Below are 914,208 nucleotides of genomic sequence, written 5' to 3' on the forward strand. Positions count from 1 at the left end.
ACCAGTCGAGCGTGCGGGTCGACAGCGCCGGCGACGCGCGGCTCTCGGTCGTGCGCGTCACCGGATCCACCGCGGCGCAGTCCACCGTGGTCGGCGACACCGTCGTCGCCCGCGGCGTGGTGCCCGGCCGGGTGGTGACCATCCAGTCGCGCGTCTCCGGATCCACCGCGGTCGCGATCGACGCCCGCGCGTGGGTGGACGGCCAGGCCGTCCCCGGCTGGCAGGCCGCGGCCGTAGACACGAGCGCCTCACGCCTCGCCGCGGGGACGGGCACGCGCCTGTGGTCGTACCTCTCGAAGTCGTCCGGGCCGCAGCCGATCGCGTTCGACGACGTGGCGATCCGGCCGCTGACGGCGCCGGTCGCGGCACCCGCGCCGACGCCGACCCCGACGCCCGCTCCGACGACGCCCGCCCCCGCGCCCGGCACCGGATCCGGCTCGGGCACCGGATCCTCCGACGCCGAGCAGAGCGTCTCGCTCGGCGACGCGCGCACCGGCTCCGGCTCCGCGCCCGTCGGGTCCACGTCCTACGCGGTCCCCTCCGATGCGGTGTTCGTCGCGCCGAACGGCTCGAACAGCGGATCCGGATCGAAGTCCTCGCCGTACGCCACCATCCAGAAGGCCGTCGACGCCGCCCCCGCCGGGCGCACCGTCGTCGTCCGCGCGGGCAGCTACCACGAGTCGGTCGTGATGCCGCAGGGCAAGGCCCTCACGCTCCAGTCGTACCCGGGCGAGAAGGTGTGGCTCGACGGCAGCCGCCAGGTCTCCTCGTGGACCGCATCCGGATCCACCCGCTACGCCAGCGGCTGGACCGTCGCGTTCGACGCCAGCCCCACATACACGCGCGGCAAGCCCGACGGCACGGCGGTCGGCTGGCAGTTCGTCAACCCGGCGTACCCGATGGCCGCGCACCCCGACCAGGTGTGGATCGGGCAGACCGCCCAGAAGCAGGTCGCGTCGCGCGACAGGCTCGCCGCCGGCACGTTCTTCGTCGACACCGCGGCGGACCGCCTGTACCTCGGGTCGGATCCGGGCGGCCAGACGGTGCGCTCGAGCGACCTCGTGCAGGCGCTGAGCGTCCGCGGCGACGGCAGCACGGTGCGCGGCATCGGGATCCGCCGCTTCGCGCCCTCGGTGCCGGACCTCGGCGCGGTCGTCGTGCAGGCCCGGAACGTCACGGTCGAGAACCTCGTGATCACCGACAACGCCACCACGGGCCTCTCCATCACGGCGACCGGTGCGAAGGCGACGGCGCTCACCGTGGCCCGCAACGGCATGCTCGGGATGCACGCGAACTACGCCGACGGGCTGCGCGCCACGCGCCTCCTGGTGGCCGACAACAACACGGAGCGCTTCAACCGGGCGCCCGTGTCCGGCGGGTTCAAGATCACCCGCAGCCGCGACGTGGACGTCAAGGACAGCGCGATCCTCCGCAACGCCGGCAACGGCCTGTGGTTCGACGAGTCGGTCTACGACGCGAACGTCACCGGGAACGACGTGATGGACAACACCGGATCCGGCGTCGCGTTCGAGCTCTCCGCCACCATCGCGATCGTCGACAACGTCGTGGCCCGCAACGGCGAGGAGGGCGTCTGGATCGACGACACCGGCCACGTGGACATCTGGAACAACACGTTCGTCGCGAACGACCGCAACATCGACATCTCGCAGGGCACCCGTCGCGCGTCGAACCTCGCGACGCCCGGCCACGACCCCCGCCAGAAGCTGCCGGACCCCACCGTGACGTGGGTGGTGACCGACATCGACATCGCGAACAACGTGATGCAGGGATCCACCGGCAACGCCGTGCTGGCCGTCGAGGACCACTCGCATCAGCGCTCGGCCGGCCAGATGGGCATCACGACCTCCGGCAACGTGTACCAGCGCGACGCGGGGAACCGCCCGGGCTGGGCCGTGATCTGGTCGCGGGGCGCCGGCGATCCGGCCGTGTACGGATCCGTGCAGGCGTTCAGCGCCGCGACCGGCAACGACCGCACCGCGCTCGCGATCGACGGCCGCCCGGTCGTCGGCTCCGGCTTCCGGCTGACCGACGAGGTGCGCCGCGTCGAGACGCAGGTGGCGGTGCCGCTCATCGGCGCCGTCGCGGGCCTCATCGGCTGGCTGACCGGCGCGCGCGAGCTCGGGGCCGACGTGGGCTGATCCCGCGCGCACGCACGACAGGACGGGCCGATCCCAGTGGGGGTCGGCCGGTCCTGTCGTGCTCGGGCGTCCCCGCGCGGGGGCGCCGGTACTGCCGCCGGTAGGGGCGCCGGTAGGCCGGGAGGCGGAGCCAGGGCGGCGACCAGTGCGGCATCCGGCGGGATGAGTACGACTACTGGCCCCTGCGCCGCGACCGGCGAGCGGCCGCGACGGAACCTGGGACGAGCACCCACGAGCCCGTCCCCGGACGGGCATCCACCGCCATCCATCGTCTTGCCGACGCAAGGACCGTCCCATGAACGGCACGCCCCGCTCCCTCCGCCCCACCGCCCGCCCCCGGCACGCGATCGCGCTCGCGGTCGCCGCCGGGCTCGTCCTGCCCGCCGCGCTCGTCGCCGCCGGTCCCGCCGCCGCGGCGGGCGGCCAGGACCTGGTCGCGGGCGCCCCGGTCTTCTCCGATGCGTTCACGCGCAGCACGAGCGGCGGCTGGGGCACGGCCCCCGGCGCCGCGGCCTACGCCTACGACCTGCCGTCGGCGTTCCGCGTCAACGGGACGCAGGGCGTCGTCGACCTGCCGCGGTCCGGCGCCTCCGTCTCCGCGACGCTGCCGGCCGCGGTCTCCGCGGACGCGGAGGCGACGATGAAGGTGATGCTGCCGCGGATCCCGGCCGCGGGCGGCGGCGTCTACGCAGGGCTGCAGCAGCGGGTGACGGGCTCGTCGTACTACCAGACGAGCGTCCGCGTGGACCCGGCGGGGGACGCGCGGCTGTCCGTCGTGCGGGTGAACGGATCCACGGCCGCGCAGACCACCGTCGTGGGCGACGTCGTGGTGGCCCGCGGCGTGCTGCCGGGGAAGGTGCTCACCGTGCAGTCGCGCGTCTCGGGCTCGTCCGCGGTCGCCGTGGACGCCCGGGTCTGGGCGCAGGGCGCCGCCGTGCCCGCCTGGCAGGCGGCCGCGGTCGACTCGAGCGCCGCCCGTCTCGTCTCGGGATCCGCCACCCGCGTCTGGTCGTACCTCTCCTCGTCGTCGCCCACGCAGGCCGTCGCGTTCGACGACGTCACGGTCCGGCCGCTGACGAAGGCGGCATCGCCGACTCCGACGCCGACTCCGACGCCGACGCCCACCCCGACGCCCACCCCGACGCCCACGCCGACGCCGACGCCGACGCCGACCCCCACCCCGACCGCCCCCGCCCCGACCTCGTCCGACCCGGAGCAGGCGGTGCCCCACGGGGACGCGCGCCCCGGGACGGGATCCGGCGCCGCCGCGATCGGCACCACGACCTACCCGGCGCCCGCCGACGGCGTCTACGTGTCGCCCTCCGGCTCGGACGCGGGCGCGGGCACGAAGGCGTCCCCGTACGCGAGCATCCAGAAGGCCGTCGATGCCGCTCCGTCGGGACGCACGATCGTCGTCCGCGCCGGCACCTACCGCGAGACCGTCGTGATGCCCGCGGGCAAGGCGCTCACGCTGCAGTCGTACCCGGGCGAGGCGGTGTGGCTCGACGGGAGCCGCACGCTGACCTCGTGGACCGCATCCGGATCCACCCGCCACGCCGCCGGCTGGGACGTCACCTTCGACGCGAGCCCCACCTACACGCGCGGCGCGCCCGACGGCACGCGGGAGGGCTGGGCGTTCGTGGACCCGACGCGCCCGATGGCCGCGCACCCCGACCAGGTCTGGATCGGCCAGGCCGCCCAGCGCCAGGTCGCGTCGCTCGCGCAGGTGACCGCCGGCACGTTCTTCGTGGACACCGCCGCCGACCGCCTCTACCTCGGGTCGGATCCGGGGAGCCAGGCCGTGCGCGCCAGCGACCGCGTCAGCGCCCTGGCCGTCCGCGGCGACGGCAGCACCGTGCGGGGCCTCGGCATCCGACGCTACGCGCCGTCCGTCCCCGACATGGGCGCGGTCGTCGTCACCGGCAGGAACGTGACCCTCGCGGACGTCGCGATCACCGACAACGCGACCACGGGCCTCTCGGTCCAGGCGACCGACACGACCCTGCGGGCGGTGACCTCGGCGCGCAACGGCATGCTCGGGATCCACGCGAACCACGCCGACCGGCTCCGCGCCTCGCAGCTGCTGGTCGCGGACGACAACACCGAGGGCTTCAACCGGGCGCCCGTCTCGGGCGGGTTCAAGATCACCCGCAGCCGCGACGTGGACGTGACCGACAGCGTGTTCCTGCGGAGCGCCGGCAACGGCCTCTGGTTCGACGAGTCGGTCCACGACGCGACGGTGGCGGGGAACGACGTGCTGGCGAACACGGGCAACGGCGTCGTGTTCGAGCTCTCCGCGCAGCTCGCGTTCGTCGACAACGTCGCGGCCGGCAACGGAGCCGCGGGCCTCTGGATCGACGACTCCGGCCACGCGCAGGTCTGGGCCAACACCTTCTCGGGCAACAGGCGCGACGTCGACATCGCGCAGGGCACCCGGCGCGCGGCGAACCTGGGGGAGGCGGGCCACGACCCGCGGCAGCAGCTGCCGGATCCCACGGTCACGTGGATCGTGACCGACATCACCGTCGCGGACAACGTGATGCAGGGCAGCACCGGCAACGCGCTGCTCGCCGTGGAGGACCACTCGCACGAGCGCTCCGCCACGCAGATGGGGATCACGACGGCGGGCAACGTCTACCAGCGCGACGTCGCCTCGAGCCCCAGGTGGGCGATCGTGTGGGCCCGCGGTCCCGGCGACCCGGCCGTCCACGACACGGTCGGGGCGTTCACCGCGGCCACGGGGAACGACCGCACGAGCCTCGACGTCGTGGGGCGGAAGGCGCTCGGATCCGGCTGGCGGCTCACGAGCGAGATCCAGGCGCAGCAGGCGACGGTCGCCGTCGCGGTGCCCGCCGCCGTCGCGGCCCTGCGCGGCGTCGCGACCGGCGCCCGCGTGATCGGCGCGGCGGCCGGCTGAGGACGGCCGGACCGCGGTCGGGGGACATCCGTCCCCCGAAGGGGGACGGGCGACGGGGCTCGGGGTGCGTTTAGCATTGCCACCGTCACCACCCGCTGTTCACCCGTCGTACCCGCGATGGACGCTCTCGGACGAGGCCCACCCAGCCTGTCCATCCCGGAGCCGTGGACATGACGAGGTCTTCCCGGACCTCGACGCACCCCGCATCACCCACCTGTAACCCGAAACGCAGGCACACACCCGATGAACCCGTCATCGGCGCTGGACCGAGCCCGTCGGCCGCGCCTCCCCGCATCCACCCGACCCCACGACGCCCTCCGACCGCTCGACGCGCTGCCCGGCACGCGATGAGCACCACGAGGAACCGCCCCGCGACCCGGGGCGAGCGCACCCGCCTGCGCACCGAGCGCCGCTCGGCGCACCGCCCGATCATCGGATCCGGCGTCGCGCCCGCCGCACCCCCCGTCCCCTCGGGCCGCCGCTGGGCCCGCGACTACCGCACCCGCCTCATCGCGAGCGACTACGCGATCATCGTCGCCACCGTCCTCGTCGCCCAGCTCACGCGCTTCGGCACGGGGGACGCGGCGGTCGACGCGGGCTCGATGCAGCTCGACTACGGCATCGTCTCGGTGATCGTCGTGGCCGCGTGGATCGCCGTGCTCGGCGCGTTCCGCACCCGCGACGCCCGCATCGTGGGCGTGGGCGTCTCCGAGTACAAGCGGGTCGTCAACGCGTCGGCGATCACGTTCGGCTCGCTCGCGGTGGGCTTCCTGCTCCTCAAGGTCGACATCGCCCGCGGCTACGTCGTGCTGGCGTTCCCGCTGGGCGTCGTCGCGCTGCTCGTGAGCCGATGGACCTGGCGCCAGTGGCTCATCCGCCGCCGCGACCAGGGCGCGCACCTCTCCCGCGTGGTGGTCGTGGGCGCCCGGGCCGACGTGGAGGACGTGGCCGCGCAGATCCTGCTGCGCCCCGCATCGGGCTACACGGTCGTGGGCGTCGCGATCGACGACCACCTCGACGGCCTCGAGGTCGCCGGGCGCACGATCCCCGTCGTCTCCGACCTCGGATCCGTCGCCGCGGCCGCCGCCCGCACCGCCGCCGACGCCGTCATCGTCGCCAGCCAGCCGCGCGCCGGCAGCAACGCCGTCCGCACGCTCGGCTGGGAGCTCGAGGGCTCGTCGATCGAGCTCGTGCTCGCGTCGCGCCTCACGGACGTGGCGGGCCCGCGGATCCACTTCCGCCCGGTCGAGGGCCTCCCGCTCATCCACGTGGAGATCCCGCAGTTCGAGGGCGGGAAGCACGTGATGAAGCGCGCCCTCGACATCGCGGTGGCCGGCCTCGCGCTCGTGGTGCTCGCGCCGGTGATGCTCCTCATCGCCGTCGTCGTCCGCGTCGACAGCCCCGGCGGCGCCATCTTCCGCCAGGAGCGGGTGGGGAAGTCCGGCCAGGAGTTCCACATGCTCAAGTTCCGCTCGATGCGGGTCACCGCCGAGGCGGAGCTCGAGGCGCTGGCGGAGGCGAACGAGGGATCCGGGCCGCTGTTCAAGATGCGCAGCGACCCGCGCGTGACCCGCGTCGGCACCGTGCTCCGCCGCTACTCGCTCGACGAGCTGCCGCAGCTGTGGAACATCCTCGTCGGCGACATGAGCCTGGTGGGCCCGCGCCCGCCGCTGCGCCGCGAGGTGCAGGGCTACGAGAGCCACGTGCACCGCCGTCTGTTCATCAAGCCCGGCCTCACGGGCATGTGGCAGGTGAACGGCCGGAGCGACCTGAGCTGGGACGAGAGCGTCCGGCTCGACCTGTACTACGTCGAGAACTGGTCCCTGACCGGCGACGTGATGATCATGTGGCGCACCTTCCGTGTGCTCACCCGACCCGTAGGGGCTTACTGAAATGTCTGTGATCGAACCGCGTCGACTCCGCATCGCCATGGTCGGGACCCGGGGGGTCCCCGCCGCGTACGGCGGATTCGAGACCGCCATCGAGGAGATCGGGCAGCGCCTCGCCGCCCGCGGCCACGACGTCACCGTGTACTGCCGCTCCGCGAACCGCGCGCGCCCGCGCACCCACCTCGGCATGACGCTCGTGCACCTGCCCGCGCTCAAGACCAAGTCGATCGAGACGCTCAGCCACACCGCGCTGTCCGCGATCCACCTGGCCTTCGGCAAGGCCCAGGACGCGGCCTTCGTGTTCAACGCCGCCAATGCGCCGTTCGTCCCCCTCATCCGCTCGCGCGGCACGGCCACGGCCGTGCACGTGGACGGCCTCGAGTGGAAGCGCGGCAAGTGGGGCCGCATGGGCAAGAGGTACTACCGCATCGCCGAGCAGATGGCCGTGAAGAACGCCGACGCGCTCATCTCGGACGCGCAGGGCATCGCCGACTACTACGACCACGAGTTCGGGATCCCCACGGAGCTGCTCACCTACGGCGCCAACATCCTGCGCGACCCCGCGAGCGACCGCCTCGCCGAGCTCGGCCTCGAGCCCGGCCAGTACCACCTCGTCGTCGCGCGCTTCGAGCCGGAGAACCACGTCGACGTGATCGTCGACGGGTACACCGCGTCGGACGCGACCCTGCCGCTCGTCGTCGTCGGATCCGCGCCGTACTCCGCCGCGTACACCGACCGCATCGAGCAGGTCGCCACCGCCGACCCCCGCATCCAGCGCCTCGGCGGGGTGTGGGACCAGGAGCAGCTCGACCAGCTCTACGCCCACGCGCTCACCTACATCCACGGCCACTCGGTCGGCGGCACCAACCCGTCGCTGCTGCGCGCCATGGGCGCCGCGACCGCGACGCTCGCCAACGACAACGTCTTCAACCGCGACGTGCTCGGCGAGGACGGCCGCTTCTGGTCGGACGCCGCCGGCGTCGCCGCGCTCGTCGAGGGCGCGGAGGCCGCGGCCGACGAGGCCGTCGCGATCGGCCGCCGCCTGCAGGAGCGCGCCGAGGAGACCTACGACTGGGACGCCATCGCCGACGGCTACGAGGAGCTCGCGGCGCGCATGACGCGCGGCTACTCCACGCACGGGATGAGCCGCGGGATCCGCTCGGCCACCCGCTGGGAGCCGGAGCTGCGCGCGAGCGACGCCGGCCGCACGTCCTTCCTCCTCGAGGAGAGCCGATGACCGCCGCCGCCGATCCGCGCGCCGAGTCCTACCTCGACGTCGTCCGCCGCCTGGCGTCCGCCCAGAAGAAGGCGGCGCGCGGCGCGCCCGCGTACTCGATCCGCGTCAACCGCCCGGCCGGCCGTCTGCTCGCCGCGTGGGCGTTCCGTGCCGGGCTGACCCCGAACCAGGTGACCGCGATCAGCGCGGCTTTCACGTTCACGGGGATCGCGCTCGTCGCGCTCGTGGAGCCCGCCGCCTGGCTCGGCATCGCCGTGTGGCTGCTGCTCGCCGTGGGCTACGCGTTCGACTCGGCCGACGGCCAGGTCGCGCGCCTCCGCGGCGGCGGCTCGCTCTCCGGCGAGTGGCTCGACCACGTCGTCGACTGCATCAAGATCTCGTCGCTGCACCTCGCGGTGCTCGTGTCGATGTTCCGCTGGCCCGCCACGGACTCCGACGCGTGGCTGCTCGTGCCGATCGTCTACGCGATCGTGGCCGCCGCGAGCTTCTTCGCGATGATCCTCAACGACCAGCTCAAGCGCGTGCACCAGGTCTCGGGCGCCACGGCCCCCGACGCCGGCCGCTCGACGCTCCTGCGCTCGCTGCTCGTGATCCCCACCGACTACGGCTTCCTCTGCATCGTGTTCGCGCTGCTCGGCGCCCCGGTCGTCTTCCTCGCGGTCTACGCGCTGATGATGCTGGCCAACGCCGGGCACCTCGCCCTCGCGTCGGTGAAGTGGTTCCGCGACATGGGAGCGCTCGACGCGCGCCGTGCCGAGTCCGCCGCGTCGTCCGCCGCATCCGCGCGGGTGCCCGCGTGACCGCATTCGCCGGCGTCGAGCACGCGCTCGCGCAGGGCGACGCGGACGGGGCCGACCTCCGGGGCCGCACGATCCTCGTCGCGCACCCGAGCGCCGAGCTGTACGGATCCGACCGCGTGCTGCTCGAGAGCGTCGCGGGCCTCGTGTCCGCGGGCGCCCGCACCGTCGTGACCCTGCCGTCGGACGGCCCGCTCGTCGCCGCGCTCACGAGCGTCGGCGCGACCGTGCACCGCGCCCCGACGCCCGTGCTCCGCAAGAGCATGCTGCGCCCGCGCGGCTTCGCGGCCCTCGTCGGCCAGTCCGTCCGCGGCCTGTCCGCGGGCCTCGGCCTCGTGCGGCGCGAGCGCCCCGACGCCGTGTACGTCAACACCGTCACGATCCCGCTCTGGATCCTCGTCGGCCGCCTCGCCGGCCGCCCCGTCCTCGCGCACGTGCACGAGGCGGAGGGATCCGCGTCGCGCGCCGTCGGGACCGCGCTCGCCCTGCCGCTCGCGCTCGCCACGAGCGTGGTCGCGAACAGCCGCTACAGCGTCGACGTGCTCGCCCGCGCCCTCCCGCGGGTCGCCCGCCGCGCCCAGGTCGTCTACAACGGGGTGCCCGGCCCCGCCGCGGTCCAGCCCGCGCGCGCCGCGCTCGACGGGGGCCTCCGGGTCCTCTACGTCGGCCGGCTCTCCGACCGCAAGGGCGTGGACGTCGCCGTCGACGCGATCGTCGAGCTCCGCGACCGCGGTGCCGACGCGTCCCTCGACATCGTGGGTGCCGTCTTCCCCGGCTACGAGGCCTACGAGGAGCAGCTGCGCACGACGATCCGCGTGCTCGACCTCGAGGACCGCATCACGCTGCACGGCTTCCACGCCGACGTCACCCCGTTCGTGGCCGCCGCCGACGCGTGCGTCGTGCCCTCCCGCGTGGACGAGCCGTTCGGCAACACCGCCGTCGAGGCGCTGCTGGCCGCGCGGCCCGTGGTCGTCAGCGACACCTCCGGCCTCCGCGAGGCCGCCGGCGGATACGAGTCGGCGCAGCTGGTGCCGCCCGCGGATCCGGCCGCCCTCGCCGACGCCCTCCAGTCCATCGCGGCGGACTGGGACGCGTACCGCGCCCGGGCCGCGCGCGACCGCTTCCGCGCCGAGCACCGGCACGGACCCGAGCTCTACCGGCAGCGCATCGCGCGGTCGGTGGGCACGATGCTCAGCGCCACGACGCGCGTCGGCAGCCCCCGACCGGCCAGCGACCGCTGACCACCGGCACCCTCCCTCACCCGCTCCACCCACCCGAAGCAAGGACGAAATGAGCATCCTCTCCTCCGCGGGACGTCGCCTGGCCGCGATGACCGCGGCCGCCGCGGTCATCCTGTCCGCGGTCGTCGTCGCGCAGCCCGCGATGGCGGACTCCGCGCCGGTCGACCCGACCGACCCGAAGACGCCCGTCACGGTCACCGCCGACCCGCTGCCCACGACCCAGATCGACGGCGTCGCCTGGTCGCAGGTCGTCGTCGGCAACACGGTCTACGTGGCCGGCAAGTTCCAGAACGCGCGCCCCGCGGGCGCCGCGGCCGGCACGAACCTCACGCCCCGCAGCAACCTGCTCGCGTACGACATCCGCACCGGCGCGCTCATCACGTCCTTCGCGCCGAAGCTCAACGCGCAGGCGCTCTCCGTCACCGCGTCGCCCGACGGATCCCGGATCTACGTGGTCGGCGACTTCACCGACATCGACGGCCAGGGCTACTACCGCGCCGCGGCGTTCAGCACCGCGACCGGCAAGATCATCCCGACGTTCCGCCCCATCATGGGCAGCCAGACCCGCACGGTGAGCGCCTCGAACGACACCGTGTACCTCGGCGGCACCTTCCAGAGCGTCAACGGCGCCGCTCGGAAGTACCTCGCCGCGGTGTCCGCGACGAACGGCCAGAACACGGCCTTCGTCGCGGATGCGGACACCGTCGTGGACGCGCTCACCCTCACGAAGGACGCGTCCAAGCTCATCGTCGGCGGCCGCTTCACGCAGCTCAGCGGCACCCCGACCTACGGGCTCGGCGCGGTGGATCCCGCCTCGGGCGCGTCGCTCCCGTGGGCCGCGAACCAGCAGGTCAAGAACGCCGGCGCGGAGTCCTCCATCACGAGCCTGTACGCGACCGACGACCGGGTCTACGGATCCGGCTACACGTTCGGCGCCGGCGGCAACCTCGAGGGCGCCTTCTCGGCCGACCCGAACACGGGCGTCGTCACCTGGGTCGAGGACTGCCACGGCGACACCTACTCGGTCTTCGCCACGAGCAAGGTCGCGTACGTCGCGGGCCACCCGCACTACTGCGGCAACATCGGCGGCTTCCCGCAGACCGAGCCGTGGACCTTCCAGCACAGCCTCGCCTTCTCGAAGACCGCGACCGGCACGGCCACGGCCGACCCGTACGGCTACGCGAACTGGGCGGGCACGCCCTCCCCGTCGCTGCTCAACTGGTTCCCGAAGTACGTCACGGGATCCTTCACCGGCCAGGGCCAGGCGGCCTGGAGCGTCAACGGCAACGAGGACTACATCGTCGTCGGCGGCGAGTTCCCGTTCGTGAACACCACCGCGCAGCAGGGCCTCGTCCGCTACGCGATGGCGAAGGACGCCCCCAACAAGGTCGGCCCGAACGGCAACGACCAGCTCGTCCCGAAGGCGATCTCGTACACGAAGGGCGAGGCCCGCGTCTCGTGGCAGGCCACCTTCGACCGCGACAGCTCCCGCCTCACCTACAAGGTGATCCGCGACGGCAAGACCGCGACGCCCGTCTACCAGGTCACGCAGGACTCGACCTTCTGGCAGCGTCCGTCGATGGGCTTCATCGACAAGGGCCTCGCGCCCGGCAGCTCGCACACCTACAAGGTCGTGGTGACCGACGCGGCCGGGAACTCCACCGACCGCAACGGCGCCTCTCCCGTCACCATCACCGACCAGTCGGGCAGCGACGCCTACGCGACGAGCGTGAAGGACGACGGCGCGACCGCGTACTACCCGCTCGACGAGAAGGACGGCACCGCCGGCCTCGACCACGTCGCGTTCGAGGACCTCCGCGTCGACAACGCCGCACGCGGCGCCGCGGGCCCGATCGACGGATCCACCGCCACCACCTTCTCCGGCCAGGACGGGTCCTTCGCGGTCACGCCCCAGGCGTTGCAGGCGCCGAACACCTTCAGCGTGGAGTCGTGGGTCAGGACGACCTCGACCTCGGGCGGCAAGGTCGTCGGCTTCGGCGGCAGCAGCACGGGCACGTCGAACAACTACGACCGCATGGTCTACCTCGACAACGACGGCCGCGTCCTCTTCGGCGTGTACACCGGCGCCACCCAGACCCTCGCCTCGGCCCCCGGGTTCAACGACGGCAAGTGGCACCAGATCGTCGCCACCATGGGCGCCGAGGGCATGAAGCTGTTCGTCGACGGCAAGCTCGCCGGCCAGCGCGCGGACACGACCCAGGGCCAGGACTACAAGGGCTTCTGGCGCGTCGGAGGCGACAACCTCGGCGGCTGGCCCAACCAGCCCCGGAGCTACTACCTCGCCGGCGACATCGCGCAGGTCGCGGTCTACCCGACCGCCCTCACGCGCGCCGACGTGGTCGACCACCTGGTCGCCTCCGGCCGCACCTCGCCCATCCCCGCGGCCCCGACGGACACGTACGGCAAGGCCGTCTACGCGGCCGACCCGTCCTCCTACTGGCGCCTCGACGACGCCGACGGCTCGTCGACGCTCAAGGACGCGGGCCAGAACGACGTCGGCGCGAACGTCGGACGCAACGTGCGCTTCGGCCAGGCGGGCGCCCTCACGGGTCCCGTCGGCCAGGCGGCCGCGTTCTCGGACAGCATCGCGGTGAGCCAGCAGCGGGTCTCCAATCCCACGACGTACTCGCTCGAGATGTGGTTCCAGACGACCACCACGCGCGGCGGCAAGCTGATCGGCTTCGGCGACAACGCCGATCCGTTCAACTTCTCCGGCAACTACGACCGTCACGTCTACATGCAGGACGACGGACGCCTGCAGTTCGGCGTCTGGACCGGCCAGAGCAACCTCGCCACCTCCGACCGCGCGTACAACGACGGCCAGTGGCACCACATGGTCGCGTCGCAGGGATCCGACGGCCTGAAGCTCTACGTGGACGGCGACCTCGTCGGCCAGAACGGCCAGACGCAGGCTCAGGGCTACGACGGCTACTGGCGCATCGGCGGCGACAACACGTGGGGCTCCTCCAGCGGCACCTTCGAGGGCCGCATGGACGAGGTCGCGGTGTACCCGACCGTGCTCACGCCCACCGCGGTCGCGACGCACTACTCGCTCGGGACCAGCGGCCGCGTGCCGAACCAGGCCCCGAAGGCCGCGTTCGCGCAGACCGCCGACTTCCTGACGGCGTCGTTCGACGCGGCCGGATCCACCGACGCCGACGGCACGATCACGGGCTACGCCTGGGACTTCGGCGACGGCGTCCAGGCGTCCGGCGCGCAGCAGTCGCACACGTTCGCCGAGGCCGGCACCTACGCGGTGTCGCTCACGGTGACGGACGACCGCGGCGCGACGAATCGCACGCAGCAGGACGTCACGGTGAAGGCGGCCCCCGCCAACATCGCGCCGACCGCCGTCGTGACGGCCACCGCGACCGACCTCACGGCGAAGCTCGACGGATCCGCGTCCACGGACGCCGACGGCACCGTGGCCTCCTACGCGTGGGACTTCGGCGACGGCCGCACGGGCACCGGCCCGACCCCGACGCACGCCTACTCCGCGGCCGGCACCTACACGGTGGCGCTGACGGTCACGGACGACAAGGGCCTCACGGGCACCGCGTCCACGCAGGTGACGGTGGCGGCGCCCCCGGTCAACCGGGAGCCCACCGCGGTCATCGCGTCGACCACCGCGGATCTCGTCGCGAACCTCGACGGCCGCGCATCCAGCGACCCGGACGGCACCATCGCGTCCTGGGCGTGGGAGTTCGGCGACGGCACGACCGGCACCGGGGCGTCCATCGCCCACCCGTACGCGACGGCCGGGACCTACCAGGTCGCGCTCACGGTGACGGACGACAAGGGGGCCACCGGTCGCACGACCGCGACCGTCACGGTCACCGCCCCGCCCGTGAACCAGGCGCCCGTCGCCCGGTTCACGAGCACGGCGGCGAACCTCGTCGCCTCGCTCGACGCCTCCGCGTCGAGCGACTCCGACGGCACCGTGGCGTCCTACGCCTGGGCCTTCGGCGACGGGACCACCGGCACGGGCCGCACCACGACCCACGCCTACGCGGCCGCCGGCACCTTCGCGGTGTCGCTCACGGTCACGGACGACAAGGGCCTCGCCACGACGACCACCTCGCCGGTGACCGTCCAGGCGCCCGCGTCGAACGTGCTCGCGCAGGACTCGTTCGGCCGCGCGGTCGCGACGGGCTGGGGCACGGCCGACCTCGGCGGCGCCTGGCGCGTCACCGGCGGCACCAACATCGTCAAGGTGCAGGACGGCACGGGCCAGGTCGTCTCCCCGAAGGGCGAGACCCGCACGATGACCCTCGACGCGGTCTCCACCACGTCGTCGGACGTCAGCGCGACCTTCTCGCTCGACGCGGTCCCGACCGGCGGCGGCTCCTACACGCGGGTCAACTCGCGCCAGGTCGGGTCGGCGTTCTACCAGACGCAGGTCTGGATCAAGGCGACCGGGCAGATCCAGCTGGTGCAGTCGGAGGGGGCGACGACCATCGGGTCGTACATCCTCCCCGGCACGACCTACCGGGCCGGCCAGCAGCTCCGCGTCCGCGTCCTGACGACCGGCACCTCGCCGACCACCGTCAAGGCCAAGGTGTGGGTCGCCGGCCAGGCCGAGCCCGCCGCGTGGCAGACGAGCGTCACCAGCTCGACCGCCGCGCTGCAGGCCGCCGGGTCCGTCGGGATCCAGACCTACCTCTCGGGGTCGGCGACGGCTCCCGTCACGACGCGGTTCGACGACCTGGTCGTCAGCCGCGACGGCCAGGCGCCCGCACCGGTTCCGGCCAACCAGGCCCCGACGGCGGCGTTCACGTCGACCGCCAAGGACCTGACCGCCTCGTTCGACGGATCCACCTCGACCGACGCCGACGGCACGGTCGCCTCGTACGCCTGGGCGTTCGGGGACGGCACGACGGGCACCGGCAAGACGGTCGACCACGCCTACGCCAAGGCCGGCACGTACACGGTGTCGCTCACGGTGACGGACGACAAGGGCCTGGCCTCGGCGAAGAAGGACGGCACGGTCACGGTGACCGCGCCGGTCGTCGCCCCGCCGGTGAACCAGGCCCCGACCGCGGCGTTCACGTCGACGGCCAAGGACCTGACGGCCTCGTTCGACGGATCCACGTCGACGGACGCCGACGGCACCGTCGCCTCGTACGCCTGGGCGTTCGGGGACGGCACGACGGGCACCGGGAAGACCGTCGACCACGCCTACGCCAAGGCCGGCACCTACACGGTGTCGCTCACGGTGACGGACGACAAGGGCCTCGCGTCGGCGAAGAAGGACGGCACGGTCACGGTGACCGCGCCGGTCGTCGCTCCGCCCGCCGCCGGGATCCTCGCGCAGGACACCTTCACCCGCACCGCCTCGAACGGCTGGGGCACGGCGGAGACCGGGGGCGCCTGGCGCATCACCGGCAACGCGTCGATCCTCAAGGTGGCGGACGGGAAGGCGCAGGTCACGAGCCCCGCCGGCGAGACCCGCACCGCGAGCCTCGACGCCGTGAGCACCACCGCATCGGACGCGCAGGTGAGCTTCGCGCTCGACAGAGTGCCCACGGGCGGCGGCGCGTACGTGCGGATCAACTCGCGCCAGGTCGGCACGTCGTACTACCAGACGCAGGTCTGGGTGCGGTCGACCGGCCAGGTCATGATCGTGCAGTCCGAGAACGGCACCAACCTGAAGTCGGTGGTCGTCCCGAACGTCACGTACACGGCCGGGCAGCAGCTGCGGGTCCGCGTGCAGGTCACGGGCACGTCGCCCACCACGATGAACGCGAAGGTCTGGCCCGTCGGCCAGGCCGAGCCGACCGCGTGGCAGTCGACGACGACCGGGACCCTGGCCGCCCTGCAGACCGCGGGCACGTTCGGGATCCAGACGTACCTGTCGAGCTCGGCCGCCGGGCCCGTCGCGTTCACGCTCGACGACCTCGTGGTCACGGACGGCACGGCTCGATGACCTGAGTCCGGAACCACGCGCCCCGACGGGCGGGTCCCCGCGGACCCGCCCGCCGGGGCGTCGCACTGAGATGATCGACAGGGCCGTTCGGCGGCCGGGGGAATGAGAGGGGGAGCCATGCGTCGTCCATGCCTGCGCGCGCTCCCCGGGGCGGCCGCGCGATGAGCGCGCTGCTCGCCGGATCCGGCCTCCAGACCCTGCTCCTCCTCGGCATCGCGCTCGCGGGCGGCGCCCTGCTGCTGCTCGTCCTGCGGCGCCTGCCGCGCACGGCCGTCGCCCTGTGGCTCGTCGTGCTCTCCTTCGTCCCGGTCTGGTCGGGGGTCCCGCTCGGCGGCTACTACCTGCCGCCGTCGACGGTGGTCGCCGTCCTCGTGATCCTCGCGATCGTGCCCGTGCCGGGCTTCCGCGTCTCGCCGCTCGACGTGCTCGTGGTGCTGATGACCGCGGCCGGGTTCGCCGGCGTGGTCGTGGGCGGCGGCGCGGGCATCGGCATGTCCACGCTCGTCACGTTCCTCACCTACGCCCTGCCGGGATACCTGCTCGGGCGCATGGCGGCGCACCGGATCGGCATGGCGTCGCTGGAGCGGATCGTGGCCGTGGTCTTCACGGTGGTCGCCGCGCTCGCCATCGTCGAGTTCGTCACCGGCTGGAACCCGTTCGTGCTCCTGCCCGGCAACGCGGGGCTCCGCGAGACGTGGGCGACGCTGCAGGGGCGCGGTGGCATCGTCCGCGCGGAGGGTGCGTACGGGCACTCGATCGCGCTCGGCTCGGCGCTCGCCATCGCGATCCCGCTGACGCTCGCCTCCCGCTTCGGCCTCGTGACCCGCCTCGGCATGACGGCCCTGATGATGCTCGCGGCGGTCCTCACCTTCAGCCGCGTCGGGATGCTGGGCGCCGTGCTCGGCCTGGCGCTGTCCATCGTGTTCCTGCGCGACGCGATCTCGCTCCGTGTGCGCGCGACCGTCACCGCGGGCGTCGTGGTCGTCGCGGCCGCGGTCGCCCCCTTCGTCCAGTCCGTGTTCGACGACGCCGGCACGGAGGCCAGCGCCAGCTCCGACTACCGCGGCGACCTCTACAGCCTCGTGCCCGGCATGGGGATCCTCGGCACGACTCCCGACGCCCACCGCGGCAGCGACGGCCGCGTCTTCTACGGGCCGTTCCGCTCCATCGACAGCCAGCTCGTGCTCACGGGACTCACCTTCGGCCTGCTGGTCGCGGGCGCCGTGCTCGTCGCCCTCGCGGTCGGCGTCTGGCTCGTGCTGCGCGGGCACGCGACCGCGGCGACCATCGCGCTCGTGGCGCAGATCCCCGCGCTCGCGTCGGTGGCGCTCATCACGCAGTACGCGACGCTCGTGTGGTTCCTCGCGGGGGTCGCGGCGACCAGCCAGATCCTCCGCCGCGACGCCGTGCCCCTGCCCGAGCCGCCGCCCGACCCCGTCGACGCACCGGCCGTCCCCGACGCCGACCGACTCGCCGCCGATCACCCCGATCCCGCCCGCACCACCGCCCCGCCGCTCCTACCCGGAAGAACCCCCTCACGATGACGCTCCACGAGTTCACCGCCCTGCTCCGCCGACTCTGGTACGTCGTGGTCGCCGCGACGCTCGCGGGCGGCGCGGTCGCGTTCGGCCTGTCGCAGCTCGCGACGCCCGTGTACACCGCGCAGTCGCGCCTCTACTTCTCGCTGAGCAGCGGTTCCAGCGCGAGCGACCTCAACCAGGGCGCCACCTACACGCAGAGCCAGATGCTGTCGTTCGGCGAGCTCGCGGAGTCGCCCGCGGTGCTCGAGCCCGTGATCACGCGCCTCGGCCTCGACGCCACGCCGCAGGAGCTCGCGCGCGCCGTCACCGTCACGACGCCGCAGAACACCGTGATCATGGAGATCAGCGTCACCGAGCCGTCGCCGTCCGACGCCGCCGACATCGCCAACGCGGTCGCGACCAGCCTCCGCGACACCGCCGAGGCGTACGCGCCGACGGGCGCCGAGGGCTCGCCGACCGTCTCCGTGCGCGTGATCCAGGAGGCCCCCGAGCCGGAGAACCAGTCCGCTCCGAACGGCCGCACCAACACGCTCGCCGGCCTGCTGCTCGGGCTCCTCGCGGGCCTCCTCGGCCTCGCGCTCGTGCGCCTGCTCGACACGCGGGTCCGCTCCGCCGAGACCGTCGCGCACCTCACGACCGCGCCGCTGCTCGGGGCGCTCGAGCGCGAGCGCGGCGTCACGGGCCTCGCGATGGCGGTCCGGCCCCTGTCGACCGCGGCCGAGGGCTTCCGCCAGCTCAAGGCGAACCTGCGCTTCGTGCTCCTCGGCGACCGGTCGTCGAGCATCGTCGTCACCTCCTCGATCCCCGGCGAGGGCAAGTCCACGGTCGCCGCGAACCTCGCGATGTCGCTCAGCGAGGGCGGGCGCCGCGTGCTGCTCGTCGACGCCGACCTCCGCCGGCCCGTCGTCGCGCAGTACCTCGGGCTCGAGGGCGACGCGGGCCTCACCACCGTGCTCGTCGGGCAGGCGCTCCTCGAGGACGTCGTGCAGCCCTGGGGCGACGGCACGCTCCATGTGCTGACCAGCGGCGAGATCCCGCCGAACCCGAGCGAGCTGCTCGCGTCATCGCGCATGGAGGACCTGGTCGGCCTGGCCAAGGCGTCCTACGACGTCATCGTGATCGACACCGCGCCGCTCATCGCCGTGGCCGACGCCGCGTTCGTCGCGCGCATGACCGACGGCGCGATCGTCGTCGCCGACCAGACGCGCGTGCACCGCGCCCAGCTCTCCGAGGCGCTCGACGCGGTCGAGAAGTCGGGCGGATCCGTCCTCGGCGTCGTGCTCAACAAGGTGCGCCCCACGAAGGACAAGCGCGCGTACTACCGCGCGGAGACGGAGCAGACGGGGCGGGCGGGGCGCGCGGCGGGGAAGGCGCCCGTCGCGGGGTGAGGCGCGGGACGGACGACGAGGGGCGCGGCTGGATCGGCCCCGATCGGGACGCGGTGCTCCGACGAGAGCAGGCGAGCGACCCCGTCGTGATCCGCAGCCATGACGGCGCCGGGTGCCCAGGCATCTAGGCGCCCGATCCGTGAGGTGGTGGGCAGACGCCGGTCGGACAGGCGCCGCTGGTTCTCGGGTCCTGTGCGACGACGAGTGTCGGCGAGGCGTCGCCTCGGAACTCGACGGGCACATGCTCGATGTCTCTGGGGGAGGCTGTCGAGGGCTTCCCGGGCCGGCGCTGACGCACACGTCCCCGTCCAGCGGCCCTGGGGCGAACGTCGCCGGACATGCGAACCGTCACGAGCGTCGTGGTCCCGGGGGAGTGGTCGCCCGCATGGGTTCGAGCCACACGGCCGCGGTTCGTCCCGTTGAGGCCGGAAGGACACGGAGGGTGTCTCACGTAGCGTCCCTCCACCGGAATCGTCACCGGACCAGTCTGTTGAGACAGGGGCTTCTGACCACCGCATCTCCGCGTCCGTGGGCTTGTGAGCATGGGCGCCTGTCCACGTGATGCTCCACGCGGCGTGCGCGAGCGGGTGTCCGGGTAGCCATCCCTCACCGGACAGGCTCAAGCCACCCTCGAGCACTCCTTACGCGCCGAGGTGGAGTCAGTTGGAGTTGGTACCTAGGAGCTCCAGCGGCACGTTGCCGCCCAGCATGAAGTACGGAGCGAGAATGGCGACCGATGCCAGCCATGGGACCCACCGTGGGGCCACGTAGCCCGCAGGGGTCGTGGCCCAGCGGATGATGCCTGCGATCCCGAGACCCAGGCAGATGAAACTGATGGGGACGTAGAAGGGGAAGAAAAGCAGCATGCCGTCGAAGCCGGTCACGTACTTCGGTATCCACACGACGCTGAAGCAGAAGACCAGGATCCAGAACCCGGTTGCGGTGGTCGCGACGCCGCGACTCGAGCGGACCCGTCTTTCAGCGCGCGGTGGGTTGGTGGTGTCGATACCCATGCCGGAACTATCGCAGATGCGGACACGGAACCGTCCCGATGGAGAATCCCTTCCGCACGCAGAGTCCGGAAGGCACGCTGCGCGACTCTGTGTCCGCTGGGACGTAACAGCAAGACGCGGTCGCGCAGTCCTAGCTACGCGTGCGGTGAGTACTCCCGGCGGAGACCGGCGAGGTATGCCGCCAGGATCCGGGAAGGATCGACCGGGCCAGCTCCCGCGGTGCGGTAGAGCAGCAACGCGTCGATAAGCCCGACCATGTCGACGGCCGCCTCCTCGAGATCAGCGACAGCGATCGCCTCGAGGATGGCGCGCGCGGTGTCAATGAGGGCGGCCCGCACCGGATCGGCAGCCGTGAGCGGTGCACGGAGGTCGTCGTCGCCCCGCAGCTCAAACAGGAGCGCGAAGCGCGCGGCCTGCGCCTCCTCCCGCTGCGCGAGTCCGTCGAGGAAGGCTCCGGCGATCTGTGCGGCCGCCGCGTCGTCCATCGAGGCTGGAAGGGTGAGGCCTTGCAGGTCCGATGCCAGCTGTTCGGTGATGCGGGTGACGACGAGACCGGTCAGCTCACGCCGCGTCCGGGCGTAGTAGGTGGTCGAGCCCGCAGGGAGTCCCGCCTCGGTATCGACGGCGCGGTGAGTCAGAGCACGGACGCCGCCGCGCGCGATCAGCCGGACCCCGGCGTCAGCCAGGTCGTCCCGTCGCTTCATGCCGCCCTCCCAGTGGTCTCTACCATCGTAGTAATCTCTACAAAAGTAGAGAAACGAGGGTGGCATGCAGGTAGCAGTAGTGGGCGGCGGGATGTCCGGGGACGCGATCGTCCGGGCAGTGGAAGCACGGGGGTGCTCGGTGACGCGGCTGTCGCGCTCGACCGGGTTCGACGTGCTCCGAGACGACGCGCGGCCCGCGCTGATGGGCGCGGACGTGATCATCGAGGCGACCGGGCAGTTCACGACGAACCGGAAGCAGGCAACCGACTTCTTCACCGCGTCGACCCGTGCCCTCAGCGCCGCTGCCGCGGACCTGGGGGCACGTCACGTGCTGCTATCGATCCTGAACTGCACCCTCCCCGAGGTGCAGGGGTACGGGTACTTCGCCGGCAAGACCGCTCAGGAGCAGGCCGCGTTGACCGCGAGCCCTCGTCTCACCCTCGTGCGGTCCACGCAGTGGGATGAGTTCGCGAGTCAGAACCTCCAGCGGATGAAGTTCGGCCCATTCGCGCTCGTTCCCGGGATGACGATCGCACCCGTCGCGCTCGACACCGTGGCGGCCATCATCGCCGACGTCACCGTCGGCGACCGCCCGGAACCCTTGATCGAGGTTGCGGGGCCCGAGACCACCACACTGTGGGGCATGACGAAGGCGACCCCAAGCCCCGGGGTCACCCCGGTGCCGTTGCGCATACCGGGAAGCATGGGACGAGCGTTCCGGGAAGGCGCCCTCCTCCCCGGAACGGACGTCGAGGTCATGGGCCCTCGATTCAACGACTGGCTCAGTGCACGCCGTTGACGCAGCGACCCTGCACATAGGGCATCGGAGCGCACCTGCCAGCGGCCCTACGCCAACTACTCCTGAAGTTGGGGGTAGTCCTTTGGTCGGAGTTCTCGGGGACAAACGCGCATGTCTGTCTGGTCGCTCAGCCCGAAGCTCACACGGCCATACGGTGATCGCATGAAGCAGTTCCTGAAGCACGCATTGGCGCCCGCCGTTGCGGTAGTTGCCGGTTCCCTCTGGTGGCTGTCCGAGGGTCGCGCAGTCCTGATGGACACTGTGCCGACGCGAGACGACACGATGACCACCAGCCCCTACGCCGCTCTCGTCCTCCTTGGATTCGTGATCGCCATCGCCATCGCCAAGATGCGGCCGACGTGGGCTCTGGCACTGGTCGGGGCGCTGCTCGTGACGCAACTGCTCTTCTGGCCCGCCCGCTTCGGTCAACTGAGCTGGGTCGGATACTTCGTCCTGGTCCCCCTCCCCGTGCTCCTCAGCCAACGAATCGGCTCGGAGAAGCGCTGCCGGTTCTTGACGACCGTCCTGGGCGCAGCAGTCTCCATCGCAGCACTCCTCACCCTGCCGTCGCTGTCGATGTCCGGCGAGTGGGGAACACTTACCGGTGCGCCCTGGGCCAACCCGATGCCGGTTCTACAGAGCATCGGCATCTCCCTCGTCATCAGCATCGGCCTCGCGCTGGCTGGCTGGAAGCTCGGCCGGCCGCCAGCTGAAGTGCCGACTGTGCCTCAGGCGGCGATCACCACGGGCGTCGGCGCGGATCCCGCCGCTGATGAGTACCGCTCCCTCACCCAACGGGAGCGAGAGATCTTCCTACTCATTGCCCGAGGCCGATCCAATGCAGAGATCGCGGACGAGCTCTTCATCTCCGAGGCGACCGTGAAGACCCATGTCGGCAACGTGCTCACCAAGTTCGGTCTCGCTTCGCGTAACAGCCTGATCGTCTACGCGTACGACCACGGCATCGTCACGCCAGCCCACACTGGAACTAGGGCGCAGCTGTCGTGAAGCAGCAGATTCACGCGCAAAACCAGCACCGTTGCTGCCCCTGCGCAAACGGAGGCTCCTGCCGTGGCTAGACGACTTCTGACCATCGCGTCGCTAGGACTGCCGCCTGGCTCTCGGCGAGCACGCCGGCAGGCTGAGCTCGAGCTGTCGCCTTCCTTTGAGCGGCCAGTTGCGCGTGTCCGGTAGGGAATCCCCAAGCTGACGTCGACGCATCCCGGAGGGCCGTCCTATGGGATGTGCCCATCACCCTTCGGAGATCTCGGGTGGGTTCTCAGAGCTGGTCTTCGTGCGGGAAAGTACGTGAGAGGGGCGCGGTAGCTTTCTCGACATGAGCGCTCTTCCCCTCTCCCGACGCATCGACCGTCCCGATTCGATGGCTCCCGCACCGCTGGTCGGCATCCGTTGGCGGCCCGTCGTCCTCGGCGACGTCGACGCCCTCGTGCAGATCGGCGAGAGGATCGCCGAGGCCGACCATCCTGACTGGGTCGACACTCGCGAGGACATCCTCGAAGAGCTCGGCCACAGCTACATGGACCTCGCGTCGGATTCGCTCGCCGCCGTGACGGAAGACGGCGAGATCGTCGCGTGGGGTCTCGTGATCCATCCTCCGACCCAGGAGACCCTGGTGCGATCCATCCTCACCGGCGGTGTGGATCCGACCCGACGCGGAGAGGGCATCGGCCGTTCCCTCCTCGCCTGGCAGCATTCGAGAGCCCTGCAGCAGCTCGCGGGGTCCGAGAGCACCCTGCCCGGGTGGGTCGTCGTCGCTGCCGACGAGCGCGCCTCGGGTGCTGCATCCACGCTCCGGCGTGCGGGATTCGCTCCGAACAGGTGGTTCCAGAACCTCGCACGCACGACGACCGGACCTCTCGCAGACGTCACTGCGCCCGACGGGATCCGCATCGTGGAATACGGTGCCGAGCACTCCGAGGCGGCGCATGCTGCGCGAGACGCCGCGTTCCGCGGACATGGCAGCAGCCAGCCCATGAGCGACGAGCAATGGGACTCGATGACGTCGCTTGAGACGTTCGACCACGGACTCTCGTTTCTCGCCCTGGATGACGCGGATCGCGTCGTCGGACTTCTCCTGACGCTCCTCACGGAGCATGGAGCGGATGGGCCTTCGGCCTCGAGTGGCTACGTGTGGGTCATCGGGGTCGTCCCCGATGCACGTCACCGCGGGGTCGCGCGCGCGCTGCTCGCGCAGCACCTGCGCTCGGCGAATGATGCGGGCGTGGATCGCAGTGTCCTCGACGTCGCGACCGACGGAGACGGCACGGGCCTCGAACTGTTCGAGGGGCTGGGTTACGTCCCGCAGACGGTCAGCGTCAACTACGCCGCCACCTACTGAGCTCGACCCTGCCTCACAGGGGACCTGCGATCGCGGCGGCTCAGTAGCAGTTCACGAAACCCCGGAGCGTCCGGAGGGGGATCGGTTGTAAGGCGTCCCGTCCGGCAAACGAGGCGTCCCGCCATCGAAGGTTGAAGAGGGCCCTAGCTGCTGTGCGCTTCGAGCGGCTCGTAGTCGTCGACTCCGGCTGCGATGGCTTCGCGTCGGCGCGCACGCAGTGACGGCGCGGCCAGCGCGGCGATGATCGCGAGGGCTCCGACGCCGACGGAGGCCCAGAATCCGATTGTGAACGCGTCGTCGGTCGGAGCGCCCTGTGCCGTCATGTTCGAGGAGATCAGCGCCGCTATGACAGCCGTGCCGACGCTGCTTCCCACGGTCCGGATCACCGTATTGGCGCTGATGGTTTCGCCGGTCTGCGCGGCCGGGACACTCTCCACGATGGCGTTGGAGGTGGCGGCGAGGGCCATGCCGACGCCGATGCCGGTGAGAACGCCAGACAGCAGGATCTGCCACTCCTCCGCGTGCCCGAGCGCGGGGATGAGGAATGCGGCAGTCACCGCGACACCGCCGACGACCATGGCGATCTTCGGCCCCATGTGGCGGATCAGGATGCCGGCGACGACACCGGATACGACCATCCCCACCACGGTCGGCAGAAGGTAGAGGCCGGCCTCGCTCACGGACTTGCCGAACCCGTAGCCGAGGACGGTGGGCAGCTGCAGCAAGGTGGGCACCAGGATGAAGGTGGCGAACATGGCGAAACCGAACGCAAGCGCCACGATGTGTGCGGTCCAGACCCCACGATGTCGGAACAGGCGGACGTCGATCAGCGGGTTCGCCGCCCGGAGCTCCACGAACACGAATACGACGAGCGCGACGGCACCGAGCCCGAGCAGCCCGACGGTCTTGCCGTCACCCCATCCCCACTTCTCTCCCTCGCTGATGGCCAGGAGCAGGGCGACGAGGCCGATGGAGAGGATGCCTGTACCGAGCATGTCGAGGCGACCCGGCGTGCGCACGGGGGACTCCGGGATGCCGAAGATCGCGCCCAGCAGGGCGATCAGCACGAGCACCGCGGGAAGCCAGAACAGCCAGTGCCAGGACAACGTCTCGACGATCGGTCCCGCCGCGACGATGCCGACGCCCGCGCCGATCCCGAAGATGGCCGAGAGGAGCCCGATGGTCACGCTCACGCGCTCTCTCGGGAGCTCGTCGCGCACGATGCCGATCGACAACGGCATCACGGCACCAGCGGCACCCTGGAGGATGCGCGCCACGATCAGCACGCCGAGGTCCGGTGCGAGCGCGGCGAGCAGCGTGCCGACCAGCAGCAGCGCGAGCACGACGATGATGACCTTCCGCTTGCCGACCATGTCACCCAGGCGCCCGAGGATCGGAGTCAGCACGGCGGCGGAGAGCAGGTATGCCGTGAGCACCCAGCTCGCGTCAGACGTCTCGACGCCGAGGTCCGCTCCGATGATGCCGAGCGTCGGCGCGACTAACGACTGCAGTACCGAGAACGACAACCCTCCCAGCGAGAGGAACAGGATGATCGGCGCGCCGCGGGGCCGAGGAGCCTCCGCATCTTGACCGGTCTGAGCTGGATCCGAGCCTGTGGCAGAGCCGTGGGTGATGGTGGACATGAATCTCCTCAGAATGTAAACGTCTGCTGACCCAGTGAGTCTTCTCATTCCCGGGGCATGTGTCAACACGCGTTTACACTGGTCGCAGGACGCGCTACGGTTGCGTCGAGGATGTGAGACATGAGCTACGAAACCCAGACAAGGAGTAGGGCACTCCCCAAGCTCCCGCTCTCCGACGAGGACGAACTGCAGCGCCCGGAACGGGGCGGGGCAGCAACTCGCCGCGCATTGGTGGGGGCAGCTCGGCGCAGGTTCGCGACCGACGGTTACCGAGCCACGACGGTCAGGCAGATCGCCGGCGACGCCGGGGTCAACGTGGCACTGATCAATCGGTACTTCGAGTCCAAGGAAGGCCTGTTCGAGGCCTGCATGCTGTGCACCTTCGATGAGCTCGAGATATATGCATCGCCACGTGCAGCCGACCTGGATGGCCTGATCGACCGCCTCATCACTCACGTCGCGAACACCCCGGATGAAGACGATCCGCTTCAACTGCTGTTGCTGCTGCGCTCTTCGGGAGATGAGAACGCCGACCGCATCCGTCGCAGGACCCTCGAGCACTTCACTCAGAGCATCGCCAGGGCCGCGGGCTGGCACGACGACGATGCCCGCACCGCCTCGATACTCCTGCGGGCTCAGCTCACCATCGCGACGATGACGGGAGTGGTGATGCTCCGTACCTCCGCGGCGGTACAGCCCGTCGCGACCGCCACCGCAGAGGAACTGGCGGGCCCGCTCGCGCAAATATTCCGGACGCTGCTCACGGAGCGCGACGCCTAGTCGAGTCGGCCTGACCTTCGTCGTGCAGTGAATGCGGGGCTTAGCGCAACCAGCTCGTCTCGCAACCCAAGGGGTGCGGGACACCTCGCGTGACGGCCGCGGTGTAGACGCACCGTAGGTACAGCGGCGCCGGCGCCCCCTCCCCACAGGGGAGGGGGCGAAATGCAGCGGGTCGTCGTCGCGTTCGTCCGGTGAGGCAGCGGCCCTACCTGCTGCTCTTGGTCTGCGCGAGGGTGCTGGCTGCGACGCGCTTAGAGGCTGCGGACGTGCGGCCGTCGCGAAGGATGCTGGCCGGTTGCGAGGGTCGTCTAGACCGTCCGTCCTGGCATGAAGGGCGAGCGCGCAGGCGGCGAACCGCCGGCCGATGAACCTCCCGGCGATTCGCGCGGCTAGGCGACCGGGAGCGATCGCCTACCGGACAGCGGCGGGGCGCGACCTAGACGGCTGTCGCTGCCATGATCAGCAGATGGCGCCGACGCTGAGAGACGTGCACATGTGGCCGGACACCGGCTGGCCGGATAGCCGGTGGTGCCCGCCGGAGATGGACGATGACCCGCACGCGCCGGTCCTCGAGATGGACGCGCTCCTGCGTGGGTCGAAGAAGGTCACGGAGCTCCTCGGCGAATGCCTCGCGGAAGAGAGCATCACGACGCCGTTCGCGAGCATCCGGCTGGTGCCCGGTGAGCCGTCCGCGAGCGGTGACCTCGAGGTCGAGATCTCGGACTACATGGCCGGTGGGGAGGACATCGCGCACGTCGGTGTCCCGGCGGGCTTCCACGACCTCAGCGTCCGCGCGAGGGATGCGCTGGTGCTGCTGATGTGGCGGGAGACCTTGAAGCGGCTGGTGGCGCGTCGCGGCGGCGACCCTGCCGCCGTGGACCGCGCTGCCGACGCCGCCCGTCGCGATGACTACGAGATCCCGCGGTACGGCCCGTGGAAGCAGGACCGCAGCCGGTCCCGCCGGATGCGGCTGGTCGGTGTCCTCCGCGACGACGGCTTCCTCCGGCTCCGGGTCGAGGTGGAGGAGCTGCGCGGCGAGCGGTCGTCGCGACTTTCGGACGAGATCATCGGTGGATCCACGTACTGGCACTTCCACCGCGCGGCCCGGAGTCTGCGGTGGACGTCGAGCACGACCATGGAAGGGGTGTCGGTCCCTGGCATCATCCTGGGCGACCGCGGGAGCTTCGCGCTCGACGCGGAGACAGGGTCCATCGAGGTACGCGGCGGTCAACGAGAGCCCTTACCCATCGAGCCGACGGGGCAGGCGAGGGCGATCGGGTTCCGCTTCGTCGAGCAGCCGGACGACCACATCCAGGTCTACTGGGGCGGGGGAGGCCCGACGAACGAGGTTCCGCAGGAGTACCTCGACGAGATGGACCGCCTGGGCGACGTCGTGGACTCAGCCGAGTGGATCGGGTGGTGGCGGCTCGTCGACGTCGACGAGGTGTGCGCCTACGTCGACTACTTGCCGTCGAGCTCTGCGTCGATCGTCCGCTTCCGCGGCCGTGCGCTCAGCGTCACCATCAAGCGCCCGGCCGACACGATCCCGACAGGCCCCGCCGCCGTGCTCCTCGCCCGGCAGGACACGGAGTCCGTGCTCGCCCGTATCGCGGAGCGTCGCAAGATCCAGCCGGCGCCCGCGCTGGGGTGAATGGGTGTCCGTCCGGGTAGCCATCCCCTACCGGACCGGCCGGAGCCATCGCGAATCGGGATGGGCTGATGCGATCGAGTCGGCCAGCCACGCCCGCTCGACGGCGGGAAGCAGAGGGTTGACCATCCGTAGGTCGGCATCGTCCTTCGGCTCGGGGCTCAGGCTCTTCCAGAGGAGCTGCACGGCCGGGGCGACCACACGCACCCCGTCGACGTCGATGACCGCCTCCGACCAGGGCCGGTGGATCCCGGGGTCCCGCCGGTACGTCCACCGTTCCGTGTCGCCGGTCTCGAAGTTCACTTGCAGGCGCCAGGCGCCGCGGAGTTCGTCGAGGCACCAGATATTCTCGATCGGTTCGTCCGTCGTCGCTTCATCCAGCGGCGTCAGCCATCCGGACTGGGCGGCATACGGGCGGAGTCCAGCGGGCAGCATGGCGGCGAGTCGGGGCCAGTCGTCGGCGAGGACGCTGATGTCGATGTCACCGTGAGGGCGGGAGGTGATGCCGAGCCAGAGGTCGAGAGCGACGCCGCCGGAGAGCCACGCCCGGGAGCCCGCAAGGACAGGGCGGACCTCGTCGACGGACAGGGGGCACCAGAGGTCCGTCGTGGGGTCATAGCGCCTGCGCATGCCGCCATTCTCCGAGCATCCGGCAGGGATCTGGCGAGGCTCGGGCGGAGGGGAGGCTGTCTGGAGGAGGCGTCGAGTTAGTAGCCGGCCGCGGCGGCGATGCTCGTGTCGTCGAGGATGCGAGCCAGCGTGGTCCGGCCGAGAGTGCTCATGCCCGGATTGGACTCGCGGTAGTACCAAGCGGCGCCCATCGCCTGCTCGAAGGCCCACGCCGCACCGCGATGCCATTCGACGTCTCCGCTGTCGAGCTCGCTCCGGAGGAGCGTGCGAGCGTCCGCGTCGAGCATGTGCCATGCGGCGACGAGATCCAGGGCCGGGTCGGCCGGCCCGAAGCCGCCTCCGTCGAGGACACCCACTAGGCGTTCGTCCTCGATGAGGACGTTGCCGGGAGTCAGATCGCCGTGGGTCATCACGTCCGGGCCCGCTGGTGGCAGAGTGCGGAACCAGCCCCAGAGAGCACGGAGCCGATCGACCGGCAGGAACCCGGCGCTGTTCGTGAGGCAGGTCTCCATCCAGGCGTCGGATGCCGGGAGGTGTCCGCCGCGGCCGGTCCCGGTAAACGCCCGACCACGCGTGTCCGTGGCACGTAGCGCTCGGATGAGCGTCACGAGGTCGAGAGCAAAGGCGGTCGAGTCGGCGACTGCCGTCGGAGATGCGACGTCTCCGGGCAGCCAGGACTGCACCGACCAGGACAGGGGATAGCCGTGTCCGCCACGCCCGACGGCGATCGGGGTCGGCGTCGGGAAGGGGCAGCTGTCGTGCAGCTCTCGCATCGCGCTCGCCTCCCGGATGAGTTCGGCGCCGATGGCCGCCGGGTCCGCCGTGTGGAGGGGGAATCGTGCGGTGAGCTCGTCGCCGATCCGGTAGATGGCGTTGACGGTGCCGTCGGTCGTGAGGGGGCGCACACGGAGGCGGCTCCACTGGGGGAACTGCTCGGCGATAAGGCGGCGTGCTGTCGCTGCGTCGACGTGGAGCTCGTCTGTGTGCATCGCCATGCCGCGACGGTACAGGACCGATTTCCGTGTCCGGAGAGGGATCCCCTATCGAGACGCCACCGGACGGTCAGACAGCGACCAGGGGTGGCGGAGTGGTGGACGACTCGATGATCGCGAATCCGCGACCGCGGAGCCGGCGCCGTTCGTCGGACAAGTAGCCCAGCAGGCGGTCGCGGGTTCCTCGGCTGTGGGACACGACAAGCGCTGCTGCCTTCTCGGGGTCCCTCGATCGGACTGCGGCGATGATCTCCAGATGTTCCGCGCGAGCGTGTGCACGGGACTCGGCGGTCCGCACTTCAAGCCACCGCGTCCGGCTGAGCCGGGTCAACGCACCACTCATCGCGTCGGCCAGGAATTTGTTGCGAGACAACCGGGCGAGGGCCACGTGGAAGTCACCGCCGTCCCGAAGTCCGGTCTCCTCGTCGTCGTCGCCCACGGGCGTGTCGATGAGAGCGCGAAGCGCAGCCAGTTCCTCATCACCTGCACGCTCAACAGCAAGAGCAACAGCTGCGGTCTCAACCGCTTCCCGGTACTCCATCACGGCTCGAACCTCGGCTAGATCGATCGGAGTGACCTGCCACCCTCGACCCGATCGTTGAGTGAGCCCCTCGTTCTCCAAGCGCATCAGAGCGGCTCGGATCGGGGTGCGTGATGCCCCGAGCAAGGACTCGAGCCCTCGCTCACTTAACTTCTCTCCCGGCACCAGGTCCAACGACAGGATCGCTGCCCGCAGTCCCGGATAGGCGCCGCTCTCGCTCGTACGGGTCATAACTCTCCTTCGGTATACCATTCGAGGATACCAGTTCGGGTTACCACTAAGGCGAAGGCGCAGCCTGTGGGGCCCCTCACTCTCGGAGCACCCATGACCTCTCTCAGATCAGCCTCGGACACGTCCCAGATCTGGCGCCGCAATCTTCTCGTGTGCGCGCTCGGATCGTTCACGACCATCATCGGCATGACGTTGATCCTGCCGATCCTTCCCCTCTACGTCCGCGACCTCGGCGTCGAGGACCCGGCGGCCGTGACCCTCTGGTCGGGGATCGCGTATGCCGCGACGTTCCTGACCGCGGCACTGACGGCGCCGCTGTGGGGGTACCTCGGTGACCGGTTCGGCCGGAAGCCGATGCTGATCCGCGCGAGCCTTGGAATGGCGATCGCTATGTCACTCATCGGCCTGGCGCAGGACGTCACGCAGCTCGTGCTGCTGCGCCTGCTGGTTGGCCTGCTCGGCGGCTACGCCTCCGGATCGACCATCCTCGTCGCAGCCCAGACCCCGAAGGACCGGTCCGCGTGGGCACTGGGCGTTCTCTCGTCCGCCATCATGGCCGGCACCATCGCGGGCCCTCTGATCGGCGGAACCCTCGCGCAGACCGTCGGCGTGCAGGGAGCGTTTCTTGCGACCGGCGGGCTGATCTTCATCGCCTTCCTCGGCACGACCCTGTTCCTCAAGGAGCTCCCGCGGTCAGGCTCGGGAGCCGCGAAGCCGAAGCGGTCGGGCTCTTGGGCCGCCGTGCCGCACAAGCTGCCGGTGCTCGCTCTGCTGAGCCTGTCGACGCTGCTCATGTTCGCGACGATCTCCGTCGAGCCGATCATCGCGGAGCACGTTCGTACCCTCACCGGCTCGACCGACAACGTGGCCATCTACGCGGCCGTGGTGTTCTCCCTCACGGCGTTCGGCACGATCCTCTCCGGTCCAAACCTCGGCAAACTGGCCGACCGGATCGGGCACATGCAGGTCCTCACCATGAGCCTGATCGCCGCAACGATCTTCCTCGCCGCGCAGTCGTTCGCGGACAACTTGATCATGTTCGCAATCCTGCGATTCCTCACCGGAGTCGCCCTGGGCGGCATCACCCCCACCGTCGTTGCGACCATCCGCCGGCTTCTCCCCGACACGAGCGTCGGGCTGGTACTCGGCTACAACGTCTCAGCGCAGTACATCGGCCAGGTCGCCGGCCCCATCCTCGCCGGATGGCTCGGCGGCACCGCCGGCACCAGCGCCGTCTTCCTCGCGACCGCGATCGTGACCGCGCTCGGGCTCGTCACCGCAACAGCCATCCGACGCCACTTCAAGCACCAACTCGCGCAGTAGATCCAACCCGGTCCGGTAAGAGATTGCCTACCGGACCGGCGCACAGGGCCCTAAGTAGGGCGTGCGGCGTCAGGGCTGTGTGGCGCCTCAGCTGGTGGGAACCTCGAGGGTCACGCGAAGTTGCTCTTTCGCACGGGCGTAGCGAATGCGCGCAGTCGATTCCGAGACGCCGACGAGCGCAGCGGCTTGAGTGATCGTCATCCCCTCCCAGTGCACGAGCTGTACGAGCTCGACGAGGTCGGCGTCGAGGCGCGCCACGGCGTCTCTCACCTCGGCGCCGTGGTCGGCTGCGGGCGAGGTGGCCTCCGTGGCCGCGTTCCCGCGGATGCGGTCGGCAAGCGCCCATCGGCGGCGTTCTCCTCGAACGTGGTTGAGGAGTGTGGTGCGAGCGATCCCGAAGAGCCACATGCGCACCTGATCGGGATCGTCGGGCAGGTCGTCGATTCGGCGCCCGGCGACGACCATCGTCTCGCCGAGCAGATCGGGGGCCTCATCGAGCCCGGCACGGCGCTGGAGGTACGCCAGGAGGTCCCCGGAGGATCGCGTCAGTGCGGAGGTGATGCGCGCGCGTTCTCGGATCACGACGCGGGACCGAGCGCGTAGGGCTCGCCGTTCTCGTCGCGACACTGAATCTGGCCGCTTCTCTCGCTCCCGGCGAAGCGTTCGTCGTCGGGCTGGATGCCGTGGGCTGCGAGCTCGTGCGACTCCGCGTCGCCGACCGCGAGGTCCCAGGCCAACCACTGGCGGCTCCACTCGCGCCGCTCGGCCTCGCCGGGTGGCAGCACCTCGCCGGCTTCGCCGATCCCGATCTCCAGGTCCTCGGGGTCGAGACCGGCAAGTCTGGTGGGAACGATCGCCTGCACGATGGGGAGCACGTCCGTGGATCGGTACCAGTGCTCCAGAATGCCGTTGACCTCACGTTGGAAGCTCGCGTCGCGGCCCTTCGTGTACTCGGAGAATCGCAGCTCGCACTGGAAGCCGTTGCCCATAGTGAACTGCACGGCGCCGATCGGGTCCTGAGCCCACGGTGCCCACGAGAGTCCATCGGTAGCGGCAGCGATGCCCACTCCGCCGAAGGTGAAGGCGGCCGCGAGACCCGCCGCGACGAGGACGCGGGAGCGGGCAGCGCGTGGTGCCGACTGGCGAGCCTCGGCGATCATGGCGTCCAGATCGTGCTTCGCGGCCGGTCGTGTCGGCGGTGCGGAGCTATCGAGGAGTTCGTCGATCGGGTCGCGGGTCATGATGCCTCCATCGTTGGCTGTTCTCACTACCTACATGTCCAGCACGCGGCCGATCCCTCAAACCTGCCCTCGCCGATGTCCGACACGTACTGCGCTGAGCCCCAGATCGCACGAGTCTGCGGCCGCCGTCCGGCCAGGGATCCCTCACCGGACCCTTGACGGCGGGGCTGCTTCTCTAAGGTGGACATTGCAATGCCTTGCGTCGCAAGGCATGCTGGCGTCATGGCGAGCGATGCCGAGAAGATCCTGACGAACCTCCGCAAGGGCGTCCTGGAGTTCTGCGTGCTCGCAGCGCTGGCGGGTGAGCCGCAGTACGGCCGCAGCCTGGCACTGTCTTTGAGCGGGAAGGGCCTGCTGGCAGGGGAGGGGACGGTGTACCCGCTCCTGCTCCGGCTTCGCGACGCCGGTCTGGTGACCTCCGAGCTCACCGATCCGCGCGAGGGGCGTCAGCGGCGGTACCACTCGCTCACCGACAGCGGCCGAGCGCGGCTCGAGGACTTCCGGGCCGCCTGGGCGCCGTTCCGCACCACAGTCGACGACCTCTTGGAGACTCACCCATGACGACCGCCATCATCACTGCCGCGCAGGGCGACTACGCCGCCGATCTCCGGCGGGAGCTGGCCGTGCTGCCGCGACGATCCGCACGGGACATCCTCGACGGCATCGAGGAGCACATGGCCCTCGACGAGGGGCACTTCGCCGTCGAGTCCTTGGGTGCCCCGTCGGCGATCGCCCGGTCGGCGCTGGATGAGCAGACGATGCGTCGGGGGCGGGCGATCCGCCCCAGCTTGTCCCTGCCGTCGAAGTCGTTGCAGCTTGCTGTCGCCGTCATCGCGGCTCCGTTCACCGTCTTCGCGCTCCTCGCCTTCACGAACGCTGGATCGATCGGCTTCCTGATCAGCGCAGCCATATGGGTGCTGATCGCCGTGCCACCGCTCCTCGTGCGGTGGCCGGCCTGGTGGGCGGCCTCGATCGTGTGCGTGTTCGTCCACGTGGCCTACTCGGTCGGGGCTCTCGTCGTGACCATGGCAGGGCCGAGTGTGACTGCGGCCGGGACCGCGTTCCTCGTCACCGGGCCCGTCGCGGTCGCGCACTTCGCCGGGATCGTGCTCGCGCTCGTCGCTCTTCTCCGTGCCCCGAGGGTGCTGCGTACGGGCCGACGCTGAGCTACCGCGTGACGTGGGTCAGCAGCCGATGCCTGCGGCGCCGCGAGCGTCCGGCAGGCAATCCCTTGCCGGACGCCTGCCCGGCGGGGACTAGAAGGGCGGCCCGTTCCGGCGGCGCAGGTCGAGGCCCAAGCCGACGAGGAGCGCTCCGACGGCGAAGAGCAGCAGCGCGAGCTGCCACGGTGCCGTGAAGAACGACGGCCAGTGCTGCGAGAGCAGCATGAACGGAGACAGGAGGACGATGAGGGCCCCTCCGATCAGGAAGAGCCCGTAGGGCACCTCGGCATCTGGCTGATCGCGTCGCATGCCCTGACCGTAGCGCTGGCTCGCGGAAGCCCTGACTGGAGAGTGGCGCGCGCAAGAGCTACCTCAGCCATCCGGTGGGGGATCCCTTGCCGGACGCTGCGAGCGAGCGTCGTACGGCTCCCTATGGCGCGCGTCCGGGCGGCATCCGGTGGTCGAGACATCGAGGACCAGACGAGATCCGATGGCCGACGCGGACTACGGGAGGTGTGGGGGCGCGATCAGCTCGAGGAATCCACCGAGGGCACCCTCGAGGTAGATGACGCGTGTGCCGGCTCGGGCGCCACCGGTCATCAAGTGCGGTGTCCCGACTGGTCTCCAGCCGTGCCCAGCGCAGAGCTCGAGCACACGATCGAGGTCGGAGACCGTGAGCGCGATGTGCACCACGCCGACCTGTGCGGGCGAGCCGGCGGACTCGGGCAGTCGGGGCGGGTCGTACTGCAGCAGCTCCACCCGGTGGGGGCCGAGTGCCACCGTCGCTGCGCGGATCACGGCTCCACGGACGCCGGTGGTCGCCGCCGTGACGTCCACGTCGAGCGTGAAGGTGCGCTCTAGCACGAACCCGAGACCGGAGCACCACAGCACCAACGCGTCGTCGAGGTCGGCCACGGTGAGGCCGGAGTGGGCGATGTCGGAGACGAGCGGCGATGCCATGGCATCAGTATCGAGCTCCGATGCGCCTGCCTGAGGGAAGAGGGTCCCGACACCCGATCCCCGGTCGGACCCTTTCTGTGCGGACGGACTCAGCGCCTCTGCGTGATGACGATGTCGCCGGACGCGCTGGAGAACCGGTACGGGTAGGTGGAGTCCGGGTCGCTGCCGAGCGTGTTGGTGGCCTCTCCCATCGGCGCGCTGGTCCGGATGTCGTAGGCGCCGACCGGGATGCGGATGAGCTGGTCGCCGGCGGTCTCCACGGTCATGGCCGATGGTGCGTCGTCGAGGATGAGTCGGGCTTCCCCCGCGGTGCTGGTGGCGAGGAGCTCGCCGGCGACGTAGACGTTCCGCGCGTCGATGGCGCCGGCCGCGGTCCCGAGGGTGAGGTCCGCGGTGGCGCCGGTGATGAGGATGTCGCCGTCTGTGCTGGTGAGGGTGGTGTCACCGAAGAAGCCGGAGACGTCCATGTCGCCGGTCGTCGATTGCACTTCCAGTGCCGGGAGGCCCTGGTCCGCTTCGGGGAGCAGCACGTCGATGGTGGCGCCTTCCGTGGCACCGAGGGAGAGGTCGAAGGGTCGCCACGCGGGACTGCTGAGCTTGATGAGGAGCTGCCCGTCGTCGACGGCGTGGGTCTCGGTCAGGCCGGTGTCGCCCGCGGTGAAGTCGATGTGGGCCTGCTCGACGTCGCCGTAGCGGACGGTGACGTCCGCGTCTCCGGCTTCGACCCCGAGGCGGTCGAACGGGTCCGCCACGGCGCTGTCCTGGGAGCCGTCGACCCGCTCCGCGGCGCTGACGGCCTGGCTGATGGCGATGCCGGCGACCAGGACGAGCGCTGCGGATCCGGTCGCGATCAGCGCCACGCGGAGGGCCCGGTCCGGTCGGGGCGCCGTCGGGCCGCTGGCGGTCTCGGGAGGGGCGGTGGTGGTCATGGCGGCCTTCTGTCGGAGGAGGGAGCGGGATGCGCGGGTCAGCCGCGCGGGTCGGCGACGCGCGCCAGGTACCGCAGGACGGCGAGCACCCGGCGGTTGCCGGTGCTCTCGAGCGGGAGGTCGAGCTTCGTGAAGATGGCCGAGACGTGCTTCTCGATCGAGCTCTCCGAGACGTGGATCGCGTCGGCGATCGCGCTGTTCGAGCGTCCTTCGGCCATCAGCTGCAGGACCTCGGCCTCGCGCTGCGACAGGGCGTCGACTCCGTCGGAGCGGCGGGATCGTACGACGATCTGCGCGACGACCTCCGGGTCGAAGACCGTGCCGCCGGCCCCGACGTCGGCGACGGCGATGAGGAACTCGTCGACCTCGGCGACGCGGTCCTTGAGCAGGTAGCCGAGCCCAGCGGAGTTGGAAGCGATGAGGTCGGCGGCGTAGCGCTCCTCGACGTATTGGGAGAGCACGAGCACGGCGGCGTCCGGGTCTTGCGCGCGGATGAGGACCGCGGCGCGGATGCCCTCGTCGGTGAAGGTCGGCGGCATCCGCACGTCGACGATGGCGAGGTCGGGGCGTTCGCGGTCGACGGCCGCGAGGAGCGTGGACGCGTCGGCGACGGCGGCCACGATCTCGTGCCCGGCGTCGGTGAGGAGTCGGACGAGGCCGGCTCGGAGGAGGACGGAGTCCTCGGCGATCACGATGCGCACGGGACCTCCACGGTCACGTCGGTCGGGCCGCCTGCGGGGCTCGAGGTGGTCAGTGTGCCGCCGGCGGCGCGCACGCGGTCGTGCATGCCGCCGAGGCCGCCGCCGGGGTTCCCGTCGCGGGTCGCCCCGCCGCGGCCGTCGTCGGAGATCACGGCGCGGATCCCACCCGGCACCTCGTCGATCGCGACGGAGCATCGGCCCGCGCCGGAGTGCTTGGCGACGTTGGTGAGGGCCTCGACGACGGCGAAGTAGAGCACCGCCTCGACCTCGGGGCGGGGGCGGGTGGAGAGGTCCACGCGGACGGTCGTGGGGACGGCGTTGCGGGAGGCGACGGCGGAGAGGGCGGCGTCGAGGCCACGGTCGGTGAGCACGGCCGGGTGGATGCCGCGGGCCAGCTGACGCAGCTCGGTGATGGAGTCCTTCGCGTCGCGGTGCGCCTGGTCGAGGAGCTCGCGGGCTGCAACGGGGTCGCTGTCCATGCGGGAGCGGGCCATGCCGAGGGTCATCGCGAGGGCCACGAGCCGGGGCTGGACACCGTCGTGCAGGTCGCGCTCGATGCGGAGCCGCTCGGTGGACGCGGCGTCGACGGCCCCCTGCCGGGCTTCGGTCAGCGTGTCGACCCGGCTCTCCAGGGCGGCCGTGCGGCTGGTGCCGAGAAGCGCGGGGGAGGCCGCCCGGTCGAGCGTGCCGGCACCCCACACGTAGAGGAGCAGGAGCACCGTGAAGAGCAGGGCGACGACCACGCCCGGAACCGTCCCGCCGGGCACGCCGGGAAGCTCCCCCGCGGCGACGGTGACGGTGAGTTGCGGCACCGCGAAGAGGATCGTCAGGAAGATGAGGCCGAGGATCATGCTCAGCGCGTGATGGAGGAGCTGACGCCAGGTCACCGGGTCGATCAGGTCGAGGAGCGGCTGCGCGAGGAAGCGCCAGCTGCTCGTGACCCGCGTGCGCCGGCGGGTGGGCGGCGTGATCGCGATCCCGTGGACGGCAGCCGTCCGGGTCCGCTCGACCTTGCCGATGCCGCGGATCATCACGGCGGTGGCGGCGAGCACGAGCACCCCGAGTCCGGCCGCGGGGAGCGTTCCGATCCCGGTGGCGAGCAGGGTGACGAGGATCACGACCCAAGCGAGACCCAGCACAGCGTCGATCAGCAGGTCGACGGCGGAGGTCCAGATGGCGGTCACGATGTTCACGGCCTCACCGTACGGGCCGCCCTCCCGACGTGACGATGGTGGTAGCGGCCGAACGCGGTGGGGGATAGCCGCACTTTCGCACAGATCGCACGGCGACGAGCAGCGCCGTCATCCGGGATCTGACCATCAGGCGCACGCGAGCCTCGAAGGGGCTCTGCCCGGCCGTCGCCTGCAGCATGGATGGCCGCGTCGCGCGCGGACTTGCTCCCGGCCGAGGACGACGCGGCACGCAGGCGGGTGGTCGTCAGCCTCCGGGCGCACGAGGCCATGGCGACCGTGGAGCGCCGGACTCCACGACCGACCGCAGCGTCGCCGCTACTGGAACACGACCACCGGCGACCCGGCGTCGCGCGCCACGACCACGCTGATCGCGTCGGCCGATGCGGCGGGCACGCTGAACACGTAGTCGCCGGTCGCCGAGGCGCCGGGCGCGAGCGAGCCGCGGATCACGGTGTCGGAGTCCGCGGGCGTCGCAGGCGTGCGGTCGGCGCCGTAGAACACGTTGACGGCCACGGAGTCGACCGCGACGGCCTCGCCCGTGACGTTGACGAGCTCGAGCCGCACGTCGACCGCGTCGCCGCTCAGCTCGCCCACGCGTCCGCCGTCGGTGCTGGTCGGCGTGACGGAGACGATGCGCGCCTGGATCGAGCCGGGGAACGTCGCGGTCTCGTCGAGGCCGACGGTGGTCGCCACCTCCTGGCCGAGCGCGCGGGTGTCGCCGTCGGGGAGCGGGGCCGGGGCCTCGGTGGCGCCCGCGGTGGGGGCGACCTCCGACCAGTCCTTCGTGTCTGCGGCGGCCGCGGGGGCCTCGGATCCGGATCCGTTCACCACGACCGTGCCGACCACGGCGGCGACCGCCAGGACGGAGGCGGCGCCGATCACGACGACGGTGGTGCGGCGGCTGCGGGCGCGGCGCTCGCGGCGCGGACGCAGGTCGGACGGGGTGCTGTCGGGTGCGGGCATGGCCTTCTTCGCTCGTCGGGTACGGCGGAAGACGGGCCCGACGACCAGGGCGGGTCGGCGGCGCGGGGCGGGCGGGCGATGGGTGGTCGACCGACGCAGGATTCCGGGTCTTCTGCCCTGGCATCGTACGTCCGGCATCGCGTGCCGACGAGACCCCCGTCCAGGGGAGGCCGCCGCTGGACCGGCCGCGCGGATCCGCTCAGTCGCGCCGCGCGTACTCCTGGTACGACCAGCCGAACGCGCCCGCGACCATGCCGGCGCCGCGCGCGAGCGTGCGGGTGCCTTGGGCGCGGTGCGCGACGCTGCCCGTGACGGCGCCCACCGCGATCCGCCCGGTGCCGCCGAGCGCCCGCACGAGCCCGCGCGCGGTGGCCGAGGCGCGGATCCGCGTGCGGGCGACGGGGGAGGCCGGGGCGAGCGCGACGGAGGTGAGGCTCCACGAGTTCCCGCTGCTGAAGGCGCGGAGCACCACCCAGCGGCGCGTGGTGCGGGCGCGCGGCACGACGTCGACGACGCCCGCCTCGGCGCACCAGGTGAGGAGGCCGCCGGACGCGACGAGCTGGCGCGTGAAGAGCGTGTCCTCGCCGCCCTGCGTGCCGAGGTCCACGTCGAAGCGCAAGTCCGCCGCCCGCACGGCGCGGAGGTCGAGCAGGAGGTTGTTGGTCGCGGCGACCTCGAGGCGCGTGCCGGTCGCGGGGCGGCGGCGCACGAAGAACCCGCCGGCCTGCACCCACGCGTCGGGCTCGACCTCGTGCTCGCTGCGCACGGGTCCCGCGACGCCCGCGCTGCCCGTCGCCTGACGGGCGCGGACGAGGGCGGCCAGCCAGCCCGGATCCGGCCGCTCATCGTCGTCGAGGAACACGAGGAGGTCGTCCTCGGCCGCGGCATCGAGCGCGCGGTTGCGGGCGGCGGAGATGCCGGGCGTCGGCTCGTGCACGTAGGCGATCGGGACGGGGGAGTCCGCGGCGGCGTCCTCGACCGCTTCGCCCGCGCCGCCCGCCGGGTCGTTGTCGACCACGACGATCCGCACGGCGCGGGGGAGCGCGGGGTCGGACTCCGCGGCCTCCCGCAGCTCCGCGGCCTGCGCGGCGACGAGCGGGAGCACCGCGCGGATGTCGTCGGGGCGCCGGTAGGTGAGGATCGCGACCACGAGCGAGGAGGCGGGCGCGACCGGGCCGGCGGACGCCGCGGTCGTCGGCGCGGGGGAGGGCACCGCGCGCCAGCCGCCGGAGAGCCGGAGGCCGTCGCGGATCCCCCGCACGGCCGCCGACACGGGCGCCACCGGGTGCGCGAACTGCCGCCGCCCGCCCTGCAGCAGCACCTCGTAGGCGATCACGGGCGTGAGCAGGCGCCACCTGCGGAGCGCCGCCGCGTCGAGGTGCCTGGCCCCGTAGAGGAGCCGGTTCCGGATGTTGTGGTAGTAGTACGTGCCCGACTTCGCCTGGCCCGCGCTCTCGTGGCCGGCGCTCTGCGTGCCGCCCTCCGCGTGCACGGCCACGGCGTCCTCCACGACCCGCAAGCGTCCGCCCGCCTCCACGACCTTGCGCGAGAGGTCCACGTCCTCCCAGTACAGGAAGTAGTCGTCGGAGAAGCCGCCGACGCGGGTCCACAGCTCGTCGGTCACCAGGAGGCACGCGCCCGTGAGCCACGGCTCGGTGGCCTGGCCGGGGTGCTGCGCGCGGCGGGCGGCCGAGCGGATCCGGCCGTCGGCGAGGTAGAGGTCGGATCCGCGGAACCACGTGCTCCCGTCGGGCCGGAGGATGAGCGGCGCCACCAGCGCGAGGGGGTCGGTCGCGACCACGCCGCGGAGCACCGCCAGCTGGTCGGGCGCGATGGTCGCGTCGGGATTGAGCAGCAGGAACTCGCGTGCGCCGAGCGCTCGGGCCGCGTCGACGCCGATGTTCATGCCGGTGCCGAAGCCCGTGTTGCCGTCGGGGTAGACGCCGTGCACGCGCGTCGACGGGTGCGCCGCGAGCGACCGCACGCGCTCCCGCTCCGCGTCGGTCGTGCGGTTGTCGACGACCACGAGCAGCGCGTCGTCGAGGCGCTCGACGAGCGCCAGCACGTTCTCGCGCACGAGGTCGGCGGATCCGTAGTTGACGACCACGACGGCGAGGAGGGCGGGGCGGGGCATGCGGGTCCCATCGTTCGGCCATGCGGCGGGGCGCGCCGGCGGGGTGGCGCCGGCGGGGCCGCCCTCGGGTGCGGGCGGGTGGTGGCATAGTCTATTTCCTCGACCGATGAGCCCGTGGCCGTGCCCGACGACCCGCCCGGTCATCCCGCTTTGGAGCTCCATGACCGTCCCCGCCCGCCCGCCCGGCCGCGATCTCGTCGTGCTCCAGTCGTCGCCGGCGCCGCGCCCCACGACGAACCCGTACATCGTGATGCTCGGCCGCGCCCTCGCCCAGACCCCCGGCGTCCGCCCGCTGCACTTCGGCTGGCGCACCGCGCTCCTCGGCCGGTACGACGTCTTCCACGTGCACTGGCCCGAGATCCTCGTGGACGGCCGCAGTCCCCTGAAGAAGGCCGTGCGCCAGGCGCTCACGGTCGCGTTGCTCGCGAAGCTGACGCTCGGGCGGATCCCCATCGTCCGCACCGTGCACAACCTCGAGCGGCCGCAGGGCATCGGCCGACGCGAGACGCTGCTCCTCGCGCTCATGGAGCGGATGACGACGCTGCGCGTGCGCGTGAACCCGATCACGGAGATCCCGGCCGACCAGCCGCACGCCACGATCCTGCACGGCCACTACCGCGACTGGTTCCGCGACGAGCCGCGGGCCGACGCCGTGCCCGGCCGCCTCGGCTACGTGGGCCTCGTCCGCCGGTACAAGGGCGTCGAGCAGCTCGTCGCGGCGTTCCGCGGCGCGGGCGACGCGGGCGCCGACCTCTCGCTGCGCATCGGCGGCAACCCATCCACCGAGGAGCTCGCCGGCACGATCCGCGCGCTCGCCGCGGGCGACGACCGGATCCGCCTCGACCTCCGCTTCCAGTCCGACGCCGAGCTCGTCGACATCGTCACCTCCTCCGAGCTCGTCGTGCTGCCGTACCGGTTCATGCACAACTCCGGCGGCGCGCTCGCGGCCCTCTCGCTCGACCGGCCCGTGCTCGTGCCCGACAACGCCGTGAACCGCGCGCTCGCCGAGGAGGTCGGCCCGGGCTGGATCCACCTGTTCGACGGCGACCTGACGCCCGATGCGCTGCTCCGCGCCACCGAGGCCGTGCGCACCGGGGCCCGCGCCGCGTCGCCCGACCTCTCCGCGCGCGACTGGGACCGCGCGGGCACCGCGCACGCATCCGCGTACCGGCGCGCGCTCCGCATCCGCCGCGGCGTCGAGCGGGGCTGAGCCGGCCCACCCGCGTTCGGGGGCTGGATCCGCGCGGCCACGCGGATAGCATCGACGAGGGCCCGCATACCCGGCGGACCCCACCACCCGACACCCGAGCTCGCGGTGATCCGGCCGTCACCCGCGGCCGACCCGATCGCCACCCCTCCTCGACCCGACGACGGAGCCCCATGCATCCCGCCCTGCCCGGCGACCCCGCGTCCGCCGCCGCTCCCGCGCCCGAGACGCCGCCCGCCGCCACGCAGGGCCTCGGCGCCCGCGCGGCCCGCGGCGCGATCGTCACGATCGGCGCGCAGCTCGTGCGGATCCTCATCCAGGTCGCGTCCGTCGTCGTCCTCGCCCGGCTGCTCACGCCCACCGACTACGGCCTGCTCGCGATGGTGCTCGCCATCATCGGCGTCGGCGAGATCTTCCGCGACTTCGGCCTCTCCAACGCGGCCATCCAGGCGCGTGACCTCAGCCGCGGCCAGCGCGACAACCTCTGGTGGATCAACGCCGGCATCGGCCTCGTGCTCGCCGCGCTCGTCTTCTGCGCGGCCTGGCCGCTCGCGGCGGTCTTCGGTCACGACGAGCTCATCCCCATCGCCCACGCCCTCAGCCTCACCTTCGTCTTCAACGGCCTCGCGACCCAGTACCGCGCGAGCCTCACCCGCAGCCTCCGCTTCCGCGCGCTCGCGACGGCCGACGTCACGGCTCCCGCGGTCGCGCTCCTCGTCGCGATCGGCGGCGCGCTCCTCGGCTGGGGCTACTGGGCGCTCGTCGCGCAGCAGCTCACGCAGACGCTCGTGCTGCTCGCGCTCGCGGTCGGCTTCGCCCGCTGGATCCCGCGCCTCCCGAGCCGCGGCGAGCCGATGGGCCCGCTGCTGCGCTTCGGATGGAACATGGTCTCGAGCCAGATGGTCGGCTACGTCAGCAACAACATCGACACGTTCCTCGTGGGCCTCCGCTTCGGCGCCGGCTCGCTCGGCATCTACAACCGCGCGTTCCAGCTGCTGATGACGCCGCTCGCGCAGATCCGCAGCCCCCTCACCACGGTCGCGATCCCCGTGCTCTCGCGCCTCGCCGACGAGCAGCGCCGCTTCGCCGACTACGTCGCGCGCGGCCAGCTCGCCCTCGGCTACACGCTCGGCGCGGGCCTCGGCCTCGTCGCGGCCACCGCCGTGCCGATCACCGCGGTGTTCCTCGGGCCGCAGTGGGACAGCGTCGCGCCGATCCTCCGCCTCCTCGCCATCGCCGGGATCTTCGACACCCTCGCCTTCGTCGGCTACTGGGTCTACGTCTCGCGCGGCCTGACGGGCGACCTCTTCCGCTTCTCGCTGCTGAGCGCGGTGATCAAGGTGAGCTGCATCCTCATCGGCTCCTCGTTCGGCATCGTGGGCATCGCCGCCGGGTACGCGGCCGCGCCCGCGATCTGCTGGCCGATCTCGCTGTGGTGGCTCTCGCGCAAGGCCCCGATCCCGACGCGCCGGCTCTACATGGGCGCCCTCCGGATCATCGGCGTCGTGGGTTCGGTGAGCGTCGCGACCGGCGCGCTCCTCGCCATGGTCGACACCGGATCCGACGTGCTGCAGCTCCTCGCGGGCGTCGGCACGACCGCGGTGCTCTACGCGCTCGCGATCGCGTTCGTCCCGGCCGTGCGCCGCGACGTGCGCGGGGTGCTCGACCTGGCGCGCGTGCTCCCGCGCGCCCGCCGGGGGAGCGGGGTCGCGGCCGGCAGCGCGCCCGCGACGGACGAAGACGGCGGCGCGGCCGGCGTCGACGCGGCCGCGGGTGCCGACGCCGCGACCCGCGCTCGCGCCTCCGCCTAGCCGAGCGTCGCGTCCGCCTCCGACGCCCCCGCAGCGACGGCCACCACGGCCGCGCGCCCGGCGTGCGCCACCCGCACGCCGCCCGCGAACGCCGTCACGCGCACGCGCCCCTCCGCGTCCGTCCGCGACGTGGTCGGCGCGAGTCGCCACTCCTCGCGGATCAGCCGGCGGAGCGCCTCGTACGACGGCTTCGGCGTGCCATCCGCCCGCACCAGGCCGCCGGGCGCGCCGAGCCACATGCCGTCGTCGGTGAGCCCCCAGTAGGTGATGGCCGCCACGGCCGGGTGCCCGACGAGCGAGCGGTAGTGTCGCTCGATCTCGTCCGCCTGCCGCTCCTCGCCCGCGGGCGTCGACGGCCAGCTCTCGACCCGGAAGTCGTTGAGGTCGGTGATCTCCGGCGGCATCGGATCGCCCGAGAGCAGCGTCGTCTCCGTCATGTGGATCGGCAGCCCGAACCGCGCGAACCGATCGACGATGCCGAGCACCTCCTCCTCGCCGCGGTAGCCCTGGTGCATGTGGGTCTGCAGTCCGATCGCATCCACGGGGATCCCCTCACCGAGCACCTCCTCGATGAGCTCCTCGTAGGCGGGCGACAGGTCGAAGTCGTTGAGGATCAGCGTGGCGGCCGGGTTCGCGCCGCGTGCCTCGTCGAAGGCCAGGCGCACCATCGCGAGCCGGCCGCGCGCCGCCGCGAGCCGGGTGATGCCGTTGTCCTCCCGATCGAACACGGGCATGATCACGGCCTCGTTGATGGCGTCCCAGGTGTCGATCACCCCGGCGAAGTCGCCCACATCCCGCCGGATCCGCTCCCGCTGCACGCGCTCCACCTCGTCGAGCGGCAGGTCGAGCAGCCAGGGCGCTGTCACCGTGTGCCACACGAGCGGGTGCCCCTTCACGTCCACGCCGCGCTCACGCAGCCAGCGGGCGGTCGTGAGGAGCCGCTCGGTGTCCGGCCGCCCGCGCACGGGTTCGAACCGGCCCCAGTAGAAGGGGAGCGTGGCGGTGTCGAACACGTCGAGCCACTGCTCCGCGAGGCGCTCCAGCCCCTCGAGGCGCGCGCCGCCGAAGGCCTCGACGCCCGCGGCCTCGGGATCCGTCTCGCCGTTCGCCAGCGGGATGAGGTCGAAGCCGATGTTGCCGAACGCGATGTCCTGCGACGCCTGCTCGACCTGCACGTCGGCGTGCCGGAGCGCCTCCCCGTCGGCACCGCGGACCGTGATCACCGCATCCGCGCGGCGGGCGTCGGGGATCGCGGTCGGGCGGCGCCCGGCGGAGGACGGATCGGATGGCGTGGCGGGCATGGGTCCCTCTCGAGGGTCGGCGCCACGCGCCCGGCACCCGCGCGCCGCGAGGCAGGGAGGGGAGCGGGCCGCGGGCGGATGCGTCGGTGCGGTCGTTGCGGAACCTACGCGGGGCGCGCGGCGGACGTCCACGGCGCCCCCGATGTCCGCAACCTTTCCCCCTCCGCGACGGGTGGGGAGGGGGCGGCAGCGGGCGTAGCGTGCACGCAGGGCGCGGATCCGACCGGCGCCCCCGCTTCGATGACGAGGACCCCCGTGACCGCACACGCCGCCCGCCTGTCCGTGCTCTACCTCGGGGGGACGGGCACCATCAGCGCCGCGTGCGTCCGTGCGTCCGTCGCCGCCGGGATGGACGTGACGGTGGTCAACCGCGGCGCCGACGCGAAGGGGCGGGGCACACCCGACGGGGTCACCACGCGCGTCGCCGACGTCCAGGACCCGGCCGCTCTCCTCGCCGCGATCGGCGACCGCACCTTCGACGCTGTCGTCGACTTCCTGTCCTTCGACGCCGCGGGCGCCGACGGCCGGGTCGGGCTGTTCGCCGGCCGCACCCGCCAGTTCGTGGCCATCAGCTCGGCGTCGATCTACCGCAAGCCCGCGCTGCAGACGCCCATCACCGAATCGACGCTCCGCGCGAACCCGTCCCTCTCCTACGCGCGCGACAAGATCGCGATGGAGGACGCCTTCCTCCGCCACCACGCCGCGAGCGGCTTCCCCGTGGTGATCGTCCGCCCGTCCCACACGTACGACGAGGCGAGCCCGCCGCTCGCGGGCGACTGGACCGTGGTCGACCGCATCGCGCGCGGTGACGAGGTCGTGGTCCCGGGCGACGGCACGTCCCTGTGGACGCTCACGCACGCGGACGACTTCGCGGTCGGCCTCGTCGGCATCCTCGGCGACGAGCGCGCGGTCGGCGAGGCGCTGCACATCACGAGCGACGACGTGATGACGTGGGACCGGATCCACCACCTCGTCGCCGACGCGCTCGGCGTCGAGGCGCGGCTGGTGCACGTGCCCGCCGAGCAGTTCCCCATCGTGGAGCCCGACTGGTGCTGGTCGGAGCTCGTCCTCGGCGACCTCTCGCACAGCGCCGTGTTCGACACGACGCGGATCCGCCGTCTGGTCCCCGCGTTCCAGCCGCGGATCCCGTTCCACCTCGCGGTCCGCGGCGTGGTCGCGTGGCGGGCGGCCCACCCCGAGCTCACGCGGCCGGACGCGGACACCGACCGCAGGATCCAGCGCCTCGTCGACGCGAAGCACGCGGCAGACGCCGCCTACCGCGCAGCCGCGGCGGGCTGATCCGGCGCCGGCCCACCCGCGGCCGGCCGACGCGCGGCCGGCCGACGCGCGGCCGGCCGACCCGCGGCCGGCCGACGCACGGCCGGCCGACGCACGGCGCTAGCGGGCGGCGGCGACCGCGGGACGCGCGGCGACCCGCCCGGTCCACCCGGCACGTGCGCGGGCGACGAGCGTCACGACCACGACCGCGGCGGCCGCCACGACCGCGGCCACGGCGGCGGGCGTCGACAGCAGCTCGCCCGTGAGCCGTCCGACGGCGACCCACGCGAGGCCCCAGGCGATCGCCGCGGAGGGCGCGAGCCGCCCGCCGTCGCGGAGCGCGAGCACCGCGCCGACGAGGCCGGCGACCGCCAGCAGCACGACGGCCCAGGCGTCGCGCCCGGTGGTGCCGGGCTGGAAGCCCGACGCCGTGAGGATCGAGGCGATGTTCGCGATCGACGCGACGCTCACCCACCCCAGGTAGAGGCCCATGGTCCCGTCGAGCACGACGCCCTCGACCGCGTTCCGGGGCCGCGTCGCCATGAGCGCGCGGAAGACCCACATCAGCGTCACGAGCAGCGCCACGATCACGACGCCGCTGAGCACCAGGGCGCCTGCCTGCGCGGTGAGGATCCACACGGCGTTGAGCACGAGCGTCACGGCGACGGGGTAGCCGACGCGGCGCTGGCGCTCGTCGGCGCGCTGGGCGGGGAGCGCCTGCCAGATCGTGTACGCGACGAGGCCGAGGTAGATCACGCTCCAGATCGAGAACGCGGGGCCGGCCGGCGCGACAGGCGTGTAGCTCGCGCTCAAGGCACCGCTCGACGCGTTCTGGATGCTCTGGTCGCTGAACGCGCCCGACCCGAACGCGGAGCCGATGACGGCGAACGCCATGCTCGAGATGACGACGATCTGGCGGACGATGTCCTTCACGGTGCCCATGCGGCCTGCTCCTCTACGATGGGATGGTCAGCAGGCGGATAGTAAGCCTGCTGACAATGACTGTAGCAGGAGGTGCGCGCATGGCGGCAGGGATGTCCGCCCAGGACGAGCTGGCCAGCTGGCCGACGGGTCGGCTGCTGTCCACGGCGGCGCGCGCGGTCGAGCACGCCTGGTCGGAGGCGCTCGCGACCCTCGGCGTGACGCACGCGGGCCTCATCGCGCTGCACCTGCTCCGCGACGGGCCGCTCAGCCAGATCCAGCTCGCCCGCTCCGCGCACGTCGAGACGCAGACCATGTCGCGCACGCTCGAGCGGCTGGAGCGGGAGGGGCTCGTGTCGCGCGCGCCGGATCCCGCCGACCGCCGCCGCCACGTCGTCGCGCGCACCGAGGCGGGCACCGAGGCGTGGGAGCGCGCGCAGGCCCTGGAGCAGGACGTCGTCCCGGAGCTCGCCCGCTCGGAGGAGATGCGCCGCGGCCTCATCGACGTGATCCGCGCGGCCGGCCGCCCCGCGCCCGCCGATGCATCGCCCGCGTCGCCTGCCGGCACCGCCGCGCCCGCCGACACCCCGGGGCGCGCACGATGACCCGCCCCGCGGATCCCGTCTCCGCCGCCGCCCCCGACCTGCCCGGCCGCGCGGTCATCCGCCAGGTCTGGAGCGACCTCGCCTTCGTGCACTGGCGCGTGGATCCCGCGCTCGTCGCCCCGCTCCTCCCGCCGGGCACGCGCCCCGACGTCCACGACGGATCCAGCTGGGTCGGCCTCATCCCGTTCGTCCTGTCCCGCAGCGCCTTCCCGCCCCTGCCCGCCGTGCCGTGGGCCGGCACGTTCGCCGAGCTCAACGTGCGCCTCTACAGCGTCGGCGACGACGGCCGCCGCGGCGTGGTCTTCCGCTCGCTCGAGGCCGCGAAGCTGCTGCCCACCATCGGCGCGCGCGTCGGTCTCGGCCTGCCCTACATGTGGGCGTCGATGACGCACGAGGAGCACGACGGCGTCGTCACCTACACCTCGCGCCGGCACACGGGCGCGCGCCCGTCGTCGCGCATCTCGGTGCGACCGCTCGGCGAGGAGGTGGAGGGGGATCCGCTCGCCGACTTCCTCACCGCGCGCTGGGGCATGCACGTGGCCCGCGGCGGCGTCACGCGGTACTGGCCGAACACGCACGACGCGTGGACCCTGCAACGGGCCGAGCTCGTCGGCCTCGACGACGAGCTCGTCGCGGCGGCGGGCCTCCGCGGCATCGTCGACCGCGCGCCCGACTCGGTGCTCTTCTCCCGCGGCGTCCGCACGGAGTTCGCCGGCCCGCTCCGCCCGCGCGCGTAGCCCGCGGCCCGCGCGGCCCGCGCGGCGTGGGCGGCCCGCGCTACCGCTTCGCGCGCGGCGTCCGCGTCGAGCGGACCTTCCCGCCCGACAGCTCGTCGATCGTGAGCGCCGCGCTCACGAGCGCGAGGTGGCTGAGCCCCTGCGGCAGGTTCCCGAGGAACGCGTGGTCGTCGGCGTCGATCATCTCGGAGTACAGGCCGACGTCGTTGCCCAGGTCGACCAGCTGGTCCATGAGCTCGCGCGCCTCGTCCATCCGCCCGACGCACGCGTACGCGCCGGCCAGCCAGAAGGCGCACGCCGTGAACGTGCCCTCCTCCTCGGGCATGCCGGAGTAGCGGTACAGCAGCGGCCCGCGGCCGAGCTCCGAGCGCAGCGCGTCGAGCGTGGAGGACATGCGCTCGCCGCGGTCGAAGCCGGAGATCGAGTGCAGCAGGATGCTCGCGTCGAGCCGCTGGCTGCCCGGGTGCATCACGTAGGCCCCGCGTCCCTCGTCCCAGCACTCCTCCTCGACCCACGTGCGGATCCGGTCGCGCTCGGCCCGCCACCGGTCCGGCACGCCGGGGATCTGGCCGAGCTCCGCGAGCTCGACGGCGCAGTCGAGCGCCTGCCAGCAGCCGAGCTTCGACGTCGTGTAGTGCTGCTCGTCCTCGAGCTCCCACATGCCGGCGTCGCGCTTCTGCCACATGTCGCAGGTGCGGTCGGCGAAGGTCGCGAGGAGCCGGCCGGTCTCGGCGTCGAGCACGTTGCCGTCGCGGACGTAGGTGCGCACCACGTCGAACAGGTCGCCGAACACGCCCAGCTGCAGCTGGGACTGCGCGTCGTTGCCGTCGACGACGGGCCCGACGCCGCGCCAACCCGGCACCTCCGGGTTCGAGCTGCCCTCGGGCACGCCGCCCTCCAGCGAGTAGAAGACGTGGAGGTCGGGGCCGTTGTCGCGGATCGTGCGGAGCATCCAGGACACCGCCGCGTGCGTCTCCTCGCGGAGACCGAACTTCACGAGCGCGTTCACCGTGTACGCGAGGTCGCGCACCCAGGCGAAGCGGTAGTCCCAGTTCTTGCCGCCGCCCATCCGCTCGGGCAGCGAGGTCGTCGCGGCCGCGGCGATGGATCCGGTGGGCGCGTGCACGAGCAGCTTGAGCGCGAGGGCGCTGCGCTGCACGGCCTCGGCCCACTCGCCCTCGTAGCGGAACTCGGCGCTCCAGTACTCCCAGTTGCGGATGGTGCGGTCGATGCCCTCGTCCACGATCTCCGGGTTCGGGATTCGCACGGGCTCCCGCTCGGTGCCCACCATCGTGATGACGTGGCGCGACCCCTCCTTCGTGGTGAAGGCGCCGGACAGCGACTGCGTCCCGGGCTCGGCGGGGCCGTGGTCGAGGCCGACGACCGCGAGCGTCACGCCGTCCACGCGGATGACGGGGCCGTTGTGCGTCGTCTGCACCCACGGCGACGACGTGCCGAGCGCGGTGCCGGGCGCGACGAGCCAGCTCATCGCGACCTCGCCCGCGAGCCCCTCGACCCGGCGCCCCAGCTCCGACCACGGCAGCCGCCCGGCGACGCCGGTCACTAGCGCGTCTGTCACCCGCACGCTGCCCGACGCCGTGGTGAATGTGGTGGTGAGCACGTTGGTGCCGGGCACGTAGGCGCGCGTCACCTCGAAGTCCTCGTCGGGCCGCAGCGTGACCCGGCCGCCGTGCGGGGCGTCGAGGATCGCCGCGAACGCGGGCGGCGTGTGCAGGTTCGGCAGCGGCAGCCAGTCGATGTCGCCGTCCTCCGCGATGAGGGCGACGGTGCGCCCGTCCCCGATGGCGGCGTAGCTGCGGAGCGCGACGTAGCCGTCGGTGCGCTCGGGGGCGGGGCGGGATGCGGGCGTTGCCATGGGACTCCTGTCGACGCCGGCAGGAGGGCACCGACCGCTCCAGTATCCCCGGGTCCCCTCCGCGCGACCGGGCCGTCGACCGGAAGCGGACTCGCGGGGTCGCCCAATCCCTTCTTCCTCGGCCTCCGAATACCTCCGATGCGCCCGGAGCCCACCCGAACGGTTCCGGTCGCCGCCCGCCGGACAGCGTCGTCCGCGCGGGTCCACCGCCCGCGACGACCCGGGCCAGGCTGGATCCATGACGCTCATCGAGGCCGTGCGCGGCGACATCACCCGGCAGGACGTCGATGCGATCGTCAATGCCGCGAATTCGTCGCTCCTCGGCGGCGGGGGAGTGGACGGGGCGATCCACCGCGCGGCCGGTCCCGAGCTGCTCGCCGCCTGCCGCCGCATCCGCGCCGACGAGCTGCCGGACGGCCTGCCCGCGGGCGACGCGATCGCGACGCCCGGCTTCCGCCTGCCCGCGCGCCACGTCATCCACACGGTCGGCCCGGTCTGGTCGGCGTCCCACGATCGCACCGCGGTACTCGCGAGCGCCTACCGCCGGTCGGTCGAGGTGGCGTCCGCCCTCGGGATCCGCAGCGTCGCCTTCCCCGCGGTCTCGGCGGGCGTCTACGGCTGGCCGGTGGACGACGCGGCGCGCGTGGCGGTCTCCGCGGTGCGTGGCGCGCTCGCCGACGGGGCGGCCGACGGCATCGAGCTGGTCCGCTTCGTGCTCTTCTCCCGCGAGGTGCTCGCGGCCTTCGAGGCGGCGCTCGCGTCCGGGATCTGAGCCGACCCGGGAATGAGGACGCCGGCCCTGACGTCTATGACGGGGACCGGCGGGTGGTGCCTGGACGCGGCGTCGATCCGCGGACCTTTCGATTTTCAGTCGAACACAGGCTCGCCCAAGTACGGCGAGCGCGGAGCTGATCCTGATGTTCGAAGCATCGTTGGGTCACTTGCGGTGGGCCTCGATGGCAACGAATGCGTGCCAATTGTGGTCAGCGTGTGGGCAAGGCAAAAAACGGCCCCGTTCGGGTGGCATGCTCCCGCCCTGAAAACGACGACACTTACAACTGTGCTACTCAGCACGACTACCGAAGGGTGCTGATGGGCGTTCGAGAGCCTCAAGAGGGAAGCGTTCCGCCCGCGGCGAAGGCGAGCAACACCCTCAGCGACGGATTCTGGACATGGGGGGCTCTCGTCCTGGCTCTTGTCCTGGCCGCATTCGGTACCACCGGGGTCGGGTTCGCAGTGTCTCCTGAGGAGGGTGTCAATTCGACTCTCATGCTTGGCAGTGTTGTCGTGCTGGTGGCGGGCTTTGCTTTGGAAGTCGTGAATCAGGTGCACGGCATCCGGCAGGCAGCGCGAGACGAGCGCAGGCGTATGAAGCACTTGACGCGGTTCAACGATGAGCTCTCCTCTGTACTGCAGGTTGTGATCGAGCTGCTGATGTCCGACCAAGACAAGGCTGCCAGCGCTCGATTCTTTGCCGCGGCCCTCCGGGAAGCCCGGCACCTCATGTCACACGACGGAGTGCGTATCTGCGTGTACAAGCTGGATGAAGCTGATGAGGCGCAGGACGGCGACGTATCGGGGACCGAGGACGAAGCCGTGATCCTGGCCAGCTCCAAATACCTGCGACTTGAGTCCTTTGGCGGACGAAGCGATCGACCTCGTAACGAGTTCACCGCCGACACTCCGCACGGCGCGGCGGTCATCGAGACGGCGGAAGGACACCGCGCAGTTTCGATCAGCAATCCCTACCAGACCGAGATCCCTGTGGATCGCCCGGCCAACAGTGTTTGGCAGTCCACCCTCCTCATCCCGCTCAAGGACGGTGCAGAGTCCCTCGGAGTCCTGATGCTCGACACTCGGGAGCCGGTCGAGTTCACGACAGAGGACATCAGCATCGGATGGACCATCGCGCAGGTCATCGCTCTCGGTATGGGAGCGCTGCGGCGCGGAGGTGTAGATCCCTCACCTGAGTTGGCCACCGCGCGCGGGCGCCTGCAGCAGCTGACCGAGGCCCGGATCAGGTTCGGCGTTGGTGGACATACCGCGGGTCAGACGCCGGCGGCGTCTGCAGCAGAGGCTAGTGTCAAAGAGGACAAGGGCGAGGAGGGACGATCTCGATGACGAACATCCACGACGTCGCGGCGTACATCACGCAGCGCTTCACCGGGCCCATCTCCACCATGAAGCTTCAGAAGCTGACGTACTTCAGCCAGGGCTGGACGCTCGCCCTGCTGGGAAGACCACTGTTCGAAGAGCAATTTTCAGCTTGGACTCGAGGACCAGTCGCCTACGCCTTGTACAACGAGCACAGGGGCCTCTACTCGGTCAGCGATTGGCGCCGGGGAGATGCCAACGCCGTCAGCGACGAAGAACGGGTTGTCATCGACGCCGTCCTCAGCAACTACGGGGCTCTCTCAGGCGCAGAGTTGAGCGATCTCACGCACCGCCGCGATACGCCGTGGGCGGAAGCACGAGCCCGCGTCGGTGCCATCGAGGGCGCGCCGGCGAACGAGACGATCGACCGTGAGGCGATGACTCGGTACTTCCGCAGGAGTTTCGATCACCGGCCCGAACTAGCCTGACTAGTGCTCGTGAACGGCACACAGAAGCCCCGGGCTCGTCCTTAAGGGGAACTCGGGGGCTTCATCTTAGGGCCATCAGCCAGGCGACGGTTGCTGTCGTGTAGCACTAAGAGCAGACCCCTCAAGCCGCAAGTGCTCGTCCGAGACGTGTCCCGAAAGCCAGCCGGAGAGTGTCTCCAACGTGTTCTGCGCCCAGCGCTGGCCGGGGAAGAGAACCCTCAGCAGGTCGTCCGGGCTCAAAGGTGGCGTGCCCGCTACAGGTTGCAGAAGGGCTTGTGCCTCGGCCCAAATTGCCAGGCCCTCGGAGTGCTTGATCGCCAACCAGTCGCCCGACAGTACGTCCCCTGAGGACAGTGAAGCCCTGTACACAGCGATGCGCCCTCGCAAGTCACGGAGAAGCGGCGCAACTTCCTCCATGGACGGGTTCATTGACACCATCTGCGCGAGAGCCAGTATCACGCCCTCCGCGGCGCTATGCCTGCGCTCGAGGTAGTGGCTACGTGCCGCTGCTCGGCGCTCGATCCTTGCTAGCCACAGGGCGAAGAGAGTCGGGATTAATATCGCGGCGAGCGGGATGATCGCGTCCTTCACGAGTCCCCACTGCCACGAGCTCCACCAGCCACTGTCCATGTGTCGAACATAGCTGTCCGCCAAGAGATGCAATCGTCGTCGCTTTGCTGAGCGCGAATCTCACTTGCAAATCGAATTGCTGTCATACACCAAAAGGCTGCGGGGAGGAAACTTCCATTGCCGGCACTTCGATTCCGCCGTTCGGGATATTTAGGACGGCGATCCCGACTTCCCGAAGGTCACCATGCACGACCTCCGGCACGCGGCGGCAAGCCGGGCAGTCGCGGCAGGCGCCAATCTGAAGTCGGTGGAGCGAATGCTCGGCACGCGTCGGCCGCGATGACGCTCAACATGTACACGGACTTGTTCGACGACGACCTCGACGCCGTCGCTGCGGCTCTGATTAACTACGCCTCGCGCGCAGTTGCGGGCAGAGCACGACGTGGTGCCGATCACGAAAAACGCCGATCCTCAGTGAATCACTGGGACCGGCGGGTGGTGCCTGGACGCGGCGTCGATCCGCGGACCTTTCGATTTTCAGTCGAACGCTCTACCAACTGAGCTACCCAGGCGAGCGGGCGACTTGCGAGAAGACGCCCACATCGGACAGAAGCCCTCTCGTGAGAGAGGGCTCATATCCGTGGCGACCCTGACGGGACTTGAACCCGCGACCTCCGCCGTGACAGGGCGGCACGCTAACCAGCTGCGCTACAGGGCCTTGCATGTCGATCACATTGCCTGGTGACCCCAACGGGATTCGAACCCGTGTTAACGCCGTGAAAGGGCGCCGTCCTAGGCCACTAAACGATGGGGCCGCTCGCCCTGGTCTCCCAGGTCTCGCAGCAACCGACACGTCAGCATAACCGCACTCCGGGCGAGGACTCAAATCGGCCGTCCCCGTGCGCACCCTCGCCCCGCGGGCATGCGGATCGGGCGGCGTGTCGCCTCCTCGTCCACGGGCTCGGGGAGCGGCTGGCGGGCGCTCGTCCTGGCCTCCTGCCAGGTTCGCGACACGGCCAGCGCGCTGCCGCAGTCTGCCCCTTCCGCGGGGTTAGCCTTCGGTCGACCCTCCCGGGGAGGGGATCCCCGTGCTGGATCCCCGCGTCGGCGCGCTGTGCGCCGCCGGACCCCGTTGCTACTGTGAAAGCCGGTGAAGGCGTGACGGATGTGATCCGCGCTCCCCGCCGGCCCTGCAGGGAGGCGCAGCCGGCCAGCCGGGCGACACGATGATCGGGATCACCATGCACCATGACCTCCTCCGGAGCTCGCGCGCCTCGGGCGCCCGACGATCGCGCCCGCGCGGACGCCGCAGCCTCCAGGCCATCGTCGCCATCGCCGCCGTCCTCCTCACCGGCTCGATCGCCGCGCCCGCCCACGCCGACACCTTCGCCTCCTGGGACGACGTGCAGAAGGCGCGCGGCGACGAGCAGGCGCAGCAGGCGCTCGTGCAGCGGATCAACGACGAGATCGCCTCCCTCCAGCAGAAGGTCGTCGACGCGCAGGCCCTCGTGGTCCAGCGCGGCGACGAGCACGACAAGGCCCAGCAGGATGCGGACAACAAGCACGCCGAGACCGTCCTGCTCCAGCAGAAGGTCGACGCGGCCGCGGCGAAGGCCACCAAGTCCCAGGAGCAGGCTGCCGGCCTCGCCAAGCAGCTGATGCGCTCCGGCGGCCAGAACCTCTCCGGCACCCTCCTCCTCAGCGAGGGCGACGGCACCGACGACCTCCTCGACAAGCTCGGCACCATGAGCAAGGTCGCCGAGAAGTCCGACCAGATCTACGCCATCGCCCTCCAGGACCGCAACGCCGCCAAGTCCCTCAGCGACCAGGCCCAGGTGGCGCTCACGGAGCTCGACGCGCTGAACGCGAAGGCCGAGCAGCTGCTCGAGGAGGCCGCCCAGGCGCAGCTGGACCTCGAGCAGGCGCTCGAGGACCAGAGCGCGCAGAAGGCCGACGCCGACGCGAAGCTCTCCGTCATCACCGAGAACCGCGAGGCCACCGAGGACGACTACCAGGCCGGCGTCCGCAAGCGGCAGGCCGACGCGGACGCGCTCGCCGCGAGCCAGGGCAGCGCGGGCGGCGACGTCTCGCCCGGCGCCATCAGCGCATCCGGCTGGACGGCGCCGCTGCCGGGAGCCGTCACGAGCAGCAAGTTCGGGTACCGCGTCCACCCGATCTACCACACCACGATCATGCACGCGGGCGAGGACCTCGTCCGCGGATACAGCTGCGGCGAGACCCAGTACGCCGCCCACTCGGGCACCGTGGCCTTCGCGGGCCGGAACGGCGGCTACGGCAACTACATCCGCATCGACCACGGCGGCGGCGTCGCCTCCGCCTACGGGCACATCATGGACGGCGGCACGCTCGTCCGCACCGGCCAGCAGGTCGTCGCGGGCCAGCCCATCGCCCGCACGGGCACCACGGGCGGCTCCACCGGCTGCCACCTCCACTTCGAGATCCGCATCAACGGGAACGCCGTCGACCCGGTGGCGTTCATGCACGGCCAGGGCGTCTCCATCACCAGCACGCATTGACATGAGGAACGACATGAACCACCTCCGCCCGACCACGGTCGTCATCTCCACGATCGCCGTGGGGGTGATCGCGGTGTCCAGCGGCGTCGCCGCCCAGACCGCGTTCGCCGCCACCGACTACCCCTCGTGGGCCGACGTGCAGGCGGCGAAGGCGAACCAGGCCGACACGCAGGCCGCGATCGACCGCGTGACCGAGCTGGTCACGGGGCTGCAGGAGTCCGCGGACCACTCGAACAAGGCCGCGCTGATCGCGGGCGAGAAGTACGCCGAGGCGCAGGCCGCGCGCGACGCCAAGGCCGACGAGCTCGCGCGCCTGCAGAAGAAGGCAGACGAGGCGCAGGCCACGGCCCTCACCAGCCGGATGCGCGCCGGGCTCCTCGCGAGCCACCTCGCGCGGGCGGGCGGCCAGGACATCACGGCGAGCCTCTTCGCCTCCGACGGCGACGACGCGGAGGAGCTGCTGCGCTCGCTCGGCACCATGACGAAGCTGTCCGAGAGCACCCAGTCCGTGTACCAGCAGGCCCTCGCCGACCGCAACAGCGCCGCGTCGCTGAGCCAGCAGGCGCAGGTGGCCAAGGACGACCTCGCCACGCTCGCGGACGAGGCCCAGAAGGCGCTCGACGACGCGAACTCCGCCGCCGCGACGGCGCAGGCCGCCGTCACCGAGCAGACCCGCAACAGCGACCAGCTCATCGCCCAGCTGGCGCTCCTCAAGGACTCCACCTCGGAGATCGAGGCGCAGTACATCCAGGGCATCACGCAGCCGCCCATCCCCGCAGCAGTGGCCGCACCGGCGCCGTCCTCCGGCGGATCCGGCTCGGGCGGCGGATCCTCGGCGGGGGGCTCCTCGTCCGGTGGGGGCGGATCCTCGTCCGGCGGCGGATCCAGCGCTCCCGCCCCCGTGACCCAGCAGCCGTCGCGTCCCGCGCCCGGCCCGGCTCCGGCGCCGGCCCCCGCTCCCGCGCCGGCCCCCGCTCCCGCGCCGGCTCCCGCTCCGGCGCCCTCGGGCAACGCCGCGCAGGTCGCCATCGCGTTCGCGAAGGCCCAGCTCGGCGAGTCGTACGTGCTCGGCGGCGCGGGCCCGAACGTGTGGGACTGCTCGGGTCTCGTGATGATGGCCTACCGCGCTGCGGGCATCGACGTCGGCAGCCACTCGGTGAGCAGCCAGTACAACACCATGCAGGCGAGGGGACGCCTCGTGCCGTTCTCGCAGCGCCAGGCCGGCGACATCGTCTTCTGGAACGACGGCAGCGGCTTCTACCACGACGCCATCTCGCTCGGCGGGAACACGATCATCGCGGCGCCGAAGCCCGGCGACGTGGTGAAGATCCAGGCCCTCTGGGGTGGCAGCGACATCATGCCGTACGTCGGACGACCCGGCTGATCCCGAGCCGTCACGCCACGACGCCCGCCTCACCGCATCTGCTGCGGGGGGCGGGCGTCGTCGTGTCAGCCGCGCGGGCTCAGGGGATGACGGGGATCAGGCGTCCTCGTCCGGCTCGCCGCCGTGGCCGTGGCCGTCGCCCTCGGCCTGGAGCTTCTCGAAGCCGGCCTGCACGATGCGCTCGGCCTCGGCCGCGTCGCCCCAGCCCTCGGTCTTGACCCACTTGCCGGGCTCGAGGTCCTTGTAGTGCTCGAAGAAGTGCTCGATCTCGTTGCGCGTCTGCTGCGGCACGTCGTCGATGTCCTGGATGTGCGCCCAGCGCGGGTCCTTGGCGGGCACGCCGATGACCTTGGAGTCGATGCCGGCCTCGTCGCTCATGTTGAACACGCCGACCGGGCGGATGGAGACGCCGACGCCGGGGAAGACCGGGTACTCGAGGAGCACGAGCACGTCGACGGGGTCGCCGTCGAGGCCCAGCGTGTTCTCGAAGTAGCCGTAGTCGGTGGGGTAGACGAACGACGTGAAGAGCACCCGGTCGAGGTACACGCGACCCGTCTCGTGGTCGACCTCGTACTTGTTGCGGGACCCCTTGGGGATTTCGACGACGACGTCGTAGCTGGCCATGCGCGTGCTCCTCGTGGTTCTGACGTGGGCGGATTGCTGCCATAACGTTAGTGGATGCCCTCCGAGCGCCCCCGTCTCACCCCCGCCGTCGCGGACCTCAGGCGGGCGGTCCGCGAGGCGCTCGCCGGGCTCGATCCGTCCTCGTCCGGACCCGTCCTCGTCGCCCTCTCCGGGGGCGCCGACTCGCTCGCCCTGGCCGCGGCCGCCGCCTTCGAAGGGCCGCGCGCGGGCGTCGCCGCGGGTGCCGTGGTCGTCGACCACGGCCTGCAGGACGGATCAGCCGCCGTCGCCGAGCGGGCCGCCGAGGCCGCGCGCGACCTCGGACTCGCGCCGGTCGTCGTGACGCGCGTGCGGGTGGACAGGAGCGCATCCGGTCCCGAGGCCGCCGCCCGCGCCGCCCGCTACTCCGCGTTCGACGACGCGCTCCGGGACACCGGATCCCGCGCGCTGCTCCTCGCCCACACCCTCGACGACCAGGCGGAGACCGTGCTGCTCGGGCTCGCGCGGGGATCCGGCGCCGCGAGCCTGCACGGCATGGCCGCGTCGACGCCCGCGCGCGCCGCTGACGCCGTCTACCTGCGTCCGCTGCTCGGGATCCGCGCGGCCGTCACCCGCGCCGCGTGCGCCGACCAGGGCCTCGACCCGTGGCAGGACCCGCACAACGCCGACCCCGCCTACGCCCGCGTCCGCGTCCGCCACGACGTCCTGCCCGTGCTCGAGCGCGAGCTGGGCCCCGGCATCGCCGAGGCCCTCGCGCGCACGGCCGACCAGCTGCGCGAGGACGACGACGCGCTCGAGCACTTCGCCGCCGAGATGATCGAGGAGATCGCCGACCACGCCGAGGCCGGCATCTCCCTCGAGGTCGCGTCGCTCCTGGCCGCGCCGCCCGCGCTGCGGCACCGGCTGATCCGTCTCGCGGCCCGGGAGGAGTTCGCGGCGCACCTCTCGCGGACGCACGTCCTGGAGGTCGCGCGGCTCGTCACCGACTGGCACGGGCAGGGGCCGGTCGACCTGCCGGGCGTTAGGGTCGTACGCAAGGACGGGCTCATCGTCCTCAGCGCCAGGACGACGGAAGAGTGACATGAGATCCACCGACATCGCCGACGACCTGACCGAGGTCCTCCACACCGAGGAGGAGATCCACGGCCGCATCGCCGAGATGTGCCGCGAGATCGAGCGCGACAACCCGGGGGAGGAGCTGCTCCTCGTGGGCGTGCTGAAGGGCGCGGTCATGGTCATGGCCGACCTCGCGCGCGAGCTCGAGCTGCCGATCCACATGGACTGGATGGCGGTCAGCTCCTACGGCTCCGGCACCAAGTCGAGCGGCGTCGTCCGCATCCTCAAGGACCTCGACGCCGACCTCACCGGCCGGCGCGTGCTCATCGTCGAGGACATCATCGACTCCGGGCTCACGCTCTCCTGGCTGCTGGCCAACCTGCGCTCGCGCGGCGCGGCGAGCGTCGAGGTGTGCGCCCTGCTGCGCAAGCCCGAGGCCGCGAAGATCGCGGTCGACGTGAAGTACGTGGGCTTCGAGATCCCGGACGACTTCGTGGTCGGCTACGGCCTCGACTTCGCCGAGCGCTACCGCAACCTCCGCGACGTGGCGATCCTCGCGCCGCACGTCTACAGCTGAGGCGCCCCGCTCCTCTTACCCGCCTCCATGCCGGCGCACGTTCGGCTGGCGGCGAACACCGCGGCCACGCTCAGACGGCCGCTTGTATCCTCGAGACATCTCGTCGCCGTACGGCGCGGCACGGGCAGAAAGGTGTCGGGCCCGCGCCCCTACGCTCATGAACTTCAAGAAACTCCTCCGCAGCCCGATCCTGATCGTCGTCCTCGCCATCGTCGTGGTGTCCGTGGGCTTCAGCCTCATCACCGGATCCGGCTACAAGACCATCACCACGCAGCACGGCCTCGAGCTGATCCAGGACGGCAAGGTCGCCTCCGCCAAGATCATCGACGGCGAGCAGCGGGTCGACCTCACGCTCGCGAGCGCCGACGGCGACAACGGCACCATGGTGCAGTTCAACTACGTCGCGCAGCGCGGCACGGAGATCGTGTCGGCCATCACGACGGCGAACCCCGCCGAGGGCTTCGACGACCAGGTGCCGCAGCCGAGCTGGCTGCTGTCGGCGTTCAGCATCCTGCTGCCGCTGCTGCTCATCGGCTTCTTCATCTGGATCATGTTCTCCGGCATGCAGGGCGGCGGGAACCGCGTCATGCAGTTCGGCAAGTCGAAGGCGAAGCTCGCCTCCAAGGACTCCCCGAAGGTCACGTTCGCGGACGTCGCCGGGTCGGACGAGGCCATCGAGGAGCTCGAGGAGATCAAGGACTTCCTCAAGGAGCCCGCCAAGTTCCAGGCCGTCGGCGCCCGCATCCCCAAGGGCGTGCTGCTGTACGGCCCTCCCGGCACCGGCAAGACCCTGCTCGCGCGCGCCGTCGCGGGCGAGGCGGGCGTGCCCTTCTACTCGATCTCCGGATCCGACTTCGTCGAAATGTTCGTGGGCGTCGGCGCGAGCCGCGTGCGCGACCTCTTCGAGCAGGCCAAGCAGAACGCGCCGGCCATCATCTTCGTCGACGAGATCGACGCGGTCGGCCGCCACCGCGGCGCCGGCGTCGGCGGCGGCAACGACGAGCGCGAGCAGACGCTCAACCAGCTCCTGGTGGAGATGGACGGCTTCGACGTCAAGACCAACGTCATCCTCATCGCGGCCACCAACCGGCCCGACGTCCTCGACCCCGCGCTCCTGCGCCCGGGCCGCTTCGACCGCCAGATCGGCGTCGACGCCCCCGACCTGCAGGGCCGCAAGCAGATCCTCGAGGTGCACGGGCGCGGCAAGCCGCTCGCCGCGGGCGTCGACCTCGAGGTCCTCGCGCGGAAGACCCCGGGGTTCACGGGCGCCGACCTGGCGAACGTCCTCAACGAGGCCGCGCTCCTCACGGCGCGCTCGAACGCGCAGCTCATCGACGACCGCGCGCTCGACGAGGCAGTCGACCGCGTCATGGCCGGGCCCCAGCGCCGCAGCCGCATCATGCGCGACCACGAGAAGCTCATCACCGCGTACCACGAGGGCGGCCACGCGCTCGCGGCGGCGGCCATGAACAACACGGATCCCGTCACCAAGGTCACGATCCTGCCGCGCGGCCGTGCCCTCGGCTACACGATGGTGCTGCCGCTCGAGGACAAGTACTCCGTCACCCGCAACGAGCTCCTCGACCAGCTCGCGTACGCCATGGGCGGCCGCGTCGCGGAGGAGATCGTGTTCCACGACCCCACCACGGGCGCGTCGAACGACATCGAGAAGGCCACGTCGACCGCGCGTCGCATGGTCACCGAGTACGGCATGAGCGCCAAGGTCGGATCCGTGAAGCTCGGCTCCAGCTCCGGCGAGCCGTTCCTCGGGCGCGACCTCGGCGGCAGCCGGGACTACTCCGAGGACATGGCCCTCACGGTCGACGCCGAGGTGCGCGCGCTCCTCGACGGCGCGCACGACGAGGCGTGGCAGGTCATCAACGACAACCGCGACGTGCTCGACCGCCTGGCCACCGAGCTCCTCGAGAAGGAGACGCTCGACCACGACCAGCTCGCGGCGATCTTCGCGGACGTGAAGAAGCTGCCGCCGCGCCCGCAGTGGCTCTCGAGCGACAAGCGCCCGCTGTCCGACCTGCCCCCCGTGGCCATGCCGCAGAAGGCGCCCATCGACCAGGGCGTCGTCGACGGCGCGGTCGACTCGGAGCCGCCGGCCGGCAAGCCGAAGCGCTCGCCCTTCCCGCGCCCCGCGACGGCCTGATCCGGTGGGCGTCGACCGGGCGCGCATCGAGGCGGCCGTGGCCGAGCTGATCCTGGCCATCGGCGAGGATCCGGGCCGGGAGGGCCTCGCGACCACCCCGGCGCGGGTGGCCGAGGCGTACGGCGAGTTCTTCTCGGGGGTCGGCGCGGATCCGCTCCGGCACCTGCGCGAGACGTTCCCGCTGCCGGAGACGGATGCGGCGCCGCAGCCCGTCATCGTGACGGGCATCGCGTTCCGCTCCATCTGCGAGCACCACCTGCTGCCGTTCACGGGCGTCGCGCACCTGGCGTACGTGCCGGGGGAGCGGATCGTCGGGCTCGGCCGCCTGCCGCGCGTCGTCGACGACCTCGCGTCGCGCCCGCAGATGCAGGAGCGGCTGGGCGAGCAGATCGCTGAGGCGCTCGAGCACGGTCTCGGGGCGCGCGGCGTGGCCGTGATCCTCGACGCGACGCACGGCTGCGTCACCGCGCGTGGCACCCGGCAGGCCGGAAGCACGACGATCACCATCGCAGCGCGCGGATCCCTCGCCGAGCCCGCGGCGCGCGCCGAGGTGCTCGCGCTGCTCCCCACCGCGGCAGGGCGGACGTGACCGTGGCCGCGCCGCGCACGCTCGTGATGGGGATCCTCAACGCGACCCCCGACTCCTTCAGCGACGGCGGCCGCCACCTCGCCCTGGACGACGCGCTCGCGCACGCGCGGCGGATGGTCGCCGCGGGCGCCGACCTCGTGGACATCGGCGGGGAGTCCACCCGGCCGGGCGCCCAGCGCGTCGACGCGGAGGAGGAGCTGGCGCGCGTGCTGCCCGTGGTCCAGGAGCTCGCCGCGGAGGGGATCGCCGTGAGCGTCGACACCATGCGCGCCGCGACCGCGGAGGCCTGCATCGGCGCGGGGGCGCGCGTCGTCAACGACGTCTCGGGGGGCCTCGCGGATCCGCGCATGGCCGCGGTCGTCGCCGGCGCCGACGTGGACTACGTGGCGATGCACTGGCGCGGGCACAGCGACACGATGGCCGCGCGCGCGACCTACGCCGACACGGTCTCCGAGGTGCGCGACGAGCTGCTCGCGCGGATCGATGCGCTCGTGGCCGCGGGGCTGGATCCCGCCCGCATCGCCATCGACCCCGGCCTCGGGTTCGCCAAGGACGCGGCGCACGACTGGCAGCTCCTCGGATGCCTCGACGCGTTCACGGGCCTCGGCCACCGCGTGCTCGTGGGCGCCTCCCGCAAGCGCTTCCTCGGCCGGCTGCTGCCGGAGGGCGCGGGCGTCGAGGACCGCGACGTGCCGACCGCGGTCGTCAGCGCCCTGTCCGCGCGGGCCGGGGCATGGGCCGTGCGCGTGCACGACGTCGCCTCCACCCGCGCCGCGCTCGCGGTCGAGGCCGCGTGGGCGCGCGGCCGTGCCGAGGCGCTCGACGCCGGATCCGCCGGGTGGTCCGCCGCCGCCGGTCTGTCAGAGTAGGAGCATGAGCGCCGTGAGCCAGGACCGTGTCGTCGTCGCCCCGCAGGCGGTGCTCGTCCGCACCGCGGTCGCCGCGCTCGTCGCGTCCGTGATCCTGGGCATCGGTCTGACCGTCCCGGCCGACCTCGCCGCCGACTCGGGCGCCGCGATCGTCGTGGCGAAGGTCGTGGCCATCGTGCTGGGGCTGATCGGCTCGCTCGGCAGCGCCTACGCATCCGTCGTGCTGCTGTCTCCCGTGCTCACCACCGTCGGCGCCCTGCTCTGGCCGACCGCCGTGGTGCTGCTCGGCACGCCGCTCGGCATCGTGTGCGCCCTCGCCTTCGCGCCGGTCGCCCCCGAGGGCGACGCGTCGAACCCCGTCCTGGCGCTGGTCGCCGCCGTGCTCGCGGTCCTCGGGATCGCCGCCGCGATCGCCTGCGCCGTCGTCCAGCGCCGTGTCGCGCGCCTCGCCGCCAACGCCCGCCGCGTGACCGAGACCGGCCGCCGCACCTCCGCGATCGTCACCGCCGTGCAGCGCCTCGACGGATCCGGCGACGCCGTCCGCGCGCGCCTCACGGTCGCCTTCACCGACGGCGACGGCCGCGACCACCACGTCACGCGCACGGTCACCACGGCCGACCGCCTGCTCCCGGCCGTCGGCGGCAAGCTGCCGCTCTGGTACGACCCGGCCGACCCGGGCGACCTCCCCTCCATCGTCGTGGGCCGCTCATGGTGAGCGGCCTCCCGACCGACCGCATCCTCCTCACCGGGTTGCGCGTGCACGCCCACCACGGCGTGTTCGCCGAGGAGCGCCGCGACGGCCAGCCGTTCGTGATCGACCTCGAGGTCGCGCTCGACCTGGCGCCGGCCGGCGGCAGCGACGAGCTCGGCCGCACGCTGCACTACGGCGAGCTGGCCGAGGAGGTCGCCGCGGCCGTCGAGCGCGATCCCGTCGACCTCATCGAGACGCTCGCGGAGCGCGTCGCGGACGTCGTGCTCGCGCATCCGGTCGCCCGGTGGGTGCGCGTCACCGTGCACAAGCCGGACGCGCCCATCGCCGTGCCGTTCGACGACGTGGCGGTCGTGATCGACCGCGCGTCCGCGCTGGCGGCGCCGGGGGAGACCGTGCGCGCGGTGGTGGCCGTGGGATCCAACCTCGGCGACCGGCGCGCGACCATCGAGCGCGCGCTGGCCCTGATCGACGAGGTGCCCGGCCTCCGCGTCGCGCGCTCCTCGGATCTCGTGGAGTCCGTGGCCGTGACGCCCGAGGGGGAGGACCCGACGAAGCCCGGCTACCTCAACGGCGTCGCGCTGGTCGACTCCGGACTCGGCCCGCACGCGCTGCTGGACGCGCTGGCCGACATCGAGCGCGACCTCGGCCGCGTGCGCGCCGAGCGCTGGGGCGACCGCACGATCGACCTCGACGTCGTCGCGTACGGCGACGCGCGGGTCCACGACGAGCGCCTCACGATCCCGCACCCGCGCGCCGCCGAGCGCGCCTTCGTGCTCGCGCCCTGGCTGCAGGCGGATCCCGACGCGGAGCTGCCCGGCCACGGTCGCGTCGACGCGCTGCTCGCGGCGCTCGAGCCGGCACCCGCTCCCGCTCCCGCGGAGGCCCGCGCATGACCCGCACGCGCTCCACCACCCTCATCGCCCTCCTCATCGCGGGCGCGGCCGTCGGCTGGTTCGCCGAGAACGCGCTCGTCATGAGCGGTCGCGCGCTCCTCATCCCGCCGCTCACGCTCGGCGCGACGCTCCTCATCGTCGGGATCGTGCTGCTCGCGCTGGCCCGCCCCATACGCCGCTCGACGCTCGGCCGCACGCCCGGCCGGGTCGACCCGTTCCGCGCCACGCGCGTCGTGCTGCTCGCGAAGGCGTCGGCGCTCGCGGGCGCGCTGCTCACCGGGATCACGGGGGGAGTGCTGGCCTTCGTGCTGGCCCGCCCTGTCCTGCCCGGCGCGTCCTCCGTCGGCCTCGCGGTGGCCGGTACGGTGGGAGCCGTCGTCCTCCTCGTCGCCGGGCTGGTCGCCGAGCACTGGTGCACGGTCCCGCCCGACGACCGGGACGACTCGCGCCCCGGGGATCCGGCGCGCGAGCTCTCGTAGGACCCCGCAGCACCACCGCTCGTGGGACCTCGCAGCACCACCGCTAGTAGGTCCGACAGCACCACCGCTCGTAGGACCCCGCAGCACCACCGCTCGTAGGCCCGACAGCACCACCAGAGGAGCCCCGTGACCCCGAACGTCGACCCGCACGGCGTCTCGTGGCGCCGCGTCTCCCCGCGCCTCGTCGGCGTCGAGCTGGTGGGCGGCGTGATCACCGCCCTCGTGCTCGGCGGGATCGCGGCGTTCCTCTTCGCGGTCGACGCTCCCGGCTGGCTGCCGATCGTGCTGGGCGCCGCCGCGCTCGTGGAGCTCGTCGTGACGCTCGTGATCGTCCCCCGCCGGGTGCGGGCGATGGGATACCAGCTGCGCGAGGACGACCTCGTCTTCCGCCGCGGCATCATGTGGACGCGCGTCGTCGCCGTGCCGTACGGCCGGATGCAGCTCGTCGACATCACGCGCGGCCCGGTCGGCCGGGTCCTCGGCCTCGCCGACCTCAAGCTCGTGACCGCGGCGGCCGCGGCGAGCATCCAGATCCCCGGCCTCACGAACGCCGACGCCGAGGAGCTCCGCGACCGCCTGGTCGCCCTCGCCGAGACGCGCCGGGCCGGGCTGTGAGCGACCCGACGCCCGAGGATCCGGCGGCCGGCCCGCCCGACTCGGCACCCGACGGCGCGACGCGCGCCGCGCCCGCAGCGTCCGTCCCCGCCGCCGCGGCCCGGATCGCGGAGGAGCTCACCGACGGCGACTGGCACCGCCTCCACCCGGCCACCCCCGTGCTCCGCGGCGGGGTCCTCTTCATCGTCGCGATCGGCTTCCTCGTCTCGTCCCTGCGGGAGCAGCTCGTGGAGCAGTTCGTGCCCGGGCAGCGGCGGGACGGCGAGCAGGACCTCATCCCGATGCTCGTGGAGAGCGGCAGCCTCATCTGGGTGATCCTCGCCCTCCTCGCGTTCACGCTGCTCGCGGTCGGCATCTCCTACCTCTCGTGGCGGATGCACACGTTCCGCGTCACGGAGGAGACCGTCGAGGTGCGCAGCGGGATCCTCTCCCGCACGAACCGGCGGGCGCGGCTCGACCGGATCCAGGGCGTCAACATCGTGCGCCCGCTCATCGCGCGGCTCATCGGCGCGGCCAAGCTCGAGATCCAGGTCGCCGGCAACGACGCCAACCTGCCGCTGCAGTACCTCCGCTCGCGCGACGCCGACGCGTTCCGCCTGCGCGTGCTGCGGCTCGCCTCCGGCGCACGGGCGGAGGCGGCGGGTGCCGCCCCGGCGTCCGCTCCGGCAGGCGCCCCGCGCGGCTTCGTCGGCTCGCGGGTCGACGACTTCCTCGCGCCGGAGCTCGACCCGGACGCGGCCCCGCCGCAGTCGGTCGTCCGCATCCCCATCCCGCGCCTCGTCGGCGCCGTGCTGCTCTCGGCGCCCACGGTCGTGCTGGTGCTGTTCGTGGCGGTCGGGATCCCGCTCATCGTCCGGTTCGAGGCCTGGTACCTGCTCGTGCCGCTGCTGCCGACGCTCCTCGGATCCGCCGGCTTCTTCGTGCGCCGGATCACGCGCTCGCTCCGCTACAGCGTCGCCGGCACGCCCGACGGCGTCCGCGTCGGGTTCGGCCTGCTGTCCACGAGCAACGACACCATCCCGCCCGGCCGCATCCACGCGGTCGAGGTCGTGCAGCCGCTCCTCTGGCGCGCGTCCGGCTGGTGGGAGATCCGCATCACGCGCGCCTCGCACTCCTCGTCGCCGGGCGCCGCCGGCCAGCAGAACACCTCGATCCTCCCGGTGGGCGACCGCCGCGACGTCGACCGCGTGCTCGGCCTCGTCCTGCCCGACCTCGTGGGCGACCAGGCGCTCGCCCTCGTTGCCGTGGGCATGACCGGCCGCGGCGGGGTCGACGACGGCTTCACCACCTCGCCGCGCCGGGCCTGGATCCTCAAGCCCTTCTCCTGGCGCCGCACCGGCTTCGCGGTCGACGCGTCGGCGTTCCTCGTCCGCCGCGGCGTGATCTGGCGCCGCCTCGTGATCGTGCCGCACGCCCGGACGCAGGGCGTCGACCTCACGCAGGGCCCCATCGACCGCCGGCTCGACCTCGTCTCGGTGCGCGCCGCCACCGTCGCCGGACCCGTGGACACGCGGCTCGGCGCCATCGACCGCGCCACGGGCATGGAGCTGTCGACCCGGCTGGTCGAGGCCGCCGTGGCATCGGCCCGGTCCGACACGTCCGCGCACTGGGGCGCCGAGGCCGCGAGCTGGCCCGCGCCGGGGTCCGCGTCCGCTTGGCCGCCGCCCGCCGCCGACGCCCCCCGCCACCGCTCCGCCCCCGAGGACCCCGCGTGACCGTCCCGTCCCAGCGCTCCGGCCGCCTCGGCGTCGGGATCGTCGGCGCGGGTCGCGTCGGCCCGGTCATCGGTGCAGCCCTCGCCGGCGCCGGACACGCGATCACCGGCATCTCCGCCGTCTCCGCGGCCAGCCGCGAGCGGGCGGAGGCGATGCTGCCGGGCGTGCCGGTCCTCGAGATCCCCGACCTGATCGAGCGGAGCGAGCTCGTGATCCTCGCCGTCCCCGACGCCGAGCTCCCCGGCCTCGTCGCGGGACTCGCCGCCACGGGCGCGTGGCAGGCGGGCCAGCTCGTCGTGCACACCTCGGCGGCGCACGGGATCCAGGTGCTCGCGCCCGCGTTCGCGTCCGGCATCATCCCGCTCGCCATCCACCCGGCGATGTCGTTCACCGGCACGAGCATGGACCTCAGCCGCATGGTCGACAGCTGGTTCGCCGTCACCGCGCCCGCGCCCGTCCTCCCCATCGCGCAGGTGCTCGTGGTGGAGATGGGCGGCGAGCCCGTCGTCGTGGAGGAGCGGGACCGCGCGGCGTACGCGGAGGCCATCGCAACCGCGACGACGTTCTCCACCGCGATCGTCGACCAGGCCGCCGGCCTCCTCGCGGGCATCGGGGTGGAGGAGCCCGGCCGCGTGCTCGGCCCGCTCATCCGCTCGGCCGTCGATGACGCGCTCCGCCGCTCCTCCCCGGCGGGCGGCGCGCGCCTCACGTCCGGCGACGTGCCGCTGCCGACGGACGAGGGCCCCGACGCGCACTAACCTTGTGCGTCCGCGTCCCGCAGCACCGAGGAGCCCGAAGCCATGACGATCCCCGCGCCCACAGTCGTCACCGGCATCGCCGAGCTGCGCGCCCGCGTCCGGGACCACCGGGCCGCGCGCACCGCGGCGGGGGAGGCGCCCGTCGTCGTGCTCGTCCCCACCATGGGCGCGCTGCACGAGGGCCACCTGGCGCACGCCCGGCGCGCTCGCGAGCTCGGCTCCCTCGTGGTCGTCTCGATCTTCGTCAACCCGCTGCAGTTCGGCGCGGGCGAGGACCTCGACGCCTACCCGCGCACGCTCGACGCCGACGTGGCCGCGCTCGCGGAGACCGGCGTCGACCTGGTCTTCGCGCCGTCCGCGGCCGAGATGTACCCGGACGGGCCCGCGCGCGTCCGCGTCACCGGCGGATCCGTCGCCCTCACGCTCGAGGGCCGCTCCCGCCCCGGCCACTTCGACGGCATGCTCACCGTCGTGGCGAAGCTCCTCCACATCGTGGCGCCTGACGTCGCCACCTTCGGCCGCAAGGACGCGCAGCAGCTGCACCTCGTCCGCCGCATGGTGCGCGACCTCGACCTGCCCGTCCGCATCGAGGACCTGCCCACGGTGCGCGAGCCCGACGGCCTCGCGCTCTCCAGCCGCAACCGCTACCTCGACGACCGCGAGCGCCGGGCCGCCCGCGTCATCCCGGCCGCGCTCGAGGCCGCGCAGAGCGCCGGGGACCGCGGCATCGACGCCGTCATCGCCGCCGCCCAGTCCGTGGTGATGGGGGAGCCCGCCGTGGCGCTCGACCACTTCCAGGTCGTGGATCCGACCACCTTCGAGTCCGTGGACGACGGCTTCACGGGCGTCGCGCTCGCCGTGATCGCGGCACGCGTCGGCAGCACGCGCCTCATCGACAACGAGACCGTCGTCATCGCCTGACCCCGCGGGCATCCGGTCCGCGGGCGTGCCCGGGCCCCGCCCGCACCTGCGAGAATCGACGGGAGGCCGCTCGGCCGCCGAGAACCCACGACCCGCGAGGATCCGCCCGCACATGACCGACAGCCCCGGAACGCCCGCGACGCCCGAGACCGCCCCCGCTCCCGCCGTGGAGGGATCCGCCGAGGACGTCGCCGAGCAGAAGGCCGTGCGCCTCGCCAAGCGCGCCCGCCTCAACGCCGAGGGCGGCCCCGGCGAGGGCGCGTACCCGGTGCAGGTCCCGGTCACCACGACCATCCCCGCGGTCCGCGCCGAGTTCGGCCACCTCGAGCCCGGCGAGGAGACCGACCACGTGGTCGGCATCGCCGGCCGCGTCGTCCACTTCCGCAACACCGGCAAGCTGTGCTTCGCCACGCTCCAGGCGGGCGACGGCACGCGCATCCAGGCCATGATCTCGCTGGCCGAGGTGGGCGAGGAGGCGCTCGCCGCCTGGAAGGAGCTCGTCGACCTCGGCGACCACGTCTTCGTCGCGGGCCGCGTCATCGCGAGCCGCAAGGGCGAGCTGTCGATCATGGCCACCGAGTGGCGCATCGCCTCGAAGGCCCTGCTGCCCCTGCCCAACCTGCACTCCGAGCTCTCGGACGAGACCCGCGTCCGCAGCCGCTACCTCGACCTCATCGTGCGCGACCAGGCGCGCAAGAACGTCCTCGACCGCGCGAAGGTCAACGCCTCCATGCGCGAGACGTTCCGCCAGCGCGGATACGTCGAGGTCGAGACGCCCATGCTGCAGGTGATGCACGGCGGCGCATCCGCCCGCCCGTTCGTCACGCACTCCAACGCCTTCGACACCGAGATGTACCTCCGCATCGCGCCCGAGCTCTACCTCAAGCGCGCGGTCGTCGGCGGCATCGACCGCGTCTTCGAGATCAACCGCAACTTCCGCAACGAGGGCGCCGACTCGACGCACAGCCCCGAGTTCGCGATGCTCGAGGCGTACGAGGCCTACGGCGACTACACCTCCATCGCCGAGCTCACCCAGACGCTCGTGCAGGACGCGGCCATGGCCGTCGCCGGCAGCCACGTCGTCACCTGGGCCGACGGCACCGAGTACGACCTCGGCGGCGAGTGGGACCGCATCTCCATGTACGGCTCGCTCAGCGAGGCAGCGGGCGTCGAGATCACGCCCGCCACCACCGTCGACGAGCTGCAGGCCATCGCCGACCGCGAGGGCGTCGTCGTGCCGCTGAGCACGCACGGCAAGCTCGTCGAGGAGCTCTGGGAGCACTTCGTCAAGGGCGGCCTCGAGCGCCCCACATTCGTGCTCGACTTCCCCGTCGAGACCTCCCCGCTCACGCGCGCGCACCGCTCCATCGAGGGCGTCGTCGAGAAGTGGGACCTCTACATCCGCGGCTTCGAGCTGGCCACCGGCTACTCCGAGCTCGTGGATCCCGTCGTGCAGCGCGAGCGCTTCGTCGACCAGGCGCGCCAGTCGGCGCGCGGCGACGACGAGGCCATGCCTCTCGATGAGGAGTTCCTCCGTGCCCTCGAGCACGGGATGCCGCCCTCGGGTGGCATGGGCATGGGGGTCGACCGGCTCCTCATGGCCATCACCGGTCTCGGCATCCGCGAGACCATCCTGTTCCCCCTAGTGAAGTAGGCGACCATGCCCCTCGGCCCCGACGGCTCGAACCCGAAGAAGCCCACCACCGCGCGCTACGCCCTCTGGATCATCGTGGGCGGCATCGCCGTCGTGATGATCGGCCAGGGCGTCTACGGCATCCTCACCTAGACCGCGGCGTATCCTTGCCGCATGGATGATTTCTGGGCGAGCGCGATCTGGTCGATCCTCCCCACCCTCGGCGTGGGCCTGATCTTCTGGTTCATCATGCGAGCCGTCATCCAGGCGGACAAGCAGGAGCGCAAGGCCTACGCCGCCATCGAGGCGAAGGAGCGCGCCCGCATGGGCGTCCCGGCGCCCGACGCCGACCGCTAGCGCGGACAGCCAGCGCCGGCCGCCGACCCCGGTGCGCCCTCGCCGCGGACGCCGATCCGCCGCCCGGCGCATCGCGTCACGCCCACGGCGAACAGGGGCATGCACTCCGCGGACCCGTCGTTACTCTCTACATATCGGCGCCGGCCCCCTGCCCCGGTGCCCAGGGAGATACAGATGTTCGAGAGATTCACCGACCGCGCTCGTCGCGTCGTCGTCCTGGCCCAAGAAGAGGCCAAGATGCTCAACCACAACTACATCGGGACCGAGCACATCCTGCTCGGCCTCATCCACGAGGGCGAAGGCGTGGCCGCCAAGGCCCTGGAGTCGCTCGGCATCTCCCTCGATGCCGTCCGCGAACAGGTCCAGGACATCATCGGCCAGGGCCAGCAGCAGCCCACGGGTCACATCCCGTTCACGCCGCGCGCCAAGAAGGTCCTGGAGCTGTCGCTCCGCGAGGCCCTCCAGCTCGGCCACAACTACATCGGCACCGAGCACATCCTGCTCGGCCTGATCCGCGAGGGCGAGGGCGTCGCCGCGCAGGTGCTCGTCAAGCTCGGCGCCGACCTCAACCGCGTGCGCCAGCAGGTCATCCAGCTCCTGTCCGGATACCAGGGCAAGGAGGCGGTCGCCGTCGGCGGCGAGGCGCAGCAGAGCCAGCAGGCGGGCTCCACGGTCCTCGACCAGTTCGGGCGCAACCTCACGCAGGCCGCGCGCGAGGGCAAGCTCGACCCCGTCATCGGGCGCGAGAAGGAGATCGAGCGCGTGATGCAGATCCTGTCGCGCCGCTCCAAGAACAACCCCGTCCTCATCGGCGAGCCCGGCGTCGGCAAGACCGCCGTCGTCGAGGGCCTGGCGCAGGCCATCGTCAAGGGCGACGTCCCGGAGACGCTGAAGGACAAGCAGCTCTACACGCTCGACCTCGGCTCGCTCATCGCCGGATCCCGCTACCGCGGCGACTTCGAGGAGCGCCTCAAGAAGGTCACCAAGGAGATCCGCACGCGCGGCGACATCATCACCTTCATCGACGAGATCCACACCCTCGTCGGCGCGGGTGCCGCCGAGGGCGCGATCGACGCGGCCAGCATCCTCAAGCCGCTCCTCGCGCGCGGCGAGCTGCAGACCATCGGCGCCACGACGCTCGACGAGTACCGCAAGCACTTCGAGAAGGACGCGGCCCTCGAGCGCCGCTTCCAGCCCATCCAGGTGCAGGAGCCCTCGCTGCCCCACACCATCAACATCCTCAAGGGCCTGCGCGACCGGTACGAGGCGTTCCACAAGGTGTCCATCACCGACGGCGCCATCGTCTCCGCGGCGAACCTGGCCGACCGCTACATCGCCGACCGGTTCCTCCCGGACAAGGCCATCGACCTGATCGACGAGGCCGGCGCCCGCCTGCGCCTCTCGATCCTGTCGGCGCCGCCGGAGCTGCGCGAGTTCGACGAGCGCATCTCCACGGTCCGCGTGGCCAAGGAGACCGCCATCGAGGACCAGGACTTCGAGAAGGCCGCGAGCCTGCGCGACGAGGAGAAGAACCTCCTCGGCGAGCGCCTCCGCCTCGAGAAGCAGTGGCGGTCGGGCGACGTCCGCACCACGGCCGAGGTCGACGAGGGCCTGATCGCCGAGGTGCTGGCGCAGGCCACGGGCATCCCGGTCTTCAAGCTCACGGAGGAGGAGTCCTCGCGCCTCGTCTTCATGGAGAAGGCGCTGCACCAGCGGGTCATCGGCCAGGAGGAGGCCATCTCGGCCCTGTCCAAGACCATCCGCCGCACCCGCGCCGGGCTCAAGGACCCGCGTCGCCCCTCGGGATCGTTCATCTTCGCCGGCCCCACGGGCGTCGGCAAGACGGAGCTCGCGAAGGCCCTGGCGGAGTTCCTGTTCGACGACGAGGACGCGCTCATCTCGCTCGACATGAGCGAGTACGGCGAGAAGCACACCGTGAGCCGCCTCTTCGGCGCCCCTCCCGGATTCGTCGGCTTCGAGGAGGGCGGCCAGCTCACCGAGAAGGTGCGCCGCAAGCCTTTCTCCGTGGTGCTCTTCGACGAGATCGAGAAGGCCCACCCGGACATCTTCAACTCGCTCCTCCAGATCCTGGAGGAGGGGCGCCTGACGGATGGCCAGGGCCGCGTGGTCGACTTCAAGAACACGGTCATCATCATGACCACCAACCTCGGCACCAAGGACATCACGGGTGCCCCGGTCGGGTTCCAGGTCGAGAACAACGCCGCGAACTCGTACGAGCGCATGAAGGGCAAGGTCAGCGAGGAGCTGAAGAAGAACTTCAAGCCGGAGTTCCTCAACCGCGTGGACGACACCATCGTCTTCCCGCAGCTGTCGAAGCCCGAGCTGCTCCAGATCGTGGACCTGTTCGTCAAGCGCCTGTCGGACCGCATGATGGACCGCGACCTCACGATCACGCTCGAGACCGCCGCGAAGGAGCGCCTCATCGAGGTCGGCTTCGACCCGTCGCTCGGCGCCCGGCCGCTGCGCCGCGCGGTGCAGCACGAGATCGAGGACCGTCTCTCCGAGCGGATCCTGCAGGGCGAGCTCAACGCGGGCGACCACGTGCACGTCGACTACGTGGACGGCCAGTTCACCTTCGTCACGACGCAGCGCGAGGGCATCTCGGTCGCAGCAGGCATCGGCACCGGGACCGGCACGCCCGACCTCGCCATCACGAGCGAGTAGCGCGCAGCCGGCACCACCACGACGGCCCGTCGTCCCCGAGAGGGGGCGGCGGGCCGTCGCCGTGCCGGTGGGCTGCGGGTGTCCTCCATGCGGCTGTCGCCTCCCCGGGCTGCGGGCCAGGATGGGATGCGGGCGGAACCGCCCACGAAGGAGATGCTCGCTGATGAGAATTGCCGTCACCGGAGGCTCGGGGAAGCTCGGCCGCCACGTCGTGGCCGACCTGCGCGCCCACGGACACGAAGTCACCAACATCGACCAGGTGGGGGAGCGCGGATCCGGCTACGTCCGCGTGGACACCACCGACTACGGGCAGGTGATCGATGCGCTCTTCGGCGTCCAGGACCTGCACGAGGGTTTCGACGCCATCGTGCACCTCGCCGCGATCCCCGCACCCGCGATCCTGAGCGACGTGGCCACGTTCCACAACAACATGCTCACGAGCTTCAACGTCTTCCAGGCCGCGCGGCGGGCGGGCATCCGGAAGATCGTCTACGCGTCGAGCGAGACCGTGCTCGGCCTCCCCTTCGACGTCCCGCCGCCGTACATCCCGGTCGACGAGGAGTACCCGGCGCAGCCGAACAGCACCTACTCGCTCGTCAAGCACCTCGAGGAGCAGATGGCGATCGAGCTGTGCCGCTGGGATCCCGAGCTGCAGGTCACCGCGCTCCGCTTCTCCAACGTCATGGACGTCGACGACTACGAGGAGTTCCCGGGCTTCGACGACGATGCGCTCGCGCGCAAGTGGAACCTGTGGGGCTACATCGACGGCCGCGACGGCGCGCAGGCGGTCCGCAAGGCGCTCGAGCACGACGGGACCGGATTCGACCGATTCATCGTCGCGAACGCCGACACCGTGATGAGCCGCTCCAGCGCCGAGCTCGCGGCCGAGGTCTTCCCCGGCGTCGAGGTCACGAGGGAGCTGGGCGAGCACGAGACGCTGCTGTCCATCGACAAGGCCCGCCGGATCCTCGGCTACGAGCCCGAGCACACCTGGCGCGACCACGCCCCGGCCACCACGGGCGACGACCCGGTCGCGGGGCACCCGTCGTGAGGTACGTGAAGCTGGGCAGCACGGGCACCGAGGTCTCCGCCATAGCGCTCGGCTGCATGAGCTACGGCGAGCCGACGCGCGGCAACCACGCGTGGACGCTCTCGGAGGAGGACTCGATCCCGCTCATCCGTCGTGCGGTGGAGCTCGGGATCACGTTCTTCGACACGGCGAACGTGTACTCCGACGGGTCGAGCGAGGAGATCACGGGTCGTGCGTTGAAGGCCATGACGAAGCGCGAGGAGGTCGTCATCGCCACCAAGGTGCACGGCGCCATGGGGGAGGGGCCGAACTCCCGTGGGCTGTCGCGGAAGCACATCATGTGGCAGATCGACGAGAGCCTCCGGCGGCTCGGGACCGACCACGTGGACCTCTACCAGATCCACCGCTTCGACCCGGCGACCCCGCTCGAGGAGACGCTCGAGGCGCTCGACGACCTCGTGCGCGCCGGCAAGGTGCGCTACCTCGGCGCCTCGTCGATGGACGCGTGGCGGTTCTCCAAGGCGCTGCACCTGCAGCGGGCGAACGGCTGGGCGCGCTTCGTCACGATGCAGGACCACTACAACCTCGTGAACCGCGAGGAGGAGCGCGAGATGCTGCCCCTCTGCGCCGACGAGGGCGTGGGATCCCTGCCGTGGAGCCCGCTCGCCCGCGGCCGCCTCACGCGCGACTGGGACGCGACGACCGACCGGAGCGAGACGGACGAGTTCGGGAAGACGCTCTACGCCGCGCAGGAGGACTCCGATCGCCGGGTCGCGGCCGCGGTCGCCGAGGTGGCCGGGGCCCGCGGTGTGCCGCGCGCGCAGGTCGCGCTGGCCTGGGTGTCGCGGAACCCCGTCGTCACCGCGCCCATCGTGGGCGGGACGAAGGTCGCGCACATCGAGGACGCGGTCGCGTCGCTGGATCTCGAGCTCACGGACGACGAGGTGTCCCTCCTCGAGGAGCACTACGTGCCCCACGCGGTGGTCGGCTACTAGCCGCACCGGGACCGCCCGCGCCCTCGACTTGCGCGGGCGGTCCTCCGTCGCCTACTCTGAGCGGAGCCACAGACCGCTGGTCGTCGGCGTGCCTCCGCGAGGGGATGCGCCGGACGAAGGTTCACTCATGTGAAGGCCCGCGCAGGTGATCGAAGCACGATGCAGCGCATGCCCTGAGGGCCTGCGCGACACTCCCGCTCCGGCCTCCTGTGCCGGAGCGTTTCTCATGTGTGCAGCCGGGGGCTGCCAGCACCTCGCACCGCTTCCGCGGTGTCGGGGAACCACGTGATAAGGAGTGCCATGGCGAACAAGGAAGCCTCGGTCGCCGAGCTCGCGGAGAAGTTCCGCAGCTCGAACGCCGTACTGCTCACCGAGTACCGCGGTCTCACCGTTGCCCAGCTCAAGCAGCTGCGGAAGAGCATCAGTGCAGACGCGACCTACGCCGTGGTGAAGAACACGCTGACCAAGATCGCGGCGAACCAGGCGGGGATCTCGTCGTTCGACGACGAGCTCGTCGGCCCGTCCGCGATCGCGTTCGTGCACGGCGACACCGTCGCCGTCGCGAAGGCTCTGCGCACCTTCACCAAGGCCAACCCTCTTCTCGTCGTGAAGGGCGGTTACTTCGACGGCAACCCCCTGACGGCGGACGAGGTGAACAAGCTCGCCGACCTCGAGTCGCGGGAGGTGCTGCTGGGCAAGCTCGCCGGCGCCTTCAAGGCCTCGCTCTTCGGCGCGGCGTACCTGTTCAACGCACCGCTCTCGCAGGCCGTACGCACCGTCGAGGCGCTGCGCGAGAAGCAGGAATCGGCTCAGTAGCACCCCTCGGGTCCCATCCCCGGGGCGCGATGCACTGATCCCAAGAGACACCACACCAACCCAAGGAGATACACAATGGCAAAGCTGTCTAACGACGAGCTCATCGAGGCCTTCAAGGAGCTCACGCTCATCGAGCTCAGCGACTTCGTCAAGAAGTTCGAGGAGGTCTTCGAGGTCACCGCCGCGGCCCCCGTCGCCGCTGCCGCCGCCCCCGGCGCCGCTGCCCCCGCCGAGGAGGTCGAGGAGAAGACCGCGTTCGACGTCATCCTCGAGGCCGCCGGCGACAAGAAGATCCAGGTCATCAAGGAGGTGCGCGCCCTCACCAGCCTCGGCCTCGGTGAGGCGAAGGCCCTCGTCGACGGAGCCCCCAAGGCCGTCCTGGAGGGCGCCAACAAGGAGGCCGCCGACAAGGCGAAGGCCCAGCTCGAGGCCGCGGGCGCGACGGTCACCGTCAAGTAGCTCGCACCACCGCACAGCGCTCAGGGCGCCGATCCCCTCGGGGGTCGGCGCCCTGCGTCGTCCCCGGTGCCCGTCGGCTCAGGCGACGCCCGGCCGCAGGTCGTGCCCGAGGGCGCGCGCCCGCTCCACGGCCTCGGATCGCGACGTCGCGTCGAGCTTGCGGTACGCGCTCCGCACGTGCGACTTCACCGTGTTGGGCGAGATGAAGAGCCGGGCGGCGATCTGCGTCACCGTCAGGCCGTCGGCCAGGCACGCGACGATGATGCGCTCGCGGTCGGTGAGCGGATCCACCGGCGCGGACTCGACGCGCACCCGCCCCGCGCGGACGCCGACGAGCATCTCCCGCACGTCCGGCAGCTGGTCCCGCTCGAGGGCGCGGTCGAGCAGCGCATGCGACGCCGCGGCGGGGAACACCGCGAAGGGGCGCAGGACGCCGGTCTTCACGGCGTGGAGCGCCGCGCGGTCGAAGGCGTGGTCGCTCCGGGCGTGGTCGCCGAGGCCGTGGTACGCGGCCGCGACCACGAGCAGCACGTCGTCGAGGGTGCGCCCCGAGTGCGCGTCGCCGAGCGCGAGGCAGTCCGCCATCTGGGCGAGGGCGCCGACGTGGTCGTCGGCCTGGACCCGCAGCCGACCGGCGACCATCGCCGGGCATGTGGAGTGCTGCGCCGTCGGCTCCAGCGTGCGGAGCAGGTCCCACGCCGCGGCCGGCTGGTCCAGGTGCACGAGGAGCGACGCCCGCAGCGTGTCGCGCATGGTCGGGACGGGGCCGTGCTCCGCCCAGCCCACGCCGAGGTTGTGCAGCCGTCGCAGGTGCTCGAGCGCGTCGAGCCGGAGGCCCCGGATCGCGGCCACGGTGGCCTCGGCGTAGCGGGCGAGCAGCTCCCAGTCGGTGCCGTCGCTCGCGGGACGGAGGCCGTCGACGATGAGGGTCGCCTCGTCCGGACGCGTCTCGTCGACCGCGATCAGCGTGGCGGCGATCTCGGCCGGCGCGAGGAACCCGCTGCGGGCCAGCGCTGGATCGGCCCCCGGCGAGGCCAGCAGGCCGCGGGCGCGCAGGACGAGGTCGCGTGCCTCCTCGATCTCGCCGAGGCAGTACGCGAGGTAGGCGAGCGCGCCGCGGCACTCGAGCCGGTCGGGCAGCACGAGGTGGCGCTCGCCCAGGCCCTCCGCGATGCGGAGCTCGTCGCGCGCCGCGGTGAAGTCCCCGAGGTGCGTGAGGACGAGGCCGTGCTGCAGCGCGACGCGGGCCTGGAGGGTGATGCGCTCCTGCAGCGGGATCCCGCGCTCGGTGTCGAGGATCGCCCGGGCCTCGTCGAGGCAGTCGCGCGCCTCGGTCAGCCGGCCCACGCGCCGGTCGCCCGCGGCCCGGTGCACGAGCACCGCCGCACGGGTGGGGGCGCTCGGGGCGGGATCCGCGGTGAGGAGGAGGTCGAGCGCGGACCGGTAGGCGATCGAGGCCCGCCGGTCGGACGCGACCGCGCCGCGGTAGGTGGCGGCCATGCCGGTGACGAGCAGGACGTCGTGCTCCCACAGCGCCGGGTCGAGGCGGTCGTAGAGGGCGCGGATGCGGTCGGGGTGGAGGTCGACGTGCCGGGGCCACCCGGCGGCGAGGAGCGATGCGGCGCGCGCGTCGGCCCCGCCGGCGATGGCCTCGCTGATCGCGTGCTCGAGGCCGTCGATGGTCGGCGCGTCGCTCATGGGGTCCTTCGGGGCGGGTGCCCGGGCGGGCGGCCGACGTCCCTCCACGCTACGTCCCCGCGGTCACCCGGGTCGAGGCGAGGGGCGGGGCTTTCCGTTCGAGGACATCCCGAGACGGGGGACGACATGCGCATAGCTTGGCTATACACTTGTCGCATGACCGATCACGACCTGCGTGCCCTCCTCGGCGATCTGGTGACCGCCGGGCACCGGCTCACGCGGCTCGCCGCGCACGAGGTCGGCGGCTCGAGCTCGCCCGCCGTCTGGCGCACCCTCTCGGTGCTCGTGACGTGGCCGGGCGGGATGCGCCTCGGCGTACTCGCCGAGCGCAGCCGCGTCTCGCAGCCCACGACCACCAAGATCGTGCGCTCGCTCGTCGGCCAGGGATGGATCGCGCAGGTGGCCGACCCGTCCGACGCCCGCGCGACCCTCCTCGAGATCACGCCGGCCGGCCGCGCCGCGCTCGACGACTGGCGCGACCGCCTGGCCACCGCGCTCGTGCCGCGCTTCGCCGACCTCCCGGCCGCCGACGTGGCCGCGCTCGCGCGCGCCGTCGAGGTGGTCATGGCGCGCGTCGACGGCGGCCCCGCGTCCGCGAGCGACTGACCGCCGCACCGCACCGCACCACCAGACCGCCCCACCCGACCGCACCCATCCATCCATCCGCACCGCCCATCCGCACCGAGCCCAGGAGGCGACACCGCACCCGTGTCCACCCAGCAGCACGCGTCGTTCCGCGACATCTTCCGCCAGCCCCGCTCCGTATTCGCCGTCGCCTTCGCGTGCGTCATCGCGTTCATGGGCATCGGGCTCGTCGACCCGATCCTCCCCGCCATCGCCTCGAGCCTCGACGCCACCGCCACCGAGACCGAGCTCCTCTTCACGAGCTACCTGCTCGTCACCGGCCTCGCGATGCTCATCACGAGCTGGATCTCCAGCCGCATCGGCGCCAAGCGCACCCTCCTCATCGGCTTGGCGATCATCGTGGTCTTCGCCGCGGCGGCAGGCCTGTCCCAGGACGTGGAGCAGGTCATCGGCTTCCGCGCCGGCTGGGGCCTCGGCAACGCGCTCTTCATCTCGACCGCGCTCGCGACCATCGTCGGATCCGCGTCCGGCGGCACGGCGTCCGCGATCATGCTCTACGAGGCGGCGCTCGGCCTCGGCATCGCGGTCGGCCCGCTGCTCGGCGGCCTGCTCGGCAGCTGGAGCTGGCGCGGCCCGTTCTTCGGCACCGCGACGCTCATGGCGGTCGGCTTCGTCGCGATCCTCGCCCTCCTCGGGAAGGACGCCGGGCCCCGCGCGCCCATGCGCCTCTCCGCACCGCTGCGCGCCCTGCGCACCCCCGCGCTCGCGGTGCTCGCCGCCGCCGCGCTGTTCTACAACATCGGCTTCTTCGTGCTGCTCGCCTACACGCCGTTCCCGCTGGGCTTCGACGCCATCGGCCTCGGCCTCACCTTCTTCGGCTGGGGCGTCGGTCTCGCGATCACGTCGGTGCTGGTGGCGCCGCTCCTCACGAGGCGCATGGCGCGCACGTCGGTGCTCCGGCTCGTGCTCCCGCTGCTCGCCGTCGACCTCGCCGCGGCCGGGCTCGTGGTGCGGTCGGCCGCGAGCCTCGTGGTCTGCGTGATCCTCGGCGGGCTCCTCCTCGGCGTCCTCAACACCGTGCTCACCGAGTGCGTGATGGAGGCCACCGACCACCCGCGCAGCGTCGCGTCCTCCGCGTACTCGTCCGTGCGGTTCCTCGGCGGCGCCATCGCCCCGCCCGCGGCGACGGAGCTCGCGGGCCTCTTCTCGGACGCGACGCCGTACTACGCGGCAGCCGGGTCGGTCCTCGTCGCCCTCGTGATCGTGGTGGCCGGCCACCGCTGGCTCCGCCGCGTCGACGAGGCGCCGGTCGACGCCCTCGAGGAGGCGCAGGCGGTCACCGCGGGCGACGCCTGACGCGCGGCAGGCGCATCCCGCCGCCCCCGATCCCGCCCGCCCTCACGGCGCGTGCGGGGCCGGGGGCGCTGTCGTGCTGGTGCGCGCCTGGAAGTCGACGGGCACCGTCGCGGTGCGATCCGTGGCGCCCTCCGCCGCGAGCCCCTCGAACACCATGCCCACGGCGGCCCGCCCCTGCAGCCGCGGGTGCTGCTCGACGGTGGTCAGCCCGAAGAGCGGCGCGAGCGCGTGCCCGTCGATCCCGGCGACCGAGAGCTCGGCGGGCACGGCGATGCCCAGCTGCCGGGCCGCGAGGATCGTCCCGATGGCGATCTCGTCGGAGGCCGCGAAGATGGCCGTCGGCCGCGTGCGCGGATCGGCGAGCAGCGCCATGGCCGAGCGGAATCCGCCGTCGATCGTGAACTCGGCCGTCGCGAACCGCGCCTCGAGCCCGCGCGGATCCGCGTCGATCGCCGCCCGGTAGCCCGCGAGCCGCTTCGCGTGCACGAAGAACGCCATCTGCGCGTGCAGGTCGCCGCCGAGGTGCACGACGCGCGCGTGCCCGAGGCTCAGCAGGTGCTCCGTCGCGAGACGTGCGGCGGCCTCGTCGTCGATGCTCAGGGTGCTCATCCCCTCGACCGGCCCGCCGATCCCGACGAGCGGCTTGTCGAGCGCGCGGAGCCGGACGACCTCCGCTGGTGTCAGCGCGACGCTCACCGCGATGACCGCGTCCACGCGCTTGCGCACGAGGAAGTACTCGAAGACCTTGCGGCGCTGCTCGGGATCCGCGGTGAGGCGGTACAGCGTGAGGTCGTGGTCGGCCTCGATGAGCGCCTCCTCGATCCCCTCGAGCAGCTCCGCGAAGAACCACCGGTTGATGAAGGGCATGACGACGCCCACGTTCTTCGACCGGCCGGTCACGAGGCTCGACGCGTTCGAGGAGACGACGTAGCCGATCTCCGCGGCGGCCGCGGAGACGCGGTCGCGCGTGCCGGGGGAGACGTAGCCGCGGCCGCTGAGCGCGCGCGAGGCGGTGGCCTTGGAGACCCCGGCGAGCCGGGCGACGTCGGCGATGGCGCTCATCGCGCTCCCTCCATCGGGACCCGCGGCGCCTCGTCGCGCCGGACGCGCGCACTGGAAGCGGTTCCAGGATGCGCGGGGGCCGAGTCCGATGATGGACCATCCGCGGCGCGTGCGCCCAGGCCGACGCCGCGAGGTAGACCGTTTCGTTACCTCAGCCACCTTGCCGTGACCTGCGAGCTCCCCTACGTTGACCTGTGGAACCGGTTCCCCATATGGAGGAAAGGTTTTCAGGCGACGGCGCCTCACCCGCCGACGCGCGCATGACAGGACGGCGGGGAGGACCCGCATCCACTCGATGAAGAGGAGACGCACATGGGCCACGCCCTATTCCGACGTCGCTTCGCGGCACCCCTCGCAGCGGTCGGCATCGCCGGCCTCGCGCTCACGGGCTGCACGGGCGACATCGCGGCCGAGGACGCCGCGGACACCGACTGCTCGCCGTACTCGTCGTACGGCACGTTCGACGGGAGCCCCGAGGTCAGCATCGGCGGCACCATCCAGGACGACGAGGCCGACCGCCTCGTCGAGTCGTGGAAGGACTTCGAGTCCTGCACGGGCATCACCGTGAACTACCAGGGCACCAAGGAGTTCGAGGCGCAGATCGCGGTGCTCGCCGAGGGCCAGTCGGCCCCCAACATCGGCATCATCCCGCAGCCGGGCCTCTTCAACGTGCTCGCCACGAAGGGCTTCCTGCAGCCCGCCCCCGCGGCGGTCGAGGAGAACGTCGACAAGAACTGGTCCACCGACTGGAAGGGCTACGGCACCGTCGACGGCACCTTCTACGGCGCACCGCTCATGGCGAGCGTCAAGGGCTACGTCTGGTACTCGCCGGCGGAGTTCGAGGAGAAGGGCTACGAGATCCCCAAGTCCACCGCCCAGCTCATGGACCTCACCAAGAAGATCGCCGACGAGGGCGACCACAAGCCCTGGTGCGTCGGCATCGGCTCCGGCGACGCCACCGGCTGGCCGGGCACCGACTGGGTCGAGAGCTTCGTCATCCGCCAGGCCGGCGCCGAGACCTACGACAAGTGGGTCACGCACCAGATCCCGTTCAACGACCCCGCCATCGTGCAGGCGTTCGACGCGGTCGGCGACATCATCAAGAACCCGGACTACGTGAACGGCGGCCTGGGCGACGTCTCGTCGATCATCTCCACGGAGTTCGGCGACGCCGGCCTCCCGATCCTGGACGGGGAGTGCTCGCTGCACCACCAGGCGTCGTTCTACGAGGGCTTCTGGAAGAAGGCCGACGGAACCGACGCGAAGGTCTCGCCCGACGGCGACGTCTACGCGTTCCTCCTGCCGCCCACGAACGAGGGCGACGCGACGACCGTCACCGGCGGCGGCGAGCTCGTCGGCGCGTTCACGACGAGCGACGAGATCACCGCGGTGCTCTCCTACCTCTCGAGCGACACCTGGGCGAACAACCGCGTGAGCCTCGGCGGCGTCATCAGCGCGAACAAGGGGCTCGACCCCGCGAACGCGTCGAGCGACATCCTGAAGCAGAGCATCGAGATCCTGCAGGACCCGGACGCCACGTTCCGGTTCGACGGCTCGGACCTCATGCCCGGCGCGGTCGGCACCGACTCCTTCTGGAAGGGGATCGTCGGCTGGCTGAGCGGCGACTCCACCCAGAAGACGGTCGACGCCATCGAGTCGAGCTGGCCCGCGTCCTGATCGACGCCGGCTGATTCCACCGCCGGCTGATCCACCGCCGGCCCTGACCGGGCCGGCACCGGCTCCCGCATCCGTGCGGGGCCATGCGGGGCCGCCGCGGACGCGCGGCGGCCCCGCTCCCACATCCCCCGACCCGAAGGGCGAGACGTCCATGACGACCGCTGATCTGATCGGCAAGATCCTCCAGGTGGTGGTGGCGCTCGCCGTCTTCGCCGTGGTGATCGGGCTGATCCTCTTCCTCATCGACAAGGCGCCGAAGCGCGGCAAGGACTGGGTCCAGCTCGGCGCGTTCGTGCTCCCCGCGCTGATCCTGCTGGCCGTCGGCCTCATCTACCCGGCGTTCCGCACGACCCTCCTCGCCTTCCGCGACAACTCGGGGGAATGGGCCGGGTTCGACAACTTCGTCTGGATGTTCACCCAGCCGTCCGCGCTGCGCACGCTGCTCAACACGGTGATCTGGGTGATCTTCGTGCCGTTGCTGTCGACGGCCATCGGCCTCGCCTACGCCGTCTTCATCGACAAGTCGCGCGGCGAGAAGTACTTCAAGGCGCTCGTCTTCATGCCGATGGCCATCTCGTTCGTCGGCGCCGGCATCATCTGGCGCTTCGTCTACGACTACAAGTCGGGCGACAACGCGCAGATCGGCCTGCTCAACCAGATCCTCGTCTGGACGGGCCAGGAGCCCGTGCAGTGGCTGCAGACCTCGCCCATCAACACGGCGCTGCTCATCATCGTGATGATCTGGATCCAGACCGGCTTCGCCATGGTCGTGCTCTCCGCGAGCATCAAGGGCGTGCCGACCGAGCAGATCGAGGCCGCCCAGCTCGACGGCACCAACGCCTGGCAGCGCTTCACCAACGTGACGCTCCCCGGGATCCGCGGGTCGCTGGTCGTGGTGGTCACCACCATCTCCATCGCGACGCTCAAGGTGTTCGACATCGTCCGCACCATGACCGCGGGCAACTTCGACACGAGCGTCATCGCCAACGAGATGTACACGCAGGCGTTCCGCGCCGGCGAGCAGGGCCGCGGCTCGGCGCTCGCGATCGTGCTGTTCCTGATGGTGCTGCCGATCGTCATCTACAACGTCCGCGTCATGAGCAAGCAGAGGGAGATCCGATGAGCGTCGCACCCGCCGACCTGCCCGTCGCGGACCGCGGGACGCGCCGCGGCACCATCGAGCAGGCTGCCAGCGTCGGCGCGAAGAGCCGCCGCGTCAAGAACCGGCTCACGTCGCGCCGCGCCACGGTGGCCGCGCTCATCATCGCGGTGCTCTGGACGCTGCCGACCTTCGGCCTGTTCGTCTCGTCGTTCCGCCCGGCAGGCCTCATCCAGACCACGGGCTGGTGGACGATCTTCCAGAACCCGGGCTTCACGCTCGACAACTACCAGGACGTGCTGCTCTCCACCTCGCAGTCGTCGCCGCAGCTGGGCTCGTACTTCGTGAACTCGCTCGCCATCGCGATCCCGGCGACGCTGTTCCCGCTCGTCATCGCGTCCATGGCGGCGTACGCGTTCGCGTGGATCAAGTTCAAGGGCTCGAACTTCCTGTTCGTGCTGATCTTCGCCCTCCAGATCGTGCCGCTGCAGATGGCGCTCATCCCGCTGCTGCAGATGTTCACGCGCACCCTGCGCCCGCTGCAGGAGGCCGTGCACGGCGTGATCCCGCTCATCCCCGAGCAGGGCTACCTGCCGGTGTGGGTGGCGCACACGATCTTCGCGCTGCCGCTCGCGATCTTCCTGCTGCACAACTTCATCTCGGAGATCCCGGGCGAGGTCATCGAGGCGGCCCGGGTCGACGGCGCGAGCCACGGCCAGGTGTTCTTCCGCATCGTGCTGCCGCTGGCGCTCCCGGCCATCGCGTCGTTCGCGATCTTCCAGTTCCTCTGGGTCTGGAACGACCTGCTGGTGGCGCTGATCTTCTCGGGCGGCACCCCGGACGTCGCGCCGCTCACGCAGCGCCTCGCCGAGCTCACGGGCACGCGCGGGCAGGACTGGCAGCGGCTCACGGCGGCGGCGTTCGTCTCGCTCATCGTGCCGTTGATCGTGTTCTTCAGCCTCCAGCGCTACTTCGTCCGGGGCCTGCTGGCGGGATCCACGAAGGGCTGATCCCCACCCGCCCGACCCGGCCCGGTCACCCGCTCGCGCGGGCGGCCGGGCCGTCGTCATGCCCGGCGTCGGCGCCGGCGCGGGCGCAGGCGTGGTCGGGAGAGATCCCCCACGGGCGTAAAATCGCCGGAATGACGAGGATGGGCGACATCGCCGCGGGCGGCGGGATGCGCGGGGGCGGCGGACGCCGCGGACGGGTGAGCGCGGCCGACGCCGAGGCGCAGCGCAGGGCCAACGCCGAGGCGCCGCGCGTCGAGAACCTGCTGGGCCGGATCGCGGAGCTCTTCCAGCCCCACCGCCGGGCGCTGGTCCTCACCATCGCGCTCGTGCTGGTCGGCGCGGGCCTCACGGTCGTGCCGCCGCTGCTCACGCAGCAGGCCTTCGACCGCGGGCTCTTCCCGCCCACGGGCGGCCCGGACATCCCGGTGCTCGTCGAGCTCGTCGCCATCATGATCGCGATCTGGGTCGCGGGCGCGGGCCTCGGCGTCTGGCAGACGTACCTCACCGCGACGGTCGGCAACCGGGTGATGGGATCCATGCGCGTCGACCTGTTCCGCCACCTGCAGAGCATGGAGCTCGGCTTCTTCACGCGCACGAAGACGGGCGTGATCCAGTCCCGCCTGCAGAACGACGTGGGCGGTGTCGCCGCCGTCCTCACCAACACCGTCTCGAGCGTGCTCGGCAACACCGTGACCGTCATCGCGGCGCTCGTCGCGATGCTCGTGCTCAACTGGCAGCTGACCCTCGTGGCCGTCGTGCTGATGCCCGTGCTCGTCGTCGCGCAGCGCCGCGTCGGGCAGGTGCGGGCGCGGATCGCGTCGAAGACGCAGGAGTCGCTGTCGGACATGACCGCGATCACGCAGGAGACGCTCTCGGTCTCCGGGATCCTGCTCTCGAAGAGCTTCAACCGGCAGGCAGCCGAGACCGAGCGCTACGAGGCCGAGAACCGCACCCAGATCCGGCTGCAGGTGAGCCAGCAGATGAGCGGCCAGTGGTTCTTCGCGCTGGTGCAGATCTTCCTGTCGATCATCCCGGCCATCGTCTACGTGGTCGCGGGGTTCCTCATCACGGGCGGCGTCAGCGTCACGGCGGGCACCATCGTGGCGTTCACGACCGTGCAGGCGCGGCTCATGTGGCCGCTCATCGGCCTGATGCGCGTGGCGCTCGACCTCCAGACCTCGGGCGCCCTGTTCGCCCGCATCTTCGAGTACCTCGACCTCGAGCCCGCGATCCGCGACCGGCACGACGCCCGCCAGGTGGCCGCGGGCCCGTCCCTCGGCCGCGTCGCGTTCGACGACGTGCGCTTCTCCTACCCCGACACGCAGGCCGGCGAGCGGCCGACGCTCGACGGCATGTCGTTCGAGATCCAGCCGGGCCAGTTCGCGGCGTTCGTGGGTCCGTCGGGCGCGGGCAAGACCACGGTCTCGTACCTCATCCCGCGCTTCCACGACGTGACGGGCGGACGCGTGCTGTTCTCCGGCGAGGACGTGCGCGACCTCGAGCAGGAGTCGCTGCTGGAGAACATCGGCATCGTGAGCCAGGAGACGTACCTCTTCCACGCCACCATCGGCGAGAACCTCCGCTACGCGCGTCCGGATGCCACGCAGGAGCAGATCGAGCAGGCGGCCCGCGCCGCGAACATCCACCAGACCATCGCGTCGTTCCCCGACGGCTACGAGACGCTCGTGGGGGAGCGCGGCTACCGGCTCTCCGGCGGCGAGAAGCAGCGCATCGCCATCGCGCGCGTGCTGCTCAAGGACCCGGCCGTGCTGATCCTCGACGAGGCCACGAGCGCGCTCGACGCGATCTCGGAGCGCGTCGTGCAGCAGGCGCTCGACACGGCGTCACGCGGCCGCACCACGATCGCGATCGCGCACAGGCTGTCGACCGTCGTGGACGCGGACGTGATCTTCGTGGTCGTCGCCGGCCGCATCGTCGAGCAGGGCACCCACGTCGAGCTGCTCGCCCGCGGCGGCGAGTACGCGCGGCTCTACAGCGACCAGCGCACCGCGGCCGCCTGACCCGGACGCACGACCGCCCGCCCGCGAAGGCGGACGGGCGGTGCGACGGGGCGGCTCAGGAGCGCGCGTCGAGCAGCTGCTGCATGTAGAGGATCTCCTTGTCCTGGATCATGACCATGCCGTTGGCGAGGTCCGTCACCAGGGGGTTCCGCGAGCGATCGAGGAGGCCCTGGGCCATCTCGACGCCGCCGCGGTGGTGGGCGATCATCAGCGTGAGGAACTTGCGCTCCGCCGCGACGCCCGTGAGGCCCTGCAGCTCGTCGAGGTCGGCCTGCGACGCGAGGCCCGGCATCGTCGCGCCGGGGGTCATGTCCATCGAGGAGTGGTCGGTCTTTCCGTCGAGCGTCGGCAGCGTCATCCACGTCATGCGCGGCTGGGAGGGCGCCTGGTCGAGGCCCCACGAGGTGAGGAACGCGTACATCTGGCCGGCCTGCTGGGCCTGCGCCTGGGCGATGTCCTGCGCGATGAGCTTGACCTCGGGGTCGTCCGTGCGGTCGATGATCATGAGCGACATCTGCACGGCTTGCTCGTGGTGCACCTGCATGTCGCGGGAGAAGCCGGCCTCCGCGCTGTTCGTGCTGGGCGTGAGAGCCGAGACGGGCGCGGTGACGCGGCCGACGAGGAGCCCGGCGACCACCAGAGCCACCGCGACGATGCCGGCCGCGAGGCCGATGCGGATCCGGCGGCCGCGGGCGCGCGTCGCCTCGCCGTGCGCGACGAGGCCCTCGAGCTCCTCCTCGCGGATGTCGTCATCCGGGACGTGGTCGACGACGACGTCGCCGTCGTCCTGGCGGTCGGATCCGCCCGTGCCGCGGTCGGTCACGGTCAGCCGACCCGGCCCTCGCCCTCGAGGGCTCCGGTGCACGCGGCACCGGCCTCGGGGGCGTTCGGGCTCTTCCAGTACTTGGCCATGAAGTCCTTGATGCGCTGGTCGTCGATCGAGTCGACCTTCACCTGCGCGCCCCACGCGGACAGCGCGATGGGGGTGTCGAGGCCGTCGTACGGCGACATGGTGACGTAGCCGCCGAACGACTCCGCGTACTTCTGCAGCTTCGACAGGTCGTCGCCGGTGATCTTCGCGGCGTCGTAGGTGATCCACACGGCGCCGTGCTCGAGGTCGTGCACCGCGTTCTCGTTGGGCTGCGGCTGGTCGTAGATGCCGCAGTTGAGCCACATGGGGTTGTGCTCGCCGCCGGCGGGCGGGCTCATGCCGTCGTACAGCCCGGCGTAGTCGACGGGGGTCTGCACGTGCGTGCTGGGCAGGGAGTCCCAGGTGCGGAGACCCTCGATCGAGATGTCGGCCGGATCCTGCTTCGGCGTCCCGCTCGAGACGACCACGCCGATGACGACGGCGACCACGGCGACGGCGGCCACGGATCCCGTGATGATGCCGATGAGGCGGTTGCGGCGCGCGCGGTCCTGCTGCTTCTTCAGCGCCGCCACCTTCTCGGCGCGGCGGGCCTCGCGCTGCTGCTTGACCGTGAGGTCCTTCTGGGCCTGCTTGGCGGTCGGCGGGACGGGCCGTCCGCTCTCGTCGCCGGGGGGCGTGGTGTCGTCGCGTCGCGCCACGGAGGGTCCTTCTCTGCTGGGGGAATGTGCGGCCAGGTTACCGGCTCGGCCTGGACGGACCCTGCCCGCACGGGCCGCTCCGGCCCCGTAACACGGCGGGGACGCGCGCCTACACTGGACGAGCGGGGCCCACCGGACCGCACACCTGACACCGGGAGCGCCACCTCACGTGAAGTACGCCGACACGATCCTCGACCTCATCGGGAACACCCCGCTCGTGAAGCTCAACAAGGTGGTCGAGGGGATCTCGGCGACCGTGCTGGTGAAGGTCGAGTACCTCAACCCGGGCGGCAGCGCCAAGGACCGCATCGCGACGCGCATCATCGACGCCGCCGAGCGCGACGGCAAGCTGAAGCCGGGTGGCACCATCGTCGAGCCCACCTCCGGCAACACCGGCGTCGGCCTGGCGCTCGTCGCCCAGCAGCGCGGCTACCGCTGCGTCTTCGTCCTGCCCGACAAGGTCGGCGAGGACAAGCGCAACGTGCTGACGGCGTACGGCGCCGAGATCGTGGTCACGCCCACCTCGGTCGCGCCCGACCACCCCGACTCCTACTACTCGGTGAGCGACCGGCTCGCGCGGGAGATCCCCGGCGCCTTCAAGCCCGACCAGTACTCCAACCCCAACGGGCCGCTCAGCCACTACGAGACCACGGGCCCCGAGATCTGGCGCGACACGGAGGGCGAGATCACGCACTTCGTCGCGGGCGTCGGCACCGGCGGCACCATCAGCGGCGTCGGCCGCTACCTCAAGGAGGTGTCGGAGGGGCGCGTGCGCATCGTCGGCGCCGACCCCGAGGGATCCGTCTACTCCGGCGGCACCGGCCGCCCCTACCTCGTCGAGGGCGTGGGCGAGGACTTCTGGCCGGCGGCGTACGACCCCGACGTCGTCGACGAGGTCATCGCCTCCAGCGACCAGGAGTCGTTCGACATGACCCTGCGGCTCGCGCGCGAGGAGGGGCTGCTCGTCGGCGGATCCAGCGGCATGGCCGTCGTGTCCGCGCTCAAGGCCGCGAAGCACCTCGGCCCCGACGACGTGATGGTGATCCTCCTGCCCGACGGCGGCCGCGGCTACCTCGGCAAGATCTTCAACGAGAAGTGGATGCAGTCGTACGGCTTCGCGCGCGTCAACGGCCAGCGCACCGTCGCCGACGTCATGAGCGCCAAGACCGGCAGCCTGCCCGACCTCGTGCACGCGCACCCGAACGACACCATCCGCGACGCGATCCGCATCATGACCGAGTACGACGTGTCGCAGCTGCCGGTCCTCTCGGCCGAGCCGCCCGTCGTCATGGGCGAGGTCGCGGGCGCGGTCGACGAGCGGAGCCTGCTGGAGCTCGTCTTCAGCGGCCGCGCGCAGCTGTCCGACCAGGTCGGCCCCTTCGCGGGCGCGGCGTTCGGCCTCATCGGCGTGAACGAGACCGTGCCCGACGCATGGAGCGCGCTCGGATCCGCCGACGCCCTCATGGTGAGCGACGGCGGCAAGCCCGTGGGCGTGCTCACGCGGCACGACCTCCTCACCTACCTCACCGACTGATCCGTCGGCGCAGCACCCGCATCCCTCCCGACCCACAGAGACGAGTCCCCGTGAGCGACAAGCACGACTTCGACACCCGCGCGATCCACGCCGGACAGGACCCGGACCCCACCACGGGCGCCGTCATCCCGCCTCTCTACCTCACGAGCACCTTCGTGCAGGACGGGATCGGCGGGCTCCGCGATGGCTACGAATACGCCCGGAGCGCCAACCCCACGCGCACCGGCCTGCAGGAGCTGCTCGCCTCGCTCGAGAAGGGGAAGCACGCGTTCTCGTTCGCCTCGGGACTCGCCGCCGAGGACACGCTGCTGCGCGCGATCACCCGCCCCGGCGACCGCATCGTCCTGAGCGACGACGTGTACGGCGGCACATACCGCCTCCTCACGCGCGTGCTCGGCGACTGGGGGATCGTCGTCGAGACCGTCGACATGAGCGACCTCCAGGCGGTCGAGCGGGTGCTCGGATCCGGCCCGGCGAAGGTCCTCTGGGTCGAGACGCCCAGCAACCCGCTGATGAAGATCAGCGACATCCGCGCTCTCGCCGACCTCGGCCACGCGGCGGGCGCCGTGGTCGTCGTCGACAACACGTTCGCCTCGCCGTACCTGCAGCAACCGCTCACGCTCGGCGCCGACGTGGTCGTGCACTCCACCACCAAGTACCTCGGCGGCCACTCCGACGTGCTCGGCGGCGCCGTCATCCTCGACGACGACGCCCTCGCCGAGAAGGTCGGCTTCCTGCAGTTCGCCGTCGGCGCCGTCTCCGGACCCATGGACGCCTGGCTCACGACCCGCGGCATCAAGACCCTCGCCGTCCGCGTCGAGCGCCACTCCGCGAACGCCGAGGAGATCGCCGCGTTCCTGCAGCAGCACCCCGACGTCACGGCCGTGCACTACCCGGGCCTGCCCGAGCACCCCGGCCACGACATCGCGAAGGCGCAGATGACGGGCTTCGGCGGCATGATCTCGTTCCAGGTCCGCGGGGGAGCGAAGGCCGCGCGCCGCGTGGTCGAGGGGACGCGCGTGTTCCAGCTCGCGGAGTCGCTCGGCGGCGTGGAGTCGCTCATCAGCTACCCGTCAGAGATGACGCACGCGTCCGTCAAGGGCACGCCGCTCGAGGTGCCGGACGACCTGGTGCGCCTGTCGGTCGGCATCGAGTCCGTCGAGGACCTCGTCGTCGACCTCGAGCGCGCGCTCGGCAAGGCCCTCAAGCAGGGCAAGCACTAGTCGCGGACGACGGGGCGCGCCGCGGCGTCGCCCCGTCGAGCGTCGGCCTCAGGGCAGCAGCTCGCGCACGGCCTCGTCGACGCTCACGCCGCGCTCTCGCGCGTGGGCGCTGAGTCGCGCCATCGTGTCGCGGTCGAGCGCGATCGTGAGCGTGGTGTCGCCGGGCTCCGGTGCGATCTCCTCGTCGAACGCGTCGAAGTCGAACAGGCCCGGCTGCGCGGGGACCTCCGCCTCCAGCTCCTCCGCCGCCGCGGTCACGGGATCGGCCGCGCGCTCGGCGTCGGCCTCGACGGCCGCGGTCTCCGTCGCGTCGTCGGGGGATCCGACGCCGTCGGCCTCGTGGCCCGCCCAGCCGGGTCCCGCGGGGATCGCGCTCCGGCCCTGGAACGCGGTAGCCACAGCGCGCGCCCGCACGTCGGCGGCCTCGTTGAGCGGGTGGTTCGCGTGGCCCTTGACCCACTCGAAGCGGTAGCGGCGGCCCTGGATCTCGGCGTCGATCTCCTTGAGCAGCTCGACGTTGAGCACCGGCTTGCCGTCGCCCTTCCGCCAGCCCTTGCGCTTCCACCCCGGCATCCACTTGGTCACCGAGTTGATGACGTACTGGCTGTCGCAGAGCACGAGCAGGTCGTCGTCGAGGTGCGCGGTGGCGCGGAACAGCTCGAGCACGGCCTTCAGCTCGCCCTGGTTGTTGGTCGCGTGCGCCCAGCCCCCCGCCGCCCAGTGCTCGTCGTCGACGTACCAGGCCCAGCCGGCGGGTCCGGGGTTGCCGAGCGCGGATCCGTCTGCCGCGGCGGTGATCGTCACAGGTGGTGCCTCTCGTCGGGTGGACGACCAGTCTGCCGCAGCCGTCCCGCCGCGGGCGCGCGCCCTACCGGCGGCGGTCCATCCCGTGGCCATGAGGCATGTGACAGTCACATGTGACAATGTGACACCTGCGCCACGGGGCGCTGCCGGGCGGACGCCCGGACGGAGACGGGGTCGATGATGACGACGGAGACGCCGCGCGGCAGGGCGCCCAGCATCCGCGACGTCGCGCGCCTCGCCGGGGTCTCGCACCAGACGGTCTCGCGCGTACTCAACGACTCGCCCTCGCTCCGCGCCGAGACGCGCCAACGCGTGCTCGACGTGATGGAGCAGATCCAGTACCGCCCGAACCGCGCCGCCCGGGCCCTCGTCACCAGCCGCTCCCGCACCATCGGCGTGCTCACCGCCCAGAGCTCGCAGTACGGTCCGGCGTCCTCCATCGCCGCGATCGAGGCGGCCGCCCGCGAGGCCGGCTACCTCGTCACGACCACGAACCTGCCCTCGTCCGACGAGGCCGCGATCCAGGTCGCGCTCGGCCACCTCGTCGACCAGGCCGTGGAGGGACTCGTGGTCGTGGCGCCGCAGGTGCGGGTGCGCGAGGTCATCGCGAGCATGTCCCTCGACGTCCCCTACGTGACCATGCAGAGCGACGGGCGCGGCGACGCGCACGACCTCTCCGTCGACCAGATCGCGGGCGCGCGCCTCGCCACGCGTCACCTGCTCGAGCTCGGCCACCGCGACATCTACCACCTCGCCGGTCCGCAGGACTGGATCGAGGCGGAGGCGCGGATGCGCGGCTTCCTCGATGCGATGTCGGCCGCCGAGGTGCCCACCACGGCGCCCATCCTCGGCGACTGGACCGCGGAGTTCGGGTTCTACGCGGGCCGCGAGATGCTGCGCCTCCGCGACTTCACGGCGATCTTCTCCAGCAACGACCAGATGGCCCTCGGGCTCATCCACGCCGTGCGCGACGCGGGCCTCGACGTGCCGGGCGACGTCAGCATCGTCGGCTTCGACGACATCCCGGAGGCCGCGCACTTCTGGCCGCCGCTCACGACCGTCCGCCAGGACTTCGCCGAGGTCGGCCGCCGCTGCGTCGCGCTGCTGCTCGACGGGATGGGCGGCACGGGGGACAGGTACCGCGGCACGATCACGCCGGAGCTGGTCGTCCGCGCATCCACCGGCCCGCCCTCCTCGTGATCGGGTGGCCGCCCGGCCCCGTCCTCCCCAGCCGCCGCCACCCCACTTCGAGGGGGTGGGGCGTCTCCGGTTGACAGGTCGATCCCGGGCGTGTGTAGAGTGACATCCGCTGATGTGACCGTTCACATCGGCAGGCGGTCTTCCCGGATCGCCATGCATCAGACGAAGGAGTCGATCCCGTGCCCAGCGCCCCCGTGAGCACCGCAGCCGAGGCCCAGCCCGGCACGGACGCCGAGAGCTACGTCATCGGGGTCGACTACGGCACCCTCTCCGGCCGTGCGGTCGTGGTGCGCGTCTCGGACGGCGTCGAGCTCGGCTCCGGCGTCCTCGACTACCCGCACGCGGTGATGGACGACACGCTCGCCGCGACCGGCGCGCAGCTGCCGCCCGAGTGGGCCCTCCAGGTCCCGAGCGACTACGTGGACGTGCTCAAGCAGGCCGTCCCCGCCGCCGTCCGCGAGGCCGGCATCGACCCCGTCCGCGTCATCGGCATCGGCACCGACTTCACCGCGTGCACCATGGTCCCCACGCTCGCCGACGGCACCCCGCTCAACGAGGTCGAGGGTCTCGCCGACCGCCCGCACGCGTACGTCAAGCTCTGGAAGCACCACGCGGCGCAGTCGCACGCCGACCGCATCAACGCGCTGGCCGAGGAGCGCGGCGAGAAGTGGCTGGCCCGCTACGGCGGCCTCATCTCCAGCGAGTGGGAGTTCGCCAAGGGCCTCCAGCTGCTCGAGGAGGACCCGGAGCTCTACGCCCTCATGGACCACTGGGTCGAGGCGGCCGACTGGATCGTCTGGCAGCTCACCGGCAGCTACGTCCGCAACGCCTGCACCGCCGGCTACAAGGGCATCCTCCAGGACGGCGAGTACCCCACCCGCGACTTCCTCGGCGCCCTGAACCCCGACTTCGCCACGTTCGCCGAGGACAAGGTCGCGCACGAGATCGGCCAGCTCGGATCCGCCGCCGGCACGCTCTCCGCCGAGGCCGCCGCCTGGACCGGTCTGCCCGAGGGCATCGCGGTCGCGGTCGGCAACGTCGACGCGCACGTCACCGCGCCCGTCGCCCGCGCCGTCGAGCCCGGCCAGATGGTCGCCATCATGGGCACGAGCACCTGCCACGTCATGAACAGCGACGTGCTCACCGAGGTCCCCGGCATGTGCGGCGTCGTCGACGGCGGCATCGTCTCGGGGCTCTACGGCTACGAGGCCGGCCAGTCCGGCGTCGGCGACATCTTCGCCTGGTACGTCAAGAACCAGGTGCCCGCGCGCTACGCCGAGGAGGCCGCTGCCGCGGGCAAGAGCGTGCACCAGCACCTCACCGACCTCGCGGCCGACCAGCCCGTCGGCGGCCACGGCCTCGTGGCGCTCGACTGGCACTCGGGCAACCGCTCGGTCCTCGTCGACCACGAGCTCTCCGGCCTCGTCATCGGCACCACGCTCACCACGCGCACCGAGGAGGTCTACCGGGCTCTGCTCGAGGCGACCGCGTTCGGCACGCGGAAGATCGTCGAGACCTTCGCCGCGTCCGGCGTCCCCGTCACCGAGTTCATCGTCGCGGGCGGCCTGCTGAAGAACGCGTTCCTCATGCAGGCCTACAGCGACATCCTCCGCCTCCCCATCTCGGTCATCACGAGCGAGCAGGGCCCGGCGCTGGGATCCGCGATCCACGCCGCCGTCGCCGCGGGCGCCTACCCGGACGTGCGCGTCGCGGGCGACGCCATGGGGAAGGTCGAGCGCGGCAGGTACCAGCCCAGCGAGGAGCGCGCGCTCGCCTACGACCGCCTCTACGAGGAGTACTCGACGCTCCACGACCACTTCGGCCGCGGCGCCAACGACGTCATGAAGCGCCTCAAGTCGCTGAAGAGGGAGGCCCGCGCGTGAGCGGCTTCGCCCCCGAGATCGAGGTCGCGGTCGCCCGCGTCCGCTCCGAGGTCTCCCGCCTGCACGGCGAGCTCGTGCGCTACGGCCTCGTGGTCTGGACCGGCGGCAACGTCTCCGGCCGCGTCCCCGGCGCCGACCTGTTCGTCATCAAGCCGTCCGGCGTGAGCTACGACGACCTGAGCCCCGAGAACATGATCCTCTGCGACCTCGACGGCAACGTGATCCCGGACACCCCCGGCTCGCGCAACGCCCCGTCGAGCGACACCGCGGCGCACGCGTACGTCTACCGCAACATGCCCGAGGTGGGCGGCGTGGTCCACACGCACTCGACCTACGCGGTCGCATGGGCGGCCAGGCGCGAGCCCATCCCGTGCGTCATCACCGCGATGGCGGACGAGTTCGGCGGCGAGATCCCCGTCGGCCCGTTCGCGATCATCGGCGACGACTCGATCGGCCGCGGCATCGTCGAGACGCTCACCGGGCACCGCTCGCGCGCCGTCCTGATGGCCGGCCACGGGCCCTTCACCATCGGCAAGGACGCGAAGGACGCCGTCAAGGCGGCCGTGATGGTCGAGGACGTGGCACGCACCGTGCACATCTCCCGCCAGCTCGGCGAGCCCGCGCCGCTCCCCATCGACGCCGTCGACTCCCTGTTCGACCGCTACCAGAACGTCTACGGACAAGCACCCCAAGGAGCCCTGAAGTGAGCCGCATCACCACCTCCCTCGACCACTACGAGGTCTGGTTCCTCACGGGCAGCCAGAACCTCTACGGCGAGGAGACGCTCCAGCAGGTCGCCGAGCAGTCGCAGGAGATCGCCCGGCAGCTCGAGGAGGCGTCGGACATCCCCGTCCGCGTCGTGTGGAAGCCCGTCCTCAAGGACTCCGACAGCATCCGCCGCATGGCCCTCGAGGCCAACGCGAGCGACCGCACCATCGGCCTCATCGCGTGGATGCACACGTTCAGCCCCGCGAAGATGTGGATCCAGGGCCTCGACGCCCTGCAGAAGCCCTTCCTCCACCTGCACACGCAGGCCAACGTCGCGCTGCCCTGGAGCAGCATCGACATGGACTTCATGAACCTCAACCAGGCCGCGCACGGCGACCGCGAGTTCGGCTACATCCAGTCGCGCCTCGGCGTCGTCCGCAAGACGGTCGTCGGCCACGTGAGCACCGAGTCCGTGCGCGCCAGCATCGGCACGTGGATGCGCGCCGCCGCCGGCTGGGCCGCCGTCCACGAGCTGAAGGTCGCCCGCTTCGGCGACAACATGCGCAACGTCGCGGTCACCGAGGGCGACAAGACGGAGGCCGAGCTCAAGTTCGGCGTCAGCGTCAACACGTGGGGCGTCAACGACCTCGTCGAGCGCGTGGACGCGGCGACCGAGGCCGAGATCGACGCGCTGGTCGACGAGTACGAGACCCTCTACGACATCCAGCCCGAGCTGCGGCGCGGCGGGGAGCGCCACGAGTCGCTCCGCTACGGCGCGGCCATCGAGGTCGGGCTCCGTTCGTTCCTCGAGGAGGGCGGCTTCGGCGCCTTCACCACGAGCTTCGAGGACCTCGGCGGCCTCCGCCAGCTCCCCGGCCTGGCCGTCCAGCGGCTCATGGCCGAGGGCTACGGCTTCGGCGCCGAGGGCGACTGGAAGACGGCCGTGCTGATCCGCGCGGCGAAGGTCATGGGCTCGGGGCTCCCGGGTGGCGCGAGCCTCATGGAGGACTACACGTACCACCTCGTCCCCGGCGAGGAGAAGATCCTGGGCGCGCACATGCTCGAGATCTGCCCCACGCTCACCACCGGCCGCCCGAGCCTCGAGATCCACCCGCTCGGCATCGGCGGGCGCGAGGATCCCGTGCGCCTCGTCTTCGACACCGACCCCGGCCCCGCGGTCGTCGTCGCCATGTCGGACATGCGCGACAGGTTCCGCATCGTCGCCAACGTCGTGGAGGTCGTGCCGCTCGACGAGCCGCTCCCGAACCTGCCCGTCGCCCGCGCCGTGTGGAAGCCCGCGCCGGATCTCGCGACGAGCGCAGCGGCCTGGCTAACCGCCGGGGCCGCCCACCACACGGTCATGAGCACGCAGGTCGGCGTCGAGGTCTTCGAGGACTTCGCCGAGATCGCGCGCACCGAGCTCCTCGTCATCGACGAGGACACGACCCTCAAGGGTTTCACCAAGGAAGTCCGCTGGAACCAGGCGTACCACCGCCTGGCCCAGGGCCTGTAACACCCACACCAGGGGTGCGCATCCGGCGCAGAAGCCGGGCGAGCGCCTCACAGCAGCAGTACGAAAGGACACGACCGTGAAGATGAAGAAGGTACTCGTCGGCATCGCCGCCACGAGCATCGCCCTCTCCCTCGCCGCCTGCTCCGGCGGCGGCGGCGGAGGCCGCGGCGGCAGCGCCGGCGGCACCGAGGACAACAAGGGCGCCCTCGTCGGCGTCGCCATGCCCACCAAGACGAGCGAGCGCTGGGTCGACGACGGCAACAACGTCAACGACCAGCTCACCAAGCTCGGCTACAAGGTCGACCTGCAGTACGCGAACGACAAGGTGCAGGACCAGATCTCGCAGATCGAGACGATGCTCAACAAGGGCGCCAAGGCGCTCATCGTCGCGTCGATCGACGGCACCGCGCTGACCCAGGTCCTCAAGACCGCGGCCGACGACGGCGTCAAGGTCATCGCGTACGACCGCCTGATCAACGGCACCGAGGACGTCGACTACTACACGACGTTCGACAACCAGCAGGTCGGCGTGCTCCAGGGCAACTCCCTCCTGCAGGGCCTCGGTCTCGTGGACGCCGACGGCAAGGCCACCGGCAGCACCGAGAAGAAGACCATCGAGGTCTTCGCCGGCAGCCCGGACGACAACAACGCGCAGTTCTTCTACGACGGCGCGATGAGCGTCCTGAAGCCGTTCCTCGAGTCCGGCCAGATCACGATCGGCTCCGGCCAGTCGGACTTCAGCCAGGTCGCGATCCAGCAGTGGAAGCAGGAGGGCGCACAGGCCCGCATGGAGAACCTGCTCTCCGGCTCGTACCCCGGCAGCGCCAAGCCGGACGGCGTCCTCTCGCCGTACGACGGCCTGTCGCGCGGCATCATCCAGGCCCTGACCTCGGCCGGCGTCGCCAGCGACGCCATGCCGATCATCACGGGCCAGGACGGCGAGAAGGCGTCCGACAAGCTCATCCTCGACGGCGTCCAGTACTCGACGATCTTCAAGGACACGCGCCTGCTCGGCAAGGAGGCCGTCACGATGGTCGACGACCTGCTCACCGGCGGCACGCCCGACGCTCCTGACTCCTACAACAACAAGGTGAAGGACGTCCCGACCAAGCAGTTCGCCCCCGTGACCGTGACGAAGGACAACCTCGTCGAGGTCATCGTGGACAGCGGCTACTACACGCAGGACGAGATCGACAAGGGCGAGTAGCCCCCTCCCGCGCCGCCCCGGCGGCGCACCCGGCCGGGGGGCGCGGCCGGGGCCCCCCCCCCCCCTCCACCGGCTCGGGCCGGCCGCGCACCGCGGCCGGCCGGATCCCGGACGGCGGTCACCCGCCGTCCGCAGCACCACCGCCGGGAACCCGGCACCACCATCCACACAAGTGAGGCAGGCCATGGCCAACCACATTCTCGAGATGCGCGGCATCACCAAGACGTTCCCCGGCGTCAAGGCGCTGCAGGACGTCACTCTCGAGGTCACGCGCGGCACGTGCCACGCGATCTGCGGCGAGAACGGCGCGGGCAAGTCGACCCTGATGAAGGTCCTCTCGGGCGTCTACCCGGCCGGTTCCTACGACGGCGACATCGTCCTCGAGAACGAGGTCGTCAAGTTCTCCAGCATCCGCGACAGCGAGAAGTCGGGCGTGGTGATCATCCACCAGGAGCTCGCGCTGAGCCCCTTCCTCTCCATCGCGGAGAACATCTTCCTCGGCAACGAGATCTCCAAGGGCGGCTTCATCGACTGGAACGCCACCAACGTGGAGGCCGCGAAGCTCCTCGCCCGTGTCGGGCTGAGCGACAACCCGGCCACCAAGATCGCCGACATCGGCGTGGGCAAGCAGCAGCTCGTGGAGATCGCGAAGGCCCTCTCCAAGGAGGTGAAGCTCCTCATCCTCGACGAGCCCACCGCGGCGCTGAACGACGAGGACTCCGCCCACCTGCTCGACCTGATCAAGCACCTCAAGGGCCAGGGCATCACGAGCATCATCATCAGCCACAAGCTGAACGAGATCAAGGCGATCGCCGACGCGGTGACGATCATCCGCGACGGCAAGACCATCGAGACCCTCGACCTCGCGCGCGACTCCATCAGCGAGGAGCGCATCATCAAGGGCATGGTCGGCCGCGACCTGCAGAGCCGCTACCCCGACCGCACGCCGGACATCGGCGAGGAGGTCCTCCGCATCGAGGACTGGACGGTCCACCACCCGCAGGAGCACTCCCGGGTCATCGTCGACCACGCCAACCTCAACGTCCGCGCAGGCGAGGTCGTCGGCATCGCCGGCCTCATGGGCGCGGGTCGCACCGAGCTCGCGATGAGCGTCTTCGGCCGCTCCTACGGCGCGAACATCTCCGGCAAGCTCTACAAGCGCGGCAAGGAGATCCAGGCCAAGACGGTCGGCGACGCCATCAAGCACGGCATCGCGTACGCCACCGAGGACCGCAAGCACTACGGCCTCAACCTCATCGACGACATCAAGCGCAACGTCTCCGGCGCCGCGCTGGACAAGCTGGCCAAGGCCGGCTGGGTCGACGCGAACCAGGAGTACGTGGTGGCCGACGGCTACCGGAAGTCGATGAACATCAAGGCCCCGAGCGTGGGCGCCATCACCGGGAAGCTCTCCGGCGGCAACCAGCAGAAGGTCGTCCTCTCCAAGTGGATGTTCTCCGACCCGGACGTGCTCATCCTCGACGAGCCCACCCGAGGCATCGACGTCGGCGCCAAGTACGAGATCTACACGATCATCAACGCGCTCGCCGCGCAGGGGAAGGCCGTCATCGTCATCTCCAGCGAGCTGCCCGAGCTGCTCGGCATCTGCGACCGCATCTACGCCCTCTCCGCCGGGCGGATCACGGGACAGCTGCCGATCGCCGAGGCGACCCCCGAGAGCCTCATGTCCTACATGACCAAGGAAAAGGAATAGCAAGCATGTCCAGTCTCAGCAGTGTGGCGGGTTTCCTCGTCAGTCGCCTCAGGCAGATCGGCATCTTCATCGCGCTGATCGCGATCGTGGTGCTGTTCCAGATCCTCACGAACGGGACGCTCCTCGAGCCCCGCAACGTCACGAGCATCGTCGTCCAGAACGCCTACATCCTGATCCTCGCGATCGGCATGGTGATGGTCATCATCGCCGGCCACATCGACCTGTCGGTCGGCTCGGTGGTGGCCCTCGTCGGCGCCGTCTCGGGTGTGTTCGCGGTGAACTGGGGTCTGCCCTGGTACGTCTCCATCGTCTTGAGCCTCGTGATCGGCGGCCTCATCGGCGCCTGGCAGGGCTTCTGGGTGGCGTACGTCGGCATCCCGGCCTTCATCGTGACCCTGGCGGGCATGCTCACGTTCCGCGGCCTCGCGCAGATCGTCCTGCAGAACCGCCCCATCACGCCGTTCCCGGACGAGTACGTCTCCGTAGGCGCGGGCTTCCTGCCCGACCCCTCGGGCGGCACGTCCTACCTCGAGTGGGTCACCGTCACGCTGGGCGTGCTGGCCGCGGTCTTCCTCGTCGCGCAGCAGCTCCGCGAGCGTCGCGCCCGCGTCAAGCTCAACCTCGAGGACGAGCCCTTCGCCTGGTTCATCACGAAGCTCGCCACCATCGCGATCCTCGTGCTCGGCATCACGTACCTGCTCGCCAGCTACCAGGGCACCCCGATCGTGCTCGTCATCCTCGCGGTCCTGGTGTTCGTCTACACGGCGGTGATGAACCGCAGCATCTTCGGCCGGCACATCTACGCCCGAGGCGGCAACCTCAACGCCGCGCAGCTGTCCGGCATCAACACGAAGCGCGTGGACTTCCTGCTCTTCGTGAACATGGGCGTCCTGGCAGCGCTCGCGGGCATCGCCTTCACGGCGCGCAGCAACTCGGCGCTCCCGGGCGCCGGCAACGGGTTCGAGCTCGACGCCATCGCCGCGGTCTTCATCGGCGGAGCAGCGGTCACCGGCGGCATCGGCACCGTGATCGGCGCCATGATCGGTGGTCTGATCATGGGCGTGCTGAACAACGGCATGCAGCTGCTCGGCCTGGGCACGGAGTACCAGCAGCTCATCAAGGGCCTCGTGCTCCTGCTGGCCGTCGCGTTCGACGTGTTCAACAAGAGCCGCGGATCCAAGTCCGCGACCTGATCCACCCGCAGCACCCGCGCTGACGCGCACCCGAAGGGCCCGGCATCCACACGGATGCCGGGCCCCTCGTGCGTCAGAGGACCGGGAGTCGGACGGGAGAACGCGGACCAGGGAGACGCTCACCCCGTTAGCTTCGGTCTCCATGGACGGCATGGCGCTGGCCCGGGTGGGCATGCCGACATCGACGGCCACGCCCCAGGGCGGAGGACCCCATCTGCTCGGCGGGGGCGCGGGATCCGGATGCCGGGGGAGCCATGGCGCCCCCGGAGTGGACGGTCCTCGATGAGAGGCCGTGCCGTGCGCGTCGTGCTCGTGGTCGGTCCCGGGCTCCTTCAGGAGGGGATGCGTGCGCTGCTGCTCGCCGAAGACGACATCGACGTCGTGGGCGTGTGCGAAGACGGACGCACCGCTGCGCGTGCCTGCATCGAGCAGGACGCGGACGTGCTCGTCGTCGACGCCCGCCTCCTGGGTGCGCAGCTGCAGCGCCAGGCCGCCGGCATCCGCACACGGCATCCCGGGTTCCGGGTCGTGTCGCTGCACGAGGGTGGGCAGCCCCTCAGCGGGGTGCCCGCCGATGAGGCCTGCTCGGACGCGCGAGTGTCGACGACCGCGTCGTTCGCCGTGCTGGTGGGAACTGTCCGGGGCGCTCTCCGGTCAGCCGGAACGCCGCAGCGTCTAACGGCCCGCGAGGTCGAGGTCGTGGTGCTCCTGGCGCGGGCTCTGACCAACAGGCAGATCGCCCACCGTCTCGGGATAGCGCCGGGGACCGTGAAGCGGCACGTCAGCAATGTGATGGGGAAGCTAGGAGCTGTCTCGCGGCTCGACGTGGTGAACCGGATGCGCTGATCGCCTCGGAGCCGGATTCCCGCGTCGGTCACGCGGGCGCGGCGCCTCCATTCCTATCCCATCCGGCGGAGGAATCAATATGGCCCGAACGGCGCATGTGCCCCGGGGTCTGGGGAGATATCGTCACAAATGCCCGGGGATCGGAATGGAAATCGACCCGGATATCGATTGAGGCTCATGCGACACGTGAAGTTGTACTCAGGGATCGGGGCCGTCGTGCTGATCGGCGCCTGCCTGTCATCGGCGCTGCCGGCGATGGCCGGTCCGCAGAAGGCGGTCGACCACGCAGCCGAACCGACGGTGACGGCGGACGGCCACGAATTCTATTCCCAAGATCAGATCGACGCGGCATGGCAGAAGGCCGTCGGGGAATTCACGGGGGTGCTCCCGGCGGGTCGGCATTTCCCGGAGCTCGCCCCCTCGTTCTTCCACCCCGCGGACGGGACCGAATACTCCTACGAGGCCGGGATCCCCGCGCAGATCGTGGCCCGCTACTCCAGGTGCGCCTGGCTGCAGGAGTCGGACGCCTTCACGCCGAACACCGTCCTCAGCGTCTATCCGGAGAGCGAGATCGACGCGCAGCTCGATCCGGCGGCATGGCAGGCCATGCCGGCGGTGAAGGAGAGCATGGACGTCTCCGCCTACCTCGCCTCCGTGGACGACTACGCCCGCGCGACCGGGCAGGACCCGCGAGCGGTCGAGTTCCGGAGCGAGTGCGCCGTCTACACGGAGTCGAACCGATGAGGGCGCGTGAGCGGTCGGGCCTCCGGCGGTGGAGGCGATCGACCGGGATGTCCCTCCTCGCGGGTGCAATCGTCCTCGGGGCCGTGGTGACGGTGGCCGAACCCGCATCCGCGGATCAGGAGCACATCACCGGAAGCCAGGAGACCTTCGTGAACGTGATGTACCAGCACGCTCGATACGAGAACAACGCCCGCAATGGGGAGAGCGTGAAGATCACGTCGGTCTCCCGAGGAGCGGGCGGCACGTACTCGATGGGCATGCGGCGACCTGGGGTCAGCGCTTCGTATGCGAAGGCGACGGGGATCCCCGAGCTCGGGCAGACCTTCACGCCGTTCAAGAGCGTGAGCACCGGGACGATCGGCAATCCGCCCGGCACCTTCTACCTCACGGTCTCGATCGTCGGGGGCTGCGGGGGAGACGGCTGCGGCACGATCGACTGGGGAGCGGAACTCCGCTACAACCTGCCGCTGCACTGAGGTCGAGCCGGCGCGCTGGACACCGAGCTGAGTGAGCGCGGCCGGTCTGAGCGATGCAGAGGGCCCGGCATCCACGAGGATGCCGGGCCCCCGTCGTGGGACGAGTCGCGGTGGGGGAGAGATGCGTGTGCATCACGGCGACCCGGATACGATCCCGAGCGCCCGCCACCGCACCGCGGACGGCGGGTTCGTCATGAACTCCTTGATGCGCCTCGAGCGCAAGTGATGCCCCATGCAGATCCGTCTCAGTTCCGTTTCCGCTGCGGTCCTCGTGATGCTGGCCTCGGCCGCCTTCGCCGGTCCCGCCGCTCATGCCGCGTCGTCATCCACGACTTCCGACCGAGGCGCGACCGCGAGTCGCGCAGCCGACGATCCCCAGGCGAAGGACGGCCACGAGCTCGTCCAGCAGGGGGCGAGCGTGAGTCGCGCTCTCCACATCTGCAACGAAGGCGGCGACGTCGTCGGCGAGGGCCGCGCGTTGAATCACATACCCGTGTACTTCGACGGGGACACCAGTACCGGTGCATGTCTCCTCAGGAAGGGAGGTGTCACGAGCTATGGCGTACAGGCGTTGCAGACGTCGCTCGACCAGTGCTACGGGAAGGACCTCGGTGTGGACGGGACGTTCGCGAATGCCATGTACCGGGCGCTGATCCAGGTCCAGCGGCAGATCGGCGTCACCGCCGATGGCATCTACGGGCCCAACACCGGGAAGGCCATGATCCAAGCCGGGGACGTCTGCCGTCAGCTGCCGGCTGACGACTTCAGGTGAGCGGCGCGCCGTGCTCGGGGGAAGGCGACCTGACGCTGCTCTCCACCTGGGTCACGGCACCGTGCGAGTCACGAGAGCTGCGCCGTCGCGCGATGTGACCCCGTGAAGCAGAGGAAGCCGCCTCCGCGATGCGGAGGCGGCTTCCCGCTGCCCAGGGCGGGCTAGGAGCGCGCGCCCATGAGGTGCTCGAGCGCCAGCTGGTTGAGGCGCACGAAGCCGAAGCCCTTGGCGTCGAAGTACGACGGGGCGTCGAAGTCCTCGTAGGAGGAGCGGTCGGCGAGGATGTCGTCGTACGACTCGCCCTCGTTCAGCGTCGGCGTGTAGATCTCGTCGACCTTGGCGGCGGCGAGCGCCTCCTGTACCTCGGGGTCGGCGCGGAAGGCCTGCGCGCGCTCCTTGAGGAGCAGGTACATGCGCATGTTCGCGGCGGCGGAGTCCCACACGCCCGTGATGTCCTCGGTGCGGCTGGGCTTGTAGTCGAAGTGACGGGGGCCGTCGTAGGAGCGGCCGCCGCCCACGCCGCCGTTCTCCAGCAGGTCGACGAGCGAGAACGCGTTCTGCAGGTCGCCGTGGCCGAAGACGAGGTCCTGGTCGTACTTGATGCCGCGCTGGCCATTGAGGTCGATGTGGAACAGCTTGCCCTGGTACAGCGCCTGCATGATGCCGGCGGTGAAGTTGAGGCCGGCCATCTGCTCGTGGCCGACCTCGGGGTTCACGCCGACGAGCTCGGGGCGCTCGAGGGTCTCGATGAAGGCGAGGGCGTGGCCGAGGGTCGGCAGCAGGATGTCGCCGCGGGGCTCGTTGGGCTTCGGCTCGATCGCGAAGCGGATGTCGTAGCCCTTGTCGGTGACGTAGTCGCCGAGGAGGTTGACGGCCTCGCGGTAGCGCTCGAGCGCGCCGCGGACGTCCTTGGCGGAGTCGTACTCGGCGCCCTCGCGGCCGCCCCACATCACGAACGTCTGCGCGCCGAGCTCGGCGGCGAGGTCGATGTTGCGGAGCACCTTGCGGATCGCGAACCGGCGGACGGCGCGGTCGTTGCTGGTGAAGCCGCCGTCCTTGAAGACGGGCGCGCTGAAGAGGTTGGTGGTGACCATCGGCACGACGATGCCGGTGTCGCTGAGGGCGCCCTTGAGGCGGTCGATCTGCGTCTGGCGCTCGGCGTCGGTGGATCCGAACGCGAAGAGGTCGTCGTCGTGGAAGGTGAGGCCGTAGGCGCCCAGCTCCGAGATGCGCTCGACGCCCTCGACCACGTCGAGGTCGGAGCGGGTCGGGCCGCCGAAGGGATCGGCCCCCGTGTAGCCGATGGTCCAGAGTCCGAACGAGAACTTGTCCTCGCGGGTGGGGGTGAGCGCCATGGTGTCTCCTGTCAGCGTCGTCGATGATTTGTTGCTAGCTACAACCTAACCGGAGCGCGGCTGGGGCACAACGCCGACACGGCGCCGGGGCGGGTCGGCTGGACGCGCCGCGAGCACCCCGGCAGGATGGCAGGAGGTCGTCGTCGACCGCGCGCGTGCGCATCCGCCGACCCGCCATCGCCCCGACGGAGAGGTCCACCCGACATGACCGACGCATCGCCCGCCGCAGCCGGACGGCACGCGGATCCGGCCGACGACCGGGGCGAGGGCCTCGAGTTCCCGCCCGGGTTCCTCTTCGGATCCGCCACCGCCGCCTACCAGATCGAGGGCGCGGTCGACGAGGGCGGGCGCGGCCCCTCCATCTGGGACACCTTCAGCCGCACGCCCGGCAGGGTGCTCGGTGGCGACACCGGCGATGTCGCCGACGACCACTTCCACCGGCTCGAGTCCGACCTCGACCTGATGCAGGCGCTCGGCCTGGAGGCCTACCGCTTCTCGATCGCGTGGCCGCGCATCCAGCCGACCGGGCGCGGGCCGGCGAACGCGGAGGGCCTGGCGTTCTACGGGCGGCTGGTCGACGGGCTCGTGGCGCGGGGGATCACGCCCATCGCGACGCTCTACCACTGGGACCTGCCGCAGGCGCTCGAGGACGAGGGCGGCTGGGCGAACCGCGACACCGCGTACGCGTTCGCCGACTACGCGCGGATCATGGGCGAGGCGCTCGGCGACCGCGTCGGCACCTGGACCACGCTGAACGAGCCGTGGTGCTCGGCGTACCTCGGCTACGCGGCCGGCGTGCACGCACCCGGCCGCACCGACGCCGAGGACTCGTTCCGCGCGGTGCACCACCTCAACCTCGCGCACGGCCTCGCGGTCCGGGCGCTCCGGGAGGTCGTGCCGGCCGACGCGCGCTTCTCCATCACGCTGAACCTGCACGTGATCCGCGGCGAGGGCGGCACGGGAACCGAGGCCGTGCGCCGCGTCGACGGCGTCGGCAACCGCGTGTTCCTCGACCCGCTGCTGCACGGCCGCTACCCCGCCGACGTGCTCGAGGACACCGCCTCGATCACCGACTGGTCGTTCGTGCTGCCCGGCGACACCGAGCTCATCCGCCAGCCGCTGCACCTGCTGGGCGTCAACTACTACAACACCAGCCGGGTGCGGATGCGGGACGGCTCCGTCGCGGGCGGCGGCACGTCCATCCACGGCGACGTCGCCGCGACCCCGTTCCCCGGCACCGACGACGTCGAGTTCCTCGAGCAGCCGGGCCCCTACACGGCCATGGGCTGGAACATCGAGCCGCAGGGCCTCGAGGACCTGCTCGTGTCGCTGCACGACGAGTTCCCCGACCTGCCGCTCATGGTGACGGAGAACGGCGCCGCGTTCGACGACGAGGTGACCGTGGAGGACGGCGTGCGGGTGGTCCACGACCCCGAGCGGATCGACTACCTGACGCGCCACTTCGCCGCGGCCCACCGCGCGATGGCCCGCGGCGTGGACCTCCGCGGCTACCAGGTGTGGTCGCTCCTCGACAACTTCGAGTGGGCATACGGCTACTCGAAGCGGTTCGGCATCGTGCACGTGGACTACGCGACGCAGGAGCGGACGCCCAAGGACAGCGCCCTCTGGTACGCGCGCCTCATCGCCGAACGCGCCATCCCGGCGGTCGACGCGCGGCCCGAGCGCCACGTGCGCCCCGGGGCGTGAGCGGGCCACCGCCCGGCACGGACGAGCGTGCGGTGCTCGCCGACGGGATCGTGATGCGGCCCGCGCGGATCACCGACGCTGCAGCGCTCGCCGCCGCGTACCGCGAGAACCGGGAGCACCTCCGGCCCTTCGAGCCCGCGCGCACCGACGCGTTCTTCACGTCGGCGGGACAGCGCGCGCAGCTCGCGGGGCGCATCGCCGAGCGGGCGGCCGGATCCGGCCTGCCGTACCTCGTCGTCGAGGGCGACCGCGTCATCGGCCGCTGCGACCTCTTCGCCGTGAAGCGCGGCGCGGCGCAGAGCGCGAGCCTCGGCTACTGGATCGACCGCGAGCGCCAGGGCGCCGGGCTCGCGACGGCGGCTGCCCGGGAGGCGGTCCGCATCGCGCGCGCCGCTGGGCTGCACCGGCTGGAGGCGTCGACCCTCGTGGGGAACGGCGGATCCGAGGAGGTGCTCGCGCGTGCCGGGTTCGACGCGATCGGCATCGCGCCGGCGTACCTGCGGATCGACGGCGCGTGGAGCGACCACACGCTGTGGCAGCGCGTGGTCGACGGCGCGCGCTGACGGGCGCCGCGGCGCGGCCGGCGGGCGCTCAGGCGTCGAGGAGCAGCTCGGTCATGCTGCGCAGGCGCGCCTGCGCGGTCGAGTCGGCTCCGCTGCGGTGGACGACGTCGTCGTGCACCTGCTCGGCGACCCGGAGGAGGTCGGGCAGGATGCCGCGGCCGCGCTCGGTGAGGGCGATGAGGAGGCGGCGCTCGTCGGCCAGGTCGCGCTGGCGCGTGATGTAGCCGAGGAGCTCGAGGCGCTTGAACAGCGGGGACAGCGTGCCCGGCGTGAGCTGCACGGCGTCGCTCAGGTCGCCCGCGCGACGCGGATCGTGCTCGTGCAGGGCGAGCATGACGAGGTACTGCGGGTGCGTGAGGTGGTACGGCTTCAGCAACGGCCTGTAGAGCGAGATCACCGCTCGGGACGCGGCGGCGAGCAGCAGTCCCATGTCGCGGTCGAGCAGCGCTCCGTCGTGGTCCGTCATGTGTCCTCCTGGCCGTCTGCGAGACGCGTCCCCCGACGGCCTTATCCCTTCGGACGCTACTCCCGCGATCGAGCAGCGGCGCGACGGGGGCCAGCACGCACAGCGCGCGCGGAGGCGCGCGTCATCACTCGGTCGCGGGCGGCATCCACCCCTGCTCCATCTGGTGGCGGCGCACCTCGGCGACGGCGCGGTCGGCGTCGACCGGCACCGCGTCCCAGATGATGCCGGAGCCGTCGAGCCAGCCCAGCGCGAGCATGGCGTCGGCGAGGTCCTCCACGAACATCGCCACGGTCGTGCCGTGGGAGCGGATGAGGTCGCCGTGCAGGCTCCAGCCGAAGTAGGCGGACAGGTACCTGGCCTGCTCGGAGTGGCTGCGCTGCAGGTGCCGGTTCAGCCGCTCCGTGGATCCGCCCGAGGCCTGGACCTCGTCCTGGTGCTCGTCGCCGTGCTCGTCCGACATGCGTCACCGTTCCTCCGCGTCAGGGTGCCCGCGGTGGACACCGGAGGCAGACCCCTCAGACATTACGGAGGACCTCCGACAATCCGCCGGGGGACGGATCGCGCGGGCCGACCGCACGCGGGCGGCGCGCGCTCACGCCCGGCGGAGCTCCCAGTCGCCGACGCGCAGCCGGACGAGCGCCGCGACGGCGGCGTGCACGGCGGGCGAGGCGGATCCGCCCGGTGCCGTGACGACGTGGACCACGCGCTCGCCGACGCCCGAGATCCGCCGGCGGACGACGCCGCGGGGGAGGGGAGCGGTCGCGAGGGCGAGCGACGGCAGGAGCGCGACCCCGAGCCCCGCCTGGACCATGCCGACGGCCGCTGCGGCGTTGTCGGTCTCGAAGGACGTCGCCGGCGCGAAGCCGCTGCGGGCGCACGCGCTCACGAGGTGGCGGCGGCAGCGCACGCAGCCCGCGATCCACCTGTCGTCGGCGAGGTCGTGGAGCGCGAGCGGGCCGCGGTGTCGCAGCGCGCGCGCCTCCGGCAGGACGGCCCACAGCGTCTCGCGCCAGAGCGGCCGGGACTCGAGGCCGTCGAGGGAGCGCGCGCCCGGGTCGTCGGCGTCGTCCGGGTAGGCGAAGGTGACGGCGACGTCCGCCTCGCGAGCGCGGACCGCCGCGACGGCCTCGGGCGGCTCGGCCTCGAGGTAGCCGAAGCCGAGGCCCGGATGCGCCTTCGCGAGGCCCCCGAGGAGCCGGGGCACGACCGTCGACGACGCGGACGGGAACGCCGCGACGCGGACGGTCCCGGCGCGGAGGCCCCGCAGGTCGTCGAGCTCGTCGGCGGCCTGGTCGATGGCGTGCACCACGGTCTCGGCGTGCCTCGCGAGGACGCGGCCGGCCTCCGTGAGGACGACGCCGCGACCGGCGCGCGCGGTGACGGGCACGCCGATGCGCGCCTCGAGGCGGCGGAGCGTCTGAGAGAGGGCGGGCTGGCTGACGCCGAGCGCCTGGGCAGCCGCGGTGATCGACCCGCGCACGGCGAGGGCGTGCACCGCTGCGAGGGCCGCGGAATCCAGGTCGCGTGCGGGCGGGGGTGCGTCGGTCATGCGCGGATCATAACGTGGGCTTATGTGACGCATGCTCGGAGGGGTCTTGCTCGATGGATCGGGCGACGACACGCTGGACGCATGACGACCGCGCCCCTGCCCGCCGACCTGCGCGACCTGTTCGAGGCCGGGCCCGGCTACCTGTCCGCCTGCACCATGGGCCTGCCCACGCGCGCCACGGTCGAGCGCCTGCGGGCCGACCTCACGACGTGGTCGGCCGGCGGATCCACCGCGCACGGCTACGGCGGCGTCGTCGAGGGCGTGCGCGCGTCGTACGCATCGCTCGTGGGCGTGCCGGTGGGATCCGTCGCCGTCGGCTCGCAGACCGCCTCCTTCGTGAGCGTGCTCGCCGCCGCCGTGCCCGCGGGCGCCGAGGTGCTGTGCGTGGCGGGCGACTTCAGCTCGCTCACGTACCCGTTCGTCGTGGCGGAGGCGCGCGGCGTCGTGGTGCGGCACGTGCCGCTCGAGGAGCTCGCGGCCGAGATCGGCCCGCGCACGCACCTGGTCGCGTTCTCCCTCGTGCAGTCCGCCGACGGCCGGGTCGCCGACGTCGCCGCGATCCGGGAGGCCGCGCGGATGCACGACGCCTTCACGCTCTGCGACACCACGCAGGCGGCGGGCGCCATGCCGATCGACGCGAGCCTGTTCGACGCGACGGCATGCCACGCGTACAAGTGGCTCTGCGCCCCGCGCGGCGCCGCGTTCCTCACGCTGTCCGACCGCTACCGCCGCACCCTCGTGCCCGTGCAGGCCAACTGGTACGCCGGCGCCGACGTGTGGGCGTCCTGCTACGGACCCGCGATGGCGCTCGCCGAGGACGCGCGCGCGTTCGACGTGTCGCCCGCGTTCGGCGCGTGGGTGGGCGCCGCCCCGGCGATCGCGCTCTTCGCGCGCCTCGACCTCGACGCCGTGCACCGCAGGAACGTCGAGCTCGGCGACCTCGTGAGCGCGGGCCTCGGCATCGAGCCGCGCGGGCAGGCCATCGTCACCTGGCCGGACGCGGACGGCGCCGACCTCGCCTCCCTCGGGGCGGCGGGGATCGTCGCCTCGGGCCGCGCGGGCCGCGCGCGCATCGCGTTCCACCTCTGGAACGACGAGGACGACGTGGAGCGGGTCGTCCGCGCGCTCCGGCGCTGAGGAGCGGCCGCGCGGCGATTCCCTGGGCTGGGAATAAGCCGGGCGCGCTCCAGTTGGACATCGAGGCGGTGCACGCGCACGCCCTCCGTCCTCCGGCCCCCCGCGCCCCCCCTCATCCCGAAGGAACGTCCCGTGTCGTCTGCCGTCCTCCACCCCGGCGACGCGCTCTCCCGCCGGGAGCGCATCGTCTACATCCTCGTGCTGGGCGCCCTCGTCGGCCTCGGGCCGTTCACGATCGACCTCTACCTGCCCGCCTTCCCGGTGATCAAGGACCAGTTCGGCGTCTCGGACGCGGCCGTCCAGCTGACCCTGACGGGCACGACCGTCGGGTTCGCCCTCGGCCAGCTCGTGGTCGGCCCGTGGAGCGACCGCGTGGGCCGCCGCCTGCCGCTGATCGTCGCCACGAGCCTGCACATCCTCGCGTCGCTCGGCGCCGCGCTCGCGCCCGACGTCACCGTGCTGCTCGTCTTCCGCATCCTCCAGGGCGCCGGCGCCGCGGGTGGAGCGGTCGTGGCGATGGCGATGGTGCGCGACCTCTTCGGCGGCCGTCCGCTCGTGCGCATGCTCTCGCGGCTCGCCCTCGTGACCGGGCTCGCGCCGATCCTCGCGCCCGTGATCGGCTCGCAGCTGCTGCGGTTCGTCGACTGGCGCGGCGTGTTCTACGCGCTCACCGCCTACGCGATCCTCGTCGTGATCGCCGTCACCTTCTTCATCGTCGAGACGCTGCCCAAGGACCGGGTGCGCGTCGAGGAGAAGGGGACGCTCCTCCGCCGCTACCGCTCGGTGCTCGGCGACCGCGTGTTCGTCGGCGTCGCCCTCATCGGTGGGATGCAGTTCGCGGGGCTCTTCTCCTACCTCTCCAGCTCGTCGTTCCTGTTCCAGGACGTGTACGGGTTCGACGCGCAGCAGTTCGGGATCCTGTTCGGGATCAACTCGCTCGGGGTCGTGATCGGCAACCAGATCGCCGCCAGGCTCACGAAGGTCATCGGGCCGCAGTGGATCCTCGCGGGCGTCGTCACCGTGCAGTTCCTGTCGTCAGCGACGATCGTGCTGCTCGGGACGTTCACCGACGCGGGGCTGCTCGGCACCCTGATCCCGCTGTTCTTCTTCATCCTCGCGTGCGGCTTCGGCTTCCCCTGCGTGCAGGTGCTCGGGCTCGTCAACCACGGGCACGAGGCCGGCACCGCCGCGTCGCTGCTCGGTGCCGTGAACTTCGGGCTGGCGGGCGCGATCTCGCCCATCGTCGGCGTGATCGGCATCACCTCGGGCGTGCCGATGGCGGCCGTCATGGGGGCGTGCGCGGTCGTGTCGATCCTCTCGATGTGGCTCATCGTCCAGCCGCGGACGGTGCCGGCCCTCACGAACTGACGGCCGTCGACGGCCCGCGGCCGCTGGGTAGGGTGAGGCCATGAGCCCCGCCCGCGACCCGGCCCGCCTGCGGGGGATCGACGCCGCGCGCGGCCTCGCGGTCCTCGGGATGATGGCGGCGCACGTCGCCGTGCCGCGGACCCTCGAGCTCGACGAGCCGGCGAGCTGGCTCGCCATCACGGACGGCCGCTCCTCCATCCTCTTCGCGACGCTCGCGGGGCTCTCCATCGCGCTGATGTCGGGGCGCGAGCGGCCGGCGGACGGCAGCGACCTCGCGCGCGTGCGCCTGCGGATCCTCGTGCGCGCCGCGTGCCTGTTCCTCCTCGGCGGGCTGCTGGCGTCGCTGCAGACGTACGTCGCCGTGATCCTCGAGGTCTACGCCGTGCTGTTCGTGGCCGTGCTGCCGCTGCTGCGCTGGCGGGCGTCTCGGCTGCTGGCGCTCGCCGCGGTCGCCGCCGTCGCGCTGCCGGTCGCGACCACCGCGCTCGCCATCCACTTCGACGGCGCGCTGATGCGGCCGGATCCGTTCGTGGTGCTCGTCGTCACGGGCCACTACCCGGCGCTCACCTGGGTGGTGTTCGCCATCGCGGGCCTCGGGATCGGCCGCCTCGCGCTCGGCTCGGCGCGCGTGCAGCTGCTGCTCGTGACCGTCGGCGCCGGGCTCGCCGTGCTCGCGTACGGCGGCTCGGCGCTCCTCGAGGCCGCGCTGCCCGCGCCGCCGCCGGGGTGGGAGTTCATCCTCTCGACGACGCCGCACGAGGGCTCGCCGTTCGAGGTCGTGGGATCCGGCGGGTTCGCCATCGCGGTGATCGGCCTGTGCCTGCGCATCGCCGCCCTCCTGCCGGTCGTGCTCGCGCCGCTCGAGGCGGTCGGGCAGCTCGCGCTCACCGTGTACGCGGTGCACATCGTGGTGATCGACCTCGTCGCGCCCGAGGGCGACCTCATCGCGGACGACGGCGCCTACCTGGCGTTCGTCATCGTGACGGTGCTGCTCTGCCTGCTCTGGACCCGGACCATCGGGCGCGGGCCGTTCGAGCGCGCGCTGGGCGCGGTCGCAGGGCGGGCGTCCGACCCCGCGCCACGCGGGACAGGGGAGCGCGAGAGAGGGGAGCGCGAGCCGGAGGGCGCCAGCTAGAGCAGCCGGCCGGATCCGCGGCGGGCGTCGCGCGCGGCGGCCCCGAGCCGGCCGAGCGCCTCCACCCGGGGCAGGCTCGCGGCGTCGTCCGCGTCCCACGCCGCGGACAGCGCGCACCACGCCTCCGTCCACGCGAGCACGGCGTCGAGGTCGGCGCCCGTCTCCTCGGCGACCACGCCGGCGCGGCGGGCCAGGCGTCCCGGCCGCAGCGCGATCGCGGGGGTCGGGTTGGCGAGCACGTTCGCGGTGTCGAAGCCGGGGTCGCCGACGAGGGCCTTGGGGTCGATGGCGCGCCAGGCGTCGTCGCTGTCGCTGTCGCTGTCGCTGTCGCTGCCGATGTCGCCGTCGCCGAAGCGCAGGACGTTGCCGTGGTGGACGTCGCCGTGCAGCACGACGCCCGGCCCGGATCCGGCGAGCAGCTCGCGGGCGACGCCGGCGCCGCGATCCAGGGACCGGGGGAGCGGGCGCGCGGGCTCGACCAGCTCGCGGAACCAGACGGCCAGCGGCACGGCCTCGGCGACCGTCCGCGCGTCCAGCGGGACCAGGTGCAGCCGGGCGGCGGCGCGGGCGAGGATCCGCGTGGCCCGGTCGTCGCGCGCGTCCGCGTCCGGCCCGTCGGCCGAGGCCTCCCGCACGAGGATCCCCGGGTCGCCCGCGCGCGCCATGAGCACGGTGCCGTCGGCGTCCGACTCGAGCACGGGCGCGGCACCGCGTCCGGCCCAGGCCGCCATCAGCCGCCCGCCGCGCCGCTCCTCCTCCACGAGCGGCACCTTGAGCATCAGGCGCGCGCCGTCGCGGCGGACCGGGGCGAGCACGCTGCTGGCCGTGCGCACGGCCGGGCCGTCCGGATCCAGCCGCCAGCGCTCGAGCAGCGGACGGAGCGCCGCGTCCGCGTCCGTCACAGCCGGATCGACACGGGCACGCCCGTGAGCGCCATGATGCCGACGACGGCGCCGATCACGCCCACGCCCAGGAGCACGAGCGCTCCGGCCAGCGCGATCCGCGAGCGCTCGTACCAGGGGAGGATCCCGCGCCTGGCCCCGCGCAGCTCCGCCATCGTGAGCACCTTCGCCTGCTCCGTCAGCGGGAGGTCGAGGTCGGCCGCCATCGAGCGCATGGTCCAGAGGTCGTACACGTGGCCGCTGAGGCGGAGGAGGAGCCGGCCGTCGACGTCCATGACGAACAGGCGCGGCTGCGTGTCGAGCGTGAGGCCCTGGTAGACGTGCACCACCAGGAGGTCGTGGACGGTGCTGCCGTGGATGCGCGTGCGCCGCCCGAGGAAGCGGGACTCGACGTCGCCCGTGGCGTGCGAGATCCGCACGTAGGAGGTGAGGTACAGGCCGGCGAGCACGGCGCCCAGCAGCACGATCACGACCACGCCGAGGATCACGGCCGCCGCGTTCCCCGTGGGGACGGCGAGCACGAGGAGCGCCGCGCCCAGGGGGACCACGAGCGCGAGCGTGGCGAGGCCGAGCTGCCGGAGCAGCGCGGCGCGAGGGCGGATGAGCGTGCTCGCGCCGTCGTCGGGCGCGTCGCCGTCGTGCTGCACGTCGCCTCCGGTCGTCCGACGCCGTCGTCGCGTCTGCCGTCGCCAGGTGCGCCGCGCGCATCTCGGGACGGGCGGCACCCGCGGGTGCGGGCGGGACGACCGGTCCAGCCTAGGCGGGTGCCGGCCCGGCGGGCAGGGGCGCAATGGGGGACACGGGGCGCCGGCCGGGGTACAGGAGGGACGTCGCGGTCGGGCAGGCGGGCGACGTGGCGGGGACGCGCGGATCCGCACCCGGATGCGACGAGAGCCCCGCCGGACCGGGGTCCGTCGGGGCTCTCGTGCGACTGGCGGAGGATAGGGGATTCGAACCCCTGAGGGCTTTCACCCAACACGCTTTCCAAGCGTGCGCCATAGGCCACTAGGCGAATCCTCCATGACGCGTGCCGCGGCGTCAGGAACGCGGCGGCACCCGTCGATACTACCTGCCCGCGACCAGGCTCGATGCACCAGGGGTGTCGAGCAGCCCCGCGAGGGCCCGACGCGAGGGCGCGCCGAGCTTGGCGCGCGCCTGGTAGAGGTGCGACTCGACCGTGCGCACGGACAGGAACAGGCGCCCTGCGATCTCCCGGTTGCTCAGCCCCTGCGCCGCGAGCACACCGATCTCGAGCTCCCGGCGGGTGAGCATGCTCACGTCGAGGACGGGCGCGACCGTGGACGTCGCCGTCGCGGGCGCACCGCGGTCGATGCGCGCCTGGATCCGCCCGAGCGTCGCCCGCGCGTCGGTGAGGGCGGGCCCGGGCTCGCCGCCCGCCAGCATCCGGAGGAGGTCCTCGCACGCGGTGAGGGCCTGCTGGTGCAGGCCGGACTCCTCGAGCGTGCGGACGCCCTGCGCGACGAGCGCCGCGTCCGCCGTCCGGGATCCCTCCACGACCTCGGCCATGCCGTGCAGGGCGGGCACGTCGGTGCGCTCGCGCACCAGGCGGGCGCCCTCGACGAGGCGGGGGTCGGCCGATCCGAGGGTCCAGGCCCGGAAGAGCATCCCCGCCCGGAGCGCGTGGGCATCTCCGCTCAGCTCGCCCACGTCGAGGAGCAGCGTTGCCGCCTCCTCCGGCCGGCCGCGGGACGCGAGGATCTCCACGCGCACGCCCTCGGCGAGCATGCGCTGGTACGGGTAGCGCGGGTCGGCGCGGTGCGCGATCTCCGTCGCGATGCGCTCGGCCTCCTCCGTGCGGCCGCGGAGCGCGAGCACGCGGGCCCGCTGCATGCCGATCCAGAGCCGCCACGTGCCGATGTCGGGGCCGATCAGGCGGTCGTCCGCGAGGGTCAGCTCGGCCTCCGCGCGGTCGAGCCGGCCGAGGTCGAGGGCGACGCCGCCCGTGATGGCACCGAGGACGGGGATGAACCACTGCGCGTCCTGCGCGATCGCCGACTCCACCCACGCGTCGAGCTCGCGCTCGAGGTCGGGCAGGTCGAGGCGGCACAGGCGGCGGCTGAACGCGCTCGCCGAGAGGAGCTCGAGGCGCGCCTCCTCGAGGAGGATGTCGTCGTAGGTCCCGCGGCGGTCGGAGCGGCGGGAGACGAGGCCGAGCCCCTCGTCGATGGCGTCGCCGAGCTCGGCGCCGCGTCCGAGGTGGCCGAGCGCGAGGACGACGGCGCGCTGGGCGCGGAGGCGCACGAGCGGGCTGGCCGTGAGGGCGGAGGCGTCCCGGGCGGCGCGGAGCGCGGACTCCCACTCCATCAGCCCGAGCGACATGGCGGCGCCGATGACGGCCGCCTGCGCGCGCTCGTCCGGATCCGCGTCGGCCCCGTTCGCGATCGCGTCGAGCAGGCGGTGGACGCGGTCGGTCCCCGGCATCGCGGCATGCGTCGAGAGGACGCGCCAGTGCAGCGCCTCGATGCGCTCGGCCGGGGTGAGGGACGCGGTGTCCAGCGCCTCCAGCACCTCCATCGCGCGCGCCGGGTTGCCGAGGACGGTCAGGGCGCGTCCGCGCTCGCAGGCCGCGTACGCGTCGGAGCCGCCGCGACCGGCGATCTCCGCGAAGGCGAGCGCGTCGTGCGTCATGCCGACGTCGTTGGCCAGCCGCGCGGCGACGAGGTGCACGGCCGCGAGGGTGTCCTCGCCGAAGCGCTCGGCGGCGTCGCGGCGACCGTCGTCGGTGAGCGTGCGCGCGATCAGCAGGCTCTCCTTGGGGTTCAGCGGGACGCCGTGCGCCGCCTCCTGCAAGAGCGACGCGACGACGCGACGGGTCAGGGCGTCGACGGCCTCCGGGTCGGTGCGGGCGAGCGCGGCCTCGGCCTCCAGCAGGTCGGCGCGGAGGATCCGGTCGCCCTGGCCCTGTACGCGCGCGAGGCCGCGCGCGCCGAGCACCCGCAGGATCGTCTCGCCGAACAGGCGGGCAGCACGCTGGTAGGGGACGCCGTCGAGGCGGGCGAGGAGCACGAGCGTGCTCCGCTCGTCGTCGTCGAGCATCGAGACGCGGGAGGAGACCAGCTCGAGGATCCGTGCGCGCGGCGCGTGCGGGCTCGGGAAGGCGTAGCCCGTGACGGTCCGCTCCGTCCCGTCCGACTCGAGCGCCTCGAAGGTCAGCTCGCGGACGAGGAACGGGCGTCCGCCGCTGCGCCGCTGGATCTGCACCCGCGTCGCCTGGTCGAGCGCCACCTGGCCGGCGATCGAGTCGATCATCGCGTCGACCTCGGCCGCGTCCAGCGGGGAGAGGTCGAGCCGCTCGGCGTAGCCGTTCCGCCAGAGGCCGAGGATCTCGTGGGCCGCCTGCGCGGTGCGCACGGCCTGGTCCCCGCCTGCTTCGAGGTCCCTGGCCCGGAGGTGGCGGGGATCGCCGCCCGTGTCGTCGACGGTGACGAGCAGCGTGCAGCGCTCGCTCGCGCGCGCGTCGACGAGGGCGGCGCGCAGGTCGGGTGGCATGAGGTGCCCGTCGTCGATGACCACGACGGGTCGCGCGGCGGGCAGCGGGCGCGCGGTGCGGATCCCCGGGACCTGGTCGACGACCCGGCGGAGCACGTCCGCCAGGTCGGGCGTTGAGGCGTGGGCGCGGATCACGGTGAGGCCGTTGCGCGTGAGGGCGTCCGCGACGCGACCGGCGACGTGGCTGCGACCCGAGCCGACGCTGCCGGTGACCACGGCGCTCGTGCCGGCCGCGAGCCAGCGCTCGAGCGTCTCCAGGTCGCGCGCCCGGCCACCGCGGGCTGGCGGGCTCTCGACGCGGCCGCTCGACCGTATGTAGGTGTGCGTCATCTGCTTCATGTGACCCCCGTCGCGTCAAAGCGGTGGTCCGCGCCGCATCCCCCGAGGCTGCGCGGTCCTTGTGGGTACATCTTGCGCGGAATGCGGGGTTCCAGCCAGGCGAACCGACGTTTACTGATCGGATGGGTCGCGGAAATAAGTAGTCCGCACTGTGGGGGACACGTTCCGACGCTCCTAACGTCTCTTACATGTCCGGGCATGGGGATGCTCCGGACGGTGCGCTCCGACGCATCATGCGTGCGACGCACGGGACCACGACGGCTTCGGGTGCCGTCGGCCCGACGCGTCGCCCGTGGCACGACCCGGGTGCCTCAGCAGCCCGGAAGCGGATGACGGCCCCCTCCGGGGAGGAGGGGGCCGCCATCCAGGTCGGCGTGGATCGCGCGCGCAGCAGACTCCGCCAGCAGCAGAGGGTGCCGCTAGTAGCGGGTGCCGCTAGTAGCGCAGCCCCGCGATGGCCTCGGCGACGGGCTCCTCGCCCGAGATCGCCTCGAACTGGACGCGGACGCCCGTGCCGTCGATGAGCGCCGTCGCGACGATCTCGGCGACGTCGGCGCGCGGGATGGTGCCGCGGCCTGTGGACGTGCCCACCTGGATCCGGCCGGTGCCCGCGTCGTCGGTGAGGCCGCCGGGGCGGACGATGGTCCAGTCGATGTCGCGGGCGCGGAGGTCGGCGTCCGCCTCGGACTTGGCGCGCTGGTAGATCTCGTAGGTGTCGTCGCTGTCGGGGTCGAAGCCGTCGACGGCCATGGCCGAGATCATGACGTAGCGCGTGACGCCCGCTCTCTCGGCGGCGTCGGCCAGCAGGATGGCGCCGTCGCGGTCGATCGTGAGCTTGCGCTCGGGACCGGAGTCGGGCCCGCCGCCGGCCGCGAAGACCACGGCGTCGGCGCCGCGGAGGGCCTCGGCGACCTGATCCACGTCGCTCTTCTCCAGGTCGAGCACGAGCGCCTCGGCGCCCGCGTCGGCGAGGTCGGACGCGTGGTCCGGGTTGCGGACGATGCCGACGGGCTGGTGGCCCTGGTCGGCGAGGCGTCGTTCGAGCAGTCGGGCGATCTGGCCGTGTCCTCCGGCGATGATGATGCGCATGCCGTCCACGTTACGCCCGGCGCGGTGACCGGCTCCTGGGCGCCGCCGCCCGCCCGACCGGGCTCCCGCGTCGGGTACACTCGGTGTCGGCTCCTCGCGTGGTGCCATCCAGGTGAACTCCCCCAGGGCGGAGACGCAGCAAGGGCAGCCGGGCTCTGGCAGGTGCGCGAGGGGTCTTCTCCTTTTAACACGCGCAGGCTGCCGCGCAGGCGACGCCCATAGGCTTGCGGGCATGGCTCGGAGCATCTACATCACGTCCGCCGAAGGGCACTCGGGCAAGTCGACGGTCGCGCTGGGCGTGCTCGACACCCTCACCCACCAGATCCAGCGCGTGGGCGTGTTCCGTCCCATCGCGCGCTCCATCGAGGAGCCGGACTACGTGCTCCAGGCGCTGCTCGCGCACGACGGCGTGGACCTCGACTACGACGAGTGCGTGGGCGTCACCTACGACGACGTGCACGCGGATCCCGAGGCCGCCCTCTCGCGCATCGTCGAGCGCTACAAGGCCGTCGAGTCGAAGTGCGACGCGGTCGTCATCGTGGGCAGCGACTACACCGACGTCGGCAGCCCCACCGAGCTGTCCTTCAACGCGCGCATCGCCGCGAACCTCGGCGCCCCCGTGCTCCTCGTGCTCACGGGCCGCCGCACGGACGAGACCGGCGGCCGCAGCCCCGACGAGATGCGCCAGATCGCCGACCTCGCCATCCCCGAGCTGGTCACCGCGCACGCGGCCCTGCTCGGCGTCGTCGTCAACCGCGCCGACCCCGAGCGGCTCGACGCCATCACGGCCGCGATCCCCGCCGCCGTCCCCGCGTCACTCCAGGCGCGGGCGCCGCACGTGCCGGTGTGGGCGATCCCGGAGGACGCTTTCCTCGTCGCCCCCACGGTCGCCGAGCTGCTCGACGCGGTCGACGGCACGCTCGTCAAGGGCGACCAGGCGCTCCTCAGCCGCGAGGCGCTCGGCGTGGTCGTCTCCGCCATGTCGATGGAGAACGTGCTCGCGCGCCTCACCGAGGGCGCCATCGTCGTGATCCCCGGCGACCGCAGCGAGGTCCTCCTCGGCGTGCTCACGGCGCACGCCTCGGAGACGTTCCCCACGGTCGCGGGCATCGTGCTGAACGGCGGGTTCGCGCTGTCGCCCACCATCGAGACGCTCATCGCCGGGCTCGACCAGACCCTGCCGATCATCTCCACCGAGCTCGGCACCTACGAGACCGCGAAGCGCATCACGCAGACCCGCGGCCGGCTCTCGCCCGAGTCCACCCGCAAGATGGACACGGCGCTCGCCGCCTTCGAGCAGCACGTCGACACCTCGCGGCTGCTCGAGCTGCTGGACGTCAGCCGCTCCGACGTGGTGACGCCGCTCATGTTCGAGTTCGGTCTCATCGAGCGGGCCAGGACGGCGGGCAAGCGCATCGTGCTGCCCGAGGGCACCGACGACCGCGTACTGCGCGCGGCCGGCACGATCCTCAGCCGCGGCATCGCCGACGTCACGATCCTCGGCGAGGAGATCGAGGTGCGCTCGCGTGCCATCGGCCTCGGCATCGACATCGGCCGCGCGACCGTCCTCAGCCCCTTCGACGCCGTGCTCCGCGAGCGCTTCGCGGAGGAGTACGTGAAGCTCCGCGCGCACAAGGGCATGGTCCTCGACATCGCGCGCGAGACCGTCACCGACGTGTCCTACTTCGGCACGATGATGGTGCAGCTCGGCCTCGCCGACGGCATGGTCTCGGGTGCCGCCCACACGACGGCGCACACCATCCGGCCGGGCTTCGAGATCATCAAGACCACCGAGGGCGTCTCCGTCGTCTCGTCCGTGTTCCTCATGGCGCTCGCCGACCGCGTGCTCGTGTACGGCGACTGCGCCGTGAACCCGGATCCCACGGCCGACCAGCTCGCCGACATCGCCATCTCCTCGGCGGAGACCGCGGCGCAGTTCGGCATCGAGCCGCGCATCGCGATGCTGTCGTACTCGACGGGGGAGTCGGGCGCCGGTGCCGACGTGGAGAAGGTGCGCCAGGCGACGGCGCGCGTGCGGGAGCTGCGGCCGGACCTCGCGGTCGAGGGCCCCATCCAGTACGACGCGGCGGCGGACGCGGCGGTCGCGGCCACGAAGATGCCCGGCTCCGCGGTCGCCGGCCGCGCGACGGTGTTCATCTTCCCGGACCTCAACACGGGCAACAACACCTACAAGGCCGTGCAGCGCTCGGCCGGCGCGGTCGCCATCGGGCCCGTGCTGCAGGGGCTCCGCAAGCCCATCAACGACCTGTCGCGCGGCGCGCTCGTGCAGGACATCGTCAACACCGTCGCCATCACCGCCATTCAGGCCGAGGGGATCGAGGCGGGCTGACCGCCCGCCCGTCCTGTCTCGCGCGTCCCGCCCGTCCGCTTCGCCCCCTCTCGCACCCGCCCCGTCAGGAGAATCCCCGTGCCCGTCGTCCTCGTCGTCAACTCCGGATCGTCGTCGTTCAAGTACCAGCTCATCGAGATGGACACGGAGTCCGTGCTCGCGTCCGGGCTCGTGGAGCGCATCGGCGAGCCGACCGGATCCACGCGTCACAAGGCCGGCGGCGACTCGTGGGAGCGCGAGCTGCCCATCGCCGACCACACCGCCGGCTTCCAGGCGATGCTCGACGCGTTCGCCGAGCACGGGCCGTCGCTCGAGGAGGGGCCGCCCGTCGCGGTCGGGCACCGCGTCGTGCACGGCGGCGACGTGTTCGTCGAGCCGACCGTCGTCACCGACCAGGTCAAGGCCGACATCGACGACCTCTCCGCGCTCGCGCCGCTGCACAACCCGGGCGCCCTGCAGGGGATCGAGGCGGCGCAGACCGCGTTCCCCGACGTCCCGCACGTCGCCGTCTTCGACACCGCGTTCCACCAGACGCTGCCGGCCGAGGCGTACACCTACGCGATCGACCGGGAGCTCGCGGCCGCGCACCGCATCCGCCGCTACGGGTTCCACGGCACGAGCCACAAGTTCGTCTCCGAGGCCGCCGCGCGCCTGCTCGGGAAGCCGCTGGAGGAGACGCGGATCATCGTGCTGCACCTCGGCAACGGCGCGTCGGCCGCGGCCGTGCAGGGCGGGCGGTCCATCGACACGTCCATGGGCCTCACGCCGCTCGAGGGGCTCGTCATGGGGACCCGCTCCGGCGACATCGACCCCGCGATCCTCTTCCACCTCGCCCGCCACACCGACCTCGGCCTCGACGACCTCGAGACGCTGCTCAACCGGCGGAGCGGCCTGCTCGGGCTCACCGGCCTCGGCGACATGCGCGACGTGCAGCGCGCGGCGGCCGACGGCGACGAGGCGGCGCAGACCGCGCTCGGGGTCTACCGGCACCGGATCCGCCACTACGTCGGCGCGTACGCGGCCCAGCTCGGCGGGGTCGACGCGGTCGTGTTCACCGCGGGCGTGGGCGAGAACAACCCGCTCGTGCGCCGCCGCTCGCTCGCGGGCCTCGAGTTCATGGGCATCGGGATCGACGACGACCGCAACGAGCTGATCAGCTCCGAGGCGCGCTTCGTGAGCCCCGAGGGATCGCCCGTGGCGGTGCTCGTGATCCCCACCGACGAGGAGCTCGAGATCGCCCGGCAGTCGCTGGCGGCCACAGGGAACTGACCCGCCGACCCCTCCGCCGGCGCTCCCCGCCGAGACAGCCACGGCCCGTGATCCGACCGGATCGCGGGCCTCGTGCCGTGCTGCCGCGCCGCGCGGATCAGTAGCGCCACTGGGTCGCCTACTGATCCGACCGCGTGGTCCGCGACCGCGTAGACCAGTGCCGCGCAGTGTTGTCCGCCCCGTGAGCGGATGCGAGCCTTCGATGACCGTGGGTGTGGTGGGGGCCGCCCCGCGGGACGCACGGCTGCGCCCCACGAGCGCGGCCGGCCATGCAATCGAGGGGAACGCAGATGGCACTACACATGCCCAGCCGCAGAAGCAGGCTGGCGACCGCGACGGCCTTCGGGCTCGCCGCGGCGATCGTCGCGTTCGGGGGCACCGCGCCCGCGAACGCCGCACCGGGGGACACGGCGGAGGCCGAGGGCCAGCTGCTGACGTTCTCCGGCACCCCGGACCTGTCCGGGCTGGTGGCGCTCTCGGGCGCCTACGCCGGATACGCGCCCGGCGACACCCCGGACCCGCAGGTGGACGCGAGCGACATCGACGCCGACGTCCTGAGCGGCGTGCTCTCCGCGCAGATCGCCGCGGGCGTCCAACTCGGCGACGTGCTCACGCTCGACCAGGCGGTCGCGGGCGGCGCGGCCGACCAGTTCGCCTCGGCGGGCTCGGCCGGCGCGACGGGCTCCGCGGGCGTCCTCACCGACTCCGGGGCCATCGCCGTCAACACGGGCACCGACGACGCCGTGACGCTCGACCTCGCGCCCCTGCTCGCGTCGCGGGGCCTCGCCGGTGTCGCGTCGGACGCGGACATCTCCCTCGGCGCGGTCTCCGCGACCGCGACGGATCCCGGTGACGGCGCGGTCGTCCGGGACTACCGCATCGCCTCCGCGGACGCCACCATCGTCAGCCCGCTCGTCGGCGCGCTCGCCGACGACGTCAACGGCGCCGTGCAGCAGCTCGCGCCGGGAGCGACGGCCCAGGTCGCGCTCTCCGCGGACGTCGACGACATCCTCACCGGCGTCGTCGGCCCCCTCCTCACCGGCGTCGTGGACATCGCGACCCCCTCTGGGAACATCGTCACGACGGTGGACACGGCCGCGGCCGTACGAGCTGTGCTGGCCGAGCCCCTGACGAGCGACGGCGTGACCGTCGACCTCGACGCGGGCACGGTCACGCTTGACATCGCCCAGTACATCCAGGTCACCGAGGGCGCGACCCTCAACGACCTCGACCCGAACACGGAGCTGCTCTCGGCACCCGTGCTCGCCGGCGTGGTCAGCGGCCTCCTCAGCGACGCCCTCCCGGCGGCCGTGCTCGAGGCGACCCTCGACGCGACGCGCGTGGTCGTGAACGTGGACGCGGGCGTCCGCCTGCTCAACGGGCTGGGCGTCGCCGTCCCCGTCGGCACCGTGAGCATCGACATCGACACGACGCTGGCCAACCTCCTCAACCCCACGGGGCCGGGGAACGAGGCGCCGGACATCGACGTCGCGACGACCGTGCTGCTGCTCGACGCCGGTGCGCTCGTGCAGCCGCTCGTGGACCAGCTCCTCCCGTCCATCCGAACGTCGACGGGCAACCTGCTCGAGCTGAGCGACGTCACGGCCGTGACGACCCCGCTCATCGGATCCCTCGCGCCCGCTGTCGACGCTCTCGCGGACGTCGTGCAGCTGACGGCGAACGTGCAGGGTGCGAGCGAGTTCGAGGACCCGGAGGCAGCCGATGCTACTGGGGACGCCGTCTCGGCGCTCCGCATCGCGCTGCTCCCCGTGGTGGGCGGCCCGGTCCTCGACCTGGCCACCGCCCGGGTGCGCGCCGTCGTCCCCGCGGCCGACGACGTGGTGATCCAGGCGCCGGCTGAGGGGCAGCTCGTCCCGCTCCCCGCAGGCGCGACCACCGTGGCGGTCCCCGTCACGGGTATCGCCGACCCCGACGCCACCGTCACGCTCAGCGTCGACGGCGGTACCGAGTCGCAGCCGGTCGACGTCGACGCAGACGGGACGTTCGCCCTCACGACCGCGGCCCTGCCCGCCGGGACCTACACGGCGACGGTGACCCAGACCATCGGCGGCGCGCCCGCGGGATCCGACACCGTGACCTTCGTGGTCGGTGCACCGCTCGCGACGCTCACGATCACGACGCCGACGCCCGGTCAGATCCTCCTGACGACGCCTACCGACCCGACGCTCGACGTGCCCGTGGAGGGCGCGGCGGACCCGCGGGCGGACGTCACGGTGACGATCCCCGGTCAGGCCCCGCAGACCGAGCCGGTCGGGACCGACGGGCTCTACGACGTGGTCTTCCCCGATCTCGGCACCGGCACCTACACGGCGACGGTGACGCAGCAGTTCGGCGGCGTCCAGACGACGGAGACGGTGACCTTCACGGTCGGCGCCCCGGCCGCCGAGATCACCATCACCTCGCCGGACGACGACGACCAGATCCTCAGCACCGGCGCCGTGCCGACGGCCGACGTCCCCGTGACCGGCACCGCCGACCCGCGTGCCAGCGTGACGGTGACGATCCCCGGCCAGGACCCGCAGACCGAGCTCGTCGGTGGGGACGGGATCTACGACGTGGCGTTCGCCGACCTCCCGGTCGGCACCTACACGGCCACCGCGACCCAGACCATCGGCGGCGTCGCCGCGGGGACGGACACGGTGACCTTCTCGGTCGTCGCACCCGCGGTCGACGTGGTCATCGACGCCCCGACCGACGGGCAGGACTTCCAGGTCCCGGCCGGCGGGAACGCGGTGGACGTGACCGTGAACGGCAGCGCGGACCCGCGTGGATCCGTGCTCATCGCGGTGACGGGCCAGACCCCGATCACGCAGGTGGTCGGAACCGACGGGCGCTTCGACGCGACGTTCCCGGGTCTCACGGCGGCGGGCTACACCGTCACCGTGACGCAGACCGTCGCCGGCACCCTCGCGGGCAGCGACACGGCCGACTTCACGGTCTCCGTCGCCGGCGTCGACCAGGTCGTCATCGAGACCCCCGGGGACGGCGACTTCTTCCCGCTGCCCGACGGGGACACCACCGTCACCGTCCCGGTGACGGGCACGGCCGACCCCGATGCGACCGTCACACTGACGGTCGGCGACGAGACGACCGATCCGGCCGAGGTGGACGACGAAGGCGACTTCACGCTGACGACGCCCGCGCTGCCCTCGGGCACGTACACGGGCACCGTCACGCAGACGATCGGCGGCGTCGCCGTCGGCACCGACACCGTGACGTTCACGGTCGGCGTGCCGGTGGTCATCGAGTCGCCGTTCGACTTCCAGACCTTCCCGCTCACCGGCGGGGCCACCACCCGGGACGTGCCCATCTCCGGCACGGCCGACCCCCTGGGGACGGTGACGGTCTCCATCGTGGGGCTCGACCCGATCACCACGGAGGTGGACGAGGACGGGAACTACTCGGTGACGTTCTTCGGCCTGGAGCGCGGCTCCTACGAGGCGATCGCGACGCAGACCATCGGCGGCGCTCCTGCCGGCGACGATACGGTCGAGTTCGACGTCGGCGTGGACGGCGAGGAGGGGGTCGACTCCGACCAGGCCGCCGCGGTCGACGTGGACGGCGGCGTGGACGTCGACGGCGGCGTGGACGCTGACGGTGCTGTGGATGCTGATGGCGCGGTGGACGCTGACGGTGCTGTGGATGCTGATGGCGCGGTTGACGCTGACGGTGCTGTGGATGCTGATGGCGCGGTTGACGCTGACGGTGCTGTGGATGCTGATGGCGCGGTTGACGCTGACGGTGCTGTGGATGCTGATGGCGCGGTTGACGCTGACGGTGCTGTGGATGCTGATGGCGCGGTTGACGCTGACGGTGCTGTGGATGCTGATGGCGCGGTAGACGCCGATGGCGGCGTCGATGCTGACGGCGCCGTAGACGCTGACGGTGACATGGACGCCGATGGTGACATGGACGCCGATGGTGACATGGACGCCGATGGTGACATGGACGCCGATGGTGACATGGATGCCGATGGTGCAGCAGACGTCGACGGTTCCGTTGACGTCGATGGCGGCGTGGATGCTGACGGCGCTGTGGATGTCGATGGCGACTCGGATGCTGACGGCGACGTGGATGCTGATGGTGCCGTGGACGTCGACGGAGCCGTGGATGTCGATGGTGCTGTGGACGCTGACGGCGGCGTGGATGTCGACGGCGCTGTGGATGTCGACGGCACGGATGCGACGGATGCCGCTGGCACCGACGCGACGGATGCCGCTGGCACCGACGCGATGGATGCTGCTGGCGCTGACGCGACGGATGCCGCTGGCACCGATGCAACTGATGCCGCTGGTACCGACGCGGCTGACACCGCCGGTACGGACGCGACAGACGCTGCTGGCACCGATGCGACGGATGCCGCTGGCACCGACGCGACGGATGCTGCTGGCGCGGACGCGACGGATGCCGCTGGTACCGACGCGACCGATGCGGCTGGTACCGACGCGACGGATGCCGCTGGTGCGGACGCGACGGATGCCGCTGGCACCGACGCGACCGATGCCGCTGGCACCGACGCGACGGATGCTGCTGGCGCTGACGCGACGGATGCCGCTGGCACCGACGCGACGGATGCTGCTGGTGCGGACGCGACGGATGCCGCTGGCACCGATGCAACGGATGCCGCTGGCACCGATGCAACGGATGCTGCTGGTGCGGACGCGACGGATGCTGCTGGTACCGACGCGACCGATGCTGCTGGTACCGACGCGACGGATGCTGCTGGCACCGATGCAACGGACGCCGCGGGCACCGACGCGTCGGATGCCGCTGGCACCGACGCGACGGACGCCGCTGGTGCTGACGCGACGGACGCTGCTGGCACGGACGCGGCTGACGCCACGGACGCCGCCGACGCGACCGACGGATCCACCGACGGCAGCGACGCCCCCACCCGGGCGGTCGTCCGCTTCACGGAGATCGTCCGCGGGAGCGGTTCGATGCAGATGGTCGACGCCTCCGGCTTCAACCCCGGTGAGACGCTCAACGCGACGGTGTTCTCCACGCCGAAGCCGCTGACGCCGATGGTCGCGGATGCCGATGGACGTGCGACGTTCATGTTCGAGATCGGTCCGGACTTCGAGCTCGGGGACCACCGGGTCGAGGTCGTCGGGGTCGACTCGGGCATGGCGGAGGAGATGATCACGCGGTTCCGCGTGGTGGGATCCACCGTCCCGGCGGGCGGGCCTGGCACCCCGATCAACGGCGGCGGCTACGGCGGCGGCTACGGCGGCGGGATCCTCCCGGTCACCGGAGGCGACGGCGACGGGATGCTGCTGCTCGGCGGCATCGCGCTCCTGATGATGCTGACCGGCGCCGGTGCTCTGCACCGAGGCCGCAGCCGACGGGCGTGATCCGCTCGAGCTGAGCGCGAGGAGGGCGGGCGGTCCGGCGAGAGCCGGGCCGCCCGCCGGATCCGCTTCCGGGGCCCTCCGCACGACAAGCACGACCCGCGCGACCAGCACGACCAGCACGACCCGCACCACGAAGACCCACCCGACGCACGAGGGGGACGGCTCACGATGACCGACACGACCCACCACGACCCGGACGTCGACGCCGACGTCATCCCCGGCGCAGACGACGACGCCACTCCGTCCACGCCGCCGACCGTCGATCCCTCCCCGCCCGCGGATCCCGCGCCGCCCGGCCTCACGCGCGCCGCCCGCATCGGCACGGCCATCGCGGCATTCGTCGTCGTGGTCTACGTGGCCACCTCGATCCTCATGGTCGTCCCGCAGAGCGGCGCCACCCGCGCGCTCACCGCCGCGGCGCGCCCCTACTTCAGCCAGCAGTGGAACGTGTTCGCCCCCTCGATCCAGAAGACGAACCGCTACCTCGAGATGCAGGCCCAGTGGCGCGACGACTCGGGCGCCCTCGTGAAGAGCGAGTGGGTGGACATCACGCGCGCCGAGTACGAGGCGGGGGACGGGCGGATCCAGTCCTCGCGCACCGTGAAGCAGAGCGCGAACCTGCTCAAGACCTACACGGAGCGCTTCCGCGGGCTCACGCCCGAGCAGCAGGTGATCGTGCAGGACACCTTCATCCGCCGCGCCGACACCGACTCCGGGTTCGCGGCCAAGACGGCCGTCTCCCTGATCGACCAGCTCTCCGCGCTCGACGAGGGGAGCCGAGGCCGCGTGATCGCGATGCTCCGCGCCGACTACGTGCTCAAGGAGTTCACGACCTACTGGTCGACGGCCTGGTTCGGTCGCGACATCGAGCGCGTCCGCTGGCGCGTGGTGACCGAGCGGCCGAACGACTTCGCCCACCGGGCGGACGACCAGCAGCAGTTCGCCCCCTCCACGCGCACCTTCGGGTGGCGCGAGGCCGACGACGTGATCGACCCCCAGGCCCTCAGCGTCTACCAGGGGATCGTGGAGAGGTACGCACGATGAGCGCGAGGACGCACGAGCCCACGTCGACGCCGAAGGCCGCGGCCGCGGGATCCTGGGCGGGTCGAACCCGATCGGCGCGCACCACCCGTGCCATCCCCAGCGCCCGGGCCGTCCGCGCCGTCCCCAGCGCCCGCGCCGCCCGCGTCCGCCGGCTGCTGCAGGACCGGGAGCTCCTCACCGCGCTCCGGAACCCCGCCGGCTGGCCCCGCGGCATCGCGACCTGGATGACCGAGCGCGAGCACGCCACCTACAGCTTCGCGGCGCTCCGCATCACCCTCGGCGCCGTCATCCTGATGGTGCTCGTCACCTGCTTCGCCGACCGCCACTACCTGTGGGGCGTCGGATCCCGCTTCATCGACCCCGAGGCCTCCCGCCGCGGCTGGCTCCCGCTCTTCACGGGCCTCTTCTCGAAGACCGACGCCACGCTCTTCGACATCGCCTACCTCGTGCTCGTGGTGCTCGCCGCCCTGTTCGCGCTCGGCTGGCGCACGCGCATCGTGACCCCGTTCCTCCTCCTCTTCTGGATCGGCCTGTCGACCAACAGCACGCTGCTCACCAACGGCGGTGACACGGTCCTCCGCATCACCCTCTTCTTCGTGCTCTTCGCCGACCTGTCGAGGCACGTGTCGCTGGACGCGGTCCGGCGGCGCCGCGAGCTCGAGGCGGGAGCGCCCCGCCGCTCACCGGGTCGCCACGTCGATGCGGTGCGGTCGCTCGTCGACCGCATCCCGCGGCTCGTGCGCGTGCTCCTGCACAACACGGCGCTGGTGCTCTGCGCGTACCAGATCATGCTCGTGTACGTGAACTCCGCGATCCTCAAGCTGCAGGGGCCGGAGTGGCGCGACGGATCCGCCACCTACTACTCGCTGGTGATAGACGGCTACCGGCCGTGGCCGTGGCTGAGCGACCTGCTCGCCCAGGCCAGCGTCGGCGTGGTGCTCGCGAGCTTCCTCGCGGTCGCGTTCCAGGGCCTGTTCCCGCTGCTCATCCTGTGGCGGCCCACCCGCGTCGTCGCGCTCGTGGTCATCACGGGCATGCACGTGATGATCGGGATCCTGCTCGGCCTCTGGCCCTTCTCGCTCGCGATGATCGCGCTCGACTTCCTCTTCATCCGGGACGCGACGTGGCGCGAGGGGATCGCGCTCGCTCGCCGCGTGCGCGAGGAGGCGCCCGGCCGGCTCCGCGAGCCGCGCGAGCGCCGCTCCTCCCCAGCCGCGCCGGCCGAGGTCCCCGCGGAGAGCTGACCGCCGGCGGCCTGGCGGTCGGGGGTGCCCGGTATCCTCAGGATCGTGGTCACCGCCCTGTATCGCCGTTATCGGCCAGAGAACTTCGCCGAGCTCATCGGCCAGACGCAGGTGACGGATCCGCTGCGCACCGCCCTCCGCACCAACCGCGTCAACCACGCGTACCTGTTCAGCGGCCCGCGCGGCTGCGGCAAGACCACGTCGGCCCGCATCCTCGCGCGCTGCCTCAACTGCGCCGAGGGCCCCACCGACACCCCGTGCGGCGTCTGCCCCAGCTGCGTCGAGCTCAGTCGCGACGGCAGCGGATCCCTCGACGTGGTCGAGATCGACGCCGCGAGCCACAACGGCGTCGACGACGCGCGCGACATCCGCGAGCGCGCGGTCTTCGCCCCGGCGCGCGACCGCTACAAGATCTTCATCCTCGACGAGGCGCACATGGTCACGCCGCAGGGCTTCAACGCGCTGCTGAAGATCGTGGAGGAGCCGCCGGAGCACGTGAAGTTCATCTTCGCCACCACCGAGCCCGACAAGGTCATCGGCACCATCCGCTCCCGCACGCACCACTACCCGTTCCGGCTCGTGCCGCCCGCGCAGATGCTCGACTACGTGGAGCACCTGTCCCGCGAGGAGAGCGTGCAGGTGGCGCCCGGCGTCCTGCCGCTCGTCGTGCGGGCCGGCGGCGGATCGGTGCGCGACACCCTCTCCCTGCTCGACCAGCTCATCGCCGGATCCGAGGATGAGAGCGTCGAGTACGAGCGCGCGGTCGCCCTCCTCGGGTACACGCACGCGGCGCTGCTCGACGAGGTCATCGACGCGGTCGCCCGGCACGACGCGGCCGCCGCGTTCGCGGGGGTGGACCGGGTCATCCAGACCGGCCAGGATCCGCGCCGCTTCGTGGAGGACCTGCTCGAGCGGCTGCGCGACCTCATCATCGTGGGCGCCACATCGGCCGAGGGCGCCGCCGCCGTGCTGCGCGGCACCCCGGAGGACGAGCTCGAGCGCATGCGCGCGCAGGCCGTCGCCTTCGGCGCCGTCGAGCTGTCGCGCGCCGCGGATGTGGTCAACGCCGCCCTCACCGAGATGACCGGCGCGACCTCGCCGCGCCTCCACCTCGAGCTGCTGGTCGCGCGGGTGCTCGTGCCCGCGAGCGACGACACGCACCGCGGGGCCCTCGCGCGGGTCGAGCGCCTCGAGCGCCGGGTCGGCGTGGCCGATGCGGGAGCGGATCCGGCGCCCGCCGCGGTCGCGCCCGTCACGACACCCGCTCCCGCACCCGCAGCGGCTCCGGCTCCCGCTCCCGTGGCCACGCCGGATCCCGTGGCCACGCCGGCACCGGTCGCGGCTCCGGACCCGACACCCGACGCCGAGCCCACGGAGACCGGAACGTCGGCTCCGACAGCATACGCTCCCGTCGAGTCCTCCCCGTCGTCGTCCGGCACGGGCGCTCCGGTCGCGGAGGCACCGTCGGCCCCCGCGCCCGCCGCGCCCGCCGCGCCCGCCGCGCCCGCCGCGCCCGTCGGCCCCGTCACCTTCGAGCAGCTGCGCGACTCCTGGCCGTCCGTCGTCGAGGCGGTCGAGAAGGCCAAGCGCAGCGCCTGGCTCGTCGCCGTAACGGCCACGCCGCGCGCCCTCGCGGGCGACGTGCTCACGCTGTCGTTCGTCAGCGCGAACGACGCGGAGAGGTTCAAGGAGCGCGGCGCTCCGGGACAGGGCGTCAGCGACATCCTGCGCACCGCCATCCTCGACGTGCTCGGCATCCGCGTGAAGTTCATCGCCCGCGTGGAGCCGCACGGGGGCACCGCCGCTTCGACTGGCGCGCCCGCTCCCACCGGCGGCGGATCCGCATCGCCCGCACCCGACGCCTCCCGCCCGACGGCGTCCCCCGCGACGTCGACCGGCACGCGTTCCACGGGCGGGAGCGCCCCGGCGGGGTCCGCCCCGACGAGCCCGACGGCGTCACCCGCGGCGAAGGCACCGCCCGCGAAGACCACCCCGGCCGGCGGCGGCTGGGCCACGGTGGCCATCCCCACATCCGACCCCGGCGCGACCGAGACCCCCGCCGTCCGGGCGCCCGCCTCCCGCCCTGAGCGGTCCGCGCCCGCGGCTCCCGCTGCCCCCGCCGCTCCCGCGGTCCCGCCGACGGCACCGGCCGCCGCACCACGCGCCGCGGCCCCGGGAGCGCCCACCCGCGGATCGTCGGTCGTGCCCGACGCGCACGTCCCCGACTTCGAGGAGCCCGAGCCCGACGAGTTCGGCCCCGCCGAGCCCGGCTGGGCCACCGGCGGTGCCTCTCCGGACTCGGCCCCGCCCGTGGCCCGATCCGTCCCCGCGCAGCAGCAGCAGCCCGCCCCCGCCGCGTCCGGATCCGCTCCACGGCCGGACACGCCCGCCGCCGCCCCGGCCGCGTCTCCGGCCAGCGCGCCCCAGCGCTACGGCGAGTCCGTGGTCCGCGAGCTCCTCCAGGCGACCTTCATCGAGGAGAAGCCCGTCGAGCGCAAGGCCCGCCCCACCATCCGCCCCACAGGTCAGGACTAGCGCCGCATGTACGAGGGAATCGTCCAGGAGCTCATCGACGAGCTCGGCCGCCTGCCGGGCATCGGCCCGAAGTCGGCCCAGCGCATCGCGTTCCACATCCTGCAGACCGAGACGTTCGACGTCTCGCGCCTGGCCGAGGTGCTCACGGTCGTCCGCGACAAGGTCCGCTTCTGCGCCATCTGCGGCAACGTCAGCGAGGAGGAGACCTGCGGCATCTGCCGGGATCCACGCCGCAGCCCCGCCACCATCTGCGTGGTCGAGGAGGCGAAGGACGTCGTCGCCATCGAGCGCACGCGCGAGTTCCGCGGGCTCTACCATGTGCTCGGCGGGGCCATCAGCCCCATCGACGGCGTCGGGCCGGACGACCTCCGCATCCGACAGCTCATGCAGCGCCTCGCCGACGCCACGGTCACCGAGGTCATCATCGCCACGGATCCGAACCTGGAGGGCGAGGCGACCGCCACCTACCTCTCGCGGCTGCTCTCCACCTTCGACATCCGCGTCACGCGCCTCGCCTCCGGCCTCCCCGTCGGCGGCGACCTCGAGTACGCCGACGAGGTCACCCTCGGCCGAGCCTTCGAGGGCCGGCGCCTCGTGGGGGAGTGACGCCGGCGCGCCGCCGCGTCCGCGCCGTCACACGGCGGGCCCACCGGGACCTCCGCCCTAGAATCGTCATCCGGGCCGCCCGCGCCCACCCGAACCCCAGGAGTCGCCCGTGAGCCTCATCGTGCAGAAGTTCGGCGGATCGTCGGTGGCCGATGCCGAGAGCATCAAGCGCGTCGCGAAGCGCATCGTCGCCACGCGCAAGGCCGGCAACGACGTGGTCGTCGCCGTCTCCGCCATGGGCGACTCCACGGACGAGCTGCTCGACCTGGCCCACGAGGTCACCCCCATCCCCGCGCCGCGCGAGCTCGACATGCTCCTCACCGCGGGCGAGCGCATCTCCATGGCCCTGCTCGCCATGGCGATCAAGAGCATGGGCTACGACGCGCGCTCCTTCACGGGCAGCCAGGCCGGCATGATCACCGACGCCCAGCACGGCGCCGCCCGCATCGTGGACGTCACGCCCGGCCGCGTCCGCGACGCGCTCGGCGAGGGAGCCATCGCCATCGTCGCGGGCTTCCAGGGCTTCAACCGCGGCACGGGCGACATCACCACGCTCGGCCGCGGCGGATCCGACACCACGGCCGTCGCGCTCGCCGCGGCCCTCGGCGCCGACGTCTGCGAGATCTACACCGACGTCGACGGCATCTTCACGGCCGACCCGCGCGTCGTGCCCCTCGCCCGCAAGATCGACCGGATCACGAGCGAGGAGATGCTGGAGCTCGCGGCGTCCGGCGCGAAGGTCCTCTACATCCGCGCCGTCGAGTACGCCCGCCGGCACGGAGTCCTGCTGCACGTCCGCTCCTCGTTCACGCACAACGAGGGCACCATCGTCTACAACCCCACGGATGGAGAGAATGTGGAAGAGCCCGTCATCGTCGGCGTCGCCGCCGACCTCAGCGAGGCCAAGGTCACGGTGGTCGGCGTCCCCGACGTCCCGGGCAAGGCCGCGCAGATCTTCACCATCGTCGCCAAGACCGGCGCGAACATCGACATGATCGTGCAGAACGTGTCGGCGGCCGCCACGAGCCTCACCGACATCTCGTTCACGCTGCCGAAGTCGGATGCTCAGCGCGTCCTCACGGTGCTCGCCGCCGAGAAGGACGAGGTCGGCTTCACCGGCTTGCAGCACGACGACCAGATCGGGAAGCTCGCGCTCGTGGGCGCCGGCATGCGCACCAACGCGGGCGTCTCGGCGCAGCTCTTCACGGCGCTGTCCGACGCGGGCATCAACATCGAGATGATCTCCACCAGCGAGATCCGCATCTCGGTCGTCACCCGCGCCGACACCATCGACGAGGCCGTCCGCGTCGTCCACCACGCCTTCGGCCTCGACGCGGATGACGTCGCCGTCGTCCACGCCGGCACCGGCCGCTGAGCCGCACCCGCCCGATCCGCACGTCCGACCCGCACGCCCGCGCACCGCAGGAGGAGCCACCCGTGACCGACACCGCACCCGCCGGATCCACCGCCCCCGCTCAGGACGCCCCCGGCCTCCGTGTCGGCGTCGTCGGCGCCACCGGCCAGGTCGGCGCTGTGATGCGTCGCCTGCTCGAGGAGCGCGCGTTCCCGATCGCGGAGATCCGCTTCTTCGCCTCGGCGCGCTCCGCCGGCACGACGTTGCCGTTCGCCGGACGCGACGTCATCGTGGAGGACGCTGCCACCGCCGATCCCACGGGTCTCGACATCGCGCTCTTCTCCGCGGGCGCCACCACGTCGCGCGCCCAGGCGCCGCGCTTCGCCGAGGCGGGCGTGCTCGTCATCGACAACTCGAGCGCGTGGCGCATGGACCCCGAGGTCCCGCTCGTCGTCTCCGAGGTCAACCCCGAGGCCATCGACGACGCCAGCCGCGGCATCATCGCGAACCCGAACTGCACCACCATGGCCGCGATGCCCGTCCTCAAGGTCCTGCACGAGGAGGCCGGCCTCACCCGCCTGGTGGTGAGCACGTACCAGGCCGTCTCCGGATCCGGCCTCGTCGGCGCCGAGGAGCTCGCGGGCCAGGCCGAGGCCGCCGTCGCCGCGGGTCCCGAGGCGCTCCGCCGCCTCGTCCACGACGGTCGCGCCGTCGAGCTCCCCGCGCCCGCCGTGTACCAGCGCCCCATCGCCTTCGACGTGATCCCGCTCGCCGGCAGCATCGTCGACGACGGCCTCTTCGAGACCGACGAGGAGAAGAAGCTCCGCAACGAGAGCCGCAAGATCCTGGGGCTCCCCGACCTCCTCGTCAGCGGCACGTGCGTGCGCGTGCCCGTATTCACCGGCCACTCGCTTTCGGTCAACGCCGAGTTCGCGTCGCCGCTGAGCGTCGCCCGCGCCGTCGAGCTGCTCTCGAACGCGCCCGGCGTCGAGCTGTCCGACATCCCCACCCCGCTCCAGGCGGCCGGCACCGACCCCAGCTACGTCGGCCGGATCCGCGCCGACGAGGGCGCGCCGGAGGGCCGCGGGCTCGCCCTCTTCATCAGCAACGACAACCTGCGCAAGGGCGCCGCGCTCAACGCCGTGCAGATCGCCGAGGTCGTCGCGGCCCGTCGCTGATCCGTCCCCGGCCGGTGCGCGTGAGGGTTCCCGTACCACTCCTCGCGTCCCCGAGGGGGCCCCGAGGACCGGGCGTACACTGATCCGGTGAGTGAATCAGCGGAACCGGTAGACGTCGTCCTCGTCGGCGGCGGGATCATGAGCGCGACGCTCGGCACCCTCATCAAGCAGCTCGAACCCGACTGGACCATCCAGATCTTCGAGCGCCTGGGCGAGGTCGCCATGGAGTCGAGCAACCCGTGGAACAACGCGGGCACGGGCCACGCCGCCCTCTGCGAGCTGAACTACACGCCGGAGAAGGACGGGAAGATCGAGATCGGGTCCGCGACCCGCATCAACGAGCAGTTCCAGCTCTCCCGCCAGTTCTGGGCGCACCTGGTCACGGCCGGCGCCGTGCCGGAGCCCAAGGAGTTCATCAACCCCACCCCGCACATGACGTTCGTGCGCGGCAAGGAGAACGCCGAGTTCCTCCGCCGCCGCTTCGACGCGATGCGCGCCCACCCCCTCTTCGAGGCGATGGAGTACTCGGAGGATCCCGCGGTCATCCACTCCTGGGCCCCGCTCCTCGTGCTGCAGCGTGAGAAGGACGAGGTCATCGCCGCCACGCGCTTCGAGGGCGGCACCGACGTCGACTTCGGCGCCCTCACCAACAAGCTCATCGACTACCTCACGGAGCACGGCGCGGCCCTGCACCTCAACCACGAGGTCCGCGGCCTGTCGCAGAATCCCGACGGCAGCTGGCACCTCCGCATCCGCAACGACGTCGGCCGCTCGACCGTGCAGGTGGATGCGAAGTTCGTCTTCATCGGCGCGGGCGGCGGCGCGCTGCCCCTCCTGCAGAAGTCGGGCATCCCCGAGATCAAGGGCTTCGGCGGGTTCCCCATCAGCGGCGAGTGGTTCCGCACGGACGACCCCGAGATCGTCGCGAAGCACCGCGCGAAGGTCTACGGCAAGGCCGCCATCGGCTCCCCGCCCATGTCCGTGCCGCACCTCGACACGCGCGTGGTGGGGGGCGAGACCTCGCTGCTCTTCGGGCCCTACGCCGGCTTCAGCCCGCGCTTCCTCAAGAAGGGCTCGCTGCTCGACCTGTTCGCGTCGATCCGGCCGCACAACATCATCCCGATGCTCGCCGTCGCGAAGGACAACCTGAGCCTCATCAAGTACCTCGTCAGCCAGCTCCTCGCCTCGAAGGAGACGAAGTTCGACGCGCTCCGCGAGTTCATGCCGACGGCCGACCCGAAGGACTGGTACCAGGTCACGGCCGGCCAGCGCGTCCAGGTCATGAAGAAGGACGCGAAGAAGGGGGGCGTGCTGCAGTTCGGCACCGAGGTCGTCGCGGCGGCGGACGGCAGCATCGCCGGCCTCCTCGGCGCATCGCCCGGCGCTTCCACGGCGGTCCCCATCATGCTCGACGTCCTCGAGCGCTGCTTCCCCGACCGCATCGCGGGATGGAAGAAGCCCCTCACGCGCATGATCCCGAACTACGGCACGCTCGTGGCGTCCGACCCGAAGAAGACGCCGAAGATCATCCAGGAGACCGCCGAGGTCCTCGAGCTCCAGCACTGACCGGACGGGCGGGCCCGAGATCCCGCCCGCCCGTTCGCATCCCGTTCGAATATGTGTTCGAATGGGCGCATGAGATGGAGCGCGCAGAGGCTGGCCGACGCGAGCGCGGATGCGCTGCCCGGGCTCGCCCGCCTGAGCAACCTCGTGCAGAGCGTCCGCACCCCGGAGTTCCAGGGCGTCACCTTCCACGAGGTGCTCGCCAAGTCGGCCCTCAACCGCGTGCCGGGGGAGTCGAAGGTCATGCCGTACGGCTGGACCATCAACCCCTACCGCGGCTGCACGCACGCCTGCGTCTACTGCTTCGCCCGCCCCACCCACGAGTACCTCGACCTCGACGGGGGCCGCGACTTCGACGACCAGATCGTCGTCAAGGTCAACGTCGCCGAGGTGCTGGCCCGCGAGCTCGCGAAGCCCACGTGGACCCACGACGCCGTGGCGCTCGGCACCAACACCGATCCGTACCAGCGGGCCGAGGGCCGTTACGCGCTCATGCCCGGGATCATCGCGGCGCTCGCGTCGTCCGGCACGCCGCTGTCCATCCTCACCAAGGGCACGCTCCTGCGCCGCGACCTCCCGCTGCTCGCCGAGGCGGCGAGGAGCGTGCCGGTGGACCTCGCGATGAGCATCGCCGTGCTCGACGACGACTTGCAGCAGTCGGTGGAGCCCGGAACCCCCACGACGACGGCGCGGCTCGCGACGGTCACGGCGATCCGCGACGCGGGCCTCGACTGCACCGTGTTCATGATGCCGATCCTGCCCATGCTCACGGACGGCGTGGAGCACCTCGACCACGCGCTCACGCGCATCCGCGAGGCCGGTGGCACGCGCGTCCTCTACTCCGCGCTGTACCTGAAGCCCGGCGTGAAGGAGTGGTACCTCCAGTGGCTCGAGCGCGAGCGCCCGGATCTCGTGGGCCGCTACCTCGACCTCTACGCCCGCGGCGCGTACGCCCCCCAGGCGTACCGGTCGTGGCTGAAGGCGCGCATGGATCCGCTGGTCCGCCGCCACGGGCTCGGCGGCGGGCGGGTGGATCCGCGCACCGGCGGCGTGCTGTCCCGCGCCGACCTCCCGGGCGTCGAGGCCGCACGCGCTCCGCACGGCGGCCGGCCGCGCCCCGGCTGGAGCCAGGAGGGCGCGGACAGCCGCGCCACCACGGCACGCGGTCGCGGCAGCTGGACCCAGGTGCCGGCGCCCGGCCCGCTGGTCGCCGCGGCGCTGCCCGCGGCCTCCTCGACGCAGGCCACGCTGTTCTGACGCGGCGCGCGAGGTGTCCACCCACGCCCCCGGATGCCGTCCCGGTGCGCCCGCTGGCTAAAGTTCTGACATGACGAGCGAGCGCGACCCCGCACCGGGCACGCGCGACGCCTCCCGGCCGTCGACGCCGCACTCCGTGCGCGTCGGCGTGCTCATGGGCCACGAGCCCGCGCTGGACGAGGTCTGCGCGATCCTCCGCCGCCGGGCTCCCGAGATCGACGTCGTGGTGAGCACGACGGGCTGGCTCCAGCTGGTGCGCTCGCCGCGCTTCCCGACGGACGTCGTCGTCGTCGACTACGACCTCGCCGACGCCGTCAGCCTCGAGGGCCGGATCCGCTCCTGCCGCGCGGCGGGGGCGGCCGTCGTGGTCCTGTCGCGTTCGGGCACGGACGCGGTCCGTCGTCGCGTGGTCGACGCGGGGGCCGCCGCGCTGCTGACCGGGCCCGTGCCCACGGCGGACATCGTGGCCGCAGTCCGTGCTGTCGCCGCCGGCGCGCGATCCGCGCACCGGCGCGACGACGGGACGCCGCACGAGGAGGGCGGGCCCCTCGCACGCGCCTTCGCGAGCCCCCGCCTCAGCCAGGGGGAGGAGCAGGCGCTCCGCCTCTACGTCACGGGTCGGTCGACCCTGGCCGTCGCCACCGCGATGAACGTCCAGTACGAGACCGCGAAGACGTACCTGCGTCGCGTCCGCGCGAAGTACCGCCTCGTCGGGAGGATCGCGGGTCGCCGGGCCGACCTGATCGATCGCGCCACCGAGGACGGCTACCTTCGGTAGATGGCCAAGCTCTACTTCCGTTTCGGCGCGATGAACAGCGGCAAGAGCACCTCGATGCTCCAGGCCGCCTACAACTACGAGGAGCGCGGGCAGCACGTGCTGCTCACGAAGCCCGTGATCGACACCAAGGGCGACCGCGACATCGTGTCTCGGCTCGGCGTCCGTCGCCCGGTGGACTTCCTCCTCGAGCCGGACGCGGACGTCTGGCAGGAGTTCGGGATCCACCGCGAACGCGTCCTGCAGGAGAAGGGCGGCCCGACGGCGTGCCTCCTCGTCGACGAGGCGCAGTTCCTCCGCGAGTCGCAGGTGGACGACCTGCTGCGCATCGCGATCCTGCAGGACGTGCCCGTCATCGCCTACGGGATCCGCACCGACTTCCAGACGGTCGCGTTCCCCGGGAGCCGGCGGCTGCTGGAGATCGCGCACAGCCTGGAGGAGATGAAGACCATCTGCCGCTGCGGCCGCAAGGCCGTCTTCAACGCGCGCCAGGTCGGCGAGCGGTTCATCTTCGCCGGCGACCAGGTCGCGATCGACGGCGAGGACGTCACGTACATGTCGCTCTGCGGTGCCTGCTACCTCGCGGAGAGCGGGGGAGTGCTCACGAGCGGCCGGCCCGTCGAGGCGAGCGCGTCGGCCTTCGGCTACCCCGCGGGCCCTGACGCCGACTTCGCCTGATCGGACCCGGTCGCCGGGCGGTGCGGGTCGTCAGTCTCGGAGGTAGCGGAGGCCGCACGCGGTGAGGACCCCCGTGACCAGCAGGGTGACGAGCGGCAGGAGGGCGACGCAGGCATCGAGCATGGGGCGGACCTCGTCTTCGGGTGAGCGGGGGGGCGATGCGCATGGGGCAGGTGGGGTGGCCTGACCCGCATCCACGCTAGACCGACCGTCGCACCAAGGGCCCGCCCCAGTTGCTGGGGCGTCATCCGCGGGGCGTCATTCCCCGCTCCGGGGAACCGGAACGGGTCCGCGGCTGTGGGAGCATGGGGCTCGAGCGCCGCTGGGGGGCGCTCCATCGACGAGGGGGATCGCCTGTGGAACTGCGTGAATACATCCGGATCCTGCGACGGTCGTGGGTGCTCATCCTGCTGGTCCTGCTGCTCGGCGTGGGCGCCGCGGCCGGCTACTCGCTCGTACAGACGCCCGAGTACCGGGCGTCGTCCAAGGTGTTCGTCTCGACGCAGTCGGCGGGCACGGTGCAGGACCTGAGCCAGGGCAGCACGTTCACGCAGCAGGCGGTCAAGAGCTACGCCGACGTGGTGGCGACGCCCGCGGTGCTCGAGCCGGTCATCGCCCAGCTGGGTCTCGACGCGACCGCGGACTCGCTGGCCCCGAAGGTCACCGCGACCGCGGCGGCCGACACCGTCATCATCCAGATCTCCGTCGAGGACGAGCAGGCCGAGTCGGCCGCCACCATCGCGAACGCGGTGGCCCGGAGCTTCACCGACTTCGTCGCCGAGCTCACGCCGCTCGACGTCAACGGCCAGCCGCAGGTGAAGATCACCACCCTGCAGGAGGCGCGGATCCCGGCTTCGCCCGTGTCCCCGCAGGTCCCGCTGAACCTCGCGCTGGGCGGTCTCATCGGCCTCGCGCTCGGCGTCGCGGCGGCCGTGCTGCGTGCCACGCTCGACACGCGGATCCGCGGCGAGCGCGACCTGCGCCTCGTCACGCACGCCCCCATCCTCGGCGGGATCGCGTACGACCCGAAGGCCAAGGAGCGCCCGCTCATCGTGCAGTCGGATCCGCGCAGCCCGCGCGCCGAGTCCTTCCGGAGCCTGCGCACGAACCTGCAGTTCCTCGACTTCGGCGGCCGCGCGCGCAGCTTCGTCATCACGAGCGCGGTGGAGTCCGAGGGCAAGTCCACCACGAGCGCCAACCTCGCCATCGCGCTGAGCGACGCGGGCGCCCGGGTCGCGGTCATCGACGCCGACCTGCGCCGCCCGAAGCTCGCGTCCTACCTGGGGCTCGAGGGCGCGGTCGGGCTCACCGACGTGCTCATCGGCCGCGCGGAGCTGAAGGACGTCCTGCAGCCGTGGGGCAACCGCAACATGTTCGTGCTGCCGGCCGGTCAGATCCCGCCGAACCCGAGCGAGCTGCTCGGCTCGCGCACCATGGTCACGCTCCTCAAGGAGCTCGAGGCGGAGTTCGACACCGTGCTCATCGACGCGCCGCCCCTCCTCCCCGTCACCGACAGCGCCGTGCTGTCGAAGAGCGCGGGCGGGGCGATCCTCATCGTGTCGTCCGGTCGCGCGCACCGGGGACAGGTCCACGCGGCCATCGAGTCGCTGAACAGCGTCGGCGCCGAGGTGCTCGGCGTGGTGCTGACCATGCTCCCGACCAAGGGCCCCGACGCCTACGGGTACGGCCAGTACGGCTACTCGTACGTGCGCCCCGACAGCGCCGAGACCACGAGCCCGGCCGCTCCCTGACCCGCCGTCGACCCGTGTCGTCCCGGCTGGCCCCGCGGGGGCCTGTACGATCCGGATGACACCACCGCTCGACCCCGCATCTCCCGTCGCGCGGATCGGCGGCCCGTGCTCCACCGGAGGAGCGGGTCGCGGCTCGTCGGCGGGGCGCGGACCGGATCCGGCCGCCCGCGAGGGTGGGCCGCCCGCGCGCCGCACGATGCCCGCCACACCGGGAGACACCATGTCGGCTCACGCCGAGGCGCGACCGCGCCGCCCACGACGTCCGTCCGGCCACCGCGCCACTCGATCCGCGGGCGCCGCGCGTGGCTAGGTCGGCGCCGGACGGCCGGAAGCCCATGGCCGTCACGGGACGCACCCGGCGTCGTCGTCCCTCGCTCGGCCGCATCATCCCCGGGGTCGGCGTCACCGCGGTGGTCGCCTTCCTCGTCATCGACCTGATCCTCGTCTCGGCCGCCGTGACCCGCACCGGCGGGGGATCCACCGACGAGGGCACCGCAGCCCCCGCGCCGTCCGCCGCCAGCACCGACGCCGCCGCGAGCCCCACGCCCGCGCCGAGCACCACCCCGAGCGCGACCGTGGCCGCGCCCACGGTCTTCCTCGCGGCGGGGAACGCCGAGGTCGCCTGGCGCACCACGGGCGGCTCCTGCACGGGCGAGCCCGCCCGCATCCAGACCACCATCGACGAGGGCCGCACCTGGGACACCCGCTCGACGGGCTCGTTCGACGCGCGACGGATCCTCGCCCTGCAGGTGGAGAGCCCGGACGTCGGCAGCATCGTCGCCGACGTGACCGCCGCGTGCACGCGCACGACGCTCCAGAGCTTCACGGGCGGCGAGTTCTGGCGCGATGCGCCCGCGCTCACGGCGACGACCGCGTACGTCGACCCGACGGAGCCCGGCACGGTGCAGCTCGTCCAGGGCCCGCGGGACGCGCCGTGCGACGACGCCGTCCAGGTCGTCGACAGCGGCCAGGCCGCGGCGGTGCTCTGCGGATCCGGAGCGCTGCACGTCCGCTCGGGCAGCGGCGACTTCCGCCCGATCGACGCCCCCGGCGTCCTCGCGCTCGCGCTCGGCACGGACGGCATCCTCACTGCAGGCACCACCGGCTCCTGCGCGGGCACGAGCGTCGGCCGCATCGTCCCGGCCTCGGGCGCCATGAGCGTCCTCGGCTGCGCGGCGGCCGCGCCCACCAGCGGATCCGTGGCCCTCTCGGCGGCGGGTCGCGACGTCTGGCTGCTCACCGGCGACTCCGTCAGCATCTCCTCCGACGGCGGGGCCACCTGGTGACCTCGGTGACGGGTCTCGCGCGGTCGCCGCGTCGACGCCGGGCTCGGCGCCCCTGGACGCGTCGTCGTGTCGTGACGGTCGCCGGTGCCACGATCGCCGCCATCCTCGTCCTCTGGATCGCGTGGGTCGCCGCCCGCGCCCTCCTCGCCCGCGGGGAGCTCGAGCAGGCGGTGCCGCTCGCGTCCTCCGTGCAGAGCGACCTCCTGGCGGGCGACCCCGCGGGAGCGTCGGCGAACGTCGCGCAGCTGCGCGAGCACTCCGCGCGCGCGGTGTCGCTCACGGGGGATCCGGTCTGGGCCGTCACCGAGCACGTGCCGTTCGTGGGTCCCAACCTCCGCGCCTTCCGCGAGATCTCCGGCATCGTCGACCGCATCGGCGGCGAAGCGCTGCAGCCCGTCGTCGGCATCGCCGGCACGCTCGACGTCGCGAGCCTCACGCCGAAGGACGGACGGCTCGACCTCGACCCGATCGTGGCCGCGCAGGATCCCGTCCGCCAGGCCGACGAAGCGCTCGACACGGCGCTGACCGACGTGACGGCCATCGACACCGGCAGCACCATCCGCCCGGTCGCCGACGCCGTCGCGCGCCTCAAGGAGACGGTGGGCAAGGCGGCCGAGACGCTCGCCGTAGTGCGCCACGTCACCGACCTCGCGCCCGCAATGCTCGGCGCCGACGGCGACCGCAGCTACCTGCTCATGTTCCAGAACAACGCCGAGGTGCGCTCCACGGGCGGCATCCCCGGCGCCCTGGCGCTCGTCCGCACGGGTGGCGGCGCGTTCTCGCTCGCCGGCCAGGACTCGGCGCGCGCGTTCCCGCGCCTCGCGGAGCCCGCCCTGCCGCTGGATCCCCAGACCGCCGGCCTCTACGGCACCATCACCGGCCGCTACATGCAGGACGTGACGCTGACGCCCGAGTTCCCCCAGGCCGCGCCGCTCGCCGCCGAGATGTGGCGACTCAAGCACGGCCAGGCCGTCGACGGCGTGATCAGCATCGACCCGGTCGCCCTCTCGTACCTGCTCGAGGCCACCGGCCCCATCACGCTCGCGACCGGCGACGTGCTCCGCTCCGACGACGCCGTCGACCTCCTCCTGCACGACGTGTACCTCCGGTACCCGAACCCGGACGTCCAGGACGCGGTCTTCGCGAGCGTGGCCGACTCGGTGTTCGCGAAGGTCTCCTCGGGGGACGTGGACCCGGCCGCGCTGGTGAAGGCCCTGGGGCACGCCGCCGAGGAGCGTCGCATCCTGATCTGGAACTCGCGCGCCGACGAGCAGGCGACCCTCGACGGCACCACGTTCCAGGGCTCGCTGCCGGCCGACAACGACGAGTCGACGGTCTTCGGCGTGTTCCTCAACGACTCGACCGGCGCGAAGATGGACTACTTCCTCTCGCTGAGGACCACGCTGGCCATGGCCATGTGCCGGGACGACGGCAGGCCGGACTACCGCACCGAGGTGATCCTCGGATCCACGGCCCCGGCCGACGCGGCCTCGCTGCCCTTCGTCGTCACGGGCGGAGGCGTGTACGGCGTCGCGCCCGGTGACGTCAAGACGCGCGTGGCGGTGTACGGTCCCCCGGGCACGGTGCCGCTGCGGGTGCACATCGACGGCCAGGAGACGCAGTTCCAGCCGGAGATCGTCGGCGGGCGGGCCGTCGCCCAGGTCGAGGTGACGCTCAAGCCCGGTCAGGAGGTCCGCATAACGGTGGACACGCTGGGGGACAAAAAGACCGACACACCCCTCTCCATCGTGACCACCCCGGTAATTGACACGATCGCGACAGAGTTCCGATCCCTGTCCTGCGACGCTTCCCAGTAGTCTCCTCAGTGGGGGAATGATCGACGGCGGACCCGAGTCCGCTAGTGGCCCCTATGCACCACGCGCAACTCACACTGGGGGAACCACATGCTCAAGAAGATCCTCGCCGGGGCGGCCATCGCCCTCGCCGCGACGTTCACCGTCGCCACCGCCGCGAACGCGGACCCGTACACGCCCGAGGGCGGCGTCTCCGTCAGCGACCCGACCGTCGCGCCCGGCGAGAGCACCGTCCTGTCCTTCGGGCCCGGTTCGTTCGCTCCCGTCAGCCCCGTCACCATCACCATCACCGGTGAGGACGCGGCCAACGCCACGCTCGCCTCCTTCCGCACGGCCCCCATGGCCGTGACGACCAACTCCATCACCAAGACCTCGGCCAACGACGGCAGCCTCCGCGTCACCGTCACCCTCCCGGCCGGTTCCGCCGCGGGCTCCTACGCCCTCACCGGCACGGACGCCCAGGGCAACACCGTCTCCACGACCATCTCGGTCGTCGCGGCCGCCGGCAACGGCACCGCGACCGGCGGCAGCAGCGCCGACGGCGCCGCGGGCCTCCCCGTCACGGGTGGCCAGCTGCCCGTCGTCCTCATCTGGACCGGTGGCGGCCTGCTGCTGCTCGGTGCCGCTCTCGTGGTCGTGCTCGCCACGGTCCGTCGCCAGCGCGCCACGGCCTGATCCACATCACGCACAGCGTCGCCTGACTCCCTCGCGGAGCCCAGCGACGGAAGGCCCCGAGGCATCCGCCTCGGGGCCTTCCGCCGTCTCCGGGTGCCGTGACCGGGCGGCGGTTGACCCCAGTCCGGGGCCGATCCCGCCCGTGCGCCTCGGCGGGGCCGCGGACGCGGCTAGCATCTCGATCGTGGGTTTACCCGACCCGCTGTCTGCCTGAAGGCGCCGACCCGAAATCGCGCGCCGCGGACACCACCGCTCCGAGGCGATACCCGTCGTGCCCCCCGCACGTCCGTCCCGGGCGCATCAGAGAAGGCACACCCGAGATGCTCGCCAAGACCCTGGCGGGCGCGTTCGTCGCGCTCGCGATCACCGTTTCCGTCCCCGTCGCCGCCCAGGCGGAGAACTACGTCCCCAAGGACTCCACCGTCGCCTGCAGCGGCATGTCCGTCACCCCCGCGGCCGTCGCCCCCGGCGAGTCGGTCCGGATCGCCGGCGTCGCGGGATCCTTCACCGCAGGCGAGACCGTCGCCGTACGCCTCTCCGCCGCGGCCGGCGCGCCTGCCGCCGCGGGCGACCCCGCGGCATCCGTCACCGCGGCGGCCGACGGCTCCGTCGCCGGCACGCTCGTCGTCCCGACGACGGCGACCGGCACCTGGCGCGCCAACCAGACCGCCGCGTCGGGCGACCACTGGTGCGGCATCGTCTCCGTCGTCCCGGCGAGCACCCGCACGGCTGCGGATGCGGGCTCGCTCCCCGTCACGGGCGGCACGCTGCCCATCGGCCTCGCGATCACCGGCGGCGGGCTGCTCCTCGCCGGCGCCGCGGCCGCGGGCATCGCGACGGCCCGCCGTCGCCGCGCGTCCTGACGCCCGACGCCGCTCCCGACCCGACGCGGGCGGATCCGATCACGACCGGATCCGCCCGCGTCGTCGCGTCCGGGCCGCGATGAGCGCCGCCGTCGTCGCACCGAGGAGAGCTCCTGCGCCGTTGGCCGCCACGTCGGTGACGGACGCCACGCGCGCCGGCAGGAACGCGCCCTGCGCGAGCTCCACCGTCGCCGACATGGTGGTCCCGGCGATCACGACGATCCACCAGCGCCGAGCCCCGAAGGCGAGCACGCCGAGCATGCCGAGCGGCGCGAACAGGGCGACGTTGGCGACCTCCTCGATCATCGAGTAGCGGAACCCGGGGATGCCGTGGTGCTGCACGAACACGACGCCGCGCATCAGGTAGGGGTAGACGCCGCGGTCGACGCTGTCCGGGGTGAGCGTGACCAGCCCGATCAGGGCGACGTACGCCAGGAGCAGGAGGGTCGCCTGCCGCCGGCGGATGAGTCGGCGCTCGCGGTCCCGCCTCGCGCCCCAGGTCGAACGGCCGGTCGCGGTGCCCTCGGCCGGCGCGTCCGGCGGCGGAGCGGGGGCGGCGGGATCCATCGCGGCGCAGCCTAGCAACGCGCCCTCGGCGGGGAATGCGCCGCGGATCGCGCCCGTTCTCCCCGGGGTGACCCACCTCGAACGCGTGCCCCTGGACGTCCTCGACCTCGCTCCCCGTCCCTTCGGCGGCACGAACGCCGACGCCGTCGCCGGCAGCATCCGCCTCGCGCAGGCCGCCGAGGCCGCCGGGTACTCGAGGTTCTGGGTGGCCGAGCACCACGGCATGCCGGGGATCGCGAGCTCCGCCCCGGCCGTCCTGCTGGCCGGCATCGCCGCCCGCACCTCCACCATCCGCGTCGGCAGCGGCGGCGTCATGCTGCCGAACCACACGCCGCTCGTCGTCGCCGAGCAGTTCGGGACCCTCCGCGCGCTCTACGGCGACCGCGTCGACCTCGGCATCGGCCGGGCTCCCGGCACCGACGGCGCGACCGCGATGGCGCTCCGCCGCAGCGAGGCGGGCCTCGGCGTCGACGACTTCCCGCAGCAGCTCGTCGACCTCGTCGGCTTCTTCACGGGCGGCATGGCCGACGACAACCCGCTGCGGGGGATCACGGCCGTGCCGGGGCTCGGCGACCGCCCGCAGATGTGGCTGCTGGGATCCAGCGGCTACTCCGCGCAGGTCGCCGCGGCCCTCGGGATCCGGTTCGCCTTCGCGCACCACTTCGCCGGCGACCGCACGGAGCAGGCGCTCGCGCTGTACCGCGAGCGCTTCGAGCCGAGCGACGACCTCGCCGCGCCGCACAGCGCCATCGCCGTGAGCGTCATCGCCGACGAGGACCCCGATGTCGTCGAGCGCGAGGCGCGCGCCGGCCGCATCACGTGGCTCCGCATGCGGCAGGGCGGGAAGCCCCAGCCCGTGGATCCCGCTGAGGCAGCCGCATACGCGTTCAGCGACCTCGAGCGCGAGATCATCGGGGCGCGCGATCGCCGCCAGGCCATCGGCTCGCCCGACGCCGTGCGCATCGGCCTCGAGCGCCTGCTCGCGAGCACGGGAGCCGACGAGCTCATCGTCGCGCCGTCGTCCACGACGCTCGAGCACCGCATCCAGACGCTCCGAACCGTGCGCGATCTGGCCATCGGCGAGGCAAGCGCCGCCTGATCGCGAGTGCACTCATCACATTTCGGCCACGGGGAGCTGAGACCCTCCCTGAGGCGGATGTGGCGCCTCCGGGCGCGGGTTAGATTCGTACCATGAGGAAAACTGACCTGACCATCTCGACCCGGTTGGGCGCGTTCCTCGGACTCGTCGGCATGAGCACGATCGCCGGCGTGCTCGTCGCCGCCATGGTGACCCCCGCCATCGCCGTCTCCGGCATCGCGGCCAACAGCACCATCGGCGTGTTCGAGGACATCCCGGACAACCTGCAGATCGACAACCTCGCGCAGAAGACCGTGCTCTTCGCCAAGCAGGGCGACCAGCAGGTGCCCTTCGCCGAGTTCTTCTCGCAGGACCGCGAGGAGGTCCCGTGGGAGGCCGTCTCGTCGTACGCGAAGGACGCCGCGATCGCGACCGAGGACCCCCGCTACTACGAGCACGGCGGCGTCGACGTCCTCTCGGCCGCTCGCGCCCTCGCGCAGAACGTGCTGAACAAGGAGGTCCAGTCCGGCGCCTCCACCATCACGATGCAGTACGTCCGCAACGTCCTGGTGCAGAAGGCCCAGAACATGGTCGACTCCTCCGACGAGGCCACGCAGGCCGAGGGACGCAAGGCCTTCAAGGAGGCCACCCAGCCCGACATGCCCCGCAAGCTCAAGGAGATGCGGATGGCGATCGGGGTGGAGAAGAAGTACTCCAAGAACGAGATCCTCCTTGCGTACCTCAACATCGCGAACTTCGGCAGCCGGGTCTACGGCATCGAGTCCGCGGCGCGTTACTACTTCAACGTCTCCGCCGCCGACCTGACCCTCGAGCAGGCCGCGAGCCTGATCGCGACCGTCAACGCGCCCGAGGTCTTCAAGATCGACAACCCGGACAACCTGGAGCGCAACAAGGAGCGCCGCGACCTCCTGCTGAGGAACATGCTCAAGGAGCAGAAGATCACGCAGGAGCAGTACGACACCGCGTCGGCCGCGGCCATCACGCCGACGATCACGCCCTCCACGAGCGGCTGCATCCAGGCCAACCCGATCTCGGCCGCGTACTTCTGCGACTACGTGAAGAACGAGATCCTCACGAACGATGAATTCGGCGACACGCGAGCGGATCGCGACGCTCTGCTCAAGCGCGGCGGCATGCAGGTCTATACGACGCTCGACCTCGACATCCAGGGCAACGCGGCGGAGCAGATGCGCAAGCAGGTGCCGACGACCGCGCGCTTCACGAAGATCGGCGGATCCGTCGTCTCCCGCGAGGTGAAGACGGGCCGTATCATCGCGATGGCGCAGAACACGGATTACGGGGTCGGCGAGCAGCCCGGCATCACCGAGGTCAACTACTCCGCCGACTTCGCGCACGGCGGCTCTCGGGGCTTCCAGGTGGGATCGACGTACAAGATCTTCACGCTGGTCGACTGGTTGAAGAGCGGCAAGTCCGTCTACCAGACCGTGAACGCGTCCAAGACGACGTGGCAGAAGAGCGAGTTCACCGCGTGTGGTGATCGCTTGAGCGGAGATCCCTATCCCGTCACGAATGACACGAACACCGGCGCGACCTCCAACCAGACGGTCCTCCAGGCCACTGTGGCGTCCGTCAACTCCGCGTTCATCGCCATGGCCAGCCAGCTGGACATCTGCGACATCACGAACACCGCCAGGGACATGGGCGTGTACAACGCCAATCCGCAGCAGCCTGTCTCGAACCAGCCCTCGGACGTCGTGGGCTCGGGCGGCAACAACGTCGCCCCGCTCCAGATGGCCACCGCCTTCTCATCCGTCGCGAACCAGGGAACGACGTGCCCGCCCATCGCGATCGACAAGGTCGTCCTCCCGGACGAGTCCGAGCTCGTGACCCCGAAGAGCGAGTGCACGCAGGCCATGAGCCCCGAGGTCGCCAACACGGCCGCCTTCACCCTCAAGGCCGTCATGGGCGGCACGGGTGCGGCGTCGAACCCTCGGGACGGCACCGAGATCATGGGCAAGACCGGCACGACCGACCGCTCGAAGGACACGTGGTTCGTCGGGTCCTCCACCGCGGTCACGACGGCCGTCTGGGTCGGCAACGTGGAGGGCTTCGTGTCCATGCGCCGCAACGTCCTCAACGGCTCGGCCGCGGACAGCGCGCGTCACCGGATCTTCAAGCCGCTGCAGACATTCATCGACGACCGCTACCCGGCGGAGGGCTTCCCCGCCCCGAGCAGCACGCTGACGAAGAAGCCGTACGTGCCGCCGGCACCGAAGCCCACGCAGTCGGCGGCGCCCACGGCACCCGAGGCGCCCGCTGTTCCGGCGGCGCCCGCCCAGCCCGCCCCTCCCGCGGAGGGATGAGCCCGCGCTCGATGGGGAGCGCGCGCCGACGGCCGTCGCCTCCGGGCGGCGGCCGTCGTGCCGTGCGCCGCCCGGCCGCAGATCCCCCCCCCCGATGGCGCGCCTCGTAGACTGGACGACCGCCGCTCCACCGACCCGGGAAGGCCGACATGACCGGGACCCCGACGTCCGCACCCGCGCGCGTGCGCATGCTCCTGCCCGGCATCGAGGGGCTCCGCGGGGTCGCCGCCGTCGCCGTGCTGCTGTACCACGTGCAGCGTCAGCTGGCCCGGCCCACGACCGACGTCCCGCTCGTCGGCGAGGTCGCCTTCTTCAGCCACGGCGTCACGCTGTTCTTCGTGCTCAGCGGCTTCCTGCTGTTCCTGCCGTTCGCCCGCGGACTCGTCGACGGGGGCGCGATGCCGCGGCTGTCGCGCTACGCCGCGAACCGCGTCCTCCGCGTCTTCCCGGGATACATCGTGGTGCTGCTGCTCGTGAGCCTCGTGCTGCGCATCGCGATCCTGCCGCGCGAGACCCGCGACGCCGGCATCTCAGTGGGCACGCTCGGACCGGTCGACACGATCGTGAACGCGCTGCTGCTGCAGGGCTACGCACCGCGCACGCTCCGCAGCGGGATCGAGGTCGCGTGGACGCTCGCCGTCGAGGTGTCCTTCTACGTGGTGCTGCCCGTCGTGGCGCTCCTCGCGGCGCGGCTGCTGCGGGGGAGGGCCACGTGGATCCGCGCCCTCGCACCCGCGGCCGTGCTCCTGCTGATCGGCGTGGCCGGCAAGGTGTGGTCGATGATGGCGCAGGCGCCGCTAGGTCACCGCGGGCGCCTCGCGAGCGAGTGGGGCGTGACGTGGGAGGCGGTCGCGAACCGCAGCATCCTCGTGCACGCGGACCTCTTCGCCTACGGCATGGCGGCGGCGGTCGTCCTGCTCGCCCTGTCCGCGGACGAGGCGCTGCGCGACCGCGTCACCGCCTGGCGGGTGCCCGCCGGGATCGCTGCCGCCGCGCTCATCGTCGTCGCCTCGGAGGCGCCCGTGGGCGCGTTCGAGGAGAGCATCGTGGCCGCCTCGTGCGCGACGCTCCTGCTCCTCGTGGCCCTGCCGCGGCGCGGGGGATCCCTCGGCCCGGTGACGCGGTTCCTCGAGCTGCGCTGGATCGCCTGGCTCGGCACGATCTCGTTCAGCGTGTACCTCTGGCACCTGCCGGTGATCCGCTTCCTCCGCCGCGCGGGCCTCGTGCTCCCGGACACGCTCGCGGGCTTCGCCCTCAACACGCTCGTGGTGGGGGCGGTGACGCTCGCGCTCTCGGCAGCGACCTACTACGCGATCGAGCGGCCGGCGCTGCGGCTGAAGGCCGTCTCGCGCTAGACCGCGCCGCATGATCGCCGGACGGCTTGGCGACCGAGCGCACAGGCGATCGACGCGTCATCTCCGGAACCTGGTCTGCGTGCCTGTCCGATGCTCGTGGAGGAGCTCACGTGCCATCTGCCGTGTCCGCCGGGCGGGCGTTGCCCGCGGCCGAGCGGCGGTCCGGCTCCGGCTCCTCCCGAGGGCATCTCGACGCGTGGAGGGCCTATGGGGCATCGACAGTCATCCGTCGGGCGCCGACTAGGAGTTCGCATCGGGGCATCGTCGGCGAGAGCGCACCGTGGTGTGGCCGGCGCCGCCCCGCGCAGCCTTCCAGCCCGATCACGACCGCGGCCCGTCGGCGCTCGAGGAGCTCGAGGGAGCGATCAGCGTCCCGTCCATGATGGCGAAGGGCACCGCTGTTCGATTCGGGCCGACGGCCGTCATCGTCCCATCACTGCGTAGGACGCGAGGACCCGTCTCAGTTCTCGTCGTCAGGTTCTTGCTCTGGATCCGCATCGAATCGAGATCCGGACCCAGAGTCGACGAAGGGCGTTGAATCGTCGGCGACTGCCGAGTGCGAGTTGGCCGTGAACCGAGGTCGTCACATCGACGAGCTTCGCCGGACTACGCGTGATGGGGCGGCGAGCGCTTCTCGGAATCGAGTACGGGCGGGGAGCGTGCGCGTACGGGGGCCACCCTGGTGACGATTCAGCGGTCGTCATCAGGGTGGCCATCACGTCATCTGAGGAGTCACCTGCAGTGACGCTTCGGCATCTACTTCGTATCCGTCGCTTGTCCATTGGAGACGGGGTTGTTGAACGAGATCCTGCCCGTCCAGTGACCCACCCCGCAGTCTCCGCCGCATCCGCCGACGACCTCGACCCGGAGGAAGAAGGTTCCCGGAGCGTTGCTGGCTCGACCTGTGGCCTTGTTTATGAAGTACGACCACTTCCCGAATGTCTCCTCCGTCGTCGCGAACGAACTGGTGTTCTGAGATCTGGTGATGCCGGCGTAGACAGGAGGCCCCCCACCGCCCTGCATGTCATCGATGATGATCAACTCCGCGTTGTGTGGGTTGGTCTCACGGTACGCATGGGGGTAGAACGACAGCCCGACCGGTTGGTAGCCATCCAGGGCCCTCGTCTCGGCCATCGCCGGTGTCGACGTCCCGGCGAGGATCCCCAGACCCGCTGTCAGGGCGACGACGACCAGCGCGCGCGCCCGCCGACGGTTGGAGTTGCTTTCATGCTTCATCAGATTGCTCCATTCGTTGTTCAACATTCACTTTCGAACTCGACCGCGGCTTCGCTTTTTCCTACGGTCTCGGCATATGTCTCCATGTCGTGAATGTATGCGCGGACGTCCATGTTCCGTGCAACCTGTGGTATCTTCTCCCACTGTTCGGCCCTCAATTGGAGATCGGCCTCGCCGACACCGGTTCCCGCGTCTGACTCAGGGGGATGCAGGCTGATCTTCAACCACGCGCATCGCCAGTATCGAGCTACGAATTGCGCAGGGAGATCGACGTGGTACGAATGCACCTTCCCGTCATCGGGGTGGAAGAAGCTCGGTGCGGTCGCGGGGAAGGCTTGTCCCGGCGGAAGCGGATTGGGGAATGCGCTGACAGCCTGCGTCCATGCGGTGTCGACTTGCGAGTCGGTGAAGAAGTCTAGTTGAGACGATTCCCGTGATGGGTCGGTGCGTGGTGTGGCAGTCATCGCGGTGGTCGCGAGAGCGCTGATCGCGAATACGGCGCCGAGCCCGCAGGCAGTCAGCAATGCGCGTTTGCGGTTCATTTTCCCCTCCTGGCCGACGCCAATGTCTGAAAGTTACGTCGGAGCCGCGCGTTCGACAATGGAGCGTAGGGTGCATTGCGTTTCTCGTCCGGACTGCCTATGCTCTGCATCTCGACCCAGAGGGTGGGTCTGTGGCGATTGTCGACATCCATCTCGTGTGCGCACCCACGGGGCGTGGCTGGATTTCGCTCATCGAATGAGCCCGACGGGGCCTGCATCGTGTAGCGCTTCCGGTCGAGTCGCCTCACATCTGCCAGTCCGAGCCTCGCGAGGCGTTCGGCTGATCGCCCGGACGACGAAGGGCCGCTCCCGGGGGAGCGGCCCTTGATCATGATGCCGGTCATGCTGTGCCTCGCGGAGGAGGCGGTGTGTCGGGGTAACAGGATTTGAACCTGCGACCTCTTCGTCCCGAACGAAGCGCGCTACCAAACTGCGCCACACCCCGATGGCCCGAGGGCCGGGATCTACGATACCCGATGTTCACGGGTCCGGAGTACGCCGCGGGCGGTCAGACCGCCGTGAGCGTGAGCAGCGTGGCCTCGGGGAAGCAGGCGAAGCGCACGGGCGCGTAGATCGACGTGCCGAGGCCCGCGCTCACGTTGAGGAACGACGCCCGGTCGGCGTGCGGCCAGACGCTGAGGCCCTTCACCTGGCGGCGCGGGATGTCGCAGTTGGTGACGAGCGCGCCGTAGCCGGGCACGCAGACCTGGCCGCCGTGTGTGTGCCCGGCGAAGATCATGCGGGCGCCGTTGGTGACGAACGAGTCGAGCACTCGGCGGTAGGGGGCGTGCGCGACGCCGATGGACACGACGGGGGCGTCCGATGCGCCCTGGTAGGCCTCCCCGTCCTCGCGCAGCGCGTCGAGGGCTCCGGGGAGCGCCTCGAGGTGGTCGAAGTCGCGGTGCGGGTCGTCGACCCCGAAGAACTCGAGCAGCGTGCCGTTGACCTCGATCGCGCCCGCGGCGTTGTTGAGGTCGACCCAGCCGAGCGACGCGTACAGCCGCTCGAGCCGGGGGAGGTCGAGGTCGGCCGGGCGCTGCGTGGCGTGCGTGTTGGCGGTGAAGTACTTGAACGGGTTCTTGAGCATGGGCCCGTAGTAGTCGTTCGAGCCGTGCACGAAGACACCTGGGATCCCGCGGAAGGCCTCGAGCGTCTCCTCGACCGCGACGATGCCCTGCTCGTGTCCCGTGTTGTCGCCGGTGTCGACGACGAGGTCGGGCTTGAGCTCCGCGAGCTCGCGCACCCAGCGCTGCTTCTTGTGCTGCCACGGTGCCATGTGCATGTCCGACAGGTGGAGCACGCGGATGGGGTCGGCGCCCACAGGGAGTACCGGCACCGTCACCTCGCGGAGGGTGAAGCGGCGCCGCTCATAGAAGGACGCGTACGCGAAGACCGCCGCGCCGGCCGCGGCGACGCCGCCGACGGTGCGTGCGATGGTGCCGAGCACGCCCATCAGCTGCGTCCGATGTAGAGCGTCACGGGGCCGCCGCTCTGCTGCCCGGCCGCGGGATCCGTGCGGGTCGCCTTGCCGATCTGCGAGTTGTCCTGCACCTGCTCCTGGGCCATGGTCACGTCGAATCCGGCGCCCCGGAGCGTCTGCCGGGCGCTCGTCATGTCCTGCCCGCGCACGTCAGGGACGGTGCCCGGGGTGCCCTGCTGCTGGCTCTGGTCGGGCCCGCTGCTGATGAACACCGTGACGGTCGATCCACGCGCCGCGTTGGCGCCGGCACCCGGGTCGGATCCGGCGACCTGGCCGGCGGCCACGTTCGCGGAGGACCGCGAGCCGCCCTGGGCGAAGGACAGGCCCGCGCCCTCGATGGCCGACTGGGCGTCGGCGGGCGACATGCCCGAGACGTCCGGAACCTGGACCGTCGGCGTGCGGGTGAGCTCGGCTGCCGGACCAGGGAACGCCGACCCCTTGTAGACCGCGTTGACGGACTGCATGAACGGCTTCCACACCGCGAACCGAGCGGTGGACATGAGCTGCCCGCTCGGGAGCTTGGTCTTGCGCTGCTGGATCTGCTGGCCCGAGGAGCTGCCCACCCAGATGGCGGTCGTGACCTCGGTGCTGGACCCGACGAACCAGGTGTCCTTCGCTGCATCCGTGGTTCCGGTCTTGCCGATGAGCGGCGTGCCGTCGTTCGTGTCGGCGGCGGCACCGGTGGCCCCCATGACCCCGGCGAGGGCGTAGGCGGCGGTGTGCGCGACGTCCGGACTCACGGTCTCGGTGCAGTTCGCCTGGGGCGGCGTCACCTCCGTGTCATCCGGCAGCACGACCTTGTCGATCAGGACCGCCGTGCAGGTGGTGCCGTTGTTGGCGACGGTCGCGTACGCCGACGCCATCGTCAAGGGCGACACGTTGTTCGCGCCTGATCCGATGATGTCCGCGATCAGGTTGGACAGCTTCTTCCCGGTCTGCGCCTGGTGGATCCCGATGTCCTGGGCGGTCTGCTGGATGCCGCACATGTCGAGCTCGGACGCCATGGCCATGAACGCGGTGTTGGTGGAGTTCGCCGTACCCGACATGACCGTGCGGTTCGGCCCGGGGGCTGCACCGTCGTTGGTCACCCGGAGAGTGTCCCCGGGGGAGTTCCCGCCCCCGCATGAGTTCGTGAAGTCGCGCCCGGTCCATACGCCGTTCGACGCGCGCACGACCTCATTGACGGAGTGCCCCTCCTTGAGCCAGTCGAGGAGCGTCACGATCTTGTAGGTCGATCCGGGTTGGAAGCCCCGGGAGCCGCCCAGCGCCTCATCGGTGTTGTAGTTGACGCTCGTGACGCCGCGAGTGTCGCTGGCGTTCCCGTAGTCGGTGTTCTGCACCATGGCGATCACGCGGCCGGTCTTGGCCTCGATGCTCGTCATGGCGGATCCGACGTTGATGCTGTTCATCGTCGTGGGGATCTGCTTGCGCATGTCGTCCGTGGCCTTGGCCTGCAGGTCGAGGTTCAGCGTCGTGTAGATCTTGTAGCCGTTGCGGTTGAGGTTCCGACGGGCCTCGTCGGGGGTCTGGCCGAACTCCTTCGAGTTCTCGACCGTGTACTTCACCGCGTCGCAGAAGTAGGCGGCACTGGCGGGCTGGGCCGCGTTGCAGCCGCTCACCGAGGGGGTGATCGCCGGCGTGACGGGGGTGGCGATCGCCTCGTCGTGCTGCGCCTGCGTGATGCTGTGGTGCTTGAGCATGTTGTCGATGAGCACGTCGCGGCGCTCCTGGTTGGCCTTGATGTTCCCGGGCTCGTCGATCCGCAGGGCCGTGGGGTAGTTCACCGTGGCGACGAGGCTCGCGGCCTGGGCGATGCTGAGGTCCTTCGCGTCCACGCCGTAGTAGTACTTCGCGGCCGACTGGATGCCGTAGACGCTGCCGCCGTAGTTCGCGATGTTGAGGTAGCCGAGCAGGATGTCGTTCTTCGAGAACTTCTTCTCCAGGCCGATCGCGAGGCGCATCTCCTTGAGCTTGCGGGCGGTCGACTCCTGCGTCGCCTCCGCGTACGCCTTCTTGCCCGCGTCCGGGTCCGTCTCGGCGAGGGTCTCCGCCTTCTGCACGAGCACGTTCTTCACGTACTGCATGGTGATGGTGCTGGCGCCCGACTCGACGCCGCCGCCGATGACGTTCTGCGCCAGCGCGCGGAACGTGGACTGCACGTCCACGCCGCCGTGCTCGTAGAAGCGGGGATCCTCCGTGTCGACGGCCGCGGCCTTCGCGTTGTCGGAGACCTCGTCCCAGCTCACCTCCTGGCGGTTCTGCGCGTAGAACTCGGCGAACTTGACCGGCTGGCCGCCCTGCGTGGCGTAGAGCTCGGTCTTCTGGGCGAGGTTGTCGATCTGCAGGTAGTCCGGCAGGTCCTCGAAGAGGCCGATCGTGTTGTTGGCCGCGAGGCTCGTGACGGCGATGGCCGGGGTGACCATCGCCGCGACCAGCACGCCGGCGACGGCGCTCATGCCGAGGACGCCCGTGAGCGCGGCGGCGACGCGGCCGGGCGTGTTCTTGGAAGCAGACATAGACTCCAGAGTACGGGAAGGGTGTATGGGAACCCGTGAGACCTGTGCGCCGGCCGCCCGCGCCCGTCCCGTCATGCATCCAGACCCGACCGGCAAGGAGCCGAGATGACCGCAACGCCCGCGCAGTGGGAGTACCTCACCACGCCCCTGATGATCCACAACACGGCCGCCATCCTCAACACCTGGGGATCGCAGGGCTGGGAGCTCGTGCAGGTCGTCACCGGCCCCGAGGGTGGGCTCGTCGCGTACATGAAGCGTCCGGTCGCCGGCGCGGAGCACGGCGCCTGATGGGCTCGATCTCCGATCGACTGGCCGAGCTGGGCATCGAGCTGCCCGCGGTCGCGGCCCCCGTCGCCGCCTACGTCCCCGCGGTCGTGCACGGCGGGCTCGTCTACACGAGCGGCCAGCTGCCCTTCGTCGACGGCGTGCTCGCGGCGACCGGGAAGGTCGGCGCCGAGGTGTCGGCCGAGGACGCCAAGGCGCACGCCCGCACGTGCGCGCTGAACGGGCTCGCGGCGGCGGCGGATGCGGCCGGCGGCGTCGACCGCATCGCGCGCGTGATCAAGGTCACGGGCTTCGTCGCCTCGGCCGAGGGATTCACCGGACAGCCGGGCGTGATCAACGGCGCGAGCGAGGTGCTGGGGCAGATCCTCGGCGACGCCGGCATCCACGCCCGCTCCGCCGTGGGCGTCGCGGAGCTGCCGCTCGGCTCGCCCGTCGAGGTCGAGCTCGTGGTCGCGCTCGTCGAGTAGCCGCCGTCAGCTGCGGCGGGCAGGGGAGAGGGCCGGGTGCGCATCGCACCCGGCCCTCCTGTCGTCCGGCGTCGTGATGTCGGGTCAGCCCGCGCTCATCCGGTCGCTGATGACCTGCATCACCTGCGTGTCGGCGAGCGTGGTAGTGTCGCCGACCGCCCGGCCCTCCGCCACGTCGCGCAGCAGGCGGCGCATGATCTTGCCGGATCGGGTCTTCGGCAGCTCCTGCACCACGAACACGCGGCGCGGCTTCGCGATGGCGCCGATCTGGTCGGATACGTGCTTCCGGAGGACCTCGTTCGGATCCTCGTCGCCGAGCGCGCTCGCCTCGGCCGTGCGGAGGATCACGAATGCCACCACCGCCTGGCCGGTCGCCTCGTCGGACGCGCCGACGACCGCCGCCTCGGCGACGTAGGGGTGCGCGACGAGGGAGGACTCGATCTCCGCGGTCGACAGGCGGTGCCCGGAGACGTTCATCACGTCGTCCACCCGGCCGAGCAGCCAGATGTCGCCGTCCTCGTCGAGCCGCGCGCCGTCGCCCGCGAAGTAGCGGTCGCCGAAGCGGTCCCAGTAGGTCTCGCGGTAGCGCTCCGGGTCGCCCCAGATGCCGCGCAGCATGCCGGGCCAGGGCTCGGTCACGACCAGTAGGCCGCTCTCGCCGCGGGCGACGGGCTCGCCCTGGTCGTCGACCACGGCGACCTGGATGCCGGGGATGGGGGTCTGCGCGGATCCGGGCTTCGTCGCGGTGACGCCGGGGAGGGCGGAGATCATGATGCCGCCGGTCTCCGTCTGCCACCACGTGTCGACGACGGGCACGTCGCCGCCGCCGATGACGTCGCGGTACCAGCGCCACGCCTCCGGGTTGATGGGCTCACCGACCGAGCCGAGCAGGCGGATGGAGGAGAGGTCGCGCGCGTCCGGGATCTCGCGGCCCGTCTTCATGAAGGAGCGGATCGCGGTGGGCGCCGCGTAGAGGATCGTGACGCCGTGCTTCTCCACGATGTCCCACCAGCGGCCGGGCTCGGGGGTGTCCGGCGTGCCCTCGTAGACGACCTGCGTGGCGCCGTTCGCGAGCGGGCCGTAGACGACGTAGCTGTGGCCGGTGATCCAGCCGACGTCCGCCGTGCACCAGTAGACGTCGGTCTCGGGGTGCAGGTCGAAGACGTTGCGGTGGGTGTACGCGACCTGCGTGAGGTAGCCGCCCGACGTGTGCAGGATGCCCTTCGGCTTCCCGGTCGTGCCGCTCGTGTAGAGGATGAAGAGGGGATGCTCGGCCTCGAAGGCCCGGGCCTCGTGCTCCGGATCCGCCGCGGCGATCCGCTCGTGCCACCAGAGGTCGCGGCTCTCGTCCCAGTCGACCTCGTTCTCGCCGCGCCTGACGACGAGGACGTGCTCGACGGATCCGGCCGATCCGACCAGCGCGGCGTCCACGGCGGGCTTGAGCGGGAAGACCTTGCCCTTGCGCCAGCCGCCGTCGGCGGTGATGACCACGCGCGCCGCGGCGTCATCGATGCGCGCGCGCAGGCTCTCGGCGCTGAAGCCGCCGAACACGACGGAGTGGACGGCCCCGATGCGCGCGACGGCCAGCATCGCGATCACGGCCTCGGGGATCATCGGGAGGTAGATCGCGACGCGGTCGCCCGCGACGACACCCAGATCGCCGAGGGCGTTCGCGGCGCGCTTGACCTCCGCGGTGAGCTCGGCGTAGGTGAGGTCGCGGGTGTCGCCGGGCTCGCCCTCCCAGTGCAGCGCGACGCGGTCGCCGTGCCCGGCGAGCACGTGCCGGTCGAGGCAGTTGTAGGCCACGTTGAGCCGGCCTTCGGGAAACCAGCGGGCGACGGGGGCGCCCGACCAGTCGAGGACCGTCTCGAACGGAGTCTCCCAGGTCACCAGCTCACGTGCCCTGTCGGCCCAGAAGCCGAGACGGTCTGCGGCGGCGGACTCGGCGAGGGACTCGTCGGCCACGCGGGTGGCGCGGAACGCCTCCGACGGCGGGTGGACGGGCCCCGGCTCCGTCGTCGGCGCCGGGCGCGAGGGGATGGTCGTCCCCTCCTCGTCCTGGTCGTGCGCGGCGGGGCTCGAGGCTCCGGGCTGGGTCGATCGGGGGTTCGTGGACATCGTCATCGTCATCCTCTCCGCGACCCACGTTAGCGGGTGGGCGGTCCGGCACCGCGGCCCCAGGGGCTGATGTGGTGACCCCGCTGCCCGGGAGTCCGGTGGGGGAACGGCCAGAACGCGCATGACCCTCCCCTGGGGGGAGGCTCGCGGCGTATGCTCATGCCGTCGGGCCAAGCCCGGCGTGTGGCGGATCCAGGATTCCCCCGATCCTTCGTCACGTGGCGGCGCCCGTTCCCCCGATGGGCGCCGCCCCTCTCTCCTCCCCAGCGCGTGGCGGTGACGCGTCCTCCCCGGCTCGCGTCGGCTCGTCATCACCGCGGGCGGCTGCGCCTAGTGTCCGCGCATGATCGAGTGGCAGGCATCCGTCGTGGGTCGAGGCGTCCTCCCGGGGGAGGCCCCGCGGCACAGGCCCGCAGGAGGCGCGGGGCCGGGCGACCGTCCGCTCGTCGTCGCTCCCGCGGCCTTCGTCCCGCGGCCCCGGACACCCGCTGGCGCAGGTCGGGGCGTCGCGTCGTCCGACGCCCGGGGCTCAGGGCCCGGCGGGGCCCTCCGCCTCCCGGCGGTCGGTCCCGTCGCCGAGGCCGCATCGCTCGCGCCCCTGCGCCGGGTCCCGTCCGCGCTCGGTCCCCTCTCTCGTCTGGCGCAGGACCCCCGGGCGACGGACGTGTTCGTCAACGGCGACGGCGAGGTCTGGGTCGACCGCGGATCCGGCCCCGAGCGCCGACCCGACGTCGACCTCGGCGGTGAGCCGTCCGTGCGGGCGCTGGCCGTGCGGCTGGCCGCGGCGGGCGGGCGGCATCTGGACGAGGCGGCCCCGTGCGTGGACGTGAGGCTGGGTGACGGGATGCGCATCCACGCGGTGCTGCCACCCGTGTCGACGCGCGGCACCCTGCTCTCCATCCGGCTCCCCTCGCGGGCGAGGCCGACGCTCGACGCGCTCGACGCGGCGGGGGCCTTCCCTCCCGGATGCCGCGCGCTGCTCGAGGAGGCGGTGCGACGACGCACGAACCTCCTGATCACCGGCGCCGGCGGCAGCGGGAAGACGACCCTGCTCGGCGCGCTGCTCGCCCGGGCGGATCCGCGGGAGCGCATCGTGCTCGTCGAGGACGTCGCCGAGCTGCGGGTGCACCACGCGCACGTCGTGTCGCTCGAGGCCAGGCAGGCGAACATCGAGGGCGCCGGGGAGCTGTCCCTGCCGCGCCTGGTGCGGGAGGCGCTGAGGATGCGGCCGGACCGGCTGGTCGTGGGGGAGTGCCGGGGCAGCGAGATCAGGGACCTGCTCGGAGCCCTCAACACCGGGCACGACGGAGGCGCGGGCACCCTGCACGCCAACGGCGTCGCGGACGTGCCGGCCCGGCTCGAGGCGTTGGGCGCGCTCGCCGGCATGGACGCGGTCACGACCGCACGCCAGGCGGTGAGCGCGATCGGCCTGGTCGTCCACCTCGCCCGGACGCCGCGGGGGCGACGGGTGGCCGCCGCCGGACGCCTCGCGACGGGCGACGACGGCCGCCTGCGGGTCGTCCCGGTGCGCTGGGATGCCGGCGCGGGTCCGGTGGCGCGGCCCGCGGTGGCGGCATCGGCCGCGGAGGCGCTCGGGGGTCGTGGATGATCCGGCGCGCGCACGCCGACCGCCCGGGGCTGCGTGTGCGGCTGCGGGGCGGGGGCGACGAGACAGCGGTCGAGGAGGCCGAGGAGATCGCCGCGTTCGTGCGACGACTGGCGGTGCTGCTCGGCGCGGGGCTGCACCTCGAGCGCGCGTGGTCGCAGCTGGCGCCGCCGGGCGGTCGCGCCCGGCGCGGTGAGCGCGCGGTGCCCGCCCTGGTCCGTCGCGTCGCCGCGGGCGCCGGATCGGCTCCCCTCGCCGATCGCGTCATGACCGCGTCCACCGCGTCCACCGCGGGGGAGGCGGCAGGCGGAGGCACCGCGCGATCGTGGTCCGCGCTCGCCGCGGGGCTCGAGGTCGCGGATCGCACGGGAGCGCCGCTCGCGCGGTCCCTCGACCGGCTCGCCGACTCCCTCGTCGACATCGCCAGGGTGCGCCGCGACGCGGGCACGGCGCTCGCCGGCCCGGTGGCGACCAGCCGCACCGTGCTCCTCATGCCCGGCGCAGGCCTGCTCCTAGCGGCAGGGCTCGGGTTCGATCCGCTCCGCGTCCTGGTCACCACCGTGCCCGGGCTCGTGTGCCTCGTGATGGGTTCCTCGCTCGTGGCGATCGGCTGGCGGTGGAACCGCCGCCTGGTGAGCCGGGCCCTTCCGCGGGAGCCCGCACCGGGGCTCGTACTCGACCTGGTGGCGATGGCCATGTCCGGCGGAGCCTCCGTGCCTCGCGCGGTCGCGGTCGTCCGACGCGCGTGCGAGCGCGCCGGACTGGGTGCTGGTGACGACCTCGATGCGGTCGGGTCGGTCGTCGACGCGGCCGCCCGCACGGGCGCGCCCGTGGCCGCGCTCCTCGGGAGCGAGGCGGAACGGGTCCGCAGGGACGCGGCGACCTGGGCGGAGCGGGCGGCGGCGCGACTGGCGGCGCGGCTCATGCTGCCGCTGGGCGTGTGCATCCTGCCGGCGTTCCTGGCGGTGGGCGTGGTGCCGATGCTGCTGGCCGTCGTGTCCTCAACACTCGGCCGCGGATGAGGGCATCCACCATCGCGGATCCCGCCACGGGCCGAGCAGGTCGGACGGGGCATGGTGGCGTCCCGGCCGATGGTCGGCAGGGACAGGACGGCGGGCATCGCCCGCCAGAGGGAGAGGACGAGGACATGGGACGAGTCGAGGAGCGGGCGCACCCGATCGACGTGCGCGACGTGGAGGTCGCGGCAGCGCGGGGGCACGGATCCGGGACGATGGGAGCCGCGGTGGCGCCGGAGGGCCGCGCCGTCTGGCCGCTGGCCGCGGCGGGGGCTGCGCCCGTCGCTCCGTCGCGTCCATCGGGGCGGGGCATGGGCTGCGCGGGGGCCTGCGGTGCGGAGGTGGTCACGGCGGTCCCGAGGCTCGCGCCGTCGCGTTCCGCCCGTGTCGCCCGGGCGGCGCGTCGTGCGCTCCTCCGGCGCGCGGCGGGCGACGGTGGTGCGGCCACGGCCGAGTACGCCATCGCGACCATGGCGGCGGTGGCGTTCGCCGGTCTGCTCGTGGTCATCCTGCAGAGCGACGAGGTCCGCGGGATGCTCCTCGACCTCGTGCGGCGCGCGCTGACGTACGACCGGTGACCCCGTCCACCTCGGCGGAGGGATGTCCGAACGGCGATCCGCGTGCCTGCCCGGTCGCGGATCGCGGGGCGGCGGCCGCGGAGCTGGCGGTCGTGCTGCCCGCGGTCGTGCTGGTCCTCGGGCTGTGCCTGGGCGCGGTACAGACGGTCGGGCAGCAGATCGTGCTGACATCCGCGGCGGAAGAAGCGGCACGGAGCCTCGGACGCGGGGAGGACGCGGGCACGGCGGCGGCGCGCATCGAGGGCGCGGCAGGGGGAGCGTCGATGGCGGTGGACCGGTCGGGTCACGCCGTCTGCGTCCGGCTCACGGCGCCCAGCCGGTTCGCGCCCGCTGGCGCTGCGGGCCTGAGCGTCTCGGCCCGGGGCTGCGCATGGCAGGAGGATCCCGGTGCCCCGTGACGGCGACGTCGGCTCGGGTACCGTGGTCGCGGTCGGCGTGTTCGGCGCGGTCACCGCGCTCGCGCTGGCCACGGTCGCCGTCTCATCCGTGCTGGTGGAGAGGGCGGCCGCGGCGGGTGCCGCGGACTCCGGGGCGCTCGCGGCGGCGGACGTCGCCGCGGGGTACGCGGCCGGCTCTCCCTGCTCGGCGGCCGAGGAGGTCGTGGTCGCCGCCGGGGCCGCGCTCACGGGCTGCGAGATGTCGGGCACGACGGCGGTCGTGATGGCAGAGCGTCGCGACGGCCCGATGGGACTCCAGGTGACGGCGCGCGCGCGAGCCGGTCAACCGCCGTCCCGGGTGTCGGGATGACCCGCGGCGGCACGGTCGTCGTGGGCGTCCTCGCCCTCAGGCCGGAGTCGAGGCGTGCTGGTCGAGGGCGTCTCGCGGGCGGCCCGCGAGAGCGGTCGGGACCCTGTCGGGCGTCTCCGTCCACGTCCGCTTGGGGCGCTCCAGTCCGGGCATCGCGCCGCCCGGTCGCGTCTCGTCCGGGCGGCGCCGCGATTAGGTGCCCGGTCGGTGCGCGTGTGTATGGTGTGCCTTGTCGGGGACCCCGCCGCACGTCGCCCCGGATCGGATCCGATCCGAGCGGGCACGCATCCCGGACACCGGGCCGGCCACCGGCCCCATGAACGCATATATAAGGAGTCACGTGCCCGGCACGAAGAAGTTGGTCATCGTCGAGTCGCCGGCCAAGGCCAAGACGATCGCCCAGTACCTGGGCAGCGGCTACGAGGTGCAGGCCTCCGTCGGCCACATCCGCGACCTCATCGAGCCCAAGAACCTGCCGCCCGAGCTGAAGAAGGGCACGCTCGGCAAGTTCTCCGTCGACGTGGAGAACGGCTTCGAGCCGTACTACGTCGTCAGCGACCAGAAGAAGAAGACGGTCGCCGACCTCAAGCGGGCGCTCAAGGACGCCGACGAGCTCTTCCTCGCGACGGATGAGGACCGCGAGGGCGAGGCCATCGCGTGGCACCTGCTCCAGGTGCTGAAGCCGAAGGTGCCGGTCAAGCGCATGGTCTTCCACGAGATCACCAAGGAGGCCATCGAGCGAGCCCGCGACAGCACGCGCGACATCGACACGGCCCTCGTGGACGCGCAGGAGACGCGACGCATCCTCGACCGCCTCTACGGCTACGAGGTGTCGCCCGTCCTCTGGCGCAAGGTGGGGCCCGGCCTCTCCGCGGGCCGCGTGCAGTCCGCCGCGACGCGGCTGGTCGTTGACCGCGAGCGCGAGCGGCTGGCCTTCGTCACCGCCTCGTACTGGGATCTGACGGCATCGCTCTCGCCGGTCGACCAGCAGCTGCCGTTCGACGCCCGCCTCGTCCGCATCGACGGTGCGCGCATCGCCACGGGCCGCGACTTCGACGACAAGGGCGCGCTCAAGAACGACTCGCGCCCGCTCGACGCGAGCAGCGCGGAAGCCCTCGCGGAGGCGCTCCGCGACCCGTCCGTGCCGCTGAAGGTGCAGAGCGTCGAGTCGAAGCCCTACACGCGTCGCCCCGCCGCGCCGTTCACCACGTCCACGCTGCAGCAGGAGGCGGCGCGCAAGCTCCGCTTCTCCGCGCGGCAGACCATGAGCGTCGCGCAGTCGCTCTACGAGAACGGCTACATCACCTACATGCGCACCGACTCGCCCTCGCTCTCGCAGCAGGCGATCAACGCGGCGCGCAAGCAGGCAGCGGAGCTCTACGGGCCCGAGACCGTGCCGGACAAGCCGCGCCTCTACGCGGGCAAGAGCAAGAACGCGCAGGAGGCCCACGAGGCCGTCCGTCCCGCCGGGGAGACCTTCCGCACGCCGCAGCAGCTCGCATCCACGCTGCGCGGCAACGACCACAAGCTCTACGACCTCATCTGGAAGCGCACCATCGCCTCGCAGATGGCCGACGCGAAGGGATCCACCGCGTCGGTCGTCATCGCCGCGGGCCCCACGTCCGCGGGCGAGGTGGCCGAGTTCGCCGCCTCGGGCACGGTCATCACGTTCCGCGGGTTCCTTGCCGCGTACGAGGAGAGCCGCGACGAGGAGCGCCACGGCGCGGCCGAGCCGCGCGAGGCCAAGCTGCCCGACCTCAAGAAGGGCCAGGACCTGCGCCTCGTCGACGTCGACGCGAAGGGGCACGAGACCAGCCCCCCGCCGCGCTACACGGAGGCGAGCCTCGTCAAGACGCTCGAGGAGCTGGGGATCGGTCGTCCGTCGACCTACGCGGCCATCATCTCGACGATCGTCGACCGCGGCTACGTCACGCCGCGCGGCACGGCCCTCGTCCCGAACTGGATCGCCTTCTCGGTGGTGCGGCTGCTCGAGGAGTTCTTCACCGAGCTCGTGCAGTACGACTTCACCGCGGGCATGGAGGACGACCTCGACCGCATCGCGGAGGGTTCGGCCGAGCGCGTCGACTGGCTGAAGGGCTTCTACTACGGCAACGACGCGCACAAGGGGCTCCGCCCCACCATCGACAACCTCGGCGAGATCGACGCCAAGGAGATCAACTCGCTGCGCATCGCGGATGACATCACGCTGCGCATCGGCAAGTACGGGCCCTACCTGGAGGTCCACGAGGAGGGTGCCGCCGCGGACGCGACGCCTCGCCGCGTCAACCTGCCGGAGGACCTCGCGCCGGACGAGCTGACGGCGGCCAAGGCCCGCGAGCTCATCGACGCACCGGTCGTCACCGATCGCGTCATCGGCATCAACCCCGAGAACGGCAAGCAGGTCGTGGCGAAGGACGGTCGCTACGGCCCCTACGTCACCGAGCTCGATCCCGAGCCCGAGGAGGCGCCCGCCGCCCCCGCTGACGGCGTCGACCCGGCGACGGGTGAGGTGCTCGAGAGCGCGTCGGCGACGACCACTGCTGCACCCGCGAAGAAGGCGCCCGCCAGGAAGCCGGCGGCGAAGAAGGCGGCGGCCGTCAAGCCGCGCACCGCCTCCATCTTCAAGTCGATGGACCTCGCCACGGTCGACCTCGAGACGGCGCTGCGGCTGCTCGACCTCCCGCGGGTCGTGGGCGAGGATCCGGAGACGGCAACAGCCATCACCGCGCAGAACGGCAAGTACGGCCCGTACCTGAAGAAGGGCACGGACTCGCGCTCGCTCACGAACGAGGAGCAGATCTTCGAGATCGACCTGCCCGGTGCCCTCGAGGTGTTCGCGCAGCCCAAGTACGGCGCCCGGCGCCCGTCGAGCGCGCTGAAGGAGTTCGACGCGGATCCCGTGAGCGGCAAGGGCATCAAGGTGAAGGACGGGCGCTTCGGTCCGTACGTCACGGACGGCGAGACCAACGCGACGATCCCGAAGAGCGAGTCCGTCGAGGACATCGACTTCGACCGTGCGGTCGAGCTCCTCGCCGACAAGCGCGCCAAGGGGCCGGCGAAGCCCAAGTCCAAGGCCAAGGCTCCGGCCAAGGCGAAGGCCAAGGCACCCGCAAAGGCGAAGACGACGGCAGCGAAGTCGACCGCGGCGAAGACCGGCACCGCGAAGACGACCGCCGCGAACTCGACCACCGCGAAGACCGCCACCGCGAAGACGACTGCCGCGCGGTCGGCCGCCGCCACGAAGGCGGCGGCGACGAGGGCCGCCAACAAGGCGGCCGCTGCCGCGGCGACGGCGTCCGACGCGACGTGACCGGCGTCTTCATCACCCTGGAGGGCGGCGACGGCGTGGGGAAGTCCACGCAGTCGGCGCTCCTCCGCGGATGGCTGGAGGACGAGGGCCACGAGGTCGTCGTCACCCGCGAGCCCGGGGGCAGCGACCTCGGGGTGGAGATCCGCGAGATCGTGCTGCACCGTCGCGGCCACATCGCGCCGCGCGCCGAGGCGCTCCTGTACGCGGCCGACCGCGCGCACCACGTCGAGACGGTCGTCCGGCCGGCGCTCGAACGGGGCGCCGTCGTGCTGCAGGACCGCTACCTCGACTCGTCCGTCGCGTACCAGGGTGCGGGTCGCGTGCTGGACGCCGTCGAGATCCGCGACCTGTCGCTGTGGGCCGCCCAGGGGCTCCTTCCCGACCTGACCGTGCTGCTCGACCTCGACCAGGCCGCCGCCCGCGTCCGCCTCGACGCGGCTCGCACGCGCTTCGACCGCCTCGAGGCCGAGCGCGCCGAGTTCCACGAGCGCGTGCGCCAGGCGTTCCTCGGTCTCGCCGACGCGGAGCCGGAGCGCTTCCTGGTCGTCGACGCCGCGCGCCCGCGCGAGGAGATCGCCGCGGACATCCGGACCAGGGCGCATGCGCTGATCGCGGCGGGAGCGTCGGCGTGAGCGACGCGACACCGGACCGGGCGGCTGCGGCGCCGGCCGACGGGTCGTCCGCGAGCCCCGACGGGAGGGCGATCTGGGACGAGCTCACCGGCCAGTCCGAGGCCGTCGCGCTCCTCGCCGCCGCGAGCAGCCCGCGCGCCACGGCGCGCGACGCCGCCGGCACCGCGCTCGCGCACTCGTGGCTCATCACCGGGCCCCCCGGATCCGGCCGCTCGAACCTCGCCTACGCCTTCGCGACCGCGCTGCTGAGCGACGGCACGCCGGAGGGAGACGCGGCGACCGCTCGCCAGGTCGCCGCCCGCAGCCACCCCGACCTCGGCGTGCTCGCGACCGAGCGGGTCATCATCGCGATCGACGAGGTGCGCGCGCTCGTCACGTCGTCGCAGTACTCGCCGTCGGTCGGGCGCTACCGCGTCATGGTCGTCGAGGACGCCGATCGGATGACCGAGCGCACGTCGAACCTGCTGCTGAAGGCGCTCGAGGAGCCGCCGGAGCGCACCATCTGGATCCTGTGCGCGCCCAGCGAGGCCGACCTGATCCCCACCATCCGCTCGCGCGTGCGCAGCGTGCGGCTGCGGATCCCGTCCGTCGAGGACGTGGCCGCGCTGATCCAGCGCCGTGACGGCGTCGACGCGGCCACGGCCACGCGCGCGGCCCGTGAGGCGCAGAGCCACATCGGCATGGCGCACCGGCTCGCCACCGACGCGGAGGCGCGCGAGCGCCGCAGCCGCACCCTGGAGCTCGCGCTCGGCATCCGCACGGTCGGCGACGCCGTCCGCGCCGCCGCCGCGATGCTCGAGCTCGCCGGTCAGGACGCCAAGGCCTTCACGGTGCAGCGCGACGCCGACGAGCGTGAGCGCGCGCTCCGGTCGCTCGGCGTGCAGGAGGGCGGATCCATCCCACCGCAGCTGCGATCGCAGATCCGGCAGCTCGAGGAGGACCAGAAGCGGCGGGCCACGCGGAGCCTCCGCGACGGCATCGACCGGATCCTCGTCGACCTCATGTCGCTGCACCGCGACGTGCTCCTGCACCAGCTGGGGGCGGACCTGCCCCAGGTGAACGCGGCCATCGCCCCGCGGATCGCGGAGGCCGCGGAGGCCGGATCCGCGGCGGCGTCGCTCGCGGTCCTCGACGCGGTCGGGGTCGCTCGCCGCCGGATCGACGGCAACGTCTCGCCGGCGCTCGCCCTGGAGGCGATGCTCGTCTCCATCACCCGCACCCGCACGGCGGGTCGCGCGTGACGCGCCGGAGTACGCCGGTGAGGGCCGGGCGTAGAGCGGGAGCGCTGGGCGCGGTCCTCCTCGCCGCGGCCGTCGCCCTGAGCGGCTGCGGTCTCATCCCCGTCCCCGAGCCGCGCAGCTCGACCTCGAGCCCCACGACGGAGGAGGTCGCGCCCGACCTGGCCCGCTACTACGAGCAGGCCCTCACGTGGTCCCCGTGCGAGGACGGCGCCCAGTGCGCGACCGCGACGGCTCCGCTCGACTGGTCGGCCCCGGATCCGGCCACCGACATCCAGCTCGCCCTCGTGCGCCACACCGCCCGCGGCGCCGACGGCCCGCGCGGCTCGCTCTTCGTCAACCCCGGTGGCCCGGGGGCGTCCGGCGTCGACTTCGTGAAGGCCAGCGTCGACTACGCGGTCTCGCGCGACCTGCAGGACGCGTACGACATCGTCGGCTGGGACCCCCGCGGCGTCGGGGCGTCGACCGCCGTCGACTGCGTCGACGACACCCAGCTCGACTCCTTCCTCTACGGCGAGACCGAGGCGCCGCCCGGCACCCCCGCGCACGACGAGGAGCTGGTGCAGGCGTCGAAGTCGTTCGCGGAGTCCTGCGCCGCCCGGTCCGGCCCGCTGCTGCAGTTCATCGACACCCAGAGCACCGTGCACGACCTGGACATGCTGCGCGCCCTGGTGGGGGACAGGCAGCTGAACTACCTCGGCTACTCGTACGGCACGAGCATCGGCGCGCAGTACGCGCAGGACTTCCCCGGGCACGTCGGACGCATGGTGCTCGACGGCGCGACGGATCCGTCCGCGAGCTCGTTCGACGTCGTGCTCGCGCAGACGACGGGATTCCGCACCTCGTTCGAGTCGTACATGGCGGCGTGCCTGGCGGGGCAGGGGTGCCCATTCCGCGGATCAGTCGACGAGGGCGAGCAGATGGTCGCGACCCTCCTCGATCGGCTCGACCAGAGCCCGCTGCGCGCCCGCGACGGGCGGGAGCTCGACGGGCAGGTCATGCGCAGCGCCATCGACTCCGCGCTCTACAGCGAGCAGCAGTGGCCGGCGCTCACGACGGCGTTCACCGAGGCGCTCCGCGGCGAGTCCGCCACCGCCTTCTCGCTCGCCGACTCCTACTTCGGCCGGAAGCCGGACGGCACCTACTCCGGCAACTTCTACGAGGCCTTCCTCGCGATCCAGTGCATCGACTACCCGGTGGAGCGGGATCCCGCGGTGCTCGTGACGGAGGCGGCGGAGCTCCGCGCCGCCGCCGGCGAGCTGGCGGATGACGACACCTCCCGCGACGGCGAGCCGGACCCGCTGTGCGGCAACTGGCCCTATCCCGCCCGGGACACCCCGGCGCCCGTGTCGGCGGAGGGCGCGGCGCCCATCGTCGTCGTCGGCACCACGGGCGATCCCGCGACGCCGTACACGTGGGCCGAGGCGCTCGCGGGCCAGCTCGCCTCGGGCGTGCTCCTCACCTACGAGGGGGAGGGGCACATCGCCTACGACGAACGGGATCCGTGCATCGTGTCCGCGGTGGACGGCTACCTGCTCGGCGGGGATCCGCCTGCCGCCGGCACGACCTGCGGCTGACGCCTCGAGGGCGGACCGCGGGCGGGCCTGGACGGGGTCGGCGCTGCCGGTGTGCGGGAGCGGCCTCCGGGATCCGGTATGCTCTCTACTCGTGCCCGGTACTCGCTGAGTCCGGGCCGGGCCGCCTTAGCTCAGTCGGTAGAGCATCTCACTCGTAATGAGAAGGTCGTCAGTTCGATTCTGACAGGCGGCTCCACCATCCCTCCCGCTCGTCGCGATCTCCCGCGAGAACCGCGGAGCCGCGTCGCACGTCCCTCACAGGGCGCTGTCCTGGCGCACGTCCCCGGAGCCCAGGCAGCCGGACCGGTCCTCGGGTGCGCCGTCTAACATGGCCCCATGCGATCCCCTGCCGACGGCCCCGACCGCGCGCGGGCCGACCGCACCGACCGGGATGCGCCCACGTCCCGGGGCCGCACGCGTGATCTGGCCCGCACGCGCGACCGCCGTCGCACCCGGTCCCTGACGGCCGCCGTCGCGGTCGTCGCCCTGCTCGCCGCCGGCGCCGTCGGCGCAGGTGCTCTGACCGGCCGCGCGGGGAGCGCCTCCGCGAGCGTCGCCGCCACCGCCGACCCGACGCCCACGCCGAGCCCCACCCCCACCCAGGCGCCGCCGCGTCCCGCGCCCGTCGACCAGGCCGCGCGCGACCTCCGCATGTGCTCCATCTCGTCCCTCGCACAGGATCCGCGCCTCGCCACCTTCGAGGGCCAGGTCCGCGACGTGGCGACCGGCCGCGTGCTGTTCGACCGGAACGGCAGCACCCCGGAGCGCACGGCGAGCGTCATGAAGGTCATCACCTCGGCCGCGGCCCTCGCGGCGCTGGGCCCCGACCGGCGCATCGCGACCACGGTGGTCCGCGGTGCCGAGCCCGGCACCGTCGTGCTCGTCGGCGGCGGGGATCCGACCCTGTCGCGCCTCACGTCCGGCAGCTCCGTCTATCCGGGGGCACCGCGCCTCAGCGACCTCGCGCAGCAGGTGCGCACGGCGTGGGCCGCGGATCCCGCGACGGCCGGCACGCCCATCACCCGCATCGTGCTCGACACCTCCCTCTTCTCCGGGGACACGTGGATCCCGTCGTGGGCCGCCTCCGAACGCAAGGCGGGGTACTCCAGCTTCATGACGCCGCTGCAGCTCGACGCCGACCGCGCGGATCCCGCCGCCGTCGTCTCCGCCCGGAGCGAGGATCCGCTGGCGCGCGTCGGCAGCACGTTCCGCTCCATGCTGGGCGGGTCGGCCGACGTCACGCAGGGCACGGCACCGGCCGGCGCCGCCGTGCTCGGCAAGGTCGAGTCGCAGCCGGTCTCCTCGCTCATCCAGACCGCGCTCATCAACTCCGACAACGTGCTCGCGGAGTCGCTCGCGCGGCTCGTGAGCATCCAGGTCGGCGCGGGGAACACGCAGCAGTCGCTGGCGACGGGGATCCCGAAGGCCCTGCAGGCGTACGGGCTCGACACCTCCACGCTCACCATCGTCGACGGCCAGGGCCTCAGCCCCGACGACCGCGTCCCCCCTTCGCTGCTCGCGCAGCTGATGATCCAGGTCGACCAGCGCCAGCAGGCGCTCGGGTACCTGCACGACGGGCTCCCCGTCGCGGGCCGCACCGGCACCCTGGCGGGTCGATTCACCGGAGACAGCGCCGTGGCCCGCGGGCACATCGTGGCCAAGACCGGCTGGATCGACACCGGCTACACGCTCGCCGGCATAGTCGACGCGGCCGACGGCACGAAGCTGACCTTCGCCTTCTATGCCATCGGGAACGTGACGGGCGACGCGAAGATCGCCCTGGACGCGCTGGCCGCGGGCACGTACCGCTGCGGGGCGGACCTGGGGGACGAGTGACGCGCGGCCCGGTCCCGGGCGGCGGATCCACGGCACCGGGCCCGGCCCGGGGAAGGAGCGGCGCATGAGTCGTGCTCTGTTCATCATCGACGTGCAGAACGACTTCACGGAGGGCGGCGCGCTCGGCGTCGACGGCGGCGGCGACGTCGCGCGGGGGATCACCCGGCTCCTCGCCGCGGAGCCGTACCGCTACGACCACGTCCTCGCGTCGCGCGACTGGCACGAGGCGACGGGCGACAACGGCGGGCACTTCGCCGCGGCGGGCGCCGTCCCCGACTTCTCGACCACGTGGCCCGCGCACTGCGTGCAGGGGACGCCGGGCGCGGAGTACCACCCCGACCTCGACGTCACCGCCGTCGACTTCCACCTCCGCAAGGGACAGGGCGCCCCCGCCTACTCGATCTTCGAGGGCACTACGGAGGAGGGCGTGCCGCTGGCGGACCTGCTGGCGCTGCACGAGATCACCGACATCGACGTCGTCGGCCTGGCCACCGACTACTGCGTGCTCGCCTCGGCGCTCGACGCGGTGCACCAGGGCAAGCGGGTGCGGATCCTCGCCGACCTCGTCGCTGGCGTGGCGCCTGCCACCAGCGCCGCCGCCCTCGACCGCCTCCGCGACGCCGGGGCCGAGATCGTCGAGGGCACGGCCGACTAGGCGGCCTTCTGCACCACGGCCTGCCGCACCACGGCCCGCGGCACAGAGGCCCGCGGCACCACGGGCACGAGCATCAGCACCACACCGCACGGAAGAAGCGAGGACAGCATGACCGCATCCACCGAGACCGACCTCCTGTCGGGCACGCCCACCACCCTGCTCATCGGGGGCGAGCAGGTCGACGCCGAGGGCGACGCGACGTTCGAGGTCCGGGATCCCGCGACCGACGCCGTCATCGCGCGGGTGGCGGACGCGAGCCCCGCGGACGGCGCGCGTGCCCTCGACGCGGCGGTGGCTGCGCAGGCGGCGTGGGCGGCGACCGCGCCGCGTGCCCGGGGGGAGATCCTCCGCCGCGCGTTCGACCTGCTCCAGGAGCGCAAGGACGAGTTCGCGCTCCTCATGACGCTCGAGATGGGCAAGCCGCTGGCCGAGTCGCTCGGCGAGGTGACGTACGGAGGCGAGTTCCTCCGCTGGTTCTCGGAGGAGGCCGTGCGCATCACGGGCCGCTACGGCACCAACCCCGAGGGCACTGGGCGCATGATCGTGTCGCAGCACCCGGTCGGACCGGTGCTGCTCATCACGCCCTGGAACTTCCCGCTCGCGATGGCGACCCGCAAGATCGCGCCGGCGCTCGCGGCGGGCTGCACCGTGGTCATCAAGCCGGCCGACCTCACGCCGCTCACCACGCTCCGCTTCGCCGAGCTGCTGGCGGAGGCGGGGCTGCCCGCTGGCGTCCTCAACGTGATCCCCACCACCCGCGCCGCCGACGTCACCGGGCCGCTCATCGCCGACCCGCGGCTGCGCAAGCTGAGCTTCACCGGATCCACGCCCGTCGGTCGCCAGCTCGGCGCGCAGGCCGCGCAGAACGTGCTGCGCGTCTCGCTCGAGCTGGGCGGCAACGCCCCCTTCGTGGTCTTCGCCGACGCCGACATCGACAAGGCCGTGGACGGCGCCATGGCGGCGAAGTTCCGCAACGTCGGGCAGGCGTGCACGGCGGCGAACCGCTTCATCGTCGAGGCGTCGATCGCGGAGGCCTTCGCCGACCGGCTGCAGGAGCGCATCGACCGGATGCGCATAGGCCGCGGCACCGAGGAGGGCGTCACGGTCGGCCCGCTCATCGACGGCCGCGCGGTCGACAAGGCCGACCGCCTCGTGCGCGACGCGGTCGATCGCGGCGCCACCGTGCGCGCGGGCGGCGAGCCGCAGGACGGTGCCGGCCACTTCTACCCGCCGACCCTCATCACGGGCGTCGCCGAGGGCAGCGACATCCTGCGCGAGGAGATCTTCGGGCCGGTGGTCGCGATCGTGCCCTTCGACGACGAGGACGACGCGGTGCGCCTCGCCAACGACACCGAGTTCGGCCTCGTGTCCTACGTCTTCACGCGCGACCTCGCGCGCGGGCAGCGCATGATCGAGCGGCTCGAGACGGGCATGACGGGCTTCAACATGGGCGTCATCTCCAACGCGGCCGCGCCGTTCGGCGGCGTGAAGCAGTCGGGGCTCGGTCGCGAGGGCGGGCTCGAGGGGATCCACGAGTACCTGAACACGAAGTACACGCTCACGCCCGACCCGTTCGCCTCGTAGTGGCGCACGTCGTCCCGGTCGACGACCTCGCGGATCCGCGGCTCGCCGACTACAGCCACCGCACCGACGTCGCCCTCCGCAAGGCCGAGGGCGCGGGCCACGGGATCTACCTGGCCGAGTCCGCGCTGGTGCTCGAGCGGGCGCTCCGGGCCGGGCACGCGCCGCGGTCCGTGCTCGCGCTGGGCGGCACGGTCGACGAGGCGCTCGCGCTGGTCGGCGACCGGGACGTGCCGGTGTTCACCGGGCCGGGCGAGCTGCTCGCGGAGCTCACCGGGTACGTGCTGCACCGCGGCGTCGTCGCGTCGCTCGACCGGCCGGCGCTCCCCTCGGTCGCGTCGCTGCTCGCGGACGCCCGGCGCGTGGTGGTGCTCGAGGACGTGGTGGATCCCACCAACGTCGGCGCGATCTTCCGCTCGGTCGGGGCCATCGGGGCGGATGCGGTGCTCGTCACGCCGCGCTGCACGGATCCGTTCTACCGTCGCGCCATCCGCGTCAGCATGGGCACCGTGCTGCAGGTGCCGTGGACGCGAACGGGGGAGTGGCCGGAGACGCGGGCCGCCCTCGCCGACGCCGGCTTCCACGTCGCGGCGCTGGCGCTGACCCCGGGCGCCGTGTCGATCCGGGACTTCCCGGCCGAGGAGCACGAGCGGCTCGCCATCGTGCTCGGGTCGGAGGGGCCCGGGCTGTCCGCGGAGGCGATCAGCTCGGCGGACACCGTCGTGCGGATCCCCATGGCGCACGGCATCGACTCGCTCAACGTGGCGGCGGCCAGCGCGGTCGCGCTCTACGCGCTGACCTGACGCCGTCCGCGGCCACAAGAGACTGCCGCTATCCTCATGGTGCCGCACCGACCTGAGGAGACCGACATGACCTACCGCTGGCGCCGACCCACCCCGCTCGCCTACGCCTACCTCGTGGTGGCGCTCGCCGGCGTCGTGGTGACGTGGACCTACAACATCACCGCCATCACGTCCGGGCGCGACTACCTGGGCGACTGGTTCGGCAGCGGCCCGTCGGTGTCCTCGCTCACGGCCGACGTGCTCATGGCCGCGATCGCCGCCGTCGTGCTCATCCTCGTGGAGGGGCGCCGCCTCGGCATCCGGTTCGCGTGGATCTTCGTGGTGCTCATCCCGCTCGTCGCGCTCGCGTTCGCCCTCCCGCTGTTCCTCGGCGTGCGCGAGATGCGGGTGCGCACGGAGGCGTCGCCCGGCTGATCGCCGCAGGCAGCGCGGGCGGATCCCTCCTCGAGCGGGCAGCTCGGACCGCGCCGCCCCGCGACCGGTTCCGCGGGGCTCGCGCGGACCGGCAGGCCGCCGCGTAGCCTTGCCTCACCGATGAGATGGGGTCCCCATGAGCACGCGTTCCGCACGCCGACGCCCCACGCGCCTCGCGGTCGTCTACCTCGTGCTCGCGGCAGCCGGCCTCGTGCTCACGTGGTCGGCGAACATCCGCGTGGTCACCGAGGGCCGCGACTTCCTCGCGGACCTCTCCGCCGGCGGTCCGTCCGTCTCGTCGCTCTCGTGGGACCTGCTGATCGCCGCGGTCGCGAGCGTCGTCTTCATCGTCGTCGAGGGGCGCAGGCTGCGGATGCGCCGCGTCTGGATCTACGTGCTGCTCGCCCCGCTCGTCGCGTTCGCGGTCGCCCTGCCGGTGTTCCTCGCGGCGCGGGAGATGCACCTGAGCGCGCCGGAGCGGGCGGAGCCGACGCCGCCGGTCTGAGCGCCGCCACGCGCGCGGAGCGGCACCGCGCATCCGCCGCGCCGTGGCCGGCCGAGGGCGCCGTGGGCGCCCGCTAGACGAGCAGCTGGTGCTTCGCGAGGTCGCGGTAGAGCGGCGTCGAGACGACGAGCTCCGCGTGCGTGCCGGTGCCGACGACGCGGCCCTTCTCGACGACCACGATGAGGTCGCTGTCGACGACGGTCGAGAGGCGGTGCGCGATCACGATGAGCGTGCGGTGCTCGGCGACCGCGTCGATCGCCTTGCGGAGCAGCTGCTCGTTGAGGCCGTCGAGGCTGGATGTCGACTCGTCGAGCAGCAGGATCGGGGGAGCCGAGAGCAGCGTGCGCGCGATGGCGAGGCGCTGGCGCTCGCCGCCGGAGAGCATGATGCCGTCCTCGCCCACGGGCGCGTCGAGGCCGAGCTCGTTGCGCGCGAGCACCTCGGTCAGGTTCACGGCGTGCAGCACCTTCACGCAGTCCTCGTCGGTCGCGTCGAACGCGGTGAGGGTGAGGTTCTCGCGGAGCGTGCCGGCGAGCACGGGGGCATCCTGCTCGACGTAGCCGATCTGGCGGCGGAGGTCCTCGCGGTCGAGCGTGCGGATGTCGCGCCCGCCGACGCGGACGACGCCGGAGGTGGGGTCGTAGAAGCGCTCGATGAGGGCGAGGATCGTGCTCTTGCCGGCGCCCGAGGGGCCGACCAGCGCGATCCGCGCGCCCCGCTCGGCGCGGAAGCTGATGCCCTGGAGGACGCCGCCGCCCGTGCGGTCGGCGCCGGGTGCGGCGTCCGTGGCGTCCGCGGGGGACGCGGGTCCCTCGGATGCGGTGGCCGCGTCCGCGTCCGCATCCGCCGCCACCGGGTACGCGAACCGCACGTCCACGAGCTCCACGGCCGGCGCGTCCGTGCGGTCGTCCGCCGCGGGCGCGCCGTCGCGGAGGCGACCGGCGAGAGCGGCGTCGCCGTCGGTCTCGACGGGCAGCTTCACGATCTCCTGGATCCGGCCGAGCGCGCCGAGCGCCTGGTTGACCGCGGTCACGGCGCCGAACGCCTGGCCGAGCGGCATGATCATGAGGAAGAGGAACAGGATGAAGGCCACGAGGTCGCCGACCGTGATGGCCCCGGCCGCGACGCGGTAGCCGCCCACCCCGACCACCACGAGGAACGACGCCTGCAGCGCGATCCCGGCGATGGGCACGACCACGGCCGACGCCTTCGCGACCTTGATGCCCATCTCCCACGCGCCCTCGGCGTCCCGTTCGATGGTGCGGATCTCGCGGTCGGTGGCGTTGCTCGCGCGGACCGTGCGGATGGCACCGATGGCCCGCTCGACGCTAGCGGCCAGGTCGCCGACCTTCCGCTGCGCGCGCTGGCTGGCGACGCGGATCCGCCCGGACAGCCCCACGACCGCGACGACCGAGACGGCGACGACCAGCACGGTGAGGCCGAGGAGCACGGGGTCGATGATGAACATCGCGATGATCGCGCCGAGGAACGTGACCGCGCCGCCGATCGCCTCGACGAGGCCCTGCGTGAGCACCGCGCGGAGGAGCGTCGTGTCGGAGCCGACGCGCGAGACGAGGTCGCCCGTGCGGCGGGTGTCGAACTCGGAGATGGGGAGGCGGAGGATCCGGCGCACGAGCGTGCGGCGCGACGAGAGGACGATGCCCTCGCCCATGCGCTGCAGCAGGTAGTGCTGGTAGCCGGAGAGCACGCCGGACACGACGACCAGGCCGACGAGCGCCCAGACGAGCACGCCGAGCTGGCCGCCCTCCTGCACCACGCCGACGACGCGCTGCACGAGGAGCGGCTGGCCGAGGCTCGCGGCCGCGCCGAGCACGCTCAGCACCACGACGAAGGCCATGAGCCCGCGCTGCTCGAGGATGTACGGCAGCAGCTCCGAGAAGCGCGCGCGGGGTCCGTCGTCGGCGGAGTCGCGGCGGGCGAACGGGTTGCGGGAGCGGGCGCGCGGTGCGGCGGCGGTCTCGGGACGGGCGGTGCTCATGCGTGTTCTCCCGGGTGGTGGGTGCGGTGCGCGGCGACGGGCCCGGGCGTCGGGCGGTGGCCGCTGCCGAGGCGACGACACCCGGTGCCGGATGCATCGCGCCGCCTTCAGGACTCTACGCGTCGGCGGCTGCGGGTCCGCCCTCCGCCCGGCGGGCATCGGGTCGTGGGAGGGTGGCAGCGGGACATCCGAGCGCGGAGGACGCACATGCAGGGATCGGCAGCGTCGCGTCCGCCCGTCCGCGTCGCCGTGGACCTCGGTGCGGCCGCCCTCGTGGTGCTCGTGCTGTGGATGACGGTCCCGGCGGGCGGGGGCGTCCTCCTGGCGTGGCAGGTCGCGCTCGCGATTGCTGCCGCGGGCGGGATGCTGCTGCGGCATCGGCGGCCCCGTGCGGCCTTCGCCGTCGCCGCCGCGGCCACCGCCGCGGCCTGGTCCGCCGGCCTGACGGGGGATCCGTTCGTGCTCGCCGCCGTCGCCCTCCACTCCGTCGCCCGGTCGTCGGACCGACCGGGTCCCGCACGGACGGCGGCGGTGGTCGCGGTGGCCGCCGGCGTCGTCGTGGGGCTCCTCGCGCTCGTGGCCGCGCCCGCCTTCGAGGACGGGATCCGCGGCGCGCTCCTCAGCCTGGTCGTCCTGGGCGGTGCGGCGGCGGCGGGCGTCGCCGCGCGTCGCGCGGAGCGGCTCGCCGTCGAGAACGGGGTGCTCGCGGAGCGCGCCCGCATCGGGCGCGACGTCCACGACGTCCTCTCCCACTCGCTGGGCGCGATCGGGGTGCGGGCGGGAGTCGCGGCGCACGTGACGACGCTCGACGCGGCCGCGCTACGCTCGACCCTCGCGGAGGTGGAGCGGACGGCGCGGTCCGGCGTCGCCGAGCTCGGGCTCCTCCTCGCCGCGACGCGCGCGGGGCCGGACGAGCTCATCCCCGACGGCGCGCTGCCCGCCCGACTGCGGGAGACCGTCGCGGCCGCCGAGGCGGCCGGCATCGCCGTGACGCTCGCCGCCGAGGGCCTCCACATCCTGCGGGGCCAGGAGCGCGTCGCGGTGCACCACGTCGTGCGCGAGGCGGTGACCAACGTGATCCGCCATGCCGGGGCCGCGCGCTGCGACGTCACGGTGCACACGGACGACGACGCCGTGCGGGTGTCCGTCGTGGACGACGGCGTCGGCCGGGCGCCCCTGACGGAGGGCGACGGCCTGCGGGGCCTCCGGGAGCGGGTGGCGCTCCTCGGCGGCGGCCTCGCCGTCCGCGACGCGGCGGGCTCCGGGGTCCGGGTAGACGCGGTGATCCCCCGGCCGGCCGGCGCGGAGGAACCGGGGTCGCGCTCGTGACCGGCACGTCGCCGCCCATCCGGGTCGTCGTCGTCGACGACGAGGAGCCGCTCCGTGCATCCTTCCGCCTGCTCATCGACGCCGAGGAGGACATGGCCGTGGTGGGGGAGGCAGCCGACGGAGCGGCCGTCGTCCGCGTCGTGGCCGAGACGCGGCCGGACGTGGTGCTCATGGACGTGCGCATGCCGGGCGTCGACGGGATCGAGGCGACGCGGCGCCTGCGTGAGCGGGCCGACGGACCGCGCATCGTCGTCCTCACCATGTTCGACGCGGATGCGCACGTCGACGGCGCGCTCCGCGCGGGTGCCTCCGGCTTCCTGCTCAAGAACGTCCCGCCCGCGGAGCTCGTGCGCGCCGTGCGCCTGGTGCACGCCGGGCAGGCGCTCCTCTCCCCGGAGGTGACGGCGCGCGTCATGCGCCTGGCGACGGGGGAGGGACGCGCGCCGACGCCGCCCGATCCCCGGTCGGACCGGTTGACGCGGCGGGAGCGCATGACGCTCGAGCTCATCGCCCGCGGGCGGTCGAACCAGGAGATCGCGGCGCAGCTCTTCGTGACGCACGCGACGGTGCGTACCTACGTCAGTCGCCTCCTCACCAAGACCGGGTCGCGGGATCGCGCGCAGCTGGTGGTCCTCGGCTACGAGTGGGGGATCGTGGGCGGCTGATCCGCAGTTTCGTCAACACTTGCACGATGACGGGGAGGCACGGCGCCGATCGACTGGCCCCATGATCCAGATCTCCCACCTCGTCAAGCGCCGCCGCGGCAGGACGCACGTCGACGACGTCTCCTTCGACGTGCAGCCCGGCCGCGTCACCGGCCTCCTCGGCCCCAACGGCGCCGGCAAGAGCTCCACGATGCGCGTGCTGCTCGGGCTCGACGCGGCCACCTCCGGCACCGCGCTCATCGGCGGCGTGCCCTACCGCGCCCTTCGCGATCCCCTGCGGACGGTCGGCGCGATGCTCGACGGGCCCGGCGCGAACCGCGGCCGCACCGTCGCCGCGCACCTCACCTGGATGGCGCAGAGCAACGGGATCCCGCGCCGTCGCGTGGACGAGGTCCTCGAGGTCGTCGGCCTCCCCGACGAGCGGCGCACCCGCGTCGGCAGCCTCTCCCTCGGCATGGGGCAGCGGCTCGGCATCGCGGCGGCGCTCCTCGGCGACCCGCAGATCCTGGTGCTGGACGAGCCCACCAACGGCCTCGACCCGGACGGCATCTGGTGGATCCGCCGGTTCCTCCGCGGCATGGCCGACGAGGGACGCACGGTGCTCGTGTCCAGCCACCTGATGAGCGAGATGGAGGACACCGCGGACGACTTCGTCGTCATCGCGCGCGGACGCGTGGTCGCGCAGGGCGGGTCGGCGGAGATCACGACGGGCTTCCACTCGCTCGAGAGCGCGTTCTTCGCCCTCACGGAGGACGGGGCCGACCACCGGTCCGGCGACGTGGCGTCCCGGGATCGCGCATGAGCGTCCGGGGCCTGGCCGCCTCCGAGCTGACGAAGGCGCGCACGCTGCGGGCGATGCCGGTCGTCGCAGGCGTGGCGATCCTCGCCACCTGGCCCATGGCGTGGACGAACGCCGCGTCCGGTGCCGACATCCCGTCTGACGACCCGCGGCTGTTCTCCTCCGTCCCCATCCCGACCGAGTACCAGGGGTTCGAGATGGCGGGCTTCGGCTACGTCCTCATCGTGGCGCTCGGGGCGCTGTGGGCGGGCGGGGAGCACGGCGCCGGGCGGCAGATCCGCAGCACGCTGCTCGCCTCCCCGCGCCGCGTCCCCGTGTTCGTCGTGTCGGCCTCCCTGCTGGCCGTCGTGACCGCGGTCGTCGCGTTCCTGACCATGTGGGGGGCGATCGTCATCACCCATGCGTCCTCGGGCGGCGACGTCGACCCGTGGCGGCTGACGCCCGCCATCTGGGCGCACCTCGGCGGCGTGACGCTCGCGTGGGTGCTCACGGCGCTCATGGCGTTCGCGGTCGGGTCGCTGGCGAGGACGGCGATCCTCCCGCTGATCCTCCTGCTGCCGCTCGTGGTCGGCATCGGCGACCTCCTCGCCGGGGCGTGGGCGGGCGCGCGGTTCCTCCCGATCACGGCGGGTGCGGCCATGTACTCCGACCCGGCCGCGGGGGCGCACCTCCCGCCCGTGGCGGGCGGCCTGGTGCAGGCCGCGTGGGCCGTCGTGCTCCTCGGCGCCGCGCTCGTGGTGTTCGCGAGGCGGGACGCATGAGCGCCGTCCGGCGGGCGATCCGCATGGAGGTCACGAAGGCGTGCACGCTGCGCAGCGTGCAGGCGACGGCACTCGCCGCGGTGCTGGTCCCTCCGATCGTCGCCGTCGTCCAGGCGCTCGCGGTGGATGCCGCTCCCGGCGCCGCGGGCGCGGTCCCCGTGGAGTCCCTCGGCTTCTCCACGGCGGGCCTCGCGCAGCCGCTCGTGATCCTCGCGGCCGTCCTCCTCACGGGCACCGAGCACGTGGACGGGCAGCTGCGGTCCACCCTGCTGGCGGTACCGCGACGCGGGGTCGTGCTCGCCGCGAAGGCCGTGGTGGTCGCGGCGCTCGCCGCCGTGGTGGCGCTCGTCGGGACGAGCGCGGCGGTGCTCCTCGCGCACGCGGCGCGGGGCGACGACGGCCTGCCCGTGTCCGACTTCACCGCCGGGATGGCGGGGAACCTCGTCGGGGTCGTCGTCAACTTCGCGCTCATCGGCCTGATCGCCGCGTCCGTCACCGTGCTCACGCGGTCGCTCGTGGTGCCGCTCGTGGTCCTCGTGCCGCTCGTCCTGGGGCTCACGGTCTCGCTCGTCGGGCTCGTGCCTGCGGTGCGGTACCTGCCGGACCTCGCCGGGATCCAGCTGCTCACCGCCTACCCCGGGGTGGGGCTGCTGGATCCGGTGCCGGGCGCGCTGGTCATGCTCGCGTGGACGGGGGCGCTGGGTGCCGCGGCCGCGCTGTCCCTGCTGCGCCGAGACGCCTGAGCCGCGCGGCCGACGGCCGCGACCCGGCATTCCCGCCCATGGTGGAAACCCGCTCCGCTCCCTAGGCTGGCTGATCGTGCCCACCCCCGTCATCACCGCCGACCGCCTCGTGAAGAAGTACGGCGACCACGTCGCCGTCGACGGCCTCTCGTTCGAGGTCGCGCCCGGCGAGTCCTTCGGCCTGCTCGGGCCGAACGGCGCCGGCAAGTCCACGACCATGCGCATGATCGGCGCGGTCTCGTCGCGCACGGGCGGCTCGCTCGACATCCTGGGGCTCGACCCCGACACGCACGGCCCCGAGATCCGCTCGCAGCTGGGCGTCGTGCCGCAGGCCGACAACCTCGACCTGGAGCTCAAGGCGCGCGACAACCTCATCGTCTACGGCCGCTACTTCGGGCTGCCGCGCAAGCAGGTCGCGGCGCGGGCGGATGAGCTGCTCGAGTTCGCGCAGCTGAGCGACCGCGCGAACGCGAAGGTCGACGACCTGTCCGGCGGCATGAAGCGGCGCCTCACGATCGCGCGTGCCCTCATCAGCGACCCGCGGATCCTGCTGCTCGACGAGCCGACCACGGGCCTCGACCCGCAGGCCCGCCACATCCTCTGGGACCGCCTGTTCCGCCTCAAGGAGCAGGGCACGACGCTCGTGCTCACCACGCACTACATGGACGAGGCCGAGCAGCTGTGCGACCGGATCGTCGTCGTCGACGAGGGCCGCATCATGGCCGAGGGGTCGCCCGCGTCCCTCATCCGCGACCACTCGAGCCGCGAGGTGCTCGAGGTGCGCTTCGGCTCCGACCGCAACGAGTCCGCGTCGCGCGAGATCGCCGGCTACGGCGACCGGGTCGAGGTGCTGCCCGACCGCGTGCTCGTCTACGCGTCCGACGGCGAGGCCGTGCTCAGCCGGATCCTCGAGCAGGGCCTGAAGCCCATCACCACGCTCGTGCGCCGCTCCAGCCTCGAGGACGTCTTCCTCCGCCTCACGGGCCGGAGCCTGGTCGAGTGAGCGCCGTCGACACCCGGCAGGCCGCGGTCGCCGGCGGCGTCCGCCCCCGCCGCTTCGGCGCCTGGTACGCGGCGGAGCACCGGCTGCTGGGGATCCGCGCCTACCTCGGCACGGCGCTCGCGACCGGCATCGCGAGCCCCTACGTCTACCTCTACGCGCTCGGCGTGGGCCTCGCCACGGTCGTCGACCGCGGCACGGACGCGAACCAGGCCCTCGGCGTCAGCTTCCTCGTCTTCGTCGCGCCGGCGCTCCTCGCGACCAGCGCCATGACCGTCGCGAGCGAGGAGTTCAGCTTCCCGATCTTCGGCGGGTTCAAGTGGAACCCCGTGTTCCAGGCGATGAACGCGTCGCCCCTCACGCCGGCCCAGATCATCGACGGCCAGGTCATCGGCGTCGCGATCCGCATGGCGCCCACCTGCATCGCCTACTTCGCGTTCATGCTCCTGTTCGGCGCGGTGCCGCTCGGCACGGGCTTCCTCGCGATCGGCGCCGCCGTGCTCACGGGCATGGCGATCGGCGTGATGCTGATGGCCTACGTCGCGACCCTCACGCAGGACAGCGGGCAGATCGCGATGGTGATGCGCTTCGTCATCACGCCGCTGTCGCTGTTCTCGGGCACGTTCTTCCCGCTCACGCAGTTCCCGGTGTGGCTGCAGTGGATCGGCTGGATCTCGCCGCTCTGGCACGGCACCGAGCTCGGCCGGGTCGCGACCTACGGCATGCAGGAGCCGCTCTGGCTCACGGTCGCGCACGTCGCGTACCTGCTGCTCTGGCTCGCGGTCGGCTGGACGCTGTCGCGCCGCGTCGCGACGAGGAGGCTGCGCGCATGACCGGATCCACGATGCCCGCGAACGCCCCCGCGCCCGCGCCCGCCGCGCGTCGCAGCCGCGGCGGCCCCCGCTCGCTCTACGCCGGCAACGCCCGCTCGGTCCTGTCCCGCGGCCTCCTCGCCACGCGCAGCACCAACTGGACCATCGTCCTCTCCGGCTTCTTCGAGCCGGTCTTCTATCTGCTCGCGATGGGGATCGGCCTCGGCTCGCTCGTGGGCGACGTGACCACGAGCACCGGCCAGCCCGTGCCTTACGCCGCCTACATCGCGCCCGCGCTCCTCGCGGTCTCCGCCATGAACGGTGCCGTGTACGACTCCACCTGGAACGTCTTCTTCAAGATGAACCACTCGAAGCTGTACCAGGGCATGCTCGCGACCTCGCTCGGGCCGCTCGACGTGGCGTTCGGCGAGATCTCGCTGGCGCTGCTCCGCGGCGTCGTCTACTCGTCGGGCTTCCTCGTCGTGATGCAGGTGCTCGGCCTCAACCTGTCGTGGTGGGCGATCCTCGCGCTGCCGTCCGTCGTGCTCGTCGCGCTGGCGTTCGCGAGCTTCGGCATGGCCGTGACGAGCTACATGAAGACGTTCCAGCAGATGGACTGGATCAACTTCATCCTGCTGCCCATGTTCCTGTTCTCCGCGACCTTCTATCCGCTGTCGGTGTACCCGGCATGGGTCCAGACGGTGATCCAGGCGCTCCCGCTCTGGCACGCGGTGGAGCTCGTGCGCGGCTTCACGACGGGCGCGCTCTCGTTCGCGGTCGTCGGCCACGTGCTCTACTTCGCGGTGATGACGGCGATCGGCCTGGTCTTCACGACGCGGCGGCTGCGGATCCTCTTCCTCGACTGAGGCCGCCCGCGACGAGCGCGAGGCCGGCGGCGCCCATGACGACGGCGGCCGTGGCGACCGCGACCGGGTAGGCGGACGGCTGCGCGGACGGCGGCAGGAGGGCGAGCGCCTGCGCCGTCACGACCGTGGCCAGCAGCGACGACGCGGCCAGCACCGTCGACGTGAGCGAGGAGACCCGGCCCATCGTCCCGACGGGTGCCTCCCCCTGGAGGATCGGGCCCTGCGAGACGAGGAAGACCGCGAAGACGAGGCCCGCGATCCCCATGAGGATCGCCGCGGGCAGGAACGCGCGCACGGTCGAGTAGGCCGCGTAGGTCGCGCCGAGCGCGACGAGGGCGGCCGGGACCGCGCGCTCGGGGCGGATGCGGGTCACGAGCGCGGGCGCCGTCAGCGCTCCGACGAGGCCGCCGACCGCGAACATCGCCGTGACCACGCCGTACTCCGCCGCCGTCAGGCCCATCGTGGTGAGGGCGAGGAGGGCGAGGGTCGCGTTGTTGACGCCGAGGGTCACGCCGTAGGCGGCGAGGCCGGCCACGAGGATCCGGAGGCGCGGCGAGGCCCGCACGATGCGGATCCCGGCGGCGAGCTCGGCGCGGAACCGGGCTCCCGCGGAAGCGACCGTGCCGTGCGCGTGCGCGCCGCCTTCCGCGACCGGCGACCCGGTGTCGGCGGCCGTGGCCCCGCGCTCGCGCACCGCGAGCACCAGCGCGGCCGACGCGAGGAACGACACGGCGTCCATCACGAGCGCGGGCTCCGGGCCGAGCAGCGCGTAGACGGCCGGGCCGGTCAGGCCGGAGAGGATCCCGACGCCCGTGCTCGCGAGCAGCGAGCGTCCGGCGGCGGCGGCGCGGCGATCCGCCGGGACGACGACCTGCACGAGCGCGGCGCGCGCCGGGTCGAAGAGCTGCGACACGCAGCCGATGACCAGCTGCGTCGTGATCACGGCGGCGATCACCAGGGGCGTCGGACCGGTGACGGCGATCACCATGAGCGGCACGAGCAGCGCGGCCCGCGCGAGGTCGGCCGCGACCATCACTCGGCGGGCGGGCCAGCGATCGACGAGCACGCCCGCGATGGGCGCGAGCACGAGGCGCGGAAGGCTCGTCGCGCCGATGACCGCGCCGATGTAGAGCGGTAGGGCCGGGTCGCCGGGGGCGAGGCCCGTGGCGAGCCAGACGGTCACTGTCGCCGCCAGCACGTACTCGCCGAAGGCGGAGAGCGCCTGCGCCAGCCAGATGAGCGTGAACGAGCGGGAGATCAGGAGCGGAGGTCGCGGGTCGCGCGCGCGGCGGTCGGGGTCGGGCACGGGCGGCCTCCGATCGGTCGTCTCCTCCCCACGGTAGCGGCAGGCGCGGCGGTGCCCGGGCCGTGCCGGGCGGGTGGATCCGCTCGGTACCCTGGCCGAGAGCGCCACCCGGGCGCGGCCGGCCACGCGCCGGGGGAGGCAGGTGCCCATGGGCCGCGTCGTGGTGCTCGGATCGCTCAACGTCGACCAGGTGGTGCGCGTGCAGCGGCACCCGCAGCCGGGGGAGACGCTCATCGGATCCGACCCCGAGCGGCTCTGGGGCGGCAAGGGCGCGAACCAGGCGGTCGCCGCCGCGGGCGCCGGCGGCGAGGTCGCCATGGTGGGTGCCGTGGGCGACGACGCCGACGGATCCGCCTACCGCGCGCGCCTCGCCGACCGCGGCATCGACGTGTCCGGCCTCGTCACCGTGGATGGCGCCACGACGGGCCTCGCGATCATCGCGGTGGACGCCGACGGCGAGAACACGATCATCGTCGCGCCCGGCGCCAACGGGCGCGTGACGGACGCCCACCTCGATCCGCTCGACGCGCTCGCCGCGGGCGACGTCCTGCTCGCCTCGCTCGAGCTGCCCCTCGACACGGTCGCCGCGGGCGTCCGTCGCGCGCACGCCGCCGGCGCCCGCGTCGTGCTCAACCTCGCGCCCTTCGCCGCGCTGCCCGCCGATGTGCTCGCGCTCGCGGATCCCGTGGTCGTCAACGAGCACGAGGCCGGGCTCCTCCGCGAATCGGGCACGCCCGCGCCCGCGTCGCTGCTCGTCACCCTCGGCGCCGAGGGCGCGGTGTGGGGCGACGTCGAGGTACCCGCGTCGAAGGTCTCCCGCGTCGTCGACACCACGGGCGCGGGCGACGCGTTCTGCGGCGCGCTGGCCTCCGCGCTCGCCGCGGGCGCCGACCGCGAGGCGGCCCTGGTCGTCGCGGCCGACGCGGCCGCGGTCGTCGTGCAGCGCCAGGGCGCGCAGCCGGCGGACGACTGATCCCGGTGGCCGACGCGGCGCCGGATCCGGATCCGGATCCGGATCCGGATCCGGACGAGGCGACCGCCGCCGTCGTCGCGTTCGTCCGCGCGCTCGTCTCGCCGCCATGGCCGCGTGATGCGGCGGACGCGGAGCGCATGCTCGCCGCCCTCGGCGTGCGCCCGGCGGGGGAGATCGACGCGTACGCCCCCGACTCGGATCTCCGCGCCCTGACGGGCGGACCCGACGCCGTCCACCACCTCTCGTACGGCACCCACGCGGGCGAGGTGGCGAGCGTCGGCTTCCACCTGGCGCGGCACGGCGGCCCGCGGGATCCGCTCGTCCGGCGCCACCACGACGCCCTCGTCGCGGCCCTCGCCGCCGTGTTCGGCCGCTCCCGCTCGCCGATCGAGGGCCAGTCGAGCCCCGTGCTCTGGGACGTCGGCGAGCTGGAGGTGAGCGTCCAGCTCTTCGAGCGCGTCGACAGCAGCGTGATGGTGTGGGTGGATCACCGCGAGCGGTCCGCGCGCGCCGAGGCGGCCGCGGGCGGCGGAGCCCCGGTCGTCACCGCGGAAGCCGCCGACCCCGCCTGACCGCCTCCTCGTCGAACGAGCGGTCGCGGGACAGCGGGTAGGCCCTGTCGAGGCGCGGGCCGACGACGACGCGGAGCAGGAACCGCGACAGCAGCGCGCCGCCGGCCCAGTACGCCCCGATGAGGAGCGCCGCGACACCGGGCAGCACATGGGTGGCGATGCCGGCCACCACGAGCAGCGTCCAGACGATCCCGACCCCGGAGTAGAGGGACCGGTAGCCGTCGACCGCCTGGTCGCGCTTCTCCTGCTGACGCTCCGCGCGGTCGTCGAGTGCCGACACCGTGCGGCCGAAGTCGTCCGCGCCGACGGCGCCGAAGAGGTCCCGCACGGGCACCTCCAGCGCCTTCGCGACGAGCGACAGCGTCTCGAGGCTCGCGTCGTTCCCGGCCTCCAGCCGCTGCACCGTGCGCACCGTGATCCCGCTGGCCTCGGCCAGCCTGTCCTGCGTCCAACCCCGCTCGCGGCGGAGGTCCGCCACCCGTGTCTCGTTCATGGGGCCAGCCTGGCGGCCGGACGCGGTCCGCACCACGACGCGGACCCGACAGGCCCACGACATCCGCCCGACAACGGGGCGACACCCGCGCGACGGCGCGGACGGAGGCCGCCGGATCCCGCGCTTGCCCCCTGCACGGGGTCCATGAGATGCTCGACGCGCTGCGCTTCTTATGCGCATAAGTAACTCACCGGCTCGCGACGCGGGCGCTTCGTTCAAGGAGGAACACGTGAAGACATCCATGCGTCTCGGCGCGGTCGCGACCGTGCTGGCGGCCACCGTCGCGCTGACCGGCTGCGGCAGGTCCGCCGACGAGGGATCCGGTCCGGCAGCCGCGACCACCCTCGGCTCCGAGCCCGCGAAGGGCAAGGTGACCATGTGGGCGATGGGCGCGGAGGGCGAGGCGCTGCCCGCGTTCCTGAAGACCTTCGAGGACGCCAACCCGGACGTCGAGGTCGACGTCACGGCGATCCCGTGGGACGCGGCCCACAACAAGTTCCAGACCGCGATCGCCGGCGGCACCACCCCCGACATCGCGATGATGGGCACCACCTGGATGGCCGACTTCGCCGACGCCCTCACCACCGTGCCGACCGACGTCGACGCGAGCGACTCCTTCCCCGGCTCCCTGGCCACGAACTCCGTCGAGGACCGCGCCGCCGGCATCCCCTGGTACGTCGACACCCGCGTGCTCTACTACCGCACCGACCTCGCGGCGAAGGCCGGCTGGACGAAGGCGCCGACCACCTGGGACGAGCTCAAGCAGATGGCGTCCGACATGCAGACGAAGGCCGGCGCCGCGCACGGCATCCGCCTCCCCGCCGGCAACGACGCGTTCCAGGGCACGCTCTGGATGCCGTGGTCGAACGGCGCCGAGATCGCCGACGGCGCGAAGTGGACCCTCGACACCCCCCAGATGCAGGAGGCGTACGAGTACTACGGCAGCTTCTTCGCCGACGGCATCGCCGACCCCGACGTCGACGTCTCGTCCGGCGCGCAGGAGGCCTCGTTCGTCGACGGATCCACGCCCATGCTCATCGAGGGCCCCTTCGAGATCGGCCAGCTGAAGGCCGTCGGCGGCGAGGGCTTCGCCTCGAAGTTCGCCACCGCGGTGCTCCCGGCGAAGGAGACCTCGGCGTCGTTCAGCGGCGGTGCGAACCTCGTCGTCTTCGACCAGGCGAAGAACCAGGACGCCGCGTGGAAGCTCGCGCGCTGGCTCGGCCAGCCCGAGACGCAGGCGGCCTGGTACGCCGCCACGGGCGACCTGCCCGCGTCGCAGTCCGCCTGGCAGGATCCGGCCCTGCAGTCCGACCCCACCCTCGCCGCCTTCGGCGAGCAGCTGAAGACCGCGAAGTCGGTGCCCGTGAGCACGAACTGGGTCAAGGTCGGATCCGCCGCGGACTCGGCGCTCGAGCAGATCCGCCGCGGCACCGCCACCGTGCCCGACGCCCTGGCGAAGCTGCAGTCGGACGCCGACTCCATCGGCTCGGCGGAGTAGCCGTTGGCCATCACCGCTCCCCGTGCGGCCGGGACCCGTCCCGGCCGCACCCGGTCCCCGCTCGTCGCCCGGCAGCGCCGCCGCCAGGCGATCGTGGCCTGGGGCTTCTGCCTCCCGTTCGTCGCCGTCTTCGCGGTCTTCATGCTCGTGCCGCTGGTCAGCTCGTTCGCCATGTCGTTCACGGACTTCCGCGCGACCGACATCCGCTCCCCGTTCGCGGTGGACTTCACGGGCCTCGACCAGTACGCGAAGCTCTTCACGGACGCCACGTTCCTCCGCTCCATCGGCGTCACGGCCTTCTTCGTGGTCGTCGGGATCCCGGTCACGATGGTCATCGCGCTCGCGCTGGCCCTCGCGCTCAACTCCGGTCGCGGCCGCATCGTGTCGTTCTTCCGCGTCGGCTTCTACGCGCCCGTCGTGACGAGCATCGTCGCGGTCTCGGTCGTGTGGCGCTACATCCTGCTGCCGGACGGGCTGCTCAACTCGGCGCTCGCGCTGGTCGGGATCACCGGCCCCAACTGGCTGAGCGACACCACCTGGGCGCTGCCCTCGCTCGTCGTGATGGCGGTGTGGCGGAACGTCGGCACCCTGATGATCATCTTCCTGGCCGGGCTGCAGGCCGTGCCCGAGGAGGTCCAGGAGGCGGCCGTGATGGACGGCGCGAGCCCCTGGCGCCGGCTGATCTCGGTCACGCTGCCGCTGCTCCGCCCGACCCTGCTGCTCGGATCCGTGCTCATCTCGGTCGGGTTCCTGCAGTTCTTCGAGGAGGCGTTCGTGATGACCCGCGGCGGCCCCCTCGACTCCACGCTGTCCGTCGCGTACTACACGTACCGGCAGTTCGGCTTCGGCGAGTACGGCCTCGCCTCCGCGGCGAGCTACGTCCTCTTCCTCGCCATCGCCCTGCTCAGCCTGCTGCAGTTCCGGCTGCTGCGGTCGAAGGACTGAAAGGCACGCGCATGACCACCACCGCATCCGCCCCCGCCGCGACGGCCGCCGTCGCCGCGCAGGCCGCGACCGGCGCCCCGCCGCGTCGTCGCCGCACCGACCGCGGGCGCCGCGCCCGCGCGATCGTCTACGTCGTGCTCGCCGCCGTCCTCTGCGTCTGGCTCCTCCCGTTCATCTGGATGGCGCTCGGCTCCGTGAAGACGCAGGGCGAGATCCTGCAGCGTCCGCCGACGTGGTGGCCGCAGGATCCCGTCGCGGACAACTTCGCGCAGTGGTTCGGGCCGCTCGACTTCGGCACGTTCTTCTCCAACAGCCTCGTCGTGGCGCTCGTCACGGTGCTCGGCAACCTCGTGTTCTGCTCGATGGTCGGCTACGCGCTGGCGAAGATGGAGTTCCCGGGCAAGCGCATCCTGTTCCTCACCGTGATGGTGACGCTCATGGTGCCGGGCGTCGTCACCTTCGTCCCGCTGTTCGTCATGGTCTCGGGGCTCGGCCTCGTGAACACGTACGCGGCGCTCATCCTCCCGTTCATCACGGCGCCCATCGGGGTGTTCCTCATGCGGCAGTTCATGCTCGGGATCCCCGAGGCGCTCATCGAGGCCGCGCGCCTCGACGGCGCGGGGGAGTTCCGCATCTTCTCCCGCATCGTCATGCCGCTGTGCGGGCCGCCGCTCGCGACCCTCGGGATCCTCACGTTCCTCGCCTCGTGGAACAACTTCCTCTGGCCGCTCGTCGCCGCGCAGACCGAGGGCATGTACACGCTGCCGATCGCCCTGTCGCTGTACTCCACCGGGCAGAACGCGACCGACTACGGCCTGCTGCTCGCGGGATCCGTGCTCGTGATCGCGCCGATCCTCGCCCTGTTCGTGTTCCTGCAGCGCTACTTCATCCAGGGCGTCGCGACCGCCGGCCTCAAGTGACCACCTCCCGCCTCCGACCCCTGGAGACCCCCATGCCCCGCGCCCCGCGCACGCTCCTCACCGCCCCCGACGGCACCCGGTTCCGCGACCTCGACGGCGACGGGGTGATGGCGCCCTACGAGGATCCGCGGCTGACCCCCGAGGAGCGCACCGCCGACCTCGTCGGGCGCCTCAGCCTCGCCGAGAAGGCCGGCCTCATGTTCCAGACCGTGATCGAGGTCGGCGCCGACGGCGAGCTGAAGGAGGAGCCGGGCGCGATCTCGAAGTCCGGCACCACCGAGGTCGTGGTCGGCAAGGCCATGAACCACTTCAACGTGCACGAGATCCGCTCGGCCCGGCAGGCCGCGCGCTGGAGCAACCGGCTGCAGGAGCTCGCGGAGTCGACGCCGCACGGGATCCCCGTGACCGTGAGCACGGATCCGCGCCACGCCTTCGTCGAGAACGCGGGCGTCGCCTTCTCGGCCGGCCCGTTCTCGCAGTGGCCGGAGGCGCTCGGCCTCGCGGCGCTCGACGACGTGGACGCGATCCGCGCGTTCGCGGACGCGGCCCGGCAGGAGTACGTGGCCGTCGGCATCCGCGCGGCGCTGCACCCGCAGATCGACCTCGCCACCGAGCCGCGCTGGGGACGCCAGGCGCAGACGCTCGGCCACGACGCCGACCGCGTGGCCGAGTTCACGGCCGCGTACCTCCGGGGGTTCCAGGGCGACGAGCTCGGATCCGCGAGCGTCGCCTGCACCACCAAGCACTTCCCGGGCGGCGGCCCGCAGAAGGACGGCGAGGACGCGCACTTCCCGTACGGCCGCGAGCAGGTGTACCCGGGCGGCATGTTCGAGTACCACCTCGCGCCCTTCCGCGAGGCGATCGCGCGGGGGACCGCCGCGATGATGCCGTACTACGGGATGCCCGAGGGCCTCGTGCGCGACGGCGAGGAGATCGAGCCGGTGGGCTTCGGCTTCAACAGGCAGGTGATCACCGGGCTGCTGCGCGAGGAGCTCGGCTACGACGGCGTCGTGGTCACCGACTGGGAGCTCGTGAACGACAACCACGTCGGCGACCAGGTGCTGCCGGCACGCGCGTGGGGCGTCGAGGAGCTGACGCCCGACGAGCGGATGGAGCGCATCATCCAGGCCGGCTGCGACCAGTTCGGCGGGGAGGAGTGCGTCGACGTGCTGCTCGACCTCGTCGCCTCCGGTCGTGTCACGGAGGCGCGCATCGACGAGTCGGTGCGGCGCCTGCTGCTCGTGAAGTTCCGCCTGGGTCTCTTCGACGACCCGTACGTCGACGAGGACGAGGCCGAGCGCATCGTCGGCCGCGCGGACCTCCGCGAGCTCGGCTTCCGCGCGCAGGCCGCGTCGGTCACCGTGCTCGAGAACCGGGAGCGCGATGGCCGGCCGACGCTGCCGCTCCCCGTCGACGGGCCCCGGCTCCGCGTGCACGTCGAGGGCATGCGGCCGGAGTCGCTCGACGGCTGGGCGGATCCGGCCGAGGGACCCGACGACGCCGACCTCGCGATCGTGCGGCTCGGCGCCCCCTTCGAGCCGCGGTCGGACCTCTTCCTCGAGGCGTGGTTCCACCAGGGGTCGCTCGAGTTCCCGCCCGGTCTCGTCCACCGGCTCCGGCGGATCGCCGACCGCTGCCCGCTCGTGGTGGTGGTGAACCTCGACCGGCCCGCGATCATGACGCCGCTCGTGCCGTTCGCCGCCGCGCTCGCCGTGGACTACGGCAGCTCCGACGCCGCCGTGCTCGCGGCGCTCACGGGACGGATCGCGCCCGAGGGCCGGCTGCCCGTGGAGATCCCGCGCTCGATGGACGCGGTGCGGGCCTCGCGGACGGACGTGCCGTCGGACACCGAGGACCCGGTGTACCCGCTGCACCACGGCCTGCGGATCCTCTGAGCGCTCCGGCGCCGGCGCACGCGATCGGACCCGCGACGGCTCCGCCCGGCGTCGGGGCGCGGTCGGTCGGGCCCGCCTCGCCTACGCTTCCAGGAGAGAGGACGGTCGCATGAGCCCCCGGCGCCCCACGGTCTACGACGTCGCAGAACGCGCGAAGGTGTCCATCGCGACCGTGTCGTTCGCGTTCAGCCGGCCCGACCAGATCAGCGCCGCCACCCGCGAGCGCGTGCTCGAGATCGCGCGCGAGCTCGGCTACATGCCGAGCGCGTCCGCCCGCGGCCTCGCCCGCGGCCGCACGGGCGCGCTCGGGCTGCACTCGTTCGACCTCCTCATCGACCGGCCGCTGCAGCGCGAGCCCGCGGATCCCGACGCGTCCGTCGAGCCCGCGTCCGTCGCGACGCCGTACGCACCCGGCCGCACCTTCATCCCCTGGGACGACGCGGGCGAGATCGCGGCGGATCCGCGCGCGTTCCCGCTCTACGTCGACGAGGTGCGCCGCGGCTTCGAGCTCGAGTGCCGCGCCCACGACCGCCCGGTCATGCTCAGCCGCGGCAGCGACACCACCACCGCCGTCGCGGAGTCAGCCGGCCGGGTCGACGGGCTCGCGATCTTCCCGGGGCCGTCCGCCGCGGCGTCGCTGAAGCGCGTCTCGCTCGCCATGCCGATCGTGCTGTTCAGCTACCCCCCGGCGGACGACGGGCACCACCGCGTCACGTCCGACAACGCCGGGGGAGCGCGCGAGCTCGTGCGGCACCTCGTGGTGGAGCACGGGATCACCGACACGGGCTTCGTGGGCGCGACCAGCGTCGGGGACTACCGCGAGCGCTTCCAGGGGTACCGCGACGCGCTGGCGGAGCTCGGGGTGGCCGCCCCCGCGGAGGTGCTCGACGACACGGTGCTCGGCGAGGGATCCGGCTTCGGCGGCGTCATCGCGGCCCTCCGCGCCGGGCGGCTGCCGCGCGCGCTCGTGTGCGCGAGCGACCAGCTGGCGCTCGCGCTCGTGGACCTGCTGCGCGCGGAGGGCGTGGACGTGCCGGGCGACGTCGTGGTCACGGGTTTCGACGGGATCCTCGCGGGGCTCCTCGCGACGCCGCGGCTCACCACCGTCCGGCAGCCCATGGAGGCGATGGGGCGCGCGGCGGCCCGCATCCTCATCGACACGACGACGGGCACGCAGCCGGCGGATCCCGTGACGCTGCGGCTCGGCACGAAGCTCGTGGTGCGCGAGAGCTGCGGCTGCCGGGGCTGACGCGGGTCTCCTAGCGGCGGAGCCCCCGGCGGCGCGCGATCTCCACGACGAGACCCGCCAGCGCGAGCGCGGCACCGGCCGCGGCGAACCACCAGGCGATCTCCATGCCGGCCGGCTCCTCGCCCACGATGCCGCCCATCACGGCGCCCAGCGCGACCGCGACGACGAGCGCGCCGGACCCGGCCAGGGTCGCCGCGAGGATCCTCATGTCCGCGACCATCAGACGGGCTGCAGCGCGAGCTGCTCGCCCGAGGGGAGCTCCACGCGGACGGCGTCGTCGGGGCGGACCTCGCCGCCGGTGATGACGACGCCCATCACGCCGGACTTCCGCACGACGTTCCCGTCGGCGTCGCGGTCGAGCACCGCCTTCATGGCGCCCGTGCCGAGCTTGTCGATCTGGATGCAGGGGTTCCGCAGGCCGGTCAGCTCGACCACGGCGTCCTCGCCGAGGTGCAGGCGCGTCCCGGTCGGCAGGTCGAGGAGCGCGACGCCCGCGGTCGTGACGTTCTCGCCGAGGTCGCCCGGCCCGACCTGGTAGCCCTTCTCCGCCAGCTCGTCGTGCAGCTCGGCGTGGACGAGGTGCACCTGGCGGAGGTTCGGCGCATCCGGGTCTCGACGCTTGCGCGAGAGGTGCTGGACGGTGGTGCCGAGGTGCGCGTCGCCCTCGACGCCGAGGCCGGCGAGGAGCGTGATCGACGGGCGGACGGGCTTGGAGAAGCGGTGGGCGTCGTCGCGCGCGACGGCGACGACCCGGGCGGCGGGAGACGGCTGCATGGGTGCGACGATATCGGCGCATCGCGGATCCGGCGAGCCCTCGGGCGGGATCCGCCCGAGGCCCCCATGGAGACACGCGGCCCGCTAGGTTCTGAGCATCGACGGCGATGGGGGAGACCATGCACGCGACGGCCATGAGCGGATCCCGGCGCACGACCCTGGTCGCGGGCATCGCGTCCGCGGGGGCGCTGCTGCTGCAGCCGGCGGTCCTCGGCGGCTTCCGGATCCAGCCGACGCCCGACATGGAGTCCACGATCGTGCTGCGGGGCCCCGTCGTCGACGTGCTCGGCCTCGTGCTCACGGTGGTCGCCGCCGTGGTGCTCGCCCGCGGCGTGCGCGGGGAGCCGGGGCTCCTCCGGCCATCGCGCGCCGCCGGGGTCGCGGTGCTCGCGCACGCGGCCGCGGTCGTGGCGATCGCGGCCGCGCAGGCGGCGATGCGGCCCTTCGCCGAGGCGGCCTCCCTCGACGAGCTCCGGTCGACCGGCCTCATCACGCTGACCACGGCGCTCGACCTCGTCCGTGGCGCGGCCCTCGTGGTGCTCGCGGTGGTCGTGCTGCGCGGACGGCTGCTCGAGCCGCTCGCCCGCGTCGCGCTCGCGGTGATGGCGGCGGCCACGGGGGCGTACGCGGTGCTCGGCCCGATCGCCGGGCTGCTGCTGGATGCGGGCGGAGCCGCGTACCTGCTGATCCCGGTGGCCCCGCTGCTCATCGCGCTGCCGACCGTGGCGCTCGTGGCGTCGGCCGCGCTCGCGCTCGGGCTCGTGATCCACGGCCGGTCCGCGGCGATGCTCGAACGGGCGGAGGCGATCCGCCGGGCCTGGTGAGCCCGCCGGTCCGCCGCCGCCCGCTCGGATGAGACCGCCCGGGATCAGGCCGCGTCGGCTCCGCCCGCGGCGCGGGTCGTGCCGTGCTCGCGCAGCACGAGGAGCGCCACGAGCGAGATCGCGGACGCGACGCTGAGGTAGACGCCGACGAGCATCACGCCGCCGCCGCCGATGTCCCAGAGCCACGTCGCGATGAACGGCGCGACCGCGCCGCCGATGATGCCCGCGAGGCTGAACGCCAGGGACGCGCCCGTGTAGCGGACGTCGGGGGCGAACATGCCGGGCAGCAGGGATCCGACGGCGCCGTACCCGATGCCGATGAGCGCGAAGCCGAGGATCACGAACATCAGCGTGCCGGGCAGGCCCGCGGAGAGCAGGGGATCCATCAGCAGGCCGAAGACGACCATGCCGGCGGCGCTCACGGCCACGATGGGACGCGCGCCGCGGCGCTGGGCGAGCGCGCCCGAGACCACGATGGTGATCGCGAAGAACACGACGCCGACGAGGAGCATGAGCAGGAAGTCGGTGCGGGCGTAGCCGAGCCCGGCGTGGAACGAGGCCGCGTCGAAGGGCTTGCCCGCCGCGGAGGCGGCGGCCTGCGCGGCCTCCGCGGTGCGGGGCGACGTGCCGTAGGTGACCGTGAACGTGGTCATGAGGTAGAAGAGCGTGAAGATGGCGAGGAGGGCGAGCGCCCCGAGGACCAGGCCCCGCCAGCCGGTGCGGATGGTGCGGCCGAGCGGCAGCCGCGACGTCTCGCCGCGGTCGAGGACCGCCTGGAACTCCGGCGCCTCGACGAGCTTCACGCGCACGTAGAGGCCCACGAGCACGAGCACGGCGCTGGCGAGGAACGGCACGCGCCAGCCCCACGACTGCAGGTCGGCGGGGGAGAGCGTGAGAGAGAGCACCAGGAACAGGCCGGTCGAGAGGAAGAAGCCGATGGGCGCGCCGAGCTGCGGGAACGTGCCGTAGATCGCCCGCTTGCCCGCCGGTGCGTTCTCGGTCGCCAGCAGCGCCGCGCCGCCCCACTCGCCGCCGAGGCCGAGGCCCTGGATGAAGCGGAGCACGGCCAGTGCGGCGGGGGCCGCGATCTCCCAGCCCGGCGTGAGGCCGCTCGGCAGGGATCCGATGAGCACGGTGGCGATGCCCATGGTGAGCAGCGACGCGACGAGCGTGCGCGTGCGGCCGAACCGGTCGCCGAAGTGGCCGAAGAGCACGGATCCGATGGGCCGGGCGAAGAACGCGACGCCGAACACAGCGAGGGACTGCAGCTGCGCGACCGCCGGGTCGGCGTTGGCGAAGAACAGCGCGGGGAACACCAGCACGGCGGCCGTGGCGTAGACGTAGAAGTCGAAGAACTCGATGGACGTGCCGATGAGGCTCGCGACCAGCACGCGCGAGCGCGGGTTGGCCGGGGCGATGCCGGGCGGGGAGACGGTGGAGGCAGCGGTCATGGCGGTGGCTTCCGACTTCAGGGACGGGGAGACGCCACGAACGTGGCGCGCCGACGGTACCGGCGCTCCCCGCCCCTCCGGGCCGGCCGTTCACATGACGCGTGTCAACTGACGTTCCCCGCGTAATCGGCGTCGCGGGTCTCGCGGCTGATGATGAGCGCCACAAGCGTGATCGCCGCCATCGCGCTCAGGTACACGCCGACCAGCAGCACGTTCCCGTCGAGCAGCTGCCAGAGCGCGACCGCGATGAAGGGCGCGACCGCGGCGCCGAGGATGCTCGCGACGTTGTAGCTGATCGCGGATCCCGTGTAGCGCACGTTGGTCGGGAACAGCTCCGGCAGCACCGCCCCCATGGGGCCGAACGTGAGGCCCATGAGCGTGAATCCGATGATGAGGAGCGCCATCGTGCCGACGAAGCCGGCGGAGAACAGCGGCACGAAGAGCAGGCCGAAGACGAGGATCCCGACGGTGGTCGCGATGAGCATCTTGCGACGGCCGTGCTTCTCGGCGAGGGGTCCCGAGACCATCGTGAAGATGCCGAAGAACACGACGCCCACGATGAGCATGATGAGGAAGTCGTTGCGCGCGTAGCCGAGGCCCGCGGCGAACGTGTCCGGGTTGAAGGTCTTGCCGGCCTTCGTCGCGGCGGCCTCCGCCGTCGCGGCGTCGCGCGCCGTGGTGCCGTAGGTGAGCGTGAACGTGGTCATCAGGTAGAACAGCGTGTAGGTCGCCAGCATGATGAAGGTGCCGAGGATCAGCGGGCGCCAGCTCGTGACGAACACGCGCGCGACGGGCAGCTTCGCGACCTCGCCGGAGTCGACGACCTTCTGGAACGCGGGCGTCTCGATGAGCTTCAGGCGCACGTAGAGCCCGACGATCACGAGCACGGCGCTCGCGAGGAACGGCACGCGCCAGCCCCACGCCTGGAACTGCTCGGGGGTGAGGCCGAGGCTCAGCGCGAGGAAGACGCCGTTGGCGACGATGAAGCCGATGGGCGCGCCGAGCTGCGGGAACGTGCCGTAGATGGCGCGCTTGCCGGCGGGCGCGTTCTCGGTCGCGAGGAGGGCGGCGCCGCTCCACTCGCCGCCGAGGCCGAGGCCCTGGCCGAAGCGCATGATCACGAGGAGCGCGGGGGCCGCGACCTCCCACCCGGGCGTGAGCGCGGTGGGCAGGCAGCCGATCAGCACGGTCGCGATGCCCATGGTGAGCAGCGACGCGACGAGCGTGCCCTTCCGGCCGACCCGGTCGCCGAAGTGGCCGAAGAGGATGGATCCGATGGGCCGCGCGATGAAGGCGACGCCGAACACCGCGAAGGACGCGAGCTGCGCGACGGTCGGGTCGTCGTTCGCGAAGAAGAGCGCGGGGAAGACGAGCACCGCCGCGGTCGCGTAGACGTAGAAGTCGTAGAACTCGATCGACGTGCCGATGAGGCTCGCGATGATGACGCGCGAGCGCGAGTTCCCGGCGGGCGGGGTGGCGGTGGACGGAGCGGCGGTGCGGGCCGCGGGGGTCGTGGACATGCGGGGAGACGGCTTTCGGCTGGTGCGGCGTGAGCGGCAGGGGCGCGCGGAGGGGGCGGGCGCGCCGGTCGGGCGCGGGCGCCGGGTGCGGCGGAGTCGAGGGAGCCACTCGTGATGGCGGAGCTGAGTTTACGCCCCCGGGGAGATGCTGTGCGCGGTCGGTAGGTTGGGCACGGACCGGCGGGACCCGCGACGCCGCCGACCACGAGGAGCCCCATGGAGCACGAGACCGGCCGCGCTGTCCTGCCCGGGCTCGCGAAGCTCTGCGGCGTCGGGGTGTTCGCAGCCCTCGCTACCGGGTACTGGTACCTGGCCATCCCGTGCGTCGCGGTCGTCGTGCTGTGCGTGCTGCAGCTGCGTCGGTGGACGCACCAGGAGCTCGAGGAGCGCGCCCGCCTCGCCGAGGAGCCGACCGAGGAGGGCCAGGCGGAGGCGCTCAGGTGGGACGCGGACGGCGGCGTCGCCGTGCATCCGCGGGAGGAGGAGCCGCGACCGGTGGCGCCGCGACCGGACGACCAGGGACCGGGCGAGCGGCGCTAGCCCGCCGGGACCATCGCCGGCGCGTCGGCCGGGCGCGCGTCGGCGGCGGATCCGCGTCGCCGCCTCAGCAGCCCCGTCAGGTCGTGTGCCGAGAGCGACACCGCGAGCACCGCGGCCAGCACGAGCGCGAGCGCGGGGGCGGCGACCGCCCACGGGGCGCGCTCCGCGTAGGCGCTGCCCTCGCTGAGGATCAGGCCCCACTCGGGCGTCGGCGGGGCGCTGCCCAGGCCGAGGAAGCCGAGCGCCGCGAGCGTGAGGGCGATGCCGGGCAGGCGCAGCATCGCGTTCCGCACGACCGGGCCGACGACGGCGGGCAGGAGGTGGGCGAGGAGGATCCGCGCGCGTCCGACGCCGAGCACCGGCAGGATCCGCACGTGCGGCTGCGCGCGCGCCTCCTGCATCAGCGCCCCGGCGTGCGCGGCGAGCGGCGCCCAGCCCACGGCCGCCACCGCGATGGCGGCCCCCGCGCTCGACGGGCCCTGGATCGCGGCCACCACGATCCCGGCGAGGATCGGCGGGGCCGCGTTCGCCACCTCGATCGGCCCGAGCGCGGCGCGCGGCAGGAGGCCGAGCGCGAGCCCGATGGCGCAGCAGGCGATGACCACGACCAGCGCCGTGCCGAGCGTCGTGACGGCGCCGTGGCCGACCCGCCCGAGGAGGTCGCGGCCGCTCGCGTCGGCGCCGAACGGCAGCGCCCACGAGGGCGGGGCGAGGCGGCCCGCGGTGGTGGCGAGGGGATCCCGCGCGAGGCCCGCCACGACGATGAGCGCGAGGAGCCCGGCCGCGACCGCGGGGATGACGGCGTCGCGCGGACGGGCGGGGACGCGCGCGTCGGGCACGGGCAGCGATCCGAGGCGGAGGGCGGGGCCGAGGAGCGCGCGCCGGGCGAGATCCGCGAGCGCACCGGCCGCGACGGCGACCGCGAGGAGCGCGAGCACGCCCGCCTGGAGCGCGGGGACGTCCTGGCTGCCGGCCGCGCCGAGGGTCGCGCGGCCGATGCCGGGGATCGCGAACACCTGCTCGACCGCGACCGCGCCGCCCGTGAGGCCGACGAGCACGAGCCCGATCTGCCCGAGCACCGACGGCAGCGCGCGGCGCAGCACCGCGAGGGTCGTGCGCGCGGGCGAGAGGCCCGCCATCGCCCATGTCGCGACCCAGCGCTCGGCGGACGCGGCCCGGATCGCGTCGGCGAGGAGGCGGCCGACGAGCCCGCCCGCGGGGATCCCGAGGGCGAGCGCGGGGAGCGCCGCGTTCGCCGGCCCGTCCCACCCGGACGGCGGCGCCCAGCGCAGCCAGACGGCGACCACCACGAGCAGCGCGGTCGCGAGCAGGAACTCCGGGAGCGCCGTGAGGGCGGCGGACAGGGCGCCGGATCCGCGGGCCAGGCGCCCGCGCGTCGCGTCGCGGAGTGCGGGCGCGCACAGGAGCGCGGCGACCCCCACGGCGACGGCGATCGCGAACGCCATCAGCGTGAGGGAGACGCCGAGCGCGCCCAGGGTGCCGGGGAGGACCGGGCGGCCCGAGATCCACGACGTGCCGAGGTCGCCGCGGACCACGCCCGCGAGCCAGTCGAGCGAGACGGCCAGCGGCCCCCGGTCGAGGCCGAGCTGCGCGCGCACCGCCGCGAGCGCCTCCGGGGTGGCCTCGAGGTCGGCGTAGCGCGCGCGGAGGATCGTGTACTCGGGCGAGCGGCCGGAGAGCCACGGCAGCGCGCCGACGAGCGCCACGACGCCGCCGATCGCGACGACGCGGGACGCCCCGACGACGAGCCCGTCGCGCGCGCGGCCCATCAGCGCGCGACGCGCGTGTCGACCGTGATGAGCGCGCGCTCGCGGGGATCGCGCACGGCGCCCGTCACCCCGGCGGCCTCGCCCTGGATCACGCGCTCGTGCAGGAGCGGCACCGCGGCGTCGTCGGCGAGCACGAGGGCCTCGACCCGCATGATCGCGGCGCGGCGCTCGGGCCCGGCCGGCAGCGCGGACGCCTCGGCGAGGGCCTGGTCGACCGCGGGGTCGCACTCCTGCGAGATGTTGAACGAGCCCTGGCAGGCGAAGTCGCTGTAGAGGTAGGCGGCCGGATCCCCGGAGTCGAGCACGGTCGCGCGCGACAGGATGAAGGCGTCGAACTTCCCCGCGAGCGCGTCGGCCTCGATGTACTGGTACTCGCGCACGTCCTGGGTCACGTCGAAGCCGGCCGCTTCCAGCTGCTGCTCGAGCTGCACGGCGACCTCGGGGAGCTCGGCGCGGTCCGTGAAGGTGCCGAGGGTGATGGGCACGCCGTCGACCCGCGCGGGCGTCGCCCGGCCCGCCAGCGCGTCGCGGTAGGAGGCGCCGTCGCGGAGGTCGGCGGCCCAGGGGAGCGCGGGGCCGAGGAGCCCGGTGGCCTCGTCTGCCCGGCCCTCGTAGACGCCGGAGACGAGCGCGGCGCGGTCGACCGCGGCCTCGGCGGCGGCGCGCACGGCCGGGTCCGCGAACGGTCCGGTCCGCGTGTTCAGGTACAGCGTGTTCGTGCGCGGCATGGCGACCTCGTGCAGGAGCTGCGGATCGACCTGCGCGGCCTGGCCCACGGGGATCGCCTCGACCACGTCGGCCGTGCCCGTGCGGAGGGCGGCGGCGCGCGCGGTGCCGTCGGGGACGAAGCGCACGTCGATGCCGGCGGACGCGGCGCGGCCGCCCCAGTAGCCGTCGAACCGGTCGAGCCTGGCGGAGGACGTGCCGTCGACCGCGGTCAGGCGGAACGGGCCCGTGCCGGTGCCGACGGGGGACACGGTGCCGTCGGCGCCGTACGCGGAGGCCGCGAGGATCGCCAGCTGCGGGCTCGACATGCGCTGCGGCACGAGAGGGTCGGCCGTCGCGGTGCGCACGATGACCCGGTCGCCGTCGGCGGTGGCCGTGAGGTCGACGCCGTCGAGGATCCGCGGCTTCGGGCTCGCGGTCGCGGCGGCGGTGAGCGAGGCGGCGGCCTGCGCGGCCGTGAGGATCGTCCCGTCGTGGAAGGTCACGTCGGGGCGGATGTCGAATGCCCAGGTCAGGTCGTCCACGCGGGTCCAGCCGGTCGCGAGCTGCGGCTGCGCGTCGCCGAGGTCGTCGAGGGTCACGAGGGTCTCGGCCGTGCTCCACCGCGCGAGCTTGAAGGCGTCGTCGCTGAGGGGCGTGAGGCCGGATCTCGGCGGCTGCAGCATGGCGAGGCGGATGCGGCCGTCGCCGTCCTGCGCGCCTCCCGGGGAGGATCCGGGGCTCGCGGCGAAGCAGCCGCTGAGGGCGAGCGTCGTCGCGGCGGCCAGCGCGATCAGCGCGGCGGAGCGAGCCGGGCGGGTGACGCGGGCGGGGCGGGCGGAGCGGGGGCGTCTAGCGGGCATGGGGTCCTTCGGCGGGGATGCGCGGGGCATCGGCGGCGATGCGCGGGGCATCGGGGGTGGTGGTCGGGGGAGCTGGGGTGGCGCGCGGGGACGCGGCGGGGCCGGGTGCGGGCGCGTCGGGCGCTTCGTGCGCGGGGACGGTCGCGGGCAGCAGTCGGGGAAGGCCGACGGCCGCCGCGACGGGCAGCGCGGCGAGGATCCCCCAGGCGACGGCGGGCGCGTCGTCGAGCAGGGCTCCGACCACGCCGCCGGCCACGAGCACGGCGACGCCGCCGCAGCTCGCGAGCAGCCCGTAGAACGACGCGGTCGGGCGGCCGGCGGCGAACGACGGCACGAGCTCCATCGTCACGGGGCCCGCGGTCATGTGGCCGAGCGTGAGGCAGACGACGAGGACCGCGGCGGGCATGAGCTCGGCACCGGCGGGCGGCGGCACGACGGACGCGAGCGCGAGCGCCGCGAACCCCGTCGCGGTCGTCGCGAAGCCGCAGGCGAGCGCGCGACCGGGGCCGAGCCGCTTCGCGAGGAGGGCGACGGGCCACTGCAGCGCGATCGTGAGGAGCGAGACGGCGAGGAACGCGGATCCGACCGCCGCCGTCCCCGCACCGGCGCGCGCGAGCTCGAGCGGCAGCCCGAGGTAGAGCTGGTTGTAGGCCACGAGGTCGACGGCGAAGAGGGCGGAGAAGGCGAGGAAGCGGCGGTCGCGGACGGCGGCCCAGCGGTCGGCGGTGGCGGCGGGCGCGGCGTCGGGCGCCGGGTCGGCACCGGCGACGGGCGCGGATCCCATGGGCGACGCGACGACGGCCCGCCCCGCGTCCGCCGGGATCACGCACCACAGCGCCACCCCCACGGCCGCGAACAGCGCCGCGCCCACGAGCACGGTCGCGGAGAACCCGAGCCCGAGCAGGGCGGCGCCCGCGAGCGGACCCACGGCCGCGCCGATCTCGCCCACCAGCACGAGCGCGGCGAACAGCGACGGGCGGCCGGACCGTCGCGTGGCGCGGCCCCTCGCGTCCGCTGCCGCCACGAGGCTCTGCAGCGCCGGGCTGAACAGCGCGCCGCCGAGCCCCGTGAGGATCGCGCCGACGAGGAAGCCGGCGAGGTCCGCGGCGAGCGCGAGCCCCAGGTAGCCGGACACGCGCACGACGCAGCCCGCGGCGATGAGGGTGCGCGGGCCGAAGCGGTCGGCGAGCATCCCGCCGAGCAGGAACAGGCCCTGCTGGCTGAAGGTGCGGGCGCCGAGCACCAGGCCGATCGCGAGGGCGCCGAGCCCGAGGTCGTCGCGCATCACGACGGCGAGGAACGGGACGACCGCGTAGAAGCCGAGGTTGAAGACGAGCTGGCTGGAGAGGAGGACGGCGGCGTGGGGAGGGGCGGCGCGGTGGGACAGGGTCATGCGGTGAGCGCTCCCGGCAGCCGCGGCACGGCGTCGGCGAGCTCGCGCGTGGCGGGGTGCGCGGGGTCGGCGAGCAGGCGCCCGGTCGGCCCCTCCTCCACGATCCGCCCGCCGGCCAGCACCACGCTCCGCCCGCAGAGCCGCGCGACGGCGTCGAGGTCGTGCGACACGAGCGCGAGCCCGAGGCCGCGCTCGCGCACGAGGTCGCCGAGCAGCTCGATGATCCGGTCCCGCAGCGGCAGGTCCACCCCGCTCACGGGCTCGTCGGCGAGGAGGATCCCCGGCGAGGTCGCGATGGCCCGGGCGAGCGCCACGCGCTGCGCCTGCCCGCCGGACAGCTCGCGGGGCCGGCGGTCGGCGAGCGACGAGGCGAGCCCGACGTCGTCGAGGGCGCGCGCGACGATCGCGGCGTGGTCGCCGGTCACGTCGAGGCGGCGGAGCGGCTCGCGGATCAGCTGCCGCACGGTCATGCGCGGCTCGAGGCTCGCGCCCGGATCCTGCGGCACCGCCTGCACGCGCCTCCGGTACCAGCGGAGGGCGGATGCGCGGCCGGGCGCGATGGCCCGGTCGCCGAGCGCCACGTTGCCCGCGGTCGGCGCCTCGAGCGCGAGCAGGATGCGCAGGAGCGTCGACTTGCCGGATCCGGAGCGGCCCACGATCCCGACCGTCTCGCCGGGCGCCACGCGGAACGAGACGTCGTCGAGCGCGGGTGCCGGGCCGGGGGCTCCGGACGCGCGGGCCGCCCGGGCTTCGCGTCGCGCGGCCGGGTCGCGCCGCGGCGGGTACCCGTGCGTGATCCCGATCGCGGTGAGCGCGTCGGTCATCGGGCCGCCACCGCGCCGAGCGGGGCCGACGCGGAGGCCGTCGCCGTCGCCCCGTCCGGGGATCCGCCGCCCGCCCGCCGCGTCGCCGCCGCCCCGTCCGGGGATCCGCCGCCCGCCCGCCGCGTCGCCGCCGCCACGAGCGCCCGGCTGTACGCGTGCCGCGGCCGCCGCACGAGCTCGCGCATCGACCCGGCCTCGACCACGCGGCCGGCCTCGAGCACGACGACCCGGTCGCACAGCGCCGCGGCGACCGCGAGGTCGTGCGTGATGAAGAGGAGCGCCTGGCCGGTCGCGTCGAGGCGGCGGCGGATCACGTCGACCACGCGCGCCTGCGTCACGACGTCGAGCGAGGTCGTCGGCTCGTCGGCCAGCAGCAGGTCGGCACGGCAGAGGAGCGCGAGCGCGAGGCAGACGCGCTGTCGCTGGCCGCCCGACAGCTCGGCGGCGAAGGCGGGGAGCGCTCCCTCCGGATCCTCGATGCCCACCTCGGCGAGGAGGGCGACGACCTCGCGCCGGGCGTCGCCGCGGGCGAGGAGCCCGCCGTCCGCGGCGGATCCGCGGGCCCGGCTCGCGCGCAGCGCCGCGACGAGCTGCGCGCCCACCGTGACGAGCGGGTTCAGCGCCGCGAGCGAGTCCTGCTGCACCGCGGCGACGCGGCCGAGGCGCTGGCGAGGAGCGGCCGGCCCGACCGCGCGGCCGCCGAGCTCGACGACGCCCCGCACGCGCGACCCGGGCGGCAGCGTCCCGAGCACGGCCTGCGCGGTGAGCGACTTGCCGGACCCGGACGCGCCGACCAGCGCCACGCGCTCGCCGGCCCCGACGCGGAGATCGAGGTCGTGCACGAGCGGCGCGCGGTCGATCGCGATGGAGAGGGAGCGGAGGTCGAGGGCGGGATGCACCTGGCCCCCGTCCGTCCGCGCATGCTGCCGGGCGGTCCGGCGGCGCTCCCGACGACCTTACTGATACCCGTTCTCGATATCAAAACCGAGCGGACGGAAGGTCAGGCCCCGCGGATCCCCTTCAGCAGCAGGGCCGTCGTCACCGCGGCCTCGGCCGCCTCGGCGCCCTTGTCCTCCTTCGACCCCGGGAGCCCGGCGCGGTCGAGGCCCTGCTGCTCGTCGTCGAGCGTGAGCAGCCCGAAGCCGATGGGCTTGCCCGCGAGCAGCGACGCCTGCGTGAGGCCCGAGGTCGCGGCGTCCGACACGTACTCGAAGTGCGGGGTGCCGCCCCGGATGATCACGCCGAGCGCGACGACCGCGTCGGCCCCCGCGTCGAGCGCCGCGCGCGCGACCACGGGCAGCTCGAAGCTCCCGGGCACGCGGATCACCGTGGTGGTCGCGCCGGCGGCGTCGAGCACGCGCTGCGCCCCGGCGAGGAGGCCCGCGCTGATCTCGTCGTGCCAGCGTCCGGCGACGACGGTGACCCGGAGGCCGCTCCCGTCGAGCGCGGTCGGGTCGATCTCGGGTGCTCCGTGTCCGCTCATGCGGTCTCCTCCTCAGGGGTGGTGGTGGCCGGGCCGGCCGTCGTGGTGGTCAGGCCGTCGGGCGCCTCGGCGTCCGGGTAGGCGTCGGGTCCGATGTGCATGTCGGTGTCGAGCACCATGCGGTGCCCCATGCGGTCGCGCTTCGTCTCGAGGTAGCCGGCGTTCACGTCGTTGACGCCGACGACCAGCGGCACGCGCTCGGTCACCTCCACGCCGTGCGCCTCGAGCTGCCGCACCTTCTCGGGGTTGTTCGTGAGCAGGCGCACGTCCTCGATCCCCATCTCCTGCAGGATCGCCGAGGCGGCGCCGTAGTCGCGCGCGTCCGCCGGGAGGCCCAGGGCGACGTTGGCGTCGAGCGTGTCGAAGCCGTCCTCCTGCAGCCGGTACGCGCGCAGCTTGTTGATGAGGCCGATGCCGCGCCCCTCGTGCCCGCGCAGGTAGACGACGACGCCGCCGTCGCGCTGGATCTCGTCGAGCGCCGCGTCGAGCTGCGGTCCGCACTCGCACTTGAGCGATCCGAGCGCCTCGCCCGTCAGGCACTCCGAGTGCACGCGCACGAGCGTGCCGTGCGCGCGCGGCTCGCCCGCGACGATCGCGACGTGGTCGGCGCCCGTCGTGCGGTCCCGGTAGGCGCGGAGCTTGACCGTGCCGTGCGTGGTGGGGACCGTGGTCTCGACCTCGAAGATCACGCGAGACGCCTCGGGGATCGCGACGGCCGGCTCGAGCGCCCGGTCGCAGTGGAACTCCTCGAGGTGCGCCTTGAGCGCCTCGATCGTCACGACCAGCACGCCCTCGCGCTCGCCGAGCGCGAGGAGGCCGGGGAGGCGCATCATCTCGCCGTCGTCCTGCACGATCTCGCTGATCGCGCCCACGGGCGTGAGTCCCGCGAGCGTGAGGAGGTCGACCGCGGCCTCGGTGTGGCCGTCGCGCTCGCGCACGCCGCCGTCCACCGCGCGCAGCGGCAGGATGTGGCCCGGCCGGTGCAGGCTCGTCGGCACGCTGCCGAGGTCGGCGAGCACGCGCAGGGTGTGCGCGCGGTCGGACGCGCTGATGCCCGTGGAGAGCCGGTCGGCCGCGTCGACGGAGACCGTGTAGGCGGTGCCGCGCGGATCCCGGTTGTCGGCCACCATGAGCGGCAGCTCCAGCCGGTCGGCGATCTCGTTCGTCATGGGCGCGCAGATGAAGCCCGACGAGTGCCTGACGAGCCAGGCCACCCACTCGGGAGATGCGGACTCGGCGGCGAGCAGCACGTCGCCCTCGTTCTCGCGGCCCTCGTCGTCGACGACGATCACGGGCCGTCCGGCGCGCAGCTCCTGCAGCGCGGCGGGGATCTCGGCGAGGCTCACGCGCGCGCCTCCTCGGTGCCGGTGCTGGGCACGTCGTCGCGGTCGCGTGCGTCGAGCGCGAGCATCCGCTGCACGTGCCGCGCGAGCACGTCGGTCTCGAGGTTGACCTCGTCGCCGAGCTCGAGCGCGCCGAGCGTCGTCGCCGTGAGCGTCTCCGGGATGAGCGACACCTCGAACCAGGCGTCGGCATCGGGGGTGTCGGTGGGGCTGACCGCGCTCACGGTGAGGCTCACGCCCTGCACCGTGATGGATCCGCGGTCCACCACGAGCGGCGCGAGCTCGGCGGGCAGCGAGAAGCGGAGGATGCGCCACGCCTCGCCCGGCGTGGTCGCGAGCAGGCGGCCCGTGCCGTCGACGTGGCCCTGCACGATGTGGCCGCCGAGCCGGTCGCCCACGCGCGCGGCGCGCTCGAGGTTCACGCGGTCGCCCACGCCGAGCCGGCCGAGCGAGCTCATCACGAGCGTCTGCCGCATGACGTCCGCGGTGAAGCCCTCGGGCGTCTGCGCGACGACCGTGAGGCACACGCCGTCGACGCTGATGGAGTCGCCGTGCCGGGCGTCGGACACCGCGAGCGGCGCCTCCACCGTGATCCGGGCGGAGTCGCCCTCGGCGTCGAGCGCGAGGACGCGTCCGCGCTCCTCGATGATCCCTGTGAACATCACTGGCCTTCCGTGGTGGGTCGCGCGGTCACGAGGATGTCGTCCCCGAGCCGCGTCGTGCTGATGAGGGTGAGTCGGTGGGCGGCCGGCATGCTCGGCACGCCGAGGTCGCCGGTAGCCGTGCGGGGGCCGCCGAGGAGGACGGGCGCGAGGTAGGCGACCACCTCGTCCACGAGCCCGGCGGCGACGAGCGCGGAGACGATCGTGGGGCCGCCCTCCACGAAGACGTGCCGGATGCCGAGGCGGCCGAGCTCCGCGAGGGCCGCGGCCGGGTCGTGGCCCGCGATGCGGATGAGCCGCCGCGGGTGCCGGTGCACGGCCGCGTCGTCCGGGATCGCGCGGTCGCCGAGCACGACGGGTGCCGGCTGGTGCGGGTACGGGATCCCGTCGGGCCGGCGCGCGGTGAGCGCGGGATCGTCGGCGAGCACCGTGCCGGTGCCCACGAGGATCGCGTCGGCCTCGGCGCGGCGGCGGTGCACGTCCTCCCGGGCGGCGGGTCCGGTGATCCAGCGGCTCGTGCCGTCGGCGGCGGCGATGCGGCCGTCGAGGCTGGATGCCCACTTGGCCGTCACGAACGGGCGGCCGAGCCGGGCGGATCCGAGCCACACGCGCAGGAACGCCGCGGCCTCCTCGGCGAGCACGCCGTCGGTGACCTCGACGCCCGCGGCGCGGAGGCGGGCCGCGCCGCCCGAGGACTCGGCACCCGGGTCGGCGACCGCGTACGCGACGCGGGCGACCCCGGCCTCGATCAGCGCGGCGGCGCACGGCCCCGTGCGGCCGGTGTGGTTGCAGGGTTCGAGCGTGACGACCGCGGTGGATCCGCGTGCCCCGCCGGCGGGCAGCTGCCGCAGCGCGTCGACCTCGGCGTGGGCGGATCCGGCGCCGCGGTGGCGGCCCTCGGCGATGACGCGGCCGGAGGCGTCGAGGATCACGCAGCCGACGCGCGGGTTCGGGCCCCACGCGGGACCCTCGGCGGCGAGCTCGAGGCCGCGGCGCATCGCGCGTTCGAGCGCGTGCGCGTCGGCCGCGCGCTGGGCGGCCGCGTGCGGTGCCGTCGGGTCGTCGTGCATGGTGTCCTCGTCCGTGGACGGACTCCGGGCGCGGTCGACGAGACCTCGACGCCGGCAGGCTCGCCGACGCCGCGTGCGCCTCCCATCCGGACTCTCACCGTCGGTCCCGGATTCCCACCGGATCGGCGGACGAGGCTCCCGGGGACCCGGTCGCGCATCGTCCGTTCGCGGACTGTCACCGCCGGCTCGGATTTCCACCGACCCCGGAGCACGTGTATGGGTCGAGATTAGCCCACGCGGCTGCGGGGCCGGGGCCCGTGACGCTCCGCGACCTACGCCGTCAGCGGACGCCGACGACGTCCACGGCGTCGGCGAGGTCCGCGAGCTCCGTGATCCGCACGACGCCGGCCGGCAGGTGAGCGTCCCCGTCGCCGAGGGCGTCGAACCAGACGCCGCCGGCGAGCCCCGCATCGACCCCGCCGAGCGCGTCCGTGCGCAGCCGGTCGCCCACCATCACGGCGTCGGCCGGATCCGCTCCCGCCTGCCCGCACGCGAGCAGGAAGATGCGCGGATCCGGCTTCGTGAAGCCCAGGTCCCCGGAGCAGATCACGGGGGAGAGGCGCGCGGTGAGCCCGGCGGCGGCGATCTTCGGCTCCTGCTGGCTGCGCTCGCCGTTCGTCACGACGCCGAACCGCACGCCCGGGTGCCGGAGCGCGATCTCGTCGAGCGCCTCCAGGGCACCGGGCAGCGCGCGCCACGACGCCTCGTACCCGGCGAGGTATCCGCCGAACCAGGCGTCCGTCGCGGCGTCGTCGTCCGCGAGAGCGGACGCCAGGTCCGTGGCCTCCGCGGATCCCCACGCGGCCAGGAACCCGCGCACGCGCGCCCGCCGCTGGCCCTGGTAGTCGAGCTCGCCCGCGAGGTACCGGTGGTAGTGCTCCTCCTCGAGCGCGACCCAGAGCGCGACGGCCCGGTCGCGCTCGCCGGCGTCGGACACGTCGAGGAGGCCGCGCGCGGCGAGGTGCGCGCTGATCCCGTCGGCCACGGCTCCGCGGTGGTCCACCAGCGTGTCGTCGAGGTCGAGGAGGACCAGCCGGAGGGTCATCGGCCGGCGCGCCGCACGAGGCCGACGGCGTCGTGGACGCGCGCCAGCATGGCGTCGGCTCGCTCCTCGGCGCGCGCGGCGTTGCCGGCGAGCACGCGGTCGAGCTCGGCCGGGTCGTCCAGCAGCTCGAGCGTCCGCGCGCGGATCGGCTCGAACACGCTCGTGACGGTCTCGGCCACGTCCTTCTTCAGGTCGCCGTAGCCGCGGCCCGCGTACCGCTCCTCGAGCGCCTCGACGGCCGTGCCCTCGAACGCCGACAGGATCGTCAGCAGGTTGGAGACGCCGGGCTTCTCGCCGCGGTCGAAGCGGATCTCGCGGTCCGTGTCCGTGACGGCCGAGCGGATCTTCTTCGCCGTCCTCGCGGGCTCGTCCAGCAGCCACACCACACCCGCGTCGGAGGCGGAGGACTTGCTCATCTTGGACGTCGGGTCCTGCAGGTCGTAGATCCGCGCCATGTCCTTCTGGATCATGGGCTCCGGGATCGTGAACACGTCGCCGAAGCGCCCGTTGAAGCGCTTCGCGAGGTCGCGCGTGAGCTCCACGTGCTGCTTCTGGTCGTCGCCCACCGGCACCACCTCGGTGCCGTAGAGCAGGATGTCGGCCGCCATGAGCGTCGGGTACGCGAAGAGCCCGAGCGTCGTCGCGTCGGCGCCCTGCTTCTGCGACTTGTCCTTGAACTGGGTCATGCGGCTGGCCTCGCCGAACCCGGTGAGGGTGTTGAGGATCCACGCCAGCTCGGTGTGCGCCGACACGTGCGACTGCACGAACAGCGTCGACACGGCCGGGTCGATGCCCGCCGCGATGTACTGCGCGGCCGTGCGCCGGGTGCTCGCGCGGAGGGCGGCGGGATCCTGCGGGACGGTGATGGCGTGCAGGTCGACGACGCAGAACACGGCGTCGTGGCTCGTCTGCAGCTCCTTCCACTGGAGGAGCGCGCCGATGTAGTTGCCGATCTGCAGCGAGTCGGCGGACGGCTGCATGCCGGAGAAGAGGACGGGACGTGCGGTCATGGCGATGCCTTCGTGAGGGGGAGCGCGGAACGCTCGCGGGGCGCCGATGCGGCGCGGAGGGGGAGGGGAGTGCGGGATGCGGGCGACGGGTCAGATCGCGTAGTCGACGACCACGGGCGTGTGGTCCGACCATCGCTGGTCGTACGCCTCGGCGCGGTCGACCGCGTAGCCCACGACCTTCTCGGCGAGGGCAGGGGTCGCGAGCTGGTAGTCGATGCGCCAGCCGGTGTCGTTGTCGAACGCCTTGCCGCGCCAGCTCCACCACGTGTACGGGCCGTCGACCTCGCCGGCCTGCTGGCGGCCGACGTCGACCCAGCCGAGCCCGGGACCGGTGGATCCGTCGACGCCCTCGATCTCCTCGCCGCGCGCGCCGAGGATGCGGTCGAGGTAGGCGCGCTCGCGCGGCAGGAACCCGGCGCGCTTCACGTTGCCCTTCCAGTTGCGGATGTCGAGCTCGCGGTGGCCGACGTTGAGGTCGCCCACCACGACGGCGAGCTCGGAGTGCGCGGCGATCTGGGGCAGGCGCCGCTCCATGCCGTCGAGGAACTTCCACTTCTCGTCCTGCTTGGCGGTGCCGACCTCGCCGGAGTGCACGTAGGCGCTCACGACCGTGACGATGGTGCCGTCCACGTCGTAGTCGGCCTCGAGCCAGCGGCCCGCGCTGTCGAAGTCCTCCTCGCCGATCGCGACGCGGTGGATCTCGGCCCGGCGGCGGCTCGCGATGGCGACGCCCGCCCGGCCCTTGGCGGTCGCGGCGTCGTGCAGCACGTTCCACTCGGGACCGAGGAGGCCCTCGATGTCGCTCGTCTCGGCGCGGACCTCCTGGATGGCGAGGATGTCGACGTCGCGCGTGGCGAGCCAGTCGCCCATGCCCTTGCGGAACGCGGCCCGGATGCCGTTCGTGTTGATGGACGCGACGCGGAGGTTCGAGGGCATGGAGACGATCCTAACGGCGGTGCTCTCCCCGCAGTCGGAGCAGGACCCGGGTCAGCCCGCGCGACCCCTCGTACCTCTCGCGCGCTCGGGCGCGCTCCTCCTCCTTGAGGATCCGCCTGGCCTCGTCGAGCTTGGCGACGCGCTCCTTCTCCAGCTCCTCCGGGCTGAGCCGACGCGCGTCGATGCCGCGATCGCGCATGCTGACGGCGATCCACGAGGCGCAGATCAGGATGACCTGGCAGATGAGGTTGAACCAGATCAGGAGGCCGATGATCACGGCGAACGACGCGAGCAGTGGGTTCCGGCTGGCGCCGCCGAGGAGCGCCGTGCCGAGCACCTTGAGGACGCCCATGGCCACGCCGCCGAGGAGCGCGCCCTGCAGGAGCTGCGGCCGCGGGATCCTGACGCCCGAGAGGATCCGGTAGGCGCCCGCGAGCACGGCCGTGTCGAGCGCGAGCACGAGCGCGAGGCCGACGGTGCGACCGACGACGATCGCGAGCAGCGAGTCCTCGCCGACCTGCATGAGCCCGAACACGAACCCGAGGAGCCCGGTGCTCACGACCGAGAGCGCGGCCGAGAGCAGCATCGCGAGGGCGAACACCAGCGCGAGCCCGAGGTCCTTGACCTTGAGGAGCAGGAAGAACGTCGTCGGCGGCGGCAGCTCGAAGATGCGGCGCACCGAGTCGCGCGTCGAGGCGAGCCAGCCGAGCGCGGTGACGAGGAGGCCGATCGAGCCGATGATCCCGGTCGCGCGCACGGCGTCGGAGGCGAGCAGCGCCTCGGGGTCCTTGATGGCCCCGTTCGGGCCGAAGAGCCCGGGGACCGCGCCCTGGATCAGCGTGAGCAGCGAGTCGAGGAGCGCAGGGTTGTCCGCGAGCACGGACCCCGCCACGGAGAAGCCGACCGCGAGCGCCGCGAACACCGCGAACACCGCCTGGTACGACATGCCGGCCGCGAGGATCGGTCCGCCCGCGGCCCCGTAGGCGAGGAACACGCGCACGGGCTTGAGCTCCATCACGCGCGCGAACAGGGCGGGGATGCCGGTGGGCGCGGGCGGCCCCCCGGAGGCCGGGGTGGGAGCGGGGGATGCGGGGCGTCCGCGGCCGTCGGGGGCGGTCATCCCCCGAGGATACGGGCCGCCAGCCCCCTGATAGCGTGGACGGGCCGTTCCGGCACCCCGACCGGACAGCCACCCGCGCGGGCGCCGTCCGTCCGCGCGTCACGCACCCGAGCGAGGGAGTCCCTGTGCGCATCACCGGCATCGGAGTAGGACACGGAGTGGCCACCGGGCCCGTGATGAGGATGCCCGACCCGCTTCCCGAGCCCGGCACGGAGCCCTTCACGGGCGACGCCGACGCCGAGGTCGCGCGCGTCGCCGACGCCCTCGCCGCCACCGCCGACGACCTGGCCGCGCGCGGCGCCCGCGCCGGCGGCGACGCGAAGGACGTGCTCGACGCGCAGTCGCTCATGGCGCGCGACCCCGCGCTCCTCGACTCGGTCGGCCGCCTCGTCGGCCAGGGCCGCTCGGGCGAGCGCGCCGTGTTCGAGGCGTTCGCCACCTTCCAGGAGCTGCTCACGGGCATGGGCGGCTACATGGCCGAGCGCGCGGCGGATCTCGCGGACGTCGCGCAGCGCGTCATCGCCCGGCTCCGCGGCGTGCCCGCACCCGGGATCCCCACCGCGGACGCGCCCTTCGTCCTCGTCGCGCGGGACCTCGCGCCCGCCGACACCGCGCTGCTCGACCTCGACCGCGTGCTCGCCCTCGTCACCACCGACGGCGGCCCCACCAGCCACACCGCGATCCTCGCCCGCAGCCGCTCGATCCCCGCCATCGTCGGCGCGACGGGCGCCGCGGACCTCGCCGAGGGCGACGAGGTCGTCGTCGACGCGGCCGCCGGCATCGTGATCGTGCACCCCGATGACGCGGAGCGCGAGGACGCCGTCCGCCGGATCCGCGCCCGCGAGGAGGCGCTCGCCGCTCCCATCACCGACGGCGCGCTCGCCGACGGCACGCCCGTCCCGCTCCTCGCCAACCTCGGATCCCCCGACGAGGCCGCGCGCGCGGTCGAGCTCGGCGCGGAGGGCGTCGGCCTCTTCCGCACCGAGTTCCTCTTCCTCGACGCCGCCGAGGCGCCGTCGGTCGCGGCGCAGACCGCGCAGTACACCGCGCTCCTCGAGGCGTTCCCGGGCCGCAAGGTCGTCGTCCGGGCGCTCGACGCCGGTGCCGACAAGCCGCTCGCCTTCCTCACCGACGCAGATGAGGAGAACCCGGCGCTCGGCCTCCGCGGGCTCCGCGCGCTCCGGGCGAACGAGGGGATCCTCCGCGACCAGCTCACCGCCCTCGCCGCGGCGGACGCCGCCACCGGGGCCGACCTCTGGGTCATGGCGCCCATGGTCGCCGACGCGGAGGAGACCGCGTACTTCGTCGAGCTGGGTCGCACGCTCGGCCTCCGCACGGTCGGCGTCATGGCCGAGGTGCCCTCGCTCGCCCTCCTCGCCGACCAGGTCGTCGAGGTCGCCGACTTCGTGAGCGTCGGCACCAACGACCTCACGCAGTACACGATGGCGGCGGATCGCCTGCTCGGCTCCGTCGCGTCGTACCAGGACCCGTGGCACCCGGCGGTCCTCCGCCTCGTCCGCACGCTGGGCGACGCGGGCCGCGCGTCCGACACGCCCGTGGGCATCTGCGGCGAGGCGGCGGCGGACCCGCTGCTCGCGGTGGTGCTCGTCGGCCTCGGCGCCACGAGCCTGTCGATGACCCCTGCCGCGCTGGCCGACGTCCGCCTCGAGCTCGGCCGCCGCACCCTCGACGAGGCGCGCGCGGCCGCGGAGGCGGTCCTCACGGCGCGCACCGCCGCCGAGGCGCGGGCCGCGGCCGAGCGGATCCTCGTCGCCCGCTAGACCCGCGCGCTGACCCCGCCCGCGCAGCCGGAAGGCCCCGCAGCTCCTGGGAGCTGCGGGGCCTTCGTGGTCCGGGGGAGCGGTGTCGCTACGCCTTGCCGCGCATGATCGCCTGCTTGACCTCGGCGATCGCCTGCGTCACCTGGATGCCGCGCGGGCACGCCTCGGAGCAGTTGAAGGTCGTGCGGCAGCGCCAGACGCCCTCCTTGTCGTTGAGGATGTCGAGGCGCACGTTCGACTCGTCGCGCGAGTCGAAGATGAAGCGGTGCGCGTTGACGATGGCGGCGGGGCCGAAGTACTGGCCGTCCGTCCAGAACACGGGGCACGACGACGTGCACGCGGCGCAGAGGATGCACTTCGTGGTGTCGTCGAAGCGGGCGCGCTCGGCGGCGGACTGGATCCGCTCCTTGCCCTTCTCCGGCTTCGTGTTGGAGATGAGGAAGGGCTGCACGTCGCGGAACGACTCGAAGAACGGCTCCATGTCGACGACGAGGTCCTTCTCCAGCGGCAGGCCCTTGATGGCCTCCACGTAGATGGGCTGCGAGATGTCGAGGTCCTTGATGAGCGTCTTGCAGGCGAGGCGGTTGCGGCCGTTGATGCGCATCGCGTCGGATCCGCACACGCCGTGCGCGCAGGAGCGGCGGAAGGTCAGCGACCCGTCCTGCTCCCACTTGATCTTGTGCAGCGCGTCGAGGATCCGGTCGGTCGGGTAGACCTCGACGTCGAAGTCCTCCCACCGGGGCTCGGCGTCCTGGCCCGGCAGGTACCGGCGGATGATGAGGGTCACCGTGAAGGTGGGGATGGCCGAGGCCTCTCCCGCGGGAGGTGCGTCGAGGGTTGCGGTGCTCACGTGTGAGGTCCTGTTCCGTAGGTGGTGCGGTGATGTGCGGCGGCGCTGACCCGAGGGTCAGTACTTCCGCTCCATCGGCTGGTAGTTCGTGATGACCACGGGCTTGGTGCTGAGCTTGATGTGGTCGCCGGCGTCCGTGCTGTGGGCGTCGCCGGTGAGGTAGGCCATGGTGTGCACCATGTAGTTCTCGTCGTCGCGCGTCGGGTAGTCCTCGCGGAAGTGGCCGCCGCGGCTCTCCTTGCGGTACATCGCCGAGTAGACGACGACCTCCGCGAGGTCGAGCAGGAAGCCGAGCTCGATGGCCTCGAGCAGGTCCGTGTTGAAGCGCTGGCCCTTGTCCTGCACCTGGATGTTCGTGTACCGCTCGCGCAGGTCGGCGATCACCTTGGTGACCTCGATAAGCGTGTCCTCGGTGCGGAACACCTGGGCGTTGCGGTCCATCGACTCCTGCAGCTCGCGACGCAGCGTCGAGATCCGCTCGGTGCCGTTGGAGTTGCGCGCGCCCTCGACGAGGCCCTTCACGAAGTCGGCCGCATCGGCGGGCAGCGGCGTGAAGTCGACCGTCTTCACGTACTCGGCCGCGTAGTTGCCCGCGCGCTTGCCGAACACGTTGATGTCGAGGAGCGAGTTGGTGCCGAGGCGGTTGGATCCGTGCACCGAGACGCACGCGCACTCGCCGGCCGCGTACAGGCCCGGCACCACGGTCGTGTTGTCGGAGAGGACCTCGGCCTTGATGTTGGTGGGGATGCCGCCCATCGCGTAGTGCGCGGTCGGCAGCACGGGCACGGGCTCCGTGTACGGCTCGACGCCGAGGTAGGTGCGCGCGAACTCCGTGATGTCCGGGAGCTTGGCGTCGATGACCGCGGGCTCGAGGTGCGTGATGTCGAGGTAGACGTAGTCCTTGTTCGGACCGGCGCCCCGCCCCTCGCGGATCTCGGTGGCCATGCACCGCGCCACGATGTCGCGGGGCGCGAGGTCCTTGATGGTGGGGGCGTAGCGCTCCATGAAGCGCTCGCCCTCGCTGTTGCGGAGGATCGCGCCCTCGCCGCGGGCCGCCTCGGACAGGAGGATGCCGAGCCCTGCCAGGCCGGTCGGGTGGAACTGGAAGAACTCCATGTCCTCCAGCGGCAGGCCCTTGCGCCAGATGATCCCGACGCCGTCGCCCGTGAGGGTGTGCGCGTTCGAGGTCGTCTTGTAGATCTTGCCGAAGCCGCCCGTCGCGAAGATCACGGCCTTCGACTGGAACACGTGGATCTCGCCGGTCGACAGCTCGAGGGCCACGACGCCCGCGGGCTGCTCCTTGCCGTCGACCTCGGCCATGACGAGGTCGAGCACGTAGAACTCGTTGTAGAAGTTGATGCCGAACTTGACGCAGTTCTGGTACAGCGTCTGCAGGATCATGTGCCCGGTGCGGTCGGCCGCGTAGCAGGAGCGGCGGACGGGGCTCTTGCCGTGGTCCGCCGTGTGGCCGCCGAACCGGCGCTGGTCGATCTTGCCGTCGGGCGTGCGGTTGAAGGGGAGGCCCATGTTCTCGAGGTCGATGACCGCGTCGATGGCCTCCTTGGCGAGGATCTCCGCCGCGTCCTGGTCGACGAGGTAGTCGCCGCCCTTGACGGTGTCGAAGGTGTGCCACTCCCAGCTATCCTCCTCGACGTTGGCGAGCGCGGCGGCCATGCCGCCCTGCGCCGCGCCCGTGTGGGAGCGCGTCGGGTAGAGCTTGGAGATGACGGCCGTGTTCGCCTGCGGTCCCGCCTCGATCGCCGCGCGCATGCCTGCGCCGCCCGCACCCACGATGACGATGTCGAACTGGTGGTAGTGGACGCCGTCCACGATGGTGCTCGCGGAGGGCTCGGAACCGGGGGTCGCGGTGTCAGTGGTCACGGGCTTCTTTCTCGAGGCGGGAGGGGGAGCGACTAGAGGTCGCCGCAGAAGGAGGGCAGCAGGTCGGCGGGCTGACCGGCGGGGCACGGGTCGAACGTGAAGACCACGAGCGTGCCGAGCACGAGCAGCACGACCGTGGACGTGACGAGCGCGCCCTTGAGGATCGTCCGGGTGCGCGGCGATGCGGCGTAGTCGTTCACGAGGGTGCGCATGCCGTTGGCGCCGTGGATGACCGCGAGCCAGAGCAGCGCGATGTCCCACACCTTCCAGAACGGGTCGGACAGCTTGCCGCCCACGAACGCGAAGTCGATGGCCTTGATGCCCTCGCCCTGGATGAGGTTGACGTACAGGTGGCCGAAGATGAGCACGACGAGCACGACGCCCGAGGCGCGCATGTACATCCAGCCCCACTTCTCCCAGTTCACGCCGCCCTGCTTGCGGGGCTGACGCGGCTGGCGGGGGCGCTCGACGCTGACCTGCTGTGCGATGTCGCTCATGATCAGATCCATCCCGCTTCGCTGAAGACGTTGAGGAGGTGGCGCGGCACGAAGCCGGCCATGAGCACGACCCACAGGCCGATCACCACGTAGAACATGAGGCGCTGGTGCTTGGCGCCGAAGCGCCAGAAGTCGATGAGGATGATCCGCAGCCCGTTGAGCGCGTGGAACCCGATGGCGCCGACGAGGGCGACCTCGCCGATGCCCATGATCGGGTTCTTGTACGTGCCGATGACCGCGTTGTACGCCTCGGGGCTCACCCGGATGAGGCTCGTGTCGAGCACGTGCACGAGGAGGAAGAAGAAGATGGACACGCCGGTGATGCGGTGCAGCACCCATGACCACATGCCCTCGCGGCCCCGGTACAGCGTCCCCGCGGGGACCTTCGGTGCGCGAGCGATGTGCGGTTCGCGGGTTCCTGCCGTCTTGATGGACACGGAACGACCCTCCCTGATGCTGCTGCCCCGTGGGCGGAGCGCCTTCGCGCCGACATTGCGCGTCGCCGACGAGTCTACGGGCGGGTCCGGGCGGTCACCCGTTAGGGCACCCTAAGCGTCGCGGCTCGCCGACGACCGCGTCAGGCGAGGAGCGGGACGGGCCCGGCGCCCGCGACGTCCGCCGCATGGAGGGCCGAGCGACGGGCCGACACGGCGCGGCCGTAGTGCCCGATGAGCTCGTCGCCGATCGTGGTCCACGACCGGCCGAGGACGGCCCGGCGGCCCGCCTCGCCCATCCGCAGGCGCATCGGCTCGCTGGCGACGAGCTCGTCCACCAGGCGTCGCAGGTGCGCGTCCCGGGGCGACGCGGGATCGAAGAGGAAGCCGTCCGTGCCGTGGTCGACGAGGTCGATCGGGCCTCCCGCGTGCGGGGCGACCACGGGGAGGCCGGATGCGTGCGCCTCCTGCACGGTCTGGCCGAACGTCTCCTCGGTGCCGGTGTGCACGAACACGTCCATGGCGGCGTACGCGGCGGCGAGCTCGCGGCCGCCCACGCGACCGAGCCAGGTGACGGGCATGCCCGCGAGCGCGCGGCGGGCGGACGCCTGGCTCGGACCGTCGCCCGCGATGAGGAAGCGCACGCCGCGGATCCCGCGGAGGGCCTGGAGGCGCTCGAGCTGCTTCTCGGGGGCGATGCGTCCCACGTAGCCGACGATCGTCTCGCCGCCCGGCGCGACGCGGTGCCTGAGCGCGACGGCGTCCTCCATGGCGCGGTTGCGGGGGTGGTAGCGGTCGAGGTCGACGCCTCGGCCCCAGCGGGCGACGCGCTCGACGCCCGCCGCGGCGAGGTCGGCGGCCGCGGCGCTCGAGGGCGCGAGGGTCAGGTCCGCGCCCTGGTGGATCCACCGCACGAGCCGCCACACGTACGGCGCGGTGGCCGCCAGCCGGTTCCGGCGCGCGTAGCCCGCCACGTCGGTCTGGAAGATGGCGACGGAGGGGGTGTCGATGCGCGTCGCGGCCGCGATGGCCTGCGCGCCCAGGAAGAGGGGCGATGCGGCGTGCAGCACGTCCGGCGCGAAGTCGGTCAGGAGGCGCAGCACCTGGGGGCTGGGGATGCCGACCGGGAACTGCCGGTAGGCGATGGCGGGCACGCCGTGGACGGGGAAGCCCGCGAACTCGGATGGGGCGCCGGCGTCCGGGGCGATCACGATGGCCTGGTGCCCGCGGTCCCGCAGGTGCTCGAGCACCCGGCAGACGCTCGTGGTGACGCCGTTGACGGTGGGGAGGAAGCTCTCGCTGACGACGGCTACGCGCATGCCTCCGACGCTAGGCACCGGTGCCGACCGCGCCGCCGTCCTGTCGTGAACGCCCCGTTGCCGTCGCGTGAACTCGGCGCATCCGGCTGTTTCCCAGGCTGCCGATAGTGTGGGCGCATGACCGAGCAGACGAGCGCGATCTCCCGTTTCTACAGCGTGATCCCCGCGGGAGGCGTGGGCTCCCGCCTCTGGCCGCTGTCCCGCGCGGACGCCCCGAAGTTCCTCCACGACCTCACGGGCTCCGGCCGGACGCTGCTGCGCGACACGTGGGAGCGGCTCGCGCCGCTCTCCGGCGAGGACCGGATCATGGTGGTCACCGGTCGCGCCCACCGCGCCGCCGTCGAGGCCCAGCTGCCCGAGCTCACCGACCCGAACGTCGTCCTCGAGAGCGAGGGGCGCGACAGCACCGCCGCGATCGCGCTCGCGGCGGCGATCCTCCAGCGCCGCGAGCCGGGCGTCATCATCGGCTCGTTCGCGGCCGACCACGTCATCGCCGACCCGGACCGCTTCCGCGACACCGTGCGTGAGGCCGTCATCGCCGCCGACGCGGGCTACATCACGACCATCGGCATCACGCCCACGGAGCCCGCGACCGGTTTCGGCTACATCCATACGGGCAAGGCGCTCAGCATCCCCGACGCCCCGCACGCCCTCGAGGTGGCGTCGTTCGTGGAGAAGCCGAGCATCGGCGTGGCCCGCGGATACGTGAAGGGCGGCACCCACCTCTGGAACGCGGGCATGTTCATCGCGCGCGCCGACCGCCTGCTCGAGGAGCTCGGCCGCACCGAGCCCGAGCTGCTGAAGGGCGTGCTCGAGCTAGCCGAGGCGTGGGACACCGCCGACCGCGGCCTCGTCGTCGACCGCGTGTGGCCGAACCTCAAGAAGATCGCGATCGACTACGCCGTCGCCGAGCCCGCCGCGGCCCGGGGCGCGCTCGCCGTGATCCCCGGTCGCTTCACCTGGGACGACGTGGGCGACTTCGCCTCAGTGGCCAAGATGCACTCGAGCGGTCGCAAGTCCGACCTCGTGATCCTCGGCGAGGACGCGCGCGTCCTGTCGGACGCGTCGAGCGGCATCGTGGTGGCCAACAGCAAGCGCGTGATCAGCCTCATCGGCGTGCGCGACATCGTCGTGGTCGACACCCCCGACGCCCTGCTCGTGACCACCAAGGAGAACGCGCAGCGCGTCAAGAGCGTGGTGGACGCGCTCAAGCTCAGCGGCGGGACGGACGTCCTGTAACGAAGGGGTAACGAACCCTCCGGGCGCTCCCCGCGGCCGGAAGGGGCCGCGAGCGCCGCCGTTAGATTCCGGGGATGCCCCGCACCCGCCGCGCCGTCCGCGCCGCCATCCTGCCCATCGCACTCCTCTCCGCCGCGGCCCTCGCCGGCTGCGGCGCGGCTCCCGAGCCCGGCGCCTCGTCGGCCGCCGCGAGCGACTACTGCGCCCGCATGGTGACCAACTCCGGCGGCCTGCAGGACCGCTCCTTCAACCAGTCGAGCTGGGAAGGGCTCCAGCGCGCCGAGCAGGAGCTGGGGATCCAGGCCGACGTGCTCGTCTCGACGTCGGAGACCGACCTCGCCCCAAACGTCGAGCAGGCGGTGGGCACGGGCTGCGGCTTCATCCTCACCGTGGGCTACGAGCTGGCGGAGGCCACGTCGGCCGCCGCGGCGGAGAACCCGGACGTGCACTTCTCGATCGTCGACGAGGTCGTCGACGCCCCGAACGTCAAGCCGCTCGTGTTCGACACGGCCCAGGCGTCCTACCTCGCGGGCTACCTCGCGGCGGGCGTGAGCCAGACGGGCAAGGTCGGCACCTTCGGCGGCGGCAACCAGCCCCCCGTCACCCTCTTCATGGACGGCTTCGTCGACGGCGTCGCGGCGTACAACCAGGCGCACGGCACGAGCGTCCAGGCGCTCGGCTGGGACGCGGCGGCGCAGGACGGCACGTTCACCGGCGACTTCGAGGACGTGTCGAAGGGCCAGACCACGACGCAGAACCTGCTCGACCAGGGCGCCGACGTGATCATGCCGGTGGCCGGCCAGGTGGGGGAGGGCGCGGCGTCCGCGATCCTCGCCCACGGCAGCGGCAAGCTCATCTGGGTCGACAACGACGGCTACGACACCCTGCCCGCCGAGTACCGCCCGCTCCTGCTCACGAGCGTGCTCAAGGACACCGGGCAGGCCGTCGTCGACATCGTGGCCGACGACCAGAAGGGCACCTTCACCTCGGAGCCGTACGTGGGCACGCTCGCGAACGGCGGCGTGGGCCTCGCCGAGTACCACGACCTCGCCGCCTCGGTGTCGCCCGAGCTGCAGTCCGAGCTCGACGCGCTGAAGGCCCGCATCGTCTCCGGCGACGTGCAGGTGAAGTCGGTCTCGACGCCGTAGCAGAGCCCGTGTTGCCGCGGTGTTTCGGGGCCGTCGCGGATCGGTAACGCTTGCGCTCGCGGGCCCGATCCGGGCACGGGATGCATTCCCGTGCATGGGTAACATGAACGCACATCGCCCGGCTGACCCGGGCTGCACCTGGAGGCCACAGTGACCATCACCACCCGAAAGGCCGCCCTGGGCGGTCTCGCCGCCGTCGGCATCACCGCGATCCTCGCGGGCTGCGGCGCCGCCCCCGAGTCGACCGCGGGAGGCACCGGCGGCGCCGCGAAGAGCGACCTTCTCACCTGCATGGTCTCCGACTCGGGCGGCTTCGACGACAAGTCGTTCAACCAGCTCGGCTACGAGGGGCTCACCAAGGCCGTCGATGACCTCGGCCTGACGGCTCCGAAGACGGTCGAGTCGGCCGCGGAGACCGACTTCGCTCCGAACCTCACCAACCTGGCCGACCAGGGCTGCGGCCTCATCGTCACGGTCGGCTTCCTGCTCAAGGAGGCGACCGAGGAGGCCGCCAAGGCCAACCCCGACATCGAGTACGCGATCATCGACGACGCGCAGATCACCGCGGACAACGTCAAGCCCATCACCTTCAACACGAGCGAGGCCGCGTTCCTCGCGGGCTACTCCGCAGCGGCCTACTCGAAGACCGGAACCGTCGGCACCTTCGGCGGCCTGCAGATCCCGACCGTCACGATCTTCATGGACGGCTTCGTCGACGGCGTGAACTACTACAACGAGCAGAAGGGCAAGGACGTCAAGGCCATCGGCTGGGACGTCGCGAGCCAGAGCGGGTCGTTCACGGGCGAGTTCGTCGCCAACCAGACGGCCAAGACCGCGGCCCAGACCCTGATCGACCAGGGCGCGGACGTCATCATGCCCGTCGGCGGCCCGATCTTCCTCAGCGCCGGCGAGGCCATCCGCGACTCCAGCGACAAGAAGGTGGTCATGGTGGGCGTCGACTCCGACGCGTACGAGACCGCGCCCGACCTCAAGGACCTCTTCCTCACCTCGGTGCTCAAGGGCATCGACGCGGGCGTCGAGGACGTGGTGAAGACCGCGGCGGACGACAAGTTCGACGCGACGCCCTACGTGGGCACCCTCGAGAACGGCGGCGTGGACATCGCGCCGTTCCACGACTACGAGTCGGAGGTCCCGTCGGACCTGTCCGGCGAGCTCGACACCATCAAGGCCGGCATCATCGACGGCTCGATCACCGTCGAGTCGCCGTCGTCGCTGACGAAGTAGCATCGAACGCACCGCGGGGGGATCGGCAGTCGCCGGTCCCCCCGCCGCGTGCTCACCACACCCACCGAACAGATTGATCCGATGAAGCTCGAACTGCGGGGCATCACCAAGCGCTTCGGCGCTCTGGTGGCCAACGACCACATCGACCTCGTCGTCCACCCGGGCGAGATCCACTGCCTGCTGGGCGAGAACGGCGCGGGGAAGTCGACGCTGATGAACGTCCTCTACGGCCTGTACCAGGCCGAGGAGGGCGAGATCCTCCTCGACGACCGGGTGGCGCGCTTCGCCGGACCCGGCGACGCCATGGCCGCCGGCATCGGCATGGTGCACCAGCACTTCATGCTCATCCCGGTCTTCACCGTCGCGGAGAACGTCATGCTCGGCCACGAGGAGACGAAGCTCGGCGGCCGGCTCGACCTGGCGGGCGCCCGCGCGAAGGTGCGCGAGATATCCGCCCGGTTCGGCTTCGACGTCGACCCGGACGCGCTCGTCGCCGACCTGCCCGTCGGCGTGCAGCAGCGGGTCGAGATCATCAAGGCCCTGTCGCGCGACGCGGAGGTGCTCGTGTTCGACGAGCCGACCGCCGTGCTCACGCCGCAGGAGACCGACGAGCTCATGGTCATCATGAAGCAGCTCCGGGACGCCGGCACGGGCATCGTCTTCATCACCCACAAGCTGCGCGAGGTGCGCGAGGTCGCGGACCGCATCACGGTGATCCGGCTCGGGAAGGTGGTCGGCGAGGCCGAGCCCACCGCCAGCAACGCCGAGCTCGCGTCCCTCATGGTCGGCCGCAGCGTCTCGCTCACGGTGGCGAAGGAGCCGGCGACGCCCGGCGACGCCGCGCTCGTGGTGCGCGACCTCACCGTGATCGACGCGTCCGGCCAGGTCGTCGTCGACGGCGTGAGCTTCGAGGTGCACGCGGGGGAGATCCTCGCCATCGCGGGCGTGCAGGGCAACGGCCAGACCGAGCTCACCGAGGCGATCCTCGGGCTCCAGCCGCGCGTGTCCGGCACCATCGAGCTCGACGGGACCCGCCTCACGGGCCGCTCCGTCCGCCGCGTGCTCGACGCCGGCGTCGGCTTCGTGCCCGAGGACCGCAACGAGGACGGGCTCGTCGGCGAGTTCACCATCGCCGAGAACCTCATGCTCGACCGCTCGGACAGCCCGCCGTTCGTCGTCGCCGGATCCCTGAAGCTCGGCTACCTCGACGAGTTCGCGCGCGACCGCGTGCGCGAGTTCGACATCCGCACCCAGGGCATCGACACCCACGTCGGCCGGCTCTCCGGCGGCAACGCGCAGAAGGTCGTGCTCGCGCGCGAGCTCAGCCGCGACCTCCGCCTGTTCGTCGCGGCGCAGCCCACGCGCGGCCTCGACGTCGGATCCATCGAGTTCGTGCACACGCGCGTCGTCGAGACGCGGGACCGGGGACTGCCCGTCATCGTCGTCTCGACCGAGCTCGACGAGGTGGCGGCGCTGGCCGACCGCATCGCCGTGATGTACCGCGGCGGCATCGTCGGCATCGTGCCGGGCGACACCCCGCGCGACGTGCTCGGCCTGATGATGGCGGGCGAGGTCCCCGCATCCGTCACCACCACCACGACCGCCGGAGGGCGCACCGCATGACCGACGACACCACTCGTCCCGAGGGCCAGGGGCCCGAGGATCCGTCCGCGGGGCAGCTGCCCGCATCCGGTCGCGAGGCCGGATCCGTGGGCGACCCCATCCGCTCCGAGGCGCCCGCGGGAGTGCCCGCCGTGGCGGCCGCCGACGGCGACGGGGGATCCCGCGCCGGCCAGATCCTCCGCGAGATCGCCAGCGGCAGCGCGCTGCTGTCCGTGCTCGCGGTCGTGCTGTCGCTCATCGTGGGCGCGCTGCTCATCGCCGTCACGGACGAGCGCGTCCAGACGGCCGCCGTCTACTTCTTCCAGCGCCCCACCGACACGCTGAGCGCGGCGTGGGACGCCGCCTCGGGCGCGTACTCCGCGCTCTTCCAGGGGTCGATCTACAACTTCCGCCGCCCGGGCTTCGCGAACGGCATCAAGCCGCTCACCGAGACGCTGACCTTCGCGACCCCGCTCATCGCGGCCGGTCTCGGCGTCGCCCTCGCGTTCCGCGTGGGCCTGTTCAACATCGGCGCCCGCGGCCAGATGCTCATCGCGGCGGCGTGCGCGGGCTGGGTCGGCTTCGGCTTCGACCTGCCGCCCGTGATCCACCTGGTGCTCGCCGTCGCCGCGGGCATCGTGGGCGGCGCGGTCTGGGGCGGGATCGTCGGCCTCCTCAAGGCGCGCACCGGCGCGCACGAGGTGATCGTCACGATCATGCTCAACTACGTCGCGTTCTACCTCATCTCCTACCTGCTGCGGACGCCAGGCCTCCTGCAGGCGCCCGGCTCGAACAACCCGAAGACCCCGGCGATGGCCGAGAACGCGATCTTCCCCGCGCTCCTCGGCGACGGCTACTCGCTGCACGCGGGCTTCCTCGTGGTCGTCGTCGCGACCGTGATCGTCTGGTACCTCCTCAACCGCTCCGGCCTCGGCTTCCGCTTCCGGGCGGTGGGCGAGAACCCGAGCGCCGCGCGGGTGGCCGGCATCGACGTCAAGAACTCCTACCTCTACGCCATGCTCATCTCCGGCGGGCTCGCGGGCCTCGCGGGGGCGAGCCAGGTGCTCGGCACGGTCACGACGGGCTTCAGCTCAGGGATCGACGCCGGCATCGGCTTCGACGCCATCACGGTGGCGCTGCTCGGCCGCAGCCGGCCGTGGGGCGTCTTCGTCGCGGGGATCCTGTTCGGCGCATTCAAGGCCGGCGGCTTCTCGATGCAGGCGGCCGAGGGCGTGCCCATCGACATCGTCGTGGTCGTCCAGTCGCTCATCGTCCTGTTCATCGCGGCGCCCCCGCTCGTGCGGGCGGTCTTCCGCCTCCCCGCGCCGGGCCAGGCGCGTCGCACCACCCGGACCCGGAAGGCGGCGATCGCCTCATGACCGCGACGACCCCCACGCAGTCGGCGTCACCCGCGCCGCACGATCCCGCGGCCGCCGCCCTCGAGCGCGCCGTCGCGACCAGCTGGAAGGCGCCCGTCGCCTTCGGCGTCTTCACCGTGATCGCCCTCGTCCTGTTCGTGCTGCTCGGACGCGAGGGATCGAGCACGTTCGGCCTCTCGACCGGGACCGACCTCATCCAGCTCGCGCCGCTCGTGCTGCCGACCGCCGCCACCGGCGTCGCCGTCACCGTGCTCCTCGCGGCGCTCACGGTGGTGTCCGCCGTGCTGGTGCGCCGGTCGGCGAAGGTGCCGCTGTGGTTCACCGCCGTGTTCGCGATCCTGTTCCTCGTCGCGTTCCTCACCTGGGCGTCCGCGGGCCAGACGATCCCGGTGCCCGGCCTGCTCGTGGGCACGGTCGCCCTGTCGGTGCCGCTCATCTTCGGCGCGCTCGGCGGCGTGCTCTCGGAGCGCGTCGGCGTCGTCAACGTCGCGATCGAGGGCCAGCTGCTGGCGGGCGCGTTCGTGTCCGCGGTGGTGGCCTCCCTCACAGGGCAGCCGCTCATCGGCCTGGCGTCCGCGATGGTCGCCGGCATGCTGGTCTCGTTCGTGCTCGCCGCCTTCGCGATCAAGTACCTGGTCGACCAGGTCATCGTGGGCGTCGTGCTCAACGTGCTGGTCACGGGCCTCACGAGCTTCCTCTTCTCGCAGGTCCTGTCCGCCGACCCGGGGCGCCTCAACTCGCCGCCGCGGTTCGACCGCATCGACATCCCGATCCTCGGCCAGATCCCGATCATCGGGCCGGTGCTCTTCCGGCAGACGATCATCGTCTACGTCATGTACGTCGCCGTGTTCCTCGTCTGGTACTGCCTCTTCCACACGCGCTGGGGCCTCCGCCTCCGCGCGGTGGGCGAGCACCCGCAGGCCGCCGACACCGTGGGCATCAAGGTCTCCGCCACCCGGTTCTGGAACGTGTCCCTCGCGGGCGCCATCGCGGGACTCGGCGGCGCGTTCTTCACGCTCGGCTCCGTCGGCGCCTTCAACAAGGAGATGACCGCCGGCGCCGGGTTCATCGCCCTCGCCGCCGTGATCTTCGGCCGGTGGGATCCGCTGCGCGCCACCCTCGCGGCCCTCCTGTTCGGCTTCGCCAGCAACCTGCAGAACGTCCTCGGCGTCATCGGGTCGCCCGTGCCGAGCGAGTTCATGCTGATGCTGCCGTACGTCGTGACCATCGCCGCGGTCGCCGGACTGGTGGGGCAGGTGCGGGGACCCGCCGCCGCCGGCAAGCCCTACGTGAAGTCGTGAGCGCCGTGGAGCCCGTCGAGTCGGGCGGCATCGACTGGGGATCCCTCCGCGAGGCGGCGCACGAGGCCATGGGCCGCGCGTACGTCCCCTACTCGCGCTTCCCGGTGGGCGTCGCGGCCATCGCCACGGACGGCCGCGTCATCACCGGCTGCAACGTGGAGAACGCGTCCTACGGCCTCACCCTCTGCGCCGAGTGCGCGCTCGTCTCGGTCCTGCACCTCACCGGCGGCGGCCAGCTCGTCGCCTTCACGTGCGTGGACGGCGACGGCAACATCCTCATGCCGTGCGGGCGCTGCCGGCAGCTGCTGTTCGAGCACGCGGTGCCGGGGATGCTGCTGGAGACCGTGTCCGGGATCCGCACGATCGACGAGGTCCTGCCCGACGCCTTCGGGCCGAGCACGCTCAACGCCTACGGGGACCGCTCGTGAGCGCCGCGTTCGACGTCGTCGACCTGATCCGCACCAAGCGCGACGGCGGCCGCCTCTCGACCGCCGAGATCGACTGGCTCGTCGCCGCGTACACCGACCGCTACGTCGCGGACGAGCAGATGGCCGCGCTCGCCATGGCGATCCTCCTGCGCGGCATGGACCGCGCCGAGATCCGCGACCTCACGCTCGCGATGATCGCGAGCGGCGAGACGCTCGACTTCTCGCAGCTCGGCAAGCCCACGGTCGACAAGCACTCCACGGGCGGCGTGGGCGACAAGATCACCCTCCCGCTCATGCCGCTGGTGGCCTCCTACGGCGTCGCGGTGCCGCAGCTGTCGGGCCGCGGCCTCGGCCACACGGGCGGCACGCTCGACAAGCTCGAGTCGATCCCCGGCTGGCGCGCCGACCTCTCCACCGAGGAGATGGTGCAGCAGATGAAGGACCACGGCGGCGTGATCTGCGCGGCCGGCAGCGGCCTCGCCCCCGCAGACAAGCGGCTCTACGCGCTGCGCGACACCACGGGCACGGTCGAGGCGATCCCGCTCATCGCCTCGAGCATCATGAGCAAGAAGATCGCGGAGGGCACGGGCGCGCTCGTGCTCGACGTGAAGTTCGGATCCGGCGCCTTCATGACGGACATCGACCGGTCGCGCGAGCTCGCCCGCACCATGGTCGAGCTCGGCACCGACGCCGGCGTGCGCACCACCGCGCTCCTCACCGACATGGACGTGCCGCTCGGCCTCGCCATCGGCAACGCCAACGAGGTGCGCGAGTCCGTCGAGGTGCTCGCGGGCGGCGGCCCCGCCGACGTCGTCGAGCTCACGCTCGCGCTCGCGCGCGAGATGCTCGCCGCGGTCGGGATCCCGGACGCCGACGTCGACGTCGCCCTCCGCGACGGCCGGGCCATGGACTCGTGGCGCGCCACCGTGCGCGCGCAGGGCGGGGATCCGGACGCCGCCATGCCCGTCGCCCGCGAGACCCACGTGGTCACCGCGGAGCGCGACGGCGTGCTCGTGCAGCAGGACGCCCTCCCGTTCGGCATCGCCGCCTGGCGCCTCGGCGCAGGACGGGCGCGCCAGGGCGACGCCGTGCAGCACGCGGCCGGCGTCGACCTGCACGCGAAGCCGGGGGACCGCGTCCGCCGCGGCGACCCGCTGTTCACGCTCTCGACCGACGAGCCGGAGCGGTTCGCCCGCGCGCTGGAGTCGCTCGAGGGCGCCTACCGCGTCGGCGATCCGGAGGAGCACGTCGCGCGCGGCCCGCTGGTGCGGGAGCGCATCACCGCCGAGGGCTGATCCGCCGTCCGTCCGCCATCGTCACGCGACGACGGCCGGGTCGGCCCTGCGACTCAGCCGATGCGCTCGAGCGCATCGACCACCACGTCCCAGAACCCGGCGTGGTCGAGGTCGACGGCGACCTGCGTCGTGCAGTCGGCGGGAGCGGGCCGGCGCAGGTCCGCGACGGTCATCCCGGTCGTGTGCGTGCCCGTGAGCTCGACGGAGATCGGCGCGCGCCGGACGCTCACCAGGCGAGGGTCGATCACGCGCGCGACGGCGCACGGGTCGTGCACGGGCGGGCTCGGGAAGTCCTGCCGGTCGTGGTACGCCCGGCCGTACGACTCCATCGAGTCGACCACGAACCGCGCAGCCGGCGTCCCCAGGGCCGCGATGCGCGCCATGACCTCGGGCGTCGCCGTCGCCTGGTACGTGAGGTCGAGGCCGACCATCGTCACGGGCCACGCCTCGCCGAAGACGATGTGCGCGGCCTCGGGGTCCACCGCGATGTTGAACTCCGCGACGGCCGTGCGGTTGCCCCGGTGGTAGCCGCCGCCCATGAGCACGACCTCCTTGACGCGCTCGACGATGCGCGGCTCGCGGCGCACCGCGAGCGCGATGTTGGTGAGCGCGCCGAGCGGCACCAGCGTGATCTCGCCGGGCGCGTGCGCCATGACCGTCTCGATGATGAGGTCCACGGCGTGCCGCGGGTCGAGAGCGACGGTCGGCTCCGGCAGCTCGGGCCCGTCGAGCCCGGACTCGCCGTGGATCTCGGGCGCCGTCATCACGGGACGCACGAGCGGGCGCGCGCAGCCGGCGGCGACGGGCACGCCGTGGATCCCCGCGACGGTCGCGACCGCGAGCGCGTTCCGCGTCACCTTCTCCAGCGTCTGGTTCCCCGCCACGGTGGTGATGCCGACGAGCTCCACCTCGGGGCTCCCGTGGGCGAGCATCAGGGCGAGAGCGTCGTCGTGCCCCGGGTCGCAGTCGATCAGGATCTTGGTGGGCATGGGTCCTCCGGCTCGGGTCGCGGCCGCCGACGTCTCGCGCACCGATCGTTCGTGTGCCTACTACCTCGGCGTGGGCCGCGTCGAGGCTAGTAGATTCGTCCCATGACGATCGCTCCCGAGGACTCCACGCTGCCCGGAGGAGGGTCGTTCCGCGACCTCCCCAAGGTCTCCCTGCACGACCACCTCGACGGCGGCCTCCGCCCGGGGACGATCGTCGAGATCGCCGAGGAGATCGGGCTCGAGCTGCCCGCCGCGGGCGCCGAGGCGCTCGGCGAGTGGTTCCGCACCAGCGCCGACTCCGGATCTCTCGTCGACTACCTGAAGACCTTCGACGTCACCATCGCCGTCATGCAGACCGAGGAGCAGCTGGCGCGCGTCGCCCGCGAGTTCGTCGAGGACCTCGCGGACGACGGGGTCGTCTACGGCGAGATCCGCTGGGCGCCGGAGCAGCACCTCACCCGCGGGCTCTCGCTCGACCAGGCGGTCGAGGCCGTGCAGTCGGGCATCGAGGAGGCCGTGAGCGGCGTCGAGGAGGCGGGCGGATCCATCCGCGTCGGCCAGCTCGTCAGCGCCATGCGCCACCTCGACCGGGGCACCGAGATCGCGGAGCTCGCCATCCGCCACCGCGACCGCGGCGTCGTGGGCTTCGACATCGCCGGGCCCGAGGCGGGCTTCCCGCCGTCCCGCATGCAGGGCGCGTTCGACCTGCTGGCGCGCGAGTGGATGCCCCGCACGGTGCACGCGGGCGAGGCCGACGGCCTCGAGTCCATCCGCGGCGCGCTCCTCGACGGCCGTGCCCTGCGCCTCGGCCACGGCGTGCGCATCGCCGAGGACATCGAGGTCGACAGCGAGGAGGGCGAGGACGTCTTCGTCACCCTCGGCACGCTCGCGCAGTGGATCAAGGACCGCGGCATCCCGCTCGAGCTCAGCCCGTCGTCGAACCTCCAGACCGGGGCCATCGAGGCCTGGGGCGACGAGATGGTCGACCACCCCTTCGACCTGCTCTACCAGCTCGGGTTCGCCGTCACGGTCAACACCGACAACCGCCTGATGAGCGGCACCAGCATCAGCCGCGAGCTGGCGCTCCTCACGGACGCGTTCGCCTACGACCTCGACGACCACGAGGTCTTCCAGCTCAACGCGGCCGCCGCGGCGTTCCTGCCGCTGGAGGAGCGCGAGGCGCTCGCCGACATCATCTCCGACGGGTTCGCCCGCCTGTAGCGCGGGGGCCACGGCCTCCCATCCCGCTCGTCCCGTCCCGCTCGCCGCTTCGACAGAGAGGTCGCACCCCGTGCTCCCACCGCTCCCGGACGACGCCGTCACGCTCGGCGCCGACGCCGCCGACTGGCGCGCCGCCGTGCGCCTCGTCGGCGACGCGCTCGTGCGATCCGGGGCGGCCACCGCGGAGTACGGGGACGCCATGATCCGCGTGGTCGAGGAGTTCGGCGCCTACGTCGTCATCGCCCCGGGTCTCGCGCTCGCGCACGCCCGGCCCGGTCCGGAGACGCTCGCGGACGGCCTCGCGGTGGTCACGCTCACCGAGCCGGTGGCGTTCGGGCACGCGCACAACGACCCCGTCGACGTCATCGTCGGCCTCGCGGTCACGACGGTCGACCGGCACGTCTCGTCGGTCGCCGACATGGCCAACATCTTCAACGACGCCTCCGCCATCCCGCGGCTGCGCGCCGCCACCACCGTCGACGAGGTCCGGCGCATCATGGCCGGCGAGGAGAGCGCATGAAGGTCGTCGCGATCTGCGGCGTGGGTATCGGCACGTCCGGCATCCTCAAGGTCAACGCGGAGCGGGCGCTCGCGCGGCTCGGCATCGAGGCGGACGTGACCGCGGCCGACCTCGCGAGCGTCGCCTCACTGGGCGAGGACGCGCAGGTGATCCTCACGTCGCCGGAGCTCGTGGACCGCATCGGGCCCACGTACGCCGACGTGGTGGTGATCGAGAACTACTTCGACCTCGAGGAGATCTCCGCCAAGCTCGACGCCGCGCTCGGCTGATCCGCCCCGGCGGCGGTCGATGCCGCATCGGCCGTCGAGATGGGGACCGGGCCGCCGCGGGCGACGACGATCCCGGCCGCGAGGAGCGCCGCCCCGGCGATCGCCGCTCCGGCCGCGATCACGGCCGGCGACGGGCCGGTGATCGGCTGGCCCGCGAGCGCCTGCGCGGTGACGAGCGCGACCACCGCGAGGTACGCGACGGCCGCGATCGCCGTCAGCCGCACGCGCACCCGGTCGGGCGCCAGCGCCGGGATCCGCCGCGCCGCGAGCCCGAGGAGCAGCGCCGCGACGGGCAGCAGCTGCAGCGCGTGCATCCCGACGAAGTGGGGGATCCGCAGGTCGCCCGACGTGGTGCTCCAGCCGAGCACGGGGAGCCCCGGACCGCCGTCGGCCGTGCCCACCGTGTGCGCGCCGGCCACGCCGTGGAAGTCGGCGAGCTGCGCCGCGGTCGGGGAGGTCATGAGGTACGCGAGGCCGATGCCGACCAGCGCGATGAGGGCGCCGGCGCGGATCCCGAACGTCAGGGCCGGGTCCGGCAGCCGCAGGCGCAGCACGGCCAGGCTCGTGAGGAAGGCGCACAGGTACAGCACGGTGACGGAGGCCGCCATGACGCCCCATAGAGCGGTCGCCAGCGGGGTCGATACGTTGAAGTGGCTCGTCGTCCCGGCCGCCGCCGCGCCCACGATGACCGCCTGCTCGATGACGAGCGCCACCGCGATCACCGTCCCCACGACGTGGGCCTGCCGCCGGAAGCGCGGGAGCCGCGCGATGAGCCACGCCCACGAGACGGCGTAGACGAGGATCGACAGCGAGAACTTGGCGGGCTTGTCCCAGACGGGCGCGCCCGTCACGACGCGGTCGTCGACCAGGCCGCCCACGAGGCAGGCCGCCGCGACGACGGCCATGAGCGCGGCGACCGCCATGAGAGGACGGTGCCAGCCGAATGCGCGGCGGATCATGACGCGGTCTTCGTGGGCATCGCGATGGTGGCCTGCGCGATCCGCCGGAGCCCGGCGGCCAGCTCGTCGCCGAGCACGGTGCCGACGACCATGAGCTCGGCCATCGCCGTGCGGTCGGGCCGGGCGCTCACCCCCGCGAGGTCGGCCTCGGCCTGCACGCCCGCCGCCTCGGCGTAGCGCGCGAGGTAGCCGTCCTCCACCGGGTGCCCGGAGCGCGCGAAGGCGTCGACCGCCCGCGCTGCCTGCGCGCGGCCGGCGTGCCCGTCCAGGACGCACCAGCCGGCCGCCTCGGTGACCGCGTCGATCCGGGCGAGCGCGTCGGACGCGGGCGGCTCCGTCGCCGGCGGGCCGGGCGTGAGGGCGTCCTGCGCGACCGCGAAGACGTCCTGCACGCGGCGGTCGTCGTCGTCGAGCACGGCCAGGACCTCGCGGGCCCGGGCGACGGGCAGCCGCCCGACGTCGATGAGCGCGCGGATCAGCCGGATCCGCCGCGCGTGCTCGTCGTCGTAGTCGGTGCGGTTGCCGCCGATGCGGGTGCCCGCGGGCAGCAGGCCCTCGCGGACGTAGTACTTGACGGTGGCCGGCGGGACGCCCGTGGTCTCGGCCAGCTCGGTGATGCGCATGCCGCGAGGTTAGCGCACTGATAGCTCCACTACCAGTGAACGTCGCGCACACGCCCGCGGGCCGCCCGACGGCCCGCGGGTGCCCGCCTCAGACCTCGAGCAGGAGCGGCACGGCCTGCGCCAGGTCGGCGACGACGGCACGCGCGGCGTCGCGGCGCTCGGCCACGGTGCCCTCGGTGCTCTGCGCGTCGAGGTAGACCTTGATCTTCGGCTCCGTGCCGCTCGGACGCACGATGAGCCGCGCGCCGTCGCCCAGGTGGAAGCGGAGCACGTCGCTCGGCGGCAGGTCGGCCGTGCCCTCGGCGAGGTCGTCCATGCGCTCGACGCGACGGGATCCGATCGACGTCGGCGGCGACTGCCTGAGCTTCGCCATGATCCGCGGGATGACGGCGAGGTCGGTGACGCGCACCGAGATCTGGTCGCTCGCGAAGGAGCCGAACCGCTCGGCGAACTCGCGGTCGTAGTCGTCGATGGTCTGCCCGCGCGACTTGAGCAGCATCACGCCGTGCAGCACGGCGACGGCGGCGGAGATGCCGTCCTTGTCGCTCGTGATCCAGGGCGCGACCAGGTAGCCGAGCGCCTCCTCGTATCCGTAGATCAGATCCGGCACGCGGCTGATCCACTTGAACCCCGTGAGCGTCTCGCGGTAGCCGAAGCCCAGCTCCCGGGCGACGACCTCGAGCGCGGGGGAGGAGACGAGGGACGAGGCGAACGTGCCCGTGTTGCCGTCGGCGGCGTAGCGCTCGGCGATGCCCAGGCCGAGCAGCATGCCGACCTCGTTGCCCGAGAGGCGGCGCCAGGCCCCGTGCTCGTCCGCGATGGCGACCGCGAGCCGGTCGGCGTCGGGGTCGTTGGCGATGATGAGCTCGGCGTCGGACCGCACGGCCGCCTCGAACGCGAGGTCGAGCGCGCCCGGCTCCTCGGGGTTCGGGAAGTCGACCGTGGGGAAGTCGGGGTCGGGATCCGCCTGCGCGGCGACGACGACGGGCGCGTCGACGCCGACCGCGTCGAACACGCGCGCCGCGGTCTCCCACCCGACGCCGTGCAGCGGCGTGTAGACCCACTTCAGGGGGGCGAGCGGGGCGGCGAACAGGTCGGCCGTCTCCTCGACGTAGGCGTCGATCAGCGTCTCGGGCGCGATCTCGAAGTCGTCCGCCGTCGGCAGCTGCTGCACGGTGCGCTCGCCGGCGGCCTTGTGGATGAAGGCCGCGATGTCGCGGTCGGCCGGGCTGACGATCTGCGCGCCGTGGTCCTCGTCGCCGAGGTAGACCTTGTAGCCGTTGTCGCGCGCCGGGTTGTGCGACGCCGTGACCATGACGCCCGCGCTCACGGCGAGGTGCTTCACCGCGTACGCGAGGACGGGAGTGGGCAGGGCCCGGGGGAGCAGCACCGTGCGGACGCCTGCGCCGGCCATGATCCGCGCGGTGTCCTCGGCGAAGACCCGGGAGTTGTGGCGCCCGTCGTAGCCGATGACGATGCTGGGCCGCGGGCTGCGGCTGCGGAGGTAGTCGGCGAAGCCGGCGGCGGCCTGCGAGACGAGCACGCGGTTCATGCGGTTCGGACCCGCGCCCAGCTCGCCGCGGAGCCCGGCGGTGCCGAACTGGAGGCGCGTCTGGAAGCGGTCGCGGATCCCGGCGGCCGCCTGCTCGCGGTCGGCCGCGGAGGCCCCGGCGGCGGTGCCGTCGACGAGGGCGAGCAGCTCGTCGACCTCGGCGCGCGTGACGGGATCCGGGTCCTGCGCCTGCCAGGCGCGCGCGGCCGCGACCAGCGCCGCGGTCTCCTCGCGGCTCACAGGGCGCCCACGATGCGCGCGAGCATGCCGCCGATGCGGCCCTCGGCGGCGCGGCCGGCCTCGATGACCTCCTCGTGGCTGAGCGGGGTCTTCTGGATCCCGGCGGCGAGGTTCGTGATGAGCGACATGCCCAGCACCTCCATGCCGGCCTCGCGCGCGGCGATGGCCTCGAGCGCGGTGGACATGCCGACGATGTGGCCGCCGATCGCCTTCGCCATCCGCACCTCGGCCGGCGTCTCGTAGTGCGGGCCGCGGAACTGGCAGTAGACGCCCTCGTCGAGGTCGGGCTCGACCTCGTGGGCGATCGCCCGGAGCCTCGCCGAGTAGAGGTCGGTGAGGTCGATGAAGGTCGCGCCCTCGAGCGGGGAGTCGGCGGTGAGGTTGATGTGGTCGCTGATGAGGACGGGGGTGCCGGGGGTCCAGTGCTCCTTGATGCCGCCCGCGCCGTTGGTGAGGATCATGGTCTTCGCGCCGGTCGCGGCGGCGGTGCGCACGCTGTGCACGACCCGGCGGACGCCGTGGCCCTCGTAGTAGTGGGTGCGCGCGCCGATGACGAGGGCGCGGCGGCCGGAGGGCAGCAGGACGCTGCGGAGCGAGCCGACGTGGCCCTCCAGCGCGGGCTTCGAGAAGCCGACGACCTCCGTCGCGGGGATCGTCGCGGTGGTCTCGCCGATGAGATCCGCCGCCTTCCCCCATCCGCTGCCGAGCGTGAGGGCGATGTCGTGGCGCTCGACGCCCGTGAGCTCGGCGATCTGCCCGGCCGCCTGCCGCGCGATCTCCTGGGGGTCGGCGTCGGGCGACTCGAGGGGGTTGCTGTACGTCATGCCCCGATCCTAAATGCGCGGGCGCGGGCGGCCCCGGCCGCCACGACGAGCGGGTTCGCGCGGGCCGCGGGCCTACGGGATGATGTGCGCATGGGATACGAGTTCGAGGCCAACCAGCGGATCGCGATCCTCGGAGGGGGTCCAGGCGGCTACGAGGCCGCCATCGCCGGAGCGCAGCTCGGCGCGGAGGTGACGCTGGTGGAGCGCGTGGGCGTCGGCGGCTCGGCCGTGATGACCGACGTCGTCCCCTCGAAGACCCTCATCGCCACCGCGGAGGCCACCAACGCGCTCGGCGAGGCCGCCGACCTCGGCGTCCAGTTCTTCTCCCGCGGCGAGGCGACCCGTCGGCCCGTGCGCCCCGAGGTCGCGGTCAACCTGCAGGCCGTCAACGACCGCCTGCTGCGGCTCGCGCGCCAGCAGTCCGAGGACATGAAGTCGAGCCTCATCCGCGCGGGCGTCCGCATCGTGCAGGGCGAGGGCCGGCTCGACGGGCCGAACCGCATCATCGTCTCCACGGGCCGCGGTGGCGGACGAGGCACCGACTTCGACGAGATCGACGCGGACACCACGGTCATCTCCACGGGCGCGAGTCCCCGCATCCTGGACACCGCGAAGCCCGACGGGGAGCGGATCCTCACCTGGACGCAGCTCTACACGATGGACTGCGTGCCCGAGCACCTCATCGTCGTCGGATCCGGCGTCACGGGCGCCGAGTTCGCCTCGGCCTACACCGCGCTCGGCGCGAAGGTCACGCTCATCTCCTCCCGCGACCAGGTCCTGCCCGGCGAGGACGCCGACGCGGCGCGCGTCATCGAGGACGTCTTCACCCGCAACGGCATGACCGTGCTCTCGAAGTCGCGCGCCGAGTCGGTCGTGCGCCAGGGCGACGGCGTGGTCGCGACGCTCAGCGACGGCCGCGTCGTCGAGGGCAGCCACTGCCTCATGGCGGTCGGATCCGTGCCGAACACGGCGGGCATCGGCCTCGAGGAGGCGGGCGTGCAGATGAGCGACTCCGGCCACATCCGCGTCAACCGCGTCGCGCGCACCTCGGTGCCGAGCGTCTACGCGGCGGGCGACTGCACCACGTTCCTGCCGCTCGCCTCGGTCGCGTCGATGCAGGGCCGCACGGCCGTCTACCACGCGATGGGCGACGCGGTCAGCCCCACCGAGCTCCGCAACGTGACCTCGAACATCTTCACGCAGCCGGAGATCGCGACGGTCGGCTGGTCGCAGAAGCAGATCGAGGAGGGGCTCGCGCAGGGCGACATCTACAAGCTGCCGCTCGCGTCCAACCCCCGCGCGAAGATGCAGAACGTGAAGGACGGCTTCGTGAAGCTGTTCGCCCGCACCGGCTCGGGCACGGTCATCGGCGGCGTCATCGTCGCCCCCAAGGCGAGCGAGCTGATCTTCCCGCTCGCCCTCGCCGTGGAGCACCGGCTCACGGTGGACGACGTCGCGCGCGCGTTCACCGTGTACCCGTCGCTCTCGGGCAGCATCTCCGACGCGGCGCGCGCGATGCACATCGTCCTCTGACGCGTCGGCCGCACCGCGCGGCCCGCACGCGACGACGGCCGGCCCCCGAGGGGACCGGCCGTCGTCGCGTGGTGCGCGGGTCAGACGATGTCGAGCAGCCGGTGCCCCGACGGGACGGTCTGCCCGACCTCGGCGGCGATCCCGGAGACGGTGCCCGCGGTGTGCGCCGTGAGCGGCTGCTCCATCTTCATCGCCTCGAGGACGACGAGGAGGTCGCCCTTGACGACCTGCTGGCCCTCCTCGACCGCGAGCTTGACGACGGTGGCCTGCATGGGCGAGGTGACGGATCCGCCGCCCGAGGTGTCGACGGATCCGGACTGCTTGCGCCGGGCCGGGGCCGCCGCCGCGCGGCGGGACGAGGACGCGCCCGCGGCGGGCGCGAGGTCCTCGGGGAGGCTCACCTCGATGCGCTTGCCGCCGACCTCGACCACGACGGTGTGCCGGGCGGGAGCCTCGGCGGCGTCCTCCAGCGCGCCGGACCACGGCTCGATGGTGTTGTCGAACTCGGTCTCGATCCAGCGCGTGTAGACGGAGAAGGGCGCGCCGTCCGCCGGGGCGAAGGCCGCGTCGCGCACGATCGCGCGGTGGAAGGGGAGGACGGTGGGCAGGCCCTGCACCTCGAACTCGTCGAGGGCGCGGCGCGAGCGCTCGAGGGCGTCCTCGCGGCTGGACCCCGTGACGATGAGCTTGGCGAGCAGCGAGTCGAACGCGCCCGAGATCACGTCACCGGCGCGGACGCCCGAGTCGACGCGCACGCCGGGGCCGCCGGGCGCCTGGAACACGTGCACGGGACCGGGAGCCGGGAAGAAGCCGCGGCCCGGGTCCTCGCCGTTGATCCGGAACTCGAACGAGTGGCCGCGCGGCGCCGGGTCCTCGTAGTCGATGAGGCCGCCCGCGGCGATGCGGAACTGCTCGCGCACGAGGTCGATGCCCGTGACCTCCTCGGAGACCGGGTGCTCGACCTGGAGGCGCGTGTTGACCTCGAGGAAGGAGATGGTGCCGTCCTGCGCGACGAGGAACTCGCACGTGCCGGCGCCGACGTAGCCGACCTCGCGCAGGATCGCCTTGGACGCGGCGTAGAGCTGGGCGTTCTGCTCGTCGGTGAGGAACGGCGCGGGCGCCTCCTCCACGAGCTTCTGGTGGCGGCGCTGCAGCGAGCAGTCCCTGGTGGAGATCACGACGACGTTCCCGGCCGAGTCGGCGAGGCACTGGGTCTCGACGTGCCGCGGGCGGTCGAGGTACTTCTCGACGAAGCACTCGCCGCGGCCGAACGCCGCGACGGCCTCGCGAGTGGCGGACTCGAACAGCTCCGGCACCTCCTCGCGGGTGCGGGCGACCTTCAGGCCGCGGCCGCCGCCGCCGAACGCCGCCTTGATGGCGACGGGCAGGCCGTGCACGTCGACGAAGTCGAGCACCTCGTCGGCGCCGGAGACGGGGTTGAGCGTGCCGGGGGCGAGCGGTGCGCCCACGCGCTCGGCGACGTGCCGGGCCGTGGTCTTGTCGCCGAGCTGCTGGATGGCGCTCGGGGACGGGCCGATCCAGGTGAGGCCGGCGTCGATGACCTGCTGGGCGAAGTCGGCGTTCTCGGCGAGGAACCCGTAGCCCGGGTGCACCGCGTCCGCGCCGGAGCGCCGGGCGATGGAGAGGAGCTTGGCGATGACGAGGTAGGTGTCGGCGCTCGTCTGCCCGTCGAGGGCGTACGCCTCGTCGGCGAGCGTGACGTGCAGCGCGTCGCGGTCCTGGTCCGCGTAGACGGCGACCGATCCGATCCCCGCATCCCTCGCCGCCCGGATGATGCGGACGGCGATCTCGCCCCGGTTGGCGATGAGGACCTTGTTCACACGCGTCATGAGACCCCAGCCTAGGGTGCGTGCAGCGCCCGGCTTCGGAGGGTCCGCACAAACATGAGGGGCCGTCGGGTAGGCGCGCCCACAACCCGCCGGTCGCGTCGCGCCCCTGGCATGATCGACGCATGACCGCACCCGGCACCGGCGACGACGACGCGCGTGCCGCAGCGGCCGACCTCCGGGAGCTGCTGGCTGCCACGGTCGCCGAGCTGCAGGCACGCCGCGCGCCCGACGAGGCGCTCGCCGAGGTGCGCGCCAAGCGCTCGTTCGGGCCCATCAAGCGGCAGCCGGCCATGGTGCCGGTCGGCCGGGCCTGGCGCCTCGGCGTGCTGCTCCTCTCGGCCGACGGATCCCTCCGCCGCACCGGCAGCATCACGCGCGCCGTGGAGCCCACGCGATCGCAGGGCCTGGACTCGGGAGTCGAGGCGCGCAAGGAGGCGAGGCGCCAGGCCGTCCGCGCCTTCGAGGAGGGCGACGCGGTCGACTACGACTGGGAGCCGATCGCGCTCGACGCGGCGTCGCTCGCGCGCGGATCCGGGCCCCTCAGCCTGCGCGGCCGCGAGCTCCGCGTGCAGTGGGGGCCGGCCGCGCACGAGACGCGGGCGCTCGACGCGTACCTCGCCGACCGCATCGAGGTCCTCGGGATGGGCTGACGCCCGCCGGCGCGCCCGCCGCTCAGACGAGCCGCGCCTCCACGGCACCCTGCCGGTTCCAGAGGTCCGTCCACTCCGTGCCGAGCTCCCGGACGAGACCGCGCAGCGTGGGCAGCGACAGGCCGACGACCGTGCTCGGGTCGCCCTGGATCCGCTCGATGAAGGCGGCGCCGAGGCTGTCGATGGTGAACGACCCGGCGACGAGCAGCGGCTCGCCCGTCGCGACGTAGGCGTCGATCTCCGCATCGGTGATGTCGGCGCGGAAGCGCACGTCCGCGACGGCCGCGCGCCCGATGCCGCGCACGATGCGGCCGTCGGCCACCTCCATCAGCCAGTGCCCGGAGTGCAGCCGCCCCTCCCGACCGCGCTGCGCCCGCCAGCGCTCGGTGGCGCGCTCGACGGTGTGCGGCTTGCCGTGCACGAGGCCGTCGATCTCGAAGGCCGAGTCGCCGCCGAGCACGAGTCCCGTGATCGGCGCACCCGCGACGAGCTGCCCGACGACCGCCTCGGCCTTGGCGCGCGCGAGCAGCTGCACCATGTCCTCGGGGCCGAGCGGTCCCTGACTCACCTCGGCCGCCGCGACGGCCGCGGGCTCGTCGACGTCGGACGGCAGCACGACGGGCTCGATGCCGGCGGAGCGCAGCAGGGCCAGGCGGGCGGGGGAAGTGGAGGCGAGGTGGAGGCGCGTGGTCACGCCGACATGGTGGCACGCCCGTCCCGCACCGCGCGTCCCGGGGACGCCTCCGCGTGTGTCAGGGTTGCCGCATGGGTGAGCAGGTGGGCCGCGAGGTCGAGGTGGACGTGACGAACATGGCGCACGGAGGGGTGTCCGTGGCCAGGCACGACGGCCGGGTGATCTTCGTCTCGGACGCGATCCCCGGCGAGCGGGTGCGGGCGCGCATCACCGAGGACTCGAAGAAGTCCTTCTGGCGCGCGGACACGGTCGAGGTGCTCGACGCGTCGCCGCACCGCCGGCCGCACGTCTGGGCCGAGGCCTCCGTCGACCGCGCCCCCGAGGACCGCGTCGGCGGCGCCGAGCTCGGCCACATCCGCCTCGCCCACCAGCGCGAGCTCAAGCGCCAGGTCGTGGTCGACTCGCTGTCCCGGATGGCGCACGTCGACATGGACGTCGAGGTCCAGGCGCTCCCCGGCGACGACGAGTCCGACGGGCTCGGCTGGCGCACGCGCGTCAGCCTGCACGTGGCCGACGACGGCCTGGTCGGCCCGTACGCCTCGCGCTCGCATCGGGTGATCCCCGTCGAGACGCTCCCGCTCGCCACGGCCGGCGTCAACGGCGCGGCGCCGTTCGGGCAGCGCTTCCCCGGAGTCGAGGGGATCGACCTCGTCGCCCCCTCCGACGGCCACGTGCGCATGCTCCTCATCGACGGCAAGCCGCAGCGCCGCGACACCATCACCGAGCGCGTCCACGACCGCGAGTTCAAGCTGGAGGCCGGCGGCTTCTGGCAGGTGCACCGCCGTGCCGCCGAGACCCTCTACGACGCCGTCCAGTCCTCCATCGACGAGGCCCTCTTCGACCCGCGCGCCGCGAACCTCGACCTCTACGGCGGGGTCGGGCTCCTGGCCGCGGCCGTGGGCGACCGCTTCGGCGACACCGTGCGGATCACGAGCGTGGAGAGCGACGAGGTCGCGACCGAGTTCGCCGGCGACAACCTGGCGGAGTGGGTGGGCGCCGCGTCGCTCACGGCGCGCGTCGACCGCTACCTGCAGAACCTAGTCCGCGAGGCGAGCCCCGCCGAGCGTCGTCGCCTGCAGGCGGCGACCGTCGTCCTCGACCCGCCGCGCGCGGGCGCGAAGAAGCCCGTCGTCGACGCGCTCGCCGAGCTGCGCCCGGCGCAGGTCGTCTACGTGGCGTGCGATCCCGTCGCACTGGCCCGCGACGTGGCGCTGTTCGCCGAGCGCGGCTACGAGCTCCGCTCGGTGCGGTCGTTCGACCTCTTCCCGCACACCCACCACGTCGAGAGCGTGGCCGTGCTGGTGCCCGCCGCCTCCTGACCGGGGCATCCGCCGCCGAGGGGACGCGGCGGACGGGCGATACAGTGGGCGAGGCGATCGTCGGAGCTCGACGGCACCACGCGACGAGGGGGATCCGGATGACCGAGACCACGCAGGGATCCGATCAGGTGACCGAAGGCCGTCCGCCCGTCCGCGTCGCCGTCGTCGACGACCACGAGTCGGTGCGGCTCGGCCTCAAGGCCGCGTGCGTCGACGCCGGGTTCGAGTTCATCCTCGCGGCCGCGAACGCCCGCGAGCTCGTCGAGGGCCTGGTCGGCCGGGAGTGCGACGTCGTCGTCCTCGACCTCTCGCTGGGGGACGGCTCCTCCGTCACCGACAACGTCAAGGCCGCGCAGGGCACGGGTGCCGCGGTGCTCGTCCACAGCATCGCCGACCGCGTCGCGAGCGTCCGCGAGGCGCTCGCCGCCGGTGCCGCCGGGGTGATCCCCAAGTCGTCGGCCACGCAGACCGTCATGGCGGCCGTCGCCACCGTCGCGCGCGGCGACGTGCTCAACAACCTGGAGTGGGCGACCGCCATCGACGCGGACCGCGACTTCGCGAAGGCCCAGCTCGGCCGGCGCGAGCGCGACGTGCTCCACCTGTACGCCTCCGGCCTGCCGCTCAAGCTCGTCGCGCAGCAGCTGGGCATCGCGAACAGCACGGCGCGCGAGTACCTCGACCGGATCCGCGTGAAGTACGTCGAGGTCGGCCGCCCCGCCCCCACCAAGGTCGACCTGCTCCGCCGCGCCGTGGAGGACGGCATCCTCCCGGGACTGGACCAGGACGGCGGCGATGGCCGCTAGGCCTCCGGCCAGCGCGCCGCGCTCCGCGGCTCCCGTGACGCGCGCCCTCGCCGGCGCCCCGCCGCGGACCCCCGACAACCCCATCAGCCTCGCCCGCATCGAGACGATCCTCGGCCGCGGCGCCAGCGCGTTCGGCCTCCTCTTCGCCCTCCAGTCGCTGCAGGTCATCAACGGCCAGCTGGACGCCATGCGCCCGGCCTGGAGCATCGCCTTCCTGGTGGTGTTCTTCGGCAGCCTCGTCTGGACCTGCGTCGCCGGCGTGATCCGCCGCGGGGTCGTGCCCGCGCATGCGACCGTCGCCCTGGTCTTCGTCCTCGCGCTCGCGACGTGGCCGTTCGCGATCGTGCCGGAGACCCTCTCGACCGTCCCGCAGCCGTTCCTCTACCAGGAGCTCACGGTGGCGACCACGTGCGCCGCGATGGCGTTCCGCCTCTGGATCGCGGTGATCTACACGGTCGCCGTGCCGCTCGGGCTCGGCTTCCTCGAGGTGGCGCTGCGCCACGGCGTGATCACGCCGCTCGACTCGTTCCTGCAGGTCCTCTACTCGATCATCCTCGGCGGCTCGGTCCTGATGATCGTCACGGTGCTCCGACAGGCGGCCCTCGGGGTCGACTGGGCGCAGGGCACCGCGCTGACGCGCTACTCGCACGCGGTGCGCCAGCACGCCACGGAGGTGGAGCGCGTGCAGGTCGACGCGATCGTGCACGACAGCGTGCTCACCACGCTGCTCTCGGCGGCCCGCACCGCGGATCCGGCGGCCCGGAAGCTCGCCGCCACGATGGCCGCGAACGCGATGGGGCACCTGGCCGCGGCGGAGCAGGGCACGGACGACGACGCCTCGGTGCCCCTCCGCGCCGTCGCGAAGCGCATCGTCGACGCCGCCTCCGCGCTCTCCGCGCCGTTCGTCCTCGAGACGCGCGACCTCGGCGCGCGCACGGTCCCGGTGGCCACGGCCGAGGCCATCTACTCCGCGGCGGTGCAGGCGATGATGAACAGCCTCCAGCACGCCGGCACCTCGGCCGAGAGCATCACCCGGATGCTCGTCATCTCCGGCCACGGCGACGAGGGCGTGGCGATCGACGTCGTCGACGACGGCGTCGGATTCGACCAGCGCCGCATCCCCACGGAGCGCTTGGGGCTCCGCGTGTCCATCAAGGAGCGCGTGGCGCAGGCCGGCGGGCTCGTCACCATCGACTCGGCGCCGGGGGAGGGCACGGCCGTGCGGATCCGCTGGCCCGCCCCGGCGGACGCCGCCGTGCCCGATCGCCCCCTCCTCCCCGGGGACCTCGACGCGTCCCCGACCGAACGGCCGGATCGCGAGAGGGGCAACCGGTGATCGTCGTCCCGCGCTCGATCGTGCTGGGCCTCGCCGCCCTCTTCTCGGCGTACCACGTGGTGCTCGCGCTGGTTGCGATCGGTGCCCCAGCGGATCCGGCCGTCACGCTCGTCGCGGTCGCGCTGTACCTCGTCGCCACGCTCATGAGCCTGTGGCCCACGAGCCCCACGGTGATGCCCGTCTGGCTCGCCTCGTTCAACCTCGCCGTGGCGACGGTCGTGCCCGTCCTCGTGACCAGCCAGCTCACGCCCGGGCCGCTCGCGCCGTTCACCACGTGGCACGTCGCCGCGGTCGGCACGCTGATGACCATCACCTCCGCCCGCCGTCGTCAGGGCTTCGCGTGGGCGGGCATCGTGATCCTCGCGGTCCAGACCGTGCTCTGGGGCGGCCCGGGTGGGCTCGTCGCATACGGCGTCACGGGCAGCGCGCTGTGGGTGGCCGTCTCGCACGTCCTCGCGCACGCCCTCGCCAAGGCCGCACGCGACGCCCGGCAGTTCCATCGCGCCGAGCGCGAGGCGGCGGACTGGCAGGCGGCGCAGGAGGCGCACCTCTACGAGCGGCAGTTCCGGCTCCGCCAGACCAGCCGGATGGCCGTCCCCATGCTCCGCCGCATCGTGGAGACGGGCGGCGACCTCTCCCCGGAGGAGCGGCAGGAGTGCCTGTACCTCGAGGGCGCGATCCGCGACGAGATCCGCGGGCGCACGCTCCTCAACGACGCCGTCCGCGAGCAGGTCATGCTCGCCCGGCGCCGCGGGGCGGTCGTCACGCTCCTGGACGAGGGCGGCATCGACGACCTCGACGACGCCACGCGCGACGTCGTGCTCGACCGGCTGGCCGCCGCCGTGCGGGACACGCGGGCGGACAAGATCATCGCCCGGACGGTGCCAGAGGGATCCGACACCGCCATAACCGTCGTCGGCCTGAGCGTCGCGGGCGACGGCAGCGCGAGCCTCCTGGGCAGCGACGACCTGGACGACGAGGTCGACCTGTGGCTGGAGATCCCGCGCCCGCGCACCTGACCTGCGCGGAGTCGACCGGCGCAGCGCGCGTGACCGGTCGGTGATGCTGAGAGGCGCGGGGGCCGGTGCCTGCACCGTCCGCCCCCGCGCCTCTCCGGTCATCCCGATGACCCGAGCATCGGGATGATCCGCCCCCCGGCGTCGTCTGCTCACCACAGATGGACGACGCCGTGTTGACTGACCCGCGATGCGGGCCCCCCAGCACGACGAGTCTCACGCAGCGGGAGGGACCGGCCAAGTCGTCATTTGGGAGGACACGGCGTGCGGCGCACGCACCCCGTGGGCCGGGCGATCGGTCAGCCCGAGAAGCCGCGCCAGCGACCGGGACCCGGCACCAGCGTGCCGCGGACGCTGCGCTGCGACCGCTGCCAGGCGTCCGGCGCAGGGCGCACGGGCTGCTCGGCAGCGGGCTGCGCCGCCAGCGCCGCGATGACCGCGGTCGCTGCGGCGAGCTCCTCCTCGGTGGGCGAGCCGCCGAGGACGCGGAAGCCGCCGAGCGCGGCGTCCGCCGGCGTCTGCGCGTCGCTCACAGCGGGATGTTCCCGTGCTTCTTGGGCGGCAGGCTCGCGCGCTTGGTGCGCAGCGCCCGCAGGGCCTTGACGACCGACGCGCGCGTGGCCGCCGGCTGGATGACGTTGTCGAGCTCGCCGCGCTCCGCCGCGAGGAACGGGCTCGCGACGTTGTACGTGTACTCGTTCGCGAGCCGCGTGCGCACGGCGGCGACGTCCTCGCCGGCCTGCTCGGCGCCCTTGATCTCGCCGCGGTAGAGGATGTTGACGGCGCCCTGGCCGCCCATCACCGCGATCTCGGCCGTGGGCCACGCGAGGTTGATGTCGGCGCCCAGCTGCTTGGATCCCATGACGATGTACGCGCCGCCGTACGCCTTGCGCGTGATGACGGTGACGAGCGGCACGGTCGCCTCCGCGTACGCGTACAGCAGCTTCGCGCCCCGGCGGATGACGCCCGTCCACTCCTGCTCGGTGCCGGGCAGGTACCCGGGCACGTCGACGAGCGTGAGGATCGGGATGGAGAACGCGTCGCAGAACCGCACGAAGCGGCTGGCCTTCTCGCCCGCCTCGATGTTGAGCGTGCCCGCCATCGCGTTCGGCTGGTTGGCCACGATGCCGACGGAGCGCCCCTCGACGCGCGCGAACCCGACGATGATGTTGGGCGCGAACAGCGGCTGCGTCTCGAGGAACTCGCCGTCGTCGACGACGAGCTCGATGATCGTCTTCATGTCGTAGGGCTGGTTCGGGCTGTCCGGGATGATCGTGTCGAGCTTGAGGTCCTGCGCCGTGATCTCGAGGTCGGCCGTGCGCGGGAACTCCGGCAGCTCGGCGAGGTTGTTGTCCGGCAGGAACCCGAGGAGCGTGCGGGCGTAGTCGAGCGCGTCGTCCTCGTCGCTCGCGAGGTAGTGGGCGACGCCCGAGACCTTGTTGTGGGTGAGGGCACCACCGAGCTCCTCGAAGCCGACCTCCTCGCCCGTGACGGTCTTGATGACGTCGGGTCCGGTGACGAACATGTGGCTGGTCTTGTCGACCATGATCACGAAGTCGGTGAGGGCGGGGGAGTAGACGGCGCCGCCGGCGGCCGGGCCCATGATGAGCGAGATCTGCGGGATGACGCCCGACGCGCGGGTGTTGAGGCGGAAGATCTCGCCGTACTTGCCGAGCGCGACCACGCCCTCCTGGATGCGGGCGCCGCCCGAGTCGAGGATGCCGATGATGGGCACGCCCGTCTTGATGGCGAGCTCCATGACCTTGATGATCTTCTCGCCCGCGACCTCGCCGAGGGATCCGCCGAAGATCGTGAAGTCCTGCGAGTAGACGGCGACCTGGCGCCCGTCGATGGTGCCCGTGCCGGTGACGACGGAGTCGCCGTACGGCCGCTTGGCGTCCATGCCGAACGCGTGCGTGCGGTGGCGGACGAACTCGTCGAGCTCGACGAAGGACCCGTGGTCCAGCAGCTGGTCTATGCGCTCGCGGGCGGTCATCTTGCCGCGCGCGTGCTGCTTCTCGATGGCGGCCTCGCCGCTCGCGGTGACGGCCTCGTGGTAGCGCCTCTTCAGGTCGGCGAGCTTGCCTGCGGTCGTGTACATGTCCGGGGCGCCGGCGTCCTCGTCTGGCTCGTGTGCAGTCACCCGCCTCACTGTACCGGCGGGTGCGCGCCCCGCTCTTGTGGACCACGCACAGAAGACGGCGGGTCCGGGGTGCGATCACCTCCTGATCCGCTCGGTACGGTGACGGCATGGACCTCCCGCTCAGCCGCCTCGCCGCCCCGCGCCTCCTCGCCCTGGACTCGGTCGGCTCGACCAACGACGAGCTCTCCCGGAGGGCGACCGCGGACCCGGTCGGCTGGCCGGACGGATCCGTCGTGCTCACGCTCGACCAGACGGCGGGGCGCGGCCGCCGCGGCCGCGTCTGGACGGCGCCGCCCGGGCGCACCCTGGCGGTGAGCGTCCTCTGCGTCCCCGGGCGCGCGGACCTCGACCCCGGCTGGCTGCCGCTCGTCGCCGGGCTCGGGCTGGTCGCGACCCTGCGCGACGTCGTGCCGGAGCCCGCCGAGGTGACGCTCAAGTGGCCGAACGACGTGCACGTGGGCGGCCGGAAGGTGTCCGGGATCCTCGGCGAGCTGGTCGCGCCCGGCCGCATGCTGGTGGGCACGGGCCTCAACCTGACGCTCGAGGAGGCGGAGCTGCCGACGCCCACCGCCACGTCCCTGCGGCTCGCGGGCGTGCAGGACCCGGACGTGGACGCGATCCTGGCCGCCTACCTCCGGGCGTTCCGCACCAGGTACCTGGCCTGGGCGGACGCCGACGGCGACGCGCGCGCGGCGGGGCTCGTCGACGAGCTGGCCCGCACCTGCGCCACCATCGGCCGAGACGTCCGCGTCGAGCTGCCGGGCGGCGGCGAGCTCCTCGGCCGCGCGACCGGGGTCGACGACGACGGTCGGCTCACCGTCGAGTCCGCCGGGGATCGGGCCGTGACGTCTGTCGCCGCGGGCGACGTGACGCATCTGCGGTATCAATGAGGCATGGCGCACACGGGTGACACGCAGCGGTACGCACCCGGAGAGGGCGGGCGGGCGCTCCCCGTCCGCGGCGGACGCCGGGCCCGTCGCAAGGCCGAGAAGGAGGAGCGCCGTCGCGTCGCCGAGGACGAGGCGGGCCGCCTCATCTCGTCGCACGACGTGGATCCGCGCCTCGGCCGCCCCGCTGCCCCGCCCGCCGCACCGCAGCAGCAGGTGGTCGCCGCCGACCCCGAGCGCGTGCTCGTCCGCCTCCGCCCGCACGGCCGCGCCCTCACGCTCCCGGTGCTGCTGCTGCTCGCGATCTGCCTCACGGGCGGGTACTTCGGCGGCTGGTTCCCGGAGCCGTGGGAGAACGCGCTGCTGCTCGTGTCCCTCGCCGGCGTCGCGGTGTTCGTCACGCTGCTGCCCGTGTTGGTCTGGCTGAACCGCCGCTACACGGTCACGACCAGGCGCCTCATCGTGTCGCACGGCTTCTTCGTGCGCACCCGGCAGGAGCTGCTCCACTCGCGCGGCTACGACGTGACCCTCCGCCGCGGCCCGCTGCAGCACCTGCACCGCAGCGGCCACGTCACCATCAACGCCGGCCTCGAGTCGCCCGTCGTGCTCCGGGACGTGCCGTCCGCGGTGCTCGTCGTCCAGGCGCTCCAGGACCTCATGGAGGAGAACGCCAACATGGTGGCCGAGCGCCGCCGCCAGGAGGAGTCGCGCCGCGGGCGGCCCGGCGACCCGGCGTGGCGGCAGCAGGACGAGCCCCGATCGGTGTGGCCGGACGACACGCAGCCCTGGCAGCGCGGCTGACCGGTCGCGGGTCGGGGGCCTAGGAGACCGCGACCCGGTCCGCGTCGTCCGTGCGCGCTGCCCCGGACGCCACGGGGACCTGCGGTGCCGCGTGGCGCCGGGCGGGGGAGTAGACCCATTGGCGGTAGAGCACGAAGCGCACCGCGGATCCGAGCCCCAGGCCGATGACGTTGGCGGAGACGTTGTCCGCGAGCGGCGACGTGAGCCCCAGCACGTAGTGCGAGACGTACAGGCACGCGAGCCCGATGACCATGCCGAGCAGGCTCACCGCCAGGAACTCGAGCGCCTCCCGGCCGCGGCGCGTGGTGCGCTGCTTGCCGAACGTCCAGTAGCGGTTGCCCACCCAGTTGACGGCGATGGCGACGACGGTCGACGCGACCTTGGCGAGCAGCGGCCCGGCCTCGACGGCGTCGGGGTGGAAGACCGTGGCGCGCAGCAGGTTGAAGACCGCGAGGTCGACTAGGAAGCCCGCGCCGCCGACGAGCCCGAACTGCGCGATCTGCACGCCGAGCGAGGCGAGGGAGCGACGGGGGGACATGGGCGGGGTCCGTCCTGGATGGGGGAGGATGTCGGGTGGCGTGACGGACGATGTTACCGGCTGGTCCCGCCCACCGACCGTCCCGAGGCCGCCGCAGGCGCCCGCGGACCCGCTCACCCGCACCAGGAGGACACCATGACGCCCACCGTAGGAGTCGTCGGAGGCGGCCAGCTCGCCCGGATGATGATCGCCCCCGCCGTCGAGCTCGGCATCGGGATCCGCGTGCTCGCCGAGGCCGACGGCATGTCCGCCGGGCTCGCCGCCACGGCGATCGGCGACTACCAGGACCTCGACGTCGTCCGCGCCTTCGCACGGGACGTCGACGTGATCACGTTCGACCACGAGCACGTGCCGCAGCACGTCCTCCGCGCGCTCGTCGCCGAGGGCGTCGCGGTGCACCCGGGGCCGGACGCCCTGCTCGTCGCGCAGGACAAGCTGCTCATGCGGGAGCGGCTCGAGCAGCTGGGCGTCCCGGTGCCGATCTGGGCGCGCGTCGCCGACCGGGAGGCGCTCGCCGCCTTCCTCGCCGAGAACGGCGGCGTCGCGGTCGTGAAGACGCCGCGCGGCGGATACGACGGCAAGGGCGTCCGGGTGGTGCGCTCCGCCGACGAGGCGGGCGACTGGTTCGACGCGCTCGGCGCGGGCGACGCGCTGCTCGCGGAGGAGCTCGTCGACTACGCGCGCGAGCTCGCGCAGTCCGTCGCCCGCCGGCCGTCGGGCGACATCGCCGCGTGGCCCGTCGTCGAGTCGATCCAGCGCGACGGCGTGTGCGCCGAGGTCATCGCGCCCGCGCACGGCGCGAGCGCCCGGCTGCGCGAGGCGGCGGAGGGGATGGCGCGCGGGATCGCGGAGGGGCTCGGCGTCACGGGGGTCCTCGCGGTCGAGCTGTTCGAGACCGTCGACGGGCGCCTGCTCGTCAACGAGCTGGCCATGCGCCCGCACAACACCGGGCACTGGTCCATGGACGGCGCGGTCACGGGCCAGTTCGAGCAGCACCTGCGGGCGGTGCTCGACCTGCCGCTCGGATCCACCCGGCCGCTCGCGCCCTGGTCGGTGATGATCAACGTGCTGGGCGGGCCGGAGACCGGCACCGTCGCGGACCGCTACCCGCGGGCGCTCGCCGACCAGCCCGAGGCGCGCTTCCACTTCTACGGCAAGGACCCGCGACCCGGCCGCAAGGTCGGGCACGTCACGGTGGTCGGCGACGACCTCGACGAGACCGCGTACCGGGCGCGCGCGGCCGCGGCGTTCTTCCGGGGCTGACCGGGCGCGGGCGGGCTGCGTGGCGCGGCGGGCGCGCAGGACCGGGCACCTAGCATGGAGCCCGTGAATCCCGACACCCCTGCACTCGTCGGCCTCGTCATGGGCTCCGACTCCGACTGGAACGTGATGGAGAAGGCGTCCGTCGCGCTCGACGCCCTGGGCATCGCCCACGAGGTCGAGGTGCTGTCCGCGCACCGCACGCCCGAGCGGATGATCGCGTACGGGCAGACCGCGCGCGAGCGGGGGATCCGCGTGATCGTCGCCGGCGCGGGCGGTGCCGCCCACCTCCCCGGCATGATCGCCTCCGTCACCACACTGCCGGTCATCGGCGTGCCCGTGCCCCTGTCGACCCTCGACGGCATGGACTCCCTGCTGTCGATCGTGCAGATGCCCGCGGGCGTGCCCGTGGCCACCGTCTCCATCGGCGGAGCGGAGAACGCGGGGCTCCTCGCCGCGCGCATCCTCTCCACCTCCGACGACCGCATCGCGGGAGCCCTCGCGCGCCACCGCGCCGAGCTCGCCGAGCTCGTCGAGCGGAAGAACGCCGCGCTGCAGCAGAAGGTGTCGTCGCGCACGTGAGCCTGACCCAGCCCATCCGGCACCCGGACAGCCGGTCCCCGCGCGTCATGACCACCCGGGCCTGGTGGCTCGTGGTGCTGAACGTCCTCATCCCCGGATCCGCCCAGGTCCTCGCGGGGAACCGCCGCCTCGGCCGCATCGGGCTCGCCTCGACGCTCGCCGTGTGGGCGCTCGCCGTCGTGGTCGGCGGCCTCGCGCTGTTCGCGCGCGGCGCGCTCATCCAGGTCGTGTCCCAGGAGTGGCTGCTCGTGGTGCTGCAGGCGCTGCTGGCGGCGTACGCCCTGCTGTGGGTCGTGCTCTCGCTCGACACCCTGCGGCTCGCGCGCATCGTCCGCGTCGCGCCCCGGGCCCGCCCGATCATCGCGGCGCTGTCGGTGCTGCTCCTGGTCGGCACGGCCGGATCCGCGGGCTACGCCGCCTACATCGTCGGCGTCGGCCGCGGCGCCCTCGGCGGGATCTTCGGCGACTACGCGACCGAGGCCCCGGTCGACGGCCGGTACAACATCATGCTGCTCGGCGGCGACGCCGGCAGCGACCGCGCGGGCCTCCGCCCCGACAGCATCACCGTGGTCAGCATCGACGCCGACACCGGGCGCGCGACCATGGTGGGCCTGCCGCGCGACATGGAGAAGGTGCCCTTCTCCGACGGCTCGCCCCTCCAGAAGCGCTACCCGAACGGCTACCAGCGCTGCGACGTGGACGCCTGCATGCTCAACTCGATCTACACCGAGGTCGAGGTCTACAAGCAGGACCTCTACCCCGACGCGAAGGAGAAGGGCAGCCTGCCCGGCATCGAGGCGATGCGCGAGGCCGTGCAGGGCGTCACGGGGCTCACGATCCAGTACTACGCGCTCATCGACATGCAGGGCTTCGCCGAGATGGTGGACGCGCTCGGCGGCATCGACATCGACGTGAAGCGCCGCATCGGCATGGGCTCCGGGCACGACGACAAGTTCCGGCCGGTGCCCATCCCCGAGTGGATCGAGCCCGGCGAGCAGAAGCTCGACGGCTACCACGCGCTCTGGTACGCGCGATCCCGCTACCAGACGACGGACTACGACCGCATGTCGCGCCAGCGCGAGGTGCAGCAGGCGGTGCTCAAGCAGTTCGACCCGGCCAACGTGCTCACCAAGTTCGACGCGATCGCCCAGGCCGGCCAGCAGGTGGTGAAGACCGACATCCCGCGCGGCATGCTCGGCTACTTCACGCAGCTCGCGCTGAAGACGAAGGACCAGCCCATCGACGACCTCGAGATCGTGCCGCCGAGGTTCGACTCGCAGAAGCCGGACTTCCCGGCCATCCGCCAGGCGATCCAGCAGCAGTTCGCGAACGGATCAGCGGGCTGATCGCGGGAACCGCGCCTACAGGTCGGCGTGCAGCTGCCAGACCTTCTCGGCGGAGTCGCGCCAGCTGAAGGCTCGGGCGCGGTCCTGCCCGACGACGGCGAGGCGCTCGCGCGCAGCCGTGTCGGACAGCAGGCCGCCGATCGCCTCGGCGAGGCGCAGGGGGTAGCCGTCGGGATCCTCGCGCGGCACCACGACGCCCGCGTCGGCCGCGACCTCGAGGAGCGCCGGAGCGTCCGAGTGCACGACGGGCGTGCCGAAGGACAGCGCCTCCACGACGGGCAGGCCGAAGCCCTCCGACAGGCTGGGGTGCACGAAGACCGTGGCGCGGTCGAGCGCGACGGCCAGGTCGGCGTCCGTGAGGGATCCGAGGCTGCGCACGCGCGACGGGTCGACGCCCGCCTCGTCCGCCACCTGCGCGAGCTCGACGTCGCCCCACGTGGCGGGGCCGACGATGAGGAGCGGGAGGTCGCCGGTCTCCGGGCGCACGAGCGCCTGCACGAGCGCCTGGACCCCCTTGCGCGGCTCGAGGCTGCCGACGGTGAGCAGGTAGTCGGCGGGGAGGCCGAGCTCGGCGGCGCGGGCGTCGGGATCCTCCGGCAGGGCGATGCGCGGGCTCACGGCGCCGCCGATCACCCGCACCCGGTCGCCCAGGTCGACGTAGCGGGCGAGCTCCTCGGCCAGCGCGTGCGACGGGACCACCACGGCGTCTGCGTGCTTGCGGGCGCGCTTGGCCATGGCCTTCGTCCAGGAGACGGAGGCGCTCGTCATGCTCTCCGGGTGCGTCCACGCGTTGACGTCGTGGATGGTGGCGACGATCTGGTCGTTCGTGTTCACGCGGTCGTGGCGGCGCAGCGGTGCGAGGAGCCCGGGCGCGTGGACCATGCCGGTCGTGCCGGGCGTCGGGAGGCCCAGCTGCCAGGCGCGGGAGAGCTCGCGACGGGGGAGCGGGACGCGGGCGATGCGGGCGAGGCCGGGCAGGCGCTGCTCGAGGTCGGACGTCTGCTCGGGCGTGACCGCGGAGACGACGCCCTCGACCTCGCACCCGCTCGGCGTCGACGCGACGATGGCCCTCGTCAGGTCCTCGGAGTAGCGGCCGATGCCGCCGGGCGTGGGGCCGGTCAGCTGGTCGATGATCACGCGCAGCGTGGTGGTCACGGTCCTCCATCGCGCGGGTGTCGGGTCGGCCCGCGGGAGGACCATCGTACCGGCGGGCGCCTCGGGGATCCGGGAGGAGCGCCCGGCGGGGTCAGCTCCGGCGCATCCGCTCGACCGCGTCCTTGGACGGGCCGTCGAACGCGACCTTGCCCGACTGGATGAGGATCCCGCGCTCGCACAGGTCCGACACCATGTCGAGGTCGTGGCTGACGACCACGAGCGTCTTGCCCTGATCGTGCAGCTCGCGGATCTTGGCGAGGCACTTGCGCTGGAACGGCTCGTCGCCCACCGAGAGGATCTCGTCCACCAGCAGGATGTCGACCTCGGTGTGGATGGCGACCGAGAACGCGAGCCGCAGGAACATGCCCGAGGAGTAGTGCTTGACCTCGGTGTCGATGAACTTCTCGATCTCGCTGAACTCGACGATCTGGTCGAAGCGCGCATCGATCTCGTGCTGCTCCATGCCGAGGATCGCGGCGTTGAGGTAGATGTTCTCGCGTCCGGAGAGGTCTGGGTGGAATCCCGCGCCCACCTCGATGAGGCCGGCGATGCGCCCGCGCGCGAGGACCTCGCCGCTGTCGGGCTGGTACACGCCGGAGATGAGCTTGAGGAGCGTCGACTTGCCGGATCCGTTGAAGCCCATGAGCGCGACCGACTCGCCGGGGCGCACCTCGAAGCTCACGTCCTCGAGCGCGTCGAAGGTCGAGGCGAGCGGCTTCCGGCGGACGGCCGCGATGACCGTCTCCTTGATGGAGTGCGTGTGGCGGAGGAGGAATGACTTCCGCACGTTCTCGACGATGATGCGCGGGAGCGCGTCCGACTCAGAGGTCCTGGGCAAAGCGCCCCTCCAGCTTCTTGAAGACGAGCTGCCCGAGCAGGAGGCTCAGGAGCGAGACGCCGAGGGCGATGAACCCGTACATCCAGAGGTTCGGCGGCAGCTCGCCGGTGCCGCCCGTGGTGGGGTACCAGAACGCGGCGTGGAAGAGCTCGACCGCCGCCGTGACGGGGTTGAGCTGGTAGATCACGAGCAGCCAGTCCGGCAGCACCTTCGCGACCTGCGCGTAGGGGTAGAGCACGGGCGAGGCCCACACGACCACCATGACGATGAGCTCGACGAAGTTCTGCGAGTCACGGAAGGAGACGTTGGCGGCGCCGAACAGCATCCCCAGGCCGATGGCCAGCGTGCCGATGATCGCGATCGCCAGGAAGATGCCGAGCACCTGGACGGGCGTCGGCGCCCAGCCCACCAGCAGGCAGACGACCAGCAGGATGACGAGCTGCGGCAGGAAGTTGACCAGCGCCACGAACGTGCTCGACACCGGGAACAGCTCCCGCGGCAGGTAGATCTTCTTGATCAGCGCCCCGTTGTCCACGAGCGACTTCGTGGAGTTGGAGAACGCCTCCGTGTAGAAGTTGATGAGGATGATGCCCGAGAACAGGTAGACGGGGTAGTTCACCTGGTTGCGGTTCAGCTGCAGGAAGACGCCCATCGCCACGAAGAAGACGGCGAACTGCGCCGCCGGCTTCACGTACGACCAGAGCCAGCCGAGGACGGATCCGCGGTACCTGACCTGCACCTCCTTCTTCACGAGGAGGGAGAGGAGGTAGCGGCGGCGGTACACGTCGAGGAGCCCCGCGCCCGTGCCGGGCCTCGAGAACTCCCGCGAGTGGGAGGTCGTCATGCTCGACACGTGGTGGTGCCCTTCGGACTGCGTGGGGCTCGCGCGAGGCGCGGAGCGGTGGGGATCAGGCGTCCGGGATCGGACCGGACACGAGTGTAACCGTCAGCGTGCCCGGAGGACGCCGTGCCCGGCGGCGTCGGACAGCGCCTCGCGCCAGTCGCGGAGCGGTGCCAGGCCGACGCGGGCCCAGGCGTCGTGCCCGAGCACGGAGTACGCGGGTCGGGGCGCGGGCCGCACGAAGGAGGCGCTGTCGGTGGGCCGCACGCGCTCGGGATCCAGCCCGGCCGCCGCGAAGACGGCCCGCGCGAGACCGAACCAGGTCGTCTCGCCGGTGCCCGTGCCGTGGAAGACGCCCGCGGGCGCGCCGGCGTCGACGAGCTCGACGATGCGCGCCGCGAGGTCGACCGTCCACGTCGGCTGGCCGCGCTGGTCGTCGACCACGGACACCGTGTCGTGCGACGCGGCGAGCCGCAGCATGGTCGACGGGAACGACGGTCCGCCCGCGCCGTAGAGCCACGCGGTGCGCACGACGCTCGCGCCGTCCGGGTGGCCGGCGAGCACCAGGCGCTCGCCCTCGGCCTTGGTGCGGCCGTATGCGGACACGGGCGCGTGGGGCGCGTCCTCGGGGTAGGGCGAGGTCGCGGATCCGTCGAAGACGTAGTCCGTGGAGACGTGCACGATGCGGGCACCCGTATCGGCGGCGGCGCGCGCGAGCACGCCGGCCCCGGTCGCGTTGATGGCCCTGGCCTCGTCCTCGTGCTCCTCGGCCGCGTCCACCGCGGTGTACGCGGCGAGGTTCACGACCACGTCGTGCCCGGCGACGGCCAGGCGGACCGCGGCCTCGTCGGTGATGTCGAGCTCGGCGCGCCCGGGCGCCGTCACGTCGTGCGCGGCGAGGGCGGGCAGGAGGTCCTGCCCGAGCATGCCGCGGCCGCCGGTGACGAGGATCCGGCTCACGCGGGCAGCTCGGCGCGCGCCTTCAGCGGCTCCCACCACGTGCGGTTGTCGCGGTACCACTGCACGACGTCGGCGAGGCCCTCGGCGAACGGCACCTGGGGCGCGTAGCCGAGCTCGCGCTGGATCTTGGAGATGTCGACGGAGTAGCGCAGGTCGTGGCCCTTGCGGTCCTCGACGCGGTCGACGTACGACCAGTCGCGGCCGGTGGCGTCGAGCAGCAGCTGCGTGAGCTCGCGGTTGGTGAGCTCGGTGCCGCCGCCGATGTTGTAGATCTCGCCGGGCGCGCCCTGGACCAGCACGAGCGCGATGCCGCGGCAGTGGTCGTCGACGTGCAGCCAGTCGCGGATGTTGAGGCCCTCGCCGTACAGCGGCACGTGCTTGTCGTCGATGAGGTTCGTGACGAACAGCGGGATGACCTTCTCGGGGAAGTGGTACGGCCCGTAGTTGTTCGAGCAGCGCGTGATCGAGACGTTCAGCCCGTGCGTGCGGTGGTACGAGCGTGCGAGCAGGTCGCTGCCGGCCTTCGACGCGGAGTAGGGGGAGTTGGGCTCGAGCGGCCGCTCCTCGTCCCACGAGCCCTCGGCGATGGATCCGTACACCTCGTCGGTGGATACGTGCACGAAGCGCTTCAGGTCGTGGCGGAGCGCGGCGTCGAGCAGCTTCTGGGTGCCGAGCACGTTGGTCTCCACGAAGATGCTCGCGTCGCGAACGGAGCGGTCGACGTGGCTCTCGGCGGCGAAGTGCACGACCGCGTCGACCTGCGGGATCCACTCGTCGAGGACGGCGTCGTCGCGGATGTCGCCCTGGACGAACGTGTAGCGCGGCGAGTCGCTGACGGGCGCGAGGTTCTCGAGGTTGCCGGAGTAGGTGAGCGCGTCGAGCACGACGACGTCGGCGCCCTCGAGCCCGGCGTAGTGGTCCTGCAGCGCGTGGCGCACGAAGTTGGAGCCGATGAAGCCGGCACCGCCGGTCACGAGGATCCTCATGGGGATACGTCCTGTCGTCGAGACGCCGGGCGGGTGAGCCGACGTCGAGGGAGAGTCCGCTGCTGTTCGGGGGCGGACCGCATGCGAGTGTACCGGCGACGACCCGCGCGGCCACGTCCCCGTGCGGGGGAGGCGCGGACCGCACGGCGGATCCCGGGGGCGAGCGGGCAGGATGCGGGGATGGCCGCCTCCCGCATCCGCGCGCTCCTCCGCGACGAGCGCGTGGCGTTCCTCCTCGTCGGCGGCTTCAACACCGTCTTCGCGTTCCTCCTCTTCGCGGGGCTCGCCGCCACCGCCGGCCGGTCGCTCGATGCGGCGGGGCTCCCGGTGCTCGGATCGCTCGTGCCGCTCGCCGGGAGCTACGCGGTCGCGATCCTCGTGGCGTTCCTCCTCTACCGGCGGCTCGTGTTCCGCGTCCGCGGGCATGTGCTCCGCGACCTCGCGCGCTTCGTCTCGGTGTACGCCGTGTCCATCACGCTGAACGCCGTCTCGCTGCCGCTGCTCGTCGCGCTCGGGGCGCCGCGCCTGGTCGCGCAGGCGCTCATCGTGGTCGTGATCACCCTCATCAGCTACGTCGGGCACCGCTGGTTCTCCTTCCGCCGGCCGCCAGGCGAGGGCGGCTCCGGCCGCTGAACGGCCCGTTGCTAGACTCCGACCCGTGCAGATCCGAGAGCTCGCCGTGCCCGACGGCTACGAGATCACCCCCGTCCAGCGCGCCGACGACCGGGGCGTGTTCCTCGAGTGGTACCGGTTCGACGAGCTCGAGCGGGTCGTCGGCCACCGCCTCGACCTGCGCCAGGCCAACATGAGCGTCTCGAAGCGCGGCGTCGTGCGCGGCGTGCACTTCGCCGACGTGCCGCGCGGTCAGGCCAAGTACGTGAAGGCCGTGTCCGGCGCCGTGCTCGACTTCGTCATCGACATCCGCGTCGGATCCCCGACCTTCGGGAAGTGGGACAGCGTGCGGCTCGACACCGAGACGCACAAGGCCGTCTACATCTCCGAGGGCCTCGGCCACTGCTTCGTCGCGCTGACCGACGACGCGGCCGTCACCTACCTCGTGAGCGACGTCTACAACCCCGGCGCCGAGCACGGGATCACGCCGCTCGACCCCGAGCTCGGCCTGGTGTTCCCCGAGGAGGCCGGCGAGGCGCTCCTCTCCCCGAAGGACCTCGAGGCCCCGACGCTCGCCGAGGCGGCGGCCGCCGGACTCCTCCCCACATGGTCGGACATGCGCGCCTTCCACGACTCGCAGAAGGTGAGCTGACCCATGAAGGGCATCATCCTGGCCGGCGGATCCGGCACCCGGCTCTGGCCGATCACGAAGGGCATCAGCAAGCAGCTGATGCCGATCTACGACAAGCCGATGATCTACTACCCCCTGTCGACCCTGATGATGGCGGACATCCGCGAGGTGCTCATCATCACGACGCCCGAGTACAACGACCAGTTCCGGGCCCTGCTCGGCGACGGCTCGCACCTCGGCATGCGCATCGAGTACGCCGTGCAGCCCTCGCCCGACGGCCTCGCGCAGGCGTTCGTCATCGGCGAGGAGTTCATCGGCGACGACTCGGTCGCGCTCGTCCTCGGCGACAACATCTTCCACGGCGCCGGCCTCGGCACGAGCCTGCGGAAGAACACCGAGATCGACGGCGCGCTGATCTTCGCGTATCACGTGGCGGATCCGACGGCCTACGGCGTCGTCGAGTTCGACGACGACTTCACGGCCGTCTCCATCGAGGAGAAGCCCGCGCGACCGAAGAGCGCCTACGCGGTGCCCGGCCTCTACTTCTTCGACAACGACGTGGTCGAGATCGCCAAGGGCATCCAGCCCAGCGAGCGAGGCGAGCTCGAGATCACGGCCGTCAACGACCACTACCTGCAGGCGGGGCGCCTCCACGTGCAGGTGCTCGACCGCGGCACCGCGTGGCTCGACACCGGCACGTTCGAGAGCATGATGCAGGCCTCCGAGTACGTGAAGGTCATCGAGGACCGCCAGGGCTTCAAGATCGGCTGCATCGAGGAGATCGCGTACCGCGCCGGCTGGATCGACCGCGACGCCCTCGAGGAGCTCGCGCGTCCGCTCATCAAGAGCGGGTACGGACGCTACCTCGTCACGCTGCTCGACGCGTAGCGCCGCGGCCGGCCGGCCCGGCCGGCGTCAGCGTGCGGTGAGCTCGCCCGACTGCAGGCCGGATATCAGGGCCTGCGCCGTGATGTGGATCCCGGCGGGCAGCGGCATCGTGTCGCGCTCGTCGAGGTCGGGCCACACGACGCTCGCGAGGCGCAGGTCCACCGCCTGGTAGCCCGCGAGGGGCGACAGGCCGAGCATCACGTGGGGCCGCGCCTTGCCGAGGGCCGTGAAGTGCCCGAGCAGCGCGCTGATGGTGACCGGCTGCCCCGACGCGAGGATCTTCACCACGTGGGTGTCCGCCGGCAGGCCGAGCAGGCGGGCGGTCGCGTCCCGCACGAGGCCGGCGCAGTCGTCGGCGTAGAGGTAGTCGCGCACCGTCTCGAGCGGCACGTAGATCGAGGCCGGGGTGGGGGAGAGGTTCGCCCGGGCCAGCTGCGTGATGAGGCCCTGCGGCTTGCCGACCGCCTGGCGCGGACCGTAGAGGTTCGCGATGCGCCCGATGAGGGTGCGCACGCCGGCCCGCTCGCCGAACGCGCGCACGAGGCCCTCCGCGCGGAGCTTGGCCTCCCCGTAGGGTGCGAGCGGACGCGGCTCCGTCGCCTCCGTGAACGGCGGGCTCGCCGCGCCCGCGTACACGCCGCCCGCGGACGACGAGTAGAACAGGGCGCCGCCGGGTGCCGGGTCGGCCGCGACGGCCAGGGCGATCTCGTCCAGCACGGCCTCGAGCTGCCCGAGCTCGTGATCCAGCTGCGCGCGCGTGCTGCCGGTTACCGCGGCGCCCGCGCACCACATGACGGCCCAGCGGCCGGCCGCGCGGCCCGCCGCGAGGAGCCGCTCCGCCTCGGTGCGCGCGGCCCGGCGCATGACGCCCTCATCCGCGGTCGACCAGGGCAGGGGCTCGGCGGCGACGGGCGCCCAGCGCGGATCCGCCGTCAGGGCGTCGTGCAGCGAGGCGCCGAGGAGGCCCCGCGCGCCGATGACCCAGACCGGGACGGCGACCGTCATACGTGTCCGCGCGGCGGGCGGCCGTGCGGGCCGTCGAGGGGGTCGCGCACGATGAGGTAGGCGGGCCGCCCCTGCGCCATGCCGACGGACACGCCGATGTACTCCGCGATGATCCCCAGGGAGAACAGGATGATTCCGCTCGACGCCAGGATCGTCACGATGGTCGACGCCCAGCCAGCCGGGACCGAGTTGTCGGTGAGGCGGCTGACCACGATGACGCCCACGAAGATGAGGGCCACGACGAGGAACAGCGCCCCGAGGACGCTCACGGCGCGCAGACCCCGGGTGCCGCTGGAGAGCACCATCCGCCAGAAGTGCGAGAAGAGCCGGCGCGGCGAGTAGCCGGACTGCCGCTCGCCCTCGTCGCGCAGGGTGATGTCGCACGTCGAGACGCGGTTCGCGACCCAGCCGAGCGCGATGTCGAGGTACACGCCGGACCCCGCGTACGCCGCGACGCTGCGCCCGACGGAGCCGAGCACGAGCCGGTAGCTCTGGAACTGCTCGGCGTCCTGGTCCGACGACATGGCGTTGAGCACGACCTTCGCGCCGCGGGAGGCGACGTTGCGGAGGAGCCCGTGCGACGGCGTGTTGGTGGGCTTCGCATAGACGACCGACGCGAGGTCGCGCATGGCGACGTCGAGCATGTCGGGGATGAAGCCCGGGTCGTGCTGGCCGTCCTCGTCGAGCGTGACGATCCAGTCCCCGCCCGACGAGGCCATCCCCGCGAGGGTCGCGGCGTGCTGCCCGAAGTTGCGGCTCAGCCAGATCGGCCGGACGAACGGGTGCAGGCGCCTCAGCTCTCGGATGACGCGCGGGGATCCGTCGCGCCCGTTGTCGAAGACGAGGAGGACCTCGGTGACGGCGTAGCTGTGGCCGTCGCGGCTGATCTGCGGCACCGTGAACGGCTGGATCTCCGCGAGCAGCGCCTCGAGCGTGAGCTCTCCCTGGTACACGGGGATGACGACGGAGACGGAGTGGTCCGGGGGGAGCACGGTCTCGCCCGCGTCCAGCGGTTCGACGGCGCTCACGCGGCGCTCCCGGCCGAGCGCGACATGCGGCGCCCGAGGTAGAGGTACACGAGACGGCGGGAGAGCGCCTTGGCCCGGGCCATCATGTCGCCGAGCCGGACGTCGGCCCTGCTGACGACGCCGGGGTGGGCCTCGAGCACCCAGCGGTGGAAGCCGGCCGCGGCGCTGGCCTGCTCGCCCGCGAGGCGCACGCTCCACTGCGAGTCGGAGATGCGGAACCCCGCGAGGGCCTTCGGGCCGACGGACGCGAAGTCGCCGCGCAGCAGCACCTTCGCGTACGTGGTCTCGTCGATGAGGTAGGGCCAGCGCGAGTCCCACCAGCCCACGGCCTCGAGGTCGGCCCGGCGCATGAGCACGCAGCCCGGCTCGCCGAAGATGTTGGTGCCCGAGCGGATGGTGCGGCGGACGGCCGCGGCGCCCGAGATGGCGATGCGGGATCCGGAGACGCCGTGGTCGCGCACGATCGGACGGCTGTCGGCGTCGACGATGTCCCGCGGGGAGGCGACGAGCACCACGGACGGCGACGCGTCGAGCTCGGCCACCTGGCGCTCGAGGATGGTGGGGTAGAGGAGGTCGTCGCCGCAGACCAGCTTGATCAGCTCGCCGCCGGCCTCCTGGCTCACGCGGTTCCAGTTGCGGAGGGCCCCGCCGCCCGCCTCGGTGCGGAGCAGGCGGACGCGCGGCTCGTCGGCGTAGCGCTGCATGACGTCCCAGGTCCCGTCGGTGGAGGAGTGGTCCGCGATCACGACCTCGAAGTCGGTGAACGTCTGCGCCAGCACGGAGTCGACCGTCTCGGCGAGGTAGTCGGCGTTGTTGTATGCGGGGATGACGATCGAGACGCGTGGGGGCACGTGGCTCTCCTTCGGCGAGGCAGGAGGGGACGCGCCCGGGTCGAGGCCCACCCGGTGCACGTCATCGTGCGACGTGCGACGGAGACCGTGGGCGACCGCGGTGCGCGTGCGGACGGGGGCCATCCTCTCACGGCGCCCGCCCGCGACCCGGGAGGCCGCGGTGCGCACCGGGTGGTGCTCACGGGGCCGGGAGGGGCCAGGCGTTAGGGTGAGTCCCGCCCGAGCCGACCCAGCCGGCCCGGACGGCACACGACGAACGGATTCCTCTCCCCATGCGCAGCAAGCTCCTGTGGCCGACCGCCGCCGTCGCCGCCACGGTGGTCGGCGCGATCATCCCGATCCTCTTCTTCACGGGCTACTACTTCGTGAACGACACCGAGGCAGGCGCCTACGGCCAGTGGTTCGAGATCGGCCGGCGGATCCTCGACGGCAACTGGTCCCTGCTGAACCCGACCGTGTGGCAGTCCGGCAACTACCAGGCCGAGGGCGCGTGGGGCATCTACAGCCCGTTCCTCTGGGCGGTCGGCCTCGGCTCGCAGCTCATGTCGAACGCGGCCCTGTACTCGACCATCGTCAAGCTCGTGTGCCTCGCCATCGCGTCCGCGGGCCTCTACGTGCTGGCCCGCGCCTACGGCGTGACCCGTCCCTGGGCCGCGGTCGTGGCCACCGCCGTCCCCCTCGCGGGCTTCACCCTCTACTTCGACGCCGCCTCCTGGGTCAACGGCCTCATGGCCTGGGCGTTCTGGCCGCTCGCCGTCGGGCTGTCGCGACGCGTCGTGCGGGCCCGCGCCAACCCCGTTGGAGCCGTCCTCGCGGCCGTCACCGTGGTGGGCATCGGCTACGCGGCCGCCACCCTCATGCTGGCGGCTGCGCTCGGGGCCCTGCTCGTCGAGGCGCTCATCCGCCGCCGTCGTCCGGAGGTGCTGCGGGCCCTCGGGCTCTCGGTGATCGCCGGGCTCTTCGCGGTCCTGGTCCACCTGCCCGGGGTGCTCACCTCCTCCGTGTCCGGGCGCTCCAACTCGATCGGCAACGACGGCTTCCTCACGGTCGACCTCAGCGACCTGGCCATCTCGGGGATGCCCATGGGCAGCCCGTTCATGGACTACTACGTGGGCAACATCCCCGGCGCCCCCATCACCTACATCTCCTGGCTCCTCCCGCTGCTCGTGCTCATCGACTGGCGCCGGCTCTGGGCGCTGCTGCGGGGGCGGCCGTCGATCCTCATCATCGGCGTCGCGGCGATCGCGGGCGTGCTCGCGCCCTCGGAGATCGGCCCGCTCCGCTACCCGGTGCGCATCGTCCCGTACCTCACCGCGGTCATCCTCGTCGTCCTCGCGCTCGGCTTCTCGCGCAGCATGCGCCGCGTGCTCACGCGGCGCCACCTATACGCCGCGTGGGCCATCGTCGCCGTCAACGGCGCCCTGCTCCTGACGCAGGATCCGCGCGCGCTCAAGCCCGCGATCGTCGCGGTCGTGCTCGTCGGCGCCCTCGTCCTCCTCGTCTACGGGCTGGCGGTCGGCTGGCGACCGCGTCGCGGGCCCGCCGTCCTCGGCCGCGTCGCCGGCCGCGCCCGCGCCACGCACCGGTCCCGGTCCGCCGCCATGGCCGTCGTCGCGATCGTGGGCACCGTCGCGCTGCTCGTGCCGCAGCACTACCGCTCGCCCAAGTCGCCGCTGGAGACGTACGACCTCCCCGCGGACGTCAGCGCGTACAGCACGCAGCTCCCGCGCGCGGAGGGCGACATCCTCGTGGTCGGCTTCCCGCAGACCACCGACTACGCGGAGACCCTCCTCGGCAACTCCTGGTACGTCACGGGCAAGCCGGTCCAGAACGCGTACTCCTCCGTCTACTACCCGGGCTACGGCAACAAGGTCTGCATGCAGTTCAACGGGCTCACCTGCGGCGCACTGTACGAGCGCCTGTTCCAGCCGGTGAAGGGATCCGACACCGGCGTCGACCTGGTCGACCTCATCGGCGCGAGCACCGTCCAGGTCATCAAGGCCCAGCGGGGGAGCGACCCGGCGAAGACCGTCGCGCGCAGCGACTGGGAGGACGTCCCATCCGGCTGGAGCGTCGTCGAGGACACCCCCGCCACGCGCACGATCGTCCGCGACACCCCCCTGAAGGGCGCGGGCGGCATCGCGTGGTCGTCTGGCGGCACGCGGGTGACGCTGCTGCACGACGACCCGATGGGATCCACCTTCCGGGTCGACGCCGCCCCGGCGGACGGCGGCACGGTCGCCCTCGCGCTCATCCCGTGGCCGGGCTACCAGGTGTCGGGCGCCGAGCTGCGCGCGAAGCCGGTCGACGGCTTCCTGCTCGGCGTGGACGTCTCCGCGGCGGACGTCGGCAAGACCGTCACGGTGTCGTTCTGGAGCCCGGGTTGGCAGGTGCAGGTCGCGTCCGCCGTGCTCGTGATCCTCCTCACGGCGGCATGGGCGATCGGCCGCCTCGTCGTGCGTCGCCGCCGTCGGGTGACCGCACGATGACCGGCCTGCCGCCGCGCGTCGTCGCGGTCGTCGTCGCCTGGAACCGGCGGGAGCTCGTCGTCGAGACGCTGGCTGCGCTGGCCGCGCAGACGGTGCCGCTGCACGACGTCGTCGTCATCGACAACGCCTCGACGGACGGATCGGCGGACGTCATCCGCACGCGGTTCCCGGAGGTCGCGCTCACGACGCTGCCGACCAACACCGGGGGCGCCGGCGGGTTCACCGCGGGCATCGAGCGCGCGCTCTCGGCCCACGACGCCGAGCTGGTGTGGCTGATGGACGACGACACCGTCCCGGATCCCACCGCGCTCGAGGAGCTGCTGCGGGCCCGCGGCGCCGCCCCGCGCGGCACGGTGGTCCTCGCGTCCGCCGTGCGCTGGACGGACGGCCGCCCGCACCCCATGAACACGCCGCGGACCAGGCCGTCGGCGAGCCGCGGCAGCGTCGCGCGCGCCGCACGGCACGGCTGCACGCCCGTCCGCACGGCGTCCTTCGTGTCGATGATGATCGAGGTCGACGCCATCCGCGCCCACGGGCTGCCGATGGCCGACTACTTCCTCTGGAACGACGACTTCGAGTACTCGGCGCGCCTGCTGCGCCAGGGTCGCGGATACCTCGTGCACGGCAGCACGGTCGAGCACCGCACCCGCGCCTTCGGGTCGACCGACGTGGATCCCGGCGCGCGCTTCGTCTTCGAGGTGCGCAACAAGATCTGGATGCTGCGGCTGTCCCGCGCCCTCGCGCCCGCCGAGCGCGTGCTCTACGCCGGCGCGGCGCTCGTCGGGTGGGCGCGCACGATCGCGCGCTCGGCGGATCGGCCGCTGCTGGTCAGGGGCCTGGTCGACGGGATCCGCCAGGGCCTGGGACGCCGTCCCCGCCCGGCCGCGGAGGTCCTCGCCGACCTCGGCGGCATCACGGAGGGCGTGCGCCGCATCGAGGCGGGTGCCGGTCGCTCCTGAGCGCTCCCGCACCGCACCGCGAGGGATCGGCGGCCCGCCGTCCGTCGCTGTCCGCCGGGCCGCACAGCCGCCGGGATCCCCGGCCGGGCTCCCGATAGACTCTGGTGCTCGACGCGCCGCGGCCCGACCGGCCGCCCGTCCGGCACCGACGGCCCCGCTGCGCACGCAGCACGGAACATGATGGAGGACCCGTGCCCACCGAGGCCTTCTCGCTCCTCCTCCCCGTGTACCGCGGCGACCGATCCGACTTCCTCCGCCGGGCGTTCCGGAGCAGCGTCGACGACCAGACCCTCCGGCCGGACGAGGTCGTCGTCGTCCGCGACGGACCGGTGTCCGCGGAGCTCGCCCGCACCATGGCGGAGCTCGCTGAGGCGTCGCCCGTCCCCGTCGTCACGGTCGAGCTGGCGCGCAACATGGGCCTCGCCTACGCGCTCGAGCGCGGGCTCGAGGCCTGCGCGCACGACGTCGTGGCCCGGATGGACGCCGACGACATCAGCCTCCCCGAGCGCTTCGCCCGCCAGCTCACCCTCATCTCGGACGGCCTCGACCTCGTCGGCACCGGCATGTACGAGTTCGCGGACGAGGTCGGCACCATCGCCGGCCGCCGCACCCCGCCGGTCGGCGCCGACGCCATCTCCCGCTACGCGCGCTTCCACGACCCGTTCAACCACCCCACCGTCGTGTACCGGCGCCAGGCGGTGAAGCGGGCGGGCGGCTACCTGCCGCTCGGGCTGATGGAGGACTACTACCTCTTCGCGCGCATGATCCAGTCGGGCGCGCGCGTGGAGAACCTTCCGGATCCGCTCGTGATGTACCGCGTGAGCGCGGGCGCGTACGCCCGTCGCGGCGGCGTCGCGCAGCTCGTCGCCGAGCTCCGCCTGCAGCGGGAGTTCCGCCGTCGCCGCTTCACCTCCCTCTCCCAGGCCCTGCGCAACGTCCTCGTCCGCGGCAGCTACCGCCTCATCCCCGAGGCCGTGCGCCGCGGGCTGTACCGTCGCCTGATCACGCGCGACCGGACGGTCCCGCAGGCCCGCGCCTGATCCCCCGTTACCCTTGACCAGTCCCGTCGAGCGCCCGTCGGGCGCCACCCCAGCAAAGGAATGTGCCATGAGCCCTGATCTCGTAGTGGTCGGGTCCGGTTTCTTCGGACTCACGATCGCGGAGCGCGTCGCCGAGGAGCTGGGCCTCAAGGTCCTCGTCATCGACCGCCGCGACCACATCGGCGGCAACGCGTACAGCGAGAAGGACCCGGAGACCGGCATCGAGGTGCACCGCTACGGCGCGCACCTGTTCCACACGTCGAACGAGACGGTGTGGGAGTACGTCAACCGCTTCACGGACTTCACGCCCTACGTGCACCGCGTCTACACGGAGCACAAGGGAGAGGTCTTCCCGCTGCCGATCAACCTCGGCACCATCAACCAGTTCTTCCGCTCCGCGCACGGGCCGCAGGCCGCGCGCGACCTCATCGCCGAGCAGGCGTCCGAGCTCGACGCCGGCGAGGCGAAGAACCTCGAGGAGAAGGGCATCTCGCTCATCGGGCGCCCCCTCTACGAGGCGTTCATCCGCGACTACACGGCGAAGCAGTGGCAGACGGATCCCACGGACCTGCCGGCCGAGGTCATCAGCCGCCTGCCCGTGCGCTACACGTACGACAACCGCTACTTCAACGACACGCACGAGGGCCTGCCCGTCGAGGGCTACACCGCGTGGCTCGAGCGCATGGCGGACCACCCGAACATCGAGGTCCGACTCGAGACCGACTTCTTCGACGAGACCCAGGAGGTCAACCGGGCCTCGGTCGTCGGGAAGGTCCCCGTCGTCTACACGGGCGCCATCGACCGCTACTTCGACTACTCGGAGGGCGCGCTGTCGTGGCGCACGCTCGACTTCGAGCGCGAGGTGCTCCCGGTCGGCGACTTCCAGGGCACGCCCGTCATGAACTACGCCGACTCCGACGTGCCGTTCACGCGCATCCACGAGTTCCGCCACTTCCACCCGGAGCGCGACGCCCCGGCGGACAAGACGGTCATCATGCGCGAGTACTCGCGCTTCGCCGAGGGCGAGGACGAGCCGTACTACCCGGTGAACACCGCGGCCGACCGCGAGGGCCTGCTGAAGTACCGCGAGCTCGCCAAGCAGGAGGAGGGCGTCTTCTTCGGCGGCCGCCTCGGCACCTACCAGTACCTCGACATGCACATGGCGATCGGCGCGGCGCTCTCGATGTACGAGAACAAGCTGAAGCCCGTCCTCGCGAAGGACGCCTCCTGATGGCCGCCGACCTCGCGGGCGCACCCGCCGGGCTCGACCTCATCCAGCGCGTCATCCTGCCGTCCGAGCACGACCCGGACATCGTCCCGCTGTACGTGGACGCGGACTACTGGACGAGCATCCCGGTCGCGCCCGAGAAGCGCCGGCGCTCGCCGCTGCGCGTGGTCGACTCGGACACGCACAACGCCGTCGTCCGCCTCAGCGACATGGGCATCATCAGCGCCATCCGCGGCGACCGCGGCTTCCAGGTGCCCCACCGCCGCAAGGTGTCGTTCGGCACCTACTTCAACGCGTTCCCCGCCTCGTACTGGCGCGCGAGCACCACGCTCGACGGCGTCGTCCTCGAGGTGGAGACGAGCGGCGAGGGCCAGGTCATCGTCTACCGCTCGAACGCGCGCGGCGTGATCCAGAAGGTCGACGGCGCGGCGGTCACCGGATCCACCACCTCCCGCTTCGAGCTCCCGTTCACGTTCTTCGCGGACGGCGGCTGGTACTGGTTCGACCTCATGGGCGAGGAGGCCGACTTCGCGCTCGTCGAGGCCGGCTGGTACGCCCCGGCCGGATCCGCTCCCACCGCGGGAGCGGCCGGCTCGGTGAGCATCGCCATCACCACGCTCAACCGCGCCGAGTACTGCGTGAAGCTCCTCACCGACATCGGCGAGAAGCCGGATGTGGCCGCGCTCCTCGACCACGTGTACGTCACCGACCAGGGCACCCAGAAGGTGGCCGACCAGCCGGCGTTCCCGAAGGCGCAGGAGCTGCTCGGCGAGAAGCTCCGCGTCATCGACCAGGCCAACCTCGGCGGATCCGGCGGCTTCTCCCGCGGCATGTACGAGACGCTGAAGGAGGGCGCGAGCGACTACGTCCTCGTCATGGACGACGACATCACGCTCGAGCCGGAGAGCATCCGCCGGGCCGTGAAGTTCGCGGACTACGCCAGGACGCCCACGATCGTCGGCGGCCACATGTTCGACATGTACGACAAGAGCAAGCTCCACGCGTACGCCGAGGGCTTCGACATGTGGAACTTCATGTGGGGTCCCGTCACTCCCACGCGCCACGACTTCAGCGCGTCGAACCTCCGCCAGACCAGGTGGATGCACCGCCGCGTCGACGCCGAGTACAACGGCTGGTGGATGTGCCTCATCCCCGTCTCCACGATCAAGCAGGTCGGCCTGTCGCTGCCCGTCTTCATCAAGTGGGACGACGCCGAGTACGCGCTGCGGGCCAAGGAGGTCGGCGTGCCGACCGTCACGCTCCCGGGAGCCGCCGTCTGGCACGTCTCGTGGGTCGACAAGGACGACTCGCAGGACTGGCAGGCCTTCTTCCACGCGCGCAACCGCCTCATCGCGGCCCTGCTGCACTCGCCGTACGAGCGCGGGGGCCGGTTCCTCACGGCCAACCTCGCCACGGACGTCCGCCACCTGGTGTCGATGCAGTACTTCGCGCTCGCCGCCCGCCACGAGGCGTACCGGAACATCCTCCGCGGGCCGCGCGGCCTCCACGAGGACATGGTGACGCGCCTCGCCCGCACGCGCGAGCTGGCGCAGGGCTTCACGGACGGCGTCCCCATCAAGGACCGCGCCGCCCTGCCCGAGATCGTCGCTCCGGACAAGCCGCAGCGTCGACGCGGGGGAGGAGCCCCCGCGGGCATCGCCCGCATGGTGTGGCTGGCCCGGACCGTGGCCCGCCACGCGTTCTCCCCGCTCAGCCAGGCCGCGACCCGCGGCCCGGAGGCGCACCTGGCGTTCGAGGACGCCCGCTGGTGGGTCGTCCCGTCCTTCGACAGCGTGCTCGTCTCCAACGCCGAGGGGTCGGCGGCGCTCCTGCACCGCCGGGATCCCGTGCTCTTCCGCCGCATGCTGTGGACGAGCATCGTGCTCCGCTGGCGCATCCTCGCCCGCTGGCCGCAGCTCAAGGCCGCCTACCGCGCGGCCCTGCCCACGGTCACGAGCCCGGAGACCTGGGCCCGCACGTTCGGCGTGGACCAGCCGGCGGCAGGCCGCCGGAAGAAGTAGCCAGCCGCGGATCCGCCGTCCGCTGAGCGACGGGGGGCGTCCGATCCGCACCAGGGTGCGGCGGACGCCCCTTCGTGTGTGAGAATCGCATCTCACGGCACGGGGACGCAGGGGGACGCATTTGTTCGACAACGGGGTGGATGACGTCCGGCGCGCACGCCGACGCTCGCGACTGATCGCCTGCCTGGCCGTCTGGGCCGTCGCCCTGGGTGTCGGGCTCGTCGGCACGGGCACCATCGGCGGATCCGCCGATCCCGCGCAGGCGGCGTCCGGGGCCGACTTCGACCCCGGCATGATCATCAGCGACGCCAAGTTCTACGACGGCGACGCGATGTCGCAGGGCGACATCCAGTCCTTCCTGCAGGCGCGCGTCCCCAGCTGCGCCTCCGGCTACGTCTGCCTCAGGAACTACGTGGAGAGCACGCCCGCGCGCGCCGCGGACAGCCGCTGCTCGAGCCTCCAGGCATCGCGCCTCAGCGGCGCCGACATCGTCTACTGGGTCGGCCGCGCGTGCGGGGTCAGCCAGGCCGCGCTCCTCGTGCTCCTGGAGAAGGAGCAGGGCCTCGTCACCGACAGCACGCCGACCGACCGCCAGTTCCGCAGCGCCACGGGCTACGGCTGCCCGGACACCGCCGCGTGCGACTCCCTCTACTACGGCTTCTTCAACCAGGTCTACAACGCGGCGCACCAGTTCAAGGTGTACCAGTCCACGCCGACGCGCTGGAACTACCAGGCCGGGCGCAGCAACCGCATCCTCTGGCACCCGAACGCGGACTGCGGATCCTCGCAGGTCACCATCCGCAACCAGGCCACGGCCGGCCTCTACATCTACACGCCGTACCAGCCCAACGCCGCCGCGCTAAACAACCTCTACGGCAGCGGCGACTCGTGCTCCTCGTACGGCAACCGCAACTTCTGGCGCCTCTACACCGACTGGTTCGGCAGCACGAGCGACGGGCCGGTGTCCTCCTTCGTCAAGGTCGCCACCGACGACAGCGTCTACCTCGTGAGCGGCGGCCAGAAGCACCCGGTCACCGACTTCGCCGTGTACCAGACCCTCTCCGCGCTCGGGGGGATCAGCACGGTCGGTCGCTCGTACCTCGACGCGCTCGTCACGGGCGTCCCCGCATCCGAGCTCGTGCGCGACCCGTCCGACGGCACGATCAGCCTGGTGCAGGGCGGCAGGCAGCACGCGTTCTCCTCCTGCGACCTGGTCGCGTCGTACGGCTACAGCTGCTCGGCCGCCGTCCCGCTCGACCCGGGCCAGCTCCGCGCGGTCCCGCAGGCCGGCGCGATGAGCGCGTTCTTCACGCTGCCGGGCGACGGCACGGCGTACCTCCTCGACAGCGGCGTCAAGTACCCGGTGTCCAGCTGGTCGGCGCTCGTGGCGCTCAACGGCGGCGCTTCGGCCTTCGTCGCGCAGATGCGCTCCCAGGTCGGCGCGCGGTACTCCACGGGCCACGTGGCGCTGGAGCCCGGCACGCTCGTCAAGTCGGCGAGCAGCGCGGACGTCTACGTCGTCGACGGCCTGAACCGCAAGGTGGGCGTGCCGGACTTCGCGGTCACGCGCGAGCTCGGACTCGGCCAGGCCTACAGCACCGTGACGCAGGGCACCCTCGACGGCTACGCCCGATCCGCGGCGAACCTGTCGCTGCTGGTGCGCTGCGGCGGCACGTCGTACCTCGCCACCCAGGGCGGCATCGTCGCCCTCGCGAATCCCGGGTCCACGGGCCTCCCCGTGACGGACCTCGTGCCCACCACGTGCCGCACCCTCGACGCGACGGGGGCCACCGTGACGGGGTCCGTGCTCGTGAAGAGCGCGGCCGACCCCAGCGTCTTCGTCCTGCAGGGCGGCCAGGCGCGACCGGTCTCGAGCTGGGCGAAGCTCGTCGCCCTCGCGGGCACGTCGTCGCCGACCATCACCACGATGGGCGCCGCCGCACTGGCGCGCATCCCGGTGGGCGCCGCGTACTGACCCGCGTCCCGCCGAGCCCGCCGCCCGCCCGCCAGCCGGTGGAGCGGCGGGCACGGAGGGCCCACCGGATACAGTGGGGCCGCACCGGACGACCACGGCGCGGCCCGTCGGCTGCCCGCTCGAGCGCCCGGCGCGGCGAGGAGAGCCATGGACCAGCACGCGCACGACGTCGACGCCCCTCGCGAGGAGACCCCGCCCCCGGGGATCCTGCTCCGGCTGATCAAGGACGAGCGCGTCGCGTTCCTGCTGGTCGGCGGCTTCAACACCGTGCTCGGCACCGCGTGGTTCGCGCTCCTCTACCTGCTGTGGGGCCACACGATCCCGTACCCGCTCGTGCTCGTCATCGCGTGGGCGGTGCAGCTCCCCATCGCGTTCACGCTGCACCGCAAGCTCGTCTTCCGGGTGAGCGGCAACCTGCTCCCGGACTTCTCGCGCTACACGCTGGTGAACCTCATGCCCCTGTTCGCGAACATGCTCCTGCTGCCGCTGGTCGTGGAGACGACGCCGCTCCAGCCGATCGTCGCGCAGGTGCTCGTGACCATCGTCATCACCGTGGCGAGCTACACCGGCCACAAGTTCTTCTCGTTCCGCAGGCCGCGCGACGAGGCGGCGCGCTGATCCCGACGCCCGGCCGACGCCCGCCCGTCATCCGGGCCGGTGCTGCTCCGGGAGCCCGTGTCGCCAGCTGCGGCCCTGCGCGGCCTTGACGGCGCAGATCACGAGCAGGAGCCAGCCCCACTCCACGATCGCGACGCTCTCGGCGAGGGACGCGACCACGAGGACGACGAGCACGAGGGCCGTCCAGACGTAGCCGACGCCGCGCTTGGTCGTCGCCAGCACCCAGGACCGGCCGAGCGCGAGGGCGCAGAACGCCGCGAACAGCGCGAGCCCGACGAGACCGGCCTGCAGGTAGAGGTCGAGGTAGGCGTTCCGGCCGGTCTCCTGCGCGCCGCGGCTGACGAGGTCGAGGGCCGTGTACGGGTACGCGTCCCGGCGCCAGAAGCCGACGAAGCCCCAGCCCTCGATGGTGTTGAGGTCGATGAGGCGCAGCATCTCCCGCCACAGCGCGACGCGCTGGAGGTAGTCGGGCCGCGCCTGCAGCACCTGCAGCACGGGGGAGCGGAAGGCCACGACCAGCACCGCGATGCCGGCGGCGAGCACGAGGACCGCGCTGTTGGCCAGGGGCCGAGCCTGCCGCGCGAGGTGGCGGAGGCCGAGGATCGCGAGGGCGGCGACGGCGAGCACGAGGAACGTGCCGAGGATCACCGACGACCGCGTGAGCGACGCCACGAGGAGCGCGACGACCAGCGAGAAGACGCCCCGGCCGCGCGAGACGGACCGCGTCATGAGCTCCACCGCGAAGGTCACGGCGGCGACCAGGGCCACGATCCCGAGGGCGTTGCGCTCGCCGAGCAGCCCCTGGATGGGGCCGAGGCGCTCGAGGGCCCCGCGGATCCCGAGGAACGGGATGGGGCCGTCGATGAGGAGCCCCGCGAGCACCTCGAGCGCGAGGGACGACACCAGCACCAGCCGCAGCACGTCCCCGGCCGCGCGCACGATCTGGATGAGGTCGCGGACGACGCCGACGTACACCGCGAGGAACGCGGACGCCGCGAGGTAGAGCACGCCGCCGACCGCGTCCGGCTGGTACGCCGTCCACAGGAGCGTCGCCGCGCACCAGCCGACCAGGACGAGCAGCGAGATGGGCAGGAGGCCCCGCCACTCCCAGTCGCCGCGCTTCGCCGCGAGGGATCCCGCGGCCATCGCCACGAGCGCGGTGACGATCGCGATGAGCCCGGCCCAGCCCACGGTGGACCTGAGCGCGTGCGACAGGATCGCCGTGCCGAGGATGCAGTGCGTGAGCGCGGCGGAGAAGCGCGCCGACCCGAGCAGGTCGGGCAGGCGCTCCGGGAGCGGCAGGCGGGCGGGACGGGTCATGCGTCGGCCATCACGGGCGGTCGGCGGGGCACCGGGCGGCCGCGCGGATCAGGCGACGCGGGGGTCGGCGGCGGGCGCGGAGGCGGAGGGGACGGCCGCGGGGATCGAGGGGCCCTCGTGGGGAGACGGCGCGACCGCGGAGGCCGGCGCGGTCTCGGGCCGGACCGCACGGCGACGCGCGTCGTCGGGCCCCGGGACGTCCTCGCGCGCGACCATGCCGGACTTGGTGGCGATCGCGATGACGACGATCAGCAGCCAGTTGCCCTCGTACAGCAGCCGGCTCTCCGCGAGGCTCTGCACGACGAGCGCGGTCATCAGCAGCAGCGGCGCGAGCGCGAGCGTCGAGTACGGCTCGACGCGGTCCCTGCGGTGCTGCGGGCGGTCGATGGCGGCCCACCAGGAGCGCACGTAGGTGGTGACGACGAAGGCGGCGAAGGCCAGGAGGCCGATCGCTCCCACCTGCAGGAGGACGTCGAGGTACGCGTCGTGGGCCTGCAGGTAGGTGACGCCGCTGCGGACGGCGAGCCCCTGGAAGGGATGCACCCAAGGCGCCCAGTAGCCGATCCACCCCCAGCCGACGACGGGGTGCTGCTGCGCGAGGCCCAGCACCGACTCCCAGATCTGGAACCGGCCCGTGAGGTCGGGGGAGCGGCCGAGGAGCTCGAACACCTCGGCCGTGCGCGTGGCGACGACGCCCGCCCCGGCCACGGCGGCCACGGCGACGCCGCCCGCCAGCACGAGCCGGCCCCGGATGCCGACGCGGCGGGCGACGAGCGCGAGGGCGGCGACGACGCCGGTCATGATGAGCGCGACCAGGACCGTGGAGCTCCCGGTGAGGGTCAGGGTGAGGAGCGCGACGAGGATCCAGAGCACGGCGTCGCGGCGGCGGACCGTGCGCGCCGCGTACTGGAGCGAGAAGACGATCAGGCCGAGCAGCGCGACCATGGCGAGCAGGTTCGCGTTGCCGACGACGCCCTGGATCCGGCCGCCGCTGAGGAGCTCTCCGCGGGTCCACGCGAACGCGGCGGGCGCGCGGGGCCCGTAGTCGGTGAAGAACGGCATGACCGGCCCGCGGACCACGACGGCGACGAAGAGCTCGAAGGCGAGCGACAGGCCGAGGATGATGCGGAGCGCGCGTCCGAGGCCCTGCACGATCTCGGACCACGACAGCAGGACGACGAGCGTCAGCGCCGCGATGGACGTCGACAGCTGGATGAGCACGCCGAGCGCCGACTCCGGCCGGTACTGCGACCACGCGATGGAGAGCACCGCGATGCCCGTGAACGCGAGCAGCGGGATCGGCAGCACGCGCACGCGCGGGAGGGGGCGCGATCGCGCGAGCAGCGTGATGCAGGTGACCAGCACGGCGAGCGCAATGGCTCCGAAGCCCCACCAGCTGAGGCTGTCGCGCCACATGTCACCGGCGAACGTGGTGACGAGGACGAAGGTCGCGAAGCTCCGGAGGGCTCGGCGGCTGGCGGTGGGCATGCCCATCAGGGTATCCGGCCCGAGGCCCGGGTCCCGCCGCCTGAGGGGAGCGGCGGCGCCGGGGCCCCGCGCGCCGGCGCTCCATGCGCCCCCGCTGTCCATCAGACGAAGGCCGCGTGCCCCGTGATCGCGCGGCCGACGATGAGCGTGTTCATCTCGCGGGTGCCCTCGTAGGAGTAGATGGCCTCGGCGTCGGCGAAGAAGCGGGCCACGTCGTAGTCGAGCACGATGCCGTTGCCGCCGAACGCCTCGCGGCACCAGGCGACGGTCTCGCGCATCCGGCTGGTGGCGTACGCCTTGGCGAGCGCCGAGTGCTCGTCCGACTGCGTGCCCTCGTCGACCATCTCGGACGCGCGCGTCACCAGCCCGATCGACGCCGTGATGTTGCCGAGGCTGCGGACGAGGAGGTCCTGGATGAGCTGGTGCGCGCCGAGCGGCTTGCCGAACTGCTCGCGCTCGCCCGTGTAGGCGACCGCCGCCTCGTACGCGCCGATGGAGATCCCGATGGCGGCCCACGCCACCTCGGCGCGCGTGAGGCGCAGCACCGCGGCCGTGTCCGCGAACGACGTGCCGTTCTGGAGGCGGTTCCGCTCGGGCACGATGACGCCGTCGAGCTCGATGTCCGCGTTCTGCACGATGCGCAGCGCCTGCTTGTCCTCGATCCGCGTGGCGCTGAAGCCGGGGGAGTCGTTCGGGACGAGGAAGCCCTTGACCTGGCCGTCGTCGGCGTCCTTGGCCCAGATGACGGTGACGTCGCTCACGGTGCCGTTGCCGATCCAGCGCTTGGATCCCGTGATGCTCCACTCGTCGCCGCGGCGCGTGGCGACGGTGCGGAGGCCGCGGGCGGAGTCGGATCCGGACAGCGGCTCGGTGAGGCCGAAGGAGCCGAGGAGCTCGCCGGACGCGAAGCGGGGCAGCCACTCGGCGCGCTGCTCGGGGGATCCGGCGACGGCGACGCTGCCCATCACGAGCCCGCTCTGCATGCCGACGAGGGTCGCGATGCTCGCGTCGACGCGGCCGAGCTCCAGCGCGGCCCAGCCGCGGTAGACGGCCGAGTTCTCGAACGGGCGCGTCTCGGGGAACGGCATGCCGAATAGGCCGCGCTCGGCGAGGCCGGCGACGACGTGGCGGGGGAACTCGGCGCGGGCCCAGAGCCCGTTGACGTGCGGCTTGACCTCGGCCTCGAGGTAGGCGCGGAGGTCGGCGAGGGACTCCTTCTCCCGGTCGCCGAGCCGGGACTCGTAGCCGTAGAAGTCGCCGATGAGGGGGGTGAGGGACACGATGCTCCGTTGCGGTTCGTCGGCGCCCTCGGGGACGGGCGCCTGCGGGCGAGCCTAGGTCGGCGTCCGGGCGGCGGCGCCATCGGTTGGTACTTTGGTCGCGTCCGGACAGGACGCGCGCCCTCGGGCGTTGTAGGTAGCCGCCAAGCCCGACAGGATCCCGACGTGTTCACTGCCCTCGCCAACACCCCACGCGACTACGCCTGGGGCTCCCGCACCGCCATCGCCGAGCTGCTGGGCCACGAGGCGTCCGGAGGCCCGGAGGCGGAGCTCTGGCTCGGGGCGCACGACGGCTCGCCCACGCGCGTGGTCGACCCGTCCGCGGCGGGCGGCGCGACGACGCTGGCCGGGTGGATCCACGCGGACCCCGCGACCACGCTCGGCCCGCTCGCCCAGGGCCTCCGCCCGGGCGACGGCCCCGGCCTCCCGTTCCTCCTCAAGGTGCTCGCCGCCGACGGCCCGCTCTCGCTGCAGGCCCACCCGGACCTCCACCGCGCGCGCCTCGGCTTCCGCGACGAGGAGGACCGCGGCGTCCCGATCGACGCTCCGCACCGCAACTACAAGGACCCGCTGCACAAGCCCGAGCTGATCTTCGCCCTCAGCGACGAGTTCCACGCGCTCTGCGGCTTCCGGCCGCTCGCGGAGGTGCGCGACGTCTTCACGCTGCTGCTCACGCTCGACGCGTCGGGGCCCGATTCGGACCCGGCCGTGATCCGCACCGTGCTGTCGCGCCTCACCGGCTCCGAGGCGGACGTCCTGCGCGACGTGTTCGCCTTCCTCATGGGCGGCGGACCCGAGGTGCGCCGCCTGGTCGACCGCGTCACCCTGCTCGCGAGCCTCGCATCCGACCGGCAGTGCCGCGAGTTCTCGACCGAGATGCGCACCGTGCGGGAGCTGGCGGAGGCGTACCCGGGCGACCCCGGCATCGTGACCTCCCTGCTCCTCAACCGCGTGACGCTGCGCCGCGGCGAGGCCCTCTACCTGCCGGCGGGCAACATCCACGCGTACCTGCACGGCCTCGGGATCGAGCTCATGGCGGCGTCCGACAACGTGCTGCGCGGCGGCCTCACGCCGAAGCACGTGGACGTGCCCGAGCTCCTCGACGTGCTCGAGTTCCAGGCGCTCCCCGTGCCGTACCTCGAGCCCGAGCACGCGGCGCCCGGCGTCGAGCTGTACCGCCCCGACGTGCCCGACTTCCTGCTCGCGCACGTCTCCCCGGCCACGCGCGACGCGGACGAGGGCGACGGGGGCGCGAGCGTCGTCGACGTCGACGGGCCGGCCATCCTGCTCTGCACCTCCGGCGAGCTGACCATCCGCGGCGAGGTCTCGTCCGTCGTGGTCCGCCGCGGCGACGCCGTCTTCGTCACGCCGGACGAGGGCCGGCTCGTCGTCACGGGGGAGGGCGAGGCGTTCCTCGCGACGACCCCGGCGCCCGCGGCCGCCGACGACGACGGCGCGTGACCGGGGGCCATGACCGCCGTCGATAGGGTTGCCGCATGACATGGTTGGTCACCGGCGGCGCCGGCTACATCGGTTCGCACATCGTCTCCGCGTTCGCGCGGGCGGGCATCGACACGGTCGTCCTCGACGACCTCTCGAGCGGGCACGCGTCGTTCGTGCCGGACGGCGTCCCCTTCCACCGGGGATCCGTGCTCGACCGCGAGCTGCTCGCGCGCGTCCTCGGATCGGGTGACATCCAGGGCGTCGTGCACGTGGCCGGCTACAAGTACGCGGGCGTCTCCGTCCAGCGCCCGCTGCACACCTACGAGCAGAACGTGACCGCCACGGCCGTCCTGCTCGAGGAGATGGAGCGCGCGGGCGTCGACAGCATCGTCTTCTCGTCCTCCGCCGCCGTGTACGGGACGCCCGACGTCGACCTGGTCGACGAGCGCACGCCCAAGGCCCCCGAGTCCCCGTACGGCGAGTCGAAGCTCATCGGCGAGTGGCTGCTCCGGGACCAGGGCATCGCGAAGGGCCTCCGCCACGCGTCGCTCCGCTACTTCAACGTCGTGGGATCCGGCGACGAGGGCTACTTCGACACCAGCCCGCACAACCTGTTCCCGCTCGTCTTCGACGCGCTGCTCGACGGCCGCACGCCGCGCATCAACGGCGGCGACTACCCGACGCCCGACGGCACGTGCGTCCGCGACTACATCCACGTCGTCGACCTCGCGGCCTCGCACGTCGCGGCGGCACGCCGCCTCGAGGCCGGCGAGCCGGTCGAGCCCGTGTACTGCCTGGGCAGCGGCGCGGGCGTGAGCGTCCGGGAGATCATGACGGCCATCGCGCGGGCCACGGGCATCGACTTCGAGCCGGAGGTGCGCGACCGCCGACCCGGCGACCCGGCGCGGATCGTGGCCTCGGGGGAGCTCGCCGCGCGCGACATCGACTGGTCCATGCGCCACTCCCTGGACGACATGGTCACGAGCGCCTGGCACGCCCGTCAGGCCGGCGCCACGGCGTAGCGCCGGCAGCGAGCCGCGGCGCGTCGCAACCCTCGAGGAGCGGCTGAGGGTTTACCCTCCGCGGCTTGACGCGAGCGAGTTACACCGGTGTAATTATGACGATGAGCTGGGGCCGGCCGGGCGCTCCGGCCGCGTGGGGAGATCGTGACATGGCACTACCTGAGTACCACGCCGGAGTCCCCGACGACTGGTTCGTCGACCCTGTCCGACTCGGGGTCCCGGGCGTCCGCAGCGTCGACGAAGGCAACCCGCTCGCGTGGCAGGCCGACTCGCTCTGCGCGCAGACCGACCCCGAGGCGTTCTTCCCCGAGAAGGGCGGATCGACCCGGGACGCCAAGAAGATCTGCGGATCGTGCGAGGTCCGCAGCGAGTGCCTCGAGTACGCGCTCGAGAACGACGAGCGCTTCGGCATCTGGGGCGGCCTCTCCGAGCGCGAGCGCCGCAAGCTCCGCAAGCGCGCGGTCTGATCCGGCCGTCCCCGCCATCGCGGCGCCCGCCTTCCGGCGCGCCGTCCCGCTGCGGCGGATCCCCACCACGCACCACGTAGGGTCTCCCCTGTCATGCAGCCACGAGTAACCGCGATCCTCGTCGCCCACGAGGGCGCGCAGTTCCTCGACCGGACCCTCCAGGCCCTCGCCGCGCAGACGCGGCGGCCCGACCAGGTGGTGGCGGTCGACCTCGGCTCCCGCGACGGATCCGCCGCCATGCTCGCGGCGTCCGACCCCACGCGCATGGTGCAGGCCCCGGCGCGGATGACCTTCGGGCAGGCCGTCGACCAGGCCGTCCGGGTGATCCCCGCGCCCGAGGGCGACCACGAGCTGCTCTGGCTGCTCTCGGCCGACAACGCGCCGGCGCCCGACGCGCTCGAGCGCCTGCTCGCCGCGGTCGAGGCGTCGCCGAGCGTCGCGGTCGCCGGCCCGAAGACCATGGAGTGGGACCACCCCGGCTACATCCACGAGCTCGGGACGACGCTCACGACGCTCGGCGCGGCCGTGCCCGTCGTCGACGTGGAGCTCGACCAGGCGCAGTACGACGACATGAGCGACGTCCTCGGCGTCGCCGCGGGCGGCATGCTCGTGCGCCACCGCCTCTGGGACGAGCTCGGCGGGTTCGACGACGCGCTGCCCGTGATCGACGACGCGCTCGACCTCTGCGTCCGCGCGCGCCTCGCGGGACACCGCGTCGTGGTCGTCCCGGCCGCGCGCGTCGCCTCGGCGGGCGACGCCGCCCCCGGCACCGCCTTCCTGGGCAAGCGCACGCCCCGTCGACGGCGCCGTCGCCTGCGCAGGCAGGCGCAGCTGCACCGCCGCCTCGTCTACGCGCCCCCGGCCGCCGTCCCGTTCCATTGGCTCTCGCTGGTGCCGCTCGCCATCCTGCGCGCCCTGCTGCAGCTGCTCCGCAAGCGGCCGACCGCCGCGCCAGGCGAGATCGGCGCGGCCGTGCGGGTCGCCGTCGCGCCCGGGCGGATCCGCGCCGGCCGCCGCCGGCTCGCCGCCAGCCGGACGGCGCCCTGGTCGAGCATCGCGTCCCTGCGCCAGCCGCTCGCGGTCGGCCGTCGACGACGCTCGCTGGCCCGGGAGCAGTACCGCGTCGAGCACATGGGCGTCTCCGACGGCGTCGAGTTCCTCGCGACCGGGGGTGGGTGGACCGTGCTCGCCGCGCTCCTCCTCTCCGCCGTCATGTGGCTGCCGCGGCTCACCGGCACGGCCCTCGTCGGCGGGCAGCTCCTGCCGCTCGGCCCGAGCGCCGGCGCGCTGTGGGCGCAGGTCGGCATCGGGGTCCGCGGATCGGGCGCGGGGCCCGTCGCCCCCTCCGATCCCTTCGCCTACGTGCTCGCCGTGCTCGGCAGCGTCACCGCGTGGGAGCCGTCGCTCGCCGTCCTCGGCCTGTTCGTGGCCGCCCTGCCGCTCGCCGCCCTCGCCGCGTGGCTCTGCGCCGCGCAGCTCACGCGGAACGCCTGGCTGCGCGCGCTCGCCGCACTCGTCTGGACCCTCGCGCCCACCCTGCTCGTCGCGATCGGCGACGGCCGCCTGCCGGCCGTGCTCGCGCACCTGCTCCTCCCGTGGCTCGCGCTCGCGGTGCTGCGGGCGCCGCGCTCGTGGTCCGCGTCCGCCGTGGCGGGGATCCTCATGGCCGCCGTCGGCGCATCCGCCCCCTCGCTCGTGCCCGCCGTGCTCGTGCTCTGGCTCGTCGCCACGGTGCGGGCCGGACGCCGTGCCGGACGGCTCGTCACGATCCCCGTGCCGCTGCTCGCCCTCGTCGCGCCCCTCGTCGTGCACCGCGTGCTGCAGGGGCAGCCGCTCGCCCTCGCCGCCGACCCCGCCGTGCCCGCCGGCTTCACGCCCGCCGACGTGCCCGGCCTCGCGCTGGGCTTCCCGACGGCCGGCCTCGGCGGCTGGTCCGCATTCGTCGCCGGCCTCGGCGCCGGCCTCCCCGCCTCCGTCCCGCTCGTCGTGGTCGCGGTGCTGGTCGCGCCGCTCGTGCTGGGCGCCATCGCCGCGCTCTTCCTCCGCGGATCGCACCGCGCGGCCCTCGCGCTCGGCGTGACGGTGCTCGGGTTCGCGACCGCGGTGCTCGCCGCGCGGACGGTGGTGCAGTCGACCGGATCCGACGTCGTCGCGGTCTGGCCCGGGTCCGGCCTCAGCCTGCTCTGGCTGGGACTCGCCGGCGCCCTCGTGCTGGGCTTCGCGACGCTCGGCCGCCGCTCGCTCGTGCCGGGTCTCGTGGCCGCCGTGACCCTGGTCGTGCTCGCCGTGCCGCTCGTCTCGGCCGCGGTCGCCGGATCCACCGCGGTGCGCGCCTCCACCGACACCTCGCTCCCCGGCCTCGTGGTGGCGGAGGCGGCGACGGATCCCGCCGTCGGCACGCTCGTGCTCCGCGCCGCGGATGACGGATCGCTCTCCGCCGACGTCGAGCGCGGAGCCGGACGGACGCTCGAGCAGGTCTCCACGGTCGACTCGACCATCGGCCCGCTGTCCGACACGCAGACGCGCGTCGCCGAGCTGGCGGGCAACGTCTCCTCCCGCTCCGGCCTCGACGCCACCGACGAGCTCCGCGCGCTCGGCGTGAGCTACGTGCTCCTCGAGGCGCCAGCGGGCGACGCGGAGGCCGCCGTGCACGACCGCGCGCGCTCCGCCCTCGACGACGACCCGGTCTTCACGGCCGTCGGGCAGACCGAGGCCGGGCTCCTCTGGCGCTTCGTGGGCAGCGACGACCTCGTCGCCCAGACCGCCGGACCCGGCAACCTCGACGACCCGGGGCGCGCGGGCGTGCTCGCGGCGCAGGCGCTCGTGTTCGCGCTCACCCTGCTCCTCGCGATCCCCACCGGCGGCCTCGCGGCGCGCAGCCGCCCGCTGCCGGCCTACCGCGAGCCCGCCGCCGCCGCCGACGCGCGTCCGGCGGATGCCGAGGAGCCGCGGCCCGCCCACGACGACCGCGGCACCCCCGCGTACATCGACGAGCCGACCGGCGAGGCCGTGGAGGCCGCGTCCTTCGGCGACATCCGCCAGGCGGGGGAGCGCCGCGCCGGCGACGACGGGGAGCGCGACGACGTCGTGCCCGCGCCGGCCGCCGACCGGGACGACGACCGCCCCCGCGGCGCCGACGACGACCGCAGGAGGACAGATGGCCAGGCGTGACGCCGTGCGCATCGCGACGCGCGTGACCACCGGGATCGTCGGCGTCGCCGTGCTCGGGGTCGTGGTGACGGGCGCGCTGCTGCTCCCGCCCGCCTCGGGTGACGCGAGCGCCCCCTCGGTCCTCGTGACCCCCGTCGTGACCGACCAGCAGCGCGTCTGCCCCGGCTCGCTCCTCCGTCCGCCCGCGGCGGACGCGACGTCATCGACCACCGCGGTCGCCGTGGGGAGCGCCGCCGTGACGAGCGGATCCGCCGCGACCGGGTCGACCGGCGCGGCCCCGGCCGTCCGCACCTCGCGCATCCAGGCCCCCGAGGTGCAGGGCGGGGCGTCGAGCGCGCCGTCCGTCCTCGCCGTCGCGGGCGCCGTCGACGACGCCCCGACCGACCTCGCGGGCGCGGCGTCCGAGATCGCGACGGAGGGCGACATCGCGGGGCTCGCCGCCACGTCGTGCTCCGAGGCCACCGCCGACGCGTGGCTCGTGGGCGGCGCGACGACCACCGGCCGCACCACGTTCGTCGTGCTGGACAACCCGTCCGGCGTCTCCTCCACCGTCGACCTCGCCATCACGGGCGAGGAGGGCGCCGTCAGCGCCCCCGGCGCCAGCGGCATCTCCGTGCCGGCCGGCGGCCGCCGCGTGCTCAGCCTCGCGGGCCTCGCCCCCGACCTCTCCTCCCCGGCCGTGCACGTCCAGAGCCGCGGCGGCCAGGTCGTCGCCCGGCTCGAGCAGAGCACGGTCCGCGGGCTCCTCGCGGGCGGCGTCGACTGGATCGGCCCGGCCGCCGCCCCGTCCACCGCGCTCACCATGACCGGCCTCCGCATCGACTCGCAGGCGGCGCCCGTCGCGCCCGTCGAGGGCGGGGACGCGCCCCCTGCGGAAGAGGGCGGAGCCGCCCCCGGCGCCGGCTCGGACGGCGGCGCCGACCCCGACCTCGTGACGGCCGTTCGCATCGTCGTCCCCGGATCCGAGGACGCCGACGTCAGCGTCAGCGTCGCCCCCGAGGAGGGCACGGACGGCACGGGGACCACGTTCACGCTGCAGGCCGACGCGGGCCGCACGATCGACGTGCCCGTCTCCGCCCTCTCCGACGGCCGCTACTCGGTCACCGTGCAGAGCTCGGCGCCCGTCACGGCGGCCGTGCGCAGCGTGTCCGGCGCGGCGGAGGGCGGCGCGACCGACTTCGCCTGGCTCCCGTCCGCGGGGGCGCTCTCGCGCGACGCCCTCGTGTCGGTGCCCGCCGGCCCCGCGCCGCTCCTGCACCTGCGGAACGCCGGCGACCAGGCGGCCTCCGTCACCGCGCGCCCGACGGACGGCGCGGCGGCCGTCACGCTCGACGTCCCCGCGGGATCCGAGGTCTCCGCCGCCGTGGAGGCCGGGCGCACGTACCTGCTCGAGGGCTCCGCCGGCCTCACCGCGACCGTGACCCTCGCCGAGCCCGGGCGATCCGCGGCGCTGCCCGTCGTGCCGGTGCTCCCGGCCGCGGACCCGCTGCGCGTCCACCCCTGACGCCGCGAGGCGCTGACGCCGGGCATCCGTCCGCCCGGAACAGCGGCATGGCCGCCCGGGCGGACGCCTGACGCCCGTTCGGGATCCGCCGTCAGTGCGGGTCGTACCTGTCGGGGGCGAGGTCCCACGGGTCCTTGCCGAGCAGCTCGGCCACCGCGCGGTACACGCAGCCCTCGACGAGCGCCCGCTGGTGGTACTCGTCCTCCTCGTGCAGGTGCGCCAGGCGCTCGATGGGGAGCCGGTAGAAGATGACGCGGCGCTCGTCGGCGAGCACGCTCCAGCGGTCGATGCCGTCCCGCTCGCTGTTGCGGGCGGGCAGCGCGGCGACCTCGAACGAGACCCGGTCGAGCTCGTCGGGCCAGAGGCCGCGGAGGTACTCGGCGGCGGACGCGACGGTCTGGTCGAAGACGTCGGCGCGCGTGCGCAGCACCGGCAGCTCCGGGCCGGTGACGGGGGAGCGGAGGCCGCGGCCGTGCCGATCCCGCCAGGAGCCCCGGATCGAGACGTGGCCTCCCCGGCGGCGCGATCGTGGCATGGCCCCATCGTACGGCCCCGGGGTCGGCGGTAGTGTGGGCCCGACATGACGAACAGGCCCTGCTCCCGCGTCGGCTGCACCGGCGGCGCCACGACCACCCTCACCTACGTCTACGCGGACTCCATGGCCGTCCTCGGTCCCCTCAGCCACGACTCCGAGCCGCACAGCTACGACCTCTGCGACCGCCACGCCGCCCGTCTCTCGGCCCCGCAGGGCTGGCAGATCGTCCGGCACGGGGTGCTCGGTGAGGTAGGTTCCTGAGCATGACGACGACTCCCGCCGAGACGCTGACCGCCATCGTGAAGACCTACGACGTGCGAGGTCTCGTCGGGAGCCAGCTCACCGAGGAGCTGGTCACCGCCCTCGGTGCCGGCTTCGTCGACGAGCTCGGCGCGGCCGGGCGCGAGATCATCGTGGGCCACGACATGCGCGACTCCTCGCCGTCCTTCGCGCAGGCGTTCGCCCGGGGCGCGACGGCCCGCGGCGGCAACGTGCTCCTCATCGGGCTGTGCTCCACGGACGAGACCTACTTCGCGTCGGGATCCCTCGACGCCCCCGCGGTCATGTTCACCGCGAGCCACAACCCGGCCACCTACAACGGCCTCAAGTTCTCCCGCGCGGGCGCCCAGGGCATCAGCCTCGACACGGGCCTCGGCGCCATCCGCGACCGCGCCATCGGCTTCCTGGCCGACGGCATCGCCGCGGTGGAGCCCGCGGGCCAGGTGCGCGAGCGCGACGTGCTCGCCGACTACGCGGGCTACCTGCGCCAGCTGGTCGACCTCTCCGGCATCCGCCCGCTGCGCGTCGTGGTCGACGCGGGCAACGGCATGGGCGGCATGACCGTCCCGGCCGTGCTCGGCACCGCGGCCGGCCTGTCCGAGCTGCCCATCGAGATCATCCCCCTGTACTTCGAGCTCGACGGCACCTTCCCGAACCACGAGGCGAACCCGCTCGAGCCGGCGAACCTCGTCGACCTGCAGAAGGCGGTCGTCGAGCACGGCGCCGACCTCGGCCTCGCCTTCGACGGCGACGCGGACCGCTGCTTCGTCGTGGACGAGAAGGGCCAGGCGGTCACGCCCAGCGCCGTCGCGGCGATCGTGGCGCTCCGCGAGATCTCGCGCGTGAAGGCGCAGTCGCCGGATGAGGACGTCACGGTGCTGCACAACCTGATCACCTCGCGCATCGTCCCCGAGACCATCGAGGCCGCGGGCGCCACGGCCGTCCGCACGCGCGTCGGCCACTCGCTCATCAAGGACCAGATGGCCGCCACCGGCGCCGTCTTCGGCGGCGAGCACTCCGCGCACTACTACTTCCGCGACTTCTGGGGCGCCGACAACGGCATGCTCGCCGCGATGCACCTGCTCGCGGAGTTCGGCCAGACCGACGGCCTCATGTCCGACCTCTCCGCGCGCTACACGCCGTACGCGCTGTCGGGCGAGATCAACAGCACGGTCGACGACGTGCCCGCCGCCTACGAGCGCATCGTCGAGGCCTTCCGCGGCCGCGGCGAGTTCGACGAGCTCGACGGCCTCACGGTCGACGGCCCGGTCGGCGACGACGGATCCTTCTGGTGGTTCAGCGTCCGCCCGTCGAACACCGAGCCGCTCCTGCGCCTGAACGTCGAGGCGTCGACCGAGGCCAAGATGGCCGCCCTCCGCGACGAGCTCCTGGGGCTGATCCGCGGGGCCTGATCCCCAGTCCCGCACCACCACGACGCCGCGTCCCTCCCGAGGGACGCGGCGTCGTCGTGTCCGCCCCGCCTGATCCACACCCCCAGGGGGTATGCAGGGATACCCCTCGGGGGTACCATGGACGGAACGGGAGGTGGCCGCCATGGTCGGGTACAGCGAAGGCAAGGACGACATCCTCAAGCGGCTGCGGCGCGCGGAGGGGCAGGTGCGCGGGATCGAGCGCATGGTCGAGTCCGACACGTACTGCATCGACGTGCTCACGCAGGTCTCCGCCGTCACGCGCGCCATGGAGACCGTGGCGCTGAAGCTGCTCGACGACCACCTCGCCCACTGCCTCGCGGAGGCGGCGCGCGAGGGCGGCCAGGTCGCGGACGACAAGGTGCGCGAGGCCTCCGCGGCCATCGCGCGGCTCGTCCGGTCCTGATCCGCCCGACCGCCGCCGCCGCATCCATCGACATCGCACGACACGAAGGAGACCCCATGAGCACCACGACCTTCCCCGTCACCGGCATGACCTGCGAGCACTGCGTCGCGAGCGTCACCGAGGAGGTCGGCGAGCTGCCGGGCGTCGCGTCCGTGGCCGTCGACCTCGTCGTGGGCGGCGAATCCACCGTCACCGTCGAGAGCGATGCGCCGCTCGACCCCGCCGCCGTGCGCGCCGCGGTCGACGAGGCCGGGTACGTCGCGGGGCTCTGACATGACCGACCCCGCATCCGGATCCGCGCCCGCCGGGGATCCCGTCGCCGCCCGGTCAGAGGAGGGCGGCGTGCTGACGCGCGTCGACCTCGACGTGCAGGGCATGACGTGCGCATCGTGCGCGATGCGCATCGAGCGGAAGCTCGGCCGGATGCCCGGGGTCGAGGCCGCCGTCAACTACGCCACGCACCGCGCGCGCGTGCGGCTGCCCGCGGGCACGAGCGTCGAGGACGCCATCCGCACCATCGAGCGCACGGGGTACCGCGCGTCCGAGCGGGCCGGGTGGGGGAGCGGGGCGGCGGACGTCGCGTCCGCTCCGGGCTCGGCCGCATCCGCATCCGCAGCCGCGGAGCGCGCGCCCGTCGCGGTCGAGGCCCCGCGCCTCCGCCCGGCCGCGTCCGACGCCGGCGCGGCGGATCCGGCATCCGCCCCCTCGCCCGAGCCCGCGGCGGCGCCCGCCGCCCGTGACGCCGTCGCGGCCCGCCGCCCCGACGCCGACGAGCTCGCGCTGCGCCAGCGCCTCGTCGTCTCCGCGGCCCTCACCGCCCCCGTCTTCCTCATGGCGATGATCCCGGCGCTCCAGTTCGACGACTGGCAGTGGCTGTCCCTCGCGCTCGCCGCGCCCGTCGCGGTGTGGGGCGCGTGGCCGTTCCACCGGTCCGCGGCCGTCAGCGCGCGCCACGGCGGCGTCGGCATGGACACGCTCGTGAGCATCGGCGTCGCGGCCGCCTTCCTCTGGTCCCTGTACGCGCTCTTCCTCGGCGACGCGGGCGAGCCCGGCATGCGCATGACCATGAGCCTCGTCCAGGATCCGGGCGGCGGATCCGGCGACGTCTACCTCGAGGTCGCCGCCGCCGTCACCGTCTTCCTCCTCGGCGGCCGCTACCTGGAGGCGCGGGCCGCCCGCGCGTCCGGTGCCGCCCTCGCGGCGCTCCTCGACCTCGCCGCGAAGGACGTCGCGGTCATGCGCGACGGAGTCGAGCGGCGGATCCCCATCCGCGACCTGCGCGTCGGCGAGGAGTTCGTCGTGCGGCCGGGCGAGCGCATCGCGACCGACGGCGTGGTCGTCGACGGCGTCAGCGCGGTCGACCGCTCGCTCCTCACGGGCGAGTCGCTGCCCGTGGAGGCCGGGCCAGGCGACGACGTCACGGGCGCCACCCTGAACGCCGGCGGACGCCTGCTCGTGCGCGCCACGCGCGTGGGGGAGGAGACCCGCCTCGCCCGCATGGCCGCGCTCGTGGAGGAGGCCCAGACCGGCAAGGCCCGGATCCAGCGCCTCGCCGACCGCGTCTCCGCCGTCTTCGTGCCGGTCGTGCTCGTGCTCGCCGTCGGCACGCTCGTCGGCTGGCTGCTGCTCGGGTTCCCGCCCGAGGCCGCGTTCACCGCGGCGGTGGCGACCCTGATCATCGCGTGCCCGTGCGCCCTCGGCCTCGCGACGCCGACCGCGCTCCTCGTGGGCACCGGGCGCGGCGCGCAGCTCGGGATCCTCATCACGGGCCCCGAGGTCCTGGAGTCGACCCGGCGCATCGACACCGTGCTGCTCGACAAGACCGGCACCGTCACCACGGGCGTCATGTCGCTCGTGCGGGCCGTGCCCGCGGCGGACGTCGACGCCGACGAGCTCCTGCGCGTCGCCGCCGCCCTCGAGGCGCGGTCGGAGCACCCGGTCGCGCGGGCGGTCGTCGAGGCCGCGGGCGCCGGATCCCTGCCCGCCGTCGAGGGCTTCGTCGCCACTCCGGGCCTCGGCGTCCACGGCGTGGTCGACGGGCGCGCGGTCGCCGTCGGGCGGCCGTCGTGGCTCGCCGACGCCTGGTCCGCGAAGCCCGACGCGGCGCTCGCGGCGGCGCTGCGCGAGGCCGAGACTGCCGGATCCACCGTCGTCGCCGTCGCGTGGGATGGGGCCGTCCGCGGGATCCTCGCCGTCGCCGACACCGTCAAGCCCACGAGCGCCGAGGCCGTCCGCCGCCTGCGCGCGCTCGGTCTCCGTCCCGTCCTCCTCACGGGCGACACCGCGGGCGCCGCGCACCGCGTCGCCGCCGAGGTCGGCATGGAGGAGGTGATCGCGGGCGTCCTCCCCGAGGGCAAGCTCGACGCCGTGCGCCGCCTGCAGGCCGAGGGCCGCGTCGTCGCGATGGTCGGCGACGGCGTGAACGACGCCGCCGCGCTGGCGCAGGCCGACCTCGGGATCGCGATGGGCACGGGCACCGACGCGGCCATCGAGGCGGGCGACATCACGATCGTCCGCGGCGACCTCGTGCTCGTCGCCGACGCCGTGCGGCTCGCGCGGCGCACGCTCAGCACGATCCGCGGCAACCTGTTCTGGGCCTTCGCGTACAACGCGGCCGCGATCCCGGTCGCCATGCTCGGTCTCCTCAACCCCCTGGTCGCGGGCCTGGCGATGGCGCTCTCGTCGGTGTTCGTCGTCACGAACAGCCTGCGCCTGCGCTCCTTCCGGTAGCGGGCTCGCGCCCGGCCGTCATCCACGGCCGGGCGTCACGCGTCGGATGCGAGACTGGGGGCATGACCCTGCTCCCGGAAGCCACGTCCACCGCTCTGCCCTTCCGCGTCGCCGACCTCTCCCTCGCGGAGTCCGGACGCCACCAGATCCGCCTCGCCGAGAACGAGATGCCGGGCCTCATGGCCCTCCGCGAGGAGTTCGGCGCGTCGCAGCCGCTCGCGGGCGCGCGCATCGCCGGATCCATCCACATGACCGTGCAGACGGCCGTGCTCATCGAGACCCTCACGGCCCTCGGCGCGCAGGTGCGCTGGGCGAGCTGCAACATCTTCTCCACGCAGGACGAGGCTGCGGCCGCCGTCGCGGTCGGCGCGGGCACCCCGGAGGCGCCCGCGGGCGTGCCGGTCTTCGCCTGGAAGGGCGAGACGCTCGAGGAGTACTGGTGGTGCACCGAGCAGATCTTCGACTGGTCGGGCGAGGCCCAGGCCGCGGGCGCCGACTGGACGGGCCCGAACATGATCCTCGACGACGGCGGCGACGCCTCCCTCCTGGTGCACAAGGGCCGCGAGTACGAGCTCGCGGGTGTCGTGCCCGAGACGCCCGAGGACGCCAGCCACGAGTACCGCGTCATCCTCGACACGCTCCGCCGCAGCCTCGCCGCGTCCTCCGACCGCTGGACCCGCCGCGCCGCCGACATCCAGGGCGTCACCGAGGAGACCACCACGGGCGTCCACCGCCTGTACGAGCTGGCGCGCGACGGCGAGCTGCTGTTCCCGGCGATCAACGTCAACGACTCGGTCACCAAGAGCAAGTTCGACAACAAGTACGGCATCCGCCACTCCCTGCCCGACGGCCTCAACCGCGCCACCGACGTGCTCATCGGCGGCAAGGTCGCGTTCGTCGTCGGCTACGGCGACGTGGGCAAGGGCGCGGCCGAGGCGCTGCGCGGCCAGGGCGCGCGCGTCATCGTCTCCGAGGTCGACCCGATCTGCGCGCTGCAGGCGGCGATGGACGGCTACCAGGTCGCGAAGCTCTCCTCGGTCATCGAGACGGTCGACATCCTGGTCACCGGCACGGGCAACGTCGACGTCGTGCGCGTGGACGACATCCAGCGCATGAAGCACCAGGCCATCATCGCCAACGTCGGGCACTTCGACAACGAGATCGACATGGCCGGCCTCGAGCGCCTCCCGGGCGTGGAGAAGGTCGAGATCAAGCCGCAGGTGCACGAGTGGCGCCTGCCGTCGGGCCGCAGCGTGCTCGTGCTGTCCGAGGGCCGCCTGATGAACCTCGGCAACGCGACCGGCCACCCGTCGTTCGTGATGAGCAACTCGTTCACGAACCAGGTGCTCGCGCAGATCGAGCTGTGGGTGCGCAACGAGCAGTACCCGATCGGCGTGTACGTGCTGCCGAAGCACCTCGACGAGAAGGTCGCGCGGCTGCACCTCGACGCGCTCGGAGTGGAGCTCACGGAGCTCCGCCCCGAGCAGGCCGCCTACATCGGCGTGCCCGTCGAGGGGCCCTACAAGGTGGACCACTACCGGTACTGATCCGCGACGCTCACGCCGACGCCGCCCGTCCCCTCAGCGGGGGCGGGCGGCGGCGCGTGCGGGCTGCGGGCGGTGTCGCGCGCGGGTCAGCCGGGAGTGGATCCGCCGCGCGCCGGGAACCCGTGCGGCAGCCCCGCGAGGATCGGCTCGAGCGACGCCATGCGGTCCCGCTCGAGCATCAGCGCGCGGTGCTCGCGCTCGCGCCGGACCGCGCCGACGGCCGTGACGAAGGACTCGGGATCCGCGGCCGGCAGCGGCGACACGTGCACCGCCGCCTCGTTCGCGAGCTCCGCGGCGAGGCGCGCGCGGGAGGCCGGGGTCATGGCCTCGCGCTGCGTGAGGAACCGGGCGAGGCGACGGCCGAGCGCGTCCGGCAGACGGCCGACGTCGGCCTCGGACGCCCACGCGACGAGGTGCGGCGGCACGGGCGGCAGGGGAGCGGGATACGCGGGCACGCGCTCGTGCTGCGAGCGGGTGCCGGCCACGAGGTCGCCGAGGCGCTGGGCGCGCGGGCTGAGGAGGCCCACGAGCGCGGCGAGCCCGCCGAACGTGAGGTAGATCTCGAGGATCCCGACGAGGGCCCGGGCGACCGCGTGCCGGAGGCCGATGCCGCCGCCGTCCGCCCGCACGATGCGCGCGCCGACGGCCCACCGCCCGAGCGACCGGCCGCGCGACGCGACCTCGACCACCACGGGCAGGACGACGATGGCGAGCACGACGGCGGCGATGGCGCATGCGGCGCTCGATGCATCGTCGAGGAGTCCCGCCGCGGCGAGCCGGCCGATGAGGAGCACGAGCAGGAGGCCGACGACCAGGGAGGCGATCACGTCGATGGCTGCGCCGGCGGCCCGCAGCACGAAGCCCGCGGGACGGACGTCGAGGGCGACGGCCTCGCCGACCACGAGCGCGTCGGGACCGTCCGAGAGCATCGGGTCGTGCGCGTCGGCTGCCGCCATGCATATAGTCAAGCAGATGGACCTCGACGCCTACACCGCCGCCCGCCGGGACGACTGGGACCGGCTCGCCCGCCTCGCCGGCCGGCGCCGGCTCAGCGGACCCGACGCCGACGAGCTCGTCGACCGGTACCAGGCGGGCGCGGCCGAGCTGTCCGCGATCCAGGCGGCGGCCGGATCCACCGCGCAGGGCGACCGGCTCTCGGTCGCGCTCTCGCGGGCCCGCATGCGCTTCACCGGCCAGAGCACGAACGTCGCGTCGCGCATCCCCGCGTTCTTCGCTGTCGACCTGCCGGCGGCCCTGTACCGGATCCGCTGGCTGACGCTGGCCGTCGCCCTCGTCACCGTCGCGATCGTCGCGCTCTACGCCACGTGGATCCTCCGCGACCCCTCGATGATCGCGAGCCTCGGCAGCGACGCCGACCTGCGGAAGTACGTGGAGGACGACTTCATCGACTACTACAGCGAGAACCCGGCGGCCTCGTTCACGGGCCAGGTCTGGACGAACAACGCGTGGATCGCCGCGCAGTGCGTCGCCTTCGGGATCACGGGCCTGTGGGTGCCGTACGTGATCCTGCAGAACGCGCAGGGCCTCGGCACGACGACCGCCGTGATGTTCTCCTACGGCGAGGGCGGCACGTTCTTCTCCTACATCCTCCCGCACGGCCTGCTGGAGCTGACGGCGATCTTCGTCGCGGCCGCCGCGGGCCTCCGCATCTCGTGGGCATGGATCGCACCCGGTGCCCGCACGCGCGGCCAGGCGCTCGCCGAGGACGGGCGCGCGCTCATCACGGTGGCCATGGGGCTCGTGCTCGTGCTGCTGGTGTCCGGCATCATCGAGGGCTTCGTGACACCGCAGCCGTGGCCCGTGCCGCTCAAGATCGCGATCGGTGCCGCCGCGCTCGGGGCGTTCCTCTTCTACATGGTGGTCGTCGGCGGCCGGGCGGTGCGCGCGGGCGCGACGGGCGACCTCGACGAGTTCGAGGCGGGCGGCCGGCGGATCGTCGCGGGCTGAGCCCGTCCGGATCCGTCGACCGCCCGCCTCGCGGGTCGTGCCGGGGAGCGGGTCAGGCCGCCGGATCCACCTCGGCCTCCAGCGGCGTCGCCGTCACCGACGTGCCGACGTGCAGGCGGAAGGCGCCGGGCTCGCGCTGCCAGCCGCCGTCCCAGTGCGCGAAGGCCCGGGCGCCGACCGCGACGTCCACCTCGGCGGACGCGCCGGCGGCGAGCTCGACGGACGCGAAGCCCGCGAGCCAGCGCACCGGCCGGTCGACCGCGGATCCCGCGCGCGACAGGTAGGCCTGCACGACCTGCTTGCCGGCGCGGTCGCCCGTGTCGGTCACGCGGACGGTCGCGGTGATCCCGCCCGCGCCGTCCTCGGCGACGCGCAGGTCGTCGATCTCGTGCGTCGTGTAGCCGAGGCCGTGGCCGAACGGGTACGCGGGGGTCGCGCCCGAGCGGAGCCACGCGCGGTAGCCGACGTGGATCCCCTCGTCGTAGACCACCTTCCCGTCGACCGGCGTGACGGAGCGGACGGGGACGTCCTCCTCGGTGGCGGGCCAGGTCGTGGGGAGGCGTCCGCCCGGCTCGACGGCGCCGAACAGCACGTCGGCGAGGGCGCCGCCGAACTCCTGGCCGCCGAACCACGCGAGGAGCAGGGCGCTGACGTCGTCGCGCCAGGGGAGGAGCACGGGGGATCCGGAGTTGACGACCACGATCGTGCGCGGGTTCGCGGCGGCGACGCGGCGCACCAGCTCGTCCTGGCGGCCGGGGAGCGCGAGCGTCTCGCGGTCGAAGCCCTCGGACTCGACCTGGGCGTTGGTGCCGACGACGACGATCGCGACGTCCGCGCCGGTCGCGGCCTCGACGGCCTCGTCGAGGAGGCGCTCGGGCTCGGACTCGTCGGCCTCGAGGCCCACCGTGATCCCGAGGATGCCCGCGAGGCCGCCGGGTGCGCTGGTCAGCTCGAACTCGACCTTCAGATCCACCGGCCGACCGGCGGTCGCCTGGAGCGGCGCGGAGATCGAGGGCGGCGACATGAGGCTCGCGCCGAGGTCCATGCCCACGGGTGCGGCGCCGTCCTCGCGGAGCAGCTCGCCGTCGGCGTGGACGCGGCCGCGGCCGGTGGCGCTGAAGCCGAACAGCACCTCGCCCGTCTCCGCCGGCGTCCAGCGGGTCGTGATCTCGATGACGGCCGCGGTGCCCGTGGGCGCGTCGCCGCCGAAGTACATGAGCGTCGTCGCCCGGCGGTCCTCCGTGAACATCTCGCCGCCGTCGGCGTCGAGGAAGCGCACGAGGGCTCCGGGCTCGCCCGTGCGGGGGTTCCGGATCTCCGCGAGCGGGAGCTCCTGGATCCCCTTCTGCACCACCGCGCCGCGGGCGTAGCGCACGTCGACGCCGTCGCCGAGGGCGGCGCGGATCCCGTCGAGCGGCGTGACCACGTGCTCCGGGATGACGGTCGCGCTGCCGCCGCCCTGCGTGCGCGCCTCGACGGCGTTGTGCCCGATGACCGCGACGGAGCGGAGCGCGGACGCGTCGAGCGGCAGGGCGGCGTCCTCGTTGCGGACGAGCACGGTGCCTGCCGCGGCGGCCGTGCGCGCGAACGCGACGCCGTCCTCGACCTCGACGGGCGCGGGCACGACGGCGTCGAAGCCCTCGAGCGCGCCGACGCGGGCGGCGAGGCGCAGCAGGCGCACCACCTTGCGGTCGAGGTCGGACTCCGGCACGCGGCCGTCGCGGACGGCCTCGAGGAGCGCGTCGCCCCACGCGCCGACCGGGCCGGGCATCTCCAGGTCCTGCGACGCGCGCGCGGCGTCCACGCTGCGGACGCCCGTCCAGTCGCTGACGACGACGCCGTCGAAGCCCCACTCGGAGTTGAGCGGCGTCTCGAGCAGGTCGTTCTCGGTCGAGGTCGTGCCGTTGATGGAGTTGTAGGAGCTCATCACGAGCCAGGCGCGTGACTCGACGACGGCCTTCTCGAACGCGGCGAGGTACAGCTCGCGCAGCGCCCGCTCGGAGACGACGCTGTCGGCCGTGAAGCGGTCGGTCTCGTACTCGTTGGCGACGTAGTGCTTGGGGGTGGCGCCCACGCCGTTCTCCTGCACGCCGCGCACGTAGGCGGCGGCGAGGTCGGCGGTGAGCAGCGGATCCTCGCTGAAGGCCTCGAAGTGCCGCCCGCCGTAGGGGGAGCGGTGCAGGTTGATGGTCGGGCCGAGCACGACGTCGACGCCCTTGCGGCGCGCCTCGACGGCGGACGCGCGGCCGTAGCGGGCGGCGATCCCGGTGTCCCAGCTGGACGACAGCGCGGACGCGGACGGCAGGTTGAGCGACGGCGAGCGCTCGTCCCAGACCTCGCCGCGCACGCCGCTCGGGCCGTCGGAGACGAGCATGCGGCGGAGGCCGATCCCCTCCATGGGCCAGGTGGTCCAGAAGTCGCGGCCGGTGATCAGCTGCACCTTCTGCTCGAGGGTGAGGCGCGCGGCCAGCTCCTCGAGGCGGGCGGTGGCGGGGTCGAGCGGGGTGGTGTCCTGCGGGGTCTTCTCGTGCGGGTCCATGGGTGCTCCTCGGGTGACGTCGGCGTCTGGTCGATCCTGCTCGTGCTGCGCGGTCATCGGACGCCCTTCACGCGGAACGCGGCGACCGCGCCGAGGAGGCCGGCGGCGGCGCCCGCGAGGAATAGGCCGGGGTAGCCGGCGATCCCCACCACGCCGCTCGCGGCCGTCGGCACGAGCGACTGCGGCAGCGCCTGCGCGATGTTGACGACGCCGAGGTCCTTGCCGTTGTCGGCGTCGCTCGGCAGCACGTCGGTGATGAGCGCGAGGTCGACCGCGTAGAACGAGCCGATGCCCGCGCCGATGACGAGCTGCGCGACGTAGACGACGGCGAGGCTCGGCGCGAGAGCGAGGATCACGAGGCCGATCACGGCGACGAGCGCCGCGGCGGCCACGAACACCTTGCGACGGCCGAGCCGGTCGCTCAGCCAGCCGGCCACGAACGTGGTGGAGACGACGCCGATCACGTTGAAGAGCGTCGAGACGAAGACCGCGTTGGCGACGTCGGCCTGCGCGACGCCGAGGTCGTCGATGAGGTAGAAGGCGAGGTAGTTCGTGGCGGTCACGGCGCTGGCCGTGAGGAGGAAGCGCATGAGCCAGGCCCAGCCGAAGTCGGGGTTGCGGCGCGGGTCGAACACGAACGATCCGAGGAGCTCCCGCACGCTGAGGCGGGTGGTCGGGCGCTCGGTGAGCACGCGGTCGCGGAAGACGAGCGCGAAGACGACGACCACGGCGACGCCGACCGCGCCGGGCACGAGCACCTGCTGCGTCGTGGTCGTGAACAGCTGCACGATGAAGGTGCCGACCACGAGCGAGCCGTTCTGGGCGACGCCGATGGCCGCCGCGACCCGACCGCGGTTGCGCGGGCGGGCGGAGTCGGCCATGACGGCGATGAGCGCGGCGATGGCGGCGTTGAAGCAGCCCTGCACGAGCATCCACGCGCCCACGAGCGCGAGCACGGTGGTGGCCTGCGTGAGGAGGATGAGCGCGCCGTACCCGAGGACGACGCCGCCGATGATCCACGGGCGGCGCATGCCGAAGCGGCCGGGCGTGCGGTCGGAGAGGCGGCCGGCGAGCGGGTTCACGACCAGGGCGACGAGCGCGCCGAGGCCGAGCACGAGGCTGAGGGTGCCGGCCGTGTCGTCCGGCGCGACCTCGGCGACCTTGAGCGCGAGCGACACGATGATCGGCGGGAGCAGGGCCACGAAGAGGCCGAGCAGTGCGATGGGCATGCCGATCTCGGCCCGGCGAGATCCGGGTGGGCGCGCACCGTCCGGCTGTCCGCTGCGGGCGCGCGACGCGCCCTCGGTGTGCTGATCTCGGACTGCGTCGGCCACGGTGCCTCCAGGTTCCTGCCCGCCCTCGTCGGCGGGATCGGCATGACGGTAGCACGCGAAACCGACCTGCGGTAGGTATTTAGGGCCCTCGCGGATCGCTAGGGTCGTGCCATGGCAGTCGACGAGGGCCCGCGCCGGTACGCCAAGGGAGCGGCCCGGCGCCGCGAGATCCTCGAGGCCGCCCTGGCCTTGATCGCCGAGCGCGGCTACTCCGCGTCGTCGCTGCAGGAGATCGCCGACGCGGTGGGCATCAGCAAGGCGGGCGTCCTGCACTACTTCGAGTCGCGCGAGGCGCTCATCGCCGCCGTGCTCGAGGAGCGCGACGCCCACTCGGTCGCCGACTTCCGGGAGGCGATGCCGGATCGGGATCCCACGGACATGGTCGGCATGCTCCTCCGGGCGAGCTCGCACAACGCCGAGACGCCCGGCCTCGTCGCGCTCTACTCCCGCCTCGTCGTCGACGCCGCGGGCGCGGAGCACCCGGCGCACGCGTACATCGCCGGCCGCTACGCCCGCGTCGTCGGCGCCGTCGCCGACCAGGTGCGCGCGCTGGACGTCGAGCTGCCCGCCGGATTCGACCCCGACTCGTTCGCCCGCGTCGCCGTCGCCGTGAGCGACGGCCTCCAGCTGCAGTGGAGCTACCGGCCGGAGATCGACATGCGGGCCGCGCTCGAGCGGACGATCCGCGCGCTCAGCGGCGGGGTGCTCCCGCTGCCGTCGGCGGATCCGGCCGCGGCGACCGCGACCGCGTGATCGGCGGCGGCACCGGCAGCCGCCTCAGAGCCGCCCGGTCGCCTTCAGCCGGATGTAGCGGTCGGCCAGCGCGGGCGGCAGGTCGGCGGGCGCGCCCGTGACCACGTCCGCCCCGAGCCGCCGCACCGCCGCCTCCACGCGCGCCACGTCGAGGAGCGCGCGCTCGGCCGCGGCGGCGCGGTAGACGGCGGCGCGGCCCGAGCGATCGGCGGCGCGCTCGGCGAGGCCGGGATCCACGACCGCGGCGACCAGCACGTGGTGCGTCCGCGTCAGCTGCGGCAGGACCTGCAGCAGCGCCCGCGAGCTCCCGGGGGAGTCGATGGCGGTGAGCAGCACCACGAGCGAGCGCTGCGAGACGATGCGGCGCACGAGCGCGGGCACCGCGGTCCAGTCCGTCTCGAGCAGCTCGGGATCCACGGGTGCGAGCGCGTCGACCATGCGCGAGACGACGTCGCCGCCTGCTCCGGCCCGCACGCGCGCGCGGACGCGTCGGTCGTGCGCGACCATGTCCACCCGGTCGCCCGAGCGCGTGGCGAGCGCCGCCAGCAGCAGCGACGCCTCGAACGCGGTGTCGAGCCGGGTCTCGTCGCGGATCCGGCCCGCGGCCGTGCGTCCCGTGTCGAGCACCAGCACCACGCGCCTGTCGCGCTCGGGCCGCCAGGTGCGGACGACGACGTCCTGCCGCCGGGCGGTCGCGCGCCAGTCGATGGACCGCACGTCGTCGCCGCGCACGTAGTCGCGCAGGCTGTCGAACTCGGTGCCCTGGCCGCGCACCATGAGCGCGGTGCGGCCGTCGAGCTCGCGCATGCGGGCGAGGCGCGAGGGCAGGTGGCGGCGCGAGCGGAAGGGCGGGAGGACGCGGACCGCGCCGGGGGAGAGGAGCGTCGCCTGGCGCGCGGCGAGGCCGAGCGGGCCGTGCGCGCGGATCGTCACGCGCTCGGTGCGGCGCTCGCCGCGGCGCGTGGGCGTGAGGGTGAGGCGGATCGCGCGGCGCTCGCCGGCGGGGATCCGCACCCGGTCGCGCGTGGAGGACGGACCCGCGGACGGCTGCCAGGCGTCGCGCACCACGCCACGCAGCGTGCGGGACCCGCGGTTGGTCACGAGCAGCGCGCTCTCGCCGGTCTCGTCGAGGCGGATCCTGGCGGGCAGGCTCCGCTCGAGCGCGACCGCCCGGGGGCTCGCGGCCAGCGCGAGGTCGGTCGCGACGAGCAGGGCGACCAGGAGGATCCAGCCCGCGAGGAGCGCGTACGCCGCGTCCGACCCGTCGCCGAGCGCGACGAGCGGCGCGATCCCCAGGAGGAGGAGCGCGACCGTGCGGCCGGTGAGGGCCATCTAGCGGCGCGCCACTAGATCGGCACCTGCACCTGCGCCATGACGCCGCGGAGCACGGCGTCGACGGAGACGCCCTCGAGCTCCGCCTCCGGCCGCAGCGCGATGCGGTGGCGGAGCACGGGCAGCACCATCTCCTGCACGTGGTCGGGCGTCACGGCGTCGAAGCCGCTCAACCACGCCCAGGCGCGGCTCGCGGCCAGGAGGCTCGTGGATCCGCGCGGCGACACCCCGAGCTGCACCGACGGCGAGCGGCGCGTCGCCCGCGCGAGGTCGACCATGTACGCGAGCACGTCGGCGCCGACGCGCACCTCGCGCACGGCCGCCTGCGCGCGGCGGAGGCCGTCGGCGTCGAGCACCGGCCGGACGCCCGCCGCGTGGAGGTCGCGCGGGTCGAAGCCGGTCGAGTGCCGGCGGAGCACCTCGACCTCTGCCTCGCGCTCGGGCAGGTCGAGCACGAGCTTCAGCAGGAAGCGGTCGAGCTGCGCCTCGGGCAGCGTGTACGTGCCCTCGTACTCGACGGGGTTCTGCGTGGCCGCGACGAGGAAGGGATCCGGCAGCGGGTGGCTCTCGCCGTCGACCGTGACCTGCCGCTCCTCCATCGCCTCGAGCAGCGCCGACTGGGTCTTCGGCGGCGTGCGGTTGATCTCGTCGGCCAGCAGGATGCTCGTGAACACCGGCCCGCGCCGGAACGAGAACGCGCCCTCGCGGGAGTCGTAGACGAGCGATCCGGTGATGTCGCCCGGCATGAGGTCGGGCGTGAACTGCACGCGCGCGGTGTCGAGGCGGAGCGCCTCGCTGAGCGCGCGGACGAGCAGCGTCTTCGCGACGCCGGGCACGCCCTCGAGGAGGACGTGGCCGCGCGCGAGGAGGGCGATGATCATGCCGGTCACGGCGCCGTCCTGCCCGACGACGGCCTTCCCGACCTCGGTCCGGACGGCGAGCAGGCTGGTGCGGAGGTCGTCGGTCATGGATCCATTCTCCTGGTCGGGTCGGTGGGGTCTGCGGGGTCGGCGGCGCGGGCGACCCGGCGCTCGAGGTCGGCGAGGCGCCCGGCGAGGGCGACGAGGTCGCGATCGGTCCGGGGGTCGTCGTCGAGGAGCAGGGCGCGGATCCCCGCGGGGTCCTCGCGGAGCGCGGCGGCGGACGCGGCGACGACGTCGTCGACGGATGCCAGGCGGCCGAGCGCGAGCGTCGACGCGATCCGGTCGACGGTGCCGACGCGCAGCGCGTCGAGGGCGTGCCCGCGCGCATCCGCTCGCTGGTAGAGCCGGGCGCGGCCCTCCGCGGTCTCGTCGGCGCGCACCACGACGGGCAGCCGCTCCACCACGAGCGGGCCGAATCGGCGGCCGCGCCACACGGCGGCGGCGAGGGCGGCGGCGCCCAGCAGGAGGATCGCCGGGGTCACCCACCCGGGCGTCAGCTCGCCGAGCGTGGGCGGCGCGTCCGTCGCGGCGTCGTCGGGCGACGGCGTGTACCAGACGAGCCGGGGCCGTTCGCCGAGCACGCCCAGCGCGAGGGCGGCGGATCCCTGCTCGGCGATGCGGTCGTTCGTGAGGATCGGATCCGCGCCGAGCACGGTCACGGTGCCGCCTGGCGCGAGCGGCGCCGGCACCCGGAGGAGCGCGAACGCATCGCCGGTGTCGTCGGGGAAGCACGCGACGGCGGCCGACGCGTCGTCGCCGAGGTAGCGGAACACGGGGGCGTCGTCGGGCACGGATCCCGCGGCCGCGGCGGCGGGCAGCGCGCACGCGGCGTCGAGCGCCCGGTCGGCGGACTCGGCCGCGCCGCCCGCCGCGACGTCGGGCGCGATGGCCTGCAGCGTCCGGAAGTCGGGGGCGAGCAGCACCGTCCGCGTGGAGAGGCGGCCTACCTCCGCGAGCCGCTCGTCGTCGAGCCGGTCGGAGGTCGCGCCGAGCACGAGCGTCGCGTCGTCGCCGTCCCCGACGGCCGCCCGCGCCTCGGCGAGCGTCGATGCGAGCGTGACCTCGACGCCCTGGCCCTGGAGCACGCGGGCGAGCGCCTGCGTGCCGCCGGGCGCCGGGTTGTCGGGCGCGAGCGCGTCGCCCTGCCGTGCGGCGCCGGACACCGCGAGCGAGGCCAGCGCGACGACGACGGCGAGGGCGGCCAGCGCGATCCACGTCCCGGCCCGGCGGAGCGCCTGCCGGGGCGTCCGGGTCTCGGCCGTCGCGAGCGCTGCCCGTGCGGCTGCCTCCGCGGGCGCGCTCACCGGGGACCCGCGCCCACGGGCTCGTGCAGCACGGGCACGGCCGTGCGCAGGTCGCGGTCGAGCGCGGTGAGCCTGTCGAGCATCTCCTCGGACCCCGGGCGGCCGAGGTAGCGGACGGCGTCGAAGTCGTCGGCGGCGACGACGAGGCGGGCCGCGTGGTCCGGGTGCGCGGACCCCGCGCGCCGGGCGAACCCGCGGGCCGTGGTGCCCGGATCCACGGCCACGATCGTGCGCTCGGCCTGCTCGCGCGCGATGGCTCGGAAGAGGTCGGAGGCGGCCGCCGCGAGGTCGCCCGCCCGCCTCGACGCCTCGGCCGCGCGCCGCAGCTCCTCGGCCGAGCGGCGGTCGTCGGATCCGAACAGGCCGTCTCCGCGCGCGGCCGCCCGCCTGCGGTCTCGGCGTGGCACCCCGAAGACGAGGAACGCCACCACGACGACCGCGAGGACGAGCGCCCCGATCACCACGGGCGCGAGGTCCGCGAGGCCGCCGCCCGCCCCGCCGAGGAGCCCGGCGATCCAGTCGCCCACCGCCTGCGCCGCCAGGTCGAGGGCGTTGGGCCGCGCAGCCTCGTACTCCGGCTTCGCGAGCTCGTCGAGGAGGAGACGGCGCGCGTCGTCGGCGTCGGGATCCAGCGGGACCGCTGCCGCGCGCGCGGCAGCGGCGAGGAGGGGGAGGGAGACGATCACGCGCGTCCCGGACCGGCGGCGGTCGCGCCGGCCGCGGGCGCCGCGTACGGGTCCCGCGCGCCCGCCCCGGTCGCGGACTCAGCGCCGGCCGCGCGCTCCTCGGCGAAGCGCGCGAGCTCGAGGTCGAGCCCCTCGCGCCGCATCCGCAGGTCGATGTAGAGGATGGCCGCGTTCGCGGACGTGACGACCGCGCCGATGCTCCCCACGACCACGCTCACCACGAGCGAGAGCAGCTGCGCGCCGATGTAGAAGACGACCGAGGCGTCGAACGTCTGGAAGTCGAGCTCCCCGTTCGGGAAGAGCACCGTCTGCAGGATGGAGGTCAGCAGCGTCAGCGGCACCGTCACCACGTTCGCGGCTGTGGACACGATCACCGACGTGAGCAGCAGGATGCCGAGGACGCGCCAGAACGAGCCGATCGTGAGCGACCACGACCGCCGGGCCGCCGCCAGCGGCCGGAGCCGCTCGATCACGATGGCGCTCGGCACGAGGGCGAGGCGCGTGGAGACCCAGGCCGCGACGACCACGAGGCCCATCACGCCGAGCACGCCGACGATGATCCCCACGGCGATGCCGGCGCCCCCGGCGAGCACCAGCAGCGCGACGATGCCGGCGAGCACCGCGAACACGAGAGTCCACGTGGCCGTGAGGGAGAGGCTCCACAGCACGAGGGGCACGATCCGCGGGCGGGCGAGCCGCCACAGCGCGCGCATCCGCAGCCGCTCCCCGAGCGTGCCGCGCGCCACCTCGCTCGCGACGACGCCCTGGAGGAACGCCGACGCGACGATCGACAGCACGAGGGTGACGACGGCGGCGATCACGACCGCCGCGACGCCGCCGGCGATGAGCGGCCCTTGGTCCGCCTCGCGGGCCGAGAGGATGCGCGTGACGACGAACCCGGTGACGCCGCCCACGATCACGAGGGTCACCACGCCGACCAGCCCCTGGATCAGCAGGGCGCTGCCGACCGTGGCACCCGGGTTCCGGCGCAGCGTCTGGAACGAGCCGGCGAGGATCGCGCCGAGGCCCATCGGGCGCAGCGGCAGCAGGCCGGGCTTCGGCGGCGGGGTCCAGCCGGGCGCGGCACCCCAGCCGGGCGGCGGCGGGAAGCCGCCGGCGGGCGGGGGCGGCGGCGGTGCCTGGTGTCCCGCGTCCGCGCGATCCGGATCCGGGGACCCTCCGTGACCGGACGGTGCGCCGCCCGGGGCCTGCCAGCTCTGGTCATCGGTCACGCTCGCCAGCCTCCCACAGGCCGCGCGCGAAGTCCCGCGCCGGTGGTGCCCGGCCGATCCGGCTGATCCACCGGCTACCCTGGGGGCCTACGAGGCAGGGAACACCTTCAGATGACAGCACGGATCCTGGTGGTCGACGACGACACCGCGCTCGCCGAGATGATCGGCATCGTCCTGCGCACCGAGGGCTTCGAGCCCTCCTTCTGCGGGGACGGCGGCCAGGCGCTCGCCGCGTTCCACGACGCGAAGCCCGACCTGGTGCTCCTCGACCTCATGCTCCCCGGCCTCGACGGCATCCAGGTGTGCGACCTCATCCGCGCCGAGTCCGGCGTCCCCATCATCATGCTCACGGCGAAGTCCGACACGGCCGACGTCGTCAAGGGCCTGGAGTCCGGCGCCGACGACTACATCGTCAAGCCCTTCAACCCCAAGGAGCTCGTCGCCCGCATCCGCACGCGCCTGCGCCCCGCGGCCGCCGCGTCGCCCGGGCTCCTCCAGGTCGGCGACCTCGTCGTCGACGTCGAGGGTCACGAGGTGCGCCGCGGCGAGGAGCGGATCAACCTCACGCCCCTCGAGTTCGACCTCCTGCACGCGCTCGCCAGCCGGCCGCAGCAGGTCTTCACGCGCGAGATGCTGCTCGAGCAGGTCTGGGGCTACCAGTACAAGGCGGACACGCGCCTCGTCAACGTCCACGTGCAGCGCCTGCGCGCGAAGGTCGAGGACGACCCGGACAACCCGCGCATCGTCATGACCGTCCGCGGCGTCGGCTATCGCGCGGGGGCAGCGGCCTAGCCCCATGCGCCCGCTGCCCGTGTGGCTCGTCGACTGGAGGTCGTGGCCGCGCCGCCTCACCCGGATCTGGTCGGTGTCCCTCCAGTTCCGCACCGTTCTCATCACGGTCGCGCTCTCGGGCGTCACGGTGCTCCTCATCGGCGTGCTCATGACGCAGAGCATCTCGAGCGACCTCTTCCGCCAGCGGCTCGACACCGTGCTGCAGCAGTCGAACAGCGCCACCAGCCGGATGCAGGAGCAGTTCACCTCCTCCGACGCCTCCGACCAGACCGAGCTCGAGCAGCTGCGCACCCAGGTCTTCGACGAGCTGCGCGGCAGCGCCATCAACCTCTCCGACTTCGCCTTCCGCCGCACGCCCGGCACGGAGGCGCGCAACGTGCTGCAGAACGCGTCCACCGCCGACTACGTCGACAGCCTGCTGAGCGCCGACCTCCGGCGCGCGGTCGGCGAGGGCACGGGCACGCAGCAGTGGCAGTCGGTGGCGATCCCGGTGGGGGACCAGGGCGCCACCAGCCCCGGCATCGTCGTGGGATCCAGCATCGACATCCCCTCGGCCGGCCGCTACGAGCTCTACCTCGTCTACGACCTGGGCGACATCCAGCAGACCCTCGACTTCGTGGCGGGCACGATCCTCCTGGCGTTCCTCTTCCTCATCGTGCTCATCGGGGCGATCGCGTGGCTCGTCGTGCGACTGGTCGTCGCGCCCATCCGCGTCGCCGCCGACACCAGCCAGAAGCTCGCCGCGGGGCAGCTCGAGGAGCGCCTGCCGGTGAAGGGCGAGGACGTGATCGCGACGCTCGCGCGCTCCTTCAACGGCATGGCGGACTCGCTGCAGTCGCAGATCACGCAGCTCGCCGACCTCTCGCAGCTGCAGCAGCGCTTCGTCTCCGACGTCTCGCACGAGCTGCGCACGCCGCTCACCACGATCCGGCTCGCGGGCGGCGTGCTCTACGACCTGCGGGAGGACTTCAGCCCGCCGGCCGCCCGGAGCGCCGAGCTGCTGCACACCCAGGTGGAGCGGTTCGAGACCCTGCTCGCCGACCTGCTGGAGATCAGCCGGTTCGACGCGGGCGCGGTGGACCTCGTGACCGAGCCGACGAACCTCGTGCGGCTCGTCGAGGACTCCATCGAGGAGTTCGAGGGCCTCGCCGCGCAGAAGGGCTCCGAGCTCCGGCTGGTCGCCCCCGGCGGCTACTTCGACGCGGAGATGGACGCCCGCCGCGTGCGGCGCATCGTCACGAACCTCGTCGGCAACGCCGTCGACCACGGCGAGGGCAGGCCCATCGTCATCACGGTCGACAGCGACCGGGACGCCGTGGCGCTCGCCGTCCGCGACTACGGCGTCGGCATGACGCACGAGGAGATGGGCCACGTCTTCGACCGCTTCTGGCGCGCGGATCCGTCGCGTCAGCGCACCACGGGCGGCACCGGCCTCGGCCTCGCCATCTCGCTGGAGGACACGAACCTGCACCACGGCTGGCTGCAGCTGTGGTCGCGGCCGGGCGAGGGATCCTGCTTCCGCCTGACCCTGCCGCGCCGGCCCGACGTCCCCCTCGACAGCTCGCCCGTCGCGCTGCCGCCCGACGACCCCGCGGACGACCGCGCCGACGAGGAGGACGCCCGTGTCCCCAGCACCTGATCCCCGCCCGCGCCGCTCGGCCCGCCGCGCGGCCCGCCGCTCGGCCCGCGCGGCCCGCCGCTCGGCCCGCGCGGCCGCCGTCGCGCTCGTCGCCGCGTGCGCCGTCCTCCTCTCCGGCTGCGTCTCCATCCCGTCCGGCGGACCCGTCTCCGAGGGCGACCCCGCGACCGTCACGGACGAGTCCGGCGTCAGCTACCAGCCGGACGGCCCGCAGGCGGGCGACGCCCCCGACGACGTGATCGCCGGCTTCGTCGACGCCGCCACCAGCTCCGCCGACCAGTACGGCGTCGCGCGCCAGTTCCTCTCGTCCGACTTCGCGTCGCGCTGGGATCCCTTCGCCAGCGTCGTCGTCTGGGAGGGCCAGGCGAGCACCTCGGAGGAGGTCGACGGCACGTACAGCTACTCCGTGACGACCATCGCGACGGTCGACGGGCAGGGCCACTACCGCGAGGTCGGCAGCGACCAGGAGACGCGCCTGTCCTTCCAGCTCGTCCAGGAGCGCGGCGAGTGGCGCATCGCGAAGGCGCCCGACGGCATCGCCCTGCGCTCCACCTACTTCCGCGAGATCTTCAGCGCGCACGCCCTGTACTTCTTCGACCCCACGTTCTCGTTCCTCGTGCCGGACCTCCGGTTCTTCGTCACGCGCGCGTCCCAGAGCGTGAGCACGCGGATCGTCAAGTCGCTCCTCCAGGGCCCGTCGCCGTGGCTGTCCCAGCCCGCGGTCGTCACGGCGTTCCCCGAGGGCACGCGGCTGGCGTCCTCGGCCGTCACGACCGCGGGCGGCACGCCGCAGGTGGACCTCTCGACGGAGGCGCGCGCCGCCGACGGCGTCACCCAGCAGCGGATGAAGCTCCAGCTGCGGCAGAGCCTGTCCAACATCCCGTCCGTGCTCGACGTGCAGATGCTCGTCGACGGCACGCCCATCACCGTCGCGGACCTCGGCGGACGCGGCCCGGTCAAGGACCCGCAGGCGGAGTCGCGCCCGCTCGTCCTCGCCCAGGGCCAGTTCGGCTACCTCGGCGGGGGAGAGGTCGCCCCGCTCGGCACCCTGGGCACGCGCGTGGCGGCGCTCGGCGCCGACGCGGCGACCCTCAGCGCGGACGGCAAGCAGGCGGCCGTGCGGAACCCGTCGGGCGTCTGGTCGGTGGGCGACGGCGATCGCGACGCGGTCCTCCTCGACACGCGCCCCGGCCTCGCCGCGCCCTCGCTCGACGCGCAGGGCTACGTCTGGTCGACGCCCGCCTCGGATCCCCGCGGGCTCGTCGCCTGGGGACCCGACGGCGTCGGCCACCCCGTCGCCGTCAGCTGGACCGCCACCGGCCGCGTCGTCTCGCTCGAGGTCGCGCGCGACGGCGCGCGCGTCCTCGTGCAGCTCGAGACGGGCGCCGGGCCGCAGCTGCTCGTCGCGTCGATCGTCCGCGACGGCGGCGTCCCGACCTCCCTGACCACGACGCCCCTCGAGCTCCTGGCGTCGCCGGGCACCCCGCTCGACGCCACGTGGGTCGACGAGCTCGACGTCGCCACCCTGACCCTCGCGCCCGACGGCGAGCGCCAGGTGGAGCTGCACCAGGTCGGCGGTCCGTCGAAGGACATGGGATCCTCGGCCGACGGCGTCTCCATCACGGGCGCCAACGACGAGAGCGGCCTGCGGGTGCTCACGAGCGCGGGCGCACTGCTCACGCCGCGGGGCAGCACGTGGCAGCAGACGGCCACCGGCGTCTCCTTCGTCGCGACGAAGCGCTGATCCCCTCCACGGATCCGTCCCGCCCGTCCGCCCTGAACCCGTCGCGTGCGACCCTCCGCGGGTGATCCCCGTGCCCGGCCGTCCCGCCCCCGCCATGCCCTCCCGCGTCCCGCCCGCGGTCCGCGACGCTCTGCTCGACGCCCTCGCGGTCGTCGCCCCGGTGACCTGCGCGGGATGCGGCGCGCCGGATCGCGCCGTGTGCCCGGCCTGCCGGGTCGCGATCCCCTGCCCGCCCCTCGTGCGGCGGCTCGCGCTGCCCGCCGTCCCCGCCCCCAGCGGCCGCGTGCCCGCCCGCATCGTGCCGGTGGGCTGCGGGAGCGCGTACGCGCCGCCCTGGCCGCGGCTCCTGTCCGCGCTCAAGGAGGAGGGCCGCACCGACGCCGCGCGGGCGCTGGCGCCCACCCTCACCCGAGCCGTCCGCGCGGCCGTCGTCGCCGCGGAGCGCGGAGCCGCCGGTGCCATCGCGGGGCGTCCCCTCGACGTGATCCCCGTCCCCACGCCGGCGGCCTCCCTGCGCCGGCGCGGCTACGCGCCCGTCGAGGTGCTGCTCGCCCGCGCCGGCATGCGCCCGCTCCGTGCGCCCGGCGTCCTCGGCCTGCGGCGCCACCCGCTGCGCTTCACCCGACGCCCCGCCGACCAGGCCGGCCTCGGGGTCGCCGCCCGCGCGGCCAACGTCGACGGCTGCCTCGCGGCCCGCATCGACCTCACCGGCCGCCGCATCCTCGTCGTCGACGACGTCCTCACCACCGGCGCCACCCTCCGCGAGACCTGCCGCGCCGTCCTTGCGGCGGGCGGCGAGGTCGTCGCGTGCGCGGTCCTCACGGCCGTCCCGGCCCGCTCGCGCGGCGGGGTGCCGCCCGTCCCCGCCCGCCGACCGACCCGTCGCTCCCTGTGCATGTCCGATGCGCCCGCGGTCCACCCGCCGGATGCCTCGCGCTGCGAGGAGCCCGAGGTCTAGGCTCGCCCGAAAGGCGTGAAAGTGATCGCCCTCTTCCAGCGGGCGACGCGTCATGATCTGGAGGTACGTCATGGACATCAACATCACCGGCCGCAACGCGGAGATCACGGACCGATTCCGCGTGTACGCCACCGAGAAGGCCGACAAGATCGTCCAGCTCGCCGAGAAGTCCATCTCTCTCGACATCAAGGTCTCGCGGCACAGCGAGAAGTCCGGCGGATCCGCCGGGGACGACCGCGTGGAGATCACGCTCGTGGGGCCCGGCCCCGTCATCCGCGCCGAGAGCAGCGCCGCCGACAAGTTCGCGGCATTCGACCTCGCCCTCGGGCGCATGCTCGAACGGCTGCGCCGCGCCAAGGACAAGAAGAAGATCCATCGTGGCAACCACCGGCCCGTCTCCCTGCAGGAGGCCGCGACCGACGGCTTCGCCCAGATCGACCTCGACCCGGCCGACGCCGAGCTCATCGAGCGGGTCAACGGGAAGAGCGTCGCGCCCGTCGACCAGCCCGTCGACGAGGACGACTACTGCCCCGTGGTCATCCGCACCAAGGTCTTCCCCTCGCAGTCCATGACGGTCGACCAGGCCCTCGAGCACATGGAGCTCGTCGGCCACGACTTCTTCCTCTTCATCGACGCGGAGACGCACCGCCCGAGCGTCGTCTACCGCCGCAAGGGCTGGGACTACGGCGTCATCGGCCTCGCGGACGGCGAGCAGGAGCTCGCGGGCGCGGGCGCGGGATCCCGGTCGCTCCGCCGCTGATCCGCACGCCCTCCCACGAGGCCCCGCGCGCTCCGGCGCGCGGGGCCTCGTGCGTGCCGCGGGCGGCGCGGGTCAGGGCGCTCCCGGGAACGGCACCGGACGAGCCGGTACTATGGCGAAGCTCGTCGGCGGCGACATCCGCGCGCCGTCACGGCGGTCGTCGTCATCCGGCGCCCGCCCATCTACGCAGGGAGACACCGATGGCCTCAGTACTCGAGAAGGTCCTTCGCGTCGGCGAGGGGCGCACGCTCCGCAAGCTGCAGAACTACGCGAAGGCGGTGAACCAGCTCGAGGAGGACTTCACGCACCTCACCGACGAGGAGCTGAAGAACGAGACCGTCGAGCTGCGCGAGCGCCACGCCAACGGCGAGTCCCTCGACGACCTGCTCCCGGAGGCGTTCGCCGCCGTCCGCGAGGCCTCCCGCCGCACGCTCGGCCTCCGCCACTTCGACGTCCAGATCATGGGCGGCGCGGCCCTCCACCTCGGCAACATCGCCGAGATGAAGACGGGCGAGGGCAAGACCCTCGTCGCCACGCTGCCGGCCTACCTCAACGCCATCGCGTCGCGCGGCGTGCACGTCATCACGGTCAACGACTACCTCGCCAGCTACCAGAGCGAGCTCATGGGCCGCGTCTTCCGCGCCCTCGGCATGACCACCGGCGTGATCCTCGCGGGCCAGACCCCGCAGCAGCGCCGCGAGCAGTACGCCGCCGACATCACGTACGGCACGAACAACGAGTTCGGATTCGACTACCTGCGCGACAACATGGCCTGGCAGGCGTCCGACATGGTCCAGCGCGGCCACTTCTTCGCCGTGGTGGACGAGGTCGACTCCATCCTCATCGATGAGGCCCGCACGCCGCTCATCATCTCCGGCCCGTCCGCGGGCGACGCGAACCGCTGGTTCACGGAGTTCGCGACCGTGGCCAAGCGCCTCGTCCCGGAGGTCGACTACGAGGTCGACGAGAAGAAGCGCACGGTCGGAGTCCTCGAGGCCGGCATCGAGAAGGTCGAGGACCACCTCGGCATCGACAACCTCTACGAGTCCGCGAACACCCCGCTCATCTCCTTCCTCAACAACTCGATCAAGGCCAAGGCCCTGTTCAAGAAGGACAAGGACTACGTCGTCATGAACGGCGAGGTCCTCATCGTCGACGAGCACACCGGCCGAATCCTCATGGGCCGTCGCTACAACGAGGGCATCCACCAGGCCATCGAGGCGAAGGAGGGCGTCGCGGTCAAGGCCGAGAACCAGACCCTCGCCACGGTCACGCTGCAGAACTACTTCCGCCTCTACAAGAAGCTCTCCGGCATGACCGGCACGGCCGAGACCGAGGCCGCCGAGTTCATGAGCACCTACAAGCTCGGCGTCGTCCCGATCCCCACGAACCGGCCCATGCAGCGCAAGGACCAGTCCGACCTCATCTACAAGAACGAGAAGGCGAAGTTCGAGCAGGTCGTCGAGGACATCGCCGAGCGCCACGCGGCCGGCCAGCCCGTCCTCGTCGGCACGACGAGCGTCGAGAAGAGCGAGTACCTCTCCAAGCTCCTCGCCAAGAAGGGCGTCCGCCATGAGGTCCTGAACGCGAAGAACCACGCGCGTGAGGCCGCCATCGTCGCCCAGGCGGGGCGCCTCGGATCCGTCACCGTCGCCACCAACATGGCCGGCCGCGGCACGGACATCATGCTCGGCGGCAACGCGGAGTTCCTTGCCGTCGCCGCCATGAACGCGCGCGGGCTGAGCCCCGTCGAGACCCCCGAGCAGTACGAGACCGAGTGGGACGACGTGTTCGCGGAGGTCAAGGCCGAGGTCGACGAGGAGGCCGCGAAGGTCATCGAGGCCGGCGGCCTCTACGTCCTCGGCACCGAGCGCCACGAGTCGCGCCGCATCGACAACCAGCTCCGCGGGCGCTCCGGCCGTCAGGGCGACCCCGGCGAGAGCCGCTTCTACCTGTCGCTCACCGACGACCTCATGCGCCTGTTCAACAACGGCGCCGCCGCGAGCCTCATGGGCCGCGACAGCGTCCCGGACGACGTGGCCATCGAGTCCAAGGTCGTGAGCCGCGCCATCCGCAGCGCCCAGGGCCAGGTCGAGGCGCGCAACGCCGAGATCCGCAAGAACGTTCTCAAGTACGACGACGTCCTCAACCGCCAGCGCGAGGCCATCTACGGCGACCGCCGCCACATCCTCGAGGGCGACGACCTCCAAGAGCGCTCGCAGCGCTTCCTCGAGGCCGTCATCGACGACGTGCTGGACTCCCACATCGGCGAGGGCAACGGCGACGACTGGGACTTCGACGCGCTCTGGACCGAGCTCAAGACGCTCTACCCGATCTCCATCACCATCGACGAGGTCATCACGGAGGCCGGGAGCAAGGGCCGCGTCAACCGCGACTTCGTCCGGCGCGAGATCCTCTCCGACGCCAAGCTCGCCTACTCGAAGCGCGAGGAGCAGCTCGGCGAGGCCGCCATGCGCGAGCTCGAGCGCCGCGTGGTGCTCTCGGTCATCGACCGCCGTTGGCGCGAGCACCTCTACGAGATGGACTACCTGAAGGACGGCATCGGCCTCCGCGCCATGGCCCAGCGCGACCCGTTGGTGGAGTACCAGCGCGAGGGCTTCGCGCTCTTCCAGCAGATGATGGGCGCCATCCGCGAGGAGACCGTCGGCTTCCTCTTCAACCTGGAGGTCGAGGTGCAGGCCCCGGCGGACGCGGAGTCCGTTGGCCCGCGCATCCAGGCCAAGGGCCTCGCCGCGAACCAGGCGACGGCGGACAAGCTCCGGTACACCGCTCCCACGGACGACGGTGGCGTCGAGGTTCGCAACCAGCGCGGCCAGATCGAGAAGGCGGCCACCGCGAAGGCCCAGAAGGACCAGCAGGCGGAGGACGCCGTCCTGGTCGGCGAGGACGAGCCGGAGACCCCGCAGGGACCGCCCGCCCGCGGTGCATTCGGCCAGCCGACGGGCGCCTCCTCGTCCGCGCCGCAGAACCGCGAGGAGCGCCGCAAGGCCGACCGGCGCAAGTAGGTCATCTCCGGGCCGGCAGGTCTCCTGTCGGCCCGGCGCGATGCGATCTCTCGCACGACGAAGGGCGCGCCTCCCGCGGGAGGCGCGCCCTTCGTCGTGCGATGGTCGCTAGAGGACGTTGATGGCCGTCGCGCGCCAGCGGCGGTCGAGGCCCTCGAGCCGGATGGCGACGGCGCGTGCTCGTGCCCGACCGTGGACCACGATGACCGCTTCGATGACGCCGTCTCGAGGGGAGAACGACGTGACCGTGCCGATGGTGAACACCGGCCGGGTCACCGACTGCCCCTTCGCGCGCCGGGCGCGAGCGCTGAGGACCACGCGCTTGAGGAGATGGCGGTAGACGTCGTCGCTGACCCACCGGGCGATCTGGTCGAGCTCGCGCGCTCCGGCGAGGATCTCGATCACGCACCGCGTGAGGTTCTCGAGCAACGGACCCGACGGGGGGAGGTCCTGGCTGCTGCACGGCTGGCGCCCGAAGAAGTCGTCGACGTCGAAGCGCTTGCGGACCGTGCCCCGCACGGTGGCGGTCGTCGCGGGCGACGTCGCGGGTGTCGGACCGGCGACTGCGCTCGACGACTGCGCGGGCGCTGATGCGGGCTTCCGAGCACCGGACCGACGGGTCGGGGTGCTCTCGGCGTTACCGGCGACGGTGCTCCGGCGGTCAGGGAGATCCTCCCGTGGCACTGCTTCACTCATGCGTCACTCCCATCCCGGTGCTCCCCCCCGATCGGGGGGACCACGATGACTGGTCAACTGTGACAGTGCGAGAGGCTCGGCGCACGTCCAGCGCACAAGATGTGGAGAACTGAGAGCGGATCTCAAGGAAGGGACCCAAGGTGACCCGGATGTACGAGTCCTCCCCGTCACCCCGGTCCCTCCGCCTGCGGGGGTCCGGCGACCGATGAGGTGGGAGAACCTCTTCGATGACCTCGAGGGTCAGTGGGAGACGGCGCGGCTCGCCGAAGAGCGGGACCAGCGCGCGGAGGAGGAGCGCACCCGCGTCGCGCGGACCGTCTTGCGCGACCGCCTGAGGGCGCTCACCTCGGCCGATCAGGCGAGGCCGCTGCGCCTGTCGCTGTCGGACGGCACGTGGATCGACCTCCGCGCCAAGGTGCTCGGACGTGACTGGATGTCGGGGGAGCTGACGGTCCCGGGCGACGCGCCGTCGCGCGAGGAGCGCGCGTGCATCCTGCCGCTGGCCTCCATCCACGTGCTCGCCCTGGACCGCGAGCAGGTCCGGGCGAGCCTCGCGCCCGTCTCGGAGCTCCCGCCCGAGCGCGGCATCGTCGACCGGATCGGGCTGTCGTTCGTCCTCCGCGACCTCTGTCGGCGCCGTGCCCGTGTCGAGCTGCGGCTCCGTGACGCGGTGGTCGGCGGCACGCTGGACCGCGTCGCTCGCGACCACGTCGACGTCGCGGTCCACGAGGTGGGCACCCCGCGACGGGAGTCGCTCGTCTCCGGCTACCGGCTGGTGCCCCTCGCGGGGATCGTCCTCGTCCGCGTCTGATCGTCCCCGTCGCAGCGGCATGTGGACAACGCGCGACGCGTGCGCGCGCCGTCCCCGACATTGACCGGCATGCCTCCCACCCCTCGTCCCGCGCGCCCGGCGCGCCGTCCCGTCTGGTCGGATCCCCGCTTCATCTTCGGGCTGGTGATGGTCCTCGTGTCGACCGGCGGAGTGGTGGCGCTCCTGCGCTCCGCGGACTCCTCGGTGGTCGTCATGGCCGCGGGGTCCGCCCTCGACGCGGGGACCACCGTCCATGCCTCGGACCTGGTACCCGTGCGTGTCCGCATCGACGGTGCCGCGGACCTCTACGTCTCCCCGGACTCCGCCGACGGGCTGGTCGTCACCCGCTTCGTGGGCGCGGGCGAGCTGATCCCGCGGTCGTCGCTCTCCTCCGCGGACGCGCGCACCACCGCATCGGTCGTCATCCCCACGTCCGCGGGCGCCGACCACCTCGTAGCCCCGGGCACCGTGGTCGACATCTGGGCGGCCGCGGCCAAGGGCTCGGGCACGAACGCCTACGACGCGCCGCGCGTCATCGTCTCGGGGGCCACCGTCGCCCAGGTCATCCGGCCCGAGGGCTTCGTCGCGGACCAGGACCACACCCAGGTGCAGCTGACCGTGCCGCGTGAGGACGTGGCGGCGGTCCTCTCATCCACCGACGCACGCGACCAGATGACGCTCGTGCCCGTCGGCGATGCGGGGGCGTGAGCGTGGCCTCGCTCATCCTCGCCCTCCCGCCTCGCGTGGAGGACGCGCTCCTGCGAGATGTCGTCGAATCCGGTCACACGGTCCTCGCTCGCGTCGCGGGCGCGGCGGACGTGATCGCAGCTGTCCGGGCGACCACGGCCGACCCCCTGCACCTGGTCATCGCCGCATCCGCGACGACGCTCGACCGCGACGTGCTCACGGCGCTCGACGAGCGGGGCGCGCGAGCGGTCGCGGTGGCGTCGAGCGAGGCAGACCGTCGCAATGCGCAGTCGCTCGGACACCACGAGGTCGTGGACGAAGGCGCCACCTGGCGCGAGATCGAGGAGCTGCTGCTCTCGGTGCGCCCGCTCGGGGCGTCCGGCGGGATGGCAGCCGGCGTCCGACGCGCAGACGCCGTCGCCGCGCACCTGGAGATCGACCCTCCCGGGCGCGTCGGCTCGGGTGATGCTCCCGACCGGGCCCGTCTGGCGGACGCGGGGGGCCGACGGTCGGCACGCGGTCCCGACGGCAGCGCGGATCAGCTCGGAGGGCGGATCGGAGCCGACGGCTCGTCGCGCTCCGGGTGGGGCTCGCGCACGCACGCCGAGCGGGACCGCAGAGGGCGATCGCTGCGAGGCCGTCTCGGGCTCATCAGACGCCCGCGCGTGCCGGCTCCCGTGACTCGCGACGAGCACGCGGACGACACGGCCGCGGGTGGACGGGAACCGGTCGGCCGGGTGATCGCGGTCTGGGGCCCGCAGGGGGCGCCGGGGCGCACCACGACCGCGCTGGCCATCGCGGGCGAGATCGCGGCGGCGGGTCGGTCGGCCGTGCTGGTCGATGCCGATGTGCATGGCGGCACGGTCGCTGCCACGCTCGGACTCCTGGACGAGGCGCCGGGATTCGCTGCCGCCTGTCGACTCGCGGCGGCGGACAGCCTCACCGTGGAGGAGCTGGAGCGGATCGCGCAGCACCACCCGTCCACCCGGGCACCGGGGTTCTCGGTCCTCACGGGCATCTCGCGCCCGGACAGGTGGCCGGAGCTCGCGGAGGGGCGGGTCTCCGCCGTGCTGCAGGCGTGCCGTGGCTGGCGCGACTACACCGTGGTCGACGCCTCGTTCAACCTGGAGGACGACGAGGAGATCTCGAGCGACATGTTCGCCCCGCGTCGCAATGCCGCCACGCATGCCGTGCTGCGCGGCGCGGACCACGTCGTCGCCGTCGTCTCCGCGGACACGGTCGGCCTCTCGCGCTTCTTCCGCGCGTACGTGCAGCTCCTCGAGATCGTCGACCCGTCGCGGGTCTCGGTGCTCGTCAACCGGGTCCGTCCGAGCGCCGGTGGCTGGGATGCAGCCGGCCAGGTGCGGCGCACCCTCTTCCGGTTCGGGAGCGTGGAGGCCGCGGCCTACGTCCCCGAGGATCGGGAGTCGCTCGACGCCGCGGTGCTCGCCGGCGCCACGCTCCGCGACATGGCGCCGCGGTCGCCGGCGCTCGTCGAGTGGTCGCGGTTCACCCGCACCTCGCTCCTCCCTCCCGAGGACGCGCCACGGCGGGTGCGTCGAGAGGCCGGCTCGAGGCGTCGAGGGGTCGATCGTCCGGGGGAGGAGCGGGCCCGGCCCGCATAGGCTGTAGCCGTGTCCACGCTCAGCGATCTCGTGCATGCCCAGGGTCTGTCCTCCGACGCGGACGTCGAGTGGCTGCACCTCCTCGTCGGCGACTGGCAGCTCCTCGCGGACCTGGCGTTCGCGGACATCGTCCTGTGGGTCCCCACCGTGAGCGGAAGCTTCGTCGCTGTCGCGCACGCCCGGCCGTCGAGCTCGGCCACGCTGTTCTACCGAGACTTCGTCGGGCAGCCCATCAAGGCGGAGTGGCGCAAGCAGGTCACCGACGCGCACGAGACCGCCCGCATCATCGACTCGTCCGCGCCGGACTGGTACGAGGAGACGCCGACCCGCGTGCGGGCCGTGCCGGTGCTGCGTCGCCTGGCCCAGGGCAGCCCCGAGGTCACGGACACCCCCATCGCCGTGATCACGCGCCACACGAACCTCAGCGAGACGCGGACTCCGAGCCGCCAGGAGCTGACGTTCAACGAGTGCGCCAACGACCTCTTCGCGATGATCGCCGATGGCGACTTCCCTGACCTCGGCTCGCCGACGGGTCCCCGGCGCGGGGCGCCTCGGGCGTCCGACGGCCTGCTGCGCCTCGACGTGGACGGCATCACGACCTTCGCGAGCCCCAACGCCCTCAGCGCGTTCAACCGCATGGGCTTCTCCGAGGAGCTGGAGGGGGAGTCGCTCGCGGACGCCACGTCCAGCCTCCTCACCGGCAAGCGGCTGACCGTCGACGAGTCGCTTCCTCTGATCGTCGCCGGTCGGGCGCCGTGGCGGACCGACATCGAGTCGCGCGGCGTCACCGTGTCGCTCCGTGCGATCCCGATCCGCAGCCACGGCGAGCGGGTGGGCGCCGTCGTCCTCTGCCGCGACGTGACGGAGCTGCGCCACCAGGAGCGCGAGCTGATCACCAAGGACGCGACGATCCGCGAGATCCACCACCGGGTGAAGAACAACCTGCAGACGGTCGCGAGCCTGCTGCGGATCCAGGCCCGCCGGTCGCACACGGAGGAGGCGCGCGAGGCTCTGGGACATGCGCAGCGCCGGGTGGGCGCCATCGCCGTGGTGCACGACACGCTCAGCGAGGGGCTGAACCAGAACGTCGACTTCGACGCGGTGTTCGACCGCGTCCTGCTGCTCATCGCCGAGGTCGCCTCAGCGCACAACACGCGGGTGCATCCGAAGATCGTGGGCAGCTTCGGCGTTCTGCCGAGCGCGTACGCGACGCCGCTCGCCCTCGCGCTCACCGAGCTCGTGACCAACGCGGTCGAGCACGGCCTGGCCGGGCGCTCGGGCGAGGTGACCATCGAGGCAGCGCGCACCGAGGAGACGCTCACGGTCAGCGTCCGCGACGACGGCGTGGGGCTGCCCGAGGGCAAGGTCGGGACGGGGCTCGGGACGCAGATCGTGCGGACGCTCATCCAGGGCGAGCTGGGCGGAACGATCGACTGGCACACGCTCATGGGCAGCGGCACCGAGGTGACCATCGAGGTGCCGTTGCGCTGGCTCTCGCCCGTCACGGCGTCCTGAGCCGGGCCCCCGCCTGTCGGCCCGTCCGGGACGACGAGAGCCGGGCTGCCCGTGGGCTGCCCGGCTCTCGTCGGTGGTGCGTGGTGGGTGCGTCAGCTGGCGCGGCGGGCGCGCGCGGCGCGGCGCTTGAGGGCGCGACGCTCGTCCTCGCTGAGGCCACCCCAGACGCCCGAGTCCTGGCCGGTCTCGAGGGCGTACTGCAGGCACATCTCGGTGACGGAGCAGCGGCCGCACACGGCCTTGGCCTTGTCGATCTGGTCGACGGCGGGTCCGGTGTTCCCCACGGGGAAGAACAGCTCGGGGTCCACAGTCAGGCAGGCTGCCTTGTCACGCCAGTCCATAGGGATGCTCCTCGGGTCGGTACTCGTTGCACGGCAGATCTGCCGCGGGATGGGGGTGGGGCGAGGCGTCCGGGAACCGCATCGGGACGAGGCACGCGGCCCCTCCTCGTGAGATGCTCAGCTTCAGGGATTCGCCCCTTGTAAGCTCGGTTCCGGATCTGCTCACCACCCTGTGAACGAACTCGACCTCGAATATCGTCGCATAGAGCCAACGATCAATCAATAGCTTTGTATGGGAACGTGCTGTGACCGGAACCGGTGATGCCCTGGATCCGCGCCAGGACGCGGATGCGCCCCGTCGATCTCCCGCCGTGCTCCTGCTGGTGGCGCTCGTCGCGCTCGAGGCGCTGGGCATGGCCGGCGTCACGGCCCTCCTCGTCGTCGACCTGCTCACCTCGACGCCGTCGTCCGTGGCCAGCGCCGTCGCGCTCATCGCCCTCGCCGCGCTCGCTGCCGTGTTCCTGGCGGCCGTCGTTCGAGGGATCCTGCGGGGTCGGAGCTGGGTCCGGCCGGCGGCCGTCACCTGGCAGGTGCTGCAGATCGCCGTCGGCGCAGGCAGCCTGCAAGGCGCCGACGCGCGTCAGGATCTCGGGTGGGGCCTCATCGTGCCGTCCGTGCTCGTGTTCGTGCTGCTGTTCACGAGGTCCGTGCTCCTCGCCACGCGCCGACGCGACTGAGTCGACGCGTCCCGCCCAGGCGCCCGCGCGTCAGGCGTCGACGCCGAGCTTCTTCCGCAGCGACGCGACGTGCCCCGTCGCCTTGACGTTGTAGAGCGGGAGGGCGACGCGTCCCTCGCCGTCCACGACGACCGTGGAGCGGATCACGCCGGTGACCTTCTTGCCGTACAACGACTTCTCGCCGTACGCGGCGTAGGCGCGGTGGACCTCGAGGTCGGGGTCCGACAGGAGGGTGAAGCCGAGGCCCTGCTCCTCGCGGAACCGGGCGAGGTCCTCCTGGGGGTCCTTGGAGATGCCTAGGACGCGGTAGCCGGCACCCTGGAGGGAGTCCATGCTGTCGCGGAAGTCGCATGCTTGCGTGGTGCACCCGGGGGTCCCCGCCGCGGGATAGAAGTACACGATGACGTCCTGGCCGCGGAGGTCCGAGAGGGTGACGGGCGTGCCGTCCTGGTCGGGGAGGGTGAAGTCGGGGGCGGGCTGCCCCTTCTCGAGGCGGGCGGTCTCGGTCATGGGGGAGCCTCTCGTTCGCGGGTGTCGACGTCCATGCTAGGGCCGTGCGCGCGGGGCCCGATCAGGCGCTCCACGGGGCCGATTGGCGTCCGCCGCGCACGTGGTGCTAGTGTCATCTCTCGGTCCGGTACCCCGCACGACAGGGTCCTCACCTGCACCTCTAGCTCAATTGGCAGAGCAACTGACTCTTAATCAGTGGGTTCTCGGTTCAAGTCCGAGGGGGTGCACCACACGCTCCGCGTCGGAGCAGCTCGACACCGCTCCACGTGCATCACGTGCGTCCGTGGGCTCGAGAGAACCGTGAGAGAATACCGGTCGGACCATCACCGCGGACGCCCCTAGCGGAGCACCGCGGCGGCCGGTGATCTCGGTGCACCGGCCACGCACCACGGTCACGCCCATGGCGTGCGCCGAGGCGCGGGACGTCGGCGCCCACGCGGCTGTGCATGCGCGTGCGCGACATCTCCGGCACACATCTCGAGGTATCGAAGGACAGCACTGCATGATTTTCGAAGTAGGGGAGACCGTCGTGTACCCCCACCACGGCGCCGCCACGATCACCGCGGTCAAGACCCGCACCATCAAGGGGGTTGACAAGAAGTACATCACCCTCCAGATCCACCAGAGCGAGCTGGTCATCGACGTGCCCGTCGACAACGCCGAGCTCGTCGGGCTGCGCGACGTCATCGACAGCTCCGGCGTGGAGGCCGTGTTCGACGTGCTCCGCGGCGACGTCGAGGAGGAGGCCGGCAACTGGTCGCGTCGCTTCAAGGCCAACACCGAGAAGATGGGCTCCGGCGACGTGCGCCGTGTCAGCGAGGTCGTCCGCGACCTGTGGCGCCGCGACCAGGACTCCGGCGTCTCGGCCGGCGAGAAGCGCATGCTCGCTAAGGCCCGCCAGATCCTCGTCTCGGAGCTCGCGCTCGCGCAGAAGTCCACCGACGAGGAGGCGTCCGTCGTCCTCGACGGCGTCCTGGCGCAGAGCATCTCCGCCTGACCCCTCCCGCCGCGCTCCGCGGAGCGCAGCACCGCCGACGGGCGGTCCCTCGACGACGGGGGACCGCCCGTCGGCGCATCCGGGCACCCGTCGATCGGCGTGCCGACCGGCGTAGGGTGCGATCATGCGCGATCACCCGGAACGACCCGACCACGACGGACCCCTCGAGCAGAACCCCCTCCAGCCCGCGCGCGGCGGGCTGCGGATCTGGATCTACGTGATCGCCGCCGCCATCGTCATCGCCGTCATCGCGTTCGCGCTCGTGCGCCTGGCGACCGCCGGGCAGAACACGCCGGGACCCTCCTCGCTGGGCACCGTCATCCACCTGGCCGAGGCGGCGCGCGCGCTGATCTGAGCCGGTTCCGTCCGGGGACGGGTGGAACTCGCCCGAAGCCTCCTCCCCGCGTCGTCCTCGTCGTCCCCGCCCACGGTCCCGCCGACGGCGTGGTGGCAGCCGTGCTCCTCGTGTACCCATGTCCCGGGACGGGGGCGACATGGGCGATCGAGGGCGGCGGGGCGATGGCGCGGCGCGAGCTGCTGGGCGGCGCATGCCCGTCCGGCTCCTGCAGGACAGACGACAGGCGGTGCGCGCGCTCCTCGCCACCGCGGCCGCCGTCATCGTGCTCGCCGCTGTGGTCGTGGGGGTGCGCGAGGCGGCCTTCGGACCTGACTCGGGAGTCGGGCATCTCAGCGCGGAGGTCCCTGACGGCGCCGTGGTGCGCGCGCTCGTCGGCGCAGGGCTCGTGCGGGACGGTCGCATCGACGTGGCGGCCGCGCGAGGGATGGCCGACGCCGTCCGCGCGGACGGGCGCGAGCGGCACCCGCGCTACGACCGCGACGCCTTCGGCCCGGCCTGGGCGGACACCGACGGGAACGGCTGCGACCAGCGCGACGACGTGCTCGTCCGGGATCTCGCCCGCGTGGCCTTCGCGCCGTCCGACCCGGGCTGCACGGTGGTCGCAGGGCACCTCGACGACGTGTACACGGGGCACGGGATCGACTTCGCGCGCGGTCCGCGCACGAGCGCGGCCGTGCAGATCGACCACCTCGTGCCGCTGTCCTGGGCGTGGCAGCACGGGGCGTGGTCGTGGTCCGACGAGCGACGCGAGCGCCTGGCGACGGACTTCGACGAGCTGCAGGCGGTGGACGGCCCCACCAACCAGGACAAGTCGGACCAGGGGCCGGGGACGTGGCTGCCGCCGGACGCGGCCTACCGGTGCCTGTACGTCACCCGCTTCGCCTTCGTCGTGAGCAGGTACGGCATGTCGATCGACGACGCGGACCGGGACGCCATCGACCGCGTCCTCGGTGCCTGCTCGTGACGGGCCCCCGATCGGTCGGCGTCGGTGCGCGCGCGTACGCTCGGGTCGACGCGGCCGGGCGTCGGCGCGGGCGCGGGGCCCGGGGCCCGGCGAACCCGAGGGGATCCGCATGTGGAGCAAGCAGAGCGGCGATGCCACCGGCGCGATCAGCCCGGTGCCTGCGCATCCGCACGCCCACCCCGTGCGCGGTGCCTGGCTCGTCCGCGTCGGCGACGGGCCGGCCCTCGGCTGGGTGCTGCGCCACCGGGACGACCTCGCCGCGCCGTTCTCCTACGAGGTCTACGCGTGCGGTCTCGGCGCCGACGGGCTGCGGGTGTGGGTCCAGCGGCGGGACAGCCTGAACGCCGCGGTCGCGTGGGTCATGCAGCACGACGCCGAGCTGCTGGCCTTCGGGCGGCGGCTGGGGGCGGATCCGGGGCAACCCGCCACCGGGTCGGACGAGGACGCCGCCGCCCCCGGGCAGGGGGACGACGGCGTCGGGTCGGGCTGAGGGGCGCCGGTCAGCGCTTCCGCTGGTCGGCCGCGTCGCGCCCGGTCACGGGGAACGGGCCCGTGACGCCCTCGCGCACGCGCGCGATCTCGAGGATCCGGTCGCGCTGCAGGTACCAGCCCACGACCAGCAGCGGGATGATGATCACCAGCGACGCGACCGTGAGGGTGCCGATCGGCCAGTCGATCGCCATCAGCACGAGCACGCTGACGAGGAACGCGAGCGTGAGCCACGAGGTGACGGGCGCCCCCGGCAGGCGGAAGGTGGGCTCCTTCGCCTTGCCCTGCTTGGCCCAGGTGCGCAGCCGCATCTGGCACAGGATGATGGTCGCCCAGCCGGCCACGATTCCGAGCGCCGCGACGTTGAGCACGATCTCGAATGCCTGGTCGGGCACGACCGCGTTGAGGGCGACGCCGAGGAGCGTGATGGACCCGGTGAGGAGGATCCCGCCGAACGGCACCCCGCCCTTCGACATGACCGTCGTGAACTTCGGCGCGGACCCGTTCATGCCCATCGAGTGGAGCACGCGGCCCGTGCTGTAGAGGCCCGCGTTGAGGCTCGACATGGCGGCCGTGAGCACGACGAAGTTCATGACGGAACCGGCGATGGCACCCACCTCGGGCGACCCGAGGCTGGAGAAGAACGTGACGAACGGGCTCTGGTCGGCGCTGTACGCCGTGTAGGGGAGCAGGAGCGAGAGCAGCACGATGGACCCGACGTAGAAGATCGCGATGCGGAAGACCACCGAGTTGATGGCGCGGGGGATGACCTTCTCCACGTCCTGCGTCTCACCGCTGGCGGTGCCGACGAGCTCGATGGCTGCGTAGGCGAAGACGACGCCCTGCACGACGAGGACCACGGGGACGAGGCCCTGGGGGAAGACGCCGCCGTTCTGCTGGAGGACGGTCCACCCGGTCTGCACCTCGGCGCCGCCCACGGTGACGGGGAAGCTCCAGGCGAGCCAGACGATGCCGACGATGAGGAAGACCACGAGCGCGGCGACCTTGACCAGCGCGAACCAGAACTCCATCTCGCCGAAGACCTTGACGGCGACGAGGTTGAGAGCCAGGACGATGGCGAGGGCGATGAGGGCGAGCAGCCACTGCGGGGCCGCGGTGAACGCCGACCAGTAGTGCATGTAGAGCGCCACGGCCGTCACGTCGACGATGGCGGTGGTCGCCCAGTTGAGGAAATACATCCAGCCGGCCGCGTAGGCGAACTTCTCGCCGTAGAACTCGCGGGCGTAGGAGATGAAGGACCCGGAGCTCGGGCGGTGCAGCACCAGCTCGCCGAGGGCGCGGAGGATGAAGAAGGCGAAGACGCCGCAGATGAGGAAGACGATCGCGAGGGCGGGGCCCGCGGAGGCCAGCCGGCCGCCGGCTCCGAGGAAGAGCCCGGTGCCGATCGCGCCGCCGATGGCGATCATCTGGAGCTGACGGGGTTTCAACCCGTGCTGGTAGCCCTCCTGCTCGTGGCTGAAGTCCTGCGCCACGAAATCCGGATCGGGCGTGACGGTGCTGCGGTCGCTCTCGCTTCGTGTCATCCGAATACGGTAGTGCTCCGGGGCATTCGCCCTGACACCCGCGTCGATCGACTTCCGTGGGGCAGATCACCTGTGATAGGCGCCGAGGAGGCCCGCATGGCCCGCACGCACAGTCCCGCACGGCGGATCCGAGGGTGGGCGCCCGTCATCGCGGTGGCGGGGGCGCTCGCGCTCGCCGGGTGCACGACGGGATCCGGGCAGCCCGCCCCGCAGACCACGGCGCCCGACGCCGGAGCGTCCGCGGACGCGGGAGCGGGGGCCGCTCCCGGCGGCACCGCGAGCCCCGAGCCGACCGTGACGCGCGCCCCCGGCCCGCCGACCGAGGACGAGCTCGCCACCTGCTCCACGCTCGCGCAGGTGCTGCCCGACTCCACCAAGCTCGTCCAGGCGCTCGGCGACGGGAAGCAGGTGGATCCCACCCTCCTCGACCGCGTCAAGCAGGGCGACGCCGCCCTCGCCGGCATGGCGCCGGAGAACATGAAGCCGCTCGTGGCCTCCTTCTCGACGATCGTCGACGAGCTGGAGGCGCTGCGCTCGGGCGCCGACACGGACGGGGCGTCGCTCGACACCGGGCAGTACCTCCGCGCGACGAGCGCGTTCCTCGACTACTGCCTCGATGACGTCGGCTACGTGCCGCAGACCGCGGCTCCGACGCCAGCGCCCTGAGCCGCGCGCATCGCACCCGTGGACGGGCCGCGTCAGGTGCGGCGGGCGACCGCCTCGTCCGCCTCGATGTCCTCGCGCGCGTCCTCGCGGCGGTCGCGGCCGTCGCCGTCGTGCGTGACGAGGAGGTGCGGGGTGCGGTGGATCCGGTACGAGACGCGCAGGTGCCGGTGCAGCACGAGCCACGCGATCGCGATGAGGGCGGCGACGATGCCGCTGGCCGCGCCCACCATGACTGCCGCGCGCGGGCCCCACGTGTTCGCGACCCAGCCGACGATCGGCGCGCCGAGCGGGGTGCCGCCGACGAAGATCGCCATGTAGACGGCCATCACGCGGCCGCGCATGCGCGGCTCGACCGTCAGCTGCACGGTGCTGTTGGCGCTCGTCATGAGGGTCTGCGAGACGACGCCCACCAGCACCAGGGCCAGCGCGAAGAGCAGGTACGTCGGAGCGATCGCGGCCAGGCCGGTGGCGATGCCGAAGAGCGCGGCGCCGACGAACACCAGGCGGATGCGGGGCCGCTCGCGGCGGGCCGACAGCAGTGCGCCCGCGACGGATCCCACGGCGAGGCTCGAGGAGAGCAGGCCGAACTCGGTCGCCCCCTTGCCGAACTCGACGCTCGCCATGGTGGACGTGAAGATCGGGAAGTTGTAGCCGAACGCGCCGACGAGGAAGACGATCACGAGGATCACCATGATGTCGGGACGGCCGCCGATGTAGCGGAAGCCCTCGCGGAGCTGTCCGCGTGACCGGGCGACGCGCTCCGGGCGGCGGAGCTCGCCGACGCGGAGGCGCGTGAGCGCGAACAGCACGGCGATGAAGCTCACGGCGTTGAGGAGGAAGACCCATCCGGTGCCGACGCCCGCGATGAGCACGCCCGCGACGGCCGGGCCGATCATGCGCGCCGCGCTGAAGGACGCCGAGTTGAGCGCGACGGCGTTCGAGAGGTCGTCGTCGGAGACCAGCTCGGAGACGAAGGACTGGCGGGCGGGGGCGTCGAGCGCGGACGCGATGCCGAGCAGGAGCGCGAAGAGGTAGACGTGCCAGAGCTCCGCGCGGCCGGAGAGCACGATGAGGCCGAGGCCCAGGCCGAGGAGCGCCATGGTGCCCTGCGTGATCATGAGCACGCGGCGCTTGTCGTAGCGGTCGGCGATGAGGCCGGCGTAGGGGGAGAGCAGGAGCATGGGGCCGAACTGGAGGGCCATGACGATGCCGACCGCGGTCGCGTCGTAGCGGGTGAGCTCGGTGAGGACGATCCAGTCCTGGGCGGTGCGCTGCATCCACGTGCCGACGTTGGAGACGAGCGCCCCCGCGAACCAGATGCGGTAGTTCGGGGCGCGGAGGCTGCGGAAGACGGCGCTCACGACGCGGCCATGCGTCCGAGGAGGGCGGCGGCCTCGCCGAGCGTGGCGCGCTCGGCGGCCGTGAGCTCGTCGAGGCGGAGGGAGAGCCAGGCGTTGCGCTGCCGGCGGGTCTCCTGCACGACCCGGCGGCCGGCGTCGGTGACGGTGACCGTGACGCGGCGGCCGTCGTCGGGCGCGGGGGAGCGTTCGGCGTATCCCGACTCCACGAGGCAGTTGACCGTGCGGTTCATGCTCGGGGCGGTGACGCGCTCGATCTCGGCCAGGCGGCCGGGGCTCGTCGGCCCGTCGCGGAGGAGCAGGGCGAGCACGACGAACTGGCTGTCGCTCAGCTCGTGGTCGGCCTTCTCGGCCCGCAGGCGGCGGGCGAGGCGCATGACGCCGGCGCGCAGGCTCTGGCTGAGATCGGGGGCGTCGGGCATGTGCTTAGGCTAGCTCATTAGTCCTGCTAACTATGCGTCCGGGCGTGACGGGATCCTGCGAGCGCGCCGCGGACGGACATGCTCCGGGGCGCCGGTCGCCCGTCCGGGCAGGATGGGAGGACATCGCCGGCCGCGATGCGCCCGCGACGACGCGGGCACCGGCCGCGCGAACGGAGGAGGCACGGACATGACCCATCACGACGGCACGGCCGACGCGCACGACGGCGACGCGAAGCTCGGCGGCGACGGCACGATCCCCGCTGGTGCGACGGGCGTCGCGGCCGGCCACGACGGCGGGGACGACCACTTCGAGCCCGAGGAGGACACGCCGCACCACACGGACGAGGGCGGCGACGGCGCCTAGCCGCCTCGACCCGGCGCCCGCGGCCCGCGCGGGCACCGGGTCGTCCGCTCCACGGCCGACGACCCGGCCGGGCGCGCACCGGCATCCGCGTAGCCTGGATCCCCGTGGACATCGCGACCAACCCCCTCGACGGCACGCGCATCGCCTACCGGACCTTCGGCGTCCGGCCGGCAGACGTCCGGCCGGCAGACGTCCGGCCGGCTGACGCCCGGTCGGCTGACGGGGCTCCCCGCGACCCGGCGCACGCACCGGTCGTGCTCGTGCACGGCACCGCCCTCTCGCAGGCGATCTGGCGCGGCTTCGGCTGGGTGCGGGCGCTGTCGCCGGAGCGCGAGGTGATCACGCTGGACCTCCGCGGCCACGGTCGCAGCGACACTCCGCACGAGCCCGCCGCCTACGCGATGGACCTCATGGTCGCCGACGTCGTGGCCGTGCTCGACGCGGTCGGCGCGTCCGTCGTGCACCACGTGGGCTACAGCCTCGGCGCGCGGGTCGGCTTCTCGCTCGCGGCCGCGCACCCCGACCGCCTGCTCTCCACGTCGAGCCTCGGCGGATCCCCGCGCAGCGGCGTCGGGGTATTCGACCGCGTCTTCTTCCCCGGCTGCATCGACGCGTTGGAGGCGGGTGGCATGCCCGGCTTCCTCGACGCGTGGGAGCGGCACAGCGGACATCCGGTGGACTCCGCGACGCGCGGGGCGTTCCTCGCGGACGACGCGCGGGCGCTCGCCGCCTACATGCGCGAGTCGGAGCGGGACGCGGGCGTGCCCGACCAGGTCGTCGCCGGATCCTCGGTGCCGCTGCTGCTCGTCGCGGGCACGCGGGATCCCGAGCGGCTCCGCGCCGCGCACCACGTCAAGGCGCTCCGGCCGGAGGCGCCGCTCGTGGAGCTCGAGGGGGCCACGCACGCGGACACCCCGCGGCACCCCGGCGCGCTGCCGGCCGTGACCGCCTTCATCGACGCGCTCTGACGTACGGCCCCTGCGGACCGCCCGGCGTGGGCGTACCGGATCAGGTCGCGGTCGCCGACGCGCCCCGCGCCGCCTCCGCGTGCGCGAGCGCGGCGCTGCCGTCGCGGTGCGCGCGGTCGAGGTCGTCCGGATGCGCGGCCGCGGCGGCCTCCAGGGCGTCCGCCGCCCGGACGAGCGCGAGGTGCGACAGGGCCTGCGGCACGTTGCCCGCCTGGCGTCGCCCGACCGGGTCGTACTCCTCGGAGAGGAGCCCGACGTCGTTGCAGAGGGCGACGAGCCGGTCCATCAGCGCGCGGCCGTCGGCCTCGCGGCCGGACCTGGCGTACTGCTCGACCAGCCAGAACGAGCAGGCGAGGAACGGGTACTCGCCCGCGGGCAGGCCGTCGACGCCGGCACTCGTGTCATAGCGGAGCAGGAACCCCTCGTGCATCAGCGTCTTCTCCATCGCCTCGACGGTCGCGAGCATGCGCGGGTCGTCGTAGGCGCAGAAGCCGGCCTGGGCGAGGATCAGGAGCGAGGCGTCCACAGCGGTCGTGCCGTAGTGCTGGCGGAAGGCGCCGGTCTCGGGATCCACGCCCCTGTCGAGGATCTCGTCGCGCACCCGGTCGCGCAGGTCCTTCCACTGCTCCACCGGACCGTCGAGCCCATGCCGCTCGACGCCCTGCACCGCGCAGTCGAGGGCCGCCCAGATCATCGCCCGCGAGTGGGTGAAGTGCTGCTCGGCGCCGCGGATCTCCCAGATGCCGCTGTCCTGCCGCTCCCAGTTCTCCTCCACGAAGCCGATGAGCGCGCGCTGGAGCGGCCAGGAGAACTCGGTCTCGCCGACGCCCGCGTCCCGCGCGGCCTGCAGCGCGAGCATCACCTCGCCGATCACGTCCGCCTGGTACTGCTCGAACGCGCCGTTGCCGACGCGCACCGGGCCGGACCCCTGGTAGCCGGGCAGGCTCGGGAGGTCGCGCTCGGGGAGGTACCGCTCGCCGCTCAGGCCGTACATGATCTGCACGTCGCCCGGGTCTCCGGCGATCGCGCGGAGGAGCCAGGTGCGCCACTCGTCGGCCTCGTCGTCGAAGCCGTGCGCGAGCAGGACCTCGAGGGTCAGCGACGCGTCGCGCAGCCAGACGTAGCGGTAGTCCCAGTTCCGCGGGCCGCCGAACTGCTCGGGCAGGCTCGTGGTCGCGGCCGCGACGATGCCGCCGGTGTCCTCGTGGGTGAGAGCGCGCAGCACGAGGAGCGAGCGGCGCACCGCGGCCTGGTGCGGGCCGGAGTGCTCGATGGAGCTGGCCCACGACTCCCACCACTCGGTCGTGTGCTCGAGCGCGGCGTCCACGTCGAACGCGGGCGGCTCGCTGCGGTGCGACGGGTACCAGGTGAGCGTGAGGTCGACGGTCTCGCCCGCGGCCACGTCGAAGGCCACGCCGTGGTGGTGGTTCGTGGCGGTGAGCTCGGGACCGCGGACGACGACGGCGTCGGGGCCGGCCACCGCGACGAGGCGAGGGTCGCCGCCGTCGAGCTTGCGGATCCAGGGCAGCGCGGTCGCGTAGCCGAAGCGCAGGCGGAGGTCGCCCTGCATCCGCACGCTGCCGCTGATGCCGCGGACGCGCCGCACGACGTCGGCACGGCGGTTGCCCATGGACATGAAGTCGGTGACCTCGACGGCACCGTCGGGGGTCTCCCACCTCGTCCAGAGCACGAAGGTGTTGCCGAGGTAGGTGCGCTGGGAGACGGATGCGTCCGGGTGCGCGGGGGCGAGGCGCCAGGATCCGTGCTCGTCCGTGCCGAGGAGCGCCCCGAACATCGACGCGGAGTCGAACCGCGGCAGGCACAGCCAGTCGATGGAGCCGTCCCGCCCGACCAGCGCTCCCGTGTGGCAGTCCCCGATGAGTGCGTAGTCCTCGATGCGCATGGCCATGCGCCATGCTCCCACGGGCTGGCTGCGTTCCCGCCCGCGCCGCGTAGCCTGGCCGCATGCCCGCGACCTCCACGCTCCTCGTCCTCGGCGCCAGCGGCGACCTCTCCGCGCGCCTCCTCCTCCCCGGCCTCGGCGAGCTGCTCGCCCACCGCCCCGACCTCGACCTCCAGCTGGTCGGCGCGGGCACGGAGGACTGGGACGACGAGCGGTGGCGCGAGGTCGTCCGGACCTCGTTCGCCTCCCTCGGCGCGGAGGGCCCCGCGGTCGACCGCGTGCTCGCCGGCACGAGCTACCACGCCGCCGACGTCACCTCCCAGGCCGACCTCGAGCGCCTCTTCGCGGCCTGCGACGCGGCGCCCGCCGTCTACTTCGCGCTGCCGCCGGCCGTCACCGAGAGGGCGTGCGAGGCGATGACCGGCATGACGCTGCCCGAGGGCACGTCGCTGTCGCTCGAGAAGCCGTTCGGCACCGACCTCGCGAGCGCGCAGGCGCTCAACCGGCTGCTCGCCACGCTCGTGCCCGAGGAGCGCACGCATCGGGTGGACCACTTCCTCGGCCGATCGACCGTGCGGAACCTCCTCGGCCTCCGCTTCGCCAACCGGCTGCTCGAGCCCGTCTGGAACGCGCAGCACATCGCGAGCGTCGAGATCGTCTACGACGAGCAGCTCGCCCTCGAGGGCCGCGCCCGCTACTACGACGGCGCGGGTGCCCTGGCCGACATGATCCAGAGCCACCTGCTGCAGGTGATGGCCGTCTTCGCGATGGAGGCGCCCGCCACCACCGAGGCGCGGGACATCCGCGACCAGAAGGCGCTCGTGCTCCGCGCGACGCGGCCGTGGGGCGGGGATCCGGTGACGTCGTCGCGGCGGGCGCGCTACTCGGCGGGCGACGTCGAGGGCCGCGAGCTGCCGGCGTACGCCGACGAGGCGGGCGTGGACCCGGCGCGCGGCACGGAGACGCTGGCCGAGATGACCGTCGAGATCGCGAACTGGCGCTGGGCGGGGGTGCCGTTCCGGCTGCGCTCGGGCAAGGCGATGAAGGACCACCGGCGCGAGATCGTCGTGACCTTCCAGCCCGCGCCGCACGTGCCCACCGGGCTCCGCGGCGCGGACGAGCCCGACCGGATCCGCATCCTCATCGCCCCCGACGAGCTGCACCTGGAGCTCAACGTCAACGGCCCGGCCGACCCCGACGTCATCGACCGCGCCGAGCTCGTCACGGCCTTCGACCCGGGCGACCTGCCGCCGTACGGCCAGGTCATCGACGGGATCATCTCGGAGGACGAGGCGCTCTCGGTGCGCGGCGACACGGCCGAGGAGTGCTGGCGCATCGTCGAGCCGGTCGTCGCCGCGTGGCGCGCGGGCGAGGTGCCGCTCGAGGAGTACCCGGCCGGATCCGCGGGGCCGTGGGACGGGCCGCAGGTCGCGCCGAAGGGGTGACGCGCCAGGCCCGGGCGGTCGTCGTGGTCCGCTAGGCGCGCAGCACGGCGCGGAGCGTCGCGGGGACGCGGCGCGGGTCGCCGGCGAGCTCGGCGAGCGATCCCTCGAGCGGATCCTCGTCGAAGACCGCGAGCTCGCGCGCGACAGAGTCCCGACGCGCGGAGGCGGCGTCGCCCGCGGACGCGGCGCGCCCGTCGGATCCCGTGGCGCGCGCGTCCTCGAGCGGCAGGGAAGCCGCGGCGGGGGAGGCGCCGAGCGCGAGCGCGACGTCGCGGGCGATGTGCGCCGTCATGAGCTCGTCGAAGAAGCCGGCCGTCGTGTCGGGCGTGCGGCGGACGAGCGCCCACGCGCCGTCGGGGCCGAAGTGGTGCGCGAGCGCGGCCTGCACGATGAGGGCGAGCGGGCGGAGGTCCGGCTCGCGGTCGGCCTCGGGCGCGTCGACTTCGTCGGTGATCGCCGCGATGGCGGACGGCTCGTCGGGCACGGCCTTGTGCGCGGGCACGTGCGTCGGCCGCACGGGGCCGCCGTGGAGCCGGGCGGCGATCGCGGCCAGCTCGCCGGTGGCGGTGGAGACCACGGGCGCGGGCGGCGCGGTGACGGATCCCCGTCCGCCGGGCCTCTGCTCGGACGCGGCGGGCGCGGCCTCGGTCGGGACGGACTTGCCTCTGCGCCACCGGAACATGATCCACGGCCTCCCCGATCGCACCGCCGCGATCACGATCATCATCGTGGGCGACACGCCCGGGTTGACCCGCGACACGCCGGTGTTCCCGCGGTGGGGCGCGGGGTCGGCGCCCCCGTCCGCCCCTCGACGCGCGGCCAGCGGAGCGCGGAGCGCCTGCGAGACTGGACGCCCGGGACAGCGCGGTCCGCCCCACCACCTGGAGGATCCGTGGACCTGCCCGCCCTGCTCGCCGTACCCGCCGTCGCCGTGACCGTCACGCTGCTCGCCGCCGTGGCCGCCGCCCTGCTCGTCACCGCCGTCGTCGCCCTCGTCGTCCGCGTCGTCGCCCGCCGGCGGGAGTGGGCGGCGCAGCTCGTCACCCGCGCCCGCCGCCCCTTCCGCGTGCTGCTCGTGGTGGTCGCCGTCTGGATCGCGCTCCGCGCCTCGGTCGCGCCGGGCGAGGTGCGCGACGGGCTGGACCACCTGCTGCACGTGATCACGATCGTCGCCGCCGCCTGGCTGGTGTGCGCGCTCGCGATCTTCTTCGAGGACCTCGGGCTCAGCCGCTACCGTGTGGACGTCGCCGACAACCGGATAGCGCGCCGGGTGCGCACGCAGGTGCTGATCATCCGGCGGCTCACGGTGGTGGCGATCGTGGTGGTCGCGATCGGCGCGATCCTGCTCACGTTCCCGGGCGCCCGGGCCGCGGGCGCGAGCGTCCTCGCCTCCGCGGGGCTCGTGTCGATCGTCGCGGGCCTCGCCGCTCAGTCGACGCTCGCCAACGTCTTCGCCGGGATGCAGCTCGCCTTCAGCGACGCCATCCGGGTCGACGACGTCGTGATCGTCGAGACCGAGTGGGGCCGCGTGGAGGAGATCACGCTGACCTACGTGGTCGTGCACATCTGGGACGACCGGCGGATGGTGCTGCCGTCCACCTACTTCACGACCACGCCGTTCCAGAACTGGACCCGCACCAAGTCGGAGCTGCTCGGCGCGGTGGAGCTCGACCTCGACTGGCGCGCCACGCCCGCCAGCATGCGCGAGGAGCTCGACCGGGTGCTCGCGACGACCGACCTCTGGGACGGCCGCGTCTCCGTGCTGCAGGTGACGGACGCGGTCGGCGGCTACGTGCGGATCCGCGTGCTCGTCTCGGCCGTCGACGCGCCCACGCTGTTCGACCTGCGCTGCCTCGTGCGCGAGCGCCTCGTCGCGTTCCTGCACGAGCACAGCCCGCAGTCGCTGCCGCGCACGCGCGTCCAGATGGTGGATCCGCACGAGCGCGGCGACGCGCCCCGCGGGGGACGGCGCGCGGCCGAGGCCGAGCCGACGGGCCTGTTCTCGGGGACGGCGCAGGGCGATTCGCGCGCGAGCCGGTTCACCGGGCCGATCTCCACCGTGCCGGACGCCGAGCGCATCGACCTCGAGGTCGACGGCGACAGGTGGCGCACGCACGACTGACGCACGCGCACCCACGGGCGCATGACGAAGCGCACGCCCGGTGGGCGTGCGCGTCGCGCAGCGAGCGGCTAGTTGCCGATCTGCCCGTCGCGTGAGTCCTCGATGACGGTGCCGATGGCGATCGCCACCGTGATGCCCCAGCTGAGCCACATGAGGCCGAGCTTCCAGTCGCGCGGACCCCGACGGGTCGTCTGCATGGTGCTCCAGCCGCCGACGAGGGCGCTGAGGACGCTGCCGTTCAGGATGTACTTGCGCATGACACCTCCCAGTGTGCTTCCACGGTACCGGGATCCGCCGGCCGCGTCCGCCGCCCGGCCGCCGGCGGGCGCGCGGTCCCGGCCGCCGTCCCCTTTCCGCAGGCCGTGCGGACTCCCGGCGGGCGATGAGTACAGTGATCGCGGATCAGACAGGAGGCGCCCGTGCGCACAGCCCTCATCGGGGTGGTGCTCCTCGTCGTCGGCACCGTCGCCGTGGCCACCGGAGCCCTCCCGCTCGACGACCTCGGCGTCCTCTACGAGCGGGTCTGGCCGATCCTCCTCTTCGTGGTCGCGATCACCGTGGTCACCGAGCTGGCCAGCGAGGCGGGGCTCTTCACCTGGATCGCCGAGCGCGCCGCGGGCCTCGGCCGTGGCCGGACGTGGGCGCTCTGGCTCGCCACCGTCGTGCTCGCCTGCCTCTGCACGATCTTCCTGTCGCTCGACACGACCGCCGTGCTGCTCACGCCCGTGGTCGTCGTGCTCGCCCGCCACTGCGGCCTGCCGCCGCTCCCGTTCGCGCTCACGACCGTGTGGCTCGCGAACACCGCGTCGCTCCTGCTGCCCGTCTCCAACCTCACCAACCTGCTCGCGGAGCACGAGCTCGGCGGGCTGGGTCCGGCCGGGTTCGCGGCGCTCACGGTCGCCCCGGCGATCGTCGCCATCGCCGTGCCCGTGCTCGCGATCCTCGTGATCCACCGCAGGGACCTCTTCACGCGCTACGACGTCGGGCCCCCCACCGCGCCGTCCGACCGCGTGCTGCTCGTGGGCAGCGCCGTGGTGGTGGGGCTGCTCGTGCCGGCGCTCGTCTCGGGCGTCGAGGTGTGGATCCCCGCGCTCGCCGCGGCCGTCGTGCTCGCGATCCTCACGGCCGTCCGCCGCCCGCGCGTCCTCCGGCTCGGGCTGCTGCCGTGGCAGCTCGTGGTGTTCGCCTCGGGCCTCTTCATCGTGATGGAGGCCGCGCAGTCGCTCGGGCTCACCGCCGTCATGGCGGCGATCTCGGGTCAGGGCCAGGACGCGGGAGCGCTCTTCCGGCTCGCGGGCGTCGCGACGCTCAGCGCCAACGCCGTCGACAACCTGCCGGCGTACCTCGCGCTCGAGCCGGTCGCGGGATCCCCGGAGCGGCTGGTCGCGATCCTCGTGGGCGTCAACGCCGGCCCGCTCATCACGCCGTGGGCCTCGCTCGCGACCCTGCTCTGGCACGAGCGGCTCGTGAGCATGGGCGTGCACATCAAGTGGTCGCGCTACGTGCTGCTCGGCCTCGTGGTCGCGCCGCTCACTGTCGGCCTCGCGATGCTCGCCTTCGTCCTCACGCGCTGATCCCGCTTCCTCACCTGTCAGGCCGCTGGCAGTCTGACCGATCGTGCAGGGACTGACCGATCGGTCGACATAGGCTCTCCGCGTGACCCGATCCCCCCGCGCCTCCGCCGGCGACGAGCTCCGCACCATCGCCGCGGCGCGCTTCGCCCGCGACGGGTTCCAGGCGACCTCGCTGCAGCAGATCGCGGACGAGGCGGGCTACTCGAAGTCGAGCGTGCTCTACCACTTCGCCTCCAAGGAGGCGTTGCTCGACGCCCTCCTCGAGCCGACGATCGACGCGCTCGCCGAGGTCATCGACCGCGCCGACTCGATCCGCGGGGACGAGGACGCCAGGCGCCAGTTCGTCGAGCGCTTCATCGACTTCCTCCTGCTGCACCGGCACGAGGTGGCGCTGTTCATCACGCAGGGCCGCTCGCTCGGGCACCTCGCCGTCATCGAGCGGGCCAACGACCTCGTGCGCGCGCTCGGCGAGACCGCGGGCGCGCTCGACAGCACGCTCGACCAGCTGCGCTTCGGCGTGGCGCTCGGCGGTGCGGCGTACATCCTCGCCGCGAGCGACGACTGGTCCACCAACGAACCGCTGCCCGACGACGAGATCAGGGCTGCTCTCGTCGTGGTCGTGGGGGAGCTCCTCGCCCCCCTCGGCACCCGCTCCGCCTGATCACGCTCCGCCCCCGCACGACCCCACGCGCACGTCCCACGCGCACGTCCCACGCAAGGAGAGCCACCAGCCCATGGCCACGCTTCTGTACCGGCTCGGCCGGATCTCGTTCCTCCACCCGTGGCGCGTCGTCGCCGCGTGGATCCTCGTCCTCGGCATCCTGCTGGGCGGCGGCCTCGCGCTCGGCGGCAAGACCCAGGAGTCGTTCTCGATCCCGGGCACCGAGTCGCAGGAGGCCATCGACCGGCTCGCCGCCGTGTTCCCGCAGGCCGCGGGCGCGAGCGCGCAGATCGTGACCGAGTCACCGGCCGGGCAGAAGGTCACCGACGACGGCCCGAAGGCCGCCATCGACGCCACCGCGACGGCGGCGGGCGAGGTGCAGGGCGTCGCGACGGCGCTGTCCCCGTTCTCCGAGTACGCGACCGACGCGGTCTCCGACGACGGCACCGTGGCGATCACGACCGTGCAGTTCTCCGGCCAGAGCGACCAGGTGACGCCCGCGACGCTCGACGCGCTGAAGGAGTCGGCGCAGGCCGCGACGGACGCGGGCCTCACGGTCTCGTTCGGCGGCCAGGTGTTCCAGGACGTCCACTACGGCGTCACAGTCACCGAGGCGTTCGGCGTGCTGTTCGCGGGCCTCGTGCTCGTGCTCACGTTCGGGTCGATGCTCGCGGCCGGCCTGCCGCTCATCGGCGCGCTCGTCGGCGTCGCGGCCTCTGCGGGCGCGCTCATGGCCGCCTCGAAGTTCGTCACGGTCTCGAGCGCGTCGCCGCTGCTGGCGGTGATGATCGGCCTCGCGGTCGGCATCGACTACGCCCTCTTCATCCTCATGCGGCACCGCACGCAGCTCGCCAACGGCATGCCCGTCGAGCGCTCGGCGGCGACCGCGGTGGCCACCGCTGGAAGCGCCGTGATCTTCGCGGGCGTGACGGTGATCATCGCGCTGCTCGGGCTGCTCGTCGTGCAGATCCCGTTCCTCACGGTGATGGGCCTCGGGGCGGCGTTCGCGGTGCTGCTCGCGATGGGCGTCGCGACGACGCTGCTGCCCGCGATGCTCGGCTTCGCGGGGGAGCGGCTCCGGCCGAAGGAGGGCTCGCGGGCCGCGCGCCGCGCGAAGGCGCAGGCCGAGGGGACGCAGCGCACGCTCGGCGCGCGCTGGGTGAAGGTCGTCACGAAGGTGCCGATCATCCCCGTCGTGATCGTCGTCGGGATCGCCGGCCTCCTCGCCGTGCCCGCGTCGCAGCTGCAGCTGGGGCTGCCGAGCGGGGCGACCCAGCCCGCCGGATCCACCAGCCGCGTCGCGTACGACACCGTCTCGGACGCGTTCGGCCCCGGCCACAACGGCCCGCTCGTCGTGCTCGTCGACATCACGCAGACCACGGACCCGATCGGGGTGCTGGGGAGGATCGGCGACGAGATCCGAGGACTCGACGACGTGGCCTTCGTCGGCACCGGCACGCCGAACCCGTCGGTCGACACCGCGATCATCCAGGTCGTGCCGGACAGCCCGCCCGAGTCGGCGGAGACGACGGCGCTCATGCAGTCGATCCGCGACCTCGCGCCCGGCCTGCAGGACCGCTACGACACGCGCGTCTCCGTCACGGGCACGACGGCCGTGCAGAACGACATCTCGCAGCGGCTCGACCAGGCGCTCGTGCCGTTCGGCATCGTGGTGGTGGGGCTGTCGATCCTCCTGCTGATGATCGTGTTCCGCTCGATCTTCGTGCCCGTGAAGGCCGCGGTCGGCTTCCTGCTGAGCGTCGTCGTGTCCTTCGGCACCGTGGTGCTGATCTTCCAGCAGGGCCTCTTCGCGGACGCGCTGGGCGTGACGCCCGGCCCGATCCTCAGCTTCATGCCGATCCTGCTCATGGCGATCCTGTTCGGCCTCGCCATGGACTACGAGGTGTTCCTCGTCTCCGGCATGCGCGAGGACTTCGTGCACCACGGGGACGCCAAGCGCGCGATCGTCACGGGCTTCTCGGGCGCCGCGCGGGTGGTCACGGCCGCCGCGCTCATCATGTTCTTCGTCTTCGCGGCGTTCGTGCCGGAGGGCGCGGGCGTCATCAAGACCATCGCGCTCGGCCTCGCCGTCGGCATCTTCTTCGACGCCTTCCTCGTGCGCATGACCCTCGTGCCCGCCGCCATGGCGCTGCTCGGGAAGCGGGCGTGGTGGATCCCGCGCTGGCTGGACCGCATCCTCCCGGACGTCGACATCGAGGGCGAGGGCCTCCGCGAGCACCAGGACGACGTCGACTGGGCCCACGCGTCCGGCGCGTCCGTCGCGGCGGAGCGGCTCGTCGTGGGCGTCCCGGGACGCAGGCTCCTGCCCGTCGACCTGAGCGCCCCGGCCGGATCCCTCGTGCTCGTCGAGGGCGCGGTGGCCGACCGACGCCTCCTCGGCGCCACGCTGGGCGCCCGGCTCGCGCCGCTGTCCGGCCGCGCGCACGTCGCCGGCCACCCGCTCGCCTCCGAGGCCGGCCGCGTGCTCACGAGCGTCGCGATGGCCGACCTCGGCCGCGTCGACCGGGTCGACTCCGGCGTCACGGTCGGAGACCTGCTGGCCGAGCGCATCGACCTGTCCGAGCCGATGGGACGCCGCCGCGGCGCCCGGGCGCGCCAGGCCGAGTGGTGGGAACGCATCGACCAGGCGGCCGACGCGGCGGGAGCCCGGCGCATCGGCGCCGACGACCCCGTGGGATCGCTCCTGCCGCTCGAGCGCGCCATCGCCCTGACCGCCGTCGCCGCCGCGGGACGCGCGCCCGTGCTCGTGCTCGACGTGGTGGATCCGTTCCCGGACGCCGCCGCCGAGCGCGCGTTCCTCGCCGCCCTGCCCGCGCTCGTCCACGAGAGCACGACCGTCCTGCTGGGCGCGCCGTGGTTCCCGGACGAGCACGGGATCCCGGGCAGGCCCACCGTGCGCCTCCGCCTCGTCGCCGGCGACGCGCCTGCGCCCGCTCTCGACGCCGACGCCGATGAGCGCCCCGACATCGACCAGCCCGTCACGACCGGCAAGGAGACCCGCCGATGACCACCCGCTCCGCACGCCGACGGCTCGCCGTCGCCCTCGTCGCGATCGTGCCCCTCGCGGTCGCCGGCCTCTTCATCGGCTCGCTCTCGGACGTCGCGAAGGGCGTCGAGCGGGTGCCCGCCGCCATCGTCAACCAGGACGAGATCGTGCAGCAGAAGGCCCAGGACGGCACCGAGTCGCCCGTGCTCGCCGGACGCCTGCTCGTCACGCAGCTGACCAGCGACGACAACCAGGCCTTCGACTGGACCATCACCAACGCCGACGAGGCCCAGAGGATGCTCGACGACGGCGAGGTCTACGCGGTGCTCACGGTGCCGAAGGACTTCTCCTCCTCGATCGTGTCGCTGTCGACGGACGCCCCGAAGCGCGCCGAGATCAGCGTGAAGACGGACGACGCGCACGGCTACCTGACGGGCGCGGCCACCCAGGCCGTCGGCGTCGGCATGACGAGCGTGTTCGGCAACGCCATCACGTCGCAGTTCGTCTCCGGCATCTACACGACCTTCGGCGGCCTCAAGGGGTCGCTGACGGATGCGGGAACGGGCGCCGACAAGCTCGCCGACGGGGCCACGCAGCTCTCGACGGGCGCGACCGCGCTCGGCGACGGGATCACGAAGCTCGGCGACGGCGTCGGGCAGTCCCAGCAGGGCGCGTCGAAGCTCGCGGACGGCCTGGGCGCCTACACGGGCGGCGTCTCGCAGCTCTCCTCCGGGCTCGACCGGCTGCAGACCGGGGCGGCCGGGCTCTCGCAGGTGTCCGACGGCGTCGGGCAGTACGCGGGCGGGGCCGGGCAGATCGCGGCGCAGGTGGCCGGGCTCCGACAGCAGCTCGCCGCGAACCCGCAGAGCGCGCCCATCGCGGCGCAGCTCGAGCCGCTCGAGCAGGGCCTCGACCAGTACGCGGCACAGGGGCAGACCCTCGCGACGCAGGCGGCCGCCGGGATCCAGGGCGTCCAGCAGGGCATCGGCCAGAGCGCTTCGGGCGCGTCGCAGCTCGCGGCCAACGGCGGCGCGCTGGTCTCCGGCGCGCGCCAGCTCAGCGACGGCCTCGGCCAGCTGCGCACCGGCACGACCTCGGCGGCGACGGGCGCGGGCGACCTCGCCACGGGTGCCGACGGGCTGGCGTCCGGCGCGACCGAGCTGGGCTCCGGCCTCACCGAGGGCGCCGAGCAGATCCCGTCGCTCGACGCCGACCAGGCGTCCTCCGCCTCGGGCGTCGTCGCGGATCCCGTCGGCCTCACGGTCGAGCGCGAGAACGAGATCGGCAGCCCGGGCGACGCGATCGCCGCGATCTTCGTGCCGATCGGCCTCTGGCTCGGCGCGTTCGCGACCTTCCTCGTGCTGCGCCCGGCCGCTCGACGCCTCCTCGCGTCCTCGGCCGCGACCGGCCGCGTGATGGGGCGCGTGCTCGCGCGCGCCGCCCTCATCGCGCTCGCCCAGGTGGTGCTGCTCGTCGCGCTCGTGCACGCCGCGCTCGGGCTGTCCCTCGCGCTGCTGCCCGCGACGCTCGGGTTCGCGGCCGTCACGGCGGCGGCCTTCACGGCGATCCACTACCTGCTCCGGCAGGCGTTCGGGCGCGCGGGGCTCGTGGTGTCGCTGATCCTGCTGGCCATCCAGGCCGCGGCGATGGGCGGGGTGATCCCGCTGCAGCTCGTGGCCGCGCCGTTCCAGGCGATCAGCCCGTTCCTGCCGCTCACCTACGCGGCGTCGGGCATGCAGGCGATCATCGCGGGCGGCGCCCCGGGCGTGGCGTGGGGCGCGGCGGGCGCGCTCGCGCTCTTCCTGCTGCTGAGCCTCGCGGTGTCGTACCTCGTGACGCGGCGCTCGCGCCGCGCGAAGAGCCTCGGGCTCGTGCCCGGGACGGCGCCGTCCTCGGTCGCCGTCGCCGTCTGACGATCCGCCCGGCGGCCGCACCGCGTCGGCCGGTCGCCGGGTGGATCCGTCCACAGCGCGTCCCGTGCGCGACCTCGAGCCCGTAGTGTCCTGAGAACCATTCTCAGAAAGCGGGCACCATGCGCATCCCCTCCCTCCTCGTCGCCGGCGTCGCCGCCCTCGGCCTCCTCGCGGGCTCGCTCGCGGCACCCGCCCCTGCAGCGGAGGCGGCCCCGCGCGCCCGCTGGCTGCTCGTGGCCGACCCCGCCGCGCACGCCGTCTCGGTCGCCGAGGCCTCGACGGGGCGCATCACGGGCTCTCTTCCCGGGGCCGTCCTCGGCACGCACGCCGGCGTGATCCAGATGGGCCACGGCCGGGTGGCCTTCGTGGACGAGGCCGGGCCGCGGCTCGACGTCGTCGATATCGGCTCGTCGTCCGTCCCGCGCATCGCCTCATCCACGCCGATCCCGGCGGTCGCCGGCGCGTGGACGCGCGCGGGATGGATCTCGGACGACCCCGGCCACCGCTTCGTCGCGGTCGGCTCGGACATCGACGGATCCACCACGCAGCAGGTCACGGTCGTGGACACCCGCAGGCTGCTGGCGCGCACCGCGACCATCCGCACGAGCGAGGTGACCCTCGCCACGACGGGGGAGCGCGGCACCGAGGAGATGGAGACGTTCCTCGTCGGATCGCCGCTCCGGCTCGTCGTGACCGCGGGCGGTCGCCTCGACTCCTACGACGTGTCGGCGATCCTCGGCGGCGACACCGCGCCGGCGCCCGTGACGACGACCCCGCTCGGCGCGTACCCGCACGGCCCGGTCGCGGATGCGCGGGGCACCGTGATCGGCTCGACGCTGCATGACGGGATCGAGACGGTGCCGCTCACCCGCGGCGGCTTCGGCGCGTCCGTCTCCCGGCCCTACCCCGAGCCCGCCGTGCAGAGCTACCGCCCGCGCATGGCGCCCGACGGCGAGACGGCCGTGGGCACGCAGACCGGCACCGGGCCGGGCGCGCCCACGCTGCTGACGTCGTCGTCGATGCGCGGCGCCGGCGTCGTGAGCGTCGCGCTCGGCTCCGGCGCGTCGACGCGCGCGGTCGTGACCCCTGGCTACGCGGCCGCGGTCGTGACGGCCGGCGGCGTGGACACGCTGTCCCTCGTCGCCCGCGGACGCGCCGGCCTGTACGACGGCGCGATCACGTCGGTGCGGCTGCCCGCCCTCGGACAGACGCAGGGCGCCGGATCCGCCGCGCGGTTCCTCGCCGCGTCCGACGACGGATCCGAGCTGTTCCTGTCCCGCGCGGGCACGGGGTCCGTCCTCGAGATCGACGTCTCCGGCACGACGGCGACGGTGCGCGGCACGATCGCCGTGCCGTCCGCGCTCGCCGACGGCGGCTACCTCGCCACGGTGGATCCGCACCAGCGGCCCTACGACCTCAGCGGGCGCTGACCGCGGGATCGCGACCGCGCACGACGAGGGCCGCCCGGATGCCCGGGCGGCCCTCGCCGTGCGTCGTGCGCGAGCCGCTACAGCGCGAGCGCGATGCGCCCGCTGAACACGCGCGTCACGGGCGCCGCGGCCAGCACCTCGCCGAGGCGCGCGGTGCCCTCGGGCGTGGCACGCCAGGCGACGTACGCGTCGTGGTCGGCGGTGGACGCCCACTGCTCCACGACGACCATGCGGGCGGGGTCGGCGTCGTCGACGAGGACCTCGAGGCCCTCGTTGCCCGCGAAGGCGCGCGTGGCCTGCAGGGTCTCGGCGAGGACGTCGGCGACGTCGGCCAGGCGGCTCTCGTCGACCTGGATCTCGAGGTGCACGGTGGTGCTCATGGTGTCTCCGGTCCCGACGTCGGGCGGGCTGGGCCTGGCGCGACGTCGATCATGTGCGGGGGACGTTCCCCTGCCCCATCCAACCCCTCGCGGGTGCGCGGCACTCCCGGCGGGCACGCGCGGGCGTGTCGGCGAGGGCGGGAGGCGCGGACGCCCGATCGGGACGCCCGACGGATCACCGGTCGCGACGGAGCGCGGTGCGGAGCCGCTGGTACCCGGACACCACGGGCGGCGCGACGGGCGTCTTCTCGGGCGCGGTGTCGAGCCGGAGCTGCCGCTGCGCGAACTCGCGCGTCTCGATGAGCATGGCGAGCCGCTGCTCCTCGGTCTTGGCCTTGCGGGTGTTGACCTCGGCGACGACGCCGCCCTGCCAGCCCTGCTCCGCGAGCCAGCGCAGCGTCTCGGCGACGGGCTGCGTGCCGCGGCCGGGGAGGAGGTGCTCGTCGAGGATCCGGCCGTCGTCCTGCGAGCCGGATCCGTCGCACAGGTGCACGTGGCGCAGGCGCGGGCCGAGGGCCTTGGCCATCTCGAGGGCGTCCTGGCCGGAGAGCGAGGCGTGCGAGAAGTCGAGGGTGGTGGCGTCGCAGTCCATGTCGCGCGGATCCCAGCCCGGCGCGTACGCCTTCATGCTGCGGCCGGCGACCTGCCACGGGAACATGTTCTCGACGGCGATCTCGACGCCCGTCTCCGTCTGGACGGAGCGGACGATCTCGAGGAACGACTCCGCGTAGCCGGCCTGCCAGCGGAACGGCGGGTGCACCACGACGGCGGGCGCGCCGACCGCGCGCGCGAGCTCGGCGGACCGCTCCAGCTTCACCTTCGGGTCGCGGCCCCACACGAAGTGGGTGAGCAGCAGCACGGGAGCGTGGACGGAGAGGATCGGCAGGCCGTGCTTCTCCGACAGGGCGCGGAGCGCGTCGGCGTCCTGGGTGACCTCGTCGTTCGTCACCATGATCTCGACGCCGTCGAAGCCGGCGCGCTTGGCCATCACGAAGGCGTTCTCGACGGGCTGGGGGTACACGCAGGTCGTGCTCATGCCTACTCGGATCACGTCGGCGACCCTACCTGCCGGCCCTGTGCCCGCGGGGTACGCGGGTGGTCCGGCGCGTGTCGGGTGCGCGACGCGGACAGCGGCGGTCGGCATGCTGGATGCGACGGGAGGGCGGCCGGGGCGCCGCCCGCGAGGCGAGGGAGCGGGCATGGCGGCTGCGGGATCGGACGGGCACGGTGGCGCGGAGGCGTTCCGGAAGGAGCGGCCGGATGCGCCGCGCGGCTTCTTCGAGGCCGAGGCGGCCGGGCTCGCGTGGCTGGCGGAGGCGGAGCCCGCCGGGGGAGCGCGGGTGGTGCGGGTGATCCACGTCGCGCCGGGCCGCATCGACCTCGAGCGGCTCGCGCCCGCCCGGCCGACGCGCCAGGCAGCTCGCGCGCTCGGCACGGCGCTCGCCGTCACGCACGACGCGGGCGCGCCCGCGTTCGGCTCGCCGCCCGCCGGGCTCGACGGCCCGGCCTTCATCGGGCGGCAGCCGCTGTCGGTGCGCGACGCGGCCGTCGAGGAGGACGGCGCGGGGGAGGGCTGGGGCGCCTGGTACGCCCGCGAGCGCGTGCTGCCGTACCTCCGCCGCGCGGTCGACGCGGGCGGCGTCACCTCGGCCCAGGCGGCCGACGTGGAGCGCGCGTGCGACGTCGCCGCCGATGGCCGGTTCGACGACCAGGTCCCGCCCGCTCGGATCCACGGCGACCTCTGGGCGGGCAACGTGCAGTGGACGGACGCCGGCGCGGTCCTCATCGACCCGGCCGCGCACGGCGGCCACCGCGAGACCGACCTCGCGATGCTCGCGCTCTTCGGCTGCCCCGGCCTCGACGACCTCCTCGGCGCCTACGCGGACACCGGATCCCTCGCGCCGGGGTGGCGGGGACGCGTGCCGCTGCACCAGCTGCATCCGCTCGCCGTCCACGCCGCCTCGCACGGCCCGGCGTACGGCGACGCGCTGCACGACGCGGCCCGCGCGGTGCTCCGGATGTGACGCGGGCGGACGCGCGACCCCCGGTCAGACGCGGGTGAGGCTGGTAGCCTCGATCCACCGAGCAGGTACCACAGAGCTCTGCGCAACCGAGACGGGAACCGTGACTCCGCCACCCTCATCCACGCCCTCCGCGACCGAGCCGACCACGGCCGGCGCGCATGACGGCGCCGACGTCGAGCCCGGCGCATACGACCTCGTCGTCGTGTCGAACCGCCTCCCCGTCGACCGCGTCGTCGCCGCCGACGGCACCACCTCCTGGCGGCACTCGCCCGGCGGCCTGGTCACCGCGCTCGAGCCCGTCATGCGCGCCAACGAGGGCGCGTGGGTCGGCTGGCCGGGCATCGCCGACCACGACGTGGAGCCGTTCGTCGACGACGGCATCTCGATCATCCCCGTCACCCTCACCGAGCAGGACCTCGCCGAGTACTACGAGGGATTCTCGAACGACACGCTGTGGCCGCTCTACCACGACGTCATCGCGCAGCCGAGCTACCACCGCGAGTGGTGGGACACCTACGTGAAGGTCAACCAGCGCTTCGCCGACGCGGCCGCCGAGGCCGCCGCGCCCGGTGCCACCGTGTGGGTGCAGGACTACCAGCTCCAGCTCGTGCCGAAGATGCTGCGCGAGCAGCGGCCGGACCTCACCATCGGCTTCTTCAACCACATCCCGTTCCCGCCCTACGGCATCTACTCGCAGCTGCCGTGGCGCACGCAGATCATCGAGGGGCTGCTCGGCGCCGACGTCATCGGCTTCCAGCGCGTGGCCGACGCGGGGAACTTCACGCGCGCGGTCCGGCGGCTGTTCGGGTACACGACCCGCGGATCCACCGTCGACGTGCCCGTGCGCGGCGGCATCCCGCTCACCGTCCCCGGCACCAAGCCGTCCAAGCCCGTGCGCGAGCTCCGCACCCGCCAGGTCGTCGCGAAGCACTACCCGATCTCGATCGACGCGCGCAGCTACGAGGAGATGGCCAAGGACCCGGCCGTCCAGGAGCGCGCCCGCCAGATCCGGGCCGACCTCGGCGACCCGAAGACGATCCTCCTGGGCGTCGACCGCCTGGACTACACGAAGGGCATCGGCCACCGTCTCAAGGCCTTCGGCGAGCTCCTCGCCGACGGCCGCGTGAAGGTGGAGGACGCCACGCTCGTGCAGGTCGCGAGCCCCAGCCGCGAGCGCGTGGAGACGTACAAGCAGCTGCGCGACGAGATCGAGCTCACGGTCGGGCGCATCAACGGCGACTACGGCTCCATCAGCCACACGGCCATCAGCTACCTGCACCACGGGTACCCGAAGGAGGAGATGGTGGCGCTGTGCCTCGCGGCCGACGTCATGCTCGTCACCGCGCTCCGCGACGGAATGAACCTGGTCGCGAAGGAGTACGTGGCCACCAAGCACTCGGACGAGGGCGTGCTGGTGCTCAGCGAGTTCGCGGGCGCCGCCGACGAGCTGAAGGCAGCTCTCCTCGTGAACCCGCACGACATCGAGGGCCTCAAGGAGGCGATCCTCCGCGCCATCGAGATGCCGAAGACCGAGCAGCGCAAGCGCATGCGGTCGCTCCGCAAGCGCGTGTTCGAGAACGACGTGGCGGCCTGGTCGAGCTCCTTCCTCGCCGACCTCGGGCGCACGCACGCCGCCTCGATCCACGAGGGCCCCGACGAAGAGGTCGTCGAGCCCCTCATGGACGAGGGCTGGTAGCGCGCGTGGCCGAGCTGACCACCGACATCCAGGCCAAGGGAGGCCGCGGCTTCCCCGGCCGCCTGTTCGAGGCGCTCACCGAGCTCGCGCGCACGCCGCGCCTGCTCGTCGCGCTCGACTTCGACGGCACGCTCGCGCCCGAGGTCGACGATCCCGAGAAGGCGCGCGCGGTCCCCGAGGCCCGCGCGGCGGTGCTCGCGCTGCTGGCCCTGCCGGAGACGCGCGTCGCGCTCGTCTCGGGCCGCGCGCTGCGGAGCCTCGAGGCCGTGGCCGACCTCCCGGACGACGTGCTGCTCGTCGGGTCGCACGGGGTGGAGATCCGCCTCGACACCGACGACATCGAGCTCACCCTCGACGAGGGAGAGCTCGCCCAGCGCGGCGTGCTCTCCGACGTGCTCGGCCAGGTCGCCGACTCGCTCGACGAGGTGTGGATCGAGGAGAAGCCCGCGGGCTTCGCGCTCCACACGCGCCTCGCCACGGAGAGGCACAGCCGCATCGCGCACCTCGTCGCCACGCAGGAGGCGCACGCCGAGGTCGAGGGCCTCAAGGTGCGCTCCGGCAAGGACGTGCTGGAGTTCAGCGTCCGGCACGCCACCAAGGGCGAGGCGGTCGAGCACCTGCGCAGGTACGCGGAGGCGACGGCCGTCTTCTACGCGGGCGACGACGTCACCGACGAGGACGCGTTCGCCGCGCTCCAGGCCGGCGACCTCGGGCTCAAGAGCGGCACGGGCGCGACGGCCGCGGACTTCCGCGTCGACGGCCCGCACGACGTCGCGCGGGTGCTGCAGGTGCTCGCGGACCTCCGCGCCGAGCCGGTCGTCCATCCCGACTGAGGCGGGCGCCCGGTCTCTCAGGTAGGGCTCAGGTAGACTGGGGAAATAGCCGACTCGCGAGAGGAGACCGCACGTGATCGTCCTCCTCGCGGTGTTCCTCCTCGCCTCCGTCGCCATCCCGCTCCTCGCTCGCGTGATGGGAGTGCGCGCGTTCGTCGTGGCCGCGCTCGTGCCGGCCGCCGCCTTCGTCTACACGGTCGCGCAGGCGCCCGCGGTCCTCCCCGACGGCGAGGTCGTCGAGCGCGTGGAGTGGATCCCGTCGCTCGGCATCACGCTCGACATGCGGATGGATGCGCTGTCCTGGCTGCTGGCGCTCGTCGTCACGGGCGTCGGCGCGCTCGTGCTCCTCTACTGCGCGCGCTACTTCCGCTCCAACGAGGAGGGGCTCGGTCGGTTCGCCGGTCTGCTCGTCGCGTTCGCGGGCGTCATGTTCGGGCTCGTCCTCGCCGACGACGTGTTCGTGCTCTTCACCTTCTGGGAGGCCACGAGCGTCCTCTCCTACCTCCTCATCGGGCACTACACGGGCAAGAAGGCGAGCCGCGGCGCCGCGCTGCAGGCGCTCCTCGTCACCACGGCGGGCGGGCTCGCCATGCTCGTGGGCCTCGTGATCCTCTCGGTCACCGGCGGCACCACCAGCCTCGCCGCGCTCGTGGCGGATCCGCCCGGCGGCCGGCTGATCCCCGTCGCCGTCGTGCTGATCCTCCTGGGCGCTCTCTCGAAGTCCGCCCTCGTGCCCTTCCACTTCTGGCTGCCCGCCGCGATGGCCGCGCCGACCCCGGTGAGCGCGTACCTGCACGCCGCCGCGATGGTGAAGGCCGGCATCTACCTCATCGCCCGTCTCGCGCCCGGGTACGCCGACGTGCCCGGCTGGCGGGTCCTGCTCGTCGCGCTCGGCGTCGCGACGATGCTCGTCGGCGGCTGGCGCGCGCTCAAGCAGATGGACCTCAAGCTCGTCCTCGCGTACGGCACGGTCAGCCAGCTCGGCTTCCTCACCGTCGTGGTCGGCTACGGCACGCGGGACGCCGCGCTCGCGGGCGTCGCCCTGCTGCTCGCGCACGCGCTGTTCAAGGCGACGCTCTTCCTCGTCGTCGGCGTGGTGGACCACCGGGCAGGCACGCGCGACCTGCGCAAGATCAGCGGGCTCGGCCGGAAGGCGCCGGTGCTCGCTGTCATCGCGGCCCTGGCGCTCGCGTCGATGGCCGGGCTCCCGCCGTTCCTCGGCTTCGTCGCGAAGGAGGCGGTGCTCACGGCGCTCCTCACCGACGCCGAGCTCGGCGGCGGGCTCGGCTGGGTCGCGCTCGTCGGCGTCTCCGTCGGCTCCTGCCTCACCGTCGCGTACAGCGCGCGCTTCATGTGGGGCGCGTTCGCCCGCAAGCGCGGGGTCGACGAGGTCCAGCCCGTGCACGAGCACCTCGACTTCCTGGTGCCGCCGGCCGTGCTGGCCGCGACCGGCCTCGTGCTCGGCTTCCTCGCCTCGTCCGTCGACGGGTGGATCGCCGGCTACGCCGACACGCTGCCGGCCGTGAGCGCGGGCGCCGCGGGGGAGCCCGACCACACGTACCACCTGGCGCTCTGGCACGGGCTCGAGCCGGCGCTCCTCATCTCCGCGGGCACGCTCGTCGTGGGCCTCGCCATGTTCCGCCTGCGCGACGGCGTCTTCGCGCTGCAGTCGCGCGTGCCGTCCTGGATCGATGCGGCCCGCATCTACTGGGCCTCCATGCGCCTGATCGACCGGGTCGCCGCGCGGACCACGGCCACCACCCAGCGCGGATCCCTGCCGTTCTACCTCGGCGTGATCCTCCTGGTGCTCATCGGCTCGGTCGGGTCGGCGCTCGCGCTCAACCGGTCGTGGCCCACCACCGCGGTGCCGTTCGACCACCCCGCGCAGCCCGTCATCGGCATCGTGATGATCGTCGCCGCCATCGCCGCGGCCCGCGCCGGCAAGCGCTTCCAGGCCGTCGTGCTCGTGGGCGTCACGGGCTACGGGATGGCCGCGCTCTTCGCCCTGCACGGCGCGCCCGACCTCGCGCTCACGCAGGTGCTCATCGAGACGATCACGCTGGTCGCCTTCGTCCTCGTGCTCCGCCGGCTGCCCGTGCGGCTGGGGGAGCGGAACCGCTCGGTGCACCCCGTGTGGCGGGCGGCCATCGGCATCGCGGTCGCGGCGCTGATGTCCACGGTCGCCGTCGTCGCGCTCGGCGCCCGCGTCGCGACGCCCATCTCGCTCGAGTTCCCGCGCCTCGCCTACGAGCAGGGCCACGGCAGCAACGTCGTCAACGTCACGCTGGTGGACCTCCGCGGCTGGGACACCATGGGCGAGATCTCGGTGCTCATCGTCGCGGCCACGGGCGTCGCGAGCCTCATCTTCCTCAACCGGCGCACCGACTCGCTGCCGCGGCTGACGGCGCCGTCGCGTCGGAGCCTCATCGCGCGGCTCACGGGACGCCACGACCCGCAGGAGCCCCAGGCGCCGCTCGAGGTCGAGGCCGGCGCCGACGGCCCGCGCATGGACGCGCGCGAGGCCGTCAAGGACTCGCGCCGCGACCAGCGCAGCCCCTGGCTCCTCGCCGGCCGGACGCTCGCGCCGCAGAACCGGTCGATCCTCCTCGAGGTCGTCGTCCGCCTCCTCTTCCACAGCCTCATCGTCGTGTCCGTGTACCTGCTCTTCTCCGGCCACAACCTGCCGGGCGGCGGATTCGCGGGCGGGCTCCTCGCGGGCATGGCGCTCGTCGCGCGCTACCTCGCGGGCGGACGCTACGAGCTCGGCGCCGCGGCCCCGGTGGACGCCGGTCGCGTCCTCGGCACAGGCCTCGTCTTCGCGGTCGGCACGGCGATCGTCCCGCTCGTCTTCGGTGCGGACGCCCTCACCTCCACGTGGATCGACACCGAGGTGCCCTTCGTCGGCCACGTCGAGTTCGTCACGAGCACCTTCTTCGACGTCGGCGTCTACCTCGTCGTGGTCGGCCTCACGCTCGACGTGCTCCGCAGCCTCGGCGCGGAGGTCGATCGCCAGGAGGAGAGCGACCGGACGGTCGAGCAGGGCGCGGACGGCATGGAGACCGAGCAGGGGGTGAGCGTGTGAGCGTCTCCGTCACCCTCATCGTGATCATGGCCGCGCTGTACGCCACGGGCATCTACCTCATGCTCGAGCGCAGCATGACGCGCGTGCTCCTCGGCTTCCTGCTGGTGGGCAACGCGACCAACATCCTCATCCTCATCATGTCCGGCCGCGTGGGCCTCGCGCCGATCTACGATCCGGACGTGGATCCGTCGGAGTACGCCGACCCGCTGCCGCAGGCCCTCATCCTCACGGCGATCGTCATCACCTTCGGCGTCTCGGCCTTCCTCATGGCGCTCATCTACCGCTCCTGGCGGCTGGCGAACGCGGACGTGGTGACGGACGACGAGGACGACCTCGCGATGCGCGGCCCCCGCACGGGCCTCGGCGAGGAGCCCACCGTCCCCGACGACGACGACACCGAGTTCGGCACCAACGCCGAGGCCGCCATCGCGTCCGCCCGCAAGCTCCGCGACAACCGATCCGACCTGGAAGAGGCCATCGACGACTCCGCCGACGACGACGACGACCGCGACTTCCGCACGAAGCGCGCCGAGAAGGACCAGGGGGAGGGCCGATGACGATCTTCCAGACGCTCATCCCGCTGGTCGTGCTCGTGCCCCTGCTGGGGGCGGCCGCCGCCCTCGTCGCCGCGCGCCAGCGCCGCCTGCAGGTCGCGGTGTCGGTGCTCGCGCTCCTCGTGGTCGTCGTCATCAGCGGCGTGCTGCTCGTGCTGGTGGACCAGCAGGGCGGCCAGTCCGTCGAGGTCGGCGGGTGGGCGGCGCCCTTCGGCATCGTGCTCGTGGTCGACCGGCTGTCGGCGCTCATGCTGCTGATCTCGTCGATCGTGCTGCTCGCCGTGCTCATGTTCTCGATCGGCCAGGGCCTCGAGGACGGCGACGGCGAGACGCCGGTGTCCATCTACAACCCGACCTACCTGATCCTCGCGGCCGGCGTCTTCAACGCCTTCGTCGCGGGCGACCTCTTCAACCTCTACGTCGGGTTCGAGATCCTGCTCGTGGCGAGCTACGTGCTGCTGACGCTCGGCGGCACCGAGGCGCGCATCCGGGCGGGCGTCACGTACATCGTCGTGAGCCTCGTCTCGTCGATGCTGTTCCTCGCGTCCATCGCGATGATCTACGGCGCCCTCGGCACGGTGAACATCGCGCAGATCTCGGTGCGGCTCGACGAGATCCCGCCGGACGTGCAGCTGATCCTGCACATCATGCTGCTGGTCGCGTTCGGCATCAAGGCGGCCGTCTTCCCGCTGTCGTTCTGGCTGCCCGACTCCTACCCGACGGCGCCCGCGCCCGTCACCGCGGTCTTCGCCGGGCTCCTCACCAAGGTCGGCGTCTACGCCATCCTCCGCACCGAGACGGTCATGTTCCCCACCGACCAGCTCTCCACGGCGCTCATGGTCGTGGCCGCGCTGACGATGGTCATCGGCATCCTCGGCGCGGTCGCGCAGGCGGACATCAAGAGGCTGCTCTCGTTCACGCTCGTGAGCCACATCGGCTACATGATCTTCGGCATCGCGCTCAACACCGTGGCCGGCATGACGGCGACCATCTACTACGTGATCCACCACATCGTCGTGCAGACGACGCTGTTCCTCGCCTCCGGGCTCATCGAGCGCACGGGCGGCAGCACCTCCATCAACAAGCTCGGCGGGCTGCTCAAGGCCGCGCCCGTGATGGCGATCCTGTTCTTCATCCCCGCGCTCAACCTCGGCGGCATCCCGCCGTTCTCGGGCTTCATCGGCAAGGTCGCGCTGTTCGACTCCGGCGCCGAGGTCGGCGGCTGGCTCACCTACACGGTCATCGCGGCGGGCGCCGCCACGAGCCTCCTCACCCTCTACGCCCTCGCCCGCGTCTGGAACATGGCGTTCTGGCGCGGCGCCGAGGAGGTCGAGGACTACGAGTCGCCCCTGCTCGACCAGCTCTCCGAGCGGCCGGGCGGCGAGGCGACGACCACCGTGCGGAAGACGCCCGTGCTCATGACGGGCGCGACGGCCGGCATGGTCCTGGTCAGCGTCGCGCTCACCGTCTTCGCGGGTCCCGTGTACGCCCTCGCCGAGCGCGCGGGGGAGAGCCTCACCGGTCCCGGATCCGGCAACGGCTCCGGCGAGCTCGGCTACGTCGAGACCGTGTTCCCCGGGGGCATCCGATGACCCCGCGTCGCGCCCGGGCCCGCGCCGAGCGGCTCTCCCTCCTCGTGCAGCTGCCGCTCCTCGTCTGGCTCGTGATCCTCTGGCTGCTGCTCTGGGGGCACATCACCGTCATCTCCGTGGTCACCGGCATCGTGCTCGCGCTCCTCGTGACGCGCGTGTTCTACCTGCCGCCCGTGGAGCTGTCGGGCCGATTCGACATCCGCTGGGCCCTGATCCTGCTCGGGCACTTCGCGGTGGACCTCGTGCGCGCCTCCTTCCAGGTCGCGGCGCAGGCGTTCGACTGGCGTCGCGTGCCCGTCAACTCGGTCATCGCGGTGCACCTGCACACCCGCAGCGACTTCGTCATGACGCTCACGGCCGAGGTCGTGTCGCTCGTCCCGGGCTCGATCGTCGTCGAGGCCGACCGCGAGCGCTCGATCCTCTACCTCCACGCCCTCGGGACCCCTACCCCGGAGGACGTCGAGCGCGTGCGCGAGACGACCCTGAAGGTGGAGAGCCGCATCGTCTACACGCTCGGCACGGCCGACGACATCTGGCGCGTGAACCGCGAGCGGCGCGAGACCGGCCGCGAGCCGCTGCTGCAGACCCGCGGGCAGCGCGCCCACGAGCTGGTGCGCGACCGCGACCTCGAGGCCGGGCTCATCACCACCACGGGGGAGGAGCTCTCATGAGCATCGTGATGCAGGTCGGCTGGGTCGTCGTCGGCGCCCTCTTCTTCTCCACCGCGGCGATGGCGCTCGTGCGCATCGTGCGCGGCCCGAGCATCCTCGACCGGATCATCGCGTCCGACGTGCTGCTCACCACGCTCATCTGCGTGCTCGGCGCCGAGATGATCTTCAACGGCCACACCCGCACGGTCCCCGTGATGCTCGTGCTCGCCATGACCGCGTTCCTCGCCACGGTCGCCGTCGCCCGCTACGTCTCGAAGCAGGACCCGTCGTGAACGGCATCCTCGCGGACGGTCCGCTCGCCGACGCCCTCGACGTCGTGAGCCTCGTGCTCCTCATCCTCGGCGGCGTGCTGTCGGTCGCCGCGGGCGTGGGGCTCCTCCGCTTCCCGGATCCGCTCGCCCGCATGCACGCGGCGACCAAGCCGCAGATCCTCGGCGTGATCCTCGTGCTGCTCGCGCTCGCCCTCCAGTCGCAGAGCCTCAGCACGGTCGCGATGCTCGTCCCCGTGCTGCTCTTCCAGATGCTGACGGCGCCGATCTCCGCGCACATGGTCGGCCGCGCCGGCTACCGCCTCCGCCACTTCCTCCGCGAGGACCTCCTGGTCGACGAGCTGGAGGAGGCGATCGACCGGGCGCACGACGAGCTGCGCGCGGCCGACGAGGTGGACGCGTCGACGCTGCCGGTCGGATCCGCCGAGAACATCGCCGCGGAGGAGGCCGGCCACGTCGCCGGAGGGGCGGGGCCGCGCGACGCGGACGAGGGGAGCACGCCCCCGGGCATCGGCTGAACGGACCGGGTCCGCGGATCCCCCAGGGGCCGGGACTGCTCCACGGCAGGACATAAACTCATGCCATGCCTGAGATCGACATGAAGCCCCGGAGCCGCGACGTCACCGACGGGATCGAGGCCACCTCATCGCGGGGCATGCTCCGCGCCGTCGGGATGGGCGACGAGGACTGGGAGAAGCCCCAGATCGGCGTCGCCAGCTCGTGGAACGAGGTCACCCCGTGCAACCTCAGCCTCGACCGCCTCGCGCAGGGCGCCAAGGAGGGCGTGCACGCGGGCGGCGGCTACCCGCTCCAGTTCGGCACCATCTCCGTCAGCGACGGCATCGCGATGGGCCACGAGGGCATGCACTTCTCGCTCGTCTCGCGCGAGGTCATCGCCGACAGCGTCGAGACCGTCATGATGGCCGAGCGCCTCGACGGATCCGTGCTCCTGGCCGGCTGCGACAAGTCGCTCCCCGGCATGCTCATGGCCGCTGCGCGGCTCGACCTCTCCTCCGTGTTCCTCTACGCGGGATCCATCGCCCCCGGCTGGGTGAAGCTCTCGGACGGCACCGAGAAGGAGGTCACCATCATCGACGCCTTCGAGGCGGTCGGCGCATGCAAGGCCGGCACGATGAGCCAGGAGGACCTGACCCGCATCGAGAAGGCCATCTGCCCGGGCGAGGGCGCCTGCGGCGGCATGTACACCGCGAACACCATGGCGAGCGTCGCCGAGGCCCTCGGCATGAGCCTCCCGGGATCCGCGGCCCCGCCGAGCGCCGACCGCCGCCGCGACTACTTCGCGCACCGCTCCGGCGAGGCCGTCGTCAACCTCATCGCGAAGGGCATCACGGCGCGCGACATCATGACGAAGGAGGCGTTCGAGAACGCCATCTCCGTGGTCATGGCGTTCGGCGGATCCACCAACGCCGTCCTCCACCTCCTCGCCATCGCGCGCGAGGCCGAGGTCGACCTGCAGCTGTCCGACTTCAACCGCATCGCCGACCGCGTCCCGCACCTCGGCGACCTCAAGCCCTTCGGCCGCTTCGTCATGAACGACGTCGACCGCGTCGGCGGCGTCCCCGTCGTCATGAAGGCGCTGCTCGACGCGGGCCTCCTGCACGGCGACGTCATGACGGTCACCGGCCGCACCATGCGCGAGAACCTCGAGTCGATGGACCTGGCCGCGCTCGACGGCACGGTCATCCGCACGCTCGACGACCCGATCCACGCCACCGGCGGCATCAGCGTGCTGCACGGCTCGCTGGCCCCCGAGGGCGCGGTCGTGAAGACGGCCGGCTTCGACCTCGACGTCTTCGAGGGCCCCGCCCGCGTCTTCGAGCGCGAGCGCGCCGCCATGGACGCGCTCACCGAGGGGCTCATCTCGAAGGGCGACGTCATCGTCATCCGCTACGAGGGCCCGAAGGGCGGCCCCGGCATGCGCGAGATGCTCGCCATCACGGGCGCCATCAAGGGAGCCGGCCTCGGCAAGGATGTACTACTCTTGACGGACGGTCGATTCTCAGGCGGCACAACCGGACTGTGCATCGGCCACATGGCTCCCGAAGCGGTGGACGCAGGTCCCGTCGCCTTCGTGCGCGATGGAGACCGGATCCGTGTCGACATCGCCGCTCGCACGCTCGACCTACTGGTCGACGAGGCCGAGCTCGCCGCCCGCCGTGAGGGGTGGGCACCTCTCCCGCCGCGCTACACGCGCGGGGTCCTCGCCAAGTACGCCAAGCTCGTGCACTCGGCCGCCGAGGGCGCGATCACGGGATGACCCCCTCCTCACCTTCCGCTCCCTCTGCCAGGAATCGCGCACACATGCCAGCTCTGCCCACCCCGCCCCCCACGCCGCAGGCGCCGACCGCCCACCAGGGCGACGAGATCCTCACGGGCGCCGAGGCCGTCGTCCGCACCCTCGAGCTCCTCGGGGTCGACGACATCTTCGGCCTCCCCGGCGGCGCCATCCTCCCCACATACGACCCGCTCATGGACTCGACGAAGCTGCGCCACATCCTCGTCCGCCACGAGCAGGGCGCCGGCCACGCCGCCGAGGGCTATGCGTCGTCGAGCGGACGCACCGGCGTCTGCATCGCGACGTCCGGCCCGGGCGCCACGAACCTCGTCACCGCGATCGCGGATGCCTACATGGACTCGGTGCCGCTCCTCGCGATCACCGGCCAGGTCTTCTCCACGCTCATGGGCACCGACGCCTTCCAGGAGGCCGACATCGTGGGGATCACGATGCCCATCACGAAGCACAGCTTCCTGGTGACGCGGCCGGAGGACATCCCGGCGACCATCGCGTCGGCGTACCACATCGCCTCCACGGGTCGCCCGGGTCCCGTCCTCGTCGACATCACGAAGGACGCGCAGCAGCTCGAGGCGCCGTTCCACTGGCCGCCGAAGATCGACCTGCCCGGCTACCGCCCCGTCGTCAAGGCGCACGGCAAGCAGATCCAGGCCGCCGCGCAGCTGCTCGTCGAGGCGAAGAAGCCCGTCCTGTACGTCGGCGGCGGCGTGATCCGCGCCAAGGCCCACGAGGAGCTCCTCGCGCTGGCCGAGGCCGTCGGCGCCCCCGTCGTCACGACGCTCATGGCGCGTGGCGCGTTCCCCGACTCCCACCCGCAGCAGCTCGGCATGCCCGGGATGCACGGCACGGTCCCCGCGGTGCTCGCGCTGCAGGAGTCCGACCTGCTCGTCTCGCTCGGCGCTCGCTTCGACGACCGGGTCACCGGCAAGGCGTCGCTCTTCGCGCCGCACGCGAAGGTGGTCCACGTCGACGTCGACCCCGCCGAGATCTCCAAGATCCGCATCGCGGACGTCCCCATCGTGGGCGACGCGAAGGACGTCATCGCCGACCTCGCGGTCGCGTTCCGCGAGGCGAAGGCCGCGTCCGCGGTGAGCCAAGACATCGCCGACTGGTGGGCCTACCTGGACGGCCTCCGCGAGGAGTTCCCGCTCGGCTACACGGAGCCCGCGGACGGCCAGCTCGCTCCGCAGTACGTCATCCAGCGCATCGGCGAGATCACGGGACCCGAGGGCGTGTTCGCCTCGGGCGTCGGACAGCACCAGATGTGGGCCGCGCAGTTCATCAAGTACGAGCGCCCCAACTCGTGGCTCAACTCCGGCGGCGCCGGCACCATGGGCTACTCGGTGCCCGCCGCGATGGGCGCCAAGGTCGCCCAGCCCGACCGCCACGTGTGGGCGATCGACGGCGACGGCTGCTTCCAGATGACCAACCAGGAGCTCGCCACCTGCACGATCAACGACATCCCCATCAAGGTCGCGATCATCAACAACTCGTCGCTCGGCATGGTGCGCCAGTGGCAGACCCTCTTCTACGAGGGCCGCTACTCGAACACCGACCTCAACACGGGCGGCGGCACCCGCATGGTGCCCGACTTCGTGAAGATGGCCGACGCGTACGGCGCCCTCGGGATCCGCGTGACGAAGCCCGAGGAGGTGGACGACGCGATCCGCCTGGCGCTCGCCACCAACGACCGCCCCGTCGTCATCGACTTCGTGGTCAGCCGCGACGCGATGGTGTGGCCGATGGTGCCGCAGGGTCTCAGCAACAGCGCCGTGCAGTACGCCCGCGACCACGCGCCCGACTGGGACGACGACCTCGCGGAGACCGGGAGGACCGAGAAGTGAGCCACATCCTGAGCCTCCTCGTGGAGGACAAGCCCGGACTCCTCACGCGCGTGGCCGGGCTGTTCGCCCGCCGCGGCTTCAACATCGAGTCGCTCGCGGTCGGCGCGAGCGAGATCGAGGGCCTGTCGCGCATCACGGTCGTCGTGGACGTGGAGGCGCTCCCGCTCGAGCAGGTGACGAAGCAGCTCAACAAGCTCATCAACGTCATCAAGATCGTGGAGCTCGACCCCGGGCAGGCCGTCGAGCGCGAGCACCTGCTCGTCAAGGTGCGCGTCGACAACGTGACGCGCTCGCAGGTGCTCGAGGCCGTGAACCTCTTCCGCGCCCGCGTGGTCGACGTCGCCACCGACGCGCTGATCATCGAGGTCACGGGCGACTCCGGCAAGGTGCAGGCCCTCCTCCGGGTGCTCGAGCCCTTCGGAATCAAGGAGCTCGCGCAGTCGGGGCTCCTCGCCATGGGGCGCGGGTCGAAGTCCATCACCGACCGCGTCTTCCGCACCGCCTAGCGCCGACCCCGGCGGGCGGCGGGGGACAGCCGCTAGGCTCCCCGCGCACCGCGCCCGACGCTCTCGCACGTACCCGCCCGCACGACCACGCCCCGCCCGAGCGCGGGGCAGCCAGGCACGACCGCCCATCGCCCCTCGCGGGGACGACAGAACAAGGAGATCCATCACGTGACTGACATCGTCTACGACAAGGACGCCGACCTCTCGCTCATCCAGGGTCGCAAGGTCGCCGTCATCGGCTACGGCTCGCAGGGCCACGCGCACGCGCTGAACCTCCGCGACTCCGGCGTCGAGGTGGTCATCGGCCTCAAGGAGGGCTCGACCAGCCGCGCCAAGGCGGAGGAGCAGGGCTTCACGGTGAAGACGCCGTCCGACGCGTCCGCGTGGGCCGACGTCATCGTCATCCTCGCGCCCGACCAGCACCAGCGCGGCCTCTACGCAGACAGCGTGCGCGACAACCTCACCGAGGGCAAGACGCTCGTCTTCGCGCACGGCTTCAACATCCGCTTCGGGTACATCGAGGCGCCCGAGGGCGTCGACGTCGTCCTCGTCGCCCCCAAGGGCCCGGGCCACACCGTGCGCCGCGAGTTCGAGGCCGGCCGCGGCGTCCCCGTGATCGTCGCGGTCGAGGTCGACGCGTCCGGCAAGGCGTGGGACCTCGCGTGGTCGTACGCCAAGGGCATCGGCGGCCTCCGTGCCGGCGGCATCCGCACCACGTTCACCGAGGAGACCGAGACCGACCTCTTCGGCGAGCAGGCCGTGCTCTGCGGCGGCACCTCGCAGCTGGTCCAGTACGGCTTCGAGACGCTGATCGAGGCGGGCTACCAGCCGCAGATCGCGTACTTCGAGGTGCTGCACGAGCTCAAGCTCATCGTCGACCTCATGTGGGAGGGCGGCATCGCGAAGCAGCGCTGGAGCATCTCCGACACGGCCGAGTACGGCGACTACGTCTCCGGCCCGCGCGTCATCTCGCCGGACGTCAAGGAGAACATGAAGGCCGTCCTCGCGGACATCCAGTCCGGCGCGTTCGCCGACCGCTTCATCAAGGACCAGGACGCCGGCGCGCCCGAGTTCCTCGAGCTCCGCAAGAAGGGCGAGGAGCACCCGATCGAGTCCACCGGCCGCGAGCTGCGCAAGCTCTTCGCGTGGAACAAGGCCGACGACGACTACACGGACGGCTCGGTCGCCCGCTAGCCGTCGCCCACCCGCACCACCGGACGCCCGGTCGCCTCGCGCGACCGGGCGTCCTCGCTTCCCCGGCGGGGCTGCGGCGCCGAGGAGCGTGCGGCGGGCGTCCGGATCGGAGCACGTACCATCGGGGCATGCCTCGCACCCCCGACGACGACGCCCTCAGCTGGGCCGGCGAGGAGGCGGATCCCACGCTCGCCCGCTCGCCCGAGCCGCAGCGCCCGGTGCCGCGCCGCCGCCCCGACGCCGGCCCCTCGACCGGGACCGGCCGCGCGTCCGCCCTCGGGGCGACGGCCGCGCGCCGGGCCGCGGCGTCCGGATCCGCGACATCCGCAACCGACGAGCCGCACGCCCTCGCGATGGACGACGACGACGCCGTCGCGCCCGACGCATCGCCCGAGGTGGTGGGGCTCGCCTTCTTCGGCGCCGTCGCGGTCCTCGAGGCCATCGCCTGGTTCTTCGTCGTCCGCGACAACCCGTCGAGCGCCGGGTCCGGCTTCCAGGTCGGCGTCGCGCAGGCGACCGAGGCCCTCACGGTGCTCGCGCCGCCGCTGTGGGTCGCCGCCGTGGTCGCCGCCCTGCGCGGCATGCGCGTCGGCCGCCGCATGCTCGCGCTGGCCGCGGGCGCCGTCGTCCTCTTCCCCTGGCCGTGGCTGGTGACGCGATGAGCGCCGAGCAGGCACCCGGCGGCGTGACCGCGACAGCCGCCGCGCGGACGCGCCGCGGCCGGCCCACGCGCGCCGGCTGGATCGTGGGGATCCTCGGCGCGCTCGCCCACGGGATCCTCGTGTGGCAGGCCGTCGACCAGTACACGGCGTTCCGCGACATCGCCACGGCGTTCGGCGGGTCTCTCCGGCCCGGCACCCTCGCGACGCTCGTCGGCGCGATCCTCGTGCCCGTCGTCGCGTTCGTCCTCGCGGCGCTCGCCACGCGCGGACGCCCCGTCGCCGCGCGCGTCCTGGTCATGCTCGCGGGCCTCGCCGCCGCGAGCGCGCTCACGGTCGGCCTCGCGGCCCTGCTGCCGCTCCTCTAGCGGGGACCGCTAGAGCGGCCATCCGGCGAACAGCACGAGGGCGATCAGCACCACCTGCGCCACGAGGCGCGGCACCAGCGGGATCGCGATGCGGCCGAAGCGCTCCGGGTGCCGGGCCGCGAACGCGTTCGCCGGGAAGACCGCGACCAGGAAGACGGCCAGCGCGACGCCGGCCGCGAGGCGCACGGGCTCGATCAGCAGGCCGATCCCGCCCGCGATCTCGCAGAGCCCCGTGAACCACACGAGCGCCAGCGGGGAGGGCACGCCGGGCCGTCGGAACGACGGCGGGATGATCGCCGCCATCGCCGTGGCGGCCTTCGGCACGAAGTGGTTGACGCCCATCCCGACGAAGACGAGGGCCAGCAGGATCCGCACGGCGAGCTGGATCGCAGCCCACGTCTCATCGCTCATCCGCCCATTCTGGGGCCACTAGCATGTGAGGGTCCCAGCCGCCCCCGCCCGAAGGACCGCCTGAATTGACCAAGCCCGTCGTTCTCATCGCCGAAGAACTCTCGCCCGCCACCGTCGACGCCCTGGGGCCCGACTTCGACGTCCGATCCGTCGACGGCACCGACCGCCCGGCCCTGCTCGCGGCCCTCGCGGAGGCGGACGCAGTGCTCGTCCGCTCCGCGACGAAGATCGACGCGGAGGCCATCGCCGCGGCCCCGCGCCTGCAGGTGGTCGCCCGCGCGGGCGTCGGCCTCGACAACGTCGACATCAAGGCCGCGACCACCGCGGGCATCATGGTCGTCAACGCGCCGACCTCGAACGTCATCTCGGCCGCCGAGCTCGCCATCGGCCACATCCTCTCGCTCGCCCGGTTCATCCCGGACGCGAGCGCCTCGCTCAAGCAGGGCCTCTGGAAGCGCTCGTCCTTCACGGGAGTGGAGCTCTACGAGAAGACCATCGGCATCGTCGGCCTCGGCCGCATCGGCACGCTCGTCGCCCAGCGCCTCGCGGGCTTCGGCGCCACGCTCGTCGCGTACGACCCCTACGTCACGCCGGCCCGCGCGCAGCAGCTCGGCGTGCAGCTGCTCCCGCTCGACGAGCTGATGAGGGCGTCCGACTTCATCACCATCCACATCCCCAAGACGCCCGACACCACGGGCCTCATCGGCACCGAGCAGTTCGCGCTCGCGAAGCCGAGCTTGCGCATCGTCAACGCGAGCCGCGGCGGCATCATCGACGAGGACGCGCTGTACACGGCGCTCAAGTCGAAGCGCATCGCGGGCGCCGGCCTCGACGTGTTCGTCAGCGAGCCGCCCACGGGATCCCCGCTGCTCGAGCTCGACAACATCATCGTCACGCCGCACCTCGGGGCGTCCACCGACGAGGCGCAGGAGAAGGCGGGCGTCTCGGTCGCGAGGAGCGTGCGCCTGGCGCTCGGCGGCGAGCTGGTGCCGGACGCCGTGAACGTCGCCGGCGGCGTCATCGACCCGTACGTGCGCCCCGGGATCCCGCTGATGGAGAAGCTCGGCCAGGTGTTCTCCGGCCTCGCCCACGAGGCGCTCACGAGCATCGACGTGGTAGTCCGCGGCGAGCTCGCCGGCTACGACGTCAGCGTGCTGAAGCTCGCGGCGCTCAAGGGCGTCTTCACCAACGTCGTGAGCGAGAACGTCTCCTACGTCAACGCGCCGCTCCTCGCCGAGCAGCGCGGGCTCGAGGTGCGCCTCATCACCGACGCCGTGTCGGAGGAGTACCGCAACGTGCTCAGCATCCGCGGCGCGCTGTCCGACGGCACCCAGGTGTCGGTGTCGGGCACGCTCACGGGAACGAAGCAGATCGAGAAGCTCGTCGAGATCGACGGCTACGACGTCGAGGTGCCGTTCAGCCGCCACCTCATCGTCATGAAGTACGAGGACCGCCCCGGCATCGTCGCGGTCTACGGCAAGGAGTTCGGCGACGCCGAGGTGAACATCGCCGGCATGCAGATCGCCCGCCAGGAGGCCGGCGGCCGTGCGCTCAGCGTGCTCAGCGTCGACTCGCCCGTGCCGGACGGCGTGCTCGAGAACGTGCGGCGCGCGATCCAGGCCACGTCGCTGCGCGAGATAGACATCGCCGACTGAGTCAGGTCCGACGGGCGACCGTCGGACTGACCACGGCGAGGGCGGCTGCTGCGGCGGCCGCCCTCGCTGCGCGTGCGGGCCGGTGCGTCCGGCCGGTGGGCGGTCAGCCGCGGGTCGAGCGGATCCGCACGAGATCGTCGACCACGCGGATGAGCTCGTCGAGCGCTTCGTCGGCGGGCGCGGATCCGCCGAGCCAGGGCTGCAGCGCGCTGTTGTAGTAGAGGCCGTCGCCGATGAGGAGCACGGCCCGCGCGACAGCCGGGTCGCCCACGGCCTCGAGGATGACGGCGGCCCACTCGTCCTGCAGGTGCGTGAGGGTGTCGCGGGCGCGCGGGTGGTTGCCCTGCGCGAGGCGGGAGGTCGCGACGTAGGCGCGGTCGAACGGCGTGGCGGTGGACAGCGAGCTGCGGATCCACAGGTCCACCGGCCCGCGCTCGGCCGCCCGGAGCCGCGCGACGTCCGCCTGCGCCAGCGCGGACATGCGCGCGAGGAGCCCGTCCACGAGCGCCTCCTTGCCGCCGAAGTGGTAGAGCAGCCCGCCCTTGGAGACGCCGGCCGCCGCGGCGACGGACTCGAGCGTCGTGCCGCGCTCGCCCTGCTGCACGAGCAGCTCCTCGAAGGCGTCGAGGATGCGGTCGCGCGCGGTGCCGGCGGAGGACGCCGCCTGGTCGGGTGCGGCGTCGGCGTCGGGCGCGAGTGCGGGGTCGTCGGGGGGAGTGTCGGGCATGGATCCAGCGTAGCGGCGGGTTGTCCGCTGTACCGACCGGACGGTACAGTGATCCCGGTCGCGTCCGCGGCCCCGTCCGCGCCACCCGCGCCGTCGCCTCCCGACGTCAGGAAGCACCGTCATGTCCACGCCCCGCACCGCATCCGTCCCCGTGACCGCAGTGACCGGCCGCGCCGGGCGACGCCAGTGGGCCGCGCTCGTCGTGCTGATGCTCCCGGTGCTGCTCGTCTCGATCGACAACACGGTGCTGAGCTTCGCGATGCCGTCCATCGCGCGCGACCTCGAGCCGTCGGGCGCCGCGCAGCTCTGGGTCATCGACGCGTACCCGCTCGTGCTCGCCGGGCTCCTCGTGGCGATGGGCAACATGGGCGACCGCTACGGCCGCCGGCGCCTGCTCATGATCGGCGCGGCCGGCTTCGGCGTCGTCTCGGCCCTCGCCGCCTTCGCGACCGACGCCTCGCAGCTCATCGCCGCGCGCGCCGCCCTCGGCTTCTTCGGCGCGATGCTCATGCCGTCCACGCTGTCGCTCCTCCGCTCGATCTTCACCGACCGGAAGCAGCGCCGCCTCGCGATCGCGATCTGGGCGTCGGGCTTCTCCGGCGGATCCGCGCTCGGCCCGCTCGTCGGCGGCGTGCTGCTCGAGCACTTCTGGTGGGGATCCGTGTTCCTCGTGGCCGTGCCCGTGCTGCTGCCGCTGCTGATCCTCACGCCCGTGCTCGTGCCCGAGTCGAAGGACCCGGCGCCGGGGCCGATCGACGGGATCGCGATCCTGCTGTCGCTCGCGACGGTCGCGCCCATCGTCTACGCGATCAAGACATTCGCGACCGAGGGCGTCACGCCGCTCGCGATCGCGGCGCCCGTCGTGGGCGTGGTCGCCGGCATCCTCTTCGTGCGCCGCATGTCCCGCGCGCGGAACCCCATGCTCGACGTCGCGCTGTTCCGCGAGCCGGTCTTCACGGGTGCGGTGCTCGTCAACCTGCTGAGCGTCGTCTCGCTCGTCGGCTTCCTCTTCTTCGTCACGCAGCACCTGCAGCTGGTCGCGGGGCTCGATCCGCTCGCGGCGGGCTTCGCGCTCATCCCCGGATCCGTGGTCGTCATCGTCTCGGGGCTCGTGATCGTGCCGATCGTGGCGCGGGCCCGGCCGTCGCGCGTGGTCGCGATAGCGCTCGCGTTCTCCGCGGTCGCCTACGTGATCCTCGCGGTCACGGGCAAGGGCGCGTCCGTCGGGCTCCTGGTCTTCGCGTTCTGCCTGCTCGGCGCGGGCATCGGCGCGTCGCAGACCATCTCGAACGACCTGATCATCGCGGCCGTCCCGCCGGCGAAGGCCGGCGCGGCGTCCGCGGTGTCGGAGACGGCGTACGAGGTGGGCGCGGTGCTCGGCACGGCTGTCCTCGGCAGCATCCTGACGGCCAGCTACCGCACGGGCCTCGTCCTCCCCGCCGGACTCTCCGAGGGGGATGCGTCCGCGGCCCGGGAGACGCTCGGGGGAGCGGTCTCGGTCGCCGAGCGCGTGCCGGCCGACGTGGGATCCGCGCTGCTCGAGTCGGCGCACCAGGCGTTCGACGGCGGCGTGGTGACCACCTCGATCATCGGCGCCCTGCTCATGGTCGGCGCGATCGTCATCTCGCTCACGAGCCTCCGCCGCGCCAGCTCGCACGACTGAGCCCGACCCTTCACATGCGTCGGGCCCGTCACCTCGCGAGGTGACGGGCCCGATGCGTGCGGGAGGGGATCAGACGACGTTGTCGTCCGAGCGCTCGCTGCGCGTGATGCGCTGGCCGGTGGCGGGGTCGATGCGCGTGCGCGTCTCGCTGACGGCCGTGCGGCGGCGGGCGAGGAGCGCGACGCCGATGATGATGACGAGCGCGCCGCCGCCCATGAGGATGTAGCCGACGAGCTGGAGGTCGACGCCGGGGACGGTGATGTCGACCGCGAACGCGAGGATCGCCCCGAGGACGACGAGGAAGATGCCGAGGCCGATGCTCATGGTGTGTCCTTCTGTCGCGCGGTCGGGTCGGCACAGCCTAGCGAGCGGTGCCCCGCGACGGACAGGTAGCCTGTCCGGAAACCCACCGAGCCCCGGGAGGATCCATGCCCCGCACCATCTCGCTCGCCGTCGTCCCCGGGGACGGCATCGGTCCGGAGGTCGTCCACGAGGCCCTCCGCGTGCTCCGGGAGGCGGTCCCCGCCGACGTGTCGCTCGACACCACGCAGTACCCGTTCGGCGCCGGCCACTTCCTCGAGACGGGGGAGATCCTCACCGACTCCGACCTGACGGCCCTCGCCCAGCACGACGCGATCCTCCTCGGCGCGGTCGGCGGCGACCCCCGCGACGCGCGCCTCGCGGGCGGCATCATCGAGCGCGGCCTGCTGCTCAAGCTCCGCTTCGCGTTCGACCACTACATCAACCTGCGGCCGACCACCCTGCTGCCCGGCGTGACCTCCCCCCTGGCGGCTCCCGGCGAGGTCGACTTCGTCGTCGTCCGCGAGGGCACCGAGGGCCCGTACGCCGGCAACGGCGGCGTGCTCCGCCGCGGCACCGAGCACGAGATCGCGACCGAGGTGTCCGTGAACACGGCGCACGGCGTCGAGCGCACGGTGCGGTTCGCCTTCGACCTGGCCTCGAAGCGCGACCGCAAGCGCGTCACCCTCGTGCACAAGACGAACGTGCTGACCTTCGCGGGATCCCTGTGGCAGCGCACCGTCGACCGCGTCGCCGCCGAGCACCCCGACGTCACGGTCGACTACCTGCACGTCGACGCCACGATGATCTTCCTGGTCACCGACCCGTCCCGCTTCGACGTCATCGTGTCCGACAACCTGTTCGGCGACATCATCACCGACCTCGCGGCGGCCATCTCGGGCGGCATCGGCCTCGCCGCGTCCGGGAACGTCAACCCCACGGGCGCGTTCCCGAGCATGTTCGAGCCGGTGCACGGATCCGCGCCCGACATCGCCGGCCAGCAGAAGGCCGACCCGACCGCGGCGATCCTGTCGGTGGCGCTCCTGCTCGACCACCTCGGCCTGCCGGACGCCGCCGCGCGCGTCACGGCCGCGGTCTCCGCCGACCTCGCCGCGCGCGCCGCGGGCGACGCCGCACCCCGATCCACCGCGGAGGTCGGCGACGCCGTCATCCGCGCCCTCTCCACGAACCACTGAAGGACCCCATGAGCACCACCAGCAGCACAGCCTCCACCAGCGGCACAGCCTCCACCGCCTTCCCCCTGTCCTTCGAGCAGACCCCGTCGGAGACCGCCCGTGCCGACGCCGAGCGGGAGGCGATCCTCGCCGACCCGGGCTTCGGCAAGCACTTCACGGACCACATGGTCCAGATCGACTGGACGCTCGACGCCGGCTGGCACGACGCCCGCGTCGTCCCGTACGGGCCGCTCCAGCTGGATCCCGCCGCGAGCGTCCTGCACTACGGCCAGGAGATCTTCGAGGGCATGAAGGCGTACCGCCACGCCGACGGATCCGTGTGGACCTTCCGCCCCGACCGCAACGCCGCCCGCCTCCAGCGCTCGGCCCGCCGTCTGGCGCTGCCGGAGCTGCCCACCGAGGACTTCGTCGAGTCGGTGCGCCAGCTGGTCCGCGCCGACCTCGACTGGGTGCCGTCGGCGCCCGAGCAGAGCCTGTACCTGCGCCCGTTCATGATCGCCAACGAGAGCTTCCTCGGGGTCCGCGCCGCCCAGCGCGTGGGCTACTACGTCATCGCGAGCCCCGCGGGCGCGTACTTCACGGGCGGCGTCGCGCCGGTCTCCATCTGGCTGTCCACCCAGTACTCCCGGGCGGGCAAGGGCGGCACGGGCGCCGCGAAGTGCGGCGGCAACTACGCAGCCTCGCTCCTCCCGCAGGCCGAGGCCGCATCGCACGGCTGCGCGCAGGTGCTCTTCCTCGACTCCGAGGAGGGCCGCTACCTCGAGGAGCTCGGCGGCATGAACATCGTGCTGGTCTACAGGGACGGCCGGCTGGTCACGCCCGACTCGGAGAGCATCCTCGAGGGCATCACGCGCGACTCGATCCTGGAGCTCGCGCGCGACCGCGGCCTCACGGTCGAGAAGCGCCGGGTGGAGCTGTCGGAGTGGGTCGACGGCGTCGCATCCGGCGAGATCACCGAGGTGTTCGCGTGCGGCACCGCTGCCGTGATCACGCCCATCGGCCGCCTGATGGGCGAGGGCCTCGACGTCGGCGACATCGACGCGCCTGCGGGCGAGCTGACGATGTCGCTGCGCCAGGAGCTCACCGACATCCAGTACGGCCGGATCCCGGACCGCCACGGCTGGCTCACGCGCCTCGACGCGTAGCGCTCGATCGCTCGTGCCGGCGGCCGCGCGCCGTCGGCACGGCTAGGGTCGTGTCTCGTGAAGATCGCGCGTTTCAGCACCGGTGACGACCCCCGCTTCGGCATCCTCGACGAGGAGGAGGGCCACCTGGTCGTCCTCTCCGGCGACCCCATGTTCAGCGGCTACCAGACGACGGGGGAGCGCGTGCCGCTCGCCGATGCCCGGCTGCTCGCGCCGGTGATCCCGCGCTCCAAGGTCGTGGCGGTCGGCCGCAACTACGCGGCGCACGCCGCCGAGCACGGCAGCGAGGCGCCCACCACGCCGCTCATCTTCCTCAAGCCCAACACCTCGGTCATCGGTCCGGACGACGCGATCCGCCTCCCGGCCGACAGCCAGCAGGTCGAGCACGAGGGCGAGCTCGCGGTCGTCATCGGGCGGATCACGCGCGACGTGTCGGTGGAGGACGCGGCGCGCTCGATCTTCGGCTACACGATCGGGAACGACGTGACCGCCCGCGACATCCAGCACTCCGAGAGCCAGTGGGCGCGCGCCAAGGGCTACGACACGTTCTGCCCGCTCGGCCCGGTCATCGAGACCGAGGGCTCGTTCGAGGACGCGCTCATCGAGACCCGCGTCGACGGGGAGCTGCGCCAGTCCGGCCGCACGAGCGAGATGGTGCACACGGTGCCCGAGCTGATCGCCTTCGCCTCGCGCGTGTGGACCCTGCTGCCCGGCGACGTGATCCTCACGGGCACGCCCGCGGGCGTCGGCCCGTTCACCGACGGCCAGGTCGTCGAGGTGTCCATCGAAGGCATCGGCACGCTCTCCAACCCCGCGCGCGCCCGCGCCTGACCGTGATCCGCCCCGGCCGTCCCGTGTGCGTCGCGCTGGCGGCCGCGGCGGTGGCGCTGCTCTCGGGCTGCGTGTACGACGTGTCGGACTACGGGCTGGAGACGCCGGGGCCGACGGACGCGGGATCCCCGACCGCGACCCCCGTCGTCGACGAGCCGCCCGCGCTCGACCTCCCCGCGGGCTGCGCCCCGGCCGACCTCTCGATCGACTGGGCCCAGCCTGTCGTCGGGGCCGCCGACCAGCTCCTCGCCGTGCGGGTCATGCAGGTGCGGATCCCCGGCCCCGGCGAGCAGCCCGGCCTCGGCTCGACACCGCAGAGCGTGACGCGCACCGACACCGAGCTCGTGCCGCCCTTCGGTCTCGCGGTCGACGCGGCGGGCGATGGATCCGCCACGGTCGTCGACCAGCTCACCCCCGATCCGGCATGGGCGGGGTACCTGCTCGGCGATCTCCGCGACCGCGACATCGTGCCGCCGCGCTTCGGCCGGTCGATCCAGCTCGTGTCCTTCGACCCCGTGCTCGATCGCGCGGCCCGCTACGTCATCGGCTACCTGGGGGCGACGCAGGCTGTGCGCTTCGATGTCACCGGCTGCGACGGCACGTTCCGCTCCTCCGGTGCGCTGACCGGGATCGATCCGATGCGCTACGGCGGCGCCGTCCTCCTCGAATGCGGCGTGCCGCCCGGCGACCAGTACGACCGGTGGGACCTGCTCGAGCCGTACTGCGCCGACGGGGCCGCGGGGGCGGCGGGCACCGAGCCCTAGAATCGGATCCAGGATGACTGAGACAACCGCGCACCCCGTGACCACCGCCACCGGCACCGACGTCCGCGTCCGGTTCTGCCCGTCCCCGACCGGGACGCCGCACGTGGGGCTCATCCGCACGGCGCTCTTCAACTGGGCGTACGCGCGCCACACCGGCGGCAAGCTCGTCTTCCGCGTCGAGGACACCGACGCCGCGCGCGACAGCGAGGAGAGCTACGAGCAGCTCATCGAGGCGCTGCGCTGGCTCGAGATCGACTGGGACGAGGGCGAGGGCGTCGGCGGCCCGCACGCGCCGTACCGCCAGTCGCAGCGCACCGAGCTCTACCTCGACGTGATCGCCAAGCTCACCGCGTCCGGCCACCTCTACGAGAGCTACGCGACGGCCGAGGAGATCGAGGCGCGCAACCGCGCCGCCGGCCGCGACCCGAAGATGGGCTACGACAACTTCGAGCGCGACCTCACCGAAGCCGAGCGCCAGGCCTTCCGCGACGAGGGCCGCGCGCCCGCCCTCCGCCTCCGCGTGCCGGACACCGACCTCTCCTTCGACGACCTCGTGCGCGGCACGGTCACGTTCCCCGCCGGATCCTTCCCCGACTTCGTGCTCGTGCGCCCCAACGGCGCCCCGCTGTACACGCTCGTGAACCCGGTCGACGACGCGCTCATGGGGATCACGCACGTGCTCCGCGGCGAGGACCTCCTCTCGTCGACGCCTCGGCAGATCGCGCTGTACCACGCGCTCATCGACATCGGCGTGGCCGACGCCATCCCGCGCTTCGGGCACCTGCCGTACGTGATGGGGGAGGGCAACAAGAAGCTCTCCAAGCGCGACCCCGAGTCGAACCTGTTCCACCACCGCGACCGCGGCTTCATCCCCGAGGGCCTCATCAACTACCTGGCGCTGCTCGGCTGGTCGCTCACGCACGACCGGGACGTGTTCTCGCGGATGGAGATGGTCACCGCGTTCGACGTCGCCGACGTCACGCCCGCCCCGGCGCGCTTCGACCTCAAGAAGGCGGAGTCGCTGAACGGCGACCACATCCGCCTGCTCGCGCTCGACGACTTCGCGCAGCGCCTCGTGCCGTACCTGCAGGCGGCCGACGTCGTCGGCGCGGAGCTCACGCACGACGAGCAGCGGATGCTCGAGGCGGCCGCCCCGCTCGTGCAGGAGCGCATGCAGCTCCTCGGCGAGGCGCCCGACCTCCTCTCCTTCCTCTTCACGACGGCCGACGCCCTGCCCTACGACGACGCTGCGGTCCAGGCGCTCAAGGACGACGCCCCCGAGGTGCTGGCCGCCTCGCGTGGCGCGCTCGCCGGGGTCCCGCACACGCAGTGGGACATCGACCTCGTGCAGGAGGTGCTGCAGAACACGCTCATCACCGGCATGGGCATGAAGCCGCGCCTCGCCTACGGGCCGCTGCGTGTCGGCATCTCCGGCCGCCGGATCTCGCCGCCGCTGTTCGAGTCGATGGTGCTCCTCGGCAAGGACGAGACCATCGCGCGCCTCGACCGCCTCGCGGGGATGCTCGGTGCCTGACGCATCGGTGCCTGACGACGCGGGCGCGGGATCCACCGCGATCGGCGACTCGTACGACGTCGTCGTCATCGGCGCGGGCCCCGCGGGCCTGTCCGCCGCGCTGAACCTCGTGCGCGCCCGCCGCCGCACCCTCGTGCTCGACAGCAGCCGTCCGCGCAACGCCGCGACGCTCATGTCGCACGGCTTCGTCACCCGCGACGGGATCTCCCCGCTCGAGCTCCGCAAGCTCGGCCAGGTAGAGGTCGAGGGGTACGACGAGGGCGAGTTCCAGCTCGCCGTCGTGCAGTCGGCTGAGCCCGCCGATGGCGGCTTCACGATCCGCGCGAAGGGCGTGCGCCGCGCGCCCGACCGCGAGGTGCACGCGCGCCGGATCCTCATCGCCACGGGCCTCGTGGAGACCCTGCCCGACCTGCCGAGCATCCGCGCCTACTACGGCACGGCCGTGCACAGCTGCATGGAGTGCGACGGCTACGAGAAGGCCGACGAGCCGCTCTTCCTCATCGGCGAGACGGACGACCTCGTGGAGCGCGCGCTGCTGCTCTCGCAGTGGTCGCGGGACATCATCGTGTTCACGAACGGCGTCGCGGAGATCGACGAGGCGGGGGAGCGCGGGCTCGCGTCCCTCGGCATCCGCGTCGACCGCCGTCCCGTCGCCGACATCGAGGGTGAGCGCGCGGTCGTCACCGGCATCCGGATGCAGGACGGGGCCGTCGTCCCGCGCACCGGCGGCTTCGTGCGCCCGCGCTACTCGACCGCGCTCGACTTCCTCGCCGGGCTCGACCTCGACACCGACGACGACGGCCACATCGCCGTCGACGCCGAGGGCCGCACCTCCCACGAGGGCGTCTACGCGGCGGGCGACAGCTCGCAGCCGGGGCCGCAGCAGCTGATCATCGCGGCCGGCTTCGGCGCGCGTGCGGCCAGCGCGATCAACCGGGACCTGCTGCCTGTGATCTGACGCGTGGTGCCCGCCGGGCCGCCGCCGGTTTGGCGCGGATCCGGCCGATGGGCTACACTCGACGAGGCCCGATCGCGCATCGGGGCATTGGGGTATGGTGTAATTGGCAACACGGAAGATTCTGATTCTTTTGTTCTTGGTTCGAGTCCAGGTACCCCAGCACTGAATACGCAGGAAATGACAGGCCCGGATATCCGGGCCTTTTCCTTTTCCCGCTTCCTCCACAGTCCTCGGTGATGCGTCCCGGTCGCCGCCCTCATCGGGCAGGGGCCGGATGTCGGCCCGTCGGGCCATGATCGAGGCATGCCAGAGCGCACGAGGCGACGACCGATCACCCGCCCCGTCGTGCTCCAGCGGTGGCTCGTCGTGGCCGGAGCGATGGTCGCGCTGGCGACGCTCGTGGGCCTCCTGGTCGCTGCGGAGTGGAGGGTCCTCACCGCGGCGGTGTCCGCCCTCGCCGTGTTCGCCGGGGTCGTCCTGGCGTGGCGCAAGACGGTCGCGGAGGAGGCGCTCCGGGCGCGGGCCGGCTCCCAGGAGGAGGAGGCGCTCCGACGGGCGCGTGCGGAGCGGGAGCGCAGCGCGATCCTGTTCGGCTACAACCTCAGCGAGCTCCTCGGGACGATCGACGGCCTCGCCCGCCGCCCGCCCTCGGAGCGGTCCCAGGAGATCGCGGCCGTCCGGCAGTCCGCCGCCGTGCAGTGCAAGGAGGGCGTCGGCGCGGTGGATGCCCGTGCCGCGTACTTCCGCGTGGATGACCTCCGCGCGGTCCGTCGCCGGATGACGCCGGACAAGGTCGCGAGCAGCCCCGAGCGCACGGACGGCTTCACGACCGTGTTCGAGGAAGCAGGTGACGACGACCAGGACGTGTGGGAGGTCCTCGACGGACGCCGTCTCACCTCGTTCGTCGAGGACGTCGTGGAGTGGGAGACCGGCCGGACCGGTGCACGCGGGACGCGCTCCTACGGCACGTTCATCACCGCCCGCGTCGAGGCGGGCGGCGTGGCCTTCGGCATCCTCACCGTGAACGCCGTCCGTCCCGGCAGCCTCCTCCACGAGGACAAGCTCTACGTCGCGGCCATGGCGAGGATCCTGGGCCTCGCGGAGCTGCTGTGCCTCACGACGCACGCGCACCGGACCGCGACGGATGCCGCCGTTGGCCGCAGCGGGACGTCGGGCGTCGTGCCTATGATCGGGTACCGGCAGGAAGGCGCATCATGAGCGACACCATCATCTGGAGCTCCGACACCGGCGAGTTCACCGAGGTCCCGCACCCCGAGCGTCGTCGTGAGGCCATCCGCGCTGTCCTCGCCGACATCCAGGAGGACCCGCGCGCCTCTGTCCGCGTCGTCGAGGAGCGTTCGCGCGCCCGCCTCCGATGGGCTGACCGCGCCGAGGCCTGACGCCCACGACCGGCGTCCGGTCGAGCACGTCACACGACGACGGCCCCACCCGAGCATCTGCTCGAGCGGGGCCGTCGTCGCGTTCAGCGCAAGTGGATCAGGCGAGGCGCCCCTTCGGGGAGCTGTCGCTCGTCTTCGACGGGTCCTTCTCCACGACGTCGCCGAGGGCGTCGTCGATGCGGGTCAGGAGCTCCGCGGGGATCTTCACGCCCGACGCCTTCACGTTCTCGTGGACCTGCTCGGGCCGCGAGGCGCCGATGATCGCGGATGCGACGTTGTCGTTCTGGAGCACCCACGCGACCGCGAGCTGGGCGAGCGACAGGTCCAGCTCATCGGCGACGGGCTGCAGCTCCTGCACTCGGCTGAGGACGTCGTCGTTCATGTAGCGCTTGATCATGTCGGCGCCGCCCTTGTCGTCCGTGGCGCGCGAGCCCTGCGGCAGGTCCTGGCCGGGCTTGTACTTGCCGGTGAGGACGCCCTGGGCGATGGGGGACCAGACGATCTGCGAGATGCCGAGGTCCCTCGAGGTCGGGACGATCTCCTCCTCGATGACGCGCCAGAGTGCCGAGTACTGCGGCTGGTTGGAGATGAGCTGGAAGCCGAGCTCGCGGGAGAGGCCGTGCGCCTCGCGGAGCTGCTCGGGGGTCCACTCGCTGACGCCGATGTAGAGCGCCTTGCCCTGGCGGACGACGTCGGCGAAGGCCTGCATCGTCTCCTCGAGCGGGGTCTCGTAGTCGTAGCGGTGGGCCTGGTAGAGGTCCACGTGGTCGGTCTGGAGGCGCTCGAGCGAGCCGTCGATCGACGCCATGATGTGCTTGCGCGAGAGGCCGGTGTCGTTGTGGCCCTTGGCGCCGGTCGGGAAGTAGACCTTCGTGAAGATCTCGAGCCCGTCGCGGTCCTCGCCCTTGAGCGCGTCACCGAGGACCTTCTCGGCGACGGTGTTCGCGTAGCCGTCCGCGGTGTCGAACGTGGTGATGCCGGCCTCGAGGGCCGCCTGCACGCACTGCGTGGCGGTGTCGTTCTCGACCTGCGACCCGTGGGTCAGCCAGTTGCCGTACGTGATCTCGGAGATCTTGAAGCCTGAGTTGCCTAGATAGCGGAATTCCATCCTCCGAGCCTACGCCGGGCGCGCTGGGCGACCCCGGGACGCGGTCTGTCCGACCGGTGACCGGGAGATGCACGTGTGGCCCCGTCCGATGGTCTCGGGCGGGGCCGCACGGTCGTGCAGGAGGAGGCGGCGGATCAGGCCTCGCGGGTCTTCGGCGAGCTGTCCTCGGTCTTGCGCGGGTCCCTCTCGACGATGTCGCCGAGGGCGTCGTCGATGCGGGTGAGGAGCTCCGCGGGGATCTTCACGCCGGACGCCTTCACGTTCTCGTGCACCTGCTCGGGACGCGATGCGCCGATGATCGCGGAGGCCACGTTCTCGTTCTGGAGCACCCACGCGACGGCGAGCTGCGCGAGCGACAGGTCCAGCTCGTCGGCGTCGGGCTGCAGCTCCTGCACGCGGGAGAGGGTGTCGTCGTTCATGAACCGCTTGATCATGTTCGCGCCGCCCTTGTCGTCGGTCGCGCGGGATCCGGACGGCAGCTCCTGGCCGGGCTTGTACTTGCCCGTCAGCACGCCCTGGGCGATGGGGGACCACACGATCTGCGAGATGCCCAGCTCCCTCGAGGTCGGCACGACCTCCTCCTCGATGACGCGCCAGAGTGCCGAGTACTGCGGCTGGTTCGAGATGAGCTGGAAGCCCAGCTCGGTGGCGAGGGCGTGGCCGGCGCGCAGCTGCTCGCTCGTCCACTCGCTCACGCCGATGTAGAGGGCCTTGCCCTGGCGGACGACGTCGGCGAACGCCTGCATCGTCTCCTCGAGGGGCGTCTCGTAGTCGAAGCGGTGGGCCTGGTAGAGGTCGATGTAGTCGGTCTGGAGGCGCGTGAGCGACGCGTCGACGGAGTCCATGATGTGCTTCCGCGAGAGCCCCACGTCGTTGTGGCCCTTGGGTCCGGTGGGCCCGAAGACCTTGGTGAAGATCTCGATCGAGGCACGTCGCTCGTCCTTGAGCGCCTCGCCGAGCACGGTCTCCGCCTTGGTGTTGGCGTAGACGTCCGCGGTGTCGAAGGTGGTGATCCCCGCCTCGAGGGCGGCCTTCACGCACGCGGTCGCAGTGTCGTTCTCCACCTGCGATCCGTGGGTGAGCCAGTTGCCGTAGGTGATCTCGGAGATCTTGAAGCCGGAGTTGCCGAGGTATCTGAATTCCATGCTCCGACCGTACGCCGGGCACCTCCGCCGCTTGGCACGAAAGTGTGCGAGGCGGCCGGCGGCCGGCGGCGCGGTCAGGCGGCGGGGGAGCGGATCACGTGCAGGGGCGCGAGCGCCGTGTCGAGCGCCGCCTCCAGCGGCCACGCCGAGCGCTCCGGCTGGCTGAGCACCAGCCCGCCCTGGATGGCCGCGAGGATCACGGTGGCGATGCGCTGCGGATCCGCGGAGGGGCCGACGAGCCCGGCCTGCCGCATGCGCTCCACCCCGCGCACCAGGAACGCGCGCCAGGCGCGCATGGTCTCCGCGATGGCCCGCTCCAGCTCCGGGTCGACGGCGGAGGCCTGCGTCGCGAGGGAGCCGATGGGGCATGCCCACCGGCCGCGGCCGATGTAGTAGTCGACGAGCGCGGAGCGCCAGGCCTCCCACGACTCCCACGACGCGAGGTCGTGGATGTGCGGTTCCTGCGCCTCCATCAGCTGCCGGCCCTCCCAGGCCGCGACCTCGCGCACGAGCTCGAGCTTCCCGCCGGGGAAGTAGTGGAACAGCTGGCTCTTGCTCGTGAGGGTCGCGGCGCGCACGTCGTCGAGCGTCGTCCCGCCGACGCCGGTGGCGAGGATCTGCTCGCCGGTGGCCTCGATGATCCGCTGGCGGGTGAGCCGCCCGCGCTCGGTGATCCTCGGTTCGGCCATGCCACGATCCTATCGTTGTGGACCGACCGGTCCAACGCGTGCTAAGAATTGGACCATGCAGTCCAACGAAGAAGCCATCCAGTCCCTCGTCCCCGACACCCGGCTCGCCGGCCGCACGGCCGTCGTCACCGGATCCACCAGCGGCATCGGCGAGGCCATCGCCCGCGTGCTCGCCTCCTCCGGCGCCGAGGTCGTCGTCAGCGGCCGCGACGTCGACCGCGCCCGTTCCGTCGTCGCCGCCATCACCGCGGCGGGCGGGAACGCTCACGCCGTGCCCGCCGACCTCGCGGGGAGCGCCGAGGGGATCCGGCGGTTCGCGGCGGAGGCCGCCGCCGCGGTCGGCGGGCGGGTCGACATCCTCGTCAACAACGCCGGCATCTACCCGGTCGGGCCGACCGCGGCGCTCGGCGACGACGACCTCGACGCCGTCCTCGCCGTCAACGTCCGGGCGCCCCACGTGCTCGTCGCGGCGCTCGCGCCCGCGATGGCGGAGCGGGGGAGCGGCGCCGTGGTCGACGTCGGATCCTGGATGTCCCGCGTCGGCGTCCCGTTCGGCGCCGCCTACACGGCGTCGAAGGCCGCCCTCGAGCAGATGACCCGCACGTGGGCGGCGGAGTACGGCCCACACGGCGTGCGGGTCACCACGGTCGCGCCGGGCGTGACCGCCACGCCCGGCAACGCGTCGGATGCGGCCGTGCTCGACGCCATGACGGCGACCACGCCGGCAGGCGTCCCGGTGCGTCCCGTCGACATCGCGTTCGCCGTGCGCTTCCTCGTCTCGGACGAGGCGGCGTTCGTGCACGGCGCGCTGCTCGACGTCGACGGCGGCATCGGCAGCACGCGCCTCGGCTGACGCGCAGCCGCGCAGCCGCGCGATCGCACGACGACGCCCGCCCCCGGATCCGGGAGCGGGCGTCGTCGTCGTGCGGCGGAGCGGGAAGCGCTAGCGGCGCGGGGCGTCCGCGTCGCGGCTGACGTCGACGCTGCGGCCGGAGCCGCGGGCCGCGTCGTCGTCCGCATCAGCCGGGGACTTCTCGCCCTCGACGGCGGCGGCGGAGTCGGTGCCCTCGACCGCGGTGCCGTCGCGCTTGGTCTTCGCGAGGCTCGCGACGGTCGCCACCGTGATGGTGAGGAGGATGAACGACAGCGAGAACCAGATCGGGATCTCGGGCGCCCACAGCATCGGCTCGCCGCCGTTGATGAAGGGCACCTCGTTCACGTGCATGGCGTGCAGCACGAGCTTCACCGCGATGAAGCCGAGGATCACCGCGAGGCCCTGCGAGAGGTACACGAGGCGCTCGAGCAGCCCGGAGATCAGGAAGTACAGCTGGCGGAGGCCGAGCAGCGCGAACGCGTTGGCGGTGAAGACGATGTACGCCTCCTGCGTCAGGCCGAAGATCGCGGGGATGGAGTCGAGCGCGAAGAGCACGTCGGTGAGGCCGATGGCGAGCATCACCAGGAACATCGGGGTGAAGAGCTTCTTGCCGTCGACGCGGGTCGTCAGCTTGTCGCCGTCGTAGTGGTCCGAGGTGGGGATGAAGCGGCGGAGCACGCGGATGAGCTTCGAGTCGGACTCGTCCTCGTCGTGCGTCTCCTTCATCTGCTTGTACGCCATGACGAGCAGCAGCGCGCCGAACAGGTAGAAGACCCAGGAGAAGTTGTCGATGATCGCGGAGCCCATGGCGATGAAGATGCCGCGCATCACGAGCGCGATGGCGATGCCGACGAGCAGCACCTTCTGCTGGAAGGCCCGCGGCACGGCGAAGCTCGACATGATGATGAGGAAGACGAAGAGGTTGTCGACGCTCAGCGCCTTCTCCGTCACGTAGCCGGCGAAGTACTCGCCGCCGAAGGTCCAGTTCGAGAAGACGCCGACGCCCACGCCGAACACGAGCGCGATGACGATGTAGACGACCGACCAGGTCGCGGACTCCTTGAGCGTCGGCTCGTGCGCCTTCCGCACGTGCGCGAAGAAGTCGAAGACCAGCAGGCCGAGGACGGCCGCGATGGTCGCGGCCCAGAGCCAGAAGGGGACATCCATTGTGGGTTCTCCAGTACTCGGACCGCTCGTGGGTCCGGTGGGGTACTGAAGGTCTCCTCCACCCCGCGGACGATGTCCGCGGAACCGGCCGTACGGGTCGGAGTGGTCCGACCGTATTGACGACACGACCGCCGGATGGGAGTACTCCCCTTCGATGGAACAGCCTATACGGCCGCATGGAGCGCTCCGGGCCGCGCCGGCGGATCCCCAGCTGACGCGAGGTCGGGAGCGCAGGCCCGCTATTCGAGGAAGAGCAGCGCGATCCCCGCGACGGCCGCCAGGGCGCCGATGCCGATGAGCACGAGCCCGGTCACGCGGAGCGCGCGGCCGTCGAGCTCGGGGGCGTGCGTGCGGACGCGCCACGGGGATCGCGGCGAGAACCAGACGCGCACGTCGGATCCGGCGGCGAGGTCGTGGGTCTCCGGGGTGTCGGCCGGGGCCTCGTGCACGTCGCCGTCGCCGTCGAACCAGCGGAGGACGCGCCCGGGTGCTGCGCCGTCCTCGCGGGCGGGCCCGTCCGCGACGAGGCCCTCGGTCGCCGTCCAGCGCCGGCCGACGACGCGCACCGAGAGCCCCGCGACGTAGAGCAGGACGCCGGGGACGAGCGCGATCCAGGTGAGGAACTCGATGATGAGCGACGCCGCGGCGAGACCGTCCATGCCGATGACCCCGCGTCCGCTCGTCGAGAGCCCGAACAGGGCCTAGAGGTCGATGCTATCGCCGGGCTCGAGGGCGTGGAACTCGCCGCCGCCCTGCTCGGTCGCCCACTGCAGGCGCCCGTTCGAGATCGCCTTGCCCGCGGTGGAGAGCACCATCTCGTGCGTGGGGAAGGCGCGGCGCGGCTTCACGGCGAGCACGTAGTCGATGGACTCGCTGATCTTCATCCACGGCGCGCCCGCGGGAGCGGCAAGCAGGTCGACCTCGACGCCTTCCGGGATGGTGAACGAGTCGCCCGCGTAGTAGAGCGTGTCGTTGACGAGCACGCCGAGGTTGTCGACCACGGGGATGGACTCGTGGATCACGGCGTGCGTGCCGCCGAAGAAGCGCAGCGTGAAGGGTCCGGCCTCGATGGTGTCGCCGGCCTCGACCACGGTCACGTCGAAGTCCGCGACCGCGGCCGCGACCCCGGACGGCGCGTAGATGGGCACGCCCTCGTTCTTGTCGAGGATCCGCTTGAGCTGCTCCGGGGTCCAGTGGTCCGCGTGCTCGTGGGTGATGACGATGGCGTCGGCGTTCATCGCCTCCGTGATGGGGGTGGTGAAGGAGCCCGGGTCGATGAAGAGCTTGCGCCCCGAGAGTTCCAGGACCAGGGCGGCGTGCTCGAGCTTCGTCAATCGCATGAGAGGAGCCAACACCGTCGAGGCGGCCGGGGCAAACCGGCGCGCGGGGGCGCCCGGACGCGCCCGTCGGGGGCGCGTGATCGGCACGGGATCGGGCGGATCCGGCCCGGTCGGGGCTCGATTTGGTCGGGCTGTGCGCGCTGTGGCATACTCGACGAGTTGCAAAAACGGCCCCATCGTTTAGCGGCCTAGGACACCGCCCTCTCACGGCGGTAACACCGGTTCGAATCCGGTTGGGGTCACCACCGCATCATGCAGCCCGGCTCCTCCTCACGGAGGTGCCGGGCTTTCTTCTTGCGCTCGTCGCCTGCGGGGCCCGGGGCGTGCGCCTCGGCCCTGTACCGTCGAGGGGTGAGTGTGCACCTGGTCGGAGGCGGCCTGTCGGATGACGACACCCCCCTCCTCGCGCGGTTCCTGTCCGAGGCGACGACGAGGGCGACCGATGCCGCCCGGTTGGAGCCGGCCCGCATCGCCGTGGTCCTCGTGCACGACGGCCTGGGTGCCGAGTGGTTCGACGAGTACGCCGGCGCGCTGCGTGCCGCGGGCGCGTGCGAGCCAGTCGCGGTGCTGGCCCCCGAGGGCGGATCCATCGAGGTCGCGCAGCTGCAGGACGTCGACGGCATCGTCGTCGGCGGCGGCCTGACCCCCGCGTACCGCAAGGCGCTCGAGCCGATCTTCGGCGAGATCCGCCGCCAGGTCACCGCAGGGGTCCCGTACCTCGGCTTCTCCGCGGGCGCCGCGGTCGCCGCCGAGACCGCCATCGTCGGCGGCTGGCGCATCGGCGACGTCGAGGTCGTGCAGGAGTCCGCCAGCGAGGACCTCGACGAGGTCACCGTCGAGCAGGGCATCGGCCTCATCGACGTCGCGGTCGACGTGCACGCCGCCCAGTGGGGCACCCTCACGCGGCTCATCGCCGCCACGGAGGCGGGGCTCGTCGAGGGCGGCGTCGCCATCGACGAGGGCACCGTGCTCATCGTGGGCGAGGGCCAGCTGGTCGTCGAGGGGCGCGGCAGCGTCTGGTCGGTCATCGGCTCGGAGACGGGCGTCACCGTCAGCTCCGCCGGCGCGTCCTGATCCGCCGCCCGTGGCGCTGACCCTGCCCGAGCTCGTCGAGCGCGGCCTCATGGACGCCGGCTGGGCCGAGGTGCTCGCGCCCGTCGCCGACGACATCGCGCGCATGGGCGAGTGGCTGCGCGCCGAGGTCGCCGCCGGCCGCCCCTACCTCCCCGCGGGCGACCGCGTGCTGCGCGCGTTCCAGCAGCCGCTCTCCGACGTGCGCGTGCTCATCGTCGGGCAGGATCCGTACCCCACGCCCGGCCACCCCGTCGGCCTCTCCTTCTCGGTCGAGCCCGACGTGCGGCCCGTGCCGCGGAGCCTCGTCAACATCCACCGCGAGCTGCGCGACGACCTGGGGATCCCGACGCCCGAGCACGGCGACCTCACCGCGTGGACCCGCAGCGGCGTGCTCCTGCTCAACCGCGTGCTCACGGTGCGGCCGGGCGCGCCCGCGTCGCACCGTGGCAAGGGCTGGGAGGCCGTGACGGAGTGCGCGATCCGCGGCCTGGCGGCGCGCGGCGGCCCGCTCGTCGCGATCCTCTGGGGCAAGGACGCGGGATCCCTCGCGCCCCTGCTCGCGCCCGTGCCGTCGATCACCTCGGTGCACCCGAGCCCGCTGTCGGCGTCGCGCGGGTTCTTCGGCTCGAAGCCGTTCAGCCGGGCGGACGCGCTGCTCGCCGAGCAGGGCGCCGATCCCGTCGACTGGCGGCTCTGAGCCGGTCCCGCGGGATCCGTCCGCGCGCGCGGCCGTCCCCGTAGGATCGCGGCATGCTCGAGGAGGAATACCAGCGGCGACGCCGCCTGCCCGCCCACCTCCGGAAGCCCGCGCCGCCGCTGCCCGTCTTCTCCTACGAGATCCGGCGGGCGACGACCGACGACCTCCCGGACATCCGCGAGGTCTACAACCACTACGTGATGAACAGCACCGTCACCTTCGACGAGACGCGCATGACGCTCGCCAGGTGGCGCGGCCGGTTCGGCCAGCTCGAGCGGATGGGGATGCCGTTCCTCGTCGCCGTCTCGCCGTCGGGGCAGGTGCTCGGCTACGCGCTCGTCGAGCCCGTCGGCAACCGGCGGTCGTCGCGGACGACGGTCGAGGACTCGATCTACCTGGGCGCGGCGTCCACGGGCAAGGGCCTCGGCCGCGCGCTGCTGGAGGCGCTCGTCGACGCGTGCCGCGAGGCGGGGATCCGCGAGGTCATCGCGGTCATCGCCGACCAGGGCGCGGACGCGTCGATCCGGCTGCACGCCTCGCTGGGCTTCACGGAGAGCGGGCGGATGGGCCGCGTCGGCTGGAAGTTCGGGCGCTGGCTCGGCACCGTCACGATGCAGCTGACGCTCAAGCCGACGGCGCAGCCGGGCCTGTGGGCGCGGACCATGCGGCGAGCGACATCTGGCGCTGCCGCTCCTGCTCCCACCACGCACGCTCCCGCTCGCGCCGCTCCTCCTTCGCGGTGAGCGGCCGGGGCGCGACCGTCTCCACCCGGTGACGGCGGGCCCACCAGCCGGTGAGCAGCGCGGATCCCAGCACGACCGCCATGGGCAGGAGCATGAACGGTCCGCCGGTGCCGGCGCTGCGGTCGAAGCTCTGGGACATCTGGCCGAGGATCACCGTGGGGATGAACAGGAGCGTGTTGTTGAGCGCGTGGATGAGGACGGGCGCCTCGAGGCCGCCCGTGAGCCGCGCCGAGAGGGTCGCCGACAGGCCGAAGACGAAGTAGTAGGCGATGAGCCACGGGTCCTCGGCGAGGTGCGCGAGCGCGAAGAGTGAGCTGGAGACCACCGCGCCGACGACGAGGGCGACGCGGGTGCTGCGGAACCAGGATCCGACCGAGCGCTGGATGAGGCCGCGGAACCCGTACTCCTCGCCCGCCGACTGGAGCGGCGTGGTGAGCAGCACGATGGCCAGGTAGAGCCAGACCTCGCCGTCGAAGCGGACCTCGCCCGAGGGGTCGAGCGCGAACGTGACGCCGATGTAGACGAGGAAGACGGGCACCATCACGAGCGCGACGCGGCCGAGCCAGCGCCAGCGGAACCGGCCGGCGATGGACGACGTCGCGCCCATCCGGATGCCGAACAGCCAGCGCTGCAGGAGCATCGAGACGGGGATCAGCGCGGCGAGCGACAGGTTCGTGGCGAGCAGGACGACGGGGGTCATCGTGGTGAGGGACGCCTCGTCGGCGGGATCCATCCGGCCCGTGAGGATCTCGATGAGGATCGCGGCGCCGCCGAAGACGAGGGAGAGCACGAGGAAGGCGACGCCGAACAGCACGAGCGCGAGGATCCCGCGCCAGGGGCCGCCCGTGTCGCGGAGGCCGTGGTGGTACGGGACGGGCGGGCGCTCGGGGAGCGACGGGAGCTCGGGCGGGAACGCGCCGGGCATCGCGGCGGTCGGCGGGGCGCCGGGGACGACGGGCGGGGCGACCGGCGGCGACGGGTTCGCTGCGGGATCGGGGGCGGTCGGCTCCTGTGCGCTCATGCCGCCACGGTACGCGGGGCGGCTGCGCGCGCGGATCCCCCCGACGGCGGAGGGCGCGCGGCGGACGGCGGAGGACGCCGGGCGACGTAGCGCCGCCGCGTACGGTGGACGCGACGAGAGGCGCATCCATGCAGCAGGACGAGCACGAGGACCAGGGGCACGACGAGGCCCGCGACGCCGACTTCGCGGAGAAGCGGCACGAGCAGCTGACGACGGCGCCGAAGGCGGTCGAGTCGGATGCGGCACCGCGCATCGACGTGACCGAGCACGACGACGGCGTGACGCGGATCGACGTGGCGGACACGGCGTCGGTGCGGCCCGGGAAGACGACCCCGGCGCGCGAATCGTGAGCGACGCGGGCATCGGCACCGGCTCGACGGGGGCCCCGCGCGACGTGCTCGTGCTCGGCGGCACCGGGTGGATCGGCCGGCTCGTCGCGGAGCGGCTGGCGGCGCGCGGCGACCGGGTGACGTGCCTCGCGCGCGGCACGGGCGGATCCGCGCCCGACCTCACGCGGTTCGCGGCGGCCGACCGCGACCTGCCCGACGCGTACGCCGCCGTCGTCGGCGCGGACTGGGACGAGGTCGTCGACCTCACCTCCTCCGCCGAGCACGCGAGCTCCGCCGTCACCGCGCTCGGCGAGCGGGCCCGGCACTGGACCCTGGTCAGCACCGTCTCCGTGTACGCGTCCTTCGCGCATCCGGGCGAGGACGAGACGGCGGCGCTCGTGGAGCCCGTCGACCTCGAGGAGTACGGCCAGGCGAAGGTCGCGGCCGAGCGCGCGGTGACCGCGGCGCTCGCCGGACGGCGGATGATCGTGCGCCCCGGCCTGATCGTCGGGCCGGGCGACGACAGCGACCGGTTCGGCTACTGGCCGGCCCGCTTCGCGCTCGCGGGCGACGGACCCGTCCTCGTGCCGGACGCGACGGGCCGGCACTCCCAGGCGATCGACGCGCGGGACCTCGCCGACCTGGTCGTCGACGTCGGCGTGCGCGCCCTCGACGGCGTCGTCGACGCGGTGGGGGAGAGCGTGCCGCTGGCCGACGCGCTGGATCTCGCGGCCGAGGTGGCGGGATCCACGGGCGAGCGGGTGGTCGCGACCGACGACCAGCTGGCCGCGGCCGACGTGCGGCACTGGGCGGGACCGCGCTCGCTGCCGCTGTGGCTGCCGGGAACGGCGGCAGGGATGCTGGCCCGGAGCGACGCGGGGATCCGCGCCCTCGGCGCCGCGCGTCGGCCGCTCGCCGAGACCATGCGCGACGTGCTCGCCGACGAACGCGAGCGCGGGATCGACCGGCCGCGCGCATCCGGCCTCGCGCGCGACGAGGAGCTCCAGGTCCTGGCGGCGCTCGGCTGACGCACGGGCTGCACGCACGAGCGCCGCGCACCCGTCCGGAGAGGGGGTGCGCGGCGCTCGGGGGGAGCAGGGTGGATCAGCGGATCGCGGCCCGCAGCTCGGCGGCGGCCGCGGCCGGGTCGTCGGCCGAGTAGATCGCGCCGCCGGCGACGGCGACCACGGCGCCCGCGTCCTGCACGTCGCCGATGGTGCCGGGCTTCACGCCGCCCGCGACGGAGAACGCCACGCCGGATGCCTTGCCGGCCTCGAGCAGGTCGCCGAACGTGTAGCCGTCCTCCGCCTGCTCGTCGAGGCCCGCGTGCATCTCCACGAACTCGGCACCGAGCTCGGTGACCTCCTTCGCGCGCTTCGCCTTGTCCGGGACGCCGATGAGGTCGACGACGATGCCCTTGCCGTGCTTCTTGGCGGCCTTCACGGCGCCCGCGATGGTGCTGTCGCCCGCGACGCCCAGGACGGTGACGAGGTCGGCGCCCGCGGAGAACGCGATGTCGGCCTCGAGCTCGCCGGCGTCCATCGTCTTGAGGTCGGCGAAGACGATCTTGTCGGGGTGCGCCTCCTTGATCGCGGTGATCGCGGAGAGGCCCTCGGCCTTGATGAGCGGGGTGCCCAGCTCGATGATGTCGACGTGCGGCGCGGCCTTGCCGGCCAGCTCGAGCGCGTCCTTCGTCGTGAGCACGTCCATGGCTACCTGGAGCTTCATGCGGTTCCTCTTCCTGTCGTGATGCGTTAGGTGGTGGGGGATCGAGCGACCGTCGGTCACTCGAGGTTGGCGTGACGCGGCCACAGCTCGTCGGCCGTGAGGCCGGACGCCTGCCACAGCGCGTGGAACACGGCGTCGCCGACGAGCGCGACGCTCAGCTCGAACAGCCCGCCCGCGTACTGCGCCGAGACCGTGCCGCCGTGGTCCTGCTTGGCGGCCGCGGGGATCAGCACGGTCACGTCCGCGACGTCGGCGAGCGGCGAGTCGTCTGCCGTGGTGAGCGCGACGATCCGGGCGCCGACGTCGTGCGCGGTCTGCGCGGCGCTGACGATGCCGGCCGTGGTGCCGGATCCGCTCGCGACGAGGAGGACGTCGCCCTCCTCGATCGCCGGCGACGTGGCCTCGCCGACCACGTGTGCGTCGAGCCCGAGGTGCATGAACCGCATGGCGGTCATGCGGAGCGCGAGGCCCGAGCGGCCGGCGCCGAGCGCGAAGACGCGGCGGCCGTCGCGGATCACGTGGGCGGCCTCGTCGAGGCGCTCGGCGAGGTCCGGGTCGGTGAGCGCGCGGGCGACGCGGGCGTTCTCGTCGGAGATCAGCGTCAGGGCGGCGGCCACGTCGACGGGGGAGTCGCCGGACGGGCGGGGATGCGTCGTGTTCGTCACCCTTCGAGGGTGCTCCTCGCGGCCCGTCCGTGCGGCCCACCCGACGGGTGGATCCGCCTACCCGTCCGAGCAGGTCGCCGTCCCGCGGGCGGCGGATCGGGTGGGCGTACGGTGGCGGGATGCCGTCCCGGACCCACCCCGCAGATCCCTCCGCCCGCCCTGCCGTCGCGTCAGCGGACGCCGTCGCGCTCCTCGACGGGCTGCACGACGCGCTCGCCGCCCCGCTGCAGGAGGTGGCCGAGTCGCTGTCCGGGCTGCTGCAGCCGGTGGTCGCGCACCGCGCCCTCGTGATCTTCACCGAGGACTGCACCGGCCGCCCCCGCAAGAAGGCGGGCGAGGCGGAGGTGGTGGAGAACGTGACCATCGCCGAGCTCGACCGGATCCTCGCGAGCCTGGCGGACGGGTCCGACGGCGACGCCGGCTCCGCCTGGGCCGTCGAGCACCTCGTCGGCGGCCGGCCGCGCACGGTCGCCGCCTGGCGCGCCGACACGGGCGCGCTCCTCGTGCTGGTGGATCCCGTGGCCGCGCACGACGACGTCCCCGCCGCCCGCGAGCTCGTCCGCGCTCTGTGGCGCAGCGTCGCCCACGGGATCCGGCAGCAGGTCGCCGCCGCGCCGCCCGCGTACCTCGCCGAGGCGCGCGCCGTCTCCTCGGAGCGCGCCCGCGTCGTGTCCGAGCTGGGCGACGCGCACGCCACCACGCTCGAGTCGCTGCTCGCCGTGCTCCGCTCCTCGCGCACGGGCGACGCCGCCGCCCGGCAGACCGCGGCCGACCTCGCCACCAACGCCATGGTCGAGCTGCGCGCCGCGAGCGACCGCGACCGGTCGCTCGGCGAGGAGCCCGTCGCCCGCGCCTTCGCCCGGCTCCGCGACGACCTGCGGCCGCTCGTCCGCTTCCGCGACCTCGACGTGCAGTTCGTCGAGCCGCCGGTGGACGGGCGTGCGCTCCCGGGCGAGGTCGCGCACGCGGGCCGGGCGATCGTGCGCGGCGCCGTGCTCGCGCTCGTCGAGCAGCCGGATGTGACGCGGGTGCGGATCCAGTGGGACTGCGACGGCAGCAACCTCCTCGTCGGGATCCGCGACGACGGCGCGGGCGCGACCACCGCCGACCTCGACGCGCTCCGTCGCCTCACCGACCGCGTCGCCGCGCTCGACGGCGCGCTCGACGTGACGGCGACGCCCGGCTGGGGATCCGAGATCGCGGTGCGCCTGCCGCTCGACGCGCCCGCCGCCGGCCTCGACGCCGCGGGGGAGGCGGGGCTCAGCGCGCGGGAGCGGGAGGTGCTCGCGCTCGTGGCCGGCGGATCCCGCAACCGCGCCATCGCGACCTCGCTCGGGATCAGCGAGAACACGGTGAAGTTCCACGTCGCGAACCTGCTGCGGAAGATGGGCGCGTCCACCCGCGCGGAGCTCGCGGGGCTCGTGCGGGGCTGAGGCGGCGCGCCAGCGGCGCGACAGCGGGACGGCGCTCGCAGCGGGTCCCGGAGTTAACCCCACGGAAACCTCAGCTCCGTAAGGTATTGAGCACCGCCGCCCGCCCGAACGAGGATGTCCCCGCATGCGCCCTGCTCCCACCCGCCGCCCGTCCGGAGCCGCGCGCTCCGGCGCCCTCGCCCTCGTGGCGGGCCTCTCCGCCACCGCGGTCCTCGGCCTGGGGGCTGCGCCCGCATCCGCCGCGGAGGGCGACGTCGCGATCGACGTCTACTCCATCAACGACTTTCACGGCCGCCTCGAGACCACGTCGTCCACCGCGGGCGCCGCCGTGATCTCCGGCGCGTTCCAGCAGGCGAAGGCTGAGAACCCCAACAGCACGCTCATCAGCGCGGGCGACAACATCGGCGCATCGACCTTCACGTCGCTGTCGCAGCAGGACGAGCCCACGATCGACGCGCTCAACGCCATGGGCGTCTCCGTCTCGACCCTCGGGAACCACGAGTTCGACCAGGGCCGCGACGACGTCGACGGCCGCGTCGTCCCCGCCTCCGACTTCCCCTACATCTCGGCGAACCTCTACGAGAAGGGCACGAAGGAGCACGCGTACGCGGCGTACGACGTGCAGGACATCGACGGCGTGCGCGTCGCGTTCGTCGGCGCGACCACCGAGGCGCTGCCCGAGCTCGTGAGCCCGGCCGGGATCGCGACGCTCGACGTCGGCAGCGTCGTCGACGCCTCCACCGCCACCGCCCGCGCGCTCCGCGACGGCGACGACGCGAACGGCGAGGCCGACGTCGTCGTGCTCGTCGTGCACGAGGGCGCGTCCACCTCCGACGAGTCCTCCCTCACCGACGACTCGGTCTTCGGCCGCATCGTGACGGGCGTGCAGGCCGACGTCGACGCCGTGATCTCCGGCCACACCCACCTCGGCTACGACTACGAGCTGCCGGTCGCGGGCAAGGCCCTGCCGCTGCCCGTGCTGCAGACCGGCAGCTACGGCACGAACCTCGGGCACCTGGCGCTCACGGTGGATCCCGCCACCAAGGCCCTCACCTCCATCTCCTCCGAGCTCGTCCCGCTGCTCACCGCGGACGGGAAGCCGGCGTTCCCGGCGGATCCCGCGGTGCAGCGCATCGTGGACGACGCGGTCGCGAAGGCCGAGGTCATCGGCAGCCGCACGGTCGGCGAGATCACGGGCGACATCACGCGCGCCCGCCAGGCCGACGGCTCCGAGAACCGCGGCGGCGAGTCCACCATCGGCAACCTCGTCGCCGACGCGCAGCTCTGGGCCACGCAGGCGGACCTCGGCACCGAGATCGCCTTCATGAACCCCGGCGGCATCCGCCAGGACCTCGCGGTCGCGTCCTCCGGCGCGGGCGACGCGGAGGGCGAGGTGACCTACAAGGAGGCCGCCATCGTGCAGCCGTTCGCCAACACGCTCACGACCGCGAGGATCACCGGCGCGGGCGTCAAGGCGGTGCTCGAGCAGCAGTGGCAGCCCGAGGGATCCTCGCGGCCGTTCCTCAAGCTCGGCCTGTCGCGCGACCTCACCTACACGTACGACCCGACGGCCGCGCGCGGCGAGCGGATCACGGGCGTGTTCTTCCAGGGCGAGCCGGTGGATCCCGCACGCGTCTTCACGATGGTCGCGAACAGCTTCCTCGCGGAGGGCGGCGACAACTTCACCGAGCTCGCCAACACGACCGAGCAGAGCGACTCCGGCCGCGTCGACCTCACGGCGTTCGTGGACTACATCACCGAGTTCTCGCCCGTCGAGCCCGACTCGGCGACGCGCTCCATCGGCATCGTCGACACCACCGGCACCGCGCCCCGCGCCGGCCAGGAGCGCTCCTACGAGCTGTCCTCGCTGCTCGTCTCGAACGCGCCCGTGCAGGACACCGAGGTCGTCACGCTCATCGACGGCGAGGAGGTCGCGCGCACGCCGATCGACGCGGCCGTGGTCGACACGACCGACGAGCAGGGGCGCGCGAGCGTCCGCTTCACCGTGCCGGCCGGCCTCGCCGCGGGATCGCACCAGCTCGCGTTCCTGCTGCCGAGCACGGGCGCCTCGGTGCTCTACGCGCTCGACACGCAGGCGGGATCCGTCGTCCCGTCCGGCACGGGCACGGTGCCCGCGCCGAGCTCCGAGCCGACGCTCGCGGCGACCGGATCCGAGTCCGGACCCGTGCTCGGGACCTCGCTCGCGGCGCTCGCCCTGGGCCTCGCGCTCGTGGCGTTCCGTCGCCGGGCGCAGGCGGCCGCGCGCCGCTGACGGTCGCGCGACGATCCGCCGACGGGGCGGGTGCCGGGACGACCGGCGCCCGCCCCGTCGGCGCGTCCGCCGCCGGTCGGCCGGCGGCGACCCCGGCCTACGCTGGAGCGGTGTTCGAACTCCACCACCTCAGCGCCCAGGACCTGTGGGACCAGCTCCAGCGCGGCGAGGTCACCCCGACCGAGCTCGTGACCCACTACCTCGAGCGCATCGAGCGCCTGGATCCGGGCCTCGGCGCCTTCACCACCGTCACCGCCGACCGCGCCCTGGAGCGCGCGCGGTTCGTCGAGCGCGAGGTGCCGCGCACCGCGCCGCTCTGGGGCCTGCCGTTCGGCGACAAGGACCTCTCCGAGCGCGCCGGCGTCCGCACGACGTTCGGCTCGCGCCTCTTCCGCGACCATGTCTCCGACCGCACGGACGCGATCCCTCAGGCGCTCGACGACGCGGGCGGCATCAGCCTCGGCAAGACGAGCGCGCCCGAGTTCGGCCTTCCGTCGTACACCGAGAGCCTCGTCGCGCCACCCGCTCGGACTCCCTGGGACACGACGCGCGGCGCCGGCGGATCCAGCGGGGGAGCGGCCGTCGCGGTCGCGGCGGGCCTGCTGCCGTTCGCGCCGGGATCCGACGGCGGCGGCTCGGTGCGGATCCCCGCGGCGGCCACCGGCCTCGTCGGCCTCAAGCCGTCGCGCGGCCTCGTGCCCGCGGGGTCCGGACAGGAGTCGCTCGCGGGCCTCGTCGTGCCCGGCCCGCTCGCGCGGAGCGTCGCCGACGCGGCCATGCTGCTCGACGCCATGATCGGCCGGGTCAACGGCCGCATCCCGCACCCGTTCACGCTGCGGGCGCCCGAGGACGCGGACGGCGACCTGCTCGGCGCGGCCGTCCGCGGCGAGGGCCGCTTCCAGATCGGCGTGATGACCACGACGCCGTGGGACGACGCCTACGAGATCGTCCGCTACGCCTCCGCCGACGACGCGCTCGCCCTCGCCGTGCGCGAGCTGGCGACCATGGGCCACGGCCTCGAGGACCTCGCGCTCCGGCCGGATCCCACCTACGCGCCCGCGTTCCGCACCATCTGGCAGGCGGGCGCCGCGGGGATCCCCGCCGAGGGCGCCCAGCTGGAGCTCCTCGAGCCGCTCACGCGCTGGCTCGTGGAGCGCGGCCGGGCGCTCAGCGCGCGCGACCTCGCCCGCGCGCTCGCGCAGCTCGCCGCCTACGAGCGCAGCGTCATCGCCCAGTTCGCCCACGTGGACGCCGTGCTCACGCCGGCGCTCGCGCAGGAGCCGCGGCCGATCGGCTGGTACGACGCCGAGGACGGCGAGCGGAACTTCGCGCAGCAGGTGCGGTACACGCCGTACACGTCGTTCGCGAACGTCACGGGGCTCCCCGCGATCACGCTGCCCGTGCACCTCACCGACGACGGCCTGCCCATGGGAGTGCAGCTCATCGGGCGACCGGGCGGCGAGGCGACGCTCCTCGCGATCGGCCGGCAGCTCGAGCGGCGGCTGCACTGGCAGCGGCGGCACCCGCCGCAGTGGTGAGGCGGCGGGTCAGCTCAGCCCGCTGATCCCCTTGACGATCGCCGAGACCGCGCCGCCGAACGCCAGCACCACGACGGCCGCGCGGGCGCCGCGCGTCGGGATCCGGGGGCCGAGGAGCGTCCCCGCCCCGATCCCCGCGAGCATCGTCACGATGATGCCCACCCACGCTGCCGTCCCCAGGTCCGGCCAGCGCTCCGGCGCGATGAGGAGCTTGGTGAGGAGGGACGAGGCCCCGACCGTGACGAAGAACGGCTGGAGCGTCGCCGCGAACGCCCGCTGCTCCCAGCGGCTGACGACCGCGTAGACGCTGAGGCTCGGCCCGCCGATGCCGGCCGCCGCGTTCATGACGCCCGACGCGAATCCGAAGCCCGCCATGACGCCCGGCCCGTCGATCGGGCGCGCGGTGCGCCGGAGCAGGAGCGAGGTGGTGAGGGCGGCGATGAGCAGCAGGCCGATCCCGATCTCGAGGGCCTCGTCCGGCAGCAGGTAGGCGAGGAGGGCGCCGGGCACGATCCCCACGAGCGCGGGGATCGCGAGGAAGAGGTAGCGCCGCCACTCCACGTCCCGCCGCACGCCCGCCAGGATGATCGCCGCCGACAGCGCGCCGCAGAGGTTCACGATGAGGACGCCGTCGAAGGGGCCGAGCAGGATGACGAGCACGGGCGAGACGACGAGCGCGAAGCCGAGGCCGGTGACGCGCTGGGCCACGGCGCCCACGAACACGGCGGCGAGGACGAGGGCGGACACGATGACATCCTCCCGTGGATCCCGGTCTAGTTCCGCCGCCCGCCCTCGACCGCTGAGGTAAGGCATGCCATACTTAGGCTGTGCTTACCTCCACCGCGACCCTCGCCGCCGGCACCGCTCCCGTCGAGGACACGGTCGAGGAGCAACCCGCGGTCGAGCGCCCCGCCTACCGGCCGTTCGCGGCGCGTGTGGCCCGCACCGAGCGCGTCAGCCCGACGTTCCTCCGGATCACGTTCCAGAGCGACGACCTCCGCGACTTCGGCGACGAGTGCCTCGACCAGCGCATCAAGCTGCTGCTGCCGGTCGCCGAGCACGGGCTGCCCGACCTCACCGGGGTGGGCGGCGACGACTGGTTCGCCTGGTGGCGCGCCCTGCCCGACGCCGAGCGCAACCCGCTCCGCACCTACACGTCCCGCGCGGTGCGCCGCGACCTCGGCGAGGTCGACGTCGACTTCGCGCTCCACGGCGACATGGGCCCCGCCTCGCGCTGGGCCGGATCGGCCGTCGTCGGCGACCCCATGGTCCTCATCGGACCCGACGCCCTGAGCCCCGCGCGCGGGCTCGGCATCGAGTGGCATCCGGGCGCCGCGCGGTCCCTGCTCCTCGCGGGCGACGAGACGGCCGCGCCCGCCATCTGCAACATCCTCTCCTCCCTGCCCGACGACGCCGTGGGCTGCGCCTTCATCGAGGTGCCCGTCACGGGCGACCGCCTCGACGTGCGCGTGCCGAAGGGCGTGAACCTCACCTGGCTGCCGCGCGACGGCCGCCCGAACGGATCCCGCCTCGAGGAGGCCGTGCGCCACTGGGTCGACTGCCACGTGAAGGTCGGCGCCATCGCCGCCCCCGAGGTCGCGCTCGCCGACGACGCCCAGCCGCTCGCGGAGGACGACGCCGAGGGCATCGTCTGGGACGCGCCGGTCGTCCACGAGGGCTCGACGCTCTACGCGTGGCTCGCGGGGGAGTCCGGCTGCATCAAGGCGATGCGTCGCTTCCTCGTGCGCGACACCGGCATCGACCGCCGTCAGGTCGCCTTCATGGGCTACTGGCGCCGGGGCGCCGCGGAGGGATCCTGACCATGGCCGGAGCCACCCGCTCGCGCACGCGCAAGGACGTGAAGCGCCAGGTGCTGCTCGTCACGGACGAGACCGGCCTCGCCGCGACGCAGGCCGCGCTCGCCGCGCTGCCGCTGTGCACGCGCGGCAGCGTGTTCGTCGAGGTGCCCGACGCGTCCGTCGAGGTCGCGCTCGCGCACCCGCCGCGCATGGTCGTCACCGTGATCGCGCGCGAGGGCCGCGGGGTCGACGGCGCACCCGCCGCGCCCATGACCGCGGTCGCCCGGGCGGTCGGCGCGTGGGCCAGCGAGATGATGGTCTTCGCCGCGCCCGTCTCCGACGAGCACCCGGTCACCGAGGTCAGCGTGCTGCTCGGCGGGCACGTCGGCGGCCACGACGACCTGCTGCACCTGCTCGCGACGCGCTGACGCGGATCCGCCGGGCGAGCGTCGGACGCCGTCGGCTCAGCGCCGGACGGGCTCGTCGGTCCCGGCAGCCAGCTCCAGCGCCGCCCAGAGGTCCCGCCCGAGCTGCGGGTCCCCGGCCTGCGCGGTCGTCTTCCCGTCGGGCGTGAGCTGGTCGAAGTACGTGCCGCTCGGCGCGCCCAGGTCGGGCACCGACGCGAGCTGCACGAGCGGCACGGCGCCCGCCTCCGCGGAGATGCCGTAGGCGCCCATCGAGAGCGCGAGCAGCGCCTTCATCACGGTGCTGTCGGATCCGAACGACGTGCGCACGAGGCCCGGGTGGAACGAGCACGCCTCGATGCCGCGCGGGCCGACGCGCTCGGCGAGGGTGCGCATCATCAGGATCATCATCGCCTTCGACGTGCCGTACGCCTGCCAGCCGCCGAACCAGGGGCGCTTCCGCCAGTCGAGGTCGTCGAGGCGCACGCGGCCCCAGAGGTTCGCGCGGCTCGCGGTGCCGATGACGCGCACCGGGCTCTCGTCGGCGCCGAGCGCGTCCTGCGTCTCCTCGAGGCGCGGCAGCAGGAGGCGCGTGAGGAGGAAGGGCGCGAGGACGTTGCGCTGGAACGTCGTCTCGTGGCCGTCGACCGTCATGGCGCGGCGCGGCACGAGGCTGCCGGCGTTGAGCGCGAGCACGTGGATCCGCGGGCACGTCTCGAGGAGCGTCGCCGCCAGCGCGCGCACCTCGTCGAGCCGGTCCATGTCGGCGAGGACGTGCCGCGCACCGAGCTCGGCCGCGATGCCGCGCGTGCGCTCCGGATCGCGACCGACAACGACCACGTCGGCCCCGCGGTCGTGCAGCTCGCGGGCGGCGATGCGGCCGATGCCGGAGCTCGCGCCCGTGATGACGACCGTGCGGCCGTCGAGCGGGCCGGTCACCGGTAGCCGCCCTTCTCCAGGCCCGCCTCGATCTCGAACCGGTTGCGCAGCGGATCCCGCCCCGCCCACCAGTAGAGCAGCGGCATCAGCAGCCCGTAGCGACGCCACTGCGTGACGTGCACGGCCTCGTGCTCGAGCACCGCGGGTCCGGCGTTGTCCCGCGTGAGGTAGACGCGGCCGACGCACGTGCCGCCGCGCCCGAAGACCCAGGACGGCAGGCCGGTGAGCACGATGAGGTCGCCGTGGCGGCGCACCTCGCCCGTGCTGAGGGGGAGGCCGATGGCGAGCGCGATTCCCGTCGCGACGCCGCTGCCCGCGCGCGAGACGGGCGAGTCCAGCAGGACGCCGCGGACGGCGCCCGCGACGGCGCCGACGCTGGAGCGGATCACGCGGTCGGCCGCCCGTACGTCTCGAGCAGGCGCAGCCACACCTCGCTGATGGTGGGGTACGACGGCACCGCGTGCCAGAGGCGCGTGAGCGGCACCTCGCCGACGACCGCGATCGTGGCGGAGTGCAGCAGCTCGGCGACGTCCTGCCCGACGAACGTGACGCCGACGATCACGCCGCGGTCCTCGTCGACGACCATGCGCGCCTTCCCGGCGTACCCGTCGGCGTGCAGGCTCGAGCCCGCGACGGATCCGAGGTCGTAGTCGACGACGCGCGTGCGGATCCCCGCGTCGTCCGCCGCCTTCGCGGTGAGGCCGACGCTCGCGACCTCCGGGTCGGTGAAGGTGACCTGCGGGACGGCGCGGTGGTCGGCGGTCGCGACGTGCACGCCCCACGGGGAGTCGTCGACGGTGCCGCCGGTCGCGCGGGCCGCGATGACCTCGCCGGCCGCGCGCGCCTGGTACTTGCCCTGGTGGGTGAGGAGCGCGCGGTGGTTGACGTCGCCGACCGCGTACAGCCACGGGGTCTCGGCGTTCACGTCGCCCGTGACGAGCATCGTGTCGTCCACGTCGAGGTAGGCGCCGGCCTCGAGGCCGACGGTGTCGAGGCCCAGGTCCTCGGTGCGCGGGGTGCGGCCGGTCGCGACCAGCACCTCGGCGGCCGTGAGGGTGGATCCGTCGGAGAGCTCGACGGTGACCTCGTCGCCGTCGCGGGTGACGCGGGAGGGCGATGCCCCGAGGCGCACGTCGACGCCCATGTCCGTGAGGCTGTCGCCGACGAGCTCGCCCGCGAAGGGCTCCTGCCCGCCGAGCAGGCCGCTGCGGGCGACGAGCGTGACGGCGCTGCCGAGCGAGGCGAAGGCGGTGGCCATCTCGGCCGCGACCACGCCGCCGCCGATGACGACGAGGGAGGTCGGCACGACCTCGACGCTCGTTGCCTCGCGGCTCGTCCACGGCTGGGCCTCCGCGAGGCCCGGGATGTCGGGCAGGAGCGCGGCGGTGCCGGTGGAGACGACGACGGCGTGCGCGGCCTCGTGCTGGACGACGGATCCGTCCGGCGCGGTGACGCTGACGCGGCGCGGCCCGGAGATGCGCCCGTGGCCGCGCGCGAGGTCGATGCCGATCCCCTCGAGCCAGCTCACCTGCCCCTGGTCGTCCCAGGAGCTGGTGAAGGAGTCGCGGCGCTTCAGGACCGCGGCCACGTCGAGCTCGCCCGTGACGGCCTCCTTCGACCCGGCGACGGCGCGCGCCGCGCGGAGTGCGCTGCCGGAGCGGAGGAGCGCCTTGCTGGGCATGCAGGCCCAGTAGGAGCACTCGCCTCCCACGAGCTCGGACTCGACGACGAGCACGGAGAGCCCGCCCTGCTTCGCGCGGTCGGCGACGTTCTCGCCGACGGGGCCGGCACCGATGACGATGAGGTCGTAGGAGGTCATGGTGCCGACCCTACGCCGGGCCTCCCGCGCATCGGCCGGGCGGGTTCGGTCGACGGATCAGCGGCCGACGAAGTCCGCGGGACGGCGCTCCGCGGCGGCGCGCATGCCGCGCGCCGCGTCCTCGGATCCCGCGAGCCGCACGAGCTCCGCCGGGAGCGCGGCGGCCGCCGACCCGTGTCCGTCGTGGACGGCGGCGCGGGCGTTCCGGAGCGTCGCCTGCACGGCGAGCGGGGCCTGCGCGGCGATGCGCTCGGCGATCCCGACGGCCGCCGCGAGCTGCTCGCCGTCCGGCACCACGAGCTGCACGATGCGCATGCGCCTGGCCTCCTCGGCGTCGAAGAGGTCGCCCGTGAGGATCCAGCGCATGGCGTCGCCCCAGCCCGCGACCGCGGGGAAGCGGAGGGTCGCGCCGCCGAAGGGCAGGATCCCGCGCGCGACCTCGATCTGCCCGAACCGCGTGCCCGCGGCCGCCACCACGACGTCGCTCGCGAGGGCCAGCTCGATCCCGAGCGTGAGGCACGTGCCCTGCACCGCGAGGACCACGGGCTTGCCGACGCCTTCGCCGACCATCCGCCACGGGTCGACGCCGTCGTCCGGCACCGTGTCGAGGCCGCCCCCTGGACCGCGGCCGATGTGCGGGGCCACGTCGGCGAGGTCGAGCCCGCCCGTGAAGTGGTCGCCGACCGCGTGGACCACGCCGACCCGCAGCTCCGGATCCCGGTCGAGCAGGCCGTACGCGCTCGCGAGCTCGCGGAGCATCCGCATGTCGGCGGCGTTGCGCTTGGCCGGCCGGTCGAGGCCGATGAGCAGCAGGTGCCCGCGCCGCTCGACGCGCACGCGGGGGGCGTCGTCGGCCGGGGGCTCTGCGGTGGATGCGGTGCGGGCGTCGTCGCTCACGGCGGTCTCCTTCGATCGTCCGTCCCAGCCTCGCAGGGCCGGGAGGGCGGCGCGACCTCCCGTCCGGGTCAGACCGGCGCGGTCAGCGCCCCGATGATCCGCAGGATGGTGCCCATGTCGTCCACGGCCGCCGCGGGGGAGGACGGTGCGAACTCGGTGATCCCCGCGCCCGCCAGCCCGAACGACCGGCGCAGCGCCTTGATCGACTCGGTGACGGCCTGGACGTCGAGCCCGAACGGCTCCGGGTGGCCGACGCCGGACATCCCGCCCGGGTCGAGCACGTCGAGGTCGACGTGGACGTAGACGTCGGTGGCGCCGGTCGCCCGCACGGCGGCGACGAGCGACGCGGGCCCCACGTCCTCGGCGTCGACGCGCGCGATGCCGCGCGACTCGACGAGGTCGGACTCCGCGTCGTCGAGGGCGCGCACGCCCGCGAGCACGACGCGGTCGGCCGTGACCGCGCCCGCCGGGAGCTCCAGGCCGTCGACGCCCTCCCCGATGACGGCGCGCAGCACCATGCCGTGGAAGGCGCCCGTCGGCGAGGACGCGGGCGAGTTGAGGTCGGCGTGCGCGTCGAGCCAGACCACCGCGAGACCGGGATGCGCGGCGGCCGCGTGCCCGATGGCCGCGATCTCCACGCCGCAGTCGCCGCCGACCGTGACGACGGGGCCGGATCCGGACGCGGACGCCGCCTGGAGCGCCGCCTCCTGGCGGGTGCGCACCGCGAGCAGCGACGCATAGCGGAGGACGCCCGTGCCGAGCGACTCGCCGGCCTCGACCGGCACGTCCACGACGCGCGTGGCGGATGCGGGCAGGTCGCCGCGTATCGCCTCGGCCCCGTCCGCGAGCCTCATGGCGCGGGACGAGCCCGAGCCCTGCCATTGGGGGACGACGACGAAGGAGGCGGGCACGTCCTCAGTATCCCGTGCGGCGCCGGACATGGCGATGCCCGCCGCCTGCGGTCGTGGCCGCGGGCGACGGGCATCGTCGTGGGGAGGAGCTGTCGCTCCGCCCGCTACTGCATGTCGCGGTAGCGCTTCGCCTCGGCGAGCGCCTGGCGGAGGCCGTCGGCGTCGAGCGCCGGGCCGTAGCCGGGGGTGTCGCGCTGGATGCGCCAGCCCTCCGCGAGCGGTCCCGCGTCGACGGCGTCGTAGCCGAAGGAGTCGAGGATCGAGGTGACGGTCGCCTTCGCCTCGGCGTCGTCGCCCGCGATCACCAGCGCGCGGCGGCCAGGCGTGCCGGCGGGGGTGCCGTGCTCCGTGAGGTCGGCCGCGTAGATGTGGTTGAACGCCTTCACGACCTTCGACTCGGGCAGGTGACGCTGCAGCATCTCCGCGGTCGTCGTGGTCTCGTCGTCGAGCTCGGCGATGTTGCCGTCCCGCTCCGGGTAGTAGTTGTCGGTGTCGATCACGATCTTGCCCGCGAGGGGCGCGACCGGGACGCTGTCGATGTTCTTGAGCGGGATGGTGACGACGACGATCTCGCCGGCCTCGGCGACCTCCTGCACGGTGGCGGCGCGGGCGTGGTCGCCCAGCTCGTCGATGAGGTCGGTGAGGGTCTCCGGGCCGCGGGAGTTGGCGATCACCACGTCGTGGCCGGTGGAGGTGAACAGACGGGCGAGCTGGCTGCCGATGAGTCCGGCGCCGATGATTCCGATGTTGGTCATGCTGAGGGGAACCGGATCCACGGGGGCGGAATTCCCCTCCGGGACGACGACGGGCGCCGCCCCGGAGGACGGCGCCCGTGGATCCGACGGTCGGCTACTCGCCGGACGTGACCTGCTTCGGGGCGGATCCGCCGGACTTGAGGGCGGCGAGGCGCGCCTCGACCTCGGTCAGCTCGCCGAGGTCCTCGAGCTCCTCGAACTGCGCGTCGAGGCTGGAGGCCTGCAGCTCCTCGGCGCCGCGGACGCGGGCCTCCTCGCGGCGGATCTTCTGCTCGAAGCGGCTGACCTCGCTGGTGGGATCCATGATGTCGATGCTCTTCATGGCGTCCTGCACCTGCGACTGCGCCTGCACCGTCTTCTGGCGGGCGTTCAGCTCGTCGCGCTTCGACGACAGCTGCTGGAGCTTGCCGCGCATCGTGTCGAGGCCCTGCTTGAGCTTCTCGACGACCTCGGTCTGCGACGCGATGGTGGGCTCGGCGCCCTTCGCCTCGCTCTCCGACTGCATCTGGCGCTGCAGCGCGACACGGGCGAGCGCGTCGAACTTGTCGGCGTTCGGGGTGTTGCCGGCGTTCCGGTACTCGTCGGCCTTGGTGCTCGCGGCGAGGGCCTTGCGACCCCAGTCCTGCGCCGCCTGGACGTCCTCGCGGTGGTCGTCCTCGATCATCCGCAGGTTGCCGATGGTCTGGGCGACGGCGCTCTCGGCCTCGCGGATGCTCTCCGTGTAGTCGCGGACCATCTGGTCCAGCATGAGCTGCGGGTCCTCGGCCTGGTCGATGAGGTTGTTGATGTTGGCCTTCGCGAGCTGGGCGATGCGGCCGAGGATGGACTGCTTGGACATGGGTGCTGCTCCTTCTCGTCTGGTGCTTCGTCGGAATGGGTTGATCATGGGTCGCTCTCGTTCTCGTCGTCGTGCTGGTCGTCGCTAGAAGTCGCCGCCGCTGAAGCCGCCTCCGCCGCCTCCGCCGAAGCCGCCGCCGCTGAAGCCGCCGCCTCCGCCGAAGCCGCCGCCGCTGAAGCCGCCGCCGCCTCCTCCGCCACCCCAGCCGCCTCCGCCGCCGCTCAGGAGTCCGCCGATGATGCCGCCCATGATCGCGCCGCCGAAGGCGTCCCCGCCGCCGCGGCCGCCCATCATGCCGCCGCCGTATCCACCGCCCTGGTCGAGGTCGCGCTGCGCGGCCTCGATGGCCTGCGCGGCGTACGACGTCGCGGCCTGCGACGCGGCGACGGCGCGCACGGGATCCCGCGGGGCGGCCTCGTGCGCGTCGTCGAGCGCGCGCTGCGCGTGGGCGAGACGTGTGCGCGCCTCCTCGCCGACCCCGCCGCGGCGCGTGGAGATGAAGTCGCGTGCCGTCGCCACCTGGCTCTCGGCGGTCGACAGCGCCCGGGGCAGGTAGCCGATCGCGCGCTGCACCTGCTCCTGCTGCTCCCGCACGGGCGCGAGCGCCTCGTCGAGCCGGGCCTCCGCCTCCTGCAGCAGCGTGACGCTCGTGAGCGGATCCGCGAGCCGGCCCTGCAGCGGCTTCGCGTCGGCGATGGCCTGCTCGGCCGCGTCCACCAGACGGGTCAGCTCCGGCATGCGTCCGCCGCGCTGGGCGGCCCGGGCGTCCTGGATGTCGCTGCGGACGTCGGCGATCTCCTCCTGCACGCGCGTGGACGCGTGCTCGAGGTCGGACGAGACGCGGTCGACGCCGTCGAGGAGCTTGCCGGCCTGGCCGACCGCCTGCTGCGCGGCGCGCACCTTCACGGCGATCTCGCCCGCGGAGACGCTGTCGCCCGCGCGGATCGCCTCGGCGGCCTCCTGCGCCGTGTCGGTCGCGAAGGACAGGAGCGAGCGCGCCTGGTCGACGTTGCCGGTGACGGTCGTCATCGACGGACCGGCGTAGCGGCGTCCGAGGAGGTCCACCGCCTCCTGCGTCCGCTCGATCCGGGTCTTCAGCGACTCCGCGTCGGTGACGATGGCGGCGAGGGTCTGGGGCGCGTTCTTCTCGAGCGCCCGCAGCTCCTCGAACGACTCGGCTTGCGCGTCGAGCTCGGCGCGCGCCTCCTCGCACAGGTCCACGATCCGGGCGGCCCAGGTGCGGCGCTCCTCGTCGGTGTCCTCGATCGTGTCGTCGAGCTTCTGCTTCAGCGCGAACGCCTCGCGGACCTTGCCGCCCGCCGAGACGAGCACCTCTCTATACGGGCCGACCGCGCCGGATCCGAACTCCGCCTCCGCGAAGCCCACCTCCTGCTCGCTGGTCTCGAGCGCGTCGTCGAGCTGCACGAGCATGCTGCCCGCCCGCTGCTCGGCGGTCCTCATCTCCGCCAGCGCTGCCTGCCGCTTCGCGGCGACGGCCTTCCGCTTCTTGCGGCGGCCGACGAGCGTCGTGGCGACGGCGGCCACGAGGATCGCGCCGAGGACGAGCAGGAGGACGAGGCCGAAGTCGATGCCGGAGGAGTTCCCTGACGACGGGGTGGCCCCGGTTCCCGACTCGGTGCCCGTGCCGGTGCGTGCCTGGGACTCGATGCCCTGCGCGGCGGCGACGGCGGCTCCTGACCAGTCGCTGTCCTGCAGCTCCGGCCGGATCCCGTTCTGCAGGAGCTGGTCGCGTGCGGACTCCGACAGCTGCGCGGGAGCCCCGAAGGAGACCTGCCGGCCGTCGACGGCGACGGCGAGCAGCGCGTCGGAGTCCCCGAAGCCGTTGGCGGAGTTCGTCGCGCGGCCCCAGGCCGCCTGATCCGCCTCCCCGGTGAAGGTGTCCACGTACGCGACATGGAGGGTGATGCCGGTGTCCGTCCGGAGCGTGTCGATCGCCTGCTGGATCTGCTGCTCCTGCGCGGGCGTCACCGCGTCGACCTGGTCGAGGATCGTCGCCCCGCCGAAGTCGACCGGCCCCGTCGCCTGCGCGGACATCGGCACCATGGCCCCGGCCAGGCCGAGCGCGAGCGCGGCCCCGATCAATCTCGCGGACCGCGGCATGCGACTCCTCCGTCGTCTCAAGTACGTGCTCCATCCAGGCTAGTGGCGCGGGTGCGTGCGCTGGCCGTGAGGATCCGGGCCGCGCGGGTCACGCGAGCCCCGTCACGGTGCGGTCGCGGGGATCCCAGCGGCGGACGCCCGCGGCCGGGGCGTCGAGCGGGTCGATGCGCCCGAGCGCCGCGACCGCCGCGCCCAGCTGCTCGGCCGTGAGCCGCAGGGCGATGGTCACGTGCGGCGTCCAGGATCCGGGGCGCGTGTGCGGGACGACCTCGACGGGCGCGGCGTCCGCGTCCCGGTCGGCGGACGCCTGGTCGACGGCCGCGTGGATCCGCGCGTGCAGGTCGAGCAGCGCCCCGTCGACCACCACCTGCCGCGCGAGCACGAGGCCCCGCGGCGGGACGCCGAAGACGACGAGGCCGCCGAGCCGGAGCGTCGGCAGGGGAGAGGAGGAGGCGAGGGCGCGGACGGCGTCGTCCGCGGATCCACCGAGCCCGGCGGCCGCCAGCAGCGTCACGTGCGGGCGGTTGGTCTCGCCCGCGTGGTTGGCGAGGCTCGGCAGGCCGGCGTCGGCGAGGGCGCGCCAGGATGCGCGGACCGCGGCGTCGGCGGCCGCGTCCAGCGTGAGCTCGAGGCTGCCGGCGCTCAGGGGCGGGGCGGAGTCGAGGGGGGCGTGTGGCCCTGGCCGCGTCCGCCGTCCGGGCCGAGCTTCCGGAGCTGGTCGTCGGCCGCCTGGCGCGCCTTCTGGATCTTGTCGGCGTGCTTGCTGCCGGTGGCCTTGTCGGCGATGCCGGACACCTTGTCGATGGCGGTGCGGCCGACGTCCTGGCCCTTGGACGTGCGCAGGAATCCGGTGGCGGCGGCGGCGATGCGGGACAGCTTCACGGGTGGTCTCCTCTTGAGGGGATCGGGTGGGACGCCGTGCCCGGGCGGCGCGGCGGTCGTCCTGGGTCCATCCTGGCGTGCCGCGCCTGTGCCGGAGCGGGGAGTCTCCTCGGGAGAGGGAATGCGTCGGCGCTCCCGGCCCGTGGCAGCGGCGCGGCGGGCCTCGTCGCCGGTGCTACCCTGGATCCGCGCTCGCGCGCACCCTGGCCCCCATAGCTCAGGGGATAGAGCACTGCCCTCCGGAGGCAGGGGCGGAGGTTCGAATCCTCCTGGGGGCACACCTTCCCATATCCCGTGTTGGTGCGGTGAGAGGCCGGTCCCGTCCGCGGGGCCGGCCTCTCGTGCGTCCGGGTGCTCCCCGTCTCGCTCGTCGGCGCCGTCGCGGCTCCGCGCGCACGCGGCATCGCCGGTGGTGGATGGCGAGGTGCGGCGGCCGCTGCGCGAGAGGGCGTCCACCGGCACGACGGAGGGCATCGCATCGACTCGACGCGCACGCGTGGCTGGCGGGGCGGCAGGGGCGGAGGTCGCGGTGAACACACGCGGCGGGGCCCGAGACGGGTCTCGGGTTCCCGCCGCGTGGTGCTGGGCCCAACTGGGGGAGCGGGCCTAGAGACGAAGGTAGTCGGCGACCGGCGGGGCGACCACGCCGTCCGGTACTGGAAAAGTCCAGTGGTTCAGGGTCCAATCCGATTCCTGCATCGCGACGAAAGGCTGCGATCCGGTCCGGCAGGATGCGCGGTCGCGAGGCCGAGACCCGGTCGGCCGGGCGTCCGCCGCCAGCCGGCCTAGGCTCGGCGCATGGCTGACGACGACGACTCCACCACGGTCCGCGACCTCCTGAAAGGCGCGAAGCCCGCACCCCACGACTTCCCGCAGCTCGACCCGGCGCACCTGCCGGATGACCCGATCGACCTCGTCATCGCGTGGATCCGCGACGCCGTCGCCCACGACGCCGCCGAGCCGAACGCGGTCGTCCTCGCGACCGCCGACGCGGATGGCCGCCCGACCGCGCGCACGCTGCTGCTCAAGGACGTGACGCGCACCGTCGACGACGAGCCCGGCGCCCTCTGGTTCTCGTCGCTCGCCGACAGCCCCAAGGGGCGCGACCTCGAGGCCAACCCGCGCGCGGCGCTCGTCGCGTACTGGCGGGAGCGCGGGCGGCAGATCCGCGCGACCGGCCCCGTCTTCCACGGCGACCGCGAGGTGAGCGAGCGCGACTTCCTCTCGCGGCACCCGTCGTCGCGCGCCGAGGTCATCGCGGGCGACCAGAGCGAGCCGATGCCCGACGCCGCCGAGCGCGACGCGCGGATCGCCCGAGCGCGGGAGGCCGTGGAGGCGGATCCCGAGCTCGTCGCCGAGTCCTGGCGCGCGTACGTGCTCCAGCCGTCCGTCGTCGAGTTCTGGCAGGCGACCGAGGACCACGGGCAGCTGCGGATCATGTACCGGTCGGGGTCCGACGGATCCTGGTCGCACACGCTCGTCTGGCCCTGACGCCCGCCGCGGCCGGCCGTCGCGGGCGGGCGGCGCGTGTCGCGGCCGCCGCGTGTTGCGTCACATGACGCGCGGCGTGCGATCCCGCGGGCGACGCCGCACACTGGATCCATGCCCGCCCCCCTCCGCCGCCTCGCCGTCGTGCAGGTGACCCGCTCGCGTCCCGAGGCCGCCGCGTACAACACGCTCGTGCAGGGCCTCAACGCGCGCGTCGCCGAGGTCGCCGACGCCGCGGGCTGGCTGGTCGAGAACATCGCCGCGGAGGACGAGGGCGTCGAGTCGCTGCTGGCCCGCACGCGCGAGGCCGACGCGGTCGTCATCATGGGCGGCGAGGACGTCGCCCCGCGCTTCTACGGCGGGCCCGCCGAGTACGAGGGCCGGTCGACGCACCGCGAGGTCGCGGACGCCGGGCAGATCGCGCTCGTCCGCCGCGCGGTCGCCGAGGGCACGCCGCTGCTCGGCATCTGCCGCGGCGCCCAGATCGTCAACGTCGCGCTCGGCGGCACCCTCCAGCAGCACATCGAGGGAGTGGGGGAGCACCGCAACGACGCGACGGAGATCACGGCCGTCATGCGGGACCACGACGTGCGCGTCGCCGCGGGCAGCCGGCTCGCGCGCGTGCTGGGATCCACCGACGTCGTCGTGCGGAGCGCCCACCACCAGGCGGTCGACCGGCCGGGCACGGGACTCCGCGTGGTCGCGGTCGCGCCCGACGGCGTGCCGGAGGCCGTCGAGCACGAGAGCGCGCCCGTCATCGGCGTCCAGTGGCACCCGGAGGACCCGGGCGCCGCGCGCGACCAGCTCCCCGCGCTGCTCGACGCGCTCGCCGACGCCTGCGCGCTGCGCGAGCCCGCCGACGCCGCGCGCACCGCGGCCGCCTGAGCCGGCACCGGACAGGACGACCGCGGCGCGCATCGCCGCGAGCCCCGGGTCAGGGCATCACGTCGCCGCTGTTGGGCCCGAGCGTCTGGCCCACGAAGAGGTTCCCGTCGGGATCCGCCGCCAGCAGCACCGCGGTCGGCGCGACCTCGTCGACCGTGCCGAAGCGGCCGAGCGGCAGCTCCCGGCGCTTGGCGTCCTTCCAGTCCTCCGAGATGGCGTCCACGAGCGGCGTGGAGATCGGACCCGGCGCGATCACGTTCGCGAGCACGTTCGAGCCGGACACCTCGAGCGCGAGCGACTTGGTGAACGCGATGACCCCGGCCTTCGCGGCGGCGTAGTGCGCGAGCCCCACGCCGCCCTTCTGCCCGAGCTGCGACGCGACCGTGATGATCCGGCCGTCGCGCCGCTCGAGCATCCCCGGCAGCACGGCCCGCGTGAGGAGGAAGACGCTCGTGAGGTCGACGTCGATCGTGCGCTGCCAGGTCGCCAGCGTCATCTCCGCGACGGGCGCCTCGGTGAGGATGCCGTGGGAGTTGACGAGCACGTCGATCCGGCCGAGCACGCGGCCGGCCTCCGCGACGGCGTCGGCGACGCGCGCCTCGTCGGACACGTCGGCCACGACAGCGCCCACCGCGCCGATCCGCCGCGCCTCCTCGTGCACGGCGGGCGCGAGGTCGAGCAGCACCACCTCGGCGCCCGCGAGCACGAAGTGGCGCGCGATGGCGGCGCCGATCCCGCTGGCCGCGCCCGTCACGAGCGCGGTGCGCCCGCGCAGCCGGTCGCTGCGGGGCACTGGCGCGCTCACTCCTGCATCCGGATCGTCAGGCCGCCGTCGACGGTGAGCGTCTGGCCCGTCACGTAGCCGGCGTCCTCGGAGGCGAGGAACGCGATGACCGACGCGACCTCCTCGGGGCGGCCGACGCGTCCAGCGGGGATCCTGTCGCCCGCGCGCCGGAGGCCGTCCGCGCCGAGCGAGTTCACCGCGTCGAGCGACTGAGGGGTCTCGATGAGGCCCGGGATGACGGTGTTCGCCCGGATCCCGCGCGGCGCGAGCTCCACGGCGGCGCTCCGCACGAGGCCGACGACCCCCGCCTTCGCCGTCGCGTAGTGCGCGTGGTCGCCCCAGCCGTAGACGCCGCCCGCGATGGACGACACCGCCACGATCGAGGCGCCGCGGCCGAGGAGCGGCTCGGCCGCGCGGATGACGCGCATCACGCCGCCGAGGTCGACGCCCAGCACCTCGTCCCACCGCTCGTCCGTCATCGCCCCGAGCGGGGCGCGGCGGAGGATCCCGGCGGCCGCGATCACGTGGTCCACCTGGCCGTACTCCTCGAGCGCGGCCCGCACGAACGCGTCGACGGACGCGGTGGAGGCGACGTCGAGGTCCACAGCGATGCCCGTGCCGCCGACCGCGCGCACGGCATCGAGGGTCGCGCCCGCGTCGTGCGGGTCCCCGGGGAAGCGGCCGACGACCACGCGGTCGCCCCGCGCGGCGAGGCGCACGGCGGTCGCCCGGCCGATGCCGGAGGCCCCGCCCGTGACGAGCGCGACGGGTGCCGCGCCCGTCACGCGGCCGCCTCGCGGGTCTCGCCCGTCGGCTTCGCGAGCAGCATCACGAGCGCCGAGGCGAGGATCCCGCCCGCGCCCACCCACAGCGCCGCCTGGCCGAACGACATGGCGCTCGCCGTGAGGCCCGTGAGCAGGAAGCCGCCGATGATGGCGCCCGGCTGGCTCATCGCGCCGATGAAGCTGGATCCGGTCGCCCGGCAGTCGCTGTCGAAGCAGCCGGCCTGGAAGAACAGGATCGCCGCGTAGGGCCCGAGCAGGAAGAACAGCCCGACCATGTAGGCGCCCATCACGAACGTCGGGTCGTCGGGCCCCAGCAGCATGACCGCGAACGCGAGGCCCGCGACGAGCCAGCCGCCGACGATGACGTTGCGGCGGCCGAGGCGATCGCCCAGCCAGCCGTGCACGAGGTAGCCGAGCACGCCCACGCAGTTCGAGGCGATGATCAGCAGCAGCGCGTTGGACGCGTCGATGTGCTTGCCCGACTCGAGCACGGTGGTGCCGAGCACCGAGAAGGTCTGGATCCCGAACCAGTTGAGCAGCCACGCCACGCTCAGCACGATCGTGCTGCGGAGGTGCTTGCCCTGGAAGATGCGCGCGATGGGGGCCGACTTCTGCACGTCGAGGCCGGTGGCGCGAGCGAAGGCTGCCGCCTCGTCGTGCAGGCCCGCGGCGCGCAGGCGGCGGATCCGCTGCTGGGCGACGAACTGCGGGCTCTCCCGGAGCGTGAGGCAGATCGCGGCGACGACGAGCGCGGGCACGGTCGCGAGCCCGAACGCGATGCGCCAGCTGCCCGGCCCGAACGCCGTCGTGATCAGGCCCACGAATGCCGCGGCGAGCAGGGCGCCGAGCGGCCAGCCCGTCTGCACCATCGCGTACACGAAGCCCTTGTTGCGGCGGATCCGCTCGTCCTCCGTCTGCTCGTAGATCTCGTTGAGGTACGTGGCGTTGATGGACTGCTCGGCGAGGCCCAGGCCGCTGATGCTGCGGATCCCGACGAGCGAGACCGCCCCGGCGCTCAGCGCGGTCGCGCCCGACGACAGCGCCGTGCCGGTGACGGACACGACCATGCCGATCCGGCGGCCGAGCCTGTCGACCATCGGGCCGACGAGCAGGACGACGACCGCGGTGCCGACGCTGACGAGGGTCGACACGAGAAGCGACTCGCTCGTGTCCCAGCCGAAGTCGCGCGAGATGTCGGGCAGCAGCGTGCCGAAGAGGATGAAGTCGTAGACGGCGATGGTCCACGCGAGGAAGGCGATGCCCGTGACCCGGCGGGTCTGGCGGACGCTGACCTTCTCGAGGCCGGCGGGCAGCGCGCCGGAGGATGCGGCGCCGGTGTCCGCGGTTGCGGTGCCGGGACGGGAGGTGTCGGTGCTCATGGTGGTGGTCTCCTGCGGTCGGTCGGTTCGCGGATCAGGGGACGCGCGGGGTGCGCGGGGAGCGTCGCTGGAAGTCCTGGGCGATCTCGTCGAAGGTCGCCCAGCGGACTCCCTCGTGCGAGTTGATGTGGGCGATGAGCCGCTCGAGCATGAGGAGCACCTGCGGGCGGCCCGAGACGTCGGGGTGGATCGTGAACGTGAAGACCCCGTAGTCCTGCTCGCGGTAGACCCAGTCGAACTGGTCGCGCCACATCTCCTCGAGGTGGCGGGGGTTCACGAAGCCGTGGCTGTTGGGGCTGCCCTTGACGAACATCATCGGAGGCAGGTCGTCGAGGTACCACGACGCGGGGATCTCCACGAGGTCGGTCTCCTCGCCGCGCACGAGCGGGTGCATCCAGCTGGCGGCGTCCTTCGTGTAGTCGACGCCCTGCCACGTGTCGCCCACGCGCACGTAGTACGGCTCGAAGTCGCGGTGCATCAGGGAGTGGTCGTAGCGGATCCCGCGCTCGATGAGGAGCTCGTTCGTCACGCGCGAGAACTCCCACCACGGCGCCACGTAGCCGGTGGGGCGGCGGCCGGCGCGCGACTCGATGAGCTCGATGGAGCGGTCGAGCACGTCCGCCTCCTGCTGGCGCGACATCTCGATGGGGTTCTCGTGGCTGTAGCCGTGCGCGCCGATCTCGTGGCCGGCTGCGACGACCTGGTCGAACTCGCGCGGGAACGTCTCGATGGAGTGGCCCGGCCAGAACCAGGTGGAGGGGAGGCCGTGCTTGGCGAGCAGCGCGTTGAGGCGCGGCACGCCGACCTCGCCCGCGAACAGGCCGCGGGAGATGTCGCCGGGCGAGTCCTGCCCGCCGTACGAGCCGAGCCAGCCGCTCACGGCGTCGACGTCGATGCCGAACGCGATGATGATGTCCTTGGCCATGGGGGTCCTTCCGTCGGGTGATGGATCAGGCCGGCAGGGAGCCGGCCGGGGTGGAAATGCGGGTCTCGGGATCGGCGGCGACGGCCAGCAGGCGGCGCGCCTCGTCGACGGGGTGGTGGTCGAGCAGGAGGGCCAGGAGGATCCGGGCCTGCGCCACCGAGAGGCGGCCGATCGGCACGGCGCCCGCCGCGACGGCGTCGACCGCGCCGCCGTCTCCGTAGATGGCGGCGACCGGGCCGTGGGCGACGCGCGTGCCGAGGCCGACGAGCACGCCTGCGTCGGCGGCCGCCCGGATCTCCGGCACCAGCGCGCGGTTCGCGTTGCCGGCGCCCGTGCCGATCACGACGACGCCCGCGGCTCCCGCGGCGATCGCCGCCCGGAAGAGCACGCCGTCGGCGCCGGGGTGGACGCTCACGCAGTCCACGCGGATCCGGTCGAAGCGCGCCGTGGGCGCGGGCAGGATCGGCAGCGCACGCGGTCGGCGGGTGATGCGCACCTCGTCGCCGGTCACGCGGCCGAGGGGTGCGCCGTCGCGGGCGGCGAAGGCGTCGGGATCCAGCGTGCGCGCCTTCACCAGGCCGTCGGCCGCGAGGACGCGCGAGGCGAACACGGCGAGCGCGCCGGCTCCGCGCGCCTCGGACGACGCGGCGACGACGATGGCGTCGCGCAGGTTGCCCGGCCCGTCGCCCGCGGGGTCGTCGGCAGAGCGCTGGGCGCCCGTGAGCACCACCGGCCGCGGGTCGTCGGTCACGAGCTCCAGCAGGAACGCGGTCTCCTCGAGGGTGTCCGTGCCGTGCGTGACGACCACGCCGTCCACGTCGTCGCGCGCGAGCGCCTCGGCCACCGCGCCCTGGATCGTGCGGAGGTCGGCGTGCGTGAGCGCGAACGAGTTGATCCGGAGGACGTCGCGCGTCTCGACGGTGACGCCGGCGGGCAGGGCGGGCACGGATCCGAGCAGGCGGTCGGCGGGATCCGCGGCGACCGCGGCTCCGTCGGGGCGCGTGCGCGAGGAGATGGTCCCGCCGGTGGCGAGCACGAGGACGTGGGGCATGCGGTCGATCCTCGGTCGCACAAACGATTGCGTCAATGGTTTGCGTCGAACGATCACGTTGCCGTCCTGTTGCGGGGATGTTTCCCCGTCGGAGGCTGGGCGCCGCCGCCGGGGGCCGCCCGCTGCCCGCCTTCGACGCTGTGCCATGCTGGATCGGGTGAGGAGGCCCGAGTGACCCGGAAGCGCCAGCCGCCCACCACGCAGCGCATGATCGCGGAGCTCGCCGGCGTCAGCATCACCACCGTCTCCCGCGTTCTCAACTCCCGCGAGGAGCACCCCGGCCGCTGGGCCGGGCCCGAGACCGTCGCCGCCATCCTCGACATCGCGGAGCGCAGCGGCTACCGGCCGAACCCGCACGCCGCGAGCCTGCGCACCTCCCGCTCCGACCTCGTCGGCGTCCTCGTCCCGCGCCTCCAGGACTACGTGCTCGCCACCGTGTACGAGGGCATCGACGAGGCGGCGACCGAGCGCCGCATCTCCACCTTCGTCACGAACAGCCTCGACCGGCCGGACCTCCAGCGCAGCCGCACGCGCAGCATGCTCGACCGCCGGGTCGACGGCATGATCTTCGGCGACGCGCACCTGGACGACCCGCTGCTCGACGAGCTCGCCGAGGAGGGCGTGCCCTTCGTCCTCGTCTCGCGCCGCCGCGGCGACCACGTGGCCGTCACGTGCGACGACGTGACGGGCGGCCGCCTCGCGGCCGAGCACCTCATCGCGCAGGGGCGCACCCGGCCGGCCGTGCTCGCCGGCATGTCCTTCGCGTCGACCGCGGTCGACCGCACGCGCGGCTTCCTCGAGGCGTACGCGGATGCAGGGATGCCGGTGACGCCCGAGCGCGTGATCCAGCGGGGCTTCGACGCCGCGGCCGGCCGGGAGGCGACCGAGGAGGTGCTCCGTGCCGGGCACGCGCCGGACGCGCTCTTCGCGACCAACGACTTCGCGGCGATCGGCGCGATGGGCGCGCTCCGCGACGCGGGCCTGTCGGTGCCCGACGACGTCGCGCTCGTCGGCTACAACGACACCCCGCTGGCGGCGTCGGGATCCATCGGGCTCACGAGCGTGCGCTCGCCCGTCCACGAGATGGGACGGATCGCGCTGGAGACCCTGCTGGCGCTCGTCGACGGCCAGGAGGCCGCGTCGCGGATGCTCGAGCCGACGCTCGTGGCGCGCGCGTCGACGGGACCGCACCCGGCCTGAGCGGCGGCTCGTGCGGGCGGCCGCACGGGGCAGGCGCACCGGGCCGGGCGGATCCGATGCCACGATGGACCCATGCGCCGCGACGTCTCCTCCATGCTCGAGCTGCAGGTCTCCGGCGAGAGCGAGATGGCCTTCGCGATCGCCGTCGCCCGTGGGGCCGACATCGCGTCCGAGCACCTCTCCTTCGCCCTCGACGGACGGCCGATCGAGGCGACCGAGGTGGTCGACCGGCACGACACCCGGCTGCACGTCCTGACGACCGGCGCGGGAGTCCTCACGATGGAGTACCGCGCGACGGTCACCGGCCGCCGCGACCCCGCGCCCGTCGACGACGTCGACCTCTGGATCTACCGCCGCCCGAGCCGCTACTGCGAGTCGGACACGCTGTTCCCCACGGCCCGCGGCGAGTTCCGCGGCCTGGACGGCCTCCCGCTCCTCGCCGCAGTGCGCGCGTTCGTGGCGGAGTCGCTGCGGTACGCGCCGGGATCCAGCCTCCCGACCGACGGCGCCGTCCGCACGCTGCTCGCCCGCCGCGGCGTCTGCCGCGACTACGCGCACCTCGTGATCGCGATGCTCCGCGCGCTCGACGTGCCCGCGCGGCTGGCCGCCGTCTACGCGCCGGGCCTCAGCCCCATGGACTTCCACGCGGTCGCCGAGGCGTGGGTCGACGGCGCCTGGCACGTGGTGGACGCCACCGGGCTCGCGCCCCGCCAGAGCCTGCTGCGGATCTCCACGGGTCGCGACGCCTCCGACACCGCGTTCCTCACCAACACCCGGAGCCTCGTGACCATCTCGCGCATGGAGGTCATGGCGACCGTCGACGAGCTCCCGGTCGACGACGTCGCCTCGGCCGTGCGCCTGGGCTGAGCCGACCGCTCCGGCTGACGGGTCGGATCAGCCGCCGACGGTCTTGAGGACCGCGTTGCCGAGGTCGGCGTGGTCGCCCGGCTCGTAGAACGCGGCGGACCGCATGACGATCATGTGCTTCGAGGAGTATATGGTGGAGACGCCGATCGCGTCCTCGAGCTCGAAGTAGGCCTCGACGCCGGAGGGGTACCCCGCGATGGGGTCGGCCAGGAGGATGGCCGCGTCGCGCCGGGATTGCAGCTCAGCGGCGACGGGCTGGGCCACGTCGACCTCGACCGCGGTGCCGTCCGACGAACGGAAGGCGCAGGCGATGCCCTGCATCGTGAGGACGTCGGCGCGCAGGCCGTCCGTGGACGTGTCGGCCGGGAGCGCCTCGCTCGCGAACCCCTTCCCGAACTCGGCGAGGTCGGGCAGGAGCTGGGCGCACGTGGTGCTGACCGGGGTGCCCTTCGGCGGCGCCGGCGTGGGCGATGCGGTGGGCCCGCTTCCGGATCCGCCGCCCTGGGCCTCGCCGCCGCCGCCCGCGCTCGCCGAGGGGTCCGGCGTCGTGGGCTGGAGGGGAGCGGGGTCGGAGCAGCCCGCGAGGAGCATGGCGACGGCGAGTCCGGCGGCCGCGGCCGTGGGGATGGTGCGCGCGATGCGGGGTCGGGCGGGCGCGGGGAGGCGGACGGGCATGGTGGTGCTCCTTCGGATCCGGGCGCGCCGCGGGGTGCGACGCTCGGCGCGCGGCGACGTGCCACGAGCGGGAGGCGGGATCGACACCATACCGAGACCGGTCGGTGCCCCGCTGGGACGCTCGGCCGCGCTGGGGGCGGTCCGCGCGGGCATGCGCCGGGAGGGGCGGGTCGCGCCCGCCGGTAGGATCGATCCCCATGACGACCCCTGACCTGACCGGTGCCCTGTTCGACATCGTGGCCCGGACGGCAGGACGACGACCGGGGGGCGACGCCCTCGCGCTCAGCCCCGACATGGTCGTGCTCGAGCGCCCGCGCAACCGCGACCACGGCGACTGGGCCACCAACATCGCCATGCGCATCGCGAAGCCGCTGGGCGAGAGCCCGCGCGCCATCGCGGCCGACATCGCCGAGGCGCTCGGCGAGCTGCCGCAGGTCGCGAAGGTCGACGTGGCCGGGCCCGGCTTCATCAACATCACGCTCGAGGCGGCGGCCGCGGGCGCCCTCGCGCGCACCATCGTCGACGCCGGTCCCGCGTACGGCCGCGGGCACACGCTCGACGGGATCCGCATCAACCTCGAGTTCGTCTCCGCGAACCCGACCGGCCCGATCCACCTCGGCGGCGTGCGCTGGGCCGCGGTCGGCGACAGCCTCGCGCGCATCCTCCAGGCCGAGGGCGCGGACGTCACGCGCGAGTACTACTTCAACGACCACGGATCCCAGATCGACCGCTTCGCCCGCAGCCTCCTCGCGAGCCACCTCGGCGAGGACACCCCCGAGGACGGCTACGGCGGCGCCTACATCGGCGAGATCGCCGAGCGCGTCGTGGCGGGGTACGACGGCGACCTCGACGCCCTCCCGCGCGAGGAGCAGCAGGAGGTGTTCCGGAGCGCCGGCACCGAGCTCATGTTCGGCGAGATCAAGCAGAAGCTGCACGACTTCGGCGTGGACTTCGACGTGTTCTTCCACGAGGACTCGCTGCACGAGTCCGGCGCCGTCGACCGCGCCGTCGCGCGCCTGAAGGAGCTCGGCCACGTCTTCGAGGAGGACGGCGCCGTCTGGCTCCGCACCACCACGTTCGGCGACGACCGCGACCGCGTGATCATCCGCTCCACGGGCGAGCCCGCCTACATCTCGGGCGACCTCGGCTACTACCTCGACAAGCGCGAGCGCGGCTTCGAGCAGAACATCATCATGCTGGGCGCCGACCACCACGGCTACGTCGGCCGCCTGATGGCCATGGTCGAGGCGTTCGGCGACACCCCGGGCGTCAACCTGCAGATCCTCATCGGCCAGATGGTCAACCTGCTGCGCGACGGCGAGCCCGTGAAGATGAGCAAGCGCAACGGCACCATCGTGACCCTCGACGACCTCGTGGACGCGGTCGGCGTGGATGCGGGCCGCTACGCGCTCGTGCGCTCCTCCGCCGACCAGAACCTCGACATCGACCTCGCGGTGCTCGGCAAGCGCACCAACGACAACCCCGTCTTCTACGTGCAGTACGCCCACGCGCGGACCTGCGCGGTGGATCGCAACGCGGATGCGTCGGGCGTCGACCGCTCCGCGTTCGCGCCGGAGCTGCTCACGCACCCGACCGAGTCGGCGCTGCTCGGCCTCCTGCAGGAGTTCCCGCGCATCGTCGCCCAGGCCGCCGAGCTGCGCGAGCCGCACCGGGTCGCGCGCTACATCGAGGAGCTCGCGGGCTCCTACCACCGCTGGTACGACAGCTGCCGGGTGGTCCCGCGCGGCGACGAGGAGGTCACCGACCTGCATCGCACGCGCCTGTGGCTGAACGACGCGGTCAGGCAGGTGGTCGCCAACGGACTCGACCTCGTGGGCGTCTCGGCCCCCGAGCGCATGTAGGGGAGCGGATCATGTCGGGTCGGTTCCAGGGCACGGAGGTCTTCGAGGCGCCCGAGCGGCGCGACCCGAGGGAGGCCCGTCGTCGTCGTCGGGGTCCGCGCGGCGGCACCGTGCTCATCTGGCTCCTCGTGCTCGCCGTGATCGGCGTGGGGCTCGCGTTCGGGCTGCGGATCATCGACCAGACCGTGCGCGGCGTCGCCCAGGACCAGGCCGAGAAGCAGATCGCCGACCAGCTGCCCGGGCAGATCACCGGGCGCGTCGACGTCTCGATCGAGGGCGACTGGGTCATCCCGCAGCTCATCCGCGGCACGCTCGACCGCGTGGTCCTCGACGGCCCGAACCTCCAGGCCGACGGCACGCCGTTCCAGGCGCACATCGTCGCGACCGACGTGCCGACCGACCAGGAGCGCACCGTCGGGGACGTGGTCGCCACCGTGTCCATGGACCAGGATCCCGCCAGCGCCCTGCTCGCGAAGACCGCGGGCACGCCGCCCGACCTGCGCTTCGGCGACGGGACGCTCGGCTACTCCGGCTCCACGCGGATCCTCGGCCTCACGCTCGGCTACACCGTGGCCGCGGAGCCCGTGCTGCGGGACGGATCCACGATCGTCATCACGCCGGCCGAGGTCGACCTCCAGGCCGGCTCGTTCAAGATCGACCTCGCGCAGACCATCCAGGGGATCCGCGACATCACCTACCCCGTGTGCGTCGCGCAGTACCTGCCCGCGGGCGTCCAGGTGCAGGACGTGACCATCGCGGACGGGCGCGCGTCGATGACCGTGCAGTCGTCCTCGGTGAAGCTCACGCGCGACTCGCTCGGGGTCACCGGCAGCTGCGGCTAGCCGCTCCCGGCCGGGCCCCGACGGCCGTCGTCACATGGGCGGAGGCCCCGTCCCGCCTCGGTAGGATGGCTCGCACCGCCCCCTTCGGCTCCAGGGACCACACCGGGTCCGCTCGCCATCCCGCACGTCCGCCCCGCGTACGAACAGGTGACCTCCGTGACCGCGAACCCGCTGGCCCCGTCCTGGCTGCAGCCCCCTGACGACGCGAACGCGCTGGATCCCGCGGTCTGGTCGCGCGGCACCGTCCGCGGCGACGACGGCACCATCCGCATCGCGGGAGCGCCCGCGACCGAGCTCGCCGCGCGCTTCGGCACCCCGCTCTACGTGATGGACGAGGACGACGTCCGCTCCCGCGCCGCGGAGACCCTCGCGGCGTTCACACGCGAGGCCGCCGCGGTCGGCACGAGCGCGCGCGTCTACTACGCGTGCAAGGCGTTCCTCAGCATCGAGGTCGCGCGCTGGATGGTCGAGGAGGGCCTGCACATCGACGTCTGCTCCGGCGGGGAGCTGGCCGTCGCGCTCGCCGGGGGCGCGGATCCGGCCCGCCTCGGCTTCCACGGCAACAACAAGTCGGTCGCCGAGATCGACCGGGCCGTCGGCGCCGGGATCGGCCAGGTCGTCGTCGACAGCGCGATCGAGGTCGAGCGCGTCGCCGCCGCGGCCGCCGCGCACGGCCGCGTCCAGCCCGTGCGCCTCCGCGTGAACAGCGGCGTGCACGCCCACACGCACGAGTACCTCGCCACGGCCCGCGAGGACCAGAAGTTCGGCATCACCCTGGCCGACGCGCCCGGCCTCGTCGCGCGGATCCGATCGCACGCCTCCCTCTCCTTCACGGGCCTGCACGCCCACATCGGCAGCCAGATCTTCGAGACCGACGCCTTCGTCGAGTCCGCCCGCCGGCTCCTCGACCTGCACGAGCGGCTGCTCGTCGACGGCCCCGTGCCCGAGCTCAACCTCGGCGGCGGCTTCGGCATCGCCTACACGTCGGTCGACCGGCCCGTGCCCGTGCCCGAGATCGCCCGGCGGCTGACGCGCATCGTCGGCGACGAGTGCGGCAGGCGGGGGATCCCGGTGCCGGTCATCGCCGTCGAGCCCGGCCGCAGCATCGTCGGCCCCTCCACCGTCACGCTCTACACGGTCGGCACCGTGAAGGACGTGCTCGTGACCGTCGGCGGCGTCGACGGCGAGGTCGCCGAGGCCTCATCGGCGACGGGCGACGTCGAGGACCCGCGCGTCGCGGAGGAGGCCGAGACCGCCGTCCGCCGCTACGTGAGCGTCGACGGCGGCATGAGCGACAACGCGCGCCCCGCCCTCTACGGCGCCGACTACTCCGTGCGCATCGCGGGCCGCGCCTCGGATGCGGATCCCGCCCTCGTGCGCATCGCCGGCAAGCACTGCGAGAGCGGCGACCTCGTCGTCCTCGCGGACTACCTGCCGGGCGACGTGCGCGCAGACGACCTCGTCGCCGTCCCCGCGACCGGTGCCTACTGCTGGGCGCTCGCGAGCAACTACAACTGGATCGGCCGCCCGCCCGTCGTCGCCGTGCGCGACGGCGAGGCGCGCGTCATCGTCCGCGGCGAGACCGAGGCCGACCTGCTGGCGCGCGACGCGGGCACGCCCGCTGCCGCATCCCCCGACGTGAACGGAGCACGATGATCGAGTACCGGAACCTGCGCGTCGCCCTGCTGGGCTGCGGCTCGGTCGGCACCCAGGTGGCGCGCCTCATGCGGGAGCACGGCGAGGAGCTGGCGCAGCGCGTGGGCGCCCGGCTCGAGCTCGTGGGCATCGCGGTGCGCGACCGGGAGGCGCCGCGCGACCCGTCCGTCCCGCGGGAGCTCCTCACGACCGACGCGGAGTCGCTCATCCTCGGGGCCGACATCGTCATCGAGCTGATGGGCGGCATCGAGCCCGCGCGCACGCACATCCTCGCCGCCATCTCCTCCGGCGCCGACGTCGTCACGGCCAACAAGGCCCTGCTCGCGACGCACGGCCCCGAGCTCTTCGAGGCGGCCGAGCAGGTGGGCGCGCAGCTCTACTACGAGGCCGCCGTGGCGGGCGCGATCCCCATCATCCGGCCGCTGCGCGACAGCCTCGCGGGGGACCGGGTCGAGCGGATCCTCGGCATCGTCAACGGCACGACGAACTACATCCTCGACGAGATGGACACGCACGGGCTCGGCTTCGACGAGGCCCTCGCGACGGCCACCGAGCTCGGCTACGCGGAGGCGGATCCCACGGCCGACATCGAGGGCTACGACGCCGCGCAGAAGGCCGCCATCCTCGCGAGCCTCGCCTTCCACACGCGCGTCCCCGTCGAGGCCGTGCACCGCGAGGGGATCACGGGCCTCACCGCCGCGCAGTTCGACTCGGCCCGCAAGGCCGGCTACGTGATCAAGCTGCTCGCCATCTGCGAGCGCCTCACGGATCCCGCCACCGGCCGCGACGCCGTCTCCGCCCGCGTGTACCCGGCGCTCGTGCCGCGCGACCACCCGCTGGCCGCGGTGCACGGCGCGAACAACGCCGTCTTCGTCGAGGCCGAGGCCGCGGGCGACCTCATGTTCTACGGCGCGGGCGCCGGGGGAGTGCAGACCGCGTCCGCCGTCCTCGGCGACGTCGTCTCCGCGGCACGCCGGCACGTCGTCGGCGGACCCGGCGTCGCCGAGTCGACCCACGCCGACCTCGAGACGCTGCCCGTCGGCGCGATCACGACCCAGTACCAGATCACGCTGCAGGTCGCGGACGAGCCGGGCGTGCTCGCCCGCATCGCGCAGCTGTTCAGCGAGCACGGCGTCTCCGTGGAGACGCTCGAGCAGACCACGCACCAGGCCCCCGTGGCGGGAGGGGCGGGCGCCCGGCCCACCGCTAGCCTGGTGATCGGCACGCACCGCGCCACCGACGCGGCCCTCCGGGCCACCGTCGACGCGGTCTCGAACCTCGACGCGGTGACGGCAGTCGCGAGCGTCCTCCGAGTAGAAGGAGCCTGATGGCCCACCAATGGCGCGGACTCCTCCGCGAATACGCCGACCGCCTGGACGTCACGGACGCCACCCCGATCATCACCCTCGGCGAGGGCGGCACCCCGCTCATCCCCGCGCCGGCGCTCTCCGCCCGCACGGGCGCGAAGGTCTGGGTCAAGTACGAGGGCATGAACCCGACCGGATCCTTCAAGGACCGGGGCATGACCATGGCGATCTCCAAGGCCGTCGAGCACGGCGCGAAGGCCGTCATCTGCGCGTCGACCGGCAACACGTCGGCCTCGGCCGCCGCGTACGCGACGCACGCGGGCATCACGGCGGCGGTCCTCGTGCCCGAGGGCAAGATCGCGATGGGCAAGCTCAGCCAGGCCGTCGCCCACGACGCGCAGCTGCTCCAGGTGCGCGGCAACTTCGACGACTGCCTCGACATCGCCCGCGAGCTCAGCGCGAACTACCCGGTGCACCTCGTCAACAGCGTCAACAACGACCGCATCGAGGGCCAGAAGACGGGCGCGTTCGAGGTCGTCGAGGTGCTGGGCGACGCCCCCGACTTCCACCTCATCCCCGTCGGCAACGCCGGCAACTACACCGCGTACACGCGCGGCTACCGCGAGGACCTCGAGGCGGGCAACGCCACGAAGCTGCCGCGCATGTTCGGCTTCCAGGCCGCGGGCAGCGCGCCCATCGTCGACGGCGCCATCGTCAAGGACCCCGACACGATCGCCAGCGCGATCCGCATCGGCAACCCCGCGTCGTGGAAGCTCGCCCTCGAGGCGCAGCTGCTCACCGACGGCTACTTCGGCGCGATCTCGGACGCGAAGATCCTCGAGGCGCACCGCATCCTCTCCGCGGAGGTCGGCATCTTCGTCGAGCCCGCGTCGGCCATCAGCGTCGCCGGGCTCCTCGAGCGCGCCGAGGCCGGGCAGATCCCGAAGGGCGCCACGGTCGTCCTCACGGTCACGGGCCACGGCCTCAAGGACCCGCAGTGGGCGCTCCGCACCGCGGACGGCTCCGACGTCGCCCCGACGAGCGTGGGCATCGACATCGCGGAGATCGCGGGCGTGCTCGACCTGGTCGCGTCGTGACCGACGGTCCGAGCGACAAGGCGCTCGCGACCGGCCGCCGCGTCCAGGTGCGCGTTCCCGCGACGAGCGCCAACCTCGGCCCCGGCTTCGACACGCTCGGCCTCGCGCTCGCGCTCTACGACGACCTCACGGTCACGGTGCGCGACGCACCCGGAGCAACGGTCGACGTGCGCGGCGTGGGCGCGGGCGAGGTGCCGACCGACGAGACGAACCTCGTCGTCACGGCCATCGCCCACACGTTCGCCGCGTTCGACCAGCCCATGCCCGGCCTCGACCTCGTGGCGGAGAACCGGATCCCGCACGGCCGCGGCCTCGGATCGTCGGGAGCCGCGATCGTGTCCGGCATCATGGCGGCGCAGGGTCTCCTCGCCGGCACGGTCGAGATCGACGCCGACGCGCTCCTCCGCCTCGCCACCGAGATGGAGGGCCACCCCGACAACGTCGCGCCCGCGCTCTTCGGCGGCCTCACCATCGCGTGGGTCGACGGCCAGGGCCCGCAGCACAAGAAGCTCGCCGTGCACCGCGGCGTCTCGCCGCTCGTGCTCGTGCCGGTCGCGACCATGTCCACGGCGCTCGCCCGCAGCCTGCAGCCGGAGTCGGTGCCGCACGAGGACGCGATCTTCAACGTGTCGCGCTCGGCCCTGCTCATCGCGGCGCTCATCCAGAGCCCCGAGCTGCTGCTCGCGGCCACCGAGGACCGCCTGCACCAGGACTACCGCGCCGCCGCGATGCCCGAGACGAACGAGCTCGTGCACCTGCTGCGCGAGCGCGGCTACGCGGCCGTCGTCTCGGGCGCAGGTCCCTCGCTCCTCGTCCTCGGCAGCGACCCGGGCCAGCGCCTCACCGCGGCCGAGCTCGTCGCCGAGCGCAGCACGAACCCGTGGACCGCGCTCATGCTCGCCGTCGACGTCAAGGGCTCGACCGTCCAGGTCGTCGACGAGGGATCCGCTCCCGCCGCCTAGCCGGATCGCGCGGCTCCTGCGCACCCGGCGCGCCGTTCCCCCCGCGGGCGGAGCGCCGGGTGCTAGGCTCTGCTCGACCCCGGAATCAACGGATCCACGCATGCGCGTCGGAGATCCGGTCCCGGTGGTCGTTCCTCACCACTCACCCGCTGTCGTCTCTGCAAGATCCCGTGCCTCCGTGCCCGACAGCAGCTCCGGACGGAATCAGACCGTCCGCCGCTTTCGCAGAGACACACGCGATCGGCTCTCCTCCGCACGGGCTTCGTCCCGCCGGATCGGGGAAAGGACCCACGCACATGACCGATGTCGACACCCGCGCCACCATCGCGGACCTGAGCGCGCTCCGCGTCTCCCAGCTCCAGGCGATCGCCTCCGAGCTCGGGATCCCGGGCGGCTCCAAGCTCCGGAAGGGCGAGCTCGTGACCGCGATCTCCGAGATCCAGGCCGCCCGGGGCACCACCGCCCCCGCCGACGAGACGGCCCCTGAGGCCGCCGCCGCCGAGACCGGCGACGCGACGCCCGCTCCCGCGGACGACGCCGCCGCCGCGCCCGTCGTCGAGGGGGCCCCCGCCTCGGAGCCCGTCGTCGCCGACGCCGCCCCGGCCGCGGACGCCGCCCCCGTCGCGGACGCGACCCCCGCCGAGGCGCCCGCCGCCGAGACCCCCGCCGCCGAGGCCCCGGCGGCCGACGCCCCGACCGAGCAGCCCGCGCGCTCCGGCCGCGGATCCCGCCGCGCCAGCACCGCCCGCATCGTGCCCGAGCGCATCGCCGAGACCGTCGAGGCGCCCGCCGCCGAGCCCGCGGGCACGGGACTCGAGGCCCGCATCGCCGAGGCCACCGGGGGCCGCGCGCAGGAGGAGGCCCGCACCGAGGCACCCCGCACCGAGGCGCCCGCGCGCTCCGGCCGCGGATCCCGCCGCGCCACGAGCTCCGGCGTCGTGGACCCCGCCACCGAGGCCCCGCGCCAGGCCGCCCAGCACGTGAACAGCGGCCAGACCGCCGACCAGCTCGTCCCCGCCGACGCGCAGGCCGACGCGCAGGCGCCCGTCGCCGACGCGCCCACCGAGGAGCAGGCCCCCGCGCAGCGCTCCGGCCGTGGCCGTCGCCGCGGCGGACGCGACGCCCAAGACGGCGCCGACCGCGGCGCCGCGCAGGACGCACCCGCCCAGGAGACCGCCGACGAGGCCCCCGCCGCATCCGAGCAGGCCGACCGGCAGCGCGACGACCGCGACGCCGACGACCAGGGCGGACGCCGCGACGACCAGGGCCGCGAGGGTCGCGAGGGCGGCCGCAACCGCAGCCGCAACCGGCGCAACCGCGACCGCGGCCGCGACCAGGACGACCAGCAGCAGAACGGCCGCGACCAGGGACAGCCGCAGCAGGCCCCCCGCGAGCCCGACGCCGACGACGAGGCGCAGGAGGAGGCCCGCACCGGCCGCCAGCGCCAGAACGGCCGCGGCCAGGGCGACCGCACGCAGGACGTGCGCGCCGACCAGGCCCGTGCCGACCTCGGCCGCGACGACGACCGCGGCGGCCGCAGCCGGTACCGCGACCGCAAGCGCGGCCGCGGCCAGGGCGGCGACGACTTCGAGCCCGAGGTCACCGAGGACGACGTCCTCCTGCCCGTCGCCGGCATCCTCGACGTGCTCGACAACTACGCGTTCGTCCGCACGAGCGGCTACCTGCCCGGCACGAACGACGTCTACGTCTCGCTCGGCCAGGTCAAGAAGCACTCGCTGCGCAAGGGAGACGCGATCGTCGGCGCCATCCGCCAGCCGCGGGAGAACGACAGCCAGAGCCGCCAGAAGTACAACGCGATCGTGAAGATCGACTCGGTCAACGGCCTGCCGCCCGAGGAGGCCGCGAACCGCGTCGAGTTCGGCAAGCTCACGCCGCTCTACCCGCAGGACCGCCTCAGCCTCGAGACCGAGCCGAACAAGCTCACGACGCGGATCATCGACCTCGTGTCGCCGATCGGCAAGGGCCAGCGCGGCCTCATCGTCTCGCCGCCCAAGGCGGGCAAGACGCTCGTGCTCCAGGCCATCGCGAACGCCATCGCCACGAACAACCCCGAGGTCCACCTCATGGTCGTGCTGGTCGACGAGCGTCCCGAGGAGGTCACCGACATGCAGCGCACGGTGAAGGGCGAGGTCATCGCCTCCACCTTCGACCGTCCCGCCGAGGACCACACCACGGTCGCCGAGCTCGCCATCGAGCGCGCCAAGCGCCTCGTGGAGCTCGGCCACGACGTGGTCGTGCTGCTCGACTCCATCACCCGCCTCGGCCGCGCGTACAACCTCGCGGCTCCCGCGTCGGGCCGGATCCTCTCGGGCGGCGTCGACTCGTCGGCGCTCTACCCGCCGAAGCGCTTCTTCGGCGCCGCGCGCAACATCGAGCACGGCGGATCGCTCACGATCCTCGCCACGGCGCTCGTGGAGACCGGATCCAAGATGGACGAGGTCATCTTCGAGGAGTTCAAGGGCACCGGCAACATGGAGCTCCGCCTCTCGCGCGCCCTCGCCGACAAGCGGATCTTCCCCGCCGTGGACGTCAACGCCTCCGGCACGCGCCGCGAGGAGATGCTCATGGGCGCCGACGAGGTCAAGGTCACCTGGAAGCTGCGCCGCGCCCTCGCCGGGCTCGAGCAGCAGCAGGCCCTCGAGATCGTCCTCAGCCGCCTCAAGGAGACGACGTCCAACGTCGAGTTCCTCATGAAGGTCCAGGCCTCCATGCCCAACACCGGTAACGGCGTGTCCCACCAGAGCCACGGGCACGGCGCGCACGAGAAGGGCTGACGCGTGTTCGAGTCCGTCGTCCAGCTGCTGGAGGAGCACGAGGAGCTCCAGCAGCAGCTCGGCGACCCCGAGCTGCACGCCGACGCGTCGCGCTCGCGCAAGGTCAACCGCCGCTACGCGGAGCTGAGCCGGATCGTCGCCGCGCACGCGGAGTGGACCCAGCTCGGCGACGACCTGGCCGCCGCGCGCGAGTTGGCCGAGGAGGACCCGGCGTTCGCCGACGAGATCCCCGGCCTCGAGCAGGCGCTGGATGCGGCGCAGGAGAAGCTCCGGCGGCTCCTGATCCCGCGCGACCCCGACGATGCGCGCGACGTCATCATGGAGATCAAGATGGGGGAGGGCGGCGCCGAGAGCGCGCTGTTCGCCGCCGACCTGCTCCGCATGTACCTGCACTACGCCGAGTCGCGCCGCTGGAAGACCGAGGTCCTCAGCCAGACCCAGAGCGACCTGGGCGGCTACAAGGACGTGCAGGTCGCCATCAAGGGCACGTCCGACGACCCCGCGCTCGGCGTGTGGGCGCACCTCAAGTACGAGGGCGGCGTGCACCGCGTGCAGCGCGTGCCGGCGACCGAGTCGCAGGGGCGCATCCACACCTCGGCCGCGGGCGTGCTCGTGATCCCCGAGGTCGAGGAGGTCGAGGAGGTCGCGATCGACCCCAACGACCTCAAGATCGACGTCTACCGCTCGTCCGGCCCCGGCGGCCAGTCGGTCAACACGACCGACTCCGCCGTGCGCATCACCCACCTGCCCACGGGCATCGTGGTCGCGATGCAGAACGAGAAGAGCCAGCTGCAGAACCGCGAGGCCGGGATGCGCGTGCTGCGCGCGCGCGTGCTCGCGAAGCAGCAGGAGGAGATCGACGCGGAGGCCTCGGCCGTGCGCCGCAGCCAGATCCGCACGATGGACCGGTCCGAGCGCATCCGCACGTACAACTTCCCGGAGAACCGCATCGCAGACCACCGCACGGGATACAAGGCGTACAACCTCGACGCCGTGATGGACGGAGCCCTCGACCCGGTCGTGGAGTCGTGCATCCAGGCCGACGAGGAGGCGCGTCTCGACGCGCTCGGGACGGACGCGTGACGGCCTCGCGAATCGCGCTCGCCCGTGCCTGACGCAGGGGGCGTCCCGGTCACCGTGGACGCCCTCCGCATGCGGGTGGGCCAGGCGCTCGCGGCCGCCGGGATCGAGGATCCCGCGGTCGACGCGGAGCTCCTCGTCGGGCACGTGCTCGGCCTCTCGCGCGGGCAGGTGCAGTCGCGCGCGATCACGCGCGCGGCCGTCGACGCCGGGGACGCCGCGCGCGTCCTCGAGCTGACCGCCCGTCGCGCACGGCGCGAGCCGCTGCAGCACATCACGGGCGTCGCGCACTTCCGCTCGCTCGAGCTCCTCGTCGGACCCGGCGTCTTCGTGCCGCGACCCGAGACGGAGCACGTGGCGCAGCTCGCGATCGACGCGCTGACGGCGGCGCCCGGGGAGGCGCCCGTCGCGGTGGACCTCGGCACGGGATCCGGCGCCCTCGCGCTCGCGCTCGCGACCGAGGTGCCGCACGCGCGCGTGCACGCGATCGAGGTGTCGCCCGAGGCGCACGGATGGACGGCCCGCAACGTGGAGCGCATCGCACCCCGCGTGGACCTCGTGCTCGGCGACCTCGCCGACGCGTTCCCCGAGCTCGACGGCACGGTGTCCGTCGTCGTCTCGAACCCGCCCTACATCCCCGCCGACGCGATCCCGCGCGACCCCGAGGTGCGGCTGCACGACCCCGCGCTCGCGCTCTACGGCGGCGCGGACGGACTGGACGTCGTGCGGCTCGTCTCGACGACCGCGCGCCGGCTGCTCCACCCGGGCGGCGCGCTCGTGATCGAGCACGGCGAGCTGCAGGGCGACGCGATCCGCGCCCTCCTCGACGCCGACGGCTGGCGCGCGACCGCGACGCACGAGGACCTCACCCGGCGCGACCGCGCGACGACCGCGCTGCGCTGACGGGGATCCGCGCGATCCAGCGCGAGCGCCGTCGCGGCTCAGCCCGCGTGCGCCTGCGCCCGGATGAACGCCTCGACCGCGGGCAGCAGGTCCCCGTCGCCGCGCACGTGGTGCCCGGTGATGCCGAGCCCGCGGGCCGACGCGACGTTGTCCTCGCGGTCGTCCGCGAAGAACGTCCGCGCGGCCGGCTGCCCGTAGGCGGCGAGCACCCCGCGGAACACGGCCGGATCCGGCTTCCGGGCGCCGTACCCGCTCGAGGTCCGCAGATTCTCCACGCCGAACAGCGGCACCAGCTCGGGCGCGAGCTCCGGGAGGTGCCGGGCAGCGAGCGCGTTGTTGTTCGTCAGCAGCGTGATCCGCCCGGCCTCGCGCGCCCGGGCGACCGCCTCGAGCGCCTGCGGCCGCACCGTCATGGATGCTCGGCGCCGCCGCACCCACTCGTCCTCGTCCATCTCCACGCCCACCGCGGCGCAGAACGCGTCGAGGTAGGAGTCGGCGTCGATGCGGCCCGCCTCCGCCGCCCACTCGCCGTCGTCGTTGTACCAGCGACGGCGCAGCTCCGGCAGGTCGTGCCCGGTCGCCGCCGTGATGCGGTCGGCGGGCCCGCGCCAGTCGTGGTCGTACAGCACGTCGTCCATGTCGAACACGAACAGGAGCCCGTCGGGGCCGGGGGAGCGGTGCGCGGAGGTCATCACGCCCAGTATGCGGGCGTCGGCGTGGCGCGGATCCCCCGCTCAGGGCCGCGGGCCCGCGCTCGGCTACGATGAGCGACGACATGGCGCGCATCTACGACTGCTCAGTCGACACCGACCTCCTCACCGGCATGAGACTCGCCCGACAGGCGGTGGGCCGCGGCGAGGTCGTCGTCATCCCCACGGACACCGTCTACGGCATCGCCGCCGACGCGTTCAACCCCGACGCCGTCCAGCGGCTGCTCGACGCGAAGGGTCGCGGGCGCGACGCCCCGCCGCCCGTGCTCATCCCCGGGCAGTCCACGCTCGACGCCCTCGCCGACTTCGTCCCCGACGTGGTCCGCCGCCTGGTGGACGAGTTCTGGCCGGGTGGCCTCACGGTGATCCTCGTGGCGCAGCCCTCCCTCGTCTGGGACCTCGGCGAGACCCGCGGCACCGTCGCGCTGCGCATGCCCGCGAACTCCTACGCGCTCGAGCTCCTCGCGGAGACCGGCCCGCTCGCGGTCTCGTCCGCGAACAAGACGGGGCAGCCCGCCGCCGCGACCGCCCAGGAGGCCGTGGACCAGCTCGGCGAGTCGGTCGACGTCTTCCTCGACGGGGGAGCAGCAGGGGGAGCCGCCTCGACCATCGTCGACGCCTCGCGCGTCACCCAGGCGGGCGGCCGCGTCCGCATCGTGCGCGAGGGCGCGATCACGCGCGCGCAGATCCAGCAGCTCATCGGCGACGAGCTCGAGCCCGTCGTCACCGCGCCCGCCGAGCCGGAGCCCGAGGCCGCGCCCGCCCCCGACGAACCCGAGACCCCGCGCGGCACGGCGAGCGGCGCCGAGCGCGCTGCCGTCGCCGCGCCCGACGCCGACGCCGCTCCCGTCGCCGACGCGTCGACCGACGCCGGCCCGACGTACCCCGAGTTCGTCGAGCCCGCCGACCCGGCGCCCGCCGACCCGACGCCGCCCGCGGCGACGCCCGACGACCCGACCGCGACCGAGCCCCCCGCGGATCCGCCCGCGCACCCCCGGTGACCTACTACGCCGCCATGGCGGTCGTCTCGGCGGTCATCACGCTCGTCCTGTCGATGGTCGTCATGAAGCTCGGCTACCGCTACAAGCTCTACCCGGCCATCCGCGCGCGCGACGTGCACACGCGCCCGACGCCCCGGCTCGGCGGCGTGGCCATGTTCGCCGGCATCCTCGTCGCGTTCGCCGTGGCCTCGCAGGTGTCCTGGTTCAGCCTCGTCTTCGACCGGCCAGGTCCGGTGTTCGCGATCCTCGGCGCCGCGCTCATGATCGTCGTCATCGGCGTCCTCGACGACATCTACGACCTCGACTGGATGATCAAGCTGGCCGGCCAGATCCTCGCCGCCGGGCTCCTCGCCTGGCAGGGCGTCGCGATCTCCTCGCTCCCCATCGGCGGCCTCACGGTCGGCTCGTCCCAGATGTCGATCATGCTGACGATCTTCGCCATCGTGCTCGTGATGAACGCCGTCAACTTCATCGACGGCCTCGACGGCCTGGTCGCCGGCGTCGCGATCATCGCGAACGGCGCCTTCTTCCTCTACAGCTTCCTGCTCTCGGACACCGCCACCGGCCAGACCGAGCGCTTCAACCTCGCGTCCCTCATCAGCGCGATCCTCATCGGCGCGTGCCTCGGCTTCCTCCCGTTCAACTGGCACCCCGCGAAGCTGTTCATGGGCGACGCGGGCGCGCTGCTCGTCGGCCTCCTGATGGCCACGAGCGCCATCGCGGTCACGGGCGAGATCGACCCGAACCCGGAGACGTTCGGCCGCTCGCAGCTGCTGCCCGCCTTCCTGCCGATCCTGCTGCCGTTCGCGATCCTCATCGTCCCGCTGCTCGACTTCGCCCTCGCGGTGTTCCGGCGCCTCAAGGCCGGCAAGTCGCCCTTCAGCGCCGACCGCAAGCACCTGCACCACCGCCTGCTCGACATGGGCCACTCGCGCCTGCACGCGACCCTGATCTTCTACGCGTGGACGGGCGTCGTGTCGGTCGGCTGCCTGCTCATGTTCGTGGTGCAGCCGTACGCGTGGGGCGTGGCCTTCATCGCGGTCGGCATGGTCGCCTGCGCGGTCGTCACCCTCGCCCCGCTCAGCCGCCGCAAGCGCCTCGAGGCCGCAGCGCAGCTCGTCCCCGCCGACGCGGACTCCGACGACGCCGCGGCGTACGACCCGCTCGACGAGGCCGCCGCCGACCGGCCGCTCGCGCGCCTCACGGAGTCCGAGCTCGAGGAGGTCGAGCGCGAGCACGCGGAGCTCGCCACGGGAGCCATCGCGACCCGCCCCACCGACGCCCCGAACCCGGGGACAGCCAAGGAGACGACATGACCGACAGCCCGAGCGCCCCCGCCCCGGCGGAGACCCCCGCGAAGAAGGACGTCTTCACGCGCATCCTCATCGGGGGAGCGCTGCTCGCCCTCGCCATCGCGGTGGTCGGCGGCATCGTCGGCTTCGCGGTCGACGGCGGCCGCGGCCTCCTCAGCGCCGTCATCGGCAGCGCGATGGCCCTCGTCTTCCTGGGGCTCACGGCCGGCAGCATCCTCTTCGCCAACCGGTTCCAGTCCTCGCCGATCTACCCGACCCTGTTCTTCTCGGTCGTGCTCGGCGCGTGGCTCCTCAAGTTCGTGGTGTTCCTCGCGGTCGCCATGGTGCTCAAGGAGCAGCCGTGGATCAACCTGGTCGTGCTCTTCGTGACGGTGATCGTGGGCGTCGTGGGCGCCCTCGTCATGGACATGATCGTGATCACCAAGGCCCGCGTCGGCTACGTCAGCGACGCGCAGCTCCCCGGGCGCTGACCGCGCGCCCTCGGGCCGCGGGAAGAGGGGACGCGATTAGTCAGGGCACCCTCATTGTTGATAGTCTCTGTCAAGACGATTCCCGTCGGGCCGTGCCCAGAACCACCTCACGCCGGCGTCTTCTCACCCCATCCGTTCGTCGCCGCGAGAGCTCGTGCTCCACGCCCCGAAACAGGAGATAGCGCTGTTAGCCACCGCTGCACCCAGCATCATCACCCTCGCCGCTGAAGACTCGGGTGAGGGGTTCCACGCTCCCACGCTCGAGGAGTTCTTCCCGCCGATCGCCTTCTTCGAGGGCACGGGCTTCGACCTCAACCGCATCATGCTCATCAGGCTCCTGGTGATGGCGGTCCTCGTCGTCCTGTTCGTCCTCGGCACGCGCAAGCTCGCGCTGGTGCCCGGCCGCGGCCAGAACCTCGTCGAGATGGGCGTCGACTTCGTCCGCGTCAACATCGCGGAGGACATCCTCGGCAAGAAGGACGGCCGGCGCTTCCTGCCGATCATCATGACCATCTTCTTCCTGGTCCTCGGCATGAACCTGACGGGCGTCGTCCCGTTCCTCAACATCGCGGGCACGTCGGTCATCGGCCTCCCGCTGCTCCTGGCCCTCGTGGCGTACGTGACCTTCATCTACGCCGGCATCAAGGACCGGGGCGTGATGTTCTTCAAGAACACGCTGTTCCCCGCCGGTGCGCCGAAGCCGGTCTACCTGCTCCTCACGCCCATCGAGTTCCTCTCGACGTTCATCATCCGGCCGGTCGCGCTCACGCTCCGACTCCTGATGAACATGCTCGTGGGGCACCTCCTGCTGGTGCTCTGCTTCTCCGCGACGTGGTTCTTCCTCTTCGAGGCGCAGGGCGCGCTCAAGATCCTGGGCGCGGGCACCCTCGTCCTCGGGTTCGCGTTCACGCTCTTCGAGCTGCTCGTCGCCGTCCTGCAGGCCTACATCTTCGCCCTCCTCACCGCCGTCTACATCCAGATGGCCGTGGCGGAGGAGCACTAAGCGATCTCGTCGACCAACGAGATCACCCAACCGGAAGGAAACCCCAGTGGACCCCATCATTCTCGCCGAGATCAACGGCAACATCGCGACCGTCGGCTACGGCCTCGCAGCGATCGGCCCCGGCATCGGTGTCGGGATCGTCGCGGGCAAGACCGTCGAGGCCATGGCCCGCCAGCCCGAGATGGCCGGCAGCCTCCGCACCACGATGTTCCTCGGCATCGCGTTCTCCGAGGCGCTCGCGCTCATCGGCCTCGCGACCTACTTCATCTTCACCAACTAGGGGACACGCACATGCTCACGCCCCACAACGTGATGGCGGCAGGTGAAGAAGCGCCGAGCATCCTCCTACCCGCGGTCTACGACATCGTGTGGTCGGCGGTCGTGTTCGTCGTCCTCCTGGTCGTCATCTGGAAGTACGCGCTCCCGCGCGTCTACGCCATGCTCGACGGCCGCACCGAGGCCATCGCCGGCGGCATCGAGAAGGCCGAGCGCGCGCAGGCGGAAGCCGACGCCGCGAAGGCCGAGCTGACCGCCCAGCTCGCCGAGGCACGCGCCGAGGCCGGCCGCATCCGCGAGCAGGCCCGCGTCGACGCCACGGCGATCGCCGCGGAGATCAAGGAGCAGGCCACGGCCGACGCCGCCCGGATCACCGCGAGCGCTCAGCAGCAGATCGAGGCCGAGCGCCAGCAGGCGGTCGTCTCGCTCCGGTCCGAGGTCGGATCGCTCGCGATCGACCTCGCATCGGGCGTCATCGGCCAGAGCCTCACGGACGACCAGCGCTCCACCGCGCTCGTCGACCGGTTCCTCGCCGACCTGGAGGCCAGCGAGACCGCCGGCAGGACGGGATCCGCCAGCTGATGGGCAGTGCATCGCGCGCATCGCTCGACTCCGCACGCCGCGTCCTCGCGGAGCTCGGGGGCGTCGACCTGTCGACGGCCGGTCAGCTCCTCGGAGCCGGCCGCGCCATCGGCGGATCCACGCACCTGCTCTCCGCGCTGGCGGACACCGGCATCGCGCCGGAGGTCAAGCACAGCATCGTGGACCGGGTATTCGGCGCCACCGTGCAGGAGCCGGCGCTGCGCGTCCTCCGCGCGGTCGTCGACGGACGCTGGTCGTCGCATGACGAGCTGCTGGCGGGCATCGAGGAGCTCGGCATCCGCGCCGTCGCGATTTCCGCACCCGAGGGCACGCCCGTCGAGTCCGAGCTGTTCACGTTCGGACGCGCGGTGTCCACCGACGACGGCCTCGAGCTGGCGTTCGGCGACAAGCTGGGCGACCCGCAGGGCAAGTCGACCCTCGTCCACCGTCTCCTCGACGGCCGGGCATCGGAGCAGACGGTCGTCATCGTCGAGCAGCTCGTGCAGCAGCCCCGCGGCCGCCGCATCGGCGAGCTCGTCCGTCACGCAGCCACCCTCGTGGCCGACCAGGCGGGCCTCACCATCGCCACGGTCAGCGTCGCCTCGCCCCTGTCGCCCGAGCAGTCGGAGCGGCTGGCGCAGGCACTGAGCCGCCGGTACTCCCGGCGGATCGAGCTGAACCAGGTCGTGGACCGCGACCTCGTCGGCGGCCTCCGCGTCCAGATCGGCGACGACGTCATCGACGGCAGCGTCGCCACCAGGATCAACGATTTGAGACTCCAGTTCGCCTGACCGGCGGGCGTCACCTCGGGAGCCGTCCGCTCTCGTGAATGCAAAGGGAAAGAAGATGGCAGAACTTTCGATCAGCCCCGACGAGATCCGGGACGCGCTCAAGGACTTCGTGCAGTCCTACGAGCCCGGCAAGGCCTCGACCACCGAGGTCGGCTACGTGCTCGACGCGGGCGACGGAATCGCCCACGTGCAGGGCCTGCCCGGCGTCATGGCCAACGAGCTCATCACGTTCGCCGACGGGACCCTGGGCCTCGCCCAGAACCTGGAGGAGAGCGAGATCGGCGTCATCGTGCTCGGCGAGTTCGCCGGCATCGAGGAGGGCATGGAGGTGCGCCGCACCGGCGAGGTGCTCTCCGTCCCCGTCGGCGACGGCTACCTCGGCCGCGTCGTCGACCCGCTGGGCAACCCCATCGACGGCCAGGGCGAGATCGCGACCGAGGGCCGCCGCGCCCTCGAGCTCCAGGCGCCCGGCGTCATGCAGCGCAAGAGCGTGCACGAGCCCATGCAGACCGGCATCAAGGCCATCGACGCCATGATCCCGATCGGCCGCGGCCAGCGCCAGCTCATCATCGGCGACCGCCAGACCGGCAAGACGGCCATCGCGATCGACACGATCATCAACCAGAAGGCCAACTGGGAGTCCGGCGACACGAACAAGCAGGTCCGCTGCATCTACGTCGCCATCGGCCAGAAGGGCTCGACCATCGCCTCGGTGAAGGGCGCCCTCGAGGAGGCCGGCGCCATGGAGTACACGACCATCGTCGCGTCCCCCGCGTCCGACCCCGCCGGCTTCAAGTACCTCGCGCCCTACACCGGCTCGGCCATCGGCCAGCACTGGATGTATGGCGGCAAGCACGTCCTCATCATCTTCGACGACCTGTCCAAGCAGGCCGAGGCCTACCGCGCCGTCTCGCTCCTCCTGCGCCGCCCGCCGGGACGCGAGGCGTACCCCGGCGACGTGTTCTACCTGCACTCCCGCCTGCTCGAGCGCTGCGCCAAGCTCTCGGACGAGCTGGGCGCCGGATCGATGACAGGCCTGCCCATCATCGAGACGAAGGCGAACGACGTCTCGGCGTACATCCCCACCAACGTGATCTCGATCACCGACGGCCAGATCTTCCTCCAGTCGGACCTGTTCAACGCGAACCAGCGTCCCGCGGTGGACGTCGGCATCTCGGTGTCCCGCGTCGGCGGCGACGCCCAGGTGAAGAGCATCAAGAAGGTCTCCGGCACGCTCAAGCTCGAGCTCGCGCAGTACCGCTCGCTCGAGGCGTTCGCGATCTTCGCGTCCGACCTCGACGCGGCCAGCCGTCGCCAGCTCGCCCGCGGCGCGCGCCTCACCGAGCTGCTCAAGCAGCCGCAGTACTCGCCGTTCCCCATCGAGGAGCAGGTCGTCTCGATCTGGGCGGGCACGAAGGGCAAGCTCGACGAGGTGCCCGTCGAGGACATCCTCCGCTTCGAGCGCGAGCTGCTCGACCACCTCCACCGCAACACGGAGGTGCTCTCGCAGCTCAAGGAGAAGAACGTCCTCACCGACGACATCGTCGACGCGATGGACAAGGCCGTGGACGCGTTCAAGCTCGAGTTCCAGACGGGCGAGGGCAAGCCGCTCGCCTCCGTGGGATCCGAGAAGTTCGAGCCCGCCAAGGCCGAGGACGTCAACCAGGAGCAGATCGTCAAGGGCAAGCGCTGACGCGCTCGCCCCACCGATCCGCCACCGACCGAGACCGATAGGGAGACTCATGGGAGCGCAACTCCGGGTCTACACGCAGAAGATCAAGTCCGCGCAGACGACGAAGAAGATCACCCGCGCGATGGAGCTGATCTCCGCGTCGCGCATCCAGAAGGCGCAGCAGCGGATGGCGGCGTCCGCGCCGTACTCCCGCGCCGTCACGCGCGCGGTCTCGGCGGTGGCGACGTTCTCGAACGTCGACCACATCCTCACGACCGAGCCCGAGAAGGTGGAGCGGGCGGCGATCGTCATCTTCGCCTCCGACCGCGGCCTCGCGGGCGCGTTCAGCTCCAGCGTCCTGAAGGAGTCGGAGCAGCTCGCCGAGCTGCTCCGGTCGCAGGGCAAGGAGATCGTCTACTACCTGGTGGGCCGCAAGGCCGTCGGGTACTTCAAGTTCCGGAAGCGCTCCTCGGAGCGCATCTGGACCGGCAGCACCGAGAAGCCGGAGTTCGAGACCGCGAAGTCCATCGGCGACGCGCTCGTGGAGAAGTTCGTGACGCCGGCGTCCGAGGGCGGGGTCGATGAGATCCACATCGTCTTCAACCGCTTCGTGTCGATCGCGACGCAGAAGCCCGAGGTCGTCAGGCTGCTGCCGCTCGAGGTCGTCGAGGGGGTGGAGGCGCCCGGCGAGGGTGCCGTCCTGCCGCTCTACGAGTTCGAGCCCGAGGTGGGCGACGTGCTCGACGCGCTGCTGCCCGTCTACATCGAGAGCCGCATCTTCAACGCGATGCTCCAGTCGGCCGCCTCCGAGCACGCCGCGCGCCAGAAGGCCATGAAGTCGGCGAGCGACAACGCCGACAAGCTCGTGACCACCTACACGCGGCTGCGGAACAACGCGCGCCAGACCGAGATCACGCAGCAGATCTCCGAGATCGTCGGCGGCGCGGACGCGCTCGCCTCCAGCAAGTAACACTCCTGCTCCACGAATGAAGAAGAGAGACATCAATGACTGACACCGCCACTGCGCCGGTCGCCAGCGACAGCGTGGCCGGCGTCGGACGCATCGTCCGCGTCACCGGCCCGGTCGTGGACATCGAGTTCCCGCACGACTCGATCCCCCCGGTCTACAACGCCCTCAAGACGACGATCACCATCGGCGAGGAGTCGACGGAGATCACGCTCGAGATCGCGCTGCACCTCGGCGACGACGTCGTGCGCGCCATCGCCCTGAAGCCCACGGACGGCCTCGTCCGCGGCCAGGAGGTGCGCGACACGGGTGCCGCCATCTCGGTGCCCGTCGGCGACATCACCAAGGGCAAGGTCTTCAACGTCACCGGCGACATCCTCAACAACGAGGGTGGCGAGCCGATCGAGATCACCGAGCGCTGGCCCATCCACCGCAAGCCCCCGATGTTCGACCAGCTCGAGTCCAAGACGCAGCTGTTCGAGACCGGCATCAAGGTCATCGACCTCCTCACCCCGTACGTGCAGGGCGGCAAGATCGGCCTGTTCGGCGGCGCGGGCGTCGGCAAGACCGTCCTCATCCAGGAGATGATCCAGCGCGTCGCGCAGGACCACGGCGGCGTGTCCGTGTTCGCCGGCGTCGGCGAGCGCACCCGCGAGGGCAACGACCTCATCATGGAGATGGAGGAGGCCGGCGTCTTCGACAAGACCGCGTTGGTCTTCGGCCAGATGGACGAGCCGCCGGGAACGCGCCTCCGCGTGGCCCTGTCCGCGCTCACGATGGCGGAGTACTTCCGCGACGTGAAGAACCAGGACGTGCTGCTCTTCATCGACAACATCTTCCGCTTCACGCAGGCCGGCTCCGAGGTCTCCACGCTGCTCGGCCGCATGCCGTCCGCGGTGGGCTACCAGCCGAACCTCGCGGACGAGATGGGCGTGCTCCAGGAGCGCATCACGTCGACCCGCGGCCACAGCATCACCTCGCTGCAGGCCATCTACGTCCCCGCGGACGACTACACCGACCCGGCACCGGCCACCACGTTCGCGCACCTCGACGCGACCACGGAGCTCAGCCGAGAGATCGCCTCGCGCGGCCTCTACCCGGCCGTCGACCCGCTGACGTCCACCAGCCGCATCCTCGACCCGCGGTACCTGGGCCAGGCGCACTACGACACGGCCACCCGCGTCAAGGCGATCCTGCAGAAGAACAAGGAGCTGCAGGAGATCATCGCGATCCTCGGCGTCGACGAGCTCTCCGAGGAGGACAAGGTCACGGTGTCGCGTGCGCGCCGCATCCAGCAGTTCCTCTCGCAGAACACGTACATGGCGAAGAAGTTCACGGGCGTCGAGGGCTCCACGGTGCCGCTAAAGAACACCATCGAGTCGTTCTCGAAGATCGCCGACGGCGACTACGACCACGTCGCCGAGCAGGCGTTCTTCAACGTCGGCGACCTCGACGACGTCGAGCGCCGCTGGTCCGAGATCCAGAAGGAGAACGGCTGACATGGCCCGCGCTGATCTCACGGTGACCGTGGTCTCGGCCGACCAGCAGGTCTGGTCGGGCCAGGCGTCCATGGTCGTCGCGCGCACGAGCGAGGGCGAGATCGGCATCCTCGCCGGTCACGAGCCGCTCCTGGCGATCCTCGCGACCGGCAACGTCCGCATCACGCAGGACGGCGGCGCCGTGATCACGGCCGACGCCGACGAGGGCTTCCTCTCGGTGGAGAACGACAACGTGACCGTGGTCGCGCGCAAGGCCGCGCTGGTCGCGTAGCGTCACCTCCGTCCGACGGCGGGCGGTCCCCTCGGGGGCCGTCCGCCGTCGTGCGTCCGGGCGCGCGCGGCTCGTCCCTGCCCACCCGCCCGTCCACCCCACCCGCTCCCGGAGGTCTCGTGCTCGTCCTGCTGCCCCCGTCCGAGACGAAGCGCGACGGGGGGACGGACGGATCGCGCCTCGACCTCGGCCTCCTCGCCTTCCCCGAGCTGACGGACGAGCGGCGGACGGTCGTGCGGGCCGTCGCCGACCTCGCGCAGGATCCCGAGGCCGCCGCGCGCGCCCTCAAGCTCGGACCGCGCCAAGCCGGCGAGGTCGAGCGGAACCGCCTGCTCGAGTCGTCGCCGACCATGCCCGCGCTCCGTCGCTACACCGGCGTGCTCTACGACCCGATTGGCGCCGAGTCCCTGGACGCCGCGCAGCTCGCCTTCGCCGGTCGACACGTGGCCGTGCACTCCGCGCTCCTCGGGCCCGTCCGGGCGACCGACCCGATCCCGGCCTACCGGCTCTCGCATGACAGCCGACTGCCGGGCATCCGGATGAAGGCGCACTGGGTGGACTCCGTCAGCCGCGTGCTGGAGGGGATCCCCGGCCTCGTGCTCGACCTCCGATCCGAGGGATACGCGGCCCTCGGACCGCGCCCGGGCCACGAGGACTCCGCCGTGGTGCGCGTGGTCGCTCGAGGCTCGGACGGCACGGTGCGCGCGCTCAACCACTTCAACAAGAAGGCGAAGGGCGAGCTGGTGCGGGATCTGATCCTCGCCGGCCGCGACCTCGGATCCATCGCGGAGCTGCTGGACTGGGCGGAGGGCGCCGGCGTCGAGCTGTCGCGTCGCGACTCCGGCGAGCTCGTCCTGGTCGCCGCGCCGCATTGACGGCGCCCCGTCTCAGGCGGCCAGGTGGCAGCCGACGACGTGGTCGTCGACGAGGCCCGATGACTGCATGAGCGCGTAGACGGTGGTGGGGCCCACGAAGCGGAGGCCGTGCGCCTTCAGCTCGCGGCTGAGGGCCGTGGACTCCGCCGTGACGGCGGGGATCTCGTCGGCCGCGGCCGGCCGTGGGCGTGACAGGGGATCGGACGCGTGCGCCCAGATCATCCGGTCGAGGGCACCGTCGCCGTGCGCGTCGACGAGGGCCCGCACGGCGCGCGCGTTGCCGGCGGCCGCGAGGATCTTCGCGCGGTTGCGGATGATCCCCGCGTCGCCCATGAGCCGCTCGACGTCGCCATCGTCCATGGCGGCGACCGCGTCGACGTCGAAGCCGTGGAAGACCTCGCGGAAGCGCGGGCGCTTGCGGAGGATGGTGATCCACGACAGGCCCGCCTGGAAGCCCTCGAGGCACAGCTTCTCGAAGAGCGGACGGTCGCCGTGCAGCGGGCGGCCCCACTCCTCGTCGTGGTACCTGCGGTACTCCGGGTCGGCCGCTGACCAGGCGCAGCGCGCCACGCCGTCGTCGCCGACCGTGACCGACGCCCGGGTCACGACAGCACCGAGCCCTCGAGCGCGAGCAGCCGGACCTTGGTGGCGACCCCGTCGCCCGCGCTGAAGCCGGTCACGCGGCCGTCCGAGCCGAGGACGCGGTGGCACGGGACGAGGACGCAGAGCCGGTTGGCGCCGACGGCGCCGCCGACCGCGCGCGCCCCGCCAGGACGACCCGCCGCCTGCGCGAGCGCGCCGTACGTCGTGACGCCGCCATGGGGGACGCGGGCGAGCGCCTCCCAGACGGCGACCTGGAACGGGGTCCCCGTCAACCGCACCGGGACCTCGAACGAGGTCCGGAGGCCAACGAAGTACTCGCCGAGCTGCCGGGCCGTCTCCGCGAGCACGGGGCTCGGCCGATCGTCCAGGTGGTCGAGCGGCAGGACGCCGTCGGTCGCGATGGACAGCGCCACGACCCGGCCGCCCTCGCCCACGAGCTCCAGGCGGCCGACGGGGGAGGGCACCCGGAGGAGAGCGGCGCCCGCGGGCAGGAGGCCAGCTGCGGGCGGGAGCGGACGGCGCGGATCGGGTTCGGGTGCGGGGGATCCGGGACGGCCTCGGCCGGGCGGGGGCACGTTCGGACGCGCGGGGGCGACGGCGGGAGCGGAGGAGGGGGTCATGCGGCGACCGTACGACGGACCTCGCGCATGGCGCCGGGGCCGCCGCGATCGGGGGAGGGGCGGCGAGAGCCGCCGCCGGGGGAGGAGGCGGAGGAGCGCGCCGCCGTCACCGGGAGCGCCCGTGGCCGTCCTGCGTGTGGACCTTGAGGTAGACGAAGGTCTCCGTGCTCACGACGCCATCGAGCGCGCGGATCCGGGCGTTGAGCAGCTCGACCAGCTCCTCGTCGTCCTCGCAGACGACCTCGGCGAGCAGGTCGAAGGTGCCCGCCGTCATGACCACGTAGTCGACCGCGGGGATGTCCGCGAGGGCGTCCGCGACCACGCGCACGTCGCCGCTCACGGTGACGCCGATCATGGCCTGGCGGGTGAGCCCGAGCTGCTGCGGATCGGTGAGCGCGACGATGCGGATCACGCCCGCGTCGGTGAGCTTCTGCACGCGCTGCCGGACGGCGGCCTCGCTGAGCCCGACGGCCTTGCCGATCTCGGCGTACGACCGTCGCCCGTCCTCCCGCAGCTGCTCGACGATGGAGCGGGAGATCGCGTCGAGGGGGAGCCCGCGTGCGGAGGGGCGCTGCGGCGTGCTCATCGTCCGAGCATGGCAGTCCGGCGGTGGCCGGGCAACCGGATCCGCGGCGACCGTCCACCCCCACGGTCCGGATGCCCCTCCGACAGCGCCCGGCGGGCCGCTGTCCGACGGCGGCGCTCCAGACGGTCGGGGCGCGGCCGCCCGGTAGGATCCCTGTCAGCGCGTCCGGCCGCCCGAGGCCCGACGCCCACCGCCCGACCGGGCGCCGAGCCCCGATGGAGCCGATGACGTGAGCGAGGGCTCCCACCGTTCCTCTCCCGCCGCCCGGGGATCGGCCGGCCTCGCGGTCGTGTCGCCGCACGCCGTGGTGATCCTGCCCGCGGGCGCCCCGCCCCGCGTCGTGGAGGACCTCTGGCGCATCGTCGCGGATCCGGCCACCACGGCCGAGGCGGTCGTCGCGGCGCTGCCTCTGCGGGGCGCGGACGAGGTCTCCTCCTTCGCCGTGATCGTGCACGAGTCCGCGGGGGCGGCGGGTGCGCGCCTCCAGGTGGTGCTGCGCGGGGACGCGGTCATGGACGCCGAGGTCGACGGGGACGCGGATGCCCGCCGCGTCGACGCGCGCCAGGCCCAGCCCTTCTACCTCGCCACCCTCGACCGCGTGCGCGCGTACCGCGCAGGGCACGCCGCCGCCGCCGCCTCGAGCGCATCCTCGAGCGCATCCGCGAGCGCGACCGGGGGCCTCCCGGTGATCGCGGGCGTCGTGGCCGCGGACGCCGTCGACTGGCGGCTCGGCGACGCGCCATCCGGCGACGCCGTGGCAGCTCGCGCGGACCGCCGCGGCGGCTCGCCCTCCGGGCGCCACACGTCGGCGCCGCCCGTCGACCCCGGCCTCGTCGCCACCGTCCTCGACGGGCCGGCGGATCCGGTCGAGCACGCGGGGGGACCCGATGCCCGCGAGGCCGAGGCACGCGCCGGATCCGCCGGCGTCCCCACCGTCGCGATGCCCACCGCTCCCGCGGCGGCCGAGGACGCGCACCCTGCCCGCGTCGTCCACGCGTTCCGCGTCCTGCGCGACGGCGTGCCGCACGTCGACGCCGTCGTCCCCGACCGGATCCCCCTCGACGCGCCCGCCATCGTCGGCCGCCGGCCCCGACCGCCGCGCGTCGTCCGTGGCGTCGCCCCGCGCCTCGTGGCCGTGCCGTCGCCGCTCGGCGAGATCTCCGGCACGCACCTCGGGCTCCGGCAGGACGCCGGCGTCATCGTCGTGACCGACCTCGACTCCACGAACGGCACGGTCGTGCTCGCGCCCGGGGCCGAGCACCTCGCGCTGCGTCCGGGGGAGTCGCTCGTGGTCGTGCCGGGCACGCGCATCGACATCGGCGACGGCGTCGTCCTCGAGATCCTGTCGGCCCGATGACCGCCATCGGAGCGGATGTCGCGGAGGTGTCCCTGGCGCTCCCCGACGGACGCACGCTCGTGCTCGGCTGGGCGTCCATGACCGACCGCGGGCTCCGCCGCGACCACAACGAGGACAGCGTGCTCGCGGCCGTGCCGTACTTCGCGGTGGCGGACGGGATGGGCGGCCACGCGGCGGGCGACGTGGCGAGCGACGCCGTCATCCGCCGCCTCGCCGAGGAGCAGGAGCGCGCGGAGTCCGGGTTCGCTGATCCCGAGGGCGTGGAGCCCGCGCTCGACCTGGCCGTCGGCGACATCCGCGAGGAGACCGGGGAGCTGGAGCTCCACGCGGGCACGACCGTCACGGGCGCGTGCCTGACCCTGGTGTCCGACCGCCCGTACTGGGCCGTCTTCAACGTCGGCGACTCGCGCGTCTACCAGCTCCGCGGCGACGTGCTGGAGCAGGTCACCGTGGACCACTCGGTCGTGCAGGAGATGGTGGACGCCGGCCGCATCACGCGCGCGCAGGCCGACCGGCACCCGGACGGGAACATCATCACCCGCGCCGTGGGCGTCGGCGACGCCGCCGAGGCGGACTACTGGCTCCTGCCCGTGACCGCGCGGCTGCGGCTGCTGGTCTGCTCCGACGGGCTCACCAAGGAGCTGGCCGACGCGGAGATCCGCGGGCACCTGCTGCGCGCCGACGACGCGGCGACGGCGGTGCGGGACCTCGTCGTGCACGCGCTGGATAACGGCGGGCGCGACAACGTGACGGCGATCGTGGTCGACGTGCTGAGGATCGACCCGGCCGCCGACGCGTCCGGACCCCCGCGTCGCCGCGGCCTGCTCCGCTGAGCCCGGCGCGGCCTGCTCCGCTGAGCCCGGCGCGGCCCGTCCGCGCGTCCCGCGCTACGCGTGCAGCGCGTCGTTGAGGATCGAGCCGCCGCCGAGCCGCGGCACCGCTTCGACGGCGCCCGTGAGCGAGTTGCGGCGGAAGAGGATCCCGGGCCGCCCGGACAGCTCGACGGCCTTCACCTGCGGCACGGTGCCATCCGGCCCGGGCGCCTCGCCCGCGAGCCGGACCTTGGTGCCGGCCGTCACGTAGAGGCCGGCCTCCACGACGCTGTCGTCGCCGATGGAGATGCCGACGCCCGAGTTCGCGCCCAGCAGCGCCCGCTCGCCGATGACGACGCGCTGCGTGCCGCCGCCCGAGAGCGTGCCCATGATGGACGCGCCGCCGCCGACGTCCGAGCCGTCGCCGACGACGACGCCCTGCGTGATGCGCCCCTCGACCATGGACGCGCCGAGCGTGCCCGCGTTGAAGTTGACGAAGCCCTCGTGCATCACCGTGGTGCCGGGCGCGAGGTGCGCGCCGAGCCGCACGCGCGAGGCGTCGGCGATGCGCACGCGGTCGGGCGTGACGTAGTCGAGCAGGCGCGGGAACTTGTCGATGCCGTGCGCGGCGATGCCCGCGCGCTGGAGCGACGGCCGGAGGCGGTCGAAGTCGTCGGGGTGCACGGGCCCGGCGTTGGTCCACACGACGATGGGGAGGTGGCCGAAGATCCCGTCGAGGGAGATCGTGTTCGGCGCCACGAGCAGGTGGCTGAGCAGGTGCAGCCGGAGGTACGCGTCGGGCGTCGACGTGGGGGGCGTCTGCAGGTCGATCTCGACCGTGACGATGTCGATCGTGACGCCGCGGCGCGGGTCGGCCACGGCGAGCTCCTCGATCCAGGCCGGCGCGATCCAGCGGTCGCGGCCGGCGGGCAGCGACCCGAGCTCCGGCGCGGGGAACCAGGTGTCGAGCACGGTGCCGTCCGAGGCGACGGTCGCGAGGCCGTATCCCCACGCGGATCCGGAGGCGGGAGCGGAGGCGGGCGCGACGGACGAGGGCGAATCGGGGGAGGCCATGCGGCCAGCGTACCGATCGACGTGGCCCGTCCCGGGTCCTCCCCAGGAGCGCGTGCCGCCCCCGACCTAGGATGTCCGCATGCCGACCGAGACGCCCCCCGTGCCCGTGCTCGATCTCACGGCGGGGAGCGTGGAGGTCACCCGCGCCATCTGCGACATCGAGTCCGTCTCCGGCGACGAGGCCACGCTCGCCGACGCCATCGAGCGCGCGCTGGCCGGCTGCGCGCACCTCGAGCTGGAGCGCGACGGCGACGCGGTCGTCGCCCGCACGCGCCTCGGCCGCGACCGCCGCGTCGTCATCGCCGGCCACATCGACACCGTCCCGCTCAACCGCAACCTGCCCACGCGCACCGAGCACGATGACGGCGTCGAGTACCTCTGGGGACGCGGCACGGTCGACATGAAGGCGGGCGTCGCGGTGCAGCTCGTGCTCGCGGCCGAGCTCGCGGATCCCGCCTACGACATCACCTGGATCTGGTACGACCACGAGGAGGTGTCCGACAGCCTCAACGGGCTCGGCCGCCTCGCCCGCACGCGCCCCGAGCTCCTCGAGGGCGACTTCGCGATCCTCGGGGAGCCGACGCGCGCCGAGATCGAGGGCGGCTGCAACGGCAACCTCCGCGTCGAGGTGCGCGCCTTCGGGAAGCGCTCGCACTCGGCCCGCTCCTGGGTCGGCGAGAACGCCATCCACCGCATCGCGCCCGTGCTCGACGTGCTCGCCGCCTACGAGGCGCGCGAGGTCGAGGTCGACGGCCTCGTCTACCGCGAGGGCCTCAACGCCGTCGGCGTCTCGGGAGGCATCGCGGGCAACGTGATCCCCGACGAGGCCATGGTGCACGTCAACTACCGCTTCGCCCCCAGCCGGTCCGGCGCCGAGGCCGTGGAGCACGTCACGAGCCTCTTCCCCGGCTTCGAGGTCACGGTCGTCGACCTCGCGGAGGGCGCGCGGCCCGGCCTCGACGCCGAGATCGCGCAGCCGTTCCTCGCCGCGGTCGGCGGCGAGGCGCGCCCCAAGTACGGCTGGACCGACGTCGCCCGCTTCAGCGCGCTGGGCATCCCCGCCGTGAACTACGGCCCCGGGGATCCGCTCCTCGCCCACCACGACGACGAGCGCGTCGACGTCGCCCAGATCACGTCGTGCGAGCGCGGGCTGCGGGCGTGGCTGACGGCGCGCTGACCCGGCCGGTCGGGCGCCCCGCGTCGCTCGACCTGCCGGACGCACGACCCGCCGGACGCCTGCCCTGGTGGGCGGCGGTCCTCGGCGTCTACGCCGCGAGCCGCGTCCTCACCACCGTGCTGATGCTCGTCTCGGCCCGCAGCCAGATCCGCACCCCGTGGGCCCCCGCCTCCCCGTCCTACCTGCAGTACGCCACCTTCTGGGACGCCGGCTGGTACCGCGACATCGCGACCTTCGGCTACCCGACCATCCTCCCCGTCGACGCCGCGGGCCACGTGCAGTCGAACCCGTGGGCGTTCCTGCCGGTCTACCCGGGCATCGTGCGCGCCATCCAGGACGCCACGGGCGCGCCCTTCGACGTGTCCGCCGTCGCGGTCTCGGTGGTCGCCGGCGCCGGCGCCGTGCTCGTGCTGCACCGCCTGCTGTCGCGCTTCCTCTCGCCATCGTCGACCCTCACCGCGGTCGTCATCGTCTGCGTCGCCCCGGTCTCCCCGCTCTTCCAGATCGCGTACGCCGAGAGCCTGCAGACGCTCCTGCTCCTCACCGCGCTCCTGCTCCTGGTGGAGCGGCGCTACGTGCTCCTCGCGCCCGTCGTGGTGATCATGGCGTTCACCCGCCCCCTCGGCCTCGCCTTCGCCCTCGCGCTGGTGCTGCACGGCGCCCATCGGATCGCCACGGCCCGCCGCGATCCGTTCCCGCCCGCGGAACGCGCACGGCTCGTCCTCGCGACGACGTCCGCCGTCGCCGCAGGTGCCGCGTGGCCGGTGATCGCGTGGGTCCGCACGGGCTCGTTCACGGCCTACACCGACACGGAGCTCTCCTGGCGCGCGGCCTACGTCGGCTACCGCCACCTCGTGCCCTTCGAGGCGTGGTTCGACGCCGGCGACTTCTGGATCGGCGGGATCGCCGGCGCGGTCGCCGTCCTCGTCGCCGTGGCGGCCTTCGTCCTGATCCTGCTGCGCCCCTCCGTGCGCGCCCTCGGCCCCGACCTCCGCATCTGGATCGCCTCCTACGGCCTGTACCTCTTCGCGGTCTTCTTCCCGCAGTCGAGCGTCTTCCGACTGCTCCTGCCCATGATCCCGCTGGCCGGCGCGCTCGCCGTGCCCCGGTCGCGCGCGTATCGCGTCGCGGTGGTCGTCGCCATGGTCATCGGCCAGTGGATCTGGATCGACGTCTTCTGGCGCGCCACCGCGGGCGACTGGACGCCGCCGTGACCCGGCGCCCGCGACTCCTCCCGGCCGCCCCGCCGCGCCCCCTCCACCGCCGGATGGGGGCGCCTCGGCCGTAGCACGGAGCCGCGCGTTCATCGGGGGGCGTGTCCATGCGGGATAATGGACGCACATCCACGAAAGGGGAGCCGAATGGCAGCCATGAAGCCCAGGACCGGCGACGGACCGATGGAGGCCGTGAAGGAGGGCAGGCTCATCATCGTGCGCGTGCCCTTGGAGGGAGGCGGACGACTCGTCGTCTCCGTCAACGACGCCGAAGCGAAGGAGCTTCACGACGCTCTCGCCGCGGTGACCAGCGCGAGCTAGTCGAGACCGCATCACGCGACACCGCCCGCCCCGTCGACGACGGGGCGGGCGGTGCTGTCTGCGGGGTGCGTCCGGAGCCGGGGTTCGCGACCGGCGACCCGAGGGGTCAGCGCCCGGTCTTGGCGATCTGCAGCAGGCCGTCGCCCGCGGGCGACAGCGACGCCACCACGGCGCCCGATCCCGCCGTCTCCTGCACGAGCGTGCGGAAGGCCGCGGTCTGCGCATCGCGCGCGGCGGGGTTCTGCACGCGTCCGCGCCAGAGGGCGTGCGGCACGAGGACGAGCCCACCGGTGCGCGCGAGGCGCAGACCGTGCTCGACGTACTCGATGACCTGGGCGGGATCCGCGTCCACGAGCACGAGGTCGTAGCTCGCGTCGCTCATCCGCGGCAGCACGTCGAGGGCGCGGCCCGTGATGAGGCGCACGCGGTTGGCGGGCACCTCGGCGTCCGCGAGGATCTCGCGCGCGGCCTGCTGGTGGTCGAACTCCACGTCGATGCTCGTGAGCACCGCCCGTGGCGCGCCGCGGAAGATGCAGAGGCCCGAGACGCCGGCGCCCGTGCCGATCTCGATGACGCTGGTCGCGCGCGTCGCCGCCGCGAGGAGCGAGAGCTGCGCGCCGACGGCGGGGGAGACGGCCTCGATGCCCAGCTCGCGGGAGTGCTGGCGCGCCAGGGCGATGTGCTCGTCCTCCACGACGACGTCCTCGGCGAACTTCCACCCGGTCTCCTGGTCGGACACGCGGCACCTCCCTCTTCCGGGTCCCCAGGGTATCGGCCCGGCGGCACCCGCCCGACCGGCGGGTGTCCGGTGCGGATCGGATGGGCGCCATCCGCTGACCGGACCCTGCGGACGGGCGGAGATGCGGCGTCGACCGGCTAGCCTGTGATCATGTTCGGCCTGACGTTCGAGAAGCTGATGCTCATCGGCATCATCGCCGTGTTCCTGCTCGGCCCCGAGCGGCTGCCGGTCTACACCCAGAAGCTCGCGGATCTGGTGAAGGCCGCGCGGCGCATGGCCACCGGCGCCCGGGAGCGCATGCGCGACGAGCTGGGACCGGAGTTCGACGAGGTCGACTGGAAGAAGCTCGACCCGCGCCAGTACGACCCGCGTCGCATCATCAAGGAGGCGCTGTTCGAGGACGAGCCCGTCGTCACGAAGCCGCGCGTCCCCGTCGAGACGACCATCGCCCGCCGGCAGCGCCTGGAGCGCGAGGCGGCCGCCGCGTCGGCCAAGCCCGCGCCATTCGACGCCGAGGCCACCTGACGCGCGTCGCATGACCGCGATCCGTCCGCCTGCGTCACCCGGGCATCCATCGCGCCTCAGCCGTTCCCGCTGAAGCGCGCGTCCACCGCCTTCGCCTCCTCGCGGAGGGCGTCCACGACGGCGCGCACCGACGGCCGCTCGGCGCGGTCCGGGCGCAGCAGCACGTGCAGGTGCCGCTTCGACGTGACCCCCGACAGCCGCTTGACCACCACGCCCTCGTACGAGCCGGCGGTGTACCGCGGCAGCAGCGCGATCCCGTGCCCGGACGCCACGAGCGACTCCGTGATGCGCGTGTCGCTGAACCGCTGGACCACGCGGGCGGGCGCGCCCACGGCCTGCTCGATGTCGAGGAGGATCCGGTCGAAGGGGAGGCCCTGCGGCACGCCGATCCACGGCTCGCCGCTCAGGTCGGCCGGGCTCACCGACGCCCGTCCGGCGAGGCGGTGGTCCGCGGGCATGGCGACGTCGAGCGGCTCCACCATGAGCGGGACGATCACGAGGCCGAGTCCGCGCCAGGTTCCCGCGCCCGCGAGCGAGTGGGCGATGACCACGTCGAAGTCGGCGGTGAGGTCGGCGAACGCGCGGGACGCGGGATCCCGGTCGCTCGCCCGCAGCGTGAGGTCGGGGATCCCGGCGACGCGGTCGAGGAGCCCGGGCAGCAGCATCTGCGCGGCCGTGGGGAACGTGGCGAGCGTGACCTCGCCGGACGGCTGGTGGCGGAAGTCCTCCCAGAGCGCCTCGGCACGCGCCACCGCGACGGCGATGTCGGTCGCGGTGCGGGCGAGAGCGCGGCCCGCGTCGGTCAGCACGATCCCGCGCCCCGAGCGCTCGGTGAGCGGCACGCCGGCCTCGCGCTCGAGCACCTTCAGCTGCTGCGAGACGGCGGACGGGGTGCGGCCGGCGGCGTGCGCGACGGCGCCGACGCTGCCGCGGTCGGCGAGCTCGCGGAGGAGCTCGAGCCGTCGTATGTCCATGAAGGCAGGCTACACAACCAAGCAAGGACTATGAGCTTGTCCTGAACGGTGCGCGATGGTCCCATGGAGGTGCGGCGGAATGCGCCGCCATCCGCCTTCTCGCAGGAGCACCACCATGACCGTCTTCCTCATCGCCATCGCCGCCCTCTCCGTCTCCGCCATCGCCGGCACCGTCGTCGTCACGGCGCGCGACGGCTACCGCGCGCTGCCCACGCGCACGCACCGCAGCCACGTCTAGGCAGCGCCCGCAGCACGCACGAGGAGGACGGCAGCCCGCGGGCTGCCGTCCTCCTCGTGCGTCACGGGGGCGTCGACAGGAGCCGGGGCGTCGGCGCTCCTAGGAGACGGACAGGCCCAGCCGCCGGCCCGCGAGGCCGCGGCCGCGCGAGGCGAGGTGGTCCGCGACCCGCAGGATCTCGACCGCGGCGGGATCCGTCGGCGCGGCCAGCACGAGCGGCGCCCCGGCGTCGCCGCCCTCGCGGAGCGCCATGCTGAGCGGCACGCTCGCGAGGAGCGGCACGGGCGCGTCCTGCCCCGCCGAGAGCCGACGCGCGACCTCCTCGCCACCGCCTGCGCCGAAGAGCTCCAGCACGGATCCGTCGGGCTGCGCGAAGCCGGCCATGTTCTCCACGACGCCCGCCACGCGCTGGCCCGTCTGCCGCGCGACCAGGCCGCTGCGCTCGGCCACGTCGGCGGCCGCGGGCTGCGGCGTCGTGACGACGAGCACCTCGGCGTGCGGCAGCAGCTGCCCCACGGTGATCGCCACGTCGCCCGTGCCGGGCGGCAGGTCGAGCAGCAGCACGTCGAGGTCGCCGAAGAAGACGTCGGTCAGGAACTGCTGGATCGTGCGGTGCAGCATCGGTCCGCGCCAGGACACGGCGGTGCCGCCGGTGGCGTCGGGGTCGAGGAACATGCCGATGGAGATGACCTTCACGCCGTGGGCGACGGGCGGCAGGATCATGTCGCCGACGCGCGTGGGCTGCGCGGTGCGCCCGTCGGCGTCGACCAGGCCGAGGATCCCCGGGATCGAGAAGCCGTGCACATCCGCGTCGACGAGGCCCACCGCGAGGCCCTTCGCCGCGAGCGCGACCGCGAGGTTGGCGGTGAGCGTGGACTTGCCGACGCCGCCCTTGCCGCTCGTGACCGCGTAGACGCGCGTGAGGCTGTCCGGCCCGAAAGGGATGCCGCGCTGGGCGGCGGGACCGCGCAGCCGTTCGGTGAGCGCGCGACGCCGCTCCGGGCTCATCACGCCGACCGTGAGCTCGAGCCGCGCCACCCCGGGCACGGCCTCGACGGTCTCGCGCACGTCGCGCTCGATCGACGTCGCGGCCGGGCAGCCGACGATCGTCAGCGCGATGTCCACCAGCGCGACGCCGCCGTCCTCGATCCGGACGTCGGAGACCATGTCGAGCTCGGTGATGGGACGGCGGATCTCGGGATCCACCACGCGGGCGAGCGCCCGCCGCACGGCGTCCGCCGTCAGCGTCCCGGTCCCGGCGGCCTCAGCGGGCATGCGTCCTGCGGGTCGTGCCCTCGGCGTCGTCCGCCTCGGGGTCGTCGCGACGGTCGAGCTCCTCGAGGAGCTGGCGCAGCTCGGCGCGGATGAAGTCCTTCGATGCGACGTCCTTCATCTGGAGGCGCAGCGACACGACCTCGCGGGCGAGGTACTCGACGTCGGCCACGTTGCGCTCGGCGCGCTGGCGATCCTGCTCGATCTGCACGCGGTCGCGGTCGTCCTGCCGGTTCTGCGCGAGCAGGATGAGCGGCGCCGCGTACGAGGCCTGCAGCGACAGGATCAGCGTGAGCGCCGTGAAGCCGAGGGCCGCCGAGTCGAAGCGCGCCGACTCCGGTCCGTAGGTGTTGTAGCCGATCCACGCGACGCAGAAGAGCGTGAGGCCCACCAGGAACCACGGCGTGCCCATGCCGCGGGCGATGGACTCCGTGAAGCGGCCGAACCGGTCGCGGCTCGCGCGGTTGCGCATGGGGAGGACGGTCGTGCGGAGGCCCTTGGGCGCGTCCAGGCGGACGTCGCGGTTACTCTGCCGTGCCACGGGGGATCCTCCGTCCTCGTACGGGTCCTGCGGTGGGGATGGCGGCCGTGGCCGTGCCGTGGAAGCGGGCCGTGGCGCGCTTGCGCGTCTCGCGTTCCGCGTCCGCGCTCCGCCAGTCGTCGGGCAGGAGGTGGTCGAGCACGTCGTCGATGGTGACGACGCCGACCAGCCGGTGGTTCTCGTCCACCACGGGCACGGACACGAGGTTGTAGCTCGCCATGATGCGCGACACCTCGGCCGCGCTCGTGTCCGCGCGCACGGGCTCCAGGCCCTGGTCGAGCAGCGTGCCGAGGCGTTCGTGGGGCGGGTAGCGCAGCATCCGCTGGAAGTGCACCATGCCGAGGAAGCGTCCCGTGGGCGGCTCGTACGGCGGCAGCGTGACGCAGACCGCGGCGCCGAGCGTGGGCGCGAGCTCGTGGCGGCGGATGAGCGCGAGGCCCTCCGCGACGGTGGCGTCTCCCGACACGATGACGGGATCCGTCGTCATGAGGCCGCCCGCGGTGTCGGGCGCGTAGCTGAGCAGCATGCGGACGTCGTCCGCCTCCTCCGGCTGCATGAGCTCGAGCAGGGTCTCGCCGCGCTCGTCCGACAGCTGCGCGATGAGGTCGGCCGCGTCGTCCGGCTGCATCTGGTCGAGCACGTCGGCCGCGCGGTCGTCGTCGAGCGTCGCCATGATCTCGACCTGCTCGGCCTCGGGCATCTCCTCGAGCACGTCCGCGAGCCGGGCATCCGGCAGCTCCTCCGCGACCTCGAGGCGGCGCGCCTGCGGCAGGTCGAGGAGGGTGTTGGCGAGGTCGGCGGGCAGCAGGTCGGAGTAGGCGGCGAGGAACTGGGATGCGGACTGGGCGACCCCGTCGTCCTGGAGCTCGGCGACCTCCTCCCACGTGGCGAACATGGTCGCGCCCTTGGCGAAGGGGGACGGGCTCGTGCGCGGGCGGCGGCAGAAGAGCTGCGAGACCTCCCACTCGGCCTGGCCGGACTCCTCGATGGCGACGTCCTCGATGACGGCGTTCCCGGATCCGTCGCGCATGCTCACGCGACGCCCGAGGATCTCGGCGATGACGCGCACCTCGCCCCCGCGCTGCTCGAAGCGGCGCAGGTTGATGAGGCCGGTGGTGATGATCTGCCCGGAGCCGATGCTCGTGACGCGGCCGATGGAGAGGAACACGCGGCGCTTGCCGGGGATCTCGACGATGAGGCCCACGACGCGCGGCGGATCGTCCTTGCGATAGACGACGAGGACGTCGCGGACGCGCCCGACGCGGTCTCCCGCGGGGTCGAACACGCTGCACCCGGCGAGCCGGGCGACGAAGACTCGGGAGGCGCTCACAGAGTCAATCTAGTCGCTCGCCCAGCACCCGCCCGGCACCCCGTGGAAGACTGGCCAGGTGACCAACCCGCTCCTCGGACGCCCGTCCCGTGCCCGCATGCCGAAGCTGCCGAAGGGGGAGCCCGTCGCCACCTACGAGACGTACGACGAGGCGCAGCAGGCCGTCGTCACGCTCGCCGAGGCGGACTTCCCGGTCACGCAGGTCAGCATCGTGGGCAACGAGCTGACGAGCGTCGAGCGGGTCACGGGGAAGCTCACGTCCGCCCGGGCCGCGGTCGCGGGAGCCGCGAGCGGCGCGTGGCTCGGCCTCTTCCTCGGCCTCGTCACGTTCCTGTTCTCGCCCGTGCCGAACATCTCCTTCGTCGTCGGCGCGGTCATCATCGGCGTCGGCTTCGGCGCCATCTACGGGATCGTCAGCTACAGCATCACGCGCCGCCGTCGCGACTTCACCTCGGTGATGCAGGTCACGGCCACGAGCTACTCGGTGGTCGTCGAGCCCGACTCGATGCACCGCGCGCGCGACGTGCTCGGCATCGGAGGAGCGGGCACCTCCGTCTACGGGGAGCCCGTGGTCACCGCGCCGCCGGCCGCGCCGCCCGTCTCGCGTCCCGTCGGCCCGTACGGCGAGCGCGTGCCCGAGCCCGGCGCGTCCGACGCCCCCGAGCCGACCGCGCCGCCCACGTCGACCGACCGACCCGTGGGCGAGCAGGGCACGGCAGGGGCCTGAGCCCCGCGCGCCCCCCGCACGCCGCAGCGGCTAGGCGCGTCCGGCCATCCACGCCTCGACCTCGTCGGCCGTGCGCGGGATACCGGCGGACAGGTTCTCCGCCCCGTCGCGCGTCACGAGGATGTCGTCCTCGATGCGCACGCCGATGCCGCGGAAGCGCTCCGGCACCGTGAGGTCGTCGGGCTGGAAGTAGAGGCCCGGCTCGATCGTGAAGACCATGCCGGCCTCGACGATCCCGTCGATGTACATGTCGCGACGGGCCTGCGCGCAGTCGTGCACGTCGAGCCCGAGGTGGTGGCTCGTGCCGTGCACCATGTAGCGGCGGTGGTGCTGGTTGTCGGCCTCGAGCGCCTCCTCCGCGGTGACGGGGAGCATGCCCCAGTCGGCGACCTTCCGCGCGATGACCTGCATCGCGGCGGCGTGCACCTCGCGGAAGCGGATGCCGGGCCGCACGATCGCGAGCGCCGCGTCGGCCGCCTCCCGCACGGCCTCGTAGACCTCGCGCTGCACGTCGGTGAAGGTGCCCGAGACGGGGAGCGTGCGCGTGATGTCGGCGGTGTAGTAGCTGTCGAGCTCGACGCCGGCGTCGATGAGGATCAGGTCGCCCTCGACCACGCGGCCGTCGTTGCGGGTCCAGTGCAGGATGCAGGCGTGCGGGCCGGACGCCGCGATGGTGTCGTAGCCGACCGCGTTCCCGTCGGCCCGGGCGCGCGCGTTGAAGACGCCCTCGACGACGCGCTCGCCGCGGGCGTGCGCGACGACGGCGGGCATGTCCGCGATCACGTCGGAGAAGCCGCGGCCGGTGGTGTCGACCGCCTCGCGCATCTGGCGGATCTCGTACGCGTCCTTGACGAGGCGGAGCTCGGAGGCGTCGCGGGCGAGGAGGGCGTCGCCGTCGGCGGGATCGGTCTGCTCGGCGTCGGAGGCCACGCCCGCGGCCGCGCGTGCCTCGTCCACGCGCGCGGCGAGGGCCGGGTCGGCCTCGCGGATCACGCGCACGCGACCCGCGGCCGCGATGGCGGCGTCGACGGCGGCGAGGGGCGCGGTGGCGATCCCGAGGTCGGCCGCGACCTGGAGGAGGGAGGGGCGCGGGCCGATCCAGAACTCGCCGATCTCGGCGTTGGCGTAGAACTCGTCGCTGTCGCGGCCGGCGCGCTCGCGGAAGTAGAGGGTCGCGTCGTGCGCTGATCCGTCGGCCGCGGATCCCTCGGCCACGGGCTCGAGGACCAGGACGGCGCCGGGCTCGCTGTCGGCGCCCCAACCGGTGAGGTGGGCGAAGGCCGAGTGCGCGCGGAACGGGTGGTCGGTGTCGTTGCTGCGCTGCTTGAGTCGGCCGGCGGGGATCACGAGGCGCGTGCCGACGTGGAGGGCGGAGAGGCGGCGGCGGCGGTCGGCGGCGTAGGGCGCCTGCTCGCGGGCCGGAGGGTCGACCTCCTCGCGGTCGGCCCAGTTCGTGGACACGAAGTCGCTGAAGGCGGTGCTGGCGGGCGTGGTGCTGCGGTTGCTGGTGGCGCGGGGGACGGGGGCGTCGCCGGATCCGGGCACGGGCGTCCCGGCGGTCGCGGACACCGCGGGGGCCGCGGTCTCGGTCGTAGCCAGGGGCGCGGCCGGATCGGCGGCGATCTCGGCGGGGACGGTCTCGGACGCGGTGTCGGTGTTCTCGGCCATCCGTCGATCATCCCACTTGCGCGCGGCGCCGAGGCGGGGCGGCGGCGGGCGGCGCTCAGCGCAGCGGCGTGAGCTGCGCGATCCCCTCGTGCTCCGTGCGGTGTCAGCGCAGCGGCGTGAGCTGCGCGATGACCGGGCGGTGGTCGCTGCCGGCGCCGTCGCGGTCCTCGACGACGCGGAAGCCCGTGACCGCCCACCCGGGCGTGGCCATGATGTGGTCGATGGGCGTCCCGAGGAGCGCGGGGAGCCCCGTGGGCCAGGTGCCGACCGCGCCGTTGCCGGAGGCGCGTCCGGCGTCCACGCACTTCCCGAGGTCGGTGACCTGGTCGCGTTCGGTGGGCGCGCCGCCGTACCGGCTCATGTGGTCGAGCGTCGCGTTGAAGTCGCCCGCGATGATCACGTTGCCCTCGTCGCAGCGCTGGCCGAGCCAGGCGAGGTCGGCGCGCCAGTTGTCCATCTGCTCGGGGATGGGGGAGACGGGGTGGACGGCCATGATGACGGGGCCGTTCCCGTCGACCGGCTCCATGATGACCGTGGGCAGCACGCTCGTGGTGCCGCGCGACTCGTCCATGCGGTAGTCGCCGTAGGCCGCGCTGATGAGGATGGTGGTGGAGCGGGCCGCCGCCACGTCGTCGAACGCCGCGGTGCGCACCCACATGGGCCGTCCCGCGTCGCGCATGAGCACCGCGATCTCCGCGCCGGTCTCCTCGCGCGTCTCCGGCAGCGTGATGACGTCGGCGCCGGACTCGATGGCCAGGTCGGCGACCGCGCGCGCGCCCGTCGCGCCGCCGAGCGTGTTCCACGTCAGCACGGTGACGTCGTCGTCCTGCGCCTCCTGGAACGCCGTGTCGCCGAGCCCGCGGGTGGCGAGCACGGCCGAGTTGGCGCCGATGAACAGCACGAGCAGCATGGCGATGCTGCCGAGGAGACGGCGGCCGGGGCGGATCGCGAGGCAGAGGACGAGGGTCAGGACCAGCACCGCGGCTGCCGCGGCGACCAGGCCTCCGCGGATGGCGACGGCGTGGGCGACGAGGTACGTCTGCTCCAGCCCGAGCAGCTGCGGCCAGGTGACGACCAGGAGCCCTGCCGCCGTGATGAGGATGACTGCTGCTCCGACGACCCGACCCATGACGTCCACCACACTATGGCGGCTCTCTGGGAGAGCGCCGCCGCGGCCTCCGGGCGGCCGGGCGGCATCGGGGCGCCACGTAGGATGGCGGGATGCCGGAGGAGCAGCCAGGTCCCATCGACCTGCACACGCACAGCTCCGTGTCGGACGGCACAGAGACGCCCGTCGAGCTCGTCGCGCAGGCCGCCGCGCAGGGCCTGTCGGCCGTGGCGCTCACCGACCACGACTCCACCGCCGGCTGGGACGACGCCTCCGCGGCCGCTCTCGCGCACGGCATCACGCTCGTCCCCGGCATGGAGATGAGCACGCAGCTCGAGTACGCGAGCGTGCACGTGCTCGCCTACCTCTTCGATCCCGAGGACGCGGACCTCGCGGCCATGACCGCACGCGTGCGCTCCGAGCGCATGACCCGCGCCGAGGCGATGGTCGGTCGGATCTCGCGCGACTACGCGTTGACCTGGGCCGACGTGCTGGCGCAGACCACGCCCGGCAGCACCATCGGGCGGCCGCACATCGCCGACGCGCTCGTCGCCCGCGGGCACGTGCCGACCCGCACGGCCGCGTTCGAGAGCATCCTGCACTGGCAGGGCGGCTACTACCGGCCGCACTACGCGCCGGATCCGATCCTCGGCGTCGAGCTCATCACGGCCGCGGGCGGCCTGGCCGTGCTGGCTCACCCGGGTGCCCGCGGGCCGGAGCGCGTGCTGTCGGACTCCCGCATGACCGCGCTCGTGGCGGCCGGGCTCTTCGGGCTCGAGGTGCGCCACCGCGACAACCCGCCCGCGGCGCGCGTGCGGCTCACGGAGCTCGCGGAGCGGTTCGGGCTCGAGGTCACCGGGTCCAGCGACTACCACGGCACGGGCAAGCCGAACCGGCTCGCGGAGAACACCACGGAGCCCGCCGTGCTCGCGCGCATCGTCGAGCGCGCGACGGGCTGGGCGCCCGTCGTGCCCGTGCCCGCACCCTGACGCGCGACCGGCGACGCACGGGCCGTGCACGACGGAGGGGCCGCATCCGGTGGATGCGGCCCCTCATCGCGCGATCCGTGCGGCGCGGCGCTAGGACGTGGCGGTCGGGCGGTCGCCGCCCGAGCGGCGACGGCGGTTGCGCGAGCGCGGGCGGGTCTGGCCGTCGGCGTGGGGCGCGTCGTGGCCGCCCGCCGTGTTCGGCTGCTCGCTGCCGATCGTCGCGGTGGCGTCCGCGGGCGCGGTGGCCGAGGCGGTCGACGTGCTGCGGCTGCGCGAGCGGTCGCGGTCCCCGCCGCCGGTGGAGGAGAAGGCCGAGGAGGATCGGCCGCCCGAGCGGTCGCCGCCCCGGTCGCCGCCGCGTCCGCCGTCCCGGCTCCCGCCGCGTCCGCCGTCGCGGCCCGAGTCGGCGCCGCGGCTGCCCGGGCGCTCGCGCGGGGTGCCGTCGGGGTTGACCGTCGGGGTCGCGCGGAGTCGGCCCTTGGATCCGGCCGGGATGTCGAGGTCGGTGTAGAGGTGCGGCGAGGACGAGTACGTCTCGGTGGGCTCGGGCTGGCCGAACTCGAGGGCGCGGTTGATGAGCGCCCACTTGTGCAGGTCGTCCCAGTCGACGAAGGTGACCGCGATGCCGGTCTTGCCGGCCCGGCCCGTGCGGCCGACGCGGTGCAGGTACGCCTTGTCGTCCTCGGGGATGGTGTGGTTGATCACGTGGGTGACGTCGAGGACGTCGATGCCGCGTGCCGCGACGTCTGTGGCGATGAGGATGTCCTTCTTGCCGGCCTTGAACGCGGCCATCGCGCGCTCGCGCTGCTCCTGGTTGAGGTCGCCGTGCACGGCGGCGGCGTTGAAGCCGCGGTCGTTGAGCTCCTCGACGAGGCGGGCGGCGGCGCGCTTGGTGCGCGTGAAGATCACGGTCTTGCCGCGGCCCTCGGCCTGGAGGATGCGGCCGATGACCTCGTCCTTGTCCATGTTGTGGGCGCGGTAGACGAGGTGGCGGATGTTCGCCTGCATGAGGCCCTCGTCGGGGTCCGTCGCGCGGATGTGGATCGGCTTCGTCATGAAGCGGCGGGCGAGCGCGACGATCGGCCCCGGCATGGTGGCCGAGAACAGCATCGTGTGGCGCACGGCGGGGGTCTGCGCGAAGAGCCTCTCGATGTCGGAGAGGAAGCCGAGGTCGAGCATCTTGTCGGCCTCGTCGAGCACCATCTCGCGCACGTTCTGGAGCGAGAGCAGGCGCTGGCCCACGAGGTCGAGGAGACGGCCCGGCGTGCCGACGACGATCTGCGCGCCGGCCTTGAGCTGCTCGATCTGACCCTCGTACGCCTTGCCGCCGTAGATGGAGACGACCGTGGTGGCGCGGTGCTTGGTGGCGATCTGGAGGTCCTCGGTGACCTGGACGGCGAGCTCGCGCGTCGGCACGACGACGAGCGCCTGCACGCCGGGCTCGGGGGTGAGGCCGAGCCGCTGGATGAGCGGGAGGCCGAAGCCGAAGGTCTTGCCGGTGCCCGTCTTGGCCTGGCCGATGATGTCCTGGCCGGAGAGCGCCAGGGGGATGGTCTGCTCCTGGATGGGGAAGGGTTCGAGGATGCCGTGGTCGGCGAGCGCCTGCACCATGTCCTCGTCGATGTTCAGTTCGGTGAAAGTCACGTTGTGCCCTGTCTAGCGGTGCGGTCCACGCCCGGACTGCTTCTCTGCGGGCGCGATGGGGCCCTTCCGTTGAGGGACCACGGGCGAGTTTAGCGGGCGGGCGCCCGATGGCCGCCTCCGCCGCCCTATACGCTGGCCCCGTGCTCAAGATGTTCGGACGCCGGTCGACGACGATCGAGGCGCCCCGGGTCAGGTCCCGCGGCGAGTCGAAGCGTCGATCCCCGGCGACGACCGTGAGCGTGGACGACTTCTCGCCCGACACCCTCCGCTTCCTCGGGGCCGTCGCCTACCTGCAGCTCACGGTCTTCGAGACCCTCTCTCGCGCGGTCGCCGAGGCGCCGGACCTCGCCGGCAAGGAGGCCGTCTCGACCGCCGCCGGCATCGCGCTCGGCAAGCACCAGGCGCTCGCCGCGGAGATCAAGCGGCAGGACGGCGACCCGAGCGTCGTCATGGAGCCGCACCGCGCCGCGTTCGACCGGTTCACCGCCACCGTCGCGGGCGCCGACTGGTACGAGTGCCTCCTCTCCGCCTACATCACCACGGGTCTGCTCGACGACTTCTTCGTGCGCCTCGCCTCCGGGCTGCCGTCGGACCAGCGCCAGCGCGTCGTCGTGCTGCTGTCGTCGGGCGTGGGACAGCAGGGCATCGTCCACGCGGTGCGCGCCGGGATCCGCCGCGATCCGCGACTCGCGTCGCGCCTCGCCATGTGGGGCCGCCGTCTCGTCGGCGACACGCTGCTCGTCGCGGGCACGGCGATGCGCGCATCCCTCGCCGACCCGGACGACGCGCGCGTGCACCTCGAGCCCGTCTTCGCGGGGATCATCACGGCCCACACCCGTCGGATGGACGCGCTCGGGCTCACGGCCTGACGCGTCCCGCACGCTCCGGCCCCGCACGCGACGACGCCCGGCCCCTGGAGGGGGACCGGGCGTCGTGTCGTGCGGGTGGGCGTCAGCCGCCGATGGCGGCCAGGTCGCGGGCATCCGCGGAGGAGCGTCGACGGCCGACGAGCAGGTCGGTGCCGGCGGCGACGAGCGCCGAGAGCGCGAGCGTCGCGATCCAGATCGCCCCCTGGTCCCAGCGGAGGCCGGCCCATGTGAGGGCGACCCACGCGACCATGGCCGTGACGGTGCCCACGGCGGGGACCAGCAGCGCACCGTGCGTGGCGCGGTGGGGGAGCGCGTAGCGCGCGACGAGGCCGATGAGGGCGCCGAAGATCGCGACGAAGAGGAGCTCCACGGCCGTCGCGCTAGCGGACGAAGCCGATGCGCGGGGCGTCGGCGCTGCCGAGCTCCACGTAGGCGAGGTGGGCGGTGACGGCGAGGTGCGTGGCGCCCTTGTCGTCCGTGAAGGAGATGAAGGGGGAGGAGTCGCGGACGGCGTCCGTGACGGTCCGCTGGACCTCCTCGGGCGTCTGCTTGGTGCTGAAGGAGAGCTCGCGGGCGGTGTTGACGAGGCCGATTCGGATTTCCACGGGAGGTGCCTTTCGATGCGTCGGATGCGACGGTGCCCCCTCAGGCTAGGGCACCCGCCCGCGCGGCCCCGCGGCGTTCACTGAGGGCGGACGGGCGGCCGGGAGGCGCGGGCCGACGCGCGGATCGGCCGTCGTCGGGGGCCGCCGGTAGCGTGGGCGCGTGACCATCAGGGGATTCCGCCAGCCGCCAGCCTCCGCCGCCGGCGGCGAGGTCCCCGCGGTGGAGCTGGACCCGTCGCAGCGCGCCGTCGTGGAGCTGCCCGTGGGGGTCAGCGCCGCCGTCATCGGGGCGCCGGGCTCGGGCCGCACCACGACGCTGCGGGAGCTCGTCGCGGAGCGGATCCTCGTGCAGGGCCTCGACCCCGCCGAGGTGCTGGTGCTCGCGCCGTCGCGCGCGGCCGCCACGCGCCTGCGCGACGAGCTCGCGCTCCGTGTGGGCGTGCCCACGCTCGGGCCGCTCGCGCGCACCGCCACGTCCGTCGCCTTCGAGGTGCTCGCGCGCCGCGCCGCCGAGACGGGCACCGAGCCGCCCCGGCTCCTCACGGGCGCCGAGCAGGACCAGATCATCGCCGACCTCCTCGCCGGGCACGAGGAGCTGGGCACCGGGCCCGCGTGGCCGGATCCGCTCGGCGTCGAGGTGCGGCGGCTGCGGGCCTTCCGCACCGAGCTGCGCGAGCTGCTCATGCGCGCCACCGAGGAGGGCGTGCGGCCGGACGCCCTCGCCGAGCTCGGTCGCGCGCACGACGTGCCCGAGTGGATCGCCGCGGCCGAGTTCGCCCGCGAGTACGAGGACGTCGTCGACTCCTTCCGCGGCGACCACCTCGACAGCGCCGAGCTGCTCGCCGAGGCCGTGCTGCTCGTGTCGCGGGGCGAGGCGCTCACGGGGATCCGGCTCGTGGTCGCCGACGACCTGCACGAGGCCACCGTCGCGACGCTCTCCCTCCTCCGGGCGCTCGCGGCGCGCGGCGCGGACGTCATCGCGTTCGGCGACCCGGACGTCGCGGCGGCCACCTTCCGCGGGGCGGAGGCGTCGGCTCTCGGCCGCCTCTCCACCGTGCTCGGGCTGCCCGGCCTCCGCACGCTCGTGCTCGACCGGGTGCACCGGCAGCCGCCCGCGCTCCGGGCGCTCACCTCGGCCGTCACGGCGCGCATCGGCGCGGCGGGCGCGGGGCGGCAGCGGCAGGCGGGATCCGCGCCGGGCCTCCTCGACGACGCCGACCCCATCCAGGTCATCGAGGCGCCGACGCGCGCCCTGGAGCTCGCCCGCCTCGCGCGCCGGCTCCGCGAGGAGCACCTGCTGGGCGGAGTGCCGTGGGCGCGCATGGTCGTGCTCGTGCGCTCCGGATCCCTCGTGCCCCAGGTCGCCCGCAGCCTCGCGACAGCCGAGGTGCCCACGCGCACGGCCGTCGCCGGGCGCGCCCTCCGCGACGATCTCGCCGCGCTCGCCCTCATCCGCGCCGTCGACGTCGTGCTCGGCCGGGTGCCGCTCACGCCGGACATCGCGGCGGAGCTCGCCACGGGTCCGCTCGGCGGGCTCGACGGGGTCCAGCTCCGGCGGCTCCGGCTCGCGATGCGCCAGGAGGAGCTCGCGGGCGACGGGCACCGCTCGAGCGACGAGCTGCTCGTCGAGGCGCTCGCCGCGCCCGGCCGGCTCGAGACGCTCGACCTCGCGCCCGCGCGCCGGCTCGGCCGGCTCGCCCGCACGCTGCAGGGGGCTCGCGAGCTGGCATCCGCCGACGGCACCATCGAGGAGCTGCTCTGGCACCTGTGGGAGGGCTCGAAGCTGGCGAAGCCGTGGTTCGAGCAGGCGCTGCAGACGGGCATCGTCGCCGACCAGGCGAACCGCGACCTCGACGGCGTGGTCGCGCTCTTCACGGCCGCGCGGCGGTTCGTCGAGCGGAACCCGGGCCGGCCCGCGTCGGACTTCGTGGAGGAGCTGCTCGGCGCCGAGGTGCCCGAGGACACGCTCTCGCCGCAGCCGCTCGCCGACACCGTGCTGGTCGCCACGCCGTCCGCGGTGGTGGGCGCCGGCTACGAGGTCGTCGCGGTCGCGGCGCTCCAGGAGGGCGTGTGGCCGAACCTGCGGCTGCGCGGATCCCTGCTGCACCCCCAGCGCCTCTCGGCCGTCGCGCGCGGACTCGATCGGGCGGACGTCGACGAGCGCGCCGAGGTCCTCGGCGACGAGCTGCGGATGCTCGCGCTCGCCGTCTCCCGCGCGTCCCGCGTAGTGGTGCTCAGCGCCACCGCCAACGACGAGGAGGCGCCGTCGCCGTTCCTCCGCCTCGTGCCGCCCGCGCCCGGCCTCGCCGAGGCGGAGGCCGGCGCCGAGGCGGGTCGGGTGGCGAAGGACGCGCCCGCCGCGCTGAGGATCCGCCCGGACCACCCGCTGTCGCTCCGCGGGCTCGTCGGCGCGCTCCGTCGCGAGCTCGCGGTCGTGCACCGCGACGCCGTGCTCCTCGACGACGGCCGCGTCGTCTCGGGCGACCGCACGGCCCGGCGCACGGCCGACGCCACCCGCGAGCGCGGCCTCGCCGCGGCGTCCGCCCTCGCGCGCCTCGCGGCGGAGGGCGTGACGGGCGCGGATCCGGCCGAGTGGTACGGGCTGCGCGAGCCCTCCACCACCGAGCCCGTCGTCGACCTGACCGACCCCGAGGCCCGCGTGCCCGTGTCGCCCTCGCGCCTGGAGGCCTTCGAGCGCTCGCCGCTCAACTGGTTCATCGACCAGGCGTCCGGCGGATCCACCAGCACGGCCATGGGCATCGGCACGATCGTGCACGCCGTCATGGAGGAGGCCAGCCTCGACCCCGAGGCGGACCTCCGCCCGCCCGCCCTCGAGGAGCGCCTCGACGAGCGGTGGGGCGAGCTGCCCTTCGAATCGCCCTGGGTGGGCGAGCGCGAACGACGGCAGGCCGGCGAGCTCATCGCGGGCGTCAGCGGCTACCTGCGCGACTTCGAGGCCCGCGGCGGGCGGATGCTCGCGGCCGAGGGCGGCTTCGAGCTCGAGGTGGGCGTCGCGCGCCTCCGCGGGAAGATCGACCGCATCGAGCTGACGGAGGAGGGCCGCGTGGTCATCGTGGACCTCAAGACCGGCCGGCACTTCCCGACCCGCGCCGAGATCCCCGCGCACGCGCAGCTCGGCTCCTACCAGCTGGCGTACGTGGAGGGCTCGCTCGAGCAGGTGCCCGCGGGCACGCCGTCCGGCGGCGCGAAGCTGCTCTACGTGTCGGGTGGCACGCGCGGCCTGCCCTACCGCGAGCTGCCGCAGGAGCCGCTCACACGCGAGGAGCTCGACGGGTTCCGCGCGCGCATCGCCGAGGCGGCCGAGGGCATGGCCGGCGCGACCTTCGACGGCACTCCGGACCTGGGGGAGCGGGATCCGGGATCGGCCAGGCGGTACCGCATCCACCTCGTGCGGGCGGTGTCGGCGTGAGCGGCGCGGAGGCGACCGGCGTCGGGACCACCGGGGCGGGCGACGGCGGCATGATCAGCGCCCGCCGCATCGCGGAGGCGCTCGACCTGCCGAGCCCCACCGAGCAGCAGCGGCGCGTCATCGAGTCGCCGCTCGAACCCGGCCTCGTGGTCGCGGGCGCCGGCAGCGGCAAGACGGAGACCATGGCGAGCCGGGTGGTCTGGCTACTCGCCAACGGGCACGTGGGGGTCGAGGAGATCCTCGGGCTCACCTTCACGCGCAAGGCGGCGGGGGAGCTCGGGGTGCGGATCCGCGCCCGCATCGAGCAGCTGCAGCAGGCCGGGCTCGCGGCCGTGCCCGCGGACGCGTTCGCCACGCCGACCGTGCAGACCTACAACGCGTTCGCCAACGGCATCTTCCGCGACAGCGCCACCCTCATCGGCCGCGAGGCGGAGTCGGTCGTGCTCACGGAGGCGTCCGCGTGGCAGCTCGCGCGTCGGCTCGTCGTCGAGAGCACCGACCCGCGGCTGCTCGAGCTGGGCCGCGGGGTGGATCCGATCACGCAGGCCGTCATCTCCCTCAGCCGCGCGCTGAGCGAGAACGTCGCCGACCCGGCCGAGGTCGTGCGCCTCGCCGGCTCGTTCACGGGCCTCGCGGAGCTGCCGTTCGGATCCGCCCGCATCAGGAAGGCGCCGGCGGCCGAGGCGGTCGCCGCCGTCGGCGCGCTGCCGCCGCTCGTCGACCTCGCGGTGCGGTTCCAGGAGGAGAAGACCCGGCGCGGGCTCGTGGAGTACAGCGACCAGGTCGCGTTCGCGCTCGCCATCTGCGAGCGCGTGCCGCAGGTCGTCGCCGAGCACCGGAAGCGCTTCCGCGTCGTGCTGCTCGACGAGTACCAGGACACCTCCGTCGTCCAGACCCGGCTCCTCTCGACCCTGTTCGGCGGCACGCCCGTCATGGCGGTGGGGGATCCGCACCAGTCCATCTACGGGTGGCGCGGCGCGAGCGCGGCGAACCTCGCGCGCTTCGGCGCCGACTTCGCACCCGCCGGCGCATCCGCCGCAGACGTGCCCGTCTACGCGCTCTCCACCAGCTGGCGGAACCCGGCGTCGGTGCTCGGCGCGGCGAACCGCATCGTCGAGCCGCTGACCGCGGCCTCCCGGATCCCGGTCGCGGGCCTCGAGCCCCGGCCCGACGCGGGCGACGGCCGCCTCGACGTCGCCTACGAGGAGACCGTCGCCGACGAGGCCGCCGCGACCGCCGCGTGGTTCGCCGACCGGCTGCGGCAGACCGGATCCGACGGCCGCCCCCGCTCGGCCGCCATGCTCTGCCGATCACTCAAGACCATCGAGCCGTTCACCACGGCGCTCGCCGACCGCGGCGTGCCGTTCCGCGTGCTCGGCCTCGGCGGCCTGCTCGACCAGCCTGCCGTGGTGGACCTCGTGTGCGTCCTCCGCGTGCTCCACGACCCCACCGCGGGCAGCGAGCTCGTGCGGCTCCTCACCGGCGCGCGCTGGCGCATCGGCACGAAGGACGTGCACGCGCTCGGACGCGTCGCCTCCTGGCTCATGTCACGGGATCACGCGCAGAAGCCGCTCGCCGAGGAGGTGCGCGACGGCCTCCGGGCCTCCGTGGTGCCGGACGAGGTCGGGTCCGTCGTCGACGCGCTCGACTTCGTCGTCGACGCCCGCGACGGCCACACCGCGCTCGCCGGGTTCAGCGCGGAGGGCCTCGCGCGCCTCCGGGCCGCCGGGCGCCAACTGCAGGTGCTGCGCTCTCGGGTGGGGCTCGACCTGGTCGACCTCGTCACGGTGGTCCAGCAGGAGCTGCTGCTCGACATCGAGGTCGCCGCCAACGAGACGGATCCGCTCGGCCGCGCGAGCCTCGAGGCGTTCACCGAGCAGGTCGCCGGCTACCTCCAGGGCGACTCCGCAGGCACGCTCGGCCCGTTCCTCGCGTGGCTCGCCGAAGCCGAGCGGCGCGACAACCTGGCGCCGCGCACCGAGGAGCCGGAGCCCGGAACGGTGCAGATCCTCACGATCCACGGTTCCAAGGGCCTCGAGTGGGACGTCGTGGCCGTGCCGCGCATGGTCGACGGCGAGCTGCCCGGCACGCTCCGGGAGAAGCGCGGCTGGGTCGCGTTCGGCGCCCTGCCGTTCGAGTTCCGCGGCGACTCCGCCGAGCTGCCGTCGCTCGCCTGGCGCGGCGCCCTGACGCAGAAGGAGTTCGCCGAGGCGATGGAGGCGTTCGGCGAGGAGCTCGAGGAGCGCAACGCCGCAGAGCAGCGGCGCCTCGCGTACGTCGCGATCACGCGCACGCGATCCGACCTGCTGCTGAGCGGGTCGTTCTGGTCCACGCAGCAGAAGCCGCGCGGACCGGGCGCGTTCCTCCGCGAGATCCAGCAGGTCGGCCTCATCGCACCCGACGCGCTGCCCGAGGCGCCCGAGCTGGAGGAGAACCCCCTCGAGCCCGGATCCGCGCGCGTCGCCTGGCCGCTGCCGCCTCTCGGCCCGCGCGAGGCCCGCGTGCGCGCGGCCGCCGAGGCCGTGGCCGATGCGGATCCGGACGCGAAGACCGTCTGGACCCGCGACATCGACCTGCTCCTCGCCGAGCGTGACGCCCGCGCCAGGGACGCCGAGCTCGTCGACCTGCCCACGCGCATCCCGGCGTCCCGCTTCAAGGACTTCGTGAGCGACCCCGCTGGCGTCGCCGCGCGCCTGCGCCGCCCCATGCCCGAGCGCCCGTACCGGCAGACCCGGCTCGGCACGCTCTTCCACGGCTGGGTCGAGGCGCGCTACGGACCCGCGGGCACGGCCGACGTCATCGACGCGTCCGGGGTGGAGCTCGACGCGGATCCGACCGAGCCGCCCGTGGAGCAGGAGGACCTCGACCGGCTGCGCGGCATCTTCGAGGCGAGCGAGTGGGCCTCCAGGAAGCCGGAGGAGGTCGAGGTCGAGATCCACATGGAGCTCGCCGGCCAGGTCGTCATCTGCAAGATCGACGCGGTGTTCCTCATCGACGGCCGCTACAGGGTCGTCGACTGGAAGACCGGCCGGACCCCGAAGGACGCGGCCGACCTCGAGCTCAAGCAGCTCCAGCTCGCGCTCTACCGCCTCGCGTTCGCGAAGTGGCGAGGCATCGACCCCGATCTCATCGACGCCGAGTTCTACTTCGTCGCGGACGACCGCTCTCTGAAGCCGGAGCGGCTCTACTCCGAGGAGGACCTCGTGGCGCTCTGGTCGGGCGCGCGCACGCCGGAGTCGTCGCGTGCGCCGTCGGGGGAGACCGTGGGCTGAGGCCGGGAGTCGAGCATCTCCTCGACCTGGTCCACGTCCATCACGGGCAGCGTCTCGTGCGCGATGCGCTGGCCCTCGTCCGCGCGGACGGTGTCGACGAGCGCGCTGAGCATGTTGACCGCGTCGTCGATGATGCCCTGGTTGCGCGTGTCGGTCCCGTGCAGGAGCCAGCGGGCGATCTCGAGCTCGGCATAGAGGAGCGCGCGCTGCTTGAGCTGGCGGTCGACCGTCACGTGGTGCGCCTGGTTGTAGGCGCGGAACACGCTCTCGGCGACGTGCTCGGCGCGCGCGCCCAGCACCCAGTGCAGGTCGTGCGCGGGATCGGCGACGCGCAGCTCCGACCATCCGATCATGCCCGTCACGTCGTCGCCGTCGACGAGGAACGAGGAGGCCTGCACGGCGCCGTTCACGACCGCGGGCTGGAACTGCCAGAGCGACGCGTCGTCCAGCGCCTCCTCCCAGCGCGAGAGCAGCAGGCTCGGCACGAGCGCGGTGGCCGCGGCCCGGTCGATGAGCGCTGCGGTCTGGCTGTGGATCTCCGCGGCAGACAGCACGGGCAGCCCCGCGTCCGCGACGAACCCGGTCGGCAGGCTGTGCACGGCGGAGATGGCGGCGCCGATGGAGCGCGCGAGGCCGTCACCGGCGGGGATCTCGTCGAGCGAGATGACGCGGCCGGGCACGTGCCCGTACACGAAGCCGCGGGTCGGCTTGATGGGCGCCTGCCCCAGGAACTCGGGCGCCTGGAACGGCAGCCGCGAGCGGATCCCGGTGCTCAGCGCCCGGAGCGCCACGAGGTCCGCGGACTGCTCGGACTCGGCGGCCTGGGTGGTCGGCACGCGCACGAGGAGCTCGCGGCCGTCCCGCGTGCTGAGGAGCGCGGAGTCGAAGTCGCCCGCGCCGCCGGCCGTGAAGGGGGTGCTGCGGACCACGTCGAGCCCCGAGACGGCCGAGGTCGCCAACGCGGCTAGAGTGAGGTGGGATCTGGCCATGCCTTACAGGTTAGGTCGCTGGGAGCCCTCCGTCTCACCGCGCCACGCGCTTCCGGCCCCCGCGCACCGTGGGCGGATCACGACGCATGACGTCCCGCCCCTCGGCCCGTCCGTCCTCGAAGTCGATTGGTCCCCCGTGCTCGACAGCTTCCTCTCCCGCCTGCCCCTGTCCCGCGAGGGCGTCGACCGCGACGGCCTGCACCGCGACTCGCCCGCGCTCTTCGACGAGCTGTGGGCGGATCCCGCCACGCGCGTCCTCGCCCTGCACGGCCACCGGGCGCTGGGATCCGCGACCGACGGCCGCGCCGCGCTCGACCTGCTCCCGGTCGACCGGGTCACGGCCGCGACCGTCCGCATCTACCTCGGCCGCACGACCATCGCGCACGAGGGGGAGCCCGTCGGCACGCCCGTCGTCGCCGCGGTCCTCACCGACGCCGCGGCCGCCGAGCTCGAGCCCGCGGATGGGCGCTGGCTGGAGCTGCGCACGACCGCGACGCAGCTCGACGACCGCGACGCCGCGCTCTTCACGGGCGCGCTCGCCACCGCGAACTGGCACGCCTCCCACCCGTTCTCGCCGAAGACGGGCGAGCCGACCGTCGTCGAGCAGGGCGGCTGGGTGCGCCGCGCGCCCTCCGACGGCTCGCAGGTCTTCCCGCGCACCGACGCGGCCGTGATCATGGGCGTCGTCGACCAGGACGACCGCCTCCTCCTCGGCGCCAATGCCATGTGGGGCGGCGACCGCTACTCGCTGCTCGCGGGCTTCGTCGAGCCGGGGGAGTCGTTCGAGGCCGCCGTGAAGCGCGAGGTGCTCGAGGAGTCCGGCGTCACGGTCGAGGATCCGCGCTACCTCGGCAGCCAGCCGTGGCCGTTCCCCGCGTCCGTCATGGTGGGATTCCTCGCGCGGGTCTCCGCATCGAGCGGGCCCGCGACCCCGGACGGCGTCGAGATCGTCGACCTGCGCTGGTTCAGCCGCGAGGAGCTGCGCGCGTCGCTCGGCGAGATCGCGCTGCCCGGCCCGTCGTCCATCGCGCGCGCCATCATCGAGGAGTGGTACGGCGGACCCCTCGAGGACGGCGAGCGGGAGTGGTGATCCGCCGATCGTGACCGACCAGCTCGTCCCCGGCACGCCCGGACGCGACCCCTACGGGTCGGCCGCGTCGGGCGCCCTCCCGGCGCCCGTCTCCCTCGGCCCCGCGACTGCGTCCGCAGACGAGCCCGTCGAGGAGGCCCGCACCGCCGAGTCCCTGCTCGAGGCGCTCGACGACCAGCAGCGGCTCGCCGCCGAGGCGCTCCTCGGCCCCGTCGTCGTGCTCGCGGGTGCAGGCACGGGCAAGACGCGGGCCATCACGCACCGCATCGCGTACGGGATCCAGGCCGGCGTCTACCCGCCCAACCGCGTCATGGCGCTGACCTTCACGTCGCGCGCCGCGGCGGAGCTCCGCGGCCGCCTGCGCGAGCTCGGCGCCGGACCCGTGGCCGCGCGCACCTTCCACGCCGCGGCCCTCAAGCAGCTCAACTTCTTCTGGCCGCAGGTGGTCGGCGGAACGATGCCGCGCCTCATCGAGAGCAAGGGGCGGATGCTCGGCCACGCCGCCGAGTCGCTCCGCCTCCGCCTCGACACGGCCGCGCTCCGCGACATGGCCGCGGAGGTCGAGTGGCGCAAGGTCTCGATGATCTCCGTCGAGCAGTACGGCCTCGCCGCGCGCACCACGCGCCCGCTTCCGCCGCAGCTCGACGCGGACCAGGCGGTCGCGCTCCTCCAGGCCTACGAGGACATCAAGGACCAGCGCCGCCAGCTCGACTTCGAGGACGTGCTGCTCGCGACCGCGGGCATGATCGAGGCGGAGCCCTGGGTCGCGCAGCAGGTGCGCGAGCAGTACCGCTTCTTCGTCGTCGACGAGTACCAGGACGTCTCGCCGCTGCAGCAGACGATCCTCGACCTCTGGATGGGCGACCGCCGCGACCTCTGCGTGGTCGGCGACGCCAGCCAGACCATCTACTCGTTCGCGGGCGCGAAGAGCGCGTACCTCCTCGACTTCGCGTCGCGCTTCCCCGAGGCGACGGTCGTGCGGCTGGAGCGGAACTACCGGTCGACCTCGGGCATCACCGAGGCGGCGAACAGGCTGATGCGCGGCCGGCCCGGTGCGCTGACGCTCGTGTCGGCGGACGCGGATCCGGACGGCGACGGCACGGGCACGGCTTCCCCGCGCGCGAAGGGCCGCGGATCCGCCGCCGTCCCCGGCCGCGGCGAGGGCTTCCGCGCGCCGCAGGTGAGCGCGTTCCCGTCCGACGGCGCCGAGGCGCGCGCGATCGCGGGCGCGATCGCCCAGCAGATCGCCTCGGGCATCGCCCCGGAGGACATCGCCGTGCTGTACCGCATGAACGGCCAGTCCGCGGTGCTCGAGCAGGCGCTCGGCGACGCGGGCGTCAGCTACCAGGTGCGCGGATCCCAGCGCTTCTTCGACCGCCCCGAGATCAAGCAGGCTCTCCTGGCGCTCCGCGGCGCGTCCGTCTCCATCTCCGGCGAGCCGCTGTTCAAGTCGGTGAGCGACGTGCTGCGCGGGCTCGGGTGGAGCCAGGCGCCGCCCGAGCAGCCGGGCGCGGTGCGCGACCGGTGGGAGTCGCTCGACGCCATCATGGGCCTCGCCGAGCGGATGCCCGCGGGCAGCACGTTCCGCGCCTTCACCGACGAGCTGCTCGAGCGGCAGGCGGGCCAGCACGAGCCGACCGTCTCGGCCGTCACGCTCGCGACGCTGCACTCCGCCAAGGGCCTCGAGTGGGAGCACGTCTACCTGATGGGGTTGAGCGAGGGGCTCGTGCCCATCAGCTACGCGCAGACGCTCGAGGCGGTGGACGAGGAGCGGCGCCTCCTCTACGTGGGGATCACGCGCGCGCGATCCGGGCTCCGGCTGTCGTGGAGCCGGAGCGGACCGCATCGATCGGGGCAGCGGGAGCCGTCGCGGTTCCTGGCAGAGCTCGACACCCGCATCGCGGGTGGGGGCGCGAAGCGCGGCGCGTGACCCGTCCCGTCCGCACGTCGAGCACCGCCTGGTGCGTCGGGAGCGCGTTCTCGCCCGTCGTGAGCAGCCGGTCGGCGGGCCGCGCCGCGAGGGCCGCGAGCTCGGCGGGCACCAGCCCCTGCTCGGATCCGCTGTCGCGCCCGAGCAGCTGCGTCGCGATGGCGGGCCATGCCGGATCCGCGTCCCGGCGCGCGAGGTCGAGGCAGTAGCAGCAGACCGTGCGCCCGGGCTCGACGAGCGGGCCGACGACGCCTTGCCGGTCGCCGAGTACCACCGGCAGGTGCGGCACGTCCTCCCGGGACCAGCGTCCGTAGACCGCCGGGGCGATGGCGAAGTGCGCGACGATCACGGCGAGGGCGGTGCGCGGATCCGCGTCGCCGACCATCTGCCGCGGGGCCACGTCGTGCCCGGCGCGGGCGAGGGCGTCGGCGATGCGGTCGGCGGTCGGTCCGCCGCCCACGATCGCGACCGGGCCGCTGCGCGTGCGGCGGGGGAGGTCCTGGTCGCGCGGTGGCACGAGCGCGGGCCGCACCAGGTCGAGCAGCTGCGTGACGTGCGCGGGCGTGGCGCCCTCCGTCGCCGCGATCATGTCGAGCCCGCCGCGGCTGATGCCGCGACCGAGCGCGTCGAGCAGCCGTTCGTCGAGCCGCGACACGGCGCTGAGCACCACGGGCGGACGGTCGACGCCGAGCTGGAGGGAGTCCGGCGTGCGCCAGACGAGCGGGAGGCGGGGATCGAGTCGGATGGCCATGGGCGCGGAGAGTGCCCGACGGGCGCGGCTCGCGGGGAGCGCGTCCACAGGCCAGACGCGCGGGAGGCACGGCCGGGCGCACGTGCGCGAGGCCGGCACCGCGGTGACGGTGCCGGCCTCGCCGGGTGGTGCGGGTGCGGGTCAGACGGGGCGCGGATCCGTCCCGGGCGCGTCGTCCGGACCGTCGCCCGGCGTCTCGCCCGGCTCGGTCGCGCGACCCTGGCCGTCCTCGACGGGACGGCCGGCGTCGGATCCGCTCAGCAGGTCCTCGAGCGCCTGGTCGACCTCGTCGGGCTCGGGCTCGCCCTGCGTGAGCCGCGCGACGAGCGCGTGGGGGGCGTCGATGTCCTCGGACGTGGGCAGCACGTCGGGGTGCGACCAGAGCGCGTCGCGCTGCTCGGCACCGACGCCGTCGGTGACGGCCTGCCACATCGCCGCGGCCTCGCGCAGGCGGCGCGGCCGGAGCTCGAGGCCCACGAGCGTCGCGAACGCGGACTCGGCGGGGCCGCCCGTCGCGCGGCGGCGGCGCACGGTCTCGGCGATGGCCGACGCGCGGGGGAGCCGCACGGTCGCGGCGGCCGTGACCACGTCCACCCAGCCCTCGATGAGCGCGAGCATCGTCTCGAGGCGTGCGAGGGCGGCGAGCTGCGCGTCCGTCTTCGGCGGGATGAGGGATCCGTCGACCATGGCCTGGCGGAGCTCCTCGGGGTTCGACGGGTCGAAGCCCTCGGCGAGCGACTCGAGCCGATCGGTGTCGATGTGCACGCCCTTCGCGAACTCCGTGATGGACGAGATGAGCTGCAGCCGCAGCCAGCGCGCGTGCCGGAAGAGGCGCGCGTGGGCGAGCTCGCGGACGGCGAGGTAGATCTGCACCTGGTCGTCGGAGACGTCGATCCCCTCGCCGAACGCCTGGACGTTCTGCGGCAGGAGCGCGGCCTGCTGGTCGTCGAGGAGCGGGATGCCGACGTCGCCGCCGGAGACGACCTCCGTGGAGAGCTGCCCGACCACCTGGCCGAGCTGCATCGCGAAGAGCGTGCCGCCGAGGTTCCGCATCATGCGCCCGGCACCCGCGACCATGCCCTGCATCTCCTCGGGCGCGTTCTGCTGGAGCACCTCGGTGAGCGAGTCGGCGATGCTGAGCGCGACCGGCTCGGCGAGCTGGGTCCACACCGGCATCGTCAGCTCGGTCCACTGCGCGCGCGTGATGAGGCGCGGGGCGACCGTGAGCTGGCTGACGTAGGTGACCTCGTCGAGCCACAGCGCCGCGACCTGGAACGCCTGGTCCAGCGGGGCGGACGCCGAGGCGGTGACCTGCGTCTGCTCCGCGGCGGCGAGCTGCCTGGCGCCCTCGCGGGCCACCTTCCAGTCGACGCCGTCGCCGGTGTTGGCGAGCGCGCCCTGCAGCTGCGCGAGGAGCTGGCGGACCATCTCCGGATCCTGCGGGAGGCCTGCGGCACCCGCGAGCTTGTCCGGGTCGATCTGCCCGTCGGCGCCGAGGAACCGCTCCAGCATGCGCCGGAACTCGTCCTCGGGGTTCGGGGTGGGCTCGTCGGCCATGGAGGGTCTCCCGGGGGTCGAGGGGGTCCGGATCGCGGTGCCGCGGCCGGTGGATCCACGCTAGCCCGCGCCCACGGGAAACCCATCCGCATTCGCCTAGGCTGAGCCCTCGCGGCTTCCGCCCGCCGCGAACAGCGGCCCTGAGGGCCGCCCCGACGCCCGTCGACCGGCCGCCTCCCGGCCCGACGCGCCCCGACACCGAGGACATCCGGATGAGCCTGTTCGCCCAGCACGCCCCCCGCGCACCCCGGCCTGCGCGCCGTCGCCGTGTCGGCCGCGTGCTCGCCGGCACCGGCGCCGTGCTCGCCCTCGCGCTCGGCCTGATGCCGTCGCCGTACGTCATCGAGCAGCCCGGTCCCGTGTTCGACACCCTGGGCACGAGCGACCACGCGGGCACCGAGCGCCCCCTCATCTCGATCCCCGACCGCACCACGTACCCCACCGACGGCCGGCTCGACATGCTCACCGTCAGCGTCGTCGGCAACCCCGCGCAGCGCCCCGACTGGTTCGCGGTCGTCTCCGCCTGGCTCGACCCGAGCCGCAGCGTCGTCCCGATGGAGGCGGTCTTCCCCGCGGGTCAGACGGCCGAGGATCGCGACGCCCAGAACCAGGTCCAGATGACGGACTCGCAGCAGGACGCCGTCGCGGCGGCCCTCACCGAGCTCGACATCCCGGTGCCGCGCACGCTGCAGGTGCAGAGCGTCATCGACGGCTCCCCGGCCGACGGCCCGCTCCGCACCGGAGACGCGATCCGCACGGTCGACGGCGCCGACGTGGTCGACCTCGCCGACCTCCAGGCGCGCGTCGCCGCCGCGGGGACGAGCACGCCGCTGTCCTTCGGGATCACGCGCGACGGCCAGGAGAGCACGGTCGAGGTCACGCCCGCCGAGCGCGACGGACGCCCCGTCATCGGCATCGTCACCTCCACCGCCTACGAGTTCCCGTTCGAGGTCGACATCCAGCTCGACGACGTCGGCGGTCCGAGCGCCGGCATGATGTTCGCGCTCGGGATCATGGACAAGCTCGAGGAGGGCTCGCTCACCGGCGGCAAGGCCATCGCGGGCACCGGCACCATCGACGCGGCCGGCACGGTCGGCCCCATCGGCGGGATCCGGCAGAAGCTGTTCGGCGCCGAGCGCGCCGGCGCCGAGTACTTCCTGGCGCCGGCCGACAACTGCGACGAGGTGCGCGGGCACGTGCCCGACGGCCTGCGCGTCTTCTCCGTCTCGACCCTCGACGACTCGCTCGCTGCGCTCGCCGCCGTCTCCACCGGCGGGGACCTGGACGCGCTGCCCACCTGCTGACGCGAGAGGCGGCTGACGGCGTCCGATGGGGCTCGCGAGGTGCCCCTTACCAGACGGGAACCCCTGATCGCTCGCAGGTACCTGGCAACCGCCCCGCCTAGGATGAGGACTCCGCTGTCCTACGACTCTGAGGCACATCTGTGACTAGCACATCCGCCCGGCCCGCCAGACGGAGCCGAGCCCCCCTCGCCATAACCGCGGCCATCATCGCAGCGCTGGTGATCGCGTTCTTCATCTTCGCCGGCTTCTACGCCGACGTCCTCTGGTACGACCAGCTGGGCTACCTGGGAGTGCTGCTCACGCAGTGGGGCGCGGGCATCGCGCTCTTCTTCATCGGGTTCCTCGCCATGGCGATCCCGGTCTTCGTCAGCATCCAGGTCGCGTACCGCTCACGGCCCGTCTACGCGAAGCTCAACTCGCAGCTCGACCGCTACCAGCAGGTCATCGAGCCGCTGCGCCGCCTCGCCATGTTCGCGATCCCCGCGGTCTTCGGCCTCTTCGCGGGCGTCTCGGCCTCGAGCGGCTGGCAGCGCACGCTGCTGTGGCTGAACCGCACGCCCTCCGGCACGGTGGACCCGCAGTTCCAGCTGGACACGTCCTTCTACATGTTCGAGCTGCCCTTCTACCACGCGGTCGTCGGCTTCGCCTCGGCCGTCGTCATCATCTCCATGCTCGGCGTCCTCGCCACGAGCTACCTCTACGGCGCCGTGCGGTTCACGGGCCGCGAGGTGCGCATCTCCAAGAGCTCGCGCATCCAGATCGCGATCACCGCGGGCGTCTACTTCCTGCTGCAGGGCGTGAGCATCTGGCTGGACCAGTACTCGTCCGTGGTCAACACGGCCAACGGCGGCCTGTTCACCGGTGCGGCGTTCTCCGACGTGAACGCGGTCATCCCCGGCCGCACGATCCTCGCGGGCATCGCCATCGTCGTCGCCGTGTTCTTCATCATCACCGCGGCCATCGGCCGCTGGCGCCTCCCGATCATCGGCACCGCCGGCCTCATCGTGGCCAGCATCCTCATCGGCACGGCCTATCCGGCCGTCGTGCAGCGCTTCCAGGTGGAGCCCAACGAGCGCGCGCTTGAGTCGCAGTACTACGAGCGCAACATCGAGGCGACGCGGCAGGCCTACGGCCTCGCGGACATCGAGGAGATCCCCTACGACGCGACCACGGACACCACGCCGGGCGCGCTCCGCGAGGACGCCGCGACGACCGCGAACATCCGCATCCTCGATCCGGCGGTCGTGGGCGACGCCTTCAGCCAGCTGCAGCAGTTCCGGCAGTACTACCAGTTCGGCGACAACCTCGACGTCGACCGGTACCAGATCGACGGTCGCGTGCAGGACACCGTGGTCGCGGTCCGCGAGCTGAGCCCCACCAACACGGGCACGTCGTGGGTCAACCAGCACCTCGTCTACACGCACGGATACTCGCTCGTCGCGGCGTACGGCACGCAGCGCACGTCCGACGGCCAGCCCGTGTTCCTCGAGTCGGGCATCCCCGCCTCGGGTGACCTGGGCGACTTCGAGCCGCGCGTGTACTTCGGCGAGAACTCGCCCGACTACTCCATCGTCGGCGGCCCCGAGTCGGGCGACAAGGTCGAGCTGGACTACCCGTCCGGCGTCGACGGCGCGGACGAGACGTACACGACGTTCCAGGGCGACGGCGGTCCGAAGGTCGACAACGTCTTCAAGCGGCTCATCTACGCGCTGAAGTTCCAGTCGGAGCAGATCTTCCTGGCCAACCAGATCAACGACCAGTCGCAGATCATCTACGACCGGGACCCCGCGGAGCGCGTCGGCAAGGTCGCGCCGTACCTCACCATCGACAAGGACCCGTACCCCAGCGTCGTCGACGGCCGCGTCGTGTGGATCGTCGACGGCTACACGACGAGCGACCAGTACCCGTACTCGCAGCGCCAGGACATGAGCCGCCTCATCGCGGACTCGCAGCAGACGCAGCCGCTCGTGCCGACGGATCAGATCAACTACATCCGCAACTCGGTGAAGGCCACGGTCGACGCGTACGACGGCAAGGTCACGCTCTACGCGTGGGACACCGACGACCCGATCCTCAAGACGTGGCAGAAGGTGTTCCCCTCGACCCTCAAGCCGATCGCGGACATCTCGGGCGAGCTCATGAGCCACCTGCGCTTCCCCGCGGACATGTTCAAGGTGCAGCGCGCTGTCCTCGGCAAGTACCACGTGACGGACCCCGGCTCGATCTACTCGAACCAGGACCTCTGGACCACGCCGAACGACCCGACCGCCACCACCGAGGCGGGCACCCCGGCGAGCCTCCAGCCGCCGTACTACCTGACCATGCAGATGCCCGGTCAGGACGCACCGCGGTTCTCGCTGTACTCGACCTTCATCCCACCGGCCACGCAGGACACGTCCCGGAGCGTGCTCACGGGCTACCTCGGGGTCGACTCGGATGCGGGCAGCACGGCGGGGGAGAAGGCGGCCGACTACGGCAAGCTGCGTCTCTTGACGCTGCCGAACGACGACACCATCCCGGCGCCGACGCAGATCCAGAACAACTTCAACTCCGACACGAACGTGGCGAACCAGCTCAACCTGCTGGAACGCGGCGGGCGCACGAGCGTGGTGCGCGGCAACCTGCTGACCCTCCCGGTCGGCGGCGGCCTGCTCTACGTGCAGCCCGTGTACGTCCGGTCGACGGGCGACACGAGCTACCCGCTGCTCCGCAAGGTGCTGGTGGCGTTCGGCGACAAGATCGCGTTCGAGGACACGCTGGACGCGGCCCTCGACAGCATCTTCGAGGGCGACTCGGGAGCCACGGCCGGTGACGAGGACGTCGTGCCCACGACGCCCGTCGACGGCGGCACGGGGGACGGGGCCACCGACGGCGCGACGGACGGGGGCACGGGATCCACGCCCACGCCCGCGCCGACGACCTCACCCTCGGCTCCCGCGCAGGACGTGCAGGCGGCGCTCGACGCGGCCAACACGGCGCTGCAGGAGCGGCAGGCCGCGTACGCGTCCGGCGACCTCGTGGCCGCCGCGCAGGCGGACCAGCGGTTCACCGAGGCCGTGCAGCGCGCGTACGAGCTGAGCCAGCAGAAGTAGCGAGCGGCTGCTCTCAGGACGGCCCCGACGGCCCCGCGATGCGGGTGCTGCCGGGGCCGTCCTCGTGTCGGCAGCGGACCGGGGCCGGTCGGGTGCGGTCGGTGCCGCGCACGTGGTCATGAGCACCCCGGAGGTCTGGTAATGTATTCCTCGTAGCGCGGGGTGGAGCAGTTCGGTAGCTCGCTGGGCTCATAACCCAGAGGTCGTAGGTTCAAATCCTGCCCCCGCAACAAGATGAAGGCCCGGTCTCCTGGAGACCGGGCCTTCTGCTTTCCCCGGACGCGAGCTGGCGCGTCCCGAGGCGCCCGCTATCGCGCGAGGAGGGCGTCGACCGCGGCGAGGATCTCCGGCACCTCGGTTCGGGTCGTGTAGTCCACGTGCACGTCGGCGAAGGACACGCGGCGGTCGGCGTCCACCACGATCACGGTGGGGAACGGGATGTCGCCGGTGCCGTCCGCGTTGCTGTCCGCGACGTCGAACCCGAGCTGCGCGTGGGCCGCCCGGGCCTCGGGGGTCGGCTCGGTCAGGAGGCCGAGCGCGCGGACGAAGGCGTTGGAGGGATCCGACAGCACGGCGAAGTCGAGCCCGCCGCCCGCGACGGCCTGCGCGCTGCCGTCGGGGGTCTGCGGGCTGACCGCGACGAGGGTCGCGCCGCGCTCGCGCAGGGCGGGCAGCAGCTCGGCCTGGTACTGGCGGAGGGTGAGGTTGCAGTAGGGGCACCAGGCGCCGCGGTAGAGCACGACCACCGCGGGACCGGAGCCGAGGGCGGCGTGCAGGTCGACCTCCGCGCCGTCGGGATCCACGAGGGTCGCGGCGGGGAGCGCGTCGCCCGGGGAGACCGCGCCGGACGGGACGCCGCCCTCCCGGAGGGCCCGCTGCTCCGCGGCGAAGACCTCGGAGAGGTCCGGGCCGATCTGCTCGGCGAAGCCGCGGTCGAAGTCGGCGATCTGCGCCTGGATGCTCGTGTCGGTCATTGTGTCTCCTCGGTCCGTCGGGTCGGTGCGGCCACCGTAGGCGGGCCCGCCCGGAGGTCCGCCCGAGGCACGTCACACGGCGTCACGACCGACATCGAGCGGACAGGCCCGGCGGTGCTCAGCGACCGCGGCGGCCCGGGAGGAGCGCCTGCGCGAGGGGGATGACGGAGACGACGAGCAGCACGGTGCCGAGGACCTCGTCGTCGGGGCGGAGGAGCACGCCGCCCGCCAGGATGCCGCCGAAGACCAGCGCCGAGACCGCGCGGCGGAGGGTGCGCTCGAGGGCGCCGACGCGGCGCTCGAGCGTGGGATCGCTGATGGGGAGGGCGCCGTCGTCGATGCGGGTGAGCAGCGCGTCGAGCCGGCCGGGGAGGCGGGCGAGCGTGCCGGCGGTGTCCGAGACGCGCGTCCCGAGGTCGCGCACGACGTTGCCGCGCTCCTCGCGGATGAGGCGCTGCGCGTAGGGCTCGACGGAGTCCCAGAGGTTGAACGCGGGATCCAGCGCGCTGCAGACGCCCGAGGTGAGCGACATGGCCCGGATGATGAGCAGGAAGTCGTCCGGGAGCTGGAACGGCAGCGTGCGGACCACCTCCTGGAACTCGTTCGCGAAGGCGCGGAACTCGCGCGGATCCACTTCGCGCAGCTCGGCGAAGCCCAGGCCGCCGAAGCGCGCGAACAGACGCGTCATGGCGAGCTCGAGCTGCGTGGTGTCGGCGGACGGCAGCAGCACGCCGATGTCGCGGGCTGCGTCGACGAGCCCCTTGCCGTCGCGCGAGGCGGCGGCGATGAGCATCTTGCGGAGGCCCCTGCGGGTGCTCGGGGGCACCTCGCCCATCATCCCGAAGTCGATGAAGGTGAGGGTCCAGCCCTGCGCGACGGAGCCGTCCGTGACGGGCGTGACGAAGACGTTGCCGGGGTGCGGATCCGCGTGGAAGAAGCCGTCCGCGAAGAGCTGGTCGAACATCACGGCGGCGAACACGGGCGCGACCTCGACGGGGTCGATGCCGGCCGCGAGGAGCCCCGCGTGGTCGGTGATCTTGATGGCCGTGACGTCCTCGAGGGTGAGCACGCGGCGGGTGCTGCGCTCCCAGACGATCTCGGGCACGGCCACGCGCTCGTCCGCGGCGAACATCTCCTGGAAGCGCGCCGAGCTGCGGGCCTCGTGCAGGTAGTCGATCTCCTCGAGGCTCGTCTCGGCGAACTCCTCGACGAGCGCGGGCGCGTCCACGCGGTCGGACACGAGGCGCACGTGCGTGAGCCAGCCGCCGATGCGGCGGAGCGCGGCGAGGTCGATCCGGACGATGTCGTCGATGCCGGGCCGCTGCACCTTGATGACGGCGCCCGTGAGGCCGGTGTCGGCGGAGTCGAGCGGGCCGAGGATCGCGCGGTGCGCCTGGCCGAGGGACGCGGCGGCGACGGGCGTCTCGTCGACCCACGCGAAGGCCTCGGCGAGCGGCATGCCCAGCTCGCGCTCGGCGAGCGCGCGGATCTCGGGGAACGGGACCGCGGGCACCTCGTCCTGCAGGTCCTCGAGCTCGGCCGTGATCTCGGGCGGCAGCACGTCGAGGCGCGAGGACATGAACTGCCCGACCTTGATCATGAGCCCGCCGAGCTCGACCGCGAGGACGCGGAAGCGGCGGGCGAAGAGCTTCATGCGCCGGGTGCGCGTGCGGTCGGCGATGCGACGGAGACCGACGCGGGGGAGGAACAGCTCGTACCACCACGTGACCGCGAGGTTCCACGCAGCGAAGCGGAGGATGCGGCGGTAGCGGGCGCGCGTCTCCGGGGCGTCGGCCTCGGGTTCCGCCCCGGGGACGGCGCCGGCCGTGGCCGCGGTCACTCCCGGGCGAGGATCGCGTAGAGGCGGCGACGGGCCGTGTCGAGCTCGGCCACGGCCTCGGCGACCTGGGCCGGGGTGCCCGTGCGCTGCACCTGCGCCGCGGCCTGCGCGAGCGAGAGGCCGGCCTTCGGGAGCGCGGAGCGGTCGTGGCGGTCGTGCGCGTCGTGGCCGTGCTCGGAGGCGTCGGCCCACGGCGCGGTGATGCCGTCGCGCCCGACCGCCGAGCGGCCGGCCTCCGTGAGCGCCCAGACCTTGCGGCCGTCGGTGGTCTCGGCGGCGATGAGGCCCTCGTCGGCGAGGAGCTGGAGCGTCGGGTAGACGGCTCCGGCGTTCGGGGTCCAGGCGCCCGCGGTGCGCTCCTCGATCTCGTGGATGATGCGGTAGCCGTGCATGGGCTCCTCCGCGAGCAGCGCGAGGACCGCGTGGCGGACGTCATGCGCGCCGGTGCCGTGCCCGGTCGGGGCGCCGTCGCGCTTGTCGAAGCGCGCGCGGAGCGACTCCATCGCCTGCCACACGCCGTCGGCGGCGTCGCCGAACGCGGATCCTGAGGTGGGGGACGATGAGGCCATGTCGAGCTCCTTGCTGTGGGACGTGCGCGGTGCCTCCGACGATAGGCCGCGCACCTGGTCGCGGACCCTGGAGCGGCCCGTTCGTCAGCGAGCCGACAGGTCCGCGAGGAGGGGAGGCGCCGCCGGGGTCAGCCGACGGCCTGCGCGAAGCCGTTCGCCGGATCCGCGAGGTGCGCGAGAGCCTCCGGCAGGTCCCGGCCCTTGGCCCGCATCGACTGCGCGTACAGGCGACCCGCGCGGTACGACGAGCGCACGAGCGGGCCGGCCAGGACGCCCAGGAACCCGATCGCCTCGGCCTCCGCCTTGATCTCCACGAACTCCTCCGGCCGCACCCAGCGCGCGACGGGCAGGTGCCGCGGCGAGGGGCGGAGGTACTGCGTGACCGTGATGATGTCGCAGCCCGCGTCGTTCAGGTCGACGAGCGCCTCCGACACCTCCTCGCGCGTCTCGCCCATGCCGAGGATGAGGTTCGACTTGGTGATGAGGCCGGCATCGCGCGCCTGGGTGATCACGTCGAGCGAGCGCTCGTATCGGAACGCCGGGCGGATCCGCTTGAAGATGCGCGGCACCGTCTCCACGTTGTGCGCGAAGACCTCGGGACGGGAGGAGAAGACCTCGGCGAGCAGGTCTGGGTTCCCGGAGAAGTCGGTGGCGAGGATCTCGACGCCCGTGCCGGGGTTGTCGGCGTGGATCCGCCGCACGGTCTCGGCGTGCAGCCACGCGCCCTCGTCGGGAAGGTCGTCGCGCGCCACTCCCGTCACGGTCGCGTAGCGCAGGCCCATGCGGCGCACCGAGTCGGCGACGCGGCGGGGCTCGTCGGTGTCGTAGTCGGCGGGCTTGCCGGTGTCGATCTGGCAGAAGTCGCAGCGGCGCGTGCACTGCGATCCGCCGATGAGGAACGTCGCCTCCCGATCCTCCCAGCACTCGTAGATGTTCGGGCAGGCCGCCTCCTGGCAGACGGTGTGCAGGTCCTCGGTCTTCACGAGCTGCTGGAGGGCCTGGTACTCGGGCCCCATCCGGGCCGTCGTCTTGATCCACTCCGGCTTCCGCTCGATGGGCGTCTCGGCGTTCCGGACCTCGAGGCGGAGCATGCGGCGGCCGTCGGGGGCGGCGGCGCTCATGCGCGGGCTCCGGCGACGGGGGAGAGGGGAGAGGTCGAGGGCATGGCGGATCCGTTCGAGGAGAGGGCCCGCACGAGGTGCGGGCGGAGGAGGGGGACGACGTCGGCGGGCGTGACCGTGCGGCCGAGGACGCGGCTCAGCGAGGTGACGCCGGCGTCGCGGATGCCGCACGGCACGATGCGGTCGTAGGCGTCGAACGCGTTGCTGCAGTTGAGGGCGAAGCCGTGCATCGTCACGCGCTCGGCGACGCGCACGCCGATGGCGGCGACCTTCTCGTCGCGGCGGCTCCCGTCGGGCGCTGCGCCGCGGATCCAGACGCCGGAGCGGCCGTCGACGCGGCACGACGCGACGTCGAGGTCGGCGAGGAGGGCGATGAGCGCGTCCTCGAGGCGGCGCACGTGGGCCACGACGTCGAGGGGCTCGGGCAGCCGGACGATCGGGTAGCCGACGAGCTGCCCCGGCCCGTGCCAGGTGATGCGTCCGCCGCGGTCGACGTCGATGACCGGCGTGCCGTCGCGCGGCCTGTCCTCCGGCTCCGTGCGTCTCCCCGCGGTGTACACGCCGGGATGCTCGAGGAGGATGACGGTGTCCTGCGCCCGGCCCGCGACGACGTCGGCATGCAGGGCACGCTGACGCTCGAGGGCCTCGATGTACGGCACGGAGTTGGCGCTTAGCCCCGTGACGACGATGTCGACCACGCGGCCAGTGTAGGCGCACGGCCAGCGGGCGCCGAGGCACGGGCGGCGCGCGACGCGACGGGACGTTGCCCGGGGACGCGGGGGAGCGGAGGATGGATCCTCGATGACCGACTCCGCCGCTCCCGCCGCCCTGCCCGCCTCGCCCGACCCTCTCGTCCCCGACCGTCCTGTCCGCGCCGCGCGCGCCCAGCACGTCCTCGAGGTGACCCGCACGGAGCGGCTCAGCCCGCACCTCGTCCGCGTGCACCTCGGCGGCGAGGGGACGCGGGCCCTCCTGGAGCAGGCCGTCCCCGAACGTCTCGCCGCGACCGACGCCTACGTGAAGCTGATGCTGCCTCAGCCGGGATCCGGCCTCGTGCCGCCGTTCGACCTGCCCGCCCTCCGGGACACGCTGCCGCCCGAGGCGCTGCCCGCTGTGCGCACCTACACGCTGCGCCACGCGGATCCGGCCGTGGGCACGTGCGCGATCGACTTCGTGGTGCACGGCGACGAGGGGCTCGCGGGGCCGTGGGCGGCGACCGCGCAGCCCGGGGACCTGATCGCGGCGAGCGGTCCCGGCGGCCTGTTCCGGCCGGCCGACGACCCCTCGGTCGCGCGGCTGCTGATCGGGGACGACTCGGCCGTGCCGGCGATCGCCGCGGCGCTCGCCGCGATGCCCGCGGACGCGACGGGCGTCGCGCTCCTCGAGGTGGAGGGTCCCGCCGACGAGCTCCCGCTCGCGCACCCGGCCGGTCTCGAGCTGCGCTGGATCCACCGCTCCCGCACGGCCGACGCCGTGCCGGGCGCGCCCCTCGTCGACGCCGTACGCGCGCTCGAGCGGCCGGACGGCGAGGTCGAGGTCTTCGCGCACGGCGAGCGCGGCGCGATGAAGGAGATCCGCGCGCTCCTGCAGGACGGCTGGGGCCTCGACCGGCGTGCCCTCTCGCTCTCGGCCTACTGGGCGCTCGGCCGCGCGGAGGACCGCTTCCAGGCGGAGAAGCGCGAGCCGGTGGGGGCGATCTTCGCGGACTGACGACGCCGCCGAGCCGTCGGGGGAGAGGAGCCCGCCTGTGCGATCTGCGCCCGCGACTCCTCGCCCGCTCCCTACGATCGCGGAGGTCGTGCCTCCCGAGGCGTCCTCCGCCCGAGGCCGGCCCGCTCGACGACAGCGCATGTCGCTGACCCGGGAGAGCGCACCATGTGGATCGACGACGACGGCACCGTGTCGTCCATGTGGGTGAGCGGGTCGTTCCGCCTCCTGCCGTGGCGGGCCCGCTGGGCCCTCTGGACCGCGGAGCCCGAGGAGCTCGACGAGCTGTCGGACGACGTGACCGCGCTCGAGACCGCCGTCGGGAACGCCGCCTCCTGCCGTCGGGAGTGGCCGGACCAGTCGGCGTACCGCATGCGGGAGATCCCGCGTGAGCTGCTCGGCGGATTCCGCGGCCTGCGCGACCTCGCCGACGTGCGCGAGCACCTGCTGTCCTTCCCGCTGGCGCTGTCCATGCAGTGGCAGACGGATGCGGTGCAGGTGGCGGTCGACGTCGTCGACACCGTCCGCCGCAGCACGCGTCGCCGCCTGCTCGCGCGCGGCGCACACGCCCTGGCGTCGCGGCTCCGGATCCCGGTGATGGGCGGTTCGAGGACCGCCCCGCCCCGGGCCCGGCGCATCGCCCCGCTGGACGCGTGCTCGGCGCCCGGGCAGCTCGTGGACGATGACGGCGAGCCGCTGCACGATCCCTCGCGTGTAGAGCGGCTCGCCGCCTCGCCATCCCGAGCGGCGCGATGGCGGTGAAGACGGCGGCACGCCGCACGTGCGCCGAGGCGCATGTCGCCGGGAGGCCGGCATGATCTTCCCGTGGCGCCGCCGCCCGCACGTCGTGACGGAGCCGGAGCCCCGCCTCTGCCACCTCCGCAACCCCGCCGTCCCGCCGTCCGACGAGTGGCTGCCGTCCGGCATCGCCGGTCGGATCCGGTTGCCCGGGTACCCGCACCCGTGGGTGATGGCGCGGCGCAACACGAACGACTTCTGGCTCCGTGACGACGCCTACCGCCTGATGCTCCCGGAGGACGAGTTCCGCTACGGGGAAGGCGAGGACCAGTGGATGGTCGGCAGCGCCGAGTCGGCGAGCGAGCCGTGGCCGCAGGGATCGCTCATCGACGTCGTCACGACCGTGCTGGATGTCGAGTGGGACGCGTCCCCGGAGGCGTGGGAAGAGGCCCGCGCGTGGTTCGTGCGGGCTTCGATGCGCCGATGGGAGAGCTTCACCACGGAGGAGCGCCGGTCGCTGGAGAGGCTCGTCGGCCGGCGCGAGGGGAAGACCAGCCACGGGTACTTCGACGTCGGTCCCTTCGTCGGTCCCCTCTGAGCCCGGGCGCGGGTGGCATGACGCGGGGGCGCGTACGGCGGCGCCCCGCGGATCCGGCATGCTGTTCCCTGCGCGTGATGCGGCACGACCGCCCGCGCGGATCCCGTCCCCCCACCCCGGAGACCGCCATGACCGCTTCCGCGTCCGAGCCCCTTCCCACGCCGATCGCCCCCTCGTCCGACGGGCCGACGACCGCGGGGATCCCGCACTCCGTCGCGGAGGACGTGCTCGGGATCCTCACCGGCACCTTCGTCGCGTCGTTCGGGCTGTTCCTGCTGCGCGACGCCGGCGCGGTCACGGGCGGCACCGCGGGCCTCGCTCTGCTGCTGAGCTACACGGGCGTGCTGCCGTTCGGGGTGCTGTTCTTCGTGGTCAACGCGCCCTTCTTCGCGCTCGCGGTGTGGAAGAAGGGGTGGCGGTTCACGATCCGCACGGCCATCTCGGTCGCGCTCGTGTCGGTGTTCTCGACCCTCCACCCGGCGATGGTCACGGGGCTCGAGCTGCAGCCGATCTACGGCGTGCTCGCGGGGAACCTGCTCGTGGGGATCGGGCTGCTCGTGGTCTTCCGCCACGGATCCAGCCTCGGCGGGTTCAACATCGTCGCGCTCATCGTGCAGGAGCGCTTCGGGTTCCGGGCCGGGTACGCGCAGATGATCCTCGACGTGATCGTGATCCTGCTGGGCCTCACGGTCGTGTCAGTCGGCGGCGTCGTCATGTCGGCGCTCGGCGCGGTGCTCCTCAACCTGGTGCTCGCGCTCAACCACCGGCCGGGGCGCTACACCGGGATCTGATCCGCGGCGCTCAGCCGCGCGATGCGGCGCTGCCCGACGCCGCCGCCGCGTGCGCCCGTCCGTCGACCGCGTCAGCCGGCTGCCGCAGGTACCCGCGGCGACGCAGCCCGACCTCCAGCGGCAGTGTCGCGAGCGGCGGGATCGCCGCGACGCCCGCGAGCAGCGCGGGCTTCCACCCCCACCGGAGGCGGATGGCGGCGACGGCCGTGACGATCACGTAGAGCACGAACGCCGCCCCGTGCAGGCGGCCGAAGACGAAGACGCCGAGCTCGGTCGTCTCCGTCACGTACTTGAGGAACATGCCCACGAGGAGGCCAGTCCACGTGATCGCCTCGACGATCGCGACGACGGCGAACAGTCGTCCGAGGCGCGACGGGCGGTCGGAGCGGTCGCGCGTGCCGCGGACGAGCGCGGCGAAGCCGGGAGCCGGTGAGCCGGGGGAGACGGGCGACCCCGCAGGGCGGGCCCCGGGCTCGGCGTGCGGGGCGGCGTCGGGATGCGGGGCGTTCGTCATGGGGCCTTCCGGGGCAGGGGGATCCTCCGGGGATCCGACGGGCGGGGCAGGTCGGGGCCAGGGTACGGGGCCGCGTCGGGCGGGAGCTGGGACGCGGACCGGCACGGGCGAGCAGCGCGCGGGCCTCTGCGCCCATGCGAGGGGCATGTGCATCCCCTGTGAGCGGGGCGTGCGCGAGGTCCTCACCGGACACGTGTCACGCATCACCGCGGCCATGTGCAACCATTTCCACATGAGGTGGAATTCGCCTCGACGATCTGGGGGGATCAATTGGGGGAGCACCACTCTGCCGTCCGCCGTGCCTCGACACGGGGGATGCGCAGCGCATCCGCACGCGCACGTCTCATCGCCGCCATCACGGGGCTCAGCCTCGGGGTGACGCTGCTCGTCGCCGTCGAGCCGACCGCGGCTCCGGCCGAGGCCGCGATGGCGGGCACCGCGGCATCGTTGGCGCGCGTCGTCGCGCCCAGCACGAGCGTCGTGTCGCCGGCCGCGACCGACGGCGCGCCGACCACCGCGTCGATGATGCGGCTGCTGCAGGCCACCGCGGCCGCGGCGCCGTTCACCGCGACGCCCGCGCCCGTCATCACCGGCAAGGCCGTCATCGGGCAGCGCCTGCTCGCCACCACCGCGCGCTGGACGCCGACCGCCACGACGAGCACGTACGCGTGGCTCGTCGACGGCGTGCCCGTGAGCGGGCAGACGAGCACCGCGTACACGGTGCGCGCAGCCGACGCGGGATCCGTCATCACGGTCGCCGTGACCGGCAGTCGCTCCGGCTACGACACGACCACCCAGACCAGCGCGCCGACCGCGGCCGTGCCGACGCCCGTCGTCGCGTCGTTCACGGCTGCTCCGACGCCCACCATCTCCGGATCCCCGCAGGTCGGCTTCACGCTCACCGCGCGCGCCGGCACCTGGACCCCGTGGCCGACCTTCTCCTACTCGTGGACCCGCGACGGCGTGCTGATCGCCGGCCAGACCGGCGTCACCTACCGCGTCACCGAGGCGGATCGAGGCACGGCGCTCGCCGTGACGGTGACCGGCACCAAGACCGGATACTCGACGACGACCCGGACGAGCGACGCGATGAGCGTGCCGGGCGCGACGCCCACCGCCGCGCCGACCGCCGCGCCGACGACGGCTCCGACGCCGACGCCGACGGCCGCTCCGACTCAGGCGCCCACGCCGACCCCGACCCCGACGGTCGCGCCGACGCAGGACCCGACGCCCACGCCGACCCCGACGGTCGCCCCCACGACCGCGCCCACGCCGACGCCGACCACGCCCGCCGCCGCGCCCTTCACGGCCGCCGCGACGCCCACCATCGCCGGCACCGCGCGCGTGGGCTTCACGCTGTCCGCGCGCGCCGGGGTGTGGACCCCGTGGCCCACGTTCTCCTACGCGTGGCTCCGCGACGGGGTCGTGATCGCCGGCCAGACCGGCGTGACCTACCGCGTGCAGGCCGGGGACGCGGGATCCCGCATCAGCGTCACCGTGACGGGCACGAAGACCGGCTACGCGACGCAGGCCCTGACGAGCGCGGAGCTCCAGGTCCCGGCCGCGAGCACGCCGACGCCGACGCCCACGCCGGCGCCGACGACGCCCGCGCCGACCCCGACGCCGAGCACGCCGACGCCCACCCCGACCGCGACGCCGGGCACGCCGACGCCGACGCCCACGCCGACCGCGACGACGCCCGTCCCGACCCCGGAGCCCACCGCCCCGACCGAGGACGCGCCGTTCTCGGCCGCCGCCACCCCGTCCATCGCCGGGACCGCCCGCGTCGGCTTCACGCTGTCCGCGCGCGCCGGGGTCTGGACGCCGTGGCCGACCTTCTCCTACCAGTGGACCCGCGACGGCGTCGCCATCGACGGCCAGACCGCCGTCACCTACCGCGTGCAGGAGGGCGACCAGGGCACCACCATCGCCGTGATCGTCACCGGCACGGAGACCGGCTACGTCACCCAGGCGATCCCGAGCGACGGCCTCCTCGTGCCCCTGCCCGAGTCGACGCCGGAGCCCACCGTGCCCACGCCGGACCCGACGCCCGCCCCCGACGTCGCGTTCGAGACCGTCGGCACCCCGTCCATCACCGGCCTCGGCCGCGTGGACTACACGCTCAACGCCAAGTCCGGCACGTGGTCGCCGTGGCCGTCCTTCTCCTACGCGTGGCTGCGCGACGGCGTCGCGATCCCCGACCAGACCGGCGCGAGCTACCGGGTCGTCGCGAGCGACGTGGGCACGAGCATCTCGGTCGCCGTCACCGGCACCAAGACCGGGTACGTCACGCAGACCGTGACGAGCCCCGGCGTCGCCGTCGTGGCGACGCCCGTCACCCCGCCGCCGCCCGCGCCGTCCGTGCCGTTCGAGGCGACGGCCGCGCCGGTGATCCAGGGATCGCCCGTCGCCGGCAGCCCCTTGCGGGTCGAGACGCCCGCGTGGACGCCGGAGGCCACCGCCTACACCTACGCGTGGGCCCGCGACGGCGTCACCGTGCTCGGCGCGACCGACGCGACGTACACCGTGCGCCGCGCGGACGCCGGGTCGCGGATCACCGTGACGGTCACCGGCACGCGCTCCGGCTACAAGGCGACGAGCCTGACGAGCGAGCCGACCGCGGTCGTGGTCGACGCCCTCGACCTGCCGCCCGCCGAGCCCGCGCCGTCGCCCGACGACCAGCCGTTCACGGACGCGCCGAGCCCGACCATCACGGGAGACGCGAGCGTCGGATCCACCCTCACGGCCGAGACTCCCGCGTGGACGCCCGAGGCCACCGCCTTCTCCTACGTGTGGCAGCGCAACGGCGTCGTGGTGCCCGGCCGCACCGCTTCGACCTACGTGCCGGCTCCGCGCGACGCCGGATCGCAGGTCACCGTGACCGTCACCGGGAGGGCCGACGGCTTCGCGCCGACGTCCCGCACCTCCGTGCCGCGTCAGATCGCATCGACCGGCGAGGGCTACGACGTCGTCGTGATCCTCGGCCAGTCGAACGCGCAGGGCGTCGGGACCGGCTGGGATCCGTCCATCGACGTCAGCGTGCCCGGGCTCGACCAGCTCGCCGGCAGCGGCGCCAAGGCCGGGCAGATCGTGCCCGCCAAGGACTCGCTCAGCCACGTGACGACCTGGACGACCTCCGGCGGCGTGCAGGCCGTCGGCCCCGGGATGGAGCTCGGCCGGCACATGCTCGCCGACGCCCGCCCGGGCCGGAAGGTGCTCCTCGTCCCCGCGGCGATGGCGTCCACGTCGATGACGGGCGACGGCACGTACGCCTGGAACCCCGCCGACACGCGATCGCGCATCAACCTGTTCACGCGCGCGCTCGGGCAGATCGACGCCGCGCTCGCGCAGGATCCCGACAACCGGCTCGTCGCGGTCGTCTGGGCCCAGGGCGAGTCGGACGCGACCCGCACGAACGCCGCCGGCTACCAGTCGATGCTGCTCGACCTCGTCGACCGGCTGAACACCCGCTACGGCGCGGTGCCGTTCCTCATCGGCGGCATGGTGCCCGAGTGGCTGAACGTCTCGTCGCTGCGCCAGGCCATCGACACCGCGCAGCAGGGCATGCCCGCGCTGCGGGCGAACGTGTCGTACATCCCGGGAGCTGCGGGCTACAGCAGGGCCGAGGACTCGATCCACTACACGGCGGCCGGCGCCAGGGCCATGGGCGACAAGTACTTCGCCGCCTACCAGCGGGCGACGGGAGCCGTCCAGCTGTCGAGATAGGCGGGGTGCGGCCGGGTGCGATGCCCGGCCGCGCTCCGTGCGATGTCAGCGGCAGGCGTCGTCGTGCGCATCGTGCTCCCGCTCGCCCGTGAGCGCGCCGACGGGCACGGTGCACGCGTCGCCGTGCCAGGCCTCGACTCCCTCGCGGACGGCGAACGCGGCGATCGCGAGACCTGCGACGGGATCCGCCCACCACCAGCCGAGCCCGGCGTCGAGCAGCAGCCCGACGAGGAGCGCGGCCGACAGCCACGCGCACACGAGGGTCTGCCGCGAGTCGGCGACCGCGCTCGCGGAGCCGAGCTCGGTGCCGGTGCGCCGCTCGAGCAGGCTCAGGGCCGGCATCACGGCGAGGCTCAGAGCCGCGAGGACGATGCCCGTGGTGCTCGGGCGCGCCTCGGATCCGCCTGCCAGCGCGAGCACGGCGTCCACGCTCACGTAGGCCGCGAGCCCGAGGAACGACACCGCGATCAGCCGGAGGGTCGTGCGCTCGCGCGCCTCCGGATCCGGCGCCGAGAACTGCCAGGCGACAGCGGACGCGGCGAGCACCTCCACGATCGAGTCGAGGCCGAAGGCCACGAGCGCGGTGGACGACGCGAGGGCGCCGGCCGAGAGGGCGACCACGGCCTCGACCGTGTTCCACGCGATGGTGCCCGCGACGATCCAGCGGATGCGGCGGCGCAGCACGTCGCGGCGCGCGACCGTTAGCCCCGGCGCGGAGGCGAGGCCGCTCACGCGTCCGCCCCACAGCAGCCGGGGGCGCAGAGCGCCGGATCCGCACAGGCCCGATCGTCGTCCACCGCGAGCACGACCTCCACGAGCGCGCCGAGGCCGCGGGCGATGCGCGCGTCCTGGATCTCGTAGCGCGTGCTCCGCCCCTCGGGCACCGTGCGGACGATGCCGCAGCCGCGCAGGCAGGCGAGGTGGTTGGAGACGTTCTGCCGCGTGAGGCCGAGGGTCTCGGCGAGGAGCGCGGGGTAGGCGGGGCCGTCGAGCAGCTCCATGAGGATCCGCGCCCGGGTCGGATCCGCGAGCGCCCGGCCGAGCCGGGTCATGACGTCGAGGCGCGGAGCGAGTGCGGGCATGCGACGACGGTACAGCGAGCGCTGTACCGACGTCGAGGGCGGGGCGGCGAGGGTCTGCCAGGATCAGGAGGACGCCCCACCCGCGGGCGACGTCCCGACCGGAGGATCCATGGCCGAGCGCATCCCGCACGTCGTCTTCGTCTGCGCCCGCAACGGCGGCAAGTCCCAGCTCGCGGCCGCGCTCATGCGGCATGCGGCGGGCGACGCAGTGGCCGTCACGTCGGCGGGCACGGATCCGGGGTCCTCGCTCAACGCCCTGGCCGTGGAGTCACTCGCCGAGCTGGGCATCGACGTCGAGGGCGAACGGCCGAAGCCGCTCACCGAAGACATGGTCCGCGCCGCCGACCTCGTGGTGGTGCTCGGGGCGGAGGCGCACGTGGACGGCGACCAGGACGTCGCGGTCGAGACGTGGATCACGGACGAGCCGTCTGAGCGCGGCATCGACGGCATGGAGCGGATGCGGCTCGTGCGCGACGACATCCGCGCGCGCGTCGAGGAGCTGCGCGGCCGGCTCGGCGGCGTCGCGGGCGACACGGCGGCGCGCTAGGCGCCGACGTGCGCGTGCCGGTCCACGCGTCGGGCGACGAGCGCGTCCACGTGCCGCTCGAGCACGCGGAGCGCGCGGGCGCTGCGAGCCGGATCCGACTCCTCCACGAGCAGCTGCAGCGCGAGCCCCGCGAGCAGCGCCTGCAGGTGGTCGGCCTCGGCCTCGGGATCCGCGTCGGGCCGGAGCAGGCCCGCCGCGCGGAGCTGGGCGAGCTGCTCCAGGCACGTCTCGCGCGCGGCCGCGTGCGCGGCGGCGCGCACCTCGCGCAGTCGCGGGTGGGACGCCGCGTCGGCGAGGAGCGCCGCCGAGACCTCGGCCTCGGCCCGACGCGCGTCGTCCAGCGGCAGGTGCTCCGCGAGGATCCGCACGGCCCGCCGCCGCGCGTCCGGATCGGTGCGGCGGCTCCGGACGCGGCCGTCGATGCGCCGGGCGACGAGCCCGGTGGCGTGCGCGACGAGGTCGATGCGGCTGGGGAAGCTGTGGCGCAGGGATCCGGTCGAGAGGCCCGCCTCGGCGGCGACCGTGCGGACCGACACCCCGCTCGCGCCGTCGCGCCGGATGACCCGCCAGACCGCCTCGGCGAGCTCGTCCTCGCGGCGGGCGTGGTCGATCAGGCGCGGCATGGCGTCACGCTAGCACCGGGATCCGTCGTGCCCGCGGGCCTCCCGGCGAACGCCTCCCGAACGGTAGCGTCGAACGGATGAGCGCCTTCTCGCCGCCCTGCGGCCCCGTCGTCGGCTGGGCGGACGGCGACGTCGTCCGCGCGACCGGCATCCCGTACGCGACCGCCGTCCGCTTCGCGCCGCCGGTCCCGCACCCCGACTGGACGGAGCCACGCGCCGCGACCGCGTGGGCGCCCGCGTGCCCGCAGCCGCCCATGGAGGAGCTCGACGCCGTGCTCGGCAGCTTCGCGGGGCTCGCGGTCGACGAGGACTGCCTGCGCGTCTCCGTCACGATGCCGCGCGACGTGCGGCCGGACGACGCGCTGCCGGTGATGGTGTGGATCCACGGCGGCTCGTACGTCTCGGGCGCGGGGGACGTGCCCATCATGGATCCGGCCGCCCTCGTCGCCGAGCAGCGCGTGGTGGTCGTCACGGTCACCTACCGGCTCGGCCTCCTCGGCTACCTCGGCGACGGCCGCGACCGGCCGGCGAACCTCGGCCTCCTCGACCAGCTGGAGGCGCTGCGCTGGGTGGCGCGCAACATCCGGGCGTTCGGCGGGGATCCTGGCCGCGTCACCGCGTTCGGGCAGTCGGCGGGCGGCGACGCGGTCGCGCACCTCCTGGCCGTGCCCGAGGCGGCCGGGCTCGTCCGGCGGGCGATCGTCCAGAGCGCGCCGCTCGGCATCTCGCGGGGCCGGCGCCGCATGGCTTCCGCGATGGCGCGCGCCTCCCGCGGGCTCACCGCCGAGATGCCCGTGGAGGAGGTGCTCGCGCGCCAGGCGGCGGTCGAGCGCGCCGCCGCGCCGTTCGGCCTGCTCGGCGCGATGCCGTTCGGCACGCAGTACGGGCACGCGCCGCTGCCGCCCGAGTCCGGGATCGACGCGGCCTGGGACGCCGCCGCGCCCGGAGTGGACGTGCTCATCGGCAACACGGCCGAGGAGGCGCGGTTGTTCCTGCCGGGGATCCCGTGGCTCGCGCGCCTCACGCGGCTGGCGGTGGTCGGCCCGCTCGTGCGTCGCGCGGCCGTCGCGGCGGTGACGGGGATCGTCTACGGCGTCCCCGGTCGCCGCTTCGCCCGCCGTCACGCGCGCGCCGGCGGCACGGCCCACCGCTACGTCATCCGCTGGTCGGCGCCCGGCAGCCCGTTCGGCGCCGCGCACACCGTGGACCTGCCGCTGCTCTTCGGCGACGAGGAGGCGTGGCGCGGCGCGGGTCTCCTCGGTGGCGCGGACTGGGACGGGATCCAGCGCGACGCCCGCCGCGTGCGGCAGGTATGGGGCGACTTCGCGCGCGGGCGGATCCCGAGCAGGCAGCTGATCCCGGGAGTGCTCGAGCTGCGGCGCGTGACCGGCTGAGCTCCCGACCTCAGAGCAGGTCGTGGATGGCCGTGGCGACCAGGTCCGGGTCCGTCACGGGCACCATGTGCTCGGAGCGCGGCGCCGGGATCCACCCGCCCTGTCCGAAGGCCGCCGCCGACGCGCGGTGGGAGCGCACGAGGTCGCGCCGCTGGCCGCGGGTGAGCGGGCCAGCGGTCGTGCCCGAGATGACGCGGACGGGGATCCCGGGCAGCGGGGAGGCGGATCCGACGAGCCCCTCGAGCCCGGGCAGCAGGTGCCGCTGCTCCGCGGCGGTCGCGCGGGCCGCTCGCACCGAGCCGGCGGCGTCGGTGGCCGCCGCGAGGAGCGGCTCCCGGAGGCCTGCGAGCGCGATCCGGTGCAGCCGCCGCAGGAGCCCGAGCCGCGCGAGCGGGACGAGCAGGGCCGCCTGTGCGCCGAATCCGACGCGCGCCGCGGGGGAGGCGTAGGCGCGGGCGCGCTCGTCGCTCGGATCCACCAGCACGACGCCCGCCGTCGCGAGCCCCTGCGCGATCCGCCGCGCCGCGACCACGCGCACGATCGGACCGCCCCAGCTGTGCCCGGCGAGCACGAGACGGCGATGCGGGAACGCGGCGATCACCGCCTCCAGGTCGTCGGCGAGCCGGTCGAGGTCGCGGGGCGCGGGATCCGGGTCGCTGTCACCGAGCCCGGCGCGGTCGTACGCGACGACGCGGTGGGTGCGCGCGAGGATCCCGTGCACGAGCCCCCAGGTGAGCCCGCTGCCGCCGAGTCCCGCCTCCAGCACCACGAGGTCGTCGCCGTCGCCATCGCCCGCGACCATCGAGTGGAGACGGCGGCCGTCGGCGGTCGTGACCGTGACGTCGCGCCCGAGGAGGCCGTCCCTCACGCGAGCACCGGCCACGGCAGAGGTGTCCGGTCGTCGGTCGCGAGGAGCCCGGCCAGCCAGTCGTCCTGGCGACCCTCGCGGCCCATCGCGCCGAGTCGGGCGATCCCCTCGAAGCGGAAGCCGAGCGCGCGGGCGACGGTGGCGGATCCGATGTTCCCGGCGTACGCGCGCCAGCCGATCCGGGCGAGGCCGAGCCCCGTCGCTGCGTCGAACCCGTGGTCGACGACCGCCGCCGCGGCCTCGTGCATGATCCCGCGGCCGCGCGCGCCCGGCGCGAGCCAGTACCCGATCTCGGCCGCGCCGTCCGCGATGGCGTGCAGCCCCACGGTGCCCACGAGCCCGTCGCCCTCGAGCACGGCCCAGGTGAGGCGCTCGCCCGAGGCCCAGCCGTCGGCGCAGAACTCGGCGACGTAGGAGACCGCGTCTTCGCGCGCGTACGGCACGGGGACGGGCACGTAACGCTGGATCGCCAGGTCCTGGCACGCGGCTGTGATCGCGTCGACGTCGTCGAGCGCGGGCGGGCGGAGCGTCAGTCGCGGGGTGCGGAGGGTCACGGGATCCATCGGGCCACGCTATCGGAGGGCCAGATCACCGCTCCGTCGCGGCCGCGTCGCTGCACGACGCCGTGGCAGCGCGCGCGATGGGCGGCGTGTTCTGGCGCGGCGACGCGGGCTTGCGTCATCATCTCCTCCGTCGGCGCTGGGCCGACGGGCGACGACGGGAGCGCGGACGACATGACGACTCCACACCGCATCGTGTTCGCCACGACCCTCGTGATCACGATGGGGCTGCTGATCGCGGGGGTGATCCTGCTCGCGACCTCGGACTTCGAGGACATCCGAGGGCGGGCCCTCTGCGTAGCGGCCACGGGGATCGGGCTGGCCTACGTCCTCATGCGACGCGTCCAGCGCCGGAGGCCCCGCCGCTGAGAGCGACGCGCAGCGAGGTGCGCACGCCACATGCGAGGCGACGACGGCCCGCCGCCTCCGGAGAGGCGACGGGCCGTCGGGCGATCAGCGGATCAGTCGCGCGGCTTCCGCCCGCGACGCTCGGGGGCCGCACCGCGCTCGGCGGCACGCGGGCCGCCGCGGTCGGGGCGGATGTCGATCGGGCGGCCGTTGATGACCGTGCTCGCGAGCTTGTCGATCCGGTCCTGCGGCAGACCCGCCGGCAGCTCGACGAGCGAGAAGTCCGGGCGGATGTCGATGTGGCCGAAGTCCTCGCGGCTGAAGCCGCCCTCGTTGGCGAGCGCGCCGACGATCTGGCGTGGCTCGACGCGGTGGCGGCGGCCGACGTCGATGCGGTACGTCGCCATGTTGCCGCTGCCGCGCGCAGGACGGGCGCGACGCTCGCCGCGGTCGTCGCCGTCGCGGCCCGGGCGGTCGTCGCGGCGCTCGCGCTCCACGCGCGGCGGGCGGAGGTCATCGGCCGAGAGGAGGAGCGGGGTGTCGCCCTGCGCCACGATGGCGAGCGCGGCGGCCACGTCGGACTCGACGACGTCGTGGTGGTTCACGTAGTGGCCCACGATGTCGCGGAACGCGTCCAGGCGCTCGCGGTCGGCGAGGGCCGCGGTGATCGCGTCGTCGAAGCGGGAGAGGCGCGTGACGTTGACGTCCTCGGCGCTCGGCATGCGCATCTCGGTGAGCGGCTGGCGCGTGGCCTTCTCGATGGCGGTGAGGAGGCGGCGCTCGCGCGGCGTGACGAAGCTGATCGCGGCGCCGCTGCGGCCGGCGCGGCCCGTGCGCCCGATGCGGTGGACGTACGACTCGGTGTCGATGGGGATGTCGTAGTTGACGACGTGGCTGATCCGGTCGACGTCGAGGCCGCGGGCCGCGACGTCGGTGGCGACGAGGATGTCGAGCTTGCCGGACTTCAGCTGCTCGACCGTGCGCTCGCGCTGCGCCTGCGCGACGTCGCCCGAGATGGCGGCCGCCGCGTAGCCGCGGGCGCGGAGCTTCTCGGCGAGCGTCTCCGTCTCGTTCTTCGTGCGGACGAACACGATCATGCCCTCGAAGTTCTCGGTCTCGAGGATGCGCGTGAGGGCGTCGACCTTCTGCGGGTAGGACACCATCAGGTACCGCTGCGTGGTGTTCGCGGAGGTCGTGGTCTTGTTCTTGACCGTGATCTCCTCGGGGTCCTGCAGGTACTTGCCCGAGATGCGGCGGATCTGCGCGGGCATGGTCGCCGAGAACAGCGCGATCTGCTTCGACTTCGGGGTGTCCGCGAGGATCGTCTCCACGTCCTCGGCGAAGCCCATCTTGAGCATCTCGTCGGCCTCGTCGAGCACGAGGAACTTCAGCTGCGAGAGGTCGAGCGTGCCCTTGTCGAGGTGGTCCATGATCCGGCCGGGGGTGCCGACGACCACGTGCACGCCGCGGCGGAGCGCGGACAGCTGCACGCCGTAGCCCTGGCCGCCGTAGACGGGCAGCACGTGCACGCCGCGCATGCCCGACGCGTAGCGCTCGAACGCCTCGCACACCTGGAGGGCGAGCTCGCGGGTGGGCGCGAGCACGAGGGCCTGCGGGGTCTTCTGGGACACGTCGAGGTTGGAGAGGATCGGCAGCGCGAACGCGGCCGTCTTGCCGGTGCCGGTCTGGGCGACGCCGAGGACGTCGCGGCCGGAGAGGAGGGAGGGGATCGTGGCCGCCTGGATCGCGGAGGGCGTCTCGTAGCCCACGTCCTTGAGTGCCTTGAGCACCTGGTCGGAGAGACCGAGGTCGCTGAAGGTCGTGCGGGGGGCGGCGTCCGCGTCGGGGGTGGATGCGGTGTCGTCAGTGCTCATGCCTCAACGGTAGGGGGTCGGGGGTGCCTCGGGCCCCACCCCGCGCGGATCGGCGGACGGTCAGCGCGGCCGGCGCCCGACGTAGGCCGTGCGGGTGCCGCGGAGGGCGAGGCCGGGGATCCTCGCCAGGGCGTGCGGGCCGCCGTCGTCGAGGAGCGCGTCGAGGGCGGCGCGGTCGTCGGCGTCGAGGCGGTCGGCCGACCGGTCGCGGACGCGGGCCAGCCACGCGCGGGCGTAGGGGAGGGTCGCGGCCGCGGCGATCGGATCCGCCGGGTCGGGGTCGATGGGGAAGGTGCGCGTCGCGACGTCGAGGAGGCCCGCGTCGCGCAGCCACGGCGCCCAGTCCGGGTGCGACGGGCCGCGCGTTCCGCCGTGCGTGACGGCGTCGTCGAGGCGGTCGGCGAGGCCAGGGCGGCCGAGCGCGGGATCGAGGCGGTCGGGCAGGAAGCGCCGCGGGCCGTCCATCTCGACGACGGCGAGCAGGCCGCCCGGCGCGAGGCCGTCGTGGACGCGCGCGAGGAGCCGCGCCGGGTCGGCGACCTCGTGCAGCATGAGCGACGCCCACACGAGGTCGGCGGGCGGCAGCGCGGGCCAGCCCGCGTCGAGGTCGGCGTGGACGGTGCGGATCCGGTCGGCGAGCCCGTCGACGACCGCGCGCTCGGCGACGCGGGCCAGCATGGCGGCGCTCGCGTCGACGGCGTGCACGTCCGCCCGGTCGAAGCGCCGCGCGAGCGCGACCGTGCCGGTGCCGGTCCCCGCGCCCAGGTCGACGACGACGCGGCCGGCGGTGTCGCGGGCGAGGCGGCGGACCCAGGCGGTGAGCTCGCGCTGGTGGCCGTGCAGGATCCGGGCGTCGAGGTCGAGCATGCGGGCGAGCGAGGGGGCGGCGGCGCCGTGGCCGACGGCATGGTGCGGATGCGGGTGCGGGTGCGTCATGGGTCCAGGCTGGCGCGCTCCTGCCGTACGCGCATACGATCTTGCTCATGACGCAAGAGCCCGATCTCGACGCCCTCGTCCGCCAGCGCATCCGGAGCCTCCGCGAGGCCCGCGGCTGGTCGCTCGACGTGCTCGCCGCACGGTGCTTCCTGAGTCCGTCGACGCTCAGCCGCATCGAGACCGGTCACCGGCGCATCGCGCTCGACCAGCTCGTGCCCATCGCCCGGGCCCTCGAGACGTCGCTCGACGCGCTCATGGAGTCGGGCGACGACGCCGACGTCGTGATCCGCCCGCAGGAGGACGCGCAGGCGGGACGCACGACGTGGATCCTCTCGCGCGGCGGGGGCAGCGGATCGGGCCCGTTCGTCGCGAAGATGCGCATGACGCCGACGCGGCCCGTCCCGGTGGACCAGCTCGGCGTGCACCCGGGACGCGACTGGTTCACGGTGCTCTCGGGCACGGCCAGGCTCCAGCTGGGGGAGCGGACGATCCTGGTCGAGGCGGGCGACGCGGCCGAGTTCTCGACCATGGTGCCGCACGCCATCGGCGCGCACCGCGGCGTCGTCGAGATCCTGACGATCCTCGACCGCGACGGCCAGCGGGCGCACCTGCGGACCACGGGGACGGGTGCCGCCGCGCACGAGGCGCACGCGGGAGGCGACCCGAGGGAGGGCTAGCCCTCGGCCGGCGGCGTCTCGGGCACGGGCTCGACCGGGGTCTCGGGCTCCGGCGGCGCGGGCGGCGTCGTCGGCTCCGGGCTCTCGACTGGGGGCTCGGGCGACGGCTCGGGATCCACGGGCGTGGGCGTCGTGGGGTCGGGCGTCGGCACCGTGGGCGGGTCCGTCGTCGGCTGGGGCTGGGGATCGGGGTCCGCCGGGGTGGTCGGGTCCGGGTTCGAGGGCGAGCCGCCGCCGGTGCCGGGGTTCGACGGCGTTCCGGGATCCGTGCCGCCGCCACCGCTGTTGCCGCCGCCGGTGCCCGGGGTGAACGTCCCCGTGCCCGGCCGCGTGCCGGGACGCGACGGGATGTTCGGCGCCTTCGGCACGACGGGGAGCGCGATGCGCTCGGGAGCCGCGGTGGCGAGCGTGAGGGTCACGACCGTGCCGGGCGCGACGCGCGTGCCGGCCGCCGGGTCCTGGCTCGCGACGATGCCGACGTCCTGACGCACGAACGCGCCGCCGCCCGCGCCCGCGAACGCGATGCCGAAGCCGGACGCGGCGAGCGTGTCGCCGGCGTCGGCCCCGGTCATGCGGGTCACGTCGACCATCTCGACCAGGCCGTCCGCGGAGATCGGGAGCGGGTTGGCGGGGTCCGTCGCGTCCGGCACCGGGCGGGAGTCGGAGATCTCGATGGTGTCGGGATCGGCGACGTCGTCGCTCGGCGTGGGGAGCGTGGCCGCGACCGCGCCGCCCGCGATCAGGACGAGGGCGACGCCGGCCGCGACGCCGCCGGTGGCGCGCGTGCGGACGCCGGGGATCCAGGCGGCGCCGCTGCGGATCAGCGGGATGAGCCCCGCGACCAGGGCGACCACGCCGAGCGCGATGAGGAGTCCGGGGATCCCGGCGATGACGGCTGCGGCGACCACGAGCACCGCGGCGACCGCGAGCGCGGCCCACGGCCAGGTGCTGCGGCCGCGCAGCGCGGGCGCCGTGCCGGCGGCGCGCGGGGTCGGGGCGGACGCGGCGCTCGTGGCCGGACGCGGCGGCGCGAAGCTGCCGGCCACGGAGGAAGTGCGCGGAGCGGGGGCGCCGAGGGGCGCACCGGTCGGCGGGGCCACGGGCAGACCTGCGGGAGGGCCGACGGGCGCACCGGTCGGAGGTGCCATCGGGTACCCCGCGGGCGGCGCGACGGGCGCTCCCGTGGGCGGCGCTAGCGGAGCGCCTGCGGGCCCGGCGTCCACCGAGGCGTCGACGGCGGATCCGACGGGCGGCGCGAGCGGCGCGGACCCGGGCGCGTAGCCCTCGGGCAGCGGCGACTCGGTGATCAGCTTGGGCTCGGGCGTCGACGACGCGCGGCCCGGGAACACGCGACGGCCGGAGACGAGCTCCGTCCAGCGGGCGCCGTCCCAGAAGCGCTGGTTGCCCTCGCCGTCGCCGAACCAGCCGGGCTCGTCGGACGACGGGGTGACCGACGTCGGGGAGGCGGGCGGCGGGGTCGACGACATGGTGCTCCTCAGGAGAGCGTTCCCCAGGTGGGGGAACTGCTCTTCCGCCCAGGTTAGGCGGCGCTCGGGCCGGCCGGGTAGCCCGGGCGCGTCGTCGGGCGGCAAGCGGCACCCCCAATCAGGGGCGCGGCACGAGCGGTCAGGCGGCGAGCGACGCGTCGGCGACCGGGGCGGTGGCGCGCGCCGCGGCGAGGAGCGGCGCGAGGTCGATCTCGAGGCTGCGCGTGCCGGCGTGGCGGAAGCCGCCGGCGCTGCCCGCGAAGGCCACGCACACGGGATCGCCGGGGAGCGGGCTGGGCGCGGCGGCCGGGGTCGGCGTGGCGGCGCGGGCGATGCTGGGGGAGACGGACACGGGCACGGGATCCTCCTGATCTCACCGCCCGGGCGGGCGGTGCACCCAGGCTCGCGGACCCGCCGTGCGCGCGCGTCCTCCTGGCGGCCCGCCCGCCTCGTCCCGAGGGGGGAGACGCGGGGCCCGCCCGATCGCGCGACCCGCTCCGGCGGGTGCCGCTCAGCGGGTGTCGTCCGCCTCGCGTCGGCCGAGGGCCACGTCCTCGGCGTCGATCATCCCGAGCACCGCCCGCACGGCGATCTCCGGGTACCGCCCCTCCCGCCGGGCGGTCAGCACGGCGTCCCGCTCGGCGTCGATCATGCGGCGCCGTACGCGGTCGTGCGCGAGGCGGTCGGTCGTGGTCTCCGGCAGCGCATCGTCACCCGGTCCGTCGCGGGTCCCGTCCTCGCGCATCGCCACGGCGCGCGCCGCCAGCCCGGCCTCGCGGGCCTCGTCGAGCAGCCGGTCGCGGTCGGAGCGTTCCTGGTCGTCGGCGGAGTGCCCGAGCCGGAGACGGCGGATGATCGCGGGGAGCGCGAGCCCGCCCACGAGCGTCCCCGCCACCATCACGAAGGCGAGGAACTGCAGCAGCTCGCGCTCCGGCGTCTCCTCGGGCAGGAGGAACGCGGCGGCGAGCGTCACCACCCCGCGGACGCCGGCGGATGACACGGCCGTGACGGTCCGCCAGCTCCAGGTGCGCGCTCGAAGGCGCGCGGGACCGTGGTCGAACAGGACCTTCGCGAGCGCCACCGAGGCGAAGCGCGCCGCGGCGAGCACCCCGAGCAGCAGGATCGACAGCCCGGCGATCCGCCACCCGTCGAGGCTCGACTCGGGCAGCCCCCGCACGATGCCGGCGAGGCTCAGCCCGATGAGGAGGAACACCGCGTTCTCGAGCAGGAACTGGATCGTGCGCCAGTTCACCGACTCGGCGATGCGCGCCTCGGGCGACTGGATGAGCGGCGAGCGGTAGCCGAGCACGAGCCCCGCCGCGACCACCGCGAGCACGCCGGATCCGCCGAGCTCCTGCGCCGGGATGAAGGCGACGTAGGGGATCGCCAGCGACAGGCTCGTGTCGAGCACGGCGGACCGCAGGAACCGCCGCACCGCGGAGAAGAGGAACGCGACCGCGAGGCCGATGGCGACGCCCACCAGCACGGCGACGAGGAAGCCGCCCGCGACGTCGACCGGGTGCACGATGCCGACGATCGCGGCGATGGCCGTGTTGAGCGCGACCAGGGCGGTGGCGTCGTTGAGGAGGCTCTCGGTCTCCAGGATCGACATCACGCGCCGGGGGAGCCTCACGCGCCCCGCGACGGCCGAGACCGCGACCGCGTCCGTCGGCGCGACGACGGCGCCGAGCGCGAGCGCCGCCGCGAGGCCGACCGCCGGCACGAGCGCCCACAGCGCCAGCCCGAACGCGAGCAGCGTGAACACGACGACGCCCACGGAGAGCACGACGATGCTGTCGCGCCGGGCGCGGATGTCGGCGAGCGGCGTGCGGATCGCGGCCGCGAAGAGCAGGGGCGGCAGCAGCCCGTAGAGCACCGCGTCCGGCTCGATCTCGATCTGCGGCACCCCCGGCACGAACGACAGCGCGGCCCCGACCGCGACCAGCGCGACGGGCGCCGACCAGCCCACGCGCCCGGCGAGGCCGGAGACCGTGACCGTCACGACGACGAAGGAGACGACCCAGGCGATGATCTCGGGCATGCGCGGCTTCCGGTCGAGGGCGGGTGGGCGGGCGGGACGGCGGGCGGGTCGGGGACGGGGCCGGCCTGGCGCGGTCAGCCGATGCGGATCCGCGCGCGGGCCGCGTCGAGGTCGCGCGCGTCGAGCCCGTGCCCGCCCGGTCGCACGTGGGAGGTCGCGTCGGCACCGCGGGCGACGGCCTCCCGCACGGTCCGCTCCACGTCGGCGAGCGGCGCCATGGCGTCGGCGTCGCCGTTGAGGAGCGTGATCCGCGTGCCGGCCAGGTCGGCGGCCGGCGCCCGGTCGCCGAGGGGCCAGCGCGCGGAGAAGGCGATGGTCTCGGGCAGCGCGGCCGGGTGCAGCAGCGTGGTGGCCAGCGCCATGTTCGCCCCGTTCGAGAATCCGACCGCGAGGATCACGCGCTCGTCGAGAGCGTAGGCCGACCGGGCCTCTGCGACCAGGTCGGCGAGATCGGCCGCGCGGGCGATCACGTCGTCCACGTCGAAGACGCCCTCAGCATGGCGGCGGAACCAGCGGGCGGCGGATCCCTCGCGCACGCTCCCGCGCGGAGCGAGCACGGGCTGCCCGGGCGCCACGAGCCGGGCGAGCTCGAGGCCCTGCCGCTCGTCGGCGCCCGTGCCGTGGAGGCCGAGGATCACGGGGCCGGTGTCGGCGCCCGGCTGGAACACGTGGGGCGTCGCGTCGAGGAGCGCGCTCACGCGGCGGATCCGTCGGCCGGCACGGGCTCATCGGCCGGCACGGGCTCCTCGTCGGGCAGGCGCAGCGGCGGCACCGCGGCCTCGATGTCGGCACGGCGGGGCTCGAGCCACGGCGGGAGGCGGAGGCTGCGGCCGAGCTCGAGCAGCGGCTCGTCGATGTCGAAACCGGGGGTGTCCGTCGCGATCTCGAACAGCACGCCGCCGGGCTCGCGGAAGTAGATGGAGGTGAAGTACTGCCGGTCGAGGATCTGCGTGACCTGGTGCCCGCGATCCACCAGCTCGTCGCGCCACGCCTGCTGCTCGACGCGTCCGGGCACGCGGAACGCCACGTGGTGCACGGTGCCGCCCGCGGTGAGGCCCTGCTGCGCGCCGGGGTCGGCGACGAGGTCGACGATCGCGCCGGGCCCGCCGTCACCCGCGGCGAAGCGGAAGCGGCCGTCGCGCTCGTCCACGAGTCGGAGCCCGAGGTCGTCGGTGAGGACGGACGCCGTGCCGGCGGGATCCCGCACGGTGAGCACCGAGGAGTGCTGGCCGCGGATCGCGTGCTCCGCGGGGACGTCGGCCGAGTCCCACGGCGCGCGCGGGTCGTCGACGGAAGAGGCCACGAGGTCGATCTGCAGCCCGTCGGGGTCCCGGAGCGAGAGGCGCTCCTCCTCGGATCCGGTCGACGAGATCGACGAGGCGACGCCGACCTGGCGCAGGTGCTCGGCCCACCAGCCGAGGCTCCCCGCGGGCACGGAGAACGCGGTCGTCGTGGACTGGCCCGCGCCGACGCGGCCCGCGGGCACGCCCTTCCACGGGAAGAAGGTGAGGAGGGATCCGGGCCGGCCCTCGGTGTCGCCGTAGTACAGGTGGTAGCTGCCGGGACTGTCGAAGTTGACGGTGCGCTTGACGAGCCGGAGGCCCATCGCGCGCACGTAGAAGTCGACGTTTCGCTGCGGGTCGCCGCCGATGGCGGTGACGTGGTGCAGTCCCTGGGTGCTGGCGGTCATGAGGCGCTCCTTACGCGCGGCCCGGTCGGGCCATGTCCATGCAAACGCATGGGAAGGCGGATCATTCCCGCGGAGACGAGGGAGGGGAGGTGGCGCCGCCGCCGCCTCCCCTCCTGCGCGATCACGCGTCAGTCGTCGAGGTGCGCGATGGCGTAGTCCGCTTCCTCCGCGGTGAACCTCTCGCCGTACTCGCTCGTGAGCTGGTCGCGGATCGCGGCGGGCGACATGGCCGCCATCTCGCGGTAGGTCCTCGCCTTGCCGAGCGCGTTCGCGTTCCAATCGGCCTGCACGTTGTCGACCGCGTACTGCGCGGCCTCCGGCGTGAACTTCTCGCCGTACTCGCTCGTGAGCTGGTCGTAGAGGGCGGCCTTGCTCATGTCGAGGCCGTTGGCGTACGTCTCGGCCTTGATGAGCGCGGTCGCGCTCTCGGCCGGGACGGCGGGCGCTGCGGGCTCGGCGGCGGCTGCGGTCGACTCTTCGGCGACGGGCTCGGTCACCTCGGGCGTCGGGGTGGGCAGAGCCTCCGCCTCGGCGGACGACTCGACGACCTCGGCGGTGCCCGTGGACGTGCTCGTGGTGCTGAAGGCGGCCGCGAACACGATCGTGACGATCAGCGACGTGACAGCCGCCACGGCGCCGAGCGACAGGCCGGTGATCGCCATGCCCTTGCTCTGGCCCCGGCGGAGAGCGAGGATCCCGAGCACGACCGCTGCGGCACCGATGATGAGCCCCACCACGGGCGCGAGACCGGAGAGGAACGCGACGATGCCGACCACCAGGGCGGCGATGGCGAGGCCCTTCGGCGTGACGCCGTAGGGCGGCGGAGGGGTCATGGTGGTCGTGCCGGCTGGTGCCGGCGGGCCATAGGGGCTGGGAGGCGGCGGCTGGTGCGGGTCCGGGGACGGGTGTCCCGGCTGCTCGGGTGAGGTCATGCCGGAAGCCTCGCAGCGCGGAGGGCTCCCTCCGGCTCGATCGGCCGACTGGCGCACCCCCACTTCGCGGGTGCGCCTCAGCGGCGCGGGGACGCGCGATCCTCGCGCCGCAGCGTCAGGGCGTCGAGGGTCGGCCGCCGGTCGAGGAGGCGGCGGAGGGCCGTGATCGCGCCCTGCATCGCGTCGTCGTCGAGCGAGTCCGTGATCGCGTCGTGCACCGCTGCCTCGGCGGCGCGCACGTCCGCCACCCGGCGCGACCCCTCCGCGGTGAGGCGGAGGACGACGCTGCGTCGGCTGCGCGGATCCGGGTCGCGGTGCACGAGGCCCTGCCGCACGAGCGCGTCGACGAGTCGGCTGGGCGACCCGGTCTCGCAGACGAGCCGGGCGCCGAGGCCGACCAGGCTGATCCCGGGCGCCTCGGCCAGCACGACCACGGCCTCCGCCTGCGCGGGCGTCAGGCCGGTGGGTGCGAGCGCCGACGCGTACGCGCGGGCGCCCTCGCGCTGCGCCCCGAGGATCAGGTAGCGGAGCTCCTCGGCCGGGCTCACGCGGCGCCCGCCGCCATGCTGATCCCGACCTCGGTCCGCACGAACCCGTCCACGGCATCCGCGTACTCGTCGGGATGCGTGAAGCGGAGCATGTGGCCCGTGCCGGGGATCACCAGCTCGCGGGCGTGCGGCAGCCCGTCGCGGAGCGCGGCGGCCGCGGCCGGGCCGACGGGCTGGTCGTCCTCCGGCGTGAGGAGCAGCGTCGGCACGTCGACCCGGTGCAGACGCGCGCGGACGTCGAACCCGACGACCGCGCCGACCCGGTTCGCGTAGGCGTCGGCGGGCGTGTGGACGCGGAACAGCTCCCGGTAGTCGCGGCGCGTCAGCGGGGTGGGGGCGTCCGCGTCGAAGCGCGACGCGAGCTGCGCCGCGTGGAAGCGGAGCACGCCCTGTTCGTAGAGAGCGCGCGGGACGTGCCGGGCGAGGGAGGCGGCCCGCGTCTTCCACGCGGGCGTCGGATCCGCCGCGAAGCCGCCCGAGAGCACGAGCCCGGCGAGTCCCGCCGGGCGACGGAGCGCCAGCGCCAGGCTCACGACCGCGCCGAAGGAGTCGCCCACGAGCACGTACCGCGGGAGGTCGCGCACCAAGTCCTCGACGGCGTCGGCCGCCTCCTCGACCGAGCGCGCGTCGTCGGGCAGGGCGAGGGTGCGGAGCGGGTACGCGGCCAGCGCCCGCAGGGGACCGAAGTCCCACGGCGCTCCCGAGAAGCAGGGCACGCCGACGAGAGCGGGGAGAACCGATGACACGTCGATAGATGACATGGCATGAGTCTACGGATGGATCGCGGGCCGGTCGAGCCGGGCTCCGTCCTCGCCCGGGGGACGGATCGGGGAGCACGTGCGCGTGGCCTTCCGCCGCGGATCGGCGCGGGCCAGCATGAGCGCATGGGACGCATCCTCGGCATCGGCGGTCTGCTCTTCCGCGCGTACGACCCCGTCGCGCTCGCCGCGTGGTACCGGGACGTCCTCGGGCTCGACCTCGACGCTGAGGGCGTGTGGCAGCAGGAGGCGGGCCCCACCGTCGTCGCGGCCGCGGCGCGCACGGCGCCGCCGTCGGGGGCGCCGGACCAGCGGCTGATGCTGGACCTCCGCGTGAGCGACCTGGAGGGCCTCGTCGCGCGCCTCGCCGCGGCCGGCGCGGAGGTCGCGCCCGGCATCGAGGACATGCCCGGCGTCGGACGCTTCTCCTGGGTGACGGATCCCGAGGGCTCCCGGATAGAGCTGTGGGAGCCGAGCTGACGGCAGTCCCGCCGCGGCGCGCTCAGCCGCCGACGGCCCGCCGCACCAGCTCCGCCACGCGCTCCTCGTTCGCGGGATCCACCGCGGTCAGCGCGTACGAGGTCGGCCACATGGTGCCCTCGTCGAGCTGCGCCGGATCCTGGAAGCCGAGCGTCGAGTACCGCGTGCCGAACTTCGAGCCCGGCTGGAAGAACACGACGGGCTTGCCGTCGGCGTCCGCGTAGGCCGGGAAGCCGTACCAGGTCTTGGGCGCCAGGTCGGGCGCGTGCTCGAGCACGATGCCGTGCAGCCACTCGGCGATCGCGCGCTCCTCGGGCGGCATCGCGGCGAACGCGTCGAGCACGCCCTGCAGCGCGGCGGCCTGCTTGTCGGCGGCCTTCTGCAGCTTGGCCTCCTCGCGCAGCTCGCGGGCGCGCTGCTTCATCGCGTCGCGCTCGTCCTTGGAGAATCCGCTGTCCGTCATGTCCGCTCCCTCGCGTGGTGGTGTGCCTGGAGCGTGACAGGCGCCGGGGGAGCCGACAAGCGCGCCGCGGATCTGCACCCCGGCCGGACGGCGTAGCGTCGCACCATGAGCACCCACGAGCAGGACCAGCCCATCATGGACGGCGCCGGCGAGGCCACCGCGGACGAGAAGCGCGCCGGGCTCGCCGAGCAGGTCGCGTACGACCACCGCGACAGCGGATCCGAGGCGATGGCGGCGGACCTCGAGCGCCGCACCGCCGACGCGGGCCTCGGCGACGGACCCGCGGATCCCGCCGCGACGCAGGCCACCTCCACCGGCCGCGACGGCGTCGACCGCGAGGCCGACGCCGAGGTCGACGGGCCGCACCCCGCCTGATCCACCGACACGCCCGCGAGGAGCCGCCCGGAATGCCCGGGCGGCTCCTCGCCGTTGGGGCAGGGGATGACCGAGAACCGAGTGACCCCCGCCCGCACGTCCGCCCCCGCCGCGTCCCCGCGCTCCGACGGATCCGGCCGCACGGCCCTCGTCGTCGGCGCGACCGGGATCAGCGGATCCGCCCTGGTCGACCAGCTCACCGCCGAGGGCTGGGACGTGCTCGCGCTCAGCCGCCGCGCCGGCGCCGACCGCCCGGGCGTCCGCTGGATCAGCGCCGACCTCCGCTCCGCCGCCGACCTCCGCCGCGCGCTCTCCGGCGAGCAGCCGACCCACGTGTTCTTCACGGCGTGGTCGCGCCAGGCCACCGAGCAGGAGAACATCGACGTCAACGGCGGGATGGTGCGCGACCTCCTGGCCGCCCTCGACGGCGCGCCCGTCGAGCACGCCGCGCTCGTCACCGGCCTCAAGCACTACCTCGGCCCGTTCGAGGCGTACGGGCAGGGCACGATGCCCGACACCCCCTTCCACGAGGAGGAGGAGCGCCTCGAGGCCCCGAACTTCTACTACGCGCAGGAGGACGAGCTCTTCGCCGCGGCCGCGCGCCAGGGCTTCGCGTGGTCGGTGCACCGCTCGCACACGGTCATCGGGCACGCGGTCGGCAACCAGATGAACATGGGGCTGACCCTCGCGGTCTACGGATCCGTCTGCCGCGACCTCGGCCTGCCCTTCGTCTTCCCGGGCAGCGCGACCCAGTGGTCCGGCCTCACCGACGTCACCGACGCGACCGTGCTCGCCGACCAGATGATCTGGGCCTCCACCCACGAGGCGGGCCGCGACGAGGCGTTCAACGTCGTCAACGGCGACGTCTTCCGCTGGCGCTGGATGTGGCCGCGTCTCGCCGCGTACTTCGGCGTCGAGCCGGTCGGCTTCCAGGACGCGCCGCGTCCGCTCGAGCAGCAGATGGCCGGCTACGAGGACGAGTGGGCCCGCATCGCGCGCGAGGCCGGGCTCGCGGAGTCGGATGTGAACCGCATCGCGTCGTGGTGGCACACGGACGCGGACCTCGGTCGCGACATCGAGGTCGTCACTGACATCAGCAAGAGCCGGCTCGCCGGGTTCCACGCGCATCACCGCACGCTGGACAGCTTCCTCGGGCTGTTCGACCGCTACCGCGCCGAGGGGCTCATCCCGCGCTGACGGGCTGCGCGGGCGTACCCGGTCCCGAGGCCGGGCGCCCGTACGCCAGGCGGCGGATCGCCCACTCGGCGGGACCCGCGCGTCCGGCGTGCTCCAGCGCCACGGCCGCCGCGACCGTGACGAGCCACACTCCGATCGCGATCAGCGCGATGCGGGCGGTCCCCGCGCCGCCGCCGAGGCCGAGCGACCACGGCTCCAGCAGGATCGCGAAGAGCACCGACTGGAGCAGGTAGCACGTCATCGAGCGGCGGCCCACGGCGACGAGCGCGCGGATCACCGGGCCGGGCTTCGGATCCCCGCGGCGGGCCCGCGCAGCCACCGACCAGCCGACGAGGCCGAGCAGCCCGAGCGCGCCGCCCACCCCGGTCGCGCCGTGCAGCACGCCGAGCAGGTAGAGCGCCACGGGATCCGCGTCGATCGCGCCGACGGTCGCGAGCACGAGCGGGAGCGCGCCGAGCACGCTGACGGGCATCCCCACGAGCGCCAGCCCGCGCAGCAGCGGGACGTACGCGGCCGGGTCCTCGAGCACGCGGCGGCGGCCGAGCAGCATCCCGATCGCGGCGAGCGGGACGAGCGCGCCGACCGTCACGGGCGTCGTGACGACGAGCGCCGTGAGCGTGACAGCGCGGCTCGCGAGGTCACCGAGGAAGGTGCCGTCGCCGCCGAACAGGGAGCCGGATCCGTCGTCGCCCGTGAGGCCGTCCGCCCCGGCGACGACGAGGAACACGATCGCGGGCGCCCACACGAGCACCCGGAACACGCGGTCGCTCGCGCGGTACAGGGCGGCGAGGGCGAGCCCGAGGATCCCGTACGACAGCAGGATGTCGCCCTCGAACAGCAGCACCACGTGCAGCGCCCCGAACGCCATGAGCCACAGGCTCCGGCGGAGGAGCAGCGCGCGGGCGCGCGGTCCGTCGACGCCCGCGGCGGCCTGGCGGCGCAGGATCACCGCGAAGCCGTAGGCGAAGAGCATCGTGAAGAGCGGGAACGCGCGGTTGTCGACGAGCGTGCCCACGAGCACGTCGGCGACGTGGTCGAGCGCCGTGCCGTCCGTGGGGCGGCCGAGCGGGCCCGTCGGGCGGCCGACGATGAAGTAGACGGAGTTGGCCAGCGCGATGCCGAGCAGCGCGATCCCGCGGAGGAGGTCGGGCGCGAGGCTGCGCTCCGCTGCGGACGTCGGGCCGGCGTGGGCGGCGGGCGCGGGGGATCCGGGGAGCGGGGTCACCCGTCCAGCCTGCCCGCCAGGTGATCTGCCCGCCACCGCGCGTCGACGCCCGCATCCACCGATCGGCCGATGCCGCGGATCGACCGCTCGGCCGTTCCGCTCCCGCCCGGCGCGCGCGAGGCTGGACCCATGACCACAGCAGCCGTCGAGGAGCACGTGAGCGTGCGCGACCTCGAGAAGACCTACGGCACGACCACCGCCCTCCGGGGCGTCACCTTCGACATCCACCGCGGCGAGACGTTCGCGCTCCTCGGGCCCAACGGCGCGGGCAAGTCCACGACCATCGAGATCCTCGAGGGGTACCGGCTCCGCACGGGCGGATCCGCGTCCGTCCTTGGCGTCGACCCCGCGACGGGCGACCGCGCCTGGCGCGCCCGCATCGGCATGGTGCTCCAGTCGAGCTCCGAGAGCGGCGCGATGACCGTGCGAGAGCAGGTCGCGCACTTCGCCCGGATGTACCCGCGGCCCCGCGACGTCGACGCGACCATCGAGGCCGTCGGCCTCACCGAGAAGGCCGGCACGCTGCTGCGCGCGCTCTCCGGCGGCCAGCGCCGCCGGGTCGACGTGGCCCTCGGGATCATCGGGCGCCCCGAGCTGCTCTTCCTCGACGAGCCGACCACGGGCTTCGACCCCGAGGCCCGGCACCGGTTCTGGGACCTCATCCGCGAGCTCAAGGCGGAGGGCACGACCATCCTCCTCACCACGCACTACCTCGACGAGGCCGCGCAGCTGGGCGACCGGGCCGCGGTGATCGCGGGCGGGAGCCTGGTCGCGATCGGCCGGCTCGACGAGATCGGGGGAGAGGAGGCGCGGATCCCGCGGGTGCTGTGGCGCGACGACGACGGATCCCACGACGAGCGCACCCGGACCCCCGGCGCGTTCGTGTCCCGCCTGTCCGAGGCGACGCCCGGCGGCGAGCCCCGCGACCTGCGGATCATGCGGCCGAGCCTCGAGGACGTGTACCTCGGGCTGCTCGCGGAGGCCGGCGCCGCGCCGGCCGTCGCGTCCGCACCCACCGCTGCGACGCCCGCCGCCGCGGCCACCACCGAGGAGGTGGCGGCATGACCGCCGCCAGCCCGGTGCGCCCCGTCGCCGACCGCGCCCCCGCCCTGCCCGGCGTCCTGCCCCTCGGGATCCACCGGGTCCGCTACGAGGTGCGCCGCTACTTCCGGCAGACCGACACGATCATCTTCACGTTCCTCTTCCCGGTCATCATGCTGTCGATCTTCTCGGTCGCCTTCGGCTCGTCCGGCAACCTCGGCACGGCGCCCGACGGGTCGGGCGGCGTCAGCGCCGCGGCCTACTACCTGCCCGGCATGATCGCGGCGGGCATCCTCCTCTCGGGCGTGCAGAACCTCGCGGTCGACATCGCGATGGAGCGCAGCGACGGCACGCTCAAGCGGCTCGCCGGATCCCCGCTGCCCGTGCTCTCGTACTTCATCGGCAAGGGCGGCCAGGTGATCGTCACCTCCCTGCTCCAGATGGTCGTGCTCCTGCTCGTCGCGCGGTTCGCGTTCGACGTGGAGCTGCCGACCGACGCCGGACGCTGGGCCACGTTCGCGTGGGTGTACGCGCTCGGGATCACGTCGTCGGCCGTGCTCGGGATCGCGCTCAGCCGCATCCCGCGCTCCGGCGCGTCGGCCACGGCGGTCATCACGCCGATCGTGCTCGTGCTGCAGTTCATCAGCGGGGTCTACCTGACCTTCACGATGCTGCCGACCTGGCTGCAGGACGTCGCGGCCTTCCTGCCCTTGAAGTGGATGGCCCAGGGCATGCGCGCCGTGTTCCTGCCGGACGCGCTCGCATCCGTGGAGCGCGGCGGCACGTGGGACCTCGCGGGCGTCGCGGTGGTCCTCGCGATCTGGCTGGTGGGCGGCACGATCGCCGCGGTCGCCACCTTCCGCTGGATCCGCCGGGACTCCTGAGCGGTGCGCGACCACGGAGCGGGATGGCAGGCTCAGGGCATGATCCCGACCCGCACCGTCCACGTCGGCTTCGCGGTGACGATGGCGCTGCTGGTCGTGCTGACGATCGGCGCCGGGCGCGACGCGGGCTGGGGCGCGTGGGCGGCGATCGCGGCGATGTCCGCCCTCTACCTGCTGGTGGGCCGCCGCGCGCTCGAGGCCTCCGCGGCGGCGACGGCGGCGAAGGCCGAGCCCGTGCCGCCGCTGCCGTCCGCGCTCGTCTTCCTCGCGCTCGTCATCCCGGCGGCCACCTGGGGCGTCGCGAGCCTGTCGTCGTTCGCCATCGTGCAGTGCGTGCTGTGCCCGCTCGTCTGGCTGCTGCTGGACCGCGTGCGCGATGCGGTGATCGGGACCCTCGCGCTCACCGGATCCGTCGCCGTGGGGTTCGTGATCAGCTTCGGCGACCTGCCCGGCGCGATTCCGACCATGGCGGTGTCGCAGGGGCTGAGCCTCGGCGGGAGCATCGCGCTCGGGCTCTGGATCACGCGCATCGCCGACCTCAGCCACGAGCGCCTGCACCTGCTAGAGGGGCTCCGCACGGCCCAGGCGCAGGTCGAGGAGCTCGGCCGCGAGGCGGGAGCCGCCCGCGAGCGGGAGCGGCTGTCCGCGGACATCCACGACACCGTCGCGCAGGACCTCACCGGCCTCGTCATGCTCGCCCAGCGCGGCCGGCGGGAGCTCCGCGGCGGCGAGACGGACGCGATGGACGCGACCCTCGCCCAGCTCGAGGAGGGCGCGCGGGATGCGCTGACGCAGACCCGCGCGATCGTCGCGGCCACGGCGCCCATGGAGCTCACGGACGGCCTGGGCGCCGCGCTCGCGCGGCTGGGCGCGCGCCTGGCACGCGAGGCGGGCATCCCGGTCGACGTGCGCGCCGACCCGGGCGTCGGATCCGTCGACCGCGACGCCGAGGTCGTCCTCCTCCGCTGCGCCCAGGAGGGGCTCGCGAACGTGCGCCGCCACGCGGGCGCGTCCGCCGTGGAGCTCGTCCTCGACCGCGACGCCGGGGACGTCGTGCTCGTGATCCGCGACGACGGCGGCGGGTTCGACCCGGCCCGCGCGTCCGGCGGCTACGGCCTCGACGGCATGCGGCGTCGGCTCGCCGCGGCCGGCGGGCGCCTCGACGTCGCGAGCGGCCCCGACGGCACCCGGCTCACGGCGCGCATCCCCGCGCACGCGGCAGCCGCGGCGGCCCACGCCGATCCGGCCGGAGCCGATCCGGCCGGCGCCGACCCGACGCCCGACCCGACGCCCGCCCCGACCCCCGCGCGGGCCCGCGCATGACGCCCGCGCCCATCCGCGTCGTGGTCGTCGACGACCACCCCGTCGTCCGCGCCGGGCTCGCCGCGCTCCTCGCCTCCGCCGACGACATCGACGTGGTCGGGCAGGCGGCCGACGGCGAGGCGGCGGTCGCGCTGGCCCTCGCCGAGCGCCCCGACGTGGTCCTCATGGACCTCCGCATGCCCGGCCTCGACGGCGTCGGCGCGACCGCGCGGATCCGCGAGGAGGCGCCGGACGTCCGCGTCCTCGTGCTGACCACCTACGAGACCGACGCGAGCATCCTCACCGCCATCGAGGCGGGCGCGAGCGGCTACCTGCTGAAGGCGGCGCCCGAGGAGGAGATCCTCGCAGGCGTCCGGGCGGTGGCCCGCGGCGAGGTCGCCCTCGCGCCCGCGATCGCCGCCGCGCTGGTCCGGCAGGTGGCGCGCCCCGCCGCAGAGCCCGCCGGCCCGACGCCGACCCTCAGCCCGCGCGAGACCGAGGTGCTCGCGCTGGTGGCCGCCGGCCGCACGAACGCCCGCATCGCCCTGGAGCTGCACGTGACCCCCGCGACCGTGAAGACCCACCTGCTGCACGTGTTCGAGAAGCTCGGCGTCGGCGACCGGACCCGCGCGGTCACGCTCGCGATGGAGCTCGGCCTGCTGCCCGCTGCCGCTGGCCCCGGGCGCGGCTGAGCCCGCCCGCCGCGCTGCCGCCCCCGTCCGAGGGCGACCCGCGGTAACGCTTGGATAACGTCTCCCGGAAGCCGTATCGGCGGCCGAGGAAATGGATAAGTTCTGACCGACGACAAACGCACGGACCGCCGCGACCCGGCCGCTCCGCCGGTGGTCGCCCGGCACGGAACCCGCACCACCACCAGCACTCACCGCACCAGCACCCGACCCGAGGACGCGTCGGAGCACCACGGCCCTCGCGAGGACGCGACCGTCGGGTGCCCGCACGCCCCGGACGGGCCACCCGAGAGGACCCGCCGCCATGGCATCCGGACGACACGCACGAAAGATCAGCTCCCTCCTCCTCCTCGCCGGCGTCGCCGTCGGCATGACCGCGTGCGCGCCGCAGGGCGCCACCAACACCGGCTCCGGTGACGGCGGCGACGCCGCCGGCGGCACCGAGTGCAACGTCGGCATCTCGATGCCCACCCGCAGCCTCGAGCGCTGGATCAACGACGGCGAGGGCCTCAAGACCAAGCTCGAGGGCGACGACTGCACCGTCGACCTCCAGTACGCCGACAACAAGACCGACGCGCAGATCAGCCAGATCCAGAACCAGGTCGCGGGCGGCGCCAAGATCCTCGTGGTCGCGGCCGTCGACGGCAAGACGCTCGGCCCGGCCCTCGAGGACGCGAAGAGCCAGGGCGTCACCGTCATCGCCTACGACCGCCTCATCAACGGCACCGAGGCCGTCGACTACTACGCCACCTTCGACAACTACAAGGTCGGCCAGCTCCAGGGCGAGTTCATCAAGGACCAGCTGGAGCTGGACACCGCGACCGGCCCCATCACGATGGAGCCCTTCGCCGGCAGCCCCGACGACAACAACGCCGGCTTCTTCTTCGGCGGCGCGTGGGACGTCCTCCAGCCCTACGTCGAGAGCGGCAAGCTGACCGTGCCCTCGGGCAAGTCGCCGGCCACGAGCGCCGACTGGCAGGCCATCGGGATCCTCGGCTGGGGATCCGACGACGCGCAAGCCGAGATGGACAACCGCCTGCAGTCGTTCTACACGGGCGGACAGAAGGTCCAGGTCGTCCTCTCGCCCAACGACAGCCTCGCGCTCGGCATCGAGGCGTCGCTCGCGAGCGCCGGCTACGCGCCCGGCGCCGACTGGCCCGTCATCACCGGCCAGGACGCCGACAAGGCGAACGTGCAGGCGATCCTCGACGACAAGCAGTCCATGACCGTCTGGAAGGACACCCGGGCGCTCGGCGACCAGGTCCAGAAGATGATCGGCGAGATCGTCGCGGGCGACGAGGTCACCGTCAACGACACCGAGTCGTACGACAACGGCAAGAAGGTCGTCCCGTCGTTCCTCCTCGACCCGCAGGTGGTCGTGAAGGACGACGTGCAGTCCGTGCTCATCGACTCCGGCTTCCTCAAGGCGTCCGACGTCGGCCTGTAGCCCGACCCGCGGCCGACGGGCCCGGCACCACGCCGGGCGCCCGTCGGCCGCGCATCCGTCTCCACCCGGCGCGCGCCGAACCGGCGCGCGCCACCGACCCGAACGGGAACCAGGAGCAGCAATGGACGACGTCATCCTGCAGATGACCGGCATCGTCAAGGAGTTCACGGGCGTGCGCGCCCTCGACGGCGTGGACGTCACCGTCCGCCGCGGCGAGGTGCACGCCATCTGCGGCGAGAACGGCGCGGGCAAGTCGACGCTGATGAAGGTGCTCAGCGGCGTGTACCCGCACGGCTCCTACGAGGGCACGATCACGATCGACGGCAGCGAGGTCCGCTACGGATCCATCAACGACAGCGAGCGCGACGGGGTGGTCATCATCCACCAGGAGCTCGCGCTCAGCCCCTACCTCTCCATCGCCGAGAACATCTTCCTCGGCAACGAGATGTCGCGCGGCGGCGTCATCGACTGGAACAGGACGAACCTCGAGGCGGTCAAGCTCCTCAAGCGCGTGGGGCTCGACGAGAACCCGGCGACGCGCGTGCTCGAGCTCGGCGTCGGCAAGCAGCAGCTCGTCGAGATCGCGAAGGCGCTCTCCAAGGAGGTGAAGCTCCTGATCCTCGACGAGCCCACCGCCGCGCTCAACGACGACGACTCCGCGCATCTGCTGGGACTCATCCGCCTGCTGCGCGAGGACGGCATCACGAGCATCATCATCAGCCACAAGCTCAACGAGATCCGGGCCATCGCGGACGACGTCACCGTCATCCGCGACGGCAAGACGATCGAGACGTTCCCCGTCACCGACTCGGACGAGATCGAGACGCGCATCATCCGCGCGATGGTCGGCCGGCCGCTCGACGCGCAGTTCCCGCCGCGGGATCCGCACATCGGCGAGGAGAAGCTCCGCGTCGAGGGCTGGACCGTGCACCACCCCGTGGACGTCGACCGGGTCGTCGTCGACGACGCGTCCTTCACCGTCCGCGCGGGCGAGGTCGTCGGGTTCGCCGGCCTCATGGGCGCGGGACGCACCGAGCTCGCGATGAGCATCTTCGGGCGCTCGTACGGCACGGGCATCACGGGCCGGATCTTCAAGGACGGCAAGGAGATCCGCACCCGCACCGTGAGCGAGGCCATCAAGAACGGCATCGCCTACGCGACGGAGGACCGGAAGCGCTACGGGCTCAACCTCATCGGCAGCATCACGGTGAACGTCTCGGCCGCCGCGCTCTCGAAGCTCGTCCGGCTCGGCGTGATCGACCGGCACCGCGAGTACGCGGTCGCCGACGACTACCGCAAGAGGATGAACATCAAGACGCCCGACGTCTCGGGGGTGGTCGGCAAGCTGTCCGGCGGCAACCAGCAGAAGGTCGTGCTCAGCAAGTGGATCTACTCGGGTCCCGACGTCCTCATCCTCGACGAGCCCACGCGCGGCATCGACGTGGGGGCGAAGTACGAGATCTACAGCATCATCAACCAGCTCGCGGCCGAGGGGAAGGCGGTCATCGTCATCTCCTCCGAGCTGCCCGAGCTCATCGGCCTCTCGGACCGGATCTACACGATCGCCGAGGGGCGGCTCACCGCCGAGGTCTCCCGGGCCGACGCGACACAGGAGGAGCTGATGCGGCACATGACCGCCAGCCGGAAGTCAGGAGTCGACCAGTGACCGTCACCGCCGAGCAGGCCACATCGCCGAACGCGCCCGCGCCCGACGGCGTGAAGACGCGCAAGCGCCGCCGCATCGACCTCCGCCAGTACGGGATCCTCGCGGCGTTGGCCGTGATCATCCTGCTGTTCCAGATCCTCACGGAGGGGCGGCTGCTCTACCCGGGCAACGTCGCCAACCTCATCCAGCAGAACGCGTACGTGCTGATCCTCGCGATGGGCATGGTCATCGTGATCATCGCGGGCCACATCGACCTGTCGGTGGGCTCGGTCGTCGCGACGGTCGGCGCCGTGGCCGCGCTCAGCATGAACGAGTGGGGGCTGCCGTGGGGGACCGCGGTCGTGCTGTCGCTCGTGGTCGGCGCGCTCATCGGCGCGTGGCAGGGCTTCTGGGTGGCGTTCGTCGGGATCCCGGCGTTCATCGTCACGCTCGCGGGCATGCTCGTCTTCCGCGGCGTCGCGCTCGTGCTCCTCACCGGCGGCACGATCTCGGGCCTCCCGGCCGAGTTCAACTCCATCGGATCCGGCAACCTGCCGACGACCGGCGCGCCCGACCTCCTCACGCTCGGGATCGGCGCGCTCGTGTCGGTCGCGCTCGTGGTGCAGCAGCTGCGCACCCGCGCCACGCTCCGCAAGCTCGAGCTGCCGCGCGAGCGGGGGGTCTCGTTCTGGATCCGCACCGCCATCGCCGTCTTCGCGATCATGTACCTCTGCTACCTGCTGGCGTACAACCGCGGGACGCCGATCATCCTGATCATCCTGGCGACGCTCGTGCTGCTCTACTCGTTCCTCCTCACGCGCACGGTCTTCGGCCGGCACGTGTACGCGATGGGCGGCAACCTGTTCGCCGCGATGATGTCCGGAGTGAAGACCCGCTGGGTCAACTTCTTCATCTTCGTGAACATGGGCCTGCTCGCCGGGCTCGCGGGCGTCGTCAGCACGGCGCGCGCCGGATCCGCGGTGGCCTCCGCCGGCCAGAGCTTCGAGCTCGACGCGATCGCCGCGGTGTTCATCGGCGGAGCTGCCGTGCAGGGCGGCGTCGGCACGGTGGTCGGCGCGGTGATCGGCGGCCTCGTGATGGGCGTGCTCAACCAGGGCCTGTCGATCCTGTCGGTCGACGCGGCGTGGCAGCAGGTCATCAAGGGCCTGGTGCTGCTCCTCGCGGTCGCCTTCGACGTCTACAGCAAGCGCCGCTCCGGGCGCTGACCCGCGACGCGGCACGACTCCCGGCCCGGCCGCTCCCTCACGCGGGGAGCGGCCGGGCCGTCCGTCGTCCGGGTGGGGGCGGATCGCACGCCGCATCGCGCGCGGCTGCCAGCCTCGGGGGATGGGACACGGACCGTACGGCGCGTTGTCGCGCGATGAGGTGGCCGGACGCCTGGCCGAGGGATGCGCGTGGCGCATCTCCTGGTGCTCCGGCGGACGTCTCCCGGACGCGCGCGGCGTCGGACGGACGCTCCCGGACGGCGTGCTCGAGAGGGTCCCGTCGCCGGCGAAGCTCCGCGGGGGCATCCTGCCCTCGGGACGCAACTGGATGCTGGTCGTCGAGCGCGAGGAGGCCGGCCGGCCGGTGCTCCTCTTCGACGAGGGCCCCGAGCACCGGCACGTCTGATCAGCCGCGGTGGCGGCCCCGGGGTCGGACGGCCGCCGGCGTCGGTCCGGCCGCGTCGACGCCCGGGTGCGACGGATCCACGCGGGCTGCCTCGGCGACGCCCGCCGACATGGCGTCGGAGTGCACGTGGTCGCCCTCCGCCACGACGTCCGCCGCGGCGGAGGCGCTGCGCCTGCGTCGCGTCTGCACGGCGCCCGTGATGATCGTGACGGCCGCGTAGGCGAGGAGCGCGACCGCTGCGGCGGGGATGATCCAGCTGCGCGCCTGCCCGTTGACGGCCTGGTTCGCCCAGCCGACGAGCGGCACCGAGTACCAGACCTCGCCCTGGATCTGTCCCGGCGTCACGGGCAGCGAGTCGGGCGACGCGTTGTTGTCGCCCGTGAAGGTGAAGGAGCGCGTGCCGTCCGAGGTGGACGCGATGGCGGTGATCCGGTGCGTGATGACCGCGGGGTCGCCCGAGCGGATCTGGTAGGTCGCGACGTCGCCGACCTCGAGGGCGTCGGGATCCACGGGTCGCACCACGATGAGCGTGCCGGGCGGGAGCGTCGGCTCCATCGACTGCGTGAGGATCGTCAGCGGCACGGATCCCGAGACCTTCGGCACCACGAGCAGCACGGCCGCGAGCGCGATGACGAGCAGGAGGACCCCGACGCTGAGGCCCACGGCCGCCGAGCGGGCGAGCTGCCGGAATCCGCCGCGGGGCCGGGTGCCGGCCTCGAGCTCGACGGGGGCGAGGTCGTCCGCGGGGCGCCCGAGGGCGTCGGCGTGGCGTGCGTGGCGGCGGGGGAGGAGGCGGGGCATGGTCTGTCGTCCGGGTCGGGTCGGTCGGGTCGAGTCGGTCGGGATCAGGAGCAGCGGAAGCCGCGCGCGCCGCTCTGGGTGAACGCCACGACCGTGCCGCTCGCGACCTGGCGGACGACCTTGCTCTGGGAGTCGAGGAGGTCGACCGTGACCTTGACCGTGCCGTCGGCGGCGAGGCTGGCGGGCACCTCCGAGCCGCTGATGGACGCCTTCCCGTAGTAGCCCTGCGAGGTGGCGATGCGCGTGCCGTTGACCATCACGTTGTAGTTCGACTCGAGCGAGGAGACCGAGGTGTCCCATCCGACGACGACGTACCAGTTCCCGTCCTGGGGCGTGCAGGCGAAGCCGCCCGTGACCGTGGGCGCCGGGGTGGTCTGCTTCGCGGTCGCGGTGTCGCGACCGGTCCAGCTGCCGGATCCCAGCACCGCCGTGAGCGTCGCCGTGACGGAGGCCGCGCCCTGGGGGAACGCGGTCGCGGTGGTGCGCACGCACCACGTGGCCGAGGCGCCCGGGGACAGCGTCCCGGACAGCGTGGGCGGGACCACCCAGTTGGCGGTGGCGGCGCCCGAGCCGACGGGGGTGCTGGCCGTGCAGCTCGAGCCGCTCGCGGCCCACGCGACGACGCGCACGTTGCGGGCGAAGTACTGGTCGTTCGTCGAGGAGGTCGGTGCTGCCATCGTGCCGGTCCACGAGTCGCGGGTGGATCCCGTGTTGGTGACGAGGACCGTCGCGGTGCGGCTGGGGCTCTGCGAGGTGAGCTCGCCCGCGAGGCGGTCGAAGCCGCTCTCCGTCACGGCGACGGTGGCGCTCTGGACGTTCGCGCTGGTCGACGTCGACGACGCCCAGAGCGCGTGGCCGGCGGTCGCGCCGATCCCGACGAGGAGGACGGTGAGGCCCACCAGGAGCGCGGCGTGCGCGCGACCCAGGCGTCGCCGCGTGCGGCTCACGGCTGCACCTGCGTGCCGACGAGGGCGAAGGCGAGCTGCGCGGTGGATCCCTGCACCGACTGCGGCGCGTCCGTGTCGAGCACGACCTCGGTGCAGACGACCGAGGAGGCGCCGGGCTGGATGCGGACGAAACCGCTGGGCGTGTGCAGCTGGCCGGGACGGCCGGAGAACGTCGTGGCGCCGTGGACGCAGTCGGCCGGGGTGGCGACCGATCCGAGGCGCAGCGAGAGCTCGCCCGGGAAGGCGCTGTTCGAGGAGGTGCCTCGGGTGGAGATGGCCACGTCCAAGGCTATCGTCCCGGTGTTCTTCGCGGTGAAGGTGCCGAGGGCGCCCTGTCCCGGGAGGAGCTTGGAGGAGTCGAGGGCGGACTGCTGGGTGACGACGAGACCGCTCGTCCCGCTGGTGACGCTCGCGGGCTTCGTGCTGGCGGCGCCGTTCCAGAGGGCGTAGCTGCCGCCGGTCGCGGCGAGGGACGCGACGACCACGGCGGTGAGGAGGCCGGTGGTGAGCCAGGCGGCGCGGAGGGGGCTGCGGCGGGCCGGTCGCGCGGAGCGACGGCCGTGCGCGGGACGCGGGGCGGGGGCCTCGTTCCTGCGCATGTCGTCCTCGTTCCGGGTGGTGGTGGGTGCGGTGGTGCGGGTGGTGGGGTGGAGACCCCTCCCCGCGGGCGACGTCACCGCGGGGAGGGGGGCCTGGGGACTAGATCGCGCGCTGCGTGAGCGTGAAGGCGAGCTTGTCGAAGGAGAGCGTGCCGTTCTGGCCGGTCGTCGCGGCGGAGGGGAAGGTCACCGTGAGGACGACGTTCACCTTGGACGCGGCGGTCGAGGGCTTGACCGTGAAGGTGTTCGCGGCGCTGGCGGGGGTGATGCTGGCGTCGGTCGAGGTGACGTCGAGCTTCGTGGTGACGGCGGCCTTGAGCGCCGCGTCGCCCGTGATGGAGACGGGGTTGTAGGTGAGGTCCGCGGCGAGCGAGTCGCCGGTCGCCGTGACGGTCAGGGCGCTCGTGTACTGGAGGACGTTGCCCGGGACGATGCGGTAGGTCGCGGGGTCGATGACCTTGCTGCCGCCGTTGGTGATGTCGGTCCAGACGCCCGCGGTGTCGGCGGCGAGGGCGAGGTTGCCGGAGGAGACGCTGGAGGCGGCGACCGTGGCGTTGGCGTTCCACAGCGCGAAGCTGCCGGCGCCGCCGAGGAGGAGGACGATTCCGGCGGCACCTGCGACGGCACCGGAGACGATCTTGTTCATGGGGTTTCCTGTTCTTCGCGCGGTGTGCCGCGCATGCTCATGGGGAGGCGGCGGGTGGGTGTCCCGCCGGTCGTCTCCGGTCCTGCGTCGGCGCCTCGGCGGCGCTCCTGCGGTGTCGTACCGGTGTTCCTTCGACATGCATCACTCTGACGGAGCGGTCTCAAGCCACCCGCTGGCAATCCGCAAGTCCCCCCGAGCTTTCCCGCAAGCCCGTCCCGGCTTCGGCTCAAGGCCGGGCGGGCTGTCCGCGGACGGTCCGGCCGGATCCGCACGGCGGCGCGGTCGAGGGCTTCGCGGGTCCCTCGGTCTAGGCTCAGGCCACGGCGTCCTCCGACGGCGGATGGAGGAGGAGTGCGCATGATCCCCTCCGCCCTCGTCGCCCGGTCGTCTGCTGACGCCCGGCGCCGACGCGGGTCCACCCGCGCGCAGATCCCGTTCCTCCTCAGCTGCGCGGTGGTCGCGGTCGTCGTCGCGCTGGTCGAGCCGGCGATCGAGCGCGACCCCTGGTACGCGGCGGGCATCGGGATGGTGGTGGTCGGCTCCGTGCTCGCCGTCGTGGTCGCGGCCAGCCGGATCCCGTCGGCCGTCCTCATCGCGGTGCCCGCGCTCGACCTGCTCGCGGTCGCGTTCATCCGCGACGCGACGTCCGCCTGGCTGCCCGCCGCGGCGCTGCTCGTGATCTTCCCGCTCCTCTGGCTCGTGTTCGGCTTCCCGTCGGGCGGCGTCCCCGTGGCCGTCGCGGGCGCGCTCACGATCACCGTCTTCCCCGTCCTCCGCGACGGCAGTCTCCCCACGACGGCAGACGGACGGGCCGACCTCGTCGCGGGCCTCCTCCTCACGGCGTTGCTGGTCGCGGCGGCGGCGCAGGCCGCGGCCATCCAGCGCCGGGACCAGCGCGAGCTCGCCGAGGCGACGGCGGCCCAGGCCCGGCTCCTCGCGGAGTCGCGCGAGCAGACGGCGACCATCCGCGACGTCGCGGACGCCGTCGACGTGGGCATCGTCTTCTTCGACGCCGACGACCGGCCGGTGATCCGCAACGCGGCGGTCCGCACGCTCCTCGACATCGCGGGCTACGACCACGAGACCGGCATGGCGACGTCCGTCTACGGATCCGACCGCGTCACGCCCGTCGCGCGCGAGGGCAGGGTCCTGATGGAGGCGGTGTACGCCGACAAGGTGCACGGGCCCGTCTACTGGGTGGGGGAGCCCGGCAACCAGCGCGCCCTCGTGCTCTCCGTCCGACCGATCGGCCGCCGGCCCGGCCAGCTCACGGGCACCGTGCTCGGGGCCTACGACGTGACCGACCTCGCCCAGGCGGTCCAGGTGCGCGACGAGTTCCTGGCGACCGTGTCCCACGAGCTGCGGACGCCGCTCACCAGCATCGTCGGCTACCTCGACCTGCTCGACGAGCTGCACGACCCCGCCGAGCTGGGCATCCAGGAGGAGGTCGCCGTCATCCAGCGGAACGTGGCGCAGCTGTCGAGCATCATCGGCTCGCTGCTCGAGGGCGCCGACCACGCGCCCGCCCTCCGTCGCGGACCGGTCGACCTGACGGCGCTCGTCGACGCCGTCGTGCGGCCGGCCGCCGCGCGGGCCGGCGAGCGCGGCCTGGTGCTCGAGGCCAGGCTCGAGCCGGGGATCGCGCTGGACGGCGACGCGGATCGGCTGACGCAGGTCGTCGAGGCGCTCGTCGCGAACGCGCTCCTCTTCACCCCCTCCGGCCGGATCGACGTGGCCGTCGTCACCGAGGGGGACGACGCCGTGATCTCGGTGGTCGACACGGGCGTCGGGCTCAGCGAGGAGGACCAGCAGCACGTGTTCGACCGGTTCTTCCGCGCGCAGTCGGCCCGGGACGGCGCCGTCCCCGGGATCGGCCTGGGCCTCTCCATCGCGGAGCGCACCGTCACGGCGCACGGCGGACGCGTGCGCATCGCGAGCCGCCTCGGCCACGGCACGCGCGTGGTCGTGACCCTCCCGCGAGGCGGCGACGCGAGCGGTGCATACCCCTCCTCATAGCCGATGGCAATGCCGACGGGCGAATCGGCAGATCCCACGACCGCCGCCTAGACTCGGCCGGTCGCTCGCGGGACCCCTGCGGGCGATGCCCAGACATCCGAGCCCACAGGAGCCCATCCCCTCCATGACCTCCATGCGCACGTCCGCAGAACGCCTGCTCGACCGTCTCGTCCCGAAGCGCAGATCGGGCCCCGACGGGACCCGGCCACCCCGCCGCGACCACTCCGACCACCGTCTCCTCGAGGCCAGGTTCACCGGGTCCGTCGACCTCTACGAGCCCGAGCACCCGAAGATCGACCGCCTCGTCTTCGGCGTCACGGCCGTCCTCGCGGTCGGCTTCGTCGTCTGGGGCATCGTGAGCACCGACGGCCTCGCGACGATCTCCGGCACCGCGCAGAGCTGGGTCATCAACCAGACCGGCTGGCTGTTCGTGCTGGCCGCGAGCTTCTTCGTAGTCTTCGTGATCTGGTTGGCGGCGAGCCGCTACGGACGCATCAAGCTGGGCGCCGACGACGAGAAGCCGCAGTTCAAGACGGTCTCGTGGATCGCGATGATGTTCAGCGCGGGCATGGGCATCGGCCTGATGTTCTTCGGCGCTGCCGAGCCGCTCAGCTTCTTCGTCTCCCCGCCGCCCGGCACCACGCAGCCGGAGTCGGAGGCGGCGATCCGCACCGCCATGGCCACCGCGATGTTCCACTGGGGCCTGCACCCGTGGGCGATCTACGCGGTCGCCGGCATCGCGATCGGCTACGGCACGTTCCGCAAGGGACGCAAGCAGCTCTTCTCCTCCATCTTCCAGCCGCTGCTCGGCACGAAGCGCACCGAGGGGTGGGCTGGTCGCGTCATCGACATGCTCGCGATCTTCGCCACGCTCTTCGGCTCGGCGGCCTCGCTCGGCATCGGCGCGACGCAGATCGGCGCGGGACTCGAGTTCAACGGCTGGGTGGACGAGGCCACGGCCCCGCTCCTCATCGGCATCATCGTCGTGCTCACGATCGCGTTCATCTTCTCGGCCGTCTCCGGCATCGCCCGGGGCATCCAGTGGCTGTCGAACATCAACATGGTGCTGGCCGTCGTGCTGGCCGTGTTCGTGTTCGTCGTCGGCCCGACGCTCCTCATCCTCAACCTCATCCCCGCCACTCTCGGCGCCTACCTCGGCGACATGACCGAGATGGCGTCGCGCACGGCGGCGACCGGCGGCGACGAGATGAGCGCCTGGCTGTCCAGCTGGACCGTCTTCTACTGGGCCTGGTGGATCTCGTGGACGCCGTTCGTCGGCATGTTCATCGCCCGCATCAGCCGCGGCCGCACCATCCGCGAGTTCGTCGTCGGCGTGCTCCTCGCGCCCAGCATCGTGGCCCTCATCTGGTTCTCGATCTTCGGCGGATCCGCGATCCACGCGCAGCAGACCGACGGCGACATGACCGTCGACGGCGCCGTGGTCAGCGACAACACGCTGTTCCAGCTGCTCAACCACTACCCGCTGGCCAGCATCAGCACGGTCCTCGTGATGGTGCTCGTCGCGATCTTCTTCGTCTCGGGTGCCGACTCGGCGTCGATCGTGATGGGGACTCTGTCGCAGCGCGGCGCGCTCCACCCCAGCCGCAAGGTGGTCATCTTCTGGGGCGTCGTGATGGGCGCGGTCGCCGCGATCATGCTCGCCATCGGCGGGGGAGGCACGGAGGCCCTCACCGGCCTGCAGAACCTCACGGTCGTGGCCTCGCTGCCGTTCGTGATCGTGATGCTCGTGGCCTGCTACGCGCTCTGGAAGGAGCTGCGCACGGATCCGCTCATCGTGCGCCGTCAGGTCGCGGTCGAGATGATGCGCGATGCCGTGGTCAACGGCGTCGAGCAGCACGGCGACCACTTCCAGCTCTCGGTCGACCCCGTCGACCCGGACGACGCGGAGGTCCGCGAGCCCCTCGGCGACGAGGACGAAGCCCGGCGCTCCTGACGCCGGCCACCACGACGAAGCCGATCCGCGCACTGTGCGCGGGTCGGCTTCGTCGTCCCGTCCGCCCGGCGCACGCGGGGGCGCCCGCACCCCTCGCGGGCCGCGCGCGTCGGTAGGGTGGCAACGATGACGACCTCCACCCCCGCCTCCGCACCCTCTCCCGCGTCCACCGGCGGATCGCTCCGCCGTGCCGCCGTCGTCTACAACCCCATCAAGGTCGACCTCGCGTCCCTCAAGACGAAGGTCGCGCAGGCGGCGGGCACCGCCGGCTGGCAGGAGACGCTCTGGTTCGAGACCAGCGAGGACGACCCGGGCAAGGGCGCGGCCGAGGAGGCCCTGTCGCACGACGTCGACATGGTCATCGCGGCCGGCGGCGACGGCACGGTCCGCGCGGTCGCCGAGGGCATGTCGGGATCCGGCGTCTCGCTCGGCCTCCTGCCCTCCGGCACGGGCAACCTGCTGGCCCGCAACCTCAAGCTGACGCTCAACGACGTCGAGCACTCGCTCGAGGCCGCGTTCTCCGGACGGGACCGCACGGTGGACCTCGCCGCCATCGAGATCCTGCGCGAGGACGAGACCCGCGACAAGCACGTGTTCGTCGTGATGGCGGGCGTCGGCATCGACGCGAAGATGCTCGCCAACACCGACTCGGAGCTGAAGAAGAGGGTCGGCTGGCTCGCCTACGTCGACGCGATCTTCAAGGCGCTCCGCGACAGGGACCAGCTCCGGCTGCGCTACCGCCTCGACGGCCGCAGCGTGCACCGCCGTCGCGCGCACACGCTCATCGTCGGCAACTGCGGGTCGCTGCCCGCCAACATCCTGCTTCTACCGGACGCCGCGGTCGACGACGGGATCCTCGACGTCGTGCTCATGCGCCCCGAGGGGATCCTCGGCTGGATCCAGATCTGGCTCAAGGTCGCGTGGGAGAACGGCGTCGTCCGCCGCACCGCCGCGGGCCGCCGCCTCATGGGCCCCGAGAAGGAGGTGCGGGCGCTCGAGTACCGCACCGCCGAGGAGGTCGTGGTGCGCCTCGAGAAGGAGGAGGACATCGAGCTCGACGGCGATCCCTTCGGCCGCGCCATCGGCTTCAAGATCCAGGTGCTCCCCGGCGGCCTGACCGTGCGGGTGCCGCAGGACTCCTGACCCGCGCCGCCCGGCCGCGGACGGTCCTGTCGGCGGTCCGTGGGAGGGTCGCGGCATGATCCGCACCCTCGCCGTCTCCGGCTACCGCTCCGTCCGCGACCTCGTCCTGCCGCTCACGGGGCTCGACGTGGTCACGGGCGCGAACGGCAGCGGCAAGTCCAACCTCTACCGGGCCATGCGCCTCATCTCCGACATGGCGGAGGGCGGCGCGGTCGGGGCCCTGGCGCGCGAAGGCGGCCTCGACGCCGTCCTGTGGGCGGGCCCCGAGACCATCGCGCGCTCCGTGCTGCAGGGGGAGCACCCCGTGCAGGGCACCATGCGGCGCGGGCCCATCGCGCTCCGCCTCGGCTTCGCGTCCGACGAGCTCGGCTACCTGGTGGACCTCGGCATCCCGCAGCGCGACCCGGACGCGGTGCCGCGGTCGAAGTTCGAACGCGATCCCGAGATCAAGCGGGAGCTCATCTTCTCCGGGCCCATGGCGCGCCCCCGGTCGCTCGTCCTCGAGCGCAGGTGGAAGGACGTCCGCGTGCGCGACGGATCCGATGCGTGGCAGCGCGTGCCCGCCTTCATCCCGGAGCACCGCAGCGTCCTCAGCGAGGTTGCGGACGCCGTCACGAGTCCCGAGGCGATGATCCTGCGTCAGCGCATGCGCGGCTGGCGCTTCTACGACCACCTCCGCACGGACCTCGACGCGCCCGCCCGCCGACCCCGCGTCGGCACTCGCACCCCGGTCCTCGCGAGCGACGGCGCCGACCTGGCCGCCGCCGTGGAGACCATCCGCGAGTGGGGCCGCGGCGACGACCTCGACGCCATCGTCGATCGGGCGTTCCCGGGCTCCCGCATCGTCATCACCTCCCGGGACGGGGTGTTCTCCCTCGGGCTCGAGCAGCCGGGGGTGCTGCGCGTGCTCGACGCCGCGGAGCTCTCCGACGGCACCCTGCGGCTGCTCATGCTCGCGACGGCGCTGCTCACGACGGAGACGCCCGAGCTGATGGTGCTCAACGAGCCGGAGACGAGCCTCCACGCGGACCTGCTCCCGGCGCTCGGCGAGCTCATCGCCCGCGCGTCCGCCCACATCCAGATCGTGGTGGTGACGCACGCCGCGGGGCTGGCGTCGGCCATCGCGGATCATGCCGAGGTGGGCGAGCTGGTGCTCGAGAAGGTGCAGGGGCAGACCGTGCTCCGCGGCCAGGGTCTGCTCAGCACGCCGTCCTGGGACTGGGGGAAGCGCTAGCAGGCTGCGCGTCGCACGCGGCACGCACGACGACGCCTCCCGGTCGCGGCCCGGGTGGGCTGCGCGAGCGGGAGGCGTCGGATGGTGCGAGGTGCCGTGAACAGCGACCGGGATCAGCGCCCGAAGGCCGCCGATGCGGGGCAGTCGAACGGGTCGCCGCCGGCGGAGAGGCCGACGCGGTTGAGGTAGGCGATGACGATGCCGTACGAGGCCAGCAGCGTGGTCTCGGTGTACGGGATGTTGTGCGTCGCGCAGTACTCCTTCGCGATCACCTGGGCCTTCTTCAGCGCGGGCCGGGGCATGTTCGGGAAGAGGTGGTGCTCGATCTGGTAGTTGAGGCCGCCCATGTAGATGTCGGTGAGCCAGGTGCTCTTGATGTTGCGGCTGGTGAGCACCTGTCGGCGGAGGAAGTCGACCTTCGAGTCCTTCGGCAGCACGGGCATGCCCTTGTGGTTCGGGGCGAACGAGGCACCCATGTAGACGCCGAAGACGGCGAGCTGCACGCCGACGAACGCGAACGCCATGCCGACGGGCAGGAAGAAGAAGACGACGGCGAGGTAGGCGATGATGCGCGTGGACAGCATCGAGATCTCGAGCCAGCGCTTGTCGACCTTGCCGCGGCCGAAGACCGTGCGGAAGCCGTGCACGTGCAGGTTCAGGCCCTCGAACATGAGGATCGGGAAGAACGCGTAGCCCTGGTGGCGCGTGAACCAGCCGTAGAGGCCCGTGGCGCGGGCGGCGTCCTCCTGCGTGAAGGAGATGACGTCGCGCTCGATGTCCGGGTCCTTCCCCATGACGTTCGGGTTGGCGTGGTGGCGCGAGTGCTTCGTCATCCACCAGGAGTAGCTGATGCCGACGAAGAGGTTGGCGAGCGTGCGGCCCGCGATGTCGTTGGCCTTGCCGGACTCGAACACCTGGCGGTGCGAGGCCTCGTGGGCGAGGAAGGCGAACTGGGTGAAGATGATGCCGAGGCCGGCGGCGATGAGGAGCTGGAACCAGCTGTCACCCAGCGCGAAGAAGCCGACGCCGAGGCCGACGAGCGCCGCGGTGATGCCGGCGAACATGAGCACGTAGAACCCGACGCGGCGCTCCAGCAACCCGGCTTCGCGGACGGTGTTGAGGAGACCCGAGTACGCGGTGGTCGGATTGGACCCACCGCCGCGCTTGGGCTTGGTCAGCACGATGCGGGGAGGGGCGGAGGTGTCGGTGTCTGTCATGTGCCTGCTCACTCGAAGGTCGGGGCCTCGCGGCCAGGGGGAGCGGCCCGTCTCACGGGACCGAAGGGGATGCAGCGCCGTGATCCGCCTGACGCTCCGGCTGCCGTGGATCAGGGGCGACCGAGTCCTTACCCTGCCATGTCGCGAGGCGCCGTGGGCTGAGAAACCGTCGGTGCGTCGCGGCTCGTCGGTCGCGCGTAATGTTCGTCGCCGTCGCTCCCGCGGTTCGGTCCCCAGCCGCTGGAGGAGCTCCACGGACGCATTCCCGCCGCGGCATGCACGCTCGTCAGCCGGGCCGCATCCGCCGACGATCCGCGTCGCTACGGCACGATCACCGCGCGCCCGCGGACGGTGCCCGCGGCGAGCGCGGCGTAGGCATCCGGGCCGTCCTCCAGCGCGTACCGCTGCGTCTCGACGGTCACCTGGCCCGAGCGCGCGAGGTCGAGCACCTCGATCAGCTCGGAGCGGCTGCCCCAGTAGGGGATCCGCACGGCGGCGTCGAAGGCGATGGTCCCGAAGCCGACCTCGACCGTGCCGCCTCCGATGCCGACGATCGTCACGTCGCCTGCGGGCTCGACCACCTGCAGGGCCGTCGCCATGGTGGGGGTCGCGCCGACGAAGTCGAAGACGGCCTGCACGCCGCGGCCGCCGGTGATGGCGCGGATGCCGTCTGCGGCGTGCTGGTCGCTGATCACCGTGTGGTGCGCGCCGACGTGGCGGGCGAGCTCGAGCTTCTCCTCGTTCACGTCGAGGGCGATGACGGTGGCGCCGCTGAGGGCGCGGAGGATCTGGATCCCGACGTGGCCGAGCCCTCCCGTGCCGATGACGACGGCGAAGGTGCCCGCGCCGAGCTTCGGCAGCGACGTCTTGATCGCGTGGTACGGCGTGAGGCCGGCGTCGGTGAGCGAGACGTTCGCGACGGGATCGAGGTCGCCGAGCGGCACCAGGTGGCGCGGGTCGTCGACGATCATGTACTCGGCCATCGCGCCGGGCGCGCCGAGCCCGGGAGGCTGGATCCCCTCGGCCGCGGCGTTCTCGCAGTAGTTCTCCCGGCCCTCGGCGCACGCGTGGCATCGGCCGCAGCCCCAGGGGCCGTATACCGCGACGGCGTCTCCGACGACGAGGTGCTCGACTCCCGCGCCCAGCTCCTCGACGACGCCAGCGCCCTCGTGGCCGAGCGTCAGGGGGAGCGGATAGCCGGCGGCGCGGTACTCCTCCTCCGAGAGGCCCATCACGTACTCGTCCGAGTGGCACACGCCGGCGGCGGTGACGCGGAGGAGGACCTGACCGGGCCCGGGCACGGGCTTCTCGATCTCGACGACCTCGGGGTGGGAACCGATGCGGGTGTACTGGAGAGCCTTCATGCCCCCACCGTATTCCCCGCGCGGGGGAACCTCCTGGGCGTGGAGTTCGTCAGGGCAGGCGGGTGCCGTGCGGCGGCACGACGGGCGGCGCGACGGTGCGCTCGGACTCGGGGAGGGCGAGCTCGGCGTCGGCCGCGTCGCGGAGGAGGGCCATTCGGCCGGCGGCGAGGGACTGGGTCCAGAGCGTCGACGCGGACATGAGCAGGTAGATCGGCGCGAACCACAGCAGGGTGCCGGGATCTCCCGCGAGGGCGTAGGCGGGGAGCCCGACGAGCGCCATGACGCTGAGGACGAGCGCCCCGGGCACGGGCGCGGCCGCCTGCGCGATCGCCCGGCGGGACTCCGTGGCCACGCGTGCCGCTATCCCGGGGGCGAGGGCTACCCGGCCGCGCGGGTCCACGGCAGCGTCGAGGAGGGCCGCGTCCCGCCAGGCCGGGTGCGTCCCGGCGACCGTCGGGTGGCGGCGGATCGCGCGCGCGAGCCAGATCGACACCGGGATCACGGCCGCTGCGGCGCCCACCACCGCTCCGAGGACGATCGCTCCCGGGCGCGAGGTCTCGGGGCCGTCCGCGCGAGCGAGCACGGGCTCGATCAGCAGCGCCATGGCGACGCCCGCAACCAGCGCGACGGCGAGCGCCACGAGACGGCGACGCGTAGTCACGACGTCGGCGATCCAGGCGACCAGGGCACCTGAGCCGATGCGGGCGAGCGCGCGCCTGCCGTGGCCCGGGTCGGCGGAACCGTCGGCGTCGATGGCGGCAGCGTCATCGGCGCTCGTGTCGTCGGCGGTCATGCGGGCCTCCCGGTCCTGGGCCGGTCGGCTCGCCCCCGTCCATCCTCCTGGGCGGACGGGTCAGGGACGGACCGTCGTGCGCCCCCTGTCCGGGGCGCGCGACAGACTCGGGACGCTCGCCCGTCGGGGCGCTCGCCCGTCGGGGCTGGACGGGCGTCGGCGGTGGCTGGGATGCTCGCGGCATGACCGCAGCGCAGCCCTCCTCCGCGACCCCGTCCGATCCCGGCGACGACGCCGTGCGTGACGACCTCATCCGCCACCTCCGCCTGGCCAGGGAGGCGCTCGTCTGGAAGCTCGACGGCCTCGGCGAGCACGACGTGCGCCGGCCGCTCGTGCCGACGGGATCCAACCTGCTCGGGCTCGTGAAGCACGCGGCGGGCGTGGAGGCGGGCTACCTCGGGTTCGTCTTCGGGCGGCCGTTCCCTGAGCAGCTGCCGTGGATGGAGGAGGACGCGTCGCCGAACGCCGACATGCGCGCGACCGCGGAGGAGTCGCGGGCCGACATCGTGGGCCTCTCCGAGCGGGTCGGCGCGCACTCCGAGGCCACGCTCCGGGCGCTGCCGCTCGACGCCCTCGGCCGCGTGCCCTGGTGGCCGGGGGAGGCCGGGCGCGTGACCGTGCAGCGGATCGCCGTGCACCTCATCGCCGAGCTCAACCGGCACGCGGGGCACGCGGACGTCCTCCGCGAGCTCGTGGACGGAGCCGCGGGACTCCGCCCGGACAACGGCAACCTGCCCGAGGGCGACGCCGCGTTCTGGCGGGCCGAGCACGCCGAGACCGCACGGGTCGCGCGCGTCGCGGCGGGGCTGCCCCCGGTCGACTGACCGGGCGCCCCGCCTTGTGACGCGCGTCTAGCGGTGCGCGAACCGCAGGGTCGCGATCTCGAACGGCCGCAGGGTCAGCTCGACCCCGTCGCCGGACTGCTCGAGGACGGCACCCTCGAGGGGCCGCTCCAGCAGGTCGGTGCGCACGGCGTCTCCGAGGCAGGCAGCCGGATCCGCCCGCACGACCGCGCTCTCACGGCCGCCGCGCGCCTCGTAGAGCCGCACGACGACGTCGCCCGAGCGGTCCTCGGCGAGCTTGACGGCCTCGATCACGACGGCCGCGTTCGACGAGGCGACGAGCGGGTCGACGCCGTGGTCGCCCGCGACCTCGCGCACCGGCAGGTTGAGCCGGTAGCCCGCGTCGGCGGCGTCGAGCACATCCGGCGCGACCCGGACCGCGGAGCGCAGCACGTGGCGGCCCTGATCGGCGTGCGGGTCGGGGAAGACGGGCGCCCGGAGCAGCGACTGGCGCACGAGGGTCGCGCTCCCGCCGTCGGGGCGGGGGATCCGCGTCACGTCGTGCCCGTACGTCGCGTCGTTCGCGACCCCGACCCCGAAGCCCGGCTCGCCCACGTGGACCCAGCGGTGCGCGACCGTCTCGAAGCGCGCGGTCTCCCAGGACGTGTTCGCGTGGGTGACGCGCTGCACGTGCCCGAACTGGACCTCGGACGCGGCGCGGTCGGCGTGCACGTCGAGCGGGAAGGCGAGCTTCAGGAGCTTCTGCCGCTCGTGCCAGTCGACGTCGGTGGTGACCTGCAGCTCCGGCTCGCCCGCGGGCATCGTCCACGTCTGCGTGACGCGGGAGGCGCCGAACGCGCGCTCGACCACGAGGGCCGCGCCGTCGATCCGCACGCCCGCCACCTCGGTGAGGTCGGTGCGGTTGCGGCGGTAGGCGTCGTCGATGTCCCACGCATCCCACTGGTTCGGGGTGTCGCGGAACAGCTGGAGGAGGCCGAGGCGCTGGCCGGGGGCGACGAGGTCGCGGCCGGACGCGGCGTCGACGAGCGAGGAGACCGTGCCGTCCGCCGCGAAGCGGGCGCGCACGAGCCCGTTGTCGAGGAGCCAGCCGTCGCCGTCCGCGACGGGTGCGGGGGAGGCGGCTGCGGGATCCACGAGCGCGGCCGAAAGCGCACCGACGCCGTCCGCGTCCACGGGCGCCGCGTTGAACGCGATGCGCCGGTCGCCGGATCCCGCGAGCGCCGTCTGCGCCTCGGCCACGAGCTCCCGGAGCCGGCCCTGGACGCGGGCGTGCTCGCGCTCGGCCTCCTGGTGCACCCACGCGATGGACGTGCCCGGCAGGATGTCGTGGAACTGCAGCAGCAGTACCGTGCGCCAGAGGGCGTCGAGCTCGTCGTGCGGGTAGTCGACGAGGCCGTGCACCGCGGCGGTCGCGAGCCACAGCTCGGCCTCCCGCAGGAGGTGCTCGCTGCGCCGGTTGCCCTGCTTCGTGCGCGCCTGCGAGGTGTACGTCCCGCGGTGGAACTCGAGGTACATCTCGCCGGACCACACGTGCGGGTCCCGGATCTCGGCCTTCGCGGCGTCGAAGAACGCGAGCGGCGTGCCGAGGGTCACCCGCGGCGACCCCTCGAGGTCGCGCGTGCGGTGCGCCGCCGCCGTCATCTCGCGGGTCGGCCCGCCGCCGCCGTCGCCCCAGCCGAACGGGACGATGGACGCGTTGCTCACGGCCTTCTCGGCGTGCTGCCGCTCGGCGCGCGCGAGGTCCTCCCCGGAGAGGTCGGAGTTGTAGGAGTCCACCGGCGGGAAGTGCGTGAAGACGCGGCTGCCGTCGATGCCCTCCCAGAGGAAGGTGTGGTGCGGCATCGTGTTGGTCTCGTTCCACGACTGCTTCTGCGTGAAGAAGTACTCGGCGCCCGCGCCGCGCACGATCTGCGGCAGCGCGCCCGTGTAGCCGAACGAGTCGGGCAGCCACACCTCGCGGGCGTCGATCCCGAACTCCTCGAGGAAGAACCGCTTGCCCTGCACGAGCTGGCGGACGAGCGCCTCGCCGCCCGGCATGTTCGTGTCCGACTCGACCCACATGCCGCCGACGGGCACGAAGCGGCCCTCGGCGACGCGCCGGCGGAGCCGCTCGAACAGCTCGGGATGGTCCTCCTTCAGCCAGGCGTACTGCTGGGCGCTGGAGGCGGCGAACACGAAGTCGGGATCCTCGTCCATGAGCGCGAGCACGTTCGAGAAGGTGCGGGCGACCTTGCGGCGGGTCTCGCGCACGGGCCAGAGCCAGGCGGAGTCGATGTGCGCGTGTCCGACCGCGGTGACCCGGTGCGCGCTCGCGTGGGCGGGCGCGGCGAGCACGGCCTCGAGCGCCCTCCGGCCGGCGGGGGCGGTGCCCGCGACGTCGTCGGGGTCCACCGCGTCGCACATGCGCTCGAGGGCCGCGAGGATCTCCGCGCGCCGCGACGACGCCGGGTCCAGCTGGCCCATGAGCCCGCGCAGCGTCCACACGTCGCGATCGAGCTCCCAGACGGCCTCGTCGCGCCACGCGAGGTCCATCGTGCGCAGCCGGTAGATGGGCTCGTCGCCCGCGGTGGCGAGGTCGCCGAGCGGCGTCTCGCCGTGGAAGGAGTCGCCGCCGATGTCGGGGTTCGATGCCGCCTCGATCCAGATGTCGATGCGCGTCCCCGGCGCGGTGCCGGCACCGATCGCGGCGAGCGGCACGTAGCCGTTGTACGGCTCGATGGCCTTCACGACGCTGCCGTCCGGCCGGTAGACGAGGCCCTCGGCCTGGAAGCCCGGCTGCCGGTCGCTGAAGCCGAGGTCGACGAGCACCTCGAGCGCGGTGCCGCCCGCATCCCCGTCGTCCGGCACGGTGCCGGTGATGTGGAACCACGTCGTGCCCCACGCCCTGCTCCACGGCGTGCCGACGGCGAACGGCCGGTAGTCCTGCCGCACCGCCTCGGCGAACGGTACGGGCTCGCCCGGAGCGTCCCACGCCTCGATCGCGAGCGGCATCCGTCGGCGGTGGACGTTCGGCACGAGGCGGTCGCGGACGAACCGCTCGATGCGGGCCTCGGCGAGCGCGGTGGTGGGGGGCATGGTCGTCTCCAGTCGATGGCGCGGCGGACCGCGGGCGGGTGTCTCCAGCGTGCGCCGCTCGGGCGTGGGCGTCCGCGCGGCGGGTGGTGCGGTGGTGGTGGTGGTGGTGCGGATGGATGCGCGGGCCGGTCAGCCCTTCACCGCGCCGGCGAGCGCGTTGGATCCGCCGAGCGTGCGCGAGACGAGCACGTACAGCGCGATGACGGGCACCGAGTAGACGAGAGAGAACGCCGCGAGCTGGCCGTACGCGACGGATCCGTACTGCCCGAAGAAGTTGAAGATGCTCACGGCGGCGGGCTGCTTGTCGGGGCTCAGCAGCAGGATGAATGGCACGAAGAAGTTCCCCCAGGCCTGGATGAACACGAAGATGAACACCACCGCGATCCCCGGCCGCATGAGCGGCACGACGATGTGCGTGAGAGTGCGCATCATCGACGCGCCGTCTGTCCAGGCGGCCTCCTCGAGGGAGATCGGCACCGAGTCCATGAAGTTCTTCGCCATCCAGATCGCCATCGGCAGGCTCGTGGCGGCGAGGAAGAAGACCGTGCCGCCGATCGAGTCGATGAGGTCGAGCGTGACGAAGAGGCTGTAGACGGGCACCATCATCGCGGTGATGGGCAGGCACGTGCCGAAGAGGATCCCGTAGAGGAACGGCTTGTTGATCCGCATCCGGTAGCGCGACAGGGGATACGCGGCGAGGATGGCGACCACCACCGTCACGATCGCGCAGCCGCCCGAGAGCACGAGGCTGTTCATCAGCGGGATGAAGGAGATCTCGGGCGTGAGCACGGCCCGGAAGTTCTCCAGGGTGAACTCGCTCGGCACCTTAGCCGACAGCGTCGCGGAAGGATCGAAGGCCGCGAGCAGGAGCCACACGAGCGGCACGGCGAAGCACAGAGCGACGAGCACCAGCACGCCGTTCGCGACAGCCCGCATCACGCGTCCGCTCGGCGAGGTCATGCGGGAGCCCGGCGGTCGGGCCGCCCGCCTCGCTCGCGCCGGCCGGGTGGTCGTCGGCGTCATCGTTGTCACGGCCATGGTCAGTCCACCTCCGGGCGGAGCGCCCTGATGTAGATCACCGAGAACACCGCTCCCACGAGGAGCATGATCGTGGCGATCGCGGTGCCGAAGCCCAGCTGGGAGAACTGGAACGCCTCCTGGTAGGCGAGGATCGGCAGGGTCGAGCTGGAGGTGCCGGGGCCGCCGCCCGTCATCACGAAGATGAGGGTGAAGACCGACAGCGTCTGCAGCGTGGTGAGCATCAGGTTGGTCGAGATGCTGCGACGGATCACCGGCAGCGTGATGAAGACGAGCCGCTGCCAGCCGGTCGCGCCGTCCACCTCCGCGGACTCCGTGATCTCCGGCGGCACCTCCTGCACGGCCGCCGCGTAGACGAGCATCGAGAAGGCGGATCCGCGCCACACGTTCGCGAGGATCACCGAGAGCAGCGGCAGGCCGTACAGCCAGTTCGCGCCCTGGATCCCGAACCAGCCGAGGATCGTGTTGAGCGTGCCCGAGTCGTTGAAGAACGCGTACGCGGCGAACGCGGCCACGATCTCCGGCAGCACCCACGCCGCGATCACGAAGGTGCCGACGATCGAGCGCACGACCCGGTTGCCCTGCCGCATGAGGAGCGCGAGCCCGAGCCCCACGACGTTCTGCCCGACGACCGCCGAGAAGAAGACGAACGCGAGCGTGAGGAGCACCGACTTCGGGAAGTCGGGATCCGCGAAGAGCGCCGTGTAGTTGTCGAAGCCGATGAACTGCGCGCCTCCGGCCGCGTACCCGGTGAGGGACGCGTCGGTGAAGGAGCCGTAGAGGCTCGAGATCACGGGGCCGAGGAGGAACAGGGCCAGCAGGACCATGGAGGGGATCAGCGGGATGGTGCGCACGCCTGTGCGGAGCGCGCGGGCGCGGGCCCGGCCCGGGCGGACCGGGGGAGGCCCGCCCGCGCCCGGAGCGCCGCCGGGTCCCGCCGCGTCCCGCCGGTCGGCGCTCCGCGCATCGGCGTCGCGGCCGACCGGGACGGGGGCGATGGTGGCCACCGTCAGCCCTTCGCCTTCTGCGTCCCGTCCTCGCCGACGATGCCGACGAGGGCCTGGTCGTACGCGGCCGCGGCCTCCTCCGGGGACTGCTGTCCGGTCATCACCGACTCCATCGCCACGGTGATCGCGTTGGAGATGCGGCTGTAGTCGGTGGTCGCGGGGCGGAAGTGGGTCTTGTCGACGATCGAGGAGAAGAACTCGAACGTCGGGTTGGACGCCACGTACTCCGGGTCCTCGGCCACGTCGCTGCGGACCGCGATCTGGCTCGCCGCGATGTCGTACGACTGCGACCCGTCCTTGTCGAGCGCGTCGGCGATGAACTCGAACGCCTTGTCGGGGGCCTTCGTCTTGGCGCCGACCGCGAGGGTCCACCCGCCGGACATGCTGACCGCGCCGGGCGCCTGGCCGTCCTGCGTGGGCATGGGCGCCTGGCCCATCACGTCGCTCCACTCCGGCCACGGGTTCGTGCCCGTGTCGAGCCAGGTGCCGCTGAGCCAGGACCCGTCGAGGTCGATGGCGAGCTTGCCCTGGGGGATCCACTGGCCGGCGACGATGGTGCCGATGTTGGTGTCGAGCGCCTCCTCGGGCTTCGGGCCGATGCCGCCCTGGTAGACGTCGCGGATGAAGCCGAGCGAGTCCTCGAACCCCTGCGAGCCCGTGATCCACTTGCTCGTCGAGTCGTCGTAGAGGGTGCCGGTGGGGGTGCCGTAGTGCAGCATCTCGAAGCCCTGCATGGTCGCGCCTTCGCCCTGGGGCTTGCCCGAGTAGACGTTGAGGGGGATCACGTCCGGCAGCTCCTGCTTGATGGTCTTCGCCGCGTCGAGGACGTCGTCCCAGGTCTTCGGCTCCCACGGGACGGGGAGGCCGGCCTTCTGGAAGAGGTCCTTGTTGTACCAGAGGGCGCGCGTGTCGGTGCCCATCGGGATCCCGTACACCTTGCCGTCCTCGCCGACGCCCGCCTGCTTGGCGGAGTCGAAGAACTTCGACCAGTCGTCCCACTTCGCGACCTGGTCGTCGAGGGGGAGGAGGTAGCCGGCGGCCGCGTCGGACTTCACCTTGAAGGTGTCCTCGTACATGACGTCCGGGGCGGTCGAGGCCGAGCGGTTCATGAGCGCGAGCTTCGTGAAGTAGTCGTCGTTCTGCGCCGCGATGGGGACGAACTCGACCTTCATGCCGGGATTGGCGGCCTCGAAGGTCTTCGCGGTCTCCTTCATGTGGGCGTCCATCTGGGTGAAGGTGCCGAACTTCTGGTACGCGACCTTGATGGTCTTCCCGTCGTCCCCGCCGCCCGCGCCGCCCGAGCAGCCGGTGGCGAGGAGGAGTGCGGCGACGGACGCCGCCGTGATCTGGAGGATGTGGGCCCGCGTCCTCGGGCGAGGCGTTCGATTCGTCATGGTGCTCCCTTGCTCCACTGGCTCGGACGGTCGGCGTCGTCGCGGACCGTCGAGGGTTAGCCAAACGTATGGACTAATCCATGTCAAGACATCCTGGTGTCGATCCGGTCACGGGGCACGGCGGGAGGACGGGGCGCGGCGGCAGCACGGGGTGGGCCGCGGGCGGCAGCGCAGGCGGCTAGCCGCGGATGAGCATCGCCGACGGGCGCGGCGAGAACGCGTTGTCCAGAACGAGGCACGCGGCGCCCACGGCCGCGACGTCCTCGCCGACCGCCGACTCGACCACCCGCACGGGGTGCTTGGCGATGAGCGCGGGGGACCGCCGCACCTCCTCGGGCAGCGTCTCCAGCACGAGGCGCGCGATGGGGTGCCAGAAGGGGCCGCCGCAGACGACCTCGTCGACGTCGAGCAGGTTCACCTGGATCACGATGGCGCGCGCGAGGTGCCTGGCCGCGGCCTCCACGATCCGGCGGGCGGGCCCGTCCTCCGCGTCCGCGCGGGCCGCGAGCGCGTGGAAGGCCTCGCCGATCAGCCGCATGTCGACCGCGTCGCCGCTCGCCGCGGACTCCGCGAGCGCGGCGTCGGACACGTCGCCCGTCCCGAGCACGCCGCCCTCGACGGCCTGGCGCACGAGCGCGTGCGGGGTGATCAGCTCGCCCACGCATCCGACGCGCCCGCACGTGCAGCGCCTGCCGCGCGAGGCGACCATGATGTGGCCTGCGTCCCCGGCGTTGGAGCTGGCTCCCCGCACGGGCTCGCCGCCGAGCACGAGACCGGTGCCGAATCCGGTCCCGTAGTAGACGAACGCGAGGTGGCGGCGATCCCCGGGGCCGAACCACAGCTCGGCGACGGCGGCCGCGGTCACGTCCTTCTCGAGCAGCACGGGCAGGCCGGTCGCGGTGCTGAGCGCCGACCGCAGCGGCACGTGGCGCCAGCGGGGGAGCATCGGCGGATCCAGCACGAGGCCCGTGCCCACGTCGATGGGGCCCGGCGCCGCGAGCCCCACGCCGAGCACGGCCTGGCGGTCGACCCCCGCGTCGGCGATGAGCCCGTCGACGAGCCGGGCGACGAGCGCCACCACCTCGTCGGGGCGGGAGGCGGAGGGCGTGGGGCTGCTGGCGTGCCGGAGCACCGTGCCCTCGAGGTCGAGCAGCACGGAGGTGATGACGGCGGGATCCACGTGCACGCCCACGGCGAAGCGGCCATCGGCCACGAGGTGCAGGAGCGTGCGGGGCTTGCCCGGCCCGCGGATCACGGTGCCGCCCTCGCGCACGAGCCCCTCGTCGATGAGGCGACGGGTCACGTTGGTCACCGTCTGCGCGCTGAGGCCCGTGCGCTCGGCGACCTCGGAGCGGCTGGCGCCCTCGGCCGCGCGGCGCACCGCATCGAGCACCACGGTGCGGTTGTAGCCGCCGATGGCGGGCAGGTTGGTGCCGCGTCGCATGGGCACCTCCTCGCGTGGGCCTCGCCCGCCGGGCGCGGGCCTCCCCGCAGTATCCCGGATGCGCGGACGGCGGCCGCACCGCGCTCGGCGCCTGCGCCGGGCATTACCGCTGCCCGGGGGAGACGGCGACACGCCCGGCCGCGCCGGCCGGAGGCGGAGGAGGGTGGATGCATGACCGATCTGCTCGCGACCGCCCACGAAGCGGCTCGCACCCTCCCCTCGCCCCTCCCCGCCGCGCGTGGACCGCTCAGCGCGGCGCTCATCGCCGACCTCGCCGCGGGATCCTCCTCCCCGGCCGCGACGGGAACCGACGCCGCCGTCGGCACCGCCGCCGACGCCCGGGCGATCGCCTCCGCGCCGGACCTCGCGGCGCTCGCCGCGGAGGCGATCGCCGCGACGGACGACGTGGTCCGTGACGACGACGTCCAGCTGGCGCTCTTCTGCCTCTACGAGCTGCACCACGCCGGCCTCGAGGGGGTGGACGACGACCGCGAGTGGGACCCGCGGCTGATCGCCGTCCGCGGGATCCTCGAGCGCGCCTTCGAGGCCGCCCTGCGCGACCGCGTGCCCGTCCCCGAGCGCCCCGAGCCCACGTCAGCGGGCGTCGCGGCCGCGCTCTTCGCGCTCACCTCGGCCGACTCCGGCCCGTCCCTCTCGCGGTTCGTCGCGCGGAAGGCGAGCCTCGAGCAGCTCCGCGAGTTCCTGGTGCAGCGCTCGATCTACACGCTCGGCGAGGCCGACCCGCACTCCTGGGCGATCCCGCGCCTGCGCGGTCGTGCCAAGGCCGCGCTCGTGGAGATCCAGGCCGACGAGTACGGCGGCGGCCGGCCCGAGCGCGTGCACGCGACGATCTTCGGCGCGACCCTCCGCGGCGTCGGCCTCGACGAACGCTACGGCGCGTACCTCGACGACGTGCCGGCGATCGCGCTCGCCTCCTCCAACGCGATGTCGCTGTTCGGCCTGCACCGGCGCCTCCGCGGGGCGATCGTCGGCCACCTCGCCGCGTTCGAGATGACGTCGAGCGTCCCGAGCCGCCTCTACGCGAGCGGGATCCGCCGCCTCGGCTTCGGCGACGACGTCGCCTGGTACTACGACGAGCACGTCGAGGCCGACGCCGTGCACGAGCAGATCGCGGCGCACGACCTCGCGGGCGGGCTCGTCGAGTCCGAGCCCGAGCTCCTCGACGACGTGCTGTTCGGCGCGGCCGCGTGCCTCGAGGTCGAGAGCTGGGTCGGTGCGCACGTGCTGGCCAGCTGGCAGGCCGGCCGGTCGTCGCTGCGCGAGGGGTCGACGGCCGCCGTGGTCGCCGCGTGAGCGCGCCGTCCGCGGACGACGTGTCCGCTCCGGGTCCGGCGCCCGCCCGGTCGACCGCTCCCGAGCCGGCGCGCATCATCGCCTACCCCGACGGGCCGCTGCTCGTCCGCGGCGACTTCGAGATCGTGGACCCCGCCGGCCGTCCGGTGCCGCGCACACGGAGCACCGTCGCGCTCTGCCGCTGCGGCGTCTCGTCGATCAAGCCCTACTGCGACGGCACGCACCGGCTGGTCGGCTTCCGCACGGATCCGCCCGCTCCCGCCGCGGAGTAGCGGCGACGGGCGGGGGCGCGGCCTAGAGCGCGCTGCCCGGGACGGAGAACGTGTCGCACGCCGTGGGGCCGCCGGCGCGACCGGCCTCGAACCAGCGCTGACGCTGCTCGGCCGATCCGTGCGTCCAGGTGTCCGGATCCACCCCGCCGCCCGCCTGGGCCTGGATGCGGTCGTCGCCCACGGCGGCCGCGGCGTCGAGCGCGTCGGCCACCTCGGCCGCGGACACGGGCTCGAGGAACGCGGTCCCCGTGTCGTCCCGCACCTCCGCGGCCGCGCCGACCCACGCGCCCGCGTAGCAGTCGGCCTGCACCTCGAGCCGCACCGAGTCGGAGTCCGGTCCCGTCCCGCTCCGGTCGGCGCGGTCGAAGGCGCCCGAGAGCTGCTGGATGTGGTGGCCCCACTCGTGCCCGACGACGTACATCTGCGCGAGCGGCCCGCTCGAGGCGCCGAAGCGCGTGCGCAGCTCGTCGAAGAACGTCGTGTCGACGAAGAGGCGCCGGTCGGGCGGGCAGTAGAACGGGCCGGTGGCGCTCGTCGCCTCGCCGCATCCGGTGCTCGTCGCGGCGTCGAACAGGGAGAAGCCCGGGCGGGTGTAGTCGGCGATGCCGACCTCCGGCGCCGCCTGGGCCCAGTAGGTGTCGAGCGAGTCGGCCGCGCCCGCCATGCGGCACTCGACGCTCGCGTTCGCCTCCGCGCCGGTCGTGCAGCCCTCGATCGCCTCGTCCTGCCCCTGCGAGGATCCGCCCGCCCCGGAGCCGCCGCCCGGGCCGCCCGTCCCGTCGACGAGCTGCGACAGGTCGACGCCCGTGAGCTGCTGCACGAGGATCACCGCGACCACCACCAGGAGCCCGCCGCCGCCGGCCGCGATGCCGGTCGTGCGCCCCCTGCCGCCGCGGCGCCGCGTGACCTTGCTGCTGTCGATGCGGGCGTCGTCGTCGAAGGTCATGTCCCGAACTTACCCGCGGGCGGAGGAGGCGTCAGGCGAGATCGGGTCGCGTCTCGCGCACGACCTCCCTCACCCGTTCGACCGCCTCGCGCACCACGTCGTGCCCGCCGCGAGGCGCGGCCTCCGCGGTGCGGGCGCGACGGAGGAAGGCGTCCCAGTCGCCGCCGCCGGCCCGCAGCGGACGCGTCGACGAGAGCAGGGCGGCTCGGCGCAGCCACACGTCCTGCTCGCCCGCCCACCGGTCGAGCGCCTGGTCGGCCCGGGCGCGCGCGGCGCCGGACAGCCGTTCGACGAGCGGGCCGATGACGTCGCGGGCGAGCGGATCCACGAGCGCCCGCAGCCGGGCGTCGCGCACGAAGCCCTCGATGCGCGTGAGGTCGCCGTTGTCGAGATCGTCGACGTGCTCCTGCAGCAGCACGACCGCCGCCAGCCGCCGCTCGTAGACGCGCGACCGCCAGAGCTCGGACGCGAGCGCGACCGCCTCGTCCCGGGTCATGCCCGGACGCCGGCGACCGAGGTCACGCACCGTCCCGCGGACCGCGCCGACGGACGCGCCCACGAACTCGAGGTCGGAGCGCAGCCGCTCCCGCTCCGCCTCGGCGCGGTACCACGCGCCCTCCCTCTCGAGGGCCGCCGCGACGAACTCGGCGTCCTCGGTCATCCGGCGAGCGGCGCCGAGCCCTCGCGCCCGGTGCGGTGAACGAAGGCGCGGCCGAACTCGGACAGCACCTCCTCCGACGTGTGCGTCGGCGCCCAGCCCAGCACCTCGCGGGCGCGGGCGGTCGACATGACGGGCACGTTCGCGGCGATGTCGATCCAGCCCGGATCCGTCCGCTGCACGCGCAGCCGCCAGCTCGCGGAGACGAGCGCCCGCAGCGCCGACAGCGGCACCGTCACGACGCGCGCGTCGAGCAGCCTGCCGACGAGCGCCGCGTCGACGACCGGATCCGCCGCGACGTTGAACGCGCCCGGCGCGCGCCGCTCGACCGCGCGCCAGAACGCGTCCGCGACGTCCTCGTTGTGGACGACCTGCGACACCAGCTCGCGGGGGAGCGGCAGCACCGGGGTGCGGGTGGCGAGTCCGAGCCAGCGCGTGGGGATCCACCGCCCGAGGAAGAGCCCGGCGATCTCCGCCGCGGCCTCGTCGTGCATCACGAGCCCGGGTCGCATGCGCGTCACGACGATCTCCGGGTGCGCGGCCTCGAACGCGTCCATCGCGCGCTCGTTCTCCGCCTTGTGCCGCGAGTAGTGGGAGGTGTGGATCCCGCCGGTGGGCCAGGTCTCGTCCCGCGGCCGGTCCTTGGGCGCCGCGCTGTACGCGCCGACCGACGAGGCGACGACGACCTGCGGGACACCCGCCTGGGCGACGGCCTCGAGCACGTGGGCCGTGCCGAGGACGTTGGTGCGATGCATCACGCGCTCTCGGTGGTTCGGCTGCAGAGCCCAGCCGAGGTGGATCACCGCGTCGGCGCCGCGCATGGTGGCGGCGAGCCCGGAGACCGCGCCCGCCGCGCCGATGTCGGCCAGGCGCCAGGTGACCTCGGAGTACGGCTCGAGGGAGGCGTCGGGCATGCGCCGGGCGACGCCCACCATGTCCGCGCCCGCGGCGTGGAGGCGGCGCAGGACCCCGGTCCCGAGGTTCCCGGTCGCTCCGATGACGACGACGCGCATGCTGCTCCTCTCCTGCGGACGAGACCCGTCGGGCCGGCTGATCCGCGGGTCCTCTCCATCATGCTCGCCGTCGCGCGCCGCCGAGCCGGCGAGCGGGCCTCGGAGGGCGGACGCTCAGCGGTCGACGGCCTCGATGAGCGATCCCTGCGCGAACGTCAGCCAGTCGTACAGGCTCGCGCTCTCCAGCGGTGCGCGGTCGCGCCAGCCGTCCGCCTCGTCGATGCGCAGCGGCACGGAGATCGCGAGCCGGAGGTCGTTGAGCGTGCGGAGCCAGGCCTGCGCGCCCGTCGGATCCAGCACCACGAGGAGCCCGCGCCGGCCGGCCCCGCGCGCGTCCGCCTCCGCGAGCGTCGCCTCGACCGCGTTCGCGTTCGCGGCCTTCGCCTCGCTGAGGTCCGACGCCGTGAACCGCCGGAACTCGGCGGAGGCCTCGGCGTCGTCCGGATACGCGTCGGGCAGCAGGCGCTCGACGACGGGGGAGGGGGCGGCGCCGTCCGTGGCGCCGCCGGTCGCGGACCCCTCGTCCAGGATCCCGCGGAGCTCGCCGAGCAGGCCGCGCAGCATGGCGACCTCGTGCGGCTCGAGGTGCGCGGCTACCGTCCCGTCGGGGCGCGCGCGGAAGGCCCTCACGCGTCCACCCGCTCGAGGGTGGCCCACAGGCCGTAGCCGTGCATCGCCAGCACGTGGCGCTCGATCTCCTCGCGGATCCCCGTCGCGACGACCGCCCGACCGTCCTCGTGCACGCGGAGCATCAGCTCGTCGGCGCGCTCGCGGGGGAACCCGAAGTAGCTGCGGAACACGTAGGAGACGTAGGTCATGAGGTTGACGGGGTCGTTCCAGACCACGCAGCTCCACACCGGCGGGGTCGACGCGCGCTCGAGCAGGCTGGTGTCGGATCCCGTGCGGGTCCCCGACCCGGGGTCGCCTGCGGGCGGGTCGGCGGCGCGGCGAGCGGCGGGGAGGAGGCGGGAGGCCCGCGCGTCCGCGGTGGTGGTGGTCATCGCGCTCCTGTGGGGTCGTCCCGGCGAGCGGCCGGAGCACCCATCCTCTCCCGTCGGGCGGGTCGCCGACGACCGCGTTCGCGCCGCGTCATGCACCGGGACGCACGAGCCCGCAGTCGTACGCGAGGATCACGGCCTGCACGCGGTCCCGCACTCCCAGCTTCGCGAGCACCCGGCCCACGTGCGTCTTCACCGTCGACTCCGACAGGTGGAGGCGCCCGGCGATCTCCTGGTTGGTGAGCCCCTCGGCCAGCGCCGTGAGCACCTCCAGCTCGCGCGCCGTCAGCGGCCGCAGGCGCGGGTCCGCGGCGCCCTCCCCGGTGCCGGCCGCGCCGCCGGTCGCGGGCATCGTCGGGCCGAGCAGCTCGATCATGCGCCGGGTGACCCGGGGCGAGATGGCGGCGTCGCCGTCGGCCACCGCGCGGATCGCCTCCATCAGGTGCTCGGGCCGCGTGTCCTTCACGAGGAAGCCGCTCGCGCCGGCGCGCAGCCCCGCGAACGCGTACTCGTCGAGGTCGAACGTGGTCAGCACGATGACGCGCGTCGCCGGGTGCCGGGCGACGATCTCGGCGGTCGCGTCGATGCCGTCCATCCCGGGCATGCGCACGTCCATGAGCACGATGTCGGGGGCGAGCGCGCCCGTGCGCTCCACGGCCGCGCGGCCGTCGGCGGCCTCGCCCACCACCTCGATCCCGGGCTCGGCGTCGAGCACCATGCGGAAGCCCATGCGCACGAGCGCCTGGTCGTCCACGATGAGCACGCGGACGGGGGTGCTGCTGTCGGTCATCGGTCCTCCTGGAGGCGGGGGCTGTCGGTCGTTCGGGGGGCACGGGACGCGTCGCCCGGCCGCACGTCGTGGAGCCCGCTGGGCATGGACGCCAGCACGCGCCAGCCGCCGCCATCGCGTCGTCCGGCGGTCGCGGTGCCGCCGTACACCGCCATGCGCTCCGCGACGCCCACGAGACCGCGCCCGCTGCCGGGGACGGGCGGCACGACGGGCCCCGTGAGGTCGTCGTCGGTGACCTCGACGATGATCTCCTCCGGCCGGTGGTCGAGCTTCACCTCGACCCGGTCGGCGTTCGGCGCGTACCGGAGCACGTTGGTCAGCGACTCCTGCACGACGCGGAAGACGGCCAGCTGCCGTCCCGGGTCGTCGGGCGGCGTGCCCGTGCTGGTGAAGCGCACCGGGAGGCCGGTGGAGCGGAACGAGTCGACCAGGGCGGCGAGGTCGGCGTGCCCGGGCTGGGGCGCTCGGAGCGACGGCGGGGCGGCATCGCCCGCGCCTGGTTCCTCGGCGAGGACGCCCAGCATGCGGCGCATCTCGGACAGCGAGGTGCGACCGGTCTCGGCGACCTCGCGCATCGCGTCGCGCGCGAGCTCCGGTCGGGCGACGGCGCTCGCGGCCGCCCCGTCGGCGAGCGTCACCATGACGGTGATCCCGTGGGCGACGATGTCGTGGATCTCGCGCGCGATCCGCGTCCGCTCCGCCGCGGTGGCGAGCCGTGCCTGCTGGTCGCGCTCGCGGGCGAGCTGCATGGCGAGGTCCCGCAGCGCCTCGACGTAGCGCTTGCGCCCGCCCACGTTGATCCCGATGAGCGTCGCGATGAGCGGGAGGATCAGGTTGATGAGCAGCGTGCTGGCGATCGACAGGGCCATGGGCCCCTCGCCCGCCGTCGACGGCGCGACGGCCGCGATGAGGACGGCGACGCCGCCGAACCCGATCCACGCGTGCCGGGACGATCCGTAGACGGCCAGCGCGTAGAGCGCGAGCGGGACGGCCCCGCCGTCGAAGCTGCCGGACACGAGGGCGCCCGCGGCGGCCGCCGCCCCCGAGACGGCGAGGACCGTCACGGGGCGGCTGCGGCGGAACATGAGGGCGACGCCCGTCAGGACGCTGAGCGCTGCCAGCGCCAGGCCTCCGGGGAGGCCGGGTGATCTGCTCCCGACGACGGGGGCCGCGCTCACCGACAGCAGGGTGAACGCGATGGCGATGACGGCGTCGACCGCTCGCGGGTGCCGGGCCATCCAGCCGCGGAAGGCCCCCGGCGGGGTGGGCAGGCGGACGCCGTCGGGCGCGGCGGGCGCCGCCGCGCCCGACGGCGCCCTCCGTCCCCCGTCGATCAGGCGTCCCGCTTCCGGGCGATGACCATCGCGGGCACGAGGATCACGGCGACCCACCCGACCATGACGAGCAGCGCCTGCCAGAACTCGAGCTCACCGGGCGCTCCCGTGGCCATGCTGTAGAGCCGGTTGCCAGCGCTGAGCGGGAAGTACGGCGCGAGATCCGCGACCCAGTCGAGCACGCCGCCGAGCAGCTGGCCGACGATCGGCACGACGAGCACGAGGCCTACGAGGGCGCCGATCCCCGCCGCGCCGTTGCGCAGCAGCAGTCCGAAGCCGAAGCCCATCAGGCCGATGAGCACGACGAAGAGCACGCCGCCGAGGGCCGCGAGCAGGAAGTCGCCGTCCAGCACGTCGACCTCCGCGCCGGCGGACGCGAAGTACCCGCGGGCGATGAGGAGCGCGGCGGCCACCGCGATCGCGGTGATGACGAAGGTCACCACCGTGTAGACGATCGCCTTGGCGGCGATGACGCCCAGGCGGCGCGGCGCGGCGCTGAACGACGAGCGGATCATGCCGGTCGAGTACTCGCCGCTGATCACCAGCACGCCGAGCACGCCGGCGACGAGCATCGACAGGGTGACGCCGCTGAGTCCCACCTGGAGCAGCAGGTCCGTCGCGGGGACGCCGGGGAGGGACAGCTGCGTCCGGAGCTGGTCCACGACGAAGGGCGTGAAGAGCGCCGAGAAGCCGGCGAGCAGGAGGAAGACGAGCGCGAAGCACCAGACGGTGGAGCGCAGCGTCCGCAGCTTGATCCACTCGGAGCGCATCAGGCGGGGGAGCGTGGGCCGACCCGTGGTCACGGGTGCGGGCGCATAGGTCGTGCTGGTGGCGGTCATCGTGCGATCTCCTGCTCGGTCGTGCCGACTGCGGCGCTGTGGTACTCGACGTCGCCCTGCGTGAGCGACAGGTAGGCGTCCTCGAGGGATGCGGTGACGGGCGTGAGCTCGTGCAGCACGACACCCGCGGACATCGCCGCGTCGCCGACCTGCGCGGCCGTGAGCCCGGCGATCTCGATCACGTCGCGCTCGACGCTCGTTACCACGACGTCCGGCCGCGCCACCGCCTGGCCGAGCTGGTCGGCGTGCGGGGAGCGGACGCGGACGACGGCGCTCGTGGCGCCGGCGACGACCGCCGCGACGGGCGCGTCGGCGAGCACGCGACCGCGCCCGAGGACGATGAGGTGGTCCGCGGTCTGCGCCATCTCGCTCATGAGGTGCGAGGAGAGGAGGACGGTGCGTCCCTGGCCGGCGAGGTAGCGGGTGATGTTGCGCACCCACATGACGCCCTCGGGGTCGAGGCCGTTGACGGGCTCGTCGAGGATCAGCGTGCGCGGGTCCCCGAGGAGGGCGACGGCGATGCCGAGGCGCTGTCCCATGCCGAGGGAGAAGCCGCCGACGCGCTTCTTGGCGACCGGCTGCAGGCCCGTCATCTCGATGACCTCGTCCACCCGCGAGCGCGGGATCCCGTGCGTGGCCGCCATCGCGAGCAGGTGGTTGTATGCGGAGCGGCCCGTGTGGACGGCCTTGGCGTCGAGGAGCGCGCCGACCTCGTGGAGCGGGGCCTGGAGGTCGCGGTAGCGGCGGCCGTTGACGGTCACCGTGCCGGAGGTGGGACGGTCGAGACCCACGATCATGCGCATCGTGGTGGACTTGCCGGCGCCGTTCGGACCGAGGAATCCGGTCACCATGCCCGGCTGGACGGTGAAGCTCACGCCGTCCACGGCGGTCTTCGCGCCGTAGCGCTTGGTCAGGTTCTCAGCGACGATCATGCGCGCTGCCTCCTCAGGGTGGGTTCGCGGGCCCAGCGCCCGCGGAAGCCACGTTAGGGGCGGGGACGTCGGGGCGGCGTCCCCCCTCCGGCCCCCGTCTCGCGCGGGAGGCTGGTACCAGGGTGCCGGCTCAGGCGGTCCCCGCCGCCAGCGCTCCGAGCCGCCTCGCCGCCTCCTCGAGCACGTCGATCCGCTTGCAGAAGGCGAACCGCACGAGGGACGCGTGCTCCGCGGCGAGCGGCGCATGGCAGAAGGCGGACAGCGGCACGCCGACGACGCCGGCCAGCTCCGGGAGGCGCAGGCACAGCTCGCGGGCGTCGGGGAAGCCGAGCGGGGCCGCGTCCGCGACGATGAAGTACCCGGCCGCGGGCAGGTGGATCCGGAAGCCCGCCGTGGTCAGCCCCGCCGCGAGCACGTCGCGCTTCCGCCGGAGGTCGTGCGCGATCTCCTCGTACACGCCGTCGGGCAGCGCGAGGCCGGTCGCGATGGCGGGCTGGAACGGCGCCCCGTTCACGAAGGTCAGGAACTGCTTCACTGCGAGGATCGCCGACACGAGCGGGGCGGGCGCGGTCAGCCAGCCGACCTTCCACCCCGTGGTGCGGAACGTCTTGCCGCCCGAGGAGATCGTCACCGTGCGCTCGCGCGCCCCGGGCAGCGTCGCGATGGGCACGTGGGGCGCGTCGAAGACGAGGTGCTCGTAGACCTCGTCCGTGACGATCACCGCGTCGTGCGCGACGGCGAGCTCGACCACGAGCTCCCGCACCTCGCGGCTGAGCACCGTGCCGGTGGGATTGTGCGGATCGTTGAGGAGGATCACGCGGGTGCGGTCGGTGATGACCCGGCGGATGTCGTCGAGCCGGGGCTGGAAGCCGGGGGCGCGCAGCGGCACGGTCCGGTGGATCCCGCGGGCCAGCGAGATGAGCGCCCCGTACGCGTCGTAGAACGGCTCGAGCGTCACGACCTCGTCGCCCTCCTCGACCAGCGCGAGCAGCGTGGCGGAGAGGGCCTCGGTCGCACCTGCGGTCACGAGGACCTCGGTCTCCGGATCCACGGCGAGGCCGTAGAAGCGCGCCTGGTGCGCGGCGATCGCCGACCGCAGCTCCGGCGTGCCGCGCCCCGGCGGGTACTGGTTCATGCCGGCCGAGATGGCGGCACGAGCCGCCTCGAGCACCTCGCCGGGCCCGTCCTCGTCCGGGAACCCCTGGCCGAGGTTGATCGCGCCGGTCGCCGCGGCCAGCGCGCTCATCTCCGCGAACACCGTGGTTCCCGGCGTCCCGTCCGGCGTCAGCAGCATCGCCCCACGGGCCGCGCGCACCCACGCGCCGGGAATCGTCATGGGCCCATCATCCCGCGCCCGCTCGTCCTCCACATGGGGCAGCGCCGTCCGCGCGCGGGATGGTGTGGACCGACCACGTCCGCGTTCCGCGACCCCCGCTACCTTTCCTGGACCCGCGACGCACGGCGCCTGAGCGCCTGATCCCGCGCGGGATCCGCACCGCCCGGGGGAGACGAACGTGAACGATCGACCGCGCATCCCGCTGCGACGACGAGGGGGAGCGGTCGCCGTATCGATGGCCGTCCTCGCCACCTGCCACGTGCTCACCGGATGCGCCCCCTCGTCCACCCCGACGCCCGCACCCGCGCCGACCCCGTCGCTCACGCAAGAGCAGCAGGACGAGGCTGCGTTCCGGGATGTGTTCACGCGCTACGTGAGCCTGGATCAGAGTCAAGAGACGGAGGAGATTCTCGCGGGTCTCCTCACCGGCGATGCCCTCGAAGGCGAGATCTCGTCTGTGCGTGATACCCAGGGGAAGGGCCAGCACGGAGTCGGGAAGGCGACGGAGTCGGCCTTCCAGGTCACCAGCCACGGTTCGGACGCGCAGGGTGACTTCATGGTCGCTCAGGCCTGCCTGGACGTGAGCGGCGTCCGAATACTCGACCAGACCGGCGATGACGTCACTCCGAGCCGCGATGTCCGCCTATCGCTGCAGATGAAGGCCAAGAGGTCCACGGACGGCTTATGGCGCATCAGCGACTCCCTACGCAACGAATCGGTTCGAGCATGCGGATGACGGTTGTCCTGATCGCCGCCGGTGTCGCGTCGTGCGTGGTGCTCGGGCTTCCGTCCTCCGCCCGAGCGGCCGCGAGTTCATGCGGGCAGTCGTCGGGAAGCGTGGGCGGCTGCGCGTCCGGTGAGATCGAGGGGAACGGCGTCTCGGTGAGGGCCCAAGATGAGCGCCCGCCGGAGTCGCAGCACTCGAACCTCGGAGGGGAATCGCAACCGCCGACGATCACTGACGTGGCGCCGCAGGCGCCGCCTCCGGTGCCGCGGGGTCGGTTGGCTGCGGATGTGGATGTGCCGTGCGCTCCGAGTGCGCGTCTGTCGGGTGGTTCTCTGTGTTCGGATGGGCAGCATGCGTTCTTGCCGCCGGCGAAGGCGCCGTCGAAGCCGGCGGATCCGGTGCCGGTCGTCGCTGCGGTTCCGGCGGTGTCACTTGCGGATGTGGCGCAGTTCGTGCCGCGGGATGCGTCGATACGGTCGCAGCCGAACGGGTGGGCGATCGTGGGGGCGCCGGTGAACCTGTTCACCGACGCGGCAGCGCAGGTGGTCGACGGCCAGTTGCTGGGTCGTCCGGCGCAGGTGCGGTTCGTGCCGGTGTCGTTCACGTGGGATCACGGCGAGGGGACGTCGACGACGGTGGTGGGTCCTGGGGCGTCGTGGAAGGCGTTGGGTCAGCAGGACTTCACGCAGACGGATACGAGTCACGTGTATGAGTCGGTCGGGGATCGGCAAGTCAGCCTGACGATCTCGTATTCGCCGAGCTATCGGTTCGACGGGGGTGGCTGGCAGCAGATCCCGGGCACGCTCCCGGTGCAGGTCGGGCCGGTCGCGATCCATGTCCTGCAGGGGTCGACGGTGCTGGTCGGGGGTGCGTGCGGGGAGCGGAACGCCGGACCCGGATGCCCGTGAGCTTCCTCCGATCGCGCGCGGGGTCGCCGGCGGCGAGTCTCGCGGCGTGACCGGCGGCGGGAACGCCGTCGCCGCGTACGCTCGAGCCAGCTCGCGAGCTGAGCGTGTCCGGTCCCGAGCCGCCCGAGCCTCTCGAGGTCCGGCGGTGGTGCCCTGTCAGGGCGGCCATAGGGAACGCCCAGACTCGCCCTGAATGCTGGCATGACCTGAGAGGAGCACCACCGATGACCGACAGAAACCACGGCGACGACGAGCACGAGGGCGGCCGCGAGGCAGCCGGCCGAGCCGAGGGCTCCTCGACGGGTGCGACGTCGTCCGATGCCCCTCAGGCGCGCGACGAAGGATCGGCCTGGCCGGCGCCCGCCGGCCCCGCGGCCGCGTCCCATCCCGCGCCGACCGCGCCGGATCAGCAGGACACCCTCGCCTACGGAACCGCAGCACCGACCGACCACGCGGCGACCGCGCCTCTCGGTGGCGCTGCGGCGGCCGGATCCGAGCCGGTCGGCGACACCGCGACAGCTCCTCCCAAGAAGAAGCCGAACAAGGCGCTGCCCCTCGTCGCCATGCTTGCCGTCGGGGCCCTCATCGGCGGAGCCGCCGGGGGTCTCACCACCTGGGCCATCGCGCACGACGACGCCTCGACCGAGTCGGTCAGCCAGTCGCCTGCGAACATCACGGTCAACGACCCGGACAACGCGACGCCCATCACGGCCGTCGCCGCCAAGGTGTCCGGCTCGGTCGTCACCATCGAGGTGGCCGGAGCGCAAGCCGGCGGCACGGGCTCGGGGGTGGTGCTCTCCAGCGACGGCTACATCCTCACCAACACGCACGTGGTGACGCTCGACGGCCAGACCGGCGACGCCACCATCCAGGTGAAGACCGCGGACGGGGCCCTCTACACGGCGAAGCTCGTCGGCACGGATCCCGTCGTCGACCTCGCCGTCATCAAGCTCGACAACGCGAGCGGTCTGACGCCCATCGAGTTCGCCGACTCGTCGAAGCTCAACGTCGGCGACACCGCCATCGCCATCGGCGCCCCTCTTGGCCTCTCCGGCACCGTCACCGACGGCATCGTCAGCGCGCTCGACCGGAGCATCCAGGTCGCGTCCTCGGCAGCGCCGGCGACACCGGGCGACGGCAGCCAGAGCGACGAGACGCCGTTCAACTTCTGGCCCTTCGGCAACGAGGGCCAGGGCGGTTCCGGCGGCCAGGGCGGGCAGGGCGGTTCCGGTGCTCAGGGCCAGGCCTCGGCGAACATCAACCTCGCGGTGATCCAGACCGACGCGGCCATCAACCCCGGCAACTCGGGCGGCGCGCTCCTCGACGGCGACGGCAAGCTCATCGGCGTGAACGTCGCCATCGCGAACGCGGGCGGCACCAGCTCCACCGCCGGCAGCATCGGAGTGGGCTTCGCCATCCCGTCGAACCTCGCGAAGCGCGTGGGCCAGGAGATCATCCAGAACGGCAAGGCGTCCCACGGGCTCCTCGGGGCGAGCGTCCGCGACGTCGCCAGCGGAGACTCGAGCACCCCCGTCGGCGGCGCCTTCATCGCCGAGGTCCAGAGCGGTGGCGCGGCCGCTGCAGCGGGGCTGAAGCAGGGTGACATCGTGACCGCGTTCGGCAGCATCCCGATCAGCAAGGCGAGCGACCTCACCGCACAGGTGCGCGCCCTCGCCGGCGGCAGCGCCGCCGAGCTCACCGTCATCCGCGGCGGGCAGAAGCAGAAGGTGGACGTCACGCTCGGCACGCTGCAGCAGTAGCGAGGGGCGTCACGAGGGGCGGATCGGCTGGCGCCGGTCCGCCCCCCGTCGTCCTCGACCGGCGAGCGGACGACGGGGAGGCTGGTAAACTCCTGCGAGGCTCGGCCCCCGACAGGCCCCGGCCGCACCTCCCCCAAGAGATCGGCTCAGATGGCGCACCACCCGCGACGAGACCCCGTCGCCGGCAGCCCCGGCGATCTCCCTGCCGTCTCGTACGTCATGCCGATCCTCAATGAGGCGGCCCACGTCCGCGCCGCCGTCGACAGCATGATGCAGCAGGACTACGCCGGCGACTTCGAGGTCGTGCTGGCCCTCGGTCCGAGCACCGACGGCACGACCGAGGTCGTCCGCGAGATGGCACGGGCCGATCCGCGCATCACGAGCGTCGAGAATCCCACCGGGTCCACGCCCGGCGGCCTCAACGCGGCCATCCGCGCCACGCGCCACCCCATCGTGATCCGCGTCGACGCGCACTCGCTCCTGCCGCGCGACTACACGCGCATCGCCGTCGAGACCCTGCAGGCCACGGGCGCGGACAACGTCGGCGGCCTCATGTCGGCCGAGGGGCGCACGCCGTTCGAGAAGGCCGTCGCCCGCGCGTACGGTGCCCGGGTCGGGCTGGGGGGCACCGCGCATCACGTGGGCGGCAAGGAGGGGCCGGCGGAGACCGCCTACCTCGGCGCCTTCCGTCGCGAGCGCCTCGTGGAGGTCGGCCTCTTCGACGAGGGGGTGCGACGCGGACAGGACTGGGAGCTCAACCGCCGGCTCCGGCAGAGCGGCGGCCTCGTGTGGTTCACGCCGCGGATGAAGGTCACCTACCGCCCCCGCTCCACGTTCCGCTCGCTCATCCGCCAGTTCTTCGCCACCGGCCTGTGGCGAGGGGAGCTCGCCCGGCGCTACACGCGGCAGAACTCCGTGCGGTACTTCGTGCCCCCGGTCGCGGTCGCCGGAGTGGCCGCGGGTCTCCTCCTCGGCACCGCGGGCCTCGTCGGCACAGCGTTGGGCATTCCGGGACTGCGTCGGCTCGTCGGTGCGTTCGTCGTTCCCGGCGTCTACGCGGGCTTCGTGCTGGTGAGCGCGGTCTCGGTCGCCTCGCGGGACGGCGCCGCGACGATGCTGCGCTTCGCGGCGGTCCTCCCGTCCATCCACTTCAGCTGGGGCACCGGGTTCGTGCTCGGCTTCCTCGAGCTCACCGACGACCTCGACGGGCACACCGGCCGATGAACGCGGCTCCCGGCACCGGCGACCGCGGCCTGCCCACCTCCATCGCCGAGCTCCGCCGCGTGACGCAGCCGCCCGAGGTCCGGCTGCGTGCGAACGCCGAGCACTGGACGGCGCACCTCTACCTCCGCGACCTGTCGCCGTACCTGACCTGGCTGCTGCTGCGGACGAGGATCAGCGCCAACGGCGTCACCGTCGTCATGATCCTCACGGGCTGGGCCGCCGCAGCCGCGCTCCTCATCCCGGGCATCGCGGGGGCCGCCCTCGCGCTGGTCCTCGGCCAGCTGCAGATGCTGGTGGACTGCTGCGACGGCGAGGTCGCGCGCTGGCGCCGCACGTCGTCGCCGGTCGGGCACTTCCTCGATGCCGTGGGGCACTACTCCACCGAGACGCTGATCGCTCTCGCGCTGGGGATCCGCGCTGCCGCGTACCCGTTCGAGGCGCCGGGCGACCTGCCGTGGACGACCCTGGCGTTCGCCCTGGCGCTCGTCATCGTGCTGAACAAGGCGCTGAACGACATGGTGCGCGTGGCGCGCGCGTCCGCCGATTTGCCGAAGGCGCCCGTCGGCGCGGGCACGGTCGCGTCGCAGCACTCCCTGATCGCCACGGCCCGCCGTGTCGTGCGGTTCCTGCCCTTCCACCGCATGTTCCACTCCGTGGAGCTCACCATCGTGACCTTCGTCGTCGCGGTGATCGGCCTCGTCGCGGGTCAGCCGGAGACCGACCGGGCGTACCTCGTCGTCCTGGTGCCGCTCGCGGTGCTGGCGCTGGTGGGGCACTTCGTGATGATCGTCACCTCGCGCCGGCTGACGTCCGCGTGACGGGCGCCGTCCCGCGCGTCGGCGTCGTCGTCCTCAGCCAGGGGCGGCGGCCGGAGGGGCTGGCGGCGTCGCTCGCCTCGGTGCTCCGTCAGCGAAGCGTCGCGCTCGACGTGATCGTGGTCGGCAACGGCTGGGATCCGGTGGGCCTGCCCGACGGCGTGCGTGGCCTGCACCTGCCCGAGAACCTGGGCATCCCCGCCGGGCGCAACGCCGGCGTCCCGCTCGTCACCGGTGAGACGCTGTTCTTCCTCGACGACGACGAGACCGTGCCGAGCGCCGCGTTCCTCGCCGATTGCCTCGCGCTGATCCACGGCAGCGACGACGTCGCGCTCATCCAGCCGCGGATCGTCGACCCGACGGGTGCCGCCACACCGCGCCGCTGGATCCCGCGCATCCGCAAGGGCGACCCCGCGCGCTCGAGCGCGGTCATGTCGGTGCTGGAGGGCGCCGTCGTCGTCCGCCGCGACGCGTTCGAGGCCGCTGGCGGCTGGGCGGGGGAGTTCTTCTACGCCCACGAGGGCATCGAGCTGGCGTGGAGGATCTGGGATCAGGGGCTCCGCGCCTGGTACGCGGGCGACCTCGTCGCCCACCACCCCGCCGTCGCCCCGACCCGGCACGCGGAGTACCACCGCCTCACCGCGCGCAACCGGGTCTGGCTCGCGCGGCGCAACCTGCCGCTGCCGCTCGTGCCCGTGTACGTGGGGTCGTGGACCGCGGTGCAGCTGATCCGCAGCGCGCGGAACCGAGACGGCCTCGGCACCTGGCTGCGGGGCTGGCGCGAGGGGTGGACGACGTCGCCCGGGCCGCGTCGTCCGATGTCGTGGAGCACCGTCGTCCGCATGACGCGCGCGGGCAGGCCGCCCGTCATCTGATCGTGATCCGACCCCGATCGGTCACGATCGCACACCGTTCCGCGCCCCCGGCCGGGGCGCGTCCGGAGCCACCCGGAGCGCTGGCTACGGTGGAGTCATGGGTCTCCTGAACGACGCTCGCCTCGGCGTGCGCGCTGTCCGCTCGCTGGTCCAGCAGCGCCGTGCGCGCGGGACCCTCCAGCGCAAGCTCGCGCTCCTCGCCCCCTCGCCCCGAGGCGAGTACCGCGTCGCCGTGTACTTCGCCGACTCGGCCGTGAACATGTACCAGATCCGCCAGTGGTACCGGCCGCTCGTCGAGCTGGCCCGCACGCATCCGGTCGTCATCCTGAGCCGCCACCCGAGCGGGGCGAACGCGCTCCTCGACGAGAGCCCCCTCCCGGTGGAGTACGTGCGCCGCGTCGCGGACCTCGAGCGGGTCATCGCGGAGCAGGACATCCGCGTCGTCCTCTACGTCAACCAGAACACCCGGAACTTCCAGATGATGCGGTACGGACGCCGCTGGCACGTCTTCGTCAACCACGGCGAGTCCGACAAGATGTACATGACCACCAACCAGTTCAAGGCGTACGACTACAGCCTCATCGCCGGCGACGCCGCCCGCGCTCGGCTCGGCAAGGTCCTCTGGGACTACGACCTCGACCGCCGCGCGATCCCGATCGGCCGTCCGCAGGCCGACCACTACTCCGGCGAGCTGCCCTACGCGCCCGACGACCGCACGGTGGTGCTCTACGCGCCCACGTGGGAGGGGGACCGCGCCGCCGCCGCATACGGGTCCATCGCGTCGCACGGCGTCCCGCTGGTGCGTGACCTCATCGCGACCGGACGGCATCGGGTGGTCTACCGACCGCACCCGCGGTCGGGCGTCGTCGACCCCGGGTACGCGCGCGCGAACCGCGAGATCGCCGCCATGCTCGAGCGTGCGAACGCGCAGGATCCGTCGGCGCAGCACGTCGTCGACCGCTCGCGCGAGCTCGCCTGGCAGCTGTCCGCCGCTGACCTCGCCATCGTCGACATCTCCGCGATGGTCTACGACCGCCTCGCGGCGGGACGCCCGCTGGTGGTGACGCGGCCGGTCCGGCCGGAGGCCCAGATCGACACCGACGGCTACCTCTCCGACTGCGAGTGGCTGACGGCGGACGACGCGCGCGACATCGTGACCCGGCTGGACGCGCTGCAGCACGACGCGGCCGCGGATCGCCGGCTCGCGGCGTGGGTCCGCCACTACTTCGGCGACGCCTCTCCCGGCGCGGCGACCGCGCGCTTCCACTCGGCCATCGACCACCTCATGGGGGAGTGGGAGCGTCACGCGGCGCTGCACGCCCGGGACGGCGGCGACGGCCAGCCGTCCGACGACCAGGTCGACGACGAGGACGAGGACGCCTGAGGCTCGGCGGGGCCGGGCGCCGAAGCCCACGTCCCCGGGTGGCGTCAGCCCTTCGCGGCCTTCTTCTCGGCGATGCGGATCACGCGCGGCTTCTTCTCCGGCACCGCCAACTCGTCGGGGAATCCTGCCGGAGCTGGACCGAACGCCTGACGGGAGCTCGCGACGATCTTCCCGCCGAGCATCCGGTTGCCGGCCCCGCCGATGACGGCACCGATGCCGAACGGGACGGCGCGGCCGATGGCGCTCGCGCTCTGGTTCACCACGAAGCGCTTGATGAAGGCGCGCTTGATGCGGTCGGCGATGGGCCCGATGGCGAACGAGGGCAGGCCCGAGGTGATGGCGCGGCCCCAGTTGGCGTTCCGGTCGACGGGCTGGCCGGAGAACTGGCCCGTGAACTGCTGGATGACCTGCGCGCCCGGGGCGCCCAGCATCATCGTCATGACGAGGGCGCGGGCGCGGGCCGGGTCCTCGACGGTGATGCCGTGCACCTCGGTGATGGACTGCGCGAACAGGGCGCTCGCCTCGAGGAAGCCGGCCGTCTCCACGCCCGTGAGCGCGAGGGACACGCCGGTGCCGACGCCGGGGATCACGGCGCTCGCTCCCACGGCGGCGCCACCGGCGGTGACGGCGGCGAGGAAGCGCTTCTCCAGGATCGCGATGATGCGGTCGGGTGAGGCATCGGGGTGGCGGGCGCGGATCGAGCGGATGTGGGCGAGCACGACGGGGCGCTGCACGGACAGGAGACGATCGATGCCGGTGGCCACGGTCGGGTCGAGCTCGGAGGCGTCCTTCATGCTCCGAGCCTACGCGCGGCACCTGTGCCGTTCGTCCCCTCGTCGTCCATCGGATGGACGCGCGCGCAACGGGCCTATCCGCGGAGATGCGGGCAGATGCGCATGGGACGTCACCGCTCTGGTCATTCCTCCATGTGGCGGATAAGCATGTGACATGGTCACCACCGTCTCCGACGCCGCCGCCGAGTTCGGTTCCCGCGTGCGCGAGCAGCGACAGCGCATCGGCATCAGCCAGGAGACGCTGGCGGAGCTCTCCGGCATCCACTGGACGGCCCTCGGCAAGATCGAGCGCGGCCAGCGGAACCCGAGCCTGCGCAACATCATCAAGATCGCGAGCGGGCTCGACGTGGATGCGGGACTCCTCGTGACGGGTCTCACCGCCGACATGCTGCCGCAGGACGACGGTGACTCGCCCGCCGAGCTGATCCGTCTGGAGCGCGAGCGGGACCGACGCGGCACCACGCCCGTCAGAAGCTGACCCGCCACAGGTACTCGCCCCCGTCCGGCCGGAACCATCGCACCACGAGGATCGTGTCGAGCGCCAGGTCGTCGCCCCGGATGGTGGTGCACAGGCGCTCGCCCGGCCGCACCGTGACGGGCGCGCGCGACAGCATGGTGCCCGACCCGAGCAGGTGCAGCGAGATGGCGTGCAGCACCTCGTCGCCGACGTTGACCAGCGCGAAGCGCGGCCGCTCGAGCGTGCGGTCGAAGTGCCAGGGCACGCGGTACGCGGGCTCGGGATCGGGGCGGATGGGCAGGGGCGGGACCGGTCGCAGCATGCGTGCACGGTAGGGGCGGCGTGCGACGTGCGGGGTCGCGGGCCTGTGGAAGGGCAGGGCTGGGGAGGAGGGGCGCGCCTCGGCCTACGCGCCGGTCGGAGCCGGCGGGTTGTGGTCGGCGTTGTAGGCGTCCATGACCCGGTCGATGGGGCCGTCGAGCACCAGGGCGCCCTTGTCGAGGTACAGCCCGCGCGTGCAGAAGCGGCGGAGGTCGCGCTCGTTGTGCGAGACGAAGAACAGCGTGCGCCCCTCCGCGAGCATCTCCTCGATGCGGTGGTAGCACTTCTCCCGGAACGCCCGGTCGCCCACGGCGAGGACCTCGTCCACGAGGAGCACCGGCTCGTCGAGCCGCGAGATCACGGCGAACGCGATGCGCACCTTCATCCCGCTCGAGAGGTGCTTGTAGGGGGTGTCGACGAAGTCCGGGATCTCGGCGAAGGCGATGATCTCGTCGAACCGGGCGTCGATCTCGGCCTTGGACATGCCGTGGAGACCCGCCGTGAGGTAGATGTTGTCGCGGACCGTGAGGTCGTTGACGAAGCCGCCCGTGATCTCGATGAGCGGTGCGACGCCGGCATGGACGCCGATCGACCCCTCGTCGGCAATGAGCACCTCGGCGACGAGCTTGAGGAGCGTCGACTTGCCCTGTCCGTTGCGGCCGACCACGCCGATCGCCTCGCCCTGCCGCACCTCGAAGGACACGTGGCGCAGGGCCCAGAACTCGCCCGGCCGCGCGCGACGCGCCGATCCCGCGAAGAGGTCCTTGAAGCTGCGTCGGGCCTTCCGGTTGCGACGGAAGCGGATGCCTGCGTCGTCGACCGAGAGGACGGTGCGCGGGTCGGGCGACGGGTGCGACGCGTCCATCAGATCTCCTTCAGGACGGCGGGCAGGGAGCGGCGGAAGACCAGCGCGCCGACCGCGACGAGGCCGGCGGAGATCGCCGCGCTGACCCCGACCGCGTACCAGTCGAGCTCGGAGGGGAAGAACGCCGCGCGGTAGAGGCCGAAGACGCCGGTGAGGGGGTTGAGAGCGGCCCAGGGATGCAGCTCGGCGGGCAGGTCGCTCGACGAGTAGACGATGGGCGAGGCGTAGAACAGGAAGCGCAGCACGAGCTTCACGGCGCGCTCGAGGTCGCGGAAGAACACGACGAGGGGCGCGATGATCAGCCCGATGCCGAGGAGCAGCGTCGCCTGGATGAGCACGGCGAGCGGGAACAGCAGCACGTGGACGTCGAGGCGCGCGCCCGCCACGATCGCGAACACGGCCAGGACCGGGAGGCTCGCGACGAACTCGAAGCCCTTCGCGAGGACCAGGCGGAGCACCCAGATGCTGCGCGGGATACGGGTCGAGCGGACGAGCTTCGCCTGGGAGCTGAATGCCCTCGTGAAGTCGCTCGTCGCTCCCGTGAACCACATCCACGGCAGGAGCGCCGCGAGGAGGAACACGATGTACGGCTCCTCGCCGACGTCGCGCGAGAACACGACAGTGAAGACGAACCAGTAGATGCCCGACATCACGAGCGGGTCGAGGATCGACCAGAACCAGCCGAGCGCGCTCGTCGAGTAGCGCACCTTGAGGTCGCGCGTCGTCAGCAGCCAGAGCGACCTGCGGTAGCGGGCGGCGGGGGTGCGGGATGCGCGACCGGGGCTGGCGGCGTCGGGCACGGCGGGGATCCTCTGCGTCAGCATCCCCGAGGCGGTCTAGACGAAGAGGTTGGCCCTCTCGAGGTCCTCCGCGAAGTCGACCTCGACCGCGTACAGGTCGGAGATGTCTACCGGTTCGACGAGCAGGGAATCCTGCTCGATCGCCAACTCTATTCCACGCTCGAAGTAGTCCTGGTCGGCGACCCGGGCCAGCTGGCGGATGAGGACGGGCTTGTCGGCCTTGGAGACGTAGTTGATGCCGACCGCCTCGCCGAGGCCGCCCTTCACGGTCTTCGACAGCTCGCGGATGAAGCCCTCGGGGCTGGTCGTGTACTTGACCTCCTCGTCGGAGACGCGCGAGGTGTTGACGGTGACGAAGGACTGGTCGCGGGCGATCATCGCGGCGGCGCGTCGGAGGATCATCGGGTCGAAGACGACGTCGCCGTTCATCCAGAGGACGCCGCCGGGGCCCGAGGCGCGGAGGGCGCGGAGCAGGCTCTTGGACGTGTTCGTCTGGTCGTACTGCTCGTTGTAGATGTAGTCGGCGTCCGGGAACGCGTCGATGATGTGGTCGAGCTTGTAGCCCACGACGATGCTGACCTTGGCGTCGTCGCCGAGCCCGAAGCGGATGTTGTCGAACTGCTGGCCCATGATGGTGCGGCCGTCGCTCAGCTCGGTGAGGGGCTTGGGGAGGCTGCGTCCGAGACGGCTGCCCATGCCTGCCGCCAGGATGACTACCTGCGTGGTCATGTGTTCTCCGTTCGATGCGGGGTGCCGAGTCCGCTCGGCAGCCCTCGGACATCGAGGGTTCGCCGGGACTTCACCCGCGGGTTTCCTGTTCGACACGCCGTCATGCCGCTTCCATCGTAGGCCGCGGGCGGGGAAATAGGCGGGATCGGCGGCGGGGTCGTGTCCCTTTCGTGATCTGGATGGGCTCCCGCGGGGGCGCGTCGGGTGCGCATCCGGGGTCGGGGCGGCCTCGTGCACGGACCGGGCGCGGACCTCCGAGGACGACGGGCCGGCCACGGAGGACCGCCTTGCTAACGTGGGGCCGTGACCGACGCCCCCGACGAGACGACCTCCCCCGACGCCACGTCCGACTCCTCCGCGGAGCCCCTGGATCACGCCGACAGCGCCGCAGCCGTGCCGGCGGAGGAACCCACCGTGATGGCCGTCCCCACCGAGGGATCGGCCGCCGTGCCGCGACCGCCGCGCCCCGGTCAGCGCGTCCCGCGTCGTGCCACCGCACCCTCCCCGCGGACCGCGCCGGCGGTCGTCGTGGCGCCCACGCCGCCCCGGGTGAAGTCGAGCCCCATCGTCGCGCCCGCGTCGCGCCTGCCCGTCTCGGCGGACGACGCGGGGGAGAGCCCGTCCGCGGCATCGCGCCCTCCGCGCGTCCGACGGCGCACCCGCGTCCAGCGAGCGGCCGGGAGCGCGGAGGCCGTCGCGGTCTCCGAGGACAGCGCGGCGTCGGACGTGGACGAGGAGCGGACGGCGACCGGCACCTCCGTGGACTCGCCGACGATGCCCACCGAGGCGCCTGATGCGGCGGTCCCGCCGGACGCCGATGCCACGGCGCCGGACCAGGACGGCCTGACGGAGCTCAGCAGCATGTTCTCGGATGCCGACCGGCAGCCCACGGGCGATCCCGCCCGCCCCGTCGTGGAGGACGACGGCGCTCCGTCGACCGGCGACGTCCCGGCGGCGGAAGCGGCGGATGGTGACGGCCCGACCTCTGCGGAAGCCGAGTCGCGCGACCCCGCGAGCGTGGAGGCGACGGATCCGGGCCACGGGGTCCCCGATGCCCTGGACGACCCGGACGAGGCCGCCGGACCTGATGCGATCGTCGAGCCCGAGCCCGAGCCCGAGCCCGAGCCCAAGCCCGAGCCCGAGCCGGTCACGGATCGCGAGACCGCGCCCGAGCTGACCGCCGACGCCGTGGCCGAGGCCGCCGAGCCGGCCGACCAGGTCGCCGACGATGAGTCCGCCACCCCGGACGCCGACGCCGTGCCGGAACCCGCTCCGGATTCCGAGCCCGAGACGGCCCGCGCCGTGACCGTGCGCACCGACAGCCTCACCGCGCCCCGCTCCACCCGCCCCGGCCTCGCCGGGGTCGCGGAGACCGCCCTCACGCCGTCCGTGCGCGGCGACCGCGCCGCCGCCCCCGAGCTGGGGGACGACGTGCTCGTGATCGAGGGGCTCACCAAGCGCTTCGACGAGAAGGTCGCCGTCGACGACATCGCCCTCACCGTGCGCGCCGGCTCCTTCTACGGCATCGTCGGGCCGAACGGCGCGGGCAAGACCACGACCATGTCCATGGTCACGGGGCTCCTCCGGCCAGATGCCGGCACCGTCACCGTCAACGGGATCGACGTCTGGCGCGAGCCGCTCACCGCAAAGCGGAGCATCGGCGTGCTGCCGGACCGGCTCCGCCTCTTCGACCGCCTCACCGGCGCGCAGCTCCTGCACTACTCGGGCGCCCTGCGGGGCCTCGCCGACGCGGAGATCCGCAGCCGCTCGGCCGACCTCATCGCCGCCTTCGGGCTCGAGGACGCCGTCGGGCGGCTCGTCACCGACTACTCGGCGGGCATGACCAAGAAGGTCGCGCTCGCCTGCGCCATGATCCACTCGCCGCGCATGCTCGTCCTCGACGAGCCGTTCGAGTCGGTCGACCCGGTGTCGGCGGCCAACGTCGTCGAGATCCTCCAGGACTACGTGGCGCACGGCGGCACCGTCGTGCTGTCGAGCCACGGCATGGACTTCATCCAGCGCATCTGCGACCACGTCGCGATCATCGTCAACGGCCGGGTGCTCGCCGCGGGCACCATGGACGAGGTCCGCGCGGGCCGCTCGCTGGAGGAGCGCTTCGTGGCGCTGGCCGGCGGTCGACGCACGGCGGAGGGGTTCTCGTGGTTGCACTCGTTCTCCGACTGAGGCTCGCACTCTTCGCCAACGCGTTCCGCCGCAGCCCGTGGCAGGTCCTCGGACTCGTGGCGGCGGCCGTGTACGGGATCCTCGTGACGGTGCTCGCCGTGGGCGCGCTGGCCGGGCTCCGCGACGCCGACGTCGCCGCCGCGCGGGACGTCGTCGTGGCCGGTGGCGCGCTCGTCGTCCTCGGATCGCTCGTCGTGCCGCTCGTGCTGGGGACACAGGACGCCATGGACCCTCGCCGCTTCGCGTCCTACGGCATCGAGCCCCGGCGACTCGCCCTGGCGCTCGGCGTGGCCGCCGTCGTCAGCGTGCCGGGCGCGGTGCTCGTGGTCGTGGCGCTGACCACCGTGGTCACGTGGGCCCGCGATCCGCTCACCGCCCTCGTCGCCGTGATCGCTGCCTGTGCCGCGGTCGTCACGTGCGTGCTCGTCGCCCGGATCAGCACCGTCCTCTCCTCCGTGCTGCTCAGCACGCGCCGGGCCCGCGAGGCGACCGGGCTCACGGCGGGCCTCGTGGCCGTGCTCCTCGTCCCCGCTGTGGTCGCGCTGGCCCAGGCCGACCTCCTCGACGACGGGCTCCGCCCTGCGCGCGGCGTGCTCGGCGTCATCGCCTGGACCCCGCTCGGCGCGGCGTGGTCCGCTCCCGCCGCGGCCGTCGAGGGCGACGCCGGCGCGGCCTCGGGGATGCTGCTGGTGGCCCTCGCCTCCGCCGCGCTCCTGGCGCTCGCGTGGGTCCGCCTCGTGCCGTGGGCCCTCACGGCTCCCGATCGCGCGGGCGGCGGTCGCGCGCAGACCGGCCTCGGCTGGTTCGGCCGCTTCGGCGCGTCGCCCACGGGTGCGGTGGCCGCGCGCAGCGTCACCTACTGGATCCGCGACCCGCGCTACCGCGCCACGCTCGTGCTGATCCCGGTGCTCCCGCTCGTCCTCCTCATCCCGCTCGTCATCGTCGACGTCGACGCGCACGTGCTGGCCCTGGTGCCGCTGCCGGTGATGGCGCTCTTCCTCGGATGGAGCGTGCACAACGACACCGCGCACGACCACACTGCGGTGTGGCTGCACGTCGTGTCCGGCATCCGCGGCGTCGCGGACCGCGTCGGCCGCATCGTGCCCGTGCTCGCCATCGGCGTCCCGCTCGTCGCGGTCGGCGCGCCCCTCAGCGCGCTCGGCTTCGGCGACCCGTCCGTCCTGCCCTCCGTCGTCGGGGTGAGCGGCGGCGTCCTGCTCGCCGGGGTCGGCCTGGCGTCGCTCTTCTCCGCGCGCTTCCCGTACCCCGCGTCGCGTCCCGGGGACAGCCCCTTCCACGCGCCGCAGAGCGTGAGCGCCGGCGGATCCACGGTGCCCACGCTCACGTTCCTCGCGACGATCGTCCTCGCGCTCCCGTCCGTCTGGCTCGGCTGGATGGGGCTGGTCCACGGCGGCGCGTACCCGATGTGGTCGCTCGTCGTGGGGCTGGGCATCGGCGTCGTGACGCTCGTCGTCGGCGTGGTCGGCGGAGGCCGCGTGTTCGAGCGGCGCGGCCCCGAGCTCCTGGCCTTCGCGCAGCGGCACTGATCCGCGGGTCCCGCGCCGCCGGATCCGGCATGCCGGAAAAGTAGACTGGCCGCATGGTCATCCTCAGCATCGAACAGGCCCCCGGAAGCCCCGCGCAGGGCGGCGGGACCGACACGCTCGACCGCGAGCTCGAGGAGCTCCTCGAGCAGGAGACGATCGAGCCCGGCGATCACGAGCGCTTCTCGCACTACGTGAAGAAGGACAAGATCCTCGAGTCCGCGATCAGCGGCAAGCCCGTGAAGGCGCTCTGCGGCAAGAAGTGGCTGCCCGGCCGCGACCCCGAGAAGTTCCCGGTCTGCCCCGACTGCAAGCGCATCTACGAGAACATGAAGCCCGAGTAGAGCGCGTCCCACGGGCCGTCCGCGTCAGGCGGTCGCGGCCTCCTCGGTCGGGATCGCCGGGTCGCCGGCGCGCAGCCGGAAGGCCTGCGCGGGCAGGTCGCGCGCGACACGGGCGTGGTGCGAGCGCGCCGCAGCGGTGCCCTCGGGGCCCAGCCAGCGCGGATCCGGCTCGCCGCCCTCCGCCAGCGTGACGACGAGGTCGCGGTCGCCGGGGAGCGGCGCCGGGTGCGGTCCGACCGTGACGAGCTCCGACGTCGCGACCCCCTGCGCGTCGTGCCGGCGCAGCGCCGCCTTCAGGCCGCCGCGGCTCTGCTTGCCCGTCGACCGCTTCGCGACGGACACCCAGTCGCCGGTGCCGCCCGCGTCGCGGTGGGCGACGAGCTTGAAGACCATGCCTGCCGCGGGGGCGCCTGACCCGGTCACGAGAGAGGTCCCGACGCCGTAGGAGTCGACGGGCGACGCGGCGAGGCCGGCGATGCCGTGCTCGTCGAGGTCGTTGGTTACCGTGATCCGCGTCCCTGTGGCCCCGAGCGCGTCGAGCTGTGCGCGCACCTCGCCGACGAGCACGGGGAGGTCGCCCGAGTCGAGCCGGACGGCGCCGAGGCCGGTGCCGGCGACGCGGACCGCGGTCTCCACGCCCTGCCGCACGTCGTAGGTGTCCACGAGCAGCGTGGTGCCGGCGCCGAGTGCATCGACCTGCGCCCGGAAGGCCTGCTCCTCGGTGTCGTGCAGGAGCGTGAAGGAGTGGGCCGCCGTGCCCATCGTCGGGACGCCCCAGGTGCGGCCCGCCTCGAGGTTCGACGTGGCGCTGAAGCCCGCGATGAAGGCCGCGCGCGCGGCGGCGACGGCCGAGCGCTCGCCCGTGCGTCGGGATCCCATCTCGGCGAGCGGCCGGCCGCCGGCGACCTGCACCATGCGCGCGGCGGCGCTCGCGACCGCGGAGTCGTAGTTGAGGACGCTGAGCACGAGCGTCTCGAGGATCACGCCGTCGGCGAAGGGCGCCTCGACCGTGAGGAGCGGCGAGCCCGGGAAGTAGACCTCGCCCTCGCGATAGCCCGTGATGCGGCCGCGGAACCGGTAGTCGGCGAGCCAGGCGAGCGCCTCCTCGCCGACGACGCGCTGGGAGCGGAGGTACTCGAGCTCGGCGTCGCCGAAGCGGAAGTCGCGGATGAGACCAAGCAGGCGGCCGGTGCCCGCGAGCACGCCGAAGCGGCGGCCGCTCGGGAGCCTGCGGGCGAAGCACTCGAAGACGCACTCGCGGTCGTGGGTGCCGGCCTTCAGCGCTGCGTCGAGCATCGTGAGCTCGTACCGGTCGGTGAGGAGGGAGGTCGCCTGGGTCACCCGCTCAGCCTAGGGCGGCGGTCCGATCCGCCTGGCGCACGCCGCGGGACGCTGACGGGGGTCCGGCCTAGGTTCGTGCCATGGAGCGCACGCGATGGATCCTCGCCGACCAGCTGGGCGACCACTTCGACGACGGCGGGCCGATGCTGCTCATCGAGTCGCGGGGCCTGCTCGCCCGGCGGCCGTACCACCGCGCGAAGGCGCACCTCATCCTGTCGGGCATCCGGCACCGCGCCCGGGCGCTGGGCGACCGCGTCGAGTTCCACCAGGTGGACCACTACCGCGAGGTCGTCGATGGTCGGGACGACCTCGAGGTCATCGACCCCAGCTCCCGCGGGCTGCGGCGCCTCGTGGCGGAGATCGGGGCGGAGGTCCTGCCGAGCCGCGGCTTCGTCACGAGCGAGCAGGAGTTCGCGGAGTGGATGGCGGGCCGCACCTCGAACCGGCTCGTCATGGAGGACTTCTACCGGTGGTCGCGCGCCCGAACGGGCATCCTCATGGACGGCGACGACCCGGTCGGCGGCCGCTGGAACTACGACCACGACAACCGCGAGCGCCCGCCGAAGGGCGCGACGAGCCTCGGCCTGCCCGAGCCGTGGTGGCCCGAGGAGGACGACATCGACGCCGAGGTCCGCGCCGACCTCGACGAGTGGGAGCGGAAGGGAATCGTGCGCTTCGTCGGCGAGGACGGACCGCGGCGCTTCGCCGTCACGCCGGAGGAGGGCCGCCTCGCGCTCGACGACTTCGTGGCGAGCCGCCTCAACGACTTCGGCCCGTTCGAGGACGCGTCGCTCGCGGGCGACTGGACCATGGCGCACTCGCTCCTGAGCGCCACCATGAACATGGGCGTGCTGGATCCGGCGGACGTCATCGAGCGCATCACGGCCGAGCACGCGGCCGGGCGTGCGCCCATCCAGAGCGTCGAGGGCATCGTGCGGCAGATCATGGGCTGGCGCGACTACGTGTGGCACCTCTACTGGGCCTTCGAGGACGACTACACCTCGCAGAACCGGCTCGACGCGCACCGCGGCGTGCCGACCGCGCTGCAGGAGCTCGACGCCTCCGGCATCGAGGCCGCCTGCCTCTCCCACGTCGTCGACAAGGTGCGCACGCACGGCTGGGCGCATCACATCGAGCGGCTGATGATCCTCGGCAACCTCGCGCTCCAGCGCGGCTACGACCCCGCCGCCATGAACGACTGGTTCATCGACTCCTTCGTCGACGGCACGCCGTGGGTCATGCCGGCGAACGTGGTCGGCATGGCGCTGCACGCGGACGGCGGGCGCATGGCGACCAAGCCGTACGCGGGAGGCGGCGCGTACATCGACCGGATGTCGGACCACTGCGGCGGCTGCCCGTTCGACCCGAAGGTGCGCGTCGGCCCCACCGCCTGCCCGTACACGGCGGGCTACTGGTGGTTCCTCGACCGCAACCGGGAGCGGCTCCGCGGCAACGCGCGCATGGCCCAGCCGCTCGCGGGGCTGGGGCGGCTGAAGGACCTCCCCGAGCTGGTGGCGCAGGAGGACGCCCGGCGGTCGCTGTGACGCCCGCGCGCCCGCGGCCGTCTCCGGGCGCATCCGGACCCGCCGGTAGGCTGGCCCGATGAGCGACGCGCCGATCGGGATCTTCGACTCCGGCGTCGGCGGCCTCACCGTGGCCCGCGCGGTCGCGACCCTGCTGCCGCGCGAGTCGATCATCTACATCGGCGACACCGCGCACACGCCCTACGGCGACAAGCCCATCGCGGACGTCCGGCGCTACGCGCTCGCGGTCCTCGACGACCTCGTCGAGCGCGGCGTGAAGATGCTCGTCATCGCGTGCAACACGGCGTCGGCGGCCATGCTCCGCGACGCCCGCGAGCGCTACGACATCCCCGTGGTCGAGGTGATCCAGCCCGCCGTGCGCACGGCCGTCAGCGTCACCCGCAACCACCGCGTCGGCGTGATCGCGACGCACGCCACCGTCACGAGCCGCGCCTACGACGACGCCTTCGCCGCCGCGCCGCACCTGGAGCTGACGAGCGCCGAGGCGCCGCTCTTCGTCGGCTTCGTGGAGCGCGGTGAGACCTCGGGGCCCGAGCTGATGGCGGCCGCCGAGGGCTACCTCGCGCCGCTGCGCGCGGCGGGCATCGACACGCTCGTGCTCGGCTGCACCCACTACCCGTTCCTCGAGGGCGCGATCTCGCTGCTCATGGGACCCGACGTCACCCTCGTCTCGAGCGACACCGAGACCGCCAAGGACGTCTACCGCGAGCTGGTGTCCGCTGGCCTCGAGCGGCGGTCCGACGCGCCGCCCGTGATCCGGTACGAGGCCACCGGCGGCAGCGCCTCCGACTTCGAGACGCTCGCGCACCGCATGCTCGGCTCGGGCGTGACGCACGTCGAGCTCGTCGAGACCGGCGCCATCACCCTTCCCCGCCGGCCGCGATCGGATGCGGCGACGCCTCCGGACGCGGGCGGCACCGCATCCACCCCCGACCCGAGCTGAGGCCGCACATGACCGACGACACCCCCCGCCACGACGGCCGCACCGCCGACCAGCTGCGCGAGATCACCATCGAGCGGAACTGGAGCGAGCAGGCCGAGGGATCCGCCCTCATCTCCTTCGGACGCACGCGCGTCCTCTGCACCGCGTCCTTCACGAACCGCGTGCCGCGCTGGAAGGCCGGCAGCGGCCAGGGCTGGGTCACCGCCGAGTACGCGATGCTCCCGCGGGCCACGAACGAGCGCATGGACCGCGAGGCCGTCAAGGGCAAGGTCGGCGGCCGCACGCACGAGATCTCGCGTCTCATCGGCCGCAGCCTCCGGGCCGTCGTCGACATGAAGGCGCTCGGCGAGAACACGATCGTCATCGACTGCGACGTGCTGCAGGCCGACGGCGGCACGCGCACCGCGGCCATCACGGGCGCCTACGTCGCCCTCGCCGACGCGCTCGAGTGGGGCCGCGAGCGGAAGTTCATCGCGCAGCGCGCCACGCCGCTGAAGGACAGCGTCGCCGCGGTCTCCGTCGGCATCGTCGACGGGAAGCCGCTGCTCGACCTCGCCTACGTCGAGGACGTGCGCGCCGAGACCGACATGAACGTCGTCATGACGGGCAGCGGATCGTTCGTGGAGGTCCAGGGTACCGCCGAGGGCGCGCCCTTCGACCGCGCCGAGCTCGACGCCCTGCTCGACCTCGCGCTCGGCGGCGGCACCACGCTCACCGCGCTGCAGGCGCAGGCTCTCGGCCGCTGAGGCACCGGCCGTGAACCCGCTCGTCCTCGCCACGCACAACGCCCACAAGGTCGAGGAGCTCCGCCGCATCCTCGGCGCCCGCCTCGACGGGATCGACCTGATCGCCTACGACGGCCCCGAGCCCGTTGAGGACGGCACGACCTTCGAGGCGAACGCGCTCATCAAGGCACGTGCCGCCGCGCTGCACACGGGCCGGGCCGCGCTGGCGGACGACTCGGGGATCGGCGTCGACATCCTGGGCGGATCGCCGGGCATCTTCTCCGCGCGTTGGGCAGGACCTGCGCGCGACAGCCGCGCGAACCTCGAGCTCCTGCTCTGGCAGCTGGGGGACGTGCCGGACGAGCACCGCGGCGCCCGCTTCACGTGCGCCGCGGCCCTGGTCGTCCCCACCGCCGACGGTCTCGTCGAGCGCACCGCCCTCGGCGTGTGGGAGGGATCCGTGCTCCGCGAGGTGTCGGGGGAGGGCGGCTTCGGCTACGACCCGATCTTCCGCCCCGCCACCGGCGGAGCGAGCGCCGCGGCCCTCAGCGCCGACGAGAAGAACCGGGTCAGCCACCGCGCGCTCGCGTTCGAGGCGATCATGCCCGTGGTCCGTCACGAGCTCCTCGGCGAGGGCTGACGCCCCCTCCCGACGCTGCTGAGAGCGGGAGTCGTTCCCGACTGCGCCGTCGGCTGGATCCGCGCGCCTGCGGGCCCGTACGGTGGACGCATGGGCTCCGGATCGCACGACCACGGCGCGTCCACGACCGACCGTCGTCGCCTCGTCATCGCCATCGCCATCACCGCGACGATCCTCGTGGTCGAGGTCGCCGGGGCGCTCGTCTCCGGGTCCCTGGCGCTCCTCGCCGACGCGGGTCACATGACCAGCGACCTGCTCGGCCTCGGCATCGCCCTGGTCGCCACGATCGTCGCCGCGCGTCCCGCGACCGACCGGCACACCTTCGGCTTCCAGCGCGGCGAGGTGCTCGGCGCCCTCGTGAACGGCCTCATCCTCGCGGGCGTCGCCGTCTACGTCGCGGTGCAGGGTGTCGGGCGCCTGCTCGCGCCGGAGGGCCCCGTGGTGGATCCGGGGATCATGCTGCTCGCCGCCGTCATCGGCCTGGTCGCCAACGTGGCGTCGCTCCTGGTGCTCCGCGGGGGAGCGGGGCGCTCGATCAACATGCGCGGCGCCTACCTCGAGGTGCTCGGCGACGCATTCGGATCGGTCGCCACCATCGCCGCGGGCGTCGTCATCGCGGTCACCGGCTTCGGCCGCGCGGACGCCATCGCGTCGCTCGTCATCGCCGCGCTCATCGTGCCGCGGGCAGCCGTGCTGCTGCGTGACGTGGTGCGCGTCCTGAACGAGTCCACGCCCGTGGGCACCGAGCCCGAGACGATCCGCGCCCACCTGCTGGAGACCCCCGGCGTCACCGCGGTGCACGACGTGCACGTGTGGGCCATCACCTCGGGGTCGCCCGTCTTCACGGCCCACGTCGTCGTGGAGCAGGAGGTCTTCCGGGAGGGTCGCACCGGCGAGCTGCTCGACCTGCTGTCGGGCTGCCTCGACGACCACTTCGACGTCGAGCACAGCACGTTCCAGCTGGAGCCCGAGGAGCACGCCGGGCACGAGCACCGCCACCACGTCTGATCCGGCGGGCTCCGCGAGGACCGCGGCCCGGATCCCGCGCCAGCGGGCGCCGACTCAGCGGCGCGGGTCGTTCGAGGGGTCCTGGTCGAACTCCTCGGGCGTGAGCGCGAGGTCCTCGCCGTCCGTCACAGCGCCCGCCGCCTCCCCGTCGTGCGCGTGCTTGCGTGCGCGGAGGAAGTGGATCGCCGCGGGCACCACGGTGATGAACACGGCCCCGAGCAGCACGTAGTCGATGTAGTGCGTGACGAAGTCGCGGATGGGAGGGAAGCCGTTGAGCAGGTGGCCCAGGAAGGTGAGGCCCGCGCCCCAGATGAGGGCGCCGATCGCGTTGTAGAAGGAGTACTTGCGGTAGTCCATGTGGCCGACGCCGGCCGCGATGGGCGCGAAGGTGCGGACGATGGGGACGAAGCGCGCCGCGATGACGGCGAGCCCGCCGAAGCGCGCGAAGAACGCGTTCGTCCGCACGACGTTCTGCCGGCTGAAGATGCCGGAGTCCTTGCGCTCGAACACCTTCGGTCCTGCCTTGTGGCCGATGAGGTAGCCGACCTCGCCGCCGGCGAACGCGGAGAACGCGATCGCGAGGCAGACCCACCAGATGTCGATGCCGGTGATCCCGGGAAGGGTCAGCCCCGCGATGACGAGCAGCGTGTCGCCGGGGAAGAGGAAGCCGAAGAGCAGGCCGGTCTCGGCGAAGATGATGAGGCAGATCCCGATGAGGGCGAATCCCCCGAACGACTCGATGAGAGTCGTCGAGTCGAGGAAGTCGAAGAGCTGGGGGTGCACGTGGGGCTCCAGTCGTGGTGGGTCGCGACGTGAGCGGAGCGACCTGCGGCAGAGCACAGGATATCGGGAGCGGCCGTCAGCGCGCCGAGTCCCGGACACCCCCGGTCGAGGGTCGCGGCGCGGGTCAGGCGCCGAGCTCGGCGTGGCCGAACAGGCCGGGGACGCCGCCCGAGTGCCAGAGCACGACCCGGTCGTCCGGGCCGATGGAACCGTCGCCGACGGCCGCCGCCAGCCCTGCCGCCGCGCGGGCCGTGTAGGTGGGGTCGAGGAGGATCCCCGTCGTGCGCGCCACGAGCACGAGCGCGTCCCGCGCCTCGTCGGTGAGGTGCGCGTAGCCGGCACCGACCCGGCCTTCGTCGATGCGCAGGGCGTCCGCCCGGATCCCCGTCCCGCGCTCCGCGAGGAACCCCGCGACCACAGCACGCGGCTCGGCGACGGCGCCGCAGTGCACGCCGAGCACGCGCTCGGGCCCGAGCGCCTCGACCAGCCCGGCCATCGTGCCGCCGGACCCGAGGGCGACGACCACGTGGTCCACCTCGCCGACCTGACGCGTCAGCTCGTGGCCGGCGTCGACGAAGCCCTGCACGGAGTGCGCGTCGGATCCGCCGAACGCCACCCGGTGCACGCGCGTGCCCACCGCCTCCAGCTCCGCGACGACCGACCCGGCGCGCGACTCCGCGCGCTCGTCGCCCGACCACACCATGCGCGCGCCGTACAGCCCGTCGAGCAGCACGTTGCCGCGCTCGGCGACCTCGTGGCCCTCCAGCACCAGCACGACGTCGAGCCCGAGCGATGCGCCCGCCGCCGCGGTCATGCGCGCGTGGTTGCTCTGCGCGGCGCCCGTGGTGATCACCGTCGTGGCCCCGCGTGCGACGGCCCGCCCGAGCGAGCGCTCGAGCTTCCTGGCCTTGTTCCCGCCGCCGCCCCAGCCGATGAGGTCGTCGCGCTTCATCAGGAGCCGCTCCGGATCCAGGCCGAGCGCCTGGGCGAGGCGGGGGACCGGGTGCACGGGGGTCGGCTCGGTCCAGAGGCGGAGGCGTTCGTCCACGGGTGCTCCTCGCTGCGGGTAGGAGCGCCGCGGCCGACACGGGCCCGGTGCCGGGTCTCGCATGGTGCGGGAGAAGGGACTTGAACCCTCACGCTCGAAAGCACAGGAACCTAAATCCTGCGTGTCTACCGATTCCACCACTCCCGCGGGTGCCCGACCAGCTTAGGACGCCCCCTAATATGTTGATCGTGACAACGAAGACACTGGTAGCAGGCATCGACTCCTCCACGCAGAGCTGCAAGGTGGTCGTCCGCGACCTCGACACGGGGGCCCTCGTGCGCTCCGGCCGCGCGTCCCACCCCGACGGCACGGAGGTGGATCCCGCTCGCTGGTGGGACGCGCTCCTCGCCGCCATCGCCGACGCGGGCGGGCTCGACGACGTCGCCGCGATCTCGGTCGGCGGCCAGCAGCACGGCATGGTCTGCCTCGACGAGCATGGCGCGGTGATCCGCGACGCGCTCCTCTGGAACGACACCCGATCCGCGCAGGCCGCCGCCGACCTCCGCGACGAGCTCGGCGCCGAGGCGTGGGCGAGCGCCACGGGCGTCGTCCCCGTCGCGTCCTTCACGGCCACCAAGCTCCGCTGGCTCCGCGACGCCGAGCCCGAGAACGCCGCCCGCGTCGCCGCCGTCGCGCTCCCGCACGACTGGCTGACCTGGCGCCTGCTCGGCCACGGCGTCGGATCCCCGGACCTCGCCGCCCTCGCCACCGACCGCTCCGACGCGAGCGGAACCGCGTACTGGTCGAGCGTCACGGGGGAGTACCGCCTCGACCTGCTGGAGCGCGCGCTCGGCCGCGTCGTCGGCCTGCCGCGCGTGCTCGGCCCCGGCGAGTCCGCCGGCGTCACGGGCGACGGGATCCCCGGCTTGCCGGCCGGCATCCCCGTCGGCCCCGGCGCGGGCGACAACGCGGCCGCCGCGCTCGGCCTCGGCGCAGTGCCCGGCGACGTGGTCGTCTCGATCGGCACGTCCGGCACGGTGTTCGCCGTCACGGCGAATCCGATCACCGACGACACCGGCACGGTCGCCGGCTTCGCGGACGCCACGGGCAACTTCCTCCCGCTCATCGCGACCCTCAACGCCGCCCGCGTGCTCGACGGCGGCGCGCGCCTCCTCGGCGTCGACCACGCGCGGCTGTCCGAGCTCGCGCTCGAGGCCCCCGCGGGATCCGACGGCCTCGTGCTCCTGCCCTACTTCGAGGGCGAGCGCACCCCGAACCTGCCCGACGCGACCGCGTCCCTCCACGGCATGACCCTCCGCAACTCGACGCCCGCGACCATGGCCCGCGCGCACGTCGAGGGCATGCTGTGCGGCCTGGCCGACGGCCTCGACGCGATCACGCGCCAGGGCGTCGAGGTGGAGCGCGTGCTCCTCATCGGCGGCGGGGCGAAGAGCCGTGCGGTCCGCGAGATCGCGCCGACGATCTTCGGCGTCCCGATCCACGTGCCGGACGCGGGCGAGTTCGTCGCCGACGGCGCCGCGAAGCAGGCCGCGTGGATCCTCACGGGCAGCGTCCCCGAGTGGCCCCTCGCGGGCGACGAGGTCTTCGACGCGCCGGGCGTGCCCGCGGTGCGCGAGGCGTACGCGGAGGCGAAGGCGGAGCTGGGGTACTGATCGGCCCGTCGGCGTCGGCTGGTCGGCCTGTGGACGGCCCCGGCGGGATCCGCCCCTGATCAGCATCCTGTGCGGGTGCAGACGCGGACCCCACTCGACACCATCGCCGGACGGGTGCGCGAGCGCCTACGGGACGACGGGGCGGCGGCCGACATCGCGGGCACGGCGGCCGTCGTCCGCGAGGAGGTCAGGCGGTTCGCGGAGCAGGCGCTCGGATCCGACTCGCGGCTCCTGGACGACGAGGCGGCCACCGAGCGCCAGGTGCTCGCGCGCATCACGGGCTTCGGTGCCTTGCAACCGCTCCTCGACGACGACTCGATCGAGGAGATCTGGATCAACGCGCCGACCCGTGTCTTCGTGGCGCGGGCCGGCGTCCCCGAGCTGACGCCGCTCGTCCTCACCGACGCGGAGGTGCGCGACCTCGTCGAGCGGATGCTGCAGTCCTCCGGGCGCCGCGTCGACCTCTCCACGCCCTTCGTGGACGCCTCCCTGCCCGACGGATCGCGGCTCCACGTGGTGATCCCCGACGTCACCCGCCGCCACTGGGCCGTCAACATCCGGAAGTTCTCCCGGCGGATCCGCGAGCTCGACCACCTCGTCGCCCTCGGCAGCCTGCCGCTGCAGGCCGCCGAGTTCCTGCGCATGAGCGTGCGTGCGGGCCTCTCCATCGTCGTCAGCGGGGCGACGCACACGGGCAAGACCACGATGATCGACGCCCTCCTGTCCTCGGCGCGCGCCTCGGACCGCATCGTCACGGTGGAGGAGACCTTCGAGCTGGATCCGGCGGGCCGTGACGTCGTCGCCATGCAGTGCCGCCAGCCGAGCCTCGAGGGCTCGGGGGAGATCACGCTGCGACGGCTCATCAAGGAGGCGCTGCGGATGCGGCCCGACCGGCTCGTGGTCGGCGAGGTGCGCGAGGCGGAGTGCCTCGACCTCCTCATCGCGCTCAACTCGGGCGTGCCGGGCATGTGCTCGATCCACGCGAACAGCGCGCGCGAGGCGCTCGTCAAGCTGTGCACCCTGCCGCTGCTGGCCGGCCGGAACATCGACTCCGCCTTCGTCGTGCCGACCGTCGCGACCTCGGTCGACCTCGTCGTGCACCTCGAGGTGCTGCCGTCGGGTGCCCGGCGGGTGGTCGAGATCCTCGCCCCCGGCGGCCGGCACTCGGGCATGGTCATCGAGGCGAGCTCGGTGTTCGCCCTGGAGGACGGGATCCTGACCGCCACCGGAGGCCAGCCCGCGCACCTGGCCAAGTTCCGCGCGGTCGGGCTGGATCCGCTCCGGGTCCTGGTGGGCGCTCCGTGAGCGTCGCCCTCGGGCTCGCGCTCGGCGCCGGCCTCGTCCTCCTCATCTCGCCGCGCCTGTGGCCCGCCTCGCCCGACGGGTCGGGGCGCGCCCGGGGGCTGACCGCGTCCGTGCACGATCGCCTCACCCACGCGGGGCTGGCCCGGGTCTCGGTGAGCTCCTTCCTCGCCGTCTCCGGGCTGGTCGGCCTGGTCGCGGGCGTCCTGGTGGAGGCGCTCCTCCGCGTCGACGGCGCCGCCCTCGCCGCAGCGGCCACGGGCCTGCTGCTGCCGTGGGCCGTCGTGGGGGCGCGATCCGCGGCCCGTCGTCGGGCCCATCGCGAGGTGTGGCCCGACGTCGTCGACCACCTCGTGAGCGCGGTCCGGGCGGGCATGGGGCTGCCGGATGCGGTGGCGTCGCTCGCCGTCGCGGGTCCCGCGGTACTCCGGCCCGCCTTCCGGGACTTCGCGTCCGTGCACCGCACGACGGGCAGCTTCGCCGTGGCGCTCGACGAGCTCAAGGAGCAGCTGGCGGATCCGACGGCCGATCGCATCCTCGAGACGCTGCGGATGGCGCGCGAGGTGGGCGGCACGCAGCTGCCCGACGTGCTCCGCGGGCTGGCCCGTTTCCTCCGGGAGGAGGCCGCCATCCGGAGCGAGGCCGAGGCCCGGCAGTCGTGGGTCGTCAACGCGGCCAAGCTCGGCGTCGCGGCCCCGTGGATCATCCTCGCCCTGCTGTCCACCCGGCACGAGGCCGTCGCCGCGTACGACACCGCCGCGGGCACCGTCGTGATCGTCGTCGGGCTCGTCGTGTCCGCCATCGCGTACCGGCTGATGCTCGCCCTCGGGCGGCTGCCGGAGGACAGGAGGTGGTTCGCGTGACGGGGGTCGAGTCCTGGGGCGCCGTCCTCGGCCTCGTCGCGGGCGTGGGGCTCTGGACGATGATGGGAGCGGTTCCCCGCTTCCGGCGCGCTCGCCTGCTCGATCGAGTGGCCCCGCACGTCCTCGACGTCTCGGAGGGCGCACGTCGTCACCTCGCCCTCACCACCGTCCACCCGCTGCCCGTGCTCGGCACGCTCGGCGCCCCGGCCGTGATCCCGCTGCGTCGCGGCCTCGCACGCGTGCTCGGCGGCACGGAGCGCATCGAGCGGATGCTCGGACAGTCGGGCTCGGGCGAGGACGTCGAGAGGCACCGGTCGCGCCAGCTCGTCGGCCTCGTCCTCGGGGCCGCCGCCGGCATCGTGATCGCCGCCCTGGTGGGCGGCGCCGCCGTCGTGGCGGGAGGGCTGCCGCAGGCGCAGCTGGTCGCCGTGCCGTTCGTCGCGGCCGTCGCCGGCCTGGTCGCCTGCGACACCGCGCTCGAGCGGCGCGCGAAGCGTCGGATCGCGCGCATCCAGGCGGAGCTGCCCACCGTGCTGGAGTTCCTGGCGCTCAGCCTCGCCGCGGGGGAGGGCCTGCTCGACGCGCTCCGCCGCGTGGCCCGCGTCGGCTCCGGGGAGCTCGCGGCGGAGCTGGGGCGCGTCGTCGCCGACGTCGGCACGGGCATCCCCGTCGCCCGCGCCTTCGACGACCTCGCCCGACGCCTGGCGATGCCCGCCGTGTCGCGGCTCGTCGACCAGCTCGCCGGATCCCTCGAGCGCGGCACCCCGCTCGCGGAGGTGCTGCGCGCGCAGGCCCAGGACGCGCGCGAGGTGGCCAAGCGCGAGCTCCTCGAGAGCGCCGGCCGCAAGGAGGTGGGGATGCTCGTGCCGCTGGTGTTCCTGATCCTCCCGCTCACCATCGTCTTCGCCCTGTTCCCCGGCGTCTTCGTCCTGCAGCTCGGGCTGTAGGCGCGCACCGACGATCCATCCCGACACCGACACCGACCGAGAGGCACGACATGACCGACGAACGAGGCGCACTGGGCCCTGATGCGACGCCCGGAGCGTCGTGGGACGACGACAGAGGCGACGTGCCCGGCTGGGTGCTCATCACGCTGATGACGGCCGGGCTCGTCATCATCCTCTGGGGAGTGGCGGGCCCTCTCCTGCAGAACGTGTTCACCCAGGCCATCGACCGGGTCACGTCGTTCTGATGCGCGACGACCGCGGCTCGGCACCCGCCGAGTTCGTCATGGTCGGCGCCCTCCTCGTCGTCCTCGCCCTGTCGGTGGTGCAGCTCGCGCTGGCGCTGCACGTGCGGACGACCGTGCTCGACGCCGCCGCGGAGGGCGCGCGCACGGCAGCGCTCGCGGGCGCCACCCGCGCCGACGGCGTCGAACGCACGCGCGAGCTGATCACGACGGCGGTGGGAGCCCGGTACGCGGAGGACGTGACAGCGGGAACGGGCACCGTGCTCGGGCACGCGGTCGTCAGCGTCACCGTGCGGACGACGCTGCCCCTCATCGGACTCCTGGGGGTCGACCGCGGGTTGGAGGTGACGGGCCATGCGGCCGTGGAGCGCCTGGGCTGACGACAGGGGCTCGGCGGCGCTCGAGTTCATCACGGCGGGCGTGCTCCTCCTCGTCCCGCTCGTCTACCTCGTCCTCGCCCTGTCCGCGATCCAGGGCGCGGCGCTCGGCACGGAGGGTGCAGCCCGGCAGGCGGCACGCGTCTACGTGCGGGCGGACGACGACGCGACCGGCCGGCGGGAGGCGCGATCGGCCGTCGAGGTCGCGCTCGCCGACCAGGGGATCGCGCCCGACGGGATCGCCCTCGACATCACGTGCGCCCCGGATCCGCGGAGCTGCCACGCACCGCGGTCGCTCGTGCACGTGTCGGTGCGCGTCGCGGCCGAGCTGCCCCTCGCGCCGCCCGTCGCCGGGCCGGACGCACCCGGATCGGTCGCGGTCCACGGCGACGCGGATGAGCGCGTCTCCGTCTTCGCACGAGGGGGACGATGATCGCCGGCCTTTCGCGGCGTCGTCGCGACCGCGCGTCGACCCCGGCCTTCACCCCGGCCGAGGACGACGGCTCGATCCTGCCGCTCGTGATCGCGTCCTGCGCGCTGGGTCTCGCCGTGATCCTGATGGTGTCGGCGGCGTCCTCGCTCTACCTCGAACGCGTCCGGCTCTTCTCGCTGGCGGACGCGGCCGCGCTGGCCGGCGCCGAGTCCTTCGACGTGGACGGGGGCGGCCCGGCGGCGGTCGCCGTCGGCGACGACGGGGTCGCGCTCCCGCCCCTCACGGACGCAGGCGTCGCCTCCACGGTCACGGCGTTCCTCGCCGACGAGCCGACGGCGGGCATCCACGACCTCCACATGGACGGCGCCACGACGCCGGACGGCCGCAGCGCCCGCGTCACCCTCTCCGCCTCGTGGATCCCGCCCGTGGCCTCGCTGTTCGCCCCCGACGGCGTGCGCATCGACGTCACGAGCACCGCCCGCAGCGTGCTGGTGGGACCGGGGGCGGCGCAGGTCGGACCCGCGGGAGGCGGGTGAGCCGGATCAGGCGGTCGGCCGCGGTTTCCGCGGAACGTACCGGGGCACGTAGCGCACGAGTATCCCGGCGCCGATCAGCCCCAGCACCCCCATCACGCCGCTGGCGACGGCGAGCGATGCGGCGGAGGTGAGCGCGGCGATGAGGAGCGGGGAGGCGGCGCTGCCGGCGTCGCCCGTGAAGCGCCAGGCGCCGAGGAAGGGGGCCGGGTCCTCGCGCGGGGCGAGGTCGGCACCGAGGGTCATGAGGATCCCCGAGCCCACGCCGTTCGCGACCGACATGAACATGGCCACGCCGATGAACCACTGCACGTTCGTCGGCAGGTCCGGGGTGAGCGCGAGCACGAGGTAGCCGATGCCGAGCCCGACCATCGACGGCACGGCGCTCCAGAGGCGGCCGAAGCGGTCCATGATCTGGCCGCTCGCGTAGAACAGGGCGAAGTCCACGCCGCCCGCGATGCCGATGATGAGCGCCGTGTTCGCGTCCGAGATGCCGATGCTCACGGCCCACAGGGGGAGGAGCACGCCGCGGCCCGCGCGCATCGCGCCGATGAGGGCCGCGCCGGATCCGAGCTTCACGAGCACGCCCTTGAACCGCCAGAGCGTGCGGCCGAGGCCCGCCGACTCGTGCGCCGGGCGAGCGGTGCCCGCGGCTGCCGCGACCGACTCGTCGTCCTGCGGTTCGCCCGCCGTCGCGGGCGCGGCGCTCTGCAGGTCGGCGGCGCGGTTGCGGCGCACGACGTCCATCGGGTCGGGCAGCACGAGCAGCGTCACGGCGGCCGCGAGGCACGCGACGATGTGGATCACGAACGCCGACTGCGAGGCGCCCGTCAGGTGGATCACGCCGGCCGCGAGGAACGGCCCCACGAAGTACCCGGCGCGGAACGTGCCGCCGAGCGTCGACAGCGCGCGGGCCCGGTACGCCTGCGGCACGAAGCTCGTCATGAACGCGTGCCGTGCGAGCGCGAACACGGCCGTCGAGACGCCGATGAGGAAGACGCCCACGCCGAGCACGAGCGGGTTCGGCGCCAGGAGGCACAGCACCAGGCCGCCGATGGAGACGAAGGCCGCGCCGATCATGGCGGTCCGTTCGCCGATGCGGCTCACCACGGATCCGCTCGGGATGTCGCCGACCAGCTCGCCGAGCATGATCATGCCTCCGATGAAGGCGGCGATCCCGAGCGTGGCGCCGAGGCTGCCGGCCACGATCGGGATGATGGGGATGATCGCCCCCTCGCCGATGGAGAAGAGGAGCGCGGGGAGCAGCGCCGGGAGCGCCACCGCGCGGAGGGAGAAGGGGGCATCGGGGGTCGACATCGCCCCCGAGCCTACGCGCGGCAGGGCCCCGCCCCGGACGCCGCTGACGGCCCTGACGGTAGGCTGGGCGGCACCATGATCGACCAGGACTTCTCTTCGCGGATCACAGAATTGCGCGACACCTACTCCAACATCCGCTCGGTGATCGGCGTCGAGCGACTGCAGCAGGAGGTCGAGGAGCTGAGCGCCCAGGCGGGCGAGCCGGACCTCTGGGACGACACGGACAAGGCGCAGAAGGTCACGAGCGACCTGAGCCACCGGCAGTCGGAGCTCAAGCGCATCGACGAGCTGCAGCGCCGCCTGGACGACCTCGACGTGCTCGTCGAGATGGCCAAGGACGACGAGGAGTCCGCCGAGGAGGCGGTCGTCGAGCTCGCCGGCATCACCAAGATCATGGACGAGCTCGAGGTGCAGACGCTCCTCAACGGCGAGTTCGACCCGCGCCCCGCGGTCGTCACCATCCGCGCGGGCGCCGGCGGCGTCGACGCGGCGGACTTCGCCGAGATGCTCATGCGCATGTACCTGCGCTGGGCCGAGCAGCACGACTACTCCGCCACCGTGCTCGACACGTCCTACGCGGAGGAGGCCGGCATCAAGTCCGCGACCTTCGAGATCGACGCGCCGTACGCGTTCGGCACGCTCTCCGTCGAGGCAGGCACGCACCGCCTCGTGCGCATGAGCCCCTTCAACTCCGCGGGCAAGCGCCAGACGTCCTTCGCCGCGGTCGAGGTCGTGCCGCTCATCGAGCAGACGGAGTCGATCGAGATCCCCGAGAACGAGATGCGCGTCGACGTGTTCCGCTCGTCCGGCCCCGGCGGCCAGTCCGTCAACACGACCGACTCGGCGGTGCGGATCACCCACCTCCCGACCGGCATCGTCGTCACCTGCCAGAACGAGAAGAGCCAGATCCAGAACCGCGCCGCCGCCCTGCGCGTCCTGCAGTCGCGCCTGCTCCTCGTGCAGCGCGAGCAGGAGGCAGCCACCAAGAAGGAGCTCGCCGGCAACATCACGGCGAGCTGGGGCGACCAGATGCGCAGCTACGTGCTCGCGCCGTACCAGATGGTCAAGGACCTCCGCACGGAGCACGAGGTCAACAACCCGTCCAACGTGTTCGACGGCGACCTCGACGGGTTCATCTCCGCGGGGATCCGCTGGCGGAAGTCGCCCGACCGCGCCTGAGAGAGTCCGAAGGGACCGCTCGCCGCGGTGAGTCGATGCGGCGAAAGGCACCTCCCGTGCCTAGGGTCGTACCGACATGATCAGGTTCGACCACGTATCCAAGGTGTATCCCGGCAACCCCCGACCGGCGCTGAGCTCCGTCGACCTCGAGATCCTCCGCGGGGAGTTCGTCTTCCTCGTCGGCGCGTCCGGGTCCGGCAAGTCCAGCTTCCTGCGTCTCGTGCTCAAGGAGGACCGGCCCACGCAAGGGACGATCCACGTCCTGGGCCAGCAGCTGAACCAGCTGTCGAGCCGCAAGGTCCCCTACTACCGCCGCAGCCTGGGGGTGGTGTTCCAGGACTTCCGGCTGCTCCCCAACAAGTCGGTCTTCGACAACGTGGCCTTCACGCTCCAGGTGATCGGCAAGTCGCGCGGCTTCATCCAGGAGGCCGTCCCGGACGTGCTCGCCATGGTGGGCCTCCAGGGCAAGGAGCAGCGCCTGCCGCACGAGCTCTCCGGCGGCGAGCAGCAGCGCGTGGCCATCGCCCGCGCCGTGGTCAACAAGCCGGCAGTGCTCCTCGCGGACGAGCCCACGGGCAACCTCGACCCGCTGACGAGCGCGGGCATCATGCAGGTGCTCGAGCGGATCAACGCCAACGGCACCACGGTCATCATGGCCACCCACGACTCCGGCATCGTCGATCAGATGCAGAAGCGCGTGATCGAGCTGATCGGAGGCGAGGTCGTCCGCGACGAGGTCGGCGGGCAGTACCAGACCTCCGCCATCGACCTGCCGCGGACGGCCGAGAACCCGGTCGGCGTGAACCCCGAGCACCCGCCCGTGGCCGCGCCGACGCCCGTGTTCGTGCCCGCAGCGCCGCTCCCGGCGCCCGTTCGCCCGACCGCTCCGGCGGAGCCCGCGAACGCCGCGGAGCGCCGCGAGCAGGCCAGGCGCGACAAGCAGCGGCGCGCCGACGAGAAGGCGCGCGCCAAGGAGGAGGCGACCCGCGAGGCCGCCACCGCCAAGGCCGCGAAGAAGGCGCCGCGGAAGCCCGCGAAGGGCGCCGAGGCTCCGGCCGCCGCGACCGCGCCCGCTGCTCCCACCGTCGTGCCCGCACCCGCCGCCGCCCCGGAGGCCGCGCCGATCGTGCCCGCGACCTCGCCCGACCGCGTCGCCGAGCCCGCGGGCACGGCGCCGTCGTCTCGCGCGGTCGACTCCGACCGCGGATCCCGCCCGGAGTCCCCTGCCTACGCCCCGTCGGCGTTCGCCGAGGCCGCGCGCGTGGATCCCGTCCCCGAGCGGACCGCCGAGCGAGACCGCCCGGCCCCGGAGGAGCGCCGCGAGACGGCGCCGTCCCGCCCGGAGTCGCGCGTCCCCGAGCAGGTCCCCGCGGAGCCCGCCGAGCCGGCGCCGTCGCGTGCCGCTCCGGTCGCCCGGGCCGACGCCGCGCCCGTGGACGACGGACCGCCCACCGCGCCCACCCCGCCGAGCAGGCGCAACGGCGGGGGAGCGGCCCCGGCCGCCCCGAGCACCGGATCCATCCGGCGCCTCCCCGAGGGCACCGGCGTCATCCGCCTGCCCGACCTGTCCGACGGCGAGGGCGGACCCGCGCCCGCCGACGGACGCGACGACGCCGAGCTCGCCGAGCTGGGACTGGCCGAGAAGCTGGGCCTCCGTGCCCGAGGAGAGTCGCCGGACGACACCGGCGCACAGGATGTGGGGCCCACGCGATGAGACTCGGACTCGTCCTCTCCGAGGTCGGCCACGGCCTCCGTCGGAACGTCAGCATGGTCGTCTCGGTCGTGCTCGTCACCTTCATCTCGCTCACGTTCGTGGGCGCTGCCGTGCTCCTGCAGATGCAGATCGGCCAGATGAAGAACTACTGGTACGACCGCGCGCAGGTCGCGATCGACTTCTGCACCGACACGTCGGTGCCGAGCGAGACCTGCGTCAACGGCAAGGCCACGCAGGAGCAGATCGACGCCGTCAAGCAGCAGCTCGACAGCGACACGCTCGCCCCGTTCATCGACAAGTACTACTTCGAGGACCAGGACACGGCGTACAAGAACTTCCAGGAGCAGTTCAAGGGAGATCCCGTCACCGAGCTGGTGCAGCCGGAGTTCCTCAACGAGGCGTTCTGGGTGAACCTCAAGGACCCGTCGAAGTCCGACATCCTGAGCGACAGCCTCTCGGGGCTTGCGGGCGTCGAGAACGTGACCGACCAACGGCAGTACCTCGACCAGATCTTCTCCATCCTCAACGCCGCCAGCCTCACCGCCGTCGGCATCGCCGGCCTGATGCTCGTGGCCGCCGCCCTGCTGATCGCCACCACGATCCGCCTGTCCGCGTTCTCGCGGAGACGGGAGCTGGGCATCATGAGGCTGGTCGGGGCCTCGAACCGCTTCATCCAGACCCCGTTCATCCTCGAGGGCGTGTTCGCGGCGCTCATCGGGTCGGTGCTCGCGAGCGCGGCGACGGTGGCGCTCGTCAAGTTCTTCGTCCAGGGGTTCCTGAGCACCCGGCTCACGTCGATATCCCTGGTGAACATGGACGACGCGCTGCTCGTGGTGCCGATCCTGCTCGGGGTGGGCGTGGTGCTCGCGGCGGTCTCCGCCAACTTCGCCATCAGCCGCTATCTGCGCATCTGATCCTCCGGTAGGCTGATGGGCTGCCCGGATCCGGGCGCATCCATCCGAACCATCGAGGAGTCCACCGTGCCCAGGGAACGTGGCGAGAAGGTGGTGGCGACCAACCGCAAGGCGCGCCACGACTACACCATCGAGTCGACCTACGAGGCCGGCCTCGTGCTCACGGGCACCGAGGTCAAGTCGCTCCGGCAGGGGCGGGCCTCGCTCGTCGACGGCTACGCGTTCGTCGACGCGGGCGAGGCATGGCTCGACGCGGTGCACATCCCCGAGTACAACCAGGGCACCTGGAACAACCACCCGGTGCGTCGCAAGCGCAAGCTCCTCCTGCACAAGGAGCAGATCCTCAAGATCCACTCCAAGGTGAAGGAGGGCGGCTACACGGTCGTCCCGCTGCAGCTCTACTTCGTCGACGGCCGCGCCAAGGTCGAGCTCGCCATCGCGAAGGGCAAGAAGGAGTACGACAAGCGCCAGACGTTGCGCGAGCGCCAGGACAAGCGCGAGGCGGATCGGGCGATGTCGTCCCACCGCCGCCTCGGCGAATAGGCACCGCTCCTCGCGGTGGTGCGTCCGGCCTCGGTCGGGTACCATTGAGGGCTGGTCGCGTTAGCGCGATCGGCGATTGACAACTCGACAGCGTGGAACATGCGACCCGGCTCGGGTGCCTCCCGGAGGCGCTCTGCCGTTCATGGGGATGATCGGTTTCGACATTGCCTGAATGACTGCGAGAAGCGGGTCGAGGATGCAGGGCTATCTCGTAAACGCTCTCTGCAAAATACAACTGCCAATAACAAGCAGTCGTCCTTCGCTCTCGCTGCCTAAGCGAGCGCACTAACAGGACCGTCGACCCGGGGATGCTCTCTAACCGGTAAGTCGGCGTCAGATTAGGGAGCTCGCTGCGTGGTCGTGCCTCAGGGCCGCGCGGGACTCGAACTGAGGCTGGGCCCGTCGGATCAGATGCCAGGAGCAAGTTCCGGGGCCGAGCAGGACGCCTTTCCTGGATACACCCGTAGAAGGCGCAGGATTACAGCAGTGGACCGGGGTTCGATTCCCCGCATCTCCACCATCGCGTCGCATGCTCCACGCTCGTCGAGGGCCGGATCCGTCCGGCACGACGAAGGCCCCGTCCACCCGGACGGGGCCTTCGTCGCGTTAGCCGTGCGGATCAGCCGACCGGCGTGCGCGGCGCCGTCGGGGCGGGCGCGCCCGGATCGCTCGTCGCGAGCGCCGGCGCCGTGGTCTCGACCGCGGGCGTCCCGGTGCGGCCGCGTCGCCGCGTCCGCCCGCCCGTTCGCCCGTACACGAGGTACATCGTGAGCCCCATGATGATCATGAGCAGCACCGTGTAGACGAACGTGATGCTCATGGAGTCGAGGTTGGCCTCGCCCTCGGTGCTCGCCTTGATCGCGATGCCGAGCGGCTCGTACAGCGGCTGGTACAGGAACACCGCCGCGTCGTAGTCGTCGAGCAGGCTGTTGAAGTTGAGCGCCGTGATGGCGGCGACCGTGGGGATCACGAGCGGCACCAGCACGCGGCGGAAGGTCGTGAGCGACTTCGCGCCGAGGATCCGCGCCGCGTCCTCCAGCGACTGCGGCACGCTCGCGAACGCCGCCTTGAGTAGGCGCAATGTGAACGGCACCTTGACGACGACGTAGGCCACGAGCAGCAGCCACGTCGTGCCCGTCAGCACCTGCCCGCCGATGAGCGGCTGCGGCCGGTCGAACGTCTGCAGCAGCGCGAGCGCGATGAGGATGGTCGGCAGGATCCACGGGATGTGCAGCAGGTACTCGAGCGTCGCGGTGACCCAGTTGCGGTTGCGTTGGATCATGCGCGCGACGAACAGGAGCCCCGCCACGACGATCACGGCGGCCAGCGCGCTGTAGACGAGGCTCACGACGAAGGGCCGGAGCACGTCGGGCGAGCCGAGGACGGTCGCGTAGTTCCGCAGCGTGAACGAGTCCAGCGTGATCGTGCCCGTCTGCACGCTCTTCGAGTCGAGGAACGAGAACAGCACGATGAGGATCACGGGGAGCGCGTAGACCACGAACAGGGCGTACGCGACGACGTGCACGACGCCGTTCACGATCGGGTTCCTGATGCGCTGCTTCTGCAGCGGCGTCGCGACCTTGGCCACCGAGAAGTACACGCCCGACTTCTCGACGCGGTTCATGATGGCCAGCAGCACGATCGTCGCCACACCCAGCACGATCGCGAGCAGCGCCGCGAGGTCGCGGGAGCTCGTGCTCTTGGAGAACGTCACGATCATGGGCGCCACCGTCTGGAAGCCCGTGCCGCCGAGCACGAGGGGAGCGGTGAGCGCCCCGAGGCCGGTGAGGAACGTGAGGACGGTGACCGCGAAGATCATGGGCCGCAGCGCCGGCAGCACGATTCGGAACAGGATGCGGCCCGTGCCCGCGCCCATGCTGCGCGCCGCCTCGATGGTCTGGTGGTCGATCGCCGCGAGCGACGAGCGGAGGAAGAGCATGTGGTTCGTCGTGGTGGCGAACGTCATCACGATGACGACCGCGAAGTAGCCCGAGAACCAGTCGGGGTCGAGATCCGGGAGCACGCGCTGCGCGATGGCCGTGACGAACCCGTAGCGGCCGTAGATGAAGTTGTAGCCGGCCGCGAGCACGATGCCGCCGTAGATGAGCGTCGTGGCGTAGCCGAGCCAGAGCACGCGCGATCCGCGCACCACGAAGTACTCGGTCACCAGCACGATGAAGATGCCGACCACGTTGACGGTGATCGCGAGGGTCACCGCGAGCAGCAGGCTGTTGCCGACGCTGCGCATCGCCCGGTCGGAGCTCACGAGCTTCTCCAGCGCCCGGCCGCTGAAGGCGCCGTCGGGGAAGAAGGTGGTGACGAGCAGGTTCGCGTTCGGGAACACCAGGAACGTGACGATGAACCACAGCGCGGCGATGAGCACCACGACGCCGAGGGGCGAGCGCAGCAGGGCGCGGACGGGGGTGCGCACGGCTACGACCGGTACTGCAGGATCGCGGCCGCGTCGATGCCCACGACGACCTCGGTGCCGGGCGCGAGCGGCGGGGCGCCCGTCTCGGCGACGAGCGCCTGCACGGCGTCGTCCCCGAGGTCGACCCGATAGGTGCTGTAGGACCCGTGGTACGAGCGCTCGGCGACCACGCCGTCGATGCGCACGCGGCGGGTGTCCGTGGGGGCTGCCCCGCGCGGGTCCACGGACACGCGCTCGAGCCGCACGTAGGCGCGGCTCGAGGCGTCGAGGTCCGTCGCGCCGGCGTCGCGGAGGCGGGACACCGTGGCGGGGCCGAGCGCGTTGATGGCGCCGACGAACGTGGCCACGAACTCGGTGGCCGACCGGTCGTAGATGTCCTCCGGGGTGCCGACCTGCTCGATCCGCCCCGCGTCGAAGACGGCGATGCGGTCGCTCATGGTGAGCGCCTCCTCCTGGTCGTGCGTGACGTACACGGTCGTGATGCCCAGGCGGGACTGCAGGCCCTTCAGCTGGTCGCGCAGCTGCACGCGGAGCTTCGCGTCGAGGTTGGACAGCGGCTCGTCGAGCAGGAGGATCCGCGGCTCGAGCACGAGCGCCCGCGCGATGGCGACGCGCTGCTGCTGGCCGCCGGAGAGCTCGGCCACGTTCTTGTCGAGCTGCGCCTCGCTCAGCTCGACCTGGTCGGCCATGGCGCGCACGAGCCGGTCGGTCTCGGACTTGCCCGCCTTCCGCACCGTGAGGCCGAACGCGATGTTCTGCCGCACCGACATGCTGGGGAAGAGCGCGTAGTTCTGGAACACCATGCCCACGCGGCGCTTCTCGCTCGGCAGCCGCGTGGCGACCTGGCCGTCGATGACGATGTCGCCGCGGCTCGGGTCGACGAAGCCGGCGAGGGTCCGCAGGGCCGTCGTCTTGCCGCAGCCGGACGGCCCGAGGAGCGTGAAGAACTCGCCCTCGTGGATCTCGAGGTCGAGCCCCGGGATCGCCACCTGGTCGCCGAAGCGCACCTCGACGTCGTCGAAGCGGATCATCAGGGCAGGTACTCCAGCTCGGTCTTCTCGACCCAGTCGGCGATGTGCTGGCGCACGAAGCCGTAGTCGACGTCCTGCTTGTCGAGCGACTCGATGAGCTCCTTCACGGCAGGCAGCGCCTTCTCGCGCGCGGTCGTGTTGACGGGGTAGCTCGAGAACTCCTCCGCGAACGCGCCCTGCACGTCGGCGCTGCCGAACCAGTCGATGAACGCGCGGGCGCGCTCCTCCTTCTTCGTGCCGGCGATCTCGGCGATCTGCTCGGTGACGAACGGGACGCCGGCCTTCGCGGGAACGATCTCCGTGGTGGTGCCGTACTGCGCGTCGCGCGCCGCGATGCCGCTCGAGGGGAGCGTGCCGAACGCGACCTCGCCGCGGGAGAGGCGGGCGTAGAGGTCTGTGCCCTCGACCGCGGGGGATCCGTTCGCGAAGTAGTCCTTCACGACCTGCCAGCCCTCGTCGCTGATGCCGAGGTCGCCGTCCGGGTCCTCATAGGGCGCGAGGAGGCCCGCGAGGATGAGCTGCGGGGTCGCCTCTCCGAGGCGCGTGTTGACCTCGTACTGGCCCTCGTACTTCGACGAGTGGAGGTCCGTGACGTCCTTCGGCACGTCGCCGCCCGAGGTCTGCTTCGCGTCGTGCACGGTGACGATCGCCTGCTCCACGAGCGGCCAGTACGCGCCGTCGGCGGGGTCGCCGGCGGCCTGGTCGACCTCGCCCGACCACGCGGGCGTGTACGCGGTGATCGCGTCCTCCGCCTTGAGGTTCTCGAAGTACATGTTGTTGAGGCCGAACACCACGTCCCCGACGGGGTTGTTCTTCTCCGCCACGATGCGGTTCGCGAGGTCGGCGCCGCCGAGGCCCACGATCTGGATGTCGAAGCCCGCCTTCGCCGCCTCGGCGGTGACCCAGTCGCCGCGACCGTCGCCGTTGGAGTTCGTGTAGACGATGAGCGTGTCGCCGGAGGCGGGGGAGACGGCGGGGTCCGCGGTGCCGCTGTCGGGGGACGACCCGCATCCGCTGAGGGCGAGCCCGGCCGCGACGACGGCGGCGAGCGAGACGGTGAGACGGCGGGCGCGGTTCTTCATGGTGTCCTCTCGGAGGGAGCACGTCGGTGTGCTCGCGGGCGGTCGCGCCTGGCCGGCACGGAGTCCCCACCATATGAGCGGGGTCCCCGGCCTCCCGACGCGGCGGTCGCTGTTGGCTCGCTGTTCAGCATAGGGACACCGGGACGATTCCCTCAGATGAGGAGCAGGCTGGTCGGGGCAGGTCGCCACCGCTCGCGGGAGCGGGAATACATAGCCCGTGTATGGGATTCGATACCTCATGACCGGACGCACCACCGCGGGCACGACCCCGCCCCCGACCCCGAGCTCGCCCTCGACCGACGACCAGGAGCGCACGCGCTGGCAGGCCTTCTGGGTCTGCGTCGGCGTCGCGGCGCTCACCATCCTCGACCTCTCGAAGGTCAACGTCGGACTGCCGTCGATCGAGGAGTCCCTCGGCGCCGGATCCACCGACCTGCAGCTCATCGTCGCCGGCTACGCCCTCGCGTTCGGCCTGGCGCTCGTGCCCGCCGGCCGACTCGGCGACATCAGGAGCCGCCGGCTCATGTTCGTGGTCGGCCTCAGCTCCTTCACCGTCGCGAGCCTGCTGTGCGCCATCGCCCCGGACGTGAAGACGCTCGTGGTCGCGCGGATCCTGCAGGGCGTCGCCGCCGGCATCCAGATGCCGCAGGTGCTCGGCCTCATCCAGCAGCTCTTCCAGGGAGAGGAGCGGGCGCGCGCCTTCGGCCTGTTCGGCGCCGTCGTCGGCATCTCCACCGCGTTCGGGCCCACGCTCGGCGGCCTGCTGATCCAGCTCGGCGGCCCCGAGGACGGCTGGCGCCTGCTGTTCTGGATGAACATCCCGCTGGGCATCCTCGCCATCGCGTTCGCGCTCAAGCTGCTGCCGCGGCGGCAGGCCCGGCCCCAGCAGAAGACGGGCCTCGATCCCGTCGGCGTCGTCCTCCTGGCGATCGCGACGTTCTCGCTGATGCTGCCGTTCGTCCTCACCACGGGCGGCCCCGACGACGACCCGCTCCGGTGGATCTGGCTCGCGGCAGCCGTCGTCGCGGCAGCGCTCTTCGTCGCGTGGGAGCGGCGCTACGAGCGGTCGGGCAAGTCGCCGGTCGTCCACTTCGCGCTCTTCCGGCTCTCCTCGTACCGCAACGGGATCCTCATCGCGACCGCGTACTTCGCCGCGATCCCCGCGGTGTTCCTGCTCACGACGCTGTACCTCCAGCAGGGGCTCGGCCTCCCGCCCGTCTTCGCGGGCATGGTCAGCATCCCGTTCGCGCTGTCGTCGGCCGTCACCGCGTGGATCGGCGGGCGACTCGTCTCGCGGCTCGGCCGGCAGCTGGTGGTCATCGGCCTCGCGATCGTCGCGGTCGGCATCACGCTGCTGCTCCTCGCCGCGGTGCTCACGCCGCAGGAGGCCACGCCGTGGGCGATGGCCGCGGCGATGCTCGTCGCGGGCGTCGGGGCGGGCTTCGTGATCTCGCCGAACCAGACGCTGACCCTCGCCGAGATCCCTGTGACCGAGGGCGGCGTCGCCGGATCCATGGCGCAGGTCGGCCAGCGCGTCGGCACGGCCGTGGGGGTCGCGGCCGCATCGGCCACCTTCTTCAGCACGCTGTACGCGGAGGCCGCGGGTGGCGGGGACGCGAGCCTGGCGGTGTACCACGACGGCTTCCGCAACGGCTTCCTCGTCACGATCGCGCTGGTCGCCGTGGCGCTCGCGCTCGGCCTGGTCGACCTCGGCCAGCGCCGCCGTCGCCGGCAGCGCGCCGCGACCGCCTGATCGGACGGTGCGGCGGACGCGGCGTCGGGCTCAGCGCGCGACGACCGCCAGGACGGCGTCGTGCAGGCGGCCGTTCGTGGCGAGCGCGGATCCGTGCCACGGCCCCGCCTCGCCGTCGATCGACGTGAACCGGCCGCCCGCCTCCTCGATCACGGGGATGAGCGCGGCCATGTCGTAGGGCTTGAGGTCGTGCTCGCCCGCGATGTCGACGAGGCCCTCGGCGAGGAGCATGTAGGCCCACATGTCGCCGAAGTCCCGGGAGCGCTTCACGCGGGCGGAGAGGTCGAGCAGCTCGTCGAGCCGGTCGGCGTCGCGCCAGCGCTGCACGCCGGCGACGCTCATCGAGGCGTCCTCGAGCCGGTCGACGTCGGACACGCGGATCCGCCGCTCCTCGGACGTCGTGGCCTGCCCGAGCGTGTCGTCGACGTACGCGCCGAGACCCGTCGCGCCCCACCAGCGGCGGCCGAGGGCGGGCGCGCTCACGACGCCGACCACGGGCACGCCGTCCACGGCGAGCGCGATGAGGGTGCCCCAGACGGGCACGCCGCGCGCGAAGTTGGAGGTGCCGTCGATCGGGTCGACGATCCACTGACGGGACGACGAGCCGGACGTGCCGTACTCCTCGCCGAGCACGCTGTCGTGCGGGCGGCTGTCGGCGATGCCGGCGCGGATCGCCCGCTCGACCGACGTGTCGGCGTCGGTGACCCAGCTGGAGTCGGCCTTCGTCTCGATGGCGAGGTCCGCCGAGCGGAAGCGGTCGAGCGAGATCGCGTCGGCCATGTCGGCCAGCTCCCGTGCGAGCCGCAGGTCGGATGACAGGGAGTGCAGGGGTTCGGAGGCCACGGGGTCGAGCCTAGCGATCGGCCTGGTCGCCCTTCGACGCGTCGGAGCGGTTGGCGACGAGGTGCTGGAGCGAGTGGAGGCGCTCGCGCCCGGCGTCCCCGAGCTCGCCCGCCTCGACCCGGTCGACGATCTCCCAGTCGTGCGCCTCCGTGAGCGGGATGCCGCCGGGCGGCTCGCCCTCGGGCAGGTGCGCGTAGCTGGCGAAGGAGCGGAGGATGTTCGCCGGATCCACGTGCCCGAGCCCGAACGAGCGGACGCCCGGGGTGTCGATGATCCAGCCGTGGCCGCCGTCGCCCGTCTCGACGCGCATGGAGACGGTGGAGCTCGATGTGTGGCGTCCGCGCCCGGTGACCTGGTTGACGACGCCCGTCGCGCGCTTCGCATCCGGCACCAGGGCGTTGACGAGCGTCGACTTGCCGACGCCCGAGTGGCCGACGGCGACGGTCGTGCTGTCGACCAGCAGCGCGCGCAGCTCGTCGAGCGGCACGTCGTCCGAGCGGCTCAGCACGATCGGCACGTCGAGCACGCGGAAGTGGGCGGCGAAGGGCGCGGGGTCGGCGACGTCCGACTTGGTGATGCAGAGGATCGGCTGGATCCCCGCGTCGAACGCGGCCACCAGGTAGCGGTCGACGAGGCGCGCGCGCGGTTCGGGCTCGGCGGCCGCGACCACGATGAGCATCTGGTCGGCGTTCGCGACGATCACGCGCTCGACGGCGTCGGAGTCGTCGGCGCTCCGGCGCAGCAGGGTGCGGCGCGGGGCGATGCGCACGATGCGGGAGAGGCTGCCCTCGTCGCCCGAGGTGTCGCCGACGATGTCGACGCGGTCGTTCGTGACCACGGCCTTCTTGCCGAGCTCCCGGGCGCGCGTCGCGATCAGCGTGTGCTCGTCAGGGGTGTCCTCGCCCACGAGCACGCCGAAGCGGCCGCGGTCGACCGTGAGCACCCGGCCCTCGACGGAGTCCGTGTGGCCGGGCCGCTGCTTGCTGCGCGGCTTGTTGCCCTTCGGGTTCGGACGCACGCGCACCGATGACTCGTCGTAGGCGTCCCAGACGCCGTCATCCTGCTCCGGATCCGCGAGCCAGCTCACAGGAGCCCGCCGAGGCCGCCCGCGGCACCCGGCCCGGTGATGCCGCCGAGGGCGAGCGGGTCGACGGCCGCGCGCGGTGCACGGCCGAGGAGCGGGCCGAGCCAGAGCTCCGGGAACTCGGGCAGGGTCTTCGCGGTCGTGCCGATGTCGTCGATCTCCACGCCCGGCACGGCCAGGCCGATGATCGCGCCGGCGGTCGCCATGCGGTGGTCCTCGTAGGCACGCCACGGACCGCCGTGCAGCGGGGCAGGGGAGATCGCGAGCCCGTCCTCGAGCTCGGTCACGGATCCGCCGAGCCCGGTGATCTCGGCAGCCAGCGCCGCGAGACGGTCGGTCTCGTGCCCGCGCAGGTGCCCGATGCCCGTGATGCGGCTGGGCCCGTCGGCGAGGGCCGCGAGCGCGACCAGAGCGGGCGCGAGCTCGCCGCCCGTGCTGAGGTCGAGGTCCACGCCGGGGATGCGGCCGCCCGCGGCGAGCCCGGGGCCGCCGTCGACGACGAGCGCGTCGCCCCCGCGCGTGACGGTCGCGCCGAAGCGCGGCAGCAGGTGCGCGAGGTCCGCGCCAACCTGCGTCGTCTCCTCGGGCCAGCCGGGGATCGCGACGCGGCCGCCCGCGACGAGCGCGGCGGCGAGGAAGGGCGCGGCGTTGGAGAGGTCGGGCTCGATGCGGACCTCGCGGCCGGCGATGGGGGAGGAGGGCACGATCCAGAGGCCGGGTTCCGGGCTCTCGACCACGACCCCGCGCTCGGCGAGCGTGCGGATCGTCATCTCGATGTGCGGCATGCTCGGCAGCGTCGCGCCGGTGTGCCGGAGCCTGAGCCCCTGCGCGAACCGGGGCGCGGCGAGCAGGAGGCCGGAGACGAACTGGCTCGAGGCGGACGCGTCGATGGCGATCTCGCCGCCCGGCACCTCGCCCGTCCCGTAGAGGCTGAACGGCAGCGCGCGGCGGCCGTCGTCGTTGACGTCGACCCCGAGCGCCCGGAGCGCATCGATGGTGCCGGACATGGGGCGTCGTCGGGCGCTCGGGTCGCCGTCGAACGAGACCGGGCCGAGCGCCAGCGCGGCGACGGGCGGAAGGAAGCGCATCACGGTGCCGGCGAGGCCGCACTCGATCGTGACGCCGCCCGCGAGCTCGGCCGGGGTGATCCGCAGGTCGGGCCCGAACGCGCCCCCGCCGTCGACCTCCTCGATGACCGTGCCGAGGGATCGCAGCGCCTCGATCATCAGCCGCGTGTCGCGGGACCGGAGCGGAGCGCGCAGCGTCGACGGGGAGTCCGCGAGGGCGGAGAGGACCAGCTCGCGGTTGGTCAGGCTCTTGGATCCCGGCAGCGGCACGGTCGCGTCCAGCGGGCCGTCCGCCACGGGCGCCGCCCACGGCCCGTCGTCCGTCGGCACGGGCGCGTGGGTCCGGTCGTCGTCGTACGGGCTGAAGGTGGGACCGGAATACCTGAAGATCTCCATGGGTTCACCAGAGTACCGGGCAGGCGTCCGGCAGGCCCGGATCCCGGGCCGGGAAGGATCACCCGTGATCACGAGGACAGCACCGGCGGCCCCGTCCGCCGAGCTCGTGCGAGCCGTAGAATCTGCCCTGATGGCCACTTCAGGGAACACCAGTCACGACGCGCCGGACGACACCACCGGGGGCGACGCGCCCACCGCATCGGCCGCGCCCGCGGAGCTCGTGGAGGCCGTCGTGCACTCCACCGAGGAGGCCGCCGACCAGCAGGAGGCCGAGCGTGCGGAGGTCGAGGAGCCGCGCAAGGCCCAGCCCGGCGACAACCGCGAGCTCTTCGAGGAGCAGGCGCTCCCGTTCATCGACCAGCTGTACGCCGCGGGCCTGCGCATGACGCGCAATCCCGCCGACGCGCAGGACCTGGTGCAGGAGACGTTCGTGAAGGCCTACACGGCCTTCCACCAGTTCAAGCAGGGCACGAACCTCAAGGCCTGGCTGTACCGGATCCTCACGAACACCTTCATCAACAACTACCGCAAGAAGCAGCGGGACCCCTACAACGGCACCATCGACGAGCTCGAGGACTGGCAGCTGGGCGGCGCGACGAGCGCCACGGCGACCACCACGCGCTCCGCCGAGGCCGAGGCCATCGACCACCTCCCGGACAGCACCGTCAAGGACGCGCTGCAGTCCATCCCGGAGGACTTCCGCATGGCCGTCTACTTCGCGGACGTCGAGGGCTTCTCCTACCAGGAGATCGCCGACATCATGAAGACCCCCGTGGGCACCGTCATGAGCCGCCTGCACCGCGGCCGCCGGATGCTGCGGAGCCTGCTTTCCGACTACGCGCGCGAGCGGGGCATCTCCACCGCGCACCTCACTGGAGCGACCAAATGAGCGACTGCGGCTGCGACAAGGCCAAGAAGGATCTCGAGGAGTACCTGCACCACGAGCTCGACAAGGCGGATGCCGCCGACATCCGCGAGCACATGGCGAACTGCCCGGACTGCGCGCGCGAGCACCGCGTCGGCGTGGTCCTACGGGACACCGTGCGCCGCGCGTGCAAGGAGGCGGCCCCCGAGGACCTGCGCACGCAGGTCATGGACAAGCTCCGCGCCATCCAGGCCACCCACTGACCAGGGCGGCCACGCTCTCCCGGTAATCTCGGGACGTGACCAATGCGATCCAGTCCCTCGGGACGCCGTCCCCGTCCGATCTCACCGTCATCGTCGAGCTGCTCCGGCTGCTCGACTACGAGGTGGACGAGGACCGCGTCGCCGCGCGGCTCTCCCGCATGACGGCCGCGGCGGGCCACGAGACGTGGGTGGTGCGCGACGAGGCCGGCGAGATCGCCGGCCTCGCGGGCGGCCACCTCATGTGGGGCCTCGCCGACGACGAGCCCATCGCGCAGCTGATCATCCTGGTCGTGCGCGAGGGACGCCAGGCCGGCGGCATCGGCTCCGACCTCATCCGCCACTACGAGGCGTGGGCGCGCGGGCACGGCGCGTCCCGGTTCCTCGCCACCTCGGCCGCCGCACGCGACAACGTCACGCGCTTCTACGCCCGACGCGGGTACCACGCGTCCGGCATCCGCTACTCCAAGCTCGGCTGACCGGAGGCCGGCGCGTCCGGCATCAGCCGCAGCGAGCGTGACGAGAGGCCCGATCCCCTGGGGGACCGGGCCTCTCGTCGTGCCGGGCGCGAGCCCGGGCGGATCACTCCGCGGTGGCCCGCGCGATCAGGTCCGTCTGCTCGGTCGCGTGCCGCTTGCTCGAGCCCGCGGCGGGGGACGCCGCGGCCGGGCGCGAGACGACGCGCACCTGGCGGTCGGGCAGGACGCGCCCCAGCTCGACGTGCACGAACGGCCAGGCTCCCTGGTTCTCGGGCTCGTCCTGCACCCAGACGACCTCGGCGTCGGGATAGGACTCGACGACGCGGCGCACCTGCTCCTCGGGGAACGGGTAGAACTGCTCGAGCCGCACCAGCGCGATGGACGTGTCCTGTCGCTTCTCCAGCTCGCCGAGCAGGTCGTAGTGCACCTTGCCCGAGTGGAGGAGCACGCGGCGGACGGCGCCGCGGTCCTGGATGCGGACATCGTCGATCACGGGCTCGAAGCGGCCCGAGGTGAAGGCGTCGACGTCGCTCGTCGCGCCGCGCAGCCGCAGCATGGCCTTCGGCGTGAAGACCACGAGCGGGCGACGGGGCCGGGAGTACGCCTGACGACGCAGGAGGTGGAAGTACGACGCGGGCGTCGAGGGACGCGCAACCGTCATGTTCTGCTCCGCGCACAGCTGCAGGAACCGCTCGATCCGGGCCGACGAGTGGTCGGGTCCCTGGCCCTCGTAGCCGTGCGGCAGCAGCAGCACGACGCTCGAGCGCTGGCCCCACTTCTGCTCGGCGGAGGAGATGAACTCGTCGATGATGGTCTGCGCGCCGTTCGCGAAGTCGCCGAACTGCGCCTCCCACAGCACCAGGGCGTCAGGCCGCTCGACCGAGTAGCCGTACTCGAAGCCCATCGCCGCGTACTCGCTGAGCAGCGTGTCGTAGATCCAGAACCGCGCCTGGCGGTCGCTCAGGTTCGCGAGCGGCAGCCACTCCTGGCCGTTGTCGCGGTCGTGCAGCACCGCGTGGCGCTGGACGAACGTGCCGCGGCGCGAGTCCTGGCCGGCGAGGCGGACGGGCGTGTTCTCCAGCAGCAGCGATCCGATGGCGAGGAGCTCGCCGAAGGCCCAGTCGATGGATCCGCTGCGGCTCATCTCGAGGCGCTTGCGCATCAGCGCCTGCAGCTTCGGGTGGACGGAGAAGCCCTGCGGCGGGTTGTCGTGGGCGTCGCCGATCGTCTGGATCACGGACTCGGACACGCCCGTGGTCTCCGGCTCGCCGTGGCCGTCGTCCTGCTGGGAGTCGGGGCGCTCCAGGTCCGCGACGGCGCCGGCGTCCTGGGTCTGGATGGGGATGGACGAGGTCTGAGCCGCGTGCGTCTCCGCGAAGGCGCGCTCCAGGCGGTCCTGGAAGTCCTTCTGCGCCGCGTCGTACTCCTCCTGCGTGATGTCGCCGCGACCGACGAGCGCCTCCGTGTACAGCTTCCGCACCGAGCGCTTGGCCTCGATGAGGTTGTACATGAGCGGCTGCGTCATCGACGGGTCGTCGCCCTCGTTGTGACCGCGACGGCGGTAGCACACGAGGTCGATGACGACATCCTTCTTGAACTCCTGCCGGAACTCGAAGGCGAGGTGGGCGACGCGGGCCACGGCCTCGGGGTCGTCGCCGTTCACGTGGAAGATCGGCGCCTGGATGCTCTTGGCCACGTCCGTCGAGTACACCGACGAGCGGGACTCCGACGGCGGCGTGGTGAAGCCGACCTGGTTGTTGATGACGATGTGCACCGTGCCGCCCGTGCGGTACGCGCGGAGCTGGGAGAGCTGGAGGGTCTCGAAGACCACGCCCTGGCCGGCCATCGAGGCGTCGCCGTGCACGAGGATCGGCAGCACCGAGAACGACCCGATGGGCTTCCGGTCCTGCTTCGCGCGGACGATGCCCTCGAGCACGCCGTTGACGGCCTCGAGGTGCGACGGGTTCGCCGCGAGGTACACCGGCATCTCCTCGCCGTGGACGCCGCGGAACGTGCCCTCGGTGCCGAGGTGGTACTTCACGTCGCCGGAACCCTGGACGGTGCGCGGGTCCTGGGTGCCCTCGAACTCGCGGAAGATCTGGCCGTAGCTCTTGCCCGCGATGTTCGTGAGGACGTTGAGGCGGCCGCGGTGTGCCATGCCGATCGCGACCTCGTCGAGCCCGTGGTCGGCGGCACCCTGGAGGAGGGTGTCGAGGAGCGAGATCGTGGACTCGCCGCCCTCGAGGCTGAAGCGCTTCTGCCCGACGTACTTCGTCTGGAGGAACGTCTCGAACGCCTCCGACTCGTTGAGCTTGGAGAGGATGCGCATCTGCTCGTCGTGCGTGGGCTTCGCGTAGGGCTGCTCGACCTTGCCCTGGATCCAGCTGCGCTCCTCGGGCTCCTGGATGTGCATGTACTCGATGCCGATGGTGCGGCAGTACGAATCGCGCAGGATGCCGAGGACGTCGCGCAGGAGGGCCTGGCGGCGGCCGCCGAAGCCGTCGGTGACGAACTCGCGGTCGAGGTCCCAGAAGGTGAGCCCGTGGTTCGTGATCTCGAGGTCCGGGTGCGTGCGCTGCTGGTACTCGAGCGGGTCGATGTCCGCCATGAGGTGCCCGCGCACGCGGTAGGCGTTGATGAGCTCCTGCACGCGGCTGGTCTTGGAGACCCGCTCGGAGAGGTCGACGTTGATGTCGGTGGCCCACTGGATCGGGTCGTACGGGATGCGGAGCGCCGCGAAGATGTCCTCGTAGAAGCCGTGCTGGCCGATGAGGCGCTCGTGCACGATCTTGAGGAACTCGCCGGAGCCCGCGCCCTGGATAACGCGGTGGTCGTAGGTGCTCGTGAGGGTGATGGTCTTGCCGATGCCCAGCTCGACGAGCGTCTTGGGCGAGGAGCCCTGGAACTCGGCCGGGTACTCGAGGGCGCCCGCGCCGATGATGGCGCCCTGGCCCTTCATCAGGCGAGGCACGGAGTGCACGGTGCCGATGCCGCCCGGGTTGGTGAGCGAGATGGTGGTGCCGGCGAAGTCGCCCGCGGCGAGCTTGTTGCTCCGGGCCTTCTTCACCAGGTCCTCGTAGGCGGAGAGGAACTCGCCGAACGTCATGGCCTCAGCGCCCTTGATGCTCGGGACGAGGAGCGCGCGCGTCCCGTCGGGCTTCGGCATGTCGATCGCGATGCCGAGGTTGATGTGCGCGGGGGAGACGACGCTGGGCTTCCCGTCGACCTCGTCGTAGTGCACGTTCTGGCTCGGGAACTCCTTGAGCGCCTGGATGAGGGCCCAGCCGATGAGGTGGGTAAAGGAGACCTTGCCGCCACGGGCGCGCTTGAGGTGGTTGTTGATGACGATGCGGTTGTCGATCATCAGCTTCGCCGGGATGGTGCGGACGCTCGTCGCGGTCGGGATGGTGAGCGACGCGTCCATGTTCGTCGCCAGGCTCTTCGCCATGCCGCGGAGCGGGCTGACCTCGTCCTCGCCGGGCGGGGTGGGCTCCTGGCCCTTCTTGGCGGGGGCCTTCGCGGGCGCCTGCGCCGGGATCGGCTGCTGCTTGGGGGCGATGCTCGTGGTGCGCGCGGCGGGCTGGGACCCGGTCGCGGGTTGCTGCGCCTGCGCGTCGGGCTGGCCGGCGGACGCGGGGGCCGGCGTCTGCGCCGGGCTGCCCGTGTTGGTCGACGCGGGGGCGGATGTGCTCTCCGCGTCCGGGACCTGCGCCTCGGCGGTCTGGTCGCCGGTGGCCGGCGTCGCCTCGCGGCCCTCGATCACGGTGGTGTGGTAGTTCTCCAGGATCGGCCACCAGCTCCGGTCGACGGAGTCCTTGTCGACCACGAACCTCTCGTACATCTCGTCGACGAGCCATTCGTTGGCTCCGAAGTCGCCCGTGGAACCGTCATCGGTCCCCGTACCAGTCACCTGGCTCGACACAGTTGATCGCCCGCTCTCTTGCTGTTGGTCGTCTGCCTCGCGCGGCCCGTTCGCGTGCCGCGCGTCCACGATCACCCAGCCTAAACCTTCCCTCGGTCGGGCCGCCGGGAGCGGCGCGTCGGAAGCCGCGCACGGTCGACGGCCTGGTGCGGGCCCGGACGGCGGGGCTACCGTCGGGGGATGAGGTTCACCGGAGAGGCTCCCGCCCACGACATGACCTACTCGGACGTGTTCCTGAGCCCGGGCCGGTCCGATGTCGCCAGCCGGATGGACGTCGACCTCGCCCCGGGCGACGGGACGCCGTGCACCATCCCGGTCGTCGCGAGCAACATGGGATCGGTCACCGGACCGCGCCTGGCCGCCGTTCTCGCGCGGCGCGGGGGCATCGGGATCCTGCCGCAGGACCTCCGCCCCCAGGAGCTGGACGCCGCGATCCACCGGGTCAAGGACCAGCCGGTCGCCTACGACTCGCCCCTCGAGCTGCCGCCGGACGCGACAGCGGGCCAGGCGCGCGAGCTGCTGCCGCCCATCGCCGGGCACGGCATCGTGCTGCGCGACGCGGACGGGGAGATGATCGGCTGCCTCGAGGGGACGCAGCTCGCCGGGGTCCCCGACGGCACGCGGCTCGGGGACCTGCCGCACGGCGCGCTCGCCTCCCTCGACGCCGACGACGTGCCCACGGGACGCGCGGCGTTCGACCTGATGCACGCCGCCGGGATCGACTTCGCACCCGTGCTCGCCCACGGCCGCCTGGTCGGCACGCTCAGCCGCCGCAGCGCCCTGCGGTCCACGGTCTACGGGCCCGCGCTCGACGGGGACGGACGCCTCGCGGTGGGCGCCGCGGTCGGCGTCAACGGCGATCCCGTCGGCCGAGCCCGCGCGCTGCTGGCCGCCGGCGTCGACGTGCTCGTGCTCGACACGGCGCACGGGCACCAGGAGGCGATGCTCCGCGCGATCCGCGACGTGCGCGCCCTCGACCCGCGCGTGCCGATCGTCGCGGGCAACGTCGTCACGGCCGAGGGCGCGCGCGATCTCGTCGAGGCGGGCGCCGACATCGTCAAGGTCGGCGTGGGTCCGGGCGCGATGTGCACGACCCGCATGATGACCGCCGTCGGGCGGCCCCAGTTCTCCGCCGTGCTCGACACGGCCGAGGCCGCACGCGCCGCCGGCGCCCTCGTCTGGGCGGACGGGGGAGTGCGGTACCCGCGGGACGTCGCGCTCGCCCTCGCCGCGGGCGCCGCGAGCGTGATGATCGGATCCTGGTTCGCGGGCACCGTCGAATCGCCCGGCCGCCTGCTCGTCGACGAGGACGGCGGGCTCGCCAAGGAGAGCTGGGGCATGGCGTCGACGCGCGCCGTGCAGGAGCGGTTCGGCCGGCGCGAGGCGTTCGAGCTGGCGCGGCGCACGCTGTTCGCGGAGGGGATCTCGACCAGCCGCATCCGCATCGACCCGCTCCGACCCGGCCTCGAGGACCTGCTCGACACGATCACGTCCGGCGTCCGCAGCGCGTTCACCTACGCCGGGGCGCGCACGCGGCTCGAGTTCGCCGAGCGGGCCGCCGTCGGGATCCAGTCCGCGGCGGGCTACGAGGAGGGCAAGCCCCTGCCGGTGGGCTGGTGAGCCCCGGTATGCTCGACGGACGATGGACGACCCTCCTCCTGCTCATAGACCCCCGCTGCGCGCGCCCCTCCCACTGAAGCCGGCCGCGCGCCCGGCGCCCGGGAGCCATCCCCTTGCATGAATGGCTCCTCCTCGCCGTGGGTCTCCTCCTGACCCTCGGCACCGGCCTCTTCGTCGCCAGCGAGTTCGCGCTCGTCAACCTCGACCGCTCCGACCTCGAGAAGCGCCAGGAGCGCGGCGAGAAGCGGCTCGGCCCGCCCATCCGGGCCCTCCGCATCACCTCGACCCACCTCTCCAGCGCCCAGCTCGGCATCACCCTGACGACGCTGCTCACCGGGTACACGATGGAGCCGGCGCTCAGCCTGCTGCTCGCCGGCCCGCTCACCTCCGCGGGGCTCGCCGACGGCCTCGTGTCGCCGGTGTCGACCGTCGTGGCGCTCGTCGTCGCGACGCTGCTGTCGATGATCATCGGCGAGCTCGTGCCGAAGAACTTCGCGCTGGCCCTGCCGCGCGAGACGGCCAAGCTCGTGATCCCGTTCCAGACGCTGTTCACCACCGTGTTCAAGCCCGCCGTGCTGCTGCTCAACAACAGCGCGAACGGGATCCTGCGGCTCGTCGGCATCGAGCCCAAGGAGGAGCTGTCCGGCGCCAGGAGCGCCGAGGAGCTGTCCTCGCTCGTCCGCCGCTCCGCGCTCGCCGGCCTCCTCGAGGACGACACGGCGATGCTCCTCAGCCGCACGCTGCGGTTCGCCGACCTCACGGCGTCCGACGTCATGACGCCGCGCCTCCGCGTCAAGTCCGTCGAGCGCACCGACAGCGCGCAGACCGTCATCGAGCTGGCGATGACCACCGGCTACTCCCGCTTCCCGGTCACGGACGACGGCGTCGACGACGTCATCGGCCTCGTGCACGTCAAGCAGGCCGTCGCCGTGCCGCGCGAGAAGCGCGCGCTCGTGCCCGTCACCGCCCTGCAGTCCGAGGCGATCCGCGTGCCGGAGACGATGAAGCTCGACGACCTCCTCGGCGAGCTGCGCGGCCGCGGGTTCCAGATGGCCGTCGTGGTGGACGAGTACGGCGGCACCGCAGGGGTCGCGACCCTCGAGGACCTGGTCGAGGAGCTGGTCGGCGAGCTCGCCGACGAGCACGACCGCACGCGCGCCGGCGTCGTCCGCTCGCGCGACTCGCTGACCTTCCCGGGCATGCTCCGGCCCGACGAGCTGCTCGAGCGCACGGGCCTGCGCATCCCCGACGACGGCCCCTACGAGACCGCGGCCGGCTTCGTCATGAGCGAGCTCGGCCGCCTGCCCGTCGTGGGGGACGAGCTCGAGCTCGAGACCGGCACGCTGCGGGTCGAGCGACTCGACGGCCGGCGCATCGACCGGATCCGCTTCACGCCCGTCCCCGAGCCCGTCGCCACCGCGGTGGGCACCACGCGGGCCGAGCGCCAGGCGGACCGCCAGGCGGAGAAGCAGGCCGACCGCGAGGCCGGACGACAGGCGGACGCGGAACGCGCCGCCATGAGGAAGGAGCCGTCCCGTGGGTGAGTACGCCGGGGGGATCATCGCGCTCGTCGTGCTGCTCGCCGTCAACGCCTTCTTCGTCGGCGCCGAGTTCGCGGTCATCTCCGCGAAGCGGTCGCAGATCGAGCCGCGCGCGGAGGAGGGGAGCCGGGCTGCCCGCATCACGCTCTTCGCGATGGAGCACGCGACGCTCATGCTCGCGACCACGCAGCTCGGCATCACCGTGTGCTCGCTGCTGATCCTCAACGTGTCCGAGCCGGCGATCCACCACCTGCTGGAGATCCCGCTGGGCGCGACCGGGCTGCCGGAGGAGGCGATCTCCACGATCGCGTTCGTCATCGCGCTGCTCATCGTCTCCTTCCTGCACGTGGTGCTCGGGGAGATGGTGCCGAAGAACATCTCGTTCTCCGTGCCGGACCGGGCCGCCCTGCTGCTCGCGCCGCCGCTCGTCGGCATCGCCCGCGTCGTGAAGCCGCTCATCGTGGCCCTCAACGCGATCTCCAACGCCGTGCTCCGCCTGGCCAAGGTGGAGCCGAAGGACGAGGCCGCGAGCGCGTTCACGCTCGACGAGGTGCAGGGCATCGTCGACCAGTCGACGCGCGAGGGGCTCCTGGAGGACCGCACCGGCGCGCTCACCGCGGCGTTCGAGTTCACCGGCAAGAAGGTGCACGACATCGCGATCCCGCTCGACGCGCTCGTCAGCCTGCCGGAGACCGCGAGCCCCTCCGAGGTCGAGCGCGCCGTCGCCCGGCACGGCTTCTCGCGGTACGTGATCGTCGACGAGGCGGGGGAGCCGACCGGCTACCTGCACCTCAAGGACGTGATCGACCTCGACGAGGCCGACGAGTTCGTGCGGCCCGTGCCGGCCAAGCGGATCCGGCAGCTGGTGTCGGTCTTCGAGGGCACCGAGCTCGAGGACGCGCTGGCCATGATGCGCCGCTCGGGCGCCCACCTCGCGCGCGCCTTCACGGAGTCAGGCGAGACGACGGGCGTCCTGTTCCTCGAGGACATCATCGAGGAGCTCGTCGGCGAGGTGCAGGACGCGACCCGACGGGTCTGACCCGCACGCGCATGACGACGGCCCGGCACCCCCACGGGGTGCCGGGCCGTCGTCATGCGGAGCGGAGGATCAGGCCGCCCAGCGCGCGCGGTCGTACTGCTTGGGCCAGTAGTCGATCTCGACGCCCAGCTCGTGCGCGGCCCGCAGCGCGAAGTGCGGGTCGCGCAGCATCTCGCGGCCGAGCATCACGGCGTCCGCGCGGCCCTCGGCGACGACGGCCTCGGCCTGCGCCGGCTCGGTGATGAGGCCCACGGCGTTGAGCGCGACCTTCGCGTGCTCCTTCACGTACTCCGCGAAGGGCACCTGGTAGCCGGGCGCGACGGGGATCGTGACCCCGGTCGTGTTGCCGCCCGTGGAGATGTCGAAGAAGTCGGCGCCGTGCTCGGCGGCCCAGCCGGCGACGGTCGCGGTCTGCGCCTCGTCCCAGCCGGCGTCGCCCGCCCAGTCGGTCGCGGAGAAGCGCACCAGCAGCGGCACGTCGGGGACCTCGGCGCGCACCGCGTCGATCACCTGGAGCAGCAGGCGCGCCCGGTTCTCCAGGCTGCCGCCGAACTCGTCGTCGCGGTGGTTGCTCAGCGGCGACAGGAACTGGTGCATGAGGTAGCCGTGCGCGGCGTGGATCTCGAGCACGTCGAACCCGGCGTCGACCGAGCGGCGGGCGGCCGCGGCGAAGTCGTCGACGACCTTGCGCAGACCGGCCGCGTCGAGCGCGACGGGCGTCCCGTAGCCGGGGAACGGCTCGGCGGACGGGGCGACGGTCTCCCAGCCGCCCTCCTCGGCGGGCATGGTGCCGCGGCCCGAGAACGAGTACGTGGAGGCCTTCCGGCCGGCGTGCGCCAGCTGGATGGCGGCGACGGCGCCCATCTCGTGGATGAAGTCGACGATCGGCTTCCAGGCGTCGCGCTGCGCGTCGTCCCAGATGCCGGTGTCCTCCGGCGTGATGCGCGCCTCGGGGCTGACGCCGGTGGCCTCCGCCATCACGAGCCCGGCGCCCCCGCGGGCGAACGACCCGAGGTGCGCGAGGTGCCAGGCACCCGGCACGCCGTCGCGGGCGTCGATGCTGTACTGGCACATCGGCGCGACCCAGATGCGGTTGCGCGCGGTCACGCCGCGGACGGTGATGGGCTCGAAGAGCGGGGACGTGGTCATGGGGATCCTTCCAGGCGGGCGGCGGCGCGGATCCTCGGGGGAGGCGCGGCGCGCGGGGACGGGCGGAGGGCGACGGCGGCCTCATGGTCCCAAGGCCCGGCGCGGCCGCCGCATTCCCGCGCGCCTATCGTGAGGGCATGAGCGACGCGCACGACGACCACGCACCCGACGGCTGGATCCGGCAGGACGCCGAGCGCACGCGCCGGGCGATCCGCCTCCCGCGCGACGACGACGACAAGTACACGCGCGGCGTCCTCGGCATCCGCACGGGCTCGGACCGCTACCCGGGCGCCGCCGTCCTCGGCGTCGAGGCGGCCGCGCGCACCGGCGTCGGCATGATCCGCTACCTCGGGCCCGCGGGCGCGTCCGCCTCCGTGCTCGCCCGCCGCCCCGAGGTCGTCACGGCTGACGGGCGCGTGCAGGCGTGGCTCGTCGGATCCGGCATCGACCAGGCCCACCGCGACGAGGCGGCGACCGACGCCATCGCCGCCGCGCTCGGGCAGGGCCTGCCGGCGGTCGTGGACGCGGGCGCGCTCGACCTCGTCGGGCGCGCGACGGGACCCGTGGTCGTCACGCCGCACTTCCGCGAGCTGTCGCGGCTGCTCGACGGCGCGGGCATCGAGGCGTCCGCGGAGGACATCGCGGCCGACGCCGCGGGGTGGGCCGAGCGCGCGGCGCGGGAGCTCGGCGTCTGCGTGCTGCTCAAGGGCGCGACCACGTTCGTCGTCGGCGGGTCCGCGCGCATCGCGATCCGCGCGGGGACGCCGTGGCTCGCGACGGCGGGCTCGGGGGACGTGCTCGGCGGGGTGCTCGGCGCCCTCACGGCGGGCGCGTCCGCTCGGATCGCCGACGCGGCGGATCCCCTCGCGGAGCTCGCCGCCGTCGCCGCGGCCGCCGCGTGGCTGCACGGGCGTGCGGGCGACCTCGCATCCGGCGGTGGACCGATCACGGCCCTCGACGTCGCCGAGGCGATGCCGAGGGCCGTGCGGGAGACGCTGGCGGGATCCGGCGGCTAGGCCTTCGCCACGTCGAGCGAGAACTCGACCGACCCGTGGTCCTCGACGGTCACGAAGCCGAGGCTCGGTGCCTGGACGCCGAAGTCCTGGAACGTGATCGGGATGGAGCCCACGATCTGCCCGCCGTCGGACGTGAAGCTCGCCTGCATCTGCGCGGTCACGCTCTTGGTCACGCCGTGCAGCGTGAGGTCGCCCGTCACGTCGTACGTCGCGGGGACGCCCGCCTCGACGCCGTCGGCCGCGATCGGCTGCGTCAGGGTGAAGGTCGCGGTCGGGAAGTCGCCCGTCTTCATCGCCTCGTTCTGGAAGTACGCGTCGCGCGGGGGCTGGTCGGTGTGGATCTGCGTCACGTCGACCGTCATGGTGCCCTTCGTGACCTGGGATCCGGCGACCGTGATGTCGCCCGTGACGGCGTCCGTCCGGCCGTTGACCGTGACGGGCGTGCCGTTCAGCACCTCGTCGACGCGGTAGCCCGCGTAGGAGGACCCGCCCGCCTTCCAGTCGCCGGAGAGGTCGCCGACCGCGCCGCCCGGCGCGGGCGTCGACGCGAGGGTGGGGGCGGCGTCCGGCGTGCCCGCCAGCTGCTTGTAGATGGGGCCGCCGAAGGCCGCGAATGCCCCGACGAGGACGACCACGCCGCCCGCCACCCCGATGATGATCTTGGTCTTCCTGTCCATGGCGCTGCTCCTCCGTGCGATGCGGGCGGGCGCTGCGTCCCACCCTTTGTGTGAACTTTCAAGTACCCGGGGAGTCTCGCGGGGCGGGCGAGCCCGCGTCGGCCGTCGTCCACAGGTCGCGTCGCCGTCGGTAGCCTGGTGCGCACAGCCGGACGCCGGCCGGGTGACCGCCCGGAGCACCGCCGCCGTCGAACCCCGGGGGTCCCCATGCTCGTCGCCTTCTCCGTCGCACCCAGCGGGGGCGACGCGCCCGACGCCTCCGTGCACGACGCCGTGGCCGCCGCGGTGGCCGTCGTCCGCGCGTCTGGACTGCCGAACCGCACCGACTCCATGTTCACCACCGTCGAGGGCGACTGGGACGAGGTCTTCGACGTCGTGCGCCGCGCCACCGAGGCCGTCGCGCCCTTCGGGACGCGCGTGTCGCTCGTGCTGAAGGCGGACATCCGCCCCGGCTACCAGGGCGAGCTGACGGGCAAGCTCGAGCGCCTCGAGCAGGCCATCGACGCGCGCGGCGCCGACGCCTGACGCGGGGCCCCGCGCCGAGGACGAGGCCGGGACCGGATCCCGACCGCCGGTAGGCTCGTCGGGTGAATCCCCCCTCCTCCGGGCGGGCGACCCTGTCGCCGGCCCGCGTCCGCGTCGCCCTGCTCGCCCTCGCGATGGGCGGGTTCGCAATCGGCACCACCGAGTTCGTCGCCATGGGGCTCCTGCCGCAGCTCGCCGCCGACCTGCTGCCCGAGGTGGCCGCGCGCTCGACGGAGGCCGCGAACGCGCAGGCCGGCACGCTCATCAGCGCCTACGCCCTCGGCGTGGTGGTGGGTGCCCCGACCATCGCGGCCGCATCGGCCCGGGCGCCCCGGCGGAAGCTGCTGCTCTGGCTGCTGCTGGCCTTCACGCTCGGCACGGTCCTCAGCGCGATCCTGCCGAGCTTCGGTCTCGTGGTCGTCGCCCGCTTCGTCGCGGGCCTGCCGCACGGCGCCTACTTCGGCATCGCGTCGCTGGTCGCCGCGCAGCTGATGGGGGAGGGCAAGCGCGCCAGGGGCGTCGCCTTCGTGCTCGCGGGCCTCACCATCGCCAACGTCATCGGCGTGCCCATCGTCACGTGGATCGGGCAGAACGCGGGCTGGCGCGTCGCCTACCTCGTCGTCGCCGCGATCTTCGCCGCCACCTTCGTCGCCGTGTTCCTCGCCGTGCCCGCGCAGGCCGGCAACCCCGAGGCGACGCTCCGGCGCGAGCTCCGCGCGTTCACCCGGCTGCAGGTCTGGCTCGCGCTCCTCATCGGCGCGATCGGATTCGGCGGCTTCTTCGCCGTCTACACGTTCGTGTCGCCCATGGTGACGGAGGTGACCGGGCTGCCCGAGTGGTCGGTGCCGCTGGCGCTCGTGGTGGTGGGCCTCGGCATGACGGCCGGCAACCTCGCGGGCGGCTGGTGGGCGGATCGCGACGTGAAGGCCGCGCTCCTCTGCCTCTTCGGGCTGCTCATCGTCTCGCTCGTGGGGCTGGTGCTCACGGCGTCGAACCCGGTGGGGCTGTTCGGGTTCCTGTTCCTCATCGGCGGGTCGGCGGCGGCGCTGTCGCCCGGGATCCAGATCCGGCTGATGGACGTGGCGCACGACTCGCAGTCCATCGCGGCGGCGCTCAACCACTCGGCGCTGAACACGGGCAACGCGGTCGGCGCGGCGCTCGGCGGCGTGACCGTCGCGGCGGGGCTCGGCTACACGTCGCCCGCGATCGTGGGTGTCGGCCTCAGCGTGGCGGGCCTCCTCATCGTGCTCGCGAGCTTCGGGCTCGACCGGCGCCGTCGCGGATCCCGCCGGCCGGCGGACGGCCAGCGGCCCACGACCCAGCCGATCGGGATCGGCGGCTGAGCCGGGCGCTCGGCCGGCACGGGCCGGAGCGCCGCCGGGCTACTCGCCCTGGAGCAGGATCCCGTCCTGGATCGCGCGCTTCCGCAGCGCCACCTTGGTGCCGACGTCGAAGCCCGCGACGCGGTACTTCTCGCGGATCCGCTTGAGGTACGACTTCGCGGTCTCCTCGGAGATGCCGAGGCTGTAGGCGACCGACTTCACGGGCTCGCCGCCGCCGTAGAGCGCCATGACCCGGCGCTCCTGCGCGCTGAGCTTGGGCACGCCGCCGACGTCGGTGCTGTTGATGGCGAGGTCCAGCTCGGCGGAGATGTACGACTGGCCGTCGGCAGCGAGGCGGATGGCGTCGACGATCATGCTCGCGTCCTCGCTCTTCACGAGGTAGCCGAGGGCGCCGGAGGCCAGGGCCTCGCGCACGACGTTGGGCTCCGAGTACGTGCTCATCAGCACGGTCTTCACGCCCGTGGTCTTGAGCGTGGCGATCTTCAGCGAGATCGGCAGGTTGTCCTTGAGGTCGAGGTCGAGGAGGACGACGTCGACGGGGAACCGCGGATGCGTCAGCAGGTCGGGCCAGGTGGACACGGCTGCGACCATCTCGATGTCGGACGCGGCGTTGCGGATCCACTCGGTCAGGGCCCCGAGCAGCATCCTGTGGTCGTCCACGATGGCGAGGGTGATCGGTCGGTTCTCAGCTGACACGTGCTCTCCGGTCCTAGTGCGGGGCCCTCACCGGTCGGCGGGGTTGTCCACTACGCAGTCGATGGTGATGAGGAGGCTCGACCCGCGGGTGCTCTCGGTGTGCGTGCCGACCTTGTCGATAGCATCCCACGTCGAGGGATCCAGTCGGGTGCGGGGGAGCCCGGTCGTCGTCACGACGATGGGCACGACGGCCCGGCGCAGGGGCACGGGCTGCGCGCCGTGCGGCCGTCCGCGGAGCGGGCCGAGCGCGAGCTGCACCGACACCTCGGGCACGCCGTTGCGTCGTTCGGTCGAGGTGAGCAGGAGCCAGACCGCCGAGAGCAGGCCGTCGCGCTGGCGGCGGTCGAGGAGGCCGGCGAGGGCGCTCGGGTCGCTGAGGGTGACGTCCGGTCCGAGGAACTCCGACTCCGTGATGGCGTGGTGCAGCCAGGTCTCGCGCCGGCCCTCGATGAGGTGCAGCCGCAGCTCGGTCGCGAGCGACGCGGCCGTCGAGGCGGCCAGCGGCGACAGCGGCAGCGGCTCGCGCGCGTTCGCGACGTCGTCGAGGAGCTGCTCCGCCGCGAGGTCGAGGCGCGCCAGCTCCTCCGACGCCATCATGCCGACGGCGTAGCGCGGCGCGGAGACGGTGCTCTGCACGAGCACCCGGTCCAGCTCCATCTCGGTCAGGCGCCGGAACCCTCGGACGACAGCCACGCCGAACGCCGCGGGCACGACAGCCCGGGCGATGGCGGAGATCTCGGGCGCGAGGTCGGCGGGCCGCACGGGATCCGAGAACAGGAACACCGCGAGGAGCACCGCGCCGAGGGCGACGTCGACCGCCAGCACCTCGCGCGCCGGGCGGTAGGTGACCGTCGTGAGGAGCGCGGCGCCCGCGGCGATGCCCGCGGTGGCGTGCTGCATCACGTCGCCGAGGGGCCACACGGCCACCAGGTCCAGCGCGACGACGATGCCCAGGCCGCCGACGAAGACCGCCATGAGCGGTCCGGGCATCCGGTCGCGGAGGGCGCGGATGGCCACGACGACCGCGGCGATGAGGGCGACCAGGAGGATCCACGCGGTCGCCGTGAGCCCCGGCGACGGCATGATCCGGTAGTCGAGCGCGAAGCGGACGAGGCCGTACCCCATGGCGATGGCGCAGACCACCGCGGATCCGGCGCCCATGTACCCGAGGCCGATGGACGTGGGCTGCGCCGGCGTGCCCGCGGGCAGGCGGATCCGACGGCTCGTGCGGGGCGGCACGGCGGCGTCCGCGCGGCCGCTCACTTCGGCACCTCGAGGACGACCGTCGTCCCGGACCCGGGCGAGGAGAACAGCCGGGCGTTGCCGCCCACGTCGGTGAGGCGCGCCACGACCGACTCCTTGAAGCCGAGCTTCGCCTGGTCCACGTGCGCGAGGTCGAAGCCGACGCCCGCGTCGGTGACCATGGCGCGGACCGTGGTGTCGTCGTCGGTGATGGTGACGTGCGCCTCGGTGACGCCCGCGTGCCGGCGCACGTTCTCCAGGCACTCCGCCAGCGAGAGGAGGAAGGCGTCGAGGATGTCGCTCGGCAGGAGCACCTGACCGGTCCCGTGCCAGCTCACCTCGAGGCCCATCCGGCCGAAGCGCTGCTTCACCGACTCGAGCGTGTTGCCGAGCACGGACTGCTCCACCGGCTCGAGCGTGTACCCGCCCGACGCCTGCGGGGTGGGGTTCGCGCCCAGGCGGAGCTGGCGGAGGAGGCGGGCGTCGTCGGCCGCCTGCTGGCGCATGGCCTGCGGGGTGACGCCGACCCCGGAGTGCGCGAGGAGGGTCAGCGTCGCCAGCACGGTGTCGTGCAGGAGCCTCGCGCCCTGGCGTCGCTGGGCCTCGAGCTCGCTCGCCATGCGCTCGGCGCGGTGGGCGCGCCCGATGTCGGTGATGCGCCGACCGACCCGGTGCACGGCCACGCTCAGCCAGTAGCCGAGGATGCCCGCGAGCATCCAGCCGAAGACGTGCACGAGCACGACGTAGGGGAAGGCCGCGGTGTCCCAGGAGACACCGACGGCCACGACGCTGGTGAGCACGAAGGCGGCCGCCACGACGCGGAGCCGGCCCGGTCGGATGGTCTCGAGGAGGGCGAGCGACCCGACGGCGCCGACGGAGACGTGGGTGAGGGCGGTGAGCGACGACGCGGAGCGCCCGCCGAGCTGGGCGACGACCATGGCGGCGATGCCCGCCACGAGCACGACGACCATCCACCTGACGCGCGCGTCGGTCCCGATCCGCCACTGGGCGACGGCGAGCACGGCGAGGAGCGCGACGCTGCCGGCCGCCGCGGGCACCGGGACCTCGCCCGGCAGCAGGATGCACGCGGCGGCGACCGCGGTGAAGCTGAGGCCGTACACGCGTGCGGTCCGCTGCAGCAGGCGCTCGCGTTCGCGCTTCATGCGATCCATCGGGTCCCCGCTCGGAGTGCGCCGACGCCGGTGGCGTGCGCTCGGTGTGCTCCGATCCTAGGCGCGTCCGTCACGCGCCTGGCACGCCGACGTGACGGCGCGGGGCGATTGTCCACATGCCGTAGGATCGCGCGCCGCCCGGGCGGGTCGGCGGCGGATGGATCCGTCCCCTACTCCGGCGCGATCCAGCCATGGCGGATCGCGTGGCGCCGCAGCAGCAGCTTCGTCCCGAGGTCCGTCCCCGCATGCAGGTACTTGCGGCGCCCCCGCTTGATGTACGACTTGACGGTCTCCTCCGTCGTGCTCATCGCCTCCGCGACGTCGCGGATCGACCGCCCGCCCGCGTACAGCACCAGCGCGCGCTGCTCCTGCTGGCCGAGCCGCGGATCCTCCTCGGCGTGGAAGTCCTGCATCGCCTGCTGGACCAGCGCGCTCTGCCGGGGCGTGCCGTCGGCGGCCGCGTGGATGCTGGCGATCAGCTCCTCCGACGACTCGGCCTTGGGCACGACGGCGGACGCTCCCGCGCGCATGGCGCCGTGGATGGTCGAGGGGTCGGCGTGCGTGCTCAGGAGCACGGACGTGAGGCCGGCACCCGTGAGCGTGCGGATCTTCTGCGCGACCGGGACCTCGTCGCGGAGGGCGAGGTCGAGGACGACGACGTCGAAGGCGTCCGGGAAGCGGTCATCGCGCACGAGCCCGTTCCAGGTCGGGGAGGTCGCGACCACCTCGACGCCCGTGCGGGGACGCGAGAGCCGGGCGCTCAGGCCGTCGAGCAGGAGGACGTGGTCGTCGACCAGCGCCACGCGGACCCGTTGGCCGTGGCCCGTCGCATGCAGCGGACGTCGGCTCATCGGTGCTCCCCTCGTACGCCGGTGCCCGGAGGGGGCGGCGTGCTCCCAGGGGAAGCATAGGAACGCATGATGTCGCGGGCGATGCCGCGCACGGAACTCACCCCCGGACTGGGGCGCTCCTACGCGGGGGTGTCGAGCAGGCGCGCCAGCTCGCGGCCCACGGCCTCGTTCTCGATGAGGAAGCCGTCGTGGCCGTAGTCGGAGGAGATCACCACGACCTCGCCGCCGTCGACGGACCCGGGCACGTGCCGGGCGACGAGCCGCTGGTCCGGGACGGGGAACAGCCGGTCGCTGTCGATGCCCACCACGAGGGTCGCCGCCCGCACCCTCCCGAGCGCGGCCTCGACGCCGCCGCGGTCGCGGCCCACGTCGTGCGAGCTCATCGCGTCGATCAGGCGGATGTAGCTGGTCGCGTCGAAGCGCCGGGTGAACTTGTTGCCGTGGAAGTCGAGGTACGACTCCACGGCGTACCTGCCCTCGTCGCCCATCGGGCTGATGCCGCTCTGCCACGAGCGGGAGAACCTCTGGTTGAGCTCGTCCGGGCTGCGGTAGTTCAGCAGCGCCATGCGGCGGGCGAGGGCGAGGCCGCGGTGCGGGCCGTCGCCGTCGGCCGCGTCGAGGTAGTCGCCGTCGCGGTAGGCGGGATCCATGCGGATCGCCTCGGCCTGCACGGAGTTGAGCGCGATCTGGTCGGCGCTGGCGATGGCAGGGGCCGCGAGGATCGCGAGCCGGCGCATCCGGTCGGGGAGCCCCACGCCCCACTCGAGCGCCTGCATGCCGCCCATGGACCCGCCGACGACCGCCGCCCACACGTCGATCCCGAGCGCGTCCGCGAGGGCGGCCTGCACGGCGACCTGGTCGCGGATGGTGATGAAGGGGAACCGCGCGCCCCACTCGGCGCCGTCGGGCGCCAGGGAGGCGGGGCCGGTCGTGCCCTGGCAGCCGCCCAGCATGTTGGGGGCGACGACGAACCAGCGGTCGGTGTCGATCGCGAGGCCGGGACCCACGATGCCCGACCACCATCCGCCCGTCGGCTGCCCGGGACCCGCGGGTCCGCGGAGGTGGCTGTCGCCCGTGAGAGCGTGCAGCACCAGCACGGCGTTGCCGCCGTCGGGGTCGCGCTCGCCGAAGGTCTCGTACGCGACGCGCACGGAGGGGACGCGTCCGCCCGCCTCGAGCTCGATGCCGCCCACCTGCGCGAACAGGCGGTCGGCGACGGGATCGCCCTCGCGCCATGCGCCCGACGCGGGCGGTCGTCCGATCAGGGAGCGGATCTGCGCGTCCGTCACCAGGCTCGACGGGACGGTGTCCTCGGGTGTCTGCCAGTCCATCCCGGCCAGTGAAGCACCCGCGGCGGACGCGCGCCCGAGTGTTACGCCCCGCTCGGCCGGCTGCCCGCGAGCGCAGGGGCGGTGGTGCCGTCCTTGACGGCCCGCGCGGCTCGGAGCCCGGCCGCGAGGTCCTCGATGATGTCGTCGATGCTCTCGAGGCCGACCGACAGGCGCACGAGCCCGGGGGTTACGCCCGCCGTCAGCTGCTGCTCGGGCGTGAGCTGCGCGTGGGTGGTCGACGCCGGGTGGATGACGAGGCTCCGCACGTCCCCGATGTTCGCCAGGTGGCTGAACAGCTCCAGCGACTCGACGAGCGCGCGTCCCGCGTCCACCCCGCCCTTCAGCTCGAAGGAGAGGACGGCGCCGACGCCGCGCGGCGCGTACCGGTTCGCCGCCGCGTACCAGGGGCTCGACGGGAGGCCCGCGTAGTGGACGTTCGCGATGTCCTCGTGCGCGTCGAGCCACTCGGCCACCGCCTGCGCGTTCTGCACGTGCCGCTCGATCCGGAGGCTCAGCGTCTCGATGCCCTGGATGAGCTGCCATGCGCTCGCCGGGGCGATGGACGCCCCGAGGTCGCGCAGCAGCTGCACGCGCGCCTTGGTGATGAAGGCGAGCCCGTCGCCCGCGGCCTCGGCGTAGGTGACGCCGTGGTACGACGGGTCGGGGGTCGTGAGCCCCGGGAAGCGCTCCGCGTGCTCGGACCACGGGAACCGGCCGCCGTCCACCACCAGGCCGCCGATGACCGTGCCGTGCCCGCCGAGGAACTTGGTGGCCGAGTGGACGACGATGTCCGCGCCGTGCTCGAACGGCCGGATGAGGTACGGCGTGGCGATGGTGCTGTCCACGATCAGCGGGACGCCCGCATCGTGCGCCACGTCGGCGACGGCGCGGATGTCGAGGACGTTGATGCGCGGGTTGCCGATGGTCTCGGCGAAGAGCAGCTTGGTGTTCGGCCGCACGGCCCGGGCCCACGCCTCGGGGTCGTCCTGGTCCTCGACGAACGTCGTCTCGATGCCGAGCTTCGCGAGCGTGTACTTGAAGAGGTTGTACGTGCCGCCGTAGATCGAGGAGCTCGAGACGATGTGGTCGCCCGCCTGCGCGATGTTGAGCACCGCGAAGGTGGAGGCCGACTGCCCGGAGGCGACCAGCAGCGCACCGGTCCCGCCCTCGAGGGCCGCGATGCGCTCCTCGACGACGGCCTGCGTCGGGTTCATGATGCGCGTGTAGATGTTGCCGGGCTGCGCCAGGGCGAAGAGGTCCTGCGCGTGCTGGGCGTCGTCGAACACGTAGGACGTGGTCTGGTAGATGGGCGTCGCGCGTGCGTGCGTGACCGGATCCGGCGCAGCACCCGCGTGGATCTGCTGCGTCTCGAAGCGCCAGCCCGCTGCCCGGTCCTCGTCGTGGTCGCTCATCGTCGTGCCTTCCCTCGTGCGTCGGTGCCGCCCGTGCGGGCGCTCCCCGACTGTAGGAATCGTCGAGGTGACCGGTCAACGCGGGTCCGTCGCGGGGCGTAACCCGCGGCCGCCCGCGTTCCCTACGCTGGGGTCATGTCCACAGCCAAGAGGGTCGTCGTCACGGGTGCGAGCTCGGGGATCGGCGCCGCCACCGTCCGCCTGTTCCGGAGCCGGGGCTGGGACGTCGTCGGCGTCGCCCGCCGCGAGGACCGCCTGCGGGCGCTCGCCGAGGAGACCGGCGCGACCTACGCCCTGGCCGACCTCACCGTCCAGGCCGACGTCGACGCCCTCCGCGACCACCTGCGCGAGACCGGCCACGTGCACGCCCTCGTCAACAACGCCGGGGGAGCGGTGGGCACCGACTCCGTCGAGGGCGGTTCGTCCGAGGACTGGGCCTGGATGTACGAGATCAACGTGCTCGCCGTGCGGCGCGTGACGAGCGCGCTCCTGCCGCTGCTCCGCGCCGGCGTCCCCGAGGGAGGCAGCGCCGACATCGTGACCGTGAGCTCCATCGCCGCGCACGTGCCCTACGAGGGCGGCGGCGGCTACAACGCCGCGAAGGCGGCCGCGCACGCGATGCTCGGCGTGCTCCGCCTCGAGCTCGCGGGGGAGCCGATCCGCGTGATCGAGATCGCGCCCGGCCAGGTGCGCACCGAGGAGTTCTCGCTCGTGCGCTTCGGCGGCGACCGGGCGAAGGCCGACGCGGTCTACGACGGCGTGCCCGGACCGCTGACCGCCGAGGACGTGGCCGAGGCCATCGTGCACGCGGTGGAGCTGCCGCCGCACGTGAACGTCGACCTGCTCACCCTCAAGCCCGTCGCGCAGGCCGCGCCGCACAAGCTGGTGCGCACGCCGCTCGCGGTCCGCGAGGAGCTCACCGACCGGAGCTGAGGCGCACGGCCCTCGCTGCGGTCCCGATCCCGCGGGCCTCGGTCAGGCGGCGGGGGCCGACGCCACGGCCGGGACGGCGGGCAGGGGGCCGGTGAGGAAGCCCTGCACCACGGGCCCGTGCAGCGCGACGACCGTCTCGCGCGACATGCTGGCGATGGGCTCCATCCGCCAGATGTACCGGGTGATGGCGATGCCGCCGAGCGTGGCGCCGACGAGCGAGTTGCGGATGCCGGCCTCCTCGGCGGGGACCTCCTCCGGCAGCGCGCCCATCCAGTGCTGGGGTGCCGCCTCGGCGAACCGGCGGTAGGCGGCGCTGTCGTGGTCGGACGACACGGTGACCCAGCGCATGATCGTGGAGCCGACCGGGTGCTCCCACGTGTGCAGCGCCGCGGAGACGAGGGCGGCGCCGCGCTCCTCGATGGGCAGCTCCCGCAGCCGGAGGTACGGGGCGATGAGGTCCTCCGAGGGGCGCAGCGCCTCCTCGAGCAACGCCTCGAGCGAGCCGAAGTAGTAGCGGACGAGGCTCGGGTCGACGCCGGCCGCCGCGGCGATGCGGCGTGCGCTGACGCGGTCGGCGCCGGACTCGATGAAGAGCATGCGGGCCGCGTCGATGATGCTGGCCCGGGCGTCGCCGGTGGTGCGGGGGCCGCGACGCCGGGGGCCGGTGTCCTCCCCGCCGTGGTCGGGTGCATCGAGCTCGTTCGCCAGTACGGACATGGGGCGTCCCTCTCGTGTCATGAGCGACCACCGTAACCGCGGGCCGCGGGCCGGATGCCCCGGATGGGGGAATTGTGAACAACCCGTCGGCCGCCATGTAGTTTCGTCGAGGCATGTCCGTGCCGTCCCGTGCTGCAGAAAGCCTCCGCGTGCCCCTGGTCCTCCCCCTCCCGTTCGAGATCGTCTCCCTGACGGTGCTCGTCCTCGTCCTCGTCGCCGACCTGCTGATTGTCTACCGGCGCCCGCACGTCCCCTCGACGAAGGAGTCGGCCCTCTGGGTCGCCTTCTACGTGGGGCTCGCGCTGGTGTTCGCGGTCATCATGCTGTTCGTGGCGGGCGGCGAGCACGCGGGCCAGTTCCTCGCGGGATGGCTGACGGAGTACAGCCTCAGCATCGACAACCTGTTCGTGTTCGTCATCATCATGAGCCGGTTCAGCGTGCCCAGGAAGTACCAGCAGGAGGTGCTCATGGTGGGCATCATCATCGCGCTGGTGCTGCGCGGCATCTTCATCCTGCTGGGCGCCGAGCTCATCGAGAGCTACAGCTGGATCTTCTACATCTTCGGCGCTTTCCTGCTCTACACGGCCGTGAAGCAGGCCGTCGGCGACGAGGACGAGGAGAGCGAGGACTCGCTGTTCATCAGGTTCCTCCGCCGGCGCCTCAAGATCGCCCCGGACTTCGACGGCGCCAAGGTGCGCACCGTGATCGACGGCCGCAAGGTGCTGACGCCCATGGTGATCGTCTTCGTGTCGATCGGCACCACAGACCTGATCTTCGCCCTCGACTCGATCCCGGCCATCTTCGGCATCACCGAGTCGCCGTTCATCGTCTTCACCGCCAACATCTTCGCCCTGATGGGCCTCCGTCAGCTCTACTTCCTGCTCGGCGGCCTGCTCGACCGGCTCGTCTACCTCAAGTACGGGATCGCGTTCATCCTCTTCTTCATCGGCGTGAAGCTCGTGCTGCACGCGATGCACGAGAACACGCTGCCGTTCGTCAACGGCGGCGAGGGCATCGAGTGGGCGCCCGAGATCCCGACCATCGTGAGCCTCGTCGTGATCCTCGCGTCGATGGTGGTCGCGACCGTGGCAAGCCTCATCAAGATGCGGGCGGACGGCGTCCCCGTCACCGGGTCGACCGACGGGTCCGCCCAGGTCGAGCGCGGCGCCGACGACCGGGACGCCCGGTGACCGAGGCGCGCACCATCGCGCTCGGCGGGCGCAGGATCCACGTCACGTGGTCCGCCCGCACCGACGTCGGCAGCGTGCGCGCTGTGAACGAGGACGGCCTCCTCGCCGACCCTCCCGTCTGGCTGGTGGCCGACGGGATGGGCGGGCACGCGTTCGGCGACCGCGCCAGCGCCACCCTCGTGGAGACCTTCGGCGGCCTGTCCGGCGACGCCCCCGTGACGCGCGACCTCATCGTCGAGGCGGTCGACGCCTCCAACGACGCGATCGGCGACCTCATCACGGGCGACGACCCGCCCGGCACCGTGGCGGGCACCACGCTCGCGGGCGTCGCCCTCGTGCGCTCGGACGCCGGCGACCCGCTCTGGATGGTCTTCAACGTCGGCGACTCCCGCGTCTACGCCTGGACGGACGGCCGCCTCGAGCAGGTGACCATCGACCACTCGGCCGTGCAGGAGCTCGTCGACCAGGGCCGCATGACCCGCGCGGAGGCCGAGCGGAGCCCGGTGCGCAACCTCATCACGCGCGCTGTCGGATCCCACGACGAGGTCGCCGCCGACGAGTGGCTGCTGCCGGTCGTCGAGCACCAGGTCTTCCTCATCTGCTCCGACGGGCTCACCAAGGAGCTCGACGACCAGGCCATCTCCGGCGTGCTGCAGCTCGCGCGCGCGGACGGCGGGGGCGTCGACCGGGCGGCGGACGCGCTCGTCGCGCAGGCGCTCGCATCCGGCGGCCGCGACAACGTGACCGTGGTGGTGATCGAGGCCCGCGCCGAGGACGAGCCGCGGGGCGACGGGTCCGCGGGCGCGCCCACCGCCTGAGGAATAGCCGCGGGCACCCGGCGTTAGACTCCCATGATGCGCGTGGGGTCCCTCGCGCCACTGCCATGAGGAGAGTCGTGCAGCCTGCGAAGACACTGGCCGAGAAGGTGTGGGCCGATCATCTGGTCGCCGAGGGGGCGGACGGTACGCCCGACCTCCTCTACATCGACCTCCACCTCGTCCACGAGGTCACCAGCCCGCAGGCGTTCGACGGACTCCGGCTCGCCGGCCGCCCCGTGCGCCGGCCGGACCTCACCATCGCGACCGAGGACCACAACACGCCGACCGTCGGCATCGACCAGCCCATCGCGGACCTCACGAGCCGCACGCAGATCCACACCCTCCGCAGGAACGCCGAGGAGTTCGGGATCCGCCTGCACTCCCTCGGCGACATCGAGCAGGGCATCGTGCACGTCGTCGGCCCGCAGCTCGGCCTCACGATGCCGGGCATCACGGTCGTCTGCGGCGACTCGCACACCTCCACGCACGGCGCGTTCGGCGCCATGGCCTTCGGGATCGGCACGAGCGAGGTCGAGCACGTCATGGCCACGCAGACCCTGCCGCTCCAGCCGTTCAAGACCATGGCGGTCACGGTGGAGGGCACGTTGCGTCCGGGCGTCACGGCGAAGGACATCATCCTCGCGGTCATCGCGCAGATCGGGACGGGCGGCGGGCAGGGCTACGTGCTCGAGTACCGCGGCAGCGCGATCCGCTCGCTCTCCATGGAGGGCCGGATGACGATCTGCAACATGTCGATCGAGGCGGGCGCGCGCGCCGGCATGGTCGCCCCCGACCAGACCACGTACGACTACCTGCGGGGCCGCCCGCACGCGCCGACCGGCCCCGACTGGGACGAGGCCGTCGCCTACTGGGAGACGCTCGCCAGCGACGACGACGCCGTGTTCGACGCCGAGGTCTTCCTCGACGCCGACACGCTGGAGCCCTTCGTCACGTGGGGCACGAACCCGGGCCAGGGCGTCTCGCTGAGCGAGCCCGTCCCCGATCCCGCCGCCGTCGCCGACCCCAACGAGCGCGCCGCCGCCGAGCGCGCGCTCGCCTACATGGACCTCGCCCCCGGCACGCCCATGAAGGAGATCGCGGTCGACACCGTGTTCATCGGCTCCTGCACCAACAGCCGCGTCGAGGACCTGCGCGCCGCCGCCGAGATCGTGCGCGGACGCACCAAGGCGGAGGGCGTGCGCGTGATGGTCGTCCCCGGCAGCGCGCGCGTGCGGCTCGAGGCGGAGGCCGAGGGGATCGACAAGGTCTTCACCGACTTCGGCGCCGAGTGGCGCTTCGCCGGCTGCTCCATGTGCCTCGGCATGAACCCCGACCAGCTCGCGCCGGGGGAGCGCTGCGCATCGACCAGCAACCGCAACTTCGAGGGACGGCAGGGCAAGGGCGGGCGCACGCACCTCGTCTCGCCCCTCGTGGCGGCGGCCACCGCGATCCGCGGCACGCTCTCGAGCCCGTGGGACCTGCAGGAGGACGGCGTCGTCGACGCGGAGTCCATCCGCCAGGCCGCGTCCGTCGGACAGGGGGCCTGAGCATGGAGCCCATCACCCGGGTCACCGGCACCGGCGTGCCGCTCAAGCGGTCGAACGTCGACACCGACCAGATCGTCCCGTCGCAGTTCCTGAAGCGCGTCACCAAGACCGGCTTCGAGGACGCCCTCTTCTTCCAGTGGCGCAAGGACCCCGCGTTCTTCGTCAACCAGCCCGTCTACGAGGGCGCCACCGTCCTCGTCGCCGGGCCGGACTTCGGCACGGGCTCGTCCCGCGAGCACGCCGTGTGGGCGCTGCGCGACTACGGCTTCCGGGCCGTGCTCAGCCCGAGGTTCGGCGACATCTTCCGGGGCAACTCGGGGAAGCAGGGCCTCCTCACGGGGATCGTGACGGAGGACGACGTCGAGAGGCTGTGGGCCGCGATGGACGCGGAGCCCGGACTCGACCTCACCGTCGACCTCGTCGAGCGGATCGCCACGGCACCCGGCCTGACGGTCCCGTTCGAGATCGACGAATACACTCGGTGGCGGCTCCTCGAGGGGCTCGACGACATCGCCCTCACCCTCCGGGACGAGGACGCCATCACCACCTTCGAACACCGACGGGCCTCATGGCGCCCGCGCACCTTGCCGGCCCGGCCGGCAGCTCTGGAGAACTGAATGAACTCACTAGTCAGCGACGCCAAGAAGGCGGGAGAGCGAGTGGGTCTCCTGTCCGACTCCATCGTCATCAACGGCGGCATCCCGCTGCGCGGCCGCATCGAGGTCCGCGGGGCCAAGAACCTGGCCACGAAGGCCATGGTCGCCTCGCTCCTCGGCGAGAGCCCCAGCCTCCTGCGCTCGGTGCCGGACATCAGCGACGTCCGCGTCGTCTCCGGCCTCCTCGAGGTGCACGGCGTGACGCTCCGCAAGGGCGAGCAGGAGGGCGACCTCATCCTCGACCCGAAGGACGTCGAGAGCGCCCACATGGCGGACATCGACGCGCACGCCGGCAGCTCCCGGATCCCGATCCTCTTCTGCGGGCCGCTGCTGCACCGCCTCGGCGAGGCGTTCATCCCCGACCTCGGCGGCTGCCGCATCGGCGACCGCCCCATCGACTTCCACCTCGACGCGCTGCGCGCCTTCGGCGCCGTCGTCGAGAAGCTCCCGAGTGGGATCCGCCTCACGGCGCCGAACGGCCTCAAGGGCGCGAACGTGGAGCTGCCCTACCCGAGCGTCGGCGCCACCGAGCAGGTGCTGCTCACCGGCGTCCGCGCGAAGGGCATCACCGAGCTCAAGAACGCGGCCATCGAGCCCGAGATCATGGACCTCATCGCGATCCTGCAGAAGATGGGCGCGATCATCTCCGTCGAGCCGAACCGCGTGATCCTCATCGAGGGCGTCGACCGCCTCGAGGGCTACACGCACCGGGCGCTCTTCGACCGCAACGAGGCCGCGAGCTGGGCATCCGCCGCGCTCGCGACCGGCGGCGACATCTTCGTCGGCGGCGTGCGCCAGGCCGAGATGATGACCTTCCTCAACGTGTTCCGGAAGGTCGGCGGCGCGTTCGACATCGAGGAGGACGGCATCCGGTTCTACCACCCGGGCGGCGACCTCAAGCCCGTGGTCATCGAGACCGACGTGCACCCCGGCTTCATGACGGACTGGCAGCAGCCGCTCGTCGTGGCGCTCACGCAGGCGCCCGGCGTCTCGATCATCCACGAGACCGTGTACGAGAACCGCTTCGGCTTCACGGACGCGCTCAACGAGATGGGTGCCGACATCGTCGTCCACAAGGAGGGCCTCGAGGGCCACGAGCGCCGCGTCGCGCGACGCGACTTCGAGCAGGCCGCGGTCATCACCGGGCCGACGCACCTGCACGGCGCGGACATCACCGTCCCCGACCTCCGCGGCGGGTTCAGCCACCTCATCGCCGCGCTCACGGCCGAGGGCCGGTCCACGGTCAGCAACGTCGGGATCATCTCCCGCGGCTACGAGGACTTCATCGGGAAGCTGCGCCAGCTGGGCGCGGACTTCTCCTACGAGGGATAGCCTCGCGGGCGGTGCCCGCGCCGCCCACGCCTGCCGGGCGCGTCCACGACGGACGCGCCCGGCCCTCCGTCGGGCGGCTCCCGGCGGGCGACCGACGACGACCGCGACCCGACCGGAGGATCCATGGCGAACGAGAAGGCCCGACCGTCGATCTTCTGGGTGCTGGCCGCCCTCGTGCTGCCGGTGCTGAACGCGGCCGTCCGGTTCGAGATCCGCCACCCCGAGCGGCTGCCGCGGGCAGGTTCGTACGTGCTCGCCCCGAACCACCACAGCGAGATCGACCCCGTCGTGATGGGCGCCGTCGCGTGGAAGCTCGGGCGACTGCCCCGCTTCCTCGCGAAGGCGTCGCTGTTCGACGTGCCCGTGGTGGGCTGGTTCCTCCGCCGCTCCGGGCAGATCCCCGTGCAGCGCGACGGGGGCGTCCGCGGCGGGAAGGCGATCGAGGCCGCCTCCGACCTCGCGCGCGACGGCCGCATCGTCGTCGTCTACCCCGAGGGGACGCTCACGCGCGACCCCGACCTCTGGCCCATGCGCGGCAAGACCGGCGCCGTGCGCCTCGCCCTGCAGGCCGGGATCCCCGTGATCCCCGCCGCGCACTGGGGCACGCAGCAGCTCATGGGCCGGTACTCGAAGCGCGTGCGGCTCTTCCCGCGCACCACCATCCACGTCGTCATCGGCGAGCCCGTCGACCTCGACCGCTTCCGCGACCGGAGCCTCGACTCCGCGACCCTCACCGAGGCGACCGCCGTCGTCATGGCCGCCATCACGGAGCTCGTGGAGGAGCTGCGCGGCGAGACCGCCCCGACCGAGCGGTGGGATCCCCGCTCGAAGAACCAGAAGGAGACCGGCCGATTTGAGTGACGCGACCGCGAGCCCGACCCCCGCACCGACGCCCGAGCCCGACGGCCAGGAGCGGCGCCGCGTCGTCGTCCTCGGCGCCGGCAGCTGGGGCACCACGTTCGCGAAGGTGATGGCCGACGGCGGGAACGACGTCGTCATGTGGGCCCGCCGGCCCGAGCTCGCCCGGGAGATCACCGAGGCCAAGCGCAACAGCGACTACCTTCCGGGGATCAACCTGCCCCAGCGGCTCACGGCCGACCCGTCGCTGGAGCGCGTGCTCGCCCGCGCGACCGACGTGTTCGTGTCCGTGCCCAGCCAGACGCTGCGCGCCAACCTCGAGGCCGCGCGCGACCTCATCCCCTCGGACGCCGTGGTCGTCAGCCTGATGAAGGGCGTGGAGAAGGGCACCGGCCTCCGGATGAGCGAGGTGATCGCCGAGGTGCTCGGGATCGGGCCGGAGCGCATCGCCGTGGCGTCGGGGCCGAACCTCGCGCTCGAGATCGCCCGGGAGCAGCCCACGGCCGTCGTGGTGTCGTCGGCCGAGCAGGCCACCGCCGAGCGGGTCGCGAAGATCGCCCGCAGCTCCTACTTCCGCTCGTTCGTGAACACGGACGTGATCGGCACCGAGTTCGGCGGTGTGCTCAAGAACCTCATCGCCGTGGCGGTGGGCATCGTCGACGGCGTCGGCTACGGCGAGAACACGAAGGCGTCGATCATCACCCGCGGCCTCGCCGAGATGACGGCGTTCTCGGTGGCGTACGGCGCCCGCGCCGAGACGCTCGCGGGGCTCGCGGGGCTCGGCGACCTCATCGCCACGTGCGAGTCGTCGCTGTCCCGCAACAACACCGCCGGGCGCCTGCTCGGCCAGGGGTACAGCTTCACCGACGTCGTGAAGAGCATGCAGCAGACGGCCGAGGGGCTCTCCTCCGTCGCGCCCGTGCTGGAGCTCGCCCGTCAGCGCGGCGTGCCCATGCCGATCGTCGAGCAGGTGTCGCAGGTGCTGGCGGGCACGCTGTCGCCGCGCGACATCGCACCGCACCTGACCACCGACGACGACACGCCCCAGGGGGAGTGAGCATGACCGCACGGATCCGGGTGGTGCTCCTCTTCGGCGGCACCTCCAGCGAGCACTCCATCAGCTGCGCGACGGCGAGCGGCGTGCTCGGCGCCATCGACCGGGAGCGGTTCGAGGTGATCCCCGTGGGCATCACGCCGGCCGGGGCCTTCACCCTCCAGGAGGACGACGCGTCGGCGCTCGCGCTCGACGCCGACGCCCTGCCCCGCGTGGCCGACAACGGGACGCGCGTGCGCTGGCCCGACGGCACGGCCGGCCGCGAGCTCACGGTGCGCGACCCGGACGGTGCCGAGCGGTCGCTCGGCCGGGTCGACGTCGTCTTCCCGATCCTGCACGGCACGCAGGGCGAGGACGGGACGGTGCAGGGCATGCTCGAGCTCGCCGGCCTGCCGTACGTCGGATCCGGCGTGCTCGCCTCCGCGCTCGGCATGGACAAGCACTACGCGAAGACCGTGCTGCGCGCGGCGGGCATCGAGGTCGCGCCGTGGATCACGGTGTCGCGCCACGAGTGGGCCGCGGATCCCGAGGGCGTCCGCGAGCGGGCCGCCGCGCTCGGGCTGCCGGCGTTCGTGAAGCCGGCCCGCGCCGGATCCAGCGTGGGCGTGAGCCGGGTCGCCGCTGCCGACGGTCTCGACGCCGCGCTCGAGGTCGCCTTCCGGGAGGACGACCGCGTGCTCGTCGAGTCGGGCCTCGTCGGCCGCGAGGTCGAGTGCGCGATCCTCGACGAGGGCCCGGGCCGCGAGCCCAGCGCCTCCGTCGCGGGCGAGATCGTGGTCTCCGGCCGCGACTTCTACGACTTCGACGCGAAGTACCTCGGCGCCGACGGCATCGACCTCGTGTGCCCCGCCGACGTGACCGACGCCGAGCTCGCCGACCTGCGGGAGCTGTCGATCCGCGCCTTCCGGGCCGTCGACGCGCGCGGGCTGGCGCGCGTGGACTTCTTCCTCACGGCGGAGGGCTTCGTGCTCAACGAGATCAACACGATGCCGGGCTTCACGCCCATCTCGATGTTCCCCGCGTGCTGGGAGGCCTCCGGCGTCGCGTACCCGGACCTCATCTCGCGCCTGCTCGACGTGGCGCTCTCGTGGGAGGCGGATGGCGCCCGCGCCTGACCCCGGTCGTCGCGGGGCGATGAGCCTAGGCTCGGGCGCATGCTCGTAGGACGATCCGTCGCCCGGCCCCGCCTCCATCCCGACGCCCGACCCGGCCGGCTCCTGCGGCTCGGGGACCGGGCGTCGTCACCGCGTCCGGCGACGCCCGTGCGCCCCACCGTCTCCGTCGTCATCCCGGTGCGCGACGACGCGGGCCACCTGCGGGCGTGCCTGCAGGCCCTCGCGGGGCAGACGGTCGCGCCCGACGAGATCGTGGTGGTCGACAACGCGTCGCGCGACGACAGCGCCGACGTCGCGCGCGAGGCCGGCGCGCGCGTCGTCCACGAGCCCGTGGTGGGGATCCCCGCCGCCGCGTCCGCCGGCTACGACGCCGCGAGGCACGAGGTCATCGCCCGGCTCGACGCGGACTGCGTGCCGCCCGACGACTGGATCGAGCGGCTCGGGGACGTGCTCGCCGCACGTCCCGACGTCGCCGCCGTCACGGGGGCGGCGCGCTTCCTCGACGGCCCGCGGGCGCTCCGCGGCATCGCGGCGGTCGGCTACCTCGGCGCCTACTTCGTGTCCGTCACGCTCGCGCTCGGGCACCCGCCGCTGTTCGGATCCAACTTCGCGCTCCGCCGGGACGCCTGGCTGGCGGTGCGCGACGAGGTGCACCGCGAGGGCACGCACCTGCACGACGACATCGACCTGTCCGTGCACCTCGGCCCCGAGCACCGCATCGTGCTCAACCCGCACCTCGGGATGGGGATCAGCATGCGGCCGCTCACCCGGCCGTCGACCCTGCCGCTGCGGATGAGCCGCGGCATGGCCTCGCTGACGGTGCACTGGCCAGAGGAGCTGCCGTGGCTGCGCTGGTGGCGGACGGGCCGGCGGGTGATCCGCGAGCGCGGCGCGCGTCGTGCGGTGACGCCAGGGCGGGCGCGGTCCGTGGGCGCGGGATACCTGCCGACGGGATCGCTCCCGGTCAGCTCCCCGGAGGCGGCGCGTCGCCCAGGTCCTGCGCGCTGACGCACTTCGCCGTCTGCGGTATGACCGCGACGACGCCGCTCAGGTCGGTGAGCGCGGTGTAGCTGGCCTGCGTCGAGTCGATGACGACCTCGACGGCGGGCGTGCGGCCGTAGGTCGTGTAGCGGATGTCGGGGGCGCGCGAGTCGTCCTCGACCCAGTCGACGTCGTCGTAGCTGATGCACGCGTCCGTGGTGGGGCCGGGCGTCGCGACGCCGCAGCGGAGGATCACGGTGCTCTGCGGATCGCCCCACGCGCCCGTGCCCTGCGCGTCGGTCTCGCGGAGGGGCGCGGTGCCGAGCGTCGCGGGGAGGTGGACGACCACGTCGGCGCACAGCGGATCGGTCGCTGCGGGGGCCGCCTCGAGCGAGACAGTGGGGGCGCAGCCGGCGACGGCGAGGGCGATACCGCACGCGGCGGCCGCGGCGGCGACGGGGCGCAGCAGGGCGCGGGCGGGGCGGCGGGGAGTCATCGCGATCAGGCTACCGTGGCAGTCGTGACGACTTCTGGGACGCCCTCCGCCCGCGACACGGCCACCCTCGGGAGCGCGGGGGAGCTGGCGACCCTGGCGCGGATCCTCCCGCACCTGCCCGCATCCGACGACGCCGACGTCGGCCCCGGCGACGACTGCGCGGTCGTGCGGGCGCCCGACGGCCGCTTCGTGATCACGACGGACATGATGATCGAGGGCCCGGACTTCCGCCTCGCCTGGTCGTCCCCCCACGACCTCGGTCGGCGCGCCGCGACCTCGAACCTCGCCGACGTGGCCGCAATGGGCGCCCGGCCGACCGCGCTCCTCGTCGCCATCGCCGCCCCCGCGGACACGCGCGTCGCCGACCTCGAGGCCCTCGCCGACGGGCTGCGGGAGGGCTGCCTCCTCCAGGCGCCCGGCTGCGGCGTCGTGGGCGGCGACCTGTCCGTCTCGGACGCGCTCGTGATCACGATCACGGCCACCGGCGACCTCGAGGGGCGCGATCCCGTGCTGCGCTCCGGCGCACGGCCCGGGGACGTTATCGCGGTGGCGGGCGCTCTCGGCATGGCCGCGGCCGGGGTGCGCCTCCTGTTCGACCACGCCAGGAGCGCCGACGCGGACGGCGTCCCCGTCCCCGACGCCGGGCTCGCCCGGGCGCTGCGTGCCTCCCATCCGGACGCCGTCGAGGCCCAGCTGGCGCCCGTCGCGCCGCTGACGGCGGGGGTCGACGCGGCGCGCGCCGGGGCGACCGCCATGCTCGACGTGTCCGACGGCCTCCTGCTCGACCTCGGCCGCATGTCGCGCGCGAGCGGCGTGGGCATCGACCTCGGATCCGCCGCCCTCGCCGACGACGCGCGCCGGGTCGCCGCCGCGCACCCGTCCCTGCCGCCGCTGGCGCTCGACCTCGTGCTCACCGGGGGAGAGGACCACGCGCTGGTCGCGGCGTTCCCGGCCGAGGCGACGCTGCCGGATCCGTTCCGGGAGATCGGCCGGGTGTCCGCCGCGGGTGCCGCGGGCCCGGCCGTGACGGTCGACGGCGGGCCGTACGAGGGGCCGCGCACGACGCTCGGCGGGTGGGATCCGTACGCCGACTGGGACGGGGCGCGCTAGGGCGCGGGCCGCTCCGCGTCGTCGGGCTCGGCGTCGTCGTCGGGCGACACGGCGACCGCCCACCAAAGGACCGTGTCGCCGTACGCCTTGCGGCGGTCGAGCTCCAGCCCCGCGGGCCACGCCGGCTCGGCGGAGCGCGAGCTGCGCTCGACCATGACCACGGCGCCGTCGACGAGCCGCGGCACGAGCGCGGCCAGCTCCTCCGCGAGCTCGGCGTCGCCGACCTCGTAGGGCGGATCCAGGAACGCGACGTCGTAGGAGCCGCGGTCGCCCGCGAGGAAGGCGCGCACGCTCTGGGCGGCCACCCGGATCCGGGGAGCGGAACCCCTCGGGGCCGCGCGCTCGACGATGCCCGCGTTCGACCGGCAGACGGCCGCCGCCGGCACCGCGCGCTCCACGAGGACGACCTCGCGAGCGCCGCGGCTGGCGGCCTCGAGCCCGAGGGCCCCGGATCCGGCGTACAGGTCGAGGACGCGCGCGCCGTCGAGCGCGTCGCGCGCCTCGAGCCCGGAGAACAGCGCCTCGCGCACGCGGTCGCTCGTGGGGCGCGTCCCGGTCCTCGGCACGCGGAGGACGAGGGAGCCGGCGAACCCGGCGACGATGCGGGTCACGACGGTCGCCCGGCGGGACGCGGGACGGCGGCGTTCGGAGCGGGGTGCACGGGCGACCACGCTACCCGGCCTGTCCGCCCCCGGAGGCGGGCCGGACGCTCCCGGATCCCTCACGTATGCTGCCAACACGCCCACGACGCTGGAGGACCTCCGTGACGAGTCCCGAGTCCGAGTCCGTTCCCCTGCACGCCGGATCGAGCCCGCACCCCGCCCGCATCCGCGCCGCCGCGCGCCAGGCCGACCACGCGCCCGCCATGCCGCTGGAGGAGGTGCGCCGTCTCGCCGAGCTGATCCTCGGCAACATCGACTCGGTCATGTCCGGCAAGCACGACGCCACCCGCATGGCGCTCACCGTGTTCCTCTCCGGCGGCCACCTCCTCATCGAGGACGTGCCGGGCGTCGGCAAGACCATGCTCGCCAAGGCGCTCGCGCGCAGCGTCGACTGCACCGTCAACCGGATCCAGTTCACGCCCGACCTGCTCCCGTCCGACGTCACGGGCGTCTCCGTATACAGCCAGGCCGACCACCGCTTCGAGTTCCAGCCGGGCGCCGTGTTCGCCAACATCGTCATCGGCGACGAGATCAACCGGGCGAGCCCCAAGACCCAGTCGGCGCTCCTGGAGTGCATGGAGGAGGGGCAGGTCACGGTCGACGGCGTCACGCATCCGCTGCAGCAGCCCTTCACGGTGGTGGCCACGCAGAACCCCGTCGAGATGGAGGGCACGTACGCGCTCCCCGAGGCGCAGCGCGACCGCTTCATGGCCCGGATCTCCATGGGCTACCCCGACGCCTCCGCCGAGCTCGCCATGCTCCGCTCCCGCGACACGGTGAGCCCGCTCGACGAGCTGCGGCCCGTGGTCGACGCGGAGGACCTCGACGCGATGATGCACGCGGCCCGCGGCGTATACGTGTCCGACCCGGTGTCGCGCTACACCGTCGCGATCGTGCAGGCCACGCGCGGCCACGAGGACATCCGCCTCGGCGCGAGCCCCCGCGCGACGCTCCAGCTGATCCGCGCCGCCAAGACCCGGGCGGCGCTCGACGGGCGGGACTTCGTCCTGCCGGACGACATCGACGCCCTCGCCGCGCCCGTGCTCGCGCACCGGCTCGTCGCGACCGGCCGTGCGCTCGGCCAGCGCGGCCGCGGGCAGGCGGCGGTCGTCGAGATCCTCGAGCGCATCGTCGCCTCCACCGCCGTGCCGCTGAGCGCCGCGGGACGGACGCGCTGACCCCGTGCCGCCCCTCGCGCGCCTGATGCGCCGGATCGGCATCGAGGCCGTCCCGCACCCGACCCTCCGCGGCATCGCCCTGCTCGCCGCCGGGGTCGCCGCCTTCGCGGGCGCCTTCATCGCGGGGCGGCGCGAGTTCGTCTTCATCGGCGTCGCCCTCCTCGCTCTCCCGCTGCTCGCCGCCGCCTGGCTCGTGATCGCGCGGGTGCGGCTGCACGTCGAGCGCACCTTCACGTCGGAGGTCGTCGAGTCCGGGACGCCGACGACCGTGACCGTGTCCGTCGCGAACGCGGGGACCATGCCGACGCCCCGCTCCTGGGTGCTCGACCTCGTGCCCGGGTCCGACGGCGCGACGCCGCCGGCTGAGCTGCCGTCGATGCGGGGTCTCGCCCGCGGTTCCCGCCGCTCGTCGGCGCGGCCCGTCCTCCGCTACGACCTCACACCCGAGCGGCGCGGGATCCACGAGGTGGGCCCGCTCGCCGTCGAGGAGCACGACCCGTTCCGCCTGATGGGGCTGCGGCACGTCGCGGGCGGCACCTCGCGCCTCGTCGTGACGCCGCGCCTGACGGACCTCGAGGCCGATCCCGGCGGGCAGGTCTCCTCCGAGGGCGAGTCCGAGCGCGTGCAGCGACGCGCCGACGGCGGCGAGGACGACCTCGGCACGCGCGAGTACCGGGCGGGGGATCCGCTCCGCCGGGTGCACTGGCGTGCCACCGCCCGGCACGGCGAGCTCATGGTGCGGCAGGAGGAGCAGCGCTCGAGCCCCCGCTCGCTCGTGCTCCTCGACACGCGCGCGGCCGGCTTCCCGCAGCACGCCGACGACGACGGGGAGAGCGACCGGGCCTTCGAGCGCGCGGTCGCCTTCGCGGCGTCGGTGGGCGTCCACCTGCAGCGCGGCGGATACGCGGTGCACCTGATCGAGACGGCCGCGGGATCCGACCGCCAGGCCCCCGTCTCCGCGCGTCCCGGTGACGCCGCCGCGGAGGGCGACCTGCTCCTCCACCTCGCGGGCGTGCGTCCGGCCTCATCCGACCCCGAGCGCGACGGCGTGCAGGAGGCCCTGGCCGACCTGCGCCGCAGCCGTCGCGCGGTCCCGATCCACGCCGTCCTCGGCCACCTCGACGAGGATGAGGCCCGGCGCCTCGCGGGCTTCGGCGCCGCGTGCCGCCCCGCGGTCGCGTTCCTCGCGCACGCGGGCCGCGTCGACGGCCGCGACGACGGCGAGGCCGTGCGGATCCTGCGCGAGTCCGGCTGGCGCACCGTCGTCCTCGACGAGGTCACCCGGCCCGCCGACGCCTGGAGCGCGGCCCGCGCCGAGGAGATGGCGCGATGACCGACCTCGACGCCGTCGGACTGGGTGGCCGCGAGCGCTGGAGCGTCGAGCCGCGCCCGCTGCCGGGCGAGCGCTCGGGCGGACGCGGCCGCGGCGACGGATCCGGCCCTCGCGGCCGTGTTCACGGCGCCGGCCGCGCCGCCGCCCGCTGGCCGCTCACCGCCGCGCTGGGCGTCGCCCTCCTCGCGGGAGCCGCCAGCCTGCACCTGCTCGTCGAGCCGGGCGCCTGGTTCCTGCTCTGCATCGTGGTCGTCGCCGCCGTGCTCGGGACCGCCGCCCTGCTCCGCTCCGTCGGCGTGCCGCGCCTGCTCGCGTCGGCGGGCGGCCTCGTGCTCCTCGTGCTCCTCCTGACGCTCGTCTTCGCCGCGCGCACCGCCGTCCTCGGCGTGATACCCACCCCGGACACCGTGCGCACGCTCCTCGCCGTCGGCGATCAGGCGGGCGGGGAGATCTACCGGCGCTCGGCGCCCGTGCCTCCGCTCGCCTCCATCGTGTTCGTGATCGTGGCCGCGGTCGGCGCTCTCGCGGTGGTGCTCGACGTGCTCGCGCACGCGCTCCGCCTCCCCGCCGTCACGGGGCTCCCGCTCCTCGTGCTCGTCTCGGTCCCCGGGGCCGTCCTCGTGGGCGAGTTCTCGATCGCGTCCTTCGCCGTCACGGCGCTCGCCTGGTTCGCGGTGCTCGCCGCCGACGCGCGCGAGAGCGACCGGGAGGGCGGGTGGAGCGGATCCGGCCTGCTCGGGGGATCCCGGCCCGCGCCTCCGCCCGCTCCGCGCCGCTCCTCGCCCGGCCGGTCGGCGGGATCCGCGCGCACGACGCTCGCCTCCGCGGGCGCGCTCGCGGGCGGGGCGGTCGTCCTGTCCCTCGTCGCGCCCGCGATCGTCCCGGGCCTCACCTCGGCGACCTTCCCGACGGCCTCCGGGTCCGGCCAGGGCGGCTCGCGCGTCGTCAACCCGATCCTCGACCTCGGCGACGACCTCCGCCGCCCCGTCGACGTGGAGGCGCTCCGGTACTCGACCGCGTCCCTCACGCCCCTCTACTTCAAGGTCACGACGCTCTCGCGCTTCGAGGGCGACGAGTGGGCGCCCTCGCCGCTGCGCCCGCCGGACGGGAACACCGTCGACGAGATCGGGCCCGACCTCGGATCCGGATCTGACGTCCCCGCCGAGGAGGTCGAGGCGCGCGTGCAGGTCGAGGGCTCCTCGAGCGCATGGCTGCCCGCGCCCTACGCGCCTCGCAGCGTCACCGGGCTCGAGGGCTCGTGGCGCTGGTCGGAGCAGGGCCTCGCGATCCGCTCGTCCGACTCCGACAGCCGCGACCAGAGCTACACCGTGACGAGCGAGCTGCCCCGCCCCGATCGCGCGCAGCTGGAGCAGGTGGCCCCCGCGACCGACGACGACCTCCAGCCGTACCTGCAGATCCCCGACGGCACCCCGGCCATCGTCGCCTCGACGACCGCCGACGTGCTCGCGGGCATCGACTCGCCCTACGACCAGGCGCTCGCGCTCCAGGACTTCTTCACGGGCGGGCAGTTCCGCTACTCGGAGGACGCGCCCGTCCAGCAGGGCTACGACGGCAGCGGCGTCGACGTGGTGGGGGAGTTCCTCCGCGTGCGCTCGGGCTACTGCGTGCACTTCGCGTCGGCCATGGCGATCATGGCGCGCGAGGCGGGCATCCCGTCGCGCGTGGCCGTGGGCTACCTGCCGGGCGACCAGGTCGGCCGCGACGGCGACCTCATCACCTACCGCGTCGGATCCCACGACCTGCACTCCTGGCCAGAGCTGTACTTCTCCGGCATCGGCTGGATCGCGTTCGAGCCGACCCCGGGCCGCGGCCAGGCAGCGCCCTACGCCCAGCCGTCGGCCGCGCCGACCGCCGGGCCCACGCCCTCGGCGACGCCGAGCGCGCCGACGGAGGCCACGCCGTCCGCGACGCCCGCGCCCACCGCGTCGGCCGCGCCCGGCGCGAGCGGCACCGCGGGCGTCCGGATCCCGTGGGCGGCCCTCGGCACGATCGCCCTCGTGCTCCTGGTGCTCGCCCTCCTCGCGACACCCGCCCTGCTGCGCCGGGCGCGCCGCTCCGGCCGGCTGCGCGCGCTCGAGGCGGGCGACGCCCCGGCGGGCACGGCATGGCGCGAGGCCGAGGACTCGGTCCTCGACCTCGGGATCCGCGTGCAGGACACCGAGTCGCCGCGCGAGCTCGGCCGCCGCCTCCAGGGCGACGACCCGTCGCTCGCCGACCCGATCGCGCTCCTGGTCACCGCCCGCGAGCGGGAGCGGTTCGCCCGCTCCGACGCGCCGGTGGATGCCGCGGCCGGTGCCGCGCAGGCCGCCGCGCTCGTGGCGCTGGGCGACGCGCTGCGCGCCCGCGCGGGCCGCGTCGACCGCATCCTCGCCCGCGTCGCCCCGCGCTCCCTCGTCCACCGCCGCCCGCGGGACGACGACGGGCCGGACGACGGCACCGCGGGCGCGCCACCGGCCCGGCCGGCCGACGGACAGCCCGCGTCGGACGCCCCTCGTACACTCGGGGGATGACCGGATCCGACGCCGCGCTCGCGGGCGTCGTGGGCGGCCGCACCGCGGGCGTGCTGCAGAAGGCGTTCGGCCTGCGCACGGTGGCCGACCTCCTCGAGCACCTCCCGCGCCGCTACGCCCGACGCGGCGAGCTCACGGCCCTGGCCGAGCTGCCCGTCGACCAGCAGGCCACCATCGTCGCCGAGGTGCGCGAGGTGCGCGAGCGGCCGATGCGGGCGCGGCGCGGCAGCATCCTCGAGGTGCGGATCACCGACGGCCGCGGCTTCCTCACCCTCACCTTCTTCAACCAGGCGTGGCGCGCGAAGGACCTGGTGCCGGGCGTCCGCGGGATCTTCGCGGGCAAGGTCAGCGACTACCGCGGCGCCCTGCAGCTCGCCCATCCCGACTACGAGCTCTTCGACGCGCACGAGGGCCCGGAGCTCTCCGGCGGCGAGCCCGACGCGGCCGCGCGCCGCTGGGCCGAGATGCCCATCCCGATCTACCCGGCCACCGCCTCCATGGCGAGCTGGCAGGTCGCGAAGTCGGTGGAGCTGGCCCTCGACGCGGTCGACGACCTGGAGGATCCCGTCCCCGCCGACGTGCGCGCCGAGCGCGGCCTGCTCCCGTACCGCGAGGCGCTCGAGGGCGTGCACCGTCCCGAGAAGGACGTCGACTGGCGACGCGGCCGCGACGCCCTGCGCTTCCAGGAGGCGTTCGTCCTCCAGACCGCGCTCCTGCAGCGGCGGCAGGCGGCGCGCGCCCTGCCCGCCACGCCGCGGATCCCGACCCCGGGCGGCCACCTCGACCGGCTCGACGCCCAGCTGCCCTTCGAGCTCACGGGCGACCAGCGGCTCGTCGGCGAGGAGATCGCGACCGACATGGCGCGCACCTGGCCCATGAACCGGCTCGTGCAGGGCGAGGTCGGCTCCGGCAAGACGCTCGTCGCGCTCCGGGCGATGCTCGCGGTCGCCGACACAGGCGGGCAGTCCGCGCTGCTCGCGCCCACCGAGGTGCTAGCGAGCCAGCACCTCCGCTCGCTCACGGCGTCGCTCGGGCCGGACCTCGCGGCGGAGCTCATGCCGACCCTGCTCACCGGCCAGCTCTCGACCGCCGAGCGCAAGCGCGCGCTGCTGCGCATCGTGAGCGGGCAGGCGCGCATCGTCGTGGGCACGCACGCGCTGCTCGGCGACCGCGTCGAGTTCCTCGACCTGGGACTCGTCGTGGTCGACGAGCAGCACCGATTCGGGGTGGACCAGCGCGAGGCGCTGCGGCGGAAGGGCGGCACCCCGCCGCACGTCCTCGTCCTCACGGCCACGCCCATCCCGCGCACGGTCGCCATGACCGTGTTCGGCGACCTCGACGTCTCGACCATCGCCGAGCTGCCGAGCGGGCGGCAGCCCATCGAGTCGTTCGTCGTCCCGCTGCACGAGCACCCGGGCTGGATCGAGCGGGTCTGGGAGCGCACGGCCGAGGAGATCCAGAAGGGGCGGCAGGCGTTCGTCGTCTGCCCGGCGATCGACCCGCAGGATCCCGACGCGGAGGACGAGGATGCCGCCGAGGGGGCCGACGACGCGCCCACGCGGCCGTCGCTCGCCACCGTCACCGAGGTCGACGCGCTGCTCGCGGCGCACCCGCGCCTCGGATCCGTCCGCCGGGCCGTGCTGCACGGCCGCATGTCGGGGGAGGAGAAGGACCGCGTGATGCGCGCGTTCTCCGCGGGGGACATCGACCTCATCGTCGCCACCACCGTCATCGAGGTCGGCGTGGACGTCCCGAACGCCTCGACCATGGTGATCCTCGACGCCGACCGCTTCGGCGTCTCGCAGCTGCACCAGCTCCGCGGTCGCGTGGGTCGCGGCGGCGTGCCCGGGCTCTGCCTCATGGTCACGCACGCCGAGCCCGAGACCGTCGCGCGCGAGCGGGTGGACGCGGTGGCCGCGACGCTCGACGGATTCGAGCTCGCCCGCGTCGACCTCGAGCTCCGCCGCGAGGGCAACGTCCTCGGCACGAACCAGTCCGGCGGGCGCTCGTCGCTCCGGCTGCTGCGCGTCGCGCAGGACGGCGACCTCATCGAGTCCGCGCGCGAGCACGCCCACGACGTGCTCGAGGCGTCGCCTGACCTCCAGGGCCATCCCGCGCTCGCCCGCGCGCTCGCCCGCCGGCTCGACGACGAGGAGCGCGCCTTCCTCGACAAGAACTAGGGGAGCGCCCCCCGTAGGCTGGCGGGATGCAGCGGATCGCCGTCGTCCCCGGATCGTTCGATCCCGTCACGCTCGGGCACCTGGACGTGATCCGCCGGGCCGCCCGCCTCTACGACGAGCTCGTCGTGCTGGTGGTGCACAACCCCGGCAAGACGCCCATGCTGCCGCTCGAGGAGCGCGTCGCCCTCATCGAGCGCGTGATCCGCGACGCCGGCCTCCCCGCGACCGTCCGTGTCGACTCCTGGGGCGCGGGCCTCCTCGTCGACTACTGCCGGCAGGTGGGCGCGACCGTGCTCGTGAAGGGCGTCCGCTCGCAGCTCGACGTGACGTACGAGACGCCCATGGCGCTCGTGAACCGCGACCTCGCCGACGTCGAGACCGTGCTGCTGCTGCCCGATCCCGCGCACGCCCACGTGTCCAGCTCGCTCGTGCGCCAGGTCGAGGCGCTCGGCGGCGACGTCGCGCCGTACGTGCCGGAGGCGGTCGCGGAGGCGCTGGCCGTCCGGCGCGCCGGCTGACGCCCCGTAGGATCTACGGGTGTCCAGGTTCCAGAAGACCCCATTCACGGTCCACGTGCACGACATCGTGCACCGCCCCGGGGAGATGCGCGAGCTCGACCTGACCATCGTCACCCCCGAGCGCATGGGGGAGGGCCTCATCGCCGTCCCCGCCGGCCGGGAGATGCGCGTCACCGTGCGCCTGGAGTCCCTGCACGACGGGATCCTGGTCACCGGCGAGGTCGACACGGTGGCCGACGGCCAGTCCGCGCGCACGCTCGCCGACATGCAGGAGCGTGTCCAGGTCGATTTCGCGGAGCTATTCGCGTATGGTCTTGATGAAGCTTTCGACTACCAGGTCCAGGACGAGCACGTGGACCTGGAGCCGGTCATCCGGGATGCGGTGGTCCTTTCACTGCCGTTCCAGCCCGAAGTGCCGGGCGAGGACCTCGATCTCGATCTGGGTCCCGGCATCAGCCTGGTCCTGGCGGACTCCGACCCGGAACCCGTGATCGATCAGCGCTGGGCAGCCCTGTCCGGCTTCCGAGCTTCCGAAGACAGCGGTGCGGCGCGTGAAGACGCCGACACCGAAACGCAGAGAGATGAGAGTTAGCCATGGCTGTTCCCAAGAGAAAGATGTCCCGATCCAACACGCGCGCGCGTCGCTCGCAGTGGAAGGCCGAGGCTCCCACGCTCGTCAAGACCATCGAGAACGGCAAGGTCGTCTACTCCATGCCGCACCGCGCCCGCGTGGTCGAGGACGCCGCCGGCACCCCCCTGTACATGGAGTACAAGGGCCGCAAGGTCGCCGACGTCTAGTCGCGACCCGCACGGCACGTCGGACATGACCGACACCCAGGGATCCCGCGTCCACGGCGACCGCGACGCGCTCCGGCGCCTCCTCGCCGTGGACGTGAGCCCCGAGCTCCTCGAGCTCGCGCTCACCCACCGCTCGTACGCGTACGAGCACGGCGGCATCCCGCACAACGAGCGCCTCGAGTTCCTCGGCGACTCCATCCTCGGGCAGGCCGTCACGGTCATGCTCTACCTCGAGAACCCCGACCTCGACGAGGGCGAGCTCGCCAAGCGGCGCGCGAGCCTCGTCTCGAGCGTCGCCCTCGCGGAGGTCGCCACGCGCATCGGGCTCGGCAAGCACCTGCTGCTCGGCCGCGGCGAGGAGCTCACGGGCGGCCGCGCCAAGTCGTCGATCCTCGCCGACACGGTCGAGGCCATCATCGGGGCCTCGTACCTCGACGCCGGGGGAGAGGCCGCGACCGGTCTCGTGCTCCGCCTCATCGCGCCGCTCCTGGAGGACCCGGCGCGCTTCGGCGCCGCCATGGATCCGAAGACCGCGCTCCAGGAGACCGCCGCGCGCCAGGGCCTGCCCGCACCCGTCTACGACGTGAGCGACAGCGGTCCCGACCACAGCAAGCGCTTCCACGCCGTCGTCACCGTCGGCGACGCCGTCCGCACGACGGGCGAGGGATCCAGCAAGAAGCAGGCCGAGATGACGGCCGCGCTCGAGGCGTGGACCCGCCTCGAGGCGCGCACCACGGCCTGACCCGCGGTGCCCGAGCTCCCCGAGGTCGAGGTCGTCCGCGCCGGCCTGGAGCCGGCGGTCGCCGGCGCGCGCGTCACGGGCGTCGAGATCCTCGACGCGCGCTCCCTCAAGCGGCACGATCCGCTCGAGGGCGCGTTCGTCGACCTGCTCGTCGGCCGCGTGATCACCTCGGCCGTCCGCCGCGGCAAGTTCATGTGGCTGCCGCTCGAGCCCGACGCCGGACGCGACACGACCGGCCCCCGCGCCCTCGTCACGCACCTCGGCATGAGCGGGCAGGTGCTCCTCCGCGAGCCCGGCTCCGACCCGGACGGCCTGCTGCGGATCCGCATGGGCATCGAGCACCCGGTGCACGGCGAGCTGGTGGTCGCGTTCGTCGACCAGCGGATCTTCGGGTCGATGGCCGTCGACCGCCTCGTGCCGACACCCGATGGGCATGCCGGTGGCCGCGGATCCCCGTCGGCGCTCGTGCCGACGCAGGTGGCGCACATCGCGCGCGACCCGCTCGACCCGGCCTTCGACGACGAGCTGCTGCTCGACCGGCTCGCGCGGCGGCGCACGGGGATCAAGCGCGCTCTCCTCGACCAGACCCTCGTGAGCGGCATCGGCAACATCTACGCGGATGAGGCGCTGTGGGCCGCGCGCATCCACTACGCGCACCCCACCGACGCCCTCGGACGCGGGCGCGCGCTGCGGCTCCTCGCCGAGGTGCGCCAGGTGCTCGCGCGGGCGCTGGCCGAGGGCGGCACGAGCTTCGACGCGCAGTACGTCAACGTCAACGGCGCGTCCGGCTACTTCTCGCACTCGCTCAACGCCTACGGTCAGCAGGGGAAGCCGTGCCCGCGCTGCGGCACGCCGATCGTGCGCGAGGCCTTCATGAACCGCGGCTCGCACCTGTGCCCGCACTGCCAGGTGCTGCCCGATCCTGACGCGGCGGCGTGACTCGCGCGCCGGTCAGCGCGCCGGTGCGACCTCCCGCAGCCAGCTCCCGCTCGTGCCCACGTGCCGGAAGCCCAGCGCCTCGTTCACCGCGAGCATCGGGCGGTTCTCGTCGGCGTTCCAGGTGACGACGCGGTCCGCCTCCGGTGCCTCGCGCGCCAGGAGCAGCAGGTTCTCGACCTTGAGGAGCATGCCCAGGCGGTGGCCGCGGTGCTCGGCCAGCACGAGCGTGTCCTGCTGGTAGGTGTAGGCGTGGCCGTCGGAGCGGCGCCCGCTGGGGGAGACGGCGATCTCCGTGAAGCCCACGAGCCGGCCCGTCGCCACGTGCAGGGCCGCCGTGGTGAGCCCCGTGCGTCCGGCTGACGCGCGCCGCGCCTCCGCCTCGCGGATCCGGCCGGCGTCCCACGCGTCCTCCGACTGCGGGAGGTCGCCCTGCGGGGTGTCGGTCGACATGCGCGTGTGCAGCACGGCGAGGTCGTCGAGCAGGTGCTCGGGCGTCGCGTCCACCCACGAGACCACGCGGTACGCGTCGCCGGCGGCACCGCGGGCGTCGGCGCGGTGGCCGGCGAGCGTCGGGGCCGCCTCCACGGTGTCGAGCGAGCTCGTGCGCGCGGTCTGGCCGAGGCGGTAGCCGGCGTCGACGGCGAAGCGCGAGGAGGGGTCGTCGGCGCCGACCGCGCCGATGCCCGTCGGAGAGGGGATGGGTGATCCGTTCGCCTCGGCGCGGTGCATCGTGAAGCCCATGAGCGTCCGGCAGCCGTCGTCGAGGGCGATCCGCTCGACGCGCTCCCGCAGCGCCCGGCCGATCCCGTGGCGCCGGTGCTCGGGGATCACGGACACCGCGACGTCGGACGTCTCGGGGTCGTGCAGCCAGGTCGTGAGGAGCCCCCGGCCGACGATCCGGCCGTCCACGCGCGCGGCGAAGAGGCGCTTCCGCACGTGCGCCACGTCGGCGTAGTCGGCGATCAGCTCCTGCGGCAGCCAGACGAACGCGTCGTGCCCGAGGTCGTGCGACTGCGCGCGGTTGACGACGTCGGTGAGGGCCACGAAGTCGTCCCAGCCCTCCGCGCCGACCGCGACGGGCGGGCGGACCTCCTCCACGGCGAAGCGGCGGACGTCGGCTTCGTGCGGCATGGTCGGCTCCCTCGTCGGCGCGCGCCGCCGGGACCGGCCCGCGCCCTCCCACGGTAGCGGCGGCCCGCCGGACGGGGCGTCCCGCGCGCGGCTCCCGGCGGCTGCCCGCCCGTCCGGTACCGTGATCGAGACCATCACGCGAGGAGGGCGACGGGCGTGCACCTGAAGAGCCTGACCCTCAAGGGGTTCAAGTCGTTCGCGCAGCCGACCACGTTCCAGTTCGAGACCGGGGTGACCTGCGTCGTCGGGCCGAACGGATCCGGCAAGTCGAACGTCGTCGACGCCCTCGCCTGGGTCATGGGCGAGCAGGGCGCCAAGACCCTCCGCGGCGGCAAGATGGAGGACGTCATCTTCGCCGGCACCTCGACGCGCGGCCCGCTCGGCCGTGCCGAGGTCACGCTCACGATCGACAACGCCGACGGCGCGCTCCCCATCGACTACACCGAGGTCGCGATCCGCCGCACGCTGTTCCGCAACGGAGGCAGCGAGTACGCGATCAACGGCACGTCCTGCCGGCTGCTCGACGTGCAGGAGCTGCTGAGCGACTCCGGGCTCGGCCGCGAGATGCACGTCATCGTCGGCCAGGGCCGCCTCGACAACGTCCTGCGCGCCACCCCCGAGGAGCGGCGCGGCTTCATCGAGGAGGCCGCGGGGATCCTCAAGCACCGCCGCCGCAAGGAGCGCACCCTCCGCAAGCTCGAGGGCATGCAGGCCAACCTCACGCGGCTGAACGACCTGGCCGGGGAGATCCGCCGCCAGCTCAAGCCGCTCGGGCGGCAGGCGGAGGTCGCGCGCCAGGCGCAGACCGTGGCCGCCGAAGTCCGCGACGCCCGCGCGCGGCTGGTGGCCGACGAGGTCGTGACCCTCCGGCGCGCGCTCGCGGAGCACACGCGCACCGAGGAGGAGCGCACGACCGAGCGGATGGTGCTGCAGGAGAAGCTCGATCGAGCGGTCATCCGGTCCGAGCGCATCGTCGAGGAGCAGGAGGGCGACGAGGTGGACGGCGCCCGCCGCACGGCCTTCGCGCTGGAGCAGGTGCAGGAGCGCCTGCGCAACCTGCTGTCGCTCGCGCAGCAACGGCTCGCGCTCCTCGGATCCGCCGACGACGCGCCCGAGACCGCGGCGGGCACGACGCCCGGGCAGGTGCAGGAGTCCCGCGATGAGGCGGAGCGGCTGGTCGCCCTGATCGCGGAGGCCGAGGCGGGCTGGGCATCCGCACGGCAGGCGACCGCGGCGGCCCGGCAGGCGCTCGACGCGCTCGACGAGGAGATCCAGGCCCAGAGCGCGCTCGTCTCCCGGCACGACCTCGAGATCGCGGGGCTGACGGGTCGGGCCGAGACCGCGGGATCCCGGCTGGCCGCGGTCCGCGGAGAGGTCCTCCGCCAGCAGAACGCGCTCGACGCCGCGCGGGCCCGTCTCGCCGCCGCCGAGGCCGAGCGGGAGCGCGGCGAGGCGGAGGGCGAGGCCGACGAGCAGGGTGGATCCGAGCTGACGCGCGCCTACGAGGACGCGCAGGCCGACGTCGCCAGCGAGGAATCCGCGATCGAGGCCGTGCGCGAGGAGCTGCACGCGAAGGAGCGGGAGCGCGACGCCCTGGCCGCGCGCGAGCAGGCCCTCGCGAGCGCGCTCGACCAGCGCGACGGATCCAGCGACCTCGTCGCCGCGGGCCTGCCCGGCATCCGCGGCCTCCTCGCCGAGCACGTGCACGTGCAGCCCGGCTACGAGGCCGCCGTCGCCGCCGCGCTCGGCTCCCTCGCCGACGCCGTGCTCGCCGAGACGCTCGACGACGCGGTCGCCGCCCTCCGGCGCGCGGTCGACGACGACCTGGGGCGCGTCGAGGTGGTCGTGGCCGGATCCGCCGACGCGCAGGTCTCCGAGCCGTCATCCGCCGGCCCCGCCGGCCCCGTCGCCGCGGCCTCCGTGGTCGACGCGCCGGACGGCGTGCGGCGCATCCTCGCGGACGTCGTCTTCGTCGACGGCCTCGCGGAGGCGGTCGCCCTCCTCGACGGACGGGACGCTCCCGCCACGGCCATCACCCGCGTGGGCGAGGTCGTGTCGGCGCACGTGCTGCGCGGCGGATCCGGTGCCACCCGCTCCAAGCTCGAGCTCGTCGCCGCTCGTGACGCCGCGGCGACGACGCTGACCGACGTCCGTGCCCGCATCGACGACCTGCAGGTGGATCTCGCGGCGGGCCGGGAGCGCCTCCGTGCCGCCCGGGAGCGCGCGTCCACGGCGCTCGGCGGGCTGCGCGAGGCGGACGCGCGCCTCGCCGCCCATGCCGAGCGCCTCAGCCGCTCCCGCGCGCAGGCCGAGTCCGCGGCCGCGGAGCTCGCCCGCGTGCAGCGCGGCCTCGACCTGGCGAGCGCGTCCGTCGACGAGGCCGTCGCCGCGTCCGACGTCGCCCGTCGCGCGCTCGACGAGGTCCGATCCCGTCCGCGGCCCGTGCTCGACGCGAGCGGCCGCGACGCGCTCGTCGCCGAGTGGGAGGCCGCGCGCGAGGCCGAGATCGAGGCGCGCCTGCAGGTCGAGACGGCCCGCGAGCGCGTGCGGGCGGAGCAGGAGCGCACGGTCGCGCTCGAGCGCCGCCTGGCCGCGGAGCGCGCCGCCGCCGAGGAGGCCGCCCGCCGCCAGGTGATCCGCCGCCGTCAGATCGCGCGGGCCGCATCCGTCGCCGAGGCCCTGCCCGCCGTGGTGCGCGCCGCCGACCGCAGCACCGCGGAGGCGCGTCTCGTGCTCGCCCGCGCGGAGGAGGCCAGGGCCGGCCGGAACGCCGAGCTGGTGGCGCTCCGCCGGGAGGAGGCCGAGCTGCGCGCGCGCCTGCACGGCATCACCGAGGACGTGCACGGACTCGAGCTGCAGATCTACGAGAAGCGCCTGCAGGTGTCGCAGCTGCTCGAGCGCGCCGCGAGCGAGCTCGGACTGGGGGAGGAGGTGCTCGTGGCCGAGTACGGACCCGACGTGCCGGTGCCCGAGGAGGCGCCGCTGCCGCCGCGGCAGCGTCCGCTCGCGCAGGCGGATGAGGGCGGCGGCGATGCCGAGGCCGATCCCGACGATGCGGCCGCGTCGGCGGAGGCGCCCGACCCGAGCGCGGAGACGTCCGGGCCGGCCGACGAGGCGGACGACGAGGACGACGCCGCGGATCCCGTCCCCACCCGCCCCTTCGACCGCGAGGAGCAGCACGCCCGTCTCCAGGTCGCGGAGCGGAAGCTCGCCCAGCTCGGCCGCGTGAACCCGCTCGCCCTCGAGGAGTTCGCCGCGCTCGAGCAGCGACACCTGTTCCTCACCGAGCAGCTCGCCGACCTGACCGCGACGCGCAAGGACCTGCTCACGATCATCGACGACATCGACCGCACCATGCAGGGCGTCTTCGCCGACGCCTTCGAGGACACCCGGGCGGCGTTCGACCGCGTCTTCCCGATCCTCTTCCCGGGCGGCACGGGCAGCATCCACCTCACCGATCCCGAGCAGCTGCTCACCACGGGCATCGAGGTGAGCGTGCGCCCCGCGGGCAAGCGCATCGAGCGCCTGTCGCTCCTGTCCGGCGGGGAGCGCTCGCTCGCGGCCGTCGCCCTGCTCATCGCGATCTTCACCGCCCGACCGAGCCCGTTCTACATCATGGACGAGGTCGAGGCGGCCCTCGACGACGCCAACCTCGGCCGCCTGCTCACGATCCTCGAGCAGCTCCGCGACACCTCGCAGCTCATCGTCATCACCCACCAGAAGCGCACGATGGAGATCGCCGACGCGCTGTACGGCGTCTCGATGCGGCAGGACGGCGTGAGCGCGGTCGTCGGACAGCGCGTGAGCCGCGACGCCCGCCCCGACACGGCACCCGGATCCGCGGGCGAGGACGAGCCCGAGGGCGCGCCCGCGACCCAGCAGGAGCCCGCCGCCGAGGAGCAGGCCGCCTCCTGACCCGCGGCTACGCTGGGCACATGGCAGCCCGCACCCCCTGGTCCCTCTCCGGCGCGCTCCGCGGGATGTTCGCGAAGCCGACGATCGACGAGACCACGTGGGACGACCTCGAGACCGCCCTCATCACCGCGGACTTCGGCCCCGACGTCACCGAGGCCACCATCGACGACCTCCGCCAGAAGGTCGAGCGCTACCGCACGACCGACCCGCGCGACCTCCAGCGCATGCTCCGCGAGAGCATCGAGGAGCGCCTGGCGAAGCACGACCCGACGTTGAAGCTCAGCGCCCGCCCCGCCGTGATCCTCGTCGTCGGCGTCAACGGCGTCGGCAAGACCACCACCATCGGCAAGTTCGCGAAGTTCCTCCGCAACTACGGCCGCACTGTCGTCGTGGGCGCGGCCGACACGTTCCGCGCCGCCGCCGTCGACCAGCTGGCGACCTGGGCCGAGCGCGCCGGCGCCGAGATCGTGCGCCCGCAGCAGCCCGGCCAGGATCCCGCGAGCGTCGCCTTCCAGACCGTGGAGCACGCGATGCGCACGGGCACCGAGATGGTCATCATCGACACCGCCGGCCGCCTGCACACGAAGGGCGGGCTCATGGACGAGCTGTCGAAGATCCGTCGCGTGGTCGAGAAGCAGTCGCCCATCGCCGAGGTGCTGCTGGTGCTCGACGCGACGACCGGCCAGAACGGGCTCGCGCAGGCGCAGGCGTTCATCGAGCACGGCGGGGTCACGGGCCTCGTCATCACGAAGCTCGACGGATCCGCGAAGGGCGGCTTCATCCTCAACGTGCAGGAGCGCACGGGCATCCCCATCAAGCTCATCGGCCAGGGCGAGGGCATCGGCGACCTCACGGGCTTCACCCCCCACGTCTTCGCGCAGAACCTGGTCGGCTGACCGGCGTCCCTCCCGGGCGCTGGATCTCACCGGCCCCCACGTCTTCGCGCGGAACCCGGTCGGCTGACCGGCGTCCCTCCCGGGCGCTGGATCTCACCGGCCCCCACGTCTTCGCGCAGAACCTGGTCGGCTGACCGGCGTCCCTCCCGGGCGCTGGTTCTCACCGGCCCGCACGTGTTCGCGCGGAACCTGGTCGGCTGACCGGCGTCCCTCCCGGGCGCTGGATCTCACCGGCCCGCACGTGTTCTCGCGGAACCTGGTCGGCTGACCGGCGTCCCTCCCGGGCGCTGGTTCTCACCGGCCCGCACGTGTTCGCGCAGAACCTGGTCGGCTGACCAGGGCGCCGGCTCGGGGGACCTCCGACGCCGGTTAAGCTGGATCCACCATGGCTACCTTCGGAACACTCTCGGACCGCCTCGCCGAGACCTTCAAGAACCTGCGCGGCAAGGGCAAGCTCAGCGCCGCGGACGTCGACGGCACCGTCCGCGAGATCCGCCGCGCGCTGCTCGAGGCCGACGTCGCGCTCGACGTCGTCAAGGCGTTCACCGCGTCCGTCCGCGAGCGCGCCCTGGGCGGCGAGGTCAGCCAGGCGCTGAACCCCGCCCAGCAGGTCGTGCAGATCGTCAACGAGGAGCTCGTCGGCATCCTCGGCGGCCAGCAGCGCAGGATCCAGTTCGCCAAGAAGCCGCCGACCGTCATCATGCTCGCCGGCCTCCAGGGCGCGGGCAAGACGACCCTCGCGGGCAAGCTCGGCAAGTGGCTCGCCAAGGACGGCCACACGCCGATGCTCGTCGCGGCCGACCTCCAGCGCCCCAACGCCGTGCAGCAGCTGCAGGTCGTCGGGGAGCAGGCGGGCGTCCCCGTCTTCGCGCCCGAGCCCGGCAACGGGAAGGGCAACCCGGTGCGCGTCGCCAAGGACGCGATGAAGCACGCGGCCGACAAGCAGTACAGCGTCGTCATCATCGACACCGCGGGACGCCTCGGCGTCGACCAGGAGCTGATGAAGCAGGCCGCGGACATCCGCAAGGCCACCGATCCCGACGAGGTCCTCTTCGTCATCGACGCCATGATCGGCCAGGACGCGGTCGCGACCGCGAAGGCGTTCCAGGACGGCGTCGACTTCACGGGCGTCGTGCTCTCCAAGCTCGACGGCGACGCGCGCGGAGGAGCGGCCCTCTCGGTCGCCTCCGTCACCGGCCGCCCGATCATGTTCGCGTCCACGGGCGAGGGCCTCGACGACTTCGAGCCCTTCCACCCCGACCGCATGGCGAGCCGCATCCTCGACCTCGGCGACATCCTCACCCTCATCGAGCAGGCCCAGCAGGCCTTCGACGAGGAGGAGGCGATGGAGGTCGCCCAGAAGCTCGCGAGCGACACCTTCACGCTCGACGACTTCCTCAAGCAGATGCAGCAGCTGCGCGGCAAGGGCTCCCTCAAGAAGATGATGGGCATGCTCCCCGGCATGGGTGCCATGAAGGAGCAGCTGGAGAACTTCGACGAGAAGGAGATCGTCCGCACCGAGGCGATCATCCAGTCGATGACGAAGGCCGAGCGCCAGAACCCGAAGCTGCTCAATGGCTCGCGCCGCCTCCGCATCGCCCGCGGATCCGGCATGACCGTCACCGACGTCAACGGACTCGTGCAGCGCTTCGAGCAGGCCTCGAAGATGATGCGCACGGTCGCCCGCGGCGGCATGCCGCAGATCCCCGGCATGGGCCCGATGCCAGGCGCGCACTCGGGCCGCAAGCCCGTGCAGCAGAAGAAGAAGGGCTCGAAGTCGGGCAACCCGGCCAAGCGCGCGCAGGAGAACGCCGCGCTCGCCTCGGGCCAGCGCATCGGCGGGCCCACGGCTCCCGCGGGATCCGGCTTCGGCCTGGCCGGTGCGGCGAAGGGCGGCGCGGACGGCGCCCCGAGCGAGGAGGAGCTCGCCTCGCTGCAGAAGTTCCTCGGGCGCTGACCCGAGCACGACCCGCACGTGCGTCCGCGACGGCGTCCTCCCCACCGGGAGGGCGCCGTCGTCGCATGCTCGACGCGCGCCCTCCGACGTGCCAGCGTGGGGGCAGCACCGCGGCGCCCCGTCGCGATCGATCCCCGCGTCAGGAGCCTCCCGTGTTCGCACCCGCCACCGCGTTCAGCGGCTTCAGCGTCGACGACGTCCCCGCCGCGCTCGCCTTCTACCGCGGCACCCTCGGCCTCGAGGTCGAGGAGGTGCCCGAGATGGGCATGCTGCGGCTCGTGCTCCCCGGATCCGCCGCACGCGTCCTCGTCTACCCGAAGCCGGGCCACGTGCCCGCGACGTTCACGGTCCTCAACCTCCAGGTCGACGACGTCGAGCAGGCGGTCGTCGAGCTGAACGCGCGCGGCGTCGACACGAGGACCTTCGCGGGGATGCCCACGGACGCGCGCGGGATCATGCGCGGCAACGGGCCGGACATCGCCTGGTTCCGCGACCCGGCCGGCAACATCCTGTCCGTCGTCGCGGCGTGAGGAGGACGAGTCAGACGGAGCAGCGCCCGGAGTCGACCGGCGTCGTCGCGCCCGCCTGCTGCAGCACGGGGGCGATCTCGTCGAGCGTCATCGCGTAGCCCGTCTGCGCGTCCACCGTCGAGGTGGCGAACACGAGGCCGACCACGCGGCCTTGAGCGTCGAACAGCGCCCCGCCCGAGTCCCCGGGACGCACGGTGCCGCGGACCGAGTAGACCTCGCGCGTGACCGGCTGCTCGTGCTGGATGTCTGTGCCGAGCGCCTGGACCACCTCGCGGATGCGCGCCCCCGTCGCCTGGTACGGACCGCCGCCGGGGTAGCCGGCCACGACGGCCTCGTCGGAGGCGGCGAGCTGGTCGCCGAGCGCGAGCGGGGATGCCGTGAGGCCGGGCACCGCGAGGATCGCGACGTCGCGCGCCGGGTCGAACACCACGAGGTCCGCCTCGAGCAGCTGCCCCGTGCCGCCCTGCTGCACGTACACCTGGTCGGATCCGGTCACCACGTGCGCGTTCGTGACGACGCGGTCGCCCTGCACGACCCAGCCGCTGCCGGACGACGAGGTGCCGCACGCGGGTGCCGAGGAGAGGATCTTCACCACGCTCGACGCGGAGCGCCGCACGGCCTCCGGGACGTCGGCGTCGGGCGCGGCCGTGTCGGCGATCGCCTCCTCGCCGTTCGCGAACACGCGCGGGTAGCCCACGTCGTGGAGCGCGTCGTCCAGGGCGGAGAGCGCGGTGCCGCTCGAGATCGGGCTGACCCGGTCGAGCGCCGCGACGATGCGGGACGACGACGCGAGCTGCACCGCGGGGATCACCCCGCTGGAGCCGAGGAAGCCGCCGATGAACCAGACCGAGACGGCCCAGGCCGCGAGCCCCGCGACGGCGCCGACCCCGCGGTCCAGGCCCTGCGCCGCACCCTTCGGGCGGAGCAGGCGGGTGAGGACGCTGGCGATCTGCGCGAGGATCCCGCTCACGAGCGACGTCGTGACGAGCATGAGCACGGCGGCGGCGAGGGTGCGGGCGATCCCGGTGGCGACGCCGAACTGGTCGAGGAGCGCCAGGAACGCCGGCGTGATCCACAGCGCGAGCAGCACCCCGAGCACGATGCCGGCGAGGCCGGCGACCGTCACGATCGCTCCGCGACGCCAGCCGGCGAGGGCCGCGAGCACGGCGACGACGAGGATCACGATGTCGACGGCGGGGCTCACCTGCACAGTCTGCCCCGCGTCACCGGCCCAATCCTGAGCGCAGCTCCTCGACGAGGTGCGTGACCACGGGGGCGAGCGCGCCGTCGTTCTCCTCGGCGACCCGCAGCTGCCGCTGGTAGCTCGCGCCGCGTTCGACGATGTCGAGGATCCCGCGGAGCTCCGCCTCGCAGCCGAGCGCATCCGCGGTGGGGGAGAGGCGCTCCACGAGGGCCCGGGTGTCGTCGCCCACGAGCGCCTCGTCGCCCGTGGCGTCCCGGATGATGATGGCGTCCATCCCGTAGCGGGCAGCGCGCCACTTGTTCTCGCGCACGAACCAGGGCTGCATCCGCGGCAGCTCCTCGCCGCGATCCAGGGCGGCCGACATGTCGTGCACGAGGCACTGGACCAGCGCCGCGAGCGAGGCGATCTCGCCGAGCGTGGAGACGCCGTCGAACACGCGCGTCTCGAGGGTGCCCCACTTGGGCGCCGGACGGATGTCCCAGCGCAGCTCGCTGTGGTGGTCGATGACGCCGACGTGGGTCATGTCGCCGACGAGCCGCTCGTAGTCGGCCCAGGTCGTGAGGTCGGGCGGCAGCCCCGCGGTCGGCAGCTGCTGGAACATGAGCGCCCGGTTGGACGCGTACCCCGTCTCCTGCCCGGACCAGAACGGGCTCGACGCGCTGAGCGCCTGGAACCGCGGCAGGTGCACGAGCAGCGCGTTGAGGATGGGGAGCGCCTTCGACGCGTCGTCGATCCCGACGTGCACGTGGACGCCCCAGATCATCATCTGGCGCCCCCACCACCTCGTGCGGTCGAGCAGGGTCGCGTAGCGCTCGTTGTCGGGCGTGACGTCCTGGTCGGGCCACGCGCTGAAGGGGTGGGTGCCCGCGCACATCAGGTCGATGCCGAGCGGATCCGCGACGTCCACCACCCGCTCGATGAGCCGCGCGAGGTCGTCGACGGCGTGCCCCACGCGGGAATGCGGCGCGCTGACGACCTCGACCGTGTTGGTGAGGAACTCCCCGGTCACGTGCGGGTGGGCGTCGTCGTGGGGGAACGAGCGGAGGATCTCCGGCGCGACGCCCGCGAGCCCCCCCGAGCCGCGGTCGACGCACGCGAGCTCCCACTCGATCCCGACGCGGGACGGGGGCTGGTGGGCGAAGTCGATCTGCATGCGGGTCCTGCCGTCCACGGGGTCTCGGGGCGCATGCGCCGGGTGTCGTCCGATCATGCCACGCACCCCGCGGGGCGACCCGGCGATGACGCCGTGCGGCGCGCCGATCGCGGGGGTCCCGGCCGGGCGCCGCGTCTGCCATAATGATCTGTCGAGTCCGCGATCGTCCGACCCTCTAATCAGGCGCCGCGAGACCCCATCGAACCAATGCCGAGTGTGCCCCCACGCTCACGGCCGTCAGTTCACCCCACACGAAAGAAATTCAGGAGAATTGTGGCTGTCAAGATCCGTCTGAAGCGCCTGGGCAAGATCCGCGCGCCGTACTACCGCATCGTCGTCGCCGACTCGCGCACCAAGCGCGACGGCCGCGTCATCGAGGAGATCGGCAAGTACCACCCCACCGAGGAGCCCTCGTTCATCGAGGTCCAGTCGGAGCGGGCGCAGTACTGGCTCTCCGTGGGCGCCCAGCCCACCGAGCAGGTCGAGGCCCTCCTCAAGCTCACGGGCGACTGGGGTCGCTTCAAGGGCGACAAGGACGCCGTCTCCACCGTCCGCACCCGCGAGGCGAAGCCCGCCTACGTCGCGGACGAGAAGAAGAAGCCGGTCCTCAAGCCGAAGACCGAGAAGGCCGCACCCGCGCCCGAGGCCGCTCCGGCCGAGGCCGAGTCGACCGAGGAGCAGGCCTAGCCCATGCTCGCTCCCGCGCTCGCTCATCTGGTCAAGGGCATCGTCGAGCACCCGGACGACGTCTCCGTGACGAGCAAGGGATCCCCCCGCGGCGAGGTCCTCGAGGTGCGCGTGCACCCCGAGGACCTCGGCCGGGTCATCGGCCGAGCGGGTCGCACCGCGAAGGCCCTCCGGACGCTCGTCTCGGCTCTCGCCGACGGCCAGCGCGTCCGCGTCGATGTGGTGGACACCGATTCCTGAGGACATCGTCCGTGACCCCGCGGCGTTCCGCGTGGGCCGGCTGACCAAGGCGCACGGGCTCAAGGGAGCCGTCAAGCTCGAGCTGTTCACGGACGATCCCGACAAGCGGTTCGTCCCGGGCGCCGAGTTCTCGCTCCAGGTTCCCGACTCGTCGCCGTGGCACGGACGCACGCTCACGCTCACCGAGCTCCGCTGGTACAACAGCCACCCCGTCGGCTTCTTCGAGGGCGTCGCCGACCGCACCGCCGCCGAGTCGCTCGCCAAGGCCATCCTCTGGATGACGCCGCCGGCCGACGAGGCCGCCGAGCCCGACGCCTGGTACGACCACCAGCTCGTGGGCCTCAGGGTCCTCCGCGACGGCGTCGAGGTCGGCACCGTGTCCCTCGTCGACCACTTCCCGGCGCAGGACCTGCTGCACGTCGACACGCCCTCCGGCACCGTGCTCGTCCCGTTCGTCCAGGCCATCGTCCCGTCGGTCGACGTGGAGGCCGGCACGCTCGTCGTCACGCCGCCGCTCGGGCTCTTCGAGGAGATCCCGGACGAGACGCCGACAGCCGAGCCGACGCCGGCCGAGGCCGCGGAGCCCGCGCCCGAGGCCGACGACGCCCGCTGACATGCGGATCGACATCGTCTCGATCTTCCCCGAGTTCTTCGGGGTGCTCGACATCTCCCTGCTCGGCCGCGCCCGCCAGTCCGGCCTCATCGATCTCCGCCTGCACGACCTGCGCGCCTTCACGCACGACCGGCACCGCACGGTCGACGACACGCCGTACGGCGGCGGCGCCGGCATGGTCATGCGGCCTGAGCCCTGGGGCGAGGCCATGGACGAGGTGCTCGCGGACGACACGGATCCGGTCGTCATCTTCCCGTCGCCCGCCGGCGAGGTCTTCACGCAGGCCATGGCGCAGGAGCTCTCCGCGGAACCGCATCTCGCGTTCGGCTGCGGCCGCTACGAGGGCATCGACCAGCGCGTCGTCGATCACACCGCGACCCGTGCACGGGTCCGCCTGGTCAGCCTCGGCGACTACGTGCTCAACGGCGGCGAGGTCGCGGTCATGGCGATGATCGAGGCGATCGGCCGCCTCGTCCCCGGCGTCGTCGGGAACCCCGCCAGCCTCGTCGAGGAGAGCCACTCCGACGGCCTGCTCGAGCACCCGAGCTACACGAAGCCCCCCGAGTGGCGCGGACTGGCTGTCCCCGATGTGCTGCGCAGCGGCAACCACGGCGCGATCGCGGCGTGGCGACGCGAGCAGCAGCTCGAGCGCACCCGCCGCGTCCGCCCGGACCTGCTGCCCGACTGAGCCGCCCCCTGGCCGGGCGCTAGGAGCGCGCGGTGAGGATCAGCGGTCCGTCCTCCGTGATGGCGACGGTGTGCTCCATGTGCGCACCACGAGAGCCGTCGGCGCTCCGGAGGGTCCAGCCGTCCTTGTCCGTGAAGATCTCGTCGGTGCTCTGCAGGAACCACGGCTCGATGGCGATCACCAGGCCGGGTCGCAGCGGCACGCCGCGGTTCGGGCGGCCCTGGTTGGCGATGTGCGGGTCGCCGTGCATGGTGCGCCCGACGCCGTGCCCGCCGAAGTCCGTGTTGACCGAGTAGCCGGCCTCCGTCGCGACGGCGCCGATGGCCGCGGAGATGTCGCCCGTGCGCCCGCCGGGCTGGGCCGCGCGGATCCCCGCCTCGAGGGCGGCCGTCGTCACCTCGATGAGGCGGACGTCCTCCTCGCGCGGCGTGCCCACGATGACGCTGACGGCGGAGTCGCTGACCCAGCCGTCGACGGACGCCGCGAAGTCGAGGCTGAGGAGGTCGCCGTCCTGCAGACGGTAGTCGTGGGGTAACCCGTGCAGGACGCCGTCGTTGACCGACGTGCACAGCACCTTGCCGAAGGGCATGGCGCCGAAGGACGGGTGGTAGTCGATGTAGCAGGACTCCGCGCCCCGCTGGCGGATCATGCGGTGCGCCTCGCGGTCGAGGTCGAGGAGGTTCACGCCTACGTCGGCCGTGGCGGCGAGGGCCGTGAGCACGGAGGCCACGAACTCCCCGGCGGGTCGCATCTGGTCCATCTCGGCGGGGGTTCGCAGTTCCATCACGCGAAGGATCCTACGGGAGCCGGGCTCGGGCCCTCCCGAGGCGCCCAGGATCCGCTCGTAGCATGAGGCCATGCAGCAGCCCCCGGCCCTCGGCCTCCGTCGCGTGCTATACCGCTGGCAGTTCGCGGCGGTCGTCGTGCTCCCCGCCTGGCTCCTCGTGGGCTGGGCGACCTTCGGCTCCGGCGGATGGGAGCTCCTCCTCGTGATGCTCACGGCCGGCGCGCTCGGGATCGCGCTCCTCGCGGCCCTCGGCCTCGTTCTCGCCCGTCGGTCCGTCCGCACCGCGCGGGCCGTGTCCCCGACGGATGCGATCGCCATGGGCGTGCTGACCCTCGCGGTCGTCGGAACCGGCACCTACTCCGTCGTCAGCACCTGGTGCGCGGTCGTCGCGGTGCTCGCCGCCGTCGCGCTCCTCGCCCTCGCCGTCCGGCAGCTGCTCGCCGAGACGCGGCAGCGCATGCAGGAGGTCATCGCCGTCATCGAGCGGGACGCCCAGCCGCGACCGCCCGAGTGGAAGGCCGCGGAGGGCCCTGACGCCGGGCGCACCATCCGACTGGACTGATCCGTCGTGCGCGGGCCCTGCGCTTTGCGCTAGACGCGCCCGAGGTGACACAATGGGCGATCGTGCCTGCCGTCGACCCTGCCACGGGGGAGTCGACCGCTCATGCGGGCCGTTCCCCTTCCAGACATTGATGCGCAGTCGACCCGTGGCGGTTGCAGAGAGCGGTACACCATGCACATCCTCGATTCCGTCGACAAGGCGTCGCTGCGGTCGGACATCCCCGACTTCCGCGCCGGCGACACGGTCAAGGTCCACGTCAACATCGTCGAGGGCAGCCGCTCGCGCATCCAGGTGTTCCAGGGCATCGTCATCGGCCGTCAGGGCGAGGGCGTCCGCGAGACGTTCTGCGTCCGCAAGGTCAGCTTCCAGGTCGGCGTCGAGCGCACCTTCCCGGTGCACTCCCCGGTCATCGACCACATCGAGGTCGTGACGCGCGGCGACGTGCGCCGCGCGAAGCTGTACTTCCTCCGCGACCTCCGTGGCAAGAAGGCGAAGATCAAGGAGAAGCGCTCCTAGCGCATCCCCACCTGTCATCCCACTGAGCTCCCGGCGCATATGCTTGCCGGGAGCTCAGGCGGTTAAATGACAGACAGCACGGCGCCCATGGAGACCAGATCCTCGGGCAGGCACAGCGGCAGCGGGTCGCGTGGATGGAAGACGTTCCTCCGGGACGTCCTCGTCATCTTCGTGGTGGCCCTCCTCGTCTCGATCCTGATCAAGGCGTTCCTGATCCGGTCGTTCTACATCCCCTCCGCGTCGATGGAGGACACGCTGCAGATCGACGACCGCATCGTCGTGAACCAGCTGACCCCGCGGCTCATGCCGCTGCAGCACGGGGACGTCGTCGTGTTCCGTGATCCGGGCGGGTGGCTCACGCCCTCGCCCGAGGTCGACAAGCCGCCGATCGCGGCCGCGGTCGACTGGGCCCTCACCACGGTGGGACTGTCGGCGTCCGACAGCAACGACCACCTCATCAAGCGCCTCATCGGCCTGCCGGGCGACCACGTCGTCTGCTGCAACTCCCTCGGCCAGATGAGCGTCAACGACGTGCCCCTGGACGAGCCGTACATCAAGCTCGTCCCCGGGGACACGCGCGCGTCCGACGTCGACTTCGACGTCACCGTCCCCGCGGACTCGCTCTGGGTCATGGGCGACAACCGCGGCAACTCCTGGGACTCGCGCTACAACCAGGACGGCCCCACCAAGGGCTTCGTGCCGATCGACCACGTCGTCGGACGCGCGTTCGTCATCACCTGGCCCATCGACCGCTGGTCCATCCTCAGCGACCACCCCGAGACGTTCGGCGACGTGCCCGACGCGGTTCCCGCCGGCTGATGCCGGTCGCGGATCCCACCCTCGATCTGGAGCACGAGCTCCTCCGCGGGGGTGCCGCCCTCGTGATCGGCTGCGACGAGGTGGGCCGAGGGGCGCTCGCGGGGCCCGTCGCCGTGGGCATGGCCGTCGTGGGGCCGGACGCCCTGGGGTTCCCGGCCGGCCTCCGCGACTCGAAGATGCTCAGCGAGAAGCGCCGCGAGGCGCTGCACCCGGTCGTCGCCGGGTGGGTCCGGCACTCGGCCATCGGCATGGCCTCCGCGGCAGAGGTGGACGAGCTCGGGATCACCGCGTGCCTCGGCCTCGCCGGGCGTCGCGCGCTCGTCGAGCTGCACCGCGCCGGCGTCCCGCTGATGGCCAGCGTCGTCCTGCTGGACGGTGCGCACGACTGGCTAACGCCGCACCTCGCCCACCCCGTGCCGGTGCGCCTGCGCGTGAAGGCCGACCGCGACTGCGCCTCGGTGGCCGCGGCCTCCGTGCTCGCCAAGGTGGAGCGCGACCGCATGATGACCGTCTGGCACGAGGACCTGCCCGAGTACGGGTGGGCGGGGAACAAGGGCTACGGCAGCGCCGCGCACCTCGACGCCATCCGGGCACGCGGTGCCTCTCCCCTCCACCGGCGCACGTGGCTCTCCGGCGTGCTCGGGGACGCGACGCCCTGACGCCCGGGGAGGGACGCCCCGGGTCGGCTCCCTCCGCGGAGGGCGACCGCCCCGCGGGCGGTTAGGATCGACGGACCATGGATGACGACGAGTTCGAGGACTACGACCGCGAGGTGGAGCTGGCGCTCTACCGGGAGTACCGGGACATCGTGTCCCAGTTCAAGTACGTGGTCGAGACCGAGCGGCGCTTCTACCTCGCCAACGAGGTCGAGCTCGTGCGGCGCGACACGGAGCACGACTTCTACTTCGAGCTGACGATGACCGACGTCTGGGTGTGGGACGTCTACCGCTCCGACCGGTTCGTGAAGTCCGTCCGCGTGCTCACCTTCAAGGATGTGAACGTCGAGGAGCTGTCGGCGAAGGAGTTCGAGCTCCCCAAGGAGCTCGCCATCGACGAGTAGGGCCCCTGGCGGGATCCCTCCCCAGGCGCCGGCCCGAGGTGCACCGCACGCCATCGCGGCACATCGGCGTCGACGGTGCTGCGGTCGCGCATCCTCCCCGCGGAGGTGCGCATGACACGCGAGCAGGACCTGGGACGACGCGGTGAGGAACTCGCCGCGCAGCATCTGATCGGGCGCGGGTACGCGCTCGTCGAGCGCAACTGGCGGTGCCGCGAGGGCGAGATCGACCTCGTGATGACGCACGCGGGCACGACCGTGCTCGTGGAGGTCAAGACGCGCGCGGGGCTGGGCTACGGGCATCCGCTCGAGGCGGTCACCCGTGCGAAGGCCGCGCGGCTGCGGGTCCTCGCGGGCCTGTGGTGCCAGGCGCATCCCGAGCGGCGCGGGCCCGTGCGGATCGACGTGGTGGGAGTGGTCTGGCCCCGGGGCGGGCAGCCGTCGGTCGAGGTCGTGCGGAGCGCCTGCTGATGGCCGTCGGACGCACGCTCGCCGTCGCGCTCTCCGGCCTCGACGGGGCACTCGTCGACGTCGAGGCCGACATCACGAGCCAGCTCCCCGGATTCGTGCTCATCGGCCTGCCGGACGCCGCGCTCAGCCAGGCGCGCGAGCGGGTCCGCGCCGCGACCGGCAACGCGGGATGCGAGTTCCCCGTCCGCCGGGTCACCGTCAACCTGTCGCCGGCCGTCCTGCCGAAGCACGGCTCCGGCTTCGACCTCGCGATCGCCCTGGCGGTCCTCGCGGCGGGCGGGTCGGTCTCGGCCGAGTCGGTGGCCGGCACCGTGCACCTCGGCGAGCTCGGCCTCGACGGGAGGCTGCGTCCGACGCACGGCATCCTGCCCGCGGTGCTCGCCGCGCGTCGTGCGGGCGTGCGCCGGGTCATGGTGCCGCGGTGCCACGCGGACGAGGCGTCCCTCGTGCCCGACATGCGCGTCATCGCCGTGGCGGGGCTGCGGGATGCGGCGATCCACCACGGCGCCGAGCTCGAGCCGGAGCCGGAGGAGGACGGCTCCCCGCCTGTCGCGGCGGCGGGGTCGGCCTCGCCACAGGTCTTCGCCGGTGGCGATGCCGCGGAGCCCTGCCTCGGCGACGTCGTCGGCAACGAGGAGGCCGTGGAGGCGCTCGTGGTCGCCGCGGCGGGCGGGCATCACATGTTCCTGCTCGGTCCGCCCGGCGCGGGGAAGACGATGCTCGCGCAGCGGCTGCCCGGCCTCCTGCCGGACCTCGACGAGGAGGCCGCGCTGGAGGTCGGCTGCATCCGGTCGCTCTGCGGGGAGCGGCTGGGACCCGAGCTGCCCGTCCGCCCGCCCCTGGAGGCCCCGCACCACACCGCCAGCGCTGCGGGCATCGTGGGCGGCGGCAGCGGCCGCATCCGCCCGGGGGCGGCTGTGCGGGCCAGCGGGGGAGTGCTCTTCCTCGACGAGGCGCCGGAGTTCGCGGGTGCCGTGCTGGACTGCCTGCGGCAGCCGCTCGAGTCGGGCGTCATCAGCATCCACCGGGCCAACGGCGTCGCCCACTTCCCGGGGCGCTTCCAGCTGGTGATGGCGGCGAACCCGTGCCCATGCGGTTCGTACGGCGTCGCGGGTGCCGACTGCTCGTGCCCGCCCCAGGCTCGCCGGCGGTACCTGGCCAGGCTCTCCGGCCCGCTCATGGACCGCATGGACATCCGGCTCTCCGTCCGTCGGGTCACGACGGCCGTGCACCTGGCGGCGGGCCATGCAGCCCGCGTGACGACGCCCACTGCGCGGCTGCGCGTCGCCGCAGCTCGCGCGGCGGCCGCAGAGAGATGGGCCGCGACACCGTGGCGCACCAACGCCCACGTCTCCGGCACCTGGCTCCGGCGCGAGGCGCGCATCGCCCGTGGCGCGACGGTCTCCCTCGATCGAGCGCTGGACCGGGGGCTCCTCACCATGCGCGGCTACGACCGGGTCCTCCGCATCGGGTGGACGCTCGCGGATCTGGAGGGCGCGTCGAGCCCCGACGCGGATCATCTGGGCCGGGCCCTCCTGCTGCGAGGTGCGTCGTGATCGCCGATCACGACGGAGGCGGCGCCGTGGACGGCGCGCATGCCTCCGAGGAGGCGGTCGGTCCCTCCCCATCCCGGTCCGGAGGCCGAGCTCGGCCCGCGGAAGCGCTGCGGAGCAGCATCGCGGGGCCCGACTCGGCACGTGCGCGCGCCGTCGCCCGTCTCGGACTCGCGGCGAGCGATCTCGGGGAGCTGATGGCCGCGCTCCGACCCGATGCCTCATGTGCGGGCGCGGAGTCGAGCGACGCGGATGCTGAGGAGGTGGCGGCGCGTTGCACGTGGTCCGGCATCGCGGAGCCCGGCGATCGCGTCGCCGGGGCGGTCATCGGCGTGCTCGGCGCCTGCGCGGCGCTGGCTTCCGTGGTGGACGGCTGCTCGGCCGACGCGGTCGTCGGGGCGATGGTCGACGCCGGGCTCCACCTGGAGGCGGACGGTCGCGCTGCGCTCGTCGGCGAGGTCGACGGCGCGTTGGAGCGCTGGCGTCCCCGCGTCGTGCGGACCGAGGCGCTGGCGCGGCTCCATGCCGCGTGCGCGGTCGGAGCGCGCGTGCTGGTTCCCGGGGATGCGCACTGGCCGGTCGGCGCGGACGACCTCGGGCCCCACGCGCCGCTCGTGCTGTGGTGCACGGGGGCGCCGGACGCGATGGCCGCGCTGCCGAGGTCCGTGGCGATCGTGGGAGCGCGCGCGGCCACCGGGTACGGCGAGCACGTCACCGCCGAGCTGGCCGCCGGTCTCGTCGATCGAGGCGTGGTGGTGGTCTCGGGTGGTGCGTACGGCATCGACGGCGCGGCCCACCGCGCGGCCATCGGGTCGGCGGGGCGCACGGTGGCGTTCCTCGCGGGTGGCGTCGACCGTCTCTACCCGTCCGGTCACTCGGAGCTCTTCGCGCGGATGCGACGCGACGGGGCCGTGGTGTCCGAGCTGCCGTGCGGGGCGTCCCCGACGCGTTGGAGGTTCCTCCTGCGCAATCGCCTCATCGCCGCGGTCAGCGCGGCCACCGTCGTCGTCGAGGCGGGTGCGCGCAGCGGGTCGCTGAACACGGCGAACCACGCGGTCGCGCTGGAGAGGCCGCTCGGGGCCGTGCCGGGCCCGGTGACGAGCGTGTCCTCATCGGGGTGCCACCGTCTCCTCCGCGAGTCCCAGGCGGTCTGCATCACGTCAGCCGACGATGTGATGGAGCTGCTGCCGGGCTGGAGCGGGTCGGGGGCGCGGTTCCGCGCGCCGGAAGCACCGCACGCGCCATCTCGCACCGCGCCGAGCGCACCCGACGCCGCCCGCGCGGTCGCGCGCGCCGCGGAGGTCCGAGGCGATCCGCGCGTCGTGCGCGTGCTGGACGCTCTCGCCGTCCGACGCGGGCGCGAGACAGCCGACGTCGCGGCACGAGCGGGTCTCGGGCTGGCCGAGACCTCCTCAGTGCTCGGCATGCTCGAGCTCGAGGGGGCAGTGGCCCGACCGGACGGGGGGTGGGTGCGGCGATCCGGATCGCGATGACGCGTCCGTGCTCGGGACAGGCGACCTCGTACCCGCAGGTGAGTCCACGTGGCGCGGCGCGCGGATCCACGTAGCCTTCGGGGATGGACGGTGTGCGGGTCGACGGCGGACGCGTCAAGGGCGCGGCCGGAGGTCCGCGGTCCTCGCGCGGTGCCGGTGCCGCGACTCCGCTCACGGACGACATCGTCGCCTTCGGGACAGCCATGGGCCGGGAGCGGGGGAGCGCGGTCCACACGGTGCGGGCCTACTCCGCCGACCTGCGGGACCTCGCCGCGCACGCCGCCCGCCAGGGCGTCACGACGTCCGCCGCCCTCGATCTGGAGGTGCTGCGCGACTGGCTGTGGCGCGGATCCCAGGCGCGGCTGGCTCCCGCGACGTTGGCGCGGCGCTCGGCCGCCGTGCGGGGGTTCGGCGCGTGGCTCCTCCGCACGGGCCGCGTCGACGCCGACCCGGCCGTGCGGCTGAAGGCGCCGCGGGCGGGATCCCATCTCCCTCGGGTGCTGGCGCGCGAGCAGATGTCGGCCCTCCTTGCCCGACTCGCCGCACGGGCTGCGGAGGACGACCCCGCCGCTCTGCGGGATCTCGCCGTCATCGAGCTGCTCTACGCGTCCGCCCTCCGGGTCTCCGAGCTGACGGGCCTCGATGTCGGCGACGTCGACGCCTCCCGCCTCACGGTGCGCGTGGTCGGCAAGGGCGATCGCGAGCGGGTCGTGCCGTTCGGCGTCCCCGCCGCCGAGGCGCTCGATGCCTACGTCGCGCGAGGCCGCCCAGGGCTCGTCTCGTCACGGACCGGGACGGCGCTGTTCCTCGGGGCGCGCGGAGGGCGGCTGGGTTCGCGCGCCGTCTACGGCCTCGTGGCCTCCCTGCTCGCGGACATCCCCGGATCGGGGCCGCAGGGGCCGCACGCCCTCCGGCACTCGGCGGCGACGCACCTGCTGGACGGGGGAGCCGACCTCCGCACCGTGCAGGAGATGCTCGGCCACGCGAGCCTCGGGACGACGCAGATCTACACGCACGTCTCGATCGAGCGGCTGCAGCGCAGCTACGAGGGCGCCCATCCGCGCGCCTGACCCGTACCGGCGGGCGCGCGACCGGATCGAGCGCAGGCCGCCTCCGGAATGAACCGGGTCGGCGACCCGACTTCAGGGATCCAGGGGCAGCAGCACCGCGTGCTGCAGCGCGGCGAGCAGCAGGGCCGGATCCACGTAGTCGCCGTGCAGGCGCGCCCCGAGATGCAGCCCGCCGTCGGGCTCGTGGCGAGGCGACGCGGCGAGCGTGCCGATGACCTGCCCGGCCACCACGGCGTCGCCCGCCGCGACCAGGGGGACGACCGGCTCGACGGAGGACACGTAGCCGTCCGCGTGTCGGATGCTCACGACCGGGCGATCCACGACCACGCCGGCGAAGGAGACGGTGCCCGCGGCCGGAGCGCGGACCTCGCCGCCGGGGGAGACCGCGATGTCGATGCCCCGGTGGCCCGGACCGTACGGCGTGGTCGGCGCCTGGAACGGCCGCGTGACCGTGTGCGGCGGATCGACCGGCCATATCCATCGCGGCGTCGCGGCGTCGGACGACGAGCCAGTCGGCGCATCCGCCGACGCCCGGGCGGTGGGACCCGGCGTCGTCCCGCCGACGAGCAACCCCACCACGAGCGCCGCCGCGCACGCCCTCCGCCGTGTCGTACCGCCGCGCATGCGCATCCCCTTCCCCGGCGGACGCGTCCCGGCCTCCGGTCGGCCGCATCATGGCCCCTGCGACGACGGGTCCTCGCCCGGTGCCCGCTCCGGCGGAGAAGTGGCAGAGTGGTCCGTTGTGAACGAGACGACGACCCCCCAGGATGACAAGAAGCTCCAACGACGCGCGATCGGCCTGGCCGTCTCGGCCGCGGTGGGGGGCTTCCTCTTCGGGTTCGACTCCTCGGTCATCAACGGCGCGGTCTCCGCGATCCAGGGCCGGTTCGAGCTGAGCGAGACGCTCATCGGCTTCGCGGTGGCCAGCGCGCTCCTCGGCTGCGCGCTCGGCGCCTACCTCGCGGGTCGCATCGCCGACCGCATCGGCCGTCGCTGGACGATGATCATCGGCGCCGGCTTCTTCTTCATCAGCGCCTTCGGCTCCGGCTACGCCTTCAGCGTCTGGGACCTCACCATCTGGCGCGTCATCGGCGGTCTCGGCATCGGCATCGCCTCGGTGGTCGCCCCCGCGTACATCGCGGAGATCTCGCCCAAGCTCCTCCGGGGCCGCCTCGCGTCGCTGCAGCAGCTCGCGATCACGCTCGGCATCTTCACGGCCCTCCTCTCGGACGCCGTGTTCGCCGGAGCGGCCGGCAGCGCGTCGGAGGAGTTCTGGTTCGGCCTCGAGGCCTGGCGCTGGATGCTCCTGGTCTGCGCGATCCCCGCCGTGATCTACGGCTTCCTCGCGTACCGCCTGCCGGAGTCCCCGCGCTTCCTGGTCGAGAAGGGCCGCAAGGACGAGGCGCAGGCGATCCTCGCGAGCGTCTGGAAGCAGGAGGACATCGACCGCGCGAGCCGCGACCTCGAGCGCCAGATCGAGGAGGACCGCGTGGCGAAGCGCACCGGCACCCTCCGCGGGAACAAGCTCGGCCTCCAGGGCATCGTCTGGATCGGCATCATCCTGTCCGTGTTCCAGCAGTTCGTCGGCATCAACGTGATCTTCTACTACTCCACGACGCTCTGGCAGGCCGTCGGCTTCGACGAGAGCCAGTCGCTGCTCACGTCGGTGATCACGGCTGTCACGAACGTCGCGGTCACCTTCATCGCCATCGCGCTCGTCGACCGCATCGGCCGTCGCCCGATCCTCCTTTCCGGGTCGCTGGCCATGGCCGTGTCCCTCGCCGTGATGGCGATCTGCTTCAGCCAGTCGTCGACCGTCGACGGCGAGGTGTCCCTGCCGCAGCCCTTCGGCGTCATCGCGATCATCGCCGCCAACGTCTTCGTCATCGGCTTCGGCGCCTCGTGGGGTCCGCTCGTCTGGGTGCTGCTCGGCGAGATCTTCCCGAACCGGATCCGCGCGAAGGCGCTCGGCGTCGCCGCCATGGCCCAGTGGATCGCCAACTTCGTCATCACCGTGTCGTTCCCGGCGCTGTCCGCCTTCTCGCTGCCCTTCACCTACGGCATGTACGCCGCGTTCGCCGCGCTGTCCTTCGTCTTCGTGCTCACGAAGATCCCGGAGACCAACGGGATGTCGCTCGAGGAGGCCGAGACGCTCTTCGTCGACAAGCCCAAGAAGCGCGCCAAGGCCGCGCGCGCCTGATCCGTCGCGCCGCCCCGTCGATCCTCCGGCGGGTGGTAGCATCGACCAGCACCCGATCCAGGTCGGGTGACTACGCGTGCCCATCAGGCCGCAGCATCCACTCGGTCCCCTCGTGGCGATGATCCCTGTCGCCGAAGGGGCGGATGCGCGCCGGGCACCAGGATCAGCGGTCGTCCCGACCGCCGAGCGAACCGACGAGGCGCGCCGCGACAGCGCGCGCCGGAACAGGAGTACGGCCATGGCCGTCGTCACCATCCGCCAGCTGCTCGACTGCGGCGTCCACTTCGGTCACCCGAAGACGCGCTGGAACCCGAAGATGAAGCGCTTCATCTTCACCGAGCGCTCCGGCATCTACATCATCGACCTGCAGCAGTCGCTGGCCCTCATCGACAAGGCGTACGACTTCGTCAAGGAGACGGTCGCCCACGGCGGCACCATCCTCTTCGTCGGCACCAAGAAGCAGGCGCAGGAGTCCATCGCCGAGCAGGCGCAGCGCGTCGGCCAGCCCTACGTCAACCAGCGCTGGCTGGGTGGTCTGCTGACCAACTTCCAGACCGTGCACAAGCGCCTCAACCGCCTCAAGGAGCTCGACCTCGTCGACTTCGACGACACGACGCGCGGCTTCACCAAGAAGGAGCTCCTCATCCAGCGTCGCGAGCGCGACAAGCTGGAGAAGAGCCTCGGCGGCATCCGGAACCTGACCAAGACGCCGTCGGCGATGTGGGTCGTGGACACCAAGAAGGAGCACCTCGCGATCGACGAGGCGCGCAAGCTCGGCATCCCCGTCATCGGCATCCTCGACACCAACTGCGACCCGGACGAGGTCCAGTACCCGATCCCGGGCAACGACGACGCGATCCGCTCCGTCGCGCTGCTGACGCGCATCATCGCCGACGCGGCCGCCGAGGGCCTCATCCAGCGCCACCAGAAGCCCGACGCCGAGGGCTCCGCGCCCGCCGAGCCGCTGGCCGACTGGGAGCGCGAGCTGCTCGAGCAGGGCGACGCCGCCAAGGCCGAGCTGCCCGTCGAGGAGAACGACGTCGACGCCGAGGTCTCCGCCAAGAACGAGGCGAAGTCCGAGGACGAGGTCCCCGCCCCCGTGCACGCCCCCGAGTCCGATGACGCCACCGAGGCGAAGATCGAGGCCGAGGCGACCGAGGCCGAGGCAGCGCCCGCCGCGACGGCCACGGTCTCCGAGTAGTCCGACCACACGCATCATCCCGACGGGCGGGCGCGGGGAACCGCGCCCGCCCGTCGGGCACTCACCCCCGGGAGACCCCCGGATCATCACCTACAGAAGGAGTCCATGAGCATGGCGAACTTCACTGCCGCTGACGTCAAGGAGCTGCGCGACCGCCTCGGCGCCGGCATGATGGACAGCAAGAACGCGCTGGTCGAAGCAGACGGCGACATCGAGAAGGCCATCGAGATCCTGCGCCTCAAGGGCCAGAAGGGCAACGCCAAGCGCGGCGACCGCTCCACCGCGGAGGGCCTGGTCGCCGCGTCCACGCAGGACGGCGCCGCCACCCTCATCGAGCTCGCGTGCGAGACCGACTTCGTCGCCAAGAACGACAAGTTCATCGCGCTGTCCGAGTCCGTCCTCGCCGCTGTCGTCGCGGCCGGCGCGTCCACCGTCGAGGAGGCCCTCCAGGCCCCCGCGGGCGAGCAGTCCGTCGACCAGCTGATCAGCGACCAGGCCGCCATCCTCGGCGAGAAGATCGCGCTCCGCCGCGTCGCCCGCCTCGCCGGCGAGCACCAGGAGGTCTACCTCCACCGCACGTCGAAGGACCTCCCGCCCCAGGTCGGCGTCGTCGTCGACTACAGCGGCACGGACGCCGAGACCGCGCGCAGCATCGCCCAGCACATCGCGTTCGCCAACCCGGAGTACCTCGCCCGCGAGGACGTCCCGGCGGACAAGGTCGAGGCCGAGCGCGCCATCGTCACCGAGATCTCGCGCAACGAGGGCAAGCCCGAGGCGGCCCTGCCGAAGATCATCGAGGGTCGCCTGACCGGCTTCTTCAAGCAGGTCGCGCTCCTCGAGCAGGACTACGCGAAGGACAACAAGCAGTCCGTGAAGAAGGTCGTCGAGGCCGCCGGCCTCACGGTCACGGGCTTCGCCCGCTTCAAGGTCGGCGCCTAGCACCACCACGGGGAGCCCGGGTCGCATGCGACCCGGGCTCCCTTCTCCATGTCCGGTCGGGGCGGCCGCGAGGTGCCGTCGCCCCGGCCGGGCCTCACAGTAGATTGGACCGGCGCCGGATCCGGCGACCGGAACGCGAGGACGGGAACAGCACCATGACCGATCAGACCACCACCCGCCGCGTCCTCCTCAAGCTCTCCGGGGAGTCATTCGGCGGCGGCCAGATGGGCGTGGACCCGGACGTCGTGAGCGCGCTCGCGCGCGAGATCGCCGAGGCCGCGAAGACCGTCGAGGTCGCCATCGTCGTCGGCGGCGGCAACTTCTTCCGCGGCGCGCAGCTGTCGCAGCGCGGCATGGACCGCGGGCGCGCCGACTACATGGGCATGCTCGGCACGGTCATGAACGCCCTCGCCCTGCAGGACTTCCTCGAGCAGGCCGGCGCCGCCACGCGCGTCCAGTCCGCCATCTCGATGACCCAGGTGGCCGAGCCGTACATCCCCCGCCGCGCCGTCCGGCACCTGGAGAAGGGCCGCATCGTGATCTTCGGCGCCGGCGCCGGTCTTCCCTACTTCTCGACCGACACCGTGGCCGCGCAGCGCGCCCTCGAGATCCAGGCCGTCGAGGTTCTCGTCGCGAAGAACGGCGTCGACGGCGTCTACACGGGCGACCCGCGCACGGACTCGTCGGCGACGCTCCTCGACACCGTCACCTACCAGGACGCCCTGCAGCGCGGTCTCAAGGTCGTCGACTCGACCGCCTTCAGCCTCTGCATGGACAACGACATGAAGATGGTCGTCTTCGGCATGGAGCCGGGCGGCAACGTCACCCGCGCCATCCGGGGCGAGCGCATCGGCACCATCGTCTCCAACTGACGGACGGCGCTCCACCTGCGGCCCCGACGGGCCGCGCCGCGACCGGAGCGCCTCCCCATCCGCGTTAAGATCGACCGGGCGCCCACCGCGCCCGCGCTACCGAAGGAGAACCCGTGACCGTCGCCGAAGTCCTCGCAGATGCCCGAGACCGGATGGGCAAGGCCGTCGAGGCGGTGAAGGAGGACTTCGGGAGCGTGCGCACGGGTCGTGCCAACCCCGCCCTCTTCCAGAAGGTGATGGTCGAGTACTACGGCAGCCCGACGCCGCTCGGCCAGCTCGCGAGCATGAACAACCCCGAGGCGCGCACGCTCATCGTCACCCCCTACGACAAGACGGCCCTCAAGGAGATCGAGAAGGCCCTCGTCAACGTCCCGAACCTCAGCGCCACGGTCGGCAACGACGGCGAGATGGTGCGCCTCACGCTCCCCGAGCTCACGGAGGACCGCCGCAAGGAGTTCGTCAAGATCGTCCGCGGCAAGGCGGAGGAGGGGCGCGTCAGCGTCCGCAACATCCGCCGGCGCTCCAAGGACGAGCTGGACGCGCTCAAGGGCGAGGTCGGCGACGACGAGGTCGCGCGCGGCGAGAAGGAGCTCGAGGCCCTCACCAAGACGCACACCGACCAGGTCGACGACGCGCTGAAGCGCAAAGAGACCGAACTCCTCGAGGTCTAGGTGGCCAGCCCCGAGGATCCCGCCGAGCGGGCGCCCGTCGTGCCGCCCGCGTCGGGCCCCGACGGCGCTCCGCGGATCCGGCGGCACCGCGGCCGCGTGACGCGCGCCGAGTTCGAGGCGCAGGTGCAGGCCACGCGTGCTGACCTGACGGCGCAGGTCCGGGCGACCCGAGCCTCGCTCGAAGCGACGAACGACCGCATCAACGCCCGCACGGGGCGCAACCTGCTCTTCGCGGTGAGCGTCGGACTCCTCCTCGGCGGGGTCGTCCTCGTGAGCCTCGTCGTCGTCAAGCAGCTCTTCCTGGTCATCGCCGTCGCCCTCGTCGCGTTCACCGCCTACGAGCTCGCCACCGCGCTGCGCCAGGCCGGCCGCCGCGTCCCGCGCGTGGGCTCGGTGATCGCGGTCGTCGCGCTCATGCCCATCACGTACTTCGGCCGGCCAGACGGGCAGTGGCTTGGCCTCCTCGGGGCCATGGCCTTCGTCGCGCTCTGGCGCGTGGTGGAGCAGGCGCTGCCCGCCCGGCGGACGTCCGCGCGCGCGGTCGTCGGGGACATCGGCTCGAGCGTCTTCCTGCTCGCCTACGTGGGTCTGCTCGGATCGTTCGCCGTGCTGCTCACCGCGGGTGACGGCGGCGAGTGGTGGACGCTGGCGTTCCTCATCCTCGTGGTGTGCTGCGACACGGGCGCCTACGTGGCCGGGCTCAACTTCGGCAAGCACCCCATGGCGCCGACGATCAGCCCGAAGAAGACGTGGGAGGGCTTCGCCGGCGCGGTCGTCGCCGCCGTGCTCGCCGGGATCCTGCTCTCGCTGTTCATGATCCAGCAGGAGTGGTGGTTCGGCGTCGTCCTCGGCCTGGTCATCGTGGTGACCGCGACCCTCGGCGACCTGGCCGAGTCGCTGATCAAGCGCGATCTCGGCGTCAAGGACATCAGCTCCTGGCTGCCCGGCCACGGCGGGTTCCTCGACCGCCTCGACTCCGTGCTGCCGTCCGCGGCGGTGGCCTATGCGCTGTTCCTCATCGTCACGGGAGCTTCCTCGTAGGATGTCCCGGATGACCACCACCTTCCCGAGCGCCGGGCGCCGTGAGCGCGGCTACGACCCGGACCAGGTCGACGCGTTCCTGCGCGACGCGCGCCGCTGCTACGACGACGAGGCCGACCGCTCGCTGACATCCGAGACCATCCGCCGGGTGTCATTCGACATGCGCCGCGGGGGCTACTCGGCCGCCGCCGTGGACCGCGTCCTCGAGCGCCTGGAGGACGCGTTCGCGGTCCGGGAGCGGGACCGCACGGTGGCCCGGGTCGGCGCGGACGCGTGGAACGCGGAGGCCAGGCGCGCGGCGCAGGAGATCCTCGACCGGGTCAGCCGGCCGACAGGGGAGCGGTTCGACCGGGCAGGGTTCCTGACCACCGGGTACGACCGCCGCGAGGTCGACCGCTTCGCGGATCGCATCGCCAAGTACTTCCGGGGCACCAAGCCCATGAGCGTCGACGACGTGCGCACGGTGGCGTTCCACCCGCGTCGTGGCGGCTACCGCGAGGCGCAGGTCGACCTGCTGCTGGACGCCGTCATCGACGTCATGAACGCCGTCCGCTGATCCCTGCACCTCTCATCCCCAGCACGATCCGCCTGGCAGGACGCCCCCGATCCGGTCCGGGAGTCGCCATCCGGGTAACGGTTGGGTAAAGTCGTGCGGAGCCATGGGTAGACACACGAACGATCTCGCTCCTCGCCAGCCGCTCACCACCGCTCCGAGGGCCGTTCCCCGACGGCGCTCCGCGTTCTCGCGTGTGGCCGCCCCCACCATCGCATTCGGCGCCGCTGCGGCGTTCATGCTCGTCAACGTCGTGGATCCCACGTCCGGCGCGGTCGCCAACCCGCAGTACCAGGAGTACCAGGCGACGGTCGCCCAGCTGGCCCGCGCCGACGCGCAGTCCATCACAGTGACCACGGCCGACACAGCCGTGGAGATCGAGCCCGGCTTCGAGTCCGTCGCGGCCCCGCCGCCCCCGCCTCCCGTCGTGGCCCCGTCGCCGTCGACCGGGTCGGGCTCCAGCGGGAAGTCGTCCGGCTCCGGCGGTGGCGGTGGAGCCATCGCCATACCGGACCCCGGCAGCGCCAAGGGCATCGCGCGCAGCATCCTCGCCTCCCAGGGCATGGGCGACGACCAGTACGCGTGCCTCGACTACCTCTGGACCAAGGAGTCCGGCTGGCGGGTGAACGCCTACAACCCCAGCGGCGCGTACGGCATCCCGCAGGCCCTCCCCGGCAGCAAGATGGCCTCCGCCGGGCCCGACTGGCAGACGAACCCCGCCACGCAGATCACGTGGGGCCTCGGTTACATCGACTCGCGCTACGGCTCGCCGTGCGGCGCCAAGGCGCACAGCGTCCTCAAGAACTGGTACTGACGACCGCAGCGCAGCGCACCTGACCCGATGGTGACCGTGCGTCGGCCGCCCGTCCCGTCGGGCTAGCCTCTGAGCATGGACTACGCGGGCTTGGGCGTCGCCGGGATCGCGACCCTCGTGGCCGTCACGCTCCTGGCGCGGCGCATCGGCGTCGCCACGCCGCTGGTCCTCGTGCTCGTCGGGGTCGGGATCTCGTACCTCCCGGGCGTGCCTCCCGTCGAGGTGCCGCCCGAGCTGATCCTCGCGGGCCTCCTGCCGCCGTTGCTGTACGGCGCGGCCGTGACGGTGCCGCTCGTGGACCTCAGGCGCAACCTCCGCACGATCGTCAGCCTCTCGGTGGTCCTGGTGCTCGTGTCGGCCTTCGGGATCGGCCTGCTCCTCTTCGCGCTCTTCCCGAACCTGTCCTTCGCCGGCGCGCTCGCCCTCGGCGCCGTGGTCAGCCCGCCCGACGCCGTGGCCGCCACGAGCATCGCGCGCCGGCTCGGCCTGCCGCCGCGCCTCGTCACCGTCCTCGAGGGGGAGGGCCTCGTGAACGACGCGACGGCGCTCGTCCTGCTGCGCACCTCGATCGCCGCCGTCGGCGCATCCGTCGACCTGTGGCAGGCCGCCGGCGGCTTCGTGCTCTCCGCGGTGGGCGCCCTCGCCATAGGCGTGGCCGTCGGCATCGTCACCACCGAGGTGCGGCGACGGCTCGACGACCCCGTCCTCGACACCGCGATCTCCTTCGCCGTGCCGTTCGTGGCCTTCATCCCCGCGGAGGAGGTCGGAGCGTCCGGCGTCCTCGCGGTGGTGGCGGCGGGCATCTGGTCGGGCCATCGGAGCGCCTCGACCCTGTCGGCGCAGTCGCGCATCAACGAGCGGCTGAACTGGCGGACCGTGCTGTTCCTGCTCGAGAACGGCGTCTTCCTCGTGATGGGGCTGGAGCTCCGGGACATCATCGACGAGGTGCACGAGGCCGACCTCGGCGTGGGCACCGCGGTGGCCTACGGGATCCTCACGCTCGTCGTCCTGACGCTCATCCGCTTCGGCTTCCTGGTGCCGCTGCTGCTCGGTCTCCGGCGGCACGAGGAGCACGTCGCGGCGCGCACGCGTCGGGTGCGGCGGGGGCTCGAGCGGCTGCGTCGGGAGCGCGGCGACGATCGTCCGTCACGGCGGGAGCGAGCCGCGGCGCGGATCCTGCGACGTCGCCGGGCCGACCTGCAGGCGCTCCGGTCGCAGGGACTCGGCTGGCGCGGCGGGCTCGTGCTCGGCTGGGCGGGCATGCGCGGCGTGGTGACCCTCGCTGCGGCGCAGTCGCTGCCGTCGGGGACGCCGTATCGCGCGCAGCTCGTGCTCATCGCCTTCACGGTCGCGATCGTCTCGCTGCTCGTCAACGGCGGCACGCTGCCTGCCGTCATCCGGCTGAGCGGGATCCGCGGCAGCGACGCCGCCGAGGACCAGCGGCAGCTCGCGGAGCTCGTCTCCGAGCTGGCCGAGGCGGGGATCCGCGCGGTCGACGAGGGCGTGCGTCAGCTGCCGGAGGGGACGACGGTGGACGACGAGGTCGTCGAGCGGGTGCGCCGCGACACGGCGCTGAAGGCCGAGTGGGTGACGGAGCGCGCGGACGCCATGGCGGCGGACGACGACGCGCCCCTCAGCCCCCGCGCCGCGTACCTGATGCTCCGGCGACACGTCCTCGACGCCGAGCGCGCGGCCCTGCTCGAGGCGCGCGGCACGGGGGAGCACCCCTCGCGCGTGCTCGCCCGGGCGCAGCGCATGCTCGACCAGGAGGAGGCCCGCCTCGGTCGCCAGGCGGACGCCGGCTGACCGGACCCGGCGGCGACGCCGCCTAGGATCGGATCATGCCGCGCAGCAATCGACCCCGGGGGAGACGCGCGCGTGAGGAGGACGACGAGGACGTGCTCACGCGCCTCCTCAGCGGCTCGCAGCACACCGAGACGAGGCGTGGCCGCGTCTGGAACGTGCAGCCCGTGTCGGCGGCGCGTGCCCTCAAGGTCTACCGCTGCCCCGGCTGCACCCTCGACATCGAGCCCGGCCACGCGCACGTGGTGGCCTGGCGCGCCGACGGCATGATGGGCGAGCAGAGCGACCTCGCCGCCCGCCGCCACTGGCACACCCACTGCTGGAAGGTCTCATGACGGACGACGCGCCCCGCCCCATCACCAGCTCGACCGAGCTGCCCGCTCGTCGCGAGGACGTCGAGCTCGTCACCGCCGACGGCCTGCGGCTTGTGGGGGAGCTCGCGCTGCCGGCCGACCGGGATCCCGTGGCGACGCTCGTCACGCTGCACCCGCTGCCGACGGCCGGCGGCTTCATGGACTCGCACGTGCTCCGCAAGGCCGCGCTCCGCCTCCCCGCGATGGCCGGGCTGGCGGTGCTGCGCTTCAACACGCGCGGCACGACCTCCGCGCGCGGCACGAGCGACGGCGCCTTCGACGGCGGGGACGGCGAGCGGTTCGACCTGGCGGCCGCCATGGAGCTCGTGGCGGCGCGCGGCCTGCCCGCGCCGTGGATCGTCGGCTGGTCCTTCGGCACGGAGATCGCGCTGAAGCACGGTCGCGCGCATCCGGTCGAGGGTGCGATCCTGCTCTCGCCGCCCCTGCACCGCGCGACGGCAGACGAGGTGGCCGCGTGGCACGGCGATCCGCGCCGCCTCGTGATCCTCGTGCCCGAGCACGACGACTTCCTGCGGCCGGCCGAGGCGCGCGAGCGCTTCGCGTCGGTGCCGGAGGCGGAGCTCATCGCGGTGGATGGCGCCAAGCACCTCTGGGTGGGGGAGACGCAGGTCTCGCGCGTGCTCACCGAGATCGTGCGCACGGTCGCACCCGGCGCGCTGCCGCTGCCGACGGAGTGGCCGACCACGCGCTGACCCCGCGAAGGACGCCGCGAGGCGCGGTCAGCGCTCGTTCTGCAGCGGGACCGCGACCTGGCGGATGATGAGCAGCACCGCGGCAGCCACGGGCACCGCGATGAGCGCGCCGAGCACGCCGAGCAGGGTCCCGCCCGTGAGCGCCGCGATGACCACCACGACGCCGGGCACCTTGACCGCCCTGTTCATGATGTTCGGGCTCAGCACGTACGCCTCGATCTGCATGTAGACGAGGTAGTAGATGGCCACGGCGAACCACGTGTTCATCGACTCCGGCAGCAGCACGATCTGGGCGAGCACGATGAGCGCGGAGCCGGTGATCGTGCCCACGAGCGGCAGCAGCGAGAACAGGAACGCGATGAAGGCCAGGACCGCGGGCAGCGCGGCCCCGACGATGCTGAGGTAGACGAAGCTGAGCACGCCGTTGCAGAGCGCGAGCCCGACCTGGCCCATGACGTAGCGGCCGACCGACTGCGTGATCTGCTCGGAGATGTCGGCGAAGCGCGCGCGACGCGTGGCCGGCACGAGCTTGTAGAGGCCGCTCTTGAAGGAGTTGAGCGAGGCCGTGAAGTACATCGTGAGGATCACGACGATCACGAGGCCGAAGAGGAAGTTGCCGATGGTGAAGGCGACGGTGATGACGTTGCCCGTGATGGTGGCGACGTTGGAGGCGTTGGAGAGGTACTGCACGAGCTGGTCGGCGCCGGTCTGCACGTCGAAGATCTCGCGCGGGACGAACGACTGCAGGTTCTCGATGAACTGGTCGCCGCTCACGCTCTGCGCGTACTGGACGATCTGCGTGACGAGGGCGCTCGCCTGGTTCACGACGACGGGGATGACCGTCAGCAGCACGCCCGCGAGGGAGCCGAGCAGCACCAGGAAGATGATGAGGATCGCGACCGGGCGCGGGACGCCCTTGCGCTCGAGGAAGGTCACGAGCGGGTCGATGCCGAGGGCCAGGAAGATGGCCGTGCCCACGTAGGTGAGCACCGTGCCGAGCGAGACGAGCGCGCCGCCGATGACGAGGGCGGTGAGCACGCCGAGACCGGCCAGGAGGCCGAGGCGGTAGGGGTTCTGGATCTTCACGTCTCAGGGCTTCTCGAGTCGGCGCGCGCTCAGCGCGCGGTGCGGGGTTCGTCGTCGTCGGATGAGGAGTCGTCCGCCTGGGTCAGGACCCCGCGGACGTTCTCGAGGTACGCGGCCACCGACTCGCGCTCGATCCTAATGCGGTCGAGGCGCTCCTCCGCGTCGGCGAGGGTCTCGCGCGCACGGCGCTCCGCGTCGGCGACGGTGTCGCGGGCGCGGCGCTCCGCCTCGGCGATGGCGGCGCGCGCGTCGTGGTCGGCGTCCTCCCGGGCCTTCCGCGCGGCGTCGCGGCTCTCCTTCGCGAGAGACTCCGCCTCCTCGCGCGTGGAGGCGAGGAGAGCGGTGACCTCCTGCAGCCGCACCTCCGCCTCGCCGAGGTAGGCGGCCGTGCGCTCGGCGGCGTCGCGCTGGCGCTCGGCGGCGTCGCGGGCGTCGTGGTCGCGACGGGCGGTGATCTCGGCGTCGAGGTCGAGGTGGCCCTGCTCGATCTCGCGGCTGAGCAGCAGGCGCGCCTCGTCGGCCTCGGCCGCGAGCTCGCGACGGGTCTCGGCGGCCTCGCGCTCGAGGCGGAGGCGCTCGGCCTCCCGACGGTCGGCCTCCAGGGCCTCCGCCTCGGCGATCTCCCGCTCGAGGGCCGCTCGAGCGGTGACGGCCTCCAGCTCGAGCTGGGCGCGGGTCGCCCGGGTCTCGCGCTCCAGGCGCTCGGTGCCTTGCGCGATGTCACGGGCGAGGTCGGTGCGGGCCTCCTCGACGTCGCGAGCGAGGTCGGCGCGCGCCGTCGCCAGCTCCAGCTCGAGCGCCTCGCGCGTCTCGGCGATCTCCCGCTCGAGGGCAGCGCGGGTCTCCTCCACGTCGCGGTCGAACGCCGTGCGCTCCGCGTGGATCCGGCGGTCGAAGTCGTCGCGCGAGCCCTGCAGCTCGCGGTCCCAGTCGGTGCGCGCCTGCTCGATCTCGCGGTCGAGGTCGGCGCGGGTCTGCTCCTCGAGCTGGGTGAGGGCGATGCGCCGGGTCTCCTCGTCGAGCCGCAGCCGCTCCTCCGTCTCCCGCGCGTCGCGGTCGAGCTCGGCGCGCTCCTCGGCGATCGACTCGTCGTGCCGGGCACGCGCGTCGGCGAGCTCGCGCTCGAGGGCGCCCCGGGCGAGGACGGTGTCGCGGGCGAGGTCGGCGGCGTCGCGGCGGGCCTCGTCGGTCTCGCGGTCGACCCGGGCGCGCAGCTCGGCGACCTCGCGGGCCGCCTCGGCGCGCTGGGCGTCCGTCTCGCGCTCCGCGGTGGCGCGCAGGTCGGCCACCTCGGTGCGCGTGCGGAGGAGGAGGGCGGCGGCCTCGCGCTCGGCGTCGCTGCGGAGGCCCTCCGCGCGGTCGTCCGCGCGCTCGTGAAGGTCGTCGGCCTCGCGGCGCGCGGCGTCGAGGATCTGCGCCGCCTGCGCCCGCGCGGAGTCCACGAGGTGGCGGGCGGTGGCCTCGGCCTCGGCGCGCTGCGCGTCCGTCTCCTCCTGCGTGGCGCGGCGGAGCCGGCCGGCATCCGCGTCCGCCTGCGCGACCAGCCGGGTCGACTGCTCCTCGGCGACGCGGAGCGTGGCCTCGAGCCGGCTGCCGAGCCCGGCGAACGTGGGGCTGCCGACCTCCTCCAGCTCGTCGCGTAGCTCCTGCTCGCTGCGGCGGAGGCGCTCGGCCTCGGCACGCAGCTCGGCCCCCTGCTGGTTCGAGCGGATCAGCTCGCGGCGCAGGTCGGCGACGGCCCGGTCGACCTCGTCGCGGTTGTAGCCGCGCATGGCGGGGCTGAACGGCGTGTCGTCGTGGGGCACGGGGACTCCTTCGCGGGCGGCTCGCGGACGCCGGGCGGGGCGCAGCAGGTGCCGATCCTACCGAGTCGGCGGCCGGCGACCCGGCCCGTCTCCCGGCGCCTGCGGCCCCCGGGGCAGGCGCTCTCAGGGTCGTCCGGTATCCTTCGATGTCGTCGTCCGCCGCCGGTCCGCCTGCAGCACGGCGGAGCGTCGCGAGAGCACCCGTGCTCGTCGGCCGCCGCGGTCGTCATCCGATCGCTGCTCATGCGGCCGCCGCCCGCGACGACACGAGAGGAGACACCCGTGCGATTCGTCCTGGCGATCGCGACCTTCGTGGTCGCGGCCCTCATGATCGGGCTGGGGATCGCCCAGCACACGTTCCTGGCGGGACCCGACCGCATCACCGCGGCCACGTCGTCCACCGGCGACGCCGCGTACGCGATCGTCGACGGGAAGACGCTCAACGCGCACCCCGGCCTGCAGGACACGGTCGTCCGCGGCGACGGAGAGGTCTTCGCGGCCTACGGTCCCACCACGGACGTCGAGGCGTGGGTGGGCAGCAGCCCGTACACGCGCATCGCCATGGACGACCAGGGCGCGCTGACGAGCCAGGTCGTGCAGCCGGAGGCGACCACGCCGACCCCGACCCCGACGCCGAGCCCCACCGCGGGAGCCTCGGGCACCGACGCGACGGGCGCCGCGTCCGCGGCGACGTCCACGGTGACCGACCCCCGCGGATCCGACCTCTGGCTCTCCGAGCAGACCGGACAGGGGGAGGTGCAGCTCAGCACCCGTCTCCCGGACGACGTCAGCCTGATCCTCGCCACCGACGGCCAGGCCGCCGCGCCAGCGGACGTCGAGCTCTCCTGGCCGTCCGAGGGCGAGTCGCCCTGGGTCGTGCCGCTCGTGGTCGGCGGCATCGTGCTCCTCGTCGTCGGGCTCGTCCTCTACCTCCTCGCGCTCCGGCACCTGCGCCGCAGCCGCGGACCGCGCCGCAACCTGCCGCCCCGCGGCGGCCCGCGCATCCCGCGCATCGGCCCGGCCGCCCGTCGAGCGGCCCTGACGGCCGGCAGCGGCGCCGCACCCGTGACGCCCCGAGGCCGCGGTCGTCGCAGCCGCATCGCGCTGCCCGTGCTCGTCGTCACCGGCCTCGCGCTCAGCGGGTGCACCGCCCAGGGCGCCCCGGCCGACCTCGCCGCGGGCGTGGGATCCACCGCGACGCCCACCCCGACCTCGTCGCTCGACGCCGCGCGCGAGGCGGAGGACGCGGATCCGCCCGTCGTCACGCAGGACCAGGCCGAGCGCATCGTGTCCCGCGTCTCCGAGGTCGCGACCGCGGCGGACCAGTCGCTCGACGCCGCCACCCTCGCGCCCCGGTTCGCCGGCCCGGCGCTGCAGGAGCGCACCTCGGACTACCAGGTGCGCAAGGCCAAGCCCGACATCGCCGCCGTCCCCGCGATCCCCGCCGGCGACCTGCAGCTGACGCTGCCGCAGGCCACGGTCGCGTGGCCGCGCACGGTCGCGGCGGTCGTCAAGGACCCCGACAAGGAGGACGCGCCCACGCTGTCGCTCACGCTCGTGCAGGACAGCCCGCGCGACAACTACCGCGTGCTCTACGCGATGCCCATCTCCACCACGGCGGCCCTGCCGGACGTGGCCCCTGCCGCCATCGGCGCGTCGCGGCTCGCGTCGGACGTCAAGCTCCTGGCCGTGCAGCCGGATCAGCTCTCCGCGGCCTACGCGGACGTGCTGAACAACGGCGACGCCAGCCAGTACGCCGCCCTCTTCGACCCGACCGACGACGGCGTGCGGGCGCAGGACGCCAAGCGCAAGGTGGACTTCCCGGCGTCGATCGGGGAGACGGGCACGGTCGAGTTCGCGGCCACCGCCGACTCCGCCACGCCCGTCGCGATGTCGACCGTCGAGTCGGGAGCGCTCGTCAGCGTGACCGTGCAGCTCGGCATCGTCGCGAAGCCGACCGCGGAGGGCGCGAAGGTCAACGCGAACCCGGAGGTCCAGGCGATCACCGGGCTCACGGACTCGGCGAAGGGCTTCGACACCGTCCGCACGGCGCAGATGCTCATGTACGTGCCGCCCGTGAACTCGGGCGAGAAGATCCGCGTCTACGCCTCCAGCACCCACATCACCTCGGCCAAGGAGCTCCCATGACGAACGTGCCCCCCTCCGCCGCCAGCCTCCGCGGCGCCGTCGACCTGTCCTCGCTCGTGAACCGCGCGCAGGCGCCTGCCGCGCCCGCGGGAGCGCCGGCCGGGGCCCCCGCACCCGGCGCGCCGGCCGCCGACGCCGGTGCCGCGGGCGCCCCGCAGACGGTGGACGTCCCCGGCCTCGTGCTCGGGGCCGACGACGCCTCGTTCACGCAGTTCCTCGACATCTCGTCCGTGGTGCCCGTCATCGTCGAGCTGGTGTCGACGGGGCTCGCCTCGAGCCGCGAGCTGTCGCCCGTGCTCGAGCGAGTGGTCACGGAGCAGGGCGGACGCGTGCTGCTCGTGCGGATCGACGTGGACCAGAGCCCGCAGCTCGGGCAGGCGTTCCAGGCGCAGACCGTCCCCACGGTCGCGGCGCTCATCGGCGGCCGTCCCGTCGGCCTCTTCGCCGGCGTGATCCCGGAGGACCAGGTGCGCGACGTCATCCAGCAGGTGCTGGAGCTGGCGCAGCAGAACGGCGTGACCGGCCAGGCCGTCGCCCCCGACGCATCCGCCGCTCCGGCCGCCCCGGTCGAGGAGCCGCTGCCGCCGCATCACGCGGAGGCCTACGCCTTCATCGAGCAGGGCGACTACGCGTCCGCCGCCGCCGAGTACCGCACCGCGATCGCGCAGAACCCCCGCGACTCCCTCGCGGTCGCCGGGCTCGCGCAGGTGAGCCTCCTGGAGCGGCTCGACGGGAAGGCGGCCGACGAGATCCGCAGCGCTGCCGCGGCCGCCCCCGAGGACGTGGACGCGCAGCTGCTCGTCGCCGACCTCGACCTCTCCGGCGGGCACGTCGAGGACGCGTTCACGCGCCTGCTCGAGCTGTTCCCGTCGGCCGACGCGGCCGGTCGCGACGCGATCCGCCAGCGCCTGCTCGAGCACTTCGAGGTCGTCGGCCTCGAGGATCCGCGCGTGGCCGTCGCCCGTCGCCAGCTCACGCGCCTGCTCTACTGACGCGCGTCCCGCACGGACGCGAGTCCTGCACGGACGACGGCGCCGCATCCCCGAGGGGTGCGGCGCCGTCGTCGTCTGCGATCCGATCAGACCGTGGGCACCCGCGGGGTGCCGTCGTCGGATCCGGGGGCGTCGTCCGTCGTGGACAGCCCCTCGACGGGTGGCTGCGCGTCGGGCGACTGCGGCAGCACGGGGAGGGCGTCCGGCTCGGCGAACGGCGTGCCGTCGGCGCGCGACTCGTCGGCGTCGGGGGCCGCGTGCGCGGGCGCCTCGACGGGGCGGAGGTCGGCCGGATCCTGCTCCAACCGCAGCCACAGGCCGGCGAGCGGCGGCAGCGTCAGCTCCGCCGACGCGGGGCGGCCGTGCCAGCCCTCGTCGCCCGCGTGCACGGCGCCGAGGTTGCCGACGCCGGATCCGCCGAACTGCTCGGCGTCCGTGTTGAGGATCTCCTCCCACACGCCCGCCTGCGGCAGCCCCAGCCGGTAGCCGGAGATCGGCGCGCCGGAGAAGTTGTGCACGACGGCGACCTGGTTGCCCTCGCGGTCACGCCGGAGGAACGCGAGCACGTTGCGCCCGGCGTCGCCCGCGTCGATCCACTCGAAGCCGGCCGGGTCGTTGTCGAGCGCCCAGAGCGCGGGCGTGTCGATGTAGGTGCGGTTGAGCGACCCGACGAGGTCGAACAGGGCGCGGTGCACGGGCTGGTCGAGGATCCACCAGTCGAGGCCGCGCTCCTCGCTCCACTCGGAGACCTGCCCGAACTCCTGGCCCATGAAGAGCAGCTGCTTGCCGGGGTGCGACCACATGAACGAGAGGTAGGCGCGCACGTTGGCGAGCTTCTGCCAGTGGTCGCCCGGCATCTTGCCGACGAGAGAGCCCTTCCCGTGCACGACCTCGTCGTGGCTGATGGGGAGGAGGAAGTTCTCCGTGTACGCGTAGACCATCGAGAAGGTGATCTGGCCGTGGTGGTACGAGCGGTACATCGGATCCTCGGCCGCGTAGTCGAGGGTGTCGTGCATCCAGCCCATGTTCCACTTGAGGCCGAAGCCGAGGCCGCCGTCGCTCGTGGGGCGCGTGACGCCGGGGAAGCTCGTGGACTCCTCCGCGATCATCACGATGCCGGGGTGGGTGCGGTACGCGGTGGCGTTGACCTCCTGCAGGAAGCTGATCGCCTCGAGGTTCTCGCGTCCGCCGTGCACGTTGGGGAGCCACTGCCCCTCCTCGCGCGAGTAGTCGAGGTAGAGCATCGAGGCCACGGCGTCCACCCGGAGGCCGTCGATGTGGAACTCCTCGAACCAGTACAGCGCGTTGGCGACGAGGAAGTTGCGCACCTGCGAGTGCCCGAAGTCGAAGACGAGCGTGCCCCAGTCCTGCTGCTCGCCGCGGCGCGGGTCCGTGTGCTCGTAGAGCGGCTGGCCGTCGAACTGCGCGAGCGCGAAGGCGTCCTTCGGGAAGTGCGCGGGGACCCAGTCGACGATGACGCCGATGCCGGCGCGGTGCAGCGAGTCGATGAGGAACTTGAGGTCGTCGGGGGATCCGAAGCGCGACGTCGGGGCGTAGTAGCCGGAGACCTGGTAGCCCCAGGATCCGCCGAACGGGTGCTCGGCGAGCGGCAGGAACTCGACGTGCGTGTAGCGCAGCTCCTGGAGGTAGGCGACGAGCTCGCCGGCGACCTCGCGGTAGCCGAGGCCGGGACGCCAGGATCCGAGGTGCATCTCGTACACGCTCATGGGGGAGTCGTGCGGATCGCGCGCGGCGCGCTCCTCGAGCCAGGCGGCGTCGTCCCACTGGTACTCGCTCGTCTCGACGCGCGACGCGGTCGCCGGCGGGACCTCGGTCATGCGGGCCATGGGGTCGGCCTTCTCGATCCACTGCCCGGCCTGCGTCAGGATCTCGAACTTGTACGAGACGCCGGGATCGACGCCCGGCACGAAGAGCTCCCAGACGCCGTTGCCGTCGAGGCGGCGCATCGCGTGCTGCACGCCGTCCCAGCCGTTGAACGAGCCGATGACGCGCACGGCCCGGGCATGCGGCGCCCAGACGGAGAACGAGACGCCCCAGTACGTCTGCGCGACGCCCCAGTGCTCGCGGTGGTGGGCGCCGAGGACGTCCCAGAGGCGCTCGTGGCGCCCCTCGCCGAAGAGGTAGAGGTCGAGGTCGCCCACGGTCGGGAGGAAGCGGTAGGGGTCGTCGCTCGTCCAGCTGCCGCCGTCGGAGTAGCGCGCCTCGACCTGGTAGTCCTGCAGGCCGAGCACGTGCGCGCCCTGCCAGACGCCGTGTCCCACGTGGGCGAGCGCGACGCGGGCACCGGTGGAGAGGATCACCGACACCGCGTCGGCGAGCGGACGCAGCGCGCGGACGACCACGAGGTCGTCGGACACGCCGTCGATCGCGACGGGGTGCTGGCCGAGGAGGGAGTGGGGTCCGGAGTGGACGCCCTCGGCGACGGCGCGCAGGTCGTCGTCGGCGACCTCCGGGAGGTGGATCGGGTCGGAGGCGGGCGACGAGGCGGGCGCCTCCTCCGCCGCGCTGTCATCGGCGGGCACGACCACGTCGGCGCCCTGCTCGACGTCGGCGTCGGCAGCCGGCGGCACGATCACGTCGGCGCCGGGCAGCTCGCCCTGGGGGTCCTGCGGGTCGTCCTGGGGGGTGGTGTCTGTCATGTCCGTCATCCCTTCGATGCGGTCGGGGTGACCCGGAACACGTGCACGGGGTGCGTGAACGCGTCGAGCCGGACGAAGTTGGAGGTGGACCAGGTGTAGACGTCGCCCGTGAGGAGGTCCTCCACCTCGAACACGGCGTCCTCGGCGAGGCCGAAGCGCGTGGGGTCGAGGTGGACCTGGGTCTCGCGTGCCGAGTGCGGGTCGACGTTCGCGACCACGAGGATCGTGTCCGCCTCGCCCGTGCCCGTGTGCTCGGCCGCGAGGTGCTTGGAGTAGACGAGGATCGATTCGTCGTCGCTCCAGTGCACGTCGAGGTTGCGCAGCTGGCGGAGCGCGGGGTGCTGGCGGCGGATCTCGTTGAGGCGCGTGATCTCCGGTGCGATGGATCCGCCGAGCTCCTCCTGACGGGCCCAGTCGCGCGGCTTGTACTCGTACTTCTCGTTGTCGATGTTCTCCTCGGCGCCGGGGCGCGCGACGTTCTCGATCAGCTCGTAGCCCGAGTAGATGCCCCACGACGGCGACGCGGTGGCGGCGATGGCCGCGCGGATCCGGTACGCCGCGCGCCCGCCGAACTGCAGGTACGGCGTGAGGATGTCGTGCGTGTTCGCGAAGAAGTTCGGCCGCAGGTAGTCGCTCGTCTCGTGGCTGACCTCGGTGAGGTACTCCTCGAGCTCCTCCTTCGTGTTCCGCCAGGTGAAGTACGTGTACGACTGCTGGAAGCCGATCTTCGCGAGCGTGCGCATCATCGCGGGGCGCGTGAACGCCTCGCTGAGGAAGATCGCGTCGGGCTCGTCGCGCATGACCTGGTGGATGAGGCGCTCCCAGAAGACCAGCGGCTTGGTGTGCGGGTTGTCGACGCGGAAGATCTTGACGCCGAGGCCGAGCCACACGCGCATCACGCGGAGCATCTCGCGGTACGACCCTTCCGGGTCGTTGTCGAAGTTCAGCGGGTAGATGTCCTGGTACTTCTTCGGCGGGTTCTCCGCGAACGCGATCGAGCCGTCGGGCAGCGTCGTGAACAGCTCCGGATGCGTCGTGACCCACGGGTGGTCGGGCGAGGCCTGCAGCGCGATGTCGATCGCGAGCTCCATGCCGTGGTCCGCGACCGCCTGGACGAAGGCGCGGAAGTCCTCCGCGGTGCCGAGCTCGGGGTGGATGGAGTCGTGCCCGCCGTCCTCGGAGCCGATGCCGTAGGGCGAGCCCGGGTCGTGCTCGCCGGCGGTCAGGGTGTTGTTCGGCCCCTTGCGGTTGGTGCGGCCGATGGGGTGCACCGGCGGGATGTAGACGACGTCGAAGCCCATGTCGCGGATCGCGGGGAGGCGGCGGGCGGCCGTGGCGAAGGTGCCGCTCGTCCAGGATCCGTCCTCGTGCTCGACGGCGCCCTCGGAGCGGGGGAAGAACTCGTACCAGGATCCGACGGCGGCGCGCTCGCGCTCGACCACGATCGTGCGCTCGGGAGAGAGGGTGACGAGGCTGCGGAGGGGCAGGCGGTCGATCGCGGCGAGGACGTCGGGGGTCGTCGCGGCGGCGAGGCGCGCCTCGGGTGAGGCGTCGGCGTCGGAGATGCCGGCGAGCGCCGCCCGGAGGACGTCGCGGTCGGCGCCGTCCCGGGTCTCGTCCGCTGCCGCGCGCTCGAGCGCCTCGGCGCCGAGGGCGAGCATCACGTCGACGTCGAGGCCCGCGGGCACCTTGATCTCCGCGTTGTGCAGCCACGTGCCGAAGTCGTCGGACCACGCGCTCACGCGCCAGTTCCAGACGCCCTGGGTCTCGAGCTGGGCCGTCGTGATCCAGCGGTCGAGGCCGGGCTTCGTGGCGTCGAGGGACATGCGGTGCGCGGTGACGGCGCCGGTTGGGTCGGTGAGGAGCACGTCGGCGCCGATGAGGTCGTGGCCCTCGCGGAAGATCGTCGCGCCGAAGGGCACCACGTCGTGGACGAAGCTCTTGGCGGGCCAGAGGTCGTCCTCGATCTGCGGGGTGAGCGACAGGATCGGGATGCGGCCGATGACGGGGACGTATCCGTCGGTCTCGGGCTCGGCGGGCTGCGTCGGCGACGCGGCGGGCGCCGGCTCGGCCACCGGCGCGGCGTGGCGGGGTGCGGACGGCGCGGGGGCGGCGGGCTCCGGCGCGGATGCGACCGGCGCGACGGGCTCGACGGCGGCGGCGGGCGCCGGATCACGCGTCGGCGTCGGCTCCACGGCCGCGTCGGGAGCGGGCTCCGGAGCTGCGGGCGGTCGCGGTGCCGCGGGCGGCTGCGGCTCAGCGGGCACCGGCGGGATGACGGGCGGCTGCGGCTGCGGCTCCGACGCCGAGGGCGCCTCCGGCATCATCGGGAGGCGGGGCTCGGGCGGCTTCTGGGCGTCCTGGAGCTTCTGGGCCTTGGCGGCCTTGCGCGCTGCACGGCCGCGCACCGGGCGGGGGAGGGGATCGGGTCCGTCCTGGGGTGTGGTCACTGTTCGACCGTAGCCCGTGCGCCGTCCGGCTGTCGCTCGCCGCGGCGACGGCGGGCGCCGTGCGGATGCCCGACGCCGGCCCGTCACCGTCCGTCCGGCAGGCGTCCACGGAGCCTCCACGCGCGGGCAGGACCCTGGTGCCCTGCCATCCCGCGGCCCTAGGCTCGGGAGCCATCCGCGCGGGCCAGCCCGCCGCCGTCCGGTCCGAGGGAGTCCCGTGAAGGCCATCCGCAGATTCACCGTCCGTGCCGTCCTCCCCGAGGAGCTGTCCGCGCTGGACGAGCTCGCCGGGAACCTGAGGTGGTCCTGGTACGAGCCCACCCGCCGCGTGTTCGCGCACGTGAGCCCCGAGCTGTGGGAGGGGACGGGCCACGATCCGGTCGCGCTGCTCGGCGCGGTCGACCAGGAGCGGCTGCGCGAGCTCGCGGCCGACGACGGCTTCGTGGCGTGGGCCGAGGAGCAGCGGGAGGATCTCCGCGCGTACGTGCGCGAGCCGCGCTGGTACCAGCAGCTGGAGGGCGACGTGCCGGAGGCGATCGGCTACTTCTCGCCCGAGTTCGGCATCGCGGCCGCGCTGCCGCAGTACTCGGGAGGCCTCGGGATCCTCGCGGGCGACCACCTGAAGAGCGCCTCCGACCTCGGCGTCCCGCTCGTGGGCGTCGGACTCTTCTACCGCTCCGGCTACTTCCGCCAGGGGATCTCCTCCGACGGCTGGCAGCAGGAGACCTACCCCGTATTCGACCCCGACGGCCTGCCGCTCCAGGTGCTGCGCGACGCCGACGGCGCGCCGGTCCACGTCGCCCTCGAGCTGCCCGCCGACCGCACCCTGCACGCGCGGATCTGGCAGGCGCGCGTCGGCCGCATCCCGCTGCTCCTCCTCGACACCGACGTGCCGGAGAACGACGACGACCTCCGCGGCGTCACCGACCGGCTCTACGGAGGCGGCGGCGAGCACCGGCTGCACCAGGAGCTGCTGCTCGGCATCGGCGGCGTGCGGGCGATCGCCGCGCACGCCCGCGTCACGGGAGCGCCCGTGCCGCGCGTCTTCCACACGAACGAGGGGCACGCCGGCTTCCTCGGAGTGGAGCGGATCTCGACGCTCATGGCCGACGGGCTCGACTTCGACGAGGCGCTGCAGGTGGTGCGCGCGGGCACGGTCTTCACGACGCACACGCCCGTGCCCGCGGGCATCGACCGGTTCGACGTCGGCCTCGTGCGCGAGCACGTCACGGAGCGGCTGCTGCCCGGGGTGCCGCCGGAGCGCGTGCTGGGGCTCGGCGCGGAGCTCCACGACGGCGGATCCCCGGACGTCTTCAACATGGCGCTCATGGGCCTCCGGCTCGCGCAGCGCGCCAACGGCGTCTCCCAGCTGCACGGCGAGGTCAGCCGCGGCATGTTCTCCGGGCTCTGGCCGGGCTTCGACGTCGACGAGGTGCCGATCACGAGCGTGACGAACGGCGTGCACGCGCCGACCTGGACGGACCCGATGCTCATGTCGCTCGCGCGCGAGCGCCTCGGCACGTGGGACACCACGGCGGCCGACTGGTCGTCGACGGCCGTGAGCGACGGCGACCTGTGGGACGTGCGGGGCCGGATGCGCCGACAGCTCGTCGAGGACGCCCGCCGCCGCGTCGTGCGCGCCTGGCGCGAGCAGAACCCCGGCGCGGTCGAGCCCGCGTGGCTCGAGGACGTGCTCGACCCGGAGGTGCTCACGATCGGCTTCGCCCGGCGCGTCCCCACCTACAAGCGGCTCACGCTCATGCTCCACGACCGGGAGCGCCTCCGCCGGATCCTCACCGACCCGGAGCGGCCCGTGCAGATCGTGGTCGCGGGCAAGTCGCACCCGGCGGACGACGAGGGCAAGCGCCTCATCCAGGAGCTGGTGCGCTTCGCTGCGGAGCCGGGGATCCGCGGCCGCCTCGTGTTCCTGCCCGACTACGACATCGGCATGGCCCAGCTGCTCTACCCGGGCACGGACGTGTGGCTCAACAACCCGCTCCGACCGCTCGAGGCGTGCGGCACGTCGGGCATGAAGGCCGCGCTCAACGGCGCGCTCAACCTGTCGATCCTCGACGGCTGGTGGAACGAGTACTTCGACGGCGGCAACGGCTGGGCGATCCCGTCGGCCGACCGCGCGCACGACGGCGCCGAGCGCGACGCGATGGAGGCGACCGCGCTCTACGACCTCATCGAGAACCGCATCGCGCCCCGCTTCTACGACCGCGACGCCGACGGGGTGCCCGTCGGCTGGGTCCACGACATCCGGCACACCCTCCGGACGCTGTCGCCCGAGCTCAGCGCCGACCGCATGGTGCGGCAGTACGTCGAGCGGCTGTACGTGCCCGCCGGGCGCGCGCAGGCCGTCGTCGCGGCCGACGGCTCCGCCCGAGCCCGCGAGCTGGCGGCCTGGCGCGGACGCGTCGTCGCCGCGTGGCCGTCGGTGCAGGTCGCGCACGTCGAGTCCGAGGGCGTCGAGAACCAGGCGCAGGTCGGCGACGAGCTGCGCGTGCGCGCGTGGGTGGCGCTCGGCGGCCTCGGCGCGGGCGACGTGACGGTGGAGGTCGTGCACGGGCGGACAGGCGAGGGCGACGTCCTGACGGATGTGGTGCGGCACGCGCTCGAGCCCGTGGGCGGATCCGGCGGGCAGCAGGAGTACGCGGGAACCGTGCGGCTCACGACCGCGGGGCCGTTCGGGTACACCGTGCGCGTCGTGCCGCGGCACGAGCTGCTGGCCTCGAGCGCGGAGCCCGGGCTGGTCGCGGTCGCGGTCTGACGCGGCCGGGCGGCGCGCGCTCGGGCCCGCCCGGCTCGCCGCCGCCTCGCCGTCTCAGGCCGGGGTGGCGGAGAGCTTCGCGGCGAGCACCTCGGCGAAGCGCGCGTAGCCCCGGTCGTTCGGGTGGTTGTCCGGGCCCATCCAGCCGTACGGGTCGGACGCGCCCTCGCCGACCATGCGCGGGATGTACGCGCCGATCTCGAAGACGTCCGCCAGCGGATCCGCCGACGCCGCGTCCCGCAGCGCGCCGATGTAGTCCGCCCACGTAGTGCCGCGGATCGGCAGCGTCGTGCGCTCGTACGGCGGCGTGAACAGGATGGGCGCCTCGCTCGTGGTGCGGATCAGCTCGATGAGCACCGCTGCATCCGAGCGCACCTGCTCGGGCGTGCGGACGACCACGTCGTTGATGAGGTGCTCCGGCATCCACAGGTCGAGCTCGAAGCGCGGGGCCGAGCGGATCCACGTGCTCACGCCGTCCGGCCGCGCCTTCTCCGACAGCTGCCAGAGCTGCGAACCGGAGTTGCCGCCCTCGATGACGTGCACGCCGCGCTCCTCGTCGCCGTCGAACAGCCACGCGCCCTCGAGCTCGGGCTTCCCGCCGGCCCACGCGACCGTGATCGCGTGCTCGGCGGGGTCCATGGCCGGGCTCGTCCAGGTGAGGGATCCGCCGACGTCGGCGCGCACCGTCTCGGGCTCGCCGTCGTCGACCTGCACGGTGATGGCGACGTCGAGGCCGGGCGCCCACCAGCAGACCCGCGCAGAGGTCATGCGCGCGGTGTACGTGCCGGGACCCGACGCCTCGGTGAGCATCACCACGCGCCGCCCCCAGCCGTGCCGGCCGCCCGCGGCCGGCGTCCCGGCGAACGCGAAGCCCTGGTCGGCCGGCACCGTGATCTGGTGCCGGGAGGCGATGTAGTCGAGCCCGCCCCGCGCGCCGGAGGGCAGCGCGCCGCGCAGCCGGTCGCGGAGCTGGGCGGGGTAGGCGTGCTGGAGCGTCGTGGCGCCCTGGCCCTCGGTGATGCTGTCGCCGAGGACGCCGATGGTCAGGCGGCGTTCCCGCACCTGCTCCCGCAGCGCGTAGAAGCCGGCGAGCGCGTCGTCGGGGGCGTAGGTCATGGGGTCGATCGGCGGGCCGCCGGATGCGGTGACCTCGGGCGCGGCCGGATCCCCGGGATCCGGGGTCGGGGTGGCGGTGGCGCCGCCCGTGGGCGGGGCCGGCCGGGGCGTCGTGGTGCAGCCCGCGACGGCGGCCACGGCGGACAGCGCGGCCAGGCCGCCGCCGGCGACGAGCGCGCGGCGGGTGATGGTGCGGCGTCGATCGGTCGGGCGGGCCACGGGCGGCGCGTCGGGGGAGCGGTCGCCGGGCGGTGCGGGGGACTCGTCGGTCATGTGCGGCGTCCTCGGAGGTTCTGGGCGCGGCGATGCGCGGCGGATCGTGCGGGCGCCTCCAGGAGAGCACACGAGCGCCGCGCGACGCGAACCCGGCGCGGCCCCCGTCCGGGACGGATCGCCGCGTCGGCGACGCCGCATCCCCGAAGGTGCGGCTCAGCTGGCCCGGTAGATCCGCAGCGCCGGACCGTCGACCTCGACCCGGTCGCCGGGCGCGTCGTCGGTCGCCACGACCTCGGGCCGCTCCCATTCGCTCGACCACAGGAGCCGCCAGCTCGCCACCCCGTCGTGCTCCGGCAGTCTCACCTCCGCGCGGGACTCCTGCCCGTGGACCACGACGAGCACCGTGTTCGGGTCCTCCGTCTCGGGGGTGGATGTGGTGATCCACTGCAGCGTGCGGGTGCCCGTCGACTCCCAGGCGGCCTCCGTCATGGGCGCGCCGTCCGCGTCGCGCCAGGCGAGGACCGACGCGCTCGGCACGTGCGCGTCCGGTTCCGCGTAGCGCACGGGCCGGAGGGCCGGGTTCTCCCGCCGGATGCGGATGAGGTGGCGCGTGGTCGCGTGCAGGTCCATCCGCCACGCGTCCTCGTCCCAGCGCATCCAGGTCGCCGCGTTGTCGAGGCAGTAGCCGTTGTTGTTGCCGCGCTGGGTGCGGCCGCGGTCGTCGCCCATCGTGATCATGGGGAGGCCCGCGGAGACGAGCAGGGTGCCCAGCAGGTTGCGCGACGTGCGCCTGCGGGCCCCGAGGATCGCGGCGTCGCGCGTCGGGCCCTCCACGCCGTGGTTCCAGGAGCGGTTCGCGTCCGTGCCGTCGCGGTTGGACTCGCCGTTGCCGCTGTTGTGCTTGCGGTCGTAGGAGGTGAGGTCCGCCAGCGTGAAGCCGTCGTGCGCCGTGACGAAGGAGACGGAGGCGAGCGGGCCGCGCTCGGCGGCGAACGTGCCGGAGGATCCCGCGAGGCAGGACGCGAGCGCCCCCACTCCGTTCGGGGCGCGGCCGGAACGCCGGGACTCGGCGACGTCGGCGAGCCAGAAGTCGCGCACGACGTCGCGGTAGCCGTCGTTCCACTCGCTCCAGCCGGATCCGAACCCGCCCGTGCGCCAGCCGCCCATGCCCACGTCCCACGGCTCCGCGATCATGAGGAGCCCGTCGAGCGCCTCGTCCTCGACGATGGCGCGGAGCAGCGGGTGCGCGGGGTCGAAGTCCACGCGCTCGTCACGACCGAGGGTGACGGCGAGGTCGAAGCGGAAGCCGTCGACGCCCATGACGTCGGACCAGTGCTCGAGCGAGTCGAGCACCAGGCGCTGCGCGTCGGGCCGGGACAGGTCGACCGTATTGCCGCAGCCCGTCACGTCGATGGGCGTCCCGTCCGGCGTGTGCCGGTAGTACCGCGACCCGTCGATGCCGCGCAGGCTCGTGACCGGCCCGTCGGCGCCCTCCTCGGCGGTGTGGTTGTAGACCACGTCGAGCACGACCTGGATGCCCGCGGCGTGCAGCGCGTCGACCATCGCGCGGAACTCGGCGGCGATGGCGTCGGCCCCGGCGTCGCGCGCGGCGCGGGTGGCGTAGGGCGCGTGCGGCGCGAGGTAGGCGAGCGTGTTGTAGCCCCAGTGGTTGATGCGGCCCTGCGCGCGCAGCCGCTCCTCGCTCGTGGAGGCGTGCACGGGCAGGAGCTCGACCGTCGTGATGCCGAGGTCGGCCAGGCGCTCCACGGTCGCCGGGTGCCCGAGCCCCGCGTACGTGCCGCGCAGCTCCTCGGGCAGCCGCTCGTCGAGCTTCGTGAAGCCGCGCACGTGCAGCTCGTAGAGCACCTGGCGGTCGCGCGGCACCACCGGTCGCGCGGAGCGACGCGTGGCGCGCTCCTCCGCGGGCACCTCGCTCGTGACGACCGAGCGCCACGCGGCAGGACCGACCTGGACGAGGCCGCGCGCGTAGGGGTCGAGCAGGTGCCGCGTCGGGTCGAAGGAGTCGCCGGGCGCGGCGTCGCCGTCGACCCGCACAGAATAGGCGGTGCCGGGGACGAGCCGGTCGCTGGATCCGGTCCAGACGCCGTCGTCGCCCCGCTCCATGGCGACGACCTCGACCACGCGGCGCGGGTCGTCGACGGCCGAGACGGTGAGCTCCACGGCGGACGCGCCGTGGCTCACGACGCGCAGCGTGCCGCCCTGGTCGGAGAGCGTCAGCCCCAGGGGCACGGGCGGTCCGGGGCGCGGCATGCGACCTAGGGTAGGGGGCATGACGGTCTACCTCGACCACGCCGCGACGACCCCCATGCGGCCGGAGGCGATCGCGGCGCTCGCCGGGGCGCTGACCCTGGTGGGGAACCCGTCCTCCATCCACTCGCACGGCCAGGAGGCCCGGCGCGTGCTCGAGGAGGCGCGCGAGTCCATCGCGCGGGCGCTCGACGCGGACCCGGTCGAGGTCGTGCTCACCTCCGGCGGCACGGAGTCGGTGAACCTCGGGATCAAGGGGCTGCACGGCGCGCGCATCGCGGAGGACCCCCGGCGCACGCGGATCCTCATGCCCGACGGCGAGCACCACGCCACGGTCGACACGGTCGAGTGGCTCGAGCGGCGCGGCGCCGTCGTGGAGCGGCTGCCGATCGACGACCTCGGGCGCATCGAGGTGGACGCCGCCCGCGCCGCGCTCGCCGCGGATCCCGGATCCGTCTCCCTGCTCACCTTCCTCGCCGCGAGCAACGAGGTGGGCACGATCCAGCCCGTCGAGGAGCTCGCGGCGCTCGCGCGGGCGCACGGCGTGCCCGTGCACGTCGACGCGGTCGCTGCGCTCGGCCACATGCCCGTCCCGTTCCGGCGCTGGCGCGACGCGGGCGTCGATGCCGTCAGCGTCTCGGCGCACAAGGTCGGCGGGCCCGTCGGCAGCGGCGCGCTCGTTCTCGCGCGGCGGGCGACGGTGGATCCGCAGATCCACGGCGGCGGCCAGCAGCGGCAGGTGCGCTCCGGCACGCAGGACGCCGCGTCCGCGGTGGCCTTCGCGGCGGCCGTCACCCTCGCCGTCGCCGAGCTGGACGCCGAGCGCGTGCGGCTCAGGGCGCTGCGCGACCGGCTCGTCGAGTCCGTGCTGCGCGACGTGCCCGGCGCCGTGCTCCGCGGCGATCCGGATCCCGTCGGCCGCCTCCCCGGCAACGCGCACCTCACCTTCGCCGGCTGCCAGGGCGACTCGCTGCTGCTCCTGCTCGACATGGCCGGCGTCTCGGTGTCGACGGGATCCGCGTGCCAGGCAGGCGTGCCCGAGGTCTCGCACGTGCTCATCGGCATGGGCATCCCCGAGGACGAGGCCCGGGGCGCGCTCCGGTTCACGCTCGGCCGCACCACGACGGACGCCGACGTCGACGCGCTCCTGGCGGCGCTGCCCGGCGCCGTCGCGCGAGCCTCCCGGGCGGGCCTCGCGGGTCGCGCGGCGCGTAGGCTCGCGGAGTGAAGATCCTCGCAGCGATGAGTGGCGGAGTCGACTCCGCCGTGGCCGCCGCCCGCGCCGTGGAGGCCGGGCACGACGTGACGGGCGTGCACCTCGCGCTCAGCCGCATGCCGGGGACGCTCCGCACCGGATCCCGCGGCTGCTGCACCATCGAGGACTCGATGGACGCGCGCCGCGCCGCCGACCTGCTGGGCATCCCGTTCTACGTGTGGGACTTCTCCGAGCGCTTCGCGGCCGACGTGGTCGACGACTTCGTGGCCGAGTACCAGGCCGGCCGCACCCCCAACCCGTGCATGCGCTGCAACGAGCGGATCAAGTTCGCCGCCGTCCTCGAGAAGGCGCTCGACCTCGGCTTCGACGCCGTCTGCACCGGGCACTACGCGGACGTGATCGAAGGACCGGACGGGCAGCCCGAGCTGCACCGCGCGGCCGCGTGGGCCAAGGACCAGTCGTACGTGCTGGGCGTGCTCACGGCCGAGCAGATCGCGCACTCCTACTTCCCGCTGGGGTCGACGCCCTCTAAGGCCGAGGTGCGCGCGGAGGCCCAGGCCCGCGGGATCCAGGTGGCGCAGAAGCCCGACAGCCACGACATCTGCTTCATCCCCGACGGCGACACCCGCGGCTGGCTCGCCGACCGCGTCGGCGCCGAGCCCGGGGACATCCTCGACGGCGCGGGGAACGCGATCGGCACGCACCAGGGCGCAGCGGCGTTCACGGTCGGGCAGCGCAAGGGCCTCGCGATCGGCACGCCGGCTCCCGACGGGCGGCCGCGGTTCGTGCTGGAGATCCGGCCGAAGGACAACACCGTCGTCGTCGGCCCGCAGGAGGCGTTGGCGATCCGCGAGATCGCCGGATCCTCGTACACCTGGGCCGGCACCCCTCCGACGCGGCCGGACCAGCCGTTCGACTGCGACGTGCAGATCCGCGCGCACGCGGACCCCGTGCCCGCGCGGGCGGCGGTGTCGGTGGTCGATGGCAGCATGCAGCTCGTGATCACCCCGAGAGACCCCCTGCACGGCGTCGCCCCCGGCCAGACCGCCGTCGTCTACGCCGGCACGCGCGTGCTCGGCCAGGTCACCATCGACCGCACCGTGAGCGCCGTGGACGATGCTCGGCCGCCGATGCGCGACGCCGCCCAGGCCGCCCCCGCCCTCGCCGGCGCGGCAGCGGGGGAGTGAGCGTCACATGAGCGACACGACGACCGGATCCGACCAGGCCGCCGACGCCGTCCCCGCCACCACGTCCGCCGATCTCGAGGCGGCGTCCGCCCGCGTCGACGCGCTGCGGATCGAGATCGAGCGCCACCGCGACGCGTACTACGCGTCGAACGCGAGCACGGTCGCCGACGCCGAGTACGACGCTCTCGTCCATGAGCTCGCGGCGCTCGAGGAGGCGCACCCCACCCTCCGCAGCCAGGACAGCCCCACGCAGACGGTCGGCGGCCGCGCCGAGACCACCCTGTTCGCGCCCGTCACGCACGCCGAGCGCATGCTCAGCCTCGACAACGTCTTCAGCGAGGAGGAGCTGGCCGAGTGGGCCGCCAAGGTCGAGCGCGACGCCGGCAGCGGCCGTGTCAGGTACCTCAGCGAGCTCAAGATCGACGGGCTCGCCATCAACCTCCGCTACGAGCACGGCGTGCTCGTCACGGCGGCCACCCGCGGCGACGGCGTCGTCGGGGAGGACGTGACGCAGAACGTCCTCACCATGGGCACCGTCCCCGAGCGGCTCGCCGGATCCGGACACCCGCCGCTCGTCGAGGTGCGAGGCGAGATCTTCTTCCCCGTCGCCGAGTTCGACGAGCTCAACGCCCGGCAGCTGGAGGTGGGCGAGCGCGTCTTCGCGAACCCCCGCAACGCCGCCGCCGGATCCCTGCGCCAGAAGGAGGAGGGCAAGAGCCCTGCGCGGCTCGAGCTCATGCGCGCGCGCATCCGTCGACTCCGCATGCTCGTGCACGGCATCGGCGCCTGGCCCGTCCGCGAGCTGGAGAGCGACGCGCATGTCACCGCGCAGTCGGAGGTCTACGGGCTGCTGGCCGGCTGGGGCCTCCCCATCTCCACGCACTTCCGCGTGTTCGACGAGATCGCCGACGTCACGGGGTTCGTGCGGCGACACGGCGCGCACCGCGCCGAGGTCGAGCACCAGATCGACGGCATCGTCATCAAGGTCGACGACCTGGGGCTGCACGAGGAGCTCGGCGCCACCAGCCGCGCGCCGCGGTGGGCCACCGCATACAAGTACCCGCCCGAGGAGGTCAACACGACGCTCCTCGACATCGTCGTGAGCGTCGGCCGCACGGGCCGGGCCACGCCGTTCGCGGTCATGGAGAAGGTCGAGGTCGCCGGATCCGAGGTGCGCCAGGCCACGCTGCACAACCAGCAGGTCGTCAAGGCCAAGGGCGTGCTCATCGGCGACACGGTCGTCCTGCGCAAGGCCGGCGACGTCATCCCCGAGGTGCTCGGCCCGGTGGTGGAGCTGCGCGATGGATCCGAGCGCGAGTTCGTCATGCCCACGTTCTGCCCCGAGTGCCAGACGCCGCTCAAGCCCGCCAAGGAGGGGGACATAGACCTCCGCTGCCCGAACGCGCGCAGCTGCCCGGCGCAGGTGCGAGGGCGCGTCGAGCACGTCGCGTCGCGCGGCGCGCTCGACATCGAGGGCCTCGGCGAGGTCGCGGCGGCCGCACTCACGCAGCCGCTCGAGCCGGAGGATCCGCCGCTCGAGACCGAGGCCGGCCTGTTCGAGCTCACGATGGCCGACCTCGTGCCCATCACCGTCGTCGTCCGCGACGCCGAGACCGGCATGGTGAAGGTCGATGAGAAGACGGGCGATGCCAAGCGCGTCACGCCGTTCCGGCGCAAGCGCGCCCCGAAGCGCGACGGCGCGTTCAACCCCGCCGAGCCGTGGGGCGACGAGGACTCCGTGCCGTCGAAGTCCGCCGAGCTGCTGCTCGAGAACCTCGAGAATGCGAAGACCCAGGACCTCTGGCGCATCCTCGTGGCCCTCAGCATCCGGCACGTCGGCCCGGTCGCGGCGCGCGCGCTGGCCGGCTGGTTCGGCTCGCTCGACGCCATCCGCTCGGCCAGCCGCGAGGAGCTGGCCGCGGTCGACGGCGTGGGCGGCATCATCGCCGACGCCCTGCTCGACTGGTTCGAGGTCGACTGGCACCGCGAGATCGTCGACCGCTGGGAGAGGGCGGGCGTCGTCACGGCGGTCCCCGGCCACCCGGGTCCTGGCGCGGCGGCCGCGGCGGGCGGCGTGCTCGCCGGCCTCACGGTCGTGGCCACCGGGTCGCTCGAGGGCTACACGCGCGAGGGCGCGCTCGAGGCGATCATGGCGGCGGGCGGCAAGGCCGGATCGAGCGTCAGCAAGAAGACCCACTACGTCGCGGCCGGACCGGGCGCGGGATCCAAGCTCGGGAAGGCGGAGGCGCTCGGCGTGCGGATCATCGAAGCGGCCGAGTTCCGCCTGCTCGTGGAGCAGGGGCCCGACGCCATCGCGCTGCCGGACGCGGATCCGGCGCCCGACGCAGATCCGGCGGCCGAGGCGCCCGAGGACCCGACCGCGGGGGTGAAACCGAAGCGCGCCCGGAAGAGGAAGGCGCCGGCCGCCGGGGAGATCGCGTCCGCCGCGGACGTCGAGGCGGACGCCGCAGCCCATCCGGAGGCGGGCGCCCACGAGCCGGACGGCGCCGCAGAGACCCTCTGATCGGGCCTCCCGCCCGACACAGCGCGCCGATACCATGGACCCACGCGTCGGCGCGGGGCGCGCCGACCTCGGGCGCAGGCCCTCCCACGCCGCATTCTGGGGGATCTGGACCGTGACGACTCGCGTGCGCGCGCTGCTCACCGCCTCGGCCATCGCATGCGCGCTGGTCGGGTCGCTCGTGGCACCCGCGGCCCCTGCCGTCGCGGCGACGCGTCCGCCCGCGGTCCTCGCCGGGCCCGACGCGGCGGATCCGACCACGGGCGCACACCTGCCGAGCTCCGCGCGCGTGGTCCAGCAGCTCCGAGACGAGGATGTCTCCGACCGGGCGCTCCGCGGCACGGCCCCCGTCGCGCTCCTGGGCGCGTTGCCCGCGCTCGACGTGCCGGAGCTCCGGCGGCTCGCCCGTGCGGTCCCGGCGACGATCCGCGAGCTCATCCGCCGTCCGCCCTCCGTGTCCGGCGTCGCCGCCTGGTGGTCGGGCCTCGCGCAGGCGGAGCGCCTCGATCTGGCCGAGGGGATCCCCGAGCTCGTGGGCAACCTGGAGGGGATCCCCGTGATCGAGCGCGACGCCGCCAACCGCCGCCTCCTCGACCAGCGCGACCGCGAGCTGCATGCCCGAGCCACCACGACGCCGGGGCGCGGTGCGCAGCAGGAGCTCGGGCGCGACATGGACATGCTCGCCGAGGTGCGTCGCGCGCTAGAGCCTGCGGCGGGCGGCCCCGCGCGGTCGCTGCTCACGCTCGACACGACGTGGCCGGGCCGCGCCGGCGTCGTGCTGGGCGACCTCGACACGGCGGCGTACGTCTCGATCGTGGTGCCGGGCATGTTCTACTCCGTGTCCGACCGCCTGGTCGACTGGACGGACGTCGCGGCGCGCCTCCAGCAGCAGCAGACGACGCTCATCGGCGCGGGCGCGGACGAGGGTGGTTCCGGCGTCGCGACCATCGCGTGGATCGGCTACCGCACGCCCGACCTCCTGGGCATCGGATCCCTCGACCTCGCGGACGAGGGCGCCCAGTACCTGGAGGACGCGATCCAGGGCATCCAGGGTCTGCGCCGCGACGACCCGCCGTACCTCGCCGTCATCGCGCACTCCTACGGGTCGACGGCGGCGCTGCTCGCGCTCTCGAGCGGTCGGGCGTCCGTCGACGCCCTCGCCATGGTCGGGTCGCCGGGCGGCGCCGTCCGCGACGCCGCGGAGCTCGACGTGCCGGTCGGCCGCGTCTTCGTGGGCGAGGCGCCGTGGGATCCGGTGGTCGGGTCGTCGTACTTCGGGTCGGACCCGGGCAGCGCGTCGTTCGGCGCCGAGCACTTCGGCGTCGCCGGTACGGGCGCGGCCTCCGGCGTCTCGGCCGACGGATCCCTCGCGGGCGTCGTCGGGCACAACAGCTACTTCGACCGGGGCACGGAGTCCTTCCGGAACCTCGCCCTCATCGGGATCGACCGGCCGGTCGCGCACGACGTCCACTCGGACGCCAGCGGCAGGTAGGGGAGGCGCGCAGCAGCCCGACCGCGGCGGGCCAGGCGGCGGTCAGCCGCGGCTGCGCTCGGCGTACTCCAGCCGCACGTCGTCCGGACCCGTGGCGACGAGGTGGCCGTCGTCCACCTGCAGCGCCGAGACGGCGGCGAGGTCCTGGAAGTAGCGGGCCTCGAGGCCGCCGTCCTCGCACGGGAGCGTGCCGGGGGCCACCGCGCTGAGCATCCCCTCGCCGCGTTCGGCCATCCGCCCGGAGTAGTCGTTGCAGGGGCCGCGCCCGCTGATCTCCCCGCCGCCGACGCGCATCGTGATGAGCGTGTCGCCGACGCCGAGGTCGCCCGCGGCATCGGATCCCGCGACCAGGTGCCAGTTCCCGCGCACGTCGCTCACGGGCGCGCATCCGGCGAGCGGCACCAGGGCGAGCGCGGCGAGGGCGGCGACCGCGGCCCCGCGGGCGCGTCCGGATCGGCGGCGGGCGGGGATCCGGGCGGCGGTGGGCATGGGGTCACGCTAATAGAATCTCCCGGTACCCCCGCACACAGTCCTTTGGAGACGCATGCCCGACACCCGGCCCGAGCCCGCCGACGCGACCAGCGGGGACGAGACCCCGCAGGCGCCGACCCCGCAGGCGCCGACCCCCACGGAGCAGATCAGCCGGGAGCAGGTGGAGCACCTCGCGGGCCTCGCGCGCATCCGCCTGAGCCCGGAGGAGATCGACACGCTCACGACCGAGCTCGGCCTCATCGTCGAGTCGGTCGCGAAGGTGACCGCCGTCGCGGGACCGGACGTCCCCGCGACCAGCCACCCGATCCCGCTCGTGAACGTGTACCGGCCCGACGTGCCGGGCGAGACGCTGACCACCGCCCAGGCGCTCGCCGGCGCACCCGAGCACGACGGATCCCGCTTCAAGGTGTCGGCGATCCTCGGCGAAGAGCAGTAGGAGCACCATGACCGACGACCTCACGCGCCTCAGCGCCGCCGACCTCGCCGACCGCCTCGCCTCCCGCGAGGTCTCCAGCGTCGACGCCGTGCGCGCGCACCTCGACCGCATCGACCACGTCGACGGCGACGTCCACGCGTTCCTCCACGTCTCCGGTGAGCGCGCGCTCGGGCGCGCCGCCGAGATCGACGCGCAGCGCGCCGACGGCGCCCCGCTCGGGCCGCTCGCGGGCGTGCCCATCGCCATCAAGGACGTCCTCTGCACCATCGACATGCCGTCCACCGCGGGCTCGCGCATGCTCGAGGGCTGGACCCCGCCCTACGACGCCACCGTCGTGCAGCGCCTCCGCGCCGCGGGCCTCGTGCCGCTCGGCAAGACGAACATGGACGAGTTCGCGATGGGATCCTCCACCGAGCACTCCGCGTTCGGCGCCACGCACAACCCGTGGGACCTCGACCGCATCCCCGGCGGCTCGGGCGGCGGATCCGCTGCCGCGGTCGCGGCGTTCGAGGCGCCCGTCGCGCTCGGCTCCGACACGGGCGGCTCCATCCGGCAGCCCGCCGCCGTCACCGGATCCGTCGGCGTCAAGCCCACCTACGGCGGCGTCAGCCGCTACGGCGCCATCGCGCTCGCGTCCAGCCTCGACCAGGTCGGTCCCGTCTCCCGCACGGTGCTCGACTCCGCGCTCGTGCACGACGTCATCGGCGGGCACGACCCGCGCGACTCCACGTCGCTGACGGACGCATGGCCGTCGTTCGCCGACGCCGCGCGCGCCGGGCAGCGCGAGGGATCCGTGAAGAGCCTCCGCATCGGCGTCGTGAAGCAGCTCGACGGCGAGGGCTTCCAGGCCGGCGTCACGCAGCGCTTCCGCGAGGCGCTTGACCTGCTCGAGCAGGCCGGCGCCGAGATCGTCGAGGTGAGCGCGCCGAACTTCGAGCACGCCATCGCGGCCTACTACCTGATCCTCCCCGCGGAGGCGTCGAGCAACCTCGCCAAGTTCGACTCGGTGCGCTTCGGCCTCCGCGTCAACCCGCCCGGCGGCGGCACCGTCGAGGACGTCATGGCCGCGACCCGCGAGGCCGGCTTCGGCCCCGAGGTCAAGCGCCGGATCATCCTCGGCACCTACGCGCTGAGCGCCGGCTACTACGACGCGTACTACGGCAGCGCGCAGAAGGTCCGGACGCTGATCCAGCGCGACTTCGACGCCGCGTTCCAGCAGGTCGACGTGCTCGTCACGCCGTCCGCGCCCACCACGGCGTTCAAGCTCGGCGAGAAGCTCGACGACCCGCTGGCGATGTACCTCAACGACCTCACGACGATCCCCGCGAACCTCGCGGGCGTCCCCGGCATCGGCCTCCCCATCGGGCTCGCGCCCGAGGACGGGCTGCCCGTCGGGATCCAGTTCATGGCGCCCGCCCGCGAGGACGCGCGCCTCTACACGGTCGGTGCCGCGCTCGAGGGGATCCTCGAGCGGCGGTGGGGCGGGCCCCTGCTCGCCCAGGCACCCGAGCTCGCGCGCGCCGCGACGCGCACCACCCTGGACGGAGACACGCACTGATGGCCAAGGCAGAGCTGATGGACTACGACGAGGCCATCGAGATGTTCGAGCCCGTGCTCGGGTTCGAGGTGCACGTCGAGCTGAACACGCGCACGAAGATGTTCTCCGACGCCCCGAACTTCTTCGGCGGCGAGCCCAACACCAACATCACGCCCGTCGACCTGGGCCTTCCCGGCTCGCTGCCGGTCGTGAACGAGCAGGCCGTGAAGCACTCGATCAGCCTGGGCCTCGCGCTCGGCTGCGAGATCGCGCCCAGCTCGCGCTTCGCCCGGAAGAACTACTTCTACCCGGACCTCGCGAAGAACTACCAGATCAGCCAGTTCGACGAGCCCATCGCGTTCCGCGGCTCCGTCGAGGTGGAGATGCCCGACGGCCGCATCGTCACGGTGCCGATCGAGCGCGCGCACATGGAGGAGGACGCCGGGAAGCTCACGCACGTGGGCGGCGCGACGGGCCGGATCCAGGGCGCCGACCACTCGCTGGTCGACTACAACCGCGCGGGCGTGCCGCTCGTGGAGATCGTGACCGACATCATCTACGGGGCGGAAGCCGAGGCGCCGGAGCTCGCGAAGGCGTACGTGTCGACCATCCGCGACATCGTCGTGGCGCTCGGCATCTCCGACGCGAAGATGGAGCGCGGCAACCTCCGCTGCGACGCGAACATCTCGCTGAGCCCGCGCGGATCCGGGAAGCTCGGCACCCGCACGGAGACGAAGAACGTCAACTCGCTCCGCTCGGTCGAGCGCGCCATCCGCTACGAGATCCAGCGCCAGGCGGCCATCCTCGCCGCGGGCGGCACGATCACGCAGGAGACCCGGCACTGGCACGAGGACACCGGCCGCACCTCCGCCGGGCGCCCGAAGAGCGACGCCGACGACTACCGCTACTTCCCGGAGCCCGACCTGCTGCCCGTGCAGCCGAGCGCCGAGCTGATCGAGGAGCTGCGCGCGGCGCTGCCCGAGGCGCCCGCGATCCGCCGCCGCCGGCTCAAGGCCGAGTGGGGCTTCACCGACCTCGAGTTCCAGGACGTCGTGAACTCCGGGCTCCTCACCGAGCTCGTCGACACGGTCGAGGCCGGGGCTGCACCGCAGGCGGCGCGCAAGTGGTGGACGGGCGAGATCGCCCGCATCGCCAACGCGCGCGGCGTGGACGCGGCGACGCTCATCAGCCCCACGCAGGTCGCGTCCGTCATCGAGCTGGTCGAGGCGGGGACGCTGACGAACCGCCTGGCACGCGACGTGCTCGAGGGCGTCATCGACGGCGAGGGCACGGCGCAGGAGGTCGTGGACGCCCGCGGGCTCGCCGTGGTCTCCGACGACGGTCCGCTCATCGAGGCGATCGACGCCGCGCTGCAGGCGCAGCCCGACGTGCTCGCGAAGATCCGCGACGGCAAGGTGCAGGCGGCCGGCGCGGTCATCGGCGCCGTGATGAAGGCCATGCGCGGCCAGGCGGACGCGGCCCGCGTCCGCGAGCTCGTGCTGGAGCGCGCGCAGGCCTCGTGACCGCGACCCTCGTCGCCCGCGGCCTCGCCGGAGGCCACGGGCACCGCACGCTCTTCTCCGGGCTCGACCTCACGGTCGCGCCCGGGGACGTCGTGGGCCTCGTCGGCGCGAACGGCGCGGGGAAGAGCACGCTGCTGCGGCTCCTCGCGGGCGTGGACGCGCCGCAGGACGGCCGCGTGCTGCTCTCGCCCGCCGATGCGTTCATCGGCTGGCTGCCGCAGGAGCACGAGCGGATCCCGGGCGAGACCGTCGCGGGCTACGTCGCCCGCCGCACCGGCTGCGCGGAGGCGTCCGCCGAGCTGGATCGCACCGCGGTCGCGCTCGGCGAGGGGCTGCCCGGCGCCGACGACGCGTACGGCACCGCGCTCGACCGCTGGATGGCGAGCGGCGCGGCCGACCTCGACGAGCGCCTCCCCGTGACGCTCGCGGAGCTCGGCCTCGACCTCGACCCGGAGCTCCCCACCGCCGGCCTCTCCGGCGGGCAGGCGGCCCGCGTCGCCCTCGCCGCGCTCCTGCTGAGCCGCTTCGACGTCGTGCTCCTCGACGAGCCCACCAACGACCTCGACCTCGACGGCCTCGCGCGCCTGGAGTCCTTCGTCCGCGGCCTCCGCGGCGGCGTCGTCCTCGTCTCCCACGACCGGGAGTTCCTCGCGCGCTGCGTCACGACCGTCGTCGAGCTCGACCTCGCGCAGGACAGCGTCCGCGTCTACGAGGGCGGGTACGACGCGTTCCTCGAGGAGCGCCAGGTCGCCCGCCGTCACGCGCGCGAGGCGTACGAGCAGTTCGCCGACACCAAGGCCGACCTCGTGTCCCGCGCCCGCACGCAGCGCGAGTGGTCGTCGCAGGGCGTGCGCAACGCGATGCGCAAGTCGCCCGACAACGACAAGATCCGCCGCAAGGCCGCGGCCGAGTCCAGCGAGAAGCAGGGCCAGAAGGTCCGCCAGATGGAGAGCCGCATCGCGCGCCTCGAGGAGGTCGAGGAGCCGCGCAAGGAGTGGGAGCTCGCCTTCACCATCGGGCAGGCGCCTCGGTCGAGCGCGGTGGTCGCGACGCTGCGCGAGGCGACCGTCACGCGCGGCGGCTTCACCCTCGGCCCCGTGTCGGTGCAGGTGGACGGCGGCGACCGCATCGGGATCACCGGCCCGAACGGGGCAGGCAAGTCGACGCTGCTCGGGCTGATCCTCGGCCGCATCGCCCCCGACGCGGGCGACGCCTCGCCCGGCCGGAGCGTGCAGGTGGGCGAGATCGACCAGGCCCGCCAGTCGCTGCGCGCCGAGCTGCCCCTCGCCGAGTCGTTCGCCGAGCAGGTGCCGGATCTCTCGCCCGCCGAGGTCCGCACGCTGCTCGCCAAGTTCGGACTGCGCGCCGACCACGTCACGCGTCCCGTCGACGGCCTCTCGCCCGGCGAGCGCACGCGCGCGGGCCTCGCGCTGCTCCAGGCGCGCGGCGTCAACCTGCTCGTGCTCGACGAGCCGACCAACCACCTGGACCTGCCCGCCATCGAGCAGCTCGAGCAGGCGCTCGACTCCTACGACGGCACGCTCCTGCTCGTCACGCACGACCGCCGCATGCTCGACGCCGTGCGCCTCGACCGGCACTGGCACGTGGACCGGGGCGTCGTCAGCGAGTCCTGACGGGCCGCGCCCGGTCGGGTCCCGTCGCTACTGGTAGGTGATCAGGTCCGGCACGGGCGAGACCTCGCGCATCGTCTGCTCCGGCGTGAGCATGGGCTTGTCCTCGTCGATGAAGTTCTTCCAGCCCCACGCCATCCCGGCGGGCGCGTCCGCGTGCAGGGCGCGCCAGGTCGCCTGCTTGTCGGGCTGGCCGCCCTGCCCGTCCGCGTGCACGAGCATCGCGAGCTCCGGGTGGTCCATGTCGAGCGACGCGCGGTCCTGGATCATGCTGAGCCGGAACTGGTGCAGCACGAGCATCTTCTGCGGGAGGCCCTTCTCGCGCACGACGCCCGCGAGCCAGTCGGTCGTGGCGTCGACCTCGGCCGCGGTCACGCTGCCGATCTGCTTCAGCGGCACCTGGTCCGCACCGAGCCGCCACTCGGGGTCGAGCGCGAGGCCCACGCCCGGCTGCGCGAGCACGGACTCGTAGCGCTTGGCCTGCGTGAGGAAGTCGGTGCGGCCGGGCTGGAGGTCGATGACGACGTAGACGCCCGCGTCCCGGGCAGCGTCGATCCACGGCTGCAGCGTCTCGACGGGCACCTCGGATGAGTAGTCGCCGTCGGGGCCTGCCTCGCCCGCGGCGACCGTGGCGATGAGCTCGAACATGGGGATCACGGGCTCGTCGGAGTAGGTCTGGTACTCCGCGGCCTGCGCCTTCGCGCGCGTCACGGCATCCGCGGGCCCCTGCTCGCCGAGCACGCCGAGCGCGCCCGTGCCGGCGGCCCCGTAGAGCGCCACGTAGCGCTTGCCGGGCAGGACGAGCTGGCCGCCGCCCGGCAGCTGGTCGCCCGTGGCGGCGGTGCGGATGCGGCCCTCGAGCGAGGCGTCGTCCGCGTAGGCGGCTCCGACCGCGATGGTGCTCGTCGCTGCCGCGTCGTGCAGCGCGGTGATCGCGTCGGCGGAGGCGCGGGGATCCGTGGAGGCCGCGGGCAGGACGGTCACGCCGACGCCGGCCGCGCGCGCCGTCGCGACCGCGGCGAGGGAGGACGCGGCGTCGGTCGCGAGCGCGTGCGCGCCGCTGAGGGCGGCCGCGGGTGCCGTGGCGGGGAGGGCCTGGTCGCCGGATCCGGTGGGCGGGGCCGCCGAGGACGCGTCGTCGTCGGGCGCGGCGAGCCCCGCCACGCGCGAGACGGCCGCGGACGGATCCCGGTCCGTGGCGTCCGCGACGTCGGCTCCCGTGAGGCGTGCGACGTCCGCGGCGCGGTCGGCCCGCACGACGGTGGTCGACCCGGGCAGCGCGGAGGTGGCGTCGTCCCCGAGGTCGCCGACGGCGAGCACGCCCGAGGATCCCAGGCGCTCGATCTCGGACTCCGCGCCCTGGCCCTGGACGAGGAGCGGCGCACCGAGCGCGACCGCGGCCTCCGCACCGAGCTCCTGCGCGGCGACGTCCCCGGCGGGGGCCAGCACCGCGACGGGCGCCTGGCGGAACAGGCTCCCGCTCATGGCGACGGACGCGTCCGAGTCGTCGGCCTGTCCCACGACGGTGAGGGGCGCGTCGGGCGCCGCGGTCACGGGTCGGAGGATCCCGGGCGCGTCCTGCTGGGTGGTGCAGGCGCCCAGGCCGACGGCGAGGCCGACGACGGCGAGGAGGGAGACGGAGGTGCGGATGGACCGGGGGAGGGGGATCGAGGACGGCACCCGACCACGCTACGCGACCCCCGGCGGGGGTGCGCGAACACGGCGGAGGCGTCCCCGAGGGGGGCAGTCGCATCGGCGGGACGTCGCGGCACATCCGCGAGGCGTCGCCGCCGGGACCCGACGCGAGCGGCCCGGTACCGTGTCCGGGTGACCGCTCTCCTGCCGCCGCCCCTCCTGCCGACGACGATCGCCGGGGTCCGTCCCGCCGCGACGGGCGGGGATCCGCTCCAGGGCCTCGACGGGCTCGTGGGCGCCGCGGCCCGCGTGATCGAGGCGCTCGGCGAGGCGGGCGTCGGCGCCATGACCTTCGTCGAGACGGTCTTCCCGCCCATCCCCAGCGAGGTGGTGCTGCCGCTCGCCGGCTTCGTCGCCGCCACGGGGCGCATGAACCTGGTGCTCGTCATCGTCGCCAGCACGCTCGGGGCGTACCTCGGCGCCCTCCTCCTCTACTGGCTCGGCCGGAGGGCGGGGGAGGAACGGACGATCCGCGTGCTCGCGAAGCTGCCGCTCGTGGAGCGCCACGACTTCGAGGTGGCCGCCGCCTGGTTCCACCGGCACGGCCGCTCGGCGGTGTTCTTCGGCCGTCTCGTGCCCGGCGTCCGCAGCCTGATCTCCCTGCCGGCCGGTGCCGCTGGCATGCCCGTCGGCCAGTTCAGCTTCTACACGATCGCCGGCAGCGGCCTCTGGAACGGCGCCCTCATCGGGCTGGGCGCGGCGCTCGGCAGCCAGTACGAGCTGATCGACGCGTACGCGCACTACCTTGACTACGCGGTGTACGCGGTGCTCGGGATCCTGCTGCTCGCGCTCATCGGCCGCGCCGTGCGCCGCCGCGTCCAGCAGGGCAGGGGCGCGGACGACCGCTGACGCCGTGCCCCGCGCGGGCGATGCGCACCCGCCTCCCACGGGGCTCCCGGCCCCGGCCCGTACGGTGGCCGGAGGCTGATGCGGTCGGCGACACCCGCCGATCCGGCCCCGGCGAGAGGCACCACCATGGGATTCCTGGACAGGCTCCTGGGCCGCGACGAGCAGCCCGACGAGGGACGCGACCGCTCATCGGGCGGGGCGCCGCGCGAGCGCAGCGCCGACGAGGTCGCGGTGGAGCGCTATCGCTACCTGCTCCGCACCGCGCCGCCGGAGCGGATCGAGGAGGTGCACCTCGAGGCGTTCCGGAAGCTCACCCCGGAGCAGCGCGAGATCCTCTTCCGGCAGCTCAGCTCGGACGCCGCCGAGGGCGACGCGCCCGTGGACGACCGCCCCGAGTCCCTCGCCCGCTCCGCCACGCGCTCGGAGATGCGCGCACCGGGCACGCTCGAGCGGACCCTCGGGCCGCGCGGCGGGCTCGCGGGCGCCGGCGGCGGGATGGGCATGGGCGGCATGATCGCCGGATCCATGCTCGGCACGATCGCCGGCGTCGTGGTCGGCTCGGCCATCGCGCAGGCGCTTATCCCGGACGCGGTCGGGCAGGACCAGGCCGGCGCGGACGGTGCCGACGGCGGTGCCGACGCGGGAGCCGACGGCGGCGCGGACGCGGGCACGACGGATGCGGGCGGCGCCGACGCGGGCGCCGGCGACTTCGGCAGCGGCGACTTCGGGGCCGGCGACTTCGGCGGCGGCGCCGACATGGGCGGCGGGGACTTCGGGGGCGGCGACTTCTTCTAGCGCGGCGTCGCGTCGCCGCGGCGTCGCGTCCCGGCGGGAGGCCGAACGCCTACCCGGCCTCGACGATCCCCTCGCGCACCTTCCGGCGCAGCACCTTCCCGAGGAGCGACGTCGGCAGCTCGTCGAGCACCACGATCCGCCGCGGCACCTTGTAGGCCGCGAGCTCGGCGCGCAGCGTCGTCCGCGCGGCCTGCTCGTCGAGCGTCGCGCCCTCCTGCAGGACCACGGCGGCGACGACCTCCTCGTCGCCGTCGTCGCGCGGGATCCCGACGACCGCGGCATCCCGCACGCCAGGCAGCCCGCGGACCGCCTCCTCGACCTCGGACGGCGACACGTTGAACCCGCCCGTGATGATGAGCTCCTTGATCCGGTCGGCGATGCGCACGAAGCCGTCCTCGTCGATCGTGACCACGTCGCCCGTGCGGAACCAGCCGCCCTCGAGCAGCACGGCGGCGGTCTCGTCGGGGCGGCCGTGGTACCCGCGGAACACCTGGGGTCCGCGCACGAGGAGCTCGCCGGACTCGCCCGCGGGCCGGTCGATCGTCGGGTCCTCGGGATCCACGACGCGCACCTCCGTGTTCGGCAGCGGCAGCCCGACCGTCCCGGCGCGACGCGTGTCGCCGACCGGGTTCGCCATCAGCACGGGCGAGCACTCCGAGAGGCCGTAGCCTTCGACCAGCCAGCCGCCGGTCTGCTCCTCCCACGGCACGACGACCGACTCGGGCAGGGCCATGGCGCCCGAGATGGAGATCGAGATGCCGGCGAGCGACACGCCCTCCACCTCGGCGGCCTCGCGCAGCCGCTTGTAGATGGGCGGCACGGCGGGCAGGAACGTGGGCGGGTGGCGGCGGATCGCCTGCAGCACGAGGCCGGGCTCGAAGCGGGGGAAGAGCACGAGCCGCGAGCCCATGCTCATCGCGAAGGTGAGGCAGAGGGTGAGCCCGTACGCGTGGAACATGGGCAGCACCGCGTACACGACGCTGGTGCCGCGGGACACCGTGGGGACCCACGCGCGGGACTGGGCGGCGTTCGCGCTGAGGTTGAGGTGCGTGAGCTCGGCGCCCTTCGGCGCGCCCGTCGTGCCGCTCGTGTACTGGATCACCGCGAGGTCGGTCGCCGCCGGGCGCGGGTGGTCGACGGGCAGGGGCGCGGCGGCGGAGATCCGCTCCCAGGTGATCGTGCCGGTGACCTTCGCGGCGATCGCGGCGCGGGCCGCGCGGGCCTTCGGGACGGGGAGGCGGAGGAGCAGCCGGGTGCGCGTCGGCATGGCGCGCGTCACGTCGACCGAGACGATGCGCTCGGGCCGCGCGCCGTCCGGCAGCCCCTGGATGGTCGCGACGGACTTGTCCCACGCGATGACGGTGCGCGCGCCGTGGTCCTCGAACTGGTGCTGCAGCTCGCGCGGCGTGTAGAGCGGGTTGTGCTCGACGACCACCGCGCCCAGTCGCAGCACCGCGTAGAACGCGACGACGTGCTGCGGGCAGTTCGGCAGCACGATCGCGACGGGGTCGCCCGCGCGGACGCCCGCGTCGGCGAGTCCCTGGGCAGCGCGCGCGATCTGCTCGCCGAGATCCCGGTAGCTCGTCTCCGCCCCGAGGAAGTCGAGCGCGGTGCCGCCGGGGAAGCGCAGGACGGACTGGTCGACGATGTCGACGAGCGATCCCTGCGGCAGATCGATCTCGTGCGGGACGTCGGGCGCGTAGCTGGCCAGCCAGGGCCGGTCGGTGGGGGTGGTCACCCCTCCCACCCTAGGCCGCGGGCGTGTCGTCGCCCGTGACGGGGAGGCGACTGTCGGGGGATGCGGGCGGCGCCGCATCCGCGGTCGACGCGGCGGTCAGCCCCGGCCCGCGCGCCGCCCCTCGGCGAGGTACGCCAGTCGGCGCAGCGTCTCCACGTTGCGCGCGTGCAGCAGCAGGTCCATCACGGGCGCGGGCACGAGGCGACCCGGCCCGCGCACGGCCTCCTCGGTCATGCGCACCTCGCAGCCGCCGGGCAGCGTCCGCACCTCGAGCGTCACGCGCGCCTCGCCGAGCGGCCAGCCCTTCGGCTGCATGACCATGCGGCGCGGCGGATGCCAGTCGAGCACCGTGGTCGCGTCGTCGATGAGCACGGGCCACGAGCCGAACGAGTGGTGCAGCTGCGCGCCGACAGCCGGCCAGGCGTCGTCGACGGCCCGCATCCGGGAGGCGCCGACGACCCACGCGGGGAACAGCCAGCCGTCGGCCACCACCTCGGCGACGTCGGCGGGCGAGCACTGCATGCGGCGGCGGGTCACGGACATGGTCCCAGTCTGGCGGGCGCGTCCAGGGCCGCGTGATCGGTCAGCGGGGCTCGACGCCCGAAGGCCCCGCTGCTACAGCGAGAGGTCCGGCCCGCGGTCGATGCCGAACTCGTGCCGCAGCGCGCTCCTGGCCGCCTGGTACCCGGCCATGCCGTGGACGCCGGGGCCCGGGGTCGCCGAGCTCGACGCGAGGTAGACGCCCGCGGCCGGCGTGCGCCACGGATCCGGCGAGAGCACCGGGCGCGCGAGCAGCTGCCAGACGCTCGCGGCACCGGCCGCGATGTCGCCGCCGATGTAGTTGGGGTCGTGCTCCTCCATGCCGACGGCGTCGATGCTGGAGGAGGCGAGGATCAGGTCGCGGAAGCCCGGAGCGAAGCGCTCGATCTGCCGCGTGATCGCCTCGGTCTGGTCGACGGTCGATCCCGCGGGCACGTGCGTGTACGCCCACAGCACGTGCTTGCCCGCGGGCGCGCGACCGGGGTCGTCGATCGAGGGCTGCGCGACGAGCACGTACGGGTCGTCGCTGTGGCGGCCGGCTGCGACGTCGCGCTCCGCCCGCTGGATCTCGGCCCGCGTGCCGCCGACGTGCAGCGTGCCCGCCTTCCGCAGCTCGGGATCGGTCCACGGCACCGGGCCGGAGAGCGCGAAGTCGACCTTGGAGGCCGCGTTGCCGTAGCGGAAGCGGCGGAGGGCCCGTAGGTAGCGCGCGGGAAGGCGGTCGCTCGCGATGCGCGAGAGGGCCCGGGCGCTGGTGTCGAGGAGCACCGCGCGGGCGGCCGGCAGCTCGCGCAGCGTGCGTACCTCGGATCCGGTGACGACCTCGCCGCCGTGCGCGCGCAGGTCCTCGACCATCGCGTCGACGATGGACTGGCTGCCGCCGATCGGCACCGGCCAGCCGCGCGCGTGGGCGTAGGCGCCGAGGGAGAGGGCGGCGGCGGCCGTCGACACGCTCGGCATCGTCTGGATCGCGTGGGCGGCGACCCCCGTGAACATCGCGGGCGCGACGTCGCCCCGGAAGCGCGCGTTCCAGGCGGGCGATCCCTGCTCGAGCGCGCGGAGGCCGAGGCGGACGGCGGTCGGCGGGTGCCGCGGCACCTGCAGGAGCGGTCCGTTCGTGAACTGGGCGACCCGGTCGGCCTGCGCGGCCAGCGGCCCCATCAGCTGCCGCCACGCGCGCCCGTCGACGCCGAGCGCGTCGGCCGTGCGGTCGATGTCGCGGTAGGCGATGCCCGAGACGCCGCCGTCGAGCGGGTGCCCGTAGGAGATCTCCGGCACGACGAGGTCGATGCGGCGGTCGAGCTGGAACGCCCGGAAGAAGCCGGACGCGAGCGCCATCGGGTGCACGGCGGAGCAGATGTCATGGTGGAAGCCGGGGAGCGTGAGCTCGGCCGTGCGGCTGCCGCCGCCGATCGTGTCGGCCCGCTCGTGCACCTCGACCCGGAGGCCCGCGCGCGCCATCGTCACGGCCGCGGCCAGCCCGTTCGGTCCGGATCCGACCACGATCACGTCGATGTCACCCATGCGTCGAGGCTATCGGCGACGCAGCGCGGCGGCCCCGGCGACGACGCCGGAGAGGAGGGCACCCGCGCCGATCGCGACGGTCTTCGCGCGGTTGCGGATGATCCAGACCTGGGGGCTCGTCATGCGCGCGCGGTCGCTGAAGATGCCGCGCGCGCCCTGGTCGCCCGCGGTCGGCGTGTAGAGGTTCGTCGTCAGCATGGGCTGCGTCTTGTCCTCGGCCTGCTGGCCGCTGTAGCCGGTCTTCGCGAGGTAGCCGTCGAGCCAGTTCGCGACGAAGCGGTTCCCGAGCACGGTCATCACGGTCGGCTCGCCGACCCAGTTGCGGCGCTTCGGCTTCTCGGCGACGGCGGCGATCGCCTGCGCGCCCACCTCGGGCTCGAAGATCGGCGGCACGGGCTGCGGGTGGTGCGGCAGCTGCGACTTGACCCAGTTGAACTGGATCGTGTTGAGCGCCGGCATGTCGACCGTGGAGATGCGCACCTTGCTCTCGTTGTGGATCAGCTCGGTCGTCACCGACTCGGTGAAGCCCTGCACGGCGTGCTTGGCGGCGCAGTACGCGGCCTGGAGCGGGATCCCGCGGTGCGCGAGCGCGGAGCCGACCTGGATCACGTGGCCCCGGTCGCGCGGCACCATGCGGCTGAGCGCGGCGCGCGTGCCGTTGACGAAGCCGAAGTAGTTGACGGCCGTGGCGCGCTCGAAGTCGGCCGGATCCGTGGTGAGGAACTCACCGAAGACGCCGACCATGGCGTCGTTGACCCACAGGTCGATGGGACCGAGCTCGTCCTCGACGCGGTCGGCAGCGGCCTCGACGGCGAGGCGGTCGGCGACGTCGGTGGAGATGCCGAGGCCGCGGCGGCCGCGCGCCTCGATGTCCGCGACCGCGCCCGCGAGCCCGTCCTCGCCGCGCGCGAGGACGGCGACGTCCCAGCCACGGTCGGCGAGCTCCCGTACGGTCGCGCGGCCCAGTCCGGCCGATCCTCCGGTGACGACGGCGATGCCTCGAGTCATGTGGCTCCTTCGATGGTTGGTGCACGAAACGTGCTCTTCCACCGTAGGACCGGCGCACCCCCGCGGAGGCCTCCCGGCCCGGTCCTGCCAGGCGGCGGTCAGCCTTCGCGCTGCAGCTCCTCGCGCACCTGGCGGCGGAGCACCTTGCCGATGAGCGACGTGGGCAGCGCGTCCACCTGGATCACGCGACGGGGGACCTTGTAGGCCGTGAGGTGGGCGCGGCAGTACGCGCGGATCGCGGCCTCGTCGAGCGTCGATCCCGGATCCAGGACGACCGCTGCCGTGACGTCCTCGCCGCCGTCCGCCGACGGGAGGCCGACCACGGCGACGCCCTGCACGCCCGGCGCACCGCGCACGACGTCCTCGACCTCGCTGGGGGAGACGTTGAAGCCGCCCGTGATGATGAGCTCCTTCATCCGGTCGACGATCGTCGTGAAGCCGTCGGCGTCGACGCGCACGATGTCGCCCGTCCGGAACCAGCCGCCGTCGAGGAGCGCGGCGCGCGTCTCGTCGGGGCGGCGCCAGTAGCCCTGGAACACCTGGGGACCGCGGATGAGCAGCTCGCCCTCCTCGCCGGGTGCGCGGTCGACGGTGGGATCCTCGGGATCCACGACGCGCACCTGGGTGCTCGGGAACGGGACGCCCACGGTGCCGGGCCGCCGCGACGGGCCGATGGGGTTGCCGAGCGCGACGGGCGACGTCTCCGTGAGGCCGTAGCCCTCGACGAGGTAGCCGCCCGTGAGGCCCTCCCACAGCTCGACCGTGGGGACCGGCAGGTTCATGGCGCCGGAGATCGCGAACCGGACGTCCGTGAGGTCCACGCGCTTCTCCTTCGCGCCGCGCGCCAGCCGCTCGTAGATGGGCGGCACGGCGGGCAGGAACGTCGGCGGGTGCTTCCGCGCGGCGGCGAGCACGAGGTCCACGTCGAACTTGGGGAAGAGCACGAGGCGCGCGCCGATCGCCATGGCGAACGTGAGGCAGAGCGTGAGGCCGTAGGCGTGGAACATCGGCAGCACGCCGTAGACGGTCTCGCCGCCGTCCGCGAGGCCGGGCACCCAGGCGCGTCCCTGCATGGCGTTGGCGTGCAGGTTGCGATGCGTGAGGATCGCGCCCTTGGGGCTCGCCGTCGTGCCGCTCGTGTACTGGAGGATCGCGACGTCGTCGAGCTCGGGCCTGGGGCGGGATGCGGCGATGCGGCGGTGGTCGACCAGCGTCTCCCAGGTGACGGTGTCCTTCACGGGCGCGGTGATCGCGGCGCGGGCGCGGCGGGCGGCGGGCACCGGGAGGCGGAGCTTGAGGCGCGTCGCCAGCGGCATCGCGGCGGGCAGGTCGACCGAGACGATCGTGTCCACGGGCACGTCCCGCGGCATGTCCTGGATGGTGCCGACGACCGTGTTCCAGGCGATGACGACGCGGGCACCGTGGTCCTCGAACTGGTGGCGGAGCTCCCGCGGCGTGTAGAGCGGGTTGTGCTCGACGACGATCGCGCCGAGCCGGAGCACCGCGTAGAAGGCGACGATGTGCTGCGGGCAGTTCGGCAGCACGAGCGCGACGCGGTCGCCCTTGCGGACGCCGAGGCGGCGGAGGCCCTCGGCGGCGCGCGCGATCTGGTCGCCCATCTCGCGGTACGTCGTCTCGCGGCCGAAGAACTCGAGGGCGACGGCCTTCGCGTGCCGCTGGATGGAGCGCTCGACCATCTCGACCAGGGACCCGATGACGGGCGGGATGTCTGCCGACACCCCGTCCGCGTAGCTGCGTACCCAGGGGCGGTCGGCGTCGATGCTCATGTCCCCACCATAGGGAATGCGCCCGGGCGGAACCCGGGCGCATCGGTCGTGCATCGGTCCCGGGCTACGCGGGGTAGACGACGCCCGTCAGCTGCTCCGACGCGTCCCACAGGCGGCGGGCGAGCTCGGGGTCCTTCGACCACGGGCTCGACGCGGCCAGGTGCGGCATGCCGCTCATGCCGCCTGCGCCCGCGGGGCCGTAGTAGTCGCCGGGGTGGACGCCGAGGCCCGTGGCTGCCTGGATCTGGGGGAGGGCGCCCACGCGCACGTCCTGGCCCAGCGCGGCTGGCCCGAACCTGGCGGCCAGGTCGCTCATGACCCCCTGGGGCCCGGATCCGGGTCCGTTCTTCGCGAGGTTCGTGGACGTGACGCCGGGGTGGGCGGCGACGGCCGTGAGCCCCCAGCCGCGCTCCTCGGACAGCGCCTGCAGGCGCCGCATGAACAGGAGGTTGGCGAGCTTGGCCTGGCCGTACGCCGCCCAGGCGCTGTACCTCCGCTCGGACTGGAGGTCGCCGAACGCGATGCGGCCCATCCAGTGCGCGAGGCTCGAGACGACGACCACGCGGGGCGCGTCGGCGGCCCGGAGCGCCGGCAGGAGCAGGCCGGTCAGCGCGAAGTGGCCGAGGTGGTTCGTGCCGAGCTGGATCTCGAACCCGTCGGCCGTCTCCCGCCGGTCCGGCGGGGCCATGACGCCGGCGTTGTCGACGAGGATGTCGATCGGCCCGCGCTCGATCTCGCGGTCGGCGAAGGCGCGCACGGACGCGAGGTCGGCGAGGTCGAGGGATCCGACCTCGACGTGGACGCCGGGGTGGCGGTCGCGGATGGAGCCGGCCGCGTCCTCGCCGCGCTCGGGGTCGCGGGAGGTGAGCACGACGGACGCGCCGGCCGCGGCGAGCCGGCGCGCGGTCTCGAGGCCGAGGCCGCTGTTGCCGCCGGTGACGACGGCGCGCTTCCCGTCGAGCGGGCTGATGATGATGTCGGTGGGACGGGGCACGCGGACTCCTCTTGCGGGTGGGATCCCCACGCTAGCGAGGTCGGCCGGGCGTCGCCCGTGCGGGTGGTGCGGGGCCGCGCGCCGACAGGACGTCGGGGGCCGCCGATGGGAGGATCGGGGCATGTGGATGAGACGCGGCCGGGACGGATCCGAGGATGAGCGGGGGAGCGACGGGTCGCACGCGATCGGGGTCGGCGCCGTGGTCGTGATCCTCGACGGCGCGGCCGCCACGGGCGATCCCGCGCTCGACGGGGAGCCCGTCGGCCTCGTGGTCGCCTCCGCCTCCGACGGCCTCCGCAGCGTCAGCCCCGTGCCGACCGCGCGCGGCCGGTCCTGGGTCGTGGAGCTCGGATCGGACGACGACGGCGCGGCCGGCCGTCGGGTCGTGGTGCCGCAGAGCGCGCTGCGCCTGGTCGACGACGCCGACGAGGCGGTCCCCGCGCTGCCCGCCGACGACCTGCCGCCGCGCGCGTGAGCGGCAACGTGACGGGACCCGACAGCGGCGTCGCGGCGATCGTGGATCCCGTCGACCTCGCCGCCGAGCTGATCCGCATCGACTCGACCAACCCCGACCTCGTGCCGGGCGCAGCGGGCGAGACCGCCATCGCCGCGCACGTCGAGGCGTGGCTCCGCGCCCGCGGGTTCGACGTCCGCGTCCTCGAGGGGACGCCCGGTCGTCCGACCGTCCTCGCGACCGCGCGCGGCACGGGCGGCGGGCGCACGATCCTCCTCGACGGGCACCTCGACACCGTGCCGCCCGGCGATCCCGAGCGCGGCGGCCTGCTCCCGCGGATCGATGGCGGACGCCTCCTCGGTCGCGGGGCCTTCGACATGAAGGCGGGCCTCGCCGCGATGATGGTCGCCGCGGACCGCGCCCGGTGGATCGGCACGCGCGGGGACGTCGTGCTCGCGCTCGTCGCCGACGAGGAGTTCGCGAGCGTGGGGACCGAGGAGGCGCTCCGTGCTCTCGCCGCCGAGGGCACGCGCATCGACGGGGCCGTGATCTCCGAGCCCAGCCAGTCGGAGGCGATCGTCGCCCACCGCGGCTTCGGCTGGTACGAGATCCGCCTCCGCGGGCGCGCGGCGCACGGGTCCATGCCGGAGCAGGGCGTCGACGCGATCGCGCACGCGGGGCTGGTGCTCCGCGAGCTCGACGCGCTGGCCGAGCGCCTCGCCGCGGGGCCCCGCCACCCGCTCCTCGGGACGGGCGCGGTGCGCGTCTCCCGGATCCACGGCGGTTCGGACGCGGCCACGGTCGCCGACTCCTGCGTCCTCACGATCGAGCGCCGCTTCCTCCCCGGCCAGTCGACGGCCGACGTCGAGGCCGAGCTGCGCGCGGCGCTCGACGCGGTCGCCGCCCGCACACCCGGGATGGACGTCGAGCTCGAGGTGCTCGTCGCCCGCGCGGCGTTCGAGGCCGACGTCGACGGGCCGCTCGCACGCGCCGTGCTCGACAGCGGGGCGCGCATCACCGGATCGCCCGTCCCGCACCGCGGAGAGCCGTTCTGGACCGACGCCGGCCTCGTGCACGAGGCGGGGATCCCGTGCATCCTCCTGGGCGTCACGGGCGGCGGCGCGCACGCCGACGAGGAGTGGGCCGAGGTCGACTCGATCCGCCGGCTCGCCGACGTGCTCGAGGGCGCGATCCTCGACTTCTGCGGGAGCGGGAGCGGGAGCGGGAGCGCGGGCGCCTGACCGCCTGGCGGGCTGGTCGCCTAGTCGCGCGTCGCCGACCGGTGCAGCTGCACGTCGAGCCGTCCCGCGTCGGCCGTCGCGGTCATCCACGTGAAGTCCGGCTGGCGGCGCCGGTCGGTGGGGGAGCCGGGATTGAGGAGCCGGAGCCCTGAGGGCGTCACGGTGTCCCACGGGATGTGGCTGTGGCCGAAGACGAGCACGTCGGTGTCCGGGAAGGCCGCGTCCATCCGCCGCTCGCGGCCCGCGGATGCGCCCGTCTCGTGCGTGACGGCGAAGCGGATCCCCTCGATCACCGCGCGCGCCGTCTCCGGCAGCCGTGCCCGCAGCCCCGCAGGGTCGTTGTTGCCCCAGCACGCGAGGAGCCGAGCGGCGCGGGCCTCGAGCGCGTCGAGGGCGGGCTCGTCGACCCAGTCGCCCGCGTGGATCACGACGTCGGCGGAGTCGACCGCCCGCCAGAGCGCCCGCGGCAGGTCCTTCGCGCGCTTCGGGAGGTGGGTGTCGCTGAGGATCACGAGCGATGCGGTCACCCGCTCCACGCTACGCGGCCCGACCCGCGCGGCATGATGGACGCACACCCACCCATCGCCCCACGAGGAGGCGCCCATGACCGGCATCACCCGCGGCTTCGTCGGCCGCCCGCGGAAGGGCCCGGCCGACCGCCTCCCGCCCGGCCAGTACGACACCCAGGGCGGCTGGCCGGTCCTCACCGCCGAGGCCGTCCCGAACCTGCCGGAGTCACGCTGGTCGATCGCCGTCGACGGCCTCGTCGAGCGCCCCACCACCTGGGACTGGGACGAGGCGCACGCACTGCCCCGCTCCGAGTACGCGGGCGACATCCACTGCGTCACCACGTGGACCCGGCTCGACACGCGATTCGCGGGCGTCAGCGTCGACAGCCTGCTCGACGCTGCGGGTCCGCTCCCGGAGGCGCGCTTCGTGCTCGCGACCTCGCACTCCGGCTACACGACCAACCTCCCCCTCGCGGACCTCCGCGGCGGCCGGGCGTGGATCGCGTGGGAGGCCGACGGCCGCCCGCTCACGGCCGACCACGGGGGCCCCGCGCGGCTGCTCGTGCCGCACCTCTACTTCTGGAAGAGCGCCAAGTGGATCGCCCGCCTCACGCTCCTCGACCGCGACCAGCAGGGCTTCTGGGAGCGCAACGGGTACCACGACCGCGGCGACCCGTGGCGCGAGCAGCGCTACCAGGGAGACCGCTGATCGCCGCGGCACCCGCGGGCGGGTCCGCATCCGGACCCGCCCGCGTGCCCGCCGTCCCGGCCTCGGTCGGCGGCGAGTGGCGGACGGCGACCATCACCGCGCTCGAGCACCCGACGCCCACGACCGTCCTGCTGCGGTTCGACGTGCCCGACCGGATCCCGCACCTGCCCGGCCAGCACTGCGTCGTGCGGCTGCGCGCGGCGGACGGCTACACCGCGCAGCGCTCGTACTCGATCCTGTCCGCTCCGCACGAGGAGGGCGTCGAGCTGCTGATGGAGCGCTACGAGGACGGCGAGGTGAGCGGCTTCTTCGCCGACGTCGCCCGGGTCGGCGACGAGATCGAGATGCGCCTGCCCATCGGCGGCTTCTTCGTCTGGGACGGCGCGACCCCGGCCGTCGCGCTCGGCGGCGGCACCGGCGCGGTCCCGCTCGTGGCGATGGTCCGCCACGCACGGCACCTCGGCGTGCCGCACCTCGTCCGCGTGGCCGTCTCGGCGCGCACGGCGGCCGACGTCCCGTGCCGCGCGGAGCTCGAGGACGCGGGCGCCCTCGTCGCGACCACGCGGGAGCGGCACGGCGCGCGCGGATTCGGCCGCCTCCGGGCCGAGGAGGTCCAGGGGCTCGCCGCGGGCGCCGGGGTCGCGCTCGTCTGCGGATCCACCGCCTTCGCGGGCGGGGCGACGCTCCTGCTGCTCGACGCCGGGGTCGGCCGCGATGCGATCCGCATCGAGCAGTTCGGCCCCTCGGGGGAGTGACGGCGGCGTCCCGCCGGGCCACACTGGGGCGGACGGCGACGGAGCCGCGGGGAGCGGGTGCCGCATGGAGCGATCGGTCGTGCTGCTGCGCGGGATCAACGTCGGGCGGGCGAAGCAGGTGCCCATGGCGCAGCTGACCGCGGCGCTCGAGGGGCTCGGCTACCTGCGCGTCCGCATCCATCTGCGGAGCGGGAACGCCGTCGTCGACCACGAGCGGCCGGTAGGCCGGGGCGCCGCGGTGGCCATCGAGGACGCGGTGCGGCTCGCCACGGGCGTGACCGCGGACGTCCACCTCGTGCCCGCCGACGACTTCCGGCGCATCGCGGCCGGCGTCCCGTTCGGCGCGGTCGCCGACGACCCGTCCCGCCTCATCGTCTCGTTCCTCGACCGGCCGCAGGATCCGCTGCCCGCGCCGCCGCCCGCCGCCGACATCGCGCCCGACCTCGTCGAGGTCGGCCACGATGCCGTGTACTCCTGGCACCCCGACGGCGTCTCGGCTTCGCGCGTGCCGCCGGCGTTCTGGCGCGGGCTCGGGGCGTCCGTCACCGCGAGGAACGCGCGCACGGTCGCCGCGCTCGTGGCGCTCCTCGACTCCTGACCCCCGCGTCCCCCAGTACGGGGGTGACGCCCGGGCGCCCGTCGGGATCCGGCACGGATCGGGGGCGTCGCGGCCTCCTCACGGCGCGGGCGGGGGGATAGGTTCGATCACGTGAGCAGATTCGCGGAGCGCTGGAAGTCCCACATCCTGGAGACGTTCTCCGCGGACTCCGAGGGGCGACCCCAGTGGATCCAGGACCTGGAGGACGGCGAGGACGCCGGCTGGTTCGGGCCCGGCTCCGCGGTCTGGGCCGTGCACGGCGGGATGCCGACGCTCGTCGCGGGGATCCGCGCCCTCCTCATGCAGACGCTGCACCCGGGCGCCATGGCCGGGGTCCACGACTGGTCGCGCTACCGCGAGGATCCGCTCGGCCGGCTGGCCGGCACGGTGCGCTGGGTCATCACCACCTCGTTCGGCGACCGCGACACCGCCGTCGACGTCAGCCGGCGCGTCCGCGGCTACCACCGCAAGGTGCAGGGCACCTACGTCGACGGCCACGGCGTCGAGCGCCCCTACAGCGCGAACGACCCCGACCTGCTCGCCTGGGTGCACATGGTCTTCACCGACGCGTTCCTCAGCACGCACATGCAGTGGGGGCCGCCGATCCCGGGCGGGCCCGACCGGTACGTGGCCGAGTGGGCCAAGGCGGGCGAGCTCATGGGCGTCGAGACGCCGCCGCGATCGCACGCCGAGCTGCACGCGCAGATCGACGCGTTCCACGACCAGGGCCTCCTCCGCGCCGACGAGCGTACCCGCGAGACGATCTCCTTCCTCCGCGAGCCGCCGCTCCGCGCCTCGATGCTGCCGGCCTACCGCGTGCTGTTCGCGGGCGCCGTCGCGTCCCTCGAGCCGCGGTACCGCGAGCTCCTCGGGCTCGACAAGGCCTCGTTCGGCCCCTTCCCGCTCCCGGCGCTCGCGTCGACCCGGGTGATGCTCGGCGTCGCCGGGCGCGTGATGGGCGAGCAGTCCACGAGCCACGAGGCGGCGCTCAAGCGCATCGCGCGGCTGGAGGGGAGGCCGGCGTCGTCCGCGGATCCCCATCACGGTCGCGGCGACGACGCCGGGCACCGCGCGCAGCCCGCGGCCTGACCCAGCCCGTCCTCGAGCGGGCACCCGTCGCCGCCCGACTCGGGCGGTCGATGTCGGCGGCCCGGGCTAGCGTGGGGACGACATGAGCAGGCAGGACGGATCGACGAGGCGCACATCCGACGCGAGCGCGGACGACTCCGAGGCGACCATCCTGCACATCGACATGGACGCGTTCTTCGCCGCGGTCGAGCTCCTCGAGCGGCCGGAGCTCCGCGGAACCCCGGTCATCGTGGGCGGGTCGTCGGGTCGCGGAGTGGTCACGAGCGCCACCTACGAGGCGCGCCGCTTCGGCGTCCGCTCTGCCATGCCCATGGCGCAGGCGCTCCGCCTCTGCCCGCAGGCCACCGTCATCGGCGGCCACATGGAGAAGTACGCGCACTGGTCGCGCGTCGTGATGGGCATCTTCCGCGACGTCACTCCGCTCGTCGAGCCTCTCAGCATCGACGAGGCGTTCCTCGACGTCGCCGGCGCCCGCGGCCTGTTCGGCCCGCCGGCCGAGATCGGCGCGATGATCCGGCGCCGCGTGCACGCCGAGACCGGCCTCACCTGCTCGGTGGGGGCGGCCTCCACCAAGTTCGTCGCCAAGCTCGCGAGCACGCGCTGCAAGCCCGACGGCCTGCTCGTCATCCCCGCAGCCGAGACCCTGCCGTTCCTGCACGCCCTGCCGGTCGGCGCGCTCTGGGGCGTGGGGAGGACGACCGAGGAGGCGCTGCTCCGGCGCGGGCTCCGCACGGTGGCCGACATCGCGGACACCCCGCTTCCCGCCCTCCAGTCGATGCTCGGCGAGTCGGCGGGCGCCCGGCTGCACGACCTCTCCTGGGGGCGGGATCCGCGGCGCGTCAGCACGCACCGCGAGGAGAAGAGCATGGGGCACGAGAACACGTTCCACGACGACGTGACGGATCCCGAGATCGTCCGCCGGGAGCTCCTCGGCCAGGCCACGCGCGTCGCCGAGCGGCTGCGACGCGCGGGACTCACGGCACGGACCGTGTCGCTCAAGCTGCGCTACTCCGACTTCCGCACCATCACGCGCTCCCGCACGCTGTCGGAGCCCACAGATGTCGCGCGGCGCATCTACGACGAGATCCGCGACGTGTACGAGCAGGTCGCGCGACCCGGCGACCGGATCCGGCTGGTGGGCGTGCGCGCCGAGCAGCTCGACGACGCCGACAACCGCGCCGTCGCCCTGTGGGACGCGGACGAGGGCTGGCGCGAGGCCGAGCGCACGGTCGACCAGGCGGCCGCGCGGTTCGGACGCGGTGCCATCGGCCCGGCCTCGCTCCTGCGGAAGCCCGGGGTGAAGCGGGCTACCGTGTCGGATCCGCGCATGGAGGCGGCCGCGCGCGGTACCCTCCCCGGACACCCGCCTGACTGACGAGGACCACCATGACCGATCCCGCCGCGCCCGCATCCGACGACCACAGCCCCGCGGCGGAAGGAGCGGCTCCGACGCCGCCGGCCGCCATGCCGCTGGCGCCGCCCGCCGCCCATCCGGCGGCCGCCCCCTACGGCCTGGCACCCGCGCCGGTCCCGCCCTCCCCGGCGGCGGTCGCCTGGGGCCAGCCGGTCTACGCGGCCGCGCCGCCCAAGGGCCTCAGCCTCACCTCGATGATCCTCGGCCTGGTCTCGGTGTTCTTCTTCTGGACGTTCCTCTGCCCGCTCATCGGGCTCGTGTTCGGCATCATCGGCATCAGGAAGGAGCCGGCCGGCCGCGGCTTCGCCATCACCGGCCTCATCCTCAACGGACTGCTGCTGCTCATCCCCGTCGCGTTCGTGCTCTCGATCGTCGTCGCGGGCGGCACCCTCTTCGGCATCGCGGCCACCACCCCGCGCTGACCCGCGCCGGCGCCGCCCCGCACCCGGTGGCGCGGCGGCCCCGGACGCCTAGGGCCGGCCCATGCCGCGGTAGCGCCACCCGGCGGCGCGCCACGCGACGGGATCCAGGCAGTTGCGGCCGTCGACGATGACGGGCGTCGTCACGATGGCCTTGAGCTCCGCGGGATCGATCGCCCGGTACTGCTTCCACTCGGTGAGCACCAGGACGGCGTCCGCGTCGCGCGCCGCCTCCTGCCACGTGTCGACGTAGGTGAGCTCCGGGAAGCGGCGGCGCGAGTTCTCATTGGCGTACGGATCCGTGGCGAGCACGCGCGCGCCCTGCAGCTGCAGCTGCGCGGAGATGCTGAGCGCGGGGGAGTCGCGCACGTCGTCCGACTCGGGCTTGAAGGCGAGGCCCAGCACGGCGATGTTGCGGCCGAGCAGGGATCCGCCGCACACCTCGCGCGCCACGTCGACCGCGCGAACGCGACGGCGCATGTTGATGGAGTCGACCTCGCGCAGGAACGTGAGCGCCTGGTCGGCGCCGAGCTCGCCCGCGCGCGCCATGAAGGCGCGGATGTCCTTGGGGAGGCAGCCGCCGCCGAAGCCGATGCCGGCGTTGAGGAAGCGGCGGCCGATGCGGTCGTCGTACCCGATGGCGTCCGCCAGCTGCGTGACGTCGGCGCCCGTGGCCTCGCACACCTCCGCCATCGCGTTGATGAAGGAGATCTTGGTGGCGAGGAACGCGTTGGCGGAGACCTTCACGAGCTCGGCGGTCTCGTAGTCGGTGGTGACGCGGGCGGTGCCGGTGCCGAGGGCTGCTGCGTAGACCTCGTCGAGCGCGGAGCGCGCGGCCTCGCCGGCGTCGCCCGCGGGCAGGCCGTAGACGAAGCGGTCGGGCGTGAGCGTGTCCTCGACCGCGAAGCCCTCGCGCAGGAACTCCGGGTTCCACACCAGCGTCGCGCCGGGGACGCGTGCCTCGATGCGCTCCGCGAGCCGGCGCGCGGTGCCCACGGGCACGGTGGACTTGCCGGCCACGACGTCGCCGGGCGCGAGGTGGGGGATCAGGGCATCGACCGCGGCGTCGACGTAGGTCATGTCCGCCGCGTTCTCGCCGCGCTTCTGGGGCGTGCCGACGGCGATGAAGTGCACGCGGGATCCGGCGGCCTCGGCCGTGTCGGTGGTGAAGCGGAGGCGGCCGGTCGCGAGCTGCTCGGTGAGGAGATCCGGCAGGCCGGGCTCGAAGAACGGGGCGACGCCGGTCTGCAGCGACGCGATCTTCGCGGCGTCCACGTCGATGGCGACCACGTCGTGCCCGAGGCGGCTCATGCACGCGGCGTGGACGGTGCCGAGGTAGCCGCAGCCGATGACGGAGATGCGCACGGGGGAGTTCCTTCGCGTCGAGGGGGGGGCCGCCGGGCCGCGGCGTCGGCACCGTATCACGGTGACGTGACGCGCCAGGGGCGGGGCCCGACGTGCGCTCGCGCGCCGCGTCGGTCCCCGCCCCTGGCGCGGTGGATCAGGCCAGCAGAGCCTCCGCGGAGTCCGCGACCGGTCCGAGGATCGCGGCGGAGCGCGCGGGCAGGACGACCTCGTCGTCCCCCAGCGCGACGCCCGGCGCCGTCGCGAGCAGCAGCGCGGGGCGCTCGCCCACGACGGGCACGCGCCGCTCCTCGTCGGACAGGTTGACCACGATGGACAGCTCGCCGCGGTCCATCACGAGCAGGCGCGCCTCCTCGTGCACCTCGACCTCGACCTCGGCGAACCGGGGGTCGGTGAGGTCGGGGTGCGCGCGGCGCAGGCGGATCAGCTCGGAGTAGAGCGCGAACAGGCGGGCATGCTGCGAGTCGGCTGCCGCGGCGCCGTAGAGCTCCGACCAGTCGAGCTTGGAGTCCTGGAACGTGGAGAGGTCCTGCGGGTTCGGCACGACCGACTCGTCCCAGCCCATCTTCGCGAACTCCGCGATGCGTCCCCTCGCGGTCGCCTCGCCGAGGTCGTGCTCGGGGTGCGACGTGAAGAACTGCCACGGCGTGGTGGCGCCCCACTCCTCGCCCATGAAGAGCATGGGCGTGAAGGGCGACGTCAGCGTGAGCACCGCGGCCAGCGCGAGCCCGCCCTCGTCGAGCGTCGCCGTGAGGCGGTCGCCCGTCGCGCGGTTGCCGATCTGGTCGTGGTTCTGGTTCGCGACCACGAGGCGGTGCGCCGGGATCCGCTCGGTGTCGAGCGGTCGCCCGTGCACGCGTCCGCGGAACGACGACCACGTGCCGTCGTGGAAGAAGCCGCGCGTGATGACCTTGGCGAGCGCCTCGAGCGACGCGAAGTCCTCGTAGTAGCCGGTGGTCTCGCCCGTGAGCGCGACGTGGACCGCGTGGTGGAAGTCGTCGCTCCACTGCGCGTCGAGCCCGTAGCCGTGCGCCTCGCGCGAGGTGATGAGCTTCGGGTCGTTGAGGTCGGACTCCGCGATGAGCGTGAGCGGACGCCCGACGTGCGCGGACAGCACGTCCACCTGCACCGCGAGCTCCTCGAGGAGGTGCGTAGCCGTGTCGTCCACGAGCGCGTGCACCGCGTCCAGCCGCAGCGCGTCGACGTGGTAGTCGCCGAGCCACATGAGCGCGTTGTCGATGATGTACTCGCGCACGGGGCCGGAGTCCTCGCCGTCGAGGTTGAGGCTGGATCCCCACGTGTTCGCCGACGCCTCGTGGAGGTACGGGCCGTAGACGGGCAGGTAGTTGCCGGACGGGCCGAGGTGGTTGTACACGACGTCCTGCACCACGCCGAGGCCGCGGGCATGGCACGCGTCGACGAAGCGCTGGTACGCCTCGGGTCCGCCGTACGTCTCCTGCACCGTGTACCAGAGCACCCCGTCGTAGCCCCAGTTGTGCGTGCCGTTGAAGCCGTTGACCGGCAGCACCTCGACGAGGTCGACGCCGAGCGCGACCAGGTGGTCGAGCCGGTCGATGGCGGAGTCGAGGGTGCCGTCGGGCGTGAACGTGCCGATGTGCATCTCGTAGATCACGGCGCCGGCGAGCTGGCGGCCGGTCCACGCCTGGTCGGTCCACGCGAACGACGACGGGTCGTACGTCCGCGAGCGGCCGTGGACGCCCTCGGGCTGGCGACGCGAGCGCGGATCCGGCAGCGGCGTGTCCGCGTCGTCCACGAGGTAGCCGTAGTCGAGGTCGCCGGAGGGCAGGGACTCTGCGCGGTCGGCGTCGAGGGTCCACCAGCCGTCGCCGACGGGCGAGAGCGGCAGGCGCTCGTCGCCCACGGAGAGCGCGAGGGTGCGGGCCTTCGGGGCCCAGATGTCGAAGCGGTCGTCGGTCATGCTCGGCTCCCGGGGGTGAGGTCGGCTGCGGTGGATGCGGGCGCGAGGATCGCGACCGGGTAGTCGGCGAGGAGCGCGGCGACGGACACGCGCCCGCCGTCGAGGCGACGGCCGCTCACGTGGTCGACGAGCGCGCCCTCGGGCAGGGCGATGGAGGTGGATCCCCAGCCGCCGCCGGTCTCGAGCCCGACGGGCAGGCGGGTGGCGACGGTGATCGCCCCGCCGCGGTCGAACGCGATCACGTGGGCCGCGGCGTCGCCGGTTGCGCGCACGGGCTCGTAGCCCGTGAACAGCTCCGGGTGGTCGCGGCGGAGGCGGAGCGCGCGCGCCGTGACGAGGAGCTTGGCGGCCCCCGTCTCGTCGATCGCGGGCTCGGCGCCCTTGAGCACGGCGTCGAGGGCGGCGCGGCGCATGCCGAAGTCGACCTCGCGGCGGTTGTCGGGATCCACGAGGCTCGTCTCCCACAGCTCGCTGCCCTGGTAGACGTCGGGCATGCCGGGGGCGGTGAGCTGGATGGCCTTGGCCGCCAGCGAGTTCGACCAGCCCGGGCCGGAGAGCCGGTCGTAGAGCCCGGCGACGATCGTGCGGGCGCGCGGGTCGTCGAAGGCCGCGTCGACGAGCGCGTGCATGCGCTCCTCGAAGGCCTCGTCGGGCGCGGTCCACGTGGTCGAGTCGCCGGCCTCGCGCGACGCCTTCTCGGCGTACGCGTGGAGGCGCTCGCGCGACGCGGGCCAGGTGCCGACGAGCGTCTGCCAGAGCAGGTTCTCGAACGGGCCGTCCCCGGTCGGTGCCACCTCGCGGAGCTGGCCGAGCGCGTCGCGCCACGCCTCGGGCGTCTCGGAGAGCACGTCGATGCGGGCGCGCACGTCCTCGCCGCGCTTGGTGTCGTGGGTGGAGAGCGTGGTCATCGCGTGCGGCGCGATGCGGTGGCGCTCCTGCTGACGAGCGTGGAAGTCGTCCACGTCGATCGCGAAGATCGACGGGTCGGCGCCGACCTCGTTGAGCGAGACGAGGCGCGAGTACCGGTAGAACGCGGTGTCCTCGACGCCCTTGGCCATGACCATGCCGCTCGTCTGCTGGAAGCGCTGGGCCACGAGCGTGGACGCATCCGAGAGCTGCGGCATGAGCGCGTCGATGGTGGCGACGAGGTCGGGGCGGCTGGCACGCGCGGCCTCGGCGGCCTCCTCGAGGTGATGCAGCCCGCCCGGCAGGTAGCTGCGGTACACGGGGAAGGTCGCGAGCAGCTCGGCGAGGGCGTCGGCGGCGTCGGCGGGCGCGTCCTCGACGAGGCGCTCGAGCCGGAGCACCTCACTGCGCAGGATCCCGTCGGCGATGCCGCGCTTGGTGCCGCGGATCATGTCGGCCCAGCTGGTGAGCTCGCCCTGCGGCAGGCCGCGGAGCGACGCCTCGAGGTGGTCGAGCTCGACCTGGCCGTCGGGGTCGACGAGCACGCGGTCGATCTCGGCGAGCGCGTCGTACCCGGTCGTGCCGGCGGTCGCCCAGTCGGTGGGCAGCGTCTCGCCGGGCTCGAGGATCTTCTCCACGAGCACGTACGCGCCGCCCGTGATCCGCGCGAGGTCGTCGAGGTACCCCTTCGGGTCGAGCAGGCCGTCCGGGTGGTCGACGCGCAGCCCGTCGGCGAGGCCGTCGCGGAACCAGCGGGAGATCTCCGCGTGCGACTCCTCGAAGACGCGGGGCAGCTCGACGCGGATGCCCGCGAGCGTGTTCACCGCGAAGAAGCGGCGGTAGTTGAGCTCGGCGTCGGCGCGGCGCCAGTTGACCAGCTCGTAGGACTGGCGCTCGTGCACGGTGCGGGCGTCCGCGTCGTCCTCGGCCGTGCCGGGTGCGACGGGGAACCGCTGGTCGTAGTAGCGCAGCTCGACGGCGCCGTCGTCGCCGTGCACGAGCGTGAGCTCGTCGAGCTCGGACTCGCCGTCGCCGAGCACGGGGATCCGCACCTTGCCACGGCCGAAGTCCCAGTCCACGTCGAACGCGTCGGCGTAGCGGCTCGCGGTGCCGTGCGCGAGCAGGTCCCACCACCAGAGGCTCTCGACGGGCGTCGCGACGCCGACGTGGTTGGGGACGATGTCCACCAGCACGCCGAGGCCCAGCTCGTGCGCGCGGTCCGCGACGGCCTTGAGCCCGGCGGCGCCGCCGCGGGACGGGTCCACCTGCGAGTGGTCGACCACGTCGTAGCCGTGGTCGGATCCGGGCTCGGCCGCGAGGATGGGGCTGAGGTACACCCAGTCCGCGCCGAGGTCCTTCACGTACGGCAGCTGCTCGGCCACGGCGGCGAGGTCGAACGACTCCCGCACCTGGAACCGGTAGGTGGAGATGGGGGTTCTCAACTGATGTCGCTCCTTGGGTCTGCGGCCGGCCGATCGGCCTGCGCGTGGGTGAGGACGGCGAGGCTCGCCGCGACCGAGTGGTCGGGCTCCACCTCGGGCTCGGTGTAGGCGCGCAGCACCACGAGCGCCTTGGCCGCCACGTCCACGACGCTACTCGCGCGGAGGGCCGTCGAGTCGGCTCCGACGCCCGCGGTGTCGATCACGGTCTCCCACGCGTCCGCGTACTCGTCCGACGGGAGCGTGAAGGACACGGGCTCGTCGTGCGCGTTGAAGTAGAGGAGGAAGTGCGTGTCGTAGATGTCCTCGCCGCGGCGGTCGCGCCCGCGGATCCCGTTCCCGTTGAGGAACATGCCGATCGCGCGGAGGCCCGACTCCCAGTCGTCGTCCACCATCGGCGTCGCGTCCGCGTCGAGCCACACGATGTCGGGCAGCGGCTCGCCCTCGCCGCGCCGCACGGGGCGGCCGTCGAAGAAGCGCCCGCGTCGGAAGGTCGGGTGCTCCTTGCGGAGCCGCACGACCGATGCGGTGAACTCCACGAGCGGCTGGTCGGCCTGGTCCCAGTGCACCCAGCTGATCTCGTTGTCCTGCGCGTAGGTGTTGTTGTTGCCCTGCTGCGTGCGGCCGAGCTCGTCGCCGTGCAGGATCATCGGCACGCCCTGCGACAGGATCATGGTCGCGAGCATGTTGCGCTGCTGGCGGCCCCGCAGGGTCGCGATGGCTGGATCGTCGGTCGGCCCCTCCACGCCCATGTTCCAGGAGCGGTTGTGGCTCTCGCCGTCCTTGTTGTCCTCGCCGTTGGCCTCGTTGTGCTTCTCGTTGTACGAGACGAGGTCGGCGATGGTGAAGCCGTCGTGCGCGGTGATGAAGTTGATCGACGCCACCGGCCGGCGCCCCGAGTGCTCGTAGAGGTCGGCGGATCCGGTGATGCGCGCCGCGAACTCGCCGAGCGAGGAGGCCTCGCCGCGCCAGAAGTCGCGGACGGTGTCGCGGTACTTGCCGTTCCACTCGGTCCACTGCGGCGGGAAGTTGCCCACCTGGTAGCCGCCGGGGCCCACGTCCCAGGGCTCGGCGATGAGCTTGACCTGCGACACCACCGGATCCTGCTGCACGAGCTCGAAGAAGGTGGCGAGCTTGTCGACGTCGTAGAACTCGCGCGCGAGCGCGGACGCGAGGTCGAAGCGGAAGCCGTCGACGTGCATCTCGGTGACCCAGTAGCGCAGCGAGTCCATGATCAGCTGCAGCGCGTGCGGGTGGCGGACGTTGAGGGAGTTCCCCGTGCCCGTGTAGTCCATGTAGTAGGTGGGGTCGTCCTCCATGAGCCGGTAGTAGGCCTGGTTGTCGATGCCCTTGAAGGAGAGCGTCGGCCCGAGGTGGTTGCCCTCCGCCGTGTGGTTGTAGACCACGTCGAGGATGACCTCGATGCCGGCGGCGTGCAGCGCGCGCACCATGGACTTGAACTCCTGCACCTGCTGGCCGAGCTCTCCCGTGGACGAGTAGGCGTTGTGCGGCGCGAAGAACCCGATCGTGTTGTAGCCCCAGTAGTTGCGGAGGCCCTTCTCCAGGAGCGTGTTGTCCTGTACGAACTGGTGCACGGGCATCAGCTCGATGGCGGTGATGCCGAGCTTCTGCAGGTGGTCGATGACGGCGGGGTGCGCGATGCCGGCGTACGTGCCGCGCAGCTCCTCGGGGATCCGCGGGTTCAGCTGCGTGAGCCCCTTCACGTGCGCCTCGTACACGACGGTCTCGCTGTACGGGGTGCGGGGGAGGCGGTCGCCGTCCCAGTCGAAGAACGGGTTGACCACGACGCCGAGCATCATGTGCGGGCCGGAGTCCTCGTCGTTGCGGCTCGACGGGTCCCCGAACTCGTACGCGAACAGCGACGGGTGCCAGTCGAACTCGCCGCAGGTGGCCTTGGCGTACGGATCCAGCAGCAGCTTCGCGGGGTTCGACCGGTGGCCGTCCTCCGGCTCGTACGGCCCGGTGACGCGGTAGCCGTAGCGCTGACCCGGCTGCACGTGCGGGAGGTAGCAGTGCCAGACGTGCGCGTCGACCTCCGTCACGTCCACGCGGGTCTCGGTGCCGTCCTCCTCGATGAGGCACAGCTGCACCTTCTCGGCGACCTCGCTGAAGAGCGCGAAGTTCGTGCCGCTCCCGTCGAAGGTCGCGCCGAGCGGGTAGGGGTTTCCGGGCCAGGTGTGCAAGTGGTCCTCCAGTTGGGTCGACTCGTCCGCCGGCGGTGCGCGGGCGTGCGTGCGCGGGGTCCGTCGGGGGCGGGGCAGGCGGTGGATCAGCGTGGGCCGCAACGGCAGGGAGGCCGGATGCGACGCAGCGACGCACCAGGGGCGAGGTTACCGCGAGGACGCGGATCGCCCGGCATCCTCGGGGTGCCGCGGGGTACGGTGGGACGCATGACCAACCTCGTCGCACAGCTCGCAGAGAACGTGAAGAACGCCGGAGTGGGGACGGTCTACGGCGACCCCCTCGACATCGACGGCTCGACCATCGTGCCCGTGGCCTTCGCCTGGTACGGATTCGGCGGGGGCAGCGACCTCCCCGACTCCGACGGCAACGTCGCGGGCGGCGGCGGGGGAGGCGGCGCCACCTGGCCCATCGGCGCGTACATCGCCACCGACGGCGAGGTGCGGTTCCAGCCCAACGTCATCGCGCTGCTCGCGGTGGCCACGCCCGTCATCTGGATCTCCGGCAAGGTCCTCGTCAAGCTCATCAAGACGCTGAGGTAGTCGGCGCGCACGACCACCGCGGAGCGCGGGTGCCCTCGAGCATCCGCGCTCCCGTGCGTCCGGGGCGGGCGCGCATCCCGGGCCCGCGTCCCGGCGCGCGCATCCCGGGCGCGTCGACCGCGCGCTAGGATCGCCTCGAACACGGGAGTCCGGTGAGCCGGGCTGAGAGGAAGACACCCAGTCTTCGACCGTCGAACCTGATCTGGATCATGCCAGCGCAGGGAGGCTTCCATCTCGCACCCGTGCCCTCTTCCACTCATCCGAAGGGCACGTCCAATGACCGCATCACCCTCGTCCACGGCATCCGCCGTCCCCGCCGACGCCGACGCCGGCTCCCGCGCGCCCCGCTCCGGCCTGCGCGCCCGCTGGCGCGTCATCGACATCGTCGTGGCCAGCGTCCTCGGCGTCGCCTCCGGCCTCGTCTTCGTCATCTGGAACACGGCGTCCGTGCCGGTCGGCGGCTTCTTCGAGCCGCTGCTCCCCGGCCTCCAGGCGCTGGCCGGCGGCGGCTGGCTGTTCGCGGGCGTCCTCACCGGCATCGTGATCCGCAAGCCAGGCGCCGCCCTGTACGGCGAGCTGCTGGCGGCGTTCGTCTCCATGCTCGTCGGGAACGTCTGGGGCGTCGGCACGCTGCTCTCCGGCCTCACCCAGGGCCTCGGCGCGGAGCTCGTGCTCCTGGTCTTCCTCTACGCGAACTGGCGCGCCTACGTCGCCGTGCTCGCGGGCATGGGCGCCGGGCTCGGCATGGCCGTCACGGACCTCATCACCTACTACCCGGGATCCACCCCGCTGTTCGCCACCATCTACACGGTCGCGGCGCTCGTCTCGGGCGCGGTCATCGCCGGGCTGCTCTCGTGGCTCGTCGCCCGGGCGCTCGCCCGCACCGGCGCGCTCTCGCGCTTCGCCTCGGGCCGCGACACCGCGGCCCGCGTCTGACCGTGCGGCGGCCGGGCCGTCGCACGCCGTCGGTCGGCGCGTCGCGCGTGCCTCTCGCGGGACCCGAGGCGGCGGCCGACGCGGCGGGCGGCGCGTCCGTCCGGGCCGCGGGGTGGGGCTGGCGGCATGCCGGCAGGAGCGCCTGGGCGGTCCGCGACGTCGACCTGGTCATCGAGCCGGGCGAGCGCGTGCTGCTGCTCGGCGCGTCCGGCGCGGGGAAGACCACGCTCATGCACGCGCTCGCGGGCGTCCTCGGCGGCGACGACGAGGGGGAGACCCGCGGCACCCTGCTCGTCGACGGGCAGGATCCGGCCGCCCGCCGCGGGCGCGCCGGGCTCGTGCTGCAGGATCCGGACGCGCAGGTGATCCTCTCCCGCATCGGCGACGACGTCGCGTTCGGCTGCGAGAACCTCGGCGTCCCGCGTGACGAGATCTGGATCCGCGTCCGCGCAGCGCTCGACGCCGTCGGGCTCGACGTCCCCCTCGACCGCTCGACCACCGCGCTCTCCGGCGGCCAGAAGCAGCGCCTCGCCCTCGCCGGCGTCCTCGCGATGCGGCCCGGGCTCCTCCTCCTCGACGAGCCGACCGCCAACCTCGACCCCGAGGGCGTCGGGGAGGTGCGGCGCGCCGTCGAGTCCGTGGTCGAGCGGAGCGGCGCCACCCTCGTCGTCATCGAGCACCGGGTCGCCGTCTGGGAGGACCTCGTCGACCGTGTCGTCGTGCTCGGGGCCGACGGCGGGATCCTCGCCGACGGCGCGCCGGACGATGTCCTCCGCGACCAGGGCGCGTCGCTCGCCGCGGCGGGGGTCTGGGTCCCCGGCCGGGAGCCCGCCGCGCCCGTCCGGGAGCGCGCCACGCCCGCACCGCTCCTCCGCGCGGACGGCCTCACGGTCGGCAGGGGCGGCGCGCGCGGCACCGCGGTCGCCGACGACATCGGCCTCGCGCTCGCGTCCGGCCGGGTCACCGCGCTCACCGGTCCGAACGGCGGCGGCAAGAGCACGCTCGCGCTCACGCTCGGCGGCCTGCTGCCCGCCCTGTCCGGCCGGGTGGTCGCGGAGACGGCCCTCGCCGACGGCCTCGGCGCGGATCCCGCCGCCTGGCGCTCGCGCGAGCTCGCGGCGCGGATCGGCACCGTGTTCCAGGATCCTGAGCACCAGTTCCTCGCCGGCACCGTGCGCGCGGAGCTCGAGGTCGGGCCGCGTGCCGTGGGCATGGATCCCGCCGACGCCGCCCGCCGCGTCGACGAGCTGCTCGTGCGCCTCCGCCTCGACGGCCTCGCGCAGGCGAACCCCTTCACCCTCTCCGGCGGCGAGAAGCGGCGCCTGTCGGTGGCGACCGCCCTCGCGACCGCGCCGCGCCTCCTCGTGCTCGACGAGCCGACGTTCGGGCAGGACGCCCGCACCTGGGCCGAGCTCGTCGCGCTCCTCGCCGACCTCGTCGACCGCGACGGCGTCGGGGTCCTCGCCGTCACGCACGACGCCGACCTCGTCCGCGCGCTGGCGGACGACGTCCTCCGCCTCGACGCCGCCCCCGGCCGGGCGGCCCGGCTGGAGGTCGTGCGATGAGCGCAGCCCCGACCGTCGTCGTCCCCACCGCTGGCGCCACGGGCCTCGCCGCCGTCAACCCGGTCGCGCGCCTCGCGGCGGCCCTCGTGTTGACCCTGGTCCTCGTGCTGAGCCTCGACGTGGTCTCCGCGGGCGCGGCGCTGCTGCTCGAGCTGCTCCTCCTGCCGTTCGCGGGGATCCGGCCGCGCGCCTTCCTCGTGCGCGGCATCCCGATCTGGATCGCGGCCCCCGGCGCGGGGCTCACGATCCTGCTCTACGGGCGCACGTCCGGCGACGTGTACGCGCAGTTCCTGCTCGTGGTCGTCAGCGAGGGCTCGGTGCTGCTGGCGGTGGCGACCACGCTGCGCGTGCTGGCGATCGGCGTCGCGTCGCTCGTCCTCTTCTCGGACGTGGATCCCACCGACCTCGCCGACGGCCTGGCCCAGGTCGCGCGCCTGCCGTCCCGGTTCGTCCTCGGCGCGCTCGCGGGCGTCCGGCTCGTCGGCCTCCTCCTCGACGACTGGCGCTCGCTCGAGCTCGCCCGCCGGGCACGGGGCGTCGCCGACCGGGGTCGCGTCCGCCGGTTCGCCGGGCAGGCCTTCGCGCTCCTCGTGCTCTCGATCCGCCGCGGCAGCAAGCTGGCCACCGCGATGGAGGCCCGCGGCTTCGGCGGCACCACCGCGCGCACGTGGGCCAGGCCCAGCGTCGTGGGTCGGCGCGAGGCGCTCGTCGTGACCGTCGCGGTGCTCGTCGCTGCCTGCGCGGTGACGGCCGCCGTCGCCGCCGGGACGTGGGGCTCCGTTGCGTCCTGACGCGGGGGAGCGGCGCCCGGCGCTGGTCCTCGTCGACGGTCCGTCCGGATCCGGGAAGTCGACCCTCGCCGACGCCCTGGTCCGCGACGGCGATCCTGACGCGGGGCTGCCGCGCGGGGCGCAGCTGCTCCGCCTCGACGACGTCTACCCCGGCTGGGACGGCCTCGAGGCGGCCTCCCGGCACCTCGAGCGCCACGTGCTGCAGCAGATGCATCCCGGCGGATGCCCCAGGTGGCGCCGCTGGGACTGGTCCGCCGACGCACCGGCGGAGTGGCATGACCTGGACCCGGCACAGCCGCTCGTGGTCGAGGGCTGCGGATCCCTGACCCGGGTCGCCGCGCGCCTCGCCACGCGTCGCATCTGGGTCGAGGCCGACGACGCCGTGCGCCGGGCCCGCGCCATCGCGCGCGACGGCGAGTCCTTCGCCGCCGAGTGGGAGCGCTGGGACGCGCAGTGGCGCACCCACGTCGACAGGGAGGATCCGCGCGCCCTGGCCGACGTCGTCGTCCGCACGGACGCCGTCGCGGCGGCCGGGTAGCCTGATGCCATGACCGATTCCGCACCGTCCGACGTCCGCTACCTCGCTGTCTTCGCCGACGGCCCCCTCGAGGGCACCACCGAGACCCGCGTCCTCGTCGACGGCCAGCACGACGAGACCATCAGCACGATGTCGGCCGTGGAGGGCAAGGAGTCCCTGTTCCAGTACCGCGCCGGCGAGGTGTCCGAGGTCGCGGGCGAGCAGCGCGTGACCTACACGTACGTGGCCGACGGCAGCGACGACGTCCTCGGCGAGGGCGACGACGAGTCCCTCGAGCTCTGACACCCGGCACGCCCGGCGCCTGAGCGCCTCCCCACGACCCCGGACCGCGACGCGGCGACCGGGGTCGTCGTGCGTCCGGGCCGCTTCGGGCCTCAGGCCCAGCCGAGCTCGTGCAGCCGGTCGTCGTCGATGCCGTGGAAGTGCGCGATTTCGTGCACGAGCGTCACGTGGACGAGGTCCCGCAGCGCGTCCAGGTCCTCCGCCTCGTGCAGGTGCGGCTCGCGGTAGACGACGATGCGGTCCGGCATCTCGCCGAAGCCGTACTGCCCGCGCTCCGTCATGGCGACGCCGTCGTAGAGGCCTAGCAGGTCGAGCGAGCCGTCCTCGGGCCGGTCCTCGACGACGAAGACGACGTTGTCGAGCCCGTCCACCATCTCGTCCGGCAGCGCGTCGAGCTCGTCGACCACCAGTCGCTCGAAGTCGTCGGGTTCGCAGTGCAGCACGGATCCACCCTCGCACACGCGCATGCGGTGGAGGCCGTCCGCCGCGAGGCCCCGCCGTGCGGGCCAGGGGGACGACGGGAGGAGCGGAGACGACGGAAGGGCCGGGACCCTCTCGGATCCCGGCCCTTCCCGGTGGGGTGGACGACGGGGCTCGAACCCGCGACTTCCGGCTCCACAAGCCAGCGCTCTGCCAACTGAGCTACGCCCACCATGCGGCCGATCCCGCTCTCGCGGACGGCCATGACGAGGATACTACAGCCGCGAGGCCCAGGCGGACGTGACGTCCGCGGAGATGGCCTGCACGTCGTCGGTGGCGGGTCCCGGCGCCGGGACGAACGCCGCGCGACGGTAGTACTCGAGCTCGCGGATCGACTCGAGGATGTCGGCGAGGGCGCGGTGGCCGCCGTTCTTCGCGGGGGAGTTGAAGTAGATCCGGGGGAACCACTCCTTCGCGAGCACCTTGATGGAGGAGACGTCGACGCTGCGGTAGTGGAGGTGCGCGTCGACGCGGGGCATGTACTTCGCGAGGAACGCGCGGTCGGTGCCGATGGTGTTGCCCGCGATGGGGGCCTTGCCGCCGTTCGGCACGTGCTGCAGCAGGTACTCGAGCACCGCGAACTCGGCGTCGGCCAGGCTGACGCCCGCGGGGATCTCCTCGAGCAGCCCCGACGAGCGGTGCATCTCGGTGACGAACTCGCCCATGTTGGCGAGCGCCGCGGGATCGGGGTTGATCACGATCGTGAAGCCGTCGTCGACGGGCACGAGGTCGAAGTCGGTGACGACCACCGCGACCTCCACCAGCTCGTCGATCGCGAGGTCGAGCCCCGTCATCTCGCAGTCGATCCACACCAGCCGGTCCGCGTTGTTGCCCATCCCCCGATCCTATCGGCGGGCCGGGGCGGCCCCGATGCGCCGCCTACCATGGGGGAGTGATCACCCTCCTCGCCGTCCTCCTCATCGTCAACGGCGTCTGGAACGTCGTCGTCTGGCCGCAGTTCCTCAAGCGCGTCGCGAAGGATCCCCGTGCCCGCGCGGCCGACGGGTCGCGCACGCCGTTCTTCACCGTGCACCTCGTGCTGGTCTCGGTCTCGCTGCTCCTCGCCCTCGTGTCGATCGTCGCCGCCGTCGCGGCGTTCCTCTCCTGACCCCCGGCGAGGGTGGGCCAGGGGCGGACGCCGCGCCCGCGGGAGCGGAGGGGGTGCGCGTGGTGATGTTCACCTCGCTCTTCTGCGTCCCGTGCCAGGCGACCCGGCGAGTGCTCGCGGAGGTGCAGCGCCTCCTGCCCTGGCTCCCGGTGGAGGAGCTCGACGTCGCGGCGCACCCCGACCTGGCCGAGGCGGAGCGCATCCGGTCGACGCCGACGATCCTCGTGCGGGTCGGAGACCGGCAGGTCCTCCGCGCCGAGGGCGTGCCGACCGCGCCGCAGGTGCTGCAGGCGGTGGTGCGGGCGATGGACGGGACGGCCCCGGCCGCTCCCTCGGTCGCCCCGGAGCGTCCGGACCCCGCATAGTAACCTCTTCTCGACCCCCTGTAGCTCAATGGATAGAGCATCGGCCTTCTAATCCGACGGTTGCGCGTTCGAGTCGCGCCGGGGGGACCGACTGTCGGAAGCGCGGGATCGGCCGTAGATTCGACGCATGCGCGACATCCAGTCACAGATCATCGCCGCCCTCGAGGTGCGGCCGACCATCGATCCCGCCGACGAGGTCCGGAAGCGCGTCGACTTCCTCAAGGCCTACCTCAGGTCCACCGGCGCGGAGGGCTTCGTCCTCGGCGTGAGCGGCGGGCAGGACTCGTCCCTCGCCGGGCGCCTGGCCCAGCTCGCGATCGAGGAGCTCGCGGCCGAGGGGCTCCTCGCCGAGTTCATCGCCGTCCGCCTGCCGTACGGCGTGCAGGCCGACGAGGAGGACGCGCAGCTGGCGCTCTCCTTCATCCAGCCGAAGTCGAGCGTCGTCTTCGACATCAAGCGCGCCGTCTACGGCTTCCAGGCGGAGTACGCCGACGCGGCAGGGCACGCGATGACCGACTTCACCAAGGGCAACGTCAAGGCGCGCTCGCGCATGGTCGCCCAGTACGCGCTGGCCGGGCAGGCGCACCTGCTGGTGATCGGCACCGACCACGCGGCGGAGGCGGTCACGGGCTTCTTCACGAAGTACGGCGACGGTGGCGCGGACGTCCTCCCGCTCACGGGCCTCAGCAAGCGCCAGGGTCGCGCGCTGCTGGAGCACCTGGGGGCGCCCGAGCGCCTGTACCTCAAGGCACCCACGGCGGATCTGCTCGACGACACCCCCGGCCAGACCGACGAGGCCAACCTCGGCCTCACCTACGAGGACATCGACGACTTCCTCGAGGGCCGCGACGTCGACGACGAGGTGGCCGAGGCGATCGAGGCGCGCTACGCGAGCACGGAGCACAAGCGACGCGTCCCCGCGAGCATGTTCGACGACTGGTGGAAGTGATCGCGGTCTGAGATGACGACGACGCCCGCACCTCCCAGGAGGTGCGGGCGTCGTCACGTGCCGGCGCGCGTGCTCGTCAGCGGCGGTCGGCCTCCGCGGAGCGCGAGTTCGCGGCCGAGGAGGAGGGCACGGGCGGGCTGTACTGCTCGTCGGGGGACTCGACGCGGCGCTCGGCACCGGGCTGGTCGTCGGATCCGCTGCGCCACGGCACCGGCACCGGAGCGACGGCGGTCGGCTCCTCCGGGCGTGCCGGAGTGCGGCTCCCGACGGCCGTGTCGGCGGCGGGCTGGTCGTCCTCGAACTGCCAGCGGGAGATGTCGCCCTGGAAGATCTTGCGCGCGCGACCGGGGTGGTGCTGCCACTCGACCATGCGGTCGCGGAACTCGGCGAGCTGCGCGTCGAACTGGAAGCCGAAGCTGCCGCTGCCGCGCTTGAACTCGCTGATCTCGTGCGCGGCCCAGGTGGCGGCCGTGGCGGCGCCCTTGACCGGCAGGAGGCGGACGCGGATGTCGGCCTCGCCCGCCGCGCGGTCGGCGAGCACGCGCTCCTGCGCCGTGAGGCCGTCCCAGACGGAGGCCTGACGCGCGGCATCCACGAGGACGCCGATGGCGGCCGCCTTCACCTCGCGGTCGTGCCGCGTGAGGATCCGCTGCGTGGCGCTGCGCGCGATGACGGCGGCGAGCACGCCGGCGACCACGATGGCGACGAAGGGGACGACGACGCCGGAGAGGAGCTGCGTGCCCCGCTCGGACGCGAGGGCATCGAGGAGATCATTCCACCACTGCATGCGGCGACCGTACCCCGGGGCCCGGGCCCGATCCGGGAGGCCGGGCGGGCGCGTCGCCGCACCCGGTCAGGGGCGGCAGCCGGTCAGAACCGCAGGCAGTCGACCGCGTCCTGCAGCGACCAGAAGTCGCCGAGCGGCACGAACCCCTGCGCGTCGCGCCGGAGCCGCTTGGCGCGGAAGCGCTCGCCCTGCGGCTCGTGCATGCGCTCGACGTAGCCGAGGACCGCGCCGTCCGGCCGGGTGACGCGCAGCAGCCCGTCGTGCAGCTCGCGGACCCGCACGGCCGAACGCGCCAGGGGGGTGTAGGTGGTGCTGGGCATGGTGTCCTCCGTCCGTGCGCCGCCGGCCCGGCGATGTCTCGATGTCCCCGAAGCTACGGGCGACCACCGACATCGCGGAGGCGCGGAATGGGATCCGCCCGGTGACGGTTCCCTCCCATGTCGACCACCGCGGACCTCGCGCGCGTCGACGGGAAGTAGGTTCATCTCTCATGCAGACATTCATCCTCGCCGGCGGCTGCTTCTGGTGCCTCGATGCGGTCTACCGCACGCTCGACGGCGTCCAGGACGTCATCTCCGGCTACATCGGCGGCCACACCGCCCACCCCTCCTACGACGCCGTGTGCACGGGCGCGACCGGGCACGCCGAGGCGGTGAAGGTGGTCTTCGACGAGGAGGTCATCCCCGCCGACGTCATCCTCGACGTGTTCTTCACGCTGCACGACCCGCGTCAGCTCAACCGCCAGGGCGCCGACGTCGGCACCCAGTACCGCTCGGCCATGTTCCCCGCGGACGCCGAGCAGGAGCAGCTGTTCCGCGACGCGATCTCCCGCGCCGGCGAGCTGTGGGACGGCACCGCCGTCACCACCATCGAGCCGGTCGGCACCTGGTACGACGCGGAGGACTACCACCAGGACTTCTTCGCCAAGAACCCGGGCCAGGGCTACTGCAACGCGGTCGCCGTGCCCAAGGTGAACAAGGTGAGGAAGTCGTTCGCGCAGTACGTGCGCGCCGCCTGATCCACCCGTCATCGACGCCCCGCGGCCTGTACGGCCGCGGGGCGTCGGCGTACCATCGGCACGTCCGGGCGACGAGGCCCGGCCAGGAGAGGCGACGACGATGTCGATGACCACGAGCACGACCACGAGCACGACCACGAGCACGAGCACGACCGGACTCCCGCGCACCGCGGGGAAGACCTGGGTGGCCTTCGGGTCCACGGGGGCGCTCGCCTCCATCCACTCCCACGACGACGGCTACGAGGTGCGGTCGCTGCACCGCGGCGTCGTAGCGGGCACCTACCCGACGCTGGAGATCGCGAAGGCGGCCCTCCGTGCCGGCCGCGACGACGACCTCCGCTTCTCGGAGCACTGAGCCCCGTCCGTCTCCTCCCCAGGCGCGCACGCTGACGCATCGTGCGCGCCGCCCGCCCCGCGGCACTGCGCGGCACCGGTCGTGGCGCATCCTGGGCCCGCGGTCGCCAGGTCGCGGGAAGGGGCGGCCCGGTGGTCGACGAGAGCAGGGGGCGAGAGCACTGCGGCGGGAGCGGGAGCGAGGCGCGCGTCGTGCTGCACGGGGTGGTGGCGGGGCGGCCGCGATGCATCCGCACGGTGGAGGGCTGGGAGGTCGCGAGCCTCCTCGTGGGATCCGGCGACCTCCGTGGCCCGGAGCACGGCGCCGTCCTCGTGGTGTGCACGGGGGCCGGCTCGTCCGCCACCGTGCGACGTGTGGCGGTCGGCGATCGGGTGATCGTCCTGGGTCACCTCGAGCCTCGTCGAGCCAGCCGGCCCGAGGACGACGCGGTCGAGCTCGCGGCGGACGCGGTGCTCGCCCGACGCGGGACCGTCGCCGTCGGCTCGCAGGCCGAGGAGCCTAGGATCGCACCATGAGCGGATCCCCCCGGTGGCTCGAGCCGGATCAGCAGCGCGCCTGGCGGACGGTCATCGTCGCGCTGAACAACGTCAGCGAGCGCATCGAGCGGCAGCTCCTCCGGGACTCGGGCATGCCGCACGCGTACTACATGATCCTCGTCCGGCTCTCCGAGGCGGAGGGCGGCGCGCTCCCCATGAGCGTCCTGGCCCGCGCGCTCCAGGCGTCGGCGAGCCGTACATCGCACGCCGTCACACGGCTGGAGCAGCTGCGCTGGGTCCGTCGCACGCGGTCGCCGCACGACGGCAGGAGCCTGCTCGCGGAGCTCACCGACGAGGGCCGGGCGACGCTTGAGGCCGCGGCACCGGGTCACGCGGATGAGGTGCTCCGCTCGGTGTTCGATCCGCTGACCGACGAGCAGACCGCGCAGCTGGAGACCATCGCGCGGGATATCCTCACGAGCATGAGCTCATCCCCCCTCGACGACGGCCAGGTGGGCATCCGGGCCGACGAGCTCGCCATCCCGCCTGCACCCGACCGCGACGACGACCCGGCCCGCGCCGACGAGTCCGCCGCGTGATCCGGGCTCCCCGCGCCCTCCTGGCGCCTGCGCTCCTCGGGGCCCTGCTCCTCTCGGCCTGCACGCAGTCGGCCCCCGCGCCGGAGCCGCCACCCGCCGCCGTCACGGCGACCGCGGATCCCGGTGCCGCCTCCGCTGCGCCCACCGTCGCGCCGCTCGATCCCGATGGCACGGCCGAGGCCGCCCTCCCCGTCTTCGAGGCGACGGCCGGCGGGGTCGTCGCCGCCGATGCGAACGCGCAGGGGCGCGCCCTCGTGGACGCGCTCGTGGCCGCCGGCTTCCCCAAGGACCGCATGGAGGTCACCGCCGACGCGACGCCCCTCGGCAACGCGGTCGACTCGATCCTCGTCTCCGTGCACATGCCGGACGCGTGCCTCGTCGGGCAGCGGGCGAAGGACGGGTTCAGCGCGCACGTCGAGCCGGCGCTCTCGTCCGGCAGATGCCTCGTCGGCCAGACGCGCGCGATCGACTGGTGATGCCCGGGCCTACGGGCCCTGGCGCGGCATCCGGCACCCGCCGCACTCAATAGACTCGTGCCCATGGCTGAATACATCTACTCGATGGTCCGCGCCCGGAAGTCGGTCGGCGACAAGCTGATCCTCGACGACGTCACCATGTCGTTCATCCCCGGCGCGAAGATCGGCGTCGTCGGGCCGAACGGCGCGGGCAAGTCGACGATCCTCAAGATCATGGCGGGCCTCGACACCCCCAGCAACGGCGAGGCCAAGCTGTCGCCCGGCTACTCGGTCGGCATCCTCATGCAGGAGCCCGAGCTCGACGAGTCGAAGACCGTGCTGGAGAACGTGCAGGAGGGCGTCGGCCCGCTGAAGGCGCAGGTCGACCGCTACAACGAGATCGCCGCGGCCATGGCCGAGCCCGACGCCGACTTCGACACCCTGCTCGCCGAGATGGGGACGCTGCAGGAGGCCATCGACGCCGCCGACGGCTGGGAGCTCGACTCGCAGCTCGAGCAGGCGATGGACGCGCTCCGCACCCCGCCGGGCGACGCCTCGGTCGCGAACCTCTCGGGCGGCGAGAAGCGCCGCGTCGCGCTCTGCAAGCTCCTGCTCCAGAAGCCCGACCTGCTGCTCCTCGACGAGCCCACCAACCACCTCGACGCCGAGAGCGTGCTGTGGCTCGAGCAGCACCTCTCCAAGTACCCGGGCGCCGTCCTCGCCGTGACCCACGACCGGTACTTCCTCGACCACGTGGCCGAGTGGATCGCCGAGGTCGACCGCGGGCGCCTCTACCCGTACGAGGGCAACTACTCGACCTACCTCGAGAAGAAGCAGGAGCGCCTCAGCGTCCAGGGCAAGAAGGACGCCAAGCTCTCCAAGCGCCTCGCCGAGGAGCTCGACTGGGTGCGCAGCAACGCCAAGGGCCGCCAGGCGAAGTCCAAGGCGCGCCTCGCGCGCTACGAGGAGATGGTGACCGAGGCGGAGCGCACGAGGAAGCTCGACTTCGAGGAGATCCAGATCCCCGTCGGGCCGCGCCTCGGCTCGCAGGTCATCGACGCGAAGAAGCTGCACAAGCAGTTCGGCGAGCGGGTCCTCATCGACGACCTCTCCTTCACGCTGCCCCGCAACGGCATCGTCGGCGTCATCGGCCCGAACGGCGTCGGCAAGACCACGCTGTTCAAGACGATCGTCGGCTTCGAGCCGCTCGACTCGGGGGAGCTCAAGGTCGGAGACACCGTCGACATCTCCTACGTCGACCAGAGCCGTGGCGGCATCGACCCCGAGAAGTCGCTGTTCGAGGTCGTCTCCGACGGCCAGGACTACATCCAGGTCGGCAAGCAGGAGGTGCCCGCGCGCGCCTACGTCTCCACGTTCGGGTTCAAGGGCCCGGACCAGCAGAAGAAGGCCGGCATCCTCTCGGGTGGCGAGCGCAACCGCCTGAACCTCGCGCTCACGCTCAAGCAGGGCGGCAACCTGCTGCTGCTCGACGAGCCCACCAACGACCTGGACGTCGAGACGCTCGGCAGCCTCGAGAACGCGCTGCTCGAGTTCCCGGGCTGCGCCGTGGTCATCACCCACGATCGGTGGTTCCTCGACCGGATCGCCACGCACATCCTGTCCTACGAGGGCACGGAGGAGGACCCGGCCAACTGGTACTGGTTCGAGGGGAACTTCGAGGCGTACGAGCAGAACAAGATCGAGCGTCTGGGCGCGGACGCCGCGAAGCCGCACCGCTCCGCGTACCGCAAGCTCACGCGCGACTGAGGCTGCCCGCCATGACCCGGATCCACGTCCCCATCCACCTCAGGTGGGCCGACCTGGACGCCTACAACCACGTCAACAACGTGGAGGTGGTGCGCCTCCTCGAGGAGGCCCGCGTCCGCGCCTTCTGGCTCACCGAGCCGGGCGGCGGGGACGCGGATCCCGGTCTCGCGCTCATCGACGCGTCCGCGGGCGCAGCCACTCTCACGATGATCGCGCGCCAGGAGATCGAGTACCTGCTGCCCATCTCCTACGGCAGGCAGCCGCTGGACGTGCAGGTGTGGCTCGGGCGGCTCGGCGGTTCCAGCTTCGAGGCGTGCTACGAGGTGCGGTCGCCCGCGGGCGCGGAGCCTCAGGCCCTCTACGCGCGCGCCTCGACCACGATCGTGCTCGTCGACGCGGCGAGCGGTCGGCCACGGCGCATCAGCGACGAGGAACGCGCCGAGTGGTCCGCGCTCCTGGAGGAGCCGGCGGCCCTCGGCCGTCGCGGCTGACGCTCGCCGTGTCGGTGTCGCGCGACATGGTCAGCGCGGCACCCGCACCATGCCCTCCTGGGCCACGCTCGCGAGCAGCACGCCGTCGCGCGAGTAGATGCGGCCGAGCGACAGGCCGCGGCCACCCTGGGCGCTCGTCGACTCCTGCACGTAGAGCATCCACTCGTCGGCGCGGCCGAAGCGGTGGAACCACATCGCGTGGTCGAGGCTCGCGGCCTTGATGCCGGGCGTGGCCCAGGAGAGGCCGTGCCTGCGGTAGATGGACTCGAGGATCGAGTAGTCGCTCGCGTAGGCCAGCGAGGCGAGGTGCACGGCCGGGTCGTCGGGCAGGCGGCCGATCGCGCGGACCCACACGGCCTGATGGGCGACGCGGTCGGGCGCGGCGCCGAAGTACACGGGCTGCTCGACGTGGCGCATGTCGAAGGGGCGGTCGTTGGCCCAGTGCGCGGCGACGGGGTGGTCGATGCGGGACAGCACGTCGCGTGCGCTCGGCAGGGACTCCGGCTGGGGGATCCCCTCCGGCATGGGCGCCTGGTGCTCGAGGCCCTCGTCCGCATCCTGGAACGACGCGATCATCGAGAGGATCGGGCGGCCGTCCTGGTAGGCCTGCGTGCGGCGGGTCGAGAACGAGCGGCCGTCGTGGATCCGGTCGACCGAGAAGGTGATGGGCTTCGTGACGTCGCCGGGACGCAGGAAGTAGCCGTGCATGCTGTGCGGGCGGCGGTCGGCCTCGGTGGTGCGCATGGCCGCGACGAGGGACTGCGCGAGCACCTGGCCGCCGAAGACGCGGCCCATGGGCATCCACTGCGACGGGCCGGTCGAGATGTCCTCGCTCGTGCGAGCACCCGTGTCGGTGAGGTCGAGGGCGGTGAGCAGGCCGGCGAGCGGGCCGTCGTCCGGGATGTCGGATGCGTGGTCGGTCATGGGTCCTCCGCGTCGCGGGCCGGCCTCGGGCAGCCGGGCGCCCGGCGGATCGCATGGGCGCATCCAGTAGCTTAGACAGGCCATGACGCCCTCCTTCGCCCTCCGGGACGCCCTCGCCCTCGGCGATCTGCAGACCTTCCTCGGGCGCTCCGCCCGCGTCGACGACGGGGCCGTGCGCCTCATCGGATCCGGCGGCGTCCTCGCCGTGTACACCTCGGTGCTGCAGCCCGCCGGCCTCCTCGACCGGTCGCCGACCGTCCTCGGACTCCGCACCTTCGCGGCCGAGACGCAGGCGCCCGTGGACAGCGTCGTGCCGATCCGCGCGCTCCTCGACCGCCTCGCGCGCCTCGAGGGGCCGGCAACCGGATCCCCGGGCGAGCCCGTCGGCGTGCTCGTGCCGCCGGACACCGCCACGGCGCCCTGGGCGGGCATCTCGCCGCCGCGCGCCGGGTGGGAGCGTGGCGCGGACGTGTCCGCCGCCTCCCTCCGCGCGGCCGCGCGGGCCGGGATCGACGAGGTCGCCACCGCCGTGCCGTCGGGCATCGGCGAGCAGATCGTGTCGCGCGTGCGCGGCGAGGTCTGGGGACGCCCCGTCGAGGGCGCGCCCGACGTGGTCGCCGGCGGCGCGTTCGCGGCCTACAGCCTCGGGTTCCTGGGGCCGGATCCCGTGCCCGACGCGGCGCCGGACGACGACGAGGCGCCGGTCGCGGTGTTCCGCACCGGACCCTGGACGCGCCTCACGACGGCACGCGGGCACGTGCTCGTGCGGCGCCTCTAGCCGACCGCGGGTGGCGGGCGGTCGGTCCGCCGGCGCTCAGGACTCGTCGAACGTGTTGACCATCGCGTGCGCGGCGCGCTCCAGGTAGTCCCAGAGCTGCGCCTCGTGCATCGGCGACAGGTCGAGCGAGTCGACGGCCACGCGCATGTGCGCGAGCCAACGGTCGCGCGCGTCGGGGTTCACGCGGAACGGCATGTGGCGCATCCGCAGGCGCGGGTGGCCGCGCTCGTCGCTGTAGGTCGTGGGACCGCCCCAGTACTGCTCGAGGAAACCGGTGAGGCGCTGGATCGCGCCCTCGAGGTCCTCCTCCGGGTACATCGCGACGAGCACCGGGTCCTCGGCGACGCCCCGGTAGAACTCGCGGACGAGCCTCTCGAAGGTCGGGCGGCCGCCGACGTCCTCGTAGAACGAGCTGCCGAGCAGATCGGCCATCAGGACTCCTCGGGGGGCGTCGCGGGCTTCCGCGGCTGACGCGGCGCGCGCGGCGGCTTCGGGGGAGCGACGTCGCCGGATCCGTCGTCCGCGTCGGTGGCCGCGTCGGCGGCCGCGTCGGTGGACGGCTCGGCAGTCGGATCCTCGGGGAGCACGGTCCACGCCGCGGTGACCTCGTCCTCGTCCAGATCCCGCGCGGGCGCCGGAGCCTGTGCGGGGATCATCTGGGTCGCGCGCGGGTCGGGACGCGATCCCGCCGCGCCGCGGACGACGGGGGACGCGGATCCGGCCGCAGGGGACCCGGGCTGTCGCTGCGTGACCTTGCGGGCGGCGCGCTTGCGGGGAGCGGGCTGCTCGGGCTGCTGCACGGGCGTCGACGCGGTGCGCGGCGGGTGCGCTCCTCCCACGCTGGCCGCGCTGTCGAACCCGGTGAGCACGACGGCGGCGAGGGACGGCAGGGTCACGCCCATCGCGTCGAGGCTCGCCTTGAGCCGGCCGCGGAGCTCTCGCGAGACGTCGTCGCGGGCGTTGCTGCGCGTCTTGACGACCACGCGGATCACGACGGCCGACTCCGAGATCGACTCGATGCCCCAGAGCTCGGGCTTCTCCACGATGCGCGAGCGCCACTTCGGGGTCGACGCCAGCTCGGTCGCGGTGGCGAGCATGCGCTCCTGCACGGCCTGGACGTCGGCGTCGTACGGGACGGCGAGGTCGATGACGACGCGCGCCCAGCCCTGCGACATGTTGCCGACGCGGAGGATCTCGCCGTTGCGGACGAACCAGAGCGTGCCGTTGACGTCGCGGAGCGTCGTGATGCGGATGCCGACGGTCTCGACGACGCCCGTGGCGGGGCCCACGTCGACGACGTCTCCGACGCCGAGCTGGTCCTCCACCACCATGAACAGCCCGTTGAGGATGTCCTTGACGATGTTCTGCGCGCCGAAGCCGAGGCCGGCGCCGAGGGCGGCGGTGAGGAGGGCGAGGGAGCTGAGGATGCTGTCGTCCACGGCGTTCACCACGAGGGCCAGCACGATGATCACGATGACGACGGTGGTGATGTTGCTGAGGACGCTGCCCAGCGTGCGGGTGCGCTGGACGACGCGCACCGCCGTGAGCGGCGACGCCTGGATCGACTGCGTGTCGTCGACGTTCTGGCGCTTCTTGACGCCCGAGACGATCTGGTCGACCGTGTTGCGGATCACCACGAGGAGGATCCACCTGAGGAGGAATCCGCCGACCAGGTAGGACACGACCTTGATGAGCGTGCCCCAGGTGGAGAAGAACGAGCCGTCGCCGCAGCACACCATGCTCAGGTCCATCGCGACGCGCTTCCGACGGGGGTGAGGAGAGGGGAGGTCATCCGGCCGAGTGTACCGGCGGCCTGCCCGGCCGGTCCTGGGTCCGCCCGCGGGTCCCGCGGCCGGGACGACGAGGGGGACGACCGCATGCGCGACCGTCCCCCTCTGGTGGAGCGAGGTGCTACTCGGCGTCCTTCGCCTGCGCCCGGAGCGCCCGCTCGACGCCCGACAGCAGCTCGCTGACGAGGCGGCGGAGCGCCGGCGGCTCGGGGTTCGCGTCGAGCCAGGCGACGGTCGCGTCGCGCAGCTCCTCGTCGGCGAGCGGCGACGGGTAGAAGCCGCCGATGAGCGCCGCCGCGATCGCGTAGCTGCGCGACTCCCACACGCCCTGCAGGGCGTCGAAGTACGCGCCGACGTACGGCCGCAGGAGCTCGGTGTCGGCCGCGCGGCGGAAGCCGAGGCCCGTCGTGCGGACGATCGTGTTCGGCTCGGTGTCGGCCTCCCACACGGATGCCCACGCCGCGCGCTTGCCCTCCGCGGTGGGGAGCGCCGCACGGGCCTGGGCCGCCGACTGCGCGCCCGTGGCCGTGCGGTCGGCCGCGAGGGCCGCGTCGATCTCCGCGGTGCCGGCGCGACCGCCCGCGACGAGCGCCGTGAGCAGCTCCCAGCGGAGGTCGGCGTCGATCTCGACGCCCTCGAGCGTCTCGCTGCCGTCGAGCAGCGCCTGCACGTGATCCAGCTGCGCCGGCTCCTGCGCGACCTGCGCGAAGGTGCGCAGGAACTGGAACTGGTTGTCGGACCCGGGCGCGGCCTGCGCCGTGAGCGCCCAGAGCTCGGACGCGACCGTCGCGAGCAGCTCGTCGCGGTGGTCCGGCGCCGAGTACGACGACGCGGCGACGGTCAGCTGCGCGAGCGCGTAGCGGAGGGCCGTCGACTCGTCCTCGGTCGCGACGTTGTCGAGCACGAGGCGCGCGTAGTCGCGGGCGCGGATCTCGCCGTCGCGCGTCGCGTCCCACACCGAGGCGAAGACGAGCGAGCGGGCCAGCGAGTCCTCGAACGCGGCGAGGTGGCGCATCGCGACCTCGAGCGACGCGGGATCCAGCCGGACCTTCGCGTAGGTGAGGTCGTCGTCGTTGAGCAGCACGAGCGCGGGGCGCTGGCGGCCGACGAGCTCGGCGACCTCGGTGCGGTCGCCGTCGACGTCGAGCTCGAAGCGCTCCGTGCGGACCAGCTTCGCGTCGCGGAGCTCGTAGAAGCCGATGGCGAGGCGGTGCGGGCGGAGCGTCGGGTAGTCCTCCGCGGCCTCCTGCAGGACGGCGAACGACGTGATGACGCCGTCCTCGTCTGTCGCGATCTCGGGACGCAGGGTGTTGACGCCCGAGGTCTTCAGCCACAGGTCGGTCCAGCGCGCGAGGTCGCGGCCGCTCGTGCCCTCGAGCTCCGTGGTGAAGTCCCGGAGCGTCGAGTTGCCGAACGCGTGGCGCTGGAAGTACGCGGCGACGCCGGCGAGGAACTCGTCCTGTCCGACGTACGCGACGAGCTGGCGGAGGACCGAGGCGCCCTTCGCGTACGTGATGCCGTCGAAGTTGACCTGCACGTCCTCCAGGTCGTTGATGGTCGCGTACACGGGGTGCGTGCTCGGCAGCTGGTCCTGGTTGTACGCCCACGACTTCTCGCCGGCGTTGAACGTGGTCCAGGCGCCCGTCCACTCGGTGCCCTCGGCCGTGGCCAGCGTCGAGATGTAGGTCGCGAAGGACTCGTTGAGCCACAGGTCGTCCCACCACTTCATGGTGACCAGGTCGCCGAACCACATGTGCGCGAGCTCGTGCAGGATCGTCGTGACCCGGCGCTCCTTCACCGCGTCGGTGACCTTGGAGCGGAAGACGTAGCTCTCGACGAAGGTCACGGCGCCGGCGTTCTCCATCGCTCCGGCGTTGAACTCGGGGACGAAGAGCTGGTCGTACTTCGGGAACGGGTACGGGTAGTCGAAGCGCTCCTCGTAGAAGGCGAAGCCCTCGCGGGTCTTCTCGAACACGTAGTCGGCGTCGAGGTGCTCCATGAGCGACTTGCGGGCGAAGACGCCGAGCGGGATCGTGCGGCCGTCGCTCGAGGTGAGCTCGCTCCGGACGACGCCGTAGGGGCCGGCGATGAGCGCCGTGATGTAGCTCGACATGCGGAGCGTGGGCTCGAAGGTCCACGTGGACGCACCGTCGGCCGCTGCCGTGGGCTCGGGCGTGGGGGAGTTGGACACGACCTCCCAGTGCGACGGCGCGGTGACGGTGAAGCGGAAGACGGCCTTGAGGTCGGGCTGCTCGAACACCGCGAACATGCGGCGGGAGTCCGGGACCTCGAACTGCGAGTAGAGGTAGACCTCGTCGTCGACGGGATCCACGAAGCGGTGCAGGCCCTCGCCCGTGTTCGTGTACATGGCGTCGGCGACGACCGTGAGCTCGTTCTCCTGCGCGAGGTCGTCGAGGCGGATGCGGACTCCGTCGCTGACGTCGGAGGGGTCGAGCTCGCGGCCGTTGAGGGTCACGGCGTGCACCGTGCGGGTGATCGCGTCGATGAACGTGGACGCGCCCGCCGTGGCGGTGAATCGCACGGTCGTGGTGGATCCGAACACCTCCGCGCCCCGGGTGAGGTCGAGCGTCACGTCGTACTCGGACACGGCCAGCAGCGCGGCGCGCTCCTCGGCCTCGACGCGGGTGAGGTTCTCTCCTGGCATGGTGCTCCTGCTCGTCCGTGAGGTGGGTGGGCCGTGCGTGCGGACGCGCCTCGCGGGATGGAGCACCTGGCGGTCGAGGACCGCGGGTGCGGGCGGAGCGGCGCCGCTTTCGGAGCCGATCCTATTGCGTCGGCTGACCTAGGCTTGCGGCATGTCCGACGTTGAGAACAGCCCCCGCACCACCGCCGTCGAGTTCTGGTTCGACCCGTCCTGCCCCTGGGCGTGGATGACCTCCCGCTGGGTCGACGAGGTCGCCCGCCACCGAGACCTCGACATCACCTGGCGCGTCATGAGCCTCGCCGTCCTCAACGAGGACAAGGCGGACGACCCGAACTTCGCCGCCTTCCTGCCGCGAGCGCTCCGCTTCACGCGCCTCGTCGCCGCGGTCGAGGCCGAGCACGGCGCCGAGCACGTCAAGCCGCTCTACGACGCGCTGGGCACCCGGATCCACCTCCGCGACCAGAAGGACGCCGACGTCGTGATCCCCGAGGTCCTCGCCGAGCTCGGCCTCCCCGCCGAGCTCGCGGAGACGAGCCGCACCGACCGCTACGACGAGCCGATGCGCGCCAGCCACTTCGACGGCATCGAGCGCGTCGGCCAGGACGTCGGCACGCCCGTCATCGCGGTCGACGGCGTCGCGTTCTTCGGTCCCGTCATCTCGCCCGCGCCGAAGGGCGAGGAGGCCGTCAAGCTGTGGGACGGAGTCGTCGCCGTGGCCGCGTACCCGGGCTTCTTCGAGATCAAGCGCTCGCGCACCGTGGGCCCGATCTTCGACTGACCCTTTCCCGTCGCGTGCGCGGCGGCCGGGCGTCCACGGGCGTCCGGCCGCCGTGCGCCCGGCACCGCCCGCGCCGCGGGCACGACGCCGCGACGCGCGGCAGGAGGGATGCACCGATGCGCATCCACATCGCGACCGACCACGCGGGCCTCGACTTCTCGAGGTACCTCACCGGGCACCTGACCGACGCCGGCCACGACGTCGTCGACCACGGGCCCACCTCGTACGACGCGCTGGACGACTACCCGTCGTTCTGCATCCGCGCCGCCCGCGCCGTCGTCGCCGACCAGCGCCAGGGCACGACCGCGCTCGGCGTGGTGTTCGGCGGGTCGGGCAACGGCGAGCAGATCGCGGCCAACAAGGTCGAGGGTGTCCGTGCGGCGCTCGTCTGGAACCTGTCGACCGCGGTGCTCGCGCGCCAGCACAACGACGCCAACGTGATCTCCATCGGCGCCCGCCAGCACACCGTCGAGGAGGCCACGGCCTTCATCGACGCCTTCATCGCGGAGCCGTTCTCCGCGGAGGAGCGGCACGCGCGCCGCATCGCGCAGCTCGCCGAGTACGAGACGACGGGGGCCATCGCCGGTCACCCCGTCACCGACTAGGCCGCCGTGCCCGAGGGGCATTCGATCCACCGGATCGCGAAGCAGTTCGAGGCGCACTTCGTCGGCGACGTCGTGCAGGCGTCCTCGCCGCAGGGCCGCTTCGCCGAGGGGGCGGCCGTGCTCGACGGACGACGCCTCGTCGCCGCCAAGGCCGTGGGCAAGCAGATGTTCCTCGAGTTCGACGGCGACGTCTGGCTCCGCGTGCACCTCGGCCTCTACGGCGCGTGGGACTTCGCGGGCGACGTCACGACGCTCAACCGGATGGGCCAGAACGGGATGCGCGGGGACGTGCCCGTCGACGACCGCGTCGACGACGCGCCGGTCGACTCCGACGCCGAGGACTCGCTCGCGAGCATCGGCGCGCCCCGCCGGGCACGCCTCCGCATGGCGGAGCAGGAGAAGGTGCACGACCCGTTCTCGGCCGAGGCGTGGCCGCCGGAGCCCGTGGGCCAGGTGCGCGTGCGGCTCCTCACCGAGCACGCCGTGGCGGACCTCCGCGGTCCCACCGCGTGCGTGGTCGCCAGCCCGGAGGAGGTGCAGCAGGCCATCGACAAGCTGGGACCGGATCCCCTCGTCGACGGCGGCAAGCGCTCCGAGGACCGCTTCACGGCGACGGTGCGGAAGAAGCCGACCGCGATCGGCCTGCTCCTCATGGACCAGGCGGTGGTCAGCGGGATCGGCAACGTCTACCGCGCCGAGCTGCTGTTCCGCGCCCGGCAGAACCCGCACACGCCGGGGCGCGACGTGCCCGAGGACGTCGTCCGCGGGCTCTGGAGGGACTGGTCGAAGCTCCTGCGCAAGGGCGTCGAGGTCGGCCAGATGATGACCATGGACGGCCTGCGCGGCAAGAGGCTCGACGCCGCGCTCCGCAACCGCGCGGACCGGCACTGGGTCTACCACCGCGAGGGGCTGCCGTGCCGGGTGTGCGGCACGAACATCGTGATGGAGGAGGCGGCCGGCCGGAAGCTGTACTGGTGCCCGTACTGCCAGGCGTGACGGTGCGCGGGGCCTGAGTCGGCGCTGCTGATCCGGCGCTGCCGCTGATCCGGTGCTGCCGCTGTCCTGCGCTGCCGGGGGTCCGGTGCGAGACGACGGAGGGGCCCGGATCCAGTCGGATCCGGGCCCCTCGACCGTCGGCGTGCTGCTGCCGCGGGCGGTGCTACTCGCTGATGTGGGCGAAGAGGAACCAGCGGTCCTTCTCGAGCCCGCGCGCGATCTCGATGGCGACGTCCTGGCTGTTGACGTCGATCTCGCCGAGCTCCTGCACGGCGCGGTTCACGAGCTCCATCGTGGCGTCGATCTGGGCGATGACCTCGGCGATCGTGGCGCTCGACGGGCGGAAGCCGGGCGTGAGGGGCGCGGTGGTGGTGGACGCGGCGACCGTCTCGACGCGGGCGTCGATCGGGAGGCCGAGGGCGACGACGCGCTCCGCGGCGGTGTCCGCCCAGTCCTGCGCGTGGGCGACGAGGACGTCGAGGAACTCGTGGACGCCGATGAAGTTCGCGCCGCGGACGTGCCAGTGCGCCTGCTTGCCGTTGACGGCGAGGGCCTGGAGGTTGACGACGACGGGGCTGAGGAACTGGGCGACGCCTGCGGCGACGTCGGCCGATGCGGAGCTGGTGGGGACGTGGACGGTGTCGGTCATGGGTTCTCTCCTCGAGCGGCGGGACGGGTCTGCGGGCTGCGGACGATGTCGCCAATCTCGCGCATCCGTCCGCTGCCCGCAAGCAAGCTGAGGCATGGCTTACCGGGTCGAGCGCGCGCGGGGGTGCGGTTCCCGCAGCGCTCCCGACACGGTCAGCGGAGCGCCGAGACGCGGGCCGCCACCTCCTTGACGTCGCGGATGCGGCGTTCGTAACGGGCCGCGACCGCGATGAGGACCACTCCGCCGATGCCCGCCCACGCCCACCACGGGACGGTCGTCGATGCCTCGCGGATCCACGGCCAGAGCTGGGCGACCGCGTGCACCAGCAGGACACCCGCGCCGATGAGGAACGGCGCGCGGAGCCTCAGCCGGGCTCCCGTGAGCAGCGTGGCGAGCGCGAGTATCCCGAGTCCGACGATGCGCCACGCCGGGCTCGGGCCGAGGTCGGCGAGGAGCGGTGGGACGAGCAGGGCGAGCAGTCCGGGTGCGAGGTGCCGCATGCTGCCGGCCGTCGCGTCGTGGATCAGGCGTCGGGCGCCGACCACGAGCAGCGCCACGGCGACCGGCACCGTGACGGTCTCCACCGGGTCCGCGGCTCCCGAGACGACGAGGATCGCGGCGACCAGCCCGCCGACGACGAGCGCAGCGAGCGCGAGGACGCGGTCGCGCGGCGGGGGAGAGCCGGCGCGCTCTCCCGCCTCGTCGGGCCGGGCGCCGGTGGTCGCCAGCCCGGAGGGGGAGCACACGATGTGGATGCCGGCGAGGACGCTGACGAGGAGCGCCGCGCGGAGGCCGACCCCGGCCATGCGGTCGGCGTGGGCGACGAGGATCCCGGCGGCCCCCGCGGATCCCGCTCCGATCAGCGCGCCCAGTCCGGCGACACGTGGCACCGTGTGGAGCAGGGTGTCCGTGACGGTGCGCGCTCCGTCGGATGCGTTCCCCGGCATCCACGCGTCGTATGCGTTCGCGACCGGACCGTTCGCGGGCATGCCCACGGCGGGGACCCGTCGGGGGTGGTCCTGCGCGCGTGGGGGCAGGAGGCCGACGGCGAGGATGAGGACGGCGGTGGCCGAGAGCGTCCAGAGATCGGTGCGCGCGAACGTGGCCGGATCGTGCGCGACCAGCGCGGACACCGCGCGTCCGAAGCCGACGAGCGGGACGGCGAGGCCGGAAGCGACCACGGTCGCCAGGACGAGGGGCCTCGTCGGCGAGGCGCAGTCCGTCCCGCGGAGGGCGGCCGCAGCCAGGAGGAGGACGGCACCGGCGGCACCCCCGAGGACGAGCGCCCGGACGGGCGTCCCCGTCCACGACGCGACGGCCGTGGGCAGGGCAGCGAGGAGGAGGGCGCCGAGGAGGACGGGCGCCGCTCCGGATGTCCGGCCGGGGACCTGCGTCGCATCGTGACCGCGACCCCCGGGCAGCCCCCGCTGGAGGAGGGCCGCGACGGCGAGGAGCACGCCGGCGGGCGGCAGCACGTAGGGCTCCACGGCGTCGATGCGTCCGCGGCCGAGCGCGACCCACAGCGCTGCGGTGCCGAGGGCGAGGGCGATCCAGCCCGCATGGCGCCGCGCACGCGAGCCCGGCGGCGAGGATGCGACGAGCACGGCCACCGCCGACAGCAGCAGGGCGACGGGGAGCCCGGGGCCGCCGGAGGCCGCGCCGACCGCGACCGTGCCGGCGACGAGCACGCCCGTCGCCGCGTCGGCGGCATGCCGGACGGCGCCGGCGACCGTTCGGGGCGCGTGTCCGGGGACGGACACGGGTGCCGGGTTCCTCAGGCGATCGGCGGCCCCGACCGCAGCCACGAGCACGGCCACGATCGCCGGCGCGATCAGCGCTGCGGGGTCGAGCGCCGTGTACCCGCCGCGCCAGGCGAGGAGCGCCACGACCACGGCGCCGACGAGCGCCGTCGCCGCGGACGCCGCGAGCACGTCTCGATGCACGGACCGGAGGACGAGGAGCACCCCCGCACCCGCGACGAGAGCCACGCTCACGACGAGCGGGCGGACGACGCCCTCTCCGGGTCCGACGGACGCGGCCATGACGAGAGCCACGAGGACGCTCGTGCCCACCCAGGCGGAGCCCGCGATGCGCGCGTCCACGGTGCTGCGGGCGGCACGGAGGACGAGCGCCCCGAGCCCGACGAGCAGCACCGCCGTGACCGCCAGCTGGGCGTCGACGGCCGTCTCGCGCCCGACGGATCCCGCGGAGAGGCGCAGCGCACGCACGCCGCCCACGGCCAGGATCCCGATGCCCGCGCCGATCACGACGGCCCGCAGCAGCGGACGCACGGGGGACGCGGCGTGCCGCAGCACCGAGGCGCCGCCGAGGGCGAGAGCCGCGCAGATCCCGGTCAGGAGATACGGCCGGAGCACGTCATCGGGACGACCTGCGGCGACGAGCGGCAGCACGGCCGTGAGGATGCCCGCGAGGGTCAGGGCCGTGACGCCGCGGCGGACCCGGGGCCCGACCGTCGACCCCGTCGCGTCGCCGTCGCCGTCGCGGTCGACGCGCACCGCGGCGCGGTGCATGAGGGCCGCGATGAGCAGCAGCGCGCCTGCGCTCGGCAGCCAGTACGCCTCCGGCGAGGTCACGCCGCCCGCCAGAAGCCGCGACCACGACGCGGCGGTCGCCGTGGCGAGCGCCGTCCAGCCCCACGCGCGGCGTGCGCTGCGCGACAGGAGCAGGCCGTCGTGCGCGTACGAGAGTGAGCACGCCGTGCCGGCGAGCGTCAGCAGGGGGATCCACAGGAGCTCGCGGCCCGCGCTTGTCGGGTCGACGGAGACGGCGACGAGCATCGCCCCCGCCGCCACGGCGGTCGTGCCCGCATCGAGGGCGATGCGGAGCGCCTTGGACGTGTGCCGGTAGCCGAGCAGGGCGGCGACCGCGGCGACGAGCGCCACCGCGGCGGGGATCACGCCGTGGGGAGTCGCACCGCGATCGACCAGCGCGCCGGCGGTGAGGACGGCGAGCAGCAGCGAGGGCGTGACGAGGGCCGCGGTCGTCAGCCGCCAGCGGCGCAGGGCGGTTGTCCCCGGTGCTCGCGGCACGTCGTCCTGCGCGTCGACGCGAGGCGCAGGCGCGGGCAAGGGGACGCGGCGGGCACCGCCCACGGTCCAAGCCACGAGGCCGGCCACGAGGGCCGTCTGGGCGGCGATGGACCAGACCGGCGATCCCGTGAGCGCGCCCCCGACGCGGTCGGCGCCGACGATCGCGACGAGGGGCGCCGCGAGACACGCGGGGAGCATGGCCGTCGCGAGAAGCGCGCGTCGCCGCACGCCCGGACGCCCGGGGAGCGCACCGGCCACCGAGGCCGCCAGCCCGCAGGCGAGCAGGACGAGCACGACCGGATCGCCGGCCGAGTCCAGCGCGCTCGACGGCGGCGCGGATCCGATGACTCGCGCAGTCGCGAGCGACGGTGCCAGGGCGGCGACCGCGACGAGCCCGGCGAGGGCGGCCCCGGCCGTGGCGAGGCGCGCCGTGCCCTCCGTGCGTGCGGTCCGGGATCCGGCGACGAGGAGGAGGACGACGGCCGGAGCGACCACCCACCACGTGCTCGTGCTCGCCCAGGATGCGGCCCAGGCGAGGGCCCCCGCCGTCACCGACAGCGCCACGAGCGCGGCCGTGGGGACGACGGCGGGGCCGGGATCGCGACGCGAGCGCACACGCCAGGCCAGGGCGCCCGCGGAGGCGACGAGGTACGCGCCGGCCACGACCGCGACGGGACCCAGGGCGGGGATCGCGGCGACAACCACGGCCGCCCCCGTCCAGGCGAGGAGGCGCCGACGGGCCTGCAGGCGGCCGGCCACGAGCGCGGCGGCCGCCGCGAGGACCCAGACGACGACGAGGCCGACTGCCGCGGCGCGGACACCTCCGGGCAGATCGGCGACGTCGCTCGTCCTGCTCAGCACCACCACCGCGTCGTCGAGGGCCCCGTGCTCCCATGCGGGCAGCCCGACGAGCACCGTGGCCGTGATTCCGCCGAGGCCGGCGATCGCGGCGGGCAGCCCGGCCACGGCTGTGACGACCAGCGCGGCGACGGCGGACATTCGGGCCGTCGCGGCGACGACGGGGTCGTGCAGCCGGCGAGAGAGCACGTCGAGCACGGCTGCCACCGCCGCCGCCGCCACGAGCTGCATGCAGAACGTGAGCAGGGCGGGTCCGCCCATGAGCGCGGTGACCGGCAGCGCGGCCGATGCTCCGACTCCCGCGACGGCGGCGGCGAGGACGCGCAGCGGATCGGCAGATGTCGGCGCGGTGTCGGCCGCGCCGCCATGGGACGTGGCCTGCTCGACCGATGCCTCCGGGGGTGGCGCCACGTCGTCGGCGGGCGCGGCCGCATCCACGTCCGCGACGTCGCCGCGGAGCTCGACGCGGGAGGCGGGACGCGCGAGCGCCCACGCGTGCGCGCCGCTGGCGACGGCCGCGACGAGGAGCGGGAGGGCCGGGACCGCGTCGGAGGCCATGGCGCTGGCGGCTCCCGCGACCACGGCGGCGGTCGCGGTCGCGACGCCCACGACCCGGAGGATGCCGCGTTCGAGCGCGTCAGGGAGGGCGGCCGCGCGCGACGGGGGCGCGGCGTGGACGAGGGCGACGGCCGAGGCAGCCGCCAGCGCGAGCGCGACGCGGGTGCCGGCGTCGGCTGTCGGCACGGCGCCGACCAGGAGGCCGGCGGCGACCGTCAGCCCCGCCCAGCCGGCGATGCCCGCGGCGCGGACGCGGAGCAGGGGCGCGAGCACGAGGAGCAAGGCCGACACGATGAGCGTCCCCACGCCGAAGTGGACGAGAGGGTCGACGGACGCGGCTCCCGCGAGGTCGTAGGACCGCACGGCCCAGACGTCGAGATGCAGCAGCACGATGCCCACCACGCCCACGGCCTCCGCGGTGCCGGGCAGACGGCGCCGGGCGAGGACCGCGGCCGCCACCAGCGCGGCCACGGTGACGGCCGCGGTGATCGCCGCGCGGACGACGAGCCCGTAGGTGACGAACGCGTAGACCACGTAGAACACGGCCGCGACCGAGAGCAGGACGACGCCGATGGCGAGCAGCACGGCCGGGACGCTGATCCGGCGCCGGGGTGCCGCGGGCGCGATGGGAGCAGGGGCCTCGATCTCGACCGGAGTCCGCTGGAGCCGGCGCGCGTCCGCGTCGGGAGCGGGGCCGGTCGGGGCGAGCATCGCGGGACGGGCGTCCGCCGACGGCCCGTCCACGGGCAGCGGTGCTGCCCGCCGCGGGTCGGGGTTCGCGGTCACGGGGGACTCCGCGACGCCGGCCGCTGCGGCCGTGACGACCACGGCCTCACGGCGACGCACCGCCTCCTCGCTCCAGCGCCGCATGGCAGCGACGAGGCGCTCGCGCTCCGTGATCGCCTCCACGACGCGGTGCGATGCCTCGAGCGCGGCGGCGGCCTCGGGCGCGCGGACGTCGAGACCGCAGCGCCAGCAGACGAGCGCGCCCAGGGGCGCGAGGCAGCCCGGGCAGAGATCCGTGCGCAGGAGGTCGTCCGGTGACGCGGCCCACGGTTGCGCCGGGATCCGCGATCCACGTGCGTCGTCCTCGACCATGCAGCCCCCCGAGCTCGCCCGATGCGGAAGCTCCCAGGCTATCCACGGATCGGGACGCTAGCCGGGGCGACGTGGGCGGCGGCATCGCGTCGCCCCGAACGGGGGATGGGCGAGGCGACGCAGGGCCTGGGGAGGAGGGCCCACGGAGTCCCGACGGGAACGCGGGAGTCCCGACGGGAACACGATGGAGGGGATGACGGGAATCGAACCCGCGTGATCAGTTTGGAAGACTGAGGCTCTACCATTGAGCTACATCCCCGCGAGACCGGACGACCGCCCTGAGGGGCCGTGCTCCGGATGCGCGGGATCCAGCGTAGCGCAGCCTCCCGTCGCCGGTGACCAGCGCCCGGCACGAGTCGGATAGGCTGTGGCACGGTCGGATCGGCTTCCGCGCGCCTGCACGAATAGGGGCACGGCTCCCGCTTCGACCGAGGGAATGCGTGGCAGCCGGGGCGTAGCGTAGTGGCTAGCGCGTCCGCTTTGGGAGCGGAAGACCGCAGGTTCGAGTCCTGTCGCCCCGACCACATCCCCGACGACGAAATGCCGTCTCAGCCGAGGCGCGTACCGCGATTACAGGAGAACTCCACACGTGAAGACCACGGTCGAAAAGCTGAGCCCCACGCGCGTCAAGCTCGCGATCTCTGCCACCCCCGAAGACCTGAAGCCGCACATCGACCACGCATACGGCCACATCGCCGAGCAGGTCGCCATCCCCGGCTTCCGCAAGGGCAAGGTGCCGCCGCCCATCATCGACCAGCGCGTCGGCCGCGAGGCCGTGCTGGAGCACGCCGTCAACGACGGCATGGACGGCTTCTACCAGGCCGCTGTCAAGGAGACGGACATCCGTCCCCTCGGCCGCCCCGAGGCCGACGTCAAGGAGTGGCCCGGCAAGGACCTCACCGGCGACCTGCTCCTCGAGATCGAGGTCGACGTCCGCCCCGAGTTCGACCTGCCCGCGTACGAGGGCCTCGAGCTCACCGTGGACTCCGTCGAGGTCACCGACGACGAGGTCGCGACCGAGCTCGACGGCCTGCGCAGCCGCTTCGGCACGCTGATCACGGTGGACCGCCCCGCGAAGACGGGCGACTTCGTCCAGATCGACCTCACCGCCACCATCGCCGGCAACGCCGTCGACACCGCGAGCGGCATCTCCTACGAGCTCGGCTCCGGCGACCTGATCGACGGCATCGACGAGGCGCTCGAGTCCCTCACCGCCGGTGAGAGCACCACGTTCGAGTCGAAGCTGCTCGGCGGCGACAACGAGGGCGAGACGGCCGAGATCGCCGTGACCGTCCAGTCCGTCAAGGAGCGCGAGCTGCCCGAGGCCGACGACGACTTCGCGCAGATCGCCAGCGAGTTCGACACCATCGACGAGCTGCGCGCGGACCTGAAGGTCCAGGTCGGCAAGTCCAAGGTCTTCGGCCAGGTCACCCAGGCCCGCGACCAGATCGTCGACAAGCTCCTCGAGGGCGTCGAGATCCCGGTCCCCGAGAAGCTCGTCGAGGACGAGGTGCAGCGCCACCTCGAGAACGAGAACCGCCTCGAGGACGACGTGCACCGCGCCGAGGTCAAGGAGTCCAGCGAGAAGGCGTTCCGCCAGCAGCTGCTCCTCGACGTCATCGCGGAGAAGGAGGAGCTGAAGGTCAGCCAGGACGAGCTGACCCAGTACCTCATCCAGGGCGCGCAGCAGTACAACATGGAGCCGAACGAGTTCGTCCAGGTGCTGCAGCAGAACAACCAGATCCCCGCCATGGTCGGCGAGGTCGCGCGCAACAAGGCCCTCGCGGTCGTGCTCGACAAGGCGAAGGTCGTGGACGCCGACGGCAAGGTCGTCGACGTGACCGAGTTCACGAAGCCCGTCGTGCGCGACGCCGACGCTGCGAGCGAGGAGCCCGCCGCGGACGCGGACGCCGAGGCCGTCACGGCTGACGCACCCGTGGAGGAGGCCGCAGAGGCAGCCGCCGAGGAGGCCCCGGCCGAGAAGCCGAAGAAGAAGGCGCCCGCGAAGAAGAAGGCCGCCGAGAAGGCCGCCGACTCCGAGTAGTCGCATCCACCGACCGCTCGCGGCGGTCGGCAGCACGAGGGCCCGGGGAGCGCATGCTCCTCGGGCCCTCGCGCGTGCGGGCGGCTGCGCTCTCCGCCCGCGGCGAACACGGGCGTAGGCGCGGATCCGCTCCGATAGATTCATGACTCGAAGCGACGAATGAATGGGAGCTCGAACAATGGCCGAACCGACACTGGTACCCGGTGTTTTTGACCGACTGCTGAAGGACCGCATCATCTGGCTCGGATCCGAGGTCCGCGACGACAACGCGAACGAGATCTGCGCGAAGATCCTGCTGCTGGCGGCGGAGGACACCGAGAAGGACATCTTCCTCTACATCAACTCGCCCGGCGGTTCCGTCACGGCGGGAATGGCCATCTACGACACCATGCAGTTCGTCCCCAACGACATCGTCACCGTCGGGATCGGAATGGCGGCATCCATGGGGCAGCTGCTCCTCACGAGCGGCACCAAGGGCAAGCGCTACATCACGCCCAACGCCCGCGTGCTCCTGCACCAGCCGAGCGGTGGCTTCGGCGGGACGTCGAGCGACATCCAGACGCAGGCGCAGCTCATCCTCGCCATGAAGCACCGGCTCGCCGAGATCACCGCGGGCCAGACCGGCAAGACCGTCGAGCAGATCAACGAGGACGGCGACCGCGACCGCTGGTTCACCGCCCAGGAGGCGCTCGAGTACGGCTTCGTCGACCACATCCGCGAGTCGGCGACCGACGTCGTCGGCGGCGGCGGCACCGAGACCTCCTAGAGCACGCGACAGAAGAGACAGGCAGAGAAGAAGAACATGGAACTCCCCACCTTCGGCGGCGCCCGCGGCGCCGGCTCCACCGCCACGAGCCCGTCGTCGCGGTACATCCTCCCCAGCTTCGAGGAGCGCACGGCCTACGGCTACAAGCGCCAGGACCCGTACGCCAAGCTCTTCGAGGACCGCATCATCTTCCTCGGCGTGCAGGTCGACGACGCGTCGGCCGACGACGTCATGGCCCAGCTGCTCGTGCTCGAGTCGATGGACCCCGACCGCGACATCGTCATGTACATCAACTCGCCCGGCGGCTCGTTCACGGCCATGACGGCGATCTACGACACGATGCAGTACGTCTCGCCGCAGATCCAGACGGTCTGCCTCGGCCAGGCGGCCTCCGCCGCGGCCGTGCTGCTCGCCGGCGGTGCCCCGGGCAAGCGCCTCGCGCTCCCGAACGCGCGGGTGCTCATCCACCAGCCCGCCACGGGCGAGTCGAGCGGCGGCCAGGCCTCCGACATCGAGATCCAGGCCGCGGAGATCATGCGCATGCGCTCCTGGCTCGAGGACACGCTCGCGAAGCACACCAACCGCGACCGCGCCCAGATCAACCGCGACATCGAGCGCGACAAGATCCTGGGCGCCGACGAGGCGCTCGAGTACGGCCTCATCGACCAGGTGCTCACCTCGCGCAAGAACCTGACGGCGGCGATCCCCGCCCGCTAGGCCCGCACAGCGGAAGAGGGGCGGTCGGCATCAGCCGACCGCCCCTCTTCTCATGCCACCTGCGTCAGGCCGCGGGCTCCGCGATCTCGCCGCGCTCGATCGCCTCCCGCTCGAGCTCCCGCACGATGGGCAGCACCTGCGTGCCGAACTGCTCGATGTCCTCGAGGTAGTGCAGGAAGCCGAGGAGCAGCAGGTCCACCCCGCGCTTGCGGTACTCGACCATGCGACGCGCGATCTGCTCCGGTGTGCCGATGAGGCCCGTGCGGAAGCCGTCGTTGTACTGCACGAGGTCGCGGAAGGTCGAGTCGGACCACATGCCCTTGCCGTCGCCGGTGGACGCCCCGGCCTGCTTCACGGCCTGGCGGAAGCCCTCGACGGCGTCGGGGTTCGCCTTGGCGATGATCTCCTCGAGCACGTCCTGCGCCTCCTGCTCGGTGTCGCGCGCGATGACGAAGCCGTTGAGGCCGAACTTCACGCGGTCGGTGCGGCCTGCGGCGCGCGCCGAGGCGAGGACGTCGGCGCGCTGCTCCTCGAAGCCCGCGAAGTCCTTGCCGTTGGAGAAGTACCAGTCGGTAACCCGGCCGCCCATCTCGCGGGCGTCCGTGCTGTTGCCGCCCATGAAGATCTCCGGGTGCGCACGTCCGGGCACGTCGACGGGCGGCGGCTTGAGCGTGAAGTCGTGGATCCGGTAGAAGTCGCCCAGGTGCGTGAACTCCTTCTCCGTCCAGAGGCCGCGGAGCACCCGGATGAACTCCTCGGTGCGGCGGTAGCGCTCCCCGTGCTCGAGCCACGGCTCGCCGAACCCGACGAACTCGTCCTTCAGCCAGCCGGAGACGACGTTCACGGCGGCGCGACCGTGGGACATGTGATCGGCGGTGATGATCCACTTGGCCAGCACGCCCGGGTGCCAGAGGCCCGGGTGCACGGCCGCGATGACCTTGAGCCGCTCGGTCGCGAGCAGCAGGCCCAGCGAGAACGACGTGGACTCGTGCTGCTGGTCGGCGCCGTAGGAGGCGGCGTAGCGCACCTGGCTCAGGGCGTAGTCGAATCCGTTGCGCTCGGCGAGCTGCGCGACGCGGACGTTGAAGTCGAAGTCGAAGTGGGTGCGCTGCTCGATGTCGCTCGTCACGAGGCCGCCCGAGACGTTCGGGACCCAGTAGGCGAAGGACAGCGCGTCGGGGGATGCGGTGGCGGTGTTCTCGGTCATGCGGACATGGTGGGGGCGCGCGCTGGGGTGGACCCCGAGTGTTGCGCCGTGTGACGGCTGGCACGCGACGGGCCGTGCTCCCAGGGGTCCTGGCGATGTCCCATGCACGCGTTAGGCTCGTGGAACACCGCACGACTTCCGGGAGGCTTCCATGGCACGCATCGGCGAGAGCGCGGATCTGCTCAAGTGCTCCTTCTGCGGGAAGAGCCAGAAGCAGGTCCAGCAGCTGATCGCGGGACCGGGCGTCTACATCTGCGACGAGTGCGTGGAGCTCTGCAACGAGATCATCGAGGAGCGCCTGGCCGAGGCCAGCGAGGAGACCACGGGCGAGTTCGAGCTCCCCAAGCCGAAGGAGATCTTCGGCTTCCTCGACGAGTACGTCATCGGGCAGGAGGCCGCCAAGCGCGCGCTGTCCGTCGCGGTCTACAACCACTACAAGCGCGTGCGGGCCGTCAGCACCATCGGGCCGGCCGAGACCGTGGGCGACGAGATCGAGATCGCCAAGAGCAACATCCTCCTCATCGGGCCCACCGGCTGCGGCAAGACGTACCTCGCGCAGACGCTGGCGAAGCGCCTGAACGTGCCGTTCGCCGTCGCCGATGCGACCGCCCTCACGGAGGCGGGCTACGTCGGCGAGGACGTCGAGAACATCCTGCTGAAGCTCATCCAGGCCGCCGACTACGACGTGAAGCGCGCCGAGACCGGCATCATCTACATCGACGAGGTCGACAAGATCGCGCGCAAGGCCGAGAACCCGAGCATCACGCGCGACGTGTCGGGTGAGGGTGTCCAGCAGGCGCTGCTGAAGATCCTCGAGGGCACGGTCGCCTCTGTCCCGCCGCAGGGCGGCCGCAAGCACCCGCACCAGGAGTTCATCCAGGTCGACACGACCAACGTGCTCTTCATCGTCGCGGGCGCGTTCGCCGGGCTCGAGGACATCATCAGCCAGCGCGCGGGCAAGAAGGGCATCGGCTTCGGCGCCCCGCTTCACCGCAAGGACGTCAACGCCGACGTGTTCGGCGAGGTGCTGCCGGAGGACCTGCACAAGTTCGGCCTCATCCCCGAGTTCATCGGGCGCCTCCCGGTCGTCACGACGGTCACGCAGCTCGACCAGCGCGCGCTCATGGAGATCCTCACGAAGCCGCGCAACGCGCTCGTCCGCCAGTACCAGCGCATGTTCGAGCTCGACGGCGTGGAGCTGGAGTTCGAGCAGGGCGCCCTGGAGTCGATCGCCGACCTCGCCGTGCTCCGCCAGACGGGCGCCCGCGGCCTCCGCGCCATCCTCGAGGAGGTGCTCGGCCCGATCATGTTCGACATCCCCTCGGACGACGAGGTGGGCCGCGTGGTCATCACCCGCGAGTCGGTCGTGCAGAACGCCGCGCCCACCATCGTGCCGCGTGCCTCGATGCTCCGCGCGGAGAAGTCCGCCTGATCCGGCGTCGCGCCGCGACACGACGAGAGCACCGCACCCCGTGAGGGGCGCGGCGCTCTCGTCGTCCGCGCCGTGGATCAGTCGGCGAGGCCCCGACGCTCGAGCAGCGGCTCGATCACGGCGTCGCGGCCGCGGAAGTCGCGGTACGCCTCCAGCGGGTCCTTCGATCCGCCGACGCCGAGGAGCCGGGAGCGGAACCGGTCGCCGTTCTCGCGTGTGAGTCCGCCGTTCTCGCGGAACCACTCGACCGTGTCGGCGTCCAGCACCTCGCTCCAGATGTAGGAGTAGTAGCCCGCGTCGTAGCCGCCCGCGAAGGTGTGCTGGAAGTAGCTCGACGCGTAGCGGGGGAGGACGGCGGGCACGTCGAGGCCGACCGCGGCGAGGACGTCGGCCTGGAACGCGTCCACGTCCTCGATCCGGTCGTCGACGCCGATGCGGTGCCACGCCTGGTCGAGGAGCGCGGCGCCCAGGTACTCGGAGGTGAGGAAGCCCTCGTTGAACGCGCTGGACGCCTGGACGGCGGCCACGAGCTCGGCCGGCATGGGCTCGCCGGTCTCGTGGTGCACGGCGTAGGACGCGAGGATCTCGGGCCACAGCATCCACATCTCGTTGACCTGGCTGGGGAACTCGACGAAGTCGCGGAACACGTTCGTGCCGGCGAAGCGCGGGTAGGTCACGCGGGCGAAGAGCCCGTGCAGCGCGTGGCCGAACTCGTGGAACAGGGTGGTGGTCTCGTCGTAGCTGAGCAGGGTCGGCTGGCCCGCCGGCGGCTTCGGCACGTTGAGGTTGTTGAGCACGACCGTGGGCGTGTCGAGCAGCGCGCTCTGCGAGATGAGCGGGTTCATCCACGCCCCACCGCGCTTGGAGTCGCGCGTGTGGAGGTCGAGGACGTAGAGGCCGACGGGGGATCCGTCCTCGTCGCGCACCTCGAAGACGCGCGCGTCCGGGTGGTAGGCGACGATGTCCTCGCGCTCGGCGAACGTGACGCCGTAGAGCGCGGTGGCCGCGCGGAACACGCCGTCGCGGAGCACCCGGTCGGCCTCGAGGTAGGGGCGCATGCGCTCGGTGTCGACGTCGTAGCGCTCCGTGCGGACCCTCTCGCTGTAGAACGACCAGTCCCAGGCGGCGAGCTCGAACGACGGCTCGCCACGCTCCTCCTGCGTGCGGTCGATCACGCGCTGCAGCTCGACGGCCTCAGCCCGGGCGTTGCGCGCCGCGGCCGGGGCGAGCCCGCCGAGCATGTCGGCGACGGCCTCCGGGGTGCGCGCGGTCTGGTCCGCGGTGACCGCCGCCGCGTGGCTCGGGAAGCCGAGGAGAGCGGCGCGTTCGGCCCGGAGCCGGGTGATCTCGAGCACCAGCGGGCGGTTGTCGTGGTCGTTCCCGCGGGAGCCGCGGGCGAGCGACGCCTCCATGATCCGCTGGCGCAGCCCCCGGTCCGTCAGCTGCGACAGGTACGGGTGACCGGTGGGGAGGACCAGCGTGATGAGGTGCTTCCCCTCGAGCCCGCGGTCGGCGGCGGCCTGCGCGGCCGCCGCGATCGCGCTCGCCCCGAGGCCGTCGAGCTCCGTCGGGTCGTCGACGACGACGGCGAGGTCGTTGGTGTCCTCGAGCAGGTTCGACTCGAAGCGCGTCGTGAGCACGGAGAGGCGGCGGTTCAGGTCGCGCAGGCTGTCCTTCGCGTCGTCGTCGAGGCCAGCGCCCGCGATCGTGAACTCGGCCAGGTAGCGCTCGACGAGGTAGACGGACTCGGCGTCGAGCCCGGACTCGTGGCGGGTGTCGTGGACGGCGCGGATCCGGGCGTAGAGGGCTGCGTCGAGGCGGATCGCGTCCTCGTGCGCGGCCAGCTCCGGTGCGATCTCGGCATCGAGCTCGCGCGTGGAGGGCGAGCTGTCGGCGGAGGAGAGCGTGAAGAAGACGTGGCCGACGCGGTCGAGCGTGCGGCCCGCGCGCTCGAGGGCGACCAGCGTGTTCTCGAAGGTCGGGGGCTCGGGGGAGTCGGCGATCGCGCGGACCTCGGCCAGGTGCTCGGCGATCCCGGCCCGGAACGCGGGGCGGAAGTGCTCCTCGCGGATGTCGGCGAAGGGGGGCATGCCGTAGGGGAGGGTGCTCGGTTCGAGGAAGGGATTCGGGGGCGTCGTCATACGGCGAGCCTAGGCCGGGCGCCGACCTAGGCTCGGAGGGTGAAGAGCGAGCGATACACCCACGGCCACCACGAGAGCGTCCTCCGCGTGCACAGCGCGCGGACCGTCCGGAACTCCGCCGCCTACCTGGAGCCGCACCTGCGGCCCGGGCTCGACGTCCTGGACGTCGGCAGCGGCCCGGGCACCATCACGGTGGAGCTCGCCGACCTCGTCGCGCCCGGCCGCGTGGTCGGCCTGGACATGTCGGAGGACGTCGTGCGGCAGGCGTCGGAGCTGGCGGCGTCGCGGGGCACCGGGAACGTCGACTTCGTCACCGGATCGGTCTACGAGCTGCCCTACCCCGACGCGTCCTTCGACGTCGTCCACGCGCACCAGGTGCTGCAGCACGTGGGCGACCCCGTCCGCGCGCTGGCGGAGATGCGCCGCGTCACGCGCCCCGGCGGGCTCGTGGCGGCCCGTGACGTCATCTACTCGAAGGTCGCGCTCTTCCCCGAGTCCGACGGCCTGCGGCTCTGGGCCGACGTGTACCTGCCCGTGCACCGGGCGAACGGCGGCGAGCCCGACGCGGGATCCCGCCTGAAGGCCTGGGCGCGGGAGGCGGGCTTCACCGACATCGCGTCGAGCGCATCCGTGTGGTGCTTCTCCTCGGACGCGGAGCGCGCCTGGTGGGGCGGCGCATGGGCCGACCGCGCGGTCGCGTCGTCGTTCGCGGGCCAGGCCCGCGAGGGCGGGTTCGCCACCGATGACGATCTGCAGGCGATGCGCGCCGGCTGGCAGGAGTGGGCGGCGGACGACGACGGCTTCCTCGCCATGCCGCACGGCGAGATCCTCGCCCGGCGCTGAGCCCCACCGCCCGGGCGTCGCGGCCTCACCTCGGCGCGGTCACGTCCCGGATGCCGAGGAGAACGGCGGCAGTCCGGTCGACGTGCGCGTCGAGCCGCCCGACGTGCGCCTCGAGCGCTCGTCGCAGCAGCGCGACGCGGGCGCGCTCCATGCGGGCGAGCATCGCGCGGCCCTCGGGGCCGAGCCTCAGGACCGCCTCGGCGCCGTCGGGCGTCTCGACGACGTAGCCCCGGTGGACCAGGCTGGCCAGCCCCGGTGCCACGGCGGCGCGCGAGGTCCGGCACCTGCTCACGAGGTCGTGGCGCGTGACGCGGTCGTAGTGGGCGATGATCCGCAGGAACAGCACCTGCAGCCCGGTGAGCGGCTCCCACACGGGCAGGAGCGCCTCGTGCATGTCGTCCGAGAGCGACATGACGGAGTCTGCCAGGCGGGCCAGCTCGTCGTCGCCGGGGCGACCGGCTCGTGGGTGCGCGGAGCGCTGCGCGGGGTCGTGCGCGGTCATGGGTCCCCTGTCGTCGGCGGAGGGCGGCCGCCGGGTGGCGGGCGCGCGTCGAGCTCGCCCACGGGGTCCGGGTGGGCGGTCGATGGAGTGGGGACGGGTGGCGCAGCGCCGAGCCCGTCCCCGGATCAGCGGGTCAGTCGTCGAACGGGTCGTCGGTGCTCTCGCCGGGGATGGTGATCGTCGCTGCGTCCTCGACCGGGTCGTAGCGGATCAAGGTGCCGTCGTCGAGCTCCACGACGGGCTTCCGCTCGAGCCAGGTGAGCGTCCAGCGCCACTGGGACGTGTCGGCGTCGAGCGCGACCACGTCGGACTCGACGGTCTTCACGGCGAGGAGCACGACCTCGGGCAGGTCAGCCGGGGCGGTGCCGCCGACGGGCCAGCGGGTGCCGAGCTGCATCAGACGTCCTGCTCGTAGGTGACCCACGTGGTGCGGCGGGCGACCCGGTCGTAGAGGCGCTGCGCGTCGGCGTTGTCCTCGGCGGTGATCCACCGGAGCATGCTGGCGCCCTCGCGGCGCGCGACCTCGGCGACCGCGGCGATGAGCTGCTTGCCCACGCCCTGGCGGCGCGAGACCTCGCGCACGTACAGGTCGTCGACGAGGAGGCCGTCGGTGCCGCGGGCCAGGCGCGCGAAGCGGTGGAAGTGCGCGAGGCCGACGAGGGCGCCCTCGTGCGCGTCGTCGACGGCGACGAGCGCGGAGCTCGCGTGGGCGTCGTCGATGAGGTGGCTCCAGGCGAGCACGGCCGCCTCGTCCGTGAGCTCGGTGCCGTAGAACCCGGCGTAGCCCGCGAACAGGTCGAACCAGGGGAAGAAGTCGCCGTCGCGGACGGGACGGATCGAGATGGTCATGCGCGGTTCTCCTCGGGCTGCTCGGCGGGGGCGAGCGTGATGCGGGCGACGGCGGGGCCGTCCCCCTCGGTGAAGGTCAGGTCGGCGATGCGGCCCACGGCGCGGAGGTCCCGCGCCACGAGCTCGAGAGAGCGGATGTCCTCGGGCGAGGCGGAGACGACGGCCTCCGCGACGGGCGTCTTCTGCGAGGCCTTGGCGTCGGTCTTGGCGCGGCGGATGCCCACGAGCGCCCGGCCGGCCAGCGCGAGCAGCCGCGGGTCGGCCGGGCCGCCGGTCGCCGCGGCGGCGGGGGTCGGCGCGGTCGGCCAGTCGGCGGTGTGGATCGAGCCGTCGTGCGACCAGCTCCACGCCTCCTCTGCCGCGAACGGGATGAACGGCGCGAATAGGCGCAGCAGCACGTCGAGGGCCTCGCGGAGCGCTGCCACCGCGGATCCCCGGTCGGCCGGGTCGGCGTCGGCCGAGTAGGCGCGGTCCTTCACGAGCTCCAGGTAGTCGTCGCAGAAGGTCCAGAAGAAGCTCTCGGTGACCTCGAGCGCGCGAGCGTGGTCGTACTCCTCGAGCGCCGTCGTCGCGGTCTCGACGACCTCGGCGAGGGCGGCGAGCATGCCCACGTCGATGGCGTGCGTCGCGCGGGCGCCCTCCGGCGCCTCGAACGAGAGGATGAACTTCGCGGCGTTGAGGACCTTGATCGCGAGCCGACGGCCGATCTTGATCTGCGTCGGGTTCTGCGGGTCCATCGCGGCATCCACGCCGAGCCGGGCGGACGCGGCCCAGTAGCGCACCGCGTCGGAGCCGAACTGCTCGAGGGTGGCCGCGGGGGTCACGACGTTGCCCTTGGACTTCGACATCTTCTTGCGGTCGGGGTCGAGGATCCAGCCGGAGATCGCGGCCGTCTTCCACGGCGCCGTGCCGTGCTCCAGCTCGGCCCGGAGGACCGTGGAGAACAGCCACGTGCGGATGATGTCCTGGCCCTGCGGGCGCATCGAGAACGGGAAGACGAGGCCGAAGAGCTCGGGGTCGCGCTCCCAGCCGCCGGCGAGCTGCGGGGTGAGGGAGGACGTGGCCCAGGTGTCCATGACGTCGAGCTCGCCCTGGAAGCCACCGGGAACGCCGCGCTGGTCCTCCGCGTAGCCGGGGGCGGGATCCGACGACGGGTCGACGGGGAGCTGGTCCTCAGTCGGGGTGATGGCCCGGTCGAACTCCGGGTTGCCGTCGGCGTCGAGCGGGTACCAGACCGGCAGCGGCACGCCGAAGAAGCGCTGGCGGGAGACGAGCCAGTCGCCGTTGAGGCCGCCGACCCAGTTCTCGTAGCGCACGCGCATGAAGTCGGGGACGAACCCGATCTCGCGGCCGCGGCCGATGAGGCCCGCGCGGAGCTCCTCGTCCCGGCCGCCGTTGCGGATGTACCACTGGCGGGTCGAGACGATCTCGAGCGGCTTGTCGCCCTTCTCGTAGAACTTGACGGGGTGCGTGATCTTGCGGGGCTCGCCGATGAGCTCGCCGGACTCCGTGAGGAGCTCGACCACGGCGGCCTTCGCGGAGAAGACGGTCTTGCCGGCGAGGGCGGCGTACGCCGCACGGCCCGCCTCCGACGTGATCGCGGCGGGAGCCTCGGAGACGATGCGGCCGTCGAAGCCGACGATCGCGCGGTTCTCCAGCTGCAGCTCGCGCCACCAGACGACGTCGTTGAGGTCGCCGAAGGTGCAGACCATGGCGATGCCGGATCCCTTGTCGGGCTGGGCGAGGTGATGCGCGAGGACGGGCACCTCGACGCCGAACACGGGCGTCGTCACGGTGGTGCCGAACAGGCCCTGGTAGCGCTCGTCGTCGGGGTGCGCGACGAGGGCGACGCACGCGGCGAGGAGCTCGGGGCGCGTGGTGTCGATGATGACGTCGTCGCCGTCCGGGCGGTGGAACGCGAGGCGGTGGTACGCGCTCGGCTGCTCGCGGTCCTCGAGCTCGGCCTGCGCGACGGCGGTGCGGAACGTGACGTCCCACAGCGTCGGGGCGTCGGCCTGGTACGCCTCGCCGCGGGCGAGGTTGCGGAGGAACGCGCGCTGCGAGGCGACCTGCGCCTCCTGGCCGATGGTGCGGTAGCTCTGGCGCCAGTCGACGCTCAGGCCGAGCGTGCGGAAGAGGTCCTCGAACTGCTTCTCGTCCTCCTCGGTGAGGCGCTCGCACAGCTCGATGAAGTTGCGGCGGGAGATGGGCTGCTGGTCGCCGGGCTTCGACGTGCCGCCGGTCTCGGCCGGCTGGTACGCCGGGTCGTAGGGGAGCGTGGGGTCGCAGCGGACGCCGTAGAAGTTCTGGACGCGGCGCTCGGTGGGCAGGCCGTTGTCGTCCCAGCCGAGCGGGTAGAAGACGCTCTCGCCGCGCATGCGGCGGTAGCGGGCGATGACGTCGGTGTGCGTGTAGCTGAAGACGTGGCCGATGTGGAGGGATCCGCTCGCCGTGGGCGGCGGGGTGTCGATCGAGAAGACGGTGCCCTCTGCTGCCTCGTCGCGGCGGAAGTCGTACGTGCCGTCGGCCTGCCAGCGTCCGCCCCACTTGGCCTCGAGGCCCTCGAGGGCGGGCTTGTCGGGGACCCGGGCGACCTCTCCGGTCGCTCCCTGCGCGGTGTCCGGACGTCGTTCGTCAGCCATGCGTGCTCCGGTTCCCTCGATGTGGACGGCACCGTGTCGATGGTGAGGTGCCTTCTGTGCGGGGTTCACGCTACCGGATGGGGGCGCGGAGGCCGGATGCGGGGCGGCGTCGCCCCGCGCATCCGGCCTCCCGGCTAGGCGGGTGACGTCGTCGCGGTCTCCCGGAAGGCCACGCGCATGGCGTCGAGGCGCGCCGTCAGCGCGGCGGGCACCCGGCCGCCGAAGCGCGCGAAGTGCGCCTCCACGGCGTCGAGCTCCTCGAGCCAGAGGTCCGGATCCAGGGCCAGCAGCTCGTCGAGCGCGCCGTCGGCGAGGTCGAGGCCCCGCACGTCCAGGTCCTCCGGCAGCGGCAGGCCCCCGACCGGGGTCGGCGCGACGGGCACGCGGTCCTCCAGGCGGCGCACGATCCACTCGAGGACGCGGGCGTTCTCGCCGAAGCCCGGCCAGAGGAAGGAGCCGTCGTCGCCCTTGCGGAACCAGTTGACCTGGAAGACGCGGGGTGCGCCGTCGCCGAGACCCCGTCCGACCTCGAGCCAGTGCCGCCAGTGGTCGGCCATGTCGTAGCCGCAGAAGGGCTGCATCGCGAAGGGGTCGTGGCGGAGCTCGCCCACCCGGCCCTCGGCGGCGGCCGTCTGCTCCGACGCCATGGTCGCGCCCACGAAGACGCCGTGCTGCCAGTCGTCCGCCTCCGCGACCAGCGGGACGTTCGTCGCGCGGCGGCCGCCGAAGAGGATCGCGTCGACGACGACGCCGTCCGGGTCGTCCCAATCGTCCGCGAGCGACGGGCACTGCTCGATCCCCACGGTGAAGCGGGCGTTCGGGTGCGCGGCGGGGGTGCCGGATCCGGGCGACCACGCCTTCCCCTGCCAGTCGACGAGACCCGCGGGCGGCCTCGGCGTCATGCCCTCCCACCAGACGTCGCCGTCGGGGCGGAGCGCGACGTTCGTGAAGATCGCGTTGCCCCAGACGGTCGACATGGCGACGGGGTTCGTGGTCTCGCCCGTACCGGGCGCCACGCCGAAGAGGCCGCGCTCGGGGTTGACGGCGCGCAGACGGCCCCTGGCGTCGGGGCGGAGCCAGGCGATGTCGTCGCCCAGCGTCTCGACCGTCCAGCCCGGGATGGTGGGCGTGAGCATCGCCAGGTTCGTCTTGCCGCACGCCGAGGGGAACGCGGCTGCGACGTGGAATCGGCGGCCCTCGGGGCTCGTGATCCGGATGAGGAGCATGTGCTCCGCGAGCCAGCCCTCGTCGCGCGCCATCACGGAGGCGATGCGGAGGGAGAAGCACTTCTTGCCGAGCAGCGCGTTGCCGCCGTAGCCCGAGCCGAACGAGATGATCTCGCGCTCCTCGGGGAAGTGGCAGATGCGCTTGTCGGCGTTGTGCGGCCACGCGACGTCCCGGCGGCGGGTCCCGGCGTCGTCGACGAGCGGCGCGCCGAGGCCGTGCAGCGCGCGGACCCACGTGGTGTCGGGGCCGATGAGGCGGAGCGCGTCGTCGCCCATCCGCGTCATGAGCGCCATGCTCGCGACGACGTACGGGCTGTCCGTGATCTGCACGCCGAGCTGCGAGATCGCGCCGCCGAGCGGGCCCATCGAGAACGGGACGACGTAGAGGGTGCGGCCGCGCATGGATCCGGCGAAGAGCCCCTCCAGCTCCGCCCGCGTCCGGGCGGGGTCGCGCCAGTTGTTCGTGGGGCCGGCGTCTGCGGGATCCGCCGAGCAGATGAAGGTGCGGTCCTCGACGCGCGCCACGTCGGCCGGGTCGCTGCGGGCGAGGAAGCTGTGCGGGCGCCACTCGGGGTTCAGCCGGATGAGCGTGCCCGCCTCGACCATGTCGCGCGTGAGGCGGTCGTACTCGGCGACGCTGCCCGTGCACCAGACGACGCGGTCCGGCACCGTGAGCCGGGCGACCTCGGCCACCCACCCGGCGATGCGGGGATCGCGGCAGTGGGCGGGTGCGGCCGCGCCGGGCGGGAGCGGCCGGGCGTCGGGCGCGGCGGCGCCGGTCTCGGTGCCGGTCCGGCTGCCGCGCGGGCGGTCGGCGGTGAGCGGGGGTGCGTCCTGGATGGTGGTCATGTCGGTCCGTCCTCGTCGATCGGTCTGTTGTTCCAGCCTGCGACCGGTCAGGATGGGGTTCGGGGATCCATCCGCGTGAAGAAGCGCGGATGTTCACGGAGAGGTGAAGGAATGGACCAGCTCGTCATCGGCCGGCGCATCCGGCACGCGCGGAAGGGCGCCGGGCTCACGCTGCAGGCGCTGGGGGAGCGGGCGGGGATCCTGCCGAGCCAGCTGAGCATGATCGAGAACGGCCGGCGCGAGACGCGGCTGTCGACCCTCGGCCGGATCGCGGGCGCGCTCGGCGTGGACGTCACGCACCTGCTCGCGGCCGACGCGCCGGATGCCCGCTCGGCCCTCGAGATCGAGCTCGACCGGGCGCAGCGATCGTCGCTCTACGGCGGCCTCGGCCTCCCCGCGGTGCCGGCGAGCCGGGCGCTCCCGCAGGAGACGCTGGAGGCGCTCGTCGGCCTGCACCGCGAGCTCGCACGTCGCGAACGCGAGTCGATCGCGACGCCCGAGGAGGCCAGGCGGGCGAACACCGAGCAGCGGCTCATGATGCGGCAGCAGGACAACCACATCCCCGCGATCGAGGAGCTCGCCGAGCGGATGCTCGCGGACGTCGGCCACCGCAGCGGCGCCCTCTCCCACCGCAGCGTCGGCCGCATGGCGGAGGGGCTCGGCTTCGAGCTCATCTACGTCGACGACCTGCCGCGGTCCACCCGCTCCGTCACCGACCTCGGGGAGGGGCGGATCTACCTGCCGCCCGCGTCCATCCCCGGCGGCCACGGCCTCCGCTCGATGGCGCTGCAGGCGATGGCGCACCGCGTGCTCGGCCACGAGGAGCCCGCGAGCTACGCGGACTTCCTCCGGCAGCGGCTGGAGATCAACTACTTCGCGGCCGCGTGCCTCATGCCGCTCACGCAGTCGGTCGAGTTCCTCAGCGAGGCGAAGTCCCGGCGCGACCTCGCGGTGGAGGACTTCCGCGACGCGTTCGGCGTGACGCACGAGGCGGCGGCGCTCCGGCTCACGAACATCAGCACCACGCACCTCGGCCTCCGCGTGCACTTCCTGCGGGTGGGCGGCGACGGCGCGGTCTACAAGGCGTACGAGAACGACGGCCTGCCGCTGCCCGTCGACGTCACGGGCGCGGTCGAGGGCCAGCCCGTGTGCCGGGAGTGGGCGGCGCGCGGCGCGTTCGACCGGACCAACCGCACGACCGAGTTCCACCAGTACACGGACACGCCCGCGGGCACGTTCTGGTGCTCGACGCAGACGGGGTCCACGGCCGAGGGGGAGTACTCCATCTCCTTCGGCGTGCCGTTCGCGCACGCGAAGTGGTTCCGCGGACGCGAGACGACGGCGAGGAGCGTCTCGCGCTGCCCGGACGAGTCGTGCTGCCGCCGCGCGGATCCCGAGGACGCGGGCCGGTGGCGCGACCGCGCGTGGCCGAGCGCGCGGCTGCACGCGCACATCCTCGCGCCCCTGCCGCGCGGGTCGTTCCCCGGGGTGGACGACAGGGAGCTGTACGCGTTCCTCGACCGGCACGCGGGGGCCTGACGCGGGGACCCGCGACGGCTATCGCGGCGCGGCGTCCGGGTCCAGCCGCGGGACGGCGGCGAGGAGCGCCCGGGTGACGGGGTGCGTCGGGCGGATGAGCACGTCGTCGGCGGATCCGCGCTCCACGATCCGGCCGTCGGACATGACGGCGACCTCGTCGCTCATGTGCGCGACGACGCCGAGGTCGTGCGAGATGAGCAGGAGGCCGAGCCCGAGCCGACGCTGGAGCTCGTCGAGGAGGTCGAGCACCTGGGCCTGCACGGCGATGTCGAGCGCGGAGACGGGCTCGTCGCAGATGAGCACGTCCGGGCGGGCCGCGAGGGCGCGCGCGATGGCGACGCGCTGCCGCTGGCCGCCGGACAGCCGGGCGGGACGGCGGGAGAGGAGCGCGGGATCGAGGCCCACCTGCGCGAGGAGCGTGCCGGGGGAGTCGAAGGCGCCGGCGCCGCGGAGGCCGGCGACGGCGAGCGCGTCCCTCAGGATCCGGTCGACGCTCCAGCGGGGGTCGAAGGACGCGAGCGGGTCCTGGTAGACCGCTCCGATCCGCGCGCGTCGGCTCCGGCGCTCGCGCTCCGGGATGCCGCTCCACGGCTCGCCGTCGAGCGTCACGTCCCCCGCGTCCGGCTCCTCGAGCGCGAGCAGGAGGCGGGCGACCGTGGTCTTGCCCGAGCCGGATCCCCCGACGAGGCCGAGCGTGCGGCCGCGGCGGACCTCGAGGGAGACGTCGTCGACGGCGGTGCGCGCGGATCCGGCCGGGCCGCGGTAGGAGCGGGTGAGGCCGGTGGCGCGCAGGACGACGCGGTCGTCCGCGCGCGGTGCGGCGGTCGATGCCGGCGCGGGTGCGGGGACGGCGGCCTCGAGCCGGGCCTCCGAGAGGGGCGTGCCGCGCGGCACACCCGTCGGCACGGCGGCCACGAGCGCGCGGGTGCGGCGGTGCGCGGGCGCGCGGAGGATCTCCGCGGTCGGGCCCTCCTCGACGACGCGGCCGTCGTGCATCACGGCGACGCGGTCGGCGAGCCGCGCGACGACGGCGAGGTCGTGGCTGACGAGCAGCGTCGCCTGACCGCGCGTGCGCAGGTCGGCGAGCAGGTCGGTGATGCGCGCCTGCACCGTCGCGTCGAGGGCGGTCGTGGGCTCGTCGGCGACGAGGAGCGGCGGATCCAGGGCCAGCGCCGCCGCGAGCAGCGCACGCTGCCGCAGGCCGCCGGAGAGCTCGCCGGAGCGCTGGTGCACGCGCGTCGCGGGATCCGGCATGCCCACGCGCTCGAGCAGCTCGAGCACGCGCGTCCGCCGGGCGCGCGGGTCCCGCATCCCGTGCACGCGGAGGGCGTCGCCGATCTCGCGGCCGATGGGGCGGAGCGGGTCGAGCGAGGAGAGCGCGTCCTGCAGCACGAGGCCGACGCCCGATCCGCGGACGCTCCGCCACTCGCGCGGCCCCGCGTCGCGGAGGTCGCGGCCGGCGATCTCGAGGGCGCCGGCCCGGACCTCGGCCCCCGGCCCGGCGAGTCCGAGCAGGCTCCGCGCGGTGACGCTCTTCCCGGATCCGGACGTGCCGACGAGCGCGAGGCACTCGCCCGGCGCGATCCGCAGCGAGACGCCGTGCACGACGGGGACGCCGTCGAAGGACACGCGGAGGTCCTCGACGCGCAGGGCGGGCGGCGGCGCGGGCGTGGCCCGACCGGATCCGGCGCTCACGACGCCCGCACCCGTCGCTCCAGCGCTCGGCCGAGCACGGTCGACGCGGTCGCGGTCAGCACGATCATGAGGCCGGGCACCACCGTCAGCCACGGCGCCGAGCCGATGTAGGTGCGGCCGGCCGCGAGCATGGCGCCCCACTCGGGATCCGGCGGCACCGTCCCGAGCCCGAGGTAGCTGAGGGAGGACGCCCACACGATCGCCTGCCCGACACCGAGCGTCCCGAGCACGAAGAGCGGCGCGGCCGTGTTCGGGAGGATGTGGCGCGCGAGCACCACGAGCGGCGGGCGGCCGAGCACGGTGGCCGCCTCCACGTACGCGGAGCGGCGCACCGACATGACCCGGCCGCGGATGATGCGCGCGTATCCGGGGGCTGCCGAGATCCCGACGGCGAGCGTGGCGCTCCCGATGCCGGGGCCGAGGATCACGATGAGGAAGAGCGCGAGCAGGAGGCCGGGGAACGCGAAGACCACCTCGATCACGCGGTTCACGGCGAAGTCGGCGACGCGGCCGAGGAGCGCGGCGGCGAGCCCGAGGACCGTGCCGAGGCCGAGCCCGATGGCCGTTGCGCTCACGCCGATCACGAGGCTGGGGCCGGCGCCGTGGACGACGCGCGTGAGCACGTCGCGGCCCGACTCGTCGGTGCCGAGGAGGTGCCCGGCGCCGGGCGCGCGGAACGCCTCCGCGGGGGAGATGGCGAGCGGGTCGCCTGGCGCGAGGATCCCGGGGGCGACGGCGGCCACGAGCAGCAGGACGACCACGATCGCGGCGCCCGTCGTCCCGGCGGCGGCGAGGATGCGGGCGTCCGGCCGGTAGGGCGCTGCGCCGAGGAGCGCGGCGGCGCGGGGGTCGCTCATCGCGTGGCCGAGGGGACATCGGATGCCCGTACGTCGGACGTCCGCGGGTCGGCGTCCGCGACGGGAGCACCCGGAGCGCCCGCGAGGACGGGAGCGCTCGAGCCCGCGGGCACGTCTCCCGGGCGCGCGTCGACGAGCCGCGGGTCCACGATCCGCGCGAGCAGGTCGGTCACGGCCGTGAGCACGATGTAGACGACCGCGACCACGAGGACCACGCCGACGATGACCGGCACGTCCCTGCTGGTCACGGCCGAGAGCGCGGTGCGTCCGAGGCCGGGCCGGGCGAAGATCTGCTCGACGACCACGGCGCCCGAGATGAGGAAGCCGAACGCCCATCCGGACAGCGCGATCCCGGGGGACGCCGCGTGCCGCAGCGCGTGCCGCAGCCGCACGCCGGCCTCGGACTCGCCGCGGGCGCGAGCCGCCAGCGCGAACGGGGAGTCGAGGGCGTCGAGCAGCGCCTCCCGCATGATCTGCCCGAGGAACCCGGCGAGGGGGATCGCGAGCGTGAGCACCGGCAGCACGAGCCCCGCCGGCGAGGATCCACTCACGGCCGGAAGCCAGCCGAGGCCGGTGGAGAACACGAGGATCAGCACCACGCCGATCCAGAAGTGCGGCAGCGACGCCGCCACGATCTCGACGCCAGCGCCGATCGCCCCGGCGACCCGACCAGCGCCCGACGAGACGAGGGCGAGGCCGAGCGCGAGGATCCACGCCACGGCGAGCGCGAGCACGGCCAGCAGCAGCGTGCCGGGCAGCTGCCGCGCGAGCACCGCGACGACGTCCTCGCGGAGCGCGTACGACCGGCCGAGGTCGCCCTGCGCGAGCCGGCCGAGCTGCGCGAGGTACTGCACGAGGAGCGGCTGGTCGAGCCCGTACTCGGCGCGCACGGCGGAGACGGCCTCGGGCGGCGCCTGGGAGCCGGGGCCGCCGAGGATCGCCTGCGCCGGGTCGCCCGGGATCAGCCGCACGGCGAGGAACGTCACGGTCGCGACCGCCCAGAGCACGAGGACCGCGCCGCCGATCCTGGCCCCGACGGCGCGGAGGAGCGCGGGTCGACGGGAGCCGGACGCGCGGACGGCGCGGCCGCGCCTCACCGGGCGAGCCAGGTGTCGTACATCGTCGGCGTCGCGACGGAGGGCAGCGCCCGGAGCCCCTGGACCGCCGTGCCGTGCAGGAAGTGGTTCTGCTGGTCGTAGAGCGGCAGGATCCAGTAGCCGGCCATCACGCGCTGCTGCACGTCCGCGTAGAGCGCATTCCGCCGGTCGAGGTCGGTCGTCGCCCGCGCCTCGGCGAGCGCCTGGTCGATCTCGGGCACGGACACCTTGGCGTGGTTGGCGAAGTACCCGCTCGGCGCGGGCGTGATGCCCGAGGTGTCGTAGAGGATGCGCAGCACGTCGGGGCCGGCCTTCGTGTACGGCGCGCTGACGAGCTCGTACGCGTCGTCGCCGAGCGCCTCGTACCAGGAGCCGAGGTCCATCGGCTCGAGCTGCACGTCGAAGCCGACGGCCTTGACGTTCGCCTGGATCTGCTCGAACAGCGACTGCTCGGCGGGGATCGACTGGTTGGTGCTCACGGGGAAGCGCAGCGTCAGGCGCGCGCCGTCCTTCGTGCGGATCCCGTCGGCGCCCTTCGCGGACCAGCCGGCCTGGTCGAGGAGGGCGGCCGCGCGGTCGACGTCGATCCCGAACAGGTCCGGGTCGGAGACCGCGGCCGGCTCGGTGCTCGCGAGCGGGGAGTACGAGCGATCCGCGGTGCCCTGGAAGAGGGCGGTGATCCCCGCGTCGACGTCGGCCGAGCGGATGAACGCCTCGCGCACGCGCTCGTCGTCGAACGGCGCCCGGCCCGAGTTCAGCTCGATGCGGTTCGAGGCGCCCGGGCGCGGCGCGTCGAGCTCGCCGAGCGCGCCGCCCGCGGTGGCGGAGACGATCGCGTCGGGCTGCGCGTTGTCGATCACGTCGACCTCGCCGCTCTGCAGGGCCGCGTAGCGAGAGGCGGCGTCCGGCAGGAAGCGCCAGTCGATGCGGTCCAGGTACGCGGGGCCGGTGTGCGCGGCGTCGGTGGGCGGCGACGCGTACGCGTCGTTGCGCACGAGCGAGATGGACTGCTGGCGGTCCCAGCGCTCGACGCTGAATGGTCCGGTGCCGATCGGCTGGGCGCAGTTCGCGTCGGTGCCGCGGGCGATCCCCGCGGGCGACTCCATCGCGAGCCACGGCTGGGAGAGCGACTCGAGCAGGGCGCTGTCCGGCGTCGAGAGCGTCAGTCGCACCGTGGACGCGTCGACCGCCGTCGCGTCCGTGACCGCCTGCAGCGCGAGGTACCCGGTGGAGGAGAGCGTCGCCGGGTCCTGCACATGCCGGATGTTCGCGACCACCGCGTCGGCGTCGAACGGCGTGCCGTCCGTGAAGGTCACGCCCTGGCGCAGCTTGAGCTCGAGCCCCAGGCCGTCGTCGCTCCAGGTCCAGCCGTCGGCGAGCCAGGGGGTGATCCCGCCCTTCCCGTCGAGCGACACGAGCGGCTCCAGGAACTGGGACGAGACGAGAGCCTGCGGGTAGTTGCCGCCGACGTGGGGGTCGAGGCAGTCGGGCTCGGCGTCGCCGGACGCGTAGACGAGCGTGCCGCCGGAGACGGGCGTGCTCGAGGCCTCCGGGGTGGCGGGCGTGCATCCGGTGAGGAGGAGGGCGGTCGTGGCGAGGGCGCCGAGGCCCGCGAGCGCGCGGGTGCGTGGGGTGTGGATCATGGGTGCTTCCGATGGGCGCGCCGCGGGGGCGCTGGTGCGGGTGTTTCTGTACCGCGTCCAACAATACGCGCCCGCCGTCACGTCGGTGCACCAGGATGGGCGCATGACTCCCGCCCGTCCCGCCGGTCGTCCGCGCCGCTCGTCGCGCGCGACCCTCGAGGAGGCCGCCGCCGAGCTCTTCCTCGAGAACACCTACGCCGCCACGACCATCGAGCAGATCGCCCAGCGCGCCGGGGTCAGCCGCGCCACCTTCTTCAACTACTTCGCGTCCAAGGCCGACCTGCTGTGGGCGGGGCTCGACGACACGCTCCGCGCCTTCGGCGACGCGCTGTCCGCCGTGGATGCCGCCGGGTCGCCTGTCGACGGCGTCGTCGACGCGCTGATCGGCGCCGCCTGCTCCCGCGGCGTGGGCTGGCTGCCCCTCGCCCTGACGCAGCACGAGGTCATGGGCCTCGGCTCCGACGTGCAGGGGGAGGGCGTGGCGCGCGCGGCGCCGCTCGTGGATCCCGTCGCGCAGGCCCTCGCGCGCGCGTCCGGCTGCCGCGCCTCGGTCGCGCCCGTGCGGATCGCCGCCGCCGTGATCGCGGCCGCCACCGCCGCGGCCGTCGTCGCCTGGGCCGGGGACGGGGTGGGACGGGGCCCGCTGGAGGAGGCCGTTCGCCAGGCGCTGGATCCGCTCCGCACGGCGCTCGCCGCCCTCCTCGCCTGACCGCGCGGCTCGAGGCCTTGGGAGGGATGCCCCGCTGTCCGCCACGGGCCTCCTAACCTGTGCGCGCGGCGCGACCGCGTCCGCTCCCTCGACCACGAGAAGAGACGCCATGACCCGTGCATCCGCCCTGCCCGGCCGCCCCCGAGCGCCGCGTCGCCCGTTCACCGCCGCTCGTCGCCGGATCCTGTCGGCCGCGCTGGCGGTCCTGGTCGCGGTAGCGGGCCCCGCGATGGCGGCGTCGGCCGCATCGGCTGCCCCGGCGGCCGGCCCCGCCCGCGTGTCCGGCTACGCCACGCACTACTCGCTCGGGCCTGACGGGAGGACGACGAACGGCAACTGCTCGCTCCCGGCCATCCCGAAGGACCGCCTCTACGTGGCAGTCGGCCCCGACCTCTACGCCGGCGGTGCCGGATGCGGCAGCTACCTCGACGTCACCGGACCCCACGGCACGGTGCGCGTCGAGGTCGCCGACTCCTGCCACGAGTGCGTGCACGGCCACCTCGACCTGAGCGAGGAGGCGTTCCGGGCCATCGGCGATTACGACGCCGGCATCATCACCACCTCGTACGTGCCGGTCGCGGCGCCGACCGTCCCCCCGCTCTCCTTCCGGTTCAAGGACGGCTCCTCGGCGTACTGGGCGGCCCTGCAGGTGCTCGACGCCGGCGTGCGGCTCCGATCGGTCGAGCTGTGGGTGGGCGCGCGGTGGGTGCCGCTCTCCCTGACGGACTACGGCTACTGGCTGGCTCCCGGGTACGTGGGCGCGGGGCCCTTCACGGTGCGCGTCACGGACACCACGGGGCGCACGGCCACGGTTCAGGGCATCGTGCTCGACCCGATGAGGCTGCAGCACACCGCATCGCGCCTCCGCTGACGGCGCGGCGCGCACCCGACGCGCCGCGTCCTCCGCGTGGATCGCGCGCCGTCACGCTCTCGGCCAGGATGTCCGCATGACCTCCGACTCGCCCGACCTCGCCGCCCTGTCCTCCTCTTTCGGCGGCGTCTCCGAGCAGTACGACCGGGTGCGGCCGGCCTACCCGGACGAGGCGGTGGCGTGGATGCTCCCCGCCGGCGCCCGCCGCGTGGTGGACCTCGGCGCGGGCACGGGCAAGCTGACGCGCCTCCTCGCGGATCGCGGCCTCGACGTCACGGCGGTCGAGCCGGACGACCGCATGCGCGCCGTGCTCGCGGACCGGCTGCCGGGCGTGACGGCCGTCCGCGGATCCGGCGAGGCGATCCCCGTGGGCGACGGCGAGGAGGACGCCGTGCTCGTCGCGCAGGCCTGGCACTGGATGGACGCGGGCGAGGCGGCCCGCGAGGCCGCGCGCGTCCTCCGGCCGGGCGGTCGCCTCGGGATCGTCTGGAACGTCATGGACACGGAGGTCGGCTGGGTCCGCGAGCTCGACGCCCTCCTGCAGCCGGGCGCACGTGCCGCCGGCCGCGCCACCGAGCCCGGCCCGTTCCCCGGCTTCGGCCCCGTCGAGCACGCGTCCTTCGCGCACGTGCACCGCACGACCCCCGAGGAGGTGGTGGACCTCGCCGGATCCATCAGCCGCATCAGCACGCTGCCGGACGTCGAGCGCGCCCGCGTCCTCGACGACATCAGGACCCTCCTCGCCGGTCACCCGGACACGGCGGGCCGCGACGCGCTCGACCTGCCGTACCGCGCCGACGCCTACCGCGCCCAGCTCGGCGGATGAGCGCCCACGGGATGCGGTCCGCCGGGCGCTAGGATCGTCAGCACAGGCGCCGATCCGGCCATCACCGGGGAGCCTTCGGAAGAAAGCCGCGGAGCACGCGGCGAGTAGAACCGAACGGACAGGGCCCGTCATCGCCTTCAGGAGAGTGGTCGCGCATCGCGTGGCAAGCGGGGTGGTACCGCGCTCGGGGATCCGCATGAGGGATCCGGGCGTCCTCGCGGAGAGCCCGTCCCCGCAGGAGATGCCATGACCTACCCCCGTCCCGTCCCCGACGACCCGAGCGCCCCCGACCAGGTTGCCGCGAGCCCGCGCTTCCCGGACGTCGAGAAGGGCATCCTCGCGTTCTGGAAGCGCGACGACACCTTCCGCGCCTCCGTCGAGCAGCGCGAGGGCTGCGACGAGTGGGTCTTCTACGACGGCCCGCCGTTCGCCAACGGCCTCCCGCACTACGGGCACCTCCTCACGGGCTACGCGAAGGACGCCTTCCCGCGCTTCCAGACCATGCGCGGCAAGCAGGTCCACCGCCGCTTCGGCTGGGACACGCACGGCCTGCCCGCGGAGCTCGAGGCGATGCGCCAGCTCGGGATCACGGAGAAGAGCGAGATCGAGGAGATGGGCGTCGAGGAGTTCAACGCCGTCGCCCGCCGCTCGGTGCTCGAGTACACGGGGGAGTGGGAGGAGTACGTCACCCGCTCGGCCCGCTGGGTCGACTTCGAGGACGACTACAAGACGCTCGACGTCGACTTCATGGAGTCGGTGATCTGGGCGTTCAAGCAGCTGCACGACAAGGGCCTCGCCTACGAGGGCTTCCGCGTGCTGCCGTACTGCTGGCACGACCAGACCCCGCTGAGCAACCACGAGCTGCGGATGGACGACGACGTCTACCGCATGCGCCAGGACCAGTCCGTGACCGTCACGTTCCCTCTCGTCGGCGCGAAGGCCGAGTCGCTCGGCCTCACCGCGGTGCGCGCGCTCGCCTGGACGACCACGCCCTGGACCCTGCCGACGAACATGGCGCTCGCGGTCGGGCCGGACATCGTCTACGCCGTGGTGCCGGCCGGCCCGGCAGGCACCCCCGATGCGGAAGCACCCGACTCCCTGCCCCGCGCGTCGTCCGTGCGGCTCGCGGCCGAGGTGCTCGGATCCGAGTACCTCATCGCCCAGGACCTCGTGGGGAACTACGCCAAGGACCTCGGCTACGCGTCCGCCGACGAGGCCCGCGCCGCCGTCTCCCGCACCGTGCTCGGCCGCCAGCTCGAGGGCGTCGCGTACGACCGCCTCTGGGACTTCTACGCCGACGTCGAGCGGTTCGGCACGGAGAACGCCTGGCAGGTGCTCGTCGCCGACTACGTCACGACGACCGACGGCACCGGCATCGTCCACCAGGCCCCGGCCTACGGCGAGGAGGACCAGCAGGTCTGCGCCGCCGCCGGGATCCCGGTGATCCTCTCGCTCGACGAGGGCGGCCGGTTCGTCGACACCGTGCCCGAGGTCGCGGGCGAGCTGTGGTCGGACGCCGGCAAGACGCTCACGCGCATGCTCAAGGCCCAGGGCCGCCTCATCCGGCAGGCCAGCTACGAGCACTCCTACCCGCACTGCTGGCGCTGCAAGAACCCGCTGATCTACAAGGCCGTGTCGAGCTGGTTCGTGCGCGTCACCGACTTCCGCGACGACATGGTGCGACTCAACCAGGACATCACCTGGACGCCGGAGAACGTCAAGGACGGCCAGTTCGGCAAGTGGATCGGCAACGCGCGCGACTGGTCGATCAGCCGCAACCGGTTCTGGGGCAGCCCCATCCCGGTGTGGAAGAGCGACGACCCGGCGTACCCGCGCATCGACGTGTACGGCAGCCTCGACGAGCTCGAGGCCGACTTCGGGGTGCGGCCGACGGACCTGCACCGCCCCTTCATCGACGAGCTCACGCGCCCGAACCCCGACGACCCGACCGGCCGCTCCACCATGCGCCGCATCGAGGACGTGCTCGACGTCTGGTTCGACTCCGGTTCCATGCCGTTCGCCCAGGTGCACTACCCGTTCGAGAACCGCGAGTGGTTCGACCAGCACAGCCCGGCGGACTTCATCGTCGAGTACATCGGCCAGACCCGCGGCTGGTTCTACACGCTGCACGCGCTGTCGACGGCGCTGTTCGAGCGCCCGGCGTTCTCGAGCGTCGTGAGCCACGGCATCGTCCTCGGCAACGACGGCCAGAAGATGTCCAAGTCGCTCCGCAACTACCCGGACGTCAACGAGGTGTTCGACCGCGACGGATCCGACGCCATGCGCTGGTTCCTCCTCGCGAGCCCCGTGCTCCGCGGCGGCAACCTCGTGGTGACGGAGGAGGGGATCCGCGAGGGCGTCCGCCAGGTGCTGCTCCCGCTCTGGAGCACCTGGTACTTCTTCTCCCTCTACGCCAACTCGGCGCAGCCCGGCGGCTACGAGGCGCACCGCGACACGACGAGCGACGACGTGCTGGACCGCTACATCCTGGCCCGCACGCGCCGCCTCGTCACCGAGGTCACCGAGCACATGACGGCGCTCGACTCCACGCTCGCCGCCGCGTCCCTCCGCGACTTCGCCGACGTGCTCACGAACTGGTACGTGCGCCGCAGCCGCGACCGCTTCTGGGCGGGCACGGAAGCCGGCGACACGCGCGCGTTCGACACCCTCCACACGGTCCTCGAGACCGTGACGCGCGTGGCCGCGCCGCTGCTCCCGCTCGTGTCCGAGCGCATCTGGAAGGACCTCACGGGCGGGCGCAGCGTCCACCTGGAGGACTGGCCCGAGCCCGACGACCTGCCCGCGGACGATCGCCTCGTCGAGGTGATGGACCGGGTCCGCCAGGTCGCCTCGACCGCGCTCTCGCTGCGCAAGCAGTCGGGCCTCCGCGTCCGCCAGCCGCTCGCGCGCCTCACGGTCGTGAGCGACGACGCCGACGGGCTGGCCCTGTTCGAGGACATCCTGCGCGACGAGCTCAACGTCAAGGCCGTCGCCGTCGAGGAGCTGACCACGTCGAGCGCGGCCGACGCGGGCATCACCCGCCGCCTCACCGTCAACGCGCGCGTCGCCGGGCCCCGCCTCGGCAAGGGCGTGCAGCAGGTGATCCAGGCCGCCCGTGCGGGCGACTGGACGGAGGTCCACGGCGAGGTCGTCGCGGGCGGCGTGCCGCTCGTGGCCGGCGAGTACGAGCTGGTGCTGGAGGTGGCGGGCGACCGCGCCGACCAGGCGCTGGCGCTCCTGCCTGGCGGCGGGTTCCTGCTGCTCGACACCGCGCTCACCCCGGAGCTCGAGGCAGAGGGCCTCGCGCGCGACGTCGTCCGGAACGTGCAGGACGCGCGGAAGGGCGCGGGGCTCGACGTGAGCGACCGCATCTCCCTCGTGATCCGGCTGGACGCCGCGGGTGCAGAGCAGGCCGAGCGGTTCCGGGACCTCATCGCGCGTGAGACCCTGGCGGTGGCGCTGCGGATCGACGCGGACGACCAGGCGACGGAGTCCGGCATCACCGTCGGCAGCGGATCGCCCCTGTACATCGAGGTGGAGCGAGCATGAGCGACCAGCGGGGCGGACAGCCCTTCGACGACGACGAGCCCCGGCGCGACGACGACTTCGAGCCGGAGGCGGACGAGGGCGTCGACGCCGCCGCGCGCGCCCTCGACCCCGACGTCGACGGCCTGAGCGACGACCAGCTCTTCGCCGACGACGCGGCGGAGCTCCGCCGCGAGGCCGAGCAGTCGATCGTGGCCGGCCGCGAGGTCGACGACGAGAACTACTTCGAGCGCGAGGGCGACGCCGTGTACCAGGCGCTCCTCGCGCGGATGGGGGAGCAGGCGCCGCAGCCGCGCCTGTCCGCGACCCGCCGCGTCGTCGAGCTCCTCGGCGACCCGCAGCGCGCGTACCCGATCGTGCACGTCACCGGCACCAACGGGAAGACGTCGACGAGCCGGATCACCGAGAGCATCCTGCGCGCCGCGGGCCTCCGCACGGGCCTCTTCACGAGCCCGCACCTGGTGCGCTTCAACGAGCGCATCGTCGTCGACGGCCTGCCGATCACCGACGAGGCGCTCAGCCGCAACTGGGCCGACGTCGAGCCCTTCATCGACCTGGTCGACCGGGAGCTCGTCGCCGCGGGCGAGGAGCCCGTCACGTTCTTCGAGGCGCTGACGGTGCTCGCGTTCGCGTCGTTCGCCGACGCGCCCGTGGACGTCGCCGTCATCGAGGTCGGCATGGGCGGCGAGTGGGACAGCACCAACGTCGGCGACGGCCAGGTCGCCGTCTTCACGCCCGTCTCGCTCGACCACACGCAGCGCCTGGGATCCACCATGGCGGAGATCGCGCGCACCAAGTCCGGCATCGTCAAGCCCGCCGCGGACGTCGTCTCCAGCGCGCAGGCGCCCGAGGTCGTCGCCGAGCTCACGCGCGCGGCCGAGCTGACGGAGTCCACCTGGTCGATCGAGGGCGAGCGGTTCCGCCTCCTCGACACGACCCTCGCGGTCGGCGGCCAGGTCATCAGCGTGCAGGGCCTCGCGGGCACGTACCGCGACGTCTTCCTCCCGATGTTCGGCGCGCACCAGGCCCAGAACGCCGCGGTCGCGATCGCCGCGGTCGAGTCGTTCCTCGGCGGCGGCGACCACGCCATCCACGACGACGTGCTCGCGGAGGGCCTCGCCACGGCGACGAGCCCCGGCCGCCTGCAGGTCGTCGGCACCGAGCCGACCGTCCTGGTCGACGCCGCGCACAACCCCGCGGGCGCCGCGTCGCTCGCGGCCGCGCTGCCCGTCTACTTCACCTTCGACCGCGTCACGGCCGTCATCGGGGTCCTCGCGGACAAGGACGCCGAGGGCATCGTGCGCGAGCTCGCGCCCGTGGTCGACCACTTCATCGTCACGCGCTCCCAGTCCGAGCGCTCGGTGGATCCCGACGAGCTGGCGCGCATCGTCGTCGGCGTCGTCGGCCGCGACCGCGTCACGGTCGAGCCCGACCTCCGCACGGCCCTCGAGGACGCGCGCGACTCCGCGGGCGAGACCGAGAAGGGCGCGGCGCTCGTCACGGGCTCGATCCTCCTCGTCGGCGAGGCCATCGCGCACGCCGCCGACGAGGGCTGGAAGACCGCGTGAGCGCCGACGGCCGCCCGGCCCGCACCAGGCGACCCCGACCGCCCCGCACGACGGTGGAGATCCTCGGATCCATCGTCATGGGCTTCCAGGTCATCGTCGTGTTCCTGGCGAGCCTCGTGGCGTTCGGCCTCGGCTCCCTGCCGCCGCTGCTCGCTCTCGGCGGCGGCGCCCTCCTCGTGATCGCCATGCTGGCCGTCGTCGGCGCCCTCCGCACCCCGCTCGGCGTCCGCGCCGGCTGGGTCGTGCAGGTCCTCGTCGTCCTCACCGGCTTCGTGCTGCCCGCCATGTTCGCCGTAGGCGGCTTCTTCCTGCTCCTCTGGGTCTACGCCATGGTGCAGGGCGCCCGGATCGACCGCGAGAAGGCGGCGGCCCGCGGCGCATGGGAGCAGGCCATGCTCGACGAGCAGGCCGCGGCGGGCGACGCCCCGGCCCCGGGCGACGACCGCCCCACCGACCACCGACCGACCACCGAGCCGCCGGCTCCCACCCCGTAGGAGGCACCCATGTCCGCTCCCGTCCAGGAGACCCTCGTCCTCGTCAAGCCCGACGGCGTCGCCCGCGGCCTCACCGGCGAGATCCTCCGCCGCATCGAGGCCAAGGGCTACCAGATCGTCGACCTCCGCATGGTGCAGGCCGAGCGCGCCCTGCTCGAGCAGCACTACGAGGAGCACCAGGGCAAGCCGTTCTACGAGCCGCTCGTCGAGTTCATGGAGTCGGGCCCGATCGTCGCCGTGCGCGTCGCCGGGAACCGCGTCATCGAGGGCTTCCGCTCGCTCGCCGGCACGACCGACCCGACGGGCGCCGCCCCCGGCACGATCCGCGGCGACCTCGGGCGCGACTGGGGCCTCGCCGTCGCGCAGAACCTCGTGCACGGCAGCGACTCGCCGGAGTCCGCCGCGCGCGAGCTCGCGCTCTGGTTCTAGGACGCGCACGAGGAGAGGGGCCGACCGGCATCCGGTCGGCCCCTCTCCTCGTCCCGGCGCCTCAGTCGAGCAGCGTCGGGATGAGGGCGGGGAACGTCGCGATGATCGCGACCACGATGATCGCGTAGTTCAGCACCACGACCGCCCACGTGTACGGGGCCACGGCGTCCGCGGCCCGGCGGATCCCCGCGGGGACCGGCAGCAGGCCCGCGCGCGCGGTGGCGGAGAGCGTGCCCCACCACAGCGGGATCATCGCGCTCCACACGAGCAGGCAGTAGGGGCAGAGCGCGCCGATGACGAAGACGCTCTGGGTGAACAGCCACGTCACGAAGACCCAGCCGGCGAACGTCCCCACCGCGAAGAGCGTCCAGAACCAGCGTGCGAACCGCGCACCCGCGAACAGGGCCATGCCGATCACGATCGGCACCACGAACGCGGCGACCCCGATGAGCGGGTTGGGGAAGCCGAACAGCGATCCCTGGCGCGACTCGATGACCGTGGCGCAGGAGATGAACGGGTTGATGTCGCACGAGAGCGACGCGCCCGGGTTCTCGAGCAGGTGCAGCCGGTCGAGCACGAGCACGAACGCGCCGATCCAGCCGACGACGCCCGTGACGACGAGCAGGACGGCCAGGGAGCGGGGATGCGCAGGGGCCCGGGTCGCGGTCATGCGGCGATCATGGCAGACGGGGGAGCGCCGACCCTGACGGCCGGGTGGGCGTCGACGTGCGATACTGGCAGGCAGGTCGGACCGCCGCGCGGCACGACCGCCATGAAGAGTCTTTCCCGGGGCAGACCCGGGCCGCCAGGCACGTCCGGCGGCGGATAGCCAGTTCCGTACCAGTGCGCACGACCGAAGCCTCGGGCCGGCCGTCGCAGACCAGGATCGACGGAGAGCCGCGTACGCGGGGATCCACTCGGAGAGCTACCGGGGTACGGCGCGGCCGTACCGACCGGTTGAGGAGTGCACCAGAGATGGTGGAGAGAGACGAGAACACCGGCAGGAGGCGACCCAGCCTCTTCGAGCGGCTCACGGGCCGCCGCGCCGACACGACCGCGGCGACGGGGACCGGCGGCACGCCCGCGCTCCCCGCGTCCGCGACCCCCGAGGCGAGCGGCACGCCCGCCGCCTCCGAAGCGAAGGGCCACACCCTGAACGAGAACGACGACACCCGGACCACGCCCGCCGAGCAGGAGGCGCCGGTCGCCCGCCGCTCCCGCCGCGCGAGCACCCCCGCATCCGCGCCCGCGGTCGCCCAGCCGGACGACGCCAGCGTCGACGCGTCCGCCTCGGCATCCGCTCCCGCGGACGCCGCCGACGAGCGGCCCGCGGACGAGCAGCCCGCCGCACCGGCCGCCCGCGCCCCGCGCAAGCGCGCCCCGCGCAAGCCCGCCGCCGCGTCCGTCGAGGCTGGCACGCCCGAGGCGCCGAGCGCGGGCGTCCCCGACGCGGACGCGACGGTCGACGAGCCCGCCGCTGCCGAGCCGGTCGACGCATCCGCTCCCGCCGAGGCGCCCGCCGCTCCGGCCCGCGCCGTCCCGTCGCTCTCCGTCTTCTTCCAGGCCCCGGACATCGCGCCGCTTCCTCCCCGCCGCGAGCGGGACGACCGCCGCGACGGATCCCGCGACGAGGACGACGACCTCGACCGCGACGAGCGCCCCGCGCGCTCCTCGCGCCGCGGCGGCCGCGGACAGGACCGCAGCCAGGACCGCGGAGTCAGCCGTGACGGCCGTGGGCGCGACACCCGCGACGACGACGACCACGACGACGAGGACGACTCGCCGTCCGTCCGCCGCCGCGCGCGCCGCCGCTCCGGCGAGGAGGGCCGCGACGGCGACGACGCGCCCGGCACGGTCGTCAAGGTCCGCACGCCCCGCGAGCCCGAGCTCATCACCGAGCCGCAGCGCATCAAGGGATCCACGCGCCTCGAGGCCAAGAAGCAGCGCCGCCGCGACGGTCGCGACGCCGGCCGCCGCCGCCCCGTCCTCACCGAGTCGGAGTACCTGGCGCGCCGCGAGTCGGTCGACCGCAGCATGATCGTCCGCTCGCGCGACGGCAAGATCCAGATCGGCGTGCTCGAGGATCAGGTGCTCGTCGAGCACTACGTGGCCCGCGCCGACGAGGCCTCCCTCATCGGCAACGTGTACCTCGGCCGCGTCCAGAACGTGCTGCCCAGCATGGAGGCCGCCTTCATCGACATCGGCCGCGGCCGCAACGCCGTGCTCTACTCCGGCGAGGTCGACTGGGAGGCCGCGAACGCCGACAAGGGCGGCGGAAGCCACGCGCGTCGCATCGAGGTCGCGCTGAAGCCCGGCGACCGCGTGCTCGTCCAGGTCACCAAGGACCCGGTCGGCCACAAGGGCGCCCGCCTCACGAGCCAGGTGAGCCTCCCGGGCCGCTACCTCGTGTACGTGCCCAACGGGTCCATGAACGGCATCAGCCGCAAGCTCCCGGACACCGAGCGCGCGCGACTCAAGAAGACGCTCAAGGAGGTGCTGCCCGAGAACGTGGGCGTCATCGTCCGCACCGCGGCCGAGGGCGCGACCGAGGAGCAGCTGAAGCTCGACGTCGAGCGGCTCACCTCGCAGTGGGCGGAGATCAGCCGCCAGGTCGAGAAGGCGCAGGCGCCCGCGCTCCTGCACTCGGAGCCCGACCTGCTGCTGAAGATCATCCGCGACGTCTTCAACGAGGACTTCCGCGAGCTCGTGATCGACGGCGGCGACGCCCAGGAGATCATCGAGGGCTACCTCCGCGGCGTGGCCCCCGACCTCATCGACCGGGTGCAGACGTACTCGGGCGAGAAGGACTCGTTCGACCACCACCGCGTCAGCGAGCAGATCGAGAAGGCGCTCGACCGCAAGGTCTGGCTGCCGTCCGGCGGCTCGCTCGTCATCGACCGCACCGAGGCCATGACCGTGGTCGACGTCAACACGGGGAAGTTCGTCGGATCCGGCGGCAACCTCGAGGAGACCGTCACGAAGAACAACCTCGAGGCCGCGGAGGAGATCGTCCGCCAGATGCGCCTGCGCGACATCGGCGGCATCATCGTCGTCGACTTCATCGACATGGTGCTCGAGACCAACCGCGACCTCGTGCTGCGCCGCCTCGTGGAGTGCCTCAGCCGCGACCGGACCAAGCACCAGGTCGCCGAGGTCACGTCGCTCGGCCTCGTGCAGATGACGCGCAAGAAGCTCGGCCTCGGGCTCCTCGAGTCGTTCTCGGAGAACTGCGAGACGTGCGCCGGGCGGGGGATCATCATCCACCACGACCCCCTCATGGCCCACAAGCAGACGCCGCAGGAGCCCGTGCAGGGCCAGGGGCGTCGGCGCGGCGGCAAGGGACAGCAGGAGCACGGCTCAGGCGCCGGCAACGGCAACGGCAACGGCGGCAACGGGGGCGGTCGCGGCTCCGGCGGTGGGCAGGCGCAGCAGCAGCGCACGCCCGCGGCCAGCACGCACAGCATCACCGACGACGCGCGCTCCGCCCTCGCCAAGATCGCCACGAGCACCATCCAGACGGTGAACGAGGCCATCGACCGGGTCGAGGACGTCGTGCGCACGCCGGATGAGACGGCGGACGCGTCCGCGCCGGCCGAGTCGGCTCCCGTCGCGGAGCAGACCCGCGGCGACCGTCCGCGTCGGAGCCGCGGGGGCCGGGGACGCGCGTCGTCCGCGACCGTCGAGGCGGAGGATCGCTCCGAGCCGCAGGCGCCCGCCGCCGAGGCGCCGTCCGCTCCCGCCGAGGACCCGACGCCGGCCGACGCGCCGGTGGAGGAGCCCGCCCTGTCGACGCTCGAGCCGCGCGAGGCCATCCGCCTCGAGCCGGTGCAGATCCTCGACATCCCGGTCGCGAGCGCCCGCACGGCACCGCGCCGCGTCAGCTCGGCGGACGCGGAGCAGCTCCTCGGCTCCGTGCTCGACGCGCTGCCGCAGCCCAAGGAGCCCGGACAGGGGCGTTCGCGCAGTCGCCGGGTCTCCACGCAGACGCTGACGACGCCTGCCCCGGCCGACGACGCGAGCTGACGCGTCGGCTGCCCGTCAGGCAGCTGGACGAGGGAGGGCCCGGAGCGCATGCTCCGGGCCCTCCCTCGTGCGGCCGGACGTCCGCGGCGTCAGGATCCGAGCCCGCGCCGTTCGCGCTGGGTGACCCGCAGCCCGCTCGCCTGCAGCCGCCGGACGAGGTCGCGGTTCGAGACCGCGATGGCTCCCCGTGCCACGAGCTCGGCGTGCCGCTCCTCGGGCACGTCGTAGTGGTCGCGGTCGAAGGCCCTCGCCGGGATGTCGGCCGCGCGGGCGAAGGCGTGCAGCTCCTCGAGGGACGCGTCGCTGACCAGGTGCGCCCAGAGCCGGCCGTGCGCGGGCCAGGCCGGTCGATCGAGGAGGAGGGTCATCCTGCGAGCATATGCACGCCCGTCGCCGGTGGCTGGACCGCAGAGCCCATCGGGTCGGCCACGACGCGCCCGGCGCGCATGCGGCGAGGAGGCCGTCGGCTCGCGTATGATCGACCGAGGACGCCGGGGGTCCGGAGTTTGACCCCTGTCCGGCGTTCCGGTAACGTGAGTCGCTGGCATGCGCCGATCCCCAGAGATCGTGCGCCTGCGGCAGACTTCCTCCAATGATTCGGGCCACAGGGCGTCAAGTCCCCAGTGAGTCAAGCCCGCGAGAGAAAACAGGTACGGAAAAGTGGTTTACGCAGTTGTGCGCGCCGGCGGTCGGCAGGAGAAGGTCGAGGTCGGGACCATCGTGACGATGGACCGGGTCAAGAACCAGCAGAGCGGCAAGGTCGTGCTCCCCGCGGTCCTGCTCGTCGACGGCGACACCATCACCACGGACGCCGCCAAGCTCGCCGACGTCACCGTCAGCGCCGAGATCCTGAACGACCTCCGCGGTCCGAAGATCGTCATCCAGAAGTTCAAGAACAAGACCGGGTACAAGAAGCGCCAGGGGCACCGCCAGGACCTCACGCGCGTCCAGGTCACCGAGATCAACTAGCACCGAGACCGCAGGGAGAAACAGATGGCACACAAGAAGGGCGCGAGCTCTACCCGCAACGGCCGTGACTCGAACGCCCAGCGCCTCGGCGTGAAGCGCTTCGGCGGTCAGGTCGTCGGCGCCGGCGAGATCATCGTCCGCCAGCGCGGCACGCACTTCCACCCCGGCGTCAACGTCGGCCGTGGCGGCGACGACACGCTGTTCGCCCTCTCCGCCGGCTCGGTGCAGTTCGGCGTCAAGGGCGGCCGCAAGGTCGTCAACATCGTCGTCCCGGCCTAGCGCAGGCCGACAGCACGGACGCTGCGGCGGCACTGCCGCGCAGCACTTCAAGGGCGGGCCTCGGCCCGCCCTTGTCTGCGTTCCGCAGGGAACACCTCTAGAAGAAACGAGCTACAGCCATGGCGACATTCGTCGACACCGTGACCCTCCACCTGCGGGCGGGAAACGGCGGGAACGGCTGCGTCTCGGTGCGCCGCGAGAAGTTCAAGCCCCTCGCGGGACCCGACGGCGGCAACGGCGGCAACGGCGGGGACATCGTCCTCGTCGCGGACCCCCAGGTCACCACGCTCCTGGCCTACCACCGCGGACCGCACCGCTCCTCGCGCAACGGCGGACCCGGCATGGGCGACCACCGCCACGGCACGCTCGGCGAGGAGCTCGAGCTCCCCGTCCCGGTCGGCACCGTCGTCAAGGACGCCGACGGCAACGAGCTCGCGGACATGGCCACGCCCGGCATGCGCTTCATCGCCGCCGAGGCCGGCCAGGGCGGGCTCGGCAACGCCTCCCTCGCCACCACGAAGCGCAAGGCCCCCGGCTTCGCGCTGCTCGGCACGCGCGGCTACGAGGGCGACGTCGTCCTCGAGCTCAAGGTCGTCGCCGACGTGGCGCTCGTGGGCTACCCGTCTGCGGGGAAGTCGAGCCTCGTCGCCGCCATCTCGGCCGCGAAGCCGAAGATCGCCGACTACCCCTTCACCACGCTGCACCCGAACCTCGGCGTCGTCGAGGTCGCCGACTCGCGCTACACCGTCGCCGACGTGCCCGGCCTCATCGAGGGCGCGAGCGAGGGCAAGGGCCTCGGCCTCGAGTTCCTCCGCCACGTCGAGCGTTGCTCCGCGCTCCTGCACGTGCTCGACTGCGCGACGCTGGATCCCGGCCGCGACCCCATCTCGGACCTCGACATCATCCTCACGGAGCTCGCCGCGTACCCGGTCCCCGACGGCCAGGTGCCGCTCCTGGATCGCCCGCAGCTCATCGCGCTGAACAAGATCGACGTCCCCGAGGCCCAGGAGCTCGCGGAGCTCGTCCGGCCTGAGCTCGAGGCCCGCGGCTACCGCGTCTTCGACATCTCCACGGTCAGCCACGACGGCCTGCGCCAGCTCTCCTTCGCCCTCGCGGAGCTCGTCGAGGACGCCCGCACGAAGGCCGCCGAGGAGCCCGAGGCCCCGCGGATCGTGCTGCGTCCGCGCGCCGTCAACGAGAAGCCGTTCACCATCCGCGTCGACGGCGGCAGCTACGGCGACATCTACCGCGTCATCGGCACCAAGCCCGAGCGCTGGGTGCAGCAGACCGACTTCACGAACGACGAGGCCGTCGGCTACCTCGCCGACCGCCTCGCCAAGCTCGGCGTCGAGGACGGCCTGTTCAAGGCCGGCGCGGTGGCCGGATCCAGCGTCGTCATCGGCGAGGGCGACGGCATCGTCTTCGACTGGGAGCCGACCCTCACGTCGACCGCGGAGCTCATCACCAGCCCCCGCGGCGCCGACGCTCGCGTCGACCCCATCAGCCGCCGCACCAACCAGGCGCGTCGCGAGGACTACTTCGCCCGCATGGACGCCAAGGCCGAGGCACGCGCGCAGCTCGTGCGCGAGGGCGAGGCCGGCCTGTGGGCCGACGAGGACGCGACGGACGAGGACGCGTCCTCGGACGCCAAGGCCTAGCGGATGGGGACGGCCTCCCGCGCGGACATCGCGTCCGCGCGGCGCATCGTCGTGAAGGTCGGGTCGTCGTCCATCAGCGGGGACAACGCCGGGCAGATCGCGCCGCTCGTGGATGCCATCGCGTCCGCGCACGCGCGCGGCGCCGAGGTCGTGCTCGTGTCCTCCGGCGCCATCGCGACGGGGATGCCCTTCCTCCGCCTCGACGACCGCCCGGCCGACCTCGCCACCCAGCAGGCCGCGGCCGCGGTCGGCCAGAGCGTGCTGATCTTCCGCTACCAGGAGAGCCTCGACCGCTACGGCATCGTCGCGGGCCAGGTCCTCCTCACGGCCGGCGACCTCGCCGCGCCCGACCACCGGGAGAACGCGCAGCGCGCCATGGAGCGGCTGCTCGGTCTCCGCCTGCTGCCCATCGTCAACGAGAACGACACGGTGGCCACGCACGAGATCCGCTTCGGCGACAACGACCGGCTGGCGGCGCTCGTCGCCCGGCTGGTGGACGCAGACCTGCTCCTCCTCCTCTCGGACGTGGACGCCCTCTACACGCGGCCACCCCATGAGCCGGGCGCACGCCGCATCGAGCACGTGGCGTTCGGCGACGAGCTCGATGGCGTCGAGATCGGCAGCACCGGCACGGGCGTCGGCACCGGGGGAGCCGTGACCAAGGTCGCCGCCGCGCGCCTCGCCGCCGAGGCCGGCACAGGGGTCCTCCTCACGTCGACCGCGCAGGTCCATGCGGCCCTCGTGGGCGAGCACGTCGGCACCTGGTTCGCGCCCCGCGGCTGAACATTCCGCCACCTCCTCGGGCCGGCGGTGCGTCAGTAGGCTGCGGTGCATGCCCTCGAACGCGCCCGTCGCCCCGACCATCGCCGCTGAGGCCCCTCCCGCCGACGAGCTCGCGCGGATCCTCGCCGCCGCCCGCGCCGCGTCCACGTCCCTCGCCGCCAGCAGCTCCGTCCAGCGCGACGCCGCGCTCGACGCCATCGCGGCCGCGCTCGTCTCCGGAGCCGATCGCATCGTCGCGGCCAACGCCTGGGACCTCGCCGCGGGCCGTGACGCCGGGCTGGCAGCCGGCCTGCTCGACCGGTTGACGCTCGACGCGACGCGCGTGGCCTCCCTGGCCCACGCCGTCGCCGGGATCCGCGGGCTCGACGACCCGCTCGGCCACGTCGTCCGCGGCCGCACCCTCCCGAACGGCCTGCTGCTCTCGCAGGTGCGCGTCCCCTTCGGCGTGGTCGGCGCGATCTACGAGGCCCGCCCCAACGTCACGGTCGACATCGCCGCGCTCGCCCTGAAGAGCGGCAACGCCGTGGTGCTCCGCGGCGGATCCGCGGCCCTCCGCACCAACGCCGTCCTCGTCGACGTCATGCGCGACGCCCTCGACCGGGCCGGCCTCCCGGCCGACGCCGTGCAGACGGTGGACGCGCACGGCCGATCGGGCGCTGCCCGGCTCATGCGGGCACGCGGGCTCGTCGACGTGCTCGTGCCGCGCGGATCCGCCGACCTCATCCGCACCGTCGTGGAGGAGTCGACCGTCCCGGTCATCGAGACCGGGGCCGGCGTGGTGCACGTCTACCTCGACGCCTCGGCCGATGCGCGCATGGCCGTCGACATCGCGGTCGACGCCAAGGTCAGCCGCCCGAGCGTGTGCAACGCGATGGAGACGCTGCTGGTGCATCGCGACGCCGCCCCCCGGGTCCTCCCCGCCGTGCTCGACGCCCTCCGCGACCGGGGCGTCACCGTGCACGGCGACGCCGCCGTGCGCGAGCTGTGGCCCGACGCCGTCCCCGCCACGGACGAGGACTGGGCGGCCGAGTACCTCTCGCTCGACCTCGCGGTGCGCGTCGTCGACTCCGTGGAGGACGCTGTCGCCCACATCGCCCGCTGGTCGACGCACCACACCGAGTCCATCGTCACGTCCGACCTGGCCGTGGCCGAGCGCTTCCTCGCCGCCGTGGACTCGGCCGTCGTCATGGTCAACGCGTCCACGCGCTTCACCGACGGATCCGCGTTCGGCTTCGGCGCCGAGGTCGGCATCTCCACCCAGAAGCTGCACGCGCGGGGTCCGATGGGCCTGCAGGAGCTCACCAGCACCAAGTGGATCGTGCGGGGGAGCGGGCAGGTCCGCGGCTGACGGCACGCCCGGGCCGGCGTGCGCCCCGTGCGGGGCCCCCCGGTAGGATGGCAGGCGCCGCCTCCGCTCGACGGGGCGTGCCACGAACGGAGATCACATGCACGCGCTGACCACCACCATCCTCGCCGAGACCGAGCACGCCATGGAGCTCGCAGCTCCGCTCTGGGTGTTCCCGGCCGTCGCTGCGGTCGCGTTCCTCGCGCTCGGGGTGGTCATGTTCAGCTTCCGCGACGTGGCGAACCGCCACTCGGAGAAGTGGGGCAAGCCCCCGGTCGCCGAGCAGGGCCACGGCACCGCCGACTCCACCCACTGAGCGCGAGCACCCACCACATGACGACGGCCGCCACCCCGCGCCTCCGCATCGGGGTCATGGGCGGCACGTTCGACCCCATCCACAACGGCCACCTCGTCGCCGCGAGCGAGGTGCAGCAGCACCTCCAGCTCGACGAGGTGATCTTCGTCCCCACCGGCCAGCCGTGGCAGAAGCAGACCGTCACGGACGGCGAGCACCGCTACCTGATGACCGTGATCGCGACCGCGGCCAACCCGCGCTTCACCGTCAGCCGCGTCGACATCGACCGCGCGGGCACCACGTACACGATCGACACGCTCCGCGACATCCGTCGCACGCACCCGGACGCGGAGCTGTTCTTCATCACGGGAGCTGACGCCATCCAGCAGATCCTGGGCTGGAAGGACGTCGCCGAGCTGTGGGACCTGGCGCACTTCGTCGCCGTCACCCGACCCGGGCACGACCTGACCGAGAGCGGCCTCCCGCACGCCGACGTAAGATTGCTGGAGGTCCCGGCGCTGGCGATCTCCTCGACCGACTGCCGAGCCCGTGTCGGACGGGGCTTCCCCGTGTGGTACCTCGTCCCCGACGGAGTCGTCCAGTACATCTCCAAGCACCACCTGTATCGGAGCCCGCAATGACCCCCTCCCACGACGCGCCCGACACCGGGCCGGCCTCGTTCGACGACGGTCCCGCTCCCGCGACCCTGGGGCTCAGCCGCCGCGAGATGCGGGCCGCTGAGCGTGCCCGCGCGCTCGCGCTCGGCATCGACGAGGCGGACGACGCCCCCGCGGACGAGCCGACGACCGCTGCGGACGCCTCGACCGACGAATCCTCCGACGAGCGATCGGCGACGGCGACCCCCGCGGACACCGAGGCCGAGAACGCCTCCCCCTCGCGTGGGGACGGAACAGGGCCCCGGCCCGACGAGGCGACGACGCCTCTGGCCGCCCCGCTGACCGCTCCCGGCATCGGCCCCGACACCTCGGCCATCCTGCTGTCGGGCGGAGTGCTCACGCGACGCCAGCTCCGCGCCATCCGCGAGGCCGAGGAGGCCGCCCGCGAGCAGCGCGGATCCGAGCACGAGGACGCGCAGGCGACGCCCGTCGGCTCGGACGCGGGATCGACACCGTCCGACGCGGAGCCCGCCGCCGCGGCCGTGGACGACGCGCCCCCGTCCTCGTCCGAGACGTCCGTCCCGCCGTACGCGCGGTACGGCCGAGGCTCCCGCGCGACGCCGCGGCCCCGTGCGCCCTACGGGAGCGCCTACCGTCGCGCGTCCGCTGCCGAGTCGACGGAAGCACCCGCACCCGCCGCGGAGGACGACGCGCAGGCGAAGGCACCCGACGCGCCGGCGGACCGCGAGACGACCCCCGCCGAGACGCCGTCGGCCTGGCCGTTCGCACCGATCGTCCCCTCGGGGGACTCCGCCGGTCGCGACGTGGACGCGTCAGGCGAGCAGCCGACCGTCCCGCCCCTCGCGGCCCATGCCCCGAGCTCCGACGAGGATCCGCGCCCCGCGCCCTCGCTCGACGCGACGCCGTGGGTCACCGGATCCGCCGAGCCGTCCCTCGAGCCGGCGTTCGGCACGCGCGCGTCCGCCGCCGAGGCGCTCCCGGGCGACCGGGCCGAGACGCCGGACGACGACCCCGCATCGGCCGTGCCCGCCCCGACGGACTCCGCCGCGCCCGACGCCCGCGCGCCGTTCACCCCGCCGACGGGTCACTGGTCCGTGCAGGACCAGGTCGACGAGGACCAGCCCCACACCGGCAACCACTTCATCCTCCCGACCGTGCCGCACGCCAACGACATGCAGCAGGCGCTCAACAGCACGGGTGAGATCATCATCACCGGCTCCATCGACCTGCCGCGCAGCCTCGGCTCCATGGGCACGCACCCGGACCGCTTCGACACGGCCGACATGGACCGCATCCTCGAGCAGGGCGACGACCACGACCACGCGCCGGGCGGCACCGACTCGGAGCCCGTCCGCGCCAGCCGTGCCGTCAGCACGCACACGTCGACGCGCGCCGTCGTGCAGCCGCCGCCCCGCAAGCGCTTCACCGCGCCCGTCGTCGCGGCCGTCGCCGCCGGCGGAGTCGCCGTCATCGGCGCCGGCCTCGTCATCGTCGCGTTCATGACGAATGTATTCTGATCGTCTGATGCACCATCCCACCCGTCCCGGAAGGACTCTGTGACCGCTTCTCCCCGCGCCCTCGACCTGCTCAAGGTCGCCGCCCTCGCTGCCGACTCCAAGCAGGCCATCGACCTGGTCGCGCTCGACGTCTCCGGGCCCCTGCCCCTCACCGACGTCTTCCTCATCGCCTCGGCCCGCAACGAGCGGAACGCGCAGGCGGTCGCCGACGAGATCGAGGACAAGATGATCGAGGCCGGCGCCAAGCCGCTGCGCCGGGAGGGGAAGAGCGAGGGTCGCTGGATCCTCCTCGACTTCGGCGACGTCGTCGCCCACGTCTTCACCGAGGAGGACCGCATGTACTACTCGCTGGAGCGCCTCTGGAAGGACTGCCCCGTCGTCGCCCTCGAGATCGAGCCGACGGCCTCCGCATCCTGACTCTCCGCCACGCGTCCCGCGGGGAGCTCGCGTGAAGTGCCCCAACGACTCGGCCACCCTCGTGATGAGCGAGCGCGCCGGCGTCGAGATCGACTACTGCCCCGACTGCCGCGGCGTGTGGCTCGACCGCGGCGAGCTCGACAAGATCCTCGATCGCGCGGAGCAGGAGACGCGATCCGGCCCGACGGCCGCGTCGCCCGCGGCGCCGCTCGGCGGGTACCCGGACCCGGGTCGCGACGACCGGCGCCGGGATGACGGACGGCGCGAGGACGAACGTCGCCGAGACGGCGACCGCGATCGCTCGTACGGGTCCCGTGGCGACGGATACGGGGACCGCGGCGGCTCCGGCTACCCGGCAGCGGGCGGCTTGGGGAACGGTGACGCATACGGCGGGAAGCGCCGCAAGAAGGAGAGCTGGCTCAGCGAGCTGTTCGACTGAGCCGTCCGCGCCGGCCGCCCGTGGACGAGGATGCCCTGGTCATGGGGTGGTCGGAATGTGTAGTAATGTAGACGAGTCGCTTCCGCAGGGAAGCGGATCACGGGTCTGTGGCGCAGTTGGTAGCGCACCTGCATGGCATGCAGGGGGTCAGGGGTTCGAATCCCCTCAGATCCACCCTCGAGCCCCGCTCCTCCTCCCGGAGGTGCGGGGCTCTTCCCGTCTCGACGGCAGGATCAGGACGTTCGCGCCGGCCCCACGCGCTCGACATGTGCCCCGTTGTGCGAGAACAGCCGCTCGAGCCGCTCGATCAGGGACTCCTCCACCGTGGAGCCCCGTCCCGTCTGCAGTCCCTCGAGGACGGCGGTCAGCCCGCTCGCCCCGCGCACGACGTGGGTCGGCACCCGCGACGAAGCCGGACGTTGCTCGGCAGCCGCATGGAGGATGACGTCCGCGTGGCTGTACAGCACGACGGTCTGGAACCAGGGCGCCGAGCCGACCTCCCGCACGAGGTGCGCTCGCAGCCGCTCCGACTGGATGCGCACCTGCTTCACGGGCGCCTTCGATCCGACGTGGGTGCGGACGACGAGCGTCCCCCTCTGCGGATCCAGCCGCACCTGCACGGCTGAGGTCTCCGCGCCCTCGGGCAGCTGCAGGAGCGCGCCGAACGAGGGGTGCACGGAAGACGGGCGTCTGCCGTCGAAGACGACGCCCGCCCAGTGCTTGTTCTCGATGATGAGGGCACCCCGCGGAGTGACCAGCACGTGGTCGATCTGCGCCATGAAGCGCCTCTCGTCCTCCGTCACGACGAAGACCACGTTCGTCGCCAGCAGGCCCGGCAGATCTGCGGCCGCGCAGGATGACGCGATCAGCGCATGGGACACCGCCTCCCCTTCCCAGGTGGTGGCGAACCGGCCGTGGGCCTCCTCCGCGTCGGCGACGGCCGCGGCGAGACGCTCGTGGAGCAGCGCGAGCTCTCGCGCATGGACGGTCGCCCGGGAGCCGAGCAGCGACGCATGCCCCTCCTCGAGCTCGGCGACCCGCCGTGCGTGGAGCGCAAGCTCCTCTCGTGCGGCCTCGGTGCGACGCGCCTCGAGGCGGCGACCGATCCGGACCAGCACGGCGATGGCGACGAGGAGCAGGACGACGAGGGTCCAGGCGAGGATCTGCATGGGGGCAGGCAAGCACGAGGGCTCCCGTCCGCGCGGGATCCGCTCCCCGATCGGGGGACTGTCCTCCACTTGGAGGACCCGGGTACCGTTGCTCAGGTCATCGACCCCTGGAGCTCCACAATGTCGCACGCCACCCTGCACCGGACGCACACCACCGACCCGCACCGCACGTCGGTGGTCGGTTCCGCGGTGCTGGGGTTCCTGTCCGCCTTCGTCGTCGGCGCGGCCGTCATCGTGACGCTCCTCATCACCTCCTTCGCGCAGGGCACCGAGGGCTACCCCGGGCTCGACGTCCCTGGCGTGGTCGACACCCGCATCGACCACGGCAGCGTCGTGACGCAGATCGGCCCGGGCGGGTTCCTCTTCCCGCTGGCTGCCGGGCTCCTCGTCGGGCTGATCGTGGCCGTCGTCGTCTACGCGCGTCAGCGCGGCGTCGAGGACTGACCCGGCCGATCGGCCTGCCGCGCGCGCGTAGGGTCGAGGGGATGCATGCCCGTCCCGCACGTCCCGCCCGTCTCCGTCCGCGGATCCACGGAGCCGCCCTCCTCGCGGCGACGACCGCCGTCCTCGTCCTCGTGAGCGGCTGCACCGCGCCGGATGCCGTCGCACCGTCGACCGCCACCCCGACGGCGCCGCTGCGGGTGGTCTCCCTCGGCGACTCCTACTCCACGGGTACGGGCCCGGCCGAGCCCCTGCCCGGCGACCCGGGGGTGTGCGGTCGCACCGTCGCCTCGTCCGTTCGGGTCGCCGCGGCCGCGGTCGGCGCGGATCTCGTCGACGCGGCCTGCGACGGCGCCAGCACGGCGGATCTCGCCGCCCCGCGCGAGCGCGGCGGGCAGACGGTGCCCGCGCAGCTGGACGCCCTCGCCGACGGCGCCGACGTGGTCCTCGTGCGCCTCGGGGGCAACGACCTCGGCTTCCCCGCCCTCGTCGGCGGCTGCCTCGCCCGGGATCCGGACGGGCCGGTGGCCGCCGGGCCGACGACGTGCGTGGACGCGCTCGCGCCCGCGGGCGGGACCGACGCCGTCCGCGCCCGCATCGACGGCGAGGTGGCGACGCGTCTCGCCGACGCCTTCGCACGGATCCGCGCCGCGGCTCCTGGCGCCCGCATCGTCGCGCTCGGCTACCTCAGCGTGCTCGGCGACCCGGATGCGCTCCCCACGGAGGGCTGCCTCCGGGCCACGGCGACGTCGACCGTGAACGGGCAGGTGCTCCTCGCCGACCGCGATGCGGTGTGGCTCGCGGGGATCCAGCGCGAGCTCGACGACGCGATCGCCCGGGTGGCCGCCGACGCGGGCGTGCGATTCGTGGACCAGGAGACGCCGACCGCCGACCACGGAGCATGCGTCGGCGACGCGGGGGATCCGTACGTGGCGGGGCTCGGCGGCAGCGCGGGAGACGTCCCGCTCCATCCGAATGCCGCGGGGCTCGCCTGGGAGTCGGGGGCCATCGCGGACGTGCTGCGCGAGGAGGCGACGGCGCTCGGCCGCTGATCACCGCCGCTGCACGCGACGGCGATTCTGGGATCGTGTGGGTTCCTGTGGGATCGTGTTGCTTCTCCCGCGGATGAGGGCTACAGTGCGAGGACGCGAGGCGCAGTGCCCCACGGAGTCGAAGGAGACCGCCCATGTACGCCGAAGAGCGCCAGGACAGGGTGGTCGCCCTCCTCGAGCGCACCGGCCGCGTGGCCGTCCTCGGTCTCGCCCGCGACTTCGACGTGACGACCGAGACCGTGCGCCGTGATCTCGCGCAGCTCGAGAGCCGCGGCGTGCTCCGCCGGGTGCACGGCGGCGCCGTCCGGGCTGACAGGTCCACGCGCGCCGAGGAGAGCCTGGACACGCGCGGCTCCCGCAACACGGCGGCGAAGGCGCGCATCGCCGACGCGGCCATGGCCTTCCTGCCCGCGAGCTTCGAGGGATCCATCGCGCTCGACGCCGGCACCACCACGGGCCTCGTCGCGGAGCGCGTCGCCGCGTGGCGACCCGATGTCCCCGGCCGCACGCTCGTGGTCGTCACTCACTCGATGGCCGTCGCGCAGACCGTCACCCGCAACCCCGCCGTCGAGGTGCAGCTGCTCGGCGGCCGCGTCCGCGGCATCACGAGCGCGGCCGTCGGCCCCGCGACCCTCGGCCAGCTCGCGCGCCTGCGACCCGACATCGCCTTCATCGGCGCCAACGGGATCCACGCCGAGTTCGGCCTGAGCACACCCGATGAGGAGGAGGCGGCCGTGAAGACCGCGTTGACCCGAGGATCCCGACGCGCCGTGGCGCTCGTCGACGCGTCGAAGGCGGGGGAGGAGGCGCTCGTCGGCTTCGCGGCCCTCGACGACCTCGACGCGCTCGTCACCGACGTCGCGCCCGACGGGCAGCTGGCCGAGGCGCTGGCGGCCGCCGAGGTGGAGGTGATGGTCGCGTGATCCTCACCCTCACCGCCAACCCGAGCCTCGACCGCACCATCGACCTCGCCGGCGCCCTCGCGCGCGGCGCCGTCCAGCGGGCCCGTGGCGTCGCCGAGCAGCCGGGCGGCAAGGGCGTCAACGTCTCGCGCGCGCTCATCGCCTCGGGCCTCGACACGATCGCGCTGCTGCCCGGCCGCCTCGACGACCCCATGCTCGTGGCCCTCGCCGCCGAGCGGATCCCGCTCGACCACCTGGACATCGACGGCCGCGTGCGGCAGAACGTCACGCTGACCGAGCCCGACGGCACGACCACCAAGGTCAACGAGCCGGGACCCGTGCTCTCCGCATCCGAGGCGGACGCGCTCGTCGCGCTCGTGATCCGGCACGCGCGCCGGGCGAGCTGGCTCGTGCTGGCGGGATCGCTGCCGCCCGGCCTCGACGACGACTTCCATGCGCGCGTGGTGCAGGCCGTGCGCGCCGAGCTCGGCGACGCCGCGCCGCGGATCGCCGTCGACTCGTCGGGCGCGCCCATGGCGGCGCTCGTCGCGTCCGGTGCGGTCGTGGACCTCGTCAAGCCCAACGCCGAGGAGCTCGCCGAGCTCGTCGGCCTCCCCGACCCGGATGCGCTCGAGGCCGACCCCCGGCTGGCCCACGACGCATCCCGCTCCCTCGTCTCCCGCGGCTGCCGGGCGGTCCTCGCGACCCTCGGGGCACGGGGGGCCGTCCTCACCACGGCCGAGGGCGGATGGCTCGCCACCATGCCCCCGATCGTGCCGGTGAGCACCGTGGGCGCGGGCGACTCGTCGCTCGCGGGCTACCTGCTCGCCGACCACCGCGGGGCAGGACCCGAGGGGCGGCTGGCGCAGGCCGTCGCCCACGGATCCGCCGCCGCGTCCCTGCCCGGCAGCACCATGCCGTCCCCCGACCAGACACGGCCGGACAGCGTCACCGTCCAGCCGCTCCTCCCGATCGCCGCCGATCGCTGACCCGCCCCACCTGGAGAAGAACATGCCATCGCTCATCACGAACCGCCTCGTGCTCCTCGACGCCGACCTCGGCGCCGACCGCGAGCACGCCGTCCGCACGCTCGCCGAGCGAGTCGTCGCCGAGGGCCGCGCCACCGACGCCGACGCCCTCTTCGCCGACGCGTGGGAGCGCGAGTCGAAGACCGACACCGGCATGGGCGGCGGGCTCGCGATCCCGCACTGCCGCTCCGCCGCGGTGACGGAGGCCACGCTCGTCATGGCCCGCCCGAAGCCCGCCGTCGACTTCGGCGCCCCGGACGGCCCCGCCGACCTCGTGTTCTTCATCGCCGCGCCCGACGGAGCCGACCAGGAGCACCTCGTGCTCCTGTCGCGCCTCGCCCGGTCGCTCATCAAGCCCGAATTCGTGGAGGCGCTGCGCTCGGCGACCGACGAGGACCAGGTCGTCTCGCTCGTGGAGGGCGCGCTCGTGGACGAGCCCGCCTCCTCGACGGGCGCCCCGGCCGCCGCCGCTCCCGCCACGTCGGCGTCCGCACCCGCCACGACCGCGCCGGACGCCGACGCGCCCGTGCTCATCGCCGTCACCGCCTGCCCCACCGGGATCGCGCACACCTACATGGCGGCCGACTCGCTCGTCGCGGCGGCCAAGCGCGCGGGCGTCGAGCTGCACGTCGAGACCCAGGGATCCTCCTCCGTCACGCCCGTGGACCCCGCGATCGTCGCGCGCGCCACCGCCGTGATCTTCGCCGTCGACGTGGACGTGCGCGACCGCGCGCGCTTCGCCGGCAAGCCCGTCATCCAGTCGCCCGTGAAGCGCGGCATCGACCAGCCCGACCAGATGGTCGCCGAGGCAGTCGCCGCGGCGAAGGACCCGAACGCCCCGCGCGTGCCGGGCGGCGCGTCGTCCGCCGGATCCGAGCAGGCCTCCCCGCAGGCGTCGCAGTCCGTGGGCGCGCGCCTCAAGCGCTGGCTGCTCACGGGCGTCAGCTACATGATCCCGTTCGTCGCGGGCGGCGGTCTGCTCATGGCGCTCGGGTTCCTGCTCGGCGGGTACAGGATCTCCGACGTCGCCTCCGACATCGTGGTCCAGAACTCGCTCGCCAATCTGCCGGACGGCGGGGTCCTGAGCTACCTCGGTGCCGTCGCGTTCGTCATCGGCAACGCGTCGATGAAGTTCCTCGTGCCGGTGCTGGCCGGCTACATCGCCTACGCCATCGCCGATCGCCCGGGCATCGCGCCCGGGTTCGTCGCCGGAGCCGTCTCGCTCATCATGGGCGCGGGCTTCATCGGCGGTCTGGTCGGCGGCCTCCTCGCCGGCGGCGTCGCCTACGCGATCGGGCGCATCGACGTGCCGCGCTGGCTGCGCGGGCTCATGCCCGTCGTGATCATCCCGCTGCTCGCCTCCATCGTCGCCTCCGGCCTGATGGTCATAGTCCTCGGGGGACCGATCGCGGCGCTCACGCGCGGCCTCAACGACTTCCTGTCCGGCCTGACCGGCACGTCGGCCATCGTCCTGGGCATCATCCTCGGCGTCATGATGTGCATCGACCTCGGCGGCCCCATCAACAAGGTGGCCTACTCGTTCGCGGTCGCCGGTCTCGGTGCCGGTTCCATCGCCGACCAGACCCCCTGGGCGATCATGGCCGCCGTCATGGCCGCCGGCATGGTCCCGCCGCTCGCCCTGGCGCTCGCCTCCACCGTGATCGACCGCCGCCTGTTCAGCCCGGCCGAGCGCGAGAACGGCAAGGCCGCGTGGCTCCTCGGCGCCGCGTTCATCTCCGAGGGCGCGATCCCGTTCGCGGCCGTCGACCCGCTGCGCGTGATCCCCGCGAGCATCGTGGGCGGTGCCGTCACGGGCGCCATGGTGATGGGGCTCGGCGTCGTGTCGCAGGCCCCGCACGGCGGCGTGTTCGTCCTCTTCGCCATGAACGGCACCTTCCTCGGCTTCCTCGCGTCCGTCGCGGTCGGCGCGGTGATCTCCGCCTTCCTCGTCGTGCTCCTCAAGCGCTTCACGACGAAGCGCCCCGAGGCCGTCGCCGAGACGTCCGCCGCCGACCAGGGCGTCCCCGTCGCGGCCTCAACCCGAACCGCCTGATCCCGCCCGTCCCATCCCGCACATCTGAAGGAGAACGTCCATGACCGAGCGCACCGCCACCATCGGCAGCCGCGTGGGCCTGCACGCCCGACCCGCATCCCTCTTCATCGAGGCCGTCCGCCGCACGGGCGTGCCGGTGAGGATCAGCAAGCCGGGAGGAACGCCGCTCGACGCGACCAGCATCCTGTCGCTCATGAGCCTCGGCGCCGCGAACGGCGACCAGGTCGTGCTCACGGCCGAGGGCGACGGCGCGGACGCCGCGCTCGACGAGCTGGCGGCGCTGCTCGAGAGCGACCTCGACGCCGTCGAGTAGCCGTCCCACGACGAGAGGCCCGGACACCGCGATGCGGGTCCGGGCCTCTCGTCGTGTCAGGCGGCTGCGGCGTGGGGCGTCACCACTCGGCGACGCGGTAGTCCTTGAGGAAGACGCCCGAGATGTCCTCGCCGGCCTGGCCCATGACGATGGGGTCGTAGACCCGCGCCGCCCCGTCCACGAGGTCGAGCGGCGCGTGGAAGCCCTCCTCGGCGAGCCTCACCTTGGTGGGGTGCGGCCGCTCGTCGGTGATCCACCCGGTGTCGACGCTCGTCATGAGGATGCCGTCGGTCTCGCGCATCTCGCGCGCCGAGGTGCGGGTCATCATGTTGAGCGCGGCCTTCGCCATGTTCGTGTGCGGGTGGCCAGGGCCCTTGTAGGCGCGGGCGAACTGGCCCTCCATGGCGCTCACGTTCACGACGTACTTCCGGCGCGACGCCGACGCGGCCATCGCGGGGCGCAGGCGGCTGACGAGCAGGAACGGCGCCGTCACGTTGGCGAGCTGGACCTCGAGCATCTCCAGCGGATCCACCTCGTGCACCATCTGGGTCCAGCTGTTCGCGTCGTGCAGGTCGGGCACGAGGCCGCCCGCGTCGATCGCGGTGCCGGCCGCCAGGCGCGCGAGCGACGACGAGCCCGCGGTCATGGCGAGCTCGGTGACCTCGGCGGCGGTGATCCCGGTGGCGGTCGAGAGGATCGGGTGCGCCGCGACGGACGCGGCGAGGGCTGCCGGGTGGGCGTCGGCCGTGTGGCCGAAGGTGAGCAGCTCCGGGAGGTCGCCGTCGGGGAGCGGCGCCGCCTCGGCCTCCGACAGCGGCGCGTACGAGCCGGGGGAGCGGCGCACGGTCTGCGCGGCGTTGTTGATGAGGATGTCGAGGGGACCCGCGGCGGCCACCGCGTCCGTGAGGCCGATGACCTGCGCCGGGTCGCGGAGGTCGAGGCCGACGATGCGCAGGCGGTGCACCCACTCGTGCGCGTCGGGGAGGCCCGCGAAGCGGCGCACCGCGTCGCGCGGGAAGCGCGTGGTGATGGTGGTGTGCGCGCCGTCGCGCAGGAGGCGCAGCGCGATGTGCATGCCGATCTTGGCGCGGCCGCCCGTGAGGAGCGCGCGCATGCCCGTGAGGTCGGTGCGGGCCTCGCGCTTCGCGTGGTTGAGGAGCGCGCAGTCGGGGCAGAGCTGGTGGTAGAACGCGTCGACCTGCGTGTAGTGCTGCTTGCAGATGTAGCAGGGGCGCGAGCGCAGGAGCGTGCCGGCGGTGGGCTTCGCGGTGGTGATGGCGAGCGGGATGCCGCGGGTCTCGTCGTCGATGCGGTCGGGCGCGCCCGTGGCGGTGGCGGCGACGACGGCGCGGTCCGCGCTGGCGACGGCCTCGCGCTTCTCGAGCCGGCGGGCCTTCTTCACCTGCTTGAACATCGAGGCGGTGGCGCGGCGGACGGCGACGAAGTCGGGGTGCTCCTCGTCGATGTCGGCGAGCGAGCCGAGCACGCGCAGGGCGACGGCGAGGTCGGCGGGATCGATGGCCGATCCGGGGGCGGACGACTCGTCGGGGGAGGCGGCGGCGTCGGGCATGGGGGTGACGGGATCCGCGGGGCGGGCGGGGTCGTCGGGCAGGGCGTCGGAGGGCACAGGAGATGATACCCGGGGCGTCGGCGGCTCCCGGGCGGCCGCCGGGGACCCGGCGCCGCCTACATCGTGGTGGCGAAGCCCACCGCGGCGGCGATGACCGCCCAGAGCGCGATGGTGACGACCACGAGGGCGATGACCCCGGTGCGGCGGTCGCGCCAGCGGGCCCGCTCCGCCTCGGGGTCGACGGGGACGGATTCCGGGGCGACGACGCCGGCGGTCGCGTCGTCTGCGACGTGACCCGCGGTGGCCGCGTCCGTGTCGGCGGGCGGCGTCGACGCCGGGGTCGGGTGGAGCGGGGCGCGGTCGGGACGCGGGTCGAGGGGGAGGGACGGCATCCGGCGACCGTACGCGCTGGCGCCCGACGCCCCCTGCTGCCTGTGGAGAACTCCGCGCCGGGACGCGTGGGGGAGGATGGACCCATCATGTCGGACACCGCGCTCGCCCCCACGCTCACCGAGGAGGCGGCCCGGCTGGCCGTGGACGGGGCGACCGACGACGCCATCTACGACGCGTTCGCCGAGTGGGCGATCGCACGGGGGATCGAGCTCTACCCGGCGCAGGACGAGGCGGCGCTGGAGATCGCGTCGGGCGCGAACCTCATCCTCTCGACGCCGACGGGCACGGGGAAGTCGCTCGTCGCCGTCGCTGCGCACTTCGCGGCGCTCGCCCGGGGCCGCCGCTCGTACTACACGGCCCCGATCAAGGCGCTCGTCTCCGAGAAGTTCTTCGCGCTCGTGGAGCTGTTCGGCGCCGCGCAGGTGGGCATGGTCACGGGCGACTCCTCCGTGAACCCGGACGCGCCGATCATCTGCTGCACCGCCGAGATCCTCGCCAACCGCTCGCTCCGCGGCGGCGCGGACACGCCCGTCGACCAGGTGGTCATGGACGAGTTCCACTTCTACGCGGATCCGCAGCGCGGCTGGGCCTGGCAGGTGCCGCTCCTGCTGCTGCCGCACGCGCAGTTCGTGCTCATGTCGGCGACGCTCGGCGACGTGACCGACCTCGCGGACGACCTCACGCGGCGCACCGGGCGTCCGACGGCGCGCATCACGGGCATCGAGCGGCCGGTGCCGCTCTTCTTCCACTACGCGGTGACGCCCGTGCAGGAGACCGTCGAGGAGCTGCTCGACACGAAGCAGGCGCCCGTCTACATCGTCCACTTCGCGCAGGCCGCTGCCCTCGAGCGGGCGCAGGCGCTCTCGAGCATCAAGATCGTGACGCGCGAGCAGCGGGACGAGATCGCGGAGATCATCGGCGGCTTCCGGTTCAGCACGGCGTTCGGCAAGACCCTGTCCCGGCTCGTGCGCGCGGGGATCGGCGTGCACCACGCCGGCATGCTGCCGAAGTACCGCCGGCTCGTCGAGCAGCTCGCGCAGCAGGGCCTGCTCCGGGTGATCTGCGGCACCGACACGCTGGGCGTCGGCATCAACGTCCCCATCCGCACGGTGCTGTTCACGGGCCTCACCAAGTACGACGGCACGCGGATGCGGCAGCTCAACGCGCGCGAGTTCCACCAGATCGCCGGACGCGCGGGCCGAGCCGGGTACGACACCGCGGGCACCGTGGTGGCGCAGGCGCCCGAGCACGAGACCGAGAACATCAAGATGCTCGAGCGCGCGGGCGACGACGTGAAGAAGCGCCGCAAGCTCGTGCGCAAGAAGGCGCCCGAGGGCTTCGTCTCCTGGGGCGAGCCGAGCTTCCGCAAGCTCATCGACGCGGAGCCCGAGCGGCTGACGTCGAGCATGCAGGTGAGCCACGCCATGATGCTCAACGTCATCGCGCGCGGCGGCGACGTGTTCCAGAACATGCGCGCGCTCGTCGAGGACAACCACGAGCCGCGCGCGCGGCAGCTGGCGCTCGCCCGCCGTGCCCTCGCCATCTACCGCACGCTGCGGACGGCCGGGATCGTGGAGCAGGTGGACGACCCGGACGGCGGGCCCACCCGGATCACGCTGACGGTCGACCTGCAGGCCGACTTCGCTCTCAACCAGCCGCTGTCGCCGTTCGCGGTGGCCGTGTTCGAGATCCTCGACCGGGAGTCGCCCACATACGCGCTCGACATGGTGAGCGTCGTCGAGGCGACCCTCGACGACCCGCGGCCGATCCTCTCCCAGCAGCAGTTCAAGGCCCGCGGCGAGGCCGTGCAGGCGATGAAGGCCGACGGCATCGAGTACGACGAGCGCATGGAGCTGCTCGAGTCCGTCACGCACCCGAAGCCGCTCGAGGAGCTGCTCGACCAGTCGTTCGCGACCTACAGCGCGAGCCAGCCGTGGATCGGCGACTTCGCGCTCAGCCCGAAGTCGGTCGTCCGCGACATGTACGAGCGCGCGATGTCCTTCAGCGAGCTGATCTCCTTCTACGGCCTCATGCGCTCCGAGGGCCTCGTGCTGCGCTACCTCTCCGACGCCTTCCGGGCGCTGCGTCAGACCATCCCCGACGAGGCGAAGACCGAGGAGCTGCTCGACGTCATCGAGTGGCTGGGCGAGCTCGTGCGCCAGGTGGACTCCAGCCTCCTCGACGAGTGGGAGGAGCTGTCGCACCCGACCCAGGCGCCCGGCGACGCGCCCGTGCTGCCGCCCGCGCCGAAGCTGCTCACGTCGAACACGCGCGCGTTCCGGATCCTCGTGCGCAACGAGCTGTTCCGCCGCGTCCAGCTCGCGGCGCGCGAGGACCTGCAGGCGCTCGGCGAGCTCGACGCCGCGTCCGGCTTCGACGCGGACGCGTGGGGCGACGCGCTCGACGGCTACTTCGGCGAGTACGACCGGATCCTCACCGACGGCGACGCCCGCAGCCAGGCGCTCGTCACGATCGAGGAGGGCCCGACCGCATGGACCGTGCGGCAGGCGCTGCACGATCCCGAGGGCGACCACGACTGGGGGATCGAGGCGACGGTGGACCTCGAGGCCTCGAACGAGGCCGGCGAGGCCGTCGTGCGCGTGACGCGCGTGGGCACCCTCTCGTGAGCGAGGCGCCCCGCCTGCCCGACCTGGCCGGGCGGACGATCCTGGTCACGGGCGCGAACGGCGGCGTCGGCTTCTGGACCTCCGCGCAGCTCGCCTCCGCGGGCGCCCGGGTACTGCTCGCCTGCCGCTCCGCGGAGCGCGGCGAAGCCGCCGCCCGCGCGCTCCGGGCGCGCGTGCCGGGGGCCGACGCGGAGGTCGTCGCTCTCGACCTCGCCAGCATCGCGAGCGTGGATGCGTGCGTCGCCGCCGTGCGGGAGGACCTCGACGCGATCGTCGCGAACGCGGGCCTCACCCCCGCGGGCGGCCGCGCGCGGCACCGCCGGACGACGATCGACGGGTTCGAGGAGCTCATGGGCACCAACGCGCTCGGCCACTTCGCGCTCGTCGCCGGGCTCGCCCCACGGCTGCGGGAAGGCGGACGCGTGGTGATGCTCGGATCCCTCGCCCACCGCTTCTCGCCGCTCGACCTCGGCGACCTCGCGGGGGAGCGGCGCATGCCGGCGCTCGTCCGGTACGGGCGATCGAAGACGGCGTGCATGGTGATCGCGGCAGAGCTCGACCGACGGTGGCGGGCCGCGGGATCCGACCGCGTCGCGCTCTCGGCGCACCCCGGCTACGCGGTGGACGCGCTGACGCCGCCGCAGGATCCGGCTGGCCGTGCGCGCGGACTCGACGCCGCGCGCCGGCGGCTCGCGAGGGCCGGCCGTGTCCTGGTGCAGGGCAAGGACGCCGGTGCGTGGCCGGTGGCGCACGCCGCGGCCGCGGACGGCGTCACGGGCGGCGCGTCCTGGGGACCCGCAGGCCCGCTCGAGCTGAAGGGCGCGCCTGCTCCCGCGTTCGTCGCGGATCACGCGCGGTCGCGCGCCGTCGGCGAGCAGCTGTGGGCCGCGGCCGAGGACGCGACGGGGATCCGCTTCCGGCCCTGACGAGGGCCGCCGGCTCAGCCCCGCGGGGTGCCGAGCACGTCGTCGAGCGCGTCGCGGAACGCGGCCGTCTCCGAGGGCGTGCCGACGGAGACCCGGAGCCAGCCCTCGGGTCCGGTCTCGCGGATCAGGACGCCCCGGTCGAGCAGCCCCTGCCACACCGCGTGGCGGTCGGGGAACCGGCCGAAGAGGACGAAGTTCGCGTCCGACGGCGCCACCTCGAAGCCGCGGCCGCGCAGCCACTCGACGAGCCCGTCGCGCTCCTCGCGGAGCGACGCGACCTGCGCGAGCAGCACGCGGCTGTGACGAAGGGCGGCGGTCGCGCTCACCTGCGTGATCCGCGACAGGTGGTACGGCAGGCGCACGATCCGCAGCGCGTCGACGACCGCGGGGGAAGCGGCGAGGTAGCCGAGCCGGCCGCCCGCGAACGCGAACGCCTTGCTCATGGTGCGCGACACGATGAGGCGCGGGTGGTCGGGGAGCAGCGAGATCGCCGTGGGGACGCCCTCGCGGCGGAACTCGGCGTACGCCTCGTCGATCACCACGACGCCGGGCGCGACCGACAGCACGTGCTCGATCTCGGGGATCGTGAGCGCCGTTCCCGTGGGGTTGTTCGGCGAGGTGAGGAAGACCACGCTCGGCTGGTGCTGCTCCACGAGCGCCGTGACGTCCGCGAGGTCGAGCGTGAAGTCCTCCTGGCGGCGGCCGGAGACCCAGCGCGTGAGCGTGTTGCGCGCGTACTCCGGGTACATCGCGTAGTGCGGCGCGAAGGAGAGCGCGACGCGGTCGGTGCCGCCGAAGGCCTGGAGCACCTGCTGCAGCACCTCGTTGGATCCGTTCGCCGCCCACACGTTCTCGGGGCCGAGCTCCAGGCCGCTGTCGGTCGTGAGGTAGTCGGCGAGCTCCGTGCGCAGCTCGAGGAACTCGCGGTCGGGGTAGCGGTTGAGTCCGCGGGCGGCCTCGAGCACGGCCTCGCTCACGGCGACCGCGACCTCCTCGGGCAGCGGGTACGGGTTCTCGTTGACGTTGAGGAGCACGGGCACGTCGAGCTGCGGGGCGCCGTAGGGCTCCTCGCCGCGGATCCCGTCGCGGAGGGGCAGGTCGGCCAGGGTGGTCTCGGACCAGTCGGGGCTCATGGGTCTCCTCGGGAGTCGTCGGGCTCCCCATCCTCCCATCGACCCGGACCGCGGACGCCCGGAGCGGGGCGGCTAGGGTCGTCGGATGCGCTCCCCCCTCGCACGGCTCACCCGCGTGCGGCTCCCGGGGGACGTGCACCGCACCGAGTCCGCGCCGCCGCGCTGGCTCCTCCTCTCCCGCCGCCACGGGTCGCGGGCGATCCCCGTCGCGCACGACCTGGAGCGGCGCACCGTGCTCGGCTTCCGGATCGCGATCAAGGTGTTCCGGTCGTCGGGCGCGAACACCGGTCGCATCCGGTCGGCCGCGCCGTCGCGCGTCGGCTCGCCGGGAGCCGCCCCCGTCCGTCCGGCCTTCGTGCTCGTGCACGGGATCGGCGTCTCCTCGCGCTACTTCCACCCCGTGGCCGCGTTCCTCGCCGAGCACGGCACCGTGTACGCGATCGACCTGCCGGGCTACGGCGAGTCGCCTCGGGTCCACCGGGACGTGACGCTGGACGACCACGCGGCCGTCGTCGCGGAGGTGATCCGCATGCACGGGCTCGTCGACCCCGTCGTCATCGGCCACTCGATGGGGACCCAGATCGTGACGCGGCTCGCCGTCGACCAGCCCGAGGTCGCCGACCGCATCGTGCTCATCGCGCCGACCCTCCCGCCGCGGACGCGCGGCGTCCTGCGGGCGGCCGTCGCGCTCGCGGTCGACACCCTCCGTGAGCCGCTGCTGGCGAACGCCGTGGTGCTCGGCGACTACTTCCTGCGCTGCGGGATCCCGTACTACCTCCGGCAGCTGCCGCACCTCATCGACGACGCGATCGAGGAGCGGGCGCCTCGGATCCGCGCGCGGACGCTCGTCCTGGTGGGTGACCGGGACGCCGTGGTCGACCGCCCGTTCGCGCGCGACCTCGCCGCCCGCATCCCGCGCGGGACGTACCGCGTGGCCCGGGGCCCGCACGTCGTCATGTACGGAGATCCCCTCGGGGTCGCGCGCGCGATCGTGGAGCATGCCCGGGCCGGCTGAGGCGGCGGATGCGCGGCCGCCGCACCGCGGGCCGGTCACGCCCGTCGCGGCCGGGCAGGATGGAGGGGTGACCGCTGCCGGACCCGACCAGCTCCCGCCGCTCCCGCTCCTCCGCAAGGCGCTCGACTGGGCGCTCGACTACGCGTACGTCCTCCGCTGGCAGATCGCGGCCACGCTCTCCCGCGACGACGCCCGCTCCTTCGAGGACGGGCGCGACGACCGGCCGACGATCCTCGTGCTGCCGGGCGTCTACGAGCGCTGGCAGTTCATGCTCCCGATCATCCGGCGGCTGCACGCGCGCGGGCACGGCGTGCACGTGGTCGGCGCGCTCGGCGCGAACGTGGGTCGGATCGCCGAGATGTCACGCCGGGCCCGCGCGTACCTCGAGGCCGAGGACCTGCGCGACGTCGTCATCGTCGCGCACAGCAAGGGCGGTCTCATCGGCAAGCACCTCATGGCGTTCGGCGACCCGGACCGGCGGATCCGCGCCATGGTCGCGATCAACGCGCCGTTCGGCGGATCCTCGTACGCGCGGCTGTTCCCCGTCCGCAGCATCCGCGACTTCTCGCCGCGCGACGCCGCGCTCGTGGAGCTCGGCCGGTCGCGCGAGGTCAACGGGCGGATCACGAGCCTCTTCGCGCGCTTCGACCCGCACATCCCCGGGGGGAGCGCGCTCGACGGCGCGACGGACGAGCGCGTCCGGGCGTCGGGGCACTTCCGGATCATGGGCGACGAGGACGTGCTGCGCCGCGTCGAGGCCGCGATCGACCGGGCCGGGACGCCGCCCGCGCCTCCCGCCTGACGCACCTCCTGGCGCGGCGCATACTGGGCACATGCCCGACCCCGCCGCCCCCGCTCGCGGCGGTGGCACCGCTGACGGCCACCCGGACGGCACCGCCGACGGCCGCGGCCGCACGGTGCTCGCGGTCGCGATCCTCGCCTCCTTCGTCGCGTTCCTCGACGGCACGGTCGTCAACGTCGCGCTGCCCGCCATCGGAGCGGACCTCGGCGGGGGCCTCGTCGTGCAGCAGTGGGTCGTGGACGCGTACCTCATCACGCTCGGCGCGCTGATCCTGCTGGCCGGCTCCCTCTCCGACGCCTTCGGCCGCGTCCGCGTGCTCCGCTGGGGCCTCGTCGGCTTCGGCGTGACATCGCTCGTGTGCGCGATCGCCCCGACGGCGGTGATCCTCATCGCCGCGCGCGCCGCCCAGGGCGCGGCCGGGGCGCTCCTCGTGCCGAGCTCCCTGGCCCTCATCGCGCAGGCCTTCCGCGGTCCCGCGCAGGCGCGCGCCATCGGCTCGTGGACGGCGTGGACCGGCACGGCGATGCTCGTCGGCCCCGTCCTCGGCGGCGTGCTCGTGGACGCGCTCGACTGGCGGCTCGTGTTCGGGATCAACGTGCTCCCCATCGCGGTGACCCTCGTGCTCCTCGCCCGGCTCCCGCACGACGCGCCCGTCGCCGACGGCACGCGCGTCGACGTCCCCGGCGCCGTCCTCGGCGCCCTCGGGATCGGCGGCCCGGTCTTCGCGCTCATCGAGCAGTCGCGGCTCGGGATCTCGCACCCGCTCGTGCTGGGCAGCCTCGCGGTCGGCGTCGCGTGCCTCGTGCTCTTCGTCATCCGCGAGCGGCGCACCCCGCATCCGATGCTCCCGCTGTCGCTCTTCCGCGAGCGGGACTTCCTCGTCGGCAACATCGCGACGATCGGCATCTACGGCGCGCTGTCGCTCGGGGGCTTCGTGATCGCGGTCTTCCTGCAGCAGACCGGCGGGCTGTCCGCGACGGCCGCGGGATTCGCGCTCGTGCCGACCACAGTGATCATGCTGCTGCTGTCGACGCGCTTCGGCGCGCTGGCCGGGCGGATCGGTCCGCGGCTCCTGATGGGTGCGGGCCCGATCGTCGCGGGCGGCGGCTACCTGCTGCTGCTGCGCGTCGCCGAGCCCGTGGACTACTGGGGCCAGCTCCTGCCCGGCATCCTCGTGTTCGGCCTGGGCCTCTCGATGACGGTGGCGCCGCTGACCGCGACGATCCTCGAGGCCGTCCCGTCCACGCAGGCGGGCATCGCGTCGGCCGTCAACAACGCCGTCTCGCGCGTCGCCGGGCTCGTCGCGATCGCCGCCATCGGACTGGTCGCCGGGCCCGACCTCGACGTCGCGGCCTTCCACCGCGTGGTGCTCGTGACGGCGGCGCTGCTCGTCGCGGGTGGGCTGGTGTCCCTGGTCGGGATCCGCTCGCGTCACGCCGTGGCCGCTGCCCCTGCCTCCACCGACGCGGCGGGCTAGACGGACAGCAGCACCTTGCCCACGTGCTGCGACGACGCCACGTGGGCGTGCGCGGCGGCCGCATCCGCGAGGGGGAAGACGCGGTCGACGACGGGCCGCACGGATCCGTCGGCGATCGCCGGCCACACGTCCGCGCGGATCGCGGCGACGATTCGCGCCTTGTCGTCGGCGTCGCGGGCCCGGAGCGTCGTTCCCCAGATCCGTCCGCGGCGCGCCATGAGCTGGCCGAGCGCGATGCTCGTGGGCGCGCCGCTCTGCGCGCCGATGACCATGATCCGGCCGTCGCGCGCGAGGGCGCGGATGTCGCGGTCGATGTAGTCGCCGCCGATCGCGTCGAGCACCACGTCGGCGCCGTGCCCGTCGGTGGCCTCGAGGAGCGCCGCCACGAAGTCCTGCTCCCGGTAGTCGATGAGGATCTCCGCGCCGAGCTCCCGGCACGCCGCGAGCTTCGCCGGGCTGCCCGCGGTCACGGCCACGCGGGCGCCGAGCCGGGAGGCGAGCTGGATCGCCATGGTGCCGATCCCGCTCGACCCGCCGTGCACGAGCAGCGTCTCGCCCGGCGCGAGGCCCGCGTCGAGCACGACGTTCGACCACACGGTCGCGACGACCTCGGGCAGGCCCGCCGCCTCCACGAGGTCGAGCCCCTCGGGCACCGGCAGGACGTGGCGCTCGTCGACCGCCACGAGCTCGGCGTAGCCGCCGCCCGCGAGCAGCGCGCACACGCGGTCGCCCACGTCCCAGCGGGTCGCGCCCTCGCCTGTCGCCTCGACCGTGCCGGACACCTCGAGCCCGAGGTGCGTCGGGGCCCCGGCGGGCGGCGGGTACGCGCCCTCGCGCTGGCTGAGGTCGGCGCGGTTGACGCCGGCGGCGGCCACGCGGATCAGGACCTCGCCGGGTCGGGCGACCGGATCCGGGAGCTCGGTGAGGGAGAGGACGTCGGGGGAGCCGGGGGAGGGGAAGGTGATGGCGCGCATCCCGCCACGGTACGCCCGCCGTGGGCCGCGACCGGTGCGCACCAGAAGTACATGAACTCGCAACTGAATCCGGGAATAGGGCTCAGGTCCATGCGCTTGCATATCTTCGAGGCCGTCGGCCCGCACCCATGACCCCTGTACGAAAGGCACGCACATGAGCGACACCACCACCGTCCCCGGCTACATCGCCGGCACCTGGACCATCGACAAGACCCACAGCTCCGTCGGCTTCAGCATCCGCCACATCATGATCAGCAAGGTCAAGGGCACGTTCAAGGACTTCGACGCCGAGATCGTCACGGGCGCCACCCCCGAGCAGAGCTCCGTCAAGGCCCACGCGACCATCGCCTCGATCGACACCAACGAGCCGAACCGCGACCAGCACCTCCGCACCAACGACTTCTTCGACGCCGAGAACAACCCCACCATCGACTTCGTCTCCACCGCCGTGCGCGTGGAGAAGGACGGCGACGCGAAGGTCGACGGCGAGCTCACCGTCCGCGGCGTCACCAAGCCCGTCACGTTCGACGTCGAGTTCGGCGGCTTCGGCGGCGACCCCTACGGCAACACCAAGTTCGGCGCGACGGCCACGACGGTCATCAACCGCGAGGACTTCGGCCTCACCTACAACGCGGCCCTCGAGACCGGCGGCGTGCTGCTCGGCGACAAGGTCACCATCACGCTCGACATCCAGGCGGTCCTCGCGACCCCCGCGGCCTAGCCCGCACCGGCCGGGCATCCGTCCGGCCGCCTCCGCCTCGCGCGGATCCGACGCCCCCGTTCCGTCTCCCGGACCGGGGGCGTCGTCGTGCCCGGACGAATAGCGCCGGGGTGCGTCTTGTCAGGGGTGCGGTCGATCAGGGCAGCAGGCCGAGCGCCCGGAGCGTCTCGGTGGGGCGCTCGACGTGCGCGAAGTGCCCGGCGTCGGCGATGACCGCGGAGGAGGCACCCGGGACGTCGCGCGCCAGTCGGGCCAGGTCCTCCGGCGTGACGAAGACGTCGCGGCGGCCCCGCACGGCTGTGACGGGGCAGGCGATCCGCGGCCACAGCGCGCCCGCGGGGTAGGCGACGGCGATCTCCGTCGCGCGGAGGAACCCGCGGGGCCGCACCTCCACGGCCAGCGCGGCGATGACCGACCCGCGCACCCGCCCTCCGTGCGCGAACAGGGGCCGGGTGAGCTGACGCAGGAGGCCCGCGCGCTGCAGCATCCGGACGAACGCGAGCCCGGATGCGCCGAGGAGGCGCGTGACGTGGATCGAGCCGAGCATCATGCTGAACCCGGGCAGCGTGCCGAAGCGCAGGATCGGGTGGGCCGCGCTGCGCATGACGGAGTACAGGGTGGGCGACACCAGGGCCACGGAGCGCACGCGACCCGGGTGCCTGGCGGCCAGGTCGAGGGCGAGGAAGCCGCCCATCGAGTGCCCGACGATGCGGCAGCCGACGTACCCCAGGTCGTCGACCACGCGGATCACGGCGTCGGCCACGGCCTCCGGGGTGAACCTGGCGTCGTCGGCCGGGCCCGCGGATGCGCCCCAGCCGGGGAGGTCGACGGCCACGACGTCCTCGAGCGGGTGACCGGCGTCCCGGGCGGCGCGGAGGGCGGGCGTCCACGTGGTCCACGAGCCGGCCGCGCCGTGGAGCAGCACGGTGGCCGTCTCCGAGCGACGCGTCGGCGCGTGGTGGTGCCGGACGAGGCCGAGCGCCGTCTCGGTCGCCCCCGCGATCAGGCAGGAGGCGCGCGGATCCGGGTCGAGCTCGGAGGGGCAGTAGCCGTCCTCGGGTGGAGCCGGGCGACGTGGCGACCGGACGACGTCGTCGACGCCGCGGGCGGATCCGGCTGGACGGGGCTGGAGCGGGGGGATGCGCACGGACGGCCTCCGGACCGGGACGGGGATCCGCACATGCTGGCGGACGGTCGTCCCGCGGCGCGGGCCCCCTCCCCAGGGCCGTCCGCCGCGTCCGCCGCCGGACGTGGAGCGCCTCAGGCGAGGAGGCCGAGCGCGCGCAGCGTCTCCTCGGGGCGCTCCACGTGGGCGAAGTGGCCGGCGTCGCGGATCACGGCGGACCGGAGCAGGGGCACCGCGCGCGCCAGGAGGTCGAGGTCGTCCGGGGACACGAAGACGTCGTCGTCGCCGCGCACCGCGACGACCGGGCAGGCGATGCGCGACCAGAGACCGTCGGCGTCGTAGCCGCGCGTGACCTCCGCGGCGAGCGAGAACGCCCGGGGCCTGGCCTCGGTGGCGATGGCGTCGACGATCGACCGGCGCACGTGCCAGCCGTGCGCGAAGAGCGGCAGCGCGACCGCCCGCATGAGGCGGACGCGGCCGACGCCGCGGATGAGCGCGGTGCCGGGGCGGCCGAGCCGGCGCATCGTGCGCATCACGCCGAGCATCATCGTGAACCCGGGGATGAGGCGGAACTCGCGCACGGGGTGCGCGACGCTCGCGATGACGGAGTACGTCGTGGGCGAGACGAGCGCGACGGAGGCCGCGCGGTCGGGCTCGCCGGCCGCGATGTGCAGCGCGATGAAGCCGCCCATGGAGTGCCCGACGAGCCGCCAGCGCGCGTAGCCGAGGCCGTCCACCACGGCGCGGACGGCGTCGGCGATGGCGTCCACCGTCGCCTCGTCGTCGGTCGCGTCGAGCACGGAGCCGCCCCAGCCGGGCAGGTCGATGGCGACGACGTCGGCGAACGGGACGCCCGCGTCGCGCGCGGTGCGGATCAGCGGCGTCCAGGTGGTCCAGGATCCCGCGGCGCCGTGCAGCAGCACCGTCGCGGTGTCCGAGCCGCGGATCGCCACGTGGTGGTGCCGCACGACGCCGAGGCCGGTGGGCGTGCTGCCGCGCACGAGGCCGGAGGCGGCGGGATCCGGGTCGAGCTCGAGCGGGCTGTAGCCGGGCACGGGCCGGGTCATTCGGCGCCGCCGATGATCTCCGAGCGGATGCGGCGGATGTCCTCCAGCAGCGAGCCGATGAGGATCCAGTGCTCGTCGCTCGGCTGCAGCACCACGAGCGGGGCCGTGAGCGCCGGCTCCTCCCGCGGGTCGGTGCCGTCCGCGCGGGCGTCGCCCGGCAGCGCGTGCTCGGCGAGGAGCCGCACGTCGTGGGCGGCGCGCGTCAGCTCGGTCGCGATGCCGCGGACCACGGGCTCCTCGGCGAGCGACGGGTCGTAGCGGTCGTGCACGGCGCGCGTCATGCCGACCACGCGGTTGACGAGCACCGTGAGCGTCGCGAGCAGCTCCCGGTCGGCCTCGAGCAGCGCCCGGTGCCGCCGGCGGAGCGGATTCAGGGTCAGGCTCTCGAGCCCCCTGTCGACCTCGGCGACCGCCTTCGTGTGCCGCGGCCGGAGCTCGCGCGCGCGGGCGAGCATCCGGTCGAGCTCCTCGCGGTCGACGGGCTCGGACAGCGCGCCCGCCAGCCGGTCGAGGGCCGCTGCGCAGTCGCCCGCGAGGCCGACCACCGCGCGGCGGCTCGCCTCGTGCAGCACGGGCGGGGCGATCGCGATGTTGACGACCACGCCGATGGCCGCGCCGAGGATCGTCTCGACGATGCGGTCGACGGCGTACACGGGCGAGAGCTGGCCGATGGCGAGCACGAGCATCGCGCTGATGGGGATCTGCGTGCTCGACCCCGGCGTCAGTCGGAAGACCCAGCCCACCAGCACCGCCACGACGACCGCGAGGAGCACCACCCCGCTCGAGGTGCCGAGCGCGAGGCCGAGCCCGAGCGCGAGCAGCACGCCCGTGATCACGCCCAGGCTGCGCTCGACCGCCTTGCCGAAGGTCTGGTTGATGCTCGGCTGCACCACGAGCAGCGCCGCGATGGTCGCGAAGATGGGCAGCTGCGCGGGCAGCAGGGCGATGCAGACGAACCAGGCGATGATCGCGGCGACGGACGTCTTGACCACCTGGACGAACGGGATCCGCGTGGTGGTGCGGACGGTCGTGGTGATGCGCACGTGCGGCCTCGGGCTTCCGTCTCGGGTGCGTCCATCATCCCGCGGGCTGGCGGCCTCAGGCCACCTGGGCCGCGTCGTCGATCCCGTCTGGCCCGCCGGCCGCGTCCCCCTGCCGCCTGGCGTCCTGCCAGCGCGCCCACATCTCCTTGAGGTCCCACGCGTCCTCCGCCTGGATGGAGACGCCCCGCTCGCCCGTGCGCCTGGTGCGCCCCCGGATGACGAGCAGCCGCGTGCCGAAGAGCATGGGCCCGGCCTTCTGCTGCGCCTCGTCGAAGAAGGTGGAGTCGGAGCAGCCCGTGCCGTCGTCGAGGCTGATGAAGACCACGCGCTTGCCGCTGCGCATGGGCGGCGTCTGCGTGGCGATGCGGATCCCCGCGACCACCACCTCGGAGCCGCTGCGCACCTCGAGCAGCTGGCTCGCCGGGATCACCCCGAGCTCGTCGAGCATGGGCCGGTAGCTCTCCAGCACGTGGTCGGTGACCTCCATCTGCAGGATGTCGAGCTCGGCGGCGACCCGCGCGCGCCCGTCGGGGTCGGGGGAGCCGCGCGGGATGAGGTCGCGGTCGTCGACGAACAGCGGGAGCTGGCCGGCCGGATCCGCGGGCCGGGCCGCCCGCGCCGTGAGCCGCCGCGCGAACGCCATCACGTCGCCGCGGGACGCCGGACCCCGGGCGCCGGCGTCGTCGGCGGACGCCGCGAGCGAGTCGAGCGCGCCGACCGCGGCCAGCCGTTCCAGCAGCGCGCGCGACGGCTGCGCCTTCGCGTAGAAGTCGCTGATGGAGTCGTAGGGCTGGCCCCGCTCGATCCGCTCCAGCTCCGCCTGGCTCATGCCGTGCACGTCCTGCAGCGACAGCCGGATCCCCAGCTCGCCGATGCGCGTGCGCCCGGTCGTCTCCCCGCCCTCGACGCGCTCCACCCGGTAGACGCCGGTCGACCGGTTCACGTCGAGCGGCAGCACGGGCACGCCCATGCGACGGGCCTCGGTGAGGAGCAGCCGCTTGGGGTACATGCCGGGGTCGTGCGTGAGGATCCCCGCGAGGAACTCCGCCGGGTAGTGCGTCTTCAGCCACGCGCTCTGCCAGGTGGGCAGCGCGAACGCGGCGCCGTGCGCCTTGCAGAACCCGAACGAGCCGAAGCCCTTCAGCGCCTTCCAGATGCGCTCGACGTCGGCGTCCGAGAAGGGGCGCCGGCCCGTGCGACCGTCCACGTGCATGGCGGTGCGCTCCCGGAACGCCTGCTCGACCACCGTGTCCATCCGCTCCATGTTGCGGCGCAGCTCGTCGGCCTCCGCGAGGGAGACCTGCATGCAGTCCGCGAAGATCCGGATGACCTGCTCGTGGTAGATGACGACGCCGAAGGTGGGCGCGAGGAACGGCGCGAACCGCGGGTGCAGGTAGTCGGGCCGGGTGATGCCGTGCTTCGTGTCGAGGAAGGGCGCGACCATGTTGCCCTTCATGGGGCCCGGCCGGAACAGCGAGATGTCGGCGATGAGGTCCTCGTAGACGTCCGGCTGCATCTTGCCGATGAGCTCGCGCTGCCCGGGCGACTCGATCTGGAACATGCCGAGCGTGTGCGTGGTGCGGATGGCGGCGAAGGTCTCCTCGTCGTCGTGCGGGATCTCGTCGAGCTCGATGCGCCCGTCGCGGTGCACGTAGCGCGCGTCGACCGGGACGCCGCCCGCCACCGCCGAGCGCGCGCCGTGGATGCGGTGGATCTCGTCCAGCGCGTACGCCATGGTGCTCTGCATCCGCACGCCGAGGATGTCGAGCTTGAGGAGCCCCATGTCGTCGATGTCGTCCTTGTCGAACTGGCTCATCGGCAGGCCCATGCCGCTCGGCTGCACGGGGCTCGTGCTCAGGAGGTCGGAGTCGCCGAGGATGACGCCGCACGGGTGCATGGAGATGTGCCGGGGGAGCCGGTCGAGCCGCTCCGTGAGGTCGACGAGCAGGTCGATGCTCGGGTCGTCGCGCACGAGGTCGGCGATGGGCTTGAGCTCGGGCTTCGTCTCGAGCACCGCCCGGAACTCGCGCGCGTTGAAGCGCCAGATGTTCTTGGCGATGAAGTCGATCTGCTGCTCGTCGAGGTCGAGCGCGAGCCCCGCGTCGCGCGCGGCGCCGCGGGCCCGGTAGGTGTTCTGCATCGACAGCAGGGTGACCCGGTTGCTCCCGTACTTCTCGAACACGCGGTGGTAGACCTCGTGCCGGCGCGCCGACTCCACGTCGATGTCGATGTCCGGCAGCGTCGAGCGCACCTTGCCGAGGAAGCGCTCGAACAGCAGGTCGTGCTCGAGCGGGTCGACGTTGGAGATGCGCAGCAGGTAGTTGACGAGGCTGCCCGCACCGGATCCGCGCGCCTGGTTGCGCACGCCCATGTCGCGCATGAGCGAGCACACGTCGGCGACGGTGAGGAAGTAGGTGGCGAAGCCGAAGCCCGTGATGGTCTGCAGCTCCGTGCGCATCCGGGCGAGCACGCGCTGCCGCATCGACTCGTCCACGTGGCCGAACCGCTCGGTGACCCCGGCCTCGGCCTTCCGCCAGAGCGCCTCGTCCGGGTCGCCCGTGACGCCGATGACGGACTTCTCCGGCAGCTTCGGCTTCCGCCAGGCGAGGTCGGCGTCCGGATCCAGCCGGCACCGGTCGGCGAGCTCCTCGGTGGCGCGCAGCAGCGCCTCGCCCGCCCGGCGGTCGAGGGACGACGCGCCCGCGACCTCCCGCGCGATCTCCTGCATCTCGGCCGGGGTCTTGAGCCACGCCTGCCCGTTGGGCTGCGGCCGGAACGACCCGAGCGGCCGGAGCGTGCCCGCGGAGTCGAGCACGTCGCCCGTGAGCGCGTCGTCGGGCTCGAGGTAGCGCACGGCGTTGGTGAGCACCGCGGGGACGCGGTGGGCCTCGGCGAGCTCGAGCATGCGGGCGGCGTGCCGGAGGCTGGCGGACTCGCCGGGCTCGGTGAAGTGGCAGACCACCTCGACGACCACCGCGCCGGGCAGCAGCCGGGCCCACTCGGCCAGGTGGCGGGACGCGAGCGCGTGGTCGCCCGCCGCGACGGCGCGCCCCACATCGGAGTCGGGTCCGAGCATGATCGTGCCGACCGGCCCGTCCTCGCCGAGGAGGAACGCGGGCGGCCGGGTGCGCGCGATGCCCGCCTGCGCGCTCCGGGCGGTGCTCCGCGCGGTGCCGCGCCCGTGGCTCGCGCTGATGAGCCGGCTGAGCGCCGCCCAGCCCTGGCCGCGCGTGCCGCCGTGCGCGAGCACCGTGATCCGGCCGGGGTGCTCGCCCGTGAGCCCGAGCTCCGCGCCGACGACGGGGGAGACCCCGGCGGCGAGGGAGCGGCGGATGTGGCGGACGGCGCCGTAGAGCCCGTCGCGGTCGGTGATGGCCGCGGCCGACGCGCCCCGTGACGCGACCTCGTCGACCAGCGCCTCGGGTGCCGTGGTGCCGAAGTGCGCGGAGAAGGCGGACGCGACGTGCAGGTGGGTGAAGCTCACGCGCGCCTCCCTCGATGTCCGCCCGCGTCCTCCCCGGGCGCGATGTTCGAACGCATGTTCGACTCGCCCAGTGTAGGTCGGCTGCCCGACGGCCGCGACCCGTAGTCTCGGAGGATGACCAGCGAACCCTCCACCCTCGTCATCCTCGGCGCCAGCGGCGACCTCACGGAACGCCTCCTCCTGCCGGGTCTCGGCAGCCTCGTGGCGAGCGATCGGGGGCGGCGGATCCAGCTCATCGGCACCGGCCGGAGCGAGCGCACGGCGTCGGAGTGGACGAAGACGGTCAAGACCGCGTTCGACTCGGTGGACGCCACGGGACGCCGGGCGGCGGGCATCGTCTCGTCCACGAAGTACATCCAGGCCGACCCCACGGACCTCGACGACCTGAAGCGCATCCTCGAGGCGTGCGATGGCGCGCCCGCCTTCTACTTCGCGCTGCCGCCGGCCATCTCCATCCAGGTGTGCGAGCAGCTGGCGAAGCTCGACCTGCCGGAGGGCACCACGCTCGCGCTCGAGAAGCCGTTCGGCTCGAACAGCCGCAGCGCCGCGCAGCTGAACCGCCAGCTGCTGAAGCTCGTGCCGGAGGACCGCATCCACCGCACCGACCACTTCCTCGGCCTCTCCACGGTGCTCAACCTCGTGTCGCTGCGCTTCGCCAACCGCTTCTTCGAGTCGGTGTGGAGCGCGAAGGACATCGAGAAGGTCGAGATCCTCTACGACGAGACGCTCGCGCTCGAGGGCCGCGCCGCCTACTACGACAAGTCGGGCGCGCTCGTCGACATGATCCAGAGCCACCTGCTGCAGGTGCTCGCGGTGTTCGCGATGGAGCCGCCCGCGAGCATCGACCCGGACGACCTCCGTTCGAACATCGCCTCGGTCCTCCGCGCCACCGAGGTCTGGGACAACGACCCCATCGCCCACAGCCGGCGGGCGCGGTACACCGCCGCCACGGTGGACGGCACCCGCATCCCCGCGTACGCCAAGGAGGAGGGGGTGGATCCGGCCAACGAGACGGAGACGCTCGCCGAGGTCACCTTCGGCGTCGCGAACGCGCGCTGGGCGGGCGTCCCGTTCCGGCTCCGCTCGGGCAAGGCCCTCAAGGAGGCGTCCAAGCGCATCGTCGTCACCTTCAAGCCGGTGGCGCACCTGCCGCGGGGCCTGCACGGATCCGCCCGGCCCGACCGGCTCATCATCGACCTCAAGCCCGACGGCATCTCGCTGGAGGTCACGATGGACGGCACGGGCGAGCCCTTCACGCTCACCCAGTCCACATTCCGCGCGGAGTTCGCCGAGCCCGAGCTCACGCCGTACGGCGAGGTGCTCGACGGCATCCTCGCGGGCGACCCGCGCCTCTCGGTCCGCGGCGACGTGGCCGAGCGCTGCTGGCGCATCGTCGCACCGGTCATGCGCGCCTGGAAGGGCGACCGCGTGCCCATGGCCGAGTACCGCGCCGGATCCGCGGGGCCGACCGCCTGGCGCTGACCGCGCGGTGCTCCCGCCGCGCATGGCGGGCCCGCATGACGGCTCCCTGGGCGTCGTCGCCTCCCGGCGGCGGCGCCCTCGCCGCGTCCTAGCGTGAGGGCATGCCCGTGATCCTCACCGAGATCCCCCTGCCCGCGGCCTCGCCGGATGCGTCGCCCGGGCTGCACGGCGTGCTCGCGGTGCCCGAGGGCGAGGGGCCGTGGCCCGCGGTCGTGGTGGTGCACGAGGCCTTCGGCGTCACCGACGTCATGCGCCGCCAGGCCGAGCGCCTCGCCGAGGCCGGCTTCCTGGCGCTCATGCCCGACCTCTTCTCCGCCGGCGGCGCGCGCCGCTGCCTGGTCGCGACCTTCCGCACGCTCGCGGCGGGGGAGGGCCGGGCGTTCGTCGACGTCGAGTCCGCCCGCCGCGCGCTCCTCGCCCGCGCCGACTGCACGGGCCGCGTCGGCGTCATCGGCTTCTGCATGGGCGGCGGGTTCGCCCTGGCGGCGGCCTCCCGCGGCTTCGACGCGTCGAGCGTCAACTACGGGATGCTCCCGGAGGACCTCGACGGGGTGCTCGACGGCGCGTGCCCGATCGTCGCGAGCTACGGCGGCCGCGACCGGCAGCTCGCGGGATCCGCCGACCGCCTGGAGGCCGCCCTCGTGGCGCACGGCATCGACCACGACGTGCGGGAGTACGCCGCCGCCGGGCACTCCTTCCTCAACGACGCCGAGATGGGTCCCCGGCCGCTCCGCCCGGTGCTGCGCGCGGTGGGGATGGGGCCGGAGCCCGCATCCGCGGCGGACGCCTGGCGCCGGATCGACGCGTTCCTCGACGCCCATCTGCGTGGCGAGGAGCGCACGGGGGCTTAGCGCATCGGGCCCGCGCGCCGAGGGGACTCTCCACCGGCCTCGGCTAGCCTGTGGAGGATCCGGGTCCCCGCGCCCGACCCTCCCCGCCCGGCGACGAGAGATCCACCCATGCAGCACGCCCCCCAGAGGACCCGCGCCGACCGGGCCCGTGTCCGCGGCATCGCCCGCCACGGCCGCCTGCGCACCCCGAGCGCGGGACGCACCGTGATGAGGGGCATCGGCATGACCGTGGCGGTCGCCCTGGTGAGCACGCTCTCGGTCGTGGGCATCGCCGCCTGGGACCTCTCCCGCACCGTCGCCGACAACACGGTCGACATCTCGGGCGGCCAGACGCTCCCGCCCTCGCTCGGCGGCATCGACGGCGGCGCGAACATCCTCATCGTCGGCAGCGACAGCCGCGCCGGCCAGGGCGACGGCTACGGCGCCGCGAAGGACGTGGGCACGGCCACCCTCAACGACGTCACGATGCTGCTGCACATCAGCCAGGACAGCAGCCGCGCGACGGTCATCTCCTTCCCGCGCGACATGCTCGTGCCCATCCCGGAGTGCGAGGGCCCCGACGGCACGAAGTACGCCGCGAGCTCGCGCGCGCAGCTCAACGAGTCGCTCTCCCGCGGCGGGTTCGAGTGCACCGTGCGCATGGTCGAGGGCCTCACCGGGCTCGACATCCCGTACGGCGGCGTCGTGCAGTTCAACGGCGTGGTCGAGATGTCCAACGCGGTCGGCGGCGTCGAGGTGTGCGTGGCCAACGGGATCTACGACAAGAAGACCGACCTGTCGCTGGATCCCGGGCCGCACACGCTCCAGGGCAAGGACGCCGTGCAGTTCCTCCGCACGCGCTACGGCGTGGGCGACGGCAGCGACATCTCGCGCATCGGCAACCAGCAGGTGTTCCTGAGCGCGCTCGTGCGCACGATCAAGAGCACGGACACGCTGACCAACCCGGCGAAGCTCTACGGCATCGCGCGCGCCGTGGTCGACAACATGCAGCTGTCCACCTCGCTCGCCGACCTCGACACGCTCGTGTCGGTGGCGCTCACCTTCAAGGACATCCCGCTCGACGACGTCGTGTTCCTGCAGTACCCCGGCACGGTCCTCGCGAACGGGCGCGTCCAGCCGGATGAGGCGGCGGCCGCGCAGCTCGTGAGCCTGCTCGCCTCCGACGCGGACTTCTCGCTCGGTCAGCCGGCCGCGACCGACGAGGCCGGCAGCGTCCCGGCCGAGGGCGCGACCACGCCGCCCGCGACCGCGCCGCCGGCCGACGCATCGGCGTCGACGACGCCGCCCACCCCGACGGCCGAGGTGCTCGACCCGAGCATCACCGGCCAGACGGCGGCGCAGAGCACCTGCTCCAACGGCCAGGGCTGATCCGGTCGGTCGCGCCCGCCGGCGACGGCTAGCGCTCGGCTGGGGCCTCGACGATCCGCGGATCCGGGAAGGCCGTCTCGACCGCGGGCGCGTCGGTGCCGCGGGCGCGCATCCAGACGAAGAAGCCCGTGAGCGTGAAGGCGCCGTAGAAGACGTACATGAAGGCGGACGCGTAGTAGCCGGCGCTCACCAGCAGCGGCACGCCGACGAGGTCGACGGCCACCCAGACCAGCCAGAACTCGACCCAGCCCTTGGCCATGCCGTAGGTGGCGAGGAGCGAGCCGACGAAGATCCAGGCGTCGGCCCAGACGGGCTCGTAGGAGCCGAGCGCGCGGAAGACGGGGGTGAGCAGCGCGGTGCCGCCGACGAGCGCGACCACGAGCAGGATCCGCTCGCGACCGGACGCCCACTGCGGCACGACGGGAGCGCCGCCGTGCCTGGCCTGCTGCCAGCGGTACCAGCCGTAGACGGACACGGCGATGAACATGACCTGGCGGCCGGCCTGGCCGAGGAGGTTGACGGGGTTCGGCGTGCCGAAGACCGCGCCGAGGAAGACGGTGAAGAGGAGCACGTTGCCGACGATGCCGACGGGCCACGCCCAGACCTTCCGGCGCATGCCGCCGAGCGCGCTGGCGAGGCCGAAGAGGTTGCCGACGATCTCGCGCCAGAGGATGGTCTGGTCGCCGATGCGGAGCTGCGCGTCGAACAGCCACTCGAGTGCCGCCATGCGGGATCCCTCCGTGCGCCGCGGCCCGGGCGGCCTGCGTGCGGGACGCCGTGCGCGGCGCCGATGGGGTGAAGGCGCGGGCGTCCCCGGCTATTCCCCGCAGCCCGTGCGGACCGGGTGGACCGGCCCGGGTGGGATCAGGCGAACAGGCGCACGTCGAGCTCCTCGTCCGACGCGGTGACGAGCGACCAGCGACCGCGCGCGTCGACGCTCAGGTCGAACGAGCCGTCGACCCGGCGCGCGCCCGTGGTGAGCGGCACGGCCTCGACGCGCCACATCGACAGCTCCAGCAGGTGGGCGCTCGCACCGCGGGGCGCGCGGCCCGTGCGCTGCCACCAGTCGACCCGCGCGATCCACCGCTCGGGCGAGCTGACGACGCCGTAGACCACGTCCCGCCAGGTGAACCGCAGCGGCGATCCGTCGTCCGAGAGCTCGACCTCCACGTCCTCGTCGATCCGCATGGTGCCGCTCCTCTCGCCCGTCGCGCCGGCCGCGCTCCTGCATTCGAACGGATGTTCGAACGTCTGATCCGAGTGTAGGAACGCCCGCCGACATGCACGAGGGGAGCGGGCGGATCCACCTCACCCTCGACCGGAGCCTGAGGGTCGGATCCGCATCGCGCGCATCGGGCATGGATCCGCCGCCCGTCGCGTTGGCCCCGGTGTCCCGAGGGCGGCAGACGCCCCCTCGTCATCGACACCCGAGGAGGGTCCACATGACCGACACCACCACACGCCCCGCCGGGGCCTCCGGCACGTTCACCATCGGCGGCGACCTGCCCGTCGTCCGGCTCGGCTACGGCACCATGCAGCTGACCGGCGAGGGCGTCTGGGGCGCCCCCGAGGATCCGGCCGAGGCCGTCCGCGTCATCCGCCGCGCCGCCGAGCTCGGCGTCACGTTCTTCGACACCGCCGACTCGTACGGCCCGTTCGTCGCCGAGGAGCTCCTCAAGGAGGCGCTCCACCCGTACGCCGACGACGTCGTCATCGCGACCAAGGGCGGGCTCACGCGCCCCGGCCCCGGCGACTGGCAGCCCGTCGGCCGACCCGAGTACCTGCGCCAGCAGGCCGAGCTGAGCCTGCGCCACCTGGGCCTCGAGCGCATCGACCTCTACCAGCTGCACCGCATCGACCCCGCCGTGCCGCTCGCCGACCAGATCGGCGTGCTCAAGGACCTCCAGTCCGAGGGGAAGATCCGCCACATCGGGCTCTCCGAGGTGCAGGTCGACGACGTGAAGGCCGCTCGGGAGATCGCCGAGATCGTCTCGGTGCAGAACCTGTTCAACCTCGCCAAGCGCGACGCAGAGCCGCTGCTCGACTACGCCGAGGCCGAGGGCCTCGCCTTCATCCCGTGGTTCCCGCTCGCGACCGGCGAGCTCGCGAAGGACGGCGGCCCGCTCGACGCCCTCGCGAAGCAGCACGACGCGCGCGCCTCGCAGCTCGCGCTCGCCTGGCTCCTGCGCCGCTCGCCCGTCATGCTGCCGATCCCCGGCACCAAGTCGGTCGGCCACGTCGAGGACAACATCGCCGCGGCGGGCATCGAGCTCACCGACGACGAGTTCCAGGCGCTCACCGACGCCGTCTGATCCACCGCACGACGACGAAGGGCCCCGCGGCGGATCGCGGGGCCCTTCGTCGTGCCGGTCGGCGTCCGGGTCAGGTGCCGATCCGGGTGCCCGAGTCGTCGGCGAGGCCGAGGTCGTCGAGCTGCGCGAGCAGGCTCGCCCCGTCCGGCGCGTAGACCCACGGGATCGAGCTGTCGAGGGCGCGCTTCTCCGCCTTCGCCCGGCCACCCGCGAGCACGGCCTCGCCCGCCGAGAGCTGCCGGATGAGGACGACCTCGACGTTGTCGGGGTGCTGCACGGCGAACTCGCCGTAGAGCAGCTCGTCATGCTGGCCGTCGTCGCCCGCGAGGATCCACTTCACGTGCGGGAACTCCTCCGCGAGGCGCCGCAGGTTGTTGCGCTTGTGCTCCATGCCGCTGCGGAACCACCGGTCGACGGTGGGACCCCAGTCGGTGAGCAGGATCGGTCCCGGCGGGTAGAGGTTCCGCGACAGGAACCGGGTGAGCGTCGGGGCGACGTTCCACGCCCCCGTCGAGAGGTAGAGGACGGGCGCGCCCTCGTGCTGCAGGCGGAGGCGCTCGTAGAGCACGGCCATGCCCGGGGTGGGCGTGCGCGCGTGCTCGTCGAGCACGAAGGTGTTCCAGGCGGCGAGGAACGGCCGGGGGAGCGCGGTGACCATGACGGTGTCGTCGATGTCGCTGAGGATCCCGGTGCGCACGTCGTCGCCCACGATGAAGACGGGCGCCTCGACGGTCTCGGATCCCTGCGCCCGGATGCGGATGGTGTGCCAGCCGCTCGTCAGGCTCGCCTCGACGACCTGGTCGACGACGCCGCCGCGGTCCGCCCGCACGTGGTGCTCGGTCCCGTCGATCTCGACGACGACGTCGACGTCGGTGAGCGGGACGCTCGTGAAGCTCCGCCACCCGCGGACGACCTTGTCGCCGGCCAGCGCGCGCTTGCTCTTCGGGTCGGTGAGGAGGACCCGGCAGAGGACGCGGACCCAGCGCACGGATCCGTAGCCGGCGTACGGGATGACGGTGGGCTTCAGCCCGCGCTTGCGCGCACGGCCCTCGCGGATCTCGTGGATGCGGTCCTCGATGCGCGCCGCCCGGTGCAGCACGGGTGCGGCGGCCGGTGACTCGAGGAGCGTGCGGGTCGCGTGCTTCTTCTTCTTCTTCGAGGAGGGGGCCACGGGCACAGTCAACCAGACGTGGGGAGACGGCCGGTCGTCACACGGACCGGGCGAGCTCCGCCGTGTCGGGCGCGCCCTGGTCGATGCCGGGTCCGACCTCGTCCATCGCCAGCTGCTCGATCACGTCCTCCGCCTGCGCGGCGACGGCCCGGAGCAGGTCGGGGGAGCCCTCGGCAGTGGGATCGAGCCACTCCTCGACCACGTCGGGGGAGAGCACGACGGGCATGCGCTCCGCGAGCGCCTCCACCGTGCCGGCCGCCGGCCGGGTGAGGACAGCGCAGGTCAGCACCCAGCGGGCCGGGTCGTCGGCGGCGCGCGTCGGATCCCGCCACCACCCGTACAGCGCCGCGAGCAGCACGATGCCGTCTCCCGCGCCGACGAGGTAGGGCGTGCGGAGGCCGTCGTCGGTCTCGTGGTGCTCGTAGTAGCCGGACACCGGGATCGCCGCGCGCCGGGACACGAGCGCCTGCAGGAGCTCCGGCCGGGAGCCGAGCTGCTCGGCGGGGACCTCGGCCAGCGGCGGGCCCTGGTCCGGTCCGGGCGATGCCGCGAGGACGAGACCCCACCTGGCGGGCTCGAGGCGCCGCACGGGCACCTGCTCCTCCGTGTCGCCCTCCGCGCGGCGGGGCAGCGTGTCGACCAGGACCGCCACGCGCTGGCCCGGCTCGATGCGCCAGGACGGCGCGGGCACGGCCTCTCCCGCATGGTCCACGTCGAGGAGCCCGACCAGGTCGTCGGCGGTCGAGGACCTGGCGAGGATGCGCGTCATGCCCTCCATCCTGGCCGACGCGCCCTGTGCCGACCGACGCGCGCGCGGCATCCGGGGGCTATCCGCGGAAGCATCCATTTGTTACGAAGTGGCGACAGGGGACGACCCGGTGCGGCCGTTCCGCCGCGACCGTGGTTCGCTGGTGTGCCTGGCAAGTGTCGATTCGTAGTGCCTACGAGGAATGAGCCACCCATGATCGAGTTCCACCACGTCCGCAAGCAGTACCCGGACGGCACGCTCGCGATCGAGGACTTCAGCCTCGTCGTCCCCTCGCAGACCACGACGGTCCTCGTCGGATCCTCGGGCTGCGGCAAGACGACGCTCATGCGCATGATCAACCGCATGGTCGAGCCCACCTCGGGCCGCATCGAGATCGACGGCACCGACATCGCCACCCAGGACGCCGTGAAGCTCCGCCGCAGCATCGGCTACGTGATGCAGAACTCCGGCCTCCTGCCGCACCGCAAGGTCGTCGACAACATCGCCACCGTGCCACGCCTCACCGGCGTCGACAAGCGGACCGCGCGCGAGGGCGCCCTGAAGCTCATGGACACCGTGGGCCTCGACCGCTCGATGGCCGATCGCTACCCGTCCCAGCTCTCCGGCGGCCAGCAGCAGCGCGTCGGCGTCGCCCGCGGCCTCGCGGTGGATCCGAACATCCTGCTCATGGACGAGCCGTTCGGCGCCGTCGACCCGCTCGTGCGCGACGACCTGCAGCAGGAGCTCATCCGCCTGCGCACCCAGCTCGACAAGACCGTCGTCTTCGTGACGCACGACATCGACGAGGCGTTCCTGCTCGGCGACCAGGTCGTGATCCTCGAGAAGGGCGGCCGCATCGCCCAGCAGGGCACGCCGCAGGAGATCCTCTCGAACCCGGCGAACGACTTCGTCCGCGACTTCGTGGGCGCCGACAAGGGCAAGCGCGCGCTGCACGTCGAGGACACCGGCACGGGACAGGTGCTCGTCGACCGCGACGGCCGGCTCGTGGGCGTGCTCGACGACGAGGGGCGCGCCGCCGTCCGCTCCGCATCCGCCCCGACCGAGGCGGGGGCCGCGCACGCCCCCGGTGCCCCGGCGCAGGGTGCGGGACCCGCGTGAACTGGGTCATCGCCAACATCCAGACGGTGCTCGACCTGACCGTCGCGCACGTGGCGCTGGCCGCGCCGCCGATCGTCCTGGGGCTCCTCCTCTCCCTCCCGCTCGGCTGGCTCGCGAACCGCTACACCCGGGTCCGCGGCCTCCTCCTCACTGTGGGCGGGCTGCTGTACACGATCCCGTCCATCGCGCTGATCCTCGTGGTGCCGGGCCTCATAGGCACCTCGTTCCTCTTCGCCGGGAACATCGTCATCGCGCTGACCGTCTACGCCGTGGCGCTCATGGTCCGCATCACCACGGACGCGCTCGCCTCGGTCCCCGCGGACGTGAAGCAGTCGGCCACCGCCATGGGCTACGCCGGCTGGGCACGCTTCTGGCGCGTGGAGCTCCCGCTCGCCGGGCCCGTGCTTCTGGCGGGCCTCCGCGTCGTCTCCGTGAGCACGGTGAGCATGGTGACGGTCGGCTCGCTCATCGGCGTGCAGAGCCTCGGCACCATGATCCTCAGCGGGTACAAGAGGTCCTTCTACACGGAGATATTCACCGGCGTCGTCGGGATCCTCGTCATCGCCCTGGCGTTCGACCTGATCCTCGTGCTGCTCGGCCGCGCGCTCATGCCCTGGTCGCGCTCGATGTCCGCCCGGGGCCGGCGACGCAGCGCTGCTGCCGCATCCCCGATCGCCGTGACCGGAGGACTGCCGTGAACCTGTTCGCCGAGGCGTTCGGCCTCGTCTTCGACGCGAGCCGCTGGAGCGGAGCGACCGGCACGGGCGTCCGGCTGGGGGAGCACCTCTCCTACACGTTCCTCGCCATCTTCCTGGCGGCGCTCGTCGCGGTCCCCGCCGGGCTCTACATCGGCCACACCGGGCGCGGCCGCACCATCGCGGTCTCGGTCTCCGGCGGTTTCCGAGCCCTCCCCACGCTCGGCGTCCTCGTCCTCTTCGGGCTCGTCTTCGGGATCGGCCTGACCGGCCCGATGATCACGTTCGCGATCCTCGGGATCCCGCCGCTGCTCGCCGGCGTCTACGCGGGGCTGCAGGCCGTGGACCGGGCGACCGTCGACGCCGCTCGCGCCGTCGGGATGACCGAGTGGCAGATCCTCGGGAAGGTCGAGATCCCGCTGGCCCTGCCGCTCATCATCAGCGGCTTCCGGGCCGCGACCCTGCAGGTCATCAGCACCGTGACCCTGGGCGCCTACCTCGGGCTCGGCGGCCTCGGCCCCGACATCTTCACCGGCCTCACGACGAGCAACTACCCGCTGATGGTGTCCGCCTCCATCCTCGTCACCGTCCTCGCGCTGGTCGTGGACGGCGTGCTCGCGATCGTCCAGCGCCTCGTCGTCCCCCGAGGCGTCGTCGCCGCGGCGGGCCGTCCCTCCGACTCCGCCCGTGCCTCGTCGAGGCCGGCGGTCAGCACCACCTCCTGAAAGGAACACAGCAATGTCCCTCAGCATCTCCCGCCGGGTCCTCCTCGGCACCGTCGCGGTCGGCACCGCGATGGCCCTCGCCGGCTGCGCGTCCGGCGACCCCACCGATCCCACCGGCGGCCAGCCCGCATCGGCAGCCCCCACCGACACGATCTCCGTCGGCTCGGCCGCGTTCGGCGAGAACGTCATCCTCGCGGAGGTCTACGCGCAGGCGCTCGAGGCCAACGACGTGAAGGTCACGCGCAACCTGCAGATCGGCGAGCGCGAGGTCTACCTCAAGGCGCTCGAGGAGGGGTCCATCGACCTCATCCCCGAGTACACGGGCAACCTGCTCGCGGCGTACGACGCCGACTCGACCGCCACCTCCAGCGACGACGTGTTCGCCGCTCTCGGCGCCGCTCTGCCGGACGGGTTCGAGGTGCTCGACGAGTCGCCCGCCGAGGACAAGGACTCGTACAACGTCACGAAGGAGTACTCGGAGACCAACGGCGTCACGAGCCTCTCCGACCTCAAGGGCAAGACCGTCCGCGTGGGCGGCGGCGCGGTCCTGGGCGAGCGCGAGTACGGGATCCCCGGGCTGACGGCCACGTACGGCATCGACGCCAGCCTCGTCACCATCGAGGACCAGGGCGGCCCGAACACCGTCAAGGCGCTCCTCGACGGCCAGGTCGACATGGCGAACATCTACTCGACCACGCCGTCGATCCTCGACAACGACTTCGTCACGCTCACCGACCCGGAGAACCTCATCAAGGCGCAGAACGTCGTGCCGCTGGTGAACACCGCGAAGATGAACCCCGACGTCACCGCGATCCTCGACAAGGTGTCGGCCGCGCTGACCACCGAGGACCTCACCGCGATGAACCGCCGCAACCAGGGCGACGAGAAGGCCGAGCCGGCCGCGATCGCCGCCGACTGGCTGAAGGAGAAGGCCCTCTTCTAGGAGGCGCCTGCCGGGCGGCGACGCCCGGCACCCGCGAGGGGTCGACGCGCGAGCGCCGGCCCCTCGCGCCGTGGGTGCCCGCGTGGGCACGACGGAGCATGATGGATCCACCGCATGTACTTCCCCGATGGCAGGAGCCCGCGCATGGCCAAGAAGAAGTCCCCGACCGGCGAGGTCAGCGTCCTGGGCGCCGTGACGACGGTGGCCCGCGAGGTCCGCAAGCACAAGACGGTGGCCGAGTCGGCGCCGCAGGGCGAGGGCGCGAACATCCCGCCCGCGCCCAAGCGCAGCCCCGAGGAGCTGAAGCGCGACATCCAGGCGGGCCGCGACCAGCTCGCGCGCACCGTCCGCGAGCTCGAGACCGCGCTCGACGTGCCGGCCCGGGCGTCCGAGCTGAAGGCCGACGCCGCGGGGCGGGCCCGCGCGATCCGCGACGACGTCACGACGCGCGTCCGCACCACCGGACGGGACATCTCGCGCCGCACGCGCGCGTTCGCGAAGAAGGACCCGGCGGTCGCGGCGTCGATCGGCGCGGGCGCCGTCGCCGTCGTGCTCGCGGTGGGCGCGGCCGTCGTCTCCGGCGGCCGACGCTGATCGCCGCCATCCGGTCGATCGCCACGGCCCTGCCGCCGACCGTCCTCGCGCAGGACGGCGTCCGGGACCTCTTCGGGAGCCAGCCGGAGCTCGGGCGGCTCGGCACGCGGCTCGTGTCCGCGGCCTTCGGGGCGTCCGGGATCCGCACGCGGCACACGGTGATCCGCGAGCTCGGCACCGCGCCGGGCATGGCGGGCGCCGACGCGGGCATCGAGGCCGGCGACGGCGATCCGGTGTTCTACGACCGGGCGAGCGGGCTGATCCTCACGCCCGGCACCGGTGCGCGCAACGACACGTACATCCGCGAGGCCCCCGCCCTGCTGCTCGACGCGGCGCGGCAGGCGGTCGCGGAGGCGGCCGGGATCGAGGCCTCCGACGTGACGCACGTCGTCACCGTCTCCTGCACGGGGTTCTACGCGCCCGGACCCGACTACCAGGTCGTGCGCGGCCTCGGCCTCGGCGCGTCCACCCAGCGCTTCCACCTCGGCTTCATGGGCTGCTACGGCGCGTTCCCCGCGCTCAGAATGGCCGCCCAGTTCTGCGCCGCCGACCCGGACGCCGTCGTCCTCGTCGTGTGCGTGGAGCTCTGCTCGCTGCACCTGCACTCGTCCAACGACGCCGACACGATCGTCGCCTCGTCCGTCTTCGGGGACGGCGCGGCGGCCGCGGTCGTCACCGCGCGGCCCGCGCCCGCCGGATCCACCGTGCTCGACCTCGACGCGTTCGAGACCGTCCTCACGCCCGTGGGCGAGGACGACATGGCGTGGACCATCGGCGACCAGGGCTTCGACATGGTCCTGTCGAGCTACGTGCCGAGGATCATCGACGAGCACATCACGGGCGCCCTCGAGCCGCTGTGGGCGCAGGTCCCGGCGCTCGAGGGCGTCGCCCCCGCGGAGATCGAGGACTGGGCCATCCACCCGGGCGGCCGCAGCATCCTCGACCGGGTCGAGGGCCGGCTCGCGCTCGCGCCCGCCCAGCTCGAGGCCTCGCGGTCGACGCTCGCGGAGGTCGGCAACATGTCGAGCGCGACGGTGCTGTTCGTGCTCCGGCGGATCCTGCACCGGACGCCGCCAGCCGACGTGCCCGGCCGGCCCGACGTCGCGGAGGCCGCACCGACGGCGGCGTCCGGGCCGGGCGCGGGGCGGGTGTGCGCCATGGCGTTCGGTCCCGGCCTCACGGTCGAGACCGCGCTCATGACGCGCCGGACCGCCTGATGGACCTCTCCCGCCGCGACCTCCGGCTCACCGAGCTCATGGACGACCCGGACTGCGACCCCGTCGCGCTCGACCGCACCTACGCGCGGTTCGGCATCGTGAACCGCGCGGTCGCGGGCTGGCGCGGGGTCTACCGGTCGCGGATCCGCCCGCTGCTGTCCGCGGAGCGGGGGACGACGCTCCTCGACATCGGCTCGGGCGGCGGCGACGTCCCGCTCGCCCTCGCGCGGTGGGCTCGGCGCGACGGGCTGCGGCTGCGCGTCACGGGCATCGACCCGGATCCACGCGCCGCCGCCTTCGCGGGCGCCCGGCCCCGCGACCCGGACGTCGCGTTCCTCCCCGCGTCGAGCGGGGACCTCGTCGCCGCGGGCCGCCGCTTCGACCTCGTGACGAGCAACCACGTGCTCCACCACCTCGACGACGCCGCGTTCGACGCCCTCCTCGCCGACTCGGCCGCGCTCGCCCCGCGCGCGATCCACAGCGACATCGCGCGCGGGCGCCTGGCGTACGCCCTCTACGGGCCCGCGTCCCGGCTCGTCGCGCGCGGCTCGTTCGTGCACGTCGACGGGCTCCGGTCGATCCGCCGCAGCTGGACGCCCGTGGAGCTCGCCCTCCGGGTACCGGCCGGCTGGCGCGTCGAGGGCGCCGTGCCGTTCCGCGTGCTCGTCGTCCGCGACCCGTCCACGGGCCGCGCGGACCCCGTCGAGCGTCCGGGCCGATGACCCGCGTCGACGCGCTGGTCGTGGGCGGCGGACCCGTCGGGATACACCTCGCCGCGCTCCTCGCGCAGGCGGGCCTGGACGTGCACGTGTGGGAGGCGCGGCCGGCGCCCGCCCTGCTGTCGCGCGCGATCGGGATCCACGCGCCGTCGCTCGACGCGTTCGACCGGCTCGGCGTCGCGGACGAGATGGTCGCCGAGGCGATCCTCGTCCGGACGGGCATCGCGATGGGCCCAGGCGGGGAGCTCGGCCGCGTCTCGTTCGCGGGGGTCTCGGACTCGCACCCGTACGTCGCGGCGCTGCCGCAGTGGCGCACGGAGGCGATCCTCTCGGCCCGTCTGGCTGGCCTCGCACCTGACGCGCTCCGCCGCGGCGTGACGCTCACCGGGCTCGACGCGGATCCCGTCGACCTGCCGGGCGGCGTCGTCCGCGCGACCGGGCGGGACGCCGACGGCGCGCCCGTCGAGGTCGCCGCGTCCCTCGTCGTCGGCGCGGACGGGACGCGCGGCAGGGTCCGCGGGCTCCTCGGGATCGGCGTCGACGAGCGCCCCCTGCCCGACCGGTTCCTCATGGGCGATGCGCCCGACCGCACCGACGGCGGCGACGACGCCGTCATCACCCTGCACCCGGACGGCGTCGTCGAGTCCTTCCCGCTACCCGGCGGGCTGCGGCGCTTCGTCGTGGGTCTCCGCGCAGGGGAGGTCGACGGGGATCAGGCGACGCTCCTCGCCCGCGCGGTGCGGGAGCGCACCGGGCACGTCGTGTCGGCCGAGGAGCTGGATCCCGTGAGCGGCTTCGGCGTGCGCCGTCGCCTCGCGCACCGCATGGTCGCCGGGCGCGGCGTGCTGATCGGCGACGCGGCCCACGAGATCAGCCCCATCGGCGGGCAGGGGATGAACCTCGGCTGGCTCGACGCGGACGCCCTCGCGCCGATCCTCGTGGACGCGGTCCGGGCGCGCCGGGGCGTCCCGGATCCCGTGCGCCTCGCCCGCTGGGAGCGCGACCGGCTCGCGAGCGCGCGCCGCGCGGCCGTGCAGTCGGAGATCAACACGGCGCTCGGGCGTCCCGTTCGCGGGCTCACGCGACTGGTCCGCGACGCGGGGCTGCGCGCGGTGCTCGCCTCGCCCGCCGCAGCCGGGCTCGCCTCCGTCTACGCCATGGGACGGGACGCGGGCGCGCGGGTCAGGTGAGGCGGGTCGCGTTCAGCGCGATCTGCGCCACGAGCAGCAGCGACGCCGCCATGATCAGCTGGAACAGCAGACGTCCCGGCGGCCGCGTGACGACGCGCACGGCGCCCCAGGCGGCGATGCCCGATGTGACGACGAGCCCGGCGACCGCGAGCGGGGTGACCGCGTGCGCCGGATCCGCGAGCACCGGGCCGACGGCGACGACGACCGCCCCGAGCGCGAGCGCCCCGAACGCGACGAGGCCCGACGGCACGCGCCCGAGCCGGTGCGGCAGGCCGCGCACACCGGTGCGGGCGTCGTCCTCGAGGTCGGGCAGCACGTTGGTGAAGTGGATGGAGACGCCCAGCACCGCGCCGGTCGCCATCGCCCACGCGGCCGCGGGCACCGGATCCGCGCCGCCGAGGGCGACCACCGTCGGCAGGATCCCGAAGGCCACGACGAAGGGGAGGACGCTCACGGCAGTGCGCTTGAGCCCGGCGTTGTACGCCCAGCCCGCGCCCACGAGCACGCCGTGCGCGAGGAGGAACGCCGGTCCGAGCGCGGCCGACGCCACGCCGCATGCCGCCGCCGTGACGAGGGCGGCCACCCGGACCAGGCCGACGGTGACCTCGCCGCGCGCGACGGGCTTGTCCGCCCTCGCTACGCTGCGGTCGCGCTCGGCGTCGATCCAGTCGTTGGAGAGCCCGATGGACAGCTGCCCGAGGAGCACCGCCAGCGCCACCGCGACCACGCGCCCGGCCCCGTAGCCGAGCGCGACGGCGAGCACGGCCGCCAGCACCGTGACGGTGGCCGTCGGCCCCGGGTGCGAGGAGAGCGCGAGGAGCCGGAGCCGGCGGATCACGCGAGCGTCAGCCCGTAGCAGCGGGAGCCCTCGGAGTCGGCGTATGCGCCGAAGCGGGGGATCTCCGTCCAGCCCTCGCGGGCGTAGAACCGCATCGCGTCGGGTTGCTCGGGTCCTGTCTCGAGAACGAGGTCGACCACGCCGAGCTCGCGGGCCGTCTCCTCCAGGGCGCGCAGGAGCGCCGTCGCGACGCCCGTCCCGCGCGCGGCGGGCACCACGTACATGCGCTTGAGCTCCGCCCACGGGATCCCGTCTCCACGGTCGCCGAGCAGGCGGATCCCGCCGCAGCCGACGGCCCTCCCGTCCGGATCGCGCGCCACGAGGAACACAGCCATGTCGGCGGCCGTCGGCTTGGTGCCGGGCTCCGTGTCGCCGCCGTAGCGGAGGTCGAGCTCGGCGCGCTGGGCGGCGCGGAGGAGGGTCGCGTCGACGTCGTCCCAGTCGACCCGCGAGAAGGTGCAGTCCATGCGTCGATCCTGCCGCACCGGCCGCCGGCGCCGGACCGCTCCGCTACCCTTCCGGGATGAGGATCCGCCCCGCCGAGCCCCGTGACATCGACGACCTGCTGGAGATCCGCAACCACGCGATCCTCACCGGCACCGCCCTCTGGACCGAGGAGCCGGTCGACCGCGCCGAGCGCGAGGCGTGGTTCCGGGAGACGACGGAGGCGGGCGACCCGATCCTCGTCGCCGAGGTCGACGGGGCGTTCGCGGGCTACGGCACCTACGGGCCCTGGCGGCGCCTGTCCGGCTACCGCTTCTCGGTGGAGGACTCGGTCTACGTGCGCGACGGGTTCCAGGGGCAGGGCATCGGCCGCGCGCTGGTGGAGGCGGTCATCGAGCACGCGCGAGCGGCCGGGAAGCGCGCCGTGTTCGCGGACATCGAGGCCGGCAACCGGGGATCCATCCGCCTGCACGAGCGGCTCGGCTTCCGGCAGGTGGGGCTGCTGCCCGGGATCGGGTGGAAGTTCGGGCGCCCGCTGGACCTCTCGATCCTGCACCTGCCGCTGGTCGACGACGGAGCGGCCGAGGCCACGGGCCAGGCGGGCTGACCCGGAGGCCGGACGGTCGAGAGGCCCGGCACGGTGCGCGGGAACGCCACGGGTGCCGGGCCTCTCCGGGGATCACGGTCCTTCGGGGGACGGGCGATCTCCGTGGTCCGGGAGCCGTCCGATCCGGGGGGGGGTGGACGGACGTGCTCGTCGGGTTTCGAGCACCCGACCCAAGGGGGGGTAAGGGCCGTGCGCTCATGGACGACTCTAGCCGGGTCCTCATTTATGCGGACACCGGTGCGTGGCCCCAGAAAGAGGGGCGCGGTCGGACCGAGGCCGCCGGACGGCCGGCGTCAGTCCTGGGACTCGTCGAGCTCGCGTCCGCCGACGGCGACCACGGCGTCGCGGAGCGCGTGGAAGTGGTCGACCGTCAGGCCGTTGCGGAGGAGGTACGGCTCCACGCCGCCGCGACCGGCCAGCGAGTGCAGCGCCTGGATGACGGGCGCGGGATCCCCGTCGACGGCGTGCTGGGCGGCGTCGCGGACGTCGAGCCCGCCCGCCACGAGCGCCAGGGCGACGACGAGCGCGTCCTCGGCGGACGCGGTGCGCGCGTCGTAGCGCGCCGCGGGCGCGCCGGCCCCGAGGAGGTCGGCCGCCTCGGCGACCCGCCCCGTGAGGTGCGCGCCGTCGGCCACGAGGAGGGCGACGTAGGTGGATGCGGGAGCGCCGGCGGCGGAAGTCGTCGTGGATCCGGTGGTGCGGTCGGATGCCGGCGATGCGGGAGCGGGTGAGGTCATGGCGGCGGCCCTTCGGTCGACGTGCGCGGTGCGGGTGGGTGCGGTGCCGGATCCGTGTGCCGACGGCGGGCGCGGAGCCGATGCCGGCCCGCGCGTGGGCGCACCGGGTCGACGCCGATCCGGATGCGTGGTCCGACACTCGCCCGGCCGGGTGAACGACGGGTGTCGCGCGCGCCGCCGGCCGGCCAACGCGACGCGGCCGGGATCCGCGCACAGGGCTCGCGCCGATCGTCTACAAGTCGTAGAATCAAGGGGTCGCGATGGAGCCTCACCCCGCACGATCCGCCATCCACAGGAAGCGCATCCGGTCGCCATGACACCGCACCCCGTTCCCGCAGACCATCCCGCACCCGGCCACCGCCAGAGCGGTCGCCCCGAGTGAACGACCTCCTCGACCCGCTCCTGCTCTCCCGCTGGCAGTTCGGCCTCACCACCGTCTACCACTTCCTCTTCGTGCCGCTCACGATCGGGATGGCGTTCGTCTGCGCGCTCTACCAGACGGCCTGGGTGCGCACGGGGAAGCAGCACTACCTGCGGCTCACGCGGTTCTTCGGGAAGATCTTCCTCATCAACTTCGCGATGGGCACCGTCACCGGCATCGTGCAGGAGTTCCAGTTCGGCATGAACTGGTCCGAGTACTCCCGCTTCGTGGGCGACGTGTTCGGCGCCCCGCTCGCGCTCGAGGGCCTGCTGGCGTTCTTCCTCGAGGCGTCCTTCATCGGCGTGTGGATCTTCGGCTGGGACAAGCTCCCGAAGAGGCTGCACCTCGCGTCCATCTGGGTGCTGTCGGTCGCGTCGATCCTGTCGGCGTACTTCATCCTCGCGGCCAACGCGTTCATGCAGAACCCGGTCGGGTACCGCATCGACGAGGCCCGGGGACGAGCCGAGCTCACCGACATCTGGGCGCTCCTCACCAACAAGGTCGCCCTCGCCGCGTTCCCGCACACGATCTTCGCGGCCTTCATGTGCGCGGCCGCCGTGATCATCTCGGTCGCCGCCTGGCACCTGTCCCGCAACCAGCACCTCGAGACGATGATGCCGGCGCTCAGGTTCGGCATGTGGTTCATGGTCGTCTCCGGCGCGCTCACCATCCTCTCCGGCGACCAGCTCGGCCTCGCGATGGTGCAGACGCAGCCGATGAAGATGGCCGCGGCCGAGGCGCACTACGACACGTCGTCCGGCGCCGCCGCGTCGTTCTCGCTCTTCACCTGGGGCACGCCCGACGGGTCGAGCGAGCTGTTCTCCATCCGGATCCCGTACCTGCTGTCGTTCCTCTCCACGCACACGCTCGACGGCACGGTCCAGGGCATCAACGACCTGCAGGCGCAGTACGTCGCGAGCTACGGCCCCGGCGACTACACGCCCACCATCTGGGTCACCTACTGGGCGTTCCGCTGGATGATGGGCTTCGGCATGGCGGCCATCGGCGTCGCGGTCGCGGGCCTCTGGTTCACGCGCCGGGGCCGCCGCATCACGAAGCCGTGGATGTGGAAGGTCGCCATCTGGGCCGCCCCGCTGCCGCTGCTCGCGATGACGGTCGGCTGGATCTTCACGGAGATGGGCCGCCAGCCGTGGATCGTGTTCAGCCTGCTGCAGACCTCGTCCGCGGTGTCGCCGAACGTCACGGGGATCCAGGTGCTCCTCTCGCTCGTCGCCTTCACGGTCGTCTACGGGTCGCTCGCCGTGGTCGAGTTCCGCCTGATCCTGAAGGCGGCCCAGAAGGGTCCGGAGGCCGAGCGGGAGCCGGATCCCGTCACGGGCGAGGTCGTGCGGGAAGCGAGCGTGTACTGATGGACCTGCCCACCATCTGGTTCGGCGTCATCGCCTTCCTCTTCGTCGGCTACTTCGTGCTCGACGGCTTCGACTTCGGCGTGGGGATGAGCCTGCCGTTCCTCGCGAAGGACGACACCGACCGCCGCGTGCTCATCAACACCATCGGGCCGGTCTGGGACCTCAACGAGACGTGGCTCATCGTCGCGGGGGCCGCGCTCTTCGCGGCGTTCCCCGAGTGGTACGCGACCATGTTCAGCGGCTTCTACCTGCTGCTCGTCGCCATCCTCATCACGCTCATCCTCCGCGGCGTCTCGTTCGAGTTCCGGCACCAGGGGGCGTCGGACAGGTGGCGCGGGTGGTTCGACGCGATGATCGTGGTCGGATCCGTGGTGCCGTCGTTCCTCTGGGGCGTCGTGTTCGCGAACGTGGTGCGCGGCGTGCCGATGGACCGGCACCACGACTACACGGGATCCACGCTCGACCTGCTGAACCCGTACGCGCTCCTCGGCGGGCTCACGACGCTCTCGCTGTTCCTCGTCAACGGGCTGCAGTTCGCCGCGCTCAAGACCGACGGGCCGATCCGGGCGCGCGCCCGCCTGCTCTCGATGCGCGTCGGCGCGGTGACGATCGCGATCGCGGCGACCTTCCTGGTCTGGACGACGCTCGCGCACGGGTCGGCGCTGTCGGGGCTCGTGTCCGCGCTCGCGGCCGTGGCCCTCGTCGGGTCGTACCTCGCGAACGTGCGGGGTCGGGAGCGGTGGGCCTTCGGGCTGCTCGCGGCGACCATCGCGCTCGCGGTCGCCAGCCTCTTCACGGCGCTGCACCCGTTCGTTATGCCGGCGTCGAACGATCCCGCGTTCGGGCTGACGCTCGAGAACGCGTCGTCGTCGCCGTACACGCTCACGATCATGACGTGGGCCGCCGGGTTCGCGCTTCCGCTGATCCTCGCCTACCAGGCGTGGACGTACTGGGTGTTCCGGAAGCGCATCACGCGCGCCGTGATCGCCCGGGCCGCGCACTAGGCGCGCCGTGAAGCCCCTGGATCCGCGGCTGCTGCGGCACTCCGCGTCGGCCCGGGCGATGCTGGCCGTCGGCGCCGTCGGCGGCGTCGTGCAGACCGTGGCGCTCGTCGCCTTCTGCTGGTCGCTCACGCAGCTCGTCGTGCGGGCGATCGGCGGCGCGGCCGCGTCGGAGCTCGGGCCGGTGCTCGCGCTCGTGGTCGGATCCGCCGTCGTCCGCGGAGCCTCCGCGTGGCTCCTCGACGTGGTGGGCGCGCGCGGTGCCGCTCGTGTCACCGCGGAGCTGCGCCGCCGGGCGCTCCGGGCGATCGCCGACCTGGGGCCCGCGTGGACGGCCGGCCGCAGCCGCGGGCGCCTCGCGACCATCGTCGGGCCGGGACTCGACGCGCTCGACCCGTACTTCGCGCGCTACGTGCCGCAGCTGATCCTCACCGCCCTCGCGACGCCGATCGTCGTGGCGGTGCTCTTCCTGGCCGACCCGCTCACGGGCGTGACCGTCCTCGCGACGCTGCCCGTGATCCCGGTGTTCATGGTGCTCGTCGGCTGGGCGACGCAGGAGGTCCAGCGGCGGCAGTGGTCGCGCCTCACGGAGCTGGCGTCGGGCTTCCTCGACGTGGTCGACGGGCTGTCGACGCTCCTGGTCTTCGGGCGCGCGCGCCGGCAGACCGCCCGCATCCGCCGGGTGACGGAGGAGTACCGCATCGAGACCATGCGCGTCCTCCGGATCTCGTTCCTGTCCGGCTTCGTGCTGGAGCTCGCGGCGTCGCTGTCGGTCGCGCTCGTGGCGGTGTCGGTGGGGGTGCGCCTCATCGGCGGCCAGCTCGACCTCGAGGTCGGGCTCTTCGTGCTGCTGCTCGCGCCCGAGGCGTTCCTGCCCATCCGGCAGGTGGGCGTGCAGTTCCACGCCGCGGCCGAGGGGGTCGCGGCCGCGGACGACGTGCTCGGGATCCTCGAGGACGAGCGGGCCGGGCGGGCGGCGCGGGCGGTCCCGCGTGCCGGAGCGGCCGCTGGCGCTGCGGCCGCGGCTGCGCGGGGTGCCGCGGGCGACGCCCTCGTGATCCGCGACCTGGCCGTCACGCGCGACGAACGTCCCGTGCTGGCCGGGCTCTCCGCCACCTTCCCCCGGGGACGCGTCACGGCGGTGACCGGGCCGAGCGGCGTCGGCAAGTCGTCCCTCCTGCAGGCGATCCTGGGGCAGCTGCCCGTCGAGGGCACCATCGGCTGGGTCGGCGAGATCGCCGCCTCCGCGCCGCGCCCGCCGCTGCCGACCGAGATCGCCTGGGCGGGGCAGCGGCCCGGGCTCATGGCGGGCACGGTGCGCGCGAACGTGGCGCTCGGCGTGGCGGATGCGCACGACGCGCTCGTCCGACGCGCGCTCGCGCTCGCGGCGGCCGACGGCATCGACCCGGACCTGGAGCTCGGCGTCGGCGGGCAGGGGCTGTCCGGCGGGCAGGCGCAGCGGGTCGCCGTCGCGCGCGCCGTGCACCGCGCGCTCGCCCTCGACTGCCCGCTCGTGCTCCTCGACGAGCCGAGCTCCGCGCTCGACGCGGCGTCCGAGGAGCGGCTCGCCGCGGGGATCCGCGCGCTCGCCGACCAGGGCCGCGCGGTCGTGGTCGTCACGCACCGCGGCACCCTGGTGCGGTCGGCCGACGCCGAGCTGCGGCTGGGCGGGGGATCCGCCTCAGACGGGACCCCGGACGCCCTCGGCACGCGCGTGCCCGCCGCCGCGACGCACGCACGCATAGTCCCGGAGCCCGCCTGGCGCGCGCAGGTGGCGCCGTGAACCGCGACGACGTCCTCCGGCTCGCGCAGCCGCCCGCGCGCCGCGCCCTGCCCGGCCTCCTCGCAGGGCTCGCGAGCGCCGTCGGCGCGGTCGCGCTCCTCGCGACCTCCGCCTGGCTCATCACGCGCGCGTCCGAGCAGCCGCCCATCCTGTTCCTCGGCATGGCGATCGTCGGGGTCAGGGCGTTCGCGCTCGGCCGCGCCGCCTTCCGCTACCTGGAGCGCATCACCAGCCACGACGCGGCCTTCCGCGCGCTGTCGACGCTGCGCGTGGGCGTCTTCGAGCGGCTCCTGCCGTTCGCGCCCGCCGGGCTCCGCGACACGCGCCGGGGCGACCTCCTCACCCGGCTCGTGGGCGACGTCGACCGGCTCCAGGACCTCCCGCTGCGCGTCATGCAGCCGCTCGCGGTGTCCGTGCTCGTCCAGGTGGCGAGCGTCGCGGTCGTGGGGGCGGTGCTGCCGGCCGCCGGGATCGCGCTCGCCGTCGTGCTCGCGGTCTCGCTCGCGGTCGGGATCGGCGCGACCACGGCGCTCGCGGGGCGCGCCGAGACGCGCATCGCGCCGCTGCGCGCCCGGTTGCATGACCTCGTGCTCGACCTCGTCGGCGGCCTCGACGTGCTGACCGCGTTCGGGGCGGTGGACGACCGCCTCGCCGCGATCGACGGGGCCGCGGCCGACCTCCGGCGCGCGGAGCTGCGCAGCGCGGCGGCGGCGGGCGTCACCACGGGCGTCGTGCTCGCCGGCACGGGCGCCGTCGCCGGCTGGACCGTCCTGCAGGGCGTGCCGGGCCTCGCGTCCGGGACGCTGGATCCCGCCTGGCTCGCGCTGGCCGCGCTGGTGCCGCTCGCGCTGGTCGAGCAGGCCACGGCCGTGCCGCTCGCGGTGCAGGCGTGGCGGCGCGTGCGCACGAGCGCCGAACGCGTGGCGGGCGTCGTGCCGGGGACGGTGCCCGACGAGATCCCGCGGGAGCCCGACGACGCCGACGCGGGGACCGCGCACGCCGACGCGCCGACCGCGGGCACGACGCTCGAGGTCCGCGACCTGGTCACGCGCTGGCCGGGAGCGGATCACGACGCCCTCGCCCCGGTGTCGCTCGTGGTGCGGCCGGGGGAGACGGTCGTCGTGCGCGGCCCGAGCGGATCCGGCAAGTCGTCGCTCGCGGAAGCCCTCGCCCGGTTCCTCGAGTCGCGCGGCGCCTACGAGCTGGACGGCCGGGACGCGCGGTCGATGGCCCCGTCCGCCGTGCGGCGGATCGTCGGCCTCTGCGAGCAGGCCCCGCACCTCTTCGACGCGAGCATCCGGCAGAACCTGCTCTTCGCGCGCGATGGCGCGACCGACGACGAGCTCGTCGGCGTGCTCGCACGGGTGGGCCTCGCGGGGTGGACGGCCGAGCGGGGCGGGCTCGACGCGCGCGTCGGCGACCGCGGCGGCCTCGTCTCGGGCGGCCAGGCGCAGCGCATCGCCCTGGCGCGGGCGCTCCTCGCGGACTTCCCGGTGCTCGTTCTCGACGAGCCGACGGCCGACGTCGACGCCGAGCGCGCCCACGCCGTGCTGCGCGACGTGCTGACGGCCGCGCGCGACAGTGGACGCGGCGTGCTGCTGCTCACGCACACGGATGTGCCGGGCGATCTCGTGAACCGGACGGTCGAGCTGCTTCCCGCGTCGTGATCCGGACGGGCGGGCGCGAGTCGCGCGTCAGCCCCCGGGCAGCTCCCGCCGCAGCGCGTCCAGCCGCGTGCGCCACGCACGGGCACGGCCGGGCTCGGCCGCGGTGGCCGGGCCGTCGATCCAGCCGCGCACCAGGCGGATCCCGTGCAGCGCGCTGACGGCCCACACCTCGCGCCCGTCGAGGTCGGCCGGCCGTGCGCGCTCGTGCAGCACGTCGACGCCGAGGGCCGTGGCCAGCGCGACGATGCTGCGCTCGGTGACGCTCGGGATCCGCGGAACGCCGCCCTCGACGACCGCGAGGGCGTCGCCGTGCCACCACAGGATCGCGCTGTACGCGCCCTCCACGATGGTGCCGTCGTCCGCGAGGATCACGGCCTCGCCCGCTCCGTATCGGGAGGCGCGGCTGCGCAGGGCGCCGAGGGCGTGCAGATCGGGTCCCTTGACTTGCGGCATCGTGCGCGGATCCGGGCCGTCGTGGTCGCGCAGCACCACCGACGCCGTGCGTTCGGGCGCCGGTCGCACGAGGAGCCGTGCCACGTCGCCATCGGGCCCGCGGAGCGCCTCCACGCGCGGGAACCACGCGCCGTCGCGGGGCAGCGCGTCGACCGCGGCGTCGAGGAAGGCGGCGGGATCCGGCACGGCCGCGGACTGCAGGCGCAGCGACGCGAGGAAGCGCTGGCGATGGACGTCGAGCGCGAGCACGCGGCCCTCCTCGACGAGGAACGAGTCGGCCGCGAGCACCCGCTGCCCGGCCGGTCGCGCCTCCTCGGCCCCTCCACCGGCGGGATCCGCGGACCCCGTCGCCCAGCCCGCCGCGGTCCACCGGAGGATCGTCTCGGAACTCATACCCTTGAGGCTAGGCGGCCGCCGGGTGCGCTCACGACACCGGGAGGCCGAGCATGCACGAGGGCGACGCGTGCGCCGCCGCGGAGGTCGTCGGCCGCCGCCTGGGCCGCTGGCACGACCCGGAGGCGGTGTTCCTGGCGCTCTTCGCCGCGGAGTCCGCCGGCGACGTCGCCTGGCTCGACGACTCGGCGGGGGAGGGATGGAGCTACCTCGCGGCGTCCGCCGACACCGTGACGGCCTGGCCGCGGGGCGTGTTCGCGGGGCTCGCGGAGCTGCTGCCCGCGGCGTCGCCCGCGGTGGCGCCCGGCAGATCCGCCGCGCCCGTCACATCCGACGCGGACGCGCTGCCGGACGGCCTCGCATTCCGGCTGGGCCTCGTCGGCTGGATCCCGCACGACGCGTGGACCGAGACCGTCCCGCTCCACCACGCGCCGCCGAGCACGCCAGCGGACGCCACGGCCCCCGTCCCGGCCGCCGTCCTCCGCGTCGACCGCCTCCTCGCCTTCGACCACGCCGCGGGCGAGGTGTGGGCCGTCGCACGAGCGGGCGATCCGTGGCCGCGCGCCGTCGAGCAGGAGCTGGCCCGCACGGACCCGCCCGGCGCCCGACCCGTCGCGCGCGCCCCGGAGGACGACGCCGACGCGCCACCCGTCTGGCGGCACGACGATCCCGCCTACCTCGACCTCATCCGCTCCTGCCAGGAGTCCATCCGCCGCGGCGACGCGTACCAGCTGTGCCTCACGAACACCGCGGTCGTCGCGGGCCACGTCGACCCCGTCCGCGTGCACCTGGCGCTGCGTGCGCTCAGCCCCACGCACCACGGCGCGTTCCTCCGCGCGGGCGGCACGGTGCTCGTCAGCGCATCGCCGGAGCGCTTCGTCGAGGTCGACGCGGGCGGCACGCTCCGCACCCTGCCCATCAAGGGGACGCGGCCCCGCCACGCGGATCCCGCCGCCGACGCCCGGGCGCGCGCCGAGCTCCTGGCGAGCGAGAAGGAGCGCGCCGAGAACGTCATGATCGTCGACCTCATGCGCAACGACCTCAGCCGCGTGTGCGTGCTCGGATCCGTGCGCGTCACGAGCCTGTTCGCCGTCGAGGCCTACGCGCAGGTGCACCAGCTCGTGAGCCGCGTCGAGGGCGAGCTCGCCCCGGGCGTCTCGGCGGTCGACGCGGTGCGGGCGCTGTTCCCGGCGGGATCCATGACGGGCGCCCCGAAGTCCGCGGCCGTGGGCATCCTCCAGTCGCTCGAGGGCGGCCCTCGCGGCGTGTACGCGGGCGCGTTCGGCTGGTTCGGCGATGACGGGCGCGTCGACCTCGCCATGGTGATCCGCTCGGTCGTCGTCACGGACGGCCGCGCGACGGTCGGCGCCGGCGGCGGGATCACGGCGCTGTCCGTCCCCGAGGAGGAGCTCGAGGAGGTGCGCGTGAAGGCCGCGCCGCTGCTCGCCGCCGTCCGCGCCGGACGCGTGCCGCCGCCCGGAGACGACGGAGACGACGCCGAGAGCGCGTCGCGTCCGCCCCTCCCCAGGGCGCCGGAGCCGGCCTGATCCGCGCCCCTCCCACCGGTTCGGGAGGGGTCGCGCGCGTTCACTAGTCTTGTCGAGGCCTTCACGGCCGCGACCCCCGCATCGAATCGAGAGCGCCCTTGGCACACGAGACCCCCGACACCCCCGGCGAGACCTACGACTTCCGCGCCATCGAGGCCGAGTGGTCGGAGGTGTGGGAGCGCGAGCAGCCGTTCCGCACGCCGGACGCGAGCGACAGCCGCCCCCGCAAGTACATCCTCGACATGTTCCCGTACCCCTCGGGCGACCTGCACATGGGTCACGCCGAGGCGTTCGCGTTGGGCGACGCGGTCGCGCGCTACTGGCGCCAGCAGGGCTTCAACGTCCTCCACCCGATCGGCTGGGACTCCTTCGGCCTGCCCGCCGAGAACGCCGCCATCAAGCGCGGGGTCGACCCGCGCGAGTGGACGTACGCCAACATCGAGACGCAGAAGCAGTCGATGAAGCGCTACGGCCTGTCCTTCGACTGGGAGCGCGAGCTGCACACGAGCGACCCGGAGTACTACCGGTGGAACCAGTGGCTGTTCCTCAAGATGCACGAGAAGGGCCTCGCCTACCGCAAGGACAGCTGGGTTAACTGGGACCCGGTGGACCAGACCGTCCTCGCCAACGAGCAGGTCCTGCCCGACGGCACGTCCGACCGCTCGGGGGCCGTGGTCGTCAAGAAGAAGCTCACGCAGTGGTACCTGCGCATCACCGACTACGCCGACCGCCTCGTCGACGACCTGAACCAGCTCGAGGGCACGTGGCCGGCGAAGGTCATCAGCATGCAGCGCAACTGGATCGGACGCTCCATCGGCGCGGAGGTCGACTTCGTCGTCGAGGGCCGCGACGAGCCCGTCACGGTCTTCACCACGCGTCCGGACACGCTGCACGGCGCCACCTTCATGGTCGTCGCACCCGACAGCGACCTGGCGGCGGAGCTCGTCGAGGGCGCGTCGGACGAGGTCCGCGAGCGGTTCCGCGGCTACCTGGAGCGCACGCAGCGCCTCAACGAGATCGAGCGCTCCACGACCGACCGCCCGAAGACGGGCATCCCGCTCGGCCGCACGGCGATCAACCCCGTGAACGGCGAGCGGATCCCCGTCTGGGCCGCCGACTACGTGCTCGCCGACTACGGCACGGGCGCCGTCATGGCCGTCCCCGCGCACGACCAGCGCGACCTCGACTTCGCGCGCGCCTTCGACCTGCCGGTGCGCGTCGTCGTCGACACCACGCAGCCCGTCACGGGCGCCATCCGCGTCATCCCCGAGGACGGCGAGCTGCCCGACCTCGAGGAGGTGCTGCCCGGTCGCACGGGCGTGGCGCTGCCCGGCGAGGGCCGCCTCATCAACTCCGGTTCCCTCGACGGGCTGAGCAAGCAGCCGGCCATCAAGCGCGTCATCGAGCAGCTCGAGGCGGAGGGCCGCGGCCGCGCGGCGAAGAACTACCGCCTGCGCGACTGGCTCATCTCGCGTCAGCGGTTCTGGGGCACGCCCATCCCGATCGTCTACGACGCCGAGGGCAACGAGATCCGCGTCCCCGAGGACCAGCTGCCCGTCCGGCTGCCCGACACCGAGGGGCTCGACCTCACGCCGAAGGGCAAGTCGCCGCTGGCGGCCGCCACGGAGTGGACGAACGTGCCGAGCCCCGTCGACGGCAGCCCGGCCACGCGCGATCCCGACACCATGGACACCTTCATGGACAGCTCCTGGTACTGGCTGCGCTTCCTGTCGCCCAACGACGCGACGAAGGCGTTCGACCCGGCCGACGCCGACCGCTGGGCGCCCATCGACCAGTACGTGGGCGGCGTGGAGCACGCGATCCTGCACCTGCTGTACTCGCGCTTCATCACGAAGGTCCTGTTCGACCTCGGCTACGTCACCTTCACCGAGCCGTTCAGCGCGCTGCTCAACCAGGGCATGGTGCTCTCCGGCGGCAGCAAGATGTCGAAGAGCAAGGGCGGCGTCGACCTGGGCTCCGAGATGGACCGCCACGGCGTCGACGCCATCCGCCTCACCATGGCGTTCGCCGGCCCGCCCGAGGACGACATCGACTGGGAGGACGTCTCCCCGTCCGGATCCGCGAAGTTCCTGGCGCGCGCATGGCGGCTCACGGGCGACATCACGAGCGCCCCGGAGATCGAATGGAAGACGGGGGACGAGGCGCTCCGGCGCGTCACCCACCGCTTCCTCGCCGAGGCGCCCGGCATGCTCGAGGCGTTCAAGTTCAACGTCGTCATCGCACGCACCATGGAGCTCGTCAACGCCATCCGCAAGACCATCGACCAGGGTGCAGGCGGCGGCGACGCGGCCGTACGCGAGGCGACGGAGGTCGTCGCCATCGCGCTCAGCCTGTTCGCTCCGTACACGGCGGAGGACATGTGGAGGCGCCTCGGCCGCGAGGGGTCCGTGGCGTTCGCCGGCTGGCGCAAGGCGGAGCGCAACCTGCTCGTGCAGAGCACGGTCACGGCCGTGGTGCAGGTCGACGGCAAGGTGCGCGACAAGCTCGAGGTCGACGCGAAGATCGGGGCGGACGAGCTCGAGGCGCTCGCGCGCGATACCGCGGGCGTGAAGCGGTCCACCGCGGGTCGCACCATCGACAAGGTCATCGTCCGCGCGCCCAAGATCGTGAGCATCACCACCACGCCCGCTCCCTGAGGGACGGCCCGCGACCCTACGTCGAGGTGAGGCGAGGGCGGTCCGGCGACGGGCCGCCCTCGCTCCATCCCAGGCCGGATCCGCGACGGCGATCCCCAGACCCGGACGCGCGGGCCGGACGCCGCCGGCCACCGCCTACCGTGCCCCCATGCGCCCCCTCCGCCGACCCCGTCCCGGACCCGATGCCGCCGAGCACCGGGAACGCACGGGATGGACGGACGACGGGTGGGAGCCCGACGCCGAGTGGCCCTCGGACGCCCTTCCCCCATCGCGAGCGGACGGTGGCGCCGACCCTGCAGACGACGGCGTCCCCGGCCGCCCCGCCGACGAGGTGCATCCGCTGCCCGGTCGACGGGTGCGCATCCGGCTCCGCGTCGGCATCGGGGCCGCGGTCGTGCTGGTCGGTGCGGCGCTCGTGGTGACGATCCTGGTCACCGCCGTCCAATCGGCCGGCCTGGCCTCCCCGACCGCGGTCCCTGCGGCGCACCCGAGCTCGTCGGCGCACACGAGCGCAGGTGCTGCCGCATCCGACGGATCCGGGGACGGCGACGCGACCGTTGAGACGGGCGCCGGGGACGCGGCCGACGCGGACGGCGGGACCGGCGGATCCGCCCAGGGCGCACGGACGCCCATCTACGTGCACGTGGTCGGCGCGGTCGTGTCCCCGGGGCTGTTCCCCCTGGCGCCGGGCAGCCGCGTCGTCGACGCCCTCGCCGCCGCCCACGGCTTCGCCGACGGGGCGGACACCGCGGGCGTCAACCTGGCGCGCGTCCTCTCCGACGGGGAGCAGCTCGTCGTCCCGCGCCAGGGCGAGGCCCCGGCCGCGCCCGCGACGTCGGGCGCTCCCGGAGCCGCAGGCGGGTCCGCGAGCCCGTCGTCACCGGTGGACCTCAACACGGCCACGGCGGAGCAGCTGGAGACGCTCCCGCGCGTCGGACCGTCCCTGGCCGCCCGGATCATCGCCTGGCGCACCGCGCACGGCCGCTTCGCGCGCGTCGCCGACCTCGGTCGGGTGCCGGGCATCGGCGATCGCACGCTCGCGTCGCTCACCCCGCTGGTGCGGGTGTGACTCCGAGGCCTGGCGCTGACGGCGGCTCGAGCAGGCCAGCGCGAGGGGGGTGGGGTGCGGCAGCTCCGCACATCGACCTCCGATTCGCGATCCCCGCGGCCGCCGGCTGGACCACCACGGCGGCGGCCATCGGCATCCGCGGTGCGGCCGCGCCGTCGGCCGTCGCCGTCGCGACGCTGGCGGTGGTGTGCGCCGGGATCGCCGTCCGGTCGGCCGTTCGCGCGAGGCCGCGTGCGACCGCGACGGCAACCCCGCACGCCCGGTCGCCCATCCCACGCCGCCGGAGGGCGCGCCGACAGGACGCGTCTGCGGCCCGGATCCGCCGCGCCGCTGCCGCGCTGGCGGTCGCCGCCGGGGTCGCGGCCATGCTCCTCGGCGGCGCCGCCGCCCGCGAGCCGTCGCGACACCCGGAGGCCCTCGAGGCCGCCGCGCACGCGGACGGCATGGTGGTCGCGGACGCCGTCGTCGACGAGCCCCCCGCGCCGGTCGCCTCGCGCTCCGGGAGCGGACCGGGCCGCGCCGATCGGGTGCGGATCGTCGCGCACCTCACCGCCCTCCACGTCGGCCGCGATGCGGGAGGACGGACGGACGACGCCACGCTGCGGCTGCCCGCCCCGGTGCCCGTCGTGGTCTTCGCCACGGGCGCCGACGAGCGGCACGACGGATCCCCGCACGCCAATCCGGGGGTCGGCGCCCTCCTACGCCTGAGCGCCGCCGTCCGGGCCGCGGATCCGGGCGATCGCGCCGCCTACCTCCTCGTCGCCCGTGGGGCACCCGATGTCGCGGGCGGTCCCGCCGGCCCGCTCGGGTTCGCCGACGCCCTCCGCGCGCGCCTCGCCGCCGCCGCCGCCGACCTCCGCGGACCGGGGGCCGAGCTGCTGCCCGGCCTCGCGATCGGGGACGTGTCGGCGGTGACGCCCGCCCTCGCGCAGACCATGAAGGACAGCTCGCTCACGCACCTCACGGCGGTCTCTGGCGCCAACTGCGCGGTCATCGTGGGACTCGTGCTCGCGCTGGCGGCCGCCGCCGGGCTCCGACGACCGGCGCGAGCGGCCGCCGCGCTGGCAGCTCTCGGCGCGTTCGTGATCCTGGTGACGCCCCAGCCCAGCGTGCTGCGCGCCGCCGTGATGGCCGCCGTGCTCATCGTCTCCGCCTCGTCCGGCCGGCCATCCCGCGGTCTGCCCGCCCTCGCCGTGGCGGTGGTCGTCCTGCTCACGGGGGATCCCTGGCTGGCACGCGACCTCGGCTTCGCCCTCAGCGTGCTGGCGACGGCCGGGCTCCTCGTCCTGGCGCCCCCGCTTGCCGACCGCATGTCGCGCCGCATGCCGCGCCGCCTGGCCGAGGCGCTCGCGATCCCCGTCGCCGCGCAGGTGGCGTGCCAGCCGGTGCTCCTCGTGCTGCAACCCGGCCTGCCGGTGCACGGGGTGCTCGCGAACGTGCTCGCCGAGCCCGCCGCCGCGCCCGCCACCATCGGCGGCCTCGTCGCGTGCGTCGTCCTCCCTGTCTGGCCGGCGGCGGGCGGTCTCGTGCTGCGGCTGGCCTGGCTGCCGGCGTCGTGGATCGCCGCGGTCGCCTCCGTCATGTCCCGTCTCCCCGCGGGCCGCGTGCCCTGGGCATCGGGGCCCGCGGGCGTCATCGCGCTCACGGTCGCGATCGCCCTGGTGATCGCGGTGGTGGCGCTCGGGCGTCCGGCCTCCCCGGTGCCGCCCGCAGCGGCCGTCCCGGGGCCGGGGGATGTCCCACCCGACGGCTAACCTGGATCCGCCCGACCGTCGGCCCGCCCCGCTCCGGGCATCCGCACCCCGGGCACCCGCACCCGCACCCTCCGGAAGGACCCGCATGGCCACCAGGACGTCCCGCAGCACGGCGGCGAAGCCCTCCGCGGCCATCCCGCAGCTCTCCTGGGACGCGGTGCGGCCGGCGCCCGTCGTCCTCGTGTCCGGCACCGAGGCCCTCCTCGCCGACCGGGCGATGCGACGCCTCCGCGACATCCTCACGGCGGAGGATCCGCGCATCGAGGTCTCCGACATCGAGGCCGACTCCTACGCGCCCGGCGAGCTGATCACGCTCGCGAGCCCGTCCCTGTTCGCGGAGCCGCGGCTCATCCGGGTCGTCAACGTGGAGAAGTGCTCGGACCAGTTCCTGCTCGACGCGGTCGCCTACCTCGACCAGCCGGCCCACGACACGTACGTCGTGCTCCGGCACGCCGGGGGAGTGCGCGGCAAGAAGCTGCTCGACGCCGTGCGCTCGGGCACCGGCGGCGGCATCGAGGTCGTCTGCGCGGAGCTCAAGAAGGACAGCGAGAAGCACGACTTCGCCGTGGCCGAGTTCCGGGCCGCGAAGCGCTCGATCACGCCGGGCGCCGTGCGGCAGCTCGTGGCCGCGTTCCAGGACGACGTGAGCGAGCTGGCGTCGGCGTGCCAGCAGCTCATCTCGGACACCGCGCACGAGATCACCGAGGTCACTGTGAACCAGTACTACGGCGGCCGGGTCGAGATCAACGCGTTCGCGGTCGCGGACTCGGCCATCGCCGGCCGCGGCGGCGAGGCTCTCGTCCTGCTCCGCCACGCGCTCACCTCGGGCGCGGACCCCGTGCCGCTCATCGCCGCCTTCGCGATGAAGATCCGCACGATGGCCAAGGTGTCCGGAGTCTCGGGCGCGTCGGGCCAGCTGGCGTCGAAGCTCGGCATGGCGCCGTGGCAGGTCGACCGCGCCCGCCGCGACCTGCAGCTCTGGGACGACGCGGGTCTCGGCCGGGCCATCGAGGCCCTCGCCGAGGCGGACGCGCAGGTCAAGGGCGGCGGACGCGATCCCGTCTACTCGCTGGAGCGCATGGTGCGCACCGTCGCCTCACGCGGTCGCGACTGACGCGCGGCCAGACCGCCGGGCTCACCCGCCGGATCCGCCCCGGACATGACGACGGGCCCCGCGCGATGCGCGGGGCCCGTCGATCGCACCAGGGGAGGTCAGCCGATCTTGGCGACCTGCTTGGCGATCGCGCCCTTGCGGTTCGCGGCCTGGTTCTTGTGGATGACGCCCTTGCTGGCGGCCTTGTCGAGCTTCTTGCCGGCGAGGCTGACGGCCTTGACGGCCGCGTCCTTGTCGCCCGCGGAGACGGCGGTCTTGACGGAGCGGATGGCCGTCTTCAGCTCGCTCTTGACGGCCTTGTTGCGCTCCTGGGCCTTCTTGTTGGTGCCGATGCGCTTGATCTGCGACTTGATGTTTGCCACGTGTTATGTCTTCCGTTCGAGTTGTCGTCGTATGAGTTGCCGCTCAGCGAGAGAGGGCGCCTGCGGCGATACCGCGTGATCGGGGAGGATCACACGCAAGCCAACAGGCGACGATACCAGGTCGCGGCCCGGAAATCAGGCCGCGGGGCCGCGCGCGTCGCGGGCGAGCCGGGGGACCTCGTCGCCGGGGCGCACGAACCGGGTCTCGGGCGCGTCGTCGACCGCGTGCCGGATCCGCCCGAGGAAGTCGGCGGGCATCTCCGGCAGCGCGTCGACCGGCCACCAGGCGACCTCAAGCGACTCGTCGTCGTTGACGCGCGCCTCGCCCGAGACGTAGCGGCACCGGAAGGTCAGGTCGAGGTAGCTGGCGCGATCGCCGTTCGGGTAGGTGATCTCGTCCGTCGTCCCGACGGCGACCAGCCGCTCGACCTCCACGATCACGCCGGTCTCCTCCTCGGCCTCCCGCCGGGCGCCGACGGCGGGCTCCTCGCCGGGCTCGAGGATCCCCGAGACGGGCGCCCACTCGCCGGTGTCCCCGCGACGGACGAGGAGCACCCGGGGGCCGTCGAGGATCACGGCGGTCACGCCCGAGAGCCACAGGGGAGCGGTGCCGACCCGCTCGCGGAGGGAGACGATGAAGTCGGGGATGCCCATCCCTCGAGCGTACCGGCGCCCCGCGGACCTCCCGCCGGCGGCGCATCGGCGGATCCCCGGGCCGGCGCCTCCCGCCCGCGTCCTAGGCTCGGACCATGCCCCTCACCGACAGCACCGCTCCCGTCCGCGCGTCCGCATCCTCCGTCACCGCCATCGTCGGCGGCCACGTCGTCCCCGTCGACGGCGCCCCGATCCCGGGCGGCACCGTCCTCCTCCGCGACGGCCTCGTGGCCGCGGTCGGCCAGGCCGGCGACGTCGACGTCCCCGCGGGCGCGACCGTCATCGACGCAAGCGGCCGCTGGGTCCTGCCGGGCTTCGTCGAGGCGCACGGTCACGTCGGCATCCACGAGGAGGCCAACGGCCCCGCGGGCAACGACACCAACGAGATGACCGACCCCGACATGAGCTCGGTGCGCGCGATCGACGCGATCGACATCGACGACGAGGGCTTCCGCGACGCGCTGAAGGGCGGCGTCACGACCATCGTCGTGAAGCCCGGCTCAGGCAACCCGATCGGCGGCCAGTCCGTCGCCATCAAGTCGTGGGGCGGCCGCACGATCGACGAGCAGCTCGTCAGCGACTCCGTGAGCGTCAAGAGCGCCCTCGGCGAGAACCCGAAGCGCGTCTACGGCGCCAAGGACCGCACGCCGTCGACGCGCCTGGGCGTCGCCATGGTGATCCGCCGGGCCTTCCGCGACGCCGAGGACTACCGCGCCGCCCGCGACCACGCCGCGAAGGAGGGCAAGCCGTTCTCCCGCGACCTCGGCAAGGAGACGCTCGTGCGCGTCCTCGACGGCGAGCTCGCCTGGGACCAGCACACCCACCGCCACGACGACATCGCCACCGCGATCCGCCTCGCCGACGAGTTCGGCTACCGCCTCGTCGTCAACCACGGCACCGAGGGCGACAAGATCGCCGACGTGCTCGCCGAGCGCGGCATCCCCGTGATCTTCGGCCCGATGATCACCTCGCGCTCCAAGGTCGAGCTCCGGGACCGCGCCGTCGCGAACCTGGCCGCGCTGCACCGCGCCGGAGTCCTCGTCGCGATCACGACCGACGCGCCCGTCGTGCCGATCGACTTCCTGGTGCACCAGGCGTCCTTCGCCGTGAAGGACGGCCTGCCCGCCGACATCGCGATCCGTGCCATCACCGCGAACCCCGCCGCGATCCTCCGCCTCGACCACCGCGTCGGCGCGCTCACGCCGGGCCTCGACGCCGACGTCGTGATCTGGTCGGGCGACCCGCTCGACGTCCAGTCCCGGGCCGAGCACGTCATCATCGGCGGCAGCACGGTCTACACCTGGGCCGACGGCCAGGGCACCACGGTCGAGCGCCGCGCGCGCTTCGGCTCATGAGCGAGGCACCGGGGTCGAGCGCCCCGCGCACGGCGGTCGTGGCGGGCGCGTCCGGCTTCATCGGGCAGGTGCTCGTGCGCGAGCTGGCCGACGAGGGCTACCTGGTCCGCACGATCGGCCGTTCCGGCGCCGACGCGCGCTGGGGCGACGCCGAGGGGATCCGCCGGCTCCTCGACGGTGCCGACCTCCTGGTGAACCTCGCGGGCAAGAGCGTGAACTGCCGGTACGGCGTCGCGAACCGCCGGGAGATCCTGCGCTCCCGCGTGGAGACGACGGCCGAGCTCGCCCGCGCCGTCGCCGACAGCGCACGGCCCGTGCCGGTGTGGATCAACGCCTCCACCGCCACCGTCTACCGGCACGCGACCGACCGGCCGCAGACGGAGTCGACCGGCGAGCTCGGCGACGACTTCTCCCCGTCGGTCGGCCGCGCCTGGGAGCGCGCGTTCTTCGCCCCCGAGCTGCCGTCCACACGGCGCGTGGCGCTGCGGATCGCGATCGTGCTCGGCCGCGACGGCGCCCTCCAGCCGCTCCTCGGCCTCGCGCGCTTCGGCCTCGGCGGCCCGCAGCTCGACGGGCGCTTCCCCGGTCGGCCGTCCAGGATCCGCGCCGGTGCGCACCACGGGTACCAGCCGACCCACGGCCGCCAGGTCTTCAGCTGGCTGCACATCGACGACCTGGTCGGCATCATCCGCTTCGTGCGCGACACCCCGACGCTGGAGGGACCCGTCAATGCGTCGAGTCCCGCGCCCGTCACCAACCGCCGCCTGATGAAGGTCCTCCGCCGCGCCGTCGGCATGCCGATCGGCCTGGCCGCGAACCGGTGGATGCTCGAGGTCGGCATGTGGCTCTTCCGCACGGAGCCGGAGCTCGTGCTCAAGAGCCGCTGGGTCGTGCCGGAGACGCTCGAGGCCGCGGGCTACCGCTTCCGCTGGCCCGAGCTCGACGCGGCCGTGGCCGACATCGTGCGTCGCTGACCGCGCCGCGGCGCGCGACCGCGGGGCAGGCCGCTCGCCGCGACGACGGCTCGGCGGGCATGCCGTGGGATGATCGTGGTTCCGCTCCACCGACAAGACCCGTAAGGAACGCGTGAGCCCCCTAGCTTCGAAGGCCCTCCGGCCCGCCGCGACCGACCCCGCGTCCATCCGCAACTTCTGCATCATCGCCCACATCGACCACGGCAAGTCCACGCTGGCCGACCGCATGCTGCAGATGACGGGCGTCGTCGACTCGCGCTCCATGCGCGCCCAGTACCTCGACCGCATGGACATCGAGCGCGAGCGCGGCATCACGATCAAGAGCCAGGCCGTCCGCATGCCGTGGGAGCTCGACGGGCGGACCTACGCGCTCAACATGATCGACACCCCGGGCCACGTCGACTTCTCGTACGAGGTCTCCCGCTCGCTCGCCGCGTGCGAGGGCGCCATCCTCCTGGTCGACGCCGCGCAGGGCATCGAGGCGCAGACGCTCGCGAACCTCTACCTCGCGCTCGAGAACGACCTCACGATCATCCCGGTGCTCAACAAGATCGACCTGCCGGCGGCGGATCCCGACAAGTACGCGGCCGAGCTCGCCTCGCTCATCGGCGGCGACCCGTCCGAGGTGCTGCGCGTCTCCGGCAAGACCGGCGCGGGCGTCGAGGACCTCCTCGACCGCGTCTCCCGCACCATCCCCGCGCCCGTCGGCGACCCCGACGCCGCCGCGCGCGCCATGATCTTCGACTCGGTCTACGACGCCTACCGCGGCGTGGTCACCTACGTCCGCATGATCGACGGCAAGCTCAGCCCGCGCGAGAAGATCTCGATGATGTCGACGCGCGCCACCCACGAGATCCTCGAGATCGGCGTCAGCTCGCCCGAGCCCACGCCCTCCGACGGACTGGGCGTCGGCGAGGTCGGATACCTCATCACGGGCGTGAAGGACGTGCGCCAGTCGAAGGTCGGCGACACCGTCACGACCGCCGCGCGCCCCGCGACGGAGGCGCTGCCCGGCTACACCGAGCCGCTGCCGATGGTCTTCTCCGGGCTCTACCCGATCGACGGATCCGACTACCCCGACCTCCGCGACGCCCTCGACAAGCTCAAGCTGTCGGACGCCGCGCTCGTCTACGAGCCCGAGACCTCGGTCGCGCTCGGCTTCGGCTTCCGCTGCGGCTTCCTCGGCCTCCTGCACCTCGAGATCATCACCGAGCGCCTCTCCCGCGAGTTCGGCCTCGACCTGATCACGACCGCGCCCAGCGTGATCTACGAGGTCACGAGCGAGGACAAGAGGACGGTCACCGTCACCAACCCGAGCGAGTTCCCGGGCGGCAAGATCGTCAGCGTCTCCGAGCCCGTGGTGAAGGCCGCGATCCTCGCGCCCAAGGACTACGTCGGCACGATCATGGAGCTGTGCCAGTCGCGGCGCGGGATCCTGCTCGGCATGGAGTACCTCGGCGAGGACCGGGTGGAGATCCGCTACACGATGCCGCTCGGCGAGATCGTGTTCGACTTCTTCGACAACCTCAAGAGCAAGACCGCCGGATACGCGTCGCTCGACTACGAGCCCGCGGGCTCGCAGGACTCCGACCTCGTCAAGGTCGACATCCTGCTGCAGGGCGAGCAGGTCGACGCGTTCAGCGCCATCGTGCACCGCGACAAGGCGTACGCGTACGGCGTGCTGATGACCGGCCGCCTCCGCGAGCTCATCCCGCGCCAGCAGTTCGAGGTTCCGATCCAGGCCGCCATCGGCGCGCGGATCATCGCCCGCGAGTCCATCCGCGCGATGCGGAAGGACGTGCTCGCCAAGTGCTACGGCGGCGACATCACCCGCAAGCGCAAGCTGCTCGAGAAGCAGAAGGAGGGCAAGAAGCGCATGAAGATGGTCGGCCGCGTCGAGGTCCCCCAGGAGGCGTTCATCGCCGCGCTCTCCGGCGACACGGAGAAGAAGGCCAAGTAGCCCGATCCCGCACGCATGACGCGCCCCCTGCCTCGAGAGGCAGGGGGCGCGTCGCGTGCAGGGAGGGAGCGTCAGCAGGCGGTCGGCGTCCGCGAGCCGGCGGCGACCCACTGGCGGAACGTCAGCGCGAGCCCCTCGGGAGCGGCCATGCCGATGTAGCGGACCTCGGTGCTGCCCGGGTTGGAGCAGTACTTGTCGAACGGGAAGGCCTGCAGGACCTTCGGCGTCGGGCGCCCGGCGTCGAGCCAGTCGTCGTAGCTGATGGGTCCGTCCTCACCCGTGACGGGGTCCTGCCCGACGATCGTCTCGAGCCAGGCCAGCCGCGAGTAGCCGCTCTCGGTGCGGATGTCGACCGGGGGGTACCCGAGGGTGCGCCACTCGGCGAAGGTCATCGTGTGCCACTCGGCGGCGTCCGATCCCCAGAGCGTGCCGGTGCGGACGAGGAGCTCGTCGGACGTGGGGTACTGGAAGACGAGGGAGGAGATCGGGAGCACGTTGCGCGTGGGGGTCGGCGATCCCGCGCGGCGCCACTCGGCGCCGGACAGCGACGCGGTGAGGCCGGAGTGCGTGCCGATCACGTCCGCGAAGACGGTGCTGCTCCAGGGGAGGACGCGGTACTCCACGTCGGCGGGCACGGGACGCGGGAAGCCGTCGGCCTTCCACTCCGCGAAGGTCGCGTAGCCGATGCCAGGCTCGTCGGCGGAGATGGAGCTCTCGAGGATGAGGGAGTCGCTGAAGGGGACCGAGTAGTAGGTCCCCCCGGCGGCGGCCTGGGCGGGCGCCGCGGCGAGCAGCGAGCCGCCGAGGGCGAGCGCCCCGACGAGGGCGAGGGCGGGCAGTGAGCGGTTCATGGTGGCCTTCCGGTGGTCGACGACGAGCGTCGGAGAGGGTGGATGGAGTGGAGGGGAACAGGAGCTGCGGCGTCCATGTGGCACGTGCGCATCGGGGTGATCCGATCCGCTCCGACCCGTTCCGGCTTGCCGTCGCACGCTCAAGCTAGCGGTTCCCCGCGTCGCCGGAATCCCTTTCTGATCACGGTTTCATCACGTAGGAAATGACCCCTGGACGGGGTGGCGCGAGGGGATGAGAGGCCGTCACCACGCGGGGTGATGACATGCGATCCGGCCCGTGCTATGTCGCGATCGGCTGCCGGAGCCCGGACGCACGACGCGCCCCCCGCCTGGCAGGCGGGGGGCGCGTCGTCTGATCGGAGCGGGGCTCAGCAGGTGCCGGGCTGCGGCTTCCCGGCGGCGAGCCACTCGTCGAACGTCATCGCCACGCCGTCCGGGGCGGCCTTCCCGATGTAGCGAATCTCCTGCGCGCCGGCGGCCCGGCAGTACTTGTCACCGGGGTAGGACGAGACCACCTCGGGCGTGGGGCGGGCGTAGCTGTCCCAGATCTCGAAGGACACGGGGCCGGTCGTGCCGTCGTCCGAGATCGGGCCGACGAGCGTGGCGTACCACGAGAGCTTCGAGAAGGGGCGCGGCGACGTCTCGTCCACGGCGGGGGAGCCGAGGTGCGTCCACTCGGCGAAGGTCAGCTGGTGGTAGTCGACGACGTCCGAGAAGGACGAGTACCCCGCCACGACGAAGAGCTCGTCCGACGCGTCGTACTGGAGGATGCTCGCCGCGGCCGGGAGGCGATCGGTCCGCGGGGTGGGGGAGCCAGCCCGACGCCACTCGTCGTAGCCCAGCGACGTCGAGAACCGCGCCCCGCCCGCCGTGCTGTCGGCCTGGACCGTGGACTCCCACGTGAAGCGCACGTAGACGGTGGTGGAGGCGCGGGGCGCGGGGCGACCGGCGGCCGACCAGTCCTCGAACGTGGCGGGGTCAGCGTGCGGGACCCCGTCGTTTGTCGTCACCTCGAAGAGGGTGGAGTCGTAGGGCACCGAGTAGAACATGCCGCTGGCGGACGCGGCGGATGCGGGGGTCGCGACCGCGAGACCGCCGACGGCGAGGGTGCCGGCCACGGCGAGGGCGGCGAGGGAGCGGAGCATGCGGGAAGAGCCTTCCGATGGTCGACGCGGAGCGTCGGGATGGGGGTGGGGGCGGCGCCGGGAGGCCCGTCGTCGTGTGAAGGCTAGGGGTCGCGGAGGTCGCCCCGCGCTCGTCCAGGTCACGATCCGATGACGCTCCGGTGGCCGCTACGGCGCCGGGATGACGGGCCGCGTCTGCACCTCATCCGCAGGGATGACGGATGTCGTCGCGCCCCCGATGCGGGGGCTCGACGCATGGCAGCGGCCGCGGCGTCGGCACGCGCGGGACGCCCAGCGACACGCCGTAGTCTTGACGTCATGCGCCGCAGCACCTACACCGCGACCGCCGTCACGTACGGCTCCGTCGGCGGCACCCAGGCCGTCGACCTCATGACCTACCCGCCCGAGGGGTACCGTCCCGCGGAGGCGAGCGCACGGCTCGGCAGCGGCGACGAGCGCTTCGAGCAGGCCGTCGCCCTCCTCATGACGTGGGGCGTGCAGCGCGGCAGCGGCATCGAGGTCACCCGCATCGAGCAGGAGGTCCCCGACGACCCCGGCTACCAGGGGCTGGAGTTCGACGAGGACGGGGTGCCCCAGGTCCCCGTCGATCGCCCGCGCGAGACGCTGTACGGCGACGACGGCACCGCGTGGATCACGTCGGGCACTTCGGCGGTGCTCCGCATGCCGTTCGGCCCGTTCCACCCCGAGGCACCCGTCCGCGTCGTGTACACCGTGCAGGAGACCGACCGGGTCGGCTTCGCCTACGGCACGGTCCACGGTCACCCGCTGAGCGGCGAGGAGGCGTTCCTCGTCTCCCGGGAGCCCGACGGCAGCGTCTGGCTCACCCTCCGCGTCTTCTCGCGGCCCGCGTCCTGGCCGATGCGGCTCGCGAGCCCCGTCCTCCGCGTCGTGCAGGGCGTCTTCATGCGCCGGTACCTCAAGGCCCTGCACCCGGCGGTCGCGTCCGCCTGATCCGCTGAGCGGCCGAGCTGCGTCAGCGCGCGGCGAGTCCGTCCAGGTAGGCCATGACCTCGTCGTGGCCTGCTGCGAGATCGGGCACCACGACGGCCGCGTGCGCATCCGGCGACCGCAGCTGCTCGACGTCGTACGCGCCCGTGGCGACGGCCACGAAGGGGAAGCCCGCGGCCTCGGCGGCGACCCCGTCCGCGGGGGTGTCGCCGATGATCACGACGCTGGCCCCGGCCAGCGCCTCCGCGGCGCGACGCGTGAGGTCGCTGCGGATCCGGGCCTCGTGCCCGAAGAACGACGCGTCCCAGTCGAACAGGTCGACGTCGAGACCCGCGCCGTCGAGCTTGTACCGGGCGCGGAGCGGCGAGTTGCCGGTCAGCAGCGCGTTCACCCAGCCGCGGGCGGCGACGTCGGCCACGAGGCGCGGCACGCCGACCGGCACCTCGCGCCGACCCGCGCCGTAGTGCTCGACGCGCGACATGCCCTCGAGCCGCTCCCGCACCGCGGCGTGCAGCGACTCCGGCAGCCCGTAGAGGTCGAGGGTCTCCCAGATGATCTGCCCGTCGGTCTTCCCGTGCGCGTGGACCGTGCGGTCCTCGAGCTCCTCGCCCGCGGCGAGCTCGATGGCGCGGTGGTACATGCTGCCGGCGCGCGGGCCGTTGAGCAGGAGCGTGCCGTCGACGTCCCAGAGGACGTGCAGGGGTCGGGGGGATCGGGCGTCGGTCATGCCCCCATCCTGCCGGAGCGGTGGGCCACCCCGGGCGCGCGCACCGGGGCGCGCGCCGACCGGGGGATGATGGACGGATGCCGTCCGCCCTGCCCCTCGCCGATCCCGCCCCCGCCGACGGCCTGCTCCCCGCCTCGGCGTCGACCGGCGCGGACGACCGCGCCTTCGGCGTCTACCTCCACGTCCCGTTCTGCCGCGTCCGCTGCGGCTACTGCGACTTCAACACCTACACGGCACCCGAGCTCCGCGGCGTGAAGCAGTCCGACTACGCGTCGCAGGCCGTCCAGGAGGTGCGCTTCGCCGGATCCGCGCTGCGGGACTCCGGCGTCCCCGCGCGTCCCGCCTCCACCGTGTTCCTCGGCGGGGGCACGCCGACGCTCCTCCCGGTCGAGGACCTCATCCGGATGCTCGACGCCGTGCGCGAGACCTTCGGGCTCGCCGACGGCGCCGAGGTCACCACGGAGGCCAACCCCGACAGCGTCGACGACGCCTACCTCGCGGCCCTCGCGGCGGGAGGCTTCACGCGCGTGTCCTTCGGCATGCAGTCCGCCGTGCCGCGCGTGCTCGCCACGCTCGAGCGCACGCACGATCCCGCCCGGATCGCCCCCGTCGTCCGCGGCGCCCGGGCGGCGGGCCTCGAGGTCAGCCTCGACCTCATCTACGGGACGCCGGGGGAGACCATCGACGACTGGCGCGCCTCGCTCGAGCAGGCGATCGCGCAGGAGCCGGACCACCTCTCGGCCTACGCGCTCATCGTCGAGCCCGGCACGAAGCTCGCGCGGCAGATCCGCCGCGGCGAGGTGCCCGAGCCCGACGAGGACCTCCAGGCCGACATGTACGAGCTCGCCGACCGCATGCTCGGCGAGGCCGGCTACGAGTGGTACGAGGTGAGCAACTGGGCGCGCGACGACCGCCGCAGCCGCCACAACCTCGCCTACTGGCAGGGCCACGACTGGTGGGGCGTGGGTCCGGGCGCGCACAGCCACGTGGGCGGCGTCCGCTGGTGGAACGTCAAGCACCCGGCCGCGTACGCGGACCGCGTGCTCGCGGGGGCGTCACCCGGCGCGGGCCGCGAGTCGCTCGACGACGCGACGCGCGAGGTGGAGCGCGTGCTCCTCGGCGCCCGCATCCGCGACGGCCTGGACATCCCGACGCTCACGGCCGAGGGCCGCCGGCAGGTCGCGGGCCTCATCGCCGACGGCCTGGTGGATCCGCGCGCCGCCCTCTCCGGCACCCTCGTGCTCACGCTGCAGGGGCGCCTGCTGGCCGACGCCGTCGTGCGGCGGCTGCTCGAGGACTAGGCGGCGGCCCGGCCGGTCGTCAGAGGACGACCGCGCCCACCACGTCGCCGGCCTCGCGCTCGGCGTCGCTGCGCTCCACGCAGAACTCGTTGCCCTCGGGATCCGCGAGCACGACCCAGCCGCTGCCGTCCGCGTTCCGCCGGTCGGCCACGAGCGCGGCTCCCAGCGCCAGCACGCGGTCGACCTCCTCGTCGCGCGTGCGGTCGTCGGGCGCGAGGTCGAGGTGCACGCGGTTCTTGCCGGCCTTCGGCGCGTCCGCGCGCTGCAGGATGATTCCCAGCCCGGAGACGGGGTCGCCCAGCCACGCGGCGTCCTGGCCGGGCAGGTTCGGCTCCTCGGGATCCTCCGCGAAGCCCGTCACGCCGGCCCAGAAGAGCGACAGCGCGTGCGGGTCCAGGCAGTCGATCGCGACGTGCCGGATCCTCGCGCTCACGGGCGTCCGCCTACTTGATCCACCGGATGTTGAGCGGGTAGCGGTAGGGCCGGCCGGCCTGGACGCGCGTGCCGCCGATGATCGCGAACACGATGTTGACCACGACCACCGCGAAGATCACGAGGCCGAGGAACAGGCCGATGATGACCCCGAGGATCGGGATGACCCCGAAGACCACCTGCAGCACGTTGAGGATGACCAGCGCGCCGGCGACGTTGATGGTCCAGTTGGTCGCCTCCTTGCCCTCCTGGTCGGTGAACCGGCCGCGCTCGCGGAACACGAGCCACACGATGAACGACGGCACGATGAGGATCGCGAGGAAGTGCGTGAGCGACGCCCAGAGGCGGTCCTCGCTCGGGGTGAGGGGAGCGGGCGCGCCGTACGGGTGGGGATCGGGTGCGGACATCGCGGGGAGCCTCTCGGTGCCACGCGGCGGCCGGGGACCGGCGGACGCGAGCGGATCGTGGGTGGGCCGGGCAACACCTGGCCCGTCCACGCTACCGCCGACGACGCGCGACCGGCAACGCCGACCACCCCCGGAGCCGCGGTACGATTGGCAGTCAGAACCGACGAGTGCCAGGAGGGAGCCGCCATGGTCTCGGAACGCGGGCTCGACGTCCTCCGGGTGATCGTGCAGGACTACGTGTCCTCGCGGGAGCCCGTGGGCTCCAAGTCCATCGTGGAGCGCCACGCATTCGGCGTCTCGGCCGCCACCATCCGCAACGACATGGCCCTCCTCGAGGAGGAGGAGCTGATCGCCGCGCCGCACACGTCGTCCGGTCGCGTGCCGACGGACAAGGGGTACCGCCTCTTCGTCGACCAGCTCGCCGACGTGCGTCCGCTCACGCCCGCGCAGCGCCAGGCCATCCACGTGTTCCTCGGCGAGTCGGTCGACCTCGACGACGTCCTCGCCCGCACCGTGCGCCTCCTCGCGCAGCTCACCAACCAGGTCGCGCTCGTGCAGTACCCGTCGCTCGCGACGAGCCACGTGAAGCACGTCGAGCTCGTGGCGCTGTCCACCACGCGCGTGCTCACCGTGCTCATCACCGACACGGGCCGCGTCGAGCAGCGCGTCGTCGAGCTCGCGGGCGACCCGGACGACGCGTTCCTCGCGGTCATGCGCACGCGGATCAACCAGGCCGTCGGCGGGCTCGGGCTCGCCGAGGCGGCCACCCGGCTCGAGACCCTGTCCGACGAGGTCGAGCCGGCCCAGCGCGCCGCGGCATCCGTGCTCGCGGGCACGCTCGTCGAGCAGGTGCTCGCCAACCGGCAGGAGCGGCTGCTGCTGGCCGGATCCGCGAACCTCGCCCGCACGGAGCGCGACTTCCCCGGGAGCATCTCGCCCGTCCTCGAGGCCATCGAGGAGCAGGTGGTGCTCCTGCGCCTGCTCGGCGAGATGGAGGCCGACCAGCACGGCGTCTCGGTGAGCATCGGCCGGGAGAACGCCCCGTTCGGCCTCGGCGAGACGAGCGTGCTCACCAGCGGGTACAGCTCGTCCGGCGGCGTGCTCGCGCGCCTCGGCGTGCTGGGACCGACCCGCATGGACTACTCCACCAACATGGCGTCGGTGCGCGCGGTCGCGCGCTACCTCTCGCGCCTGCTCGAGGAGCGGTGACCGCCGCACGCCGGCGCACCGCTCCCAGTTCCCACGACCATCACCACCGAAGGGCCCGACGTGGCTGACCACTACGAAGTACTCGGCGTGAGCCGCGAGGCGACGCCAGAGGAGATCAAGAAGGCGTACCGCAAGCAGGCGCGCCAGCTCCACCCGGACGTCAACGACGCCCCCGACGCCGCCGAGCGGTTCAAGCTCGTCACGCACGCGTACGACGTGCTGTCGGATCCGCAGCAGCGCCAGCAGTACGACCTCGGCCCGCAGGCCGGCTTCGGCGGCCAGGGAGGCCAGGGCTTCGGCGGGTTCGGCGACATCTTCGAGACGTTCTTCGGCGGCCAGCAGGGCGGCGGCGGACGCGGCCCGCGCTCGCGCCAGGAGCGCGGCCAGGACGCGCTGCTGCGTGTGGAGGTCGAGCTCGATGAGGTCATCTTCGGCGTGCACCGCGACCTCGAGGTCGACACGGCGGTCGTCTGCGACACGTGCCACGGAACATGCGCGCAGCCCGGCACGAGCGCCGTCACGTGCGACATCTGCCGCGGCTCCGGCAGCATCCAGCGCCAGGTGCGCTCGCTCCTCGGCAACGTCATGACCTCGAGCCCCTGCGGGACCTGCCGCGGCTACGGCACCGTCATCCCGCACCCGTGCCCCACCTGCCAGGGCCAGGGCCGCGTCCGCGCGCGCCGGACCGTGCCCGTCGACATCCCGGCCGGCGTCGACACGGGCCTCCGCCTCCAGATGCCGGGCTCCGGCGAGGTCGGCCCCGCGGGCGGCCCGAACGGCGACCTCTACCTCGAGATCAAGGTCAAGCACCACGAGGTCTTCAGCCGCAACGGCGACGACCTGCTCGCCACGGTCGAGGTGAGCATGGTCGACGCGATCCTCGGCAGCGACGCGCACATCGAGGCCCTCGACGGCGACGTCGACCTCGAGCTGCGCCCCGGCATCCAGAGCGCCGAGATCATCACGGTGCGCGGCCGCGGCGTCACGAAGCTGCGCGGCTCGGGTCGCGGCGACCTCAAGATCGGGATCCAGGTGGTCACGCCGCAGAGGCTCGACCACAAGGAGCGCGACCTCATCCAGCAGTTCGCGCGACGCAACAAGGCGCCCGCGCCGCACCTCGCGCACTTCCAGCAGGGCCTGTTCCAGAAGCTCCGCGACCGCTTCCTCAACGTCTGACCGTGGCGCACTTCTACCTGGCCGACGACATCGGCGCGTCCGACCTCACGGTCGGCCGCCTGCTCGTGCTCGCCGGGCAGGAGGCCAGGCACGCGGTGACGGTGAGCCGCGTGCGCTCCGGCGAGGGGATCCTCGTCGGGGACGGGCGCGGCACCATCGCCTCGGGGACGGTCACGTCGGCCGAGCCGCAGCGGCTCGAGCTCCGCGTCGACGCGGTCGAGGCGCATCCCGAGCCGTCGCCACGGGTCGTCCTCGTGCAGGCGCTCGCCAAGGGCGACCGCGACGAGCTGGCCGTGCAGGCCGCCACCGAGCTGGGCGTCGACGCGGTGATCCCGTGGCAGGCGCAGCGCTCCGTCTCCCGATGGGAGGGCCAGAAGGTCGCCAAGGGCCGCGACCGCTGGCGCGCGATCGTCCGCGAGGCCGTGAAGCAGTCCATCCGCCCCCGGGTTCCCGAGGTGGAGGCGCTCGCGACGACGAAGGACCTCGTGCGCATGGCGGGGACCACGCGCGTGCTCGTGCTCGACCCGACGGCCGACGCGCGGCTGTCGCGGCTCGACCTGGCGACGGTCGGCGGCGACGGCGCGACCGACGTCCTGCTCGTGGTGGGCCCGGAGGGCGGCATCGCGCCCGCGGAGGTCGAGGCGCTCCGACAGGCGGGGGCGATCCCCGTCGCGCTCGGCTCGGGGATCCTCCGCACGTCGACCGCGGGGCCGGCCGCGCTGGCGCTCGTCAACGCCGCGCTCGGGCGCTGGTGACGTCGCGGGTCCCGCGTAGGCTGGGCGCATGACCAGCAGCGCAGAGCCCACCGTCTTCGAGCGCATCGTCGCGCGCGAGATCCCGGCCGAGATCGTCGCGGAGACCGACCGCGTCATCGCCTTCGCGGACATCGCGCCCAAGGCCCCCGTGCACGTCCTCGTAGTGCCCAAGACGGCCGCGTACCGCGACGTCGTGGAGCTCGCCGCGGGCGACCCCGCCCTCCTCGCGGAGGTCGTCGAGGTCGCGTCGCGCATCGCCGCCGAGCGCGCGGGCGGCCAGTTCCGTCTCCTCTTCAACACGGGGGCGGACGCCGGCCAGACCGTCTTCCACGTGCACGCGCACGTGCTCGCCGGCTTCGACCAGGGGGACCATGTCGGGCTCTGACCCGCGGGGCGGCGCATCCACGGAGGATGACCGCGTCGAGCAGACGGCGACGATGGACGGCGTGCTCATGGTGCATCTCCTGGGACCGCAGGACCGGCTGCTCCGGCAGATCGAACGCGAGCACCCGGACGTCGACGTCCGGGTCCGCGGCAACGAGATCACGCTCGTCGGCACCCGGGCGGACGTGGCCGCGGCCCGTCGGCTCATCGACGAGGTCGTGGCGATGGTGGAGGACGGACAGCACGTGGAACCCCAGGAGATCGAGACGAGCGCGCGCCGGCTCGGCGAGGACGACGGCCGGACCCTGTCCGACGTGCTGAGCGAGGCCATCGTGCAGTCGCGCGGCCGCGTCGTGCGCCCGAAGACGCAGGGCCAGAAGCAGTACGTGCAGGCCATCGACGAGAGCACCATCGTGTTCGGCATCGGCCCCGCGGGCACGGGCAAGACCTACCTCGCCATGGCGAAGGCCGTCCAGGCGCTGCAGCGCAAGGAGGTCGAGCGGATCATCCTCACGCGTCCGGCCGTCGAGGCGGGGGAGCGGCTCGGCTACCTGCCCGGCTCGCTCACCGACAAGATCGACCCGTACCTCCGGCCGCTGTTCGACGCGCTCAACGAGATGATGGATCCGGAGCTCGTCCCGAAGCTGATGGCCTCGAACACCATCGAGGTCGCGCCGCTCGCCTACATGCGCGGGCGCACGCTCAACAACGCGTTCGTCGTGCTCGACGAGGCGCAGAACACCACGCCCGAGCAGATGAAGATGTTCCTCACGCGCCTCGGCTTCGGCTCGAAGATGGTGGTCACGGGCGACATCACGCAGGTCGACCTGCCCACCGGGTCCAGCGGCCTCCAGCTCGTCACGCGCGTGCTGGACGGCATGGACGACATCCACTTCTCCCGCCTCACGAGCGACGACGTCGTGCGGCACACCCTGGTCGGCCGCATCGTGGACGCGTACACGCGCTACGACGCGGAGCGCCAGGCCGCCGACCACCTCCGCGCCGAGCGCCGCACCGCCCCTGGGAGCACCCGATGAGCATCGAGATCAACAACGAGTCGGCCGTGGAGGTCGACGAGCCCCTCATCCAGCGTCTCGCCACGTACGCGCTGGACACGCTGCACGTGCACCCCGACGCGGAGCTCGCCATCGTGATGGTGGACGAGGGCGCGATGGAGCAGCTGCACGTGCAGTGGATGGACGAGCCGGGCCCCACGGACGTCCTCAGCTTCCCGATGGACGAGCTGCGCCCCGGCACGGAGGACCGGCCGACGCCCGCGGGCCTCCTCGGCGACATCGTCGTCTGCCCGCAGGTCGCCGCCGAGCAGGCGGTCACGGCGGGGCACTCCACCATGGAGGAGATCCTGCTGCTCACGGCGCACGGCATCCTGCACCTGCTGGGCTTCGACCACGCCGAGCCCGACGAGGAGCGCGAGATGTTCGGGCTCCAGCGCGACATCCTGATCGGGTTCGCCATGAGCGAGCGCGGGCGCTGACCGCCTCGATGCTCGCCCTCCTCCTCCCCGCGTTCCTCCTCGTCGTCCTCGGCGGCCTGTTCGCCGCCGCCGAGTCCGCCATCTCGTCCCTGTCGCGCGCGGACATCCAGGAGCTCGCGGCCACCGCGCGCGCTCGTCGCTCCCTGCTCGCCATCTCCGTCGACACGGGCGCCTACATCAACGCGCTCGGCTTCGTGCGCATCATCGCCGAGACCGGCGCCGCGGTGCTCGTCACGCTGGCGCTGGCCTCCACGATCGACGCGTGGTGGATCACGCTGCTGGTCGCCGCCGCGATCATGACGGCCGTGTCCTTCGTGCTCGTGGGCGCGAGCCCGCGCTCGGTCGGCCGGGTGCACGCGCGCCCGCTGCTCGCCTGGACGGCGCTGCTCGTGCGGGTGATCCGCGTGGCCATCGGGCCCGTCGCCGACGCGCTCGTGGCCCTCGGCAACCGCGTCACGCCCGGCCGCCCGAAGACCGTCGCGACGTTCACGAGCGAGGAGCAGCTGCTCAGCATGGTCGACGAGGCCACCGAGCTGGAGGTGCTCGAGGAGGACGACCGGGAGCTCATCCACTCCATCTTCGAGTTCAACGACACGGTCGTGCGCGAGGTGATGATCCCGCGCACCGACATGGTCGTCGTGGAGCAGACCGCGCACGTCGGCTCCGCGCTCGGCCTCTTCCTCTCCCGCGGCATCTCCCGGGCGCCGGTGACGGGACGCGACTCCGACGAGATCGAGGGCGTGCTGTACCTCCGCGACCTCGCGCGCATGGTCTACGAGCGGCCCGAGGAGGCCGAGCGGACGACCGTCGACCAGCTCGCGCGCCCCGCCGTCTTCGTCCCCGAGTCGCAGAAGGCCGACGCGCTGCTCCGGCAGATGCAGCTCGAGTCCAACCACCTCGCCATGGTCGTCGACGAGTACGGCGGCATCGCCGGGCTCGTCACGCTCGAGGACCTCATCGAGGAGCTCGTGGGCGACATCAGCGACGAGTACGACCGCGACGTGCCCGAGTTCGAGGACCTGGGGGACGGCGTGTACCGTGTGAGCGCCCGGCTGCCGATCGACGAGCTGGGGGACCTGTTCGGGCTCGAGCTCGACGACGACGACGTGGACAGCGCGGGCGGCCTCCTCGCCAAGACCCTGGGGCGCCTGCCCGAGCGCGGATCCGTGGTGCGCGTCGGCGGGCTGGTCCTCACGGCCGACCGGGTCGAGGGGCGCCGCACGCGCATCAGCACGATCCTCGTCGAGCGCGACCGCGCCGACGACCCCGACGACGACCACGAGGCGGCCCCCGCGGGCGCCGCCGCCAGCAGAGGACACGACCATGACTGATCCCCGCGACGACGCGACGCCCGTCGAGGAGACGGCGACGGACGGGACGCCCGTCACGGGGACGCCCGTCACCGGGACGGCCGCCGAGCCCGCCCCGCTGTCGGACGAGGCCTGGGGCATCGACCGGGACGCGGAGCCCGCGCGCTCGAAGCGCAAGCCGCGCGGGGGAGCGCCCGCCTACCGCGCGGGCTTCGTCTCCTTCGTCGGACGGCCGAACGTGGGGAAGTCCACGCTCACGAACGCGCTCGTGGGGGAGAAGGTCGCCATCACGAGCTCCAAGCCGCAGACGACGCGCAAGGCCATCCGCGGGATCGTGCACCGGCCGGACGGGCAGCTCATCCTGGTCGACACCCCCGGGATCCACCGCCCGCGCACGCTCCTCGGCGAGCGGCTCAACGCCCTGGTGCAGACCACGCTCGGGGACGTGGACGTCATCGGGCTGTGCATCCCCGCCGACGAGCGCATCGGCCCGGGCGACCGGTTCATCAACGAGCAGCTCGACGAGTACCCGCGCGCCCGCAAGATCGCGATCGTCACGAAGACCGACTCCGCATCGCGCCACGCGGTCGCCGAGCAGCTCCTCGCCGTGCAGGAGCTGCGCGACTGGGACGCGATCGTGCCCGTCTCCGCCGTCGAGGCGATCCAGCTCGACGCGCTCGTGGGCGAGCTGCTGAAGGCGCTGCCCGTCTCCGAGCAGCTCTACCCGTCGGACGCCGTCACCGAGGAGGGGCTCGAGGCGCGCATCTCGGAGCTGATCCGCGAGGCCGCGCTCGAGGGCGTGCAGGACGAGCTGCCGCACTCGCTCGCCGTCACGATCGACGACATGATCCAGCGCGAGGACAAGGAGCTGCTCGAGATCTACGCGAACCTCTTCGTCGAGCGCGACAGCCAGAAGGGCATCGTCATCGGCGCGCAGGGGTCCCGGCTCAAGCACGTGGGGCAGGTGGCGCGCGCGCAGATCGAGCCGCTCGTGGGAACCCGCGTGTTCCTCTCGCTGCGCGTGAAGATCGCCAAGGACTGGCAGCGCGACCCGAAGCTGCTCGGCCGCCTCGGCTTCTGATCCGCTCGGGCGGCGCGCGTACATCCCGCGGATGAGATCGGGTCGCCTCCGCGGGGATCATCGGCCGCCGCGGGCTCTGCGGGGGAGCGCGGCACGTACGGTGGTCGCATGCTCCGACGGATCCCGAGGTACCAGCTCGTCCTCGACGTCGTCCTCGCGGCGGCGTTCGTCGCCGTCCTCTCTCCCGGGTCGATCGGCGTCGCGGCCGCGAGCGCGTTCGGGGTCTTCTCCTTCGCGACATCCGAGGTCTCGCTCGTCCTCGTGGTCCTCATGGGCGCGGCCCTCGCCGTCCGGCGGCTCGCGCCCGGGCTCTCGCTCGCCGTGGCGTGGGCGGGCGCGATCATCCAGATGGGAGCCGGAGCCGCGGTCGAGCCCGGCGACATCGCCATCGCCTTCGTCGTCTACTGCACCGCGGCGTACGGCGGCCGCATCGTCCGGGCGCTGGGCCTCGCCTCCTCCATCGTCGGCGGCGTGGTCGCGGCCTCCTACCTGTCATACGCCTCGGGCCGCGTCCCCATCGGCAGCCAGGCGTTCAGCACGGGGGAGTGGACCGCGTTCGCGACCCTGTTCCTGTTCCTGCTCCTGTGCGCGTGGAGCGTGCTGCTCGCGTCGTGGACGGCCGGCCGCCTCGTCGTCGCGTCCCGCGCGTCGCACGCGAGCCGGGATGCGCAGGAGGCCGCCGAGCGCGACCAGGCCCGCGCGCTCCAGGACGTCGTCGTGGAGCAGGAGCGCAACCGGATCGCCCGGGACATGCACGACGTCGTCGCCCACTCGCTCGCCGTCGTGATCGCGCAGGCCGACGGCGCGCGCTACGCGCGACTGGTGGATCCCGAGGCGGCGGACGAGGCGCTGCGCACCATCTCCACCACGGCGAGGCAGGCGCTGGGCGACGTGCGGATCCTCCTCGCGCAGCTCCGGCACAGCGAGGACGACGCCCCGCAGCCCGAGCTCAAGGAGCTGAGCGACCTCATCGACCAGATGCGCTCCACGGGCCTGACCGTCGAGTTCGTCGAGTCGGGCCAGCCGGGCGAGTTCGGCACGGGGCAGCAGCTCGCCGTGTACCGCATCGTGCAGGAGGCGCTCACCAACGTGCTGCGCCACGGCGACGTCGGTCACCCCGTCGAGGTCGAGCTCGCGTGGGAGCCGGACGGCGTCTCGGTGTCGGTGCGGAGCCGGACGCTCCCGGATCCGGTGCGCCCCGCCCGCACCACGACGGGCATCATCGCCCTCCCCGTGCTGCCGCCCGCTCCCGCGACGCCCGCGCAGCCGGTCGGCCACGGCCTCGCCGGGATGCGCGAGCGCGCGACGCTCTCCGGCGGCCGCTTCTCGGCGGGCGTCCGCGACGGCGTGTGGACCGTCTCCGCGTGGATCCCGTTCGCGCCCGCGACCCGCCCCGTGCCCCGCGTGCCCGTCGCCGGCGCGGCCGTCGGCACGGGAGCGGACGCGCCGAGCCGCCCCCTGACCCTCGACGAGCTGTTCCCGCCGGAGGCCGCGGCCGCGGGCACCGCGACGCCCGGAGCGCCCGCCGCGCACGTCAGCCCGCACCGCACCGCTGCCGCCCGCGGAGCAGCCGCCTCCGCGGCGCGCCGCGGGCGCGACGACCGGCCTGCCGGATCCTGACCCGCCGCGCGCCGCGATAGCCTCCCCACGCCGACCCCGATCGAAGGACCCCCGTGCCCACCCCACCCATCCGCGTCGCCCTGGTCGACGACCAGGCCCTGTTCCGCACGGGCGTCCGCATGCTCATCTCCTCGCAGCCCGACCTGGAGTTCGCCGGCGAGGCCGCCAACGGGCAGGAGGCCGTGGAGCTCGCGCGCGCCGAGCGCCCCGACGTGATCCTCATGGACATCCGCATGCCGGTGATGGACGGGATCCAGGCCACGGCCGAGGTCCTGCGGGCGGCGGACGCGCGCGGCGAGCGCCCGCCGCGCGTCCTCGTCCTCACCACCTTCGACCTCGACGAGAGCGCCGCGCGCGCCATCCGGGCCGGGGCGAGCGGCTTCGTGCTGAAGGACGCCGACCCCGAGTTCCTGCTCGCCGCCATCCGCACGGTCCACGCCGGCAACTCGGTCATCGCGGCGTCGGCGACACGGCAGCTGCTCGAGCACTTCGACCCGGGCTCCCGGCCGCGGGTCGCGCCGCCCGCGTTCATGTCGCTCACCTCGCGCGAGCGGGAGATCTTCGTCCTCGCGGCGCGCGGCCTCAGCAACGCGGAGATCGCGCAGGCGGAGTTCCTCAGCGAGGCGACGGTGAAGACGCACGTGAGCCGCATCCTCGCGAAGCTCAGCCTCCGCGACCGCGTCCAGCTCGTGGTCTTCGCCTTCGAGCACCGGCTGAACGGATCCCCGACCCAGGGCTAGCCGCTCCCGACCGCCGGGGGCCCGCTCGCATCCCCGTCGGCTAGATTCCCTTCGCCTGTCCCGCTCCCATCGCCAGAGGACCACCGTGCTCCACGATCTCGAAGACCTGTCGCTGCTGAGCGCCTCGACGGTCACGGCCACCACACTCGCGCCCGTGATCGGCCTCGTCCTCCTGGCCGTCGTCGCGCGGCGGGCGCGCCAGGCGACCGGTGCGCGCGCCGCGGACCCCCGGCGCACCGCGGGCGAGCTCGCACTCGGCGCCCTCCTCGGCGCGCTGGGCGGCCTGGCCCTCGCCTTCGTGCTCGGCGACGTGATGGACCTGTTCGGAGTGGTCCTGTCCCTGCCGACGCGCGGCTGGACGGCGATCGGCGGCATGGGGCTCGGCATCCTGGTCGTCGCCGTCGCGCGCAGCGGCCGCAGCGTCACCGGGGTCGGCGGCACCGGGCGGCCGGCTCGCCGCCTCCGCGTCCTGCACCGCGTGCTGGCCGTCCTCGTGGTCCCCCTGGTCGTGCTCACCTCGGCCATCGGCATCAACGCGGACCTGCAGGAGTACCCGAACGTGGCGGCCGCGTTCGGCCTCACCCGCGTCGGTCCGCTCGACACGTCCGACCTCCCGTCGGCCCAGCCCGCGGAAGGGGAGCCCGCCCCGGACTCCACCGTGCCCATCGAGGAGTCGTGGACGCCGGGCGAGGAGCTCCCCTCGCACGGCCGCGTCGGGTCCGTGAGCATCCCGGGCACGCAGTCGGGCTTCACGGCGCGCGACGCCATCGTCTACCTCCCGCCGGCCGCGCTGGTGCCGGACGCCCCCGACCTGCCCGTGCTCATCGCGATGTCCGGGCAGCCGGGCAAGCCGCTCGACCTGCTCGCGTCCGGCCGCTTCGAGTCCATCCTCGACGCCTACGCCGCGGACCACCACGGCCTCGCGCCCATCGTGGTCATGCCCGACCAGCTGGGCGCATCGGACGCGAACCCCATGTGCATCGACTCGTCCCTCGGGAACTCGGAGACGTACCTCACGGTCGACGTCCCCGCGTGGATCCGCGGGAACCTCCGCGTCCTCGACGGCCGGACGTCGTGGGCCCTGCTCGGCTTCTCGCAGGGCGGCACGTGCGCCGCGCAGCTCGGGGCCGCGCATCCGGACGTGTACGGCTCCTTCGTCGACATCTCCGGCGAGATCGGCCCGTGGGCCGGCCCGAAGACCATCGACGTCGCCTTCGGCGGCTCGCACGACAGGTACGCGGCGTCGATCCCCTCGGCCGTCATGGCGAGCCGCGCGCCCTACGCCGACACCCAGGCCGTGTTCTGCGTGGGCGAGGAGGACTCCGGGTACCGTCCGGGCGTGGAGCAGGTGGAGGCGGCCGCCGTCGCCGCCGGGATCGACGCCCGGCTGAGCATCGCGCCCGGCAGCTCGCACGACTGGGGGACCGTGAAGTGGTGCACGGCCGACGCGCTCCCCACCCTCGGTCAGCGCCTGGGCCTCACCCGATGACCGCGCGCCCCCGCATCCTCACGCTCCAGGGCGCCGCCCGCGCGCTCCTGTCGCGCCTCGTCGCGCAGCCCGTGACCCTCGGCATCGCCGCGGTCATCCTCCTGCTCGCCGTGCTGCCCGCCGTCTCCGCCACGTGGCGCCGCGTCGTCCACCACGAGCTGGCGACCGGCTACGAGGCGGTCGTCGAGCGGGGCCACTGGTGGACCACCGCCACGGCGGCCTTCCTCACCGACGGACCCGTGGAGCTCGTCGTCTCGCTCCTCGCCGTGCTGGTGCTCGTCGGCGTCGCGGAGCACCTTATGGGCTGGTGGCGCACGCTCCTCGGGTTCGTGCTCACCGGCACCGTCGGCTCGCTCCTCGGCATCGCCGTGCAGGCGCTGGGGCTCGTGGACGGCGAGCTGTGGTCCCACGGCGTGCGGGGCATCGCGACGGCGGATCCGCTCACGGCGGTCGCGGGCGTGCTCGCGCTCTCGAGCGCGTGGGCCGGCGTCCTGTGGCGGCGGCGCATCCGCGTGGTGCTCGTCGTCGTGGTGCTCGTGTTCCTGCTCTACTCGGGCCAGCCGAGCGACCTCTACCGGCTCCTCGCGATCCTGGTCGGCGGCGTCGTCGGCGCGCTGCTGCACCGCCCGGCCGGAGGAGCGCTCTGGCAGCGCAGCTCCCATCACGAGGTGCGCGTGATCCTCGCGGCGGTCGTGGCGATCCTCGGGACCGGCCCCGCGATCGCGCTCCTGTCGCGCAGCCGCTACGGCCCGCTCGCCCCCATCGCGCTGCTGTTCGTCGACGACCGGGTGCCGGGCGACGCGATCTCCACCCGCTGCCTGTCGAGCGACTTCACGCACGACTGCCTGCAGGAGATCATGCTGGCGCGCATCGGCGGCGGGGTGGGTCCCATCCTCCTGTCGGTGGCGCCGCTGCTCGCGCTGCTGGTCGCCGCGTACGGGCTGGCGCGCGGGCGTCGCTTCGCCGTGTGGCTGGCCGTGAGCGTCAACCTGCTGCTCGCCGTGCTCTCCGCCTACGCGTTCGGGATGCTGGTGCACCGCGACATGGTCTCGCCGCGCCTGTCCGCGTCCCCGTCCGCGCACCCGGAGGCGGTGGCCGCGCTCGTCGCGTCGGTGGCGCTGCCGCTCGGCAGCGCGATCGTCCTCGTGCTCCTGCGACGGCACTTCACCATCCTCTCGACGGCCCCCGCCATCCGGCGCTTCCTCGTGACGACGGGCGTCGCCCTGGCCGGGCTCATGGCGCTGTTCGTGGCCACGGGGCTCGCGCTCTCCGACGCCTTCACACGGCCGGTCGACCTCAACGACCTGCTCGCCGAGGCCCCCGACCGCTTCATCCCGGCGTCGTTCCTCCGCGGCGAGTCGCTCGACTTCCTGCCGACCGACCCCATCACCGACGTCGTCTACCGCGGTGTCGGGCCGGTGTTCTGGATCATCCTGGTGATCGCGAGCCTGCGCGCCATCGCCGACGTCCGCATCGCCGCCGTGCCCCGGGCGCAGGCGCGCGTCATGCCGGCCCTCCGCCGCGGGGCCATCGGCTCGCTGTCCCACATGGCGACGTGGCCGGGCAACTCGTACTGGATCGCGGCCGACGGGCAGACGGTCGTGGCCTACCGCGTCGTCGGCAGCGTCGCGATCACCACGGCCGCGCCGCTCGGACCGCCCGAGGACGACCGCGCCCTCCGCGACGTCCTCGGCCAGTTCGCGCGCTTCGCCGACGACAACGGGTGGACGCCCGTCTTCTACAGCGTCCCCGCGTCGATGACGCCGCTGTTCCGCGAGATGGGATGGGAGACGCTCGTCGTCGCCGAGGAGACCGTCGTGCGCCCGGGCACCTGGCAGACCACGGGAAAGAAGTGGCAGGACGTGCGCACGTCCATCAACCGGGCGGATCGCGCGGGCATCCGCGCCGAGTGGACCACCTGGGCCGAGCTGCCCCTCGCCTGGGCGAGCCAGATCGAGCAGATGTCCGAGGAGTGGGTCGCGGAGAAGGAGCTGCCCGAGATGGGCTTCACCCTCGGTGGCGTGGAGGAGCTGCGGGATCCCGCCGTGCGTCTCATGCTCGCGATCGACGCGGACGACCACGTCCAGGCCGCGACGAGCTGGCTGCCCACCTGGCGCGACGGCGAGGTGGTCGGCTGGACGCTCGACTTCATGCGCCGGCGCCCCGACGGGATCAACGGCGTGATGGAGTTCCTCATCGCCCGCTCGGCCATGCGGATGAAGGAGGACGGCATCGAGTTCATGAGCCTCTCCGCCGCGCCGCTCGCGCAGACGCGGGCGGCCTCGACCTCGACCTCGACCTCCGGCGAGCAGGCGGACGCGGGCACCGGCGCGGAGCCGCAGGAGAGCGCGGTCGAGCGGATCCTCGAGTTCCTCGCCGACTCGCTGGAGCCGGTCTACGGCTTCCGCTCGCTGCTGGAGTTCAAGCGCAAGTTCCAGCCCGAGCTCGTGCCGCTGATCATGGCCTACCCGGACGCGACCGCCCTGCCGACCGTGGGTCTCGCGCTGACCCGCGCGTACCTGCCGTCGACGTCGGTGCGGGACCTGACGCGCGTGCTCCGCTCCGCGCGGTGAGCCCCGTCCGCCGGCCGCCGCGGGTGCGGACCCGCGCGGCGCCGGTGTACCGTGGTCGCATGCAGTCCGGCCGCCTCCTCCTTAGTCGCCGCGGCGAGGCCTGATCCGGCCCTCCTCGTCGCGGAGTCCCGTCACGGCTGACCCGACATCGACGAGGAGACGACCATGAAGAGCACGCAGACCCCCAGCGGGATGCCCATCCACAAGTACCGCCCGTTCCACGAGCAGATCGCCGTCGACCTGCCGGACCGCACCTGGCCCGCCCGCCGGATCACCCAGGCTCCGCGCTGGTGCGCGGTCGACCTGCGCGACGGCAACCAGGCGCTCATCGACCCGATGAGCCCCGAGCGCAAGCGCATCATGTTCGACCTGCTGGTGCGCATGGGCTACAAGGAGATCGAGGTCGGCTTCCCGTCCGCCAGCCAGACGGACTTCGACTTCGTGCGCAGCCTCATCGAGGAGGGCGCGATCCCGGACGACGTGACGATCCAGGTCCTCACCCAGGCCCGGGAGCACCTCATCGCCCGCACCTACGAGTCGATCCGCGGCGCGAAGCAGGCGATCGTGCACCTCTACAACTCGACGAGCGTGCTCCAGCGCGAGGTCGTGTTCCGCACCGACAAGCAGGGCATCATCGACATCGCGCTCGAGGGCGCGCGCCTCTGCAAGCGGTACGAGGAGACGATCCCCGACGTGGACGTCTACTACGAGTACTCGCCCGAGAGCTACACGGGCACCGAGCTCGAGTTCGCCGCGGAGATCTGCAACCGCGTCGTCGAGGTCTTCGACCCGACCCCCGAGCGCAAGGTCATCCTCAACCTGCCCGCGACCGTCGAGATGGCGACGCCGAACGTCTACGCCGACTCCATCGAGTGGATGTGCCGCCACCTCGACCGCCGCGACGAGGTCCTGGTGTCGCTGCACCCGCACAACGACCGCGGCACGGCCGTGGCCGCCGCCGAGCTCGGGTACCTGGCCGGCGCCGACCGCATCGAGGGCTGCCTCTTCGGCAACGGGGAGCGCACCGGCAACGTCGACCTGGTCGCCCTCGGCATCAACCTGTTCACGCAGGGCATCGACCCGCAGATCGACTTCAGCGACCTCGACGGGATCAAGCGCACCGCCGAGCACTGCAACCAGCTGGCCGTGCCCGAGCGGAGCCCATGGGCGGGCGACCTCGTCTACACGGCGTTCAGCGGATCGCACCAGGATGCCATCAAGAAGGGCTTCGAGGCCATGGCCGTCGACGCGGCAGCGCAGGGCGTCACCGTGGACGAGATCCCGTGGGCCGTGCCGTACCTGCCGGTGGACCCGCAGGACCTCGGCCGCTCCTACGAGGCCGTCATCCGCGTCAACTCGCAGTCGGGCAAGGGCGGCGTCGCCTACCTGCTGAAGGCCGACCACTCGCTCGACCTGCCTCGTCGCCTGCAGATCGAGTTCTCCGGCGTCGTGCAGGCCAAGACCGACGCCGAGGGCGGCGAGGTCACGAGCGCGCAGATCTGGTCGATCTTCCAGGACGAGTACCTGCCCGCGCCGCTCGACCGCGTGGAGGAGAAGTGGGGCCGGTTCGAGCTCACGTCCACCCGCACGTCGAGCGACATGGGCGGATCCGTGTCGCTGGAGGTCGAGCTCCGCGACGGCGACCGGGTGCGCGAGGCGTCCGCGTCCGGCAACGGGCCGATCGCCGCGTTCCTGAAGGTGCTCGCCGACCAGGGCGTCGACGTGCGCCTCCTCGACTACGTGGAGCACGCGCTCAGCGCGAGCGGCGACGCGCTGGCCGCGTCCTACGTGGAGCTCGAGGTCGAGGGCGTGCGCCTCTGGGGCGTCGGCATCGACGAGGACAGCTCGACGGCGTCGCTCGAGGCCATCGTCTCCGCCGTCAACCGGGCGATCCGCCGCACGGTGCGCGAGCCGGAGCTGGCCGCGGTCTGATCCCTCCCGCGTGACGCGCGATCACGACGGCCGGGCGGCGACGCCCGGCCGTCGTCGTGCGCGGCGGCGGATGCGCGCGCCCGCCCGCCCGCCCGCAGGATCAGCGCCGCGGTCGCGGTCGGCGCAGCGCCGTGAACCGCAGCCGGCTGAGCGCCCGCTGCTCCGGGAGGCTCCAGCCGAAGCGCACCGCGAGGAGCCGCGTCGTGGCCGTGACGGCCACGCAGACGATGGCCGCGACCCACATGGGCACGCCGAACGCCGCGAGCAGGACGACGATGACCGCGCCCACGCCCGCGGCGACCGCGTAGAGCGAGCCCACGTGCATCATCGCGATGGGCAGGTTGAGCAGCAGGTCGCGCACGAACGAGCCGCCGACGGCCGAGACGACGCCGATGAAGACCGCCGGCACCTCCGGGACCCCCGCTGCCAGCGCCTTCGACGTGCCGATGGCGCAGAACAGGCCGATGGTGAGCGCGTCGAGGGCGGTGATGACCGCGTCGAGGCGCGTGAAGATCCGCTCGAGCAGCATGCCGCCGAGGGCCGCGGCGACCGCGATGAGCATGAGCCAGTTGCTGGAGAGCGCGGCGGGCGTGACGTTGAGGAACACGTCGCGGAGGAGCCCGCCGCCGAGCCCGGTGGCCGTGCCGATGATGGCGACGCCGAGCAGGTCGAGGCGACGGTCGCGGAAGCCCGCCGCGAACATGGCGCCCTGGAGGCTGCCGATGCTGACCGCCAGGAGGTCGGCCCACAGCGGGATGGTGAGGGGGACGGGATCCATGGCCTCCCCTTGATAGCACAGCGCGGGTGCCCCGCCCGGACGCGTGACGCCAGGCGGCCCGGGCCCGTCCGCGCGGCGACGGCGGGGGAGCGCGGTCACGAGGCGGATAATCGAGGGGTGCCCCTCTACCGTGACGAGATCGTCGTCCTGCGCACCCACAAGCTGGGCGAGGCGGACCGGATCGTCACGATGCTCTCGCGCCAGCACGGCAAGATCCGCGCGGTGGCGAAGGGCGTGCGCCGCACGCAGTCGAAGTTCGGCGCGCGGCTGGAGCCGTTCATGGTCGCCGACGCCCAGTTCTTCGAGGGCAGGACGCTCGACATCATCACGCAGGCCGAGTCGATCGCCTCCTACGGCGCCCTCATCGCGGCCGACTACGGCAGCTACACCGCCGCCAGCGCGATGGTCGAGACGGCCGACCGCGTCACCGAGGACGAGGGCTCGCTCCAGCAGTACCTGCTCCTCGTCGGCGCGCTCCGGTCGCTCAGCCGCCGCGAGCACGGCGCGAGCCTCACGCTGGACTCGTACCTGCTGCGCAGCCTGTCGATGGCGGGCTGGGCGCCGAGCTTCCAGGACTGCGCGGTGACGGGCGCGCCCGGGCCGCACTCGGCGTTCGTCGTGCAGCTCGGCGGCGTGGTCGCGGACGCCGCCGCCCCGCCCGGATCCCCGCGGCTCGACCCCGACACGCTCGCGCTCCTCTCCGCCCTCCTCACGGGAGACTGGCCGCACGCCGAGGCCGCGACGCTGCGATCGCAGGCGCGTGCGAGCGGCGTGGTCGCGGCCTACGCGCAGTGGCACCTCGACCGGGGGATCCGCTCGCTCGGGCTCGTCGACCGCAGCGACGCCCGCCAGCTCCTGCCGCCCACCGAGCAGCCCGTGCCGCTCGACGCGCCCGACCTCGACGGCGCCGACCCGGATCCCGCCGCGGCCCTCGCCGCCGCGACCGCGTCCGTCGTCCGCTCGACGCCGCGCGACGCGGATCCCGAGCCCGACGCCCTGAACGCCACCCCCGCCGACCGCCCCCGAGCACAGGAGACGACCAGATGAGCCGACGCCCCGAGGTCCCCGGCCGCACCGACCTGCCGCTCGACTGGACCGGCGAGCGGCCGCCCGCGATCCCCGCCGACCTCGTGCCGAAGCACATCGCCGTCGTCATGGACGGCAACGGCCGCTGGGCCAACCAGCGCGGCCTGCCCCGCACCGCCGGCCACCAGGCGGGCGAGGAGGCCTGGTTCGACACCGTCGCCGGCGCCGTGCAGCTGGGCGCCACGCACCTGTCCGTCTACGCGTTCTCGACCGAGAACTGGAAGCGCTCGCCCGCCGAGGTGCGCTTCCTCATGGGCTTCAACCGCGACGTGATCCACCGCCGCCGCGATCAGCTGAACGCCTGGAACGTCCGGATCCGCTGGGCCGGCCGCCGCCCCCGCCTCTGGCGCAGCGTCATCGACGACCTGCAGGTCGCCGAGGAGATGACCAAGGACAACACCGGCATGACGCTCACGATGTGCATCAACTACGGCGGGCGCACGGAGATCGGCGACGCCGTGAAGCGGATCGCCGAGGACGTGGACGCGGGCAGGCTCAAGGCGTCGCGCGTCGACGAGCGCACGATCCAGCGCTACCTCTACCTGCCGGACGTGCCCGACGTCGACCTCTTCATCCGCAGCTCCGGGGAGCAGCGCACGAGCAACTTCCTGCTCTGGCAGTCGGCGTACGCGGAGATGGTGTTCCTCGACCGGCTGTGGCCCGACTTCCGCCGCAAGGACCTGTGGGACGCGGTGGAGAGCTACGTGCACCGCGACCGGCGGTTCGGCGGCGCGGTCGACGCGCACGCGGGCGACGGGGACGAGGGGTCCGCCGAGGATCCGGACGCCGAGGTCGAGGGCGACCGCGACACCGCCGCTCAGTAGCATCGGGACGTGAGCACACCCGAGACCGCGCCCCGCCCGTCCGCCTCCACCGCCGCCTCCGAGGGCGGCGACGCGCCCATCCGCGTGGGGATCGTCGGCTACGGCCTCGCCGGCCGGGTGTTCCACGCGCCGTTCCTGCAGGCGAGCCCCGAGTACCGCATCGCCCTCGTCTCCACCTCCGACGACGACCGCGCCGCGCAGGTCCGGGAGCGCCACCCGGGCGCCGACGTCGTCGCGTCCGCCGACGAGCTCTTCGCGCGCTCCGCCGAGCTCGACCTGGTGGTCATCGCGTCGCCCGCGTCCGCGCACCTCCGCCAGGGCCTCCAGGCGCTCGACGCGCACCTCGCCGTCGTGATGGACAAGCCGTTCGTCGCGACCGTCGACGAGGCGCTCATGCTCATCGAGCGCGCCGAGGCGCTCGGCGTCCCGTTCTCGGTCTTCCAGAACCGGCGCCTCGACGGCGACTTCCTCACCGTGAAGGCGCTCATCGCGTCGGGCCGCCTCGGCGAGGTCCACCGCTTCGAGTCGACCTTCGAGCGCTGGGGCGGACCCGTCCGCGATCGCTGGCAGGACCGCGAGACGCCGGCCGACGCCGCGGGCATCTCCTACGACCTCGGCAGCCACCTCATCGACCAGGCGCTCGAGCTGTTCGGCCCCGTCGCCGACTTCGCGGCCGAGCTCGCCACCGTGCGCGACGGATCCGCGAGCGACGACGACGCCTTCTACTCGCTGCTGCACGAGTCGGGCGTGCAGTCGCACATCACCGTCAGCCGCGTCGCCGCCCTGGCCGGCCCCCGCTTCCGCGTGCTCGGCACCGCGGGCGCGTACGCCGTGCACGGACTGGACCCGCAGGAACCGCTCCTCAAGGACGGCGCGGCGCCCACCGACCCCGGCTTCGGCGAGGCGCCCGAGGCCGAGTGGGGGACGCTCGTCGAGGCGGCGGGCGACCCGGCGGGGGAGCGGATCCCCACCGAGCGCGGCCGCTACGCGGACTACTACGCCGCGATGGCCGACGCCGTCCGCGGACGCGGGCCCGTGCCGGTGGAGCCGCGCGACTCCCTCGAGACCGTCCGCATCGTCGAGCTCGCGCACCGGCGGACCGCGGGCGACGAGGACTGAGCGCGGAGCGCCCGTAGACTGGGGGCCGCCTTTCCCGGCGACGCCGGCATCCGCCGGCCGGTCGCCGTCCGCCGACCGGGCACCCAGTCCGGCCCCACCTAGGAGCAAACGTGGCAACCCCCTCGCGTCTCGACCCGGTCATCAACCTCGCCAAGCGGCGCGGGTTCGTCTTCCAGGCGGGTGAGATCTACGGCGGCTCCCGCTCCGCGTGGGACTACGGGCCGCTCGGCGTGGCGCTGAAGGAGAACATCAAGCGCCAGTGGTGGCAGACCATGGTCAACGGCCGCGACGACGTCGTGGGCCTCGACTCCTCGGTGATCCTGCCCCGCCGCGTGTGGGAGGCGTCCGGCCACGTCGAGGTCTTCAGCGACCCGCTCGTCGAGTCGCTGCACACGCACAAGCGCTACCGCGCCGACCACCTCCTCGAGGCGTACGAGGCGAAGCACGGCCACCCGCCGGTCAACGGCCTCGCCGACATCAAGGACCCGGACACCGGCCAGCCCGGATCCTGGACCGAGCCGCAGAACTTCTCGGGCCTCCTGAAGACCTTCCTCGGCCCCGTCGACAACCAGGAGGGCATGCACTACCTCCGCCCCGAGACCGCGCAGGGCATCTTCGTCAACTTCGCGAACGTCCTGAGCGCCGCGCGCCAGAAGCCGCCGTTCGGCATCGGCCAGATCGGCAAGAGCTTCCGCAACGAGATCACGCCGCAGAACTGGATCTTCCGCACGCGCGAGTTCGAGCAGATGGAGATGGAGTTCTTCGTCGAGCCCGGCACCGACGCCGAGTGGCACCAGTACTGGATCGACGCCCGCTACGCCTGGTACACCGACCTCGGCATCGACCCCGAGAACCTCCGCCTCTTCGAGCACCCGCAGGAGAAGCTCTCGCACTACTCCACCCGCACGGTCGACATCGAGTACCGCTTCGGCTTCGCCGGCGGCGCGTGGGGCGAGCTCGAGGGCATCGCGAACCGCACCGACTACGACCTGCGCACGCACTCCGAGGCGTCCGGCCAGGACCTCTCCTACTTCGACCAGACCAAGAACGAGCGCTGGATCCCGTACGTCATCGAGCCCGCGGCCGGCCTCACCCGGTCGATGATGGCGTTCCTGGTCGACGCGTACCACGAGGACGAGGCCCCCAACGCGAAGGGCGGCGTGGACAAGCGCACGGTCCTCCGCCTCGACCGCCGGCTCGCGCCCGTCAAGGTCGCCGTGCTGCCGCTGTCGCGCAACGAGAAGCTGTCGCCGGTCGCGCGCGAGCTCGCCGCGGAGCTGCGCAAGGTCTGGAACATCGAGTTCGACGACGCGGGCGCGATCGGCCGCCGCTACCGCCGCCAGGACGAGATCGGCACGCCGTTCTGCGTCACGGTCGACTTCGACACCCTCGACGACCGCGCCGTCACCGTGCGCGAGCGCGACACCATGGCGCAGGAGCGCATCCCGCTCGACGACCTCATGGGGTACCTCGCGGGGCAGCTCATCGGGGCCTGATCCGCTCCACCCGCACGGCCGATCCGCCGTCCCTCGCCCGCCTCGCGCGGGTCAGGGGCGGCGGATCGTCAGCTCGTCCGTGATGTCGCCGACGGTCGCGCCGAGCGCGGCGACCAGCGCGTCGGCGTCGACGAGCGCCGAGACGCCGTGCTCGCCGCCGCCCATGCCGATCCGCCGGCCGGCGACGCGCTCGTCCGCGTAGACGGGCAGCTCCCCGTCCGCGCCGAGGGGCGTGATGCTGCCGCGCTCGTAGCCCGTGGCCTCGAGCGCCACCTCGGGGGACGGCATCGAGAGCTTGTTGACGCCGACGAGCGCGCGCAGCTTCGGCCAGCTGATCTGCCGGTCGCCCGGCACGAGCGCGATGAGCAGCCCGCCGTCGTGGCGCTTCACCACGAGCGACTTCACGAGGTGGGACGGCGCGATGCCGAGTCCGCGGGCCGCCTCCTCGAGGGATCCCGCGTCCGGGCGGTCGACGACCTGGACGTCCATTCCGAGGCGGGCGGCGTGGGCGAGCACGCGGTCGCGTCCGCGCGGAGCGGCGGCGTCGGATGCGGGCGGGACGGGGGACGGGGTGCTGTCGGCCATGCTCGGGCAACACCGGGGGAATGCCCGGGCTTCCCGACCGGTTGCCCACCCGTGACCGACTCCTCCGCCCCCGCCCTGCCCGCCATCCGCGTCGACGTCTGGTCGGACATCGCCTGCCCGTGGTGCTACGTCGGCAAGCGCCGCTTCGAGGCCGGCGCTCGCGCCTTCCAGTCGCGGACGCCCGGTGCACCGGAGATCGCGATCACCTACCGCTCCTTCGAGCTCGCACCCGACACCCCGGTCGACTTCCAGGGCACCGAGGTCGACTTCCTCGCGGGCCACAAGGGCATCCCTGCCGACCGCGTCGCCACGATGCTCGAGGACATGACCCGGCTCGCCGCCGCCGAGGGCCTCGCCTACGACTACGACGCGCTGCAGCACACCAACACGGTCCTCGCGCACGAGCTGCTGCACCTGGCTCGCGAGCGCGGCGTGCAACTCGAGATGGTCGAGCGGTTGCTGAAGGCGTACTTCACCGAGGGCCGGCACGTGGGACGCGTTCCCGACCTCGTCGACCTCGCGGTCGAGGTCGGCCTCGACGCCGACGAGGTGCGCGAGGCCCTTGAGACGCACCGCCACCTCGACGACGTCCGCGCCGACCAGGCGCAGGCCGTGGCGTACGGGATCCAGGGCGTGCCCTTCTTCGTCATCGACGAGCGCTTCGGCATCTCCGGCGCGCAGGACCCGACGGTGTTCGCGTCCGCCCTGGGCGAGGCGCTGGCGGCACGCGACGGCGACACGGTCCGCGTCGTCGCGGGCGAGGAGGCGACCCGATGAGCGCGGCTCCCGCCACGGGGGCGGTGCCCGTCGCGACGCCCCTGCTGGCGATGCTCGGATCCGCGGACGCCGCCGCCTGCGAGGGCGACGCGTGCCTCGTGCCCGGGGCGACCGCCGCCGCGCCCGACGCGTCCGCCGACGCCTCCCCGGCCGCCGACCTCGCGCGCGTCCGCGACGCCATAGACGCCGGCCGGGCCATCTGACCCGCCCTCCCCAGGCGCCCGCCGCCTGCTCCTCGCGGGGATCCCGCCCCGCGTCCGCCGCCCGCCGTCCCGTCTGGGAGAATCGAGCCGTCATGTCCTCTCCGACCCTCGTCCCCGTCCCCTCCGCGGCCGACGCGCCCGGCGCTCCCGCGAGCGCGCCCGCCGCCGAGCCCGCCCTCCGCATCGGCGGCATCCCGCTCGACGTCCCCGTCGTGCTCGCGCCCATGGCGGGCATCACCAACACCGCGTTCCGACGGCTGTGCCGCGAGTTCGGCGCCGGCCTCTACGTCAGCGAGATGATCACGAGCCGCGCGCTCGTCGAGCGCACGCCCGAGTCCATGCGGCTCATCACGCACCACCCGTCGGAGAAGGTGCGCTCCATCCAGCTCTACGGGGTGGATCCGAAGACCGTGCGCGAGGCCGTCACCATGCTCGTCGCGGAGGACCGCGCCGACCACATCGACCTCAACTTCGGCTGCCCGGTCGCCAAGGTCACGCGCAAGGGCGGCGGAGCGGCCCTCCCGTGGAAGCTCGGGCTCTTCACCGACATCGTCGAGGGCGCCGTGAAGGCCGCGGGCGACATCCCCCTCACGGTCAAGATGCGCAAGGGCATCGACGCCGACCACCTCACCTACCTCGAGGCCGGGCGCGCAGCCGAGGGCGCGGGCGTCGCCTCCATCGCGCTGCACGCGCGCACCGCCGCCGACTACTACAGCGGGCACGCCGACTGGTCGGCGATCGCGAAGCTCAAGCAGGCCATCGAGAGCGTGCCCGTGCTCGGCAACGGCGACATCTGGGCCGCGGAGGACGCCATCCGGATGATGGACGAGACGGGCGCCGACGGCGTCGTCGTCGGCCGCGGCTGCCTCGGCCGCCCCTGGCTCTTCGGCGACCTGGCCGCCGCGTTCCACGCGCGCGCCGCCGGCCTCGATCCCGCCGACACGCCCCGCGCGCACCCGACGCAGGGCCAGGTCGCCGACACGTTCCGCCGCCACGTCGAGCTCCTCGCCGAGTTCTTCGAGAGCGAGGAGCGCGGCTGCCGGGACGCGCGCAAGCACGTCGCCTGGTACTTCAAGGGCTACCCCGTCGGCGGCGACCTGCGGGCCGCGCTCGCGTCGGCGTCCTCGCTGGAGGAGATCGACGGCCTGCTCGCCACGCTCGACCGCGACCAGCCCTACCCGGGCGCCGGGGCCGAGGGCGCGCGTGGCCGCCAGGGCAGCATGAAGCGCACGGCGCTGCCGGACCGCTGGCTCGAGAGCCGCGACATCGACGCGCGGGATGCGATGGAGATCGCGGACGGGGAGATCCACAACAGTGGCGGTTGAGAGCACGACGACGAGGTCCACGTACAGCGAGACCGACGCGGAGCGCTGGTACCCGGAGCAGCACTCATCGCGCCGGAGCGACTTCGCTCGCGACCGCGCCCGGCTCCTGCACTCCAGCGCGCTCCGCCGCCTGGCCGCCAAGACGCAGGTGCTGAGCCCCATGGCCGGCCTCGACTTCGCCCGCAACCGCCTCACGCACTCCCTCGAGGTGGCGCAGGTGGGGCGGGAGCTCGCCTCCAGCCTCGACCTGGATCCCGACGTGGTCGACACCGCGTGCCTCGCGCACGACATCGGCCACCCGCCCTTCGGCCACAACGGCGAGCGGGCGCTCAACGACTGGGCGTCCGACGTCGGCGGCTTCGAGGGCAACGCGCAGACGCTGCGGCTGCTCACGCGGCTCGAGCCCAAGGTCATCGGGCCGGAGGGGCGCCCGTACGGCCTCAACCTCACGCGCGCCAGCCTCGACGCGAGCTGCAAGTACCCGTGGCCGAGCTCGCAGTCGGTGCCCGACCCGTCCGGCCGCGGCAAGTTCGGCTTCTACGACGACGACGTGGCGGCGTTCGAGTGGCTGCGCGAGGGCGCGCCCACGGGCCGCCGCTGCATCGAGGCCGAGGTCATGGACCTCAGCGACGACATCGCCTACTCCGTGCACGACTTCGAGGACGCCATCGTCGGCGGCTACGTCGACGTGCGCGCGCTCGGCGCCCGGGTCGACCACGAGGAGCTCGTCGACTCGATGGTCGCGTGGATCGGCGGCGCGCACTCGCACGAGGAGCTCATCCAGGCCTTCGACCGGCTCGACTCCCTCGACGTGTGGGTGGACGAGTACGACGGCGGCCGCGGCGCGCAGGCGGCGCTGAAGGACCTCACGAGCCAGCTCATCGGCCGGTTCGCGGGCGCCGCGACGCAGCTCACGCGGGCCACCCACACCGACCGCAGCCTCATCCGCTTCGGCGCGCACGTCGTGGTGCCGCGCGCCATCCAGGCGGAGATCGCCGTGCTCAAGGGCATCGTCGCGGCGTTCGTCATGTCGAAGAACACGCGCCAGCCCATCTACGCCCGCCAGCGCGAGGTGCTCGCGGGCCTCGCCGACGCGCTGCACGCGCGCGGCGCCGACGAGCTCGACCCCGGCTTCGCGGGCGACTGGCACGAGGCAGCGGACGACGGCGCGCGCAAGCGCGTCATCGTCGACCAGGTCGCCAGCCTCACCGACCAGTCGGCCATCGCCTGGTACGAGCGCCTGTGCGCGCGGCCCGTCTTCTGATGCCCGCGGGGCGCGGCATCCGGCCGGGATCAGCCGGGGACCCCGGACGTAGGATGAGCCGATGGCACTGATCCGCAAGAGCGACATCGACGAGGTCCGCTCCCGGGTCAACCTGGGCGACGTGGTGGGAGAGTACGTCACACTCAAGTCCGCCGGCGTCGGATCCCTCAAGGGCCTCTGCCCGTTCCACGACGAGCGCACGCCGAGCTTCCACGTGCGGCCCCAGGTCGGCTTCTACCACTGCTTCGGCTGCGGCGAGGGCGGCGACGTCTACACGTTCCTGCAGCGGATGGACCACGTGACGTTCGCCGAGGCCGTCGAGCGCATGGCCCAGCGGATCGGCTACCAGCTGCACTACGAGGACGGCCAGGCCGCCACCGACCAGGGCAACCGCTCGCGGCTCCTCGGCGCGAACGAGGCGGCCGCGGAGTTCTTCGTCGAGCAGCTGGGATCCGAGGAGGCGGAGATCGGCCGCACCTTCCTCGGGGAGCGCGGCTTCGACCAGGGCGCGGCGCAGCGCTTCGGCGTCGGCTTCGCCCCGCAGAGCTGGGACGCGCTGTCCTCGCACCTCAAGGCCAAGGGCTACACGGAGGCCGAGCTCGTGACCGCGGGCCTCCTCAGCCAGGGCGACCGCGGCGCCTACGACCGGTTCCGCGGCCGGCTGGTGTGGCCCATCCGCGACCTGACCGGCGCCACGGTCGGCTTCGGCGCGCGCCGCCTGCGCGAGGACGACAAGGGCCCGAAGTACCTCAACACCCCCGAGACGCCCGTCTACCACAAGAGCTCGGTGCTCTACGGGCTCGACCTCGCCAAGCGCGACGTGAGCCGCGGCCGCCAGGTCGTCGTGGTCGAGGGCTACACCGACGTGATGGCCTGCCACCTCGCGGGGATCACGACGGCGGTCGCCACGTGCGGCACCTCGTTCGGCGTCGACCACATCAAGGTGCTCCGCCGCGTGCTCGGCGACGACAGCGGGCTCGGCGAGGTCGTCTTCACCTTCGACCCCGACGCGGCCGGGCAGAAGGCCGCCATGCGCGCGTTCTCCGAGGAGCGCCGGTTCGCCGCGCAGACCTACGTCGCGGTCGGCCCCGAGGGGCTGGATCCCTGCGACCTGCGCCTCACGCGCGGCGACGACGCCGTGCGTCGCATGATCCAGGGCAAGAAGCCCATGTTCGAATTCGCGATCAAACAGATCCTCGCCGACCACGACCTCGACACCGTCGAGGGCCGCGTCGCCGCCCTCCGTGCCGCGGCTCCCGTGGTCGCCGACATCCGCGACCCGTCGCTCCGCCCGGGGTACGCCCGCGAGCTCGCCGGGTGGCTCGGCATGGACCTCACCGAGGTGGGCCGCGCCGTCCAGACCGCCGGCCGCAGCATGCCCGCCGACGGCGCCGACCGCTCCGGCGGCTCGCCGCAGGGTCGGCACGCGCAGGGCGGGCACGGCCCGGACGACGACGGCACAGGAGACGCGTCCCGCTCCATGTCGCTCATGGACCTGCCGACGGACCTCGCCACGCGCCTGGAGCGCGACGCCCTCATGGCGATGCTGCAGCACCCCGAGCTCGTCGGGAACGACCTCGTCATGCGCGCCGCGCAGGTCACGTTCGTCAACGAGAGCCTCGCGGTCGTCCGCGACGGCGTCATCGGGAGCATGGACGCGCTCGGCGGCGCCGACTGGCTCTCGCGCGTGGCCCTCGAGGTGCCCGAGTCGTTCGCGACGCTCGTGAAGCAGCTCGGCGTCGCGCCGCTGCCCAACCGCGGCGACGCCGACAAGCTCGCGGTCTACGTGAAGGGCGTGACGGCCGAGCTCGTCGGCCGCGACCTGCTGCGCCGCAAGGCCGACCTCATCGGGCGGCTGCAGCGCACGGACGCGACGCACGAGCGCGAGCGCTACCAGGAGATCCAGCGCGAGCTCATGCAGGTCGAGGCCGAGCGCCGCGCGCTCCGCGAATAGCGGGGGATCCCTCCGTGAAAGGCACGTCGGGCATGCGGGAGACGCGCACGGCCCATGTTTCATTCGTGTGAAGAAGCGTCCCCGCGCGTCCCCCGGGTCCGGGCTGCTGTTTCCCGTGTGTTAGAAATCATTCACAGCACAGCGTCCGTGTCTTCCCGATGCGCGGGCGCGATCCCCTTCATGAAAGAGGCACTCGGAACATGACGTCCGCATTCCCCCGGCGCTCACGCGTCCTGCTCGCCACGGCCGGATTCTCCGCCGCGGCCCTCGTCCTCGCCGGCTGCTCCGGCGGATCCGGCGACCCGCTCGCCGAGGACGGCGCCTCAGGCGGCGGATCCATCGTCGTCGGCACGACCGACAAGGTCCTCTCGCTCGACCCGGCCGGCTCCTACGACAACGGCTCGTTCGCGGTGCAGAACCAGGTCTACCCGTTCCTGTTCAACAGCCCCTACGGCAGCCCCGACGTCGAGCCCGACCTCGCCGTCTCCGGCGAATACACCTCGCCGAACGACTTCACCGTGAAGCTGAAGCCCGACCTGAAGTTCGCGAACGGCCACGCCCTCACCGCGAGCGACGTCAAGTTCACGTTCGACCGCATCGCGACCATCGCGGCGAACGGCGCCGACAACGGCAACGGCCCGTCGTCGCTGCTCGCGAACGTCGAGTCCGTCGCGGCGCCGGACGACACCACCGTCGTCTTCACGCTGAAGACCGCCAACGACCAGACCTTCGAGCAGGTGCTCTCCAGCCCCGCCGGCCCCATCGTCGACGAGGAGGTCTTCCCGGCCGACGCGCTCGCCGACCCGGCCGCCATCGTCGCGGCGAACGCCTTCGCGGGCCAGTACGTCATCACCGACTTCCAGCTCAACCAGCTCGTCGCCTACGCGCCGAACGCCGACTACCAGGGCGTCCTGCCGAAGGCCGCCAACGGCGGCGTGACCGCGCGCTACTACGCGGACGAGACCACGATGAAGCTCGCCGTGCAGAACGGCGAGATCGACGTCGCGGGCCGCTCGCTCGGCGCGACCGACATCGCTGACCTCAAGAAGGACGACTCCGTCCAGGTCGTCGAGGGACCCGGCGGCGAGATCCGCTACATCACGTTCAACCTGAACACGCAGCCCTTCGGGAAGACCACCGGCGAGGCCGACGAGGCCAAGGCCCTCGCCGTGCGCCAGGCGGCCGCCGACCTCGTCGACCGCGACGAGCTGTCGACCCAGGTCTACAACGGCACATACACGCCGCTGTACTCCTACGTGGCCGACGGCCTCTCCGGCGCCAACGAGGCGCTGAAGGGCATGTACGGCGACGGTAACGGCGGGCCGGACGCGGACAAGGCCGCGAAGGTCCTCTCCGACGCGGGCGTCCAGACGCCCGTCGCCCTGCAGCTCCAGTTCAACCCGGACCACTACGGCGCCGGCTCGGACGACGAGTACGCGCTCATCAAGCAGCAGCTCGAGGCGACCGGCCTGTTCCAGGTCAACCTGCAGTCCACGATCTGGGACCAGTACAGCAAGGCCCGCGTCAACGACGAGTACCCGGCGTACCAGCTCGGCTGGTTCCCCGACTACTCGGACGCGGACAACTACCTGACGCCGTTCTTCTCCCCGCAGTCCTTCGTGAAGAACCACTACGACAACCCCGCCGTGACGGACCTCATCACGCAGCAGCTGTCGGAGGCCGACTCCACGAAGCGCGCCGAGATCATCGGCCAGATCCAGGACGAGGTCGCCGCCGACCTGCCGACCCTGCCCCTGCTCCAGGGCTCGCAGGTCGCGGTGGCCGGCAAGGACGTGAAGGGCGTGACGCTCGACGCCTCCTTCAAGTTCCGCTACGCGCCGATCACCAAGGGCTAGCAGCCCTGCGGAGGGCGTCTCCTAGACTGACGACCTCCACGGATGGGGCGTCCCGCTGCGGCGGGACGCCCCATCCCCATGCCACCGGTCGTGGCATCCCGACCAGGCGCACCACCCGAACGACGACCCGAAAGGCCCACCCGCCGTGACCGTCATCCCGGACGCCAGCCCCGCGTCCGCGCCCCCCGGGGCGCAGCAGCCCAAGGCCCGGAAGCAGGGGATCGGGCTCGGCCAGTACATCCTCATCCGCGCCGTGCTCATCATCCCGACCGTGTTCATCCTCGTGACGCTGGTCTTCTTCCTCATGCGCATCGTGGGCGACCCGATCTCCGCCGCCGTCGGCGACCGCCTCACCCCGGAGCAGCTCCAGGAGCGCCTCGCTACCGCCGGGTTCGACCGGCCGATCATCGTCCAGTACCTCGAGTACCTCGGCCAGATCGCGACGGGGAACTTCGGCCGCTCGCTCACGGACAACCGCCTCATCAGCGAGGTGCTGCTGCAGTACGGCTCCGCCACGCTCGAGCTCGTCATCTACTCGCTGATCGTCGCGTTCGTCATCGGCATCCCGCTCGGCCTCGTGGCCGCCTACTTCAAGGACCGCACGCCCGACGCCGTGCTGCGGATCCTCGCGATCCTCGCCTACGCCACGCCCGTGTTCTTCGCGGGCCTGCTGCTCAAGCTCGTCTTCTCGGTCTGGCTCGGGATCCTCCCGCTGTCCGGCCGCGCCGACACGCGCGTCGAGGTCGCCCTGGGGAGGCTGGAGAACCCGACCGGCATCTACCTGATCGACGCGCTCCGCCTCGGCAGCCCCACGGCCGTCAGCGACGTGCTCGAGCACGCGGTGCTCCCGGCGCTCGCGCTGGGCCTCCTGACCGCGGGCATCTTCCTGCGGCTCGTGCGCACCAACGTGATCTCCACGCTCGGCACCGAGTACGTGGACGCGGCGCGCTCGCGCGGCGTCGGGGAGTTCCGGCTCACGACCCGGCACGCGCTGAAGCCCGCGCTCATCCCGATCATCACGGTCGTGGGCCTGCAGATCGCCGTGATGCTCGGCGGCGCGGTGCTCACAGAGACCACGTTCGAGTGGCGCGGCCTCGGCTTCCAGCTCGCCCAGTACCTGGCGGCGCGCGACTTCGTCGCCGTGCAGGGCATCGTGGCGCTCCTGGCCGTGATCGTGGCCGTGACCAACTTCATCGTCGACGTCGTCGCGGCGCTCATCGACCCGCGAGTGAGGTACTGACATGACCGACACCACCACCGCAGCGCCCGCGCCCGCCCCGGCGCGCCGGTCCCTGCTCCAGCGCCTCCCGCTCGTCTCGCACGTGCGGCAGAGCGTCGGCCTCCAGCGCGGCATGCTCGTCGCCGGCATGGTCATCACCGGGATCTTCATCCTGCTCGCGGCGTTCGCGCCGCTCATCGCGCCCTTCGGCTTCGACCAGGACCGGGACGACGCGGGCTCGTTCACGCGCCAGGCAGCCCCCGACGCGGCGCACATCTGGGGCACCACCGTCGGCGGCTACGACGTGTTCTCGCGAGTGGTCTGGGGCACGCAGACCGCGCTGTCGGTCGTCGTGATCGCCGTGGTCCTGTCGCTGTTCGCCGGCGTGCTGCTCGGCGTCGTCTCGGGCTACCTCGGCGGCTGGCTCGACCGGATCCTCGTGGTCATCGCCGATGCCATCTACCCGTTCCCGACGCTGCTGCTCGCGATCGTCGTGAGCATCGTGCTGACCGGCGGGCAGTCGAGCCTCTGGGGCGGCATCCTGGCCGCCGCCGTCAGCATCACCGTCGTCTACATCCCGCAGTACTTCCGGGTCATCCGCGCGGAGGTCGTGCGGCTGAAGGCGGAGGCGTTCGTCGAGAGCGCCAAGGTCATCGGCACGTCGACGCCGCGGATCATGTTCGTGCACGTGCTGCGGAACTCCACCCGCACGCTGCCGCTGATCCTCACGCTGAACGCGTCCGAGGCCATCCTCACGCTCGCGGGCCTCGGCTTCCTCGGCTTCGGCATCTCGCCGACGTCGGCCGCCGAGTGGGGCTACGACCTCAACCGCGCGCTCGCGGACACCGCGAGCGGCGTCTGGTGGACGGGCGTCTTCCCCGGCGTCGCCATCGTGCTGCTCGTCCTCGGGCTCACGCTCGTGGGCGAGAGCGTGAACGACATCTCCGACCCCAAGCTGCGCGCCCGCAAGCGCGCCGAGAAGAAGAAGGTGTCCGCATGAGCGACGTCGTCTCGATCCGCGACCTCGGGGTGACATTCGCGACCGACGGCGGCGACGTCCGCGCGGTCGACGGGGTGTCCCTCACGGTGTCGCCCGGCGAGATCCTCGCCATCGTGGGGGAGTCGGGGTCGGGCAAGTCCGTCACCGCCCGCACGATCCTCGGCCTCCTGCCCGACACGGCCGTCACCGACGGCGCCGTGCTCCTCAGCGATCGGAAGGGCGCGGGTGCGGTCGACGTGCTCTCCATCTCCGCCGACGAGCTGCGCCGGGCGCGCGGCCGCGACGTCGCGATGGTGTTCCAGGAGCCGTCCACGGCGCTGAACCCCGTGCACACGGTGGGCTGGCAGATCGTCGAGGGCCTCCGCGCCCACGGCCGCGTCTCGAAGAAGGAGGGCCGCGCGAAGGCGATCGACATCCTCCGCCGCGTGGGCATCCCCGACCCCGAGACCCGCGTCGACCACTACCCGCACCAGTTCTCCGGCGGGCAGAAGCAGCGCGTCGTCATCGCGATGGCGCTCGTGCTGGATCCCGGGCTCATCGTCGCCGACGAGCCGACCACGGCGCTCGACGTGACCGTGCAGGCCGAGATCCTCGACCTGCTGCGCCGCTGCCGCGACGAGTTCGGCGCCGCCGTCATCCTCATCACGCACAACATGGGCGTCGTGGCCGACCTCGCCGACCGCGTGGCGGTCATGTACCGCTCGCGGCTCGTCGAGCAGGCGGATGTGGCCACGCTCTTCGCGTCGCCGAAGGAGGAGTACACGCGGAACCTGCTCGCGTCCGTGCCGAAGCTCGGCGAGGGCGTCGCCGCGACCGTCGAGCGCGCGGCGGTGCGCACGCGGGCGCGCGCGGCGTCCACCACGGAGGCGGCGCCCGTCGTCGTCGCGGAGGGGCTGGAGATCGAGTACCCGGGTCGCCTCGGGTCGCCCGCCTTCCGCGCCGTGAAGGGCGTCGACCTGCGCATCGAGGCGGGCGAGGTCCTCGGGCTGGTGGGGGAGTCGGGCTCGGGCAAGACCACCATCGGCCGGGCCATCGCGGGGCTGACGAACGTGACCGGCGGATCCCTGAAGGTCCTCGGGACCGAGATGCTCGGGGTGCGCGAGCGCGACTTCCGGAAGCTCCGTGCCGACATCGGGTTCGTGTTCCAGGATCCGGCGACCAGCTTCAACCCGCGCCTCACGATCGCCGAGTGCGTGGCCGAGCCGCTCATCGTGCACGGTCGCGCGAAGTCGCCGCAGGCCGCCCGCGGCCGGGTCGACGAGCTGCTCGAGGCCGTGCAGCTGCCCAAGGCCTTCGGCGACAGGTACCCGCACGAGCTCTCGGGCGGTCAGCGCCAGCGCGCGAGCCTCGCCCGCGGCCTCGCGCTCGAGCCGTCGCTGCTCGTGGCCGACGAGCCGACGAGCGCGCTCGACGTGTCGGTCCAGGCGCGCGTGCTGGAGCTCTTCGCCGAGCTGCAGCGCGAGCTCGGGTTCGCGGCGCTGTTCATCAGCCACGACCTGGCCGTCGTCGACCTCCTCGCCGACCGCATCGCCGTGCTGTACCGCGGCGAGCTGGTGGAGGAGGGGACGGGCGCCGATGTGCTGGGGAACCCGCAGCACCCGTACACGCAGCGCCTGCTGGCGTCGCTGCCCGTGCCCGACCCGGCCGAGCAGGCCGAGCGACGTGGACGGCTGCACGCGCTCCGCGCCGCCGAGCGGACCGCCGGCTAGGCGGCTCGGAGCGGGGCCCGGTCGACCCCGGGCATGATGGGTCGGAACCCGCACCCGTCGTGCGGCCGGTCACGCCGGCCTGCCGCACGACCACGCCGAGGACGGAGCAGCGCATGACGCACACCCCCCGAGACGCCGACGCGGACGGCGGACCCGCCGAGCCCGTGCTCGACGTCCGCGACCTGCGGCTGGCGTACCCCGCCCGCCGCGGAGCCGAGACGCCGCCGGCCGTCGACGGCATCACGCTCCGGATCATGCCGGGCGAGGTGCTCGGCGTGGTCGGCGCGAGCGGATCCGGGAAGTCGTCCCTCGCGCGCGTGCTGGCGGGCCTCGTCCCGTCGGGCGACGAGGGGGCGGCCGTGCCGCGGATCACCGGCGGCGACGCGTCCGTGCTCGGCGAGGGCCTCCGCCGCATGGGCCGCCGCGCGCGCACGCGGACCACGTACGGCATCGGCTACGTGCCGCAGGACGCCGGCACCACGCTGCACCCCCAGCTCACGGCGAGCGAGGCCATCGCGGAGCCGATCTTCTCCCGCGACCGCCGCTTCGACAGCCAGGTCGCCGCGCGCCGCGTCGTCACCCTGCTGACGGCGCTCGACCTGCCGCCGGGCACGCAGGACAGGTATCCGCACGAGCTCTCCAGCGGCCAGCGCCAGCGCGTCGCCCTCGCGCGCGCGCTCGTGCTCGGCCCGCGCCTCCTCATCGCCGACGAGCCCACGTCGGGCGTCGACGTGATGAGCCGCGTCGCCGTGCTCGACCTGCTGCGCGACCTCCAGTCCCGCGGCGGCTTCTCCGCCCTCGTGGTCAGCCACGACCTCGCCGTGGTCGAGCGCCTCACCGACCGCCTCGCCGTGCTGGACCGCGGGACGCTGGTCGGCTTCGGCGCCATCGACGACGTGCTCGCGGATCCCACGCACCCGTACGTGCAGGGGCTCGCAGAGTCGCGCACGGCCGCCGAGCCCGCGCCCGACGAAGGCGACCCCGACCCGGACGTCGTCCTGCGTTCCCCCGAACCGCCCGCCCGCGTCCCGCATCCCCGGAGGCCCCTCGCATGACCGACACCACCGCATCCGCATCCGCCCCGCGTCGCATCCACCGCGCGGTCGACGGCGCCACGCCGCACCGCCTCACCGGTGACGCGCGGCCGACACCTGGCCCGATCGCCATGCTGCCGCGGACGGAGGACGCGTACCTCGAGGCCGTCCGCGCCGGAGGCGGCGAGGTGGCCGAGCTGTCGGAGGACACGCGCGGCATCGTCTGGCTCTCCATCCGCCGCGCCGCCGAGCTCACGGACACGCTCGCCGCCAACCCGCAGGTCCAGTGGGTGCAGCTGCCGTTCGCGGGCGTCGACGCGTTCGCCGACACGCTCCGCGAGTGCGACCGGCCCGACCTCGTCTGGACGAGCGCGAAGGGCGCCTACTCCGAGCCGGTCGCCGAGCACGCGCTCGCGCTGACCCTCGCGACGCTGCGGCAGCTCCCGGAGCGCGCGCGGGCGACCTCCTGGGGATCCTCCGCCGGCCTCTCCCTCTACCGGTCCGAGGTCGTCGTCGTCGGCGCGGGCGGCATCGCGCTGGAGTACATCCGGCTGCTCGCGCCGTTCGACTGCACCGTCACGGTCGTCCGCCGCAGCGGCGACCCCGTGGAGGGCGCGGATCGCACCGTCACGGCCGACCGGCTCGACGAGGTGCTGCCGGGCGCCGACGTCGTGATGCTCGCCGCGGCCAGCACCGACGACACCGCCGGGCTCATCGGCGCCGCGCAGCTCGCGGCGATGAAGGACACGGCCGTCCTCGTCAACATCGCCCGCGGCGCGCTCGTCGATCCCGACGCGCTGCTCGACGCGCTCCGCTCGGGCGCGATCCACGGCGCGGGCCTCGACGTCACGTCGCCCGAGCCGCTGCCGGACGGCCACCCCCTGTTCTCCGAGCCGCGCTGCATCGTCACGCCGCACACCGCGGACACCCCTGACATGGTGCGGCCGCTGCTGGCCGAGCGGATCCGCCTCAACACGGAGGCGTTCACGAGCACGGGCGACTTCGTGGGCATCGTGGAGCCGTCCTCGGGCTACTGACGCCGTCGTGCCCGTCGCCCGCCCGCGCCGCGTCGTGCGCGCCCCGTAGGGTGAAGGCGTGATGACGCCCGAGGAAGCCGCCGTGCCCGAGGTCTCGATGTGGGCGGGCGGCTACACCGCCGACGCCGGCGGATCGGGCGTCGGCATCACGGCCCTCGCGGTCGATCCCATCACGGGCGACCTCGCGGTCACGGGCACCGCGGTGGAGACGCCGTCGCCCTCCTTCCTCCTCGCGCACGGCGACATGGTCTACGCGGTGGGCGAGGCCGCCGACCGCGTGGAGGCGTTCCGGCGCGGCCCGGGCGGCTCGCTGCAGTGGGCGGGCGGGCAGCCGAGCGGCGGATCCGGCCCCTGCCACCTGCATGTCGTCGGCGACCTGCTCCTCACCTCGCACTACGGCGACGGCACCGTCGCCGTCCACCCGCTCGCGGCCGACGGGTCCATCGGCGAGGCGACGCAGCTCCTGACGGCCGAGGGATCCGGCCCCCGCCCGCAGCAGGACGGCCCGCACGCGCACGCCACGCTCCACGTCGGCGGCGGCATCGTCCTCAGCGCCGACCTCGGCACCGACGAGGTGCTCGTGCACGTCCTCCGCGACGGCCGGCTGGACCGGATCGCAGCCGTCGCGCTCCCGCCCGGCACCGGCCCGCGCCACATGGCGCTCCTGTCGTCGGGCCGCGTGCTCCTCGTGGGCGAGCTCGACGGCACGCTGCACGCGCTCGAGGGCGCGGGCGCGGGCGGTTCCTGGCGCGTCGCCGCGTCCACCGCGTGCGCGGCCGTGCCCGATGCGCGGGACTCCGCCGCCGAGGTGCGGGTGTCCGCGGACGAGCGGCTCGCCTACGTCGGCCTCCGCGGCTCCGACCGGATCGCGGTGGTCGGCATCGCCCCCGACGGCGCGCTCGCCCCCGTCGCCGCGTTCGACTGCGGTGGCGAGACGCCGCGCCACCACGCGATCGTCGACGACCGGCTGCACGTCGCGAACCAGGGGTCCGGCACGGTCGCGTCGTTCCGGCTCGACCCGGCGACCGGGCTGCCCACGGCGGCGCCCGCCGTGATCGCCGTGCCGAGCCCGACCTACCTGCTGCCCCTGGCCTGACCCGCGGCTCCTGCGCCGCTCAGCGCAGCAGCAGGGGAGCGGCCGCTCGGATCTCCTCCTCGACCCCGAGCCCGCGCCAGCCGACGGAGGTGAACGCGCGGCCGCCGACCCCGTTGCGGTCCATCAGCGCGAAGCCGACCGCGCGGATCCCCGAGTAGGCGATGAGCACGGGGGCCGCGGGATCCGACACGAGACGCACGATGCGCTCACGCCTGGCCTCGAGCACGGGCAGCGTGTCTGCGGGCCTGTCGTCCGGGCGGAGGAGGATCGCGGCGGCCACCGGGTCGTCGGCCGCGGCGTCGTCGCGGGAGCGGAGATCCTCGTCGAGCAGCGGCCAGAGCCGGTCAGCGTCGTTCGGACGCGCGACCACGATCTCGAACATCCCCATGACGCGACGCTACCGGGCGCGGAGGCGAGGGGAGGGCGCGCAAAGTAAAAGGCCCCGCGGGTGGAGCCGCGAGGCCTTCGCTCCCCGAGTTGGACTCGAACCAACAACCTGCCGGTTAACAGCCGGCTGCTCTGCCAATTGAGCTATCGAGGATCACGTGGAGCAACCTGGAAAGCGTAGCAAAGAATTCGGGCGCCTCCGATCACCGGGCGGCGACCCGGGCGCGTCCCTCAGTCCTCGAGGTGGTCGCGCCCCGGCAGCCACGACTGCCCGGGCACGCCCCAGCCGCTCTTCCGGATGATCTTCGCCACGGGCTTCACGTGCTCGTGCTCGAGCCGGTCGGTGTAGAGCAGGCCGTCGAGATGGTCGAACTCGTGCTGCAGGATCCGCGCGAACCAGCCGGCCGCCTGGATCTCGAACGGGCGGCCGTCGAGGTCGACCGCGCGGAGGATCGCCCGCTCGGCGCGCACCAGCGGGAAGCGCTCGCCCGGGAACGACAGGCAGCCCTCCTCCTCGGTGTCCTCGTCGGCCTCGCGCACGGCGACGGGCGTGATGAACAGGTCCGGGTTCACGGCGACGCCCCGCAGCGGCTCGCCCTCGTCGGTCTCGTAGGAGTAGACGAACACGCGCAGCGGCACGCCCACCTGGGGAGCCGCGAGGCCGACGCCCGGCGCCTCGTCCATGGTGTCGAACATGTCGGCCACCAGGGTGCGCAGGTCGTCGTCGAACGCCTCCACCTCGCGGGCCGGGGCGTGCAGGACGGGGTCTCCGGTGATCCGGATGGGGAGGACGGCCATGCTGCCGATGATATGCGGGCCGCCGGGTAGGGTCGGGGCGTGCCCTTCGACGCCAGCCCCGTTCTCCAGGCCGCCTCGTTGACCCCGTACCAGGCGCTCGGCATCCCGATCGCGCTCGTCGGCGCCGTGTTCCTGTCCCTGGGCGCGCAGCTGCAGTCGCAGGGCGTCGCGAAGATGGAGGCGCGCGGGAAGAAGAGCACGGCGGGCCTCAGCCTCCGCCAGCTGGGCGCGCTGCTCGGCCGCCCGTCATGGGTCGCCGGCACCGTGATGCTCGGCCTCGCCATCGTGTTCCAGCTCGCGAGCCTGCGCCTCGCGCCCCTCATCGTGGTGCAGCCGCTCGGCGCGGTGGCGCTCGTGGTCACGGCCGTCCTCAACTCCCGCGCCACGGGGAAGCGCCTCGACCTCAAGGCCAAGCGCGCGGTCGGGCTGTGCATCGGCGGCGTCGGCCTGTTCGTGGTCTTCGCGGCCGTCTTCGCGAAGGAGACGCCCATCCGCACGCCCGAGCTGATCACGATCCTGGTGATCCTCGCGGTCGTGCTCGCGCTGCTCGGCGGCCTCTTCCTCTACTTCCGCAAGCACGTCCGCGCGATCTTCTACATCATCAGCGCGGGCGTGCTCTACGGCTTCGTCGCGACGCTCGCCAAGGTCGTCATCAACCGCCTCACGACGGGCGACTTCGACGTGCTCACCGGCGTCTGCATCGTGGCCCTCGTCGCGGCGACCCTGCTCGGCGCGTACTTCGTGCAGACCGCGTACTCGTCGGGACCGCCCGACCTCGTCATCGCGGGGCTCACGGTGGTCGACCCGCTCGTGGCCGTGTGCATCGGCGTGACCGTCCTCGGGGAGGCAGCGGACGCGCCGCTCTACGCCGGCGTGGCCTTCCTCGTCGCGGGCGCGGTGGCGGTCATCGGCGTGTTCCAGCTCGCGAAGCACCACCCGCACGCGTCCTGACCCGCCTGCATCCCCGGGCGCCGAGGGGAGCCCCGGGCGCACCGAGGGCGGCTGCCCCGACCCCGGTGCGCCGTCGGGCCGCCCCGGGGCCCGTGCGATACGTTGCTCTGCGACACCCGGCCCGCGCCACCCCGATCCACGTGACGCGCGCCGGACGCCGACACCACTGGAGAGACACTTCTTGCCGAACACCTCAGGGCAGACCCCGCGCGAGCCGGCGACCCCCGGTCGACCGCTGCGCATCCTCATCGGCGCGGACACGTTCCCGCCGGACGTGAACGGGGCGGCGCGCTTCGCGGAGCGCCTCGCGGGGGGCCTCGTCCGCCGCGGCCACGAGGTGCACATCGTCGCCCCGGCGGCGAGCCGCAAGCACGGCACGTGGACCGAGGTCCACGACGGCCAGGAGATGACCGCGCACCGCCTGCGCAGCTGGCGCTGGTACCCGCACGACTGGCTGCGGTTCGCGCTGCCGTGGACCGTGAACCAGAACAGCGCCCGGATCCTCGACGCCGTGCAGCCCGACGTGGTGCACTTCCAGTCGCACATCGTCACGGGCCGCGGCCTCAGCATCGAGGCCGAGAAGCGCGGCATCCGCATCATCGGCACCAACCACTTCATGCCGGAGAACATGCTCCAGCACACGCTGCTGCCGGTCGCGTGGCAGGACAAGGCCATCACGATGGCCTGGAAGGCCGCGCGCCGCACCTTCGGGCGCGCCGAGGCCGTCACGACGCCGACGCGCCGCGCCGCCCAGTTCCTCGAGCGCTACACGGGCCTCTCCGGCGTCATCGCCATCTCGTGCGGCATCGACGCGGCCAACTACACGCCCGACTTCTCGCCGCGCACCCGCAACCGCATCGTCTTCGTCGGCCGGGTGACGGGGGAGAAGCAGATCGACGTGCTGCTGCGCGCGTTCGCGATCCTGCCCGCGTCGCTCGACGCCGAGCTCGAGATCGTGGGCGGCGGCGACCAGAAGTCGGCGCTCGAGAAGCTCGCCGCCGACCTCGGCATCGCGGACCGCACGACCTTCACCGGCTACGTGTCCGACGGGGAGCTGCGCCGCGCGTACACGCGCGCCACCGTGCTCGCCATGCCGAGCATCGCCGAGCTGCAGTCCATCGTCACGATGGAGGCGATGGCCTCCGCGCTGCCCGTCGTGGCGGCCGACGCCATGGCCCTCCCGCACCTCGTGCACGACGGCGAGAACGGCTACCTCTTCCGACCCGGCGACGTCGACGACCTCGCGACGAAGCTGCAGCGGGTGCTCGAGCTCCCCGAGGAGGAGCTCCAGCGCATGAAGCGCGAGAGCCTCGCGGTGGTCGCCACGCACGACATCGAGCGCACGATCTCGACGTTCGAGAGCCTGTATCGTGGCGAGTCCGTGGCCGCGCCGGTCACGGACGAGGCACGCGGACGCACGGACGGCCACACCGCCGTCTAGGCACGCCGTCTCGGGGCGGTAGCTCAGCTGGTCAGAGCAGCGGACTCATAATCCGTCGGTCATGGGTTCAAGTCCCATCCGCCCTACTCCCGCCCGGCCCGGCTCCGCGCGCACGGCCGCGCGCGGGTCCCCTCGGCCCTCCCGTCGTCCGCCCTCTCGCCCGCGACCCTCGGACTGGGGTCCGCGCCGCCCTAGCACGGCGCCGCTCAGACCGCCACGGCGATGTCCGCTCTATTACCATGGGTATCGAAATCACCCCGGTCGCGGGGCTCCCGAGGGCCGCCGACGACTGCCACCGGCCACCCGCCGACGAGGCGCCAGCGCGCGCGTCGCGCCCGCCGCCGACCCGCGAGGACACGATGACGAGCACTCGACCCACCCGCACGAGCCGATCCGCGACGGTCGCGCCCGAGGGATCGAGCACGCGTTCGTTCCGCGGCGACATCCAGGGCCTCCGCGCCCTCGCCGTGATCGCGGTCATCCTCGACCACCTGCTCGCCTGGCCGTCCGGCGGCTTCCTCGGCGTCGACGTCTTCTTCGTGATCTCCGGCTTCATCATCACGTCGCTCCTGCTGCGCCAGCACGACAAGCGCGGGCGGATCTCGTTCGCCGACTTCTACCGCAAGCGCGTGAAGCGCATCCTCCCGGCCTCGACCGCGGTGCTCCTCGTCACCGTGCTCGCCAGCTGGATGGTGTTCCTCTCCGGCCGCGCGTCCGCGATCGCGTGGGACAGCGTCGCCGCGTTCTTCTTCGTCGCCAACTGGCGCTTCGCCGCGACCGACACCGACTACTGGGCCGCCGACAGCGCCGTCTCGCCCGTGCAGCACTACTGGTCGCTCGGCGTGGAGGAGCAGTTCTACGTCGTCTGGCCGATCCTCCTCACGATCGGCCTCGCGCTCTCGCTGCGGTTCCGCGGGCCGGGCCGCTACCGAGGGGTCCTCACCGCGATCCTCGTCGTCATCACGGTCGGATCCTTCGCGTGGGCCATGGCGGACACCGCCGGCAACGCCGCCGTCGCCTACTTCTCCACGCTCTCCCGCGCCTGGGAGCTCGGCGTGGGGGCGCTGCTGGCCGTCGCCACCCCGCTGCTGCGCCGCATCCCGGATGCCGCGCGTCCGGTCATCGCGTGGGCGGGGCTCGCCGTCATCGCGTACGGGCTGTTCGCGCTGAGCAGCGAGTCGCCGATCCCGGCGCCCGGCTCCGCGATCCCCGTCCTCGGCGCCGCGCTCGTCATCGCCGGCGGCACGGGCGGCGCGCAGCGCTTCCTCTGGCCGCTCACGAATCCCGTCTCGCGCTACCTCGGCGACATCTCGTACTCGCTCTACCTCTGGCACTTCCCGGTCATCGTGATCCTCGCGGCGGTCTCCGACACCGCGGGGCTCGCCTACCCGGTCATCGTGCTCGTGCTCACCCTCGGCCTCTCGGTGCTCTCGTACCACGGCCTCGAGGACCCGATCCGCCGCTCGCACTGGCTCGAGCCCGGCGCCGCGGCGCGCAGGAAGAAGAAGCGCGCGCGTCGCCGCCCGGGATTCGGCGCGTCCACGGGCACGAAGGTCGCCGCCCTCGGGACGGCCGCGCTCCTCACGGTCACGTTCATCAGCCTCGCCGTCGTCCGGCAGCAGGAGATCCAGGAGGCGTCGCGCATCGCCCCGGGCCCGGCCGCGTCCGGCGAGGCCGACGCCGCTGACCCCGCCGTGCTCGCGGCCGGCGACCTGGGCGCGCTGCAGGTCCAGATCCGCGACGCCCTCGCCGCGACCAGCTGGCCCGCGCTCGACCCGGCGATCGACGGCCTGGAGAAGTCCGCCGTCCCCGTCGAGGACGGCCAGGGCTGCGGCCGCACCGACGTGGCTAACCCGCGCTCCTGCTCCTTCGGCGACAGCCGGAAGCCCACGATCATGGTGCTCGGCGACTCGACCGGCATCACGCTGCTGCCCACGGTGCGGGCGATGTTCGAGGCGACGCACCACATCCGCGGGCTCACCTTCGCCGGGTGCGCCGTGATGGACGTCCAGTGGGACTTCCCCGACGCGTCCACGAAGGGCGGATGCCTGGACTTCCGCGAGAAGGCGATCGCCGCCATCCAGGAGGAGAAGCCGGAGATCCTGTTCGTCAGCAACAGCTACGGGCAGATCCTCAAGCTCGCGTCCAAGGCGACCGGCGACGACGCGGTTGCCGAGTGGTCCGCGGGAGTCCAGAGCACGGTAGGCCAGGTCCGCGACAGCGTCGGCAAGGTCGTCCTCGTCTCGTCGCCTCCCACCGGGCAGCCGCTCGAGACCTGCGCCACGAAGGTCTCGACGCCCGCCGACTGCCAGGCCTCGATCCCGGGCGCCTGGAAGGTGGGGGACCGCGCGCAGCAGGACGCGGCCACCGCGCTCGGCATCGCCTACCTCGACACCTCGTCGCTGTTCTGCTGGGAGGAGACCTGCCCGTCGTTCGTCGGCAGCACGCCGACGAAGCGCGACAGCGTGCACACCACGCCGCAGTACGCGGCCGTCATCACGCCGGCGTTCCGGCAGATGCTCGACGAGGCGCTCGCGGGCGTCCCGGCCTGATCCACGCGCACGGGCGGGCGTCCCGGCCTCATCCACGCGCATGACGACGACGGCCGCCGCGCGGATGCGCGACGGCCGTCGGATCGAGCGGGAGCGGCTACTCCCGGAGCGTCGTGATGTGCTCGCGGTACCACTCGACAGTGGAGCGCAGGCCCTCGTCGAGGCCGATGGACGAGGTCCACCCGGCGTCGGCGAGCTTGGAGACGTCGAGCAGCTTCTGCGGCGTGCCGTCCGGCTTCGACGTGTCCCACTCCGTGCGGCCCTCGTAGCCGACGACGCGCGCGATGGTCTCCGCGATCTCGCGGATCGTCACGTCGCTGCCCGTGCCCACGTTGACCTGCTCGGGCCCGTCGTAGTGCTCGAGGAGGTGGAGGCACGCGGCGGCCATGTCGTCGACGTGCAGGAACTCGCGGCGCGGCGTGCCAGTGCCCCAGTTCGTCACCGACTCCGCGCCGGACGAGCGCGCCTCGTCGTAGCGGCGGATGAGCGCGGGCAGCACGTGCGACCCCTGGGGCGAGAAGTTGTCGCCCGGCCCGTAGAGGTTCGTCGGCATCGCCGAGATCCACGGCAGCCCGTACTGACGGCGCACGGCCTGGATCTGCATGATGCCCGCGATCTTCGCGATCGCGTACGCGTCGTTGGTGGGCTCGAGGTGACCGGTGAGGAGGCTGTCCTCGGTGATCGGCTGCGGCGCGAGCTTCGGGTAGATGCACGAGGATCCGAGGAACAGCAGGCGGTCGACGCCGTGCGCGAGCGCGGCGTCGAGCACGTTGACCTGGATCCGGAGGTTGTCGCTGAGGAAGTCGACCGGGTAGGTGCTGTTGGCGAGGATCCCGCCCACCTTGGCGGCCGCGAGCACCACGTGCACCGGCTTCTCGGCGGCGAAGAAGGCGAAGACCGCGTCGCGGTCCTTGAGGTCGAGCTCGGCTGAGGTGCGGCCGATGACGTCGGTGAAGCCCTCGGCCTCGAGCCGGCGCACGATCGCCGACCCGACGAGGCCGCGGTGGCCGGCCACGTAGACGCGGGCCGAGCGGTCGAGCGGCGCGGGCGTGAAGGCGACGGCGTCCCGCTCGTCGGCGGCGGCGCCGGCCGCGGGGGCCGCGCTCACGCCTCGACCGCGGCCGGCTCGGCCGTGCCCCAGCTCGCGAGCTTCACGGAGTCGATCCACGGGCGCCCCTCGGCCTCGAGCGCGGCGATGTCGGCGTCCACCATGATCCGGGCGAGCATCGTGGTGTCGACCGTGGCCTTCCAGCCGAGCTTCTCCTCGGCCTTGGTGGCGTCGCCCACCAGGGCGTCGACCTCGGTGGGGCGGAGGTAGCGCGGGTCGAACCGGACGTGCTCGGACCAGTCGAGCCCCGCGTGCGAGAACGCGGTCTCGAGGAAGTCGCGCACGGTGAAGTTGCCGCCGGTGGCGAGCACGAAGTCGTCGGGCTCGTCGGCCTGCAGCATCCGCCACATGCCCTCGACGTACTCGGCGGCGTAGCCCCAGTCGCGGATGCTGTCGAGGTTGCCGAGGTACACGTGGTCCTGCTT

Annotated in this window: 822 protein-coding genes, 19 tRNA genes, 2 other RNA genes, 3 pseudogenes and 2 riboswitches (2 of these 848 only partly in view); of the genes and pseudogenes, 536 read left to right on the top strand and 310 right to left on the bottom strand. The window is 73.2% G+C overall.

Annotated features, from left to right (window positions below):
• The 9 genes from KYT88_RS04070 to KYT88_RS04110 all read left to right on the top strand — a co-directional run.
• A protein-coding gene (locus KYT88_RS04070; RefSeq protein WP_051629268.1) for a right-handed parallel beta-helix repeat-containing protein crosses the window boundary here: on the top strand, positions 1-2,159 show its 3' portion. Its footprint begins 472 nt before the window's first position; 2,159 of the gene's 2,631 nt are visible here — the last part of the coding sequence; the start codon falls outside the window, past its left edge; it ends in the stop codon at positions 2,157-2,159.
• 295 nt (positions 2,160-2,454) lie between these two features.
• A complete protein-coding gene (locus KYT88_RS04075; protein WP_043584752.1) occupies positions 2,455-5,076 on the top strand; it encodes a right-handed parallel beta-helix repeat-containing protein in 2,622 nt (873 codons plus the stop codon).
• A 347-nt stretch (positions 5,077-5,423) separates the two neighbouring features.
• A complete protein-coding gene (locus tag KYT88_RS04080) occupies positions 5,424-6,968 on the top strand; it encodes a sugar transferase (RefSeq protein ID WP_081840907.1) in 1,545 nt (514 codons plus the stop codon).
• A gap of 1 nt (position 6,969) precedes the next feature.
• Positions 6,970-8,202: a DUF1972 domain-containing protein gene (locus KYT88_RS04085; RefSeq protein WP_043584753.1), complete on the top strand. Its 1,233-nt coding sequence runs from the start codon at positions 6,970-6,972 to the stop codon at positions 8,200-8,202.
• Positions 8,199-9,002 carry a CDP-alcohol phosphatidyltransferase family protein gene (locus KYT88_RS04090; RefSeq protein ID WP_043584754.1) on the top strand — a complete coding sequence of 268 codons (804 nt, stop codon included), beginning with the start codon at positions 8,199-8,201 and terminating at the stop codon, positions 9,000-9,002. The genes KYT88_RS04085 and KYT88_RS04090 overlap by 4 nt, the downstream gene beginning before the upstream one ends.
• Positions 8,999-10,240, top strand: a complete 1,242-nt coding sequence (locus KYT88_RS04095; RefSeq protein ID WP_043584757.1) for a glycosyltransferase — start codon at positions 8,999-9,001, stop codon at positions 10,238-10,240. The genes KYT88_RS04090 and KYT88_RS04095 overlap by 4 nt, the downstream gene beginning before the upstream one ends.
• A 49-nt stretch (positions 10,241-10,289) precedes the next feature.
• Positions 10,290-16,187 (top strand): PKD domain-containing protein, encoded by a 5,898-nt coding sequence (locus KYT88_RS04100; protein WP_043584759.1) that lies wholly within the window; start codon positions 10,290-10,292, stop codon positions 16,185-16,187.
• Between the two features lie 161 nt (positions 16,188-16,348).
• Positions 16,349-17,731, top strand: a complete 1,383-nt coding sequence (locus KYT88_RS04105; RefSeq protein ID WP_043584808.1) for an O-antigen ligase family protein — start codon at positions 16,349-16,351, stop codon at positions 17,729-17,731.
• A complete protein-coding gene (locus KYT88_RS04110; RefSeq protein WP_043584761.1) occupies positions 17,728-19,116 on the top strand; it encodes a tyrosine-protein kinase domain-containing protein in 1,389 nt (462 codons plus the stop codon). Before KYT88_RS04105 ends, KYT88_RS04110 begins: the two co-directional genes overlap by 4 nt.
• A gap of 659 nt (positions 19,117-19,775) precedes the next feature.
• Here the strand turns inward: KYT88_RS04110 and KYT88_RS04115 are convergent.
• Together KYT88_RS04115 and KYT88_RS04120 are read right to left on the bottom strand one after the other, a co-directional pair.
• On the bottom strand, positions 19,776-20,129 hold the full coding sequence (locus KYT88_RS04115) for a hypothetical protein (protein WP_043584763.1): 354 nt from the start codon (positions 20,127-20,129) through the stop codon (positions 19,776-19,778).
• Between the two features lie 134 nt (positions 20,130-20,263).
• Positions 20,264-20,833 carry a TetR/AcrR family transcriptional regulator gene (locus KYT88_RS04120; protein WP_043584765.1) on the bottom strand — a complete coding sequence of 190 codons (570 nt, stop codon included), beginning with the start codon at positions 20,831-20,833 and terminating at the stop codon, positions 20,264-20,266.
• A gap of 64 nt (positions 20,834-20,897) precedes the next feature.
• On the opposite strand from KYT88_RS04120, the gene KYT88_RS04125 reads away from it, so the two are divergent.
• From KYT88_RS04125 to KYT88_RS04135, 3 genes are all read left to right on the top strand, one after another.
• Positions 20,898-21,632 carry an SDR family oxidoreductase gene (locus KYT88_RS04125; protein WP_043584767.1) on the top strand — a complete coding sequence of 245 codons (735 nt, stop codon included), beginning with the start codon at positions 20,898-20,900 and terminating at the stop codon, positions 21,630-21,632.
• A 162-nt stretch (positions 21,633-21,794) separates the two neighbouring features.
• Positions 21,795-22,640, top strand: a complete 846-nt coding sequence (locus KYT88_RS15950; RefSeq protein WP_051629269.1) for a response regulator transcription factor — start codon at positions 21,795-21,797, stop codon at positions 22,638-22,640.
• 328 nt (positions 22,641-22,968) lie between these two features.
• Positions 22,969-23,991, top strand: a complete 1,023-nt coding sequence (locus KYT88_RS04135) for a GNAT family N-acetyltransferase (protein WP_081840908.1) — start codon at positions 22,969-22,971, stop codon at positions 23,989-23,991.
• 143 nt (positions 23,992-24,134) lie between these two features.
• Here the strand turns inward: KYT88_RS04135 and KYT88_RS04140 are convergent, their stop codons facing one another.
• The gene (locus KYT88_RS04140; RefSeq protein ID WP_081840909.1) at positions 24,135-25,634 is read right to left on the bottom strand and encodes an MFS transporter; all 1,500 of its coding nucleotides are present in this window, start codon (positions 25,632-25,634) and stop codon (positions 24,135-24,137) included.
• A 120-nt stretch (positions 25,635-25,754) separates the two neighbouring features.
• Here KYT88_RS04140 and KYT88_RS04145 point away from each other — a divergent pair, with 120 nt between their 5' ends.
• Together KYT88_RS04145 and KYT88_RS04150 are read left to right on the top strand one after the other, a co-directional pair.
• Positions 25,755-26,414, top strand: coding sequence for a TetR/AcrR family transcriptional regulator (locus KYT88_RS04145; protein WP_081840910.1), 660 nt, complete (start codon positions 25,755-25,757; stop codon positions 26,412-26,414).
• 364 nt (positions 26,415-26,778) lie between these two features.
• Positions 26,779-28,065 (top strand): hypothetical protein, encoded by a 1,287-nt coding sequence (locus KYT88_RS04150; RefSeq protein WP_162178068.1) that lies wholly within the window; start codon positions 26,779-26,781, stop codon positions 28,063-28,065.
• A gap of 27 nt (positions 28,066-28,092) precedes the next feature.
• Here KYT88_RS04150 and KYT88_RS04155 read toward each other — a convergent pair whose 3' ends face one another.
• The 4 genes and pseudogenes from KYT88_RS04155 to KYT88_RS04170 all read right to left on the bottom strand — a co-directional run.
• Positions 28,093-28,692, bottom strand: coding sequence for a nucleotidyl transferase AbiEii/AbiGii toxin family protein (locus KYT88_RS04155; RefSeq protein ID WP_051629271.1), 600 nt, complete (start codon positions 28,690-28,692; stop codon positions 28,093-28,095).
• Between the two features lie 77 nt (positions 28,693-28,769).
• The gene (locus tag KYT88_RS04160; RefSeq protein ID WP_043584774.1) at positions 28,770-29,687 is read right to left on the bottom strand and encodes an aminoglycoside phosphotransferase family protein; all 918 of its coding nucleotides are present in this window, start codon (positions 29,685-29,687) and stop codon (positions 28,770-28,772) included.
• Between the two features lie 67 nt (positions 29,688-29,754).
• The gene (locus tag KYT88_RS04165; RefSeq protein WP_237583854.1) at positions 29,755-30,225 is read right to left on the bottom strand and encodes a FadR/GntR family transcriptional regulator; all 471 of its coding nucleotides are present in this window, start codon (positions 30,223-30,225) and stop codon (positions 29,755-29,757) included.
• A 48-nt stretch (positions 30,226-30,273) separates the two neighbouring features.
• Positions 30,274-30,477: pseudogene (locus KYT88_RS04170) on the bottom strand (GntR family transcriptional regulator); the annotation flags it as partial.
• 72 nt (positions 30,478-30,549) lie between these two features.
• Between KYT88_RS04170 and KYT88_RS04175 the strand changes: the two are divergent.
• Entirely contained in the window at positions 30,550-31,779 is a 1,230-nt protein-coding gene (locus KYT88_RS04175) for an MFS transporter (RefSeq protein ID WP_043584779.1), read from the top strand.
• A gap of 87 nt (positions 31,780-31,866) precedes the next feature.
• On the opposite strand, the gene KYT88_RS04180 is transcribed toward KYT88_RS04175, so the two are convergent.
• Both KYT88_RS04180 and KYT88_RS04185 read right to left on the bottom strand, forming a co-directional pair.
• Positions 31,867-32,361, bottom strand: a complete 495-nt coding sequence (locus tag KYT88_RS04180) for an RNA polymerase sigma factor (RefSeq protein ID WP_043584781.1) — start codon at positions 32,359-32,361, stop codon at positions 31,867-31,869.
• The gene (locus KYT88_RS04185) at positions 32,358-33,020 is read right to left on the bottom strand and encodes a hypothetical protein (RefSeq protein WP_043584783.1); all 663 of its coding nucleotides are present in this window, start codon (positions 33,018-33,020) and stop codon (positions 32,358-32,360) included. Before KYT88_RS04185 ends, KYT88_RS04180 begins: the two co-directional genes overlap by 4 nt.
• Positions 33,021-33,242: 222 nt before the next feature.
• Here KYT88_RS04185 and KYT88_RS04190 point away from each other — a divergent pair, with 222 nt between their 5' ends.
• On the top strand, positions 33,243-33,581 hold the full coding sequence (locus KYT88_RS04190; protein ID WP_043584821.1) for a PadR family transcriptional regulator: 339 nt from the start codon (positions 33,243-33,245) through the stop codon (positions 33,579-33,581).
• Positions 33,578-34,186 (top strand): DUF1700 domain-containing protein, encoded by a 609-nt coding sequence (locus KYT88_RS04195; RefSeq protein WP_043584786.1) that lies wholly within the window; start codon positions 33,578-33,580, stop codon positions 34,184-34,186. Before KYT88_RS04190 ends, KYT88_RS04195 begins: the two co-directional genes overlap by 4 nt.
• A gap of 90 nt (positions 34,187-34,276) precedes the next feature.
• Here the strand turns inward: KYT88_RS04195 and KYT88_RS04200 are convergent, their stop codons facing one another.
• From KYT88_RS04200 to KYT88_RS04230, 7 genes are all read right to left on the bottom strand, one after another.
• Entirely contained in the window at positions 34,277-34,492 is a 216-nt protein-coding gene (locus tag KYT88_RS04200; protein ID WP_147362298.1) for a hypothetical protein, read from the bottom strand.
• Between the two features lie 195 nt (positions 34,493-34,687).
• The gene (locus KYT88_RS04205) at positions 34,688-35,143 is read right to left on the bottom strand and encodes a VOC family protein (protein ID WP_043584790.1); all 456 of its coding nucleotides are present in this window, start codon (positions 35,141-35,143) and stop codon (positions 34,688-34,690) included.
• Between the two features lie 89 nt (positions 35,144-35,232).
• The gene (locus tag KYT88_RS04210; protein WP_043584792.1) at positions 35,233-36,072 is read right to left on the bottom strand and encodes a DUF4097 family beta strand repeat-containing protein; all 840 of its coding nucleotides are present in this window, start codon (positions 36,070-36,072) and stop codon (positions 35,233-35,235) included.
• A 38-nt stretch (positions 36,073-36,110) separates the two neighbouring features.
• Positions 36,111-36,773 (bottom strand): response regulator transcription factor, encoded by a 663-nt coding sequence (locus KYT88_RS04215; RefSeq protein ID WP_043584794.1) that lies wholly within the window; start codon positions 36,771-36,773, stop codon positions 36,111-36,113.
• Positions 36,761-37,966, bottom strand: a complete 1,206-nt coding sequence (locus tag KYT88_RS04220) for a sensor histidine kinase (RefSeq protein WP_051629272.1) — start codon at positions 37,964-37,966, stop codon at positions 36,761-36,763. Before KYT88_RS04220 ends, KYT88_RS04215 begins: the two co-directional genes overlap by 13 nt.
• A gap of 315 nt (positions 37,967-38,281) precedes the next feature.
• Positions 38,282-38,929 (bottom strand): hypothetical protein, encoded by a 648-nt coding sequence (locus tag KYT88_RS04225; protein ID WP_043584796.1) that lies wholly within the window; start codon positions 38,927-38,929, stop codon positions 38,282-38,284.
• A 199-nt stretch (positions 38,930-39,128) separates the two neighbouring features.
• Entirely contained in the window at positions 39,129-41,063 is a 1,935-nt protein-coding gene (locus tag KYT88_RS04230) for a glycosyltransferase family 2 protein (protein ID WP_043584798.1), read from the bottom strand.
• Between the two features lie 160 nt (positions 41,064-41,223).
• On the opposite strand from KYT88_RS04230, the gene KYT88_RS04235 reads away from it, so the two are divergent.
• Together KYT88_RS04235 and KYT88_RS04240 are read left to right on the top strand one after the other, a co-directional pair.
• Positions 41,224-42,273: a glycosyltransferase family protein gene (locus tag KYT88_RS04235; RefSeq protein WP_043584801.1), complete on the top strand. Its 1,050-nt coding sequence runs from the start codon at positions 41,224-41,226 to the stop codon at positions 42,271-42,273.
• A 170-nt stretch (positions 42,274-42,443) separates the two neighbouring features.
• Positions 42,444-44,081, top strand: a complete 1,638-nt coding sequence (locus KYT88_RS04240) for a lipopolysaccharide biosynthesis protein (protein ID WP_237583781.1) — start codon at positions 42,444-42,446, stop codon at positions 44,079-44,081.
• Here KYT88_RS04240 and KYT88_RS04245 read toward each other — a convergent pair.
• Positions 44,078-45,382 (bottom strand): endo-1,4-beta-xylanase, encoded by a 1,305-nt coding sequence (locus KYT88_RS04245; RefSeq protein WP_043588292.1) that lies wholly within the window; start codon positions 45,380-45,382, stop codon positions 44,078-44,080. The genes KYT88_RS04240 and KYT88_RS04245 overlap by 4 nt on opposite strands.
• Before the next feature lie 255 nt (positions 45,383-45,637).
• Between KYT88_RS04245 and KYT88_RS04250 the strand changes: the two genes are divergently transcribed.
• Positions 45,638-46,681, top strand: a complete 1,044-nt coding sequence (locus tag KYT88_RS04250) for an NAD-dependent epimerase/dehydratase family protein (protein WP_043588294.1) — start codon at positions 45,638-45,640, stop codon at positions 46,679-46,681.
• Between the two features lie 99 nt (positions 46,682-46,780).
• Here KYT88_RS04250 and KYT88_RS04255 read toward each other — a convergent pair whose 3' ends face one another.
• Positions 46,781-47,602, bottom strand: coding sequence for a TspO/MBR family protein (locus KYT88_RS04255; RefSeq protein WP_237583782.1), 822 nt, complete (start codon positions 47,600-47,602; stop codon positions 46,781-46,783).
• 80 nt (positions 47,603-47,682) lie between these two features.
• Between KYT88_RS04255 and KYT88_RS04260 the strand changes: the two genes are divergently transcribed.
• Both KYT88_RS04260 and KYT88_RS04265 read left to right on the top strand, forming a co-directional pair.
• A complete protein-coding gene (locus KYT88_RS04260) occupies positions 47,683-48,186 on the top strand; it encodes a MarR family winged helix-turn-helix transcriptional regulator (protein WP_237583783.1) in 504 nt (167 codons plus the stop codon).
• Positions 48,183-48,923 (top strand): YqjF family protein, encoded by a 741-nt coding sequence (locus KYT88_RS04265; protein WP_043588295.1) that lies wholly within the window; start codon positions 48,183-48,185, stop codon positions 48,921-48,923. Before KYT88_RS04260 ends, KYT88_RS04265 begins: the two co-directional genes overlap by 4 nt.
• 40 nt (positions 48,924-48,963) lie before the next feature.
• Here the strand turns inward: KYT88_RS04265 and KYT88_RS04270 are convergent, their stop codons facing one another.
• Positions 48,964-50,799 (bottom strand): glycoside hydrolase family 15 protein, encoded by a 1,836-nt coding sequence (locus tag KYT88_RS04270; protein WP_043588297.1) that lies wholly within the window; start codon positions 50,797-50,799, stop codon positions 48,964-48,966.
• A gap of 238 nt (positions 50,800-51,037) precedes the next feature.
• On the opposite strand from KYT88_RS04270, the gene KYT88_RS04275 reads away from it, so the two are divergent.
• The 3 genes from KYT88_RS04275 to KYT88_RS04285 all read left to right on the top strand — a co-directional run bounded on the left by KYT88_RS04275 (position 51,038) and on the right by KYT88_RS04285 (position 53,381).
• Complete coding sequence (locus KYT88_RS04275) at positions 51,038-51,571, top strand: O-acetyl-ADP-ribose deacetylase (protein ID WP_043588300.1); 534 nt, start codon at positions 51,038-51,040, stop codon at positions 51,569-51,571.
• A 497-nt stretch (positions 51,572-52,068) separates the two neighbouring features.
• Positions 52,069-52,920, top strand: a complete 852-nt coding sequence (locus KYT88_RS04280) for a GAF domain-containing protein (protein WP_043588302.1) — start codon at positions 52,069-52,071, stop codon at positions 52,918-52,920.
• On the top strand, positions 52,917-53,381 hold the full coding sequence (locus KYT88_RS04285) for a Panacea domain-containing protein (RefSeq protein WP_043588304.1): 465 nt from the start codon (positions 52,917-52,919) through the stop codon (positions 53,379-53,381). Before KYT88_RS04280 ends, KYT88_RS04285 begins: the two co-directional genes overlap by 4 nt.
• Before the next feature lie 1,066 nt (positions 53,382-54,447).
• Here KYT88_RS04285 and KYT88_RS04295 read toward each other — a convergent pair.
• From KYT88_RS04295 to KYT88_RS04305, 3 genes are all read right to left on the bottom strand, one after another.
• Positions 54,448-54,523: transfer RNA gene (locus KYT88_RS04295), tRNA-Phe, on the bottom strand.
• 69 nt (positions 54,524-54,592) lie between these two features.
• Positions 54,593-54,669: transfer RNA gene (locus KYT88_RS04300), tRNA-Asp, on the bottom strand.
• A 21-nt stretch (positions 54,670-54,690) separates the two neighbouring features.
• Positions 54,691-54,766, bottom strand: a tRNA-Glu gene (locus KYT88_RS04305).
• Between the two features lie 426 nt (positions 54,767-55,192).
• Here KYT88_RS04305 and KYT88_RS04310 point away from each other — a divergent pair.
• On the top strand, positions 55,193-56,488 hold the full coding sequence (locus KYT88_RS04310) for a peptidoglycan DD-metalloendopeptidase family protein (RefSeq protein ID WP_043588399.1): 1,296 nt from the start codon (positions 55,193-55,195) through the stop codon (positions 56,486-56,488).
• Positions 56,489-56,501: 13 nt separating this feature from the next.
• A complete protein-coding gene (locus KYT88_RS04315; protein ID WP_051629438.1) occupies positions 56,502-57,872 on the top strand; it encodes a C40 family peptidase in 1,371 nt (456 codons plus the stop codon).
• A 96-nt stretch (positions 57,873-57,968) separates the two neighbouring features.
• Here the strand turns inward: KYT88_RS04315 and KYT88_RS04320 are convergent, their stop codons facing one another.
• Positions 57,969-58,496 carry an inorganic diphosphatase gene (locus KYT88_RS04320; RefSeq protein WP_012037526.1) on the bottom strand — a complete coding sequence of 176 codons (528 nt, stop codon included), beginning with the start codon at positions 58,494-58,496 and terminating at the stop codon, positions 57,969-57,971.
• Between the two features lie 54 nt (positions 58,497-58,550).
• On the opposite strand from KYT88_RS04320, the gene tilS reads away from it, so the two are divergent.
• From tilS to rplL, 20 genes are all read left to right on the top strand, one after another.
• Entirely contained in the window at positions 58,551-59,576 is a 1,026-nt protein-coding gene (tilS, locus tag KYT88_RS04325; protein ID WP_043588312.1) for a tRNA lysidine(34) synthetase TilS, read from the top strand.
• 1 nt (position 59,577) lies between these two features.
• Entirely contained in the window at positions 59,578-60,129 is a 552-nt protein-coding gene (gene hpt, locus KYT88_RS04330; RefSeq protein WP_043588313.1) for a hypoxanthine phosphoribosyltransferase, read from the top strand.
• Between the two features lie 157 nt (positions 60,130-60,286).
• Positions 60,287-62,287, top strand: coding sequence for an ATP-dependent zinc metalloprotease FtsH (ftsH, locus tag KYT88_RS04335; protein ID WP_043588314.1), 2,001 nt, complete (start codon positions 60,287-60,289; stop codon positions 62,285-62,287).
• A gap of 4 nt (positions 62,288-62,291) precedes the next feature.
• On the top strand, positions 62,292-62,876 hold the full coding sequence (folE, locus tag KYT88_RS04340; RefSeq protein WP_043588317.1) for a GTP cyclohydrolase I: 585 nt from the start codon (positions 62,292-62,294) through the stop codon (positions 62,874-62,876).
• A complete protein-coding gene (gene folP, locus KYT88_RS04345; RefSeq protein ID WP_081841003.1) occupies positions 62,873-63,745 on the top strand; it encodes a dihydropteroate synthase in 873 nt (290 codons plus the stop codon). The genes folE and folP overlap by 4 nt, the downstream gene beginning before the upstream one ends.
• Positions 63,746-63,749: 4 nt before the next feature.
• Positions 63,750-64,460: a DUF3592 domain-containing protein gene (locus tag KYT88_RS04350; RefSeq protein ID WP_043588320.1), complete on the top strand. Its 711-nt coding sequence runs from the start codon at positions 63,750-63,752 to the stop codon at positions 64,458-64,460.
• Positions 64,454-65,350, top strand: coding sequence for a 2-amino-4-hydroxy-6-hydroxymethyldihydropteridine diphosphokinase (gene folK, locus KYT88_RS04355; protein ID WP_043588322.1), 897 nt, complete (start codon positions 64,454-64,456; stop codon positions 65,348-65,350). Before KYT88_RS04350 ends, folK begins: the two co-directional genes overlap by 7 nt.
• Positions 65,347-65,829: a DUF3180 domain-containing protein gene (locus KYT88_RS04360; RefSeq protein WP_043588324.1), complete on the top strand. Its 483-nt coding sequence runs from the start codon at positions 65,347-65,349 to the stop codon at positions 65,827-65,829. Before folK ends, KYT88_RS04360 begins: the two co-directional genes overlap by 4 nt.
• Before the next feature lie 126 nt (positions 65,830-65,955).
• Positions 65,956-66,444, top strand: a complete 489-nt coding sequence (locus tag KYT88_RS04365) for a PH domain-containing protein (RefSeq protein ID WP_012037535.1) — start codon at positions 65,956-65,958, stop codon at positions 66,442-66,444.
• Positions 66,441-68,159, top strand: a complete 1,719-nt coding sequence (locus KYT88_RS04370) for a PH domain-containing protein (protein ID WP_051629439.1) — start codon at positions 66,441-66,443, stop codon at positions 68,157-68,159. Before KYT88_RS04365 ends, KYT88_RS04370 begins: the two co-directional genes overlap by 4 nt.
• The gene (locus KYT88_RS04375) at positions 68,156-68,917 is read left to right on the top strand and encodes a Rossmann-like and DUF2520 domain-containing protein (RefSeq protein ID WP_043588326.1); all 762 of its coding nucleotides are present in this window, start codon (positions 68,156-68,158) and stop codon (positions 68,915-68,917) included. Before KYT88_RS04370 ends, KYT88_RS04375 begins: the two co-directional genes overlap by 4 nt.
• Positions 68,918-68,959: 42 nt before the next feature.
• Positions 68,960-69,838, top strand: a complete 879-nt coding sequence (gene panC, locus KYT88_RS04380) for a pantoate--beta-alanine ligase (RefSeq protein WP_043588328.1) — start codon at positions 68,960-68,962, stop codon at positions 69,836-69,838.
• 112 nt (positions 69,839-69,950) lie between these two features.
• Complete coding sequence (lysS, locus tag KYT88_RS04385; protein ID WP_043588329.1) at positions 69,951-71,492, top strand: lysine--tRNA ligase; 1,542 nt, start codon at positions 69,951-69,953, stop codon at positions 71,490-71,492.
• A 6-nt stretch (positions 71,493-71,498) separates the two neighbouring features.
• A complete protein-coding gene (locus KYT88_RS15925; protein WP_012037540.1) occupies positions 71,499-71,624 on the top strand; it encodes a hypothetical protein in 126 nt (41 codons plus the stop codon).
• A gap of 21 nt (positions 71,625-71,645) precedes the next feature.
• The gene (locus KYT88_RS04390; protein WP_012037541.1) at positions 71,646-71,828 is read left to right on the top strand and encodes a hypothetical protein; all 183 of its coding nucleotides are present in this window, start codon (positions 71,646-71,648) and stop codon (positions 71,826-71,828) included.
• Positions 71,829-72,002: 174 nt separating this feature from the next.
• Positions 72,003-74,513 (top strand): ATP-dependent Clp protease ATP-binding subunit, encoded by a 2,511-nt coding sequence (locus KYT88_RS04395; RefSeq protein WP_043588330.1) that lies wholly within the window; start codon positions 72,003-72,005, stop codon positions 74,511-74,513.
• A 163-nt stretch (positions 74,514-74,676) separates the two neighbouring features.
• The gene (locus tag KYT88_RS04400) at positions 74,677-75,564 is read left to right on the top strand and encodes an NAD-dependent epimerase/dehydratase family protein (protein WP_043588333.1); all 888 of its coding nucleotides are present in this window, start codon (positions 74,677-74,679) and stop codon (positions 75,562-75,564) included.
• Positions 75,561-76,538, top strand: coding sequence for an aldo/keto reductase (locus KYT88_RS04405; RefSeq protein WP_043588335.1), 978 nt, complete (start codon positions 75,561-75,563; stop codon positions 76,536-76,538). The genes KYT88_RS04400 and KYT88_RS04405 overlap by 4 nt, the downstream gene beginning before the upstream one ends.
• 300 nt (positions 76,539-76,838) lie before the next feature.
• A complete protein-coding gene (gene rplJ / locus KYT88_RS04410; RefSeq protein WP_012037545.1) occupies positions 76,839-77,354 on the top strand; it encodes a 50S ribosomal protein L10 in 516 nt (171 codons plus the stop codon).
• 75 nt (positions 77,355-77,429) lie between these two features.
• Complete coding sequence (gene rplL, locus KYT88_RS04415) at positions 77,430-77,813, top strand: 50S ribosomal protein L7/L12 (RefSeq protein WP_012037546.1); 384 nt, start codon at positions 77,430-77,432, stop codon at positions 77,811-77,813.
• A gap of 78 nt (positions 77,814-77,891) precedes the next feature.
• Here rplL and KYT88_RS04420 read toward each other — a convergent pair whose 3' ends face one another.
• Positions 77,892-79,511 (bottom strand): helix-turn-helix transcriptional regulator, encoded by a 1,620-nt coding sequence (locus tag KYT88_RS04420; protein ID WP_043588337.1) that lies wholly within the window; start codon positions 79,509-79,511, stop codon positions 77,892-77,894.
• 156 nt (positions 79,512-79,667) lie between these two features.
• On the opposite strand from KYT88_RS04420, the gene KYT88_RS04425 reads away from it, so the two are divergent.
• Both KYT88_RS04425 and KYT88_RS04430 read left to right on the top strand, forming a co-directional pair.
• Positions 79,668-80,117, top strand: a complete 450-nt coding sequence (locus tag KYT88_RS04425; protein WP_043588339.1) for a MarR family winged helix-turn-helix transcriptional regulator — start codon at positions 79,668-79,670, stop codon at positions 80,115-80,117.
• A 102-nt stretch (positions 80,118-80,219) separates the two neighbouring features.
• Positions 80,220-81,452, top strand: coding sequence for an MFS transporter (locus tag KYT88_RS04430; protein ID WP_043588341.1), 1,233 nt, complete (start codon positions 80,220-80,222; stop codon positions 81,450-81,452).
• A gap of 42 nt (positions 81,453-81,494) precedes the next feature.
• Here the strand turns inward: KYT88_RS04430 and KYT88_RS04435 are convergent, their stop codons facing one another.
• Complete coding sequence (locus KYT88_RS04435; protein WP_043588343.1) at positions 81,495-82,514, bottom strand: LacI family DNA-binding transcriptional regulator; 1,020 nt, start codon at positions 82,512-82,514, stop codon at positions 81,495-81,497.
• A 312-nt stretch (positions 82,515-82,826) separates the two neighbouring features.
• On the opposite strand from KYT88_RS04435, the gene KYT88_RS04440 reads away from it, so the two are divergent.
• The 4 genes from KYT88_RS04440 to KYT88_RS04455 all read left to right on the top strand — a co-directional run bounded on the left by KYT88_RS04440 (position 82,827) and on the right by KYT88_RS04455 (position 88,321).
• The gene (locus KYT88_RS04440; RefSeq protein WP_043588344.1) at positions 82,827-84,191 is read left to right on the top strand and encodes an ABC transporter substrate-binding protein; all 1,365 of its coding nucleotides are present in this window, start codon (positions 82,827-82,829) and stop codon (positions 84,189-84,191) included.
• A 151-nt stretch (positions 84,192-84,342) separates the two neighbouring features.
• Entirely contained in the window at positions 84,343-85,314 is a 972-nt protein-coding gene (locus tag KYT88_RS04445; protein WP_043588345.1) for a carbohydrate ABC transporter permease, read from the top strand.
• Positions 85,311-86,300 (top strand): carbohydrate ABC transporter permease, encoded by a 990-nt coding sequence (locus KYT88_RS04450; RefSeq protein ID WP_012037553.1) that lies wholly within the window; start codon positions 85,311-85,313, stop codon positions 86,298-86,300. Before KYT88_RS04445 ends, KYT88_RS04450 begins: the two co-directional genes overlap by 4 nt.
• Positions 86,301-86,440: 140 nt before the next feature.
• Positions 86,441-88,321 carry an ABC transporter ATP-binding protein gene (locus KYT88_RS04455; RefSeq protein ID WP_043588347.1) on the top strand — a complete coding sequence of 627 codons (1,881 nt, stop codon included), beginning with the start codon at positions 86,441-86,443 and terminating at the stop codon, positions 88,319-88,321.
• 55 nt (positions 88,322-88,376) lie between these two features.
• Here KYT88_RS04455 and KYT88_RS04460 read toward each other — a convergent pair whose 3' ends face one another.
• Positions 88,377-89,144 (bottom strand): DUF305 domain-containing protein, encoded by a 768-nt coding sequence (locus tag KYT88_RS04460; RefSeq protein WP_043588349.1) that lies wholly within the window; start codon positions 89,142-89,144, stop codon positions 88,377-88,379.
• Positions 89,145-89,146: 2 nt separating this feature from the next.
• A complete protein-coding gene (locus KYT88_RS04465) occupies positions 89,147-89,890 on the bottom strand; it encodes a thioredoxin-like domain-containing protein (protein WP_043588351.1) in 744 nt (247 codons plus the stop codon).
• Between the two features lie 169 nt (positions 89,891-90,059).
• On the opposite strand from KYT88_RS04465, the gene KYT88_RS04470 reads away from it, so the two are divergent.
• Positions 90,060-91,424, top strand: a complete 1,365-nt coding sequence (locus tag KYT88_RS04470; protein WP_043588353.1) for a cystathionine beta-synthase — start codon at positions 90,060-90,062, stop codon at positions 91,422-91,424.
• Positions 91,425-91,474: 50 nt separating this feature from the next.
• Positions 91,475-92,647 (top strand): cystathionine gamma-synthase, encoded by a 1,173-nt coding sequence (locus tag KYT88_RS04475; RefSeq protein ID WP_043588354.1) that lies wholly within the window; start codon positions 91,475-91,477, stop codon positions 92,645-92,647.
• A 48-nt stretch (positions 92,648-92,695) separates the two neighbouring features.
• On the opposite strand, the gene KYT88_RS04480 is transcribed toward KYT88_RS04475, so the two are convergent.
• The gene (locus KYT88_RS04480; RefSeq protein ID WP_043588356.1) at positions 92,696-93,451 is read right to left on the bottom strand and encodes an RNase H family protein; all 756 of its coding nucleotides are present in this window, start codon (positions 93,449-93,451) and stop codon (positions 92,696-92,698) included.
• Between the two features lie 177 nt (positions 93,452-93,628).
• On the opposite strand from KYT88_RS04480, the gene KYT88_RS04485 reads away from it, so the two are divergent.
• The 11 genes from KYT88_RS04485 (at position 93,629) to KYT88_RS04535 (ending at position 105,707) form a co-directional block, all read left to right on the top strand.
• Positions 93,629-94,651, top strand: coding sequence for a LacI family DNA-binding transcriptional regulator (locus KYT88_RS04485; RefSeq protein WP_043588358.1), 1,023 nt, complete (start codon positions 93,629-93,631; stop codon positions 94,649-94,651).
• Between the two features lie 179 nt (positions 94,652-94,830).
• A complete protein-coding gene (araB, locus tag KYT88_RS04490) occupies positions 94,831-96,534 on the top strand; it encodes a ribulokinase (RefSeq protein WP_043588360.1) in 1,704 nt (567 codons plus the stop codon).
• The gene (locus tag KYT88_RS04495) at positions 96,531-97,241 is read left to right on the top strand and encodes an L-ribulose-5-phosphate 4-epimerase (protein ID WP_043588362.1); all 711 of its coding nucleotides are present in this window, start codon (positions 96,531-96,533) and stop codon (positions 97,239-97,241) included. Before araB ends, KYT88_RS04495 begins: the two co-directional genes overlap by 4 nt.
• A complete protein-coding gene (gene araA / locus KYT88_RS04500) occupies positions 97,238-98,755 on the top strand; it encodes an L-arabinose isomerase (RefSeq protein ID WP_043588364.1) in 1,518 nt (505 codons plus the stop codon). The genes KYT88_RS04495 and araA overlap by 4 nt, the downstream gene beginning before the upstream one ends.
• Positions 98,756-98,831: 76 nt before the next feature.
• Complete coding sequence (locus KYT88_RS04505; RefSeq protein WP_081841004.1) at positions 98,832-99,962, top strand: substrate-binding domain-containing protein; 1,131 nt, start codon at positions 98,832-98,834, stop codon at positions 99,960-99,962.
• Positions 99,963-100,146: 184 nt separating this feature from the next.
• A complete protein-coding gene (mmsA, locus tag KYT88_RS04510) occupies positions 100,147-101,676 on the top strand; it encodes a multiple monosaccharide ABC transporter ATP-binding protein (RefSeq protein WP_043588366.1) in 1,530 nt (509 codons plus the stop codon).
• A 5-nt stretch (positions 101,677-101,681) separates the two neighbouring features.
• Positions 101,682-102,869, top strand: coding sequence for a multiple monosaccharide ABC transporter permease (gene mmsB / locus KYT88_RS04515; protein WP_043588368.1), 1,188 nt, complete (start codon positions 101,682-101,684; stop codon positions 102,867-102,869).
• A gap of 297 nt (positions 102,870-103,166) precedes the next feature.
• On the top strand, positions 103,167-103,715 hold the full coding sequence (locus tag KYT88_RS04520; protein WP_051629440.1) for a response regulator transcription factor: 549 nt from the start codon (positions 103,167-103,169) through the stop codon (positions 103,713-103,715).
• 186 nt (positions 103,716-103,901) lie between these two features.
• Complete coding sequence (locus KYT88_RS04525; protein ID WP_147362329.1) at positions 103,902-104,459, top strand: hypothetical protein; 558 nt, start codon at positions 103,902-103,904, stop codon at positions 104,457-104,459.
• 47 nt (positions 104,460-104,506) lie between these two features.
• Positions 104,507-104,935, top strand: coding sequence for a hypothetical protein (locus KYT88_RS04530; RefSeq protein WP_043588372.1), 429 nt, complete (start codon positions 104,507-104,509; stop codon positions 104,933-104,935).
• A gap of 232 nt (positions 104,936-105,167) precedes the next feature.
• Positions 105,168-105,707: a peptidoglycan-binding domain-containing protein gene (locus KYT88_RS04535; protein WP_043588374.1), complete on the top strand. Its 540-nt coding sequence runs from the start codon at positions 105,168-105,170 to the stop codon at positions 105,705-105,707.
• Between the two features lie 161 nt (positions 105,708-105,868).
• Here KYT88_RS04535 and xylA read toward each other — a convergent pair whose 3' ends face one another.
• A complete protein-coding gene (gene xylA / locus KYT88_RS04540; protein WP_043588376.1) occupies positions 105,869-107,062 on the bottom strand; it encodes a xylose isomerase in 1,194 nt (397 codons plus the stop codon).
• A 204-nt stretch (positions 107,063-107,266) separates the two neighbouring features.
• On the opposite strand from xylA, the gene KYT88_RS04545 reads away from it, so the two are divergent.
• Complete coding sequence (locus KYT88_RS04545) at positions 107,267-108,769, top strand: GH1 family beta-glucosidase (RefSeq protein ID WP_043588378.1); 1,503 nt, start codon at positions 107,267-107,269, stop codon at positions 108,767-108,769.
• A gap of 32 nt (positions 108,770-108,801) precedes the next feature.
• On the top strand, positions 108,802-109,332 hold the full coding sequence (locus KYT88_RS04550) for a GNAT family N-acetyltransferase (RefSeq protein ID WP_237583784.1): 531 nt from the start codon (positions 108,802-108,804) through the stop codon (positions 109,330-109,332).
• A 28-nt stretch (positions 109,333-109,360) separates the two neighbouring features.
• On the opposite strand, the gene KYT88_RS04555 is transcribed toward KYT88_RS04550, so the two are convergent.
• The 3 genes from KYT88_RS04555 to KYT88_RS04565 all read right to left on the bottom strand — a co-directional run bounded on the left by KYT88_RS04555 (position 109,361) and on the right by KYT88_RS04565 (position 111,347).
• Complete coding sequence (locus KYT88_RS04555) at positions 109,361-109,798, bottom strand: MarR family winged helix-turn-helix transcriptional regulator (protein WP_012037570.1); 438 nt, start codon at positions 109,796-109,798, stop codon at positions 109,361-109,363.
• Positions 109,799-109,922: 124 nt separating this feature from the next.
• Positions 109,923-110,258, bottom strand: a complete 336-nt coding sequence (locus KYT88_RS04560) for a hypothetical protein (RefSeq protein WP_043588382.1) — start codon at positions 110,256-110,258, stop codon at positions 109,923-109,925.
• 132 nt (positions 110,259-110,390) lie between these two features.
• The gene (locus tag KYT88_RS04565; protein ID WP_043588383.1) at positions 110,391-111,347 is read right to left on the bottom strand and encodes a LysR substrate-binding domain-containing protein; all 957 of its coding nucleotides are present in this window, start codon (positions 111,345-111,347) and stop codon (positions 110,391-110,393) included.
• A gap of 81 nt (positions 111,348-111,428) precedes the next feature.
• On the opposite strand from KYT88_RS04565, the gene KYT88_RS04570 reads away from it, so the two are divergent.
• From KYT88_RS04570 to KYT88_RS04580, 3 genes are all read left to right on the top strand, one after another.
• Entirely contained in the window at positions 111,429-112,484 is a 1,056-nt protein-coding gene (locus KYT88_RS04570) for an aminotransferase class V-fold PLP-dependent enzyme (RefSeq protein WP_043588385.1), read from the top strand.
• Positions 112,485-112,616: 132 nt separating this feature from the next.
• Entirely contained in the window at positions 112,617-113,852 is a 1,236-nt protein-coding gene (locus KYT88_RS04575; RefSeq protein ID WP_043588387.1) for a multidrug effflux MFS transporter, read from the top strand.
• Between the two features lie 40 nt (positions 113,853-113,892).
• The gene (locus tag KYT88_RS04580) at positions 113,893-114,987 is read left to right on the top strand and encodes a heparan-alpha-glucosaminide N-acetyltransferase domain-containing protein (RefSeq protein ID WP_043588389.1); all 1,095 of its coding nucleotides are present in this window, start codon (positions 113,893-113,895) and stop codon (positions 114,985-114,987) included.
• Here KYT88_RS04580 and KYT88_RS04585 read toward each other — a convergent pair.
• From KYT88_RS04585 to KYT88_RS04605, 5 genes are all read right to left on the bottom strand, one after another.
• A complete protein-coding gene (locus KYT88_RS04585) occupies positions 114,984-115,889 on the bottom strand; it encodes an aminoglycoside phosphotransferase family protein (protein WP_237583785.1) in 906 nt (301 codons plus the stop codon). The genes KYT88_RS04580 and KYT88_RS04585 overlap by 4 nt on opposite strands.
• Positions 115,886-116,536, bottom strand: coding sequence for a hypothetical protein (locus KYT88_RS04590; RefSeq protein ID WP_043588392.1), 651 nt, complete (start codon positions 116,534-116,536; stop codon positions 115,886-115,888). Before KYT88_RS04590 ends, KYT88_RS04585 begins: the two co-directional genes overlap by 4 nt.
• Before the next feature lie 285 nt (positions 116,537-116,821).
• Positions 116,822-116,909, bottom strand: a tRNA-Ser gene (locus KYT88_RS04595).
• A gap of 45 nt (positions 116,910-116,954) precedes the next feature.
• The gene (locus tag KYT88_RS04600) at positions 116,955-119,738 is read right to left on the bottom strand and encodes a LuxR family transcriptional regulator (protein ID WP_043588394.1); all 2,784 of its coding nucleotides are present in this window, start codon (positions 119,736-119,738) and stop codon (positions 116,955-116,957) included.
• A 435-nt stretch (positions 119,739-120,173) separates the two neighbouring features.
• Positions 120,174-120,827: an SDR family oxidoreductase gene (locus KYT88_RS04605; RefSeq protein WP_043588409.1), complete on the bottom strand. Its 654-nt coding sequence runs from the start codon at positions 120,825-120,827 to the stop codon at positions 120,174-120,176.
• A gap of 85 nt (positions 120,828-120,912) precedes the next feature.
• On the opposite strand from KYT88_RS04605, the gene ffs reads away from it, so the two are divergent.
• The 19 genes from ffs to KYT88_RS04700 all read left to right on the top strand — a co-directional run bounded on the left by ffs (position 120,913) and on the right by KYT88_RS04700 (position 148,444).
• Positions 120,913-121,009, top strand: an RNA gene (gene ffs / locus KYT88_RS04610) — signal recognition particle sRNA small type.
• 50 nt (positions 121,010-121,059) lie between these two features.
• Positions 121,060-123,177, top strand: coding sequence for a phosphate acetyltransferase (gene pta / locus KYT88_RS04615; protein ID WP_043588396.1), 2,118 nt, complete (start codon positions 121,060-121,062; stop codon positions 123,175-123,177).
• Positions 123,178-123,255: 78 nt separating this feature from the next.
• Complete coding sequence (locus tag KYT88_RS04620) at positions 123,256-124,446, top strand: acetate/propionate family kinase (protein ID WP_043588398.1); 1,191 nt, start codon at positions 123,256-123,258, stop codon at positions 124,444-124,446.
• A 302-nt stretch (positions 124,447-124,748) separates the two neighbouring features.
• Positions 124,749-129,821, top strand: coding sequence for a choice-of-anchor G family protein (locus tag KYT88_RS04625; RefSeq protein WP_237583786.1), 5,073 nt, complete (start codon positions 124,749-124,751; stop codon positions 129,819-129,821).
• Positions 129,822-129,989: 168 nt separating this feature from the next.
• The gene (locus tag KYT88_RS04630; RefSeq protein WP_043584421.1) at positions 129,990-130,865 is read left to right on the top strand and encodes a DUF5819 family protein; all 876 of its coding nucleotides are present in this window, start codon (positions 129,990-129,992) and stop codon (positions 130,863-130,865) included.
• Positions 130,862-132,109: an HTTM domain-containing protein gene (locus KYT88_RS04635; protein ID WP_043584423.1), complete on the top strand. Its 1,248-nt coding sequence runs from the start codon at positions 130,862-130,864 to the stop codon at positions 132,107-132,109. The genes KYT88_RS04630 and KYT88_RS04635 overlap by 4 nt, the downstream gene beginning before the upstream one ends.
• 45 nt (positions 132,110-132,154) lie before the next feature.
• Entirely contained in the window at positions 132,155-134,644 is a 2,490-nt protein-coding gene (locus KYT88_RS04640) for a DNA polymerase III subunit gamma and tau (RefSeq protein WP_237583787.1), read from the top strand.
• Between the two features lie 6 nt (positions 134,645-134,650).
• Positions 134,651-135,250, top strand: coding sequence for a recombination mediator RecR (gene recR, locus KYT88_RS04645; RefSeq protein ID WP_043584426.1), 600 nt, complete (start codon positions 134,651-134,653; stop codon positions 135,248-135,250).
• Positions 135,251-135,359: 109 nt separating this feature from the next.
• Positions 135,360-136,625, top strand: a complete 1,266-nt coding sequence (locus KYT88_RS04650) for an aspartate kinase (RefSeq protein WP_012037587.1) — start codon at positions 135,360-135,362, stop codon at positions 136,623-136,625.
• A 62-nt stretch (positions 136,626-136,687) separates the two neighbouring features.
• Positions 136,688-137,782: an aspartate-semialdehyde dehydrogenase gene (locus tag KYT88_RS04655; RefSeq protein WP_043584427.1), complete on the top strand. Its 1,095-nt coding sequence runs from the start codon at positions 136,688-136,690 to the stop codon at positions 137,780-137,782.
• 87 nt (positions 137,783-137,869) lie between these two features.
• The gene (locus KYT88_RS04660) at positions 137,870-139,348 is read left to right on the top strand and encodes a malate:quinone oxidoreductase (RefSeq protein ID WP_043584429.1); all 1,479 of its coding nucleotides are present in this window, start codon (positions 137,870-137,872) and stop codon (positions 139,346-139,348) included.
• A 69-nt stretch (positions 139,349-139,417) separates the two neighbouring features.
• Positions 139,418-140,602, top strand: a complete 1,185-nt coding sequence (locus KYT88_RS04665; RefSeq protein ID WP_043584430.1) for an Rv2578c family radical SAM protein — start codon at positions 139,418-139,420, stop codon at positions 140,600-140,602.
• Positions 140,603-140,672: 70 nt separating this feature from the next.
• A complete protein-coding gene (locus tag KYT88_RS04670; protein ID WP_043584432.1) occupies positions 140,673-141,380 on the top strand; it encodes a response regulator transcription factor in 708 nt (235 codons plus the stop codon).
• On the top strand, positions 141,381-142,055 hold the full coding sequence (locus KYT88_RS04675; protein ID WP_043584435.1) for a thymidine kinase: 675 nt from the start codon (positions 141,381-141,383) through the stop codon (positions 142,053-142,055). It abuts the gene before it with no gap.
• A 356-nt stretch (positions 142,056-142,411) separates the two neighbouring features.
• Positions 142,412-143,806 (top strand): tyrosine-protein kinase domain-containing protein, encoded by a 1,395-nt coding sequence (locus tag KYT88_RS04680; RefSeq protein WP_043584438.1) that lies wholly within the window; start codon positions 142,412-142,414, stop codon positions 143,804-143,806.
• A gap of 335 nt (positions 143,807-144,141) precedes the next feature.
• The gene (locus KYT88_RS04685) at positions 144,142-145,092 is read left to right on the top strand and encodes a hypothetical protein (RefSeq protein ID WP_043584440.1); all 951 of its coding nucleotides are present in this window, start codon (positions 144,142-144,144) and stop codon (positions 145,090-145,092) included.
• Positions 145,093-145,163: 71 nt separating this feature from the next.
• A complete protein-coding gene (locus KYT88_RS04690; RefSeq protein ID WP_237583788.1) occupies positions 145,164-146,909 on the top strand; it encodes a DUF4012 domain-containing protein in 1,746 nt (581 codons plus the stop codon).
• Positions 146,910-146,996: 87 nt separating this feature from the next.
• Positions 146,997-147,581: a hypothetical protein gene (locus KYT88_RS04695; protein ID WP_043584444.1), complete on the top strand. Its 585-nt coding sequence runs from the start codon at positions 146,997-146,999 to the stop codon at positions 147,579-147,581.
• A 320-nt stretch (positions 147,582-147,901) separates the two neighbouring features.
• The gene (locus KYT88_RS04700) at positions 147,902-148,444 is read left to right on the top strand and encodes a hypothetical protein (RefSeq protein WP_051629253.1); all 543 of its coding nucleotides are present in this window, start codon (positions 147,902-147,904) and stop codon (positions 148,442-148,444) included.
• 39 nt (positions 148,445-148,483) lie between these two features.
• Here the strand turns inward: KYT88_RS04700 and KYT88_RS04705 are convergent, their stop codons facing one another.
• Positions 148,484-149,011 (bottom strand): VanZ family protein, encoded by a 528-nt coding sequence (locus KYT88_RS04705; protein WP_043584445.1) that lies wholly within the window; start codon positions 149,009-149,011, stop codon positions 148,484-148,486.
• 85 nt (positions 149,012-149,096) lie between these two features.
• Between KYT88_RS04705 and KYT88_RS04710 the strand changes: the two genes are divergently transcribed.
• The 3 genes from KYT88_RS04710 to KYT88_RS04720 all read left to right on the top strand — a co-directional run bounded on the left by KYT88_RS04710 (position 149,097) and on the right by KYT88_RS04720 (position 153,789).
• Positions 149,097-150,110, top strand: a complete 1,014-nt coding sequence (locus KYT88_RS04710; RefSeq protein WP_237583789.1) for an LLM class flavin-dependent oxidoreductase — start codon at positions 149,097-149,099, stop codon at positions 150,108-150,110.
• A 92-nt stretch (positions 150,111-150,202) separates the two neighbouring features.
• Complete coding sequence (locus KYT88_RS04715; RefSeq protein WP_043584449.1) at positions 150,203-152,434, top strand: transglycosylase domain-containing protein; 2,232 nt, start codon at positions 150,203-150,205, stop codon at positions 152,432-152,434.
• 149 nt (positions 152,435-152,583) lie between these two features.
• A complete protein-coding gene (locus tag KYT88_RS04720; protein ID WP_043584451.1) occupies positions 152,584-153,789 on the top strand; it encodes an acyltransferase family protein in 1,206 nt (401 codons plus the stop codon).
• A gap of 756 nt (positions 153,790-154,545) precedes the next feature.
• Here the strand turns inward: KYT88_RS04720 and KYT88_RS04725 are convergent.
• The 5 genes from KYT88_RS04725 to KYT88_RS04745 all read right to left on the bottom strand — a co-directional run bounded on the left by KYT88_RS04725 (position 154,546) and on the right by KYT88_RS04745 (position 159,563).
• Positions 154,546-155,052, bottom strand: coding sequence for an amidohydrolase family protein (locus KYT88_RS04725; RefSeq protein ID WP_147362341.1), 507 nt, complete (start codon positions 155,050-155,052; stop codon positions 154,546-154,548).
• Positions 155,046-155,567, bottom strand: a complete 522-nt coding sequence (locus KYT88_RS04730; RefSeq protein ID WP_147362340.1) for a hypothetical protein — start codon at positions 155,565-155,567, stop codon at positions 155,046-155,048. The genes KYT88_RS04725 and KYT88_RS04730 overlap by 7 nt, the downstream gene beginning before the upstream one ends.
• Positions 155,568-155,938: 371 nt before the next feature.
• Positions 155,939-156,012, bottom strand: a tRNA-Pro gene (locus KYT88_RS04735).
• 63 nt (positions 156,013-156,075) lie between these two features.
• A complete protein-coding gene (locus KYT88_RS04740; protein ID WP_043584453.1) occupies positions 156,076-157,020 on the bottom strand; it encodes a metallophosphoesterase in 945 nt (314 codons plus the stop codon).
• Positions 157,020-159,563 carry a transglycosylase domain-containing protein gene (locus KYT88_RS04745; protein WP_043584455.1) on the bottom strand — a complete coding sequence of 848 codons (2,544 nt, stop codon included), beginning with the start codon at positions 159,561-159,563 and terminating at the stop codon, positions 157,020-157,022. The genes KYT88_RS04740 and KYT88_RS04745 overlap by 1 nt, the downstream gene beginning before the upstream one ends.
• 105 nt (positions 159,564-159,668) lie before the next feature.
• On the opposite strand from KYT88_RS04745, the gene sp36 reads away from it, so the two are divergent.
• Together sp36 and KYT88_RS04755 are read left to right on the top strand one after the other, a co-directional pair.
• A complete protein-coding gene (gene sp36 / locus KYT88_RS04750) occupies positions 159,669-159,851 on the top strand; it encodes a Sp36 family protein (RefSeq protein ID WP_012297657.1) in 183 nt (60 codons plus the stop codon).
• Positions 159,851-160,315 (top strand): RidA family protein, encoded by a 465-nt coding sequence (locus KYT88_RS04755; RefSeq protein ID WP_043584457.1) that lies wholly within the window; start codon positions 159,851-159,853, stop codon positions 160,313-160,315. Before sp36 ends, KYT88_RS04755 begins: the two co-directional genes overlap by 1 nt.
• Positions 160,316-160,399: 84 nt before the next feature.
• Here the strand turns inward: KYT88_RS04755 and acs are convergent, their stop codons facing one another.
• Complete coding sequence (gene acs, locus KYT88_RS04760) at positions 160,400-162,439, bottom strand: acetate--CoA ligase (protein ID WP_043584459.1); 2,040 nt, start codon at positions 162,437-162,439, stop codon at positions 160,400-160,402.
• Between the two features lie 337 nt (positions 162,440-162,776).
• On the opposite strand from acs, the gene KYT88_RS04765 reads away from it, so the two are divergent.
• The 16 genes from KYT88_RS04765 to KYT88_RS04840 all read left to right on the top strand — a co-directional run bounded on the left by KYT88_RS04765 (position 162,777) and on the right by KYT88_RS04840 (position 178,931).
• Positions 162,777-164,042: a TadA family conjugal transfer-associated ATPase gene (locus KYT88_RS04765; RefSeq protein ID WP_043584461.1), complete on the top strand. Its 1,266-nt coding sequence runs from the start codon at positions 162,777-162,779 to the stop codon at positions 164,040-164,042.
• Complete coding sequence (locus tag KYT88_RS04770) at positions 164,039-165,061, top strand: type II secretion system F family protein (RefSeq protein ID WP_051629254.1); 1,023 nt, start codon at positions 164,039-164,041, stop codon at positions 165,059-165,061. The genes KYT88_RS04765 and KYT88_RS04770 overlap by 4 nt, the downstream gene beginning before the upstream one ends.
• A gap of 125 nt (positions 165,062-165,186) precedes the next feature.
• Positions 165,187-165,633, top strand: a complete 447-nt coding sequence (locus KYT88_RS04775; protein WP_043584463.1) for a DUF4244 domain-containing protein — start codon at positions 165,187-165,189, stop codon at positions 165,631-165,633.
• On the top strand, positions 165,630-166,031 hold the full coding sequence (locus tag KYT88_RS04780; protein WP_043584465.1) for a TadE family type IV pilus minor pilin: 402 nt from the start codon (positions 165,630-165,632) through the stop codon (positions 166,029-166,031). The genes KYT88_RS04775 and KYT88_RS04780 overlap by 4 nt, the downstream gene beginning before the upstream one ends.
• The gene (locus KYT88_RS04785; protein ID WP_051629255.1) at positions 166,021-166,380 is read left to right on the top strand and encodes an Rv3654c family TadE-like protein; all 360 of its coding nucleotides are present in this window, start codon (positions 166,021-166,023) and stop codon (positions 166,378-166,380) included. The genes KYT88_RS04780 and KYT88_RS04785 overlap by 11 nt, the downstream gene beginning before the upstream one ends.
• A gap of 340 nt (positions 166,381-166,720) precedes the next feature.
• The gene (topA, locus tag KYT88_RS04790) at positions 166,721-169,690 is read left to right on the top strand and encodes a type I DNA topoisomerase (protein ID WP_043584467.1); all 2,970 of its coding nucleotides are present in this window, start codon (positions 166,721-166,723) and stop codon (positions 169,688-169,690) included.
• The gene (gene tmk / locus KYT88_RS04795) at positions 169,687-170,322 is read left to right on the top strand and encodes a dTMP kinase (RefSeq protein ID WP_043584468.1); all 636 of its coding nucleotides are present in this window, start codon (positions 169,687-169,689) and stop codon (positions 170,320-170,322) included. The genes topA and tmk overlap by 4 nt, the downstream gene beginning before the upstream one ends.
• Positions 170,319-171,563, top strand: coding sequence for a DNA polymerase III subunit delta' (locus KYT88_RS04800; protein WP_200871137.1), 1,245 nt, complete (start codon positions 170,319-170,321; stop codon positions 171,561-171,563). The genes tmk and KYT88_RS04800 overlap by 4 nt, the downstream gene beginning before the upstream one ends.
• Positions 171,564-171,580: 17 nt before the next feature.
• A complete protein-coding gene (locus KYT88_RS04805; RefSeq protein ID WP_237583790.1) occupies positions 171,581-173,137 on the top strand; it encodes an alpha/beta hydrolase in 1,557 nt (518 codons plus the stop codon).
• 120 nt (positions 173,138-173,257) lie between these two features.
• Positions 173,258-173,333 (top strand) — tRNA-Thr (locus tag KYT88_RS04810).
• Positions 173,334-173,473: 140 nt separating this feature from the next.
• A complete protein-coding gene (gene dacB / locus KYT88_RS04815) occupies positions 173,474-174,973 on the top strand; it encodes a D-alanyl-D-alanine carboxypeptidase/D-alanyl-D-alanine endopeptidase (protein WP_167332593.1) in 1,500 nt (499 codons plus the stop codon).
• Positions 174,974-175,037: 64 nt separating this feature from the next.
• On the top strand, positions 175,038-175,628 hold the full coding sequence (locus KYT88_RS04820) for an isochorismatase family protein (RefSeq protein WP_043584473.1): 591 nt from the start codon (positions 175,038-175,040) through the stop codon (positions 175,626-175,628).
• Positions 175,629-175,736: 108 nt separating this feature from the next.
• Positions 175,737-177,212 carry an NAD-dependent succinate-semialdehyde dehydrogenase gene (locus tag KYT88_RS04825; protein WP_043584474.1) on the top strand — a complete coding sequence of 492 codons (1,476 nt, stop codon included), beginning with the start codon at positions 175,737-175,739 and terminating at the stop codon, positions 177,210-177,212.
• Positions 177,212-178,012 carry a TrmH family RNA methyltransferase gene (locus KYT88_RS04830; RefSeq protein ID WP_043584475.1) on the top strand — a complete coding sequence of 267 codons (801 nt, stop codon included), beginning with the start codon at positions 177,212-177,214 and terminating at the stop codon, positions 178,010-178,012. The genes KYT88_RS04825 and KYT88_RS04830 overlap by 1 nt, the downstream gene beginning before the upstream one ends.
• Positions 178,013-178,078: 66 nt before the next feature.
• Positions 178,079-178,426: a DUF2834 domain-containing protein gene (locus tag KYT88_RS04835; protein ID WP_043584477.1), complete on the top strand. Its 348-nt coding sequence runs from the start codon at positions 178,079-178,081 to the stop codon at positions 178,424-178,426.
• 136 nt (positions 178,427-178,562) lie between these two features.
• The gene (locus tag KYT88_RS04840; protein ID WP_043584479.1) at positions 178,563-178,931 is read left to right on the top strand and encodes a DUF2834 domain-containing protein; all 369 of its coding nucleotides are present in this window, start codon (positions 178,563-178,565) and stop codon (positions 178,929-178,931) included.
• Between the two features lie 73 nt (positions 178,932-179,004).
• On the opposite strand, the gene KYT88_RS04845 is transcribed toward KYT88_RS04840, so the two are convergent.
• Positions 179,005-180,930 carry an ABC transporter ATP-binding protein gene (locus KYT88_RS04845; RefSeq protein ID WP_043584480.1) on the bottom strand — a complete coding sequence of 642 codons (1,926 nt, stop codon included), beginning with the start codon at positions 180,928-180,930 and terminating at the stop codon, positions 179,005-179,007.
• A gap of 207 nt (positions 180,931-181,137) precedes the next feature.
• Between KYT88_RS04845 and KYT88_RS04850 the strand changes: the two genes are divergently transcribed.
• From KYT88_RS04850 to KYT88_RS04885, 8 genes are all read left to right on the top strand, one after another.
• On the top strand, positions 181,138-182,259 hold the full coding sequence (locus KYT88_RS04850; protein WP_051629256.1) for a sensor histidine kinase: 1,122 nt from the start codon (positions 181,138-181,140) through the stop codon (positions 182,257-182,259).
• The gene (locus KYT88_RS04855; protein WP_043584482.1) at positions 182,256-182,924 is read left to right on the top strand and encodes a response regulator; all 669 of its coding nucleotides are present in this window, start codon (positions 182,256-182,258) and stop codon (positions 182,922-182,924) included. Before KYT88_RS04850 ends, KYT88_RS04855 begins: the two co-directional genes overlap by 4 nt.
• Positions 182,925-182,985: 61 nt before the next feature.
• Positions 182,986-183,726 (top strand): ABC transporter ATP-binding protein, encoded by a 741-nt coding sequence (locus KYT88_RS04860; RefSeq protein ID WP_043584484.1) that lies wholly within the window; start codon positions 182,986-182,988, stop codon positions 183,724-183,726.
• A complete protein-coding gene (locus KYT88_RS04865) occupies positions 183,723-184,484 on the top strand; it encodes an ABC transporter permease (RefSeq protein ID WP_043584487.1) in 762 nt (253 codons plus the stop codon). Before KYT88_RS04860 ends, KYT88_RS04865 begins: the two co-directional genes overlap by 4 nt.
• Positions 184,481-185,227 carry an ABC transporter permease gene (locus tag KYT88_RS04870; protein ID WP_051629257.1) on the top strand — a complete coding sequence of 249 codons (747 nt, stop codon included), beginning with the start codon at positions 184,481-184,483 and terminating at the stop codon, positions 185,225-185,227. Before KYT88_RS04865 ends, KYT88_RS04870 begins: the two co-directional genes overlap by 4 nt.
• A gap of 76 nt (positions 185,228-185,303) precedes the next feature.
• The gene (locus tag KYT88_RS04875) at positions 185,304-186,230 is read left to right on the top strand and encodes an ABC transporter ATP-binding protein (protein ID WP_041464267.1); all 927 of its coding nucleotides are present in this window, start codon (positions 185,304-185,306) and stop codon (positions 186,228-186,230) included.
• Positions 186,227-187,060 carry an ABC transporter permease gene (locus KYT88_RS04880; RefSeq protein ID WP_043584489.1) on the top strand — a complete coding sequence of 278 codons (834 nt, stop codon included), beginning with the start codon at positions 186,227-186,229 and terminating at the stop codon, positions 187,058-187,060. The genes KYT88_RS04875 and KYT88_RS04880 overlap by 4 nt, the downstream gene beginning before the upstream one ends.
• Complete coding sequence (locus KYT88_RS04885) at positions 187,057-187,905, top strand: ABC transporter permease (RefSeq protein ID WP_081840903.1); 849 nt, start codon at positions 187,057-187,059, stop codon at positions 187,903-187,905. Before KYT88_RS04880 ends, KYT88_RS04885 begins: the two co-directional genes overlap by 4 nt.
• On the opposite strand, the gene KYT88_RS04890 is transcribed toward KYT88_RS04885, so the two are convergent.
• A complete protein-coding gene (locus KYT88_RS04890; RefSeq protein ID WP_043584490.1) occupies positions 187,868-189,211 on the bottom strand; it encodes an MFS transporter in 1,344 nt (447 codons plus the stop codon). The genes KYT88_RS04885 and KYT88_RS04890 overlap by 38 nt on opposite strands.
• Before the next feature lie 148 nt (positions 189,212-189,359).
• Here KYT88_RS04890 and KYT88_RS04895 point away from each other — a divergent pair, with 148 nt between their 5' ends.
• Together KYT88_RS04895 and KYT88_RS04900 are read left to right on the top strand one after the other, a co-directional pair.
• Positions 189,360-190,184 (top strand): ribokinase, encoded by an 825-nt coding sequence (locus KYT88_RS04895; RefSeq protein ID WP_237583791.1) that lies wholly within the window; start codon positions 189,360-189,362, stop codon positions 190,182-190,184.
• Positions 190,185-190,189: 5 nt separating this feature from the next.
• Entirely contained in the window at positions 190,190-190,756 is a 567-nt protein-coding gene (locus KYT88_RS04900; RefSeq protein WP_051629258.1) for a DUF6301 family protein, read from the top strand.
• Here KYT88_RS04900 and KYT88_RS04905 read toward each other — a convergent pair.
• Positions 190,728-191,249 carry a helix-turn-helix transcriptional regulator gene (locus KYT88_RS04905; protein WP_043584494.1) on the bottom strand — a complete coding sequence of 174 codons (522 nt, stop codon included), beginning with the start codon at positions 191,247-191,249 and terminating at the stop codon, positions 190,728-190,730. The two genes, KYT88_RS04900 and KYT88_RS04905, sit on opposite strands and share 29 nt — an antisense overlap.
• Before the next feature lie 229 nt (positions 191,250-191,478).
• Between KYT88_RS04905 and KYT88_RS04910 the strand changes: the two genes are divergently transcribed.
• The 5 genes from KYT88_RS04910 (at position 191,479) to KYT88_RS04930 (ending at position 197,756) form a co-directional block, all read left to right on the top strand.
• Complete coding sequence (locus KYT88_RS04910; protein WP_051629259.1) at positions 191,479-192,747, top strand: extracellular solute-binding protein; 1,269 nt, start codon at positions 191,479-191,481, stop codon at positions 192,745-192,747.
• 3 nt (positions 192,748-192,750) lie between these two features.
• Positions 192,751-193,692, top strand: coding sequence for a carbohydrate ABC transporter permease (locus KYT88_RS04915; protein ID WP_043584497.1), 942 nt, complete (start codon positions 192,751-192,753; stop codon positions 193,690-193,692).
• 11 nt (positions 193,693-193,703) lie between these two features.
• Positions 193,704-194,612 carry a carbohydrate ABC transporter permease gene (locus tag KYT88_RS04920; protein ID WP_043584499.1) on the top strand — a complete coding sequence of 303 codons (909 nt, stop codon included), beginning with the start codon at positions 193,704-193,706 and terminating at the stop codon, positions 194,610-194,612.
• A gap of 32 nt (positions 194,613-194,644) precedes the next feature.
• Complete coding sequence (locus KYT88_RS04925) at positions 194,645-196,507, top strand: glycoside hydrolase family 3 protein (RefSeq protein ID WP_043584501.1); 1,863 nt, start codon at positions 194,645-194,647, stop codon at positions 196,505-196,507.
• A gap of 109 nt (positions 196,508-196,616) precedes the next feature.
• Positions 196,617-197,756: a LacI family DNA-binding transcriptional regulator gene (locus KYT88_RS04930; protein ID WP_043584503.1), complete on the top strand. Its 1,140-nt coding sequence runs from the start codon at positions 196,617-196,619 to the stop codon at positions 197,754-197,756.
• A gap of 10 nt (positions 197,757-197,766) precedes the next feature.
• Here the strand turns inward: KYT88_RS04930 and KYT88_RS04935 are convergent, their stop codons facing one another.
• Together KYT88_RS04935 and KYT88_RS04940 are read right to left on the bottom strand one after the other, a co-directional pair.
• Entirely contained in the window at positions 197,767-197,964 is a 198-nt protein-coding gene (locus KYT88_RS04935; protein ID WP_237583792.1) for a hypothetical protein, read from the bottom strand.
• 11 nt (positions 197,965-197,975) lie between these two features.
• Positions 197,976-198,530 carry an MOSC domain-containing protein gene (locus KYT88_RS04940; RefSeq protein ID WP_043584506.1) on the bottom strand — a complete coding sequence of 185 codons (555 nt, stop codon included), beginning with the start codon at positions 198,528-198,530 and terminating at the stop codon, positions 197,976-197,978.
• 107 nt (positions 198,531-198,637) lie between these two features.
• Between KYT88_RS04940 and KYT88_RS04945 the strand changes: the two genes are divergently transcribed.
• The gene (locus tag KYT88_RS04945; protein ID WP_237583793.1) at positions 198,638-199,354 is read left to right on the top strand and encodes a hypothetical protein; all 717 of its coding nucleotides are present in this window, start codon (positions 198,638-198,640) and stop codon (positions 199,352-199,354) included.
• Between the two features lie 44 nt (positions 199,355-199,398).
• On the opposite strand, the gene KYT88_RS04950 is transcribed toward KYT88_RS04945, so the two are convergent.
• Both KYT88_RS04950 and KYT88_RS04955 read right to left on the bottom strand, forming a co-directional pair.
• Entirely contained in the window at positions 199,399-200,805 is a 1,407-nt protein-coding gene (locus KYT88_RS04950) for an MFS transporter (protein ID WP_043584508.1), read from the bottom strand.
• 104 nt (positions 200,806-200,909) lie between these two features.
• Complete coding sequence (locus tag KYT88_RS04955) at positions 200,910-202,325, bottom strand: MFS transporter (RefSeq protein WP_043584510.1); 1,416 nt, start codon at positions 202,323-202,325, stop codon at positions 200,910-200,912.
• Between the two features lie 216 nt (positions 202,326-202,541).
• On the opposite strand from KYT88_RS04955, the gene KYT88_RS04960 reads away from it, so the two are divergent.
• Entirely contained in the window at positions 202,542-202,865 is a 324-nt protein-coding gene (locus tag KYT88_RS04960; protein ID WP_043584512.1) for a hypothetical protein, read from the top strand.
• Here KYT88_RS04960 and KYT88_RS04965 read toward each other — a convergent pair.
• From KYT88_RS04965 to KYT88_RS05025, 13 genes are all read right to left on the bottom strand, one after another.
• Positions 202,862-204,655, bottom strand: coding sequence for an ABC transporter permease subunit (locus KYT88_RS04965; RefSeq protein ID WP_237583794.1), 1,794 nt, complete (start codon positions 204,653-204,655; stop codon positions 202,862-202,864). The genes KYT88_RS04960 and KYT88_RS04965 overlap by 4 nt on opposite strands.
• A complete protein-coding gene (locus tag KYT88_RS04970; RefSeq protein WP_043584686.1) occupies positions 204,655-206,223 on the bottom strand; it encodes an ABC transporter substrate-binding protein in 1,569 nt (522 codons plus the stop codon). The genes KYT88_RS04965 and KYT88_RS04970 overlap by 1 nt, the downstream gene beginning before the upstream one ends.
• Positions 206,213-207,616 carry an MFS transporter gene (locus tag KYT88_RS04975; RefSeq protein WP_043584514.1) on the bottom strand — a complete coding sequence of 468 codons (1,404 nt, stop codon included), beginning with the start codon at positions 207,614-207,616 and terminating at the stop codon, positions 206,213-206,215. Before KYT88_RS04975 ends, KYT88_RS04970 begins: the two co-directional genes overlap by 11 nt.
• Entirely contained in the window at positions 207,613-208,440 is an 828-nt protein-coding gene (locus KYT88_RS04980; RefSeq protein ID WP_043584515.1) for an ABC transporter ATP-binding protein, read from the bottom strand. The genes KYT88_RS04975 and KYT88_RS04980 overlap by 4 nt, the downstream gene beginning before the upstream one ends.
• Positions 208,437-209,339, bottom strand: coding sequence for an ATP-binding cassette domain-containing protein (locus KYT88_RS04985; RefSeq protein WP_237583795.1), 903 nt, complete (start codon positions 209,337-209,339; stop codon positions 208,437-208,439). The genes KYT88_RS04980 and KYT88_RS04985 overlap by 4 nt, the downstream gene beginning before the upstream one ends.
• A 101-nt stretch (positions 209,340-209,440) precedes the next feature.
• Positions 209,441-209,923 (bottom strand): 6,7-dimethyl-8-ribityllumazine synthase, encoded by a 483-nt coding sequence (gene ribH / locus KYT88_RS04990; RefSeq protein ID WP_043584517.1) that lies wholly within the window; start codon positions 209,921-209,923, stop codon positions 209,441-209,443.
• Positions 209,920-211,269 (bottom strand): bifunctional 3,4-dihydroxy-2-butanone-4-phosphate synthase/GTP cyclohydrolase II, encoded by a 1,350-nt coding sequence (locus KYT88_RS04995; protein ID WP_043584519.1) that lies wholly within the window; start codon positions 211,267-211,269, stop codon positions 209,920-209,922. The genes ribH and KYT88_RS04995 overlap by 4 nt, the downstream gene beginning before the upstream one ends.
• On the bottom strand, positions 211,266-211,928 hold the full coding sequence (locus tag KYT88_RS05000) for a riboflavin synthase (protein ID WP_043584522.1): 663 nt from the start codon (positions 211,926-211,928) through the stop codon (positions 211,266-211,268). The genes KYT88_RS04995 and KYT88_RS05000 overlap by 4 nt, the downstream gene beginning before the upstream one ends.
• Entirely contained in the window at positions 211,928-212,998 is a 1,071-nt protein-coding gene (ribD, locus tag KYT88_RS05005; protein WP_043584524.1) for a bifunctional diaminohydroxyphosphoribosylaminopyrimidine deaminase/5-amino-6-(5-phosphoribosylamino)uracil reductase RibD, read from the bottom strand. Before ribD ends, KYT88_RS05000 begins: the two co-directional genes overlap by 1 nt.
• Before the next feature lie 70 nt (positions 212,999-213,068).
• Positions 213,069-213,213: riboswitch (FMN riboswitch) on the bottom strand.
• 65 nt (positions 213,214-213,278) lie between these two features.
• Positions 213,279-214,043, bottom strand: coding sequence for an HAD family hydrolase (locus KYT88_RS05010; protein WP_043584526.1), 765 nt, complete (start codon positions 214,041-214,043; stop codon positions 213,279-213,281).
• On the bottom strand, positions 214,040-215,053 hold the full coding sequence (gene trpS / locus KYT88_RS05015; protein ID WP_043584528.1) for a tryptophan--tRNA ligase: 1,014 nt from the start codon (positions 215,051-215,053) through the stop codon (positions 214,040-214,042). Before trpS ends, KYT88_RS05010 begins: the two co-directional genes overlap by 4 nt.
• Positions 215,054-215,143: 90 nt before the next feature.
• Positions 215,144-215,989, bottom strand: coding sequence for an exodeoxyribonuclease III (locus KYT88_RS05020; protein WP_043584530.1), 846 nt, complete (start codon positions 215,987-215,989; stop codon positions 215,144-215,146).
• Between the two features lie 10 nt (positions 215,990-215,999).
• Complete coding sequence (locus KYT88_RS05025) at positions 216,000-217,109, bottom strand: YihY/virulence factor BrkB family protein (RefSeq protein WP_043584532.1); 1,110 nt, start codon at positions 217,107-217,109, stop codon at positions 216,000-216,002.
• Positions 217,110-217,234: 125 nt separating this feature from the next.
• Here KYT88_RS05025 and ptsP point away from each other — a divergent pair, with 125 nt between their 5' ends.
• A complete protein-coding gene (gene ptsP, locus KYT88_RS05030; protein ID WP_081840905.1) occupies positions 217,235-218,890 on the top strand; it encodes a phosphoenolpyruvate--protein phosphotransferase in 1,656 nt (551 codons plus the stop codon).
• An 88-nt stretch (positions 218,891-218,978) separates the two neighbouring features.
• Here ptsP and KYT88_RS05035 read toward each other — a convergent pair whose 3' ends face one another.
• The 5 genes from KYT88_RS05035 to KYT88_RS05055 all read right to left on the bottom strand — a co-directional run bounded on the left by KYT88_RS05035 (position 218,979) and on the right by KYT88_RS05055 (position 223,871).
• A complete protein-coding gene (locus KYT88_RS05035; protein ID WP_012037655.1) occupies positions 218,979-219,740 on the bottom strand; it encodes a succinate dehydrogenase iron-sulfur subunit in 762 nt (253 codons plus the stop codon).
• Between the two features lie 57 nt (positions 219,741-219,797).
• Complete coding sequence (sdhA, locus tag KYT88_RS05040) at positions 219,798-221,621, bottom strand: succinate dehydrogenase flavoprotein subunit (protein ID WP_043584534.1); 1,824 nt, start codon at positions 221,619-221,621, stop codon at positions 219,798-219,800.
• Between the two features lie 32 nt (positions 221,622-221,653).
• On the bottom strand, positions 221,654-222,118 hold the full coding sequence (locus KYT88_RS05045; RefSeq protein WP_012037657.1) for a succinate dehydrogenase hydrophobic membrane anchor subunit: 465 nt from the start codon (positions 222,116-222,118) through the stop codon (positions 221,654-221,656).
• Positions 222,119-222,120: 2 nt separating this feature from the next.
• Positions 222,121-222,555, bottom strand: coding sequence for a succinate dehydrogenase, cytochrome b556 subunit (gene sdhC, locus KYT88_RS05050; RefSeq protein ID WP_081840904.1), 435 nt, complete (start codon positions 222,553-222,555; stop codon positions 222,121-222,123).
• A gap of 140 nt (positions 222,556-222,695) precedes the next feature.
• Positions 222,696-223,871, bottom strand: a complete 1,176-nt coding sequence (locus tag KYT88_RS05055; protein ID WP_043584535.1) for a glycosyltransferase family 4 protein — start codon at positions 223,869-223,871, stop codon at positions 222,696-222,698.
• A 117-nt stretch (positions 223,872-223,988) separates the two neighbouring features.
• Here KYT88_RS05055 and KYT88_RS05060 point away from each other — a divergent pair, with 117 nt between their 5' ends.
• The 8 genes from KYT88_RS05060 to KYT88_RS05095 all read left to right on the top strand — a co-directional run bounded on the left by KYT88_RS05060 (position 223,989) and on the right by KYT88_RS05095 (position 233,508).
• The gene (locus KYT88_RS05060) at positions 223,989-225,110 is read left to right on the top strand and encodes a mannose-1-phosphate guanylyltransferase (RefSeq protein WP_012037660.1); all 1,122 of its coding nucleotides are present in this window, start codon (positions 223,989-223,991) and stop codon (positions 225,108-225,110) included.
• A gap of 74 nt (positions 225,111-225,184) precedes the next feature.
• A complete protein-coding gene (locus tag KYT88_RS05065) occupies positions 225,185-226,258 on the top strand; it encodes a BMP family lipoprotein (RefSeq protein WP_043584536.1) in 1,074 nt (357 codons plus the stop codon).
• A 150-nt stretch (positions 226,259-226,408) separates the two neighbouring features.
• Entirely contained in the window at positions 226,409-227,503 is a 1,095-nt protein-coding gene (locus KYT88_RS05070; protein ID WP_043584538.1) for a BMP family lipoprotein, read from the top strand.
• 81 nt (positions 227,504-227,584) lie between these two features.
• Positions 227,585-229,126: an ABC transporter ATP-binding protein gene (locus KYT88_RS05075; protein WP_043584540.1), complete on the top strand. Its 1,542-nt coding sequence runs from the start codon at positions 227,585-227,587 to the stop codon at positions 229,124-229,126.
• A complete protein-coding gene (locus KYT88_RS05080; protein WP_182480723.1) occupies positions 229,123-230,484 on the top strand; it encodes an ABC transporter permease in 1,362 nt (453 codons plus the stop codon). Before KYT88_RS05075 ends, KYT88_RS05080 begins: the two co-directional genes overlap by 4 nt.
• Entirely contained in the window at positions 230,481-231,785 is a 1,305-nt protein-coding gene (locus KYT88_RS05085) for an ABC transporter permease (RefSeq protein WP_043584542.1), read from the top strand. Before KYT88_RS05080 ends, KYT88_RS05085 begins: the two co-directional genes overlap by 4 nt.
• Positions 231,782-232,213 (top strand): cytidine deaminase, encoded by a 432-nt coding sequence (locus KYT88_RS05090; protein ID WP_043584543.1) that lies wholly within the window; start codon positions 231,782-231,784, stop codon positions 232,211-232,213. Before KYT88_RS05085 ends, KYT88_RS05090 begins: the two co-directional genes overlap by 4 nt.
• The gene (locus KYT88_RS05095) at positions 232,210-233,508 is read left to right on the top strand and encodes a thymidine phosphorylase (RefSeq protein WP_043584545.1); all 1,299 of its coding nucleotides are present in this window, start codon (positions 232,210-232,212) and stop codon (positions 233,506-233,508) included. The genes KYT88_RS05090 and KYT88_RS05095 overlap by 4 nt, the downstream gene beginning before the upstream one ends.
• Before the next feature lie 53 nt (positions 233,509-233,561).
• On the opposite strand, the gene uriH is transcribed toward KYT88_RS05095, so the two are convergent.
• Positions 233,562-234,497 (bottom strand): uridine-preferring nucleoside hydrolase UriH, encoded by a 936-nt coding sequence (gene uriH, locus KYT88_RS05100; protein ID WP_043584547.1) that lies wholly within the window; start codon positions 234,495-234,497, stop codon positions 233,562-233,564.
• Between the two features lie 102 nt (positions 234,498-234,599).
• On the opposite strand from uriH, the gene KYT88_RS05105 reads away from it, so the two are divergent.
• The 3 genes from KYT88_RS05105 (at position 234,600) to KYT88_RS05115 (ending at position 236,507) form a co-directional block, all read left to right on the top strand.
• Positions 234,600-235,718 (top strand): adenosine deaminase, encoded by a 1,119-nt coding sequence (locus KYT88_RS05105; protein ID WP_043584548.1) that lies wholly within the window; start codon positions 234,600-234,602, stop codon positions 235,716-235,718.
• 70 nt (positions 235,719-235,788) lie between these two features.
• Positions 235,789-236,238 (top strand): PTS sugar transporter subunit IIA, encoded by a 450-nt coding sequence (locus tag KYT88_RS05110; RefSeq protein WP_043584549.1) that lies wholly within the window; start codon positions 235,789-235,791, stop codon positions 236,236-236,238.
• Positions 236,235-236,507 carry a PTS sugar transporter subunit IIB gene (locus KYT88_RS05115; protein WP_015489688.1) on the top strand — a complete coding sequence of 91 codons (273 nt, stop codon included), beginning with the start codon at positions 236,235-236,237 and terminating at the stop codon, positions 236,505-236,507. Before KYT88_RS05110 ends, KYT88_RS05115 begins: the two co-directional genes overlap by 4 nt.
• On the opposite strand, the gene KYT88_RS05120 is transcribed toward KYT88_RS05115, so the two are convergent.
• The 4 genes from KYT88_RS05120 to KYT88_RS05135 form a co-directional block, all read right to left on the bottom strand.
• A complete protein-coding gene (locus KYT88_RS05120; protein ID WP_051629260.1) occupies positions 236,456-237,466 on the bottom strand; it encodes a hypothetical protein in 1,011 nt (336 codons plus the stop codon). The genes KYT88_RS05115 and KYT88_RS05120 overlap by 52 nt on opposite strands.
• Complete coding sequence (locus KYT88_RS05125) at positions 237,463-238,089, bottom strand: MerR family transcriptional regulator (protein WP_043584552.1); 627 nt, start codon at positions 238,087-238,089, stop codon at positions 237,463-237,465. Before KYT88_RS05125 ends, KYT88_RS05120 begins: the two co-directional genes overlap by 4 nt.
• A gap of 88 nt (positions 238,090-238,177) precedes the next feature.
• Positions 238,178-239,881, bottom strand: coding sequence for a phospho-sugar mutase (locus KYT88_RS05130; protein ID WP_043584554.1), 1,704 nt, complete (start codon positions 239,879-239,881; stop codon positions 238,178-238,180).
• On the bottom strand, positions 239,878-240,705 hold the full coding sequence (locus KYT88_RS05135; RefSeq protein ID WP_043584556.1) for a purine-nucleoside phosphorylase: 828 nt from the start codon (positions 240,703-240,705) through the stop codon (positions 239,878-239,880). The genes KYT88_RS05130 and KYT88_RS05135 overlap by 4 nt, the downstream gene beginning before the upstream one ends.
• A 90-nt stretch (positions 240,706-240,795) precedes the next feature.
• On the opposite strand from KYT88_RS05135, the gene KYT88_RS05140 reads away from it, so the two are divergent.
• Entirely contained in the window at positions 240,796-242,238 is a 1,443-nt protein-coding gene (locus tag KYT88_RS05140) for an NAD(P)H-quinone dehydrogenase (RefSeq protein WP_043584559.1), read from the top strand.
• A gap of 80 nt (positions 242,239-242,318) precedes the next feature.
• Here the strand turns inward: KYT88_RS05140 and KYT88_RS05145 are convergent, their stop codons facing one another.
• Entirely contained in the window at positions 242,319-244,088 is a 1,770-nt protein-coding gene (locus KYT88_RS05145) for an acetyl/propionyl/methylcrotonyl-CoA carboxylase subunit alpha (protein WP_043584562.1), read from the bottom strand.
• Between the two features lie 122 nt (positions 244,089-244,210).
• On the opposite strand from KYT88_RS05145, the gene KYT88_RS05150 reads away from it, so the two are divergent.
• Positions 244,211-244,738, top strand: a complete 528-nt coding sequence (locus tag KYT88_RS05150; protein ID WP_043584564.1) for a hypothetical protein — start codon at positions 244,211-244,213, stop codon at positions 244,736-244,738.
• Between the two features lie 22 nt (positions 244,739-244,760).
• Here KYT88_RS05150 and KYT88_RS05155 read toward each other — a convergent pair whose 3' ends face one another.
• Entirely contained in the window at positions 244,761-245,432 is a 672-nt protein-coding gene (locus KYT88_RS05155) for a Maf family protein (RefSeq protein WP_043584568.1), read from the bottom strand.
• Positions 245,433-245,503: 71 nt separating this feature from the next.
• Here KYT88_RS05155 and KYT88_RS05160 point away from each other — a divergent pair, with 71 nt between their 5' ends.
• From KYT88_RS05160 to KYT88_RS05175, 4 genes are all read left to right on the top strand, one after another.
• Positions 245,504-246,751, top strand: a complete 1,248-nt coding sequence (locus KYT88_RS05160; protein ID WP_043584570.1) for a class I SAM-dependent RNA methyltransferase — start codon at positions 245,504-245,506, stop codon at positions 246,749-246,751.
• A 98-nt stretch (positions 246,752-246,849) separates the two neighbouring features.
• Positions 246,850-247,554, top strand: a complete 705-nt coding sequence (locus tag KYT88_RS05165; protein WP_043584572.1) for a response regulator transcription factor — start codon at positions 246,850-246,852, stop codon at positions 247,552-247,554.
• 34 nt (positions 247,555-247,588) lie between these two features.
• Positions 247,589-248,890: a sensor histidine kinase gene (locus KYT88_RS05170; protein ID WP_237583796.1), complete on the top strand. Its 1,302-nt coding sequence runs from the start codon at positions 247,589-247,591 to the stop codon at positions 248,888-248,890.
• The gene (locus tag KYT88_RS05175; RefSeq protein WP_043584575.1) at positions 248,887-249,909 is read left to right on the top strand and encodes a DUF8320 family protein; all 1,023 of its coding nucleotides are present in this window, start codon (positions 248,887-248,889) and stop codon (positions 249,907-249,909) included. Before KYT88_RS05170 ends, KYT88_RS05175 begins: the two co-directional genes overlap by 4 nt.
• A gap of 296 nt (positions 249,910-250,205) precedes the next feature.
• On the opposite strand, the gene KYT88_RS05180 is transcribed toward KYT88_RS05175, so the two are convergent.
• Both KYT88_RS05180 and KYT88_RS05185 read right to left on the bottom strand, forming a co-directional pair.
• Entirely contained in the window at positions 250,206-250,439 is a 234-nt protein-coding gene (locus tag KYT88_RS05180) for an acyl-CoA carboxylase subunit epsilon (protein ID WP_043584577.1), read from the bottom strand.
• Positions 250,436-252,007, bottom strand: a complete 1,572-nt coding sequence (locus KYT88_RS05185) for an acyl-CoA carboxylase subunit beta (protein WP_043584579.1) — start codon at positions 252,005-252,007, stop codon at positions 250,436-250,438. Before KYT88_RS05185 ends, KYT88_RS05180 begins: the two co-directional genes overlap by 4 nt.
• 149 nt (positions 252,008-252,156) lie before the next feature.
• Between KYT88_RS05185 and KYT88_RS05190 the strand changes: the two genes are divergently transcribed.
• A complete protein-coding gene (locus KYT88_RS05190) occupies positions 252,157-252,939 on the top strand; it encodes a biotin--[acetyl-CoA-carboxylase] ligase (protein ID WP_043584581.1) in 783 nt (260 codons plus the stop codon).
• 3 nt (positions 252,940-252,942) lie between these two features.
• Positions 252,943-253,737, top strand: a complete 795-nt coding sequence (locus KYT88_RS05195) for a PH domain-containing protein (protein ID WP_043584584.1) — start codon at positions 252,943-252,945, stop codon at positions 253,735-253,737.
• A gap of 19 nt (positions 253,738-253,756) precedes the next feature.
• Here KYT88_RS05195 and KYT88_RS05200 read toward each other — a convergent pair whose 3' ends face one another.
• Entirely contained in the window at positions 253,757-254,275 is a 519-nt protein-coding gene (locus KYT88_RS05200) for a GtrA family protein (RefSeq protein ID WP_043584586.1), read from the bottom strand.
• Between the two features lie 18 nt (positions 254,276-254,293).
• On the opposite strand from KYT88_RS05200, the gene KYT88_RS05205 reads away from it, so the two are divergent.
• From KYT88_RS05205 to KYT88_RS05215, 3 genes are read left to right on the top strand one after another with little or no spacing between them, the layout of a single operon-like run.
• Complete coding sequence (locus KYT88_RS05205) at positions 254,294-255,538, top strand: 5-(carboxyamino)imidazole ribonucleotide synthase (RefSeq protein WP_370644813.1); 1,245 nt, start codon at positions 254,294-254,296, stop codon at positions 255,536-255,538.
• Positions 255,539-255,592: 54 nt separating this feature from the next.
• The gene (gene purE / locus KYT88_RS05210) at positions 255,593-256,117 is read left to right on the top strand and encodes a 5-(carboxyamino)imidazole ribonucleotide mutase (protein ID WP_043584590.1); all 525 of its coding nucleotides are present in this window, start codon (positions 255,593-255,595) and stop codon (positions 256,115-256,117) included.
• Positions 256,118-256,164: 47 nt separating this feature from the next.
• Positions 256,165-257,463, top strand: a complete 1,299-nt coding sequence (locus KYT88_RS05215; RefSeq protein ID WP_237583797.1) for an LCP family protein — start codon at positions 256,165-256,167, stop codon at positions 257,461-257,463.
• A gap of 15 nt (positions 257,464-257,478) precedes the next feature.
• Here KYT88_RS05215 and KYT88_RS05220 read toward each other — a convergent pair whose 3' ends face one another.
• The 5 genes from KYT88_RS05220 to rfbB all read right to left on the bottom strand — a co-directional run bounded on the left by KYT88_RS05220 (position 257,479) and on the right by rfbB (position 262,243).
• Positions 257,479-258,618: a glycosyltransferase family 4 protein gene (locus KYT88_RS05220; RefSeq protein ID WP_043584595.1), complete on the bottom strand. Its 1,140-nt coding sequence runs from the start codon at positions 258,616-258,618 to the stop codon at positions 257,479-257,481.
• Positions 258,619-258,709: 91 nt separating this feature from the next.
• Positions 258,710-259,456 (bottom strand): ABC transporter ATP-binding protein, encoded by a 747-nt coding sequence (locus KYT88_RS05225; RefSeq protein WP_012037693.1) that lies wholly within the window; start codon positions 259,454-259,456, stop codon positions 258,710-258,712.
• Complete coding sequence (locus KYT88_RS05230; RefSeq protein WP_043584598.1) at positions 259,440-260,309, bottom strand: ABC transporter permease; 870 nt, start codon at positions 260,307-260,309, stop codon at positions 259,440-259,442. The genes KYT88_RS05225 and KYT88_RS05230 overlap by 17 nt, the downstream gene beginning before the upstream one ends.
• A 93-nt stretch (positions 260,310-260,402) precedes the next feature.
• The gene (rfbD, locus tag KYT88_RS05235) at positions 260,403-261,257 is read right to left on the bottom strand and encodes a dTDP-4-dehydrorhamnose reductase (RefSeq protein ID WP_043584600.1); all 855 of its coding nucleotides are present in this window, start codon (positions 261,255-261,257) and stop codon (positions 260,403-260,405) included.
• On the bottom strand, positions 261,254-262,243 hold the full coding sequence (rfbB, locus tag KYT88_RS05240; RefSeq protein ID WP_043584602.1) for a dTDP-glucose 4,6-dehydratase: 990 nt from the start codon (positions 262,241-262,243) through the stop codon (positions 261,254-261,256). Before rfbB ends, rfbD begins: the two co-directional genes overlap by 4 nt.
• 180 nt (positions 262,244-262,423) lie before the next feature.
• Here rfbB and KYT88_RS05245 point away from each other — a divergent pair, with 180 nt between their 5' ends.
• Genes KYT88_RS05245 through rfbA form a run of 3 tightly spaced genes read left to right on the top strand, consistent with a single transcriptional unit; the run spans position 262,424 to position 264,374 of the window.
• Positions 262,424-262,876 (top strand): GtrA family protein, encoded by a 453-nt coding sequence (locus KYT88_RS05245; RefSeq protein ID WP_043584604.1) that lies wholly within the window; start codon positions 262,424-262,426, stop codon positions 262,874-262,876.
• A gap of 25 nt (positions 262,877-262,901) precedes the next feature.
• Positions 262,902-263,507, top strand: a complete 606-nt coding sequence (locus KYT88_RS05250; RefSeq protein ID WP_043584606.1) for a dTDP-4-dehydrorhamnose 3,5-epimerase family protein — start codon at positions 262,902-262,904, stop codon at positions 263,505-263,507.
• Positions 263,508-263,510: 3 nt separating this feature from the next.
• Entirely contained in the window at positions 263,511-264,374 is an 864-nt protein-coding gene (gene rfbA / locus KYT88_RS05255; protein WP_043584608.1) for a glucose-1-phosphate thymidylyltransferase RfbA, read from the top strand.
• Between the two features lie 27 nt (positions 264,375-264,401).
• Here rfbA and KYT88_RS05260 read toward each other — a convergent pair whose 3' ends face one another.
• From KYT88_RS05260 to KYT88_RS05270, 3 genes are read right to left on the bottom strand one after another with little or no spacing between them, the layout of a single operon-like run.
• Positions 264,402-265,379: an SDR family oxidoreductase gene (locus KYT88_RS05260; RefSeq protein WP_043584610.1), complete on the bottom strand. Its 978-nt coding sequence runs from the start codon at positions 265,377-265,379 to the stop codon at positions 264,402-264,404.
• A complete protein-coding gene (locus KYT88_RS05265) occupies positions 265,376-266,407 on the bottom strand; it encodes a glycosyltransferase (RefSeq protein WP_051629262.1) in 1,032 nt (343 codons plus the stop codon). The genes KYT88_RS05260 and KYT88_RS05265 overlap by 4 nt, the downstream gene beginning before the upstream one ends.
• Positions 266,404-267,258 carry a glycosyltransferase family 2 protein gene (locus tag KYT88_RS05270; protein ID WP_043584699.1) on the bottom strand — a complete coding sequence of 285 codons (855 nt, stop codon included), beginning with the start codon at positions 267,256-267,258 and terminating at the stop codon, positions 266,404-266,406. The genes KYT88_RS05265 and KYT88_RS05270 overlap by 4 nt, the downstream gene beginning before the upstream one ends.
• Before the next feature lie 272 nt (positions 267,259-267,530).
• On the opposite strand from KYT88_RS05270, the gene KYT88_RS05275 reads away from it, so the two are divergent.
• The 7 genes from KYT88_RS05275 to KYT88_RS05305 all read left to right on the top strand — a co-directional run bounded on the left by KYT88_RS05275 (position 267,531) and on the right by KYT88_RS05305 (position 277,588).
• Positions 267,531-269,747, top strand: coding sequence for a hypothetical protein (locus tag KYT88_RS05275; protein WP_043584612.1), 2,217 nt, complete (start codon positions 267,531-267,533; stop codon positions 269,745-269,747).
• Positions 269,744-270,706: a glycosyltransferase gene (locus KYT88_RS05280; RefSeq protein ID WP_043584614.1), complete on the top strand. Its 963-nt coding sequence runs from the start codon at positions 269,744-269,746 to the stop codon at positions 270,704-270,706. The genes KYT88_RS05275 and KYT88_RS05280 overlap by 4 nt, the downstream gene beginning before the upstream one ends.
• A gap of 191 nt (positions 270,707-270,897) precedes the next feature.
• A complete protein-coding gene (locus tag KYT88_RS05285; protein ID WP_043584616.1) occupies positions 270,898-271,746 on the top strand; it encodes a glycosyltransferase in 849 nt (282 codons plus the stop codon).
• Positions 271,747-271,813: 67 nt separating this feature from the next.
• Positions 271,814-272,977, top strand: a complete 1,164-nt coding sequence (glf, locus tag KYT88_RS05290) for a UDP-galactopyranose mutase (RefSeq protein WP_043584618.1) — start codon at positions 271,814-271,816, stop codon at positions 272,975-272,977.
• On the top strand, positions 272,977-274,995 hold the full coding sequence (locus KYT88_RS05295) for a glycosyltransferase (protein WP_051629263.1): 2,019 nt from the start codon (positions 272,977-272,979) through the stop codon (positions 274,993-274,995). Before glf ends, KYT88_RS05295 begins: the two co-directional genes overlap by 1 nt.
• 136 nt (positions 274,996-275,131) lie before the next feature.
• Positions 275,132-276,970, top strand: a complete 1,839-nt coding sequence (locus KYT88_RS05300) for a hypothetical protein (RefSeq protein WP_237583798.1) — start codon at positions 275,132-275,134, stop codon at positions 276,968-276,970.
• Positions 276,971-277,117: 147 nt separating this feature from the next.
• On the top strand, positions 277,118-277,588 hold the full coding sequence (locus tag KYT88_RS05305; RefSeq protein WP_043584620.1) for a GtrA family protein: 471 nt from the start codon (positions 277,118-277,120) through the stop codon (positions 277,586-277,588).
• 27 nt (positions 277,589-277,615) lie between these two features.
• Here KYT88_RS05305 and KYT88_RS05310 read toward each other — a convergent pair whose 3' ends face one another.
• From KYT88_RS05310 to KYT88_RS05320, 3 genes are all read right to left on the bottom strand, one after another.
• Entirely contained in the window at positions 277,616-278,908 is a 1,293-nt protein-coding gene (locus KYT88_RS05310) for an O-antigen ligase family protein (RefSeq protein WP_043584622.1), read from the bottom strand.
• A gap of 48 nt (positions 278,909-278,956) precedes the next feature.
• A complete protein-coding gene (locus tag KYT88_RS05315) occupies positions 278,957-280,396 on the bottom strand; it encodes an O-antigen ligase family protein (protein ID WP_237583799.1) in 1,440 nt (479 codons plus the stop codon).
• Between the two features lie 101 nt (positions 280,397-280,497).
• Positions 280,498-281,676: an acyl-CoA dehydrogenase family protein gene (locus KYT88_RS05320; protein ID WP_043584627.1), complete on the bottom strand. Its 1,179-nt coding sequence runs from the start codon at positions 281,674-281,676 to the stop codon at positions 280,498-280,500.
• Between the two features lie 165 nt (positions 281,677-281,841).
• On the opposite strand from KYT88_RS05320, the gene manA reads away from it, so the two are divergent.
• The 5 genes from manA (at position 281,842) to KYT88_RS05345 (ending at position 289,283) form a co-directional block, all read left to right on the top strand.
• Positions 281,842-283,137, top strand: coding sequence for a mannose-6-phosphate isomerase, class I (gene manA, locus KYT88_RS05325; RefSeq protein WP_043584629.1), 1,296 nt, complete (start codon positions 281,842-281,844; stop codon positions 283,135-283,137).
• Positions 283,138-283,172: 35 nt separating this feature from the next.
• Positions 283,173-284,141, top strand: coding sequence for a UDP-glucose 4-epimerase GalE (gene galE, locus KYT88_RS05330; RefSeq protein ID WP_043584631.1), 969 nt, complete (start codon positions 283,173-283,175; stop codon positions 284,139-284,141).
• A 149-nt stretch (positions 284,142-284,290) separates the two neighbouring features.
• Complete coding sequence (locus KYT88_RS05335) at positions 284,291-284,608, top strand: WhiB family transcriptional regulator (protein ID WP_051629264.1); 318 nt, start codon at positions 284,291-284,293, stop codon at positions 284,606-284,608.
• A 93-nt stretch (positions 284,609-284,701) separates the two neighbouring features.
• Complete coding sequence (locus KYT88_RS05340) at positions 284,702-287,779, top strand: glycosyltransferase family 2 protein (protein ID WP_043584633.1); 3,078 nt, start codon at positions 284,702-284,704, stop codon at positions 287,777-287,779.
• A complete protein-coding gene (locus KYT88_RS05345; RefSeq protein ID WP_043584635.1) occupies positions 287,766-289,283 on the top strand; it encodes a DUF5719 family protein in 1,518 nt (505 codons plus the stop codon). Before KYT88_RS05340 ends, KYT88_RS05345 begins: the two co-directional genes overlap by 14 nt.
• Before the next feature lie 91 nt (positions 289,284-289,374).
• Here the strand turns inward: KYT88_RS05345 and KYT88_RS05350 are convergent, their stop codons facing one another.
• Positions 289,375-289,818 (bottom strand): metallopeptidase family protein, encoded by a 444-nt coding sequence (locus KYT88_RS05350; RefSeq protein WP_043584637.1) that lies wholly within the window; start codon positions 289,816-289,818, stop codon positions 289,375-289,377.
• A 45-nt stretch (positions 289,819-289,863) separates the two neighbouring features.
• On the opposite strand from KYT88_RS05350, the gene KYT88_RS05355 reads away from it, so the two are divergent.
• The 6 genes from KYT88_RS05355 (at position 289,864) to ahcY (ending at position 296,210) form a co-directional block, all read left to right on the top strand.
• A complete protein-coding gene (locus KYT88_RS05355) occupies positions 289,864-290,079 on the top strand; it encodes a DUF3499 family protein (protein ID WP_012037719.1) in 216 nt (71 codons plus the stop codon).
• A gap of 2 nt (positions 290,080-290,081) precedes the next feature.
• The gene (locus tag KYT88_RS05360) at positions 290,082-291,509 is read left to right on the top strand and encodes a phosphomannomutase/phosphoglucomutase (RefSeq protein WP_043584639.1); all 1,428 of its coding nucleotides are present in this window, start codon (positions 290,082-290,084) and stop codon (positions 291,507-291,509) included.
• Between the two features lie 142 nt (positions 291,510-291,651).
• Positions 291,652-291,933 carry a metal-sensitive transcriptional regulator gene (locus KYT88_RS05365; RefSeq protein ID WP_015489737.1) on the top strand — a complete coding sequence of 94 codons (282 nt, stop codon included), beginning with the start codon at positions 291,652-291,654 and terminating at the stop codon, positions 291,931-291,933.
• Positions 291,934-291,989: 56 nt separating this feature from the next.
• The gene (locus KYT88_RS05370; RefSeq protein WP_043584641.1) at positions 291,990-292,205 is read left to right on the top strand and encodes a heavy-metal-associated domain-containing protein; all 216 of its coding nucleotides are present in this window, start codon (positions 291,990-291,992) and stop codon (positions 292,203-292,205) included.
• A 1-nt stretch (position 292,206) separates the two neighbouring features.
• Complete coding sequence (locus KYT88_RS05375; protein WP_237583800.1) at positions 292,207-294,663, top strand: heavy metal translocating P-type ATPase; 2,457 nt, start codon at positions 292,207-292,209, stop codon at positions 294,661-294,663.
• A 62-nt stretch (positions 294,664-294,725) separates the two neighbouring features.
• A complete protein-coding gene (gene ahcY, locus KYT88_RS05380; protein WP_043584645.1) occupies positions 294,726-296,210 on the top strand; it encodes an adenosylhomocysteinase in 1,485 nt (494 codons plus the stop codon).
• Between the two features lie 86 nt (positions 296,211-296,296).
• On the opposite strand, the gene KYT88_RS05385 is transcribed toward ahcY, so the two are convergent.
• Positions 296,297-297,166 carry an RDD family protein gene (locus tag KYT88_RS05385; RefSeq protein ID WP_043584647.1) on the bottom strand — a complete coding sequence of 290 codons (870 nt, stop codon included), beginning with the start codon at positions 297,164-297,166 and terminating at the stop codon, positions 296,297-296,299.
• Between the two features lie 16 nt (positions 297,167-297,182).
• On the opposite strand from KYT88_RS05385, the gene KYT88_RS05390 reads away from it, so the two are divergent.
• Positions 297,183-298,178: a stage II sporulation protein M gene (locus KYT88_RS05390; RefSeq protein ID WP_043584649.1), complete on the top strand. Its 996-nt coding sequence runs from the start codon at positions 297,183-297,185 to the stop codon at positions 298,176-298,178.
• A 52-nt stretch (positions 298,179-298,230) separates the two neighbouring features.
• On the opposite strand, the gene KYT88_RS05395 is transcribed toward KYT88_RS05390, so the two are convergent.
• Together KYT88_RS05395 and KYT88_RS05400 are read right to left on the bottom strand one after the other, a co-directional pair.
• A complete protein-coding gene (locus KYT88_RS05395) occupies positions 298,231-300,717 on the bottom strand; it encodes a beta-glucosidase H (RefSeq protein WP_043584651.1) in 2,487 nt (828 codons plus the stop codon).
• Between the two features lie 53 nt (positions 300,718-300,770).
• Complete coding sequence (locus KYT88_RS05400; RefSeq protein ID WP_237583801.1) at positions 300,771-301,946, bottom strand: MFS transporter; 1,176 nt, start codon at positions 301,944-301,946, stop codon at positions 300,771-300,773.
• Between the two features lie 216 nt (positions 301,947-302,162).
• Between KYT88_RS05400 and KYT88_RS05405 the strand changes: the two genes are divergently transcribed.
• Entirely contained in the window at positions 302,163-302,804 is a 642-nt protein-coding gene (locus tag KYT88_RS05405) for a TetR/AcrR family transcriptional regulator (RefSeq protein WP_043584655.1), read from the top strand.
• Positions 302,805-302,828: 24 nt separating this feature from the next.
• On the opposite strand, the gene KYT88_RS05410 is transcribed toward KYT88_RS05405, so the two are convergent.
• The 5 genes from KYT88_RS05410 to KYT88_RS05430 are packed head-to-tail and all read right to left on the bottom strand — an operon-like array spanning position 302,829 to position 308,281.
• Positions 302,829-304,136 (bottom strand): DUF58 domain-containing protein, encoded by a 1,308-nt coding sequence (locus KYT88_RS05410; RefSeq protein WP_043584656.1) that lies wholly within the window; start codon positions 304,134-304,136, stop codon positions 302,829-302,831.
• A 14-nt stretch (positions 304,137-304,150) separates the two neighbouring features.
• Complete coding sequence (locus tag KYT88_RS05415) at positions 304,151-305,104, bottom strand: AAA family ATPase (protein WP_043584657.1); 954 nt, start codon at positions 305,102-305,104, stop codon at positions 304,151-304,153.
• Positions 305,101-306,363, bottom strand: coding sequence for a DUF4350 domain-containing protein (locus tag KYT88_RS05420; protein WP_043584659.1), 1,263 nt, complete (start codon positions 306,361-306,363; stop codon positions 305,101-305,103). Before KYT88_RS05420 ends, KYT88_RS05415 begins: the two co-directional genes overlap by 4 nt.
• Complete coding sequence (locus KYT88_RS05425) at positions 306,360-307,049, bottom strand: DUF4129 domain-containing protein (protein WP_237583802.1); 690 nt, start codon at positions 307,047-307,049, stop codon at positions 306,360-306,362. Before KYT88_RS05425 ends, KYT88_RS05420 begins: the two co-directional genes overlap by 4 nt.
• Positions 307,046-308,281: a DUF7847 domain-containing protein gene (locus KYT88_RS05430; protein WP_043584661.1), complete on the bottom strand. Its 1,236-nt coding sequence runs from the start codon at positions 308,279-308,281 to the stop codon at positions 307,046-307,048. The genes KYT88_RS05425 and KYT88_RS05430 overlap by 4 nt, the downstream gene beginning before the upstream one ends.
• A gap of 111 nt (positions 308,282-308,392) precedes the next feature.
• On the opposite strand from KYT88_RS05430, the gene mtrA reads away from it, so the two are divergent.
• From mtrA to secA, 6 genes are all read left to right on the top strand, one after another.
• Positions 308,393-309,073, top strand: a complete 681-nt coding sequence (gene mtrA / locus KYT88_RS05435) for an MtrAB system response regulator MtrA (protein ID WP_012037735.1) — start codon at positions 308,393-308,395, stop codon at positions 309,071-309,073.
• A 4-nt stretch (positions 309,074-309,077) separates the two neighbouring features.
• Positions 309,078-310,712, top strand: coding sequence for an MtrAB system histidine kinase MtrB (gene mtrB, locus KYT88_RS05440; protein WP_012037736.1), 1,635 nt, complete (start codon positions 309,078-309,080; stop codon positions 310,710-310,712).
• On the top strand, positions 310,696-312,456 hold the full coding sequence (gene lpqB / locus KYT88_RS05445) for a lipoprotein LpqB (RefSeq protein ID WP_237583803.1): 1,761 nt from the start codon (positions 310,696-310,698) through the stop codon (positions 312,454-312,456). Before mtrB ends, lpqB begins: the two co-directional genes overlap by 17 nt.
• A 61-nt stretch (positions 312,457-312,517) precedes the next feature.
• Complete coding sequence (locus KYT88_RS05450) at positions 312,518-313,414, top strand: ComF family protein (protein ID WP_237583804.1); 897 nt, start codon at positions 312,518-312,520, stop codon at positions 313,412-313,414.
• 70 nt (positions 313,415-313,484) lie between these two features.
• Positions 313,485-314,174, top strand: coding sequence for a ribosome hibernation-promoting factor, HPF/YfiA family (gene hpf, locus KYT88_RS05455; protein ID WP_043588049.1), 690 nt, complete (start codon positions 313,485-313,487; stop codon positions 314,172-314,174).
• A gap of 200 nt (positions 314,175-314,374) precedes the next feature.
• Positions 314,375-317,200, top strand: a complete 2,826-nt coding sequence (gene secA / locus KYT88_RS05460; protein ID WP_119374021.1) for a preprotein translocase subunit SecA — start codon at positions 314,375-314,377, stop codon at positions 317,198-317,200.
• Between the two features lie 108 nt (positions 317,201-317,308).
• Here the strand turns inward: secA and KYT88_RS05465 are convergent, their stop codons facing one another.
• On the bottom strand, positions 317,309-317,719 hold the full coding sequence (locus tag KYT88_RS05465; protein WP_227325188.1) for an Rv3235 family protein: 411 nt from the start codon (positions 317,717-317,719) through the stop codon (positions 317,309-317,311).
• 382 nt (positions 317,720-318,101) lie between these two features.
• Here KYT88_RS05465 and KYT88_RS05470 point away from each other — a divergent pair, with 382 nt between their 5' ends.
• The 4 genes from KYT88_RS05470 (at position 318,102) to KYT88_RS05485 (ending at position 322,534) form a co-directional block, all read left to right on the top strand.
• Positions 318,102-318,707, top strand: coding sequence for a hypothetical protein (locus tag KYT88_RS05470; RefSeq protein ID WP_043587784.1), 606 nt, complete (start codon positions 318,102-318,104; stop codon positions 318,705-318,707).
• A gap of 69 nt (positions 318,708-318,776) precedes the next feature.
• The gene (locus tag KYT88_RS05475; protein WP_043587782.1) at positions 318,777-319,415 is read left to right on the top strand and encodes an SAF domain-containing protein; all 639 of its coding nucleotides are present in this window, start codon (positions 318,777-318,779) and stop codon (positions 319,413-319,415) included.
• Positions 319,412-321,019, top strand: a complete 1,608-nt coding sequence (locus KYT88_RS05480) for a CpaE/TadZ family protein (RefSeq protein WP_237583805.1) — start codon at positions 319,412-319,414, stop codon at positions 321,017-321,019. Before KYT88_RS05475 ends, KYT88_RS05480 begins: the two co-directional genes overlap by 4 nt.
• Before the next feature lie 9 nt (positions 321,020-321,028).
• Entirely contained in the window at positions 321,029-322,534 is a 1,506-nt protein-coding gene (locus tag KYT88_RS05485) for a sensor histidine kinase (RefSeq protein ID WP_043587780.1), read from the top strand.
• A gap of 92 nt (positions 322,535-322,626) precedes the next feature.
• Here KYT88_RS05485 and KYT88_RS05490 read toward each other — a convergent pair whose 3' ends face one another.
• Positions 322,627-322,875: a WhiB family transcriptional regulator gene (locus tag KYT88_RS05490; protein WP_012037746.1), complete on the bottom strand. Its 249-nt coding sequence runs from the start codon at positions 322,873-322,875 to the stop codon at positions 322,627-322,629.
• A gap of 245 nt (positions 322,876-323,120) precedes the next feature.
• On the opposite strand from KYT88_RS05490, the gene KYT88_RS05495 reads away from it, so the two are divergent.
• Entirely contained in the window at positions 323,121-323,552 is a 432-nt protein-coding gene (locus KYT88_RS05495; RefSeq protein WP_081840975.1) for a hypothetical protein, read from the top strand.
• Positions 323,553-323,582: 30 nt separating this feature from the next.
• On the opposite strand, the gene bcp is transcribed toward KYT88_RS05495, so the two are convergent.
• The gene (gene bcp / locus KYT88_RS05500) at positions 323,583-324,062 is read right to left on the bottom strand and encodes a thioredoxin-dependent thiol peroxidase (RefSeq protein ID WP_043587778.1); all 480 of its coding nucleotides are present in this window, start codon (positions 324,060-324,062) and stop codon (positions 323,583-323,585) included.
• Positions 324,063-324,216: 154 nt separating this feature from the next.
• Between bcp and KYT88_RS05505 the strand changes: the two genes are divergently transcribed.
• The 5 genes from KYT88_RS05505 to KYT88_RS05525 all read left to right on the top strand — a co-directional run bounded on the left by KYT88_RS05505 (position 324,217) and on the right by KYT88_RS05525 (position 326,871).
• A tRNA-Lys gene (locus KYT88_RS05505) sits at positions 324,217-324,292 on the top strand.
• Positions 324,293-324,564: 272 nt separating this feature from the next.
• Complete coding sequence (locus KYT88_RS05510; protein ID WP_012298114.1) at positions 324,565-325,059, top strand: CarD family transcriptional regulator; 495 nt, start codon at positions 324,565-324,567, stop codon at positions 325,057-325,059.
• A 124-nt stretch (positions 325,060-325,183) separates the two neighbouring features.
• Positions 325,184-325,414 (top strand): hypothetical protein, encoded by a 231-nt coding sequence (locus KYT88_RS05515; protein ID WP_043587776.1) that lies wholly within the window; start codon positions 325,184-325,186, stop codon positions 325,412-325,414.
• 193 nt (positions 325,415-325,607) lie between these two features.
• Entirely contained in the window at positions 325,608-326,381 is a 774-nt protein-coding gene (locus KYT88_RS05520; RefSeq protein WP_370644818.1) for an HNH endonuclease family protein, read from the top strand.
• Between the two features lie 109 nt (positions 326,382-326,490).
• A complete protein-coding gene (locus KYT88_RS05525) occupies positions 326,491-326,871 on the top strand; it encodes a DUF3572 family protein (RefSeq protein WP_051629402.1) in 381 nt (126 codons plus the stop codon).
• A gap of 10 nt (positions 326,872-326,881) precedes the next feature.
• On the opposite strand, the gene KYT88_RS05530 is transcribed toward KYT88_RS05525, so the two are convergent.
• On the bottom strand, positions 326,882-328,414 hold the full coding sequence (locus tag KYT88_RS05530) for an amino acid permease (RefSeq protein WP_043587769.1): 1,533 nt from the start codon (positions 328,412-328,414) through the stop codon (positions 326,882-326,884).
• Between the two features lie 96 nt (positions 328,415-328,510).
• On the opposite strand from KYT88_RS05530, the gene KYT88_RS05535 reads away from it, so the two are divergent.
• Positions 328,511-329,080 carry a hypothetical protein gene (locus KYT88_RS05535; protein WP_043587767.1) on the top strand — a complete coding sequence of 190 codons (570 nt, stop codon included), beginning with the start codon at positions 328,511-328,513 and terminating at the stop codon, positions 329,078-329,080.
• Between the two features lie 32 nt (positions 329,081-329,112).
• Here the strand turns inward: KYT88_RS05535 and KYT88_RS05540 are convergent, their stop codons facing one another.
• A complete protein-coding gene (locus KYT88_RS05540; RefSeq protein WP_043587765.1) occupies positions 329,113-330,441 on the bottom strand; it encodes an MFS transporter in 1,329 nt (442 codons plus the stop codon).
• A complete protein-coding gene (locus tag KYT88_RS05545) occupies positions 330,438-330,860 on the bottom strand; it encodes a MarR family winged helix-turn-helix transcriptional regulator (RefSeq protein WP_043587762.1) in 423 nt (140 codons plus the stop codon). The genes KYT88_RS05540 and KYT88_RS05545 overlap by 4 nt, the downstream gene beginning before the upstream one ends.
• A gap of 187 nt (positions 330,861-331,047) precedes the next feature.
• Between KYT88_RS05545 and KYT88_RS05550 the strand changes: the two genes are divergently transcribed.
• Both KYT88_RS05550 and KYT88_RS05555 read left to right on the top strand, forming a co-directional pair.
• Positions 331,048-331,224, top strand: a complete 177-nt coding sequence (locus tag KYT88_RS05550; protein WP_167332598.1) for a hypothetical protein — start codon at positions 331,048-331,050, stop codon at positions 331,222-331,224.
• A 104-nt stretch (positions 331,225-331,328) separates the two neighbouring features.
• Positions 331,329-332,192: an alpha/beta fold hydrolase gene (locus KYT88_RS05555; protein ID WP_043587761.1), complete on the top strand. Its 864-nt coding sequence runs from the start codon at positions 331,329-331,331 to the stop codon at positions 332,190-332,192.
• 40 nt (positions 332,193-332,232) lie between these two features.
• Here KYT88_RS05555 and KYT88_RS05560 read toward each other — a convergent pair whose 3' ends face one another.
• Positions 332,233-334,101, bottom strand: a complete 1,869-nt coding sequence (locus KYT88_RS05560; protein ID WP_043587759.1) for a glycoside hydrolase family 15 protein — start codon at positions 334,099-334,101, stop codon at positions 332,233-332,235.
• A 56-nt stretch (positions 334,102-334,157) separates the two neighbouring features.
• Here KYT88_RS05560 and KYT88_RS05565 point away from each other — a divergent pair, with 56 nt between their 5' ends.
• Positions 334,158-335,540 carry a glucose-6-phosphate dehydrogenase gene (locus KYT88_RS05565; protein WP_043587756.1) on the top strand — a complete coding sequence of 461 codons (1,383 nt, stop codon included), beginning with the start codon at positions 334,158-334,160 and terminating at the stop codon, positions 335,538-335,540.
• Positions 335,541-335,571: 31 nt separating this feature from the next.
• Here KYT88_RS05565 and KYT88_RS05570 read toward each other — a convergent pair whose 3' ends face one another.
• Positions 335,572-336,300: a hypothetical protein gene (locus tag KYT88_RS05570; RefSeq protein WP_237583806.1), complete on the bottom strand. Its 729-nt coding sequence runs from the start codon at positions 336,298-336,300 to the stop codon at positions 335,572-335,574.
• A gap of 132 nt (positions 336,301-336,432) precedes the next feature.
• Here KYT88_RS05570 and KYT88_RS05575 point away from each other — a divergent pair, with 132 nt between their 5' ends.
• Positions 336,433-337,662, top strand: coding sequence for a mechanosensitive ion channel family protein (locus KYT88_RS05575; protein ID WP_081840974.1), 1,230 nt, complete (start codon positions 336,433-336,435; stop codon positions 337,660-337,662).
• 68 nt (positions 337,663-337,730) lie between these two features.
• Here the strand turns inward: KYT88_RS05575 and KYT88_RS05580 are convergent, their stop codons facing one another.
• A complete protein-coding gene (locus tag KYT88_RS05580; RefSeq protein ID WP_043560687.1) occupies positions 337,731-337,919 on the bottom strand; it encodes a hypothetical protein in 189 nt (62 codons plus the stop codon).
• 162 nt (positions 337,920-338,081) lie between these two features.
• On the opposite strand from KYT88_RS05580, the gene KYT88_RS05585 reads away from it, so the two are divergent.
• From KYT88_RS05585 to KYT88_RS05605, 5 genes are all read left to right on the top strand, one after another.
• Complete coding sequence (locus KYT88_RS05585; protein ID WP_043587753.1) at positions 338,082-339,236, top strand: SLC13 family permease; 1,155 nt, start codon at positions 338,082-338,084, stop codon at positions 339,234-339,236.
• 82 nt (positions 339,237-339,318) lie between these two features.
• On the top strand, positions 339,319-339,897 hold the full coding sequence (locus tag KYT88_RS05590; protein WP_043587752.1) for a TetR/AcrR family transcriptional regulator: 579 nt from the start codon (positions 339,319-339,321) through the stop codon (positions 339,895-339,897).
• Positions 339,898-339,970: 73 nt separating this feature from the next.
• Complete coding sequence (locus KYT88_RS05595) at positions 339,971-342,925, top strand: MMPL family transporter (RefSeq protein WP_043587751.1); 2,955 nt, start codon at positions 339,971-339,973, stop codon at positions 342,923-342,925.
• Entirely contained in the window at positions 342,922-344,817 is a 1,896-nt protein-coding gene (locus KYT88_RS05600; protein ID WP_043587750.1) for a YhgE/Pip family protein, read from the top strand. The genes KYT88_RS05595 and KYT88_RS05600 overlap by 4 nt, the downstream gene beginning before the upstream one ends.
• A 119-nt stretch (positions 344,818-344,936) precedes the next feature.
• Entirely contained in the window at positions 344,937-346,247 is a 1,311-nt protein-coding gene (locus KYT88_RS05605) for a hypothetical protein (protein ID WP_043587748.1), read from the top strand.
• A 77-nt stretch (positions 346,248-346,324) separates the two neighbouring features.
• On the opposite strand, the gene KYT88_RS05610 is transcribed toward KYT88_RS05605, so the two are convergent.
• Both KYT88_RS05610 and KYT88_RS05615 read right to left on the bottom strand, forming a co-directional pair.
• Positions 346,325-346,627, bottom strand: a complete 303-nt coding sequence (locus tag KYT88_RS05610) for a putative quinol monooxygenase (protein WP_043587747.1) — start codon at positions 346,625-346,627, stop codon at positions 346,325-346,327.
• Positions 346,628-346,802: 175 nt separating this feature from the next.
• Positions 346,803-347,678 carry a sugar phosphate isomerase/epimerase family protein gene (locus KYT88_RS05615; RefSeq protein WP_043587745.1) on the bottom strand — a complete coding sequence of 292 codons (876 nt, stop codon included), beginning with the start codon at positions 347,676-347,678 and terminating at the stop codon, positions 346,803-346,805.
• A 148-nt stretch (positions 347,679-347,826) separates the two neighbouring features.
• On the opposite strand from KYT88_RS05615, the gene KYT88_RS05620 reads away from it, so the two are divergent.
• From KYT88_RS05620 to KYT88_RS05690, 15 genes are all read left to right on the top strand, one after another.
• Entirely contained in the window at positions 347,827-348,651 is an 825-nt protein-coding gene (locus KYT88_RS05620) for a fructosamine kinase family protein (RefSeq protein ID WP_043587743.1), read from the top strand.
• A 100-nt stretch (positions 348,652-348,751) separates the two neighbouring features.
• The gene (gene otsA, locus KYT88_RS05625; protein ID WP_043587741.1) at positions 348,752-350,347 is read left to right on the top strand and encodes an alpha,alpha-trehalose-phosphate synthase (UDP-forming); all 1,596 of its coding nucleotides are present in this window, start codon (positions 348,752-348,754) and stop codon (positions 350,345-350,347) included.
• 5 nt (positions 350,348-350,352) lie between these two features.
• Complete coding sequence (otsB, locus tag KYT88_RS05630) at positions 350,353-351,180, top strand: trehalose-phosphatase (protein ID WP_043587739.1); 828 nt, start codon at positions 350,353-350,355, stop codon at positions 351,178-351,180.
• Positions 351,181-351,253: 73 nt separating this feature from the next.
• The gene (locus tag KYT88_RS05635) at positions 351,254-354,262 is read left to right on the top strand and encodes a Na+/H+ antiporter subunit A (protein ID WP_043587738.1); all 3,009 of its coding nucleotides are present in this window, start codon (positions 351,254-351,256) and stop codon (positions 354,260-354,262) included.
• Positions 354,259-354,819, top strand: coding sequence for a Na(+)/H(+) antiporter subunit C (locus tag KYT88_RS05640; RefSeq protein ID WP_043587735.1), 561 nt, complete (start codon positions 354,259-354,261; stop codon positions 354,817-354,819). The genes KYT88_RS05635 and KYT88_RS05640 overlap by 4 nt, the downstream gene beginning before the upstream one ends.
• On the top strand, positions 354,816-356,408 hold the full coding sequence (locus tag KYT88_RS05645; protein ID WP_043587733.1) for a Na+/H+ antiporter subunit D: 1,593 nt from the start codon (positions 354,816-354,818) through the stop codon (positions 356,406-356,408). Before KYT88_RS05640 ends, KYT88_RS05645 begins: the two co-directional genes overlap by 4 nt.
• Complete coding sequence (locus KYT88_RS05650; RefSeq protein ID WP_043587732.1) at positions 356,405-357,079, top strand: Na+/H+ antiporter subunit E; 675 nt, start codon at positions 356,405-356,407, stop codon at positions 357,077-357,079. The genes KYT88_RS05645 and KYT88_RS05650 overlap by 4 nt, the downstream gene beginning before the upstream one ends.
• Complete coding sequence (locus KYT88_RS05655; protein WP_012037777.1) at positions 357,076-357,351, top strand: MrpF/PhaF family protein; 276 nt, start codon at positions 357,076-357,078, stop codon at positions 357,349-357,351. Before KYT88_RS05650 ends, KYT88_RS05655 begins: the two co-directional genes overlap by 4 nt.
• Positions 357,348-357,866, top strand: coding sequence for a monovalent cation/H(+) antiporter subunit G (mnhG, locus tag KYT88_RS05660; RefSeq protein WP_051629401.1), 519 nt, complete (start codon positions 357,348-357,350; stop codon positions 357,864-357,866). The genes KYT88_RS05655 and mnhG overlap by 4 nt, the downstream gene beginning before the upstream one ends.
• 65 nt (positions 357,867-357,931) lie before the next feature.
• Complete coding sequence (ilvD, locus tag KYT88_RS05665; protein WP_043587730.1) at positions 357,932-359,626, top strand: dihydroxy-acid dehydratase; 1,695 nt, start codon at positions 357,932-357,934, stop codon at positions 359,624-359,626.
• A 44-nt stretch (positions 359,627-359,670) separates the two neighbouring features.
• A complete protein-coding gene (locus KYT88_RS05670) occupies positions 359,671-361,506 on the top strand; it encodes an acetolactate synthase large subunit (protein ID WP_182480729.1) in 1,836 nt (611 codons plus the stop codon).
• Entirely contained in the window at positions 361,503-362,012 is a 510-nt protein-coding gene (ilvN, locus tag KYT88_RS05675; RefSeq protein ID WP_043587728.1) for an acetolactate synthase small subunit, read from the top strand. The genes KYT88_RS05670 and ilvN overlap by 4 nt, the downstream gene beginning before the upstream one ends.
• 168 nt (positions 362,013-362,180) lie before the next feature.
• Positions 362,181-363,206, top strand: a complete 1,026-nt coding sequence (ilvC, locus tag KYT88_RS05680; protein ID WP_012298794.1) for a ketol-acid reductoisomerase — start codon at positions 362,181-362,183, stop codon at positions 363,204-363,206.
• A gap of 128 nt (positions 363,207-363,334) precedes the next feature.
• On the top strand, positions 363,335-363,868 hold the full coding sequence (locus tag KYT88_RS05685; protein WP_043587725.1) for a hypothetical protein: 534 nt from the start codon (positions 363,335-363,337) through the stop codon (positions 363,866-363,868).
• Complete coding sequence (locus tag KYT88_RS05690; RefSeq protein ID WP_043587722.1) at positions 363,865-364,233, top strand: hypothetical protein; 369 nt, start codon at positions 363,865-363,867, stop codon at positions 364,231-364,233. Before KYT88_RS05685 ends, KYT88_RS05690 begins: the two co-directional genes overlap by 4 nt.
• Positions 364,234-364,242: 9 nt before the next feature.
• Here the strand turns inward: KYT88_RS05690 and KYT88_RS05695 are convergent, their stop codons facing one another.
• Positions 364,243-364,644, bottom strand: a complete 402-nt coding sequence (locus tag KYT88_RS05695; RefSeq protein WP_043587720.1) for a DoxX family protein — start codon at positions 364,642-364,644, stop codon at positions 364,243-364,245.
• A gap of 65 nt (positions 364,645-364,709) precedes the next feature.
• Here KYT88_RS05695 and serA point away from each other — a divergent pair, with 65 nt between their 5' ends.
• The gene (gene serA / locus KYT88_RS05700) at positions 364,710-366,299 is read left to right on the top strand and encodes a phosphoglycerate dehydrogenase (RefSeq protein ID WP_043587718.1); all 1,590 of its coding nucleotides are present in this window, start codon (positions 364,710-364,712) and stop codon (positions 366,297-366,299) included.
• A gap of 103 nt (positions 366,300-366,402) precedes the next feature.
• On the opposite strand, the gene KYT88_RS05705 is transcribed toward serA, so the two are convergent.
• Positions 366,403-367,026 (bottom strand): TetR/AcrR family transcriptional regulator, encoded by a 624-nt coding sequence (locus tag KYT88_RS05705; protein WP_043587716.1) that lies wholly within the window; start codon positions 367,024-367,026, stop codon positions 366,403-366,405.
• Between the two features lie 121 nt (positions 367,027-367,147).
• Between KYT88_RS05705 and KYT88_RS05710 the strand changes: the two genes are divergently transcribed.
• Complete coding sequence (locus KYT88_RS05710) at positions 367,148-368,689, top strand: MFS transporter (RefSeq protein ID WP_043587714.1); 1,542 nt, start codon at positions 367,148-367,150, stop codon at positions 368,687-368,689.
• Positions 368,690-368,758: 69 nt separating this feature from the next.
• On the opposite strand, the gene KYT88_RS05715 is transcribed toward KYT88_RS05710, so the two are convergent.
• Positions 368,759-369,013: a DUF6458 family protein gene (locus KYT88_RS05715; protein WP_043587713.1), complete on the bottom strand. Its 255-nt coding sequence runs from the start codon at positions 369,011-369,013 to the stop codon at positions 368,759-368,761.
• A 104-nt stretch (positions 369,014-369,117) separates the two neighbouring features.
• Between KYT88_RS05715 and KYT88_RS05720 the strand changes: the two genes are divergently transcribed.
• The 9 genes from KYT88_RS05720 (at position 369,118) to KYT88_RS05760 (ending at position 376,817) form a co-directional block, all read left to right on the top strand.
• Positions 369,118-370,185: a 3-isopropylmalate dehydrogenase gene (locus KYT88_RS05720; RefSeq protein WP_043587711.1), complete on the top strand. Its 1,068-nt coding sequence runs from the start codon at positions 369,118-369,120 to the stop codon at positions 370,183-370,185.
• 8 nt (positions 370,186-370,193) lie between these two features.
• Positions 370,194-371,330, top strand: a complete 1,137-nt coding sequence (locus tag KYT88_RS05725; protein ID WP_051629400.1) for a branched-chain amino acid aminotransferase — start codon at positions 370,194-370,196, stop codon at positions 371,328-371,330.
• 57 nt (positions 371,331-371,387) lie between these two features.
• The gene (locus KYT88_RS05730) at positions 371,388-372,161 is read left to right on the top strand and encodes a fumarylacetoacetate hydrolase family protein (protein ID WP_043587710.1); all 774 of its coding nucleotides are present in this window, start codon (positions 371,388-371,390) and stop codon (positions 372,159-372,161) included.
• A 2-nt stretch (positions 372,162-372,163) separates the two neighbouring features.
• The gene (locus tag KYT88_RS05735) at positions 372,164-372,925 is read left to right on the top strand and encodes a hypothetical protein (RefSeq protein WP_043587708.1); all 762 of its coding nucleotides are present in this window, start codon (positions 372,164-372,166) and stop codon (positions 372,923-372,925) included.
• A 13-nt stretch (positions 372,926-372,938) separates the two neighbouring features.
• Positions 372,939-374,459, top strand: coding sequence for a glutamate--tRNA ligase (gltX, locus tag KYT88_RS05740; protein WP_043587706.1), 1,521 nt, complete (start codon positions 372,939-372,941; stop codon positions 374,457-374,459).
• The gene (locus KYT88_RS05745) at positions 374,452-375,417 is read left to right on the top strand and encodes an NAD(P)/FAD-dependent oxidoreductase (RefSeq protein WP_237583807.1); all 966 of its coding nucleotides are present in this window, start codon (positions 374,452-374,454) and stop codon (positions 375,415-375,417) included. Before gltX ends, KYT88_RS05745 begins: the two co-directional genes overlap by 8 nt.
• 88 nt (positions 375,418-375,505) lie before the next feature.
• A tRNA-Gln gene (locus KYT88_RS05750) sits at positions 375,506-375,577 on the top strand.
• A gap of 143 nt (positions 375,578-375,720) precedes the next feature.
• Positions 375,721-376,635 (top strand): hypothetical protein, encoded by a 915-nt coding sequence (locus KYT88_RS05755; RefSeq protein WP_043587704.1) that lies wholly within the window; start codon positions 375,721-375,723, stop codon positions 376,633-376,635.
• Positions 376,632-376,817, top strand: coding sequence for a hypothetical protein (locus KYT88_RS05760; protein ID WP_043587702.1), 186 nt, complete (start codon positions 376,632-376,634; stop codon positions 376,815-376,817). Before KYT88_RS05755 ends, KYT88_RS05760 begins: the two co-directional genes overlap by 4 nt.
• 97 nt (positions 376,818-376,914) lie before the next feature.
• Here KYT88_RS05760 and KYT88_RS05765 read toward each other — a convergent pair whose 3' ends face one another.
• From KYT88_RS05765 to KYT88_RS05775, 3 genes are all read right to left on the bottom strand, one after another.
• Positions 376,915-377,925, bottom strand: coding sequence for an aldo/keto reductase family protein (locus KYT88_RS05765; protein ID WP_043587700.1), 1,011 nt, complete (start codon positions 377,923-377,925; stop codon positions 376,915-376,917).
• 134 nt (positions 377,926-378,059) lie between these two features.
• Complete coding sequence (locus tag KYT88_RS05770) at positions 378,060-379,070, bottom strand: aldo/keto reductase family protein (protein WP_043587699.1); 1,011 nt, start codon at positions 379,068-379,070, stop codon at positions 378,060-378,062.
• 74 nt (positions 379,071-379,144) lie between these two features.
• Positions 379,145-379,759 carry a TetR/AcrR family transcriptional regulator gene (locus KYT88_RS05775; RefSeq protein ID WP_043587697.1) on the bottom strand — a complete coding sequence of 205 codons (615 nt, stop codon included), beginning with the start codon at positions 379,757-379,759 and terminating at the stop codon, positions 379,145-379,147.
• A gap of 55 nt (positions 379,760-379,814) precedes the next feature.
• Here KYT88_RS05775 and KYT88_RS05780 point away from each other — a divergent pair, with 55 nt between their 5' ends.
• Positions 379,815-380,612: an SDR family NAD(P)-dependent oxidoreductase gene (locus KYT88_RS05780; RefSeq protein WP_043587695.1), complete on the top strand. Its 798-nt coding sequence runs from the start codon at positions 379,815-379,817 to the stop codon at positions 380,610-380,612.
• A 90-nt stretch (positions 380,613-380,702) separates the two neighbouring features.
• On the opposite strand, the gene KYT88_RS05785 is transcribed toward KYT88_RS05780, so the two are convergent.
• The 3 genes from KYT88_RS05785 to KYT88_RS05795 form a co-directional block, all read right to left on the bottom strand.
• A complete protein-coding gene (locus tag KYT88_RS05785; protein ID WP_043587694.1) occupies positions 380,703-381,800 on the bottom strand; it encodes a TerC family protein in 1,098 nt (365 codons plus the stop codon).
• Between the two features lie 239 nt (positions 381,801-382,039).
• The gene (locus tag KYT88_RS05790; protein WP_043587692.1) at positions 382,040-382,459 is read right to left on the bottom strand and encodes a hypothetical protein; all 420 of its coding nucleotides are present in this window, start codon (positions 382,457-382,459) and stop codon (positions 382,040-382,042) included.
• Between the two features lie 42 nt (positions 382,460-382,501).
• The gene (locus KYT88_RS05795) at positions 382,502-383,140 is read right to left on the bottom strand and encodes an MBL fold metallo-hydrolase (protein ID WP_043587690.1); all 639 of its coding nucleotides are present in this window, start codon (positions 383,138-383,140) and stop codon (positions 382,502-382,504) included.
• A gap of 169 nt (positions 383,141-383,309) precedes the next feature.
• Between KYT88_RS05795 and KYT88_RS05800 the strand changes: the two genes are divergently transcribed.
• From KYT88_RS05800 to KYT88_RS05815, 4 genes are all read left to right on the top strand, one after another.
• Positions 383,310-383,385: transfer RNA gene (locus tag KYT88_RS05800), tRNA-Glu, on the top strand.
• Between the two features lie 106 nt (positions 383,386-383,491).
• The gene (locus KYT88_RS05805) at positions 383,492-384,214 is read left to right on the top strand and encodes a Type 1 glutamine amidotransferase-like domain-containing protein (protein ID WP_043587689.1); all 723 of its coding nucleotides are present in this window, start codon (positions 383,492-383,494) and stop codon (positions 384,212-384,214) included.
• Between the two features lie 10 nt (positions 384,215-384,224).
• Positions 384,225-384,911, top strand: a complete 687-nt coding sequence (locus KYT88_RS05810; RefSeq protein WP_043587687.1) for a uracil-DNA glycosylase — start codon at positions 384,225-384,227, stop codon at positions 384,909-384,911.
• Between the two features lie 53 nt (positions 384,912-384,964).
• Positions 384,965-385,654, top strand: a complete 690-nt coding sequence (locus KYT88_RS05815) for a GNAT family N-acetyltransferase (protein ID WP_081840972.1) — start codon at positions 384,965-384,967, stop codon at positions 385,652-385,654.
• On the opposite strand, the gene KYT88_RS05820 is transcribed toward KYT88_RS05815, so the two are convergent.
• Positions 385,536-386,675 carry a CPBP family intramembrane glutamic endopeptidase gene (locus KYT88_RS05820; RefSeq protein ID WP_043587682.1) on the bottom strand — a complete coding sequence of 380 codons (1,140 nt, stop codon included), beginning with the start codon at positions 386,673-386,675 and terminating at the stop codon, positions 385,536-385,538. The two genes, KYT88_RS05815 and KYT88_RS05820, sit on opposite strands and share 119 nt — an antisense overlap.
• Positions 386,676-386,803: 128 nt before the next feature.
• Here KYT88_RS05820 and KYT88_RS05825 point away from each other — a divergent pair, with 128 nt between their 5' ends.
• Complete coding sequence (locus KYT88_RS05825) at positions 386,804-387,025, top strand: hypothetical protein (RefSeq protein WP_043587680.1); 222 nt, start codon at positions 386,804-386,806, stop codon at positions 387,023-387,025.
• Positions 387,022-388,032: an NAD-dependent epimerase/dehydratase family protein gene (locus KYT88_RS05830; RefSeq protein WP_051629399.1), complete on the top strand. Its 1,011-nt coding sequence runs from the start codon at positions 387,022-387,024 to the stop codon at positions 388,030-388,032. The genes KYT88_RS05825 and KYT88_RS05830 overlap by 4 nt, the downstream gene beginning before the upstream one ends.
• A gap of 76 nt (positions 388,033-388,108) precedes the next feature.
• Here KYT88_RS05830 and hxlA read toward each other — a convergent pair whose 3' ends face one another.
• Positions 388,109-388,732 carry a 3-hexulose-6-phosphate synthase gene (gene hxlA, locus KYT88_RS05835; RefSeq protein WP_012037809.1) on the bottom strand — a complete coding sequence of 208 codons (624 nt, stop codon included), beginning with the start codon at positions 388,730-388,732 and terminating at the stop codon, positions 388,109-388,111.
• Positions 388,733-388,788: 56 nt separating this feature from the next.
• On the bottom strand, positions 388,789-389,397 hold the full coding sequence (gene hxlB / locus KYT88_RS05840; protein ID WP_043587675.1) for a 6-phospho-3-hexuloisomerase: 609 nt from the start codon (positions 389,395-389,397) through the stop codon (positions 388,789-388,791).
• 119 nt (positions 389,398-389,516) lie between these two features.
• On the opposite strand from hxlB, the gene KYT88_RS05845 reads away from it, so the two are divergent.
• From KYT88_RS05845 to KYT88_RS05855, 3 genes are all read left to right on the top strand, one after another.
• Positions 389,517-390,830 carry a LuxR C-terminal-related transcriptional regulator gene (locus tag KYT88_RS05845; protein ID WP_051629398.1) on the top strand — a complete coding sequence of 438 codons (1,314 nt, stop codon included), beginning with the start codon at positions 389,517-389,519 and terminating at the stop codon, positions 390,828-390,830.
• A gap of 124 nt (positions 390,831-390,954) precedes the next feature.
• Positions 390,955-393,102: a bifunctional metallophosphatase/5'-nucleotidase gene (locus KYT88_RS05850; RefSeq protein ID WP_043587674.1), complete on the top strand. Its 2,148-nt coding sequence runs from the start codon at positions 390,955-390,957 to the stop codon at positions 393,100-393,102.
• A 110-nt stretch (positions 393,103-393,212) separates the two neighbouring features.
• Complete coding sequence (locus KYT88_RS05855; protein ID WP_043587672.1) at positions 393,213-394,640, top strand: amidase; 1,428 nt, start codon at positions 393,213-393,215, stop codon at positions 394,638-394,640.
• A gap of 9 nt (positions 394,641-394,649) precedes the next feature.
• Here KYT88_RS05855 and KYT88_RS05860 read toward each other — a convergent pair whose 3' ends face one another.
• Positions 394,650-395,387 (bottom strand): sulfite exporter TauE/SafE family protein, encoded by a 738-nt coding sequence (locus KYT88_RS05860; RefSeq protein ID WP_043587670.1) that lies wholly within the window; start codon positions 395,385-395,387, stop codon positions 394,650-394,652.
• An 80-nt stretch (positions 395,388-395,467) separates the two neighbouring features.
• Here KYT88_RS05860 and KYT88_RS05865 point away from each other — a divergent pair, with 80 nt between their 5' ends.
• Complete coding sequence (locus KYT88_RS05865) at positions 395,468-396,460, top strand: siderophore-interacting protein (protein ID WP_043587668.1); 993 nt, start codon at positions 395,468-395,470, stop codon at positions 396,458-396,460.
• A 2-nt stretch (positions 396,461-396,462) separates the two neighbouring features.
• Complete coding sequence (locus KYT88_RS05870; protein WP_043587666.1) at positions 396,463-396,867, top strand: SIP domain-containing protein; 405 nt, start codon at positions 396,463-396,465, stop codon at positions 396,865-396,867.
• Positions 396,868-396,903: 36 nt separating this feature from the next.
• Here KYT88_RS05870 and KYT88_RS05875 read toward each other — a convergent pair whose 3' ends face one another.
• The 10 genes from KYT88_RS05875 to KYT88_RS05920 all read right to left on the bottom strand — a co-directional run bounded on the left by KYT88_RS05875 (position 396,904) and on the right by KYT88_RS05920 (position 406,005).
• Positions 396,904-397,782, bottom strand: a complete 879-nt coding sequence (locus KYT88_RS05875; RefSeq protein ID WP_043587663.1) for an SDR family NAD(P)-dependent oxidoreductase — start codon at positions 397,780-397,782, stop codon at positions 396,904-396,906.
• Positions 397,779-398,171 carry a Fe-S oxidoreductase gene (locus tag KYT88_RS05880; RefSeq protein WP_043587661.1) on the bottom strand — a complete coding sequence of 131 codons (393 nt, stop codon included), beginning with the start codon at positions 398,169-398,171 and terminating at the stop codon, positions 397,779-397,781. Before KYT88_RS05880 ends, KYT88_RS05875 begins: the two co-directional genes overlap by 4 nt.
• Entirely contained in the window at positions 398,168-399,601 is a 1,434-nt protein-coding gene (locus KYT88_RS05885) for a dihydrolipoyl dehydrogenase family protein (protein ID WP_043587660.1), read from the bottom strand. Before KYT88_RS05885 ends, KYT88_RS05880 begins: the two co-directional genes overlap by 4 nt.
• Before the next feature lie 57 nt (positions 399,602-399,658).
• Positions 399,659-400,498, bottom strand: a complete 840-nt coding sequence (locus KYT88_RS05890) for a crotonase/enoyl-CoA hydratase family protein (protein WP_043587657.1) — start codon at positions 400,496-400,498, stop codon at positions 399,659-399,661.
• Positions 400,499-400,566: 68 nt separating this feature from the next.
• Positions 400,567-401,409 carry an arginase family protein gene (locus tag KYT88_RS05895; RefSeq protein WP_043587655.1) on the bottom strand — a complete coding sequence of 281 codons (843 nt, stop codon included), beginning with the start codon at positions 401,407-401,409 and terminating at the stop codon, positions 400,567-400,569.
• Positions 401,410-401,513: 104 nt separating this feature from the next.
• The gene (locus tag KYT88_RS05900; RefSeq protein WP_043587653.1) at positions 401,514-402,164 is read right to left on the bottom strand and encodes an NADPH-dependent F420 reductase; all 651 of its coding nucleotides are present in this window, start codon (positions 402,162-402,164) and stop codon (positions 401,514-401,516) included.
• Positions 402,165-402,258: 94 nt separating this feature from the next.
• Entirely contained in the window at positions 402,259-403,002 is a 744-nt protein-coding gene (locus KYT88_RS05905; RefSeq protein ID WP_043587651.1) for a PspA/IM30 family protein, read from the bottom strand.
• 84 nt (positions 403,003-403,086) lie between these two features.
• The gene (locus KYT88_RS05910) at positions 403,087-405,123 is read right to left on the bottom strand and encodes a TPM domain-containing protein (RefSeq protein ID WP_043587649.1); all 2,037 of its coding nucleotides are present in this window, start codon (positions 405,121-405,123) and stop codon (positions 403,087-403,089) included.
• Positions 405,124-405,211: 88 nt separating this feature from the next.
• On the bottom strand, positions 405,212-405,769 hold the full coding sequence (locus KYT88_RS05915; protein WP_043587645.1) for a 2'-5' RNA ligase family protein: 558 nt from the start codon (positions 405,767-405,769) through the stop codon (positions 405,212-405,214).
• Complete coding sequence (locus tag KYT88_RS05920; RefSeq protein ID WP_043560705.1) at positions 405,766-406,005, bottom strand: antitoxin; 240 nt, start codon at positions 406,003-406,005, stop codon at positions 405,766-405,768. Before KYT88_RS05920 ends, KYT88_RS05915 begins: the two co-directional genes overlap by 4 nt.
• A 206-nt stretch (positions 406,006-406,211) precedes the next feature.
• Here KYT88_RS05920 and KYT88_RS05925 point away from each other — a divergent pair.
• The 3 genes from KYT88_RS05925 (at position 406,212) to KYT88_RS05935 (ending at position 408,378) form a co-directional block, all read left to right on the top strand.
• Positions 406,212-406,283 (top strand) — tRNA-Arg (locus tag KYT88_RS05925).
• Positions 406,284-406,803: 520 nt separating this feature from the next.
• Positions 406,804-407,496 carry a pyridoxine/pyridoxamine 5'-phosphate oxidase gene (locus KYT88_RS05930; protein ID WP_043587643.1) on the top strand — a complete coding sequence of 231 codons (693 nt, stop codon included), beginning with the start codon at positions 406,804-406,806 and terminating at the stop codon, positions 407,494-407,496.
• 111 nt (positions 407,497-407,607) lie between these two features.
• Positions 407,608-408,378, top strand: a complete 771-nt coding sequence (locus KYT88_RS05935; RefSeq protein ID WP_043587641.1) for a gamma-glutamyl-gamma-aminobutyrate hydrolase family protein — start codon at positions 407,608-407,610, stop codon at positions 408,376-408,378.
• Positions 408,379-408,427: 49 nt separating this feature from the next.
• Here the strand turns inward: KYT88_RS05935 and KYT88_RS05940 are convergent, their stop codons facing one another.
• The 5 genes from KYT88_RS05940 to KYT88_RS05960 are packed head-to-tail and all read right to left on the bottom strand — an operon-like array spanning position 408,428 to position 413,302.
• Positions 408,428-409,183 (bottom strand): SDR family oxidoreductase, encoded by a 756-nt coding sequence (locus KYT88_RS05940; RefSeq protein WP_043587639.1) that lies wholly within the window; start codon positions 409,181-409,183, stop codon positions 408,428-408,430.
• The gene (locus KYT88_RS05945; RefSeq protein WP_043587637.1) at positions 409,180-409,947 is read right to left on the bottom strand and encodes an SDR family NAD(P)-dependent oxidoreductase; all 768 of its coding nucleotides are present in this window, start codon (positions 409,945-409,947) and stop codon (positions 409,180-409,182) included. The genes KYT88_RS05940 and KYT88_RS05945 overlap by 4 nt, the downstream gene beginning before the upstream one ends.
• Entirely contained in the window at positions 409,944-411,326 is a 1,383-nt protein-coding gene (locus tag KYT88_RS05950; protein ID WP_182480789.1) for an MFS transporter, read from the bottom strand. Before KYT88_RS05950 ends, KYT88_RS05945 begins: the two co-directional genes overlap by 4 nt.
• Positions 411,327-411,360: 34 nt before the next feature.
• Positions 411,361-412,251 carry a polysaccharide deacetylase family protein gene (locus tag KYT88_RS05955; RefSeq protein WP_015489846.1) on the bottom strand — a complete coding sequence of 297 codons (891 nt, stop codon included), beginning with the start codon at positions 412,249-412,251 and terminating at the stop codon, positions 411,361-411,363.
• Positions 412,252-412,276: 25 nt separating this feature from the next.
• Positions 412,277-413,302 (bottom strand): asparaginase, encoded by a 1,026-nt coding sequence (locus KYT88_RS05960; RefSeq protein WP_043587630.1) that lies wholly within the window; start codon positions 413,300-413,302, stop codon positions 412,277-412,279.
• 171 nt (positions 413,303-413,473) lie between these two features.
• Between KYT88_RS05960 and KYT88_RS05965 the strand changes: the two genes are divergently transcribed.
• Together KYT88_RS05965 and KYT88_RS05970 are read left to right on the top strand one after the other, a co-directional pair.
• A complete protein-coding gene (locus KYT88_RS05965) occupies positions 413,474-414,502 on the top strand; it encodes a LacI family DNA-binding transcriptional regulator (protein WP_182480740.1) in 1,029 nt (342 codons plus the stop codon).
• Positions 414,503-414,574: 72 nt separating this feature from the next.
• On the top strand, positions 414,575-415,369 hold the full coding sequence (locus KYT88_RS05970) for a transglutaminase-like domain-containing protein (RefSeq protein ID WP_043587628.1): 795 nt from the start codon (positions 414,575-414,577) through the stop codon (positions 415,367-415,369).
• Positions 415,370-415,396: 27 nt separating this feature from the next.
• Here the strand turns inward: KYT88_RS05970 and KYT88_RS05975 are convergent, their stop codons facing one another.
• Positions 415,397-416,044, bottom strand: coding sequence for a hypothetical protein (locus KYT88_RS05975; protein WP_043587626.1), 648 nt, complete (start codon positions 416,042-416,044; stop codon positions 415,397-415,399).
• Positions 416,045-416,241: 197 nt separating this feature from the next.
• On the opposite strand from KYT88_RS05975, the gene argS reads away from it, so the two are divergent.
• The 9 genes from argS to prmC all read left to right on the top strand — a co-directional run bounded on the left by argS (position 416,242) and on the right by prmC (position 428,548).
• Positions 416,242-417,906 (top strand): arginine--tRNA ligase, encoded by a 1,665-nt coding sequence (gene argS, locus KYT88_RS05980; RefSeq protein WP_043587624.1) that lies wholly within the window; start codon positions 416,242-416,244, stop codon positions 417,904-417,906.
• A gap of 11 nt (positions 417,907-417,917) precedes the next feature.
• Positions 417,918-418,748: an LmeA family phospholipid-binding protein gene (locus KYT88_RS05985; protein WP_043587621.1), complete on the top strand. Its 831-nt coding sequence runs from the start codon at positions 417,918-417,920 to the stop codon at positions 418,746-418,748.
• 156 nt (positions 418,749-418,904) lie between these two features.
• Positions 418,905-420,404, top strand: coding sequence for a diaminopimelate decarboxylase family protein (locus KYT88_RS05990; protein ID WP_043588000.1), 1,500 nt, complete (start codon positions 418,905-418,907; stop codon positions 420,402-420,404).
• Positions 420,401-421,732, top strand: a complete 1,332-nt coding sequence (locus KYT88_RS05995) for a homoserine dehydrogenase (RefSeq protein WP_043587619.1) — start codon at positions 420,401-420,403, stop codon at positions 421,730-421,732. Before KYT88_RS05990 ends, KYT88_RS05995 begins: the two co-directional genes overlap by 4 nt.
• Entirely contained in the window at positions 421,732-422,808 is a 1,077-nt protein-coding gene (gene thrC, locus KYT88_RS06000) for a threonine synthase (protein WP_043587617.1), read from the top strand. The genes KYT88_RS05995 and thrC overlap by 1 nt, the downstream gene beginning before the upstream one ends.
• Positions 422,805-423,770: a homoserine kinase gene (gene thrB, locus KYT88_RS06005; RefSeq protein ID WP_043587615.1), complete on the top strand. Its 966-nt coding sequence runs from the start codon at positions 422,805-422,807 to the stop codon at positions 423,768-423,770. The genes thrC and thrB overlap by 4 nt, the downstream gene beginning before the upstream one ends.
• Positions 423,771-424,066: 296 nt before the next feature.
• Positions 424,067-426,565: a transcription termination factor Rho gene (rho, locus tag KYT88_RS06010; RefSeq protein ID WP_237583808.1), complete on the top strand. Its 2,499-nt coding sequence runs from the start codon at positions 424,067-424,069 to the stop codon at positions 426,563-426,565.
• Positions 426,566-426,568: 3 nt separating this feature from the next.
• Positions 426,569-427,648 (top strand): peptide chain release factor 1, encoded by a 1,080-nt coding sequence (gene prfA, locus KYT88_RS06015; protein ID WP_012037843.1) that lies wholly within the window; start codon positions 426,569-426,571, stop codon positions 427,646-427,648.
• A gap of 24 nt (positions 427,649-427,672) precedes the next feature.
• Positions 427,673-428,548, top strand: a complete 876-nt coding sequence (gene prmC, locus KYT88_RS06020; protein ID WP_043587613.1) for a peptide chain release factor N(5)-glutamine methyltransferase — start codon at positions 427,673-427,675, stop codon at positions 428,546-428,548.
• Between the two features lie 38 nt (positions 428,549-428,586).
• On the opposite strand, the gene KYT88_RS06025 is transcribed toward prmC, so the two are convergent.
• Entirely contained in the window at positions 428,587-429,240 is a 654-nt protein-coding gene (locus tag KYT88_RS06025; RefSeq protein ID WP_043587611.1) for an HAD-IA family hydrolase, read from the bottom strand.
• An 83-nt stretch (positions 429,241-429,323) separates the two neighbouring features.
• On the opposite strand from KYT88_RS06025, the gene KYT88_RS06030 reads away from it, so the two are divergent.
• From KYT88_RS06030 to yaaA, 12 genes are all read left to right on the top strand, one after another.
• Positions 429,324-430,259, top strand: a complete 936-nt coding sequence (locus tag KYT88_RS06030) for an L-threonylcarbamoyladenylate synthase (RefSeq protein WP_444505536.1) — start codon at positions 429,324-429,326, stop codon at positions 430,257-430,259.
• Complete coding sequence (locus tag KYT88_RS06035) at positions 430,256-431,575, top strand: MraY family glycosyltransferase (RefSeq protein ID WP_043587608.1); 1,320 nt, start codon at positions 430,256-430,258, stop codon at positions 431,573-431,575. Before KYT88_RS06030 ends, KYT88_RS06035 begins: the two co-directional genes overlap by 4 nt.
• A complete protein-coding gene (locus tag KYT88_RS06040; protein WP_043587605.1) occupies positions 431,572-432,042 on the top strand; it encodes a Cg1360 family ATP-synthase-associated protein in 471 nt (156 codons plus the stop codon). The genes KYT88_RS06035 and KYT88_RS06040 overlap by 4 nt, the downstream gene beginning before the upstream one ends.
• Before the next feature lie 154 nt (positions 432,043-432,196).
• Positions 432,197-433,045, top strand: coding sequence for a F0F1 ATP synthase subunit A (gene atpB / locus KYT88_RS06045; protein WP_237583810.1), 849 nt, complete (start codon positions 432,197-432,199; stop codon positions 433,043-433,045).
• A gap of 46 nt (positions 433,046-433,091) precedes the next feature.
• Positions 433,092-433,325 carry an ATP synthase F0 subunit C gene (locus tag KYT88_RS06050; protein WP_012037850.1) on the top strand — a complete coding sequence of 78 codons (234 nt, stop codon included), beginning with the start codon at positions 433,092-433,094 and terminating at the stop codon, positions 433,323-433,325.
• 11 nt (positions 433,326-433,336) lie between these two features.
• Positions 433,337-433,903, top strand: coding sequence for a F0F1 ATP synthase subunit B (locus KYT88_RS06055; RefSeq protein ID WP_012037851.1), 567 nt, complete (start codon positions 433,337-433,339; stop codon positions 433,901-433,903).
• On the top strand, positions 433,903-434,694 hold the full coding sequence (locus KYT88_RS06060) for a F0F1 ATP synthase subunit delta (RefSeq protein WP_043587604.1): 792 nt from the start codon (positions 433,903-433,905) through the stop codon (positions 434,692-434,694). The genes KYT88_RS06055 and KYT88_RS06060 overlap by 1 nt, the downstream gene beginning before the upstream one ends.
• 55 nt (positions 434,695-434,749) lie before the next feature.
• The gene (atpA, locus tag KYT88_RS06065) at positions 434,750-436,387 is read left to right on the top strand and encodes a F0F1 ATP synthase subunit alpha (protein ID WP_043587603.1); all 1,638 of its coding nucleotides are present in this window, start codon (positions 434,750-434,752) and stop codon (positions 436,385-436,387) included.
• Between the two features lie 49 nt (positions 436,388-436,436).
• A complete protein-coding gene (locus tag KYT88_RS06070) occupies positions 436,437-437,336 on the top strand; it encodes a F0F1 ATP synthase subunit gamma (RefSeq protein ID WP_043587601.1) in 900 nt (299 codons plus the stop codon).
• 35 nt (positions 437,337-437,371) lie between these two features.
• Positions 437,372-438,832, top strand: a complete 1,461-nt coding sequence (atpD, locus tag KYT88_RS06075; RefSeq protein WP_012037855.1) for a F0F1 ATP synthase subunit beta — start codon at positions 437,372-437,374, stop codon at positions 438,830-438,832.
• Between the two features lies 1 nt (position 438,833).
• A complete protein-coding gene (locus KYT88_RS06080; protein ID WP_012037856.1) occupies positions 438,834-439,103 on the top strand; it encodes a F0F1 ATP synthase subunit epsilon in 270 nt (89 codons plus the stop codon).
• Positions 439,104-439,222: 119 nt separating this feature from the next.
• Entirely contained in the window at positions 439,223-439,978 is a 756-nt protein-coding gene (yaaA, locus tag KYT88_RS06085) for a peroxide stress protein YaaA (protein ID WP_043587599.1), read from the top strand.
• A 12-nt stretch (positions 439,979-439,990) separates the two neighbouring features.
• Here yaaA and KYT88_RS06090 read toward each other — a convergent pair whose 3' ends face one another.
• From KYT88_RS06090 to KYT88_RS06100, 3 genes are all read right to left on the bottom strand, one after another.
• Positions 439,991-440,584 carry a DNA-3-methyladenine glycosylase I gene (locus tag KYT88_RS06090; protein ID WP_043587598.1) on the bottom strand — a complete coding sequence of 198 codons (594 nt, stop codon included), beginning with the start codon at positions 440,582-440,584 and terminating at the stop codon, positions 439,991-439,993.
• A complete protein-coding gene (locus tag KYT88_RS06095) occupies positions 440,581-441,201 on the bottom strand; it encodes a methylated-DNA--[protein]-cysteine S-methyltransferase (protein WP_200871156.1) in 621 nt (206 codons plus the stop codon). The genes KYT88_RS06090 and KYT88_RS06095 overlap by 4 nt, the downstream gene beginning before the upstream one ends.
• A gap of 106 nt (positions 441,202-441,307) precedes the next feature.
• The gene (locus tag KYT88_RS06100) at positions 441,308-441,787 is read right to left on the bottom strand and encodes an Lrp/AsnC family transcriptional regulator (protein ID WP_043587596.1); all 480 of its coding nucleotides are present in this window, start codon (positions 441,785-441,787) and stop codon (positions 441,308-441,310) included.
• A gap of 229 nt (positions 441,788-442,016) precedes the next feature.
• On the opposite strand from KYT88_RS06100, the gene KYT88_RS06105 reads away from it, so the two are divergent.
• Together KYT88_RS06105 and KYT88_RS06110 are read left to right on the top strand one after the other, a co-directional pair.
• Positions 442,017-443,144 (top strand): FHA domain-containing protein, encoded by a 1,128-nt coding sequence (locus KYT88_RS06105; protein ID WP_043587594.1) that lies wholly within the window; start codon positions 442,017-442,019, stop codon positions 443,142-443,144.
• Positions 443,141-443,977 carry a PP2C family protein-serine/threonine phosphatase gene (locus tag KYT88_RS06110; protein WP_043587592.1) on the top strand — a complete coding sequence of 279 codons (837 nt, stop codon included), beginning with the start codon at positions 443,141-443,143 and terminating at the stop codon, positions 443,975-443,977. Before KYT88_RS06105 ends, KYT88_RS06110 begins: the two co-directional genes overlap by 4 nt.
• A 54-nt stretch (positions 443,978-444,031) precedes the next feature.
• Here the strand turns inward: KYT88_RS06110 and dapD are convergent, their stop codons facing one another.
• The gene (dapD, locus tag KYT88_RS06115) at positions 444,032-445,030 is read right to left on the bottom strand and encodes a 2,3,4,5-tetrahydropyridine-2,6-dicarboxylate N-succinyltransferase (protein WP_043587590.1); all 999 of its coding nucleotides are present in this window, start codon (positions 445,028-445,030) and stop codon (positions 444,032-444,034) included.
• Between the two features lie 79 nt (positions 445,031-445,109).
• Between dapD and dapE the strand changes: the two genes are divergently transcribed.
• From dapE to KYT88_RS06130, 3 genes are all read left to right on the top strand, one after another.
• Positions 445,110-446,207, top strand: coding sequence for a succinyl-diaminopimelate desuccinylase (gene dapE, locus KYT88_RS06120; protein WP_043587587.1), 1,098 nt, complete (start codon positions 445,110-445,112; stop codon positions 446,205-446,207).
• Entirely contained in the window at positions 446,189-447,421 is a 1,233-nt protein-coding gene (locus KYT88_RS06125; RefSeq protein WP_043587993.1) for a hypothetical protein, read from the top strand. Before dapE ends, KYT88_RS06125 begins: the two co-directional genes overlap by 19 nt.
• A 147-nt stretch (positions 447,422-447,568) precedes the next feature.
• Complete coding sequence (locus KYT88_RS06130) at positions 447,569-447,742, top strand: DUF3117 domain-containing protein (protein WP_012037866.1); 174 nt, start codon at positions 447,569-447,571, stop codon at positions 447,740-447,742.
• Positions 447,743-447,848: 106 nt separating this feature from the next.
• On the opposite strand, the gene KYT88_RS06135 is transcribed toward KYT88_RS06130, so the two are convergent.
• Positions 447,849-448,481: an O-methyltransferase gene (locus tag KYT88_RS06135; RefSeq protein WP_043587585.1), complete on the bottom strand. Its 633-nt coding sequence runs from the start codon at positions 448,479-448,481 to the stop codon at positions 447,849-447,851.
• 150 nt (positions 448,482-448,631) lie between these two features.
• Between KYT88_RS06135 and KYT88_RS06140 the strand changes: the two genes are divergently transcribed.
• Positions 448,632-449,006, top strand: coding sequence for a twin-arginine translocase TatA/TatE family subunit (locus KYT88_RS06140; protein WP_043587991.1), 375 nt, complete (start codon positions 448,632-448,634; stop codon positions 449,004-449,006).
• Between the two features lie 56 nt (positions 449,007-449,062).
• Here the strand turns inward: KYT88_RS06140 and KYT88_RS06145 are convergent, their stop codons facing one another.
• Positions 449,063-449,980 carry a LysR family transcriptional regulator gene (locus tag KYT88_RS06145; protein WP_043587583.1) on the bottom strand — a complete coding sequence of 306 codons (918 nt, stop codon included), beginning with the start codon at positions 449,978-449,980 and terminating at the stop codon, positions 449,063-449,065.
• A 115-nt stretch (positions 449,981-450,095) separates the two neighbouring features.
• On the opposite strand from KYT88_RS06145, the gene KYT88_RS15930 reads away from it, so the two are divergent.
• Positions 450,096-450,218 (top strand): hypothetical protein, encoded by a 123-nt coding sequence (locus KYT88_RS15930; RefSeq protein ID WP_255522660.1) that lies wholly within the window; start codon positions 450,096-450,098, stop codon positions 450,216-450,218.
• Positions 450,219-450,317: 99 nt separating this feature from the next.
• On the opposite strand, the gene KYT88_RS06150 is transcribed toward KYT88_RS15930, so the two are convergent.
• Genes KYT88_RS06150 through KYT88_RS06160 form a run of 3 tightly spaced genes read right to left on the bottom strand, consistent with a single transcriptional unit; the run spans position 450,318 to position 453,361 of the window.
• Positions 450,318-451,493 (bottom strand): Mrp/NBP35 family ATP-binding protein, encoded by a 1,176-nt coding sequence (locus KYT88_RS06150; protein WP_043587580.1) that lies wholly within the window; start codon positions 451,491-451,493, stop codon positions 450,318-450,320.
• Positions 451,483-452,031, bottom strand: coding sequence for a DUF1003 domain-containing protein (locus tag KYT88_RS06155; RefSeq protein WP_043587578.1), 549 nt, complete (start codon positions 452,029-452,031; stop codon positions 451,483-451,485). Before KYT88_RS06155 ends, KYT88_RS06150 begins: the two co-directional genes overlap by 11 nt.
• On the bottom strand, positions 452,015-453,361 hold the full coding sequence (locus KYT88_RS06160) for a magnesium transporter MgtE N-terminal domain-containing protein (RefSeq protein ID WP_012037873.1): 1,347 nt from the start codon (positions 453,359-453,361) through the stop codon (positions 452,015-452,017). The genes KYT88_RS06155 and KYT88_RS06160 overlap by 17 nt, the downstream gene beginning before the upstream one ends.
• Positions 453,362-453,419: 58 nt before the next feature.
• Between KYT88_RS06160 and KYT88_RS06165 the strand changes: the two genes are divergently transcribed.
• A complete protein-coding gene (locus KYT88_RS06165; RefSeq protein WP_043587576.1) occupies positions 453,420-454,088 on the top strand; it encodes a YflT domain-containing protein in 669 nt (222 codons plus the stop codon).
• A gap of 30 nt (positions 454,089-454,118) precedes the next feature.
• On the opposite strand, the gene KYT88_RS06170 is transcribed toward KYT88_RS06165, so the two are convergent.
• A complete protein-coding gene (locus KYT88_RS06170) occupies positions 454,119-455,756 on the bottom strand; it encodes an aminopeptidase P family protein (protein ID WP_043587575.1) in 1,638 nt (545 codons plus the stop codon).
• A 103-nt stretch (positions 455,757-455,859) separates the two neighbouring features.
• Positions 455,860-456,885 carry an endonuclease/exonuclease/phosphatase family protein gene (locus KYT88_RS06175; RefSeq protein ID WP_043587989.1) on the bottom strand — a complete coding sequence of 342 codons (1,026 nt, stop codon included), beginning with the start codon at positions 456,883-456,885 and terminating at the stop codon, positions 455,860-455,862.
• A gap of 92 nt (positions 456,886-456,977) precedes the next feature.
• Here KYT88_RS06175 and KYT88_RS06180 point away from each other — a divergent pair, with 92 nt between their 5' ends.
• Positions 456,978-457,853 carry a PHP domain-containing protein gene (locus tag KYT88_RS06180; protein ID WP_043587572.1) on the top strand — a complete coding sequence of 292 codons (876 nt, stop codon included), beginning with the start codon at positions 456,978-456,980 and terminating at the stop codon, positions 457,851-457,853.
• Positions 457,854-457,943: 90 nt separating this feature from the next.
• Here the strand turns inward: KYT88_RS06180 and KYT88_RS06185 are convergent, their stop codons facing one another.
• Positions 457,944-459,497 (bottom strand): DEAD/DEAH box helicase, encoded by a 1,554-nt coding sequence (locus KYT88_RS06185; RefSeq protein WP_237583811.1) that lies wholly within the window; start codon positions 459,495-459,497, stop codon positions 457,944-457,946.
• A gap of 149 nt (positions 459,498-459,646) precedes the next feature.
• Between KYT88_RS06185 and KYT88_RS06190 the strand changes: the two genes are divergently transcribed.
• Positions 459,647-460,366, top strand: a complete 720-nt coding sequence (locus tag KYT88_RS06190; RefSeq protein ID WP_237583834.1) for a ferritin-like fold-containing protein — start codon at positions 459,647-459,649, stop codon at positions 460,364-460,366.
• An 82-nt stretch (positions 460,367-460,448) separates the two neighbouring features.
• Here the strand turns inward: KYT88_RS06190 and KYT88_RS06195 are convergent, their stop codons facing one another.
• Both KYT88_RS06195 and KYT88_RS06200 read right to left on the bottom strand, forming a co-directional pair.
• The gene (locus KYT88_RS06195) at positions 460,449-460,736 is read right to left on the bottom strand and encodes a hypothetical protein (protein WP_043587569.1); all 288 of its coding nucleotides are present in this window, start codon (positions 460,734-460,736) and stop codon (positions 460,449-460,451) included.
• A gap of 10 nt (positions 460,737-460,746) precedes the next feature.
• Positions 460,747-460,971 carry a DUF3107 domain-containing protein gene (locus KYT88_RS06200; RefSeq protein WP_012299232.1) on the bottom strand — a complete coding sequence of 75 codons (225 nt, stop codon included), beginning with the start codon at positions 460,969-460,971 and terminating at the stop codon, positions 460,747-460,749.
• A gap of 160 nt (positions 460,972-461,131) precedes the next feature.
• Here KYT88_RS06200 and KYT88_RS06205 point away from each other — a divergent pair, with 160 nt between their 5' ends.
• Both KYT88_RS06205 and KYT88_RS06210 read left to right on the top strand, forming a co-directional pair.
• Positions 461,132-464,401: an ATP-dependent helicase gene (locus KYT88_RS06205; RefSeq protein WP_043587568.1), complete on the top strand. Its 3,270-nt coding sequence runs from the start codon at positions 461,132-461,134 to the stop codon at positions 464,399-464,401.
• Between the two features lie 50 nt (positions 464,402-464,451).
• Positions 464,452-467,673 carry an ATP-dependent helicase gene (locus KYT88_RS06210; protein WP_043587984.1) on the top strand — a complete coding sequence of 1,074 codons (3,222 nt, stop codon included), beginning with the start codon at positions 464,452-464,454 and terminating at the stop codon, positions 467,671-467,673.
• On the opposite strand, the gene KYT88_RS06215 is transcribed toward KYT88_RS06210, so the two are convergent.
• A complete protein-coding gene (locus tag KYT88_RS06215) occupies positions 467,586-468,662 on the bottom strand; it encodes a phosphotransferase (RefSeq protein ID WP_043587566.1) in 1,077 nt (358 codons plus the stop codon). The genes KYT88_RS06210 and KYT88_RS06215 overlap by 88 nt on opposite strands.
• Before the next feature lie 136 nt (positions 468,663-468,798).
• Between KYT88_RS06215 and nudC the strand changes: the two genes are divergently transcribed.
• Together nudC and KYT88_RS06225 are read left to right on the top strand one after the other, a co-directional pair.
• Positions 468,799-469,752, top strand: a complete 954-nt coding sequence (gene nudC / locus KYT88_RS06220) for an NAD(+) diphosphatase (protein WP_043587565.1) — start codon at positions 468,799-468,801, stop codon at positions 469,750-469,752.
• Positions 469,753-469,762: 10 nt separating this feature from the next.
• Positions 469,763-471,682, top strand: coding sequence for an ATP-dependent helicase (locus tag KYT88_RS06225; protein ID WP_051629394.1), 1,920 nt, complete (start codon positions 469,763-469,765; stop codon positions 471,680-471,682).
• Here KYT88_RS06225 and KYT88_RS15975 read toward each other — a convergent pair.
• Together KYT88_RS15975 and KYT88_RS06235 are read right to left on the bottom strand one after the other, a co-directional pair.
• Positions 471,636-472,433: pseudogene (locus tag KYT88_RS15975) on the bottom strand (TOMM precursor leader peptide-binding protein); the annotation flags it as partial. The gene KYT88_RS06225 and the pseudogene KYT88_RS15975 overlap by 47 nt on opposite strands.
• Positions 472,434-472,574: 141 nt before the next feature.
• Positions 472,575-473,990, bottom strand: a complete 1,416-nt coding sequence (locus KYT88_RS06235; protein WP_043587562.1) for a zinc-dependent metalloprotease — start codon at positions 473,988-473,990, stop codon at positions 472,575-472,577.
• 212 nt (positions 473,991-474,202) lie between these two features.
• On the opposite strand from KYT88_RS06235, the gene KYT88_RS06240 reads away from it, so the two are divergent.
• The 3 genes from KYT88_RS06240 to KYT88_RS06250 all read left to right on the top strand — a co-directional run bounded on the left by KYT88_RS06240 (position 474,203) and on the right by KYT88_RS06250 (position 478,616).
• Entirely contained in the window at positions 474,203-475,294 is a 1,092-nt protein-coding gene (locus KYT88_RS06240) for a YlbL family protein (RefSeq protein WP_043587561.1), read from the top strand.
• Between the two features lie 140 nt (positions 475,295-475,434).
• Complete coding sequence (locus KYT88_RS06245) at positions 475,435-478,386, top strand: UPF0182 family membrane protein (protein ID WP_182480747.1); 2,952 nt, start codon at positions 475,435-475,437, stop codon at positions 478,384-478,386.
• 156 nt (positions 478,387-478,542) lie between these two features.
• Positions 478,543-478,616 (top strand) — tRNA-Met (locus KYT88_RS06250).
• 78 nt (positions 478,617-478,694) lie between these two features.
• Here the strand turns inward: KYT88_RS06250 and KYT88_RS06255 are convergent.
• The 5 genes from KYT88_RS06255 to lipB all read right to left on the bottom strand — a co-directional run bounded on the left by KYT88_RS06255 (position 478,695) and on the right by lipB (position 483,588).
• On the bottom strand, positions 478,695-479,360 hold the full coding sequence (locus tag KYT88_RS06255) for a peroxiredoxin-like family protein (RefSeq protein WP_043587559.1): 666 nt from the start codon (positions 479,358-479,360) through the stop codon (positions 478,695-478,697).
• 118 nt (positions 479,361-479,478) lie between these two features.
• Positions 479,479-481,200 (bottom strand): ABC1 kinase family protein, encoded by a 1,722-nt coding sequence (locus tag KYT88_RS06260; protein ID WP_043587558.1) that lies wholly within the window; start codon positions 481,198-481,200, stop codon positions 479,479-479,481.
• Positions 481,197-481,769: a PadR family transcriptional regulator gene (locus tag KYT88_RS06265; protein ID WP_043587556.1), complete on the bottom strand. Its 573-nt coding sequence runs from the start codon at positions 481,767-481,769 to the stop codon at positions 481,197-481,199. Before KYT88_RS06265 ends, KYT88_RS06260 begins: the two co-directional genes overlap by 4 nt.
• A 128-nt stretch (positions 481,770-481,897) precedes the next feature.
• Positions 481,898-482,890, bottom strand: a complete 993-nt coding sequence (lipA, locus tag KYT88_RS06270) for a lipoyl synthase (RefSeq protein WP_182480755.1) — start codon at positions 482,888-482,890, stop codon at positions 481,898-481,900.
• Positions 482,887-483,588, bottom strand: a complete 702-nt coding sequence (lipB, locus tag KYT88_RS06275; RefSeq protein WP_043587553.1) for a lipoyl(octanoyl) transferase LipB — start codon at positions 483,586-483,588, stop codon at positions 482,887-482,889. The genes lipA and lipB overlap by 4 nt, the downstream gene beginning before the upstream one ends.
• A gap of 103 nt (positions 483,589-483,691) precedes the next feature.
• Between lipB and KYT88_RS06280 the strand changes: the two genes are divergently transcribed.
• From KYT88_RS06280 to KYT88_RS06295, 4 genes are all read left to right on the top strand, one after another.
• Positions 483,692-484,600, top strand: a complete 909-nt coding sequence (locus tag KYT88_RS06280; protein ID WP_043587551.1) for a siderophore-interacting protein — start codon at positions 483,692-483,694, stop codon at positions 484,598-484,600.
• Positions 484,601-484,765: 165 nt separating this feature from the next.
• Complete coding sequence (locus KYT88_RS06285) at positions 484,766-485,359, top strand: hypothetical protein (protein ID WP_043587549.1); 594 nt, start codon at positions 484,766-484,768, stop codon at positions 485,357-485,359.
• Between the two features lie 52 nt (positions 485,360-485,411).
• Positions 485,412-485,933: a hypothetical protein gene (locus KYT88_RS06290; RefSeq protein WP_043587547.1), complete on the top strand. Its 522-nt coding sequence runs from the start codon at positions 485,412-485,414 to the stop codon at positions 485,931-485,933.
• A gap of 128 nt (positions 485,934-486,061) precedes the next feature.
• Positions 486,062-486,724, top strand: coding sequence for a YitT family protein (locus tag KYT88_RS06295; RefSeq protein ID WP_043587975.1), 663 nt, complete (start codon positions 486,062-486,064; stop codon positions 486,722-486,724).
• Positions 486,725-486,734: 10 nt separating this feature from the next.
• Here KYT88_RS06295 and KYT88_RS06300 read toward each other — a convergent pair whose 3' ends face one another.
• A complete protein-coding gene (locus tag KYT88_RS06300; protein ID WP_237583812.1) occupies positions 486,735-487,238 on the bottom strand; it encodes a DUF3817 domain-containing protein in 504 nt (167 codons plus the stop codon).
• Positions 487,239-487,553: 315 nt separating this feature from the next.
• Between KYT88_RS06300 and KYT88_RS06305 the strand changes: the two genes are divergently transcribed.
• On the top strand, positions 487,554-490,964 hold the full coding sequence (locus KYT88_RS06305; protein WP_237583813.1) for a sialate O-acetylesterase: 3,411 nt from the start codon (positions 487,554-487,556) through the stop codon (positions 490,962-490,964).
• A 45-nt stretch (positions 490,965-491,009) separates the two neighbouring features.
• On the opposite strand, the gene KYT88_RS06310 is transcribed toward KYT88_RS06305, so the two are convergent.
• Together KYT88_RS06310 and cmtR are read right to left on the bottom strand one after the other, a co-directional pair.
• On the bottom strand, positions 491,010-491,696 hold the full coding sequence (locus tag KYT88_RS06310) for a cation efflux transmembrane domain-containing protein (RefSeq protein ID WP_043587543.1): 687 nt from the start codon (positions 491,694-491,696) through the stop codon (positions 491,010-491,012).
• Positions 491,693-492,046, bottom strand: a complete 354-nt coding sequence (gene cmtR / locus KYT88_RS06315) for a Cd(II)/Pb(II)-sensing metalloregulatory transcriptional regulator CmtR (RefSeq protein ID WP_043587541.1) — start codon at positions 492,044-492,046, stop codon at positions 491,693-491,695. Before cmtR ends, KYT88_RS06310 begins: the two co-directional genes overlap by 4 nt.
• A 109-nt stretch (positions 492,047-492,155) precedes the next feature.
• On the opposite strand from cmtR, the gene KYT88_RS06320 reads away from it, so the two are divergent.
• Complete coding sequence (locus KYT88_RS06320) at positions 492,156-492,593, top strand: arsenate-mycothiol transferase ArsC (RefSeq protein WP_043587538.1); 438 nt, start codon at positions 492,156-492,158, stop codon at positions 492,591-492,593.
• Here KYT88_RS06320 and KYT88_RS06325 read toward each other — a convergent pair.
• Positions 492,590-493,216 (bottom strand): TetR/AcrR family transcriptional regulator, encoded by a 627-nt coding sequence (locus tag KYT88_RS06325; protein WP_043587535.1) that lies wholly within the window; start codon positions 493,214-493,216, stop codon positions 492,590-492,592. The genes KYT88_RS06320 and KYT88_RS06325 overlap by 4 nt on opposite strands.
• A 77-nt stretch (positions 493,217-493,293) precedes the next feature.
• Here KYT88_RS06325 and KYT88_RS06330 point away from each other — a divergent pair, with 77 nt between their 5' ends.
• Positions 493,294-494,610, top strand: a complete 1,317-nt coding sequence (locus KYT88_RS06330; RefSeq protein ID WP_043587533.1) for a carboxylesterase family protein — start codon at positions 493,294-493,296, stop codon at positions 494,608-494,610.
• 10 nt (positions 494,611-494,620) lie between these two features.
• On the opposite strand, the gene KYT88_RS06335 is transcribed toward KYT88_RS06330, so the two are convergent.
• Positions 494,621-495,478, bottom strand: coding sequence for an alpha/beta fold hydrolase (locus KYT88_RS06335; RefSeq protein ID WP_081840979.1), 858 nt, complete (start codon positions 495,476-495,478; stop codon positions 494,621-494,623).
• A complete protein-coding gene (locus KYT88_RS06340; RefSeq protein ID WP_043587531.1) occupies positions 495,475-496,041 on the bottom strand; it encodes a GNAT family N-acetyltransferase in 567 nt (188 codons plus the stop codon). Before KYT88_RS06340 ends, KYT88_RS06335 begins: the two co-directional genes overlap by 4 nt.
• Positions 496,042-496,212: 171 nt before the next feature.
• Between KYT88_RS06340 and KYT88_RS06345 the strand changes: the two genes are divergently transcribed.
• Positions 496,213-496,407, top strand: a complete 195-nt coding sequence (locus tag KYT88_RS06345; protein WP_043587530.1) for a hypothetical protein — start codon at positions 496,213-496,215, stop codon at positions 496,405-496,407.
• 92 nt (positions 496,408-496,499) lie between these two features.
• On the opposite strand, the gene KYT88_RS06350 is transcribed toward KYT88_RS06345, so the two are convergent.
• Positions 496,500-498,260, bottom strand: coding sequence for a DEAD/DEAH box helicase (locus KYT88_RS06350; RefSeq protein WP_043587529.1), 1,761 nt, complete (start codon positions 498,258-498,260; stop codon positions 496,500-496,502).
• A 60-nt stretch (positions 498,261-498,320) separates the two neighbouring features.
• Positions 498,321-499,196 carry a class I SAM-dependent methyltransferase gene (locus KYT88_RS06355; RefSeq protein WP_043587526.1) on the bottom strand — a complete coding sequence of 292 codons (876 nt, stop codon included), beginning with the start codon at positions 499,194-499,196 and terminating at the stop codon, positions 498,321-498,323.
• 47 nt (positions 499,197-499,243) lie between these two features.
• Here KYT88_RS06355 and KYT88_RS06360 point away from each other — a divergent pair, with 47 nt between their 5' ends.
• Positions 499,244-499,873, top strand: a complete 630-nt coding sequence (locus KYT88_RS06360; protein WP_043587523.1) for a helix-turn-helix domain-containing protein — start codon at positions 499,244-499,246, stop codon at positions 499,871-499,873.
• Here KYT88_RS06360 and KYT88_RS06365 read toward each other — a convergent pair.
• The 8 genes from KYT88_RS06365 to KYT88_RS06400 all read right to left on the bottom strand — a co-directional run bounded on the left by KYT88_RS06365 (position 499,870) and on the right by KYT88_RS06400 (position 507,332).
• Positions 499,870-501,360, bottom strand: a complete 1,491-nt coding sequence (locus tag KYT88_RS06365; protein ID WP_237583814.1) for a Stk1 family PASTA domain-containing Ser/Thr kinase — start codon at positions 501,358-501,360, stop codon at positions 499,870-499,872. The two genes, KYT88_RS06360 and KYT88_RS06365, sit on opposite strands and share 4 nt — an antisense overlap.
• Positions 501,361-501,499: 139 nt before the next feature.
• Positions 501,500-501,712 (bottom strand): hypothetical protein, encoded by a 213-nt coding sequence (locus tag KYT88_RS06370; RefSeq protein WP_156032200.1) that lies wholly within the window; start codon positions 501,710-501,712, stop codon positions 501,500-501,502.
• Positions 501,713-501,871: 159 nt separating this feature from the next.
• A complete protein-coding gene (locus KYT88_RS06375; RefSeq protein ID WP_043585950.1) occupies positions 501,872-503,401 on the bottom strand; it encodes a cation:proton antiporter in 1,530 nt (509 codons plus the stop codon).
• Between the two features lie 74 nt (positions 503,402-503,475).
• A complete protein-coding gene (locus tag KYT88_RS06380) occupies positions 503,476-504,099 on the bottom strand; it encodes an alpha/beta hydrolase (protein ID WP_051629392.1) in 624 nt (207 codons plus the stop codon).
• On the bottom strand, positions 504,096-505,091 hold the full coding sequence (locus KYT88_RS06385; protein ID WP_043587520.1) for a ring-cleaving dioxygenase: 996 nt from the start codon (positions 505,089-505,091) through the stop codon (positions 504,096-504,098). Before KYT88_RS06385 ends, KYT88_RS06380 begins: the two co-directional genes overlap by 4 nt.
• Positions 505,092-505,219: 128 nt before the next feature.
• Complete coding sequence (locus KYT88_RS06390; RefSeq protein ID WP_237583815.1) at positions 505,220-505,924, bottom strand: Ltp family lipoprotein; 705 nt, start codon at positions 505,922-505,924, stop codon at positions 505,220-505,222.
• A 176-nt stretch (positions 505,925-506,100) separates the two neighbouring features.
• Complete coding sequence (locus KYT88_RS06395; RefSeq protein WP_043587518.1) at positions 506,101-506,571, bottom strand: MarR family winged helix-turn-helix transcriptional regulator; 471 nt, start codon at positions 506,569-506,571, stop codon at positions 506,101-506,103.
• A complete protein-coding gene (locus KYT88_RS06400) occupies positions 506,568-507,332 on the bottom strand; it encodes an alpha/beta fold hydrolase (protein ID WP_237583816.1) in 765 nt (254 codons plus the stop codon). Before KYT88_RS06400 ends, KYT88_RS06395 begins: the two co-directional genes overlap by 4 nt.
• Positions 507,333-507,455: 123 nt before the next feature.
• On the opposite strand from KYT88_RS06400, the gene KYT88_RS06405 reads away from it, so the two are divergent.
• Positions 507,456-507,809, top strand: coding sequence for a VOC family protein (locus KYT88_RS06405; protein ID WP_043587513.1), 354 nt, complete (start codon positions 507,456-507,458; stop codon positions 507,807-507,809).
• Positions 507,810-507,831: 22 nt separating this feature from the next.
• Here the strand turns inward: KYT88_RS06405 and KYT88_RS06410 are convergent, their stop codons facing one another.
• Entirely contained in the window at positions 507,832-508,272 is a 441-nt protein-coding gene (locus tag KYT88_RS06410) for an iron chaperone (RefSeq protein WP_043587511.1), read from the bottom strand.
• A 105-nt stretch (positions 508,273-508,377) separates the two neighbouring features.
• Here KYT88_RS06410 and KYT88_RS06415 point away from each other — a divergent pair, with 105 nt between their 5' ends.
• Complete coding sequence (locus KYT88_RS06415; RefSeq protein ID WP_043587509.1) at positions 508,378-508,647, top strand: hypothetical protein; 270 nt, start codon at positions 508,378-508,380, stop codon at positions 508,645-508,647.
• A 66-nt stretch (positions 508,648-508,713) separates the two neighbouring features.
• Positions 508,714-509,844: an SDR family oxidoreductase gene (locus KYT88_RS06420; RefSeq protein ID WP_043587507.1), complete on the top strand. Its 1,131-nt coding sequence runs from the start codon at positions 508,714-508,716 to the stop codon at positions 509,842-509,844.
• Here KYT88_RS06420 and KYT88_RS06425 read toward each other — a convergent pair.
• On the bottom strand, positions 509,831-511,069 hold the full coding sequence (locus KYT88_RS06425) for a DUF418 domain-containing protein (protein WP_043587504.1): 1,239 nt from the start codon (positions 511,067-511,069) through the stop codon (positions 509,831-509,833). The two genes, KYT88_RS06420 and KYT88_RS06425, sit on opposite strands and share 14 nt — an antisense overlap.
• Before the next feature lie 129 nt (positions 511,070-511,198).
• Between KYT88_RS06425 and KYT88_RS06430 the strand changes: the two genes are divergently transcribed.
• From KYT88_RS06430 to KYT88_RS06465, 8 genes are all read left to right on the top strand, one after another.
• On the top strand, positions 511,199-512,134 hold the full coding sequence (locus KYT88_RS06430; RefSeq protein WP_043587966.1) for an ABC transporter ATP-binding protein: 936 nt from the start codon (positions 511,199-511,201) through the stop codon (positions 512,132-512,134).
• On the top strand, positions 512,131-512,994 hold the full coding sequence (locus tag KYT88_RS06435; protein WP_043587502.1) for an ABC transporter permease: 864 nt from the start codon (positions 512,131-512,133) through the stop codon (positions 512,992-512,994). Before KYT88_RS06430 ends, KYT88_RS06435 begins: the two co-directional genes overlap by 4 nt.
• Positions 512,995-513,033: 39 nt before the next feature.
• On the top strand, positions 513,034-514,317 hold the full coding sequence (locus KYT88_RS06440; protein WP_237583817.1) for a sensor histidine kinase: 1,284 nt from the start codon (positions 513,034-513,036) through the stop codon (positions 514,315-514,317).
• Positions 514,314-514,988 carry a response regulator gene (locus tag KYT88_RS06445; RefSeq protein WP_043587498.1) on the top strand — a complete coding sequence of 225 codons (675 nt, stop codon included), beginning with the start codon at positions 514,314-514,316 and terminating at the stop codon, positions 514,986-514,988. Before KYT88_RS06440 ends, KYT88_RS06445 begins: the two co-directional genes overlap by 4 nt.
• Before the next feature lie 301 nt (positions 514,989-515,289).
• Positions 515,290-516,432: a substrate-binding domain-containing protein gene (locus KYT88_RS06450; RefSeq protein ID WP_119374003.1), complete on the top strand. Its 1,143-nt coding sequence runs from the start codon at positions 515,290-515,292 to the stop codon at positions 516,430-516,432.
• 121 nt (positions 516,433-516,553) lie between these two features.
• Positions 516,554-518,098, top strand: a complete 1,545-nt coding sequence (gene mmsA / locus KYT88_RS06455) for a multiple monosaccharide ABC transporter ATP-binding protein (protein WP_043587494.1) — start codon at positions 516,554-516,556, stop codon at positions 518,096-518,098.
• A complete protein-coding gene (gene mmsB, locus KYT88_RS06460) occupies positions 518,095-519,303 on the top strand; it encodes a multiple monosaccharide ABC transporter permease (RefSeq protein WP_043587491.1) in 1,209 nt (402 codons plus the stop codon). Before mmsA (KYT88_RS06455) ends, mmsB (KYT88_RS06460) begins: the two co-directional genes overlap by 4 nt.
• A gap of 121 nt (positions 519,304-519,424) precedes the next feature.
• A complete protein-coding gene (locus tag KYT88_RS06465; RefSeq protein WP_043587490.1) occupies positions 519,425-519,709 on the top strand; it encodes a hypothetical protein in 285 nt (94 codons plus the stop codon).
• Here KYT88_RS06465 and KYT88_RS06470 read toward each other — a convergent pair whose 3' ends face one another.
• The 4 genes from KYT88_RS06470 to KYT88_RS06485 form a co-directional block, all read right to left on the bottom strand.
• Complete coding sequence (locus KYT88_RS06470) at positions 519,710-520,510, bottom strand: signal peptidase I (RefSeq protein WP_043587488.1); 801 nt, start codon at positions 520,508-520,510, stop codon at positions 519,710-519,712.
• Positions 520,511-520,554: 44 nt separating this feature from the next.
• Entirely contained in the window at positions 520,555-521,457 is a 903-nt protein-coding gene (locus KYT88_RS06475) for a hypothetical protein (RefSeq protein ID WP_043587486.1), read from the bottom strand.
• Entirely contained in the window at positions 521,454-522,056 is a 603-nt protein-coding gene (locus KYT88_RS06480) for a TasA family protein (protein WP_043587484.1), read from the bottom strand. Before KYT88_RS06480 ends, KYT88_RS06475 begins: the two co-directional genes overlap by 4 nt.
• A 100-nt stretch (positions 522,057-522,156) precedes the next feature.
• On the bottom strand, positions 522,157-522,702 hold the full coding sequence (locus tag KYT88_RS06485) for an alternate-type signal peptide domain-containing protein (RefSeq protein ID WP_043587482.1): 546 nt from the start codon (positions 522,700-522,702) through the stop codon (positions 522,157-522,159).
• A gap of 357 nt (positions 522,703-523,059) precedes the next feature.
• Between KYT88_RS06485 and KYT88_RS06490 the strand changes: the two genes are divergently transcribed.
• The 4 genes from KYT88_RS06490 (at position 523,060) to KYT88_RS06505 (ending at position 529,049) form a co-directional block, all read left to right on the top strand.
• On the top strand, positions 523,060-524,718 hold the full coding sequence (locus KYT88_RS06490; protein WP_043587480.1) for a sensor histidine kinase: 1,659 nt from the start codon (positions 523,060-523,062) through the stop codon (positions 524,716-524,718).
• A gap of 124 nt (positions 524,719-524,842) precedes the next feature.
• Entirely contained in the window at positions 524,843-526,672 is a 1,830-nt protein-coding gene (locus KYT88_RS06495) for a BCCT family transporter (protein ID WP_043587478.1), read from the top strand.
• 126 nt (positions 526,673-526,798) lie between these two features.
• Entirely contained in the window at positions 526,799-527,815 is a 1,017-nt protein-coding gene (locus tag KYT88_RS06500; protein WP_043587475.1) for a diacylglycerol/lipid kinase family protein, read from the top strand.
• Positions 527,816-527,870: 55 nt separating this feature from the next.
• Positions 527,871-529,049 carry an AAA family ATPase gene (locus KYT88_RS06505; protein ID WP_043587473.1) on the top strand — a complete coding sequence of 393 codons (1,179 nt, stop codon included), beginning with the start codon at positions 527,871-527,873 and terminating at the stop codon, positions 529,047-529,049.
• 113 nt (positions 529,050-529,162) lie between these two features.
• On the opposite strand, the gene KYT88_RS06510 is transcribed toward KYT88_RS06505, so the two are convergent.
• The 3 genes from KYT88_RS06510 to KYT88_RS06520 all read right to left on the bottom strand — a co-directional run bounded on the left by KYT88_RS06510 (position 529,163) and on the right by KYT88_RS06520 (position 532,423).
• On the bottom strand, positions 529,163-530,266 hold the full coding sequence (locus KYT88_RS06510; protein ID WP_043587471.1) for a fatty acid desaturase family protein: 1,104 nt from the start codon (positions 530,264-530,266) through the stop codon (positions 529,163-529,165).
• Between the two features lie 320 nt (positions 530,267-530,586).
• The gene (locus tag KYT88_RS06515) at positions 530,587-531,630 is read right to left on the bottom strand and encodes an NAD(P)-dependent alcohol dehydrogenase (RefSeq protein ID WP_043587470.1); all 1,044 of its coding nucleotides are present in this window, start codon (positions 531,628-531,630) and stop codon (positions 530,587-530,589) included.
• 49 nt (positions 531,631-531,679) lie between these two features.
• Complete coding sequence (locus KYT88_RS06520; protein WP_043587469.1) at positions 531,680-532,423, bottom strand: hypothetical protein; 744 nt, start codon at positions 532,421-532,423, stop codon at positions 531,680-531,682.
• 182 nt (positions 532,424-532,605) lie between these two features.
• Here KYT88_RS06520 and KYT88_RS06525 point away from each other — a divergent pair, with 182 nt between their 5' ends.
• Positions 532,606-533,247: a DinB family protein gene (locus tag KYT88_RS06525; RefSeq protein WP_043587467.1), complete on the top strand. Its 642-nt coding sequence runs from the start codon at positions 532,606-532,608 to the stop codon at positions 533,245-533,247.
• 27 nt (positions 533,248-533,274) lie between these two features.
• Here KYT88_RS06525 and KYT88_RS06530 read toward each other — a convergent pair whose 3' ends face one another.
• From KYT88_RS06530 to KYT88_RS06550, 5 genes are all read right to left on the bottom strand, one after another.
• Positions 533,275-536,301, bottom strand: coding sequence for an alpha-mannosidase (locus KYT88_RS06530; RefSeq protein ID WP_043587465.1), 3,027 nt, complete (start codon positions 536,299-536,301; stop codon positions 533,275-533,277).
• 129 nt (positions 536,302-536,430) lie between these two features.
• A complete protein-coding gene (locus KYT88_RS06535) occupies positions 536,431-537,339 on the bottom strand; it encodes a carbohydrate ABC transporter permease (RefSeq protein ID WP_043587463.1) in 909 nt (302 codons plus the stop codon).
• A 2-nt stretch (positions 537,340-537,341) separates the two neighbouring features.
• Positions 537,342-538,346 (bottom strand): carbohydrate ABC transporter permease, encoded by a 1,005-nt coding sequence (locus KYT88_RS06540; RefSeq protein ID WP_043587462.1) that lies wholly within the window; start codon positions 538,344-538,346, stop codon positions 537,342-537,344.
• A gap of 2 nt (positions 538,347-538,348) precedes the next feature.
• Positions 538,349-539,740, bottom strand: coding sequence for an extracellular solute-binding protein (locus KYT88_RS06545; RefSeq protein WP_043587460.1), 1,392 nt, complete (start codon positions 539,738-539,740; stop codon positions 538,349-538,351).
• A gap of 178 nt (positions 539,741-539,918) precedes the next feature.
• The gene (locus tag KYT88_RS06550) at positions 539,919-541,184 is read right to left on the bottom strand and encodes an ROK family protein (RefSeq protein WP_043587458.1); all 1,266 of its coding nucleotides are present in this window, start codon (positions 541,182-541,184) and stop codon (positions 539,919-539,921) included.
• A gap of 171 nt (positions 541,185-541,355) precedes the next feature.
• On the opposite strand from KYT88_RS06550, the gene KYT88_RS06555 reads away from it, so the two are divergent.
• Both KYT88_RS06555 and KYT88_RS06560 read left to right on the top strand, forming a co-directional pair.
• Positions 541,356-542,498 (top strand): iron-containing redox enzyme family protein, encoded by a 1,143-nt coding sequence (locus KYT88_RS06555; protein WP_043587456.1) that lies wholly within the window; start codon positions 541,356-541,358, stop codon positions 542,496-542,498.
• A complete protein-coding gene (locus KYT88_RS06560; RefSeq protein WP_043587454.1) occupies positions 542,495-542,770 on the top strand; it encodes a CDGSH iron-sulfur domain-containing protein in 276 nt (91 codons plus the stop codon). The genes KYT88_RS06555 and KYT88_RS06560 overlap by 4 nt, the downstream gene beginning before the upstream one ends.
• A 22-nt stretch (positions 542,771-542,792) precedes the next feature.
• Here KYT88_RS06560 and ypfJ read toward each other — a convergent pair whose 3' ends face one another.
• The 10 genes from ypfJ to KYT88_RS06610 form a co-directional block, all read right to left on the bottom strand.
• Positions 542,793-543,716 (bottom strand): KPN_02809 family neutral zinc metallopeptidase, encoded by a 924-nt coding sequence (gene ypfJ / locus KYT88_RS06565; protein WP_043587452.1) that lies wholly within the window; start codon positions 543,714-543,716, stop codon positions 542,793-542,795.
• A 31-nt stretch (positions 543,717-543,747) separates the two neighbouring features.
• The gene (locus tag KYT88_RS06570) at positions 543,748-544,377 is read right to left on the bottom strand and encodes a DNA alkylation repair protein (protein WP_043587451.1); all 630 of its coding nucleotides are present in this window, start codon (positions 544,375-544,377) and stop codon (positions 543,748-543,750) included.
• Positions 544,374-545,387 carry an NAD-dependent epimerase/dehydratase family protein gene (locus KYT88_RS06575; protein ID WP_043587449.1) on the bottom strand — a complete coding sequence of 338 codons (1,014 nt, stop codon included), beginning with the start codon at positions 545,385-545,387 and terminating at the stop codon, positions 544,374-544,376. Before KYT88_RS06575 ends, KYT88_RS06570 begins: the two co-directional genes overlap by 4 nt.
• A gap of 114 nt (positions 545,388-545,501) precedes the next feature.
• Positions 545,502-546,017 (bottom strand): DUF2017 family protein, encoded by a 516-nt coding sequence (locus KYT88_RS06580; RefSeq protein WP_043587447.1) that lies wholly within the window; start codon positions 546,015-546,017, stop codon positions 545,502-545,504.
• Positions 546,014-546,388: an ATP-dependent Clp protease adapter ClpS gene (gene clpS, locus KYT88_RS06585; protein ID WP_043587445.1), complete on the bottom strand. Its 375-nt coding sequence runs from the start codon at positions 546,386-546,388 to the stop codon at positions 546,014-546,016. Before clpS ends, KYT88_RS06580 begins: the two co-directional genes overlap by 4 nt.
• A gap of 88 nt (positions 546,389-546,476) precedes the next feature.
• Complete coding sequence (locus KYT88_RS06590; RefSeq protein WP_043587443.1) at positions 546,477-547,175, bottom strand: response regulator transcription factor; 699 nt, start codon at positions 547,173-547,175, stop codon at positions 546,477-546,479.
• Positions 547,172-548,413 carry a sensor histidine kinase gene (locus tag KYT88_RS06595; RefSeq protein ID WP_043587442.1) on the bottom strand — a complete coding sequence of 414 codons (1,242 nt, stop codon included), beginning with the start codon at positions 548,411-548,413 and terminating at the stop codon, positions 547,172-547,174. Before KYT88_RS06595 ends, KYT88_RS06590 begins: the two co-directional genes overlap by 4 nt.
• A 95-nt stretch (positions 548,414-548,508) precedes the next feature.
• Positions 548,509-549,348, bottom strand: a complete 840-nt coding sequence (locus KYT88_RS06600; RefSeq protein WP_043587441.1) for an ABC-2 transporter permease family protein — start codon at positions 549,346-549,348, stop codon at positions 548,509-548,511.
• A complete protein-coding gene (locus KYT88_RS06605) occupies positions 549,345-550,280 on the bottom strand; it encodes an ABC transporter ATP-binding protein (protein WP_043587439.1) in 936 nt (311 codons plus the stop codon). Before KYT88_RS06605 ends, KYT88_RS06600 begins: the two co-directional genes overlap by 4 nt.
• Before the next feature lie 130 nt (positions 550,281-550,410).
• Positions 550,411-551,616: an aminotransferase class I/II-fold pyridoxal phosphate-dependent enzyme gene (locus tag KYT88_RS06610; protein ID WP_043587437.1), complete on the bottom strand. Its 1,206-nt coding sequence runs from the start codon at positions 551,614-551,616 to the stop codon at positions 550,411-550,413.
• A gap of 178 nt (positions 551,617-551,794) precedes the next feature.
• Between KYT88_RS06610 and KYT88_RS06615 the strand changes: the two genes are divergently transcribed.
• The 7 genes from KYT88_RS06615 (at position 551,795) to KYT88_RS06645 (ending at position 559,309) form a co-directional block, all read left to right on the top strand.
• A complete protein-coding gene (locus tag KYT88_RS06615; protein ID WP_043587435.1) occupies positions 551,795-552,352 on the top strand; it encodes a hypothetical protein in 558 nt (185 codons plus the stop codon).
• The gene (locus KYT88_RS06620; protein WP_237583819.1) at positions 552,349-553,251 is read left to right on the top strand and encodes a hypothetical protein; all 903 of its coding nucleotides are present in this window, start codon (positions 552,349-552,351) and stop codon (positions 553,249-553,251) included. The genes KYT88_RS06615 and KYT88_RS06620 overlap by 4 nt, the downstream gene beginning before the upstream one ends.
• A 224-nt stretch (positions 553,252-553,475) precedes the next feature.
• Positions 553,476-555,011 carry a S1C family serine protease gene (locus KYT88_RS06625; RefSeq protein WP_043587433.1) on the top strand — a complete coding sequence of 512 codons (1,536 nt, stop codon included), beginning with the start codon at positions 553,476-553,478 and terminating at the stop codon, positions 555,009-555,011.
• A 150-nt stretch (positions 555,012-555,161) separates the two neighbouring features.
• Positions 555,162-556,235 (top strand): glycosyltransferase family 2 protein, encoded by a 1,074-nt coding sequence (locus KYT88_RS06630; RefSeq protein WP_043587431.1) that lies wholly within the window; start codon positions 555,162-555,164, stop codon positions 556,233-556,235.
• Entirely contained in the window at positions 556,232-557,053 is an 822-nt protein-coding gene (locus tag KYT88_RS06635; protein WP_043587429.1) for a CDP-alcohol phosphatidyltransferase family protein, read from the top strand. The genes KYT88_RS06630 and KYT88_RS06635 overlap by 4 nt, the downstream gene beginning before the upstream one ends.
• Positions 557,050-557,925, top strand: a complete 876-nt coding sequence (locus KYT88_RS06640) for a glycosyltransferase family 2 protein (protein ID WP_043587428.1) — start codon at positions 557,050-557,052, stop codon at positions 557,923-557,925. Before KYT88_RS06635 ends, KYT88_RS06640 begins: the two co-directional genes overlap by 4 nt.
• 97 nt (positions 557,926-558,022) lie before the next feature.
• Positions 558,023-559,309, top strand: coding sequence for a CDP-glycerol glycerophosphotransferase family protein (locus KYT88_RS06645; protein ID WP_043587425.1), 1,287 nt, complete (start codon positions 558,023-558,025; stop codon positions 559,307-559,309).
• A 44-nt stretch (positions 559,310-559,353) separates the two neighbouring features.
• Here the strand turns inward: KYT88_RS06645 and KYT88_RS06650 are convergent, their stop codons facing one another.
• On the bottom strand, positions 559,354-560,103 hold the full coding sequence (locus KYT88_RS06650; protein ID WP_043587423.1) for a hypothetical protein: 750 nt from the start codon (positions 560,101-560,103) through the stop codon (positions 559,354-559,356).
• 154 nt (positions 560,104-560,257) lie between these two features.
• Here KYT88_RS06650 and KYT88_RS06655 point away from each other — a divergent pair, with 154 nt between their 5' ends.
• On the top strand, positions 560,258-560,581 hold the full coding sequence (locus KYT88_RS06655) for a helix-turn-helix domain-containing protein (protein ID WP_012299425.1): 324 nt from the start codon (positions 560,258-560,260) through the stop codon (positions 560,579-560,581).
• On the opposite strand, the gene KYT88_RS06660 is transcribed toward KYT88_RS06655, so the two are convergent.
• From KYT88_RS06660 to KYT88_RS06675, 4 genes are all read right to left on the bottom strand, one after another.
• Positions 560,571-560,882, bottom strand: coding sequence for a hypothetical protein (locus tag KYT88_RS06660; RefSeq protein WP_043587421.1), 312 nt, complete (start codon positions 560,880-560,882; stop codon positions 560,571-560,573). The genes KYT88_RS06655 and KYT88_RS06660 overlap by 11 nt on opposite strands.
• Before the next feature lie 84 nt (positions 560,883-560,966).
• Positions 560,967-561,746, bottom strand: coding sequence for an ABC transporter ATP-binding protein (locus KYT88_RS06665; protein WP_051629391.1), 780 nt, complete (start codon positions 561,744-561,746; stop codon positions 560,967-560,969).
• Entirely contained in the window at positions 561,746-562,546 is an 801-nt protein-coding gene (locus tag KYT88_RS06670) for an ABC transporter permease (RefSeq protein ID WP_043587962.1), read from the bottom strand. The genes KYT88_RS06665 and KYT88_RS06670 overlap by 1 nt, the downstream gene beginning before the upstream one ends.
• A gap of 36 nt (positions 562,547-562,582) precedes the next feature.
• A complete protein-coding gene (locus tag KYT88_RS06675; protein WP_012037974.1) occupies positions 562,583-563,275 on the bottom strand; it encodes a phosphocholine cytidylyltransferase family protein in 693 nt (230 codons plus the stop codon).
• 303 nt (positions 563,276-563,578) lie between these two features.
• Between KYT88_RS06675 and KYT88_RS06680 the strand changes: the two genes are divergently transcribed.
• The 3 genes from KYT88_RS06680 to KYT88_RS06690 are packed head-to-tail and all read left to right on the top strand — an operon-like array spanning position 563,579 to position 567,347.
• A complete protein-coding gene (locus KYT88_RS06680) occupies positions 563,579-565,459 on the top strand; it encodes an ATP-binding cassette domain-containing protein (protein WP_237583820.1) in 1,881 nt (626 codons plus the stop codon).
• Complete coding sequence (locus tag KYT88_RS06685) at positions 565,435-567,006, top strand: hypothetical protein (RefSeq protein ID WP_043587419.1); 1,572 nt, start codon at positions 565,435-565,437, stop codon at positions 567,004-567,006. The genes KYT88_RS06680 and KYT88_RS06685 overlap by 25 nt, the downstream gene beginning before the upstream one ends.
• A gap of 53 nt (positions 567,007-567,059) precedes the next feature.
• On the top strand, positions 567,060-567,347 hold the full coding sequence (locus KYT88_RS06690) for a DUF3039 domain-containing protein (protein ID WP_012037977.1): 288 nt from the start codon (positions 567,060-567,062) through the stop codon (positions 567,345-567,347).
• Between the two features lie 24 nt (positions 567,348-567,371).
• Here KYT88_RS06690 and KYT88_RS06695 read toward each other — a convergent pair whose 3' ends face one another.
• Positions 567,372-568,688, bottom strand: coding sequence for a nicotinate phosphoribosyltransferase (locus KYT88_RS06695; RefSeq protein ID WP_043587417.1), 1,317 nt, complete (start codon positions 568,686-568,688; stop codon positions 567,372-567,374).
• 80 nt (positions 568,689-568,768) lie between these two features.
• On the opposite strand from KYT88_RS06695, the gene KYT88_RS06700 reads away from it, so the two are divergent.
• The 5 genes from KYT88_RS06700 (at position 568,769) to KYT88_RS06720 (ending at position 573,548) form a co-directional block, all read left to right on the top strand.
• Positions 568,769-570,232, top strand: a complete 1,464-nt coding sequence (locus KYT88_RS06700) for a cryptochrome/photolyase family protein (protein ID WP_043587416.1) — start codon at positions 568,769-568,771, stop codon at positions 570,230-570,232.
• A gap of 58 nt (positions 570,233-570,290) precedes the next feature.
• Positions 570,291-571,175 carry a glutamate racemase gene (gene murI / locus KYT88_RS06705; protein WP_043587415.1) on the top strand — a complete coding sequence of 295 codons (885 nt, stop codon included), beginning with the start codon at positions 570,291-570,293 and terminating at the stop codon, positions 571,173-571,175.
• 8 nt (positions 571,176-571,183) lie between these two features.
• Complete coding sequence (gene rph / locus KYT88_RS06710; protein WP_043587413.1) at positions 571,184-571,921, top strand: ribonuclease PH; 738 nt, start codon at positions 571,184-571,186, stop codon at positions 571,919-571,921.
• Positions 571,922-571,931: 10 nt separating this feature from the next.
• Positions 571,932-572,540 (top strand): non-canonical purine NTP pyrophosphatase, encoded by a 609-nt coding sequence (locus KYT88_RS06715; protein WP_043587411.1) that lies wholly within the window; start codon positions 571,932-571,934, stop codon positions 572,538-572,540.
• 90 nt (positions 572,541-572,630) lie between these two features.
• Positions 572,631-573,548, top strand: a complete 918-nt coding sequence (locus KYT88_RS06720; RefSeq protein WP_043587409.1) for a cation diffusion facilitator family transporter — start codon at positions 572,631-572,633, stop codon at positions 573,546-573,548.
• A 54-nt stretch (positions 573,549-573,602) separates the two neighbouring features.
• Here the strand turns inward: KYT88_RS06720 and KYT88_RS06725 are convergent, their stop codons facing one another.
• From KYT88_RS06725 to KYT88_RS06735, 3 genes are all read right to left on the bottom strand, one after another.
• Positions 573,603-574,331, bottom strand: a complete 729-nt coding sequence (locus KYT88_RS06725) for a DedA family protein (protein WP_043587407.1) — start codon at positions 574,329-574,331, stop codon at positions 573,603-573,605.
• Positions 574,332-574,455: 124 nt separating this feature from the next.
• Positions 574,456-575,379: a pyridoxal-phosphate dependent enzyme gene (locus KYT88_RS06730; protein ID WP_043587405.1), complete on the bottom strand. Its 924-nt coding sequence runs from the start codon at positions 575,377-575,379 to the stop codon at positions 574,456-574,458.
• Between the two features lie 62 nt (positions 575,380-575,441).
• Positions 575,442-575,526: transfer RNA gene (locus tag KYT88_RS06735), tRNA-Leu, on the bottom strand.
• A gap of 32 nt (positions 575,527-575,558) precedes the next feature.
• Between KYT88_RS06735 and xylB the strand changes: the two genes are divergently transcribed.
• The 8 genes from xylB (at position 575,559) to KYT88_RS06775 (ending at position 581,692) form a co-directional block, all read left to right on the top strand.
• Positions 575,559-576,992 carry a xylulokinase gene (gene xylB / locus KYT88_RS06740; RefSeq protein ID WP_043587403.1) on the top strand — a complete coding sequence of 478 codons (1,434 nt, stop codon included), beginning with the start codon at positions 575,559-575,561 and terminating at the stop codon, positions 576,990-576,992.
• Positions 576,993-577,061: 69 nt separating this feature from the next.
• Positions 577,062-578,297, top strand: coding sequence for a TadA family conjugal transfer-associated ATPase (locus KYT88_RS06745; protein WP_043587401.1), 1,236 nt, complete (start codon positions 577,062-577,064; stop codon positions 578,295-578,297).
• The gene (locus tag KYT88_RS06750) at positions 578,294-579,157 is read left to right on the top strand and encodes a type II secretion system F family protein (protein ID WP_043587399.1); all 864 of its coding nucleotides are present in this window, start codon (positions 578,294-578,296) and stop codon (positions 579,155-579,157) included. The genes KYT88_RS06745 and KYT88_RS06750 overlap by 4 nt, the downstream gene beginning before the upstream one ends.
• Entirely contained in the window at positions 579,154-580,104 is a 951-nt protein-coding gene (locus tag KYT88_RS06755; RefSeq protein WP_043587397.1) for a type II secretion system F family protein, read from the top strand. Before KYT88_RS06750 ends, KYT88_RS06755 begins: the two co-directional genes overlap by 4 nt.
• A 50-nt stretch (positions 580,105-580,154) precedes the next feature.
• The gene (locus KYT88_RS06760; protein ID WP_043587394.1) at positions 580,155-580,349 is read left to right on the top strand and encodes a hypothetical protein; all 195 of its coding nucleotides are present in this window, start codon (positions 580,155-580,157) and stop codon (positions 580,347-580,349) included.
• Positions 580,349-580,726, top strand: coding sequence for a TadE/TadG family type IV pilus assembly protein (locus KYT88_RS06765; protein ID WP_043587392.1), 378 nt, complete (start codon positions 580,349-580,351; stop codon positions 580,724-580,726). The genes KYT88_RS06760 and KYT88_RS06765 overlap by 1 nt, the downstream gene beginning before the upstream one ends.
• Complete coding sequence (locus tag KYT88_RS06770; RefSeq protein ID WP_043587389.1) at positions 580,701-581,156, top strand: hypothetical protein; 456 nt, start codon at positions 580,701-580,703, stop codon at positions 581,154-581,156. Before KYT88_RS06765 ends, KYT88_RS06770 begins: the two co-directional genes overlap by 26 nt.
• Positions 581,153-581,692 carry a pilus assembly protein TadG-related protein gene (locus KYT88_RS06775; protein ID WP_051629389.1) on the top strand — a complete coding sequence of 180 codons (540 nt, stop codon included), beginning with the start codon at positions 581,153-581,155 and terminating at the stop codon, positions 581,690-581,692. The genes KYT88_RS06770 and KYT88_RS06775 overlap by 4 nt, the downstream gene beginning before the upstream one ends.
• A gap of 6 nt (positions 581,693-581,698) precedes the next feature.
• On the opposite strand, the gene KYT88_RS06780 is transcribed toward KYT88_RS06775, so the two are convergent.
• A complete protein-coding gene (locus tag KYT88_RS06780) occupies positions 581,699-583,006 on the bottom strand; it encodes an MFS transporter (protein ID WP_043587387.1) in 1,308 nt (435 codons plus the stop codon).
• Between the two features lie 75 nt (positions 583,007-583,081).
• On the opposite strand from KYT88_RS06780, the gene prfB reads away from it, so the two are divergent.
• From prfB to ssrA, 5 genes are all read left to right on the top strand, one after another.
• Positions 583,082-584,185, top strand: coding sequence for a peptide chain release factor 2 (gene prfB, locus KYT88_RS06785; RefSeq protein WP_043587386.1), 1,104 nt, complete (start codon positions 583,082-583,084; stop codon positions 584,183-584,185).
• Positions 584,186-584,261: 76 nt separating this feature from the next.
• Positions 584,262-585,899 carry a cell division ATP-binding protein FtsE gene (gene ftsE / locus KYT88_RS15980; protein WP_043587384.1) on the top strand — a complete coding sequence of 546 codons (1,638 nt, stop codon included), beginning with the start codon at positions 584,262-584,264 and terminating at the stop codon, positions 585,897-585,899.
• On the top strand, positions 585,896-586,813 hold the full coding sequence (gene ftsX, locus KYT88_RS06795; protein WP_012037996.1) for a permease-like cell division protein FtsX: 918 nt from the start codon (positions 585,896-585,898) through the stop codon (positions 586,811-586,813). The genes ftsE and ftsX overlap by 4 nt, the downstream gene beginning before the upstream one ends.
• Before the next feature lie 66 nt (positions 586,814-586,879).
• Complete coding sequence (gene smpB / locus KYT88_RS06800) at positions 586,880-587,356, top strand: SsrA-binding protein SmpB (protein WP_012037997.1); 477 nt, start codon at positions 586,880-586,882, stop codon at positions 587,354-587,356.
• 144 nt (positions 587,357-587,500) lie between these two features.
• Positions 587,501-587,876, top strand: a transfer-messenger RNA (tmRNA) gene (gene ssrA / locus KYT88_RS06805).
• A gap of 99 nt (positions 587,877-587,975) precedes the next feature.
• Here ssrA and KYT88_RS06810 read toward each other — a convergent pair.
• From KYT88_RS06810 to KYT88_RS06820, 3 genes are read right to left on the bottom strand one after another with little or no spacing between them, the layout of a single operon-like run.
• Positions 587,976-589,787 carry an ABC transporter permease gene (locus KYT88_RS06810; protein ID WP_043587383.1) on the bottom strand — a complete coding sequence of 604 codons (1,812 nt, stop codon included), beginning with the start codon at positions 589,785-589,787 and terminating at the stop codon, positions 587,976-587,978.
• Positions 589,788-589,789: 2 nt separating this feature from the next.
• The gene (locus KYT88_RS06815) at positions 589,790-590,818 is read right to left on the bottom strand and encodes an ABC transporter ATP-binding protein (protein ID WP_043587380.1); all 1,029 of its coding nucleotides are present in this window, start codon (positions 590,816-590,818) and stop codon (positions 589,790-589,792) included.
• Positions 590,818-591,900: an extracellular solute-binding protein gene (locus KYT88_RS06820; RefSeq protein WP_043587378.1), complete on the bottom strand. Its 1,083-nt coding sequence runs from the start codon at positions 591,898-591,900 to the stop codon at positions 590,818-590,820. Before KYT88_RS06820 ends, KYT88_RS06815 begins: the two co-directional genes overlap by 1 nt.
• Before the next feature lie 238 nt (positions 591,901-592,138).
• On the opposite strand from KYT88_RS06820, the gene KYT88_RS06825 reads away from it, so the two are divergent.
• Positions 592,139-593,653 carry an MFS transporter gene (locus KYT88_RS06825; RefSeq protein ID WP_043587377.1) on the top strand — a complete coding sequence of 505 codons (1,515 nt, stop codon included), beginning with the start codon at positions 592,139-592,141 and terminating at the stop codon, positions 593,651-593,653.
• Between the two features lie 30 nt (positions 593,654-593,683).
• Here KYT88_RS06825 and KYT88_RS06830 read toward each other — a convergent pair whose 3' ends face one another.
• Genes KYT88_RS06830 through aroA form a run of 3 tightly spaced genes read right to left on the bottom strand, consistent with a single transcriptional unit; the run spans position 593,684 to position 597,043 of the window.
• Positions 593,684-594,496: an inositol monophosphatase family protein gene (locus tag KYT88_RS06830; RefSeq protein ID WP_043587375.1), complete on the bottom strand. Its 813-nt coding sequence runs from the start codon at positions 594,494-594,496 to the stop codon at positions 593,684-593,686.
• 10 nt (positions 594,497-594,506) lie between these two features.
• On the bottom strand, positions 594,507-595,583 hold the full coding sequence (gene rsgA / locus KYT88_RS06835) for a ribosome small subunit-dependent GTPase A (RefSeq protein ID WP_043587373.1): 1,077 nt from the start codon (positions 595,581-595,583) through the stop codon (positions 594,507-594,509).
• Positions 595,580-597,043, bottom strand: coding sequence for a 3-phosphoshikimate 1-carboxyvinyltransferase (aroA, locus tag KYT88_RS06840; RefSeq protein ID WP_043587370.1), 1,464 nt, complete (start codon positions 597,041-597,043; stop codon positions 595,580-595,582). Before aroA ends, rsgA begins: the two co-directional genes overlap by 4 nt.
• 130 nt (positions 597,044-597,173) lie before the next feature.
• Between aroA and KYT88_RS06845 the strand changes: the two genes are divergently transcribed.
• The 3 genes from KYT88_RS06845 to KYT88_RS06855 are packed head-to-tail and all read left to right on the top strand — an operon-like array spanning position 597,174 to position 598,647.
• On the top strand, positions 597,174-597,932 hold the full coding sequence (locus tag KYT88_RS06845) for a sigma-70 family RNA polymerase sigma factor (RefSeq protein ID WP_370644837.1): 759 nt from the start codon (positions 597,174-597,176) through the stop codon (positions 597,930-597,932).
• Positions 597,929-598,171, top strand: coding sequence for a zf-HC2 domain-containing protein (locus tag KYT88_RS06850; RefSeq protein ID WP_012038006.1), 243 nt, complete (start codon positions 597,929-597,931; stop codon positions 598,169-598,171). The genes KYT88_RS06845 and KYT88_RS06850 overlap by 4 nt, the downstream gene beginning before the upstream one ends.
• Positions 598,172-598,206: 35 nt before the next feature.
• Positions 598,207-598,647, top strand: a complete 441-nt coding sequence (locus KYT88_RS06855) for a GNAT family N-acetyltransferase (RefSeq protein ID WP_043587369.1) — start codon at positions 598,207-598,209, stop codon at positions 598,645-598,647.
• A 103-nt stretch (positions 598,648-598,750) separates the two neighbouring features.
• On the opposite strand, the gene KYT88_RS06860 is transcribed toward KYT88_RS06855, so the two are convergent.
• Complete coding sequence (locus KYT88_RS06860) at positions 598,751-602,569, bottom strand: multifunctional oxoglutarate decarboxylase/oxoglutarate dehydrogenase thiamine pyrophosphate-binding subunit/dihydrolipoyllysine-residue succinyltransferase subunit (RefSeq protein ID WP_043587368.1); 3,819 nt, start codon at positions 602,567-602,569, stop codon at positions 598,751-598,753.
• Between the two features lie 180 nt (positions 602,570-602,749).
• Between KYT88_RS06860 and guaB1 the strand changes: the two genes are divergently transcribed.
• The 3 genes from guaB1 (at position 602,750) to KYT88_RS06875 (ending at position 606,769) form a co-directional block, all read left to right on the top strand.
• A complete protein-coding gene (gene guaB1 / locus KYT88_RS06865) occupies positions 602,750-604,189 on the top strand; it encodes a GMP reductase (RefSeq protein WP_043587365.1) in 1,440 nt (479 codons plus the stop codon).
• Positions 604,190-604,302: 113 nt separating this feature from the next.
• Entirely contained in the window at positions 604,303-605,733 is a 1,431-nt protein-coding gene (locus KYT88_RS06870) for a hemolysin family protein (RefSeq protein WP_043587363.1), read from the top strand.
• Positions 605,726-606,769, top strand: a complete 1,044-nt coding sequence (locus KYT88_RS06875; protein ID WP_043587362.1) for a hemolysin family protein — start codon at positions 605,726-605,728, stop codon at positions 606,767-606,769. The genes KYT88_RS06870 and KYT88_RS06875 overlap by 8 nt, the downstream gene beginning before the upstream one ends.
• 69 nt (positions 606,770-606,838) lie before the next feature.
• Here the strand turns inward: KYT88_RS06875 and KYT88_RS06880 are convergent, their stop codons facing one another.
• Positions 606,839-607,918, bottom strand: coding sequence for an NADH:flavin oxidoreductase/NADH oxidase (locus KYT88_RS06880; protein WP_119374005.1), 1,080 nt, complete (start codon positions 607,916-607,918; stop codon positions 606,839-606,841).
• Between the two features lie 137 nt (positions 607,919-608,055).
• Between KYT88_RS06880 and KYT88_RS06885 the strand changes: the two genes are divergently transcribed.
• Entirely contained in the window at positions 608,056-608,934 is an 879-nt protein-coding gene (locus tag KYT88_RS06885; protein WP_370644838.1) for an ADP-dependent NAD(P)H-hydrate dehydratase, read from the top strand.
• Here the strand turns inward: KYT88_RS06885 and KYT88_RS06890 are convergent.
• The gene (locus tag KYT88_RS06890) at positions 608,931-609,611 is read right to left on the bottom strand and encodes a YceI family protein (protein ID WP_043587358.1); all 681 of its coding nucleotides are present in this window, start codon (positions 609,609-609,611) and stop codon (positions 608,931-608,933) included. The two genes, KYT88_RS06885 and KYT88_RS06890, sit on opposite strands and share 4 nt — an antisense overlap.
• Before the next feature lie 207 nt (positions 609,612-609,818).
• On the opposite strand from KYT88_RS06890, the gene KYT88_RS06895 reads away from it, so the two are divergent.
• Positions 609,819-610,136 carry a thiamine-binding protein gene (locus KYT88_RS06895; RefSeq protein WP_043587357.1) on the top strand — a complete coding sequence of 106 codons (318 nt, stop codon included), beginning with the start codon at positions 609,819-609,821 and terminating at the stop codon, positions 610,134-610,136.
• A 62-nt stretch (positions 610,137-610,198) separates the two neighbouring features.
• Complete coding sequence (locus KYT88_RS06900; RefSeq protein ID WP_043587355.1) at positions 610,199-611,479, top strand: MFS transporter; 1,281 nt, start codon at positions 610,199-610,201, stop codon at positions 611,477-611,479.
• A 39-nt stretch (positions 611,480-611,518) separates the two neighbouring features.
• Here the strand turns inward: KYT88_RS06900 and KYT88_RS06905 are convergent, their stop codons facing one another.
• The 6 genes from KYT88_RS06905 to KYT88_RS06930 all read right to left on the bottom strand — a co-directional run bounded on the left by KYT88_RS06905 (position 611,519) and on the right by KYT88_RS06930 (position 618,183).
• Positions 611,519-612,175 (bottom strand): response regulator transcription factor, encoded by a 657-nt coding sequence (locus KYT88_RS06905; RefSeq protein WP_012038017.1) that lies wholly within the window; start codon positions 612,173-612,175, stop codon positions 611,519-611,521.
• 27 nt (positions 612,176-612,202) lie between these two features.
• A complete protein-coding gene (locus KYT88_RS06910) occupies positions 612,203-613,438 on the bottom strand; it encodes a hypothetical protein (protein WP_043587353.1) in 1,236 nt (411 codons plus the stop codon).
• Complete coding sequence (locus KYT88_RS06915; protein ID WP_237583821.1) at positions 613,435-614,580, bottom strand: sensor histidine kinase; 1,146 nt, start codon at positions 614,578-614,580, stop codon at positions 613,435-613,437. Before KYT88_RS06915 ends, KYT88_RS06910 begins: the two co-directional genes overlap by 4 nt.
• A 179-nt stretch (positions 614,581-614,759) precedes the next feature.
• Positions 614,760-615,440, bottom strand: a complete 681-nt coding sequence (locus tag KYT88_RS06920) for a response regulator transcription factor (RefSeq protein WP_043587349.1) — start codon at positions 615,438-615,440, stop codon at positions 614,760-614,762.
• A gap of 119 nt (positions 615,441-615,559) precedes the next feature.
• Positions 615,560-616,771: a homoserine O-acetyltransferase MetX gene (metX, locus tag KYT88_RS06925; RefSeq protein WP_043587347.1), complete on the bottom strand. Its 1,212-nt coding sequence runs from the start codon at positions 616,769-616,771 to the stop codon at positions 615,560-615,562.
• A 41-nt stretch (positions 616,772-616,812) separates the two neighbouring features.
• Positions 616,813-618,183: a bifunctional o-acetylhomoserine/o-acetylserine sulfhydrylase gene (locus KYT88_RS06930; RefSeq protein WP_043587345.1), complete on the bottom strand. Its 1,371-nt coding sequence runs from the start codon at positions 618,181-618,183 to the stop codon at positions 616,813-616,815.
• A gap of 135 nt (positions 618,184-618,318) precedes the next feature.
• Between KYT88_RS06930 and KYT88_RS06935 the strand changes: the two genes are divergently transcribed.
• Positions 618,319-619,116 carry an SDR family NAD(P)-dependent oxidoreductase gene (locus KYT88_RS06935; RefSeq protein WP_043587343.1) on the top strand — a complete coding sequence of 266 codons (798 nt, stop codon included), beginning with the start codon at positions 618,319-618,321 and terminating at the stop codon, positions 619,114-619,116.
• Positions 619,117-619,158: 42 nt separating this feature from the next.
• Here the strand turns inward: KYT88_RS06935 and KYT88_RS06940 are convergent, their stop codons facing one another.
• Positions 619,159-619,833 (bottom strand): TetR/AcrR family transcriptional regulator, encoded by a 675-nt coding sequence (locus tag KYT88_RS06940; RefSeq protein WP_043587341.1) that lies wholly within the window; start codon positions 619,831-619,833, stop codon positions 619,159-619,161.
• A gap of 149 nt (positions 619,834-619,982) precedes the next feature.
• On the opposite strand from KYT88_RS06940, the gene KYT88_RS06945 reads away from it, so the two are divergent.
• The 9 genes from KYT88_RS06945 (at position 619,983) to KYT88_RS06985 (ending at position 629,411) form a co-directional block, all read left to right on the top strand.
• A complete protein-coding gene (locus tag KYT88_RS06945) occupies positions 619,983-621,023 on the top strand; it encodes a TerC family protein (protein WP_043587339.1) in 1,041 nt (346 codons plus the stop codon).
• On the top strand, positions 621,020-621,841 hold the full coding sequence (locus tag KYT88_RS06950; protein ID WP_043587337.1) for a PP2C family protein-serine/threonine phosphatase: 822 nt from the start codon (positions 621,020-621,022) through the stop codon (positions 621,839-621,841). The genes KYT88_RS06945 and KYT88_RS06950 overlap by 4 nt, the downstream gene beginning before the upstream one ends.
• 65 nt (positions 621,842-621,906) lie before the next feature.
• Entirely contained in the window at positions 621,907-623,388 is a 1,482-nt protein-coding gene (leuC, locus tag KYT88_RS06955; protein WP_043587334.1) for a 3-isopropylmalate dehydratase large subunit, read from the top strand.
• Positions 623,389-623,390: 2 nt separating this feature from the next.
• A complete protein-coding gene (gene leuD, locus KYT88_RS06960) occupies positions 623,391-624,005 on the top strand; it encodes a 3-isopropylmalate dehydratase small subunit (protein WP_043587332.1) in 615 nt (204 codons plus the stop codon).
• Positions 624,006-625,376, top strand: a complete 1,371-nt coding sequence (gene murA / locus KYT88_RS06965) for a UDP-N-acetylglucosamine 1-carboxyvinyltransferase (protein ID WP_015490031.1) — start codon at positions 624,006-624,008, stop codon at positions 625,374-625,376.
• Positions 625,377-625,499: 123 nt separating this feature from the next.
• Entirely contained in the window at positions 625,500-626,237 is a 738-nt protein-coding gene (locus KYT88_RS06970) for a lysophospholipid acyltransferase family protein (RefSeq protein ID WP_043587330.1), read from the top strand.
• Positions 626,230-627,291 carry an NAD(P)H-dependent glycerol-3-phosphate dehydrogenase gene (locus KYT88_RS06975; protein WP_043587328.1) on the top strand — a complete coding sequence of 354 codons (1,062 nt, stop codon included), beginning with the start codon at positions 626,230-626,232 and terminating at the stop codon, positions 627,289-627,291. The genes KYT88_RS06970 and KYT88_RS06975 overlap by 8 nt, the downstream gene beginning before the upstream one ends.
• A 2-nt stretch (positions 627,292-627,293) precedes the next feature.
• Positions 627,294-628,403 (top strand): D-alanine--D-alanine ligase family protein, encoded by a 1,110-nt coding sequence (locus KYT88_RS06980; RefSeq protein WP_043587327.1) that lies wholly within the window; start codon positions 627,294-627,296, stop codon positions 628,401-628,403.
• 39 nt (positions 628,404-628,442) lie between these two features.
• The gene (locus KYT88_RS06985; RefSeq protein ID WP_237583822.1) at positions 628,443-629,411 is read left to right on the top strand and encodes a glycosyltransferase family A protein; all 969 of its coding nucleotides are present in this window, start codon (positions 628,443-628,445) and stop codon (positions 629,409-629,411) included.
• Here KYT88_RS06985 and KYT88_RS06990 read toward each other — a convergent pair.
• Positions 629,368-629,880 carry a DUF3515 family protein gene (locus KYT88_RS06990; protein ID WP_043587325.1) on the bottom strand — a complete coding sequence of 171 codons (513 nt, stop codon included), beginning with the start codon at positions 629,878-629,880 and terminating at the stop codon, positions 629,368-629,370. The two genes, KYT88_RS06985 and KYT88_RS06990, sit on opposite strands and share 44 nt — an antisense overlap.
• Positions 629,881-629,904: 24 nt before the next feature.
• Between KYT88_RS06990 and KYT88_RS06995 the strand changes: the two genes are divergently transcribed.
• Positions 629,905-630,990 carry a thiamine-phosphate kinase gene (locus tag KYT88_RS06995; RefSeq protein WP_043587955.1) on the top strand — a complete coding sequence of 362 codons (1,086 nt, stop codon included), beginning with the start codon at positions 629,905-629,907 and terminating at the stop codon, positions 630,988-630,990.
• Here KYT88_RS06995 and rsmD read toward each other — a convergent pair.
• Positions 630,987-631,601 (bottom strand): 16S rRNA (guanine(966)-N(2))-methyltransferase RsmD, encoded by a 615-nt coding sequence (rsmD, locus tag KYT88_RS07000; protein WP_043587323.1) that lies wholly within the window; start codon positions 631,599-631,601, stop codon positions 630,987-630,989. The two genes, KYT88_RS06995 and rsmD, sit on opposite strands and share 4 nt — an antisense overlap.
• Positions 631,602-631,855: 254 nt before the next feature.
• Here rsmD and KYT88_RS07005 point away from each other — a divergent pair, with 254 nt between their 5' ends.
• Genes KYT88_RS07005 through mutM form a run of 9 tightly spaced genes read left to right on the top strand, consistent with a single transcriptional unit; the run spans position 631,856 to position 641,871 of the window.
• Entirely contained in the window at positions 631,856-632,830 is a 975-nt protein-coding gene (locus tag KYT88_RS07005; RefSeq protein WP_043587952.1) for an AAA family ATPase, read from the top strand.
• Between the two features lie 4 nt (positions 632,831-632,834).
• Positions 632,835-634,163 carry a DUF58 domain-containing protein gene (locus tag KYT88_RS07010; RefSeq protein ID WP_237583823.1) on the top strand — a complete coding sequence of 443 codons (1,329 nt, stop codon included), beginning with the start codon at positions 632,835-632,837 and terminating at the stop codon, positions 634,161-634,163.
• A complete protein-coding gene (locus KYT88_RS07015) occupies positions 634,160-636,694 on the top strand; it encodes a transglutaminase TgpA family protein (protein ID WP_237583824.1) in 2,535 nt (844 codons plus the stop codon). Before KYT88_RS07010 ends, KYT88_RS07015 begins: the two co-directional genes overlap by 4 nt.
• Positions 636,691-638,874: an ATP-dependent DNA helicase RecG gene (locus KYT88_RS07020; RefSeq protein WP_043587319.1), complete on the top strand. Its 2,184-nt coding sequence runs from the start codon at positions 636,691-636,693 to the stop codon at positions 638,872-638,874. The genes KYT88_RS07015 and KYT88_RS07020 overlap by 4 nt, the downstream gene beginning before the upstream one ends.
• 26 nt (positions 638,875-638,900) lie before the next feature.
• Complete coding sequence (gene coaD / locus KYT88_RS07025) at positions 638,901-639,392, top strand: pantetheine-phosphate adenylyltransferase (protein ID WP_043587317.1); 492 nt, start codon at positions 638,901-638,903, stop codon at positions 639,390-639,392.
• 19 nt (positions 639,393-639,411) lie between these two features.
• A complete protein-coding gene (locus KYT88_RS07030; RefSeq protein WP_043587315.1) occupies positions 639,412-639,984 on the top strand; it encodes a YceD family protein in 573 nt (190 codons plus the stop codon).
• 2 nt (positions 639,985-639,986) lie between these two features.
• The gene (rpmF, locus tag KYT88_RS07035; protein WP_012038043.1) at positions 639,987-640,190 is read left to right on the top strand and encodes a 50S ribosomal protein L32; all 204 of its coding nucleotides are present in this window, start codon (positions 639,987-639,989) and stop codon (positions 640,188-640,190) included.
• A 25-nt stretch (positions 640,191-640,215) separates the two neighbouring features.
• The gene (gene rnc, locus KYT88_RS07040) at positions 640,216-640,932 is read left to right on the top strand and encodes a ribonuclease III (protein ID WP_043587314.1); all 717 of its coding nucleotides are present in this window, start codon (positions 640,216-640,218) and stop codon (positions 640,930-640,932) included.
• A gap of 6 nt (positions 640,933-640,938) precedes the next feature.
• Entirely contained in the window at positions 640,939-641,871 is a 933-nt protein-coding gene (gene mutM, locus KYT88_RS07045; protein WP_043587313.1) for a bifunctional DNA-formamidopyrimidine glycosylase/DNA-(apurinic or apyrimidinic site) lyase, read from the top strand.
• 12 nt (positions 641,872-641,883) lie between these two features.
• On the opposite strand, the gene KYT88_RS07050 is transcribed toward mutM, so the two are convergent.
• Positions 641,884-643,002 carry a GNAT family N-acetyltransferase gene (locus KYT88_RS07050; RefSeq protein ID WP_043587311.1) on the bottom strand — a complete coding sequence of 373 codons (1,119 nt, stop codon included), beginning with the start codon at positions 643,000-643,002 and terminating at the stop codon, positions 641,884-641,886.
• Positions 643,003-643,158: 156 nt separating this feature from the next.
• Between KYT88_RS07050 and KYT88_RS07055 the strand changes: the two genes are divergently transcribed.
• The 4 genes from KYT88_RS07055 (at position 643,159) to KYT88_RS07070 (ending at position 650,300) form a co-directional block, all read left to right on the top strand.
• On the top strand, positions 643,159-646,917 hold the full coding sequence (locus tag KYT88_RS07055; protein WP_043587309.1) for an AAA family ATPase: 3,759 nt from the start codon (positions 643,159-643,161) through the stop codon (positions 646,915-646,917).
• A gap of 20 nt (positions 646,918-646,937) precedes the next feature.
• Positions 646,938-647,813: a signal recognition particle-docking protein FtsY gene (gene ftsY, locus KYT88_RS07060; RefSeq protein ID WP_043587307.1), complete on the top strand. Its 876-nt coding sequence runs from the start codon at positions 646,938-646,940 to the stop codon at positions 647,811-647,813.
• 385 nt (positions 647,814-648,198) lie between these two features.
• Positions 648,199-649,770 carry a signal recognition particle protein gene (ffh, locus tag KYT88_RS07065; RefSeq protein ID WP_043587305.1) on the top strand — a complete coding sequence of 524 codons (1,572 nt, stop codon included), beginning with the start codon at positions 648,199-648,201 and terminating at the stop codon, positions 649,768-649,770.
• 152 nt (positions 649,771-649,922) lie between these two features.
• Positions 649,923-650,300, top strand: a complete 378-nt coding sequence (locus tag KYT88_RS07070; protein WP_043587302.1) for a VOC family protein — start codon at positions 649,923-649,925, stop codon at positions 650,298-650,300.
• 10 nt (positions 650,301-650,310) lie between these two features.
• Here the strand turns inward: KYT88_RS07070 and KYT88_RS07075 are convergent, their stop codons facing one another.
• Complete coding sequence (locus KYT88_RS07075; RefSeq protein WP_237583825.1) at positions 650,311-651,504, bottom strand: MarP family serine protease; 1,194 nt, start codon at positions 651,502-651,504, stop codon at positions 650,311-650,313.
• Between the two features lie 19 nt (positions 651,505-651,523).
• On the bottom strand, positions 651,524-652,657 hold the full coding sequence (locus tag KYT88_RS07080; RefSeq protein WP_043587299.1) for a glutamate--cysteine ligase: 1,134 nt from the start codon (positions 652,655-652,657) through the stop codon (positions 651,524-651,526).
• Positions 652,658-652,930: 273 nt separating this feature from the next.
• Between KYT88_RS07080 and rpsP the strand changes: the two genes are divergently transcribed.
• Genes rpsP through trmD form a run of 4 tightly spaced genes read left to right on the top strand, consistent with a single transcriptional unit; the run spans position 652,931 to position 654,885 of the window.
• A complete protein-coding gene (rpsP, locus tag KYT88_RS07085; RefSeq protein ID WP_043587297.1) occupies positions 652,931-653,344 on the top strand; it encodes a 30S ribosomal protein S16 in 414 nt (137 codons plus the stop codon).
• Positions 653,345-653,347: 3 nt separating this feature from the next.
• Entirely contained in the window at positions 653,348-653,584 is a 237-nt protein-coding gene (locus KYT88_RS07090) for an RNA-binding protein (protein WP_012038054.1), read from the top strand.
• On the top strand, positions 653,562-654,197 hold the full coding sequence (rimM, locus tag KYT88_RS07095; protein WP_051629387.1) for a ribosome maturation factor RimM: 636 nt from the start codon (positions 653,562-653,564) through the stop codon (positions 654,195-654,197). The genes KYT88_RS07090 and rimM overlap by 23 nt, the downstream gene beginning before the upstream one ends.
• Before the next feature lies 1 nt (position 654,198).
• Positions 654,199-654,885, top strand: a complete 687-nt coding sequence (trmD, locus tag KYT88_RS07100; RefSeq protein WP_012298186.1) for a tRNA (guanosine(37)-N1)-methyltransferase TrmD — start codon at positions 654,199-654,201, stop codon at positions 654,883-654,885.
• Between the two features lie 19 nt (positions 654,886-654,904).
• On the opposite strand, the gene map is transcribed toward trmD, so the two are convergent.
• Entirely contained in the window at positions 654,905-655,672 is a 768-nt protein-coding gene (map, locus tag KYT88_RS07105) for a type I methionyl aminopeptidase (RefSeq protein ID WP_043587295.1), read from the bottom strand.
• Positions 655,673-655,742: 70 nt separating this feature from the next.
• Here map and KYT88_RS07110 point away from each other — a divergent pair, with 70 nt between their 5' ends.
• The 9 genes from KYT88_RS07110 to KYT88_RS07150 all read left to right on the top strand — a co-directional run bounded on the left by KYT88_RS07110 (position 655,743) and on the right by KYT88_RS07150 (position 663,213).
• A complete protein-coding gene (locus KYT88_RS07110) occupies positions 655,743-656,234 on the top strand; it encodes a hypothetical protein (RefSeq protein ID WP_043587292.1) in 492 nt (163 codons plus the stop codon).
• Between the two features lie 171 nt (positions 656,235-656,405).
• Positions 656,406-656,750, top strand: a complete 345-nt coding sequence (gene rplS, locus KYT88_RS07115) for a 50S ribosomal protein L19 (RefSeq protein WP_012298189.1) — start codon at positions 656,406-656,408, stop codon at positions 656,748-656,750.
• A 66-nt stretch (positions 656,751-656,816) separates the two neighbouring features.
• Positions 656,817-657,569, top strand: a complete 753-nt coding sequence (gene lepB / locus KYT88_RS07120; RefSeq protein WP_043587290.1) for a signal peptidase I — start codon at positions 656,817-656,819, stop codon at positions 657,567-657,569.
• Positions 657,569-658,228: a ribonuclease HII gene (rnhB, locus tag KYT88_RS07125; protein WP_043587288.1), complete on the top strand. Its 660-nt coding sequence runs from the start codon at positions 657,569-657,571 to the stop codon at positions 658,226-658,228. Before lepB ends, rnhB begins: the two co-directional genes overlap by 1 nt.
• 77 nt (positions 658,229-658,305) lie before the next feature.
• Positions 658,306-658,629 (top strand): DUF2469 family protein, encoded by a 324-nt coding sequence (locus tag KYT88_RS07130; protein ID WP_012038062.1) that lies wholly within the window; start codon positions 658,306-658,308, stop codon positions 658,627-658,629.
• A 111-nt stretch (positions 658,630-658,740) separates the two neighbouring features.
• Complete coding sequence (locus KYT88_RS07135; RefSeq protein ID WP_043587946.1) at positions 658,741-659,097, top strand: YraN family protein; 357 nt, start codon at positions 658,741-658,743, stop codon at positions 659,095-659,097.
• Positions 659,097-660,653 carry a YifB family Mg chelatase-like AAA ATPase gene (locus KYT88_RS07140; RefSeq protein WP_043587286.1) on the top strand — a complete coding sequence of 519 codons (1,557 nt, stop codon included), beginning with the start codon at positions 659,097-659,099 and terminating at the stop codon, positions 660,651-660,653. The genes KYT88_RS07135 and KYT88_RS07140 overlap by 1 nt, the downstream gene beginning before the upstream one ends.
• A gap of 194 nt (positions 660,654-660,847) precedes the next feature.
• Positions 660,848-662,143 (top strand): DNA-processing protein DprA, encoded by a 1,296-nt coding sequence (gene dprA, locus KYT88_RS07145; protein ID WP_043587944.1) that lies wholly within the window; start codon positions 660,848-660,850, stop codon positions 662,141-662,143.
• 203 nt (positions 662,144-662,346) lie between these two features.
• Positions 662,347-663,213, top strand: coding sequence for a tyrosine recombinase XerC (locus KYT88_RS07150; protein WP_043587941.1), 867 nt, complete (start codon positions 662,347-662,349; stop codon positions 663,211-663,213).
• Between the two features lie 72 nt (positions 663,214-663,285).
• Here KYT88_RS07150 and KYT88_RS07155 read toward each other — a convergent pair whose 3' ends face one another.
• Positions 663,286-663,789, bottom strand: a complete 504-nt coding sequence (locus KYT88_RS07155; protein WP_237583826.1) for a murein hydrolase activator EnvC family protein — start codon at positions 663,787-663,789, stop codon at positions 663,286-663,288.
• A 166-nt stretch (positions 663,790-663,955) separates the two neighbouring features.
• Here KYT88_RS07155 and KYT88_RS07160 point away from each other — a divergent pair, with 166 nt between their 5' ends.
• The 11 genes from KYT88_RS07160 (at position 663,956) to KYT88_RS07210 (ending at position 674,373) form a co-directional block, all read left to right on the top strand.
• Positions 663,956-665,413 carry a sugar porter family MFS transporter gene (locus KYT88_RS07160; protein ID WP_051629386.1) on the top strand — a complete coding sequence of 486 codons (1,458 nt, stop codon included), beginning with the start codon at positions 663,956-663,958 and terminating at the stop codon, positions 665,411-665,413.
• Positions 665,414-665,651: 238 nt separating this feature from the next.
• Complete coding sequence (rpsB, locus tag KYT88_RS07165; protein WP_043587282.1) at positions 665,652-666,614, top strand: 30S ribosomal protein S2; 963 nt, start codon at positions 665,652-665,654, stop codon at positions 666,612-666,614.
• A 111-nt stretch (positions 666,615-666,725) separates the two neighbouring features.
• The gene (tsf, locus tag KYT88_RS07170; protein ID WP_043587278.1) at positions 666,726-667,553 is read left to right on the top strand and encodes a translation elongation factor Ts; all 828 of its coding nucleotides are present in this window, start codon (positions 666,726-666,728) and stop codon (positions 667,551-667,553) included.
• Between the two features lie 155 nt (positions 667,554-667,708).
• Complete coding sequence (pyrH, locus tag KYT88_RS07175) at positions 667,709-668,425, top strand: UMP kinase (RefSeq protein WP_043587277.1); 717 nt, start codon at positions 667,709-667,711, stop codon at positions 668,423-668,425.
• 152 nt (positions 668,426-668,577) lie between these two features.
• Positions 668,578-669,096 carry a ribosome recycling factor gene (frr, locus tag KYT88_RS07180; protein WP_045929184.1) on the top strand — a complete coding sequence of 173 codons (519 nt, stop codon included), beginning with the start codon at positions 668,578-668,580 and terminating at the stop codon, positions 669,094-669,096.
• Positions 669,097-670,137: a phosphatidate cytidylyltransferase gene (locus KYT88_RS07185; RefSeq protein WP_043587276.1), complete on the top strand. Its 1,041-nt coding sequence runs from the start codon at positions 669,097-669,099 to the stop codon at positions 670,135-670,137. It begins immediately after the preceding gene.
• Between the two features lie 10 nt (positions 670,138-670,147).
• A complete protein-coding gene (locus KYT88_RS07190; protein ID WP_043587274.1) occupies positions 670,148-670,693 on the top strand; it encodes a DivIVA domain-containing protein in 546 nt (181 codons plus the stop codon).
• 193 nt (positions 670,694-670,886) lie between these two features.
• The gene (locus tag KYT88_RS07195; RefSeq protein WP_237583827.1) at positions 670,887-671,504 is read left to right on the top strand and encodes an aggregation-promoting factor C-terminal-like domain-containing protein; all 618 of its coding nucleotides are present in this window, start codon (positions 670,887-670,889) and stop codon (positions 671,502-671,504) included.
• A gap of 75 nt (positions 671,505-671,579) precedes the next feature.
• Positions 671,580-673,310, top strand: a complete 1,731-nt coding sequence (locus tag KYT88_RS07200) for a cation:proton antiporter (RefSeq protein ID WP_043587269.1) — start codon at positions 671,580-671,582, stop codon at positions 673,308-673,310.
• A gap of 35 nt (positions 673,311-673,345) precedes the next feature.
• Positions 673,346-673,642 (top strand): Rv1322 family protein, encoded by a 297-nt coding sequence (locus KYT88_RS07205; protein ID WP_043587267.1) that lies wholly within the window; start codon positions 673,346-673,348, stop codon positions 673,640-673,642.
• On the top strand, positions 673,639-674,373 hold the full coding sequence (locus tag KYT88_RS07210; RefSeq protein WP_051629385.1) for an alpha/beta hydrolase: 735 nt from the start codon (positions 673,639-673,641) through the stop codon (positions 674,371-674,373). Before KYT88_RS07205 ends, KYT88_RS07210 begins: the two co-directional genes overlap by 4 nt.
• A 27-nt stretch (positions 674,374-674,400) precedes the next feature.
• Here the strand turns inward: KYT88_RS07210 and KYT88_RS07215 are convergent, their stop codons facing one another.
• Together KYT88_RS07215 and KYT88_RS07220 are read right to left on the bottom strand one after the other, a co-directional pair.
• Complete coding sequence (locus KYT88_RS07215; RefSeq protein WP_043587265.1) at positions 674,401-675,459, bottom strand: AI-2E family transporter; 1,059 nt, start codon at positions 675,457-675,459, stop codon at positions 674,401-674,403.
• A gap of 29 nt (positions 675,460-675,488) precedes the next feature.
• Positions 675,489-677,264 (bottom strand): coiled-coil domain-containing protein, encoded by a 1,776-nt coding sequence (locus KYT88_RS07220; protein WP_043587263.1) that lies wholly within the window; start codon positions 677,262-677,264, stop codon positions 675,489-675,491.
• Between the two features lie 282 nt (positions 677,265-677,546).
• On the opposite strand from KYT88_RS07220, the gene KYT88_RS07225 reads away from it, so the two are divergent.
• Together KYT88_RS07225 and KYT88_RS07230 are read left to right on the top strand one after the other, a co-directional pair.
• Complete coding sequence (locus KYT88_RS07225; protein ID WP_043587261.1) at positions 677,547-679,412, top strand: DUF8094 domain-containing protein; 1,866 nt, start codon at positions 677,547-677,549, stop codon at positions 679,410-679,412.
• On the top strand, positions 679,409-680,404 hold the full coding sequence (locus tag KYT88_RS07230) for a tetratricopeptide repeat protein (RefSeq protein WP_043587259.1): 996 nt from the start codon (positions 679,409-679,411) through the stop codon (positions 680,402-680,404). Before KYT88_RS07225 ends, KYT88_RS07230 begins: the two co-directional genes overlap by 4 nt.
• 86 nt (positions 680,405-680,490) lie before the next feature.
• Here KYT88_RS07230 and glgB read toward each other — a convergent pair whose 3' ends face one another.
• Both glgB and KYT88_RS07240 read right to left on the bottom strand, forming a co-directional pair.
• Positions 680,491-683,073 (bottom strand): 1,4-alpha-glucan branching protein GlgB, encoded by a 2,583-nt coding sequence (glgB, locus tag KYT88_RS07235; RefSeq protein ID WP_051629384.1) that lies wholly within the window; start codon positions 683,071-683,073, stop codon positions 680,491-680,493.
• Positions 683,070-685,514, bottom strand: a complete 2,445-nt coding sequence (locus KYT88_RS07240) for an alpha-1,4-glucan--maltose-1-phosphate maltosyltransferase (protein ID WP_370644839.1) — start codon at positions 685,512-685,514, stop codon at positions 683,070-683,072. The genes glgB and KYT88_RS07240 overlap by 4 nt, the downstream gene beginning before the upstream one ends.
• Positions 685,515-685,731: 217 nt before the next feature.
• On the opposite strand from KYT88_RS07240, the gene glgP reads away from it, so the two are divergent.
• The gene (gene glgP, locus KYT88_RS07245; RefSeq protein WP_043587257.1) at positions 685,732-688,287 is read left to right on the top strand and encodes an alpha-glucan family phosphorylase; all 2,556 of its coding nucleotides are present in this window, start codon (positions 685,732-685,734) and stop codon (positions 688,285-688,287) included.
• Positions 688,288-688,341: 54 nt separating this feature from the next.
• On the opposite strand, the gene KYT88_RS07250 is transcribed toward glgP, so the two are convergent.
• Together KYT88_RS07250 and KYT88_RS07255 are read right to left on the bottom strand one after the other, a co-directional pair.
• The gene (locus KYT88_RS07250; protein ID WP_043587254.1) at positions 688,342-689,676 is read right to left on the bottom strand and encodes an SGNH/GDSL hydrolase family protein; all 1,335 of its coding nucleotides are present in this window, start codon (positions 689,674-689,676) and stop codon (positions 688,342-688,344) included.
• Between the two features lie 156 nt (positions 689,677-689,832).
• The gene (locus KYT88_RS07255) at positions 689,833-691,890 is read right to left on the bottom strand and encodes a glycogen debranching protein (protein ID WP_237583828.1); all 2,058 of its coding nucleotides are present in this window, start codon (positions 691,888-691,890) and stop codon (positions 689,833-689,835) included.
• A gap of 19 nt (positions 691,891-691,909) precedes the next feature.
• On the opposite strand from KYT88_RS07255, the gene KYT88_RS07260 reads away from it, so the two are divergent.
• From KYT88_RS07260 to KYT88_RS07275, 4 genes are all read left to right on the top strand, one after another.
• A complete protein-coding gene (locus KYT88_RS07260) occupies positions 691,910-693,115 on the top strand; it encodes a cysteine desulfurase family protein (RefSeq protein ID WP_043587250.1) in 1,206 nt (401 codons plus the stop codon).
• Positions 693,112-694,290 carry a tRNA 2-thiouridine(34) synthase MnmA gene (mnmA, locus tag KYT88_RS07265; RefSeq protein WP_051629383.1) on the top strand — a complete coding sequence of 393 codons (1,179 nt, stop codon included), beginning with the start codon at positions 693,112-693,114 and terminating at the stop codon, positions 694,288-694,290. Before KYT88_RS07260 ends, mnmA begins: the two co-directional genes overlap by 4 nt.
• Before the next feature lie 7 nt (positions 694,291-694,297).
• Positions 694,298-696,814, top strand: a complete 2,517-nt coding sequence (gene ligA / locus KYT88_RS07270; RefSeq protein ID WP_043587248.1) for an NAD-dependent DNA ligase LigA — start codon at positions 694,298-694,300, stop codon at positions 696,812-696,814.
• Positions 696,815-696,926: 112 nt separating this feature from the next.
• Positions 696,927-698,303 (top strand): alpha/beta hydrolase, encoded by a 1,377-nt coding sequence (locus KYT88_RS07275; protein ID WP_043587924.1) that lies wholly within the window; start codon positions 696,927-696,929, stop codon positions 698,301-698,303.
• 42 nt (positions 698,304-698,345) lie between these two features.
• Here the strand turns inward: KYT88_RS07275 and KYT88_RS07280 are convergent, their stop codons facing one another.
• Entirely contained in the window at positions 698,346-698,792 is a 447-nt protein-coding gene (locus KYT88_RS07280; protein WP_043587246.1) for an META domain-containing protein, read from the bottom strand.
• 55 nt (positions 698,793-698,847) lie between these two features.
• On the opposite strand from KYT88_RS07280, the gene gatC reads away from it, so the two are divergent.
• The 4 genes from gatC to KYT88_RS07300 are packed head-to-tail and all read left to right on the top strand — an operon-like array spanning position 698,848 to position 703,925.
• On the top strand, positions 698,848-699,231 hold the full coding sequence (gatC, locus tag KYT88_RS07285; protein WP_043587244.1) for an Asp-tRNA(Asn)/Glu-tRNA(Gln) amidotransferase subunit GatC: 384 nt from the start codon (positions 698,848-698,850) through the stop codon (positions 699,229-699,231).
• Between the two features lie 7 nt (positions 699,232-699,238).
• Complete coding sequence (gatA, locus tag KYT88_RS07290; protein ID WP_043587242.1) at positions 699,239-700,789, top strand: Asp-tRNA(Asn)/Glu-tRNA(Gln) amidotransferase subunit GatA; 1,551 nt, start codon at positions 699,239-699,241, stop codon at positions 700,787-700,789.
• Positions 700,789-702,291, top strand: coding sequence for an Asp-tRNA(Asn)/Glu-tRNA(Gln) amidotransferase subunit GatB (gene gatB / locus KYT88_RS07295; protein WP_043587241.1), 1,503 nt, complete (start codon positions 700,789-700,791; stop codon positions 702,289-702,291). The genes gatA and gatB overlap by 1 nt, the downstream gene beginning before the upstream one ends.
• The gene (locus tag KYT88_RS07300) at positions 702,288-703,925 is read left to right on the top strand and encodes an ABC-F family ATP-binding cassette domain-containing protein (protein WP_043587238.1); all 1,638 of its coding nucleotides are present in this window, start codon (positions 702,288-702,290) and stop codon (positions 703,923-703,925) included. Before gatB ends, KYT88_RS07300 begins: the two co-directional genes overlap by 4 nt.
• 27 nt (positions 703,926-703,952) lie before the next feature.
• Here KYT88_RS07300 and KYT88_RS07305 read toward each other — a convergent pair whose 3' ends face one another.
• On the bottom strand, positions 703,953-705,602 hold the full coding sequence (locus KYT88_RS07305) for a hypothetical protein (protein ID WP_043587235.1): 1,650 nt from the start codon (positions 705,600-705,602) through the stop codon (positions 703,953-703,955).
• 147 nt (positions 705,603-705,749) lie between these two features.
• Here KYT88_RS07305 and KYT88_RS07310 point away from each other — a divergent pair, with 147 nt between their 5' ends.
• Positions 705,750-706,466, top strand: a complete 717-nt coding sequence (locus KYT88_RS07310; protein ID WP_043587233.1) for a DedA family protein — start codon at positions 705,750-705,752, stop codon at positions 706,464-706,466.
• A gap of 126 nt (positions 706,467-706,592) precedes the next feature.
• Complete coding sequence (locus KYT88_RS07315) at positions 706,593-707,261, top strand: hypothetical protein (RefSeq protein ID WP_043587231.1); 669 nt, start codon at positions 706,593-706,595, stop codon at positions 707,259-707,261.
• A 49-nt stretch (positions 707,262-707,310) separates the two neighbouring features.
• Here KYT88_RS07315 and KYT88_RS07320 read toward each other — a convergent pair whose 3' ends face one another.
• The 6 genes from KYT88_RS07320 to KYT88_RS07345 form a co-directional block, all read right to left on the bottom strand.
• The gene (locus tag KYT88_RS07320; protein WP_043587230.1) at positions 707,311-708,999 is read right to left on the bottom strand and encodes a long-chain-fatty-acid--CoA ligase; all 1,689 of its coding nucleotides are present in this window, start codon (positions 708,997-708,999) and stop codon (positions 707,311-707,313) included.
• A gap of 96 nt (positions 709,000-709,095) precedes the next feature.
• Complete coding sequence (locus KYT88_RS07325) at positions 709,096-709,542, bottom strand: SRPBCC family protein (protein WP_043587228.1); 447 nt, start codon at positions 709,540-709,542, stop codon at positions 709,096-709,098.
• A gap of 72 nt (positions 709,543-709,614) precedes the next feature.
• Entirely contained in the window at positions 709,615-711,063 is a 1,449-nt protein-coding gene (locus tag KYT88_RS07330; protein WP_043587226.1) for a phytoene desaturase family protein, read from the bottom strand.
• Between the two features lie 9 nt (positions 711,064-711,072).
• Positions 711,073-712,071 carry an SDR family oxidoreductase gene (locus KYT88_RS07335; RefSeq protein ID WP_043587224.1) on the bottom strand — a complete coding sequence of 333 codons (999 nt, stop codon included), beginning with the start codon at positions 712,069-712,071 and terminating at the stop codon, positions 711,073-711,075.
• Positions 712,072-712,169: 98 nt separating this feature from the next.
• Entirely contained in the window at positions 712,170-713,858 is a 1,689-nt protein-coding gene (locus KYT88_RS07340; RefSeq protein ID WP_043587223.1) for a long-chain-fatty-acid--CoA ligase, read from the bottom strand.
• Between the two features lie 64 nt (positions 713,859-713,922).
• Complete coding sequence (locus KYT88_RS07345) at positions 713,923-714,852, bottom strand: oxidoreductase (protein ID WP_043587221.1); 930 nt, start codon at positions 714,850-714,852, stop codon at positions 713,923-713,925.
• A 121-nt stretch (positions 714,853-714,973) separates the two neighbouring features.
• Here KYT88_RS07345 and KYT88_RS07350 point away from each other — a divergent pair, with 121 nt between their 5' ends.
• Entirely contained in the window at positions 714,974-715,327 is a 354-nt protein-coding gene (locus KYT88_RS07350; protein WP_043587219.1) for a hypothetical protein, read from the top strand.
• An 8-nt stretch (positions 715,328-715,335) separates the two neighbouring features.
• A complete protein-coding gene (locus tag KYT88_RS07355) occupies positions 715,336-716,547 on the top strand; it encodes a M20/M25/M40 family metallo-hydrolase (RefSeq protein WP_043587922.1) in 1,212 nt (403 codons plus the stop codon).
• Between the two features lie 20 nt (positions 716,548-716,567).
• On the opposite strand, the gene KYT88_RS07360 is transcribed toward KYT88_RS07355, so the two are convergent.
• On the bottom strand, positions 716,568-717,074 hold the full coding sequence (locus KYT88_RS07360; RefSeq protein WP_043587218.1) for a metallophosphoesterase family protein: 507 nt from the start codon (positions 717,072-717,074) through the stop codon (positions 716,568-716,570).
• A 76-nt stretch (positions 717,075-717,150) separates the two neighbouring features.
• On the opposite strand from KYT88_RS07360, the gene KYT88_RS07365 reads away from it, so the two are divergent.
• The 6 genes from KYT88_RS07365 (at position 717,151) to KYT88_RS07390 (ending at position 722,043) form a co-directional block, all read left to right on the top strand.
• Positions 717,151-717,765, top strand: coding sequence for a sulfite oxidase-like oxidoreductase (locus KYT88_RS07365; protein WP_043587217.1), 615 nt, complete (start codon positions 717,151-717,153; stop codon positions 717,763-717,765).
• Positions 717,766-717,809: 44 nt separating this feature from the next.
• Positions 717,810-718,520, top strand: a complete 711-nt coding sequence (locus KYT88_RS07370) for an FAD-binding oxidoreductase (protein WP_237583829.1) — start codon at positions 717,810-717,812, stop codon at positions 718,518-718,520.
• 64 nt (positions 718,521-718,584) lie between these two features.
• Positions 718,585-719,118, top strand: coding sequence for a DUF1697 domain-containing protein (locus KYT88_RS07375; RefSeq protein ID WP_043587213.1), 534 nt, complete (start codon positions 718,585-718,587; stop codon positions 719,116-719,118).
• A 111-nt stretch (positions 719,119-719,229) separates the two neighbouring features.
• Entirely contained in the window at positions 719,230-720,207 is a 978-nt protein-coding gene (locus tag KYT88_RS07380) for an oxygenase MpaB family protein (RefSeq protein WP_043587211.1), read from the top strand.
• Positions 720,208-720,289: 82 nt separating this feature from the next.
• Positions 720,290-721,582, top strand: a complete 1,293-nt coding sequence (locus KYT88_RS07385) for a DNA polymerase IV (RefSeq protein WP_043587209.1) — start codon at positions 720,290-720,292, stop codon at positions 721,580-721,582.
• Positions 721,583-721,593: 11 nt separating this feature from the next.
• Positions 721,594-722,043 carry a DUF4190 domain-containing protein gene (locus tag KYT88_RS07390; RefSeq protein WP_043587208.1) on the top strand — a complete coding sequence of 150 codons (450 nt, stop codon included), beginning with the start codon at positions 721,594-721,596 and terminating at the stop codon, positions 722,041-722,043.
• A 48-nt stretch (positions 722,044-722,091) separates the two neighbouring features.
• Here the strand turns inward: KYT88_RS07390 and KYT88_RS07395 are convergent, their stop codons facing one another.
• From KYT88_RS07395 to glgX, 4 genes are all read right to left on the bottom strand, one after another.
• The gene (locus tag KYT88_RS07395) at positions 722,092-723,405 is read right to left on the bottom strand and encodes a UDP-glucose dehydrogenase family protein (RefSeq protein ID WP_043587206.1); all 1,314 of its coding nucleotides are present in this window, start codon (positions 723,403-723,405) and stop codon (positions 722,092-722,094) included.
• 136 nt (positions 723,406-723,541) lie between these two features.
• Positions 723,542-725,344 carry a malto-oligosyltrehalose trehalohydrolase gene (gene treZ, locus KYT88_RS07400; RefSeq protein ID WP_043587204.1) on the bottom strand — a complete coding sequence of 601 codons (1,803 nt, stop codon included), beginning with the start codon at positions 725,342-725,344 and terminating at the stop codon, positions 723,542-723,544.
• Positions 725,341-727,692, bottom strand: a complete 2,352-nt coding sequence (treY, locus tag KYT88_RS07405; protein ID WP_043587202.1) for a malto-oligosyltrehalose synthase — start codon at positions 727,690-727,692, stop codon at positions 725,341-725,343. The genes treZ and treY overlap by 4 nt, the downstream gene beginning before the upstream one ends.
• Positions 727,689-729,893, bottom strand: coding sequence for a glycogen debranching protein GlgX (gene glgX / locus KYT88_RS07410; RefSeq protein WP_043587200.1), 2,205 nt, complete (start codon positions 729,891-729,893; stop codon positions 727,689-727,691). Before glgX ends, treY begins: the two co-directional genes overlap by 4 nt.
• A gap of 207 nt (positions 729,894-730,100) precedes the next feature.
• Between glgX and KYT88_RS07415 the strand changes: the two genes are divergently transcribed.
• The 6 genes from KYT88_RS07415 to KYT88_RS07440 all read left to right on the top strand — a co-directional run bounded on the left by KYT88_RS07415 (position 730,101) and on the right by KYT88_RS07440 (position 734,545).
• On the top strand, positions 730,101-730,433 hold the full coding sequence (locus KYT88_RS07415; RefSeq protein ID WP_043587919.1) for a hypothetical protein: 333 nt from the start codon (positions 730,101-730,103) through the stop codon (positions 730,431-730,433).
• A gap of 140 nt (positions 730,434-730,573) precedes the next feature.
• Positions 730,574-730,674: riboswitch (TPP riboswitch) on the top strand.
• Between the two features lie 35 nt (positions 730,675-730,709).
• Complete coding sequence (locus tag KYT88_RS07420; RefSeq protein ID WP_043587198.1) at positions 730,710-731,369, top strand: ECF transporter S component; 660 nt, start codon at positions 730,710-730,712, stop codon at positions 731,367-731,369.
• A 2-nt stretch (positions 731,370-731,371) separates the two neighbouring features.
• Complete coding sequence (locus tag KYT88_RS07425; RefSeq protein WP_043587196.1) at positions 731,372-732,934, top strand: ABC transporter ATP-binding protein; 1,563 nt, start codon at positions 731,372-731,374, stop codon at positions 732,932-732,934.
• Positions 732,931-733,725, top strand: coding sequence for an energy-coupling factor transporter transmembrane component T family protein (locus KYT88_RS07430; RefSeq protein ID WP_043587194.1), 795 nt, complete (start codon positions 732,931-732,933; stop codon positions 733,723-733,725). The genes KYT88_RS07425 and KYT88_RS07430 overlap by 4 nt, the downstream gene beginning before the upstream one ends.
• Entirely contained in the window at positions 733,715-734,263 is a 549-nt protein-coding gene (locus KYT88_RS07435) for a nucleoside/nucleotide kinase family protein (RefSeq protein ID WP_043587192.1), read from the top strand. The genes KYT88_RS07430 and KYT88_RS07435 overlap by 11 nt, the downstream gene beginning before the upstream one ends.
• A 9-nt stretch (positions 734,264-734,272) precedes the next feature.
• Positions 734,273-734,545: a hypothetical protein gene (locus KYT88_RS07440; protein ID WP_012038124.1), complete on the top strand. Its 273-nt coding sequence runs from the start codon at positions 734,273-734,275 to the stop codon at positions 734,543-734,545.
• Positions 734,546-734,637: 92 nt separating this feature from the next.
• Here the strand turns inward: KYT88_RS07440 and KYT88_RS07445 are convergent, their stop codons facing one another.
• From KYT88_RS07445 to orn, 3 genes are all read right to left on the bottom strand, one after another.
• Entirely contained in the window at positions 734,638-734,988 is a 351-nt protein-coding gene (locus KYT88_RS07445) for a metallopeptidase family protein (protein WP_043587918.1), read from the bottom strand.
• Between the two features lie 133 nt (positions 734,989-735,121).
• Positions 735,122-735,197 (bottom strand) — tRNA-His (locus KYT88_RS07450).
• Between the two features lie 43 nt (positions 735,198-735,240).
• A complete protein-coding gene (orn, locus tag KYT88_RS07455) occupies positions 735,241-735,861 on the bottom strand; it encodes an oligoribonuclease (RefSeq protein WP_043587190.1) in 621 nt (206 codons plus the stop codon).
• Between the two features lie 56 nt (positions 735,862-735,917).
• Between orn and KYT88_RS07460 the strand changes: the two genes are divergently transcribed.
• The 4 genes from KYT88_RS07460 to nadE all read left to right on the top strand — a co-directional run bounded on the left by KYT88_RS07460 (position 735,918) and on the right by nadE (position 737,447).
• Positions 735,918-736,133 (top strand): SCO4848 family membrane protein, encoded by a 216-nt coding sequence (locus KYT88_RS07460; RefSeq protein WP_012038127.1) that lies wholly within the window; start codon positions 735,918-735,920, stop codon positions 736,131-736,133.
• 65 nt (positions 736,134-736,198) lie between these two features.
• A complete protein-coding gene (locus KYT88_RS07465) occupies positions 736,199-736,498 on the top strand; it encodes a thioredoxin family protein (protein ID WP_051629417.1) in 300 nt (99 codons plus the stop codon).
• 14 nt (positions 736,499-736,512) lie between these two features.
• A tRNA-Arg gene (locus KYT88_RS07470) sits at positions 736,513-736,585 on the top strand.
• Positions 736,586-736,625: 40 nt separating this feature from the next.
• Positions 736,626-737,447: an NAD(+) synthase gene (nadE, locus tag KYT88_RS07475; protein ID WP_043587187.1), complete on the top strand. Its 822-nt coding sequence runs from the start codon at positions 736,626-736,628 to the stop codon at positions 737,445-737,447.
• Positions 737,448-737,523: 76 nt separating this feature from the next.
• Here the strand turns inward: nadE and KYT88_RS07480 are convergent, their stop codons facing one another.
• Together KYT88_RS07480 and KYT88_RS07485 are read right to left on the bottom strand one after the other, a co-directional pair.
• Positions 737,524-738,234: a hypothetical protein gene (locus KYT88_RS07480; RefSeq protein WP_043587186.1), complete on the bottom strand. Its 711-nt coding sequence runs from the start codon at positions 738,232-738,234 to the stop codon at positions 737,524-737,526.
• Positions 738,235-738,317: 83 nt separating this feature from the next.
• Positions 738,318-738,554, bottom strand: a complete 237-nt coding sequence (locus tag KYT88_RS07485; protein ID WP_043587184.1) for a hypothetical protein — start codon at positions 738,552-738,554, stop codon at positions 738,318-738,320.
• A gap of 170 nt (positions 738,555-738,724) precedes the next feature.
• On the opposite strand from KYT88_RS07485, the gene msrA reads away from it, so the two are divergent.
• From msrA to KYT88_RS07520, 7 genes are all read left to right on the top strand, one after another.
• Positions 738,725-739,252 (top strand): peptide-methionine (S)-S-oxide reductase MsrA, encoded by a 528-nt coding sequence (gene msrA / locus KYT88_RS07490; RefSeq protein ID WP_043587182.1) that lies wholly within the window; start codon positions 738,725-738,727, stop codon positions 739,250-739,252.
• A gap of 106 nt (positions 739,253-739,358) precedes the next feature.
• Entirely contained in the window at positions 739,359-739,607 is a 249-nt protein-coding gene (locus KYT88_RS07495; RefSeq protein ID WP_043587916.1) for a hypothetical protein, read from the top strand.
• 131 nt (positions 739,608-739,738) lie between these two features.
• On the top strand, positions 739,739-740,122 hold the full coding sequence (locus KYT88_RS07500; protein WP_237583830.1) for a hypothetical protein: 384 nt from the start codon (positions 739,739-739,741) through the stop codon (positions 740,120-740,122).
• Positions 740,119-740,682 carry a MarR family winged helix-turn-helix transcriptional regulator gene (locus KYT88_RS07505; protein ID WP_043587180.1) on the top strand — a complete coding sequence of 188 codons (564 nt, stop codon included), beginning with the start codon at positions 740,119-740,121 and terminating at the stop codon, positions 740,680-740,682. Before KYT88_RS07500 ends, KYT88_RS07505 begins: the two co-directional genes overlap by 4 nt.
• Positions 740,679-741,158, top strand: coding sequence for a DUF6993 domain-containing protein (locus KYT88_RS07510; protein WP_043587178.1), 480 nt, complete (start codon positions 740,679-740,681; stop codon positions 741,156-741,158). Before KYT88_RS07505 ends, KYT88_RS07510 begins: the two co-directional genes overlap by 4 nt.
• 63 nt (positions 741,159-741,221) lie before the next feature.
• Entirely contained in the window at positions 741,222-742,904 is a 1,683-nt protein-coding gene (gene ettA, locus KYT88_RS07515; RefSeq protein WP_043587175.1) for an energy-dependent translational throttle protein EttA, read from the top strand.
• An 11-nt stretch (positions 742,905-742,915) separates the two neighbouring features.
• Complete coding sequence (locus tag KYT88_RS07520) at positions 742,916-743,395, top strand: acyl-CoA thioesterase (protein WP_043587174.1); 480 nt, start codon at positions 742,916-742,918, stop codon at positions 743,393-743,395.
• A gap of 30 nt (positions 743,396-743,425) precedes the next feature.
• Here KYT88_RS07520 and KYT88_RS07525 read toward each other — a convergent pair whose 3' ends face one another.
• The gene (locus tag KYT88_RS07525) at positions 743,426-744,319 is read right to left on the bottom strand and encodes an acyl-CoA thioesterase (protein ID WP_043587173.1); all 894 of its coding nucleotides are present in this window, start codon (positions 744,317-744,319) and stop codon (positions 743,426-743,428) included.
• 82 nt (positions 744,320-744,401) lie between these two features.
• Between KYT88_RS07525 and KYT88_RS07530 the strand changes: the two genes are divergently transcribed.
• Positions 744,402-745,097, top strand: a complete 696-nt coding sequence (locus tag KYT88_RS07530) for a DUF8185 domain-containing protein (protein WP_043587171.1) — start codon at positions 744,402-744,404, stop codon at positions 745,095-745,097.
• 36 nt (positions 745,098-745,133) lie between these two features.
• Here KYT88_RS07530 and KYT88_RS07535 read toward each other — a convergent pair whose 3' ends face one another.
• From KYT88_RS07535 to pepN, 3 genes are all read right to left on the bottom strand, one after another.
• The gene (locus KYT88_RS07535; protein ID WP_043587169.1) at positions 745,134-745,529 is read right to left on the bottom strand and encodes a globin; all 396 of its coding nucleotides are present in this window, start codon (positions 745,527-745,529) and stop codon (positions 745,134-745,136) included.
• The gene (locus tag KYT88_RS07540) at positions 745,529-746,848 is read right to left on the bottom strand and encodes a mechanosensitive ion channel family protein (RefSeq protein ID WP_043587167.1); all 1,320 of its coding nucleotides are present in this window, start codon (positions 746,846-746,848) and stop codon (positions 745,529-745,531) included. Before KYT88_RS07540 ends, KYT88_RS07535 begins: the two co-directional genes overlap by 1 nt.
• A 160-nt stretch (positions 746,849-747,008) precedes the next feature.
• Positions 747,009-749,552 (bottom strand): aminopeptidase N, encoded by a 2,544-nt coding sequence (pepN, locus tag KYT88_RS07545; protein ID WP_043587165.1) that lies wholly within the window; start codon positions 749,550-749,552, stop codon positions 747,009-747,011.
• A gap of 151 nt (positions 749,553-749,703) precedes the next feature.
• On the opposite strand from pepN, the gene KYT88_RS07550 reads away from it, so the two are divergent.
• From KYT88_RS07550 to KYT88_RS07560, 3 genes are all read left to right on the top strand, one after another.
• Positions 749,704-750,330, top strand: coding sequence for a mycothiol-dependent nitroreductase Rv2466c family protein (locus KYT88_RS07550; RefSeq protein WP_043587163.1), 627 nt, complete (start codon positions 749,704-749,706; stop codon positions 750,328-750,330).
• A 116-nt stretch (positions 750,331-750,446) separates the two neighbouring features.
• Positions 750,447-750,935: a ribose-5-phosphate isomerase gene (locus KYT88_RS07555; protein ID WP_043587161.1), complete on the top strand. Its 489-nt coding sequence runs from the start codon at positions 750,447-750,449 to the stop codon at positions 750,933-750,935.
• 6 nt (positions 750,936-750,941) lie between these two features.
• Positions 750,942-751,931 carry an Fpg/Nei family DNA glycosylase gene (locus KYT88_RS07560; RefSeq protein WP_043587160.1) on the top strand — a complete coding sequence of 330 codons (990 nt, stop codon included), beginning with the start codon at positions 750,942-750,944 and terminating at the stop codon, positions 751,929-751,931.
• 163 nt (positions 751,932-752,094) lie between these two features.
• Here KYT88_RS07560 and KYT88_RS07565 read toward each other — a convergent pair whose 3' ends face one another.
• The 3 genes from KYT88_RS07565 to KYT88_RS07575 all read right to left on the bottom strand — a co-directional run bounded on the left by KYT88_RS07565 (position 752,095) and on the right by KYT88_RS07575 (position 758,403).
• A complete protein-coding gene (locus KYT88_RS07565) occupies positions 752,095-752,580 on the bottom strand; it encodes a Dps family protein (RefSeq protein WP_043587158.1) in 486 nt (161 codons plus the stop codon).
• Between the two features lie 152 nt (positions 752,581-752,732).
• A complete protein-coding gene (locus tag KYT88_RS07570) occupies positions 752,733-758,144 on the bottom strand; it encodes an SCO7613 C-terminal domain-containing membrane protein (RefSeq protein ID WP_043587156.1) in 5,412 nt (1,803 codons plus the stop codon).
• Positions 758,145-758,329: 185 nt separating this feature from the next.
• Positions 758,330-758,403, bottom strand: a tRNA-Gly gene (locus KYT88_RS07575).
• A gap of 189 nt (positions 758,404-758,592) precedes the next feature.
• Here KYT88_RS07575 and KYT88_RS07580 point away from each other — a divergent pair.
• From KYT88_RS07580 to KYT88_RS07595, 4 genes are all read left to right on the top strand, one after another.
• Positions 758,593-758,668, top strand: a tRNA-Pro gene (locus KYT88_RS07580).
• Positions 758,669-758,733: 65 nt separating this feature from the next.
• Positions 758,734-760,188 carry a trigger factor gene (tig, locus tag KYT88_RS07585; RefSeq protein ID WP_043587154.1) on the top strand — a complete coding sequence of 485 codons (1,455 nt, stop codon included), beginning with the start codon at positions 758,734-758,736 and terminating at the stop codon, positions 760,186-760,188.
• A 178-nt stretch (positions 760,189-760,366) separates the two neighbouring features.
• On the top strand, positions 760,367-760,954 hold the full coding sequence (locus KYT88_RS07590; protein WP_015490151.1) for an ATP-dependent Clp protease proteolytic subunit: 588 nt from the start codon (positions 760,367-760,369) through the stop codon (positions 760,952-760,954).
• Positions 760,955-760,990: 36 nt separating this feature from the next.
• The gene (locus KYT88_RS07595) at positions 760,991-761,671 is read left to right on the top strand and encodes an ATP-dependent Clp protease proteolytic subunit (RefSeq protein WP_043587152.1); all 681 of its coding nucleotides are present in this window, start codon (positions 760,991-760,993) and stop codon (positions 761,669-761,671) included.
• A 64-nt stretch (positions 761,672-761,735) separates the two neighbouring features.
• Here KYT88_RS07595 and sfnG read toward each other — a convergent pair whose 3' ends face one another.
• A complete protein-coding gene (gene sfnG / locus KYT88_RS07600) occupies positions 761,736-762,878 on the bottom strand; it encodes a dimethylsulfone monooxygenase SfnG (RefSeq protein ID WP_043587150.1) in 1,143 nt (380 codons plus the stop codon).
• A gap of 151 nt (positions 762,879-763,029) precedes the next feature.
• On the opposite strand from sfnG, the gene clpX reads away from it, so the two are divergent.
• Complete coding sequence (gene clpX / locus KYT88_RS07605; protein ID WP_012038153.1) at positions 763,030-764,310, top strand: ATP-dependent Clp protease ATP-binding subunit ClpX; 1,281 nt, start codon at positions 763,030-763,032, stop codon at positions 764,308-764,310.
• Between the two features lie 77 nt (positions 764,311-764,387).
• On the opposite strand, the gene KYT88_RS07610 is transcribed toward clpX, so the two are convergent.
• Entirely contained in the window at positions 764,388-766,451 is a 2,064-nt protein-coding gene (locus KYT88_RS07610; RefSeq protein WP_043587148.1) for a M3 family metallopeptidase, read from the bottom strand.
• Between the two features lie 39 nt (positions 766,452-766,490).
• On the opposite strand from KYT88_RS07610, the gene KYT88_RS07615 reads away from it, so the two are divergent.
• Positions 766,491-767,294 (top strand): methyltransferase domain-containing protein, encoded by an 804-nt coding sequence (locus KYT88_RS07615; RefSeq protein ID WP_043587146.1) that lies wholly within the window; start codon positions 766,491-766,493, stop codon positions 767,292-767,294.
• A 25-nt stretch (positions 767,295-767,319) separates the two neighbouring features.
• On the opposite strand, the gene KYT88_RS07620 is transcribed toward KYT88_RS07615, so the two are convergent.
• The 5 genes from KYT88_RS07620 to KYT88_RS07640 form a co-directional block, all read right to left on the bottom strand.
• Complete coding sequence (locus KYT88_RS07620) at positions 767,320-767,796, bottom strand: helix-turn-helix domain-containing protein (protein WP_051629381.1); 477 nt, start codon at positions 767,794-767,796, stop codon at positions 767,320-767,322.
• 133 nt (positions 767,797-767,929) lie between these two features.
• Positions 767,930-768,193, bottom strand: coding sequence for a hypothetical protein (locus KYT88_RS07625; RefSeq protein WP_043587144.1), 264 nt, complete (start codon positions 768,191-768,193; stop codon positions 767,930-767,932).
• Positions 768,193-768,645: a GNAT family N-acetyltransferase gene (locus KYT88_RS07630; protein WP_043587142.1), complete on the bottom strand. Its 453-nt coding sequence runs from the start codon at positions 768,643-768,645 to the stop codon at positions 768,193-768,195. The genes KYT88_RS07625 and KYT88_RS07630 overlap by 1 nt, the downstream gene beginning before the upstream one ends.
• Positions 768,642-771,287, bottom strand: coding sequence for a valine--tRNA ligase (gene valS, locus KYT88_RS07635; protein WP_043587140.1), 2,646 nt, complete (start codon positions 771,285-771,287; stop codon positions 768,642-768,644). The genes KYT88_RS07630 and valS overlap by 4 nt, the downstream gene beginning before the upstream one ends.
• A 134-nt stretch (positions 771,288-771,421) precedes the next feature.
• The gene (locus KYT88_RS07640; protein ID WP_043587138.1) at positions 771,422-773,362 is read right to left on the bottom strand and encodes a phosphoenolpyruvate carboxykinase (GTP); all 1,941 of its coding nucleotides are present in this window, start codon (positions 773,360-773,362) and stop codon (positions 771,422-771,424) included.
• A gap of 111 nt (positions 773,363-773,473) precedes the next feature.
• Between KYT88_RS07640 and KYT88_RS07645 the strand changes: the two genes are divergently transcribed.
• Complete coding sequence (locus KYT88_RS07645) at positions 773,474-774,901, top strand: helix-turn-helix domain-containing protein (RefSeq protein ID WP_043587136.1); 1,428 nt, start codon at positions 773,474-773,476, stop codon at positions 774,899-774,901.
• A gap of 18 nt (positions 774,902-774,919) precedes the next feature.
• Here the strand turns inward: KYT88_RS07645 and KYT88_RS07650 are convergent, their stop codons facing one another.
• Genes KYT88_RS07650 through KYT88_RS07665 form a run of 4 tightly spaced genes read right to left on the bottom strand, consistent with a single transcriptional unit; the run spans position 774,920 to position 780,193 of the window.
• Positions 774,920-776,596 (bottom strand): dipeptide ABC transporter ATP-binding protein, encoded by a 1,677-nt coding sequence (locus KYT88_RS07650; protein WP_051629380.1) that lies wholly within the window; start codon positions 776,594-776,596, stop codon positions 774,920-774,922.
• Positions 776,593-777,453: an ABC transporter permease gene (locus tag KYT88_RS07655; RefSeq protein WP_043587133.1), complete on the bottom strand. Its 861-nt coding sequence runs from the start codon at positions 777,451-777,453 to the stop codon at positions 776,593-776,595. Before KYT88_RS07655 ends, KYT88_RS07650 begins: the two co-directional genes overlap by 4 nt.
• Positions 777,450-778,550: an ABC transporter permease gene (locus KYT88_RS07660; protein ID WP_043587130.1), complete on the bottom strand. Its 1,101-nt coding sequence runs from the start codon at positions 778,548-778,550 to the stop codon at positions 777,450-777,452. Before KYT88_RS07660 ends, KYT88_RS07655 begins: the two co-directional genes overlap by 4 nt.
• Positions 778,547-780,193 carry an ABC transporter substrate-binding protein gene (locus tag KYT88_RS07665; RefSeq protein WP_043587128.1) on the bottom strand — a complete coding sequence of 549 codons (1,647 nt, stop codon included), beginning with the start codon at positions 780,191-780,193 and terminating at the stop codon, positions 778,547-778,549. Before KYT88_RS07665 ends, KYT88_RS07660 begins: the two co-directional genes overlap by 4 nt.
• A gap of 103 nt (positions 780,194-780,296) precedes the next feature.
• Here KYT88_RS07665 and KYT88_RS07670 point away from each other — a divergent pair, with 103 nt between their 5' ends.
• The 7 genes from KYT88_RS07670 to ndk all read left to right on the top strand — a co-directional run bounded on the left by KYT88_RS07670 (position 780,297) and on the right by ndk (position 788,636).
• On the top strand, positions 780,297-780,902 hold the full coding sequence (locus KYT88_RS07670) for a TetR/AcrR family transcriptional regulator (RefSeq protein ID WP_043587126.1): 606 nt from the start codon (positions 780,297-780,299) through the stop codon (positions 780,900-780,902).
• Positions 780,903-781,011: 109 nt separating this feature from the next.
• The gene (locus KYT88_RS07675; RefSeq protein ID WP_051629379.1) at positions 781,012-781,773 is read left to right on the top strand and encodes an expansin EXLX1 family cellulose-binding protein; all 762 of its coding nucleotides are present in this window, start codon (positions 781,012-781,014) and stop codon (positions 781,771-781,773) included.
• Between the two features lie 76 nt (positions 781,774-781,849).
• The gene (locus tag KYT88_RS07680; RefSeq protein ID WP_043587124.1) at positions 781,850-782,599 is read left to right on the top strand and encodes a class I SAM-dependent methyltransferase; all 750 of its coding nucleotides are present in this window, start codon (positions 781,850-781,852) and stop codon (positions 782,597-782,599) included.
• Between the two features lie 246 nt (positions 782,600-782,845).
• Entirely contained in the window at positions 782,846-786,148 is a 3,303-nt protein-coding gene (ileS, locus tag KYT88_RS07685) for an isoleucine--tRNA ligase (RefSeq protein WP_043587122.1), read from the top strand.
• A complete protein-coding gene (locus tag KYT88_RS07690; RefSeq protein ID WP_043587121.1) occupies positions 786,145-787,713 on the top strand; it encodes a bifunctional folylpolyglutamate synthase/dihydrofolate synthase in 1,569 nt (522 codons plus the stop codon). Before ileS ends, KYT88_RS07690 begins: the two co-directional genes overlap by 4 nt.
• Complete coding sequence (locus tag KYT88_RS07695) at positions 787,710-788,207, top strand: DUF4233 domain-containing protein (RefSeq protein WP_043587119.1); 498 nt, start codon at positions 787,710-787,712, stop codon at positions 788,205-788,207. The genes KYT88_RS07690 and KYT88_RS07695 overlap by 4 nt, the downstream gene beginning before the upstream one ends.
• Positions 788,208-788,216: 9 nt before the next feature.
• Complete coding sequence (ndk, locus tag KYT88_RS07700) at positions 788,217-788,636, top strand: nucleoside-diphosphate kinase (RefSeq protein WP_012038171.1); 420 nt, start codon at positions 788,217-788,219, stop codon at positions 788,634-788,636.
• A 61-nt stretch (positions 788,637-788,697) separates the two neighbouring features.
• Here ndk and KYT88_RS07705 read toward each other — a convergent pair whose 3' ends face one another.
• On the bottom strand, positions 788,698-789,306 hold the full coding sequence (locus KYT88_RS07705; RefSeq protein WP_043587117.1) for a vitamin K epoxide reductase family protein: 609 nt from the start codon (positions 789,304-789,306) through the stop codon (positions 788,698-788,700).
• A gap of 305 nt (positions 789,307-789,611) precedes the next feature.
• Between KYT88_RS07705 and KYT88_RS07710 the strand changes: the two genes are divergently transcribed.
• Positions 789,612-792,659: an Rne/Rng family ribonuclease gene (locus KYT88_RS07710; RefSeq protein ID WP_043587115.1), complete on the top strand. Its 3,048-nt coding sequence runs from the start codon at positions 789,612-789,614 to the stop codon at positions 792,657-792,659.
• 89 nt (positions 792,660-792,748) lie between these two features.
• Here the strand turns inward: KYT88_RS07710 and KYT88_RS07715 are convergent, their stop codons facing one another.
• The gene (locus KYT88_RS07715; protein WP_043587113.1) at positions 792,749-793,027 is read right to left on the bottom strand and encodes a DUF4031 domain-containing protein; all 279 of its coding nucleotides are present in this window, start codon (positions 793,025-793,027) and stop codon (positions 792,749-792,751) included.
• A 292-nt stretch (positions 793,028-793,319) separates the two neighbouring features.
• Between KYT88_RS07715 and rplU the strand changes: the two genes are divergently transcribed.
• The 11 genes from rplU to KYT88_RS07770 all read left to right on the top strand — a co-directional run bounded on the left by rplU (position 793,320) and on the right by KYT88_RS07770 (position 801,173).
• Positions 793,320-793,628, top strand: coding sequence for a 50S ribosomal protein L21 (rplU, locus tag KYT88_RS07720; protein WP_012038175.1), 309 nt, complete (start codon positions 793,320-793,322; stop codon positions 793,626-793,628).
• A gap of 24 nt (positions 793,629-793,652) precedes the next feature.
• Entirely contained in the window at positions 793,653-793,907 is a 255-nt protein-coding gene (gene rpmA / locus KYT88_RS07725; protein WP_012038176.1) for a 50S ribosomal protein L27, read from the top strand.
• A gap of 119 nt (positions 793,908-794,026) precedes the next feature.
• Positions 794,027-795,565, top strand: a complete 1,539-nt coding sequence (obgE, locus tag KYT88_RS07730; RefSeq protein ID WP_043587110.1) for a GTPase ObgE — start codon at positions 794,027-794,029, stop codon at positions 795,563-795,565.
• Between the two features lie 3 nt (positions 795,566-795,568).
• On the top strand, positions 795,569-796,348 hold the full coding sequence (gene proB / locus KYT88_RS07735; RefSeq protein ID WP_043587109.1) for a glutamate 5-kinase: 780 nt from the start codon (positions 795,569-795,571) through the stop codon (positions 796,346-796,348).
• Between the two features lie 49 nt (positions 796,349-796,397).
• Entirely contained in the window at positions 796,398-797,696 is a 1,299-nt protein-coding gene (locus KYT88_RS07740; protein WP_182480719.1) for a glutamate-5-semialdehyde dehydrogenase, read from the top strand.
• A 97-nt stretch (positions 797,697-797,793) separates the two neighbouring features.
• Complete coding sequence (locus KYT88_RS07745) at positions 797,794-798,009, top strand: hypothetical protein (RefSeq protein WP_012038180.1); 216 nt, start codon at positions 797,794-797,796, stop codon at positions 798,007-798,009.
• Between the two features lie 17 nt (positions 798,010-798,026).
• Complete coding sequence (nadD, locus tag KYT88_RS07750; protein WP_043587108.1) at positions 798,027-798,629, top strand: nicotinate-nucleotide adenylyltransferase; 603 nt, start codon at positions 798,027-798,029, stop codon at positions 798,627-798,629.
• Positions 798,626-800,143 carry a hypothetical protein gene (locus KYT88_RS07755; RefSeq protein WP_043587107.1) on the top strand — a complete coding sequence of 506 codons (1,518 nt, stop codon included), beginning with the start codon at positions 798,626-798,628 and terminating at the stop codon, positions 800,141-800,143. The genes nadD and KYT88_RS07755 overlap by 4 nt, the downstream gene beginning before the upstream one ends.
• 39 nt (positions 800,144-800,182) lie before the next feature.
• Positions 800,183-800,560 carry a ribosome silencing factor gene (gene rsfS / locus KYT88_RS07760; protein ID WP_012038183.1) on the top strand — a complete coding sequence of 126 codons (378 nt, stop codon included), beginning with the start codon at positions 800,183-800,185 and terminating at the stop codon, positions 800,558-800,560.
• A gap of 31 nt (positions 800,561-800,591) precedes the next feature.
• Positions 800,592-800,999: a TFIIB-type zinc ribbon-containing protein gene (locus KYT88_RS07765; RefSeq protein ID WP_043587106.1), complete on the top strand. Its 408-nt coding sequence runs from the start codon at positions 800,592-800,594 to the stop codon at positions 800,997-800,999.
• A gap of 101 nt (positions 801,000-801,100) precedes the next feature.
• Positions 801,101-801,173 (top strand) — tRNA-Ala (locus KYT88_RS07770).
• Between the two features lie 59 nt (positions 801,174-801,232).
• On the opposite strand, the gene KYT88_RS07775 is transcribed toward KYT88_RS07770, so the two are convergent.
• Entirely contained in the window at positions 801,233-802,168 is a 936-nt protein-coding gene (locus KYT88_RS07775; RefSeq protein WP_043587104.1) for a nuclease-related domain-containing protein, read from the bottom strand.
• Positions 802,169-802,288: 120 nt separating this feature from the next.
• On the opposite strand from KYT88_RS07775, the gene KYT88_RS07780 reads away from it, so the two are divergent.
• The 6 genes from KYT88_RS07780 (at position 802,289) to KYT88_RS07805 (ending at position 807,957) form a co-directional block, all read left to right on the top strand.
• Positions 802,289-802,612: a hypothetical protein gene (locus KYT88_RS07780; RefSeq protein ID WP_043587102.1), complete on the top strand. Its 324-nt coding sequence runs from the start codon at positions 802,289-802,291 to the stop codon at positions 802,610-802,612.
• Between the two features lie 41 nt (positions 802,613-802,653).
• Positions 802,654-803,661, top strand: coding sequence for an SGNH/GDSL hydrolase family protein (locus KYT88_RS07785; protein WP_043587100.1), 1,008 nt, complete (start codon positions 802,654-802,656; stop codon positions 803,659-803,661).
• A 134-nt stretch (positions 803,662-803,795) separates the two neighbouring features.
• A complete protein-coding gene (locus KYT88_RS07790; RefSeq protein WP_043587098.1) occupies positions 803,796-804,584 on the top strand; it encodes a DeoR/GlpR family DNA-binding transcription regulator in 789 nt (262 codons plus the stop codon).
• The gene (locus KYT88_RS07795; RefSeq protein WP_043587097.1) at positions 804,581-805,552 is read left to right on the top strand and encodes a 1-phosphofructokinase family hexose kinase; all 972 of its coding nucleotides are present in this window, start codon (positions 804,581-804,583) and stop codon (positions 805,550-805,552) included. Before KYT88_RS07790 ends, KYT88_RS07795 begins: the two co-directional genes overlap by 4 nt.
• 22 nt (positions 805,553-805,574) lie before the next feature.
• Positions 805,575-807,644, top strand: a complete 2,070-nt coding sequence (locus KYT88_RS07800) for a PTS fructose transporter subunit IIABC (RefSeq protein WP_043587095.1) — start codon at positions 805,575-805,577, stop codon at positions 807,642-807,644.
• A gap of 40 nt (positions 807,645-807,684) precedes the next feature.
• Complete coding sequence (locus KYT88_RS07805) at positions 807,685-807,957, top strand: HPr family phosphocarrier protein (protein ID WP_015490188.1); 273 nt, start codon at positions 807,685-807,687, stop codon at positions 807,955-807,957.
• Positions 807,958-808,036: 79 nt separating this feature from the next.
• Here the strand turns inward: KYT88_RS07805 and KYT88_RS07810 are convergent, their stop codons facing one another.
• Positions 808,037-809,527 carry an SDR family NAD(P)-dependent oxidoreductase gene (locus KYT88_RS07810; RefSeq protein WP_043587901.1) on the bottom strand — a complete coding sequence of 497 codons (1,491 nt, stop codon included), beginning with the start codon at positions 809,525-809,527 and terminating at the stop codon, positions 808,037-808,039.
• Between the two features lie 116 nt (positions 809,528-809,643).
• On the bottom strand, positions 809,644-809,919 hold the full coding sequence (locus tag KYT88_RS07815) for a hypothetical protein (RefSeq protein ID WP_043587093.1): 276 nt from the start codon (positions 809,917-809,919) through the stop codon (positions 809,644-809,646).
• Between the two features lie 87 nt (positions 809,920-810,006).
• Here KYT88_RS07815 and KYT88_RS07820 point away from each other — a divergent pair, with 87 nt between their 5' ends.
• The gene (locus KYT88_RS07820) at positions 810,007-812,547 is read left to right on the top strand and encodes a DEAD/DEAH box helicase (protein WP_043587091.1); all 2,541 of its coding nucleotides are present in this window, start codon (positions 810,007-810,009) and stop codon (positions 812,545-812,547) included.
• Positions 812,544-813,473 carry an SDR family NAD(P)-dependent oxidoreductase gene (locus tag KYT88_RS07825; RefSeq protein ID WP_043587089.1) on the top strand — a complete coding sequence of 310 codons (930 nt, stop codon included), beginning with the start codon at positions 812,544-812,546 and terminating at the stop codon, positions 813,471-813,473. Before KYT88_RS07820 ends, KYT88_RS07825 begins: the two co-directional genes overlap by 4 nt.
• 14 nt (positions 813,474-813,487) lie before the next feature.
• On the opposite strand, the gene KYT88_RS07830 is transcribed toward KYT88_RS07825, so the two are convergent.
• Positions 813,488-814,606, bottom strand: coding sequence for a histidinol-phosphate transaminase (locus KYT88_RS07830; RefSeq protein WP_043587087.1), 1,119 nt, complete (start codon positions 814,604-814,606; stop codon positions 813,488-813,490).
• 85 nt (positions 814,607-814,691) lie between these two features.
• On the opposite strand from KYT88_RS07830, the gene KYT88_RS07835 reads away from it, so the two are divergent.
• The 3 genes from KYT88_RS07835 (at position 814,692) to KYT88_RS07845 (ending at position 817,900) form a co-directional block, all read left to right on the top strand.
• On the top strand, positions 814,692-815,621 hold the full coding sequence (locus KYT88_RS07835) for an alpha/beta fold hydrolase (protein WP_043587085.1): 930 nt from the start codon (positions 814,692-814,694) through the stop codon (positions 815,619-815,621).
• Between the two features lie 67 nt (positions 815,622-815,688).
• On the top strand, positions 815,689-816,423 hold the full coding sequence (locus KYT88_RS07840) for an esterase/lipase family protein (protein WP_043587083.1): 735 nt from the start codon (positions 815,689-815,691) through the stop codon (positions 816,421-816,423).
• A gap of 31 nt (positions 816,424-816,454) precedes the next feature.
• Positions 816,455-817,900, top strand: coding sequence for an MFS transporter (locus tag KYT88_RS07845; RefSeq protein WP_043587081.1), 1,446 nt, complete (start codon positions 816,455-816,457; stop codon positions 817,898-817,900).
• Here KYT88_RS07845 and KYT88_RS07850 read toward each other — a convergent pair.
• Positions 817,897-818,874, bottom strand: a complete 978-nt coding sequence (locus KYT88_RS07850; RefSeq protein WP_043587079.1) for an NAD(P)H-quinone oxidoreductase — start codon at positions 818,872-818,874, stop codon at positions 817,897-817,899. The two genes, KYT88_RS07845 and KYT88_RS07850, sit on opposite strands and share 4 nt — an antisense overlap.
• 154 nt (positions 818,875-819,028) lie before the next feature.
• Between KYT88_RS07850 and KYT88_RS07855 the strand changes: the two genes are divergently transcribed.
• Positions 819,029-819,595: a YceI family protein gene (locus KYT88_RS07855; RefSeq protein ID WP_012038201.1), complete on the top strand. Its 567-nt coding sequence runs from the start codon at positions 819,029-819,031 to the stop codon at positions 819,593-819,595.
• Between the two features lie 136 nt (positions 819,596-819,731).
• Here KYT88_RS07855 and KYT88_RS07860 read toward each other — a convergent pair whose 3' ends face one another.
• From KYT88_RS07860 to KYT88_RS07875, 4 genes are all read right to left on the bottom strand, one after another.
• Positions 819,732-820,742, bottom strand: coding sequence for an alpha/beta hydrolase (locus KYT88_RS07860; RefSeq protein ID WP_043587899.1), 1,011 nt, complete (start codon positions 820,740-820,742; stop codon positions 819,732-819,734).
• A 113-nt stretch (positions 820,743-820,855) separates the two neighbouring features.
• Positions 820,856-821,776, bottom strand: coding sequence for an alpha/beta hydrolase (locus KYT88_RS07865; protein ID WP_237583619.1), 921 nt, complete (start codon positions 821,774-821,776; stop codon positions 820,856-820,858).
• Positions 821,777-821,784: 8 nt separating this feature from the next.
• Positions 821,785-822,831 (bottom strand): FUSC family protein, encoded by a 1,047-nt coding sequence (locus KYT88_RS07870; protein ID WP_043587075.1) that lies wholly within the window; start codon positions 822,829-822,831, stop codon positions 821,785-821,787.
• Between the two features lie 55 nt (positions 822,832-822,886).
• Entirely contained in the window at positions 822,887-826,315 is a 3,429-nt protein-coding gene (locus tag KYT88_RS07875; protein WP_043587073.1) for a DNA polymerase III subunit alpha, read from the bottom strand.
• A 114-nt stretch (positions 826,316-826,429) separates the two neighbouring features.
• Here KYT88_RS07875 and KYT88_RS07880 point away from each other — a divergent pair, with 114 nt between their 5' ends.
• From KYT88_RS07880 to KYT88_RS07890, 3 genes are all read left to right on the top strand, one after another.
• Entirely contained in the window at positions 826,430-827,797 is a 1,368-nt protein-coding gene (locus KYT88_RS07880; protein ID WP_043587071.1) for a glucose-6-phosphate dehydrogenase, read from the top strand.
• Positions 827,798-827,898: 101 nt separating this feature from the next.
• Positions 827,899-828,648: a dienelactone hydrolase family protein gene (locus tag KYT88_RS07885; RefSeq protein WP_043587068.1), complete on the top strand. Its 750-nt coding sequence runs from the start codon at positions 827,899-827,901 to the stop codon at positions 828,646-828,648.
• Between the two features lie 108 nt (positions 828,649-828,756).
• Positions 828,757-830,016: an LCP family protein gene (locus tag KYT88_RS07890; protein ID WP_043587067.1), complete on the top strand. Its 1,260-nt coding sequence runs from the start codon at positions 828,757-828,759 to the stop codon at positions 830,014-830,016.
• A 28-nt stretch (positions 830,017-830,044) separates the two neighbouring features.
• Here KYT88_RS07890 and pnuC read toward each other — a convergent pair whose 3' ends face one another.
• Together pnuC and KYT88_RS07900 are read right to left on the bottom strand one after the other, a co-directional pair.
• Positions 830,045-830,743, bottom strand: coding sequence for a nicotinamide riboside transporter PnuC (pnuC, locus tag KYT88_RS07895; RefSeq protein WP_043587065.1), 699 nt, complete (start codon positions 830,741-830,743; stop codon positions 830,045-830,047).
• Between the two features lie 137 nt (positions 830,744-830,880).
• Entirely contained in the window at positions 830,881-831,204 is a 324-nt protein-coding gene (locus KYT88_RS07900; RefSeq protein ID WP_043587063.1) for a DUF6504 family protein, read from the bottom strand.
• 254 nt (positions 831,205-831,458) lie between these two features.
• Between KYT88_RS07900 and KYT88_RS07905 the strand changes: the two genes are divergently transcribed.
• Positions 831,459-832,328 carry an aldo/keto reductase gene (locus KYT88_RS07905; RefSeq protein ID WP_043587061.1) on the top strand — a complete coding sequence of 290 codons (870 nt, stop codon included), beginning with the start codon at positions 831,459-831,461 and terminating at the stop codon, positions 832,326-832,328.
• Positions 832,329-832,398: 70 nt separating this feature from the next.
• Here the strand turns inward: KYT88_RS07905 and KYT88_RS07910 are convergent, their stop codons facing one another.
• Entirely contained in the window at positions 832,399-833,499 is a 1,101-nt protein-coding gene (locus KYT88_RS07910; protein ID WP_043587059.1) for an App1 family protein phosphatidate phosphatase, read from the bottom strand.
• A gap of 37 nt (positions 833,500-833,536) precedes the next feature.
• A complete protein-coding gene (locus KYT88_RS07915; RefSeq protein ID WP_043587056.1) occupies positions 833,537-834,268 on the bottom strand; it encodes an SOS response-associated peptidase in 732 nt (243 codons plus the stop codon).
• Here KYT88_RS07915 and KYT88_RS07920 point away from each other — a divergent pair.
• From KYT88_RS07920 to KYT88_RS07960, 9 genes are all read left to right on the top strand, one after another.
• Positions 834,267-834,437: a hypothetical protein gene (locus KYT88_RS07920; RefSeq protein ID WP_156032224.1), complete on the top strand. Its 171-nt coding sequence runs from the start codon at positions 834,267-834,269 to the stop codon at positions 834,435-834,437. The two genes, KYT88_RS07915 and KYT88_RS07920, sit on opposite strands and share 2 nt — an antisense overlap.
• Before the next feature lie 23 nt (positions 834,438-834,460).
• Positions 834,461-835,366 carry an ABC transporter ATP-binding protein gene (locus tag KYT88_RS07925; protein WP_043587054.1) on the top strand — a complete coding sequence of 302 codons (906 nt, stop codon included), beginning with the start codon at positions 834,461-834,463 and terminating at the stop codon, positions 835,364-835,366.
• Positions 835,363-836,064, top strand: a complete 702-nt coding sequence (locus tag KYT88_RS07930) for an ABC transporter permease (protein ID WP_043587052.1) — start codon at positions 835,363-835,365, stop codon at positions 836,062-836,064. The genes KYT88_RS07925 and KYT88_RS07930 overlap by 4 nt, the downstream gene beginning before the upstream one ends.
• Positions 836,061-836,786 (top strand): ABC transporter permease, encoded by a 726-nt coding sequence (locus KYT88_RS07935; RefSeq protein ID WP_043587050.1) that lies wholly within the window; start codon positions 836,061-836,063, stop codon positions 836,784-836,786. Before KYT88_RS07930 ends, KYT88_RS07935 begins: the two co-directional genes overlap by 4 nt.
• 13 nt (positions 836,787-836,799) lie before the next feature.
• Complete coding sequence (locus KYT88_RS07940; RefSeq protein ID WP_043587048.1) at positions 836,800-837,729, top strand: ABC transporter substrate-binding protein; 930 nt, start codon at positions 836,800-836,802, stop codon at positions 837,727-837,729.
• A 144-nt stretch (positions 837,730-837,873) separates the two neighbouring features.
• Positions 837,874-838,323 (top strand): DUF3618 domain-containing protein, encoded by a 450-nt coding sequence (locus tag KYT88_RS07945; protein ID WP_237583836.1) that lies wholly within the window; start codon positions 837,874-837,876, stop codon positions 838,321-838,323.
• The gene (locus tag KYT88_RS07950; protein ID WP_043587896.1) at positions 838,320-839,540 is read left to right on the top strand and encodes a type III polyketide synthase; all 1,221 of its coding nucleotides are present in this window, start codon (positions 838,320-838,322) and stop codon (positions 839,538-839,540) included. Before KYT88_RS07945 ends, KYT88_RS07950 begins: the two co-directional genes overlap by 4 nt.
• On the top strand, positions 839,540-840,262 hold the full coding sequence (locus KYT88_RS07955) for a class I SAM-dependent methyltransferase (protein ID WP_043587046.1): 723 nt from the start codon (positions 839,540-839,542) through the stop codon (positions 840,260-840,262). The genes KYT88_RS07950 and KYT88_RS07955 overlap by 1 nt, the downstream gene beginning before the upstream one ends.
• The gene (locus KYT88_RS07960; RefSeq protein ID WP_043587044.1) at positions 840,259-841,449 is read left to right on the top strand and encodes an FAD-dependent oxidoreductase; all 1,191 of its coding nucleotides are present in this window, start codon (positions 840,259-840,261) and stop codon (positions 841,447-841,449) included. Before KYT88_RS07955 ends, KYT88_RS07960 begins: the two co-directional genes overlap by 4 nt.
• On the opposite strand, the gene KYT88_RS07965 is transcribed toward KYT88_RS07960, so the two are convergent.
• Positions 841,442-842,287, bottom strand: a complete 846-nt coding sequence (locus KYT88_RS07965; RefSeq protein WP_043587042.1) for a UbiA family prenyltransferase — start codon at positions 842,285-842,287, stop codon at positions 841,442-841,444. The genes KYT88_RS07960 and KYT88_RS07965 overlap by 8 nt on opposite strands.
• A complete protein-coding gene (locus tag KYT88_RS07970; RefSeq protein WP_043587040.1) occupies positions 842,284-842,754 on the bottom strand; it encodes a GNAT family N-acetyltransferase in 471 nt (156 codons plus the stop codon). The genes KYT88_RS07965 and KYT88_RS07970 overlap by 4 nt, the downstream gene beginning before the upstream one ends.
• 56 nt (positions 842,755-842,810) lie before the next feature.
• Here KYT88_RS07970 and KYT88_RS07975 point away from each other — a divergent pair, with 56 nt between their 5' ends.
• Positions 842,811-843,338 (top strand): GNAT family N-acetyltransferase, encoded by a 528-nt coding sequence (locus KYT88_RS07975; RefSeq protein WP_043587038.1) that lies wholly within the window; start codon positions 842,811-842,813, stop codon positions 843,336-843,338.
• Positions 843,339-843,631: 293 nt separating this feature from the next.
• Here KYT88_RS07975 and KYT88_RS07980 read toward each other — a convergent pair whose 3' ends face one another.
• On the bottom strand, positions 843,632-844,075 hold the full coding sequence (locus tag KYT88_RS07980) for a hypothetical protein (protein ID WP_043587036.1): 444 nt from the start codon (positions 844,073-844,075) through the stop codon (positions 843,632-843,634).
• Positions 844,076-844,453: 378 nt separating this feature from the next.
• On the opposite strand from KYT88_RS07980, the gene KYT88_RS07985 reads away from it, so the two are divergent.
• From KYT88_RS07985 to cydC, 4 genes are read left to right on the top strand one after another with little or no spacing between them, the layout of a single operon-like run.
• Complete coding sequence (locus KYT88_RS07985; RefSeq protein ID WP_043587033.1) at positions 844,454-845,866, top strand: cytochrome ubiquinol oxidase subunit I; 1,413 nt, start codon at positions 844,454-844,456, stop codon at positions 845,864-845,866.
• A complete protein-coding gene (cydB, locus tag KYT88_RS07990) occupies positions 845,866-846,870 on the top strand; it encodes a cytochrome d ubiquinol oxidase subunit II (protein WP_043587031.1) in 1,005 nt (334 codons plus the stop codon). Before KYT88_RS07985 ends, cydB begins: the two co-directional genes overlap by 1 nt.
• A gap of 7 nt (positions 846,871-846,877) precedes the next feature.
• Positions 846,878-848,650 carry a thiol reductant ABC exporter subunit CydD gene (gene cydD, locus KYT88_RS07995; RefSeq protein ID WP_043587029.1) on the top strand — a complete coding sequence of 591 codons (1,773 nt, stop codon included), beginning with the start codon at positions 846,878-846,880 and terminating at the stop codon, positions 848,648-848,650.
• Complete coding sequence (gene cydC, locus KYT88_RS08000; RefSeq protein ID WP_043587026.1) at positions 848,647-850,317, top strand: thiol reductant ABC exporter subunit CydC; 1,671 nt, start codon at positions 848,647-848,649, stop codon at positions 850,315-850,317. The genes cydD and cydC overlap by 4 nt, the downstream gene beginning before the upstream one ends.
• Before the next feature lie 27 nt (positions 850,318-850,344).
• Here the strand turns inward: cydC and KYT88_RS08005 are convergent, their stop codons facing one another.
• Entirely contained in the window at positions 850,345-851,163 is an 819-nt protein-coding gene (locus tag KYT88_RS08005) for an aminotransferase class IV (RefSeq protein ID WP_043587024.1), read from the bottom strand.
• A gap of 53 nt (positions 851,164-851,216) precedes the next feature.
• Here KYT88_RS08005 and KYT88_RS08010 point away from each other — a divergent pair, with 53 nt between their 5' ends.
• From KYT88_RS08010 to holA, 5 genes are all read left to right on the top strand, one after another.
• Positions 851,217-852,710 carry an anthranilate synthase component I family protein gene (locus KYT88_RS08010; RefSeq protein WP_043587022.1) on the top strand — a complete coding sequence of 498 codons (1,494 nt, stop codon included), beginning with the start codon at positions 851,217-851,219 and terminating at the stop codon, positions 852,708-852,710.
• Between the two features lie 98 nt (positions 852,711-852,808).
• On the top strand, positions 852,809-855,367 hold the full coding sequence (leuS, locus tag KYT88_RS08015) for a leucine--tRNA ligase (RefSeq protein WP_043587019.1): 2,559 nt from the start codon (positions 852,809-852,811) through the stop codon (positions 855,365-855,367).
• Positions 855,368-855,722: 355 nt separating this feature from the next.
• Positions 855,723-856,436: a ComEA family DNA-binding protein gene (locus KYT88_RS08020; RefSeq protein ID WP_310648381.1), complete on the top strand. Its 714-nt coding sequence runs from the start codon at positions 855,723-855,725 to the stop codon at positions 856,434-856,436.
• Between the two features lie 365 nt (positions 856,437-856,801).
• Positions 856,802-858,190, top strand: a complete 1,389-nt coding sequence (locus KYT88_RS08025; RefSeq protein WP_237583620.1) for a ComEC/Rec2 family competence protein — start codon at positions 856,802-856,804, stop codon at positions 858,188-858,190.
• An 85-nt stretch (positions 858,191-858,275) separates the two neighbouring features.
• The gene (gene holA / locus KYT88_RS08030) at positions 858,276-859,304 is read left to right on the top strand and encodes a DNA polymerase III subunit delta (RefSeq protein WP_043587015.1); all 1,029 of its coding nucleotides are present in this window, start codon (positions 858,276-858,278) and stop codon (positions 859,302-859,304) included.
• A gap of 98 nt (positions 859,305-859,402) precedes the next feature.
• Here the strand turns inward: holA and rpsT are convergent, their stop codons facing one another.
• Positions 859,403-859,666, bottom strand: a complete 264-nt coding sequence (gene rpsT / locus KYT88_RS08035; protein ID WP_043587013.1) for a 30S ribosomal protein S20 — start codon at positions 859,664-859,666, stop codon at positions 859,403-859,405.
• Positions 859,667-859,801: 135 nt separating this feature from the next.
• A complete protein-coding gene (locus tag KYT88_RS08040) occupies positions 859,802-860,320 on the bottom strand; it encodes an NUDIX hydrolase (RefSeq protein ID WP_043587011.1) in 519 nt (172 codons plus the stop codon).
• Between the two features lie 95 nt (positions 860,321-860,415).
• Between KYT88_RS08040 and KYT88_RS08045 the strand changes: the two genes are divergently transcribed.
• The 3 genes from KYT88_RS08045 (at position 860,416) to lepA (ending at position 864,609) form a co-directional block, all read left to right on the top strand.
• Positions 860,416-861,675 (top strand): amidohydrolase, encoded by a 1,260-nt coding sequence (locus tag KYT88_RS08045; RefSeq protein ID WP_051629378.1) that lies wholly within the window; start codon positions 860,416-860,418, stop codon positions 861,673-861,675.
• Entirely contained in the window at positions 861,672-862,649 is a 978-nt protein-coding gene (locus tag KYT88_RS08050; protein ID WP_043587010.1) for an epimerase, read from the top strand. The genes KYT88_RS08045 and KYT88_RS08050 overlap by 4 nt, the downstream gene beginning before the upstream one ends.
• Positions 862,650-862,761: 112 nt before the next feature.
• Positions 862,762-864,609, top strand: coding sequence for a translation elongation factor 4 (lepA, locus tag KYT88_RS08055; protein ID WP_043587007.1), 1,848 nt, complete (start codon positions 862,762-862,764; stop codon positions 864,607-864,609).
• A 71-nt stretch (positions 864,610-864,680) separates the two neighbouring features.
• Here the strand turns inward: lepA and KYT88_RS08060 are convergent, their stop codons facing one another.
• Together KYT88_RS08060 and KYT88_RS08065 are read right to left on the bottom strand one after the other, a co-directional pair.
• Positions 864,681-865,460 (bottom strand): hypothetical protein, encoded by a 780-nt coding sequence (locus KYT88_RS08060; RefSeq protein ID WP_043587005.1) that lies wholly within the window; start codon positions 865,458-865,460, stop codon positions 864,681-864,683.
• A 368-nt stretch (positions 865,461-865,828) separates the two neighbouring features.
• Positions 865,829-866,605, bottom strand: coding sequence for a hypothetical protein (locus KYT88_RS08065; protein WP_043587002.1), 777 nt, complete (start codon positions 866,603-866,605; stop codon positions 865,829-865,831).
• A gap of 297 nt (positions 866,606-866,902) precedes the next feature.
• Between KYT88_RS08065 and KYT88_RS08070 the strand changes: the two genes are divergently transcribed.
• The gene (locus tag KYT88_RS08070; RefSeq protein WP_012038246.1) at positions 866,903-867,556 is read left to right on the top strand and encodes a DUF1990 domain-containing protein; all 654 of its coding nucleotides are present in this window, start codon (positions 866,903-866,905) and stop codon (positions 867,554-867,556) included.
• A gap of 22 nt (positions 867,557-867,578) precedes the next feature.
• Here the strand turns inward: KYT88_RS08070 and KYT88_RS08075 are convergent, their stop codons facing one another.
• Complete coding sequence (locus tag KYT88_RS08075; RefSeq protein WP_043587000.1) at positions 867,579-868,280, bottom strand: HAD family hydrolase; 702 nt, start codon at positions 868,278-868,280, stop codon at positions 867,579-867,581.
• Positions 868,281-868,357: 77 nt separating this feature from the next.
• On the opposite strand from KYT88_RS08075, the gene hemW reads away from it, so the two are divergent.
• On the top strand, positions 868,358-869,581 hold the full coding sequence (gene hemW, locus KYT88_RS08080) for a radical SAM family heme chaperone HemW (protein WP_043586997.1): 1,224 nt from the start codon (positions 868,358-868,360) through the stop codon (positions 869,579-869,581).
• Positions 869,582-869,600: 19 nt separating this feature from the next.
• On the opposite strand, the gene KYT88_RS08085 is transcribed toward hemW, so the two are convergent.
• Both KYT88_RS08085 and KYT88_RS08090 read right to left on the bottom strand, forming a co-directional pair.
• Positions 869,601-870,014: a VOC family protein gene (locus KYT88_RS08085; RefSeq protein ID WP_043586995.1), complete on the bottom strand. Its 414-nt coding sequence runs from the start codon at positions 870,012-870,014 to the stop codon at positions 869,601-869,603.
• 10 nt (positions 870,015-870,024) lie between these two features.
• A complete protein-coding gene (locus KYT88_RS08090) occupies positions 870,025-870,420 on the bottom strand; it encodes a DUF4870 domain-containing protein (RefSeq protein WP_043586993.1) in 396 nt (131 codons plus the stop codon).
• A 186-nt stretch (positions 870,421-870,606) separates the two neighbouring features.
• Between KYT88_RS08090 and hrcA the strand changes: the two genes are divergently transcribed.
• The 13 genes from hrcA to leuA all read left to right on the top strand — a co-directional run bounded on the left by hrcA (position 870,607) and on the right by leuA (position 886,184).
• Positions 870,607-871,629 carry a heat-inducible transcriptional repressor HrcA gene (gene hrcA, locus KYT88_RS08095; RefSeq protein ID WP_012038251.1) on the top strand — a complete coding sequence of 341 codons (1,023 nt, stop codon included), beginning with the start codon at positions 870,607-870,609 and terminating at the stop codon, positions 871,627-871,629.
• 60 nt (positions 871,630-871,689) lie between these two features.
• Complete coding sequence (dnaJ, locus tag KYT88_RS08100; protein WP_043586991.1) at positions 871,690-872,805, top strand: molecular chaperone DnaJ; 1,116 nt, start codon at positions 871,690-871,692, stop codon at positions 872,803-872,805.
• Between the two features lie 2 nt (positions 872,806-872,807).
• The gene (locus KYT88_RS08105) at positions 872,808-873,560 is read left to right on the top strand and encodes a 16S rRNA (uracil(1498)-N(3))-methyltransferase (RefSeq protein ID WP_043586989.1); all 753 of its coding nucleotides are present in this window, start codon (positions 872,808-872,810) and stop codon (positions 873,558-873,560) included.
• A 28-nt stretch (positions 873,561-873,588) separates the two neighbouring features.
• Positions 873,589-873,945 carry a histidine triad nucleotide-binding protein gene (locus KYT88_RS08110; protein ID WP_043586987.1) on the top strand — a complete coding sequence of 119 codons (357 nt, stop codon included), beginning with the start codon at positions 873,589-873,591 and terminating at the stop codon, positions 873,943-873,945.
• The gene (locus KYT88_RS08115) at positions 873,932-874,981 is read left to right on the top strand and encodes a PhoH family protein (RefSeq protein ID WP_043586985.1); all 1,050 of its coding nucleotides are present in this window, start codon (positions 873,932-873,934) and stop codon (positions 874,979-874,981) included. The genes KYT88_RS08110 and KYT88_RS08115 overlap by 14 nt, the downstream gene beginning before the upstream one ends.
• The gene (gene ybeY, locus KYT88_RS08120; protein WP_012299081.1) at positions 874,978-875,439 is read left to right on the top strand and encodes an rRNA maturation RNase YbeY; all 462 of its coding nucleotides are present in this window, start codon (positions 874,978-874,980) and stop codon (positions 875,437-875,439) included. Before KYT88_RS08115 ends, ybeY begins: the two co-directional genes overlap by 4 nt.
• A gap of 8 nt (positions 875,440-875,447) precedes the next feature.
• Complete coding sequence (locus tag KYT88_RS08125; protein WP_043586983.1) at positions 875,448-876,770, top strand: hemolysin family protein; 1,323 nt, start codon at positions 875,448-875,450, stop codon at positions 876,768-876,770.
• Positions 876,763-877,830: a GTPase Era gene (gene era / locus KYT88_RS08130; protein WP_043586981.1), complete on the top strand. Its 1,068-nt coding sequence runs from the start codon at positions 876,763-876,765 to the stop codon at positions 877,828-877,830. The genes KYT88_RS08125 and era overlap by 8 nt, the downstream gene beginning before the upstream one ends.
• Before the next feature lie 108 nt (positions 877,831-877,938).
• On the top strand, positions 877,939-879,450 hold the full coding sequence (locus KYT88_RS08135) for a sensor histidine kinase (RefSeq protein ID WP_043586978.1): 1,512 nt from the start codon (positions 877,939-877,941) through the stop codon (positions 879,448-879,450).
• A 53-nt stretch (positions 879,451-879,503) separates the two neighbouring features.
• Positions 879,504-880,190 carry a response regulator gene (locus tag KYT88_RS08140; RefSeq protein WP_012038260.1) on the top strand — a complete coding sequence of 229 codons (687 nt, stop codon included), beginning with the start codon at positions 879,504-879,506 and terminating at the stop codon, positions 880,188-880,190.
• 85 nt (positions 880,191-880,275) lie between these two features.
• Positions 880,276-881,679, top strand: a complete 1,404-nt coding sequence (locus tag KYT88_RS08145) for an alpha/beta hydrolase (RefSeq protein ID WP_043586976.1) — start codon at positions 880,276-880,278, stop codon at positions 881,677-881,679.
• Positions 881,676-884,252, top strand: a complete 2,577-nt coding sequence (locus KYT88_RS08150; RefSeq protein WP_043586974.1) for a bifunctional lysylphosphatidylglycerol flippase/synthetase MprF — start codon at positions 881,676-881,678, stop codon at positions 884,250-884,252. The genes KYT88_RS08145 and KYT88_RS08150 overlap by 4 nt, the downstream gene beginning before the upstream one ends.
• Positions 884,253-884,417: 165 nt before the next feature.
• The gene (gene leuA / locus KYT88_RS08155; RefSeq protein WP_043586972.1) at positions 884,418-886,184 is read left to right on the top strand and encodes a 2-isopropylmalate synthase; all 1,767 of its coding nucleotides are present in this window, start codon (positions 884,418-884,420) and stop codon (positions 886,182-886,184) included.
• 100 nt (positions 886,185-886,284) lie between these two features.
• On the opposite strand, the gene KYT88_RS08160 is transcribed toward leuA, so the two are convergent.
• Positions 886,285-886,962, bottom strand: coding sequence for a trimeric intracellular cation channel family protein (locus KYT88_RS08160; RefSeq protein WP_043586970.1), 678 nt, complete (start codon positions 886,960-886,962; stop codon positions 886,285-886,287).
• 117 nt (positions 886,963-887,079) lie between these two features.
• Between KYT88_RS08160 and recO the strand changes: the two are divergent.
• The 4 genes and pseudogenes from recO to KYT88_RS08180 form a co-directional block, all read left to right on the top strand.
• A pseudogene (gene recO / locus KYT88_RS08165) lies at positions 887,080-887,793 on the top strand (DNA repair protein RecO); the annotation flags it as partial.
• Positions 887,794-888,005: 212 nt separating this feature from the next.
• Positions 888,006-888,872, top strand: coding sequence for an isoprenyl transferase (locus KYT88_RS08170; protein ID WP_043586967.1), 867 nt, complete (start codon positions 888,006-888,008; stop codon positions 888,870-888,872).
• Positions 888,873-888,881: 9 nt separating this feature from the next.
• Positions 888,882-889,991 carry a Gfo/Idh/MocA family protein gene (locus KYT88_RS08175; protein WP_051629377.1) on the top strand — a complete coding sequence of 370 codons (1,110 nt, stop codon included), beginning with the start codon at positions 888,882-888,884 and terminating at the stop codon, positions 889,989-889,991.
• Between the two features lie 110 nt (positions 889,992-890,101).
• Entirely contained in the window at positions 890,102-891,487 is a 1,386-nt protein-coding gene (locus tag KYT88_RS08180; protein ID WP_043586965.1) for a glycine--tRNA ligase, read from the top strand.
• Positions 891,488-891,538: 51 nt separating this feature from the next.
• Here the strand turns inward: KYT88_RS08180 and KYT88_RS08185 are convergent, their stop codons facing one another.
• Positions 891,539-892,072 (bottom strand): aminoacyl-tRNA deacylase, encoded by a 534-nt coding sequence (locus tag KYT88_RS08185; protein ID WP_043586964.1) that lies wholly within the window; start codon positions 892,070-892,072, stop codon positions 891,539-891,541.
• A gap of 51 nt (positions 892,073-892,123) precedes the next feature.
• Between KYT88_RS08185 and KYT88_RS08190 the strand changes: the two genes are divergently transcribed.
• From KYT88_RS08190 to KYT88_RS08245, 12 genes are all read left to right on the top strand, one after another.
• Entirely contained in the window at positions 892,124-892,849 is a 726-nt protein-coding gene (locus KYT88_RS08190) for a DsbA family oxidoreductase (RefSeq protein WP_043586962.1), read from the top strand.
• A complete protein-coding gene (locus tag KYT88_RS08195; protein ID WP_043586960.1) occupies positions 892,846-893,052 on the top strand; it encodes a hypothetical protein in 207 nt (68 codons plus the stop codon). Before KYT88_RS08190 ends, KYT88_RS08195 begins: the two co-directional genes overlap by 4 nt.
• A 92-nt stretch (positions 893,053-893,144) precedes the next feature.
• Entirely contained in the window at positions 893,145-894,377 is a 1,233-nt protein-coding gene (gene dusB / locus KYT88_RS08200; protein WP_043586958.1) for a tRNA dihydrouridine synthase DusB, read from the top strand.
• Positions 894,367-895,641 (top strand): deoxyguanosinetriphosphate triphosphohydrolase, encoded by a 1,275-nt coding sequence (locus KYT88_RS08205; RefSeq protein WP_043586956.1) that lies wholly within the window; start codon positions 894,367-894,369, stop codon positions 895,639-895,641. The genes dusB and KYT88_RS08205 overlap by 11 nt, the downstream gene beginning before the upstream one ends.
• A 61-nt stretch (positions 895,642-895,702) precedes the next feature.
• Positions 895,703-897,595, top strand: a complete 1,893-nt coding sequence (gene dnaG / locus KYT88_RS08210) for a DNA primase (protein ID WP_043586954.1) — start codon at positions 895,703-895,705, stop codon at positions 897,593-897,595.
• 200 nt (positions 897,596-897,795) lie between these two features.
• Positions 897,796-899,451 carry an ABC transporter substrate-binding protein gene (locus KYT88_RS08215; RefSeq protein ID WP_043586951.1) on the top strand — a complete coding sequence of 552 codons (1,656 nt, stop codon included), beginning with the start codon at positions 897,796-897,798 and terminating at the stop codon, positions 899,449-899,451.
• A gap of 145 nt (positions 899,452-899,596) precedes the next feature.
• Positions 899,597-900,691, top strand: a complete 1,095-nt coding sequence (locus tag KYT88_RS08220; RefSeq protein WP_043586949.1) for an ABC transporter permease — start codon at positions 899,597-899,599, stop codon at positions 900,689-900,691.
• Between the two features lies 1 nt (position 900,692).
• Complete coding sequence (locus KYT88_RS08225) at positions 900,693-901,670, top strand: ABC transporter permease (protein ID WP_043586947.1); 978 nt, start codon at positions 900,693-900,695, stop codon at positions 901,668-901,670.
• On the top strand, positions 901,667-903,379 hold the full coding sequence (locus KYT88_RS08230; RefSeq protein ID WP_043586945.1) for a dipeptide ABC transporter ATP-binding protein: 1,713 nt from the start codon (positions 901,667-901,669) through the stop codon (positions 903,377-903,379). Before KYT88_RS08225 ends, KYT88_RS08230 begins: the two co-directional genes overlap by 4 nt.
• A 113-nt stretch (positions 903,380-903,492) precedes the next feature.
• Positions 903,493-904,434: an ABC transporter ATP-binding protein gene (locus KYT88_RS08235; RefSeq protein ID WP_043586944.1), complete on the top strand. Its 942-nt coding sequence runs from the start codon at positions 903,493-903,495 to the stop codon at positions 904,432-904,434.
• Between the two features lie 110 nt (positions 904,435-904,544).
• Complete coding sequence (locus KYT88_RS08240; protein WP_043587889.1) at positions 904,545-905,450, top strand: D-isomer specific 2-hydroxyacid dehydrogenase family protein; 906 nt, start codon at positions 904,545-904,547, stop codon at positions 905,448-905,450.
• A gap of 61 nt (positions 905,451-905,511) precedes the next feature.
• Complete coding sequence (locus tag KYT88_RS08245) at positions 905,512-906,546, top strand: lactonase family protein (protein WP_051629375.1); 1,035 nt, start codon at positions 905,512-905,514, stop codon at positions 906,544-906,546.
• Between the two features lie 19 nt (positions 906,547-906,565).
• Here the strand turns inward: KYT88_RS08245 and KYT88_RS08250 are convergent, their stop codons facing one another.
• The 3 genes from KYT88_RS08250 to def form a co-directional block, all read right to left on the bottom strand.
• On the bottom strand, positions 906,566-906,934 hold the full coding sequence (locus KYT88_RS08250; RefSeq protein ID WP_043586942.1) for a hypothetical protein: 369 nt from the start codon (positions 906,932-906,934) through the stop codon (positions 906,566-906,568).
• An 80-nt stretch (positions 906,935-907,014) separates the two neighbouring features.
• A tRNA-Asn gene (locus tag KYT88_RS08255) sits at positions 907,015-907,087 on the bottom strand.
• Between the two features lie 77 nt (positions 907,088-907,164).
• Positions 907,165-907,731, bottom strand: a complete 567-nt coding sequence (def, locus tag KYT88_RS08260) for a peptide deformylase (RefSeq protein WP_043586939.1) — start codon at positions 907,729-907,731, stop codon at positions 907,165-907,167.
• A 39-nt stretch (positions 907,732-907,770) separates the two neighbouring features.
• Between def and KYT88_RS08265 the strand changes: the two genes are divergently transcribed.
• The 4 genes from KYT88_RS08265 (at position 907,771) to KYT88_RS08280 (ending at position 912,675) form a co-directional block, all read left to right on the top strand.
• Complete coding sequence (locus KYT88_RS08265) at positions 907,771-908,682, top strand: DMT family transporter (RefSeq protein WP_043586937.1); 912 nt, start codon at positions 907,771-907,773, stop codon at positions 908,680-908,682.
• Positions 908,683-908,863: 181 nt separating this feature from the next.
• On the top strand, positions 908,864-910,123 hold the full coding sequence (locus KYT88_RS08270) for a glycosyltransferase (protein ID WP_043586935.1): 1,260 nt from the start codon (positions 908,864-908,866) through the stop codon (positions 910,121-910,123).
• A 12-nt stretch (positions 910,124-910,135) separates the two neighbouring features.
• Positions 910,136-910,209, top strand: a tRNA-Ile gene (locus KYT88_RS08275).
• 273 nt (positions 910,210-910,482) lie between these two features.
• Complete coding sequence (locus tag KYT88_RS08280; RefSeq protein WP_043586934.1) at positions 910,483-912,675, top strand: acyltransferase family protein; 2,193 nt, start codon at positions 910,483-910,485, stop codon at positions 912,673-912,675.
• Between the two features lie 97 nt (positions 912,676-912,772).
• Here the strand turns inward: KYT88_RS08280 and KYT88_RS08285 are convergent, their stop codons facing one another.
• Together KYT88_RS08285 and gmd are read right to left on the bottom strand one after the other, a co-directional pair.
• A complete protein-coding gene (locus KYT88_RS08285) occupies positions 912,773-913,783 on the bottom strand; it encodes a GDP-L-fucose synthase family protein (protein ID WP_043586932.1) in 1,011 nt (336 codons plus the stop codon).
• Positions 913,780-914,208, bottom strand: partial view of a GDP-mannose 4,6-dehydratase gene (gene gmd, locus KYT88_RS08290; RefSeq protein ID WP_043586929.1) — the end only. Its footprint extends 624 nt past the window's final position; only the last 429 of its 1,053 coding nucleotides appear in the window; its start codon lies beyond the right edge, outside the window; the stop codon is at positions 913,780-913,782. Before gmd ends, KYT88_RS08285 begins: the two co-directional genes overlap by 4 nt.

This window comes from Clavibacter sp. A6099, assembly GCF_021919125.1.
In the GTDB taxonomy this organism is placed as follows: Bacteria; Actinomycetota; Actinomycetes; order Actinomycetales; family Microbacteriaceae; genus Clavibacter; species Clavibacter seminis.

Bases quoted from the DNA above. Each gene is read 5' to 3' on its own strand.
- KYT88_RS04075 (WP_043584752.1), top strand. From the start codon at position 2,455: ATGAACGGCACGCCCCGCTCCCTCCGCCCCACCGCCCGCCCCCGGCAC.
- KYT88_RS04080 (WP_081840907.1), top strand. From the start codon at position 5,424: ATGAGCACCACGAGGAACCGCCCCGCGACCCGGGGCGAGCGCACCCGC.
- KYT88_RS04085 (WP_043584753.1), top strand. From the start codon at position 6,970: ATGTCTGTGATCGAACCGCGTCGACTCCGCATCGCCATGGTCGGGACC.
- KYT88_RS04090 (WP_043584754.1), top strand. From the start codon at position 8,199: ATGACCGCCGCCGCCGATCCGCGCGCCGAGTCCTACCTCGACGTCGTC.
- KYT88_RS04100 (WP_043584759.1), top strand. From the start codon at position 10,290: ATGAGCATCCTCTCCTCCGCGGGACGTCGCCTGGCCGCGATGACCGCG.
- KYT88_RS04105 (WP_043584808.1), top strand. From the start codon at position 16,349: ATGAGCGCGCTGCTCGCCGGATCCGGCCTCCAGACCCTGCTCCTCCTC.
- KYT88_RS04110 (WP_043584761.1), top strand. From the start codon at position 17,728: ATGACGCTCCACGAGTTCACCGCCCTGCTCCGCCGACTCTGGTACGTC.
- KYT88_RS04115 (WP_043584763.1), bottom strand. From the start codon at position 20,129: ATGGGTATCGACACCACCAACCCACCGCGCGCTGAAAGACGGGTCCGC.
- KYT88_RS04120 (WP_043584765.1), bottom strand. From the start codon at position 20,833: ATGAAGCGACGGGACGACCTGGCTGACGCCGGGGTCCGGCTGATCGCG.
- KYT88_RS04125 (WP_043584767.1), top strand. From the start codon at position 20,898: ATGCAGGTAGCAGTAGTGGGCGGCGGGATGTCCGGGGACGCGATCGTC.
- KYT88_RS15950 (WP_051629269.1), top strand. From the start codon at position 21,795: ATGAAGCAGTTCCTGAAGCACGCATTGGCGCCCGCCGTTGCGGTAGTT.
- KYT88_RS04135 (WP_081840908.1), top strand. From the start codon at position 22,969: ATGAGCGCTCTTCCCCTCTCCCGACGCATCGACCGTCCCGATTCGATG.
- KYT88_RS04140 (WP_081840909.1), bottom strand. From the start codon at position 25,634: ATGTCCACCATCACCCACGGCTCTGCCACAGGCTCGGATCCAGCTCAG.
- KYT88_RS04145 (WP_081840910.1), top strand. From the start codon at position 25,755: ATGAGCTACGAAACCCAGACAAGGAGTAGGGCACTCCCCAAGCTCCCG.
- KYT88_RS04150 (WP_162178068.1), top strand. From the start codon at position 26,779: ATGAACCTCCCGGCGATTCGCGCGGCTAGGCGACCGGGAGCGATCGCC.
- KYT88_RS04155 (WP_051629271.1), bottom strand. From the start codon at position 28,692: ATGCGCAGGCGCTATGACCCCACGACGGACCTCTGGTGCCCCCTGTCC.
- KYT88_RS04160 (WP_043584774.1), bottom strand. From the start codon at position 29,687: ATGGCGATGCACACAGACGAGCTCCACGTCGACGCAGCGACAGCACGC.
- KYT88_RS04165 (WP_237583854.1), bottom strand. From the start codon at position 30,225: ATGGAGTACCGGGAAGCGGTTGAGACCGCAGCTGTTGCTCTTGCTGTT.
- KYT88_RS04175 (WP_043584779.1), top strand. From the start codon at position 30,550: ATGACCTCTCTCAGATCAGCCTCGGACACGTCCCAGATCTGGCGCCGC.
- KYT88_RS04185 (WP_043584783.1), bottom strand. From the start codon at position 33,020: ATGACCCGCGACCCGATCGACGAACTCCTCGATAGCTCCGCACCGCCG.
- KYT88_RS04190 (WP_043584821.1), top strand. From the start codon at position 33,243: ATGGCGAGCGATGCCGAGAAGATCCTGACGAACCTCCGCAAGGGCGTC.
- KYT88_RS04195 (WP_043584786.1), top strand. From the start codon at position 33,578: ATGACGACCGCCATCATCACTGCCGCGCAGGGCGACTACGCCGCCGAT.
- KYT88_RS04200 (WP_147362298.1), bottom strand. From the start codon at position 34,492: ATGCGACGCGATCAGCCAGATGCCGAGGTGCCCTACGGGCTCTTCCTG.
- KYT88_RS04205 (WP_043584790.1), bottom strand. From the start codon at position 35,143: ATGGCATCGCCGCTCGTCTCCGACATCGCCCACTCCGGCCTCACCGTG.
- KYT88_RS04210 (WP_043584792.1), bottom strand. From the start codon at position 36,072: ATGACCACCACCGCCCCTCCCGAGACCGCCAGCGGCCCGACGGCGCCC.
- KYT88_RS04225 (WP_043584796.1), bottom strand. From the start codon at position 38,929: ATGCCCGCACCCGACAGCACCCCGTCCGACCTGCGTCCGCGCCGCGAG.
- KYT88_RS04230 (WP_043584798.1), bottom strand. From the start codon at position 41,063: ATGCCCCGCCCCGCCCTCCTCGCCGTCGTGGTCGTCAACTACGGATCC.
- KYT88_RS04235 (WP_043584801.1), top strand. From the start codon at position 41,224: ATGACCGTCCCCGCCCGCCCGCCCGGCCGCGATCTCGTCGTGCTCCAG.
- KYT88_RS04240 (WP_237583781.1), top strand. From the start codon at position 42,444: ATGCATCCCGCCCTGCCCGGCGACCCCGCGTCCGCCGCCGCTCCCGCG.
- KYT88_RS04245 (WP_043588292.1), bottom strand. From the start codon at position 45,382: ATGCCCGCCACGCCATCCGATCCGTCCTCCGCCGGGCGCCGCCCGACC.
- KYT88_RS04255 (WP_237583782.1), bottom strand. From the start codon at position 47,602: ATGGGCACCGTGAAGGACATCGTCCGCCAGATCGTCGTCATCTCGAGC.
- KYT88_RS04260 (WP_237583783.1), top strand. From the start codon at position 47,683: ATGGCGGCAGGGATGTCCGCCCAGGACGAGCTGGCCAGCTGGCCGACG.
- KYT88_RS04265 (WP_043588295.1), top strand. From the start codon at position 48,183: ATGACCCGCCCCGCGGATCCCGTCTCCGCCGCCGCCCCCGACCTGCCC.
- KYT88_RS04270 (WP_043588297.1), bottom strand. From the start codon at position 50,799: ATGGCAACGCCCGCATCCCGCCCCGCCCCCGAGCGCACCGACGGCTAC.
- KYT88_RS04275 (WP_043588300.1), top strand. From the start codon at position 51,038: ATGACGCTCATCGAGGCCGTGCGCGGCGACATCACCCGGCAGGACGTC.
- KYT88_RS04280 (WP_043588302.1), top strand. From the start codon at position 52,069: ATGCTTGGCAGTGTTGTCGTGCTGGTGGCGGGCTTTGCTTTGGAAGTC.
- KYT88_RS04285 (WP_043588304.1), top strand. From the start codon at position 52,917: ATGACGAACATCCACGACGTCGCGGCGTACATCACGCAGCGCTTCACC.
- KYT88_RS04310 (WP_043588399.1), top strand. From the start codon at position 55,193: ATGCACCATGACCTCCTCCGGAGCTCGCGCGCCTCGGGCGCCCGACGA.
- KYT88_RS04315 (WP_051629438.1), top strand. From the start codon at position 56,502: ATGAACCACCTCCGCCCGACCACGGTCGTCATCTCCACGATCGCCGTG.
- KYT88_RS04320 (WP_012037526.1), bottom strand. From the start codon at position 58,496: ATGGCCAGCTACGACGTCGTCGTCGAAATCCCCAAGGGGTCCCGCAAC.
- tilS (WP_043588312.1), top strand. From the start codon at position 58,551: ATGCCCTCCGAGCGCCCCCGTCTCACCCCCGCCGTCGCGGACCTCAGG.
- hpt (WP_043588313.1), top strand. From the start codon at position 59,578: ATGAGATCCACCGACATCGCCGACGACCTGACCGAGGTCCTCCACACC.
- ftsH (WP_043588314.1), top strand. From the start codon at position 60,287: ATGAACTTCAAGAAACTCCTCCGCAGCCCGATCCTGATCGTCGTCCTC.
- KYT88_RS04350 (WP_043588320.1), top strand. From the start codon at position 63,750: ATGAGCGCCGTGAGCCAGGACCGTGTCGTCGTCGCCCCGCAGGCGGTG.
- folK (WP_043588322.1), top strand. From the start codon at position 64,454: ATGGTGAGCGGCCTCCCGACCGACCGCATCCTCCTCACCGGGTTGCGC.
- KYT88_RS04360 (WP_043588324.1), top strand. From the start codon at position 65,347: ATGACCCGCACGCGCTCCACCACCCTCATCGCCCTCCTCATCGCGGGC.
- panC (WP_043588328.1), top strand. From the start codon at position 68,960: ATGACGATCCCCGCGCCCACAGTCGTCACCGGCATCGCCGAGCTGCGC.
- lysS (WP_043588329.1), top strand. From the start codon at position 69,951: ATGACCGACAGCCCCGGAACGCCCGCGACGCCCGAGACCGCCCCCGCT.
- KYT88_RS15925 (WP_012037540.1), top strand. From the start codon at position 71,499: ATGCCCCTCGGCCCCGACGGCTCGAACCCGAAGAAGCCCACCACCGCG.
- KYT88_RS04390 (WP_012037541.1), top strand. From the start codon at position 71,646: ATGGATGATTTCTGGGCGAGCGCGATCTGGTCGATCCTCCCCACCCTC.
- KYT88_RS04395 (WP_043588330.1), top strand. From the start codon at position 72,003: ATGTTCGAGAGATTCACCGACCGCGCTCGTCGCGTCGTCGTCCTGGCC.
- KYT88_RS04400 (WP_043588333.1), top strand. From the start codon at position 74,677: ATGAGAATTGCCGTCACCGGAGGCTCGGGGAAGCTCGGCCGCCACGTC.
- rplJ (WP_012037545.1), top strand. From the start codon at position 76,839: ATGGCGAACAAGGAAGCCTCGGTCGCCGAGCTCGCGGAGAAGTTCCGC.
- rplL (WP_012037546.1), top strand. From the start codon at position 77,430: ATGGCAAAGCTGTCTAACGACGAGCTCATCGAGGCCTTCAAGGAGCTC.
- KYT88_RS04420 (WP_043588337.1), bottom strand. From the start codon at position 79,511: ATGAGCGACGCGCCGACCATCGACGGCCTCGAGCACGCGATCAGCGAG.
- KYT88_RS04425 (WP_043588339.1), top strand. From the start codon at position 79,668: ATGACCGATCACGACCTGCGTGCCCTCCTCGGCGATCTGGTGACCGCC.
- KYT88_RS04435 (WP_043588343.1), bottom strand. From the start codon at position 82,514: ATGAGCGCCATCGCCGACGTCGCCCGGCTCGCCGGGGTCTCCAAGGCC.
- KYT88_RS04440 (WP_043588344.1), top strand. From the start codon at position 82,827: ATGGGCCACGCCCTATTCCGACGTCGCTTCGCGGCACCCCTCGCAGCG.
- KYT88_RS04445 (WP_043588345.1), top strand. From the start codon at position 84,343: ATGACGACCGCTGATCTGATCGGCAAGATCCTCCAGGTGGTGGTGGCG.
- KYT88_RS04450 (WP_012037553.1), top strand. From the start codon at position 85,311: ATGAGCGTCGCACCCGCCGACCTGCCCGTCGCGGACCGCGGGACGCGC.
- KYT88_RS04455 (WP_043588347.1), top strand. From the start codon at position 86,441: ATGGGCGACATCGCCGCGGGCGGCGGGATGCGCGGGGGCGGCGGACGC.
- KYT88_RS04485 (WP_043588358.1), top strand. From the start codon at position 93,629: ATGATGACGACGGAGACGCCGCGCGGCAGGGCGCCCAGCATCCGCGAC.
- mmsA (WP_043588366.1), top strand. From the start codon at position 100,147: ATGGCCAACCACATTCTCGAGATGCGCGGCATCACCAAGACGTTCCCC.
- mmsB (WP_043588368.1), top strand. From the start codon at position 101,682: ATGTCCAGTCTCAGCAGTGTGGCGGGTTTCCTCGTCAGTCGCCTCAGG.
- KYT88_RS04530 (WP_043588372.1), top strand. From the start codon at position 104,507: ATGTCCCTCCTCGCGGGTGCAATCGTCCTCGGGGCCGTGGTGACGGTG.
- KYT88_RS04535 (WP_043588374.1), top strand. From the start codon at position 105,168: ATGCAGATCCGTCTCAGTTCCGTTTCCGCTGCGGTCCTCGTGATGCTG.
- xylA (WP_043588376.1), bottom strand. From the start codon at position 107,062: ATGGCGCTCACCCCCACCCGCGAGGACAAGTTCTCGTTCGGACTCTGG.
- KYT88_RS04545 (WP_043588378.1), top strand. From the start codon at position 107,267: ATGACCGACGCATCGCCCGCCGCAGCCGGACGGCACGCGGATCCGGCC.
- KYT88_RS04555 (WP_012037570.1), bottom strand. From the start codon at position 109,798: ATGACGGACCACGACGGAGCGCTGCTCGACCGCGACATGGGACTGCTG.
- KYT88_RS04560 (WP_043588382.1), bottom strand. From the start codon at position 110,258: ATGTCGGACGAGCACGGCGACGAGCACCAGGACGAGGTCCAGGCCTCG.
- KYT88_RS04565 (WP_043588383.1), bottom strand. From the start codon at position 111,347: ATGACCGACGCACCCCCGCCCGCACGCGACCTGGATTCCGCGGCCCTC.
- KYT88_RS04570 (WP_043588385.1), top strand. From the start codon at position 111,429: ATGACGACCGCGCCCCTGCCCGCCGACCTGCGCGACCTGTTCGAGGCC.
- KYT88_RS04580 (WP_043588389.1), top strand. From the start codon at position 113,893: ATGAGCCCCGCCCGCGACCCGGCCCGCCTGCGGGGGATCGACGCCGCG.
- KYT88_RS04600 (WP_043588394.1), bottom strand. From the start codon at position 119,738: ATGAAGCAGATGACGCACACCTACATACGGTCGAGCGGCCGCGTCGAG.
- KYT88_RS04605 (WP_043588409.1), bottom strand. From the start codon at position 120,827: ATGCGCATCATCATCGCCGGAGGACACGGCCAGATCGCCCGACTGCTC.
- pta (WP_043588396.1), top strand. From the start codon at position 121,060: ATGGCTCGGAGCATCTACATCACGTCCGCCGAAGGGCACTCGGGCAAG.
- KYT88_RS04625 (WP_237583786.1), top strand. From the start codon at position 124,749: ATGCCCAGCCGCAGAAGCAGGCTGGCGACCGCGACGGCCTTCGGGCTC.
- KYT88_RS04630 (WP_043584421.1), top strand. From the start codon at position 129,990: ATGACCGACACGACCCACCACGACCCGGACGTCGACGCCGACGTCATC.
- KYT88_RS04635 (WP_043584423.1), top strand. From the start codon at position 130,862: ATGAGCGCGAGGACGCACGAGCCCACGTCGACGCCGAAGGCCGCGGCC.
- recR (WP_043584426.1), top strand. From the start codon at position 134,651: ATGTACGAGGGAATCGTCCAGGAGCTCATCGACGAGCTCGGCCGCCTG.
- KYT88_RS04665 (WP_043584430.1), top strand. From the start codon at position 139,418: ATGAGATGGAGCGCGCAGAGGCTGGCCGACGCGAGCGCGGATGCGCTG.
- KYT88_RS04670 (WP_043584432.1), top strand. From the start codon at position 140,673: ATGACGAGCGAGCGCGACCCCGCACCGGGCACGCGCGACGCCTCCCGG.
- KYT88_RS04675 (WP_043584435.1), top strand. From the start codon at position 141,381: ATGGCCAAGCTCTACTTCCGTTTCGGCGCGATGAACAGCGGCAAGAGC.
- KYT88_RS04685 (WP_043584440.1), top strand. From the start codon at position 144,142: ATGGCCGTCACGGGACGCACCCGGCGTCGTCGTCCCTCGCTCGGCCGC.
- KYT88_RS04695 (WP_043584444.1), top strand. From the start codon at position 146,997: ATGCTCAAGAAGATCCTCGCCGGGGCGGCCATCGCCCTCGCCGCGACG.
- KYT88_RS04700 (WP_051629253.1), top strand. From the start codon at position 147,902: ATGCTCGCCAAGACCCTGGCGGGCGCGTTCGTCGCGCTCGCGATCACC.
- KYT88_RS04705 (WP_043584445.1), bottom strand. From the start codon at position 149,011: ATGGATCCCGCCGCCCCCGCTCCGCCGCCGGACGCGCCGGCCGAGGGC.
- KYT88_RS04715 (WP_043584449.1), top strand. From the start codon at position 150,203: ATGAGGAAAACTGACCTGACCATCTCGACCCGGTTGGGCGCGTTCCTC.
- KYT88_RS04720 (WP_043584451.1), top strand. From the start codon at position 152,584: ATGACCGGGACCCCGACGTCCGCACCCGCGCGCGTGCGCATGCTCCTG.
- KYT88_RS04725 (WP_147362341.1), bottom strand. From the start codon at position 155,052: ATGTTGAACAACGAATGGAGCAATCTGATGAAGCATGAAAGCAACTCC.
- KYT88_RS04730 (WP_147362340.1), bottom strand. From the start codon at position 155,567: ATGAACCGCAAACGCGCATTGCTGACTGCCTGCGGGCTCGGCGCCGTA.
- KYT88_RS04740 (WP_043584453.1), bottom strand. From the start codon at position 157,020: ATGGGCGTGCTCGGCACCATCGCACGCACCGTCGGCGGCGTCGCCGCG.
- KYT88_RS04745 (WP_043584455.1), bottom strand. From the start codon at position 159,563: ATGTCTGCTTCCAAGAACACGCCCGGCCGCGTCGCCGCCGCGCTCACG.
- sp36 (WP_012297657.1), top strand. From the start codon at position 159,669: ATGACCGCAACGCCCGCGCAGTGGGAGTACCTCACCACGCCCCTGATG.
- KYT88_RS04755 (WP_043584457.1), top strand. From the start codon at position 159,851: ATGGGCTCGATCTCCGATCGACTGGCCGAGCTGGGCATCGAGCTGCCC.
- acs (WP_043584459.1), bottom strand. From the start codon at position 162,439: ATGACGATGTCCACGAACCCCCGATCGACCCAGCCCGGAGCCTCGAGC.
- KYT88_RS04765 (WP_043584461.1), top strand. From the start codon at position 162,777: ATGATCGAGTGGCAGGCATCCGTCGTGGGTCGAGGCGTCCTCCCGGGG.
- KYT88_RS04770 (WP_051629254.1), top strand. From the start codon at position 164,039: ATGATCCGGCGCGCGCACGCCGACCGCCCGGGGCTGCGTGTGCGGCTG.
- KYT88_RS04775 (WP_043584463.1), top strand. From the start codon at position 165,187: ATGGGACGAGTCGAGGAGCGGGCGCACCCGATCGACGTGCGCGACGTG.
- dacB (WP_167332593.1), top strand. From the start codon at position 173,474: ATGCGATCCCCTGCCGACGGCCCCGACCGCGCGCGGGCCGACCGCACC.
- KYT88_RS04820 (WP_043584473.1), top strand. From the start codon at position 175,038: ATGAGTCGTGCTCTGTTCATCATCGACGTGCAGAACGACTTCACGGAG.
- KYT88_RS04825 (WP_043584474.1), top strand. From the start codon at position 175,737: ATGACCGCATCCACCGAGACCGACCTCCTGTCGGGCACGCCCACCACC.
- KYT88_RS04835 (WP_043584477.1), top strand. From the start codon at position 178,079: ATGACCTACCGCTGGCGCCGACCCACCCCGCTCGCCTACGCCTACCTC.
- KYT88_RS04840 (WP_043584479.1), top strand. From the start codon at position 178,563: ATGAGCACGCGTTCCGCACGCCGACGCCCCACGCGCCTCGCGGTCGTC.
- KYT88_RS04845 (WP_043584480.1), bottom strand. From the start codon at position 180,930: ATGAGCACCGCCCGTCCCGAGACCGCCGCCGCACCGCGCGCCCGCTCC.
- KYT88_RS04850 (WP_051629256.1), top strand. From the start codon at position 181,138: ATGCAGGGATCGGCAGCGTCGCGTCCGCCCGTCCGCGTCGCCGTGGAC.
- KYT88_RS04860 (WP_043584484.1), top strand. From the start codon at position 182,986: ATGATCCAGATCTCCCACCTCGTCAAGCGCCGCCGCGGCAGGACGCAC.
- KYT88_RS04865 (WP_043584487.1), top strand. From the start codon at position 183,723: ATGAGCGTCCGGGGCCTGGCCGCCTCCGAGCTGACGAAGGCGCGCACG.
- KYT88_RS04870 (WP_051629257.1), top strand. From the start codon at position 184,481: ATGAGCGCCGTCCGGCGGGCGATCCGCATGGAGGTCACGAAGGCGTGC.
- KYT88_RS04885 (WP_081840903.1), top strand. From the start codon at position 187,057: ATGACCGGATCCACGATGCCCGCGAACGCCCCCGCGCCCGCGCCCGCC.
- KYT88_RS04895 (WP_237583791.1), top strand. From the start codon at position 189,360: ATGGGCCGCGTCGTGGTGCTCGGATCGCTCAACGTCGACCAGGTGGTG.
- KYT88_RS04905 (WP_043584494.1), bottom strand. From the start codon at position 191,249: ATGAACGAGACACGGGTGGCGGACCTCCGCCGCGAGCGGGGTTGGACG.
- KYT88_RS04920 (WP_043584499.1), top strand. From the start codon at position 193,704: ATGACCACCACCGCATCCGCCCCCGCCGCGACGGCCGCCGTCGCCGCG.
- KYT88_RS04925 (WP_043584501.1), top strand. From the start codon at position 194,645: ATGCCCCGCGCCCCGCGCACGCTCCTCACCGCCCCCGACGGCACCCGG.
- KYT88_RS04930 (WP_043584503.1), top strand. From the start codon at position 196,617: ATGAGCCCCCGGCGCCCCACGGTCTACGACGTCGCAGAACGCGCGAAG.
- KYT88_RS04935 (WP_237583792.1), bottom strand. From the start codon at position 197,964: ATGAGGATCCTCGCGGCGACCCTGGCCGGGTCCGGCGCGCTCGTCGTC.
- KYT88_RS04940 (WP_043584506.1), bottom strand. From the start codon at position 198,530: ATGCAGCCGTCTCCCGCCGCCCGGGTCGTCGCCGTCGCGCGCGACGAC.
- KYT88_RS04945 (WP_237583793.1), top strand. From the start codon at position 198,638: ATGGGGGAGACCATGCACGCGACGGCCATGAGCGGATCCCGGCGCACG.
- KYT88_RS04950 (WP_043584508.1), bottom strand. From the start codon at position 200,805: ATGACCGCTGCCTCCACCGTCTCCCCGCCCGGCATCGCCCCGGCCAAC.
- KYT88_RS04955 (WP_043584510.1), bottom strand. From the start codon at position 202,325: ATGTCCACGACCCCCGCGGCCCGCACCGCCGCTCCGTCCACCGCCACC.
- KYT88_RS04960 (WP_043584512.1), top strand. From the start codon at position 202,542: ATGGAGCACGAGACCGGCCGCGCTGTCCTGCCCGGGCTCGCGAAGCTC.
- KYT88_RS04965 (WP_237583794.1), bottom strand. From the start codon at position 204,655: ATGGGCCGCGCGCGCGACGGGCTCGTCGTCGGGGCGTCCCGCGTCGTC.
- KYT88_RS04970 (WP_043584686.1), bottom strand. From the start codon at position 206,223: ATGCCCGCTAGACGCCCCCGCTCCGCCCGCCCCGCCCGCGTCACCCGC.
- KYT88_RS04975 (WP_043584514.1), bottom strand. From the start codon at position 207,616: ATGACCCTGTCCCACCGCGCCGCCCCTCCCCACGCCGCCGTCCTCCTC.
- KYT88_RS04980 (WP_043584515.1), bottom strand. From the start codon at position 208,440: ATGACCGACGCGCTCACCGCGATCGGGATCACGCACGGGTACCCGCCG.
- ribH (WP_043584517.1), bottom strand. From the start codon at position 209,923: ATGAGCGGACACGGAGCACCCGAGATCGACCCGACCGCGCTCGACGGG.
- KYT88_RS05000 (WP_043584522.1), bottom strand. From the start codon at position 211,928: ATGTTCACAGGGATCATCGAGGAGCGCGGACGCGTCCTCGCGCTCGAC.
- ribD (WP_043584524.1), bottom strand. From the start codon at position 212,998: ATGCACGACGACCCGACGGCACCGCACGCGGCCGCCCAGCGCGCGGCC.
- KYT88_RS05010 (WP_043584526.1), bottom strand. From the start codon at position 214,043: ATGACCCTCCGGCTGGTCCTCCTCGACCTCGACGACACGCTGGTGGAC.
- trpS (WP_043584528.1), bottom strand. From the start codon at position 215,053: ATGACCGCACGTCCCGTCCTCTTCTCCGGCATGCAGCCGTCCGCCGAC.
- KYT88_RS05020 (WP_043584530.1), bottom strand. From the start codon at position 215,989: ATGCCCTCGAACCTCCGCGTCGCGTCCATCAACACGAACGGCATCCGG.
- KYT88_RS05025 (WP_043584532.1), bottom strand. From the start codon at position 217,109: ATGACCGCCCCCGACGGCCGCGGACGCCCCGCATCCCCCGCTCCCACC.
- KYT88_RS05045 (WP_012037657.1), bottom strand. From the start codon at position 222,118: ATGAGCGACATCGCACAGCAGGTCAGCGTCGAGCGCCCCCGCCAGCCG.
- KYT88_RS05055 (WP_043584535.1), bottom strand. From the start codon at position 223,871: ATGCGCGTAGCCGTCGTCAGCGAGAGCTTCCTCCCCACCGTCAACGGC.
- KYT88_RS05060 (WP_012037660.1), top strand. From the start codon at position 223,989: ATGACCGAGCAGACGAGCGCGATCTCCCGTTTCTACAGCGTGATCCCC.
- KYT88_RS05065 (WP_043584536.1), top strand. From the start codon at position 225,185: ATGCCCCGCACCCGCCGCGCCGTCCGCGCCGCCATCCTGCCCATCGCA.
- KYT88_RS05075 (WP_043584540.1), top strand. From the start codon at position 227,585: ATGAAGCTCGAACTGCGGGGCATCACCAAGCGCTTCGGCGCTCTGGTG.
- KYT88_RS05080 (WP_182480723.1), top strand. From the start codon at position 229,123: ATGACCGACGACACCACTCGTCCCGAGGGCCAGGGGCCCGAGGATCCG.
- KYT88_RS05085 (WP_043584542.1), top strand. From the start codon at position 230,481: ATGACCGCGACGACCCCCACGCAGTCGGCGTCACCCGCGCCGCACGAT.
- uriH (WP_043584547.1), bottom strand. From the start codon at position 234,497: ATGCCCACCAAGATCCTGATCGACTGCGACCCGGGGCACGACGACGCT.
- KYT88_RS05105 (WP_043584548.1), top strand. From the start codon at position 234,600: ATGACGATCGCTCCCGAGGACTCCACGCTGCCCGGAGGAGGGTCGTTC.
- KYT88_RS05115 (WP_015489688.1), top strand. From the start codon at position 236,235: ATGAAGGTCGTCGCGATCTGCGGCGTGGGTATCGGCACGTCCGGCATC.
- KYT88_RS05120 (WP_051629260.1), bottom strand. From the start codon at position 237,466: ATGATCCGCCGCGCATTCGGCTGGCACCGTCCTCTCATGGCGGTCGCC.
- KYT88_RS05125 (WP_043584552.1), bottom strand. From the start codon at position 238,089: ATGCGCATCACCGAGCTGGCCGAGACCACGGGCGTCCCGCCGGCCACC.
- KYT88_RS05135 (WP_043584556.1), bottom strand. From the start codon at position 240,705: ATGACGTACAGCAACCCCCTCGAGTCGCCCGACGCCGACCCCCAGGAG.
- KYT88_RS05140 (WP_043584559.1), top strand. From the start codon at position 240,796: ATGGGATACGAGTTCGAGGCCAACCAGCGGATCGCGATCCTCGGAGGG.
- KYT88_RS05145 (WP_043584562.1), bottom strand. From the start codon at position 244,088: ATGACGCGTGTGAACAAGGTCCTCATCGCCAACCGGGGCGAGATCGCC.
- KYT88_RS05150 (WP_043584564.1), top strand. From the start codon at position 244,211: ATGACCGCACCCGGCACCGGCGACGACGACGCGCGTGCCGCAGCGGCC.
- KYT88_RS05160 (WP_043584570.1), top strand. From the start codon at position 245,504: ATGGGTGAGCAGGTGGGCCGCGAGGTCGAGGTGGACGTGACGAACATG.
- KYT88_RS05165 (WP_043584572.1), top strand. From the start codon at position 246,850: ATGACCGAGACCACGCAGGGATCCGATCAGGTGACCGAAGGCCGTCCG.
- KYT88_RS05185 (WP_043584579.1), bottom strand. From the start codon at position 252,007: ATGTACACGACCGCAGGCAAGCTCGCCGACCTGAAGAGGCGCTACCAC.
- KYT88_RS05190 (WP_043584581.1), top strand. From the start codon at position 252,157: ATGGACCTCCCGCTCAGCCGCCTCGCCGCCCCGCGCCTCCTCGCCCTG.
- KYT88_RS05195 (WP_043584584.1), top strand. From the start codon at position 252,943: ATGGCGCACACGGGTGACACGCAGCGGTACGCACCCGGAGAGGGCGGG.
- KYT88_RS05200 (WP_043584586.1), bottom strand. From the start codon at position 254,275: ATGTCCCCCCGTCGCTCCCTCGCCTCGCTCGGCGTGCAGATCGCGCAG.
- KYT88_RS05205 (WP_370644813.1), top strand. From the start codon at position 254,294: ATGGGGGAGGATGTCGGGTGGCGTGACGGACGATGTTACCGGCTGGTC.
- purE (WP_043584590.1), top strand. From the start codon at position 255,593: ATGGAGCCCGTGAATCCCGACACCCCTGCACTCGTCGGCCTCGTCATG.
- KYT88_RS05215 (WP_237583797.1), top strand. From the start codon at position 256,165: ATGACCACCCGGGCCTGGTGGCTCGTGGTGCTGAACGTCCTCATCCCC.
- rfbB (WP_043584602.1), bottom strand. From the start codon at position 262,243: ATGAGGATCCTCGTGACCGGCGGTGCCGGCTTCATCGGCTCCAACTTC.
- KYT88_RS05245 (WP_043584604.1), top strand. From the start codon at position 262,424: ATGGCCGCCTCCCGCATCCGCGCGCTCCTCCGCGACGAGCGCGTGGCG.
- rfbA (WP_043584608.1), top strand. From the start codon at position 263,511: ATGAAGGGCATCATCCTGGCCGGCGGATCCGGCACCCGGCTCTGGCCG.
- KYT88_RS05260 (WP_043584610.1), bottom strand. From the start codon at position 265,379: ATGACGGTCGCCGTCCCGGTCTGGGTCATCGGCGCGCGGGGCCTCCTC.
- KYT88_RS05275 (WP_043584612.1), top strand. From the start codon at position 267,531: ATGCGCAGCAAGCTCCTGTGGCCGACCGCCGCCGTCGCCGCCACGGTG.
- KYT88_RS05280 (WP_043584614.1), top strand. From the start codon at position 269,744: ATGACCGGCCTGCCGCCGCGCGTCGTCGCGGTCGTCGTCGCCTGGAAC.
- glf (WP_043584618.1), top strand. From the start codon at position 271,814: ATGAGCCCTGATCTCGTAGTGGTCGGGTCCGGTTTCTTCGGACTCACG.
- KYT88_RS05295 (WP_051629263.1), top strand. From the start codon at position 272,977: ATGGCCGCCGACCTCGCGGGCGCACCCGCCGGGCTCGACCTCATCCAG.
- KYT88_RS05305 (WP_043584620.1), top strand. From the start codon at position 277,118: ATGGACCAGCACGCGCACGACGTCGACGCCCCTCGCGAGGAGACCCCG.
- KYT88_RS05310 (WP_043584622.1), bottom strand. From the start codon at position 278,908: ATGACCCGTCCCGCCCGCCTGCCGCTCCCGGAGCGCCTGCCCGACCTG.
- KYT88_RS05315 (WP_237583799.1), bottom strand. From the start codon at position 280,396: ATGCCCACCGCCAGCCGCCGAGCCCTCCGGAGCTTCGCGACCTTCGTC.
- galE (WP_043584631.1), top strand. From the start codon at position 283,173: ATGACATGGTTGGTCACCGGCGGCGCCGGCTACATCGGTTCGCACATC.
- KYT88_RS05335 (WP_051629264.1), top strand. From the start codon at position 284,291: ATGGCACTACCTGAGTACCACGCCGGAGTCCCCGACGACTGGTTCGTC.
- KYT88_RS05340 (WP_043584633.1), top strand. From the start codon at position 284,702: ATGCAGCCACGAGTAACCGCGATCCTCGTCGCCCACGAGGGCGCGCAG.
- KYT88_RS05345 (WP_043584635.1), top strand. From the start codon at position 287,766: ATGGCCAGGCGTGACGCCGTGCGCATCGCGACGCGCGTGACCACCGGG.
- KYT88_RS05350 (WP_043584637.1), bottom strand. From the start codon at position 289,818: ATGCCACGATCGCGCCGCCGGGGAGGCCACGTCTCGATCCGGGGCTCC.
- KYT88_RS05355 (WP_012037719.1), top strand. From the start codon at position 289,864: ATGACGAACAGGCCCTGCTCCCGCGTCGGCTGCACCGGCGGCGCCACG.
- KYT88_RS05360 (WP_043584639.1), top strand. From the start codon at position 290,082: ATGACGACGACTCCCGCCGAGACGCTGACCGCCATCGTGAAGACCTAC.
- KYT88_RS05365 (WP_015489737.1), top strand. From the start codon at position 291,652: ATGGTCGGGTACAGCGAAGGCAAGGACGACATCCTCAAGCGGCTGCGG.
- KYT88_RS05370 (WP_043584641.1), top strand. From the start codon at position 291,990: ATGAGCACCACGACCTTCCCCGTCACCGGCATGACCTGCGAGCACTGC.
- KYT88_RS05375 (WP_237583800.1), top strand. From the start codon at position 292,207: ATGACCGACCCCGCATCCGGATCCGCGCCCGCCGGGGATCCCGTCGCC.
- ahcY (WP_043584645.1), top strand. From the start codon at position 294,726: ATGACCCTGCTCCCGGAAGCCACGTCCACCGCTCTGCCCTTCCGCGTC.
- KYT88_RS05385 (WP_043584647.1), bottom strand. From the start codon at position 297,166: ATGGCGGCAGCCGACGCGCACGACCCGATGCTCTCGGACGGTCCCGAC.
- KYT88_RS05390 (WP_043584649.1), top strand. From the start codon at position 297,183: ATGGACCTCGACGCCTACACCGCCGCCCGCCGGGACGACTGGGACCGG.
- KYT88_RS05395 (WP_043584651.1), bottom strand. From the start codon at position 300,717: ATGGACCCGCACGAGAAGACCCCGCAGGACACCACCCCGCTCGACCCC.
- KYT88_RS05400 (WP_237583801.1), bottom strand. From the start codon at position 301,946: ATGCCCATCGCACTGCTCGGCCTCTTCGTGGCCCTGCTCCCGCCGATC.
- KYT88_RS05405 (WP_043584655.1), top strand. From the start codon at position 302,163: ATGGCAGTCGACGAGGGCCCGCGCCGGTACGCCAAGGGAGCGGCCCGG.
- KYT88_RS05410 (WP_043584656.1), bottom strand. From the start codon at position 304,136: ATGGCCCTCACCGGCCGCACGGTCGCGCTCCTCCTCCTGGGGATCGCG.
- KYT88_RS05415 (WP_043584657.1), bottom strand. From the start codon at position 305,104: ATGACCGACGACCTCCGCACCAGCCTGCTCGCCGTCCGGACCGAGGTC.
- mtrA (WP_012037735.1), top strand. From the start codon at position 308,393: ATGACAGCACGGATCCTGGTGGTCGACGACGACACCGCGCTCGCCGAG.
- mtrB (WP_012037736.1), top strand. From the start codon at position 309,078: ATGCGCCCGCTGCCCGTGTGGCTCGTCGACTGGAGGTCGTGGCCGCGC.
- hpf (WP_043588049.1), top strand. From the start codon at position 313,485: ATGGACATCAACATCACCGGCCGCAACGCGGAGATCACGGACCGATTC.
- secA (WP_119374021.1), top strand. From the start codon at position 314,375: ATGGCCTCAGTACTCGAGAAGGTCCTTCGCGTCGGCGAGGGGCGCACG.
- KYT88_RS05470 (WP_043587784.1), top strand. From the start codon at position 318,102: ATGAGGTGGGAGAACCTCTTCGATGACCTCGAGGGTCAGTGGGAGACG.
- KYT88_RS05475 (WP_043587782.1), top strand. From the start codon at position 318,777: ATGCCTCCCACCCCTCGTCCCGCGCGCCCGGCGCGCCGTCCCGTCTGG.
- KYT88_RS05490 (WP_012037746.1), bottom strand. From the start codon at position 322,875: ATGGACTGGCGTGACAAGGCAGCCTGCCTGACTGTGGACCCCGAGCTG.
- bcp (WP_043587778.1), bottom strand. From the start codon at position 324,062: ATGACCGAGACCGCCCGCCTCGAGAAGGGGCAGCCCGCCCCCGACTTC.
- KYT88_RS05510 (WP_012298114.1), top strand. From the start codon at position 324,565: ATGATTTTCGAAGTAGGGGAGACCGTCGTGTACCCCCACCACGGCGCC.
- KYT88_RS05515 (WP_043587776.1), top strand. From the start codon at position 325,184: ATGCGCGATCACCCGGAACGACCCGACCACGACGGACCCCTCGAGCAG.
- KYT88_RS05520 (WP_370644818.1), top strand. From the start codon at position 325,608: ATGCCCGTCCGGCTCCTGCAGGACAGACGACAGGCGGTGCGCGCGCTC.
- KYT88_RS05525 (WP_051629402.1), top strand. From the start codon at position 326,491: ATGTGGAGCAAGCAGAGCGGCGATGCCACCGGCGCGATCAGCCCGGTG.
- KYT88_RS05530 (WP_043587769.1), bottom strand. From the start codon at position 328,414: ATGACACGAAGCGAGAGCGACCGCAGCACCGTCACGCCCGATCCGGAT.
- KYT88_RS05535 (WP_043587767.1), top strand. From the start codon at position 328,511: ATGGCCCGCACGCACAGTCCCGCACGGCGGATCCGAGGGTGGGCGCCC.
- KYT88_RS05545 (WP_043587762.1), bottom strand. From the start codon at position 330,860: ATGCCCGACGCCCCCGATCTCAGCCAGAGCCTGCGCGCCGGCGTCATG.
- KYT88_RS05550 (WP_167332598.1), top strand. From the start codon at position 331,048: ATGACCCATCACGACGGCACGGCCGACGCGCACGACGGCGACGCGAAG.
- KYT88_RS05560 (WP_043587759.1), bottom strand. From the start codon at position 334,101: ATGGCCATGCGCATCGAGGACTACGCACTCATCGGGGACTGCCACACG.
- KYT88_RS05565 (WP_043587756.1), top strand. From the start codon at position 334,158: ATGCCCGCGACCTCCACGCTCCTCGTCCTCGGCGCCAGCGGCGACCTC.
- KYT88_RS05580 (WP_043560687.1), bottom strand. From the start codon at position 337,919: ATGCGCAAGTACATCCTGAACGGCAGCGTCCTCAGCGCCCTCGTCGGC.
- KYT88_RS05595 (WP_043587751.1), top strand. From the start codon at position 339,971: ATGGCCACGCTTCTGTACCGGCTCGGCCGGATCTCGTTCCTCCACCCG.
- KYT88_RS05600 (WP_043587750.1), top strand. From the start codon at position 342,922: ATGACCACCCGCTCCGCACGCCGACGGCTCGCCGTCGCCCTCGTCGCG.
- KYT88_RS05605 (WP_043587748.1), top strand. From the start codon at position 344,937: ATGCGCATCCCCTCCCTCCTCGTCGCCGGCGTCGCCGCCCTCGGCCTC.
- KYT88_RS05610 (WP_043587747.1), bottom strand. From the start codon at position 346,627: ATGAGCACCACCGTGCACCTCGAGATCCAGGTCGACGAGAGCCGCCTG.
- KYT88_RS05620 (WP_043587743.1), top strand. From the start codon at position 347,827: ATGGCGGCTGCGGGATCGGACGGGCACGGTGGCGCGGAGGCGTTCCGG.
- KYT88_RS05645 (WP_043587733.1), top strand. From the start codon at position 354,816: ATGACGATCTTCCAGACGCTCATCCCGCTGGTCGTGCTCGTGCCCCTG.
- KYT88_RS05650 (WP_043587732.1), top strand. From the start codon at position 356,405: ATGACCCCGCGTCGCGCCCGGGCCCGCGCCGAGCGGCTCTCCCTCCTC.
- KYT88_RS05655 (WP_012037777.1), top strand. From the start codon at position 357,076: ATGAGCATCGTGATGCAGGTCGGCTGGGTCGTCGTCGGCGCCCTCTTC.
- ilvD (WP_043587730.1), top strand. From the start codon at position 357,932: ATGCCTGAGATCGACATGAAGCCCCGGAGCCGCGACGTCACCGACGGG.
- KYT88_RS05670 (WP_182480729.1), top strand. From the start codon at position 359,671: ATGCCAGCTCTGCCCACCCCGCCCCCCACGCCGCAGGCGCCGACCGCC.
- KYT88_RS05685 (WP_043587725.1), top strand. From the start codon at position 363,335: ATGCCTCGCACCCCCGACGACGACGCCCTCAGCTGGGCCGGCGAGGAG.
- KYT88_RS05690 (WP_043587722.1), top strand. From the start codon at position 363,865: ATGAGCGCCGAGCAGGCACCCGGCGGCGTGACCGCGACAGCCGCCGCG.
- KYT88_RS05695 (WP_043587720.1), bottom strand. From the start codon at position 364,644: ATGAGCGATGAGACGTGGGCTGCGATCCAGCTCGCCGTGCGGATCCTG.
- KYT88_RS05705 (WP_043587716.1), bottom strand. From the start codon at position 367,026: ATGCCCGACACTCCCCCCGACGACCCCGCACTCGCGCCCGACGCCGAC.
- KYT88_RS05710 (WP_043587714.1), top strand. From the start codon at position 367,148: ATGTCCACGCCCCGCACCGCATCCGTCCCCGTGACCGCAGTGACCGGC.
- KYT88_RS05715 (WP_043587713.1), bottom strand. From the start codon at position 369,013: ATGAGCATCGGCCTCGGCATCTTCCTCGTCGTCCTCGGGGCGATCCTC.
- KYT88_RS05720 (WP_043587711.1), top strand. From the start codon at position 369,118: ATGCCCCGCACCATCTCGCTCGCCGTCGTCCCCGGGGACGGCATCGGT.
- KYT88_RS05725 (WP_051629400.1), top strand. From the start codon at position 370,194: ATGAGCACCACCAGCAGCACAGCCTCCACCAGCGGCACAGCCTCCACC.
- gltX (WP_043587706.1), top strand. From the start codon at position 372,939: ATGACTGAGACAACCGCGCACCCCGTGACCACCGCCACCGGCACCGAC.
- KYT88_RS05755 (WP_043587704.1), top strand. From the start codon at position 375,721: ATGCCAGAGCGCACGAGGCGACGACCGATCACCCGCCCCGTCGTGCTC.
- KYT88_RS05760 (WP_043587702.1), top strand. From the start codon at position 376,632: ATGAGCGACACCATCATCTGGAGCTCCGACACCGGCGAGTTCACCGAG.
- KYT88_RS05765 (WP_043587700.1), bottom strand. From the start codon at position 377,925: ATGGAATTCCGCTATCTAGGCAACTCAGGCTTCAAGATCTCCGAGATC.
- KYT88_RS05770 (WP_043587699.1), bottom strand. From the start codon at position 379,070: ATGGAATTCAGATACCTCGGCAACTCCGGCTTCAAGATCTCCGAGATC.
- KYT88_RS05775 (WP_043587697.1), bottom strand. From the start codon at position 379,759: ATGGCCGAACCGAGGATCACCGAGCGCGGGCGGCTCACCCGCCAGCGG.
- KYT88_RS05780 (WP_043587695.1), top strand. From the start codon at position 379,815: ATGCAGTCCAACGAAGAAGCCATCCAGTCCCTCGTCCCCGACACCCGG.
- KYT88_RS05785 (WP_043587694.1), bottom strand. From the start codon at position 381,800: ATGGATGTCCCCTTCTGGCTCTGGGCCGCGACCATCGCGGCCGTCCTC.
- KYT88_RS05790 (WP_043587692.1), bottom strand. From the start codon at position 382,459: ATGGACGGTCTCGCCGCGGCGTCGCTCATCATCGAGTTCCTCACCTGG.
- KYT88_RS05795 (WP_043587690.1), bottom strand. From the start codon at position 383,140: ATGCGATTGACGAAGCTCGAGCACGCCGCCCTGGTCCTGGAACTCTCG.
- KYT88_RS05815 (WP_081840972.1), top strand. From the start codon at position 384,965: ATGCTCGAGGAGGAATACCAGCGGCGACGCCGCCTGCCCGCCCACCTC.
- KYT88_RS05820 (WP_043587682.1), bottom strand. From the start codon at position 386,675: ATGAGCGCACAGGAGCCGACCGCCCCCGATCCCGCAGCGAACCCGTCG.
- KYT88_RS05825 (WP_043587680.1), top strand. From the start codon at position 386,804: ATGCAGCAGGACGAGCACGAGGACCAGGGGCACGACGAGGCCCGCGAC.
- hxlA (WP_012037809.1), bottom strand. From the start codon at position 388,732: ATGAAGCTCCAGGTAGCCATGGACGTGCTCACGACGAAGGACGCGCTC.
- KYT88_RS05845 (WP_051629398.1), top strand. From the start codon at position 389,517: ATGCCGTCCCGGACCCACCCCGCAGATCCCTCCGCCCGCCCTGCCGTC.
- KYT88_RS05850 (WP_043587674.1), top strand. From the start codon at position 390,955: ATGCGCCCTGCTCCCACCCGCCGCCCGTCCGGAGCCGCGCGCTCCGGC.
- KYT88_RS05870 (WP_043587666.1), top strand. From the start codon at position 396,463: ATGGCCGGAGCCACCCGCTCGCGCACGCGCAAGGACGTGAAGCGCCAG.
- KYT88_RS05885 (WP_043587660.1), bottom strand. From the start codon at position 399,601: ATGACCTCCTACGACCTCATCGTCATCGGTGCCGGCCCCGTCGGCGAG.
- KYT88_RS05900 (WP_043587653.1), bottom strand. From the start codon at position 402,164: ATGACCAACATCGGAATCATCGGCGCCGGACTCATCGGCAGCCAGCTC.
- KYT88_RS05905 (WP_043587651.1), bottom strand. From the start codon at position 403,002: ATGTCCAAGCAGTCCATCCTCGGCCGCATCGCCCAGCTCGCGAAGGCC.
- KYT88_RS05910 (WP_043587649.1), bottom strand. From the start codon at position 405,123: ATGCCGCGGTCCGCGAGATTGATCGGGGCCGCGCTCGCGCTCGGCCTG.
- KYT88_RS05930 (WP_043587643.1), top strand. From the start codon at position 406,804: ATGGCTGACGACGACGACTCCACCACGGTCCGCGACCTCCTGAAAGGC.
- KYT88_RS05935 (WP_043587641.1), top strand. From the start codon at position 407,608: ATGCCCGCCCCCCTCCGCCGCCTCGCCGTCGTGCAGGTGACCCGCTCG.
- KYT88_RS05950 (WP_182480789.1), bottom strand. From the start codon at position 411,326: ATGAGCACCGACACCTCCCGTCCCGGCACCGCAACCGCGGACACCGGC.
- KYT88_RS05955 (WP_015489846.1), bottom strand. From the start codon at position 412,251: ATGGCCAAGGACATCATCATCGCGTTCGGCATCGACGTCGACGCCGTG.
- KYT88_RS05960 (WP_043587630.1), bottom strand. From the start codon at position 413,302: ATGCCCCACGTCCTCGTGCTCGCCACCGGCGGGACCATCTCCTCGCGC.
- KYT88_RS05970 (WP_043587628.1), top strand. From the start codon at position 414,575: ATGCGCCGCGACGTCTCCTCCATGCTCGAGCTGCAGGTCTCCGGCGAG.
- KYT88_RS05975 (WP_043587626.1), bottom strand. From the start codon at position 416,044: ATGCCCGTCCGCCTCCCCGCGCCCGCCCGACCCCGCATCGCGCGCACC.
- argS (WP_043587624.1), top strand. From the start codon at position 416,242: ATGACGACCCCTGACCTGACCGGTGCCCTGTTCGACATCGTGGCCCGG.
- KYT88_RS05985 (WP_043587621.1), top strand. From the start codon at position 417,918: ATGTCGGGTCGGTTCCAGGGCACGGAGGTCTTCGAGGCGCCCGAGCGG.
- KYT88_RS05995 (WP_043587619.1), top strand. From the start codon at position 420,401: ATGATCGAGTACCGGAACCTGCGCGTCGCCCTGCTGGGCTGCGGCTCG.
- thrC (WP_043587617.1), top strand. From the start codon at position 421,732: ATGGCCCACCAATGGCGCGGACTCCTCCGCGAATACGCCGACCGCCTG.
- rho (WP_237583808.1), top strand. From the start codon at position 424,067: ATGACCGATGTCGACACCCGCGCCACCATCGCGGACCTGAGCGCGCTC.
- KYT88_RS06025 (WP_043587611.1), bottom strand. From the start codon at position 429,240: ATGACCTCCGCGCACCGCTCCCCCGGCCCCGACGGGCTCCTGTTCGTG.
- KYT88_RS06030 (WP_444505536.1), top strand. From the start codon at position 429,324: ATGGCGCGCATCTACGACTGCTCAGTCGACACCGACCTCCTCACCGGC.
- KYT88_RS06040 (WP_043587605.1), top strand. From the start codon at position 431,572: ATGACCGACAGCCCGAGCGCCCCCGCCCCGGCGGAGACCCCCGCGAAG.
- KYT88_RS06055 (WP_012037851.1), top strand. From the start codon at position 433,337: ATGCTCACGCCCCACAACGTGATGGCGGCAGGTGAAGAAGCGCCGAGC.
- KYT88_RS06060 (WP_043587604.1), top strand. From the start codon at position 433,903: ATGGGCAGTGCATCGCGCGCATCGCTCGACTCCGCACGCCGCGTCCTC.
- atpA (WP_043587603.1), top strand. From the start codon at position 434,750: ATGGCAGAACTTTCGATCAGCCCCGACGAGATCCGGGACGCGCTCAAG.
- KYT88_RS06070 (WP_043587601.1), top strand. From the start codon at position 436,437: ATGGGAGCGCAACTCCGGGTCTACACGCAGAAGATCAAGTCCGCGCAG.
- atpD (WP_012037855.1), top strand. From the start codon at position 437,372: ATGACTGACACCGCCACTGCGCCGGTCGCCAGCGACAGCGTGGCCGGC.
- KYT88_RS06080 (WP_012037856.1), top strand. From the start codon at position 438,834: ATGGCCCGCGCTGATCTCACGGTGACCGTGGTCTCGGCCGACCAGCAG.
- KYT88_RS06095 (WP_200871156.1), bottom strand. From the start codon at position 441,201: ATGACCCCCTCCTCCGCTCCCGCCGTCGCCCCCGCGCGTCCGAACGTG.
- KYT88_RS06100 (WP_043587596.1), bottom strand. From the start codon at position 441,787: ATGAGCACGCCGCAGCGCCCCTCCGCACGCGGGCTCCCCCTCGACGCG.
- KYT88_RS06110 (WP_043587592.1), top strand. From the start codon at position 443,141: ATGACCGCCATCGGAGCGGATGTCGCGGAGGTGTCCCTGGCGCTCCCC.
- dapD (WP_043587590.1), bottom strand. From the start codon at position 445,030: ATGGCCTCCCCCGATTCGCCCTCGTCCGTCGCGCCCGCCTCCGCTCCC.
- dapE (WP_043587587.1), top strand. From the start codon at position 445,110: ATGCCGACCGAGACGCCCCCCGTGCCCGTGCTCGATCTCACGGCGGGG.
- KYT88_RS06130 (WP_012037866.1), top strand. From the start codon at position 447,569: ATGGCAGCCATGAAGCCCAGGACCGGCGACGGACCGATGGAGGCCGTG.
- KYT88_RS06140 (WP_043587991.1), top strand. From the start codon at position 448,632: ATGTTCGGCCTGACGTTCGAGAAGCTGATGCTCATCGGCATCATCGCC.
- KYT88_RS06145 (WP_043587583.1), bottom strand. From the start codon at position 449,980: ATGGACATACGACGGCTCGAGCTCCTCCGCGAGCTCGCCGACCGCGGC.
- KYT88_RS15930 (WP_255522660.1), top strand. From the start codon at position 450,096: ATGACCGTCTTCCTCATCGCCATCGCCGCCCTCTCCGTCTCCGCCATC.
- KYT88_RS06150 (WP_043587580.1), bottom strand. From the start codon at position 451,493: ATGCCCGCTGAGGCCGCCGGGACCGGGACGCTGACGGCGGACGCCGTG.
- KYT88_RS06170 (WP_043587575.1), bottom strand. From the start codon at position 455,756: ATGGCCGAGAACACCGACACCGCGTCCGAGACCGTCCCCGCCGAGATC.
- KYT88_RS06175 (WP_043587989.1), bottom strand. From the start codon at position 456,885: ATGGGTCGGGTCGTCGGAGCAGCAGTCATCCTCATCACGGCGGCAGGG.
- KYT88_RS06180 (WP_043587572.1), top strand. From the start codon at position 456,978: ATGCCGGAGGAGCAGCCAGGTCCCATCGACCTGCACACGCACAGCTCC.
- KYT88_RS06190 (WP_237583834.1), top strand. From the start codon at position 459,647: ATGTTCGGACGCCGGTCGACGACGATCGAGGCGCCCCGGGTCAGGTCC.
- KYT88_RS06210 (WP_043587984.1), top strand. From the start codon at position 464,452: ATGATCAGCGCCCGCCGCATCGCGGAGGCGCTCGACCTGCCGAGCCCC.
- KYT88_RS06215 (WP_043587566.1), bottom strand. From the start codon at position 468,662: ATGGCCAGATCCCACCTCACTCTAGCCGCGTTGGCGACCTCGGCCGTC.
- KYT88_RS06235 (WP_043587562.1), bottom strand. From the start codon at position 473,990: ATGGCCGACGAGCCCACCCCGAACCCCGAGGACGAGTTCCGGCGCATG.
- KYT88_RS06240 (WP_043587561.1), top strand. From the start codon at position 474,203: ATGAGCCTGTTCGCCCAGCACGCCCCCCGCGCACCCCGGCCTGCGCGC.
- KYT88_RS06255 (WP_043587559.1), bottom strand. From the start codon at position 479,360: ATGACCGACACGAGCATCCAGGCGCAGATCGCCGACTTCGACCGCGGC.
- KYT88_RS06265 (WP_043587556.1), bottom strand. From the start codon at position 481,769: ATGGCCTCATCGTCCCCCACCTCAGGATCCGCGTTCGGCGACGCCGCC.
- lipA (WP_182480755.1), bottom strand. From the start codon at position 482,890: ATGAGCGCCGCCGCCCCCGACGGCCGCCGCATGCTCCGCCTCGAGGTC.
- KYT88_RS06280 (WP_043587551.1), top strand. From the start codon at position 483,692: ATGACCGACTCCGCCGCTCCCGCCGCCCTGCCCGCCTCGCCCGACCCT.
- KYT88_RS06285 (WP_043587549.1), top strand. From the start codon at position 484,766: ATGTGGATCGACGACGACGGCACCGTGTCGTCCATGTGGGTGAGCGGG.
- KYT88_RS06290 (WP_043587547.1), top strand. From the start codon at position 485,412: ATGATCTTCCCGTGGCGCCGCCGCCCGCACGTCGTGACGGAGCCGGAG.
- KYT88_RS06295 (WP_043587975.1), top strand. From the start codon at position 486,062: ATGACCGCTTCCGCGTCCGAGCCCCTTCCCACGCCGATCGCCCCCTCG.
- KYT88_RS06300 (WP_237583812.1), bottom strand. From the start codon at position 487,238: ATGACGAACGCCCCGCATCCCGACGCCGCCCCGCACGCCGAGCCCGGG.
- KYT88_RS06305 (WP_237583813.1), top strand. From the start codon at position 487,554: ATGCGCAGCGCATCCGCACGCGCACGTCTCATCGCCGCCATCACGGGG.
- cmtR (WP_043587541.1), bottom strand. From the start codon at position 492,046: ATGCCCGCACTCGCTCCGCGCCTCGACGTCATGACCCGGCTCGGCCGG.
- KYT88_RS06320 (WP_043587538.1), top strand. From the start codon at position 492,156: ATGGCCGAGCGCATCCCGCACGTCGTCTTCGTCTGCGCCCGCAACGGC.
- KYT88_RS06325 (WP_043587535.1), bottom strand. From the start codon at position 493,216: ATGCCGCGCCTGATCGACCACGCCCGCCGCGAGGACGAGCTCGCCGAG.
- KYT88_RS06330 (WP_043587533.1), top strand. From the start codon at position 493,294: ATGAGCGCCTTCTCGCCGCCCTGCGGCCCCGTCGTCGGCTGGGCGGAC.
- KYT88_RS06340 (WP_043587531.1), bottom strand. From the start codon at position 496,041: ATGGATCCCGTGACCCTCCGCACCCCGCGACTGACGCTCCGCCCGCCC.
- KYT88_RS06345 (WP_043587530.1), top strand. From the start codon at position 496,213: ATGACGACTCCACACCGCATCGTGTTCGCCACGACCCTCGTGATCACG.
- KYT88_RS06350 (WP_043587529.1), bottom strand. From the start codon at position 498,260: ATGAGCACTGACGACACCGCATCCACCCCCGACGCGGACGCCGCCCCC.
- KYT88_RS06355 (WP_043587526.1), bottom strand. From the start codon at position 499,196: ATGACGCACCCGCACCCGCATCCGCACCATGCCGTCGGCCACGGCGCC.
- KYT88_RS06360 (WP_043587523.1), top strand. From the start codon at position 499,244: ATGACGCAAGAGCCCGATCTCGACGCCCTCGTCCGCCAGCGCATCCGG.
- KYT88_RS06365 (WP_237583814.1), bottom strand. From the start codon at position 501,360: ATGTCGTCGACCCCGCCGCCCGCCTCCCCGACGTCGGTCACCCCGTCG.
- KYT88_RS06375 (WP_043585950.1), bottom strand. From the start codon at position 503,401: ATGCCCGAGATCATCGCCTGGGTCGTCTCCTTCGTCGTCGTGACGGTC.
- KYT88_RS06385 (WP_043587520.1), bottom strand. From the start codon at position 505,091: ATGACCGCCAGCACCCAGGGACTGCACCACGTCACCGCCATCGGCGGC.
- KYT88_RS06390 (WP_237583815.1), bottom strand. From the start codon at position 505,924: ATGACCCCTCCGCCGCCCTACGGCGTCACGCCGAAGGGCCTCGCCATC.
- KYT88_RS06400 (WP_237583816.1), bottom strand. From the start codon at position 507,332: ATGTCATCTATCGACGTGTCATCGGTTCTCCCCGCTCTCGTCGGCGTG.
- KYT88_RS06405 (WP_043587513.1), top strand. From the start codon at position 507,456: ATGGGACGCATCCTCGGCATCGGCGGTCTGCTCTTCCGCGCGTACGAC.
- KYT88_RS06410 (WP_043587511.1), bottom strand. From the start codon at position 508,272: ATGACGGACAGCGGATTCTCCAAGGACGAGCGCGACGCGATGAAGCAG.
- KYT88_RS06415 (WP_043587509.1), top strand. From the start codon at position 508,378: ATGAGCACCCACGAGCAGGACCAGCCCATCATGGACGGCGCCGGCGAG.
- KYT88_RS06420 (WP_043587507.1), top strand. From the start codon at position 508,714: ATGACCGAGAACCGAGTGACCCCCGCCCGCACGTCCGCCCCCGCCGCG.
- KYT88_RS06430 (WP_043587966.1), top strand. From the start codon at position 511,199: ATGACCACAGCAGCCGTCGAGGAGCACGTGAGCGTGCGCGACCTCGAG.
- KYT88_RS06435 (WP_043587502.1), top strand. From the start codon at position 512,131: ATGACCGCCGCCAGCCCGGTGCGCCCCGTCGCCGACCGCGCCCCCGCC.
- KYT88_RS06440 (WP_237583817.1), top strand. From the start codon at position 513,034: ATGATCCCGACCCGCACCGTCCACGTCGGCTTCGCGGTGACGATGGCG.
- KYT88_RS06445 (WP_043587498.1), top strand. From the start codon at position 514,314: ATGACGCCCGCGCCCATCCGCGTCGTGGTCGTCGACGACCACCCCGTC.
- KYT88_RS06450 (WP_119374003.1), top strand. From the start codon at position 515,290: ATGGCATCCGGACGACACGCACGAAAGATCAGCTCCCTCCTCCTCCTC.
- mmsA (WP_043587494.1), top strand. From the start codon at position 516,554: ATGGACGACGTCATCCTGCAGATGACCGGCATCGTCAAGGAGTTCACG.
- KYT88_RS06465 (WP_043587490.1), top strand. From the start codon at position 519,425: ATGGGACACGGACCGTACGGCGCGTTGTCGCGCGATGAGGTGGCCGGA.
- KYT88_RS06470 (WP_043587488.1), bottom strand. From the start codon at position 520,510: ATGCCCCGCCTCCTCCCCCGCCGCCACGCACGCCACGCCGACGCCCTC.
- KYT88_RS06480 (WP_043587484.1), bottom strand. From the start codon at position 522,056: ATGCGCAGGAACGAGGCCCCCGCCCCGCGTCCCGCGCACGGCCGTCGC.
- KYT88_RS06485 (WP_043587482.1), bottom strand. From the start codon at position 522,702: ATGAACAAGATCGTCTCCGGTGCCGTCGCAGGTGCCGCCGGAATCGTC.
- KYT88_RS06490 (WP_043587480.1), top strand. From the start codon at position 523,060: ATGATCCCCTCCGCCCTCGTCGCCCGGTCGTCTGCTGACGCCCGGCGC.
- KYT88_RS06495 (WP_043587478.1), top strand. From the start codon at position 524,843: ATGACCTCCATGCGCACGTCCGCAGAACGCCTGCTCGACCGTCTCGTC.
- KYT88_RS06500 (WP_043587475.1), top strand. From the start codon at position 526,799: ATGACGACCTCCACCCCCGCCTCCGCACCCTCTCCCGCGTCCACCGGC.
- KYT88_RS06505 (WP_043587473.1), top strand. From the start codon at position 527,871: ATGATCCGCACCCTCGCCGTCTCCGGCTACCGCTCCGTCCGCGACCTC.
- KYT88_RS06510 (WP_043587471.1), bottom strand. From the start codon at position 530,266: ATGACAGACACCGACACCTCCGCCCCTCCCCGCATCGTGCTGACCAAG.
- KYT88_RS06515 (WP_043587470.1), bottom strand. From the start codon at position 531,630: ATGAAGGCTCTCCAGTACACCCGCATCGGTTCCCACCCCGAGGTCGTC.
- KYT88_RS06520 (WP_043587469.1), bottom strand. From the start codon at position 532,423: ATGACCGCCGACGACACGAGCGCCGATGACGCTGCCGCCATCGACGCC.
- KYT88_RS06525 (WP_043587467.1), top strand. From the start codon at position 532,606: ATGACCGCAGCGCAGCCCTCCTCCGCGACCCCGTCCGATCCCGGCGAC.
- KYT88_RS06530 (WP_043587465.1), bottom strand. From the start codon at position 536,301: ATGCCCCCCACCACCGCGCTCGCCGAGGCCCGCATCGAGCGGTTCGTC.
- KYT88_RS06535 (WP_043587463.1), bottom strand. From the start codon at position 537,339: ATGGCCGTGACAACGATGACGCCGACGACCACCCGGCCGGCGCGAGCG.
- KYT88_RS06545 (WP_043587460.1), bottom strand. From the start codon at position 539,740: ATGACGAATCGAACGCCTCGCCCGAGGACGCGGGCCCACATCCTCCAG.
- KYT88_RS06550 (WP_043587458.1), bottom strand. From the start codon at position 541,184: ATGCGACGCGGCACCAACCTGCCCGCCATCGGCGGCTACAACCGCACC.
- KYT88_RS06555 (WP_043587456.1), top strand. From the start codon at position 541,356: ATGACCGATCTGCTCGCGACCGCCCACGAAGCGGCTCGCACCCTCCCC.
- ypfJ (WP_043587452.1), bottom strand. From the start codon at position 543,716: ATGACCTTCGACGACGACGCCCGCATCGACAGCAGCAAGGTCACGCGG.
- KYT88_RS06570 (WP_043587451.1), bottom strand. From the start codon at position 544,377: ATGACCGAGGACGCCGAGTTCGTCGCGGCGGCCCTCGAGAGGGAGGGC.
- KYT88_RS06575 (WP_043587449.1), bottom strand. From the start codon at position 545,387: ATGCGCGTCGTCGTCATCGGAGCGACCGGGAACCTCGGGACCGGGGTC.
- clpS (WP_043587445.1), bottom strand. From the start codon at position 546,388: ATGACCACCACCACCGCGGACGCGCGGGCCTCCCGCCTCCTCCCCGCC.
- KYT88_RS06590 (WP_043587443.1), bottom strand. From the start codon at position 547,175: ATGACCGACAGCAGCACCCCCGTCCGCGTGCTCATCGTGGACGACCAG.
- KYT88_RS06595 (WP_043587442.1), bottom strand. From the start codon at position 548,413: ATGGCCCGGCACCCGCGAGCGGTCGACGCCGTCATCGCCATCGCGTTC.
- KYT88_RS06600 (WP_043587441.1), bottom strand. From the start codon at position 549,348: ATGACCGCCACCAGCACGACCTATGCGCCCGCACCCGTGACCACGGGT.
- KYT88_RS06605 (WP_043587439.1), bottom strand. From the start codon at position 550,280: ATGATCGTCGCTGAGAACCTGACCAAGCGCTACGGCGCGAAGACCGCC.
- KYT88_RS06610 (WP_043587437.1), bottom strand. From the start codon at position 551,616: ATGACGATTCCCGGCGCGTGGGTGCGCGCGGCCCGTGGGGCGATGCTG.
- KYT88_RS06620 (WP_237583819.1), top strand. From the start codon at position 552,349: ATGACGGTTGTCCTGATCGCCGCCGGTGTCGCGTCGTGCGTGGTGCTC.
- KYT88_RS06625 (WP_043587433.1), top strand. From the start codon at position 553,476: ATGACCGACAGAAACCACGGCGACGACGAGCACGAGGGCGGCCGCGAG.
- KYT88_RS06630 (WP_043587431.1), top strand. From the start codon at position 555,162: ATGGCGCACCACCCGCGACGAGACCCCGTCGCCGGCAGCCCCGGCGAT.
- KYT88_RS06635 (WP_043587429.1), top strand. From the start codon at position 556,232: ATGAACGCGGCTCCCGGCACCGGCGACCGCGGCCTGCCCACCTCCATC.
- KYT88_RS06645 (WP_043587425.1), top strand. From the start codon at position 558,023: ATGGGTCTCCTGAACGACGCTCGCCTCGGCGTGCGCGCTGTCCGCTCG.
- KYT88_RS06650 (WP_043587423.1), bottom strand. From the start codon at position 560,103: ATGAAGGACGCCTCCGAGCTCGACCCGACCGTGGCCACCGGCATCGAT.
- KYT88_RS06655 (WP_012299425.1), top strand. From the start codon at position 560,258: ATGGTCACCACCGTCTCCGACGCCGCCGCCGAGTTCGGTTCCCGCGTG.
- KYT88_RS06660 (WP_043587421.1), bottom strand. From the start codon at position 560,882: ATGCTGCGACCGGTCCCGCCCCTGCCCATCCGCCCCGATCCCGAGCCC.
- KYT88_RS06665 (WP_051629391.1), bottom strand. From the start codon at position 561,746: ATGGACGCGTCGCACCCGTCGCCCGACCCGCGCACCGTCCTCTCGGTC.
- KYT88_RS06675 (WP_012037974.1), bottom strand. From the start codon at position 563,275: ATGACCACGCAGGTAGTCATCCTGGCGGCAGGCATGGGCAGCCGTCTC.
- KYT88_RS06690 (WP_012037977.1), top strand. From the start codon at position 567,060: ATGGTCATCCTCAGCATCGAACAGGCCCCCGGAAGCCCCGCGCAGGGC.
- KYT88_RS06700 (WP_043587416.1), top strand. From the start codon at position 568,769: ATGGAGCGCACGCGATGGATCCTCGCCGACCAGCTGGGCGACCACTTC.
- murI (WP_043587415.1), top strand. From the start codon at position 570,291: ATGAGCGACGCGCCGATCGGGATCTTCGACTCCGGCGTCGGCGGCCTC.
- rph (WP_043587413.1), top strand. From the start codon at position 571,184: ATGACCGACGACACCCCCCGCCACGACGGCCGCACCGCCGACCAGCTG.
- KYT88_RS06720 (WP_043587409.1), top strand. From the start codon at position 572,631: ATGGGCTCCGGATCGCACGACCACGGCGCGTCCACGACCGACCGTCGT.
- xylB (WP_043587403.1), top strand. From the start codon at position 575,559: ATGTTGATCGTGACAACGAAGACACTGGTAGCAGGCATCGACTCCTCC.
- KYT88_RS06760 (WP_043587394.1), top strand. From the start codon at position 580,155: ATGACCGACGAACGAGGCGCACTGGGCCCTGATGCGACGCCCGGAGCG.
- KYT88_RS06765 (WP_043587392.1), top strand. From the start codon at position 580,349: ATGCGCGACGACCGCGGCTCGGCACCCGCCGAGTTCGTCATGGTCGGC.
- KYT88_RS06770 (WP_043587389.1), top strand. From the start codon at position 580,701: ATGCGGCCGTGGAGCGCCTGGGCTGACGACAGGGGCTCGGCGGCGCTC.
- KYT88_RS06775 (WP_051629389.1), top strand. From the start codon at position 581,153: ATGATCGCCGGCCTTTCGCGGCGTCGTCGCGACCGCGCGTCGACCCCG.
- KYT88_RS06780 (WP_043587387.1), bottom strand. From the start codon at position 583,006: ATGTCGACCCCCGATGCCCCCTTCTCCCTCCGCGCGGTGGCGCTCCCG.
- prfB (WP_043587386.1), top strand. From the start codon at position 583,082: ATGATCGACCAGGACTTCTCTTCGCGGATCACAGAATTGCGCGACACC.
- ftsE (WP_043587384.1), top strand. From the start codon at position 584,262: ATGATCAGGTTCGACCACGTATCCAAGGTGTATCCCGGCAACCCCCGA.
- ftsX (WP_012037996.1), top strand. From the start codon at position 585,896: ATGAGACTCGGACTCGTCCTCTCCGAGGTCGGCCACGGCCTCCGTCGG.
- KYT88_RS06815 (WP_043587380.1), bottom strand. From the start codon at position 590,818: ATGATCCGCTTCGACGACGTCGAGGTGCGCTTCGGCGACCAGGTGGCG.
- KYT88_RS06820 (WP_043587378.1), bottom strand. From the start codon at position 591,900: ATGAAGAACCGCGCCCGCCGTCTCACCGTCTCGCTCGCCGCCGTCGTC.
- KYT88_RS06825 (WP_043587377.1), top strand. From the start codon at position 592,139: ATGACCGGACGCACCACCGCGGGCACGACCCCGCCCCCGACCCCGAGC.
- aroA (WP_043587370.1), bottom strand. From the start codon at position 597,043: ATGGAGATCTTCAGGTATTCCGGTCCCACCTTCAGCCCGTACGACGAC.
- KYT88_RS06845 (WP_370644837.1), top strand. From the start codon at position 597,174: ATGGCCACTTCAGGGAACACCAGTCACGACGCGCCGGACGACACCACC.
- KYT88_RS06850 (WP_012038006.1), top strand. From the start codon at position 597,929: ATGAGCGACTGCGGCTGCGACAAGGCCAAGAAGGATCTCGAGGAGTAC.
- guaB1 (WP_043587365.1), top strand. From the start codon at position 602,750: ATGAGGTTCACCGGAGAGGCTCCCGCCCACGACATGACCTACTCGGAC.
- KYT88_RS06880 (WP_119374005.1), bottom strand. From the start codon at position 607,918: ATGACCACGTCCCCGCTCTTCGAGCCCATCACCGTCCGCGGCGTGACC.
- KYT88_RS06885 (WP_370644838.1), top strand. From the start codon at position 608,056: ATGAGCGACGCGCACGACGACCACGCACCCGACGGCTGGATCCGGCAG.
- KYT88_RS06890 (WP_043587358.1), bottom strand. From the start codon at position 609,611: ATGGACAGGAAGACCAAGATCATCATCGGGGTGGCGGGCGGCGTGGTC.
- KYT88_RS06895 (WP_043587357.1), top strand. From the start codon at position 609,819: ATGCTCGTCGCCTTCTCCGTCGCACCCAGCGGGGGCGACGCGCCCGAC.
- KYT88_RS06915 (WP_237583821.1), bottom strand. From the start codon at position 614,580: ATGAAGCGCGAACGCGAGCGCCTGCTGCAGCGGACCGCACGCGTGTAC.
- KYT88_RS06920 (WP_043587349.1), bottom strand. From the start codon at position 615,440: ATGAGCCGACGTCCGCTGCATGCGACGGGCCACGGCCAACGGGTCCGC.
- metX (WP_043587347.1), bottom strand. From the start codon at position 616,771: ATGGACTGGCAGACACCCGAGGACACCGTCCCGTCGAGCCTGGTGACG.
- KYT88_RS06930 (WP_043587345.1), bottom strand. From the start codon at position 618,183: ATGAGCGACCACGACGAGGACCGGGCAGCGGGCTGGCGCTTCGAGACG.
- KYT88_RS06935 (WP_043587343.1), top strand. From the start codon at position 618,319: ATGTCCACAGCCAAGAGGGTCGTCGTCACGGGTGCGAGCTCGGGGATC.
- KYT88_RS06940 (WP_043587341.1), bottom strand. From the start codon at position 619,833: ATGTCCGTACTGGCGAACGAGCTCGATGCACCCGACCACGGCGGGGAG.
- leuC (WP_043587334.1), top strand. From the start codon at position 621,907: ATGAGGAGAGTCGTGCAGCCTGCGAAGACACTGGCCGAGAAGGTGTGG.
- leuD (WP_043587332.1), top strand. From the start codon at position 623,391: ATGGAGCCCATCACCCGGGTCACCGGCACCGGCGTGCCGCTCAAGCGG.
- murA (WP_015490031.1), top strand. From the start codon at position 624,006: ATGAACTCACTAGTCAGCGACGCCAAGAAGGCGGGAGAGCGAGTGGGT.
- KYT88_RS06970 (WP_043587330.1), top strand. From the start codon at position 625,500: ATGGCGAACGAGAAGGCCCGACCGTCGATCTTCTGGGTGCTGGCCGCC.
- KYT88_RS06980 (WP_043587327.1), top strand. From the start codon at position 627,294: ATGACCGCACGGATCCGGGTGGTGCTCCTCTTCGGCGGCACCTCCAGC.
- KYT88_RS06985 (WP_237583822.1), top strand. From the start codon at position 628,443: ATGCTCGTAGGACGATCCGTCGCCCGGCCCCGCCTCCATCCCGACGCC.
- KYT88_RS06990 (WP_043587325.1), bottom strand. From the start codon at position 629,880: ATGACTCCCCGCCGCCCCGCCCGCGCCCTGCTGCGCCCCGTCGCCGCC.
- KYT88_RS07005 (WP_043587952.1), top strand. From the start codon at position 631,856: ATGCCGCTGGAGGAGGTGCGCCGTCTCGCCGAGCTGATCCTCGGCAAC.
- KYT88_RS07015 (WP_237583824.1), top strand. From the start codon at position 634,160: ATGACCGACCTCGACGCCGTCGGACTGGGTGGCCGCGAGCGCTGGAGC.
- KYT88_RS07020 (WP_043587319.1), top strand. From the start codon at position 636,691: ATGACCGGATCCGACGCCGCGCTCGCGGGCGTCGTGGGCGGCCGCACC.
- coaD (WP_043587317.1), top strand. From the start codon at position 638,901: ATGCAGCGGATCGCCGTCGTCCCCGGATCGTTCGATCCCGTCACGCTC.
- rpmF (WP_012038043.1), top strand. From the start codon at position 639,987: ATGGCTGTTCCCAAGAGAAAGATGTCCCGATCCAACACGCGCGCGCGT.
- rnc (WP_043587314.1), top strand. From the start codon at position 640,216: ATGACCGACACCCAGGGATCCCGCGTCCACGGCGACCGCGACGCGCTC.
- KYT88_RS07050 (WP_043587311.1), bottom strand. From the start codon at position 643,002: ATGCCGCACGAAGCCGACGTCCGCCGCTTCGCCGTGGAGGAGGTCCGC.
- ftsY (WP_043587307.1), top strand. From the start codon at position 646,938: ATGGCAGCCCGCACCCCCTGGTCCCTCTCCGGCGCGCTCCGCGGGATG.
- ffh (WP_043587305.1), top strand. From the start codon at position 648,199: ATGGCTACCTTCGGAACACTCTCGGACCGCCTCGCCGAGACCTTCAAG.
- KYT88_RS07080 (WP_043587299.1), bottom strand. From the start codon at position 652,657: ATGCAGATCGACTTCGCCCACCAGCCCCCGTCCCGCGTCGGGATCGAG.
- KYT88_RS07090 (WP_012038054.1), top strand. From the start codon at position 653,348: ATGCTCGCTCCCGCGCTCGCTCATCTGGTCAAGGGCATCGTCGAGCAC.
- rimM (WP_051629387.1), top strand. From the start codon at position 653,562: ATGTGGTGGACACCGATTCCTGAGGACATCGTCCGTGACCCCGCGGCG.
- trmD (WP_012298186.1), top strand. From the start codon at position 654,199: ATGCGGATCGACATCGTCTCGATCTTCCCCGAGTTCTTCGGGGTGCTC.
- KYT88_RS07110 (WP_043587292.1), top strand. From the start codon at position 655,743: ATGCAGCAGCCCCCGGCCCTCGGCCTCCGTCGCGTGCTATACCGCTGG.
- rplS (WP_012298189.1), top strand. From the start codon at position 656,406: ATGCACATCCTCGATTCCGTCGACAAGGCGTCGCTGCGGTCGGACATC.
- lepB (WP_043587290.1), top strand. From the start codon at position 656,817: ATGACAGACAGCACGGCGCCCATGGAGACCAGATCCTCGGGCAGGCAC.
- rnhB (WP_043587288.1), top strand. From the start codon at position 657,569: ATGCCGGTCGCGGATCCCACCCTCGATCTGGAGCACGAGCTCCTCCGC.
- KYT88_RS07130 (WP_012038062.1), top strand. From the start codon at position 658,306: ATGGATGACGACGAGTTCGAGGACTACGACCGCGAGGTGGAGCTGGCG.
- KYT88_RS07135 (WP_043587946.1), top strand. From the start codon at position 658,741: ATGACACGCGAGCAGGACCTGGGACGACGCGGTGAGGAACTCGCCGCG.
- KYT88_RS07140 (WP_043587286.1), top strand. From the start codon at position 659,097: ATGGCCGTCGGACGCACGCTCGCCGTCGCGCTCTCCGGCCTCGACGGG.
- dprA (WP_043587944.1), top strand. From the start codon at position 660,848: ATGGCCGCGCTCCGACCCGATGCCTCATGTGCGGGCGCGGAGTCGAGC.
- KYT88_RS07150 (WP_043587941.1), top strand. From the start codon at position 662,347: ATGGGCCGGGAGCGGGGGAGCGCGGTCCACACGGTGCGGGCCTACTCC.
- rpsB (WP_043587282.1), top strand. From the start codon at position 665,652: ATGGCCGTCGTCACCATCCGCCAGCTGCTCGACTGCGGCGTCCACTTC.
- tsf (WP_043587278.1), top strand. From the start codon at position 666,726: ATGGCGAACTTCACTGCCGCTGACGTCAAGGAGCTGCGCGACCGCCTC.
- pyrH (WP_043587277.1), top strand. From the start codon at position 667,709: ATGACCGATCAGACCACCACCCGCCGCGTCCTCCTCAAGCTCTCCGGG.
- frr (WP_045929184.1), top strand. From the start codon at position 668,578: ATGGGCAAGGCCGTCGAGGCGGTGAAGGAGGACTTCGGGAGCGTGCGC.
- KYT88_RS07190 (WP_043587274.1), top strand. From the start codon at position 670,148: ATGACCACCACCTTCCCGAGCGCCGGGCGCCGTGAGCGCGGCTACGAC.
- KYT88_RS07200 (WP_043587269.1), top strand. From the start codon at position 671,580: ATGGACTACGCGGGCTTGGGCGTCGCCGGGATCGCGACCCTCGTGGCC.
- KYT88_RS07205 (WP_043587267.1), top strand. From the start codon at position 673,346: ATGCCGCGCAGCAATCGACCCCGGGGGAGACGCGCGCGTGAGGAGGAC.
- KYT88_RS07210 (WP_051629385.1), top strand. From the start codon at position 673,639: ATGACGGACGACGCGCCCCGCCCCATCACCAGCTCGACCGAGCTGCCC.
- KYT88_RS07230 (WP_043587259.1), top strand. From the start codon at position 679,409: ATGACGAACGTGCCCCCCTCCGCCGCCAGCCTCCGCGGCGCCGTCGAC.
- glgB (WP_051629384.1), bottom strand. From the start codon at position 683,073: ATGACGGACATGACAGACACCACCCCCCAGGACGACCCGCAGGACCCC.
- KYT88_RS07250 (WP_043587254.1), bottom strand. From the start codon at position 689,676: ATGACCGACGAGTCCCCCGCACCGCCCGGCGACCGCTCCCCCGACGCG.
- KYT88_RS07255 (WP_237583828.1), bottom strand. From the start codon at position 691,890: ATGCCGCGCCCCGGACCGCCCGTGCCCCTGGGGCTGACGCTCTCCGAC.
- KYT88_RS07260 (WP_043587250.1), top strand. From the start codon at position 691,910: ATGACGGTCTACCTCGACCACGCCGCGACGACCCCCATGCGGCCGGAG.
- ligA (WP_043587248.1), top strand. From the start codon at position 694,298: ATGAGCGACACGACGACCGGATCCGACCAGGCCGCCGACGCCGTCCCC.
- KYT88_RS07280 (WP_043587246.1), bottom strand. From the start codon at position 698,792: ATGCCCACCGCCGCCCGGATCCCCGCCCGCCGCCGATCCGGACGCGCC.
- gatC (WP_043587244.1), top strand. From the start codon at position 698,848: ATGCCCGACACCCGGCCCGAGCCCGCCGACGCGACCAGCGGGGACGAG.
- gatA (WP_043587242.1), top strand. From the start codon at position 699,239: ATGACCGACGACCTCACGCGCCTCAGCGCCGCCGACCTCGCCGACCGC.
- gatB (WP_043587241.1), top strand. From the start codon at position 700,789: ATGGCCAAGGCAGAGCTGATGGACTACGACGAGGCCATCGAGATGTTC.
- KYT88_RS07315 (WP_043587231.1), top strand. From the start codon at position 706,593: ATGGGATTCCTGGACAGGCTCCTGGGCCGCGACGAGCAGCCCGACGAG.
- KYT88_RS07325 (WP_043587228.1), bottom strand. From the start codon at position 709,542: ATGTCCGTGACCCGCCGCCGCATGCAGTGCTCGCCCGCCGACGTCGCC.
- KYT88_RS07330 (WP_043587226.1), bottom strand. From the start codon at position 711,063: ATGGGTGACATCGACGTGATCGTGGTCGGATCCGGACCGAACGGGCTG.
- KYT88_RS07335 (WP_043587224.1), bottom strand. From the start codon at position 712,071: ATGACTCGAGGCATCGCCGTCGTCACCGGAGGATCGGCCGGACTGGGC.
- KYT88_RS07340 (WP_043587223.1), bottom strand. From the start codon at position 713,858: ATGAGCATCGACGCCGACCGCCCCTGGGTACGCAGCTACGCGGACGGG.
- KYT88_RS07350 (WP_043587219.1), top strand. From the start codon at position 714,974: ATGTGGATGAGACGCGGCCGGGACGGATCCGAGGATGAGCGGGGGAGC.
- KYT88_RS07365 (WP_043587217.1), top strand. From the start codon at position 717,151: ATGACCGGCATCACCCGCGGCTTCGTCGGCCGCCCGCGGAAGGGCCCG.
- KYT88_RS07375 (WP_043587213.1), top strand. From the start codon at position 718,585: ATGGAGCGATCGGTCGTGCTGCTGCGCGGGATCAACGTCGGGCGGGCG.
- KYT88_RS07385 (WP_043587209.1), top strand. From the start codon at position 720,290: ATGAGCAGGCAGGACGGATCGACGAGGCGCACATCCGACGCGAGCGCG.
- KYT88_RS07390 (WP_043587208.1), top strand. From the start codon at position 721,594: ATGACCGATCCCGCCGCGCCCGCATCCGACGACCACAGCCCCGCGGCG.
- treZ (WP_043587204.1), bottom strand. From the start codon at position 725,344: ATGACCGACGACCGCTTCGACATCTGGGCCCCGAAGGCCCGCACCCTC.
- KYT88_RS07415 (WP_043587919.1), top strand. From the start codon at position 730,101: ATGACCAACCTCGTCGCACAGCTCGCAGAGAACGTGAAGAACGCCGGA.
- KYT88_RS07420 (WP_043587198.1), top strand. From the start codon at position 730,710: ATGACCGCATCACCCTCGTCCACGGCATCCGCCGTCCCCGCCGACGCC.
- KYT88_RS07430 (WP_043587194.1), top strand. From the start codon at position 732,931: ATGAGCGCAGCCCCGACCGTCGTCGTCCCCACCGCTGGCGCCACGGGC.
- KYT88_RS07440 (WP_012038124.1), top strand. From the start codon at position 734,273: ATGACCGATTCCGCACCGTCCGACGTCCGCTACCTCGCTGTCTTCGCC.
- orn (WP_043587190.1), bottom strand. From the start codon at position 735,861: ATGGGCAACAACGCGGACCGGCTGGTGTGGATCGACTGCGAGATGACG.
- KYT88_RS07465 (WP_051629417.1), top strand. From the start codon at position 736,199: ATGTTCACCTCGCTCTTCTGCGTCCCGTGCCAGGCGACCCGGCGAGTG.
- nadE (WP_043587187.1), top strand. From the start codon at position 736,626: ATGCGCGACATCCAGTCACAGATCATCGCCGCCCTCGAGGTGCGGCCG.
- KYT88_RS07480 (WP_043587186.1), bottom strand. From the start codon at position 738,234: ATGCAGTGGTGGAATGATCTCCTCGATGCCCTCGCGTCCGAGCGGGGC.
- KYT88_RS07485 (WP_043587184.1), bottom strand. From the start codon at position 738,554: ATGCCCAGCACCACCTACACCCCCCTGGCGCGTTCGGCCGTGCGGGTC.
- msrA (WP_043587182.1), top strand. From the start codon at position 738,725: ATGCAGACATTCATCCTCGCCGGCGGCTGCTTCTGGTGCCTCGATGCG.
- KYT88_RS07495 (WP_043587916.1), top strand. From the start codon at position 739,359: ATGACCACGAGCACGACCACGAGCACGACCACGAGCACGAGCACGACC.
- KYT88_RS07505 (WP_043587180.1), top strand. From the start codon at position 740,119: ATGAGCGGATCCCCCCGGTGGCTCGAGCCGGATCAGCAGCGCGCCTGG.
- ettA (WP_043587175.1), top strand. From the start codon at position 741,222: ATGGCTGAATACATCTACTCGATGGTCCGCGCCCGGAAGTCGGTCGGC.
- KYT88_RS07520 (WP_043587174.1), top strand. From the start codon at position 742,916: ATGACCCGGATCCACGTCCCCATCCACCTCAGGTGGGCCGACCTGGAC.
- KYT88_RS07525 (WP_043587173.1), bottom strand. From the start codon at position 744,319: ATGACCGACCACGCATCCGACATCCCGGACGACGGCCCGCTCGCCGGC.
- KYT88_RS07530 (WP_043587171.1), top strand. From the start codon at position 744,402: ATGACGCCCTCCTTCGCCCTCCGGGACGCCCTCGCCCTCGGCGATCTG.
- KYT88_RS07535 (WP_043587169.1), bottom strand. From the start codon at position 745,529: ATGGCCGATCTGCTCGGCAGCTCGTTCTACGAGGACGTCGGCGGCCGC.
- KYT88_RS07540 (WP_043587167.1), bottom strand. From the start codon at position 746,848: ATGGACCTGAGCATGGTGTGCTGCGGCGACGGCTCGTTCTTCTCCACC.
- pepN (WP_043587165.1), bottom strand. From the start codon at position 749,552: ATGCCAGGAGAGAACCTCACCCGCGTCGAGGCCGAGGAGCGCGCCGCG.
- KYT88_RS07550 (WP_043587163.1), top strand. From the start codon at position 749,704: ATGTCCGACGTTGAGAACAGCCCCCGCACCACCGCCGTCGAGTTCTGG.
- KYT88_RS07555 (WP_043587161.1), top strand. From the start codon at position 750,447: ATGCGCATCCACATCGCGACCGACCACGCGGGCCTCGACTTCTCGAGG.
- KYT88_RS07565 (WP_043587158.1), bottom strand. From the start codon at position 752,580: ATGACCGACACCGTCCACGTCCCCACCAGCTCCGCATCGGCCGACGTC.
- KYT88_RS07570 (WP_043587156.1), bottom strand. From the start codon at position 758,144: ATGGTCGAGGACGACGCACGTGGATCGCGGATCCCGGCGCAACCGTGG.
- KYT88_RS07590 (WP_015490151.1), top strand. From the start codon at position 760,367: ATGGCCGAACCGACACTGGTACCCGGTGTTTTTGACCGACTGCTGAAG.
- KYT88_RS07595 (WP_043587152.1), top strand. From the start codon at position 760,991: ATGGAACTCCCCACCTTCGGCGGCGCCCGCGGCGCCGGCTCCACCGCC.
- sfnG (WP_043587150.1), bottom strand. From the start codon at position 762,878: ATGACCGAGAACACCGCCACCGCATCCCCCGACGCGCTGTCCTTCGCC.
- clpX (WP_012038153.1), top strand. From the start codon at position 763,030: ATGGCACGCATCGGCGAGAGCGCGGATCTGCTCAAGTGCTCCTTCTGC.
- KYT88_RS07610 (WP_043587148.1), bottom strand. From the start codon at position 766,451: ATGACGACGCCCCCGAATCCCTTCCTCGAACCGAGCACCCTCCCCTAC.
- KYT88_RS07620 (WP_051629381.1), bottom strand. From the start codon at position 767,796: ATGACCGCGCACGACCCCGCGCAGCGCTCCGCGCACCCACGAGCCGGT.
- KYT88_RS07625 (WP_043587144.1), bottom strand. From the start codon at position 768,193: ATGCAGCTCGGCACCCGCTGGCCCGTCGGCGGCACCGCCCCGGCTGAC.
- KYT88_RS07630 (WP_043587142.1), bottom strand. From the start codon at position 768,645: ATGACCATCTCGATCCGTCCCGTCCGCGACGGCGACTTCTTCCCCTGG.
- valS (WP_043587140.1), bottom strand. From the start codon at position 771,287: ATGGCTGACGAACGACGTCCGGACACCGCGCAGGGAGCGACCGGAGAG.
- KYT88_RS07640 (WP_043587138.1), bottom strand. From the start codon at position 773,362: ATGACCACCATCCAGGACGCACCCCCGCTCACCGCCGACCGCCCGCGC.
- KYT88_RS07645 (WP_043587136.1), top strand. From the start codon at position 773,474: ATGGACCAGCTCGTCATCGGCCGGCGCATCCGGCACGCGCGGAAGGGC.
- KYT88_RS07655 (WP_043587133.1), bottom strand. From the start codon at position 777,453: ATGAGCGACCCCCGCGCCGCCGCGCTCCTCGGCGCAGCGCCCTACCGG.
- KYT88_RS07665 (WP_043587128.1), bottom strand. From the start codon at position 780,193: ATGATCCACACCCCACGCACCCGCGCGCTCGCGGGCCTCGGCGCCCTC.
- KYT88_RS07670 (WP_043587126.1), top strand. From the start codon at position 780,297: ATGACTCCCGCCCGTCCCGCCGGTCGTCCGCGCCGCTCGTCGCGCGCG.
- KYT88_RS07675 (WP_051629379.1), top strand. From the start codon at position 781,012: ATGACCCGTGCATCCGCCCTGCCCGGCCGCCCCCGAGCGCCGCGTCGC.
- KYT88_RS07680 (WP_043587124.1), top strand. From the start codon at position 781,850: ATGACCTCCGACTCGCCCGACCTCGCCGCCCTGTCCTCCTCTTTCGGC.
- ileS (WP_043587122.1), top strand. From the start codon at position 782,846: ATGACCTACCCCCGTCCCGTCCCCGACGACCCGAGCGCCCCCGACCAG.
- KYT88_RS07690 (WP_043587121.1), top strand. From the start codon at position 786,145: ATGAGCGACCAGCGGGGCGGACAGCCCTTCGACGACGACGAGCCCCGG.
- ndk (WP_012038171.1), top strand. From the start codon at position 788,217: ATGTCCGCTCCCGTCCAGGAGACCCTCGTCCTCGTCAAGCCCGACGGC.
- KYT88_RS07705 (WP_043587117.1), bottom strand. From the start codon at position 789,306: ATGACCGCGACCCGGGCCCCTGCGCATCCCCGCTCCCTGGCCGTCCTG.
- KYT88_RS07710 (WP_043587115.1), top strand. From the start codon at position 789,612: ATGGTGGAGAGAGACGAGAACACCGGCAGGAGGCGACCCAGCCTCTTC.
- KYT88_RS07715 (WP_043587113.1), bottom strand. From the start codon at position 793,027: ATGACCCTCCTCCTCGATCGACCGGCCTGGCCCGCGCACGGCCGGCTC.
- rpmA (WP_012038176.1), top strand. From the start codon at position 793,653: ATGGCACACAAGAAGGGCGCGAGCTCTACCCGCAACGGCCGTGACTCG.
- obgE (WP_043587110.1), top strand. From the start codon at position 794,027: ATGGCGACATTCGTCGACACCGTGACCCTCCACCTGCGGGCGGGAAAC.
- proB (WP_043587109.1), top strand. From the start codon at position 795,569: ATGGGGACGGCCTCCCGCGCGGACATCGCGTCCGCGCGGCGCATCGTC.
- KYT88_RS07740 (WP_182480719.1), top strand. From the start codon at position 796,398: ATGCCCTCGAACGCGCCCGTCGCCCCGACCATCGCCGCTGAGGCCCCT.
- KYT88_RS07745 (WP_012038180.1), top strand. From the start codon at position 797,794: ATGCACGCGCTGACCACCACCATCCTCGCCGAGACCGAGCACGCCATG.
- nadD (WP_043587108.1), top strand. From the start codon at position 798,027: ATGACGACGGCCGCCACCCCGCGCCTCCGCATCGGGGTCATGGGCGGC.
- KYT88_RS07755 (WP_043587107.1), top strand. From the start codon at position 798,626: ATGACCCCCTCCCACGACGCGCCCGACACCGGGCCGGCCTCGTTCGAC.
- KYT88_RS07775 (WP_043587104.1), bottom strand. From the start codon at position 802,168: ATGCAGATCCTCGCCTGGACCCTCGTCGTCCTGCTCCTCGTCGCCATC.
- KYT88_RS07780 (WP_043587102.1), top strand. From the start codon at position 802,289: ATGTCGCACGCCACCCTGCACCGGACGCACACCACCGACCCGCACCGC.
- KYT88_RS07785 (WP_043587100.1), top strand. From the start codon at position 802,654: ATGCATGCCCGTCCCGCACGTCCCGCCCGTCTCCGTCCGCGGATCCAC.
- KYT88_RS07790 (WP_043587098.1), top strand. From the start codon at position 803,796: ATGTACGCCGAAGAGCGCCAGGACAGGGTGGTCGCCCTCCTCGAGCGC.
- KYT88_RS07800 (WP_043587095.1), top strand. From the start codon at position 805,575: ATGCCATCGCTCATCACGAACCGCCTCGTGCTCCTCGACGCCGACCTC.
- KYT88_RS07805 (WP_015490188.1), top strand. From the start codon at position 807,685: ATGACCGAGCGCACCGCCACCATCGGCAGCCGCGTGGGCCTGCACGCC.
- KYT88_RS07810 (WP_043587901.1), bottom strand. From the start codon at position 809,527: ATGCCCGACGCCGCCGCCTCCCCCGACGAGTCGTCCGCCCCCGGATCG.
- KYT88_RS07815 (WP_043587093.1), bottom strand. From the start codon at position 809,919: ATGCCGTCCCTCCCCCTCGACCCGCGTCCCGACCGCGCCCCGCTCCAC.
- KYT88_RS07820 (WP_043587091.1), top strand. From the start codon at position 810,007: ATGTCGGACACCGCGCTCGCCCCCACGCTCACCGAGGAGGCGGCCCGG.
- KYT88_RS07830 (WP_043587087.1), bottom strand. From the start codon at position 814,606: ATGAGCCCCGACTGGTCCGAGACCACCCTGGCCGACCTGCCCCTCCGC.
- KYT88_RS07835 (WP_043587085.1), top strand. From the start codon at position 814,692: ATGCGCTCCCCCCTCGCACGGCTCACCCGCGTGCGGCTCCCGGGGGAC.
- KYT88_RS07845 (WP_043587081.1), top strand. From the start codon at position 816,455: ATGCCCGACCCCGCCGCCCCCGCTCGCGGCGGTGGCACCGCTGACGGC.
- KYT88_RS07850 (WP_043587079.1), bottom strand. From the start codon at position 818,874: ATGCGCGCCATCACCTTCCCCTCCCCCGGCTCCCCCGACGTCCTCTCC.
- KYT88_RS07855 (WP_012038201.1), top strand. From the start codon at position 819,029: ATGAGCGACACCACCACCGTCCCCGGCTACATCGCCGGCACCTGGACC.
- KYT88_RS07880 (WP_043587071.1), top strand. From the start codon at position 826,430: ATGACCAGCGAACCCTCCACCCTCGTCATCCTCGGCGCCAGCGGCGAC.
- KYT88_RS07885 (WP_043587068.1), top strand. From the start codon at position 827,899: ATGCCCGTGATCCTCACCGAGATCCCCCTGCCCGCGGCCTCGCCGGAT.
- KYT88_RS07890 (WP_043587067.1), top strand. From the start codon at position 828,757: ATGCAGCACGCCCCCCAGAGGACCCGCGCCGACCGGGCCCGTGTCCGC.
- pnuC (WP_043587065.1), bottom strand. From the start codon at position 830,743: ATGGCGGCACTCGAGTGGCTGTTCGACGCGCAGCTCCGCATCGGCGAC.
- KYT88_RS07900 (WP_043587063.1), bottom strand. From the start codon at position 831,204: ATGCGGATCGACGAGGACGTGGAGGTCGAGCTCTCGGACGACGGATCG.
- KYT88_RS07905 (WP_043587061.1), top strand. From the start codon at position 831,459: ATGACCGACACCACCACACGCCCCGCCGGGGCCTCCGGCACGTTCACC.
- KYT88_RS07920 (WP_156032224.1), top strand. From the start codon at position 834,267: ATGCCCTCCATCCTGGCCGACGCGCCCTGTGCCGACCGACGCGCGCGC.
- KYT88_RS07915 (WP_043587056.1), bottom strand. From the start codon at position 834,268: ATGACGCGCATCCTCGCCAGGTCCTCGACCGCCGACGACCTGGTCGGG.
- KYT88_RS07925 (WP_043587054.1), top strand. From the start codon at position 834,461: ATGATCGAGTTCCACCACGTCCGCAAGCAGTACCCGGACGGCACGCTC.
- KYT88_RS07940 (WP_043587048.1), top strand. From the start codon at position 836,800: ATGTCCCTCAGCATCTCCCGCCGGGTCCTCCTCGGCACCGTCGCGGTC.
- KYT88_RS07945 (WP_237583836.1), top strand. From the start codon at position 837,874: ATGGCCAAGAAGAAGTCCCCGACCGGCGAGGTCAGCGTCCTGGGCGCC.
- KYT88_RS07955 (WP_043587046.1), top strand. From the start codon at position 839,540: ATGGACCTCTCCCGCCGCGACCTCCGGCTCACCGAGCTCATGGACGAC.
- KYT88_RS07960 (WP_043587044.1), top strand. From the start codon at position 840,259: ATGACCCGCGTCGACGCGCTGGTCGTGGGCGGCGGACCCGTCGGGATA.
- KYT88_RS07970 (WP_043587040.1), bottom strand. From the start codon at position 842,754: ATGGACTGCACCTTCTCGCGGGTCGACTGGGACGACGTCGACGCGACC.
- KYT88_RS07975 (WP_043587038.1), top strand. From the start codon at position 842,811: ATGAGGATCCGCCCCGCCGAGCCCCGTGACATCGACGACCTGCTGGAG.
- KYT88_RS07980 (WP_043587036.1), bottom strand. From the start codon at position 844,075: ATGACCTCACCCGCTCCCGCATCGCCGGCATCCGACCGCACCACCGGA.
- cydB (WP_043587031.1), top strand. From the start codon at position 845,866: ATGGACCTGCCCACCATCTGGTTCGGCGTCATCGCCTTCCTCTTCGTC.
- KYT88_RS08005 (WP_043587024.1), bottom strand. From the start codon at position 851,163: ATGAGTTCCGAGACGATCCTCCGGTGGACCGCGGCGGGCTGGGCGACG.
- KYT88_RS08010 (WP_043587022.1), top strand. From the start codon at position 851,217: ATGCACGAGGGCGACGCGTGCGCCGCCGCGGAGGTCGTCGGCCGCCGC.
- KYT88_RS08025 (WP_237583620.1), top strand. From the start codon at position 856,802: ATGCTCCTCGGCGGCGCCGCCGCCCGCGAGCCGTCGCGACACCCGGAG.
- holA (WP_043587015.1), top strand. From the start codon at position 858,276: ATGGCCACCAGGACGTCCCGCAGCACGGCGGCGAAGCCCTCCGCGGCC.
- KYT88_RS08040 (WP_043587011.1), bottom strand. From the start codon at position 860,320: ATGGGCATCCCCGACTTCATCGTCTCCCTCCGCGAGCGGGTCGGCACC.
- KYT88_RS08045 (WP_051629378.1), top strand. From the start codon at position 860,416: ATGCCCCTCACCGACAGCACCGCTCCCGTCCGCGCGTCCGCATCCTCC.
- KYT88_RS08050 (WP_043587010.1), top strand. From the start codon at position 861,672: ATGAGCGAGGCACCGGGGTCGAGCGCCCCGCGCACGGCGGTCGTGGCG.
- KYT88_RS08060 (WP_043587005.1), bottom strand. From the start codon at position 865,460: ATGAACCGCTCACTGCCCGCCCTCGCCCTCGTCGGGGCGCTCGCCCTC.
- KYT88_RS08065 (WP_043587002.1), bottom strand. From the start codon at position 866,605: ATGCTCCGCTCCCTCGCCGCCCTCGCCGTGGCCGGCACCCTCGCCGTC.
- KYT88_RS08070 (WP_012038246.1), top strand. From the start codon at position 866,903: ATGCGCCGCAGCACCTACACCGCGACCGCCGTCACGTACGGCTCCGTC.
- KYT88_RS08075 (WP_043587000.1), bottom strand. From the start codon at position 868,280: ATGACCGACGCCCGATCCCCCCGACCCCTGCACGTCCTCTGGGACGTC.
- hemW (WP_043586997.1), top strand. From the start codon at position 868,358: ATGCCGTCCGCCCTGCCCCTCGCCGATCCCGCCCCCGCCGACGGCCTG.
- KYT88_RS08090 (WP_043586993.1), bottom strand. From the start codon at position 870,420: ATGTCCGCACCCGATCCCCACCCGTACGGCGCGCCCGCTCCCCTCACC.
- hrcA (WP_012038251.1), top strand. From the start codon at position 870,607: ATGGTCTCGGAACGCGGGCTCGACGTCCTCCGGGTGATCGTGCAGGAC.
- KYT88_RS08110 (WP_043586987.1), top strand. From the start codon at position 873,589: ATGACCAGCAGCGCAGAGCCCACCGTCTTCGAGCGCATCGTCGCGCGC.
- KYT88_RS08115 (WP_043586985.1), top strand. From the start codon at position 873,932: ATGTCGGGCTCTGACCCGCGGGGCGGCGCATCCACGGAGGATGACCGC.
- ybeY (WP_012299081.1), top strand. From the start codon at position 874,978: ATGAGCATCGAGATCAACAACGAGTCGGCCGTGGAGGTCGACGAGCCC.
- KYT88_RS08125 (WP_043586983.1), top strand. From the start codon at position 875,448: ATGCTCGCCCTCCTCCTCCCCGCGTTCCTCCTCGTCGTCCTCGGCGGC.
- era (WP_043586981.1), top strand. From the start codon at position 876,763: ATGACTGATCCCCGCGACGACGCGACGCCCGTCGAGGAGACGGCGACG.
- KYT88_RS08135 (WP_043586978.1), top strand. From the start codon at position 877,939: ATGCTCCGACGGATCCCGAGGTACCAGCTCGTCCTCGACGTCGTCCTC.
- KYT88_RS08150 (WP_043586974.1), top strand. From the start codon at position 881,676: ATGACCGCGCGCCCCCGCATCCTCACGCTCCAGGGCGCCGCCCGCGCG.
- leuA (WP_043586972.1), top strand. From the start codon at position 884,418: ATGAAGAGCACGCAGACCCCCAGCGGGATGCCCATCCACAAGTACCGC.
- KYT88_RS08160 (WP_043586970.1), bottom strand. From the start codon at position 886,962: ATGGATCCCGTCCCCCTCACCATCCCGCTGTGGGCCGACCTCCTGGCG.
- KYT88_RS08170 (WP_043586967.1), top strand. From the start codon at position 888,006: ATGAGCCGACGCCCCGAGGTCCCCGGCCGCACCGACCTGCCGCTCGAC.
- KYT88_RS08185 (WP_043586964.1), bottom strand. From the start codon at position 892,072: ATGGCCGACAGCACCCCGTCCCCCGTCCCGCCCGCATCCGACGCCGCC.
- KYT88_RS08195 (WP_043586960.1), top strand. From the start codon at position 892,846: ATGAGCGCGGCTCCCGCCACGGGGGCGGTGCCCGTCGCGACGCCCCTG.
- dusB (WP_043586958.1), top strand. From the start codon at position 893,145: ATGTCCTCTCCGACCCTCGTCCCCGTCCCCTCCGCGGCCGACGCGCCC.
- dnaG (WP_043586954.1), top strand. From the start codon at position 895,703: ATGGCACTGATCCGCAAGAGCGACATCGACGAGGTCCGCTCCCGGGTC.
- KYT88_RS08215 (WP_043586951.1), top strand. From the start codon at position 897,796: ATGACGTCCGCATTCCCCCGGCGCTCACGCGTCCTGCTCGCCACGGCC.
- KYT88_RS08225 (WP_043586947.1), top strand. From the start codon at position 900,693: ATGACCGACACCACCACCGCAGCGCCCGCGCCCGCCCCGGCGCGCCGG.
- KYT88_RS08230 (WP_043586945.1), top strand. From the start codon at position 901,667: ATGAGCGACGTCGTCTCGATCCGCGACCTCGGGGTGACATTCGCGACC.
- KYT88_RS08235 (WP_043586944.1), top strand. From the start codon at position 903,493: ATGACGCACACCCCCCGAGACGCCGACGCGGACGGCGGACCCGCCGAG.
- KYT88_RS08240 (WP_043587889.1), top strand. From the start codon at position 904,545: ATGCTGCCGCGGACGGAGGACGCGTACCTCGAGGCCGTCCGCGCCGGA.
- KYT88_RS08245 (WP_051629375.1), top strand. From the start codon at position 905,512: ATGACGCCCGAGGAAGCCGCCGTGCCCGAGGTCTCGATGTGGGCGGGC.
- KYT88_RS08250 (WP_043586942.1), bottom strand. From the start codon at position 906,934: ATGGGGATGTTCGAGATCGTGGTCGCGCGTCCGAACGACGCTGACCGG.
- def (WP_043586939.1), bottom strand. From the start codon at position 907,731: ATGGCCGTCCTCCCCATCCGGATCACCGGAGACCCCGTCCTGCACGCC.
- KYT88_RS08280 (WP_043586934.1), top strand. From the start codon at position 910,483: ATGACGAGCACTCGACCCACCCGCACGAGCCGATCCGCGACGGTCGCG.